The organism is Xanthomonas euroxanthea (genome assembly GCF_903989455.1).
Lineage (GTDB): Bacteria > Pseudomonadota > Gammaproteobacteria > Xanthomonadales > Xanthomonadaceae > Xanthomonas > Xanthomonas euroxanthea.
The window spans coordinates 2,932,091-3,854,836 of sequence record NZ_LR861803.1; the positions used below are offsets into that span (position 1 = coordinate 2,932,091).

Below are 922,746 nucleotides of genomic sequence, written 5' to 3' on the forward strand. Positions count from 1 at the left end.
ACCTCGGCGCTGATCGCGCTCAAGGACACCATGCAGCGCACCACCGCCGCGATCCATGCCTTCCTGCAACACGCCAGCAGCGCCGAGGCGGCAAGTGACGATGCGGTCGCGCTGGACGCGGACAGCGTGCAGATCCTGGAAGCGGCCCTGGGCAGCGACGATGCCGACAGGATCGACCACGCGCTGCTGATCTGCGCGCCACGCCTGCCGCGCACCCTGCAGGAAGGACTGCAGCGTGCGGTGGATGATTTCGACTTCCGTCGCGCCGAGGCCACGCTGCGCGACTGGCAAGCCACTCACCTGCACTGACCGGTCGCCACGCAGGTCGCAAGGAGTCTTCATGGCGCATCGTCCCCTGCTGTGTGTCGACGACGAATCCAGCAACCTGGCCACCCTGCGCCAGTTGCTGCGCGACGATTTCCCGCTGGTGTTCGCCAAGTCCGGCCGCGAAGCGCTGGAGGCGGTGATCCGCCACATGCCGTCGTTGATCCTGCTGGATGTCGAGCTGCCGGACATGGACGGCTATGCGGTGGCGCGCACGCTCAAGCAGCAACCGGCCAGCGCGGCCATCCCGATCCTGTTCGTGACCTCGCGCAACAGCGAGCACGACGAGCGCACAGGCCTGGAAGCGGGCGCGGCCGACTACGTCAGCAAGCCCTACTCGCCCGCCCTGCTCAAGGTCCGCATCGCCACCCAGTTGAAGCTGGCCGAAAACGCGCGGCTGGCCCAGCAATACCGCGATGCGATCCATCTGCTCGGCACCGCCGGGCAGGGCCAGGATGCCGACACCGGCGCCCATATCTGGCGCATGGCCGCCTATGCGCGGGTGCTGGCCGAAAAGATCGGCTGGCCGGCGCAACGGGCGCAGTTGCTGCAGGATGCCGCGCCCCTGCACGATGCCGGCAAGATTGCGGCACCCGGCGGCCTGCTGCACCCGTCCGATACGCTGGACGAACACGAACGCTCGGTGGTGCGCCAGCATCCGCAGGTCGGCCACGCCCTGCTGCGACACGGTCGCGGGCCGGTGTTTCAGCTGGCTGCGGAGATCGCCCTGCATCACCACGAATGCTGGGACGGCAGCGGCTATCCCACGGGCCTGGTCGGCGATGCCATTCCCGAATCGGCGCGCATCGTGGCGGTGGCCGATGTGTTCGATGCGCTGTGCGGACGGCGCGCCTACAAGGCGCCATGGACGGTGGACGACGCCATGCGCAAGCTCGACAGCATGGCCGGCAAGCAACTGGAGCCGCGCCTGGTGCAGCATTTTCGCGAGGCATTGCCGCAGATCCTGCAGATCATGGACGCCTGGGACGATCCGGCCGCACAGTGTTGATCCACACGATGCGTGCTGCGGCCGCTCCCGGCATCTCGCACCAACAGGGAGCTGTTCTTCCCCGGTCGGGGGAGAAAGACAAGCGCCAATGCATCCCTTCTCCGGCCGGGATAACGGTGCCGGTCGGGAGAAGGATGGGTGCCGGTGCTTCCCTTCTCGGGCCGGGAGAAAGGTGCCGGTCGGAAGAAAGATGCGCGCCGGTGCTTCCCTTCTCCCCCCGGGAGAAGGTGGCGCGTAGCGCCGGATGAGGGGACGCCCAGCCTGGCGACCGACCAGTCATCCCGACTCGCCACACCAATCAGCCGCCCGCGCCGCCCGGAACAACGCTGACGGCGATCCGGACGCCAGCGCAGCTCCCCCAGCATCCCAAAACAGCCCCGGCGCATCCACCTCCAGACACACGCACTGTTACCCATGCACGCTTGAACCCCGCTGCGCAGCGGCGGACAATACCCATGTTGCGCCGCACAACACCGTGCGACGCGGGCCGGCCCGATCGCCATCTGCGCGCCACCGCTGCGGCCCCGCAACCGAGAGTCCGATGTCCTCCAGCGTGTCCGAGGCCGGCGTCACGCCGCCGCGTTATCCCGATTACCGCATCATCTCGCTGATCCTGGCCTGCGCCATCTTCATGGAGCAGATGGATGCCACCGTGCTGGCAACCGCGTTGCCGACCCTGGCACGCGATTTCGGCGTTGCCGCGCCGGCAATGAGCATCGCCATGACCAGCTACCTGCTGGCGCTGGCGGTACTGATCCCGGCCAGCGGCGCGATCGCCGACCGCTTCGGCCTGCGCCGCGTGTTCGGCGCGTCGATCTGGGTGTTCGTCGGCGGCTCGATCCTGTGTTCGCTGGCCGACAGCCTGCCCACCATGGTCGCCGCGCGCGTGCTGCAGGGCGCCGGCGGCGCGATGATGGCCCCGCTCGGCCGGCTGATCCTGCTGCGCACCGTCGAACGCCGCCATCTGGTGTCGGCCATGGCCTGGACGCTGGTGCCGGCCTTCATCGGCCCGATGCTCGGCCCGCCGCTGGGCGGATTGTTCGTCTCGTACCTGGATTGGCGCTGGATCTTCTACATCAACGTGCCGATCGGCGTGGCCGGTTTCCTGCTGGTGCGCCGTTTCATCCCGGAAATCCCCACCGAGTCAGCCCCGGCCCGCTTCGATCTGCGCGGTTTCGTGCTGTGCGGCACTGCGTTGGGTTGCCTGTTGTTCGGCCTGGAAATGGTCAGCCAGCAGGACGGCATCGGCACCGCGAGCTGGCTGCTGGCCATCGGCGCCAGCGCAGCGCTGGGGTATCTGTGGCATGCCCGCCACCACCCCGCTCCGCTGCTGGACCTGAGCCTGCTGCGGATCGACTCGTTCCGCCTATCGGTGATCGGCGGTGCGCTGATGCGCATCACCCAGGGCGCGCATCCATTCCTGCTGCCGCTGCTGTTCCAGATCGGCTTCGGCATGAGCGCCGCGCACAGCGGCCGCCTGATCCTGGCCACCGCACTCGGCGCACTGCTGATGCGCAGCATCACCCCGCAGTTATTGCGCCGCTTCGGCTATCGCAACAGCCTGATCGGCAACGGCGTGCTCGCCAGCCTGGGCTACATGGTGTGTGCGTTGTTCCGGCCCGACTGGCCGCCGGCGCTGATGTTCGGCCTGCTGCTGTGCTGCGGCGCCTTCATGTCGTTCCAGTTCGCCGCCTACAACACCATCGCCTACGAAAACGTGCCCGCATCGCGCATGAGCCGCGCCAGCAGCCTGTACACCACCTTGCAGCAACTGATGCTCTCGGTCGGCGTCTGCGCCGGCGCAATGATCCTCAAGCTGGCGATGCTGGCCGGCGATCACACACAACCGGCGCAACGCGATTTTTCGCTGGCGTTCTGCGTGGTGAGCCTGATCTCGCTCAGCGCCACCTGGTGGCACCTGCGTTTCGACAAGGATGCCGGGCAGGAAATGAGCGGGCACCGGGCGTCCAGCGGCTGACATCACCACCGCGCAGCCGGCGGGCCTGCGCGAGCGTGACCTGGAATCGGCACGCGTCAGCAGCAAAACGCCGGTGGACAGCCCACCCCGGTCAATTGGACGGCTGCAGCGACGACAGGATCTGGTCGCGACACACCGCAATGATTTCGTCGGCCAGTGGCGAGGCGTTCGGGCACGCCCGCGACAGCACGATGGCGCCGATGGCATGCGCCATCATGCCCAGGTTGCTGGCGCGCTCGGCCGCAGCCTGCGCAGTGCCGGGCGCAGCCCCGCTGCGGTCGAGCGTCGCCAACAGGTTCTCGACCCCGGCAGCAAACGCGTCGCGCACTTCCTCCGGCTGGCGCGCGGCATCGGCACCCAGCGCAGCCATCGTGCAGCCGGTGGCAGGGCTGTCGCGATGTTCGCGCGACAGATACGACATCACGAAATCCGCCTTGTCCACCTGCTCGGTCTGCGCGGCGGTATTGGCCAGGCCGCAGGCCGCCGACTCGGCCATCAGGTCCGCCTTGGAGCGGAACTGCTTGTAGAAGCCACCGTGGGTGAAACCTGCAGCGGCCATCAGATCGGCGATGCCGATCCCTTCATAACCGCGCTCGCGAAACAGCACCGAGGCCGTCTCGACGACGTGCGCCCGGTTCGCCTGTGCCTGTGCCTTGGTCACTTTCATCGTTGGGACACTCCGTGGTGATGCGGACATGGGAAAGCGAGAGCGTACATTGATGTTGACCGGCATCAAAGTGTTGACATCTTAGATTTTGATCGTAATCTTTGCCACTTCCTGCTGTCCGAGCCCCGTCAATGACCCACCCTTCGCTGTTCGAACCCTATGCACTGGGCACGCTGACCCTGGCCAACCGCATCGTGATGGCGCCGCTGACCCGTAACCGTGCGGGCGCCGGCCTGGTGCCGACCGCACTGGCAGCCACCTATTACGCCCAGCGCGCCTCGGCCGGCCTGCTGATTACCGAGGCCACCCAGGTCTCGCCCCAGGCCCAGGGCTACCAGGACACCCCCGGCCTGTACACGCCCGGGCAGATTGCCGCCTGGCGCGCGGTCACCGACGCCGTGCATGCCAACGGCGGGCGCATCTTCGTGCAGCTGTGGCACGTCGGCCGGGTGTCGCATGTCGACCTGCAGCCGGGCGGCGCGGCACCGGTTGCGCCGTCGGCGATCCGCGCGGCGACCAAGGTGTTCGTCAACAACGGCTTTGCCGATGTCTCCGAACCACGCGCGCTGGAGCTGCACGAACTGCCGGGCATCGTCGACGACTTCCGCCAGGCCGCGGCCAATGCGATTGCCGCCGGCTTCGACGGCGTCGAAATCCACGGCGCCAATGGCTACCTGCTGGAGCAGTTCATCAAGGACGGCGCCAACCAGCGCACCGATGCCTATGGCGGCTCGATCGAAAACCGCGCGCGCCTGTTGCTGGAGGTGGTCGCCGCAGTGAGCGAGCAGATTGGCGCCGATCGCACCGGCGTGCGCATCTCGCCGGTATCGCCGGCAAGCGGCATTTCCGGCAGCGATCCGCAGCCGCAATACGACTACATCGCCGAGCAACTCGACGCGCTGGGCATCGTGTACCTGCATGTGGTCGAAGGTGCGACCGGCGGCCCGCGCGATGCGGCCCCGTTCGACTATGCCGCGCTGCGCAGCAAGTTCACCCGCACCTACCTGGCCAACAACGGCTACGACCTGGACCTGGCCAACGCCCAGGTGCGCGCAGGCAACATCGACCTGGTGGCCTTCGGCCGCCCGTTCATCAGCAACCCCGACCTGGTCCAGCGCCTGCGAACCGGCGCAGCGCTGGCGCCGTTGAATCCGGCCACCCTCTACGGCGGTGGCGCCGAAGGCTATATCGACTACCCGTCCCTCGCCGGCTGAGGCTGCCTCGCCTGGCGTCCTTCATCCACTCTCATCAAGGAATCCTGCATGTCCACGCTTCCCGCTGTCCTCATCACCGGCGCCTCCACCGGCATCGGCGCCGTCTACGCCGAGCGCTTCGCGCAACGCGGCCATGACCTGGTACTGGTCGCACGCGACAAGGCCCGCCTCGATGCGCTGGCTGCGCGTCTGCGCGATGCACATGGCGTCAGCGTCGATGTGCTGCAGGCCGACCTGACCCAGGCCGCCGATCTGGCCGCGGTGGAAACCCGCCTGCGCGAGGATGCGCAGATCGGCATCCTGATCAACAACGCTGGCATGGCGCAGTCCGGCGGCATCCTGCAGCAGGACGCCGCGGCGGTCGACCGCCTGATCGCGCTCAATGTCACCGCGTTGACGCGCCTGTCCGCCGCTGTTGCGCCGCGCTTTGCACAGTCCGGCAGCGGCGCGATCGTCAACCTCGGCTCGGTGGTGGGTTTCGCTCCGGAATTCGGCATGAGCGTCTATGGCGCCACCAAGGCCTTCGTGCTGTTCCTGTCGCAGGGGCTGCACCTGGAGCTGGGCGCCAAGGGCGTGTATGTACAGGCCGTGCTGCCGGCCGGCACGCGCACCGAGATCTGGGGACGCGCCGGTATCGACGTCAACACGCTCAGCGACCTGATGGACGTGGGCGAACTGGTCGACGCCGCGCTGGTCGGCTTCGATCGCCGCGAGCTGGTCACCATTCCGCCGTTGCACGTGGCCGAACGTTGGGACGCACTGGATGGCGCGCGCCAGGGCTTGTTGTCGGACATCCGGCAGGCGAACGCCGCAGAGCGTTATCAGCCGGCAGCCTGACCGGCCGAACGACGCTGCTGCCCCGCAGCGCTCGCCACGGTGAGCGCTGCGGACCTGCATGGAGACGGCACGCAGCCGCACGCGTGCACGGGTTCGATGGATTCACGTGGCCCATGTGGCGATCAGGCGGCAGGCATCGCTCTGCCAGCGCAGGGATGAAGGCGGCCGGGGCCGGCGTCGTACCCGGCCACACATCCCTACAACTACGGCATTGGACTGGAACCAGATGAAAGCACTCACCTTCAAACGCTACGGCAAGGCTCCCGGCATCGGCTTCAGCGAGCTGGCCCGCCCGACGCTGCAGCCCGACGAACTACTGGTCGAGGTGCATGCCGCGGGCGTGAACCCCATCGACAACATGATTCCCACCGGCATCTTCAAACCCGTGGTGAAATTCGAGCTGCCCGCCACGCTGGGCAGCGACGTGGCCGGGATCGTCATCGAGGTCGGCAGCCGCGTCACCCGCTTCAAGCCGGGCGATGCGATTTTCGCCAGCGTGTTCGATCTTGGCCGCGGCACCATCGCCGAGTATGTCGCGGTACCGGAAAGCGCCGCAGCGTTGAAGCCGGCCAACCTGGAGTTCGTGCAGGCGGCATCGCTGCCGATGGTCGCACTCACGTCCTGGCAGGCCCTGAAGGAACGTGCCGGACTGCAGCCCGGCCAGAAGGTGTTCATTCCTGCCGGTTCCGGCGGCATCGGCACCATCGCGATCCAGTTGGCAAAACACCTCGGCGCCACTGTCGGCACCACCACCAGCACCGGCAATGTCGCGCTGGTGAACAGCCTTGGCGCAGACGAGGTGGTCGACTACAGGCAACAGGACTTCGAGACCGTGCTGCACGGCTACGACGTCGCGCTGGGCACGATGCGGGGCGATACGATCGAAAAATCGCTCGCCATCCTCAAGCCCGGCGGCAGGATCGTGTCGCTGGTCGGGCCGCTGGATGCCGCCTTTGCCCGCGCACGCCGGTTGAATGTCGTGCTGCAATTCGTCTTTGCCATGATGAGCCGCAAGATCATCCGCCTGGCGAACAAGCGCAACGTCGCCTACGGCTTCCTGTTCGTGCGTCCCGATGGCGCGCAACTGGCGAAGATCGGCGAACTGCTCGAAGCCGGACGCATCCGCCCGGTCATCGACAAGGTCTTTGGGTTCGACCAGGCAAAGCAGGCGCTGGAATATCTGGCCCAGGGCCGCGCCAAGGGCAAGGTGGTCGTCAAGATCAAGTAAGACACCGGACGTAAGTCCGTGGGCCATGGGTGCGACAAGAAGACCGGACAGCGCGAACCGCGCCGTCGCACTGTTTCAGCAATAGTGCACAACACGTGTCCATGTTTGTAATGCGCACTGAAATGTGCAGTTGGTTGCAGCGCACCCAATCTGCGGCGTGTCTGCAGCGCCTTCAGTAAAACAGTCAGCACACTGTCTGGTGCGGTGTCCTCACCGGTTGCGGGACCGTGTGGCGGCATGGATGCCGCCACCGAGCCCCCAGGGACGGGTTCACGGCGTGTCCCGCAAGCGGTGAGGGCGCCGCGCCTTCGACGCTGCAAGTTTGCTGCAGGGCCCTTGCCCGCCCACCATCGCGGGACACGCCGCAAGTACGTCCATGTAGGGCTCCGGCGCGGCATCCATGCCGCTCAGGGTCCCGCGACGGTGAGCGGGCAAGGACCAGTGGAGAGGGTCGGTGTGCATGGCAAGAGCAGTGCTGGATGCGCCTGGTTTGAGCTGAACAGCATCAACCCCCAAAGGCGGCTCTTTGGTGCGAAACGACGACATTTGCCAGCAGGAAATGAGGGTGATGACGAAGCACCTGCTCCGCCATCACCTCGCTGCACACTATTACATCCCGTGCGCTGCCAACTGGCCCAACCGCTGCACCGCCACCGACACGGTCGGGTAGTCCAGCGTCTTCTGCTCGGCCACATCGGCCAGCATCGCCAGGGTGAAGCGCAGGCTGGAATCGTCGCGCGCCAGCCAGTTGGCCACCTTGTCCTCGGCACTGCTGCCGGGCAGGGTCAGCACCTGCGCCACCAGTGCACGCTGATGCGCGGCCAGTTCATCGCGCAGCACACCACGTGCCACTGCATGCCAGCGGCCGTTGACCTCCAGCGCGTCGATCTGCTCGAACAACCACGGCAGGCGCAGCGCTTCGCCCAGGCGGAAATGCACCTTGGACACGTCCACCGGCTTGAGCTTGCGGGTGCGCGCGGTTTCGATGATGTCGAAGGCCGGTTCCAGGTAACGCAACTCGCACAGCTGTTGCGCCAGTTGCGGCGGCAGGCCCTTGTCCTGCCATTCCTGCACGCTGGCTTCGTACTGCGGGCGCTGCGCATCCGACAGCACGCCGGAAGCGATACGGATGTCATTGAACGGGCCGTGGTAACGCTCCACCGCCGCGGTGATGCCCGGCATCTGGCCCGGACGCAGCAGCAGCCAACGCACGAACGAGCGTTGCAGGCGCCAGATCACTTCCAGTGCATCGATCTGCACCGACTCGGGCACCTTGCCGTCCAGCGCGTCGATCTGCGTCCACAGCGCGCGTGCATCCAGCGTCTCGCGGCTGATGGTATAGGCCTTGGCGACCTCGGCGATGCTGCGGCCGGTGTCTTCCTGCATGCGCATCAGGAAGGTGGCGCCCATGCGGTTGATGGTGGTGTTGGTCACTGCGGTGGCGATGATCTCGCGCTTGAGGCGGTGACGCTCCATCGCATCGGCGTACTTCTTCTGCAGCGGCTGCGGGAAGTAGCGCTGCAGTTCCTTGGACAGATACGGGTCTTCGGGGATATCCGATTCCAGCAGCTGCTGGAACGCCACCAGCTTGGAGTACGACAACAGCACCGACAGCTCCGGGCGCGACAAGCCCTGCCCGCGCGCCTTGCGTGCGGACAATTCGGCATCGGAGGGCAGGAACTCGATCTGGCGATCGAGCAGGCCCTGCAGTTCCAGCGTGCGGATGAAGTGCTGCTTGGAGCCCAGGCGCTTGACGCTCATCCGCTCCATCAGGCTGATCGCCTGGTTCTGGCGGTAGTTGTCCCACAACACCAGGTCGGCCACTTCGTCGGTCATCGACGCGAGCAATGTGTTGCGCGCGTCGTAGGTGAGCTTCTTGGCCTGCACCATGTCGTTGAGCAGGATCTTGATGTTCACCTCGTGGTCGGAGGTGTCCACGCCGGCCGAATTGTCGATGAAGTCGGTGTTGAGCAGCACCCCGGCCTGCGCGGCCTCGATGCGACCGAGCTGGGTCAGGCCGAGGTTACCGCCCTCGCCCACCACCTTGCAGCGCAATTCGCCGCCATTGACGCGCAGGCCGTTGTTGGCGCGGTCGCCCACATCGGCGTGCGACTCGCTGGACGCCTTGACGTAGGTGCCGATGCCGCCATTCCAGAACAAATCCACCGGCGCCTTGAGGATGGCGTTCATCAGCTCGTTGGGCGAGAGCTGCTTGACGCTGGATTCCAAGCCCAGCACCTCGCGTACCGGCGCGCTGATGTCGATGGATTTGAGCGTGCGCGGATAGATGCCGCCACCGGCGCTGATCAGTTTGGCCTCGTAGTCGGCCCAGCTGGAACGCGGCAGCTTGAACAGGCGCTCGCGCTCGGCGAACGAAGCGGCGGCATCCGGATTGGGGTCCAGGAAGATATGCCGGTGATCGAACGCGGCCAGCAGCCGGATATGCCTTGAGAGCAGCATGCCGTTGCCGAACACGTCGCCGGACATGTCGCCGATGCCGACCACGCTGAAATCCTGGCTCTGGCAATCGCGCCCCATTGCGCGGAAGTGGCGCTTGACCGACTCCCACGCACCACGCGCGGTGATGCCCATGCCCTTGTGGTCGTAACCGACCGACCCGCCGGACGCGAATGCATCGCCCAGCCAGAAGCCGTGGTCCAGCGCCAGCCCGTTGGCGATGTCGGAGAACGTGGCGGTGCCCTTGTCGGCCGCGACCACCAGGTACGGGTCGTCCAGGTCATGGCGCACCACCTGCGGCGGCGGCACGATCTTGCCGCCGACGATGTTGTCGGTGATGTCGAGCAGGCTCTGGATGAACAGCTTGTAGCAGGCGATGCCTTCGGCCTGGATCGCATCACGGTCGCCGCCCACCGGCGAGCGCTTGACGTAGAAACCGCCCTTGGCGCCGACCGGCACGATGACGGTGTTCTTGACCATCTGCGCCTTGACCAGGCCCAGCACCTCGGTGCGGAAATCCTCGCGCCGGTCCGACCAGCGCAGGCCGCCACGCGCCACCGCGCCAAAGCGCAGGTGCACGCCTTCCACCCGTGGGCTGTAGACGAAGATCTCGCGGTACGGACGCGGCTTGGGCAGATCCGGCACGATCGAAGAATCCAGCTTGAAGCTGATGCAGTGCCCGTGCTTGCCGCTCTTGTCGGTCTGGTAGTAGTTGGTGCGCAGCGTCGCGTCGATCACGCCGATGAAGCTGCGCAGGATGCGGTCCTCGTCCAGGCTGGAAACGCGGTCCATCAGCTTCAGCAGCGTGGCGCGCGCAGCCTCCTGCTGCGCATCGCGGTCGCTGCCGCGCGCCTGCAGCACCGGCTCCAGCGCCTTGAGTGTGGCCTCGTCGCCACCGGCCAGTACCGACAGTTCCTCGCGCAGGCGTTCCTGCCCGGCAACGATCTGCGCCTTGGTCTCGCTGCCGGTGGCCGGATCGAAGCGCGCCTCGAACAGTTCCACCAGCAGGCGCGCCAGCAGCGGATAGCGGGTGAACGTCGCCTCGACGTAGGCCTGCGAGAACGGCACCGCGGTCTGCAGCAGATACTTGCAATAGCCGCGCAGCAGCGCGACCTGGCGCCAGTGCAGGCCGGCCGCCAGGATCAGGCGGTTGAAGCCGTCGTTTTCGGCATCGCCGCTCCAGATCCGCTCGAAGGCTTCGCCGAAACCGGCGTCGGCGTTGGCCGCATTGATCCTGCCGGAGGTCGATTCGACCTCGAAATCCTGGATGTAGACCGGCGTCTCGCCGACCTGCAGCCGGTACGGCCGCTCGGAGATTACGCGCAGGCCCAGGTTCTCCATCATCGGCATCGCATCGGACAACGGGATGTCGTCGAGCTGGCGATACAGCTTCAGGCGCAGGCCTTCGCCGGCGTCCAGCCGCACGCCGTCGTCGCGGCGGATCTCCTGCAGGCTCAGGTGCAGGTCATCCGGGCCTTCCAGTGCCGCCAGATGCTCGACGTCGGACACCGCCGATTCGATCGACGAGTCTTCGATATAGCCGGCCGGCAACGCACGCCCGAAGTTGGCCGCCATGCGCAGGCCATTGACCTCGCCATGCCGCGCCACCAGCGCCTCGCGCAGGGCATCGCGCCAGTTGCGCAGCAGATGCGCCAGCCGCGATTCGAGCTCGGTGGTGTTGAATTCCAGCGCCTCGCCACTCTTGGGCCGCACGATCAGGTGCAGCTGCGCCAGCGGCGATTCGCCCAGCACCACGCTGGAATCGATGTATTCGCCGTGCAGCGCCTCCTTGAGCAAGGCTTCGATGCGCAGCCGCACATCGGTGTTGAAGCGCTCGCGCGGGATGTACACCAGCGCGGAGATGAAGCGGCTGTACTTGTCGCGGCGCAGAAACATGCGGCTGCGCACGCGCTCCTGCAGGCCGAGGATGCCGATCGCGGTGCGATACAGCTCTTCCTCGTTGGACTGGAACAGCTCCTCGCGCGGCAATGTCTCCAGAATGTGCCGCAGCGCCTTGCCGCTGTGGCTGCTCGGGGTCAGCCCGGACTTGCTCATCACGTATTCGTGGCGCTGCCGCACCAGCGGAATTTCCCACGGGCGGCGGTTGTAGGCGCTGGAGGTGAACAGGCCCAGGAAGCGCTGCTCGCCGACGATGCGGCCCTTGGCATCGAATTCCAGGATGCCGATGTAATCCATGTAGCCGACCCGGTGCACGCGCGAGCGCGCATTGGTCTTGGTCAGGATCAGCGCGTCCTTGAGCTTGGCCGAGGTGTTCAGGCCATGCGCCGCCAGCGTGGTCACCGGGCGCGCCGGCGAGGTGTCACGGCCGCGCATCAGGCCCAGGCCGGTTTCTTCCACCGGCGCCAGCACGTCCTGGCCGTCCTGCTTCTCCACGCGGTACTCGCGGTAGCCGAAGAAGGTGAAGTGGTCGGCGGCCGCCCAGCGCAGGAACTCCTGCGCCTCGTGGCGGCTGATGTCGTCCATCGGCAGGCGGCGGGTGGCCAGGTCATCGGCCAGCATCACCATCTTTTCGCGCATCGACGCCCAGTCGTGCACGATCGCGCGCACTTCGGCCAGCACCTTGCGCACCGCCGCTTCCACCTTGGGCATGTCGTCGGCGGGCTGGCGGTCGATCTCCAGCACCATCAGCGATTCGCTCTTGCCCTCGCCCACCGCGGTCAGCTTGCCGGCCTTGTCGCGCGCGATGCGCAGCACCGGGTGGCCGAGCACGTGCACGCCGATGCCCAGGTCCGACAGCGTCATGCTCACCGAGTCCACCAGGAACGGCATGTCGTCGTTGACGATCTGCAGCAGCGTGTGCGGCGATTCGTAGCCGTGGCTCTTCAGGGTCGGGTTGAACACCCGCACATTGACCGTGCCGGCCTTGCGCGTGCGCGCAAACTCCAGCATGTCGGCCGCCAGGGCCGCCCACTGTTCGGGTGGGTGGTTGGGGAACTCGTCCTCTTCCATGCGCCGGTAGAAGTCGGCTGCAAACAGCTGCACCTCGGACTGGCGGGCAGCCGGGTAGCGCTTGCGCAACGCGGCAAAGACCGGCTCCAGGGTGACCGCCTGCGGCGCGGTGGCAAGCACGGGGACGGCATGTTCGGCGACCGGTGTGACCGACGTCGTGGACGATTTCGAAGCAGCTTTCTTGGCTGTCATGAGAGCGCTGGGATGCTCGGTGGAAAACCTGAATTGTACCGGCGCCGGATGAAGGCGCCTTGCTGCATAGCGCAAATTCCCGGGGCCGGCACCGGCCCCGGACGCGGCATCCAAGCGCTACCCGACTGTAATTCCTCGGGCGGCGGCCGATTGGCGGTCGCGCATCGGCCTGTCGGACCGCCACAACCGGCAAAGTCGGGCCCGACGCTTGGCGCACAAGGCGCTGTACAGACAGAATTGCGACCGTCAAGCCTGTTTAAAAACTAAACTGGACGGTATAGTCTACCGCCATGACCCCCCGTTCCCACCGTGCTTCCCGGCGCTCGGATTGCGATCGCCGCATCCATGCGGCTGTGCATACGCTGCTTGCCGAGCGTGGCATGCGGCTGAGCATGGATGCCGTGGCCGAGCGTGCCGGTTGTTCCAAGCAGACGCTCTATAGTTACTACGGTTGTAAAGAAAACCTGCTGCGCGATGTCCTTCAGGACCACGTGCATCTGGCCACGGTGCCGCTGGGCACCGCCTCCGGCGAGTTGCGCGAGGATCTGCTGGCCTTTGCGCTGGCCCATCTTGACCGCCTGAACCGGCCCGATGTGCTACAGACCTGCCGATTGGTGGAGGCCGAATCGCACCGGTTTCCCGACCAGTCGCAGCAGATCTTCCAGGACGGGGTCGTCGGCATGCAGCAGCGCCTGGCGCAGCGCTTCGAACAGGCGATGCAGGCAGGCCAGCTGCGCCATGACGATCCGCACTGTATGGCCGAACTGCTGTTGAGCATGATCGTCGGTCTGGATTTCGACCGGCAACGCTTTCAGGTACCCCACCGCGCCGGCCTCCCCGCCAGGCAGCAGTGGGCGCAGTTCGCTGTCGATACGTTCCTGCGCGCCTTTGCCGCGGTCGCTGCCACGCCTTCGCTGTCCCCGCTTTCCTTTCTCACTTCAAGACCCTAACGGAGTTCCTCCTGATGATCGCCCCGCTCCGCACATTCGGCCTGGCCTGTGCCATCACCCTGGCGCTGGCTGCCTGCAGCAAGCCCGAACAACAGCAGGCGCCGCCGCCGCCGGAAGTGTCGGTGCTGGAAATGAAGCCGCAGACCCTGCCGCTGGAACGCGACCTGGTCGGCCGCCTGTCGGCATTCCGCTCGGCCGACGTGCGCGCACGCGTGGACGGCGTGGTGCTCAAGCGCCTGTACACCGAGGGCACCGACGTCAAGGAAGGCCAGCCGCTGTTCGAGATCGACCCGGCACCGCTGAAGGCCACGCTGCTGCAGGCACAGGGCCAGCTGGCCGCCGCCGAGGCGACCTACGCCAATGCCCAGGTCGCCGCCAAGCGCGCGCGCAGCCTGGCCCCGCAGCAGTACGTGTCGCGGGCCGACATCGACAACGCCGAAGCCACCGAGCGCTCCTCCCGCGCCAACGTGCAGCAGGCACGCGGCCAGGTCGAGTCCGCCCGCATCCAGCTCGGCTTTGCCAGCGTCACCTCGCCGATCACCGGCCGCGCCGGCATCCAGCGCGTGACCGAAGGTGCGCTGGTCGGCTCGGGTGAGGCCACCCTGCTGACCACGGTCGACCAGATCGACCCGCTGTATGTGAACTTTGCGATGAGCAGCGAAGAGCTCGCCGCCCTGCGCCAGGCCCAGAGCAGCGGCAACGTGCAGCTCAGCGGCGATGGCAAGTCCACCATCAACGTGGAACTGGGCAACGGCACGCAGTACCCGCACCCCGGTACGCTGGACGTGTCGGCGGTGACGGTGGACCCGAGCACCGGTGCGGTGTCGCTGCGCGCGACCCTGCCCAACCCGGAACAGGCACTGCTGCCGGGCGCGTTCGTGACCTTCAAGGCCAGCCTGGGCCAGCGCAACAACGCCTACCTGATGCCGCAGCAGGCCGTGCAGCGCGATGCCACCGGCGCCTACGCGCTGGTGCTGGGCAAGGACGGCAAGGTGGTGCGCAAGAATCTCACCGTCGACGGCCAGCAGAAAGGTCAGTGGATCGTCACCGGTGGCGTGACCCCGGGCGATCAGGTGATCGTCGATGGCGTGCAGAAGGCCAAGGAAGGCCAGCCGGCCAAGGGCGTGCCGTGGGATCCGAACAAGCCGGCGCAGGGCGGCCAGCCGGGTGCACCGGGCGCGGCTCCCGCCGCCCAGGGTGGCAACGCACAGGCCGCACCGGCAGCCGACAAGGCCGACGCGGCGGTACCGGCCGCGCAGGAACAGTCCAAGCCAGACGCTGCGGCGCAGCCGGCCGACTCCCAGTCCAAGCAGCAGTAACGGAACCCGGACATGCCTAAGTTTTTTATCGAACACCCTGTCTTTGCCTGGGTGGTGGCGATCCTGATCTCGCTTGCGGGCGTGATCTCGATCCTGAATCTGGGTATCGAGTCGTACCCCACGATCGCCCCGCCGCAGGTCACCGTCACCGCCAACTTCCCCGGCGCCAGCGCCGATACCGCCGAAAAAGCGGTGACCCAGGTCATCGAGCAGCAGCTCACCGGTATCGATCACCTGCTATACTTCAACTCGTCCTCGGCCGCCAACGGCCGCGTGACCATCACGCTGACCTTCGAAACCGGCACCGACGCGGATATCGCCCAGGTGCAGGTGCAGAACAAGGTGTCGCTGGCCACGCCGCGTCTGCCCTCGGAAGTCACCCAGCAGGGTGTGGTGGTGGCCAAGGCCAACGCCGGCTTCCTGATGGTGGCCGCGCTGCGCTCGGACAACCCGTCGATCAACCGCGACGCGCTCAACGACATCGTCGGCTCGCGCGTGCTCGAGCAGATTTCGCGCGTGCCCGGCGTGGGCAGCACCAACCAGTTCGGCGCCGAGTACGCGATGAACATCTGGCTGAACCCGGAGAAGCTGCAGGGCTACAACCTGTCGGCGACCCAGGTGCTGACCGCGGTGCGTAACCAGAACGTGCAGTTCGCTGCCGGTTCGGTGGGCGCCGACCCGACTCCGGAAGGCATCAGCTTCACCGCCACCGTGTCGGCCGAGGGCCGCTTCAGCTCGCCGGAACAGTTCGAGAACATCATCCTGCGTACCGACAACAACGGTGCCACGGTGCGCTTGAAGGATGTCGCGCGGGTCACCGTGGGGCCGAGCAACTACGGCTTCGACACCCAGTACAACGGCAAGCCCACCGGTGCCTTCGGTATCCAGCTGCTGCCGGGCGCCAACGCGCTGAACGTGTCCGAGGCGGTCGGTGCCAAGCTCGACGAGCTGCAGCCGACCTTCCCGCAGGGCGTGACCTGGTTTGCGCCGTACGAATCGACCACCTTCGTGCGCATCTCCATCGAGGAAGTGATCCACACGCTGGTGGAAGCCATCGTGCTGGTGTTCCTGGTGATGCTGCTGTTCCTGCAGAACTTCCGCGCCACCGTGATTCCCACGCTGGTGATTCCGGTCGCGCTGCTGGGCACGTTCTTCGGCATGTACATGATCGGCTTCACCATCAACCAGCTGACGCTGTTTGCGATGGTGCTGGCGATCGGCATCGTGGTCGACGACGCGATCGTGGTGATCGAGAACGTCGAACGCATCATGAGCGAGGAGCACCTGGAGCCGAAGGCGGCCACGCAGAAGGCGATGACCCAGATCACCGGCGCGGTGGTGGCCATCACCGTGGTGCTGGCGGCGGTGTTCATCCCCTCCTCGCTGCAACCCGGCGCCTCGGGCGCGATCTACAAGCAGTTCGCGCTGACCATCGCCATGTCGATGGGTTTCTCCGCGTTCCTGGCGTTGAGCTTCACCCCGGCGCTGTGCGGCGCGTTCCTCAAGTCCACCCACTCGACCAAGAAAAACTGGATCTACCGCACCTTCGACAAGTACTACGACAAGCTGGCACATCGCTATGTCGGCGTGGTCGGCCACACCCTCAAGCGCTCGCCGCCGTGGATGATCGTGTTCGTGGTGCTGGTGGTGCTGTGCGGCTTCCTGTTCACCCGCATGCCGGGCAGCTTCCTGCCGGAAGAAGACCAGGGCTTTGCAGTGGCCATCGTGCAGCTGCCGCCGGGCGCGACCAAGATCCGCACCAACGAGGCGTTCGCGCAGATGCGTGCGGTGCTGGAGAAGCAGCCGGCCGTGGAAGGCATGCTGCAGATCGCCGGCTTCAGCTTCCTGGGCTCGGGCGAAAACGTCGGCATGGGCTTCATCCGGCTCAAGCCGTGGGAAGAGCGTGACGTTACTGCCGAGCAGTTGATCCAGCAGCTCAACGGTGCCTTCTACGGCATCAAGGGCGCGCAGATCTTCGTGGTCAACCTGCCCACCGTGCAGGGCCTGGGCCAGTTCGGCGGCTTCGACATGTGGCTGCAGGACCGCTCCGGCGCCGGCCAGCAAGCCTTGACCCAGGCACGCAACATCGTGCTGGGCAAGGCGGCGGAAAGGCAGGACACCATGGTGGGCGTGCGCCCGAACGGCCTGGAAGACGCACCACAGCTGCAGCTGTCCGTGGACCGTGTGCAGGCGCAGTCGATGGGCCTGGACGTCAGCGATATCTACAGCTCGATCCAGCTGATGCTGGCGCCTGTGTACATCAACGACTACTTCTCCGAAGGCCGCATCAAGCGCGTCAACATCCGTGCCGACGACCAGTTCCGCACCGGCCCCGAGTCGCTGCGCAGCTTCTTCAGCCCCAGTGCGACAGCAGTCGGTGCCGATGGGCAGCCGGGAATGATTCCGCTGAGCAATGTGGTCAAGGCCGATTGGACCTTCGCCTCGCCGGCGTTGAACCGCTACAACGGCTATTCGGCGGTGAACATCGTCGGCAACCCGGCGCCGGGTGGTAGCTCCGGCCAGGCGATGACGGCGATGGAAGAGATCGTCAACAACGATCTGCCGCCGGGCTTCGGCTTCGACTGGAGCGGCATGTCGTACCAGGAAATCATTGCCGGTAATGCGGCCACGCTGTTGCTGGCGTTGTCGGTGGTGGTGGTGTTCCTGTGCCTGGCCGCCCTCTACGAGAGCTGGTCGATTCCGGTGGCGGTGCTGATGGTGGTGCCGATCGGTGTGCTGGGTGCGATCACCTTCTCGATGCTGCGTGGGCTGCCGAACGATCTGTACTTCAAGATCGGCATGATCACCGTGATCGGCCTGGCGGCGAAGAACGCGATCCTGATCGTGGAGTTCGCGGTGGAACAGCGTGCGGCAGGCAAGACGCTGCGCGAGGCGACGCTGGAAGCGGCACACCTGCGCTTCCGCCCGATCCTGATGACCTCGTTCGCCTTCATCCTGGGCGTGCTGCCGCTGGCCATCTCCACCGGTGCCGGCGCCAACTCGCGTCACTCCATCGGTACCGGCGTGATCGGCGGCATGGTGTTCGCCACCGTGCTCGGCGTGATCTTCATCCCGCTGTTCTTCGTGGTGGTGCGCCGCATGCTGGGCGACAAGCTGGACGAACAGTCCAAGGACTACCTCGCGGCACAGGGCGACGCCGGAAGCCATCGTCCGGATCGTTGATCTGGGACATCGCGTAGAACGAAAAGCCCCGGCACTGCCGGGGCTTTTTTTTGGGCTGCGCAACAGTGATAGCTCGTAGGAGCGCACCCGGGCGCGACGTGCATGACCGGTAACGCCCGTCGCGCCCGGGTGCGCTCCTACGGGTGACGGGGATTGGTGACATTCGTGCTCGGGCAAGGCCCGCACTACGCGATCCGCAACACCCGCCAGGCACTTGTAGGAGCGCCCCTGGGCGCGATGGGCTCTACCGGTAACGCCCGTCGCGCCCAGGTGCGCTCCTACGGTGGGGTGCGGGGGCCGGTGGAGCCGCGCACCACGCAGCGGCCGGTCATCACCATGCGGCGGATCGGCAGCTGCGGGTTGCCCAGGCGTTCCAGCAGCAGCGACATCGCTGCGCGGCCCATGTCCTCGACCGGCTGCTCGACCACGGTAATGCCGGGCTCGACCAGGTCGGTCCAGCGCTCGTTGTCGAAGCCGGCCAGGGCCAGGTCGTCGGGCAGGCGCAGACCCGCGGTGCGGGCGGCCTTGAGCGCGCCCATCAACAGCAGGCTGTTACTGGTGACAATGGCCTCGGGCCGGTCTGCACCGGCCAGCCATTGGCCGACTTCGGCAATCGCCGCTTCGGCGGTGGGCGCCACTTCGCGGTAGGCCGGCGTCAGCCCGGGCGCGCGCATCGCGGCCAGATAGCCGTTGCGGCGCTCGGTCGCGGTGGTACTGGTGCCGAACAACCCGCCGATGCGCCGATACCCCTGCGCCTGCAGATGCGCGACCAGCTCGCCCATGGCCGCGGCGTTGTCCAGCACCACGCTGTCGTAGCGGCTGCCGGGGCCGGCGCGGTCCACCAGCACGGTCGGGTAGTCCAGCACCAGCTCGTGCATGCGCCCGACCGTGCTGCGGGTTGGCGCGAAGATCAGCCCGGTGATGCGTTCTTCCTGCATCAATTGCAGGTACAGCGCCTCGCGCTCGGGGTCTTCGTCGGTATTGCACAGGGTCACGCGCATGCCGGCACGGTAGGCCACCTCTTCCACCGCGCGGATCAGCGCGGTGAAGTACGGGTTGCGGATGTCGGCGACGATCACCCCCAGGATGCCGGACTGCTGGGAGCGCAGGCGCCGCGCCATCAGGTTGGGCCGGTAGCCGGTCTGGCGCACCGCCGCCTCGACCTTGGCCCGTACCTCCTCGCTGACCGGGCCAGTGCCCAGCGCGCGCGAGACCGTCGATTTGGAAACCCCGGCCACGCGGGCCACGTCGTTGATGCTGATACTCACTGGGACCGTTCCCGCTCCATTTGCGCACCTGCAGCCAGGTGCGGTGCCTGATCCGATGCTAACCCGAAAGCACTACGCCGTTTTTGTGCAGCGCACATTGACCTGGAACGTGGGAACGTTCCCACTATACTGCCCAGCCCGTTCCCATCCCGGAGTCCGTCTTGTCCTCTCCGTCGCCAGCCGCCCCCGTCACCCCCGAACTCGTGCGTCTGCGTGCGCATGCCCGCGACAAGGACGACGCCATCGCACAGGCTGCCCAGTTGCTGGTCGCCGCCGGCTGCGTGGCGCCGGGCTATGACGCCAGCATGCGGCGCCGCGAAGGCCTGGCGAACACCTTTCTGGGCCACGGCCTGGCGATCCCGCACGGCGTTGGCGAAGACCGCCACCTGGTGCGCCGCGACGGCATCGCGGTGCTGCAGTTGCCCGAGGGCGTGGAGTGGAACCCGGGCCAGACCACCCGGCTGGTGGTCGGCATCGCCGCCCAGTCCGACACCCACATCACCTTGCTGCGCCGGCTGACCCGCCTGATCCAGGACCCGGCCCAGCTGGAAGCACTGTTCACCACCGACGACCCCGGCGTGATCGTGGCCGCCCTGACCGGCGACCGTGCGCCCGACACCAGCGCCGCACCGGCCACCGACCTGGCCGAAAAATTTGACTGGACCATCGCCTACCCCAGCGGCCTGCACGCGCGCCCGGCCACCCGCTGGGCCGAGACCGCACGCGGCTTCTCGGCGCGCGCCCAGGTACGCGCCGGCGACCAGGCCGCCGATGCCAAGAGCCTGGTCGGGCTGCTGCAGCTCGGCCTGCGTGCCGGCGACAGCATCACCGTCTCGGCCGAAGGCCCCGATGCCGCCGCGCTGCTCAAGCGCCTGCGCGCGGTGATGGACAGCCTGACCGCGCAGGAAAAGGCCGATGCCGAACGCGCCGCGCAACGCCGCGCCGCCCCGGTGGTCGGCTGGACGCCGCCGCAGGCGCAGCCGGCCATCGTCGGCATCGGCGCCAGCCCGGGCGTGGCGATCGGCATCGTGCACCGGCTGCGTGCGGCGCAGACCGAAGTGGCCGATCAACCGGTCGGCCTGGGTGATGGCGGCGCGCTGCTGCACGACGCGCTGACCCGCACCCGCCAGCAGCTGGCGGCGATCCAGGACGACACCCAGCGCCGGCTCGGCGCTTCGGACGCGGCGATCTTCAAGGCCCAGGCCGAACTGCTCAACGACACCGACCTGATCACCCGCACCTGCCAGCTGATGGTCGAAGGCCACGGCGTGGCGTGGTCGTGGCATCAGGCGGTGGAACAGATCGCCTCGGGCCTGGCCGCGCTGGGCAACCCGGTGCTGGCCGGCCGCGCGGCCGACCTGCGCGATGTCGGCCGCCGCGTGCTGGCCCAGCTCGACCCGGCCGCCGCCGGCGCCGGCCTGACCGACCTGCCGGAGCAGCCCTGCATCCTGCTCGCCGGCGATCTGTCGCCGTCGGACACCGCCAACCTGGACACCAAGCGCGTGCTCGGCCTGGCCACCGCGCAAGGCGGGCCGACCTCGCATACCGCGATCCTGTCGCGCACGCTGGGCCTGCCGGCGCTGGTCGCGGCCGGCGGCCAGTTGCTGGACATCGAAGACGGGGTCTCAGCCATCATCGACGGCAGCAGCGGGCGGCTGTACATCAACCCGTCCGCACTCGACCTGGATGCGGCGCGCACGCATATCGCCGAGCAACAGGCCATCCGCGAGCGCGAGGCCGCGCAGCGCGCATTGCCCGCCGAAACCACCGACGGCCACCACATCGACATCGGTGCCAACGTCAACCTGCCCGACCAAGTCGCGATGGCGCTGACCCAGGGCGCCGAAGGCGTCGGCCTGATGCGCACCGAATTCCTGTTCCTGGAAAGCGGCACCACGCCCAGCGAAGACGAGCAGTACCAGACCTACCTGGCGATGGCGCAGGCGCTGGATGGCCGCCCGCTGATCGTGCGTGCGCTGGACATCGGCGGCGACAAGCAGGTGGCGCATCTGGAGCTGCCGCACGAGGAAAACCCGTTCCTGGGGGTGCGCGGCGCGCGCCTGCTGCTGCGCCGCCCCGACCTGCTCGAACCGCAGCTGCGGGCGCTGTACCGCGCCGCCAAGGACGGGGCGCGGCTGTCGATCATGTTCCCGATGATCACCTCGGTGCCGGAGCTGATCAGCCTGCGCGCGATCTGCGCGCGCCTCCGCGCCGAACTCGACGCGCCGGAGGTGCCGATCGGCATCATGATCGAAGTGCCCGCCGCCGCCGCGCAGGCCGACGTGCTGGCACGGCATGCAGACTTCTTCTCGATCGGCACCAACGACCTGACCCAGTACGTGCTGGCGATCGACCGCCAGAACCCGGAACTGGCCGCCGAAGCCGACAGCCTGCATCCGGCGGTGCTGCGCATGATCCGCAGCACGATCGAGGGCGCGCGCAAACACGACCGCTGGGTCGGCGTGTGCGGCGGCCTGGCCGGTGATCCGTTCGGCGCCAGCCTACTGGCCGGCCTGGGCGTGCAGGAGTTGTCGATGACGCCCAACGACATCCCGGCGGTCAAGGCCCGCCTGCGCGGCACCGCATTGAGCGCGCTGCAGCAGTTGGCCGAGCAGGCATTGAACTGTGAGACCGCAGAGCAGGTGCGCGCGCTCGAAGCAACGCGCGAGGGCCAGGCATGAACCTGCACGCCATCACGGTCACGCTGAACCCGGCGATCGACCAGACCATCCAGCTGGACAGCCTGCAGCCGGGCGCGGTGCATCGCGCCAGCAGCGTGCGCAACGATGCCGGCGGCAAGGGCATCAACGTGGCCGCGTGCCTGGCCGACTGGGGCAGCCAGGTCGCCGCACTCGGCGTGCTCGGGGTCGGCAATGCCGGCGTGTTCGAGGCGCTGTTCCGCGAGCGCGGCATCACCGATCACTGCCAGCGCGTGGCCGGTGAGACCCGCACCAACCTCAAACTGGTCGAGGCGCGCAGCAACGACACCACCGACATCAACCTGCCCGGCCTGCGCCTGGGCCAGCCGCACCTGCAGGGCGTGGCCGACCACCTCGCCCCGCTGCTGCGGCCCGGCCTGCCGGTGGTGCTGTCGGGCAGCCTGCCGGCCGGCCTGCCCGACGACAGCTGGGCGCAGCTGCAGGCGCAGGCCAGCGCCGCCGGTGCGCGCGTGCTGCTGGACACCAGTGGCGCGCCGCTGGTGGCCGCGCTCGGCGCCGCACGCCAGGCGCTGCCCTACGCAGTCAAGCCGAACCGGCACGAACTGGAAGCCTGGACCGGCCGCCCGCTAACCGACCGCGCCGCCCTCAGCGCCGCCGCGCATGAACTGATCGCCCGCGGCATCCAGCTGGTGGTCATTTCGATGGGCACCGAGGGCGCCCTGTTCGTGCAGCGCGACCAGCGCCTGATCGCGCGTCCGCCGCGCCTGGCGCAGGGCAGCAGCGTGGGCGCCGGTGACGCGATGGTGGCCGGCCTGGCCGCCGCGCTGCTCGACGACTCCACCGACCTGGAACAGTGCGCCCGTCTGGCGACGGCGTTCTCGGTCAGCCGGCTGGAAAGCGGCGATGCGCGCCGGCTGAACCCGCAGCAGGTACGCAAGCTCACCGGCGAGGTCGTCATCGACCAGCTCTCCTAGCAAGGCCGGCGGCGCGCCCGGTGGGAGCACCACCGCAACGCGCCCGGGTCTTGCGCAAGACACCACGTATCCCGTCGGCGCTCGCTGGCGACCGAACAACGCAGGAGATTTGCATGTCCTCTTCCATCGTGGTCATCGCCGCTGGCGACCGCAGCACCGAAGCCGTCCTGGCGGCCGAAGCGCTGCGCCGCGCGGCCACTGCCGCCGGGCGCAGCGTGACGATCGAGATCCGCAGCGACCAGGGTGTGCTCGGCGCATTGCCGGGTGACCTGGCCAGCGCCGCCACCCAGGTGCTGGTGATCGGCGACGCCGATGCCGACACCGCCCGCTTCGGCGATGCGCAGCTGCTGCGCCTGAGCCTGGGCGCGGTACTCGACGACCCGACCGCCGCAGTGCACCAGCTCGCCGCACCGGCCGCCGCGAATGCATCGGCTGCCGCAGCAAGCGCAGGTGCCGGCAGCAAGCGCATCGTCGCGATCACCTCCTGCCCCACCGGCATCGCGCACACCTTCATGGCCGCCGAGGGCCTGCAGCAGGCAGCCAAGAAGCTCGGCTACCAGATCCGCGTGGAAACACAGGGCTCGGTGGGCGCGCAGGACGCACTGACCGACGATGAAATCCGCAATGCCGACCTGGTGCTGATCGCCGCCGATCGCGAGGTCGACCTGGCACGCTTCGGCGGCAAGCGCCTGTTCAAGAGCGGCACCAAGCCGGCGATCAACGATGGCCCGGCCTTGATCCAGAAAGCGCTGGCCGAAGCCGGCGTGCACGGCGGCGCGGCGCCGGTCGCAGGCGCCGCCAGGGCCGAAAACACCGGCAACGGCCGCACCGGCGCCTACAAGCACCTGATGACCGGCGTGTCGTTCATGCTGCCCTTCGTCACCGCCGGCGGCCTGCTGATCGCCTTGGCATTCGCGCTCGGCGGCATCTATGCCGGCGACGATGCGCACCAGGGCACGCTGGCCTGGTCGCTGTTCCAGATCGGCGCCAAGGCCGGCTTCACCCTGATGGTGCCCGCGCTGGCCGGCTATATCGCCTACTCCATCGCCGACCGCCCCGGCATCGCGCCGGGCATGATCGGCGGCCTGGTCGCCGCCAACCTCAATGCCGGCTTCCTTGGCGGCATCATCGCCGGCTTCATCGCCGGCTATGGCGTGGCCGCGCTCAACCGCTACATCCGCCTGCCGCGCAACCTGGAAGGACTCAAGCCGGTGCTGATCCTGCCGGTGCTGGGCACGCTGCTGGTCGGCCTGGCGATGATGTACGTGTTCGGCCAACCGGTGGCCGACCTGCTGGCCTGGCTCACCGCCTGGCTGCGCGGCATGCAGGGCAGCAGCGCGCTGCTGCTGGGTCTGTTGCTTGGCGGCATGATGGCCTTCGACATGGGCGGGCCGGTCAACAAGGCCGCCTACGCTTTTTCGACTGGCCTGATCGCCAGCCAGGTCTATACCCCGATGGCCGCCGCCATGGTCGCCGGCATGACCCCGCCGCTGGGCATCGCGCTGGCCACCTGGGTGTTCCGCAACCGCTTCACCGTGGAAGAGCGCGGCTCGGCCACCGCCGCCGGCGTGCTCGGGCTGGCCTTCGTCACCGAAGGTGCCATCCCGTATGCCGCGCGCGACCCGCTGCGCACCATCCCGGCGCTGGTGATCGGCTCGGCCGTGGCCGGCGCGATCTCGATGACCGCCGGTGCCGAGTTGAAGGCACCGCATGGCGGCATCTTCGTGCTGCTGATCCCCAACGCGGTGACCCACCTGCTCAATTACGTGCTGGCCCTGGTGGTCGGCGTGGTGGTCACCGCGGTGGCGCTGCGCCTGCTCAAGAAGCCGGTGGCCGACGTGGTCGCCTGACGGTCGGCCACCTCGCCATTGCCGCGTGGCGCCCGCGCATGCGCTACGCCTGATCGCCGCCCCACTCCACCCCTGACTGGTTTCACCGCTGCGCTGCGCACCTTCGTGCGCGGCCGGCGGCTTGCCCATCCCCTAGCTGTCGCGTTCGCCACCTCGGCCACGCCTTCCTTCGTTCGGAGTCCTGCCATGACCGTCCTCGCCCCCCGCCATGCCCGTCCCCGCCTGCTGTGCCTGTCGCTGGCACTGGCGCTGACCCCGCTCGCCCACGCGCAGGATGCCGCCGATGCTTTCAAGCTCAAGCTGGGTTACACCGGCGAAGCCGCCTCGATGATCGATGGCGGCCGCAAGAACGGCGACGCCTATGCCGGCCAGCTGATGGTCGGCACCGACGTCGACATGGACCGCCTGTTCGGCTGGGGCGGCGCCGCCGTCAAGCTGTACGTCACCAACCGCCACGGCACCAACCTGGCCAACAGCAGCATCGGCAACAGCACCTCGGTGCAGGAGATCTACGGCGGCCAGGGCACGCGGCTGGCCAACTTCACCCTGCTGCAGAAACTGTTCGACGATCGCCTGGAACTGGAGGCCGGCCGCAGCGTGGCCAACATCCATTTCCTCGGCTCGGACCTGTGCCAGTACTTCCAGGGCAACTCGGCCTGCGGCAACCCCACCTTCGTGTTCCGCACCAGCAACTTCACCTACTGGCCGGTGTCCAGCTGGGCCGCGCATGCCACCGCCTGGGTCACGCCCAAGGTCTACGTGCATGTGGGCGCCTACGAGGTGAACCCGGTGCAGGCCCAGGACGGCCAGCACGGCCTGAAGTGGAGCACCGACGACACCACCGGCGTGGTGGTGCCTTACGCCATCGGCTACAAGAACAAGGGCGGCGACGGCAGCATGGCCGCTATGTACGAACTGGGCGGCTGGCAGGACAACTCCGACTACACCGACCCGCTACGCGACCGCAACGGCAACCCGGCCGTGCTCAGTGGCCTGGGCTACGAGAACAAGCAGGGCCGCTCGGGCATGTTCGCCCGCTTCGAACAACAGGTCACCAACCCGGATCCGTCCGGCGCCCGCGGCCTGACCGTGTTCGGCGCCATCCTCAAGAGCACCGGCGGCCAGGCGATCGAGGACCACTTCGTGCAACTGGGCCTGGTGCAGAAAGGCACCTTCGCCAGTCGCCCGCAGGACAACATTGCGTTTGTGATCACCCAGCAGAAGTACAGCGATGAGGCGATCGAAAACCTGCGCCTGGCCCGCGCCTCGGCCGGCGGCACCGGCACCCCGGCCGACAACCAGATCATGATGGAGCTGAGCTACGGCATCCAGGTCACCAAGCGCCTGCGCATTGCCCCGAACCTGCACTACGTGATCAACCCCGACCAGTTCAACGAACCCACCCGCACCAACGATCTGAAGAACGCGTTGATTGCGGGCATGCGGATCGACTGGAATTTGTGACCGGTAGAGAAGCAGCGCGCGTTGCGCGCATGCTTGGCGGGCACCACTGCCTGAAGTGAGTGGCGGGTGCGTTGCATCTGACTGCAGTGCAACGCATGGCGTCGACTCGTTTGGCCTGCGCATTTTCCGGATATGGCCAGCGAGTTTGATGAGCCACGTCGGTGCGCAATCGCACGTAGTGAGGCGTTATCGGCCCACCTGGTCGCGCGCAAGCCAGTCGCTGGACACGCAAGATCACGCGACGACGGATGCCGAAGCTGTAATGACCCACCACTGCCTAACGCCTGAATTAAGCCGTGCCGTGAAGCGGCGTCGGCTTGAATGCGTTGTTAGGTGGTGAGCTCAGTGAAGAAGGTGAGCCTGTTGCCGTCTGGATCAGCTACTAAGATTTCGCGAGTTTTCCATGCGGTGTTGCGCGGCGAGCCAGATTGAACAAGTCCCGCTGCTTGGAACGTCTGATGGCACTCGTCTACATCTGGAACAGCAAAGTAGACGGCGCCACCGACCTGACAGTCGTCTGCGTGCTCTGTTAGGAAAATCGATTGGTCCCCGCGAGTAAGCTGTGCAAAGACCGGAAAATCTGGCTCGTGCCGATGCTCCCAATCGACAGTGAATCCAAGGCCCTGAACGTAGAACGGGAAACTGGCGGAAGCGCTGGTTACCCGAAGGACGGGGGTCACTGTCTGAGTCACGATGATCTCTCCTTGCTGCCTAACGCCTGAGTTAAGCCGTGCCGCGAAGCGGCATCGGCTTGAACGAATTGTTAGCCAGCACTCTCTTCATTTGGACCCTAGCCAATGACGTTCAAAAGCATTCTCCCAAGTGGAGTTGTGCTGGGCGAGTGGTACGCGAAATTTTTAGTGAATGCGTCGATCTCGGGCTGCTTATTGCGATCTAGCCTAAGATTTCGTTGAAGCAATCCAAGGCTTTCCAGGTGTGATTTGTAGCTCTCTTGGAGAGTGTGCCGGTCTTGTTCGACTTGGGGTGCGCCGATGTAGGCCCTAGCCGGCTGCAAGACTGATTCGTGGGTCTTCCAGAAATCATCTGGAGCGCCGATATATGACCCAATGAATGAACGAAGCCAGATTATTTCAACGTCGTTAATCTCACCGAGAATTCGAAGAAGATGACGAGAGTCGTTTTGGCTTTCTTCCTCTTCCGTAAGGCTGTGTGCAACTAGAGAGGCTAGGTACTCTCTTCGCTCATCGCTTGTCGAGCGTGCCGCCTGTCGCATTGCTTCTTCTGTGAGTTCTGCAAATTTTTCGTCAGAGAAACGACGATGAATAAAATTCTCTTCCAACTGGTTGATTCGCCTATCCAACGCGGCGGCAAATTTTGAGATTCTTTCAATTCTTTGATTAGGAATGACTGTGCCGGCTAGTTCAACCAGCAGCGATCCAGCAAATGGGACTGCGCCAAGAATCGACTTTGCGCCAGCTGCTACGTAGTCGATTGCTTTGTTCTTGATTTCGGAAGGACTGGAAGAGTCGTCTGTCATGTGCTGGCTAACGCTGGAAATAAGCCGCGTGCCGCAGGCATGTCGGCTTGATTGACTGGTTAGGCCGAGACGGCCCAACGAAGATAGCCGGCAGGGCTTGCGAGCCAGCAGGCTGATTGTCTTGTGCTGCGTCCGATGCAGAGCTTGCCACGTTGACCGTCCGATGAGGTGACCTGCCAAGTGTCAGCTGGCGGATTGGTTAGTGCAAGCGGCGGCGCCATGCCGAAGAAGAAGCCACACGCCTAACGTTTGACATGAGAAGCTCGCTCCGGCTTGCTGGGGCGGGTCCTCTCGATGGAGGGGTTAGGCATCTGCGGGGCGCGGCGGGAGCGACTTGTTGAGTAGCTCCATGTGCGGTAGCGCCTGCGCAAGGAGCTCAGCCCACTTCTTGTGGGCTTCAAACGCAGACTTGAAGTCGGGTGGATGAGTATCTGAGACTAGCGAGAAGAAGGAGCCACCAGCCATCGTGGCTACCTTCGTGCCAGGCGGAAGCTTAGACGTCCGCGCTCTCATGTCTTCTGAAACAACAGATTGAATTGCGGCGCCGCAGCGATCCTTTAGCGCTTTTGTAGTGCGTAGTACCTCTGCGTAGACCTTGGTACAGAAGTCGTCTACTTCGGTGGGCGTAGGAATCTGGCCTTTGTGAATCACGGCATTGCGAAACTCAACTATCTTCTTGCTCGGCGCGTAGGCTGTGCCAAGGACAAGGCGATGCATCGTGAGAAAGGCACCCAGCTGACGTTCGGACTGGCGAGACATCTCTGAAAATACCGCTTCTATGTCTGATGCTGGCAGCCCTTGATGGATAAGCATCGTCCGCGTGCAGAACTCAAAGAATCGCTCTAGAGCTGCAGAGAAGCTCGCGGCTGCTTCCAGCGTGAAACCTGCCGCCAGCGCGGCAGCACCAGACTCAAGCAACACCTCAAACTTGAGGCTCTGAAGCATCAGCATGGAATCGTGCCCACGCGAGCATCTGATGGGCGCTAGCCTGTCCTCGTAGTAGGGCGCAAAGATTGGCTCGAAACTGGGATGTCCGAGTTCTTGCTGGCATGAAATGCAGGATGCGAAGACTCGCATGGGGGGCTTCCAGATGCCTAACGCCTGAATTAAGCCGAGCCGCGAAGCGGCATCGGCTTGAATGAATTGTTAGGGCTCACCCGCGCACGACGTCCCACTCTGTCTTAAGGACAACTTGGGCGTTCTTGCGGAGTGTGACCAAAATTGCGCTCGTATCATCGATCGCCATGTAAGCATCAAATGCAGATTGGATGAGGCCGGCGAGAGCCATATGTAGGTCTTCTCGCGGATTGAGCAATAGGAAGAGCTTTTCTCTGAGACGAATTGCTTCTTTGACCCGAGCGAGATCCTCCAGCTCTTTGCGCTCTTTGTCCGGCTCGGGGTCCTGTGCTGATGGTGCGCCGTACCACCTATTGATGCTTAAGTGGGCGCTGTAGTTGCTCAGGGTATCGCGCAGATCGTTTATCCAAGCTTGGCGCATTGGCCCGATCATCTGGTTCTTGCTCGTACGAGCAGCAAGAAATGGAGAAGCCACCACCGCGACCAAGGCGGTTGTAGCAGCGATGATGGACGCGATGACCTCGGCTTGCATGAGTGAGCCCTAACGCTTGAATTAAGCCGAGTTGCGAAGCAACTTCGGCTTGAATGAGTTGTTAGGCAGTGAGTGGCCGCGAAGGTTGGATGGTGCAACCCTGCTCCCCAGCACTGCCGCCTGGGCCGAATGTGCCACAGCTTGCGGGATGGAGCTTGACCAGCGGTGCCCCGGCGCGTGATGTCCCCGAAGCCAAATGCAACGGGCGCAGCGCGGGAATGACGCGCCAGGGCAAAGCGCCGAACCTACCGCTACCAGAAACCGTGATGACTGCTGCCCGGAGCCGACGGTGTGCATGCCAGCGGACTGACCGAAGCCGGACTCATCGATTGATCTGCTCCACCGCCGCCTAACGCCAGAGTTAAGCCGACGCTGCGAAGCAGCGGTCGGCTTGAACGAACTGTTAGGCCTCATCCGACAAGTGAAGTGAGTCCCTGATACAAAGCCATTCTTCCCACGCTAGATCCGCGTCTATGTCGTCGTAGCCGCGTGCTTTGACCATTGCCTCATAAGCTGATTTAGGAAGAGCGATGCAGGTCGAGTTATCACGTGCCTCAATCACCTCAGCTTTTGTGAGTGCGGAGCCCTTTTCCTGCTCCAGGCGAAGGAGAACAGCTACTAGTGCCGGGACTGGTGTGATGATTAGCTCTTCTTCGTCACTCATGTCGCCACCCTTGAGGCCTAACTGCTATTGGACCGCCGAAATGCGGTGTTGCGCTGAGTATCTTCGATCGCTGGCGCTTTGTGAATTGGGGAATCCTAGCCGGGTCACGGGATTACACGATGGCAAGCGGCCGCGACCATGCGGATGCTTGCGGTGTTATCCAGCAAGGAGGCAGGCGTATGAGATACACCCCAAAAACATTCGCGTAACAGCACTTCCACCGCTCTGGCTACTCAATCGGCTGCGCGACCGCCTGCGGATTCGGCACTACAGCCTGCGCAGCGAGCAGGCTTATCCGAGCCGGATACCGCGCTTCATCCTGACCAGCAGCAAGCGCCATCCGGCGCAGATGGGCCAGGCGGAGGTCGAGGCGTTCCTCACCCGCTTGGCGACCGATGCGCAGGTGACTGCGGGCACACAGAATCAGGCGTTTGGCGGCGCTGTTGTTTCTCTACTGCACGCACTGCGTATCGATGAGCATCACGTGCCCGACGAAATTCCTAGTTTTCACGATCTTGAGTCGTGGCGTCACACCGCACAACCTTGCAGTCACGGCGTCTACCGCCGGAAACGAAAAAACCGCGCAGTGCGCGGTTTTTTCGTCACACCTTTTGCCAACAGATCAAGGACGACGCGCCAGCGCCTCCACGTCCTTGGCCTTGGGCAGCAGATCCTGCTTGGTCACCGCAAACGGCCCGATGCTCAGCATCGGCACCGCTACGATCACCGAGGAGATCACCACGATCACCGCGCCAATCATGTGCGTTTCGGCCAGGCCTTCCATCGACTCGCCGCCGTAGATGTACAGCGCCAGCGCCGACAGGAAGAACATCACCGCGGTGATCACCGTGCGCGAGAGCGTCTGGTTGATCGAGCGGTTCAGCACTTCCAGCGGCTCCACCCGCAGCGCACGGAAGTTTTCGCGCACGCGGTCGAACACCACGATGATGTCGTTGATGGCAAAGCCCATCACCGACAACAGGCCGGCCAGCACGGTCAGGTCGAACTCGCGGCCGGTCAGCGATACGAAGGCCACGGTGACCAGCAGGTCGAACAAGGCGGTCAGGCTGGCGACCACCGCGAACTTCCACTCGAAGCGGAAGGCGATGTAGATCAGAAAGCCCACCAGCATGAACACCGTGGCGTACACGCCGTTCAAGGCCAGGTCCTTGCCGACCTGCGGGCCGACGAATTCGCCCGGCTGCACGGTGGCGGGGTTCTGCGCGGTGCTGACTGCCTTGCGCACTTCTTCGGCCACGCTGCTGGCGGCATCGTCGCGGTTGTTGTGCTGCTCGCGCGCCTGCAGGCGGATCATCACTTCGTTGCCGCCACGTGCGTTCTGCACCTGGGCGTTCTCGAAGCCGGCCTTGGCCAGCTGCTCGCGCACCTGGTCCACGTCCACGGTTTTCTGGAACGAGGTCTGCACCAGCGTGCCGCCGGTGAATTCCAGCGCGTAGTTGAAGCCCTTGCCGACGATGACGCCGACCGAGGCCACCGCGATCACCAGCATCAGGATCAGCACCGGCTTGCGCAGGCGCATGAAGTCGATCCTGGTGTCGTTCGGGATCAGATGAAGCGGAAAAATTTTCATTGAAAGATCTTCCTAAAAAGTCCGCACATGGATGTGCGGGCTCTTGCGAGGGACTCGCATTAAATAGCGACGGTCTTCAGCTTCTTGCGACGGCCATAGATCAGCACCGCCAGCGCACGCGACACGGTGATCGCGGTGAACATCGAGGCGAAGATACCGATCATCATGGTCAGCGCGAAGCCCTTCAACGGGCCGGTGCCGAACGCGTACAAGGCCACCGCCACGATCAGGCCGGTGAGGTTGGCGTCCAGGATGGTGCCGCCGGCCTTTTCGTAACCGGCGGCAATCGCCGATTTGGCCGGCACGCCCAGGCGCAGCTCTTCGCGGATACGCTCGTTGATCAGCACGTTGGCGTCCACCGACAGGCCCACCGACAGCGCCAGACCGGCAAAGCCCGGCAGCGTCATGGTGGCACCGAACAAGGACATCACCGCCACCACGATCAGCAGGTTGAACAGCAGCGCCACCGAGGTGATCGCGCCGAACACGCGGTAGTAGACGGTGAAGAACACCAGCGTGAACAGGAACGAGTAGATCACTGCGGTGACGCCGCGCTCCACGTTCTCCGCGCCCAGGCTCGGGCCGATCACGTATTCCTCGACGAAATCCATCGGCGCGGCCAGCGAGCCGGATTTCAGCAGCTTGGCCAGGTTTTCGGCCTCGGTCTTCTCCAGACCGGTGGTCTGGAAGTTCTTGCCGAACACACCCGCAATGCGGGTCGGCGACAAGGCTTCTTCCTTGACCCGAACGCTGCGCACTTCCTTGCCGTCGACCATGGTCACGGTGGGGATGCGCTCGATGTAGACCACCGACATCAGCTTGCCGACGTTGGCGCTGGTGTAGTCGAGCATGCGCTGGCCGGCGACGTTGTTGAGCGTCACCGCCACCGCCGGCATGCCGTTCTGGTCGGTGCTGACGCTGGCGCTGACCATCTGGTCGCCGGTCACCAGCGCGCGCTTGTTCAGCAGCACCGGCGCGCCGGTATCGCGCACGCGGTAGACCTTGGCTTCCGGCGGGATGCTGCCGCTGCGCACGGCGTCTTCGGCATTGCCTTCGACCACCGCGCGGAATTCCAGCGAGGCGGTGGCACCGATCAGGCGCTTGGCCTCGGCGGTGTCCTGCAGGCCGGGCAGTTCGACCACGATGCGGTCCTCGCCCTGGCGCTGGATGGTCGGTTCGGACACGCCCAGCGCGTTGACACGGTTGCGCAAGGTGGTGAGGTTCTGCTCGATCGCGCCGCTGGCGATCTGCTTGAGCTCGGCCTCGGGCACCTTCACCGAGATGTTCTGGCCGCTGACGTCGTAGGTCAGCGTCGGCTGCGACTTGGCCAGCGCGGTGCGCGCGGCGTCGACGCTGGCGCCTTCGCTCAGGCTGACCTGGATGCTGTTGTCGCCGCGACGCTCGACCGAGCGATAGGCGATACGGCCATCGCGCAGCGTGGTGCGGATGTCTTCGGCAAAGCCGTCCAGGCGCTTTTCCAGCGCGGCCTTCTGGTCCACCTGCATGGCGAAATGCACGCCGCCGACCAGGTCCAGGCCCAGCACCATCGGCCGGCCGCCCAGCTTGGCCAGCCAGTCCGGCACGGTCGAGGCCAGATTCAGCGCCACCGTGTAGTTCTCGCCCAGTTGCTGGCGCAGCACGTCGTTGGCGCGGGTCTGTGCCTGCAGGTTGGGCAGGCGCACCATCAGGCTGTCGCCCTCCTTGGTGACGGCCTTCGGCGTGATGCCGGCGGCCTTGAGGTCGGCGTCGATGCGGCTGCGCAAGGCGTCGTCGAGCTGGGCACCGCGGCTGGCGGTGATCTGCACGGACGGGTCCTTCTGGTAGATGTTGGGCAGCGCGTACAACGCACTGACCGCCAGCACCAGCAGGATCAGGAAATACTTCCAGCGAGGAAATTCGAGCATTGCGACAGTCCCGCGCGACACCATCCCGGCGACGCGCCTAGCAGTGAAAACGACTTCCAGCGGCCAACACAACGTTGCCGGCGGTCGTCAGGTGGATGCGGCGGTGCGCGGAGCGGTGCGGTGCGCGCCGGTTCGCGGCACCGACTGCGCCCACCTGACAGTGGGCGCAGCGGTTGGGTTGCCGCTTAGTTGGCAGACTTCAGCGTGCCCTTGGGCAGCACGTGGCCCACGGCACTCTTCTGCACGCGGATGCGCACGTTGTCGGCCACTTCCACGGTGATGAAGTTGTCGCCGATATCGGTGATCACGCCCGCCACGCCGCCGGAGGTGATGACTTCATCGCCGCGCGCCAGCTTGTCCAGCAGCGACTTGTGCTCCTTCTGGCGCTTCATCTGCGGGCGGATCATCAGGAAATACATGACCGCGATCAGGATGATCGGCAGCGCGAAGGTGGACAAGCTTCCCATCGGGCCGGGCGCCGGCGCGCCGCCAGTGGCCTGCGCCTGGGCGACGGGGATCAGGAAATCGAGCAGATTCATTCAGTGCGTCCTAGTTTTGGTGCCAGCGCGCCAAACGGCCCGCTCGCTATTCAGGTACCGCCGGAGCGGAACAGCCGGGAATTATGCCATGCAGGTTCCAAACCGTCCGCGCGGGGCGCGGACGGCCGGTCTCAGCTGGTTTCCCCCGGCAACGGCGGCGTGATGGCGCCGCGTGCCGCATAGAAGGACCGCCGGAACTGCGCAAAGGTTCCCGCTGCGATGGCCGCGCGCAGGTCGGCCATCAGCTTCTCGTAGTACCAGAGGTTGTGCAGGGTGCCCAGCATCGGCGCGAGCATCTCGTTGCAGCGGTCCAGGTGGCGCAGATACGAACGCGTGTAGCCGCTGCTGCAGGCATGGCAGCCGCAGCCCGGCTCGATGGTGTCCAGGTCGCGTTCGTACCTGGCGTTGCGGATGCGCACGGTGCCGAAGGAGGTGAAGTAATGCCCGTTGCGCGCGTTGCGGGTGGGCATCACGCAGTCGAACATGTCCACGCCACGCGCCACGCCTTCGACCAGGTCTTCGGGCCGGCCCACGCCCATCAGGTAGCGCGGGCGCTCGGCCGGCAGGCGCGGATGCAGGTGTTCCAGCATCGCATTGCGCTCGTGCTCCGGCTCGCCCACCGCCAGCCCGCCGATGGCGTAACCGTCGAAACCGATACCCTGCAGCCCGTCCAGCGAGCGGCTGCGCAGGTCCGGATGCACCCCGCCCTGCACGATGCCGAACAGCGCCGCATCGTTGCCCAACCCGTCATGCGCCTGCCGCGAACGCTGCGCCCAGCGCAGGCTCAGCTCCATCGAGCGCCGCGCCACCTCCTCGGTGGCCGGGTACGGCGTGCATTCGTCGAAGATCATCACGATGTCCGAATCGAGCACCTTCTGGATCTGCATGCTCTCTTCCGGGCCCAGGAATACCCGCGCACCGTCGGTCGGCGAGGCGAAGGTGACGCCCTGCTCGGTGATCTTGCGGCGATGGGCCAGCGAAAACACCTGGAACCCGCCCGAATCGGTGAGGATCGGCCCGTCCCAGCGCGCGAACCCGTGCAGCCCGCCGTGGTCGCCGATCACCTCCAGACCCGGGCGCAGATACAGGTGGAAGGTATTGCCCAGGATGATCTCCGCACCCAGCGCGCGGATCTGCTCGGGCAGGATGCCCTTGACCGAGCCATAGGTGCCCACCGGCATGAACGCCGGCGTCTCGACGGTGCCGCGCGGAAAGGTCAGGCGCCCACGGCGGGCATGGCCGTCGGTGGCTTGGAGCTGGAACTGGAGTCGGGACATGGAGGGGCCGGGAATGGGGAATCGAGATTGGGGAATCGGAGAAGCGGTTGGCAGGTGGCTGATCGTTCGGCGGATGCCGACTTACGATTCCCCATTCCCGATTCCCGATTCCCTGCTCCACAACAGCATCGCATCGCCATACGAAAAGAAGCGATAGCGCTGTTCGATGGCGTGTTGGTAGGCGGCGAAGATGCGCTCGCGGCCGGCAAAGGCCGAGACCATCATCAGCAGCGTGCTTTCGGGCAGATGGAAGTTGGTGACCATCGCGTCGACGCTGCGGATGCGGTAGCCGGGCAGGATGAAGATCTGGGTTTCGCCGGCAAACGGCAGCAACTCGCCCTCGGGCGCGGCATCGGTGATGCGCCAGGCGCTTTCCAGCGAGCGCACCACCGTGGTTCCCACCGCGATGACGCGGCCACCACGCGCACGCGTGCGCCGCACCTGCTCGACCAGCGCAGCGCCGACGTTAAGCCATTCGGTGTGCATCACGTGCTGATCCAGCGCGTCCACGCGCACCGGCTGGAAGGTGCCGGCACCCACGTGCAGGGTGACATGACCGAACTCCACCCCGCGCTCGCGCAGGCGCGCCAGCAGCGCCTCGTCGAAATGCAGCCCGGCAGTGGGGGCGGCCACCGCGCCCACTTCGCGCGCGAACACGGTCTGGTAGCGCTCGCGGTCTTCCACCCCCGGCTCGCGGCGGATGTACGGCGGCAGCGGCAGGCGCCCGGCCTCCAGCAGCCAGTGCTCCAGCGGCGTGGGGATCTCGAAGCGCAGCAGGTAGAACTCGCCGTCACGGCCCAGCACCTCGGCCTGGCCGCCGGCATCCAGCGCGATCCAGCTGCCGGCCTTGGGCGACTTGCTGGCGCCGATCTGCACCCGCGCCTGCCGCTCGCCCAGCAGGCGCTCGATCAGGATTTCCACCCGCCCGCCGCTGGCCTTCTGCCCGAACAGCCGCGCCGGGATCACCCGGGTATCGTTGAAGATCAGCAGATCGCCCGGCTGCAGCAACTCGGGCAGATCGCGCACCTGCCGGTCGACCAGCGCCTGCGGCGATGGCGGCACCACCAGCAAGCGGCTGGCCGCCCGCTCGGCCAACGGCGCCTGGGCGATCAGCTCGTCGGGCAGCGAATAGTTGAAATCGGACTTCTTCAAGGCCGCAGGATTAGATGGCTGAGGAGCCGGCTATTGTAACTGCGGCCGGGAATGGAGAATCGGGAATCGGGAATCGTAAAAGCGGGCCGCTTTGCGCAGTAAGGGCTCCGGTCACCGGATCAAGCTCTCCCGATTCCCGATTCCCTACTCCCGATTCCCCGCCCCTCATCGCTCGAACTTCGTTGACAAAATGATCGACGTGGTCGTGCGCTCCACGCCGTCGATCGCGCCGATGGCGTCGGTGAGCACGTCCATCTCGTTGACGCCGCCGACCACGCCCAGGGCGATCAGGTCGTAGGCGCCGCTGACCGAGTGCAGCAGGCGCACCTGCGGGATGTCGCGCAGCGCCTTGACCACCGCGGGCATCTTCTTGGGCAGCACGGTGATCAGGATGTGCGCGCGGATGCGGCCCTGTTCGTAGGCGTCGTGGGTGCGCACGGTGTAGCCGCTGATCACCCCGTCACGTTCGAGCTTGTCGATCCGGCTCTGCACGGTGGTGCGCGACAGCCCGAGCCGGCGCGCAATCTGCGCGGTGGAGGCGCGCGCGTCCTCGCGCAGCAGCGACAGCAGGCGTTCGTCGGAGGGAGTGATTTTCACTTTTTGCCCAAATGGTTCGTCGATTCGACGAAAATACCCGACTTCCTGCCCGGATTCACGCTGCCAAACGCCGATCTTCTGCCGATAATAGAAAGGGAACGCCACCTTGCAGGAGATGCGCCATGTCCGTCCTCGCCCCGCTCGCCCCGTTGCGCGCCCATGCCGGCCGCCGCCTGACCGATGGCCTGGACGATGCCAGCATCGCGCGCCTGGCCGCCAGTCACCCGGATCTCGCACACGCCATCGACGCGGCCGCTGCCGAGTACGCGCTGGTGCGCGCCGAAGCCGCCGACCTGCTGGACCTGGATGAAGACGCACAGATCGGCGCGGTGCAGGACGGCTTCATCAACTTCTACGCCGACGATGCGGTGACCCCGTACGTGGCGCTGGCCGCGCGCGGCCCCTGGGTGATCACGCTCAAGGGCGCGGTGCTGTACGACGCCGGCGGCTACGGCATGCTCGGCTTCGGCCACACCCCCGCGCCGGTGCTTGAGGCGATGGCGCGTCCGCAGGTGATGGCCAACGTGATGACGCCGAGCCTGGCGCAGCGCCGGCTCGACCGTGCGCTGCGCGCCGAGATCGGGCATACCCGCGGCGGCAGTCCGTTCGCACGCTTCATGTGCCTCAACTCCGGTTCTGAAGCGGTCGGCCTGGCCGCGCGCATCGTCGATACCAATGCCAAGCTGCACACCGACCCGGGTGCGCGCCACGCCGGTGCCAGCATCAAGCGCGTGGTGGTCAAGGGCAGCTTCCATGGCCGCACCGACCGCCCCGGCCTGTATTCCGATTCCAGCCGCAAGACCTACACCAAGTACCTGGCCAGCTACCGCGACGAAGACTCGGTGATCGCGATCGCGCCGTACGACGTGGCGGCGCTGCAGCGCGCCTTCGACGAGGCCACACGCAATCACTGGTTCATCGAGGCGGTGTTCCTGGAGCCGGTGATGGGCGAAGGCGACCCGGGCCGCGCATTGCCGGCCGCGTTCTATGCCGCCGCGCGCGAGCTGACCCGCCTGCACGGCAGCCTGCTGCTGGTGGATTCGATCCAGGCCGGCCTGCGCGCGCACGGCGTGCTGTCGGTGGTGGATTACCCCGGCTTCGAACAGCTCGACCCGCCGGACCTGGAGACCTACTCCAAGGCGCTCAACGCCGCACAATACCCGTTGTCGGTGCTGGCGGTGACCGAACACGCCGCGCAGGTGTATCGCAAGGGCACCTACGGCAACACCATGACCACCAATCCGCGTGCGCTGGATGTCGCCTGCGCCACGCTGGCGTTGTTCACCCCGCAGGTGCGCGAGAACATCCGCATCCGTGGTGCGCAGGCAATCGCCAAGCTGCAGGCACTGCAGTCCGAGCTGGGCGGCCTGATCACCAAGGTGCAGGGCACCGGGCTGCTGTTCTCCTGCGAGCTGGCGCCGCAGTTCAAGTGCTATGGCGCCGGTTCCACCGAGGAATGGCTGCGCCATCGCGGCGTCAACGTCATCCATGGCGGCGAGAATTCGCTGCGCTTCACCCCGCACTTTGCGATGGACGAAGACGAGCTGGACCTGCTGGTCGGATTGATCGGGCGTGCGCTGAAGGAAGGTCCGCGCCAGAGCCAGGCCGAGGCGGCCTGAGCGCCACCGACACGCATGGCGAGCGGTCGCCAGCGGGAAGCGGACGGTGCGCAGGAACGTTGGTCACCGAGCGGTACACGCCGGTGCGGAGCACCGGCCGCGCCCACCGGCGGTGAGAGCGATGGTGTTGTAGACCGCTCGACTTCAAGGCGACGCAGGCAGTGTCTGCGCGCCTGCGGAACAGGCGCGCCCACTTCTGGGCAACCGCCACGCGCCGTCGGCGCTGCGCGCGGCGGGGGTGCTGCCTGGCCCGGTCAGATCGGCACGGCGCTCAGCTTGCGACGCAGGTAATTGGTCACTGCCCGGCGTGGCGACTTGCCGCGCCAGGACGCCCAGCACAGATGCGAGCCCACCGCGACCGTGCCGCCGCGGTGGCCGAGCCCGAACCAGGTGCGATCGGGATGGAACGCATCGCGCGCCGGGAACACGATGCCGGCAAACTCGCCGGCGTGCGCATTGTAGAAACGCGTCAACCCGCGCGGGCCGGAAATCATCGGAATCTGCCGGTGGTCTTCCAGCGTCTCGGGCGCATGCATGGTGAAGATGTGCTCGATGAAGGCGCGCCAGAACGGATGTCCCGCCTCCGAGCCGAACACCGCATTGCCGATCTTGAACTGCTCGTTGCCGGGCGCGCCCTCTTCGATCGGCAGCACGCATTGCTGTGCCAGCACGTCCGCGCCAAGCGTGCGCAGCAGCTTGTAGTCGGTGTCGAAATAGAACCCGCCATAGGTATGCATGTAGGCGCAGCGGGCGATGTCGGCCTTCATCACACCGAAGCGGATCGCTTCGTAGCGGTCGGCCAAATCCGGGAAGGCGCGACGCATCAGCGCCGAGTTGTCGGCATCGTCCCAGACATGGCAGGTCCAGCCCGGCAGCAGCCGCTGCAGACGGGCCTGGATTTTGCGCTCTTCCCAAAGCAGGTGCTTGGTCGGCGCAGTGAGATGGAACACGTGGGGAATCATGGGGGCTTCTCGGGGCTGGGGGAGGCAGAACCTCCACCGAAGCACCCGCGTCGAAGCCGGCTACCCGGGTGGAGACCCGGTCGGCCCTAACAGTAGTCCCATTATTAGTGTGACGTAATTCACAATTTTAAATGGTTACGCTTACCGTCGATGTGCAAAATCAATGCAGCACCGAAGTTTGCTCACCGGGTCGTCATCCGGAACGGCAGCCTCATCCAGACCAGCTCGCCTGTGCCGCGTTCCCATCATTCCCAGCATCTGTCGGCGCGTCCTTTCAGGGTTGCACTGCGCGGGCAATCGCGTGGTGCGATGCGTCCGGCCTCTTTCTCCACCAGTCGCTTGCCGCCATCGCTGCCGCGCTCCAGCTCGAATGCATCGTAGAGACGCCCGGTGGCGGTGCGCGACTCGTAACGCAAGGTCTGGGCGTCGATGCGAAGCACCTGGTAGAGCTGGGTGTCCTCGCCGACCGGACGCATGGTCTTGCGCGCCATGTCCGAGAGCCGGTACTGCTTGGGCCCGGCCACCGAGACCACGAACACCGGCGTGGCCTGCCCTGCCGTATCGCCGCGCCTGCCGTAGGTGTGGTCGTGGCCCTGCAGCACCAGATCGACCTTGTGGCGGCGGATCACCGGCAGCACCTGCTCGACCAGTTTCTCGTTCTGGCGATCGGCGCGCGGGGAAAAGAACGGCTGATGGATCAGCACGATCGACCACGGGTGCGGGTTGTCGGCCAGTACCTTGTCCAGCCACTGCGCCTGTGCCGGGCCGGTGCCCAGATCCAGAACGGAGGTGCCATCGAGCACGGCGATGCGCACGCCCTGATAGTCGAACCAGTAGCTCGTGCGCGCGGTGGCCGATGGCCCGTTACGCGGCAGCGCGAAGGTCACCGGCCAATGCGTGCCAAGCGTGCGCGTGGCCTGCGGGGTGTCCTCGCCCTCTTCGTGATACTCGTGATTGCCCGGCGCCGGCGCCACCGCGGTGCCTTCCAGCAGCCAGCGCCCGGCGTCGAACCACTCGGCCCATTCGTTGTCGTCCTGGCCGTCCTTGCCGCTGACCAGGTCGCCGGCGAACAGCGCCAGCCGCGCATCCGGTGCCGAGCGCCAGGCCTGGCGGATCACCCGCGAGACCAGGCTGAGGTTCTTGTTCTGGGTGTCGCCGAAATACAGCAGCGTCAGCGGCGTATCCGCGGTGGCGGCTGTGCGGAAATGATTCCACGCCCCCCAGGTGTGGTTGCCCTGCACGCGGTAGGCATACAGCGTGTCCGGCGTCAGCCCGTCGATATCGGCGCGGTGGTGATGCGAGCTGCCGTTTTCGCTGGCCAGCGTGGTGGTGCTGGCGCGGATGCGGCGCGGCGTGCCCACATCGGGCGAGTCGCCGGCAACCACCAGTTCCAGCCACGGCTGGTCGACGCTGGCATCGGTACGCCAGGCCACCGCGAAACCGGTCGCCGCCACCTGCGCGGGCGTGGCGACGATGCGGTCCGGAAAGCCGTCGGCAACATAGTGGGTGGAGCCGGCCGGCACCTGGGTGTTGGGTTCGGCCGCGCGCTCGGCGGCGAACGATCCAGTGCCCGTCATCGCCACCAGCAACAGCGCGCAAGACAGCGCCGCACGTGCGGCGATCATGGCGCGCATTCTTTCAAACGCAGCGTGCGCGCGATATCGCGCCAGTCGAAGGCCGCCACCGCCTGGTCGTCGTGCAAGGCGTAGAACACCCCGCCCGGGAAGCGCGCATCGCCACGTTGATCCAGCCACACGCCGTCGGTGTTGGCGGTCACCCGGCCGGCGAAGGCGCCGACATGCGCCAGGCTCTGGCGGTCGAACACCTGGAACACGCTGCGGTCCTTGAACTGATCGGTGGCGATCCAGTAACCGCTACCGTCCTTGCATGCAAACAGCGTCATGCCTTCGGCCTGCGCCTTGAACAGGCCGCTGCCGACATTGCGCCCGCGGTAGCGTCCGTCCATCCCGTATTCGCGCAACTGCGTGCCCACGGCGACATCCTCTTCGGCAATCATCAGGCGCGCATGGGCTTCATCGCCGAACACCGACTCGGCGATCCGTATCGCGCCCGCCTCGGTGGTATCGCCGAAGCTCTGGGTCAACCGCGCTTGCCAGCCCTGCCCTGCGTCGTCCACCTGATAGCGACGGAAACGCTGACCGAGTTCGGCCAGCGGCGGCGGCTCATCCTTGTTGGCCGGCGACATGTAGTTGTCGCTGACCACCACCTCGTAGCCGCCGTCGTGCTTGCGCACCCACAGCCCATAGGGCTCGCGCAATTCGTCCTGGCCGAAGCTGGTCAACGGCTTGAAATCCGGCAGCGAGAACACCTGCACGCGGCGGTTGTCGCGCTCGACCACGAACACCAGATCGTCGACGACCGAAATTCCGTTTGGCCGATCCAGCTTGCCCAGGGCCTTGCCCTTGCCGCCGACCACGCGCAGGCGCTTGCCGCTATCGCCATCGAACACCACCAGCGCATGCGTGGCCTTGGCGGTGGCAATCAACCAGCGGCTGCCATCGGGCGCACTCCAGCTGGCCGGCGAATCCAGGTTGTCGGCCGGGGTCAGCGCGGTGATGAAGGCTTCCGGCACCACTTCGTGCGCCACCTTGGCCTCGCTGAGCAAGGGGTCCTTCAACAGCGCCTCGTCGGCTTCGCGGTCGGCCGGTGCGCTGGCGCAGGCGGTCAGCGCCAGCGTGGTGGCGAGCAGTGTGGTGTGGAGTAACGTGGTGTGGAGCCGCGTGCGCGTTGCGATCACAGTGCCACCTTCAGGCCGAGCGCATAGGTGCGGCCGTATTCTTCGTTCTGCAGTGTGCGCGAGGGCACGCCCTGGTACAGCTCCAGCGGTTCGTCCAGCAGGTTCTGCGCCTCCAGATACAGGCTGACGTGGCTGTTGAATTGGTAGTTCATGCTGAAATCCAGCTGGGTGTGCGGGGCGACGTAGATATCGTACGCGCGGCTTTGGCCGATGGTGTCCAGGTACTCGCTGCGATACACCGCCGCAACGCGCGCACTGAAGCCGTACTTCTCATAGCCCAGGTGGCCGCTGTAGATGCGCTTGGACGAGCGCGGCAAGGTGAAGTCGTCGCCGGCGCGATCGCTCAGGCCGGGATTGAAATCGCTGTCCAGCACGGTGGCGCTGGCGCCGACCAGCAGGCCATTCCAGCCCTCGGGCAGGAAGTCCAGCGCCTGCTGCCAATTGAATTCGGCGCCGCGCACCTTTGCGGTGTCGCCGTTGATCGAGCGCGTCACCTGCAGGTTGGGGAACTCGGCATCGTTGGTGCTGATGGTCTGCACGATGTAGTCGTCGATCGACTTGTTGAACACGCCCAGCGAGACCAGGCCGGTGCTGCCGATGTACTTTTCGAACGACAGATCCAGATTCTTTGAGCGATACGGATTGAGATCGGGATTGCCCAGGCTCACCTCTTCGTCGCCGCGATTGATGCTCACGCGCGGGGAGACATCGCCGAACGCAGGCCGCGACAAGGTCTTGTTGGCAGCGAACCGCAGCACCCAGTCGTTGCCGGTGTCGTAGCGCAGATGCAGGCCCGGCAGCACATTGGTGTAGCTGCTGGAGGCTTCGCGCGGCGTCACCGTGGCGGTGCGGCCGTTCTCGGCCACGTCGACCTGGTTGCCGGTGGCGTCGAACTGGGTGTTCTCCACCCGCACGCCGGCGATCATGCGCAGCGCACCGATGTCCCAGGTGCCCATCGCGTACGTCGCAAACACGTCTTCGGTGGCCCTGTAGTCGTCCTGCAGCGAGACCTGCAGGTTGCCGCCCACATCCTGCGGACGTGCGCTGTACAGAGTGCCGGAGGTATTCCAGTAACGGCGCATGCCGTCCGAGCCGATGCTTTCGCCCAGCGTGCCGCCGCGGTGTTCCGGTGCGGCGGTGGTCCAGTCGCGCAGATCGATCGCCGGGCCACGACGCAGCTCGTTTTCGTCCACGTTGACATCGCGCTCGCGCCAGCGGCCGAGCACGCCCATCTTCAGGCTGGAATGCTCGCCATCGAAGCGCACGTTGACCTGCGCGCTGCGCTCGCTGTCGTCCACCCGCTTGGGCGCCAGCACGAAGCGGTCGAATACGAAATCGTCGTTGCGCTGCCAGCCATTGTCGGAGAACCCCAGGCGCGGAATGCCGCTGTTCTGATCGACCGTGGCCGACAGATCGTCGCCGGCGTAGTTGAAGCGCGCTTCCATCTCATCGTTCACGCGCTCGGTGGTCTTGGTGTAGCCCAGCTTGTAATCCACCGTGGCCGCGCTCAGACGGTTTTCACCGCCCACGCTCAAGGCCATGGTGTCTTCCTTCTTGGTGCGGTAGCGCACGCGCTTGGAAATGGAATCGGCGGGCAGGTCGGCCACGGCGTAGGTGCCATCGCCATTGGCGCTGACCTGCCCATCGGCCAGGCCGAAGATGGTGCGCTGGCGCGTTTCGGCATCGTCGAAGCGGCTGTAGAGCGTACGCAGGTAATAGCGGTTGTCGGCGTCCGGGCGCCAGTCCAGGTTGAGGTTGGCGCCCATGCGGGTACGCTCGATGAAGTACTTGCGGCGCTGCACTTCACCGGCGAACAGATCGTCGGCCGCACCGCCGTCGAAGCTGTCGTAGGCCACTTCGGTGTTGTCCGATTCGAATTCGCGGTCCTGGTAGTTCACACCCACTGCGACGCCGAACGTGCCGTCGAAGATGTCGCTGTAGTTGAACGCGCCCTTTGGGCTGGTCTTGCCCGACAACGACTGGTGGCTGCCTTCGATCGAGCCGCGCAGCGTGCGGCCATCGCGATCGAAGGCAGAGGTGGACTCGACCTGGATCGCACCGCCGATGGAATCGCCCGGCATGTCCGGGGTCGGCGACTTGACCACTTTCAGGCGCTCGGTGGAGTCGGACGGAATCACGTCCAGCGGCGCCGAGCGCGTGCCGTCTTCCGGCGTACCCATGGTCATGCCGTCGATGGTGACGCTGTTGAGCGCCGAATCCAGGCCGCGGATGACCACGAAGCGCCCTTCGCCCTGATCGCGGGTGACGCTGACGCCGGGCAGGCGCTGCAAGGATTCTGCAACATTTTTGTCGGGATACCGGCCCAGCGCATCGGAGGCGACCGCATCCTGGATCGCATCGGAACCCCGCTTGAGATCGACCGCGCGCACCTGCGATTCCACCTGCGGGCGCACTTCCAGGCGCTCCAGGTCGATGGCTGCCGCACCGGAGGCACCGGTTGCCGCTGCTGCACCCTCGGCCGCCTGCGCAAGCGGGCTCCACGTGGCCGCCGCCAACGTCAGCGTGATCGCCAGGCACAGCGGAGTCTTGTTCAACACGGGTGCTTCCCCAATCGGTTAAGAATGGGTGGGCACACTATGTCTACGACGTTTCACTGACATGACATCTGCAAGCACGATCACGCCCAATGTGTGGCGACGCTGCCGCTGGCTGCGGCACACTGTGGGTCTTTCCCGCCTGTCGCTGCCCATGAAAATCGTCGAAGTCCGTCACCCCCTCGTCCAGCACAAGATCGGCCTGCTGCGCGATGCCGCCTTGAGCACCAAGGGCTTCCGCGAACTGGTCACCGAGCTGGGCACACTGCTGGCCTACGAGGCCACCGCCAATCTGGATACCGAATCGCACGTGCAACCCGGCTGGGCCGGCCCGGTGACCGTGCAGCGGATTGCCGGCGCGAAAATCACCCTGGTACCGATCCTGCGTGCAGGCCTGGGCATGTTGCCCGGCGTGCTGGCGCTGATTCCGGCCGCGCGCGTGAGCGTGGTCGGCCTGCAACGCGACGAAGAAACCCTGCAGCCGGTGCCCTACTTCGAACGCCTCACCGGCCGCCTGGAAGAGCGCGACGCACTGATCCTGGACCCGATGCTGGCCACCGGCGGCACGCTGATCGCCACCATCGACATGCTCAAGCGCGCCGGCGCGCGGCGGATCAAGGGCATCTTTTTAGTGGCCGCACCGGAAGGCTTGAAAGCCTTGGAAGCCGTGCACCCGGACGTGGAGGTCTACACCGCCGCGATCGACGACCACCTCAACGACAAGGGCTACATCCTGCCCGGCCTGGGCGATGCCGGCGACCGGATCTTCGGCACGCGGGTGGAGTGAGTGTCTGAAGCGACCAAATCAAAAGCTGGTGCGCGCTGGGCGATTGCCGATCGCGCTGGCATAGCGCCGGTGAGGTAATCGGCGGATTGAAGCCCCTCTCCCCACGGGAGAGGGGTTGGGGTGAGGGTACGGTGTGTCGGTGTTGCTGCCGCTGCCGCACCCTCATCCGGCGCTGCGCGCCACCTTCTCCCGGTGGGAGAAGGGAAAATCGCACTGCCGCCTGGAGCCCGCCGCCTCAGCGCGTGGACGCTTCGATCGCCGCGCTCACATACACCAGCGGCGCGTTCCAGTTGATTGCCACCTCGTTGCTGGCATAACTGCAGGTGTCGTCCAGGTACGACAGCGCCGGCAGCCTGGAGGGATAGGCCACCTTGCAGTCCTTGGCGTCCTGCTGGCCCGGTTGCGGGCCGCCGGCCAGCCAGCCCGGCACAGGTGCGTCGATGCCGTCGGCCTCGGAGGGGCGATGATGGATATGCAGCGGGCTGCGCAGCCCGACCCCGGTGACGAACGACAGCCCCAACGGATTGCGCCCCAGGATGTAATCCAGCTGCGACTGCGCGGCGTCCAGATACGGCCGCTGCCGGGTCAGCCGATAGCCCTGCATCAGCATCATTGCGCGGTTGAGCACGACTGCATTACTGCCCCACACAAAATCGGTGTTGGTCATCGCCAGACGCCAGGGCGAGGCCTGCCACTGTTCGGCAAGCCGCTGTGCCAGATCGGTGATCTCACGGGTGATGCGTGCGCGATCGGCATGCGGAGTGAGCTGGTCGCGATGTTCGGCCAGGGACATCCAGGCCAGGCCGCCGACGTTGCTCCAGCCCGGCACGCTGGCCGGCACGTTGCGCGCCATCATTGCGTCATAGAAGCCGTCCTCGCGCGTGCTCACGTACAGCTCGGCCGCGGCCCAGGCGAATTCGTCGTCCACCTGCGCGTCGTCGTAGCCGCCGGTGCGCACATCGTCGGGCTGGCGGTAGATCACATCCGGATGCTGCTGCGCCCACGCCCAGGCGCTGCGCGCGGCCTTCAACATGCGTGCCGACGCGCCCGGATACTGCGCGTCGAACGGCGCATACACGCGGCTGGCAGCAGCCATCACCGCGGCAAAATCCAGCGCGGCGGCAGTGGCTTTCATTACCACGTAGCGCTGCTGCCTGGCCTGGTCCGGCATCACCAGCCCATCGAACTGCTTGTCGGTGAGCTTGTGGTACACGCCGCCATCGGCCGGGTCCTGCATGGCCAGCATCCATTCCAGGTTCCACCAGGTCTCCTGCAGGATGCCGGGCACGCCGGGGGCGTCGTCGGGGATGGTCAGCGGCTGCGCCTTGAACAGCGCCGGATACTGCTCGTAGGCGGCCAGCAAGGTGTAGGTGCTGATGCCGGAATTGACGATGTACTTGTTGTAGTCACCGGCGTCGTACCAGCCCTTGGGCGCACGGATCACGCTGTCGGCCGGGCGCGTGGCAGACGCAGCAGAAGGATGGATGCGCACATCGGTGTCCGGATGCCCGGCCGCACGTGCATAGCGCCCGGCGAACTGCGCCGGCAGCGCGGTGCTGGCGCGATTGAAGTAGAACGCCTTGAGCGAGGCATCCACGACGGGCTGGTAGGCACCGGCCGCAATCGGGAATGGATCCGACGTCGGCAAACCGGCGATCTTCACCCGATACGTCCCTGGGGCGCGCAGCGCGGAAAAGTCGGCCACGCGTGCCTGTTGCCCCGCTGGTGCCCAGGTGGCCGCCGGCGACAAGCGGCCCTCCAGCACGCGGCGGCCGTTGGCATCCTCGACCGTGAAGTGGTCTGCCGCAGCCGCAGCGGGCGGCGGCAAGCCGACCACCGCCAGCTTGGCCGAGCCCGGCAGATAACCGAGTTGGTTGACGTGGATCGCGGCGCCGGCAGCGGCCGCGCTGCCGGGAATGCCGGCAGTGCCGGTCGTATCGGCCGCGCAGGCGGCGATGGGCGATGCGATCGCCACGGCGGTGAGCAGGGTCTGCAAAATGGTCATGCCGCGATGGTCGCCAAATCGATGCACAGCGACAAGTCCAATCCCGACATAGGACACAGCACCAAACCGTATTGCTGCAGGCAGCCAGTGACCTTCCGGCCCCCACTCAGGCCGGTGCAGGCGTGCTGCACATAGTTGCCGAGACAGGGACACGGTTCGCCGCGCCGCGTGTTCGGCGCCTGTGCCGCCTGCGCCGAACCGACAGGCCAGGCCCGCGCCTCAGTACAAGCCGGCTCTCATCGTTGGCCGTGTAATGCCTGCCCCGCCCACGGAGCAGGCCGTGGTACTCACCGTGCAGGTGTCGCCAGCTGGACCTGCGCCTTGCCCACCGGGTTGCGCGGGTCGCTACCGCCGGTGAGCACATTGCTGCGCTTGTCCCACTCCACCGTCTGCAGGTTGCCCCAGACGTGGCTGGAACCGCGGCCGCCCTCGGCGGTGTCGCCGGGCAGCTTGAGCGCATGCCCCATCGCCTGCAGCGCCTTGGCGGTCTGCGGCGAGAACGCGTTGCTCTCGGCCTCGATCACGTCCGGCAGCCACTGGTGGTGGTAGCGCGGCAAGGCGCTGACCTGCTGTGCGTCCAGGCCGGCGTCGTAGCCCAGGATACCGAGCAGCACCATGGTGATGATGCGGCTGCCGCCCGGGGTGCCGATCACCGCGACCTTGTCGGCCGATTCCATGAAGGTCGGCGTCATCGAGCTGAGCATGCGCTTGCCCGGCTTGGGGGCGTTGGCCGCGTAGCCCATCACGCCGAAGGCATTGGGCGTGCCCGGCTTGAGCGCGAAGTCGTCCATCTCGTCGTTGAGCAGCACGCCGGTGCCCTTGGGGATCAGCCCCGAGCCGTACAGCAGGTTGACGGTCTGGGTGGCGCCGACGCGGTTGCCTTCGCCATCGATGATGGAAAAGTGCGTGGTCTCGTCGTCTTCCAGCGGGGTCGGATTGCCCGACAGCAGGTCGCTGGGGGTGGCCTTGTCCGGGTTGATCGTGGCGCGCAGGCCTTGCGCGTAATCCTTGCTGGTCAGCACGCGCTGCGGCACCGCCACAAAGTCCGGGTCGCCGAGGAAGAAGGTGCGGTCGCGGTAGGCGCGACGCATCGCTTCCACTACCAGATGGGTGCGGTGCGCATCGTCGAGCGTGTCCAGCTCCCAGCCTTCCAGGATCTGCAGCATGGCGGCGAGTGCGATACCGCCGGAAGACGGCGGCGGCGCGGTGGTGATCTTCCAGCCGCGGTAATCGAACTGGATCGGCGTGCGCTGCTTGACCCGGTACCCGGCCAGCTCGGCGGCTTTCCAGTGCCCGCCGGCCTGCTTGACGCCGGCCAGTAGCTTGCTGGCGGTTTCGCCCTTGTAGAAGCCGTCAAAGCCCTTGTCGCCGAGCAGCTTCAAGGTGTGCGCCAATTCGGGCTGCTTGAAGATGTCGCCTTCGGCGATGGGCTTGCCGCCGCGCAGATAGACCTCGCGCGTGCCGGGATAACGCTCCATCACCTCGCGCCGCGAGGCATAGCCCTTGGCCATGCGCGCGTACACCGGAAAACCTTCGGTGGCGATGCGGATCGCCGGTGCCAGCGACTGCTTCAACGGCAGCCGGCCGTGCCGGGTGGCCAGCTCCACCAGCGCTGCAGGCAGCCCGGGAATGCCGGCCGACCAGGGGCCGTTGACCGAGCGGTCGCGGTCCAGCGCGCCCTGCTTGTCGAGGAACTGCGCCTCGCTGGCCGACTCGGGCGCGGTCTCGCGCGCATCCAGCATCACGTCCTTGCCGGTCTTGGCATCGTGCAACAGGAAGAAGCCGCCGCCGCCCAGGCCCGAGCTGATCGGCTCGACCACCGCCAGCGTGGACGACACCGCGATTGCCGCATCGAACGCATTGCCGCCTTCGCGCAGGATCTGCAGGCCGGCGTCGGTGGCCAGTGCGTGCCCGCTGGCGATCGCCGCACCGGGCGGATGCCCCGCCACCGGCGAGGACGCGGCCGCCGCCGGCCTGGCGCCATCGGCCGACCAGGCCGGCGGTGCCAGTACGAAGGCCAGCAGCAACAGGCCGCGCGAAGGAAAACGTCGGGAAAAGATGCTCACGGGGCGGGAGGCTCCTGTTCGTACAGTTCGGGGTGATCGCGCTGCAGCTGCATGAGCTTGGCAAGCAATTGATCGTGGGTTTCCGGGATGTCCGGATCCGGGTCGATGCATTCGACCGGGCACACCACCACGCATTGCGCCTCGTCGAAATGGCCCACGCACTCGGTGCAACGTGCCGGGTCGATCACGTAGATGGTTTCGCCCATCGAGATGGCCTGATTCGGACACGCCGGCTCGCAGACATCGCAGTTGACGCAGAGCTCGTTGATCTTCAGCGACATGGCGGCACCACCATGCGATGCGACGCGGCGCGATGCAACGCCAGGCGCTGGAACGCAACGTGCTGCCGGACGCCAACGCGCCCGGCCCGGGGCCAGGCATGGACACCGCCACGCACGTGGTCGGCAACCGGTCCGAGCGGACCGGCCCCGATGGGGTGCGGAATCAGCGGCATGCCGCGATTGCGCACGGCGGCCGGACGCGCCCTCCCGCGCATCCGGCCCGGTACGGCATTACTTGGCTTCAACGAAGGTGTATTCCACGCCCTTGGGCTGGACGATGGCCTGCACGCGGGCATTCTCGGCGGCATCGCCGATGAACAGCACGCGCACGCCCTTCATCGAATCCGGTTGCACGTCCTTGAACGCGGCGTCGATCAGGTCGGCCATCTTGGTCGAAGCCGACGAACCGAAGGCCAGCATGTTGCCCGGCTGCACGCCGCGCGCCAGTGCGGTCTTGACGCTTTCCAGCTGACGCTCGTAGCTGCCGGCGAATTCAGCATCGGACTCCGGCGGCAAGTAGTACAGGAACGGGCTGTTGGTGGTGGCGCCCAGGTTCTGGCCGACCACTTCCTGCAGGTACTTCTTCCAGCCGGCGTTGTCGTCCTTGGCCGGCGCCTTCAGCGGCGCGGGAGCCGCGGCGGCGGTCGGTGCCGGCTCTTCCTTCTTGCAGGCGGTGACGGCCAGAGCGGCGATCGAAGCGAGCGCCAGCGCGCGCATGGTGTGTTTCATGAAACTCCTCCCTTTGAAAAGCATGTGGTGATGTGACTGCTAGAGAATCAGGCCTGCGCGCGGGCTTGCCGCACCTGCCGCAGGGCTTCGACGACCGAAGCTGGAACGAAACCGGACACGTCCCCGCCCAGCCGCGCGATTTCGCGCACCAGCGAGGACGAGATGAAGCTGTACTGCTCGGCCGGGGTGAGGAACAGCGTTTCCACCTCCGGGATCAGATGGCGGTTCATGCTGGCCATCTGGAATTCGTATTCGAAGTCGGACACCGCGCGCAGGCCGCGCAGCAGCACGCCGGCACCCATGTCGCGCACGAAGTGGGCCAGCAGCGTGTCGAAGCCGCGCACTTCCACGTTGGCATGCGCGGCCAGAGCTTCCTGGGCCAGCTCCACACGACGTTCCAGCGGCAGGGCCGGGCCCTTGGAGGGGCTGTAGGCCACGCCGACCACCACGCGCTCGAACAACGGCGCGGCGCGGTTCACCAGATCGATATGCCCGTTGGTGATCGGGTCGAAGGTACCGGGATAGACGGCGGTGCGGCTATTGGCCACGCTCATACGGAAACTACCGGGGTCGGATCGCCGTTCAGTGTAGCAGCGGCCCGGCGGTACAGCGCATAGCGCACCTGCTGGGTGGCGCCTTCGCGGTGCAGGTGCCAGCCGGCCGGCACCTGCGGCGGCAGCTCGGCCGGGGCTTCCAGATACAGCCAGGCATCGGCGCTCAGGTGCGCGGGCAGGCGTTCCAGCACGCTGGGCCACAGGCCGGCAGCAAACGGCGGATCGACGAACACGATGCTGGCCTGCGCCACCGGCGCGCGCTCCAGCCAGCGCAATGCGTCTTCCTGCAGCACCTGCACCTGGTCGGCCGCGTCCAGCCGGGTGACGTGCTGGCGCAAGCGCTGCGCCAGGCCAGGGTCGCGTTCGATCAGGGTCGCGTGTGCCGCGCCGCGCGATACCGCCTCCAGGCCCAGCGCGCCCGAGCCGGCGAACAGGTCCAGCACGCGCGCGCCGGGCAGGCGCGGCATCAGCCAGTTGAACACCGTCTCGCGGACGCGGTCGCTGCTCGGGCGCAGGCCGGGCAGGTCCGGCACCGACAATTTGGTGTTGCGCCAGCGCCCACCGACGATGCGCACCTGCCCTTCCGCGCCGCGTGGCGCCGGCCGTGCGGGGCGACTCATCGCCACGCGCCGGGTGCGGGCGAACGGGGGCGGGACAGCGGCGGCACGGATGGCGACATGGCTCAGGGCAGGACGGTTGGCCGGCCATGATACCGCCGCGATTGCCGCAACCGCCCTCCCCGACCGGCATCGACGCAGGCGATCTGGCGCACGCTCGCCTTGAAAAATCCCCACACGGCCTCATCCCCCAGGCCATCGGCCGCGTTGCGGCCTGGGCCACCATGGAGCACGACCCCAATGACCGTTGAAACCGACAAGCAGACGCTTGGCTTCCAGACCGAGGTCAAGCAGCTGCTGCAGCTGATGATCCATTCGTTGTACTCGAACAAGGAAATCTTCCTGCGCGAGCTGGTCTCCAATGCCGCCGACGCCGCCGACAAGCTGCGTTTCGAGGCACTGGTGAAGCCGGAGCTGCTGGAAGGCGGCGGCGAGCTGCGCATTCGCGTGGATTACGACAAGGACGCGCGCACCGTCACCATCGACGACAACGGCATCGGCATGAGCCGCGAGGACGCCGTCTCGCATCTGGGCACGATCGCCAAGTCCGGCACCGCCGACTTCCTCAAGCACCTGAGCGGCGACCAGAAGAAGGACGCCAACCTGATCGGCCAGTTCGGCGTCGGCTTCTACAGCGCCTTCATCGTCGCCGACCAGGTCGATGTCTACTCGCGTCGCGCCGGCCTGCCGGCCAACGAGGGCGTGCACTGGTCCTCGCGTGGCGAGGGAGAGTTCGAAGTGGCCAGCGTCGACAAGCCCGAGCGCGGCACCCGCATCGTGCTGCACCTGAAGGACGGCGAAGGCAGCTTTGCCGACGGCTGGACGCTGCGCGGCATCCTGAAGAAGTATTCCGACCACATCGGCCTGCCGATCGAGATGCGCAAGGAGCACCACGGCGAAGCGGCCGACGTGCCCGCCGAGCCCGAATGGGAAGCGGTCAACCGCGCCAGCGCGCTGTGGACGCGGCCCAAGTCCGAAATCAAGGACGAGGAGTACCAGGAGTTCTACAAGCACGTCGCCCACGATGCCGGCAACCCGCTGGCGTGGAGCCACAACAAGGTCGAAGGCAAGCTGGAGTACACCTCGCTGCTGTTCGTACCCGGCCGCGCCCCGTTCGACCTGTATCACCGCGATTCGGCCAAGGGATTGAAGCTGTACGTGCAGCGCGTCTTCATCATGGACCAGGCCGAGCAGTTCCTGCCGCTGTACCTGCGTTTCATCAAGGGCGTGGTGGATTCGTCCGACCTGTCGCTCAATGTCTCGCGCGAGATCCTGCAATCCGGCCCGGTCGTGGATTCGATGAAGTCGGCGCTGACCAAGCGCTCGCTGGACATGCTGGAGAAACTGGCCAAGGACAAGCCGGACGACTATGCGACGTTCTGGCGCAACTTCGGCCAGGCGTTGAAGGAAGGCCCGGCCGAGGATTATGCCAACCGCGAAAAGATCGCCGGCCTGCTGCGCTTTTCCTCCACGCATGACACCACCGGCGCGCAGAGCGTGGGCCTGGCCGACTACGTGAGCCGCCTGGCCGAGGGCCAGGACAAGCTGTACTACCTCACCGGCGAAAGCTACGCGCAGATCAAGGACAGCCCGCACCTGGAAGTGTTCCGCAAGAAGGGCATCGAAGTGCTGCTGCTCACCGACCGCATCGACGAATGGCTGATGAGCTACCTCACCGAATTCGACGGCAAGTCGTTCGTGGACGTGGCACGCGGTGACCTGGACCTGGGCAAGCTGGATTCGGAGGAAGACAAGAAGGCGCAGGAAGAAGTCGCCAAGTCCAAGGAAGGCCTGGCCTCGCGCATCAAGGCTGCCCTGGGCGACGACGTGGCCGAAGTGCGCGTCTCGCACCGCCTGACCGATTCCCCGGCAATCCTGGCCATCGGCCAGGGCGACCTCGGCCTGCAGATGCGTCAGCTGCTGGAAGCCAGCGGCCAGGCCGTGCCGGAGACCAAGCCGGTATTCGAATTCAACCCGGCCCACCCGCTGATCGAAAAGCTGGATGCGGAAGCCGACATGGACCGCTTCGGCGATCTGAGCCGGGTGCTGTTCGACCAGGCCGCGCTGGCAGCGGGCGATAGCCTCAAGGACCCGGCCGGCTATGTGAAGCGGTTGAACAAGTTGTTGCTGGAGTTGTCGGCGTAAGGGTTGCGACACCTTTCGTGACACACCAGGACCGGCGCATGCGCCGGTCTTTTTTTTTGGGCCTGTCTCGTGGCGACGATTGGAAGAGCGGCGACAGCGGTATCCAACACCACACCGCCTCGGTAACGGCTCGCACTCCTCCATAACGCAGATGCACATGGGACGATGACGATAGTCTTGCCGAATGCGGCCCTAGGAAAAAATCAGTCGGACGCTTATCGGGTCCTCGTTGTCGGGATCATGGCCGGGTGCGTCGCGATGCCTGCGCGCATCGTGCGCGCTCCGGCCAAAGCGCAGGCAATGTCATTGAAGACCAGCCGCGGCGGCGCTTACGCCGACTCCAGCACCCAGCACCCGAACGCCGGCCCGGCCGAGTAGCCGGTTTCCGGCTCGATGCGGATCTGCAGCGTGTCGCGGCCTGCCACCGCTGCAGGCAAGGCGTAATCCACATCGACGAAGTCCAGGCCGCGGTTGCCGTCCAGGCGTTCGTTGGCGATGAGTTCGCCGTCGGCGAGGATGCGGAAGCGGCGGCGGGTTTCGTCGCCCCAATAGCGCAGGCGCAGGATGCGGGCCCGGGCGGTGTTGCGCAGGGTGAAGGCGATGAAGCCGCCGGTGCGGGCATCGCGGCCGGCGCGGCGGCGGTAGCTCAGTGCGTAGGAGCTTTCGCTATGCAGGCCGTGGGCTTTTTCGGATGCTTCATCGCCCAGGGCGATGCGGTCCAGTGCGCGGGCGTCCAGCGCCTGTTGTTTCGCGTCTGCTGCGGCCTGTTCGGCTTGGTGCTGTTGCCATGCGGCTGTGTCGCGATGCTCCAGGTAGGGCGCGCTGCGGCGATCGAACTGGGCGTAGAACGGCGAGAAGCGCCAGTGCTGATCGCCGTCGCGGTAGTCGAACGCGGCCTGGCCTGCCACCGGCTGCAGGCGCTGCAACACCTCATCGCCGCCGATCAGTGCCGGGGCCTTGCCCGACCAGGGTTTTGCCGCATCGCCCAGGTCGGCCGCCAGCACCAGCGGCCCGCGCAGCAGCGAGACCCAGGCCGGGTCGTCGGGTGTGGCTTCCAGGCGCAACGGCATCTGCAACGACAGGGTGAGCGTGTCGCCAGCGCGCCAGCGGCGGGTGATGCGCAGGTAGCCTTCGCTGACGGCCGCATCGACCGGCTGGCCGTTGAGATGCAGCAGCGGCGACTGCGCCCAGCCGGGCACGCGCAGTGCGAGCGTACGTTGCTCGGCCGGCGCGGCATCGATGCGTAGCGAGGCGCTGCCCTGCTCCGGCATCGTGCTGTGCAGGGTCATGTCCAGCCCGGCGGCGTCGCGCACGCTGGAGGGCACATACAGGTTGACGTAGACGCCCTGCCCGTCCTGCCAGTAGATCGAATCGCCGAACTGGGCATGCGCTTCCATGCCGCTGCCGACGCAGCACCAGAAATCGTCGAATGGCGACGACCAGCCACGTGCTTCGCCGGCCAGCATCGGTGTCATGTAGGTGAACATGCCGGTGCGCGGATGCTGCTGCGCCATCACGTGGTTGAGCAGCGTGCGCTCGTAGTAGTCGAAGAACTCCGCCTGCGGGCCCCACTGGTACAGATGGCGGGTGAGCTTGAGCATGTTGTAGCTGGCGCAGTGCTCGCAGGTCTGCTCGGTGAGAAACTTCGAGATGCTGTCCGGCTGCTGGAAGTACTCACGGTCGCCGTTGCCGCCGATCACGTAGGTATGGTGGTCGGTGACGGTGTGCCAGAAGAAGCGCGCCGCCGCGCCCGAGGCGGCATCGCCGGTGACTTCGTACTCGCGTGCCAGGCCGATCAGCTTGGGGATGTTGGTGTTGGAATGCTGGTGCACCAGCTCGTCGCGCTGGGCGATGAGTGGGTCGAGCACGGCGTGGTGGTGCAGACGCTGCGCCAGCGCTAGCCACTGCGCATCGCCGGTACGCACATGCAGCTCGACGAAGGATTCGTTGAGGCCGCCGAATTCGCATGACAGCACCTTCTGCAGCTGGGCGTCGTCGAGTGCGGCGAAGACGCCTTGCAGATAGCCGGCCAGGCCCACCGCCACCTGCAGCGCCTGCGCATTGTCGCAATGCGCATGCACGTCGAGCAGGCCGGCAAACAGCTTGTGCCAGGTGTACAGCGGTGCCCAGCTGCCGTTGAGGTAGAACGGGGCCGGGTCGATCTTGCCGCGCTTGAGCTCATCGAACACCGCGCGGCCGCTTTCGATCTTGCCTGCGGCATTCTTGCGGGTGAAGCCGGCCACGTAACCATCGCCTGCGTGTGCCTGGCACCGCGCCAGCTCGCCCACCAGATAGGCTGCGCGTGCGCGGCATTGCGCATCGCCGGTCTGCGCATGCATCAGTGCCAGCGCGCTGAGATAGTGGCCCAGCGTATGCCCGGCGATGGTATCCGCCTCCCAGCCGCCGTATGCCTTGGCCTTGGGATCGAGCCCTGCGTACAGCACGAAGTTGTGCAGCAGCCGGTCCGGCTGCAGCCGCATCAGATAGCGACGATTGGTCTGCAGCGCGTCCAGGAACAGCGACGGCGTGAGCCGCACCTGCGCCAGCGACACGGCGCGCACGCTACCGGGTTGCGCGGCACTGGCCTGCGCCGGAAACCTCAGGAAACCCGCCGCAACCGCCAGGCTGCTCCAGGCCAGAAAGCGCCGCCGTGACAGACTCGGCGCGTGGTCGTCGGGCAAGTTGCTTGCATGCATATCCGTCATGGGCTCAGCTTAACTCCTGTCGGCGCGCACAGACCGCGCGCCATTGCGACACACACCTGCGCAGCCGCGCACGCCCGCGACCGCACAGACATGCGCGCGACCGATGACATCTGGCCGCACGCACCGGCGACAAACCGCCCGATCAGAACTTCACCGTGGCACGCGCCCAGTAGAACCGACCCAGCAGATCGTAGGTGGCCACATCGGTATTGGCATTGCCGACGTTGTTGGAGTAGTACAGCGGCGGCTGCTTGTTGGCGATATTGTCCACGCCCACCTCAAAACGCGTGTGCCACGGCTCGACGTTGTAGCCGAGCTGCAGGTTGTTGTAGACGTAGGCGCCGATCTTGCGCACCACCATCGGTTCGCTGGAATCGGCCGACAGGCTCTGGTCCGGGTCCGAACTGCCGATGGCGGTGTGGCCCACATAGCGGATGCGCCAGGTGGCGCTCCAGTCGCCCAACGCCCAGCTCACCGTGCCCAGCGCGCGCCAGCGCGGGAAGTTGCCGTAGGCCTGGGTATAGCGGCCCACGTTGTGGATGGTGACCGAGCTGGGGTCGGTGGTATCGGGCAGCACGTCATAGCGGGTGAGATAGGTGCCGTTGAGCCCGGCGCTGAGATTGCCCCACGCGGTGGGCGGCGCGCGATAGGTCAGGTTCACGTCCAGGCCCTTGGCCCACAGCTTGCCCAGGTTGACGGTGGGTTCGGCGATGTAATTGATGGTGCCGTTGCCGTTGCGATGGATCAACGCGCAAAAGGCGCTGGCCGAATTGGCGAAACATTGATTGAGCACGGTCTGCGCCGACACCGTGGTGATGGTGTCTTCCAGATCGATGCGCCACCAGTCCGCGCTCAGCGACAGGCCGTCGATCCACTGCGGGTCGTAGACCAAACCCACGTCGTAGGACTTGCCGGTTTCCGGCTTGAGCTGGTACCCGGCCACCGCCGCGCCGGACACCTTGCCCGACACCTGGCCATCGGATTGCTGGTAGCTGCCGTCGGTGGGCACATTGGCGCAGGCCACGCTGTTGCCACCGGTGTAGCCATTGCAGGGGTCGTTGACGGTGGCCGCATCGCCGGCCACGCCGGCATACAGTTCGTTGATGTTGGGTGCGCGGAACACCTCCGACACCGTGCCGCGGATCAGCAGGTTCTCGATCGGGCGATATTCCAGCGACACCTTGCTGTTGGTCTTGCTGCCCACCGAGCTGAAATCGGAAAAGCGCGTACCCAAGGTGATGTTCAAGGCGTTGATGCCGGGCAAGTCCTTCAATAGCGGGAACAGCGCCTCGGCATAGGCTTCCTTGACGTCGAAACTGCCGACCAGGGTGGACGAACAGAATTCGATCACCCCGCACAGGCCGTCTTCATCGCCGGTCCATAGCGGGTCGGAGGCGGTGGTCGAGCGCTCCTTGCGATAGGAGACGCCGGTTGCCAGGCTGACGGTGCCGGCCGGCAGATCGAACAGCGAGCCGTTGGCATTGGCCTCGAATTGCTTGACCGTGTAGACGCTGGTCACGATCGGGTTGACCACCATGCCCTGCAAGGTGGACAGGTTGGCGCTGTCGTTGAGGTTGAAGAAGTTCAGCGGTGTGCAGCCGGCAATCGCCGCGCCTGCGCTGCCGCACGTGACTGCGCCATCGCTGTCCAGGAACGAGGGGCCGATGGCCTGGTTGAACGCGGCATAGTCGAGAAAGCCGTTGTTGATCGACTTCTGTTTGACCTTGCCGTAGTTGAAGGTGGCATCCCACTGCCAGGAACTGTCGCCGAAGCGGCCGCGCAAACCGGGGCTGATCTGGAAGTTGTAGGTGTTGTATTGATAGCTGCGATTGCCCAGCACGGTGGCGCGCGTGTTGAGGTCGTTGTACGAGGTGCCGGTGCTGCGATCGGTGCCGAAGTTTACGCCGAATGGGTTGTAGTAACTCTGCGACGACACCAGGATGTTGTCGCCGTTGGAGAAGATCGGGATCGGCGCAACGATCGAGGCGGATTCGGTTTTACTGAACCAGGTGTTGACGTAGCCCTCGACGTTGTCGGTGAAACGATAGGTGCCAAGCAAAAACGCATTGGTGCGCTTTTGTGGGGTCTGCAACAGGTTGAACGGCTGGTAGTTGTAGGAGTCGGCGCTGGTGTTGTAACAGTGGAAATCGCCCGGGCCGGCGCGACCGCTGACGCCGCTGTTGAGGGTGACACGCCCGCAGCCGATGGCCTGCGCAAGCTGCGTGGACTGATCCGAGCCATCGTTGAAATTCACGGTGCCGGTCGGCGTTGCGGACGAGCCCTGCTTCACCGGTTGCCCGTTGGTCAACGCAAGCGCGTCCCTGGAATAGTCGCGCGCCGCTGCCGAGACCGGATCGATGTTGTGGTACGACAGGCCGCCGATCAGGCTGCCACGCTCCCAGGTCTTGCCGGTGGTCAGGGTGAAGTTGCGCCGGTTGCCGTCGCCTTCGCTGCTGGTGCCGAAGTCGCTGCTGAACTGCACACCATCGAACTGGCTGCGCAGGATGAAATTGACCACGCCGCCGATGGCGTCGGAGCCATACACCGCAGAGGCGCCGTCGCTGAGCACTTCGATGCGCTCGATCATGCTGGACGGAATCGCGTTGACGTCGTTGTAGGCCAGACGAATACCATTGACCAGCACCAAGGTGCGCTTGTCGCCCAGACCACGCAGCGAAATGGCCGACGCACCGGTGCCGCCGCCGTTGTTGGTATACGGATTGGTGGCGTTGCCGGCGATCGATGGCAGCTCCTGCAGCAGATCGCCGACCGTGGCCTTGCCGGTCGCGGCGATCTGTTCCTGGCTGACCGTGACCACCGGGTTGGCGGTTTCGGTATCCACGCGGCGCAGGCGCGAGCCGGTGACGACCACGCTGTCCAGCGTTTGTGGCGCATCACCGCTGCCGCCGGCCTGCTGCGCAAACACCGGTGCGCTGACGCCTGCAGACAGCGCCAGCAGCAATGCGGCGCTGAGCATGCTCGGCACCGGGCGCGTGGGCGTGCCGGAGGTCCGGGAGAAAGGCAACAGCGGCATCGGCATGCAAGGCTCCTGATTCGTATGGCAGACAAACGATGGGCAACACACACCCGTGCCGGCGGACGCCAGCGCAGGGCAAGATGGATGGCAGACGCGCACGCAGCGAAACTTCTCGCCAGCGCTGTGCTGCAGACACGCAGACAACCTGCGACGCGCACGACCACACAGGGTCACGCAGCAGCGCGTGTTGTCGGAAAGGGTATTGGTTCCGCACCGGAGGCGCCCATGCGCTCCAGTTTCATCAGCTGGTCACAATGTGCCTGTGCGCACGCGCTACGTCTTGTCGCATTTGACGACAGCGCATGCGGAAAACAGCATGGTTCGCAAATGAATCAGCCTGCCTTGACGTTGCACTCTGCAGCAACGTCTGCAGCTGGACATCATGCGCAAGACGATGGGCGAGACGCCCGAGGCGATGTATCGCCTGCAACCATGTGCGATGACAGTCGATTTAAAAGATGACAGTCGATCTAGAAATCGAGCACTGCGCATGCATGCAGCAGCGCGGTGGCGGCAATCAGCGTGCACTGCCCTGCCCGCCCTGTTTCAGCGGCCGTGGTCTAGGCACTGCAGTCAAACGGTCGGCCGGCAGACCCGGCCTTACGGATCACAGATCACGGATCACGGCGCCTGCGTCGTTGCGGCCTGGTCGTGGTTCCAGTCCGGTGTTGGCGCTTGCTGCATCCAGCGCAGGAAGAAATCCAGCAGGCGGCGCTTGCCGTAGTCGCCACCGGCGCCGTGATCGCCGCCGGGCACCACCAGCAGGTCGAAATCCTTGCCTGCCTTGATCAGCCGATCGGCCACCTGCAAGGTGCTGGCCGGATCGACATTCATGTCCATGTCGCCAGTGACCAGCAGCAGATGCCCTTGCAGGCGCGCGGCGTTTTCCACGTTCGACGATTCGGCATACCACGGCCCGACCGGCCAGCCCATCCATTGCTCGTTCCACCAGATCTTGTCCATGCGGTTGTCGTGGCAACCGGAATTGGCCACGCCTGCCACATAGAATTCCGGATGGAACAGCAGCGCACCCAATGCATTCTGGCCACCGGCCGAGGTGCCGTATATACCGACGCCGCCGTCGATGGCGTACCACGGGTACCGTGCGGCAGCAGCCTTGTGCCAGGCGATGCGATCCGGCAGGCCCGCATCCTTGAGGTTGCGCCAGGCCACATCGTGGAACGCGCGCGCGCGATTGTTGGTGCCCATGCCATCGATCTGCGCGACCGCAAATCCCAGCGCGGTCAGCGCTGGCGTGCGGGTGCTGAACGTCTTGGGGACGAAGGACCCCTGCGGGCCGGCGTAGATGTCTTCGATCACGCGGTAGCGCTGCTGCGGATCCAGGTGTTGCGGGCGCTGGATCACGCCCCAGATCTCGGTTCTGCCGTCGCGGCCGGTGGTGTGGAACGGCAACGGTGGCTGCCAGCCGGCAGCCTGCAGACGGCTCAGGTCGGTGCGCTCCACCGTGCGTGCCAGGCCGCCGTCGGCGCTGCGCCGCAGCTCCAGCACCGGGCCCAGGTCCACGCGCGAGTACAGGTCCAGATACCATTTGCCGTCCGGCGAATAACTCACCTGGTGATCGGCGGCCGCCGGCGTCAATGCAGTGAGCCCGGTGCCGTCCAAACCGATGCGATAGGCATGGCGGTAATACGGGTCCTCGCCGGGCTGCATGCCGGAGGCGGTGAAATACAGCTGGCCTGCGGCTTCGTCGATGTAGTCGAGCTTGCGCACCACCCAGTCGCCCTGCGTGACCTGGCGGATCACCGCACCGCTGTGGCCGTCGTACAGATACACGTGCTCCCAGCCATCGCGTTCGGAGGCCCACAGGATCTGCGCGCCGTCGGCCAGATCGCGCCGCGCATGCTTGCCGCCGTCCTCGTGGGTCCCGCTGAGTTCGGAGTATTCGATGAAAGTGGGCGAGGTCTCTTCGATCAGGGTGCGCGCGTCAGCCGTGCGTGCGTCCACTTCAATGACCCGATACAGCTGGTGCCCACGCGCGTTGTATTCGAAGGTGAGCCCGCGGCTGTCCTTCCACCAGACCATCTCGCTCAAGCTGAAGGCATTGGGCAGCAGCGTCATCGCCACTGGATGCGCCGCGCGCGTGGCGGTGTCGAACAACACCGGCTGCATCACCGGCAAGGCATCGCCGGGCTTGGGATAGACCTGCTGATGCAGCTTCGGCTGCAGCTGGTCGGCCGGCGCCGATTCGATGTAATAGACCATGCGCGGCGGTGGCGCCTTGACCCGATACGCAGCCAGATGCTGCGAGTCCGGCGACCACACAACGCTGTCGAGCGCGTAGTAATCATCGGCACTGCCATCGCGGCTGAGCACGCTGCGCGCGCCGCCGCCGACCGGTGCGATGACCAGATTGGCCTGCTCCACCCAGGCGCGCCAGCGGCCATCCGGCGAGAGCCTGGCCTGCCGCTCGCCCTGCTTGAGCGGCAGGCGCATGTCCATCGATTCGGCCTGCAGGTCGCGGTCGGGCACACGCGTGCAGCGATAGCGGGCCAGGTCGCATTGCCAGCCCCGCTTCGCCAGCTGGAAGCCCAGGCGCTGCTGTTGCAGCGTGGGTTGTTCCAGCTGCAGATGCGTGGCGTCGATGCCTTGCGCACCGGCCTGCGTCAAGGCCACCGCCAGCCGCGCATGATCGAAGGCCAGCGTATTGCGGCCGCTGGCCGCATCCACCAGGCGGTACTCGATGGCCGGCGCCTGATTGGCACCTGCAACACCACGCCGATACAGGAAATGCCCCGCATCGATCCACACCGGCGCGGTCGGTTGCCTGTCGACCAGCGACGTGTAGTGATCGGACAGGCCGATCGCCTGCGCGTACTGCGCGGGCGTGGTCGTGGCAGCCGCCGCGCTTGCCGACAGCGTCCAGAGTGCAATGCTCAGGCAGCACGCAGCGATGCGGTGCCACCGAAAGGTCTGGTGCAGGAGTGGCGTCATGTGTCTATCTGCGGAGATGGCGTGGTCATTGGCTGCGCGTCGTGCACGTCGAGATGGGAGGACGTGCATTGGCAATGGGGTGCATGCCCGAAGCGGCCTGTACACAACGGCCTGCGAAGGCCTCCGTGGTCGATGGCGGCCGCGGTAACGCGACAGGGCTGGCACGGTCATCGCGCCAACGGCCCATCACGCGTACCAGGCCTGCACCTTCACCGCCGCCGTGCTGCCGGGCAATGCCACACGATCGGCATGCGGGCCTTGCGGGCGCGCCGGCTTGCCGTCGACGAGCACGCGGGTGAGCTTCTGACCCTTGGGCACGCGCAGGCTCAACCAGGTGTGCCTGGGCGACCGTTCCGGCAGTTGCACCTCGGCATCGATACGGCGTGCCTCCACGTCAGCGCGCAAGCTCAGCGTGAGCGTGCCCCAGCGTGTGGGCGCCGCGGTGATGCCGACCGCAGCGCCACTGCCCAGCCATGCGCGCGGCAGCGCACGCGCCAGGAACAACTGCTCTCCCGCGCTGTCGTCGCTGACCAGCATCCAGCGCAGCAGCAACGGGATGGTCATCTGCGCGGGGATGCAGAACAACGGCATGCCGCCGGTGATGCCGCTGACCTCGCCGGCCGTCCAGCTACCGCGGGTATGCACCTGGTAGCGATGCGCGTAGACGAACAGCAGGTACTCTTCGATGCGGTCCAGCCGCAGCAGCTGTTGCGCATAGCCGTAGGAAATGAAACCGAGCAGATCGCGGCTGCCCGGCTCCGGCGGTGCGATGTTGGCCACCACGCCGATGCTGGTGCCGCCATGGCCGCGCAGGCAATCGACCACCAGGTTGGCCAGGTCGTCGGGCAGCACATCGGCCTGCAGCAATTCTGCGTAGGCGCGGTGCGGCCATTGCTGCTCGCTGGGTTTTTCCTGCAGCAGCGATTGGCGAAACGTCAGCGTGGTGCCCGGCAACGGGCCGACATACGGCGGCGACAGATCGCGACGCACATTGGCACGCAGGCTGGCGTGCAGCCGTGCACGCAACTGCCTCGCGCGACGCTGCCATTGCGCGGCCAGGCCGGCATCGCCGCCGAGCGTGCTCCAGACCTGGGCGATGTCTTCCCAACCGCGTATCGTCAGCGCGCTGTTGGCGTAATACGGTTTCCACCACAGCGACGGGTCGGGAAACAGGCAGGCATCGGATTCGTTCCAGCCGTGCAGCAGGCCATGCCCATGCGCGCTGCGCGGCAAGGCCAGCGCCTGGTCGTGCAGCTCGCACAGCAGCTGCGCGGTGGCGGCGATCTTGGGCAGCAGGCGCCGCAACCGCGCCGCATCGCCGGTGTAGCGCAGATAGCGCGCCAGCAGCGACAGGGTCAGCCCGAACTGCCCGACCTCCGGCCCGCGCATGTTCGGCAGGCCGTCGTCCTGCACGAACTCGTCGAAGTAATTGTCCAGCACCGCAGCGGCCTGCGCGAAGCGGCCCCATTCCAGATTGGCGTAGAACGAACTGGTGAAGGTGTCCTGGAAGCCGTCGTATTCGTTGCCGTAGTAGTCGCGCTCCACCGCACCGTACTTCGGGTAATCGCCACCGGGGCGCACCACCAGCTCGCGCACAAACGCGAACTGCGCCATGGCGTTCCAGCTGGCATCGGGCAGTTGCGCCTGCACCGTGCCGTCCAGGGCCTGCTGCCAGTACGCGGCAAAATCGAGCAAGGCCGCGTAGAACTGTTCGGCAGTGGCCGGCTTGCGTGACGGTGCGAACGCGGGATAGCTGTGGGTGTAATGCACGCCGACGATCTCGCCGCCGCGCACATGCATCGTGCGGTGCCAGGTCTGCACCACGAAGCGATCGCTGGCACGCACATCGGCAAACACCAGCACGTCGTACCAGCCATCGGCCTCGCCGTCGCGCCGCATCACCTTGCGCACCGCCGGCATCCAGCCGCCCAGCAGGCCTTCCTCGCGCCGCTTGATCAGCGCCTCGTCGCCCAGCTCGGGGAAGGCGTGTTCGGGCCGCGCGGTGCGGCTACGGCCGTTGGGCAGGATCGGCATGGTGTCCAGGCTTTCGCGCGTGCCGACGAAGGTGGTCCATGGCCAGCGCCCGCCAGTGTCCTTGGGGTCGAGCAGCGAGGCCGGCGGCGGCGCGACATCGCGCACCTGCGCCTCGTCCGGGTCGCCATCGCGCAGCAGGCGGTCGGCGAGCAGATCGGCCTCGGCCATCGCCACCTCGGCCAGCGGCATGCCGAAGTAGGGCTTGCCCTCGGCCGGATAGGCCGGCTCGGTGCGTTTATCCAGGCGCAGCATGCCGCTATCGGTCCACAGCGTCAGCGCACCCTGCGGGTCGTCGAGATGCTCGTAGACGGTCCAGTCCTGCTGCAGATGCCGAAAGCTGCAAAGTTTGCTGCCGACATGCGCGGCCGACGGCAGTGCTTCAAGACGTGGCAGCGCCGGTGGCGGCAACGGCGCCGGGGTTTGCGGCGTGCCCGGCTTCGCGAGCGCGGCACCTGCGCCCACCGCCGCGGTCGCGGCCATGCCCTGACGCAAAAAGGTCCTGCGGTCCATCGTCGCGCCCTCGAGTGATCTCATCCACATCGTGCGCGACTGCGCACCCTGCGTCTTGTGGCGCGTGTCTGGCCCGTATGCGGAAATCCGCACAGAAGCAGCTGTTGCTGCGCCGCCATCGCAGCAACGGCGCAGCGCCCAGTTGCCGCCCCCTGCCATTTAGCCACGTGACTTTCTGGCCACGCCGGTACCTGCGGTGGCAGCCACACTGGCTGCACAGACGCAGGCGACATCGTCGCCAGACCGCCACGCAACCCAAGCCCACCACAAGGACCGTCATGCAGCCATCCTCACCGCGCATCGCGCACAGTGCCCGCGCCACAGCGCGGTTTTTCGATGCCGGCAGCGCGTCCGCCAGGCGGTTGAAACGTCCGGCGCATCGCTGGCTGTGGCTGGCCTTGATCGCGCCCTGCATCGCGCAGGCGCAGGTGGATCTGTCGCAACTGGATGCCGAGATGGCCGCGCCACGCACCCAGGTGCTGGTGCTCGGCAGCGTGCACCTGTCGCAGTTGCCCGACGGCAGCGACATAAGTGCAGCACGGCTGCAACCGTTGCTGGACCGATTGGCGGCCTACAAGCCAACCATCATCACGACGGAGGATCTGTCGGGCGAAACCTGCGATTTGATACGCCGGCACCCCACGGTCTATCTGCCGGAAGACAGTGCAGCCTATTGTCCCAAGGTCGACGACGCGGCACGTGCGACCGGCCTGGATGTGCCGGCCGCCATCGGCAAGGTGCGTGCAACACTCAAGAGCTGGCCCAGTGCGCCGACGTCGGCGCAGCGCCGACAGCTGGCTGCATTGTTTCTGGCCTCGGGCGATCCATGGTCTGCCTTGGTGCAGTGGTTGCAGCTTGCACAGACGGAGCAACGCCCTGGCGATGGATTGGATGCCGCGCTGGTGGCACGGCTCCGTGCGATGGAACATCGCCAGGACGAGAGTAGCCAGATCTCCGTGCCACTGGCGGTACGGCTGGGCCTGCAGCGCATCTACCCGGTCGACGATCACACCGGCGATAACGCGGAGGTGGACGACACGGCGGCCTATGGAAATGCGGTCCGGGCGGCCTGGGAAAAAGCCGCGCATCGCGCCGGCACGATGCGCGCGCAGAAAAAACAGCTGGCGCAACAAGGCAAGCTGTTGGAGCTTTACCGCGCAATCAACCTTCCGGCCAACCAGCAGTTGTCGATCGAGGTGGACTTCCGCGCTGCGTTGAGCGACACCTCGCCGCAACACTACGGCTATCGCTACGTATCCGGCTGGGAGATCCGCAACCTGCGCATGGTGTCCAACGTGCGTGCCAGCTTTGCCGACCAACCCGGTGCACGTGTGCTGGCGGTGGTGGGCGCTACTCACAAGCCCTGGTTCGACAACTGGTTGGGACAGCTGCAGGGCGTGGATATCGTGGATGCGGCGCAGGTGCTGGGTGCTGACGGAAAGTGAGTACAACGACTTCAGCGTGACGCTCTAATGCAAAAGCCTGATTGGTCGAGCGCGCGGTGCCCTCGCCGCTCGTGGGACACGCCGTAAGCCCTTCCCTGGGGGATCGGTCTCGGCATCCATGCCGCCATACGGTCCCGCAACCGGCTAGGACACCGCACCAGAGAGTTGGTCGGTGATTTGGCAAAAAATCTGCTTGTTGCTCGGGGTGCATTGGAAGGCTGATCGGAGGCGACGCTATCCAAACAACACACGTTATGTTTTGCTCGCGACCTTGCGCGCCGACCATCTCGACTGGTCCTTGCCCGCCTACCGTCGCGGGACCTTACGCGGCATGGATGCCGCGTAAGAGCCTCCATGGACGGATTCACGGCGTGTCCCGCGATGGTGGGCGGGCAAGGGCCCGGCAGCCAGGTAACAGATCAGCCGCTCTACGCTTGCGAGCTGCCCGCACGGTCCTAACACCCGCAGACAAGACAACTGCAGTTATCGATACCGGCATGAGCAGCAGCCATCACTTCGCTGACTCCACGAAATGCAGGACGTAAATCCGGTTTCAGGTGCAGCCAGATGCGGCATCAAGGCGAAGGCCGCGCACCTACTGCACTAGATCGACAACCGGCCTTCGTCCAATCCAGGCTCTCAGGTCAGCACATCCAACAAGCTACCCAGCATTTCGTCGGAGCGCCGCAGCGCAGTGGCGTTGGCCTGGAAATCGTTGCGTGCCGAGAGGCCTTCGACCAAATCGCTGGCCGGTGCCGATGGATCGGCGTTGGCGTCGACCACGCTGGCTGCCACTCCACCATTGAGCTGCGTGCTGGCTGCAACGGCCTGACGTGGACTGCCGTCCACCGGCTGACGCGCCACATTGCTGGCGGCCACCTGCTGGCGAAGTGCGGCGACCTGCATTCCGGAACTGGCGATACTGCTGATGCTCATGATGGCTCCGGTGCAGAACAGAGAAATAACCAATGACGTTTGTTTACCAACCAATCAATACAATCGCTGCCGGCAGTCGCGCCGCACTGCTGTCGTTCTTGCGCCCACCGAGGCGCGTGGCGAGCGTGTCTCACGAGGTGGAACCAGCCAACAGGAACCGCAATGACGTGTCCCACCCTCCGATTCCGATCACGCCCACCTCACGGCTGCGCAGTCGCCTCACGCAGGCTCAATAGGTGCCTACCCGCACACGCAAGACCACTGGAACCTCTCCCGCCGCATCCACCCGCCCGAAGTTGAGCCCGTAGTCGGTCTGGTCGCCGTTGAGCTGTCTTTCGACCTGCCAGCGCCCGTCCACGTACCGCCCCTGCTCCACCCGCAACAGTTGTCCATGACGGGTATCGGCTGCGTCGCGGAAAAATTCAATGCGCGCGGCCATGCCGGTGACCAGGAACTCCTCCGGCCCCAGCTGCGCCACCAGCAGCCGACCTGCATGGTCGTCGTTACCCGGCAGGATCGCTGGCGCGTCGCCCCATAGCGGCGCGCCGAACGACACCCTGGCCTGCCAGTCGCCGAAACGCAGCGTGCGTTGCGGCGCGCCGGGCTGTTCGGCCACTGCCTGCAGCCGGCCGTCGAAGGCCGCCTGGGCGATCAGGCGCTGCAGCGGCGCCAGCAGCTTGAAGTTGGCCGCGTGCGCTGCAATCGCGGCGCGGTTGGCTGCGCTGTCCGGGTTGCCATCCATGCCAAACACCGAAAACCCGATCCCGCCCTGCCCCAGCACATGGAACAGGTAGGGCGCGGTCGCCGCTTCGAAGCCGGTCTCCGACACCCAGGCCGGATTGTCCGGCCGCGCATACTGGCCGATGACCTTGGTGTATTCGTTGTAGTCGCTGGTGTAGATATCGGTGCCGATGAAGTCGATCGACGGGGTGGCCGCGCGCCATAGCGCGAACACGTTCACCGTCGCACCGCCGGAGGGGTAATCCATGCCTGGGTAACGCTTGCCCTTGTAGCGCAGCCAGGTGTTGACGTAGAGCGGCAGCGGATACGCGCGCCTGCCGGCCGCGGCCACCTGTTCGATATACGCCGCCGTTGCATGCGCATTGAAGGCTTCGGCCGCCTCGGCACCGAACAGCTGTTGCCAGCTGCCCTGCGGCTTGCCCAGCGCCTGCGCGATCGCGGCAGGCACCGGCTGCGCGAACGCCGCCTCGCCGGCCGGGCCATGGTCGCGCACCGTGCCGATCGCGCCGGGCTCGTTTTCCACCTGCACCAGGATCACCGTGTGGCGGTCGCCATCGACCTTGCGCAGGTGCTGCATCAACGCGGTGAAGGCGCGCGCATCGGCCTGCATGTTGGCGGCCACATGCGGCGACAGCACGTCTACCGGTTCGCCATTGGCATCGCGCATGCGCGGGTACGTGGCGTCGTCGCGCTTGATCCACTCCGGCACGTAATGCATCTGGCCGTTCTTCCAGCTGCCGAACCACAGCAAGGCCACGCGCAGGCCGCGCTTGCGCGCGCCGGCGATCAGTGCATCCACGTTGGTGGTATCGAAGCGGCCAGGCGCCGGCTCGAACTGCTCCCAGTACACAGGCGCTTCCACCGTGTTGGCATGCAGCGCGACCACCTCGTCCAGCGCCTTGGGCAGCACGGCCGGCCAGGCACTGGAGTTGTGTAGCTGCGCGGCCAGCACGGTGTATGGCGCGCCATCGACAAACAGCGCATGGCGGCCATTCTGGGTGACGAAGCGCGGCAGCTCTTCTGCACTGGCCAGCAGCGGCACGCTGGCGGCCAACATCGCCAGCGACCACAGCAAGGCCGCGAGGCGGCCACGCGGCTGCGGTATGTTCAGGGCAAACACATGCATCATCGCGCCTCCGACGGTAGTGAATTCCAGTGCGGCGTGGGTTCGTTGCGCAGGTGGCGCACGAAGAAGTCGTACTGGCGACGCTGCACATAGTCGATCGGCCCGCTGGAACGGCCCACCGAATGCTCGCCACCGGGCACGTTGAGCAGCTCGAAGTCCTTGCCGGCCTTGATCAGGGCATCGACCACCTGCGCGGTGGAGGCCGGGTCCACATTGCTGTCCTGCTCGCCGACGATCAGCAGCAGGTCGCCCTGCAACTTGGCTGCATTGACCACGCCCGAGGCCTGCACATACCCGGCATCCACCGGCCAGCCCATCCACTGCTCGTTCCAGCTGATCTTGTCCATGCGGTTGTCGTAGCAACCGGCGAACGCCACGCCCACCTTGTAGAACTCCGGATGGCGTTCGAGCGCGCCCAGCGTGCTCTGCCCGCCGGCCGAGGCGCCGTAGATGCCGACCCGGCCGATGTCGTAGGACCGATCCCTGGCGGCCAGCGCACGGTGCCAGGCGATGCGATCGGCAAAGCCGGAATCGCCCAGGTTCTTCCACGCCACATCATGGAAGGCCTTGGAGCGGTTGGCGGTGCCCATGCCGTCGATCATCACCACGATGAAGCCCAGGTCCGCCTGCGCCTGCATGCCGATCTGCTTGTCGCCACCGGAGTGATAACCGAACGGCCAGAATGTCTTTGGCACAAAAGCGTCGTGCGGGCCGGCGTAGATGTTCTCGATCACCGGATACTGTTTGCGCGGGTCGTAGTCGCGCGGGCGCACCACCATGCCCCAGATGTCGGTGCGGCCATCGCGGCCCTTGGCCACGAAGGTCTCCGGCGCGCGCCAGCCGGCCGCCAGCAGCTTGTCGATGTTGCCCTGCTCCACCTGCTGCAGCAGCCGGCCATCGATGGCGTGCAGCTCCATCACCGGCGGCAGATCCGGACGCGAGTAGACATCGACGTAATGCCGGCCGTCCTCTGCGATCGCCACATCGTGATCGGCATCGGTGTGGGTCAGCCGGGTCAACCGGCGGCCGTCGAAATCCACGCTGTACAGCTGCCGGTAGTACGGGTCCCTGCCCGCCTCCGTGCCGCTGGCAGTGAACCAGATGCGCCGTTGTGCGTCGTCCACGCGCAGCACGTCGCGCACGATCCACGGCCCGCGCGTGAGCTGGCGTTTGAACCTGCCGCTGCGGCCATCGACCAGATACAGGTGCCGCCAGCCGTCGCGTTCGGAGATCCACACAATCTCCTTGCCATGGGCGTCCACATCGTGACGAAAGCTGCGGTCCGCATAGACGAAGGTGCGTGCGTCTTCGGCCACGGCCACATGCGCCCGCCCGCTGCGGGCATCCACCGCAATCACGCGCATGTGCTGAAAGCCGCGTTGCACATACTCAAAGCTCACGCTGCGCCCATCCGTCCGCCATTGCAGCGGCGACAGGGAGTACGGCGTGGCAAACAAGGCGTTGTCCACCACCCGCCGCGTGCCATCCACCGCCAGCAGCACCGGCCGTTCCACGTCCACCGCATCGCCCGGCTTGGGATACAGCTGGGTGTGCACGAGCGGTTGAAGACGTCCGGCCGGCGCGGCCTCCACGCGGGTGACGCGGCGCGCAGTACCCGGCCGTACCCGATACACCGCCAAACGCTGCGAATCAGGCGACCAGGCAATGCTTTCCGGATCGAAATAATCCTCGGCGCGTCCATCGTCGGTGCGCTGCACGCTTCGGCCATCGGCCACCCGGCGCACGACCAGGTTCCAGCCATCGGCCAGCGCTTCCCATTGCCCGTCGGGCGAACGGCGCGGGGTGGTGTCGGCCGCCACATCCGGGTCGCGCACCACGCCAAAGCCGCGTGGTCGCTGCTGCGACTGCGGTTGCCGGCCGGGGGCATCGGGCGCGCATTGATACGTGGCCAAGCTGCAGTGCCAGGGTGCTTCCCCGATGGCGAACACGATCGCGCCGTCTTCGCGCGCGCCTTCCTGCGAGTACGCAAACCGCTCGAACGGCAACGCCAACGCCGCATATGCGGTGCCGGTGGCGGCCTGCAGCGCCTGCGCCACGCGCGCCTGGTCGAAGGCCGGCTGCTTGTGCCCTGTCGCCACGTCCGCGTGAACGAAGGCGAAACCACCAGGCACGGTCTTGCGGTAGTAGAACGTACCGTCGTCCTTCCATTGCGCCGGCCAGGCGACGTTTTCGGTCAGCGTGCTCCAGTGCGCGCGCAGGCCGAGCGAACGCTGGTAATCGGGCACCGCGGGCTCCGCCTGCGCAGTGGCGGCGAGCAACAGCATGCAGGCGGCCATGGCGCGCGAGACCTGCACTGCCCATGCGGGACGCCGAGCGTCATTCGCCATCGTCTTCTTCCAGCGCCAGCTCGTCGCTGCGCAAGCCGCTGCGCGCGCCCCAGTGATAGATGAAGAACGCGATCACCGCCACGCTCACGGTGTCGAATGGATGCGCGATCCAGCCGTGGCCGCCGAACGTACCGGCCCAGGACACCGCCATCACCAGCACGAAGAACACGATCAACCACAGCGATGCGCGCACCTGGCGCAGCAGGCGTGCCCTGCCCGCGCGCGAAGGCAGGCGATACAGCACGTACAGCGCGAACGCGAGCACCTGCAGGCCGAGCAACCACGACAGCGTCGGCCAGGTGGACCAATACACGATCAAGGCCGCGACCATGAACGACAGCGGCCCCAGCACGGCAAGGCCACGTACGCGAAACGGCCGCGGCAGCTCCGGCGCGCTGCGGCGCAACGCTGCCACCGTGACCGGCGCCACCGCATAGCTCAGCACCAGCGCGGCCGACACCACGCCGATCAAGGTCTCCCACGAGGGGAACGGCAGCGTCCAGAAGATCGACAAGCCCAGGCTCAGCCACAATGCCGGACGCGGAATGCCCGACGCCGGATCCACCCGCGTCAGCACCGGCAGGAACCCGCCGCTACGCGCCCAGCCGTACACCACGCGCGGGGTGGCATTCATGTAGATGTTGCCGGTGCCGCTGGGCGAGACCATCGCATCGCAGATCACCAGGGCGGCCAGCCACGCCATCCCCAACGCCAACGCGATGTCGTGGTACGGCAGCGCAAACACCTTGTCGATGCCGCTCCAGCCCGGCGCCAGTTGCGCGGCCGGGATGCTGCCCAAAAACGCCAGCTGCAGCAGCACATAGATCACCGTGGACAAGGCCACCGACAGGATCAGGGCGATCGGGATATTGCGCTGCGGGTCGCGCACCTCGCTGGCCACCGACACGATCGGCGTCAGCCCCAGGTAGGCAAAGATGATGCCGCCGGCGGAGATCGCCGCCTCCACCCCGGCCATGCCCGACGGTGCGAACCCGTGCACGCTCAGGTTGTCTGCGTTGAAGTGTTTCATCAGCAGCACGATCACCAGGATCGGCACCAGGAACTTGAAGATGCTGACGATGTTGTTGGCCAGCGCAAAGGTCTTGACGCTGAAGTAGTTGAGCAGGAAGAACAGCAGCAGCAGGGCCAGCTGCACCAGCCAGCCCCAGACGCTGGGATGGGTGCCGTTGGGCTGGTTGAGCACCGGAAACCACGCCGCCGCATATTGGCGCGCCGCTTCCACTTCGATCGCGATCAGGCTGGAAAACGCGATCAGGGTGATGAAGCCGGTCAACGAGCCCAGCAAGGCGCCATGCGAATACTCCGGGTAGCGCACTACCCCGCCGGCGCGCGGCAGCGCGGCGCCGAGTTCGCAATACACCAGGCCGAGCAGCAACACCGCAATGCCGCCGAGAATCCACGACAGGATGCCGGCCGGTCCGGCGATGGACGAGACATGGCTGGCCGAGAACAACCAGCCCGACCCGAAGATCGAGCCCAGCCCGATGAAGGTCAGGTCGGTCAGGCTCAGTCGCTTGTGGAACTTGCCTTGCGTGGTCGCACCGTGTGTAGTCATAGCTGGCCCCGGACAAATGAAAGCGCGTGCTGCGGAAGATGGCGTGGTCGTGCGTGGCGTATGGCGGTCAGTGGTTCTGCGATCGTGCGTCGGTGGTCTTGTACGACGGCAGCAACACAGGTCCGGCAAACGGATGCAGGCGCATCTGGCCGCACTCAGTCATCGGCAGCCGCCCCTGGCCCTGCATCGGCGGTATCTGCCGCGGTGCCGTCCGCATAGGGCGAGACACCCCCGTCGGCGATGAAGCGGTCGATGCGCGCTTCCAGCACCGGCAATGGCACCGAGCCAGTCTGCAGCACCGCATCGTGGAAATGGCGCAGGTCGAATTTTTCGCCCAGGGCGGCTTCGGCCTTGCGCCGCAGTTCCAGGATCTTCAGCTCGCCCAGGTAGTAGGACAACGCCTGCCCCGGCCAGGCGATGTAGCGGTCCACCTCGGTGGTGACTTCATGCTCGCTCAGGGCGGTGTTGTCGCGCAGGTAGGCCTGCGCCTGCGCGCGCGTCCAGCCCTGGTGGTGGATACCGGTGTCGATCACCAAGCGGCAGGCGCGCCACATCTGGTAGGTCAGATAGCCGAAGCGGTCGTAGGGCGTGTCGTACATGCCCATTTCCTGGCCCAGGTACTCCGAGTACAGCGCCCAGCCTTCACCGTAGGCAGAGATGTAGGCGTAGCGGCGAAACTCCGGCAGCCCCTGCGCCTCGGCCGCCAGCGGCATCTGCAGCGCGTGGCCGGGCGAGGACTCGTGCAGCGTCAACGCGGTCAGGTTGTACAGCGGCCGCGATGGCAGGTTATAGGTGTTGACCAAGTAGATGCCGGGGCCGCCACGGCCGCCGGTGTAGAACGGCGCCAGGTCCGGCGGTACCGGCTCGATCGCGAAGCGTCGCCGCGGCAGCCGGCCGATGTAATCGCCCACCTTGGCGTCCACGCGCTTGGCGATCCAGGCGGCCTGCTTGAGCAACTGTTCCGGCGTCCTGGCATAGAACTGCGGGTCGCTGCGCAGGAACTGCAGGAAGGCCGGAAACGCCGCCTGCCCGGCCGGCGCCTTGAAGCCGCTGGCGGCGATGGTCTGATCCATCTGCGTGCGCAGCTTGGCCACTTCCTGCAGACCGATCTGGTGGATCTGCTCGGGGCTGAGATCGAGCGTGGTGAACTCGCGGATCTGCGCGCTGTAGTAAGCCTGCCCATCCGGCAAGGCTTCGCCGGCCAGCGTGGTGCGCGCGCGCGGCTGGTATTCGTTGCGGATGAAGTCCAGCAGCTTGGCGTAGGCGGGCAGCACCTGCGTATCGATGGTGTTGACCGCCTGCTGCCGCAATTGCGCCTGCACGTCGGCAGGCAGCGTCGCCGGCATCTGCTTGAACGGTGCGTAGAACGGATTGGCCTCGCCCTTTGCCTGCCCCACGTCGGCAATGGACTGGTCGCGCCCGGTCAGGGTCACCCGGGGCTGGCTGAAACCGCGCGCCAGGCCGGCACGCATGTTGTCGGTGTGCTCGGCGAAATAGCGCGGGATATCGGCCAGCATCTTCAGATAGCGCTGGTAGTCCTCGCGCGTACGCAGCTTGGCCTCGGCGCTGAAGCCCAGGTCGCTCCAGAACGCCGAGTCGCTGTTGAACGGCATTTCCCAGGCGCGGAAATGCTGCTGGTCCAGCAGCACCAGCAGCTGCTGCCGGTACACCTGGTAGCTCACCTGATCTTCGGCCGGCAACTGCGCTGCCGGAATCGCATCCAGTTCCTTCAAGGCCTGTCGCCAATACGCGGTACGCAGGTTCTGGGTGGCCACATCGACCTTGGGCAGATGGTCGGACTGCCTGTCCTGGGTGGCCTGGTTGTCTTCATCCACGGCGCCGGACAACTGCGCCTGGCGCCAGCGCCATTCGCGCGTGTACAAGGCCTTGAAGCGTGCCGCTGCACTGTCCTGCGTGCTTGCGGCCGGCGCTGCGGCCTGCGCCTGCATTGCGGTGCCGCCCAGGCTGGCAGCAATCAGCACACCCAATGCGCTCGCGCGCCAGACGGTGATGGTCTTCATCCGCGTGCCTCCGGCGCCGCCTTGGCCTGCGCGATCCACTGGCGCACGCGCTGCTGCAGCATCGCCAGCGGCATGGCGCCGCCGCCGAGCACCGCATCGTGGAAGGCGCGCACATCGAAGCGATCGCCGAGTTCTTTTTCCGCCTCCGCACGCAGCGCAAGAATCTGCAGCTGCCCCAGTTTGTAACCCAGGGCCTGGCCCGGCCAGACGATATAGCGATCGGTTTCGGACTGGATGCTGGGCTCGTCGTCGGACGGATGCGCGTGGAAGAAATCCACCATCTGCTGGCGGTTCCAGCGCTTGTAATGCACGCCGGTGTCGAGCACCAGGCGATTGGCGCGCAACAGCTCGCCCGACAGCCGGCCGTAGTCGTTGTACGGGTCCTTGAAGAAACCGATCTCCTTGCCCAGCCGCTCGGCATACAGCGCCCAGCCCTCGATATAGGCGTTGTAGCCGGCCTGCTGCCGGAACGGCGGCAATGGCAGCGTCTGCGCAAGCGAGATCTGCAGGTGATGGCCCGGCACGCCCTCGTGATAGGCAGTGGTTTCGATATTGACCAGGGTGCGGCTGGCGAAGTCGCTGGTGTTGACCTTCACGATCGCCGGCTTGGTGCCTTCCGGATTGCTTTGCCAGTATTCGGCGCCGGGCGCGCTGCGCCGGAACGCCGGCATCGCCTGTACCTCCAGCGCGGTCTTGGGCAAGTGGCCGAACAGCTTGGGCAGCTCCGGCTGCATCGCGGCGATGTAATCGCGGTACTGCTGCAGGATCTGCTCGCCGGAACTGGCGAAGTGGCGCTTGTCGGTGTCCACCGCCTTGCGGAAGCTGGCCAGGTCGGCAAAGCCCTGCGCCTTGGCGATCACCGTCATCTCGCCTTCGATGCGCGCCACTTCCTTCAGGCCGATCTGATGGATCTGCTCCGGCGCCATGTCGGTGGTGGTCTGGGTATGGATGGCATAGCGATAGCGGCGTTCGCCATCGGGCAGCGACCACAGCCCTTCCTGCGCGCGCCCTTGCGCGGCGTATTCGTCGCGCACGAACGCGGCCAGCTTGGCGTAGGCCGGGCGCACCTGCTGCGCGATCGCGGCAAGCAGCTGCGTGCGCAGCGCGGCGCGCTGGTCGGCCGGCACCGCGGCATCGAGTTTTTTCAGCGGCGAGGCGAACGGGCTCTGCTCGCCGGTCAGCGCGGCGATCTTGTCGATCTGCTCGGGCAGGCGCTCCAGCAGATACCGCGGCTGCACCAGGCCGTCCTTCGCGCCCTGGCGCGACACCGCGATCACCTGGTCGATCACCGTCGGAATCGTCTGCAGACGCTTGATGTAGTCCTGGTAATCCTTGGCGTTCTCGAACGGAAACGCATCGCCGTAACCGGCCAGCCCCAGCTGGATGCCGCCGATCGGCTCCAGCGGCATCGCGTAGGTCTTCAGGTCGATGCCTTCCAGCGTGTCACGCAGCTGGCCGAGCATCATCTGCAGGCTGAGCTGGCGCTGCTCGTCCAGCGTCTTGCTGTCGATCGCTTCGAATTGCGTGAGCAGCTCGGCGGTGGCGCTGCGTTCGGCCTGCACCGCTTGAAGCGAATAATCGCTCCAACGGTCGTTGTACCGCTTGTCGCCGATGATGCTGGCGAACTCGGGGTTGTGCTGCAGGTGGTATTGCCACTGCTTGTCCAGCAGCGCATCGAAGGCCTTGGCGGCCTGTTCGCCGGTCGGCGCGGCCGTGGCCGCAGCCGACGTTTCCGCGGCAGGCGGCGCCGGCTTGCAGGCAGTGAACAGGGCGGCGGCCAGCAGGCCGATGGCGACAGGACGCAGGTGGTTCATGCAGTGACTCCAGGATGCAATGGCGGCGGTAGGAGCGCGCCTGAGCGCGACGGCTTTTATCGGAAATGCCCGTCGGGCTTTATCGGAAATGCCCGTCGCGCCCGGGTGCGCTCCTACGCGTGCGTGGGCCTGCACAGGCTCATGCAAAGGGGTGGTCGATCGCCGGCGACGGCGGCGTAAACCACTGCGCGCCGGCATCGGTGACATGAAAATGGTCTTCCAGGCGCACGCCGAACTCACCGGGCACCACGATCATCGGCTCATTGCTGGCGCACATGCCCGGCTGCAGCGGCTGCGCATTGCCGCGCACCAGGTACGGCGCTTCGTGGATCGCCAGCCCGCAGCCGTGACCGGTGCGATGCGGCAGGCCGGGCAAGCGGTAGTCCGGGCCCAGCCCTGCCGCCTCCAGCACGCTGCGCGCCGCCTGGTCCACTGCTTCGCACGCAACAGCCGGGCGGATCGCTGCAAATGCCGCCGCCTGCGCTGCCTGTTCCAGGTCCCAGATGCGCCGTTGCGCGTCACTGGGCGTGCCGTAGATCCAGGTGCGGGTGATGTCGGAGTGGTAGCCCTGCACGGTGCAGCCGGTGTCGATCAGCACCAGCTCGCCGACGCGCAGGTGCTGCACGCCGGGAATGCCGTGCGGGAATGCGGTGGCATGGCCGAACTGCACGATGCAGAAGGTCGAGCCGTTGTCCGCGCCCAGCGCGCGGTGCGCCTCGTCGATGAAGCGCACCAGCTGGTCGGTGCCGATGCCTTCCTGCGCGATACCGGCGGCCAGCCGCTGCACCAGCAGGGTCATGTCGCAGGCCTGCTGCATCAGTGCCAGCTCGGCCGGCGACTTGCACATCCGGCAGCCATCGATGATGGCCCCGGCATCGCGGATGGCCGTGCCCAGGTGCGCGCGCAGGCCGGTGTGCACGGCAAAGGCGATGCCCGGATCCAGCGCCAGTGCATGCGCATGGTGGTCATCCATCGCCTGCACCACCAGCGCGTACGGGTCCTCGTGTTCCTCCCACAGATACTTGGCGACCGGAATCTTCAACACCGCATCCAGCGAGCCTTCCTCGAACGCGGGGCAGATCAGCACCGGGTCGCCGTCCAGCGTGAGCAGCAGCGCGACCAGGCGCTCACTCGCGCCCCACGGCACGCCGGTGAAATAGCGCAGCGAAGTACCGGCGCCGATCAACAGCGCATCCACGCCGTGCGCAGTCATCAGGCGGCGCGCGCGTTCGATGCGCTGTGCGTATTCCTGCGCGGCGATCGGCGCGGCGCGCTGCGTCCACGGCGTCAATTGCGCGCGCGCCTGCTCCAGCGACAGCCCGCCGATCTGGCCGCTCATGTGCCCGCTCCAAGATCGGCGGTGCTCCACTGCCCATCGACCAGACGCGCCACCCCGCCCGGGTTGCGCTGGCGCAGTTCGGCCGGCAGCAACGCGTCCGGCACCGCGTCGTAGCTGTGCAAGGCGGCGAAGCGGCGGATGGAACCGGGCATGCCCACCGCGGTGAAGCCCGGATGCCCGGTGCTGGGGAATGGCCCGCCGTGATTCTGCGCCGCACTCACCGCCACGCCGGTCGGCATCTTGCTGTTGATCAACCGCCCCACCCGCGCCCGCAGCACCGGTGCGATGGCCTGCCAGGCCGCATCGTCGCTGCCATCGGCTGCACGATACAAGGTGCCGGTGAGGTTACCTTCGAATGCCGCGGCAAGCTGCGTCATCTGCGCGAGGTCGCGCGCACGCACCAGCAGGCTCACCGGGCCGAAGGCCTCGGTCTGCAGTGCATGCGGATTGGCGAGGAACGCCTGGCCATCCACGCTCAGCAAAGTCGGCGCGTAGCGATAGCCGTCTTCGCCAGTATGTCCACCGGCCAACAGCGCGGCACCGGCAGCGCGCAGGGCCGCCACACCGCGTTGCACGCCTTCCACCCCGGAGTTGGAGAACAGCACCATCGGCAGGGCGGCCTCGAAATGCGCCGTGGTCGCGGCCACGAAGGCATCCCCGGATTTGCCCTGCGGCACCACCACCACCCCGGGATTGGTGCAGAACTGGCCGCTGCCCAGCGTGCACGAGGAGAAGAATTCCTGCGCCAGCGCGGCACCGCGTTCGGCCAGAGCGCCCGGCAGCAGGAACACCGGGTTGACGCTGGACAGCTCGGCATAGAACGGCACGCCGGCCGCATCGGCGGCGGCCTTCAGCGCCAGCCCGCCGGCACGGCTACCGGTGAAGCCGATCGCCCCCAGCCGCGCATCGCCGGCCAGTCGCAGGCCGGTCGCGTTGTCGACGTGATACAGCAACTGCACCGCCGCAGCCGGCAGGCCCGCCGCGAGCAAGGCTGTGTGCGCGAGTTGTGCCATGCGCTGGCTGGTGGCCGGATGCAGCGGATGCGCCTTGGCGATCACCGGGTTGCGCGCGGCAATGGCCGAGGCGAAATCGCTGCCGGCAATCGCATTGAAGGCGAACGGGAAATTGTTCGGGCCAAACACCACCACCGGCTTGCCCAACGGCGCCAGATGCGAACGCAGGTCGGCAGCGGTGTCGATGATGGGCTGGGTCCAGCTGTAGCTGCGCACCGCCTGCGCGGCCTGACGCAACTGCCCGCTGGTGCGCGGCAGTTCGTTGCCGCGCAAGCGCGTGGGCGCCGGCAATGCGGTTTCTGCATGGGCCAGCGCCACCAGGGTGTCGGCATCGGCATCCAGCGCGTCGGCGTAGGCGTCCAGAAATGCGGCGATCCTTTCGACCGGCGCCGCCGCAAGCTCTGCTGCAACCGCTTGCGCTGCCGCAATCGCGGTTTCGACATCCTCCGCACCGCTGACCGGAAACTGCGGCCCGATCGCCTCGCCCGTGCTCGGGTCGGCGGCACGGAAGCTGCCGGTCGCGGCGCGGCTAGGTTGCCACCGGCCGGCCAGCAATACCTCGGCCTCCTGGATGGTGGTGGATTGGAGCGTCTCGTTCATTGCGGCACCTTCGGTTGCATGAGGACGGACGCTGCACGCCATGCGGCAGCGGCCGACCAAAAAACGCCGAGGATGCCATGTTGATGCGACACCCTCGGCGACCCGCGTCTCGCTACACCGGCCACCCCGTGCGCGCATGACTCCGTGCGCGTCGCGTATCCATGGACGTACGGCGAGACCTCATCGTCAGGACAGTGTGGGCGCAGTGGCGATGGCGTGGTCGATGACCTTGAGCGCGGCCTCGCGCTCGGCACCGTCGACCACCAGCCGCGGCGCGCGCACGCGCTCGCTGCCCAGGCCCACCTTTTCCTGCACCAGTTTGATCAACTGCACGAACTTGGGCACGGTATCCAGGCGCAGCAGCGGCAGGAACCAGTCGTAGAGTTCCTTGGCCGCCGGGTAGCCGCCATCGCGCGCGAGTTCGAACAGGCGCACCGATTCCTTCGGGTAGGCGTTGACCAGCCCGGCAATCCAGCCCTTGGCGCCCATGCTCAGGCCTTCGACGATGGCATCGTCCATGCCCACCAGCAGCGCCAGACGATCGCCCAGCAGCTCCTGCAGCGCGGCGAAGCGGCGCACATCGCCCGAGGATTCCTTCACTGCCTGCAGGTTGGGGAATTCGGCGGCCAGCTCGGCGATCTGCGCCGGGCCGAAATCGGTCTTGTAGGCCACCGGGTTGTTGTACAGGATCACCGGCAGGTCGGTGGCGGCGATCACCGCGCGCACATGCGCGCCCATCTCGCGCCAGTCGGTGGAGTAGACGTAGGGCGGCAACACCATCAGCCCGCCGCAACCGAGCTCCTTGGCCGCCTTGGCCAGCGCCACCGCCTCACCGGTGGCCAGGCTGGCGATGCCCGGCACCACCGGCACGCGGCCGTTCAATGCGCTGATCAGTGTCTTGAGCACGGCGATCTTGTCCTCCACGCTCAAGGTGGCCGCTTCGCCCAGCGAACCCAGCGGCACGATCGCGGTGCAGCCGGCGTCCACCAGTTGATTGGCGTGCTTGCCCAGGAAGGCGTGGTCGATCTCGCCGGAGGCGGTGAACGGGGTGGTGATGGCCGGCAACACGCCGTGCCAGAACGCAGCAATACTCATGGATGATTCCCTTGCGAGTCGGAAGTGAACGGGTCGGCCAGCGCCGCGAGGCGGACCGGGAACAACGGCGGCCGGCGGCCGGCGTCGGTGGAAAGCGCGGGCGGGCAGCGCCCCAGTTCGGCCAGCGCGGTGCCGCAGATGCGGCCCTGGCAGGCGCCCATGCCGCAGCGCGAAGCGAGCTTGGCATCGCGTGCATCGTTGAAGTTGTCCAGCGCGCCCAGCGGCACGTCTTCGCAGCGGCACACCAGCGTGTCGGGCTGTGCCAGCGCGCGGATGCGTGGATCAAGCGCGAACTGCTGTTGCAGCACCTCGGCGAACGCACGCGCGGCACGTCGCCGCGGCTGCAGGCGCAGCGCCGCGTCCGGCGCGTCGGCAGCCATATGCCCGGCCATCGCACCTTCGATCAGCGCGCAATCGCGTCCACCGATGCCGCAGGCCTCGCCCGCTGCAAAGACCTGCCGCACGCTGGTGCGCAGCAGTGCGTCCACATGCACCTGTTGATGCGCGCCGTACGCGTCCAGCCGGCAACCGAGCAACTGTGCAAGTTCGGTGTTCGGCACCAGGCCATAGCCCACCGCCAACTGGTCGCAGGCAAGCCGCGTGCGACCGGCTGGCCCTTCGATCTCGATTTCGCGCAGTTGCGTGTCGCCATGTGCGGCAACGACAAAGCTGCCGGCGCGATACGCCACCGAGCGCAATTGCAGGCGCAGCGCCACCGCCTGCGCGGCCTTGCCCGGCCAGCGCCACAGCTGTAATGCGAACTGCCGCAACGCAGCTTGAGAGGTCTGTTCGTGGATGCCGAGCACCTGCGCGCCATGCCGTTGCACGGTGGCCGCACTGGCCAGCAGCAGCGGGCCGCTGCCGGCGACCACCACGCGCTTGCCGGCCAACGGCCAGCCCTGTTTGGCCAGCGCCTGCGCCGCACCGGCGCCGGTGACACCGGGCAGGGTCCAGCCCGGAAACGGCAGCAGCAATTCGCGCGCACCGGTGGCAAGCACCAGGGCGGCGTAATGCAGCTGCAGGGAACCGTTCGGGCCATCGGCCAGCAGCCAGCCCGGCTGCGCCAGCAGGATCTGCGTTTGCGTCAGCAGCGTGATCGACGCAGCGTCCTGCACCTGCCGCAACAGCGCGCGCGCATCGGCCGGCGCGCCGTGCCGCACATCGTTGCGCCACACCTGCCCGCCGGCACGCGGCTGCAGGTCGACCACGCCCACCCGCACGCCATGACTGGCCGCTGCCTGCGCCGCCGCCAGGCCGGCCGGGCCGGCGCCGATCACCAGCACATCGAAATGCTGCACGCGCTCAGCCATCGGTGCGTACCTGCATGCCGTCGCGCGCATCCACCAGGCAGGCGCGTTGCTGAGCGATGCCGTCGATGCGCACCCTGCATTCGAAACACACGCCCATGCCGCACAACGGCGCGCGCGGCTGGCCGCTGCGCGACTGCCGGAACTGCAGCGTCGCCTGCGCCACCGCAGCGGCCACGCTGGCGCCGGCCGGCACCTCGACCGCTTGCGCATCCACGTGCAGGCGCACCGTCGCGCTCATGCGGCGGCACCATGCACGGCGCGCGCCGGAGCGTACGGGCTGGGGTCGATGGCCGGGGTGCGCCCGAGCAGGCTGTCCACGATCACCCGGGCGCTCCCCAGCGCCGTGGTGACGCCCAGCCCCTCGTGACCGGCGGCCACCCACACATCGCGCCGGCCGGGCACCGCCCCGAGATACGGGCGCCCGTCCGGCGTGGCCGGGCGCAGCCCGGTCCACACCCGGATCGCCTGCAACTCGCGCAGCACCGGCAGATAGGCGAATGCACGCTGTAGCATCTGCTGCAGTACCGGCAGCGACAGCGCGCGGTCGTGCTCGCCGAACTGGCGCGAGGAGCCGATCAATATCTGCCCGGTCGGCCGCGGCTGCACATTGAAGGCCACGCTGGTGGCGTCGGCGCCATGCGCCGAATCGGCATAGCCCAGTTCCAGTAGCTGATGCCGGATCAAGCCTGGGTGCCGGTCGGTGATGACCAGATGGCCCTTGCGCGGGCGCAGTGCCAGCTCCGGCAGCAACTGCGGCAAGGCCACCCCGCTGGCCACCAGCACCGGGCCGGCCAACAGCTGGCCATCGTCCAGACGCACGCCCTGCGCCTGCAACTGCTCCACCTTGCGGCCGGCAAACAGCTGCGCGCCCGCCTTGCAGGCAAGGCTCACCAGATGCCGCGCCACCCGCGGCGGATACACCACGGCCTCACCCGGCACCAGCATGCCGCCGGCCAGGCCCGCCACCAGTTGCGGCTCCAGTGCATACAGCTGGCTGGCATCGATCGCGTCGGCATGCAGGCCGGCCGCCGCCAGCCGCGCGATCTTGGCCGGCACCGCCGCCAGTTCGCGCGCATCGCGGGCCACCCACAGCGTGCCGCAGCGGCTGAATTCGGCCTCGCTCAGTTGTGCAAAGCGCTCCCACAGCCGCAGCGAATACGCCGACAACGCCAGCTCGGCCGGGTCGTCGTCCATCGCCACCAGGTGCCCCATCGCCGCCGCGGTGGAACCGCCACCGATCGGCCCGGGCTCGACGATCGCCACGCGCAGCCCTTCGCACGCGGCCGCCTCGGCGCAGGCCGCGCCGACGATGCCCGCGCCCACCACGATCAGGTCGTAGCTGCGTCGCGTGGACGCTGCCGACGGCGCCGCATCGGCGGCCGGCGCGCTGCCAACTCCCTCCGATGCGGGCCGCACGGCATCCATCAGGCCACGATGCCCCAGGCGAACGGGTCGGCCGGGTCGATCAGCAGCTGCGCGCGTGCGGTGATGTAGGCGTGCCCGCTGATGCGTGGCGCAATGCCGCGCCCGCTGAGGCGATAGCTGCCTTCGAAGGCGCTGCCCAGAATGCCCTGCTGCACCCAGCGCTCGCCTTCGGCCAGCTTGCCGTCGGCGGCCAGGCAGGCCAGCTTGGCGCTGGTGCCGGTGCCGCACGGCGAACGGTCGTAGGCCAGCCCCGGGCACAGCACGAAGTTGCGCGCCACGCCGCTGCCGTCGGGTGCGCTGCCGTTGATTTCGATATGGTCGATCTCGCCACCGGCCTCGCCGGTGATGCCGGCCGCTTCCAGCGCCAGCCGGATCGCCTCGGTATAGGCGGTCAGCTCGCGCTGATGCGCCAGGTCCAGCGCACACGGCGCCTGCCCGGTGATGAAGAACCAGTTGCCGCCCCAGGCCACATCGCCACGCACCGGCCCGTAACCGGGCACGTCCACGTCCACGTCGGTCGCGACGCGATAACTGTCGACATTGTCGACCGACACCGTACCGTCTTCGGCCAGTTCCACGCCGACCGTGCCGACCGGCGTCTCGATGCGGTGCTGGCCCGGCGCGATGCGCCCCAGCTCGGCCAACGTGCGCACCACGCCGATGGTGCCGTGCCCGCACATGCCCAGGTAGCCAACGTTGTTGAAGAAGATCACCCCGGTGCAGGCGCTGGGGTCGCGGGCCGGCAGCAGCAAGGCGCCGACCATGGTGTCCGAGCCGCGCGGTTCGCAGGCGATCGCGCTGCGCCACGGGTCGAAATCGCGGCCAAACCGCTCGCGGCATTGCGCCAGATCGCCATCACCCAGATCGGGGAAGCCGGAGAGGACCACGCGGGTAGGTTCGCCGGCCGTATGGGAGTCGATGACGTCGATCGTGTGCATGGCTCATGCTCCCACTGCCGGCTGGCGGACGACTAGCGTCCAATGCGAGTTGCAAATGCGGAAATCCGCACAATCGACAACCCGGTTCACAGCCCCGCGTTTGCGCTAGGATCAATACAGGGCCGCGCCTTTCGTGCAGCCGTCAATCGTGACCGCCACCATGACGCCGATGGACCTCAACCTTCCCGCGCTGGAAATGCAGACGCTGTTCGATGCGCTGCCGGACGTGGTGTTCTTCATCAAGGACAGCGAGGGCCGCTACACCCATTGCAACCTGACGCTGGTGCGCCGGCTCGGACGCAAATTGCGCAGCGACATCATCGGCCGCTCGCCGCTGGAAGTGTTCCCGCTGCCGCTGGGCGGCAGCTACATGATGCAGGACCGCCGCGTGCTGTGTGGCGAGCTCATCGACAACCAGCTGGAGGTGCATCTGTATCCCAACCGCCTGCCCGGCTGGTGCCTGACCTTCAAACGCCCGCTGTGCGAGGCCAATGAAGTGATTGGCGTGGTCGGCATTTCGCGCGATCTGGGCCAGCCCGACAGCCGACACTCGGCGTACGAGCGCCTGAGCCAGGTGATGGATCACATGCAGGCCAACTTCGGCGACAACCTGCGCGTGCAGAGCCTGGCCGACCTGGCCGGCCTGTCGGTGGCGCAGCTGGAACGGCACTTCCGCCGCGTGTTCCAGGTGACCCCGCAGCAACTGCTGACCAAGCTGCGGATCGAATCGGCGATGCGGCTGCTGTACGGTGACGACAGCATCGCCAGCATTGGGCAACGCTGCGGCTTTGCCGACCAGAGCGCATTTGCGCGTCAGTTCAAGGCAACCGTCGGCATGACCCCGCGCGATTACCGTGCGCTCAAGGGTCAGTTGTAGGCACGCAAACACACGCTGACACACCATTGGCACAAATGCCGAATTCGGCAGCATTGGCAATGCCGCGGCGATGCGGTTTGCGCGGGTTGTTGCACCGCTGTCGCGGCGTGCAGGAGGCGGCGCAGGCAGGCTCGCGCTGAAGGTCGCGTCAAGGCGACCCTGGGCCCGGATGGTAGAATTTCGGGTTTCCCCTACCGCGTTGCCAATGGCCAGCTTTTTCCGCCGTAACAAGCCCACCACGCCCGACAGCGCGCGTACCTCGCGCTATAGCCTGGAAGAACTGGCAGCCGCATTTCCCACCGCGCCGTCTGCCGCCACCCCGGCATCGCCGGTCGAGGCAATGCCGACTGCCGAACCTGGCACATCGGCCACACCAGCATCACCCGCGCCTGCCGCACCGGCGCGCGGCGATTCGGTAACGCCGACGCCCGCCGCAACGCCGCCTGCCGCGGCACCGGCCGACCAGCTTGCCCAGGACATCGCCACGCGCACTGGCCAGGCGCAGAGTGTTGCCGCAGTCCCCAACGCACCCACGCCGCCTGCCACGCCGGCACCTGAGGCCTTGCAGGCACTGCCCGATCCGGTTTCGTCTGCCGCGCCGCACGCTCCCACGGTAGTGGTACCGCCTCCGGTAGTCGTGCAGCCGCACAGCGCACCCGCGCAGCCGGCAGGCACGCCGGCGCCGACGCCTGCACAAGGCGCCGCGCCCGCAGTCGTACCGTCGACCGTAACGCCTGCTGCCACGCCTACCGTCGTGACACCCGCTGTCGTGACGCCTGCCGCGGCAACAGCTGCGCCCACAGTGCAACCGGCCGTCGCCCCGTTGCCCACCGCCGCGCCCGGCGTCGTCGCCCCGGCCGTGATCAGCGCCCCAGTGCCGGCCAGTTCCGACAACGACAGCATCGTCGGCCAGCGCGATGCGCTACCGGCCGCCCCGGCCGGCAAGCCTGGCTGGCGCGACCGCCTACGCAACAGCAGCTTCGCGCGCAGCTTCGGCGGTCTGTTCTCGCGCAACCCCAAGCTCGACGACGACCTGCTCGACGAGATCGAAACCGCGCTGATCACCGCCGACGTTGGCATCGGCGCGACCACCGCCCTGGTCGAAGGGCTGCGCAAGCGCATGAAGTCGCGCGAGTTCGCCGATGCGCAGGCGATGTTCAAGGCCTTGCGCGCCGATCTCATCGCGCTGCTGCAGCCGGTCTCCAAACCGCTGGTCATCGACCGCTCGGCCAAGCCCTTCGTGGTGCTCACCGTCGGCGTCAACGGCGTCGGCAAGACCACCACCATCGGCAAGCTGGCCAAGCGCTTCAAGGACGACGGCAACAGCCTGATGCTGGCCGCCGGCGACACCTTCCGCGCCGCGGCGGTGGCGCAGCTGCAGGCCTGGGGCGATCGCAACGGCGTGGCCGTGATCGCGCAGGGGCAAAACGCCGACGCCGCCTCGGTGGCGTTCGACGCCCTGCAGGCCGCCAAGGCGCGCGGCACCGAGGTCTTGATCGCCGACACCGCCGGCCGCCTGCACACCCAGACCGGGCTGATGAACGAGCTGGGCAAGATCCGCCGCGTGCTCGGCAAGATCGATGCCGCCGCGCCGCACGAAGTGCTGATGGTCATCGACGGCACCACCGGGCAGAACGCCATTTCGCAGCTGCGCCAGTTCCATGCCGCGGTCGGCGTCACCGGCCTGGTCGTGACCAAGCTCGATGGCACCGCCAAGGGCGGCGTGGTGTTCGCCCTGGCCCGCGAGTTCAATATCCCGATCCGCTTCGCCGGCATCGGCGAACGCCCGGAAGACCTGCGTGTGTTCGACCCGGTCGCCTTCGTCGACGCCCTGTTGCCGGAAGCCTTGGGCAGCTGAGTGGAACGCGCCTGCCCACATCTGCAGCCGCTATGCAGCCAGGCGCTGCAGGCAGGCTGCACGGTGTGGCAGGTGTCGGGCGACTGGTCGCGTGCCAAACGTGCACTGGAGTTTGCCCAACCCCTGCCGGCGGCGCTGCGCAAGCAGGCCCGCGCCACTCCCGCGGCGGTCTACTACCATGCACCGGCCGCGCCGCACGGCCCTGGCGATGAAGGCGTTTTCTGCGAACAGCGCCTGGTCGGACTGGCCTTTCCGCTTCGCTGAGCGGCACCGTCGCGCCACACCCACACCCGCCGCCGGTCCGGCCCCGCCCTGAAGCCCTTGCCCTCCATCGCCAGCAGAGCCCATGCCAGCCGACCACGCCACTGCCACCGCTGACGCTTTCGTCGACCGCCTGCTGCACTGGTTCGACGGCCACGGCCGCCACGACCTGCCCTGGCAGCATCCACGTGCGCCGTACCGGGTGTGGCTGTCGGAAATCATGCTGCAGCAAACCCAGGTCGCGGTGGTCATTCCGTATTTCCAGAAGTTCGTCGCCCGCTTTCCGACCCTGGCCGATCTGGCCGCAGCCGACAACGACAGCGTGATGGCGCATTGGGCCGGGCTGGGCTACTACGCACGCGCACGCAATCTGCACGCGGCCGCCAAACAATGCCTGGCCCTGCACGATGGCGAACTGCCACGCGATGTCGATGCCTTGCTCGCCTTGCCCGGCATCGGCCGCAGCACTGCGGGCGCGATCCTCAGCCAGGCCTGGAACGACCGCTTCGCGATCATGGACGGCAACGTCAAGCGCGTGCTGACGCGCTTCCACGGCATCGCCGGCTATCCCGGCCTGCCGGTGATCGAAAAACAGTTATGGCAACTGGCGACGACGCATGTGGCGCACGTGCCGGCTGGCCGCCTGGCCGACTACACGCAGGCGCAGATGGATTTCGGCGCCACGCTATGTACGCGCGCCAGACCGGCCTGCGTGCTGTGCCCGCTGCAGGACGCTTGCGCCGCGCGCCGCGATGGCCTGGTGGACGCACTGCCCACGCCCAAGCCCGGCAAGGCGTTGCCCGAGCGCGAAGCCACTGCCTTGCTGCTGGAAAACGCGGACAGGCAGATCCTGCTGCAGCGCCGCCCGCCAACCGGCATCTGGGCCTCGCTGTGGACGCTGCCGCAGGCCGAGACCGATGGCGGCATGCGCGCATGGTTCGCGGCACATATCGACGGCAACTACGACCGCGCCGACGAAATGCCGCTGATCGTGCACACCTTCAGCCACTACCGCCTGCATCTGCAGCCCTTGCGCATCCGCAAGGTCGCGCTGCGCCCGGTGGTACGCGACAATGACGATCTGCGCTGGGTCGCCCGCGCCGATCTCGCATCGCTGGGCTTGCCGGCGCCGATCCGCAAACTGCTCGACGCCCTCTAGGCGCGCACTCAAAGGAATCCGCATGTCCCGCACCGTGTTCTGCCAGTACCAGCAATGCGACACCGAAGGCCTGGACTTTGTGCCTTATCCTGGCGAGCTCGGCCAGCGCGTGTTCGCGCAGATCGGCAAGAGCGCATGGCAGGCGTGGCTGGCGCATCAGACCATGCTGATCAACGAGAACCGGCTCTCGCCGCGCGACCCCAAGCACCGCGCGTTTCTCGAGACCGAGTTGCAGAAGTTCCTGTTCGAGCGCAATGCCGACAAGCCCGACGGCTATGTCGCGCCGATGCGCGAAGAGTAAGCGCACCAGGATTCGCCGCCGCCCACCGACGACTGCGCTCGTGCCGGGCAGGGCCGGCCGGTGAATCGCATCGGCGTGCATCGCGTGTGCCTTGCGGATCCTGCGCCGTTTACGCAAGCAGGAGGATTGCTCGCTACAACTGGTTGACCGTTCCTGAGCGGGAGACGCCTGGCGCAGCGCATCCCCGGTAGCGCAGCGACACTGCACGATCGCCGACCAGCTGCAACCGATATCCGGGCACCGCGATGCCCGGATGCGCGCAGCTCAGCCGACGCCGGTGGGTCCATCCAGCAGCATGCGGATCCGCTTGAGCAGTTCCTTCTGCGTGTACGGCTTGTTGACGACGTCAAATTCCGCACCGCCGACGTCGGTGCGCTCGATGCTGGCATCGGCATAGCCGGTGGTCAGCAGGACCTTGACCCTGGGCAGCATGCGCCGCGCCTCGCGTGCCAGCACCACGCCATTCATGCCGCCGGGCATGATCAGATCGGTAAACACTGCGTCCACCTCCGGATGCTGTTCCAGCACCTCGACCGCCTCGCGGCCGCTGGATGCGGTCAGGATGCGGTAACCGGCATCTTCCAGGAACATCTGCGCGACCACCGCCACATCCGGCTTGTCTTCCACGATCAGGATGGTCTCGCTGCCGCCCTTGTCGATCGCGCGGCCCTTGGCCGCCTGCAGCTCGTTCTCGAACTCGCTGGAGGCGGGAAAGTACAGCCGCACCGTGGTGCCCTCGCCCACTTCGCTGGAAATGCGCACGGTGCCGCCGGATTGCTTGACGAAGCCGTACACCATCGACAGGCCCAGGCCTGTGCCCTGCCCTTCGTCCTTGGTGGTGAAGAACGGCTCCATGACCCGGCTGGCGACATCCGGCGGCATGCCCGAACCGGTATCGCTCACCGCAAGGCTCACATAACGGCCCGGTGCCAGCTGGTGATACATCGCCAGATCGTGGCTGGTGATTTCCACATTCTGCGTCTGCACCGTGACCTGCTTGCGCTCGACCTGCGCCATCGCATCGCGCGCGTTGATCAACACGTTCAACAACGCCACTTCGGCCTGCGTGGTATCGATCTGGCAATTCCACAGCCGCTCGTCCAGCGACTGCTGCATGGTGATGCCGCCGCCCAGCACGCGCTCGGCCATGTTGTTCATGCCCGACACCAGACCGTTGAGGTTCACCACCCGCCCGCGCAACTTCTGCTTGCGCGAAAACGCCAGCAGTTGCTGCGTGAGCGTGGCCGCCTTGGCGGCTGCCGCAGCCGCGTGCTCGGCACTGAAGGCGATGCGCTGCGCGTTGTCGCCGCCCTTGTTGGCCATCATCTGGATCACTTCCAGGTGGCCGGCCATCACCTGCAACAGATTGTTGAAATCGTGCGCAATGCCGCCGGTCAGCTGCCCCAGCGCTTCCATCTTCTGCGCCTGGCGCAAGGCGTCCTCGGCATCGCGGCGACGGCTCACATCCAGCTGCGAGCCGAAGAAATACACCAGACGGCCGCTCTCGTCGAACACTGGCGAGACGAACAGCGCATTCCAGAACGACGAACCGTCCTTGCGGTAATTCAGCACTTCGGTGGCGAATTCGCGCCGGTTTTCGATCGATTCGCGGACATCGTCGATGCTGGAGCGGTCGGTCTCCGGCCCCTGCAGGAAGCGGCAGTTGTTGCCGATGATCTCTTCTGCCGAATACCCGGTCATTTCCAGGAATGCGCGGTTGGCGAACACGATCGGATTGTCCGGCAGATGCGGGTCGGTCACCGTCATCGGCATCCGCGTCGTCTCCACCGCCGCAAAGAAGATATCCGAGCGATGTTTCTCGACCGGAAGACTGCGTGATTCGCCGATGTGAGGCGCCCGTGGCTCTCCGTACCCAGGATCGTTCAAGTGCATGTTCTCCGCGGGGCCATTCCCGTGGCGATAGTCTAGTTGGGGCCGGTGAGCTGATCCCTCACATCCATGAGCCTTTCCCGTACGGCCGCGCTCGCCGATGCAACCCAACCTGCCTGACGCAGCACGTGCTGATGCGGCACCTGCGTTGACACCACGTCGATGCCCGCCGCACCGGCCACCAGCAGCCCCGTGCCCGCATCGCCGGCACATCCAGCCATGGTCCGTGCACGGCCCGGTCAACCAGCGAAACACGATGGCGCCCACCGCCGCAGGCACCGGCGTGCAGGCACGCGTGCAGCTGTGAGCCATTGCCTTGCGCCGTCGCTTGCTGAAAGCAGGTTAATGGTGCCGCGACGGGCCGTCCGTGGCAGGCAGGCGCATCGGCGGTTTTGCCGTAGCATGCGCGGGCAGCAAGCAGCTCCTGCGCTTCATTCGGCCGTTCTGGCGCCGTTGCGCGCGTCCTTTCAGCCAGCGCAGGTTCTGGCGACCATGCGATGCCACCATGCCGGGCTACCAGACCCAGATTCACGAATTGACCTTCGGGCAACTGACCTACGTCATCCGCTCACTTGCCGATAAGCAGCAATACGCCGATCCGGACGAGAGTGCGTCCGATGCAGGCATCTCTTCGGCGCAATGGAGCCTGTTCGGACAGGTCTGGCCTGCGGGTCGACTGCTGGCCGAAGCGATGGCCACGCGCCCGATCGACGGCAAGCGCATTCTCGAACTCGGTTGCGGCCTGGGGCTGGCCAGCCTGGTGTTGCGCAGGCGCGGCGCCGACGTGGTCGCCAGCGACCATCATCCGCTGGCCGAGGTGTTTCTGGCGTACAACGCTGCGCTCAACTCGCTGGACTCGGTGCCGTATCGCCGGCTCGACTGGGACGCCGGCGCGCTGAACATGGGCCAGTTCGACATGATCATCGCCAGCGACGTGCTCTACGAGAGCCGCCACGCCACCATGCTGGCCACCCTGATCCCCGCGTTGGCCAAGCCCTCGTGCGAGATCGTCATCAGCGACCCGGGCCGCGGCAATGCCAACGCGCTCTCGCGCATGCTGGCGGACATCGGGTTTTCGCTGGTCGCCGGCGAGCGCCAAGCCGCCGCCCAGGTGGCCAAGGCGCCGCGCCTGTTCGTCTACCGGCGCAACATGGACAACTGGTGGCCGGCAGGCGGCTAAGCGGCCTGCCGCTTCACTCGACTGCAGGGTTATAGGCAGACAGGGCGATCGGCTTGCGCGGATCGGCCTTGATCTCCTTGTGCTCGCTCATGCGCAGCGCGTCGGCATCGGGCGAGTCGTCTGAGTTCATCTCCCAGCCTTCCAGCACACGCTTGTGGAAGAACACCCCGCCACGCGCACGGTCGTAGCGGAACGTGATGTAGTCGGTCCAGTGCTGGCCGCAGGCCACGCCGTTTTGCACGGTGAAGTAGGCGCCCTTGGCCACCAGGCCGCCTTCGCCATCCAGAAACGGATCGCACTGCCCGCCTTCGTCGGCCTTGAAGATCACCCGCGTATTGCGCCCGGCGATCGCAAAGCCGCCATCGGCGGTCGCCATCACGACCAGCAGGGTCCGCGCCGGCGCCGGGGCGCCGTCTGCCTTGCGTGCATCTTCTGTGGCGGCGCGCAGGGCCACCACATAATCCGGCCGCCCATCTCCGCTCAGATCCGCCTCGGCAAGGCCGATGACCGTTTGCCCGGACGGCAGCAGCCTGGACGCAGCAGCAGGCAGCGTCGCTGCGCCGCACGGCGCAACGGCTGCCAGTGTCAGGGCCAACCACCAGTATCGCGTTGTCATTGCCGTTCCTTCATGTGCATGGGACGCCAGCATACGCGGCGATCCAGCTCGGCCGGCCGGTGGTGCACTGCCTGAGATCGCGTCTGCATGGGCGATTGCAGTCCACTTCATCACACCGGAACTCAATCGCGTGGCCGCCGGTTCGATGATGCGAGCGTGTCTGCCGCGCTGCCGGCGCCAGACGTCAGACGTCAGACGTCAGACGTCAGCGGCGATATTCCTTCGGGTCCAGAAACTCGGCCAGGCAGGAGCCCACACGCAGCGCCTGCTCGCGCGCATCACCGCGGTATTCGCCCTGCCCCGCACCTTCGATCGTGGCGATCGGCGAGGCGCGGTCGCGGTGATACACGAACGCCGTCGACGACCACTGCGTCTGTCCAGGGGCCTGACTTTCCATCGTTTCCACGCGGAACTCACCGCAGTACCCGTGAATCAACGTGCGTCGAAGTGTTTTGTGCGTCATGCGCGGAAGTATCGCCACGTGCAGTTGAAGACGACGTGGAAAAAACCGCCGCGACCCGGCCGGGCGCGAGCAAGTGCAGTCCGTCCCTTTACTCCCCCGGCGCACGCTGCCGGGCCTCCTTGGGGACGCAACCGGCAGCGCCCGGACGCTGGCGTGACAGCGCAGAGCGACACGGCAATTCGTCCAGCCGCATGCGACAGGTCTGCCGGCAGACGCAGCACATCCACCTGCAGCAATCGCTGCAACGTGGCATCAATAAAAACGGGAGGAGATTGCACATCCGGCGATTGCCGGGAAGCCTCGCGATCGAAGGCTTGGAAATGGTGGCCGAGGACGGAATCGAACCGCCGACACGGGGATTTTCAATCCCCTGCTCTACCAACTGAGCTACTCGGCCACTATCGCAACATGCTGCCTGCGTTGCGAGGACGCGCATCATAGCGAGCAGGCGCAGTTTGGGCAAGCCTTGCGATGAACTTTGTTGCGGGCCGGCGCGACACCTGTGCTTTCCTGCACCGGTTCACGCCGCGCGGCGGGCGGCATGGCCTAGCCTGCGCAGGTCCGGAGGAGATTGTCATGCGCCTGCCCCGCCTGCTGTTGTCGTTCGCCTCGCTGCTGCCGCTGGCGGCCGCCGCCCAACCGCCGGTACGCGCAGTGCCGCAACTGGACATCTCCCGCTACGCGGGCCAGTGGCACGAGATCGCGCATCTTCCGGTGTCGTTCCAGAACAAGTGCCGCAGCGACATCACCGCCAGCTACACCTTGCGCGACGATGGCCTGATCGGCGTGCGCAACGGCTGCCGCACCGCCGATGGCGAGCTGGCCCAGGCCGACGGGGTGGCGCGCCCGGTCGCTGGCCAGCCCGGGCAGCTGCAGGTGCGCTTTGCCCCGGAATGGTTGAGCTGGTTGCCGCTGGTGTGGGCCGACTACTGGGTGATCGCCCTCGACCCGGACTATCAATGGGCCATGGTCGGCGAGCCGGATCGCAACTATCTCTGGATCCTGTCGCGCTCGCCGCAGATGCCGCGCGCGCAGTTCGAACAACTCAAGGCCCGGGCCGCGCAGATGGGCTACGACCTGTCGCCGCTGATCGTGGCTGCGCCACTGCCCTGACTCCGGTGGCCGGCCCACCGCGCGCCGCGCATCACACGCCGCATTGCACGCGCGCAGGCAGCAAGGCAGCAACCGTACTGCGTAGTATTCTTGGCGCCGCCTCATCCCGCCAAGGACTTCAGTACATGCGTCGCGCCTCCCGTCTCCTGATCGTCTCGCTGGCCTGCGGCCTGCTGCTGAGCGCCTGCGGCGGTGCGGTACGCCGCGTGTCCGAGCCGGCTGCCAGCATCCAGCAATTGACCGTGCGTGCCGATGGCTCCTGGTCGGTCGATCTGCGGCTGCAGAACTACAGCAGCATCCCGATGCAGTTCGAGCGCGTGGCGCTGGAGATTTCCGCCGGCGATCAGGTCGCCGGCAAGCTCGACCAGACCGTCGGCATCTCGATCGGCCCGGAAACCGCCGACGTGGTGACCGTCAACGTGCAGCCAACCTCGCTGGGCCGCATCACCGTCGCCGACGTGCTGGCCGGTGGCCGCTCGCTGCCTTACGCGCTCAAGGGCACGGTATGGGCGACGCCTCAGGACAAGAAGCAGCGCGATTTCAGCGTCGAGTCGCGCAACACGCTCAGCCCCGCGCCCGGCCTCAACGGCGTGCTGCGCTGACGCGCACGCCTTCCCGCACTCGTTTGAAGGATCCCGCATGAGCAGCTACACCGCCCCGCTGACCGATTTCCGCTTCGCCCTGCACGATGTGCTCGGCGCGCAAGCCCTGTTTGCCCGGCTCGGCTATGCCGACGCCAGCACCGACATCATCGATGCCGTACTCGAAGAGGCCGGCCGCTTCACCGCGCAGGTGCTGGCGCCGCTCAACAGCATCGGCGACGAAATCGGCTGCGCCTTCGACAAGAGTACCCACGCGGTGACCACCCCGCCCGGCTTCCGCGCCGCCTACGACCAGTTCGTTGGCGCCGGCTGGAACGGGCTGACCGCCGAGACGCAATTCGGCGGCCAGGGCATGCCGCACACGCTGGGCGTGCCGTTGAGCGAAATGATCAACGCCGCCAACCTGGCCTGGGGCAACTTCCCGCTGCTCTCGCATGGCGCGATGGAAGCGCTGCGCCAGCACGGCGAAACCTGGCAGCAGGACGTGTTCCTCAAGCCGCTGATCGACGGCCGCTGGACCGGCACCATGTGCCTGACCGAGCCGCATTGCGGCACCGACCTGGGCCTGCTCAAGACCCGCGCCGAGCCCAACGCCGACGGCAGCTACGCCATCACCGGCACCAAGATCTTCATCACCGCCGGCGAGCACGATCTCACCGACAACATCGTGCATCTGGTGCTGGCCAAATTGCCGGACGCACCGGCCGGCGCCAAGGGCATCTCGCTGTTCGTCACCCCCAAATTCAAGGTGGACCGCGACGGCAACGTGGGCGAACGCAACGCGCTGCACTGCGGTTCGATCGAGCACAAGATGGGCATCAAGGGCTCGGTCACCTGCGTGATGAACTTCGAAGGCGCGCAGGGCTACCTGGTCGGCCAGCCGCACAAGGGCCTGCAGGCGATGTTTACGATGATGAACACTGCGCGCCTGAGCGTCGGCCTGCAGGGCATCGGCCTGTCCGAGCGGGCGTATCAGAACGCGCTGCGCTATACCCGCGAACGTCTGCAGTCGCGCGCGCTCAGCGGCGCCCGGTTTCCCGACAAACCGGCCGACCCGATCATCGTGCACCCGGACGTGCGCCGCATGCTGCTCACCATCAAGTCGCTGACCGAAGGCAGCCGCCTGCTGGCACTGCATGCCGCCAGCCTGGTCGACGTGGCCCACCGCGGCGCCAGCGAGCAGGAACGCGCCGATGCCGAGACCCTGGTGAGCTTCCTCACCCCGATCTCCAAGGCCTGCCAGACCGAGTGGTCGATCGAGAACACCTACCACGCGCTGCAGTGCTTCGGCGGCCATGGCTACATCCGCGAATACGGCATGGAGCAGCTGGCCCGCGACGCACGCATCACCACCATCTACGAAGGCACCACCGGCATCCAGGCGCTGGATCTGATAGGCCGCAAGACCGCTGCCAGCCAGGCGGCCGGATTGAAACTGTTCCTGGCCGATGTGGAAAGCTTTGCCAATGCCCAGGAAGGCAACGCAGCGCTGGCCGAGTTCATCAAGCCGCTGCGCGACAAGTGCAGCGAGTGGGCGATGCTGACCCGCGACGTGCTCGATCGCGCCGCGCGCAATCCGGACGAACTCGGTGCCGCCAGCTACGACTACCTGTTCTATTCCGGCTACGTGGTGCTGGCGTACTGGTGGGCACGCAGCGTGGCCGCGGCCGATGCCTCCGCGCACAGCGAGGACTTCAAACGCGCCAAGCGCGAAACCGCACGCTTCTACTTCGCACGCGTGTTGCCACGCACGCTGGCCCATGCCGCCACCATCCGCAGCGGCGCCGCCCCGTTGATGTCGCTAGAAGCGGAGCTGTTCGGCGAAGCCTGAGCAAGCGCCCTCCTCGCGGCGGGCTGCCGCCGTCGTAGCAGCGGGCCTGGCCGCGACGGCGCATTACCGATCGGCGAACGTCGCGCCCGGGTGCGCTCCTACGGCAACCTCACAGGATTCCACCGCTATCGTAGGAGCGGACCTGGCCGCGACGGGCATCACCGATCGGCGAAACCTCGCGCCCGGGTGCGCTCCTACGGCAACCTCACAGGATTCCACCGCTATCGTAGGAGCGGACCTGGCCGCGACGGCGCATCACCGATCGGCGAACCTCGCGCCCGGGTGCGCTCCTACGGCTAAACCAGGCTTTCAACGCGCAAGGACTGGTCACGCAGCACGGCGGCATCGCGGCCGGGCGGGCCGTGCTGATCCCTTGATTGCAATAAGCGCGCCACGGCCCGTCGCTGCGATACACAAACTGTCAACGATCGGGTATAAGCTGTTTTCCCGATGGAGACAGACACGCACGCAGGTGATGTGATCGTCCCCGGAGGCTCCTCAGCCCCGGTCGCGGGCAGCGCTGTCGCTGCAATCCAGCAACTTCCCACCTTGCGCCTGCTTTCGCTCGATGCGCATGGTCGCGTACTGGACTGGATCAACTGGCAGGATGCCGCCTGCCTGTACGCACGCGGTGCGGTGTCCTGGACCCTGGGCGAGCCCTGCATGGAGATCCACGGTGGCATGTCGCGGCTCACCGGCGAGCGCAGCACGCTGGCATTGCATCCCATCATCGCCGCACGCGGGCATGCCCGTTCGCGCGCGCTGGACCCGACGCCGACCCTCAGCAACACCGCCCTGTTCGCGCGCGACTCGCAGTTGTGCATGTATTGCGGCCAGCACTTCAGTCGCCCGCAGCTGACCCGCGATCACGTCATGCCGGTCTCCAAGGGTGGCCGCGACAGCTGGGAGAACGTGGTCACCGCCTGCTTCCAGTGCAACTCGCGCAAGGCCAACCGGACGCCACAGCAGGCGCATATGCCGCTGCTGGCCGTGCCTTATCGCCCCAGCTGGATCGAGCACCTGATCCTGTCCAACCGCAACATCCTGTCCGACCAGATGGCGTTCCTGCGCGCGCAGTTGCCCAAGCGCTCGAAACTGTCGCTGTAGGTCGCTACCCGCTGGCTCGACACAACGCTCCGGATGGATCGCCGGGACAGGCGGTGGGATCGTCCGACCGATGTGCGGCAGCGCGCACCGGCGGGCGCGTCGACTCGACGCAGCACACAGCGCCTCCACGCAATGCGCAGCCCCGACGCTTCCTCGACCATTCACGGCGACCCGGCCAGCCTGCACATCGCACGGCCACGCAGCCTCGCTGGCCAGTGTCACAGGCCCTTCGACCCGGGTGCGGCGGATTGCCGCACCTGCGCCAAGGATGCAACCCACGCGCCTGCACTGCCGACCGTGCCCAACCGTCACTTCCCGCTGACAGCTGAACCGGTTTGCTTGCCGGGCCTTCGCATGGGGAGGACAATACGGCTTCAGAACATTGACACGATGATGATCGACTCCACCCGCTATCCGCGCCTGTCCCGCATCCAGACCCCCGACGATCTGCGCACTTTCGACGAGGCCGATCTCACCGCGATCGCCGAGGAGCTGCGCGCCTACCTCATCGAATCGGTGGGCAAGAGCGGCGGGCATTTTGCGGCCGGCCTGGGCGTGATCGAACTCACCGTCGCCCTGCACTACCTGTATCAGACCCCGGTCGATCAGCTGGTGTGGGACGTGGGCCACCAGACCTATCCGCACAAGATCCTCACCGGCCGCCGCGACCAGATCCACACGGTCAAGCAGAAGGACGGCGTAGCGCCGTTCCCCAAGCGCGAAGAGAGCATCTACGACACCTTCGGCGTCGGGCATTCCTCGACCTCGATCTCGGCTGCGCTGGGCATGGCGATCGCCGCGCAGCGCAGTGGCGACGAGCGCAAGGTGGTGGCGGTGATCGGCGACGGCGCGATGACCGCCGGCATGGTCTACGAGGCACTCAACCACGCCGGCGGCATGGACCCGGAGCCGAACCTGCTGGTGATCCTCAACGACAACCGCATGTCGATCTCCGAAGCGGTCGGCGGGCTGACCAAGATGCTGGGGCGTGCCAGCGGCAGCCGCACCCTCAATGCGATCCGCGAGGGCGGCAAGAAGATCCTCGGCGACAAGAAGAACAACCCCACCGCGCGCTTCGTGCGGCGCTGGGAAGAACACTGGAAAGGCATGTTCGTGCCGTCCACGCTGTTCGAGGAAATGGGCTTTCACTACACCGGCCCGATCGACGGCCATGACCTGCCCGGCCTGGTCGGCGCGCTGAAGACGCTCAAGACCCTCAAGGGCCCGCAGCTGCTGCACGTCATCACCACCAAGGGCAAGGGCTACGAACTGGCCGAAGGCGACCAGATCGGCTACCACGCCGTCGGCCCGTTCGACCCGAGCAAGGGCCTGGTTGCCAAGACCGGCGCCAAGAAGCCGACCTATACCGATGTCTTCAGCGACTGGGTCTGCGACATGGCCGCGGCCGAACCCAGGCTGCTGGTGATCACCCCGGCGATGCGCGAAGGCTCGGGCCTGGTGCGTTTCAGCAAGGAATATCCGCAGCGCTATTTCGACGTGGCGATCGCCGAGCAGCATGCGGTGACGCTGGCCGCCGGCATGGCCACGCAAGGCGCCAAACCGGTGGTGGCGATCTACTCCACCTTCCTGCAGCGCGGCTACGACCAGCTGGTGCACGACGTGGCGGTGCAGAAGCTCGACGTGCTGTTTGCGATCGACCGCGGCGGCGTGGTCGGCCCAGATGGCGCCACCCACGCCGGCAACCTGGATCTGAGCTTCCTGCGCTGCGTCCCGCACATGGTGGTGATGGCGCCGGCCGACGAGGCCGAATGCCGTCAGATGCTGACCACCGGCGTGCGTTACGAAGGCCCGGCGGCCGTGCGCTACCCGCGCGGCACCGGCCCGGGCGTGGCCCTGGACGCCTCGCTGACCACCCTGCCGATCGGCAAGGCGCAGCTGCGCCACAGTGGCACACGTATCGCCCTGCTGGGCTTTGGCGCAAGCGTGGACGCGGCCGAAGCGGTCGGCCGCGAGCTTGGCCTGACCGTGGTCAACATGCGCTTCGTCAAACCGCTCGACAAGGCCATGCTGCTGGAGCTGGCCAGCAGCCACGAAGGCTTCGTCACCATCGAAGACAATGTCGTTGCCGGCGGCGCCGGCTCGGGCGTGGCAGAACTGCTCAACGCCGAAGCGGTCACCCTGCCGATGCTGCACCTGGGCCTGCCGGACAGCTTCCAGCACCACGCCAGCCGCGAAGACCTGCTGGCCGAAGCCGGCATCGACCAGGCCGGCATCCGCGCCGCCGTGCTCAAGCGCTGGCCGCAGTTGATGGCAGGCAAGGCGCCCTCGCGGAATGCGGCTGCAGGCTGAGGCCTGCGCTGGTTGCACGCAGCGGTAGGCGCGGCAGGCGGTTGGAAAATCGCCTGCCGGTCCCGGCAATGCCGTGCGCCACGTGTTGACGCTGATGGATTGCCGCCGGGTGTGACCGATCCGCCCGATGAGGCCTCAGATCTGCGGCACCGCGCCGGTGCGTGCAAATGCATCCACCAGCCGCACGATGCGCGCCTGCGCCTCGATGTCGCGTAGTTCTGCCTGCAATCTACCCACACCCGCCGGCACCCCGGTGGCAGCAAGCGCCTGGCGCAACAACGCAGGCAGGTCATCCAGCTCGCGCAGCCACCACGACGCAGCTGCGCTGTGCAGGCGCGCGGCGTGGTCGAACTGGTCGTAATCCAGCGGATAGACGATCGACGGCAGCCCTGCGGCCAGGCAGGCATACAGGATGCCGGCACCGCCATGGTGGACGACCAAGTCGTAGCGATGCAGCTGCCGTGCGTAGTCCACGTACGGCAGGCGCTGGTAGTTGCCGTGCACCTGCGCTGGCGGCGCGGCGGTATCGCCATCGCTGAAGTGGAAGATCACCTGCGGGAACTGCACGGCCACCGCACGCAGCACCTGATCCATCCGCTGCTTGACCCACTGCAGGTGCGTGCCCAGCGTCACCAGCACGTGCCGACGACCGGGGACGAACTGCGGCGGCGCAACCGTCGATGGCGGAGTGCACAGCTGCGGCCCAACGAAGCGCACTGCCGCAGGCCAGCGCCGGGCCAGCTCGAACGACGGCAGCCCCAGGGCCAGGATGCAGTGTGGCGAATACACCGCCTCGCTGCGATCGCTGCGATAGATCGCCGGCAATCCGGCTGCGCGCATCTGACCGCGGTAACACAGGTGCAGGCTCCGTTTGAATCCACGCGTCAGCCGCCGCGCCATGGCATGCCAGATCCGCTGCCGTGCCGTGGATGCCGGAAGCAGACCACCGAAATACGCCGGCGGCCCGTCGACGGTTTCGATCACGCATGGCGACGGCATGCTGGTCCACCAGGCGATGCCCATCGCCTGTGCCGCCAATCCCGCGCTGGGCAAGGTGAAATCGGCGATCACCAGGTCCGGCCTACGGTCGCGCCAGCGCTGCCGTACCGCATCGCCCAGCCGCGCCATCAGGCCAAGCGCTTGGTGCAACTGGCGGCGCAGCCGCAGGGGATTGTGGCCCACCGCATACGGCGGATTGGCGATCTCGCGCAGTTGCCGGTCGGCTTGCGCGTCCAGCACGCTGACGCCGCTCAGCCCGCAGGCATGGATGCGCGCCAGTGCCGCCGGCGTACTGATGACGTGGACCTCGTGATGCGGCGCCAGCTGCAGGGCGATCGCCAGAATCGGATGCAGATGGCCGCTATACGGGGGTGCGACCAGATCAATGCGCATGGTCACTCCCCTGCACTGCCTGCTCGATCTGCGCGATAAAGGCCTGGCACTCGGCCAGCACCGTTGCATCGCGCAGATAGTGCAGATGCCCGCATGCCGGCCTCAGATCGGGCGCAGCGCCGAACAGCAGGCGCGAGATCCAGTCGCCACGGCCCTGGACGATGCGCAACTGTCCGAACGTTGCAGGCGCAGTGCACACTGGCCCATAGGCAAACACGGCAAGACGCGCGCGCAACGCCTGCGGCAGCTGCAACGCGGTCAGCAGCTGCAGGCCACAACTGCCGGCCAACAGCACCGTCCTCGGCGCCTGTTCCAGCAGCGCCGCCACGCGCATGCGATCGGCGTCTGCGACGCGTGCGCCGCGTGCGGCCAGATACTGACGCGCGTTGCACACGCTGGCGCGCCACAGCGGTGTGCGCCGGTGCGGTGGGCCAGCGGAGCGATACGGATAATTGCAGTCGATCAGCCGCCGGCCCGCGCCTTGCAGCTGGTGCAGAAACTGCTGTTGTTCCCCGCTCAACGCACAGCGCTCCGGATCGCTTTGCCCGGTGAGAAAGGCGACCTGCACGCTGGCGCCGTCAGTCCGCACGGAAACGTCCATCCGGCAACACGCGGTAACGCCGGGTACGCCAGCGGATCGTGCGCACCAGCACAGCATGCAGCAGATGCAGCGGCTGCAGGCACTCCGCGACGACCGACAGCAACGGACGGTGGCGCACCGAACCGGTTACCCGCCATTGCACCAGGCACAGCAGCAGCGCACGCAGCAGCACGGTGCACAGCACGCCGGCCACTGCCGGCCAGGTCGCCTGCACGCAGGCACACCCCAGCAAGGCCAGCAGCAACAACGGCGGCAGCCCCTGCAGCAGGCCGATGGCCAGGCCCACGCCCACTGTCTGCCGACGCAGCAGGATCGACGCGAACAACATCCATCGATGCATCTGGCGTGCGTAGCTGGCCAGATCCGGGATCGCAGTGCGCATCGCCACCGGCGCGACGGATTGGTGCAGCCGCCCGCCGCGCTCGCGTACCAACGTGGCGACGGCCAGATCGTCGGTGAGCTGCTCGAGCAACGCGGCAAACCCGCCCCAGGCGCGCAGTTGCTCGGTCCGCGCGGCATAGCACATGCCGTTGATGGTCAACGGCGCGGCGAACGGCAGCCAGCCCAGATAGGTCAGCGCCGCATTGTTGTTGACGAACTGCGACAACAGCCGGCCCGCCAGCGTGCTGCCGTCCTGGTAGTACGGCAATGCAGTCACCACATCGGCATCGGCCAGATCCTGCAGCAAACGTGCGAGCGCGCCGGCGCCCAGTTGTGCATCGTCGTCGAGGATCAGGCTGATCGGCGCCTGCACATGCGCCAGCGCGTGGTCGAGCTTCCAGGCCTTGGGATTGATCCCGGCTGGCGCGGCCGGCACCTGCATGCGCGCGATACGTACATGCGGATGCAGCGCCACCAAGGCGCCGGCAACGGCATTTCCCGGGCCATCGTCTGCATCCAGCAACCAGAAAAACTGCGCGTCCGGCAGCGCTTGCAGGTTGGCGGCAAGCACCTGCTGCAAGTGCGCGTCGCCGCCCAGCACCGGCTGCAGGATCGCCACCTCGGCCTGGGGTGCGATGGCGCCCCCCGATGGCAGCGCGCGTGCCCCACGCATCACCCACAGCACCGCAGCCGTCTTGACCATCAGCACCGCCAGATAGGTGGCTGCCACTAACGGAACGACTACGCCCACTGCGCCGCCTGCCAACGCACGAATGCCTCGATGCCCTGTTCCAGACTGACGCTGGGAGGACCGAGGTCGGCGAGCGTGCGTCGTGGATCGAAGGTCTTGGAATAGGCGAACGCGCCCACGCCAAAGCGGGTGATCGGCGGTTCGCCGCGCAGGCGCAGCACGCGATATGCCGCCTCCACCACGCTGGCCATGCGCAGCGCAGTGGCGATGCGCACCTCGCGTCGCGGCAGCGGCAGCTGCAGGCGCGTGAGCAGGTCCAGCAACAGCTGCTGCAGATCCACCGGCTGCGCGTTGGTGAGGTTGTAGGCCGGCTGCAACTGCGGCGCCGTCGCCGCGCGATAGAGGTAATCGCACAGCGTATCGATGTAGATCAGGTCGCCGATTACCGGCTGCGTCTGGCCGACGAAGCGTGGCAGCGCCCCCTTGCGCGCAGCGGCGATCACGCGCGGGAACAGCACCGTGTCGCCCGGCCCGAACACCGCACGCGGGCGCAGCACGCAGGTGTCGCCCGGATAGTGCTCCAGCAGCATTTCGCCAAGGTACTTGGTCTGCGCATAGGTGTTGACGAACGCCGGCCCGATCGGGCTGTCCTCGCTGAGGGCGTATTGATGCGCCTCGCGATAGAACACCGAACTGGACGACACATACAGCAGACGCGGGCAGCCGTGACGCTTGCAGAAGTCGATGACGTTGGCGGTGGCCTGGACGTTGTGCTGCTGGAATTGCGCACGCGTGCCCCACGGCGAGGCCAAGGCCGCGGCGTGGATCACCACATCCGGCTGCCACTGCAGCGCGAACGGCTGGCTCAGGTCGATGCGATGGTAGTTGGGCAGATCACTGGCACGACGACCGATGCCGTGGATCTCCACACCCGGCTGCCCCTGAAAACGTCGCAGGAAGGAACCACCGACAAAGCCGGATGCGCCGGTCACGAGAATACGCAGGCTCATCGCCACTCCGGTTGATAACGGTCAAGACTGGGTTGGCAATGCGAAGGCAGGATGGCCAACTCGGGATGGGCAAGCGACAGCGCATGCAATTGCTGCACGGTGCGCCGGAACGCGTGCCAATCGTGCATCACCAAACGCGTGGGCCAGGCAGGCCACTGCAGCGTCGCCCAGGTTGCCGACGACCACACCGCATCGGCGCACAGCAACACCTCGCGGTCGTGCTGGTCGCGCAACCACAGGCCCATCTGCCCGGGTACGTGCCCGGGCAAGGGTACCGCCAGCACGCTGCCGTCGTCGAACAGATCGTAGGCCGCGCCCAGGCCCTGCCAGGCGCCGGTCAGCGCGCGCACCGGTGCCTGCTCGGCAAACTGCAGGCGCCGATCGAAATCTTCAGGGAGCAGCTGCGGCAACAAGGCACGCCGCAGGCCGCCGACGCGTGAACAGGCACGCAGCTGCTGATAGTCGGCACGCAGGCAGATGAAACGGGCGTTCGGCAGATCGCGCAGGCCGCCGACATGGTCGGCATGGAAGTGCGAGATCAGGCACCAGGCGATCTCCTCCAGCTGCACGCCGCGGCGTGCCAGTTGAGCGCCCAGCGTTTCGTGCGCGGGCAGGCGCACCGGCGTAGTCCAGCGATACAGACGCTCGGGCCAGGGATCGGTCGCGCGGAAGAAATGCGCGGCATACCCGGTGTCGTACAACAGCGCACCCCGCTGCGGATGCCGGATCAGCACGCTCAACGCGGGGAATTCCACCGCATGCCAGTGGCCGTCCGCACGCACCATGCGCTCGCAGTGGCGGCAATGGCCGATACGCAGCAACTCGAGCGACACGCGCGGCGGCATCAGCGCGCGACCTGGTCGGAGCATGCGCACATGCCCTAGTACCGCAACACCATGCCGCCGATCGCCAGCCCGGCACCGGTGCCGAGCAGCGCGAACAGATCGCCGCGCTGCAGGCGTTGCTCGACCCGGGCGTGATGCAAGGCATGCGGCAGCGATGCGGCGACCTGGTTGCCGGTGTCCTGCAGGATGCGAACCACCTGGTCGGGGCGCAGCCCCAGCGCCTGTACCACGTGCTCCAGGCCGCCGCCGGAGGCCTGGTGCGGCACCAGGCAGCGCAACGCTGCCGTGGTGGTGCCGGCCTCGCGCAGCAGTTGTTCCCAGAATGCAGGCAGCTGGCGTGCAGCGAACCGGTAGGCGCCACGCCCATCCATGCTGAAGCTGCGCAAGGCATCGGGCGCCTGCTCTTCGCCACGCGGATAGCGCGTGCCGCCGCCGCGGATGCGGCACAGCTCCGCGCCATCGCCGTAGCTGGCCAGGCGGCTGGACAGCAGTGCCGAGCCATCATCGGCGGCGCTGCGCGTCACGACCACCGCAGCCGCCCCATCGCCGAACAAGCCGGCCGTGGCCGGCGTCGACGCATCCAGCCCACCCGATGCCACCTCGCTGGAGACGATCAACACGCATCGGTAGCGCCCGAGCGCCAACGCATTGGCGGCCATGTCCAGGGCCACCAGAAAGCTCAGGCAGGTCGCGTTGACGTCGAAGGCAGGAATGCCCGAATCGCCCAGCCCGAGCGCGCGCTGGATCAACACCGCCTGGCAGGGAATCGGCTGCTCCATGACGCTGCAGGCCGAGATCAGGCAATCGATCTGATCGGCGTCGATGCCCGCGCTTGCCAGCGCCTGGGCCGCCGCCGCCGCACCCATCGACGAGGCCGTCTCGCCCTCGCCCACGTAATGGCGCGTGGCCACCCCCGAGCGTGCGAAGGTGGTGCCCGCCGGCAGCTGCCAGCGTTGATCCAGCTGTTGCGAGGTCACCTCCGTCGCGGGGACATGGCGCCCGGTGCCCAGGATGCGCAGCGGCAATGCGTTCAACACGGAGGTCTCGTTGGACAAGGCGCGCAGCATACCGTGGCGGACGCGGGCCGAGCCGATCGGTCGCCGGATCGCGCAGTGCGCAGCGCCTGCCGGCGAGGACGGCGAGCGCTCAGCCGCTCACCACCTCGTTCCAGCCGACGATCGCCACGCATGCGTGCCCACGTTTCAGGGCGCTTCCACCGCGTACCCCAGCGCCTGCAAGCGCGCCAGATAGCCATCGGCCGCGGTCAGCCGGCTGATCGGCAGCACCGCGAAGGTGCTGCGATTGCGTTGCAGCGCGGTGGTGGCGATGCCCAGCCAGTGCTCGCGCATGCGCCGTTCCAGATCGTCGATCCCGCGCTTCCTGGCGGCGCCGGAACTGGCCATGGCACTCATGCAGGCCGCTTGCGGATCTTCGCGTGGCAACTGGCGCAGTGCCTCGATATCGCCCACCGACCAGGCGTTGGCGCGCTCGACCATCGTGGGCAGGTCGCGCTCGATGGTGACCAGGATGCTGCGAAAGCACGCGGTGTCGTCCATGCCGCCGGCGCGGAACTCCTTGATGGCCTGGCGTGGGTCGGCGATCTTGTAATCCAGCGCGGTGGGGGTCGGCTTGATCCCGGCGCGCTTGGCGGCACGCTCCACCACCGACCAGATCACCGGCGAGCGCGCCAGGCCGGAACGCTTGATCGCCGCCTGATACAACTCCCCGGCGGCAAGCATCGGGCGCTTGCGCTCCACCCCGCGATCGCTGCCGAGATAACGCGCCTTGGCAACCGACCAGCGTGCATACAGCTCGGCCGGCAGCAGCTCGCGCAGCTGGCGGCCGTCTTCGTTCTTCATCGCCTTCATCGCCGAGGGCAGCAGGGTCAGTTTGCCGAAGAATCCCATGTCCGCATCGATCTGGACGGTCGGTGCCATCAGCACCTGCTGCGACTGGGCGATGATCGTTTCCACCTCGGTGGACTGCCACTGCAGCCGCTTCGGCAGCGGCGACACGGTGCCCAGGATCCACAGCACATGATCGCCCTTGCTGACCTTCCACAAGCCCGGCCCGGGCTGCACGCCGCGCACCACCATCGCTTCCAGCTCGACCACGGCCGGTGGTGAAGGCGCGGCCAGCTGCGGCTTCGCGCCAGCGCTGGCCGCCGCCAGCAACGACACCAGCATCGCTCCCACGCCGCATACCGCCCGCTGGCCTCGCATCACGTCTCGCCCCCTGTGTGAGACGCGGACACTACGCCAAGCCGGCCCTGGCCGCGTTAGGGAAACGTTCGACACCGCCGTCGTCGCTGGCTCAGCGTGGCTCCAGGCTGGCCAGGTGCGCAGCCAGCGGCGAGGCGCCGTCGAGCAGTGCGAAGCCCTCCCAGACGAACCCCGGCGAGACCGTGCAGCCCACCAGGGTGAAATCACCCAGCGACCGCGCCGCCTGCCAGCACCCCGCCGGCACCACGTGCATCGGCTCGCCGCGCCCGGCGGCATCCAGGATCAGGCGTTGCAGCAGTCCGCTGGCCTCGTCGTAGATCGACAGCTCCAGCGCATCGCCCTGCTGCCAATGCCAGCTTTCTTCCGCATCCACGCGATGCCAGGCGCTGGATTCGCCGGCAGCAAGCAGGAAGCGGATGGCAGTCAGCGCCGGGCGCGGCTGGCCGCCATCGGTCACCTGGCGCGCGGACGCATACACCCGTCGGAAATGCCCGCCCTCCGGATGCGGGGCGAGTTCGAGCGAACGGATCAGGGTGGCGGCGGTCGGATGCATGCGTACATGCTAAGCCAGCCAACGCCACACGTGCATCACGGCAGATGCTTGCCCGCACGCAGGCAGGTGCGGAAGAACACCAGCAGGTCCCAGCTGTAGCGCTTGAGCAGACGACGCGGCTCGTTGAGCAGCCGGTACATCCACTCCATATGCAGGCGCCGCACCCAATCCGGCGCACGTTTGGCGGTGCCGGACAGGAAATCCAGCAACGCACCGACCCCGAAGACCAGCGGCACGTTCAAGGCCTGGCCATGATCCAGGATCCAGCGCTCCTGCAGCGGGTTGCCGAAGGCCACCAGCAGCACATCGGCGCCCGAACGATTGATGCGCTCGGCCAGGCCCTCGCCGGCGGCGGCAAATTCGCCGTAGCCGTCGCACATGCCCACCACCTGCTGGCCCAGGGTGCCGGTCAAGGTCGCGGCAGCGGTCTTGCCCACGCCCGGGCGACCGCCGAGCAGGAAGAACTTGAGCGGCTGCGCCGCTTCACGGCACAGATACGGAATCAGGTCGGTGCCATTGAGGTTGCCGGCAAAGCGGCGGCCATGGATCAGGCGGGCCGCCAGGTCCATGCCAATGCCGTCATTGACGATGCGCACGCTGGGCTCGCGCATGCGCAGCCGCAGTGCCTGGCACTGCACGATGAAATTGGTGTTGGCAAAAAACACCCGGCGTGGTTGCCGGGCGGCCAATGCGTGAAACAACTCCAGTGCAAACGCTTCCTGCGTGGTGGAGAGCACCGGAAATCCGCCAAGCGGAATCACCACGCCTTGCGTGGCGGCGCTGGCGGTTGCTGTCGTCTCCGTATCCACGTGCCGGCCCTGCATCATCGAATCACCAAAGGTCGTAAGGAAACGCGGCCAGCAGCCCGGCCTGCAGTTTTTCCAGGTCGAAGTCGCCGTTGCCACCGAGCTGCAGGCATTCTTCCACGCTGTTGCCCGAGCGCCACTGCATGCGTCCGGTGCCGTTGTAGTAGTCGTCGTACTTGAAACGATCCTCGCCGTTGCCCCAGTCCAGGTACACCGCCGGAATCCCGTAGGCCTCGGCAAGAATCAACCCGTGCAGCGAACTGCTGATCACCAGCTCGGCACCCAGCAGCGCAGTCATGAACGTCGCGGGCTTGACGTTGGGAAACACCAGATGATCGGCGTACGCGCTGTACTTCTCGACCGGCTCGTTGAAATGCGGAACGATGGCGAAGGGGCGCTTGTTCGCCGTTCCCAGCGCATCGGCGGGGAAGAACATCGGTGTCAGCAGACCGGGATCGCCATACACCTCCGGCACCGCGATCCCGCGGTCGAGCAGGAACTGCCGCGTCTTCGGCCCACGCACTGCGCGCACATCCAGCGTGCTGAAAGTATTGCGCTCGGCGGGAATCTTGCCGTTGATGCCGCTGCCCCAGACGGTGTCGCCGTCCTTGGCAAAATGCAGCACCGAACCGATGGCGATCAGTTTCTTGCTGAGATCGCGCTTCTCGATCAGCGTCTTGTCCTGCAGGGAGAGCACACAGGACACAATCACCTTGGACAGATGATCGCCCATGTTGACGCCGGCATTCTTCGGCTGCCACCAGAACAAGGCACGGCGTTCCGCATGTTCGATCCATTTCTGCAGCAAAGCATTGGCCATAACGAGCAGTCTCCTTCTAAAGTTGGGTGCGCCGCATCAGTGCGAGAGCGCGGCCTCGGAAGAAGCACGCACAGCTGCGCCATCTGGCTGCGGGTACAAACGGGTTTCCGGGTACGCACCGGGATTGAGTACGCGGTCGGTGGTGTCGGACCAATTCAGGCATTGGCGGTAACGCACGCGCGGTGCTTCCAGCGCGAGACTGATGGCCGCAATGACCGACTCAGCATTGCCGGGAGTGTAGCCGAAACGCGATTGATACGGCCCGACGACGGCATTCGGACACACCGCAGGCAGGCCGAAGAAATCGTATTGCAACAGCTTCATCGAACTATCGGCCAGATACACCGGCACCTGCTCGGATGCATAAGGTGCGATCCCGAAACGGGCGTGCTTGATGTAGCCGATGGTCTCGGCGTGCTTCATCTCGCCATAGACCACCACGTTGTCGCCGTAACCGGGGTGCCGGCCCATGCCCGAGCCGATCACATGGAAGGTGACCTGCGGGAACGCCTTGCTGGCCACCACGAAGAACTCCGGATCGAACAACATCGAGCCCACCGCGACTGCATGGATGCCCTCGCCATACGGCGACGGGTCGCCCAGCTGATCCAGGTTGTGGTCCACCCCGTGACCGACGTGGTACACGTTGTCGCGGCTTGCCACTTCCTCCGCCATTGCCGGCGACACCAGTGCGATCACATCCAGCGTCGGTGCAACCCGGTCGAACTCGCGCTCGATATAGGACGCGACGTTGATCGTGCTCAGTCCATCGGAGGCGCGATAGACCAGCTTGGCTGCCGGATTGACGCGCTTGGCCAGCTCGATGAAGGCCACCGCGATACCGCTTTCGAACACGATCACATCCGCCTCGCGCATCCAGTCCAGCAACTGGCGCGGCGGGTGCGCGGCATACCACCGGAACATCGCATCTTCGACAGCGCGCAGCCAGGCGCGGCGCGTGTTGAACGGATGCACCGTCGTGCGCCACAGATAGCATTCCACGCCCTTGTGCGAGACCACGGTATTTGCGGTGTCGTCCAGCGGCAGCCGCATATCGCCCTTCATGCGCGACAGCCGGCTATAGCGCAGCGAGAAAAACCGCGTGGTGCCGCGTAGCGCGAGCTGATCGGTGATGAAATGGATATTGGCGCGCCGTGGCGTGCGGTAATCGTGGGCGGACAAGACCAGATAGCAAGGCCGGCGAATGCCGGAAGCGGCGGCGGGTGTATCGCTCATGGGCCGTGTCCTATGAATGAGTGGGGGAAAGCATGCACGAACGCAGGCGTAGGCAACGTCGATCTCATTGGCGTGCCTTGGCCTGCTTCAGCAACTTGCGGATATTGAGGATGGCAATCACGTCGCGACGGAATGCCGGCCAGATCGCCAACGCCAGCAGGCAGACCGCCGCCATCGTGGCCGCACCGACGGCCAGTTGCTGCCATAGCGGGCCACCGACGGTGATGGAGGCGTAATACGCGCATCCCCCCGCCACGCCATACGCAGTCATCGCGCGCACCGCGTTGGTGAACAGCGCGCCCACCGGCGCGTCGGAGATCTTGCCGACCCAGACCAGCGACAACGGCCAGGTCACCAGCAGACCGAACGAATAGCCGATTGCCACGCCCATCGCGCCCCAGCGCGAGCCGACGAAGATGCAGCCGATCAGCACGATGCGGCTCACCAGCGAGAACAGCAACTGCGCGCGCATCAGGCCCCTGGCAAGGAACACCCAGTAGGTTGCATAGGACGCCGTCTGGAAGATACCGCCCAGCGTCAGCACCTGAAACAGGGGCACGGCCTCGCGCCACTGCTCACCGAGCACCAGCACGATCAGCGGCATGGCCAGCGCACAGGCGAAGGCGAACAGCGCCACGATCAGATGCACCATCACCGTCTGCCCGCGCAGCAGGAAGGCGCTGAAGCGTTCGCGGTCGTCCTGCAGCTGCGATAGCACCGGCAACGCCACGCTGGTGGCAGGCGCGTTGATCTGGTTCAGCGGCATCATCAGCAACTGGAACGCGCGGTTGTACAGGCCCAGTGCGTCCGGGCCGGTACGCCAACCGATGATGACCTGGCCGACGTTGCGGCTGGCATAGCCCAGCAGCTGTGCGGCCATCAGGTTCCAGCCGAAGCTCATGAAGTCACGCATCGGCGCCGAGCGCTGATAGCCGCCCGGCAACCAGCGCGCGCAGCTGGCGGCGATGACCAGATTGACCACCGCCTGCACCACCTGCTGCACCACCAGCGCCCAGTATCCCCAACCCAGCAAGGCAGCAGCGACGGCCGCACCCAGGCCCAGCACCTGCGACCCCACATCGCTGAGCGCAACCTGGCCAAACCGCAATCCGCGGCTCAAATGCGCGCGGTACTGCGTGGTCATGCCGTTGATCAGGAAGGTCACCGCCAGCGCCTGGGAAATCGTCACCAGCGCCGGTTCTTTGTAGAAGTTGGCAATCACATGGGCGGAGGCGTACACCACCACCGACAGCGACAAGCCGATGCCGCTGTTGATCCAGAACAGGTTGTCGCGTTGCTCGCGGCTGACATGCTTGGCCTGCACGGCAGCGGCAGACAGGCCGAAATCGCGCAGGATCTCGGCCGCACCGACAATGGCGGTGACCATCGCCAGCAGGCCGTAGTCGTAAGGCGTCAGCAGACGCGCCAGCAGGATGATGCCGCCGAACTGCACGACCATCTTGGCCGACTGGCCGATCATGGTCACCGCTGCGCCACCGGCAGCGCGCGAACCGAGGCTGCGCTGTGGCGGCGGCGTGGGGGGATTCATCGTCGGGATCTCTGCAGTCACAGCGCGGCGTCTCCATCCTTGCCGAGCGCTTCCAGGTAGGTGCGGTAGTGCAGCTGCCCGATCCGTGGCCAGTCGCGTTGCGATAGATCCGGCGCCGCACCGCGTGGCGCGGCGCGTACCTTGTCCAGCATGCCGGTCAGCAATGCCGCATCAAATTCGCCCTCGTAAAGAAATACCCAGCCCGGGCCGACTTCTTCGGCGATCGCCGCATTGGATTCGCTCCACGGCGCCAGCACCGGGCGTGCCAGCGACAGCGCCAGCAACAAGGTGCCGGAGTTGTGCATCTGCCGATACGGCAACACCACCAGCTCGGCCTCGCTGACCTCGCGTGCCAGCACCGGCTCTTCGACATACGCCAGCAAGGCGCTGATGCGCGGATCCTGCGCGCAGGCCTCCTCCACCAGGCTGCGCATCTGCGGCGTGGCCGGGTTGCCGACGATACGCAGCTTCAGGCGCGGATCATCGACCTGACGCATCACCTCCAGCAGCGTCTCCACCCCCTTGTACGGGCGAATCAGGCCGAAGTGCAGCAGCCGCCCCGGCACCGGCGTGCCCTGCGGCATCTGTGCAAACCACTCGCGATAATGGCCGTGCAGGATGGTGTCGGTGAACGGCGGTCGCGGCGGCGTGGTTGCGTTGATACGAATCCAGCGACGCGTCAGCCGATCGATCCAGCGCAACAGGCCGCGTTCGCGCCAGCCCCGATCCTCGTGCGGCGCCAGGTTGTGCAGGGTGCGCACTACCGGCGTGCCGGTCAGCTGCAGCTTGAGCAGCAACAGCGCCGCACACATCTGCTTGACCAGGGTGCCGACAGAACTGGGATGACGCAGCAGGTATTCGGGCCAATGCAGATGCAGCACGTCGTAGCGCGACAACAGCGCATCGCGCATCGAAAAGAAGCGCGGCTGCACTGCATCGGGCAACGACGCGTACAGCTGGGTCAGATACGGATTGGTGCTGGCATTGGGCTTTTCGGTAGAGAACAGCACGGTGACCTGTGGCTGCGCGGCCGCCCGCGCAGTCGCTGCCGATGCAGGCGCGCTCATCGCACTGCCTCCTGCGGACGACGGGTGCCCAACGCGGTGTGGTATTCGTCGACGTAGCGCCCGACCACATGCTTCCAGTCGTAGCGGCCCACGTAGGCCATGGACGCTGCACGACGCGCGTCGAAATCCACGTCCGCCTGCAGCGCAAGCGCCTGCACCTGGTCTGCGGCCGCATCGATCCTGTCGCGGTTGACGATCACGCCCTGCCCCGATTCGCTGGCAAGGCGCACGAACGGCGGGATGTCGCTGAGGATGGGAATCAGGCCTGCACTCATCGCCTCGACCGCGGCGATGCCGAAGCCTTCGTGGCGCGACAGGCAGACGAAGAACTGCGCCTGCTGCATCAGGCTGCGCAGCTGCTCCTGCGAGGGCGACATGCTGAGCTGCACCTTGTCCTGCAGGCCCCGCTCGGCAATCGCCTTGCGCAGGTCGGCCTCGTTCAGATCGTATTCGCGCCCGGCGATGATCAACCGCCACTGCGGATCGCGCTGCAGCGCCGCCTGCAGCAGCTCCAGGGTTTCGATCAGGCCCTTGTTCACCGACCAGCGGCCGAAATACATCATGGTCCGCCCCGGCGTTGCTGCGCCCTGCCCCGCGTATTTCTCCACGTCCACGCCGTTTTCGATCACCCGCAGACGTGCCGGCGACACCACCTTGGCGAAGAGCTCGCCGTCATTCTCGCTGGTGGCGATCACCCGCGCATATGCCAGTGCCGAGGTGCGGGTGAGCGTCTGAAACCATAGCTGCTTCATCCGCGAGGCATATGCGGTATGGAAAAAGCCGCCGTGCGTGGACACCACCATCGGCTTGCCATGCAGCGGCTTGGTCAGTGCCAGATAGTCGTAGAAAAAATCGATGCCATGCAGGTGGACCAGGTCGGCCGAGCGGATCGCGCCCAGCACCGACGGCGCCAACGGATAACGCGAGGAGCCGCGATACCCGATGCGCCGGATCGGCAAGCCCTGATGCGTCTCCTGCGCCGCAAGCTGCGCACCCGGATCGGTAAACACCCGATCCAGGGTCACGATCTCCACCGTATCGGCGCTGGTGGCCTGATGCTGACGGGCCACATTGAGAACGACTTCTTCCATGCCTCCGATCGAAGGGTGGAATTGGCGGACGACATGCACCACTTTCATTACGCCAATCTCCTGTGCCAGCGACGCAGAGACATCTGCATGTTCGGCCAATCATTCTGGAAGCTCGTCATTTACGTTTCAATCCCAACATCCACGGCGCAACGCGCACCAGCACCGCGCGCATCGGCACGCTGGCAACGATAGCGAACGCACTCAGGCCCATTGCCCAGGCCGGGGTGCCGATCGTGCCAGGTGCGATCACGCCCGTTCGTGCCACCACGCTGGTGAGCACCAGAAACACCAATGTGTGCGTGCACAGGATCAGCAGGGTATTGCCGCCGATCCACTGCAGCCACCGCCACTGCCGAACGAAGTAGGCCACACACAAGGTCATTGCAGTACCCAGCAGGCTGACCAGCAGGAACACCGCAGCGGAATGCCCGAACTGCAGATTGTTCACGTCCACCTGCCCGTTCCATCCGGCCAGCCACCACCACGCTGCCGCCAGCACCGGCAGGGCCAATGCCCAGACCGCGGCCCCGAGCGCGCGCAGTGCATCGGCATGGCGCGACAGCCATCCGCCCACGGCGATGAAGAACAGCGCAACGGGCACTACATCCAGCGCGAACGGGAGCCGCAGATGCAATGACGGAAACCAGCCCGTCCATGCCAATGCGAGCAGCAGACTGGTCGCAGCCAGGGCGGCCGTCGTCAGGCGCGTGCGCAACGCGATGTAGGCTAGCGTGGTGACGAACAAGGCCGGCAGGAACCACAACGCCGGCAGCACGTACAGGCGCGTGCCGTTGGCCCAGAACAGACCGACGAACGGATCCCACCACGGCAGGACATGCGATGGATGCGGCGCGCGGCTGGTCACTCCCATCAGCAACCAGCAGGCGTAGGCCACCAGGAAAAACGCAAGGTAGGGAACCAGCAACGTGCGCGCCAATTTCCTGATCGTCGCCACCGTCATCGCGCGGTGGCCGAAGCGCTCGCCGACCCAGCCGGACAGCACGAAAAACAGCGGGACATGAAAACTGTAGGCAAATAGTTTGTAGGCGCCCGGCATGCCGTTGGCATGTCCCAACACCACCAGCACGATGGCCAGTGCCTTTGCTGCATCGATCTGCCAATCGCGGGTCAATGCAGGCGCTGGCGCAGCCTTGGCCGCCAGGTCGCCGTGCCCGGCCGGGCTGGAATACGGTGCGGTGGTCATGCCGCAGCGCCAGTCATGCCGCCACCGGGCGGGCACCCAGGGTCCACGGCGCAAAACGCATCAGCACCCAACGCAGCGGCACGCTCGCAAGCAACGCAAACACCGTCACGAACACTGCCCAGCCCAGCCCGGGGCGCGAGGCACCGAATCCGCCGGCCAACGCTGCGACACCGGAAAGCACGAAGAACACCAGCATGTGGGTGCACAGGATCAGCAAGGTATTGCGGCCGATCCACTGTATCCAGGCCCAGCCCTGCACCAGCCGTGCCGCGCAGATCACCATCAATGAGCCGAGCACCGCACCGAGCATGAACCCGGCGTGGCTGCGGCCGAATTCCAGCATGTTGACGTCGATCCGGCCATTGCGAACGGCCAGCCAGGCCACCGGCAAGGCCAGCAGCAGCGTGACCAGCGCGCTCACCGGCAAGGAGGTCGGCAGACGTGCGGAGATGTGGACCAGCAAGGCGCCCAGCGCGTAGAAGCACAGCGACACCGATAGTACGTCTAGGCCGAAGAAAAGTCGCAGCTGCTGGCCCGAAAACCAGCCCATCCAGCACCAGGCCAGGGGCAGCGACGCCACCGCGATCAGCACCGGCGGCATCCAGCGGCGCAGCACGAAATAGCTGAGCACCGTCACCAGCATCACCGGCAGGAACCACAGCGGAGGCTGCACGTACAGATCGGGGCCAATACCGGTGAACATCGCCACGATCGGCTCCCACCACGGATGGCTGCCCCACCGCGCCGCCTTCTCGCCGATATTGCGCGTCAGCAACCAGTAGGCGTAACCGAGCAGATAGAACGTCACATACGGCAGCAGCAGGCCGCGCGCCTGCTTGCTGATCGTCTGCGCCAATCCGGTGGTCCGCGACGCATAGCCGGACGCCAGCCAGCCGGACACCATGAAGAACAGCGGCACATGAAAGCTGTAGGCAAACAGCGTCATCGCATGCGGCACGCCCTTGGCGTGGCAGAACACCACCAGCAGAATCGCCAGGGCCTTGGTGGCATCAATGCGCGGGTCGCGGCTGCGCCCGCCGTTGGCAACGTGCACGCCGGCCGCCGGTGCAACCGGCTGCGGTGCGTGCGTTGCCGCCACACTCATCGTGCGCCTCCCGCGGGCAGTGGCAATCGTGCCTCATCGTCGGACGGATCCTGGCTGGTCTGCTGCGCAATGCTTGCAGCAGACCAGGTCGGGCGCATGTGCCACAGGCAGCCGCACACGAACCACCACAATGCCGAGGTCTTGATCGAGAAGTAACCGTTGGACACCAGCAAGCTCAGCGCGAACGCAAAGATCGCCAGGTTCTTGAACAGCTGCCCTTCCTTGCTCGGCATCAACAACAGAAACGAATACGACAGCAGGAACGCGAGCACGCCGACGATCGACTGGGATGCGATGAAGTAGGCGATGCCGCTGTCGAAGTAGCGGTACGCCTGCGCAAAATCCAGGCCCATCCATGAGTTGAAGGACAGGTTATTCATCGAATTGACGGTGAAGAAGACCCGGCCCATCGTGTTGTCCTGATAGGCAGTGATCCCGGTGATCCACACCAGCAACCATGCGGTCATGATCACGATCAGGAAAATCAGGAAGGCCAGGCGTTGATCCAGGCGTTTCAACAGCGGCGACAGCAGCACCATCAGCACGCAGGTGCCCGCCGCAAGCCGCCCATCGGAGGCCACGATCATGAAGCCGATCAGGCCGACCGACAGGAGCAGCATCGCCGGCCGCATCCAGCGCCAGAACACCAGCACGATCGCGGTAAAGAAGCAGATGTAATTGCCCATGGTCACCGGCTCGATGAACATCGAGGAGGCGCGGGGAAGATTGGAACCGGGCAGGAAGTTGCGCTCGCCCGGTCGCGTGGCGCTGACGAACAGGTTGCTGTCTTCGTTCCAGAACCCCTCCGCGCTCATGCCGCGCGCGTTGACGAAGAAGCTCTTCGGGTTGACCAGATCGCCGTAGACACTGGGCGTGGCCAACTCGAACGCGGCAACCAACGACACGATGATGGTCATGCGCACGAACAGCTTGGGTACCGACCCGGTATAGGCCGAACCAAGCACCACGAACGCAAACACCACCAGCGCGTCGCGGAAGAACTTCGGATCGACCTGCCAGTTCACCAGGAAGCGCACGAACATCAAGGTGACGATCAGGCCCAGGCCGCTGATGATCAAGGCGATGCGCTTGCGGCTCATCGAGCCAAGGCCGAGCAGGAAACACGCGGCATAGACCATGAACTCGACCGCGTAGGTGATCACCGGACGCACGGTGAACACGTTCGCATTGATCAGCGCCAGCACCAGGTTGTAACCGACGCCGACCAGCAGCGTCAGTTCAATCAGCAGGTTGTGCCAGCGAACGCGGGCCTCGTCGCTCATTCGGATCAGCATGCAGACGCCTGCTTGAAAGGGGCGGCTGCAATGCAGCCGCCCGCGGCGCTCGGCGCGCCAGGTCGCACACTCCCCGCCATCATCAGTACGCGGTCTTCTGTCCGAGCACACGTACTGCGGTCAGCACGATGATGCGGATATCCAGCCACAGCGACCAGCGACGGATGTAGTCCAGATCGTACTGGATGCGCTTTTTCATCGTGCGCAGCTCCGGGGTTTCGCCACGGAATCCATTGACCTGCGCCCAACCGGTGATGCCCGGCTTGACGTAATGGCGCTGCATGTAGTGATTGATCAGCTTTTCGTAATGGGTGTTGTGTTGCGCCGCGTGCGGACGCGGACCCACGATCGACATGCTGCCACCGAGCACGTTGAAGATCTGCGGCAACTCGTCCAGGCTGCTCCGGCGCAGGAACGCCCCGAAACGGGTGATGCGGCTGTCGTTCTTGGTCGCCTGCTGGATGGTGGTGCCATGATCGTCATGCACACGCATCGAGCGGAACTTGAACATGTAGAACTCCCGACCGCCCAGGCCATGACGACGCTGGCGGAAGAACACCGGACCCGGCGAACTCATCTTCACACCGACCGCAATCGCCGCCATCAGCGGCCACAGGCCCATCAGCGCGATCACGGCCAGGATCTTGTCCTGCAGTGCCTTGGCGACCACGAAGTAGTTGTCGCGGTCCACACCACCCTGGCGCAGGTTGATCACCGGCACATTGCCGATCTGCTCGCCGGACTGGTTCAACAGGCCGAAGTCGAACAGATCCGGCACCAGCTTCACGTTGATCGGATAGCGATCCAGGCGCTGCAGCAGCTGCTTGATGTGGTCACGCTCGCCCAGTGGCAGCGAGATCCACACCTGCTCGACCTGGTTGTCCTGCAGATACTCGATCAGCGCATCCGGATCGCCCAGGCACGGCAGCGACTGACGTTGCTCGGTCACCGCGATGTCGTACGGCGTGCGGAAATAGCCGACCAGGTTCATGCCGACCCAGGGATTGCGGCTGAGGTAGTGATTGATCTTCATCACCGGATGGCGCAGACCCACCACCACCACCCGCTGCACGTCCACACCCTGGGTACGCAGGTGATTGAGGAAGCCGCGCAGCACCGTGCGGGCCGCCACCAGCGAGGCCAGGCCACCGACGAACCACAGGCCGATCCAGCCGCGCGACACCTGCTCGCCGACCTGCACGATCAGTGCGTGCACCGCAAACAGCGCGAACACACCGCCGAACGCGCCGCCCAGCACCATCAGCTCGCTCAACAGCCCGCGACCGCGCCAGCTGCGATACAGCGGGAACAGCGCAAAGCAGATCACCGAATACAACAGCGTGGTGGCGATGGCGACCCGGTACGGTGCCGCAGGCACCCAGGAACCGAAGACGATGCGATAGGCGATCAGCCCGGAAGCCACAACCATGGTGAGGTCGAAGACACGCAGGACCAGGTCGGCTGCAGCCGAATACTTGGACAACAATCGCGGCGAGGATGTCGTGTAAGTCGCGCTACTCAAGTCTGCCAAAAGCATGGGGATGTCCTCCAAACTCGATACGGTGCATGCGGGGGAACATACGAATCGCACGCGAGCTTTCAATCATCTCCGTCGAGCGATCACCGCGGTAATACCTACCGACCCCAGATCGCACGACAGCCCTTTGTTTCAACAGAGACAAACTTTCAAACGAAGGAGCCCGAAACATACGGGATCCAACCTTTTCCACGCTGAATCAGTTGTCACTTCAATTAACCCATCGTTGTGCAACACCACGATGTCAGTCCAACCGAGCCTGCGCTGGCGTGCCTCGCAGGAAGTAGCGCACCAGAGCCACAGCCACGCCCAGGAATACGCCAAAGATAAAGCCCAAGGCGAGGTTCAATTTGAGTTTCGGCGAAGTCTTAGACGTAGGCACGTCTGCGGTGTCGATGATGGTCACGTTGTTGGCGCCGACGTTGCTCGCCACACCGATCTCCTTGTAGCGCTGCAGGAGCGCATCGTAGAGCTGGCGGTTGGTATCGACGTCGCGCTTGAGCATGTTGTAGCGGATGCTGCGGCTCTGCAGGTCCAGCTCATCGTTTCGCAATCCGGCGATGCGCTGGTTGAGCAATTGCTCCTGGTGCACCGACGCGTCGTAGGTCGCCTTGAGCGACTGGCGGATATTGATGACCTCGCCATTGATCTGGCGGCGCGACTCTTCGATCTGCGCCTTCAGGCGTTGCATTTCCGGATAGTCCGGTTTGAAGGTCGACAGCTTCTGCTGATACTCGGTGTTCAGGCGGATCTGCTCGCCGCGCAGGCTCTGGATCAGCGGGTTGCTCAGCACCTGCGGCAGCGACATCGCATCGCCGCTGCTGACCTGACGCCAGGCTGCCTCAGCCTTGATGCGGGTGTCCTGCGCCGATGCCAGCATCGCGTTGAGGTCGCTCAGGTTCTGGGCAGGAAGCGATGGCTTGTCATCGCCCACCGACACGATCTGCTCGTCGGTGGAATAGGTGACCAGATTCTTTTCCGAGTCCTCCACCTTGTCGCGCAACTGCTCCAGACGCTCGGCCAGGAACTTGGTCGCGAACGAAGACGCCTTGATGCGGCGTTCCTGCGTGCTGACGATGAAGACCTTGGTGTAGGTGTTGGCGATCTTGGCCGCCAATACCGGGTCCGGCGAATCGTAATTGACGTAGACCAGGCGCGAATTGAGGATCGGCTCGACCACCAGCCCGGCCAGCAGCGTGTCGGTCAGGCTGCGCTCGATGATGGCCTGGCGCGAGTCGACCGACTTGCCGGCTTCCGGATTCTTGGCAGCGGCCTTTTCCAGCGCCTCGTCGACCTGCTGCTTGAACGCCGGCTCCTGGTCGAGCCTGGCCTCGCGGATCACCGCACGGGCCAGCGAACGGCTCTGCAGCAGCTGGTACTGGGTCTGGTAGAAATCGCGATCCTGCGGCGACTCCACCGGCATCAGGTTGTCGACGTTCACCACGTTGAGCGAATCACGCTCGATCTGCAGCGTGCTGGTGGCGCGGTATTTTTCCGGCATCAGCAGGGTGACGCCAAAGGCCAGCGCCACGGCCGCGACGGTGATCAGGATGATCAACCAGCGCTGCGACACCAGCGCGCGCCAGTAGTCGAGCAAGCCAACGTCGGCCAGCTCAAGATGCCCATGACGATGAGACGGGGAGGAACGATTGTCTGAATTCATACTCATCGGTAAGCGCGCCACACCATCACAAGGGGGGTCAGTTCCAGCATGGTGCGCAGCCAGACGCGTGCGTCCGAGCGATACACCACAACGATGTCGCCGCCGTAGATCTCAGGGTCCGGATTGGCCCCCTTCTCGATCTGGGTCAGATCGAATCTGGCGATCATCTTTTGCCCGTTGACGGTGCGGAACACGATGACGTTGCCGCGGCTGGCCACCGTGCTGACACCCTTGGCCTGCGCAATGGCCTGCTGCAGGGTCAGGTTGGCGCCGATCACCGGATAGATCCCCGGCTCGTCGACCGCACCGGTCACCGTCACCCGGCGACCATTGGACTCCTGTACGAACACCGATACCTGCGGCTGCTGCAGGTATCCAGCGGCGTAGCGGTCTGCCACCAGCTTTTCCAGCTCGCCGACGCCCAGGCCGGCCGCCTTGACGTCGCCGATCAGCGGCAGCGAGATGTGGCCGTTCTGATCGATGCGGACCTGCCGCTCCAGGTCATCGACCTGGAACACCTTGAACAACAACAGGTCGCCTGGGGCGAGTCGATACTCCGGTTGCACTGCCGACATTGCGAGCGGATCCGGAAGCGGCAGGGAGTCCGCCATCTTCGGACCGGTGCTGCATGCGCCCAGTGCCATCGAGCAGATCAACGCCAGGCTGAGGCCTTGGCAGAATCGTCCGATCAGTTTTTTCATGCGTGTGGCTGGCTGCCTCGGTTGGGTGGGACAGGACCTCGCGCAGCATTCGACCGGCTAACACGCCAGCAAGAACGTACGACAGAGAAATTCATCCCAAGACGCTCGGGATCACGACAGGTGTGACGTGTTGCAGTGCACTATGGCATAGAACCAAGGCATCGCAAGACGCTGCTCGCCATTTTTTTGACGGCGTTGGCCTATTGATTCAAGTTCGTCGTTACACCGTTAACAAAACGTGATCCACGTACTAATCCAGCGCGACTGATTCAGAGCATTTTCGGACACTTAGCCACATTCCGTGACCCAGGTCCATGCGAACGGGACCGCGATGAAACGGACGCGACCAGTGCTCTCATGCTGCTCTGCAATATGCCGATATGCATATCGTGTCACCCGCATGACACGCCGCCGACCGCATGTTGCGGCGCAACAAAAAAGCCCATGTCCGTGAAGACATGGGCTCTGTGTTTGGTCGGGGTAGCCGGATTCGAACCGACGACCACTAGTCCCCCAGACTAGTGCGCTACCAGGCTGCGCTATACCCCGAAGATGTTGCATCCGCCACGAGGGCGGCCTGCGATTATAGCGGCTTTGTGAAACGTTTTCCTAGCGGCGCAGCAGTTGCAGAACCTCTTCCAGTTCCATGCGCACCTGCTTGATGATCTGGTTGCTCAGTGCCGACTCGCTTTTGGCGCCATCGCCTTCCAGACGCAGACGTGCGCCACCGATGGTGTAGCCCTGCTCGTACAGCAGGCCGCGGATCTGGCGCACCATCAGCACATCGTGGCGCTGGTAGTAGCGCCGGTTGCCGCGCCGCTTGACCGGTTCCAGGCTCGGAAATTCGGTTTCCCAATAGCGCAGCACATGCGGCTTGACGTCGCACAGTTCGCTGACTTCGCCGATGGTGAAGTAGCGCTTGGCCGGAATTGGCGGTAGTTCGCGATTACTGCCCGGATCCAGCATAAGCCTCCACCCGCTCCTTGAGCTTCTGGCCCGGACGGAAAGTCACCACCGTGCGCGCCGAGATCGGAATTTCCTCACCGGTCTTGGGATTGCGACCGGGCCGTTGATTCTTGCGCCGCAGATCGAAGTTGCCGAAACCGGACAGCTTCACCTGACGGCCCTGCTCCAGCGCATCGCGCAGCACATCGAAGAACGCGTCGACAAATTCCTTTGCCTCGCGCTTGTTCAGACCGACCTCGTCGAACAGACGTTCGGCCATCTCCGCTTTCGTCAATGCCATGCCAATCCCCTGGTTACCGCCTCAACTCCGGATCCGGGCGCGGTGCTCGCGCTCGATCACGGCCACCACATCGGCAACGACTGCGTCGACGTCCCGGTCGGTGAGAGTGCGCGAGTTATCCTGCAAAATCAAGCCCATAGCCAGACTCTTGAAACCTGGCTCGACCCCTTGCCCGACATAGCGGTCGAACAGCTGCACCTCGCGCAACAACGGCCCGACCGTGGTGCGCACGCTGGCCGACAGGGCCGCCCAGCTCACCTCTTCCGGCACCAGGAAGGCCAGGTCGCGACGAACCGAAGGGAACCGCGACAGTTCACCGGCACGCGGCAACGCGCGTTGGACCAACGCGGTCAGTTGCAGCTCGAACGCGACCACATCCACGTCGATGTCCAAGGCCTTGGCCAGGCGCGGATGCACCTGCCCGATCCAGCCGATGCAAACGCCGTCGCGATGGATGTCGGCCGAGCGCCCCGGATGCCCGAAGGGTTGGGCGGAGGGCTGGAAGTCCAGCACCGCGCCGCTCGCCGCCGCCAGCGCCATCAGGTCGCCCTTCAGATCGTGGAAGTCCACCTTGCGCGCCGGCTCGCCCCACTGCAGCGCCAGAGCATCGCCACACACGGCCGCGGCGACATGCTGCGACTCCTGCGGGGCAGCGCCGGCCTCGGAGGCGGCAGCGAACACCTTGCCCAGCTCGAACAGGCGCACGCGGCCGGCCTGGCGGGCGGCATTGCGGCCCAGCGTCGCCACCAGGCCCGGCAGCAGGCGCGGACGCATGATCGCAAGCTCGGCACTGAGCGGATTGGCCAGTGGCACCAGTCCGTCGGTCAGTTGCCAGCGCTCCAGCAAGGTGGCGTCGACGAAGGCGTAGTTGATGGTTTCCTGCAGCTCGCGCGCCACCAGCTGGCGGCGCACGCTGAGCTCGTCGAGCTGGGTCTCGCTCGGCATCGCAATCCGGCTTGCCCCGCCCGGCAGCGTGGTCGGCACGCGGTCGTAACCGTGGATACGCGCCAGCTCTTCGATCAGATCCTCTTCGATGGCGATATCGAAGCGACGGCTCGGCGTCATCACCTGCCAGCCTTCGGCAACCGCCTCCAGCTGCATGCCGAGCGCGCCCAGAATGCGCACGACCTCGGCATCGTCGATCCGGATACCGAGGACGCGCGCGATCCGCGCACGCCGCAGCAGGATCCGCGCCGGCTGCGGCAGATGCTGCGGCAGCTGCGCATGCACCACCGGGCCCGGCGTGCCACCGGCCAGCTCCAGCACCAGCCGCGTCGCCACCTCGATCGCCTGCGGCGGCAGCGCCGGATCCACACCACGCTCGAAGCGATGACCGGCATCGGTATGCAGCCCGAGCTTGCGGCCACGGCCCATGATTGCGGCCGGATCGAAATACGCCGACTCTAGGAACACGTTGCGCGTGGTCTCGGTGACGCGCGTGTCCAGCCCACCCATCAGGCCGGCCAGCGCCACCGGGCGATCGGCATCGGTGATGGTCAGGAAACTGTCGTCCAGCGTGACCTGCCGCCCATCCAGCAACGCCAGCTGCTCGCCGCCGCGCGATCGGCGCACACCGATCGGGCCCTGCAGCGTATCCAGATCGAACGCATGCATCGGCTGGCCAAGCTCCAGCATCACGTACTGGGTGATATCCACCAGCAGCGAGACCGGACGCACGCCGCTGCGGCGCAGCCGCTCGGCCAGCCACACCGGCGTTTTCGCGGCCGGGTCGATGCCTTCGATCACGCGTCCGCAGTAGCGCGGCGCCTCGCTACCGGCAAGCAACTCCACCGCCAGCGTGCGCGTGGACACCGGCGCCACGACACCGGCATCGAAGGCCACCACTTCGCTGGCGCATGCCGCCGCCACGTCGAAGGCGATACCGCGCACGCTGAAGCAATCGGCACGATTGGGCGTGAGCTTGATCTCGATGCTGGCATCGGGCAGCCCCAGATACTCGGCCAGGGCTTGGCCCACCGGCGCATCGTCCGGCAGCTCGAACAGGCCGGACGCGTCGCTGTCCAGCCCCAGTTCCTTGGCCGAGCACAGCATGCCGTTGGACGCGACCCCGCGCAGCTTGGCGGCGGTGATGGTCAGTTCGCCGATCTTTGCACCGACCAGAGCCAACGGCGCCACCAGACCGGCACGTGCGTTGGGCGCGCCACACACGATCTGCAGCAGCTCGCCCTGCCCTGCGTCGACGCTGCAGACCTGCAGACGGTCGGCTTCCGGATGACGTACCGCCTCGACGATACGCGCCACCACCACCTGCCCCAGCGCCTGGCCCAACGGCGTGACCTCTTCGACCTCCAGACCGATCGCCGTCAGCGTCGCGGCAAGCTCGTCTCGGCTCGCCTGGATGGGAACGTGGCTGCGCAGCCAATTTTCAGAGAATTTCATGAGGAGCCGGGAATCGGGAATGGAGAATGGGGAATCGCAAAGGCAAGGGCGCCGGGCCTTCGGAATGGGACCTGCAGAGCGCGTGGCTGTTGCGATTCCCCATTCCCAATTCCCGATTCCCGGCCGTCAAGCAAACTGCCGGAGAAAACGCACATCGTTTTCGAAGAACGCGCGCAGGTCGTTGACGCCGTAGCGCAGCATCGCAAAGCGCTCCACGCCCAGGCCGAACGCGAAGCCTGTGTAGCGCTCAGGGTCGATGCCGACGCTGCGCAGCACGTTGGGGTGCACCATGCCGCAGCCGAGCACTTCCAGCCAGCGCGTGCTGCCGTCCGGCTGCTGCCAGGCGATATCCACTTCCGCGCCCGGTTCCACGAACGGGAAATAGCTGGGGCGGAAGCGCATTTCGAAGTCGCGCTCGAAGAACGCCCGCACGAACTCGGACAAGGTGCCCTTGAGATCGGCGAAGGTGGAATGCTCGTCCACCAGCAGGCCTTCGACCTGATGGAACATCGGCGAGTGGGTCTGGTCCGAGTCGGAGCGGTACACCTTGCCGGCCGCGATCATGCGCAGCGGCGGTGTGTGTGCATCCATGTAGCGCACCTGCACACCGGAGGTGTGGGTGCGCAACAGGCGGCCATCGCCGAAATAGAACGTGTCGTGCATCGCGCGCGCCGGATGGTGCGGCGGAAAGTTCAGGGCTTCGAAGTTGTGCCAGTCGTCCTCGATCTCCGGACCATCGGACAACTCATAGCCCAGGCGCGCAAAGATCTCGACGATGCGCTCGAGCGTGCGCGTGACCGGGTGCAGTCCGCCCCGTTCACCGCGACGCCCTGGCAAGGTCACATCGATCCGCTCCCCGGCCAGACGCGCGTCCAGTGCAGCATTTTCCAGCGCGTGCTTGCGCTCGGACAATGCAGCGGTCAGCGCATCGCGCGCCAGGTTGATCGCTTCGCCAGCGGCTTTGCGCTGATCGGCTGGCAGCGTGCCGAGCTGCTTGAGCTGGGCGGTGATGCTGCCGCTCTTGCCCAGCAGTGCGACGCGCAAGGCTTCCAGTTGGTCCGGCGTCTGCGCGGCGGCGACATCGGCCAGCGCACGCTCGGTCAGGGATTGAATCTCACTCATTGCACTCGCGCCTCAACTGCTCAGCCGAACGGTGTTTCCGGATGCACCGGAATGCATTGCCACTCAAATCGCGTCCTGCCCGGCATCCACTTAACGATGCCGGCCATCTAAAACGCAAAAGGGGAAGGACTCGCGCCCTTCCCCCTGCATATCTGCTTGCCCTCGCCGGAGGCCTGCACACGAATGCGCAAACCCCGACAAGAAACTACCCTTTCAAAAGTCCGCACATGGATGTGCGGGCTCTTGCAGAGGGACCTGCATTTACGCCGCCAGCGCGCCCTTGGCCTTCTCAGCCAGCGCGGCAAAGCCGGCGGCGTCGTGCACGGCGATATCGGCCAGCACCTTACGGTCCAGGGTGATACCAGCCTTCAGCAGGCCGTTCATGAAACGGCTGTAGCTCAGGCCATTGATGCGGGCAGCCGCGTTGATGCGGGTGATCCACAACGAACGGAACACGCGCTTCTTCTGCTTACGGCCGATATAGGCGTACTGCTGCGCCTTGATGACCGCCTGCTTGGCGACGCGGAAAACCTTGCGACGGGCATTGTAGTAGCCCTTCGCCAGGGTCAGAATTTTCTTGTGGCGGCGGCGCGCCTGCACACCACGCTTTACTCGTGCCATGGTTCAGTCCTCAGAGGTAGGGAAGCATACGGTCAAGACGGCCTGCGTCCTCGGCACGGACGTGATTCGTCTGCCGCAGGTTGCGCTTCCGCTTGGTCGCTTTCTTCGTGAGGATATGGCTACGGTTTGCGTGGCCGCACTTGTACTTGCCGGAGGCGGTCTTGCGGAAACGCTTGGCCGCCGCCCGGTTGGTCTTGATCTTGGGCATTGCAATGTCCTTGATGGTGTTTTGTCACTGACCCGGGCGGCAGTCTTGCGACCACGCTTTCCATCCATGCCCTTGCCTGCTTGTAAGTCCCTGATCGAACACGATCCGGACAGGTCCTGTACCGCTTGCGCGGCGCCCCGGCAAAACCGGGCCGCGCAGTCTACCCGTTGCCGGGAATTCTTGCAAATGGATGCCGTCTCCGGCCAGGCGGGCCCTACCGGGCCCGTCCCGCCGCGGGATCAGATCTTCTTCTTCGGCGCGATCATCATGACCATCTGGCGCCCTTCCAGGCGCGGGCGCGACTCGATGACGATATCGTCGCCCAGGTCGGCCTCGATCCGCGACGCCATCTCGCGCCCCAGCTCCTGATGGCTCATTTCACGGCCACGGAAGCGGATGTTGACCTTGACCTTGTCGCCCTCTTCCAGGAAGCGGCGCATGTTGCGCAGCTTGATCTGGTAGTCGCCCTCGTCCGTGACCGGACGGAACTTGAGTTCCTTGATCTCGACCTGCTTGGTCTTCTTCTTGGCCTCGTTGGCCTTTTTCTGCTGCTCGAACTTGAACTTGCCGAAATCCATGATCTTGCAGACCGGCGGATCGGCCTGCGGCTGGATTTCAACCAGATCCAGGCCTTCTTCCTCGGCCTTGGCGAGCGCTTCGTCGCGCGACAACACGCCGACCATCTCACCGTCGCTGCCGATCACGCGGACGCGCGGCACACGGATTTCTTGGTTCTTGCGGTTCTGTTTGTTGTCAGGGGTACTGATATTGCAATCTCCCAGGGGAATCGAACCGGCGCATCCGGATCATCCAGACCGGCCGGGGTTGGCTCACGCTGCCTGCTCTGCCTGCAGACGCTCAATGAAGGCCGAAACCGTCATGGTCCCGAGATCCTCTCCCGAACGTGTCCGCACGGCGACGGCACCGTTTTCCTTCTCGCGGTCACCGACGACGAGGAGATAAGGCACGCGTTGCAGCGTATGCTCGCGAATCTTATAACCGATCTTCTCGTTACGCAAATCGACGTTCACACGGAAGCCTTGATTTGCAAGGGTTTTCCGAACCGAGTCGACATAGTCTGCCTGTGCATCGGTGATATTTGCGACAACGACCTGGACCGGGGCGAGCCAGGAGGGGAAGGCGCCGGCGTGGTGTTCGATCAGAATGCCGATGAAACGCTCCATCGAACCGACGATCGCCCGGTGCAGCATGACCGGATGCTTCTTCTGGCTGTGCTCGTCCACGTACTCGGCGCCGAGGCGGCCCGGCATCATGAAATCGACCTGCATGGTGCCCAGCTGCCAGGTGCGCCCGATGGCGTCCTTGAGGTGGTACTCGATCTTGGGGCCGTAGAAGGCGCCCTCGCCCGGCAGCTCCTGCCACTCCACCCCGCACACGCCCAGCGCGCTGCGCAGCGCGGCTTCGGCCTTGTCCCAGGTCTCGTCGTCGCCCAGGCGCTTTTCCGGGCGCAGCGCGATCTTGATCTCGATGTCCTCGAAGCCGAACGCGGTGTAGACCGCCAGCGCCTGCTGATGGAAGGCGGTGACTTCGGCTTCGATCTGCGATTCCAGGCAGAACACGTGCCCGTCGTCCTGGGTGAAACCGCGCACGCGCAGGATGCCGTGCAGCGCGCCGGACGGCTCGTTGCGGTGACAGGCGCCGAACTCGCCGTAGCGGATCGGCAGGTCGCGGTAGCTGTGCAGGCCCTGGTTGAACACCTGCACGTGGCCGGGGCAGTTCATCGGCTTGACCGCGTAGGTGCGCTTCTCCGACTCGGTGAAGAACATCGCATCCTGGTAGTTGTCCCAGTGGCCGGACTTCTGCCACAGCGACACGTCCAGGATCTGCGGGCAACGCACTTCGCCGTAGCCGCTGTCGCGGTAGACCTTGCGCATGTACTGCTCGACCACCTGCCACAGCGACCAGCCCTTGGGATGCCAGAACACCAGGCCGGGCGCCTCTTCCTGCAGATGGAACAAGTCCTGCTGCTTGCCGATGCGGCGATGGTCGCGCTTGTCGGCCTCTTCCATGCGCAGGATGTAGGCGTCCAGCTGCTTCTTGTCGGCCCAGGCGGTGCCGTAGATGCGCTGCAGCTGCTCGTTCTTGGCATCGCCACGCCAGTAGGCGCCGGAAATGCGGGTCAGCTTGAAGGCCTTGAGGAAGCGCGTGTTGGGTACGTGCGGGCCGCGGCACATGTCCACGTATTCCTGGTGGTAGTACAGGCCCATCGCGGTGATGTCGGCGGACATGTCCTCGATCAGGCGCAGCTTGTACTCCTCGCCGCGCTGGGTGAACACCTCGATCACCTCGGCGCGCGGGGTGACCTTCTTGATCACCTCATAGTCCTGCGCGATCAGCTCCTGCATGCGCTGCTCGATCGCGGCCATGTCTTCGGGCGTGAACGGGCGCTCGCTGTAGATGTCGTAGTAGAAGCCTTCGGCGATGACCGGGCCGATCACCATCTTGACCTCCGGGTACAGCTGCTTGACCGCATGCCCGACCAGATGCGCGCAGGAGTGGCGGATGATCTCCACGCCTTCGGGGTCCTTGGCGGTGATGATGCGCAGGCTGGCATCGTGGTCGATGACGTCGCTGGCATCCACCAGCTGGCCGTCGACCTGGCCAGCGATGGTCGCCTTGGCCAAACCGGCGCCGATCGACTGGGCGACCTGCATCACCGAGACGGGGGATTCGAATTCGCGGCGGCTGCCGTCGGGGAGCGTGATGTTGATCATGGGCAAGAATGAGGTCTGGGCTGGCTGCAGCGCGATGGCTGCAAGGGAGATCTGCCCGTTGCGGGACAGGCTCGGATAAAGGGGTGGCGAGAGGTGGTGCAGAAACAACGCCGTGCAGGCGCCTTGCCAACTGGCGCGGCCGGGATCAGCGGTGGGCGGTGGTAGTGCTCATGTCGCACGCTGGGCCGGCGCGGGGCGCGGGCCACCTTCTCGCAAGGGGTCTTGAGGAGAATGGTAAACCAATCAGCCCGCCGTTGCGCATGCCGGCACCGGGCCGGCGGGCGCGTGGCATGATGCCGGCCACCTGTGCTGCCAGTACCGACCATGACCATCAAGGGTAAAGCCACCTCGCTGGATATCGCCTACCTGGCCGGCGTGTCGCAGCCGACCGTGTCGCGCGCACTGCGCGGCAGCCCGATGGTCAACGAAGAAACCCGCAAGCGCATCCTGCGCATCGCCAACGAGTTGAACTACAAGGTCGACAAGAACGCCTCGTCGCTACGGCTGCGCAATGCGGGCACGCTGGCGCTGCTGTTTTTCGAAGACCCCACCGCCGACGATTCGCTGATCAACCCGTTCTTCCATTCGATGCTGGGCTCGATCACCCGCGCCTGCGCGCTGCAGGGCTACGACCTGCTGGTGTCGTTCCAGCAGCTGTCCAAGGACTGGCAGGCCGATTACGAAGACAGCAACAAGGCCGACGGCATCATCCTGCTCGGCTACGGCGACTACCAGCAGTCGCGCCAGCGGCTGCAGCTGCTGGTCGAACAAGGCACCCATTTCGTCCGCTGGGGCGCGGCGCTGCCGGGGCAGCCGGGCATTTCGATCGGCAGCGACAACTATCAGGGCGGGCTGGACATCACCGCGCATCTGCTCGCGCAGGGCTGCCGCCGCATCGCCTTTCTCGGCCACGCGTCCAATCATTACCCCGAGTTCGAAGAGCGCTACCGCGGCTACGTGGCCGCGCTCAAGCAACAGGCGTTGGTGGCCGATCGCGCGCTGCAGTTCGACGCGATCACTACCGAGTCGTCCGGCCATGCCGCGTGCCTGGCGCTGCTCGACAGTGGCCTGGCCTTCGATGCGGTGTGTGCGGCCAGCGACCTGATTGCGATCGGCGCCATGCGCGCCTTGCGCGAGCGCGGCTTGCGGGTGCCGCAGGATGTCGCGGTGAGCGGCTTCGACGATATCGCCCTGGCGGCGTCGGTGGCGCCGGCGTTGTCGACGGTGCAGCAGGACACCAAGCAGGCCGGCACGCTGCTGGTGGAAAGCCTGGTGGCACTGATCCGCGGCGAAGCGGCGCAAAGCCGCACGATCCCGGTGAAACTGGCCGTGCGCGACTCCTCGCGTAGCAATGGCCTGCAACCGCCGTTGGGCTGGACGCCGTCGCCGGCAACGGAGCCCGGCGATGTGGCGTGTGCTCAGGCGGCCAGCGGAGTTGCTGGACGCTGAGCGTCGGGAATCGGGAATCGGGAATCGGGAATCGTTAGAGCATGCATGGCTGGCTGCAGGATGGATCGCGGCCCACCGAACCCTGTGTAGGAGCGCGCTGGCGCGCGATGGAGCACCAACGGTAACGCCTCAGCGCGCGCAAGCGCGCTCCTACCGGTTGCGCAGCTCGCGCGCAGCTTGTTCGGTGATCGGCGTATGCAAAAGAAGATACGCCCATGCATGCGTGGCGGGCCGCGAGTCTGGTCGCGGCCATCGAATGCTTCGTAGGAGCGCACCCGGGCGCGACGGAGCATTCCCGGCAAGCCCTGTCGCGCCCGGGTGCGCTCCTACCTGTTGCGGGCGTCGCGCGCAGCTTGTTCGGCCATCTGCAGATCAAGCTGCTTGCGCAAGGCCGGATCGGTGACCGGCGCATCCGAGAGCAGCACGCGCACGCCGTGCGCGGGCACCGCGGCCAGCAGCCGACGTTGCACCCGCACCTGCTCGCCGCTCACCGCATCGCGCCAGGTGCCGGGCTGCAGAAAACGCGTCACTGCGATGGTCGCCACTGCGTCGCCCTTGTTGAGCAGCACCAACGCCGTCTGGTTGGCGCCCGCATGCTGATAGACCCGCAAGAACGCCGCCTGATCCCCGCGTAGCAGCACATCCACCTGTACGCCGCGCTGCAATGCCGGCGTATCGCGACGCAGCCGCGCGATCTGCTGCAGCGGGCCGAAGATCGGACTTTGCGGCGCGGTGCGGACGCGCTCCTGGCCAAAATAGTTGCGGTTGCCTGCATGTTCGGCACGCCCGCGCATGAAGCCGGTTTCCGAGCCGTAGTAGATCACCGGGATGCCGCGCGCGGTAAACAGCCAGTTGTGCGCGTCGATGAAGCCGGTGTCGCTGGCATCCAGGCGCGCCATGTCGTGATTGTCGTAGAAGCTCATCAGCTCGTACGGGTTGGCATATGGCCCCCGGCGCAGGAACAGCGGCGCGGCGAGCTTCTCGAACCCGGCCTGCTCATGGCCGAAGACAGCGGACAGCTGCTGCTTCAACGGGAAATCCAGCACGCTGACGCCGGCATTGCGCGCCCAGGTATGCCCAGCAATCTTGCTGGCGTCGTAATCGAAGGCTTCGCCGAACATGAAGAACCCGGGGCGTTTTTCGCGGATGCGCGCCACGAAGGCATGCCAGAAACGGTCGGGCATCCAGCCGATGGTGTCGATACGAAACGCGTCGGCGCCCTGCTCCATCCACTGCAGATACGCGCCGGCCAGATAATCGAGCACGGCGGGATTGTTTTCGTTCAGATCGGACAACTCGGCCAGGCCGCCGCCGGTGTTGTAGAACGCGTGCAGCGGAATGTGCTGCGGATCCAGCTGCGCCGGCGGCAGATTCTGGTGATCGGCGACCAGGCGGCCATCGGCGTCGTACAACTTGCCGAAGCCCGGCTGCGCCACCGGCATGCTGTAGGCCGGCGAGCCGTGATTGCCCACGATATCCAGCACCACCTTCAAGCGGTTGGCATGCATGGCGCGGGTGAAGCCGGCAAAGTCCAGGCCGGGACTGGGCAGATGCTCGTCGAGCTTGTAGAAATTCACGCCCCAGTAGCCGTGATAGCCGGTCTTGCCGTGGTCGCTGAGCGTACTGCCGCAGCTGATCGGCTTGCCGCCGGTGAAGGCCTGATCCGGATTGTCGACAATCGGCGTGATCCATACCGCGCCAAAGCCCATATCGCGGATGTAGTCGGCATGGTCGACGATGCCCTTGAAGTCGCCCCCCAGGTAACCGATGTTGTCGCCGACTCCATCTGCGCAAGGCGTCGGCACATCGAACGTGCGATGCGCACCGCCCTGGTCGCGCTGGTCGTTGCCGGGGTCGCCATTGACGAAACGGTCGGTCACCACGAAATACACCGCGTCGGCAGCGAACGGTTCCAGCGTGCCGTAGTAATCGCCGGGTGCAGCCGCCGCGCTCGCCGCCCCTGCAGATACGATCAATACAGCCATCATCACATACCGCATCACTGCCCTCCCGAGGCCATTGGAACCCGCACCACGCACACACCGGCAATGAGCAAACTGGCGCCACCGATGGCCAGCGCATGGATCGGCTGACCGCCCAGCCAGACGCGCAGCACGAAGCCCAGTGCGCTGGCCGCGACCAGCTGCGGAATCACGATGAAAAAATTGAAGATGCCCATGTACACGCCCATCTTGGCGGCGGGCACGCTGTCGGACAGCAAGGCATAGGGCAGCGACAGGATCGAGGCCCAGGCAAAGCCGACACCCAGCATCGACAGCAGCAGCCACTGCGGGTCGCGGATCACCAGCATCGACAACAGCCCGGCCGCCCCCAGCCACAGGTTGCACAGATGACTCCAGCGCAGGCCGATCGCACGCACCAGCAATGGAATGACCAATGCCGCCAATGCCGCAAACCCGTTGTAGGCGCCAAACAACACGCCCACCCAGTTCGCACCTTCGTTGTAGGCCGACGATGCGGTGTCCTTGGCACCGAAGTGCACCTGGGTGACTGCGGCGGTGGTGTAGATCCACATCGCAAACAGCGCGAACCAGGAGAAGAACTGCACCCAGGCTAGGCGTCGCATCGTCAGCGGCATGCTGCGCACGTCCTGCACGATCGCCACCAGCATGCCGGTCGATGGCAGCACGCGCGCCAACGCAAGCAGCGCACCGTAGGCGATGCACAGGCCGGCCAGCACGTAGAGCATGCGGTCGCCGTGCTGCCAGGCGATCGCAGCGGCGAGCAGCACACCGATGCCGCACCAGAGCACACTCGCACGTTGCGGCGGCAAGGTGCCGGCGATCGCTGCAGCCGCTACAGGCGGATGCGCATCGTCGAAACCGGCCAGCTGCTGCGGGCTGTATTCGCGCGTGCGCAGCACCGTCCAGCTGATCGACAGGAACAGCACCGCGGCACCGAGGTAGAAGGCGTAGCGCACGCTGTCGGGCAACTGCCCCGGCGGCGCGGTATTGGCCACGCCCCAATGCGTGAGCAACCACGGCAGGAAACTCGCCACAATCGCGCCGACCCCGATGAAGAAGCTCTGCATCGCATAGCCGGTGGGCCGCTGCGCCGGTGGCAGTTGATCGCCGACCAGGGCGCGGAATGGCTCCATCGAGATGTTGATCGATGCATCCAGCACCCACAACGTGCCGGCGGCAATCCACAGCATCGGTGCGTTGGGCATCACCAGCAAGGCCAGTGTGGTGAATACCGCGCCGACCATGAAATACGGACGTCGGCGCCCCCATGGCGTCCAGGTGCGGTCGGACAGGTAGCCGATGATGGGCTGCACGATCAGACCGGTGAGCGGTGCGGCGATCCACAGACCGGGCACATCGTCGACCTGCGCCCCCAGGGTCTGGAAGATGCGGCTGGCGTTGGCGTTCTGCAGCGCGAAGCCGAACTGGATACCGAGAAAGCCGAAACACATGTTCCAGATCTGCCAGAAACTCAGGCGTGGCTTGGCGGTCATTGCGCAGCCTCCGTGCTCGCTGCCGGGCCGACCAGCAGCGCGCTCACCTGCGCGGTGTTGACCACGCCATCGCGACCACCGCGGCCGCCGTTGTACTGCGCAAAATGCGCGAGCGCGCTCATGTTGAAGCCGTTTTCCAGCCGGAACCTGCACTGCTGCCCGTCTACCACAGTGAAGCTGACCTGCGTGGACAGCTGCTCGCCCACGCTATGCGGCATCACCACGACCTGCGACTGCGTCGCCTGCCCCGGGCATTCCAGCAGCAGCCGCTTGACCGCCGCAGTGACGCCGGTATTGATCGGCCCGTTGGGGTTGCGATAACGCAGCGATACGCGGTGCTGGCCCGCGCGCGTGGCAGTCCAAACCCAGGCCTCGCTGCCCGCGACTTCCTGCAACGGGCCGAGCGTCAACGCGGGACTGTGCAGCGACTCCAGGCCATCGGCGCGGCGGGTCAGGCTGAGCACGTGCAGCCGGCCGTCCTCGCGCAGGTCCCAGTGCTGCGTGGCGTTCAGTGCCTGCCCATCCATGTACAACGTCGCCCCTTCCGGAATCGCGATGCGGTAGCCGTCGCGCTGCCGTTGCGCAACAGGCGCTTCGGGCGTGCCGGGTGCGAACACCTGGTCTGGCTGCGGTGGAACCGTGGTGTCGGCCTTGCGGCCGACCAGATGCACCAGCGTGGTCTGGCCTTGTTGCTCGACCTCCCCCGCCACCAGCAACTCACCTGCATCCGCCGTCGGCCGCTGCAGCACATACCGCCGGGCACCCTGTTCAAGCACGATCTGCTGGCGTTCGCCAAACAACAACGGCAGCAACACCCGCGGCAGTTTCGGAGCGACGCTGCCATCGGCGCCCACGCCGAACACGCCTTCCAGCACGGCGGAGAGATAACCGGCAACCGACCACAACTGCCGCGGCGAATTCACCACCGGACCGCTGCGTGCGCCCTCCTCCACATGCACGGCCAGGCTCTGCATCTCGTAGTTTTCCATGTTGGAGCCGGCCAACGCGCTGCCGCGCATCAACGACTGCAGCTCCAGCGCAATACGCGGCGCATCGTCCAGCTGGCGTGCGGCGCGCAACGCATACGCGCTGACGAAGGGCCAGACGGCACGGTTGTGGTAGATCGGCTGCTCGGCTTCCTGCGGCCACACCACCGGGCTGCCGCCGGCAACCATCGGATACCTGCGCAGTGCGATACGCGCGCGGTCTTTCGGAAATACATCGGCCAGCACGCCGAGCGACACGCCGAGCAGATCGACCTTGGCGTAGCGCACCGGGTGCGCGGCATTGCCAAGGTAGCTCACGTACTGCTTGCTGCGCGCATCCCAGAAGCGCGCAGCGATGGCCTGGCGCAAGGCATCCGCCCACTGGGCGTACTGGTCCGCGCGCGCATCGCCATGCTGGCGCGCCAGTTGCTCGGCCAGACGCAGGGCCTGGTAGTGCAGCACGTTGGTGGACAAGGCAAAGGACTCGGCGATGAAACGCACGTCCTCACGCGTCCACCGCGGATAGGTCTGCTCGCGCCAATCCAGGAACGAGGTTTCGCCACGGTAGAGCCCGATCTGCGCATCGAATACCGCGGCACGGTCTTGCGCGATGGTGTCCTGTAATGCACGCCAGACCTCTTCAGCGAATGGCTGATCGTCCAGCAGGCCACGCGCGGCGAGGAACCACACCACACGGTCGCTGCTGATCGGCCAGCTGCCACCGGAGCCGGTGTCCTGCGCAACGAACAGTCCCGGCGTCTGCCCATCGCGCGCCGCCGACAGCTTGAAGCGCAGCGCATTGCGCGTACGCTCCGGCTCCAGCCGCGCCAACGCCAGATCGGCGGCGAAGCTGACATCGCGCGTCCATACGTAAGGCCAGCGCTCACCGGTTTCGAAACACGCGCATGCCACCGGCTTGCCGTCATTGAAGGCCGGATCGCGGATCGCATCGACGCGGTCGTCGGCCATTTCCTGCTGGGCCAGCGCAAACAAGGCATCGAACAATGGACTGGCAGTGTGCGTACGCATCGGTTGCGGCCCGATACGACGCTCGCCCTGCGGCCAGCGCAGCACGAACCCACCGTCTTCGAGCGCCTGCGCCTGCGCGCGGCGGCCCTGGAATTCCAGCTCGTCGGCCAATACCGGCGAGCTTGCCGCAACACCGAGCGTTGCAGCCATGCAGATCATCTTCAGCATCGACGCGGCGAGACGGCTTGCACCGTCGGCCTCCCTCCCTCGTTGCACGCGTTGTAGTGCGCGGCACTGGCGTGCCACGGGCGCGGACCCTCCCAGGTGCCGTGGCGCCATGGTAGACGCGCACTCCGGGGTTCGGCACCACTGCATACGTATTCATGGCATTGGCCGCAGTGCAGCATGGCCCATCCACGCCGCGTCATTGCATAGTCGCCACTGACGCAATGGCCGCCTTGGGAGGTGATATGCCGCTGTCTTCACGTCGCGTGCGTTCGACATCGAGCGCCGCAAGCAGTGCGCGCCTGCTTGCCCTGCTGCTGCTCGGCAGCCTTGCCGGCATCGGGCAGGCCGAGCGCATCGCCATCAGCGCGGATTCGCCTGGCAAGATCCTGCAGGTCACGCTGGAAGTGGATGGCGGAACACCCTACTACCACGTGCAACGCCTGGGCCAGCCGGTGCTGGAGCGCTCGCGCCTGGGCTTCCAGTTACGCGACGGCCGGCTGGACCGCGGCCTGGTCGTCCTCTCGCAAGCACGCCAAGCCCATGACGATACCTGGGAACAACCCTGGGGCGAGACGCGCCTGGTGCGCAACCACTACAACGAACTACGCGTCAGCCTGGGCGAACCCGATGGCGCGCAACGCAGGATCGACGTGATCTTCCGCGTGTACGACGATGGCATCGGCCTGCGCTATCACTTCCCCGAACAAGCGGAATTACGCGAAGCCATCATCGACGAGGAAATCACCGAATTCGCCATCGCGCAGCCGTCCGAAGCGTGGTGGATTCCTGCAGGCGAGCCGATCCACTACGAATACCTGTATCAGCGCACGCCGTTGAACCAGGTCGCGCTGGCGCATACGCCACTCACCTTGCGTACCGAGAGCGGGCTGCACATCGCGCTGCATGAGGCGGCGCTGGTCGATTACGCCGGCATGTGGCTGCGCCGTACCGAAGGCCGGCGCCTGCGCGCGCAATTGTCCCCCGCTGCCGAAGGCTGGAAGGTGCGGCGCACGCTGCCCTTCGACACGCCGTGGCGCACGCTGCAGATCGCCGATCAGGCCACCGGCCTGGTGGAATCCAACCTGATCCTCAACCTCAACGCGCCCAACGCCTTGGGCGACGTGAGCTGGGTCAAGCCGTCCAAGTATGTCGGGGTGTGGTGGTCCATGCATCTCAACCAGCAGACCTGGGCGACCGGGCCGACCCACGGCGCCACCACCGCCAACACCAGGCGCTACATCGATTTTGCCGCGGCACACGGCTTTCGTGGCGTGCTGGTGGAAGGCTGGAATCCGGGCTGGAACGGCGAATGGTTCGGCAACGGCGGCAGCTTCGACTTTACCCGGCCGACGCCGGATTTCGACCTGCCCGCACTGAGCAACTACGCCGCCGGCAAGGGCGTGCATCTGATCGGCCATCATGAAACGGGGTGCGCAGTGGATCATTACGAAGACCAGATCGCCGAAGCGATGGACCTGTACGCCCGCTTCGGCGTGGACTCGGTCAAGACCGGCTATGTCTGCGACGACGGCCAGGTGGAACGTCGCAACCCGGCAGGCGGCACACCGCTGCGCGAATGGCACGACGGCCAATGGATGGCGCGCCATCATCTGCGCGTGGTACGCGAGGCCGCCGAGCGGCATCTCGCCGTCAACGCGCACGAGCCGATCAAGGACACCGGCCTGCGCCGCACCTATCCCAACTGGATCTCGCGCGAAGGCGCGCGTGGCATGGAGTACAACGCCTGGGGCCAGCCACCGAACCCGCCCGAGCACGAGGTCAACCTGGTGTTCACCCGCCTGCTCGCCGGGCCGATGGATTACACGCCGGGCATCGTCAGCCTGAAAGGCCGCGACGGCCAGGCGATTCCCAGCACGCTCGCGCGCCAGCTGGCGCTGTACGTGACGCTTTACAGCCCGATCCAGATGGCCGCCGATCTTCCCGAGCATTATCTGCAGCACCGTGACGCCTTCCGCTTCATCGAGGACGTGGCGGTGGATTGGGACCAGACCCGTGCCTTGAATGGCGAAGTCGGCGACTACGTCACCATCGCCCGCAAGGACCGGCATAGCCGTGACTGGTTCCTGGGCAGCATTACCGACGAGCATGGCCGGCTGCTGCAGGTGCCGCTCGGATTTCTTGAGCCTGGCGTGCGTTACACCGCGCAGATCTACCGCGACGGTGACGATGCGGACTATGTCGGCAACCCGTTCGCCTTTGTGCGCGAACAACGCCAGGTCAGCAGCGTTGACACGCTGGAACTGCGTCTTGCGCCAGGCGGTGGGCAGGCGATTCGCTTCGTGCCGATGGATGGGAAGCGCTGACTTGGTCACAACGGCTTGCCGAGGCGGCCTTCAACGCGACCGATAATTGCATCACGCAGCGGCACCGCAGCCGCTGCGGATCGCGCAATGACGTTGCCTCACGCCGGGCGCACCTCGTACCGCGCTGCAGCGGAGCTTGCGTGGAATCGATTTCAGCGCAATCACCCGGGTTGAATACGTATGCAGTGCCCGTTTGCGTGCAGGTGCCGTGTCTACCATACGTCGCAGTCGTGATGCCGGTGGTGGCGCGCGATGCAATGCATCCAGGCGTCTGCCGGATCGAAAAATCAAAGAACAACATGTACCTGGGAGGGGAAAATGTTGAAGCACAAGCGCTCCGCGCTGAGTATCGCCCTGGCCGTTGCCATGGCACCGACGTTGGCGGCCGCACAATCGGCGGCGCCGGCGCAAGCAACCGACACCGAACAAACTGCTTCCGAAAACACCGCCGGCGCGGTGACCGAGCTGGACAAGGTCCAGGTCACCGGCCTGCGCCGCGCGATCGAGGGCGCCATCTCGGTCAAGCGGGATTCCACCTCGATCGTGGAAGCCATTTCCGCCGAAGACATCGGCCGCCTGCCGGACGTGAGCATCGCCGAATCGCTGGCGCGCCTGCCTGGCCTGGCTGCACAGCGTGTCGCCGGTCGCGCGCAGGTGATCAGCGTGCGCGGGCTGTCGCCGGATTTTTCCACCACCCTGCTCAACGGCCGCGAAGTGGTCAGCACCGGTGACAACCGCAGTGTGGAATTCGACCAATACCCGTCCGAACTGGTCAGCGGCGTCACCGTCTACAAGACGCCCGATGCCGGCCTGGTCGGCCAGGGCTTGTCCGGCACCGTCGACATGCAGACCGCACGCCCGCTCAGCTACAACGAGCGGGTGATCGCCATCGGTGGCCGTTACCAGCGCAACTCGCTGGGCAAGGCCGCCAACGTCGATCCGTACGGCAACCGCTTCAATATCAGTTACATCGACCAGTTCGCCGACCGCACCATCGGCCTGACCATCGGCTACGCCCACACCGACATGCCGATCCAGGAAAACCAGGTGGGACTGTACGAGCCCTGGCAACCGGTCAATGCACAGCGCCCGCGCCCCGGCGTGGCCGATGGCATGTACTTTTCCGACGGCATCAAGGCATTGCGCCGCACCGGCAACCAGAAGCGCGACGGCGTCATGGCCACGTTGCAGTACCGCCCATCCAACGCGTGGACCAGCACGCTCGACGCCTTCCACACCGAAGCCGAGCAGATCGACACCGCCAACCAGTTCGAGCTCAACCTGAGCAACTACAACGGTGGCTATACGCCGGGCTTGAACATCAGCAACGTGCGCGTCAACGACAGCAACAGCTTCGTCGGCGGCACCGCCAGCGGCGTCTACCCACTGGTCCGCGGCATGTACAACAAGCGCGAAGACACCATCGACGCGTTTGGCTGGAACAACGAGATCTCCGCCGGCGCCGTCAAGATCGTCGCCGACCTGAACTACTCCAAGGCCACCCGCGACGAATTGAACCTGGAGAACAATCTCCAACGTGCGCCCATGCCGCAGCTGGACACCGTGGGTGTGTCTGTCGTCGGCAACGGTTTCTCGCGGCTGGCGCCGGGCATGAATTATTCCAGTCCCGACGCGCTGTTCCTGACCAACACCATCTATGGTTCCGGCTACGGCAAGGTGCCGCGCGTGGAGGATGTGCTCAAGGGTGCACGCCTGCAGGCCAGCTTCCCGATGCCCGACGCGTTGAGCTGGTTTTCGGATCTGGATGTGGGCGTCAACTACGCCAACCGCGAAAAGCAGAAGACCCAGCCCGAAGGCAACATCACCCTCGGCGCGCAGGGCGAATCCACCATCGCGCCGGACCTGCAGTACGCGCCTGTCAATCTGGGCTTTGCCGGCATCGGCTCCCTGCCCGCCTGGAACGTGCCGGCGGTAGTCTCGCGCTACATGCTGTTCAACCCCAGCGACGACGCCTCGTTCCTGGTGTCCAAGGCCTGGACGGTCGAAGAGAAGATCACCACCGCCTGGGTGCGTGCCAATCTCGATACCGAATGGGGCGATGTGGGCGTGCGCGGCAATCTCGGCGTGCAGTTGCAGAGCGCCGATCAGTCCTCGCGCGCGAGCTATTGGGACGCGTCGCAGCCGGTGGGCAGCGAAGTGCGCCCGATCGACGACGGCAAGACCTACCGCGACTGGTTGCCCAGCCTGAACCTTGCGTTCCAGTTCCCGTACGAGCAGACCTTGCGTTTTGCAATGGCAAAGCAGGTTGCACGTCCGCGCGTGGATCAGCTGCGCGCCTCGCTGGAATTCGGTGTCGACACCTCCACCGGCCGCCCCGGTGCCAGCGGCGGTAACCCGATGCTCGATCCCTGGCGCGCGAACGCCATCGATCTTTCCTACGAAAAATATTTTGCCGAGCGCGCCTACGTGGCCGCAGCGTTCTTCTACAAGGACCTGAAGAGCTACATCTACACCCAGAGCCGCGACAACTACGATTTTTCCGCATTGGTCGCTGGCTACGTGCCGCCGCCGGGCTCGGCGCCGGTGCTGACCACCGGTACCTTCAGCGCCCCGTTCAACGGCAAGGGCGGCACGCTGCGCGGCGCCGAACTCACTGCATCGCTGCCGCTGGATCTGCTGTTCGCGCCACTGGAAGGCTTCGGCATCCAGGCCAGCGCCACCTTCAACGACAGCGACGTCAAGATTCGCGACCCGGAAAGCGCCTCCAGTGTCGGCGATGGCGAGATCAGCCTGCCCGGCCTGTCCGAACGCGTCTACAACCTCACCGCCTACTACGAGCATAAGGGTTTCGAGGCACGCGTCAGCCAGCGTCGGCGCTCGGACTTCATCGGCGAGATCGGCAACTTCAACGGCAACCGCACGCTGCGCTACGTCGTCGGCGAAAACATCACCGACGCGCAGATCAGCTACAGCTTCAGCGACAGCAGCGACCTCGCCGGCCTGACCCTGCTGCTGCAGGCCAGCAACCTCAGCAATTCGCCCTACCGCACCTATGCCGAAACCAAGGACCGTCCGCTGGAATACATCGAATGGGGCCGCACCTTCGTGCTGGGGGTCAACTACAAATTTTGACGGGATGTGAGCTGCAAGCGATGCGCTGATTTGGCTACATCGTCACCTGCGTGTGCAGCGTTAGCTGTGGCTGGATGGTTACCTATGGCTGGATCGTTATCTGTAGCCGCAACGTCACCTGTGGCTGCATCGTTACCTGTGCCTGCAGCGTCACTTGTGGCTATCGTGGCCCCTAGCTACAGCGTTACTTGAGGCTGCATCATTATCTGTAGCTGACTCACTGCCTGTAGCTGACTCACTGCCTGTAGCTGAATCACTGCCTGTAGCTGATTCGTTGCCTGTGGCTGCAGCGTTCCCTGCGTGCCACTGAGCTGACCGCCGACGGCGCCAGTCCTCTCCACCAGGAGCACCAAAGCCCCTCTCCCACTGGGAGAGGGGTTGGGGTGAGGGTACGGCGCAAGCGCAGCGTGCACCCACGCAGTGCCCAGCGTTGCTCCATGGGCCGTCACTCAGGAGGCGGCGCTGCTGAGCAATAAACAACGATCACCTTTTTGACCGGCCAGGCGCCATCAATCAAAAGAAACCCGCCGACGTGATGTCGGCGGGTTTCTTTTTCCAGGTTTCTTTACCCGAATCTGTATCCACTCTGTATCCACTTCTAAAAAACGCCCAAGATCAACTGCCGATCAAGGCATTACCGGATGTAAAAGCAGCGCTATTCGCACGGCATCGGCCTGGGGCATCGCGATAGCACCAAGGCTGCCCGCAACACATCCATCCTCGCAGTCGATCACCATCGATCTGTACCTACCGGTCGGACATCCCGGACGTATGCAAGGCATCACCGCGTGCCGCGTCCGAACAGCAGCAAGGGGATCCATGAAAGGCTCGCGCAGCCCGCGTCGCACTGCAGGTAGCCAGCGAACCAAAGAACTCCGAGGTAAAGAAAAGCGAGGCACCCCGTCAGGAATGCCTCGCTACGTGGAAGGCGATCACGCAACCACAGCTACCGGTCACGATGCCACATCAGCCACCTTCGATCGCGCACACCACCGCATGCCCGGCCAGGCGCAGGTGGCCATGTTCGATGGCTCCGCGCTCCACGCCCGGCACATCGACTTGCCTCCAAGCGCCAGCCGGAAGCCCAAGTTCGGCCCTGTGCGCCGACAGATTGAATGCCAGCAACATCACCCGGCCGGCATGCTCGCGCCGGAACATCAACACAGGCTCGGCGGTGTCGTAGAACGTGATCGCACCCTCGCGCAACGCAGGCTCGCCCTTGCGCCAGGCCAGGAACTGGCGCACCGCGCTGAGCACGGACAATGGATCGTCCTGCTGCACACTCACCGCGTTCGCACGATGCGCCTCAACCAGCGGCAACCACGGCTTGCCGCTGCTGAAGCCTGCCGACGGCGCGTCCGTCCACGGCATCGGCGTGCGGCAGCCATCGCGCCCCTTGAAGGTTGGCCAGAAGGTGATGCCATACGGATCGCGCAGGTCCTCGTACGCCACCTCCGCCTCGCCCAGGCCCAGCTCCTCGCCCTGGTACAGGCAGATCGACCCGCGCAGCGAGCACAACATCGCCACCACCATCCGCGCGAACGCCGGCGGCGCATCTGCCCCGCCCCAACGCGTCACCGCGCGCACCACGTCGTGGTTGGAAATGGCCCAGCACGGCCAGCCCTCCAGCATCGTGGCTTCGAGCCGGCTCACCGTCTCGCGGATATAGGCCGCGCTATAGTCCTGCACCAACAGCTCGAAGCTGTAGCCCATGTGCAGGCGGCCATGAGCGGTGTACTCGGCAGTGGTCGCCAACGAGTCTTCCGACGAGATCTCGCCAAGACTCACGGCATGCGGATAGAGGTCCAGCAGCCCGCGTAGGCGCTCCAGGAAGGCCAGATTTTCTGGCTGCGTGTTGTTGAAGTAGTGGTACTGATACGCGTACGGATTGTCGGCACTGAAGCCGCGCCCCACCCGCTTGTCGGCCGGCTTGGCCGGATTGTCACGCAACTGCGCATCGTGGAAGCAGAAGTTGATCGCATCCAGGCGGAACCCATCCACCCCGCGATCCAGCCAGAAGCGTACGTTGTCCAGCGTCGCCTGTTGCACCTCGGTGTTGTGGAAATTGAGGTCTGGCTGATCCACCAGGAAGTTGTGCAGGTAATACTGTTCCCGCCGCGGCTCCCACTGCCACGCCACCCCACCGAACAGCGACAACCAGTTGTTGGGCGGCGTCCCGTCCTCACGCGGATCGGCCCACACGTACCAATCCGCCTTCGCGTTGGTCCTGTCCTGCCGGCTCTCCTGAAACCATGCATGTGCGATCGAGGTATGACTCAACACCTGGTCGATCATCACCTTCAAGCCAAGGCCATGTGCCTTGTCGAGCAAGCGATCGAAATCGTCCAGTGTGCCGAACAGCGGATCCACCGCACGATAGTCCGCAATGTCGTAGCCGAAATCGGCCATCGGGGACTTGAAGAACGGCGAGATCCAGATCGCATCCACGCCCAGCCCGGCGATGTAGTCGAGCTTGGCGATGATGCCAGGCAGATCGCCCACCCCATCGCCATTGGAATCCAGAAAACTCCGCGGATAAATCTGATAGATGACGGCCCCGCGCCACCATGGTGTCTGCGACATGTACGCCCCTCCCGGGCCATTGCAGGCGCCAGAACATGCGCCCAGCCAAGGCAGTTAGGGTAGCGGCGCCCGCAGCGTACGGCGCATTTGTGCATACGTATTCATGTCGCTAGGCAGCAAGGCCTCGATCGCTCAAAAAGCTACATTACGATTCGCAGCATCTCACTAGTCACCATGCTGGCATGACATGCAAAAGACGTCAGACCCAAGCGCATCAAAGCGTTGCATGTAAAAATTTCTGTTCTGCAACTGAAACTGGCGGCTGATTGACACCAAAAGCGACCTGTTACGGGGCTGCCAGCAACCAATGCATCACCCGTCCGTTAATCTGCGACGGGTTTTAGACACATTGCGCATACCGACTCGAGCTTATGCGTGATCCTCAAGGTCGTCGTCTTTGGCACGCTTGCGTTTACCTGAGCCCTTTCGGTTCGCATAGAAGTCCTCCAGCCACTGCTCTGGCGTCAGCTGGTCTACGCTTACACCCAGCTTGTCGGCTTTCCGCGACAAAATTTGATGCATGATTTCGATGTTGTCAGTTGAGGATGAAATCACTGAAAGGGCATCATCCATCCCACGCAGGTTGAGCTGGCACACCGCCGAGGCATGGCCCTGCTTGACCAAGAAGCAACGCGAGCGCTCGTCCAGCGATACCACCACTTGGTATTCGGCATCGGTGAGCTTGAGCCCTTCGATGTAGTCGTCGCGGCTGGCGCTGGGATTGGGCAACAGGATCATGGTCGCAGTCTGTTCGATCAACGCGGCTGCGATGTCGCTGGCCAATGCGTCTTCCGGACTCTGCGTGGCGAAGATGCCCAGACCGTTCTGCTTACGGATGGTCTTCTGCTTGTTCTTGGCGAACTCTTTCAGCCCACCCTTGCCGTCCAGGATCTTCCAGAACTCGTCCATGACATAGATCAATGGACGCCCGTCGATCAGCGCTTCCAGGCGATGCAGCAGATAGTTGATCACCGGCACGCGTACTTCGACGTTGTCGATCACATCGGTGTAGTCGAAGCCGATGATCGATGCGCGCGTCAGGTCGACGGTGTCCACTGGGTTGTCGAATACCCAGCCCAGCGAATTGCCGGCAGTCCAGCGGCGCAGGCGTGCATACAGCCCATCGTCGCCCATGTTGGGCAGGCTCTTGCGAAAGTTGCTCATGCTACGCAGATGCATCGGCGTATCCAGCATACCTTCCACCGCGCGATAAATGTCTTCTTCCTCGCGCGAACTGTACTCCGGCTTGCCGCCCAGCACCTTGATCAGCTCAGCCAGAAATTGCGTGTTGGCCTCGTTGCGTTCGCACTGGAACGGATTAAAGCCAGTTGGCGCACCATTTTCTAGCGCAAGATAGTTGCCCCCGCAGGCACGCACAAAGATTTCAGCGCCGCGGTCCTTGTCAAAGAAGAAGATTGTCGGAACCGGATCGAGCTTCTGCACCTGGCTCAACAGGAAATTGATCAGTGCGGTCTTACCCGTACCCGACTTACCGATCACCATCGTGTTCGCGATAGCTTTCTCTCCCAGCGAGTTTTCGGCCGGATGGGTAGCGTGGAAGTTGAAATAATACGGTTGACCATTGGTGGTCTGCAGCGTGGTCACGCAGTCCCCCCAAGGGTTGTTATGTTGCTTACCCTGCGCAAAGTTATGCAGCGGGGAAAGACCGAGAAAATTAAGAGAACTGAGATTGGCAATTCGAGTACGGAAACGCCAATTTCCCGGTAGTTGCGCGTAAAATGACGACGCTACTGCGAGATCTTCCTTGGATGAGACAAAGCCGGCATTGGATAGCTCAGCACGGGTAGTTGCGATCTGCTTGGCCAGCTTCTCTTGGCTGTCGGCATAAACAGCAATCGTAAAATGGTACTCACCAAGCACAAAATTGCCCGAAGCCACGTCATCCATCGCAACATCCAGATCCCGGATCTGACTGGACGACTTGTCTCCCGACGAGATCATCATACCCTTTGTACGCTCGAGCACTTTAAGCGCGTCGTGGCGGCCGACAGGACTAAACGAGTGCGTCACTACATACTCAAAATCCAGGTATTTCAGACCGTTGAGAATGCCTGGATACGTTCCATCAGCATATTCTTTAACGTTAAGAATTGCACCGAAGTGATTAAGACCATCGGGCGTGCGAATGACGAAGTCACCCGTTTTATTAGCGAACATGTGCTTACTAACTGGAAGGTATGCCTGCACCGGCGCTTGCAACACAGGAACAGGCTCATCAATCCGGTTAAGCAAATAGCCAAGAAACTCCAACGTTTCTGAAAAAACAATACCGTTCTTGGCTTCATACATGCCCAACCGGTAAGGGGAATAGTCCTTCAGCACCGCCTCCACGTTGGTGGCGAGCTCTATCATCTTCGCTACCGCCTGCTCTTCTTCCAGGCGGATTCGCTCCGGGTCGCCAGACTTTTCGACAAGACGACGACCAGTGACCACCGGCCTATAGATCATGCTGAAGTAAAGCTCATTCTGCATGATCTTTTGCGACGATAGAGCAGCGTAATACTCGTCGGACAACCCCTGATTGAAAGACTGCTTGAAGCGACTGGCATTGCCAATCCTGCGACGACGGCGGACGTCGTGCACCCAGAATGCCACGTTCGCGAAATCTGGCGCACGTAAGGTCTGAAGCAAGCGATTGAACGTGTTGTGACGCTGTTCCAACTCGAACTCGTCGCGTCCGACGAAAGGAAGACCACCTAGATGCCAGATCAACAAATAGTCGCCACCAGTCGTCTTTAGAACCGACGGTGCCACGTGCGTCGAAATGGAGACGAATTCGCTGATTGGACTATCTGGACTTAACATGGAATTACCAGTTTAAAGAAGGAAACGTCAAAAAAAGCAATCGACATAAGCACCAGCCCCATGCAGCTTGCGCGCATGGGGCTGATAGAGCAGATCCAGGTGATTACTGACGCTTTCCAGCAAGCACCTTGCGATATTCGTTAGGGCTAAACACCCACATTCCGGAATAGCGCTGCAGATTACGGACGCGCATCCGAAATAGCCATCGCAACCCCAACAATCTGAAAATCATTTCATCCCTTTTGGCCATTTGCTGCATGATGAAGATGAAAACAGGAATAGTAAGGAGGAACCACAAATCGAAGTACATACCCATCATCAGGCCACCACCGGCACCGACGAAGAATGGGATATAGGGAACCCCCAAAAACATCGCCGGGCGAGTGCACCCACGAAAAAGTACATCTTTATGCATAGTGATGGATGGCTTGCAGTAGCGCCATGGCCGCTTCGCCCGTGCACTGGTTGTCACGCTTGCCGATCACCATATTGGCAATCTGGCCGGCAGCACCAATCAATACGCCGCCAATCAGAATCGGCGACACTTCAGAAATGCGTTTGTGGGCAAAGGCAATCTGATAACCAGCGACAATCACCGCAATCGTCACAACAGCTACAGAACCCATCGTAAGCAACGTATTGACATTATCCAGAAAACCACACACTTTTTCATCGGTCTTTGCCAAGTCACCGACCTGAGCGCCAGCACCACCGGCTACCAGCAAGGCCGAGGTGAAAACCAACGCCTTCAGAGCCTGAATACCGACCATCTTGGCGTCGGCGATCAACTGTTTGTTATTAACTGATTTCATGATCTATCTCCTTGGAACGGGGGGACTCGTAACCATCCGATGGCAATTTTTCATCCTTGCTAAAACACAAAAGCACTATCTACTTGAGACTGTCGAGGCGGCGTGGGATCAGGAGCTGGCGCGGCTTGACTAGCTGCAGCCGAAGCAGCGGGCTGCCCTCCTGCAGCAGGAACAGCGACGCCACGCCCCTGTCCGGTTGCTCGAATGACGTAAAGGTCGCTTTCCGCTTGAATCGGCGAGGAGGCCACCGCGCGCTGAGCAGGGACGGGCGCGGGTGCACTTTCGGGCAGCGTTTGGCGCTGCACTTGATTTTGCGCAGGTGCAGCCATGTCTTGAATCCGACGTGAAATGATGGCATCTGCAAGTCCAGCGGCAATTTGACGCGCAGGATTCTCGTTACGTATCTTGATCGGCCGATTAGGAATGACTCCGATCGGCTCAGCGCCACCTGCAGAAGCCACTGACTGCCGGATGGATGCGTAAATCTTCTGCACGTAGCCGTGCTTGAAGCCAGTCTCAAAATTACCGGAATAGTAACAGCTGAACGATTTACCCCAATTTGCACCTGAGCGAGAATGGCATTCAGCCAGAATCTTTGAGGCTGCAACCAAATTAGGGCATTTGGCAAACGCCATTTCGTAACTCGTCAGTCCGTACTTCAGCAGATTATAGCGATTGACCTGACCCAGGCCGAGAGAGAAGTTGTAGCCCTTTTGCTCCAACATCCTCGCAGTAGCGACCGCTTCTTCAAGACCCCGCGGCTCACGCACCAGCCTGCCACCAACCACACCGATTGCGTAAGGATTACGTGATGATTCAACGCGCACAACGTGCTGCATCACCTCGCCAGGGACGGCTAGTCCGGTGCATCCCATGAGTTCCATGCCAGGCAGCATAGCAGCCTCCTCAAATTCGATCGACGTCAGTTGCTTGCGGCTAGTTAGCCGCCCCGCAGTGTTCTTACCGGATCAAAATCGATCCCTGTGATGAAGCGACGTCCGGCATGCGCCTTGATATGCACCACAATATCGATGGTCATGCGCAGCAATCGCTTGATCACCTCGAATTCTAAACCAGAACCCTCGCTAGAGGCCTTCACCATAAGCGCAAGCTGATCCCACGTCTGCTCCACGCTTCCTGCGTGACAACTAGTGATAGAGCCAGGATGGCCGGAAGCGCAGTTCCGGATGAAATAGAACGATTCATCGCCGCGTAATTCCGCAAGGATAATTCTGTCAGGCTTCATCCGGAGACAGGCCTCCATGCAGCTTTTTGCGGTTACATTGCTGGCGCTCTGCCCTCCTTTTGAATAAAGAAGATGCACCGAGTTCGGCTGGCTGATGAAAAGTTCTCGAGCATCCTCGATAGTGACCAGGCGCTCTTCGTTAGGGATATGATTGACCAGTGCTTTCATGAACGTGGTTTTACCACTACCGGTTGCACCGGCCACGACCACGTTCTTCTTGTAAAGTACAGACTTCTTAAAAAACTCCGAATAATCTTTATTGCGGCGTAATTCAAGCAGCTCACGATCATGATCACTAACATCCGCAGCCTGTTCCAACACCTGGTCAAAGAACCCGTCATGCTTATACTGCTCGAGGGTCTTGGTATGTTTGGAAGGCAAACGAATTGTGATCGAAACCTTGCCGGCATCGCATGCAGGAGGGATCACAAACTGCGCGCGCTGACCGGTTGGAAACGTCAAAGAAACAACTGGATCGGCGTCAGTAATACGCTGACCCGTATTACTTTCATTAACAACTGCGGTGCAAAACTGCCTTGCTCGATCGAATGTTAGGGATGGCACGTCCATACGCTGCCAGCCATTGATGGTTTCGAGATAGATTTCGCCAGGACGATTGATGCAGATTTCAGTAACTTCAGGGGAATTCAGATAATCAAGAATACCCAGCACCGAGTACTGATAATCAAGAAAATCGTTAGAAATCCGCGCAAGCGGAGAATCGTCAATCGTCATGACGGCACCTTCACTCACTTTGGCAACACCGCTGTGAAATCAACGTCCTTGGCTACATAAACGTTCAGCACTGTTCCCTGATTGATCGTCACAGTTGCAGGGCGGCGGCCGGATTTTGCGACTGCTTGCTCCGCGATATCCTGAATGCTACGAGCGGTATTGCTTTCAAACGGCTGCTGGGTGATGACACCACTACCGACACCAACGGTGGTTGTCTCAGGGCCATATTCTGCTGCGGCGTACTTAAATGCGTCACTCAGCATACTGATGAATAGCGCAGACGCAATTTTATTGCCCCAGTGAGCGTTATACTGGCCTGGATGACCCGCACTACCCAGATTGTCAATGCCTGGCCCTTCCAGCATTACATCGATGCCAGTCGGGGTCGTGATGCGGTCCCAGACCACCTGCATGCGAGGAGAAGTCGGCTCCTTTGCTGCGTATTGCCCAAGCATCTTTGAACCCTTCGGCAACAGCAAATTATGCCCATTAATTGAATATACGGGCTCGGTCACGATGCATGATGTAAAGCCATCGAAATCACTGATGATTCGGGTCTCTAAAATGCAGCGAATATACGTTCCGCGAACTAGCAGTCCATCTGGATTACTAATTGGCTTGGCCAAGGTAACTTGCTTGTCTTCCTGATCAGCTGGCAGCTGTGCCCCTAGCAGACCACTGCTAGCTTGTGGGCCCTGTCCGGCAGACTGTTCAGCGAGGATACGGCGCTCCAGCAACGTAGGACCACGCTCGCGCTCAGGAGCGATGACACGCTCCTCGTTATACTCAGGTGGCGCAGTTGGCAAAGGCAGCGGATCTTGCTGCTGCACAAGCGGCACTGGGCTGGGGTCGACAGACGATGTGATATTTTGCGGCAACGCTGGCGCGACGACCGTTTCAACGCGCGGCTTCACCGTCTCCGGTTTACCTGAGCTACGTGAAACTAGCCAGAAAATCGCAAGAATCAACAATGCTGCGATACCGGCCAAAAACACCAGGGCTTTGCGATTGAGCCGCTTGATGTCGTTGGAGTGCAACACGGGCTCGTTGGCATCAAGATCCGGAGCTTCGGCTGCCCTCTGACGCGCAAAGTAAGGGTTGCTTTCGCGTTCGTCGTACTCTGCACGGGACTGCTCATCGCGTCCGGGGATGCGCTCGTCGGAGTTGTTTGGCGTATTTGAGTTCACTTTTGCTTATTCCTTCGCAGACCTACGACATTGCTGCCATGGCGAACTACCAGAAATGGATAGGTGCCATGCACGATCAATGTATTTCCTTCAACCGTGGTATTGACCAAAAAGTCTTCAGAGTGCTCTTTTTCACGACCGAAGACAGCAGGAAAATTACCTGTCGGGAAGCGGGTCAAATCCATATTTATGTAAGTGAACTTGCCGTCGTCGTATACGCGACTCGGAATCAACCAGGATTTTTTAGTTCGCGTCGAATAGTCATAATCATAATAATAACGGCGATCCTTCAATATCTTGGCATTCAGTTGCGGGCCATCCTTAACCGCCACCGCCTCCTCGGGACCGTTAAAACTGGCATCCTTTGGGTAAGTGAATACTATCTTATACTGCACACCAGCCTGTTTTGCCTGTTCCAAACGCTGCCAATCAGTCGCCACCACCTTAAGTTCAAGAATGTATGAATGCGTCGCAGTACGAATCATCATATTCGTATCGACATCGACATTCTTTGGCTTGAGGTAGAAAACATTTTCGCGGCGGGTCAACTCCCAGCCACCGGTAAAACCAGTACTGTAGTCCAGGATTTTTTCGTTCGGACTAAGCTCCACCTGAGTTGTGATTCCCAGTCCCGTACGCACCTGATAAATGCGGTCTGGCGCATACTCATACTCCTGCACCACCTGTGCAGTCGCGGAGGGCACGCATAACGCAAGCGGTAGCAGCGCAAGTAGCGACGTCCTGTATCGACTAAAGAGATTCATCTACCGCTCGCTCCATTGACATTATTCGGTGTCCCCTGGGGTTGGATCGCAGGCTGGGCCTGATTTGGATATGTCGCTGGCGCCATCTGTTGCTGAGCCGGCACACCAGCAGGCGCCTGGAGAATCTGCTGGGCAGGCATCGTACCCGCCGGCACTGCGTTAGGCGCACCTGGAGCAGCAGCTCCAGGCATTCCGGGCTGCACTATCGGAACTCCTTGAGAAGCTGCAGCTGTTGATGGAAGCATCTGCGTGCCGGAAGCAGGAGTCGCGGGCAGAGCCGAATAGTCATTATCTACGCGATAATCAGTGACTCTGAAGCCTAGCGGATTTTCCACCCTCAGCTCATCGGTCATCTGGAGATTATCTTGGTAAACAAACTCCATTGTCGCGATCTTGTTATCTAACAAAGTGCTGACCGTAGAGCTTTTATCGTAGATATTTCGCTGGAAACGTACCGTCGCCCCTGAAAAAGGCTTACCCTTCCCACCAATAAGAGTGATGCTTAGGATCGTGATACGAATTGCGCGATTCCTTCCATAGACGATGAAAGGCCTGGCCGGATTATTGGCGGCATGCAGCGCACGATACTCAGCAAGTACGCTCGTGGCGGCCATTGATCCGACCGTATTCCAGTCACGATCGCTGATCGTCGATGCGTCATACGACTCGCGGGCTATGATAAAGCGTGCAATATTGCTACGCGCTAGTGCCTCGCTCGTACTAACTGCACGTCCACCAAAATTCGCCTCGAGTTTTGCAATCGTGCTGGTTCCCGAGTAGGCGTCAGCCATTACCAGGTATGGCACCTTCTCTTTCAGCGGCAGCATGTAGTAGTAGCCGCCGGCCGTCATAACGGTAATGATCATGGAAACGGTCGCCACCATCCATGCACGCTTTTCGCTGCGGCGTGCGAGATCGGCGATGCTGACCTCGTAGTTCACCGCTTTCTGGACGGCCGCACCCACTTGGGCAGATCCGTCCTTTTCACTGACCTTCTTACGCAACATGTCTAGATCCGTCACCGTAGGGCCTTGTCAGGCCTGAAACTATTGCCGCGACGTGCGCGGACACATGGGAGGCTTGAGCTGGCTCACCGACCCGAATGCTGGGAGCATCGGATCAGCAGTTCAGCTCTTAGAGCTTGGCTCCAGACGACACCGGCACCGGCTGTACCAGCAACTTGTTGGCGGAGACCGAAACCGACACACCTTGCGCTGCGTACACCGCGCTCAGCTCGGTGGCGGCTTGCTGCACGCTGGTGGTGCTGATATTGGAAACCGGGGCGATCAGGGTGTAGTCCGAAGGCAGGTTGTAGGACAGCTGCATGTTGGAATCCGTGGCCCACCGCTCCAGCATCGTCTTCAACGTGCCGTCCATCGGCGTGGCCTGATACGTATAAGAGGTGTAAAGCGGAATTTCGGTAGGTGCTTCGTCAAAGTGATTGACGTGCTTCCAACGTCCACCAAAATCGGGAGCAGGCTTGGTCGCGCAGGCCCCGACCAACGCAGCGACCACCAAGACCAGCGACAGCTTGGACACAGACATCGGATTCACTCTGACTTCTCCAACTCATGAGATTTCGGGCTTAAGACGGACAGCACAACAGCTCCGCTCACCTTCGGGTGACGGAGGGGATCTGCCTTTGATGACTCGATCGAGTGTGCGCGGCCGCCCGAACCAGCCCGAACAGGCCAGTCAGCGTCATGCATGCGCACACCCGGTAAAAATGAATACGCCGAAGAACCATCCATAGCCTTACTCCTGTACGACCCCGTCCGGCGCCGCCCCTCTTAACAAAAAATCAACACCGCGCGAATTCTGGGTAACTTTGCCCTTAACGAACACATGAGTCAAGAATTACCGGCGCCCCTTCGCAGCCGTTGTGCGACGACCGTCACAACCTGATGGAAAGCGTTTTCACGTCTGACTTGGGCAGCAAGCGCGCGGTGAAATAGCGGTCTTCGTAGTAGCGGATCTTGTCGCATTTCACCGGATGCGGGATGCCTTCGTACAGGAAGACCTCCTTCTCGTTGCCCATCGCCTTCAGCTCCTGCGGAAGCATCAACGCACGCCGCTCCTCGGAAATGCTCCGGGTGGTTTCCCTGCCACGAGTGACGTTCTTCTTCTTGATGGTTGTGTAGCCCAACATCTCGGAGTAGTCGTTCGCATCCTGCTGCTCGCGCGGCGCGTAGAGGATCTGCAGGGCGTGGTTGGTGATGATGGTGCGCGACAGATCCTTGCCATAGGTCGCATCCAGCTGCGCCATGCTCTGGATGATGGGCAGCAAACGAAGGTTGTAGCCCGCCATGTAGGCAACCGCAGTGGCGATGATGTCGACCTTGCCGATCGAGGTGAATTCGTCCATCAACAGCAGGCATTGGTATTTCAGCTCTGGATTGGACTTCGGCAGCTCGCGCGTGTTGAGGTTGATGATCTGGCTGAAGAGCAGATTGATGATGAGCCGGCTTTCGGCCAGCTTGTTGGGCTGGATGCCGATGTAGATCGTCATCTTCTTCTTGCGCAGATCGGTGAGCAGGAAGTCGTCCGCGCTGGTTGCCGCATCCAGGACCGGGTTGATCCATGCGTTGAGCGGCTCTTTCAGGGTGCCCATGATGGACGCGAAGGTCTCATCGGCCTGGGACAGCATGTTGGCAAATGCCGAGCGCGCATTGCTGCTGAGGAACCTGCGCTCGGACAGCGACTTGAGGTACTTCTTGAGGTCTGTGCCATCTCCCGACGACAGGCGGTAGATGCCGCCAAGCGTGGGAGCCCCTGCCCCGCCCGGGAAGCCGAGCGACAACTCTTCGTCCTGGTTTTCGAACAGATACAGGGCGAACGCCATAAAGGCATTACGCGCCTGACTGACCCAGAATTTCTGGTCATCCGACCCGTCCGGATACAGCATCGCGGCGATGCTCATCAGATCCGACACACGAAAGGCGGGGTCGCTGGACACATAGGTCAGCGGATTCCACCGATGCGTACGACGGTCTTCGGCAAAAGGATTGAAGAGGAACACATCATGCCCCTGACTGGCGCGCCAGCCACTGGTGAGGTCGAAGTTCTCCTGCTTGATGTCCAGGACCACGACCGATTCCTGGTACTCCAGCAGGTTGGGAATGACCACGCCGACGCCCTTGCCGGAACGCGTTGGCGCAGCGAGGATCACGAACTGTTGCCCGCTCAGCCGTACAAGCTTGCCGTTGAACTTGCCGACGACGATGCCGTTACCACTAGGCTTGAAAAGACCGTTCTTGGAAAGGTCTGCAGCTCCGGCAAAGCGCGCATCGCCATGCAGCGCCCGTGCCTTCGGCTTGACCAGGAGCACGACCGTAATGGCCCAGATGATCCCGGGCAGACCAAAGCCAAGAATGCCGGACATCTTGATCTTGGTTGCGTAAGGCGCCACTTCCGGCAAGCCCAGCGCCTTGACGTAGCGGTAGTAGGTATCCCAGGCGTACAGCCCGGTATCGAGCCGCAACAACAGAAGCGTCAGATACCCGGACAGGAAATATCCAACAAGCAATGTCACCAGGGTGGCGACTGCAATTAGTTTGGCTTTGGACAAGCGCCCCTACTCCTTGGCTTACTTCTCAACGGCAATTAGCGACGGACGACGGGCTTGTGATCGACCAGATCCGCCTTGCGTCCGCCTCTCTCGCTCTCGACGAGCGAGTCGATCCAGACTCTGGCTTGATCCAGCGACAGGTCCGGCGTGAGCCGGGTTCCGGCATCCGTCACGACGGCGTAGGCAACTACAGCGTCAGGCGCGTAAGTATCCTCCCGGGTGATTGCCACGACACGGTACCCGCCCCTGGTCAGCACGGTGTGCTGATACTCGTCCATCGCCAGTCTTCCTTTTCGTCAGCGCGGAGGCGATGCTAAAGCAAGACGTGTGATGGAGAAAGCGGTTTCGGCGAAGCCGGCTCAACAGCGCCTGCTTTCGACGCAAGGCGGGGATCGGGGTGTGTCAGTGCTGGCGGAATTCGGTTGACACTTGAAGTGCTCTCAAAGCCACACACATGCCTGGCGATGATAACTCGCCTTTGTGGATGAGGTGCCCAGCTATGGGTGCGGTGCCCAGCGCCGCGACGAAACAACGTTGAACAGCGACCCGAGTCTGCCCCAGGAATCTCGACGCATGGGACGCAAAAGCGCCCGGCCTGCCAGGCCGGCGTGCAGCCGCCCGTGACGCCTAGCCGCTGCACGATGTTCGATTCAACACGCTTGGGGACGCCAAGGATGGAAGCGAAAGCGATCGTCGAAGACCTGGCAAAGGACGCACGGACGCTGCGAGCGCAAATGCATGAGCCAACCTGGTATTCGCGGCAGCAGTCGCTGCCGATGTTGAAGCCACTCAAGTCGCCATGCCGTCTGGACTTGGAGTGGTGGGCGGTACAGGGTTCGAACCTGTGACCCCTACCATGTCAAGGTAGTGCTCTACCGCTGAGCTAACCGCCCGTTTCCTGCATCAGCATTGCGCTGTGCAGGGCGCGCATTCTAGCGCAGGGTTTGGATCGCCACAAGCCCTCCCTGCATCCGCACTGCAACGCTGTCGCCCTGCCCTACGCCAGACTGGCAGCTTTCAGTTTCTGGATCTGGTCGCGAATCTGCGCGGCCGCCTCGAACTCCAGGTCCTTGGCATGCTGGTACATCTGCTGCTCCAGGCTCTTGAGCTTGCCGGCGATCTGGGCAGGCCCCATCGCGCGGTAATCGGGCATTTCCTCCGCCACCTGACGCGACTTCGAGCGTCCCTTGCCTGCCTTCTTCTCGGCGGCATCCTCGCGCGCACCTTCCATGATGTCGGAGATCGGACGCGCCACCGACTTGGGCGTGATGCCATGTTCCAGGTTGTACTCGACCTGCTTCTCGCGGCGGCGGTCGGTTTCGTCGATCGCGGCCTGCATCGAGCGCGTCATCTTGTCGGCGTACAGAATGGCCTTGCCGCGCAGGTTGCGCGCGGCGCGGCCAATGGTCTGAATCAACGAACCGGTCGAACGCAGGAAGCCTTCCTTGTCCGCGTCCAGGATCGCCACTAGCGACACTTCCGGCATATCCAGACCTTCACGCAACAGATTGATGCCGACCAGCACGTCGAACTTGCCCAGGCGCAGGTCGCGGATGATCTCCACGCGCTCCACGGTGTCGATATCCGAATGCAGATAGCGCACGCGGATGCCATGCTCGCCGAGGTACTCGGTGAGGTTCTCGGACATGCGCTTGGTCAGCGTCGTCACCAGCACACGGTCGCCAAGCTTGATGCGCTCATGGATTTCGGACATCAGGTCGTCCACCTGCGTTCCGACCGGGCGAATTTCGACCACCGGATCGATCAGCCCGGTCGGGCGCACCACCAGCTCGGTGATCTCGCCGGCGGACTCACGCAGCTCGTAGGGCCCCGGCGTGGCCGACACATAGATGCTGCGCGGCGAGCGCGCCTCCCATTCCTCGAAACGCAGCGGCCGGTTGTCCAGCGCCGAGGGCAAGCGGAAACCGAACTCCACCAGCGTTTCCTTGCGCGAGCGGTCGCCCTTGTACATCGCGCCGATCTGCGGAATGGTCACATGCGACTCGTCGATGACCAGTAGCGCGTCCGGCGGCAAATAGTCGAACAACGTCGGCGGTGGCTCGCCGGGTGCCTTGCCGGTGAGATGCCGCGAATAGTTTTCGATACCGTTGCAGAAGCCGACTTCGGCCATCATCTCCAGATCGAACTGGGTGCGCTGCGCCAGGCGCTGCGCTTCGACCAGCTTGTTCTGCGAGTACAGCTGCTCCAAGCGCTCCTTCAATTCCTCCTTGATCGTATCCACCGCACTCAGCGTGCGCTCGCGCGTGGTCGCGTAGTGCGTCTTGGGGTACACGGTGTAGCGCTGCAGCTTGCGCAGCGTTTCGCCGGTCAGCGGATCGAACAGGGTCAGCCGCTCGATGTCGCCATCGAACAACTCGATCCGCAGCGCTTCGGTGTCGGATTCGGCCGGGAACACGTCCAGCACTTCGCCACGCACGCGGAACGCGCCGCGGGTCAGTTCGAATTCATTGCGGGTGTACTGCAGGTCGGTGAGGTGGCGGATCAACTGGCGTTGGTCGATGTGCTCGCCCACCGACAGGATCAGGCGCAGCGACAGATAGTCTTCCGGCGCGCCCAGGCCATAGATCGCCGACACCGTGGCCACCACCAGCGAATCGCGACGCGACAGCAGGGTCTTGGTCGCCGACAGACGCATCTGCTCGATGTGCTCGTTGATCGAACTGTCCTTCTCGATGAAGGTGTCCGACGACGGCACATAGGCCTCGGGCTGGTAGTAGTCGTAGTAGCTGACGAAGTACTCCACCGCGTTGTGCGGAAAGAACGACTTGAACTCGCCGTACAGCTGCGCCGCCAGCGTCTTGTTCGGCGCCATCACCAGGGTGGGCTTCTGCACCTGCTGGATCACGTTGGCAATGGTGTAGGTCTTGCCGGAGCCGGTCACGCCCAACAGGGTCTGTTTGGCCAAGCCGGCCTCGAAGCTGGCGACCAGCTTGTCGATGGCGGCAGGCTGATCGCCGGCTGGGGAGTACGGGGATACGAGCTGAAAACGGTCGGTCATGGAGCGGATCTCGGGGGAGGACTGCACGAACGGCGGATGCCACTTTCGGTAAAAGTCTGACACCCAATCACTGAGAGCCGGCCTTACCTGGGCCATAGACGCCGTAGAGACTGCTTGCTCCGAGCCAGGGAGCAGGACGGTGAAAGCAGTGACTCGTTCGTGCGCAAAAGGGTACACGGCAGTACAGCTAGTGATCGTGATGGCGATCATCGGAATCATGGCGGCCATCGGCCTGCCTAGCTTCAATGCTTTGATCGAATGGCAGCGAGCACAGGCACGGGTTCACGTGCTTACCGTACATCTGGCGATGGCCAGGAGCATGGCCATCACGCATCGCCTGCCGGTTAGCGTCTGCCCATCCGTTGACGGCGAGAATTGCCGACCAGACAAGGACTGGAGCCGGGGATGGATTCTTTTCAAAGATCCAGCGCGTAGTGGGCAGCCTGCGGACGCAGGCTCGATCCTGCGGATCGAGCAGTATGCTGCGAGCGACAACATCAGCATCACTGGAACGATCGGCCGATCGCTTGTCCGCTTTCTTCCGAACGGCCGCAATAGCGGCACCAACATCACGATCAGCCTCTGCACGGGCGCGCAACGCCTGGCGGATGTCATCGTCAACAACTCAGGGCGGACGCGCTCTGTCCGCTACAGGCAACCAACCGCCTGCCCTGCACGGTGAGTTCCAGCAAAAACAAAGAGGCCGCGACTAGTCGCGGCCTCTTCAACATCTTGGCGCCCGAAGTTGGACTCGAACCAACGACCCCCTGATTAACAGTCAAGTGCTCTAACCGGCTGAGCTATTCGGGCGGGGAGGCGAATTGTACAGAGGCCTCTAAGCTACTGGCAAGTGTTTTTTTCAGCCGTGTGTCCATGACTCACCAGCAGTCGGCGACACTTCCTCCACTGGCAGACTTCGCCCCCGCCTGATTGAGCGAAAGCGTTCCGCACTTGTCCTTGGCTTGATCGCCTTGAGGCGTCGCAACGAGCGAAAAGGTAGACGACGTCGGTGCAGCCGCAAGGGAAAGCAGGTAGCGCGCAGCCCCCCCCTCCTTCGGAGACTGGGTGAACCCACCACTACCGCTCAGCGAGAAATTCGCAAACGTCCCGTTCACGGTATGGAACCGTTCCGCAACTTGAGCAAGCTCAACCAAATCAGCCTTCGCTTGAGCCCGACGAGACTTCCTGACTTGTTCGACGTAGGACGGATATGCCACTGCGGCAAGGATGGCCACTATTGCCACTGTGACCATCAGCTCGATCACAGTAAAGCCACTCGTTGAGTACGGATGGTCCGAAGTGTGGACAGTGCTACTCATTTGATTTGCCTCCACGATTGACGCCCGCAAGCGCGTGCCATGAACAGCGTCTTGGAGCCAGGAAGTGTAATCATCATCTGGCACTGCCTCGATAACGCGTTGGCAAGGTCACTACTGGAAGCATCCGATGTGAGAGGTCCCTGTCGAGGCACCGTCATCACAGCCACATCCTTTACCGGCGACGATCCTTCAGTCTTGAGCGCCACAGCCCCTGTGCCCGACGAGTATGCAGGACCAGCAGAGGTGCCAACTCTCACACCAGAAAGTTGCGCCGCCCCGGATAGCGCACTGAGTCCGTAGAGCCAATTGGTACCGCCTGGCAGACAGCCGTCCGTAGAGCCCGGCTGGAACGTAGGGAAGAAAACGATGCCGTTTTCGACTGCGGGATTTCCTACGAAACGCTCTCCTGCACCCGGCAAATCGAGATACCATCCCAAACCTCCTGCCGGCATGGCCATGGCGGTCGTTTCGCGGCTATCTCCTGAACTAGCGACGATTCTCTGCTGCAGGAGGTCGGCGCGCTGAATCGTAGTGGTGGTGCCGCGATCAAGCACACCATAAAGCGTCTGCTGAGAAGTATCCGACGCGTCACTTCGGAAAGAAAATCCACCAGTACCAAAGAACAGCATTACCCCGCCGCCCGGCCCTGCAGACGCACGCAACCCACCCAAGATAGCCTGGCGAGCTCCCTGAGCATCCTTGGCGACAAACAACGGCAGGGTTAGCGTTGCAACTGTCTCGGGAGTAGCGGGATTGGATGCAAGGCTACGGAGGTCAAATTTCCAAACAGCTCCAAGCTGGTCGGCTGCATAAACCGTATCTGCAGAACCATCGCGCCCGCTTGTGGAACCAGAAAAACGATCCAATACGACAATATTCCCTAAACCGTTTGCGGTATTGACGCCAGATTCAGCTGCGGGAAGTAGATTGACTCTCCCACTCAGAATATCAACCACAAACAGCACCGCTCTACCATTGGCACTTCCGTAACCATTCCCAAAAATCGCTTTCCATCTAACAGCACCGGATGAACTACGCACGGGGACAATGACAGGCTTACCTAACACGTTGCCGATATTTCGCGAAATTGCCGTGTTGGAATTTGAATCACTAAGCTCCCAAAGGCGACTTGCTGCCGAGAAACCAGAAGGGTTTGTAATATTCAGGGCAAATACACTTTTACCACCCGCGCCGGCAGTTCCTACAAGCGCCGTGGACCATCCATCGATACCAGATGCGACATCCGAAACAGCAATTGGCCCATCCACATAATAACGATGCTGGAAATATTGGTTATTTTTGTCAGCAGCATTGTAGGGAAACAGCAGATTCCCCATATGCCCCAAGGCCGTCTGCGGGATATAAGCAAACTGCTCGACACCACTGGTGGCATTAAATCCATGCAGCATCCCATCATTCGCGCCCACGTATACCATCCTCCTACCGGCTGAAGCCTTTGCCTTCAAGTAAGCGGCATAATTGTAGGGATCAAATTTATTAGAAGTTGCGTCATACATTGAGCGATAGCCGAAGTCATCTGTCGGAGATTCGATTACCGGAGTGGAATTGACAATATCCCCTAATCGCGTTGTACGTTTACGCAGCGGCGTGGCGGTAGACGTCTCCAAAGTTTGATTTCCTCGCAGGTAATCTATAGCCTGAGAAGCATCAACCTTTAATCGCGTTGTGATGACCGATTCAGTACAGGTGGACATCCCCGACGCGACATTGCTGCAAAGGTCAGCCAACTTCACGTTAGTAGAATTAAAAGACGCCACGCCCGTCGACGTACCATAGAAAATGGTACGAGCCGTGTGCTGCGGGATAAGCGCACTCGCCTCCCAGATATCCGCATAGGCAAGATCATCACTTACAGTGGAGGTGGCAACTCGCTGAGCAGTCAATTTACCGTACCAATCGGTACCGCTATTGAGTGCTTCATAGAAAGGAACCACGGTGAACGAGCCCGCACCAATACGCGATCCGGTAAGGGCGATACTCCCCGCCGGCGTAGCACCGGCGGCAACACTCGAAAGAATTCGGCGCATCGCGGCGGTCACTTCGTCCGGCGTCTTGGCATTAACGAACTCACCGCGGGAATTGATTGTTGCATGCCACAACTCGTCAATCACGGTTCCATCGTCCGTAAGGCTTGGGTTTGGGAGATCACCCCAGCTTGGCGGGTTCGCATAAGGATCTGCAGTTGATGCAGCGTTGACTTCGTAAATTCGCCCCTGAGCACCAAGCGTGATCCCATAAAAATTCATATGGAGATCGGATTCGCAGTCCATACGCTTCCAGTCTGGGCTGTTTGTAGCTAGGGTGGCGCAGGCATCAGGAGCCTTGACCCTGCCGGCTGCAAATGCGCCGCCAGTTCGCAGTGGCACACCGGAGCCCTCATAATACTTGGTAGCGAGATCGGCAATTGTGCCGGCGTACCCATCAGAAAACGGCTCGCTATTGAGTGCGCCGTCTTCATTATCGACTGACGAATCGTCACTGCTATTGGTGTAGCCGTCGGTAAACAACATACCTGCATTTTTCTGGCAGGATAGCTGCACCGGCGCACCAGCATCAGTACGTTTGAACTGTTCTCCAAGGTAGCCTACCGCGGAGCGATTCGGTGTACCGCCATTGAGCGTCAACGTTGTGATAACAGAATACAGATTTGGCCGCTCGTTAGGCATTTGATACATAACGACGTCGCTACTTCGAGAATTGATCGTAAAATATCCAATCCGCATATTATTAATGTTCGCCAGCGACTGGGTCATTGAACCGATCATGGCCAACGTGCGGTTACGATGGTATTGGAACCAATTTGCGTAATTCTGGATCGCTGCATTGTAGGCAGCAGCGTTATCGTAATTTTCCAGCTTAATTTGATATCGCCTTAAATTACAGCCTGACCCGCAAGCGTTCACCGCCAAAGGCCGATTTACATCAGCAATTTTATACCCGCTGGGCGCAGCACTCGCCGCAGGAAGATAGAATGTGGCCGGGAAATAATCAAAAGAATAGAAAGCATTACCTATTGCATTCCCGGAAGAATCATTATCCCCGTTATTCCGGTTACCACTGATGCCACTAAAAGTGCGCGAAGCCGTCGACCAACTGCTATTGAATCGATAACGCACCCCCGTGCCCGCAAGATTAGGCACCGCAGTATTTCTTGGGATATAGAAAGACTCAGTTGTCGATGATCGATTTGATGTCAGGTCATACACAACACCATAGGGAACTGTTTTATCTGACCTGGGATCAGCACGAGTCGCGGCAGGAGCGGCATTGTCCCAGAGCGTCCCATCCGCTTTTCGCCAAGGCAAATAGGTTGCAGAAGGATCGAAATACGTTTTATTGTACGTAGGTGATCGCGCAAAACCAAATTGATCGAGTGGTGGCATTGCGCCACCACCATACGCCTTGTCGTAATCCGCATGCGGAAAAAGGTAGATCACGCTACCAGTATTTATACTGCAATTATCACCTCCGGGATAAAAAACACCCGCACTTGAGAAAAAGCTCCTTGCGCAGGAATTCCATCGCATATTTAAATCGCCAATGCTTGTCAACATCTCGAACCCCATTGAATTCGAATCATCGACAGCCATAATGAATGCAGCCTGCGCTGGGCTTTGAGTGTTCATTGGCGCCTGGGCCAGATCCCCCTGCCCCTGCGCCGAGAGTGCCGAATAAATACCGTAAGTGCAGAGCATAATGGCTGCAATTACGGTCAACATCTTTAGATTAAAGTGACGAGCCAGCATATGCATGCCTCAAGGGCGAAAAATGGTGTCGACAGCAGCATCAGCGGCGTCGCTGTCAGCCCCGTCCGTATTGTAGGCGGTAACTTGATAGATAGGATTAGGATCCTCATTGATTGCCCCACCCATGCCAAGGCTGGAATTGCCCGATATACAAGGCCCTAGCAATCTGACATTCGTCCCGGCGCCGTTAGCAGGCTTTAGATCCATTGCCCAACCAGTCGGATCAAAAATCTGATCACAGGCTTTTATATCGGTAACTGCGGTGCACCCAGCGACATTGGTCCGGTTAATAAGATTCTCAACTCCACACTCGGTAGAACGGGCTAGTTGCTCGGCATTCTGAAATGCAATATTCGTGGACCGATAATTGAATGCCATACGCTCCTGCAGGCCTGTCACCTGCATTCCTGCGATTCCGAGCAAAGCAAGAAGAATCAACATGATCAGGGCGACATAGAGCACTGCCCCTGACTGATTACGTCTAGGTATCAGACATGGCCGCCGGCCTTGCTGCATGCTATTCAGACTAGTTTCCATACAGACGATTCCTGAGCGCCACTGTTGTTTCATAGACGCCTCGTATTCTTCCATCGGCGGAAGAAGGCGGAGCAAACTGCACTCCAAGCACACGCGGGCGATTTGCGGCAGCAGGTGCGGTAGCCGTGGCATTTTCAGGACTTCTCATTAAAAGTCCAATCTGGACACTGCCAACACGCCGCCATTGTGCAGCCACACCACCGAGAGTCGCAGCGGTGTTTTGCACATCAATGTAACCGCTTGGAGCATTTGACGTCAGATCCGTCACCCGATCCTGACCATATATGAACTGCAAGCTTTCCACGCCTTCAACCAGTTCCTCAGTGGTATAGCTAGCCCCGCCGTATCGGGCCCGGAAGAGTGCAGGCTCTCCGCCCGTATTTCTGGCGACGTAATAAACAAGTGACTCTGCCCGGTACAGGTTGGTCTGCCCAGTGGGCTGTGCGGAGTAGCGACCGATGGCCTTTCCTGCCGTCACCTCGCCCGTTGAAGCAGCAGTAGCAGATGCCTGGAATACGTCGGCATAGGTACAGTCTGCAACCCCGAATAGCTGGGGATTGGAGACGCCGTCCTGAGTAAAGGCAACCCATCGTGCGGGCGGCACCGTAAATTTTGTCGTGCTGGCGCCTGCAACTACCGTGTTAACGGGCGCACCTTGGGGTGAAAGAAAGCGCAAAACGACGATATCACTGCCAGCCAATGGAGAGAGCGCGGAAATTGACGTTGGCAGGCCAGGAGACCACCCAGCCGTGGGAGCACCAAGAGTTACTGAGTCAGACGGTGCGGTGCCGTTGGCCTCGTATCCCTGGATTGAGACTTTAAAATTTAGCGCTTGGTCCGCGTTGCTTGCGAAATTTGACTGCAATGCGTCAGCATTTTGGAGGTGAGATTGATCGCTTACACAGCCAAAATGTCCCGCCATCCGTATATCGCGCTGCAAGTAATCGATAGCGAAACGTGCATTTTCCTGCGTTCGTGCAAGACCTTCAGAAAGACGATATGCAGTTTTAGACGCGGCAAAAACCTGCAGAATGCCAAGCATCAACACCAAACCTATTACTAGTGCAATCATTAATTCAATTAACGATACGCCACTGACTCGTATGCGCCCGTTCTTAAAACCGGTCATAGTTTTGTGCTCACGCTAAACTGCGTACTGTCTCCGCCGCGATCACTCCAAGTAAGCTGAACGGTAACCACACCGTTTTCAAACAACACTGTCGAACCGGCATTGTCTCCAAGCGTCCGAACTACCTCACACTTCCATAAAGCAACCATACTTGCTACGTCTGCAGCGCCAATCGAAGGGGTGCAGTTGGCTGCACTGACGGAACCGCTTGCAAAGGTCGCCTGGCTGGGAAAACTCGCGGCACTTAACCGATTGACGCGCATTTGGTCGAGCAGCTCGGTCGCTAGATTCGTGGCCTGGGTCCGAACAGCTGCGCTTTTCGACATGCGCACGCTAGTTGTCTGCAGCAGAGCAAAGCCAAGCAATCCGATAGCAAGGACGAGTACTGCGACAAGCACCTCGATTAATGAAAAGCCTCGCTGCGCCAACCTTAGGTGGGCACTCTTCGCAGTAGAAATCGACCTACTCATGTGCAGTTGCTCTTGGAAATTCGGATCTGTCCCGTTACACCCACGGTTAAGGTGCGTGCCAATTCAACCTCTCCAGCTTTGCAGCTGCTTGGTTGAATCAGAAATACTTGCGGTCCTTGCAAAGCCGTCCCGCCCGACCCGATGCCTCCAACTCTCCCGCGTCGATCAAACGTGAATTTACTAGGTGGAGTGCCTTTGTAGATTACGGCTCCCTTTCCTTGGCCATATCGAAGGATGGGTTCGTTGCCGTCCAGGTTTCCGTTTGCGTTGTCGTCACGCCATACGATCCAGCCATTGTCCCAGGTGCCGCTACAGCTGGTGCCAGTACTGGAGGGACATATGCCCGCGCCACTATTGGTCCGGACGGCCTCGCTCCGCCCGAACGAAAACGCGGCAAGGACCTCATTGGAGGTAGTGGCAACTTGATTTGACTGGATGACGCTTTTGAAACTGGGAAAGGCGATCGCTGCCAGAACCGCAACCACCGCGACGGTCACCAGCAACTCCAGCATGGTGAAACCGTGCTCTTGAAATGACCGAAATGACATCTACACGCTCCCCAGCGTTGGGAGCCGATCGTGCATCCCTCTGAAATCAAGTGCAATCAACAGGGGGACAGACGGTACAACGAGGGGGACGAACGATCTCGTCCCTCGCCTCAGCCTTAAGTCACCACCCGATAGCAAGGCCTGTAGTCTCCCGAAATCTTCATGCGGCGCTGTTCGACGAAGCCGCGCAGCAGTTCGTCCAGGGCCTGCATGATGTCCGGGTCGCCATTGATCTCGAAGGGGCCGAATTCCTCGATGCGGCGCATGCCGTTTTCCTTCACGTTGCCGGCGACGATACCGGAGAAGGCGCGGCGCAGGTCGGCGGCCAGCGCGGGCGCTGGGCGGCCGTGGTGCAGATCCAGGGCGGCCATGGCCTCGTGGCTGGGTTCGAACGGCTGCTGGTACTCGAGCGGGATGTGCACGGACCAGTTGAAGTAGTACGAATCCTTCTGTTCCTTGCGGTGCGCGCGCACCTCGTGGATGCCTTCGGCCATGCGACGCGCAACGGCAACCGGGTCGCCAACGATGATCTCGTAGCGGGAAGCGACAGCTTCGCCCAGGGTGAGCCGGATGAAGCGGTCGATCTGCTCGAAATACGGCGCGGCAATGGTCGGGCCGGTCAGGATCAGCGGGAACGGCAGGTCGGCGTTCTCCTCGCGCAGCAGGATGCCGAGCAGGTAGAGGATTTCCTCGGCCGTGCCGACGCCCCCCGGAAACACCAGGATGCCGTGTCCGATGCGGACGAAGGCTTCCAGTCGCTTTTCGATGTCCGGCATGATCACCAGGTGGTTGACGATCGGATTCGGCGACTCGGCGGCGATGATGCCCGGCTCGGTCACGCCGATGTAGCGCGTGTGATGCTTGCGCTGCTTGGCGTGCGCGATGGTGGCACCCTTCATCGGGCCCTTCATCGCGCCCGGCCCGCAGCCGGTGCAGATGTCCAGGCCACGCAAGCCCAGCTCGTAGCCCACCTGCTTGGTGTAGAGGTACTCGTCGCGCGAAATGGAATGGCCACCCCAGCACACGACCAGGTTCGGGTCCGACGGCTGCAGGATGCGCGCGTTGCGCAGCTGGCCGAAGACCGCGTTGGTGATGCCTTCGCTGGTGTCCAGATCCCCGCGCTGGGCTTCCAGCTCGATCGCCATGTAGGCCAGGTCGCGCACCACGGCGAACAGCAGCTCGGCCACGCCGCGGATGATCTCGCCATCGACAAAGGCCATCGCCGGTGCGTTGCTCAGATCGATACGGATGCCACGGTCCTGCTGGTTCACCTGGATATCGAAATCCGGATACAGGTCGCGCGCGGCGCGCGGGTCGTCCGACGCGCTGCCGCTGGTGAGCACGGCCAGCGCACACCGGCGCAACAGCTCGTGCATGCCGCCGCTGGAGGCGTCGCGCAGACGCGCCACTTCCGCCTTGGACAACACATCCAGGCCACCGCGCGGATAGATCCGCGCATCCACCACCGGCAGCGCCCGTGCTGCCGTACTGCTGAGTTCCATAGCTTGCTCCTGTCGTATCGCAGAACTTTAGCGTACTCACCCGCACAAAAGAAAACGGCCGGGTTTGCCCCGGCCGTTTTTTGCCTACTTCACGAGTCGCATTAGAACTTGTACTTCAGCGTCACCTGCATAGACCAACGCGACACGCCGGTGTTGCCCTTGTCGTTATTGTTCTCCTGCACCGTTGGTTCGTCGGTGGCGCCGGTGAAGTTGTAGATGTACTTACCGGTCGCAGGATCGATACCTGCATAGCTCGCCACTCGGGCGGTGGAATTGAAGCCGTAATCTTCGATGCGACCCCACTTCTTGTTGAGCAGGTTGCCGACATTCATGATATCCAGCGCCAACTCGGTCTTGTGCCCCTCGAACAGACCGGGCAGCTCCTGACTGACGTGCAGATCGAAGCTGTTCACCCACTTGGTACGGAATTCGTTTGCGGGGGCAATCTGTCCCTTGTACGCAGCCAACTCGGGATTTTTTGCGAGCCAATCGAAGAAGCTCTGCTCCATTGCTGCTCCACCCACCCATTGGACGTCACCAGGTCCATTCGGAACGTAGAACAGGTCATTAAAGTAACCGGCGCCGGAAGTAGAAGCTGCGTCGCCATTCAAGTCGTTGTAATAAATGTAGCTAAACGGACGACCTGAACGACCTTCGTAGAACAAACCCACGCTGGTGTTGTACTTACCGAAGAACGCCTTCTTCCAGTTGATCGAGCCAGTGATGCGGTCCTTGATCGCATAACGCGAATCGTAGGCAACATTTTCATTGGCAGTGCCGATCAGCGTGCTGCCCCAGTTCGAGGTGTTCTGCGAACTGGTCAGAGGACTGACTTCAGTGGACTCTGTGTAGGTGTAGGCCAGCGACCAACCCCAGGTTTCCGTAAGCGGCTTGTTCAACCCAACCGTGAACTGGGTACCTTCGCCCTTGTCGGTGTTGCGCATGAGCATCACGTCACCCATGTCGCTTGGACGATTGGCCTTGCCGCTTACGACTTGACCACCACCAAGGTTTTGACCGTTCTGTACGGAAGTATTGGCACCAGTAGAAGGCCGATAACCCGCCGCATTCCAGTACAACTCACGACCATCCTGGCCAATCCGGGTCGCCGCAACACCAGCCTGGTTGTACAGGTCCAGACGCTCAAAGTAGATCGCGTTATTGACCTTGGTGTACAGAACCTCAGCCGAAGCGACGATGCCATACCAGGGCAGCTCATGGTCGAAGGCGAGATTGGTCTTCCACACCGACGGCAGCTTGAGGTCAGGCGCCGCAATGTCAACGTTCTGGCGAGCACCTGCACCGGTCGACGGGATGTACGGAGGATTGGTATTCGGCGTAAAGATGCCAACTGGATTGTTCACCGTGTATTCGGTGTAGTTCAGACCGGTGTTCTGGTATACACCGGCCAGCCAGACATTTGGGGCGGCGCCACCGAACAGGCCCAGGCCGCCGCGCAGCTGGGTCGGACGGTCGCTGTCGAATGTGTAGTTGAAGCCGAAGCGCGGCTGCACTAGCTTGTCATCAGGCAACTGGGTGTTGTCGTATCCATACAGCGACATGATGCGCGGGTTGTATAGACGCTGATCGCTAAAATCGGGCATGTCGACGCGCACGCCGCCCTGCACGGTCAAATTGTTATTAACCGCCCAGCTGTCCTGGATGAACAGGCCAGTATTCTTAAGCGTGTACGCGGCTGGAATGTCGTCGTAACTGCCACCGGGACGCGGCGCACGCACAATGTACTGATTAACACGGCCTGCTGCGAAGTCATCAAGGTTATTGAACAAATATGCGCCATTGAGGTTGCGGCCATAATAGTTCAGCAAGTCATTGTCCGAATAGTCGAAACCGAACTTGACGGTGTGGTCACCCACATACCAAGTCGCAGCACCGAAAGCGCTCAACTCCTTGCTCTCGACTGCGTTTACGTGAGAATTCTGTTCGGTACCGAAATACAACGAATTGTTGGCAATCCCGCCGAAGCCGCGGACCTGAATTTGCGGTAAAGTCGAGTTCGGCTCGCGGATCGCAGAGTATTCCTTATGCGAAAGCTTGAATTCGGTGGAGAAGTTCTCGGACCAGTCGCTAAACAGCTCGCCCATCCAGGATTCATAGGTCTTCGGCTGCTGATACCAGAAGGTACTCAGCGAGACAGCGCTATTGGTGATCTGCGGGAAGCGGACAACGTTCTGCTCAAGCTTGTTGTAGCGCACAGCGGCGCGATGATTGTCGCTGATGTTCCAGTCCATCTTCAGCGCATATTCTTCGACTTCGGTCTTATTGGCAGGCTGGCTCAGCGAACCCGCATCGAAGCCATAGCCGGTTGCGATCTGCTGCGCACGAGCGATGTCGGCATCGGTGATGCTGCCTCTGCCATACGGAGAATCAGTCAGGCTGATACCCGGCGCCGAACGCTCCATCTTTTCGTAGTTGGCAAAGAAGAACAGCTTGTCCTTGACGATCGGCCCACCCAAGGTCATGCCATAGGTCTTTTCATCATCGAAGCCATTGAAACGAACGCCTTCCAACTCCTTGCGGACCATATCCTTGTCGCGATACGCGTAATACACGGTGCCGCCAAAGTTATTGGTACCCGACTTGGTTACTGCATTGATTACTGCGCCGGTACCGCCAGAAATGGTGGTGTCGTAATTGGCGACATCGATATTGATTTCCTGGATGGCATCCATCGACACCGGCTGACGCTCGGTCGGCAGGTTATTGGACTCCAAACCAAACGGATCGCCTGCACCAATACCGTCGATACGAATAGCGTTGTAGCGCGTATTTTGACCGCCCACCGAAATTGCGCCGTCGGCTTTGCTGACTTGCGAAATACGCGGATCGAGACGGATGTAATCTTGGATATTGCGATTGACCGACGGCAGCGATTCGATGGTCTCGCGAGACACGTTCGTGCCGGTACCCATCTTGTAAGCGCTAAACAGGTCCGAGCCACCGGCGGCAGCCATGACTTGGACGGCCTCAAGATTAGTGGCCGCGATGTCACCCGTCAGATCCGCGTTTACCGTATTGACCTGATTGAGGTTCAGGTACACGCCCTCTTCCGTCTTCGTCCCTTCACCCGACTTGGTGATGGTGATGGTGTACGGCCCGCCCACACGCAGGCCGCGCGCGTTGTAGCGTCCGCTGGCATCGGTGGTGGCGCGGCTGACGGTTCCCGATTCGACGTGGGTGATCGTCACTTCGGCATTCGGCACCGGCTGACCGCCGCTGCTGGTAACCAGGCCAGCGACGCCGGCAGAGGTGCTCTGAGCGAACACGGGGGCGGCGGCGAGCGCGGCAACAAGGCCAAGCGTCAGCTTGGACATGCGAAGACAACGGGGGTGGGTCATTTCGGTAGCCTCGATACAGGTTGGGCAGTGACAAAAAGGCGCAGTCAGCCCAACCGTTCCCGGGGGTGGGCTGCCGATGATCTGGGGTCCCTCGCCGCGCGGCGGTTGCTGCCGCAACGGTTAACAACAGATTAACACGCTAAGGCCTGATTGTGACGGCGGCGTGACAAAGTTCGCGCAGTGCAACATGAACTTCGCATGTGAAGGCGTAAACGCCAGCTTGCGCAACGTCGCGCGGCATCTGCGACCAGCGTCGCGCTATTGAGCCGTTTTATCGAAAACAGGGCTCATTTGGCCCGAAAGCGCGGCAAGGGCTGTCGAAGGCCCTTGTTACAGAGGCTTCCCGGCGCCGCCGGCGGCGTGCACCGCTACGCGTCAGTGGCGTGGCTTCAGATTCTCGCTAGGCAGTGTCACAGATCGCTCCACTCCCCTGCCCGCCTATCACCGACCGGCTCAGATCGACACCGGCAGCTTGAAATACGTCCCCAGGCCATCCAGGAACATTTGCACCGAAATGGCCACCAGCAACATGCCCATCAGGCGCTCGATCGCGGTCAGTGCGCGATGACCGAGCAGTTTGTACAACAGCGGGGCCGAGGCCAGGATGGTGGAGGCACCGATCCAGGCGATCATCAAGGCCAGGCTCCAATCCCAGAGCCGGGTGGGTTCGTTGCTGCCCATCAGCATCACCGCCGCCATCCCGGACGGGCCGGCCACCAGCGGGATCGCCAGCGGCACGATGAAGGGCTCGCCATCGGGGATCTCGCCCATCAGGCCTTCCGGACGCGGGAAGATCATGCGGATGCCGATCAGGAACAGCACGATGCCGCCGGCGATCGCCACCGACTCCTGGCGCAGGTGCATCAGCTCCAGCGCGTACTTGCCGCCCCACAGAAACGCCATCAGCACGCACAGGGCGATCAGCAACTCGCGCGCGAGCACGAAGCGCTGCCGCTTCGGTGGCAGCGGCTTGAGCACGCTGAGAAACACCGGGATGTTGCCCAGCGGGTCGAGGATCAGGAACAGCAGCAGCGCCGCCGAAAGAATGGTCATGCGGAAGGGCTCCAGATCGCACCGCGGTGCGAAGCACCTGCCATGGACAACAAGGTGACGCAGGCGGACGCATAGCGCGCGGGGTCCACCGCGTCGCTGTCTTCCTGATGGGTAAAGGCGCGCGCGCGCAAGGCGGTGCGCATCGGGCCGGGCTGCAGTCCGCTGATGCGGACCGGGCCGGCGGCGGTTTCGTGATGCAGGCTGGCGAGCAGGCCACGCTGCGCATGCTGGGCAGCGCCATAGGCGCCCCAATAGGCCTGGCCAACGCGTGCAGGGTCGTCGACGACGAAGACCACCGCCGCATCGGCTTGCTGCCGCAACAGCGGCAGGCAGGCCTGGGTCAACCAGGCGCGCGCAGTAAAGTTGATATGCAGGTTGCGTGCGAAGTCGGCAGGTGCCGCAAGTTCGGCCGGGGTCAGGCCGGCGAAGTCGGCAGCGCAGTGCAGCAGGCCATGCAGGCCACCAAGCTCGGATTGCAGCCGTTGCGCCAGCGCGGCGTAGTCGTCCGGCGTAGCGCCGGCCAGATCCAGCGGATACAGCAACGGCTCCGGACCGAGCTTGGCAACGGCGTCATAGACGCGCTCCAGCGGGCGCAGCTTGCGGCCCAGCAGCACCACGGTCGCACCGGCCACTGCGCATGCCTGCGCAGCGGCCGCGCCAAGACCGCCCGCTGCGCCGGTGATCAGCACCACGCGCCCGGCAAGCGCCGGCACATCGGGCTGGGCCTGCGCCAGGCTCACGGCTGGTAGGCCTCGCTGACAATGCGCTTGAGCTCGCCGGCCTCAAACAGTTCCAGGGTGATGTCGCAACCGCCGATCAACTCGCCGTGGATGAACAATTGCGGGAAGGTCGGCCAGTTGGAATAGCGCGGCAGATTGGCGCGTACCTCGGGCTCTTCGAGCACGTTGACCGTGCGCAACTGATCGGCGCCGGCAGCGACCAGGGCCTGCACGGCGCGGCTGGAAAAACCGCACATCGGAAATTGCGGGGTGCCTTTCATGAACAGCACGATCGGGTGTTGTTCGACTTCGGCCTGGATCCGTTCCATCACCGGCATTGGACTCTCCTGACTGGGAGCGGCAGGCCCGACCGCCGGGTCGGATAGACTTCCGCAAAGGCGCGCATTGTAAGCCCTCGGCGCGACCTGTCGCCGTACTCCCTTCGCTGCCCTTGCCATCATGCCGATCGAACACCTTGCACTGCCCTACTCCCGCGCCGCTCTGGAGCCGCATCTTTCCGCCGCCACCCTGGAGGCGCACCACGGCGTCTGTTACCGCAGCGAGGTCGATCGGCTCAATGCACGCATCGAAGGCAGCGAGTTCGCCGAGCTGACGCTGGAAGACATCATCGCGCAGGCGCAGGGCACGCTGTTCCATCTGGCTGCGCAGGTGTGGAACCACACGTTCTACTGGCAGTGCCTGCGCCCACGTGGCGGCGGCGAGCCGCTGGGCCGGCTGGCCGACCGCATTGCCAAATCATTCGGCGACTTCGTGCACTTCAGGCAGGAATTCAACCGCGTCGCCCTGGGCAGCTTCGGCTCGGGCTGGGTGTGGCTGGTGCAGCGGCCGGACGGCACCTTGGCGATCGTCGCCACGCCGAATGCCTCAACGCCGCTCACCGGCCCGGACACGCCGTTGCTCGCCTGCGACCTCTGGGAGCATGCGTACTACCTGGACTACCGGCAGGACCGCGCGCAATACCTGGACGCATTCTGGAAGCTGATCAACTGGGACTTCGTGGCCAGCCGGCTGGGCTAGCCGCTTGCGCCGTTGCAACAGGTCAACCTCCAATTGACTGGTTGCGACGGCGCACCCGGCGGCATCGCGCACTGCGGTCCAGCTCCGCTGCGACCCTGCGCGTGCGCCGGGTCGTGGCGGCGCCAACGCTCATTCTGCGAGTGACCCTTCGCTCAAGCGCGCAAGCACCGGACCGACCTGTGCCTCACGCCGCAGCACGGCGCCTGCGTCGCCCACTGCCTGCGCAAGCGCCTGCGGCGTCTCGGCGCGCAGCGTGGCGTGGCCGACCTTGCGGCCCTCGCGCGATTGCTTGCCGTAGTCGTGCCAGTGCCCACCGGGCACCGCCAGGAATGCGGCAGCATCCGGCATCGCGCCCAACCAGTTGAGCATGCAGGCATGTCCACGCATCGCGGTGCTGCCGAGCGGCAAACCGAGCACCGCACGCACGTGATTTTCGAACTGCGAGGTCTCGGCGCCTTCGATGGTCCAGTGCCCGGAGTTGTGCACGCGCGGCGCCATCTCGTTGGCGAGCAGTTGGCCATCGCGCACGAACAGCTCGAGCGCGAACACGCCCACGTAGTCCAGACGCTCGGCGATCGCACGCGCATGCGCCTCTGCCACCGCCTGCAAGCCGGCATCCACACGCGCCGGCGCAAGACTGGCCGAGAGCACACCGTCCACATGCCAGTTTTCAGTCAGCGGCCAGGCACGGAACTCGCCATCGCGCCCACGCACGGCCACCACGCTGACCTCGCGCTCGAACGGTACGAAGGCTTCCACGATCAGGCCGACCTTGGCCGCCTGCGCGCCGAGCGCGTCCCACGCGGCATCGGCATCGGCCGGCGTCTTGATGCGGAACTGGCCCTTGCCGTCGTAACCGAAGCGGCGCGTCTTGAGCACGCACGGCGTGCCGATACGGGCCAACGCGGCATCCAGTCCCGCACGGTCGTCGATGGCGGCGAACGCGGGCACCGGAATGCCGAGCTCGCCGAACAGGGTCTTTTCGCTGAGCCGGTCCTGCGCCACCGCCAACGCGGCAGCACTGGGAAACACCGGCACCTGCGCGGCCAATTGCTGCGCGCTGGCAGCCGGCACGTTTTCGAAATCGAAGGTGATCACATCCACGTGTGCGGCGAATGCGGCAAGCGCGGCGGCATCGTCGAAAGCGCCCGCCTGCAGCGGCGCCACCTGCCCTGCGCAGCCATCGGCGGCCGGGTCGAACACCGCAAACCGCAAGCCCAGCGGCGCGCCGGCCAACACCAGCATGCGGGCCAACTGGCCGCCGCCCAGAATACCGACCGTGGTCATTGGCGTGGGTCGTCGCTGGCCATGACATCGTCGGTCTGCCTGGCGCGGAACTGCGCCAGTGCCTGACCGATCTGCGCCTGCTCCGGCGCCAGCATCGCAGCGGCGAACAAGGCCGCATTCGCCGCGCCGGCGTTGCCGATCGCAAACGTCGCCACCGGAATCCCGGCCGGCATCTGCACGATCGACAGCAGCGAATCCATGCCGTTGAGCGCCTTGGACTGCACCGGCACACCGAGCACCGGCACCGCCGTCTTGGCCGCCAGCATGCCGGGCAGGTGCGCTGCGCCACCGGCGCCGGCGATGATCGCGCGCAGACCACGGTCGCCCGCCTGCTCTGCATAGCTGAACAACACGTCCGGTGTGCGGTGCGCCGAGACCACCTTGACTTCGTAAGGCACGCCCAGCGCATCGAGCTTCTGAGCTGCGTGTTGCATGGTTTCCCAATCGGAACGGGAACCCATCACGATGCCGACCAGCGGCGCGGAGTGGTTGGAGGTCATGGCCCTGCCCTGCGGTAAAGACGTATTCTAGCCATCTTCCACGCAAGACAAGACTTCGATGGATCGCAAACTGCTCGACCTGCTGTGCTCGCCCGACACCCGCCAGCCGCTCTCGCTGCTCGACGGCAAGGGCCTGGAGGCACTCAATACCGCCATCGCCGGCGGAACCCTGCAGCGTGCCGACGGCACGGCGCAGACACAGCCGCTGCGCGAGGCGCTGATCACGCGCGACCGCAAGCAGATCTTCCGCGTCGATGATGGCATTCCGGTCCTGCTGGCCGAAGAAGCGATCGGCACAGCGCAGATCGCCGATTTCCCCGAAAAGTGACGTCTTCCGTAAGCACGGCCGTGCCGGAGGCGCCGCCGGCCGCGCTGGTGGATGCCGATGTGGCGCGCGCGCTGGCCGAGGACATCGGCAGCGGCGATGTGACTGCGGCGTTGTTGCCCGATCATGCCGATAGCGCGTACCTGCTGTGCAAGCAGGATGCCGTGATCGCCGGGCGGCCCTGGTTCGACGCCACGCACCGCGCGCTCGATCCGCAGGTGCGTATCGACTGGCAGGTGCACGAGGGCCAGCACGTTGCCGCCGGCACGGTGCTGGCGCTGCTGCATGGCCGCAGCCGCAGCCTGGTCAGTGCCGAGCGCACCTCGCTCAACTTCCTGCAGACGCTGTCGGCTACCGCCACCACCGCCGCTGCATACGTCGCCGCCGTGGCCGGCACCGGCACGCGCATCCTGGATACGCGCAAGACGCTGCCGGGCCTGCGCGCCGCGCAGAAATACGCCGTGCGTTGCGGTGGCGGCGACAATCACCGCATCGGGCTGTTCGACACGGTGATGCTCAAGGAAAACCATATCCGCGCCGCCGGCTCGTTGAGCGCCGCCGTGCATGCCGCACGTGCGCAGCAACCGCAGTTGCCGCTGGTGGTGGAGGTGGAAACCCTGGAGCAGCTGCGCGAGGCCTTGCAGGTCGGGTGTACGCGCATCCTGATCGACGATTTCGACCCGGCACTGCGGCGCGAGGCAGTGCGCATCGTTGCCGCCCTGCCGCGCGACCAACGCATTCCGCTGGAAGTCTCCGGCAGCGTGGATCTGGCCGGCATTGCCGCCATTGCGGCCGATGGCGTGGATTGCATCTCCATCGGCGGGCTCACCAAGCACGTGCACGCCGTCGATCTGTCGCTCAAGCTCGGCCCGCCGCCGCACTGATTTCACGCGTGCCCGCAGCCGGCTCTGTCAGCCTGCTGCGATTGTTCTGTGCAGGATCTGCGATGACTGTAAAACCTTGGCCGTGGCTCTGTCTGGTGTTGGCCGCATGGGGCGGCACCGCGGCCGCCGCGGAAGTCTGCGACGTGCCACCACGCTTCGGCACCAGCCCTGCTGCAATCGCCATCGTGCGCAATGCCTGCAACGAGCATCGCTTGTGGCAACGCCCGTTTATCGATGCCAAGGGGCGTCTGGCCAGCCTGGGCGTGACCGAAGCCGAATCAGGCTATCTCGCCGACCATGGCGTGGTCGCGTGGCAACGCGTGGCAGGCTACTGGCGCGACAGCGGCACGCTCGCATCGATGGGCGGGCGCCCGGGCGCGTCGAGCTGCGCGGCACTGGATGGCACGCGCTACACCGCCAGCGATTGCCGTGCGTTCCTGGTCGACAACCCGTGGTCGGCTGCCTTCATCTCCTGGGTGATGACACAGGCCGGCCTGAGCGGCTTCCATCGCTCTGCACGCCATCTGGATTACATCCGCAGCGCCTACAACGATGGCGCCAGCGGGCCCTACCAGTTCACCGACCCGGCGGTGGAGAAGCCCGCTCCCGGCGATCTGCTGTGCCTGTTGCGCGGGCGCAGTGTCGCGCTGGGCTACGCCGGCCTCAGGGCCGGGCTTGGCGGCAGCGCGCCGATGCCGTGGCAATCGCATTGCGACGTGGTGATCGCCGCCAACGTCGGTGGCGATCGCACTCTGTATCTGATCGGCGGCAATGTGTTCAACACGGTGATGATGCGCAAGATGCCGCTGGACCGCGCCGGCCGCGTGGTATTGCCGGCACCGCAGTCCGACGGCAGCCAGGACCAGAGCGAGGACGGCCTGGGCATCGCCAGCGAGTGCACGCCGGCACACGAAGAACTCTGCGATTTCAATCGACGCGACTGGGCGGCCCTGTTGAAGCTGCGCCCGGATGCGGTGATGACCGCGCCTCCGCCGGTCGAGCCACTGCCTTCGCCAACCACCTTGCCCGCAACGATGCCGCCGGGTTTTCCACGCGTCGTGCCACCGCGTCCGGAAACACAGCCCGCGCCGACCCAGCAGCCCGGGTAAGCAAGGCTCGAGGCCCCTCTCCCGTCGGGAGAGGGGTTGGGGTGAGGGTACGGAAGCGAAGCCCTGGCCAAGGCTCGCCCACACCAGGCTTCGCCTGCACCCTCATCCGCCCCTGCGGGGCACCTTCTCCCGCAGGAGAAGGATCAAGGCACCGGCGATTGCCCTAAACACCCAATAAAAAAGCGGGCCGAAGCCCGCTTTTCGTAACGCGTCAAACCGTGGCGATTACTCGGCCGATGCCGGCAGGCCTTCGCCTTCTTCCACTGCCTTGATCGACAGACGGATACGGCCCTGCTTGTCCACTTCCAGCACCTTGACGCGGACCAGATCGCCTTCCTTCAGCTTGTCGCCGACCTTCTCCACGCGCTCGCTGGAAATCTGCGAGACGTGCACCAGGCCGTCCTTGCCCGGCAGGATGGTGACGAACGCACCGAAGTCCATGATCTTGGCGACCTTGCCTTCGTAGATGCGGCCCGGCTCCACGTCCGAGGTGATCTGCTCGATGCGCGACTTCGCAGCCTGCGCAGCGATGGCATTGACCGACGCGATGATGATCGTGCCGTCGTCCTGGATGTCGATCTGCGTACCGGTTTCCTTGGTGATGGCCTGGATGGTCGAGCCACCCTTGCCGATCACTTCGCGGATCTTGTCCGGGTGGATCTTGATGGTCAGCAGGCGCGGGGCGTAATCGCTCAGCTCCTGACGCGGGGTGGTCAGGGCATGCGCCATCTCGCCGAGGATGTGCAGACGGCCGGCCTTGGCCTGCTGCAATGCCTGCTTCATGATCTCTTCGGTGATGCCTTCGATCTTGATGTCCATCTGCAGCGCAGACACGCCTTCGGCAGTACCGGCCACCTTGAAGTCCATGTCGCCGAGGTGATCTTCGTCACCCAGGATGTCCGACAGCACGACGAAGTCGTTGCCTTCCTTGACCAGACCCATCGCGATACCCGCGACCGGCGCCTTGATCGGCACGCCGGCATCCATCAGCGCCAGCGAGCTGCCGCAGACCGAGGCCATCGAGGACGAACCGTTGGACTCGGTGATTTCCGAGACCACGCGGATGGTGTACGGGAATTCTTCCAGGCTCGGCATCACGGCCAGCACGCCGCGCTTGGCCAGACGGCCGTGGCCGATCTCGCGACGCTTCGGCGCACCGAAACGACCGCACTCGCCCACCGAGTACGGAGGGAAGTTGTAATGAAACAGGAAGTTTTCCTTGTACTCGCCCGAGACGGCGTCGATGACCTGACCGTCGCGTGCGGTGCCGAGCGTGGTGATCACGATCGCCTGGGTCTCGCCGCGGGTGAACAGCGCCGAGCCATGGGTACGCGGCAGCACGCCCGCCTTGGCGCTGATCGGACGCACGGTATCCAGTGCACGGCCGTCGATGCGCACCTTGGTGCTCAGCACCGAGCCACGCATGGTCTGGTATTCCAGCTCGCCGAATTCCTTGGACAGATCACCGGCAGCCCAGCCTTCGACGGTGGCGCGCGGTGCCAGCGCACCCAGCACGTCCTTCTTGATCGCCGAAATCGCATCACGGCGCTGCAGCTTGTCGCGCACCTGGAATGCCGACGCGAGCTGATCGCCCACCGATTCCTTCAGCGCGGCGATCATGCCGTCATTCTTGGCCGGAGCCACCCAGTCGGACGGCTTGGTGCCGGCTTCGACGGTCAGCTCGTTGATGATGTTGATGACCTTCTGCATCTCGCGATGGCCGAACGTCACCGCGCCCAGCATCACTTCTTCGGACAGCAGCTCGGCTTCGGACTCGACCATCAGCACCGCGTTGGCGGTACCGGCCACGACCAGCTCCAGCTGCGAATCCTTCAGCTCGGTCACGGTCGGGTTGAGGATGTATTCGCCATTCTTGTAGCCGACCTTCGCCGCAGCGATCGGGCCGTTGAACGGGGTGCCGGCCAGCGACAGCGCGGCCGATGCGCCGATCAGCGCGGCGATATCGCCGTCGATGTCCGGGTTCATCGACATCACGGTGGCGATGATCTGCACTTCGTTCTTGTAGTCCTCCGGGAACAGCGGACGGATCGGGCGATCGATCAGGCGCGAGATCAACGTTTCCTTCTCGGTCGCACGTCCTTCGCGCTTGAAGAAGCCGCCCGGGATGCGGCCGCCGGCGTAGAACTTCTCCTGATAATCGACCGTCAGAGGAAAGAAGTCCTGCCCTTCGCGCGCACTCTTGGCGGCGACGGCGGTGACCAGCAGTACGGTGTCGTCGAACTTGACGATGACGGCGCCGCCTGCCTGGCGAGCGATTTCGCCCGTCTCCAGGGTGACGGTGTGCTTGCCGTACTGGAAGGTTTTGGTGATTTTTGCCACGGAGGTTTTTTCCCTTAGGTGTTGCTGTCTTCGTTGGACCGTCGTCGACCCATGCCGAGAACGGGCGGCCGGGAGGCTCCGGCCCATGAACTGCATGCTGCAGATAACGTAATGCGAATGACCAAAACAAAGCCGCGGCGCATCGCTGCGCCGCGGCGGTAGGACTCGATTAGCGGCGCAGGCCGAGCTTCTCGATCAAGGACTTGTAACGCTCGTTGTCCTTCTTCTTCAGGTAGTCGAGCAGGCTGCGGCGGCGGTTGACCATCTGCAGCAGGCCACGACGGCTGTGGTGATCCTTCTTGTGGGTCTTGAAGTGGCCGGTCAGCAGCTCGATGCGCGCGGTCAGCAGGGCGACCTGCACTTCCGGCGAACCGGTGTCCTGGGCGCTGCGCTTGTTGTCTTCAATAACTTTCTGGGTGTCGACGGACATGATGTTTACTCGATAGATGCGTGGTCGACAGGAACGTGCATGACGCACCGCCGGACTCGCCGTTTGCTTGGGATGAGCGCGCTTGGCGCTGAGGTGCCCCGATCGGGGCCGCAAAATTGTAACGTCGTGCGGCCCCGGGAACAAGTTGACTAAACCTTAACAAGACGCCACTTCGTTCAGTCCATTGAACAATCGCTGCGGCGACAAGCGCCCCTCCGCGTCCACCAGGCCTAGCCCGGAGGGGGTTCCGTCGGGTCCGAACACAGCCACCTGGCCGGTCGGAAATGCCGCATCGCGCAGACGCTGGCCCATGCGAAAACGTGCCGCGTGCGCGGCATCGAGCACGATCCGCGCAAAATCGGCCAGTCCGGCCTCGATCGGCAGCAGCAGGTCCTGTGCGTCGGTGCCCGCTTCCAGGGCAGCCGACAGCGCTTCCAGCGTGATCATCTGCGGCGTGCGAAACGGCTCGACCCAGAGCCGGCGCAGCGAGGCGATATGCGCACCGCAGCCGAGCACTTCGCCCAGATCGCGCGCCAGGCTGCGGATATAGGTGCCCGAGCCGCAGGTCACGCGCAGTTGCAGCCGCGGCGCGGCGTATCCGATCACGTCGATCGCCTGCACCTCGACCTCGCGCACCGGCGCCTCGATCGCCTCGCCACGGCGCGCCTTGGCGTACAGCGGCTCGCCGCCCTGCTTGAGCGCGGAATAGATCGGCGCCTGTTGGCGGATGCGGCCGATGAAGGGCGTCAGCGCTGCACGCAGCGCGTCTTCGTCCAGTGCGGGCACTGCACGCTCGCGCAGGACCTGACCATCGGCATCGTCGGTATCGGTGGTGACACCCAGCACGACCTCGGCATCGTAGGCCTTGGCAGAACCGAGCAGCAGGCCGGCAATCTTGGTCGCCTCGCCCAGACACAGCGGCAGCAGGCCGGTGGCCAGCGGGTCCAGGCTGCCCGTGTGGCCGCCCTTTTCGGCCCGCAGCAAGCGACGCGCGGACTGCAATGCCGTGTTGGAGCTAACTCCAGCCGGCTTGTCGAGCAACAGGATGCCGTGCAACGGGCGATAGACGATGCGGGGTTTCAAGAGATCAGTGCTCGAATCGGGCACCGTGCGCGCCCGTTGAAATCAGGGCCGCTGGTCAACAGGCGGCCGGCCGGCGGCGCTCAGCGCTGCTCGGCATCCTCGTCGCTGGACGCGGCCTCGGGGCCGACATCGTCCAGGTCACGCAGCAGGTTGTCGATACGCTCGCCGCGGTCGACCGAATCGTCGTAATGGAAATGCAGCTCGGGCACATGCCGCAGCTTCATCGCGCGTGCCAGCTGCGTGCGCAGCTGACCGGCGATTTCCTTGAGCCCCTTGACCGCTTCGGCCGAGCGCTCCTGCTGCAGCGCGGTGACGAACACCTTGGCATGCGCCAGGTCGCGGCTGATTTCGACGTCGGACACGCTGACCGACGGCAGGCCGTGGTCGCGCACGGCCGCGTGCACGATCGTGCCGAGGTCGCGGCGCACCTGCGCCGAAACGCGGTCGGTGCGATGGAATGATTTGGTTGGCATGGTCGTGGACCTGGTTGATTCGGAGGGCCAGTTGGCACCGAAGCCAAAAACGGACGCGGGCGGCCATGCCGCCCTCGCCTTGCAGAACTTGCGTTACAGAACGACTCCGCTCGACGGAGTCCGGGGCCCGCAGGCCCCGGCAACCGTTACAGCGTGCGGGCGACTTCGATACGCTCGAAGCACTCGATCTGATCGCCGGCCTTGACGTCGTTGTAGGCCTTCACGCCGATACCGCATTCGGTACCGTTGCGCACTTCCTCGACGTTTTCCTTGAAGCGGCGCAACGATTCCAGCTCGCCCTCGAACACCACGACGCTGTCGCGGAGCACGCGGATCGGCTTGCTGCGCTTCACCACGCCTTCGATGATCATGCAGCCTGCAACCGCACCGAACTTGGAGCTGCGGAACACGTCGCGAACCTGCGCGATACCGATGATCTCTTCGCGGATTTCCACGCCGAGCAGACCGGACGCCACCTGCTTCACCTGGTCGATCACGTCATAGATGATCGAGAAGTAACGCAGATCGATGCCGTTGGACTCAACGATCTTGCGCGCCGAGGCATCGGCACGCACGTTGAAGCCGATGATCGTGGCCTTGGAAGCCGCCGCCGAATTCGCATCCGATTCGGTGATGCCGCCCACGCCGGAGTGGATCACGTTGATGCGGATGTCGTCGTTGGACAATGCCACCAGCGACTGCTTGAGCGCTTCCACCGAACCCTGCACGTCAGCCTTGATCACCAGGTTCAGCACCTGCTGGCCTTCACCCTTGCCCATCTGGGCCAGGATGTCTTCCATGCGGTTGCTGGCCGAGGCGACCAGGCGCGACTCGCGGCGCTTGGTTTCGCGCTGCTGCGCCACGTCCTTGGCCAGACGCTCGTCGTCGACGACCACGAAGTCATCACCGGCTTCCGGCACGCCGGACAGGCCGAGCACCTGCACCGGAATCGATGGGCCGGCCGAGGCCGGCTGGTGGCCGGTCTCGTCGAACAGTGCACGCACGCGGCCGTACTGGATACCGCACACCAGGTAATCGCCACGCTTCAGCGCGCCCTGCTGCACCAGCACCGTTGCGACCGGGCCACGGCCCTTGTCCAGCGAGGACTCGATGACGGTACCGCTGGCGCGGCCTTCGGCCACCGCCTTGAGCTCCAGCACTTCGGCCTGCAGCGAGATCGCGTCCAGCAACGTGTCCACACCGGTACCGAGCTTGGCCGACACCTCGATGAACTGGGTATCGCCGCCGAACTCTTCGGCCACCACGTTTTCGGCCAGCAATTCATTCTTGACCCGCAGCGGATCCGCGCCGGCCTTGTCGATCTTGTTGACCGCCACGATCAACGGAACGCCCGCCGCCTTGGCATGCGCCACCGCTTCCTTGGTCTGCGGCATCACGCCGTCATCGGCCGCGACCACCAGCACCACGATGTCGGTGATCTTGGCGCCACGGGCACGCATCGAGGTAAACGCGGCATGGCCGGGCGTATCCAGGAAGCTGATGACGCCACGGCCGGTTTCGACGTGGTACGCACCGATGTGCTGAGTGATGCCGCCGGCTTCGCCCGAGGCGATCTTGGTGCGACGGATGTAATCCAGCAACGAGGTCTTGCCGTGATCGACGTGACCCATGATGGTCACCACCGGCGGACGCGAGGTGGTCTCGCCCTGCGCATCCTCGGCATGCGCCAGCAGCGCATCCTCGAAGTCGGCATTGTCGGCACGCACGGCCTTGTGGCCGAGCTCTTCGGTCACCAGTGCGGCGGTGTCATGGTCGATGCTCTGGGTGATGGTCGCCATGACGCCCATCTTGAACAGCGCCTTGACCACGTCGCCGCCCTTGAGCGCGAGCTTTTGCGCCAGGTCGGCCACGGTGATGGTGTCGCCGATCGCCACTTCGCGCACCACCGGTGCGGTCGGACGCTCGAACCCGTGCGGACCGCTGTTGCCCTGGTTGCCGCCGCGGCCGTTGTCGTTGCCACGGCGCGAGGACGACGAACCGGGACGACCGGTCGGCTTGCCGCGCACATTGGAACGACGCGCACGATCAGCCGCAGACAGATGCAACTGCCCGGCGAAACGCTTGGTCGCATCGTCGTCTTCGACACCGGCCACCATGACGTGCGAACCGCGCGTCTTGTGCTTGGCCGCATTGGAGCGATCGTCCGGGCGCGCCGGCGTGGCCGGGCGCGATGCCGGCGACGCGCCAGCCGGACGGGCCGGACGCGGTGCCGACGACGGCGAAGACGGTGCACGCGCGGCAGGCGCGGACGGCGTCGGCGCAGCAGCAACCGGGGCCGGCGCACTGGCAGCCGCAGCGGCTTCCTCGGCAGCCTTGCGCTCGGCTTCTGCACGGTCCTTGGCGGCCTGCTCTTCTTCACGCTTGCGCTGAATCGCTTCATCGCGCAGACGATCGCTTTCGGCCAGCGCCTGCTGCTCGTCGAGATTGCGCTGACGCGAAGCGGCGAGCTTGGCCAGGATGTCGGCGCGCTCCTCGTCCGGCGTCATCGGCGCAGGGCGACCGCCGCCTTCGTTTTCGGACTTCACGTAGGTGCGCTTCTGCCGCACTTCCACGTTGACCGTGGTCTTGGTGCGGCCGGCGCTGACCGTGACTTCCTGCAGCTTGCGCCGGTTGAGCGTGATCTTCTTGGCTGCTTCGCTCGCCGCTTCGGCGGGCGTGTCGGCCTTGCCATGCGTGCGGCGCAGGAAGCCAAGCAGTTTCATCTTCTCGGTGCTGGTCACGACCTGGTCGGGACCGCTGAACTTCATTCCGGCCTCGGCCAGTTGAACCAGCAGTTTATCGACCGGCGTATTGACCAGTTCGGCAAGCTTGCGGATGGTGGTTTGCTGCGACATTCGGATCCTATGATCTGGTTGGCGCCCCCTCGCCCAGAGCAAGGGAAACGCTGATTCTAAGCCCTGATGGGGTCAGGGCGCGGTTCATTGCCGGCTCATTCGCCGCGCTCCAAACGGGCGATCTCCTCGGCGCGGGCCGCCAGGATCAGCGCCGCGGCGCGCTCCTGGGTCAAGCCCTCGATGCCGAAGTCGACGATCTCGTCCGCTGCCAGGTCGGACAAGTCCTCGCTGGTGCGCACGCCGTGCTCGGCCAGAGCAAAGGCCGTTTCCTCGTCCATCCCCTCCAGCGCCAGCAGGTCCTCGGTGGGCTGAGTTCCTTCCAGGCCTTCTTCTTCTGCCAGCGCGGCGTTGAGCAACGCATCGCGGGCACGGGCGCGCAACTCTTCGACGATGTCTTCGTCGAAGCCTTCCACCGCCAGCAACTCGCCGACCGGCACGTAGGCGATTTCCTCGACCGTATTGAAGCCCTCGGTCACCAGGATCGCTGCGATTTCCTCGTCCACTTCCAGGCGATCCATGAACAACTGGCGCGCGGAGGTCTGTTCGGCTTCGGACTTGGCGGCCACCTGGTCGGCGGTCATCACGTTGAGCTGCCAACCGGTCAGGCGGCTGGCCAGACGCACGTTCTGGCCGCCCTTGCCGATCGCCTGGGCCAGGCGGTCTTCCGCCACGGCCAGATCCATCGAGTGCTTGTCTTCATCGACGATGATCGACTGCACTTCTGCCGGCGCCATCGCATTGATGACGAAGTTGGCCGGGTTCTCGTTCCACAACACGATGTCCACGCGCTCGCCATTGAGCTCGTTGGACACTGCCTGCACGCGTGAACCACGCATACCGATGCACGCGCCGATCGGATCGGTGCGGGTGTCGTGCGCGATCACTGCGATCTTGGCGCGATCGCCCGGATCGCGGGCGCAGGCCTTGATCTCGACCAGGCCCTGGCCCACTTCCGGCACTTCGAGCTTGAACAGCTCGATCATGAATTCCGGCGCGGCGCGGCTGATGAACAGCTGCGGGCCGCGCGGCTCGGAACGCACTTCGGCCAGATAGCCGCGTACGCGGTCGCCCGGGCGCAGCACGTCGCGCGGAATGCCCTTGTCCTTGGGAATGAAGGCTTCGGCATTGCCGCCCAGATCAACAAAGATATTGCCGCGCTCGGCGCGCTTGACCACACCGGTGATCAACTCGCCGACGCGGTCCTTCCAGGCATCGACCACCTGCTGACGCTCGGCTTCGCGCACACGCTGCACGATCACCTGCTTGGCAGCCTGCGCGGCAATGCGGCCGAAGTCCGGGTTTTCGATCTGTTCTTCGATGTAGTCGCCCACATCGACGCCATCAGCCTCGTCGACGGCATCCATCAGGCGCACCTGGCGATCCGGGGATTCCATCACCACATCGTCGGCAACCACTTCCCAGCGGCGATAGGTTTCGTAGTTACCGTCCTTGTGGTCGATGGTCACGCGCGTCAGCACGTCCTGGTCGGGATAGCGCTTCTTCGCTGCGGAAGCCAACGCGGCCTCGATCGCATCGAAGATCACTTCGCGCGGCACGCCCTTTTCGTTGGCCACCGCATCCACTACCAGCAAAAGTTCCTTGCTCATTTCGTCACTCCGCGCGCGGCTTGCCAGCCGCCGACTCGTTGGATGGTTTCTTCTTCTCGTGCCCGGGTTTCTTCGGGCCGGGCTTGTTCGGTTTTTGCGGGGCCAGGCCCAGAGCGACCCAATCCGGCACAATGCGCGCCTTGTCGATGTTGTCGAAGACGATCTGCACGTCCTTGCCGTCGATGGCGAACACCACCGCCTCTGCTTCGGACTCGATCCGCACGATCTGGCCCTGGAAGCGGCGCCGACCATCCTGCGCCAGCTTCAACACGATCTTGGCGGACTCGCCGGCGTGACGGCCGAACTGCTCCAGCGTGAACAACGGACGGTCCACACCCGGCGAAGACACCTCAAGCGTGTAGTTGCCGGTGATGGGATCTTCGACGTCGAGCTGGGCCGACACTTCACGGCTCACGCGCTCGCAGTCATCGACGTTGATCACACGCTCGGGCTGTTCGGCCAGCGGCACATCGATGTACAGGCGCAACGTGGCGCCACCTGGAGCGGGAAGATATTCCACACCCAGCAGTTCCAAGCCCAGGGACTCAACCGTTGGACTCAGCAGATTCGCGATTTCGGTCGCTTTTTCGCTCACAGACTGCCCTGATCAGATGATTGCCAGTAGAACCCCGGCAACCGGCAGCAAACTTTCCGGTTCCGGAAAAAACAAGGGGCCCGATGGGCCCCTTGCGTGGAAAAAGCCCGACCTCTCAGGGTCGGCGCAAAGACGGGAACATGCGTCTTTGCGATCCAAGAAGCTGAAGTACTGCCCTAAGGCATTGCATTAACGCAGTACTTCAAAACTTGGTAGCGGGGGCAGGATTTGAACCTGCGACCTTCGGGTTATGAGCCCGACGAGCTGCCAGACTGCTCCACCCCGCAGCAGAAGCGGAATTATGAAGAACTTGAGCGGCAATTGCAAGCCCTAGTTTTTCATCGATTGAAAACCCTGGGGTCTTCAACGTCGCGGCAAATGATAACCGCATTGCAACAAAAACGAAACAACAATCACGACTTTATTGCAGTCATCCAGCGACGGCGCGTGTGAGGCACGCGCCGCGACGTCATGCAGGCATGCGTGACTTAGGCAAGGCCCGCAAACGCACGCTGGCACCACACCATGATCGGGCTCCAGGCCAGGCCAAGTGCGAGCAACGCGAGCGCGTTGACCCCGAGCACGGTACCCAGCACACGATCGTTGTTGGCAGGCAACGGCTCGCCCACCGGCTCGTCGAAGTACATGACCTTGATGACACGCAGATAATAGAAGGCGCCGATCACTGCACAGAGCACGCCGACCAGGGCCAGCCACAGCATGTCGCCGTTGACCGCAGCGCCCAGCACCGCCAGCTTGGTCCAGAAACCCAGGAACGGCGGGATACCCGCAAGCGAAGCCATGATGCACAGCACCAGGCCGGCCATCCACGGATTGCGCGCGTTGAGTCCCTTGAAGTCGTCGATGTTCTCGGCTTCGAAGCCATTGCGCGACAACGCGATGATCGCGCCGAACGCGGCGGTGGACATGATGGTGTAGCTCACCGCGTAGAACATTGCCGCGGCATAGCCTTCCTCGCCGCCACCGGCCACGCCCATCAGCAGGAAGCCGATGTGCGAGACGGTCGAGTACGCCAGCATGCGCTTGAGGTTGCTCTGCGCAATTGCCATCAGGTTGCCGATCACCAGCGACACCGCCGACAGGCCGCCGATCAACAGATGCCACTGCGGCGACAGCGGGCCCATGCCGACCTCGAGCAGACGGTAGGCCATGCCGAAGGCGGCGAGCTTGGGCGCGGAGCTGATGAACAAGGCGATCGGTGCGGGCGCGCCCTGGTACACGTCGGGCAACCACATGTGGAACGGCGCGGCGCCCAGCTTGAATGCCACACCGGCGATCATGAAGATGGTGCCGGTCAGCAGCAGGGTGCGCTCGCTGGAACCTTCGATCGCGTCGTGGATGCCGCTCAGGCTGAGCGTGCCGGTGGCGCCGTAGACCAGCGACATGCCGTACAGCAGCAGGCCCGAGGCCAGCGAGCCGAGCACGAAATACTTCATCGCCGCTTCGGTGGCCAGGCCGTTGTCGCGATTGGAGGCGACCAGCGCATACGAGCACAGCGCGAGCAGCTCCAGGCCCAGGTACACCATCAGCAGGCTGCCCGCCGAGGTCAGCAGCATCATGCCGGCGGTGGCGAACAACACCAGCACCGGGATCTCGCCCTGATAGAGATTGCGCTCGCGCAGGTATGTCCAGCCGTACACTAGGCTCAGACCACTGACCAGCACGATCACCGTCTTCATTACGTCGGCCGCGGTGTCGCGCACGAACATGCCGTGGAAGATCTCGCCCTGCCCGCCCGTGCCGGTCGCCAACAGCGCGAACACCACGGCAAGCACGGCAACGGAGAACAGGTGGGTCAAGACCTTGTTCCGCTGGCTCACGAACAGGTCGAGCATCAGCAGTGCAAAGGCGCCGCCGATCAGCACCAGCTCCGGAACAAGCGGAGCCAGGTCAGCGGTGGTCAACGGCGCGAGCGTTGGCGTGGTCATCATCAAATCCTGGAAATCAAAACGTACGGCAAGCTGTTACAGCTTGGTCGCGGCAATCTGGGTAGCCAGCTTGGCGATCGATGGTTCCATCAGATCGGTCAACGGCTTCGGATACAGGCCCAGGGCTAGCACGCCAACGGCGAACACCCCCAGCACGAATGCCTCACGGCCATTGATGTCCTTCAGCTCGGCCACGTGGGCGTTGGCCACCTCGCCAAAGAACACGCGCTTGTAGAGCCACAGCGTGTAGGCGGCAGTGATCACCAGCGTGGTGGCGGCAGCGAAGGCCACCAGCGGATGCTTCTGGAAGCTGGCCAGGATCACCATGAACTCGCCGACGAAGCCACTGGTACCCGGCAGGCCGGCATTGGCCATGAAGAACAGCATGGAGAACGTGGCGAACCAGGGCATCACATTGACCACGCCGCCGTAATCGGCGATGCGGCGGGTATGCATGCGGTCGTACAGCACGCCGATGCAGGAGAACATCGCGCCGGACACGAAACCGTGCGAAATCATCTGCACCATCGCGCCCTGCAGGCCCAGACGGGCGGCGTCGGTGCTGCCGTACTCGCGCACCAGGGTGAACGCGATGAAGGTGCCGAGGGTGACAAAGCCCATGTGCGCGATGGACGAATACGCCACCAGCTTCTTCATGTCGTCCTGTACCAGGGCCACCAGGCCGACGTAGACGACCGCGATCAGCGACAGCGTAATGACCAGCCATGCGAACTCATGGCTCGCATCCGGCACGATCGGCAGGTTGAAGCGCAGGAAGCCGTAGCCACCGATCTTCAACGCGATCGCGGCCAGGATCACCGAGCCGGCGGTGGGCGCCTCCACGTGCGCATCCGGCAGCCAGGTGTGCACCGGGAACATCGGCACCTTGACCGCGAACGCGATCAGGAAGGCGAAGAAGATCCAGGTCTGTTCCTTGGCGGTCAGCTGCAGCGCGTACAGATCGGCCAGCTGGAAGCTGCCGCCCTTCAGGTACAGGTAGACCAGGCCCACCAGCATCAGCACCGAGCCGAGGAAGGTGTACAGGAAGAACTTCATCGCCGCGTAGATACGCCGCGGGCCGCCCCAGACGCCGATGATCAGGAACATCGGGATCAGCATGGCTTCGAAGAAGACATAGAACAGCATCGCGTCGGTGGCGGCGAAGATGCCGACCGTGACGCCTTCCAGGATCAGGAAGGCAGCGACGTACTGATTGACGCGCTTGTCGATCGAGCGCCAGGCACCGATCAGGGCCAGCACCGTCACCAGCGTGGTCAGCACGATCAACGCGACCGCGATGCCGTCCACGCCCAGGTTGTAGCCGATGTTGTAGGCCGGGATCCAGGCATGCAGTTCGATGAACTGCATGGCGTCATTGGCCGTGTCGTAGCCCAGCAGCGGCAGACTCAGCACAAAGGTCGCCACCGCCACCGCCAGGGACGCCCAGCGGGCAGTCTCGGCGTTGCGCAACGCGAGGATCAAGGCGCCACCGATAATCGGCAGCCAGATCAAGATAGACAGTAAAGGCCAGTTCGACACGTTTTCTTATTCCGTACAGGTCAACGCCAGAAATGCATCAGTACCGCCAACAAGGCGATCAAACCGATGATCATTGCGAAGGCGTAGTGATAGAGGAAACCGGATTGCGTGCGACGCAGCAGATTTGCAGCCAGGTCGATCAGTCGGGCAGAACCATTGACGACGACACCGTCGACCACATGGGTATCGATGGCACGTGACGCCTTGCCAAGAGCCACGCCACCACCGGCGAAGCCATTGATCCAGAGCTTGTCGAAGCCGTACTTGTTTTCCAGCAGCCACACGACCGGCGCGAACGCCTTGCGCGACTTGGTCGCCAGTTCCGGCTTCCACAGGTAGAACAGCGCAGCCAGCAACAGGCCGGCGACCGTCAGGAAGAATGGTGCCGCCATCATGCCGTGCAACGCGAAGGCGACCGGGCCATGGAACTCTTCGGCCAGCGCGCCAACGGTGTCGCGCGCCGGATCGTAGAAGTCGACGATGCCGGTGAAGAACGACACTGCCTGCCCCTTCATCGCATGTGCGGCGTGGTGGCCCTGCCAGTCGGTGCCGAACAGCATAGGTCCGATGGTGAAGAAGCCGATCGCCACCGACGGGATCGCCAGCAGGATCAACGGCAGCGTCACCACCCACTTGGATTCGTGCGGCTCATGGGCACCGTGGTGGCCGTGGCCGTGATCGTCGTGGCCATGCGTGTCGTGTGCATGGGCGTCGTGCGCATGGCTGTCGTGTGCGTGGACCTGCGCCTCGGCATCGGTATGCGCGCTGTCGTGGTGTGCATGGGCGTCGTGCGCATGGGCATCGCGGAAGCGCTCCTTGCCGTGGAAGGTCAGGAACAGCAGGCGGAAGCTGTAGAAGCTGGTCACCAGCACGCCGCCGAGAACGGCCCAGTAACCATAGGTCGCGATCCAGCTATGCGACTCGTGGGCGTGGTGGGCTGCCGCCTCGATGATGGTGTCCTTGGAATAGAAGCCGGAGAAGAACGGTGTACCGACCAGCGCCAGGGTACCGATCACGCTGGTCCAGTAAGTCACCTTCATGTACTTGCGCAGGCCGCCCATCTTGCGCATGTCCTGCTCGTGGTGCATGCCGATGATGACCGAGCCGGCCGCCAGGAACAGCAGCGCCTTGAAGAAGGCATGCGTCATCAGGTGGAACACGGCCGCCGAATAGGCCGACACACCCAGCGCCACGGTCATGTAGCCCAGCTGCGACAGTGTGGAGTACGCAACCACGCGCTTGATGTCGTTCTGCACGATGCCGATCAGGCCGGTGAAGAAGGCCGTGGTCGCACCGATGAACAGGATGAAGTTCAACGCGGTTTCCGACAGCTCGAACAGCGGCGACATGCGCGCGACCATGAAGATGCCGGCGGTGACCATCGTGGCGGCATGGATCAGGGCCGAAATCGGCGTCGGGCCTTCCATCGAGTCGGGCAGCCACACGTGCAGCGGCACCTGCGCCGACTTGCCCATCGCGCCGATGAACAGGCAGATGCAGATCAGCGTCATCACGCTCCACTCGTGGCCCGCGAACAGCTGCACCTTGGCACCGGCCATGGTGGTCGCGTTGGCGAACACGGTGGAGTAGTCCAGCGAGCCGAACCACAGCAGCACACCGGCGATGCCGAGAATGAAGCCGAAGTCGCCGACGCGATTGACCAGGAACGCCTTCATGTTGGCGAACACCGCGGTCGGGCGCTTGAACCAGAAGCCGATCAGCAGATACGACACCAGGCCCACCGCTTCCCAGCCGAAGAACAGCTGCAGGAAGTTGTTGCTCATCACCAGCGTGAGCATGGAGAAGGTGAACAACGAGATGTAGCTAAAGAAGCGCTGGTAACCCGGGTCTTCTTCCATGTAGCCGATGGTGTAGATGTGCACCAGCAGCGACACGAAGGTCACCACGACCATCATCATCGCGGTCAGGCGATCGACCATGAAGCCCACATGGGCGGAGTAGTTACCGACATCGAAGAAGGTGTACAGGTTCTGGTTGAACGGGCTGGCGCCCTGCTCCACCAGTTGATACAGCGTCAGGCACGACAGCACGCAGCTGACCGCCACACCCAGGATGGTGACGTACTGCGCGCCCTTGCGCCCTACCTGGCGACCGAACAGGCCGGCGATGATGCTGCCGACCAGCGGTGCAAGCACCACCGCAATCAACAGACTCTTGGAGAGAGTGATTTCCATCTACAGGTCAGCCCTTCAACGTATCGACTTCGGCCACATTGATCGTGCGGCGCGTGCGGAACAGAGTCACCAGGATCGCAAGGCCGATCGCAGCCTCCGCGGCGGCAACGGTCAGGATGAAGAACACGAACAACTGACCGGCGGGGTCGCCAAGCTCGCGCGAAAACGCAATGAAGTTGACGTTGACCGACAGCAGCATCAGCTCGATCGACATCAGCAACACGATGACGTTCTTGCGGTTGAGGAAGATGCCGGCCAGCGAGATGCAGAACAGCACCGCGCCCAGTCCAAGCAGGTGGCCCAAGGTAATCAAGACTTCGCCTCCTGTCCGTCGGTCGCATCGAGCGTCGGCGCGACCTGTACCGGCTTTTCCACCGCCATTTTGACCATGCGCAGACGGTCGCCCGCCTTCACCCGCGACTGCTCGCCAGCGTTCTGGTGCTTGATGCCGGTGCGCTTGCGCAGGGTCAGCATCACGGCAGCCACCACGGCCACGGTCAGGATCACCGCGGCGAACTCGAACGGCAGCAGGAACTGGGTGTAGAGGGTCTTGGCCAGCCAGGTCAGGTTCGACACATCGGCTGCCTGCGCAGCGGCATTGTCGGCCGGGAACGGCGCGGCACTGCGTGCCTTGACGCCGATCAGGGTGACCATCTGCGCCAGCATGGCAACCGCCACGATGACGCCGACCGGCATGTACTTGACCCAGCCTTCGCGCAAGCGGCTGGTATCGATGTCCAGCATCATCACCACGAACAGGAACAGCACCATCACCGCGCCGACATAGACCAGCACCAGCGTCACGCCGAGGAATTCGGCGCCGACCAGCAACCAGATGCATGCCATCGAGAAGAAGGTGAGGATCAGGCACAACACGGCGTACACCGGGTTGCGCACGCTGATCACCGCACCGGCGGACACGACCGCGACGGCGGAGAAGGCGTAAAAAGCAATAGTGACCCAGTCCATCATGACCTCAACGGAAGGCGGCATCGGCAGCGCGACGCTCGGCGATCTCGGCTTCGAACCGGTCTCCGATGGCCAGCAGCTGCGGCTTGTTGACAATGTTCTCGCCACGCTTCTCGAAGTGGTACTCGAGGATGTGCGTCTCGACGATCGAGTCCACCGGGCAGCTTTCCTCGCAGAAGCCGCAGAAGATGCACTTGAACAGGTCGATGTCGTAGCGCGTGGTGCGGCGCGAGCCGTCCTCGCGCTTGGCCGAGTCGATGGTGATCGCCAGCGCCGGGCACACTGCTTCGCACAGCTTGCAGGCGATGCAGCGCTCTTCGCCGTTGGGATAGCGACGCAGCGCGTGCAGGCCACGGAAGCGCGGCGACTGCGGGAACTTCTCCATCGGATACAGCACGGTGTACTTGGGCTTGAACGTGTATTTCAACGTCAGCCACAAGCCGCCTAGCAGTTCGAGCAGGAGCAGGCTCTTGAAGTAATGGGTGATCTTGTTCATCGGTTACACGCCCTTCTGGATCACGCCGTAAAACACCATCAACGCCGTCACTGCGATCCACACGATCGTGAGCGGAATGAACACCTTCCAGCCCAGACGCATGATCTGGTCGTAGCGGTAGCGCGGGAAGCTGGCACGGAACCAGATGTAGGCGCTGGCGAAGAAGAACACCTTCATCAGCAGCCATGGCCAACCGCCCTTCCACAACCAGTCGATCCACGGCGAGATATCCGCGTTGACCCAACCCTGGATCGGGCTCAGCCAACCGCCGAGGAAGAAGATCGAGATCAGGAAGCTGACCAGGATCATGTTGGCGTACTCGGCCAGGAAGAACAGTGCGAACGCGCCGCCCGAATACTCCACCATGTGGCCGGCGACGATTTCCGACTCACCTTCCACCACGTCGAACGGCGCACGGTTGGTTTCGGCAACGCCCGACACCCAGTACACGATGAACAACGGGAACAGCGGAATCAGGAACCAGTCGAAGAAGCCGGAGTTGCCGGCCTGCGCGAATACGATCTGGCTCAGGTTGACGCTACCGGAGGCAATCATCACGCCGACCAGCGCAAAACCCATCGCGATCTCGTAGCTGACCACCTGCGCGGCCGAGCGCATCGCGCCCAGGAACGCGTACTTGGAGTTGGACGCCCAGCCGGCCAGGATGATGCCGTACACGCCCAGCGAGGTCATCGCCAGCAGGTAAAGCAGGCCGACGTTGGCATTGGACAGCACCAGCTGCGCATCGAACGGCACTACCGACCAGGCGGCGAAGGCCGGTGCCAGTGTCAGCAGCGGCGCGATGATGAACATCGCCTTATGCGAGCTGCTCGGCTGCAGGATCTCCTTGAACAGCAGCTTGAACACGTCGGCGAAGGCCTGGAAGATGCCCATGCCTACATACATCGGCCCGTGACGCACATGCATCCAGCCGATCAGCTTGCGCTCCCAGACCACGTAGAAGGCCACCGACACGATCACCGGCACGGCGATCAGCAGGATCTTCAATACGGTCCACAGCACGATGCCGCCATCGCCCAGGCCGACAAACCACTGGTGCAAGGGATCGACCAGGTTCAACAGCAATTCGTTCATGCAGCCACCACCGTTACACGACCGGCACCGAGCGGCGCGGTTGCGCCATGGCCGGATTCGATCCACACCGTGCCCGGTGCGACGCGCTTGTCCAGCACCACCGGCAACGTTGCCTTACCGGCATCGGTGCCGACCTTGACCATCTGACCGGCGCCGACCTGCAACTGCGCGGCCTGCTCCGGGTGCATCGCCACACACGGGGCGAGATTGAGCGGATGCGACTGCAACGCAGCGGCGCGACGCACCACCGCATCGGTGCGATAGATCGCAGCGGTGGCGGCAACCTCCAGCCCGTCACCGCTAACAGCCGGCTGCGCCGAGGCAGCGGGACTGACGCGACGGTTCTGCATGCCGGCACGCAGGCCGACCAGATCGATGAATTCGAACCCGGCCAGACCCAGCTCACCGCCAAGCGCACGCAATACGCGCCAACCCTCGCGCGCTTCGACCGGCAGGCGACCGGCGGCACGTGCGGTCTGCACGCGGCCATCCAGATTGGTCAGCGATGCGTCGATTTCCGGCAGTGCACCGATCGGCAGGATCACGTCGGCCACGTCGCGCGTCGAGGCGCAGGCGAACTGGCTGAACGCGACTACCTTGGCACCCGCCAGCGCGCTGCGTGCAGCGGCGGCATCGGCGAAATCCAGGCCCGGCTCGATGCCATACAACACATAGGCCTGACGCGGCTGCGCCAGCATGCCGGCGACATCGCGCGCGGTCGGCAACACACCTTGCGCAACCAGACCGACAGCGTTCGCACCCTGCGGGATCCGGCACAGCGAGGCACCGGTTGCAGCGGCGAAATCGCGTGCGGCAGCACGCAACGAAGCAGCCTGCGGATGATTTTCAGCCAGTGCGCCGACCACGATCACCGCGCGCGTGGCGCCCTTGACCGCATCGCGCAATGCCGAATCGTCCAACGCACCGGCCAGCTGCGACGGCGCAACGACCGCACGGCTTGCCTGGGTGAAGGCGAAATCGAAATCGACCGGATTGACCGAATGGATCTTCGTCCCGTTCTGGATGCTGGCCTTGCGCAAGCGTGCATGCAGCAACGGCAACTCGTGACGCACGTTGGTGCCGAACAGCACCACCACATCGGCGTGCTCGATCTCGGCCAGCGGCGTGGCAAACGGCTCGGCCACCGCAGCGTCGGAAAAATCGCGATTGAGCAGGCGGTGGTCCAGATTGCCGCTGTTCAAGCCTTCGGCAAGACGTGCGAGCAACGCGCCCTCCTCGTTGGAGGTGGACGGATGCACCAGCACACCGAGCTGATCGCCGGCGTTGTCACGCAGGATCTGCGTCGCGGCAGCCAGACCTTCGGTCCAGCTCACTTCGGTCCACTGCCCGTTGACCTTCTTCAGCGGCTTGACCGCGCGGTCTTCGGCGTACAGGCCCTGATGCGAATAACGGTCGCGGTCGGACAGCCAGCACTCGTTGACCGCCTCGTTCTCGCGCGGCACGGTGCGCAGCACTTCGCCGCGACGCACGTGCAGGAACAGGTTCGAGCCTATTGCATCGTGATAGCCGAGCGATTCGCGTGCCATCAGCTCCCACGGACGCGCACGGAACTGGAACACCTTGTTGGTCAGCGCGCCGACCGGGCACACGTCGATGACGTTGCCGGAAATCTCGGTGGTCAGCGGCTTGCCGTCGTAGGTGCCGATCTGCAGGTTCTCGCCGCGATACATGCCACCCAGCTCGTAGGTGCCGGCGATGTCTGCAGTGAAACGCACGCAACGGGTGCATTGGATGCAGCGGGTCATTTCGGTGGCGACCAGCGGACCGATGTCCTCGTCCGGCACCACGCGCTTGCGCTCGTTGAAACGACTGACCGAGCGGCCGTAGCCGAGCGAGACGTCCTGCAGCTCGCACTCGCCGCCCTGATCGCAGATCGGGCAGTCCAGCGGGTGATTGATCAGCAGGAATTCCATCACGCTGCGCTGGTACTTCAGCGCCTTTTCGCTACGCGTGGTGACCTTCATGCCGTCCATCACCGGCGTGGCGCAGGCAGGCGACGGCTTCGGGGATTTTTCGACGTCCACCAGGCACATGCGGCAGTTCGCGGCGATCGGCAGCTTCTCGTGGTAGCAGAAACGCGGGATCGGGATGCCGGCCTTGTCGGCCGCCTGGATGATCATCGAGCCCTTCGGCACCACCAGGGACTGCCCGTCGATCTCGACGGTGACATGGTCCGGTGGCACGTTCGGGTTCACTGGTTGGGCGCTCATGCGGCCACTCCGACGTGCGTGTCGACGATCGAACGACCGTTGACGATGTAGTACTCGAACTCGTCCCAGAACTGGCGCAAGAAGCCCTGAATCGGCCACGCCGCCGCTTCGCCGAAGGCACAGATGGTGTGTCCTTCGATCTGGCCGGCAACCGTGCGCAGCTGGTGCAGATCTTCCATCGTGGCCTTGCCGGCGACGATGCGCTCCAGCACCCGATGCATCCAGCCGGTGCCTTCGCGGCACGGGGTGCACTGGCCGCAGGATTCCTTGTGGAAGAACTGCGAGATGCGGCAGGCAAAGCGTACGCAGCAGACGCTGTCATCCAGCACCACGATCGCGCCGGAACCCAGGCCGGTGCCCAGTGCACGCAAGGTGTCGTAGTCCATCTGCAGCCCGGCAACCTGGTCGGCCTTCAGCACCGGCATCGACACGCCGCCAGGCACCACGCCCTTGAGCTTGCGGCCCGGACGCAGGCCGCCGGCCATTTCCAGCAGTTCGTCGAAGGTGGTGCCGAGCGGCACTTCGAAATTGCCGCCCTTCTGCACGCAGCCGGACACCGAGAAGATCTTCGGGCCGCCGTTCTTGGTCTTGCTCAGCCCTAAGAACCACTCCGGGCCGTTGCGAATGATCGCCGGCACCGAGGCGTAGGTCTCGGTGTTGTTGATGGTGGTCGGCTTGCCGTACAGGCCGAAGTTCGCCGGGAACGGCGGCTTGTAGCGCGGCTGGCCCTTCTTGCCTTCCAGCGATTCCATCAATGCGGTTTCTTCGCCGCAGATGTAGGCGCCGGCACCCAGCGCACCGTAGATATCGATATCCACGCCGCTGCCGAGGATGTTCTTGCCCAGCCAGCCGTTGGCATACGCATCGGCCAGCGCCAGCTCGAAGTTTTCGAACGGCTCATGGTGGAACTCGCCGCGCAGGTAGTTGTAGCCCACGGTCGAGCCAGTGGCGTAGCAGGCGATCGCCATGCCCTCCACCACCGAATGCGGGTTGTAACGCAGGATGTCGCGGTCCTTGCAGGTGCCCGGCTCGGATTCGTCCGAGTTGCACAGGATGTACTTCTGCATCGTGCCCTTGGGCATGAACGACCACTTCAGGCCGGTCGGGAAGCCCGCGCCGCCACGGCCGCGCAGGTTTGATGCCTTGACCATCTCGATGACGTCGGCCGGCGCGATCTTCTCTTCGAGGATCTTGCGCAGCGCGGCGTAGCCACCGGTCTTCAGATAGCTCTCGTACGACCACGGGGTGTCGTAGTGCAGCGTCGTGTAGACGACCTGATGCGGCAACGGCGCCGGACCGACCGGGCCTGAGGGTGCGTGATGATGTGCCATGTCTTACTCCAGCCCGTCCAGCAGCGCGTCGACCTTCTCTTTCGTCAGGTGCTCGTGGTAATGGCCATTGATGACCATCATCGGCGCCGCGGAGCAGGCCGCCAGGCACTCTTCTTCGCGCTTGAGGTAGACGCGGCCATCGGCCGTCGACTGCCCCAGCTTGCAACCCAGTTTCTTTTCCGCGTGCGCCAGCAGATCTTCGGCGCCATTGAGCCAGCAGCTGATATTGGTGCAGAACGCCACGTTGTGGCGGCCGACCTTTTCGGTCTCGAACATCGAGTAGAAGCTGGCGACCTCGTAGGCCCACACCGGCGGCAGGTCCAGATACTTGGCCACGCCCACGATCAGCTCGTCGGTCAGCCAGCCCTGGTTCTGCTCCTGCGCAGCATGCAGGCCCTGCAGCACGGCCGAACGCTTGCGATCGGGCGGGAACTTGCTCAACCAATGATCGATGTGCGCGCGCGTCTTGTCGCTCAGCACCACCTGCGGATCGACGTCGCGCGCCGCTTCGAAATTACCCGTCGCCTTCATCGGTCAACCTCACCGAAAACCAAATCGTAAGTACCGATCATCGCCACGACGTCGGCCAGCAGATAGCCACGCACCACCGCGTCCATGGACGACAGATGCGCAAAGCCCGGCGCGCGCAGGTGCACGCGGAACGGCTTGTTGGCGCCATCGGACATCAGGTAGCAGCCGAACTCGCCCTTGGGCGCTTCGACCGCGCAGTAGGTTTCGCCGGCTGGCACGCAGTAGCCTTCACTGAACAGCTTGAAGTGATGGATCAGCGCTTCCATGTCGTCCTTCATGCCTTCGCGGCTTGGCGGAGCGACCTTGAAATTGGTGACCATGACCGGGCCCGGATTGGCCTTCAGCCACTTCACGCACTGCTTGATGATGCGGTTGGATTCGCGCATCTCGGCCACGCGCACCAGATAGCGGTCATAGCAATCGCCGTTGGTGCCGACCGGCACGTCGAACTCCACCGCGTCGTACTTGGCATAGGGCTGCTTCTTGCGCAGGTCCCACTCGATACCCGAGCCACGCAGCATCGGACCGGTCATGCCCCAGGCACGCGCCAGGTCGGGGCTGATGATGCCGACGTCGACGGTACGCTGCTTCCAGATCCGGTTGTCGGTCAGCAACGTCTCGTACTCGTCCACACGCGACGGGAACGTATTGGTGAAATCCTCGAGGAAGTCCAGCATCGAGCCTTCGCGCGCTGCATTGAGCTTCTTCAGTGCCCCGCCCTTGTGCCAGCGGGATTCCTTGTACTTGGGCATGCGATCGGGCAGATCGCGATACACGCCACCGGGACGGTAGTAGGCAGCGTGCATGCGCGCGCCACTGACCGCCTCGTAGACGTCCATCAATTCTTCGCGCTCGCGGAACGCATACAGCATCACCGCCATCGCGCCCAGATCGAGCGCGTTGGAACCCACCCACATCAGATGGTTCTTGATGCGGGTGATCTCGTCGAACATGGTACGGATGTAGTGCGCACGCTCGGGCACCTCGATCCCCATCAGGGATTCGATCGCACGCACGTAGGCGTGCTCGTTGCACATCATCGACACGTAATCGAGGCGGTCCATGTACGGAACCGACTGGTTGAACGGCTTGGACTCGGCCAGCTTCTCGGTGCCACGGTGCAGCAGGCCGATATGCGGATCGGCACGCACCACGGTTTCGCCGTCCATTTCCAGGATCAGGCGCAGCACGCCGTGCGCCGCAGGATGCTGCGGGCCGAAGTTCATCGTGTAGTTGCGGATTTCCTGCTTGCTTTCGACAGGATTGCTCGCGAAGGCATCGGTTGCCTGGCGGAACTCACTCACTTGGCGGTCTCCGACTTGCCCACTTCACCAGCGGCAGTCTCATAACGGGCATCGTCGCGGATCACGCGCGGCACACCGACGCGCGGCTCGACCGAGGTCACCGGCTCGTACACGACACGCTTGCGCTCGTCGTCGTAACGCACTTCCACGTTGCCGATCAGCGGGAAATCCTTGCGGAACGGATGGCCGACAAATCCGTAGTCGGTCAGGATGCGGCGCAGGTCCGGGTGGCCGTCGAAGACGATGCCGAACAGGTCGAAGGCTTCGCGCTCGAACCAGTTCACGCCAGGCCAGATGTCGGTCAGCGATGCCACCACCGGCACCTGCTCGTCCGGTGCGTAGCAACGCACGCGCAGACGCTGGTTGTGCTGGTAGGAGATCAGCTGCGCCACCACCGCAAAACGCTGCTTGGGCATGTGCTGCGGACGGGCGCCGTCGGAACTTTCCTGGCTGGGAAATTCACCCCAGGCGAAACGGCCGACGGCCTTGCCTTCGACGCCGCGGCTGAAGCCCTGCGACGACACGTCGGCGGTATCCCACTCGTCGCTGCCGTAGCCCAGGTAATCGACGCCGCACAGATCGCTCAGCTGCTCGAAACCGAGCTCGTCGCGCAGGGCCAGGCAGGTGGCGTGCCAATCGGCCGCAGCGACTTCCAGCGTCACTTCGCCGCGCGGCAATGCCACGGCGATCTGCGCACCGGCGAAACGTGCCGCAAGTCGGTCAGTGAAGGAGGATGCTTGCTCTGCCATGGGGGCTTGGCTGCTCTCAGTAGAAGAAGACGGGTGTCAGCGCGCGATGGTCTGGGTACGCCAGATCTTCTTCTGCAGCTGCAGGATGCCGTAAACCAGCGCCTCGGCGGTCGGCGGGCAACCGGGGACGTAGATGTCCACCGGCACGATGCGATCGCAACCGCGCACCACCGAATACGAATAATGATAGTAGCCGCCGCCATTGGCGCAACTGCCCATCGAGATGACCCACTTCGGATCCGGCATCTGGTCGTAGACCTTGCGCAGCGCCGGGGCCATCTTGTTGACCAGCGTGCCGGCCACGATCATCACGTCGGACTGGCGCGGCGACGGACGGAACACCACGCCGTAGCGGTCCAGATCCAGGCGCGCCGCACCGGCATGCATCATCTCGACCGCGCAGCAGGCCAAACCGAAGGTCATCGGCCACATCGAGCCGGTGCGCGCCCAGTTCAGCAGCGCATCGACACTGGTGGTCACGTAGCCCTTCTCGAGCAGCGGGTTTTCGCCTTCCGGGCGCAGGATGTCTTCCACCCGGCCTTCCGGCATCGGGTTGGTCATCAGACGATCCAGGGTCTGAATCACTCCCATTCCAGCGCTCCCTTCTTCCACACGTAGATAAAGCCGAGGAACAACATGCCGACGAACAGGCCCATGGTGACCAGCGAACGTGCGCCGATCTCCATGAACACCTGTGTCCACGGCACGATGAAGATGATTTCCAGATCGAACACGATGAACTGGATCGCGATCAGGTAGTAGCGCACGTCGAACTTCATGCGCGCGTCTTCGAAGGCTTCGAAGCCGCACTCGTAAGGCGAGAGCTTGCGCGCATCCGGGGTACGCGGTGCGAGGAATCGACCGATCAGCATCAGCACGATGCCGATACCGGTGGCGACGATCAGAAACAGCAGACTCGGCAAATATTCGGCCAGCACAGCGATTCTCTCTTGCCTCTGCCCGCACGCGCCGCGTGCCGGCATGGGGTATAGGCAGACCCCACGCGCGACACGCAATGCGCAGGAACTGCAGCCAAACAATGGTGCCCAAGAGGGGACTCGAACCCCTACGACCTAAGTCGCTACCACCTCAAGGTAGTGCGTCTACCAATTCCGCCACCTGGGCATACGTTGCGCCGCTGGGCATCCCAGTGCGCAGCGTATTGTAACCGGCTTCAGCGTTTTTGTGCTGGTTCTGAAGCGTTTTCTTCGCGTGCCGCAGGCGCTTGCTGCACCGGTGCGGACTGCGCAGGCGCCGCAGCTGGAGTTGCGGCAGGCGCCGGCTGCGACGGGGCGGTCGGAACTGCGCCGGCGGCCGGTGCCTGCGGCAACGGCTGAGTCAGCTCGCCTGCGGCGGCAGGCGCCGGGGTGGCCGACTGCGACATCACACCCAGGTTCTGGTCGGTGGGACGTGCGCCATGGGTGGCGTACCACGCCATGAACAGGCTGATGCTGAAGAACACCACCGCCAGCCACTTGGTCGACTTGGACAGGAAGTTCGACGCGCCCTGCGAGCCGAACACGGTGCCCGAGGCGCCGGCACCGAAGCCGGAACCAGCTGCCGCACCCGCACCGCGCTGCATCAGGATCAGCGCAATCATCGCCAGCGCGACCAGCACGTAGACCACATTGAGGATCAACATCAGCATTTCGAAATCCGTCCCCGGACAAAACTTAATGGGTTAACAAGCGGCCGCCGCACGGGCGATGGCCAGGAAATCCTCGGCGACCAGCGAGGCGCCTCCGACCAGCCCGCCATCGACGTCGGGCTGCGCAAACAGCTCGCTGGCGTTATCGGGCTTGACACTGCCCCCGTACAGGATGGGCAGAGAATCGGCGATTCTAGCATCCGCCTTCGCGACTTCGCCACGCAGGAAGGCATGGACGGCTTGCGCCTGCTCCGGGCTGGCGGTGCGACCGGTGCCGATGGCCCAGATCGGCTCGTAGGCAAGCACGGCACGGGCAAAGCCTGCGCTGCCCACCAGTGCCAGCACCGGTTCGAGCTGGGCGCGCAACACCGCTTCGGTCTGCTTGGCTTCGCGCTGTTCCAGCGACTCGCCCACGCACAGCACCGGGATCAGCCCGGCGTGCACGGCGGCGGCGAATTTGCGCGCCACCAGCTCGCTGCTCTCACGATGGTACTGACGCCGTTCGGAATGGCCGACCAGCCCGTATTCGGCGCCGACATCGACCAGCATGGTGGCCGAGACTTCACCGGTATAGGCGCCCTTCTCGTTACTGCTGACGTCCTGGGCACCGAAACACAGGTGGTGCTCCTCGAAATCCTCGATCAGATCGCCGAGGTAAGGCAGGGGCGGCAGGATGACGACATCGACACCCTCCAGGGGCATGTGCGCGGCGATCCGGGCCACCAGCTCGGTGGCGAAGGCGCGGCTGCCATGCAGCTTCCAATTTCCGGCAACGATCTTTCGACGCATCAGGCGCAGGTTCCTGAGTGGAAGACAGGCGACAGAATAGCCCATGCCCTGTCGGCAGCCGGCACACTTCTGTCCATTGCCTGTCTCCTCCCTCCTTCAACAGGAACCTGCCATGTCCGTTTCGCCTGTCTTTGCATTGGTCACCGGCGCCTCCAGCGGCATCGGCCGCGAGATTGCGCGCGCTTACGCAAGGCGCGGCGTGCCGCTGATCCTGACCGCGCGCCGGGTGGATCGGCTGCAGGCGCTGGCCGAGGAGTTGCGGCCGTTGGTGCAGGTCGAAGTCCTGCCGGCCGATCTGGGCGATGCCGACGCGGCCGAAACACTGGTTGCGCAGATCCAGCGCAATGGCTGGACGGTGGGCACCCTGGTCAACAATGCCGGCTACGGCGTGCCGGACCGCTATCTGCGCAACGACTGGGCCACGCATGCACGCTTCCTGCAGGTGATGGTGGCCGCGGTATGCGAGCTGACCTGGCGGTTGTTGCCGATGATTCGTGCCAGCGGCCAGGGCCGCATCCTCAACGTGGCCTCGTTCGCCGCACTGACGCCGGGTGCCGATGGGCAGACGCTGTACGCGGCCAGCAAGAGTTTCCTGCTGCGCTTCAGCGAATCGCTGGCGCTGGAAAATGCCGACTGCGCGGTCAAGGTCTGCGCGCTGTGCCCCGGCTTTGCCTGGTCGGAATTTCACGATGTCACCGGCACCCGCGAGGCGATGTCCGCCCTGCCCCGCTGGGCCTGGCTGCAAGCCGACGACGTGGCCGAGTATGGGATCGCCGCGCTGGAGCGTGGCCAGGTGCTGGCCGTGCCGGGCTGGCGCTATCGCCTGGTCAGTGCGGCGTTGCGCGTGTTGCCGCATGCGCTTGCATTGGGCGTAATGGCGCGCGGATCGCATCGGGTACGGCCGTTGCGGTGAGGCGGCTGCACATCCGCTGCGGCGTCGCGTCCAGCGCTACGCGCGGCCGGTGTGTGATGCCGTCAGTGATTGACGATGTCGCCATGCATGGCCGCCAGCCGTGCCAGCAACCGGTTCTGCGTGCGGCGTGGAATCCTGCGCTGATCCATCGCCCAGTTCAGGTCCTCCACCAGCGCGTTGAAGTCGCCTTCGCGAATGACCAGGTGCGCGTGCGCCTGCTGCATCGACTTGGCGGTATCCGGGCACGGGCCATCGGCGACATGGCAGAACTTCTGCACCAGCCGCTCGTTGAGCATCACGATGTTGACGCGCGCGAAGGTGTCGACGATGCGTGGATCGTCGGCGATGCGCGACAGCATGGTTTCCACCAGCGTCTCGATGCCGGCCTGTCCGCCGAGTTCGTCATAGAGCGTGGGGCGCGGTTGCGTGGTGGCGCAGGCGCCCATCAGCGCCAGCACGCCCAGCAAGGACCAGCGCAGCCGTCGATTCATCACAACGCCACCTGCAGGGATAGATAGAGGCCGCGCTGGTCGGCGAGCGTGGCGATGTCGCCAAGCTCGGCCCATGCCGCGGTCAGGGACACATGCTTGCTGGGAAACCAGGCCACGAATCCATCGGCCCATGCCTGCTCGCGGGCGAAGCCGAGGTTATCGGGTTTGTCGCGGTACTCCACGCCGACCACCCATGCCGGCGACAGCACGACGGCGGCGCTGGCCTCGCCGACCAGCCGATAGCTGTTGCGACGATCGCCGCCGAAACCGAGCAAGCCGGCCTGATTGGCGCGGGTTGCGCGCAGCGTGCCGTTGAGCAGCAACTGGTAGCCGCCCGCGCCCTGCAGCAACAAACGGCTGGCGCTGACATACACATCGGTGCCGTGATCGTCGCGCGCGCCGATCGCCAGCGGCAGCGTGCCATCGCGCAGGCGTTTGTACTGCACGCCCACACTGACCTGTGGCGCATGCCCGTAGACCAGATCGCCACAGACCCGCAGCTTGGCGCCGAACACGTCCTGGCCGAGCGCATTCCATGGCAGGCCCAGCCGGTCCTGCAGGGTGCCCAGATCCAGCCGCTGCCGCGCCAGCGACAGTTCCAGCCGGTTGCCGACCGTCAGCGCGGCGCCTTGCACGTCGAGCCGGTAATCGCCGCTGTCCACATGCGTGGCAAACAGGACGGTGCCGAGTTCGTCGCGGGTGCCGTAGCCCGACAGCGTGGCCCACGGCACGATGCCGCCCCCGCTGCTACCTTCGATCATCGACACGCCGCCGGTGGCGAGCAGACGCCCATCACCTGCGATCACCGACGCGGGCGCGATGGCCAGCCCGGCCAGTGACGCAGCCAGCAGCGTGCGCCGCCACCCGGTCATCGATGCACTCCTGCCTGCGCTGCCGGCGCCAGGTCGAGTTGGCGCAGGCACCAGGCGACCAGCGGCACCTCTTCCAACGGCGGCGCGTACAGATAGCCTTGCACCATGTCGCAGCCGTAACCGCGCAGCAGCCCCAGGGACGTGGCGTTTTCCACGCCTTCGGCGATCACGCTCAAGCCCAGGTTATGCCCGAGATCGATGGTGCTGCGCACGATGAACGCATCGTCCGTGCCTTCGGCCAGCTGCATGACGAAGCTCTTGTCGATCTTCAATTCGTCCACCGGCATGCGCTTGAGCTGCGCCAACGAGGAATAGCCGGTGCCGAAGTCGTCGATGGACAGCCGCACGCCGACGCTGCGCAGCTGATGCAGCATGTGCAAAGCGGATTCGACATCGCGCATCAAGGCGCTTTCGGTCAGCTCCAGCGTGACCGACTGCGCCGGCACCGCGTGATGCTCCAGACGGCCACGTACGTAATCCGGCAAACCGGGGTCGGACAGGTCCAGCGCGGAAAGATTGATTGCCATGCCCAGCTCCAGGCCCTGCCGGCGCCACTGCGCCTGGCAGCGCAGCGCCTCGTCCAGCACGAAGCGGGTCAACGGATGGATCACGCCGGAGTGCTCGGCCAGTGGAATGAATTCGTCCGGGCCGATCGCCCCGAGCACCGGATGGTGCCAGCGCACCAGCACCTCCACCTGCTCGACGCGATCGTTGCGCAGGCAGATCTTGGGCTGAAAGCGCAAGGTCAGCTCGTTGCCACCGACGGCCTGGCGCAGATCGCCGGTCAGGCGCAGCCGGCGCAGATGCTGCTCGTCCTGGCCCAGGCGATACACGCTGGCACCGATGGTGCTGACATTGCCGCCCTGGCGACGGGCAATGTCGGCGCGCCGCAACAAGGTGTCCGGGTCGGCGCCGTGTTCGGGGATCAGGGCGATGCCGATGCTGGCTTCCAGCTGGATCCGCGCCTGCGGCAGCGCCAGCGGGCGGCGCAGCTGCAGCAGCAAGCGCTGTGCATCCTGTTGCACGGTGGCGGCGTCGGTCTGCGCCACCACCACCATGAATTCGTCGCTGCCCAGCCGCCCGACCAGATTGGGTTCCTGCACCACGTCGGCAAGACGGCGGCCCACCTCGACCAGGACCTGGTCGGCGAAATCGTGACCCAGGCTGTCGTTGAGTTCCTTGAAGCGTTCCAGATCCAGGATCAGCACCGCGGCGGTGCCGCCGGACGCCACGGTCTGCTCCACCACGTCCTTCAGCCGCTCCAGCAAGCAGATGCGATTGGGCAGACCGGTCAAGGCATCGTGGCGCGCCTGATGCAGGATGTGCTGCTCGCGACTGGCAATCTGCTGCTGCATGCGCCCGAAGCTGTCGGCCAACTCGGCCAGTTCGCGCCCGGATGGCACTTCGACGGCGGTGTGGTAATCGCCGCGCTGGATGCGCCGTGCGGCCTGTACCAGCTGCGCGACCGGCCTGCTGACGCTGCGCGCCAGGAAGATCGCCACGCCCAGCGCCGCAGCCGTGGCCAGACCCGCCAGCAGCAGGATGCGCAACTTGAGGACGCGATAGGGTGCCACCGCGCGATCCAGCGAGGCCTGCAGCGCAACCCGCACATGGCTGTCGCCCTGGATCGACTGCAGTTTGACCAGGTAACGCGACTGGGCCAGGGTCAAGGCGACCGCCGCGCCCTGCGCGCGTTCGGCGGTCGGCAACTGCTGTGCAAACTCGGCGCGCGCGGCCGGCTCCAGGGTGGAGGCCAGCACGCGCACCGGCGGGCCATCGGTGAAGAAGGTCGCATCCAGCCCGGTGGTGGAACGGAAATCCTGCGCCAGGCCGTCGCCGGATTCATTGCCGATCGCGATCCAGCCCACCCGGCTCGGTGCCAGCACCTGCACCACCGCCAGCCGCACGATGCGGCTGTCCAAGGCCACCACGCCGACCGCACGCCCATCGCGCTGCGCCTGCTGCAGCAGGGTCTGCACAGCACGCAGCTGTTCGGCTTGCGGCAGGTCGGCGAGCCCGGTCAGAAACTCCCCGTCCGGGGACAACAGCAGCGCGGTCTGCGCCGACATGCGCGCAGCGTGATTGCGCAATGCCGATTGCATGGTCGGCACATCGCCACTGGCCACGGCCGCACGAAAGCCGAAGTCGTCGGCCAGCACCGAGGCCGACTGCATCAGTTGCTCGTCGCGGCGCAGATTGATGCGTTGCCAGACGCGCTCGCCGATCTGCAGTTCTTCGCCCAGTTGCGCCTTGACGCTGCGCTCGGTGGCGACCTGCACCGCAATGAAGGTCAGTGCCTGCGTGGCGAGCACGACCAGCACCAACAACGCCGCGATCCGGGTATGCAGGCGCATGGCCTTCATGGCTTCGGCGTCTTCGGGTCGGCGCGACGGAACTTGTCCTGCAGCGCGCGCACGCGCGCATCCGGTGGCGCGACCACGGGCGCGGCGCCGGTGGTCTGCAGGGTCACGCGCCGTTGCATGGCCTGGCGCGCAAGTGCCACCGGCTCGGTGAGCGCGGCGCCCTTTATGCGCGGATGCCAGACCCGCAGCGTGTAGTTGCCTGCCGGCGCATCCAGCTGCACGCGGCCGTCGCTGCCGGTCTTGCCGAAATACGGTGTGTCCACCACCAGGATATAGCCCAGCATCCAGTCGTGGATATTGCAGCCCACCGTCACCAGACCGGCCTGGTCGAAGCGCACCGGTGCGGCGGTGCTGCCCTGGAACAGCGGCAATTCGAAGCGCTTGGCGGGGGAGAACGAATAGACCTGATGGCGAATCTGGTCGTTGTTGGGAAACTGCACCAGGGTGCCGGTGCGCACCGCCAGCACGGCGGGCACGAACTGCGAATTGACCTGGTCCATCTCCACGGTCCGGGGCGCGCCGGCGGCAACCGGACGTGCCGGCTCCAGGCTCACCACCGCATCGACCAGCATGCCGTTGGCATCGACGACGGTCACGCTGATCGGCGTTGCCAATGCGCAGCTTGCCGCGCAGTACGCCAGCACCCCGCAAACCGGGCCGATCCGTTTGAACCACTGCATCCGCATGCGCCCCCCAAGCTAGTGCACTCAGCAGCGGGCGCCAGGCGAGTCCGACGTCGCGCTAGCGATCAGACTGGGTTATCGGCTCAGGTGAATGCAAGCTTTAATCGGACGCGAGCACACTTTCATGAATCAAACTGTGCAGGCGGTCATTGCCGATGCTGCAAGCGCAGCGATCGCCTGCGCGTCCTGGCCGCGAACGGACTACTTCAACTTGATTTCGCGCAGACGCTCTTCCAGAAACCCGTGCGCGGTGATCGGCTCGGGATACCGGCTCGGATTGTCGGCGGTGATGCACGACGGCAGCACGTCGATCAGGAAATCCGGATTGGGATGCAGGAAGAACGGCACCGAATAGCGCGGCTTGCGTGCCTGCTCGCCCGGCGGATTGACCACGCGATGGATGGTGGACGGATACACGTGGTTGGTCAGGCGTTGCAGCATGTCGCCGATGTTGACCACGATGGTGTCGGCGTCGGCAGTGAACGGCACCCACTCGCCATCGTTGGAGCGCACTTCCAGCCCGGCCGCGCTGGCACCGACCAGCAAGGTGATGAAATTGATGTCGCCATGCGCGCCGGCACGCACGTTGGGAATGTCGTCGCTGGTGATCGGCGGGTAGTGGATCGGCCGCAGGATCGAGTTGCCGTTGTTGGTCTTGTCGACGAAATACTCCTGCGGCAGGCCGATATGCAGCGCCAATGCCGACAGCACGCGCGAGCCCAGGTGATCCAGCTGCTGGTACAGGCGATAGCCGCGCTCACGGAACCCGGGCACCTCTTCCGGCCACAGATTCGGCGCCATCACCGCGCGGTACGGCGAATCGTCCGGGATTTCGCGGCCGATATGCCAGAACTCCTTCAGATCGAAATGCTTGGAATCCTTGGCGGTTTCCACGCCGAACGCGGTATAGCCGCGCGCACCGCCGCTGCCTTCCACGTGGTAGCGACGCTTGACCTCTTCGGGCAGCGCAAAGAACGCCTTGAACGCCTCGTACGCCGCGTCGATGTCGGCCTGCGCGATGCCGTGGTTGCGGATGCCGGCAAAGCCCCACTGCCGATAGGCCGCGCCGAGCTCGGCGACGAAAGCGTCGCGGTCGCTGTCGAAACGGGTGATGTCCAGGGTCGGGATGCGGGCGCTCATACGGATATCTGCAGTTGAAGTCGGGAAGTCGAAAGGAAGGCCTGCCGCTCAGGACAGCAGGCGATACAACAGGTAGAACGTCGCGGCCTTGGCAAAGACCACGCACACAGCAATGATCAGCGACTCACGCCGCGTCACGCACGGCCCCGGAGAGACGGTCGAGCGTGTCCTGCATCAGGCCGGCGTCGTCGGCTTCCACGGTCACGCGCACCACCGGCTCGGTGCCGGACGGACGCAGGAACGCACGTCCCCGGCCGTGCACGGCGGCCTGCGCCTGCTGCAGTGCCTGCTGAACGCCGGCGGCCTCCACGATCGCCTTGGCCGCACCGCCATCCAGCCGCACGTTGACGGTCTTCTGCGGCACCTTGCTCAGGCTGCTCAGGGCCTGGCGCAGGTTCTGCCCATCGCGGCCAAGGGCCTCGAGCACCTGCAGCGCACTGACGATGCCATCGCCGGTGGTGGCGCGATCCAGGCACAGCAGATGGCCGGAGGTTTCGCCACCCAGCGTGCCGCCGCCTTCGACCAGCGCCTGGTGCACATAGCGGTCGCCGACCTTGGCGCGCTGGAACGGGATGTTCCGTGCAGCCAGCGCCTGTTCCAGGCCGTAGTTGGTCATCAAGGTGCCGACCACGGTGCCGGTGAGCCGGCCGCTGGCCTGCCAGGAGCACGCGAGCAGGTAGAGCAGGTCGTCGCCATCGACCGGGTTGCCCTGGTCGTCGGCCATCAGCACGCGGTCGCCATCGCCGTCGAAGGCGATGCCCAGCTGCGCGCCGCTCTCGCGCACCTTGGCGGCGAGATTGTCGATATGGGTGGAGCCGACACCGGCATTGATATTGAGCCCGTCGGGCGCGGCGCCGATGACGACCACGTCCGCACCCAGCTCGCGGAACAGCATCGGCGCAATGTGATAGGTCGCCCCGTGCGCGCAGTCCAGCACCATCTTCAGGCCGTGCAGGGTGAACCCGCGCGCCACGCTGGCCTTGCAGAATTCGATGTAACGGCCGATCGCATCACGGGTGCGGATCGCCTTGCCCAGGCGCTCCGATTCCACGGTGTGGAACGGCTCGTCCAGCGCGGCCTCGATCGCCGCTTCGGTGGCGTCGTCGAGCTTCTCGCCTTCGGCGGAGAAGAACTTGATGCCGTTGTCGTAATGCGGATTGTGCGAGGCGCTGATCACCACGCCGGCATCGGCGCGCAGCGTGTTTGTCAGAAAGGCGATGGCCGGGGTCGGCATCGGGCCGATCAGCTGCACGTCGGCGCCGGCGGCGACCAGGCCGGCTTCCAATGCGGCTTCGAACATGTAACCGGAAATCCGCGTGTCCTTGCCGATCAGCACCAGCGGACGCTTGCTGCGGCCCTGGGTCAGCACCCGACCGAGCGCATTGCCCAGCCGCAGCACGAAATCGGCCGAGATCACGCCCTGCCCGACCCGGCCACGGATGCCGTCGGTTCCAAAATACTTGCGACTGCTCATGCGTTGCGGTGTTCCTGCCTACGGGTGGACGCACGCGCAGCGGCGCGTGCGACGGGGTCGCGCCAGCGCGCGGCCACTGGCCTCATGCGGCCGCGTCCTGCGGATGCGGCTGACGCATCATCATCGCGGTCAGATCGGCGATGCGGTCGCGCATGTCGCGGCGGTCGCAGATCTGGTCGATGGCACCGTGGTCGAGCAGGAACTCCGACCGCTGGAAGCCTTCCGGCAGGGTCTCGCGCACGGTCTGCTCGATCACGCGCGGGCCGGCGAAGCCGATCAACGCATGCGGCTCGGCGATATTGATGTCGCCCAGCATCGCGAACGAGGCCGACACGCCACCGGTGGTGGGATGGGTCAGCACCGAGATGTACGGCAGGCCGGCTTCCCGCAGGCGCCCGAGTGCGGCGGAGGTCTTGGCCATCTGCATCAGCGAGAACAGGCCTTCCTGCATGCGCGCCCCGCCGCTGGCGGAGAAGCACACGAACGGGCAGCCGACTTCCAGCGCCACTTCGGCCGCACGCGCGAAGCGCTCGCCGACCACCGAGCCCATCGAGCCGCCCATGAAGGCGAAGTCGAATGCGGCGGCGACCAGCGGGTTGCCCTTGAGCGTGCCGCGCATGGCGATCAGCGCGTCGTACTCGCCGCTGCTCTTCTGGCTGGCCTTGATGCGCTCGCCATAGCGCTTCTGGTCCTTGAACTTGAGCACGTCGACCGGGCCCAGTTGCGCGGCGATCTCGGTGGTCGCGGTGTCGGGATCGAACAGCGAGTTCAGGCGCGCACGCGCGCGGATCGCCATGTGGTGATCGCACTTCGGACACACCTCGAGGTTCTCCTCGAGCTCGGGGCCGTACAGCGCGCTGCCGCAGTTGCTGCACTTCTCCCACAGGCCCTCGGGGACGCTGCGCTTCTTGGCCGGGGTGTTCTCGGTGCGGATGCCGGAGGGCATCAATTTGCTGAGCCAGCTCATGCGTGTATGACAATCCATGCAGGGCGGCCATGTGGGCCGCAGAGGGGCGACAGTCTAACGCGCTGCGGGAAAGCCGAGGTAGCGCGCAGGCTAAATGCGGGCCCGGGTGGCCCGGCCCGCGCTTGCCGCGCGGCGGCCCCAAGGCTGGCGTGCCGGTGGCGCGCCAGCTGTGCCCTTCCCGCCCGAAGGCGCAGAGAGGCTGTGGTGTCAGGCCTGGTCGAGCGCCTGCCGCAGCGGGGCCAGGAAAGCCTCGGCGCGTTCGCGGGCGCTGCGGACATCGGTGGCCTCGGCCAGTGCCGCGACCAGCGCGCTGCCGACCACCACGCCGTCGGCGTCGACGGCCATGGCGGCGGCGCTGGCGGCGTCCTTGATGCCGAAACCGGCCACCACCGGGGCGCCGGCACGCCGGCGCAGCTGGCGCAGGCGGTCGCTGGCGGCATGGGTGTCGAGCAGGTTCGAGGCGCCGGTGACGCCGGCGAAGCTGACGTAGTACAGATAGCCCTGGGCGCTGCTGCACAGCATGTCCAGGCGCTGCTCGCTGGTGGTCGGCGACGCCAGCGCAATCAGCGCCAGGCCGACCTCGGTGAAGATCGCGCGGGTTTCGTCCGCCTCTTCGGGCGGCAGATCGACCAGGAGCAGGCCATCCACACCGGCAGCGACGGCGGCTTCGGCGAAGCGCCGGGTGCCGTGGATCTCGATCGGGTTGAGGTAGCCCATCAGCACCACCGGCGTGGTGGCGTCCTCACGGCGGAACTCGTGCACCGCTTCCAGCACATAGGCCAGGCCGGCACCACGGCCCAGCGCGCGCTCGGAGCTGCGCTGGATGGTGGGGCCGTCGGCCATCGGGTCGGAAAACGGCACGCCGAGTTCGATGACATCGGCACCGGCGCGCACCAGCGCATGCATCACCGGCACGGTGGCTTCCAGCGACGGATCGCCGGCGGTGATGAAGGGGATGAGCGCCTTGCGGCCATCGGCACGCAGACGCTGGAAGGTTTGGTCGATACGACGCATTGAAAGACCTTGCAATTGTTAGAGGCGGTGCGACCGCCTCAATGGATGTCCTGGTACATCGTCGCCGGCAATTCGGTCAATGCCTGCGCCTCGACCTCAAGGTCGAAACTGTCCAGGCAGCAGCCGCAGCCGCTGTTTTCCGAACACGTGCGGATCTGCGGCGCCCAGCGGTCGAGCCAGGCGAACAGCAGGTCCTGTTCGCCTCGCTGGTCGGCTAGCGCGGTCACGGTGACGCGCCGCAGCGGCATCAGACCTGCACGCCTTCACGTGCGGCGATGGTGTGCACGTCCTTGTCGCCCCTGCCGGACAGGTTGCACAGGATCAGCGCATCCTTGGGCATCTCGCGCGCGAGCTTGATCGACTGCGCCACTGCATGGCTGGATTCGAGTGCGGCCAGGATGCCTTCGGTATGCGCCAGCAGATGGAAGGCGGCCATCGCTTCGTCGTCGGTGATGCCCTGGTAGACCGCACGCCCGCTGTCGGACAGGAACGAATGCTCTGGGCCCACGCCCGGGTAATCCAGCCCCGCAGAAATCGAATGGGTTTCGGTGATCTGGCCGTCGTCGTCGCAGATCACATAGGTGCGATTGCCATGCAGGACGCCGGGGCGCCCGGCCGCGATCGACGCCGCATGACGGCCGCTGGCGATGCCGTCGCCGGCCGCTTCGGCGCCGTAGATCTTGACACCTGGGTCGTTGAGGAATGCATGGAACAGGCCGATCGCATTGCTGCCGCCGCCGACGCAGGCGCTGAGCGCATCCGGCAGGCGGCCGAAATCTTCCAGCATCTGCGCGCGCGCTTCGCGGCCGACAATCGCGTTGAAGTCGCGCACCATGCGCGGATACGGATCCGGGCCGGCCACGGTGCCGATGATGTAGAAGGTGTCCTGCACGTTGGTGACCCAGTCGCGCATCGCTTCGTTGAGCGCGTCCTTGAGCGTGGCCGAGCCGGAGGTCACCGGGATCACGGTCGCGCCGAGCAACTTCATGCGGTAGACGTTGATCTTCTGCCGCTCGATGTCGGTGGCACCCATGTAGACCACGCATTCCAGGCCCAGCCGCGCGGCCACCGTGGCGCTGGCCACGCCATGCTGGCCGGCACCGGTCTCGGCAATGATGCGGGTCTTGCCCATGCGGCTGGCCAGCAAGGCCTGGCCGATGGTGTTGTTGATCTTGTGCGCGCCGGTGTGGTTGAGGTCTTCGCGCTTGAGCAGGATCTGCGCGCCGCCCACTTCGCGGCTCAGGCGCTCGGCGTGATAGATCGGGCTGGGCCGGCCGACGTAGTGCTTGAGATCCTTGTCGTATTCGGCAATGAAGGCCGGATCCTGGCGCGCCTGGTCGTAGGCGGCAGACAGCTCCTGCAAGGGGCCGATCAAGGTCTCGGCGACAAACCGGCCACCGAACTTGCCGAAGTGGCCGGCAGCGTCCGGATAGGCGTAAAAGTCACTGATGGGCTGGGCCGACATGGAAATCCTCTGCAGCGATGCGGTCGTACATGAGGCATTACTGTAGCGCAGCCACGGCGTGCGATAAATCGATAAGATTGCCGCAACCTGTGATCTGGACTCACATATGAGCACACTGCTTCCGCCGCTGGCAGCGCTGCGCGCGTTCGAATCCGCCGCACGTCTGCAGAGCGTCAGCCGGGCCGCGCAGGAGCTGCACGTGACCCATGGCGCCATCAGCCGGCACGTGCGCTCGCTGGAACAGGCGCTGGGCACGGCGCTGTTCACCCGCCAGGGCCGCGGCCTGATGCTCACGCCTGCCGGCGCCAGGCTGCGCGATGCCACCGGCGAAGGCTTTGCGCTGATCGGCGACACCTGGGCAGCGTTGCGGCGCCCCACCAGCGAGGCGCCGCTGGTGCTGGGCTGCTCCGGCAGCCTGCTCGCGCGCTGGGTCATCCCGCGGCTGGGCAGGCTGCAGCGGGATCTGCCGCAGCTGCGCCTGCACTTGTCGGCCAGCGAACAGGCGCCCGGTCCGGACCTGGATGGCCTGGATGCGGCCTTGCTGCTGGACACCCCGCCGTGGCCAGGCGAGTGGCAGGTGCACGAGCTGGGCGTGGAGTGGATCGGCCCGGTGCTGAGCCCGCAGCTGGCATCGGCCACCCGGCTCGATAGCAGCGCGGCGACCGCCCTGCTCGACCACGCCTTGCTGCACACCCGCTCGCGCCCGCAGGCCTGGCCGGAATGGGCGCAACGCCACGGCCTGGCACCCGAGGCGCTGGGCTTCGGCACCGAATTCGAACATCTGGTCTATCTGCTGGAGGCGGCCGCGGCCGGCCTGGGCGTGGCGATCGCACCGCAACCGCTGGTTGCCGCGGACCTGGCCGCCGGGCGCCTGCTGGCGCCCTGGGGCTTTACGCCGACGCGCGGCCGCTGGGTGCTGTGCGCCGCAAGGCGCAACCCCGATCAGCGCATCGAACAGCTCGCCGGCTGGTTGTGTAGCGCACTTTCAGAAGATCAGCAGCGCACCACGGATGCCGCAAGCGCCTAATCGGAACTCTCAAATCGCCCCGATCGACGAAACAAGGGGCCAAGCAATCACCGGGAAATCGAAGACCTCAAGAGCAATCAAAACAACGAAGCAGACTGCCCGCTCCGATTCCCCAATCCCGATTCCCGATTCCCGCCCCCCCAACTCACCCCATCTCGTGGCAATCGGCCCGGCGCACTTCTTCGACGAACTTGCGCATCATGTGGCCGTCCTTGATCCCCGGCGCCAGCTCCACGCCGCTGGACACGTCCACGCCCCACGGCAGCGTCGCCACGATCGCATCGAACACGTTGTCGGCGGTGATGCCACCCGCCAGCAGAAACGGGCGATGCAGGCCGGTCGGCAGCCGCGACCAATCGAAGGTCTTGCCGGTACCGCCACCGGCGCCGGGCGCATGGCTGTCGAACAGGAAACCGGCGGTATTGGGATAGGCAAGCTGCAAGGTCCGCGCGTTGGCGTCCTCGCCGTTCATGCCGGTGCTGCCCATCGGTATGGCCTTGAGATACGGCAGGTTGAAGCTGCGGCAGAACGCGTCGTCTTCCTCGCCATGAAACTGCAGCAAGGTCGGGCGCACGGTACGCACCACTTCGCGCACTTCTTCCTTGGAATTGTTGCGGAACAAGGCCACCACATCGACCATCGGCGCGGTGGCCTGGCGCATTGCGCGCGCCTCGGCCGGCGCCACGCGGCGCGGGCTGCCATGCGCAAAAATGAACCCCACCGCGTCCACACCCAGCTCGCCGGCCAGTCGAATATCACCGGCGCGAGTCATGCCACAGAACTTGATACGGGTGCGGTACAGCGATCGATTCATTGGGTTACCTCAGCGGGCAGATGCCACTCTGCGGGATACAACGGCCCGATGAAGACCAGACCTTGTGGCGGCGCTGTCGGCCCGGCCACCGTGCGGTCGCGACCGGCCAGCAACGTCGCGATCCAGTCGCCCGGTTGTTCCCCGGTTCCGATCAGGATCAGCGAACCAACAATATTCCGCACCATGTGATGAAGGAATGCATTGGCCTGGACCTGCACCTCCACCACCTCGCCGATGCGTTGCACGCTGATGGCCTGCAGGTTGCGGCGTGCGTGCAAGGCCTGGCATTGCACGCTGCGGAATGCGCTGAAGTCGTTCTCGCCCAATAACGCCTGCGCGGCCGCGTGCATGGCATCGGCATCCAGCGGGCGGCGTTCCCAGCTCAAGGTCTGGCGATACAGCGCCGGGCGTATCTGCCGGTTGAGCAGGCGATACCGGTAACGGCGTGCGCGCGCGGAAAACCGCGCGTGGAAGTCGGCGGCCGCCGGTACGCACCAGCGCACCGCGATCGAGGGCGGCAGGCGCGCGGTGGTGCCCAGCATCCAGCCACGCGGCGCGCGGTGCGCATCGCTGTCGAAATGCACCACCTGGCACTCGCCATGCACGCCGGCATCGGTGCGGCCTGCGCATACCACCTGCACCGGGGCATCGGCCACCGAGGACAGCGCCGCCTGCAGGCTGGCCTGCACGCTCGGCCCACCCTGCTCACCCAACTGCTGCCAGCCCTGGAACTCGCTGCCGTCGTACTCCACGCCCAGCGCGTAACGCATCGGAACCTGCCTGTTGTCGAATCGATGGAGCGTGCGCGGACTAGCCGACGGCGTGCTCGGACCACACCGCCAGCGTGTTACCGCCCGGCTCGCGGAAATGAAACCGGCTGCCGCCGGGAAAACCGAACACCGGCTTGACGATCTCGCCACCGGCAGCGCGTACGCGCTCGCCCATGGGCTCCAGCGCGTCGGCATACAGCACGATCAGCGGACCCGCATCTGCCGACGCTGCCGCAGTGGCGCGATAGAAACCACCGTCCAGACGACCGTCATTGAAGGCCAGATAATCCGGACCATAGGCCTGAAACTGCCAGCCGAACACGGTTTCGAAAAACGCGCGGCTGGCATCCAGATCGAGCGAGGCAAATTCCACGTAATCGATACGGCGCTCGCGTGCGGCGGCTTGTGCGGCGGCCAGGCTGTCCAGCGCCGGGCTCATGCCAGCCGCTCCAGCAGTTCGGCGGCTTCGGCGCGGGTGGCCTCATCGCCGGTTGCAGCCACCTCCAGCAACAAGCCACGCGCGGTGTCCGTGTCGCCGAGATCCATGTAGGCCACGGCCAGTTCCAGACGATCGCGGCCTGCAGAGACGAACCCCCTGGTGCTCACCGCGCTGGGCGCAGCGGCCGGGGCGATAGGCACCGGGTCGATCTCCGGGCTGTCCTGCGTGGCGACCGAGGCAAGCGGCACGCCCGGCGCGCGATCGTTGCCGGCGCGCGTGGCGTCTACGTCCTGCGGCTGGCCGTACGGAAGCTCCGCAGGCGCGGACCTCACCTGCTCCGGCACCGGTTCCTCAGGCGCAGCGAACTCCGGCTGCACCACCGGAGGCGCTGGCGGCGTCGCACGCAGCGAGCGCCAATCCTCGCTGGCAACCACCGGCGGCGCTGCGACAGGCTCGGACAGCAGCGGTTCGCGACGCAACACATCGGACAGCGGCTGTTGCGCCTGGTAGGCGCGCTCGTCTTCGCGCAGATCCGCCTGCTCGAATTCGGTTTCATGCAGCACATCGTGCTCGCTGGGCACGGTGGCCTGTGCATCGTCCTGCGGCGCGGCGGTGTCTGCCGCGGCGCCGGCAGGCACGATGTCGAACTGACGCTGCGGCAACGGCGGCAGCGGCGAGGGCTTGCGCCGGCGTGCCGCCAGCCAGGCGACGATCGCCGCGACGATCAACACCAGCCCGCCGATCAACCACAGTGGAAAACCGCCACCCTGCTGCGCCGCGGCCGGCGTTTCGGACAAGCGCTTCTGCGCGGCCGCCAGGTCGGTGTCCTTCATTGCGATCAAGGCTTGCTGTTGCTGCTTGAGCTTTTCCAGATCGGCCACGCGGGTGCGCAGATCCTGCAATTCCGCATCGCGGGTGGCGATGTCTTCCCTGGCCTGTTGCAACTGTTGGTTGGCCGCCATGTCGCCCTCGCCTTCGGCACTGGTGCCGGACGTGGCGCCGGCCTGGTTGGTCTGACTCGCCACTGCGGGGGCGATCTCGAGCCGCGCGCCGGCACCTGCCGACGTCGCGACAGCTGCGGCAGGCGACGGCGTTGCAGCAGCGGCGCCGGCCTCGGCCGGCTGCGGAACCGCCGCGCGCGCCTGTCGCCACTGCGCGGCCTGCTCGCGCACCATCACCGCCGCTTCGGCAGCGCCGACCTGCGCCAGCGCATCTTCCTGCGGGGTGCGCAGCACCGCACCCTGCTTCAAGCGATTGATGTTGCCGTCGATGAAGGCATCCGGGTTGGTGCGCAGCAACGCCAGCATGGTCTGGTCGAGCGAATGCCCGTTGGAACGGGCCACGGCGGCAGCGATTTCGGACAAGGTCTGGCCCGAGCGCACCGCCGGCAGCGCATCGCCGGCCGGCGCCGGCGCGGCAGCGCGCGTGCCGGAACGTGTGCCGGGCGCCACTGCGTCGGCAGCCTGCCCGGCGCGTCCGGCAACGGCTGCGGGCGCGGCGGCCGGCTCACGTGCGATGGCATTGCTGGCCCCGGCGCGCGGCGCCTCGATGGCAGGCCCGGCGATCGCAGCCGCGGTATTGGGCGCATCGACCAGTGCGGAATACTCGCGCACCAGCCGGCCCTGGCCCCACTCCACCTCGATCAGGAAGTTGATCGCCGGCTGGTCCACTGCCTGGCTGCTGGTCACGCGGATCACCGCACGCCCGCGCGCGTCCTGCGCGAACTGGAACTGCAGGTTGCTGACCAGGCCCTGCGGGCGCTCCAGGCCGACCCGTGCAAACGTAGTGGCCGATGCCAGCGCCACGCGTGCGTTGTCGAGTTCGCCCGGCTCGTTGGAGATGACCGGAATCTCGGCCACCAATGGCTGCCCCGGCCGGGACAGCACCCGGATATCGCCCAGGCCCAACGCAATTGCAGCGCCGCTGCAGGCCATCAGCAGCAGCGCACCTATCCCTTGTATCGGACGCATCGCGCCCCCGCCCCTATGTTTCATGGGCATCAATATAGCCGCTGCATGGGCGAAAAAGTCGGCGCCCCCCGCGCAGAGCGCGCATGCCGTGGCGATACCGCGATGCGACATCCATGCAGCAGGCCATCGGCAGCGCGTTGGCAGGAGCGCACTTGTGCGCGATGAGGCTTCACCGGGACAGCTTCATCGCGCGCCAGCGCGCTCCTACGGGCTACCCGTGGTCAGCCTTCCTGGGCAACCAGCTCGGCCAGCTGCACGGCGTTGAGCGCGGCGCCCTTGCGGATGTTGTCCGAGACGATCCACAGGTTCAGGCCGCGCGGATGCGACAGATCCTCACGGATGCGGCCGACGAACACCGCGTCCTTGCCGGACGCGTGCGTGACCGGCGTCGGGTAGCCGCCAGGCTTGCGCTCGTCCACCACTTCCACGCCGGGCGATGCGGACAGCAGCGCGCGCGCATCGTCGACGGTGATCTTGTCGCGGGTTTCGATCGCCACCGCTTCGGAGTGCCCGTAGAACACCGGCACGCGCACGGCGGTGGGGTTCACCTGGATGGAGTCATCGCCCAGGATCTTGCGCGTCTCCCAGACCAGCTTCATCTCTTCCTTGGTGTAGCCGTTGTCCTGGAAGTCGTCGATGTGCGGAATCAGGTTGAAGGCGATCTGCACCGGGAAACGCTGCGGGTCGATCTGCTGGAAGCTCAGCAGCTCGCTGGTCTGCTTGCCCAGCTCTTCCATCGCCGAACGCCCGCCGCCGGAGACCGACTGGTAGGTCGCCACATTGATGCGCTCGATGCCGTACTTGCGGTGGATCGGGCCGAGCGCGACCAGCATCTGCATGGTCGAGCAATTGGGGTTGGCGACGATGCCGCGCGGGCGCTGCTTCAGCGCTTCGGGATTGACCTCCGAGACCACCAGCGGCACGTCGTCGTCGTAACGGAACGCGGAGGAATTATCGATCACCACCGCGCCGGCGGCGGCGAACTTGGGGCCGTACTCCTTGGACACGCTGCCGCCCGCGGAAAACAGCGCGATGTCCACGCCGGTGGGGTCGAAGTCGGCCAGATCCAGCACATCGACCTTGCCGCCATTGAACTCGACCTGCCCGCCGGCCGAGCGTGCCGAGGCCAGCGCGTACAGGGTGGCGACCGGGAAGTTGCGCTCGGCCAGGATGCTCAGCATGGTCTCGCCGACAGCGCCGGTGGCGCCCACGACCGCGACGTTGAAACGACGGTTTTCGTTGCTCATGAGATTGTCTTTATCGAATGGGGAAAGAGGGGAACGCGCTTGCGCAGTGGGTTCGGGGAACCTCCAAAGCTGGCCGCGGAGGTTCCCTATCGTTTGGTCGTGGTGGTTTTGCCGGCGCCGGTGTTGGTCGCTTCGCCATCGCGCACGCCGGCCTGTTTGGCAGCGGCCACCGCATCGGCATTCAGCGCGCTCGGCGGATGGCCGGCATTGGGGCCTTTGCCCAGCGCGGCAATCAGGTTGTCCACCGCCAGCTGCACCATTGCGCGGCGCGTGGCCAGGCTGGCGCTGCCGATATGCGGGGTGAGCACGACGTTGTGCAGGGCCAGCAGTTCGGGACGGACCGCAGGTTCGCCTTCATAGACATCCAGGCCGGCGGCGGCCAGGCGCCCATTGGCGAGCGCATCGGCCAGCGCGATTTCATCGACCAGGCCGCCGCGCGCGATGTTCACCAGCGTGGCGCTCGCGCGCATCTTGCCCAGCGCGGCGGCATCGATGATGTGATGCGACTCCTTGGTGTACGGCAGCACCAGGACCAGGTGATCGGACTGCGCCAGCAGCGTGTCGAAGTCCACGTACCGCGCGCCGAGCGCCTGTTCGGTGGCGGCCGGCAGCTGGCTGCGGTTGTGATACAGCACGCGCATGCCAAAGCCGTGCGCGCCACGGCGGGCGATGCCCTGCCCGATCCGGCCCATGCCCAGGATGCCCAGCGTGCTGCCGTGGATATCGGCGCCGAGCATGGTCTTGAACGACCACTGCCCCCACTGCCCGTCGCGCAACCAGCGCTCGGCTTCGGTGATGCGGCGCGCAGTGGCCATCAGGACTGCAAAGCCGAGATCGGCCGTGGTCTCGGTCAGTACATCGGGCGTGTTGCTGGCCAGGATGCCGGCTGCACTGAGTGCGTCCAGATTTAGGTTGTTGTAGCCCACCCCGACATTGGCGATCGCACGCAGCCGCGGCGCGGAGCCGATTTCCGTCGCGCCGATACGCTCGTTGAGGGTGATCAAGGCACCGTCCAGCGATGCCAGCCGCACCGCCAGCTCGGCCGGCGAATACGCAGTGACGCGCTCGGTGGTGGTCAGCTCGAAATGCTCGCCCAGCTGCGCGACGACATCGTCGAACAGCGGCTGGCTGACCCACACCTTGGGGCGCGTTGCTTCAGACATCGACCTGACCAGGAATACGTGGCGCCACCTCGCCGACATCGCCGCACTGGGCGCGATGACGCAAGGCCTGATCCATCAGCACCAATGCCATCATCGCCTCGGCGATCGGGGTGGCGCGGATGCCGACGCAGGGGTCGTGGCGGCCGGTGGTGATCACATCGACCACCGCGCCATCCGCATCCACGGTCGCGCCGGGCAGGCGCAGGCTGGAGGTTGGCTTGAGCACCATCGAGGCGGTGATCGCCTGGCCGGTGGAAATGCCGCCCAGGATGCCGCCGGCATGATTGCTGAGGAAGCCTTCCGGGGTGATCAGGTCGCGGTGCTCGGTGCCCTTCTGCGCGGCGCTGGCGAAGCCGTCGCCGATCTCCACGCCCTTGACCGCGTTGATGCTCATCAGGGCGGCGGACAGTTCGGCATCGAGCTTGCCGTAGATCGGCTCGCCCCAGCCCGCCGGCACGCCGCCGGCCACCACGTCCACGCGCGCACCGACCGAATCGCCGGACTTGCGCAGCGCGTCCATGTAGGTTTCCAGCTCCGGCACCTGATCGGCATGCGGCCAGAAGAACGGATTGTCCTCGACCGCATTCCAGTCGAAACCGGTCGGGCGGATCTCGCCCAGCTGCGACAGGAACCCGCGCACCAGCACGCCATGGCGCTGCATGAGCCACTTCTTGGCGATCACCCCGGCGGCCACGCGCATGGTGGTCTCGCGCGCGGACGAGCGCCCACCACCGCGCGGATCGCGGATGCCGTACTTCTGCCAATAGCTGTAGTCCGCGTGCCCGGGACGGAACTGCTGGGCGATGTTGCTGTAGTCCTTGCTGCGCTGATCGGTATTGCGGATCAGCAGGCCGATCGGCGTGCCGGTGGTGCGGCCTTCGTAGACGCCGGACAGGATCTCGATGTCGTCGGCTTCGCGGCGTGCGGAGGTGTGCCGGCTCTTGCCGGAGGCACGCCGTTGCAGATCGTGGGTGAAGTCTTCCGGCGCGATCTCCAGGCCCGGCGGGCAACCGTCGACCACGCAGCCGATCGCCGGCCCATGCGACTCGCCGAAGGTGGTGACCGTCAACAGGCGGCCGAAACTGTTACTGCCCATGACGGCATCCTCTCAACATTGCAGCAGGTGGCATGGCGCGCAGCAAGCGCGGCAGATGACGTACCGCCACCAGCATCGGTGCCACCGCCAACAGGCCGCTGAACACCAGCGCAAAGACATCCAGCTTAATGCGCCCACTCAGCAGCCAATCGGCGAGCAGGTGCAGCGCAACGCCAGTTCCGACCAGCAGGCCGAGTGCCACAATGAGCGTGCGGCGCCGATGCGCACGCAAGGCCGCATCCGAACTGACCACCACGATCCACGCCGACACCAGGCCGAAAAACGCCATCAGGCCGAAGCCGATCTCCGCCCCCGCCCTAAACAAGCGCTGTGGCAAGGGACCGCCGTACATCGGGTCGAACAGGCGGTACACCACGTCGATCAAACTGAGCGGAATGCCGACGCCGAAGATGGACACCGGCAGCAGCAACAGCAGATCGCCCAGCTGCGGCCGCGTTGTGGACGACTCAGCGCGCACTGGCCAGCTCGGCGATGCGCGCGCCGTGCGCGATCAGCTCGCGGCATTCCACCGCGAAGATGCCCATCTGCCCGACCTTGAACTCGACCCAGGCCAGATCCACTTCCGGCAGCAGCTTGATCAGGTGCTGCTCGGACTCGCCCACTTCGCAGATCAGCAGACCGTCCTCGCTGAGGTGCTGCGGCGCATCGCGCAGGATCTTCAGCACCAGATCCAGGCCATCGTCGCCCGCGCGCAACCCCAGCTCCGGCTCGTAGGAATACTCCTGCGGCAGCGCGTCGGTTTCGTCGTTGGTGACATACGGCGGGTTGGTGACGATCAGGTCGTACTGGCGGCCGCCCAGCCCGGCGAACAGGTCCGACTTGAGCAGGGTGACGTTGTCGGCATGCAGGCGCGCCTTGTTTTCGGCGGCCAGTGCCAGCGCGTCGTCGCTGATGTCCACGCCGTCCACGTCCCACTGCGGGTTGTAGTGGCCCATGGCGATGGCGATACAGCCCGACCCGGTGCACAGGTCCAGCGCGCGAGTGACTTCGCGGCCGCCCAGCCAGGGTTCGAAGCCGGCTTCGATCAACTCGGCGATCGGCGAGCGCGGCACCAGCGCGCGCGCATCGCTCTTGAAACTGAGCCCGGCGAACCAGGCCTCGCCGGTCAGGTACGCCGCCGGCACGCGCTCGTTGATGCGGCGCTCGAACAAGCCCAGCACCTGCTCCTTTTCCGAACGCAGCAGACGCGCCTGGCCATACGCCGGGCCCAGATCGTGCGGCAGGTGCAGGCTGTGCAGGACCAGCTGGGTGGCCTCGTCCAGCGCATTGTCGTAGCTATGGCCGAAAGTCAGACCGGCTGCATTAAAACGGCTGGTGCCGTAGCGGATCAGGTCGATGATGGTGTGCAGTTCGTCGGCCGCGGCGGCAGTCATGGTAACAACTAAAGAGGAATCGGCCCCCGATTATAGAGGTCGGATCGGTATCATGAGCGTCCGTTGCACTGGAAACCGCCATGTTCAATCGCAATACCGGCATCGTGCTGCTGGTGGCGCTGGCCGCCGGCCTGGGGCTGTTGCTGGGCCAGAAGTTCCTCGGCGCCGCGCCCAGCTCGCCGTGGCCGCCCACCCGGACCATCACCTTCTATCCGCAGCCACGCACCCTGCCGCAGTTCAGCCTGCGCCAGTCCGACGGCACCCAGCTGGTGCCCGGCGAGCTGAAGGGACATTGGACGCTGGTGTTTTTGGGTTTCACCTTCTGCCCGGATGTCTGCCCGACCACGCTGACGGACCTGGCGGTGGCGCAACAGCAATGGGAAACCATCCCCGATGGCCTGCGCCCGCGCGTGCTGTTCGTGTCGGTGGACCCGCAGCGCGATCCGCCGGCACGCCTGGGCGACTACGCGCATGCCTTCCACAAGGACACCCTGGCCGCCACCGCCGATGTGCCGGCGCTGCAGCGCTTCGCCACCGCGCTGGGCTTCGTGTTCCAGAAGGTGCCGGGCAAGGGTTTTGCGGACAATCCCAACGACTACAGCATGGATCACTCGGCCGGCATCGCCGTGCTCGACCCGCAGGGCCGCCTGGCCGGGCTGATTCGTCCCCCGCTCGACCCCAAGGCGATCGCCACCGACCTCCAGCAACTGACCAAGGTAACCGCCCCGTGAGTCTCGTCACTTCCCTGACCTACGTGCTGCCGCACCGGTTGCTGTCCTCGCTGGCACGCGCGCTGGCCTATTCCGACACGCCATCCACCAAGCAGTGGTTGATCGACACGGTCACGCGCAAGTTCGGCGTGGACCTGGGCGAAGCACTGGAGCCGGACCCGCGCGCCTATCCCACCTTCAATGCATTCTTCACCCGCGCGTTGAAGCCGGGCGCACGCGTGCCCGATGCCGACCCTGCGGCGCTGCTCATGCCTGCCGACGGCCGCATCAGCCAGCTCGGCCCGATCGAGAACGGCCGCATCTTCCAGGCCAAGGGGCAGTCGTTCACTGCCGCCGAATTGCTCGGCGACGCCGAAGCCGCGCAGCCGTTCACCGATGGCCTGTTTGCCACCGTCTATCTCTCGCCCAAGGACTACCACCGCGTGCACATGCCGTGGACCGGCACCCTGCGCGAAACCGTGCATGTGCCCGGCCGCCTGTTCAGCGTGGGACCGGATGCGGTGCGCAACGTGCCGCGGCTGTTCGCGCGCAACGAGCGCCTGGTCTGCCACTTCGACACCGACTTCGGCCCGATGGCCTCGGTGATGGTGGGCGCGCTGCTGGTATCGGGCGTGGAGACGGTGTGGAGCGGCGTGGAGATCCCGCGCTATGGCGATCGCATCACGCGCAAGGACTATCGCGGCAAGGGCATCGTGCTGGAGCGGTTTGCGGAGATGGCGCGCTTCAACTACGGCTCGACCGTGATCGTGCTGCTGCCGCCAGGTGTCGCCAAGCTCGAAGGCGGACTTGCTGCAGAGACGGCGGTTCGCCTGGGGCAAGCGCTCGCACGTCGCCAGGCGGGCTGATCACCGCCGCGCGCCTGCGATGCCCGCTTCGGTTGCAAGTGATGCAACGCAGCGACGCCCTGGTAGGAGCGGGCCTGACCGCGACAGGGCCTTCTCGACGACGTTCAATGCGCAGGCGCATGTTGCCCTCCCAGCCTCCGATGTAGAGCATCCTCGCCTGCGCTGGAACTACCGGGACTGCTTCGTCGCGTCCAGGTCCGCTCCTACAACGGCGCGGCCCGGCGCAGTGCCCCGATGCGGTAGGCCCGCACTGACCAACGATCTCCGCTGGTCAGCTCGATGACCTACGCCGAGCAGGAGCACCGGTCCGCGACGAAACACCGCCGTGACGGTGTCATCGCCGCCAGACCGGCTCGCTACAAGACCGATGCCCAGTCCGGCTCCCAACAAGACGATGCGGGTGTAGGAGCGGGCCCGACCGCGACGTGGCATTCGCAGTGCGGCTGGGGGCGCTTGCGCCTTTCTGACTCCGGCCTCCGATTCGGAACTGCCTTGCCTGTGCCGATGAAGCTACCGGGACTGCCTCGTCGCGGCCGGGTCCGCTCCTACGGGGGCGACGACCGCTCTTACGGATCGTCCGCCCAGCGCAGCTCGCTAATGCGGCTGGCCGATGTTCTAACCGACGTGGTACTGCAAGCGCTGCTCAGCGATCGCAGCCGGCCAGCTTGATGCTTTGCCCCGGCTTGAGCGCGTACGACGGCGCCTTCAGGCCATTGGCCTTAGCCAGTTCCTTGATCTCGCACTGGTATCTCTGCGCGACGCGGCCGAGCGTGTCGCCCCTGGCGATGGTGTAGCTGCGCGCCTGCCTGGCCTTGGGCTTGGCGATCGCCGGCTGGCCGGTGGCCACGGTGGTCGGCACGCCGGCCATCGGGCTGACATCGCCCACCGCCACGCTTGGCACGTACTCCGGAGCGCCGCTGCTGCGCACGATCGCGCTGTTGAGGTCGGCAGTGATCAGGGTGCGCGCCAGGTCCGCGCGCGGGCCGCTGACGCAGTAGCGCGTGTACAGGCTGGCGATGCGGTTGGTGGCGTTGATGACGGTGCCCGCCGGGATCCAGCCATCGGATTCGTAGCGCGGGTTGAGGTTGCGCAGTGCGCGCATGTAGCCGTCGCGCGTACCCATGCTGCCCAGGCAGATGGTGAGCTCGTAGATGGTGGTGGACTTGGCCAGCTTCAGCGTGGCCGGCTGCGCGTCGAGCTTGGCGAAATCCACGCCGTACTGGCGCGGGTGCAGGAAGATCCAGGCCGCCGCGATCACCATCGGCACGTAGTCCTTGGTTTCGGCCGGGAACTGGTTGTAGACGTCCTGCTCCCAGAACCCGCGCCCGCCACTCTGCGTGAACACGCGCGCGGCGCGGCCCTCGCCCCCGTTGTAGGCGGCCAGCGCCAGTTCGATGTTGCGGTTGAGCCCGGCCATGCGCTCGTTGAGGTAGGCGGCGCTGGCTTCGGCGGCGCTGCGTGCATCAAAGCGCGTGTCGAAACCGGTGCCGTCCGGGCCCAGCCCGAAGCGACGCCCGGTGGCGGGCATGAACTGCATCAACCCAGCCGCACCGGCGCGCGAGCTCGCGTGCACCTTGCCGTTGGATTCCTTGGCCATGATGCCGAACAGCAGCGCCTCGGGCAGGCCGCGTTTCTGCCATTCCGGCCACATCACCCCGCGCAGGTTGCTGTAGTTCTCGTAGCTGGTCAGCAGCGCCGGGCGCATGTCGGTCAGCCAGCGGCGGATGCCGGCCTGCACCGCCGGGTTGTACTGCACCATCTTGTCGAAATCGTGGCGCTGGTCGTTGAGCAGCGTGGCCGCACGCGCCGCCTCGGGCACGCCGTTGGCCGCCGGGCCGAGGTGGTCCGGGTCGGCCTGCAGCAGCGTGTCGTCGTCTTCCGGATCCTCGGCCGCCGGGGCCTCGGCATCGGCGCGCGCCTTCAGTAGGCGCTTGTAGGTGGCCAGCTGATTGGCGACCAGGCAGCCGCGCTGCTTGATGCAGGCGTCGATGACGTCTTCCATGTCCTCCAGCGCGGCATCGCCTTCGGCGGTGCCCTTGGGGTCGGAGTTGTTCACCAGCACCAGCGCATCGCGGTAACGCTTTTCGGCGGCGGCCATGCGGGCATCGAGCACGGCGGCCTTCTCCGTGTCGCGTTTGGAAATGGCGTGGGCAGCGGGGACGACAGACATCAGCGCCACCACGACCAGAACCGGCCATGGGCGCAAACCAAAATGAGCGAGCGGCATCGTAGGCAGTACAGCGGAAAGGCAGGCAGGGTAGCCGCCGGGGCGACACTGGGGCAAGGCGGCGGGGCCGGCAGGGTCAGTGGGCCGTTAGCTTGGCCGTTGCGCCCGGCGCGTGGAATGCCCGCGGGCACTGGCGGTCAGCGGCTGGCAAACCGGCGGCGGCGTCGAACTGCCTGCTGGCGATTGGCAGCGGACCGGCCGACCAAAGTGCGGGGTCGCCCCCCGCGCGATTTGGCCAGCCACGTTGCCCGCTAGAATCCGGCTTTTCCCACCGGACCTGCGCAATGGCCTCGTTCCTGCTCGGCAAAGGCGTCACCGACGACATCCCGGTCGTGCTGGAAGGACGCTTCGGTAATCGCCACGGGCTGGTGGCCGGCGCCACCGGCACCGGCAAGACCGTGACCCTGATGACCCTGGCCGAAGGCTTCTCGCGCCTGGGCGTACCGGTGTTCCTGGCCGATGTGAAAGGTGATGTCGCCGGCCTGGCGATGGCCGGCGATGGCGCCGCCGGCGTGCTGCAGCGCGCCACGGATATCGGCATCGCCGACTACGCGCCGGCCGCCAGCCCGGTGGTGCTCTGGGACCTGTACGGCCAGCTCGGGCATCCGGTGCGCACCACCGTCAGCGAGATGGGCCCTACCCTGCTGGCGCGCATCCTGGAACTCAACGACACCCAGTCCGGCGTGCTCGACATCGTGTTCAAGCTGGCCGATGACCGTGGCCTGCTGTTGCTGGACCTGGACGACCTGCGCGCATTGCTTGGATTGGTCGTGGAAGAACGCAAGGAGCTGTCCACCAGTTACGGACTGGTCTCCAGCCAGTCGGTGGCGGCGATCCAGCGTGCCCTGCTGCGCCTGGCGCAGGACGGCGGCGAGCACTTCTTCGGCGAGCCGGCGCTGGAACTGGCCGACCTGATGCGCGTGGCGCCGGACGGCCGCGGCGTGATCGGCATCCTGGCGGCCAACCAACTGGTCCTCAAGCCGAAGCTATATTCCACCTTCCTGCTTTGGCTGTTGTCGGAGCTGTTCGAACGTTTGCCCGAGGTGGGCGATCTGGAACACCCCAAGCTGGTGTTCGTGTTCGACGAAGCGCATCTGCTGTTTGACGACGCGCCGGCGGCACTGGTGCAGCGGATCGAGCAGGTCGTTCGGCTGATCCGCTCCAAGGGCGTGGGCGTGTATGTCTGCTCGCAGTTTCCCGACGACATCCCGGACACCATCCTAGGCCAGCTGGGCAATCGCGTGCAGCACGCCTTGCGTGCGTTCACCCCGCGCGATCAGAAGGCGGTCAGGACCGCGGCGCAGACCTTCGTGGCCAATCCCAGGCTCGATGTGGCCACGGCGATCTCCAGCCTGGGCACCGGCGAGGCACTGGTGTCACCACTGCAAGGCAAGGGCGTGCCGGCGCCGGTGCAGCAGACCTTGATCGCCCCGCCACGCTGCCGCATGGGTGCCATCAGCGAGACCGAGCGCGCGCAGGTGCGCGCCGCCAGCCCGGTCGGCACCCGCTACGACACCGCGATCAACCGTGAATCGGCCGCCGAGCTGCTGGCGCGCCGCGTCGAGCAGGTCGCCGAACATAACGCCGCACCGCCGGCGCGCACGCGCGAACAGGACGATGTGCAAGACAGCGGCTTCGGCAAGGCGGTCAAGGACGCGGTGTTCGGCACCAGCCGCCGCCAGGGCATGCTTGAGACGATGGCCAAGCAGACCTCGCGTACGATCGGCAACAGGATCGGCCAGCAGATCGTGCGCGGCATCTTCGGCAGCATCTTTGGCGGGAAGCGCTGATCGCAGTGACACAACCGTGGTTGGGCGATTGCCTGATTGCTTGCCACCAGGCGTTACCAGCCAGAGGTCACATGCAAGCAGGCTCTTGCAACGCTACATCCGCACAGTCGGGAGACCCGCAAGATGCAAGGATACGCAGCTGCCATCACGTCACTCTTCTTGCTTTCCAGCACCGGATCAGTGATCGCTGAGCAGAAGGCACATCAAGTCGACCCACCCACCGCGTGGCCAGCGAGCGGGCAGCACCTGCTCGCTGGCCACTATGTCGGCAAGCTGCACCCAAACAACACGCAGTGCCAGGCCGTCCGCGCAGAACTTTGGCTTGAAGCCATCAAAGGAAACAAGCAAAGCCGGCACTATATTTTGAAGACGACATGTATCGCACCCAAGACGCAACGCGGCACAGCAAGCACTACCGAACGCGGGCCTTGGTGGCTCGATCAAATGGGAGACGAGTGCCTGATTCTCTCGCGCGACGACGTCTCCGATCTCTCGCTCGACCCGAACATGTATGGATTTCGGATCAACCAGGAAACCGGTCCGAATGGACAGCAAGCCGTCTTGTCGTTAGCTCAAGACGGCCATAACTGCCATAGCGGCAGTCCACCAGAACACCGCGACAAGGTGTTGAGACGCGTCCGTTAAGCACGAGCCCAGGTGCCAACGCGCGGAACTGGCTGACTTACATGCTGGTCGCCGCGCGATACGTTAGCCCAGCACGCCATGCAACTTGGCGTATTGCAGCAACATGATGGTCTTGGCATCGGCGATCTCGCCGGTAGCGATCATCGCCAGCGCGGAGTCGAGGGACAGTTCCAGCACCTCGATCTCCTCGCCGTCTTCTTCGAGCCCGCCGCCCTCGCCGACCTTGTCGCCGTCGAAGTATTCGCCGACAAAGAAATACAGACGTTCAGTGACCGAGCCCGGGCTCATGAACGCCTCGAACACCTTGCGCACGTTGTCGATCCGGTAGCCGGTTTCCTCTTCGGTTTCCTTGCGGATGCAGGTCAGCGCATCGTCCTGATCCAGCAACCCGGCGCAGGCTTCGATCAGCATGCCGTCGGGGTTGCCGTTGAGCAGCGTTGGCAAGCGGAACTGGCGGGTGAGCATCACCGTCTGCCTGGCACGGCTATACAGCAGGATGGTGGCGCCATTGCCACGATCGTAGGCCTCGCGCGACAGGGTCTGCCAGCGGCCGTCCTTGCGCTGAAAATCGAACGTGACCTTGCGCAGCACGTACCAATTGTCCGAGAGCACATCGATGCTGCGTATGCGGACCTGCGGGTTGCCGGTGGCGGATGGATTCAAGCGACACTCCTTGTGATGCGAGCGATGGCAGTGCCGGGACGCGGCGCGCCCGGTCGCTCGTATGGGCCGCAAGGATTGCGGCGGGCCACCATGTTACCTACCGCTCAGCCGGCGCGTCAGGCAATGACGCACATAGTGCATCGGCGGCCTGTCGATACACGCATCACGCCATCGGAGACCTGACACGCCCCGACGCAATGTCGGCGCTGACACCAGCCCGGCCGGGCCAGCAAATATCCAGACCGTGCTGGCGACATGCCGCCAAGCATTGGCCATTCCAGACTCAGTTGATTCGCCCTGCCCCAATTGCGCGACGGCACGCGCCACCGCACAATCCGTTCACATCACACGCCTGGGGAGCGTCATGGAAGACCGTTTTCGCGCACGCAAGGTGGCCGCGCAGACCGCGCCGGCACCCTTCTGGACCCGCATTCCTGCCATCGCCAGCTATCCGCTGCGCGGCTCGGCGCTTTACGCATTGATTGCACTGACGCTGTGCAGCGCGCTGCTGGTGCTGCCGGGCATCCTGAAACTGGTGATTGCCGGCGTGCTGGGCATGGCCACCTACACCTATGCCTTCGACATCCTGCGCCATACCGCCGACGGGCAAGCCGATGCTCCGCGGCTGGGCTACAACAGCTTCGACAGCGCGGTGCTGCGGCTGATCCTGCTGGCGTTTGCGCTGGGCATCGTCATCGGTGCGGCAGGCGTGCTGGCGGGCAAGCCCGGCCTGACCATCGCGTACCTGGTGGTGCAGTTGCTGCTGCCGGGCATGATGATTGCGCTGGCCATCGACGGCAGCCTGCGCCGCGCCCTCAACCCGGCCGTGTCGATCGACATGGCTCTGCGCATCGGCTGGCCGTATCTGGCCGCATACGGTCTGCTGTACGTGATCCAGGGCAGCGCTACCGCAGCGATCTTCATCGCGGTGAAGTCTCTGCCGCCGATCGTGCGCGAGGCGACGATCGTGATTGCCTCGATCTGGAGCCTGTTCGCCAGCTTCCACCTGATGGGTTATCTGGTGTACCAGTACCACGAAGAACTGGGCTACGTTCCCAGCGGCGGCGCGGCGTCCGAGCGCGAAGACCCGGATCAGCGCCTGCTCGACGAAGCAGAACAGTACGTGCGCGATGGCCATTCCGAGGAAGCATTCCAGACACTGCGCGCGGCGGTGCGTTCGCGTGCGGTGAGCCTGGCGGTGCACGAGCTGTATCAGCGCCTGCTGCGTCAACACCGTCGCAACGACGAACTGCGCGAGCACACCCGCCAGTACATCAATCGTCTGCTGCAGGAAAGACAGGAGCGTCGCGCGCTCGGGTTGCAGCGCGAAGCGCTGGATGGCGACTCCACGTTCACCCCGCTGACGCCTGAGCAAGCCACCTTGCTGGCCGAGCGTGCGAAGATGGCCGGGCAGTTCCAGCTGGCGACCGATGGCCTACTTGCGGCCATCGCCGCATGGCCGCGCGATCGGATGATGCCGGCCTGGTCACTGGACGCGGGCCTGCTGCTGGCCGAACGGTTCGGCCGCGACGAGCAGGCGCGCGAGGTACTGCAAGACGCACTGGCTCACTGCGACGATGATGCACTGCGCGCGAAGCTGGAAGCCGTGTTGAAAGCAGTGGCGATCCAACCAGCTTGAGCAGCCAAAAAAGTTTTTTAAGGCGCAGCTCAGATGCTCCACCATCGGTCCGTCGCACAACGTGTACTGCTCGCAGCCCTACAGACCGACTATCTCGACTGGTCCTTGCCCGCCCACCGTCGCGGGACCTTACGCGGCATGGATGCCGCGTAAGAGCCTACATGGACGTACTTGCGGCGTGTCCTGCGATGGTGGGCGGGTAAGGGCCCTGCAGCCAGGCTGCAGATCCACCGCTCTGCAACTCATCCATCCGCGCTAGATAATTCTGCTCGAGGCAGAAGACACAACAGCAACCCGGACCTCGCGTAGCAGTGTCTTCCAAGTGCAGTCAAATGCCAGGTCAAAAGCTCGGTGAGTCGAGCGCGCGGTGCCCTCACCGCTTGCGTTGGCAACACGGATCGCGCAGAAACCACTCATCCGTTTTCGAGCAAAAAGCGCGCCTTGCTGGCCTGTGCCTGCTCGGGGAACTGCTCCAGCAGCTGACGCAGCAAGCGCGTACGCTGCGCGCCGTCCTGCAACTCGCCGTGTCGCAAGGCCAGCACGAACCAGTGCTGCGCCAGCTCGTCGCGCGGCACATCCAGCCCAACATCCTTCAACAGACGTTCGGCATCGGCCAGCAGTCCATTGCGCAGGCAGGTGGCGATCAGCGCCATGCGGGCCGATGGCGCGTAGTCGATCCCGGCCTTGCTCAGTTCGGCAGCCACCGTTAGCTGGTTGCGCGTCTGTTCGGCGTGATGGGTGTGCAGCTGCAATAGCGTCTGCGCATGCCGCACGCTGTCCTGGCTGCGACCGGCATTGCGCGCGGTGCGGTAGCGCGCGAGCGCCACGTCCAGACGATGCGGCTGCTCGCTGGCAAGCTCCGCCAGCAGGCGCTCGGCTTCCGCGTTTTCCATGCGTCCCAGATGTCGCTGCGCGCGCTCCCAGCGATCGTCCACCAGCACTGCCTCGTTCTCCTCCATAAAGGACTCACGCGTGCGCCGCAGCAGCACCAACGCGACGCCGAGCAACGCGCCACTGATCAGGCCACCGGCATGTGCCTCGAAGGCGACGTCGCCGTTGTCGTTCCAGAACAGGCTGTACAGCTCCCAACCCAGCCACAGCGGCAGCAGCAGGATCGCCGGACCGCGCACGTAGTCGAATACCACGAAGAACCAGTAGAAGAAGCGCACCTTGCGCCGGCCCCAGACCACGCAGAACGCGCCCATCAAGGCGGCGATCGCACCGGAGGCGCCCAGGCCACCGCCCGGCGCTCCCCAGCGCCACCACAGGCTGGCCGCGCTGGCGCCGAACCCGCCGAGCAGATACAGCAGCAGGAACCAGCCGCTGCCGATCGCCCCTTCCAACAGGGTGCCCAGCGCCAGCAGAAACAGCATGTTGCCCAGCAAATGATCGAAGCTGCCATGCAGGAAGGTGGCCGTCAGCATCCTCGCGGGAGACCACTCGGAGCTGCGCTGCAGATGCCGCAACGTGAACACCCTGGACAGGCGTGCATCGTAGGGGGCGCGCAATGTGCGCCATTCGCTCAAGCGCGCCTGGTCCTCGAACAATGCGCCGCTGCGCAACGCCTGTGCGAAGGCCACGTCGTGCATCGTCAGATGCGCCAGATACGCAAGGCGTTGGCGCGCCGGCACGCTGTCCAGCCTGGCCTGGCGCGCAGCGCGCAACTTGGTGTCGTCGGTCTGCTGCAGATAGCGCTCGTGGGCTTGCGCCTCCAGTGCACCGAGGCCGGACTCGACGTAGTAGCGCACCGCGTTTTCGACCAGCGCGTCGTCCTTGCGTTGATAGCCCAGGTAGACCACCACATTGATCAGCACCAGCAGCAGGGTCACCCAGGGAATGTTCTGGCGCGACCAGGGTTTGTGCAGCGGCATCAACAGCATGACAACGTCCGTGTCCGAGGTGCGCAAAGCTTCGCCGTGCGGCGGCAGATGCGCAAGCCGGCCATGCGCGCTAGCATCGCGGCCCTGCCGTCCGACACACCCGCCCATGAGCCGCTGGCGCCCGCCTGCCGAAAAAAGCACTGCACTGATCACGCCCGACGGCCATGCCCGGCTCAAGGCCGAGCTGGAAGAGCTCTGGCGCGTGCGTCGGCCGGAAGTGGTGCGTGCGCTGGCCGCCGCCGCGGCCGAGGGCGACCGATCGGAGAACGCCGAGTACACCTATCGCAAGAAGCAGCTCGGCGAGATCGACCGCCGCGTGCGCTACCTGAGCAAACGGCTGGAAGCGTTGCGCGTGGTGGACACCGCCCCCACCGACCCGCAGGCGGTGTTCTTCGGGGCGCAGGTGGAGCTGGAAGATGCCGACAGCGGCGAGCTGCTGCGCTACCGCATCGTCGGCCCTGACGAAACCGACGCCGGACGCGGCTGGATCAGCATCGACTCGCCCTTGGCGCGCGCCCTGCTGAAAAAACGCGTGGACGACGAGTTCGAAGCGCAGTTGCCGTCGGGCAAGCACACCTTCGTGGTGGTGTCGGTGGATTACGCCACTCAGTAGCCGAGTGATCGCACCCTGCTGACCTGCGTGTAGGGGCGCACTTGTGCGCGATGGGGCGTTATCGATAAGGCCCCATCGCACACAAGTGCGCTCCTACGGACAGATGTGTAAGGACCAGTGCCCAGTTACACCATCTGCAGATTCAACGCGCGTCCCTGCTGGATTGCGACATTGGCCGGCAATGCATCGCCGAACAGATCGTGCTCGTCACTGTCGGTGATTTCCACATCGACCAGGTCGCCGACCTTCAAGCCGCGCTCGCCGCCGTTCTGGATATGCACCAAGCCGTCGATTTCCGGGGCGTCCGCACGTGAGCGCGCCACCGCGATATCGTCCTCGATCAGGTCGACCAGGCATTGCTGCACGCTGCCGATCTTGGCCTCTAGCCGCGCGGCGGAAATCTCCGCCTGCCTGGCCATGAAGCGCGCCAGACGCTCCTGCTTGAGCTCTTCCGGCACCGGATCCGGCAACGCGTTGGCGCTGGCACCCTCCACCGGCGAATACGCAAACGCGCCGACGCGATCGAGCTGGGCCTGATCCAGGAAGTCGAGCATGGATTCGAATTCGGCATCGGTTTCCCCGGGGAAGCCGACGATGAAGGTGGAGCGCACCGTGATCTCCGGGCACATCGCCTTCCAGCGCTGCACGCGCTCGAGGGTTTTTTCTACCGCACCGGGCCGCTTCATCAGCTTGAGGATGCGCGGGCTGGCGTGCTGGAACGGGATGTCCAGGTACGGCAGTAGTTTGCCTTCGGCCATCAGCGGAATCACATCGTCCACGTGCGGGTACGGATACACGTAGTGCAGCCGCGTCCACACGCCCAGCTCCGACAGGCCTTCGCACAGCGCCTTCATGCGGGTCTGGTACATGCGATCGCGCCACGGGCGCTCGGCATATTTCAGGTCCACGCCGTAGGCCGAGGTGTCCTGCGAGACCACCAGCAGTTCCTTGACCCCGCCGCGGACCAGGCGTTCGGCTTCGCGCAGCACCTCATCGACCGGACGCGAGGCCAGATCGCCGCGCATCGAGGGAATGATGCAGAAGCTGCAACGGTGGTTGCAGCCTTCGGAGATCTTCAGATACGCGTAATGGCGCGGGGTCAGCTTGATGCCGTAGTCAGGCACCAGATCCACGAACGGGTCGTGGCGCGGCGGCAATGCGGCGTGCACCGCCTCCATCACGCTCTGGTAGTCCTGCGGGCCGGACACCGCCAGCACCTGCGGGTAGGCCTCGCGGATCTGTTCCGGGCGCTTGCCCAGGCAGCCGGTGACGATCACCTTGCCGTTGGCGTTCATCGCCTCGCCGATCGCGTCCAGCGACTCGGTCACCGCCGAGTCGATGAAACCGCAGGTGTTGACCACCACCACATCGGCGGCGTCGTAACTGGGCACGATGTCGTAGCCCTCCACGCGCAGCTGGGTGAGGATGCGTTCGGAGTCGACGAGCGCCTTCGGGCAGCCTAGTGACACGAAGCCAACTTTGGGCACCTGACTCTTCGAGGGATTCACATAATTCATTGATTTCATTTAACTTTTTGCGCCCGCCATACCGGCATCGAAGGTGGCTGATTGTATTTCTGTTGTGATACCACCCCAAGGCCACACTTATACCGACCTCGAAGATCGCGTCATCTTACCGACGAACGAGCCAACACCTGAAATAGCATGGACTCCCTCCCGTCCACGAGGGCTCGGATTGCAAAAGCTCAGGAAAACAATGGCGAAGTTCCAGCAGATGACCATCGGCGAGCGCATTCGGTGGCTACTGGTGTTCAGACGCCTCACCCAGCAAGAGCTGGCGTCAAAGATCGGGATCACGCAAAGCGCAGTCTCGAACATCGTCGGGAGCGCCTCGCGCCAGCCGACCGCGCGGACGCTGCTCAAGATGGCTGATGCCCTGGAATGCTCTGCGGAATTCATCCTGCTGGGCGAAGGTAGCCCCTTTGAGCAGGTCGCGCCCCGCAATGCGCGAGAGACCGAGCTGCTGAGTCTCTACCGGAGCCTCCAATTTACCGAGCAGACCACTCTCATGGTGATCGCGCGGATTCTTGCTCGCCGGACATAGCCGCCGCGCAGCGAATTGGAAAATCATGCCGATTTGCAACCACCGATGCCAGCGACACGGCCATAGATGCAGCCAATGCATAGCCCGATCAAGCTGACCTGTTTGACGTGTCTCAGGGATCTAGCGAGGCCAGTTCTCGCTCGCTAGCCGTTTGCGCCCCACGTAGTACGGTCGATTGGTGAGATCAAGGATAAGTGAGACCGCCGCCGTGGTGAACTGACCGCGAGCACCAACATAACGTTGCCGTAGCTCTTAGCGGCGAATTGAAGGTGAGCGCAAAGGCTCACTACTTTCTCAGCATTGAAGGAAACCTTGATCTCATGTGCGAACGCGTTGCGCACTTTGCGGATCAGATCGCACTCCCGGTGCTCGGCCTCAGAAATCAGCCCCAGTGCGAAGGCGGCAGCGATGCGCGCTGAGAACGCCCCCAGCGGCGCGTTAAAGCCGTCGAGCAATGCCTTGCTACCCTTGTTTTGAATCAGGAATGATTCGATCACTCGACTCAATAACTCATCAAGCATCGCTGCGGCAGCAAGTGCCGCGCCCCGCTCAGTCTCCTTATTGAAGTCGGCCAAGAAATTTATGAAGCCGTTGAGATGCGGATGGGTCTCCGTCAACGGTCTACGGGTCTCGATGACCATGGCCAGATTCTCGCCAAGAATACACTGCCGCAATAGCGCTTGCGCCGGGATCAATGTTGCCCAATCCGAGCCGTCGAAAGACCACCAACGCCCACAAGCGAATCACGTCACCCGTGGCTATTAGCTTCATCCCTGAAAAACTTGAAGTCCGCCGGCAACCTACCGCGGAGGGAGCGAAGCCGTTCCAGCATCGGCTCCAGCCCTGACTTCTTGCAGACCGAGAAGAATCGATGACCGTCAACGATGATCTCGATCTCATCGCCCTCCTGCAACTCCAGTGCCTCGACCAAGCTAACCGGCAGTCGTATAGCCAAGCTATCACCCCACTTCGCGACTCGCATAGTGAATCCGCATATTGAATACAAATTTATATTCTGCAGCTTACCCATGCCGCTGCAAGCAGATCCGTAGGTGCATGCTAAGCGACCTTGCGGTCAATGATTTTCGCACGCTCTACCCACCAAGCTTCGCCGCCGTCACGTAGAGCGCTACGCACCTTATCTAGATAGCGGCGCCCTGCGAAGCTGCCGGCAGCGAGGTCTACCAGTGCCTCCCAGAGTTTGCCGTTGTCAACGACGGTACCGAATTCGATGGGGGGCAGTTTCCGGTCAATGAAGCTGTCGACGACAGCGTGCCGGAGGTTCTCACACTGGTCCCATTCACGCCAGATAGACCCGGTTGGAAGCCGAGGCTTGGCGATGCGCCATGCGTTATCCGTAAGGCGCCCAGATGCCATTGCATCGTGGAGGCGCTGCACGGAGAGGAAAAAGAGCCTTCCCGCCGACCTCGAACACCATCCTCTTGCGCGGGCGAAAATGAAGGAGGCGAGCAGATCCTCGCTTCGCACGTCATCGGAGGTTTTTGTTCGCTCGACCGCCGTCACCCACGGGTCTGTCCCGACGCTGTTCGGCACGGCATCAGGGTTCAGGGTCTCCGCCAGCGCGAACAGTAGTGGTCTGTGCCAGATGACCCCGCGCGACATCCCTTCAGCCAGTTCGTCGAGACGACGGGCAATTGTTTGAACCCATACCAGCCTAGAGCGGATTCCGGCGATGTCCAAAATTGACAGTGCAGCCACCACCGGATCGATACCAAAGCGGTCGACCATAGCTGCCGAACATTCGTCGCGGCCGGCCTCCATTAGTGCTACTACGATCCGGACAGCCCCATCCTGACTGGCATCCAAGGCACTGATGAGTTTCGGCGCGTCAAGCGAGACTATCCGCCAGAACGATGCATGCTCGATGACGTCAGGACGTATTTGAAGCACCCTTACCGTGGTGCCTGGCACCGTCTCGATCAGATCGATCAGCTCGTCTACGTCGGCTTTGGAGAGCGCGGCATTGACGGCCTTATGGAGCGGATCGTCCTCCGACAGATCGTCGGCGAGGAGCTCAGGCCTCCATCGCAACAACGCGCGGCCGAGGACGAGCGGTTCGATGCCAAGCAGATCACGGTCTGCACGCACTTGCTGCAACGCGAAATCAAAGAGCGTTCGATCCACAAACTCAGGCCGAGAGAACACCCTGCGCGCAGCCGCCGCGCGACCCATGCGGCCTTGGCTACGCCCCAGCCGCTCGAGTTCGAAAACCGCTTTGGCCAATCTAGACGCTCCCTCGTGTGGCTTCAGGGCTTCGTACAGGTGAATAAGCGGGATCATTGCCGCCCGGCCTTTTGTGACGTCAGAGCCCACGTCGCGCAAGAACTGGCGCAGCCCCGATTCTGTAGGCGCCCCAAGGTCGTGGAGAAGGGTTTCAAGCCAGTCGTCCCCGTCTTTCGCGGAGGGGATTACCCCATCAAGCACTTTCGAACGGGTCGTTCGACTCACATCCATCAACTGAAGGTCGAACGCGTCGGCCGAGGTGGAACGGTCCTCCGTAGAGAACGTGCAGAACCTAAACGCCCGACGCATGCGGGGCCACTGCTGCATCCATAGAGCCACGACGAACCGTTCGTCCTCGGGACGCTCGCGTTCGTCTATGACCCTGCTTGTAGGTTTTCCATAGAGCGCGCTCGCCAAATGACGGGCTCGGCCCAGCCCGGAAGCAACGACGGGAGTCGACTCCCTGGAGACTAAGACCTCAAGCTGAATCGCGAACGCGGATCCTCCGCGGGCGGAAGGGCGCTGGAAGCGCTCAAGCAGGTCGTCCACCGAGCCGAGCCTCGCCAGATCCGCAAAGTCAATGAGAAGGGAATGAGTCCATACGCAACCCGGCCGGCTCATCTCCGGGGCAGCCCAAGTACGGGCGATGACGTACTTACCCGATTCGGCGAGAGGATATCCAGTGATGTAGCCGCTTGCTGGAATGCGACTGCCGCTGCCGGAGGCGTCGCTCAGCATCAGCATAGTACGCGCGTCTGACTGCGGGAGCTTGAGCGATCCTTCTATGAGACGGTGGCCCTCGCTGTAGCCGTGAAGCGTCTGTTCGACTTTTATGCGAACCCTGGTCAATGCATCAGCCATTGCAGCGGCTCTGTCAGGTCATTCGATTCGCGTTCGCCAAAGACGAGACGGATACGGTTAGCTGCGATGTCCACCTCTCGTAGTCGCTCCGCGTCGCGGCCGTTCTTGGCCGTCTTCTTCGGTGCCTCTGCGTCCACTGATTGGGCGTTCGCTTCGTTGCCGTCGTACTCCCCGCCTTGTGCGCTGACCCCGTACACCCGGGCCGTCCAACTGTCACGGGCAGCTTCGAGGTACTGGGCGAGGAGGGGCAGCTTTTGTCTAAGGAAAGCGTCAGGGGTAAGCCTTTCTCCCTCAACCTTATCCCAGGCGCTAATCATGACGACGATCTTGCGGCCTGATCGGCCTACGGGAGCATGCGAGATCAATTGGAGCAGATCCACTAGTTGCACCTGGGTCGGAGCGAGGCTCGAGTGCCAATCTTTCGGAAGGGCCTCAGCTTTCTGTTTGCCCGTGGCCTTGCGCTGAGCGGCGCGCTCCGTAACCCAGGCAGGCGCCTTCACTTTGTCGCCATTTAGGAGCAGCATGATGTTGCCGTCGGCAAGGCTCTCGCCCAGCACGCGCCCTAGTTCTCGATCTTCCCACATTGCGCGAAAATCTTCGCCAGGCGCGTCGGGCATGGCGATTTCGACCACCTTTCCTGCACTATCCTTCAGATTCATCTTTACCGCGCTCAAGCCCGTGAGGCTGGTGCGTGCTTGTTCGGTCGCCCTACGCCAAACCGTCACGATCTTGCGCAGATAGGTATGGTCGTTGTCCCCGATCGAGTCGAAGGCTAGCAACTTCGTGACGCGCCGCTCGTTCACTAGCTCCCACAACGCGGCCAAGAAGGTCGTCTTACCGGATCCAGGCAGGCCGATGATCGATATTGAGGCTCGGTGCTTGCCGATGTCAGCCACGTTCCGCCTCCTCTATCATGAGGCCATCGAAGACGCGACCGTTGCTATAACGTTGCCTAGTGCCCTGAGGTTTCGCACTAGGCTTCATCCAGAACTCCAGCATTTCAGCCAAACCAGCGCCACGCACGACGTTCGTGTCCTTGGGCGACGCAGATGTGAGGAAAGAGTCGATCTCGCCAAAGTGGGCGGCGAATGCACCGCTGATGCGGTCAATGATGGCACGGAAGTCGCGCTGCACTTGATCCTTACGGGGCGAGTCCTGCACAACGTCGTTCTTCGTCAGAACGATAGCGAGATTCGGCTTCCTTGGGAATGCACCGTTTTCGACCATGCCCTGGATGATGAGCGGTATGGTGCCCATGACGTCTGCGCGATCGCGCGGCGATGCCAACCGCTGGCCATCCACCAGCACGGTGATCACGTCCGCCCGCCGGAGCTCAAACATGGCGGTCGCGTTCGCCGTAAGGTCGGCGACTTCCTCGTACTCCTCGCCCGACCGGTCGGCGATGAGCAGAGACTGGAGCAGCCCGTTTCGCAGCACGTCGAGATGGTAGAAGCGGACCTCACCCCTTTTTGTTCGCTCCGAGTGCGGTTCATCGCGCTCCGAGGCGACCCTCGCGTCGTGACAGATGATCTCCAGCCCGTGCAACGTTGATGAGCCGGCGAAGCTGGTCTCACCTATAGGGCCCAGTTGGAACAGGTCGAAGAGACCGGCGATCACGCTTGTCTTGCCGGAATCGTGCACACCGATGACGCCAATCATCCTCGAGGGCAGCAAAGCGAGCACGCGGTCGGCGCGTCCGCTATCAAGCGGTAGCGCGCCAGGCAAAAGCACGCCATCGAACGAGTCGCCCCCGTCCTGATCCCGGTCGCTTTCGTCCTGATCGACTTCCTCCGGCTCCTTGCCATAGTAAGGGCACTTAGCGAGGTCGTCGTGGCCTTCAACGCACTTGCCCCCCTGAGCGACGCGGCACTCACGGTTTGCACAGACTAATTCGATCTCGGCCATCGTGGATCAACGCAGCCAGAGGATTTCGCGGTAGAACTGTTCCGCGAGGGCGATGGGCGACATGGTGGCCGCGCCATTGATACCCGTAATGGCGGTCCACCCGGCGTGCCAGCCCTCGCCCGCACCCGTCTCTTGACGCCTGAGCAGCGCGAAATGGACCGGTGAAGTGACAGGTGACGGCTTAAGCGCCTTCAGAGCCGCCGACGTCCAATCGTCCGAAACGGCATTCACCGCATCGGCGATCTTGGTCTGACCCGTCGCCTTCAGGCCGGCGCGGGACAGCAACGCGGGCATAGAGTTCGGACCCGGGGAGATAGTTGTGAGCGATGCAAGGTCGCGCGCGAACACGAGAGGCTTCTCGATGACGGGAATGGCGGCGAAAGCATGCTTCGGAAGCAGCGATCGCTGCCCGAGCACCCACGAGAGCAGGTCGAGTTCCTCGTCCGCCTTCTTACCAGCATCCACAAGCGACTCGATGGACTTGTTGAACTTGCCAACGAGATCGGCAAGTGCTTCGCCTACGGTTTCGGTGAAATGATCAAAGACATCCTTGTACGTGCTCGGGACGTTATGTTGCACATTGGAGAAGTCTGGCTCGAAAGCGAACTCCGGGGCAGTAATATCGATGTTGCTGAGGTCGGGTCGCATGCGGCGCGAAGCGCCGAGCCGCGATATGGTGTTCTCCGCCAAAGTAACCAGATCGACTGGCAGTGCGGGTTTGCGCACGCCACCGCAGGCTGTCGTAGCTACAGCCAGCGCGACCTTCGAATTAGAAACGAGGTACTGTAGAAGGACGCCGGCTGCCAGAATCTGATCCTGCCGATCTCCTTTTTCCATCGACGGGTCCGCGTCCGAGAACGCCTTCTGAAACTCTGCTAAAGCCACGGCCAGTTCATCATCCTGATGCCCTCCTGGGGGCGACTTCGTACCGAAGGCTAGCCTTACAAGCATCTCGGTTTTGGCGCTCGTCCACTTCTTGGCAATGGCTTCGATGGTGGACCAGCGCAGGACTCGCTGCGCACCGTCGGTCGAGATCTCGGAGTACAGTTTCGGAAAGTCAGCGTGCATATTCAGTTTCGCTCCCAGTCTATCGTTCTCGCGCGTCGACGAGTTGCTCCAGTCGGTCAAGCAAGCCGCGCTCTGAAGCGCGAATTAAGGCGACGCCGTAGCGCTGAGGCTCTGGCAAATTGATCTCCTCGTCGGTGATCAAGCCGAGTTCAAGCGCGATCTCGCGTCGGTCGCTCCCGTCCATGTCCCAAAAGCGGTCGACGAGATGCCTGGTCCTCGCGTCGCCCATGGATGCCTCCGCGTCTATGTAGGGAGCTGAAGCCGTCGAGCAAACACTGAAGGTCTCTGGTGTCACTGCCTCGACAATCCCGCCGGCCTTCACTCCGCCCGCTGCCTCGACGGGAAAGGGTATGCAGTGCCTAAATACTTCTTGGCCGTCGTTCTTTCGGATCGGCTGAAAGCCCTCCGGATGCGACTGGTACCTGTAAAGATGGCTAGCAACGTCAATCCGCCGCTCCGGACCCTCGCCTGCCACAGTCAGTTCGATGATGTTGTAGCTTGGTTCAAACTGCTTTTCTACATGCGACGGATTCACCGAACCAGCACTCCATCGCACGTAATTCGCGCTTTCCTGGATCCGCTGGCGGTGCTTGTGGCCGAACACCTGAAACATCACCCGTTCGTTGAGCATATCCTCAACGTCGTCACCGTCGATCAGCCAGTCTGGCGGGTGATGACAAATTGTGAGATTCACGACGTTTGGCGAAGGGTCGATCGTCTGGAGCGGGCTCAAATAGAGCGAACCTTTGTCGTCGTTGGCGCCATTGCGTCCCGATAGCAGGGTGGACGTCAGACCATGAATTCGAAGCGTGACATCTGGTCCTAGCTCGCGTTCCTGCTTCCAATAGAGATGGCCAGGATAAACCTGACAGTTCATATTCTTAGAGAAGTCGTTGTACGCGGCGTGGCCGTGGAAGAGAGCTTGTCCGGTATCGTTATGAGCGAGTTGCCTTCGGAGCATCCATAGCCGATCGTCTTCGCTTTTTGCCTGGAAGATCATCGCCTGCGCATTCATCGTCGGCGCGTCCTCGCACGACTTTCGGTTCACGTCGTGATTTCCGGGCACCACCCAGATGCTAGCGCTATCGCATCCGCATCTCGCAGCCAAGTCAAGCAGCCAGCTTCTGGCGACCTCGTACTCCCGCGGATCACCTTGGAATGCGATGTCGCCGCCGACCATTATCGCGTCTATCGAACCCATCGCCGCGACACGGCCAGTAAGGTGCCGCTCAAGACGAGTGCGATAAGCCTTGTCCCGGTCATGATCAGGATCAAGGCATTCAGGGGCTCTGAAGTGAATGTCTGAAAGATGGAGTATCCGCATCGTTTTGTTCTTGAGACCCCGCAAGGTTTAGATGATGGCACCGCACAGATCAATCAACAGACCAGGCCCCGCCCCATTCTCGCCACACCATGAGATCGAAATCGCACTTTTGACAGCTGTAGGGAGCAAGTTTTCGAACGTTGCGTTGGAAAGCGAGTGTATGCGAAACGGATACTCAAGCGACGCCGTATCGGGTCAATTGGCACGGGTTCATCGCACACGCAAGTCGGTCGTCGTCGAGGAGTCCGGCCTGCAAGGGCCGCCTTATAGTCGCTTAAGCATTGCTCCAGAGAGGTCTGGCGCGTCTACCAAGAAAGGCGATACGCCATCATCTGCCGTCAGCAAGTGTTACCTGGCCAAATGTCACCGCCCTTGGTCCTCGATCCGAAGAATGCACAGCTACTCGCTAGCGACCTTGGTAGAGACACGCGAATGCAAGAAGACGGTGCTCCAACGCGTGCCAGATACCTTTGTCGTCCAGGGCTTCCGGCGCAGGCGCCGCACTGCTCCAGTGCCATTTCACCTTGCTTTCCCAGGCGCCCCTTCGACAGTGACCACCTTGCCCGCGCCAATGTGGGCCGTTGTACTCCCGCGTGACGATATAAATAGGCTTGCTTCTGGACAGCCAAGGCTGACGAAGCCGACTTTGGGGTTCAGCTGGGACATGGAAGCAGGAGCCTGGGAACGGAGCGGCCTGGGCCCTGAGTGGAGCAATTATAGCGGCGCGCGGGCAGCGCTCTGAACCGCGCTGCGGGCAAGCAATCTCATCTTAGCGAGTCCCTCACCTGCAGCGCCGCCGATCCGGTCGATAATGCGCGCCTTCCCCCTTACCGCAGCAGGAGTTCCCATGGGTCACTGGACCACGCTCGACACCCCCGACGGCCAGGTCGCCGCCTGGCACGCCACCCCGACCACCAGCCCGCGCGGCGGCCTGGTGGTGATCCAGGAAATCTTCGGCGTCAACGAACATATCCGCGCGGTGGCCGACGACTACGCCGCGCGCGGCTACGAAGTGCTGGCGCCGGCCTTCTTCGACCTGGAAGAGAAGGACGTGCAACTGCCCTACGACCAGGAGAGCCTGCAGCGCGGCCTGGCACTGGCCAATGCGGTCGGCCTGGAGCGCGCGGTGGAGGTGGTCAAATCCGCTGCCACCCTGCTCAGCCGCGCCGGCAAGGTCGGCACCGTGGGCTATTGCTGGGGCGGCTCGGTGGCGCTGCTGTCGGCGATCCGCCTGGGGCTGCCCTCGGTGAGCTATTACGGCGGCCGCAATACCCAGCTGCTGGACGAAACCCCGACCGCACCGGTGATGTTCCACTTCGGTGAGCAGGACAGCAGCATTCCGCCCGAGGCGATCCAGGCCCACCGCGAGAAGCTGCCGCAGATGGAGACCTTCGTGTATCCCACCGGCCACGCCTTCAACCGCAGCATCGACCCGAACCACTACGACGCCGACAGCGCCGAGCGCGCGCTGCAGCGCACCCTGGGCTTCTTCGAAGCGCATCTGGGATGAGCGAGGTTGCAGCAGGCATGTCCGAGGCGAGCGGCTTTCAGCCCGATGCGCGGCTGGCCGCCGACAGCGTGTTCGTCGCCGACGGACCGCTGTCGCAGGTGCGGCTGATGGACGACAGCCGCTTCCCATGGCTGCTGCTGGTGCCGCGGGTGGCCGATGCCAGCGAGTGGATCGATCTGGACGGCGGCCAGCAGCGCCTGTTGCTGGCCGAGATCAATCAGCTCTCGCAGTTGCTGCGGGTCGAGCCCGGCGTCGCCAAACTCAATATCGGCGCGCTCGGCAACATCGTGCAGCAGTTGCATGTGCACCTGGTCGGCCGGCATCCGGGCGATGCGGCCTGGCCCGGCCCGGTCTGGGGCAGCGGCAGCGCGCAGCGCTTCGACCCCGATACGCTGCAGCAGCGTGTCGCTGCATGGGCGCAGCGGCTACGATAGGCGCCCGCCTCATAACCACCTTCCCGCATGAAATCCAATGTCGTCGCCGCACTGATCCTGATCCTCGTCGGCCTGCTGTTCCTGGCCAACAACCTGGGCTGGACCAATGTCAGTCTTGGCCGGCTGATCGCCACCTGGTGGCCGGCGGCGTTGGTTGCCTGCGGTGTGGGGATGTTGTTTGGGCGCGGCAAGTAGTCGGGAATCGGGAATCGGGATTGGGGAATCGTGAGAGCGGGCTTCAGGCGCTGTTGATTCCCTGGTTTGCTTTGGTGTCTTCCAAGAGACAGCCCCGATTGCGCGCTGGCGCCGTCTGGCCGCTGATTCGCCAGCCTGTGCCCCTGGCTACCTCTCGGCTTTGCCGACATGACGTTTGTCATCCGCACGTGTTGACTTCCGGCACCTGATCGGCGGGCGCATTGCGCGCAGCATGGCCTCCTACCTACCGAGGACGCCGCCATGCACTACCGCCTGATCCCTGCCCTGTTCCTGATCACGCTGGGCACGCTGTTTCTGCTGGACAACCTCGGGCTGGCCCGTCTCGATGTGGGCCACCTGGTGTCGACCTGGTGGCCGGCGTTGCTGATCGCCGCGGGCGTGCGCCACCTGCTGCGCTACCGCGAGCGGGCGGCCGCCACCTGCTGAAGGCGCGGCCGCACCACGGCATCAGGTGCGCGGCAGGGTCACGCCGGTCTGGCCCTGGTACTTGCCGCCGCGGTCCTTGTACGAGGTCTCGCAGACCTCGTCGGACTGGAAGAACAGCATCTGCGCCACGCCTTCGTTGGCGTAGATGCGCGCCGGCAGCGGCGTGGTGTTGCTGAATTCCAGCGTGACGTGGCCTTCCCATTCCGGTTCCAGCGGGGTCACGTTGACGATGATGCCGCAGCGCGCATAGGTGCTCTTGCCCAGGCACACCACCAGGGTGTCGCGCGGGATGCGGAAGTATTCCACCGTCCGCGCCAGCGCAAAGCTGTTCGGCGGGATGATGCACACATCCGATTCGATATCGACAAAGCTGCCCGGATCGAAGTGCTTGGGGTCGACGATCGTCGAGTTGATGTTGGTGAAGATCTTGAACTCGCGCGAGCAGCGCACGTCGTACCCGTAGCTGGAGGTGCCGAAGCTGACGATGCGCTGGCCGGCGGCATCGTGCTTGATCTGCCCGGGCTCGAACGGCTCGATCATCGCGTGCTGTTCGGCCATGCGCTTGATCCAGCGGTCGCTCTTGATGCTCATGCGGTGTTCCTTGAAGACGGAAGGCGGCAGGCCGAGCGGCCCGCGCGAAAGGCAGCGAATTCTAGCAAGCGGCCGGCACCAGCGGCCGGCCTGCGCACTACAGCAACGACGCCGAAATCGGGATGCTGGCGCGCGGACGCTTGCCCAGCTCCTCGGAAAGCCGCGCGGCGGCAGCCAGATAGGCCCGCGCTGCCGCCGACTCCGGCGCGGCCACCACGATCGGCTGGCCGGCATCGCCCTGCTCGCGGATCGCAATCGCCAATGGCAACGACCCGAGCAAGGGCACACCGTACTGCGCGGCCATGCGCTCGCCACCGCCTTCGCCGAACAGGTGCTCGCGGTGACCACAGCTGGAGCAGGTATGCACCGCCATGTTCTCGACGATGCCAAGCACCGGCACCTCGACCTTTTCGAACATCTTCAAGGCCTTGCGCGCGTCCAGCGTGGCGATGTCCTGCGGCGTGGTGACGATCACCGCACCGGCCACCGGGATCTTCTGCGACAAGGTCAGCTGGATGTCGCCGGTGCCCGGCGGCAGGTCGATCAGCAGGTAATCCAGGTCGTCCCACAGTGTGTCGTTGAACAGCTGGGTCAGCGCCGAGGTTGCCATCGGCCCGCGCCAGATCATTGGCGTGTCCTGGTCGACCAGCAAGCCGATCGACATCGCCTCGATGCCGAACGCGCGCAACGGCTCGATCGACTTGTTGTCCGGGCTGTCCGGCCGCCCGCTCAGGCCCAGCATCGCCGGCACGCTCGGCCCATAGATATCCGCGTCCAGCACGCCCACGCGTGCGCCCTGCTGACGCAAGGCCAGCGCCAGATTCACCGCCGTGGTGGATTTGCCCACCCCGCCCTTGCCGGAGCCGACCGCGATCACATTGCGGATCCGCGGATGCGGCGCCAACGCGCCCTGCACCGCATGCGCGGGAATTCTGCGTTCGCCGGTCATGCGCCTGCGCTCCGGGAGAGATCGATCGCCTTGCTTGAAGCGCGTTGCACCATCGTCGTCATTGTCTGCCTGATTGCTCGTGCTGCCGCCGCAGCGATGGCTGCATCGCCACAGCCGCAGCGCTGGAAAGGTCGTCAGTTTACCCAGTCCGGCCACACGCAGACGCGTTGCAAGCCGTCAGCAGCCAGGCGTGTTGTCGGCCCTGGCAGGTGTCACACGGCGACACATTTCACAAATGTGGACACATGATTAAGGAATTGTTACGGTCGAAATCCAGTTCAGCCAGCGCTCAGCGAGCGCGACTGTTTCGCCAAATCCCAGCGAGGAATCCGCAAGGTCATGTCGAGTCGTCTTCCGCAACACACCCAGCGTCATCGTTTGAGCACCGCGTTGTTTGCCGTGCTGGCCGCTTCTGCCGGCCACGCCGCCGCGCAGTCGGAAAGCGGAGTCGCGCCCGGCACCACCGATCTGGACAAGGTCACCGTCACCGGCTCGCGCATCGCGCGTACCGGCTTTGTCACGCCCTCGCCGGTCACTGCGATCAGCGCCGAGGAAATCCGCGCCACCGGCGCGACCACCATCAGCGATCTGATGGCGCGCATGCCCGCGCTGGCACCGAGCTACACGCTGGGCAACTCCACCCGCTTCATCGGCACCGCCGGGCTGGGCCTGCTCGACCTGCGCGGCATGGGCGTGGACCGCACATTGGTACTGGTCAACGGCCGCCGCCATGTTGGTTCGAGCCCGGGCTCGACCGCGGTGGACGTCAACACCATTCCGGTGGAATGGGTCGAACGCGTGGAAGTCATCACCGGTGGCGCCTCGGCCGTGTATGGCGCCGATGCGGTGGCCGGCGTGGTCAACTTCATCCTCAAGAAGAACTTCACCGGTTTCGAGACGCGTGCGCAGACCGGCCTGGCCGACGAGGGCAACTACAACCGCTCCTTCGCCAGCTTCTCGGCAGGCACCGACTTTGCGGATGGCCGCGGCAACATCGCGGTGTCCGGCGAATACAGCAAGCAGGACCGCTTCGGTCGCGGCAACCGCGCCATCGGCCGCGAATATCTGGTGTCGGTTCCGAACCCCGCGTTCGACCCGAGCCAACCGCCGAGCGAACGCAATCCGCAGAATGTGCTCAGCGGCCCGGGCGGCAATCATTCCACGTCCTACGGCGGCACCTTCAACCTGGGCACCTTCGATTTCCGCAACCCGGCCAGCTATGGCAACCGCTACCTGTTCAACCAGGACGGCAGCTTCCGCCGCAATCGCTACAACGGCCCGGTGGTCAGCAATACCTCGTGCGTGGATTGCGATTTCGTCGATCTGAATGCGGTTGCCGACCTGCAGCCCGGCTTCGATCGCAAGAGCGTCAATACCATGATCAACTTCGAGATCAGCGCGAACCATCGCCTGTTCTTCGAGGGCAAGTACAGCGAGACCGATTCGGAATTCTTCGGCCAGCCGGCATTCGACAGCTCGCTGCGCGTGCGTCGTCAGAATCCGTATGTCAGCCCCGAACTCGGTGCGCTGATGGATTCGCGCGGTGCCACCCAGATCCTGATGAACCGCTTCAACGTCGATGCCGGCCGCCGCGGCGAGAACATCGAGCGCAAGACCTACCGCGCAGTGCTCGGCGCCGAAGGCAATTTCACTGACAACTGGAGCTACGACGTGTCTGCCAACTACGGCAAGACCACGGTCGACCGCCTGAACCTCAACAACCGCATCAATGAGCGCTGGCAAGCCGGTATCGACGCCGCACGCGATGCTGGCGGCAACATCGTCTGCCGCACCACGCTGGATCCGGGCGCGATCAACCCCCACACCAACCGTGTCTATTCGGCCCTGGCGCGCGAGGGCTGCGTGCCGTTCAGTGTGTTCGGCAACGGCGCGGTGACCCCGGAAGCAGCGGCGTGGTTCAACACCACCGCGCGCTCGCAGGCCAAGATCCAGCAGACCGTGTTCAGCGCATCGGTGGCCAACAGCAACCTGCTGTCGCTGCCGGCCGGCGACATCGGGTTTGCCGGCGGCGTGGAGTACCGCAAGGAGCAGAGCGAGGAAATCACTGATCCGCTGGCGGCCTCGGGCGCGACCTTCCTCAACGCCATCCCCAATAGCGGTGGCGAGTACACCGTCAAGGAAATCTTCGTCGAGAGCACCATTCCGTTGCTCGCCGGCCTGCCGGGCGTGGACCGGTTGGCGCTGGACGTGGCAGGCCGCTATTCGGACTACGACAGCATCGGCTCGACCAAGACCTGGAACGTGGGCCTGGACTGGACCATCATCCCCTCGCTGCGTCTGCGCGGCACGCTGGCACAGGCAGTGCGCGCGCCCAGCATCGGCGAGCTGTACGACTCGCAGAGCGAGAACTTCGCGACCATCAACGATCCCTGCAACTACCTGCCGACCAATACCAACCGCCCGGGCACCGCAGGCGACGTGGCATTGCGCCAGGCCAACTGCAGCGCGCTGGGCGTGCCGGTGGGCTGGATCGACACCTTCACCTCCACCCGCCCCGGCGTCAGCGGCGGCAACCCGGAGCTGAAGCCGGAGCGCGCGCGCAGCCTGTCCTATGGCCTGGTGTGGCAACCGGAGTTCTTCGAAGGCTTCGGCATGTCGATCGACTACTGGCGCATCGACCTGCAGGACGCGATCGGCACCGTGACCGCAGAAACCAATGCCACGCGTTGCGTGGACAATCCAGGTGGCATCGACAACAGCTTCTGCGGCTTCGTGCAGCGCGCCCCGCTGGGTGGATTCACCGACCCGCAGGGCCGCATCTATCCCGAGCACAGCATCATCGGCTGGCAGGCGCTCAATGAAAACCTGTCGCGCTCGCGGCGTGTGGGCGTGGATCTGGAAATGGACTACCGCTTCCAGCTCGGCGAAGGCAACACCGTGCTGCGCCTGGTCGGTACGCGCCTGATCCAGTCGCGCGAATGGGTGTTCCAGGACTTTCCGGCCGAGTACGACGAGTACGTGACCTACGTGACCGACCCGCGCTGGCGCGCGCAGTTCCAGACCAAGTACAACTGGAATGAATGGCGCGCTTCGTGGGACATGAACTACGTGGACGGCAACCTGCGCGTGACACCGGAAAGCTACAACAGCAATCCGGGCTCGGCCAGCCCGATCAGGAACGGCTCGTACACCTATCACAACTTCCAGTTCGGCTATCAGTTCCCCGGCTCGAAGATCGACGTCTACCTCGGCATCGACAACGCCTTCGACAAGGATCCGCCGCGTAACTACTTTGGCTCGGACTTCACCTCTGCGCTGTACGACAACGTCGGACGGTTCTTCTATCTGGGGACAACGGTGCGGTTCTAACCCGGGAATGACGCTTGAAAAGACGCCCCGCTTGCCGGGGTTTCTTTTTGCCACGTGGCGAGCGCGGCCGTGATGCCTACCGCCGCAGGCCTGCTCGCCATAGTCGCGACAGCTTCCTGACTTCAGGCCTGGCTTATCTGTATCGAATGTAACTACTAGTTAAAAAGCGTTGTTGAGGTTGTTTGTTTCTGTGTGTCGCAGCGCCTGGAATTGTGCCGAATTACTCACTTTCGATGCGGATTGACGATATTTTATTAACAAATCATGTCGATTGCTTGCGCTGCAGTGCAGACATTCATTACGTTCGGGTTAAGGCCATCTGACTCTCCGATGACCGTCCCTTATCCGCACTCCCAGTTGAAAGGTCAGGAATGAGCAATCAGTTTCGTCGCCAAGTCATCAAGCGCACCGCTCTCGCCGTCGTGCTCAGTGCTTGCCTAACCAATGGCGCGGTCTACGCGCAGAGCACCACCGGCAGCATCTACGGCAGCGCTCCCTCCGAAGCCGGCAGCACGATTGTCGTTCAGAGCGACACCGGGCTGAGCCGCACCATCACCGTAGACGCAAACGGCCGTTACAACCTCGGCTCGCTGCCGGTCGGCGCCTACACCGTCACCTTGAAGCGTGGCGATCAGGTCGTCGATACGCGCAAGAACGTGCAACTACGCGTCGGTTCGGGTACCGAGGTTTCGTTCGCTGGCGCAAGCGCTGGCAGTAATGCCGATGCAACCACGCTGGGCGCGATCACCGTCACCGCGGCCAATGCACCGAAGATTGATGTCAGCTCGACCAGTTCGCGATCGGTGATCACCTCCCAGCAGCTTGCGATCCTGCCCCTTGGCCGTAGCGCGGAAGCAATTGCCTTGCTGGCACCGGGTGCCGTGGCGGGCAGTGGCGCATTCGACAACGGCTCACGCTCGGTCGTTTCGTTCGGCGGCGCCGGCGTCACTGAAAATGCTTACTACATCAACGGATTCAACGTCAGCAACCCGCTTAGCAACCTCGGTGGCGTGAGCTTGCCGTATGGCGCGATCGACCAGCAGGAGACCTACACCGGCGGCTACAGCGCGCGTTACGGTCGCTCGACCGGCGGCGTGATCAATCAGGTCGGCAAGCGCGGTACCAACGAATGGCATTTCGGTGCTCAGGCAGTCTGGGAACCCAAGTCGCTCGCAAGTTCGCCCGAGAACGTGCGCTTCCCCAACAACACCTTGCCAGATGGATTTGAATACACCAATCCGGATCAACCCGGCACACTGTATCGCAGCCGCAAGGACGACGCAGCGACTCGCACGGTCTATAGCGCGTATGCGGGCGGCCCATTGATCGAAGACAAGCTGTTTGTTTTCGTGGCGGGCGAGTCGGACAAGACCGATGGCGTTTCCACCAACTCCAGCGCGGCAAGTGTCCTGGGACGGAACAACTATGCCTATAGCGCGCCAAAGTTTTACGGCAAGATTGACTGGAATATCAACGACAGCAACATTGTGGAATACACCCGTATTGAAAGCACTGATCGTCGTGCTGGGTATTACACCGATTTCGATTACGACACATTAACCGGTGGTGGTCGCAGCGGCACGTTCGCTGATACCTACAAGATCAAGGACCGGTACGACATCTTCAAATACACCGGCTATCTCACCGACGACCTGACCTTGAACGCCACATGGGGCCGTAGCCGTCAAGACAATCTGCAGGGCAATCCGTACGTCTCCAATCTTCCTTACCTGCAGAATGTTACTAACCAGGATCCTGCGCTGACCGGTGGTACGCCGATCACCAACGATCAGGCGAGTAACCGCACCAAGGCAGATCGTCCGCAGAACAAGACCCGCAGCCTGCGCCTCGAACTCGAATACCGGCTTGGTGACCACGACCTGACCGCCGGCGTGGACAACATGTACTTCAATGCGTCCAATGAAGGCGTTCAGACAACCGGGCCGGGATACCAGTGGCTGTTCGCGCGTCAGTCCAACCCTGCGGTCGACATCCGCCCGAGCCTGGGTGTCGGCCCGTCCGGCGGCAATGGCTACTACGCGCAGCGCCGCATTTTCACCACGACAACAAGCATGGCAGTCGAGCAGAAGGCGTATTACCTGGAAGATCGCTGGCAAGTCACCGACAAGTGGCTGGTGTTGCTTGGTATCCGTAACGACAAGTTCACCAACTTCAACAGCGCAGGCGCTCCCTATGTCGACAGCGGCGACCAGTGGGCACCACGTTTGGGCGTGAGCTGGGACGTCTTCGGCGATTCGTCGCTGAAGCTGTACGCCAACCTGGGACGCTACTATCTGGCACTGCCCAATAGCGTTGCGGTGCGCGGTGCATCTGCTTCCACCTATACCGATGAATACTTCGCCTACAGCGGGCTGGACGCAAATGGAGAGCCGACTGGCTTGAGGGCGTTGGGCCCGGGCCCGGTCTCGTCGAATGGTGAATACGGCCAGACGCCCGACCCGAATTCGTTCGCACCGAGCGACTTGAAGTCTCAGTACCAGGATGAGTTCCTGATGGGCTTTGAGAAGACGCTTGGCGAGAAGTGGAACTCGGGTGCAAAGGTGACCTATCGCAAGCTGCAGACCGCGATCGATGACGTCTGCGATACAGGCCGGATAGCCGATAAGCTCGAGGCCAGTGGTATCGATTCCTCGTCCGTTGCCATTCCTGGCTGCGTGATGTTCAACCCTGGCGAAACCAACACCTACAACTTGGCCAATGTCGACGGCTCGGGCCGCACGCAGGTGCGTATGTCTCAGGAGGATTGGGGATTCACCAGCGGTGCCAAGCGTAACTACGTGTCGGTCGACTTGTTCCTGGAACATCCGTTCGACGAAAAGTGGTTCGGCCGCGTCGATTACACCTGGTCGCATCTGTACGGCAACACCGAAGGCCAAGTGAAATCCGATCTGGGACAGGCTGACGTTTCCAAGACGCAGGACTGGGACTCGGCAGAGCTGATGTACTACGCAGGTGGAAGTCTGGCCAATGATCGCCGCCATCAGTTCAAGGCATTCGGTGCCTATCAGTTCACACCGGAATGGATGGCATCTGCCACGCTGCGCGTGTTGTCCGGCACACCAAAATCGTGCTTGGGCTATTTCGGCGAGGGCGAGCAGGATCCGATTGGCTATGAGTCGGCTTATCACTATTGCGCCGGTTCTCCTTCTCGTCCGGGCGACGCAGGCCGCACGCCTTGGCTGACGAATCTGGATCTGGGCGTGACCTATCGCCCGTCGTTTGCCGATCACAAGCTCGCCATCGGGCTGCAGGTCTTCAACGTACTCAACGACCGCGATGCCACACGTACGGAAGCGGTGTACGGGGACGACCGTTACACGGTGTCCAACACCTATGGCATGGGCACCTACTTCAACCCACCGCGCTTCGTTCGTCTCTCTGCGGCTTATGACTTTTAAGCGCAGCGTTCAGAACTAGAACACGCACTTCTCCACGGCCCCGAAAGGGGCCGTTTTTTTTAGTGCGTCCCCTACTGCAGCTGCGTCGGAGCCCGCCTCCCGCCCCTCTACACACGCCGCACCCATGACCTTCGACACCATGCCATCCGGCTGGCGAGGCGTAGAGTGCCGGCCACAGCCCCGGCGACGGGGCGTCCCACATCTGCTCCTGGAGCCCTTTGTGATTCGTACACCTCATTTGTTGACCTTGTCCCTGGCCGTGGCCGCCGCCTTGAGCGGTTGCAAGAAATCCGAAGACGCCGCGCCGGCCGCGCCCGCGGCCAATACCGCCGCAACCACCCCCGCTGCGCCCAAGACCCTGACCCTGGACCAGAGCAAGCTGCCGGCCGTGAACCAGTTCACCGCCGCCGATCTGGACCCCAACGGCAATGCCTGCACGGATTTGAATGCCTACGCCAACGCCAAGTTTTTGGCCGCCAACCCGGTGCCGGGCGATCGCACCAGCTGGGGCGCGTTCGAGATGCTCGACGAGCGCTCCAATGCGATCCAGCAGCAGCTGGTCGAACAGGCCGCAGCCGACACCGGCGCCACCGGCGTGGAGAAGATCGTCGGCGACCTGTGGTCCACCGGCATGGACGAGGCCAAGATCAATGCCCAGGGCATCGAGCCGCTGAAGCCGGAACTGGCCGCGATCGACGCCATCAGCGACCAGGCCAAGCTGGTCGACTATCTGCGCAGCAGCGCGGCCAAGGGCAACAACGAGCTGTTCGGCTTCGGCGCCGAGGCGGATTTCAAGAAGTCCAGCCAGAACATCGCCTACGCCATGCAGGGTGGGCTGGGTCTGCCGGACCCGGAGTACTACACCAGCGCCGCCAACAAGGCCAAGCTGGAGGCCTACCAGGCGCACGTGGCCAAGGTGCTGGAACTGTCCGGCGTGGCCGCGGCCGATGCCGCCGCGCAGGCCAAGCAGGTGGTCGCGTTCGAAACCCGTCTGGCCAAGGTCTCCAAGACCAGCACCCAGATGTCGCGCGATGCGTCACTGGCCTACAACCCGATGTCGCCGGCCGAAGCCGACAAGCTGACGCCCAACTGGTCGTGGACGGAGTTCTTCAAGTCGCAGGGCGTCCCCACGCCGGAGATGTTCTCGCTGGCGATCCCGGCCTTCCACCAGGAAGTGAGCAAGATGATCGCCGACACCGATCCGGCGATCTGGCGTGCCTACCTGCGCTTCCACACCGTCGATGGCGCCTCGCCGTTCCTGAGCCAGCCGTTCGTCGATGAGAACTTCGCGTTCTACAACCAGACCCTGCGCGGGCAGAAGCAAATCAAGCCGCGCTGGAAGCGCGTGCTGGCCACCATCAACGGCCAGACCGGCGAAGCGCTGGGCCAGATGTACGTCAAGGTCGCCTTCCCGGCCGATTCCAAGGCCAAGATGGAAACCCTGGTGACCAATCTGCGCACTGCGCTGAAGGCCCGCATCGAAAAGCTGGACTGGATGAGCCCAGAGACCAAGACCAAGGCGATCGCCAAGTGGGAGAGCTTTACGCCCAAGATCGGCTACCCGGAAAAGTGGCGCGAGTGGAACGGCTTGACCACCAGCCGCGACAGCTACCTGGGCAACGTGATGGCCGCGTCCGAGTACAACTACAAGTGGAACCTGTCCAAGATCGGCAAGCCGGTGGACAAGACCGAATGGGGCATGAGCCCGCAGACGGTCAACGCCTACTACAACCCGCTGCAGAACGAGATCGTGTTCCCGGCCGCGATCCTGCAGCCGCCATTCTTCGACCCCAATGCGCCGGAGGAAATGAACTACGGCGGCATCGGTGCGGTGATCGGGCATGAGATGACCCACGGCTACGACGACCAGGGCAGCCGCTTCGGTGCCGACGGCAACTTCATCGCCGATCCGGGCTGGTGGACGCAGAAGGACCTGGACGCATTCAAGGCGCGCACCGGCAAGCTGGTCGCGCAGTTCGACGGCTACCGCACCCCGGCCGGCGACAAGGTCAAGGGCGACCTGACCCTGGGCGAAAACATCGCCGACCTGGGCGGCCTCAACACCGCCTACGACGCGATGAAGACCGCCACCGCCGGCAAGGACGATCCCAAGACCGACGGCATCACCCGCGACCAGCGCTTCTTCCTCAACTGGGCAACAGTGTGGCGCCGCAACTTCACTCCGGAAGAACTGGTGGTGCGCCTGAAGACCGATCCGCATGCACCGGCCAACTTCCGCGCCATCGGCGCCCCGTCGAACATGCCGGCGTTTGCCGCCGCGTTCTCGTGCAAGGCCGGCGATCCGATGGTGCGCCAGGGCGACAAGCAGGTGGTGATCTGGTAATTGCACGGTAGCTGCAAACAACGGGGGGCGGCGATCGAGAGATCGTCGCCCCTTTTGTTTTGCGGCAGTGGAATGTGATGCCGCCAAGATCGCGCGCTACGCCTGCAGGTGGCAGATTCAAGACGTGCATCGCGCATCGGACGCGGCTTGCTGCAGGTGGCGCAACTTACGCAGGCCGCCTCTCTTTGCGTCTCCCCTTGCCATTTACACCCTCAGGCGGCCTGCCACGGCGCACTCTCGTTCCTTTTTCGGGCCATGCCATCGGGCATCGGTGCCCCACCCCTCGTCGCCTTCAAAACAAGTCTCAATAAAGCTCAAGCCTGCGTGCCGGCACGGCAGCGCCCGCCTATCCTCGGCGCTCCTTCCTGCCCATTTCCGCCATGTCAGCCATCAAGACCTCGACACTCGCCCTCAGCCTGCTGATCGCACTGGCCGGCTGCAAGCGCGCCTCCGACGACGGCAGCGCCACGAAGACGCCGGACGCGCTGGCGCCTGCGGCGACCCTCGCCCCATCCAAGTCGGCGCTGGACATCGGCGAACTGGATCCGACAACAAGCGCGTGCCAGGACCTGGACAACTTCGTCAACGAAAAATGGCGCAAGGCCAACCCGATACCGGCAGATCGCACCAGTTGGGGCGTCAGCGACATCCTGACTGAACAAAGCGAACTCGTGCAGCGTGAGATCGCTGAAGCCGCAGCCAAGCACGCAGGCGCACAGGCCGATCCGGTGGCCCGCAAGATCGGCATGCTGTATGCGTCGGGCATGGACGAAGCCGCGATCGAGGCTGCGGGTGACCAACCGATCCGTCGGCAACTGGAAGCCATCGCCGCGCTGACCTCCGGCAGGCAGGTCGCCGATTACATCACCGGCCGCTACGCAGAGGGCGACGCGCAGGTCTTCTACTTCGGCGCCGGCGCCGATTTCCACACGGCGGACATGCAGATCGCCTTCGCCACCGAGGGCGGCCTGGGTTTGCCGACCAAGGAGTACTACAGCGCCGCCGAGTACGCGCCCATCCGTGCGGCGTATCTGGACTACATCGCCAAGTCGCTCGAACTCACCGGCATTGCCAAAGACGCAGCGCGTGCGCAAGCCAACGACGTGCTTGCGCTGGAAACGCGCCTGGCGGCTGCTACGTTGAGCCGGGTCGAGGCACGTCAACCGCAGAATCAGTATCACTTCGTCAGCCTGGCCGAAGCGGACAAACTGACGCCACACTTCTCCTGGACGCGCTTCTTCGCCGCCCAGGGCGTGGACGCAGGGTCCGGCTTCTCGCTGTCGCATCCGCGCTTCTTCGCAGAGTTCGACCGCCAGCTCGCCAGCGCTCCGATCGCGCAGTGGCAGGCCTACCTGCGCTTCCATACCATCGACGATGCATCCGGCGACCTCAGCAAGCCCTTCGCCGACAACAACTTTGCGTTTTACGGCAAGACGCTGCACGGGCAACCGGAACAGGAACCCCGCTGGAAGCGCGTGCTGCGCAGGGTCAATACCAGCATGGGCGAAGGCCTGGGCCAGCTGTATGTGGCCAGGATGTTCACCCCCGAAACCAAGCAGCGCGCCAGCGAGCTGGTGGACAACATTCGCGCTGCGCTCAAGGTACGTATCGAACACGTCGACTGGATGAGCGCGCAGACCGAGGCCAAGGCGCTGGCCAAGTGGCAAACCTTCCAGCCGAAGATCGGCTACCCCGATACCTGGCGCGACTGGTCCGGGCTGGAGATCGTTCCCGGCGCGTATTACCGCAATCTGCAGGCAGCGGCCACATTCAACTATCGCTACGACATCGCCCAGATCGGCAAGCCGACCGACCGCACCCGTTGGGCGATGACCCCGCAGACCGTCAACGCCTACTACGACCCCAGCGCCAACTCCATCAACTTCCCGGCAGGCATCCTGCAGCCACCGTTCTTCGACCCTAAGGCCGACGATGCCCTCAACTATGGCGGTATCGGTGCAACGATCGGACATGAAGCCATGCACGGCTTCGACGACCAGGGCAGCCAGTTCGATGGTGCGGGCAACAACGTGAACTGGTGGACGCCACAGGATCGCAAGGTATTCGAGCAGCGGGCCGATGCCCTGGTTCGACAGTTCGATGCCTACGCTCCACTGCCCGACCACCCCGACCTGCACGTCAATGGCAAGCTCACCCTTGGCGAAAACATCGCCGATCTGGGCGGCACCAATGTCGCCTACGACGCGCTACAGGCGGCATTGCGGGCGCATCCCGAGCGGGCAGCCTCCGTCGATGGCTACACACCGGATCAACGCTTTTTCCTGGGGTTTGCGCTCAGCTGGCGCGGGCAGATGCGTGAGAAGCAGCAACTGGTCGATCTGGCAAGCAACCTGCATGCCCCCGACAACCTGCGCGCGAACGCCTCGCCGTCCAACATGCCGCAGTTCGCCCACGCCTTCGCCTGCAAGCCCGGCGATGCGATGGTGCGCCCGGACAAGGACCGCGTGGTGATCTGGTAACCGGCTGCAAGCGCTTCCACCTACCCACCACCGACCGCACGGGCCCGCACACGCGGGCCTGTCGCGTTCACGCAAACGCCCAGCAGCGGAGACGAACGGCAGCGGGCACATGCCTGCGCAGCACGCAGCCTTGCTAAACTCCGCCGACTTTACTCTGGCCACCCGTCTTCTCGATGCCCACCATTCGTCCGCTTGCCCTCGCTCTTGGCTTCAGCCTGATCACGCTGCTGTCCGCCCCCGACGCCGACGCCGCTCGCAAGAAGAAGGCTGCCCCCAAGGCCCCGGCCGTCTCGGCGGCCTGCACCAACTTCTACGATTACGCCAACGCCGGCTGGCTGAAGGCCAACCCGATGCCGCAGGCTGGTGCCGTCACCGCACTGGGCCAGCTGTCCGAGCGCGCGCTGCAGCAGCAACGCGACTTGCTGGATGCGTCGATGAAGGCACCGCAGGGCAACGTGCAGAAACTGCTCGGCGACTTCTGGGCCAGCGGCCTGGATGAGGCCGCCGTGGAAAAAGACGGCTCCAATCCGATCGCTCCGTTGCTGTCGCGCATCGATGCGATCAAGAAGGCCAAGGATGTGCCCGCTTCCATCGCCGCACTGCACCAGGTCGGCATCCCGGTCGGCTTCAACTTCGGTCCAGACGTGGACCTGAAGGCACTCGACCGCCACATCGGCTACTTCATGCAGGGCGGCATGGGCCTGCCCGACCCGGCCTTCTACACCCGTACCGATGCCGACACCCAGGCGCTGATGGGCCGCTACCGCGCCTACGTCAAGCAGATCCTGGCGCTCACCGGCACCGCCGCCGACAAGCTCGACGCCGATGCCGCCTCGGTGCTGCAGATCGAGACCGCGCTGGCACGCAGCGCGCAGTCGGTGCAGGGCATCAACAACCCGTTCAACAACTACGCCCCGATCGCCACCAAGGAGCTGACCAAGCAGTACAAGAACCTGCGCCTGGCCGACTTCCTGGAAGCGCAGGGCGTCAAGGACGACCTGGTGTCGATGGCCGACCCGGCCATGTTCAAGCAGCTCGACAGCATGATCGTCAGCATCAAGCCGGAACAGTGGAAGGCCTATCTGCGCTGGCGCGTGGGCGATGCGATGGCGCCGTACCTGTCCAAGAGCTTCCACGATGCCGAGTACCAGTTCCGCGGCCGTCTGCTGCGTGGCGATGCCCTGCCGCCGCAGCGCTGGCAGCAGGTGCTGGACGCGATCAACATCGCCGCCGGCCCGATGCTCGGCCGCGAATATGTGGCGCGCTATCTGAGCAGCGACACGCGCCGCCAGGCCGAAGCCATCGCCGACCAGATGCGCGACGCACAGCTGGCCGCGCTGGAGCGCACCGGCTGGGGCAACGGTGAGGTAGTGGCCGAAGCCAAGGCCAAGCTGGCGGCGATGAAGATCGAAGTCGGCGCGCCGCGTCGCGATCTGGATTACACCGTGCAGCCGATGGGCCGCGGCAGCTTCGGCGGCAACATGCTGATCGCCTCGACCTGGCGCCACCGCGAGGAGATGAAGCGCATCGGCAAGGGCAACGCCGACCGTCGTTGGGATGTGCTGCCGCAGCAGCCGGCAGTGGCCTACGACATCGCGCAGAACCGCCTGATCATCACTGCCGCCGTGCTGCAGCCGCCGGTGCTCACCGCCGGCAGTACGCCGGCCGCGCAGTACGGCGCCTACGGCGCGCTGGTCGCCCACGAAATCACCCGTGCCATTGACGCCAAGGGTTCGCTGGTGGATGCCAAGGGCGAATTGCGCAGCTGGTGGACGCCGGCCGAAAAGACCAGCTGGACCCTGCTGACCGGCAAGGTGGCCGAGCAGTTTGGCGCCTACCCGTATCCGGGCGTGCCCAACGTCAAGGTCAACGGCGCGCAGACCGCCGAAGAAAACCTGGCCGATCTGGCCGGTATCGAACTGGCCTGGCAGGCCTTCAGCAAGGCACAGCCCGCCGCCACCGAGGCCGACAAGCAGGCCTTCTTCACCGCCTGGGCCGGCTTGTGGGCCCAGCAGCTGTCGCCAAACGAAGCGGTGCAGCGCGCCAGCGCCGACATCCGTGCACCGGGCCAGTGGCGCACCAACGGCCCGCTGTCCAACCTGCCCGAGTTCGGTGCGGCGTTCAGCTGCAAGGCCGGCCAGCCGATGCAGCGCGTGGATGCCGAGCAGTTGAAGATCTGGCGCTGATTCAGGCGCCAGGACGTCACTGCCCATCAACACACGGTGGCAGGCAATGAAAAAGAGCGCGGAATCCGCGCTCTTTTTTTGTCTCCGGCGTTTATCGATCTGCCTACCAGCCTGAAACACCCTGGTCGTAGGAGCGGACCTGGCCGCGACAAGGCTTTACCGATAAACCGCCGTCGCGGCCAGGTCCGCTCCTACGAGGCGATGCGTTGCCGGACCTCAGCGCACCACGCGCAGCGGCGGCTTGCGCCCCTTGCCACCGCCTTTCCTGCCGCCGCTACCGCCAAACGGCGACTGCCCGCGCCAGTAACGAATCATCAGCCAGCCGAACAGCATGCCGCCCAGATGCGCGAAGTGGGCCACGCCCGGCTGCCAGCCGGTTGCGCCCAGGAACAGCTCGATCGCACCGAACACGATCACGAAGGTGCGCGCCTTCATCGGGATTGGCGGAAACAGCAGCATCACCCGCTGATTCGGAAACAGCATCCCGTAGGCCAGCAACAGGCCGAACACACCGCCCGACGCACCTACCACCGGCGCCCCGCTCTGGGTGAACCAGGCCATCAGCAACTGGCACACGCCGGCACCGGCCACGCACACCAGGTAGTAGGTCAGAAAGCGCTTCTGGCCCCAGGTCTGCTCCAGTGCCGCACCGAACATGAAAAGTGCCAGCATGTTGAAGAACAGATGGTTGAAGCCGCCATGCAGGAACGCATAGGTCAGCAACTGCCACGGCATGAAGCTGGCGCCGGGCGAGAACGCATCGAAGCCGTTGGAGATCGGCCACAGCATCAGCGACGACAGCGCCGCATCGGAGGGCAGCACGCCGGCGCCCAGGTCGCCCAGTGCCCATTGCAGCAGGAACAAGCCAATATTGGCGATCAACAACGCTTTGGTGACGGGCGGCAGTTGGGGCATGACGGCATCCTTCGGAATGCCAACCATCATAACGTCAGGCTTATGAAGGTCCCCACACGGCGGCATCCAGCCGCTGCGCGGCACTGGCGCGGCGCACCCGGCCCTGCTCGACCGCCACGCCTTCGGCACGCAGCCGCCGACATTGCTCACGGTAGCCGGAAGAGCCGTCCGGCAATGCGATCCGGCCATCGCTGCGCAGCACCCGGTGCCAGGGCAGGTGCGGATCGTCATTGCCGCTGAGCACGCGGGCCACCAGCCGCGCCCGTCCGGGCAGGCCGGCGCGCAGTGCGACCTCGCCATAGCCTGCGACCTGGCCGGAAGGAATTGCGCGAATCGCGGCGAGGATGCGCAGTCGCGCCTGTTCGCTGGAGAGCGCCGCGCCGTGGGAGCCGGCGCGCGCAGGTGGGCCGGCAGGGGGAAGCGTCACTGGTTTGCGGGGCTTGGACATCGCGCAAGGATGCCAGCGATGAGGCATGACCGGCTGTGGACGGCAGATCGGCAGTTGATTGACGCGCCGATTGTGCCGGACCCTCACCCCAACCCCTCTCCCGAGGGGAGAGGGGCTTTGATCTGTTCGCTCGCAGGGCCCTGGCCTGCGTCAAGCGCACTTACGTCGGGTGCAGAACTAGCGTGCGGTGTTGCGCGGGGCTGCCACACGTTGTGAAACGCAGGGGCCGACGTCAGTACCGGCATCAGGCAAGGGCCTGATGCCCTCGTTGGTCCGGCCACAACAGCCGCATCGATGCACAGTGCATCAGTGCATCAGTGCATCAACACAATCTCTTCCGACGAAGTGGGATGGATTGCCACGGTCTCGTCGAAGTCGCGCTTGGTCGCGCCCATCTTTACGGCCACCGCGAACCCCTGCAGCATTTCGTCGGCGCTTTCGCCCAGCAGGTGCACGCCGACCACGCGCTCTTCTTCGCCCACGCAGACCAGCTTGAACAGGCTGCGCTGCGGCGCGTCGGCCAGCGCATGCAACATCGGACGGAAGTTGCTGCGGTAGATGCGTACCGCACTGCCGTGCCGCGCGCGCGCCTGCTCCTCGGTCAGTCCGACCTGCCCGAGCGGCGGATGCGAGAACACCACGCTCGGCACGCCTTCGTAGTCCATGCGTGCATCCGGCTGCCTGCCGAACAGGCGGTCCATCAACTTGCGACCCGCCGCGATCGCTACCGGCGTCAGCCCGACCTTGCCGCCGACATCGCCGATGGCATGGATGTTCGGCACGCTGGTGGTCTGCCCTTCGTCCACCACCACCTCGCCCTTGTCGCCCAGGCGCACGCCGACCGCTTCCAGACCCAGCCCCGCTGTGTTGGCGCGTCGGCCGGTGGCGAAAAACACCTGGTCGAAGACGTCGTTGCCCTGCTCGCTGGGGTGCGCGGGATGGCCGTGCACGCGCAGCTTGCCATGTGCATCGCGTTCCAGGCCGGTGGTGGAGAAACCGAAATGCAGGCGCACGCCCAGGTGCCGCAGGTTGTCGGCCAGTTGCAGGGTCAGCTCGGCATCGAAGCGCTCCAGCAATCGATCGCCCTGCACGAACAGATGCACGCGACTGCCCAGCGCCTGCAGCAGGCCGGCGATCTCCACCGCGATATAACCGCCGCCGACGATCGCCACCTGCGCAGGCGCATGACAGAGATTGAAGAAATCGTCGGACACCTCACCGTGCTCCACACCGTCGATGTCCGGCCGCAGCGGATGCGCACCGGTTGCGATCACGATGTGCTCGGCGGTAACGGGCACGCCATCGCCGCCCATGATGGTATGGCGATCCTGCAGCACGCCGCGCTGCGGAATCATGACCACGCCATCTTCGTTGAGCCGACGCCGATAACTGGCGTGGATGTTGTTGATGTAGCCCTGCCGGTGCGTGACCAGTTCCTGCCAGGCCAATGTCGGTCGCGACACATCGAAACCCAGCGCCCCGGCCAGCTCGATCTTGCCGGCCAGATCGGCCGCCAGCCACATCGCCTTCTTCGGCACGCAGCCGAGATTGACGCAGGTGCCACCCAATTCGTTCGGCTCCATCACTGCCACGCGTGCACCGTGCCTGGCCGCGCGAAACGCAGCGGCCAATCCACCGGAGCCGCCGCCCAGGATCACCACATCGTAGTCGTATCGGGCACTCACGCGAATCGCTCCGCCCGGTAAGGATGCGGGTCCAGCGCAGGTGCGCGGCCCGTGATCAGGTCGGCCATCAGTTGTCCGCTTGCAGTGCTCATGCTGATGCCGAGCATGCCATGCCCGGCTGCGAGCCAGACGTGAGGACGCCCCGGCACCGGCCCCAGCACCGGCACGTCGTCCCAGGTCATCGGCCGCCATCCATACCAGCGCTCGATCACGGCCGGGCCGGCCGGCGCATGCAGATAATCGGCCGCTGCGCGCTCCAGCGCCGCCAGGCGCGTGGGGTTGAGGCGGGTGTCGCGTCCGGAGAATTCCATCGTGCTGCCGATACGCAGACGATCGCGCCACGGCACCACGAACACCCAACGGTCCTTCAGCACCACCGGGCGGCGCGGCATCGATGCCGGGGCGGTATAGGTGATCGAATAGCCCTTGCCGGCCTGCACCGGCAAGCGCAGCCCCAGCTGCGCCGCCAGCACCGGCGACCACGGGCCGGTTGCGATGACCACCTCGCGTGCCTGCCATCGCCCGCGCTCGGTGTGCACGCACGCGCCGCGTGCGTCCGGCACCACCGCATCGACGCGGCACTGCGCCTGGATCACCGCACCGCGCGCGCGCAGCACCCTTGCCAGTTCTGCGGTGTAGCGCTCCGGACGCAGATGCGCATCGCCGGGGAAATGGATCGCACCGGCAATGCCTGCGCGAAATGCCGGGTCCTGGCGCAGATAGTCGGCGCCCTCGATGATCTCGGCCTGGATGCCCCACTGTGCAAGCACGCCGCACTCGTGGCGATACTGCGCAAAGCGGCGCGCATCGCCGAACACGTAGTCCAGCCCATCGCTGCGAAATTCGCAGTCCAGTGCATAGCGCTCGACCCAATCGTCGAAGCGGTGTCGCGCATCGCCCAGCAACGCCGCGCGCGCCTGCGCGCTGGCCTGCCAGTGACGCGTATTGCAGCGCTGCGCAAACCGCAGCAACCAGCGCCACAGCGCCGGATCCAGGCGTGGCCGGATATACAGCGGCGCGTCCGGCGTCAGCATCCACTTCAGCGCCTGCGCGATCATGCCCGGCGCTGCCAGCGGCGGCGCATGGCTCGGCGTGATGGTGCCGCAGTTGCCGTACGAAGTTGCCGCACCCACCGCACCGGCATCGAGCACGTGCACCTGCCGCCCCGCCTCGACCAGGGCCAGCGCGGTCGCCAGGCCGATGGCGCCGGCACCAACCACCACCACATCGACAGGCGCGCCGCTCATGTGCGCACTACCCCACGCGCGCACTGCTGCGACGCATCGGCGGCACGCGCAGATAGGTCACGCTGCGCCATAGCCATTCCACCGGCCCGAAGCGGAACCAGCGCAGCCACAGCTGGCTCAGCACCACCTGCAGCGCAAACAGCACCAGCGCGAACGGCAGTTGCCATACGCGCGGCAGCTGTTCGAAGTAGCCAAGCCCGTAACCGTAGAAGATCCACGTGCACACCAACGACTGCATCAGGTAGTTGGTCAGCGCCATGCGTCCGGCGGGCGCCAGCCATGCCAGGCGCGGCGCCAGGCGTACCACCCACGCCGCATAGCCCAGGCTCATCAGCGGGCCGGCAATCAGCGCCAGCGCGAAGGCACCCGACAGGCGCAGATCCAGGCGCGCCGGATCGATCCACGGCTCCAGCGCGTAGCTCACCGCCATCACGCCCAGCCCGAGCGGCAGCGCACCGTAGCGCAAGCCCCGGAACAGGCGCGGAAAGCGCTCGGGCGCGGCGATTGCACCGCTGCGCACGAACCAGCTGCCCAGCAGGAACATGCCGAGCATCGCCGGGCCGTTGATGCTCAGCCCGGTCATTGCCTGCTGCAGGTCATGCCAGCGCTGCAGCGTGGCCTGCGCATAGCTGCCGCCACCGAAGGCGGCGCGCTGCGCCTGCACGTTGGCTGCCGCCTGTTGCGCTGCGTCGGCCACTGCGGCCTTCCATTCCACTGCAGATGCCGGGTCCAGCTGCGTCAACGTGCCCGCGACGCCGTACAGCAGCATCAACCCGGGCGCGCAGCAGTAGACCAGCACGGCAAACCACGGCAGCGTCACCGTCGGCACCGCGCGCGTGGCCAGCAGCAGCAAAGCGAGCAAGGCGTAGGTCACCAGAATATCGCCGGACCACAGCAGCAGCGCATGCGCCAGCCCGATCGCCAGCAGCGCACCGGTGCGACGCAGATAAGGGCCGACCAACCCGCGCCCGGCCTGCGCGGCGCGCTGCGCCATCACCGCAAACCCCATGCCGAACAGCAGCGAGAACAGCGTGTAGAACTTGCCCTGCACGAACAGGTACACCAGCGCATCGGCAACCCGGTCGACACCATGCCAATGCGGCTCCACGCCGGTGATCGCCAGATCGAGCGGACCGACGAAGGCTTCGATATTCATCAGCAGGATGCCCAGCAGCGCGAAACCGCGCAGCACGTCCAGCACCACCATGCGCTCGCTGGTTGCAACGGGCAGCAGAAGATCGCGCGGGCTCATCGCGGCCCGGACAGCACGGCGCGGCGATCGCGGCGCGCACCATGCAAGCAGCCCGCCGAAATGGCGGGCCGCAGAAACACATCCAGCGAACGCTGGCCGGGCGAACACGACCGGCGCGGGCGAATCGGCATCACCACGCGGGGCATGCCGATGTTGCCGATTGCCCGCATCGGTCCGCCCGCTTCACAGACCGTATAACGGCTGCGCTCAGTGGTGATGGCCGCCTTCGCCATGCACATGCCCGTGGTCGCGCTCTTCCTGGGTGGCTTCACGCACTTCGATGATCTCCACGTCGAAGTGCAGGTCCTTGCCCGCCATCGGGTGATTGAGATCGACGTCGACCACGCTCATGCCGACCTTCTGCACCGTCACCGCGCGCGGGCCGAAGTTGGTCTGCAGCACCACCTGGGTGCCCGGTACCAGCTTGGTGGCGCCAAAGTGCTTCTTGGGCACGCGCTGGCTCAGGCCTTCGCGGTACTCGCCATAGGCTTCGGTGGCCTTGACGTCCACGCCGAAGCTCTCGCCGGCCTCCTTGTCCATCATGGCCGCTTCCAGGCCCGGAATGATGTTGCCGTGGCCGATCATGATCGCCAACGGGTCACGCTCCTTGGAGCTCTCGATCGGCTCCTGGCCGAGCTCGGAAACGGTGTAGTGGAAGCGGACGACGCTGTCTTTTTCGATCTTCATGCCTGGCTCTGGATAGGCTGCCCGGTGGCAGACGGTGGAGGACGGCTTGTCGGCCGCCGGGTGCGCCGCCATCATGGCGACCTTTCGAACCGCCCATTATCCCGGCTCCATGCATATCACGCCAGTTTTCGCCGCCCGCGCCCGCCGCGTGGCGGCCAGTTCGTTGCTGGGCCTGCTCGTGCTGCTGGGCGGTTGCGCACAGGCGCCGGTCCGCCGACCGGCCGCCACCAAGCCGCCGGCACCGCGGGTCTGGCCGCAGGTGCCGCCGTCGAACCCGGCCGCCGCCAACAACATCCTGATGCGTGCGCTGGGCCTGGTCGGCACGCCGTACCGCTTTGGCGGAAATACGCCGGAAACCGGCTTCGACTGCAGCGGGCTGGTCACCTATGTCTACAAGGACGTGCTGGCGCTGGCGCTGCCACGCACCTCGCGTGAACTGGCCGCGGTGCAGGGACCCCGCATCCCGCAGGAGAAACTGACCACCGGCGATCTGGTGTTCTTCGGCTCCAGCGGCAACGTGACCCACGTCGGCATTTATGTCGGTGAAGGCCGCTTCGTGCATGCCCCCACCACTGGCGGTACCGTCCGCTTGGATTTCCTGGATGGCGCCTACTGGCGTGACCATTATTCAGGCTCAAAGCGGGTTTTGCCCTGATATGTGACGTGAATCACATTTCACAAAACGGAAATTTAACCTTTTTTGAACGTAACGATTCTTTCACCAAGGCATCATCCCGCATCGACAGCAGAATTGTGATTCCCGCGTGACGAACGACGAACAGATCATCACTGGCGCCGCACCGCTTCCGCCCCGGAAACCGCTCCGCCTGCTATGTGCCACCGCTCTTTGGCTCGCAGCCCTTCCCGCCCTGGCACAGACCGCCAACGGCACCGCATCCGCTCCGCAGACGGCCCCGCCGGACAGCACCGTCGCCGCCGAGAAAGCCGCAACCCGCAGCCGCGCCGACGCCGCTGCCACCGCAACACTGGCCGCCCTGCTTCCGCATCTGGCCGCCAACGACGCCATTCCGCTGATGGACCGTTCGGCGATGTTCGCCGGTGACCTCAGCCGCCTGCTGGCCAACTACGACGTGTCCCAGAGTGCGGCCAACGCCGCGCAGAACGCCGTGGCCGACAGCCGTGTCCAGGTGATCCTGCAACGCGCCATGGCCCTGCTGGGCACCCCGTACGTCTGGGGCGGCGAGTCCACCGAAGGGTTCGACTGCAGCGGCCTGGTCGGCTATGTGTTCAAGACCGCCCTGGGCATCGACCTGCCGCGCGTCTCGCGCGACATCGCACGCGACGAGTCTGCCGAGCTGATCAAGGACCCCAACGCGCTCAAGGCCGGCGATCTGGTGTTCTTCGGCAGGCGCGGCCGCATCGACCATGTGGGCCTGGTGGTCGGCGATGGCAAGTTCCTGCATGCGCCCAGCCGCGGCAAGGACGTGCGGGTGGATTCGCTGGCCAGCGGCTATTGGAGCGAGAAGTTCATCCAGGCACGCCGGGTGCTCTGACCCACTGCGTGGACACTGCGTCGATTGCATGACAGAGGCCGCGGCGATCCCGCGGCCTTTTTGCTGCGTCGTCGTCGTCGCGCGTGGGCGTCCCGCAGGCCCCATGACCGCTGCATGACAGCGGGTGGCATCCATCGCCGTGCCAAGTGGCAGGCAGCGAGCATCAGGCTGCCTGTCGCACCTCGCGCATGGCGGGGCCAACGGCGCAGCGCAGCGCGCGCCGCAGGTTACCGCGAGGTGTCGGCCTGGTAATGCGCCATGGTGTCCTCAATGCCCTTGCTCAGCTCCATCACCTTGAGCGCGTATTCGGCCAGGCGCTGGTCTTCCGGGGTACCCGGCTGCCAGGACGGCACTGCCACCGGGGTGATGCCGTCCGGGTCCATCGCCACGAACACGATGATGCAATGCGTGCATAGCCGCGAGTCGCCACCCATCGGGCTGCGTGCCCGCACGTCGATGGCGAAGTGCATGCTGGTGCGGCCGGTGTAGACCAGCTTGGCCGATACCGCGACCAGATCGCCGATCCGCACCGGCGCCACGAAGCGAATGCCGCCCACCGCCACGGTGACGCAGTAGTGCCCGCTCCAGCCACTGGCCGCGGCAAAACCGACCTGGTCGATCCACTTCATCACCACGCCGCCATGCACCTTGCCGCCGAAGTTGACGTCGCTGGGCTCGGCCAGAAAACGAAATGTCAGATCACGCTGTTGGCCAATCACCGCCCGCCCTCGTCAATGGATGAGCTGGCAGTGTGCCATGCGGGTGGGACGCAAATGCACAAGATGATCGCGAGCCCGTCATACGGAGCAGCCTGATTCCGTCAGCATGGCGGTCGCGTTCTGCCCAATACTAGATCTTGAATATTTCCAGTCGTCGTAACGCTGAGCCCCCCTCATGTCTCGAAGCCAAGCCACAGCAATTGCGCATACCCGCCAACGACTGCAACGATTCGGTTGGCCGCGCCTGCAAATGAGTGTCATCGTGCTGGTCACGGCCGCAGTTGGGTTGGTGGGTTCTCATTCGCTGCAGCTAGCAGGCCTCGACTCGATGCTGCTGCGCTACCCATTGGCGATCGTCGCAGCGTACGGCGTCTTTCTGCTGCTGATGTGGGCATGGATACGTCGGCGCAGCGACCTGCAGATCGATGAGGTCGATGTGGATTTCGTCGATCTCGCAACGGAAAAACCTCAAGACTGGATCGGCAGCGGTGGGGGCTCAAGTGGGGCTGGCAGCTCAGTCTCGTGGGAGTCTCCTAGCTCTTCCGGTTTTTTGGACGGGTTGCCCAACGTGGAGCTGGATGGCGAAGCAGGCTTGCCTGTGGCAGCGGTACTGACGCTGATGGCAGTGGCGATGGTCGCCGTGGTCGCAGCTGGCTGGGTGATCTGGTCCGCTCCGGTACTGATGGCCGAACTGCTGGTCGACGCGGCAATCGCCGGCGGACTTTATCGACGCATGCGCCAGGTGCAGGCGCAGGGCTGGTGGTGGGTATGTGTCCGCCATACGATCTGGCCGATGTGTGGCGTCATCGTATTCTTCGCGGTCGTGGGCGGGGTTGCACAGCACATGGCGCCGGACGCCACCACGTTGTTGGAAGCCGTTCGCGCAAGGTGACTCCTTGGCACGTTTTTCTGCGCCGGCGCGAGATATTTATCTGATCTTGTCCAACAGCGTCAGGTTGTCCCGCTTGCGAAAACACAGCCAGGGAAAGTGCGGTTGCTTCAACTTGAGCATCCGCCGCAGGCGCGCGCCCGGGCCTCGCGGGTCGAACAGGCGCTGCACCGCAAAGCGGTCGAAGCTGGCGTAGGTGTGCTGGTGGTAGTGCGCGGCCAGCGCCGGAACACCCAGCTCGGTGAAGTAGCGCAGGCTGCGCGCGGCGCTTGCATCGGCGGCGTGCGCATCCGCATACAGCGGGCTGTCGAGGATATGCAGCTCGCCGCCGTCGCGCAGTTGGGCGAGCAGGCGGATGACCAATGCCGCGGGGTCGGCGAAATACTGGATGCAGGCCGGGATCACGATGACGTCGAAGAGATCGCGCGGCAGGGCCAGGGTGTGGATGTCGGCGGCGATGAAACTCAGGCGCTGGTCGTGGCCGAACACGCGCGCGGCCTGGGCCAGTTCGGTGCGATTGACGTCGATGCCGCAGACATCGCGCTGCAGCGACTGCGCCAGCAACTGCGACAGCCAGCCATTGCCGCAGCCCAGTTCGGCAATGGCGCCCTCGCCTGCCTGCGCGCGCAGGTGCCGGACCAGCAAGGCGCTGGACAGCGCACGCACCTGCCATTCCAGGCTCGCCCCGAGCTTGCCGCCGGGGCGCGGCAGGCTGCGTACCTGTGCATCGGTGTAGAGCCGGCCTTCCTTGCGCCGAACCTCCAGATACTGCTGCTCGAACGGGTCGTCGGCCAACGACCGCTGCACGAACACGCCGTCGACGCTCTCCAGTTCAGGCACCTGCTGCAGGCGATCGCGCAGCGTGGGAGACCCGGCGCGCATCGCCGGCGCTCAGCGCTGCGTCGGAGCGCGATCGGCCAGTGGATCTTCCAGCCCCACGTTGGTCGATGCCGACTCGTAGACCGCCTTGTCGAGCAGGCCGGTCTCCTTGGCCACCAGCACCGGCACCAGCATCTGCCCGGTCACGTTGGTCATGGTGCGCATCATGTCGAGGATGCGGTCGATGGCGTACAGGTAGCCGATCACTTCCAGCGGCAGGTTGGCCGCACTGAGCACCACCGTGGCCATGATCACTGCGGTGCCGGGTACGCCGGCCGTGCCGAAGCTGCCGAGCACCGAGGCAATCAACACCACGAAGTATTGGTTTGCGGTCAGCGGCACGCCGGTGTACTGCGCAATGAACACCGCGCACAGGGCCGGAAAGATCGCGCCACAGCCGTCCATCTTGATGCTGGCGCCCAGCGGCACCGCGAACGCAGCATAGTCCTTGCTGACACCCAGGTTATGCGTGATCGAACGCATCGCCACCGGCATCGCGGCAAAGCTCGACGAACTGACGAACGCCACCTGCATGCCCGGCGCGGCGCCGCGGAAGAACTTCCACGGATTCAGTCCGTGCAGCAACAACAGGCTGCTGTAGACCACCACGATATGGATCGCGCAGGCCACATACAGCGCCAGCACGAAATTGCCGAACGGCAGCAGCTTCTCGAAGCCGTAGCTGCCGACCAGGCTGGCGATCAGCCCGAAGGTGCCCAACGGGGTCATCTCCAGCACGAAGCGGGTGACCTGGATCATGATGTCGCTCAATTGCGCGGTGAGCTTGCGTGCCTCGGCCACGCGCTCGCCGAGCTTGACCATCGCAAAGCCCAGCAGCGCAGCGAAGAAGATCACCGGCAGGATCGATCCGCGCCCGGCCGCCAGCACCGTTTCGCCGGCTGCATTGGTCTTGGTGCCGATGCCGGTCAGCGCAAAGAACGGATTGGACGGCACCACATCCAGCAGCACCTTGATCGGGCTGGGGACATCGCGCGGTTTCCAGGCCGAATCCACGCTCAGGCTGAAATGGCCGGCGCCGGGCTGCATCAGCGTGCCCACCGCCAGGCCCACGCCCACCGCCAACGCCGCGGTGATGACGAACCACAGGAAGGTGCGCCCGCCGAGCGCGGCGACGGATTTTTGCCCGTGCAACGAGGAGATCGCATTGATCACCGCGAAGAACACCAGTGGGATGGCGATCATCTTGATCAGGGTGACATACAGGTCACCGAGCGGGCCGAACCACACATCGGCCGCCGGGCCCATGGCCCAGCCGGCCAGCGCGCCGAGCACGAAGCCGGCCACCACGCGTTGCCAGAACGGAATGCGCAACCAGGCCGAGACCAATGTCATGCGTCGAGTCATCCGGGGGGAGAGTGCATGCACCATAGCCCAGGCCCGCGCCGCCCGCGAGGCCACGACTGGAACAGCGGCGTGTCATCTGTGTGACACCAGGCATGCCGGCATAATAGGCGCCGATTCAGCCACGAGTTCGATGCCGATGCGTTACCGCCTGCCTGCCCTCGCCGCCCTGACCACCGTGTGTGTCGCCGCTTGCGCCTCCAGCGCCGGCACCAGCGCATCCGCGCCTGCCGCCGTGCGCGTGGAGGTGCCGCAGGTGGCGCATCCGGCCGGCGAGACGCCGCAATGGTGGTACCGCTCGGGCGCGGCGCGCGCGGCCGGCAATGGCGCAATGGCAGGCCGCGCGCGCAACGTGATCCTGTTCCTGGGCGACGGCATGAGCCTGACCACGGTGGCGGCAGCGCGCATCCTGGATGGCCAGCGCAAGGGCGGGCCCGGTGAGGAGAACCTGCTGTCGTGGGAGCAATTCCCGGCCACCGCCTTCAGCAAGACCTACAACACCGATTCGCAAACGCCGGATTCGGCCGGCACCATGACCGCGATCACCACCGGGGTGAAAACGCACATGGGCGCGATCGGCGTCAGCAGCGGCAACCGCAGCGACTGCGCCGACAGCCTGGGCAAGGGTCTGCTCAGCTGGCTGCAGCTGGCCGACAGCGCCGGCATGGCCACCGGCATCGTCACCACGACCCGCCTTACCCACGCCACCCCGGCGGCGACCTATGCGCATTCGCCGGACCGCAACTGGGAAAACGATACCGACCTGCCCGAGTCCGCCCGCACCGCCGGCTGCCAGGATATTGCCCAGCAGTTGCTTTCCAGCGCGCGCTTCGGGCGTGGCCCGCAGGTGGTGCTGGGTGGCGGACGCAGCCAGTTCCAGACCGTGCAGGAACGCGATCCGGAGTACGACGACAAGGTCGGGCTGCGCCTGGACGGCCGCGACCTGGTCGCCGAATGGAAACAGGCGCACCCGCAGGGCGCCTATGTCTGGAACGAGCAACAGTTGCAGGCGGCCTCCGGCGCGCCCGCGCTGCTGGGCCTGTTCGAGCCGGATCACATGCAGTTCGACCACGACCGCAATCGCACCGCGCAGGGCGAGCCCAGCCTGACCGAGATGACCCGCACCGCGATCCAGTCGCTGTCGCGCGACCCGAACGGCTTCGTGCTGATGGTCGAAGGCGGCCGTATCGATCACGCCAACCACGCCGGCAATGCCTACCGCGCGCTCGATGAGACCGTGTCGCTGTCCGATGCGGTGCGCGCCGCCGTGCAGACCGCGCCGCCGGACACGCTGATCATCGTCACCGCCGACCATTCGCATACGCTCAACTTCGTCGGCTACCCGGTGCGCGGCAACCCGATCCTGGGCAAGGTGCGCGGCACCGGCGGCGAAGAAGGCGACCGCACCCAACTGGCCACCGACCTGGCCGGCCAGCCCTACACCACGCTGAGCTACGCCAACGGCCCCGGCTACACCGGCGCCAGCAACGCGCAGCCGGCCGGCGCCAAGAAGTACCCGCACGAACCCAGCAGCAGCGAGCCGGCCGCCGGCCGCCCGGACCTGACCCACGTCGACACCGAGGCGCCCAGCTACATGCAGGAATCGCTGGTGCCGACCAAGTCCGAAAGCCATGGCGGCGAAGACGTCGGCATCTGGGCCACCGGCCCGGGCAGCGCGGCCTTCCGCGGCACGCTGGAGGAGAACGTGATCTACCACGTCATCGTCCAGGCCACCCCGCGCCTGCGCGAGCGCCTGTGCAAGGCCGGCACCTGCGACAGCGCCGGCGTGCCGGTGACGTTGCCGCAGTCGGCCACGTTCGAGACCGCGGCCAAGCGCTGATGCGCCGGCTGCGCGCAGCGCGGGCGGCGGCGGCGACTCAGTCGTCGCCGCTCGCACCCGGATGCAGCGTCGCAGCAAGCCACCTGCATCGATGACCGGATTGCTGCCACCGGCACCACCGCCCGGCCCGGTCCTGGTCGCCTACAGCGGCGGCATGGATTCGAGCGTGCTGCTGCATTTGCTGGCAACAACGTCGCGTTATCGCCAGATGGGGGTGCGTGCGGTGCATGTGCATCATGGCCTGCACGCCGATGCCGATGCCTGGGCCGCGCACTGCCAGCGCCAGTGCGACGCCCTGCAGGTCCCCCTGCAGATCGCGCGCGTGCAGGTCGCGCGCGACAGCGGCCTGGGCCTGGAAGCGGCGGCACGCCATGCACGCCACGCCGCGTTTGCCGAGGCACTGGCGCCCGGCGAATGGCTGGCCCTGGCGCATCATCGCGACGATCAGGCCGAAACCTTCCTGCTGCGCACATTGCGCGCTTCCGGCCCGGACGGCTTGGCCGCGATGCGCGCGCAGCGTCCATTCGCGGCCGGCATGCTGTGGCGTCCCTTGCTGGAGCACGCGCGCGCCGCGGTGCTGGCCTATGCGCAGGCACAGGGCCTGCGATGGATCGAAGACCCCAGCAATGCCGATGTCCGCCACGACCGCAACTTCCTGCGCATCCAGCTGATGCCCGTGCTGCAGCAACGTTGGCCGCAGGCTGCCGAGGCACTGGCGCGCAGCGCGCGCTTGAGCGCCGATGCCAGCGACCTGCTGCTGCAGGAGGACAGCGCGCAACTGCCCGGCCTGCTGACCACCACCGGCGCGCTGGATCTGCGGATCCTGCGTGCACAGCCGGCCGCACGTCGGCCGCGGCTGCTGCGCGCCTGGGTGGCTGCAGCGCAGGCGCCACCGCTGCCTGCGCACGGCGTGGCCGCCCTGGAGCAGGAGATCGACGACGACGCGCCGGATCGGCAAGCCTGCTTTGCCTGGCAACAGGTGCAGGTGCGGCGCTGGCGCCAGTGCCTGTACCTGCTGCATCCGCATGCCGCCTGGCCGGCGTCATGGCAGGCATGCTGGGATGGCGCAAGCCCGCTGCCACTGCCGGATGGCGCCTGCCTGCAGTTGCACGGCTCCGCCGGCCTGCGCTTCGCGCAACCGCTGCTGGTGCGCGCACGCCAGGGTGGCGAACGCATCGTGCTGCCGCAGCGCGCGCATTCGCATCGGCTCAAGCACCTGCTGCAGGCGCTGGATCTACCGCCCTGGCAACGCGCGCGCCTGCCGATCCTGTGGGCCGACGGCCAGGTGCTGGCAGCCGGCGACCGCATCCTCTCGGCTGCATTGAGCCACTGGCTGCAGGCCAACGGCGCGTCCTTGCACTGGCGCGACCGAGCCAATGCGAATTGACCCGCCTGCCTGCGCGCCGCACACTTTGGTGATGGTCAAAAAATCCTTGAATGAAACCTCCCCGGTCGCCCGCTTCGAACAGTCGCTGGAAGAACTCGAGCAATTGGTGCAGAAGATGGAAGTCGGCGACCAGAGCCTGGAGCAATCGCTCACGGCCTACGAGCGTGGCATCGGTCTGTACCGCGACTGCCAGCAGGCGCTGGAACAGGCCGAGCTGCGCGTGCGCTTGCTGACCGACCCCGCGCGCCCCGATCTGGCCGAAGCCTTCGAACCGCCATCGCAGGACGGCGGCTGAGTGAGTTCGGCGTTGTTTGACCACTGGATCGGCCGTACCGAACGCCGGCTGGAAGCCTGCCTGCCCACTCCGGCGATGGCGCCGCAACGACTGCACGCGGCGATGCGGCACGCGGTGCTGGGCGGCGGCAAGCGCATGCGCCCGTTGCTGGTGTATGCAACCGGCGCGCTGTTCGGCGCCGACGAGGACAGCCTGGACACGCCCGCCGTGGCGGTGGAACTGATCCACGCCTACTCGCTGGTGCACGACGACTTGCCGGCGATGGACGACGACGCCCTGCGCCGCGGCCAACCCACCGTGCATATCGCCTTCGACGAAGCCACTGCGATCCTGGCCGGCGATGCGTTGCAGACGCGTGCGTTCGAGCTGCTGGCTGCGGCCCCGGTCAGTGCGGAACTGCGGGTCGGCTGGCTGCAGAGCCTGGCCACCGCCGCGGGCGCTGCCGGCATGTGCGGCGGCCAGGCGCTGGATATCGATGCCACCGGCCAGTTGCAATCGCTGCGCGACCTCGAGCGCATGCACGCACTCAAGACCGGCGCACTGATCCGCGCGGCCGTGCGCATGGGTGCGCTCACCGGTGCTGCCACAGCCGGCGATCAGCAGCGCCTGGATGCGTTCGCCGACGCACTGGGGCTGGCGTTCCAGGTCCGCGACGACATCCTGGACGTGGAATCGAGCTCGGCGCAGCTCGGCAAGACCGCCGGCAAGGACGCCGCGCAAGCCAAATCCACCTATCCCGCCCTGCTCGGGATGGACGGCGCCAAGGCCAAGCTGGCCGAACTGGCCACCCGCATGCACGACATCCTGCAACCCTACGGCGCGCCCGGCGACACGCTGGCGACGCTGGGCCGGTTTGCGGTGGACCGCGCGCACTAGAGCAACCGGTGGCCTGGCCACCCTCCCCGGCACGCCGGGTGGACGTGCACCGCCCCCGTCCCACCTCACCACCTGCGCCGATCAAGCGGTCACACCGCTCCTTGCGCACACCGTGCGCCAGCGCACGGTGCGTTTTTGTCGCGCACCGCCTCGCAGGCGATGTGCTGCGTCACAGAACGTAAATTCTCTTTCCATACGTTTTCACACGCGCATTTTCAGAAACTGGCCGAAAAGTGTGGATGGCCACGCAATTTTCGGGTGAATTGTCGCCATCGGTGTCCGCTTTTGTCGTTTCTTGATCACCAGCAGGCCAAAAACAGCATCAATCGGTTCTCTTGTTGCGTCTGCTCGCTCTGCCTAGGTTGACTTGCCCGCGTCCGCGGACATCCCCCGACCACATGGAGAGTCACTGGTGAAGAACGTTTTTCTCGCATCGTTTGCAGCAGGTACGTTGGCCGTTGTTGGCGTGCTCGGTTCGGCGCAGGCACAGTCCGTGCGCGGACCGGTCCCGTTGACCATTGAACTGGCGCCGGTCGCCGATCAGGCCGGGCGACACCAGGGCAAGATCGCAGTGACCGTCACCAATAACGGCAGCCAGATCGCCCGCGTACCGACCTACCAGCTGCCGCTGCAATCGCTGGACAACGGCATCCTGGAAGTGAGCCGCGATGGCGCGCCGGTGACCTACACCGGACGCCTGGTCAAGCGCGGCCTGCCCAAGGCGGCCGACTTCACCATCCTCAAGCCCGGCCAGACCGTGCAGGGCGTGGTCGACCTGGCTGCCGCCTACGACCTGTCCACCAGCGGCAACTACACCATCCGGGTCAGCTCGCCGCTGCAGTACGCCTCGCTGGCAGATGGCAGCCTGCTGAAGACCGCCGATGGCAAGCCCGCGGTGGCCGGCAGCGCGCCATTGACGGTGTGGCTGGATGGCGTCAACCGCGGCGTGCAGCGCCGGATGGCGATCGGTCCCACCGCCGTGGTCAACGGCGTCAATTACCTGAACTGCAGCACCACCCGCACCAGCCAGGCCGGCAGCGCGGTCACGGCGGCCCGCGCCTACTCGCAGAACGCGCGCAACTACCTCAATGCCGGCAGCACCGGCGCGCGCTACACCACCTGGTTCGGCGCCTACAACGCCTCGCGCTACAGCCGGGTTAGCTCGAACTTCGTCAACATCGACAACGCGCTGGACCAGAACAACGGCCAGATCACCATCAACTGCGATTGCACCGACAGCGCCTATGCGTACGTCTACGCCAATGCGCCGTACGAGATCTACGTCTGCAACGCGTTCTGGAGCGCGCCGACCCAGGGCACCGACTCCAAGGCCGGTACGCTGGTGCACGAGATGAGCCACTTCACTGCGGTAGCCGGCACCCAGGACCGCGTGTATGGCCAGTCCGGTGCGCGCAACCTGGCGATCAGCAACCCGGCCCAGGCGATCACCAATGCCGACAGCCACGAGTACTTCGCCGAGAACACCCCGGCGCAGAACTGACCGCGTCATCGCCTGAAACGCCACAGGCCCGGCATCGCTGCCGGGCCTGTGGCATTGCCATTGCGCCGGATTACTTGATCAGGCGCAGCGTGAACGGATAACGGTAATGCTCGCCGTTGTTGGCCTTGACCGCGGCCAGGATGCAGAACACCAGATTGGCGATCCACACCAGCGTCGGCACGAAGAACAGGATGCCGAACGACACGATGGTCAGGATCACCGCAGCCACATAGGCAATGATCACGGTGATCTGGAAATTCAATGCTTCCTTGGCCTGGTCGGTGGCGAACGGCTTGGACGGGCTGGCGTCCTTGCTGACCAGCCAGATCACCAGCGCGCCGATGAAGGACGTCAGGATGCCGAGCAGATGCGCGGCCAGTGCCAGGGTGCGCTCCTCCGACGGCGTGCTGCTGCCGATCGGCGGCGGCGGCGGTGCGGCGTGCGACTCGAATTCGCTCATCATGTCTCCCCATGCATGGTTGTGGTGCGGCGGACTATAGCAACGATTCAGCCAGCCACCAGTGCGGGAAGACATGGTCTCGGCGGCGCATGCCGGCTGCCGCCAGGCACGGCGGCAAGACGCGCGCGCGCCGGGTGAGGGGCGCAGCAGCCTGGTCAGCCGCGCTCAGCTGTCGCCTGCCACCGTCATGCGGTTGAGCAGCACCGAGCCGATCTTGACGTGCGAGCGCGGATCGACGTCGGTGCCGACCGCTTCGATGCCGGCGAACATCTCCCGCAGATTACCGGCGATGGTCAGCCCGTCGACGGGATAAGCGATCGCGCCGTTCTCGATCCAGAAGCCACCGGCGCCGCGCGAATAGTCGCCGGTCACCGGGTTGACGCCATTGCCCATCAGCTCGGTGACCAGCAGGCCGCGCGACATGCCGGCGATCATCGACGCCAGATCGCCGGCATTGGCGGTGACCTGCAGGTTGTGCACGCCGCCGGCGTTGGCGGTGGTCTGCAGGCCCAGCTTGCGCGCCGAGTAGCTGCCCAGCACATAGCGCTGCAGCACGCCGTCGCTGATCAATGCCGAACGCCGGGTCGCCACGCCTTCGCCGTCGAAGGCGGCCGAGCGCAGGCCGCGCCGCAGGTGCGGCAGCTCTTCGATATTGAACCAGTCCGGGAACAGCTTGCTGCCGACACTGTCGAGCAGGAAGCTGGCGCGGCGATACAGCGCGCCGCCGGAGACCGCGCCGAGCAGGTGCCCGACCAGCGAGCGCGCCACTTCCGGCGCAAACAGCACCGGCAGCTGGCCGGTCGGCAGCGAGCGTGGCTGCAGCCGCGCCAGGGTGCGTTCGGCGGCGTGGCGGCCGATCGCTTCCGGCGCCTCCAGGTCCTGCCGCGCCAGCGCGCTGCTGTACCAGCCATCGCGCTGCATGCCGTCTCCCTGGCCGGCGATCAAGGCGCAGCTGATCGAATGATGGGTGCCGCGCTCGCGGCCGATGAAGCCATGCGAGTTGGCGTAGACCGACAGGCTGAGCCCGGTGCTGGCCGAGGCGCCATCGGAGTTGCTGATCCGCGCGTCGGCATCGCGCCCGGCGCTCTCGCAGGCCAGCGCCAGGTCCACCGCGGTGTCGGCGTCCAGCGCCCAGGGGTGCCAGCTGTCCAGCTCGGGGAAGTCGCGCGCCATGAGCTCCGGGTCGGCCAGGCCGGCGGCGACATCGTCTTCGGTGTAGCGGGCGATCGCGCAGGCCTGCGCGACGGTCGATTCCAGGCTGGAATCCTGCAGATCGGCAGTGCTAGCGCTGCCCTTGCGCTTGCCGAAGTACACGGTGACCGCGATGCCGCGGTCGCGGGTGGATTCCACCGTCTCCACATCGCCCAGGCGCACATTGACGTCCAGGCCGCGCTCTTCGCTGCAGCTCACTTCGGCCTGGGTGGCGCCGGCCGCACGCGCGCGCTCAAGCAGGCGCTGGGCGATGTCGGTGAGCGCGTCCAGGCGCTGCAGGCTGTCGTCGTGGACAGGTGTTTCGGAGGAGAGTGCGTTCAATGCTTTATCCTAGTCTCATGGTGCGAGTGACCTGATTGCGGGTCCTTCCGCAAGAGCCCGGCGATCCATGGCCAGGCTTGTCTGATGATGAATAACTTCTTGTTCTGGATGGATTGCAATGCGCGGACGCGATGAAGACACCGGTGAATTCCGCGGCGCCAGCCGTAGCCAGCAGCGGCGCGAGGCGCTGGAAATTTTCGACCTCGGCGAAAAGCTGGTGGCGCTGACCCCGGCGCAGCTGGCCAAGTTGCCGGTGCCCGAATCGCTGATCCCGCATATCGAAGAGAGCAAGCGCATCACCTCGCATATCGCGCACAAGCGACAGCTGGCGTTTCTGGCCAAGCACATGCGCCGCGAGGACGACGAAACGCTGGCCGCGATCCGCGATGCGCTGGATGCCAACAGCGACACGGCGCGCCGCGAAGTGGCCGCGATCCACCGCGTCGAGCGCTGGCGCGAACGCCTGCTCGCCGAAGGCGACGTGGCGCTGGCCGAACTGCTGGAAGCCTACCCGGCGGCAGACCGCCAGCAACTGCGTCAACTGGTGCGCAACGCCATCCACGAGCGCGCCAAGAACAAGCCGCCGCGCGCCTACCGCGAGCTGTTCCAGGTATTGCGCGAGTTGTCTCAGGCGCAGGGATTGGAGAGTGGGGATTCGGGATTGGAAGACGATCAGGATCTGGAAGACGACGAATAGGACCTGGCGGCCGCATTCGCGCAACTGCTCAACGAGCGCCTCCGCCGCAGCCAACCGCGGCAGCATGCTTCCAACATCGGCAACCTGGGTCGGCGACACCTGCGCGCCGAAGACGCTGCGCGCCTCTACCGCTGCGCTTCCCGATGCTCTTATCCCGATTCGCGGCATCAAGACCGACGCGGCGCAAGGCTCAAAAACGCGATATCCCGCTCCTGCCGTTGCGATTCCCGAATCCCGATTCCCAAATCCCCGCATCTCAGGCCTGCGTTCCGCCAACAGTGATGCCGTCGATCAATAGCGACGGCTGGCCGACGCCGACCGGCACGCTCTGCCCGTCCTTGCCGCACACGCCCACGCCTTCGTCCAGCGCCAGGTCATTGCCGATCATGCGCACCTTCTGCATGGTCTCCGGGCCGTTGCCGATCAGCGTGGCGCCCTTCACCGGCGCGGTGACCTTGCCGTCTTCGATCAGGTAGGCCTCGGTGGCCGAGAACACGTACTTGCCGCTGGTGATGTCGACCTGGCCGCCACCGAAGTTGACCGCGTAGATGCCCTTTTTCACCGAGCGGATCATCTCCTGCGGATCGTGCTCGCCGGCGCGCATGTAGGTGTTGGTCATGCGTGGCATGGTCAGGTGCGCGAACGATTCGCGACGGCCGTTGCCGGTCGGCGCCACGCCCATCAGGCGCGCGTTGTGGGTGTCCTGCATGTAGCCGACCAGCACGCCGTCCTCGATCAGTGTGGTGCACTGGGTGGACGTACCTTCGTCATCGATATTGAGCGAGCCGCGCCGGCCGTCCAGGGTGCCGTCGTCGACGATGGTCACGCCCGGCGAGGCCACGCGCTCGCCGATACGGCCGGCGTAGACGCTGGTGCCCTTGCGATTGAAGTCGCCTTCCAGGCCATGCCCCACCGCCTCGTGCAGCAGCACGCCGGGCCAGCCCGGGCCGAGCACCACCGGCATCACGCCGGCCGGCGCGGGAATCGCCTCCAGGTTGACCAGCGCCTGACGCAGCGCTTCGCGGGCGAAGCCTTCCGGGCGGCCGTCGGCGAACAGGTCGGCATAGCCGTAACGGCCGCCGCCGCCGGAGTAGCCGGACTCGCGGCGTCCGCCCTGTTCGACGATCACCTGCACGTTCAAGCGCACCAGCGGGCGCACGTCGGCGGCCAGTACGCCGTCGCTGCGCGCGATCAGCACCGTGTCCACACCGCCGGACAGGCTCACCATCACCTGCCTGACGCGCGGATCGGCCGCGCGCACGTACTGGTCGATACGCCGCAACAACTCGACCTTGGTCGCGCTGTCCATGTCGTCGATCGGGTCGGTGGCCGGGTACAGCGCGCGGCCATTGCCACGCACCAGTGAGCGGGTGGATTGTGCACCGCCCTCGCGCGAGATCGCGCGTGCCGATTGCGCCGCCTCCAGCAGGGCGTCGCGCTGGATATCGTCGGAATAGGCGAAGCCGGTCTTCTCTCCGGCAATCGCGCGCACGCCCACGCCTTGTTCGATGGAATGCGCACCGTCCTTGACGATGCCGTCTTCCACGCTCCAGCTCTCGCGTCGCGAATGCTGGAAGTACAGGTCGCCGAAGTCGATGCCCGGGCCCAGCAGGGCGCCGAAGGTGCGGTCGAGATGGCCGGTGTCCAGGCCGGAAGGAAGCAGCAGCCGGGTTTCGGCCAGAGTAAGAGCGTTATCAGTCATGCAGTCAGGATGGGGCCCGCGCGCCAGGGAGACAAGTCGTCCGGCTGAACATGGCGCGCGGCTATCATCGCGGGCCCATCGCTAAGCCGACGCCCGCGCATGAAGCTCATTGCCCACGTCCTGGATGGCCATACGCTGGACATCCGCCCCGCCCCGCACGAGCGCGACTGGATGGACGCCACCGACCAGCGCTATGCCTACCGCTGCCTGCCGCTGGCGATCGCCAATGCGCATGGCTGGGAGCTGCTGTGCCAGGCCGGGTTCGAGGCCAGCTGGGACGGCCGCGATGGCCTGGACGCGATCCGGATCAGTGCCGATGCAGGCACCGCGGCACCGGCGATCAGCCATTTCGGCTACGGCGTGCTGACCTTCCACGTGCCCTGCCTGTTTCGTACCGATACCGGCATGGATCTGTTCGTCACCGGGCCGTTGAACCGGCCCAAGGACGGCATCGGCGCCCTGAGCGGGCTGGTCGAAACCGACTGGAGCCCGTACACCTTCACCATGAACTGGAAGTTCACCCGGCCCGGGCAGGTGCGCTTTGCGGCCGGCGAGCCGTTCTGCCATCTGTTCCCGCTGCCGCGCCAGCTGATCGAGCAGGTGCAGCCGCAGTGGAAACCCTTGTCCGAGGCGCCGCAACTGGCGCAGCAGCATGCCGACTGGACGCGCAGCCGCACGCAATTTCTGCAGGATCTGCCGGATGCGCAGTCGGCCGCCGCGCGCGAGAAATGGCAACGCGGCTATTTCCGTGGCGTCGCCGGCGCCGACCCGGCGCCGGTGCAGGGGCACCGTTCGCGCCTGCGTCTGCCGATGTTCGTACGCGCCGACAGCGACGGCGACAGTCCGCTCGACTGAGCGTCGGCGCGCGGGACGTGCCCGCTGGCGCGCGTGCTGCGTTCGATCCACTTGCGGCAAGGCCTGAGCGCCCGCGACGACCGGCACCGACACTCGCCAGCGCGCCCGCATTCGGGCGCGTCAGCGGGGCGACCGACCGGGCGTGCCTGGTGTCGCCGTTGGCGCGCCCGTTGCAGGCGGCTTGCCGGGCACACGCTCGCGCACGTCGCGTTCCACCACGTCCACCTGTGGATCCTTCCACGGCCCGGTGACGTGATAGGTCTTGGCACCGATCGCGCCCAGCGGTTTGCCGAGCACCGCATTGGCGGCCGCGCCCACCGCCGCACCGACCGGGCCACCGGCCACCGCGCCCACCACGGTGAGCAGGTTGCCGGCCTTGGGGTTCACGTCCACGGTCTGGTCGAAGGTCTGCGCGCGCAGGTCGGTCTGCCCCCGGATGGCGATGTCGGCGGCCGGGCCTTCGATGCGGATCGCATCGGTGCGCGCGAAGCCTTCGCCGAAGCGCACCTGGCCTTCCAGCTTGTTGAAGGCCAGCCCCTTGGAGAAGAAATCGCGGAAGTCGAACATCAGCCGGCGCGGCAGCTGCGCCACGCTGAGCAGGCCGAGCACGCGGCCGGCGCCGGGCTCCACTTCCAGCAGCTGGCCGTTGCGCACCTCGATCTTGAGATTGCCATCCAGCGAACCGAGCGCAAACCCGGTCGGCGAACCCTGCCAGCCGGCGTTGAGTTCCAGCTGGCCTTCGCCGCCGCGCAGCTGGCCGCCCAGGGTGAGGTTCTGCAGCAGGTTGCCGAGATTGCGGCTGTCCACCCGCGCCGACAGCCGGGTGCTGGCGGAATCGCCCTTGCCGCGCCAGGCGCCGGTCAGGCCGATGTTCTGGTCGTTGGAGCGCAGTTGCAGCTGGTCCACCTGCATGCCGTCGGTCAACCGGCTGCTGCGCAGGGTGGCCGCGCCCAGGGTCATCTTGCCGACCTGCAGGTCGTCGATGTCCAGCGACAGCGGCGGGATCGAGACCGGGTCGAACTCGGCCACCGCACGGCGGGCCGGCTCCGGCAACGCACCGGCCAGCGGGTCGCCCGGCTCGGGCACGGCCGGTTCGGGCGGTGCGGCCACCGGCTGCCAGTGCACCGTGCTCAGCTTGCCTTGCACGGCGGCGCCATCGGCATTGGGCACGCTGAGCTGGCCGGCCAGCGACGGGCCGTCCAGGGTCACCGCCACCGCATCGCGGGTCGGCCGCAGGCGCAGGCGCGTCTGCGGAAACACGCCGCCGATCATCAGCAACCTGTCGGCCTGCACATCCACCTGCTGCAGCGGCACCGCGTCCGTCTTCGGCGTTGCCGGCTGGCCCGGCAGCGGCGGCGTGTCCGGCGCGCTGCTGCCGCGCGCCAGGCTGATCCAGTCGATCGCATCCAGCGAGGCGGTACGGCCGGTGACCACCAGGCCGTTGGCCGGCGGACGCTCGCTGACCGTGTCGGTGCCCATCACCACGCGCACGCCGGTCTGGTTGCCCTGGCTGCTGGCCTTGAGCGCGACCAACTTGCCGAAGGCCACGTCGATGTCGCCATCGCCCACCGGCAAGGCCACCTTGACCTGCGTATCCAGCGGCTGCGTGGCCGCCTTGTCCAGCGGCGCAGGCAGGTCCAGGGTGGTGCCGACCAGCTCCGAGCGCAGCGTCAGCAGCGCCTGCGGGTCCGCTTGGCCGGGGGTCGGCAGCGGTACGTCCACGCCCACCTGCCAGGGTGCGCTGCCATGCACGTAGGGACGCAGCCATTCCATCTGCGGCGCACGGTCAAACAGTTCCTTGGCGTCCAGGGTGGCGCCGAAGCGCGCCTCGAATGCCTGCGCGGGGTCCTGCACGAAGCCACCGGCGCGCAGGGACAACTCGCCGCTGCGGCCCTGGTGCTGCACGCTCAGGCGCTCGGCGGCAAAGCCGGTGTCGCGGTACTCGGCATGCCCGCTGACCTGGTCGAAGGCCAGGTTCCAGCGTGCATCGGCCAGCTTGGCGCCCTGCAGCGCGACCGTGCCCTGCAGGTGGCCGCCGGTGCCATGGGTGCGCAGGGGACGCAGCAAATCGAAGCTCACCGCGGCCGGGCCGGACACCGCCAGATTGCGCAAGGTGTCGCCGTAGCGCTGCTCCAACGGGCTCTTGCGCAGCATGCCAAACAGCTGCGCGGCGTCGGCCTGGGTGGTGGCGCGCACGTAGAGCTCTGACGTGGCGAAGCTGGGAATGCCGGCTTCCAGGCGCGCGATCGGCGCACCGGCCAGCGCGCCCCTGCCCTGCAGGGAAAATCCGTTGCCGAGGAAACGCAGGTCGGCCTGCACCTGCTCCATCGCCGGCCAGTCCGGATTGAACGGGATCACGCCGTCGCGGATCTGGCCGAACGCCTCGAAACGGCCATCGTTGTTGTCGAACGGCCAGTCGTCCAGATCGCCGCTGACCAGGCCGGTGCCGCCGGTGATCACGCCACCGGCCACCGCCGTGTCCAGCCAGTCAATGGCCGCCTTGCTCATCTTGGAGCGGATCCAGAACTTGCGCGCCACCGGCAGAGCGACATCGTCCAGTTGCGTGGCCAGCTGGATGCGCGGGCGGCTGCCATCGTTCTGGAACCACAGCCCGCCGCGCACGTTGGCGCCGTAGTCCCTGGCCTGTACGCGCAACGCCGGCGTGGCAACCTGCCAGCCGGCACCGTCGCGCCAGCCCACGATGCTGCCGGCCAGCTGCAGCTCGTGCACCACCCCGAAACCGGCCGGCCAGTCGAAGCGCAGCGTGGCATCGGGGGCGGGATCGAGCGCAATCGCCTGCGCGTCGCCATCGATCCGGCCACGCAGGCCGCTGATGCCCGGCGCGCTGCCCACCGGCAGGAAGCCCAGCTCCTCGATCCGGCCCTGCGCCCGCACCGCGCCGCCCTGCTCGCCCGCAATCTGCAGGTCGGCCAGGCGCAACTGTGGTCGGGACAGGCTCAGCCAGCGCCGCAAGCCAGGCGACAGTTGCTCGCTCAATGCCGCCGCCGCGATCAGGCCGGAAACATCGAGCTGTTTGCCCACCACTGCATAACGCCGCCCGCCGGCAACGCTCAACCCGTCCAGCCGCTGCGGCCTGGCCGCCGCGCCCAGCCGCAGCAGCGGCGCATCCAGCCGCCAACCGCCGTCGATGGTCTGCCAGCGTGCGCGCGCCTGCAGCCGCTCCCATAGCAGCGTGCGGCGCGCGGACTCCCCGGGCAACGCCGCACCGGACAAGCGCAGTTGCCGCAGATCCGCATTCACGGTGACCGCGCTGATGCGGCGCGCGCGCAGCTGCGCCCAGGCCTGCAGGCGTCCGCCGCCGCCGTCCACGTGCATGCCGCCGAACTGCAGCAACGCCGCCCAGGCGGCCAGATCGGCCGGGTCGGCCTGCGCATACGCGCTACCGTCGCCGCTGCCGCGGTCGAATGCGATCACCGTGGTCAGCGGTGCGCGCTGCAGGTCGATCCAGGCGTGGCTGCCGACGTTCACGGTCGAGCCGTTGACGCGCAGGCGCAGGTCGATACGCGGCAGCGTGGTGTCCACGCCGATCGACGGCGCGGCCACCCGCAGGCGCGCCTCGGCCACCTGGATCTCGCCGAGGCGACGCAGCGCTTCCAACGGGTCCGAACGCCGCCCGGCCGGCAAGCCCTGCACCGACCACACGCCATCGTCGCTACGTTGCAGCGTCAGCGCCAGACCGCGCAGACGCACCTCGGTCAGCGAGTGGCCGGGCAACAGGCCGGCATACATCGCCAGCAGGATTTCGGCCTGGCCGACCCGCACCTCGCCATGCTGGCCGATCCGCAGGCCTTCCAGCCGCAGCAGCGGACCGCGCCGGGTCCATTCGGTCTGCAGGCGATCAAAGCCGATCGGCTGGCCGGCGCGCTGGCTCAGCCACGCGGCGATCTGCTGCGGCCGCTGCTCGGCCAACGGCAAGGCCTGGCTGGCCGCACCCACCAGCAACGCGATCGCCACCAGCGCAAGCGCAGTGGCGGTGATCGCATAGCGGCGAAACAGACGGAGACGGCGGCGCAGCGGGGTGGGCATTAACGGCGGGGAATGGTGAATAGGGAATAGGGAATCGCAGGAGCACAAACCGCGCCGCGCGCACGATCATCCATCCGCGCGCGCCGCCATTCTAAAGATGTCACCGGCACCCCGCAGAGCGCCTTTCGCTCCACCCCCATTCCCGATTCCCGACTCCCCATTCCCGGCCTCACAGCAGCACCACATCGAACTGCTCCTGCAGATACTGGTCGTCGGACTGGAAGCGGATGCTCTTGCCGAGGAATTCCTCCAGCTCGGCCACCGCGGCCGACTCTTCGTCGGTGATGCGGGCGACGACTTTCGACGAGGCGATCACCAGCAGCCGCGCGGCATCGAACTGGCGTACCGCGCGGGTGATCTCGCGAAAGATCTCGTAGGTCACCGTCTCGGCGGTCTTGATGGTGCCGCGCCCGCTGCACTGGCCGCAGGTTTCCGACAGCTGCCGTTCCAGGCTCTCGACGGTGCGCTTGCGGGTCATCTCGACCAGGCCCAGCGGCGAGAATTCGTACACGGTGGTCTTGGCATGATCGCGCGCCAGCGCCTTTTCCAGCGTGCGCAGCACCTGGCGGCGATGCTCGGCATCGTCCATGTCGATGAAGTCGATGATGATGATCCCGCCCAGGTTGCGCAGCCGCAGCTGCCGCGCCACCGCCTGCGCGGCTTCCAGGTTGGTGCGGAACACGGTTTCCTCGAGATTGCGCTGGCCGACGAACGAACCGGTGTTGACGTCGATGGTGGTCATCGCCTCGGTCTGGTCGATCACCAGATAGCCGCCGGACTTCAGCGGTACCTGCTTGTTCAACGCGCGCCCGATCTCGTCCTCGACCCCGTACAGGTCGAAGATCGGCCGGTCGCCGGTGTACAGCTCCAGCCGCTCGGCCAGCACCGGCATGTACTTGGCCACGAAGGCCTGCAGCTGCACGAAGGTCTCGTTGGAGTCGACCTTGACCTTTTCCACGTCGCGGCGGATCAGGTCGCGCACCGCACGCAACGGCAGGCTTAGGTCTTCGTAGATGATGCTGCACGGCGGTGCTTCGCGGCCGCGTCGTTCGACCACGTTCCAGACCCGCGACAGGTAGGCGATGTCCTCGGCCAGCGCCTCGGCCGGCTGCCCTTCGGCATTGGTGCGGATGATGTAGCCGAAACCGCCGTGCTGGGCCGAAACCTCGCTGACGATGGTCTTCAGGCGCAGCCGCTCGGCCTCGTCCTCGATCCGCGCCGACACCCCGACGATCTTGGACTGCGGCAGCAGCACCAGATAGCGCGAGGGGATGCTGATCTGGGTGGTTAGCCGCGCGCCCTTGGTGCCGATCGGGTCCTTGACCACCTGCACCACGATGTCCTGGCCGTCGCGCAGCAGCTCCACGATCGGCACCGAGGCCGCCGGCGGTGGCGGGATCGGCGTCTCCTCGGTATCGACCACGCTGGCCGGCGCCGGCGCCGGACGCACCACGTCGTTGGCATGCAGGAACGCGGCGCGCTCCAGCCCCAGCTCGACAAAGGCCGCCTGCATGCCCGGCATCACCCGCTGCACCTTGCCCTTGTAGATGTTGCCGACCACGCCCCGGCGCCAGCCGCGCTCGATATGCAGCTCCTGCAGCATGCCGTTCTCGATCACCGCGACGCGGGTTTCGCGCGGGGTGACGTTGACCAGGATCTCTTCCGACATCAATGCGCTCCGAGGGCTGTGAGCAACTGCGAGGTGTGAAACAGCGGCAATCCCATCACGCCGGAATAGCTGCCGGACAGATGGCTGATGAAACGTTCGGCGCGACCTTGAATCGCATACGCGCCGGCCTTGCCCATCGGCTCGCCGCACGCCACATAGGCGGCGATCTGTGAGGCATCGAGCGTGGCGAAGGTCACCTCCGACACCACCAGGGCCTGCACCGGCGCGCGTTGTGCGCAGACTAGAACCACGGCCGTGAGTACCTGGTGGGTACGCCCGGACAGCAGGCTCAGCATGGCGATCGCATCGTCCGCATCGGCCGGCTTGCCGAACACCCGCTCGCCCAGCACCACTTCGGTATCGGAGCCGAGCACGATCGCGGCGGGGTCGGCTGCCTGCACCTGCGTCAGGCCGGCACGCGCCTTGTCCAGCGCAACGCGCTGCACGTACTGCACAGGCGATTCGTCGGCGGCGCGCAGTTCGGGCACGTCCAGTTGCAGGGTCTGGAAAGGCACATCCAAGCGTTGCAGCAGTTCTTGTCGGCGCGGCGACCGGGAGGCGAGATAGAGCATCCGTCCAGCATACCTGTTGCTCCTCCTCGCCCGCTTGCCGATCCGGGCGGCAGTGGTCGCGTTCGACTCACAACATGTTCATCGAACCCGCAACACGCTTCCCTTACAGACCAGGAGATCTCATGCGTACCACCCTCAAACCGTTGTTGCTGGCCCTGTCCATCGCTGCCGGAACCGCCATGACCGCCCACGCCCAGACCACTCCGAGCTACACCATTCCCAACGATGGCACCCTGCTCAACGTGTCGGCCGAGGCGGAGGCCAAGCGCATCCCGGACATCGCCACGCTGTCGGCCGGCGTGGTCACCCAGGCCGCCGACGGCAACGCCGCCATGCGCCAGAACGCCGAGCAGATGAGCAAGGTCATGGCCGCGATCAAGGCCGCCGGCATCGCCGACAAGGACGTGCAGACCACCGGCATCAACCTCAGCCCGCAGTACACCTACAAGGAGAACGAGGCGCCCAGGATCAACGGCTACCAGGCCAGCAACACCGTCAGCCTCAAGGTCCGCGACATCTCGCGGCTGGGCAAGGTCCTGGACGCACTGGTCGCCCAGGGCGCCAACGACATCAACGGCCCCAGCTTCTCGGTCGACCAGCCCGAGCCCGCCTATGACGAAGCGCGCGTGGCCGCCCTGAAGAAGGCCCAGGCCCGCGCCGACACCTACGCCAAGTCGCTGGGCCTGAAGGTGCGCCGCATCGTCAGCATCTCCGAAGGCCGCAGCGGCGGCGGCGTGCGCCCGATGATGATGGCCGCCTCGATGCGCTCGGCCAAGGCCGAGATGGACACCCAGGTCGCCCCGGGCGAGAGCACCTTGTCGATCAACCTGGACGTGACCTTCGAGCTGGGTCGTTGACCTGACCGTAATCGCGTTCGGTGTGATTTCCAGACTGCCCTCCTCGAGGGCAGTTTTTTTTTGGGGCACGCCGCAAGTTCCGTTACCTGGCCTTGCGATGCCACCGGTCCTTCGAACCGCACGAGCCTGCGGTGCCGACTCATCTGTGCGGATCGCGGCAACCGGGGGAATCAGCCAGCCGACCTCCAGCGCTTCGAAACCACTTGTGCCCATGCAAAGGGCGCGGTAAACCTACGCTACCGGATGGTGTCGTGCGTCCGGGTCGCGCTGGTCCTTTCCGCAGTTCCGTTGAGGAGGTGGATGATGGTTCGCACGCAATCCCAGGTTTCTTCCCGATCCACAGGCATCGACAGCTCGCGCGTCCTGGCGATGAGCACGGCGGTGGCCCTGCATCTGCTGGCCGGCGGGTTGTTGTTGATTCCGCTCTCGTACCGGGCGGTTCCGCAGCCGCCCGCACCGAAGGAACGCTGGGTCATGCCCGTCACCATCGCGACGCCACCACCGCCGGTGATCAAGGTCAAGCGGGAGTTCACGCCGAAGGTGCCGCACACACCGCCGACCACGGTCCCGGTGCCGGTGCAGACCCCGGTGATCAGTCAGCCGGCCGTGGTCGAAGACGCAGCGGTCGCCTTACCTGCAGTCACGGACGCAGTCACCGACAGCGCGCCGGCGATTGCCGCACCCAGCGGCCCGGTCGAGGCAGGCCAGTTGCACTACCTGAGCTCGCCGGCGCCCAGTTACCCGGTGGCGGCCTTGCGTGCCGGGCAGCAGGGCACGGTGCTGCTGCGCGTGTTGGTCGGCACCGATGGCCGCCCGGCCGAGGTGAGCGTGCAGACCAGCAGCGGTCATCGTGCACTGGACCTGGCCGCACGCAGCCAGGTGCTGCGCAGCTGGCGCTTCCAGCCGGCGATGCAGAACGGCCAGGCCGTGCAGGCGTATGGCCTGGTGCCGGTGAGCTTTTCGTTGAACTGATGCGTCATTACCTGCGGCGACTCGGATGCCCGGTCGCCGCACCGTCTGGCGTTGCGCAGCCGGCTGCTGCAAGGCCACGGTTTCAGCTATTGCATGCGCATCGTTGCAGTGCGCCTCGCGTGCACACGACGACGTGCGGTCTCGCGGATCGGGTTCAGGGTGCGCCCGGCTACTTGCCGCACACCCATCTCGAAAGCGCAGCGGCTACGCGCGGATTACCGCCATCGCGCATGCCGCTTACGCGCGGTGATACGGATGATTGGCCAGCATCGCCGCAGCGCGGTACAGCTGCTCGGCGACGATCAGGCGCACCAGCATGTGCGGCAGGGTCAGCGGGCCGATCGACCAGCTTTCGCTGGCGGTTTTCAGCACCTCGGCAGCGTGACCTTCGGGGCCGCCGATCAGGAACGCCAGATCCCGGCCCTGCCCGCGCCAGTGCTCCATGCGCTGGGCCAGCTGCTCCGAACTGAGCGGGCGGCCCGGGATGTCGAGCGCAACCACGTAGGCGTTCTTCGGCAGCGCGGCAAGCACGCGGCGGCCTTCGTCGTCGATCGCGCGTTGCGCATCGCGGCCCTTGCCGCGCAGGCCGGGTTCGATCTCCACCAGCTCCAGCGGCATCCAGTGCGAGAGACGTTTCTGGTATTCGGCAAAGCCCTGCGCCACCCAGGCCGGTGCGCGCTCGCCGGTAGCGATAAGTCGGCATTTCATGGCCACATGATATCCGCGTCACAGCTTGGGCATCGGAACCGGGGCGATCACAGCGGTGTCATGGTGCGGTTACAGCGGGCTTCTAGCGTCGGCGCACTACCCAGCCCGCAGGAGTCGTTCGATGCCGATTTTCGATCCCGCCCGCCGCCAGGTGCTCAAGGGCAGCGCTGCCGTGATGGCCGCCGGTGCGCTTGGCAGTTTGAGCGCGCTGCAATCGCGCCAGGCCCAGGCCGCCAACAGCGCCTCGCCGCCATTGCAACTGGCCCCGGTGCCCAGCCGCTATGGCCCGCTCGCGCCGGTCGCCGACCAGAGCACCGGGCTGCCGTTGCTGCAGTTGCCGCGCGGTTTCAGCTACCGCTCGTTCGGCTGGAGCGGCGATCGCATGGACGATGGGCAGCCCTGCCCCGACCGCCATGACGGCATGGCCGTGGTCGGCCTGCGTCGGCCCGACTGGCGACCGGGCAGCGATCCGCTGCGCGGCCTGGAATACGTGCTGATCCGCAACCACGAACGCGGTGCGGCCACGCCGTTCCGCGCACCGGCGATGTACGACACCGGCCTCGTCAGCGGCATCCAGCTGGCCGGCGGCGGCACCACCACCCTGAGTTACGGCCGCCGCGGCTGGGGCAGCCTGGAGCCGAGCCTGGGCGGCACGCTGGTCAACTGCGCCGGCGGCCCGACGCCATGGGGCACTTGGCTGAGCTGCGAAGAGATCAAGACCAATGCGGTGTCCAGCACCGGCCGCAAGCACGGCTACGTGTTCGAAGTGGATCCGGACAGCCACCGCACCACCGGCCGGCCGCTGGTCGGACTGGGCCGCTTCAGCCATGAGGCGGTGGCGATCGATCCGCGTACCGGCATCGTCTATCTCACCGAGGACGATCGCAACAAGGCCGGCCTGTATCGCTTCATTCCCAACGACCGCCGTGGCCGCAACGGCTCGCTGGAAAATGGCGGACGCCTGCAGGCCGCACGCGTGCGCGGGCGTCGCAATGCCGATCTCACCGTCGCCAGCATCGGCCAGCAGTTCCAGCTGGAATGGGTGGACATCGAAGAGCCGGATCTGGACAGCATCGCCGCGCCGGCCGGCTTTGCCGACATCGGCGCCAACGACACCCTGAGCGGACCGTTTGCGCAGGCCTGGGCAGACGGGGCGCTGCGCATGAGCCGCGGCGAAGGCATCTGGTACAGCTACGGCAAACTCTTCATCGTCGACACCAGCACCGGCGTGGATGCGCAGGGCCGGCGCGGTTACGGCAATGGTGCGGTGTGGGTGCTGGACCTGTTCACCCAGCGCCTGAGTGCCCTGTTCGTCAGCGGCAATCAGCTGGCCGCGCACAACCCGGACAACGTCACCGTCAGCGCGCGCGGCGGCGTGGTGCTGTGCGAAGACGGCGGCGAGAGCCCGGACGACTACGGCCCCGGCGCGCGGCTGCTCGGGCTGACCCGCGGCGGCGAATCGTTCTACCTGGCCAAGAACAACGTGCAGCTCACCTCGCAGCAGATCGCCAATGCCGGCAAGACCATCGCCGAAGGCGACTACCGCGATACCGAGTTCTGCGGCGCCTGCTGGGACCCGCTGGCGCGCACCTTGTTCGTCAACATCCAGACGCCGGGCATCACGCTGGCGATCACCGGGCCGTGGGAGCGCGGGCCGTTGTAAGCCCCTGCCCCCACGCCGGTCCGCCCCTGCTGCCGAACGGATCAGCCGTTCGGCAGCGCCCCTGTCACTGGCCGAACCCCGTGCATGCAGGCGCCTGGCCTGCATGACTGGCAGCATGTCCAACCGAGGCTGCGCACAGCACGCGCACGCACCCGCAGTGGCGCGTGTGCAGCCGGACCACGACACCCGGAACCGTGGTCAGAACCAGGGCGCGTCGGGCGCGTCGGACATGGCGCGCTGCAGCTTCAACCAGCGCTTGAGCGATTGCGGATCTTCCAGCTCGCGCAAGCCCCGGTGCGCCGCCATCAGGTCGTCCTCGAGCTCGCGCTTGAGCTGGGCCATCAACCGGCCCAGTCGCTCGGGCTTGGGTCGCGCTGCCAGCTCCAGCCCGTATTCGGCGCAAAACTCGTCCGACTGCTGCTGCAGCTGCTGCTGCAACTGCCTGCACTGCCGGTCCAGTTCGCGGTTGTAGTCCTGCAGGCGCGCGGCGCTCATCGCGTCCACGCCTCGTGCGTCCATCAGGCCGATCTCGGCCTGCAGTTCGAGCAGGCCCAGCAGATCGCCGGCCTTGTAGGCGGCGTTGAGCCGCTGCATCAGGATGGTGCGCGCAGCGTGGTCGTCGGCGTCCCTGGCGCGGTCCGGATGCAGATTGCCGGCCAGCTTGCGATACAGCTCGCGCACCGGCGGCGGCTCGGCACTCTCCCCCACCGCCTGCTTCTGGGCACGCTTGCGCCGCTGCGTACCGCGTTGCTGGTGTTGCGCGCGCTGCTGCTGCAGACGCTCGCTGACGCGCTCGTAGAGCTCCTCGGGCGACTCGATACCATCCAGCTCGTCGGCATCCAGTCCGTAGGCCTGGCCGAGGATCTGCTTCATCAGCGCATCGGATTCGGCCACTTCCTGGTCGTAACCGACGGCGCTGTGGCGATCGTAGATCGGGCGTAGTGCCTCGTGGCCGGCCTCGATCAGCGGGGCGGCGACGTCGCACAGCAACTCGGACAGGAAGGCGCGATCGGCCTTGCCCAGCTTGACCGTGGCATGCGCGCGGTCGAGCGCTTCGACCAGCGCAATGTCGGCCGCGCGGCGCTGGTCGAGCAAGGGCTGCAATTGGGTGTGGTAACGCTCGCGCCATTGCGAACGCGCGAGGTGCCAGGCCTGCAGGTCGGCGCGATGCCGTTCCAGGTCGCGCAGCAGGCGGTCGAAGCGCTTGCGTGCCGGCGACAGCGGCGCGCCGGACGGTTGCCCGGCCTGGCTGCGCAGCTGTTGCAGCGCCTGCGTGGCAGGCGCATCGGTCGGGGGTCGGGCATTGCGCGGCATGCCCGGCTCACTCACTCTTCGGGGTCGGCGTCCGCGTCGTCCGGACGCTGGTCGCCCACTGTCCACAGGCGCTCCAGTGCATAGAACTCACGCACGCGCGGCAGCATCACATGCACCACCACATCGCCCAGGTCCACCAGCACCCACTCGGCCTCGCGCTCGCCTTCCACGCCCAGCGGCATGACATCAAGACGCTTGGCGAACTTGACCACTTCTTCGGCGATCGACTTCACATGGCGGGTCGAGGTACCCGAGGCGACCACCATGTAATCGCAGACGCTGGACTTGCCGCGCACATCGATCTCGACCACGTCCTTGGCTTTCAGCTCCTCCACGGCCTCGCGCACGGTGGCCAGCAGGGCCGGCACGGACGGCGGCGGATTCGGGATGGAGGTCTTGATGACTTGGGCTTGGGTGGTCAAAGCGGGTAACTCGATGGAATTGGCGTGAATTATAGGCCGGTCCGGCCGGCTGCGTGTTCAGCGAGTCGGCAGCGCATCGCCGTACAGGCCTTCGTGCACGATGAAGGCCGCCACCGACGCCGGCACCAGCGCCTGCCAGTCGCTGCCGCCGGCGATGCGCGCGCGCACGGCGCTGGCCGATTCGCCGCGCAACGGCTGATGCAACCGCCACAGGCGGCCGGCCGGGGCAGTGCCCAGTTCGCTGGCGCTGGCAGTCCACCTGCCCTGCACCGCCTGGGCAAGCTGCGGCGCCTGGCCCAGATCCAGCGGTGCGCCTGGACGCTCGGCAACGACGAAATGCGCCAGTTCGAACAAGGCCTGCCAGTGATGCCAGCTGCCCAGCCCGACGAAGGCATCGGCACCGAGCAGCCAGGCGATCGGTGTCGTGGGGCCGAGTTCGGCGCGTAGTTCGCGCAAGGTATCGACGGTGTAGGACGGCGCGCCCCCCTGGCCGGCGCGGCGCAGTTCGCGGGTGTCCAGCACCAGCCCGGGCGTGTCGGCCAGCGCCAGCTCCAGCATGCGGGCGCGCTGCGCAGCGGTGGCGCCGGGCGCGGGGCGGTGCGGTGGGTCGGCGGCCGGTACCAGATGCACCCGCGCGCCCAGCTCGTCGCGCGCGGCGCAGGCGATGGCGAGGTGGCCCAGGTGGATGGGATCGAAGGTGCCGCCGTAGTAGAGGTGGAGCCGGGAGTCGGGAGTCGGGATTGGGGAATCGGAAGAGCGCGGGTTCGGCGCTGCCGGGTGGGCGTTGGTAGGCGGCGAGGTGTGGGCCGCGCTGCCGGGGGTGGCCGCAGCTGTGGCCTGGCCGGGGGGTGCGCTGCGTGGGCAGACGGGTCGCGCATCCTCGACGCAGGCGCGGTCTCCGGGGGCGGCATCGCCGGCGTTCACACCAGCAATCTCACCGCGCGGGCTTCGGCCACGGCCACCAGCAGGCGTTCCAGGCCGACCCAGGGGTCGCCGTCGGCGCGGCCCTTGGCCATGCGGTCGACCCGCGAGGCTTCGGCGACGAAGCGCTCCCAGCGACGTGGCTCGGGATGCCGCTGCAGCGCGCGCTTGAACGGCGCCTGGCGCGATTCCCACAGGCCTTGCGCCTTCATTTCGGCAGCGAGGTTGCCGCCGTTGGCCTGCACTTTGGCCAGGGCCGCGGTACGCAGCAGTTCCTTGATCAGGATCGGCATCAGTGCGGCCACCGCCTCGCCTTCGGCGCGCAGGCCGGCCAGCATGCGGATCACTGCGGCCGGTTGCCCGGAAAACGTGGTTTCGGCCAGGCGGAACACGTCGTAGCGCGCGGCATCGGCGACCAGCGACTCCATCGCCTCCAGGTCCAGCACCTTGCCATCGGCAAGCAGCACCAGCTTGTCGATTTCCTGTGCAGCGGCCAGCAGGTTGCCTTCCACCCGCTCGCTCAGGCGCTGCACGGCGGCAGCGTCCGCACGCAGGCCGTGGCTGCGCAGGCGGCGCTCGATCCAGTCGGAGAGCTCGTGCGGCTTGATCGCCCAGGCCACCGCAATGGTGCCGATGCGGCCGACCGCATCGGCCCACTTGCCCTGGTGCGCCTTGCTCCAGTCATTGGCGGTGATCAACAGCACCACATCCGGCGGCGGGTTGGCGCAGAAGCGGGTGATGACCTCGGCACCGTCCTTGCCCGGCTTGCCGCTGGGCAGGCGCACTTCCACCAGCCGGCGCGGACTGAACAGGCTGGGCGCGTTGAAGGTCGCATCCAGCTGGTTCCAGTCGAACTCCCGCCCGTCGGCATCGAAGACCTCGCGTTCGCTGATGCCTTCGGCACGCGCCCGTGCGCGCACCGCATCGGCCGCTTCCAGCACCCGCAAGGTTTCCGGGCCGGCGATCAGGTACACCGGCTGCAACGGTTGGTTGGACTGGCCGGCCAGCTGTTCTGGACGAAGTTCCATGACTACGGAAGTTCCATAACTACGAGAACACGCGCGACTGGACCGTTACCGACAAGACCGCGTCGGCGGCGGCCGTCGCGGCATGGCCAGCGCGCGGCAAGCGCGACATGCGCCTGGCGCACGCCAGTTCCGGACACCGGGCGCGGCTGCCCGGCAGATGCGCGGACGGGCTGATCACCGGCTGCTCAGTTATTGGACGAGGACGCCGGCGGCAGCGACGCCGGCACGCTCGATTCCGGCGTGGACGGCTGCACGGGCGGCGTGGCGGCCGGCGGCAGCGGCGCGCTCGGCGTGCTTTCCAGGCTCTCGCCACGTTGCACGCGGGCGCGCACCACGCTGTCGATACGGCGCAGGATCGAGGCGGACATGTCCTTGCGCAATTCGTCGGCGAGGATCTCGCGCTCGGTCGCGGTACCGGTGGCGTCCACCGGTGGCGACACGTAGTCGCGCGACAGCTCGATCACCTGCTGCGGCACCAGCACCGAGCCGTTGGCGGTGGTGACGGTGAAGATGGCGGCGTAGCGCAGGCTGTATTCCTGCGCACGGCCCTGGCTGTCGATGGCGATCGGCAGATCGCCCCAACGCTCGGACAACACCTGCACCTGCGCGAAGCCGGTCTTGGCATCTTCGTCGGCCAGGGTGGCGCCGGCAGCCTTGAGGCCACGCCGCAGCAGCTTGGCCAGCTCGCTGTACTGCACTGCGGACTGCACCTTCACTGCGGGCGTATCCGGCGGCAGCGCCAGCGAGTTGCGCAGATGGAAGCCGCAGGCGGTGAGGCTCGAGACGAGCACGAGGGACGCAGCGAAGGCAGTAGGGAATCGAATCATGGGCACAGTCTGGATGAGCGCCCCGGCGGCGGCAACAGGCGGCTAGCCTGCCCGACACCGCGTGAACGGGGCTTGAGAGGGCGCGGCGAAAAAACGCCGCGCCCAGGAATGAAAAACGCGTTGCCACGCGCCGGTGCAGTGAATGACCAGAAGCCACCCCGGCAATCTCGCCTGCACGTCGCCAAGCGCGACTGAAATGAAGGACCAGGAACCATCGCGGAAACATCACCCATGCGTCGCGACGCACCAGTGCAGTCAATCGCAGAGACCCCCTGCAGCACCCCGACCCGCGCAACAGCACGCGCCAGTGCAACACGTTGCCGACAACGCCGCAGCGACCTCGCACCGCGTCGCCACGCCGCTCCGGGACACTGCCCGAACCGGCAATGGCGACCTAGCCGATCAGCGACGATCAACCCGCCACGATATTCACGATCTTGCCAGGCACGATGATGATCTTGCGCACGCTCAGCCCTTCCAGGAACTTGGCCGCGTTCGGCTCGGCCTGGGCCAGCGCTTCGATCTGCTCGCGTCCGGCATCGGCAGCGACCTCGATGGTACCGCGCAGCTTGCCGTTGATCTGCACCGCCAGGGTCAGCGCGTCGCGCACCAGCGCGGCGGCATCGACCTGCGGAAACGCGACATCTTCCAGCAGCGTCTCGTCGCGGCCCAGCACCTGCCACAGGGCGTGGCTGGCGTGCGGGGTGATCGGGTTGAGCAACAGCACCATCGCTTCCAGGGCTTCCTGGCGCACTGCACGCCCCTGCGCGCTGGCATCGTCGAACTTGGCCAGCGCGTTGGACAGTTCCATCACCGCGGCAATGGCGGTGTTGAAGCTGTGGCGACGGCCGTAGTCGTCGTCCACCTTGCCGATGGTTTCGTGGGTCTTGCGGCGGATCGCCTTCTGCTCGGCGCTCAGCGCGGCGGCATCCAGCGCAGCGGCGGCGCCCTCGCCCACGTGCTTGTGCACCTGCACCCACAGCCGGCGCATGAAGCGCGCCATGCCATCGACGCCGGCCTCGTTCCATTCCAGCGACTGCTCCGGCGGTGCGGCGAACATCGAGAACAGCCGCACGGTGTCGGCGCCGTACTTGGCCACCATCGACTGCGGGTCCACGCCGTTGTTCTTGGACTTGGACATCTTCTCGGTGCCGCCGATGTGCACCGGCTGGCCATCGGCGATCAGCACCGCGCCGGTGACGCGGCCGCGCTCGTCGCGCTGGATCTCCACGTCGGCCGGATTGATCCAGTCCTTGCCGCCGTTGTCGGCATCGCGGTAGAAGGTGTCGGCAATGACCATGCCCTGGGTGAGCAGGTTGGTCACCGGCTCGTCGCTGTCCACCAGCCGCGCGTCGCGCATGAGCTTGTGATAGAAGCGGAAGTACATCAGGTGCAGGATCGCGTGCTCGATGCCGCCCACGTACAGGTCGGCCGGCATCCAGTAGTTGGCACGGCGATCGACCATGTCGCGCGCGTTGGGGCTGGTGTAGCGCGCCACGTACCAGCTCGACTCCATGAAGGTGTCGAAGGTGTCGGTCTCGCGCTCGGCCGGGCCGCCACAGTCCGGGCAGGTGGTCTGGCGCCAGGTCGGGTCGGTCTTGATCGGCGAACCGGTGCCGGAAAATTCCACGTTTTCCGGCAGCACGACCGGCAACTGGTCTTCCGGCACCGGCACCGCGCCGCACTTGGCGCAGTAGATCACCGGGATCGGGCAGCCCCAGTAGCGCTGGCGGCTCACGCCCCAGTCGCGCAGGCGGTAGTTGACCCGACGCTGGCCCTGGCCCTTGCGCTCAAAGCGCTCGGCCAATGCCTCGAAGGCGCCGCCGAAATCCAGGCCATCGAACTCGGCCGAATTGATCAGCTCCAGCGGGCGGCTCTTGTCGGTGTACCAGTCGCGCCACTGGGTGGCATCCCAGGTTTGCTCGTCGTCGTTGCGCGGCTCGCGCAGCTTGACCACCTGCACGATCGGCAGCGCGTACTTGTTGGCGAACTCGAAATCGCGCTGGTCGTGGCCCGGTACCGCCATCACCGCGCCGGTGCCGTAGCCCATCAGCACGAAGTTGGCCACCCACACCGGCACCTGCTCGCCGCTGATCGGATGCACCGCGGTCAGGCCGGTGGCCATGCCGCGTTTTTCCTGGGTTTCCAGCTCGGCCTCGGAGACGCCGCCGTGCTTGAGCGTTTCCAGCAGCGCCGCCAGTTCCGGATTGGACCTGGCCGCATGCAACGCCAGCGGATGCTCGGCGGCGATCGACACGAAGGTCACGCCCATCAGCGTGTCCGGGCGGGTGGTGAACACGCGCAGCGGATCCAGCGCGGTGCCGTCGGTGTCGCGCACGTCGAACTGGATCTCCAGCCCTTCCGAGCGGCCGATCCAGTTGCGCTGCATGGTCTTGACCGAGTCCGGCCAGCCCTCCAGCTGGTCCAGGCCGTCGAGCAGTTCCTGCGCGTAATCGGTGATGCGCAGGAACCACTGCGGAATCTCGCGTTTTTCCACCAGCGCGCCGGAGCGCCAGCCGCGGCCGTCGATGACCTGCTCGTTGGCCAGCACGGTCTGGTCGATCGGGTCCCAGTTCACCACCGCGTTGCGGCGGTAGGCCAGGCCCTTGCGCATCAGCCGGGTGAACATGCGCTGCTCGTGCACGTAGTACTCGGGCGTGCAGGTGGCGAACTCGCGCGACCAGTCGATCGCATAGCCCAGCGACTTGAGCTGGCCGCGCATGTGGTCGATGTTGGCGTAGGTCCACTTGGCCGGCGCGGTCTTGTTCTTGATCGCCGCGTTTTCCGCCGGCAAGCCGAACGCATCCCAGCCCATCGGCTGCAGCACGTTGTGGCCGGTCATGCGCTTGTAGCGGCTGACCACATCGGAGATGGTGTAGTTGCGCACATGGCCCATGTGCAGCGCACCGGACGGGTACGGAAGCATCGACAGGCAATAGAACTTCGGTTTGTCCGAAGTTTCGTCGACCTGGAAGGCGCGGGTGGCATCCCAGAACTGCTGGGCGGAGGTTTCGACCTGCTGCGGGTCGTAGGCGTTCGGTTCGACGGTGGACATTGGGAGCGGATGCTCGGGCGGTGCAAAGCGGCACAGGGTACCGCAGTGCAGCAGGTGCTCCAAACGCTCGCCTCAGCCGGCGGCTCTGGCCGGCCAGCGCCAGGCCGCCACGGCCAGCCAGCCGACCCAGGCCAGGAACGCCAGGCGCTGGGCGATCGCCTGCCGCAGCAGGCCCGGCGGGCCGAACGCCAGCACCGCCACCAGCAGCCCCGCCGCCAGGCTCAGCCACGCCAGGAGGCGGGTATTGGATTGGTTGAGCAGCGCGGCGGCGAGCAACAGCATGCCGGGCACGAATGCCACCGCCCACAGCAGCCAGGCCGTGGCATGGGCCTGGCTGGCGCGCCCGTCCAGATCGGTGGGATCCAGCGGCAGCGCACCCATGCCGACAAAGGCCAGCCCGGCCAGCACGATCAACTGCCCGCCCACCCGCAGGCTCCAACTGGACCTGGCCGGCATGCGCGCCAGCAGGCTGACCCCGGTGGCCATGCCGAGCGCGCCGACCAGCACGAAGGCCAGCAGGTTGAAGCCCAACGCATGCGGCACCCCGTTGGCACCGAGTAAGGCCACCGGATGGCTGGCCTGCAGGTAACCGGGCAGCGCCACGCCAAAGCCGGCCACCGCCAGCACGAATACGCTTGCCGCGACCAGGCCCAGGTAGCGCTGGGTGCCATCGATGCGTGTCATTGCCTTGCTCCAACGCCGGGCGCAGGCTGCGCCGCCAGGACGCGGCATTGTCGTGCCGGGCGCGCCTGGCGTGAACCCCTGCCGCCATGACGGCCGGCAGCATGGCGGCCGACCGCGCGCCGGCACGCCTGGCCACCGCCAGCCTTGTGTCGGCCCGGTTTGCCACCATTACCTCCCACTGTTGCCGCAATCACTTCTGGAAGCCCATGTCCGACAAGCCGCACGTATTCGATGCCACCACCGACACCTTCGAGACCGAGGTCCTGCAGAAATCGTTGACGACACCGGTACTGGTGGACTTCTGGGCCACCTGGTGCGGCCCCTGCAAGTCGTTGACGCCGATCCTGGAAAAGCTCGCCGCCGACTACAACGGCGCCTTCGAGCTGGCCAAGGTCGATGTGGACAAGGAGCAGCAGATCGCCGCCGCATTCCAGATCCGCTCGGTGCCGACGGTGTTCCTGGTCAAGGGCGGCGAGCTGGTCGACGGCTTCCCGGGTGCGATGCCGGAAGGCCAGGTGCGCGACTTCCTCACCCAGCACGGCGTGCTGCCGGCCGAGGCGCAGGTGGTGGAAGACCTGCCGCCGGCCCCGCTCGAACCGCAGGACCAGGTTGCCGCGCTGCGCGAGGCGATCGCCGCCGAGCCGGACAAGGACGAGCTCAAGCTGGATCTGGCGCTGGCGCTGCTGAAGACCGGCGACACCATCGAGGCCGAGCAGTTGATCGATGCCCTGCCCGCCAACCTGGCCACCGACGACCGTGCGGTGCGCGCCAAGGCACGGCTGGGCTTTGCCAATGTGCTCAAGGACGCGCCGGACGCCGACACCCTGCAGGCCGCCGTCGCCGCCAACGGCGCCGACCTGCGCGCGCGCCATCTGCTTGGCGTGCGCCACCTGCTCGACGGCAATGACGAAGCCGCGCTGGAGCAGTTCCTGGACATGCTGCGGCAGGACCGCGGCTTCGACGACAACCTGCCGCGGCGTAGCCTGATCGATGCGTTCCGGGTGATCGAAGACGAAGACCTGGTCGGCCGCTACCGCCGCAAGATGTCGTCGCTGGTGTTCTAGGCGCCGCCGGCACCACGGCGCCCGGTCTGCAGACCGGCCGGGCGCTGCCATCACCGACACAAGCTCCATACGCATGCGAATGGTATGCTGCGGGTCCGCCCCGCCATGGACCCTGGCCGCATGCGTGCTTCCCTGTTCAAGCTCGGTATCAACCTGTGGCCGCCGTACCTGTTTGCCGGGATCCACGTCACCGCGTTGTCGGCCGACTATCGCCATGCCCGCGTCGAGTTGCGCCAGCGGCCGTGGAATCGCAATTACGTCGGCACCCATTTCGGCGGCAGCCTGTTCGCGATGACCGACCCGTTCTGGATGCTGCTGACCATGCAGAACCTGGGGCGCGACTACTACGTGTGGGACAAGGCCGGCAGCATCGAGTTCGTCAAACCCGGGCGCGGCACGGTGAGCGCGGATTTCGTCATCGACGATAGCGTGCTGGGCGAGTTGCGCGATGCCACCGCCACTGGCGAGAAGTACCTGCGTTGGTTCGAAAACAGCGTGCACAACCGCGATGGCGAGGTGGTGGCACGCGTGCGCAAGCAGCTCTACGTCAAACGCAAGCCGGCGCGCTGACCGGCAGACCGGCGCGCGATTGCAGTGCCGGCGCATGCTGGGCACCGACCGACTCCTTTGGGCAGGCATGGGTCGGCCGGCATTCACGGCGCATACGTCGTCGATGGCGCGCGTTGCGAACCCGCACTTTGCGCCCCTGCGCGCATTGGTCAAGAATCAGGCTTCTTCCCGACTGGCTGCCTTCATGCTGCTGCGCACTGTTGCTTCCGCCTGCCTGCTTGCCCTGGTGTTACCCGCTGCTGCCAACGCGGCCTATCGCAGCCCGCAACAGATCCTGGACGCCTCGCCGGCCAGCGCATGGCGCGTGCTCGACCCCGAGCGCACGCTGTACCTGGAACTGGATGGCGGACGGGTGATCATCGAGCTGGCGCCGCAGTTCGCGCCCGCGCACGTGGGCAACATCCGCACGCTGGCGCACGAACGCTTCTGGGACGGGCTCAGCATCTATCGCTCGCAGGACAACTTCGTGGTGCAGTTCGGCGACCCGGATGGCGAGACGCCGGCCAAGGCCAGGTCGCTGGGCTCGGCCAAGACGCACCTGCCGGCCGAATTCGAACGCGCCTCGCAAGGCCTGGACTTCCAGCGCCTGCCCGACAGCGATGGCTGGGCGGCGCAGGTGGGCTTTGTCGACGGCTTCCCGGTCGGGCGCGACAGCGCCAGCGGCAAGACCTGGCTGGCCCACTGCTACGGCACCCTGGGCGCCGGCCGCAACAACGACGAAGACAGCAGCATCGGCGCCGAGCTGTATGTGGTCACCGGGCAGTCGCCGCGTCAGCTGGACCGCAACATCACCGTGGTCGGCCGCGTGGTCAAGGGCATGGAGTTGCTCAGCGTGATCCCGCGCGGGCCGGACCCGATGGGTTTCTACGAAGACCCCGCGCAACGCTCGCCGACCCGTGCCATTCGCCTGGCCAGCGAGGTGCCCATGCCCGAACGCACGCCACTGCAGTTGCTGCGCACCGACAGCCAGACCTTCCGCGATGTGGTCGAAGCGCGCCGCAATCGCAGGGACGATTTCTACAAGCGCCCGGCCGGGCATATCGATCTGTGCAATGTGCCGTTGCCGGTGCGGGCGCCGCCTGCTGGCTAGTTCGGGATCGGGGATTCGGGATTCGTAAAAGCGGGCGCGCTTGTTTTCAGCGGGCGCGCTGGCTGAAGGCGACGCTGCCGAGGATCAGCACCGCGGCCACCAGCATGGTCCAGGTCAACGGCTCGCCCAGCAGCGACCAGGCCAGCAATGCGCCGAACACCGGTACCAGGTAGGTCACCGTGGAGGCGCGTGCCGGGCCGATGCGCTGGATCAGGCGGTAATACATCAGGAACGCCAACCCGGTGCACACCACGCCCAGCGCGGTGGCGCAGGCCCAGGCCACGGCCGGCACCGGCGTGGTCGGCCACTGCAACCAAGCCAGCGGCGCCAGCAGCAGCGCACTGCAGCCCAGCGTGGACGCGGCCGATGCGGCCGGCGGCAAGTCGCCCATGTGGCGCTTCACCAGGTTGTAGCCGATGCCATACAGCAGCGACGCGGTGGCACCCGCCAGGGCCGCCGGGCCCACGCTCAACCCGGCCGACTTGCCGGTGGCCAGCACAAGCACGCCGATGAAGCCGACCAGCAAGGCCAGTGCGCGCCGCGTGCCGATCTTCTCGCCGAAGAACAGGAAGGCGATCAAGGCGGTGAACAACACCGTCATCGCATTGCAGATCGCACCGATCGCGGCCGGCGCGTGTTGCGCGCCCCAGGCGAACAGCAGGAACGGCAACGCGGAATTGAGCACGCCGATCGCCGCCAGCATCGGCCAGCGATGCAGCGGGAACCGCGCCCGCGCCAGCCACAGGAACGGCAACAGCACCAACGCCCCGAGCGCCAGGCGGATTTCCACCAGCGCCACGGTGCCGAACTTGGGTGCGGCCACGCGCATGAACAGGAACGAGCAGCCCCAGACGATGCCGAGAAACCCCAGCTCCAGCGGGGTGCGCCATTCGCGTGTGGCAACGCCCGGCTGCGGCGCCGGTTGCGCGCTCATCGCCCCACCTGCGCAGGCTGCCGTGATGTGCTGGAACCGCAGAGGACAACATCAGGCAGACAGACGGACATGGCACGATCATCGCGATGGGGTACTGCAGCATCGGTTGCAGCCGCAGGCGCGACAAGCGCGTAGTATCGAGGCGAGCCACAAATCTCACTCATGCCTCGATGAACCTGCGCCCCACCCTGTTGCCCGCGCTGGGCGTGTTCGCCGCCGCCGCGCGCCACCAGAACTTCGCGCATGCCGCCGAAGAACTGCATCTGACCGCCAGCGCGGTCAGCCATCACGTGCGCAAGCTCGAAGCGCTGCTGGGCGTGACCCTGTTCCAGCGCTTGCCGCGCGGGGTCAAGCTCACCGCGGAGGGGCGCCAATTGGCCGATGCGGCCACCGCTGCGCTGGCCGACATCGCCTCGGTGGCCGGCAACCTGCATCCGCGCGAAGACGCCATCCCGTTGCGCGTGACCACCCTGCGCTCGCTGTCGTACTGCTGGCTGTTGCCGCGGCTGCCGCGCTTCTGTCGCGCGCACCCGCATATCCGCATGGACCTGCAGTCGGACGCGGCGTTTTCGCGCTTCGAGGAAGGCGGCCCCGACCTGGGCATCCGCTATGGCCAGGGCGCCTGGCCCGGATTGACCTCGCATCATCTGATGGACGACGAACTGTTTCCGGTGGCGTCGCCGTCACTGCCGGAGGTCGCCGCGCTGCGCACGCCGGCGCAGATCGCACAATTGCCGCTGCTGAGCGACATGTCGCCACAGGGATGGCGTGACTGGTTCCGTGCCGCGCAGGTGCGCGGCACCACGCTGCCGCCGATGCATACTTTCAACGACAGCACCGACGCCATGCGCGCGGCGGTCTATGGCCTGGGCGCGGTCCTGGCACGCAAGCACATCGCCCAACCGTATCTGCAGCGCTACGAGCTGGTGCGCCTGCCCGGCCCCACCCTCAAGGCGCGTTACGCCTACTACATCGTGCATCCCAGCCATCGCGTGCCTGGACCTGCGGCAATGGCGTTTATCGACTGGCTCAAGCGCGAGGCCCTGGACGAGCGCACCCCGATGCCGGCGCTGCCGGCGGAGCTGGTGGCGTTGCCGGCGCGCGAGACGGCGAGTGCGCCACGTGTGCGTCGGCGATCGCGCAAGGCCTCGGCGCACGAGTGACTGGAGCGGGCGCATGCGTCAGCTTCCGCGCTGCGCCGCGTGGACGCGCACACGATCGCGCTGACGATGGCCACGCAGGTCAGCTGCCGCAACCGGTTCGGCCACCTGCACATGGCTGCGATCCATCGCCTGCATCGTCACTACATCCTGCCGGTGATGTTGCGTGCGGCAGTCCAGCCTTTGCTGCATGTCGGGCAGCGGCCCGACGCTGGACGGCCGACCCGCCCGATGTGAATGAGCGCAGGCCGCGAGTGCCGTACACCATCACCTCGTTTTGTCCTGCCGGTGCCTAGGCTTTAGATCCCCAATCCCTAGGACGTTCCCATGCCCACTCTTCGCATGCGTATCACCGGCACCGACGACGACGCGCGTGCCATCGCCAACCTGCTGCAGAGCATCGAAGGCATCGAGCACGTGGAAGAAGTCGATGATCTGATGCCGCACCTGGACGACGACGATTCCAGCTCGGCCGGCCTGTCCGACGACGAAGGTCCGGGCAGCCACGAATTCGAAGTGGAAGCCGGCAACGAAGCCACCGCGCAGAAGGTGCGCGACGCCGTGCAGGAACTGGCGCTGCGGCTGGATGTGTTTGTCGAATACGAATTCGACGAAGGCTGAGCGGGCGTCGTACCGACTGCGCCGCCCTTGCGCGCAGCCGGCGTGTGGCGATGGTGCACCGAGGCGCTGCGCAGCCATCGCAGACGAACGGCGTCACCGCGCATGACCTGCGAGCGCGCAACGCCTCGCGTCACTGTCTAAACGAGCGCGTCTCCAACACATGCGCGGCTGGTGCGGCATCGCCGGCCAGCCGCGCGGCCGATCAGGACATCCGGCGCCGCCGCGCACGCCAGCGCCACGCCTGCAGCAGCAGCCAGCCAACGATCAGCCCGACCACCGCCACCGGCAGCAACGCCGCCACTGCGCGGATCACGAACGCCACGCTGGACGCAAAGACCTGGCCGAATCCGGCGGCCGCCTCGGCGATTTCGCCCCTGCCCTGCTCGCCCCCGGTCCCACGGAAATTGAGCGTCAGCAGCTGGGTGCGTACGCGTCGTTGCTGCTGCGCGGCGTCCTGCTGGGTTTGTTGCGCCTCGGCTTCGATCTCGGCCAGCCGCTTGGACAGGGCCAGCAGATCGGCCACGGCCAGGTCGCGGCGTTGCTGCAGTTCGAGCAGGCGTGCGTGTTCTTTCTGCAGGCGCGCCTGCGCCAGACCGGTGTCGGCGATCTGCTGCGCCAGATCCTCGGCACGCGTGCTGCGCGCGGCGACATCGCCATGCTGGCCAGCCAGTTGCACCAGCGGCTCGATGCCGTCGGGCACCACACGCACGCTGACGCTACCACTGGGGTCGCGGCCACCGGTCTGCTCGACCGCCAGCAGCGCGCAGTCACCAAATTGCGCCGACTGGCAGGCAGTGCGAACCGCCACGATGCGTTGGCCGATCTGATCGGCCGGCAACTCGATCCGCACATCGTGCTCATACGCCAGCGCGTTGCCTTGCGCGGCCGGCGGTGCTGGTGCCGCAGCGCCGCCGTCTGCCGCCAGCTCTGCCGACTGTCTGGAACATCCGCTCAGCGCCCAGCCCAGCAGCAACCCGGCCGCATACCGCTGCATCGCGCGCCTCATCGGCCGGCTCCGGCGACCGCATGCATGCTCGGCGCGGCCAGCTCCGGCACGCAGCGCAGCTTGACCACCAGAGCGGGCTCGCCGGCACCGGGGTGCATCCCCGCGCTGATGGGCGCACTACCGCACTGCCGGCAGTGGGAATGCTCGATCCGCTGCTGGTCGATGCGCCAGGCCCCCAGCGCCTGGGGCTCGCCCTGCAGGCGTGATTGCCTGCGCATGCCGAACCACGGCAGGCCGCCATGGCCACGGCCCAACGGGCCATTGCCGTGGTACGCCCCGGTGATCGGCGCATCGGTTTCCAGCTCGAACGCGCTGCGTCCGCAATGACAGCTACCGGCGTGGTGCATGGTGATCCTCCTTGGAAGCGGCCACTCTAAACCAATGGCGGATGCGGACAAGCGCGCACATGCCTATGCTGGCCGATTGCTTCCATCGGGATCCACCATGCGTCAACGTCTGCTCGTCCTCGCCCTGCTCGCCGGCCTCGGCGCCTGCCAGCAACAGCCCCAATCGCCGCGCGCCGGCACCCCTGATGCCAGCGCCCAGGATGCGCAGACGCCGGATGCCCGCTTCGCGGCGCTGTCCAAGCGCGCGCTCGACACCTGGATGCAGCTGTCGCCGGTCACCGCCACCCAGACCGGCGATCACCGCTTCGACACGCAGATCGACGATCTGAGCAGCGCCGGCCGCCAGCGCAGCCTGGATGCCGGCAAGGCATTGCTGTCGGACCTGGATGCCATCGAAGTGGCCAAGCTGTCGCGCGAGAACCAGGTCGATGCAGCCATCTTGCGCAACCAGCTGCAATCGGAAATCTGGAACACCGAGGTACTGCAGAGCTGGGCCTGGGACCCGCAGGTCTACAACGGCCTGGCCGGCAGCGCGCTGTATGGCCTGATGGCACGCGACTTCGCGCCGCTGTCCGAGCGCCTGACCTCGGCCACGCAGCGCATGGAGAAGATTCCCGGCATCTTTGCGCAGGCGCGCGAAAACCTGGACCCGGCCCGCGTGCCGAAGATCCATGCCGAAACGGTGGCCAAGCAGAACAAGGGCATCCTCAGCATCGTCGACACCTTCATCGCGCCCAACATCGGCCAGCTCGGCCCGATCGAAGCGGCCCGCGCGCAGGCCGCCATCGACGCTCTGCGCAAGGCCGTGGCCGAGCAGCAGACCTGGCTGGAGACCGTGCTGGTGCCCAATGCCAAGGGCGATTTCCGCGTCGGTGCGCAACTCTACGATCAGAAGCTGAAATTCGCGCTGCTGTCGTCGCTGTCGCGCGGCGAGATCAAGCAGCGCGCCGAGTCCGAGCTCAAGCGCGTGCGCAGCGAGATGTACGGCATCGCCCGCACGGTGCTCAAGGACAAGCCCGGCGCACCGGCACTGCCCGAAACGCCCAACGACGACCAGCAGCAGGCCGCGATCGAGGCGGCGCTGGAACTGGCCTATGCCGACAAGCCGGCACGCGACAAGGTGGTGGACGAGGCCAAGGCCGCACTGGCGCAGTCCACCGAGTTCGTGCGCCAGAAGGATCTGATGACGCTGCCCGATTCGCCGGTGGACATCATCCTGATGCCGGAATTCCAGCGCGGCGTGGCGGTGGCGTACTGCGATTCGCCCGGCCCGCTCGACAAGAATCTCAAGACCTTCTATGCGGTCTCGCCGATTCCCGACGACTGGAACGACCAGCAGGTCGATTCGTTCCTGCGCGAATACAACAGCCGCATGATCCACCTGCTCAGCATCCACGAAGGCACCCCGGGCCATTACCTGGAAGGCTGGCATTCGGCCAAGTTCCCCTCCACGCTGCGCGCGGTGCTGCGCTCGGGCATGTTCGCCGAAGGCTGGGCGGTGTACACCGAGCGCATGATGCAGGAACAGGGCTATCTGGATAACGACCCGCTGTTCCACCTGGTGCAGCTCAAGTTCTACCTGCGCACCATCGCCAACGCCATCCTCGACCAGGGCGTGCATGTGGACGGCTGGGAGCGCGACAAGGCGATGCACCTGATGACCCATGACACCTTCCAGCAGGAGAGCGAAGCCTCGGGCAAGTGGGTGCGTGCGCAGCTGTCGTCGGCGCAGCTGCCGACCTACTTCGTCGGCGTGCAGGAACATCTGGACACGCGCAAGGCGGTGCAGGACAAGCTGGGCGAGAAGTTCAACCTGAAGGCGTACCACGACCAGATGCTGTCCTACGGCGCCCCGCCGGTGCGCTTTGCACGCGAGCTGATGCTGGATCAGCCGATCGAGTGACCGATGCTTCTCCCGCATAAGGAAGAGCGGTTACTGCGGCGCTCATGCATGTCCCTCTCCCGCACGCGGGAGAAGGTGCCCTGCAAGGGCGGATGAGGGCGCGCGCGAAGCCTCGTGCAGCCCACCTGGCGAGTGGCTTCGCCCGTACCCTCACCCCACCCCCCGCTCCGAGCCCCCGCCCGCGCTTGCAGCGCGGGCGCTCCAGGCCACGCGCGCCAGTGGCGCGCAGGCCGTGCCTTCGCGCCCCGCAGGAGAGGGGTTTGCCAGTGCCGTGGCTGCCGTGGCTGCCGTAGCTGCACATTTCCGCCACCCACTCAACAACCACATCACCCATCGGCCGCAACGAACCCACCGGTCTGCCGCGCCCACAGGCGTGCGTACAGCCCGCCTTGCGCGATCAGTTGCGCATGCGTGCCGGTCTCGACGATGCGTCCGGCGTCCATCACCACCAGCCGGTCCATGCGCGCGATGGTGGACAGGCGGTGCGCGATCGCGATGACGGTCTTGTTGCCCATCAATGCGTCCAGGCTGTCCTGGATCGCCGCTTCCACTTCCGAATCCAGCGCCGAGGTGGCCTCGTCCAGGATCAGGATCGGCGCATCCTTCAGCAGCACCCGCGCGATGGCGATGCGCTGCCGTTGACCACCCGACAGCTTGACCCCGCGCTCGCCCACGTACGCATCGTATCCGCGCCGGCCTTCGCCATCGACCAGCGTGTCGATGAAGCTTTCCGCGCGCGCCTTGCGCACCGCTTCCAGCATCTGCGCGTCGCTGGCCTGCGGCCGGCCATACAGCAGGTTGTCGCGGATCGAACGGTGCAAGAGCGAGGTGTCCTGGGTCACCAGGCCGATCTGCCCGCGCAGGCTTTCCTGGGTGACCTGGGCGATGTCCTGCCCATCGATGAGGATGCGTCCCTGCTCCAGGTCGTACAGACGCAGCAACACGTTGACCAGGGTCGACTTGCCCGCGCCCGATGGGCCGACCAGGCCGATCTTCTCGCCGGCACGCACCTGCAGATCCAGCCCGGCGATCACCCCGCCGCGCTTGCCGTAATGGAAATGGATGTGCTCGAACTGCACCTGGCCCTGGGTCACCTGCAGCGGCACTGCGTCGGGCGCGTCCTGCACCATCACCGGCTGCGAGATGGTCTGCATGCCGTCCTGCACGCTGCCGATGTCTTCGAAGATGCCGTTGACCGTCCACATGATCCAGCCGGACATGTTGTGGATGCGGATCACCAGGCCGGTCGCCAGCGTGATCGCGCCCACGCTGATCTGGCCGCGGCTCCACAGCCACAACGCCAGCCCGCACGTACCGACGATCAGAAAGCCGTTGGCCACCGCAATGGCGGTATCCATGGTGGTGGTCACGCGGGTCTGCCCGCGATGTTTCACCGCCAGCTCGTCGATCGCATCGCGCACATAGGCCTGTTCGCGGCCGGCATGAGCAAACAGCTTCAACGTGGAGATATTGGTGTAGCCGTCGACGATGCGCCCGGTGGCCTTGGAGCGCGCATCCGATGCGATCCACGCGCGCGCCTTCATGCGTGGCACGAAGAACGCCATCAACGCGACGTACACCACCAGCCAGATCAGCAGCGGCAGCATCAGCCACGGGTCGGCCTGCGCAAACAACCACAGCGCGCTGCCGGTGTAGACCACGATGTACCAGAGCGCATCGACCATCTGCACCGCCGATTCGCGCAGCGAGGTCCCGGTCTGCATCACCCGGTTGGCGATCCGGCCGGCGAAATCGTTGTTGAAGAAGCCCAGGCTCTGCCGCACCACGTAGTTGTGCATCAGCCAGCGCGAGCGGTTGCTCAGCCCCGGCACGATCGCCTGGTTGACCAACAGGTTGTGCAGGCCGGTGAACAATGGCCGCGCCACCAGCGTGATCGCCGCCATCCAGGTCAACTCGCCGGCATGCCGGCGGAAGAAGTCCGCTCCCGGTCGCTCGGCCAGCATGTCGACGATGCGCCCGAGGAAGTCGAACATCGCCACTTCCACCAGGGCCAGCAGCAACCCGGCGATCAGCGTGGCCAGCAGGATCGGCCACAACGGCCGCAGGTAATGCAGGTAGAACCGCCACACGCTACGTGGCGGCATGTCCCGCTCGATGGGCGGGAAGACATCGATCAGGGATTCGAACCAGCGGAACATCGCAGATACTTTCGGGAAAAACCGGGGGCTCAGGCTAGCTGATCGCGCGTCAAGCTGCAGTGGCGCCGGTGCCGGCGCCTGCTTCCACAGACGCAAGCCAGGCGTGCGCTGCATGCGCCGGACAACCGGCTCCCTTGCATCGCTTGCGGCTGCCTGCGCCAGGCATGGCCCGGTGACCACCACAGGTCATGGGGTGTCAGCCGGTGGCTGCACCGTGCTGACCAGCGCGCGTCGAGATCACGCTGGCCAACGTCCTGCGCAGCGACGCTCACTCACGAACACGCGCGAGCAGGCGGTTGACCTCGGCCGGATCGAAATGGCCCGGCTCCAGGCGCCCGCCCAAGGTGGCCAGCTCCTGCACATGCTGGGCATGATCCGGGTCGGCGATGATCCGCAGCAATGCCTGGTAGTGGTCGATCCCTTCGCTGTTTTCCGGCGGGCAGGCGTTGGCGCCGTCCACGCAACGGGCCACACGCAAGCCCGCATCCGGCGGCAGGATCGCCTCGACCTGGACGCGGTGCTGCCAGCCGGCGCCGGCACCGTAGAAATAGTCGAAGCGCTCCAGCTCGCCCACCGCGCTTTCGATGGTGACGCGCGCGGCGTGCTTGAGCCGCGAGCGGTCCGGCACGTCCAGCCCGGACTCGCCATAGCGGCCGCCGCCCAGGTCGAATTCGTACGGATGCGCGCCGTGCCAGCCCATCACCGGTTGCAGCACGCGATGCAGCGTGGCCAGGCGCAGCGCCCCCGCCACCAGCACGCGGCGCCAGATCAACGGCGCGCTCTCCACCAGCGAAACATGCAGCTGATATACCGGCGCAGGCGCGGGCACCGCCTGCTGTGCAGCTTTCTTCTTGGCCTTGCTCATCGTGTCTTGGCTACCTGTTTGCGCTGCAAGTATGCAGCGCCACGCCACTGGCTGCATCGCTGCGCCGCCGGTGCCGCAAGCTGCACCCTGCCGCCATCGTCCTGCAGGCGCGCGCACGCACCTGCAACGGACCGACCACATACGCCGGGATGGTGACTCCGCCACCGCACGGTGCCGGGATGCTGCACGGATGCCCGCAAGCCGCGCGACGCCGCGCACGCCAGCGCGCGGGGCGCCTTGTGTCGCAGCAGGCATCGGGGCGCCTGGATGCGACCACCATCGCAGCGCAGGCGTCAGACGACAGCAGCGCGTGCCCGCATCGGTGGAATCGATGGCAGCGCCTCAGCGCTGCTGCAGGCTCGGCACCGCATCGGTCACGTTGCGATGGCGCCGCATGATCCAGTTGAACAGCGGCGTGGCCATCAGGGTCGAGAGGATCGCCATCAGCACCAGCACCGAGAACAGGCCTTGTTCGATCACCCCGGCCTGCAGGCCGATATTGATGATGATCAGCTCCATCAGGCCACGTGCATTCATCAGCGAGCCGATCGCCATCGCATCGCGGTTGTTCTCGCCGGTGGCACGCGCCGCGGCCCAGCAGGCCACGCCCTTGCCGATGAACGATGCGGCCAGGATCGCCACGCCTGCCAGCATGATCTGCGGCTGCAGCAGCACGCTGAGCTGGGTCTTGAGGCCGGAATAGGTGAAGAACAGCGGCAGCAGCAATACCACCACGAACGGCTGCAGCATCTCGCGCAGTTTTTCGGTCAGCGCTCCCCTGGGCAGGCAGACGCCCAGCAGGAAGCCGCCAAACACGGCGTGGATGCCGATCGCATCCATTGCCCACGCGCTGAGGCAGAACAGCATCAACACCACCGCGAGCACACCGTTGCCGAGCGGCTGGTTCGGCACCACGTAGGCGTCCAGGCGGCGCAGCAGATGCCTGCCGACAAAGATCATGAACAATGCATAGGCCACCCCGCCGCCGATGGCCAGATAGGCACTACCCCAACTGCCGCCGAAGCTGGCCAGGACCACGGCAAGAATGCACCACGCCGCCGCATCGTCGAACGCACCTGCAGTCAGTGCCAGCGTGCCCAACGGGCTATTGGTCAGACCGCGCTCGTGGATGATGCGCGCCAGCATCGGGAACGCGGTGATCGCGATGGCCGCCCCCAGAAACAGCGAGGCCTCCATCAACTTGGCCTTTTCCGAAAACAGGCCGCCAACGTTGATCAACCACGGGCACAGGGCAAAGGCCAACGCGAACGGTACCGCGATGCCGGCCATCGACACGCTCATCGCACTGCGATAGCGCGCGCGGAAATGGTCCCCGCGGAAGTCGGTACCGACCAGGAACATGTACAGGCCCACGCCGAACTGCGCGAACACGTACAGCACATCCATGGTCTGCCTGGGAAACAAGGCTGCCTGCGTCGCAGGTGCCAGCACGCCGAACAGCGACGGTCCCAGCATCACCCCGGCGATCATCTCGCCCACCACCTGCGGCTGGCCGATCCGCCTGGCCAGCAGCCCCACCAGACGACAGACCAGCAGGATCGCGGCGGCCTGCAGGAAGAAGTACACCGACATCTGCGGAGTGGTCATGCGTTCGGCGACATCCCTGAGAAGTGCGCGGATCATAACGAGCCGTGTCGGTGGGCGATAGCCATCGTGCAGCTGGCACACAGGCCTTGGCGGGAGCGAGGCTGGAGTCATTCGTCACGGTTGGCCCGGACGACACGTGGCCGATGCGCCGAGCCCAGTTGCGCAAGTCCGCACTGATCGGCCCATGCGCGGTGTGCGGCTGCGGCGCCGATGGTGCCCCGCCGCCAGGCCATCGGTGCGCACGGCGCCGACGCTGCAGCACAGGCGGCCGGCCACCGCACGCACAGGCAGTGGCGGTGGCCGCCGCAAGGATCAGCGAAGCATCACTTCTGCGTCGGCTGCGCTGCCGCCACCGGCGTCAACACCAGATCCTGGAAATCGAAGCTGAAATCGGTCAGCGGCGACACCGCCTCCATCCGCATCTCGCGCACCGCGCCATCCGGGGTCAGCGCGAAATTGACGAAGGCATCGGCATTCAAGGAGCGGTCGTCCCAGCGCACGATGAAGCTGTCGTGCTGCCAATGCTCCAGCGTGCCGATCAATTGCGCGGTCCTGGAAAACTGCAGACGCAGGCGCTTGCCGTCCTGACGGATCACCACATCGCCGTACCACGGGTCGCGATAGGTCGCCGCATAGCTGCGCAACGGCAGCGACGGCGTGGAGCGCGCTGCACGTGCGTCCAGACGCTTCTTCCAGCTGGTGTCCGCATCGCCATCGGCCTTGGCCACGGCCTTGGCATAGGCGGCGGTCCAATCGGTGGCCGGCCCCTGCAGGAACGCATCCAGCACCTGCAGGGTCACTGCATTGAAGGCCGCGCCGACTTCCTGGTTGGTCAACACCACCACGCCCAGTTGCTGGTCGGGCACCAGCGTCAGCCGCGACACCATGCCCGGCCAGCCGCCGGTGTGCCAGACCAGCCGATGGCCGCGGTAATCGCTCAGGCTCCAGCCTTCGCCGTAGCCGGAAAAATTGGGCCGTGCTGCCGCCAGCTCCGGCACGGCCGGTTCGGCAATCGCGATCGGCGTGATCATCGACCACATGTCCTGCTGCCGCCTTGCACTGAACAGCCGGCTGCCATCCGGCAGTACGCCACCGGCCAGTTGCACCTTCATCCACAGCGCCATGTCGTGCGCGCTGGCATAGATGCCGCCGGCACCGGAATTGTTGGACCAGGTCAGTGGCGCGACGGTGCGCAGCTCGGTGAAGTCGTACTTGGCATGGCCCACCGCCGCATTGTCGCCCGGCTGCAGATGGTCGGCATTGAAGCGCGTGCCGCGCATGCCGACCGGGGCGAAGATGCGTTGCTGCAGGAACGCCGCATAGCTCTGCCCGGAGACCTGCTCGATCACCTTCTGCGCCACCGCGTACAAGATGTTGTCGTAGGCGTAGCGATCGCGGAAACCGCCCTTCAACGGCACCTTGGACAGGCGCTGCACCACCTCGTCGGTGCTGTAGCTGGTGGTCGGCCAGAACAGCAGGTCGCCCGCGCCCAGACTCAGGCCGCTGCGGTGCGCGAGCAGATCGCGCAGGCGCATCTCGCCGCTGACGTACGGGTCGGACATGCGGAACCACGGCAGGTGATCGATGACCTTGTCGTCGAGCGAGAGCTTGCCCTCGTCGGCCAGGATCGACAGCGACGCGGCAGTGAAGGCCTTGGTGTTGGAGGCGATCGCGAACAGCGTATCGGCCTGCACCGGCGCAGGCTTGCCGATCTCGCGCACGCCGTAGCCGCGCTCCAGCACCACCTGCCCATCCTTGACGATGGCCACCGCAATGCCGGGCACATCGAACTGCTCGCGCACGCGCTCCATCTGCGCGTCGAACTGCTGCATGCCGGCGGGAAGCTCGGCCGCCTGCGTCGTCGCCACCACGCTTGCCAGCATCAGCACGCCTCCACTCAGCCATCGGTTCACGGTCACTGTCCCAGGTCCTCGCATGTCGCTTAAATCGATCCGCCCGCACTGTCCAGCGACAGCGGCAGCGGTGCCACCAACACGCCGTTGCCATCGGCATACAGCCAATGGCCGGGCACGAAGGCCACGCCGGCAAAATTCACCGGCACATCCACGTCGCCCAGATCGCGCCGCTCGGTGCGGCGCGGGCAGGCGCCCAGCGCCAGCACGCCCAGCGGCAGCGTGGCCAGGATCTCCACATCGCGCACGCAGCCGTGGATCAACACGCCGGCCCAGCCATTGGCGACCGCCTGTGCGGCGATCTGGTCGCCGAGCAGGGCATGTTTCAACGAGCCCTGCCCGTCCACCACCAGCACCCGTCCGTCGCCGGGCGTGGCGGCCAGTTCGCGCACGCGCGAGTTGTCCTCGAAACAGCGCACGGTGACGATCGGCCCGGAGAATGCCGCACGTGCGCCATAGGAGCGGAACACCGGTTCGGCGATGCTCACCTCGGGAAAGCGGTCACACAGATCGGGCGTGGTCCAGGTCATCGCTGCGGTCCGGAAGTGGCGAGCTGCGATGGTAGCGGCATGGCCGCGTCCGCGTAAGCCGCCGAGGAGGCCGCCGATCGCCGCGCCGCTTGGCCGGCTGCGCCTGGATCGCTATCCATCCCTTGCCTGCAGATGGTCCCGGGCAACGGCCGCGCCTGCCTGGGCGTGCGCGCGGACGCTGCGGCAACCGCGGGGCGTCACGGCGAAGCCGGCGGGGCTATCATCGGGGCGGCCTGCAACAGGTGCGTGCACCGGACATGCCAGGCACGCGCTCACGCCAACGTGGAATCCCTCATGACCGATCTGTTCGCCGCCACCCCGCCCGCGCTCGATGGCATCCACGTCGGTATCGGCGGCTGGGTGTATGCGCCGTGGCGGGCGGGGATGTTCTATCCGGAAGGGCTGGTACAACGCCGCGAGCTGGAATACGCAAGCCGCCACCTCACCGCCATCGAGATCAACGGCACCTACTACGGGGCACAGAAGCCGGCGACCTACGCGAAGTGGCGCGAGCAGGTGCCGCCCGGGTTCGTGTTCTCGGCCAAGGCACCGCGCCGCATCACCCAGTCGCGCAAACTGGCCGGCACCCAGGCGCAGGTGGACGACTTCATCGGCGGCATTGTCGAGCTCGGCGACACGCTGGGGCCGCTGGTGTGGCAGTTCGAACAGGGGCACCGGCTGCAGGCCGACGACCTGGACGCGTTCCTGTCGTTGCTGCCCAAGCGCGCCGGCAAGCGCGTGCTGCGCCATGTGCTGGAAATCCGCGACCACGACGCGGTGGATGCCTCGCTGCTGGCACTGGTGCGCCGGCATGGGGTGGCCACGGTGTTCACCGACTCGGACGCGCACCCGTCCTTTGCCGATCTGTCCACCGACTTCGTCTATGCGCGCCTGATGCGCAGCCAGGCGCGCCTGACTGCAGGTTACCCTGCGCCGGCACTGGCGCGCTGGGCCGAGCGCATCCAGGCCTGGCGGCGCGGCGACGATCCGGAGGACCTGCCGCATGTCGACGCGGCCACGCACGTCAAGGTCACCCCACGCGAGGTGTTCGTGTTTTTCATCAGCGCCGCCAAGGAGCGCAATCCGGCGGCGGCAATGGCATTGCTGCAGGCGTTGGGGGCGCGCTAGGCAGCGGCGTTGCGGCGCGTCTTGCGCGACAATGGCGCATGGCCATGACCGACCTGCGCAAGGCGCAACTGCAAATCCATTTCTGCGTCCTGCTCTGGGGCATCACCGCGATCCTGGGCAAGCTGATCACGCTGCCGGCGTTGCCGTTGGTGTGGTGGCGCATGTTGATCGTGGTGGTGGCACTGGCGCTGTTGCCGCGGGTATGGCGCGGGCTGCGCGGCCTGTCCGCGCGCGTGGTGCTGGGCTATTGCGGCATCGGCGCGTTGGTGGCCCTGCACTGGCTGACCTTCTACGGCGCGATCAAGCTGGCCAATGCCTCGGTGGCGGCGACCTGCATCGCGCTGGCGCCGGTGTTCACTGCAGTGATCGAGCCATGGGTGACGCAGCGCCCCTTCCGCCCGCGCGAATTGCTGTTCGGCCTGGCGGTGCTGCCCGGGGTGGCACTGGTGGTCGGCGGGGTGCCCGATGGCATGCGTGCCGGGGTAGTGGTCGGCGCGATTTCTGCGGTGTTCGTGGGCCTGTTCGGCTCGCTCAACAAGCGCATGGTCGCGCATGCCGACCCGCTCACCGTCACCGCACTGGAACTCGGTGCCGGCACGCTGACCTTGACCGTGCTGGCACCGGCCATGCCGTTGGTGCTGCCGTCGCTGCATGGCGATCTGCTGATCGTTCCCGGCCTGCACGACGGCATCCTGCTGCTGGTGCTGTCGCTGGCCTGCACCCTGCTGCCGTTTGCGCTGGCGCTGGTGGCGCTGCGCCATCTCAGCGCCTACTCGGTGCAGCTGGTGACCAATCTCGAACCGGTCTACGCCATCGTGCTGGCGATCGCCCTGCTCGGCGAGCAACGCGAGTTGACCGCGCAGTTCTATCTCGGCGTGGCGATCATTCTCGGCGCGGTGTTCCTGCATCCGGTGCTGGAACGCCGACGCACGATCGTGCATCCGGAACTGCTCGGCACCGCCGAGGCGAAGAACATCGTCGACTGACTGCACCGCACAAGCAACAACCGTCGTCGTAGGAGCGGCCCAGGCCGCGACAGGCCTTGTCGATAACGCAGCAACGCCCGCACATCACCACGATCACAACCACACCTATGCCAACGCCACCACCTGGTCGCGCCCGCCCCGCTTGGCCGCATACAGGGCCTGGTCGGCGCGCTTGATCACCGCGTCCGCGCTTTCCTGCGGATGCAGCGTGGCCACGCCGATACTCACCGTCACCGGCAGCGCGATCGTCATCACTGCCACGCTCTGGCGCAGGTATTCGCACTGCACGCGTGCCTGCAGCCGATCCACATCGGGCAGCAGCAGCACGAATTCCTCGCCGCCGTAACGCGCGATGGTGCCGGCACCGGCCACATGCGCGCGCAGCAACGCCGACAACTCGCGCAGCAACACATCGCCCTGATCGTGCCCGTGCACGTCGTTGACGGTCTTGAAGTGGTCCACGTCCAGCAACGCCACCGATAACGGCTGGCCCGCCGCACGCGTCTGTTCCATGGCCACGCCCAGGGCCGCCGCAAACGCACGTCGATTGGGCAGGCCGGTCAGCGGATCGGTGCGGGTCTGCTCGACCAGATCGGCGTTCAAGGCATCCATTTGCGCGTAGTAACTTGCCAGCTGCTGTTCGTACCATTGGCGCTCATGCAGTTGCTGGCGCAGGCGCTTGCCGGCCAGGCGCAGTTCCAGCAGATGTGCGGCCTGCCGCGACAATGCCTGCAGCGCCTGCCGCTGCTCTTCGCGCAGATGCGCCGGGGTCTGGTCGAACACGCACAGCGAGCCCAGCGCCATGCCGCCGCTGGTCACCAACGGCGCGCCGGCATAGAAGCGCACCGCAGCGCTGCCGGTCACCATCGGATTGTCGTGGAAGCGCGGGTCGACCAAGGTGTCGTCGACCATCATCACTTCGTCCGGGCGCAGGATCGCATGCGCGCAGAACGAGATATCGCGCGACGCTTCGCTACGCGGCGCGCCATGTGCGGACTTGAACCATTGCCGCTGCTCGTCCACCAGCACCACCGCCGCCATCTGCGTCTGGCACAACGTGGACGCGATCATGGTGAGGTCGTCGAAGGCACGCTCGGGCGGCGAATCCAGCACCTCGTACTGACGCAGCGCGGCCAGTCGTTCGGCTTCGTTGTCCGGCAATGTCGGTTTGATCACGCTGCCTGCTCCCCCAGCTGGCTGTCAGCGGCGCAAGTATGACCGAGCCGGTCATGCGCGGCCATCGGGCTGCACATGCGCAGCCGGCGCACCGTGCCGCTATGTGCGGCCGATCGCGCCGGGCCCCATCACCAATCGGTTCGTTGCGGCAGCAATCCGCGCAATTCCGCATCACTGAGGTTGCGCCACTGCCCGGGCTTGAGCGCGGCCAGCTTGATGTTGTCGATGCGCACACGGCGCAGCTGGGTCACGCGGTAGCCGAATTCGGCGGACATCAGGCGGATCTGCCGGTTCAAGCCCTGCTCCAGCACGATGCGGAAGCCGAACTTGGCGATGCGCGCGGTGCGGCACGGCAACGTGGTCTCGTTGTGGATGCGCACGCCGCGCGCCATGCCACGCAGGAATTCGTCGGTGACCGGCTTGTTGACCGCCACCAGATATTCCTTCTGGTGGCGATTTTCCGCGCGCAGGATCTCGTTGACGATGTTGCCGTTGCTGGTCATCAGGATCAGCCCCTCGGACTCCTTGTCGAGCCGGCCGACCGGAAAGATGCGCTGCTCGTGGCCGACGAATTCGACGATGTTGCCCTTGACCGAACTTTCGGTGGTGCAGGTGATGCCCACCGGCTTGTTGAGCGCGATGTAGACATGCTTGCGCCCACCGGGCTTGCTGGCGGCGCGCGTGCGCAGTGGCTGGCCGTCCACCAGCACGGTGTCGTCCTCGCCCACCACCGCACCGGTGCCGGCGGCCACGCCATTGACGGTGACCCGGCGTTCGCCGATCAGGCGATCGGCCTCGCGGCGGGAGCAGAAGCCGGTTTCGGCGATGTATTTGTTGAGTCGGGTCGTCATCGGCCGATTATCGGCGATTTGCAGCGCCCCGCGTGCACCCACGTGCGATCAGGACACCGCCAGCAGCGGCTGCCCGGCGTGCAGCAACTCGTCGAGCGGGCATGGACGATGCAGGCTGAAACCCTGCACCTGGCCCACTCCGGCCTCGTGCAGGCCGGGAATGTCCGCCTCCGACTCCACGCCCTCGGCCACCACTTCGATGCCCAGCGCCAGGCCCACCTGCGCGATCGAATGCACCGCCGCACGGTCCACCGCGTCGTGTGCGTAGTTGCGTACGAAGCCGCAATCGATCTTGAGGACATCCACGGTGAACTGCTTGAGATAGCCGAACGATGCCAGGCCGCTGCCGAAATCGTCCAGCGCCACATGGCAGCCGCGCGCGCGCACGCTCTGCACGAAGCGCCGCGCGTGCTCCAGGTCGCCAATGACGGCGGTCTCGGTGATCTCCATGCACAGCTTGGGCACCAGGCTCGGATAGCGCTCGAACAGGGCGCACACGAAATCGAGAAAATCCGCTTGCGCGATCGACTGCGCAGACAGGTTGACGTGGCACAGATCCAGCGCGGCCAGGTGCAGCGGATTGGCCGCCAGCTGCGCGCACAGCGTTTCCAGCACATGCACGTCGACCATGCGCCCCAGGCCGTAGCGTTCCACCGCAGGCAGGAATTCGCCCGGACTCAGCACCCGCCCGTCACCCGCGCGCATGCGCACCAGCACTTCGTACTGCAGGCGTCCCGGATCGCGCAATACCTGGATCTTCTGCGCATACAGCAGCAGGCGGTCCTCGGCGATGGCCTGCTGCACCGCGCTGATCCAGCCGCCGTCGTGGCGGCGCCGCGCCAGCGCCAGATCGTTTTCGCCGAAACAGCGAATCCGGTTGCGCCCCTCTTCCTTGGCTGCGTAACAGGCCAGGTCGGCGGCGGTCATCAAGGCATTGACGTCGCTGGCGCCCTGGCGGATTTCCACCACGCCGAAGCTGCAACCGGGCGTCAGCGGCCGCCCGCCCTGGTGGCTCCACGGCTGACCCAGCACCGCGTGCATGCGCTCGAGCACGGTTTGCGCCTGCGCCAGGTCGGTATTGGCCAGCAGGATCGCGAACTCGTCGCCACCCAGCCGCCCCAGCCAGTCGCCGGGGCGCAGCTGCATGGTGATCACATCGGCGAAGTGGCACAGGAACTTGTCGCCCACCGCATGCCCGAAGGTGTCGTTGACCAGCTTGAAGTGATCCAGGTCGACGAAGCACAGCGCATGGCGGAGCTGCGGCGATTGCGGCGGCTCGATCAGGCGCAGCAGCCGGCGCTCGATCTCGCGGCGGTTGATCAGGCCGGTCAGGGCATCGTGGCGCGCATGGAAGGCGACTTCGTCGGCCAGCTCGTGTGCGTGCGAGACATCCTCGATCACCGCCAGCACCAGGGTCGGCTCTTCCGGGCCGGGTTCCACCAGCGAGGCACTCCAGCGCCCCCACATCACCCCGCCATCGGCGCGCAGGAAGCGTCGCTCGCCGGACTGCAGCAGGGTCGGCCAGTCGATCAGGCCGCGGCTGTCCAGCGCGATGTCGTCCGGATGCATCACCTCGGCCAGCGTGCAGGCCTGCAGCTCTTCGGGCCGGTAGCGCAGGATGTTGGCCATCGAGGCATTGGCATCGAGCACGCGGCCGCGCAGGTCGAACTTGACCATGCCCAGCGCCGCCTGTTGGAACGCGGTGCGAAAGCGGCCTTCGTGCGAGAGCAGGTAATCGCCGATGCGGCGCATCGCCAGCACGCAGGTGGTCAGCACCAGCAGCAAGGTCGCCAGGCTGCAGATCACCATCATGTCGTGCAGCAGCCGCGCGCAGCGGATCAGCAGCGCCTGGAACTGCGCCGTATCGCTGCGCATGCGGCCATCGAGCAGATGCAGCTCATCGCGCAGGGCCTGCAGCGCGCGCGGATCCGGGCGGCTGGCGGCCTGCACCGAGGCGGCCCGGTCGGCCAGCGCGCTCAGCTGCAACAGGTCGGCATCGGTGTGTTTCCACATCGCGATGGCGTCGCCCAGATACGGAAAGACATGGCCGTAGCGATACAGCCGCACCATTTGCGGCATGTCCTCAGGGGCATTGCGGCCGGCCGCCAGCCCGGCATGGACCGCGCTCCAGTCGATCACCGGTTGCTCGACCGCCTCGCGGGCCGCGCGGTCGCCGAGCGGCACTTCCAGCGCGCGGCAGGCGGCCTGCAGGTCGGCCGGATCGCCGCTCCCCAGATAGCGCTCCAGCCAGTACACCGACTCCTGCTGGGCATTGGACCAGTGGCTCTGGCCGACGATCCAGGCCGTCGCTCCGGACTGGATCTCGATCATCAGCGCAGAGAGCACCGCCATGCTGATGGCCATGCCGATCAACAAGGCCAAGGGAAGCGTCAGCCAGCCGCGCATCAGATGCATGGTCTGCCTACCGCCGGTACCGCCCGCCATCTGCGCCATTGTCACCCTCGAACCCTGCCGCCGCCCCATGCGATTCAGGCGCCCAGTGGGCGCCTGAAGGCAGTAGCGGCCGCAATGGCGCAGTCTGTATGGCAGCGCCTGCTTGACCACGGTCGACGCAGGCACTTCGCCTGGCCGGCAGGACGCTGCCGGCAATCCCCGAGACGTCAGCGCGTGACCCCTGCAGTCCGATATGCATCAACCAACATAACGACCACGGCGCCCCGCAGCGACGGCAGGACCGCCGAACGCTGCCGGGTCCTCAGCGGCGCTTACTCGCCGCGGGGCTTGGGCGGGCCCTTGCGATGCGGCGCGCCGGCACGGTCCATCGGACGGTTCGGGCCATTCGGGCGGCCGGACGGCTTGCCGCCGCGCGGGAAGCGCGGCCTGGACGGCGCTGCAGCCGCCTCGCCGTCTTCCAGCTTGCGCATGTTGAGCTGCTGGCCGGACACCCAGACCTTCTTCAGGTGCGTCAGCAGCTCGCGCGGCATGTCGGCCGGCAGGTCCAGGATCGAATAGTCGTCCTGGATGTCGATACGGCCGATGTAGCGGCTTTCCAGGCCGGCTTCGTTGGCGATCGCACCGACGATATTGGCCGGCTTCACGCCGTGGGTGTGGCCCACTTCGATGCGGTAGCTCTCCATGCCGAACTCCGGCTCGCCGCGCGGGGCAACCGGGTCGCGACGCGGACGCTCGGCACCGGCGCCATCATCGGCGAAGGCCGGACGTTCCGCACGCGGCGGGCGTGCCGCGCGCTCACCATCGGCACGCGGGCCACGCTCGAACTTCGGCTCGAAGCGCGGACGCTCGCCGCGATCACCGCGATCATTGCGCTCGCGCGGGGCGAACTCCTCGCGTGCGCCACGCACCGGCGGGGTCAGCAGGAACGGCGCATCGCCCTGCAGCAGCTTGGCCATCGCCGCGGCGATATCGATCGCCGGCACGTTGTTCTCGCTCTCGTAGCGCTGCAGCAGATCGCGATACATCTCGATCTGGCCGCCGGCCAGGGTCTCGGTGATGCGGGTCATGAACCGTGCCACGCGGGTGTCGTTGACCGCATCCACGCTCGGCAGCTGCATCTCTTCGATCGGCTGGCGGGTGGCGCGCTCGATCGAACGCAGCATGCCCTTCTCGCGCGGGGTGACGAACAGGATCGCGTCGCCGTTGCGGCCGGCACGGCCGGTACGGCCGATGCGGTGCACGTAGCTTTCGGTGTCGTACGGGATGTCGTAGTTCAGCACATGGCTGACGCGCTCCACGTCCAGGCCGCGCGCGGCCACGTCGGTGGCGACCAGGATGTCGAGCTTGCCGTCCTTGAGCTGGGCGATGGTCTTCTCGCGGGCGGCCTGCTGCATGTCGCCATTGATGGCCGCCGCGGCCATGCCACGTGCCTGCAGCTTCTGCGCCAGCTCTTCGGTGGCGGCCTTGGTGCGCGCGAAGATGATCATGCCGTCGAACGGCTCGACTTCCAGGATGCGGGTCAGCGCGTCCAGCTTGTGCAGGCCGCTCACCCACCAGTAGCGCTGGCGGATATTGGCCGAGGTGGTGGTCTTGGCCGCGATGGTGACTTCGGCCGGGTCTTTCAGATAGGTCTGCGCGATGCGGCGGATCGCCGGCGGCATGGTTGCCGAGAACAGCGCCACCTGGCGTTTCTCCGGCAACTTCTTCAGCACCGCTTCGACGTCGTCGATGAAGCCCATGCGCAGCATTTCGTCGGCTTCGTCCAGCACCAGCGTCTTGAGCTGGGACAGGTCCAGCGTGCCACGATCCAGGTGATCGATCACCCGGCCTGGAGTGCCGACCACCACATGCACGCCGCGCTTGAGCGCGCTCAGCTGCTGCGCGTAGGGCTGGCCGCCGTAGACCGGCAGCACGCGGAAGCCGGGAATGGCTTCGGCATATTTCTGGAACGCCTCGGCGACCTGGATGGCCAGCTCGCGGGTCGGGGCCAGCACCAGCGCCTGCGGCTTGAGCTGGTTGAGGTCGGCATTGGACAGCACCGGCAGCGCGAACGCGGCGGTCTTGCCGGTGCCGGTCTGCGCCTGGCCGAGCACGTCGCGGCCGGCCAGCAGCGCGGGAATGGTGGCGGCCTGGATCGGCGACGGCGACTCGTAGCCGACGGCGGCAACCGCCTTCATCACAGCGTCTGAGAGGCCGAGGTCTGCAAACAGCAGCGGCGCGGGAGATTCTTGGGTCATTGGGTAACTCCGGAGGCGCCGCACGGAGCCGGCAGGCGCAAAGCAGCATAGTGTGCGCCCTCAGGCCCCCCGCTGTCGAAATTTCCGTGACAGTCCGTTCAGCTTGTGAGGATTTGCCCGCTGCGGCGAATCATCTCCTCGACCCTTGTCATTCCCCCACCCGGCCGGAGCCATGTCCCTGGAAACAGACCTGCACACCGCTTTAGCGCGTTGCTGCAGCAGCACCGCGGCATCGTCCTGAAGGTCGCGGCCAGCTATTGCTGGAACCCGGACGACCGCGCCGAGCTGGCGCAAGACATCACCGTGCAGTTATGGCGCGCGTTCCCCGGCTACGATGCCGGCCGGCGCTTTTCCACCTGGATGTACCGCATTGCCTTGAACGTGGCGATCAGCGATCTGCGCGGCCGCAGCCGCGCGCCGCAGGACCCGCTCCCGCTGGAGGCGGTGGCCGACAGCATCGCCGACCCGCTGGCGCGCGACCCGGCACACGCGCAGCAGGTCGCCGCGCTCCACGGCTTCATCGCCCACCTGCCGCCGCTGGAACGCGCCTTGATGCTGCTGTACCTGGACGCGCACAGCTACCGCGAGATCGGCGAGGTGCTCGGCATCAGCGAGACCAATGTCGCCACGAAACTCAGCCGCCTCAAGGCGCGCATCCGCGCCGAACTCTGACCACCCACTTCTCCCAAGGAACATTCGATGGAACTCGACGACATGCAACGCGCCTGGCACGCGATGGAACACCGGCTGGATCGGCACAGCACGCAGATCAGCCGCATCCTCGGCCAGGTGCGTGGCCATGCGGCGCGCACCAGCCTGCGCCCGCTGTGGCTGAGCCAGTCCGCGCAATTGCTGTGCGCCGTGGCGCTGCACATCGTGATCGCGCGCAGCTGGCTTGCCCATACCGATCAGGTTGCGGCGATCATCGGCGGCGTGCTGCTGCAGCTGTGGAGCATTGCGCTGGCGATCTCCGCACTACGGCAGCTGCAGCTGCTGGCGCAACTGGACTTTGCCGGACCGCTGCTGCCGACGCAGCGCGCGCTCGCGCAGTTGCGGCGCTGGCGCACGCGGGTGGCCCCGTGGCTGGGCGTGGCGTTCTGGGTGCTGTGGGTGGCCGTGGCCGACGCCGGCTGGCGCGGGCTGACCGGCCTGACCCTGCCGCACGACTGGCTGCTGCTCAATCTGCTGGTGGGCGTGCTCGGTGGCATCGGCACCTGGCTCGGCTATCGACGGCTGCAGCGCAAACGCCATCCGTGGCTGGAACGCATCGACAACGCGCATGCCGGGCCCGGCGTCGTGCGCGCCGAAAGCATGCTGGACGAAATTGCACGTTTTCAACGCGAATAAGCTTTCCCACGCCGCACCGCGACGCAGGCGTGGCGGATGCCGCTGGTACGCCTGCGTCGCGCACGACTCCACCTGCCGGGGCTGCGTTCGGCACGGTGGTGTTGCCGGCTGCGACAAGCGGATAATCGCCGTCTTCCTGTCACCGAGCGCACCATGCAATTTCTGGAATTCGACCTGGACGGCGAGTACATCGAACTCAACCAGCTGCTCAAGCTGGCCGGTATTGCCGACAGCGGTGGGCAGGGCAAGGCGATCGTCGCCAGCGGCGCGGTCAGCGTCGATGGCGTGCAGGAACTGCGCAAGACCGCCAAGATCCGCCCCGGCCAGTGCGTGCAACTGGACGATGTGGAGATCCGCGTGCTGGCGCTGGACCCCGATGCGGAGCCGGCAGAATGAGCGTGGTGCAGGTCGGCTGGCGCAACAACGCGCCCTCGGCGGACGATCCGGACCACGATGTCTACATCTTTTCGATCGACGTCGAGTCGGACACGCCGTTCTGGTTCGAGCAGTCGATCCGTGGCGGTCACGCCGAGCGCGGCGGTTGCAGCATGCTGGCCTTGCACGAACTGGAAGGCTGGCCCGGCGGCTGGCGCGCAGACGTGACCAAGGCCGGCTGCGCCTGGGTGATTCCACTGCTGGAAGACGCCTTGCGCAGCGGCGATGCGCGCACCGCGATCGATGCGATTCTTGCGCGGGTCGATGCGCCGGCCTGATGGCTGCGTCCTGATGGCCGCGTCCTGACTGCGGCGCGCCTGATGACAGCACTAATGACAGCCGAGCTGACCGAGCCCGCCCGATTGCCACAAGAACACCTGCAAGCGAGCGGATGACCGCATTGCCCGCCCGCGAGTCGAACACCGTTGCAGGCCACTGCGCATGAGGACCACAGTGCAGCGCTGCACGCACTGCGCCTCCCCGCTCCCACGTCGATACCTCAGACGCTGCGCTGGGTCAGATGCGCCGCAATCGCCTGCTTGAACGGCGCCACCGCATGCGCCGCACCCAAGGCACCACGTCGCAGCAGGCGGGCCGGCGCACGGTCGTCGGTGTACAGCGCGGCCAGCGCATTGGTCGCTTCATACAGCGGCCGCGTCGCCAGCCGGTGCGCCCGCTCGCACCCCTGCAGCAAGGCCGCAGCCCCGATGTCGCGCCCGGCTGCAGCAGCGGCACGCACACGCTCGGCCAGGCGTGCCTGGCTCTGCAATCCGAAATTGAAACCATGCGCGGTGACCGGGTGCATGCCCACCGCCGCATCGCCGATCAGCGCGGCACGCTCGGCGATAAAGCATTGTGCATAGGCGGCCACCAGCGGATAGGCATGCCGGCTGCCGTCCTGCTGCATCGGCCCGAGCCGATGCTCGAACGCCTCGGTCACCGCCGCACTGAAGTCCGCCGCCTCCATCGCCAGCAAGGCCTCCACCTGTCGCGGCGGCAGGGTCAGCACCGCGCCAGCGCGGTTGCCCTGCAGCGGCAGCAACGCCAGCGTCTTGCCGTAGCCAAACCACTCCCAGGCGGCATACCGGTGCGGCAGCGCATGGCGCATCCGGCACACCAGCATGGTCTTGCCGAAATCACGCAGCTGCGCGCCGATGCCGAGCAGGCGCCGGGTACTGGAAAAACGGCTGTCGGCCGCCACCAGCAGGCGCGCCGACACCGTTTCCCCATCGGACAACTGCAGCACCACGCGGCCGCGCTCCTGCTGCACGGCCTGCAGCGTGCAAGAGCAGCGCATCTCCAACCCGGCTTGCGCCTGCACCGCCTGCCAGGCCGCGCGACGGATCAGATGATTGGGCACCAGCCAGCCCAGATCGCCGGCACCCCGGGCGGAGGCGGCGAAGGTCAGTGCGAAGTGCGAATGTCCATCCATGACGCGGGCGTCGCGCAGCGGCGAGATCGCATCGGCGGGAAATTGCTGCCAGATGCCCAATTGCTCCAGCAGTGCACGCGAGGCATGGGTCAGGGCGATCTCGCGCCCGTCGAAGGCCGGCTCGGCCAGTTGCGCGCGTGGCTGCTGGTCGACCACCAGCACCGACAGGCCACTGCCGGCCAGGGAGCGCGCAAAACTCAGGCCAACCGGCCCGGCACCAATGACTGCGATATCCACCGATTGCATGCCGCGCTCCTTTACCACCGAGACCCAGAGGAGCTAACAAGACCTTGCGTGCCGTGGTCAGGTGGATGCGGTCAGTGCAGCGCAATCGGCATGTACGCGTGGCACATGCAGCGTCGAGCACGCACGCCTGGCGGTGGGCGCAGCCGTCTTGGTAGCGGCTCTCAGTTTACGGCAGTAGTGCTGGCCGGACTTGATCAGGATCAAGCAGCAACCGAACAGTCGCAGGCGTGCGACTTATTGCTGCGTTTTCTCGGTCGCTGTGCCACCGGCTGCACGCACGCAGCCAGGCCTGCGTCACCAGCCCAGCAACGCCCGCACCAGTTTGACGATGCCCCAGAACGACACCACCCAGATTGCGCTGCGCAGGTAGGGAATCCCCGCCGCATACGCCGGCACGTACGCCACGCGCGCCCACAGGTACAGCTGCACGCCCAGCGCGGTGTCTGCACTGGTACGGCCGGCAACGCTCACCGCCAGGACGGCGGCCGCGAAGATCGGGAAGGTCTCCAGATAGTTGCGGAATGCACGATCCAGCCGCGCCGCAATGCCGGTCAACGGCTTGGCGTCGCCATCGCGTGCGCTGGCATTCCACTTGGTCCCGCGCTGGGCGGTCATGCTGGCCGAGGCGGCCAGCAGTTGCACCAGACCGAGCACCATGGCCCAGCCCAGCATCTGTAGTTCGATGGTCAGTTCCACGCGGGTCTCCCGATGCGCTGCAAGATCACTTGATCGACGCGCGCAGGCTGTACCCGGCGAGCCGCCAGGTCTTGTCCTCGTCCAGGCGGAACGACACCAGCTCGCGCACCGGCTGCTGGGCCTTGGCAAAGCGGGTCGGGAAGCTGACGTTGACGTACAGGCCTTCGGGCACCTGCGCGCCGGCGGCGTATTTGACCCGCGTCACCGAGCCCTGCCCGCGTCCGACCACGGCCCCCAGGCGCGCACGTTCGGCACCGATCTGGCTCACGAAGGCATCGCGCTTGACCGCGGTCTTGGCGACGCTGGAGGCGCCATCCCATAGCGAGGCCACCTGGTTGGCATCGACCATCTGCGCCACCCGCAATGCCGCCTGGGTCATCTCGGTGTTCTGTTTGACCAGCTGCGCCTGCTGCGCCGGGTTGACCGCGGGCGCCGCCGTCGACGCAGCGGCAGCCGGACGTGCAGCGGTCTGCGGCTGTTGGGCCAGGACCAGCGAGGGAGCCAACAGCAGTGCGGCAAGCAGACGAGGACGGAACATGGGGCAGATTGACCTTGTACGGAGCGAACGAATGGGAGCCAACGCGGGCGCGTGGCGGGTGCGGCAGTTTAAGACCTGCGCTGCCTGCAGCGGTGAGTGCGCGACGATCGCAGGAGCCCGGTGTGGGCAATCCGCGCCGGCCCTGGCAACATCAGACTTCGCCGCCGGGCGGAACCGCCGCGACGCCGCGCGGCCGCCATAGCCGCCAGCTGATCCACAGCGCACGGGCGATGGCCGCGATCAGCGCCACCAGGCTCAGCCACACTGCCAACGTGGCCGGCCACTGCACCCGGCTGGCCGCAGCAATCACCTGCAGGAGCTCGGCCACGCCGAATCCGGCCAGCACCAGCAACGCCGATGGCAGATACGCCAGCGCAACACCTTTTGTCTTTCCGAGCATGGCGCCCCCGGCTCCGTGATATGCCGCGACCATAGGCAGACGGCAGTGCGGTGCGCGTGAAGCTCAGCCGTCGCCCTGGGCGGGCCCCGGCGCAGGCTCGGCGGCGGCCGCCGCGTCCGGTGCCTCGGTTGGCGCGGCGGTTGGCGCGGCCGGCGCTGTGTCGGCCGCCGCCGCGGCATCCGGTGCGGCGGTTACCGGCAGCGCGGCGGCATCGGTTTCGGCCAGCGGGCTTTCTTCCGGGCAGGCCGCATCGGGAAACCCGAAGCGCTGCTTCAAGGCCAGGCCGCAGGCGTTGACCGCCTCCAGATCGGCGCCCTCGCCCTTGCACTTGTGATCGAAGGCGACCAGGAACGCGTCCTTGCGGCGCACGAAGGCGTCGCCGCACTTGCGCATCTGGCGGATGCGCTCCAGATCGTCCTGCACCGCGTTGGTGCCATCCAGCCCATACTCGCGCAGCTCGTCCATCGTCAGCAGGCGGAGGCTGCGATTGGGCACGGTCATCATCAGGTCGGCCACCGCCACCGCCACGCCGTTGCGCTCCAGATAATCCTTGACGTTGCCGTAGACCTCGCGCAACTCGCGATTGAGTTCCGCGCGCGAGGTGGCCTTGGAACTGATCCGCATCATGCGGTGGATGCCGACCTTGCCGGCCACCAGCCGGTTATCGCCGGCGGCCAGCACGAACACGCAGGCGCTGTGGCAGATCGAGCCTTCGCGCACCCAGATGGTCCAGTTGGATTCGCCGATCACATCGCCGGCGCGGATCGCCGCTTCCACCTGCCCGCCGCTGGAATCCAGGTCCAGGATGCGATGCGGCAACTGCAATTGCCCGGCCACCGTGGCCAGCCGCCACACCAACGCTGCGAAGCCGGCGTTGATCTTGCCGGCATAGCGCACCCGCAGCAGGCCGGTATCGCGACATGGCGCCAGCGCCGCCTCCACGCTGGCGCGGTCCAGCGCCGGCAGCAGCGTGCCGTCGCCGGCGTCGCTGCTGTAATCGGTGGCGCAACTGATCCAGGCCTTGCCCGCGTCCAGCTCCGCCTGCGGCCAGCCGGCCTCGCCCGCCTGCGCGCGTGGCCGCGGCGGCGGCGCTGCCGGCTCGGGCGTGTCCACCGACACCATGTGGTCGCCATCGCCCTGCCCCGCGCCGCCCTGTTGCGTGGCGGCGGCATCGGCCGAGGTACCGGTGCGGTCACAGGCCACCAGCGCCAGCAGGCAGGAAAGGGACAGGCAGAGCAGTTTCAGCATGATGTCAGGCAACAGACCGCGACGGAGATCACCCTCAGTCTATGGCTGAACGGGCCCACCGTTTGACCCTGCCATGAACACACAGGCGCGGTGCAACCCTGTCCGAAAACGGCCAGCCGCGGCTGGAGTGAGCGCATAGACTGGCCCCATGCAGACCGCCACGCCCGACCGACTCCAATGCGACCGCGCCCGCCTGGCGCGCGATGCGCGCTTCGACGGGCTGTTCTTCACCGCGGTGCGCAGCACCGGCATCTACTGCCGCCCGGTGTGCCCGGCACCGCCGCCCAAGCCGGGCAACATCAGCTATTACCCCAGCGCGGCGGCAGCCAGTGCCGCCGGCTACCGGCCGTGCCTGCGCTGCCGCCCCGAGCTGTCGCCGCAGGCGCAGCAGCATCTGGGCGAAGAGAGCGTGCAACGCGCACTGGCGATGATTGCCGACGGTGCCCTGCAGGAGCAGCCGGTGCAGACCCTGGCCGACGCAGTGGGCCTGAGCGCACGCCAACTGCAGCGGCAGTTCGTGCAGCAGCTCGGTGCCACCCCGATCCAGGTGCACGGCACGCGCCGGCTGCTGCTGGCCAAGCAGCTGCTGACCGAGACCGCATTGCCGGTGACCGAGGTCGCACTGGCGGCCGGCTTCAACAGCCTGCGTCGCTTCAATGCGGCCTTCCTGGAAGGCTGCGGGATGCCGCCATCGGCGCTGCGCAAGCAGCGTGCCGAGGTTCCGGGTGGCGCGTTGACCCTGCGCCTGGGCTATCGCCCGCCGCTGGACCTGCCGGCGATGCTGGCATTTCTGCAGCGCCGCGCGATTCCCGGTATCGAGCAGGTCGACGCCAGCGGCTACCGGCGCGTGATCGGCACCCCGGGCAACGCGACGCTGATCGAGGTCAGCGCGGCGCCGCAGCGTGCGGAGTTGCTGCTGCGGATCGGCGCGACCGACCCGCGCCAGATCCCGCAGATCGTGCGGCGGGTGCGCCGGCTGTTCGATCTGGATGCAGACCTGCAGGCGGTGCACGCCACGCTGGCGGCCGAGCCGCTGCTGGCCGAGGCGATCGCGCGCCGCCCCGGCCTGCGCGTACCGGGTGGCTGGGACGGCTTCGAAGTGGCCGTGCGCGCCGTGCTGGGCCAGCAGATCAGCGTGGCCGGCGCGGCGACGCTGGCGGCGCGGCTGGTCGATCGGCATGGCGGCCATCATGTGGAGATGCCGCCCGGCCTGGACCGCATCTTTCCGACTCCGGCACAGCTGGCCGAAGCGCCGCTGGAACAGCTCGGCCTGCCGCGTGCACGCGCCGCCACGTTGCGTGCGCTGGCCTCGGCGTGTGCGCAAGGGCGGCTGCATTTCGGCGCCGGCCAGCGCCTGCCCGAATTCGTCGCCGCCTGCACGGCCTTGCCCGGCATCGGGCCGTGGACTGCGCACTACATCGCCATGCGTGCGCTCTCGCATCCGGATGCGTTTCCGGCCGGCGACCTGATCCTGCAGCAGGTGCTCGGCACCCCCGAGCGCCTGAGCGAGCGTGCCACCGAAGCGCGCTCGCAGGCCTGGCGACCCTGGCGCGCCTACGCCGTGTTGCACCTTTGGCATCTCGCTGTCGATCGCAAGGACACCCGTTCATGAGCACACTGCAGTACGACACCTTTCCCTCGCCGATCGGCGCACTCAGCGTGGCCGCCGATGCTGCCGGCGTGCACCACATCCTGTTCGCGCAGAACCGCTACGACGCGATCGGCCGCGCGCGCTGGCAGCATGCCCCGGATGCGCCGCTGGTGCGCGAGGCGCGCGAGCAATTGCTCGATTACCTGCATGGCGGGCGGCGCAGCTTCGACCTGCCATTGGCACCGACCGGCACGCCGTTCCAGCTGCAGGTCTGGCACACGCTGGCGCAGATTCCGTTCGGGCAGACCTGGAGCTATGCGCAACTCGCGCACGCGGTGGGACGCCCGGCCGCCAGCCGCGCGGTCGGCGCCGCCAATGGACGCAATCCACTCCCGATCGTGCTGCCCTGCCATCGCGTGATCGGCGCCAATGGTGCGCTGACCGGCTTCGGCGGCGGCCTGCCGACCAAGCAGGCGCTGTTGCAGCTGGAGGGCTGGTCACCGCGCCGGAGCGCGGCGACCGACGATCTGTTCGCCGCAACCTCCATCGCTGGCACGCGCTGACTTCGCGACGTCATTGCGACGCCGTAAACTGGGGCGATGATCGATCGACGTCTTGTGTTTGCCGCGCTTGCACTGCTCGCGGCCTGTAGTTCTCACGCCCCTTCGCGCAGTACGCCAGCGCCCGCCCCGGCGGCGCCCGCGTCGGCAAACGCACCGCACAGCGATTCAGCGCACAGCGTGCTGCTGATCTCCATCGACGGCCTGCGCGCGGACATGCTCGATCGCGGCATCACACCGCATCTGTCGCAGCTGGCGCACGACGGCGTGCGTGCGCGCTGGATGACGCCGTCGTACCCGTCGCTGACCTTTCCCAATCACTACACGCTGGTCACCGGCCTGCGACCGGACCGCCACGGCATCGTGCACAACAGCATGCGCGATGCGACGCTGGGGAGCTTCTGGCTGAGCAAGCAGGACGCGGTCGGCGATGCGCGCTGGTGGGGCGGCGAGCCGCTGTGGGTCGGCGCCGAAACGCACGGCCTGCATGCCGCGACCTGGTCCTGGCCCGGCAGCGAGGCGGCGATCGGCGGTGTGCGCCCCACGCGGTGGCGCCACTACGAAGAAGGCACCAGCCTGGACGCGCGCGTGGACGAGGTGCTGGGGTGGCTGGCCGCGTCCGGCGCGGACCGCAATCGCCTGGTCACGCTGTATTTCGAACACGTGGACGAAGCCGGCCACGACCACGGCCCGGAATCGCGCCAATACGCCGACAGCGTGCGTGCGGTGGATGGCGCGATCGGCCGGCTGCTGGCCGGCATGCAGCGCGACGGCACGCGCGAGCGCACCAATATCGTCGTGGTGTCCGACCACGGCATGGCCGAGGTGCCGCCCGGGCAGGCGATCAGCGTGCAGGACATGGTGCGGCCAGATATCGCCACCGCCGTGACCGAGGGGCAGGTCATCGGCTTTGCGCCATTGCCGGGACAGCAGGCACGCGCCGAAGCCGGCCTGCTCGGCGCGCATGCGCAGTACGACTGCTGGCGCAAGACGGCGCTGCCCGCACGCTGGCACTACAGCACCCATCCGCGCATTCCGCCGATCGTGTGCCAGATGCACGAAGGCTGGGATGCACTGTTCCCGGACAAGCTGGCCAGGCGCCCGCGCGATCAGATGCGCGGTTCGCACGGCTTCGATCCGGCGCTGCCGTCGATGCGCGCAGTGTTCCTGGCGCAGGGCCCGGATCTGGCGCAGGGCAAGAGCTTGCCGGGGTTCGACAACGTCGATGTGTATGCGCTGATGACACGATTGCTGGGCATTCCTGCCGCGCCCAACGATGGCAATCCCGCCACGCTGCTGCCGGCCTTGCGCGTGCCGCCGGCCGATACGCGCTGAGTGACGCGTCGCGGCCGCGCTGCGCGGATGCGACAATGGCGCCATGTCTGCTCCTGATCCCTCGCCGCGCCGGCTTCGGCTGCGGCCTTTGTTGTCCAGCGAAGGCTGGCGTCGCCGCGCCGCACTGTGGGGTGGCGCCATCGCAGTGGCGCTGGTGGCGATCGTGTTCGCCAAGGCCAGCGACGCCGCCTTCCAGGTGTTCCAGCGCATCACCGCGCATTCGATCTGGTGGGCGCTGCTGCTGACGCCGGGCATCTTCGCCCTGCTGGCCTGGCTCACCTCCGGTGCAATGCGGCCGACGCGTGGCAGCGGCATTCCGCAGGTCATCGCGGCGCTGGAACATGACGACGCGGCATTCCGCCAGAGCAATCTGTCGCTGCGGGTGTCGATCGGCAAGCTTGCCCTGACCACCTTGTCGCTGCTCGGTGGCGCCTCGGTCGGACGCGAAGGCCCCACCGTGCATGTCGGCGCCAGCCTGATGCATGTGTTCGGGCGCTGGTTCGGGTTTCGCGATCCGCGCGAGCTCTCGCATTTCCTGCTGGCCGGCGGCGCTGCCGGTATCGCCGCGGCGTTCAACACGCCGCTGGCCGGGGTGGTGTTTGCGATCGAGGAATTGAGCGGGCGCTTCGAACACCGCTTCTCCGGCACCCTGCTGACCGCGGTGATCGTCGGCGGCGTGGTGTCGCTGGGCCTGCTGGGCAACTACACCTACTTCGGCAAGGTGGCGGTGGCCTTGCCGCTGGGCCAGGCCTGGCTGGCGATCGCGCTCTGCGGCTGCGTGGCCGGCCTGCTCGGCGGCATCTTCGCGCGCCTGGTGCTGGCCAGCGTCGGCGGCAAGCCACGCTGGCTGGCGGCGTTGCGCCAGCGCCATCCGGTGCTGCTGGCCGCGCTGTGCGGCGTGGCTCTGGTTGGCCTGGCGCTGGTGTTCGGGCAGGGCGCGTTCGGCACCGGCTACGAGCAGGCTCGCAGCCTGGTGCAGGGCCACGCGGTGGTCGGCCACGAATTCGGGCTGATGAAGCTGCTGGCCAACCTGGTCTCGTACCTGGCCGGCATTCCGGGCGGCCTGTTCTCGCCGGCGCTGGCGGTGGGTGCCGGCATCGGCCACAACCTGTCGGTGCTGATGCCGGGCGTGGACCCGCGCACCTTCGTGCTGCTGGGCATGTGCGCGTATCTGACCGGCGTGACCCAGGCGCCACTGACCTCGGCGGTGATCTCGCTGGAACTGACCGACACCAGCCAGATGCTGCTGCCGATCCTGGCCACCGTGCTGATTGCGCGTGCCATGTCCGGGCTGGTGTGCAGGACGCCGATCTATCGCGGCCTGGCCGAACAGCTGCTGGCGCCGACGCCGTCCCGCACCTCGCCGGCTACGGCAACGACGCACTGAACACCCCACGCGGGAGAGCGGCGCAGGGCCGACCGACCGTAGTGTGCAGATACCGGCCATGACCGCCGCGCACTACGGCCGGCGTTGCCGTGCCATGCGCGAACCGACGCCAGCGGCGCGCACGTCGCCGCTTCGACGCAGGCCGGTAGCGGAATGGCTGCTCGGGCAAGCGCTGCAGCGCGCGTCTGCGCCGATGCCGGACATAAAAAAACGCGGCGCAAGCGCCGCGTTCTGGTGTCGCGAAGCGGGCTAGGGATCAGCCGGCCTTGGCAACGGTCTTCTTGGCGACAGCCTTCTTGGCCGGCGCCTTGACCACGCCCTTCTTGGCAACCGGGGCAGCTGCACCCACGACGACCTTGCTCACCGCGTGCGAACGCGAATTGCCGTAGCTGGAATTGTAGCGCTTGCCCTTGGCGGTCTTGCGGTCACCCTTACCCATGTTCGTCGACTCCTGAATGTGAATACTGAATACAAAATCCCCGCGCTGAACACGGGTCTGGCGAGGTTTACGCCGGCGGCGCCCTCGCGCAAGGCCGGCAAGCCTACCACGTAGGCCCCTGCCCGCGCAGCCCGGGCTAGTGGACGCAGCTGGCGTCGTGGACGTGGGCGTGCCCGTGATTCAGACGCAGATTGACCAGGTGGGCGATGCCGACCAGCGCGCCGCCGAGCGTCATCACCACGGCATGCGGCAGCACCGCGTGATGCAGCGGGTCGTACAGCAGGCCGGCCCACAGCAACAACAGGCCAGGCAGCAGCAGCGCCAGCGCATGCAGCGCCTTGTGCCGGCGATAGCCCAGCACCAGGCTGAACAGGCCCAGCAGCGTCACGAACACCACGATGGCCCGTTCGACCCCGTCGCCCAGCCAGAACGACAGGCCCAGGGACGGGGCCAGGGCCAGCACCAGCGGCAGCACCGCGCAATGCACGGCGCACAGCAGCGAACCGGTCGCACCGAAGCGGTCGAGCACATGGCGAAGAGACGGTAGAGGCATGACTTCCAGCAGGGGCTCGCGGCGATGTGGAATAATATAACATCTTCCTTGTTCCAGGCCCGCACCACTGCATCGCGCAGCTGAGCGGGTCCCGCCGTCGGCGCAGTGGCCAAGCTGCGCCTTATCGTTGATATAAAGTAACAATCACAGAGTCCGGCCCGCCATGCACCCTCGCCCCGTTTTCTCGCTTCGTCGCTCCACCCTCTCGCTGGCCTTGACCAGCCTGCTGACGCCCGCCCTGGCCATGGCCGCCGACGCGCCGGCGGTTGCCGACCCGCAGACCCCGCCCAGCTCGGACACGCGCCACGACGCCACCGCTTCCAGTGGCCGCCACATCAAGGACCTGGACAAGGTCGTCGTCACCGCCAGCCCGCTGCGCGATGCGGCCGGCGAGCTGAGCCGCCCGGTCGAAGTGCTGGCCGGCGAACGCCTGGACGAAGTGCGCAGTTCCAGCCTGGGCGAAACCGTGGCCAGCCTGCCCGGCGTGCAGAGTTCCAACTTCGGCCCCGGCGTCGGCCGGCCGATCATCCGTGGCCTGGACGGCCCGCGCGTGGCGGTGCTGCGCGACGGCCTGTCCACCCAGGACGTGTCCACGGTCAGCCAGGATCACTCGCCGGCGATCGAGCCGTTCCTGGCCAACCAGATCGAAGTGCTCAAGGGTCCGTCCACGCTGCTGTACGGCTCCGGCGCGATCGGCGGCGTGGTCAACGTGGTCGACGGACGCATTGCCGAAACCCCGGTGGACGGCTTCAGCGGCCGCGCCGAAGTGCGCTTCGACGGCGGCGACAAGGACGGCAACACCGACATGTTCCGCGTCGATGCCGGCAACGGCAGCGGGCTGTCGATCCATGCCGACGGCGTGTACCGCAACCAGAACGATTACGACACCCCGCAAGGACGCCAAGCCAATTCCTGGATCGACTCCAAGGTCGGATCGGTCGGCGCCTCGCTGTCCGGCGACTGGGGCTTCGTCGGCCTGTCGGCCTCGCGCTTCCGCGACAACTACGGCAACCCCGGCGAGCCGGGCGATCTGTCGATCGGCGAGCGCGGGGTGTCGTTGAAGCTGCAGCAGGACCGCTACGACCTCAAGGGCGGGCTGACCGATCCCTGGGGCGAAGGCAGTGCATTGCGCTACAGCTTCGGTCATACCGATTACGCGCATACCGAATTCGAAGGCGAAGAAGTCGGCACCGTGTTCACCAAGCGCGCCAACGAAGGCCGCGTGGAGGCTTCCTTCACCTTCGGCGGCGGCTGGAAGACCGCATTCGGCCTGCAGGGCAGCGACACCACCTTCCAGGCAGTGGGCGAAGAATCCTTCGTCCCCAAGACCGACACCCGCTCGCTGGGCGTGTTCGGCGTTGCGCGCAACAGCTGGGACCGCGTCACCGCCGAAATCGGCGCGCGCGTGGACAAGGTCAAGTACCGGACCGACATCGGCGTGGACCGCGACTTCACCCCGACCAGCTTCTCGGCCAGCGGCGGTTTCCGCTTCAACGAACAGTGGCGCCTGACCGCCAACCTCGACCATGCCGAGCGCGCGCCGGCCGAGGAGGAGCTGTTCGCCAACGGCCCGCATATCGCCACCCTCGCCTACGAGATCGGCGATGCGGACCTGAAGACCGAGAAGGCCAACCAGGCCGAGCTGGGGCTGAACTTCCAGAACACCTGGGTCGATGCCAAGATCGCTGCGTACTACAACCGCTACAACGACTTCGTCTACATCGTCGATACCGGCGGCCAGTGGTTCAACGAAGAGGACAACGACTTCCTGCCGATCCGCCAGTGGACGCAGAACGATGCGGTCTTCCACGGTTTCGAGGGCGAGGCCACCTTCCATCTGGCCGACAACGACACCGGCGCGTGGGACCTGCGCGTGTTCGGCGACACCGTGCGTGCGCGCCTGAAGGATGGCGGCAACCTGCCGCGCATCGCCCCGGGCCGTGTCGGCGCGCAGATGCGCTGGAATGCCGATGCATGGCGCGCCTCGCTCGGTGCCACCCGCACCATGAAGCAGGACAAGGTGGCAGTGAACGAAACCCCGACCGACGGCTACACGTTCGTCGATGCGCATCTGGCCTACCACGTGGACCGCGGCAGCAATGCGTGGGAAGTGTTCCTGGACGGCAACAACCTGACCAACCAGGACGCACGCGTGCACACCTCCTTCCTCAAGGACGATGTGATGCTTCCCGGCCGCAGCGCCTCGTTCGGCGTGCGCATGTTCTTCTGACGGTACCTCTCTCCCGCCGTCATAAGCGAGGCCGCCTTCGGGCGGCCTCGTCATGTGTCAGCTTGCGCAGCCGGCTGGTGGTCGCACGGCGGAAAACAGCTGCATGTGCAGACGGGACGTGATGCGCTTGACACCGGTTGCGATCGGGCAGGACGCCTTCTCTCCCGGTCCGTGCACCGCTGCGGAGGGCCGGCACCTGCGTTGCCTGGCTGCCGACCAGCCCGCCATCGCGGTCTGCCGCTGATGCGGCGCACAACAGCTTTTGCCACGGCTTCCATTAGAACGGCAACACGCACTGCATGCGCGCGTTGCCGTTCCGGCGCGCTCCTGTGCGGCACATTACCTTTCCGGCGCCCGCCCGTGTTTTGCGGGGCTTGCGTCGATCGCTGCGATTGAAGGAGAGCACGCATGACCTCGTCCCTGTCCCGCCACGCCCTGTCATTGACCATCATCGCCCTGCTCAGCCCTGTCGCCTACGCGCAAACCGCCCCTGCGGCACCGCCACAACAGGACGCCACCACGCTGGATGCGGTGATCGTCAGCGGCACCGCGCGCTTCAAGGGCCTGGCCAAGCGCGATGCCAGCTTTTCGATCACCACCGCCAGCCCGGAGCAGATTCAGCAGGCCGTCCCGCAGAGCACCGCGGACCTGTTGAAGATCGTGCCGGGCGTATGGGCCGAGCCCAGCGGTGGCGGCACCGGTGCCAACATCTTCGTGCGCGGCATGCCGTCCGAAGGCGATGCGCCGTTCGTGACCATGCAACTGGACGGCTCGCCGCTGTTTCCGCCGCCAAGCCTGTCGTTTCTGGAAAATTCCACGCTGTTCCGTGTCGACGACACGGTCGAGCGCATGGAGGTGTTGCGTGGCGGTTCCAGCCCGATCTTCTCCAACGGGCAGCCGGGGCTGACGGTCAATTTCATCCAGAAAAAAGGCCAGGACGAACCGGAAGGCAGCGTGCGCCTGACCGGCGGCAACAACGCCCTGCGCCGCATCGATGTGTTCAACAGCGGGCCGATGGGCAATGGCTGGTACTACAGCGTGGGAGGGTTCTTCCGCGAAACCGATGGCGTGCGCGACCCGCAGTTCGCCGCCGACAAGGGCGGCCAGTTCAGCGCCACGCTGAGCAAGCGCTGGGACAGCGGCGAGGTGTCGTTCTACGCGCGGCATACCGACGACAACAACGCCTTCTACACCGCCATTCCGCTGCTGTCGCGCAACAACGGCAACGACCTGTCCAGTTTCCCCGGCTTGAATGCGCAGACCGGCACCCTGCTCGGCCGCGATTTCCGCAATGTCGATCTGCTGGTCGGGCCGAACGGGCAGACCATCCAGCGCGATCTGGCCGATGGGCGCGGCGTCAACATCGATGTGTTCGGCGGCGAATTGAACTGGGAGCGCGGCGACTGGACCATCGCCGACCGCTTCAACGTGATGAGCGGCAGCGCGCCGACCTATGCTCTGTTCACCGGCGATGCGCCGCAGCGGCTGGGCGACTTCATCGCCGGCTATGGCAGCGCTGGCAGCGGCCGCTTCACCAACGGCGGCGGCGCGGTGGATTCGAACCAGCAGGTGCTGGAAGCCGGCTGGTGGTCGGTGGACAAGCGCCTGAACTCGGTCACCAACGACCTGCGCCTGAGCCGCGAACTGTTTGCCGGCAATACGCTCACCGTAGGCACGTACTACGCCAGGTATTCCTCCGCAGATACCTGGTACCTGGGCAACACTATGCTGCTCACCGCGCAGAACAACGCGCGCCGCATCGACGTGGATCTGGCTGACGGGCGCCAGGCCACGCGGCAGGGCTTCACCAGCACCGCGTTCTTCAACCTGCGCGCCAACTACGACGGCGAGAACATCGCCGCCTTCGTCGCCGACGAATGGGAAATCAACGACCAGCTGCGTCTGGACCTGGGCGCACGCTACGAGCGCCAGAGCGTCACCGGTGACGTGCACGACACCGCCACGGTGGACCTGGACGGCAACCCGGCCACGCTGTACGACAACGCCACCTCGCTGGCGCTGGCCAGCACGCGCCGCATCGACCAGCACGACGAGGCGTTCTCGTGGACGGCGGGCCTGAACTTCAAGCTCAACGACAGCAACAGCCTGTTCGCCCGCGTCAACTCAGGGGTGAAGTTTCCCGGCTTCGACAATCTGCGCGATGGCCAGAATCGCGTGCAGGACGTGGATCAGTACGAACTCGGGCTCAAGTCCGGCGCCAGCAGCTACGACCTGTATCTGACCGCGTTCTACAACACCTTCAAGAATTCGCCGTTCCAGGCGTTTCTGGCCAATGGCCAGAACTTCACCACCGTTGGGGATTCGCGCGCGCGCGGCCTGGAGGTGGAAGGCGCCATCCGGCCGTTCGGCGGCTTCGAGCTGGCCGGCACCGGGGTGTGGCTGGATGCGAAATACCGCAACTACCGCGAGTTCACCGGCAACCAGGTGATGCGCCAGCCCAAGCGGCAGTTCCGCGTGACGCCCAGCTACTACTGGATGCTGCCGTTCGGCGACCTCAAGCTGTTCGCCACCTACTCCTACATCGGCGATCGCTTCGCCGACCTGGCCAACAGCCAGCGCCTGCCGTCCTACGACATGCTGGATATCGGCGCCAACCTGCATGTGGGCGAGCATTGGGAAGTGACCGCCAGCGGCAGCAACGTCACCGATACGCTGGGGCTGACCGAAGGCAATGTACGCGTGCCCGGTGCGGCCACCGGCGGCGTGTTCATGGGCCGGCCGATTGCCGGGCGGCAGTACCAGATGTCGGTGGCGTATCGCTGGTGATCCGCGCAGAAGGCCTGCAACTGTCGCTGCCCACGCCGCAGCGTGCGCCCACCAGCCCGCGGCGCGTGGTGCTGGCGTCTGCCGGTGGCACGCGGGCGGCCACCATGTCTACACCGGCAGCGGGCTGCGCTCTGCAAAATGCCCGCGCCAATACGGGTAGTACGGATACGGCGGCTCCACCGCGCTCACCGCATCCAGGCGCGCGCGTTGCGCGTCCGTCAGCGACCAGCCCACCGCGCCCAGGTTCTGGCGCAACTGCGCCTCGTCGCGTGCGCCGATCAGCACCGTGCTCACGGTGGGCCGTTGCAGCAGCCAGTTGATGGCGATCTGCGGCACGCTGCGGCCGGTCTCGTCGGCAATGGCGTCCAGCACATCGACAATGTCGAACAGGCGCTCATCGCTGATCGCCGGGCCCGCAGCGGCCGTCGTATGCAGGCGGCTGGTGTCCGGCAGCGGTTGGCCGCGGCGCAGCTTGCCGGTCAGGCGGCCCCACCCTAGCGGACTCCACACCACTGCGCCCACGCCCTGGTCGATGCCCAGCGGCATCAGCTCCCATTCGTAGTCGCGCCCGGCCAGCGAGTAGTAGGTCTGGTTGGCCACGAAGCGGCTCCAGCCATGCGCGTCCGCCACAGATAACGACTTCATCAACTGCCAGCCGGCGTAGTTCGACGCGCCCAGATAGCGCACCTTTCCTGCACGCACCAGCTCATCCAGCGTGGACAGGGTTTCCTCCATCGGGGTCATCGCATCGAAGGCATGCAGCTGCAGCAGATCGATATGGTCGGTGCGCAGGCGCCGCAGCGAGGCATCCACCGCACGCAACAGGCGGAAGCGCGAGGCACCAGCATCGTTGGGCCCATCGCCCAGGCGCAGGCCGGTCTTGGTCGACAGGATCACCTGATCGCGGCGCCCCTGCAGCGCCTGGCCGAGAATCTCTTCGGAGGCACCGTCCGAATACACATCGGCGGTGTCGAACAGGTTCAGGCCCGCCTCCAGGCACAGATCGATCATGCGCTGCGCCTGCGCCACATCGGTCGCGCCCCAGGCAGAAAACAGCGGCCCCTTGCCGCCGAAGGTGCCGGCACCCAGACCGAGCACCGGCACCTTGAAACCGGACCGGCCGAGAAAACGTGTGTCCATCGCACTACTCCTTGGAACCGAAAGAAAATCCACGCGCAGTGCCGGAAGATCGGCCACTGCGCGACGCCAGCCGCGACGATCCGCTCGCCGGCGACCTGCGCCGATGGCGCCGATCGCGCAGGTCTGCCGGTTGCGCAAGTACTGCGCGCTGCGCCCGCAGGACCGAATCAACCCGTCTGCACGCAGACGCCCGGCGCAGCGGCACGCCGGCGTTGCAGCTGCACGCTCCACAACGCGATCCCCAGGCCCATCGCGCTCAACAACGCGGCAACCCACGGCGTGGCAACCAGGCCGGCATGGGTGGCGATCACCACACCGCCCAGCCAGGCGCCCACGGCATTGCCCAGATTGAACGCGGCGATATTGAGACTGGAGGCCAGGTTCTGGCCGGCACCACGCGCATGCTCGAGCACGCGCAGTTGCAGCGGCGCCACGGTGGCGAAGGCGGCCACGCCCAGCAGCCCGACGAACACCACCATCGCGGTCTTGTTGTGCAGGACCAGGCCCATCGCAGCGAGCACCACCACCAATGCCGCCAGGCTGCCCAGCAAGGCGGCGGTGGGACGCCGGTCGGCCAGACGCCCGCCCAGCAGATTGCCCACGATCATGCCGACGCCGAAGACCAGCAACACCGGGGACACCGCGGTCTGCGCAAAACCGGTCACCTCCACCAGCAACGGCTGGATATAGGTAAACACCGCGAACACGCCGGCATAGCCCACCACCGTCATCGCCAGCGCCAGCACCACCTGCCCGCGCCCCAGCACGGCCACTTCCTGCCGCCATGACACCGCTGCGGCCGCGCCTGCGTTCGCCGGCACCCACAGCGCCACCGCGGCCGTGGCCAGCACGCCGACGCTCGCAACCGCCCAGAACGTCGCCCGCCAGCCCAGCTGCAGGCCCAGCCAGGCGCCGGCCGGCACCCCCAGCAGGGTGGCCACGGTCAGCCCGGCAAACATCAGCGAGATTGCCGAAGCGCGGCGCTCGGCCGGGACCAGCGAGGTCGCCACCACCGCGCCCACGCCGAAGAAGGTGCCGTGCGCCAGCGAGGTCAGCACGCGCGCGACCATCAGGCTGGTGTAGTCCGGCGCCAGCGCGCAGGCCACGTTGCCCATGGTGAAGATCGCCATCAACCCGACCAGCACCGCCTTGCGCGGCAAGCGCGCACTGGCCAGCGTCAGCACCGGCGCCCCGACGAACACGCCCAGCGCATAGCCGCTGATCAGCAGGCCGGCGGCGCTGAGCGACACGCCCAGGTCGGTGGCCACCTGCTGCAGCAGGCCCATGATCACGAACTCGGTGGTGCCGATGCCGAAGGCACCGATGGTCAGCGCCAGCAGCGCTGGCGGAAAGCGGGAAGAACGCACGGAAGCGGACATGGGCAGGGACCAGGGAAGACGACCCACAGCCTGCGCTCCGGCGTCCTAAGCAAAAACCCCTGCTATCCTGATTCACTATCAACCAATCATTGAGAATCGCATGGACCGCCTCGGCGACATCGCGCTGTTCCTGCGCGTGCTCGATTCCGGCTCGATCACCGCCGGTGCGCGCAGCCTGGACCTGTCGCTGGCGGTCGCCAGCCAGCGCCTGAAGCGGCTGGAACGCGACCTGGGCGTGCGCCTGCTGCACCGGACCACGCGCCGGCTGCACCCCACACCCGAGGGCCAGCGCCTGGCCGAGCGCGGCCGCGTGCTGGTGCAGGATCTGGACGCGCTGGCCGACGACCTGCGCGAGAGCGCACACGCGGTCGGCGGCATCCTGCGCATGACCCTGTCGGCCTCGTTCGGGCGGCAATACGTGTCGCCGCTGCTGCCGGAATTCCAGGCCCGGCATCCGCGCGTGCACATCAGCGCGCATCTGAGCGACGACCTGGTGGACCTGGTCAGGCAAGGCTTCGATCTGGCGATCCGCATCGGCCCGCTGGACGACTCCGGGCTGGTGGCGCGGCGCATCGCCGACAACCGCCGCACCCTCGCCGCCTCGCCCGATTACCTGAAGCGCCATGGCACCCCGCGCACGCCGGACGACCTGGCCGGGCATGCCGGCGTGCTGCTGATGGGCCGCGACGGCCGTCAGGACGTGTGGCGGTTGCAAACGCCGGAGGGCGGCCTGGTACGCGTGCGCATGCAAAGCCGCTTCGAAAGCAATTTCGGTGAGTTGATCCGCGATGCGGCCGTCGCCGGCCAAGGCATCGCGTTGCATTCGTACTGGCACATTGCCGAGGAACTGCGCGACGGCCGGTTGGTCGAGGTCCTCCCCGACTACCCGCCACCGACCACGCAGATCAACGCGGTGATGCCGGCCCGCCAGCTGCAGCCACCGCGCGTGCGCGCATTCGTGGAGTTTCTGCTGGAACGCCTGGGCGAGGTGCCGCCGTGGGAGCGTGTCGGTTAAACGCAAGTTTGGTGCTTGCGTCGGCCAGTGCTGGCTGGACGCGGAGCGATGCGTGGCTGCGACGTGACGTCTTGGAGAGCAGCCAATCTACGGCTTTGCGGATGGATCAGCTGTAGAGCGGGTGATCTGCGGCTTTACTGCATGCCCCTCGCCCGCCCACCATCGCAGGACACGCCGCAAGTACGTCCGTATAGGTTCTGGCGCGGCATCCATGCCGCTCAAGGTCCCGCGACGGTAGCCGGGCAAGGACCTGTCGGGATGGTCGGTGTGCAGGTGCAAGCAATGCACGATGCGCGTTGTTCGAAAATCAGGTTGTCCGATACTGATGCGCCGGCTCAACGTCGCAACATTTGCTGCACATCCGACGACAAGCGGCCTTTGATGCGATAACCGACCAACTTTCTGGTGCGGTGCCCTCGCCGCTTGCGGGACCCTCGGCGGCATGGATGCCGTCCAGGAGCCTCCAGGGACGGATTCACGGCGTGTCCCGCAGGTGGCGAGGGCACCGCGCATTCGACTCACCGCTCAACAAGGCGCGCGTGACCAACACCTCGCCGCTGCCGACATAGAATTTTGTCGCCGCTCCTAGCCCCCCGCACGCACCAAGCGCTTGTGCAAGCCGCGCCGCTGCGCCTCGCTGAGCAGATGCCCATGCGTGTTCAACAATCCCAGGATCTGCTGATGCGCTTGCGCTGTGCGACGCGCAAGTTCGGCCGTGGCGGCGGCCTCGAGCGCCTTCCAGTCGGCGGGGCGCGTCGGCGTGGGGATGGTCGAACGTTTTGCGGGCATGGGCGAGGCGATCACGGAAACAGACGCCCATGATACGGCGCGCGCGTGAGCGCCCTATCAGATCATGGCGGGCCTGTCGTGTTGAGGCGCTGGGCGTGCAAGCGCCTGAACGCGCGTGTCGGCGCCAACCGGCGCTGCCGTGGCCTGCCGCTGCTGCGGACCTGCCGGCTCCATGACATCCGGTCTTGTACGATCGACGGCATCGCGGCCAGGCCGCCTGGTGCCACTGCCGAGTCCTGCATGTCCGCCTTGACCGAGATGACCGACATCCTGCTGCGCCACGCCCCTGGCGATGGCATGCACGCCACCCGGATTGCCGGGCTGCAGATCATGCGCAGCGCCTCGCCAACGGTGTCGGTGCCCACGGTCTATACGCCGATGCTGTGCCTGGTGGCGCAAGGCCGCAAGCAGGCGATGCTGGGCGCGGCGGCGTATCTCTATCACCCGCAGATGTATCTGGTGGCGTCGGTGGATCTGCCGATCGTCGGTTCGGTGATCGAGGCCAGCGCCGCGCAGCCGTATCTGTGTTTCTGCCTGGATCTGGACACCGCCGTGCTGAGCGACCTGGCCGTCAGCCACCCGGAGCTGGCCGAGCCGCAGCGCGATGCGGCGCAGGCCGGCTTGTTGCTCAACCACAGCACGCCGCCATTGCAGGACGCTGCAGTGCGGCTGGCGCGTCTGCTCGATCAACCCCAGGAGATTGCCGCGCTGGCACCGCTGGTGCTGCGCGAAGTGCTCTATCGCCTGATGGCCGATCCGGCCAATGCGGTGGTGCGCCAGATGGCCATCGCCGACAGCCGACTCAACCAGATTTCCAAAGCCATTGTCTGGCTGCGCAAGCATTACGCACAGCGCTTCCGCATCGAGCAGATTGCCGATCTGTCGGCAATGAGCCGCTCCACCTTTCATGCGCATTTCAAGGCGGTCACCTCGATGACGCCGCTGGAATATCGCTCGCATCTGCGCGTGCACGAAGCGCGCCGGCTGATGCTGGCCGAAGCGCTGAATGCCGCTGATGCCGGCTTCCGCGTCGGCTACGAGAGCGCCTCGCAATTCAGTCGCGACTACGCGCGCATTCTCGGCGCGCCGCCCGCACGTGACGCACAACGGTTGCGTGCCGGGGCACAGGCTGCGACACAAGCGGCGTAAGCCTGTCCGCGCGCAGTGGAGCGCAGTCACGCGCCCGCACTAAGCGACATGTATCACCGACGATGACGCGGCAGACCGCACCACGTCATCGTTGAGCACCGTGTCACTCGGCCGCGTACTGCGCCTCGCTGACCTGCTCCAGCCAGGTCACCGGCGAGCCATCCTGCGCTTCGGCGATGGCGATGTGCGACATCGCCACGGTCGCGTTGGCGCCGTGCCAGTGCTTGACGCCCGGCGGAATCCACACGATGTCGCCCGGGCGGATCTGCTGCGCCGGCTTGCCCCATTCCTGCACACGCCCGGCGCCGGCGGTGACGATCAGCGTCTGCCCCAACGGATGGGTGTGCCAGGCGGTGCGCGCGCCCGGCTCGAAGGTGACGGTGGCACCGCCCACCCGCGCCGGCGCATCGGCCTGGAAAGGCGCATCGATGCGCACGGTGCCGGTGAAATAGTCGGCCGGGCCGGCTGCAGATGCGGCGCCGCCGGCCTTGCTCACCCTGATCGCGTGTCGCTCTTCACCTGCGGGCGTGACGGCAGCCATCATCGACAGCGACATCGCGGTTGCAAACAGATTCATGGCCGTGCTCCTCGATTCAAGTGACTGCACTGTAGCGTGCAGGCGCACCGGCATTACCCAGGCAGCAGCGCATGCACCTAGAAACACAGCGCATCAATGCGGCCATGACCCGCCGGGTGTGGAGCCATCACGCACCATCGCGCATGATGCAGCCGCATGAATGGCATGCGGTGGAGTCGGCATTCGCAACCAATGGCGCGGGAAAACCTCAACGATCTGCAGGCCTTCGTCGCCGTGGCGCGCGAAGGCAGCTTCACCCGCGCCGCCGCGCAGCTTGGCGTCTCGCAATCGGCGCTGAGCCATACCGTGCGCGCACTGGAAGCACGTCTGGGCATCCGCCTGTTGACCCGCACCACGCGCAGCGTGTCGATGACCGAAGCCGGCGCACGCCTGTTCGACACCGTGGCTCCGCGGCTGCAGGAGATCGACCACGAACTGTCCGCGCTCACCAACTTCCGCGACACGCCGGCCGGCACCATCCGTATCACCACTACCGGCCACGCCGCCGACGCCTACATCTGGCCAGCGTTGTCGCAGGTGCTGCCCGACTATCCTGACCTCAGGATCGAGATCACCGTCGATTACGGGCTGGCCGATATCGTTGCCCAGCGCTACGACATCGGCATCCGGCTGGGCGATCAGGTCGCCAAGGACATGGTCGCGGTGCCGATCAGCCCGATGCAGCGCATGGCGGTGGTGGCGGTGCCGGGCTACTTCGTGCACCACACCATCCCTGCTGCCCCGGCCGACCTGGCCGGGCACAACTGCATCGGCCTGCGCCTGCCCACCCACGGCGGCTTGCTGGTCTGGGACTTCGAAAAGGACGGGCACGAGGTCAAGGTCCGCGTGGACGGGCAATGGACCTTCAACGGCAGCAGCGCGGTGCTGCGTGCCGCACTGGCCGGCGGCGGACTCGCGTTCTTGCCGGAAACCATGGTAGTGGAGCACCTCGCCGCCGGCCGGCTACGCCGCGTGCTGGAGGACTGGTGCGCCCCATTCGACGGCTATTACGCCTATTACCCCAGCCGCCGCCAAACCTCGAGCGCACTCAAGGTCGTGATCGACGCATTGCGGCACGATCCGGCGCGCTGACGCGTCCGTGTAGGAGCGTGCCTGCGCGCGACAGGGCTTTATCGGTAAGGCACCGTCGCGCGCGGGCACGCTCCTACAACCGCGTCGGTTGGCGGCAGGTTTGAGGCTGGTGACCGACGTACTGCGGCAAGCTCTGGTGCGCTGACATGCGTGTGTAGGAGCGTGCCTGCGCGCGACGGGGCTTTCTCGGTAAAGCTCCATCGCGCGCGGGCACGCTCCTACAACTACGTCGGTTGGCGGTCAGGATCGCCGGGGTTATTTACCGACCAGCTTCTGCCGCTCCGGGCGGTAACGCTCGCCGACAATCGCCACCGCATCCAGCGCCTGCTGGATCCGCGCAAGATCCTCGCCGCTCAGGGTCAATGCGGCGCCGCCCAGATTTTCTTCCAGGCGATGCCGCTTGGTGGTGCCGGGAAAGTGCAGAGCGAACACCTTGCGCGCGGTCGCCGGCCCGTAGCCATAGCTCAGGCCCATGCAGCCCAGGCCCAGCGCGGACACCACCGCCCCCCATCCATCACGCTGCCTGCCCCGCAGCTAGAACCCGCTCGGCACCTCGCGCTTGCCTGCCGTGGTCACCGCTGGCGATTGCGGCCGATACGCACGCAGGAACAGCGCCACCGCACTGGCGACATACGCGTGCGGCGTGGCGGCCGGTGCCTGCAATGGGTTGCCACGCAGCGCCGCATTGGCCGGCATCCCGGTCATCAATCCGAAGAAATGCACCGAGGCATCCGGCAGATTGTCGATGACCAGGCTGCCCTGCTCCACTTCGCGCGCCAGCACCGCACGCATCGTGGTGTCGTAGCGTTCGAAGCCCAGCGTCCACATCTCCTCGCGCATCTGGCTGGGCAGTGCCGGCGGCCGCACCAGTCCATACGCGGCATCGCCCAGTGCATTGCTGGCCGCCATGCGCACGACCGCATCGGCGATGGCGAGCAGACGCACGGGCAACGGCCCGCGCATGTTCAACAGCGCCTCCCAGGGATTGGGCGATTGGTGCGCCAGCGCCTCCAGGGTGGTGCGGAACAGCACCTCCTTGGAGGCGAAATGCGCATACACCGTGGCCTTGGACACCATTGCGCGCTCGGCGATGCTGTCCATGCTGGTCCTGTCGAAGCCCTGGCGTGGAAACAGCTCGCCTGCCGCGCGCAGAATCGCACCACGTTTGTCGTGCGGTGCATGCCTGGGTGCTGGCGGTTCGGCAGCGGCGTCATCCACGTGGCTGCCCCGTCGCAGTCGTTGCCACCGCCGGCTCGGCCGATTGCAGCCAACCACCGCCCATCGCCTTGTAGAACGTCGCCAGATTGGTGAAGCGCGACAGCTGCGTGGTGATCAAGCTCTGCTGCGCGCTGTACAGCGAGCGCTGCGCATCCAGCGCCTGCAGGTAGCTGTCCACGCCGCGTTCGAAGCGCGCCTGCGACAGCCGGTAGCTGTCGGCGGTGGCATCGACCAGGGCCTGTTGCGCCTGCAATTGCCGGCCCAGGGTCTCGCGTTGCGCGAGCGCATCGGAAACCTCGCGGAACGCGCTCTGGATCGCCTTTTCGTATTGCGCCACCTCGATATCGCGGTTGGCCTTGGCCATGTCCAGGTTGGCGCGGTTACGCCCGGCGTTGAAGATCGGCAGCGTCAGCGTGGGCACGAAGCTCCAGGCGCGGGTGCCGGAATCGAACAGGTTGGACAGGCTGCTGCTGGACGAGCCGGTCGATGCGGTCAGGCTGATGCTGGGGAAGAACGCCGCGCGCGCCGCTCCGATGTTGGCATTGGCCGCACGCAGGTTGCGCTCGGCCTCGAGGATATCCGGGCGACGCTGCAGCAACTGCGACGGCAAGCCGGCCGGCACGCTGGCCAGCACGTTGCCGTCCACGCTGGCGCCGTCGGGCAAGGCCCGCGGCAACAGCTCCGCCGGCAGCTGCGTGCCGACCAGCAGCACCAGGGCGTTGCGGTCCTGCGCCACCTGCGCGGTATAGCGCTCCACGTCCACGCGCGCGGTTTCCACCGTGGTCTGCGCCTGGCGCAAGGTGAGCTGCGAAGCCACACCCAGCTCGAAACTGCGTTGCTGCAGGCGATAACTGTCGCCCTGGCTGCTCAAGGTGGACTGCGCCAGCTGCAGCAACTGCTGATCGGCCGCCAGCGTCAGATAGGCGGTGGCCACTTCGGCCACCAGGCTGATATGGGCGCTGCGGCGTGCCTCGGCGGTGGACAGGAACTGTTGCAGCGCCTGTTCCTTGAGGCTGCGCACACGCCCGAACAGATCCAGCTCGTACGCACTGACGCCGATGTTGGCGCTGTAGGTCCGGAACACCTGCGGCTGGCCTGGAATGGCCAGCTCCGCCGGCGTGCGCGCGTTATTGGCGGTGCCGGTGCCCTGCACGGCGGGCAGCAGCGCAGCGCGCTCCACCCGGTACTGCGCACGTGCCACCTCGATGTTGAGTGCGGCCACGCGCAGGTCGCGATTGTTCTCCAATGCCAGCGCGATCACCTGCTGTAGCGCCGGGTCGGTGAACACCTGCCGCCAGCCGATGTTGGCGATATCGACCGCCGGCTCGGGGCTGGCGGCAGCGGTGGTATTGGATGCCGTCGCGAGCTCGGTGCCGGCAAAACGCTCGGGCACCGGTGCGTCGGGCCGTGCATAGCGCGGCATCAGGGTGCATCCGGACAGCACGCCGGCCACCGCCATCGCGGTCAATGTCATGCGGATCGGTGTCATCTCAGTGTCCTGCCGGTTGCGGTGCGGGCGAAGTGGGCTGTGCGCGGCGCTTGAACAAGCCGCTGATCAGCACGAAGAACAGCGGCACGAAGAAGATCGCCAGGATCGTGCCGGACAACATGCCGCCGATCACCGCGGTGCCCAAGGCGTGCTGAGCGCCTGCACCGGCACCACTGCCGAGCACCAGCGGCACCACGCCCAGGATGAAGGCCAGCGATGTCATCAGGATCGGCCGCAGGCGCATGCGCGCCGCTTCCAGTGCCGCTGCGACCAGGCTCTTGCCGCTTTCGTGCAGTTCCTTGGCAAATTCCACGATCAGGATCGCGTTTTTCGATGCCAGGCCAATCGTGGTGAGCAGGCCTACCTGGAAGTACACATCGTTCATTTTCCAGGTCAGCATTGCGCCCAGCAGCGTGCCGAATACGCCCAGCGGCACCACCAGGATCACCGAGAACGGAATCGCCCAGCTTTCGTACAACGCGGCCAGACACAGGAACACGATCAGGATCGACAGCCCGTACAACAGCCCGGTCTGGCCGGTCGAGGATTTTTCCTGCCGCGACAACCCGGTCCACTCGTAGCCGATGCCCGGCGGCAACTTGGCCGCCGCCGCTTCCACGATCTGCATCGCCTCGCCGCTGGAGGCCGCACCGGGCATCGCGATGCCCAGGATCTCCACCGACGGCACGCTGTTGTAACGCTCCAACCGCGGCGAGCCCGATTGCCAGCTGGCAGTGGCGAAGGCGTTGAACGGCACCATCGTGCCGGCGCTGTTGCGCACGAACCAGCGGTCGATGTCCTGCGGATTCATGCGGTACGCCGCATCGGCCTGCAGCATCACCTTCTTGACGCGGCCCTTGTCGATGAAGTCGTTGACGTAGGTACTGCCCCAGGCGCTGGAGAAGGTGTTGTTGATATCGGCGATCGACACGCCCATGGCCTGCGCCTTGTGCGAATCGATCTCCAGCTTGAACTCGGGCGTGTCTTCCTGCCCGTTCGGGCGCACCGCCACCAGCCGCTTGTCCTGCGACAGCTCGGCCAGCAGTTGATCGCGTGCCTGCATCAAGGCGGCGTGGCCGAGGTTGGCGCGGTCCTGCAGCATCAGGTCGAAGCCGGTCGCATTGCCCAGCTCGGAGACTGCCGGCGGTGCGAACGCAAACACCTTGGCATCGCGAATGGTGCTGAAGAACGCACCGGCCTTGCCCGCCACGTCGGTGACGCTCTGGCCCTTGCCGGTGCGCTCGTCCCACGGCCGCAACTTGACGAAGGCAAAGCCCACGTTCTGGCCGGTACCGGCAAAGCTGAAACCGGAGACCGCAAAGATGCCGGCGACCGAGTCCTTCTGATCGACCAGGAAGTGATGCTCCACCTGCTTGAGCACCTCGCCGGTGCGCGCATCGGTGGCACCGGGCGGCAACTGCACCAGCACGAACAGCGTGCCCTGGTCCTCGTCCGGCAGGAAGCCCACCGGCAGCTTCATGAAGCCGAACACCACCAGCGCCAGCAACACCGCATAGGCCAGCATGTAGCGCCAGCCCTTGCCCAGCATGTGCCGCACCACGCCCTGGTAGCCGGTGTTGCCGCGATCGAACAGGCGGTTGAACCAGCCGAAGAAGCCGGTGGTCGCCAGACCATGGCCCTTCTCCACCGGCTTGAGCAAGGTGGCGCACAGGGCCGGGGTCAGGATCATCGCCACCAGTACCGACAAGGTCATGGCAGAAACAATCGTGATCGAGAACTGCCGGTAGATCACACCGGTGGAACCGCCGAAGAACGCCATCGGCACGAACACCGCAGCCAGCACCAGGGCCACGCCGACCAGCGCGCCGGAGATCTGGTCCATCGACTTGCGCGTGGCGTCCCTGGGCGACAACTGCTCCTCGCCCATCACGCGTTCGACGTTTTCCACCACCACGATGGCATCGTCCACCAGCAGGCCGATCGCCAGCACCATCGCGAACATGGTCAGCGTGTTGATGGTGAAACCGAACGCCGCCAGCACGCCGAAGGTGCCGAGCAACACCACCGGCACCGCGATGGTCGGTATCAGCGTCGCGCGAAAATTCTGCAGGAACAGGTACATCACCAGAAACACCAGCACCACCGCTTCGATCAGCGTATGCACCACCTGCTCGATGGAGATGCGCACGAACGGCGTGGTGTCGTACGGCTTTTGCACCTTCATGCCGGGCGGGAAGAATTTCTCCTGCTCCTCCAGGCTCTTGTCGATCGCGCGCACCGTATCCAGCGCATTGGCGCCGGTGGCCAGCTTGATCGCCAGACCGGCGGCCGGCTTGCCGTTGTAGCGGCCCACCGTGTTGTAGCTCTCGCTGCCCAGTTCGATGCGTGCCACATCGCGCAGGCGCACCTGCGAGCCATCGGACTGCGTGCGCAGCAGGATGTTCTCGAACTCCCCGGCGGTCTTCAGCCGGGTCTGCGCGGTGATGGTTGCATTGAGCTGCTGGTTGGGCACCGCCGGCAACGCGCCCAGCTGGCCGGCCGACACCTGCGCGTTCTGCGCCTGGATCGCGGTGCGTACATCCACCGGGGTCAGGCTGAAGTTGTTCAACTTGTTCGGGTCCATCCATACCCGCATCGCGTACTGGGAGCCGAACAAGGTGGTGTCGCCCACGCCTTCGACGCGGCTGATGGTTTCCTGCACGTTGGCAGCCACGTAATCGGACAGGTCCGAATCGCTCATGCTGCCGTCTTCGGAAGTGAAGGCCAGCACGTTGAGGAAGTTGGTGGCCGACTTGGTCACCGTCACGCCCTGCTGCTGCACTTCCTGCGGCAACAACGGCGTGGCCAGCGACAACTTGTTCTGCACCTGCACCTGCGCGGTGTCCGGATCGGTGCCGTTGTCGAAGGTCAGCGTGATGGTCACCGCACCGCTGGATTCGCTGGTGGAGGCCATGTAGCTGAGGTGGTCCAGCCCCTTCATCTTCTGCTCGATGACCTGGGTGACGGTGTCTTCCAGGGTCTGCGCCGAGGCGCCCGGATAGTTGGCGGTGATGGCGACGGCGGGCGGCGCGATGCTGGGGTATTGCGCAATCGGCAAGGTGGCGATGGACAGGATGCCGGCCAGCATCACGATGATGGCCAACACCCAGGCGAAGATCGGACGATCGATGAAGAAGCGTGCCATGACGTGTGATCCCGCCTCAGTTGGCCGCACGCGGTGCGGTCGGGGCGGAAGGCGTGCCGGCAGCATTGCCAGCACCGGCGGCAGGCTTGCCCTTGGGCTGCCACGGCACGGTCTTGACCTCGATGCCGTCGCGGGCGCGCGAGACGCCTTCGACCACCAGTTGCTCGCCGGCCTTCAGGCCGCTGCGCACCAGCCACTGGTCGCCGACTTCGCGGTCGGTGTCCAGTACGCGCAGTTGCAGCTTGTGATCGGCACCGACCACGAACGCGGTCGGCTTGCCGGCGCCATTGCGCGAGACCGCCTGCTGCGGCACCAGCACGCCCTGCTCCTTGATGCCCTCCTGCAGCACCGCGCGCACATACATGCCCGGCAACAACTCCGCATTCGGGTTCGGGAACACCGCGCGCAGGGTGATCGAGCCGGTGTTCTGGTCGACGGTGACATCGGAAAACGCCAGGTGGCCCTGCAGCGGATAGGTGCTGCCGTCTTCCAGCAGCAGCGACACCTTGGCCGCATCGTCGCCGGCCTTCTCCAGCTCGCCGCGCGCCATCGCCTGCTTCAGGCGTAGCAAGGCCGCGCTGGGCTGGGTGACGTCGATGTAGATCGGGTCCAGTTGCTGGATGGTGGTCAACGCGGTGGCCTGGTTGGCGGTCACCAAGGCGCCCGGGGTGACGCTGGAGCGGCCGATGCGGCCGGAGATCGGCGCGTCCAGGCGCGCGAAGGCCAGGTTGATGCGCGCGGTTTCCACGCTGGCCTTGCCGGCCGCCACGTCGGCCTCGGCCTGGCCCAGTGCAGCGGCGGTGTCGTCGCCGTCCTGCTGGCTGATCGCCTTGATCTGCACCAGTTCGGTGTAGCGCTCGGCCTTGAGCCTGGCGGTGCGCAGGTTGGCCTGCGCCTTGGCCAGGGTGGCCTGGGCGCTGGCATAGCTGGCGCGGTAGGTCGCCGGATCGATCTGGTACAGCGTCTGCCCGGCCTTGACGTCGCCGCCCTCGGTGAACTGGCGCGACTGCACGATGCCGCCCACCTGCGGGCGAACTTCGGCGATCAGGTAGGGAACCGTGCGCCCGGGGAGCTCGGTGGTCAGGGTCACCGGCTGCGGCCTGACGGTCAGCACGCCCATTTCGGGCATGCCCTCCTCCGGCGGCGGTCCGCCCGGCGGGCTGCCGCAGGCACTGAGCAGGAGGGTGGCTGCAACGGCAGCAGCAAGCAGGAGCAGGCGAAACGAAGCATGAGGACGCACGGGAGGTCTCCGACGGAACGCAGGATGGTTAAATATAAACGGTACGGTTCGGTATCCTAATAAGCGCATCCGTGGCCGTCAAGCATTCCTGCCCAGTCGGTATACTTAACTACCCAAGGGAGTCAGTTGATGCGGGTCAGAACCGAAGGAAAACGCGACGCCATCGTGCAGGCGGCCAGCGAGGTGTTCCTCGAACTGGGCTTCGAAGGCGCCTCGATGTCGCAGATCGCCGCCCGCGTCGGCGGCTCCAAGCGCACGCTCTACGGCTATTTCCCGTCCAAGGATGAGCTGTTTGTGGCGTTTGCCAAGGACATGTCCGACCGCTACATCGACCCGCTGCTGGACGCGCTTTCGCAGAGCAACGGCCCGGTCGCCGAGACCCTGCAGCGCTTCGGCGAGGACATCCTCAGCTTCCTGTGCGCGCCCAGCTCGATCACCATCTGGCAGACCATCATCGGCGTGTCGGGGCGGTCGGACGTGGGCGCGTTGTTCTTCAATTCCGGCCCGGAAGAAGGTGTGCAGCGCATGGCCGACTATCTGCAGACGCAGATGGATCGCGGCGTGATCCGCTGCGCCGACGTCCTGATCGCGGCCAGGCAGTTCGGTGGGCTACTGGAGGCGGAAACCCTGATGCCCTGCCTGTTCGGCGCACTCAGGAACCCCTCGCCCGCGTATCTGCGCGAGGCGACGCAGCGCGCGGTCGCCCTGTTTCTGGCGGGCTATGGCGGCAAGACCGACGCCGCGGCGTGATGCGCGGTGGTGTCTGATACCTTGGGTTAAGCGATGCGTCGCTAGCGACCTCACTGATGCGCGTGCATGGCACTCGCACGTTGGGTTTTGTCAGCCGCTCTAAGTGAACCGCCCTGCGTTTTGGCTGGCGATCCTTACTCGGCCACCGCGCACTTGGCGCACAGGCCGTGCACTTCCAGCGTCTGTGCCTGCGGCTGGAAACCCAGCGCCTTGGCGCGCGCTTCCAGTTGCGCCACCACCTCGCGGTCTTCCAGCTCCACCGCGCTGTGGCAGCGGTCGCAGATCAGGAACGGCACCGAGTGCTGGGCGCTGTTGGGGTGGTGGCAGGCGACGAAGGCATTGACCGATTCGAGCTTGTGCACGAAGCCGTTGGCCATCAGGAAGTCCAGCGCGCGGTACACCGTGGGCGGGGCGTCGGCGCCGACGCCCTTGCCTTCGCGCACCCAGTCCAACAGTTCGTAGGCCTTGACCGGCTTGCCGGCGTCGGCAATCAACCGCAGCACATTGGCGCGGATCGGCGTCAGCCGCAGGCCGCGCTCGCTGCAGGCACGCTCCACCGCGCGTACGAAGCCGTTGGCATCGTCGACATGGTGATGCGGGGCTGTGCAGGCATGTTCCTGATCGTGCGTTTGGGTGTGCGTATACTTGGTCATACAGGCTCCGGCGGTCAGCCCGCCCCTATCTTGATGAGTGCGGCATCGATGCGTTTCAAGGCGCCCTCGCGTCCGGCCAGGTACACGGTCTGCGAAATGTCCGGGCTGACCTGGGTGCCGGTGATGGCCACGCGCAGCGGCTGGGCCACCTTGCCCATGCCCAGCTCCAGCGCGGCGGCCGCGTCGTGCAGCGCGGCCGAGACGGTCTCCACGCTCCATTCGCTCTGTGCCGCCAGCAGCTCGCGCGCCTTGCCCAGCGGCACTTCCGCGCCCAGCTTGAGGTGCTTCATCACCGCCGCCTCGTCGTAGACCTCCAGCGGCTGGTACCAGACCACGGCTTTTTCGGCCATGTCCTTCAAGGTCTGCACGCGCTCGCGCAGTGCCACCACCACGTCGGCGGCGGCCGGGCCGGCGGCCACATCGATGCCGAGCCTGGCGAGCTGGTATTCCAGCTGCGGGGCGATGCTGGCCGGGTCGTCGGTCTTGAGGTAATGCTGGTTGACCCAGCCCAGCTTGGCCATGTCCAGCCGCGCGGCCTTGGAATTGACGTCCTTGACGTCGAACAGGTCGAGCAGTTCCTGGCGGCTGAACAACTCCTGGTCGCCGTGCGACCAGCCCAGACGTGCCAGGTAGTTGATCAGCGCATGCGGCAGATAGCCGGCGTCCTTGTACTGCATCACGTCGGCCGCGCCGGTGCGCTTGGACAGCTTGGCGCCCTGCTCGTCCAGGATCATCGGCATGTGCGCGAACTTGGGAACAGGCGCCCCCAGCGCCTCATAGATGTTGATCTGGCGCGGGGTGTTGTTGATGTGGTCATCGCCGCGGATCACCTCGGTGATGCCCATGTCCCAGTCGTCCACCACCACCGCGAAGTTGTAGGTGGGGAAGCCGTCCGGGCGGAAGATCACCATGTCGTCGAGCTCGCTGTTGGCGATCTCGATGACGCCCTTGATCAGGTCGTCGAACACCACCGTGCCGCCGACCGGGTTCTTGAAGCGGATGACCCGGTTGGGGTCGTCGCGGTACGGCAGGTTCTGCTCGCGGGCGGCGCCGTTGTAGCGCGGCTTTTCCTGCCGGGCCATGGCGGCCTCGCGCATGGCGTCGAGTTCTTCGCGGGTTTCGTAGGCGTAATAGGCCTTGCCCTGCGCCAGCAGTTGCTCGGCCACCTCCTGGTAGCGGGCCACGCGCTGGGTCTGGTAGATCGGGCCTTCGTCATAGTCCAGGCCCAGCCACTCCATCGCCTCCAGGATGGCGTCGATCGCGGCCTGGGTGCTGCGCTCACGGTCGGTGTCCTCGATGCGCAGCACGAACTGCCCGCCGCGACGGCGCGCCTCCAGCCAGCAATACAGCGCGGTGCGGGCGCCGCCGATGTGCAGGTAACCGGTGGGGCTGGGGGCAAAGCGGGTGCGGCAGGTCATGGAGCGCTCGGCGAAACGGGGATCGGCCGATTTTACCTTGACCAGCACGGACCTGCCCGCGCGCGGCTCAGCGGTTGCGCAACAGGTCGCCGTAGACCACGTCATCGCCGCCGCTGCGCGCCGGGCCGGGCGCGTCGTACAGCACCAGCCAGCTGGGCGTGTCGCCGGCCAGGTGCCCGGGAAGATTGCAGATCGCCTCGGCGCGGTCGCTGTCGGTGCCGTGCGGCAACACCGCCGATTCCAGCAACTCGTGCTGAAAGCGCACCGGTGCCTGGTTGGCGGCCAGCACGGTACGTGCGTCCGGCCATTTGAACAGGCGGATTTCGCCATTCAACACCATGGTCGGGCCGGCCAGCAGGTACAGGTCGTCGCCGGAATAGTGCAGGTCGCGGATGCCCAGCCCGCCCAATTGCAGGAAGTGCTTGCGCAGCAGTGTGCCGTCCTCGTCCAGCGGCGCCAGCCGCAGGTGGTCGCCATGCGCCTGCACCCGGATCTCCAGCAGCGCCGACCAGCCGCGCAGCACCGGCCCGCGCAGGCCCAGCAGCAGGCGCTCGCCGTCCACCACGATGCCTTCGATGTCGAAGCCGTTGTCCTTGCCGGGAATCTTCATGAACGGGCCAAAATGCGGATCGTCGGCCAGCAGCTCGGTGAGTTGGTTGTGTTTGGCATCGCCCTTGAGCCGCAGCGCGCGACGGCCATCGGCGGCTTGGCGCACCAGGCGCGGGGTGCCGTCGGCATCGCGCTCGATCGGCAGGCAGGCCAGCAGGCGGCGGTTGGCGTCGAGCTTGAGCTTGGTCAGGCGTTTGGCGTTGTCGGCATCGTCGCGATTGCGCTTGGCGTTCTTGCGCTTGAGCCCATGCGAGCCGACCACCCACAGGTAGCCGTCCGACAGCGCCATGCCTTCCAGATCCGCCTCCTCGGCCGCCTCGCCCGGCAGGTCCAGCAGCTCGGCCAGCGCAAAGCTCTGCCCCTGGCCGAAGCGCAGCGTCTCGCGCTGCACGGGCTCGAGCCTGCGCAGGCGATCCACCGCGCAGGCCTCGTCGCCGGCCACCCACAGCCAGTCGTCGGTAAACGCCGCGCCGGACAGATTGCTGTGCACCAGCGCGCCGGGCGCGAACTCGAGACGGACGCTGTGTGAAATCAGGGTTTTCTTGGCCATGGGAACCTGGTGGGCGGTGCGGGTGACGAATCAGGGAACAGCGCAGAACGCTCGAAGCGTACGCGAGCCGGTCACGGGCAACGGCGGCGCTCGCGCGGCGATGCATGCCGCAGTGGCTGGATGGCCGCGCGTGTCAGTCGAAGGAGGCCAGCGTGGCACGCGCGAGGTGAGCGCCCGATTGACCGACCCAATCGCGGTCGTTGGCGACCTGGGCCTGCGCGCGGCTGGCCTCGAAGGCGGCGAAATCCAGCTCCGCATACGCCCACACGGTACTGCCCTGGGTCTGCGCCAGCACGCCGTCGGCCGGGAAGCCGACATCCATCGGGGCAAACACCGCCGCTTCGCCGGTATTGACGTCCAGCGCCGGGCTCCACGGCGCTTGCCCGGCCGTGACCGATTGCGCGACGAACACACGGTTTTCCAGCGCGCGCGCCAGGCAGCCGACGCGCACCCGCATCGCGCCGGCGGCGGTGTCGGTGCAGCTGGGCACGATCAGCAGCCGCGCGCCGGCCTCGTACTGCGCGCGCACCGGCAGCGGGAACTCGCTGTCGTAGCAGATCGCGATCGCTGCACGCACGCCATCCAGCTCGAACACCTTCACCGCATCGCCAGGCTCGATCAGCCCGGTAGCCTTTTCGAAGCCGGTCAGCTGCAGCTTGTCCTGCCAGCCGTGCCGGCCGTCGGGCGTGAACCAGTCGCTGCGGTTGCGGTAACGGCCCTGGCCCAGATCCAGCAGGAAGCTGCCGGCAACCAGATGCAGCTGATGCCGGCGCGCCAGGCCGGCAAACAGCTCCAGCCACGGCGCACGCAGCGCCTGGATCGCCGCCAGCGACTCGGGCAAGCCGGCAGAAATCTGCGTGCCGAAGGTCGCGCCCAACTCCAGCGACAGGTATTCCGGCAGCACCAGCAGGCGCGCGCCGGCGGCGGCCGCCTCGCCCACCAGCGCGGACTGGCGTGCGGCAAAGGCGGCGAAGTCGGCGGGTTTGCCGATCGGGTATTTGGCGACGGCAATTTTCATCTGGCGGCCTGGTTGCGATGGATCGATGACGTAGGAAGCGAATCGGTCACGGCGGCAATGCCCGCGTCCACACCCGCAGACTGTGGTCGATCTCGCCGTGTTGCAACTCCGCCCACGCCAGCTGCACGCGCATGTCCGCTTGCGGTGCATAGCCGCGCTTGCGCCAGAACACATCGTTGGGTCGGTAGTCGGCAGGCTTGCGCGGATCGTCTTGCGCGCGTTCCACCGAGCAGAACGCGGTGAGCGCGAAGCGCCCCAGTGCACGCGCATGCGCCTCGCGCCGGTCGAAGAAAGCGTGGCCGATCCCCTGGCCGCGATACGCCGGCAGCAGCACCGATTCGCCGAAATAGAACACGCTGGCCGGATCGATGCCGGCCGCGCGGAACGGCGCATGGAAGGCGTCGCTGTCGTCGAGCAGCGGCAGCCCGGTGGAGGCGCCGATCACCGCATCGCCATCGCGTGCCAGCACGAACACGCTGTCCGGCGAGGCCGCATACGCGGCCAGGTAGCCGCGTTCGTAATCGGCATCGCCGTCATACAGGTACGGCCAGGCGCGGAACACCGCGATGCGCAGTTGCGCCACCGCAGCCAGATGCGGCAGCACCTGCGTGCCGCGCACCGTTTCGACGATCAGGGAGGAGCCGCTCATGCCGGCCATGGTAAGCCAGCCTGGCGCCGCGGCGCTGCCGTGGGTCAGCGCAGCCAGCGGCCGTTGACCGCGGCCGGGGCCACCGGCTGCTGCCACAACAACCACACCGCCGCCTCCTCGCTGGCCAGCAGCACGCCGCGCAGTGCATCGGTGCTGCGCGCCCAGTAGCTGCCGTTGCTCAACCGCTGCCATGGCCCGTAGCAACGCTGAAGCGCGCTGTCTGCCGGCACGTCCTGCCGCTGTGCCGCCTGCAGGAATCGGCTGCCATCCAGGCGCAGTGCCTGCGCGGTGCCTGGATGCAGGCGCAGGCCGATCACCCCGCGGCGTCCGTCGCGGTGCAAGGGCAAGGCCGACAACGGCGAAGCTTCCCAGGCCTGCGGCAGCGCTGCGGGAAGCAGCGCCACCGTGTCAATCCCGGCGGGCAGCAAGCGCTGCGCCCGCCGGTACAGCCGTGCGTGAGCGAACATGCCGGCCTCAGCGCAGGCTGTTGCCAAGCTCGTACCAATCGAGCTTGCGGGTCACCCACATGATGCTGGCCAGGATGCCGAACAGCAGCAGCGATCCCATCAGCAGCGCGTTGTCTTCGGAGATCAACAGGCTGTAGAGCACCCCGTACAACGCAGTGAGCAGCACCGAGAACCCGGCTGCGCGCGCCCAGCTGCGCAACACCCCGGACAGGTAGAAGAACTGCAGGCCAATACACGCCGCGGCCGACACCAGGTACGCCTGCCAGAACGCGATGTGCTCGGAAAGGCTCAGCAGCAACAGGAAGAAGATCGCCAGCGCCAGCCCCACCAGCAGATACTGCAGGGGATGGATCGGCAGACGCTTGATCAGCTCGAACAACACGAACGCCACGAAGGTCAGCACCACGAACAGGATGCCGTACTTGCTGGCCCGGTCGGCCTGGGTGTACACGTCCACCGGGTCGACCAGCTGCACTTGCAGCGTATCCAGCGATGACTGGCTGGACTGCAGCTGGGTCTGCGCACCGGTGGCCAGCGAGGACAACGACCAGCTCGCATCGAAACCACGCGCACCGATGGTCGGCGCATTGGGCAGGAAGCGCCCGCCGAACAGCGGATGCGGCCAGGCCGAGCGCAGCGCGATGTCGTTGTTGTCGGCAATCGGCGCGATCGCCAGGCTGCGGGTGCCGTCCAGCACGAAGGACATCTCCACCAGATTGCCCTCGCCCAGTGTGCCGGCCAGCGCATCGCCCAGCGGCTGCAGATCGGCGTGGATACCGGCCGAGCGCGCCGCCAGGCCGCCTGCCCCGCTCTCCAGCGGCAGTGTGCGCCCGTCCACGCGCAGGCTCGGCGTGCCGACCAGGCCACGCACATCGGAAATACCCACCGCCAGATGCGGCTGGCCATAGCGACGACCGTCCACGGCCGGATACGCGAACGGCTCGAACTCGGCCTTGAGCCTTGCCTTCCACGCATACACCTGCACACGGAACAGGCCGATCCTGCGCTCGGACGGGGTCAACTCGCCGCTCAGGCTGAGCGTGCGCGGGGTCTGCAGCAACTGGCCGTCGCGCTTGCGCCAGACCTTGCGCGGATTGCCCTGCTCGTCGGGCTCGGTGACCTGCACATCCTCGGTAAACGGCAGCACCCGCACCGGCGCGATGAACTGCTGCTCGCCGGCCTTGCTCTGCGCCACCCGCTCCACCGCTTCGTCGCGGTAACGCGCACGGTCCTGCACGGTGCCGCGGATCAACAGCAACGGAATCAGCAGCAACAGGATCAATCCGCCAATGGTGGCGAAGCGCAACAACAGTTTCAGGGATTTCATCGACCATCCTCATTCGGGGAGGTGGCCAGGGTGCGATGCGCCGGTGTCGGGGGTTTGAGGCGAATTTGAAGCGAATGTGAAGTGGGCGATCGGCAGGATCGGCGACCGGCACTGTGACCCAGTTAGGAAATGCAGTGTTCGCCCTGCAAAACTGCAACCAAGGCCCAGGACGTGCTTCCGTTGCATCGCCAAGGTTTCGCATCACCGGCGCGCGCCTGGCCGCCAGGCGCAACGATGCGCGTGCAGTTGCGCATCACGGGGCCATCGCTTTTTTCGAGTCTGTATTGATCACGGCGTTCCAGTGCCGTCGTTTCGCCGCGTCCTCCTTCAACTTGCGCGCCGCATCGGCGGTGTCGCACGCGTATGCCCGCCTGCCGGCCGTGGTTCCAGAAGTGCGCACCATTGCATTCCTCTTTCGCCTGGAGTTTGCCTTCCATGAACAAGCAACGTTCACTCAGCCTCTGCCTGCTCGCTGCCCTGAGCCTGTCCTCCGCCGCCGCACAGGCGGCAATGCACGGGATGGGTCTGAAACCCTCGTCATTGATGCAGCCGGTCACGCCCTTGTTCGGCATTGCCAGCGCCGCCAGACCCCTGCCCGCCACGGTGGACCTGACTGCCTGGGCCATCGCGCCAGGCGACCAGGGCCAGGTGGGATCATGTGCGTCATGGGCAACCGCCCACACCCTGACCGGTTGGTACGCCAACGCCAGCAAGCAGGCGCAAACCCGCTTCGCCCCGATGTATCTCTACAGCCAGGTCAACAACGGCGTCGACGAGGGTTCCACGCTGGAAGCGCCGCTGGACGTTGCGCTGGCCCAGGGCATCGATACCGAGCAGCACTACTCGTGGGGCAACTACAACTGGAAGAATCCGCCCACCGCAGCCGACCGCGCCAACGCTGCCAAGAACCCCACGCCGTACCGCAAGTACACCGTGCTGTACTCGGGCGACGGCAATGGCGGGCGGGCCCTGATTGAACAGATCAAACTCGCGCTGGCCTCGTCCACGCCGGTGGTCATCGGCTTCTATGTCCGCCAGGGGTTTGAAGACCTCACGCCGAAGAACCAGGTCGACTACGACATCAAGACGCCGATCCTGGGCGGGCACGCGGTGGTCGCGCTGGGGTACGACAGCGACGGGCTGATCGTCGAAAACAGCTGGGGCACCGAATGGGGCAACAAGGGCTTTGGCAAGCTGTCCTGGTCGGTGGTCGCCAAGGACGTCATGGTGGCCGACGTGGTGCACTAGCACACAGCGGCTGCGCACCGTGATGCGCGGCCGACACGGAGGCGGCATGTGCGCTGGCGCATGCCGCTTCAGTGCACCGCGATGCGGGCGCCATCGGCTCCGGCCTGTGCACACCTGGCATGCAATGCGGTCCAGAACTGCCAACAAACCTACTGCGCAGCCGCCAGGCGGGCGCGGACGGCGCGCGGAATCTTCGCGCACCACTGGTCCACTCCGGTTGCTCCGCGCCGTCCGCACCCACCTGACGACTGCTCGCTACGGTTTGTCAGCCGCGCTTAGCCGATGGGCAGGCGCAGGGTCGCGATCGCACCGCCACCGTCCCGATTGTCCAATATCGCCTCGCCGCCGTGCAGGCGCGCGACTTCGCGCACGAACGGCAGGCCGAGGCCGGAGCTGCGTTGTCCGGTCTGCGGGCGGGCCAGCGAATAGAACCGCTCGAACACCCGTTCCAGTGCGTAGTCCGGCACGCCGCTGCCACGGTCCTGCACCACCAGCTGCACCTGCCCCTTCAGCACCTGTGCACGCAACTGGATGGTGCTGCCTTGCGGTGAGAACGCGATGGCGTTTTCCAGCAGGTTGATCAGCGCCTGGCGCAGCAGGAACCCATCGCCCAGCACATACTGCCCGCGCGCCGTGTCGGAGCCGGCATCGCTGTCCAGCCGCACGCCGGCCGCTGCCGCGCGCGGCAACACGGCGTCCATTGCCGCCTGCAGCAGGCCGGCCACCGCGACGCGCTCGCGCGTCTGCAACCAGCCGTGCTGCTCCACCTCGGCCAGCGCCAGCAGCTTGTCGATGGTTTCGGTCAGGCGCAGCTCCTGGGCGCGGATGCTGGCGACGAAGTGCTGGCGATCGGCTTCCGGCAATGGCTCGCTCAACAGTTCGGACGCACCGCGGATTGCCGCCAGCGGGCTCTTCATCTCGTGCGTCAGCGACTGCACGTACTGCTCCACGTAGGCCTTGCCTTCGAGCTTGCGCCGCATGCGTTCCAGCGCCTGGCCCAGGTCGCCGATTTCATCGCCGCGCGGTTTTGGCGGTGCCACCGGAAGGCCCGCGCTCACCGCCTGCGCGTAGCGATTGAGCCGGCCGATCCCGCGCATCAGCCACCAGGTCATCCCGATGCCGATCAGCGCGGAAATGCCGATCAGCCAGGCCCCGCGCTGCAGGATGTTGCGTTGGCTGGCCTCGATGAACGGATCGATGCTGCGATTGGGCTGCGCCAGCGTCAGCACGCCGATCAACGTGCCCGGGTCATTCGGCGCATAGATCGGTGCGGCCACATGCATCACCGTGGCGGTCGGGTCGCCATCGACCTCGGGGCTGGAACGCGCGCCGTACTCGCCGCGCAAGGTGCGATAGACATCGTTCCAGCGCGAGTTGTCGCGGCCCACGTCACGGCCCAGCGAATCGAATACCACCACCCCGCGCGCGTCGGTCACGGTGACGCGGTAGGCCACATCGTTCTTGCGGAACCGCCACACCCAGGCCTTGGGGTCGCGCCGCTGCGCCTGCGCCACGTTGCGCGCAAAGCTGCCGCTGGCGATGCTGCCGGCAGCCAGCTCGCCGCTGGCCATTTCCGCCAGTACGTTTGCCGCGTCCACCAGCGTGGATTCCATCGCCTGGCGCACGCCCGGCTTGACCTCGTTGACGAACACCCGCATCACGAAGAACGCGGCCAGCCCGACGATCAGGAAGAAGCCCAGGAACAACTTGAGACCGAGCCGCATCTCAGGCCCCGGCCCGGAGAACAACGCCACGCCTGCGCTCGCCCATGACTACAGCTCCAGCGCGTAGCCGAGGCCACGATGGGTGCGGATCGGGTCGGCCGGCACGCCGGCCTGGCGCAGCTTGCCGCGCAGCGTCTTGATATGAGTGTCCACGGTGCGGTCTGCGCTGTCGGCGCTGGCGTCCCAGCCGCGGTCCATCAGCTGCGCGCGGCTCAGGATCGCACCGGGGCGCTGCAACAGCGCCGACAGCAGCGCGTACTCGTAGCGGGTCAGCGGCAGCAGCGCATCGCCGTAGCGGATGCGGCTGCCCTCCCGATCGATCGCAAACGCGCCATGCGGCTGCCAGCCCGGCTCCACCACGGCGGCCTGGTTGCGACGACGCAGCCGTGCGCGCACCCGCGCCACCAGCTCGCGCGGGGAGAACGGCTTGGCCATGTAGTCGTCGGCGCCCAGTTCCAGGCCGAGCACGCGGTCGATCTCGTCATTGCGCGCGGTCAGGAAGATCACCGGCACATCGCTGAAACCGCGCAGCGTGCGGCACACCTCGAAGCCGTTGATGTCCGGCAGGCCCACGTCCAGCACCACCACATCGGCCGGGTCGGCACGCAGCCGCGCCAACGCGTCGCGGCCCAGCAGGCAATGCTCGGGCGCATAGCCTTCGCTGCGCAGCGCGTACAGCACGGTATCGGCAATGGCGGCTTCGTCTTCGACGACGAGCACGCGGGCGGGGGACTCGGACATGGCGCGCAGCATAGCCGCATGCTGGCGCGGCCCGTACACTGCCGCGATGAACTATCGCCACGCCTTCCATGCCGGCAACCATGCCGACGTGCTCAAGCACATCGCCTTGCTGGCGCTGATCGACACCCTCAAGCGCAAGGACACCCCGTTCTTCGTGCTCGATACCCACGCCGGACGCGGGCGCTACCAGCTCGGCGGCGAAGAGAGCCGCAAGACCAACGAGGCCGATGCCGGGGTGATGCGGCTGATGGCCGAGTCGACCCTGCCCGAGGTGGTGGAACGCTATCTGCGCGCGGTTCAGGCCGACAACCAGACCATCGCCCGCCCGGCCACGCCCGGCCAGAAGCCGGCGCGCGCCACCGCCGGCATCCAGATCAACCACTATCCCGGTTCGCCGCTGCTGGCGGCGCAGGCACTGCGCGAGCAGGACCGCATGGCGTTCTGCGAATTGCAGCCGGAAGAGGCCGAGGCGCTCAAGCGCCTGTTCGCCAAGGACAGCCGCGTACGCGTGCATGCCGGCGATGGCTACGAGGCGATTCGTGCCTTCGTGCCGCCACGCGCGGGCGAGACCAGGATCGGCCGCGGGCTGGTGCTGATCGACCCGCCGTACGAATCGCAGGATGCCGAGTACCCGCAGGTCATCCACAGCGTGCGCGAGACCCTGGCGCGCTGGCCGCAGGCGATCTGCATGGTGTGGTACCCGATCAAGCTCCGCCGCAGCCTGCAGCCCTTCATGCGCAAGGCTGCCACGCTGCCGGCCAAGTCGGTGCTGGTGGCCGAGCTGCAGGTGCGCCCGGACGACTCGCCGCTGCGCCTGACCGGCAGCGGGCTGTTGATCGTCAATGCGCCGTGGCAGTTCGACCAGATGCTGGCGCCCGCGCTGCCGGTGCTGAAGCAGCATCTCGGCGAGGCCGGTGCTTCGACCCGGCTGGAGTGGCTGCGCCAGGACGCCTGAGTCACCGATCCCGGACGCCTGCTAGCGCTGGCAAACGCGGCTGCATACTCACGACTGGATCACGGTATCGCTCGGTACAGTGATGAGGGAAGCACTGCCACCCCCTGACGGCCCCCAGCGGCGCACCGGATTCATTCACGGTTGTGCGCTGGGCGGGTGCCAGAATCTTCCGATCTTTAAGGAACACCGGTCATGGCCATTCGCAATCGCATGCCTCCCTGGCATGAAAACTTCAGTCTGCCCAATGGCCGCACGCTTCTGCTCCGCCCGATCCGTCCAGAAGACGGTCCGCCGCTGCAGGGCGCTTTCAGCCTGTTGGGACCGGAGGAAATCCGCGCGCGCTTCGTGCGCTCCTCTGCCGAAATCACCCCGGAGATGGTGCAGCGCCTGACCCATCCCAATCCCAAGAGCGAAATCGTGCTGGTGGCCGCCGAGCAGCTGCCGCCGGGTGAAGCCCTGGTGGGCGCGGTGGCGCGTGCGGCGCTGGTGCCGGGCACCCGCCAGGCCGAGTACACCATCCTGGTCAGCAGCTTCGTCGCCGGCCAGGGCCTGGGACGGCAGCTGATGCGCAAGCTGGTCAAGTGGGCACGGCGCAAATACCTGGATTGCCTGTTCGGCGACGTGCTGCAAAGCAATGTGCCGATGCTGCAGCTGGCCGAATCGCTGGGCTTCAAGCCGCAGCCGCATCCGGATTCGCCGGAGCTGGTGCGGATGGTGCTGGAGCTGGATGCCTGAGGGGCTGGGATTCGGGATTCGGGATTCGTGAAGCGGCTTGGGCGGTTGGTCTGCGACTTGGCTGCAGGGCCCTTGCCCGCCCACCATCGCGGGACACGCCGCAAGTACGTCCATGTAGGCTCTTACGCGGCATCCATGCCGCCTAAGGTCCCGCGACGGTGAGCGGGCAAGGACCAGTCGAGACGACCGGTGTGTTTGGTAAGAGCAGGCACCGGGGTCTGCTGTTCCGACAAGGAAGCGTCCCATAACGTTGACCGATCAACGGATACGCCCTTTAAGCAACCAACCAGCCAACTGTCTGGTACGGTGCCCTCGCCGGTTGCGGGACCGTGTGGCGGCATGGATGCCGCCACCGAGCCCCCAGGGATGGGTTCACGGCGTGTCCCGCAAGCGGTGAGGACGCCGCGCCCTCGACTCGCCCGGCTTTGATTGTTGATCTGTCGCTTGGCAGCAGGGCCCTTGCCCGCCCACCATCGCAGGACACGCCGCAAGTACGTCCTTGTAGGCTCTTACGCGGCATCCATGCCGCGTAAGGTCCCGCGACGGTGAGCGGGCAAGGACCAGTCGAGATGGTCGGTGTGCACGGTTAAGAGCAGGAGCGGTGTCCTGCTGTTGGGGCGAGGACGCGTCAGTACGTCTCCCAACGGAAGCCGAGCAGCGGGCAAGCTTTCAACGAGTCAACCAGCCAACTGTATGGTGCGGTGCCCTCACCGATTGCGGGACCGTGTGGCGGCATGGATGCCGCCACCGAGCCTCCACGGACGGATTCACGGCGTGTCCCGCGAGCGGTGAGGACGCCGCGCCCTCGACTCGCCCGGCTTTGATTGTTGATCTGTCACTTGGCTGCAGGGCCCTTGCCCGCCCACCATCGCAGGACACGCCGCAAGTACGCCCATGTAGGCTCTTACGCGGCGTCCATGCCGCGTAAGGTCCCGCGACGGTGAGCGGGCAAGGACCTGTCGGGATGGTCGGTATGTAGATGGCGAGAGCGCCGCACATCCGACCAACGCGTCGCAGGTGGCCCGACGCCGGCTTTCACGCCGGATGGACCGGGCCTGGTGGGTGCTCTGATAAAATTGCCGGCTGATGCCGTCGCCAACCACCTTCCCCTCTCCGCCGCTGCCCAAGTCCGGCCAGCTCCGCGCCTATTGGCGCGCTCCGTCTTCGCCGACTGCGCTGGCCTGGTCGATCGCAAGGGCTGCCGAGGCGCATGCCGGCCCGCTGCTGGTGATCGCACGCGACAACCAGAGCGCGCATCAGATCGAGGCGGATCTGCACGCCTTGCTCGGCGAGCACGCCACGTTGCCGGTGGTGCCGTTTCCCGATTGGGAGACCCTGCCCTACGACCAGTTCAGCCCGCACCCGGAAATCATCAGCCAGCGCCTGGCGGCGCTGCATCGGCTGCCCGCGCTGACCCGTGGGGTGGTGATCGTGCCGGTGCAGACGCTGATGCAGCAGCTGGCACCGCTGAGCTATATCGTCGGCGGCAGTTTCGATCTGAAGGTCGGCCAGCGGCTGGATCTGGATGCGGAAAAACGCCGGCTGGAAAGCGCCGGTTACCGTAACGTGCCGCAGGTGATGGACCCGGGCGATTTCGCGGTGCGCGGCGGCCTGCTCGACGTGTTTCCGATGGGCGAAGCCACGCCGTTGCGGATCGAGTTGCTGGACGAGGATATCGACTCCATCCGTGCCTTCGACCCGGAATCGCAGCGCTCGCTGGACAAGGTCGAGGCCGTCAAGCTGCTGCCCGGCCGCGAAGTGCCGATGGACGATGCCAGCGTGGAGCGCGTGCTGGCCTGCCTGCGCGAGCGTTTCGACGTGGACACCCGGCGCAGCGCGCTGTACCAGGACCTGAAATCGGGTCTGGCGCCGTCGGGCGTCGAGTACTACCTGCCGATGTTCTTCAGCAAGACCGCCACCTTGTTCGATTATCTGGACAAGCGCGTGTTGCCGCTGGTCGCCACCGGTGTCTCCAATGCGGCCGATACGTTCTGGGCGCAGGCACAGGACCGCTACGAACAGCGCCGCCACGACGTGGAACGCCCGCTGCTGACGCCGGACGAGCTGTATCAATCGCCGGACGCCTTGCGCGAGCGGCTCAACAAGCTGGCGCGCATCGAAGTCTGGGCCAGCGATCATCCGCGCATCGACGAGGCCGCCGCCCTGGGCGACCAGCCGTTGCCGCCGCTGCCGGTGGCGGCAAAGGACGCGCCGGCCGGCCAGGCGCTGTCCTCGTTCCTGGGCCATTACCCCGGCCGCGTGCTGGTGGCCGCCGATACCGCCGGCCGTCGTGAGGCCTTGATGGAAGTGCTGGCCGCCGCGCAGCTGAAGCCGGAGGTCGTTGCCGACCTGCCCGCCTTCCTGGCTGCCACCAAGCTGCGCTTCGGTATCACCGTGGCGCCGCTGGAAGACGGCTTTGCGCTGGACACCCCGCAGATTGCGGTCCTGACCGAGCGCCAGCTGTTTCCCGAGCGCGCCAACCAACCGCGGCGCAGCCGCCGGGTAGGGCGCGAGCCGGAAGCGATCATCCGCGACCTGGGCGAGCTGTCCGAAGGCGCGCCGATCGTGCACGAAGACCACGGTGTGGGCCGCTACCGCGGGCTGATCGTGCTCGATGCCGGTGGCATGCCCGGCGAGTTCCTGGAGATCGAATACGCCAAGGGCGACCGCCTGTACGTGCCGGTGGCGCAGCTGCATCTGATCAGCCGCTATTCCGGCGCCTCGGCCGAGACCGCGCCGCTGCATTCGCTGGGCGGCGAGCAGTGGACCAAGGCCAAGCGCAAGGCGGCCGAAAAGGTCCGCGACGTGGCGGCCGAATTGCTGGAGATCCAGGCGCGCCGGCGTGCCCGCGCCGGGCTGGCCTTGCAGGTGGACCGGGCGATGTACGAGCCGTTCGCGGCCGGCTTTCCGTTCGAGGAAACCGGCGACCAGCTGGCCGCCATCGATGCGACCCTGCGCGACCTGGGTAGCAGCCAGCCGATGGACCGCGTGGTCTGCGGCGATGTCGGCTTCGGCAAGACCGAGGTCGCGGTGCGCGCCGCCTTTGCCGCCGCCAGCGCCGGCAAGCAGGTTGCCGTGCTGGTGCCGACAACGCTGCTGGCCGAGCAGCATTACCGCAATTTCCGCGACCGCTTCGCCGACTACCCGATGAAGGTGGAAGTGCTGTCGCGCTTCAAGAGCACCAAGGAAATCAAGGCCGAGCTGGAGAAGGTGGCCAGCGGCGAGATCGACGTGATCATCGGCACGCACCGGCTGCTGCAGCCGGACGTCAAGTTCAAGGACCTGGGCCTGGTCGTGGTCGACGAAGAGCAACGCTTCGGCGTGCGGCAGAAGGAAGCACTCAAGGCGATGCGCGCCAACGTGCATCTGCTCACGCTCACCGCAACCCCCATCCCGCGCACGCTCAACATGGCCATGGCCGGGCTGCGCGACCTGTCGATCATCGCCACCCCGCCGCCGAACCGGCTGGCGGTGCAGACCTTCATCACTGCCTGGGACAACGCGCTGCTGCGCGAGGCCTTCCAGCGCGAGCTCAGTCGCGGCGGGCAGCTGTACTTCCTGCACAACGATGTGGAAAGCATCGTGCGCATGCAGCGCGAGCTGTCCGAACTGGTGCCGGAAGCGCGCATCGGCATCGCCCACGGGCAGATGCCCGAGCGCGAGCTGGAGCGGGTGATGCTGGATTTCCAGAAGCAGCGCTTCAACGTGTTGCTGTCGACCACGATCATCGAGTCGGGCATCGACATTCCCAACGCCAACACCATCATCATCAACCGCGCCGACCGCTTCGGCCTGGCCCAGCTGCACCAGCTGCGCGGCCGCGTCGGCCGCTCGCATCACCGCGCCTACGCGTATCTGGTGGTGCCGGATCGGCGCTCGATGACCTCCGATGCGGCCAAACGCCTGGAAGCGATCGCCTCCATGGACGAGCTCGGCGCCGGCTTCACCCTGGCCACGCACGATCTGGAAATCCGCGGCGCCGGCGAGCTGCTGGGCGAAGACCAGAGCGGACAGATGGCCGAGGTCGGTTTCAGCCTGTACACCGAGCTGCTGGAACGCGCGGTACGCAGCATCCGCCAGGGCAAGCTGCCGGATCTGGATGCCGGCGAGGAAGTCCGCGGTGCCGAGGTCGAGCTGCATGTGGCCTCGCTGATTCCCGAGGATTACCTGCCGGACGTGCATACGCGGCTGACGCTGTACAAGCGCATCTCCAGCGCACGCGATGCCGATGCATTGCGCGAATTGCAGGTGGAGATGATCGACCGCTTCGGCCTGCTGCCGGACCCGGTCAAGCACCTGTTCGCCATTGCCGAACTCAAGCTGCAGGCCAATGCGCTGGGCGTGCGCAAGCTGGACCTGGGCGAGAACGGCGGCCGGCTGGTCTTCGAGGCAAAACCGGCGATCGACCCGGTGGCGGTGATCCAGATGATCCAGAAGCAGCCGAAGATCTACACGATGGACGGCCCGGACAAGCTGCGCATCAAGCTGCCGCTGCCGGAAGGCGCGGACCGCTTCAACGCCGCGCGCGGCCTGCTGACGATGCTGGCGCCAAGATGAGACCGCGCTGCGGTCGGCTGCGCCTGCCTTGGGCGCCGCGCCCGGCCTGATGACGCCAGCACGCGCCGACCGCGTTGCAGGCACTGCGCACAGTGCCGCCGATCCAATGCGGCAGTTCCGCTAAAGCCATGCCCCTTGCGCTGCCGGTGCAGGAGGCAGGCGACCTGTCTGGGGCGTCTTTGCTGCAGCCGCCGTGCACCAGCTCACGCCGCAGGCACTCAAGAAGTCGGCGGGAATGCGGCTATCTGTCCTGCGGGACTGTCCAGGACATTGGTGTCCTGAGCCTGCTTGCGACAAAGCTGAGCAATTAATGCCCAGGCAGTGATGGCCTTCTCAAATTCGTCACTGCACTGAATTTGGCCTAAATATTCCTGTCACGCGCCGATACCTGCATGGACCGGTGTGATCCCCGTGTGCAGCACTGCCCACGCAAGCCCACGCCGGACGACCTTCTTCCGCGTCATGGCACGCAACCGTGCGCCATCGCATCGCTTGAGGCATCAATGAACACGCCACTGTCCGATCTACCCGCGCCGCTGACGCTTGCCCTGGAAGGCGAGATGACCATCCGTCGCGCTGCCGAACTCAAGCCGCTGCTGCAGCCGGCCTTGCTGCATCCGGGCGGGCTGCATCTGGACCTGGGGGCGGTCAGCGAGATCGACACCACCGGCCTGCAGTTGCTGCTGGCGACCAAGCAGGCGATCCAGGCCGACGGCCGGCCGTTCTCGCTGACCGATTCCAGCCGCGCGGTGGTCGATGTGATCGAACTGCTCGGCCTGCTCGAAGCGCTGTACCCGCATGCGGTTGCGGGTCTCGGCGAACGCATTCACTAAGGGACCGGCGACACGCATGGACATGAACCAGCTGATGCAGACCTTCCTGGCCGAAAGCCGGGACCTGCTCGAAGACATGGAACGTCACCTGCTCGAAGCTGAGCGTGGCGAGTCCTCGCCGGATGCGGTCAATGCGATCTTCCGTGCGGCGCACACCATCAAGGGCTCGGGTGGATTGTTCGATCTGCCGCAGCTGGTCGGTTTCACCCACGTCGTGGAAAGCGTGCTGGACCTGGTGCGCGACGATGCACTGACGCTGAGCTCGGAACTGATCGCGCTGCTGCTGGTGTGCTGCGACCACATCCACGCCCTGGTGGAAACTGCGGCCGATCCGGCTCACGCCGATGCCGACGCCCTGACTGCAGAGGCCGAGCCCCTGCTGGCGCAACTGCAGACCTACCTGCAGGTCAGCGCCTGCGGTGTCACTGCCACGGCCGTCCAGCACAACACCCCGGAGAAACAGAGCGGTTACTGGCGCATCACGCTGAAATTGTTCGCCGATGCGCTGCGCTACGGCAATTCGCCACTCAAGCTGATTCGCAACCTGCGCGGGCTGGGCTCGGTCGAGTCGATCAATACCGATGTCAGCGGGCTGCCGAGCTTCGAAGCGCTGGATCCGGAAGCCAATTACCTGGGCTTCCGGATCCTGCTGCGCAGCGATGCCGACCGTGCCGCGATCGAGGACGTGTTCGAGTTCGTACGCGAGGACTGCGACCTGGAGATCATCTCGGTACCGGCACCGATGGACGCCAGTGCCGTGCTTGCAGACGAGCCGGTCATGGCTGCGGCCGCGCCGGTTAGCGGCGTGCTGGCGGGCGTGCCGGCCGCAGCGTCGGCACGCCCGCAGCAGGACACCGGCGCACGCAACGCCGACGCGCGCTCGATCCGCGTGGACGCCGACAAGCTCGATCGCATGATCGACCTGGTGGGCGAACTCATCATCGCGGTGGCCGGCACCAATGCCAACGCGCAGCGCACCGGCGATGCACAGTTGCTGGAATCGGCCTCGATCCTGGCCGGCCTGGTGGAAGAGGTGCGCGAAAGCGCCCTGCAACTGCGCATGGTCAAGATCGGCGGCACCTTCAGCCGCTTCCAGCGCGTGGTGCACGACGTGGCGCGCGAACTCGGCAAGGACATCGCGTTGGTCGTGGCCGGCGAAGACACCGAACTGGACAAGTCGGTGGTGGAAAAGATCGGCGACCCGCTCACCCATCTGGTGCGCAACGCCATGGATCACGGCATCGAACCGGCGGAGGTGCGCGTGGCACGCGGCAAGCCCGCACGCGGCACCGTGGGCCTGAATGCCTATCACGACTCCGGCAGCATCGTCATCCAGATCACCGACGACGGTGGCGGCCTGAATCGCGACCGCATCCTGGCCAAGGCGCTGGAACGCGGCCTGATCGAGGCGGGCCGCCAGCTCAGCGACCGCGAGGTGTTCGCGATGATCTTCGAGCCGGGCTTTTCCACCGCCGAAAAGGTCACCAACCTGTCCGGCCGCGGCGTGGGCATGGACGTGGTCAAGCGCAACATCACCGCGCTGCGCGGCACCGTGGAGATCGACAGCACCGCAGGCCTGGGCACCACCATATCGGTGCGGCTGCCGCTGACGCTGGCCATCATCAACGGCTTCCAGGTCGGCGTCGGTAAATCGGTGTTCGTGGTGCCGCTGGACGTGGTGGAGGAATGCGTGGAATTCACGCCCGACTACAGCAGCGACTACATCGACCTGCGTGGCAGCGTGCTGCCGTATGTACGCCTGCGCGCACTGTTCGCGCTCGGCGGCAGGACGCCTGCGCGCGAGAGCATCGTGGTGATCCGCCAGGGCGCGCAGCGTTTCGGGCTGGTCGTGGACACCTTGCTGGGCGAATGGCAGACCGTGATCAAGCCGTTGTCCAGGGTCTTCGCACAGGTCAAGGGCATCAGCGGTTCGAGCATCCTGGGCAGCGGCGATGTCGCGCTGATTCTCGACGTACCCAGCCTGCTGCAGCAATTGCATCCAAACCAGGACGCCCTGGCGGCCTGAGTCACCACACAAGCACTCCCCACATCACCGCCTCGTTCGTTGTTCCCTGACCCCAGGAAGCTGCCGCCATGTCACACCGTCTCCCGATCGCCACGCAGTTGTGGTTCACCGCCGCCCTCGCCCTTGCCTTGCCTGTCGTGGTGGTGGTCGCCGGCTTTGCGCTGACGCTGTCGCACGGCGCCCTGCTCGCCGCCAGCGTCCTGGCCGCACTCGTCAGCGGTGCGTTGCTGCTCCATGCGATCCGCATCGCGGCCGGCTCGCTGGAGCTTGCCACCACCACGCTGGATGCATTCGCGCGTGGCAACTTCGCCGTCGCCCTGCCGCAGCTGCGCGACGAGCAGGCCTGCGAGGTGCTGCGTGCGCTGCGCAAGGTGCAGGGCACCATTGCCCAGGTCAACCAGGAGATCAACCGCGTCTGGCAGGAACACGACGCCGGCGAGATCGACGCGCGCATCGACGTGGCACGCTTCGATGGCGATTTCCGCACCACCGGCGAAGGCATCAACCGCCTGGTCACCAACCATATCGCGGTCGAGAAGCAGCTCATGGCCTGCGTGGCCGAGTTCGGCCGCGGCAACTTCTCCGCCGAGCTGGAACGCCTGCCGGGCAAGAAGGCCCTCATCAACGAGATCGTCGAGCAGATCCGCGGCAACCTCACCGGCATGGTCGCCGAGGTCAACCACATGGCGGCCGAGCACGACGCCGGCGATATCGACGTGGTCATCGACACGCAACGTTTCACCGGCGATTTCCGCCGCATGGCCGAAGGCATCAATGCAATGGTAGCCAGCCACATCGCGGTCAAGAAACAGGCCATCGCCTGCGTGGCCGAGTTCGGCCGCGGCAACTTCACCGCGCAGCTGCCGTTGCTGCCGGGCAAGAAGCGCTTCATCAACGAGACCCTGGAACAGGTGCGCGGCAACCTCACCGGCCTGATCCGCGAGATCAACCACATGTCGGCCGAACACGAAGCCGGCGATATCGATGTGGTCATCGACAGCAGCGGTTTCGACGGCGATTTCCGCAGCATGGCCACCGGCATCAACCAGATGGTGGGCGCGCATATCGCGGTCAAGAAGCTGGCGATGGGTGTGGTGGCCGAATTCGGCCGCGGCAACTTCGAGGCACCGCTGGCGCAGCTGCCGGGCAAGAAGGCCTTCATCAACGACACCGTGGAGCGTGCGCGCGGCAACCTGCGCAGCATTTCCGAGGTGATCCAGGTGATGGGCGCGATGGCCGACGGTGACCTCACCCATACCGTGGAAGGCCGCTACGAAGGCGCCTTCGCCGACATGCAGCGCTACGTCAACACCACCATGAGCCGGCTGACCGAGATCGTCGATGAGGTCAACCGCAACGCCGAGAACCTGGCCAGCGCCTCCGAACAGGTCAGCGCCACCGCACAGGCGCTGGCGCAGGCCGCCAGCGAACAGGCGGCCGGGGTGGAAGAGACCAGCGCCTCGCTGGAACAGATGACCGCCTCCATCGCGCAGAACACCGAGAACGCGCGCGTCACCGACAGCATGGCCGCCAAGGCGGCCAGCGAGGCGGCCGATGGCGGCGACACCGTGCGCGCCACCGTGGTGGCGATGAAGGACATCGCCAGGAAGATCGGCATCATCGACGACATCGCCTACCAGACCAACCTGCTGGCGCTCAATGCCGCCATCGAGGCCGCGCGTGCCGGCGAACATGGCAAGGGCTTTGCGGTGGTGGCGGCGGAAGTGCGCAAGCTGGCCGAGCGCAGCCAGATCGCCGCGCAGGAGATCGGCGAGGTGGCCGGCTCCAGCGTGGACCTGGCCGAAAGCGCCGGCCGCGTGCTCGGCGAGATGGTGCCCTCGATCCGCCGCACCTCCGACCTGGTGCAGGAAATCGCCGCCGCCTCCGAAGAACAGACCGCCGGCGTCAGCCAGATCAACACCGCCGTCGGCCAGTTGAACCAGACCACGCAGTCGGCCGCCGCCAACGCCGAAGAACTGGCCGCCACCTCGGAAGAAATGAGCGCGCAGGCCGAACAACTGCAGCAGTTGATGGGCTTCTTCCGGCTCGGCAATGGCGCGCGCGCGGCGGCATCGCCCAGCAACAAGCCGGGCCCGCGCCGGATCGCACCGCACGGCAGCAGCACCGCAATCAGCGCGCCGCCGCGTCGCAGCAACGTGCGCCAGTTCAGCGCGGTGGCAGCCACCGCCGATGCGATCGACGAATCGCAGTTCGCCAGCTTCTGAGGACACGACGATGCAACCGCACAGCGCAGCCAGCACCATGCCAACCGCCGTCGCGCCGCCATCGACGGCGCCGCAGCAATACCTGACCTTTGTGCTGGGCACGGAAATGTTCGGCCTGGGCATCCTCGGCATCAAGGAAATCATCGAATACCGCATGCCGACCGACGTGCCGATGATGCCGCCGGCCCTGCGCGGGGTGATCAACCTGCGCGGCGCGGTGGTGCCGGTGGTGGATCTGCAACAGCGCTTCGGCCGCAACGCCAGCGCGATCACCAAGCGCAGCTGCATCGTGATCGTGGAGATCGCCCATGGCCACACGCATCAGGTGCTCGGCCTGTTGGTGGATGCGGTGAGCGAGGTGCTGGAGATCGCGCCCGACGCGATTGCCGACGCGCCCAGTTTTGGCGCCGGCATCGCACGCGAATGCATCCATGCGATGGCCAGGATCGGCGAGCGCTTCGTGATCCTGCTCGACGCCGATGCGGTGCTGGGCAACGACGCACTCGCCCAGCTGCCTGTCGCCGACCTGGCAGCCTGACATGTCCAGCCTGCACGCAAGGACTCCCATGCGCCCCACCCTTCTCTCCTGCAGCTGCGCGCTGGACGGCCCGGTACTGGTCGTCGACGACAGCGTGGTCCAGCGCGAACACGCGATGGCGCTGTGCCGCCAGCTCGGCGCCGTCGCAGTCGACGGCGCAGTCGACGGCCACGCCGCGCTGGCCTGGCTGGGCAGTGCAGTGGCCCCATCGCTGCTGCTGATCGATCTGGAAATGCCGGGCATGGATGGCGTGCAGCTGCTGGATGCGCTGGCACGCGGCAAGTACAGCGTGCCGGTGGTGGTTGTCTCGCAGCGCGGCGGCGCCCTGATCGATGCGGTGATGCAGCTCAGCCGCAGCGCCGGCGTGCGCGTGCTCGGCGGCATCGAAAAGCCGATGCATCTGCAGGACCTGGCCAACGTGCTTGAGTGCGAGCCGGGGCTGGCCACGAACGCGCCCGCGTTTGCCCAGGCGGCGATCTCACCGCTGATGTCCAGCGGTGGCGCGGCTGCCTCGCGGCTGGACCGGGCCATGCGCCGCGGCGAAATCCGCGTGGCCTACCAGCCCAAGCTCGATCTCAAGGACGGTCGCCTGCGCGGCGTGGAAGCGCTCGCCCGCTGGCGCCGCCCGCAAGGCGACATGATCGGGCCGGACCGCTTCATTCCGCTGGCCGAACGCGAGGGCCTGATCCATGCCCTGACCCAGCAGGTGATCGACATGGCGGTCGCGCAACTGGTGGACTGGCGCGCAGAAGGCCTGGAGCTGAGCCTGGCGCTGAACCTGTCGCCCAACCTGCTCGGCGAGCAGGGCTTTCTCGAACAGCTGTGCGGCAAGCTGGGCGACAACGGCCTGAGCCCTGCCGATCTGGTGCTGGAACTCACCGAAAGCGCCATCGTGGAGCCGGCCAATGCCTTGAGCATGCTGGCGCGCCTGCGCCTGCACGGCTTCGGCCTGTCGATCGACGACTACGGCACGGGGTTTTCCTCGCTGCAGCGCCTGGCCAGCATTCCCTTCACCGAACTCAAATTGGATCGCAGCTTCGTGCATGCCGCACATCGCAGCCGCAGTCAGCGCACCGTGCTCGAATCCACGCTGGAACTGGCGCACCGGCTCGAACTCACCGCCGTGGCCGAAGGGGTGGAAACGCCGGAGGACTGGCGCCTGCTGCGCGAGCTGGGCTGCGATCTGGCACAGGGCTACCTGATGGGCTCGCCGATGCCCGGGCCGATGCTGTCGGAATGGTGGCGCGAACACGCCGTGCGCATCGCACGCCTGTGCGGCAACGCACTGCCCAGCGATGCAGATGTCGCCTGACCATGAGCACAGCCACCGCCATCACCGAACAGGAGTTCGGCCGCTTCCAGCGCTTCATCTTCGAAGCGGCGGGCATCAGCATTTCCACCGGCAAGAAAGCCATGTTGTGCGGCCGGCTGGGCAAGCGCCTGCGCGAACACCAGTTCAGCACCTACACGCAGTACCTGCAGTTGCTGGAAAGCCGCCAGGACCGCGCCGAGATCCAGACCGCGATCGACCTGCTGACCACCAACGAAACCTACTTCTTCCGCGAGCCCAAGCACTTCGAGCTGCTGCGCAAGCTGGCCGGCGAACATCGCGGCGGCCTGCCGTTCCGCTGCTGGAGCGCGGCCAGCTCCAGCGGCGAAGAGGCCTACAGCATGGCGATGGTGCTGGACGACGCCTTGCAGGGACGGCCGTTCGAAGTGGTCGGCAGCGACATCAGCACCCGCGTGCTGGCCAAGGCGCGCACCGGGCATTACGCACTGCAGCGCATCGACGGCATTCCGCAGCCCTATCTCAAGCGCTATTGCCTGCGTGGCCAAGGCGAATACGACGGCACCTTGCTGGTGGAACGGCGCCTGCGCGACCGGGTCAGGTTCGTGCATGCCAACCTCAATACGGCCTTGCCGATGCTGGGCAGCTTCGATGCGATCTTCCTGCGCAATGTGATGATCTATTTCAATGGCCAGACCAAGCGCGAGGTCATCCTGCGTGTGCTGTCCAACCTCAAATCGGGCGGCTATTTCTGCATCGGTCATTCGGAGAGCCTGAGCGAACTCGACATCGATCTGGTCCAGGTGGCACCCTCGATCTTCCGCAAGGCCTGAGCCAAGGATCCGCCGTGTCGACCGCCTTCAACCGCCCTGCCGCCAGCCCCATTGCCCGCACCGATGCCATCAAGGCCATGGTCGTCGACGACTCGGCGGTGGTGCGCCAGGTGCTGGTGGGCGTGCTCAACGACGCGCCCGACATCGAGGTCATCGCCACCGCGGCCGACCCGCTGCTGGCGATCGAGAAGATGCGCAAGCAATGGCCGGACGTGATCGTGCTGGATGTGGAAATGCCGCGCATGGACGGCATCACCTTCCTGCGCAAGATCATGAGCGAACGCCCCACCCCGGTGGTGATCTGTTCCACGCTCACCGAAAAAGGCGCACGCGTCACCATGGATGCCCTGGCCGCCGGTGCGGTGGCCGTGGTGACCAAACCGCGCCTGGGGCTCAAGCAGTTCCTCACCGACTCGGCCGACGAACTGGTCAATACCGTGCGCAGCGCCGCACGCGCCAACGTCAAGCGGCTGGCCGCACGGGTTGCCGCAGCGCCGCTGGAAGCGGAGGTCAAGCACACCGCCGATGTGATCCTGCCGGCGCAAAGCGGGCGCGCGCTGGCGCAGACCACCGAGCGCATCGTCGCCATCGGCACCTCCACCGGCGGCACCCAGGCGCTTGAAGAAGTGCTGACCGCGTTGCCGCGCGTCTGTCCCGGCATCGTGATCGTGCAGCACATGCCGGAGAAATTCACCGCCGCCTTCGCCGCGCGCCTGAATGGCTTGTGCCAGATCGCAGTGAAAGAGGCCACCAACAACGACCGGGTGATGCCGGGCCGCGCGCTGATCGCGCCCGGCGGCAAGCATCTGCTGCTGCGCCGCAGTGGCGCGCAGTACTTTGTCGAAGTGATGGAAGGCCCGCCGGTCAACCGGCATCGTCCGTCGGTGGATGTGCTGTTCCGCTCGGCCGCACGTGCGGCCGGCAGCAATGCGCTGGGCATCATCATGACCGGCATGGGCGACGACGGCGCCGCCGGGCTGCTGGAAATGCGTCAGGCCGGCGCGCGCACGGTGGCGCAGGACGAGCACACCAGCATCGTATTCGGCATGCCCAAGGAAGCGATCAAACGCGGCGGCGCCGACCGCATCCTGCCGCTGGGCGCGATGGCGCGCGAGATCGTGACGCAGCTGCAGTAGCGCGCCGCACGCGCAAGCGGCGAAATTACAACTGCGACTCCAGCGGCAACCAGCCCATCACCGTCGCCGCACCACGCCGCCACACGCTCGCAGCCGGCTCTTGCGACCACACCTCGGGCGGCTGCGCCGCATCGTCGTGCCAGCGCAGCGCGCCCCGCTCCAGGGTCACGCGGTAACTCACCGGTGCGCCGATCTTGCGGTTGTAGACCTGCTCCAGCTGCGCGGCCACTGCGCGATCGTTGAACAGCAGGCCCATCTCGGTATTGAGGTTCATCGAGCGCGGATCCAGATTGAACGAGCCGATGAAGCCGCTGCTGTCGTCCACCACGAACGCCTTGGTGTGCAGGCTGGCCCCGCTGGAGCCGAACAGGCTGCCGTCCGGCTTGCCCATCGGCTTGAGCTCGTGCAGGCGCACGCCTTGCGTAAGCAGGGGCACCCGGTAATCGGCATAGCCGCTGTGCACGGCAACCACATCGTTTGCCGCCAGCGAGTTGGTCAACACGCTGACGCGCACATTGCGCCGACGCAACGCGCCGATCCAGCGCATGCCGTCCTCGCCGGGCACGAAGTACGGCGAGATCACCTTCAATTCCCGCTGCGCATGCGCCATTTCGCCGATCAACACCGGCGTCATCCAGTCCGCCTGCGGCGGTGCGCCCTCGGCCTTTTCCGGCGGGTCGGAAACGATGCGCGCCTGGTCCAGCCAATGCACCTGGCGCTGGCCCTGCGTCAACGCCTGCACGCTGGGCGACTGGCGCAGCCGCTGCACATACGGATGCGCGCGTGCCGACTCCAGGCCGGCATCCAGGCTGCCGCGCAACGCATCCAGTGCCTGTGGCTTGGCGGTCACCAGCGCAGCCAGCGGCAGGGCATTGGGGCTGTTCCAGTACGCATCGAAGACCTGCTCGGCCTGGCCCACGGCCGGCCCCATCAGTGCCGCGTCCATGTCCATGAAATTGGTGTCGCGCGCCGCATCGAAGTATTCATCGCCCACATTGCGGCCACCCACCACCGCCATCCGACCATCGGCAATCCAGGCCTTGTTGTGCATGCGCCGGTTGATGCTGAGCATGCGCAGCACCATCTCCACCCCACGCATCAGCGTGCCTTCGCGCGCACGGGTGGGATTGAACAGACGGATCTCGATCATCGGGTGGCTGTCCAGCGCCGCCAGCACCGAATCGCTGCCATGGATGTTCATGTCGTCCAGCAGCAGGCGCACGCGCACGCCGCGATCGGCCGCCTGCAGCAGTTCGTTGTGCAGCAGGTTGCCAGTGAAGTCGGCATGCCAGATGTAGTACTGCAGATCCAGGCTGCGCCCGGCCGCACGCGCGGTGAGCGCACGCACCGCGAACGCATCGACATTGTCGGGCAGGATCACCATGCCGGTCTGACCGGCATGTGCCTGCTGCAGCGGCGCCACCACCTGATCGATCGGCGTGGCGATTGCGGTGGCAGGCAGCGCGTGGCTCACCGCACCACGCTGACGATCGGCAAAGCGTCCGTAGCCGTACAGCGACAGCACGCTGCCCAGCAGGAGCACCAGTGCACCGATGCCCACCCATTTGATGATTTTTCGCCTCGTCACTGCCGCCCCCGTGTTGCAGAGCGCGGCAGTCTAGACGCTGCACCTGCATGTCGATGTGCAGACGCAAGCGCACAAGCGAGCTCGACAAACGCGCAAAAACAGCGGATTTTCCAGCGCAGACTGTCGCAACAGTCCGCGCCGGATGCGATGCCGCTTACCAGATCGCAACGCGATCCTTGTCGCCACGCACCATCGCATCGCCCGGCTTGCACTGGAACGCCTGCGCAAATGCCGGCATGTTCGACGGCGCACCATTGGCGCGGAAATTGGCCGGCGCATGCGGGTCGGTGTTCAGGCGCACGCGCAATTCGCCGTCGGTGAAGTTGCGGCGCCACACCGTGGCCCAGTTCATGAAGAAGCGCTGGTCCTGCGTATAACCGTCGATGTCCTTGTTGGCGCCGGGCTGTTCCTTCAATGCCATCTGCAGCGCGTCATAGGCCACGGTCAGGCCACCGAGATCGCCGATGTTCTCGCCCAGGGTCAGCCTGCCTTTGACGTTGACGCCAGGGATCGCCTCATAGCCGTCGAACTGCGCCACCAGCTGGTCGGTGCGCTGGGTGAACAGCTTGCGGTCCGCATCGGTCCACCAGGTATCGAAGTTGCCCTTGGCATCGAACTGGCTGCCCGAGTCGTCGTAGCCATGCATCATCTCGTGCCCGATCACCGCTCCGATCCCGCCGTAATTCAATGCCGGGTCGGCCTTGGGGTCGAAGAACGGCGGCTGCAGGATCGCCGCCGGGAACACGATCTCGTTGCGGGTGGCGTTGTAGTACGCATTGACCGTCTGCGGGGTCATATGCCACTCGCGCTTGTCGACCGGCTTGCCGATCTTGTCCAGCATGTAGCGATAGTTGAATGCCTGCGCGGCCTGCATGTTGGCCAGGAATCCGTCACCCCGGGTCTCCAGGCCGGACCAGTCGCGCCACTGATCCGGGTAGCCGATCTTGGGCGTGAAACTGGCCCACTTCTCCAGCGCGCGCTGCTTGGTTTCCGCGCTCATCCAGTCGAGCTGTTCCAGCCGCGCCTTGAGCGCCACCGAGAGGTTCTGCACCAGCTGCTGCATCTGCTGCTTGGACTCGGCCGGGAATGCGGACTGCACGTACAGCTGGCCCAGTGCCTCGCCCATCGCCTCGTTGACCGCATTCAAGGTGCGCTTCCAGCGCGGCAGCATGTCCTGCTGGCCACGCAGCGTCTTGGCATAGAAATCGAAGTTGGCCTGCTCGAACGGCTTGGCCAGATACGGTGCCGCCTCGTCCACACTGTGGAAACGCAGGTAGGCCTTCCAGGTTTCCACCGGCGTATCGGCCAGCATCGCATCGAGTTCGGCGAAGTAACCCGGCTGGCTCAGCGAGAACGTCCCCGCCGGCACCTTGAGTGCGCTGAAGAACGCCTGCCAGTCGAAATGCGGTGTCACCGCGTTGGCACCGGCCACATCGACCGGGTTGTAGCGCTTGGCCGGGTCGCGCAGTTCGATGCGCGACAGCGAGGCGGCGGCCAGGCGGGTTTCGAACGCCATCACCGCCTTGGCCTGCGTGGCCGCCTGCGCGGCGGGAATGCCGGACAACTCCAGCACGCGCGCGATGTAGGCCACGTACTGCTCACGGATCCTGGCCTGCGCCGGATCGGTGTAATAGCCCTTCTCGGGCAAGCCCAGACCTCCCTGGCCTGCGTAGGCGATCATCTGTTCGGAATGCTTGTAGTCGGCATTGGCGCCGAACGAGAACAGGAAGCCCTGGCCCTTGGCATAGCTGTCGCGCAACCACGCGGCGATGGACGGCGCATCGGTCAGCGCATCGATCGCCTTGAGCTGCGGCTGCAGCGGCGTGATGCCGGCGGCGTCGATCGCCGCTTCGTCCGAGCCGGTGCGCCACAGGTCGGCGATCTTGGCGTCCACCGAGCCGGCCGACAGGTTGCCGCGCGCCAGTTGCTCCACCAACGCGTGCTGGATGGTCCGCGAACGCTCGGCCAGCACCTCGAAACTGCCCCAGCTGGTGCGGTCCGACGGCACCGGGTTGGCCTTGAGCCACTTGGCGTTGACGAAGCCGTTGAGGTCCTGGCACGCGTTGATGGCCGGATCCAGGTCGTTGACGCCGAAGGCCACGATCGGCGCATCGAGCTTGGACACATCGACCCTGGTCGGCGCGGCCGGCGGTGCGGCCGGTGCCGGCCTGGCGGTGTCCTCGGAGCGGCCACACGCCGAGAGCGTCACCGCGATGGCCACTGCAAGCGACAGTGGCGCAAATTTGCTCAACATCTTTCCATTCTCCAAGGCATGCGACCGCGTCATGCGCAGTCAAAAAAGTAGGCAATCAGCGCAGACGCACCAACCACGTCATCATTGCAACGGCACCGCAACGTCCTGACGCCCGCTGCCGCGCCCTATCGAAGAGCACACGTCCCACGACGCACTCCACGTGGCCTGGGCACGTGCATGCCACCGCTGTTGCCGCCGCAGAAACCACTTCGGCAATCCGGCGCAGCAGCAGCGCCATCGACTGCGGTCATTTGCGCGCGTACAGCGGTGCCATCAACAGGTACACCGGATACGCCAGCACCATCAGCACCAGCGCGACCTCATGCCCGGACGCCGCCTCCGCCCAGGACTCCATCCGTCGCGACGGCCCCCAGAAACCGAACGCCAGCAGCGCCACACCCACGATGCCGACCAGCAGCGCCAGGCCCAGCGCCGAACCGGACACACTGCCCCGGGCCAGCAACGCGAACGCAGCGCCGCCACCGCCCAACAGCAGCCCCAACGTCACCAGATACGCGCGGCAGTAGGTGGCACTCATCTGTTGCCTTTTCCGCTTGCTGGACATCATGTCTCCCCTGGAAGAACCCGCATGCGCACCTGCCCGATCCACCAACAGGCGCGCATGCGTGTCAAATCCGCACGCGTCAATCGAGCGCGCACCGCAAACTCCACGCCACGCTGCGCGCCATGCACGCAGCGCAGCCAGCGGATGCGGCGATTACTTCGCCTTGCCCTGATTGGCCACCGCGTCGGCGGCGCGCTTGGCCGCTTCCGGGTCGCCCAGGTAGCGGTAGCTTTGCACCTGCAGGGTATCGTCCAGCTCGAACAGCAACGGGATGCCGGTCGGGATATTGAGCTCCAGGATCTGCTCGTTGGACACCGCGTTGAGGTATTTGTACAGCGCACGCAGCGAGTTGCCGTGCGCGGTCACCAGCACGGTCTGCCCGGCCTTCAACTGCGGTGCGATCGCGTCGTGCCAGTACGGCAGCACGCGCACCAGCGTGGTCGCCAGCGACTCGGTACCCGGCAATGCATTGCGATCCAGCGTGGCGTAGCGACGATCGTGACACGGATGCCCCGGATCGTTGACGTCCATCGCCGGCGGCGGAATGTCGTAGGAACGGCGCCAGATCTTGACCTGCTCTTCGCCGTGCTTGGCCGCGGTTTCGGCCTTGTCCAGCCCCTGCAGGCCACCGTAGTGGCGCTCGTTGAGGCGCCAGCTCTTGGACACCGGCAACCAGTCCTGGTCCAGTTCCTTCAACGCACCCTGCAGCGTGTGGATGGCGCGCTTGAGCACCGAGGTGTGCGCCACATCGAACTGCAACCCTTCGTCCTTCATCAGCTTGCCGGCCGCAGCGGCTTCCTGGCGGCCTTGCTCGGTGAGTTCCACATCCACCCAGCCGGTGAAACGGTTGTCCAGGTTCCATTGGCTCTGGCCATGGCGCAGCAGTACGAGTTTGCGGGTCACTACGGTTCTCCGATTGGGGGCCGATCAGCCTGCGATTGTAACGGCAGCCAGCGCATCGCAGGCATGCACGAGACCGCCACGGCCAGCGCGCGATGCTGGGGCCATGCAAACGATCGATCCCGTCTTTGCCGGTTGGGATGGCAGCGTCATCCAGGCGCGACAGTTGCAACAGCAACTGGCACACCGCGTGGTGCTGCAGGACCAGCTCGGCGCAACACCGCAACTGCTCGCCGGCTTCGACGTCGGCTTCGAAGACGACGGCCAGACCACGCGCGCGGCAGCGGTGCTGCTGGATGCAGACACGCTGATGCCGCTGGAAACGCACATCGCGCGGGTGCCCACGTCGATGCCGTACGTGCCGGGCCTGCTCAGCTTTCGTGAGCTGCCGGCCTTGTTGCAGGCGCTGGCACTGTTGTCGCGCCCCCCGGATCTGATCTTCATCGACGGCCAGGGCATCGCGCATCCGCGCAAGCTCGGCATCGCTGCGCACTTTGGCGTGGTGACCGGCCTGCCCAGCATCGGCGTGGCCAAGCAACGCCTGGCGGGCAGCTTCGTCGCGCCGGGGCCCGAGCGCGGCGACCACAGCCCGATCCTGCTGGGTGGCACGCAGATCGGCTGGGCGCTGCGCAGCAAGCCGCGCTGCAATCCGCTGATCGTCTCGCCTGGCCACCGCGTCTCGATGCAGGGCGCGCTCGACTGGACGCTGCGTACGTTGCGCGCCTATCGCCTGCCCGAGCCCACGCGCCTGGCCGATCGGCTGGCCTCGCGGCGCGGCGAAATCGCCCTGCACAGCGCCGCCTCCGGACAGCTGTTCTAGCGCGGATGGGCCAATCGCGATCGACAGCGCGCGTGCCTGCCTCTGTCGTCTGCAACCGCCCATCTCGGCACGTTCGTTCTGGCCGCCAGCACGCCGCGCAGCGACTGTCTCCGGGACGATCCGTCTTGGTGAAGCGCTCGCCAGGCCGCGCGCGCACATGCAAAGCTGGTGTCCATTCGACTTGATCAGAGCCGCCGCCATGACCACCTTGATCGCTCCCCGCGTGCATGACATCGGCGGGCTGGAAGTGCGCCGCGCCGTGCCCACGCTGCAGGCGCGCAGCGTCGGCCCATTCGTGTTCGTCGACCATATGGGCCCGGCGGTGCTGGAGCCGGATCACGGCATCGACGTGCGCCCGCATCCGCATATCGGCCTGGCGACAGTGACCTTCCTGTGGTCCGGCGAGATCGGCCACCGCGACAGCCTGGGCTCTGACCAGGTGATCCGCCCCGGCGACGTCAACTGGATGACCGCCGGCCGCGGTATCGCCCATTCCGAGCGCACGCCGGCCCCCGAGCGCGCCCGCACGCATGCGCTGCACGGCATGCAGACCTGGATCGCGCTGCCGCGCTCGGCCGAAGAGACCGCGCCCGCCTTCCATCACCACGCCGCCGCCAGCCTGCCGCAGCAACGCCGCGCTGGTGTCTGGCTACGCGTGATCGCCGGCCGCGCGTACGGCGAGGAATCGCCGGTACAGGTGTTCAGCGGCACGCTCAACGTCGCGCTGGATCTGCAGCCGGAGGCGGAGATCGACCTGGACACCGGCCACGCCGAACGTGCGCTCTACATCCTGGAAGGCGAGGCGCAGCTGGATGGCACCGACGTGCCCGCGCGCCACCTGATCGTACCCTCGCCCGGCAGCCGCGGGCGCCTGCGCGCCAGGACGCCGCTCAAAGCGATGCTGCTCGGCGGCGAGCCGCTGGATGGGCCGCGCCACCTGTGGTGGAACTTCGTCTCCAGTTCCAGGGAGCGCATCGAGCAGGCCAAGGACGATTGGCAGGCCGGCCGCTTCGGCCGCATTCCCGGCGACGACAAGGAATTCATTCCACTGCCGCAAACCCCGGCGCCCAAGCCGGTCAACTACCCCTGACCGCAGCCGGCAGCCCGGCAGTGCCGCGCTGCCAACCCAGGTCTCGCAACGGGAGTGCCCGCGCGCACGACCGATTGCAGCCCAACCTGCGAATTGCGCTTGAGCTTGCAGCCCCACCTGTGGTAGTCATGTCGACATAGGTTGGGGACAGGTTGCGTGCGGGCACAGCCGGGCGGGGAGCGCACGGGCTGATGCCGCGACACGGTCAACGACGCTGTCCCTGCGCAGACATCCAACGCCGGGGAACACTTGAATGAAGTCCGCATCCTGCCTTGTCGGCCTGAGCCTGTTGTTGGCCGCCGCCACCGTTCACGCCCAAACCTCACCGGTCTGCCCACCGTTGCCGCCAGCCTCCGGGCTGCAGTGGAGCGAGCTTTCAGGTGCGGACTATCTGTTCTGCAAGGCCATGACTGCAGACGGTCGCCAGGTGATCGGCGTGATGCTGACCACGCGCGACCCGGCGATGACGCTGGCGCGTGACCGCCGCGCGGAGAAGGGCCAGATCCAGCAGGAAGACTTTTACTGGTACAAGCTCGACCTGGGCGGCCGCGAGCTGCCGGGCATGGAATCGCGCCGCGTCACCGTGGTCGAGCTTGGCAAGAAACGCTATGCACAGCTCTGGATCGACGGCGCCAGCACCGAAGAGCTGGCCTCGATGCAATCGCTGGTGCAGAACATGGATCTGCAGCCCGCCAGCCTGGCCTTGCAGCGCTGACGCAACCGGGAGTGAAGCGCCAGGTCATGCCGACATGATGCGGCCCGGCGCGCGCCAGCTGCGTACACGCCGTTGCATGCCCGGCGCGCCTGCGCTTGCACATGCCTGCTGCAACACCCGACGCGTCGCCGTCATCCTGCAGTGCCGTATCGGCGCGCACCTCGTCGGTGCGCAGCCGATGGAGCGGGCAGATGTCGGCCACCTCCAGCAGGCGGTCACTCACGCCGCTCTCCTACGCGTGGCGCGAGCGGCCGGCTAAAACCGGCCTTCCTGGAAGTCGACGAAGGCCTGCATCAATTCCTGCTTGGTGTTCATCACGAACGGGCCGTGCCGCATCACCGGCTCGTTGAGCGGGCGGCCCGCCACCAGGATCAGCTGCGCGCCGTCGGCACCGGCCCGTAGCGTCAGGCGCTCACCGCCGCCCAGCACCGCCAGTTCCTGCGCCGGCAGCGCACGCACGGCATCGCCCTCGCCCACCGTCACCGCACCTTCAAAGGCGTAGGCAAACGTGTTGTGGCCGCTGGGCAGCACATAGTCCCAGGACGCCTCCGGTGCCAGTGCGATATCCAGGTACACCGGCTCGGTGGCCGGTTGCACGATCGGGCCGCGCACCTGGCCCACGGCTCCGGCGATCACCTTGACCGTGACACCGGGCGCCGGCTGCGCGACCGGGATGCTGTCCGGTGCGTACTCCTGATACCTGGGATCGGTCATCTTGTCGCGCGCCGGCAGGTTCACCCACAGCTGGAAGCCGCGCATGCGCCCGGATTCCTGCTCGGGCATTTCCGAATGGATCAGCCCGCGGCCGGCGGTCATCCACTGCACGCTGCCCGGGGTCAGCAGGCCCTCGTTGCCGTGGTTGTCCTTGTGGCGCATGCGCCCGTCCAGCATGTAGGTCACCGTCTCGAAGCCGCGGTGCGGGTGGCTTGGGAAACCGCCGATGTAGTCCTCGGCCTTTTCGGTGCCGAACTCGTCGAGCATCAGGAACGGGTCCAGATCCGGCAGCTGCTGGGTGCCGATGACGCGGGTCAGCTTGACCCCGGCGCCGTCGGAGGTCGGCATGCCGCGGATGGTGCGCAGCACATGCGCCGGTGTCGTGGTGGGGGTGCTCATTGCGTGATCCCTGTGCAGTGGGTCGGTGCACCAATGATGGGTGCGCCTGCTGCAACGCCCAACCACGGCCGCTGCAACCGATCGTTCCAATCGTCGGCCTCCTATGGCGGGCGCTAGCGCATCGTGTACCCGAATACTCTACGACCAAAGTTTTACCCTGCCGCGGAACGCTGCCATTGACCGCAGCCTGGCACGGGGGGACCCTTGGGCGAATCGTTCCTGAGGGGCATGCATGAAAGGGTTCTCGAAGCTGGCCTGGGGCGCGCTGGCGCTGCTGGCCGCGTTCTGTCTGGGTACCGTGGCGCTGCGGCGTGGCGAGCACATCAATGCGCTATGGATCGTGGTGGCGGCGGTGTCGATTTATCTGATCGCCTACCGCTTCTACAGCCTGTTCATCGCCGACAAGGTGATGCAGCTGGACGTGACCCGCGCCACGCCGGCGGTGGCCAACAACGACGGCCTGGACTACGTGCCCACCAACAAGCACGTGCTGTTCGGCCACCATTTCGCCGCGATCGCCGGCGCCGGGCCCCTGGTCGGTCCGGTGCTCGCCGCACAGATGGGCTACCTGCCCGGCCTGCTGTGGCTGGTGGTCGGCGTGGTGTTTGCCGGGGCGGTGCAGGACTTCGTGGTGCTGTTCCTGTCCAGCCGCCGCAACGGCCGCTCGCTGGGCGATCTGGTGCGCGAGGAAATGGGCCAGGTGCCCGGCACCATCGCCCTGTTCGGCGCCTTCCTGATCATGATCATCATCCTGGCGGTGCTGGCGATGGTGGTGGTCAAGGCGCTGGCCGAAAGCCCGTGGGGCATGTTCACCGTCATCGCCACGATGCCGATCGCGCTGATGATGGGCGTGTACATGCGCTACATCCGGGTCGGCAAGATCGGCGAGATTTCGGTGGTCGGCCTGATCCTGTTGCTGGGTGCGATCTGGCTGGGCGGCAAGGTCGCGGCAGATCCGAGCTGGGGCCCGGCATTCACCTTCACCGCCAAGCAGATCACCTGGATGCTGATCGGCTACGGCTTCGTCGCCTCGGTGTTGCCGGTGTGGCTGTTGCTGGCACCGCGCGATTACCTGTCCACCTTCCTCAAGATCGGCACGATCCTGGCGCTGGCGATCGGCATCGTGGTGGTCATGCCGGACCTGAAGATGCCGGCGCTGACCCAGTTCGCGTCCACCGGCGACGGCCCGGTGTGGAAAGGCGGCATCTTCCCGTTCCTGTTCATCACCATCGCCTGCGGCGCGGTCTCCGGCTTCCACGCGTTGATCGCCTCGGGCACCACGCCCAAGCTGCTCGCCAACGAAGGCCACATGCGCTACATCGGCTACGGCGGCATGCTGATGGAATCGTTCGTGGCGGTGATGGCGCTGGTGGCCGCATCGATCATCGAGCCGGGCATCTACTTCGCCATGAACAGCCCGGCCTCGCTGGTCGGCAGCGACACGGTGGCCGTTGCGGCCAAGGTGTCCGAGTGGGGCTTTGCGATCACGCCCGAGGTGCTGGAAGCCACGGCACGCGACATCGGCGAGCACAGCATCCTGGCACGCGCCGGTGGTGCGCCCACCCTGGCGGTGGGCATCGCGCAGATCCTGCACCATCTGCTGCCGGGCGAAGACACCATGGCATTCTGGTACCACTTCGCGATCCTGTTCGAAGCGCTGTTCATCCTGACCGCAGTGGATGCCGGCACACGTGCGGGCCGCTTCATGCTGCAGGACCTGCTGGGCAACTTCATCCCGGCACTGAAGAAGACCGAATCGTGGACCGCCAACATCATCGCCACGGCCGGCTGCGTGGCGCTGTGGGGCTATCTGCTCTACACCGGCGTGATCGATCCGTTCGGCGGCATCCAGACCCTGTGGCCGTTGTTCGGCATCTCCAACCAGATGCTGGCCGGGATCGCGCTGATGCTGGGCACGGTGGTGCTGTTCAAGATGAAGCGCGACCGCTACGCCTGGGTCACGCTGGTGCCGGCGTTGTGGCTGCTGATCTGCACCACGTATGCGGGGCTGATCAAGATCTTCGACAGCAACCCGGCGCAGGGCTTCCTGGCGCAGGCGCACAAGTACCAGGACGCCATCGCCGGCAACACCATCACCGCGCCGGCCAAGACGGTGGCGCAGATGCAGCAGATCGTCACCAATGCCTACGTCAACACCGGGCTGACGGTGCTGTTCCTGTTCGTGGTGGGATCGATCCTGGTCTACGCGGTCAGGACGATCGTGATTGCGCGCCGCAATCCGCAGCGCAGTGATCGCGAAACCCCGTACGTGGCCTTGCAGCCACACCAGATGGCGGACCTGTAATGGGCACCCAACTCGTTCTTGCCAGCCAGTACCAGGTGCATCGCCGCATCTGGCGGCGCCTAATACAGACCGCCCGCCTGTGCTGCGGCATTCCCGATTACGACAACTACGTGCGCCACATGCTGGAAAAACACCCCGACAAGCCGGTGATGGACTACCCCACCTTCTTCCGCGAGCGCCAGGACGCGCGTTATGGCGGCAAGAGCGGGTTTCGCTGCTGCTGACCGGATGACCGGGCAGGTGGCGAGTCGGAATGCAGCAGGGCGCGATGCGAATCGCGCCCTGCTGCGTTGATGGCTTGGGATTGGCCGCAGGGAGTCCTCTCGCACTCATCAGCGCGGACACACCGCAAGCACGGGCGGCCGATGGATGGCCTTGCCGATGGATCAGTTGTAGGGCGGGTGATCTGCGGCCTGGCTGCAGGGCCCTTGCCCGCCCACGCTGCGGGACACGCCGCAAGGCCGGGCGGCCGATGGACGGCCTTGCGGAAGGAACAGTTGTAGGGCGGGTGATCTGCGGCCTGGTTGCAAGGCGCTTGCCCGCCAACCGCTGCGGGACACGCCGCAAGGCGGGGCGGCCGATGGACGGCCTTGCCGATGGATCAGTTGTAGGGCGAGTGATCTGCGGCCTGGCTGCAGGGCCCTTGCCCGCCCACCATCGCGGGACACGCCGCAAGTACGTCCTTGTAGGCTCTGGCGCGGCATCCATGCCGCTCAAGGTCCCGCGACGGTGGGCGGGCAAGGGCCAGTCAAGAGGGTCGGTGTGCATGGTTGCGAGCTAGGGCATGACCTACGTTGCTTGGATCATGTTGCGCCTGAAAATACTCATTGCAGTTCGAGCGACAGGCAAGCTTTGAACAAGCACCCTACGACTTTTTCTCAGCGCCTCACCGCAGGTCTGGCAACAAGCAGGTTTCACCTGGCCACCGACCAAGCGTCTGGTGCGGTGTCCTCGCCGGTTGCGGGACCGTGTGGCGGCATGGATGCCGCCACCGCGCCTACATGGACGTACTTGCGGCGTGTCCCGCGAGTGGTGAGGGCACCGCGCCCTCGACCCACCGAGCTGTTGACCTGGACTTTGACCTGAGCGTTTGACTGCACTCAAACCACGCTACGGCTCGACAGCTCTGTTATCGCAAGTCGATTGCACGATCTGGCCGACTGCGGTTGAAGAACGAGCTGGCTGCCACTTCGCCGCCATCGACACCGCATTCAACAACTCTTGTCAGCAGCGCTCAGCCAGCGCGTTTTTTCGTGAGCCGCTCGAACAACGCCGGTAAATCGCGCATATCGTCGAACACCGCCAGCACGCCAAGCCGACGCAAGGTGTCGGCATGCCCCTGCGGGATATGGCTGGCCCCGGTGAAACCCAGCACCTGCATGCCGGCCGCCAATGCGGCAGTCGCACCGGTGGGGCTGTCTTCGATCACCAGGCAGCGCTCCGGCGCAACGCCCAGGGTGCGTGCAGCCAGTAGATAGACATCAGGCGCCGGCTTGGGACGCTCCACCATATCGGCAGCGAAGACATGCCCCGCCGCACGTGCGGTGAGCCCCACCCGTTCGACCGAGGCGATCACATTGTGGCGGCGGCTGTTGGAGGCCACCGCCAGCGGCAACGGTATCTGTTCCAATGCGTCGCGCACGCCGGCGATCGGCTGCACCTCGGCCTTGATCAAGGCTTCGCTACGCGCCTGGATCTGGGCCAGCAAGGTCTCCGGCAGCTGCACGGCGAAGTGTTCCTGCACGCGCAGCAATACCTCACGCGTGGTCTGCCCGAACGTTGTCCCGAGCAAATGCTCCAACGCCTCGGCCGGCACGAAGGCCGCCAGCGCCTCGCGCATCACCCGGTCGGCCAGTATCTCGCTGTCGACAAGCACGCCATCGCAGTCGCTGATCAGTAATTCGTAAACCATTGCACCCATCTGTTCGCAAAGCACCATTATGCCGAGCGCGTTGTGACCGTTGGCTGTTGTAGATTGCATCCGCGTGTGAAGCCCATCGTGGTGCATCGGCACCATGCAGACATCACCACGGCGAGCGGCCTCAACGGCCGACACCCAGGCGCCGGCGCATGTCACGAAATCTTACCGCGCGTCGGTTGGGCAGCTGGTAGGATCGGCCCGGCTGCGGAAGGACACACCGCAGTGCCACCAGGAATGCGATCAGGAGAAGGAGATTTCGATGCAACCGCGATTCCCCACCCTGCTCGTTCTTGCGACCTCGTTTTTCGCGGTCTCATGCACCGCCTCGCCCGGTGCCAAGGAGCAAACCACCATGTCAGCTACGCTGCACGATCACACCGTCGCCTTCCGCGACCCCGGCCTGAGCGATATTGCCAACGCCATTGCGCACGGTGACGTCGCCCGAATCGGCGCACTCGCACCGACAGTCGACCTCGCCGCACACGGCGATCAGAACGTCACCCTGCTCGAGTGGGCGATCTGGAATGAACAACCCCGCGCCCTGGCCGCATTGCTCGATGCAGGCGCAGACCCGTCGTTGCCGGGCATGGACCAGGAAACGGTCGTGCACATGGCCGCCATGGCGCAGGACGCGGAGTACCTGAAGATCCTGCTGCAGCACAAGGCGCCGATCGACGTGGTCAGCGCACGCGCAGGCTGGACACCGTTGTTCCGCGCCGTGCAGAGCAAGCGCGATGCGCAGATCGCGTTGTTGATCGACGCCGGCGCCGATCTGCAGCGCGTCGACAACACCGGCAACAGTGTGCTGCACCTGGCCGCCCAAAGCGGCGCGGCGAGTCCGGCAGTGCTGCAATTGCTCAAGGCCGGCGTGGATCCGACGTTGCGCAACGCGCAACAGAAAACCTTTCAGGCGTATTTCTTCACCACCCCCGATCGCCTGCTCAATGCCGCCGGCCAGCAGGTCAGGGCGGACGTGCGCGCATGGTTGAGCGCCCACAACATTCCCGTGGAAAGCAGCCGCTAAGCGGGCTTTTCGCACGACGAACGCAAGGAGCCGCGCATGAGCCCGTCAGATTCCACCCACTCGTCCACCCCATTCGCAGAGTCGATGCGTGGACAGCAACCGCAGCCGGAAGACAGCCAGTTTCCGGCGGTGCTGCAAGACCTCTACGCCACTGCCTCGCAGCGACGCGAAGGCAGCGCTGAAACCTTCGCGCCCCTGCCCAACGGCTGGACGCGCATGGACGACAGCACGCTGCAGCGTGCCGGTATCGACCCCGGCCTGCTGCACGACGCCAAGAGCGGTTTCGATGCCGCGTTCTACCGCAACGACCAGGGCCAGGTGGTGCTCGGCTTCTGCGGCACCGACGAAGGCAAGGACTGGAAGCACAACCTCGGCCAGGGCCTGGGCTTCGACGACGCGCAGTACGCGTCCGCGATCCAGCTTGGCAGCCAGGCCAAGCAGGCGTTCGGCGACCAGGTGGTGATCTCCGGACACTCGCTCGGTGGCGGTCTGGCGGCGGCATCGGCGATGGTCAACGACATCCCCGCCGTGACCTACAACGCCGCCGGCGTCAACGACCGCACGCTGGAACGCCAGGGCCTGGATGCCTCGGCGGCCAAGGACTACGCCAGCAGCGAGTTGATCCGCGGCTACCACTTCCGCAACGAGATCCTCACCCACCTGCAGGAAGACAGCATCCCGCTGAAATGGGCGATGCCCAATGCGGCCGGCCATCAGATCGAGCTGCCGGAACCGGACCCGTTGTCGTTCGGGCAACGCCTGGTGCCGGGCATGATGCTGAAGCACCGCCTGGACCTGCACGGCATGGACTCGGTGATGAAGGCGCAGGACATGCAATCGCCCGGGCAGGCGCAAGGTACCGGCAGCCAGTTGTTCAACGATGCGGTGGTGCGTCTGGACGGCCAGCGCGAGCGCCTGGGCCTGCGCGACGACACCGCGTTTCTCAATACCGCCGCCAGCGTGGCCGCGCGTGCCAGCAGCGACGGTCTGCAGCGGATCGACCACCTGGTGCCCAACCGCGATGGCGACAGCCTGATTGCGGTGCAGGGCCGGATGGACGACCCGGCGCATCTGCGCAGCCACGTGCAGACCGCCTCGGCAGCCAGCGAGCCGGCGCACGGCAATGTCGATCAGTTGCAGCAGCACAACCAGCAGCAGTCGCAGCAGAGCACACAGCAGGAAGCGCAGCGCCGCGGTCTTCAGCAGTAATCGTGGTCGGGCACCGGCGCTGCCGGTGCCCGACTCGATGTGGCCGCCCCCCCTTGGCGAACGGTTGTCGCCTGGAGGCAGCGGGTGCATCCGGCACTGCGGCAGAGGCGTGGCAACGCCCGCGCGCGCCCGGCAACACGGTCCGACGGCGCGCCAGGCAGCGGCAGGCCCGGTCAGCCCGCGCCTGCCATCGCCCGCAGGGTGATACCGACCAGATAGGCCAGATACGTGCCGGTGGCGTAGCCCATCGTGCCCAGCAGCACGCCGACCGGCGCCAGGGCCGGGTGGAACGCGGCGGCCACCACCGGCGCCGAGGCCGGTCCACCAATATTGGATTGCGAGCCGATCGCGAAATAAAAGAACGGCACCCGCAACAGGCGGCCCAGGCCCCATAGCAACCCGATATGCACCGCGATCCAGATCAGCCCGAGCAGGAACAGCCATGGCCGGTCCAGCAACGCCAGCAGATCCATCTGCATGCCGATACAGGCGATCAGGAAGTACAGCAGCAGCGAGCCGATCCTGGACGCGCCAGCGCCCTCCAGCGTCCGTGCGCGGGTGAAGCTCAGCAGCAGGCCGATGCTGGTCGCCAGCACCACCACCCAGACGAACGGCGTGTCCAGGCTGAACTGGCTGGACCAGCGCAGGTTGGCCTTGCACCACGCGGCCAGCGGCGAGGCCAGCGCATGCGCCAGCCCGACCCCGCCGAACGCCACCGCCACGATCACCATCAGATCGGCCAGGCTGGGAATGCGCGCGTGTTCGGCCTGGAACTGCGCCATGCGCGCCTGCAGGGCATCCAGCGCGCGGGTATCGGCTCCGCTGCGCGCATCGATGCTGCGTGCGCGCCCGGCCAGGAAGATCAGCGCCGCCATCCACACATAACCGACGCCCACATCCACCACCGCAAACTGCCCGAACGTGGTGGCGTCCACGTTGAAGACCTCGCGCATCGCCAGCATGTTGGCCCCGCCGCCGATCCAGCTGCCCGCCAGCGCGGCCATGCCGGCCCAGGTATCGCCGGCCACCGTGGCCGGATGCAGCCAGCCCATCACCCAGAACGCCACCACCGCCCCGAGCATGATGCTCAGCGATGCGCCCAGGTACATGGCGACCAGCTTGGGCCCCAGTCCCAGGATGGCGCGCAGGTCGACGCTCAACGTGAGCAGGACCAGCGCGGCCGGCAGCAGCACGTCGCGCGCGATCGGGTTGTACAGGCGGGTATTGGCACCGTCGATCAGGCCAACGGTGTTGTAGATGCCTGGGAGCAGGTAACACAGCAGCAGCGCCGGGACGACGGCGTAGAAGCGGCGCCACGGCCCCTGCTCGCGCGAGGAGGTCCAGAACACCGCGCCCAAGGTGGCGGCGATCAGGCCGAAGACGACGATATCGTTTTGGATCAAGGCAGAACCGGCAACGTTCACTGGGGCGACACTCTCGACTGGGAGCCGCCAACGTGCGGATCCCAGCAAGAATGGCCGATCGCCTGCATCCAGTCGACTGGCCATCCTCGCAACCACGGGGTGCCTACAAAGTGGCCGGATTTACGCAACCGCAGGTTGCCGGGTGCGCGCGATCGCCCCCGCCTGCCAGGGCGGACGGTCAGCGCCGCCTTTCCCCTGCTGCAGGGTGCCGGCCCGGTCAGCCGTAGCGACGCACCACGCGATCGCCTTCGGCGGTATGCAACACCACGCCGCTGGGCTGACCGGTGGTCAGGCAGTGCAGCTTGGCCATCAATTCGGCATTTTCCAGTGCGCCCTGCTCGCGCAGATAACGCAGCGGCGACCATTGCGGCCGGGTGACCCACCAACCGCCCTGTTCGGGATGAATACGGACAACATAGCGGGACTCGTCCATCAGGGCCTCCGGCCGGTAGATGCAGCGATCGAACGATTGAGGTGGGCAGCGCGGGGAGGCGCAGCGCACCGGCGCTGGGGGGGCCATGGTCCTGCCGGGGATGCCGGCGCGCCCTTACTCAAGGGGCCGCGGGAGAGTGGCCAGGGGCCCCGCGTCCGGCATAGCAAGAATGCTTCTTCGCTTATGCCAATACCGTCGGGCGGACACTGGCATGAAGGTAGGAAAATTCCTACGTGACACCGATCAGGGCGGGCGTTAGATTCGCGCTCGAGCGGCGAACCAACGTCGCAAGTAGCCGTCAACGGGCGCAGACGGCGCGAGGGAATTGGTCGCTCGTGGAAATGCCTCGGGGGAGGAGTCGCATGCATCTGCTCAGGAAGTTCCAGTTTCCGGTCAAGACCGCGATGGTAGTGGGCTATGTCCTGGTGATCAGGGAAGCGATCGTGCTGTGGTCCTGATGCAGCTCTGCCGCCAGGCTGCCGGATAGCGCGCAGCTGCACCCGTCACGGTGTCTCAATCCGCATCCACCCAGCCACGCTGTTGCGCTGCGAGCAGATCGGCGGGCGTGTCCACGTCCAGCGCAAGCGCCGGGGCGCTGACGCAGCCCAAGGTCTGCACGTCCAGGCCGGCGAACAAGCCACGCAGGCCGCTGTCGCCCTGCAGCGGCACGTCGGCCCAGGCCGCGTGCGTGACCACTGCGGGAATGCCGCGCACACCGGCATACCCGCTGGTGGCGCACCCGGAGGCGGCACGGTCGGCCTCTTCGAGCAAGGCGCGCAGATGCGGCGCATCCAGCGCGGGCTGATCGCACCCCAGGATCAGGCTGCGCCGCAACGAGGTATCGTCCTGCACATGCTGGCGCAGCGCCGCCAGGCTGGAGCCCATGCCGGCGGCCCAGTCGGCGTGGCGCAACACCTCCACCTCCAGTCCCTGCAGGACATCGCTCAGCGCGTCCGCATCGGCGCCCAGCACCACCACGCAGCGGCGTGGCCCCGTCTGCAACGCGATGCGTGCAAAACGCCGCAACAACGGTTCACCGTCGCGCAGCAACAATTGTTTGGAACGCCCCAGCCGGCGTCCTGCACCTGCGGCGAGCAGCAGCGCGACGTGATCGCTGCTCATGCGTCAACTGCCATCGCACGAGGCGAACGATGGCGCGATGCCGGCGGCATTGGAGACCAGTCAAAACCGGCATCGCGCAAAGTCGCGGATAAAGGGCCGGCAATGACGGGCGACGGCAATCGAGCTGCGTCGCAAGCGACGTCGTCATCGTGATCACGTAGTTCGGTCATGGCGACGTGGCGTGGTTTTGGAGATGCGCCAGCGTAGAGATTCAACTGTGCGCGCGGAGTGACTAAATGCAGCGCAGTCTCCGGCTCGCGCTGGATGGCGCCCCCTGCACCCGACCAATGGCGTGGCGGGCATTGCATTGCGATGTCAGCTCGACGATTGGGGAGACAAGGCCACGGCAGCGCTACGATAAACATCGCAGTGCGTAAGTGTCAGCGCGGGATAAGGCAGTTAATCGCGGCCGCGAGGAGCATGCAGTAAATACATACCCAAGGGCCTATCAACCATCAGCTTTCCACGGCGCCGCACCGCAGCAGAAAACCTCGGCTACGAGCAACAGACCAACGCGATGGCCCACCGCAGATCGAAATCAATGCAAATACGCGATTGCGCCTTGCTGCCCGCTCGCCTGACCGCAACAGCCTCAGCCGGCCAGCGCGGCGGCCTGCCCATCGGCCACCGCCTGGATGGCTTCGGCAATGATGCCCAATGCAATCGTGTGCGGTGAGGAGTGCCCCATGCGCCAGCCCGCCGGCAGCCGCAATCTGGCCAGGGCCGCATCGTCATACCCGAGCGCACGCAGTGCCTGCAGGCGTGCCTCACGCTTCTGGCGACTGCCCAGGATGCCGATGCAGGCGACCCCGGAGGCAAGTCCACGACAGGCGACCTGCAGATCGCTGTCGCCGTCGTGCGCAAGGCTGTAAAGCGCGGTGTCCGCATCCAGATGCAGATCCTGCAAGGCCTCGCCCAAGGCACGGCGATCGTAATGGTCAGCAGCCAGTCCGGGCGGCGGTTCGCCGGGACCATGCGGCCGCAACACGCGCACCTCGATGCCCATCTGGCTGGCGAGTGACACCAGCACCAGCAGCGCAGGATCGGCACCGACCAGCACCAGCCGCAGCGGGGGGCGATGGGTGCGCAGGAATTCATCGGGACGCAGATCCTGCGTGCTCGCTGGGTAACGGACCGCGCCGGTGGTCCGATCCAGCGCGACATGAAACGGGCGACGATGCTGGCGCGCGTTGCGCCAGCGTGCCAGATGCTCGCCAAGATCCTGCACCGGCCAGACCAGCACGCCGATACGGCCGCCGCAGCTGAGCTGGATATCCAGCACCTGGCTGCCTTCGCCGTAGTCCAGCCAGCGCGGGGTGCCGTCGCGCAAGGCGGCGATGGCTTCGTGCGCCACTGCCGCCTCCACGCACCCGCCCGAGACGTAGCCGGCCACCCGCCCATCGGCACTGATGGCCATCTCGCTTCCCAACGGGCGCGGCGAGGAGCCTTGCACGTCGATCAGCGTGGCGATGGCCACGCGCTGGCCCGCCCGATGCCAGGCGCTGAGCGTCGGCAGCAGGTCATCGTGCAACGCGTAGCTTGGCCATGCCGGCCACGCCGGCTCGGCCGGCACCGCGTGCGTGACCGGGGCCACCATCGCACTCACGCGCGCAACAGCTCGGGCAGATGCGGAAGCAGCTTGTCCAGCGTCACCGGGTACTCACGGACGCGCACACCGGTAGCGTTGTAGACCGCATTGGCGATTGCCGCGGCCACGCCGCAGATGCCCAGCTCGCCGACACCCTTGGCCTTCATCGGCGACGACATCGGGTCGCTCTCTTCGAGAAAGATCACTTCCTGGTGCGGGATGTCTGCATGCACCGGCACTTCGTAACCGGCCAGATCGTGATTGACGAAAAAGCCCAGCCGCTTGTCGACCGCCAGCTCTTCCATCAGGGCCGCGCCCGCGCCCATCGTCATGCCGCCGATGACCTGGCTACGTGCAGACTTGGGATTGAGGATGCGCCCAGCCGCACACACCGCGAGCATGCGGCGGATGCGCACCTCGGCAGTGGCGATATCCACGCCGACTTCGACGAAGTGCGCGCCAAAGGTTGACAGCTGATGCGTCTTGGAGAGGTCGCCGAACTCGATCTTGTCCTCCACCACCAAGGCGCCATTGGCGGCCGCATCGCCCAGCGCGATGCGCTTGCCGCCGGCACGCACATGGCTGTCGGCAAATTCGGCCTTGGCCGGGTCCAGCCCCAGCTGCTTGGCGACGGCCTCGCGCAGCTTCACCGCCGCAGCGTAGACACCGGCAGTGGAGCTGTTCGCACCCCACTGCCCACCGGAGCCAGCCGAGGCAGGAAAACTGGAATCGCCCAGCCGCACATCCACCCAGTCCAGCGGCACGCCCATCATCTCTGCGGCGGTCTGCGCAATGATGGTGTAGGAGCCGGTGCCGATATCGGTCATGTCGGTTTCCACCACCACGCGACCGCCTTGCTCCAGGCGCATGCGCGCGCCGGAGGTCATCACCGGCGCATTGCGGAACGCTGCCGCCACGCCCATGCCGACCAGCCAGCGCCCATCGCGGTTGCTGGCCGGCTTGGCCTTGCGCTTGGACCAGTCGAAACGCTTTGCGCCATCTTCCAGGCACTTGACCAACTGACGCTGCGAGAACGGGCGCTGCGGGTTTTCCGGATCCACCTGGGTATCGTTGACGATCCGGAACTTGACCGGATCCATATCCAGCTTCTCGGCCATTTCGTCCATGGCCACTTCCAGCGCCATCAATCCCGGCGCTTCGCCAGGCGCACGCATCGCATTGCCTTCGGGCAGATCGAGCACGGCCAGGCGTGTGGCAACCAGGCGGTTGGCACCGGCGTACAGCAACTGCGTCTGCGCGGCCGCAATCTCGGGCCCACCCTCGGGCAGGTCGCCGGACCAGCTCTCATGCGCAATCGCGGTGATCTTGCCATCGCGCTGTGCGCCGATACGGATGCGCTGCACGGTGGCCGGGCGATGCGTGGTGTTGTTGAAGATCAGCGGCCGCGGCAACATCACCTTGACCGGGCGTCCGACCTGGCGTGCGGCCAGCGAGGCCAGCACCGCATCGGCACGCAGGAAGAGCTTGCCGCCGAAGCCGCCACCGATGTACGGCGACATCAGACGCACGTTTTCGCGCGGAATACCGAGCGTCCTGGCCAGATCGCCCGTGCTCCAGTCGATCATCTGATTGGAGGTCCACACGCTGAGCTTGTCGCCCTCCCACATGGCGATCGATGCGTGCGGCTCCATCATCGCGTGCGAATGGTCAGGCGTGGTGTATTCGGCATCCAGTTGCACCGGGGCTGCCGCGAAGGCGTTATCGAAATCGCCGACTGCGCTGTTCGGCGCCCCGCCCTCCTTGGTGACCTTGGCGCCATCGCGTGCCTTCTCCAGATCGTAGGCACCAACATGGCGGCCGTAGTCGACCTTGATCAGCTGGCCTGCGGCGCGTGCCTGCTCGAAGGTCTCGGCCACCACCACGGCAATGGCCTGGTGGTAATGCTGGATCTCCGGGCCGCCCAGCAGCTTGGCGGTGTTGTATTTGCCTTTCTGCAGCTTGCCTGCATTCTGCGCGGTGACGATGCCGAGCACGCCCGGCGCATTGCGCGCAGCGCTCAGATCGATGCTGCGGATGCTGCCCTTGGAGATGCCCGCACCGACGACATGGCCGTAGGCGGCACGTCCAGGCAGGTCGTGATGCTCGTACGCATACGGCGCCTGCCCGGTGGTCTTGAGCGGACCGTCGATACGGTCGACCGGCTTGCCGACGACCTTGAGCTGGTCGATGGGGTTGGTACTGGCGGGAGTGTCGAATTTCATATCAGGCCCTCGTGTCGGCCAGGATCGCGGTCAAGGTGCGCTCAACCAGCGGCAGCTTGAAGGCATTGTGTTCAGTGGGTTGTGCGCCATCGAGCAGAACGGAGGCAATCGCACGCGCGCCCTGGCGCGACTGCGCTTCGGCCGCCTCGCTGCGCCACGGCTTGTGGGCGACGCCGCCAACGCCGACACGGACGCTGCCATCGCGTTGCACAACCGCCGCAACCGACACCAGGGCAAATGCATACGAGGCGCGGTCGCGCACCTTGCGGTAGACATGCGTGCCGCCGAGCGGCTTGGGCAGGCTTACCGCGGTGATCAGTTCGCCGCGTTCCAGCACGGTTTCCAGGTGCGGCGTCTTGCCGGGCGCACGATAGAACTCGGACAGCGGCACCGCACGCGTCTGTCCATCCGGGCGCACGGTTTCGACAACCGCATCGAGGACGCGCATCGCAATGGCCATATCGCTGGGATGGGTGGCGATGCATTCTTCGCTCACGCCGATCACAGCCAACTGCCGGTTGAAGCCGCCGATGGCCGCGCACCCGCTGCCCGGCAGGCGCTTGTTGCACGGCTGATTGGTGTCGTAAAAATACGGGCAACGCGTACGTTGCAACAGGTTGCCCGCCGTGGTGGCGCGGTTGCGCAACTGCCCCGAGGCACCTGCCAGCAACGCACGTGACAGCACTGCGTAATCGCGACGCACGCGGGCGTCGGCTGCCAGATCGGTATTGCGCACCAGCGCACCGATGCGCAGGCCGCCGTCCGGCGTTTCCTCGATGGTGTCCAGGCTCAGCCCGTTGACGTCGATCAGGTGCGAGGGCGTTTCGATCTGCAGCTTCATCAGATCGAGAAGGTTGGTGCCGCCTGCGATGAATTTGGCAGCCGGCTGACGCGCCGCCTTGGCCGCTGCATCGGCGGGTGAGGTCGCGCGCTCGTAGCTAAACGCCTTCATGCGCGCTCTCCGGCAACTTCGTTGATCGCATCGACGATGTTGGAATACGCGCCGCAGCGGCAGATGTTGCCACTCATCCGCTCCTGCAATTCCGGCGTGGTGAGCCGGGTCTTGCCGGTGAGATCTTCGGTGACGTGGCTGGGAATGCCGCGCTTGACCTCGTCCAGCACCGCCACTGCCGAACAGATCTGCCCGGGCGTGCAATAGCCGCACTGGTATCCATCATGCTTGACGAAGGCCGCCTGCATCGGATGCAGCTTGTCCGGCGTGCCAAGGCCTTCGATGGTGGTGATCTTGCCGCCCTGGTGCATCACCGCCAGCGACAGGCAGGAATTCATCCGCTGCCCATCGACGATCACGGTGCAGGCACCGCACTGGCCGTGGTCGCAGCCTTTCTTGGTGCCGGTCAGCTGCAGGTGTTCGCGCAGGGCATCCAGCAAGGTGGTGCGATTGTCCAGGGTCAGCGTCACCGGCTTGCCGTTGACTTCGAACGCAACCTGGCTCGATGCATTGGCAGGCTCGACTGCCTGCCGCTGCGACATCGCAGTGGCGGCAGTTGCAGCCATCGATTGGGTTGCGGCAACGCTGGCTGCCGACGCCGTGCCAGCGATCAGTACCTCGCGACGGGTCATCTTGATATCTCTCATGGCTGGCATCTCCAACAATGCTGGCTTATACAGTTCTTAAATAATGTGCAGCGCGGCTGGTCACAATCGCGTGAGCATGCAGCGCGTGTGTGCGGATGTGAATCGGCGGTATGCCCTGATTCTAGAGCCGCTGCAGGCAGGCATTGGCGACATGGACGGCATGTGCCTATGAAACGCGCTCATCATTGTTGGCATGCGATGCGCGCCGGCCTGCGCATCGATCAAGACGCACCGGCAGCGCGTGTGTGAGTGGACAGCGGGTCGCAGCGCTTGCGGTGATGCAAGATGTTTTCTCGACATGCTGGCAGGGATGCCCGCATCCCTGCCAGCTGCGTGGGCGACGACGATCAGAGCCTCTACGCGACGCGCGCTCCGTCATTTTTCCGCTTCACCATGAGCGCCTGGCGCAGCCGGGCGCACTGTGTAGAGAACATCCAGGCAGAGAACATCCGGATGCGAACGATCAACTGCAGCGGCAACCCACGCCTAGCGCGCAGTTGCCAGGCGCGCATGGACAGCGTGCAGGCCCTGGCGTCTCGGCGTGGTACATGCCGACTCGGCGCAGCAGCCGCGCCCGCCCGGTGGCAAGCGCGGCAGTTTGCAACTGCCCCTAGAACTCCAGCACGATCTTGCCCAGGTGGCCGCCTGCCTGCTGCAACGCAAACGCGTCGGCGATCTCGTCCAGCGCGAAGGCGCGATCGATCACCGGGCGCAGCGGCAAGGCGTCCAGCGCACGCACCAGCTGCTGCTGATGCGTGCGGCTGCCGACCACCAGCCCTTGCAGGCGCTGCTGCCGGACCATCATTTCCGCGGTCGGCACCGGACCGGCGGCACCGGTCAACACGCCGATCAAGGCGATATGCCCGCCCACCCGTCCAGCACGGATCGATTGCGCCAACGTGCCCGGCCCACCGACCTCGACCACGTGATCCACGCCGCGTCCGTTGGTGATCTCCCGCACCTGCGCCGACCACTCGGCGTGCTGCCGATAGTTGATCACGTGGTCTGCACCCAGCGCGCGCGCCTTGGCCAGCTTTTCGTCGGACGACGATGTCGCAATGACGGTGGCGCCCATCGCCTTGGCAAACTGCAATGCAAAGATCGACACACCGCCGGTGCCGAGCACCAGCACGCTATCGCCGGCCTTGAGTCCGCCATTGACCACCAGGGCGCGCCATGCCGTGACGCCGGCCGTGGTCAAGGTGGCCGCTTCGGCATGGCTGTAGCCGGCCGGCGCATGCGTGAACGCGTGCGCAGCGGCCACGACTGCGGAACGCGCATACCCGTCCACGCCATCGCCAGGCGTGGTGGCAAAACCGGCACGTAGCGGCTCGCCATCCAGCCAGTCGGGAAAGAAGGTGGATACCACATGGTCGCCGACGGCGAACTCATCCACCTCCGGCCCGACGGCCTCGACTACACCGGCGCCGTCGGACATGGGGATGCGGCCATCAGCGGTCGGTGCCTGCCCCGACACCACGCCAAGGTCGTGGAAATTCAGCGAGCTTGCGTGCAGCCGCACTCTGATCTGACCGCGTGCCGGCTGCCCGGGGTCTGGCAGCGCAACGGCATGTAATGCGTTCAAACCTGCAGGATGAGCTAAACGAATGGCGCGCATACGGCACTCCCTGTTGTGATCGGCGTTCGAGATAACACGCCGGGCGTTAGCCGCATGCAGTCGAGCTGGCTTTTGGCGCTGCTGTCGGCTGCCGTGTTTCGTCGCATCGTCGAGCACGGTGACAACAGCAGGCTGGACAGCGGCGCGGTTGCATGCCAGGTGAGCGTTCCCGCAGCGCATGAGGCATCAATCACAGATCTGCATTGCACGACGCGGTGCGAGCGATTCCACGCGGCGCCAACAGCTAGGCTGGCATGGCAATTGCAACCTCCTGCTGTCCAGACAGGTACCTTCCGTGACATCGACCAGCAAGCGACGGCGGCAACGTGCACAACGCATCGCGTTGCACTTTGTGCTGAGCATTTCGTGCCTGCTGCTGCTTGGTTCGGAGTACTGGTCCATCCATGACGAGCGCACCAGCGCGCTGCATGCCGCCGAAGCACAATCGTTGAATCTCGCCAATTCGCTGGCGCAGCATGCCAGCGACACCATGACCATCGCCGATGCCGTGCTGTCCGGGTTGGTGTCGCGGGTGGAGCATGACCAGGGCTCGGCCAGTGCGCGACTGGTCATGCATGACTTTCTGGTACATGAGGCGCGTCGCTCGGACCGGTTGCACGGCATCTTCATCTATGCGGCCGATGGCACCTGGATGAGTTCGTCACTGAGCAGCACGCCCAGGACACACAACAACGCCGATCGTGCCTATTTCAAATATCACCGCGACCATCGCGACGCCCTGTCGCTGGTCGGGCCGCCGGTCCAGAGCCGCTCCGATGGTAGCTGGGTGCTCACGTTGAGCCGGCGCCTCAACACGCCCGGCGGCGAATTTGCAGGCGTTGTCCTGGTCACCCTGCAACTGAAGTATTTCCAGAACTACTACAGCAGCTTCGAGGTCGGCCCGAATGGCACCATCGGCATGACCAACGACGATGGCATCGTGCTGGTACGACGGCCCGACAAACCTGGCGTGATCGGCACCTCGATCGCCGGCACCTCGATCTACGTCACTATGCGCGCACGCAGGCACGGCACTGCGACCTATCGTTCGCCGATCGACGGCGTGGAGCGTATTTCCAGTTTCGCGCCGGCGCAGGCGTATCCACTGACCGTCTTGACCGGCGTCTCGGTCGATGACGCATTGGCCAATTGGCGCCAATCCGCGCGCCAGCGGATCATGATCGCCACCTTGGGATGCGTGCTGCTGCTGGGCGTGGGCATCTGGCTGGATCTGCAATTGCGCCGCATGCACCGCAACGAGGAAAAACTCAGCTCCGAGGCCTGGATAGATGCACTCACCGGCATTGCCAACCGGCGTGCATTCGATCACCGGCTCTCGCGCGCCTTGCAGCAGGCGGTGCATCGACAGGCGCCATTGTCGGTGCTGATGATCGATGTCGATCATTTCAAGCTCTACAACGACACCTACGGCCATGTAAATGGCGACGCCTGCCTGCGCCTGATCGCGGGCGCAATTGCCGGCTGCTCACGGCGCAGCGAAGACATTGCCGCGCGTTACGGCGGCGAAGAGTTCGGCATGATCCTGCCGCAGACAGATGCTGCCGGCGCGTTGCGACTGGCCGATGCAATCCGCAGCGCCGTCGCCGCGCTCGGCCTGATGCACATGTCCAGCCCGACCAGCGCGCACGTCACCGTCAGCGTCGGCGCAGCGACGTTCGAACCGGGCGAAGTGCCACTCAGCCCGGATGCCTTCGTGCATGACGCCGATTCGGCGCTGTATCGCGCCAAGCAGAATGGCCGGAATCGCACATCGGCCTAGCGCAGCGGACAGCACCACTGCGCTACGCCGGGTGGGCGCGTCTCGCGCTCGGAATCGGCAGGTGCCAGGCGCACGCACCCGTGCTGCGCGGCGCTCGCACCCGCCTGGCGATTGCTTGCGAGGGGGTGCCAGCCATGCCTGGTCGAGACTGGTCAGCGGCGCCGTCGTACCGGCCAGGTCAGCCTGCGCGTGCAGCCGCTTTGGAACCGCCGGCGTGCAGCGATGCCGCCAATGGCCAGCACGCAGAAGGCCCGCACAATGCGGGCCTTCCGGAATGACAAACAGGCTGGCTGCCGATCAGAACGGGATATCGTCGTCGGCAAAATCGTCCATCGGCGGTGCCGACTGCTGCTGGGCCGGCTGCTGACGACGCGGGGCATAGTCCTGACCGCCGCCCTGACCACCGCCGCCTTGCTGCTGGCGCGGCGCCTGGCTGCGCTGCGGGCGATCGCCGCCCATGCCGCCACCACCACCGCCTTCGCCACGGCCGCCCAGCATCTGCATCTCGTTGGCGACGATGTCGGTGCTGTACTTCTCCACGCCGTCCTGGCCGGTGTACTTGTCGTAGCGCAGCTCGCCTTCGACGTACACCTGCGAACCCTTGCGCAGGTACTCGCCGGCGATCTCGCCCAGCTTGCCGAAGAACACCACGCGGTGCCACTCGGTGCGCTCCTGGTTGTTGCCCTCGCGGTCCTTGCGCATGCTGGTGGTGGCCAGACTCACGCGCGTGATCGCCATGCCGGCCTGGGTGTACTTGGTGTCGGGATCGTTGCCGAGGTTGCCGACGAGGATGACTTTGTTGATGCCGCGGGCCATAGATGCTTCCGAGATGGTGCGCCGGCGCCGATGGGGCGCGGCGGTGAATGTCTTGGTGCCAATGTTACCGCACCTGCCCTGCCCCGGTGCCTGTAGGTCCCCGCAGCGCCGGGCCGGGGAATGCCGCGCCGGCAGGTCGGAATCCGGGCACTCCCGAACCTGCCCGGCGCTGACGCCGCAAGGGTTTGCGGCTGCCGTGAAGACCTCCGGACACGGCCGACGGGACGGATCTGGCCCAGACACCTATAATCGGCGCACATCACGAACGCCTGCGCATGACCATCGCCGAAGACCTCCCCACCGTCCTGGGCCTGCCCCAGATCCAGTCCCTCGCCGCGCCCGACATGGCCGCGGTCGACGCGCTGATCCGCCGCCGCCTGGCCTCGGACGTCGTGCTGATCAACCAGATCGCCGATCACATCATCTCCGCCGGCGGCAAGCGCCTGCGTCCGATGCTGGTGATGCTGGCCGGTCATGCCGCAGGTGGCTCCGGCCCGGAGCACCACCAGCTGGCGGCGATCATCGAGTTCATCCACACCTCCACCTTGTTGCATGACGACGTGGTGGACGAGTCGGACCTGCGCCGCGGGCGCAGCACCGCCAATGCGCTGTGGGGCAATGCACCCAGCGTGCTGGTCGGCGACTTCCTGTATTCGCGCAGCTTCCAGTTGATGGTGGAGCTGGATCGCATGGAAGTCATGCAGATCCTGGCCAACACCACCAACCGCATTGCCGAGGGCGAGGTGCTGCAGCTGCTGCACGTGCACAACCCCGACACCGACGAAGCCGCCTACCTGCGCGTGATCGAGCGCAAGACCGCGGTGCTGTTCGCCGCCGGCACCCGCCTGGGCGCGCTGGCCTCGGGCGCGGACGCGCAGGTGCAGCAGCGCCTGTACGACTACGGCATGCAGTTGGGCTTTGCCTTCCAGATTGCCGATGACGTCCTCGACTACGCTGCCGACGCAGCCGACCTGGGCAAGAACCTGGGCGACGACCTGGCCGAAGGCAAGGCGACCCTGCCGCTGATCCACGCCATGGCGCACTCGGATGCGGGCACCCGGGAGCGGCTGCGCCAGATCGTCGAGCAAGGCGATGCAGCCGCGATGCCGGAAGTGTTGGCCGCCATCCACGCCACCGGCGGACTGGACTACAGCCGCCAGCGCGCCGCCGAATACGCAGCCGCCGCCGAACAGGCGCTGGACACCCTGCCCGCCAGCCCGGCGGTCGCCGCATTGCGCGGCCTGGCTCGCTACGCGGTGCAACGCACGCACTGATCCGGGGCTGTACGCCCCGGACGGAAGTGGGCATTTGGGATTGGGGATTCGCAAAATCGGCTGCTTGTGCTTTCACGACTCCCGGCATGCGATGGCGCAACGACGCTCAGCCCAAAGCCCTGAGCACTGGCTCACAGGAGGATTCGAAGAACGGGACCACGCCGTTGCGAATCCCGAATCCCGAATCACCATTCCCGGCTAAAGCCCAGAGCACTAGCTCACAGGAAGATTCGAAGAACGGGACCACGCTGTTGCGAATCCCGAATCCCGAATCCCGAATCACCACTCCCTGCTATCGACCAAACCGCTCATCGAAGAAGTCGCCCAGCATGCGGTATGCGCGCGTCGCCGCACGCGGGTTGTACAGGCAGCCCGGCGGGCTGTTGGCATCGGCTTCGGCAAAGCAATGCACGGCCCCACTGAAGTTGACGAACTGCCAGTCCGCGCCGGCCGCAGTCATCTCGGTTTCGAACGCGGCGATGTCCGCCTTGGTCACGCTCTTGTCGTCGGCGCCGTTGAGTACCAGCAGCGGTGTCCTGGCCGAACCGGCGGCCGCCGGGCTGGGTGTGGCGATACCGCCGTGCAGGCTGACCACACCGGCCAGCTGCGCGCCCGCGCGCACCAGTTCCAGCACCGTGGTGCCGCCGAAGCAGAAGCCCACCGCACCGATCCGCGATGCATCCAGCGGTGCCTTGCCGGCCTGCGCCTTGAGCACGTCCACTGCCTTCAGCGCGCGGGCGCGCAGCGTCTGCGGGTCCTTCTTCAGCGCACCGGCAAACTGCCCGGCCTCGCTGTCGTTGGCCGGACGCCTGCCCTTGCCGTAGACGTCGGCAACCAGCACCACGTAGTCGTCGCCGGCCAGTTGCCTGGCCTTGGTGACCGCCGAATCGTTGACCCCGCGCCAGTTCGGCACCATCACCAGGCCTGGGCGCCTGGCGGCACCGGCATCGTCGTAGACCAGCACGCCGCTGAAGGTGTCCTTGCCGATCGTCCATTCCAGCGGCTTGGCCTGCATCGCAGCGGCGGCGGGCAACGCCAGCGACGCCAGGACACCGAACACCCCAACGCCACGCCATCTCCATTGCTTGTGCATGTGCCTGCTCCCGGGAAGGTCCGGCGAGTGTAGGCGCTGTTGCCGTGCAGGCCGGGTCATCGCCGGCGACGGCAGAGCGGTTGCGTCGGCGGCCTGCAGCCGCGATCGAAAACTCGAGGCGAATGCCCGCCATCGACCGGCGCGGTCATTGCAGCGCTACTGCACGCCCAGGCCCGGAATCGCGCTGATCATCGCCGGGTCGAACCCGGTCAGCTGCGCAAAATGGCGGCCGCGCGCGACGTAGTCGCTGTACGCGCCGAAGCTGGGCGCCCCCGGCGACAGCAGCACCACACCGCCCTGCTCGCCCAGCGCCTCGCGTGCCAGCCGCACGGCATGTTCCAGGTCGGCGGCCGCATGCAGGCCGAAGCGGCCGCTCTCGGCCAGCGGGGCCAGCAACGCATGGATCCGCGGCCCGTTCGCCCCCATGGTGACGATTTCCAGCGGCGCTTTCTGCGCCATCTGCGCGGCAAACTCCTGCCAGTCCAGCCCACGATCGTGCCCACCCACCAGCAAGGCCACACGACGCTGCGCAAAGCAGGCCAGCGCCGCAAGTGACGCATGCGGCGTGGTGCTGATCGAGTCGTTGACGTAGCTGATGCCGTCCACGCTGCCAAGCAGCTGCAGGCGGTTCGGCAACGGGCGGAAGCTCGCTGCGGCCGGCGCCAGTGCCGCAGCGTCCAGGCCCAAGGCTTCCACCGCAGCCAGCACCGCGCACAGGTTGCGCCGATTGTGTTCGCCCGGCAGCGGCACGTTGGCGGTATCGAACACGGGCTGCTCGGCGCGATACACCACATCGCCGCGCAGGTGCCAGCCATCGGGATGGTTGAACCAGCGCACCTGGCTGTCGGGCAACTGCAGCTGGGTCAGGTGCGGGTCGGCCGCGTTGAGCAAGGCGATGCGCGGGCGGCCTTCGGTGACCAGCGCCAGCTTGTCGCGCACGTAGCGCGCCTCGTCGCCATGCCAGTCCAGATGCTCGGGAAACAGGTTCAGCACCAGCGCCAATTCCGGACGCGCGCCGCTGCGCCCCACTTCACCGGTCTGGTAGCTGGACAGCTCGATCGCCCAATAGCTCGGCGGCGGTTGCGGCGCCAGCACTTCCAGCAAGGGCTGGCCGATGTTGCCGACCAGCGCGGTGCGATGGCCGGCCGCACGCAGCAGATGCGCCAGCAGCGCGGTGGTGGTGCTCTTGCCCTTGGTGCCGGTGACGCAGATGGCGCCAGGCACATAACCGTCAGGCTGCGCATGTTCGGCAAACCACAACGCGGTGCCGCCGATGAATTGCGTGCCGTGCACGGTTGCCGCGGTGTGCGCCTCGGGGCGATACGGGCTGATGCCGGGCGACTTCACCACCACCTCGAACCGGCCCAGCGCCTGCGCGCTGGCATCGGTTTCCACATGCAACGCAGCATCGGCCAGCGTCTCGAGCTCGCGCGCTTCGTCGGCGTTGCAGAACACCGTCAGCGTTTGCGTCGGCAACGCGGCGCGCAGTGCACGATACGCGGCGCGTCCTTCGCGCCCCCAACCCCATAACGCAACCGCCTTGCCCTCAAGCTGCGAAATTCGCACGCACGCGCTCCCACAGCGCCGACGGAATCCGGTGCTCGCCGTCGATGGCCAGCAACGGCTCCAGCTGCAATTCCTGCTGGTCCAGCTGCGGCTGGATCTCGCGGATGAAACGCAGCACCAGCGCGTCTTCCTTCCATTCGGCACGGCCGGCCAGCACCGCCATTGCCGCGCGCGATTCGCGGCCTTCGCCCACGCATTCGAACGGCTTGTGGTCCTGGAATTCCAGCAGCGCGTCGTAGCCGCCGGCCTGGCCTGCATCGTCGAGCAGATTGCGTCCGAAGATGTTGACCAGGCGCGTCTTGGGCATGAACGGTGCCAACGCCAGGAACACGAAATGGCACTTCGGGCAGACCCCGCACCAGCGATGCACCGGGCGCTCGCCCATGATGTGGAAGTTGCGGTTGCAGCTGGAAAAATGCGCGTCGTAGTGGTCGGTCTTGGCGAACTGGCGCGCCACCGCCAGCTCCGACAACGGCCGCAGCAACGAGTAATAGCGCAGGTCGGCCGCCACATGCCGCTGCACGTAGTCGCCGAACGCCTGCTCGAACGCCCAGCCCTTGGACCACTGGTGATTGACCTCGCCGGTGCCGGGAATCTGGCTGCCGTAACTGGCCGAACGCTCGTTGGAAAACACCACCTGGTCCACGCCATTGAGCAAGGCGGACAGCACCAGGATGGCCGAGTTCACCGCGGTGACCGGGATATGCCCGTTCCACGCGCCCTGGCGATTGAGCTCGAACAATTCCGGCGCCAGCACGCGGCCGATATTGAGCACCGGCAGACCGGTGCGCTCGGCGCAGGCACGGATCAGCTGCGAGCCGCCGATCCAGCTCACCGTCTGGTCGATGCCGGCATGCCGCAGGGCTTCGATGCTGACCAGCGAATCCTTGCCGCCGCCGATCGCCACCAACGCATGCTCGCGCAGGCCCAGCGCCGGCGCATCGGCAGTTGCCGGTGCGGCCACCGGGAAGCGGATCCTGCCGTGCAGGTTCAAGCCATTGCGGTAGGCGAACTCGCCCAGGCCGTGCAGGTAGACACTTTCCACCAGCGCGGCGGTGTCCGCGTCGATGGCGTAACCGTCGATCTGGATGGTCGGCGGTACCGCCGCCTTGAAATAGCTGACGCCGGCGATGAGGTGCAGCAGGCGCAGCGCCTGTTGCACCGCAGCGGCATGCGCGCCGTCCAGCGCGAAGGGTGCACCCGGCACCGCGACGGTCTCGACCAGTTCCGGCCCTTGGTCGAAGGCATACACCAGCGTCGCCACGCCGGTCTGTGCGTCGAGTGCGCAACGCACGAAACGGAAGGTGGAGATCTGGTGTTTGTCGAAAGCGCTCATGGACTACCTGCAGGAACACGTACGCGACGCAGATAACGCCGGCACAGGACATATTCAATCATGGAAAACGGCACCACGGCCCACAGCAGCGGCAGGCAACCGAACAGCACCGCCAGCACCAGCACATCCGGGCGTGCGGCCGTCGCATCGCCGGACACCGCGAAGGCGACTGCGAGATACAGCGCCACCACAGGTACATAACTCAGCGCGCTCAACAACACCGTGCGCACCGCCATCCCGCCACTGCGGCGTGCCGGAGCCCGCGCATCGCGTCGACGTTGCCAACGCCCGGCCAGCCATGCGCCGATACCGGCGGCGACCAACGCGGGCAGCGCCCATTTGAAGATGTCGCTCCACGGCATGCCCAGGCTCAGTTGCTGGAGCGCGGTGGCGAACACGATCGCCCCGCCACCGGCCAGCGTACTGAGCGCAACGAATTCAGCCTGCGGGCGCATCGATCACCTCTTCGCGCGGCAATTCGCGCTGGTTGTAAGTGCTGGCCATCGAGTAGCCATAGGCACCGGCATCGGCCACCAGCATCACATCGCCCGGCGCGGTGGCGGCAGGCAGACGACGGCGCTTGCCGAACACGTCGGAGGATTCGCAGATCGGCCCGACGATATCGAAGCTGCCATCGGCCGGCGCGTCGAGCTGGCTGAGGTTCTCGATGTCGTGCCAGGCGTCGTACAAGGCCGGGCGGATCAGCGTGTTCATGCCCGCATCCAGGCCCACGCGCTGCACGCCATCCTTTTCGATCACCTGGGTCACCTGCGCCAGCAGCACGCCGGCTTCGGCCACCAGGTAGCGGCCCGGCTCGATCGCCAGGCGATAGCCCGGATGCACCGCCTTGACCTCGGCCAGGCCCTTGGCCCACACCTCCAGGTCGAACGGCTCGTCCTCGGCGCTGTAGGGAATCGGCAGGCCGCCACCGATGTCGATGGTCTCCACCGTGCCGATGCGGCGCGCAAAGCCGGCCAGTTCGTCGTACATCATCCGCCAGTGTTCGCCGGTCTCCACGCCACTGCCCAGGTGCGCATGCACGCCGGTGATGGTGACCTCGAGCGTGCGCGCCACCTCCACGAACTCATCCACCCGCGTGGACGACAACCCGAACTTGGACGCCTTCCCGCCGGTGTTGACCTTCTCGTGATGCCCGTCGCCATGCCCCAGGTCGATGCGCAACCACACGTTGCGGCCACGGAACACCTCCGGCCAGCGCCGCAATGCTTCGACGTTGTCTACGGTGACGGTCACGCCCAGCGCGAATCCGGCTTCGTATTCGGCCTTGGGCGCGAAGCTCGGCGTGAACAGCACGCGCCGCGGCGACAGCTCGGGCAAGGTGTCGAACACGCGGCGCAGCTCGCCGTGCGAGACGCATTCCAGGCCGAACCCGGCCTGTTCCAGCGCCATCAGGATCGCCGGATGCGCATTGGCCTTGATTGCGTAATAACGCTGATCCACCGCTGCGATCTGCGCCAGCGCCTGCGCGCGGGCGCGCACGGTGGGCAGGTGATAAACGTAACGCGGCGTGCCGGCCCTGGACAGCGTCAGCAGATGCGCGCGCTCGGCATGCCACCACGGCGTGGGCCGCGGGCGCACCGAACCGATGATCTGCCGCCAGCGCGGACCGAACACCTCGCCTTCGCTCACCGGCATCGCGCCGCTGTCGATCAATTCCGCATGCAGGATCGGCAGCAGGCCATCGGCATCGGCTTCGTCGATGACGAAGGTCAGATTCAGGTCGTTGGACGACTGCGAGATCATGTGCACGCGTTCCTGCCCGAACGTGGCCCACACATCGGAAAGCTTGTGCAGCAGCGAGCGCATGCCGCGCCCGACCAGGGTGATTGCCGCGCAGGGAACAATGATCTTGACCTTGCAGATCTGCGACAGATCAGCCGACAGCGCGGCCAGCACGTCGGTGTTGACCAGGTTCTCGCTCGGGTCCAGCGACACGGTGACATTGGTCTCGGCCGAACCGATCAGGTCCACCGACAGGCCGTGCTTCTTGAACAGCGTAAACACATCGGCCAGGAAGCCGACCTGCTGCCACATGCCGATACCTTCCATCGACACCAGCACGATGCCGTTGCGGCGGCTGATCGCCTTGACGCCCGGCACCGGCTCGGCATTGCCGTCGATGCTGGTGCCGGGCAGATCGGGGCGCTCGGTATCCAGGATCGCCATCGGCACGCCGGAATCGCGGCATGGCTTGATCGAGCGCGGGTGCAGCACCTTGGCGCCGGTGGTGGCGATTTCCTGCGCTTCGTAATAGTCCAGGCGGGTCAGCAGCCGCGCGTCCGGCACTTCCTTGGGATTGGCGCTGAACATGCCGGGCACGTCGGTCCAGATCTCCACGCGGCTGGCGCCGAGCAGTGCACCGAAATACGCCGCCGAGGTATCCGAACCGCCACGCCCCAGGATCGCGGTGCCGCCATCGGCGTGCCGCGAAATGAAGCCCTGGGTGATCAACAGGCGGGTGGGCTGCGCATCGAAACGCGCGCGCCAGTCGGCGTCGGACTGCCATTGGCAGGACACCGACAGGCGCTTGGACCATTCGCTCTGATTGGGCTGCGGCGGCAGCGCCGACAGCCACTGGCGCGCATCCAGCCAGCCCATGTCCAGGCCGCTGGCATGCAGGTACGCCGCACCGATGGTGGAAGACAGCAACTCGCCCTGCCCCAGCACCTCGGCCTGCCAGTCCAGCGTGCGCGCGGCCGCGCGCGCGTCGCCGACCAAGGCATGCAAGGCGGCCAGGCGCTCGCCCAGCACCGCATCGGCATCCAGCTCCAGCTCGGCCAGGAACTGGCGGTGACGCTGCTCCAGCGCGGCCACGCGCTGGGCGCTGTCGGCGGCGCCATCGGCGATCGCGGTGAGTTCGTTGGTCACGCCCGACAATGCAGACACCACCACCAACACGCGGCCGCCGGTCTCGTTGGCCCGTTTGCTCGCCAGTTTTCCAATCGTGTCCCAGCGATGACGACGCGACACCGAGGTGCCGCCGAACTTGAGGACGATCCAACGATCGGTAGAGTGGGGAGCTGACATGGAGATAGGCGTTTAGGATGAGGGGGAAAACGCCCGGTACGCCGGGCGGAACCTCCGATTCTACTGCCAATGTCGCCCGCATGACCCCGCGTGCGGTCACAGCATGCCGAGCGCCGCTTTCACTACTGCAACGGTTTGCGCTGCAACCATCGCGCGCCTTCCATCGATCGAGATCCATGCCCCATGAGCAAGCATCGCTACCTGCAACTGGATGTCTTCGGCGGCCAGCACGGCAACGGCAATCCGTTGGGCGTGGTGCTCAACGCGCAGGCGTTGTCGTCCGCGCAGATGCAGCAGATCGCCGCGTGGCTGAACCTGTCGGAGACGATCTTTTTCCTGCCGGTCAGCGCACCCGATGCGGATTACCACATCCGCATCTTCACCCCGCGCGCCGAGTTGCCGTTTGCCGGCCACCCCAGCGTCGGCGCCGCATGGGCGGCGGCAACCCACGGGCTGGTGGCATTCAAGCCAGACGGCCGGATGCGCCAGCAATGTGCGGCGGGCGTGCTGCCGGTGCAGGTGGTCGACCGGCATGGCGCCCTGCTGGTGCGGCTGCAGGCACCGCGTGCGCAAGCGATCGAGACAGGCGGGATCCATGCCGCGGCGTTACGCGATGCCTGCGCGGGTCTGCGCGTGGCCGACCACCCGGCCGCCCTCTGGAACAACGGCCCCGGCTGGTGGCTGCTGGAACTGGCCGACGCGCAAGCGGTACGCCAGGCGACGCCCGATTTGTCTGCGATCACCCGCCTGACCCAGGCCAGCGCGGCCACCGGCCTGGCCATCTACGCGCCGCAGGCCAATGGCGACGCGGACCTGGTGGTACGCGCCTTCTGCCCCGGCGACGGCATTGCGGAAGATCCGGTCACCGGTAGCGCCAACGCCTGCATTGCCGCGCGCCTGCACGGCCAGGGCCGCGTGCCGGGCGGGACGTCGCGCTATGTCGCCAGCCAGGGCCGCGAGGTCGGCCGCGACGGCCGCGTCCACGTGGAGGTGGATCACCAAGGCGAGGTCTGGATCGGCGGAAGGACCCGGCAAGTGATCGAAGGCCGCATCGATTGGTAAGCTGCCGCGCCCTGTTCGCGGATCCGCCACCATGACCACCCGCCGCTTCCTGCAACTGGATGTGTTCTCCGCCCGCCCCGGCAGCGGCAACCCGCTGGCAGTGGTGCTGGACGCCGAAGGCCTGGACGATGCCGCGATGCAGGCCATCGCACGCTGGACCAAGCTGCCGGAAACCACCTTCGTGTTTGCGGCGCCGGACGCACACAGCAGTTATCGGCTGCGGATGTTTTCGCCACAAAAGGAAGTGCCGTTTGCCGGCCACCCCAGCGTGGGCACCGCACATGCGGTGCTGGAGGCCGGCCTGGCCGCGCCCGACGACGGCGTGCTGATCCAGGACGGCATCGCCGGCCAGTTGCCGCTGCGCGTGGAGCAGATCTCAGGCCACCGCAGCATCGCCATCCGCACCCCGCGCGCGCGCGTGGCCGAGCAGGTGCAGGCCGACGACCCGCGCCTGCGCGATGCATTGCGCGGCTGGCCCCTCGGCGGGCTGCCGCCCGCGCTGATGGACGGCGGCCGCACCTGGTGGGTGGTGGAACTGGCCAGCGAGGCGGCACTGCGCGGCCTGCAGCCTGATTGGGAGGCGATCGCCGCGCTGGCCGAATCCACCGGCAGCATGGGCGTGTTCGCCTATGCCGGCGCCGCAGCGCCCGGCGCCTACGATCTGGCGGTGCGCGCCTTCGTCGGCAATGGCCGGCGCTTCGAAGATGCCGCCTCCGGCGCGGCCAATGCGGTGCTTGCCGCCTGGCTGGACAGTCGCAACGCATTGCCCGGCAAGGAACGCCGTTATGTGGTCAGCCAGGGCCGCGAGATCGGCTTCGACGCCTTGCTGGAATTGCGCATCGATGCCAATGGCGACGTATGGTCGGGCGGCCAGGTGCAGACGGTGATTCGCGGCACGCTGGATTGGGCGTGATCGCCGCCTCAAGCGGCTGATGGAGATCGCCCGAGCACGGCGCGATGCCGCGGCGCTCAGTCGGGACGCACGTCCACGCGCACGCGGATGCGATCGCCCGGGTTGTAGTCGCTACGCGTGTGATAGGTGCGGCCCGCGTATTCGTACGTCACGTCGTAGCCATCGACACGATCGCGTTCGCGGCGGTAGGACACCGGCTCGCAGACGCTGACATTGCCCTGGTAGTTGCGGTTATTGGCTTCGTAGATCGAACGGCCTGCCGCGACACCGGCCATGGTGCCGACGGCGGTACCGACCAGACGGCCATTGCCGCCACCGACCTGGCTGCCGAGCACCGCACCGGCGATTCCGCCGATCACGCTGGCCACCCCGCGATTGGACACGCCGGCCTGGCCGTAGCTGCCACCATCGCGGTAGTAACCATCGTTGCTGGTGTAGTAGCCGTCGGCCGGGCGGTTGTAGCAGCGTTCGCTGCTGCGCTCGTTGTACGTATCGGTGACGATGATCGGGTCCACGCGTACCACCCGCGCGTATTCGTAGCGACCATCCTCGTAGTTGCCACGTCCGTTGTAGCCGCTGTCATAGCGCTGCGCGGTTGCATTGCCTGCAACGGCCAGACCCACCACCAGAGCACCAAGCACGAGAGTTTTCATTGCAGCAGCTTCACAGGGAGGACACGCAACCGATGCTCGGCCTGCGCCAGTGAAACCGCCCTGAACCGAACTGCCCCTGCAAAGCCCTATTCAGGTCGCCGCCAGCTGCGTACGCCGGCCACCATCGCCGGCGCACGCACAAGGATCACGCCTGGTTGGAAAACTCGCTTTCCAGGCTGATCGGCACAGCGCTCAGCGCCTTGGACACCGGGCAGTTCTTCTTGGCGGTGTCGGCCAGCTCGCGGAACTTGGCTTCGTCGATCCCCGGCACCACGGCGGTGAGCTTGAGGCGGATCTGCGACAGCTGCGGGCCGCCTTCCATCGACAGGTCCACGTCTGCACGCGTGTCCAGCGAGGTCGGCGGAAAACCGGCTTCGCTCAGCTGAGCGGACAGCGCCATGGTGAAGCAGCCGGCATGCGCAGCGGCGATCAGTTCTTCCGGGTTGGTGCCCTTCTCGTCGCCGAAGCGGCTGCTGAAGGCGTAACGGGTCTTGTCCATCAGCCCGCTCTGCGGTGTGCTGAGTTGGCCCTTGCCGGTCTTGAGGTCGCCTTCCCAGTGAGCGGTGGCGTGACGTGAAATACCCATTGCGATCTCCTGCGATGAAAGGAGCGGTCACGATAGGCGAGTGGATGTTATGGCGTGGTGCCGGGATTCGGGATTCGGGATTCGGGATTCGGGATTCGGGATTCGGGAATCGGGAATCGGGAATCGGGAATCGGGAATCGGGAATCGTAAGAGCAGGCTGCGCGCGCGTTCTGATGGCAAGGGTTTTGCGGGCGTCTTCGCGAAGACGCTCGGCCGGCGGCGACCGCGACCGCATTGTGGATGCGCGGTCGCGTCGCCGGGCTGGCTCAACCTAGCAGGGTTTCCAGTACGGCCATGCGTACCGCCACGCCGTTGGCGACCTGGCGCAGCACGCACGATTGCGCGCCATCGGCGACTTCGTCGGTGATTTCCACACCGCGGTTGATCGGGCCCGGATGCAGCACGGCGGCGTCCCGGCCGGCGCGTGCCAGGCGCTCGCGGGTGAGTCCGTAGTCGGCGTGATACTGCTCCAGCGATGGCACCAGGCCTTCTTCCATGCGCTCGCGCTGCAGGCGCAGCATCATCAAGGCGTCGGCACCGTCCAGCATGGCGTCGAAGTCCTGGCCGACCACGCAACCGTCCAGCATGTCGTCGTCGGGCAGCAGGCTGGCCGGACCGCAGACGCGGATCTCGCCGGCACCCAGCGTGCGCAGTGCATGCAGGTCCGAGCGCGCCACGCGCGAGTGCTTCACGTCGCCGACAATCACCACCTTGAGCTTGGAAAAATCGGTGCCCTTGGCCTGGCGCAGGGTCAGCATGTCCAGCAGGCCCTGGGTGGGATGCGCACTGCGGCCGTCACCGGCATTGATCAGCGCGGTGCCCTCGCCTGCGGCCGCGGCCAGCGCTTCGACCGCACCGTCGTCGGGATGGCGCACCACAAAGCCGCGCACGCCCATCGCCTCGAGGTTCTTCAAGGTGTCGCGTGCGGTCTCGCCCTTGCGGGTCGAGGAGGTCGAGGCATCGAAGTTGAGTACATCCGCGCCCAGCCGCTGCGCAGCCAGGTGGAACGAGCTGCGCGTGCGCGTGGACGGTTCAAAGAACAGCGTGCACACCGCGGTGCCGGCGAGCACGCTGCGCTTGCCTACGCGCCCCACCGCCGCGTCGCGGATCTGGCCGGCACGATCGAGCAGTTGCAGCAGCGTGGTGCGCGGCAGTCCTTCCAGGGTGAGCAGGTGGCGCAGGCGTCCGTCCGAATCGAGTTGCATGGTGGTCATCGCAGGTCGGGAGTGTCAGGGAAGAAGGGTGGCTTGGTCGGGTGCGGCCAACCAGCGTTCGACGATCACCGCGGCCGCCATCGCGTCCAGCGCCTCGGCATCGCGGCGGCGCTTGCGCCCGTCGGCGCGCTCGCGCGCGAAGCGCTGCGCAGCTTCGACCGAACTGGAGCGCTCGTCGATCAGTACCACCGGCAGCGCATAGCGCTCGCGCAGTTGGCGGGCAAAGGCATGTGCGCGCTTGCGTGCGGGTTGATCCTTGTCGTCCAGGGTCAGCGGGTCGCCGACCACCAGGCCGTCGGGGCGCCATTCCTTGTGCACGCGGTCCAGCGCGACCCAGTCCGGGCCATTCGCATGCACAGGGATGACCGCCACTGCACGCGCACCGGCGCCCAATGCGGTACCGACCGCCACGCCGATCCGGCGCGACCCCACGTCGAAGCCCAGCACCGTGCCATCGGGGCGGATCGCGCCCGCCTCAGGCATGCCCGGAATAATCCGTCAGCCGGAACAGATCCACGCCGATGCGCCCGGCAGCGGTCTGCCAGCGATCTTCCAGCGCGGTGGCGAACAGCACATTGGCATCCGACGGCGCGGTCAGCCAGCTGTTCTCGCCCAGTTCGAATTCCAGTTGCCCCGCGCCCCAGCCGGCACAGCCCAGTGCCACCAGCGCATTGCGCGGGCCTTCGCCGGCCGCCATGGCTTCGAGGATGTCGCGCGAGGTGGTCAGGTACACGCCCTGCCCCACTTCCAGGCTGGAATCCCAGTCGCGCGCATCGTCGTGGATGACGAAACCGCGTTCCGGGTGCACCGGCCCGCCGCTGAGCACGACCTGCTCACGCAGGTGGTCGTCGACGGTGTCGATGCCCATCTGCGACAGGACCTCGCCCAGGGTGTATTCGGAGGGCCGGTTGACCAGCACGCCCATGGCGCCGTTCTCGTCGTGCTGGCAGATCAGCGCGACGCTACGCGAAAAGGTGGGATCGGACAGCGCCGGAAGCGCGATCAGCAGTTGGTTGGCCAGAGGCGTGGGAAAAACGGACATGGCCGCATTCTAGCCGTTCGCTTCGCCGCGCGCAGAGCCGCTGCCATACTTGCTGCACGCGGACGTGATTGGACTGCCGATGTGACCGATGGACTTGGACCTTGCAGACGCCACCGATGGTCCGGCAGGCAAGACCGGCCCATTCAGATTGCTGGCGGCTGCGCAGCGGCCCTACAGGCTGTGCCTTACCGCGATCGATCTGCTCCGGTACGGCAGTCGATCTATCCACCCACGCGTCGCTGTTCGGTCGCTGTGGCCGTGCATCGGATTCCCGGCCACAGCGCCGGCCCTTGGTCCACTCACAGCCGGTCCACCTACAACCGGTCCATCAACAACAGGCATCCCATGAGCGGCTACTGCAGCATCGCCCCAGGCCATCCGGTCCACGGCCATTACCACGATCACGAGTACGGCTTTCCGCAACGCGAGGAGTCCGAGCTGTTCGAGCGCCTGGTGCTGGAGATCAATCAGGCCGGGCTGAGCTGGGAAACCATCCTGCGCAAGCGCGGCAACTTCCAGCGCGCCTACGGCGGCTTCGACGTGGACACGGTGGCGGCCTATGGCGAGAGCGACATCGCACGGCTGCTCGGCGATGCCGGCATCATCCGCAACCGCTTGAAGGTGCTGGCGGCCATCCACAATGCGCAGGTCATCCAGCAGCTGCGCGCCACGCACGGCAGCTTCGCGCAATGGCTGGACGCGCAGCACCCGCTCGACAAAGCCGCCTGGGTCAAGCTGTTCAAGAAGACCTTCCGCTTCACCGGCGGCGAGATCACTGGCGAATTCCTGATGAGCCTGGGCTACCTGCCCGGCGCGCACCATCCCGAGTGCCCGGTATTTGCGGACATTCAGGCACTGTCGCCGCCCTGGATGCGCAGCGCGTGAGCGACACCCTGCGTGCCGCGTGCGAGGCGCCAGCACTCCGTGCGGCGGCCACACCGCATCACACCTCTCGCCTGCGCTGCTCGCTGAGCATTGGCGGGTTGCTGATTGCCTTCGCCGCGGCGGTGCCGCAGGCAGACGCGCACAAGGTGCCTGGGCTTTCGCTGACGCAGGTGCTGGACCAGTTGCGCCGTGACATTGCCGCCGTGCCGGCCAGCGACCCCACGCCCATCGACACCGTGATGAAACGCTACGCCGATACCAGCGGGCAAAGCTTCGACATTGCGAGCCCGGATCCGGCGGAAGACCCATCCGAGGCGGTGTCACCCACGCAGCCGGCCGGCGTCACCGATGCCGAGTGGCACGCGCTGCAAGCCTACCGCGCGCGCACCACCAGCGAAGCAGACGATCTCTCCGAGAACCGCGGCCACCACTACACCCTGATCGACCTGGACGAGGACGGCCAACGCGATCTGCTGGATGACGCCTATGTGGGCGGCACCGGTCTATTTACCCAAATCACAGTGCTGCGGGTCATGACGATGGCTTCCGCGCAGCCGCCCCCACGCCCACAGGTACAGCCAGACAGTGATTGCGCACCAGGCAGGTACCGGGGCGCGCTCCATGCCTACTCCGCGCACCGGCCGCGCCCGCCTTGCAGCGGCGCGCTCGTTTCGACAATGCCGTCCCGCTTATCCACTCGCACGCACGCGGCGCACTAGATGACGCGGCCTTGCCGCAGCATCCACGATCACTGCACACCCGTCGCGGCATGGTCGGCACATGAGCATCCGCATCGGCATTTCAGGCTGGCGTTATGCACGCTGGCGCGGCACGTTCTACCCGACTGGCCTGGCCCAGCGGCGCGAGTTGGCCTACGCCGGGCGCTGTTTTCCCAGTGTGGAAATCAATGGCTCGTTCTATTCGCTGCAGCGGCCGGAGAGCTACCAGAGCTGGCATGACGAGACGCCGGACGACTTCGTCTTCGCGGTCAAAGGACCGCGGTTTGTCACGCATATGAAGCGGCTGCGCGATTGCGAACAGGCGCTGGCCAACTTCTTTGCATCCGGCGTACTGCGGCTGGGGCCAAAGCTAGGGCCGATCCTGTGGCAATTGCCGCCAAGCCTGCGCTTTGACGCAGCGGTGCTGGATGCATTTCTCTCCAACCTGCCGCACGACACGGAGGCGGCACTCACCCTGGCGCGCAAACGCGACACCACCTTGATGCATGGGCGCACGGCCTTGAGCGTCGATCGCAAGCGCCCGCTACGGCATGCGCTGGAAATGCGCCATTCCAGCTTCTGCGACCCGTCCTGCATGAAGCTGCTGCGCAAGCACAAGGTGGGCGTGGTGGTGGCCGACACTGCAGGCAAGTTTCCGTACCTGGAGGATGTCACTGCCGACTTTGTCTACCTGCGGCTGCATGGCGACGCGCAGCTGTATGCCAGCGGCTACAGCGACCACGCTCTGGACCGCTGGGGCGAGCGGATCGCGGCCTGGGCAGCAGGCGGTGAGCCCTCCGATGCGCAGCGTGTCGGGCCGCGTGCCAGCAAGCGCGCGCGGCGCGACGTGTACTGCTATTTCGACAACGACATGAAGGTGCACGCACCGTTCGATGCGCGCGGCCTGATGCAGCGACTGGACCTGCCCACAGACTGCCCGGCGCGCGAGGAGGTCGTGTAATTCCGCTGCGCGCTCACACGCCCATGTAGCGGTGCGGCCGGTGGTTGAACATCAGCACCAGGCTCAGCATCAGCGCGCCAATGGCCGAATACAGTACCTTGTCCGGCGTCAGCACGAAGAACGCGACTAGCATGAGTATCGCATCGAAACTCATCTGCACCTTGCCCGCACTCCAGCCACGCTCGCGCTGCAGATACACCGCCAGGATGCCGATGCCGCCGAGGCTGCCGCGGTGGCGAATGAAGAACAGAATGCCCAGGCCCGCCAGCGCGCCGCCGACGATCGCCGAAAAAAGCGTGCTGATGTGGGCGTAATCGGCCCAGCGCGGCAGCAGGTCGGTGAGCGCACCGCAGGCGCCGACCGCGGCAAAGGTCTTCAAGGTGAATTCCCAGCCCATGCGGCGCACGCTCAGCCAATAGAACGGCAGGTTGACCAGCACGAACACCAGGCCGAAATTCCAGTGCAGCGCGTAATGCAGCAGGAACGCCACGCCGGCCATGCCGCCGATCATCAGCCCGCCCTTGGCGAAGATCGCCAGGCCCAGCGAGGCCACCAGTGTGGCCAGCACCATGCCCTGCACGTCCTCGGCCACCGAGTGGTGAAATGCGTGGTCGTCGGCGGCGGTGCCGGCCGAATCCGGTGGCGGCGTCAACGGACCGGACGTCATCACTGTGCCGTCGTCGGGCAACGGCTCTTGCTCCGGACGGAGATCGGAATCGGGAAGGCTCACGGGCTGGGCACTGCGGTGGGGTGCGGATATTAGACACTATCGGCGCACCTGGTTACATCTGAAACATCACACCGTCCGCGCCGTCCGCTGCGCCCGTGTCGCTGCGGCGCCATCCGCCGCTGGCATCGCGCACCGGACAGCTGCAGTCAGCAACACGCCGCGCCCGGCGCAGGCCATCCTGCTTCCGCACATGCCCCGGCCATCGGCCACGGCAGCACGCCTGCAATCGCTCAACGAACCTCGGCGATCTCCACGCCATCCAGGCCCTGGGCCAGGGTCTTGGCGTCGCCGCCCTGCGAGAGCTTGATGCGCAGGCGCACCTCGTTCTGCGAGTCGGCGTAGCGCAGCGCGTCTTCGTAGCTGATTTCGCCGGCCTGGTACAGCTCGAACAGGCTCTGATCGAAGGTGCGCATGCCCAGGTTGGTGGACTCCTTCATGATCTCCTTGAGCTTGTGGATCTCGCCGTCGCGGATGTAGTCCTGCACCAGCGGCGTGCCCAGCATGATCTCCATCGCCACACGCCGGCCGCGACCATCCGGGGTCGGAATCAGCTGCTGCGCGACCACGCCCTTGAGATTGAGCGACAGATCCATCAGCAGCTGGTTGCGCCGGTCTTCCGGGAAGAAGTTGATGATGCGGTCCATCGCCTGGTTGGCGTTGTTGGCGTGCAGGGTGCACAGCACCAGGTGGCCGGTTTCGGCAAAGGCCACGGCGTGATCCATGCCCTCGCGGGTGCGCACCTCGCCGATCATGATCACGTCCGGCGCCTGGCGCAGGGTGTTTTTCAGCGCGTTCTCCCAGCTGTCGGTATCGATGCCGACTTCGCGCTGGGTGATGATGCAGCCCTCGTGCTTGTGCACGAATTCGATCGGGTCTTCGATGGTGATGATGTGCCCGGTGGAATTCTGGTTGCGGTAACCGATCATCGCCGCCAGCGAGGTCGATTTACCGGTACCGGTGGCGCCGACGAAGATGATGATCCCGCGCTTGGTCATCGCCAGCGTCTTGATCACCGGCGGCAGGCTCAACTCCTCCACCGTGGGGATGCGCGTTTCGATCCGGCGCAGCACCATGCCGACCTGGTTGCGCTGGTAGAAGCAGCTCACGCGAAAGCGCCCGACCCCGGACACGCCGATGGCGAAATTGCACTCGTGGGTCTTTTCGAATTCTTCGCGCTGCGACGGCGTCATCACGTTCAGCACCAGGTCGCGGCTCTGTTGCGCGGTCAGCGGCGTCTGGGTGATCGGACTGATCTTGCCGTGCACCTTGATCGCCGGCGGCATCCCCGAGGTGATGAACAGATCCGACGCCTTCTGGTGCGCCATCAGCTTGAGGAAGGAGGTGAAGTCGATGGTGCTCATGGCGTGCTCCTTCGGAGCCGGGAATGGGAAATCGAGAATCGGGAATCGGGAAAGCCAGCAACCGGGAGCCGGGACCGGTCAGGAAACCTGCTGTTGCGATTCCCCATTCCCGACTCCCTATTCCCGAATCACTCGAAGATCCGCTTGTCCTTGGCGTATTCGCGTGCCTGGTTGCGCGTGATCAGGCTGCGCTTGACCAGGTCCTGCAGATGCTGGTCCAGCGTCTGCATGCCGTATTGCTGGCCGGTCTGGATCGAGGAGTACATCTGCGCCACCTTGTCCTCGCGGATCAGGTTACGGATGGCCGGGGTGCCGACCATGATTTCCCAGGCGGCGGTGCGCCCGCCGCCCACTTTCTTGAGCAACGCCTGCGAAATCACCGCACGCAGCGATTCGGACAGCATCGAGCGCACCATCGGCTTTTCGCCGGCCGGGAACACGTCGATGATGCGGTCGATGGTCTTGGCCGCCGAGCTGGTGTGCAGGGTGCCGAACACCAGGTGGCCGGTTTCGGCGGCGGTCAACGCCAGGCGGATGGTTTCCAGGTCGCGCAATTCGCCGACCAGGATGATGTCCGGGTCTTCGCGCAGCGCCGAGCGCAGCGCCTCGTTGAAGCCGTGCGTGTCGCGGTGCACTTCGCGCTGGTTGATCAGGCACTTCTGCGAGGTATGCACGAATTCGATCGGATCCTCGACGGTGAGGATGTGGCCGTATTCGTTCTTGTTGATGTAGTCGATCATGCCGGCGAGCGTGGTCGACTTGCCCGAACCGGTCGGACCGGTGACCAGGATCAGGCCCTGCGGCTGGTCGATCAGCTGGCGGAAGATCGGCGGGCAGCCCAGGTCCTCCAACGTCAGCACTTCGGACGGAATGGTACGGAACACCGCACCGGCGCCGCGGTTCTGGTTGAAGGCATTGACGCGGAAGCGCGCCAGCGACGTGATCTCGAACGAGAAGTCGACCTCGAGGAATTCCTCGTAATCGCGACGCTGCTTGTCCGACATGATGTCGTAGACCAGCGCATGTACCTGCTTGTGGTCCAGAGCCGGAATATTGATGCGACGGACATCGCCATCGACACGGATCATCGGCGGCAAGCCAGCCGACAGATGCAGGTCCGATGCCTTGTTCTTGACAGAAAACGCCAATAGTTCAGCGATATCCATGCGCTGCTTTTCCCCTAGGCTGCGATTGGAAGTTACTCCCCAAGCGGCAGTATAGCGTTCTGGCTGCCGGCGGGAAGCGGCGCGCGGCCGGTTCAGGCCGGCACCATCGGGCGGGCCTGAAGGCGTTGGTTTGGGGCTGCGGTGCGGGCACGCTCCTTGCCTGGTCCGGCTCGGGCATCGACCGCCGGCTCGCCACGCCTGCGGCCGGTCCCGGCACCGCCGCGCGCCGGTGCAGCGTCCTTGGCCGGCCCGATTCGGCAAGCCGGCTGGAAGGACGCTGCCGGGGGCGGCACTATAGCGTTCCTTTCCCGCCTGGATTGCCACGTGCCGGCTTCGTCGCTGCAGCAGATTCTCGATGCCATCCACGCCGCCGCGGCTCGGCACGCGCGCGCCGATGTGCGCCTGCTGGCAGTGTCCAAGACCCGGCCGGCGGATGCGGTTGCCGCGCTGGCGGCGCAGGGCCAGCGGGCGTTCGGCGAAAACTATGTGCAGGAAGCGCAAACCAAGATCGCCCGGCTGCAGACGCTGGGACTGGAGTGGCACCTGATCGGCCACCTGCAATCCAACAAGGCCGAACTGGCCAGCCAGTGGTTCGACTGGGTGCAGACCGTGGACCGCGCCAAGCTGATCGCACCGCTGGCCAGGCACCGCCCGGCCGATCGCGCACCGTTGAATGTGCTGATCCAGGTCAATATCGACGACGAGGACAGCAAGCACGGCTGCGCGCCGGAGGCGGTCGACGGCCTGGCCGCGGCCATCGCGCTGCAACCGCAGCTGCAATTGCGCGGCCTGATGGCGATCCCCGCGCCGTTTCCCGAGCAGGCGCGCCGCATGGCGGCGTTTACCCGCATGCAGAACCTGTTCGAAGACCTCAAGCGCCGTTACCCGCAGGTGGATACCTTGTCGATGGGCATGAGTTCAGATTTTGCCGAAGCGATCGCAGCTGGCGCGACCATGGTGCGGGTGGGAACTGCCTTGTTCGGCGAACGCGCTTCATCGGCTGCCGCAGCGTCCTGAGCATTCCTTCCGGTCAGCCGCGCGCAGCGTCGCTGCGCCCTCTTATCCTGCTCCCTCTTATTTAAGGTATCGCAATGACTCTGCCCTCCGCCCCCGCGCCCTCGCCTGCTGCCGCTGCGCTCACCGCATTCGTCGGTGGCGGCAACATGGCGCGCAGCCTGATTGCCGGGCTGATCCGGCAAGGCGTCCCCGCTGCCAGCATCCGCGTCGCCGAGCCGGTGGCCGAACTGCGCGATGCGCTGGCGCGCGATTTCGGCGTGCATGCCGTGGAGCAGGCACGCAGCGCGGTGGAGGGCGCAGCCGTCTGGGTGCTGGCGGTCAAGCCGCAGGTGCTGCCGGCGGTATGCGCGCAGCTGGCCGATCTTGCGCAGGCGCAACAGCCGTTGCTGCTGTCCATCGCCGCCGGCATCACCGCGCCGCAGCTGGAGCGCTGGTCCGGCGGCAACCTTGCGGTGGTGCGCGCGATGCCCAATACGCCCGCGCTGCTCGGTGCCGGCGTCACCGGGCTGTATGCCAATTCCCGCGTGTCCGACGAGCAACGCGCGCAGGCAACCGGCTTGCTGGAGAGCGCCGGTGTCACCGTCTGGATCGACGACGAAGCGCAGATGGACGCGGTGACCGCGGTCTCCGGCAGCGGTCCGGCCTATGTGTTCCTGCTGGCCGAAGCGATGGAAGCCGCCGCGCGTGCGCAAGGCCTACCAGCCGAGACCGCACGCACACTGGTGCTGCAGACCCTGCTCGGTGCCTCGCGCATGCTGACCGAATCGGGCGAAGCACCGGAGCTGCTCCGCCGCCGGGTGACCTCGCCCAACGGCACCACGCAGGCGGCAATCGAGACATTTCAGGCTGGCCAGTTCGAAGCGCTCACCGCCCAGGCGATTGCCGCAGCGACCGAACGCGGCCGCAGCTTGTCGGCGGCCAATGATTAGTCGACCGGTGACGGGACATCATCCAAACCAGGAATGTCTCGCAGCGGCCGGCCGTGCCGCGCGCGGGAGTGCCACGGCGACTGTGCGGTGGAACCGTCACGACACGTCGCGCATCGGCGCCTGCCAGGTGCAGGAAAAAACCCGGCGCACGTGACTGGCGCACATGGCAGCAACAGCGCGAACGCAGCGGGTCGACGGATCGAACAAAGCCTCGGGTACGCGTACCAACAGCCGGCAACGCCAGACGTCTCCTGCAAGGCGTCGCCACGCAGCAACGCTGATCGCGGCAGCGAACGCCACCGCCGGCAGCACACCGTGAGCAACGCTCGGCACCGAACACGCTGCAAAAAAGCACACATGCCTTCGCGCAAAGGACCTGCTGCTGTGCGTCAGACACCGCATCGCCATGCGCATTGCAGCCGCTTCGACAGCGCTTTGGCGGGGGTTTTCCGCCAGCGGTGAACGAATCCCCGTCAAAAGACGCTTTTTTTCGGTTGTTTCATCGTTTGCCTATTGGCGGCGCGCAGCAGTTGCCCTACATTTCGCGTTGCCGACCGGGTCGGCAGACCCAACACCACCAACGATCACGGAACACATAACTCATGGCAAAAACCGCCGCTAAGAAGGCTGCCCCCAAGAAGGCAGTGAAAAAGGTCGCCGCGACCAAGACCGCAAAGCCGGCCAAGGCCGCTGCTGCCAAGTCCGCTGCGCCGAAGCCGATCAAGGAAGCGCTGAGCAAGACCGGCCTGGTCGCGCACATTGCCGAATCCACCCAGCTGGCTCCGAAGGACGTCCGCGCCGTTCTGGCGTCGCTGGAATCGGCCGCCCATTCGTCGCTGAACAAGAAGGGCGCCGGCTCGTTCACCCTGCCGGGCATGCTGAAGCTGACCAGCGTCCACGTGCCGGCCAAGCCGAAGCGCAAGGGCATCAACCCGTTCACCAAGGAAGAGCAGACCTTTGCAGCGCGGCCGGCCAGCTTCAAGGTCAAGGCGCGCCTGTTGAAGAAGTTGAAGGACGCCGCGCTCTAATCGAGCATGCCTCCGGTGCCACGAAGGCGGCCTGCGGGCCGTCTTTTTTTTGCGCACGTGACCGCCCGCCTCACTACCCACATGCCGCTCATCGGCACTTGCCTACCCTGCACGCTGATTCGCAACGCAGCAGGTGCATGTGACCGATCCATCGTCTCCCCGCCCATCCACACCGATGCCGTCGGCAGCCCGCAGCCCTGCACGTCGCCTGCGCCACCTGCTGGTGTCGATTGCGCTGCTGTGCGTCCTGGGTGTGGCGGCGCGCTGGGCATGGCAATTGCCGATTGCCGAACAACTGCGCACCAGCTGGGAGTTGTCGCGCATGCCGCCACCGGCGCAGTTATCGGTACCGGTCGAAGGGGTGCAGGCGCGCCGCATCGCCGATACCTTCGGCGCACCGCGCGGTCGCGACCGACGCCATGCCGGCGTGGATATCTTCGCGCCGCGCGGCACGCCGGTGCTGTCCGCAACGCGCGGGGTGGTCAGTGCCATCCGCGATCAAGGCCTGGGCGGCAAACAGGTCTGGGTGCTCGGGCCGGCGATGGAACGCCATTACTATGCGCACCTGGACGATTGGGCCGCCGGCCTGGCCGTTGGCGATGTCGTCGAGCCCGGCACGCGGCTCGGCATGGTCGGCACCACCGGCAACGCGCGCGGCACGCCGCCGCATCTGCACTATGGTGTCTATGGGCGCAACGGTGCGTACGATCCGCTGCCGCTGCTGCGCAAACCCGTGCCACAGCCGGCACAGTGAGCATGCTGGAACACTGCGTCATGGCCCGCGCTATCGAGGCCGTTGCTGGCTGCGCCTATGGTGGAGTCAGCCCAAGGAACGACGCCCTTTCCATGTCCCGAAAACGCTATCGCATTACGGTCACGCCCATCGAGAGCGATGGCCGCCCCTGCAGCGATCGCTGCACCATCGAATTCGAACAGCGCTCACGTGCCGACTGGATGCGGCTGCTCGAGGAGCTGCACCTGCGACGCGATTTGAGCAGCGACGAATGTGCCGCACTGACCGTCGGTTCGCAGTTGCTGGAAGACCTGGCCGCCCGCCCGCGCGCGCAGCCAAGCGATGCGCTGGAGGCCTTGCGGCCAAAACTGCAGTTGCTGCTGGAGCGCCTGCAGCGCGTGCAGCCGGCTCCCGGCAGCTGAGACCGACGCCGCGGTGATCGCTACACTGCGCGCATCGGGGACGGGAGATGCGCCATGCGTGGGTTGGGGATCGTCATGTTTGCAGCGGCCATCGCCGGTTGCAGTTGTCATCGCAGCGCTGACGAAGAAACCGCCGCGGCAGCGTCCTCGCAAGTCATGGCGGCAACCAAGACGCCAGGGGTCGCCACCGAGGGCGATGCGCCCGCACGACCCGCAACCGATGCCAACCTTGACGATGCCGCCACGCGCGCCAGCTTCGCCAAAGCAAGCGCAACCGTGCAGCGGTATCTGGGCGCCTTGCCCGGCGCGGCACGTGGCGATGCCGATGCACTGTGGAGGGGTGGTCGCCCTGCGCCGGTACCGGACGATGCGGCGCTGCGCAGCATTACCAACATCCAGTCGATGCGCATCGACAACGACCCGCCCATCGCACTGGACCACGCGCAGCCCCCGCGCATGATCGAAGTGCCGGTGCGACTGATCGTGCGCACCGACACCGGCACCCAACGCCTGGTTGGCGCCTACCGGCTGCAGCCGCGCAGCGGCAGCGACGACTGGGAGATCTATTCGGCCACCCTGCACCCGGTATTGCGCTAACCCACGGTTCACCGGCACCGACTAAGGTGATCTCACCTGTTGCCGGAGTCACCCGATGAAACTGCGTTCGCTTGCCGGATCCCTGCTTGCCCTGGCTCTGGCGCTACCGACGACCGGCGCGTGGGCGACGCCGCAGATCCAGGGGCACCAGATCAGCGTGCAGGGCAGCGACCTGCAGCAGTTCCTGGGTGGCCGCTTCCCGCAGACGCATGATGCGCTGGGCGGCCTGGTCGAGATGACGGTCAGCAATCCGGCGCTGTCGCTGCCGCCGGGCGACCGGCTCAAGATGGCATTCGATCTGGCGCTGGCCACCGCCGGCGGCGCGCCCGCACCGGTCGGCAATGTGACCTTGACCAGCGCACTGCGCTACGACACCGCCAAGCAGGGCTTTTACCTGGATCAGCCCACCATCGATGACTTCCGCCCGGCCAACGCCGGCGCACGACTCGACCAAAGCACCCGCCAGCTGCTCAATGCCTGGCTGGCCGATTACGCGCGCAAGGAGCCGATCTATCGCATCGACCCGGCCATCGCGGCGGTGATGGGCAATGTGCAGGTGGAGTCGGTCGGCATCCAGAACGGCCGCGTCGCGGTCAATTTCAACCAGAACATCGAGCAACTGGTGCCGGCAGCCGCACTGTCCGGGAAATAGGCCCTCGCACCGGTCGCGACGCAGCATGGACGTACGCCGTCATGCCGTTGCGCCAACTCACGCGAACCATTATTTGAACAAGACAAAGGCCCGGCGCCACCACGCCGGGCCTTTGCTTTCATGCCGTCACCATTGCAACGACGCGATCAGGACGCCAGGGCCTTGGCCACCGCGGCGGTGAAGGCCGGGATATCGTCCGGCTTGCGGCTGGTGATCAGCGCCCCGTCGACAACGACCTCTGCATCCTGCCAGCGTGCGCCGGCATTGCGCAGGTCGGTCTTGACCGACGACCACGAGGTGACGTCGCGATCGCGCACCAGATCGCTTTCCACCAGCAGCCACGGGCCGTGGCAGATCGCGGCAACCGGCTTGTCTGCACTGGCAAACGCCTGGATGAATGCGATCGCCTTGGCGTCGCCGCGCAAGGTATCGGGGTTGAGCACACCGCCCGGCAGCACCAGCGCATCGTAGGTGTCGACCTTGGCCTGGTCCAGCCGCTGGTCCACCGACACCGAATCGCCCCAGTCGGTCTTGTCCCAGGCGCGAATCTGCGCGGCGTCACCGGGCGCGATCACATCGACCTTGGCACCCCAGGATTCCAGCAGGCGTTTGGGCTCAGTCAGTTCGGACTGTTCGAAGCCGTCGGTGGCCAGCACGGCGATGGTCTTGCCGGAGAGCGAATAAGACATGGGGGACTCCTTGCTGAAAAGAAGCCCGCACGCTAGTCGTGCAGCTGTTGCACGTGGGTGAACCGATGTGTGCGCCGCGTCAGTGCGGGCAGCCGCACGCGCGTGCTCAGCGCTTGGGCTGAAGCATCGTGCCGGTGCAGTTCTTGGACCCGCAGCGGCATGCCCAGATCTTCTTCAGACGCGGCGTATGCCGCTCGGCCAGCGTGATGCCGTAATTGTAGGTGAGCTCTTCGCCGGCCTTGATCGCGCGTTTGGCCTCGATGAAGATCTTGTCCTTGCTACGGTCGTCGCCTTCGGCCTCTTCGATCACCGCTTCGCAATTGGGATTGCAGCTGTGGTTGATCCAGCGCGCGACATTGCCCTCGTAGTTGGCATCCAGCACGTAGTCGTCGCTGAGCGTGAACAGGAAGGTATGCCCGCTTTCGACATCGCCGGTGTCATCGGCATCCACTTCCGCGTGCGTGCGCAAACGCCCCTTGTACTGGATGATGCGCTCGCCTTTGCGGAGCGCGGCGAGGGCGAACATGCCATTGCCGTGGATACGTGACTTGCGGGCGGCAACTTTGCGCGACATGAAGGGGTCCAGTGATGGGGCCGCTCATTGTGACTGCAGTGCGACGATGCGCCAAGCACAAGCGCACCATCGCTCGCAACGGCGCACGCTTGCCGGCGGCTGAACGGGGCGGTTGGCCCTGCCCGGCCGGAAAGAGTACAATTTCGGTCCGCTTTAAGGTTATCGCCTTCTCATGTTGCGCGTCACCAAACTCACCGATTACGCCACCGTCGTGTTGACCGTCCTGGCAGCGCGCTGTGGGCAGGTGCTCAGCGCCAGCGAACTGGCCGAGCAGGCCGGCCTGGAACCGCCGACCGTGAGCAAGATCCTCAAGCCGCTGTCGCAGGCAGGCCTGGTCGAAGGGCTGCGCGGCGTGCATGGCGGCTACCGCCTGGCGCGCGCGGCCAGCGAGATCACGCTGGTGGAGATCGTCGAGGCGATGGAAGGCCCGCTGGCGATCACCGAATGCAGCCAGGACCACAGCCAGTGCGGCATCGCGCAGACATGCGGGGTGCGCTCCAACTGGCGCCTGATCAACGACGTGGTCGGCGATGCATTGCGTCGCGTCACGCTCGCCCAGATGTTGCAGCCCCTCTCTCTCCCTGGCGACGGCCGTCGGCGTTCCATCGCCGCACGCGTCGCGACCACCTGACCCTGTAGGCAGCCCGATGGCCACCGAACTTGCACCCCCGCAGAATGCCGAAATCATCGAACGGTTGGGCCGACGCTATGACGCCGGCTTCATCACCGAGATCGAATCGGACTCGCTCCCGCCCGGCCTGGACGAGGACGTCATCCGTGCGTTGTCGGCCAAGAAAGACGAGCCGCAATGGATGACCGACTGGCGTCTTGAGGCGTATCGGCACTGGCTGAAGATGCCGATGCCGGAATGGGCGAAATTGAAGGTTTCGCCGATCGATTTCCAGGCATTGAGCTATTACTCCGCGCCCAAGGGCCCGAAGTACGCCTCGCTGGACGACGTGCCCAAGGAACTGCTCGACACCTACGACAAGCTCGGCGTGCCGTTGCACGAGCGCGCCCGGCTGGCCGGCGTGGCAGTGGATGCGGTGTTCGACTCGGTCTCGGTCGGCACCACGTTCCGCAAGGAACTGGCCGAAAAGGGCGTGATCTTCTGCTCGATGTCCGAGGCCATCAAGGAACACCCGGAGATCGTCAAGCAGTATCTGGGCAGCGTGGTGCCGGTCGGCGACAACTATTTCGCCGCGCTCAACTCGGCGGTGTTCTCCGATGGCAGCTTCGTTTTCATCCCGAAGGGCGTGCGTTGCCCGATGGAACTGAGCACCTATTTCCGCATCAACGCCGGCCACACCGGGCAGTTCGAACGCACCTTGATCGTGTGCGAGGACAAGGCCTATGTGTCGTATCTGGAAGGCTGCACCGCGCCGATGCGCGATGAGAACCAGTTGCACGCGGCGGTGGTCGAGCTGGTGACGCTGGAAGATGCCGAAATCAAGTATTCGACCGTGCAGAACTGGTATCCGGGCGACGAGGAAGGCCGTGGCGGCATCTACAACTTCGTCACCAAGCGTGCCGAGTGCCGCGGCGCGCGCAGCAAGGTCACCTGGACCCAGGTCGAAACCGGTTCGGCGATCACCTGGAAGTATCCCTCCTGCGTGCTGCTCGGCGACGATTCGGTCGGCGAGTTCCATTCGGTGGCGCTGACCCATCACCGTCAGCAGGCCGATACCGGCACCAAGATGATCCACATCGGCAAGCGCACCAAGAGCAAGATCGTCAGCAAGGGCATCAGCGCCGGGCGCGGGCAGAACACCTATCGCGGCCTGGTCAAGGTGGACCGCAATGCCGATGGCGCGCGCAACTACACCCAGTGCGATTCGTTGTTGATCGGCAAGCAGTGCGGCGCGCATACCTTCCCCTACATCGAGGTGAAGAATCCCGGCGCCACCGTCGAGCACGAGGCCACCACCTCCAAGATCAGCGACGACCAGCTGTTCTATTGCCGCGCGCGCGGCATCAGCCAGGAAGACGCGGTGTCGCTGATCGTCGACGGCTTCTGCAAGCAGGTGTTCCGCGAGCTGCCGATGGAGTTCGCGGTGGAAGCCAAGAAGCTGCTGGAAGTCTCGCTGGAAGGCAGCGTCGGCTGACGCCGACGGAATCGGGAGTGGGGAATGGAGAATCGGTATTGGTTCTCTTTCCTGCTCCTTGCCGCGCCAACGTCTCGCATTACCCATTCCCTATTCTCGATTCCCTATTCCCATGCTTACGATCAACAACCTCCACGCCAGCATCGCCGGCAAAGACATCCTCAAGGGCCTGTCGCTGGACATCCAGCCGGGCCAGGTGCACGCCATCATGGGGCCCAACGGCGCCGGCAAGTCCACGCTGGGCAATGTGCTGGCCGGGCGCGACGGCTATGAAGTCAGCGCCGGCAGCGTGCAGTTCGAAGGCAAGGACCTGCTCGAGCTGCCGCCGGAAGAACGCGCGGCGGCCGGTCTGTTCCTGGCCTTCCAGTACCCGGTGGAAATCCCCGGCGTCAACAACACCTACTTCCTGCGCGCGGCCCTCAATGCACAGCGCAAGGCGCGTGGCGAGGACGAGCTGGACTCGATGCAGTTCCTCAAGCTGGTGCGGCAGAAACTGGCCGTGCTGCATCTGAAGGACGAGTTGCTGCACCGTGGTGTCAACGAAGGGTTCTCCGGTGGCGAGAAGAAGCGCAACGAAATCTTCCAGCTGGCCGTGCTCGAACCCAAGCTCGCCATCCTGGACGAGACCGATTCGGGCCTGGACATCGACGCGCTCAAGAGCGTGGCCGACGGCGTCAACGCGCTGCGCTCGCCGGAGCGTTCGTTCCTGGTGATCACCCACTATCAGCGCCTGCTCGACTACATCACCCCGGACGTGGTGCATGTCCTGGCCGAAGGCCGCATCGTGCAGAGCGGTGGCCCGGAACTGGCGCTGGAGCTGGAAAAGCACGGCTACCACTTCCTCAAGGACCGCGTGGTGCCCGAGGCGGCTGCCTGATGAGCGCCCTGCTGGAATCCCTCGCCCGTGGCTTCAGCGGCAACGATGCGCGCCGCGCCGAGCTCGATGCCGCGCTGCAGACCGGCCTGCCCGGCCCGCGCGCCGAAGCCTGGAAATACACCTCGCTGCGGCAGCTGGAGCGGCGCAGCTTCCAGCCCGCGCCGCTGGTACCGACGTTGATCGACGCCGCGTTGCTGGACGAGATCCCGTCGCCGCGGCTGGTATTCGTCAACGGCCGCCCGTCCGACGCACTGAGCGACCTGTCGACGCTGCCGGACGGCGTACAGCTGGACACCTTGTCCGCGTCGCTGGCCGCAGGCGACGACGCGCAGCAGTTGCTTGGCCGCCGTTTCGAAGGCAGCGATGAGATCTTCGCGCGCCTCAATGCCGCGCTTGCCGACGAAGGCGTGCTGATGCGCGTGCAGGACGGCGCGCAGATCGAGGCGCCGCTGCACCTGGTCTTCATCGGCGTGGCCGGCGAGCACGACCTGTCCTGGCACCACCGTCACCTGATTGAACTGCGCGCCGGCGCGGCGCTGAACGTGGTCGAGCATCACCTGCATGTCGGCCATGCCGCGCATCTGCACAACAGCCTGATGCATGTCCATCTGGCCCAGGATGCGGTGCTGTCGCATGCGCGCGTGCAGGCCGACAGTGCGCACGCAACGTCGCTGTTGCGCACCGACGCGGTGCTGGCGCGTAATGCGCGCTACCAGCGCGTGGATCTGGAACTGGGCGCCAACCTGTCGCGCCACGAGCTCAACGTGCGCCTGGAAGGCAACAACGCCCAGCTCACCGCCAATGGCGTGCTGCTCGGCAACGGCCGCCGCCATGTCGATACACGCCTGGGTATCGCGCACATCGCCCGCGACACCAGCTGCGAGCTGGTCTGGCGCGGCGTGGGCGCCGATCGCAGCCGGGTGGTCTTCCACGGCGGCATCAACATCCGTCCCGGCGCCGACGGCACCGACGCGCGGCTGTCGAACAAGAACCTGCTGCTGTCGGCCAATGCCGAGATCGATACCCAGCCGGTGCTGGTGATCGATGCCGAGGAAGTGCAGGCCGCGCATGGCGCCACCGTCGGCCAGCTCGACGACAATGCCTTGTTCTATCTGCGCTCGCGCGGCCTGCCGCAGGCCGAGGCGCAGCGTTTGCTGAGCGCCGCGTTCTGCCACGAGCCGCTGCGCATGCTGCCCAGCGCGCTGGGCGCGGTGCTGGCGCTGCAGCTGGATCGCGCACTGACCTCGGCAGGCGTGGCATGAACGCGCCCGCCACCACGCACCTCGCCGCGCCGGACTGGGAGCGCGTGCGCTCGGATTTCCCGTTGCTGATGCGGCAGGTGCATGGCAAGCCGCTGATCTATTTCGACAACGCCAACACCGGGCAGAAGCCGCTGCAGGTCATCGCCGCGACCGACGAGTTCTATCGTCGCCAAAACGCCAACGTGAGCCGCGCAGTGCATGCGCTGGGCACCGAGGCCACCGATGCCTTCGAAGGCGCGCGCAGCAAGCTGGCACGCTTTCTCAACGTACGCGCCGACGAACTGGTGCTGTGCAGCGGCACGACCTTTGCGATCAACCTGGTCGCCTATTCCTGGGCGCTGCCGCGCCTGGGCGCCGGCGATGTGATCCTGATCTCGCGCATGGAGCACCACGCCAACATCGTGCCGTGGCAGCTGGTGGCGCAACGCACCGGCGCCACCATTCGCGTGGCCGAGATCACCTCGGACGGCGCGCTGGATCTGGACGCCTTGCGCAAGGCGATGACGCCGCAGGTCAAGCTGCTGGCGATCACGCATGTGTCCAATGTGCTGGGCACGGTCAATCCGGTGCGCGAGATCTGCCGCGAGGCGCGCAAGCGCGGCATCGTCACCGTGGTGGATGGCTCGCAGGCGGCGCCGCATCGGCGTATCGACGTGGCCGGCATCGGCTGCGATTTCTACGCCATCACCGGCCACAAGATGTGCGGGCCCACCGGCACCGGCGCACTGTGGGCGCGTCGCGAACACCTGCAGGCGATGCCGCCGTTCCTGGGCGGCGGCGAGATGATCAAGGAAGTGAGTTTCGAGGGCACGGTGTTCAATGATGCCCCGCACAAGTTCGAAGCCGGCACGCCCAACATCGCCGGATTCATCGGCCTGGGCTCCGCGGTCGATTACCTGGAGTCGGTCGGCCTGGCGCATGTGGAAGCGCGCGAGGCCGAGCTGCTGGCGCACTTCACCGAGGAGCTGCAGCGCATCGACGGCCTGCGCATCTTCGGCACCACGCCGGACAAGGCCGCGGTGGTGTCGTTCCTGATCGAAGGCGCGCATGCCCACGACCTGGCCACCCTGCTCGACCTGGAAGGCGTCGCGGTGCGCTCGGGCCAGCACTGCGCGCACCCGCTGCTGCAGTACTACGGCGTCGCCGCCACCTGCCGCGCCTCGCTGGCCTTCTACAACACGCACGACGAGATCGAGCGCTTCGTTGCTGCGCTGGTGAAGGTGCGTCGCCTGCTGGGTTGAAGGCGGGGATTGGGGATTCGGCATTGGGGATTCGGAAGACCCCTTCGCTACCCTGCAGCGCGTGCGCGCTACCCTGCAGCGCGTGCGCCAGACCTCCGTGCGTTGGCGCACGTGTCCATGACAAGACTCAGAGCAACGCCGCAATCCAGGCGTCCGACACGGCATAAGAAACAGCGTTCTTGCGCTTTTACGAATCCCAAATCCCGACTCCCGCTAAACTGCTCCCATGCAGACCACCACCTTCCGTACCGCCACCGTCGACGATATCGACGCCCTCGTGTCACTGGTGACCTCGGCCTATCGCGGTGATGTCAGCCGGGTGGGCTGGACCACCGAGGCCGACTTTCTCGACGGCGCGCGGATCGATCCTGCAGTCCTGCGCGAGGACCTGCTGCGCGATCGCAGCCTGGTGCTGCTGGTCGAACAGGACAGGCGCCTGCTGGCCTGTGCGCATATCGCCGACGACCAGGGTGCCGGCTACTTCGGCATGTTTGCGGTCGACCCCGCGCTGCAGGGCAGCGGGCTGGGCAAGACGCTGCTGGCCGAGGCCGAGCGTATCGCCCACAGCGAGTGGCAGCTGCCGGTAATGCGCATGACGGTGATCGACATTCGCGCCGAGCTGATCGCGTTCTATGAGCGACGCGGCTACCGCCGCACCGGCATCACCAAACCGTTCCCGTATGGCGACGCGCGTTTCGGCGTGCCGCTGCGCCAGGACCTGCGCTTCGAGGTGCTGGAAAAACCGCTCGGCGGCGCAGCGCTGTGAGCGACACCTGGACCTTTGTCTGCGCCAGCGAGGCGCTGCTGCCCGGCGAGCTGCAGACCGTCTGGGACGAGGTAACCGATGCCCCGATCGTGATCTTCAACCTCGACGGCGAGCTGTACGCGCTGGAAGACCGCTGCAGTCACGAAGATTATGAATTGTCGCCGGGCACGTTCGACCCCGTAGAAGGCAGCATCGAGTGCCTGCTGCACAGCGCCCGCTTCGACATCCGCGACGGCCGCCCGCTGTGCGCACCGGCTTACACTGCGGTGCCCAAGTTCCCGGTCAAGCGCGAACACGGCGGCATCTGGACCCGCGACGACCGCTGACAACGGCCGCATCCGCGCGCGATACGGCAGCCGTAAGTGGAGGCCACGCATGGCGCTGATCTGCAGTGGGTCGCTGTGCTGCATGCGCACCCGGAGTCCGCGGCTCCGCCCTGCATGGGAACACCCCCTGCCATGTCAGCAAGCACGGCCGGCTGGAGCGCGGCTGTTGGGCCGGCGAGCAGGCGCGGACACACGCATCTCCCACGCATCTCTGCCTTGGTACTGCAGCTGCCTGATGCCTCAGGCGGTGCGGTTGCCCCTTGGCCTGGCAGGCGCCAAGAAAGATTGCAAAGAAGAATGATTTGCATTTAAGATCTCAGCCCTTCAGGCCTTCTTAACAACTGGCCTGCCCTGCCATCCCATGCGCCCAACCCTGCTCGACACGTTTTTCCTGACCTTGCCCCGCATGCGCCTGGCTGCGCAGCGCTTGCGTGTGTCCGGACACTGGTCGGGCCGACTGGCCGCCTCGGGCTAGCGGGCGCGCTCCCCGACCTGCCTTCCCATCCCGCATCCGCCGAGCCATCGCCAGGCCGGAGCCTCGCTTTCCTCTTCGAGACGCCTCATGACTCCCAGGATTTCCCCGCTCACCTCGGCCGTGCTGCTGACGCTGTCCGCTCCTGCCTTCGCCCAGCCCGGCGATGCGCCGGCGCCTCCGGGCGCGGTCGATCTGGACGCCATCCGGGTGCAGCAGGAACGTGCGCAAAAGCCGTCCTCGCCCAAGTACACCGAGGTGCTACGCGACACGCCGCAGACGATCACCGTGGTCACCAAGCAGACCATGGACCAGCAGAACCTGCTGTCGCTGCGCGACGTGCTGAGCACCCTGCCCGGCATCACCTTCGGCGCGGGCGAAGGCGGCGGCGGCTATGGCGACAGCATCAACCTGCGCGGCTTCACCGCCAGCAGCGACATCACCACCGATGGCGTGCGCGACAGCGCGCAGTACAGCCGCAGCGACACCTTCAACCTGGAAGCGGTGGAGCTGATCAACGGCGCCAACTCGGCCATGTCCGGCGCCGGTTCGGTCGGTGGCAACATCAATCTGGTGACCAAGACCGCCGGCCAGGGCGACTTCACCAACGTCGTGGTCGGTGGCGGCAGCGACCGCTATGGCCGGCTGACCGCCGACAGCAATTACGATTTCGACAACGGCACCGCCGTGCGCCTGAACGCGATGGGCCACACCCAGGACGTGCCGGGGCGCGATGAGGAATTCCGGCATCGCTGGGGGTTTGCGCCGTCGGTGGCCTTCGGCCTGGGCTCGGATACCCGCTTCACCCTGAGCTACCTGCACCAGCACGACAACAACCTTCCGCAGTACGGCGTGCCGTTCGCGCTCAGCCCGTTCAACGACGGTCCGCTGCCGGGCGTGGACCCGGAAACCTTCTTCGGCTACCGCAACACCTCGCGTCAGGACATCGACGTGGACATGCTGACCGGCGTGCTGGAAATGGACTTGGACGACAACGTCAAGCTGCGCAGCCTGGCGCGCGTGCAGCGGGTCGACCAGACCACCAACGCCACCGCGCTGCAGGGCACCTGGTGCCTGCCCGACGGCACCGATCCGTACACCGGCCGCGCCTGCGCCGGCCAGCCGGCGGCCAGCTGGAATCCGAACAGCGGCCCGCGCGGCCTGGTACGCGAGACGGAGAACTTCATCGCGCACAGCCAGACCGACCTGACCGCCACCTTGCATACCGGCGCCATCGAGCACCGCGTGGTCGCTGGCGTGGCCTTCAGCAAGGAAGACTTCGAACTCGACAGCGGCACCACCTTCCGCAATGCCGATGGCTCCACCACCGGCATCACCTATCCGCTGCAGTCCTTCGACAATCCCTACAACGTCTGGACCGGCCCGCAGAACTATTTCCGCACCGGGCGCAGCAAGGGCAGCCTGACCAACCAGGCGGTGTACCTGTTCGATACCTTGCAGTTCAACGAGCAATGGATGCTCAACCTGGGCGGCCGCTACGAGCACAACGAAGGCGACAGCACCACCTATACCGTCAACGCCGCCGGCAACGTCACCGGTGTGAGCCCGGGCTTCCCGGCCGGCAGCGAAGAGGACCTGTTCTCGTATCGCGCCGGCCTGGTCTTCAAGCCGGCCGAGAACGCCAGCCTGTACCTGTCCTACGCCAACAGCAAGACGCCGTCCAAGGCCTCGGTCAACGGCTCGTGCACGCCGATCGCCACTGCCACCGCCGGCGCCAACTGCAATGTCGAGCCGGAGACGGCGGTCAACATCGAACTGGGCGGCAAGTGGGACGTGCTGGACCAGCGCCTGGCACTGACCGCTGCGGTGTTCCGCAATGAGCGCGAAAACTACAAGGTCAACAGCGGCGACCCGCTGATTCCCGAGCAGGTGCTGGACGGCAAGGCGCGCGTGGACGGCGTCGCGCTTGGCGCCGCCGGTTACCTGACCGAGCGCTGGTCGATCTTCGCCAACTACACCTTCCTGGACAGCGAAGTGCTGCAGAGCGTGTCCAACCGCACCGAGAGCCTCACCGGCGACCCGGTGGCCGGACGCGAGCTGGTGCAGACCCCGCGCAATGCCGGCAACATCTGGACCACCTACACGCTCAACCAGTGGACCTTCGGCTACGGCGTCACCTACCAGGGCGGCTTCTATCCGAATAATTCCTCGGCGGCCGCCTACATCAAGACCGATGACTACTGGCTGCACCGCGCGATGGTCGGCCTGCGCGTCAACGACTGGCTCAGCCTGCAGTTGAACGTCAACAACCTGTTCGACGAGGAGTACTACACCAGCGTGCGCAACAACCTCACCGTCAACGCCGCAGGGATTGTCACGGCGGGCAATGGCTGGGCAATTCCTGGCGAAGGCCGCTCGGCGGTGTTGAGCGCCACGTTTAGTTTCTAAGCCTCCGGCACGCCGCCCGCACGGTGCGGGCGGCGTGGAGATCTGCCCATGTTGCTGCCCATTCCCGATGTCCTCACCCCCGCACAACTCGGCGAGTTGCGGGCACGGCTGGACGCAGCCGACTGGGCGGACGGCCGCATCACTGCCGGCCATCAGTCCGCGCAGGCCAAGGACAACGCACAACTGCCCGAAGACAGCGCCATTGCACGCGAAGCCGGCGCGCTGGTGCTCGAGGCGCTCGCGCGCAACAGCACGTTCTTTTCGGCGGTGTTGCCGCGGCGCATCTATCCGCCGCTGTTCAACCGCTACAGCGGCGGGCAGTCGTTCGGGTATCACGTCGACAACGCGATCCGTTACGACCGCAGTCGCGGCGGCGCAGATCCCATCCGCACCGACGTCTCCGCCACCTTGTTTCTCAGCGACCCGGACAGCTACGACGGCGGCGAGCTGGTGATCGAAGACACCTACGGCACGCAGTCGGTGAAACTGCCGGCCGGGCACCTGGTGATCTATCCCGGCACCAGCCTGCATCGGGTGATGCCGGTGACCCGCGGCGCCCGTGTGGCGTGTTTCTTCTGGACGCAAAGCATGTTGCGCGACGATGCGCAGCGGCGCCTGCTGTTCGAACTGGATGTGTCCATCCGGCGGCTGACCCAGGACACCCCCGGCCATCCGTCGCTGATCCAGCTCACCGGCGTGTACCACAACCTGTTGCGGCAATGGGCCGATGTCTGAGCCCACACTGGACCCCACGCAGTTGATCGACCTGCTGCGCACCCACCCCGATCGCGCGATCGCATGGCTGCGCAAGGCCGCCGAGCGCCAGGATCTGGCGGCGCAACTGCTGCTCGCGCAGCTCTACGCCGAGGGCCGCGGCATCCCCGCCGATCCGGCCATGGCCATGCTGTGGTACGAGGTGGCCGCCAATGCCGGGCATGCGGAAGCGATGAACCAGTTGGGGCGTTGCCATGAACTGGGCTTCGGCACCGCGTGCAACGAGGTGCTGGCGGCGCTGTGGTATCGCCGCGCCGCCGAACATGGCCTGGATTGGGGCATGTACAACCTCGCGCATCTGTACGGCTCCGGGCGTGGCGTGCCACAGGACCACGCCCAGGCGCTGGCGCTGTACCGCACGGCCGCCGAACGCGGGCACGCCAAGTCGATGAACTTTGTGGCGCGCTATCTCGACCAGGGCCTGGCCTGCACCGCGGATCCGATCGCTGCGCGCCACTGGTATCGCCGCTCTGCAGAAGCAGGCGATTTTCGCGGCCAGGCCAGTTACGCCACCTTGCTCGCGGATGCCGGCGACCTCGATCAGGCCGAGCGCTGGATGCGCCGTGCGATCGCCGGCGGGCATGCCGGCTTCCTGCAACAGCTCACGCCGTTGCTGGCGAGTGCAACGCACCTACGTCTGCGCGCGTTGCTGAGCGAAGTGACCGCGCGGCAATCGCAGTTGCAGCCGTCCCCGGCAGCGGACGTGGCCTGAGCGCGGCATGGCCACTTCCAATGACACCCTGGCCACCACGCAGCAACGCCGCGGCTTCTGGCTGCGCATGCTGCATCAATGGCACTGGATCAGTTCGGCGCTGTGCCTGATCGGCATGCTGCTGTTCACCATCACCGGGCTGACCTTGAATCACGCCGCGCGCATCGAAGCCAGCCCCTCGACCGAACACCGCACGCTCACGCTGCCGCCGGCACTGCTCAAGTCCCTGGGCACCCGCGAAGATGGCGACGCCCCGCTGCCGCCACGCGTAGCGCACTGGCTGGGGCGTGAGCTGGAGATCAGCATCGGCACGCGCAACGGCGAATGGTCGGCCGACGAGGTGTACCTGGCGCTGCCGCGCCCCGGCGGCGATGCGTGGCTGAGCCTGGATCGCAACACCGGCGCGATCGAATACGAGCGTACCGGGCGCGGCGCCATCGCTTATCTCAACGACCTGCACAAGGGCCGTAACGCAGGGCCGGCCTGGGGCTGGTTCATCGACGTGTTCGCCATCGCCTGCCTGGTGTTCTGCATCACCGGGTTGTTCCTGCTGCATCTGCATGCGCGCCAGCGCCGCATGACCTGGCCGCTGGTCGGCCTGGGCCTGCTGATTCCGTTGCTGCTCGCCCTGCTGTTGATCCACTGACCTTTCTACCGGAGACGATCATGCGCGCCACCCTGACCATCGCCCTGAGCGGCCTGCTCGCCATGCCGGCATACGCCGCCACGCTCGACATCAACGTGGAGATTCCCAAGCTCAACGTCGCCGAGTACCACCGCCCGTATGTGGCGATCTGGCTGGAAGGCGCGGACCAGAAGGTCGCCGCCAACCTGGCGGTCTGGTATCAATCCAAGGACACCGCCGAAGGCCATGGCACCAAGTGGCTGCCGGACCTGCGCCAGTGGTGGCGCAAGAGCGGGCGCACCCTGGAGGTGCCGGTCGACGGCGTCACCGGCCCCACCCGCCCGGCCGGCGCGCATGCGCTGTCGTTCTCCGACACCAAGGGCGCATTGACGTCGCTGCCGGCCGGCCAGTACACGCTGGTGGTGGAAGCCGCGCGCGAGGTCGGCGGCCGCGAACTGGTCAAGGTGCCTTTCAGCTGGCCGGCAAAGGCGCCGCAGAGCGCCAAGGCCAGTGGCAGCAGCGAACTGGGCGCCGTCAGCCTGGTCGCCAAGCCGTAACGCCTGGCGTCGGCCGGTGGCGCGGGCCGCTTGCGTCCCTGCCCCGCTGGCGCCCGCTGCAGCCGCTTCAGCAGATCGTCTCCCGCTTTTTTGTCCCACGCATCCAGCCAGCGCAGCGACGCGCGCTGATCAGACACGTGCCCACCGCCCTTATCGTCCTTCAAGGAGTTGTCATGCAACGTTCGCTCGTCCTGGTCGCCCTGCTCGCCGCACTGCCGGTCAGCGCATTCGCCCACAAGGCCTGGTTGCTGCCGTCGCAGACCGTCATCGCCGGTGAGGCCCCGTGGATCACCGTGGATGCGGCGGTCTCCAACGACCTGTTCTACTTCAATCACGTGCCGCTGCGCCTGGACAAGCTGAGCATCACCGCACCCGATGGCAGCGCGCTCACGCCGGAAAATCCGGCCACCGGCAAGTACCGCAGCGTGTTCGATCTGCAGCTCACCCAACCCGGCACCTACAAGCTGAGCATCGTCAACGCCGGCCTGTTCGCCAGCTGGAAGGAAGACGGCAAGCCCAAGCGCTGGCGCGGCGACGAAGCCCGCTTCGCCACCGAGGTGCCGAAGAACGCGCAGGACCTGCAGGTCTCGCAGTCCTTCAATCGCGTGGAAACCTTCGTCACCCGCGGCGCGCCGACCACCACCGTGTTCAAGCCCAGCGGCAAGGGCATCGAGCTGGTGCCGGTGACCCATCCCAACGATCTGGTCGCCGGCGAGGCGGCGCAGTTCACGCTGCAACTGGATGGCAAGCCGGCGGCCGGGCTGGAGATCGAGATCGTGCGCGGCGGTACCCGCTATCGCGATGCGCAGAACGAGATCAAGCTCACCACCGATGCCAAGGGCGGCTTCAGCGTGACCTGGCCGGAGGCCGGTATGTACTGGCTGGAAACCACCACCGAAGACAAGAAAATCTCCCTCCCGCAGGCCAAGCAGCGCCGCCTGGGCTATGTCGCCACGCTGGAAGTGCTGCCGCAGTAATCTGCCGGCACACGGCAGGAGCGCGCACAGCGTGCATCCTGCCGCCCCATCTTCATACGATCCGTCCATGCCCGTACCGTCTTCCTCCGACCACGCCATTGCCACGCTCGGCGGCCGCAGCATGGGCACCACCTGGAGCGTGAAGCTGGTGGCGCCGCGCGGACGCGATCTGCACCCCTTGCATGCGTGCATCCAGGCCGCACTGGACCGCGTGGTTGCGCAGATGAGCACCTGGGAAGCCGATTCGGATATCAGCCGTTACAACCGCGCACCGCCAGGCAGCTGGCACCGCCTGCCCGACGAATTCCACGCGGTGCTGAGCGCCGCACTGGAGATTGCACAGGCCAGCGATGGCGCCTTCGATCCCACCGTCGGCCCGATGGTCGAGCTATGGGGTTTCGGCGCTGCCGGAGGGCGTCAGCGCGTGCCGACAGCAGAGGCGATCGCATTGGCCAGCCTGCGCTGCGGCTGGCAGCGCCTGCGGCTGGATGGCAGGCGCGTGCTGCAGCCGGGCGCAGCAGCACTGGATCTGTCCGGCATCGCCAAAGGGTTTGGTGTGGACTGCGTGCATCGCGCCTTGCTGCAGTCGGGGATCGACAGTGCCTTGATCGAGGTCGGCGGCGAATTGTTAGGCTACGGGCGCAAGCCCGATGGCAACGTGTGGCGCGTGCTGGTCGAATCGGCCCCCGACGAAGATGCCGGCACCGCGCTGCCGGCACGGGTGCTGGCACTGGCGGGGCTGGCAGTGGCCACCTCCGGCGATCGCTGGCACCGCTTCGATGCCGATGGCACGCGCTATACACATACCTTCGACCCACGCAGCGGCACGCCCGTTCCGCATGCCCCCGCGGCGGTCACCGTACTGGCTCCCGATGCGATGCAAGCCGATGCCTGGGCCACCGCGATGACCGTGCTCGGCGTCGCTGTCGGTCTTACCTATGCACGCAAGGCGGACCTGGCCGTGCGATTTCTGGTGCGCAAGGACGGCATTCTGCTCGAATCCATGAGCCCTGCCTTCGAACGCCACCTGTCCGCGTCATGAGCAGCGCCACCTCACGCGTGTGGCTGGGCAATGGGCTGGTTCTGCTGCCGCTTGCCGGCGTCGTCGGCTGGCTGGGCGGCCTGCATGACGGCACATGGTGGAGTGCTCCCACGCCGCAGCGCTGGCAACTGGCGGCTCTTGGCCTGGCGCTGTATCTGGGCCTGTGCACGGCCGTGCTGCTGCGTGCGCGCACGCGTGTTGGCGCACAACGCGCAGACGCCAGCGGCATGTTGATCGTCTGGGCAAGCCAGACCGGATTTGCGCGCGAACTGGCGCAACGCAGCGTTGCCGCGCTGCGATCGGCAGGCGTCGGCGCGCATGCGCTGCCGATCGAGGCCGTCGATCGCGATCAACTCGTACGCGTGCCGCGGCTGCTGTGCATCGTCAGCACCACCGGCGAAGGCGATGCACCCGACCACGCGCAGTCGGCCGAGCGCAGTTGGCTTGCCGACGACGCGCAGGATCTGACTGCCGTGCAGTACGCGGTGCTGGCCCTGGGCGACCGTGGTTATGCGCACTTCTGCGCGTTCGGCCGGCGCCTCGACGATCGCCTGCAGGCGCGCGGCGCCACGCGCCTGTTCGAGCGCATCGAGGTCGATAACGCCGACCCGAACGCACTGCAGCACTGGCAACGCCGTCTGGCGGAACTGGCGCCCGCCCTCGCGACGCAATCGGACTGGAGCCTGCCGACCTACACCGCCTGGCAGCTATGCGAGCGCATCCACGTCAATCCCGGCAGCGCGGGCGCACCGACTTACCGGCTGCGCCTGGTGCCATGCGATGGCGCGTTGCCGCACTGGAGCGCAGGCGACATCGCGGAGATTGCACCGCGTAATACGCCGGACGCGGTGGAGTCCTGGCTGCAGCGCAACCAACGCGATGGCGCGCAGCATATCGACGGCCGCCCCCTGCGCGACTGGCTCGGCGGCGCGCAACTTCCCGTCGATGCCGATGCCGCTCTCGGTATCGATGTGGGTGCCGGTGCCAGTCCCTATGCAGAAGCAGAAGCCGGAGGCGAAAGTGGCCCAGGTGTGGGTACGAATACAGAGGCGGCTGCAGGCATAGCTACAAGGACAGGCCTGAGCTCAGCAATGGACGCAGAAGCAATGGTGCGCCGCCTGGCCGCCCTGCCCCATCGCGACTACTCGCTTGCCTCCATTCCCGAGGAAGGCCATGCCGAACTGCTGGTGCGCGAGCACCGGCACGCCGACGGCAGCCTGGGCCTGGGTAGCGGCTGGCTCTGCGTCCATGCACCGATCGGCGCAGCCATCGCGCTGCGCCTGCGCAGCAACCCCGGCTTCCACCCGCCCGCACCCGAGCAGCCGATGCTGCTGATCGGCAACGGCACCGGCATCGCCGGTCTGCGCGCGCATCTACGTGCACGCATCGCGACCGGCGCGCGTCGTAACTGGCTGCTGTTCGGCGAGCGCAATGCCGCGCACGACGCGCTGTACGCCGACGAGCTGCAGCAGTGGCAGCAGGATGGCTGGATCGAGCGCCTGGAGCTTGTCTACTCGCGCGATCGGCAACAGCCACCACATTATGTCCAACACGCACTGGCCGCCGCTGCCGACCGCTTGCGTCATTGGGTTGATCAAGGCGCCTGCATCTACGTCTGCGGCAGCCTGCGCGGCATGGCACCGGAGCTTGACCGGACCCTGGATGCCATTCTCGGTGCCGAGGTCAGACAGGAACTGCTACGCAACGGCCGCTATCGCCGCGACGTGTATTGAATCCTCGGGTGTAGCGCTGCCAACAGCGATCAACGCAGCGACGACTTGGCAGCCAGGCCAGCGCGCCCGTTCCTGCAATCCGCATCATCGATGCCTGCGGTGGCTGTGCGCTCACCGCATAAGTGAAACGCCCTAGACCGGACTCACCCGGATCGCCAGCAACTCGCCGCCGCCATCGAGCACATAGCGGGTGCGCGTGGAGGCACTCAGCCATGCGGTATCGCCGGCAGCCAATGGTGGCAAGCCGCTGTCGCGCCCAAAGCTGGCCTGGCCTGCGAGCAGATGGATCGCCCAGGCGCTGCCCGGATCGGCAAAAAACAGCATGGTGCCGACCAGCGGCCGATGCAGTAGTTGGGTCTGCAGCAGATCGCGCCGCCACATCAGATTGAAATCCTGGGTTGGCCCGTCGAGCAGCGTCGCATGCACCCTTTCTTCGCCTGCGAATCGGACGCGCTGGTACGGCGGCAGCAATGTGCAGCTGCCATGATTGCCGCCAGCAGCACCGATGCCACCATCGCCTCCAGCATCATGGCTGCCACGCCCAGCGCCACCGCCCTCATTGTCGCTGCCGCTATCGTTTTTGCCGCCAGTGTCGCCGCCAGTCGCAGTAGGAGTAGGAGTACCAATGCCTGCACCTGCACCTACACCTGCACCTGCACCTACACTTCCACCTGCACTTCTGTCGCAGCCAGCATCACCAAACTGCAGCCGCATGCCATTGCCATGCAACAGCACCAGCTCGCGATCGATGCCTGGGAATGCGGAAAACACCGCATCCTGTTCGATCTCGGCGATCGACAGGCGTAGCGCCCACGCGTCGGCATCGCCGAGGCACAGGATCTCGCGCGTCCAGCCCAATTGATTGCGCCACCGCTCGCGGCGGTAGTCAGTGGCCGGAATCACCCGGCTGCTCAGGTCTGTGGGCTGCATCGGCGCATTGTGCCTGAAGCGCTGCGGTGGTCCGTCATCCCCGGCTCGGCGCGCCAGCGTATCGACCGGGCTCCGCGACAGATGCGGGCAATACCATCAACCAATAATGCTGGGCACGTGCTGGCAACCAGCAATCACCTGCAAGATGCCGCTGAGCAGACGGAGGCCTGCAGTTGAAGCGTATGCCCATAGGCTGACGGTTGACCAGCGGAGTGGGCTTACCGCCAGGGGCAGAGCGCTACGGGTGGCCCACTGCATCACTCATTTCCGCCGCACCATCGGCGTCCCCGGAATGGCCACGCGCACCAGCCAATCCGCGCCGAGTCCCCAAAACGAAAAACGCCCGGCTGCACGTCCAAGTGCAACACCGGGCGATTCCACGTCCCTGTCGGCTTCCAGCCATCCCCCGGACATCCTGTCCAGTTAGGTTGCGGCCACGCATCCTCGCGTCGAACCGTATCTCGGATCCTTTCCCCTTAACGCCGTCCCACCGGTTTCACCGCCGCCCCCTTGGCAGCCTTCTTGGCGGGAGCCATCGTGGCTCCTACTTCGATCAGGTCGCGATTCCGTTCGACCGTCTTGAGTCCGATGCCCTTGACCAGTGCCAGTTCCTCGGCACTTTTGAAGGGACCGTTTGCCTGACGGTGCTCGACGATTGCCTCGGCTTTTGATCGCCCGACATTCGTCAGCACCTTGTCCAATTCCTCAGCAGACGCGGTGTTGATATCGACCTTGTCGAGTGCATACGCATTCGAGGACAACAGCAACGCCAGTAGCAGGGACTTCAGGACTACGGTAAATGACCTCATTGCAACGCTCCTTGTGGCTTGGGTGATGGTCCTAGCCAGCATTCCTGCCGGCGGAGCCAGTGTCCCGCGCCACATGCAGCAATCCTATCGCCAACGAACTTTTCACACAGCCGGTGAACTGCGCGCCGGCTTGTAGGGAAATACCTACCCCCAGGCACGGGCGTAGAATGTGCCGTTACGCCACGTATTCGGAGCCTCCATGGACAGCGCCAAGATCGACCAATTCATCAGCGACACCTGGGACCGCGAGATCGTCCCGCAATTGGTCGATTACATCCGCATTCCCAATAAATCGCCGATGTTCGACGCCGACTGGGTCGCGCACGGCTACATGGAGCAGGCCGTCACCCTGATGGAAACCTGGGCGCGCGCGCAGGCGATCGAGGGCATGCAGGTCGAGGTGGTGCGCCTGGAAGGCCGCACGCCGTTGATCTTCATCGAGATTCCGGCCACCGGCACCGAATCGGGCGACGACACCGTGCTGCTGTACGGCCACCTGGACAAGCAGCCGGAAATGACCGGCTGGGATGCCGACCTCGGTCCGTGGGAGCCGGTGCTGCGCGACGACAAGCTATACGGGCGCGGCGGCGCCGACGACGGCTATGCGATCTTCGGTTCGCTGGCGGCGGTGCTGGCGCTGCGTACCCAGGGCCTGCCGCATGCGCGCTGCGTGGTGCTGATCGAAGCCTGCGAGGAATCCGGCAGCTACGACCTGCCGGCCTATGTCGATCATCTGGCCGCACGCATCGGCAAGCCGTCGCTGGTGGTGTGCCTGGATTCGGGCTGCGGCAACTATGAGCAACTGTGGTGCACCACCTCGCTGCGCGGGCTGACCGGCGGCAACCTGAGCGTGAAGGTACTGGAGGAAGGCGTGCATTCGGGCGATGCCTCCGGCGTGGTGCCGTCCAGCTTCCGCCTGCTGCGCCAGTTGCTGTCGCGGATCGAGGACGAAGCCAGCGGCCGCATCCTGCTGGACGGACTGCACGTGGACGTGCCGGCCGAACGGCTGGCGCAGGCCAAGGCCGCGGCGGCGACGCTGGATACCGCCATCTTCGACAAGTTCCCGATGGTCGAGGGCCTGGTGCCGATGCATGACGACCTCACCGAGCTGGTGTTGAACCGCACCTGGCGCCCGGCGCTGTCGATCACCGGTGTGGACGGCATGCCGCCGCTGGCGTCGGCCGGCAACGTGCTGCGTCCGCAGACCGCAGTGAAGCTGTCGCTGCGGCTGCCGCCGACCGCCGACGGCAAGGCCTGCGGCGAACTGCTCAAGGAAGCGCTGCTGCGCGATCCGCCCAATGGCGCCCAGGTAACGCTGGAGCTGGAAAAGGCCTCGTCCGGCTGGAATGCGCCGGCGATGGCGCCGTGGCTGGAAAAGGCCATCGACGACGCCAGCCTGGCATTCTTCGACAAGCCGGCGATGTACATGGGCGAAGGCGGCTCGATCCCGTTCATGGGCATGCTGGGCGAGAAGTTCCCCGGCGCGCAGTTCATGATCACCGGCGTGCTCGGCCCGCATTCCAATGCGCATGGGCCGAACGAGTTCCTGCACATTCCGATGGGCAAGCGGGTGACGGCCTGCGTGTCCAAGGTGATTGCCGAGCATCACGCCGCCTGCCTGCGCGGCGAGACCAGCGGCTCGCCGGTGGCGGCCGACAGCGGCACCCGTCACGGCGGGCATGGCTGCTGCTGATTGATGCCTGGGCCGCCCCGCGCATGTCGGGGCGGCCCAGCGCCTCGCCATGCGCTGCGGCGCACGCATGGATGCAGCCCCAAACGCCATGGCGACAGCCAGCGCGGCACACGTGGTCGCGGCGGCGGCGAATGCTAGTCTGCCAATCCCCTCCCCTCAGTGCCTACGATGAACACTCTCTTCGGTAGCGACAGCTGGCTTTACATCATTCTGGTCGGCTTCGTGGTCGGGCTGCTGGCCCGTTTCATCACCCCTGGCACGCAGCGCCTGGGCTGCCTGCTGACCATCGTGCTGGGCATCGCCGGTGCACTGGTCGCCAGCTGGTTCGGCCGCTACATGGGCTGGTACCACGCCGGCGAACCGGCCGGTTTCCTCGGTGCGTTGCTGGGTGCGATCGCGATCCTGGCACTGCTGCGGCTGTTCAGCGGCAGCAAGCGTTGATCGAACCTGCGTCGTTTTCGACCAGGCTGCGCCTCACTTCACTACACAGCATTCACCCATGACGTCATCGTTGACTCCAGATACCGCGCGCGCTGCGCTCCGCCTGCAATGGGCGCAGCATGCGTTGAACGCCCCTGAGGTCACGCTGCAACGTGCCTCGGTCGATGCGGGATTCCGCAGTTACTGGCGTACCCAGGGACGCGGCGTGGACCGCATCCTGATGGATGCGCCACCTGCACTGGAAAATGTGGCGCCCTGGCTGCGCATGCACGCCCTGCTCGGCCAGCACGGCGTGCGGGTGCCGCAGGTGCTTGCACAGGATCTTGAAATCGGCTTCCTGCTGCTGGAAGACCTGGGCGTGCCGACCCTGGCGCAGGTACTGACCGACGCCAATGCCGACGCGTTGCTGGATGCTGCGATCACTCAGTTATTGCTGCTGCAGCGCATTCCGCCACCTGCCGACAGCGGCGAGTTCGGCGAGGCGCTGCTGCAACGCGATGCCGGCCTGTTCGAAGAATGGTTCCTCGGCCGCCACCTCGGCTTGCAGCTGGACTGCGGCCAGGCCGAGCAACTGCAGTTGGTGCAGCGCCGTTTGATGGACAACGCACTGGCGCAGCCGCGCGTGTTCACCCATCGCGATTTCATGCCGCGCAATCTGATGCCGGTCGGCGACGGGCCGGCGGTGCTGGATTTCCAGGATTGCGTGATCGGCCCGATCGCCTACGACCCGATCAGCCTGTTCAAGGACACCTCGGTGAGCTGGCCGCTGGCGCGCGTGGATGGCTGGCTGGAGCGCTACCACGCACGTGCGGCAGCGGCGGGGCTGCCGGTGCCGCCGCTGGCGCAATTCCTGCGCGATGCGGACTGGTTGGGCGTGCAGCGGCATCTGAAGAATCTCGGCATCTTCTCGCGCCTGAGCCATCGCGACGGCAAGCATTGGTATCTGGATAACGTGCCGCGTTTCATCACCTATCTGGACGAGGTGTTGCCGCGTCATCCGGACCTTGCGCCGCTGGTCGGCCTGCTGGAAAAGCTGGTCAAACCTGCCCTGGCGGCACGCTCCGCACAGGCCGGCGCATGAAGGCGCTGATCTTTGCGGCCGGGTTTGGCGAGCGTATGCGTCCGTTGACCGAGCGCACGCCCAAGCCGCTGCTGTCGGTCGGCGGCACACCGCTGATCGTCTGGCATCTGCGCAAGCTGGCCGCACTGGGCGTGGACGAGGTGGTGATCAATACCTCGTGGCTGGCCGACCAATTTCCGCAGGTACTGGGCGATGGCAGCGCGTTCGGGCTGCGGCTGACGTATTCCTTCGAGGGCGCCACCCCGCTGGAAACCGGCGGCGGCATGCTGCATGCATTGCCGTTGCTGGGCGATGCGCCGTTCCTGCTGGTCAACGGCGATATCTGGACCGATTTCGATTTCGCGCGGCTGTCGGCCGCGCCGGCGGGCCTGGCGCAGCTGGTGCTGGTCGACCGCCCCGCCTATGCAGCGCGCGCAGACTTTGCGTTGGATGCCGATGGCAAGGTGCGCGCGGACCTGCCGGCAACGCTCACCTATTCCGGCATCGGCATGTATCGACCGGCGCTGCTGCGCGACTGGCCATCGGTCATCGGCCAGCTGCCGGAGCCCAGCGGCGCGGCACCACGGTTTGCGCTGGCGCCAATCCTGCGCGCGCAGATGGCGGCAGGGCTGATCGATGGCATCCACCATGCCGGACGCTGGACCGATGTCGGCACGCTGCAGCGATTGGCAGAGCTGGATGCCCAGTTGCTGCGCGACGGCGGCTGACTGCAACCAAGCGCTGCAACCGGCCAGCCGCGCATCGTGCGTTGCTCGAACTACGCACACCAACCATCCTGACGGGCCTTGCATCCAACCCGATGCGCGCCGCTCCTGCTGTTATCCATGCGCACCAACCCTCTCGACGGGTCCTTGCCCGCCTACCGTCGCGGCACCCTGAGCGGCATGGATGCCGCGAGTGCGCTGATTGTTTTACTGGAAGCCCTGCACATCGACCATCTCGACGGGTCCTTGCCCGCCCGCCGTCGCGGGACCCTGAGCGGCATGGATGCCGCGCCGGAGCCTACAAGGACGTACGTGCGGCGTGTCCTGCGACGGTGGGCGGGCAAGGGCCCTGCAGCAAACTCACCGCATCGAGGGCGCGGCGCCCTTACTGCTTGCGGGACACGCCGTGAACCCATTCCTGGGGACCGTGTGGCGGCATCCATGCCGCTACACGGTCCCGCAACCGGCGAGGACACCGCACTAGACAGGTTGCTGGTTGCCGCGAGAAGAGCCCTGCGCACCAATCAACGTGACTGGTCCTTGCCCGCTCACCGTCGCGGGACCCTGAGCGGCATGGATGCCGCGCCGGAGCCTACACGGACGTACTTGCGGCGTGTCCTGCGATGGTGGGCGGGCAAGGGCCCTGCAGCAAAGCTACAGACCATCCGCTCTGCAAACTCTGGGCCTCGTGCTTCAAGTGCCTGGACACTGCGGATGGATGTGCTGATAGGAAACGCAAAGCAGCCTGCACCTGAGTAGCAGTGAGCAACGTAATTCTGTAGGCCGCTCTAAGAGCCGCGATCCTCCAGCACCCGCCGCAGGAACGGCACCGTGATGCGGCGCTTGGCAGCCAGCGATTCGCGATCCAGCCGGTCCAGCAATGCCACCAGTCCGGCCAGTTCGCGTTCGCTATGGGTCAGCAGCCAATCGATTGCTGCCTCGTCCAGCGCCAGCCCGCGCCGTTGCGCACGATCGCGCAACACGGCCGCGCGCCCGGCGTCGTCGAGCACCGGCAGGCTGATGCGGATGCACTGCGACAGCCGCGAGCGCAGGTCCGGCAATACCAATGCCAGGCCATCGGGCGTCTGCCGCGCGGTGTACAGCAAGGTGGTGCCGGCGGCGCGCGCGCGGTTGTGGAAATCGAACAGCGCCACTTCGTCGTCGCGCTGCCCGGCGATGCTTTCCACACCGTCCAGTGCGACCAGGCTGCGTCCTTCCAGCGCCTCGAGCGCATCGCGCAACCGGCCAGTGGCCGCGTGCAGGGGCAGGTACGCCGGGGCACGCCCGGCCTGTTCGGCGGCCGCGCACAACGACAACGCCAGATGCGTCTTGCCAGTGCCGGCGGGGCCGGACAGATACAGCCAGTCGCTCACCTGCCCGGCCGCCAATGCCTGCAGCTGCGACAGCAGGCCATCAGGCGCGGCGATGTAACTATCGAATCGCTGATCGGGCGGCGCGCGCAACGCCAGTGGCAACTGCGGAACACTCACGAGCGATCCGTGTCCTTGCTTGGGTCGATGATCACGCTGCGCTCGGGCGTGGACTGCAGCACGATGCCGGCGCGCTCGCCCGCATACAGATCGCTACGCGTGTATTGCTCATGCGCATAGCGCAGCAGCACATTGGCCACCGCCGCCACCGGCAGCGCCAGCAGCATGCCGAGAAAGCCGAACAACTGGCCACCCGCCATCACCGCGAAGATCACCGCGACCGGATGCAGGCCGATCTTGTCGCCGACGATGCGCGGCGTCAGCACATAGCTTTCCAGCAACTGGCCGACGGTGAACACCACGCCGACGCCGATCAGCAACTTCAGGTCAAAGCCCTGCGCCTGCACCACGGCCGCCAGCAGGGCGAGCACGATGCCGGTGGTGGCGCCCAGATACGGAATGAAGCTGATGAAGCCGGCGATGATGCCGATCAACAGGCCCAGATTGAGCCCGATGATGGACAGGCCGGCGGCGTAGATCGCCCCCAGCGCCAGCATCACCAGGAACTGGCCGCGGATGAAGCCGCCCAGCACGTCATTGGATTCCAGTGCGAGCCGGCTCACGGTACCGATGTAGGCACGCGGAATGACCGCGGCCACCCGCTCGACCAGGCGATCCCAGTCGCGCAGGAAGTAGAACGCCAGGATCGGCAGCAACGCCAGGTTGATCACCCAGGTCACCATCGCAAAGCCCGAACGCTGCACGTAGCCGAAGAAGGTCTTGGCGGCGCCGCCGGCCTGTTCCCAGTGACTGCGGATCCAGTCGATCAGGCGCTCCGGGTCCAGCCAGCCCATCAGTTCCACGCCGGTCTTGGCTTCCAGCCACGGAATGGCGGTGCTGATCGCCCAGGTCCGCATCTGCGGCAGCGCGTCGATCAGGGTCATGATCTGGCGCTCGATCATCGGCACCAGAATCATCAGCGCCAGCACGAACAGCAGCAGGGCCAGCACGAACACCAACACCACCGCGATGTTGCGCGAGCGGCCGGCGCGTTCGATGCGATCCACCAGCGGATCGCCCAGCCAGGCCAGCAGCAACGCCAGCACGAACGGCGTCAGGATCGGCGACAGCAGCGAGACCACCCACAACACGCCGACAGTCACCGCCACCCATTTCAGGCGACGCAGAAACAGGGCGATTTCGGCTTCGGGAGTCAAGGTCATTTCAGGCGGTACTCGGCGTGCTCGTTTTCGAGAATGATCGGGCCCTCGGTCGGCACCGACACGGGTACCAACGGGCTGTTGTCGCCGAGCATACGGTTGAGGCCGGAAATGCCCGTGAGCAATTCCAGATCCACTTCCATGCGGTCGCCGTTGGCGCTGACCGGGCGGATGCTGCGCACCACCGACACGCCCTGCAGCGCGGCGGAGACGCGCAGATAGTCGTCGGCGCTGCCGATCCCGGTGATCACCGCGCGGTAGACACCGGGCACACCCGAATCCACGCGCTTGGCGTAACGCTTGACCAGGGCATCGGCCGCGCCATCGGCACCGGCGGCCATCGCACGACGCGCATCGCCGTCGCTGCTGGTCCAGCTGGACAGCACGTTGCCGTTGTCGACGAAGACCCAGTCGGCGGTCCAGCCGGCGTCATTGCGGTAGAGCTTGCCGATCAACTGCATCGGCGGGCTGTACTTGGCCGATGCGCGCGCCACCGCGGCGGTGTCCTTGCGCCAGATCGCGCCGGCCAGCACCTGCTCGGCGGCGGCACCGCCGGGCAGGCCGAGCCGGTAGCCGCGCTCGATTGCCCGGTCCAGCACGCTGCGCGCGGCATTGGCCTGCGCCACGCCGACCAGGCGCGGGCCGCTGCCGTCGTCGATGGCCAGCCACAGCACCGGCTTGGGTCGCGGCAGCGGCCACACCGGCAGCCCCAGTGCGGCGATCAGGCCATCCACGTCGGACTGCCGGAAGCGCGCCACCAGCACGGTGCGGAAAGTCGGCGCACCGGTACGCGAGGTGCCCTGGTCCTGACGGTAGTCGTAGTTTTCGACATAGCCCGGCGCGCCGCGCAGTGCCTGCGAGACGCCTGGGCGGCTCATCACCCCGCGGTCGCCGGAGACCTTGCCCAGCACCGCGCCAAGCGCGCGCGCCAGCGCACCGGGGCGATCGGACTCGCTCTGGCTGTTGACCGGCACTTCGGCCTCATAGGCGCTTTGCGCCTTGGCGACGTCGCCTTCGGTGCGTAGATCGGCCTGCGCAAAGGCTGGCGCGAGGGGCATGGCGACCACGAGGGCGAGAAAGAAAGCGAGACTGCGGCGCATCGACGGTTCCATGACGTAAGCGTATCCGGGTGAATTGTTGCCCGAATGGGACGCCAGCGCCAACGTGGCTGCTAAAATCGCCGCCTTTACAGCCGAGCCCTCCCCGCCCGTGACCAGCCTAACGCCTTCCAATCCCTCGCCCATGACCTACCGTGAGGCAGGTGTCGACATCGATGCCGGCAATGCATTGGTCGAACGCATCAAGCCGCTGGTCAAGCGCAGCTTCCGGCCGGAGGTGATGGGCGGCCTGGGCGGGTTTGGCGCCTTGTTCGACCTGTCCGGCAAGTACCGGGAGCCGGTGCTGGTGTCCGGCACCGATGGCGTCGGCACCAAGCTCAAGCTGGCCCAGCAGTTGGGCCGGCACGACACCATCGGCATCGACCTGGTCGGCATGTGCGTCAACGACGTGCTGGTGCAGGGCGCCGAGCCGTTGTTCTTCCTGGATTATTTCGCCACCGGCAAGCTGGACGTGGAGACCGCCGCGGCCGTGGTCGGCGGCATCGCGCGCGGCTGCGAGCTGTCCGGCTGCGCCCTGATCGGCGGCGAAACCGCCGAAATGCCCGACATGTATCCGCCGGGCGAATACGACCTGGCCGGCTTCACCGTCGGGGCGGTGGAAAAATCGCAGCTGCTGGACGGCGCGCAGGTGCGCGCCGGCGACGTGCTGATCGGCATCGCCTCGTCCGGCCCGCATTCCAATGGCTACTCGCTGATCCGCAGGATCTACGAGCGTGCCGGCGCCCCGGCCGAGTTGGTGCTGGACGACGGCGTCAAGCTGATCGACGCGCTGATGGCGCCGACCGCGCTGTACGTCAAGCCGATCCTGGCGCTGCTCAAGTCGCATGGCGACAGCATCCACGCCATGGCCCACATCACCGGCGGCGGGCTGACCGAAAACATCATCCGGGTGATCCCCGACGGCCTGGGCCTGGACATCGACGCCACCGCCTGGACGCTGCCGCCGGTGTTCGCCTGGCTGCAGCGCGAAGGCGCGGTGGCCGATGCGGAAATGTGGCGCACCTTCAACTGCGGCATCGGCTTCGTGCTGGTCGCCGCACCCGAGCAGGCCGCCGCGCTGGAACAGGCACTGGAGGCGCAGTCGCTGGCGCATTGGCGCATCGGCCAGGTGGTGCCGGCGCAGGGCGATGAGCGCGTGCGGATCGGTTGACCGAGGAGACCTGCATGGACGCTGCCCCACACGCACTGCCGGCACCGGCCAGCGCTGACGATCTCCAGCACCTGAAACTGCTGTCGATCTTTCACTATGTGCTGGCCGCCATCACCGCCCTGTTTTCGCTCTTCCCGTTGATCCACCTGTTCATGGGCATTGCGATCGTCACCGGGCACCTGCCCATGACACAGGCCAGCACGGATGCACCACCGATGGATCCGCGATTGTTCGGCTGGTTCTTCGTGGTGTTCGCAGGTGTGTTCATTGTCTGCGGCCTGACGCTGGCAGCGTTCATGGCCTACGCCGGCCGCTGCATTGCCCAGCGCAGACGGCACCTGCTGTGCCTGATCGTGGCCGGCATTTCCTGCTCCTTCATGCCGTTCGGCACCGTGGTCGGCGTGTTTACGCTGGTGGTGCTGCTGCGCCCCCAGGTCAAGGCCTTGTTCGCTCCCACCGCCACTGCAGCGTGACGCGCACTGCCCCATGACATCAGCGAATCCCACCGCATGAGCCTGCGCCTGGCCGTGCTGGCCTCCGGCCGCGGCAGCAACCTGCAGGCCATCCTCGATGCCATCGCCAGCGGCCGGCTGCCGGCCGAGGTCGTGGGCGTGTTTTCCGATCGCCCACAGGCGCCGGCCCTGCACAAGGTCGATGAGGCACTGCGCTGGAGCGCCAGCCCGCGCGACTTCGCCGACCGTGCCGCCTTCGACGCCGCGCTGGGCGATGCGATCGCCTCCGCGCGGCCGGACTGGGTGATCTGCGCCGGCTACATGCGCATCCTCGGCGAGCCGCTGGTGCGTCGCTTTGCCGGGCGCATGCTCAATATCCACCCCTCGCTGCTGCCCAAGTACCGCGGCCTGCACACCCACGCCCGCGCACTGGAAGCCGGCGACGCCGAACATGGCGCCAGCGTGCATCTGGTGGTGCCGGAACTGGATGCCGGCACGGTGATCGCGCAGGCGCGCGTACCGGTACTGCCCGACGACAGCGCCGAGCAGCTGGCCGCGCGCGTGCTGGCGCGCGAACACCCGCTGCTGCTGGCCACCCTGGACCTGCTTGCCAGCGGGCGCGTGGACGTACATGGCGATGGCGTCCACATCGACGGTCAGTGCCTGTTTACGCCATTGCGACTAGAGTCCGCTGACACCGCACTCGCCTGAATGCGGATACGCCCTCCTCATCCTGTCTCGGACATCCTGGCGGCCCCGTGCCTCGCTCTCAGCGCATGAAACCCCTCCCGATCGCCACCGCGCTGTTGACCGCAGTCCTGCTTGTTCCGGCCGGTGCCGGCCGTGCGCAACAGGCCGCTGCAGTGCCTGCGCCAGCTGCCGCCGCTCCGGTCGCGGCGCCGCCGACGGCGCCTGCATCTGCAGCCGCCCTGCCTGCCAGCAGCTGGACGCCGCCGCCACTGCAGCCCTTCGTGGCCACGTACCAGGCGTTCTACCGCGGCAAGGAAGCCGGCGATGCCACCATGCAGGTCAGCAACGGCGAAGGCAGCCAGTGGCGCATCGACATGTCGGTACGCGGCCGCAAGGGCTTTGCCAGCATTCTCGGTCTGAACCTGGAACAGAGCACGGTGTTCCGCGTCGATGGTGGCACCTATGTGCCATTGAGCCAGAGCACCGTGCGCAAGGCGATGTTCTTCGGCAAGAAGGTCACCGGCGTCTACAACTGGCAGACCGCCAGCGCCCAGTGGGACGGCGATCTGAAGAAGGAGCGCCAGCAGCCGATTCCGCTGCAGCGCGGCGACCAGAGCGCGCTGTCGCTGAACTTGTCGCTGATGCGCGACGCGCAACCCGGACGCAGCCTGAGCTATCGCTACGTGGATGTCGGCCGGGTGCGCAAATACGACTACAAGGTCGCCGATGCCACCGAGGTGGTGCAGGTCGGCGACCTGAGCTACGACGCGTTGCGCGTGTACCGCGTCAACAGCGGCGACAACGAAACCATCCTCTGGATCGCCAACGGGGTTCCCACGCCGGTGCGCATCCTGCAACGTGACAAAGGTGAGGATCAGGTCGATCTACGCCTGGTCGAATATCAAGGAGCCTGACCCATGCACACCGTTTCCCGCACCTGTTCGCTGATCGCCGCTGCCGCACTGGCCGTAGCCAGCCTGCCCGCGTTCGCCATGCAGCCGTTCCAGGCCGATTATTCGGCCAACTACATGGGCATGCAGGCCAACGGCACCATGACCCTGGCCGCCGCCGGCGCCAACCAGTGGCGCTACACGCTCACCATCCAGAACCAGCTGGCCAACCTGACCCAGAGCACGGTGTTCGAAGAGAGCAACGGCCAGCTGCGCCCGGTCAGCAGCAACGACACCTCGTCGATGATGGTCAAGCGCCGCAACGTCACGGCCAACTACGACTGGAAGACCAGCCAGGCCACCTGGGGCGGCGACATCAAGCCGGACCGCCGGGGCCCGGTGAAGTTGCAGCCCGGCGACATGGATGCCCTGCTGATCAACCTGGCGATCACCCGCGACCTGGCCGCCGGCAAGCCGCTGAACTACCGCATGGTCGACGAAGGCCGCATCAAGCCGATGAGCTACAAGGTGGTCGGCAAGGAAACCATCACCGTCAACGGCAAGCAGGAGCAGGCGACCAAGGTGTCGCGCGTGGACGGTGACAAGGAATTGATTGCCTGGGTAGTCAAGGACCTGCCGGTGCCGGCGCGCCTGCTGCAGAAGGAAAAGGGCCAGGACGCGCTGGACCTGACCATCAAGGCGTTGCGCTGAGCGCCAGGCGCGCCTGGTAGGAGCGTGCCCGCGCGCGACGGGGCGTTATCGGTCATGCGCCGTCGCGCGCAGGCACGCTCCTACCAGGTCGTGGGAGCTGCTCGGCAGCCGCCCTCCGACTGCAATAAAAAGCCCGGCTGCCAGCCGGGCTCTTCATTTCGATCAGGCGCGGTGCGGAATCTCCGCAGCAGGCAGAGACACGCTCACCCCTCAGGGCTTTGCCGCGGCCTTGTCGTCGCCGGTGCTGAACACCGTGCGGCAGTCCACGCGAATCTGCTGGTCATTCTTGCGCCAGTAGAACAGGTCGCAATGGCGCTTGCCTTCGACGGTCTTCTTCACTGCCACCGCATAGAACGACTGCGCGATCTCGTCGCGGCTGGCAGTGCCGTCGTTGTCCCAGTCCATGTCCTTGAACTCGACGCCCTGGGTGATCGCCATGCCGACCGACCAGGCGTAGGCCAGCCACGCCAGGATCAGCACGATCACGCCGAGCAGGATCTTGCGCCGGGTGGTGAACCGCCCGCGCAGGATCATGCGCTGCGCCGGATGGTCGCGCCCAGCGCCCCCAGCTTCTCCTCGATGTTTTCGTAGCCACGGTCCAGGTGGTAGATGCGGTCGATGCTGGTGTCGCCGTCGGCCACCAGGCCGGCCAGGATCAACGACGCCGAGGCGCGCAGGTCGGTCGCCATCACCGGCGCGCCGCTGAGACGCTCGGCACCGCGCACGATCGCGGTGTGGCCTTCGACCTGGATGTCCGCGCCCAGGCGCAGCAGCTCGTTGACGTGCATGAAGCGGTTTTCGAAGATGGTTTCGTTGATCACGCCCACGCCATCGGCCACGCAGTTGAGCGCCATGAATTGCGCCTGCATGTCGGTGGGAAACGCGGGATACGGCGCGGTGGTCAGGTTGACCGCGCGCGGGCGCTTGCCGTGCATGTCCAGCGTGATGCTGTCGGCGGTGGTGGTGATGGTCGCGCCGGCTTCGGTGAGCTTGTCCAGCACCGCGTCCAGGGTGTCCGGACGGGCACGGCGCACGGTGACGCTGCCGCCGGTCATCGCCGCGGCGACCAGGAAGGTGCCGGTCTCGATACGATCCGGCAGCACCGCATGGTGCCCGCCGCCCAGGCGCTCGACGCCCTGCACCACGATGCGCGGCGTGCCGGCGCCCTCGATCTGCGCACCGAGCGCGATCAGGCAGTCGGCCAGGTCGGTGACTTCCGGCTCCATCGCCGCGTTTTCCAGCACGGTGGTGCCGTCGGCCAGCACGGCCGCCATCAGCACGTTCTCGGTGCCGGTGACGCTGACCATGTCGAACACGTAGCGGCCACCCTTCAGGCGCCCATTGCTGGTGGCCTTGATGTAGCCGTTTTCCACGCTGATCTCCGCACCCAGCGCCTGCAGGCCCTTGATGTGCTGGTCGACCGGGCGTGAGCCGATCGCGCAGCCGCCGGGCAGCGACACTTCGGCGGTGCCGTAGCGCGCCAGCAGCGGGCCCAGCACCAGGATCGAGGCGCGCATGGTCTTGACCAGCTCATAGGGCGCGACCTGGTGGGTGACCGAGCGCGGGTCGACCAGGATCGAGCGCCCCTTGGCCAGCGTGCCTTCGTCGATGGTCACCTCGGCGCCCAGCTCGCTGAGCAGCTTCACCGTGGTGATCACGTCGTGCAGGTGCGGCACGTTGCTGATCTCCACCGGCGCATCGGCCAGCAGGGTCGCGCACAGGATCGGCAGCACCGCGTTCTTGGCGCCGGAAATATTGACTTCACCATGCAGCGCTTGGCCGCCGGTCACTACGATTTTTGCCATGGGAGCTTGGGGAATCCGAAAAGGGACGTCGGGGGAAATGTAAGGGGTCGCCAGGAGTCGGCCGGCACTTGGCAGTCGGGCGGGGGCGCAGCCCGATCGGCCAGGATCGACTGACGCTCAGCCTTCGTCGGGGGTCAGCGTCTTGAGCTGCAGCGCGTGGATCGCCCCGCCCATCAGCTCGCCCAGGGTCGCGTAGACCATGCGGTGGCGGGCCAGCGGCGCCTTGCCGGCGAATGCGGGGCTGATCACGGTCGCCTCGAAGTGCACGCCGTCGTCGCCGTGCACCTCGACGCGGGCTTCGGGCAAGCCGGATTCGATGAGTTTACGGATGGTTTCGGCGTCCACAGGGCGTTTCCTCATAAAATGAGCGCACATTCTACTCTTCACCCGAGTCCCGCATGGCCGTCTCGCACCTGCCCTCCGCCACCGTCAGCGACGCCAGCCTGGTCGCCAGCGGCCAGCGCGTGCTGGAGATCGAGCGCGAGGCGCTGGCCGGCGTGGGCGCGCGGATCGGCAGCGACTTCGCCGCGGCCTGCCGGCTGGTGCTGGCCTCGCGCGGGCGCGTGGTGGCCACCGGCATGGGCAAGTCCGGGCATATCGCGCGCAAGATCGCCGCCACCCTGGCCTCCACCGGCACGCCGGCGTTCTTTGTCCATCCGGGCGAGGCCGGGCACGGCGACCTGGGCATGATCACCGAGGCCGACATCGTGCTGGCGCTGTCCTATTCGGGCGAATCGGACGAGGTGCGCATGCTGTTGCCGGTGCTCAAGCGCCAGGGCAACCCGATCATTGCCATGACCGGGCGCCCGAGCTCGTCGCTGGCCCAGGCCGCCGACGTGCACCTGGATGTGAGCGTGTCCGCCGAAGCCTGCCCGCTGCATCTGGCGCCCACCTCCAGCACCACCGCCTCGCTGGCGATGGGCGACGCGCTGGCGGTGGCGCTGCTGGACGCACGCGGCTTCACCGCCGACGACTTCGCGCGCTCGCATCCGGCCGGCAGCCTGGGCCGGCGCCTGCTGCTGCACATCACCGACGTGATGCACAGCGGTGATGACCTGCCGCGCGTGCGCGAGGACGCCAGCCTGAGCGAGGCGTTGATGGAAATGAGCCGCAAGCGCCTGGGCATGACCGCGGTGGTCGATGGCCAGGACCGCCTGATCGGCCTGTTCACCGACGGCGACCTGCGCCGCGCGCTGGACAGCGACATCGACGTGCGCAGCGCCGGCATTGCGCAGGTGATGACGCGCAACCCGCGCACCATCGGCGCCGACCAGCTGGCCGCCGAAGCCGCGCGGCTGATGGAGGATTACAAGATCAACGGCTTGATCGTGGTCGATGCGCAGCAGCGCGCGGTCGGCGCATTGAACATTCACGACCTGTTGCGCGCCAAAGTGGTTTAACAGGTTCAGTTTTCTACTGTTGGAACCCCGTTCTCACCGATCCGTGCCGATGCCCTATTCCCCTTTGCAGCACCTGCCCGCCGACATCACCGACCGCGCCGCGCGTATCCGCCTGGCCTGTTTCGACGTCGACGGCACCCTGACCGACGGCCGCCTGTACTACGACCATGCCGGCAACGAGAGCAAGTCCTTCAACGTGCTCGACGGCCAGGGGCTCAAGCAGCTCGACCATGCCGGCATCCATGTCGCGCTGATCACTGCGCGCGCCAGCCTGTCGGCGGAAAAGCGCGGCCAGGATCTGGGCCTGCACGTGCAGATCGGGGTCAAGAACAAGCGCCTGGCCGTGCTGGCCTTGTGCCAGGAGCACGGCCTGTCGCTGGACCAGGTGCTGTTCATGGGCGACGACCTGCCCGACCTGCCGGCCCTGCTGGCGGTCGGCCTGCCGGTCGCACCCGCCAACGCGCACCCGTGGATCGCCGAGCGCGTGCAGTGGCATACCCGGGCACGTGGCGGCGAAGGTGCCGCGCGCGAGGTCTGCGACGTGGTGCTGGCCGCGCAAGGCCAGATCGAGGGCATCATCGAAAGGTTTTCCGCATGAGCTGGAACTGGCGCACCACCCTGGGCGTGGTGTTGTTGGCCGCTGCGGTGGTCTCCGGCTGGTCGGCCTGGCAGCAGCGCGCGCGCCCGGTTGCGGCGGCGGTGGACGATTCGCGCGCCGATTACGTGCTGCGCGATTTCGAACTGATTGCGCTGGACAAGGAAACCGGTAAGGAATCGATGACGCTGCGCGCGCCGGAGATGCATCGCAACCGCGCCGATCGCACCTCCGAGGTCACCACCCCGGTGTTCCTGTTGCCCGACAACACCAATCAACCGTGGACGCTGCGCTCCAAGACCGGCTGGATCAGCCCCAAGGGCGACGAGTTGCGCCTGCGCGGCGATGTCGAGGGCGACAGCCCCACCGGCGGCGCAACCCCGCCGACCACGTTCCGTACCCAGAGCCTGGACGTGTTCCCGCAGCAGAATCTCGCCAAGACCGCTGCCCCGGTGAGCATGAGCCGGCCGGGTATCATGCAGAGCGGGGTCGGCTTCGAGGCCGATCTCAAATCACGCCAGTACAAGCTCCTTTCCCAGGTCAAGACCCGTTATGAACCGAATGCTGCCCGCTAAGCTGGCGTTTGCCGCGCTGCTGCTGCCTGCCCTTGCGATGGCCAAGACCAGCGACCGCAATCAGCCGATGGCGATCGACTCCAATGCCAACGACTGCAACATGCTCGACGACAGCGGCAAGTGCCGCTTCAGCGGCAATGTGGTGATCACCCAGGGCACGCTGGAAATCCACGCCGACACCGCCGACATCTTCCAGAAGAATGGTCAGACCGACCGCGTCGTGCTGACCGGCAAGCAGGCCACGCTGAAGCAGCAGATGGACGACGGCGCGATGATGAACGGCCAGGCCGACAACATCGAGTACCAGGTCGCCAACGAAGTCATCGTGCTGACCGGCAACTACAAGGTCGACTCGCCCAAGGGCACCAACGCCGGCCAGCGCATGGTCTACAACACCAAGACCGGCAACATGCAGAGCGGCGGCGACGGCAGCCGCGTGCGCACCATCATCCAGCCGAAGACCGCGGCGCCGGCGGCGGCAACGCCTGCTGCAACGCCGGCCGCCAAGCCCGCGGCCAAGCCGCAGGGGAAGAAGTAATGCTGGTCGCCACCGGTCTGCGCAAGAAGTACAAGCAGCGCGAAGTGGTCAAGGAATTCGGCCTCACGCTCGAGGCCGGCGAAGTGGTCGGCCTGCTCGGCCCCAACGGCGCCGGCAAGACCACCTGCTTCTACATGATCGTGGGCCTGGTCGAGGCCGATGCCGGACGGATCGAGCTGGACGGCCGCGACCTCACCGCCGAGCCGATGTATGCCCGCGCCAAGCTTGGCGTCGGCTATCTGCCGCAGGAGCCCTCGATCTTCCGCAAGCTCACCGTGGCCGACAACATCCGCCTGGTGCTGGAGCTGCGCGAAGAGCTGGATGGCGCCGGCCGCGAGAAGGAACTGGTCTCGCTGCTGGAAGAACTGCAGATCACCCACGTGGCCGACCAGCTGGGCGCCAGCCTGTCCGGCGGCGAGCGGCGGCGGTGCGAGATCGCGCGCGCGCTGGCGGCCAAGCCGCGCATGATGCTGCTCGACGAACCCTTCGCCGGCGTCGATCCGATTTCGGTCGGCGAGATCCAGCGCATCATCATCCACCTCAAGGAACGCGGCATCGGCGTGCTGATCACCGATCACAACGTGCGCGAAACCTTGGGAATCTGCGATCGCGCGTATATTCTCGCCGAGGGGGGCGTACTGGCGCAGGGGGCACCAGATGCGCTGCTAGCCAATCCCGACGTCCGTCGCGTGTATCTGGGGGAAACTTTCCGCCTTTGAGCGCGTCGCCGCGCCATCGATTTTCCCAGTCAGTGCCCGCATGAAAGCCCGGCTCCAGACATCGCTAGGACAGCAGTTGGTCATGACGCCGCAGTTGCGTCAGGCGATCAAGCTATTGCAGATGTCCACCACCGAGCTGGAACTGGAAATCGCCGAAGCGGTGGAGACCAATCCGCTGCTGGAATGGGCCGACGAAGCCGCGCATGCGGCCAACGCGCTTCCGGTGGAAGCATCGTCTGCCGCCTCCACCGACGACACCCCGCGCGAAGAACCGACGCCGGCCGAGCGCGACGACGACTGGTCGCAGGACGAGCTGCAGTGGACAGGTTCGGGCAGCGGCGGCAGCTTCGACGATGACGAGTCCGGCGATGCCGCCGAGCGCGTGGCCGAAGCCGAAACGCTGGCCGACCACCTGCTGTGGCAGCTGCACCTGTCGCCGCTGTCGCCGCGCGACCGCCAGATCGGCGCGATGCTGATCGATGCGCTGGACGAAGACGGCTACCTGCGCGAACCACTGTCGGCCATCCTGGAAACGCTGGCGCTGGGCGCGGCAGTGGACGAGGCCGACGTGCTCACCGTGCTGCACCAGATCCAGCGCTTCGACCCGGTCGGCGTGGGTGCGCGCACCCTGGGCGAATGCCTGGCACTGCAGCTGGCCGTGCTCGACCCGGCCACCCCGGGGCGCGAACTGGCGCTGCAGATCGTCGCCGGCCCGCTGGAGCGCCTGCCGCGCAGCGGCGTGGCCGGCCTGGCGCACGAACTCAAGCGCTCCACCGCCGATGTCGACCAGGCGGTCCAGTTGGTGCGCTCGCTGGATCCGCGCCCGGGCAAGCAGATCGGCGACCTGTCGCAGGACACCTATGTGGTGCCGGACTGCGTGATATGGCGCCAGCGTGGCGTGTGGCGGGCCTCGCTGGCCGGTCGCGCCCAGCCCAAGGTCACCATCCACCGCGGCTACGAGAACCTGATCCGCAGCTGCGGCGAATCCGACGCCGGCTATCTGCGCGGCCAGCTGCAGGAGGCGCGCTGGCTGCTCAAGAGCCTGGAAGCGCGCGGCGAGACCCTGCTGCGGGTGGTGCGCTGCCTGCTGCAGCACCAGGCCGGGTTCCTGGAATTCGGCGCGCAGGCCTTGCGCCCATTGACCCTGCGCGAGATCGCCGGCGAGCTCGGCCTGCACGAATCCACCATTTCCCGCGCGATCGCGCGCAAATACGTACGCACCCCGCGCGGCACCATCGCGCTGCGCTCGTTCTTCGCCTCCGGCATCGACACCGACAGCGGCGGCGAGGCTTCCAGCACCGCCATCCAGGCCATGATCCGGCGCCTGATCGAGGCGGAAAACCCGCGCAAACCGCTGTCCGACGCCAAGTTGGCCGATCTGCTGAAAACTTCCGGCGTACCAGTGGCGCGGCGCACCGTTGCGAAGTATCGTGAGGCCATGAACATTTCCGCCTCCCACGAACGCGTCCGTATCGCCTGACGTTGCACCCACCGCAACGCCGGCTTGCGCCGGGTAAGTCGGAGCACCGGAAAGGTTCATTGGCCCACCGACCAATGGAGGTATCCGATGCGTATCGAGACGTATGGCCACCAGCTTGAAGTGACCCCCGCGCTGCGGGAGTACGTGGCAAGCAAGCTGCAGCGACTGCAGCGCCATTTCGACCAGCACTGTGAAGTCCGAACCCAGCTGGCCGTTCGCAAGCCAGACCATCACGTGGTCGCCACCGTCAACCTCCCCGGTCGCACCCTGCACGCAGATGCCAGCGGCTCCAGCATGTATGCGGCCATTGACCTGCTGGTCGACAAGCTCGACCGCCTGGTGCTCAAGCACAAGGAAAAGAAATGTAACCACCATGCCCGCGAGGTGCGCGACAATCCCGCATGACGCTTCCCGCTTGATGCCCTCATGCCTTTAACCGATCTGATGGCGGCCGTGCGCACCGTGGTGTCGCCGGCCGCCGATCGCGACACCGTCCTGCATACCGCCGCCGACCTGCTGTCCTGCCGTCAGGCTGGCGCCGACGAGCTCTACGCCAACCTGTGCGAACGCGAGGCCCTGGGCAGCACCGCCATCGGCCACGGTATCGCCATCCCGCACGGGCGCTGCCCCAACCTCACCGAGCCACGGGGTGCACTGCTGCGGCTGGACACGCCGGTGGCCTTTGGTAGCGATGAGCCGGTGGACCTGATCTTCGCGATGGCGGTGCCTGCGCACTACACCCACCAGCACCTGATGCTGTTGTCGGAGCTGGCCGAACGGTTTTCCGATGCGGAGTTTCGTCAGCAGCTGCGTGCCGCCCCCAACGCCGACGCCTTGATGGCGCTGCTCACCGACGCACCGCCACCACAGGCCAGCGCCGCATGAATACCAGCATCACCGCACGCGAACTGTTCGACCAGCAGCGCGACAAGCTGGCGCTGCGCTGGGTCGCCGGCCAGAAGGGCGAGCACCGCGAGATCGAGGCCGGCAGCAATAATGCGCGCCGCCCGTCGCTGGCCGGCTACCTCAACGTGATTTATCCCAACAAGGTGCAGATCCTGGGTACCGAAGAGCTGGCCTGGCTGGATTCGCTGGATGCGCGGCAACGCTGGGAGACCATCGAGAAGATCATCCAGGTACAGCCGCTGGCGCTGGCGATCAGCAAGAACCAGTCCTGCCCGGAAGACCTGCGCGCGGCCGCCGACGAATCCAACACGCCGCTGTGGATCTCGCCCAAGCGCGGCCACGAACTGCTCAATCACCTCTCCTACCACCTGGCGCGCACGCTGGCGCCGCGGGTCACGCTGCACGGCGTGTTCATGGAGATCTATTCGATCGGCGTGCTGATCACCGGCGAGGCCGGTTCGGGCAAGAGCGAACTGGCGCTGGAACTGCTCAGCCGCGGTCACCGCCTGGTGGCCGACGACGCACCGGAGTTCACCCAGATCGCGCCCGACGTGCTCGACGGCACCTGCCCGGAACTGCTGCAGGACCTGCTGGAAGTGCGCGGCCTGGGCGTGTTGAACGTGCGCGACATGTTCGGCGACACCGCGGTGAAGAAGAACAAGTACCTGCGCCTGATCGTGCACCTGACCCGCCCGATGACCGAGCCCACCCCGTCCGGCTACGAACGCCTGACCGGCGATTCCGGCAGCCGGCATGTGCTGGACCTGGACGTGCCGCTGATCACGCTGCCGGTGATGCCCGGCCGCAACCTGGCGGTGCTGACCGAGGCGGCCACGCGGCTGCATATCCTGCGCACCAAGGGCATCGACCCGGCGGCGATGTTCATCGCCCGCCACAGCAACCTGCTGGAGCGACGCACGCCATGAGTACCGCGCCCTCCACGTTGATGATCGTGAGCGGGCTGTCCGGCTCGGGCAAATCGGTCGCGTTGAAGACCTTCGAGGACCTGGACTACTACTGCTCGGACAATCTGCCGGTCGAACTGCTGCCGGACTTCGTCAAGAGCCGCCTGCGTGGCAACCCGCTCGGCGACCAGCGCCTGGCGGTGGGCATCGATGTGCGCAGCCGCAGCGACCTGACCCAGCTGGCGCAATGGCGCCAGGCCGCGCAGGAATACGGCATCGAGGCACGGCTGCTGTTTTTCGAGGCCAGCGACGAGGCGCTGATCAAGCGCTACGCCGATACCCGCCGCCGCCATCCGCTCAGCCATCTCGGCCTGGCCTTGCCGGAAGCGATCACCCGCGAGCGGCAGCTGACCGAACCGCTGCGCGCACAGGCCGATGCCATCATCGACACCAGCGCGCTCAACGTGCACCAGCTGCGTCGCCGGGTGGTCACCGAGTTTGCGCTCGGCACCAGCGACCGGCTGTCGCTGCTGTTCGAATCGTTCGCCTACAAGCGTGGCGTGCCGGCCGAGGCCGACTTCGTGTTCGATGCGCGCGTCTTGCCCAACCCGCACTGGGACCCGGAGCTGCGCCCGCTGACCGGCCGCGATGCCGGCGTGCGTGACTATCTGGACAAGGAACCGGACGTGGTGCGCTACAGCGCGCAGATCGTGGACCTGCTCGATACCTGGCTGCCGCGGCTGCGCAACGACACCCGCAGCTACGTCACCATCGCCTTCGGCTGCACCGGCGGCAAGCATCGCTCGGTGTATCTGGCCGAGCGCATGGCGCGGCATGCGCGCGAGCAGGGCTGGCCGGAAGTGGCGACGTTTCATCGCGAGCAGGATTGAAGGGCCGGGAATCGGGGATTGGGGATTGGGAATCGGGGATTGGGGAATCGTCAGAGCGGTGTCATGCGGTCTGCAAGAACGCGTGTCATCGGTGCATTTCATCAGCGCGTTTTGATCATGCGTTGCCTTCCCGCCTACTGACTGCAGCGCTCGCTTGTGATGCGGGACGCATCGGGAGACTGGCGAGGTCACGGGTCATTGCCGTGCCGGCGGCAACGCATGTGTTGCAGGCTTCGTGCGCGTCACGGTGCGGCGGTCCTAAACGGCTATTCATTTCGCAACACATCGGTGCCGGCAGACGCTATCGCGCGGTCATGCCGACCTGTTAACGTTTCGGCATGGCCTGTGGCATTCTCCTCATTACTCATCCCGGCATCGGCGCGGCGTTGTTGAACGTGGCGACGGGGCTGTTGCGGCAGTTGCCGCTGAAGACCGAAGCGTTCGACGTGCCGCTCGATGCAGACCTGGACGCCTTGCTGCCCCAGGCCTCGTCGGCGATGCGACGGGTCGACAGCGGCGACGGCGTGCTGGTCATGACCGACCTGTACGGCGCCAGCCCCAGCAATCTCGCCAGCCGGTTGGCAAAGCTCGGCACGCCGGTTCGCCGGGTGTCCGCGCTCAGCCTGCCGATGCTGCTGCGGGTGATGAACTACCCCGAACAAGGATTGCAGGAGCTGCCCGCCACCGCGGCGGCAGGCACCCGCAACGGAGCGATCATCGACGATGCTTGAACGCGAACTCATAGTTTCCAACCGACTCGGACTGCATGCGCGGGCAACCGCCAAGCTGGTGCAGACGCTGTCGTCCTACCGCAGCAACGCCACCCTGGCGGCCAAGGGCCGCGAGGTGAACGCCAAGAGCATCATGGGCGTGATGCTGCTGGCCGCAGGCCAAGGCACCAGCGTGGTGGTGCGGCTGGATGGCGAAGACGAAGCGCAGGCCCTGCAGGCGCTGGTGGACCTGTTCGAGCGTCGTTTCGACGAGGACAGCTGAGCATGCGCGGGGTCGGTGCGGGGCTGACCGACAGGGCGCGGCCGCGCCAGGGGCGCACATGAGCCTGCGTCTGCGTGGACACGCCGCCTCGCGCGGCAACGCACTCGGACGCGCGCGCGTGCGCCAGAGCCACACGCTGGAAGTGGCCGAACAACGCGTGCCCGCCAGCCAGGTGGAAACGCAGCTGCAGCGCCTGCATCTGGCGATCGAGGCGGCACGCACCGAGATGCAGCAGCTGCGCGACCGCCTGCATGGCGCGCTTGCGCGCGAAGTCGGCGAATTCCTCGAACTGCATGCGCTGCTGCTCGACGACCCGGAGCTGCTGCAAGGCCTGGACGAGTTGATCCGCACCCACCGCTACAGCGCCGACTACGCCTTGCGCGTGCAGCGCGACCGGCTGGCAGCGGTGTTCGACGGCATGGAGGACGCCTACCTCAAGAGCCGCATGGACGACCTGGATCACGTCATCGGCCGCATCCATGCGTTCCTGCACAAGCGCGCGCCCGACCTCAAGGGCGTGGCCGGCGAGATCCTGGTCTGCGACAACGTCGCACCCTCGGAGCTGGCGCAGTTGCAGGCGCAAGGGGTGGTCGGCATCGTCACCACCGCCGGCAGCGCGTTGTCGCATAGCGCGATCCTGGCGCGCAGCCTGCACCTGCCGCTGGTGGTGGGGGTAAGCGATGCGGTGCAGCGGATCGACGATGGCGATGTATTGATCGTCGATGCCGGTTCCGGCCAGGTGATCGTCGATCCCAAGCCCGAGCACCTGCGCGACTACCGCGAGCGCCTGCGCGCGCTGGCCAAGGAACAGCGCGAACTGGGCCGGCTGCGCTCCAAGCCCACGCGCACGCGCGACAACGTCGATATCACGCTGCTGGCCAATGCCGAATCGCTGGAGGACGTGGCGAAGGCGCACGCACTCGGCGCCAGTGGCCTTGGCCTGTATCGCACCGAATTCCTGTTCCTGCAGCGCAACGAGCTGCCGGACGAAGAGGAACAGTTCCACACCTACCGCGACACCGTGCTGGGCATGAGCGGGCGACCGGTCACCATCCGCACCCTGGACCTGGGCGCCGACAAGGCCGACCGCACCGGCCTGACCTTGAGCGACGAAGACAACCCGGCGCTGGGTCTGCGCGGGGTGCGGTTGTCGCTGGCCCGGCCTGCGGTGGCGCAGGCGCAGTTGCGCGCGATCCTGCGCGCCTCCGGCTACGGGCCGGTGCGCATCCTGGTGCCGATGGTCAGCGGCCGCGAGGAAGTCCAGCTGTTGCGCCGGCAGATCAAGAAGCTGGCCGCACAATTGCGCGAGCAAGGCCACGAGATCGCCGAGCACATTCCGCTCGGCGCAATGATCGAAGTGCCGGCTGCGGCGCTGGCGCTGGACTGCTTTATCGACGATATCGATTTCCTGTCGATCGGCACCAACGATCTGGTGCAGTACCTGCTGGCGGTGGACCGCAACAACGAGGCATTGGGCGAGTTGTACTCGCCGCTGCATCCGGCGGTGCTGCGCCTGATCGCGCAGGTGATCGCCACCGGGCGCGCGTTCGGCAAGCCGGTGGCGGTGTGCGGCGAGATCGCCGGCGACCCGCGCTTCGTCCCGATGTTGCTGGCCCTGGGGCTCACCGAGTTCAGCCTGCATCCGGCCACGCTGCTGGAGGTACGCCGTGCGGTGCGCGACATCCACCTGGGCGAGTTGCGCGTGCATGGCGAAAAACTGCTGCGCGCGCGCGACCGCAAGGGGATCGAAAAGTGGCTGGCCAATGTCGCGCAGGGCCTGATGCGCTGAGCGATTGCGTCATCGCGCAGGGGATGTTCCTGCGCGTTGCCCTTCGCACTGTATGTTTCGTCACCATGCGCAAGCGATAATGCCGTGCTGACTCAGCACCGCGTCTTCCATCGGGACGTGTCCACTCTTGCAGGGAGCCGCGCATGGCCGAAGCCGTCCGCCACGACAAGACCGCGCGACAGCTGCGATTGCTGTCCGATGCGCTGGATAGCGGACGCCTGGGCCCGGTACGCCGGCTGGTCAATACACTGGCGCCGGCGGAGATCGGCAACCTGCTGGAGTCGCTGCCGCCCGGCAAGCGCGAAGTGGTGTGGGGCCTGGTCGACCCGGAAGACGACGGCGAAGTGCTGCTGCATGTCGGCGATGAAGTGCGCGAAAGCCTGCTGGCCGACATGGACACCGACGAGATCGTCGCCGCGGTCGAAGACCTCGACATCGACGATCTGGCCAATCTGGTCGAAGACCTGCCCGACACCGTCATCGACGAAGTGCTCAAGTCGATGGACCGCGAGAACCGCGAGCGGCTCGAGCAGGTGCTGTCGTATCCGGAGGACACCGCCGGCCGCCTGATGAATCCGGACGTGGTGACGGTGCGCGCCGACGTCAATGTCGATGTGGTGCTGCGCTATCTGCGCCTGCGCGGCGAGCTGCCCGATCACACCGATCACCTGTACGTGGTGAGCCGACGCCATCAGTATCTGGGCCGGGTGTCGCTGGCCGCGCTGGTCACGCACGAGGACAGCACGCCGGTCAATCGCCTGATCGACGACGAACAACCGGCGATCGACGTGGGCGATGGCTCCGACGAGGTCGCACGGCGCTTCTCCGACCATGACTGGATCTCCGCGCCGGTGGTGGACGACAACAACATCCTGCTCGGCCGCATCACCATCGACGACGTGGTCGACATCATCCGCGAACAGGCCGAGCACCAGGCCATGAGCGCGGCCGGCCTGGACGAGGACGAGGACATGTTCAGCCCGGCGCGGCGCGCATTCCGCCGCCGCCTGATCTGGCTGGGCATCAACCTGTGCACGGCGTTCCTGGCCTCCAGCGTCGTCAGCGAATTCGAAGGCACCATCGCCAAACTGGTGGCCCTGGCGGCGCTGATGCCGATCGTTGCCGGCATGGGCGGCAATGCCGGCACCCAGGTGCTGGCCCTGATGGTCCGCGGCCTGGCGCTGGGCCAGATCGGCTCCTCCAACGTGATGACCTTGCTGAAGAAGGAACTCACCGTCGCGCTGATCAACGGCATGGTGCTGGGGATCGGGCTGGGACTGATCGTGCTGGCGTGGTTCCGCCAGCCGATGCTGTCGCTGGTGATCGGCACCGCGCTGACCTTGAACATGCTCACCGCCGCCTTCGGCGGCGTGCTGGTCCCGGTGACGCTGAAGCGACTGGGCTTCGACCCGGCATTGGCCGGTGGCGTGATCCTGACCACGCTGACCGACGTGATGGGGTTCCTGAGCTTCCTCGGCCTGGCGACGCTGATCCTGCTGCCGTAGCCGCCGTACCCGGCGCTTGCGCCGAACGTCGTGCCGAGCACACAGCGGCAAGGATCGGATGAAGAGTCGGCAAAAATCGCCGCAGCGCGACATGCCAGCACACCTGCATGCGGCGATACTGCGGGTCTGTCATTGGTCAGGAGGTCTGCGTGATCCGTCGTTGTCTTGTTCTTGCGATTGTGGCGCTGGTCCTGGCCGGCTGTTCCAGCATGGCTGAGCGCCACCACGACGGACGCCGCGGCCATTTCGTCACCCGCACGCTGGAACTGGAAGGACGGCTTTACCGCTATCAGGTGTTCGTGCCGGCCTCCACGGCGCCGCAACCGCGCCCGATCGTGCTGTTCCTGCATGGCTCGGGCGAACGCGGCAACAACGGACGCGATCAGGCGGAGGTCGGCGTTGGTCCCTACCTGAGCGCACACACCGCCGAGTTCCCTGCCCTGGTGGTGCTGCCGCAGGTGCCCGACGACGAGGAGTGGCTGGGCATCAATGCACGCATGGCGATCGCCGCGCTGGATGCGGCCAGTGCCGAATTCGGTGCCGACCCGCAGCGCACCTATCTCACCGGCATCTCGATGGGCGGCTATGGCGCCTGGGAAATCGGGCTGATGCAGCCGCAGCGGTTTGCCGCGATCGTGCCGATCTGCGGCGCACTCAAGGCGCCGCGCGACGAGCGTCGCACGCTCTACGTCAGCCTGGTGGCCAAGGAGGCCGACCCGTACACCGCTGCGGTCACCCAGCTCAGGCACGTGCCGATCTGGATGTTCCATGGCGCCAAGGACGACTCGGTGCCACCGCATGACGACCGTGCGCTGTACCGCGCCGCCAAGGGCATCGGCGCCAACGTGCGCTACAGCGAATATCCGGACGGCAACCACAATGCCTGGGACGCGACCTACGCAGACCCGGCGATGTGGGAATGGATGTTCAAGCAGCGCCTGCGCTGAGCGGGCGGCGCATCGCGCCGATGCGGTCTGCACCCGCTCAGTGGTGATAGCCGGTATCGGCGGTGATCTTGCCGCGGAACACGCGGTACGACCACACCGTGTACCCCAGGATCAGCGGCAGCAGCACCACCAGGCCGATCAACGCGAACAACTGCGAAGACGGCGGCGCGGCGGCCTGCCAGATCGTGTAGACCGGCGGCACCAGATACGGCCACATGCCCAGCACTAGGCCGAGAAAGCCGAGCACGAACAGGCCCATCGCCAACAGGAACGGCGGCGTATCCGGCCGCCCCGCGTCGGTGGAACGCCAGAGCGCGAACCCCACCAGGGCGACCAGCACCGGCACCGGCATCAGCCACAGGTAATGGGCATCGCTGAACCAGCGGTCCATCACATGCGACTGCAGCGATGGCAGCCACGCGCTGACCAGGCCGATGAAGATCAACACGCTGATCGTCAATGGCCGGCTCAGCTGGCGCGCGAGCTGTTGCACGTGGCCTTCGGTCTTGAGGATCAGCCAGGTGCTGCCGAGCAAGGCGTAGCCGAACACCAGTGCGGCGCCGGTCAGCATCGCGAAGGGACTGAACCAGCCCCAGATGCCGCCGACATAGCGGTCGTTTTCGATCGGCAGGCCCTGCACCAGCGCGCCCAGGATCACGCCCTGCGCAAATGTCGCCAGGATCGAGCCGGCAGCGAAGGCATTGCTCCACAGCCGCCGCGAGCGATGCGCCTTGAAGCGGAACTCGAACGCCACGCCGCGGAATACCAGCGCCATCACCATCAGCAACACCGGCAGGTACAGCGCCGACAGGATCACCGCATACGCCTTGGGAAACGCCGCCAGCAGCCCTGCCCCGCCCAGCACCAGCCAGGTCTCGTTGCCGTCCCAGATCGGCGCGGCGGTGTTCATCATCAGGTCCAGCTGCGCCTCGTCCTTGCGGAACGGCGCCAGGATGCCGATGCCGAGCACGAAGCCATCCAGCACCACGTACATCAGCACCCCGAAGCCGATCACCGCGAACCACGCCACCGGCAATACGCTGCTCATGTCCATCATGCGGCTCCGTCGATCGGTTCATCGGCCGCCGACAGCGGCCGTGCCGGCGTGTGCTCGCCGTGGTCCAGCTGCGGCGCGTCATGCGGGGTCGGCCCGATCTTGCCGATCTTGACCAGGTACCAGATGCCCCAGCCGAACACGAAGGCATAGCCGACCACGTACACCGCCAGCGAGATCGCGGTCATCAACGTCGACTGCGGGCCCACCGCATCGGCAGTGCGCAACAGCCCGTACACCACATACGGCTGCCGTCCCATCTCGGTGACGAACCAGCCCGAGACCAGCGCGATGAAGCCACTGGGCAGCATCCAGCGCCAGGCCGCCAGCAGCCAGCGCCACTGCAATAACTTGCCGCGCCACCAGGCGAACGCCGAGACCCAGGCCACCAGCAGCATCAACGAGCCCAGCCCGACCATGATGCGGAAGGCGAAGAACACCGGCATCACCGGCGGGCGATCGGCGGCCGGCACCGAGGTCAACGGCTTGATGCTGCCTTCCAGACTGTGGGTCAGGATCAGGCTGCCCAGGCGCGGGATCGCCACCTCGTAATCGTTGCGCTCGGCCTGCGCGTTGGGCAAGGCGAACAGCACCAGCGGGAAGCCCTTGTCCTGGCCCTCGTCATGCCAGTGCGCTTCCATCGCCGCGATCTTCATCGGCTGGTGCTCGAGCGTGTTCAGGCCATGCATGTCGCCGACGAAGATCTGCAGCGGCACGGTGATCGCCGCGAAGGCCACCGCCAGCTTGAGCATGCGCAGCCCCGCCTCGCGATGCACGCCGCGATGCAGATACCACGCCCCGACCGCGCCGACCACGAAGCAGGTGGTGATGAACGAGCCCAGCGCCATGTGCGCAAGCCGATATGGAAACGAGGGGTTGAAGATGATCTTCAGCCACGCCACCGGATGCACGATGCCGTCGACCACCTCATAGCCGGCCGGGGTCTGCAGCCAGCTGTTGGACGACAGGATCCAGAACGTGGAAAACAGCGTGCCCAGCGCCACCATGCAGGTCGCCAGGAAATGCAGGCGCTCGGAGATGCGCCCCCAGCCGAACATCATCACGCCCAGGAAACTGGCCTCGAGGAAGAACGCGGTCAGTACTTCGTAGCTCAGCAACGGGCCGATCACGCTGCCGGCGATCCGGCTCAGCTCCGGCCAGTTGGCGCCGAACTGGAAGGCCATCACGATGCCGCTGACCACGCCCATGCCGAAGGACACGGCAAAGATCTTCTGCCAGAAGAAATACAGCTCGCGCCACACCGGCAGCCGGGTGCGCAGCCAGCGCCATTCGAGAAATGCCAGCAGGCTGGACAGCCCGATGGTGAATGCGGGAAACAGCACGTGGAATGCGATGACGAATCCGAACTGGATCCGCGATAACAGCAAGGCATCCATGGAGAGTCCTCCAGGAAAATGGGGAAACCGCAGCGCACCGGGTGCAGATCGATCGCCGAGACTCGCTGCGGTGGTCGATCGCGACCTCCTACGCTACCGCATCATGATAGGGACGCTCGAGCGGGTTCCCGATGCGACACGGGGTCGCATCTGCGTCAAACCGTCGCGCCTGTCCTGCCGCCAGATGGTACGCGTTCAAGGCGCTGCGGCATGCTAGGCGGCGCCGCGCGTCCGCCGGGCAAGCGCGCTGACCACGGCGATGAAGACAGTCAGACCGACCATCGACAGGAACTGCGCGCGGGTGTCCACCGACGACGCCAGCAGCACGAAGATCACCGCCAGGATCGCCAGGGCCAGCAGGGTCAGAAACGGGTAACCCCGCATGCGGAACGGCAACACGACGCCGGCGCGGTCGGCGCGTGCGCGCAGGATCAGCTGCGACAGCAGCGAGATCGTCCACACCAGCAGGCAGGTGGCGCCGACGATGTTGAGCAGCATCGGCAACACCTTGTTGGGGTACAGCAGTTCCAGCGCGGCGGCGGCAAACCCGAACAGCACGCTGGCGATCACCGCCACCAGCGGCACCTGCTCGCCGCTGGTCCTGCCAAGCACCCGCGGCGCTTCGCCGCGCTGCGCCAGCGAGAAGATCATCCGCGAGGCCCCATACAGGTTGGCGTTGAGCGCCGACAGCAAGGCCACCACGGCGACCAGGGTGATGGCGGTGGCCGCGCCGGGAATGCGCGCCACCTCCAGCACCGCAGCGAACGGCGAGCTGAGCGCTGCGCTGGTCCACGGTACCACCGCCACGATCACGCTGATCGAGCCGATGTAGAACACCAGGATGCGCCAGGCCACGGTGCGAATCGTGCGTGCCAGGCTGCGGCCCGGGTCGGCGGTTTCCGCAGCGGCGACCGCCACGATTTCGGTGCCGCCGAAGGCGAACACCACCACCAGCAACGCCGAGCCGATGCCGGCCAATCCCTTCGGCGCGAACCCGCCGTTCTGGGTGAAGTTGGACAGCCCCGGCGACACCACGCTGGGCAACCAGCCGGCCAGCAGGGCCACGCCGATCAGCAGGAACACCACGATCGCCACGACCTTGAGGATGGCGAACCAGAATTCGAACTCGCCGAAATTGCGCACGCCCAGCAGGTTGATCGCGGTGAAGGTGGCCATGAACACCACTGCCAGCAACGGCACCGACAACGCCGGCCAGACCGAGGCGAGCAGGCCCGCCGCGCCGACCGCTTCGGCGGCGATCACCACCACGATCTGCAGCCACCACAACCAGCCCACCGTCGCACCGGCAGTCGGGCCCATCGCATCGGCTGCGTACACCGAGAACGCCCCGCTGGCCGGCTTGGAGGCCGCCATTTCGCCCAGCGCGTTCATCACGATGATCACCAGCGCTCCGGCGATCAGATAGGACACCAGCACTGCCGGCCCCGCCGCATGGATCCCCACGCCCGAGCCCAGAAACAGCCCGGCGCCGATCGCCGTACCCAGGCCCATCATCATCAACTGCCGCGGTTTCAGCGCATGGCGCAACGCGGGCGTGGCGGACGGAGCGTGCTCAGCAACGGGATCGGTCGGAAGCGGCATGGACGGGCTTGGATGGATGGGATCGCGACACGATACCGCGTCGCGGCGCCTGCCGCGCCTCTTGACGCCGGCCCGGGAGCGGGAGTCGCTCAGCCCGGAAGCGCTCTTGCCCGCATCCATCGCATGGGGACCACGGCCTCCCGGTGCGCAACCACCAGTGACCACCATGGCTGGCCGCAACCGGCGATGCGCGAACCTGCTGCCTCGCACCGACAAAAATCCCCGGACATGCCGGGGATCGGTGCGCGCGCAGGCCGTTGCCGCTTACTCGGCCAGGTTGGTGCCCGCACCGGCGGTGGCGATCACCTTGGCCTTGACCTGTGCGGCCGGGGTGATGCTGTAGGTGTAGCCCAGCGGTTCGGGGAACACCTTGGTGGTGATCCAGTTGGTGGCGTTGGCGTAAGGCTTGCTGCCGTCCGGGGTGCTCCAGGTGATGCCGCTGCCGACGTAGTTGTTGATCAGGTCCCAGTAGCCGATCTCGCTGCTGTCGCGCGAGGTCACCGGGTTCTTGATGTTCTCGAAGTAGTTGGACTCGATCTTGGCCACCCCGCCCATGCGCACGTTGATGCCCGAGGTGGTGACGTTGTTGAAGTAGTTGTTGTAGATGTGGCTCAGCCCGCGACGTTGCAGCGGCACGCGCGATTCGACGTTCTCGAAGCGGTTGTGGTGATAGGTGGTGCGTGCGGCCGAGTTCTTGGTGTCGCTGTCGCTGTATCCGTTGAGCGCGACCTTTTGATAGTTGTAGACGTGGTTGTAGGACACGGTGACGTGATGGGTACCCTTCTTCATGTCGATGCCGCCGTCGAAAGACGCATCGCCGGCACCCGAGCACTTGGTCAACGAGGCGAACACGGTGTTGTGGTCCACCCAGATATTGGACGGCGAGCCGCTGGAATTGCCCTCCAGCGAAATCGAGTCGGCATCTTCACCGCCCTGCAGCAGGCCGATGGTCATGTTCTGGATGATGACGTTGCTGGAGTTGCCCACCACCCAAAGCCCGAAGTTGGCCGACGAGCCGTTGGCCCCCTTGATAGTGATGTTGCTCTTGTTCTTGATCTGCACGGTCTTGGCCGGCAACTTCCACTGTGCGCAGACGTCCTTGATGCTGCTGAAGTCGAACTTGCCGGTGTAGTTGAGCACCAACCCGCCGCTGCCGGAATAACTGTCGATCGCAGCCTGCATCGCCTCGAAGGTGGTCACAGTGACCGGTGTCTTGTTGCCGCCGCCGGTGGTGCCGGCACCGTACCCGACCGGGGCGGCGATGGCGCCCGCAGCGCAGGCGGACAGTGCAAGCGCAACTGCGCCCTGGAATGTCTTGATGATCATGCAGCCTCTCCCAAAGAAGTGGAAAAGCGATGCGTGCTGCCTGCGCCGTAGCGACGACAACAGCAAAGCGGTGCGTGGGGGCCGCATTCTTCGCGCGATTTAAAACATAAAACAATTATCCATCACTGAAACTTTGACGCACCACGGTGTTCTTCTGGCAGGACATGCAAAAGAGACAGCGGAAGACACCCGGGACAGGACACCGCTGTGTCGTGCGCGCTGTTTTTTTATGTAGGCAGATGTGTTTTCCATGCATGCAAACGCAGACTGATGGCGGTTTGCTCACGCGCGCTTTCGACCGCAGTTGCTAGTGGCAAATGCGCTCTCCAAAAATCCATATGCATTTACCGGACGCGACGCGGTGGTAGCTGCACACGACCGCGTGCTGTGAGTCGTCAGAGGGAGTGGTGCGTAGCAGCAGTGCCATCGCACCAGCGCGCGGTTTGCGCGGCATTACATGCGCTGTGCTGAAGACGAGGCGTGACTGCGCTTTGGATCACTCGCGACAGTGGGCGAGCGCTGGCGCCATGACAAGTCTATCGGCAAGGTCAGGCCACTTCAGCGCGACCACGTGGTGCCTGAGGGAATGTCCGACCGCAGCGTGGTGATCAGCAGTGGATGCGTGGAGGTAGCGACACGCCGTTGCGGCGCATCTGCGTGTCCCAAGACGACGACTCTTAAAACGTTGCCACACCGACGCTTGCGATGCGCAGGCCGCAGCGCAGGCTGCATCGAGACGCACCGCAGCAGCGCCCGGCAGGCCTGGCACGCTCGGGATCGCGCGGACTCACGCGCCCCGCCCCACCGGCTCACACCGCGCGGCTGGCCAGCGTGGACGCATGCGCCAGCTCCGCACCGGGCCACGGCGTGTGGTCGTCGAGGAAGTTGCCGACCAGGCGCATGCACGCCGGGCGCTCTTCCACATGCGGCATATGGCTGGAATTGGCGAACACATGCCACCGCGCGTCCGGGATCAGACGCGCGTACGGCTCCACCGTTTCCGGCGTGGCTTCATCGTACTTGCCCGACAGCACCAGCGTGGGCACGCTGATGCGATGCAGGCGCTCGATGATGCTCCAGTTGCGCAGGCTGCCGACCACGTGGAATTCGGTCGGACCATTCATGGCGTGGTACACGGTCGGGTCGGCATCGATGGCGGCGAAGGTGCGCGCCACGTCGGCAGGCCACGGCAGCACGCGGCAGACGTGCTGGGCGTAGAACACCTGACTTGCGGCGCGATAGGCCGGGGCGTCCAGGGTGCCGGCCGCTTCGTGCGCATCCAGCACCGCCTGGATGTCCTCGGGCAGGCGCGCGCGCAGCCGTAGCGCGGCAGCGCGCCACAGGCCCATCGACGCCGGCGAGTTGGCAATCACCAACGCACGCAGGCCGGCCGGCCGGCGCACCGCATGCTCGGCGGCCAGCATCCCGCCCCAGGACTGCCCCAGCAACGCGTACTGCGACAGCCCCAACTGCGTGATCAGGGCCTGCAACTCGTCCAGAAACAGCCCCACCGTCCAGAAGCCGGGGTCGGCATCGGGCAGATGGGTGGACTTGCCGTTGCCGAGCTGGTCGTAATGGATCACCGCGCGGCCGTTGGCGGCCAGGTCCTTGAAGCTGTCCACGTAGTCATGGGTGCAGCCGGGGCCGCCGTGCAGCACGATCAGCGGGCAGGCGTCGCTGCGCAGGTCGCCGGTGATGCGGTACCAGGTGCGGTACCCATGGAATTGGACGGAACCCTCGGTGGACTGCATGACCTACGCCTGCTGACGGCAAGAATGAGCGCCGAGCCTAGCGGGCGAACCGCCGCGCGTTAACTGGCAAAACTCCCAGGTTCGCGCTGCTTTCGGGGACAGACGCCCGACGAAGGCGATGCGATCCAGCTGCGCATGCCGTTGGTGGCCCGGATGGCCATCGACCAGCACCGCGATGGCACGCGCCACTCGCAGGTCTTGGCCAGGGCGAACTCGCTATCGTCTGTCGCCTATCGCTGAGGCGTCGGCGCAGCCGCCGAACCAGACGCGCCTACGGCTCCAGCAACCGGTAATGCATGCCACGCACCACGGCCTCGACGCGATTGCGCGCACCCAGCTTGCGTGCTGCCGAGTTCAGATGCAGGTTCACCGTGGCGGTGGAACGGTTGAGCGCAGCGGCGATGCTCTTGGCTGTCAGCCCCCTGGCCGAGTACTGCAGGCATTCGCGCTCGCGGCGGGTCAATGCAATGTGGTGGCAGCGGCGTTCCTGCGGATCGAGCAACTCCTGCGCACGTGCCTGAAAGGCATGCGCCAGCAGCAGGAAGGGCGACAGCTGCGCTTCGGCCAGCCGTGGCGCCTCGGCCGCGACGGCGTCCACCGCGGCGCTGAATGTCGCAAACGCGCCGCCTGGCAGATGCAAGGGCACGGTGACACCGGTTCCCATGCCGCTATCGCACAGATAGCGCGTGACCTGCCGATGCTGGCTGCCGACGTATTCCACGCCCTCCATGTCGCCATCGTTGCGATAGGACCACACGAATGGCGTGGTACGCCGCGTGGCACGCTGCTGAACCGGGTCATGTTGGTAATACCCGTGCTCGCACCAGACGTGCTGCATATCGCCCGGCGCGTTGCGCTGCATGAAGACCGACGGCGTGATCAAGGCACCTTCCAGACTCAGCGGGACCGGTGCGTAGTCGTAGACCAACGACTGAAAGCCCAGTCCGCAGACATCGCCAAACACCCGATCCAGGCAGGCATTGAGCGTGTGCAGCGCCTGCAGGTCGCGGCCCAGGCTGGCCAGAGTGTCGAACATGGTGGGTCCTTCGGTGTCGACGTATGCCGCTGGAGCGCATCCAGCATGGAAAACCTAGCATTTTTACCAATGGATGGGCTTGGCGGCCACATTATGGTCACAATGCCAGGCCGGCAATTGCGCTGCAGCATCGCCGTTCAGACGCTCTACCGCGTCTGCGTTGCGACCCGGCACTCCTTTCAGCGGACACCTGCATGACCGACACACCCCGCCGCGACGACGCGGCTACGCTGGAACGCTTTGGCTACACCCAGGAACTCAAGCGGCAGCTCACGCTCAAGGACCTGCTGATCTATGGGCTGGTGTCCATGGTGCCGACCGCGCCGTTTTCCATTTTCGGCGGCGTGTTCGACATCAGCGCCGGGATGGTGCCGCTGACCTACCTGGTCGGCTTCGTGGCGATGCTGTTCACCGCATTGAGCTACCAGCAGATGTCGCAGGCGTTTCCGGTGGCCGGCTCGGTGTATGCATATGTGGGGCGCGGCCTGAGCAGCGGCATGGGCTTTCTGGCCGGCTGGGCGATCCTGCTGGATTATCTGCTGGTGCCCACGCTGCTCTACGTGGTCGGCGCCAACGCCATGCACAACGTGCTGCCGGCGGTGCCGCAGCCGGCGTGGATCGCCTTCTTCGTGGTGCTCAACACGCTGGTCAACCTGCGCGGCATCGAAACCACTGCGCGTGCCAATCGCGTCTTCCTCTACGCGCAGCTGGTGGTGCTGGCAGTGTTCGTGGTGCTGGCCACCGTGGCGATCCAGCATGGCGTCAATGGTGCGCAGTGGAGCCTGCGCCCCTTCTACAACCCGCAGGCCTTTTCGCCGCAGCTGATCTTCAGCGCCTTGTCGGTGGCGGTGGTGTCGTTCCTGGGCTTCGATGCGATCTCCACGCTGTCGGAAGAGGCCCGTGGCGGCAACCGCGTGGTCGGCCGGGCAACCCTGCTGGCGCTGTTGCTGGTGGCCGGCCTGTTCGTGCTGCAGACCTGGCTGGCCGCGCTGCTGCAACCCACCTTGCAACGCTATCCCAGCGCGCAGGCCTCCAACGATGCCTTCTTCGAGATCGGGCGCCTGATCGCCGGGCCGTGGTTGCAGGTCGTCATTGCGCTCACGGTGGCAATCAGTGCGGCGATCGCCAATTCACTGGTGGCGCAGGCCGCCACCTCGCGGCTGCTGTTCGCCATGGCACGCGACCGCCAGCTGCCCGCCTTCCTGCGCTACATCCATCCACGCACCGGCGTGCCGCAGCGCGCCATCCTGCTGGTGGCAGGCTTGAGCATGGTGCTGGGCGAAGTCTTCGTCGGACAGATCGCGCTGCTGTCCTCGCTGTGCAACGTCGGCGCACTGACCGCCTTCATCCTGTTGCACGTGGCGGTGCTGTGGCATTTTCGCGGACGGGGCCGCAGCCTGCTGTTGCATGTTGCGACGCCGTTGATCGGCATCCTCATCCTGGCCTACGTGCTGATCAATGCCGACCGGCATGCGCAACTTGGCGGTACCGCCTGGATGGTGACCGGCCTTGCGGTCCTGGCGTTCTTGAAGGCCAGCGGCCGCTCGACCGACTTCCGCGCCAGCGACGCGCTGGAATAACCTGCAGCGCCTTCGCCTACAGGCACTACCCGTGCCGACATCGGGGGAGCGCACGCCACCTTCAGGCCTGCGCGGGTGAGGGCCGCAAGCCTTTCCACATGCGGCCTGCCTGTATCGCCTGACGGCTCGATCCAGGCGCCGCTGCAGATGCAGTGCACGATCGCGTTGCTGCCTGTATGGCGGTGTACGTGGTGCAAACGATTAAGGCGCGCTTGCGCTGCGGCGCCTCGCGCGTGTGCAAGGCAAGATGGCTGCGCGTGCACGCGTGGAGTTGCGCGCAGAACGCGATTATCTTTTTGTGGACTGCCAATCTCTGAACGAGATTTTCAGCACATATTCAGCTTTAAACATTCGCTAGTCTCGTTCGGCGCCAACGATGGCGCCCGCAGGATGTGGCCCCCGCCGCAGCCTGCCGTTCCCTGACGAGAAGGACTACCCATGAATCGCAAGAATGCGTTGTACCTGGCGCTGTTTTCCGCCGTTTCCGGCTCCGCACTGGCAGCGCCGCCGACCGAAATGGACGCAGCGCCGGTGAACACCGCGCCGCAAGCGGCCAAACTCGGTGCGGCGACATTGCAGTCGGCAAGTCTGCGTGGCGGCATCCTGCCCACGCGTGTGGTGCAACTCACTGCGCCCACCGGTACCGAGATCAGTCGCGTGCGTGAGCGCCGCATCGCACAGGTCAAACATGGGCAGCCCTTGCAGATCGGTTTTTCGCGCACGGTCGCCAAGCCCTTGGTCAACCTGGCCACGCTTGACTGGCAGATGGCCAAGGATGGCTCGCGCGTGGCGACCCTGAAGGTCGGCTCCGCGCAGGCAGCCTCGCTGCGTGCATCGCTGATCCTGCGTGGCGCCGGCGCCACCCCGGGTGATCCGTCCAAGGTGACGCTGCGCTTTGCCGGCGACGACGGCCGGGTGTTCGAACAATCCGGTGCCAGCTTCGCCGCCGGCGGCGATGCGATCGGCTGGTCGCCCACCGTCAGCGGCGAGAATCTGCTGGTGGAACTGTCGCTGCCGGCCGGCCAGTATCCGGAGAACTTCAGCCTGAGCATCCCGCAGCTGTCGCATCTGGACATCAGCCCCACCGCCAGCCCACGCGACATGATGACCATTGCCATCGGCGAGAGCGATTCATGCCAGAACGATGTCGTCTGCCGCGCCAATCCCACCGCCGGTTTCACCAATGCCGCAAAGGCGGTGGCGCGCATGGTGTTCACCACCAGCCAGGGCTCGTTCCTGTGCACCGGCACGCTGCTCAACAACACCAACTCGCCCAAGCGCAACCTGTTCTGGACCGCGGCACATTGCATCAGCACGCAGACCGTCGCCAACACACTGCAGACGTACTGGTTCTACGATGCGGCCAGCTGCAACGGCAACACCGCCAGCGCGCAGGCCACCACCTTGACCGGCGGTGCGTTCCTGCGCCACGCCAACACCACGCGTGACACCGCATTGCTGGAGCTGAAGACCGCACCGCCAAGCGGCGCGTTCTACGCGGCATGGAACAGCGCGGCGATCGGCGCGACCGGCACATCGATCGTCGGCATCCACCACCCCTCCGGCGACGTCAAGAAGTATTCGCTGGGCACCGTCAATGGATTGAGCACCAGCATCGACGGCAAGAGTCCGCTGTATCGGGTGGTGTGGAACGATGGCGTCACCGAGGGTGGCTCGTCCGGCTCGGGCCTGTTCACCGTCGCCAGCGGTGGCGCGTACCAGCTGCGCGGCGGCCTGTACGGCGGCTACTCGTACTGCACCGCGCAGACCGATCCGGATTACTACTCGCGCTTCTCGGACGTGTATTCCAGCATTTCCACCTACTTCGGCCAGTAAGCGGGTGATGCACGTGGCAGGCGGGGTCTCGCCTGCCACGTGCGACGACGCCTGGCCTGCGCCGATGCGGTCGATTGTTTGGCCTGCCTGAAGGATCGGTCCAGTTGCCCCGTTCTGTGTGCTTCGATGGTGCTGCGTCGCCCTGCGGACATTATCGAACACGCGCGTCGAGCCGCCTGCAGCACTTCATCTGCAGCGTGCGGATGATGCAGACTTGGCAGATCCTCCTTCACCTGGATCGGCATGCCCGTTCAACGCACTCCTCACCTCGTTGCCGCAGCTGCACTGCTGGCCTTGTCGCTACAGGTCACCGCCAACGCAGCCGGCGCACCAGCCAATCGCGACGACGTCAAGGCATACGCGCTTCAGCTGTGCCTGGACAACAACTACGAACGCAGCGGCAAGTACACTTCCGACCAGCTACGCGACCGCTCGTATCTGCTGACGACCTATGCGCTCGACAATGCCAAGGTCGGCGCCACCGAGCGGCTGCATCGCTTCGTGGGCGAGCAGACGGCGGACTTCCATCGCGCCGAGGTGCCGATGAAGGACGAAGCGCGCCGCGGGCCGTTCAACAGGATCTTTGCGCAATGCATGGCGTTCTATCGTTCGCCTGCGTTGAACGAGTTCATCGCGCACAAGCTCTGACGGCCATTGCGGCAAGCTCACCGTTCGAGCGCGACGGCTGGACCGGCGCGACCGATCCAGCGCAGCTCCCCCGCCCGCAGCGTACGGCGCGGCTGCCGCGCTCCGGTCTTCGGGCGCGCAGACATCCGTGCCGGGATTTGCGTGACGCAGTCGCAGGCCCGACCACCTCGCGATCGTCTGACGCAGCGCCGCGCGCCGCCTGGCACATCCTCCCCATGCTTCGACAGGAGCCGTCATGTCCGCATCTTCTCCACGCACTTCCCGCCGCCAGCTGCTGCGTCTCGCGCTGGCTGCGGGCACGCTGGGCGTGGCGAGCCCGCTGGGTGCCGCACTCCGGCGCGAGCCGAAGGACGCCATTGCGGCAGCGGACCCGGCATCGCCAGCGCCCTTCCCGGCCAACGGCAGCGTGCTGGTCCTGCTCGGCACCAAGGGCGGCCCCACGCCCTCACCGCTGCGCGCCGCAGCCGCCAATGCGCTGGTCATCGACGGGCAGCCGTATCTGATCGACTGCGGCAACGGCGTTGCACAGCAGCTGGCCAGGGCCGGCATCCGCCTGCCCGCGCTGCGCGACATCTTTCTCACCCACCACCACTCCGATCACAACGCCGACCTGCTCAACGTGGTGTGGCTGGCCTGGGCGAGCGGGCTGCAGACGCCGGTGCGGTTGTATGGGCCGCCCGGCATCGCCAGCATGGTGGATGCGTTTGTCGACATGAATGCCATCGACATCGATGCGCGCATCCGCGAAGAAGGCCGCCCGCCGTTCAGGCAGCTGATTCAGGTGCACGAGTTCGACCAGCCCTGCATGGTGCTGCAGAACGACCAGGTCACCGTCACCGCCACGCTGGTGGATCACTACACCCTCAAGCCCGCATTCGCGTACCGCTTCGCCACGCGCGAGCGCACGGTGGTGTTCTCCGGCGATACGCGCTACCTGCCCGCACTGGCCGACTTCGCGAAGGACACCGACATCCTGGTGCATGAGGTGATGTACCTGCCCGCACTGGAAAGGATGCTCAAGACCAACGACAACGCGCCGACCTTGCTCGACCATCTGCTCAAGAGCCACTCCACCAGCGAGGACGTCGGCAGGATCGCAGCGGCAGCCAATGCGAAGATGCTCGTGCTCAATCACTTCGTGCCCGGCGGCGACCCGACGATCACCGATGCCATGTGGAGCGCGGGCGCGCGCAAGCACTATGCCGGGCCGATCGTGGTCGGCAGGGATCTGATGCGGTTGTAGGCGAGCAGCTGGGCACGGTGGTGATGGACTGGCTGCGCGCTGTTGCCAGCGTGGCCCACCTGCGGCTGACGGCACTCCCTCGCGGCGCGATCAGCGATGCGAGATCGAAAACGTCGTGCGGGCAGCATATGAACCACCAAGCGGCACTGCATCGCGGTTGGTCGCCTGCCTACGCCACGACCGGGCTGCGCAAGCCCCACACGCGTTCCCCGGCCTTGCAATACGCGTCAATGAATGCCTGCTGCGGGGGCATCTGGTCCACCGCGTGCCGGATCGGCTGGGCAATGCCCTCGAGCAGGCGACGCAGATCGTGATCGGACATCGCGCGCGCCAGCGGGTGATGCTGTGCGGGCACGATGCCCTGCCCCATCAAGACGTGGGTCCAGGAGTCTACGCGGAACAGTTCATCGGCCGCTTGCCAGGCATGTGCGCGCTCGCGCCAGGCGCGCAGGCGCAGCGCGAGCGATGCGGGCAGCTCCATCGCGCGGCACTGGCGCCACAGCGGCTCGTCGCGCTGGGTGGCGTGGTAGTGCAGGATGATGAAGTCGCGCACGTGCTCCATCTCGGTGCGGCTGATGTCGTTGAACAGGTCCACCTGCGAGGGCGCGATGCCGTCTGCCGGGAACAGGGTGATCAGCCGCACCACTGCGGCGATGGTGAGATGGATGCTGGTGGATTCCAGCGGTTCGATGAAGCCGCTGGCCAGGCCCAGCGACACCACGTTCCGGTTCCAGGCCTTGCGCCGGCGTCCGGTGCGGAACGGCACCAGCCAGGGATCCTTCAGCGCTGGCGCGGCCACATCGCGCAGCAGCCTGGCATGCGCTTCGTCGTCGGACAGGTGCTTGCTGGAAAACACCAGGCCGTTTCCCACCCGATGCTGCAATGGAATCTGCCAGCGCCATCCGGCTTCGTGCGCGATGGCACGGGTGTACGGCACCGGCGGGCCAAGCGCTTGGGTCTGCACCGCCACGGCGCGATCGCAGGGCAACCAATGGCTCCAGTCTTCGTAACCGGTGTGCAGCGCCTGTTCGATCAGCAGGCCGCGAAAGCCGCTGCAATCGATGAACAGGTCGCCCTCGAGCACCTGCCCGTCTTCCAGCACCAGGCTGGCGACATCGCCACTGTCCGGCTGCAGTGCCACCTGCTGGATCCTGCCCTCGATGCGCCTGACACCGCGGGCCTCGCTGCGCGTGCGCAGGAACCTGGCATACAGCGCGGCATCCAGGTGATAGGCGTAATTGACCGCGGGCTCGCGCAGCAGTGCGAAGCGATCCAGGCGCGAGGCCACGGTTTCCAGGCAGTAATCGCCAAAGCTGCCCGGCATGCCGCGGCGCTGGCTTTCCAGCCATAGATGATGGAAGGCGCATACCAGCGTGCTCTGCCCGGTGACGCCGAACGGATGGATGTAGCGCTCGCCCTGGCGGCGCCAATGCTCGAAGGAGATCGACAGTTTGAAGGTGCCGGCCACCGCGCGCAGGAATTCCTGCTCGTCGATCTGCAGGAAGCGATGGAAGCTGCGGATCGGCGGCACCGTGGATTCGCCCACGCCCACGGTGCCGATCTGCTCGGACTCGACCAGGGTGATCTCCAGCAGGTCGCGGAACTGGTGCGACAGCGCGCAGGCGGCGATCCAGCCGGCGGTGCCGCCACCGGCAATGATGACCTTGCGAATCGGGGCCTGGCTCACTGCGCGCTCCTGTGGGGTGGATGTCGGTTGGCCGGCACAGCATCGTGCTCGAACGTGTGGGTGACGCAGAAGCCACGCAGTGACCGCTCCCCTGGGTGGCCCACGCGGATGCCGCACACCGGTCGCGCCGGCAGGCGCAGCTGCGCAGTGGCCCGGCCAGTCGCCTGGACGCCGATCGCGCACATCAGCGGTTGAGCCTGCCGATCAACATCGCACGCAGCTGTCGCGCGAGGATCGGGTCGATCGGGCCCAACGCATGCCGCGCCTGCTCGGGCAGGTGTTCGCCCGCGCGCTCGGCCGGACCGAACACGTAGTAGTCGAACAGGGCGCGCCACGCCGCTTTCTCCGCTGCCGGGCGGTCGCGGATGGACCATAGCGCGTGATGCAGCGCCGGCATCGGCGCCGGCAGGTGCGCAGGCACGCTGCTCCACCAGTAGTTGATCAGCACGTTGAATGGCTGCAGCGAGTGCACGTGATGCCACCACATGCCGGGAATGAACAGGGCATCGCCCGGCTCCAGCACGGCGGTGCGTGCCTGCGCCAGCGCCTGGGCGAAGCGTGGATACCGCAGCAGATCCGGGTTGGCGATATCCACCATGCTGACGACCTGCCCGCCCGGCGTGAGACCCAGCGGGCCGGGATACAGGTTGGCCACCTGCGCGGGCGGAAACAGCGTGAAGCGACGTTGCCCCACCGCGCAGCACGCCAGGTTGTTGGGGACATCGTAATGGCAGGAGGCGATGACGCGATTGCCGATCCAGATGCTCGGCTGCACCGCGATGCCGCTGGCGACCACATCCAGATCATTGCCCGCGCGCAAGCCCGGCAGGTTGTCGTCGATCGGCAACGACGCCAGGTAGTAGGTGGGCGGCTGCGGGTCATCGCGATGCGTGACGATCGCCTCCAGCAAGCTGCTCAGGCTGCCACGTTGCACATCGAAATTCAGCGCGCTGCAATCGTCGCTGTAGAACGGGCGGCTGGCGATCTCCGGGCCGCCATGGGAATACAGCAAGGCGCGCCCGCCATCGTGCGCGCGCAGCAGCGCCATCGCCTCGTCGGCGCTGCGCAGCCCGGCCTGCACCAGCGACCAATGGCGTGCGATGCCACGCAGCACCACCGGCTCGGCCGCCTCGCACAGCGCAGCAAGCGGCAGCGCGCCGGGATGGCAATCGCGGCGCTCGGCGATGGGCGCGATGGAGGAAATGGCTGCGCCGGTCGTCATGCGCTCAGGCGAATGCGGCGGTCGCAGATGCAGCGTGCACCTGCTGCAGGCGGCGCTGCTTTTCGGCCATCAGCCGGCGCACGTTGTGCAGCGAGGCCAGCATCAGGAACGCAGCTTCCAGATGGCCGGCCCGGTGCAATTGCTGCAACGACGACGCATCGAGTGCGGCAAGCCGCTCGCGGTCGACGACGAACAGGCCTTCCAGCGTGGTCGCGTGGGTGGCATCCAGCGTGACATCCAGCTGCACCGGCTGGATCAGCCCCAAGGTGTCGAAGGCGGCCGCCATCGCCTGGCCGGCATCCACACCGTCGCGAATGCCGCGCAGCACATCGATGACATGCTCCAGATATGGGCTGTGGCCACCCTGCGGCAGAAACACCGCCTCGCCTTCATGGCGGCTGACGCGTGGATGCTCCAGATCGACGTGGATCACCGGCTCCTGTGCCAACACGCCATCAATGCGCTGCTCCTGGAAGCCGATCAAAAATGGCCCCTTGGCCACGATGCCCGGCAGATAGCTCGCTGCCCAGCGCCCCTCCTGCAGGAACAGGTTCTCGTCCTGCGCAAAGCCCAGCAGCGCCACCGACTGGTAGCCGCCGGCGGCAGGATCCTTGCGAAAGAACAACGGGTACTCGCGCTGCAGCTCGGCGTACTCGGTGACAAAGGCCGGCACCAGGCCGAGCGCGTCGCCGAACTCGGCACCAAAGCGCAGGATGACGCGCAGATCGTGATGCGCCACGTTGTTGAGCACTGCGTATCGCGTCATCTGAAACTCCCACGGTGCTCCGCGATGGAGCACCGCATTACGAGGAATGCGTCGATCGCGCCGCCCGGTGCCGCGCCTGCCGTGGCGAGCATTGCCAAAAAGCGACAGGCCGGCAAGCGGCAAAGCAGCATGGGAGCCAGCCCTGCCGCAAGCCGCGTCGCTGCGCCCACTGGGAGGTGAGCTGAGCGCAGCCGGCCTGTCAGAACGCGTAACGCACACCCAGCGTGTAGCGCGGCTGCTGGTCGATCAGGCGGATGATCTGCTTGTCCGAGCGCCCATGCCAACGCACGTCTTCGCCGGTCAGGTTGATCGCCTCAAAGCCCACGGAAAGCTGCTTGCTGAAGCTGTAGCTGACGCTGAGATCCCACTGCTGGTAGGCCTCGACGTAGTACGGATTGCGGTTGGCATTGTCCTGGTTGGCGGCGATCAGGTATTCGTCGCGCCAGTTCCAGGCCAGACGCGCGCTCCAGCCGTATTTTTCGTACATCAGCATCACATTGGCGGTGTCGCTCAGGCCGAGCAGCGCGAACTGGTCGCGATCGATCACGGTATTGTCGAAGCCCACATCGCCTTCGACGATGGTGTAGTTGGCATAGATGCCGAAGCCGGTGGTGTCGAAGAAGTACTGCCCGCCCAGTTCCCAGCCGTGGATATTGGCCTTGTTCTGGTTGACCGGGCGCGACACATCGAACTGATACAACGGGTCGGAGGCATTGCCGACGATGTCGTAGGCGTTCTCCAGTGCCAGGCTCTGCGCGGAGCTGCCGTTATAGGCGGCCAGCCCGCCGGTGGCCGCGGCGTTGCGCAGCAAGGCCATCGCCGCAAACAGCGAGGTGTCGTTGGCCGAGCACGCGGCGGCGACGTCGTTGCCCGACGCCCCCACTTGCGCTGCGCAGGCCCCGCTCTGCAGGAACGCCAGCGCTGACTGTGCATCCGGGCCGGAGGTGGGATCGCTCAGCCCGTACAGGGATTCGCGCGAGACCGTATTGCCGATGAAGTTGCTGACGCGCTTGTTCCAGAACGTGGCCGACACGTAGCTGGCATCGGCGAAGTACCACTCCAGCGCCAGGTCGAGGTTGTCCGATTCCAGCGGATCCAGCTGCGGATTCTGCGCGCTGCCGCCGGCCCGGTTGGAGGGATTGATCAGGATCGAGCCATTGGGCGTATTCGGCGTCGGGCCGGCGATCAGGTTGTTGTAGGGCGCCCGTGCGATGGTCTGGCCGAACGAGGCGCGCCCCTTCAGCTGATCGGAGATGTCGATGCTGAAGTCCAGATTGGGCAGGATGTAGTTGTAGCTGGTCTTTTCGCTGAAGGGCTGCTGCTCGGTGGAACGCAACAGCTGGAAGTCGTTGTTGGCCTGCCACAGCAACGCCGTGGGCGTGGCCACCTGCGAGGTGGATTCCACATCGGTACGCTCGTAGCGCAGGCCCAGCCGGGTATTGGTGGTCATGCCGGAGATGTCGCCCTTCAGTTCCAGCTGCACGTAGGCGGCGCGGGTCTTCTCTTCCACCTGGTTATCGGCGCTGTACTGCGGGTTGTAGCGGGTCGTGGCGCCGTACTGGCTGCCACCCCACAGCGCCAGCTGATCGGCATCGCCGCGCCATGCATTGGGCGCGGCGCCGTTGGCGTTGAAGTCCTTGAACATGCCGGTGATGCTCACCGGGCGCAGCAGTGCCTGCATGCCGGGCTCGTTGCCGGCGTTGGCCACGCCCCAGTCGCCCAGCGTGGAGTTGGTGTCGCTGGTAAGCCGGTTCATGGTGGTATTGGCGGTACTCACGCCGAACTGGAAGCGCCCGTCCTCGAAGTCGAAGGTGCCGTCCATGCGGCCTTCCTTGATCTCGGTGACCTGCGATTGATAGAAGATGCGCAGGACCTGCGAGCCTAGTTCGGCGGGGGTGAAGTCCGGGTTGAGCACGCCGTTGGTGCCGGCCAGCGAATCGGCCGCGGTGGGATACCAGGTGCGCGCGCCGATCGGCAGCCCGCCATTGAAACGCAGCTCCTGCCCCCACTGGCCGCCGCAGGACGGGCCGTTGCTGCAGTTGTTGGTGCCGGCGAAACTGAAATACGTGGCGCTGCCGCCGGTGACCGGGTCGTTGGGCAGGCTCTTGGTCTTGGAGTTGTGCGCATCGAAGGACAGCTGGAAGCGGTCGTTCACCTGCCAATCGGCATTGAAGCCGAGCGAGCCGAGCGTGTACTTCTGCTCGTTGCGCTGCTGCTCCATGCCGAAGTCCTTGGCACCGTTGGGCACATCGCGCAGGTACACCGGCGTGGCCACCGCCTGGCCGGTGTCGAAGGTCAGATCGGTGAAGCTGTTGGCGCGCTGCAGCCAGATGCCCTGCTCGCCGCGTTCTTCGCGGATCTCGTTGGACGAATAGGTGTAGTCCAGGGTCAGGGTCAGGCTGTCGCTGGGGGCGAACTGCATCACCGCCTGGCCGTTGGTGCGCTCGCGCTGGAAGTCGGCGAAGGCATAGCGCAGGTCGTTGGGCATGCCGTACAACTGGCCGATCGCCGGGGCGTTGGTCACCACCGCATCCGGACGCAAGGCCGGATCGGTGCCGGTCCAGCGCTGGATGTTCCAGGTGTTTTCGGTGGCCTGCACCGAGCCGCCGTGGCGCTTCTGGTAACTGCCGCTCAAGCCGATACCGAAGGTCTTGTCGGGATTGGTGTAGCTGAAGATGCCGGAGACTTCGGGGGTGAGCGAATCGCCGAACGGCTGCGAACGATCCGACACCATCTTGGCGCCGGCATTGGCCACCACGCCGGAATGGTTGAACGGCTTGTCGGTCTGGATGTTGATGGTGGCGCCGATCCCCCCGCTGGGTGCGGTGGCGCGGCTGGTCTTGTAGACCTCGATCCCGGTGATGGCCTCGGAGGCGAGCTGGGCGAAATTGAACGCACGCGTGCCCACATCCACACCCCCGATCGGGGTCTGGCCAGGCGCGCCGAATGCATCGGCACCGGGAATCAGGCGGCCGTTGAGGGTGACCGTATTGAACTGCGGGCCAAAGCCGCGTGCGGTGACCTGCGCGCCTTCGCCGTCGCGGCGCTCGATCGAGATGCCGGTGATGCGCTGCAGCGACTCGGCCAGATTGGTGTCGGGAAATTTGCCGATGTCTTCGGCGCTGATTGCATCCACCACGCCGGCAGCGTCGCGCTTGATGCCCATCGACTGGTCCAGGCTGCTGCGGATGCCGGTCACATTGACCGCATCGAGCGTGGTGGCGGTTTGTGCGCTGGACTGCGGCGGCGACACCTGCTGCGCAGGAGCCTCCTGCGCGAAGGCCGGATTGATCACCAGGATGCCACCGACAAAGGTGAACATGGCCTTCGACTTCACATTGCTCAACGTACGACGCATCGATCTATCCTCGGGTCTGGTCCAACACCCACGGCCGTGGTCGCGGAATGCGACGCGGCGCTTGCCTGGCCACGCACCTTGGACGGCACACGACCTGTCTGCCTGCAGCACTTCATCGGATCCGCCGCCTCGAACGCCGGCAGATCCCCCTTGATGCCAGCCGTGCGTGTGCCACGTTCCTGACGAACGCGGCCTGCGCCTCAAGCTGTACAGCACCTGCGACTGCCTTCCCAATCGGAACGCCTGCGCCCCGCGTGCCATCGAGCGCCCCTGCGCGCAACCCCGTGCCAGCACGCGATGCAGGACTGATAGCGCTAACACGCGGCGCAGCCTAGTCACGCGTGCCGGGGCTTGTCACCGTGCGTTGCAGCAAACACACAAGGCCACACGCAGGCACGAAACACCGCGCGCGCTTGAGTCCGCAGCCCGGATGCAGACGCAGCGTGGCTGTAAGCGTTACCAGCGGGCGACCGCAAAAATTGCGCCGCAATGGCGTTGCCGCATCTCATTGCCGCGCAGCGCGGACACGGCATGGAACCGTTGCGCAAAGCGTCGCGGTGATCACAACGCGGCAGCCTTCAGTGGCGATGCGCTCGGCGACGCGTGCACCTGGCAGCTGGCGCCGATGCGCGCGCATCGCGGCGCGTCTGCGCATGACATCGGGCCGCACGCCGCCACGAAAAACGGCGCAATCGCTGCAATCGATTGCGCCGTTGGTGGCGGTGAGACGGTGTGCCGCAAGCCTGCAACAGCTGCGCCATTGCAGCGCCGATGCATGCATCGGCAGCCGCTAGCCGATCGTGTTTACCTGGTTGTCGCCACGCTGGGCATCGGGCAATACATGGTCCGGATCCAGCGTCACATGCAGCACTTTCTGCGTGGTCGGCAGCGTCAGCTTGGGTGCGGTGGTCTGCAGCCAGGTTTCCACCGGCACGCGACGGTCCAGATGGCTGCCGTCGGCCAGATCCACCCGCACGGTGACCGGCATCACCAGCTTCTGGCTGCTGCGCAGCGTGAGTTGCAGGCCCTTGGCAGGATCGTGATCGATGTAATGGGCCTCGCTGATGCCCATATCCAGCTGCCAGTTGTTGAGATACCAACCGCGCCACCACCAGGCCAGATTCTCGCCACTCTCGCTTTCCATCAGCCGGAAGAAATCCGATGGCGTGGGGTGCTTGTAGGCCCAGGTTGCGATGTATTTGCGAAATGCCGGATCGAAGCGTTCCGGCCCGAGGATCTGCTCGCGCAACAGCACCAGCCCCAATGCGCCCTTGAAATAGGTCAGTGGATGGCGGTAGGTCTCGCTGGTGGAATCGGCATTGTCCATCAACGTCGGCGCGCGGGTATCGGCCAGCAACGGCAGGATTTCATCGACCGGGTTGCCGCCCTTGGGCGCATATTCCGAGTCGCGCTTGGGTGCGTACTCGCCCTTGTTGAAGGCATCGGACGCATAGACATCGATGAAGGTATTGAAGCCTTCGTCCATGAATGCATGCCGGCGCTCATTGGAGCCGACGATCATCGGGAACCAGGTGTGGCCGATCTCGTGCGCGGTGATCCAGAACAGCTCCTTGCCGCCATCTTCGAAACCGTCGAAGACGATGCCGGGATACTCCATGCCCGCGCCGTAGCCGCCCAGGTTGATCGCGGCCGGCCACGGATACGGATACCACTGCGAGAAATGTTCGATCGCGCCTTTGACGTATTCGGTGGAGCGGTTCCACTTGTCCGCGCCCACGCCTTCCAGCGGGTACACCGACATCGCCAGCGACTGCTTGCCGCCCGGCAACTTGATGCGTGCGGCATCCCATACAAACGCAGGCGAGGCGGCAAACGCCACATCGCGGGTGTTGTCCATATGGAAGCGCCAGGTGCGCGTGCTGCTCCCCGCCGGCCTGGCAGCGCGCGCGCCCACTTCCTCGGGCGTGCGGATCAGCACCGTGCGATCGCTGCCACGCGCCTGTTGCAGGCGTTGTTGTTCGGTGCGGCTGAGTACCTCGGCCGGATTGGTCAGTGCGCCGGAGCCGGCCACCAGGAAGCCCTCGGGCACGGTCACCGCATAGTCGAAGTCGCCGTACTCCAGATAGAACTCCGAGCCCAGGTACGGCTGCGTGTCCCAGCCGCGCAGATCGTCGTACACGGACATGCGCGGATACCACTGCGCAATCTCGTAGATCTCGCCCTGCTTGCTGGCACTGACCGCGGTACGCCCGCCCCAGGTGCCCGGGATCGTGTAGCGGTAGCGGATATGCACGGTCAGCGCCTTGCCCTGCCCCGCCAACGGCTGCGGCAGGTCCACCCGCATGCGGGTGTCGTCGACGACGAAGTGCGCAGGCTGGCGACGCCCGCCGTCGTCGATCTCGACACTGGCGATCTGCATGCCGTCGGTGAACTGGGTCCGGCGCGACGGCCGGCTGGCGGCAGCACGCGCATCGGCGCGGTAGATGTTCTGGTCCAGCTGCAGCCACAGCACGTCCAGCGTGTCCGGGCTGCGGTTGGTGTAGTGGATCGCCGCCTCGCCCGTGAGCGTGTGCGTTGCCGGGTCGATGCTGGCGTTGAGGCTGTAGTCGGCGCGGTTTTGCCAGAACAACGGCCCGGGCACGCCGCTGCCGCTGCGGTAGGCGTTGGGTGCGTCGGGCAGTTGCAGCGGTGCGAACAGGGCCAGCGGATCGAACGTGCTCGCCGGCGCGGTGGCGTTGGTTGCAGGCGCGGCCTGCGCGTTGGCGGTGATGCACGCCAGCGACAGCGCAACGGCGAGTGATCGGCGCAAGGTGGGGAACATGCGTAAGGTCCTGCGGCGGAGGGAATACCCATCCTACGGTCGCCTTCGCCCCTCACGGCACTGCCATTGGTCCCGGTTGCGGCTGTGAACCCGGGACGGCGACAGGCGCGCCCGGGGCATGCAAGCGGCGCAGCGGCTGCGGCCCGCGCACGGCCTGCAGATACCGATCGCGCCCGCGCTGCCGTCAGGCAGCACAGCCGGCGCGCTCCTCCTCAGTCGGCAGCAAGCCGCGACAATCGCAAGGCACCATCCCCACCTTCGGCCAGCGTGTCGCCCGGATTGCTCAACCGGCAGCGGCGCAGCGACAGACAGCCGCAGCCGATGCAGTCGGTGAGCTGGTCGCGCAAGGCCTGCAGCTCGGCGATACGCGCATCCAGCTGCCCACGCCAACGCGCCGACATGCGTGCCCATTCCGCACGGGTGGGCGTGCGCTGGTCCGGCAGCACCGAGAACGCGTCCAGCACCTGCTGCAACGGCACGCCGAGCCGTTGCGCGACGCGGATCACGGCGATGCGTCGCAGCACATCGCGCGCATAGCGGCGCTGGTTTCCTGCCGTGCGCAGGCTTTGGATCAGGCCTTTGCGCTCGTAAAAATGCAATGCCGACACCGCCACGCCACTACGCTTGGCCACCTCACCCACCGACAATTCACGCTGCATTGCCTTGACCTCAACCTTGGTTGAGGCAGGATGCTGCGCGGCCACGAGCGGTGCAAGCACCGTGCTCATGGTTCTACACACTGCCGTCCTGGATGTTCGATGACTACCGATACCGCCCTATCCGCCGCCTCGCCTGGCGACACCCGCCCCACCTCCATCCTGGCCGCTCCGTATCGCGCGGCGACGCTGGGCATGGTGGCGCTGGTGTCGCTCAACGCCTTCGAATCGCTGGCGGTGGCCGCCGCCATGCCCACCGTTGCGCGCGCATTGAACGGCCTGCCACTGTACGCGCTGGCATTTGGCGGCACCTTGGCGACCAGTGTGGTCGGCATGACGGCTGCCGGGCGCTGGAGCGACCGTCGCGGCCCGGGTGGCGCGCTGGCTTACGGCCTGCTGTGCTTCGTGATCGGCCTGCTGGTGGCGGGGCTGGCACCGAGCATGCCCGTGCTGATTGCCGGGCGCCTGCTGCAGGGCCTGGGCGCCGGCGCGTATTCGGTGGCGCTGTACGTGATCGTCGGGCGCCTGTATCCGGACGCCTTGCGGCCGCGCGTGTTTGCCGCGTTTTCGGCCGGCTGGGTGGTGCCCTCGTTGATCGGGCCGGGCATCAGCGGGTTGATCGTGCAGCACGTGGGCTGGCGCTGGGTGTTCCTGTCGGTGCCGCTGCTGGCGATCCCGGCCGGGTTGATGCTGTGGCCGGCGATCCGCGGGCGCAGCTGGTCGAGCGACACCACCGGCGCATCGCATTCTGAGTTGCGCTGGGCGATCGGTGCGGCCCTGGGTGTGCTCGGCGTGTATCTGGGCGGGCAGCTGCACGGCCCGGTCGCGTTGCTGGCGATGCTGCCGGCACTGCTGCTCAGCGTGTGCTGCGCCTGGCGTCTGTTGCCGACCGGCACGCTGCGGCTTGCGCGTGGCCTGCCCAGCGTGATCGCGCTGCGCGGTATCGCAGCGGCGGCCTTCTTCGGGTTCGAGGCGTTCCTGCCGTTGCTGCTGTCACGCGAACGTGGCCTGTCGCCGCTGCTGGCCGGCGTGGCGCTGAGCGTCGGTGCGCTGGGCTGGTTCAGTGGCTCCTGGTACCAGGGCCATAGCCGCGCCGGCTGGTCGCGCCCACGCCTGCTCAAGACCGGTGCGTGCTTCATGTCGCTGGGCATCGTGATCAGCGCAGGTGCGGTGTGGCCGGTCATCCCGGTGCCGGTGGCGATTGCCGGCTGGGCGCTGACCGGCCTGGGCATGGGCCTGCTGTATCCGAGCCTGTCGGTGTTGACGTTGTCGCTGTCGCCGCCGGCGCAGCAAGGCGCCAACAGTTCGGCGCTGCAGTTGAGCGAGGCGATCGCGGTGGCCGGCATGCTGGCTCTGGCCGGCGCGCTGTTTGCCGCGCTGCTGGCCTCCGCGACCTCGGCCGCGTACCTGAGCGTGTTCGCCCTGGCGTGGCTGCTCGCCGTGGCGGGCTTTTTCGTGGCGCGGCGGGTGTGATGGCTGCGCGGTGTGCGCAAGCTGTCGCCGCAGGCGAGCACTGGTCGCAAGCGCAGGCGCATCGCGGTCGGTCGCTGCGTATCGCGCGCCTTGCCTGCACCGCACGTGCGCCCTGCACGATTCGCATGCTCAGCACCGCGCGTTGGCAGGGCGCACTGCAGGCCAGCGCATCGCAGCGATCGGGGCGCACGCGACTTTGCCGATCCTGCCGGGATCGCTGCGATAGCGAGCGAAACACCCGGCCCGCGAACGGCTGGTCATTTTTTCACCACACATCTTGACAGCATTGCAGGCCGGGGCCTGCGCCCACTTGTCCACAGCCTTGTGCAACTTCCATCCACAGGGGGTGTGGAAAACCTGTGCTGCCCGGCAGGCCGCGCGGGGCTTGCGTGCCATCGCGGCGTGTGTCAGGCGGTGCGAAGCGGCAGTTGCGCCGTGCAGCGCGACACGGGCGTCCGACACAGCTATCCCCCGAGACGAACCCTACTCATCACCGGAGGCAAGGCGATCGCGCCACACGGCACCGCCACCTCGCAGTGGCGACGCACACCCTTTGCTGCGTCAGTCCACGATCACGTGCGGTACGAAGCGCGAGGTGTCGCGGGTGATCGGGCCATCGTCGTCGCGCATGCCCAGCCCGGCAGGACGATCGGCCACCACCCAGCTGCCGACCAGGGCGTGCCGGCCATCGAATACCGGCAACGGATGGTGCGCCTGCAGGATCGCCGGCCCGTCCACATACGGGCCGTCTGTGTGCGCCGCCTCTCCCTGTGCGCTGACCAGGGAAATATTGGCACCCTCGCGCGACAGCAGCGGCTTGCGTACCCAGCCTGCCGTCGGTGCCTGGCCGGTTTGCGCAAAGCGCGCCGGCAGCAGATTGGGATGGCCCTGATGCCGCTCCCACAACAGCGGCAGGATGCCCTTGTTGCTCAGCACCGATTTCCATGCCGGCTCGATCAGGCGCACACGGTTGGCAATCAATGCCGGCCCGAAGCGTTCTTCCATCATGAATTCCAGCGGGTAGAGCTTGAACAGCGTGTGGATCACCCGGTCCTGCTCATCGGTGAACCAGCCATCGGCGCTCAGGCCGATGTCCTCGATGGCCACTTCCTCGGTGCTGATGCCCACCTGGTGTGCGCAGTCGCGCAGGTAGCGCACCGTGGCGCGGTCTTCCAGCGAGTCGCGCACCGCGGAAAAATGCATCTGCGCGCCGAGCGCGCCATCGGCCGCCAACGCGCCCAGGGTTTCGCACAGCAGGTCCTGGATCAGGTTGTACTGATCGGTGCCCTTGGGCAACGCACCGGCGGCAATCTGCTGTTCCAGCCACAGCCACTGGAAATACGCCGATTCGTACAGCGAGGTCGGCGTGTCGTAATTGAGCTCGTACAACTTGGCCGGGCCGTTGCCGGCATAGGCCAGGTCCATGCGGCCGTACAGATGCGGGTCGCGGTCCTTCCACGAGGTGGCGATCCAGTCCCAGTAGAACGGCGGAATCGCCAGCTGTGTCATCAGCTGTTCCGAGCCCACCACCTCGTCCACCAACTGCATCGCCATGTCGTGCAGTTCCTGCGTGGGCGCCTCGATGTCGTCCTCGATCTGCCGCAGCGTAAACGCGTAGTACGCGCTTTCGTCCCAGTAGCGCTCGCCGTCGATGGTGTGGAAATGGAAACCGAGCGATTCGGCCTGTTCGCGCCAGTCCGGGCGCTCGGCGATTGCGATCCGTTGCATGTCAGCCGCCGTACCCGGAGCTGCGCCCGCCGCTGCCGAACGAACTGCGCGCGGCCGCACTGGAGCCGAAACCCGAGCGCGACACGGTGATTGCACGCGACGGCATGTCGATGGCGCCGCTGCGCCCGCGCACGGTGCCGACGCGGTTGCTGGCCAGATCGCCATTGGGCTTGTAGTACCCGCCGCTGCGGTAATCGCGGTACAGCGGCATCGCGCCGCCATAGCGGTAACCGCCACCACCGGTCATGTTGCCCAACGCGTAACCCAGCAGGAACCCGCCCATCGGCGGGATCCAGCTCTGCTGGCCCTGCGCCGTCTGCACCGCGGTGCAACTGCCGAACTGCTCGTCGCACTCGTAGCGCGTACTGAAGCGCGGCGCGGCCTGCTGATGCTTGGCCACCGCCTCGTCATAGGCCTTGAGGCATTGCTGGATGTCGGTCTGTTCCTGCTTGATCTGGTAGCAGTCGGAGGCCGACTGCAGTACCACCCCGGTCTCCGGTTCGGAACCGCAGCCGGTGACGAGGGCGGCCGGCAATGCGGCCATCAGGGTGAGCTTGAGGTTGCGTGATCGCTTCATGCCTGCGCTCCGTTACGGCGTGATCGCCGCGGCATTGATCAGCCCGACCGCGATCGACACGCCGGCCGAGAAGATGCCGGCGGCGGTAACGTTGTCGGTGATCTGCCGCGAGATGCGCCCGGCCACCAGGTTGGCCAGCAGGTACGCCACGATCTGGATGCCGCAGGCGACCGCGCCCCAGATCAGCGCATCGACCAGGCTCACCGAGTGGGTGATGGCCGAATGCAGCGGCAATGCCACACCGATCAGGTTGCCGGCCAGGGCGGTGGCCGCCGCCACGTTGCCCTGCCGCAGCAGGGTGAAGTCCTTGTGCGGGGTGACCAGGGTCACCAGCACCACCGCCACGATCAACACGCCCAGGCCGGTGCCGAAGTAGGAAAGAAACGCGAGAAAACTCTGCAGGTTGATCGGGTTCATGACAGGACCAGGGTAAGTGGAGGACGAGCGCGCACGCTCAGGTGATATCCAGATCGGCAACGGTGACATCGATGCCGACCGCATAGGTGACGCAGAATTCATTGGGGCCGGAATCCTCGCCGGTGACCAGCAGGAATTCCTCGCGCTGCAACTCCGGCACATCGCGGCTGTAGAGCATGGCGTAGTGGGTGAGATCGCCATCGCGGCGCGGCGGCTGATAGCGGTACAGCACCTCGTCGTAGGCGATCGGCGGAATCCGCGCGGCATCGTCGGTGGACTGCGTGGCGCGTTGCCAGCGCTTGCCGGCGTAGTCGATCTGCGCCGCACCCAGATGCGGATGCTGCATCACGAACTCCTGAAACGCCTGCTTGCTGGGCGGATTGACCGTCTCGCAATACACGAAGGCCTTCATCGCCTCCAGATCGCCGCCCACGGTGGTGACCTGCAGGAACGCGTCATCGTCCAGGTAGAACCGATGCAGGGAATAGCCATCGCCCAGATTGACGTGGCCGTAGCACGGAATGCCTTGATGCCCGCCCGGCAACTCGGCGGTCATGGCCTCCGGTGCCATGCGGTACAACGTGGTATCGATCTCCAGCTGCCCGCCCACGCGCAGCCCCAGCGGCAACGCGTGACCGATGGCGCCAGTGCCGGAGCTGGGCAACGGCGGCGGTTGTGGTTGACCGAACAACTTGCTGAAAAAACTCATCGTCATGCACCTTGTGGCGATGGGGAACGGGACACGGCCGCAGTGCGCAGGGCCTGCCATGCGATGGCAGACACGGGCACGCGCTGCTCGGCCAGGTAATACAGCATGGCACCGGCCGGCACGGCGGTGTGTGCGGGCGGGTTCAAGCGCAGCGCGCCATCGGGCGCGCGCAGGCCCAGCAGCAGGGCGCCACGCTGGCTGAAATCGGCGGCCAGCACGCGGTACTCCAGCGGATCGACATCCGCAGGAACCGCCAGGCTGAACTGGGTCGGACCATCGTCCACCGACAGCAGCTCGGCGGTGATCGCCGCGCTGCCCGGGTCCTGCGCAGCGCGCGCCAGGATCTCGGCAGTCATCGGCCGTGTGCATTCGATCGCCGGATAGTGGCAACCGACCAGCCGCGCCGCGCTGGCCGAAGCGAAGTGCGCCACGATGTGCGCACGCGGCGCATGCGCCATCAGCGCGAACACCGCCGCCAGGGTCTGGTCGTCCGAGGGCGGGTTGACGATCACCCGCGCCGCACCCGCGATGCCCGCACGCAGGTAGACCTCGGTGTGCGTGTACGACTCGGCGGCGATGAAGCGCATGTGGTCGGGCATCGGGTTCTCGGCCACGCCCTCGGCGATCAGTACCACGCCTTCGTCGTCGGTGGCGGTGTCGGACAGCAGCAGCTCCAGCAAGCGCGTGGACGCGGCGCCCTGCCAGCCGATCAGGATGGTGTGCCCGCGCAGATCGGCGTAAGCCATCTTGCCCATGTGGTGGCGCCTCCAGAAGGTGATGAGCACGCCGCTGGTCTTGGCCAGCACCGTGGCAAACAGTGCCACTGCGCCCGGCATCAACACGAATGCGGCAATGTAGCGCCCGGCCACCGAGCCCGGCGACAGGTCGCCATAGCCGATGGTGGTGGCCGTGGTCATGTAGTAATACGGGAACGCGTCCAGGCCGACGAGCGTGTGCTCGCCGGCCAGCAGCAGCAATACCCAGCTCAGCCCCATGTGCGCCAGCAATGCCAGCGCCACCATGCCCCAGCTGACGCGGCGCACGTGGCGCCGCACCACCCGCAACAGCTTTCCGACGATGATCATGGCGCGTCCTGTGCCGTGCGGCCGGTCAGCTGTCGCTGCGCGGAACCTGCTGCACGTCGCGCACCTGGCCGATCAGCGGCGCGCTGCCGCCGGCGCTGTCGTGGCCGAGCTGGGCCGGCTTCTTGAAACGTGCCAGCACTGCGGCGGCGTTGGATTCGCCCTCCATCAGGCCGGCCGCAGCCAGGCGCCGGTTCAGATCGCCATCGCCGCTGGATGCTTCCAGCTCTTCGGCCGATTCGATGCGTGCGGAGGTTTCGGCCTGACGCGCCTTGATCCGCTCCAGCGATTCCAGCGCCGAGCCCATCTTGCTGCTGGCGCCGGAATGGCGCGCGGCAATCGCCGCCTGCGCCTTCTGCACTGCGTCGGTGGCCTTGACCGTGTCGATCTGCTGGCGCATGCCGCGCAGCTGGTTCTCGGTCTTCTGGATGGTGGCCTTGAGCGTCACCACCGACTGGTCCAGCGATGTCTTGGAGGCCTTGTCGCCGGCATCCTCGCTTTCCAGCGCGGCCAGTTTGGTCGCCACATCGTGGGCCAGCGATTCGTCGCCCTTGGCCAGCGCACCTTCGATATAGCGCGTGTATTCGGCCATCTTGCCGGCGCGCGCGTCGATCTTCTGCTGGGCGAGTTTGCTCTGGGCCATCAGCTTGGTCAGCTCTTCGCGCGAACGCGTGAGCTGGGCGCCGGCATCGCGCATTTCCTGGTCCAGGATGCGCAGCGCGTTGGCGTCGACCGCCTTCTGGCCGGTTTCGTGTGCAGTGCCACGCAGCAGCGTGATCAGCTTTGAAAAGATACTCATGACAACACGCCTTTAGGAAAAGAACGGCTTGAGAGATTCGGCGGCATCCAGCGTATTGGCCGCCAGGGTCTGGATTTCCTCGTCGATCTGGTCCAGCGTGGACGACGCCGACAGTTCGCCGAAGACCACGTAGCTATCCTTGCCGTCGACCTGCACCAGGCCCAGGTTGGACAAGGGATTGAGCGGGTTGAGCCGCAGGCAAGCGTCGTTGAACGCCGCGCGGTCGCTGACCTGGTCGGCGTTGGCCAGCAATGTGGAAACGAACACCTGCGAGCCGGAGGCGGCGACCTGGATCTGCATGTCGCCGTGGTCGGCCAGGGTGAGGTTGATGGCCGGTTCCAGCCCATCGATCAGCTCGACCTCGATCGGCTGGTCGCGGTAGCGCTCGGCCAGCAGGCCGTGCAATTCGACAGTGGTGTACTGCGTCATACGATGTCCTGTCCTTTGGTCATGCGGCGGTGGTGAAGCAACTGCGGTGATGGAGCTGCGGTGATGCAGCAACATGCGTGCAATGGGCGGACATACTACAGACTGTCCGCGACCGGCAGAAAGGGCCGGACGTCAGCCGGTCAGGCCAGCTGCAGGCGGTAGTAGACCACCCGTTCAGTTGGCTCGAAGCCGCACGCCGCATGCGCCGCCTGGGCGCCGCCGTCGTCCAGCTGCGCATCGGAGGCCAGCTCCGTGCAACCCCGATCCCGCGTCCACTCCACTGCCGCTGCCACCAGCGCGCGACCGAGCCCGCGACCGCGCCAGGCCGGACTCACATACCAGCCTTCCAGAAAACCCACCGGCGTGCTTTCGGTGCCATTGACGTAGTCGTGGCGCACCGACACCTCGGCAAACCCGAGCGCCGCATCTGCATCGTCCACCACCAGCAGATGGCTGGCGTCTGCACGCGCCAGCGCGGCCTGCAGTTCGGCGACGCCATCGTCGGCAACGCTGTCCTCGGCATCGGGCCACAAGGCCAGGCGCAGGGCCAGCAAGGCCTGCACATCGGCACCGACCGCCGCGCGCACCCGCCACCTGGCCGGCGTGCTCACGGATACAGCATCCGTTTGCTCCAGTGGCTGGCCGCATCGGCCTCGTACCGCCAGCGCTCGTGCAGGCGGAACCTGGCGCCGTACCAGAACTCGAACGCCTGCGGCACCACCCGGAACCCGCCCCAGCCATCCGGGCGCGGCACCTCGCGGCCTTCGAAGGTGGCTTCCACCTTGGCGATGGCCGCGTCGAACTCCTCGCGCGAGCCCAGCGTCTGCGACTGCAGCGAGGCCCAGGCACCGATCTGGCTCATGCGCGGGCGCGAGGCGAAGTAGGCATCGGCCTCCTCTGCACCGACCAGCTGCACGCCGCCTTCGATGCGCACCTGGATGCCGGCCTCGCGCAGGCTGCGCCACAGGAACAGCAGCGCGGCCTGCGGATGGGTCTGCAGGTCGCGGCCCTTGGCGCTGTCCAGATGGGTGTAGAACACGAACCCGCGCGCATCAAAGGCCTTGAGCAAGACGGTGCGTGCGCTCGGCCGGCCGTCGACGCTGGCGGTGGCCACGGTCATTGCGCTGGCTTCGAGCTCGGCGCCGGCGTGCGCCTCGGCGTACAGCGCGGTAAAGGTGGCAAGGGCTTCTGCATACAGATCGGTCATGACGGTGCAAGGGCAGCAAGATTGGCGCCTATTGTGGGCGCATCGCGCCTGCTTCGCCTATGTGCGGCAGCCGACAGCGGCGTGCCCGCCGCCAGGGCTGCGGCCGACCCCGGCAAGGCACGTCGGGGGCGTGTTTCCCGGCGTCTTCGCGCCACTGACGCCTGGCCGCCAGGCGCTCGCCACGCGGAGCGCGCCGCCGATCCATCGCCAGCCATGGCTGCGGTCGATCTCCCCCCAGCGGGGTGTCGAAGCTGCGGCGCGCAGCCGACGCGCGCCCGCGGAAATGGTTTCAGTCCATGCCGACCGGCCCGATGCACGGGCCTGAATGCTACGATCCCTGCGCATGAACCCCGCTCCCAATCTCGTGATGGTCGGCCCGATGGGCGCCGGAAAAAGCTGCATCGGCCGCCGCCTAGCCGAGCGCTTCGGGCTGGAGTTCGTCGATGTGGATCAGGCCATCGTAGAGCAGGTCGGCAGCAGCATCCCGGCCATTTTCGAACAGCACGGCGAAGCGCGATTCCGGCAGCACGAGGTCCAGACCCTGCAGACGCTGCTGAAGCAGGACAACAAGCTCATTTCCACCGGCGGTGGCGCGGTACTGGACCCGCTCAACCGCCAGCGCATCCGCGCGCGTGGGTTCGTGGTGTACCTGCACGTCAGCGTGCCGGCACAGCTCACCCGGCTGGCACGCGACCGCAACCGGCCGCTGTTGCAACGCGCCGACCGCGAGCAGGTGCTGCACGCGATGGCCGCGCAGCGCACCCCGCTGTACCAGGAGGTCGCCGACCTCAGCCTGGAAACCGATCACTTCTCCCCCGCCGAGGCCACCGCGCAGCTGGTGCTGCGCCTGGCCGCGCAATGGCGCATGTCGAGTACCCCCGCATGACACTCCCCCGTTCTTCGCGCAGCGTCGATGTCGACGGCGCGCAGCCGTACACCATCACCATCGCGCCCGGCCTGCTGGCCGACGGCGCACGCCTGGCCAGCCATGTGCGCGGCCGCCACGTGCTGCTGCTCAGCGACTCGCAGGTGGCCCCGCATTACGCCGCCGGGGTGCGCAAGGCCCTGTTGCAGGCGCGCCCGGACCTGCAGCTGGGCGAGCTGGTGATCGCTGCCGGCGAAGCCTCCAAGACACTGGACAATTTCGGTGCCGCGATTGCGGCGTTGGCCGAACTGGGCGCCACCCGCGACGCCTGCGTGTTCGCGCTGGGCGGCGGCGTGGTCGGCGACCTGGCCGGGTTCGCGGCGGCCTGCTGGATGCGCGGGGTGGACTGCGTGCAACTGCCCACCAGCCTGCTGGCAATGGTGGATTCCTCGGTTGGCGGCAAGACCGCGGTGGACATCCCGCAGGGCAAGAACCTGGTTGGCGCGTTCCATCCGCCGCGCGCGGTGATCGCCGATACCGACACCTTGCACACCCTGCCCGCGCGCGAGCTGCGCGCCGGGCTGGCCGAGGTGATCAAGTACGGCGCCATCCGCGACCCGCTGTTCTTCCAGTGGCTGCATGCCGAACGCCGGGCGCTGCTGGAGGGCGATGCCGACGCCCTCGCACAGGCGATCGCACGCAGTTGCGAGCACAAGGCCGACATCGTGGCGCGCGATCCGCTGGAAAAGGGCGAGCGTGCGCTACTCAACCTGGGCCACACCTTCGGCCATGCGATCGAGACCGAACAAGGTTACGGCGCGCCCGGCAACGACAACCTCAACCATGGCGAAGCAGTCGCGGTGGGCATGGTGCTGGCCGCGCGGCTGTCGGCTGCGCTGGGCATGAGCGATGCACAGGACACCGAGGCGCTGCGCGCCCTGCTGCGCGACTTCGACCTGCCCACCGACATTCCGGCCGGCCTGTCGCCACAGGCCCTGCTGGGGCGCATGCGGCTGGACAAGAAGAACATCGCCGGCCGCCTGCGGCTGGTGTTGTGGCGCGGCATCGGCAAGGCCGAGGTGGTGCCCGACGTCGACGAGGCAGCAGTGCTGGACATCCTCGCGGGCTGAGGCCGGCCGGCACGCACGGAACGCTGGATGGCCGCGCCCCGCTGCCGTCGACCGCCCCCACCTTCAGCTCTTCGTAGGAGCGCCCCCGGGCGCGATGGGGCCTTCCCGATAAATCCCCATCGCGCCCAGGGGCGCTCCTACGCAATGCCTGCCTGCCGATCGCCTGCGCAGATGAGGCGGAACGTCGCCCACGCAGGAGCCTGGTGGCACGCGCGGCCCTTGCCGGCGGGTGAGGCCGGCCAGACACGCAATGCTGGACAGCCGCACCCAGCTGCCGTCGGTCGCACGACCCTTAGCTCTTCGTAGGAGCGCCCCCGGGCGCGATGGGGACTTCCCGATAAATCCCCATCGCGCCCAGGTGCGCTCCTACGCAGTGCCTGCCTGCCGATCGCCTGCACGGACCAAGCAGAGCGCCCATCCGCCACCGCGCCGCCCGCCTTTCACCAGCGCGGCGGAGAGCCGCCACTCGACGCGCCGGCCGGCGGACATCCACCGCGCCGATTGCCACCGCTGCCCACTGGACCTTCGCACCCGGAGCAACCCGGCGCGCCCACTGCCTCCCAGCCTTCAGCACCGCCCGGCTACAATCGGCGCCATGCGCATCCACTTGCAACACGATCCTGGCGGCAACGCGCCGCTTCGCTACGTCCAGCTGACCCTGCAACCGGATCTGTTCGGCGGCTGGGAGCTGCTGCGCGAGAGCGGCGAGATCGGTGGACGCTCGCAGTTGCGACGCGACCAATACCTGCTGCAGGACGAAGCGGACCGGGCCTTCGACAAGGCGCGCGACACCCACCTCAAACGCGGCTTCCAACTCATCACCGGCGGCGCCGACGCGCCGCTTTGAGGACATCTCTCCCCATGCTCAAGAACGATCGCCTGCTGCGCGCCCTCAACCGCCAGCCCGTGGACCGCACCCCCGTTTGGTTGATGCGCCAGGCCGGCCGCTACCTGCCGGAATACCGCGCCACCCGCGCGCGCGCCGGCAGTTTCCTGGGCATGGCCAAGAACCCCGAGATCGCCTGCGAAGTGACGCTGCAACCGCTGCAACGCTTCCCGCTGGACGCGGCGATCCTGTTCTCCGACATCCTGACCATTCCCGATGCGATGGGCCTGGAGCTGTACTTCGTCGAAGGCGAAGGCCCCAAGTTCCGCCACCCGGTGCGCGATGCGGCCGCGATCCATCGGCTGGGCGTACCGGACATGGAAACCGAGCTGCGTTACGTGATGGATGCGGTGCGCCTGATCCGCCGTGAGCTCGATGGTGCGGTGCCGCTGATCGGCTTCTCCGGCAGCCCGTGGACGCTGGCCTGCTACATGATCGAAGGCGGCGGCAGCAAGGAATACGCGCGCATCAAGGCCATGGCGTTCAATGCGCCGGAGGTGCTGCATCACCTGCTTGGCACCGTCACCGATGCGGTGATCGCCTACCTGTCGGCGCAACGCGCGGCCGGCGCGCAGGCACTGCAGGTATTCGACACCTGGGGCGGGGTGCTGTCGCCGGCGATGTACCGCGAGTTTTCGCTGCCCTACCTCACCCGCATCGCGCGCGAGCTGGAACGCGGCGACGGTGCCGAGCGCACCCCGCTGGTGTTGTTCGGCAAGGGCAACGGTGCCTACGTCAGCGAGCTGGCGGCCAGCGGCGCCGAAGCGGTAGGCGTGGACTGGACCATCGCGCTGGCCGACGCCGCCCAGCGCGCCGGCGGCCGCGTCGCGCTGCAGGGCAACCTGGACCCGGCCACCCTGTACGGCTCGCCCGAGGCGATCCGCGCCGAAGTCGGCAAGACCCTGGACAGCTACGCCCAGGGCAACGGCGGCTCGCGCGAAGGCCATGTCTTCAACCTCGGCCACGGCATGTCGCCGGATATGAATCCGGAGCACGTGGGCGTGCTGGTGGACGCGGTGCAGACGCTGAGCAAGCGCTAAAGCCAAGACACGGGTCGACAGCGCACCGGTGTGCTGTCGACCGCCGCTCAGCGCGCACCCGAGCAGCGCGCGCTGAGCGTGATGACGGGCGGTGGCTGCATCGGCAATAGATCGGCAGCACCGCCGATACTTATGGGATGCTGCCAGGCCGCCCCAGGCACGCGGCACGGTGACGAAGGCAGTCTTCAGCGATAGCAAGGCCAGCCTCCATGCCGTCACCCACATCAAGCCTGCATCCACTCCAAACACGGCCCTCCCGCCTCGTTCCGTTGCACGTGATCTCGCCACTCCAGTGATGTGCGGCAGTGAGCGCCCTGCCGACGTCACTGCGACGTGATGCGCGCCGAGCTCAACCGCAACGCGATCAATCATCCACGCGCGTGGGCTCCGGTTTCGCAAGGCACCGACAGCGTACCGGCTGCCCATTAACTTGCCGCAGAGAATCGCCAAGCGGACGCGAGCTTTGCTGCCTTTGCGTCAGGAGCAGCCTGTGCTCGCCTGTTCTGCATGGTCCTTCTGTAACTGCCTTTGCGATTCACCACGACATTCCCCGCACGCCGTTCCAAAACGCGTCTTTACATCGCATACCGCTCTAAAGCGGATCGGGCTTCACGTCGATAAGCCCGGCATTGCCGTCGTTTAAACCAATTTTCCCGGACCAAGGAGATTTACTGTTTCTCCACGGTGATGCGGTGCCACTGCAACACATCTCCGGACAGGCAGGCCGCCTGCCGAACCTCGACATCGTCACGTTTTTTCAAGCGCTTCACTCATTCGAGAAATAGGGAGAAAAGCATGGCATTTCCAACCGCCGTCAACGACCAGATCACCGACTCCGTCACCCAAGCCAACACCAAGGTACTGGGCGACGCCCCGGCCATCGCCATGGGCAATCTGTACCAGGCCACCGCGCAGGCGCTGGCCAATGCCGCCCACAACGCGACCAACGCACAGCAGCAGAGCTACGTCACCGCACAGTCGGCCACCACCATGGGCGTGGCCACGCTCTACTCCATCGACACCGCCACCACCGGCGTAGCCACCAAGCAGATTCTAAGCACCGGCGTGCCCGGACTCGTGTCGCGCTAACTCACATCTTTAGGAGAAGAAAATGGCATTTCCGACCGCCGTCAATAACCAGATCACCGATTCCGTTACCCAGGTCAATACCAAGGTGCTGGGCGACGCTCCCGCCATCGCCATGGGCAACCTGTATCAGGCCACCGCGCAGGCGCTGGCCAATGCCGCCCACAACGCGACCAACGCGCAGCAGCAGAGCTACGTCACTGCGCAATCGGCCACCACCATGGGCGTGGCCACCCTGTACTCGATCGACACCGCCAGTACCGGCGTGGTCACCAAGCAGATCCTGGGCGTCTGACGGCCCGGCTAACGCCAAGGACATTCGCCAATGGCATTTCCCACCGCCGTCAACGACCAGATCACCGACTCGGTCACCCAGGCCAACCTGCAGGTACTGGGAAGCTCCCCTGCCGCAGCCATGGGCAATCTGTACCAGGCCACCGCGCAGGCGCTGGCGAACGCGGCACACAACGCAACACTCGCGCAACAACAGATGTATGTCACCGCACAGGCAGCAACCACCATGGGCGTTTCGCTGCTGTATTCGCTCGATACCGGCGCCACGGGTGCCGCCACCAAGAAGATGTTCGGCTAACCGCTAACGCCGCAGCGTCTTCGTTCTTTTCCTACCTCAAGGAGCTATCACCATGGCCTTTCCGACCGCCGTCAACAGCCAGATCACCGATTCCGTTTCCCAGGTCAACACCAAGGTCCTCGGCGATGCGCCGGCGATTGCAATGGGCAACCTGTTCGTTGCCACCAGCCAGGCGCTGTCCAACGCCGCCCACAACGCCACCAACAATCAGCAGCAGTCCTACGTGACGATGCAGGCGTCGACGACTCAGGGCGTGTCCACGCTGTATTCGATCGATACCGCGTCCGATGGTGTCGCCACCCGGGAAATCCTCAGCGCCGGGTTGACTTAAGCGGCCACCAGGCGTCGCTGCTGCCGCACGGGCGGCGCCTGGTTCGATACGCGAAGCCTTTGCAACCACCACGCAGTTCGCTGGCCGAATCGAGAAAGGACGCCTCATGCTGCAACTACGTCATATCCCTACGTCCAACACCCTGGATGTCGCCGTCAGACTGATCCGGGGCCGCACCATCGTGGCGACATTCGCGCCGCATCAAAAGGCAGTGATCAACGTCGAGTTCGACGGCATCCTGCCTGTGATTCCCGGAGCGCAGCCGTTGGTCTATCGCCAGAAGCTGGGCAACATGATCGACGTGCCGCAGGGCAATTTTGCATTCCTGGAACGCGTGCCCGATGGCGTGGCCTTGCAGTACGCGTGCAGACACGAACCACAGAACACCGTGCTGTTCTCCGCGTCGGCTGGCGTTGAACAGCGCAGGCCGTCGTTGGCCTAGGACACTGATGCCAGTGCCCCGTCATGGAGCCAAGCGCGCAGGTCGCAAGCGTCGCCAGCCTGATCGGTACCGCCGCTACAGGTGCAGCGATGGCGATCGGCCAGGCGCCGGCCTTCGCGATGGGGGCGACCTATCTGGCGCTGTCGGATTCCATCGCGCTCGCAATGGAAAACGCGGTCGCCAACCAGCAGCGCGGACAGGTGCTCGCCGATGCAGCTCTCACTCAAATCCTTGCCTTAATCATCCAGAAGGGAGCGACTTCGTCATGATCGACGACAGTAGCGTGAACAGCCAGATCGTCGATGCGGTGAGCAGCATCGTGACGCTGACCACCGGTCAGGCACCCGCACAGGCGCTCGGCATGCTCGATGCCGTGATGCTGGAGACGCTGGGCATGGCAATGCACAACGCCGTCAATCGGCAGCAAGGCGCCGGCATGATCAATGCAGCAGCGATCACCGCCGCCTGCGCCAAGATGATCTCGGCACCGTTCCCGGTTCCGCCGCCACCACCGCCTGCACCACCCGGACCACCACCGACGGTCGCGCCATTGCCAGGTCCTCCCCCCGTACCGCCCCCGCCTGCAGCGCTCATCGCCGCCGCCGCGGCAGAAGCCAAGGTGGCCGTCGACGTGCTGAAGACGCAAGCACAAGGCGCCTCGGCAGATGCCGCGACCGCAACCGCCGACCTCATGGAAGTGCATGCGCTGAGCGTACCGCCGCCCCTGCCCGCCACTCCCCCCGCTTCCGGTGCCGGCCTCGATCATGCTGCCACTTCTGATGCTCCTGCTGCTGCAGCCACAACTTCACCCGCAGCTGCAGCTACAGGCTCACCCCCTGTCGCTGCTGCATCTGCACCTGCTGCTCCTGTTGCACCTGCATCTGCATCTAGCTCTGCACCTGCACCTGCGCCGCCTGCTCAGTCATAGGGCGTCCGCAGAGATGAGGTCAGCCCCCCCTACCACCAGGCCTCATTGAAAGGCGGCCGATCATTCCATGGGAACCAAGATGGAACCGACAAAGGTCAATGCGCAGGTCATCGATGTCATCAACCAGGTGCAGCTGGCGACCATGAGCCCGCAGGTCGTGCTGACCAGCGGAGCCGGCAAAGCCTACCAATCGGTGGCGCAGTCCACCGCCATTGCGGTGCAGGACGCCACCGACGCGCTACGCAATGTCTCCACGATCGCCACCACCGCCGTCGGCGTGGCGATGGCGCAGTACCTGGCCACCGGCGACGCGAAGTACGTCACCGCACTCACCCAGGCGCAGGCACTGATGCAGGGCGCCACCGACGACTTCGCCAGGATCGGTTCGGCGGCCGGCCTGGTGCTGAAAAATTTTCCCGCCGGTTGAATCCACAAGGAGTCACGCAATGTCCGTTTCGATCGCAGGCCGCCTCGTCTCGATGCCGACGATGCTCTCGACGCTGGGCAGGCAGTGCCTGGCCTTCATCGATGGAGGCACCCAGTGGCTGGCATGGGCGATCCAGTCGCCCGGTGTGCGCTACGATTTTCCCGACGAGAGCAGCTTGCTCGACGAAGTGCAGCAAGGCCTGCATGGCTCGCGCCTGGCCTTGTTGCCGCAGCTGGAGCTAAGGGTCAGCCCGGTCAAGCTGATGACCTTGAGTCCGACCGACCTGGGCACGCTGGCGCAGGCCGAAGCCGGAGACACTGGCTCGGTGGTCAAGGCGCAGCTGCAGCGGATCTTCCGCGACAACGCCCTGTTCACCGCAAGCGACCTGGCCGCAGGCCGCAGCCTGCTGACACAGCTGAAGATCGATGGCGCCGGCGTGTTCCAGTCGTTGGACATGGAAGAAAGCCTGGCACTCCGCCAGCTGGCCGCCGACGCGCCGCCGGACAACGTGACGCCGGCACTGCAGCAGGAAGCGGCGGCATTCGCCATCGAGCAGGCGCGCACGCCCCTGGAATTCTGCGATTACTACCGCTTCTACCTGGCCTGCACCGCCACCATCGCCGCTGAGGACGAACGTGCGCATGCGGCGGCCTCGGCACTGCAGACGCTGTTGCCACAGCTGTTCACCACCCTGGATTGCCCGCAGGTCCAGGGACTGCCCTCGCCCAACGAGGTCGAACGCAGCGTTGCCGAATGGCTGGCACGCGGTCGCCAGATCGGCTTCGCGCGGCTATCGCTGGCGGCCCAGCAGATCGTCCAGCACACCCGCTATCGAGGCGACGGCGGCGACCAGGCGGCCAGCGATGCGATCCGCCTCTATTTGCAGTCGGCGCAGGCCTTCCTGGCGGCCAACCGGCCCAGCCGTGGCGTGCTGGGCCAGGATGGCAGCAGCTGCGTGTTCACCATGCACAACGACGCCCTGGCTGCACTGCTGCAGGTCAACGGCGGCATCATCTCGCTCCGCGACTTCGGTGCCGCACCTGCATCATCCACCACCTCGCAAGACACGGATGCGGAGGCCACGCAGTGAGCGCACCGCCCCCGCCTGCTGCGGCCGGCGACCAGGCTCCGCCTGCGACCAGCGCCGCCGACGCGGCGCGCGAAGCGGTGCATGCAGGTCGCGCCGCTGCCCTGGCGGCCGCACACCAGGGCATGGCGCAGGCCGAACACGCACTGGGCGAGAGGCTGCGCGCGCTTGCAGCGCAGCGTCCAACCGAAACCGCACCACTCGCCGCGCCGATGCGACCACCGCGTGCCGATGCCGTCACCCCGCTCCATTCCGCGTCCACTTCAGGAGATACCAGCATGTCCGACGATACCCAGCCCACGCCCCCGAACCAGACACCAGCCTCCACTGCGCAATCGTCAGGATCCTCGCAGATCGAAGCGGCGCTGAAAGCGGCGCAAGCCCAGATCGATCAGGCGATGGCGGCCAGCGATAGGGCAGTACGGGCGGCCATGCAGGCCGCAACCGCCGCGACCGCCTCAGCTGGCAATGACCAGGCGATCGATAGCGCAAACCAGGCACTGCAGCAGGCCGAACAGGCCGCCACTGCGGCGGTGGCCGCCGCGCAGCAGCAGACCGAGCAGGCAATGAGCGCCGGCATACCCGACTCGCCGCCGCCGGAAGGATCGCCCCCATCGACGCAGGACCGGAGCTGATGGCATGCCACAGGTCTATGCAGCGGTGTCAGATGGGGGCGGCAATTATCTGATTGCACGCAAACGCCTACTCAATCAGTGGTGGGCGGAATACGCGGCGCCGGTACTGGCGATGGAAGCGCTTGCGCTGGTATGTCAGACCAATGCGGATCCAGCGCAGGATTGGAACACTGCCCGGGTTCGGCTAGGTAACGCATACCAGGCGGCAAACGGGGTCTTGTGCGACGGGATACCCGTCTTTCCCGACGCAGCAAGCGCACTCGATCGTGCAAGAAACGCATGCATCGCCACTCCCGACGGGAAAGTGATCGCCAACAACGCGCTGTTCGCAGTCCAGAATCTCATCGATGTGACGATTGCACGCCGCCCGGCCATTCCGTTTTCTCCGTGCATCAAGGCCGATACCGCCACGCTCGCATCTAGCATCGCCGCTGCCGGCGGCAATCCCCTGCAATGGAACACCCCGCGCGCGCAGGCCGAGGCGATCGCGGCCGCGCTCGATGACTGGGCAGCCGCCCAACCACCAAGCATCGTCAATCAGGCAGGCCAATGGGCATTACCCGGTGGCGGCATCCACGACGGCGAATCTCCCGAGACTGCGGCGCGGCGCGAGTTTGCCGAGGAGACCGGTTTTTCGCTCGACAACTTGAGTGACTTCCCGAGCGATCCGCCCGTGCAACTGACCGACCCAAAACGCGAATCGTTCTGGCTGGCGTGTTTCTCGACCAGGCTTTCTCTGGATGACATTGCGACATCCATCAATCGGGCCACTGTTCCGCGCGCAAGCGGCAATCGACCGACCAGCAGCGCAGTCTGTGATTGGGAAATCGAAGGCGTGCAACGCGTCGAGAAATCGCAACTGCGCGCCTATCTGGGTACCTACCAAGTCCTGTCGCGGGCCGCTGTAAGCAACGCGGCTTACGCCCAGGCACGCATTGACCATCCGGGTTCGCCCACCCCAACCAGTTATGACAGAAGGTGGCAGGCAAGCAGACGCCATGCCATCGATTGGTACGCGCTGATCGCCATGCATCTGCAAGTCACTGTTTGATTACCCGTTCCACCAGCCCTCGCCATACGCGGAGCTTCACCATGACCTTCCACATCGGCTTTGACACCGACCGCTTTCCGGGACTGCCCGCGCTCGCCTGGTTGAAGACACAGACCGGGCTGGCCTGGTGCGGCTATTACCTGGCGCCTGCGCCCAGCCATGCGGATACCGGATGGATGGGATGGCGACCGACGTTGGTCGCCAATGGCTGGGGGCTGGCGCCGATCTATCTTGGCCAACAGAGCGCCGGTCCGGGCTCGCATACCGTGACCGCAGACCAGGGCAGCGTAGACGGCGCAAACGCGTCTTTCCTGGCCGATCAAGAGGGCTTTCCCGTTGGTGCGACGGTCTATCTTGACTGGGAAGACGGCGGGGAACCCAGTGACGCTGGAGTCGCCTACATCCGCGCCTGGATCGCGGCACTGGTCGCTGCCGGCTATGCACCGGGCCTATATTGCTCGCACGCACTGGCCGCCAGCCTGGTTGCCGCACTCGCGCCGGGGCCGACGCTGCAGGTCTGGGCCTGGCGCGTCGCCAACGCCAACACCCACACCTACGCCGGCGACATCCAGACGGTGACCGCATCCGATCCGGCCGGCTGCGGTTATGCGCAGGCCGCGCTCTGGCAGTGCGAACAGAACGCGGTGCTGTCGCTGCCGGGAACGCCCTGCGATGGTCTGCAGATCGACCTCACTTACTCCGACGCCGCAGATCCAAGCGCTCCCTGAGCAAACGCCCCCTTCCGCTTTGCGAGCCGAGACCACGCCATGAAGGAATCTCCCGAACAAGAACAACTGCGCCGTGCGATCAGCGGCGAGTTGACCAAACGGATCAACGACGCGGCGCGCTATCCCAACGTGCGCTCTGCGGTGATCCAGGCATTGGGCACCATCCAGGATCGTATCGCGGGTCTATGCATCGCGGTGCGCGAGCGATTCATGTTGCGCGACGACCAGCCGCTGGCACGCTTCTACATCAAGGGCGGCAATGCATTCACAGCATGCATGGACCTATTGCAAGGGCAGGACCAGCACCTGTTCGATTCGGGAAGCTCGGATTGGGACACGCAGGTCGCGATCGACCCCTGGCTCCCCACATCCGTGCAGGATGCGCTGCATGCGGAAATTGAGGACATCGTCGTCGATGAGATGAAGAAGGCCGGCGTCCTCATCGCCTTCGAGCTCAGTCTGCTGACGGCCCCCGAATCTCCGCTGTCGGAGCAGCTTTACCCCATTCCACGTGCGCAATGGGGTCCGAACACAGTCGACGTGAGGTGTCTGGTCACCTGTGACGCGCCGCAGACATTACGCCGGGTCTTCGAGCGTGACCGCACCGGCCTGTCCGCCTATACCGGTGTGGAGATCGCCAAGATCGGGGAGCGCGATACCCCATCCCCGCCAGGCATCGTGCTGAACGACGGGATCAAGCCATTCGTGCTCTATCGCCTGGGTTACACCTGGCACGCCAACCTCATGGAAACCTATGTCGACCGGATTGTCACGGAACCGGCAAGTCCACGCGGCATACTGATGGAATTGATCGACGTGAGCCTTCCGCGCCGCGACACGATCGAAGCGATCACGATCTGGTCGGAGATGGAAAACGGACACCTGACCATTGCAACTGCTGGTGGCACGCAGGAGCGTTGGCAATTGCCGTTACCGGACCTGGATTATCATCTGCGCGAGAATCTGCTGATGTTGTGCGAGATCGCAAGCGACCCGCTCGCACTGGGCGCGCATAAGGAAGCCAAGCGACGCGAACGTGTGGCCGCAATCCACGCCTGGTACGCGTCCAGAGCGCAGCTGCAGCATTTTCAAGACGTCCTCGATGTAATGGCGGGCAGACACGTCGGGCAAGCTGGCGACGACGCCACCGCGCTGGTGAACGCGTTAATGGCATCAGTACGTGCACGCACGTTGGGAGCTGCACCGGACTACGTCAACGGGCAACCGACCGATACAACGCGCACGCGCATCCTTGCCGCACGCTACGGCACCGGCACCCTGCTCACGCTGATGTCGGCGTCCTTCACCTCGCCGGTCGTGCTTTCGGCAGCTTTCAGCGATGATCTGCGGTTGATGAGCATCCTCGGCCAGAGCCCTTATCTGGCGATCGACCGACTGCGTTTTTCCGGCGTGGACATGGCGGCGGTGGCACGGGTGACCCACAAACAGCTACGTGGGCTGGACATTGCCGTATTCGAGCAAGCAGTCGGACGCTGGCTCGGCGAGAATGTCCAGGTCCTGGCCCAACCCCACAACACGCCACGGGTGGGAGGTCTTAGCTACGAGTGCACGCTGGTGGTGTTCGTCAAAAACAAGAAACCGCCGTTCGCAAAAACGGTTGTCGCGTTTCTGACTCTCACGACGGCTACTGCCGCGCAGGCACCCTTCCATTCCAGCCCGTCCGATCAGGGCAATGCATATGCGGCGCTGCTGGACATCGACGGTCAGCGCAAGGCAGCTGCTGCGCTGATCGGAGAGTTCGTGCTGCGTGATCTGCTGTCCAAGCAGCACGAAACCATCAAGACACTGCTACCTAACGCCTAGACCGGTGACGCACCGACTTGGGCACCGGCGTTACGGAACACACGCGGGCTCACCCCAACCAGCCGTCGGAAGCTCTTTTCGAAATGGCTCAGGTCGCCGAAACCGACCTTCAGCGCCACTTCGGTGATGCGCAGCTTGCGCTGCTGATGCAAAAGCTCCTTGGCCTTTTCGATCCGTAGCTGCTGCAGCATCGGTTTGAACGGGGTGCCGAGTTCGTCGCGGAACAGAAAGCCCAGATGCGACTGGCTGACATGCGCCTGCCGGGCCAGATCGCCCAGGGTCAGCGGTTCGGCATAGTGCTCGCCCAGATGCACCAATGCGCGCCGCAGCGCGTCGTGCAGGCTGGCAAGACGCTGGCCGGGGCGATGCGGAAGGCCGGCGATCCAGTCGACCGGCGTTTCCGGCTGCGTAGGCTCAGCCGGAAGATCGGCCGGTTGCGACATCGTCGCGCATGCATCGTGCTGCGCTCCCTGCACCCGGCCTTCCAACAGACGCGGTGCGTGGCGCTGGATGTCGGCGCTGCCGATCGGCCTGCAGGCGGCCATGACCGCCAGGCGCAGCACCACCCGCTCCAGCTCCTGGAGGTTTTCCGGCCAAGGGTAGTAAATCAGGGCGTCCATCAGCACTTCGGTGACCACCTGGCCGTGATCCAGGCCATGCCGATCCAGCACGTGCTCGACGTGAAAGCCGATATCTGTCCGTCGCTTGCGCAACGGGGTAAGTTCGATCGACAGGACATCCAGTTGCGACAGCAGCGCCCGCGAGAAGCGTCCGGCACGTACGCGGCGCGACAGATCAGCGGTCGTGGAGGCGACCACGCGTGGCGAGTCCTCGCCGTCCACGGCGGACCATGGCCCGCCGAGGCCACAAAGCTGCCCGGCCAACTGGCGCTGTAGCGCGTCGTCGAGCTCGTCCACGCCCTGCAGGAACAGCGTTCCTGCCATTGCGCGCTCGAACCATGCTGCCGGTGCGTCGCCGGGAGCGGCGCAGTCGATCGCAACGAACGGCCCCTCCCGCCAGGGTGCAGCTGCATGCAGCAAAACGGCCACCTTTTCCTTCTCGGTTCCGAACTCGCCGCGCACGATGACCGGCAAGCGACTGTATGCGGCGTGCTCGACAAATTCGTCGATCGTCAAGACCTCTTCGCTCACGCCCACGATCGACAGGGCGCGACCAAACCGGTCTTGCGCGAACGCCCGCGCGGCATCGCGCTTGATCAGGTACGCACAATACTTTGCGATCTGCTGGCACAGCGTCATCGCCTCCGGGGTCATTCGTTCGCGAGCCGGCGTGACATTCAGTGTGCCGAGCACTTGCCGGCCGTGCTGGACGGGAAAACACTGCGTGGGCGGGGGCTGGGTTTCTGCCAGAACCGGACCCGGTGGACTGTGATGCTCCACCGCGACAAACTTACATACCGCGCCGTTCGTGATCGCGCTCTGCGACAGTTGTGCAGCGATCTTTCCCAACATTTTTTCCAAGGGATCGCCTGGGAAATAGGCGCGCTGCACTACATCAAAGACTTGCTTTTCCATGGATGCTTTCGACCTGATCTACTGGCGCGCTCGGAAGGCGGCCAGACCCAAGTCGCGCCATCCCTGACCAGACCGTCGGCAAAGCTCCAAGCGTGCATTCCGCTTTTTCTACGAACGCTCCCCTCGCCCGCCCTCGGTCGATCCACCCTGATGTGAGACAACGCTCGCTTGCGGTGACTGGACGGTGGCAGGCGCAAAACGATTCGCCAGCAAAACAACCGCTTGGTGCAAGCCAGATCTGGCATTAGCACGCCGCCACAGCCCGTTCCCGACGATTCGTAGCATCGGGCTTGTCCGCAATTGGATTGGGTGCGGCGCGTCTCACTCGTTGCCGCTGCGGCGATGCGACGCTGCGACGGGCTCAAGCAATGGCGTCGTCTATAGTGTTGCGACGTTCTGCACGCGCGCGCAGGGATAATGCGCTGTCTTCCCGATGGCGATGCTCATGTCCCAGCCCGTGCCCACCTTGCGCGCCTACGACACCATCAAGCCGCTGCTGTGGCTGGTGTCGCTGGCGATCTTCATGCAGATGCTGGATGCGACCATCGTCAATACGGCGTTGCCGTCGATGGCGCGCAGCCTGCACGAAAGCCCGCTGCAGATGCAGTCGGTGGTCTTCAGCTATGCGTTGGCGGTGGCGATGTTCATCCCCGCCTCGGGCTGGATTGCCGACCGCTTCGGCACGCGGCGCACCTTCCTGGCGGCGATCATCGTGTTCACGCTGGGCTCGCTGTTGTGCGCGGCCGCGCAACAGTTGCCGCAACTGGTGGCCGCGCGCGTGGTGCAAGGCATCGGTGGGGCGATGCTGCTGCCGGTGGGCCGGCTGGCAGTGCTCAAGACCGTGGCGCGCGCCGACTTCCTGCGCGCAATGAGCTTCATCGCGATCCCGGCGCTGATCGGACCGCTGATCGGCCCCACCTTGGGTGGCTACCTGGTCGAAGTCGCCTCCTGGCATTGGGTGTTCCTGATCAACCTGCCGATTGGCGTGATCGGTTTCATTGCCGCGCTGAAGATCATGCCCGACCACTACGGCGATGCGCGCCAGCGCTTCGATCTGATCGGCTATCTGATGCTGGCGTTCGGCATGGTGGCACTGTCGTTGGCGTTGGACGGCATCTCCGAACTCGGCCTGCGCCACGCCTTCGTCATGCTGCTGGCAATCGGCGGGCTTGCTGCGCTGGCCGGTTACTGGCTGCATGCGGCCAGTACGCCGGCGGCATTGTTTCCGCTGGCCTTGTTCAAGGTGGCCAGCTATCGCATCGGCATCCTGGGCAACCTGTTCGCGCGGGTGGGCAGTGGCTCGATGCCGTTCCTGATTCCGCTGCTGCTGCAGGTCGGCCTAGGCATGAGCCCAATGAATGCCGGGCTGATGATGGTGCCGGTGGCGCTGGCCGGCATGGCCGCCAAGCGGGCCGCCGTGAAGCTGGTCGGCCGCTTCGGCTACCGCCGCGTATTGATGCTCAATACCGTGCTGGTGGGCCTGGCGATGGCCAGTTTTGCCTTGGTCGATGTCGGCCAGCCGCTATGGCTGCGGCTGCTGCAGCTGGCCTGCTTTGGCGCGGTGAACTCGCTGCAGTTCACCGTCATGAATACCGTCACCCTGCGCGACCTGGATCGCGAGCAGGCCAGCCCCGGCAACAGCTTGTTGTCGATGGTGATGATGCTCGCCACCGGTTTCGGCGCGGCGGCAGCGGGCAGTCTGCTGGCCGCCTTCAACACGCATCTGGGCGACAGCCACGGCGCCACGGCGGCGCTGCATGCGACCTTCCTGTGCGTCGGCGGCATCACCTTGTCCTCGACGCTGATCTTCTGGCAACTGGCCGAGACGCGGCCGCATCCCAGGCAGGTGGAGGAAGTTGCCGAATAGCGATGGCTGGGCGACATCGCCTAGCGCGGCGCGGGTCAATGGCGTGTGCGATCCCGGCCGCGGTACATGGCGCTATATCTGATCACGCGGGCGTTCGCGCTGCAGTGCCTCGGCGATGGTGTCGGCCAGCATGTCGCCGGTCAGCGGCTTGCGCAGGAAACTGTCGAAGCCGGCGTCCTGTGCGGTGGGCTCGGCCTCTTCGTCCGAGCGTGCGGTCACCGCAATCAACGGCATGTCGTAACCGAACACGCGCAGCTGCCGTGCCAGCGCAAAGCCGTCCAGCCCGGGAAGATCCAGGTCCAGCAAGGCCAGGTCGAAGGGGTTGTCGGCCGCTTCGGTCAGCGCGGCCAGCCCGTGCGGTGCATGCACCACCGAGTGCCCCTGCGAACGCAGCAGGCCGACGATGACCTCGGCGATGGTGGGGTCGTCTTCGACCAGCAGGATGCGCTGCGGGGCGACCGCGCCTCCGGTGCGTGCCACCTCGCCGCCGAGCGTGGCGTTGGAGGCGACCCAGCGCAGCGGCAGATCGACCACGAAGCGCGTGCCGGCGCCCAACCGGCTGATCACCTCGATATGCCCGCCCATCGCCATCGCCAGTTCCTGGCAGATGGCCAGGCCCAGACCGCTGCCGCCGTAGCGCGAGGTGGTCTTGGCGCCGTCGCCTTGTTCGAAGCGCTGGAACAAGCGTGCTTTCTGATCGGCGTTGATGCCCGGCCCGGTATCGGCCACCTCGAAACGCAGCCCCTGGTACGACCCCAGCGTGGTCAGCTTGAGCCCCACCACCCCGCGCTCGGTGAACTTGATCGCATTGCTGAGCAGGTTGAGCAGGATCTGGCGGATGCGGGTGACATCGCCGCTGGCGGTGATGTCGCCAAGCAGCCCCACTTCCAGGCTGAAACGCAGGCCGCGTTCCTGCGCCAGCGGCGCCATCAAGCCCTCCACCTCGGCCACCAGCTGGCGTACCGAGAAGGGCTCCAGGTCCAGTTCCAGGCGTCCGGATTCGATCCGTGCCAGGTCCAGCGCATCGTTGACCAGGCGCAGCAGATGCGCGCCGGCACGGCGGATCGATTCGGTATAGCTACGCTGCTTGTTGTCCAGCGAGGTCTTGAGCAACAGCTCGCTCATGCCCAGCACACCGGTCATCGGCGTACGCACCTCATGGCCGAGCGTGGCCAGGAAACGCGTCTTGGCCAACGACGCCTGCTCGGCCAGTTCCTGCTTGTGCACCGCCAGTTGCCAGGCATTCAAGCGCCGCAGGCGGCGGCGATACAACAGCACCGCCGCGGCAACGATGCACAGGGCGAGCACGCCCAGCAGGACCAGCCCCCACGGCGCCAGCCACCACGGCGGCAATACCTGGAAGCGCAGCGTCTGGCTGGCCGACCAGATTCCATCGGCGGTGCGGCCCTGCACTTCCAGCGTGTAATGCCCTGCGGGCAGTCGCGAAAACAGCCGTTCGCCACTGGGTCCGACATCGATCCAGTCCGGGTCGTAGCCACTCAGCCGAAAGCGGTAACTGTTGGACTCCGAATCGGCCAGGCTGAGCAGGCGCGCGACGATGTGCAGGTCGCGATCGTCGTCCTGCATCGTCAGCGGCTCTTGCCCGGTGATATCCAGGCCACGCTCCCCGCGCCGCAAGCCCACGCGTTCGATGATCAACGGCGGCCGGCGTGTGCTGGGGCGCATCGTGGCCGGATCGAACACCACGACACCGTCGGGCGATGCAGCCACGACCCGCCCGCTGCCGGCCTGCACCAGGGTATTGATCTGCAGCTGCTGGTTGGGGAGCCCGTCGTGCACCCCATACACACGCACCAGTCGGCTGCCGGGATCGATCCGGATCAGGCCGCGCTGGCTGGACACCCAGGCCACGCCCCTGGCGTCGACCACCAGGCCATTGGGCGCAACCATCGGAAACTCCTGCTCTTTTCCGACCGTATCCAGGTGCTTGAGCCGCTTTCCGTCCCACAGATAGCGCCGGATCTCGCCAGCCAAGCCGGTCCAGACCACGCCTCCCTCTCCAAGCCGGAACAGGTACGTCGGCAGGGACGGCGTGCCGTCGACGGGGACGAAGCGGTCGGCAGCGGGGTCCCAGCGCCGTAGACCGGCGTTATTGCTCAGCCATATCTGACCATCGGGGCCAAGCCGTATGTCCAGGATGGTCAATGGCTCCAGTCCATGGCTGCCATGGACGATGGTCCGCAGCAGCTGCCCCTCCTGGTTGCGGATCTGCAGGCCGTATTCCAGCACCGTCACCCACAGCCGACCCTGCGCGTCCTCTGCCATCCAGCCCGGTCGGTCCGCGGCACCGTCGGGATCGGGCTCGACATCCTCACGCAACTGCCAGCGTCTGGCCTGCCGGGTCTGCGGGTCATAGCGAATCAATGTTCCTTCGACGGCGATCCAGACCAAGCCGCGCCGGCTTTCGAGCATGGAGTCGGGCGGACGGGCGTCGATGTTGGCCAGGTGGGTCTGCAGTTGGCCGGTCACCGTATCGAGATATTCCAGCACGTGCCGTGAGCCGGCCAGCCAGACGCCGCCCGCAGCCGACGGCGCCGTCGCCAGCACGGACGGGTTGGTCAGCGACTGTGGATCGCCGCCGTGGGAGGCCACGACCGCAAAAGTGTCCCAATGCGGCGGCAGGTGCCACAGGCCGCCTTCGAGCGCTGCAAACCACAGCCCGCCCTCCCGATCCTCGTAGGCCGCAATCCAGTTCCGCCGGACCAGGCCGTGCGCCGACAGGCTGTAGACCGGCACGCTGCTGATGTCGGTTCCTGCAGTGGACAGGCCCAGGCCGCCGTCGGTGTCCAGCCAATAGCGCCCGTTGCGATCATGCAGCAGCACACCCATGACCCGCCGCTTGCTCACCGCCTTCTGCCACGGCTGGGGCCGCGCCTGGCCATTGGCGTCCACACCAAACGCATCGCCGACGACATCCGATACCCACAAGGTGCCGCCGTTGCGTTCCATGTACAGCCGATTGACCGCCTGCGTGGTTCCAGGCAGCGGCACCCGCTGGAAGTGCGTGCCGTCCCAGCGAGCCAGCCCGCCATGGGTGCCGATCCACAACGTTCCGTCAGGCGCGACCGCGAACCCGATCACGCTGTCGGACGGCAGGCTGGTCGGGTCGCCTGGCACGTTGGAAAATCGCTGCATGCTGCCGTCGGGACGCCGCCGATACAGCCCGTGGGCGGCCGTGCCAAGCCAGACATCGCCGTTTGGCGTGTGGGCCAGCGCCCACACCGTGATCTCGCGCAGCTCCGGAAACTGCGGGCTCTCCAGCCGCCTGAACGCGCGTGTCTTGGGCTCCAGAAAACCGGCACCGCCGTTCTCGAAACCCATCCACACCCGATTGTCGCGATCGACGCAGATGGTCCAGATCGCGTTGCTGGTCAGCCCTTCTTCCATCCGCCAGATGCGGTAGTTGCGTCCATCGAATCTGGCCAATCCGTCATCGCTGGCGATCCAGAGATAGCCCTGCTGGTCTTCGGCAAGCTCGCTGACGGTGTCCGAGGGCAGCCCGTCGGCAACCGTGATCTGGCTGGGGACCGGCGTCAGCAGCGCGCGCGAGCTCGCCCATGCAGGCTGCAGCGTGGCGCACAGACACAGCGACGCTGCCGCGATCAACCAATAGGAAAAACACAAAAAAAGGCGCACTGGACAGGTTTCACGACAAGTCGCCGCATAGTGCGGGCCACGCGCGGTGCGAGCAAGCCCGAGCGAGCTTGCCACGCCGAGCACCCGTTTTCACCCAAGGCCGAACCGGCACCTGCACGGGGTCGATCTGGTTTACCGCTGCTGCATGCGCGCCAAGCAGCAACGGTGCGACGGGGCAAGCGACGAGAGCAGCACGTCCTCCATGCTAGGCCCTCCCCATCGCCGCCTGCGCGGCCGCGCGGACTCCCTGACGGGACCGCACCGTTCCGGCTCCACGGCAGGTGGCTTCGGAATGACCTCGGAGCGGCCGACGAAAGCGCTGCGCTGCCGCCAGGGGCCGCGGCGGTGCTCGGAACCCGCGTGTGCCAGCTGTACGCTCCGGCGCTGGGCGCGCCGGCCCCAATCAGCTGCCGCGCGCTTGCCACGTTTCGTTAGCCGCCGTGAGTCGCCAGCCGGGCGGCGCGCGCATCGGCGGCATCTGCCAGCACACCTGCCAGTGCCTGTGCCAGCAACTCACCGGTGACCGGCTTGCGCAGGAAGCCATTGCAGCCGGCAGCCATCGCCTGCGGCTCTGCGTCGGCATCGGCGCGCGCGGTGACCGCGACGATCGGAAAGCGCACGCCGCGCGCGCGCAACTGCGTCACCAGTGCCGCACCGTCGATACCTGGCAGGTCCAGGTCGCACAGGCCCGCGTCGAAGCTGCGGGTACTCAGCTCGGCCAACGCCGCCAGACCATGCAGGACATGGGTGACCTGGTGGCCACGGGTCTGCAGCAGGCCAACGATCACCTGCGCCACGGTCGGGTCGTCTTCGATCAGCAGCAACTGCAATGGCGCCTGGGCCTGCGGCGAGGTTGCGCGGGCAGACGCAGGCACTGCGGGCAGCGCACTCACCCAGCGCAGCGGCAGCTCGACCACAAAGCACGCGCCCTGCCCCAGTTCACTGCTGACCGTCACCGCACCGCCCATCGCCGCCGCCAGTTCGCGGCAGATCGCCAGGCCCAGGCCGCTGCCGCCATGCCGGGCAAGCGTCACTGCGCCTTCGGCCTGCTCGAAGCGCTGGAACAGGCGTCCGCGCTGTTCTGCGCTCATGCCCGGGCCGGTATCGCACACCTCGATCCGGATGCCTTGCCCGGGGCGTTGCGGCGCCACCGCCACACGCAGGCTGACGCTGCCACGCTCGGTGAACTTGACCGCGTTGAACAACAGGTTGAGCAGGATCTGCTGCACCCGGCTGGCATCGCCGTGCAATGCCGGCGGCAGCGCGTCATCCAGCTCGCACGCAAAGGCCAACTGCTTCTGCTCGGCGCTCGGGCGCACCAGCTCGGCCACCTGCCTGATCAGCTGACGCAGGTCGAAGTCGCGATAATCCAGCGGCAGCTTGCCGGCTTCGATCCGCGCCAGATCCAGCGCATCGTTGACCAGCCGCAGCAGATGCTTGCCTGCCGACTGGATCGCGCTGGCATAGCCCTGCTGACGTCCATCCAGTGGCGTCTGCAGCAGCAACTCGCTCATGCCCAGCACACCGGTCATCGGCGTGCGCACCTCATGCCCGAGGGTCGCCAGAAAGCGCGTCTTGGCCAACGAGGCCTGTTCGGCCAGCTCGCGTTTGTGCTGGGCCAGCTGCCATTGCGCGCGCATGCGCACACGGCGGCGATAGGCGGCCGCAAGCAATGCGCCCAGCAGCAGCACGAGCAGGAAAATGAGCGCGATGCCTGCGTCACTGCGCCACCACGGTGGATTGACCGAGAACCGCAGCGAGCGCATCTGTGAGCGATTGCCCAGCGGGTCCACCCCCTGCAGCGTGAGCTCGTAGCTACCGGCAGGCAAGCTGGCGAATTCTCGGATTCCCGCGTTGCCCGAGGTCTGCCATTCGGTGTCGAAGCCTTTCAAGAAACTGCGGTAACGATTGGACAGCGGGTCGCTGTACGACAGCAGACGGCTGACGATCTGCAACTGCCGATCTCCAGGTCCCAGCTGAAACGGGCGATCCATTGGCAACGCGATGCGGGCACCATTGCGTAGCACGCTGACATGTTCCAGCTGCAGTGCCGGAACAAACGGTGCGATATCGGGCATTGCGGTATCCAGCAGCACGGTAGAGCCATCGCTGGTCGCGCCGATCAGGGTATCGCCCGCCATCAGCAGACAATGCTGAATGAACTCCTGGCTGGTCAATCCATCGCGTGTCCCGATGTTGCGTAGGCGTGTCGGCGTCACCGAAGGGTCGATGCGCCATAGCCCGCGCAAGCTGGAAATCCAGACCCTGCCACGCGGGTCGATCCGCATTGCGGACGCGTCGAACCCGGTCAGGCCGTCGGCCTGGCCCACCTGAAGCACGCGCACCCAACGTGTTGCGGTTTTCTTCCATTGTTCTGCACCGACGGCCCGATACACCCACACCATCTCCGGCGATTGGCTGGCAAACGCCTGGATCTGTGTCCCTTCCAGCCCTGCAACCGGCACGAACTGGTGTGACGCCTCGTCCCAGGCAAACATGCCGCCTTCGCCTGCAACCCAGACACGTCCGTCCGGGCCTTGCTCCAGCTGCTGTACGGCGATATCGCGCAAGCCGTGCAAGTCCTGCTGCGTGATGCGCTGCAAGACACGCCCGCTACGCAAATCACGCTGCTGCAGCATGTCGATGAAGGCCATCCACACCGTATCGCCATCCTCGATGATCCAGTCAGGCGCCGATAGCGCCGACGCCGGTTCAGGTCCATCGGACGGCCAGTGGATGAATTCACCGGTACGCAGGTCCATGCGGGAAAGGCCAAAGCTCAGATTGCCCAGCCAGACACGTTGCAGGCGATCCTCCAGCGCCGACACCAACTCCATGTCCTTGAGTTGCGACGACTGCAAGCCTGTCTGAAACGTGTCGCCGGTGCTTGGGTCGACCCGCAACAAGCGACCTTCCGCATCGACCTGCCACAAGCCACCAGAACGTGTGGCCGGGGCCAGGTTGCAATAGATGGCATCACCCGTCGGCACCGCCGGTTTGAGCACGGCTGTGCGCTTCCAGTCTGCCGGCAAATACCCAAGGCCGGTGCCATGCATCGGAACCCATAGCCCGCCATCAGCGGCTCCAAGCAGGCCAATGACATTACGGCGTGACAATGCCCCCTCTCCGCTGAAGGCAGGGACCGGTGGACGCTCGCCGCGGGTCCGCCACAGACCGCGTCCACTTCCCAACCAGAATTCGCCGTCCGGGGCAGCCACTGCACCCCAGAACTCGTTGCCGGTGCCGAACATCGTCCCCCAGGGCAGCGGCGGCCATTGATCGTCCGGGCCCATGACGTGCAACCCCGACTCGCTCCCCAGCCACAGACGGTCCCCCGCCCATTGCAGACCGAAGATGGCAGACTGACGGTTCGGTTCGTCCGGGACATAGACGCGGTGCAGACGTTTTCCGTCGTAGTACGCCAATCCACTGCTGGTTCCGATCCACAGCCGCTGTCGGTTGTCCGCCGCAAGATTCATGACCATGGCCTGGTCAAGGTCGCCATCGACCGCACCCAGATCCACCGACGACATCGCCCCGGAGGTATCGATGCGAATCAGCGCGCCGGTCGTGGTTCCGGCCCAGATATCGCCGTCGAACGCGGTGATGCTGTAGATCTCGCCGTCCTTCATCAACGGATAGTCGACCGTGCGGTAGTGCCGGAAATGGCCTCGTCCGGCATCCATGACGCTCAGCGTCTTGCCGCAGCCGATCCATATCCTGTCAAGCGCGTCGATGTGCAGCGCCTGGATCGCGTTGCAGGGCAACGATGCGGGGTCGGAAGGATCATGTCGCCATGTCCTGAATCCTGCGCCGTCGTACCGCACCAGACCATCCAGGGTGCCAAGCCACAGATAACCGGCGCGATCCTGGTGGATCGCAACCACCATGGTCGATGGGAGTCCGTCGCTGGGACCCACGATCCGGAAACGCGGAATCTCCGGAATCTTCGCCACACAGGGCATTGCGCCCAGCAGCAAGACCAGCAAAACAACAAGCGCACGCATGTGGGCATCCTTTCCACGTCCAGCCCGCATGCTCGCAACGGATCGTTGCGAGCGCAAGCCAAGCGCGCTGCAGCGGGATATGTCTAGAATCCGCCCATGACAACCCTCGCCCGCCTGTTGCTGCTTCCCGCCCTGGCCGTGACCAGCCTTGCCGCAACCGCCGCGCCGGTGCGTTACGCGCTGGATCCGGTGCACACGCGGGTGCTGTTCGCGGTCGAACACGCCGGCTTTTCCAAGGCACTGGGCACCGTTTCCGGAAGCAGCGGCACGCTGGTGTTCGACCCGGACGACTGGGCTGCGGCGCGCCTGGACGTCACCGTGCCCCTGCACCGCGCCGACCTGGGCGATGCCAAGTGGAACGAGGCCACCCTGGCCCGCAACCTACTCGACGCCGAGCGGTTTCCCGACGCGCATTTCGTCTCCACGCAGGTGGAAGCCAGCGGGCAGAACCACGCCAGGGTCACCGGCAATCTGACCCTGCACGGGGTCACCCGCCCGGTCACCCTGGATGTCACCCTCAATGCGCTCAAGCGCCATCCGCTGCCGCCGTTCCGGCGCACCGCCGGGTTCTCGGCCACGGCCACGCTGAGCCGTGCGGAGTTCGGCATCGACGCGTGGAAATCGATGATCGGCGATACGGTCGAACTGCGCATCGAAGCCGAAGCCGTGCGCGAAGGCCGCGCCGACGACGACGCGCCGCAGCCGCAGCCACAGCCACAAAACGCACCCGCCGCCGACACTGCCACCAGCCCGGAATCCTGAGCATGACCCTGAAGAACGTCGAACGCTGGGGCGGTGTCAGCCAGACCCTGCACTGGCTGATCGCACTGCTGATCCTGGTGCTGGGCATCGTCGGCCTCACCATGGGCGAATTGCCCAAGACGCCGAAATACTTCTGGGTCTACACCGCGCACAAGTCGATGGGCCTGACCGTGTTGGCACTGGTGGTCGTCCGGCTGGGCTGGCGCCTCTATGCGGGCGCGCCGCCGCCGGTGGCCGGCACCCCGCGCTGGCAGGAACGCATCGCCGGGCTGACGCACTGGCTGCTGTACGCGATGATCTTCGCAATGCCGCTGTCGGGCTGGTTGTACGACTCCACCAGCGGCCTGCGCCCGTTCCGCTGGTTCGGCCTGTTTGCCGTCCCCAAGCTCAGCCCGCCGGACGAACAATTGCGCGCGATTGCGCACTTCATCCACGAGTGGGGCTTCTGGTTGTTGATTGCCGTGGTGCTGGCGCATGCCGGCGCCGCGCTCTACCACCACCTGTTCCAGCGTGACGCCACCCTGGTGCGGATGCTGCCGCGCGGTTGGCTCTCTTCCAAACCTTAAAGGATTCCCCAATGTCGTCCAGGTTGTTCGCCTCTCCCCTGCTGGTCGCCGCGTCCCTGGTGGCCACGTTCGCCGCCGCCCCGGTCCTCGCTGCCGATTACGTGCAGGCGCCCGGCTCGTCGCTGGTGTTTGCCAGCAAATACGACGGCGAAGTCTTCACCGGCAAGTTCCCCGGTTTCGACACCACGCTGCATTTCGACCCGGCCAACCTGGCCGGCGCCAAGCTCGATGTGCGCATCCCGCTGGCCAGCGCCGTCAGCGGCAACAACGACCGTGATTCGACCCTGCAGGGCCCGGATTTCTTCAACGTCGCCAAGTTCGCCACCGCGCGCTACCGCGCCGACAAGTTCCGCGCACTGGGCGGCAACCAGTACGCCGCCGACGGCACCCTGGAGCTGCGCGGCGTCAGCAAGCCGGTCACGCTGACCTTCACCTGGACCCCGGGCGCGCAGCCGGTGCTGGCCGGCAAGGCGACGGTCAAGCGCCTGGACTTCGGCGTGGGCGGCGGCGACTGGGCCGATACCAAGACCATCCCCAATGAAACCGCGATCAGCACCAAGGTCGTGCTCAAGGCGAAGTAACGCCACCGGCCGCAACCGGACGCGGCCATTGAACGGCGGACTACCTCGTCGGGTCCGCCGTTTTTTTATGCCTGGGAACCGGATGACACCGCGCGATAGCTAGACTCGGCATCCCCCCCGGGTGTGGCTGACAACTCGAACTGGAAGCCGACAAAATGAGTTTGTTGGCCCCATCTTGTTAGGTGCAGTCAAAAGCCAAGGTCAAACGCTGAAGCCGGCCAGTTCAGCCGCGGCCGCCTGGTCGCGGAACAGCATCGACAGCTCGAAGTTCAGGCGAAATCGGTCGAGGGCGCGGCGCCCTCACCGTTCGCGGGACACGCCGTGAACCCGTCACTGGGGCTCGGTGGCGGCATCCATGCCGCCACACTATCCCGCAACCGGCGAAGACACCGCACCAGAAACTTTGCCGATTGCTCTGTTGAAAACCATACACACCGACCAGCTCGACGGGTCCTTGTCCGCCCACCGTCACGGCAACTTACGCGGCATGGATGCCGCGTAAGAGCCTACACGGACGTACTTGCGGCGTGTCCCGCGAGGGTGAGCGGGCAAGCGCCCTGCAGCCAGGCAGCAGATCGGCCGACTTGCAGCGAAGGCCCAGATCATCCGCTCCGCACCAGACCGGCACGACGTCGTTTTCAGCCGCTCAAAATCCACATCTGGCGCGTGCCGAGTGCGCGCACGCCGCATCATCGCGTGCCTGCATCCAACCACTCGCGCAACCGCCGGCTGTCGAACGGCCAGCCCAGCTCGCGCCCATCCGCATCGCGCAGCACCGGCACACGCTCGCCGTAAGCGGCCTCAAGCGCCACATCGCCGTCGACGAAGACGCTGCTGAACTCGCCAGCGCGTGCCTGCGCCAGCACTTCCACGGCCTGGTCGCACAGGTGGCAGTCGTCGCGCTGGTAAAGAATCAAGGCCATCGGGAGGTCTCATGCTGCGCTGCAGCCGTGCCGCAATCGCCGACCGACTAGAATAGCCGCCTTTACGCTCACCTCTCCGGCAAGCATGGCTGTCAGCACGTTCGACCTGTTCAAGATCGGCATCGGTCCGAGTTCCTCCCACACCGTGGGGCCGATGCGCGCGGCCGAGCGCTTCGTGCATCGCTGGCTGCTCGACGCCGGCCGCCTGCCCGATGTGGTGCGCATCCGCGCCGAAGTCTTCGGCTCGCTGGCCCTGACCGGCCGCGGCCATGGCACCGACAAGGCAGTGCTGCTCGGCCTGGAGGGCCACCGCCCCAACCTGATCGATCCGGACATCATCCCGACCACGCTGGAGCGCATCCGCGCCAGCAAGCGCATCAACCTGATGGGCCAGCACGTCATCGCCTTCGACGAAAAGCGCGACCTGCCGATGAACAAGCGGCAGAAGCTGCCGTACCACACCAACGGCATGCGCTTTACCGCCTACGACGCCGATGAGGCGGTGATCGCCACGCGCGATTACTACTCGGTCGGTGGCGGTTTTGTGGTCAACCAGGACGATGCCGCCGACGACCGCATCGTGGCCGACGAAACGCCGTTGCCCTACCCCTTCCTCAGTGGCGACGAACTGCTCGCGCAATGCGCGCGCAGTGGCCTGAGCATCGCCGCGCTGATGTTCGAAAACGAAAAGAGCTGGCGCAGCGAGGACGAGATTCGCGCCGGCCTGCGCGAGCTGTGGGCGGCAATGCAGTCCTGCGTGGAGCGCGGCATCCGCCAGGAAGGCACACTGCCCGGCGGCCTGAACGTCTCGCGGCGCGCGCCGGCCTTGTATCGCGAGCTCTCCTCCAAACCGGAAGCGGCGATGCGCGATCCGCTGACCACGCTGGACTGGGTCAACCTGTACGCCCTGGCCGTCAACGAAGAAAACGCGGCTGGTGGCCGCGTGGTCACCGCGCCCACCAACGGCGCGGCCGGCATCATCCCGGCGGTGCTGCATTACTTCGACCGTTTCTGCCCCGGCGCGTCCGAGCAGCGCATCTTCGACTTCCTGCTCACCGCTGCGGCCATCGGCATTCTCTACAAAGAGAACGCCTCCATTTCCGGCGCCGAGGTCGGCTGCCAGGGCGAAGTGGGCGTGGCCTGCTCGATGGCGGCCGGTGGCCTGGTCGCCGCGCTGGGCGGTAATCCCGGGCAGATCGAGAATGCCGCGGAGATTGGCATGGAACACAACCTGGGCCTGACCTGCGACCCGATCGGCGGCCTGGTGCAGATCCCGTGCATCGAGCGCAACGCGATGGGCGCGGTGAAGGCGATCAACGCCAGCCGCATGGCCATGCGCGGCGACGGCAAGCACAAGGTGTCGCTGGACAAGGTCATCAAGACCATGCGCGACACCGGCCGCGACATGCAGGACAAGTACAAGGAGACCAGCCGCGGCGGGCTGGCGGTGAACGTCATCGAATGCTGAGCCGGGCGCGGCCCTGGGCCGCGCCATGCCTGTCCACCCGGCGCAGCGACGCTGTACGTCCCCACGACATTTCCCCGTGTACCGTCTGACGCTGGATTCCGACGGAGATCGCGATGCGACAGCTTGCCTGCACTCTCGCCCTTGCCCTTGCCTGCGGCCCCCTGATGGCGCAGGAAACCCGCTATGGCCCACGCCTGGAGGGCTTCGACTACCCCTACCCGGTCAAGACCTTCGCGTTCACCTCGCAACAGCAGCCGCTGGAAATGGCATACCTGGATGTCGCGCCCACCGGCAAGCCCAACGGGCGTACCGCCGTACTGCTGCACGGCAAGAACTTCTGCGCCGCCACCTGGGAGCAGAGCATTGCCGCACTGAGCAAGGCCGGCTATCGCGTCATCGCGCCGGACCAGGTCGGCTTCTGCAAATCCAGCAAACCGGCCGCCTATCAGTTTTCCTTCGCGCAGCTGGCCGACAACACGCAGGCACTGCTGAAGAAGCTGGGCATCGAACGTGCCGTGGTGGTCGGTCATTCAATGGGCGGCATGCTCGCCATCCGCTATGCACTGATGTATCCGCAGGCCACCGAGCACCTGGCATTGGTCGACCCGATTGGCCTGGAAGACTGGAAGGCCGAAGGCATTCCGTGGCGCAGCGTCGATGCGTGGTACGACAACGAACTGAAGATCAGTTTCGAGCGCATCAAGAAGTATCAGATGGAGGTCTATTACGCCGGCCAATGGAAGCCCGAGTTCGAACGCTGGGCGCGCATGCAGGCCGGCATGTCGCTGGGCAACGGCAGGCAGGCGGTCGCCTGGAACCAGGCGCTGACCTACGACATGGTATTCAACCAACCAGTTGTCTACGAACTGCCCAAGCTCGCCGTGCCCACCACCTTGTTCATCGGCCTCAAGGACCGCACCGCGATCGGCAAGGACACCGCGCCGCCCGAGGTCAAGGCACGGGTCGGCGATTACACCAAGCTGGGCAAGCGGGCAGCGCAGGCGATCCCGAACGCGACGCTGGTCGAGTTCGCCGACCTCGGCCACTCGCCGCAGGTGCAGGACCCGACACGTTTCAATGCCGCGTTGTTGAAGGCGATCGCGCAGTAAGCAGTGCCGACGGCAAAGCGATCGGCATGACCAACGCATCTGTGAAGCTGCAGCCCGCGAACGGGCGAGCTGCAGCTGCGATGCGTTTGCAACGTACAGAACGGACAGCGGACCAGCCGTGCAGCCGATGATGCCACCGACTGCATGCGCACCGGCAGCTGCCCTCAGGCGGAGGCAGCGCCTGTCCGCGTTCTTCCCCTATTAGCCGGCCACAATCCGCAACACGTCATCCAGCAACGCGGCCGCAGTCACCTCCGCGCCCGCGCCCGGCCCCTGGATCAGCAGGGGCTGCTGGCGATAGCGATCACTGCTGATGGCGACACGGTTATCGGTACCGGCGCCACCGGCGAGCGGGTGATCCAGCGCCAGCTCGCGCAAGCCGACGCTGGCGCCATGCGCATCCACGCGGCCCACAAAGCGCAGGCAGCGTCCTGCAGCGCGCGCCTGCTGCCAGCGCGCGCCGACGACCTCATCCAGCGCACCCAGCTGCGCATCCAATGCGTCAAGCGGCAGCCGCGCAATGCGCGCGGGCACCAGCGATTCCACATGCACCTGGTCGGCTTCCAGCTGCCAGCCCGCCGCGCGTGCCAGGATCAGCAACTTGCGCCGCACGTCCTCACCCGACAGGTCGATGCGCGGATCCGGCTCGGTATAGCCGGCCGCCATCGCCTCACGCACGCAATCGGAAAACGCACCATTGCCGTCGTAGCGATGGAATAGCCAGGCCAGCGACCCGGACAACACGCCTTCGATCGAATGGATATGGTCGCCGCCCGCCACCAGCGCGCGCACGCTGCTCAACACCGGCAGCCCCGCCCCGACGGTGGCGCTGTCGCCGTAGTGCGCACCACTGGCGTGACGCGCCGCGTGCAAGGCCTGCGCGCGCGACAACACGGTGCCCTGGCCCAGCTTGTTGGCAGTGACCACGTGCACGCCACGCAGCAGCCATTCCACGTGCCACTCGGCAACGACATCGCTGGCGGTCGCGTCCACCAGCAGATCGCCGGCACGCAAGGCGGTGGTTTCTGCCCAGGGTTGCAGCACGGCCTGGCCACGCGGTGCGGCGTTGGCCTGTTGCAAGGCCTGCGCGGCGCTGGTACCGCAATCGTGGGCAATCCGCGAATTGGCCAGCCAGTCGAAGCGCGGCAACTGCAGCTGGCGCTCCTGCAGCGCGGTGTAGCGCGCCACGAACGCGCGCCCCACCGTCCCGGTGCCCAGCAGGGCCAGCCGTGGCGTCGGCGTCACCGCTGCCGCCGAAGCGCGGCGCGAAACAGGCAGCACGGTGCTCACGCGTCGACCTGTTTGCGGCTTGCGGTGGTCAGCGTTGCTTCGGCACGCGCCAGGCCGGCGCGCAGGTCGATCAACAGATCCTCGGCCGATTCGATCCCGATCGACAGCCGCAGCAGGCCATCGGAAATCCCGGCGGCAGCGCGTGCTTCGGCAGTCATCGCCGCATGCGTCATCGAGGCCGGATGCGCGATCAGGCTTTCCACACCGCCCAGCGACTCGGCCAGGGTGAAGTAGCGCAGGCCATCGACGAACGCGCGCACCGCAGCTTCGCCACCATCGAGCTCGAAACTCATCATCGCGCCGAAGCCCTTCTGCTGGCGCGCGGCCAGCGCATGACCCGGATGCGCAGCCAGGCCGGGGAAATACACCTGATTGACCACCGCATGGCCGTCCAGCAGCTCGGCGATCGCGTCGGCGTTTTCCTGGTGCACGCGCAGGCGCGCGTCCAGCGTGCGCAGGCCGCGCAAGGTGAGGAAGGCATCGAACGGCGACCCGGTCAGGCCCAGCGCATTGGCCCACCACACCAGCTGCTGGTGCAGCTCGGCATCGCGCGCGACCACCGCACCGCCCACCACATCGCTGTGGCCGTTGATGTACTTGGTGGTGGAATGCAGCACCAGGTCCGCGCCGAACTCCAGCGGCTTCTGCAGTGCCGGCGACAGGAAGGTGTTGTCCACCACGGTCAGCGCGCCCACCTTCTTTGCCGCCTCGATGACGAAGCGCAGATCGGTGATGCGCAACAACGGGTTGGACGGGGTTTCAATCAGCACCAGCCTGGGCGACTGCGCCAACGCGTCGGCCAGCGAACGCGGGTCGGTCAGGTCGGCGGTGACCAACGCAAAGTGGCCCTTCTTGGCCAGCGCATTGAACAGCCGCCAGCTGCCGCCGTAGGCATCGTGCGGCACCACCAGGGTGTCGCCCGGCTGCAGCAACGCATTGAGCACCAGGTTGATCGCGCCCATGCCGGTGGAGGTGATCACCCCGCCGGCGCCACCTTCCAACTCGGCCAGTGCTTCGCCGAGCAGGTCGCGGGTCGGGTTGCCGCTGCGGGTGTAGTCGTACTGGCGCTTGTTGCCGAACCCGTCGAAGGAGAAGTTCGACGACAGCACGATCGGCGGCGTCACCGCGCCATAGGCAGTGTCGCGGTCGATGCCGGCGCGAACGGCAGCGGTGGCAGCGGTACAGGGGGCGTCGGCGGGGTCACGAAAGCTCATGCGGTTTCTCCGGTGAGGCGAAGGGCAGTGGCGAGGATCGCGTCGATGCGATCGATTTCTTTCAGGAAGGCGTCGTGGCCGTACGGCGAGCGCAATACGCGCAGGCTGCCGCGCGGCCCCAGCCCTTCGACCAGGCTGACCAGGTCGGCCAGCGGCACCAGGCGGTCGCCCTCCACCGCAACGACGACGGTGGGCACTCGTACCTGTGCCGGGTCGATGCGGTGCAGGTCGATGGACTCGGACAGCCGCAGGTAGGCGGTCACCGGTGTACGCGCGACATACTGCGCGCCGGCGGCATCCAGGTAGTCTTCGGCGGCCACGCGGACGCGGCCATTGATCACTTCCGGCGGCGCGTCGAAGCGCTCGCTGAATTCTTCCGGGGTGCGGTAGCTGAGCATGGCGAACTGCCGTGCCAGTGCCAGCCCATGATTTTCGGCGCATTGCAGCTGGCCCAGCGCCACCGCACGGCGCTGCAGTGCGCGCCAGGCGGCGGCATACGGATGCGCGCGATGCGCACCACTGACCGCAACCAGGGTGCCGACGCGGGCGGCATGGCGGCTGGCGAACTGCAGGCCGACCAGCGCGCCATACGAGTAGCCGACGAAGCCGTGCAACCGCGCGATACCCAGTGCATCCAGCAATGCGGCGATCGCATCGGCCTGGTCGGCGGTATCGATCGGCGCATCCAGCGTGCCGTCGGCGCCGAGAAAATCGAACGACAACAGGCGCCGCGAGGCCGGATCCAGCGCACGGCCGGCACCGACCAGGCCATCCACCCAGCCCTTCTCGGGGAACAGGCCGCTGGCGGCCAGATGGCGATGCGCGGAAATCCCGCCGGCCACGAACACCACCGGTGCACTGGCAGCGCCGACCAGTTCATAGCGCAGCCGCAGCTCGCGCATGCCGGCATGGCGCATCGGCAAGGCAATGACCAGTTCGCCGCGCACGGCAAGCACGCCGTCATCAGTGGCAGCGGGTATATCGATGTAATCGGGTGTGGACGGCGATGCTGTATTCACGAGGCTCATGGCGATATCCGGGGTGGATCGGCCATCGAGCTTCGCGGGAGCTCGCGTTCGACGTGCGCAAGGCACGATTCGAACCATCTTTCGGCGGACGCGGTGGTCCCCGCAGGATTTGGCACCAAACGCGGGCGCTTGCGCGCTCCGCTGGCTGCCCCGGCATCAAAGGGCCTGTCCCTCCGCCGGTCTCGATGGTGGAGCCAAGATGCCACCGCTTTTTTGCGATGTCAATCTCTTCATGCGGATGGAAAGATATATTTTCATCCGATACCACTCCGGCCTGTGATGGACCGCATACTTGAGGCCCCTTTAGTTGAGCCGATCACGTGCCCCACCACGTGTCTCGCAGCACCCCGACCGCCCTCGCCCGGTCTTTCATCATTGCGGCCCTGGCGTGTATCGCGCCAGCCAACGCGCAGCAGCGCTGGCATTGGCCCGGTGCCGCGAACACGCCTGCGAGCTCGCCGGCGGTCGCAGCTGCGCAGACTGCGGCTGCATCGGCCGGCACCGGCCCGTCACTGCAGCTGGAGTGGCAGGCTCCGGCTTACCTGGCCTGGGTCAGCAACCCGCTGGCCGGATCCGCACAGGTGCAGCTGAGTGCACCGCCCAGCGAGGACTATCGCGCCGTGCCGGCATTGCCGCTGACGGTGCAACTGGCTGCGCACGAGCGCCGGCTGCTCGCCCGACTGTATCCGGCCAGCAACCAGCGCAGCCTGGCCGGCCTGGGACTCACGCTCGATCTGGTGCCCGGCGATCCACAGGCCCGCCCGCAGCAGCAGGTGCGCTACCGGCTCCCGTTCCGCGATGCACCGATACACGTGGACCAGGGCTTCGGCGGGGCCTTCAGCCATGCCGATGCGCCCAACTGGTACGCGGTGGACTTCGCCTTGCCGCAGGGCACGCCGGTGCTGGCAGCGCGCGAGGGCGTGGTGATGGAGGTGCGGCAGGATGTCATCGAAGGCGGCCCGCAGGACCAGGCCGCCGCCGGCGGCAACCTGGTGCGGGTGCTGCATGCCGACGGCAGCATGGCCATCTATGCCCATCTGGCGCCCGATGGCGTGGCGGTGCGCCTGGGCCAGGTGGTGCGCACCGGCGAGCGCCTGGGCGCCTCTGGCAATACCGGCTACAGCACCGCCCCGCACCTGCATTTCGCGCTCCAGCGCAATGCGGACCTGCGCCTGATCGCGTTGCCGTTCCGGATGCTGGGCCCCCAGGGCGAATTGCAGTTCCCCTCGCCGGCACCGTGAGTGACGGCCGCCCGGCGAGCGCCGGGCTACCGACCGGCAAGGCCCAGGCCAGGGCCACAGAGGCCCGCCGCGGCGAAGCCGCTATAATCACCGGCTTCCTCAGTTTCCGCAGGCGTCCGACCGGGCGCGCTCAGCCCATGTCCGACGTCTCCAACGAAGCCGCGCGCCGCCGCACCTTCGCCATCATTTCCCACCCCGATGCGGGCAAGACCACGCTGACCGAAAAGCTGCTGCTGTTCGGGGGTGCGATCCAGATGGCCGGCTCGGTCAAGGGCCGCAAGGCCGCCCGTCACGCCACCTCGGACTGGATGGCGCTGGAAAAGGAGCGCGGTATCTCGGTCACTTCCTCGGTGATGCAGTTCCCGTACGAGGGCAAGATCGTCAATCTGCTCGACACCCCCGGCCACGCCGACTTCGGCGAGGACACCTACCGGGTGCTGACCGCCGTGGACTCGGCGCTGATGGTCATCGACGTCGCCAAGGGCGTGGAAGAACGCACCATCAAGCTGATGGAAGTCTGCCGCCTGCGTGACACCCCCATCATGACCTTCATCAACAAGCTCGATCGCGAGGGCAAGAACCCGATCGACCTGCTGGATGAAGTCGAAACCGTGCTCGGCATCCAGTGCGCCCCGGTCACCTGGCCGATCGGCATGGGCCAGCGCCTGAAGGGCGTGGTGCACCTGATCACCGGCGAGGTGCACCTGTACGAACAGGGCCGCAACTTCACCCGCCAGGATTCGACCATCTTCCCGTCGCTGGATGCCCCGGGCCTGGCCGAAAAGATCGGCGCACAGATGCTGGCCGAACTGCGCGACGAACTGGAACTGGTGCAAGGCGCCAGCAATCCGTTCGACCTGCAGGCGTACCGCGCCGGCCAGCAGACGCCGGTGTTCTTCGGCTCGGGCGTCAACAACTTCGGCGTGCAACCGCTGCTGGATTTCTTCGTCGAGCACGCACCGCCACCGCAGGCGCGCGACACCACCGGCCGCCGGGTCGAGGCGACCGAGGCCAAGCTCAGCGGCTTCGTCTTCAAGATCCAGGCCAACATGGACCCGCAGCATCGCGACCGCGTGGCCTTCATGCGCGTGTGCTCGGGCAAGTTCACCGCCGGCATGAAGGCATTGCACGTGCGCAGCGGCAAGGACGTCAAGCTGGCCAATGCGCTGACCTTCATGGCCTCCGACCGCGAGATCGCCGCCGAAGCCTGGCCGGGCGATGTCATCGGCATCCACAACCACGGCACCATCTCCATCGGCGACACGTTTACCGAAGGCGAATCGCTGTCGTTCACCGGCATTCCCAACTTCGCACCGGAACTGTTCCGGCGTGCACGCCTGCGCGACCCGCTCAAGCTCAAGCAGTTGCAAAAGGGCCTGGCGCAGCTGTCCGAAGAAGGCGCCACGCAGTTCTTCCGCCCGTTGATGAGCAACGACCTGATCCTGGGCGCAGTGGGTGTGCTGCAGTTCGACGTGGTGGCCTACCGGCTCAAGGACGAATACGGCGTGGATGCGATCTTCGAACCGGTGAGCGTCACCACCGCGCGCTGGGTGCATTGCGACAACGCCAGGAAGCTGGAAGAGTTCCGCGAGAAAAATGCCGGCAATCTGGGTATCGACGCCGCCGGCCAGCTGGTCTATCTCGCCCCGACGCGGGTGAACCTGCAGCTGGCGCAGGAACGCGCGCCGGACGTACGTTTCTCTGCCACGCGCGAGCATGCGCATGCCAGGGCGATCGATTGACCGCGGCTTGAACCAAGGCGTGCAACCGCGCCTGCCGGCGATGCGAATTGCTCGCAATTGCGGTACCTTTTTGGCATGAACGCAGACGCCTCCCCCTCGACCGACCTGCGCGACGAGATAGCGAGCGCCGTGACCCACGGCCTGGGTGCCATTGCGGCATTGGCTGGCGGCTCGGTGCTGATCACGCTGGCCGCCATCTATGGCGATGGCTGGCAACTGGCCACCTCCATCGTCTTCAGCGCCACCCTGGTACTGCTGTACGTCGCCTCCACGCTGTTTCATGCCATTCCGCATCCGGGCGCCAAGGCGCGCCTGCAGGTACTCGATCACTGCGCGATCTATCTGTTGATCGCCGGGACCTATACCCCGTTCACGCTGATCAATCTGCGCGACTCCTGGGGCTGGGGATTGTTTGCCGCGATCTGGACGATTGCCGCCGCCGGGGTGATCTTCAAACTGTTCTTCACCGGTCGTTTCCGCCTGTTGTCGACGGTGCTGTATCTGGCGATGGGCTGGCTGATCGTCGTGGCGATCCAGCCCTTACTGCGCTCTGTCGATACCTGGTCTCTGTGCTGGCTGCTGGCCGGCGGACTCTTCTATACGCTGGGCACGTATTTCTACCAGCGCGACACCCAGCGCTATTTCCATGCAATCTGGCACCTGTTCGTGCTGGCCGGCAGCGCTTGCCACTTCGTTGCGGTGATTGCGCAGGTCATGTGAGGCACGATCTGCGGCGCGTTCGCGCGCCGTGCACGAGCCATCGCCAACCATGGCCCGCGTGAACAACGTGACAGACACCTCAGCTGCATCTCCTTCCCCCACGCCACGTCGTCGACGCTGGCTGGCCGGGTTCGCCATCGTCGCCGCCATCGTGGTGGTCTTCGTGCTGCTGTTCCAATGGAACTGGCTGCGTGGCCCGGTCGAGCGCCTGGTCAGTGCCAAGACCGGTCGCGAATTCCACCTCGGCTATCTGGATGTGAAGCTGGGCCGCACGACCACGGTGCGCGGCAATCGGCTGAGCCTGGCCAATGCGGCATGGTCAAAGCGCGGGCCGATGGCCGAGCTCAACTCGGCCGAGATCGATGTCGAGTTGTGGCCGCTGCTGCGCGGCAAGCTGCGTCTGCCGGAAATCCGTCTGGATCACCCGACCGTCCTGCTGGAAGCAGGCGACGACACCCATCCCGGCAACTGGGTCTTTGATCAGGACGATGGCGATGGGACGATGCCGCGCCTTGGCCGCCTGCTGGTGAACAACGGGCGCCTGCAATACATCGATGCAGCCAATCGCTCGGATGTGGACGTGGCAATCAACAGCCTCGCCCCGCCGAGCAGCGACCAGCGTGCGGCGCCCATCGGCATCGATGGCAAGGGCCGCTGGAAGGGCTATCCCTTCACGCTCAAAGGCAACACCGCCTCGCCGCTGGAGCTGAGTCAGAGCGAGCACCCGTTCCGTATCGATCTGCGCGGCAGCGCCGGCGCCACCCGCACGCACGTGCGCGGCACCTTGACCAACCCGTTCCAGTTTCAGGTCTTCGATCTGCAAATGGCACTCAGCGGTCAGGACATGCAGGATCTGTATCCGCTGACCGGCGTAGCCATGCCGTCGACGCCGCCGTACAAGCTCGATGGTCATCTGCGCCGCAACGGCCAGCTCTGGCGCTACGAAAAGTTCACCGGCACCGCCGGCGATAGCGATCTGTCAGGTACCGCGGAAGTGGACCTGCGCAACAAGCGTCCGTTCCTGCGTGCGGATCTGGCGTCCAAACGCCTGGATTTCGACGACCTGGCAGGCTTTGTCGGCGCACCGCCGAAGACCGGCGCGAACGAGTCGGCAAACGCCGAACAGAAAAAGCAGGCCGCACAACTCGCAGCCAGCGCCCGCGTGCTGCCCAGCACGCCTTATGACCTGTCCAAGCTGCGTGCGATGGATGCGCAGGTGCGCTGGCGCGCGCAGCGCATCAATGCGCCGTCGTGGCCGCTGGACGACATGGACGCCTCACTGACCTTGAAGGACGGTCTGCTGCAGCTGGATCCGCTCAACTTCGGCGTTGCCGGCGGCGACATCCGCTCCACCATCCGCATGGATGCGCGCAACGAGGTGATCACCACACAGCTCAAGGCTGGCCTTCGCGGCATCCGGCTGGATCAGCTGTTCCCCGACACGACACTTGCCAAGCAAGCCTCGGGTGCCATCGGCGGCGAGCTCGATCTGCGTGGCCGCGGCAACTCGATCGGCTCGATGCTCGGTACCGCCGACGGCACGATCGGCGTCGGCATGGGCCGTGGGCATGTCGGCAACCTGATCATGGAACTGGCCGGGCTGGATATCGCCGAGTCGCTGAAATATCTGGTCACCAAGGACCGTCAGATTCCGGTGCGCTGCATCTTCGGCGACTTCGGGGTGCAGGACGGCCTGATGCAATCGCGTGCGCTGGCCTTCGACAGCACCGACACCATCATCGTTGGCGAAGGCAGCATCAGCTTGAAGGACGAGACGCTGGACCTGCTGCTGCGCCCGCGCCCGAAAGACCGCAGCATCCTGAGTCTGCGCTCGCCGTTGCGGATCGGCGGCAGCTTCAAGGACCCGACCTTCCGTCCCGACTTCAAGGCGTTGGGCCTGCGTGGCGCACTTGCAGTCGGCCTGGGCATGATCGCCCCGCCCGCCGCCTTGCTCGCGACCTTCGAACCGGGTCCGGGCAAGGACAGCGACTGCGGTGGCAAGTTCGCGAAATAAGCTCGCTGCAAGACCCTGGGCGACCAGCAAACTAGCCAGACGCTGTAGCGATGGTGGCAACGTGTTGAGCGTATGCACTTTCTTTGACGAGTGCACTTCTCAACAGACACACGCAGCGATGGCGAACAGCGGCATCGGTTCTTGCAGTCAAGATGCCCAGTCGAACGCTCGGTGAGTCGTTCGCGGCACCTCACCGCTCGCAGGACACGCCGTGAATTCGTCCCTGGAAGCTCGGTGGCGGCATCCCTTCCGCTACTCGGTCCTGCAATCGGCGAAGACACCGCACCAAAAAGTCGGTCGATGGCCACGTGAAAAAGCTTCTGATAGCACGAACGGGATCGACGTTGATCCGCGTCGCTATCGAACAAACGCATCGTGCATTGCTTGGACCATGCACACCGAATATCTCGACAGGTCCTTGCCCGCTCACTGTCGCGGCATGGATGCCGCGTAAGAGCCTACATGGACGTACTTGCGGCGTGTCCTGCGATGGTGGGCGGGCAAGGGCCCTGCAATAGGCTGCAGATCAAACCCCCTGACACTCATCTCTCTGCCCGCCACACTCATCAAGCCAGCCCGGGCAGAAGCGCCGTTCAAGGCAAGACGCAGGGAACCCAGCCGGCACGGCTCTAGCTGGCGATGTAACGCTGCAATTGATCGATATCGTGCTGCTGGCGCTCGATCACCGCCTTGACCAGATCGCCGATGGAAATCACGCCCTGCACGCGCCCGTTGTCCAGCACCGGCAGATGCCGGAAGCGTCCGTCGGTCATCAACTGCATGCAGCGCTCCACCGTGTCCGACGGCGACACCGTCACCACCTGGGTGCTCATGATCTCGGCAACGCTGGTGGTCGATGAAGCGCGGTCGCGCAACACCACCTTGCGCGCGTAATCGCGCTCGGACACGATGCCGACCAGCCGTGGTCCGTCCATCACCAATACCGCGCCGATGCCTTTCTCGGCCATCATCCGGATCGCCTCGATCACTGCAGCGTCTGCCGCCACGGCGAATACCTCAACCTGTTTGGTCCCCAATAGCTGTCGTACGGTCTGCATGGCCCGCTCCGCGCTTGGTCTGGTGGTCGCAGACTACTCCCACCACGCCGCGGTGGGTATCGACCAGGTACAGCGGACGCTGCTTGGCCTCGTCATACAACCGGCCCAGGTATTCGCCGATCAGGCCCAGGGCAATCAGCTGGATGCCGCCAAGGAACAGGATCACCGACATCATGGTCGGCCAGCCGGCCACCGGGTCGCCCATCAGCGCCGCCTTGATCACCACCCAGCCGCCAAACAGGAATGCCACCAGCGCGGTAAGCAAGCCCAGATAGGTCGCTGCGCGCAGTGGCACGGTGGAAAAACTGGTGATGCCATCCAGCGCGAAGTTCCACAGCCGCCACACCGTGAACTTGCTGCGCCCCGACAGCCGCGGCGCACGCCGATACGGCAGCGCCACCTGGCGAAACCCGACCCAGCCAAACAGCCCCTTCATGAAACGGTGGCGCTCGCGCAGCTGCTGCAAGGCCTCCACCACCCGCGGCGACAGCAGTCTGAAATCCCCGGTATCGGCGGGAATCGGCGTGCGCGACAACTGCCGGATCACCCGATAGAACGCATGCGCCGCGCTGCGCTTCAACCAGCTCTCGCCCTCGCGAAAAATCCGCGTGCCGAAGATGTTGTCGTAACCGGCGCGCCACAGCGCGACGAATTCGGGAATCAGCTCCGGCGGGTCCTGTCCATCGGCATCGAGCAGCACCACCGCACCGGGCAACACATGGTCCAGGCCGGCAGAAATGGCCACTTCCTTGCCGAAATTACGCGACAGCCGCACCGCGCTCACCTGCGGGTCGGCATCGGCAAGCCCCTGCAGCACGCTCCAGGTGCCGTCGCTGCTGCCATCATCGACATACAGCACATGCGTCTGCACGCCATGCAAGCCGGCCAGCACCGCGCACAGGCGCGGATGCAGCTGCGGAATGCTGGTCTCTTCGTTATAGGCCGCAATCACCACCGTCAGGCGGTCTGCTGCCAACGGCAGCTGGGCGGGGCCGGACGTCTGCATGCTCATGGTGCCTGCAGATACGCGGGGCCACCCAGCTGGCGTGCCTGCCGCTGGATCCATGCCGCCCGCCGTTGCACATAGGCGCCGGGACGACGTGCGTCATAGCGGCGTGGCGAAGGCAGTACCGCTGCCAGACGCGCCGATTCGCCCGGCGACAGCCCCGCCGCATCCTTGCCCCAGAACTGCCGGGCAGCGGCCTGCGCGCCGTACACCCCGTCGCCGAACTCGGCCACGTTGAGATACATCTCCAGAATGCGCTGCTTCGGCCACAACAACTCGATCAGCACCGTGTACCAGGCCTCCAGGCCCTTGCGCAGCCAACTGCGGCCCTGCCACAGGAACACGTTCTTGGCGACCTGCTGGCTGATCGTGCTGGCCCCGCGCACGCGTCCGCCGCGCGCATTGTGGTCGCGCGCCTTTTCGATCGCCTGCAGGTCGAAGCCGTGATGCAGCGGAAACTGCTGATCCTCCGCAGCCACCACCGAAATCGGCAGGCTGGCGGCGATCCTGTCGTAGTCGCGCCATTGCTGGTGCAGCGAAAAACGCCAGTCGCCCTCGCCCCAGGCTTCCAGATAGCGCCCCACCATCATGCTGCTGACCGGCGGATCGATCACCCGCAGCACCAGCACCTGCAGCACGCTCGCGGCAGCGAACAGCAGCGGGGCCGCCAACAGCCAACGCAGCCAGCGCCCCGCGCGCCGCGCTGGCGCCACCTGCTTGCCATCCAATGCATCCGTCCCCATTGTTCGCTAAGACCTTTCATTCCGATGCTCGTTGCATTATCCGGCAACCGGCGTCCCTTACGTCCGATGTCCCCATGACCGATCACGATCAGCTTTCCCGTTTCCTGCTGCCTGCCGCTGGCGTGCGCGGCGTCCATGTGCGCCTGACCCAGGCCTGGCACGACATCCAGGGGGCGGCCGACTACCCGCCCGCCGCCCGCCAGTTGCTCGGCGAAGCAGCGGTGGCCTCAGCCTTGTTCACCGGACACACCAAGGTCGACGGGCGCCTGTCGGTGCAACTGCGCGGCAACCAGACCCTGCGCACCCTGTTCGCCGAATGCACTGCAGCCGGGACCTTGCGCGGCATCGTGCAGCTGGCCGACGGTGCCGATGCGCCCGCCGACCTGCGCGAACTGGGCGAGGCCGCGCTGCTGGCGATCACCATCGAGAACCCCGGCCTGGACCCGCGTGAACCACAGCGCTACCAGAGCCTGGTCGGCATGCAGGCGCCGGACCTGGCCGAAGCCTTCGAAACCTATTTCCATCAGTCCGAGCAGCTGCCGACCCGGCTGCTGCTGGCCGCAGGCCCGGACCAGGCCGCCGGCCTGTTGCTGCAAAAGTTGCCTGGCGACGAAGGCGACAACGATGGCTGGACCCGCATCGGCGCCCTGTTCGACACCCTGGGCGCACCGGAACTGCTCTCGGTCGCCAGCGAGGACCTGCTGCACCGGTTGTTCCACGAGGAAGACACCCAGTTGCTGGGCAGCAAGCCACTCAGCTTCGGCTGCTCCTGTTCGCGCGAGCGGGTCGCCTCGATGCTGCAATCGCTGGGCGAAGACGAGGCGCGTGCCGCTGCCGAGGCGACTGGCGAGGTCGAGGTCCGCTGCGAGTTCTGCGGGCGTGAGTATCACTTTCCGTTGACCGCGCTGGACGTACTTTTCAGCGAGGCGCAGCCGTCATTGGACGCGCCGGAAAGGTTGCAATAGATAGCGTTGGTGCTGCATTCCGGGGAACGCGGCTACTTGTTAAATAATCATAAACGCCCTAGCATTCTGATTGCCCGCTCTCGGGAACTTAACAACTGCCCCTGGGTCTGAACTCTGGTATGCGACACCTTCTTCGCCTTCCGCTCGCTTTGCTGGTTGCCCTCGCGGCAGCCACGGGTGCGCACGCGCAGTCGGCATCCCAGCAGTTGCGCGAGAGCACCATCCTGCCGGTGTGGAACAAGGGCAGCGGAAAGGTCGAAGCCTTTCTGTACCTGGAGCCCACTGGCGAGCAGAAGGCTGGCGCACGCTGGCACTTCGGTCGCAACTCGCTGGACGCGGCCTTCGGCCTGACCTCGGGCGATTCGCTGGGCCTGATCTGCAACAGCAGCCGTGGCACCAACATCAACGGACTCGCCAGCCACTGTCTGCTTGCAGGCATTGGCGACGACGAGGAAGACAGCGCCGCAGCATCGCGCCGCGTCTCGGCCACGCTGGGCTTCAACCGCGCTGGCGCCCGCGCTGGCGTCACCGCCGGCACTGGCCGCGACACCCTGCCGGCCTGGTTGATCGGCGCCGGCAAGGCACCGCTGACCCGCGTCGAACAGAACGACCTGACCGTATTCGGGCAGAAGAACATTGGCCGCGAGGGCTTCGTCTCGATCGGCGGGACCTATGCGCGCGCGCGCCTGGTACCGCTGGCCGACGTTTCGCCGGCGATCGCCGACCAGTGGGACAGCAAGACCCTGAGCGTCGGTGGCGGCTACGGCGCCTTCAGCGCCAACGTCATCGGCCGCGTCGTCGACGTCCCTGGCCAGCCGGAAAAGTGGGAAGGTCTGGGCCTGGGCCTGACCTGGCGTACCCCCTGGAGCGGCCAGTTGACGGTCGGCGCAGAGAACGTGATTTCCCGTGGCAAGAACCCGTTTGCGCCGAGCAACGAGAGCAACAGCGACGGTACGATTCCGTACGTCCGGTACGAGCAAGATCTCTAAGTCATTGATTTGAATTGATTTAACGTGACGCCATCGGCCCGCAGCCGGTGGCGTTTTTTGTTCTGGCCATGTGCCCCACGCCGCCCTTCACGCCTTTCTTCTTTTTCGTTAACGGGACTTTAATTTCTCGCATAACGCATATACCATCGGTTCACCCTGACGTTTTGGATCCGCTTCTTCGGACCCCCCGACAGGCAAACAACCCTTGGCAGTACCCAAGATCACTTGGAGAGAGAGCTAATGAATTGCAAGTCCAACAAGCTGCGCGATGCAGTCGTCCTCGCGCTTGTCGTGGGCGTCGGCGGTACCGGTACCGCCATCGCTCAGGAAGCCGGCGGCACCACTAACCTCGACAAGATCGAGGTGACCGGTTCGCGCATCAAGCGCGCCGACGTTGAAACGTCGCAGCCTGTCTTCACCATGAGCCGTCAGCAGATCGAATCGCAAGGCTTGACCTCGATTGGCGACGTGATCCAGAACATTAGCTCGGGCGGTTCGGCGCTCAACAGCAATGTCAACAATGGCGGCAACGGCGAAACCCGCGTCAACCTGCGTAACCTCGGCTCCAATCGCACTCTGGTGCTGGTCAATGGCCGTCGCTGGGTCGGCGGCACCGGATTGGGCGGCGCGGTCGATCTCAACACGATTCCGACTGCTGCCGTCGAGCGCATCGAAGTCCTGAAGGATGGCGCTTCCACGATTTACGGCTCCGACGCCATCTCCGGCGTGGTCAACATTATTTTGCGTCAGAACTTCGATGGCGCCGAAGCGAATGCGTACTTCGGTCAGTACGACAAGGGCGACGGCAGCCGTGAGTCCTACGACTTCACGATCGGCTCCACTGGCGATCGTTGGCACGCCACGTTGGGCGTTGGCTACGTCAAGGAAGAGCCAGTCTGGGCAGGTGATCGCGAAATCTCGTCGGTCCCGGTGTTCGGTGCAGTTCGAGGCACGGGCAATAGCACAACGATTCCGGGTGGACGTTTTGGTATTTTCGGCTCGACTGGCCCAGACCCCACCACTGGCGCTCCTACATTCGGTGCAACACGTTTCAACGGAACGCCTGGGTTCTCCATCACCAATGACGGTGGTACCACCTCGCGCAACTACACTGCAGCCGATAGCTACAACTTTGCGCCGGCCAACTATCTGGTAACCCCGCAGGAGCGCAAGTCGGTATTCGCCGACGCTGGCTTGTCGATCACGGACAATGTGCGCTTCAAGACCACGGTGACCTACAACGAGCGCGAGTCGAGCCAGATCCTGGCACCGATGCCGATCGTTCTTGGTCGCTCCGCGCCCGGCACCAACGGCGCAGATATCGTTATTTCGGCAAGTAATATCTACAACAACACCGGCCGTGACATCGACTACATCCAGTACCGCGCCGAAGAGACCGGCGGTCGCATCTTCACCCAGAACGTCAAGACGTTCGGGTTCAGCGGCGCATTCGAGGGTGATTTCGAAGTTGGCCAGCGTTTCTTCAGCTGGGAAGCCGGCATGTTCTACGGCAAGAATGACCAGACCGATCGCACCACCGGCCTGTTCAATATCTCCGCACTGCGTAACGCACTTGGCCCTTCGTTCGTCGACGCTGGCGGTGTAGCGCGCTGCGGTACCGCAGCCAGCACGATCGACGGCTGCGTGCCGATGAACATGTTGAGCGGCCCGGGCTCGTTGACCCCGGAAATGCTGGGTTATGCTGGCTTCAATGCACATGACCTCTATGGATACGAGCAGAAGACTTATTTCGGCAACATCGGCGGCGAGCTGTTCGACCTGCAGGGAGGTGCGTTTGCATTCTCCTTTGGTGCTGAACACCGTGAAGAGTCGGGCTTTGACGATCCGGACGCGCTGATCAACTCTGGCGACACCACCGGCAACGCACGTACTGCGACCAACGGCGGCTACAAGCTGGACGAAGCCTATCTCGAACTCGCCGTGCCTTTGCTGGCTGACCTGCCGGGCGCCCAGTTGCTGGACTTCAGCCTGGCCACGCGTTATTCGGACTACAGCAACTTCGGCGACACCACCAACAGCAAGTTCGGTTTCCGCTGGAAGCCGATCACTGATTTGATGATCCGTGGTAACTGGTCGCAAGGCTTCCGCGCACCGTCGATCAATGAGCTGTTTCAGGGCGTAAGCGATACCTTCGAAGACGTGCGCGATCCTTGCGCAGGCTCCTTCAGCGATGGCTCCGTCAACGGAACGCGTCCAGGTTCGTGCGGCGCAGTGCCAGCCTATGCGCAGGCCAACCCGCAGGTACGTACCGCCACTGGCGGTAACCCCAACCTGCAGCCGGAAACTTCGACGTCCAAGACCTTGGGCTTTGTGTTCAGCCCGAGCTGGGTCACTGGCCTGGATATCTCGCTGGACTGGTGGAACATCGAGATCGAAGATGCAATCGACACGCAGACCGTGCAGGAGACCCTGGATAGCTGCTATCTGGCAGGCATCGCCAATGCTTGTTCGCTGATCCAGCGCGAGCCAACTGGCGAAGTGTCGAATCTGCTGGCAGTGCCGAACAACATTGCGAAGATCGAGGCTGAAGGTTACGACCTGACCGTAGGCTATCGTTTGCCGGACACCGCGTGGGGCAGCTTCAGCGTTGTGTGGGACTCGACCTACATGAGCAAGTTCGTGGTTGAGAAGCCGCTGCAGGATCCCGAAACCCGCGTTGGCTTGTATCGTGGCGGCTCGGCACAGGACAACAACTGGCGCATCCGCTCCAACCTGATGCTCAATTGGGAATTGGGCGACGTCGGCGGCTCGGCATCCATGCGCTACTACAGCTCGCAGGTCGAAAACTGCACCGGCGCCAACGTGGCGACTCCTGCAAACGTGGCACTGCTATGCTCGGATCCGGATCGTGTGACCGCTGCAGGTGCAGCGCCGCGCAATCATGTTCCCAGCGTGACTTACACCGATCTGGCCGCGTACTGGAAGGCTCCGTGGAACGCACGCGTCACCGTCGGCGTGAATAACGCGTTCGACCGCGATCCGCCGCAGGCTGCCACGGCATTTGCCAATAGCTTTGACCCGCAGTACGAAATCCCGGGTCGCTTCTACTACATGCGTTACACCCAGAAGTTCTGATAATCGGCTGCTTATGTAATGCGTAACCAAAACCGCGGCTCGAAAGAGTCGCGGTTTTTCTTTGCTCAACGATCAGACATCGACGTATGCCGGACGCCTGAAACCTAGCCCGGAATCAACGTCTGGATCACATGCTCGACGTAGGCTTCGAAGTCTTCGCGGGCTTGCTTGGGCTGCTGCAACTGCAATGAGAGTTGCAGGAAACCGACGTAGGCGGCGTAGGCCAGGCGCGCACGGTGTTGGGCGTCGGTGCGACTCAGGCCGGCCTGGCGGAACGAGGCGATCAGGTAATCGAGACGGCGCTGCGAGACGCGGTCGATAACCGGACGCACGGCCGGGTGGTCGAGTGCCTTGAGCAGTTCGCTGTAGATGACATGCGGTTTGACTTCGTGCGCGACCAGCTGGAACAGCGCGCGCAAGCGTGCGCTGGGGTCAGGGACGTCTTCCAGGCTGCCGAACACTTCCTTCTGTTCGAAGATCTCCCAGCGTTCGAGCGCTGCCTGCAGCAAGGCATCGCGGGAGGGGAAGTGCCAATAGAAGCTGCCCTTGGTCACGCCGAGACGGCGTGCCAGTGGCTCCACTGCGACGGCGCCCACGCCTTGTTCGGCGATCAGGTCCAGTGCGGCCTGCGCCCAATCGTCCGCACTGAGGCGGTTGCCGCGACCGGACGTGGCGCGGGGCGTGGTGAGGCTCGGGTCGGGGATGTCATTCATTGACGCGATTTAACCATACGCTTGCGTCAGTTGCAGTATGCATCACACAACGGACACACAACTGCCACGATTCAATGGCTTAACCGTCCATACCAGGCAGTATTGACAGTGGCCCGGGCAGATCCATACCATGAGGTATGGTTTCCTCTCCTTCTAGCCTTGCCCACAGTGCGTCCAGCATTCGCATCACTGCTGGCGATACCTCGCTTGCGGTGTCGGAGCGAGGCGCGGGCAACGCAGCGACGGTGTTGCTGGCACATGGGTTTGGACAGACCCGGTACGCTTGGGAAAGCACTGCGGCTCGACTGGCCGACGCTGGCTACCGGGCGCTGGCCTACGACGCGCGCGGTCATGGCGACTCCGGCTTCAACGACGTGGGCCTGCCCTACTCGGCAACGCAATTCACCGACGACTTGATTGTGCTGGCGGGCGAGCAGGCCGCGCCGCCGGTGCTGGTCGCCGCATCAATGGGCGGCTTGTTCGGCCTGCTTGCGGAGGCGCGCTGGCCCGGCCTGTTCCGCGCGATCGTCCTGGTCGACATCACGCCGCGCTGGGATACCGCAGGCGTGGAGCGCATCCTGCGTTTCATGACCGCGCATCCGGAGGGTTTCGCATCGCTGGATGCCGCTGCCGACGCAATTGCCGCGTATCTGCCGCAACGCCCGCGCAAGACGGCCGAGCAGCTGCAGGCCTTGCTGAGGCAGCGGGCGGACAACAGGTGGCACTGGCATTGGGATCCGCGGCTGGTCGATGAGCTGGCAGGTCAGGACCCGCACGCACAGCAGCAGACCTTGCTGGACGCCGCCGCGCAGATGCGTTGCCCGCTTTTGCTGATCAGCGGCGGGCGCAGCGATCTGGTCACGCCGGACACCATCAGCGAATTCCTGTCGATCGCGCCGCATGCGCAGCACGTGCATCTGCCCGATGCCACGCACATGCTGGCCGGCGACGACAACACCACGTTTACCGCAACCGTGTTGCATTATCTGGACGCACTGCCCCCGGTTGGCACCATCGCAGCGTCCAACATTACCGAGCATGTCACTGGAGCAAGACCATGAGCATCGTTGCACCGTTTCTCTTCGTCATCCTGGCGGCGGGCATCGCTGCCTATCACCGCATGCGCCTTGCCACCTGGGTTGCGCTGAGCGCCTGTGTGCTGGTGGCCTGCTGGTTGCTGGGCGCCAATCTCACCGCGACCATCGTCGCTGCCGTGCTGGTGGTGCTGGTCTCCGCGCCGGTGCTGTTGCCGTTCCTGCGCAAGCCGCTGCTGACCACGCCGCTGATGGGTTTCTTCCGCAAGGTACTGCCGCCGTTGTCGCAGACCGAACGCATCGCACTGGAAACCGGCTCGGTGGGCTTTGAAGGCGAGCTGTTCACCGGCGATCCGGATTGGCAGAAGCTGCTCAACTACCCCAAGCCGCAATTGACCGCCGAAGAGCAGGCATTCCTTGACGGCCCGGTCGAAGAGCTGTGCAAGATGGTCAACGACTGGGAGATCACCCATGTCCACGCCGACCTGCCGCCGGAGCTGTGGGAGTACATCAAGAAGAACAAGTTCTTCGGCATGATCATTCCCAAGCAGTACGGCGGCCTGGGCTTCAGTGCGCTGGCGCATCACAAGGTGATCCAGAAGCTGTCCTCGATCTCCAGCGTGGTCAGCTCCACCGTCGGCGTGCCCAACTCGCTCGGGCCGGGTGAGCTGCTGCTGCATTACGGCACGCCGGAACAGAAGGACTATTACCTGCCGCGTCTGGCGGTGGGTGCCGAGGTGCCGTGCTTCGGCCTGACCGGCCCGTTCGCCGGCTCCGATGCGACCTCGATCCCCGACTACGGCATCGTCTGCAAGGGCGAGTGGAACGGCGCCAACGTGCTCGGCGTCAAGCTCACCTTCGACAAGCGCTACATCACCCTGGCGCCGGTCGCCTCGCTGATCGGCCTGGCGTTCCGCGCCTACGATCCGGATGGCCTGATCGGCGACAAGAAGGACATCGGCATCACCCTGGCGCTGCTGCCGCGCGAGACTCCCGGCGTGGAAATCGGCCGTCGCCATTTCCCGCTCAATTCGCCGTTCCAGAACGGCCCGATCCATGGCGAGGAAGTGTTCATCCCGCTGAGCCAGTTGATTGGCGGCGTGGAAATGGTCGGCAAGGGCTGGAACATGCTCAACGAGTGCCTGGCAGTGGGCCGCTCGATCACCCTGCCCTCCACGGCCAGCGGTGGCGGCAAGTACGCCGCGGTGGTCACCGGTGCGTATGCGCGCATTCGCAAGCAGTTCGGTCTGTCGATCGGCCGCTTCGAAGGCGTGGAAGAAGCGCTCGCACGGATCGGTGGCAAGGCGTATGCGATCAGTGCGTTGTCGCAGGCCACCGCCGCGGCGGTGGACCGTGGCGATGTGCCGTCGGTGCCGTCGGCGATCGCCAAGTACCACTGCACCACCATGGGCCGCGAAGTGGTCAGCGACATGATGGATGTGATCGGCGGCAAGGGCATCATCCTGGGGCCGCGCAACTTTGCCGGCCGTGCCTGGCAGGCGGCGCCGATCGGCGTGACCGTGGAAGGCGCCAACATCATGACCCGCAGCCTGCTGATCTTCGGCCAGGGCGCGATCCTGTGCCATCCATGGGTGATGAAGGAAATGCAGGCGGCGCAGGATCCGGATACGCGCCGTGGCCTGGAAGCGTTCGACCAGAGCCTGTTCGGGCATATCCGCTTCGGTATCTCCAACGCGGTGCGTTCGTTCTGGTTCGGGCTGACCGGCGCACGCATCGGTGCAGCGCCGGGCGATGCGTACACGCGGCGCTTCTTCCGCAAGCTGGATCGTTATTCCGCCAACCTGGCGTTGATGGCCGATGTGTCGATGCTGATGCTCGGCGGCAAGCTCAAGTTCAAGGAATCCCTGTCCGGCCGGCTGGGCGATGTGCTGAGCCACATCTACCTGACCAGCGCGATGCTCAAGCGCTATCACGACGAAGGCGCGCCGGCGACCGATCAGCCGCTGCTGGCATGGGCGTTCCATGACAGCGTGCACAAGATCGAAACCGCGCTGTCGGCGGCGCTGCGCAACTTCCCGATCCGGCCGGTGGGCTGGTTGATGTGGCTGCTGATCTTCCCGCTGGGCCGTCGTGCCGAAGCGCCGGGCGACCGCCTGGGGCACCGCGTGGCATCGATCCTGATGACGCCGAACGAAGCGCGCGACCGCCTGGCCCAGGGCGTGTTCCTGACCCCCTGTGCCAACAATCCGGGCGGGCGTATCGCCAGCTATCTGGCCAAGGCCGTGCTGGCCGAGCCGGTGGAGCGCAAGTTCCTCAAGGCGCTCAAGACCAAGGGCATCGAAGCGCTGGGTTTCACCGCACAGCTGGACGAGGCGGTGGCCGAAGGCGTGATCACCGGCGACGAGCGCAGGCAGCTGGAAGAGTTGCGCGAGATGATGATGGACACCATTACCGTGGACGACTTCGAGCCGCACGAGTTGCGAGCGGCCAGCTACTACGACAAGCCGCAGGCCCAGCAACCGCGCGAAGCAGCGTAAGGCGCGGGGCAAGGTGACAGCAGACGACGGCGGGCTTCGGCCCGCCGTCGTCGTGTGTTGAGACCGGCTGGTGTGGAAACCGACCATCTCGCGGCTGCCTGCCTGTCGCCGTGGTCTTCGGCCAGTTCACCGCGCCTGCAGCCTCAGCGTGCTGCCAAAGTAGGAGCGGACCTGGCCGCGATGAGGCATTACCGGTGACGCCCCGTCGCGGCCAGGTCCGCTCCTACAGAAGGCGGGGACGCTGCCTCAGCGCGGCAACCACAGCAAGGCCAGGGCAATCAACGCGGGCAACGCCTGCACGACGAAGATGCGACGATTGACGCTGTAGGCGCCGTAGCCGCCTGCCACGACGACACAGCCCAGAAAGAAGCCAAGCACATCGGCCCGGGCCTGCAACGCACCCCAGAACAGTCCCGCAGCCAGGAAGCCGTTGTACAGCCCCTGGTTGGCTGCCAGCACGCGCGTGGCCTGCGCCTTCTCGAGGGTATTACGAAAGGTCTTCAGGCCCAGCGGCCGCGTCCACAGCACCATCTCCAACACCATGATGTAGACGTGCAGCAGAGCGACACACAGACCGGCGACGATGGCGAACAGGGACATGGCAGACCGGCATGGTGGATGTGGCGGCCAGCATAGCCGCGATTGCGGCCCTGCTACTCGGAACAGGCGGCGGAACCCGGCGCGCCGGCAAGAGACGGGGGATGTGCAGGACCTGCATGCATGATCGGAGCGTCGCGACTGCGGACATCGGCGGCGTGTCCTGCGATGGTTGTTGCGCGGGCACAAGTGCTGCAGCCAAGGTTCAGATCAAGCGCTCTACACCTGATCTATCTGCTCGCCACGCTCGCCCAAAGGCAAACGCGGCTAGTTCAAACAGCGGCATCGCTTAGGTGCAGCCCACCGCCAAGGTCAAGAGCTCAGTCAGCCGAGCACGCAGTGCCCTCTCCGGTTGCGGGACACGCCGTTCATGCCCTGCCTGCCTGTGCGCACCGACCATCTCGACCGGTCCTTGCCCGCCCACCGTCGCGGGACCTTACGCGGCATGGATGCCGCGTAAGAGCCTACAAGGACGTACTTGCGGCGTGTCCCGCGAGGGTGGGCGGGCAAGGGCCCCGCAGCCAGGCCGCTTGTTGACCGCTCCTAGTCGGAGACCTGATTGCCAGTCTCCGCATCGCGCTCTGCGGGCAGTTTGCGCGCCTCGCGCAGCAGGCCGAACGCGCCCAGGGTCATGCACGAGGCCACCAGCAGGCCGACACCGAACACTGCGCTGGAGCCGAAGGCCGACACCAGCTTGTGCACCCAGACGAAGGTGAGATCGCCACCGCGGTAGATCACGGTGTCGATCGCCGCACCGGCCTTGTAGCGCCACTGCCGATCCACCCGCGTGTACAAGGTCTCGCGCGCAGGCTTGGCGAGGGCGAACTCGCTGGAGCGGGTGATCACCTGCACGATCGCAAGCATCATCGGCAACGGCGAGGCCGTCAGCACGGCATAGCCCAGCGTGATCGCCACGCCCGGAATCAGCAGTGCCGGCGCGATGCCGAAACGCGACAACAGCGCGCGCGTCACCAGCAGCTGCAGCACCAGGGCAAGCGCATTGATTGCCAGGTCGATGCTCGCGTAATAGGCGGTGGCCGCCGCCGCGTCGCTGTAAAGCCGCCGCACCAGCGCCGCCTGCTCGTTGTAGAGCAAGGTGCCGACGCCCACACCGAACAACACCATGAAGGCCAGCCAGCGCAGCAACGGCTCGCGCACGATCAACTTGAGCCCGCCCAGCACATCGCCGCCCATCGGCACTTCGCCGGAGCCCAGCTGTCGCTGCTGCTCGCGCGCAACCGCCCACAAGCGCAGGCGCAGCACGCAGACCACGCACACCGCCAGAAAGCCGGCCGACACCAGCATCAGATGCGCGATGCCGATGCGTTCGACCAGGGTGCGGGTGAGGATCGGCCCGAGAAACGCACCCAGCGTGCCGGCCGCACCGATATAACCGTAGTAGCTGCGCGCTTCGGCATTGCTGAAGACGTCGGCCATGAAGCTCCAGAACACCGCCACCGCAAACAGGTTGAAGACGGTCACCCACAAGAAGAACGCCATGCCGCGCCCGGGCACGCCACTGTCGAACAACACATAGAACAGCAGCAGGGTCGCGATGAAGAAGCCATAGACCGCCGGCAGGAACACCCGGCGCGGATAGCGGCTGACCAGCGCGCCGTAGACCGGCTGCAGCAGCACCATGATCAGGAAGGTGCAGGTGAACAGCACCTGCAGGGTGAAGTCCTTGAGCGGCATGCCGTGCGCGGCGAAGAAGGCGATCATGCCGGTGGGGAAGATCGCTTCCACATCCGCCGACGCGCTCATCGCCTCGCGCACCGGGCGCAGCACGTAGTAGCCGCTGAGCAGGCAGAAGAAGTACAGGAACGACCATGCCAGCGGCGGCGAGCTGCGCAGCGCCGCGTTCAAACGGCCAGCCGCCGAGCGCGGCGAAGATGGGCTGGTCATAGAGTGAAGCTCGCTCGCATCAACGGGCGCGACAGCAAGGACATGGCAGCGGCAGCACCCCGCGAAACAAGCGCGCAAGTTAGCCGATGCCGCGCTGCATCACCAGCGGCAGCGGGCAGGACGCAGCAAATCGATCGCGGCTGGAGCAGGCACGCCGCTTGCAATTGCTTCCGCACCGGCTCCCAGTGGCGCTGGAAAGGCGCCGCGCAGGCCGATTTATGAACCTAAAATCGTCAATAGGATCAATATGATGCCCATTCATCTTCCGGCAGTTTGTGCTATTGCGAAGCGCGGCGCTAGAATCATCGGAGGCAGCGGAACAGGCGGGACAACCATGACTCAAATGCGCAGGCGCCGACGGTTCCGACCGTTGGCCATCGGGCTGCTAGGGGCGTTATTGCCTCTGGCTCTCTCTTCCACCGCACAGACACCCGCGCCCGCTGCCTCTGCGCTGCAGCCGGCCGCCATCGTGCAGTCGCCCACCGCTCCGCTGCAATACCGTGCATCGCTCCCGGCCAGCCAGGTGCTTGCCCCGGCGGCCGGTTTCGACGTGGCCGCGTTCGAATCGATGGCCAACCAGTTGACCTACGGCAATCGCCTGCCCGGCATGGCGATGGCCATCGTGCAGGGCGGCAAGGTGCTCAGCGCGCGCGGCTACGGCGTCACCGACGTCAATCACCCGCAGCCGGTCGATGCCCACACCGTGTTCCGTCTTGCGTCGCTGTCCAAGGCGTTTGCCGGCACCATGGCCGGGTTGCTGGTCAACGACGGCGTGCTGCGTTGGGACAGCAAGGTGGTGGACTACGTCCCCGGCTTCCAGCTCAGCAATAACGTCGCCACCCGGCAACTCACCGTCGCCGAGGTGCTCAGCCATCGCGTCGGGCTGACCCGCAATGCCTACGACAACGATATCGAATCCAACGTCGACTACTACTCGCTCAGTCACAAGCTGGCCGCCGCGCCGCTGCGCTGCGCCCCGGGCGATTGCTATGCATACCAGAACGTGGCCTTCAGCCTGGTCGGGGATGTGGTGTTCGCTGCATCGGGCAGCTTCTACGAGCAGTCGGTGGAGCGCCGCATCTTCAAGCCGCTGGGCATGAACGATGCGAGCATGGGACTGGCCGGTATCCAGGCCAGCCCGCGCTGGGCGCGCCCGCACGTGCGCAGCCGCAACGGCTGGGTGTCGCTGACGCCCAAGCCGACCTACTACCGTCTTGCTCCCGCTGCCGGCGTCAATGCCAGCGCCAGCGATATGGCGCAGTGGCTGCTCGCGCACACCGGCCACCGCACCGACGTGCTGCCTGCGCCGCTGCTGGCGACGCTGCACGCGCCGCTGATCTCCACGCCAGGGGAGATGCGCTCGGGTTGGCGCCACGAGCGTGTGGACGCTGCCAGCTACGCGCTGGGCTGGCGCGTGTTCGACTACGCCGGCCACCAGGTCGTCTTCCATGCCGGCGCGGTGCAGGGCTACCGCGGCCTGGTCGCGCTGCTGCCCGAGCGCGATCTCGGCATCGCGATCATGTGGAACGGCGAGAGCGGCCTGCCCTCCGGCATGTTGCCGACCATCCTGGACCGTGCGCTGGGCCTGCCTGCCAAGCGTTGGCTGGATATCGACGTGGATGGCGACTTCGGTAGCGAGAACATGCTGGCCGAGCGTCCCGATCCTGCCGGCAAGGGTGCCTCGTCCGGCAAGTCGGTGGCATCGCCGCGCTAAGCGGAGCTTGCTGCGCTCTCGCACACAGGCGGCTTGGCCGCCTGTGTTGTTTCTGGCCCGCAGCGGGACCGGGTCGAGTGCTTCGACATCGGTGGCCGGCAGGCTAACCATCGCTCCATCGCCATGGCTACCGGTCATGGCCAACGCATGCCTGGACAACCTTGTCGCGTGCGCGCAAAGAAGCTAGCCAAGAAGCGAGCGGACAATTCACCTTCCGCGCGATGCGACCGAGTGCATCTCTCCCGCTTCGCACTGACCGACACATCAGCGCGACACCAAGCGATGGCGGCACTACCGGTCGGGACAGACGATGGCCCGTTGCGTGGGCGGCGCAGCAGCCGAGTCCACCAGCAGCACTGGACCCGGGAAAGCGAGTGGCGAGTGGCGAACGGCCATTGGCGCCGGTGCGGCGATAGGCACAGTTACCCGGCCTGACATCCCGCCAAGCAGCGCGCGATGCGTTGGGTGGCGATCGCAATGCGTTTGCGCCACCGCGCGACGGTTATCCAGGTCTGCTGGCGTTATGCCGTGCCACGCGGCCCGAGCAGGTCACCCTGGTACTGGATGGCGATGGACTGCGACTGTCTGCGCGCGACCGGCACTCACCGGATCATGGCCGCCGTGGGGGATCCAATAAAAAAGCTCCCTCCCCGCTGGGCGTCGGGGAGAGAGCTCGATATCTACGGCGATCGGGTAATGCAGATCAGATCAGCGGCGCCGGGGTTGCGGGCAGCGCGACCGGAGCGGCCTTCTTCTTGCGAACGGCCGGCTTCTTCTTGGCGACCTTCTTCACAGCAGGCTTCTTGGCGGCAGTCTTCTTGGTGGCGGACTTCTTGGTCGCCTTCTTGGCAACGGCCTTCTTCGCGGTCTTCTTCACTGCCTTCTTGGCGGCCTTCTTGACGGCCTTCTTGGCGGCGGTCTTCTTGGTCGCCTTCTTTGCAGTCTTCTTCACTGCCTTCTTGGCGGCAGTCTTCTTGGTTGCCTTCTTTGCAGTCTTCTTCACTGCCTTCTTGGCGGTTGCCTTCTTTGCAGTCTTCTTGACGGCCTTCTTGGCAGCAGTCTTCTTCACTGCCTTCTTGGCGGTTGCCTTTTTGGCGACCTTCTTGACTGCCTTCTTGGCGGCAGTCTTCTTCACTGCCTTCTTGGCAGTGGGTTTCTTTTTCGCAGCTTTTGCAGTGGCCATGTAATTGGCTCCTCGTCAGTGAACTATGGAGGTGAAACGCCCAGTTGAAGCAAACCCCGCAACGGCACGCCGTCGTCGGGAACCGTCCGCAGGTAATGCGCGACGGGACGGATACAGAAACACCCGCATCAGACAGCGACGCGGGTGCGTGATCGGAGCGACTGCTGCTTTCTTGGAGAGAAGCGGACCCAACTCCACCGTGGATAACGCTTTGGTGGACATCGGGAACAAGCGTGTCGGCTTGATGTCGATTCTGCTCACTCTCTTTCGCAGCAACGTCTGCTGGGCGAAACCTAATCACGCTTTTTTTTACTGTCAACACTCTTTTGCATTTTTTTTTCGACACCTGGTGGCGATGTGTCCTGTCGAGGTGGTCCCAAGACGCCGCATGATGGCGCGTGCAGCTGCCCTTCGCATGCGGTGGTGCAACGACGTTTTCAAAAAAGCACTTCTTTTGTGCTGTTTTTTTTTAGCGAGGCAAACAAGCGCGATGCTCCCCACTGCACCGACGTCGCGGCGCAGGCGTGGTCGTCGCAGCGTGCGCCGCCTGTCCGCCAGCTGAAAATTTTTTATCCGCCAACCTTGCTCAAGGCGTCGCACAAGCAGAAATGCGCAAACTTCTTGCGCCGTTCTCGCCCCGTATGTGCATCGGCATGCGCTGCCAACGGCATGCGTTGCACACCGTGTCCGAGGTTGGATGCACGCGATGCGGCAACCGTTTTTCACCGGCTGCACGCCCTCTCCTCACGACTGGCTCACGCCAGAAATCCGACACCGCGACAGCCGCGTCGTGCTCGACGATGTGGCGTGCGCATGTTCCCGGCGAGGTCGTCGCTGTCGAACATCGACAAACACCTGGACTGCGATCGACGGCCGTCGCTGGCCGGTTGCACGCCGATCGGCAACGCGCACGCCATCGCCAGGCGGGGACGGCGTGCTGCCACCGCCGCGCAGGCAAAAAAAAATGGCCGCTCCAACGAGCGGCCATCCGGATTTTTTGGTGCGACGTGCGAAGCGAGGTCAGTGCGCGTCGTCTTCCAGCAGCTCGGCGTAGTCGTCCGGCGACAGCAGGTCGTTGAGCTCTTCCTTGTCGTCGAGTTCGACCACGAAGATCCAGCCATCGCCGTAGGCGTCCTCGTTGATGGTTTCCGGCTTGTCGGTGAGTGCGCTGTTGACCTCGACGACGGTACCGCTGACCGGGCTGTAGACGTCCGAGGCGGCCTTGACCGACTCCACCACCGCTGCGCCATTGCCGACCTGCACGGTGTCGCCGACGCCCGGCAGTTCGACGTAGACCAAGTCGCCCAGCAAGCCCTGCGCATGGTCGGAGATGCCGACGGTCACGCGGCCGCTGCTTTCGACGCGGGCCCACTCGTGGGATTTGAGGAACTTGAGGTCGCCAGGGATCTCGCTCATGGGTGTGCTCCGGGGAAACTGATGGGTTGGGGACAGGTGGCTAGTTTAGACCGCACGACAACACAGGTGCACGCGCGTGCCGGCCGATTGGCGGCGATGGATGCTGCACGCTGCCGGACGTTGACCTGCCCGGCAGCGTTTGACTCACTCGCCAAGGACGCCGGGCTGCGCCTGGCCGTCGCGCACGAACGGAAACTTCACCGCGCGCAACGGCACCTGCTTGCCACGGATGTCCACGCGCAAGTCGTCGATGCTGCCGGCCGGCACGCGCGCGAATGCGATCGCCTTGCCGAGGGTGGGCGAGAACGTGCCGGACAGGATCTCGCCTTCGCCGCTGGCACTGAGCACGGTCTGGCCATGCCGCAGCACGCCCTTCTCATCCATCACCACACCGATCAGCTGACGCGGTGCGCCCTGCGCCTTTTGCGACTCGAGCACGGCGCGACCGACGAAGTCGCGGCCTTCGTCCAGGGCGATCGTCCAGGCCAGCGCGGCCTCGTATGGACTGACCGTGTCGTCCATGTCCTGGCCGTAGAGATTCATGCCGGCTTCCAGGCGCAAGGTATCGCGTGCGCCCAGGCCGGCCGGCTTGACGCCCTGCGCGAGCAGCGCGTTCCAGAACCCCACTGCGGCCTCCTGCGGCAACACGATTTCGAAACCGTCTTCGCCGGTGTAGCCGGTACGCGCCAGGAACAGCTCCACGCCCTCGCGCGAGCGCGTCTGCAGCGCTGCGAAACGGCCGAGCTTGCTGGCCGCTGCGGTATCTACCGGGTCCACCAGCGCGATGACCTTGGCGCGCGCGTTGGGGCCTTGCACGGCGATCATCGCAAAGTCGCCGCGCTCTTCCACACGCACCTCGAAGCGGGCAGCCTGCTCGCCGATCCACTGCAGGTCCTTTTCGCGGGTGGCGGCGTTGACCACCAGGCGGAAGAAATCCTCGCGCAGGAAGTAGACGATCAGGTCGTCGATCACCCCGCCCTGCGGATTGAGCATGCAGGTGTACAGCGCCTTGCCGGAGACCTTGAGCTTGTCCACCGAGTTGGCGAGCAGGTAGCGCAGGAACGCGCGCACGCGTGGACCGTGCAGGTCGACCACGGTCATGTGGCTGACGTCGAACATGCCGGCGTCGCGACGCACCTGGTGATGCTCGTCCAGCTGCGAGCCGTAGTGGATCGGCATGTCCCAACCGCCGAAGTCGACCATCTTGGCGCCAAGCGCACGATGGGTGTCGTTGAGGATGGTCTTCTGGGTCATGCGCACCGGTCCAAGGGAAAGAGGTCCATTATCGCCGCCCGGCCGCGCTTGGGGGAACGGCGCAGCGCGCGACAGTACGCGGCCGCGCCCTGTCGGTTGGCCGCGGTGGCCAACGCCTTGAACGCCTCCACCTATTGCGTGCGATGAAGCAGTTGTCCGCCTGCCCGCCTGCCCGTCGCGCGCGACCGTCGGCGTCTACGGTCGCGGCCACGCAAGTGCCGCGGTGGCTCGCCACCCCGGGCACCTGGTCTTCATTGCGTCCCACCGCACCGAGCAGGCAGCCGTGGTTTGCGCCGCGCAGACGCCGGCGCGCGTACGCAATCAGGCGCTGCGCGGCGAGAACATGATGATCGCCATGCCAAGCAGGCAGCAGGCGGCGCCCAGCAGATCCCAACGCGTCGGCGTCACTCCGTCCACCCACCACAGCCACAGCAATGCGCTGGCGATATAGACCCCGCCATAGGCGGCGTACACCCGCCCACTGGCATCGGGATGCAGGCTCAACAACCAGACGAAGATAGCCAGGCTCAATGCCGTCGGCAGCAGCAACCAGATGCTGCCGCCTTTGCGCAGCCACAGATAAGGAAGGTAGCAACCGACCAGCTCCGCCACCGCGGTGGCGGCAAACAGCACCAGCGTGGTCGGTGAGAAATTCACGCGCGGCCTGACCTGTCCAGGCCTTGCGTGTCGACATCGGCCTGTTGCTGCGCCGAGATGTCGGGTGCCCGACCGCTGCGCACCGGCGTGGCAGTGACAGGCGGCCCGGCGCCCGGTTGGTCGGGAGTGGATGGAGCGCTGCCGCGCTCGCCGCGCTTGACCTGTTGCCACAGCGCTTCCTGCTCGTGCAGCGATAGCGCGGCCAGCGCGGTGCCATCCGCCTGTGCCTGCGCCTCCATGGCGCGGAAGCGGCGCTCGAACTTGAGATTGGCATGCCGCAGCGCCGCCCCCACGTCGACCTTGGCATGGCGCGCCAGGTTGGCGCAGACGAACAACACATCGCCGAGTTCGTCTTCCAGCCGTGCCTGGTTGTCGGCGACCGGACCACGGGCAAACTCCACGCGCAGCTCTTCGATTTCTTCCTGCAATTTCTCCAGCACCGGTGCCGGGCCGGGCCAATCGAAGCCGACCCGCGCCGCGCGCGATTGCAGCTTGGTGGAGCGCTGCCATTCCGGCAGGCCGCGTGCGATGCCGGCGAGTGCGGAGTCGTCCTGATGGCCCGCTGCGCGACGTTCGGCACGCTTGATCTGCTCCCAGTTGGCGCTCACCGCCTGCGCGTCGTCGGCGCGCTGCTCGGCGAAGACATGCGGATGGCGGCGCACCAGCTTGTCGCTGAGCGTGGCGACCACCTCGGCGAATCCGAATGCGCCCTGCTCGGCGGCCATCTGCGAATGGAAGACCACTTGCAGCAGCAGGTCGCCCAACTCGTCGCGCAGACCCGCAAGGTCGTTACGGTCGATGGCGTCGGCGACTTCGTAGGCTTCCTCGATGGTGTACGGGGCGATGCTGGCGAAGGTCTGCGCCACATCCCACGGGCAGCCATGCTCACGATCGCGCAGACGCGCCATCAGTTGCAGCAGGCGCTGGATGTCGCCGGTCGGCGGGGACTCAGACATGGTCTCTTCCTGATAGGTGTGGTGCAGCTGAGTGGCGTGCCAAGGCGATGCCGCCGGCACGTGCCGTAGCAGCTGATGGCAGGCGATGGGGAAGCACTGGGCTGGACATGACGGCGTCGGCACTACGCGCCGCCACCGGAGCCATCCGGCGAGCGCGCAGGCCGCCAGCGCTGCTCACACCAGCCAGCTGCGCCACGGCAGATTGGGATCGCCCAGCGCGATGAAATCGCCATTGAGCAAGGTGTCGCGGCGGTTGTAACGGAACGGTTTGCCGGTGCCGCCGGCCAGCAGCACACCGCCGGCGGCATGCAGCACGCACTGGCCGGCCGCGGTGTCCCACTCGGAGGTGGGGCCGAAGCGCGGATACACGTCCAGGTCGCCCTCGGCGATGCGGCAGAACTTCAACGACGACCCTTGCGCGACCACGTCGATCTGGCCCATGCGCTCCAGCGCGGCGGCGGTGCGCGCGTCGCGATGCGAGCGACTGGCGGCGACCCGCAGCGGCGTGGCCGCCGGCGTGCGCGTGTGCAGCATCTCGTCGCGGTCGCCATCGCGGCGGTAAGCGTTCTCGCCCCGTGCGGCGTACCAGACCCGGCCATCAACCGGCGCCTGCACCACGCCGAGCACCGGCGCACCCATGTGGATCAGTGCGATGTTGACGCTGAACTCGCCGTTGCGCTTGACGAACTCGCGGGTACCGTCGAGCGGATCGACCAGCCAGTAACTGGTCCAGAACTGCCGGTCTTCCCAGGCCACGTGCGCGGATTCTTCCGACAGCACCGGCACATCCGGGGTGACCCGGCGCAAGCCGTCGACGATGACACGATTGGCGGCCAGGTCGGCCTGGGTCAACGGGCTGGCGTCGTCCTTGAGCTCCACCGCGAAATCCTGCGCATAGACATCCATGATCGCCGCCCCCGCCTCGCGGGCTATGGCGATCACGGTTTCGCGCAGTTCCATCGGGATGCGGATCATGGGTTGCGCTCCAGCCACTCGCGCGCGATGAACAAGGCGGCCAGCGAGCGGCCTTCGGAAAAATCGTCGCGCAGCATCAAGTCGTCCAGACGGGCGATCGGCCAGGGCACCACTTCCATCTCTTCCGGCTCGTCGCCGACCAGGCGCTCGGGATAGAGGTCGCGCGCCAGCACCAACCAGGATTGGTGACTCATATAAGTAGGAGCGAGCGTCATCGCACGCAACACCTGCACCTGGCGCGCGCCGTAGCCGGCTTCTTCCTTGAGTTCGCGGTCGGCGGCCTGCTCCGGCGTTTCGCCGGCATCGATGCGGCCCTTGACCAGGCCCAGCTCGTAGCGATGCACGCCGGCGGCGTACTCGCGCACCAGCAACACGGTCTGCGCATCCAGCATCGGCACCACCACCACCGCGCCATGGCCCTGGCTGAGTTGGCGCTCGTAGAGGCGACGCTCGCCGTTGGAAAACTCCAGATCCAGCTGCTGGCGACGGAACGGCCCGTCACCCAGATCGGTGATCTTGTGGATGGTCGGCAGGCGCGGGCTCATGCGCAGCACGCAGCGGCGGAGCCGACCGATAGAATAGGCGTATGCATCGACATGTTCATGAACCCGAAATCCTAGCAGACCCGGCAGCCTCCCAAGCTGACGAACATTGGCGACAACGCGATCTTCAGGTGCTGTGGCACCCCTGCACGCAGATGCGCGAACACCCGCACACACTGCCACTGGTGCCGATCGCGCGTGGCGATGGTGCGTGGCTGATCGGCCACGACGGTCGCCACTACCTGGACGCGGTCAGCAGTTGGTGGACCAACCTGTTCGGCCATAGCGAGCCGCGCATCGGCGCGGCCATCGCGCGCCAGGCTGGCGAACTGGAGCAGGTGATGCTGGCGGGCTTCACCCATGCGCCCGCCGTGCAGCTGGCCGAGCGCCTGCTGGCGATCGCGCCGCGCCAGGCAGGCCGCGCGCCGTTGTCCAAGGTGTTCTATGCCGACAACGGCTCGGCCGGCGTGGAAGTGGCCTTGAAGATGGCCTTCCATTATTTCCACAACCGCGGCGAACATCGCCGCACGCGTTTCGTCGCGCTGGAAAACGGCTACCACGGCGAGACCATCGGCGCGCTGTCGGTCGGCGACATTCCGTTGTATCGGCGCGTGTATGCGCCGTTGCTGCTGGAATCGATCTTTGCGCCCTCGCCCGATGCCTATCTGGCCGAACCTGGGCAGAGCGCGGAGAACTACGCACTGCAGGCGGCCGACGCGCTGCAGGCGGTGTTCGAACGATCGCCCGGGGAAATCTGCGCACTGATCCTGGAGCCGCGCGTGCAGTGCGCCGGCGGCATGCGCATGTATCACCCGGCCTACCTGCGCCGTGCGCGCGAGCTGTGCGATGCGCATGGCGCGTTCCTGATCGCCGACGAGATCGCCACCGGCTTCGGCCGCACCGGCAGCCTGTTCGCCTGCGAACAGGCCGGAATCATGCCCGACCTGTTGTGCCTGTCCAAGGGACTGACCGGCGGATTCCTGCCGTTGTCGGCGGTACTGGCCACGCAGCAGTTGTACGACGCATTCCTGGACGACTCGCGCGAGCGCGCGTTCCTGCATTCGCATAGCTACACCGGCAATCCGCTGGCGTGCGCGGCCGCGTTGGCGACCCTGCAGATCTTTGCAGACGACGACGTGATTGCACGCAACCAGCGCACCGCCGCGCACATGAGCGCGCTTGCGGCGCAGATCGGCGAACACCCCGCGGTGGCGGACGTGCGCCAGGCCGGCATGATCGTGGCCTTCGAGCTCACGCAGGGCGGCGACAAGCGCACGCCGTTCCCGTCTGCGGCACGGGTGGGCCTGAAGGCCTATCGCGCCGCACTGGACAAGGGCGTGGTGCTGCGCCCACTCGGCGACGTGCTGTACTGGATGCCGCCGTACTGCGTGGACGACGCGCAACTTGCGCTGTTGGCGGCGACCACCCGCCACGCCATCGAGGAGGCCGTTGCATGCGCCTGACCCGTTCCCATGTGGCACTGCCGCTGCACTGCGACCAGGAACTGACGCTGCCGGAAGCGTCGGCCAATCACCTGCTGCGCGTGCTGCGGCTGCGCGAGGGCGATGCCTGCGTTCTGTTCAACGGCGACGGCAGCGACTACCACGCGCGCATCACCCTGGCCGGCAAACGCGAGGCGCGCGCAGTGGTGGACCGGGTCGAGCCGCTGTGCAACGAATCGCCGTTGTCGATCACCCTGATCCAGGGCATCGCGCGCGGCGAGAAGATGGACCTGATCCTGCAGAAGGCCACCGAGCTGGGGGTGACGGCGGTGGTACCGGTCAACGCCGAGCGCACCGAGGTCAAGCTGGACCCGGCGCGCATGGAAAAACGCCTGGCGCATTGGCGCAGCGTGGTAGTGTCGGCCTGCGAACAATCCGGACGTGCACGCATTCCCACGATCGCGGCGCCGCACGGCCTGCAGGAGGCGGCCCAGGCCAGCGACCCGCAGGCGCTACGGCTGACGCTGGACCCGCACGGCGAGCATCGCCTGGGCAGCCTGGCGCTGGGCACGCAACCGCACGTAATCGTGGCGATTGGCCCGGAAGGCGGCTGGTCGCCGCGCGATCGCACGACCCTCGCCGAGGCCGGTTTCAGCGGCCTGCAACTGGGACCGCGCATCTTGCGCACCGAAACCGCGGGGCTGGCGGCGATTGCGGCGCTGCAGTCGCGGTTCGGGGATCTATAGCGCGGTGTCGTCGTAGGGGCGCACCTGGGCGCGACGGGGCGTTATCGGGCACGCTTCGTCGCGCCCGGGTGCGCTCCTACGGGAGTGCGGAGTTGATCGACATTGCCGCGTCCACTGCGTGCTTGTCTTGAAGGCCCGTCCACCGCGTGCCGGTCCGGCACCCCCGTTGACTCGTAGGAGCGCACCTGGGCGCGACGGGGCGTTATCGGGCACGCTTCGTCGCGCCCGGGTGCGCTCCTACGGGAATGCGGAGTTGATCGACATTGCCGCGTCCACTGCGTGCTTGTCTTGAAGGCCCCGTCCACCGCGTGCCGGTCCGGTCACCCCGTTGACTCGTAGGAGCGCACCTGGGCGCGACGGGGCGTTATCGGGCACGCCTCGTCGCGCCCGGGTGCGCTCCTACGGGAATGCGGAGTCGATCGACATTGCCGCCTCCACTGCGTGCTTGTCTTGAAGGCCCCGTCCACCGCGTGCCGGTCCGGCACCCCCGTTGACTCGTAGGAGCGCACCTGGGCGCGACGGGGCGTTATCGGGCACGCTTCGTCGCGCCCGGGTGCGCTCCTACGGGAGTGCGGAATTGATCGGTTCGGTGCAGCCGGCTTGCTGCACCTGGCGATGCGCAGGACTCAGCGGCCGTGCTGCAGGAACCAGCTCGCCGCACCGATCACACCGAGCTGGCCGTGCTCGACGATGCTGACCGGCACCTGCTCCAGCGCCGGACGCAATGGGCCCTTGTCGAGCAGACGTGCGACGAAATCGCTTGCAGCCACGAACGCGGCAATCTGCGGCAGGAAGCCACCCGCCAGATAGACGCCGCTGCGCACGCCGTAGAGCAACATCATGTCGCCGACCACGCTCCCCATGAAGCCGCAAAACGCCTGTAGCGCGTCGCGTGCCAGCATGTCCTCGCCAGCCAGTGCCGCGGCGGTGACGTCGGCCGGGCTGGCGTGCACCACCGGCACGCCACGCAGCGCGGCCAGGGCGGTGTAGAGATTCAACAGGCCCGGGCCGGACAGCAGATGCTCGGTGGCCACGTGCGTGCGCGTGCGACGCAGCTCCTGCAGCAGGGCCACTTCCAGATCGCTGGCTGCCGCAAGCGCGGCGTGGCCGGCCTCGGTCGGCAACACCACCGGGTTGGCGCCATTGGGAATCCACAACGCCGCGCCCAGGCCGGTGCCGGGGCCGAGTATCAGCGCCGGACCCGGCGCGCCCTGCGGCGGGCCGGACAACTGCATGACCTGATTGCCGGTCATGTAGTTGGCCGCATGCGCCACCGCTTCGAAATCGTTGACCAGATGCAACGCCTGCATGCCGAGCTGGCGACGGATCTGCTCCGGCGACAGTACCCACGGCAAATTGGCGGTGATCACGCTGCCGTCTTCCAGCGCATAACCGGCACTGGCGATGACGCCGCGCATCACCGGTGCGCAGCCCAGCTCCGCAAAGAAAGCGGCCATGATCTCGGCCAGACCCGGATAATCGGCGCATCGGTACTTGCGATAGTCCAGCACCGTGACCGGTTGGCGTGGATCGACGCCTTCGCACACCAGCGCCAGGCGTACATGCGTCCCGCCAACGTCTGCGGCAACGAAGGTTTCGGGGCGTGGAAAGGCCACCGCTTCCATTGGACTGCTTGCGCTCACGCATTCTCCTGATAAGTGGTCGCTGGCTGGCGTCATCTTCCGTTATCCGACGAACGGTCACGGATAGACAACGTTGTCAGTAATCGCCTTGTAACGCAACCGTGGCGATCACGATTTGAACAGGATGCCGCCAATTTCATCGTCCACTGAAAATCCGCACCCCGGGCAACGATTTCAGCACAAATCGAGACGCCGTATCGGCCTGCGCCATTCCCCATAGAAACAGCCGATCGAACCGCAGGCACAGCATTGGTGCGCTGCGCGGTCGCGGCGGCACCCTGCGCGGCATCGCCGGGAAATGCTGCATTGCAGCGCAATCGCAGCAGCTTCAGAGATCTGTGACGATGTGTTGACAACGCTGTCAACGCTACGCGAGACTCGATCCAAATCGGGGTTCTGGCAGGAGGGGCCATGGACTGTTCGGTACTCAAGAACGGGCGACTCCCTCGTCGGCGCATTCCAGATTCGTGAGCGGGACATCACCCGATGTTCGACTCACTGAAGTCGCATTCGCTCTACCGCTTCACCACACGGGGGACACCTCCTCTACCACGCGAATCACCTGGGCCCGCCTCTTGCGACGCGTGCCAGTGCGATCACCGCGATCGGTCAGGGCGTGTTGTTTTGCCGGCCACGCCGAGCGCGTGACGCCTTCCAGAGGCGGCGCGCTCACAGCACTAACCAACGAGGTTTAGCCATGCACAGCCGCACCACGACGTTAGCACTCTGTATCACCGCCGCTCTGTACTGCTCCGGCTCTGCAATGGCTGCCGGACAAGACCAACAGGCTCCTGCCGCCACACCGTCGGCGACCACTGAGCTGGACACCATCACCGTCACCGGCTACCGCGCATCGCTGGAGAAGAGCCAGTCGGTCAAGCGCTCGGCCAACTCGATCGTCGATGCAATCAGCGCCGAAGACATCGGCAAGTTCCCGGACATCAACGCTGCCGAATCGCTGTCGCACCTGCCGGGCATCAGCGTCGATCGCCAGTTCGGCGAAGGCGAAAAGGTCAGCATCAACGGCACCGACCCGGCCTTGAACCGCGTGCTGCTCAATGGCCAGACCATCGCCTCGGGCGACTGGGGCGGCAACCCGACCGACACCAGCGGCCGTACCTTCAACTACACCCTGCTGTCGCCGGAAATCATCGGCCTGATGGAGGTCTACAAGACCCCGGAAGCGCGCATCGACGAAGGCTCGATCGGCGGCACCGTGATCGTGCACACCCGCAAGCCGCTGGACCTGCCCAAGAACACCATCCGCGGCTCGGTCGGCTACAACTACAACGACCGTTCGGAAGAAGGCAATCCGCGCGGCTCGGCGCTGTGGAGCTGGAAGAACGACGACGAGACCTTCGGCGCGTTGATCTCCGCCACGCATGACAAGCAGGACCTGGCGCGCGCCGGTATCGAATACTTCGGCTACACCACCGGCGAAGGCATTCCGGCCAGCGCCACCATCACCGGCGACGGCAGCGATGTGGCCACCGCCCGCGTGCCGGCCGGCATCAGCAGCGCGTTCTTCCAGCAGACCCGCGAACGCAGCGGCCTGCAGGGTGCGTTGCAGTGGAAGCCCAATGAGCAGAACGAGTTCAACCTGACCGGCCTGTACATCAAGGGCAAGTACAACAACTTCAGCCAGGCGCGGTATGTGTGCCCGGCATGTAATGACGACCGCCAGAAGATCACCAACGCCAACGTGGAAAACGGCGTAGTGACCTCGGCCACGGTCAGCGATGGCGCCGCCGGGCAACCGTACGCGCAGCTGGATGCGAACTATCGCGAAAGTACGGTCACCACCAAGAGCCTGAACCTGCGCCACGACTGGTCCGGCGAGAAGTGGGTGTTCACCACTCAAGGTGGCTACACCGAGGCGACCGGTGGCAAGGACCCCGAGTATCTGATGAAGTTCCTGATGCAGGACGGAGGCTACAACTACGCCTTCAACGGTCAGAACACCTCGGTGAACTACGATAATGGCGGTGCCTCGAACTGGGTGCTGCCGGGCAATCCCGCAGGCCTGGCACCGGGCCAGCAGGGGAACATCCCCGGCACCAACACCGGCATCATGCAAGCCGGCGGTATCGCGTACCAGAAGAGCAAGGACGAGGAAAAGTACTTCCAGTGGGACGCCTCGCGCGACCTTGAGTGGGGCCCGTTCACCAAGCTGCAGTTCGGCTATAAGTACATCAACCACAACAATGGCGTGGACGCGCGCGGCAACCGCATCAACTCCACCGACGCGGTCTCGCTGACACAGTTCAACCCGGGCAGCACGCCCAGCAGCCTGTACGACGGCCTGGGCGCCAGCGGCGATCTGACCACCTGGCCGACCGCCAGCCTCAATGCCGTGCGCAACTATCTGTTGTCGCAGCCGCAGGGTCCGTACCGCACCGATTTCGGCGCCTCGTTCCAGGTCAAGGAAATCACCCAGAACGTCTATACGCAGTTGAACTTCGAGTCCGGCCAGTGGCGCGGTAACGTCGGCGTGCGCCTGGTCGACACCACCGACAAGTCCGAGTTCTGGCAGAGCAACGACGGCGGCACCAACTTCGACCGTGTCGCCGAGACCAACGACTATCGCAAGGCGCTGCCGAGCTTCAACATCGCCTACGACATCACCGACGATACCGTGCTGCGCTTCTCGGCGGCCAAGGTCATCGCACGTCCGCGCTACGCCGATCTGGCCGGCACCTTCACCATCAACAGCGGTACCGGTGACCTGACCGCCAACGGCGGCAACCCGGATCTGAAGCCGTACGAATCCACCAACTACGATCTGGCAGCCGAGTGGTATTTCGCTCCGTCCAGCATGTTGTCCGGTGAAGTGTTCTACCGCGACATCAGCTCCTACATCGTCAGCACCACCACTTCCCAGCAGCTGAATCCGGCCCCCCCGGCCATTGCCGGTCTGTATCAGGTCACCACGCCGGTCAATGTGTCCGATGCCAAGGTCAAGGGCGTGTCGGTCAACTACCAGCAGACCTTCGGCCTGGGCTTTGGCCTGCAGGCGAACTACACGTTCGCCGAATCCGATTCCAGCTCGGGCTTGAACCTGCCCTACCTGTCGCGCGACACCTACAACGTGATCCCGTACTGGGAACATGGCGACTGGACGGTACGCGTGAACTACAGCTATCGCTCCAAGTACTTCACCCAGATCGGCCGGCTGGAATCGCGTGACTTCGCCGATGCCTACAAGCAGCTGGATCTGAATGCCTCGTACCAGATCACCGATTACATGGGCATCACCTTCGGCGCGACCAACCTGCTCGATTCCACCTACCGGGTCTTCAGCAACACCCGCGAGACCCCCACGGCGTTCTACAAGAACGGCCGCGGTTATCAGGCCCAGCTGAACTTCAAGTTCTGATGTAGCACCGGCGCGCCACCGCCCCTCCACGGTGGCGCGCTTTTTTTGGACTTGCCCTGCGCGCTGCGGCGGCAGGTCGTTGCATGCACCAAATTAGTGGTACTGGCCACGCCCCTTCGCCGCTGAGGGAGCATGGCCAGTCCCGCTTTTGCCATCCACGCACGGCTGCAGCACTGCCGGCGCGTCTTGCTCAACAGGAGTGCAGTTCCCATGACGACCGATAGCCGCGTGTTTGCGGCTCCATCCCGCCGCCACGCCGGAGCTGTACCCAGGAGTCGTGCGCTCGCGCTCGCTCTGCTGGTGGCCTGCCCGGTGCTGTCGTTGCACGCGCAATCGCCCACCGCGCCGACCGCCACCACGCTCAGCCCGGAACAGATCGACCAGCAGTGGCTCAATGCCACCGCCAAGTACGCACCCGAACGCGAACGGCTGGTACGCGAAGCCGAACAGGGCGCGCGCAAAGGCCCGTTCCGCCCCGACTGGGCGGCACTGAAGTCCTATCAATCGCCGGCGTGGTACGACAATGCCAAGTTCGGCATCTTCATTCATTGGGGCGTGTTCTCGGTGCCGGCGTTCGGCAGCGAGTGGTATTCGCGCAACATGTATCTGCAAGGCTCCAAGGAGTTCGCCCATCACGTGGCGACCTACGGGCCGCAGGCGAGCTCCGGCTACAAGGATCTGATTCCAAAGTTCACCGCGCCCAAGTTCGACCCCAATGGCTGGGCCAAGCTGTTCCGTGACTCCGGCGCCCGCTATGTGGTGCCGGTGGCCGAGCACCATGACGGCTTTGCGCTGTACGACTCCAAGTTGTCGGACTGGACCGCGGTCAAGATGGGGCCAAAACGCGATCTGCTGGGCGAGTTGTCCAGGTCGATCCGCGCGCAGGGGCTGCACTTCGGCCTGTCCTCGCACCGCGCCGAGCACAACTGGTTCTTCGACGGCGGGCGCACCTTCGACTCGGACGTCAACGACCCGCGCTATGCCGCGCTGTACGGCCCGGCGCAGGTGCGCCTGCCGGGCAAGGACGATGCCGATGTGGCCAACGACTGGACGCCGGTGTCGCAGGCCTGGCTGGATGACTGGCTGGCGCGCACCACCGAGCTGATCGATACCTATCAACCGGACCTGATCTATTTCGACTGGTGGATTGCCCACCCCACCTTCCGCAGCAGCCTGCCGACCATGCTGGCGTATTACTACAACCAGGGCGCGGCACGCACCGAGGCCGATCGCGGCGTGGTGGTGAACTACAAGCTCGGCGCCTTCCCGGAAGGCGCCGGCACGCTGGACATCGAGCGCGGCCAGCTCACCGGCATCCATCCCACCCACTGGCAGACCGATACCTCGGTCAGCAATGCGTCGTGGGGCTACATCGAGAACGACACCTACAAGTCGCCGACCTTCATCATCCACATGCTGGCCGACGTGGTGGCCAAGAACGGCAACCTGATGCTCAACATCGGCCCGCGGGCCGATGGCTCGATCCCCGATACCGAGCGCGGCATCCTGCTGGCGATCGGCAAGTGGCTCAAGACCAACGGCGGCGCGATCTACGACAGCAAGCCGTGGCGCGTGTACGGCGAAGGCCCGACCGAAGTGGTCGGCGGCACCTTCCAGGACGTCAAGACCAAGCCCTACACCGCCGAAGATTTCCGCTTCACCACACGTGATGGCGCGCTGTATGCGATCGAGCTCGGCTGGCCGGCTGGTGGCAAGGCGGTGATCCGCTCGCTCACGCCGGCCGATGGCGTGCGCGGCGTGACGCTGCTGGCCAACGGCAAAAAGATACCGTTCGAACAACGCGCCGACGGCCTGCACTTGAAATTGCCGGCCAAGCCGGTCGGCGAGAGCGCGTACGTGCTGCGCATCGATCTTTCTTCTTCCTCCACTCCCTGACGGATGCTGTTTTCATGAGCAAGCGATTGACCTGGATCCTGCTGGCGCTGGCGCTGGTCTGCGCGCCGGCCCTGGCCAAAACCCCCACCGCGTTGTTCTATCTGATGAACACGCAGAAATCGACCAACTCGTTCCTGGCCAATGTCGACAAGATCGATGTGGTGGTACCGACCTGGTATGGCGTGGACCAGAACGGCCTGGTCAACGGCACGCCCAACATGTACCTGTACGACATCGCCAAGCAGAAGAACCTGCGGGTGATGCCGATCCTGTCGATGACCACCGGCCGCGACGGCTTCCACAAGCTGATGCACGACGAAGCCGCCAAGAAGCGCATGATCGAATCGCTGCTGATCCACGGCAAGCAGCACAAGTACTACGGCTTCCAGTTCGATTTCGAGAACATCGCCTGGACCGACCGCGACGCCTATACGCTGATGGTCAAGCAGACCGCCGATGCACTGCACAAGGCCGGCTTCAAGATGTCGGTGGCGGTGGTGCCCAATGCACCGGGCCATGCCGAAGGTGGCCAGTTCTCCAAGTGGATGTGGGAATACTGGCGCGGTGCGTACGACCTGAAGGCGTTGGGCCAGGCCGCGGATCTGGTTAGCATCATGACCTACGACCAGCACACCCGCTGGACCACGCCGGGCCCGGTCGACGGCATGGTGTGGATGAAGAAGCATCTGGACTACGCCATCACCCAGGTGCCGAAGGACAAGCTCTCGCTTGGCATCGCCACCTACGGCTACCGCTGGTACACCGGTAATCCGGTCAAGGAAGACGGCACCGAAGCGTCGAATATTTCGGCCACGTATATCGATGCCGACGAATCCTTCCCGCTGGCGATCGAACAGAACGCCACCGTGCAGTGGGATCCGGTCGAGCAGGAATCGTGGTTCTACTTCTACCGCGACGACATGCGCGAGTGGGTGTTCCGCCCGGACGCACGCAGCTTCAAGGCACGCTACGACCTGGTCAAGCAGTACGGCCTGGAAGGTTTCAGCTGCTGGGTGCTGGGCGCCGAAGACCCGAAGGTGTGGGACGAATTGCCGACTGCGCAGCGCTAAACGCGCCATCGCACCGCTGCAGTGCCTGGCGGGCGCGGGCGGTGTCCGCATCGGAATGCGTCCACGGCAAGCCGATGTGCACACTCCCCGCGCCCGCCCTGCAGCGAACCACACCGATGCGTGGTTCCTGCAAAACAGCGCACGCACCCCGACGAAGCGTGCGCCAGTCCCTGCGTCATCCGGCATGGCTTTGCTACTGTGCGTGGCTGCCGTGTCTCCCCCGCCACACCGGGATGTGATTGCATGATGTCGAACTCCGCACCGAACCTGCGCTCACCATTCTCCAAGCGGCCGTTGCCGGGCAGCGTGTCGTCGCGCCCGCTGTCAGCGCGGCCACGTTCCTGGCGCCTGCTTGCAGTGACGTTTGCGGCGGTGCTGTTGGCAGGGTGTGGCCAGCGCCAGACGGCGACCGCGCCGGCTGCGGACCATCCCCGCACCACCTCGACATTGCCTGCGACCACCGCACCGCTGCCGCTGATTCCCGCCCCGGCCGAAGCCAGGCGCGGCAATGGCAGCTTCCGCGTCGGCTCCGGCACGGTGATCTCCATCCCCACCGGCAATGCCGAGGTGCGCCGCAGCGCCGAGTCACTGGCCAGCCTGTTGCAACGCACCCGTGGCCTGACCCTGGAAGTGCGCACCGAAACCACGGCGTCACCGCACAGCATCCGCCTGGAACGCACACCGCAGGCGCCGGTGGCGCACAAGGAAGGCTATAGCCTGGACGTGGATGGCAACGGCATCCGCATCGCCGCGCGCGATGGCGCGGGCCTGTTCTATGGCGCGATCAGCGCCTGGCAACTGATGACGCCGGACGCGCGCAAGGGCGATGTCGCCGTGCCGGCGGTGGCGATCCGCGACTGGCCGCGTTTCGGCTGGCGCGGCCAGCATCTGGATGTGGCCCGCCACTTCCACGACGTGGCCACGGTCAAGCATGTGCTCGATGCAATGGCCGCGCACAAGCTCAATGTGCTGCACTGGCACCTCACCGACGACCAGGGCTGGCGCATCGAGATCAAGCGCTATCCCAAGCTCACCGAGGTGGGCGCCTGGCGCACCCCGCCGGGCGCGGGCCGGCACGGCACGCCGGAGCGCTATGGCGGTTTCTATACGCAGCAGCAGATCAGCGAGATCGTCGCCTACGCGGCACGCCTGCACATCACCGTGCTGCCGGAGCTGGACATGCCAGGACACGCGCAGGCGGCGGTGGCAGCGTATCCGGAAGACGTCGGCGTGCCCGGCCAGCGCACCCAGGTCGGCGTGGACTGGGGCGTCAATCCGTACCTGTTCAACACCAGCGAACGCAGCCTGCGCTTCATCACCAACGTGCTGGACGAGGTGCTGACCCTGTTCCCGTCGGCGTATATCCACATCGGTGGCGACGAGGCGGTCAAGGATCAATGGGAAGCCTCGCCTGCGGTACGCGCGCAGATGCGCAAGCTGGGGGTCAAGGACGCGCATGCGATGCAGGGCTGGTTCAACGAACAGCTTGCGGCCTACCTCACCAGTCACGGCCGGCGCATGATCGGCTGGGATGAAATTCTGGAAGGCGGCGTGCCGGCGAGTGCGTCGGTGATGTCGTGGCGTGGCATCGAGGGTGCGGTCACTGCGGCCAAGCAAGGCCACGACGTGGTGCTGGCGCCGGGCGACTGGCTGTATCTGGACAACCTGCAGACCACCCGCAGCGACGAGCCCAACGGCCGCCTGACCGTGCTGCCGTTGTCCAAGGTCTACGCCTTCGACCCGGTGCCGAGCACACTGACTGCCGAGCAGGCCACGCATGTCCTCGGCGCGCAGGGCGCATTGTGGTCCGAGTACATTCCATCCAGGTGGCATATCGACCACGCGCTGTTCCCGCGGCTGTCCGCGGTGGCCGACGTCACCTGGTCGCCTGCGGCTGCGCGCAACTGGAAGGATTTCCTGGCGCGCATGCCGGCCCAGCTGCAGCGCTATAAAGCGTTGGGCATCGACTACAGCGACGGCGCCTTCGCCGCCGATATCGCATTGGAAGGCGGCCCCAACCCGGTGCTGGCCGGTGGCCCGGCCAAGGTGGCACTCGGCACCCAGGCCGGTGCGGGCACGCTGCACTACACCACCGACGGCAGCGATCCCACGCCGGCATCGCCGCGCTACGAGGCGCCGTTCACGATCCAGCTGCCGACCACGGTCAAGGCCACCGCCTTCGATGCCGGCGGCACCGCGCTGGCGGCCACGCGCAGCCGCACGTTCGAGCGTGCCGGTCTGTTGCGCGTGGACACCCAGGGCCTGCGCGATTGCGTGCAGACCGGTGCGCTCGGCCTGCGCCTGCCGTTGTTGCCGGAGATGACCGGCGCCGACACGCCGGTCTACAACGTCGACCTGTTCCATGCCTGCCGTCTCTATCCGCAGGCGCGCCTGGATGGCATCGGCGCGATCCGCATCGAGGCTGCACGCCTGCCGAACAACTTCGGCCTGGCCCACGAGCAATCCAAGGTGGTGCAGTACCCAGCCAAGACGCGCCGCGGCGAGCTGGAAGTGCGCCTGGGCTGCGAGGGCGAGCTGGTCGCCAGCGTGCAATTGCCCAACAGCGCCGCGCTGGGCGAACAGTTCACGCTGGAAACCGCACTGCCTGCACGCGCCGGCATCCACGATCTGTGCCTGCGCTTCACCGCGCCGATTCGCGGCCCGTTGTATGCCATCGGCGCCGTCCAGTTGATTGAAACCACCGCGCAGGCGCCCCCCGCCGCCACGCGCTGATCCATCCAAGGAGAGTCACCCATGCCCCTGTCCCGCCATCGTTGCATTCCTGCCCCCGCCCGCCTCGGGCTAGCCCTGGCCTTTGCCATCTCGCAGGCCTGGGCGGCTCCGCCCACGGCAACGCCCCTGGACAGCGGCTGGCAGGTGCGGTTGGTGCCGGGCCAGGAACAGGCCAGGACGTATCCGAAAGCGGCGGCCTGGTTGCCGGCGCAGGTGCCGGGCGCGGTGCAGACCGACCTGATCGCCGCCAAGATCGTGCCGGACCCGTTCTATCGCGACAACGAAGGCAAGATCCAGTGGGCGGGCCTGAGCGACTGGCAATACCAGACCCGCTTCAACGTGGACGCGGCCACGCTCAAGCGCGCGCATGTCGAGCTGGTGTTCGACGGCCTGGACACCTTTGCCGAGGTCACCCTCAACGGCAAGCCGCTGCTGAGCGCCGACAACATGTTCCGGCAGTGGCGGGTGGATGCCAAACCGCTGCTCAAGCGCGGCGACAATGTGCTCGAGGTCAAGCTGTTCTCGCCGATCAAGAAGATCCAGCCGTGGCTGGCCAAGCAGCCGTACGCGCTGCCGGGCGCCTACGATTCGGCCTTCGGCGACGAGCCCGAATCGCGCCACAGCTCCACCTACGTGCGCAAGGCGCCGTATAGCTACGGCTGGGACTGGGGCCCGCGCATGGTCAACGCCGGCATCTGGAAGGATGTGCGCGTAGAAGCCTGGGATGCGGTGCGCGTGGACGGGCTGCATATCGCCCAGCAACGCGTCGACGCCGACAGCGCGCAATTGCAGGCGCAGCTGGAACTGCAGGCCGGCCGCAGCGGGCCGGTGCAGGTGACGCTGGATGTGCTGGGACCGGATGGCCAGAAGGTCGGCCAGTTCACCCAGGACGCGGTGGTCGACCCGGGCCAGAACCGCATCGATCTGGCGGTGCGTATCGCCAAGCCCAAGCGCTGGTTCCCGGCCGGCTACGGCGCGCAGGACCGCTACACCTTCGTGGCCAGCGTGCGCGACGCCGATGGCGACAGCCAGCAGATCAAGCGCGTCACCGGCCTGCGCTCGGTGGAGCTGCGCCGCGAAAAGGACACCTGGGGCAAGAGCATGGAGATCGTGATCAACGGCATCCCGATCTTCGCCAAGGGCGCCAACCTGATCCCGCTGGATGCCTTCCCCGCGCGCGTTACTGCCGAGCGTATGCGCAGCACCTTGCAGGATGCGCGCGACGCCAACATGAACATGCTGCGCATGTGGGGCGGCGGGCATTACCAGGACGACCGTTTCTACGAGGTGGCCGACGAGCTGGGCATCATGATCTGGCAGGACTTCATGTTCGGCGGCGCCGTGCCGCCGTACGACGTGGAGTTCCGCGAGAACACCCGGCAAGAAGCAATTGAACAGGTCAAGCGCCTGCGCGACCATCCCAGCATCGTGCTGTGGTGCGGCAACAACGAAGTGCAGACCGGCTGGGAAAATTGGGGCGACCGGGTCAAGTTCAAGCAGTCGGTGGACCCGGAAGAACGCAGCCGCATCGAGCGCGGCATGACCACCTTGTTCGGCACCGTGTTCCGCGAGGTGGTGGCCACCTACGACAGCGACGTGCCGTACTGGTCCACCTCGCCGGGCACCAACTTCGATGGCGCTGCCGACCAGGCCACCGATGGCGACATGCATTACTGGAAGGTCTGGGGCGGCCCCGCGCTGCCGGTGACCGAATATCTCAATGTCACCCCGCGTTTCATGTCCGAGTACGGCCTGCAGTCGTTCCCGGACATGCGCACCGTGCGTGCCTTCGCCGAACCCGGCGACATGGACCCGGAATCGCCGGTGATGCGCGTGCATCAGAAGTTCGACAAGGGCAACGGCAACAAGCGGCTGATGCTGTACATCCGTCGCGAATTCGGCGAGCCCAAGGATTTCGAGAGCTTCGTCTACCTGAGCCAGCTGATGCAGGCCGAGGGCATCAACCTGGCCGCCTCGCATCTGCGCGCCGCGCGCCCGCAGTCGATGGGCTCGTTGTACTGGCAGCTCAACGATGTGTGGCCGGGTGCGTCGTGGTCCAGCGTGGACTACTACGGCCGCTGGAAGGCGCTGCAGTACCACGCCCGCCGCTTCTATGCGCCGGAGCTGATCGCCGCATTGCGTAATGACAACGGCCAGACCGAGGTGTCGCTGGTGTCCGACCGCACCACTCCGCTGGCGGCCCGCTGGCGCATGCGGGTAATGGGCATGGACGGCAAGCTGCTGAGCAAGCGCGAGGAAAAGGCCACCGTCAAGCCGCTCAGCAGCCTGCAGGTGGGCAACTTCAGCGACAAGCAATTGCTGGGCAGTGCCGATCCGAAACGCACCTACGCGGTGTTCGAATTGTTCGATGGCGAAAAGCTGCTGTCGCGCGAGGTGGTGTTCTTCGCGCCGGCCAAGCAGCTGGCCTTGCCGACCGCGAAGATCGACAGCCAGTGGCGCGCCGATGGCGATGGCTATGCGTTGACGCTGTCCAGCGACACGCTGGCGCGCGAGGTGTGGCTGTCGTTCGGCGATGTGGACGTCAGCGTGGCCGATAATGCCTTCGACCTGCTGCCGGGCGAACCGCTGACGCTGCACGTGTCCAGCAAGCTGCCGATGGCGCAGGTGCAGTCTGCGTTGCAGGTGCGCGACCTGGCATCGACGCTGGCAGGCGCGCCGCCGGAACCGCCGGAGGCAGCAGCGGCGAAATGAGCGGCGAGCTGGCCCTCATCCGCCCTTCGGGCACCTTCTCCCGCCAGGCGGGAGAAGGACTCAATCTCCGTCCATGCATGCGCTTGGTCCGCGTCTGCATCTCACGCGTAGGGCGCCTCCCGCCCGGCGGAAGAAGGACTCGCTGTCCGCTCGTGCATGCGCTTGTTCCGCGGATGCGTTTCGCGCGTATGGCGCCTCCCGCCCGGCGGGAGAAGCACTTGCTGTCCGCTCATGCATGCGCTTGGTCGCGTATGCGTTTCGCGCGTATGGCGTCTCCCCGCCAGGCGGGAGAAGGACTCGATCTCCGTCCATGCATGCGCTTGGTCCGCGTCTACGTTTCGCGCGCATGGCGTCTCCCGCAGATTTGGTTTCCTGTCATACGCACTCTTCGCATCCTTGCATCGCATCCACCTTAGGAAAAACGACGTGATCTCCTGCCGTGCGTGCCCTCCACAAGCGCGCGCCCATCCTTCCTCGCCCGGCCTCGTCCCGCGTTGGGTGTCCTTCTCCCGCGGGCGGGAGAAGGTGCCCCGCAGGGGCGGATGAGGGCCCGCCGCGGTAACAGCAACATCCACCACGGGCGATGGCGTGCATGACGCCGCCACGCCAGATCCTCAACCCGCCGCAGCCCCTGCGGCAACACCAGAACGACGCCGGGCGAATCTCGCCGCTGCGCAGGAGTGAATCGATGTCATCCGTGTTTGTATCGCGTCTTGCCATGGCACTGAGGCTGAGCCTGAGCCTGGGCCTGCCCTGCATCGCGCACGCCGCGCCCGCCGACCGCAGCAGCACGCCGGAGCAGCGCGCCGCCGCGCTGGTGGCGCAGATGAGCCGCGAGGAAAAGGTCGCGCAGGCGATGAACGATGCGCCGGCGATTCCGCGCCTGGGCATCCCCGCCTACGAATGGTGGAGCGAAGGCCTGCACGGCATCGCGCGCAATGGCTACGCCACGGTGTTTCCGCAAGCGATCGGCCTGGCCGCCAGCTGGAACACCGCGTTGATGCAGCAGGTGGGCACGGTGGTGTCGACCGAGGCGCGCGCCAAGTTCAACCAGGCCGGCGGCCCGGGCAAGGACCACAAGCGCTACGCGGGCCTGACCATCTGGTCGCCCAACATCAATATCTTCCGCGACCCGCGCTGGGGCCGTGGCATGGAAACCTACGGCGAGGATCCCTTCCTCACCGGGCAACTGGCGGTGGGCTTCATTCGCGGGTTGCAGGGCGAGGACCTCAATCACCCACGCACCATCGCCACGCCCAAGCACATCGCCGTGCACAGCGGCCCGGAGCCGGGCCGGCACAGCTTCGACGTGGACGTGTCGCCGCGCGATGTGGAGGCGACCTACACGCCCGCCTTCCGCGCCGCCTTGATCGACGGCCAGGCCGGCTCGGTGATGTGCGCATACAACTCGCTACACGGCACGCCGGCCTGCGCCGCCGACTGGCTGCTCAACGGCCGCGTACGTGGTGACTGGGGCTTCAAGGGCTTCGTGGTGTCCGACTGCGATGCGGTGGACGACATGACCCAGTTCCATTACTTCCGCCCGGACAATGCCGGCTCCTCGGCCGCATCGCTCAAAGCCGGGCATGATCTCAACTGCGGCTACGCGTATCGCGCCCTGGGCACGGCCATCGCACGTGGCGAAGTGGACGAAGCCCTGCTCGACCAGTCATTGGTGCGCCTGTTCGCGGCGCGCTATCGCCTGGGTGAGCTGGAAGCGCCGCGCAAGGATCCGTATGCCAGGCTCGGCGCCAAGGACATCGACAGCGCGACCAACCGCGCATTGGCGTTGAAGGCCGCCGCCGAGTCGATCGTATTGCTCAAGAACGATGCCGGCACCCTGCCGCTGAAACCCGGCACGCGGCTGGCGGTGATCGGCCCGAACGCCGATGCCCTGGCGGCGCTGGAAGCCAACTATCAGGGCACCTCCTCCGAGCCGGTGACGCCCTTGATCGGCCTGCGCCAGCGCTTCGGCACCCAGCAGGTGAGCTATGCGCAAGGTGCGCCGTTGGCCGCCGGCGTGCCGGGCATGATTCCGGAAACCGCGCTGCGCAGCGACGGCAAGCCGGGATTGCGTGGCGAATATTTCGACAACGTCGAGATGACCGGTGCTGCGCGCGTGGTGCGGCAGGACCGTGTGGTGAGTTTCAACTGGGACCAGGTCGCACCCGCCAAGGGCGTGCCGGCCGATCGCTATGCGGTGCGCTGGAGCGGCGAGTTGTTGCCGCCGAGCGCGGGCGACTACACGCTGGCGGTGCGGGTGGCGCGCTGCTTCGATTGCGCCGGCCACGATCCGGTGCGGCTGTACATCGACGACAAGCTGGTGGTCGCCGGCAATGCCGAAGACAAGCACGTGCCGGCCGGCATGCACAACGCCGATGGCCGCAGCGTGGAAACCGTGCTGCACTTCGACGACACCCGCCCGCGCAGGATCCGTCTGGAAATGGAGCACCGCGGCCAGGACCAGGGCCTGCGCCTGGAGTGGCTGGCACCGGCGGCGGCGCAACTGGCCGAGGCAGAGCAGGCGGTGGCGCAGGCCGAAGCGGTGGTGGCCTTCGTCGGCCTGTCGCCGGATGTGGAAGGCGAGGAACTGCGCATCGACGTGCCCGGCTTCGATGGCGGCGACCGCAACGACATCGCCCTGCCCGCCCCGCAGCAGGCGCTGCTCGAACGCGCCAAGGCCTCCGGCAAGCCGCTGGTGGTGGTGCTGATGAGCGGCAGCGCGGTGGCATTGAATTGGGCCAAGGCCCATGCCGACGCGATCGTGGCGGCGTGGTACCCGGGCCAGTCCGGCGGCACCGCGATCGCGCGCATGCTGGCCGGCGACGACACCCCCGGCGGGCGCCTGCCGGTGACCTTTTATCGCTCCACCAAGGACCTGCCGCCCTACGTCAGCTACGACATGAAGGGCCGCACCTACCGCTACTTCAAGGGCGAGCCGCTGTTTCCGTTCGGCTATGGCTTGAGCTACACCAGCTTTGCCTACAGCGCGCCGCAGCTGTCCACGGCAACCCTGCAAGCTGGCAGTGCGTTGCAGGTGACCGCCACCGTGCGCAACACCGGCACGCGCGCCGGCGATGAGGTGGCGCAGGTGTATCTGCAATATCCGCAGCGCCCGCAGTCGCCGTTGCGCAGCCTGGTCGGCTTCCAGCGTGTGCACCTGCAGCCGGGTGAGCAGCGCACGCTCACCTTCACCCTCGATGCGCGCGCCCTGAGCGATGTGGATCGCAGCGGGCAGCGTGCGGTGGAAGCCGGCGATTACACGCTGTTTGTCGGCGGTGGCCAACCCGGTACCGGCGCGGTCGGCGAGGCGGCAGCGTTTTCGATCTCGGGGCGTTCGCCATTGCCGAAATGAGCGGTGGGGGTGCGTCAGGCAACGGCGTCGGCTGTGAGGGCCGGCGCCTGTTGCATGGGGCAGCGGAAGGACGTTGCGGTCGGCGACATTGCCCGAGATCAGGCGAGGCGGCACGCCCCGGCTCCACTACCAGGCCGGTCGGCGCCGTGCCGGCCTGCAGATCCCGCCGCACGTTTCCACCGCGATGACCGTGCTTGCACGGCAGCCAGGCGATGTCGTACGACCGCAATAGACGTGGACCAGCCACCATCACCACTGCCGCAGGCCACGCATACGGCGCCGGATTGTGCGGGCGCACTATGCACATTCGGCGCACACGTTGTATGGTCATCGGGAATTGGTCATGCATAGGTCTCATCATCGGCCGGGCACGTGATGCCGCCGATGGAACGATGTCCGCTGCGTCGACCGCTTGCTGAAATCCAGGGAGTTCCAGCTCATGCACACCCGCCGCGACATCCTTCAGCTGCTCGGCGCCAGCGCGGGCGCCGGCTTGCTGGCCGGCGCACTGCCCGCCTTCGCCGCCGGCACCTCCACGACCGCCGGCACCTTCGTCAGCAAGCGCCCACCCAAGGCGCAGCGTCGCTTCGTCAGCAAGGCGGTCGAGCAGCAGATCGTGCAGATCAAGGCGCGCATTGCCGATCCCGAGCTGGCCTGGCTGTTCGAGAACTGCTACCCCAACACACTGGACACCACGGTGGAAACCGGCACCCGCAACGGCAAGCCGGACACCTTCGTCATCACCGGCGACATCCACGCGATGTGGCTGCGCGACTCCTCCGCCCAGGTGCATCCATACGTGCCGCTGGCCAGGCGCGACCCTGCATTGCGGCGCATGTTCCATGGCCTGATCCAGCGCCAGGCCGCCTGCATCCGGCTCGACCCGTATGCCAACGCCTTCCTGCCCGATGGCCAGACCCAACGCCTGAAGTGGTCGCTCAACGACATCACCGAGATGAAGCCCGGCGTGGGCGAGCGCAAGTGGGAAATCGATTCGCTGTGCTACCCGATCCGCATCGCGCACGAATACTGGCGCGCCACCGGCGATGCTGCCCCGTTCGACGACGACTGGCGCGCGGCAATGCACGTGGTGGTCAGGACCTTCCGCGAGCAGCAGCGCAAGGACAACCGCGGCCCGTACGTGTTCCAGCGGCCCTCGCCGCTGGCGACCGAGACGCTGGTGCTGGAAGGCTACGGCCAGCCGACCCGGCCCAACGGCATGATCCACTCGATGTTCCGCCCCTCCGACGATGCCTGCGTGTATCCGCTGTTCGTGCCGGCCAACCTGTTCGCGGTGGCCTCGCTGCGGCAGCTGGCGACGATGAGCACGGCCTTGCACCGCGATGCCGCGTTCGCCGCCGACTGCAATGCGCTGGCCGACGAGGTGGAAACGGCAACGCGCCAGTTCGGCCAACTGCGCGACAGCGACGGCCAGGCGTACTGGGCGTTCGAAGTGGACGGTTACGGCAACCAGTTGTTCATCGACGACGCCAACGCCCCCGGCCTGCTCAGCCTGGCCTACCTGGGCTGCTGCGACCGCGCCGACCCGGTGTTCCTGCGCACCCGCCAGCTGGCCTGGAGTGAACGCAATCCGTACTTCTCGCGCGGCCGTGCGGCCGAAGGCGTCGGCAGCCCGCACAGCGGCATGGGCACGATCTGGCCGATGTCGATCATCCAGTACGCGCTGGTCAGCGACGACGATGCACAGTTGCGCCAATGCCTGCAGTGGCTGAAGACCACCCATGCCGGCACCGGCTTCATGCACGAAGCCTTCGACAAGGACAACCCGAGCACCTTCACCCGCGACTGGTTCGCCTGGGCCAACACCTTGTTCGGCGAACTGATCATCGACCTGCACCAACGCAAACCCCAGCTGCTGCGCAGTAGCTGATGGTTCGAAGCGCGCGAGCTGCCCTCCCGGGCAGAAACGGCGCAGCGCTTGATGTTCCCTTCTCCCGCCGGGAGAAGGTGCCCGACGGGCGGATGAGGGTGCCCCGGCATCGGCCCGCAAATTCAGAGACCACACCATGGCAACACGACGCGGTTTTCTCCAAGGCGCCATCGCAGCAGCCCTGTTCGGCAGCACCGGCCTGCCCGGGCTTGCCCGCGCGCGCGCCGGCAACTACGCATTGCCGGCCGATGCGCGCGCCCGCGCCGAGCTCACCCGCCATGTCGATGTTTTCATCGGCACCGGCGGCCATGGCCACACCTTTCCCGGCGCGACGCTGCCGTTCGGCATGGTGCAGCTGAGCCCGGACACCTACAACGCGGTCTGGGATTCGTGCTCCGGCTACCACGAGTCCGACGGCTCGATCATGGGCTTTTCGCACACGCATCTGTCCGGCACCGGCATCGGCGACATGCTGGACGTCCTGCTGGTGCCGGCCACCGGCGAGGTCAAGCTGGTGCCGGGCACACTCGATGCGCCGGACAGCGGCTACCGCTCGCGCTACGACCACAGCGATGAAGCCGCCTCGCCCGGCTACTACCGCGTGCGGCTCAAGGACAGCGGCGTGCATGCCGAGCTCACCGCCACCACGCGCGCCGGCCTGCACCGTTACCACTTCCCCAAGGGCAAGCCGGCGCACGTGCTGCTGGACCTGTGCCACGGCATGCAGGACAAGCCCGGCATCCCCACCCGCGTGAGCGATGCGCAGCTGCGCGTGGTCGATGCACAGACCATCACAGGCGGGCGCCGCGTCCACCAGTGGGCCAAGGGGCGCTACATCTACTTTGCCCTGCGGCTGTCGCGGCCGTTCGCCAGCGTGCAGCTGTACGACGAAGATCAAGCGCTGCCTGCCGGCACGCGCAGCCGCGACGGTAGCCACCTCAAGGCCGCGTTGCACTTTCCCGATGCATCCGACGCACCGCTGCTGATCAAGGTCGGCATCTCCGCCGTCAGCGCCGACAATGCGCTGGCCAACCTGGATGCCGAGCTGCCCGATTTCGACTTCGCCCGCGTGCATGCGCAGGCCGTGGCCGCCTGGGAGAAGGAACTGGCACGCGTGCGCATCGACAGCGATGACGATGCGCAACGCCGCATCTTCTACACCGGCCTGTATCACAGCCTGCTCGCGCCCACCCTCTTCAGCGACGTGGATGGCCGTTACCGCGGCATGGACCTGCAGATCCACACCGCCCCCAAGGGCTATCACAACTACAGCACCTATTCGCTGTGGGACACCTACCGCGCCGCGCACCCGCTGCTCACCCTGGTGCAACCCGAGCGCGTGCCGGACCTGGTGCAGTGCCTGGTGCGCGGCGCCAACGAATGCCCGGACGGCGTGGGCATCTGGCCGCTGCAAGGCGTGGAAACCGGCTGCATGATCGGCTACCACTCCGCAGTGGTGCTGGCCGAAGCGCATGCCAAGGGCTTCACCGGCATCGACTACACAGCCGCCTGGCCGGCCTACCGCAAGCGCGCGATGGACGACACCACCCACGGCCTGGCGGACTACCGCAAGCTTGGCTACATCCCCGCCGACAAGGTGGACGAAGCGGTCAGCCGCACGCTGGAATACGCCTATGACGACTGGGCCTGCGCGCACCTGGCACAGGCCGCTGGTGCCACCGACGATGCACGCGCACTGCGCGAGCGCTCGCGCAACTACCGCAACGTGTTCAATCGCGACAGCGGCTTCGTGCAGGCGCGGCTGGAAGACGGCAGCTGGGCCACCCCGTTCGACCCGCGCGGCATGGGCCACATCAGCAAGTGGCGCGACTTCACCGAGTCCAACGCCTGGCAGGCCACCTTCCTCAACCAACACGACCTGTACGGTTACATGGACCTGTACGGTGGCCGCGACGGCTTCGTGGCCAAGCTCGACGAACTGTTTTCCACCAGCTCCGAGCTGCCGGCCGATGCGCCACCGGATATCGACGGCCTGGTCGGCCAGTACGCGCACGGCAACGAGCCCAGCCATCACGTGGCCTACCTGTTCGCCTACGCGGGCCAGCCGTACAAGACCCAGGCCATGGTGCGCCGGCTGCTGCGCGAGCAGTACCACGATGCGCGCAATGGCCTGTCCGGCAACGAGGATTGCGGGCAGATGAGCGCCTGGTTCGTGCTCAGCGCGCTCGGGCTGTACGCGGTGGACCCGGTCAGCGGCAACTACGTCCTCGGCAGCCCGCTGTTCAAGCGCGCAGAACTGGATGTCGGCAACGGCCGCACGCTGCGCATCGTGGCCAACAACAACAGCGCGCAGAACGTGTATGTGCAGTCGCTGACCTGGAACGGCAAGCCGATCAACCGCAGCTGGATGCGGCATGCCGATCTGGCCGCCGGCGGCACGCTGGAATTCACGATGGGCGCCAAGCCGAATCCAGCCTTCGGCGCGAACAAGGAGGATCTACCGCCGTCGTTCGCATAGCGTACGTGCCCGGCATCGCGCCAATCGCAATGGGAGGCCGCCCTTCCCTTTCCCGCAGCGGGAGGCTTGCCTTTTTCCTTCTCCCGCGAGCGGGAGAAGGTGCCCGAAGGGCGGATGAGGGCCAACACGCAAGCGGCCTCACGCAAAAAACCAATCCACCCCCATCGTCACCAGTCACTCGTCACCGCCGGGAATCGCCCATGTTGCGTAGCACCCTCAGCCCCCTCGTCCTCGCCCTCGCGCTGGCACTTCCCGCCGCCAGTGCCGCCGACACCCACGCCGACACCTGGCCCAGCTTCGGCACGCAAGGCACGCAGTTCGTGCGCGACGGCAAGCCGTATCAACTGCTCTCCGGCGCCATCCATTTCCAGCGCATCCCGCGCGCCTACTGGAAGGACCGCCTGCAGAAGGCGCGCGCACTGGGCTTGAACACGGTGGAGACCTACGTGTTCTGGAACCTGGTCGAACCGCAGCAAGGCCGGTTCGATTTTTCCGGCAACAACGACGTGGCCGCGTTCGTGCGCGAAGCCGCCGCGCAAGGCCTCAACGTGATCCTGCGTCCCGGCCCCTACACCTGTGCCGAGTGGGAAGCCGGCGGCTACCCGGCCTGGTTGTTCGGCAAGGACAACATCCGCGTGCGCAGCCGCGACCCGCGCTTTCTGGCCGCCAGCCAGGCCTACCTGGATGCGGTGTCCCAACAGGTGCATCCGTTGCTCAACCACAACGGCGGGCCGATCATCGCCGTGCAGGTCGAGAACGAATACGGCTCCTACGACGACGACCATGCCTACATGGCCGACAACCGCGCCATGTACGTCAAGGCCGGCTTCGACGACGCCTTGCTGTTCACCTCCGATGGCGCCGACATGCTCGCCAACGGCACCTTGCCGGACACCCTGGCGGTGGTGAACTTCGCCCCCGGCGAGGCCAAGAGTGCGTTCGACAAACTGATCAAGTTCCGCCCCGGGCAACCGCGCATGGTCGGCGAATACTGGGCCGGCTGGTTCGACCATTGGGGCAAGCCGCACGCCAGCACCGATGCCAAGCAACAGACCGAAGAGCTGGAGTGGATCCTGCGCCAGGGCCACTCGGCCAATCTCTACATGTTCATCGGCGGCACCAGTTTCGGCTTCATGAATGGTGCCAATTTCCAGGGCAACCCCAGCGACCATTACGCCCCGCAGACCACCAGCTACGACTACGACGCCATCCTGGACGAAGCCGGCCGCCCCACGCCCAAGTTCGCGCTGATGCGCGAGGCCATCGCCCGGGTCACCGGCGTGCAGCCGCCGGCGCTGCCGGCACCGATCGACACGGCGGCCCTGCCGGAAACGCCGCTGCGCGAATCCGCCTCGCTGTGGGACAACCTGCCCGCACCGATCGCCATCGACACCCCGCAGCCGATGGAGCACTTCGGCCAGGATTACGGCTACATCCTCTACCGCACCACCGTCACCGGCCCGCGCAAGGGGCCGCTGTACCTGGGCGAGGTGCGCGATGTGGCGCGGGTGTACGTCGATCAGAAGCCGGTCGGCAGTGTCGAACGCCGGCTGCAGCAGGTCTCCACCGATGTGGATATTCCTGCAGGCCAGCACACACTGGATGTCCTGGTCGAAAACAGCGGCCGCATCAACTACGGCCCGCGCATGGCCGACGGCCGCGCCGGGCTGGTCGACCCGGTGCTGCTGGACAACCGGCAGCTCACCGGCTGGCAGGCCTTCCCGTTGCCGATGCGCTCGCCCGACAGCATCCGCGGCTGGACCCGCAACGCCGTCGCAGGCCCCGCCTTCCATCGCGGCACGCTGCGCATCGGCACACCGGCCGACACCTACCTGGACATGCGCGCCTTCGGCAAGGGCGTGACCTGGGCCAACGGCGTCAACCTGGGCCGCCACTGGGCCATCGGCCCGCAGCGGGCGTTGTATTTCCCGGCCCCGTTCCAGCGCAAGGGCGACAACACCGTGGTGGTGTTCGACCTGGACAGCACCGCCAAGCCCGGCGTGCGCGGCCTGCAGCAGCAGGTGTGGATCACGCCGAAGGAGTAGAGGGCAGACGGATGGCCGGCGGCTGACGCTCGCGCACCCGCCGGCTTGGCAACCGCAAGCCGCCTGTGCGTGTCCGCCGATGGGCCAAACCAACCGCCAGGCAACCCGCCTGGCGCTCCCGGGGCTGGCCGGCCTTCAGACTACCGCGCGCCCGCCGCTATCTGGAGGTCAACTGCCCACATAGGGTCTGCTACCTGTGCGGTATCGGACTGATCGCATTCCAGGCAAGATCACCGGCTCACGCCGTTGTGGAAGGCAGTGGCGCATTCCCGTCGTTCCATCGGGCGACGGTCAGTTCGTGAGTTTCAGGAGCGTTTCATGTCGTCGTCCACCGTTACGCAAGACCCTGTCTCCGCGGTTCCGGAGCAGACCCAGCACGCCTTTGCCGAACACGTCCACAGCAAGCCCGCCCCCGGCCAGCCGATCGGCAGCACCGAAGCGGCGCACCTGATGACCTTCCTGAGCCAGACCCACTCGGCCAGGCAGCCACAGATCCTGCTGCCGCCACAGGAACGCGACGACAGCGCCGCCTGAGCCCAGCCGCGCGCCGGCGACAGCATGTCTGCGGTGCCAGCGGCCCGGATCACGTGAATGCATCGAGCGCTGCGCGTCGCCCATGCAGCAGACACTGCACAGCGTGTCATCTCGATAACCGCCTGCGCGCGTACGACTGAGTCCTTGCGACACCAGTGCGCAATCTCTGCGTCGTCGGCGCACCGTGGCGCGCGCAACCGCTGTGCGATGCCACCTGTCAACGCATGGCCAACCGGCTCCCGGTCGGGAGCCGGTCCGGGCCATCGGCACGTTTGCCCAGCGCCTACAACCCGATCAACCGCGCTCAGCGCGTCGCCGCACCCTTGCCGGTATTGAACAACTGGAACTCGCGGATATGCACCGCATCCGCACTGGACTGGATATTCAGGCGCACCCGCGATGCGGTCACCGGCGCGAAGTGATCGATCTTCATCCGCCCGATCGCCTGCGCCTTCGCCAACGGCACCCACTTGCCGTCCTGCCAAGCTTCCACCGCGTATTTCTGCACCAGCTGGCCGTCGTTGATCCACTCCATGCTCAGCGCACTGTCGAAGGTCACCGGCTGCTTGAACTGCAGCTCCAGCACCGCGCTATGCGAACCGGCCGGCGCACTCCAGAACGTCTCGCGATCGCCGTCCACTGCCGCGTCGATCCCGTCGGTCTTCCTGATGTTGCCGGCCACCAGATTCCTGTCTGCGCCGTAGCGCGCCTGCAGCGCCTGGCCAAGTTCCTGCAGGCGTGCGACGTCGGCTTCCGGCAACAGACCGCGCTTGTCCGGCGCGATACCCAGCACCAGCTGACCGCCCAGGCCGACGCTCTTTTCCCAGATCTCCACCAGCTCGTCGACACTCTTGAGCGTCTGGTCGCTGTTGGGATGCCAGAACCACTGCAGTTTGTGCAGCGGCGTATCAACCTCCACCGGGCGCCAGCGCAGGTAGCCGTGGCGATCAATCACGTTCCAGTTTTCGCCTTCGATGAAGCCGGCCTCGTTGCCCACCCAGCGCACGTCGCCGTACTCGAACAAGGCGGTATCGGCAAATACCATCGCGTTGGCCTGGTAGGTACGCAGTTCTTCCATGTACTTGTCGAAGTTGTACACGTGACCGGCGCTGCCGGCGCCGTCCAGCCACCATTCGGTGAGCGGGCCGTAATGCGAGGCCAGCTCCACCAACTGCGCAGCGTAGAACTTGTCGTAGGCCTTGGAATCGGCATATTTGGGCTCGTGGCGATCCCACGGTGACAGGTACACGCCAAAGCCCATGCCTTCCTTGCGCACCGCATCGCTGGTGAGCTTGACCAGGTCGCCCTTGCCACCCATCCACGGACTGTTCTTGACCGAATAATTGCTCTCGGCGGTGGGCCACAGCGCAAACCCGTCGTGGTGCTTGGCCACCAGGATCACGTACTTCGCACCGGCCGACTTGGCCGCGCGCGCCCACTGGCCCGGATCCACATTGGTCGGGTTGAAGGTCTTGGCGCTGGCGGTCCCGTCACCCCACTCCTGGTCCAGCCAGGTGTTGGGATTGAAGTGCACGATCACGCCGAATTCCAGATCCTGCCAGGCCACCTGCTGCGGCGAGGGTTTGACCTCGGCAAAGTTCTGCGCGATGGCGGTGGGCAGGGTCAGCGCGGTCAGGCCGAGGGCGGCCAGCCAGCGCAACGGGGAGAGCGGGTGTGATGACATCGCGGGTCCTCGCAGTGGTCGGCGACCACGGCCGCCTGGGATGACCAGAGCATATGGTATTTAATAGATGATAAATAGGTATCTTTAAAATCCGCACAGGACTGGACCACGATGCATCCGTCACGTCTGTCGACCTGCCTGGTCGCAAGCCTTGCCGCCTTCGCCGTCCACGCCGAACCGCGCATGCCGCCGCCCTCGCCCATTGTGCTCAGCGAGTTCATCGCCGACCCCGCACCGACGCCACAGGCGCACGCCTCCACGCTTCTGGAAACCCGCGCCGGCACGCTGCTGGCCGCCTGGTTCGGCGGCACGCACGAGGGAGCGGCCGATGTCGGTGTCTGGCTCGCGCAGCGCGGCGTGCGGCAATGGCAGCCGCCGCGACGCATCGCCGACGGCGCGCATGCCGGCGCGGATGGCGCCGCACTGCCGGCCTGGAATCCGGTGCTGTTCCAGTCCAGCGCCGGCCCGGTGCAGGTGTACTACAAGCTCGGCTCCAATCCACGGCAGTGGTGGGGCCTGCGCATTACCTCGGATGATGATGGTGCGCACTGGTCGCCACCGCAGCGCCTGCCCGACGGCATCCTCGGCCCGATCAAGAACAAGCCGGTGCAATTGCCGAACGGACGCATCCTTTCGCCCAGCAGCAGCGAAGACCGTGGCTGGCGCGCGCATCTGGAATGGAGCGACGACGACGGCGCGCATTGGCAACGCGGCATGCCGCTCAATGATCCGGCGGTGATCGGCGCGATCCAGCCCAGCGTCCTGCTGCATGCGGACGGGCGCGTGCAGGTGCTCGGGCGCAGCCAGCAGGACAAGGTGTTCAGTACGTTCTCCAACGACGGCGGCCTGCACTGGCAACCGATGCAGCTGCTGGACGTGGAGAATCCCAACGCCGGCACCGACGCGGTGATGCTGCGCGACGGCCGCGCCCTGCTGGTCTACAACCCCGGCATCGCCGGCAAGCACTGGTGGGACGGTCGCGGCACGCTTGCGGTGGCGCTATCAACCGATGGCGTGCACTGGCAACGCGCCCTCACGCTGGAACACAGCGCAAAGGACGAGTTCTCCTATCCGGCGGTGATCCAGACCCGCGATGGGCTGGTCCATATCAGCTACACCTGGAAGCGCCAACGCATCAAGCATGTCGTCCTGGATCCGACACGCCTTGGCGACGAGGCAGATGACACGAGATCGCCGCAGTCATTGCCGGAAAGCGCGCAGTAGATCGAACGGTCGAGGGCACGGCGCCCTCATCACGCCGTTGATCCGTCCCTGGAGGCTCTGCGGCGGCATCCATGCCGCCAAGGGTCCCGGAACCGGCAAGGACATCGCGCCTCCTACGTTGGTCGTGCACTGATGGAACTGCACAAGCAACTCGCCGACCGCCGCTCCTGCGCTTGTCCACGCACACCGACCATTTCGACCGGTCCTTGCCCGCTCACCGTCGCGGGACCTTGAGCGGCATGGATGCCGCGCCAGAGCCTACAGGGACGTACTCGCGGCGTGTCCCGCGATGGTGGGCGGGCAAGGGCCCTGCAACGAAGCAGCAGATCAAACGCGTTGCGTTCGCTTCTTCCACAGTGCCCCGTTTGAGCTCAACACAACATGCTCCTGAGCGTTGCCGCCGTTTCAACGCGACAAGGCCTGGTTGGTCGAGGGCGCGATGCCCTCACCACTTCCGGGACACGCCGTGAATCCGTCCCTGGAGGCTCCGTGGCGGCATCCATTCCGCCAAGGGTCCCGGAACCGGCAAGGACATCGCGCTTCCTACGTTGGTCGTGCACTGATGGAACTGCACAAGCAACTCTGCACAAGCAACTCGCCGACTGCCGCTTCTGCGCTTGTCCACGCACACCGACCATTTCAGCTGGTCCTTGCCCGCTCACCGTCGCGGGACCTTGAGCGGCATGGATGCCGCGCCAGAGCCTACATGGACGTACTTGCGGCGTGTCCCGCGATGGTGGGCGGGCGAGGGCCCTGCAACGAAGCAGCAGATCAAACGCTTTGCGTTCGCTTCTTCCACAGTGCCCCGCCTGAGCTCAACACAACATGCTCCTGAGCGTTGCCGCCGTTTCAACGCAACAAAGCCTGATTGGTCGAGGACCTGGCAGCCAAACTACAGATCCCATGCTAAGTCTTCGCTTCACCTGGAATTGCCAGCCACGGCGTGCAAAGAGGTCCCGGATCACATGCTCCACCATCGGGACACAGCGCCTCACAGCTCCTGCAACAACCCCACAATCCGTCGCACGCGCGCCACATCGGTACGCTGGTAATCGCCCCCCAGGTCGGAGATGTACGCATGCGGCGCATGCACCTGCGCCGCAACCGGCCCGCGTGAGGAGGCATGGAACTCGCGCGCGCCCGTACCGTTACGCAGCGCAAGCACGTTGCTTTCGGACACGCCCGCACCCGGCATGATGCTGATGCGGTCACCCGCCTGCTGCACCAGCGCTGCGATGGTGTCGATCCCTTCCAGCGCGCTCGCACGCGCACCGGAGGTCAGCACGCGCTCGCACCCCAGCGCGATCGCATCTTCCAGCGCACGCGCCGGATCGGCGCTGACGTCGATCGCACGGTGGAAGGTCACACCCAGCGACCCGGCTGCGGCAATCAACACCCGCATCGTGCCCATGTCGACCTGCCCATGCGGATCCAGCGCGCCCAACACCACGCCATCGCAGCCCAGCCGCACGCACTGCTCCACATCGCGCCGCATCACCTCGACCTCCGCCGCATCGAAGACGAAATCGCCAACGCGCGGACGGATCAACACATACAGCGGAATCTGCAACCGCTCACGCACCACCGCCAGCGTGCCGAACGAGGGCGTCAGCCCGCCGCCGTCCAGGCCGCCGCAGAGCTCGACCCGCATCGCACCACCTTCCTGCGCCGCCAATGCCGAACCCACCGAATCGGCGGCCACCTCCAGCCCCGACACGCTCATGCCGCAGGCTCGGTGGTGTAGTGGCTTTCGCCGGGCACCAGCAGGTCCTGCCGCTGCGCATCGCAGACCGCATAACTGAAACCCTTCTGGATCGCGAACGCCCCCACCTCGCCGCGCTTGTTCATCGCCAGAAATCCGACCTGCAAGGTGCGGGTGAGTTCGGGCTTGCGCCGGATCAGCCGCATCACCACCTCGCGGCAGGCATCGGCCGGCGACTTGCCCTGGCGCATCATTTCCACCACCGCAAAACTGCCGACGTTGCGGATCACCTCTTCGCCGACGCCGGTCGAGGTCGCGCCGCCCACCTCGTTGTCCACGTACAGGCCTGCACCGATGATCGGGCTGTCGCCGACCCGGCCGTGCATCTTCCACGCCATGCCGCTGGTGGTGCACGCGCCGGACAGGTTGCCGTGCGCATCCAGCGCCAGCATGCCGATGGTGTCGTGGTTGTCCTTGCCGCCCGGAAGCTTGGCATCACGCCAGGCGCGGTTTTCGATATTGGCTTCCGGCGAATACTTGGAGGTCTTCAACCACTCTTTCCACGCCGCTTCGGAGCTGGGCGTGAGCAGCTTGGTCTGCGGAAAGCCCTGTTCCAGCGCGAACTGCCGCGCGCCATCGCCAACCAGCATCACATGCGGGGTCTTTTCCATCACCGCGCGTGCCACCGAGATCGCGTGCACCACGTCTTCCAGCGATGCCACCGCGCCGCAATTGCCCAGGTGATCCATGATGCAGGCGTCCAGCGTCACCCGCCCGTCGCGGTCCGGATAGCCGCCCAGGCCGACCGTGGGGTTGCTCGGGTCCGCTTCGGGCACGCGCACGCCCGCTTCCACCGCATCCAGTGCGATACCGCCATTGCCGAGGATGTTCCAGGCTGCCTGGTTGGCGGCAATGCCGAAATCCCAGGTGGAAATCACCCGCGCCGCGCCGCGCGGCAACGCGGCAACGCGTCCGCCCGTGCCGGCACCGACGGCCGCCTGCGCACGCGCGCCCCACCCGGCCAGGCCGGAAGCGATCGCACCAAGCGTGGCGCTCTTGAGGAAGTGACGACGTTGGATCATCCGGGCGAACTCCATGCAGGAAGAAAACAGGCAGCCGCACTGCGCGGCGACAGCCTTGCATCATGCGGCAGCGCCGCGCGCCGATAAACCGCCTTGCGGCGCTGTCGGCTGCGGATCCGCGCACAACCAGCGCTGCGTCGGGCCTGCTGCATGCGCGCCGCAGCCGGGCCGCCCCCACGATCAGGGGCGAAAAGACTCACCCGCCACAGGCGTCAGCGTCATCGCGCAACCTGCTGGTCAACACATGGTCGCGCCAGACGCCGTTCAATTGCAGATATCGGCGCGCATAGCCTTCGATCTGAAAGCCCAGCCGTTGCAGCACGCGCGCACTGCGCAGATTGTCGGGGACGTATTGCGCCATCACCCGGTGCAGGCCAAGCGGGCCGAACGCAAACGCGATGCCCTGCGTGGCCGCCCACTGGATCAGGCCGCGCCCCTGCTGCTGCGCATCCAGGCCGTAACCCAGATGACAGCCCTGGAAGGCACCGCGCTGGATCTGGGTGAGGCCGACCGTGCCGATCACCTGCGCCTCGCGCAGCAACACCAGTTGCAATTCGCGCTCGCCGGGCACCGCGGTGCGGTAGGCGATGCTCAGCCGACGCCAGCCGTCGGTGGTGTAGAACGCCGGCGGCCGCAGCGGCATCGCAGCGGCCAGATGCGCGCGATTACGGCTGTGGTAGTCGGCCATCGCCGCCGGATCGACGACGGCCAGATCGCACAGCATCACACCGTCGGCGTACTGGACGGGTGCGAAGACGGGAAGGCTCGTCACGGCCGCGGTCGCGCCGTGCGCGCGGCATGCGTGCTGTGTGGATCAGGCTGATGCATACAGATCACGCCCCTGCTAACGGCCGCCCACAGGCAGCAAGAGATCTCAGGCATCGGCCATGCCGGCACCCATTGCACCCAGCAACGGCGATGCCCCCCGCCTGGCCGTTGCTGCGCCCATCCCGTCCTTCATCGCGACATCGCCGGCAAGCCGGCAGTGTCGTCGTCCAGCAACGGCGTGTTACGCGGCAAGCGCCGCCAGCGCCTGCGCAAGCTGCGCTTCGATCGCGTCCAGATTCGGCAGCAATGCGCTCTGCTCGCCCAGCAGCACGCGCATGTGCACGCCGTCGGGCAGCGCATCTTCGGACGCATCGGCCAGCAGGCCATCGCGCGGCACCGAGATCAGCTGCGGGAACGAAGCGGTGAGCAAGGCGAAGTACGGCAGCGCCGGATTGCCGCCCAAGGCCTTGAGCACGATCACCTTGTTGTTGACCGCGGTCGGCTCGTCGCCCATGCCGCTCAGACGCGCGAACGACAGCAGCGGCACCTTCCAGCCATACCAGTCGATGCGCCCGACCACCCAGCGCGGCATCTCCGCCATCGGCTCGACCACCACCCGCGACATCACCTCGGCCACCGTGGCGTTGGGCAGCAGCACGCGCTCGCTACCGGCCTGGATCAGGACGCCGCGGATTTCGTCATTGTTGGCGTAGCTCATCGCACCTGTTCCGATCTTGAGAGGAAGCGCCCGGCTTACGCCGGCCAGCGCTGTGCCAACGCCCGCGCCAACTGCGCAGGGTCGCCGGTCAGAATGCCCTGGCGCGCCAGACGTGCCGCCGCGGCCGGGTCGTAGCAGCCGTCGGCGGATTGACCCGCCAGCCAGCCGCCCTGCTCGGCCAGCGCCAGCGCTGGCTCGACCAGCGCCTCGTTGGCGCCGCTGAGCATCAGCACCGCGCTGTCGGCCGGCGGCAACGCGGCCACCAGCCTGGCCGGATCGGCCTGCGCGACGAATGCCAGCGCGCCGGCATGGTGCTGCACGCCGATATCGTCGGACAGCACATAGACCCTGCCCGGCGTAATCACCTGGCCGGCTTCGCCCAGGTCGACCGGCAACGCCGACACGCGTCCCATCTGCCGCACCAGGTTGCCGTACTGGCCGCCATCCAGGGTCATGCGCACCAGCACGGCGCGCGGAAACTCCGGCGGCAGCGCGGACAGCAGGCGGCGGATCGCATCCGGGCCGCCGATGCCGGCCAGCACCAGCACCGCACCGGTGGTCGTACCGACCTGATCCAGCTCCACCAGCGACAGCCCGCCGGTCGACAGCGCGTCCATGTTCAATTCGGCGCGCGGGCGCACCACCACCGCGACCTCGTCGACCAGGCCCCAGGTGCTGGAATCGCCCAGCGTCAGGGCCGGTTTGTCGGCCGCCGCTGCGGCCTCGGACGTGCCCGCGCCACGCGCGAACAAGGCATCGCCGGGCACGCTGTCGAACGCGTGCGCGGCTGCCTGCAGGTGTTGGTCCAGCTGCAGGTCCGAGTGCTGCCGCGGCGCCAGTTCCAGGCCCGGTTCGGGATGCAGCGACGGCTCGCTCTCAGTGCCTGGCGGCAACACGTCGGCATGGCCATGCAGCTTGGCGGCCAGATGGCGCACCCAGCGCTGCGCTTCCCAGCCCTCGCGGCGCACGGTCAGCTCGGCCTCGTCGAAGATCACCGTGACGCCGGGCATGTTGAAGGCCGGCTCCAGGGCTTCGAGCGCGTCTTCGATCGACGGCTCCAGCGCAACCAGCACCGCTACCGGCTCGGCATCGCGCAGCATCTGCACGTCCACCGCCGCCGGTTCGTCTTCCAGCACCACGTGGGCGCCGGCCAGGCCGAGCGCTTCACGCAGGCGCTCGCGCGCCTGCCCGGGCCGGCCCAGCAGGGCGACCGGAGTTCCCATTGCGCCATTAGTCTCGGACACGGGCGATCCCCAGCAGGTCGTACACGTTTCGCATCAGATCCAACTCCTGGTAAGGCTTGCCCAGGTAACGCTGCACGCCGATCTCGAAGGCGCGCTGGCGATGCTTCTCGCCGCTGCGCGAGGTGATCATCACGATCGGCACCGCCTTGAAGCGCGGGTCGGCCCGCATCGCGGTCGCCAGCTCGTAGCCGTCCATGCGCGGCATTTCGATGTCCAGCAGCATCAGGTCGGGCACGCGCTCCTGGAGCAGTTCCAGTGCCTCGACACCATCGCGTGCGGTGGTCACATCCAGATTGTGGCGTTCCAGCACGCGGCTGGTGACCTTGCGCATGGTCAGCGAATCGTCCACCACCATCACCAACGGCACCTGGCGCTGCGATTCGGCCGGGGTTTCCGGCGCCGGACGCGCCGGCTGGCTGAGATAGCGACGCACCAGCGGGGCCACGTCCAGGATCACCACCACGCGGCCATCGCCGGTGATGGTGGCACCGTAGATGCCCGGTACCGAGGCGATCTGCAGACCAACCGGCTTGACCACGATTTCGCGGTTGCCCAGTACCTGGTCGATCGCCACCGCCGCACGCAGGTCGCCCGCGCGCACCAGCAGCAACGGCACCTGCGCCTGGCCATCGGCACGCGCGGCGGCCTGGCCGACCAGCGAGCCGAGATCGTGCAGCACGTACTCTTCGCCGGCGTAGTGGTAGCCACCCTCGCCCGACTCGTAGCGGCTGCGCGAGATGCGGCCGATACCGCTGACCGACCCCACCGGCACCGCAAAGGTGGTGTCGCCGATGCGCACGAACACCGCCTGGGTGACCGCCAGCGTCTGCGGCAGGCGCAAGGTGAAGGTCACGCCCTGGCCGCGCACCGAGTGGATGTCCACCGAGCCGCCGAGCTGACGCACTTCGTTGCGCACCACGTCCATGCCCACGCCACGGCCGGCCAGCTGGCTGACCTGCTCGGAGGTGCTGAAGCCGGAGGCGAAGATCAGCCCGTCCAGCTCGGCCTCGCTGAGCTCCTGGCCGGGTTCAATCAGGCCGCGCTGCTCGCCGCGGCGACGGATCGCCTCGCGATCCAGGCCGGCGCCGTCGTCGGCCACTTCCAGCACGATTTCCGAGCCTTCGCGGCGCAGGCGGATCGCGATGCTGCCCTCTTCCGGCTTGCCTGCGTCGCGCCGTTGCTCCGGCGCTTCCAGGCCATGCGCCACCGAGTTGCGCAGCATGTGTTCCAGCGGCGCGACCATGCGATCGAGCACGTTGCGATCCAGCTCGCCCTGGGTGCCTTCCAGCAGCAGATGCACCTGCTTGCCGGTATCGGTCGCGGCCTGGCGGACCACCCGACGCAGGCGCGGCACCAGGCCGTCGAACGGCACCATGCGCGCACGCATCAGGCCGTCCTGCAGCTCGGAGCTCACGCGCGACTGCTGTTGCAGCAGGCCGTCGTATTGACGCGACAGGTCTTCCAGAACGCCCTGCAAGCCGCCCAAGTCGGCCGCCGATTCGTTCAGCGCGCGGCTGAGCTGCTGCAGGGTGGAGAAGCGGTCCAGTTCCAGCGGATCGAAGGTGCGGTCGCCCTGGTCCTGCTCACGCTGATAGCGCGCCACGATCTGTGCTTCGGTTTCCAGATCCAGACGCCGCAGCTGGTCGCGCAGACGGGCGTTGGTGCGATCCAGTTCGCCCATGGCGCCGCGGAAGGCGCCCATCTGCTGTTCCAGCCGCGAACGGTAGATCGCCACTTCGCCGGCGTGGTTGACCAGGCGGTCGAGCAGGTCGGCACGCACGCGCACCTGCTCCTGCTGCACGCGCGGCAGGAAGTCGTCCTCGCTCTGGCCCTCGACCGGCACCGGCGCCGACAGCGGTGCCGGCTCCACCGATGCCCTGGCGATCGCGCGCACATCGGCGTCGCTGGGTTCTGCGGCATTGCGGCCACGGGTGCGGGTTTCGAAGGCGTCCACCAGGTCGGTCGGCATCGCCACGGCGCGGTGCATGCCGGTGCGGGTCAACAGCTGATGCAGGCGATCGAAGCCGCGCTCGAACAGGCGCACGTCGTCGCGGTCGATATCGGTCCGGTTGGCCGCCACTGCTTCGAGCAGCGACTCGATCGCATGGCCGAGATCGCCGATGGCATTGATGCCGGCCATGCGCGCGCCGCCCTTGAGCGTGTGCAGGTCGCGCTGCAGTCCGTTGAGGACCTCGCGGTCTTCCGGCACTTCGCGCATGCGGGCGATCAGACCATCGCAATGGTCCAGCAGGTCGCGGCCTTCCTCGACGAAGATGTCGACCAGTTCGCCATCGAGCTGGTCGAAGTTGAGCGGGCCGGTATCGAAGGCTGCGCCCACAGCGTTGGCAGTGGTCTCGGCCGCCGCAGCGTCTTCCACCGGCGCGCTGAAGGCCACGGCTGCGGCGTCTTGGTGTTCGCTTGGGGATTCTGCGGGTTCGCCGGGCTCCAGATGCTCGACGTATTCGACGTGTTCGGTTTGCCCAACGCCTTCAACTTGCTCGACGTGTTCGTGATGCTCGGCAGGATCGGTTGCGGTAGTCGCGCCGAGTGTTGCGTCTGCGTCTGCGTCGCGATGCTGCGCGTGGACCTCCGCATCGGCATCGGCTTGCGCATCCGCATCCGCACCAGCAACGAGGTCCGACTGCAGCTCCGGTGCAGTTTCCGATTGCGGATCGCCGGTCTCTTCGACCTGGTCGGCGACCTGCGCCATCTCGAAGGCCTGCACCGACTCGATGGTGTGTTCGGGTAGCGCTTCGGCAGCCTGCTGTACGTCTGCAGCGTGGTCTGCGTCTGCGGCGTATTCCGCCGCTGCAGTCTGTTCTGCCTCTGTAGCCTGCTTTGCTTCGGCCTGCTCTGCTGCTGGAGTCTGCTCTGCTTCTGCAGCGCGCTCGGCTTCCGCAACGTGCTCGACTTCGTCGGCATGCGCGTACGCGCCCAGATGTTCCTGCTCGCCCGACTCGACATGCGCTTCCGATTGCGCAGCCTCGTCCGTATGAACAGGTTCCTGCAGGTGCTCCTGCTCGCCCGACAGAGCATGTTCTTCGGAAGACGGATGCTGGCCCAACTGTGCGGTGTCTTGCACCTGCAACTGGTCGCCAAGCTGCGCGTCGGCATCCTGCGGCAGCCCGGCATCGCCGTGCTGCGCTGCCTCGTCGGCGGGCGGCTGCGCCTGCGCACCGATAGCCTCGTCGTGCGGGGTGGACACGTGGTCGCGCTGCTCGGTCGACTCGCCATCCAGCGCCGCGCTGTCCTGCGTCCAGTCTTCGGTGGTCGCCGCTTGCGTGTGGTCGGCCAGCGGGGCCTGCGCATGCACCGCTTCCAATGCTTCGATGGTCTCGACAGGCGCGTCGTCGGTGGACGCTACGCCATCACCCGCCCCTGCCTCGGCATGTGCGGTGACGTTGCCGTCGTACTGATCCTGCTGGTCGTGCACGGCCGCGTGCTCGCCCGGCCACTGCTGCCCGGCGTCTGCGTACTCGGCATCGACCTGCCCGGCGTCCGGCGTGGCGAGCGTCTGCGTCTCACCCAACGCCGCTTCCGCGTCGGACAGCTCGTCCACGACCACGTGCTCGCTTGCCCCGGGTACGTCGCCTGCTGGCTCGTGCGACACCGCATCGACACTGCCGGCCTGCTGCAGTCCGGTCGCATCCCAGGCATCGGCGTCGACTACCGGCTCATCGGCCGGCGTGTCGTGCGCATCGGTGCCAAGCGACGCGGCTTCGGCGTCGTCTGTGTGCTGGTGCTGGTGCTGGTGCTGGACAGCATCGCCGTGCAACGCGTCGACGGCCTGCCCGGTGACCGCCTCGGATGTGCGTGCATCCGCGGCCGCCGCCTGCGCGGCCTCGAGCGAATCGGCGCCCTGCTCCTGCTCCGGCGCAGCAACGTCAGCCGCTTGCGCCTCGTCGTGTGGTGCCGGTGCTTCCAGCGCAAGCGCCGAGGTGTCTTCGGCCTCGGCCTCGGCCAGTTCGTCCACCGCAATCGCTGCGTCGGCGTCGGCGGGCGCTGCGGCATCCTGCGCCGCGTCGTCGGCGGCATGCACGGGCGCGCCGGTATCGGTCGCATCCGACGGCAGTGCGCTGGCGTCCAGATACGGCGACAGGTCCTGCGCACCGGTCAGCTCGACCGCCGACGCGCTGCCGACGGCCATCTCGCCCGGCGCCTCCAGATCCTCCAGTTCGTCCAGGAATGCCTGCGGCGGCCACTGCGCTTCCGGCAGCGTCTCCACCAGCGCGCGCAGGCGCTCGGTCAACGGCGCAAACGACGGAATCAACGGCGCATCGGCGCGCAGGGCGGTCACGGTGGTGGCGATTGCCGCCGCCGTTGCGGCAATGGCGTCGATGCCCTCCTGCGACGGGATCAGCGAGGCGGCGAGCAGACGCTTGACGTAGCTCTCGGCCGGCGTGGTCACCAGCGTGATTTCCGGCACGTCGGTCATCGCAAACGCGCCACTCATGGTGTGCACGGCGCGCAGCAATTCTTCGCTCGCCAACTGCGGCTCGGCTTGGCTGGCCTGCAGCCACGCGTTGACGGTGTCCAGATGGGTGGCGACTTCGGCTTCCAGGATCTCGCGCAGCACGCTGTCCACCGACGCCGGTGTGCCGCCGCTCGCAGCGAACATGCCCGCCGCTGCCGGAACGAAGGCAAGCTCCGCCGCCACCGGCATCGCCGGTGCGGCCACGTAATAGGCCTCTTCGCCTGCGGCCACGCGCTCGGCAACTGCCTGGATGGCCGGCAGGTCGGCGCTGATGCGGCCCTGGTCGCGCAAGGCGGCGTTGAACTGCGGCAGCACCTCGTAGGCCAGCTCGACCATCGCCACCACCGCCGGGCTGGCCGGCCGCGAATTGTCGAGCACGCGATTGAGCATGCTCTCGATCTTCCAGCTGAACTCGCCGAGCACGTGCGCACCGACCAGACGGCCGCTGCCCTTCAAGGTGTGGAAGACGCGGCGGATCGGGCGCAGGTTGTCCTGGCTGTGCGGCGCGGCACGCCATACCGGCAGCAGCTGGCCAAGGTTGACCAGTTCTTCGTCGAATTCCTCCAGGAACACGTCGCGGATATCGTCGTCGATATCGCTGTCGCCAAAGCCGCCGAAGATGCCGGCCTCGGCATCGGCATCAGCACTGGCCTGGAGCGGCTCGCTCACGGCCGGCCCGGGCGTTGCCTTCGCAGCCTGGGCATCGGCATCGGACGCCTGCGCTGCCTGCGGACGCTGCACATCGAACTGCGCGGCGGCTGCGTCGAGCTGGGCCAGGAACGCCGTCGATGCGGCGTCCAGTTCGAACGCGCTGACCACCGCCTGCTGCACGCGCGCAGTGCCCTGCCCGGCGGCGTCGTCGGCCGGGGCCGGCTGCGGTTCGGGCACGGATTCGACGAACGGGTCGGCCGGCTCCTGCGGCGCGACGGGCGGCAACGGTGGCGGCGAGAACGCATCGTCGATGCTGGTCTGCACGCGGCCGCTTCCGGCCTGCGCGATGAAATCCAGCGGTGCCTCGGTCTGGTCGGCATCGCCCGGCAACGCGATCTGCTCGATCTGCAGCGGCGCCTGCTCGGCAACCGCCGGCGTGGCGCTGTCCTCCCGCTCAAGCGCACTCAGGTCCACGGTGTAGCTGACCTGCGCGGCATCGGCCGACACGCTGCCGTCCTGCTCGGCCGACACCGGGTCGAACACGGACGTGGCGATCGGTGCGGCCTGCTCGGTGGTTTCCAGCTGCCAGTCGCCGGGCGCCTGCGCGCCATCGTCGGACAGGTCCAGCGGTGCCACCGTAAACGGCACGTGCGCCTGGCCGGAGAGGGTTTCCTCGGCGGCGACCGGGTCGAACGAGAACACCGTATCGGTGGCGGCAGCGCCGGTGTCGTGCACCACGCTGGCGGCAAACGGCGCCTCGACCACGGTTTCGTTTGCCCATTCCAGCGACGGCGTCGGTGCGGCGTCGTTGGCCGCCGCCGGCGCACCGGCTTGCTGTGCGAGCGAGGCGGCGAACGGCTCGGCCACGCTGCCCGGCTGGTCGGCACCGACCGGCAGGTCGGACGGCTGGCCCGAGGGCAGCGGCCAGTAGCGCAGCGTCTCCAGGCTGTTGCGGGTGATGTCCAGGATCTCTTCGCGGCCGGGACGGCGCTCGCGCAGGGCTTCCAGGTAGTACTCCAGGCTGGCCATCGCGTCGGCCAGGGTGTCCAGCTGGCGACCGCTGGGCACGCGCTGCTTGCCGATCAGTTCCAGGTCGACGTAGCGGCGCACGCCTTCCAGATAGTCGGCCGCCTGTGGCAGTTCGAGGATGCGCAGGGCACCGCCGACTTCGCCGAGCAGATGCGGCACGTCGGTCAGGCGCGCGTGATCCCAGTTGGTCTCGATGAAGGCGACGAAATGCTCGCGCGCCGCACCGAAATTGGCGATCGCCTCCTGCGCCAGCACGTCCACCGTGCGCCGCACTTCCGACGACGTGGCGCTGTTGCTGGCTTCATTGCCGTCGCCCACATCGGCGCCGAGGCTGGCGACCTGGTCATCCAGCGAGGCATCGACATAGAGCAGCGCGCCGGCGATGTCCAGCAGCACGCCTTCGTCCATCTGCACCTGGCCGTCGACCACCCGCGCCAGCGCATCGCGCTGCTGCACGACCACGTTGCGCGCCACGCCCAGGCCCATCATGCCCAGGGTGTCGGCGACGCTGCCCAGATCCTTGACCTGGGTCTGCAGTTCGGCGATCTCGCCGCCGGTGCGCAGGTGCAGGTCCAGCGCATCCTTGACGCGCAGCAATTCCTCCTTGACCGCGTTGCCGACGGTGTCGAGCAACTCGCGATTGCGCCCGCTCAGACTGCCGCGGGCATGGTCCAGCTCGGCCTCGGTGGCGACGCCGGCCTGCGGATCGAAGGCAAACAGCACGCTCTCGCTGAGGCCCGGCTCGCCACGGGTGGCGCGGATCTCGTTGAGCAGCGGCAGCAGCACGATCGGGATATCGCGGTGACCGTTCTGCAGGCGCTCCAGGTAATCGGGCAGCAGCACGGTGCCGCGCATCAGCATGGCGCAGGCTTCGTCGCGGTCGGCCACCTCGCCGACCTGCACGGCCTGGGCCAGCAGCTCCAGCTCTTCGGCCACCATCGCCGGGGCGTACAGCTCGACCATGCGCAAGGTGCCCTGCACCTGGTGTAGATAGCCGGCGCAGAAGCGCATCCGACTGGTGTCGGACGGTTCTTCGGCAAAGTACTCGATCTCGTTGCGCGCCTGGCGCAAGGTTTCGTCCAGCTCCGGCTTGACCCAGCCCAGCGCGGCGTGACTCATCGCATCGCGAAGCGCACTCATTGCAGCCCCCTGCCTACGGCCGGGGTACCGCCAAGGCGGCCACCGGTCTGTTCCTGCATCGACGTCATGCGACTACGCGCCATCTGCTGATCCTTTCCCGTTCCGCGTCGTGCTCACGCCGGCAGTTTGAAGTCGGCGACCGAACGGCGCAGATCGGCAGCGAGCTGAGCCAGGTTGCCGATCGACTCGGCCGTCTGCTCCGCACCCTGCGATGTCTGGCTGGTGATCTGACGGATCACGCCCATGGTCTGTGTGATGTCCGTTGCTGCGGCCGACTGCTGGTGCGCGGCGATGGAGATGTTCTTGATCAGGTTGTTCAAGGCATTGGACACGCGCTCGATTTCGGTCAGCGCGGTGCCGGCGTCTTCGGCCAGGCGTGCACCGGACACCACTTCGGAGGTGGTCTGCTCCATCGAGCTGACCGCCTCGTTGGTATCGGCCTGAATGGTCTGCACCAGGCCTTCGATCCGCCGGGTCGCACCCGAGGTGCGTTCGGCCAGGCGCTGCACTTCGTCGGCCACCACCGCGAAACCGCGGCCGGCCTCGCCCGCCGAGGCGGCCTGCACCGCGGCGTTGAGCGCCAGGATGTTGGTCTGCTCGGAAATGTCGTTGATCAGTTCCACGATCGAGCCGATCTCCTGCGAGGATTCGCCCAGGCGCTTGATGCGCTTGGAGGTTTCCTGGATCTGGTCGCGGATCTGGTCCATGCCCTGGATCGTCTCGCGCACCACCCCGGCACCCTCGGCGGCGATCACCACCGAGCGCTGCGCTACTTCGGCCGACTCGGTGGAGTTGCGCGAGACCTGTTCGATGCTGGCGGCGATTTCGCTGATGCGCTCGGAGGCGGTGGTGATCTGGTTGGCCTGCTGTCCCGCCGCGTCGGCCAGCTGCATCGCCGTGGCCTGGGTTTCCTGGGTCGACACGGCGACCTTGGCCGAGGTGTCGTTGATGGTGGTCACCAGGTGGCGCAACTCGTCCACGGCGTAGTTGATGGCGTCTGCAATCGCGCCGGTCATGTCCTCGGTCACCGAGGCCTTGACCGTCAGGTCGCCCTCACCGAGCGAGCTGATTTCGTCCAGCAGCCGCATGATCGCCTGCTGGTTGCGGCTGTTGAATTCCACCTGCGCCTGGTAACGCACGTCCTGCTCGCGCGAGCGCACCCGCACCGAGCTCCAGACGAAACCGATGATGGCCAGCAACGCCAGCAGGCCGGACACCACGCCCAGCCAGAAGTTCGGAAACAGGCGCGTGTCGCGCACCGAGCCGAATGCCGAGAACGCATCGAACAGCTTCTTGCTGTCGTCCAGCATCCTATTCGAACCGGCGGTCAGCGCGGCGGCCGAGGACTGCGCGGCAAACAGGTTGCGCGAGCTGGCCAGGATGGCGTCGACGTCCTTCTTCATCGTCGCCCACTGCGCCTGCGACTGCTCCAGCGCCGACAGCGCGGCCGGGTTGCGCACCGCGGCGATGCCCAGCTCGTCGTTGCCTGCGCGCAGGCCTTCGAGCATCTGCGTGAACACCACCGCGTCGCGCGCCAGCGCATCGCCGGAGGCGGCGGCATTGACGCCACCGGCGCGCATTTCGGTCACCCGGCGCGCCATGGTGCCGGCGACCACGACCTGCTGCAGCGTGTTGTAGATCTGCGCTGCGGGCGCGCCGCTGACCGTCATCGCGCGCACCACTTCGTTCAACTGCGCCTGCAACTGCGGCACGCTGCCGGAGAAGCGTTCGGCGTTGCCGGACAGGCCGAGCACCGCCGGTTCGCTGGCGATGATCTGGTCGGCGTTCTTGCTCAGCGGCACCCAGGTCGCCTTGAGCTGGGCCATCGCGCTGGCGACCGAGCCTTCCTTGCCGTAGCGGCCATCCAGTTCGCTGACCGTGCTGTCGATGCGGCCCTTGGTCTCCTTGAACGCGGCAAACGCCTTCGGGTCGCCGGACACCGCTTCGCGGCCCTGGTTGGCCAGCTGCTGCGACAGCACCTGCAGATCGGCCGCACCGGTACCGGCACCGGCCAGGCGACTGCCCTGCCAGGTGGCGATGCCGGTATTGGCGCCGAACACGATCATCGACAACACCAGCAAACCAAGCCAGAAGCTGGTGCTGACGCTGCCGAGCTTGTTGGTCTTGCGGGCGTCCGGGGCGGTACTCATGGTTCGACCTCGATCTGTATGACGTGGCGGGGCCGCGGCTTAGGCCGCGGCCTGCCGGAATTCAGGGGTGCGCGACAGCAACGCCAGGGAGAACACACCCCAGTCCTGCGTCTCGTTGCGGAAGGCACGGTCGATGAAGTGGGCGTAGCGGCCTTGTGCCAGCTCGCCGGGTTCGACCGCCTGGGCCTGCTCGAAGCTGCGCTGGCCGTACAGCTCGTCGATGGTCAGCGCGACGTCGCCGCCGCTCTGGCGCATGATCAGCACGCGCTGGCCTTCCTGCAGCACCGTCCGCCGGCCCTCCAGGAACTGCTTCAGATCGATCACCGGGAACAGGTTGCCGCGCAGGTTGCCCACGCCCAGCAGCCAGGGCTGGGCGCCCGGCACCGGCGTGACCGGCGGCATCGGCACGATTTCCGCCACTTCGCGGAAATCCGAGACCAGCCGCCGGGTACCGACGCGATAACCGACGCCGCGCCAGATATCGGCCGAGAACTGGCGTTCCGGCAGCGGCGTGGCGTGCGCAAGGCTACGACGCTCGTAGTCTTCGAGAATGTCGAATGGAGAACGCATCAACGCACCAGTTGTTTGATGCGGGCGATCAGGTCGTCTTCGCGCGGCGGCTTGACGATGTAGTCGCTGGCACCTTGTCGCAACCCCCAGGCCTTGTCGGTTTCCATGCCCTTGGTGCTGACCAGCAGCACCGGGATGTCCTTGGTGGCCTGGTCGCGCGCCAATGCACGCGTTGCCTGGAAGCCACTCATGCCGGGCAGCACCACGTCCATCAGCACCAGATCGGGCGCCTGGCTGCGAATCAGCGCAAGTCCCTCCTCGGCATTGTCGGTGGCGACGACCGTATGGCCTGCTTTTTCCAGCCATTGACTGAAGACTGCCCTGTCGGTGGGCGAGTCCTCGATCAATATAATTCGAGCCATGTTGCCTTTCCCCCTGGTCAGGCGTGGACGTACGTGCGAATCGCGCTCAGTAGTTCTTCACGTGTGAACGGCTTGGTCAGATATTGCTCGGAGCCGACGATGCGGCCGCGTGCCTTGTCGAACAGGCCGTCCTTGGACGACAGCATGATCACCGGCGTCGACTTGAAGAGCTGGTTGCCCTTGATCAACGCGCACGTCTGGTACCCATCCAGGCGCGGCATCATGATGTCGACAAAAATGATCTGAGGTTGCTGGTCGGCAATCTTGGCCAGTGCCTCGAAACCATCGGTCGCCGTCACTACTTCACAGCCTTCCCGCTTCAGCAGCGTTTCGGCGGTGCGGCGAATGGTCTTCGAATCATCGATCACCATCACCTTCAGTCCTGCGAGTTCCCCACCCGCAGCCATGTTTTCAGTCATGCAAATATCCCCGGACGCGCGACGCTTCTTCCCTCCGACGTCGCTGCGAAACGACATGTATATCCCAAGACCCGCATTGACTGTCAAGGGTGCGTTGCCGGGGGCCCGCCAGGCGGACGTTCCGACTGTGGACGGCTGCGGGTCGGCCGGCAAGTCGCGCATCCACGACCGGCCGGGCGCGCCATCGCCCACCGCTTGAAGTTACCATCGGCAGCCTGTTCTAAAGGTTTAGCTGCCCATGTCGCTCGACGTCGTCGTGGTGATGGATCCCATCGCCTCCATCAAGATCGCCAAAGACACCACCTTCGCCATGTTGCTGGAAGCGCAACGGCGTGGTCACCGCCTGCAGTATGTGCGCCCCGGCGGACTCAGCCTGCGCGAGGGACGCGCGGTGGCGCAGGTCGCGCCGCTGAGCGTGCGCGAGGACACGACCGGCTGGTTCACCCTGGGCGAGTTCGCCGAGCTGGCATTCGGTCCCGGCCAGGTGGTGCTGATGCGCAAGGACCCGCCGGTGGATGCGGAGTTCATCTACGACACCCAGGTACTGAGCGTGGCTCAGCGCGCCGGCGCGCAGGTGGTCAACGACCCGCAGGGCCTGCGCGACTACAACGAGAAGCTGGCCGCGCTGCTGTTTCCGCAGTGCTGCCCGCCGACCCTGGTCAGCCGCGATGCGGCGGCACTGAAGGCCTTCGTGCTCGAACACGGCCAGGCCGTGCTCAAGCCGCTGGACGGCATGGGCGGGCGCTCGATCTTCCGTAGCGGCACCGGCGACCCCAATCTCAACGTGATCCTGGAAACGCTGACCGACGGCAATCGCAAGCTGACCCTGGCGCAGCGCTTCATCCCCGACATCACCGCCGGCGACAAGCGCATCCTGCTGGTCGATGGCGAGCCGGTGGACTACTGCCTGGCCCGCATTCCGCAAGGCGACGAATTCCGCGGCAACCTGGCCGCCGGCGGGCGCGGCGAAGGCCGGCCGCTGTCCGAGCGCGACCGCTGGATCGCCGCGCAGGTGGGTCCGGAAATGCGCCGCCGCGGCATGCGCTTCGTCGGCCTGGACGTGATCGGTGATTACCTGACCGAGGTCAACGTCACCAGCCCCACCTGCGTGCGCGAGCTGGATGCGCAGTTCGGCCTGAACATCGCCGGGCTGCTGTTCGACGCGATCGAGGCCGGCGCGGCGCAATGAGCGCGGCCGCGGCACAGCCGGCTGCCGTGGACGAGCGTCACCGGCTGACCGCGACGCTGGTGATCTCGCTGCTGCTGCACGGCGCGCTGATCCTGGGCGTGGGGTTTGCGGTCAGCGAAGACGCACCATTGGTGCCGACGCTGGATGTGATCTTCAGCCAGACCAGCACCCCGCTGACACCCAGGCAGGCCGATTTCCTGGCCCAGGCCAACCAGCAGGGCGGCGGCGATCACGCCACCGCGCAACGCCCGCGCGACAGCCAGCCCGGCGTGGTGCCGCAGGACCGCAGCGGGCTGGCACCGCAGGCGCAGCATGCGACCACGGTGCAGGCGCCGGACCCGACCCAGACCCGCGTGGTCACCAGTCGCCGCGGCGAGCAGACCGTGCCCACCGCGCAGCCGAACCCGCAGACCGACCCGCTCTCGCCCACCGATGCGCAACGCGTGCAACGCGACGCGGAAATGGCCCGGCTTGCCGCCGAGGTGCATCTGCGCTCGGAGCAATACGCCAAGCGCCCCAACCGCAAGTTCGTCTCGGCCAGTACCCGCGAATACGTCTACGCCAACTACCTGCGTGCCTGGGTGGATCGCGCCGAGCGCGTCGGCAACCTCAACTACCCGGACGAGGCGCGCCGGCGCCGGCTCGGCGGCAAGGTGGTGATCAGCGTGGGCGTGCGCCGCGACGGCAGCGTGGAAAGCAGCCGCGTGCTGATCTCCAGCGGCACCCCGACCCTGGATGCGGCAGCGCTGCGGGTGGTGCAGCTGGCACAGCCGTTCCCGCCGTTGCCCAGGACCAAGGACGACGTGGATATCCTGCAGGTCACCCGCACCTGGCTGTTCCTGCCTGGCGGCGAGCTGCACGACGATCGTTGAGCTGTCGCGCGTCCGATCAGGATGCGTCCTTCTGCGGCATGCCTGCCCGGCCGACGGCGTTGACGCGTGCGGTGCGTGCGGCCTCAGGTGACCTGCGCCGCTGCGTAGAGCTGATCGGCCAGGTCGATGATGGCGTCGGCATCCTGCACGCGCGCGCGCCAGGCGGCGGGAATTGCCTCGATGCCATGGAACGCACCGGCCAGCTGACCGCAGATGGCCGCGGTGGTGTCGGCATCGTCGCCCAGGTTGGCCGCACGCAGCACCGCATCGGCGAACGTGTCAGTAGTGGCAAAGCACCAGAGCGCCGCCGACAGCGCATCGACCACGTAGCCGGTGCCGCGGATCCCGGCGGCGGGAACCGCCCGATGGTCGCGCACCGACAACGCTCGCAGCGCCGGTGTCGACAGCCCTTCGCAGCGGGCCTGCAACACCTGCTGGCGCTGGCTGCCGAGCAGCGCGGCACGCAACTGGAAGGCGAACAGCCGGCAGGCATCCAGCGCTTCGTCAGCGGCATGCGTGGTGCGCGAGCTGTCGGCGGCGCGCTCGCCCAGCTCGGCGGGGCGGTGCGCGTAATACATCGCCACCGGCGCCAGCCGCATCAGCGAGCCATTGCCGGCCGAGCGCGGATCGGTGCTGCCGCTGAAGGCCGGCCCGCCATCGAGATAGCGCTCCAGCGCCTGCCGCACGGTCGCGCCGATATCGAAGCAGGCGCCGGTACTGCTGAGGTAACCGTGCTGGTACCAGTTGCAATAGCGGTTCATCTGGTCGGCGGCGTCGAAGCCTTGCCGATACAGCAGGCTGTGCGCCAGGCACAGGGCCATCGAGGTGTCGTCGGTCCACTGCCCGGCGCGCAGTGCGAACGGGCCGCCGCCGCGCATGTCGTCGATCGGCGTGAAGCTGCCGGGCGCGCAGAATTCCAGCGTGGTGCCGAGCGCATCGCCCACCGCCAGGCCCAGCAGGCAGCCGCGGAAACGCGCGCGTTGCAGGTCGTCGTTCATGGCGCGGCGCCAGCGGCCTTGGCTGCGCGGGCGGCCTGCTGCTCGAGCAGGGTCAGCGCCACGTTGTCGCGCAGGTACGCCGGTTCCACCCGCTCCGGCGCCACGCCTTCGCCGCGCAGCAGCGCCGGTACGGCCAGCGTGAGCAGGTCGGCCGCATGCGGCAACGCGGCGGCATCGATGCTGGTCAACTGCGTTGCGAACCGCTGTTGCAGCACTGCATCGGCAGCGGCGAACCCGCTGCCGACACCGGCAAAGCGGTGCAGCGTGTCCGGCACGACACAGGCCTGCGGTGCGCACACCACTTCCGCTGCCAGCTCCTGCAGTGTGTCGCCATCGCGCGCGAAGACGCCGGCATACACCTCGCCCATGCGCGCATCGATGCAGGCCAGCACCTGCCTCGCCTCGGCGGGCGCGCGCAAGGCCAGCACCTGCAGCGTGGACACCGCCAGCACCGGCAGGTCCAGGCCCAGCGCGATGCCTTGCGCGATGCCGATGGCCAGGCGCACGCCGGTGAACGCGCCCGGGCCACGGCCGACCGCGATCGCATCGAGCTGGCGGCGCGTGATCCCGGCCTCGGCGAGCAGGTGTTCGGCCCACGGCAGCGCCAGTTCGGCATGCCGACGCGGCGCCAGTTCGAAGCGTTCGAGCACGCGGCCGTCGATGTGCAGCGCGACGGAACAGGCTTCGGTGGAGGTCTCGAACGCGAGGACTTTCATGGCAGGACCGCAGGCAGGAAGGGGAAGCTCAGGCGTCGCCGAACGGCAGCGCGAGCACGCCATTGTCGCCCACCGGCTCGGCGACGCCAAAGAACGCGCGCACATCGCCGATCTCGCGGGTGCGCGCAAACGGCGGCAGCGACGTCATGAAGGTGCGGCCGTAGCCCTTGTTCACCAGCCGTGGGTCGCACAGCACCAGCACGCCGCGATCGGTCTCGCTGCGGATCAGCCGGCCCACGCCCTGCTTGAGCGCGATCACCGCCTGCGGCAGCTGTTCATCGCGGAACGGGTTGCCGCCGTCACGGCGGATCGCATCCAGGCGCGCTTCGAACACCGGGTCGTCGGGCGCGGCGAACGGCAGCTTGTCGATCACCACCACGCTCAGGGCATCGCCAACCACATCCACGCCCTCGCGGAAGCTGGCCGACCCCAGCAGCACGCCGTTGCCGGACGTGCGGAAACGCTGCAGCAAGGTGGCACGCGGCGCTTCGCCCTGCACGAACAATGGCCACGGCGCACCGCGCAGGGCCTCGGCCGCTTCGCGCAGCGCGCGGTGCGAGGCGAACAACAGGAAGGCGCGGCCGTTGGAGGCCTCCAGCACCGGCGTCAGCGCCGCGATCAGCGCGGTGCCGAATCCACGTGCTGCCGGATCGGGCAGGTTCGGCGGCAGATAGCACAGCGCCTGGCGCGCCCAGTCGAAGGGACTGGGCTGCAACAGGGTCACCGGATCGCTCAGGCCCAGGCGCTGCGCGATGTGGTCGAACTCGCCGCCCACCGCCAGCGTGGCCGAGGTGAACACCCAGGCCGCATGGGATTTCTCGCGGTGCTCGCGCAGCGGGCCGGACACATCCAGCGGCGTGCGCTGGCAGCGGAACCCGCGCGGGCTGAGCTCGTACCACAGCACGTCGTTGTCGACGGTGTCCGGCAGCTCCTGGTCGAAATCCGGCACCGGCGCGTCCTCGCCCAGCCACCGCGACAGCCGTGCCAGCGCTTCCTGCGCGCGCGCAGAACAGCCATCGAAGCCGGGCGAGGCCTCGCGCAGCGGCAGCAAGGCCTCGCCCAGGCGCGCCAGCGACGACAGCACCGCATCGAAGCCTTCGCGCACCTGCGGCCTGGCCAGCGCGCGCCATTGCGTGCCGCGCGAGGGCAGGCCTTCCATGCCCGCACGCAGGCCGCGCAAGGCCTCGTCCAGGGCCAGGATCGGTTCCTGCAGGCTGGCCTGCGCACCGGCGACCAGGCGCGCTTCGACCATGCAATCGCGCGCCAGCTCCTGCCACGGCCGCATGCCGAAACTTTCGCCGAAGAAGTTCGCCGCCAGTTCCGGCAGCTGGTGCGCCTCGTCGATGACGAAGGCCTGCGCGCCGGGCAGGATCTCGCCGAAGCCTTCCTGCTTGAGCGCCAGATCGGCCAGCAGCAGATGGTGGTTGACCACCACCAGATCGGCCGCCTGCGCGCGCTGGCGCGCCTGCACCACGAAGCATTCGCCGTAGAACGGGCATTCGGTGCCCAGGCAGTTGTCGACGGTGGAGGTCACCAGCGGCAGCAGCGGCGAGTCGTCCGGCAGGGCTTCCAGCTCGGCCATGTCGCCGAACTGGGTGCGCCCGCTCCAGGCCACGATGCGCTGGAACTGCGAGACCTGCTCGGGCGTGGCAAAGCGCGGTTCGCCGCGCGCCTGCTGGGTGCGGTACTTGCACAGGTAGTTCGCGCGGCCCTTCAGCAGCGCACTGCGCAGGCCGATGCCGAGCGCGGCGCGCACGCGTGGCAGGTCGCGATGGAACAACTGGTCCTGCAGCGCGCGCGTGCCGGTCGACACGATGGTCTTCAGCCCCGACAGCAGCGCCGGCACCAGATAGGCGTAGGTCTTGCCGGTGCCGGTGCCGGCCTCGGCCAACAGCACATCGCGCGCCTCGAACGCTTCGGCAATGGCGCCGGTCAGGCGTAATTGCGCAGCACGCGGCGCGAACGCATCGAGCTGACGCGCAAGCGCCCCGCCCTCGCTGAGCGCCTCGATGCTGGCAGTGGCAAGTTGGGACATGGGACCAAAAGCTGGGGCAAGCGCGACAGCCTAGCGCGTGCGCGGTGATGCCGGGTGGGTTGCGCCTGCGGGCCAGCGACGGCAACCGCCCCCCCGCAGCTGGCATACGCCGCACGCCGCACTGCACGGCGCCGCTGGCGGCGGTGCGGGCGACAATGGCGCGTCGCACGGCTGCGCGCGCGACACCGGCTGCAGCACACGCCGCCGCGCTCGCCTTGCGGCAAGCGCAACCGGCATCGCTGCGTGCTTAGTAGCGCTTCACGCCTGGCACCGTGCAGCCGGCAATCTGCGACTTGGCCGAGGCGGCGTTTTCCTTCTCGCCGCGCGCAAGCCGCGACTGTTCGATGGTAGCCCAATGCCGACGGCACAGCGGCCCGGTCTTGGAGCCCAGCTCGATGGCCTGCTTGGCAAACCGCTCGGCGGCGGGCCAATCGGCCTGCAGCACCGCCACTTCGGCACGCTCCTGCAGGATGGCCGGATCACCGGAGACCAGGCCCACGGCCTGATCCAGCGCCGCCGCCGCCCCGGCCAGATCACCGGACTGACGCTTGCTCTTGGCGGTTTCGCGCAGATCGTCCACCTGCGGGTCGCGCAATGGCTGCACCGACAGCTCGGTGTCGTCGACGCCGGCCTCGCGTTCGATCAGCAACAGCCGCTGTGTCGGCGTGGTCGGGTCCACCGGGGTCGGCGGCGGCGGCGGGGGCGCGCTGACGCAGGCGGTCAGTGCGGCAGACACGCCAGCAAGGGCAAGCAGACGGTGCAGTCGGTTCATCGGGTCACTCCAGTTCAACGTGCAGGTGGAGCCGCGGCGGGCGCCGGCGCGGGGTCTTCCGGCTTCTTTTCCAGACCGAAGAAGCGACGCCAGCCACCACCGCTGGATTGCTCGGCCGGCGCGGCTGCGTCGCCGGGCACACCTTCGATCGACGGTGCATTGCCGGCACAGGGGGCGTAGGCCGGCGTGAAGCCGACCACGAACGGGAACTGGCGCGCGCCCGGGCAGCCAGCATCGGTGACGCCGGTGCCGGCCGCATCCACCCACTGCCAGTCCAGGCCTTTGCCGCTGACCTTCAACGGCGCACTCGGCAGCCGCGCGAAGATGCTCGACCACACCCGCATCGCGCCGGTGGCGCCGTACAGGCCGGTCTGCTCGTTCTGGTCATTGCCCATCCAGATCACCGCCAGGTGGTCGCCGGTGTAGCCGGCGTACCAGCTGTCGCGGCCATCGTTGGAGGTACCGGTCTTGCCGGCCGGCGACAGCCGCCCCAGGCCATCGCCCAGCAACTGCCGTGCGGTGCCGCCGCTGACCACCTGCTGCAGCGCGATGCTGATCAGGTTGGCCGCCACCGAATCGCCCTCCTGCGCCGGCGCCGGGGTCTTGTCGTAGCGCTTGAGCAGCTTGCCCTGCGGATCGAGCACGCCGCGCACCGCATGCAGTGGCTGGATCTCGCCGCCGGCAGCCAGGAACTGGTACAGCTGCGCCATGCCGTACGGGCTCTGGTCGGTCGCACCGAGGATCAACGACGGATTGGTATCGGCCTTGATGCCGGCCAGGACCTGGATCAGCTGCGCGATGCGCTCCGGGCCGACCTGCATGCCCACGCGCACCGTGGCCTGGTTGTAGGAATGGGCCAGCGCATCGATCAGCCGCACCGTGCCGTGGCTGCGGTTGTCGGAGTTGCCCGGCGACCAGGTCTTGCCGCGGCTGAGCTGCACCGTCACCGGCGCATCGTCGACCCAGCTGGACAGCGCCCAGCGGTCCGGCGAGGCCAGCGCCAGCAGGTACACGAACGGCTTGAGCAACGAGCCGACCTGCCGCTGCGCTTCGACCGCGCGGTTGAAGCCCGGCTTAGCCACATCGCGGCTGCCGACCACCGCCAGCACATCGCCGTTATGCACGTCGGTCAGCACCAGGCCGGCCTGCAGCGGTGGGCGTTTCTTGTTGTCCAGCCGCTTGATGGTGCCGGTCACCGCGCCTTCGGCATACGCCTGCGCGGACGGCGACATGCCGGTCAGCACGCTCATGCCGGCGCCCTGCAGCACGCCTTCCGGGTAGTCGTGCGCCAGCTGGCGCCGCACCAAGTCCACATAGGCCGGGAAGCGATTGGCCGCGACCAGGCCGGGTTCGGTGGGCACGCCCAGCGGCGCGGCCAGTGCGCGCTTGTATTCGGCCGCGTCGATCAGGTTGTTTTCGTGCAGCTTGCCCAGCACGAAATTGCGCCGATCCAGCGCCCGTTCCGGGTTACGCCGCGGGTCGTAGTAGGACGGCCCCTTGACCAGCCCGATGAGCAAGGCGATCTGCTCGGTGGTCATCGAATTGAGCTCGCGGCCGAACCACAGCTCCGCGCCCGAGGACACGCCGTGGATCGCCTGCCCGCCGCGCTGGCCCAGGTAGACCTGGTTGAGATAGGCCTCCAGGATGGTGCGCTTGTCGTAACGCGCCTCCATGATCACCGCGTACAGGATCTCGTTGAACTTGCGGGTGAGGGTCTGTTCCTTGCCGATGCCGAGCAGGCCGCTGCGTGCCAGCTGCTGGGTCAGGGTGCTGGCGCCCTGGCGGACCTGGCCGCCGGAGCGCGCCATGATCCAGGCCGCGCGCACCATGCCGCTCAGGTCGATGCCGTGGTGGCTGTTGAAGTCGCGGTCCTCGACCGCCTGCAGGCCGGTGACCAGCAGCTCGGGCACTTCTTCCATGCGCACCAGGCGGCGTTCTTCCTGCTTCTGCCCGTACAGCGTGGCGATGCGCGCCGGATCCAGCCGCGCACTCTTGAGCGCCTTGCGGTCGCCGGCGTCGCGCAGGCTGGCCACGCGCCCGCCGGAGAGGCTGACTTCCACGCGCTTCGCGGGCACGCGCCCGTCCACATCGACATAGCCGCGGCTGGCGATGGTGAAGCGGCTGCCGTCCTGCTGGTAGGTGCCGGCCAGCTTGGCCTGCCCGTCGTCGCGGTAGGAGGCTGCATCCAGCTCGGTCTTCAGGGTGGCCGCATCCAGCGCATTGCCTGGCGCCAGCACCAACGGCCGCCCGTACACGCGGGTCGGGATCTGCCAGCGCAGCTCGCCGAAACGCTGGGTGACCTGCTTGTTCAGATACACCGTGTAGGGAATCAGGAAACCGAGCGCCAGCGCGAATGCCGCAAAGGCCCAGACAATCAGCCGGCGTTGCCAGCGGGAGCCTTGCTCGGTGGAATCGTCCTCGAAATCGTCGGGAGCGTCGTTGTCGTGGCGTCGGGGCACAGGGATGCGAGAATGTAGAGTCCGGCGAGTCTAGCGCAGCGCTGTCGTGGTTGTGGTCAGCCGGACCCTTTGACTTAAGAGCGGCTAACAAAACCTGCGACGCCTGCCGGCAGGCGGGCACGGACCGCGCTTTGCATCTGCGGGTACCCTTCGTACCCTGCGCCTGCCTTGCGCGGTCCTTGCCCACCGACGACTGCTCGCCGGGTCTTTTTCGCCACGCATGTCTGGAGTTCCAACGGAATGTCGATGTCCCTGGCCGATGCACGCTATCTGTTCAATCGCGTGCTCGGGCTGATCCACCGCAGCGTGGCAAGCATGCGCACGCGCGGCTGGCGCGCCACCTGGCAGCGCATTCGCGTGCATACGCAGGCGCCGCCGGCAGCGCTCGGCACGCCGTTGTGGTTGCCGGACGCTGCGCCGTTTGCCGCGTTTGCCGTTCCGCACAGCGCCGTCCCGCGCGTGACGCTGGTGATTCCGGTCTACAACCACATCGCCCACACGCTGGCGTGCCTGCGCGCACTGGCGGCGCATCCGCCGTTGCTGGAGGTGGAGATCATCGTCGTGGACGACGGCAGCAGCGATGCCACGCAGACACAGCTGCCGCAGGTGCAAGGCCTGCATTACCACCGGCGCGTCAGCAATGGCGGTTTCATCGCCTCCTGCAACGACGGCATCGCACTGGCACGCGGCGACTACGTGGTGCTGCTCAACAACGACACCATCCCGCAGCCCGGCTGGCTGGATCGGCTGATCGACACCTTTGCCCAGCACCCCACCGCCGGCCTGGTCGGCGCGCAGCTGGTGTACCCGGATGGACGCCTGCAGGAATCCGGCGGCGTGGTATTCGCCGATGGCAGCGCGTGGAGTTATGGCCGTTTCGAATCGGCCGACGACCCGCGCTACGCCTATGTGCGTGCGATGGACTATTGCTCCGGTGCGGCGATCGCGTTGCCACGCGCATTGTTGCAGACGCTGGGCGGGCTGGATCGCCGCTACATGCCGGCGTACTACGAGGACACCGACCTGGCCTTTGCGGTGCGTGCGGCCGGCCACCGGGTGCTGGTGCAGCCGGCCAGCGTGGTGATGCATGACGAGGGCACCAGCAATGGCACCGACACCCGTACCGGGGTGAAGGCGTATCAGGTGCGCAATCAAGGCGTGTTCGCCGACAAGTGGCAGCAGGCACTGGCAACGCAGTTGCCGGTCGGCACGGTTCCCGGACCTGCGCTGCTGCATCGTGGCCAGCGCCAGGTGCTGATCTTGGACGAATGCGTGCCGCAGCCGGATCGCGACTCCGGCTCGTTGCGGCAGTTCAACCTGATCCGCCTGCTGTGCGAAGAAGGCGCGCACGTGGTGTTCGTGCCAACCCGGCGCGAACACGCCGGACGGCACACGCAGGCACTGCAACAACTGGGCGTGGAAGTCTGGTACGCGCCGTTTCTCGAGGGCATCGGCAGCTGGCTGCGCACGCACGGCGCGCGGTTTGCCGTGGTGCTGCTGGTGCGTCACCACGTTGCGCACGCCTGCCTGCCGCTGCTCAGACGCTATGCCCCGCAGGCGCGCACGCTGTTCGACACCGTCGACCTGCATTACCTGCGCGAGCGCCGCGGGGCCGAGCTGGCCGGCGATGCCAACCTGTTGCGCGCGGCAGAACGCACCCGCCTGCGCGAACTGGAGATCATGGCCGCCACCGACGTCACGCTGCTGGTCTCGGCGGCCGAACAGGCGCAACTGCAGGCGGACGCACCGCAGATCCGCACCGCCCTGCTCTCCAATCTGCATGAGGTGGCCGGCAGCGGTCACCGCTTCGAGCAACGCCGCGACCTGGTGTTCGTCGGCGGCTTCCGGCATTCCCCGAATGTGGATGCGGTGCAGTGGTTCATCAGCGCGATCTTTCCGCAGGTGCGCGCGCACCTGCCGGAGGTGATCTTCCATTGCATCGGCGCGGACATGCCGGAGGCATTGAGACTGCTGGCCGACGAATGCCCCGGCGTGCAATTGCACGGGCATGTGCCGGATCTGCTGCCGTTCATGGAGACCGCACGCATCGCGGTGGCGCCGCTGCGCTTCGGCGCCGGCGTCAAGGGCAAGATCAATCTGAGCATGGCGCATGGGCAGCCGGTGGTCGGCACCACCTGCGCGGTGGAAGGCATGCATCTGCGCGACGGCCAGGACGTCTGCGTGGCCGACGACGCCGACGCGTTTGCCGATGCAATCGTGCGCCTGTATCGCGATGCGGCGCTGTGGCAGCGCCTGGCCGACAACGGCTTGCATAACGTGGCCCGGCATTTTTCGCTGGATGCGGCACGCGGCACGGTGCGCGAGCTGTTTATTGCCGGGTGAGTGGCCGCCGGGGGTTCGGGCAGCGCGTGCAGGGCGCCGCCGCCGCAGGCGGCCGCGGCGTCAGCGCTGCTCCGCCACCGCCTTGACCCGGCGTGTGAACTCGGCCAATTCCGGCAGCTCCGGATCCAGCTGGTGCGCCTCGTCCTGCGCGCGCCGTGCGAAGGCAGCGTCCTCCTGTCCCAGGCGTTCGCTGCCTACCGCGACCCAGCGCTGCGCAAGCCGGCGACGCGCGCCGGCCAGCGCATCGTCACTGGGCATCAGCGCCTGCCAGGCATCCAGACAGCCGCGCGCGGCACGCAGGCGGTTGTTGCGCAGCTCGTCCTCGAAGCAGCGCTGACTGGCCGGCACCACACGTGCGGCGGCCTGCAGCACGCGTGGATCGCGCGGTGCCAGCGCCTGCGCCGCACGCACCGCGTCGTAGGCACTGGCGCCGGGAGGCGTCATCCATTGCTGTCGCGCTTCGGCATCCGTGACCCGCTGCAGCAGCGCGCGCAGGCGGCGCTCGCGGGTACCGCGCGACAACCCGGTTTCCGGGCTGCGCTGTGCATCGCGTGCGCGCGCAATGGCCTGCTCGGCCTGGGCGATCGACGCAGCGCCCGGCAGCAAGGCTTTCGCTTCCTGCAGCGACTGCAGCGCCGCGTCGAACTGGAAGTCCGCCGCCTGCCGGCCGGCTTGCGCGGCATATTCGCCGGCCACCCGCTCAAGCCCACGCCGGGCAGCCGCATCCTCCGGCTCGGCCGCCAGCACTGCGTTGAAATCGCGTGCGGCCGGTGCCAGGCGACCACGCCGCAACAGGCCCTCGGCGCGCTGACGGCGCTGTTCCAGCACGCGGTGGTAGTGGCCCTCGGTCAGCGGGACATCGGCATGCCCGGGGTCATAGCGCTTGGCGGCGGCCAGCAACAGCGCCGCATCGCCGAGCGCATCACGCGCCAGTGCGTGGCGGGCCTGCGCCAGCAGATCGGTCAATGCGTCCTCGCGCCCTTCCAGCGCGTCGGTACGGTCCGGCGCCAGGGTCAGGATGCGCTGGTACAACGGCAGCGCGCTGTCCGGGCTGCCATCCAGGCGCCCTTGCTGTTGCGCGGACACCGCCTGGGCGAACAAGGCATCCAGGCCGGCCCGACGCGCCTGCAGCGCGCGCAGGCGCAGCGCGACCGGGGCGGTCTGCGCCTGCGGCACCTCCAGCGCGTTCGCCAGCGTCAACGCACGTTGTGCAGCGGCGGCGTCCCCGGCTGCGACCGCCGCACGTGCCTGCACCACGGCGGCGGCACCGGTGCGCGCCAGACCGGCGCGGGCCTCGCCACGGTCGCTGTCCAGGGCGAGCGCGGCCGCGAACAGTTCACGCGCGCCGTTGCCGTCGGCCGCACTGAGGTGGCCGCGTGACAGCGCCGCATCGCCGCGCTGCAGCAGTTGCTGGATGCGCGTGTCCGGCCATAGCCAATCGGCCAGCGGCTTGCGCAGCACGACCGTGGCCAGCAACAGGCAGGCGCACAACGCCAGCACCACGCGCCATAGCGCGCGGCTGCGCAATGGCGCCCAGAGGCGGGGCGATCGGGCCCAGCGCGGAAGCGGGAACATGCGGTGGCGTCCGTCCTTGGCGCGACCTGAGGGGGACGCGTTCACCGGGTCATGGTAGCTGTCTGCTGCGAAGACGATGTGGGCTTGGGGGAATCGGGAATCGGGAATCGGGAATCGGGAATCGGAAGCGGGAAGCGGGAAGCGGGAAGCGGGCACACCTTAGTTTGCTGTGGGTGCCGCCTGTTTCAAGGCGATTGGCGCCGGCGGGCTGCGGCGCACTCAACCGAGTCGCCGCACCTCGCTCACCCCAGGCAAGGCGTCCAGCTTGCCAAGCAGGCTGGACAACTGGTCGTAGTCGCTGACCTTCAGGCGCAGGCGCAGTTGTGCCCTGCCGGTGTCGCGCACGTTGTCGCTGTTGATTTCCAGCACGTGCGCGTCCTCCTGCGCGATCAGGTTGGTGATGTCCTTGAGCAGCCAGCGGCGGTCGACCGCGCGCACCTGCACATCCACTTCGTAGCCGCTGCCGGCCTGGCCCCACTCCACCGGGAGCACGCGCTGCGGATGCGCCGCCGCCAGCCGCGACAATGCCGCGCAATCGGTGCGATGCACGGTGATGCCGCGGCCGCGGGTCAGATAGCCGGCGATCGGCTCGCCCGCCACCGGCTGGCAGCAGCGCGCCAGCTGCACCAGCAGATTGCCCACGCCCTGCACGGTGAACTTGGACTTGCCCAGGCCCTCGCGGCGCGCGGTGGGCCGCGGTGGCGCCGGGACCGCGGGCTGCGAGGCGGCCCGTTCGGCCTCCAGCAGGGCGCGGCTGACCTGGTTGGGCCCGGTATCGCCCAGCGCTACCTGGATGTACAGGTCGTCGACCGTCTCGGCGTGGAACTTGCGCGTGGCCACGCCCAGATCGGCGTGCTGCAGGCCCAGCCGCTTGAGCTCGCGATCCAGCAGGTCCTTGCCGGCCTGCACGTTGCGCGCGCGGTCGAGCTTGTGGAACCAGGCGCGCACCTTGTCGCGCGAGCGCCCGCTGGCCAGAAAGCCGTTGGACGCCAGCAGCCAGTCGCGGCGCGGGTCGGCTTCCTTGGCGGTCATGATCTCCACCCGGTCGCCGCTGCGCAGCCGGTAGGTCAGCGGCACGATGCGGTCGTTGACGCGCGCGCCGCGGCAGCGATGCCCGACCATGGTGTGCACGTGGTAGGCGAAATCCAGCGGCGTGGCACCTTGCGGCAGGTCGATGACCTCGCCCTTGGGCGTCAGCGCATACACGCGGTCCTCGATCAGCTCGGCATCCAGCGCACCGGCCAGTTCGCCGTGGTCGCCGTCCTGCACCTGTTCCAGCAACTGGCGCATCCACTGGATCTTGCGGTCGAAGGCCTTCTCGCCGCCCTTGCCGCCTTCCTTGTATTTCCAGTGCGCGGCCACGCCGAGCTCGGCCTGCGCGTGCATCTCGTGGGTGCGGATCTGGACTTCGATGGTGCGCCCTTCCGGGCCGACCACCGCGGTATGCAGCGAGCGGTAGTCGTTGGCCTTGGGCCGGGCGATGTAATCGTCGAACTCGCTCGGCACCGGCGCCCACAGCGAGTGCACCGCGCCCAGGGCGGCATAGCAGGCGGCCACGTCGTCGACCATCACCCGGACCGCGCGGATGTCGTACAGCTGGTCGAAGGACAGGCGCTTTTTCTGCATCTTCCGCCAGATGCTGTAGATGTGCTTCGGCCGCCCGCTCACGTCCGCGCGCAGGCCCTGCTGCGCCAGCGTCGTCGACAAGGTGCGCTTGACCGCATCCAGATAGCGCTCGCGCGCCACGCGGGTTTCGTCCACTTCGCGGGCGATGCGGCGGTAGGTGTCCGGCTCCAGGTGCCGGAACGCCAGGTCCTCCAGCTCCCACTTCACCTGCCAGATGCCCAGCCGGTTGGCCAGCGGCGCATGGATGTCACGGGTGAGCTGGGCCAGTGCACGGCGCTGCTCTTCGCTCAGGCGGTCGGCCACGCGCATGCGCGCCAACTGCCGTGCCAGCAGGATCGGCACCACCCGCAGGTCGTGGATGATGGACAGCAACAGCCGCCGCAGGCCTTCGCTGTTGCGCCCGGCCTCGCGACCGGCGTGCAGGGCCCAGACCTGGTCGGCCGCATCCAGCCCGTCCAGCAGTCCTTCCACCGCCACACGGCGCTCGGCCGGTTGCCACGGCAGGCCGGCGATCGCGCCGCGCAGCGCCGGCAGGTCGAACAACAGTGCCGCAATCAGGGTCGCCTCGTCGGCCGCCAGCAACCCCAACGCGTCCAGCGTGTCGGCGAGCAGCGCCCAGGGCACGTCCTCGCTCGGCGCTGGCAGCTGCTGCCAGGCCTGCGCCAGCGCGTCACGCAGGTCTGGCGCGATCGATGCGAGGGCAGGACGCTGCAGCAAGGCATGCAGGCGCTCGAAAGAGGAACTGGTCACAGCGGTGGACACGGCGATCGGCAACAACAAGGGGCTGACAGCTACGGTAACGTGCGCGTCACCTTCTCCACAACGCGCAGTGCGCCGTGCTCGGCGCACTGGCATGCGCCTGCGCTTATGGTCGGTTCACCCGCCAAGGTCTTGATTCGCAACCGCTGCGGGCCGCGATTGGTGCAGCGCCGCAAGCCGATCAGCACGGTCAATCGGCTTTTTACATGCTTTTTACAACTCGCCCAGACCGCCTGCCTATCCTCCATTGGCGTTGCCGTTGCGTCCTGCCGCGGCCACGTCATTCCAACCAACTGCGAGGTAGCCGATGAAGACCTGGAAGAAGCCTGTCGTTCGTGAAGTCAACTGTGGCGCCGAGATCAACTGCTACGTCTCCGGCGAATTCTGAGCGCACCTGCCGCCCTTCCTCCCGATGCATGACCGGCGATTGCCGGCAGATAGGTAACAGTTCTCCATGCGCATCATCGTTCTGGGATCGGCGGCCGGCGGTGGGCACCCGCAGTGGAATTGCCACACACCCGCCAGCCGGCGGGCATGGCAACAAGCCGACGGTGCCCAACGTCGTACCCAGGCCAGCATCGCCGTCAGCGCCGATGGCCAGCGTTGGGTCCTGATCAACGCCTCACCCGATTTCCGTCAACAACTCCTTGCAACGCCCGCGCTCTGGCCGCAACGCGGTCTGCGGCATTCGCCGATCGAGGCGGTGCTGCTGACCAGCGGCGAGATCGACCATATCGCCGGGCTGCTGTCGATGCGCGAGAGCCAGGCGTTCTCGCTGCATGCCAGCCGCCGCGTGCTGGACCTGCTGTCGCAGAACCCCATCTTCGATGCAGTCAATCCGGCTTACGTGCAGCGCCAGCCGTTTGCGCTGGAGACGCCACTATCGCTGCTGGGCCTGCAGCTGACGCCCTTCTCGGTGCCGGGCAAGGTGCCGTTGTTCATGGAATCGCGCAGCGGCGGCGACCTGGCCGGCTCCAATGAAGAAACCCTCGGGCTGACCATCGACGATGGCCAGCACCGCGTGCACTACATCCCCGGCTGCGCGGCGATGACCGATGCCTTGCGCGCGCGCCTGCAAGGCGCCGAGCTGGTGTTTTTCGACGGCACGCTGTGGCGCGACGACGAGATGGTGCAACTGGGCATCAGCCAGAAGACCGGCCAGCGCATGGGCCACATGAGCATCGACGGCCCCGACGGCACGATTGCCGCGTTCGCCCCGCTGGAGGTGGCGCGCAAGATCTTCATCCATCTCAACACCACCAATCCCGTGCTCGACATCCACTCGCCGGAGTACGCCAGTGCGCGTGCCAGCGGCTGGGACGTCGCCTACGACGGCCTGGAGATCACCCTGTGACCACCCTGCTCACCCCGGACCAGCTGGAGGCGGACCTGCGCGCCATCGGCGCCCGCCTGTATCACGACCAGCATCCCTTCCACGCGCTGCTGCACGAGGGCAAGCTCGATCGCGGCCAGGTCCAGGCCTGGGCGCTGAACCGCTTCGAATACCAGCGCTGCATTCCATTGAAGGACGCCGCGATCCTGGCGCGCATGGACGACCCGGCGTTGCGGCGGATCTGGCGGCAACGCATCCTCGATCACGACGGCAACAGCCCCGGCGATGGCGGCATCGCGCGTTGGCTGCACCTGACCGACGCGCTCGGCCTGGAGCGCACGCTGGTGGAATCCGGCCGTGCGCTGCTGCCCGGCACCCGGTTCGCGGTGCAGGCCTACCTGCAGTTCGTGCGCGAAAAAAGCCTGCTCGAAGCGATCGCCTCCTCGCTGACCGAGTTGTTCGCCCCCAACATCATCGGCCGGCGCGTGGCCGGCATGCTCAAGCATTACGACTTCGTCTCGCCCGAAGCGCTGGCCTATTTCGAGCATCGCCTGACCGAGGCGCCCCGCGATTCGGATTTTGCGCTGGACTACGTCAAGCAGCACGCCGATACCGTCGAGAAACAGGAGCTGGTCAAGGCCGCGCTGCACTTCAAGTGCTCGGTGCTGTGGGCGCAGCTGGACGCATTGCACGTGGCCTACGTCGCCCCGGGCATCGTGTGGCCGGATGCATTCGTGCCCGACCGCGACGCCAGCCGGGCAGCGGCGTGAGCAGCATCACCCGCGACAGCCAGCCGGCCCTGCGCGCAGGCGTGCGCCTGCAGCACGACCGCGCGCGCGACCAATGGGTGCTGCTGGCGCCGGAACGGGTGGTCGAGCTGGACGAGATCGCACTGGTGGTGGCGCAGCGCTACGACGGCGCGCGCTCGCTGGCGCAGATCGCGCAGGAACTGGCGGGCGAATTCGACGCCGACGCGGCCGATATCGAAGTCGATGTGATCGAACTCACCAACACGCTGCATCAAAAGCGTCTGCTGCGGCTATGACCATCGCCCCGCCACCACTGTCGGTGCTGCTGGAGCTGACCCATCGCTGCCCGTTGGCCTGCCCGTATTGCTCCAACCCGATCGCATTGGCGGCGCTGCGCGAGGAAATGGATACTGCCGGCTGGCGCTCGCTGCTGCAGCAGGCTGCCGACATGGGCGTGCTGCAGGCGCATTTTTCCGGTGGCGAACCGATGCTGCGCAAGGACCTGCCCGAGCTGGTGGCGCACGCACGCGCGCTCGGGCTGTACAGCAACCTGATCACCTCCGGCGTGGCCGGCGGCGAGCCGATGCTGGACCAGCTGCAGGCGGCCGGACTGGAGCATGTGCAGCTGAGCGTGCAGGATGTCGACCCGGCCGGTGCCGACCATATCGCCGGCTATCGCAACAGCCTGGCGAAGAAGCGCGCGTTTGCCGCCGCCGTACGTGCGCGCGGCCTGCCGCTGACGCTCAATGCGGTCTTGCATCGCCATAACGCCGAGCGCGTGCCCGGCATGATCGCGCTGGCGCTGGAGTGGCAGGCCGAACGCATCGAAGTGGCGCACACCCAGTACTACGGCTGGGGCCTGCGCAATCGCGCCGCGCTGATGCCCAGCCGCGCGCAGCTGATGGCCACGATTGACGCGGTGGAAACCGCCCGCCGCGAGCTCGGCGACCGCCTGGCGATCGACTTCGTCACCCCCGATTACTACGCCCGCCAGCCCAAGCCGTGCATGGGCGGCTGGGGCCAGCGCTTCGTCAACATCTCCCCGCGCGGCGACGTGCTGCCCTGCCACGCGGCCGAAACCATCGACGGCATGCGCTTTGACAACCTGCGCGAGCGTTCGCTGGCCGACATCTGGAACAACGGCGAGGCCTTCGTGCGCTTCCGCGGCACCGCGTGGATGCCCGAGGTCTGCCAGGGCTGCCCCAAACGCGAGATCGACTGGGGCGGCTGCCGCTGCCAGGCGCTGGCGCTCAGTGGCGATGCCGCCACGCTGGACCCGGTCTGCGAACGCTCGCCGCGGCATGCCGAGGTGCGCGACACCGCCGAACGCGAAGCTGCAGCGCCGGCACCGGAGTTGGTTTACCGCCGTCCCGAGCGCGCGAAAGTGCCCGCGTAGATCTTAAGTCGCCGGTGGCGGAGCGCCCCCACACCCTGGTGGTGTCTCCACGCTGTGCGAGGCGGCTTGGGGCTGTCCCGCACACATCAGCACCTGTGGTCTCAGGCTGCACGCTGCGCTCCAGCGTCTACACTAGCGGCCTCTTCGTCTTCTGGATGGCTTCCATGTCGCTCGCGCGCCGCATTCCCTTGCTGGTCTGCCTGACCCTTGCCCTGAACGCCACCCCGGCCCTGGCACAGCGCGCGGTGCAGGGCGACCTGCAGTCGCAGATGAGCGCCGAACAGTTCAAGGCCGCCGGCCTGGACAAGCTCGATGCCGGCGAACTGGCCGCGCTCAACGACTGGCTGCAGGGCAAGGTCGCCAAGGAAGCTGCGGTCGTGGTCGAACAGGCCAAGGAAGCCGGCCGCCAGGAAGTGATCGTCAAGAACCGCGGCTTCTTCGATTTCGGCAGCAAGGAGCCGATCGAGAGCAACATCGTTGGCGAGTTCAAGGGTTTTTCGACCGGGCGCGTCTACACGCTCGCCAATGGCCAGGACTGGGAGCAGACCGACGCCGCCACGTTGTCGGGCGTGCGCAAGACCGCGCCCAAGGTCAAGATCAAGCCGGGTCTGGTCGGCGTGTGGTATCTGCAGATCGAGGGCTACAACACCCAGGCCAAGGTCCGCCGGATCAAGTAAGCCCGACCGGGCACCGCGCGGCCCGCCAGCGGGCTGGCGCACCCACGCCACTGGGAGAACACGCATGCGGTCGATGACACGTTGCAGCCTGGTGTTGCTGGCGTCACTGGGCTGGTTTGCAGGTGCTGCGCCTGCAGGCGCGGCCCCTGCAGCCGCCCTGTCAGCGCAGCAGTGCGCCGACGCGCCCGAGGTCGGCATCGACCAGGCGCTGGTGTGCTATCACGATGCCATCGAACGCCAGCCGCTGGTCTACCGGCGTGTGGCCACCCGCACGGTGGCTGGCGTCGAGCGGCGCGATTACCTGCTGACCTCGCAGCAATGGTCGCCCGAGGCACTGGTGCAGCCGGCCAGTTGGCAACACGATGTCGCGATCTATGTCCCCACGGATGCGCTGCCGACGCGTGCACTGTTGCTCTCCACCAATGGCACCCGTCATCCAGCCGATGGCGGCGCGCCGCAGCCGCCCAGCGAGTTGTCGCCCGAGGCCCTGGCGACGCTGGCAAAGCGCAGCCGCACCGTGGTGATCGCGCTGGGCGATATCCCCAGCCAGGCGCTGACCTATCGCAACGACGGCACGCCGCGCCGCGAGGACGACAGCGTCGCCTACAGCTGGTCGCTGTTTCTGGCATCGCCGCAGCAACGCAAGACCCTGCCGCTGCATGTGCCGATGGCCGCCGCCATCGCGCGCACCATGAGCCTGGCCGAACGCGAGTTGGCGCCGTTGCAGATTCATCGCTTCATCCTCGCCGGTGCCTCCAAGCGTGGCTGGGCGAGCTGGCATGCCACCATCGCCGACGCGCGCGTGGAGGCCGTGGTGCCATTGGTGATCGACATCCTCAACATGCCGGCGGTGCTCGAGCACATGTACCGGAGCTATGGCGGCAACTGGCCGATCGCATTCAATGCCTACGCCAGGCAGGGCATCACCTCGCAGCTGCACACGCCGGCCTTTGCGCAACTGGTGCAACTGCAGGACCCGCTGCATTATCTGCACACGCCGCAGCGCAAACGCCTGGCCGTGCCCAAGTACATCGTCAATGCCAGTGGCGACGATTTTTTCCTGCCGGACAACACGCAGTTCTTCTACAACGCGCTGCCCGGCAGCAAGGCGCTGCGCATGGTGCCCAACAGCGCGCATAACGGCATCCGCGCCTTCATCGTCGACAGCCTGGTGCCCTTCGTGACCCGGCTGCAGCAGCAACGCGCGCTGCCAAAGATACGCGATTCCCTGCACGCAGGCGAACACCCGCAGATCCGCTTCCACTCCTCCGAGCGCCCTGCGCAATTGCGCCTGTGGCAGGCGAGCAACCCGGTGGCGCGCGACTTCCGCCATGCCTGCGGCATTCGCTACAGCGCCACGCCGATCACGCCTGCACGCGGCAACACCGTGTCGGTACCGGTACGGATGCCCGAGGCCGGCTGGAGCGCGTACTTCGTCGAGGCCACCTACGCGGACGGCTTCGTCGCCACCAGCCAGACCTATGTGCTCGGCAAGCAGCAGTACCCGACGCAGGCGCCACCCACGGATGGCGCGGCCTGCAGCACCTTGCCGGGCGCTGCCTCTGCGACGACTGCGCGCCGAGTGGGCGACTCTGCCGACAACTGACAACCAGGCTGTCGGTATCGAATGTCGATGTCGATGCCTACGATGCCCCCGGATGGCGACAACCACCACCGCTACCGGTCCGCAGTGGCCCGCGCGCGCCTTCCGCACTGCGCAATCACCTCCGCGCAGACAGCGCTGAATCGGGCGATCCTGCACTTGAGCCTGCCAACAAGATCGATCCAACCCGACTGAACCATTGACATCGTTGTCACCAACTTCTACACAGGCCGCTACTCGCCGATCGCATTGGCCGACCGGACGAACCCAAAGGACTGCACGTGGCTGCGACTTCGCGTTCTGCTCTCGCTACCGGCCTGCCCACCGCACCGGTTGCCACCGGCTTCATCGCGGCCGACGTCGGTGGCACGCATGTGCGGGTCGGCCACATCGCGCAGGCGGACAACGCTGCAGCCGAGCTGGCGCATTACCGCACCTACCGCTGCGCCGAACACGCCAGTCTGGACGCCATCCTTGCCGACTTCCTGCAGACCGGACGCGATGTCGAAGCCGTGGTGATCGCCAGTGCCGGGGTCGCACTGGACGATGGCAGCTTCATCAGCAACAACCTGCCATGGACGATTTCGCCTGGCCGCATGCGCGCCGCGCTCGCCGTCCCCAGCGTGCACCTGGTCAACGATTTCGAAGCGGTGGCCTACGCCGCCCCCTTGATGGAGCAACGCGCCGCGCTGCAACTGAGCGGGCCGACCCCGCGGCATGCGCGCGCCACCGGCCCGATCCTGGTGGTCGGCCCCGGCACCGGGCTGGGTGCGGCGGTCTGGATCGATGCCAGGCCGCGGCCGATCGTGCTCGCCACCGAAGCCGGCCAGGTCGCCCTGGCCAGCCACGACGAGATGGAACTGCAGGTGCTGCGGATCCTGCTGCGTGGCGAGCGCTATCTGCCACTCGAGCATGTGCTGTCCGGGCCCGGCCTGCTGCACCTGTACAACGCCGCGTGCGAACTGCATGGCGCCACCCCGCGCCATCGGCTGCCGGCCGCGATCACGCATGCCGCGCTGCACGAAGACGATGCTCTGGCACGCGAGTGCCTGCAGATCTTCTGCGCCGTGCTGGGTAGCGCGGTCGGCGACATGGCGCTGGCCTACGGTGCGGCCGGCGGCATCTATCTGGCCGGCGGCTTCTTGCCGACGATCGGGCCGTTCCTGCAGAACAGCGCTTTCCGCGAACGCTTTCTGGCCAAGGGCCGCATGCGCGCGGTGCTCGAACGCATCCCGGTCAAGCTGGTCGAGCACGGGCAACTGGGCGTGCTTGGCGCGGCCAACTGGTATCTGCAACACCACGCTGACCTGTCGTAAGCGATCCACCACGCGCTCGGTCCCGAGCGCGCGTCTGCAAGACCCCGCATCCGGCGAGCAGCAGCCCGCCGTCCTTCCCTGTGCGTGATGAGGAGAGACATCATGAAATACAGCACCACCCTGCTGTCCAGCGCGATCGCGTTGTCGCTGGCATTCGCTGCGCAAGCCCAGGACACGGTCGACCGACAGGCCACCGACCTGGATGCCGTGCAGGTGGTCGGCATCCGTGCCAGCCTGGAAAAGTCGCTCGACACCAAACGCAACAACGCCGGCATTTCCGAAGCGATCACCGCCGAAGACATCGGCAAGTTTCCAAGCACCAACGTGGCCGAGGCGCTGTCGCAGATTCCCGGCGTCACCCTGGACCGGCGCTTCGGCCAGGGCGAGCGCGTCAGCATCGACGGCACCGACCCCAGCCTCAATCTGTCCTTCCTGGACGGCCACCCGGTGGCGCAGGCGATCTGGCTCTACGGCGAGCAACCCAGCCGCGGATTCGACTACACCTTGCTGGCGCCGCAGATCCTGGGCCGCGCGGAAATCCTTAAATCCTCCGAAGCGCGCCTGACCGAAGGCAGCCTGGGCGGCACCGTGTTGATGCACACCCGGCAACCGCTGGACCTGGACGTCAACGAGGTGGCCGCCTCCATCGGCTACAGCTACAGCGCACAGGCCAGCGAAGGAAAACCGAATGCCGCGCTGCTGTATAGCTGGAAAAACGCGGCCGACACCTTCGGCATTGCGGTGTCGGCGCAGCATTACGAAGAGCGCGTCGATCGCCGCGGCATGGAAGTGTTCGGCTATGCGCCGGCCAGCACATTTGCCAATGCCGCAGGCGGCGTGCCCGCCGATGCGGACGTGCCCAACTCGATCAACGCGGCCTGGTTCCAGCAGGATCGCGAGCGCGACAGCGCCGTGGTCAACCTGCAGCTCAAGCCCAGCGAGGCGCTGGAATTCAACCTCAGCGGCCTGTACATCAACGAGAACTTCGACAACTACAACCAGTCGATGTACAGCTTCCTGACCTGGAATGCCGGCACGGTGGCGGCAGTGGATCAACTCGGCGGCCTGCGCAACGGCGTGGTGACCAGCGGGCATTCCGGCGCCAATGCCGACCCGCTCGGCGGCACCGTGATCTACGACAACAACGTGCGCGAATCGGAAGTCACCACCAAGGGCCTGGACCTGCGCGGCGCATTCCGCGGCGATGGCTGGGGAGTGAACGGGCAGGTGGGCCAAAGCAGATCCGAGAACAAGGACCTGTCGCAGTATTTCATCGAACCGTTCTACAACGGCGGCTTCAGCTGGGACACGCGGCGCGGCATCCGCTTCGACGATCCGGCGCGTGCGCGTGATCCGGCCAACTGGGGCTCGGCCGGCGGCTGGTTCGGCAATAACGGCATCTTCTCGACTGAAAGCAAGGACACCTACGGCCAGCTCGACCTGAATCTGCAGTTCGACAGCGTGTTCAATCAACTGCTGCTGGGCGTGCGTCATGGCAAGCACGAGGAGCGCTTCGAGCTCAACGTCTATGGCGGCGTGACGCCAGGCACGCTGGCCGATGTGGGCACCATCGGGCTCACCGACCTGCAGGAGTTCCATCCCGACCACGGCCGGCATGTGCAGGCAGGCCGCAACAACGTGCTGGACTGGATCCGCAACAGCCCGGTCGACTACGGCGCGCCGGACCCGGCCAGCTACCTCAACAACACCTGGGCGCTGCAGCAGACCAACAACGCCGCCTATGCCCAGCTGAATTTCTCCGGCGGCGGCCTGCGCGGCAATCTCGGGCTGCGTTATGTGGATTCGAAGACCGAGGGCAGCGGCTTCGTCTACAGCGGCACGCCCACCCTGCAGAACGCCGACAGCCTGTGGCAGACCCGCACGCGCAAGGAGGATTTCCTGCTGCCCTCGCTCACGCTGGCCTACGAGGCTGCCGACGATTGGGTGTTCCGGTTTGCCGCGGCCAAGGTGATCGCCTGGGCGCCCTACAACCAGATGGTCAACAACACCTTCCTCAACGACACCACCTTGACCGGCAGCGGCGGCAATGCCGAGCTGTCGCCGTACGAATCCTGGAACTTCAACCTGTCGGCCGAGTATTACTTTGCCCAGCAGTCGGTGGTGGCGTGGTCGCTGTTCTACAAGAAGATCGACAACTACATCGATACCAGCGCCAGCGTGGAACGCCAGTACAACGCGCTGCGCGATACCGCGCCGCAAAGCTGGGCGCAGTTGCTCGGCAGCAATGGCTGCAGCGCCGATGGCTATTGCGATTACAGCATCCAGCGGCCACGCAACGCCGGCGATGGCAAGGTCAAGGGCTTCAACATCGCATTCCAGCAGCCGTTCGGCGACAGCGGCTTCGGCCTGACCGCCAACTACACCTACGCCAATGGCCAGAACAACACCGGCGATGCGCTGCCCTACCAGTCGCGCAACAGCGTGGCAGTCAGCCCGTACTACGAAAAGGGCCCGCTCAACGCGCGGCTGACCTACAACTGGCGCGACAGCTACCTGGCCGGCGGTTACGTGGCCGGCGCCGCGCCGGCAAGCGTGGACGACTATGCCGAACTCGGCGCGAGCATCGGCTATGCGTTCAGTCCGAACTGGTCGTTGCAGATCGACGCGCAGAACCTGCTGGACGAGCAATACCTGCAGTATCTCGGCGACACCGACCACCTGGCCGGTCGCTACAGAAGCGGGCGCCGCTATATGGCGAGCCTGCACATGAAGTTCTAGCAGCGGCTGGCAAAACGGCTGCGCTCGCCGCCAGGCGGGCGTGGCCCGTGCTCGGAATCGGCACGTACACCTCGTATACGCCGGTTCCGGGCGCGCCGTCCACGCCCAGCCGACCACTGCTCGCTATGTTTCGTTGGTGGCTTCAAGCGCAGCGCGCGGCATGAGCAACCCGTTGATGGCAGGACCTGCGCTGATGCAGCGCGCTGGTGATGACGGCAAGCCGTCGTCACCAGCGCGTCCAGCACCACTCAGTTGCGCAACGCCGCCACCCGCTGCGACAACTTCTTCGCCGAAACGCCCGACCTGGCGCCCAGCTCCTGCGCAAAGACCGACACGCGCAATTCCTCAAGATCCCAGCGTAGCGACTGCCATTCATCACGTTGCTGCAACCCACGCGCGGCCGCCTGGTCCAATGCATCCACGAACGGCTTGAGTTCGAGCATGCGTGCCTGGTCGCGGGCCGGATCGCGTTTGGCACGCTCGGTCCGCAGGATCATCGCCTTGAGATAGCGCGGATAACTGGCCAGTGCCTCGGCCGGTGTTTCGCGCAGGAAGCCGGCATGCACCAGCGCGCGCAGCTGCTGCTCCATATCGTCCAGGTTGCCGCGCGCCCAGCCCATCAACGGCGCCTCCAGCAGCGGCTTGAGTTCGGCCACGGCGCCAAGGATGCTTTCGGCCAGCGTCAGCCGTTCCATCGCCTCGCCGAACAGGCGCTTGCCGGCCTCGTCGCGGCGCTGCGCAAAGGCACCGGGGTCGCGTATCGCGCCCAGGCCATCGGCCAGCACCGCGTTGAGCGCGGCATCGACCAGATCGCCGCGCAGCCGCTCCTGCGATTCGATCGCCGCGTACAGCAGGCCGGTCTTGGGCGACACCGGCAGTTGCTTGCGCGCCTGCTTGATCTTGTCGGCCAGCGCGATTTCCAGCAGCCGGCGCACGCCGCGCGGATGCGCCTGCGCCGCTTCGTTGCGGTCGGCAAAGATGCGCAGCGCCGCGTCTTCGCCCTGGTCCACCAGCGCCGGATACGCCGGCACGCCGGCTTCGCCGGCCACCTGCTCGGGAATCGGCGTGGACGGAAAATCGCGCAAGCCCTCGGCCGCCAGCGCGCGCCCCGCACGTGCGGCGAAGGCCTGGCCGGCACGCTCGCCAAAGCGTGCGCGCAATCCGTCCAGATCGCGCGACTCGGCCAGTACCTTGCCGTCGTCATCGCGCAGGCGCAGGTTCATCAGCAGATGCGTGTCCAGCGACTCTTCGTCGAAATCCAGCGCCGCCACCTGCGTGCCGGTGGCCTTGGTCAGGAAGCGCGCCAGCTCGCCACGGATAGCGTCGGCCGAGGCGATGCTGTAGGCCTCGTAGAACGCGCGCCCGAAATCCGGCGCCGGCACATAGTTGCGCCGTTGCGCCTTGGGCAGGCTGCGAATCAAGGCCGATGCCTTGTCGGCGACGAAGCCCGGCGCCAGCCACGACAGCCGCGCCGGATCCAGCGCATTGAGCAGGTGCAGCGGCACATCCAGCGTCACCCCGTCATCGATGGCGCCCGGCTCGAAGCGGTAATGCAAGGGCAGCCGCGCATCGCCCAGCGGGAAATACTTGGGAAACCGGTCGGCCTCGCTGCCTTCGCCGGGCAACAGGTCGTTCAACGTCCAGTGCAGGCTGCGGCGCTTGTCCGGCGGCAAGGTCTTCCACCATGCATCCAGCCCGCTGGCCGAGTGCAGCTCGGCCGGGATGCGATCCAGATACCAGCGCGCCTGCCAGTCTTCGTCGGCGACGATGCCGGCGCGGCGCAGCTTGGCTTCTTCCTCGCGTGCCTGCTCCAGCACCTTGAGGTTGTCGGCGATGAACGCCGCACGCGTATTGATCTCGCCGGTGACCAGGCCCTGGCGCACGAACAGGTCGTGTGCGCCGGCCGGATCGATCTTGCCGAAGTGGACCGGCTTTTTCGGCGCCAGCACCAGGCCGAACAGGCTGATCTGCTCGGATGCCACCACCTGCCCCTGCGCACGCGACCAATGCGGGTCGAAATGCTTGCGTGCCAGCAGATGCCCCAGCTCGGCGATCGCCCAGTCCGGCTCGATCGCGGCATTGGTCATGCCCCAGACTTTTTGCGTATCCAGCAGCGTGGCGGCCAGCATCCACGGCGGCGGCTTGCGTGCCAGTGCCGAGCCGGGAAACGGCACGAACCGGCGTTGCCGCGCGGCGAGAAAATCGCCTTTTTCGGTGCGATGGCCGATCTGCGTCGGCAGGCCGGCCAACAGCGCACGATGCAGGGCCTGATAGGCCGCCGCGCGTTCGCGCTCGCTAATGCGTGCCGAGGCCTCGGCAACGTCGGCCTGCTTGCTGGCAGCGGCGGACGTGGCTTGCGCAGGTGGCGCATTCGGATCCGGCTTGCCTTCACGCGCCAGCCGCGCAGCGCGATGCAACTGCCCGCGCGTCGGCCGGTTGGCGTTGTGCCCGTCCTCGCGCGCAGGCGCGCTGGCACCTGCCAGCAATGGCGCCAGCATCGCAGCGGCCGGCTCCTCGCTCCACCCCAGCTCCTCGCACAACAGGCGCAGCTGCCGATGCAGCTCACGCCATTCGCGCATGCGCAGGAAGCCGAGGAAATGCCGGTTGCACCAATCGCGCAACTTGGACTGGGTGAGATCCTCGTGCACCTGTCGGTAGGCCTCCCACAACCGCAGGATGCCGACGAATTCAGAGCGTGCATCGGCAAACAGCGCGTGCGCGTTGTCGGCCGCCTCGCGTGCTTCGGGCGGGCGCTCGCGCGGATCCTGGATACCCAGGAACGCGGCGATGATGATCATCTCGCGCAGGCAGCCGTGCTGTTGCGCGGCCACCAGCATGCGCGCCAGCTTGACGTCCACCGGCAGGCGCGCCATCTGCCGGCCGATGGCGGTGAGGCGCCGATTGGCATCGATCGCACCCAGCTCCAGCAACTGCTGCCAGCCGTCGGCGACTGCGCGTTCGTCCGGCGCTTCCAGGAACGGGAACTCCTCGATCCGCCCCAGCCCCAGTTGCAGCATGCGCAGGATCACGCCCGACAAGGACGAGCGGCGGATTTCCGGGTCGGTGAATGCCGGCCGCGCGGCAAAATCCGCTTCGGCATACAGGCGGTAGCAGATGCCTTCGGCAATGCGGCCGCAGCGGCCCATGCGCTGGTTGGCGCTGGCCTGCGAGATCGGCTCGATATGCAGGCGGTCCAGCTTCTGGCGCGGGCTGTAGCGCTTGATCCGCGCAAAGCCCGGATCCACCACATACCGGATGCGCGGCACGGTCAGCGAGGTTTCGGCCACGTTGGTGGCCAGCACCAGGCGCCGGCGCGGCCCCGGGTTGAACACGCGGTCCTGGTCGGCCGCCGACAGCCGCGCGTACAGCGGCACCACTTCGGTTTCGCGGTACTTGCGCCGTTCCAGCGCCTGGTGCGCATCGCGGATCTCGCGCTCGCCGGGCAGGAACATCAGCACGTCGCCACGCGGATCGATGCGGGTGATCTCGTCGATCGCCGCCACGATCGCATCGTTGACGGTGCGCTCGCCATCGCGGCCGTTGCCACGCTCGCCGTCGCCGTCGCCGCCGTCGTCGGCCCCGCCTTCGAGCGGCCGGTAGCGCACCTCGACCGGGAAGGTCCGGCCTTCCACGTCGATCACCGGCGCGTTGTCGAAATGCCGGGCGAAGCGCTCGGTGTCGATGGTGGCCGAGGTGACGATCAACTTCAGATCGGAGCGCTTGTGCAGCAGCTGCTTGAGATAGCCGAGCAGGAAATCGATGTTGAGGCTGCGCTCGTGCGCTTCGTCCACGATGATGGTGTCGTAGGCCGACAACCAGCGGTCGCTGGCGATCTCGGCCAGCAGGATGCCGTCGGTCATGAACTTGATCCGCGACTGTTCGCCGACCCGGTCGGTAAAGCGCACCTGGAAGCCCACCGTGGTGCCCAGCGGCGTCTTCAGCTCCTCGGCCACGCGCGCGGCCACCGCCCGCGCGGCGATCCGGCGTGGCTGGGTGCAGCCGATCATGCCGGCCGCGCCGCGCCCGGCCGCCAGACACAGCTTGGGCAGCTGGGTGGTCTTGCCCGAGCCGGTCTCGCCGGCGATGACGACGACCTGATGGTCGCGGATCAGCGCGATGATGCGCTCGGCCTCGCGCGCGATCGGCAGTTGCTCGTCCAGCGTGATGGCCGGCTGCTGCTCGGCACGCGCCTGGCGTTGCGCCTGCGACGCTGCCAGCGCCTGCTCGAAGGCCTCGCGCACCTGCGGGTTGCCGGGCTTGCCCTGCCAGCGCGACCATAGACCGAGCAACCGGCCACGGTCGCGGCTCATCGCGCCATCGACGGCGCGGCGGCGCTCACGCAAGGTGTTGGCAAGGTCGGTGTCGATAGCGCTCATTGATCGAAAAATGTGAAAGATTGAATGACAGCAGATCCTTTAGCCTGTCTATTGTGACCCGATATCTGTTTCCTCAGGAGGACCATTCCCATGTCCAAGAAAAAGAACGCCAACAAGCCCGTCGTCATCAATGAAGCATTGGACGCACTGCCGGTCGCCGCAGCATCGGCACCACACATCGATATCGGGATCAAGGACGGTGATCGCAAGCAGATCTCCGACGGTCTGGCCCGCTACATGGCTGACGCCTTCACCCTGTACCTGAAGACCCACAACTTCCACTGGAATGTCACCGGGTCGATGTTCAACTCGCTGCACACCATGTTCGAGACCCAGTACACCGAGCAGTGGGCGGCGCTGGACGAAGTAGCCGAGCGCATCCGCGCCCTGGGCTACAACGCACCGGGCTCCTACAGCGAGTTCGTCGCCCTGACCTCGATCCCGGAAGAACAGGGGCTGAGCGACAGTGCCGACTGGCGTGAAATGGTGCGCCAGCTGGTCAGCGGCAACGAAGCGGTCTGCCGCACCGCGCGCAAGGTGCTGGGCACCGCCGACGACGCCGGCGACGACCCGACCGTGGACCTGCTGACCCAGCGCTTGCAGACCCACGAGAAGTACGCCTGGATGCTGCGCTCGCTGCTGCAGTAAGCCCTGGGCCTGGTCCCTGCGGGTGTGCCCAAGGTTTCGCTGCGCCGAAACCTTGGGCCCCTGCGCCATCGCCGGCCACACCCCGCGCCTTCGGCGCGCCCCTGACTCGGCGGATTGCGGCCCTCTCCGCGTCGCGAAACATGTCCCCCGGCATTCACATCGCGGCAATCCCCGACGCACCGTCGCGCAACACCGCCCGCCTGACACCGGCCAGGGCTTGACCCGCGCGGTATCCTAGGCGGATGTCTTCCCCCGCCCACGAACTGCTCAGCCGCGTCTTCGGTTACGACGACTTCCGCGGCCCACAGCAAGCCATTGTCGAACACGTCGCGGCAGGCAACGATGCCCTGGTGCTGATGCCCACCGGCGGCGGCAAGTCGCTGTGCTACCAGGTGCCGGCGCTGTTGCGCGACGGTATCGGCATTGTGGTCTCGCCGCTGATCGCACTGATGCAGGATCAGGTCGAGGCCTTGCGCCAGCTCGGTGTGCGCGCCGAATTCCTCAATTCCACGCTGGACGCGGAGAACGCCCAGCGGGTCGAACGTGCGTTGCTGTCCGGCGACCTTGACCTGCTCTACGTCGCGCCGGAGCGTCTGCTGACCCAGCGCTTCCTGTCCTTGCTGGAACGCAGCCGCATCGCGCTGTTCGCCATCGACGAGGCGCATTGCGTTTCGCAATGGGGCCACGATTTCCGCCCTGAGTACCGCCAGCTCACCGTCTTGCACGAACGCTGGCCGCATATCCCGCGCATGGCCTTGACCGCCACCGCCGACCCGCCGACCCAGCGCGAGATCGCCGAGCGCCTGGACCTGGTCGACGCGCGCCACTTCGTCAGTTCCTTCGACCGCCCCAACATCCGCTACACCGTGGTGCAGAAGGACAACGCGCGCAAGCAGCTGCAGGAGTTCCTGGGCCGTCACCGCGGCTCGGCCGGCATCGTCTATGCGATGTCGCGGCGCAAGGTCGAAGAGACCGCGCAGTCTCTGTGCTCGCAAGGCTTCAACGCCCTGCCCTACCACGCCGGCCTGCCGGCCGAGGTGCGTGCGGAAAACCAGCGCCGCTTCCTGCGCGAGGACGGCATCATCATGGCCGCCACGATCGCCTTCGGCATGGGCATCGACAAGCCGGACGTGCGCTTCGTGGCGCATGTGGATCTGCCCAAGTCGCTGGAAGGCTATTACCAGGAAACCGGCCGCGCCGGCCGCGATGGCGACCCGGCCGAGGCCTGGCTCTGCTACGGCCTGGGCGATGTGGTGCTGCTCAAGCAGATGATCGAACAGGGCGAAGCAGCCGAGGAGCGCAAGCGGCTGGAGCGCGCCAAGCTCGATCACCTGCTCGGCTACTGCGAATCGATGCAATGCCGCCGCCAGGTGTTGCTGGCCGGCTTCGGCGAGACCTATCCCAAGCCCTGCGGCAACTGCGACAACTGCCTGACGCCCGCCGCCGCGTGGGACGCCACCGTGGCCTCGCAGAAGGCGCTCAGCTGCGTGTACCGCAGCGGGCAACGCTTCGGTGTCGGCCACCTGATCGACATCCTGCGCGGCAGCGAGAACGAGCGCATCAAGCAGCTCGGCCACGACCAGCTGAGCACCTACGGCATCGGCCGCGACCTGGACGAGCGCACCTGGCGCGGGGTGTTCCGCCAGCTGGTGGCCGCCAGCCTGCTGGAGGTCGACAGCGAAGGCCATGGCGGCCTGCGCCTGACCGACGCCAGCCGCCAGGTGCTCAAGGGCGAGCGCCAGGTGATGATGCGCCGCGAGAACCCGGCTGCCGGGCGCGAGCGCAGCGCGCAACGCACCGGCCTGCCGGTGCAGCCGCAGGACCTGGTGCTGTTCAACGCCCTGCGCGGCCTGCGCGCGGAGCTGGCCAAGGAGCAGAACGTGCCGGCCTTCGTGATCTTCCACGACAGCACGCTGCGCAATATCGCCGAACAGCGGCCCACCAGCATCGACGCACTCTCGCGTGTCGGCGGTATCGGCGGCGGCAAACTGGCCCGCTACGGGGCGCAGCTGATCGAGATCGTGCGCGAGCAGGGCTGATGCAGCAGCGTGTGCCATCGCGGTGACGGCGCCGGCATGAAAAACCGCGCAATCGACAGCGCGCATTCAATCAGCCGTTGCTAGTTTCACAAGGCGATCTGGCACGCGCTGTCAGTCCCTCCTGGTAGAGTCCATCCGATGAAACGCAGCCTGCTTCTCCTGGCCACTCTGTTTGCCGCCGGCAGCGCGCTCGCCCAGGCCGGCGAGCGCAGCGCCGAGCCGGGATCGGCGCAATCGCTGGACCTGAGCGTTCCGCAAGCCCCGGTGCAGTACCGCTCCGACCCCGCGTACAGCACCGACCCGCCGGGCACCTTCTATGGCGACAAGAGCGGCCCCAAGCCTGCGCTGAGCCGCCCCAGCGCAGCCTCGCTTGCGGCCGAACGCGCCGAACAATGCCAGGGCAAGCTGCATGGCGCGGTCGAAACCGGCATGGGCTACTCCAACCGCGGCGGCAACAGCAACTGGCAGGCGGTCAACCTGAATTCCTGCAAGACCTATTACGACGATGATGGCAAGGCGCATCAGATCGGCGTCAGCATCAGTGTCGGGCGCGGCGAAGGCCCGCTGTTCGGGCCGCGCTACGGCCCCGGCGGCTATGGTCCTGGCCCGTTCGGCTGGTAACCGTACGGCTCCGTCTGCGTTGACAGAGGGTTCACTGCCGCATCGCTGAGAATGTGGCCTGCCTTACGAGACGTGCTCATGTCACAGAACAAGGAACGGCCAGTTGTTTTCGTCGTCGAAGACGGCGATGGCACCCGACAACTCAGCTGCCTTGTGCTGGAAAGCTATGGTTTTACCTGCCGCAGCGCCGGCTCGGTCGAAGAGGCCCTGGCCCTGATCGAAAGCGACCCGCGCGTCGATGTGCTGTTTTCCGACATCCATTTCCCGGGCGGCCTGACCGGCGTGGATCTGGCGCTCAAGACCGCGCACGCCCCCTACAACCTGCCCGTGCTGCTCACCTCCGGGCTGGCGGTGGAGTATGTGGAAGAGATCCTGCCGGATGGCGTGGCCTTCCTCGAGAAACCCTATACCCCCGAGCAATTGCTGAGCGCGATCCGCAGCGTGATGGCCAAGCACCGGATACTTCCCACTCCGGTCGCCTGACGTAGAGGGTCGCGACTGGACGGCGACCCACAATCCCGGTATGAAGTGGCGGCCGATGCGATGTGTCGGCAACGGGGATTGACCACGACACGGTTGTGCTAGGGACGCGGCGCCATGCCCGCCTGGCCCGACCATGCCTTACGCCAGGGGACAACATGAAACACCTAGTGACCGCAGCCATGGCCATGGCTGCGTTGAGCGGTTGCGCGACGGTCATGAACGACGCGACCCAGCCCATCCGAGTGGATACCAAGACCGCCGATGGGCACCTCATCGCTGGCGCCGACTGCGCCCTCAGCAACGACAAGGGACGCTTCACCCTGAAGTCCGGGCAGACCGTGCAGGTACGCCGGTCCTCGCGCGACCTGGAAGTCAGCTGCGTGCTGCCCGGTCAGCGCAATGCCGCCGGTCGCTCCATCTCGCGCGCCAACATCGGGATCTGGGGCAACATCCTGATCGGCGGCGCGATCGGCGCCATTGTCGATCACAGCAAGGGCACCGGCTACACCTACCCGAGCTGGATCCAGCTGGTATTCGGACAGACGCTGAGCTTCGACCGCCACCGCGAGGACCGCGGCCAGCCGTTACAGGGCGACAACGCACACGTCGCGGCAACCGCCTCCGGCACCGAAAGTGGACCCAGCGAAGCCGTCACGCTGCCGCTGGCAGGCGAGGTCGCCCCGCCTGTGCAGGCAGGCACAGCAGCACCGGCCAGCAAGGCCGCAGCCACGGTTACACCTGCGGGCCCGGCGATGTCCACCGAATCGGCCAGCACACGCGCCCAGGGCATCAGCAGCGGCCTGAATTGCGGCACGGTGCAGGCACACAGCGCCACGCGTTTCACCGCCGCCTGCAGTGGCGGCAGTACGGTGCAGATCGACTGCGCCGGCTTCCGCTGCAGCGCAACCTTCCCCTGACCTGACATGGCTGCGCTCGGGGACGAGCGCAGCCCGACGGCTTGACGATCGTCGGGGTTGACCCGACACGCTGTCGGCGCAGTCCCGATTTACGTGCCGCACGCCCCATTTAAACTGCAGCCACCGGACGCGAGGCCTGTTGGGCCGTTCAACTCGCGAGGCGCTGAGCACGCCCCCCGCCGGAACATCGCCGGCATCGCGTGACGCGCCTGGGTCGTGGTTGGTCGTCCACCAGCGTGGATGCGCGCGCCTTTCAGGCGAAGAAGTCAGCCGTGCGCACGCACAGGCGGCTCGCTCGAGTGCGCCGTCGAACCATCTGATGCGTGTGCGACCACTGCGCCTGTGCTCCAGCGGACCTTACGAGATTCCCGAACCTGCAGCTGGATCCGTGCCGATATCCGCCTTGGCTGAGCTTGCGCGACGCCGTCGGATGCATTGGTTTGCCAGCCTCTCCCTAGCAGGTGGCTGGTCGCTGCTGTTCCTGCGCTTCCGGCTGCAGACCTGTCAGCTTGCCGCCGGCAGGCGAACACGTGCTCGGTCGCGCCTGTATTGCAGCCGCTGCGTCGGCAGGCAGATGCACGCGAGCGCGCTTGCAGCCGTCGCGCGCGCTTGCGGGGCCAGGCGACGCGGCGCGGTTGCGCGCGGCCGATGCAGCGTATTTCACGCCATCAAGCAGGCCGCTCGCTAGGCTGACGTCAGTGCAGCACTTGGCTGCGAAGATTTTCAGGAAATTCCCATGGGCGACAATTCGTTTCTGTCACCGGCCTTCATCATTCTGGTCGTCGGCGTGATTGCCGTTGTGTTCTGGCTGGTGACGCGCGCCAAGAAAAAACGCAACAAGAAGTAAGCCACGAACCAGGCGACCCCGGCATCGGGATGCGCAACGCAGCTTGCGCTCACCGCGCAATCGCAGTGCATTGCCGAGCGCGCAAGACTCGGCCGACGCGCGTCGCTATTGCCCGGCACGGTCGCTACGTTTACGTGCGGGCCTGACAGCGCATCAATGCCGCAATGGCCTGAACAACGGCGCCGGGCAGTGACACCGCCATGGTGCGGTTACGCAATGCTTGCTGCATACATGTCGGCAGCAGCGGCATGCCGCCGCATGGCAGCCACGCGCATCCAACACGTGCTGCCCGTCAGAAACGCTCGCCTGTCGGCAGATAGCGCCATTGGCCGATGGCCAGCTTGCCCAGCGACACGCGGCCCACGCGCAGGCGCCGGATGCTGACCACCTCCAGCCCGACCTCACCGCACATGTAACGCAGCTGGCCGGGTTGCACGTGCTTGATCGCAAAGCGCAGACGCTCCTCGTTCTGCCAGCTCACCTTGCACGGCGACAGGCTGCGCTGCTGATACACCAGGCCATGCGCAAGCCGCGCCATGCCATATGGGCGCAGCTCCCCGCGCACCTCCACCAGGAATTCCTGTTCGATGGAGGTGGCGTCGGCGCTGAGCCTGCGCAGGACGCGGCCGTCCTGGCTCAGTACCAGCAAACCGCTCGCCGCGTCCTCCAACGGCAGCGGCGCGTGCAGACGCAGGAAGTGCCGCTTGAGCACACGCATCTCGAGCTGGTCCAGGGCGCTGCGCGTTTCCGCAGTAGCCAGTGCCAGTGCCGCCTCGGCGCTCATGCCTGCCGGTTTGTGCAGCAGCAGCGTGGCAGGCTCGGCAGGTTCGAGCACGGCGTTTTCCGCCAGCGTCACCTGCGCCGCGGTCGCCAGGGCTTGCGGCTCTTCGACCACGACCCCGTCCACACTGACCCAGCCGCCCTCGATGTATTGCTGCGCCTCTCCACGCGAGCAGCCAAACCGCGCGGCCACGCATTTATCGAGACGGATCGGATCGGACATCGGGCGGGCTCGGCTTCAGGGGACGGCAGTGTACGTGCTGGGTCGACGGATGCGTGAGGCCGGCTTCTGCGCTGCCCGACAAAGTGGGAAACTGGGCGCTCACACAGGAGATTGCAGATGTTCATCAAGTTTGGCACCACCCGGGTCCGCCTCAACCACATCTCCGTCATCAGCGATCCCTTCAACGCAGGCGAAAACTTCGGATCGTATTGCCACTCGGTCCGGGTCGGCCTGCTCTCCGGCGAGGAAATCTTTGCACGCTTCAATACTGAAAGCGGCGCCGAGCAGCTTCATGCCGAGGTACTTGCTGCGCTGGAAGGTTGAGCGCAAGAGCCACAGTGCCGCCATGCGCGTGACGCCTCACGCGCGATGCGCGGCGCCGCTTCAGCAGCCGGCCATGCCGGCTTGCAAGGTGCACGTGGCAAGGCCCTTGCCGCATGGCATCAGAGTAGATCGCATCGCCGGAACACGCCGCTGCACCAGCACCGGCGCTTACCAAAGACAAGCGGATTGCAGGTATTGCGATACATAGCGGATGCGATCCTGTCAAAGCATCCGCTGCGCTCCAGGAGGTCGCCACATGTCGGCGAAACGTCGGAAAATCGTTCTGCGGTTGGCATGCTTCGATCCAGCGATAGACGCCACAAACACGCAGTGCATGCACGGGTGTCAGGCCGCTGCGGACGGCTGTCGGGAAATTTCTTCCGCACGATGAATTCAATCTAAGTCATTTCAGATACGTACCTTTAGCTCGTCGCGATCCGGCCGTTAGCTGGGCAAGACGCTCTGGTGGATGACCCATTCATCGAGCCCCTCAGCTGCACTACCTGGATGCGGTAATGAATACATATCTGCAACGCCTCAATGTCGGCCGTCGCCTGGGCATGGCCTTTGGCATCTTGATCCTATTGTCGGGCCTGCTTGTTGCGACCGGCCTGGTCACCATGTCCAACGCCCGTTTCGAGCTGGATACCATCGTCAACAGCAACATGGAGAAGATCCAGCTGTCCTCGGAAATGCTCGACGCCAATACCAATGTGGCGATCGGCCTGCGCGACATCGTGATGGTGTCCGGCGATGCCGCCAACCGCCGCAGCATGGAGATGATCGAAAAAAACCGTGCACGCTACAAGGAGGCGCATGACGCACTGACGGCCTTGCCGAGCAGTGCCCCTGAAAAGAACGCGCTCCAGCTGCTGCAGGAAAAGCGCGACGTGTCGGTGAAGTTCAACAACCAGATTCTCCAGTACGGCATTCACGACCAGAACCAGCAAGCGCAGGATTTGCTGCAGGGCGACGCCGCCGTCGCGATGGACGCACAGCAGGCGGCCATCCGCGCCAATGCCGAGCTGGAGCGCCGGCTCAGCAAGGAAGCCTATCAAACCGCCGTTGCCTCGATGCATCGTGGCAAGGTCATCCTGGCCAGTGGCGGCATCACCGCGCTGGCCATCAGTGCACTGCTGGCCTGGTTGATCACCCGCAGCCTGACCCAGCCGCTCAGCCAGGCCACACGCACTGCGGAGGCCATTGCAGCCGGCAACCTGCACAACGATGTGCACACCAGCGCCAACGACGAAACCGGCCGCCTGCTCAAGGCCATGGACAAGATGCAGCTGCAGCTGCGTAACCTGATCACCGCGCAAACCGACATGGCCAGGCATCACGACAACGGCCAGATCAGCTTCCGTATCGATGCGGCGGCCTTCCCGGGCGACTACGGGCGCATGGCCAACGACACCAACCTGCTGGTTGCCTCGCATGTGGCAGTGCAAACCGATCTGGCACGCATCATGGGGCGGTATGCCGTTGGCGAACTCTCCGAAGACATGCAGCCGCTGCCCGGCGAAAAGGCCGTTTTCAGCGACACCATGTCGCAGGTCAAGCTCAACCTGTCGGCGATGAATCACCAGATCAAGCATCTCGCCCAGGCCGCGGCCAATGGCGACTTCAGCGCGCGCGGCGATGCCGAGCACTTCCAGTTCGACTTCCGCATCATGGTCGAAAGCCTCAACCACCTGATGTCCACGGCCGACGGCAACCTGCAGTCGCTGTCGTCGTTGCTGCAGTCCATCGCCGCAGGCGACCTCACCGCACGCATGAGTGGCGAATTCCGCGGTGTCTTCGCACAGATGCGCGATGACGCCAACGCCACGGCCAACCAGCTGGCGCAGATCGTCGGCAACATCCAGCAATCGGCCGTGTCGATCAACTCCGCGGCCAGCGAAATCGCCGCCGGCAACCAGGACCTGTCGCAACGGACCGAACAGCAGGCGGCCAATCTCGAAGAAACCGCAGCATCAATGGAAGAACTCACCTCCACCGTCAGGCAGAATGCCGAAAGCGCACGCCAGGCCAATCAGCTGGCGATCGGCGCCGCACGCGTTGCCTCGCAAGGGGGCGAAGTGGTCGGCAAGGTCGTGGACACCATGAGCGGTATCGAGGCCTCGTCCAGGAAGATCGCCGACATCATCAGCGTCATCGACGGCATCGCCTTCCAGACCAATATCCTGGCCTTGAATGCGGCAGTGGAAGCCGCACGTGCCGGCGAACAGGGACGCGGCTTTGCCGTGGTGGCCTCGGAGGTACGCACGCTCGCGCAGCGTTCCTCCGGCGCCGCCAAGGAGATCAAGGACCTCATCGACGACTCGGTGCAACGCGTGGCCGAGGGCTCGGCATTGGTGCACAGCGCCGGCGAGACCATGGGCGAGGTAGTGGCCAGCGTGCAACGTGTCACCGACATCATGGGCGAGATTTCTGCAGCCTCCCAGGAGCAGTCGGCCGGCATCGAGCAGGTCAACCAGACCATCACGCATATGGACGAAACCACGCAGCAGAACGCCGCACTGGTGGAAGAAGCCACTGCTGCCGCGCGTGCGATGGAAGAGCAGGCGGTGCAGCTCACCGATGCGGTGGCGATCTTCAAGATCGACGCACGGCAGACGCGGCAGCAGGCAGCGGCACCGGTCGCAAAGCTGCTGAGCAAGGCCCGCCACGCCTGAGCCAGCGGTCGGCACTGCGCCATGGCGAGGTCGCATTGCGCGGCTCGCCTCACGCAGCGCGGCAGCACCTTGAGGCGCCCTTCTGCCGCGCGCCGCACCGTGCCGGTGCGGCCGCGCGGCAGAAGGCACGACAACGCTAGCGCGTATAGAGGCCGGGAAAATAGCGCTCCATCAGCGACTGCGGAGACAGCGGCGGGGTGAAGCCGTAGCGCGCATACAGGCCGTGCGCATCGCTGGTTGCCAGGCTGAAACGGCGCAGCCCCTGCAGATCGGGGTGCGCCATGACCGCGTCCATCAATTGCTTGCCATAGCCCTTGCCCCGGTGCGCGGGCAACACGAACACATCGCCCAGGTACGCAACGGTTGCGTAGTCGGAAACCACGCGCGCAAAGGCGACCTGCCTGCCCTCCAAGAACCCGCCAAAACACAGCGAATTGGCGATGGAGCGCTGTACCACCGCAAGCGGGATGTCCCTGGCCCAGCTGGTGTGCTGCGCCAGGTAGCGATGGATCAGCGCGATATCGAGCGCGGATGGATCGGTGGAGACACGCAGCGGCGACATGACACTAGCTCCGGGACGGTGAGGCCTCAGGGTAGCGCCTGCGAGGGCAGCAACAACAGGGCACACAGCACCAGCATGAATCCCGCGATCGCCGCATCCAGCACACGCCATGCGCGCGGATCGCGAAAAGCCGGCTGCAACAGACGCGCGCCATAGCCCAGCCCGGAAAACCACGTGATGCTGGCCAGGCACGCGCCCGACGCGAACGCCCAGCGCAACGGACCCGGGTAACGCGCAGCCAGACTGCCGAGCAGCAGCATCGTGTCCAGATAGACGTGCGGGTTGAGAAAGGTAAAGGCCAGGCACGCCAGCATGGCGCGCTGCCAGCGTTGCGCGCCGGTCTGCGCCGGCGCCAGTGTGCTGGTGCCACGCCAGGCCCTGCGTGCAGCCAGCGCGCCATATGCCGCAAGAAATGCAGCTCCCGCATAGCGAAGTCCCTGCAACAACTCCGGCCATTGCGTTACCAGCACGCCAATCCCGGCCACGCCCAGCACGATCAGCGCGATGTCACCGAACGCGCAGATCGCCACCACCAGACCGACATGCTGGCGCTGCAGTCCCTGCCGCAGCACAAATGCATTCTGCGCACCGATTGCAATGATGAGACCTGCGCTGGCGATAAAGCCAGAGATTGCGGCTTGAAGTAACACGAGCACCTCCCGGATCACAGGCGCCAATGCTGGGCGTTCCGCTGCAATTAGGAAAACTAAATCTTCTGTATCCTGCTTAGAACTTCTAATCCCGCCGGACGCCATGGATCTGCTGCATCCGCAACTGGCTGCATTCGCTGCCGTTCTCGAGGAAGGCAGCTTCGACGCCGCTGCGCGGCGGCTGTCGTTGACGCCGTCGGCAATTTCGCAGCGGGTCAAGGCATTGGAAGACCGGCTCGGCCAGGTACTGGTGATCCGCAAGGCTCCCTGCCGCCCTACTCCGGCCGGCGAGCGCCTGCTGCGCCGCGTGAAGCCGATGCAGGTACTGGAGTCCGAAGCGATTGCCGATTTCCTTCCCGACGACAGCAGCGCCGGGCATCCGCGCACGCTGGCCATCGCCGTCAATGACGACTCGCTGCAGACCTGGTTCCTGGCGGCCTTGTCGGCGCTGCATCGCGCACATGGTTTTCTGTTCGATGTGCAGATGGACGACCAGGACCACACCCTGGAGTTGTTGCGATCGGGCGCGGTGCTCGGCGCCGTCACTGCCGAGCGCAAGCCGTTGCAGGGCTGCAACGTGCAAGCGCTGGGAGTGATGCGTTATCACGCCATCGCATCGGCCGCATTCGTTGCGACGCACTTCACGCAGGGCTTGAGTGCAGCGGCTCTCGCGCGCGCACCGATGCTAGTGTTCAACCGAAAGGACACGCTGCAAACCCGCTTCGTCCGCCGCATCACCCGCGTGCAGGTGGCGCCGCCGATCCACTACCTGCCAACCTCGACCGGCTTTGTCGAAGCTGCCGCACGCGGACTCGGCTGGTGTCTGGCGCCAGAATCGATGGTCACCCCCGCCGTGCGTGACAGGCAGGTGGTCATCATCGATCCCGGCCGCTGGCTCGATGTGCCGCTGTACTGGCAGTGCGCAGCAGTGCGCTCGCGCGCCCTGCAGCAACTTGGCCAGGCCTTGCGCAAGGCGGCGGCCGCGAGCCTGCGCTGAGACCGGCCGTGCCGCACGCGAAGCGGGCAGGCACCTCCGAAGCCCGAGGCGCGCAACTGCCGGCAGGATGTCGCACCGAATTGACGTGCAGATACGGTCGCTACCCTGCCCGCGCGCGCTTGGCACAGCCGCGTTGCCCGGCATCGCGCTGCCGCCGCAGCAGCGACCGGCTCGCCGTGCCACGCCGAGCCTGCTAGCCTTTCCGCCTATTCCGTTGTGATTGCCGATCCGTCATGAAAAAAGCCGTTGTTCTGTTGTCCGGGGGCATGGATTCCGCTGCCGTCATCGCGCTTGCGCAGGAGCAGGGGTTTGCCGTGCATGCCCTGAGCGTGCGCTACGGCCAGCGCCATACCTCCGAGCTGGACGCCGCCGCACGCGTGGCCGCGGCGCAGGGGGTGATCGCGCACAAGGTGGTGGACGTGGACCTGCGCAGCATCGGCGGCTCGGCGCTCACTGACGACATCGACGTGCCCGACGCCGGTGGCGACGGCATTCCGGTCACCTACGTGCCGGCGCGCAACACCATCATGCTGTCGCTGGCGCTGGGTTGGGCCGAGGTGATCGGCGCCAACGACCTGTTCTGCGGCGTCAACGCGGTCGATTATTCCGGTTACCCGGACTGCCGGCCCGAATTCGTGCGCGCCTTCGAAGTGCTGGCCAACCTGGCCACCAAGGCCGGCGTGGAAGGCGCCGGCCTGCGCGTGCATGCACCGCTGCAGTTCCTCAGCAAGGCCGACATCGTGCGTGAAGGCGTGCGCCTGGGCGTGGACTTCGGCCTGACCGTATCCTGCTACCGCGCCGACGCCGACGGACGCGCCTGCGGCCACTGCGACGCCTGCCGCTTGCGCGCGGCCGGTTTTGCCGACGCCGGCGTCCCGGACCCCACCCACTACGCCATTTCGCCTTGACGCCGGTGTAGGGTAGAATGCGCACCCCGGCACGCTGCCGGGACAGTGGGCCGTTAGCTCAGTCGGTAGAGCAGAAGACTTTTAATCTTTTGGTCGATGGTTCGAATCCATCACGGCCCACCAATCAGATCAACAACGTGAAGGGCGCCCAGGGCGCTTTTTTTGTGCCTGCGGACAATCCACCGGCAACTGCGCAGCCATGGAACGTGTTGCACGGCCACGCGGTTGGATGGGGTGCAGCGCCTATCGCAGCGCGCGCGGCGGCGCCCAAGCCGGCACCTCCCGCCCGATCACGCTGCGCCGGCCGTCAGGTCCCGGGCCCGGCGCTGGCGGCCGTGTCGTTCCCGCTGATCACCTGGCCCGCGTCTTCTGGACACGCGATTGCACGCGCCGCGTTCGCTGCGCGGCCCCGACGGCGCGCGCCTGCTTGCGCAGCCACGTGAGCACGTCCACCGCCGCGTCCACACGCATGCAGACATGCAGGCGGCCCAGCACGACGCTCTGCGCATCGCTGCCCGGCAAGACCTCATCAAAGCCAGTGGCTTCGCAGGCGATCAGGACAGGCGACGCATCGGGCCGCGCGTCGGAATGCAGCATCGCCAGCACATAGCCCTGCATCGCCTCGACGCTGAGAACCACACCCTCACAGACGCGGAATTGCCTGTTGGCGCTCATCGCTGCATCTCCGAGGGGCCATCGACGCCAACGATCACCGCAACCAGATGACGATAGGCCGACGTAAGCGGGTGAACGGGTGTGCTGGGGCCGCCTTCGCCGCGCGCCGTCAGGTTGAAAGAGGCTGCACGGTTCCATTCGAATGCGTTGGCGGCCGGATCGAAATGGTGGACGATCTGGCGCGCAGCAGATGCGGGCATTTCATGGGTGTCGTAAGACATGCTGGATTCCTTTTGTGTTTTGGAATCCGCCACCCAGACGCCAATCGGGGTGGCGGACGGTACGCGGTTGGCGTGCCGGCCAAAAGGAACCGGTGGGCCTTGCGGCCCCCGCGCACCGCCCGCCATAGAGCTGGCCGGCATGCGCCCACAGTGATGCGGGCGGTAAAAAAGCGCCGTGCATCGATCGATGGGCGCTGGTGCGCCTTTTGGTTCGGGACGCCAATCCCGGTCGCCGAATGGGCGGCGACGCTGGAATACTCGCTCCGCCGCTTGGCGCCTGTCAACGTAAAGACACACCGCCGCGACGACGCGACGGTTGCGACGCAACGCGGCGAAAGCACTGCCCGCCGCGCCAGCAAAAGCTGAAACTTCGGCACATCCCGCCGGACGATCGGCTGGGCCGATGCGGTTGCGCCCATATGTCACACGCCCTGGCGGGAGCGAACCGGCGCTGCGGCAAATGCGAATTCACATGCCGCGCCACGTTTCCTATCGTTGTCGGCTCAACGACACGCGAGCGCAACGCCATGAGCAACATCGAAAAAGCCGGCACGTTTCTTCTTGGAGATCGCAGCGTCGCCCGCATCGGCTACGGCGCGATGCAGCTCGCGGGGCCCGGCGTGTTCGGCCCGCCCAAGGATCGCGAAGGCGCGTTGGCGGTGCTACGCGACGCGATGGCGCACGGCGTCAACCATATCGACACCAGCGATTTCTACGGGCCGCACACCACCAATCAACTGATCCGCGAGGCACTGCATCCCTACCCGCAGGCGCTGACCCTCGTCACCAAGATCGGCGCCGCCCGCGGCGCGGATGGTTCCTGGCTGCCGGCCTTCTCGCCACAGCAACTGGTCGAGGCGGTGCACGACAATCTGCGTAATCTGGGGCTGGAAACGCTGGAGGTGGTCAACCTGCGCGTGATGTTCAAGACGCAGGAACCGGCGGAAGGCTCGATTGCCGAACAGCTGGAGACCCTGATCGCGCTGCAGCGCGATGGCCTGGTGCGGCACATCGGCATCAGCAACGTCACCGCGACGCAGGTGGCCGAGGCACGCGCCATGACCGACATCGTCTGCGTGCAGAACATGTACAACGTCGCGCATCGGCACGACGACGCCCTCATCGACGCGCTCGCGCGCGACGGCATCGCCTACGTGCCGTTCTTCCCGCTCGGCGGCTTCTCGCCGTTGCAATCGTCCACGCTCGCCGCTGTTGCCGGGCGCCTGGCCGCAACCCCGATGCAGGTGGCACTGGCCTGGTTGCTGCAGCGCTCGCCCAACATCCTGCTGATTCCGGGAACCTCGTCGGTGGCGCATCTGCGCGCCAATCTGTTCGCAGCGGAACTGAAACTGCCGGCCGATGCCGTCGCGGAATTGAACAGGATCGCCGCATAGACGCAGCGGCTGCCTCCTGGCAGGCCGCGCCTTGCACCCGGGATCGGGGCGCGGCCGACGAAGCGTCGCGGGTGGTCGGCAGGCGGGTGCGGATGGCAGGCCAGCAGCCGCAGTGGATGCCTGGCACATGCCGATTGCAGGCACCCGGCCGCGCCCGCTTTTTTGGGTGAGCGCAGTCACTCTATCGCTCAGCTTAGCGCTCGCGCCTAGCGCCCCGGTTCGTCGTTCCACAGCAGCTTGTGCAGCTGCATCTGGAAGCGTACCGGCAGGCGGTCGGCCACGATCCAGTCGGCCAGCTGCCGCGGCGTCACTTCGCTCTTGCTGGGCGAAAACCACACCGTGCAGCGGCGGTCCAGCGCATGGGCCGCGACGATCTCGCGCGCCCATTCGTAATCGGCGCGGCTGCAGATCACGAACTTGATCTGGTCGCGTGCGGTCAGCAGCGGCAGATTTTCCCAGCGATTGCGCAGTTGCTCGCCGGATGCAGGGGTCTTGATGTCGACCACGCGCGAGACGCGCGGATCGACCGCCGACACGTCCAGCGCGCCGGACGTCTCCAGCGAGACATCGAAGCCGGCATCGCACAGTTTCTGCAGCAGCACCAGGCAGCGCTTCTGCGCCAGCGGCTCGCCGCCGGTCACACAGACATGGCGCACGCCGTGGCCGGCGACTTCGGCAACGATCGCGTCGATGTCGTGCCATTCACCGCCGTGGAAGGCGTAGGCGGTATCGCAGTAGTGGCAGCGTAGCGGGCAACCGGTCAGACGCACGAACACGGTCGGCCAGCCGGCGGCCTCGGCTTCGCCTTGCAGGGACAGGAAGATTTCGGTGATCTTCAATCGCGGCAACGGCGACTGGACGATCTCGCTGGGGACGGCGGCGGCGTTCATGGGCAAAGTATGCGCCACGCCCGAAGGCGCGGACGCAACACGGCTCAGCGCAGTTGCTGGCCGAGACGGATGGACTGCAGACGCTCCTGGGCCACGCGCGCTGCGTCGGAGCCGGGATACTGCGTTGCGACCTGCTGCAAGGTCTGCTGGGCTTCGTCGTTCTTGCCTTCGCCATACTGCGACAGGCCAAGCTTCAACAGGCCGCCAGAGGCCTTGTCATGCGTGGGATAGCGGCTGACCAGATCGCGGAACTGCGCCTCGGCCAGCTGGAAATTTCGGGTGGCGTAATAGCTTTCGCCCAACCAGTACAAGGCATTGGGGGTGTAGACGCCATTGGGATAGAGCTCGAGGAAGCTCAAAAACAACTGCGAGGCATCGTCGTACTTGCCGTTCTTCAATGCATCGAAGGCGACGTTGTAGGCAGTGCGTTCGTCGTTGCTGACGGCCATCGTGCCTGGATCGCCATGTACGCTGGGCGGCTTCTCGGAAGTTGCCGCCGCTGCAGGCCGCGCGGCAGGAGCCGGGGCCGGTGTGACGCTGCCGGTGGGCGATGGCAATGGCGGCGTTGCGCCACCTGCCCCTTCCAGCCGGTTCAGGCGTCCGTCCAGATCCAGATACTGGTCCTTGGACTGCTGCTTGAGTTGTTCGTTGTCGTGCTGCAGCTGCTCCACGGTCGCTCGCAAGCCCTGCAGGTCCGAACGCGCCTGCTGCAGCTGATTGAGAAGATCGTTGTTGGCCTGGCTGTTGGCCTGCTGCTGCTCAAGCACGGCAACACGATCAGCGAGACTGGCTCGCTGCGCGTGCGCCGGCGCGGCGACCACAAGGGCCGCCGCGACGAACAGGGATGTCACTCGAAAGCGCATCGCTTCTTACTGAGCCGTGTACACGATTTCAACGCGACGGTTCTGCGACCAGCAGCTTTCGCTGGTTTCGGTGCAGACCGGACGCTCTTCGCCGTAGCTGACCACGGTCAGCTGGCTGGCGGAACCGCCGGCAGCCTGCAACGAGGACGACACGGCATTGCCGCGGCGCTCGCCCAGACCCATGTTGTACTCGCGCGAACCGCGCTCGTCGGCATTGCCCTGCAGGGTGATGCGCGAGGACGGACGGTCACGCAGGTACTTGGCGTGGCACGCCATGATGGCCTGGAATTCCGGCTTCAGGGAGTCCTGATCCAGATCGAAGTAGACAACGCGCTGGCGCAGGCAGGCATCGGTATCCAGGTCGCCCGGGCCGTACAGGCCAGAGGTGGACGGGCCGGTGGGAACGGAGGAACCAGCGGTGGTGTCAGTCGCAGGAGGCGGAGTTTCCTTCACCTTCTTCGAACAACCGGCCAGCACGGCAACGGACAACAGGGAGACAAGCAAGACGCGGGTGGACTTGTTCATGGGATACCTATGGAGGCTCTGGGCCAATGAGTGGTTTAACGCAGCGAAATATTAACATTAATGCGCGGTTCGGTAAGGCCCCCATGCGGGTTCTCTCACATCGCCATCGGCCAGGACCAGACGCTGGCGGACGCGAGCGTCGGCGGAGACGGCGTAGAGCACGCCACGGCCACCCTCACGTGCGGCGTACAGCACCATGCTGGCGTTCGGCGCAAAGCTAGGCGACTCGTCCAGCGACCCCGGCGAGAGCGTGCTCCAGCTCGGCGAACCCAGGCTGCGATCCATCATGGCGATGCGGTAGCTATTGCCGCTGCCCTGCGCCACGGCGATCTTCTTGCCGTCGAAGGACACGCTGGCGGTGGCGTTGTAGTTGCCCTGGAAGGTCACGCGGTTGGCGCTGCCGCCGCTGGCAGAGACCTGATAGATCTGCGGACGACCGCCGCGATCGGAGGTGAAGTAGATGCTGCCACCATCCGGCGCCCAGGTCGGCTCGGTGTCGATGCCGAAGTGGTTGGTCAGCTGGGTCAGCTGCTTGCTGCCCAGGTCCATCACGTAGATTTCCGGGTTGCCGCTGCGCGACAGTGCCAGCGCCAGGCGGCGGCCGTCCGGCGAGAACGACGGCGCACCGTTGATGCCGCGGAAGCTGGACACCAGCTCACGCGCACCGGTGGCGATGTCCTGCAGGTAGATCGAGGAATTGCCGCGCTCGAAGCTCACATAGGCCAGCTTCTTGCCGTCCGGGCTCCAGTTCGGCGACAGCAGTGGCTCGGCCGAGCGCACGATGGTCTGCGGGTTGTAGCCGTCCGAGTCGGCCACCATCAGCGCATAGCGCATGGCACCGCCCTTGCCACTGGCGGTCACATAGGCGATCCGGGTCCAGAACGCGCCACGCACGCCGGTGATCTTTTCGTAGATCGCGTCGGCCATCTGGTGCGAGACATCGCGCATCGCGTTGGCGCGCGCAGTCATCGCCAGGCCGAGCAGGCGCTCGCCCTTGGCCACGTCGAACAGTTCGTACTCCACGCGGTAGGCGCCTTCGCCGGCATCCATTACGCGGCCGACCACGATGTAGTTCTGCTTGAGCGTGCGCCAGGTCTGGAACTGCACCTCGGTGCCACGGGTCGGCTTTTCGACGATCTGCGCAACCGGCAGCGTACGGAACTGGCCGGAGCGGTCCAGATCGGCGCCGACGACGGCAGACACATCGGTCTGTGGCGCAGTACCGGAACCTTGGTACGGCATGGGCACGACGGTGATCGGTGTCGCCGAGGCGCTACCGCCCACGATATCGATGGTGAGCCCTTGCTGTTGCGCAAGTGCGCTCAGCGGCAACAACAGGGCGGTCAAGGCAGCTAGCCAACGCAGCGGTTTTTTCATGGACGGCTCGGATCGGGCAGGAAAAGTGTGCAAGGGATACCAATCAGCGAGTGAACATACTCGCAATCGTGAACGAGACAGCGTGAAAACGGAGCGAGTGGTCCACCAGCAGGCGCTTGCGTCAGTCTAGAGCGAGCGGGCTTGCGGTGGCGGCGCGCCCGCTCGGTTGCCCGGCAGACCTGCACCAGGCAGTGGATCGCTGCCGCTCCCCGCCGAGGCGCAGCGCAGGCAGTGCTGCCGCGCCCCGGCCACCCGTGACCTGTGCTTACTGGTCCTGGGCGGTGAACACAAACGTCAGGTTGCGCTGGAAGACCGACTCGAATCCGCGATACGGCAATGGCTGGGCGCTCAGCACCGCGGCCTCGATCGAGCGCTGGCCGGCCTCGTCGTACGGGCAGCCGGGCGCCACCTTGGCCTCCATCACGCTGCCACCGGGCAACTGGCGGATGTTGATGGTGCACTTCTGGCCCGGCGGCACCGACGGCGGGCGCACCCACTGCGCCAGCACCTTCTGCTGGATCGCTGCGGCGTACTTGGCCGACAGATCGGTGCTGGTGCCGCCCTGCCCTGCGGTCGGTTGCGCGCTGGCGGCGGCAGCCGACGAGGCCTGCTGCGCGCGCGCGGCGGCGACCTGGCGCAGCTTCTGCTCGGCCAGCGCGGCCTCCTTGGTGGCCTGCTCGCGCTGGCGGCGGATCTCGGCGATCTTCTTCTCGCGCTCGGCATCGGCGGCAGCCTGTTGCGCGGCGGCCTGCTTCTTCTTGGCGTCGGCTTCTTCCTGCTGCTTGGCCAGGCGCAGTTTCTGCTCGGCCTCTTCCTGGCGCTTGCGCTCGGTCAGGTCGATCTGCTCCTGGCGGCGCTTGGCTTCCTGCTCCTGCTTGGCCTTTTCCGCCGACAGTGCCAGCGCATCGACACGGTCCTGGTCGACCTTGTCGGGTTGCGCGACGCGCTCCTGTGCCTGCGCCTGTTGCGGCGTGGGCGCATCCTGCGGACGCGGCTCGGGAATCGGCTGCGGCGGCGGCACGGTGTCTTCCGGTGCCGGTTCGGGCAGCGGCGCGGGCGGTGGCGGTGCCTCCACCGGCGTGGCCTTCAGCGCCTGGCGCGCGACGCGTGCTTCGGCCGCGGACACGTCCAGCGAGGCTTCCATGCTGGGATCGCCCGCCGCCGGCTCGACCGAGCGTTCGGGCGACCACAGCCAGCCGGCAATGAACACCAGCGCGACCAGTACGTGCACGACCAGGGCCAGCATGACCGGTCGCAGCCAGCCATCCTCGCGCGCGGTCTGGGTGGGGAGTGCGTCAGCGTGCATCGCTGCCTGCAGTGCCGCCGGAGTCGGAGATCAGGCCGACCTTCTCGACCTTGGCCTGCTTGAGCACGTCGATGGCGTCCATGATCTTTTGATACGGCGCGGCGCGATCGCCGGCCACCACGACGCGCGCGTCCTTGTCCTGCGCCACGATGGCGGCCAGCTGCGCCTGCAGCGCGGCCACGTCCATGGCCTGCGGCTTGCCCTTGGGCAGCTGCAGAGCAAGCTGGCCGTCGGCAGCGACCACCACCACGACCGGATCCTGCTTGCTCTCCAGCGCCTTGGCGCGCGAGCTCGGCAAGTTCACGTCGGTGCTCAGGGTCAGCAGCGGTGCGGTCACCATGAAGATGATCAGCAGCACCAGCATCACGTCGATGTACGGCACGACGTTGATGTCGGATTTGAGCTTGCGCTTCTTACGGCGGGAAATACCGGAAATCATCGCGGAACGTTCCTATTGATCCCCCGCACATGGATGTGCGGGCTCTTGCGGCGGACTCGCCCATCCAATCCCTCGCACACGCGGGTGCGAGCTGTCGCGCGTGGCTGGCCTGCCCAGTCCCTGCGCAGCGGGAAATGGGCATGAGCGGCTGCCACACCGGCCACGTCCGCGCACCGGGGTGTGCGGGCCATGGCAGGAGATTGGCCTACCTGCCGGCTGTCGCAGGGCGCGCGCATCACTCGTCTGCGCCGGCCTGGCGCTGCAGGATCGAGCTGAACTCGTCGGCGAAGGTCTCGTAGCGCACCGACAGCCGTTCCACACGGGTGGTGAAGCGGTTGTAGGCCCACACCGCGGGAATTGCCACGAACAGACCGATGGCGGTGGCGAACAGGGCTTCGGAAATACCCGGCGCCACGGCCGCGATACCGGCCTGCTCGCCGCTGCTGACCATGTCGTGCATGGTCACCATGATGCCGAACACGGTGCCGACCAGGCCGACGTACGGCGCGGTGGAGCCGATGTTGGCCAGCAATTCGAGATTGCGCTCGAGCTGGTCGACTTCGCGGGTGAAGGCGGTGCGCATGGCACGCTGCGCGCCCTCCAGCTGCACCCGCCCGTCCAGCCGGCGGCGGTCACGCAGCCGCGAGAACTCGCGGAAGCCGCTCTCGAACATCGACTCCAGGCCGCCGACGGTGCGGTTGCGGTCGGTGGCCGATGCGTAGAGCTTGGCCAGATCGGCGCCGGACCAGAAGCGGTTTTCGAACTCGTCCGCCTCGCGGTTGGCCTGCTTGAAGGCGCGCGCCTTGCGGAAGATGATCACCCAGCTGATGAACGAGCCGATCAGCAGCAGCAGCACGATGATCTTGACCGGGATACTCGCCCGCAGGATCAGATCGACATAGTTGATGCTGCTGTTGTGCGCCACGCTGGCGGTCTGTGCCGCAGCGGCGGCAACGTCCTGCGGTAGTGCTTCCACTACCGTGTCCTGCAGGGCCAGGAGCAATGCAATCGACATCCGTTTGTTCCTCAGTAATCGGATTCTGGGGTTTCTAGAGCTTTCAACACGTCATACAGCGCATCGTCCATCCCGCGCGGGCGGAAGTCGCCGGTGCCGAGTGCGGCAATGCGCACCTCGGCGGTCAGCAGCACTTCGCCCTCGCGACGTACCGACTGCGCAAACAGCAGGCTGGCCCGTTTGCATCGCAGCAGTACCGCCGACACTGACAGCGCATCGTCGAGCCGGGCCGGCTTGAGGAAATCCAGTTGCATCGAGCGGACCGCGAACACCAGATCGTGCTGCTGGCGCATGCGCTCCTGCCCGTAACCGGCCGCGCGCATCCATTCGGTGCGCGCACGCTCCATGAAGGCGACGTAGCGCGCATGGTAGACCACCCCGCCGGCGTCGGTATCTTCCCAGTACACGCGTGTCGGCCAACTGAATACTGGCGGGAAATCGGGAGACGGGAATCGGGCGTCGGCGGTCATGGGCACGGAGGGTTGGTCGAGACGGGCCGGGCGAGCGACAAACGGAGCACCATCAGAACAGCTCTCCCGGCTCGCCGATGCCCGGGGCGCGATCGCGCGGCGGCTTCAGGCCCAGGTGCAGATAGGCCTTGGTGGTGACCATGCGGCCGCGCGCGGTGCGGATCAGAAAGCCCTGCTGGATCAGATAGGGCTCGATCACGTCTTCCAGCGTGCCGCGCTCCTCCGACAGCGAGGCGGCCAGCGATTCCACGCCGACCGGACCGCCGTCGAAGTGTTCGACGATCACCCGCAGCATGCGCCGGTCGAGCTCGTCGAAGCCTTCCGGATCGACCTTGAGCATCTGCATCGCCGCCTGCGCCACCGGCAGATCGATATGCCCGGCGGCCTTGACCTGGGCAAAGTCGCGCACCCGCCGCAGCAGCCGGTTGGCGATACGCGGGGTGCCGCGCGCGCGGCGGGCGATCTCGGCCGCGCCTTCGGGCGTGCAGTCGATGCCCAGGATCGCCGCCGAGCGGATCACGATGCGGGTCAGTTCCTGCGGCGAATAGAACTCTAGCCGCTGCACGATGCCGAAACGGTCGCGCAGCGGCGCGGTCAGCAGGCCGGCACGGGTGGTGGCGCCGATCAGGGTGAACGGCGGCAGGTCGATCTTGATCGAGCGCGCAGCCGGGCCGTCGCCGATCATGATGTCGATCTGGAAATCTTCCATCGCCGGGTACAGCACTTCTTCCACCACCGGCGAGAGGCGATGGATCTCGTCGATGAACAGCACGTCGTGCGGCTGCAGATTGGTCAGCAGCGCGGCCAGGTCGCCGGCCTTTTCGATTACCGGGCCGGAGGTCGAGCGCAGGTTCACGCCCAGCTCGTTGGCGATGACATGGCTGAGCGTGGTCTTGCCCAGGCCGGGCGGGCCGAAGATCAGCACATGGTCCATCGCCTCGCCGCGCGCCTTGGCCGCTTCGATGTAGATCTCCATCTGCTCGCGCACCGGCTGCTGGCCGAGATAGTCGGCCAGGCGCTTGGGCCGGATGCTCGCATCGGCGGCATCGTCTTCGCGGGTGGCACTGCTGGCGATGATGCGGTCCATTGAAAAGCCGGGAATGGGGAATCGAGAATGGGGAATTGAGCGGACAATAGTAGCGGTTACCGGCACCGCTGGTGCCCTTTTCAGCCGCCGCCGAGTGTCTCGGGCCGGCGCAGGCCGTTGCCCTTCCTATTCCCCATTCCCGTCTCCCGATTCCAAAGGCCGCGACGCGGTCGCGGCCTCAGATCTCGACCTGGGCGCCCAGCTCGACCAGGCGGTTGCCGGGGATGCGGAAGAAGCCGGTGGCCGGGGCGGCGTTGCGATGCATCAGCGCGAACAGCTTGTCGCGCCAGATCGGCATGCCGCGGTTGGCGCTGGCCACGATGGTCTCGCGGCTGGCGAAGAAGGTGGTGTCCATCGGGTCGAAATGGATGCCGCCCTGGTCGCAGGAGCGCATCAGTGCCAGCGGCACGTCCGGCGTCTCCATGAAGCCGAAGCGCACATAGACGCGGTAGAACTCGTCGCCGATCGATTCGATCTGCAGGCGCTTGTCGGCCGGCGCATACGGGATCGGCAAGGTGTCGACGTTGAGGAAGATGTTGCGCTCGTGCAGCACCTTGTTGTGCTTGAGGTTGTGCATCAGCGCATGCGGCACCACCATCGGGTCGGCGGTGAGGAATACCGCCATGCCCGGCACGCGCGCCGGCGGAGCCAGCATCAGGCCCGGCAGGAAGCTGTCGATGCGGATGCCGTCCTTGCGGATTTCCTCGCGCAGCAGCGCGCGGCCGCGGCGCCAGGTACGCATCAGGGTGAACACCACGATGCCCAGCGCCAGCGGGAACCAGGCGCCCTGCAGCAGCTTGGCGCCGTTGGCGATGACGAAGGCCAGCTCGATGAAGAAGAACACCACGCACAGCGGCAGCACCCAATTGCGCCAGCGCGGCCACAACGAGCGCGCCACCAGCGCCAGCAGCAGCGTGTCGATCAGCATGGTCATCGACACCGAGATGCCGTAGGCCACCGCCAGATTGGTGGAACTGCGGAAGATCAGCACCAGCGCGATCACCATCACCATCAACAGCCAGTTGATGCCAGGCACGTAGATCTGCCCGATGGTGGTGCGCGAGGTGTGCTTGATCAGCATGCGCGGGATGTAGCCCAGCTGCATCGCCTGGCGGGCCACCGAATAGGCGCCGGTGATGACCGCCTGCGACGCGATCACGGCCGCCAGCGTGGCCAGGATGATCATCGGATACAGCGCCCAGCCCGGCACCGCTTCGAAGAACGGGTTCTTCAGCGCGGAGGGGTGATTGAGCACCAGCGCGCCCTGCCCCAGGTAATTGAGCAGCAGCATCGGCAGCACGAAGAAATACCAGCCGTGGCGGATCGGCCTGGCGCCGAAGTGGCCCATGTCCGCGTACAGCGCCTCGCCGCCGGTCACCGCCAGCACCACCGCGCCGAGGATGAACACCCCGTGCCAGCCATGCTCCATGAAGAAGCGGATCGCCCACCACGGATTGAAGGCCTTCAGCACCTCCGGCGCATCGATGATGTTCCAGACGCCGATCGCCCCCAGCGACAGGAACCACAGGCAGGTGATCGGCCCGAACACCTTGCCGACCTTTTCGGTGCCGAAGCGCTGCACCATGAACACCACCAGCAGCACGACCACGGTGATCGGCACGATGAAGGGATGCAGGCTGGGCGCGGCGATTTCCAGGCCTTCCACCGCGCCCATCACCGAGATGGCCGGGGTGATCACGCCATCGCCGAAGAACAGCGAGGCGCCGAAGATGCCGAGGATGCCGACCACGTACGCCGAGCGCGAGCCGTTGCGCATGGTGCGCTGGGTCAGCGCCATCAAGGCCATGATGCCGCCCTCGCCCTCGTTGTCGGCGCGCATGATGATGGTGACGTACTTGAGCGTCACCGTGACCATCAGCGCCCAGAACGCCAGTGACAGCACGCCCAGCACGGTGTCGTGATCGCTGGTCAGCCCGTAGTGCGGCGAGAACGCCTCCTTGAGGGTGTACAGCGGACTGGTGCCGATATCGCCGAAGACGACGCCGATGGCGCCGATGACCAAGGCCATATGGCTATTGGCAGGCGCATGGCCGTGGCCAGCTGCGGAAGTGGGGGTCTGGGACATGAAGTGGGCAGGGTATCGCCAAGTGGCGTGAAGGAGAGGAAGACAGCGCAGCCTAGCGGAGCGCGGCCTGGAGGGCCTTGCGAATGACCGTGGCGACTTCGTCGCCTTCTGCCCCGGCCTCGCGTGCCATGCGTGCGGCCTCGGCCGGCTTGTAACCCAGTTGCTGCAACGCCACCGTGGCTTCGGACACCGCATCCGGGCCGAGCTGGCCGGTGATCGGCGCACCGCTGCTGAAGTCGGCGGCGCGGTCGCGCAGCTCCACCACCATACGCTCGGCGGTCTTCTTGCCGATGCCGGGGATGCGCGTCAGCGCGGTGATGTCGCCGCTGGTGATCAGGCGGGCGAACTCGTCCACGCTGACCCCGGACAGCACCGCCAGCGCGATCTTGGCGCCGATGCCGGTGACCTTCTGCACGTCGCGGAACAGCCTGCGCTCGCCTTCGCGCAGGAATCCGTACAGCGACACGCTGTCTTCCTTCTGCGCGTAGTGCGTGAACAGGATCACGTCGCGCCCGACATCGGGCAGGTCGTAGAAGGTGCTCATCGGCGCCTCCAGCTCGTAGCCCACCCCGCCCACGTCGATCACCAGCCACGGCGGCTGCTTGTAGGCCAGGATCCCGCGCAGGCGGCCGATCATTGGGCACCGCCTTGGCGGTGCCGGGATTGGGGAATCGGGAATGGAGAATCGTAAGAGCGCGCGCTGCTCTGGACTCTGCTGTTGCAATTCCCGATTCCCGATTCCCGACTCCCGATTCTCATTTCTTGCGGCTCCAGGCCTGTTGGGTATTGACGCCCAGGCGCTGCGCAGTGGCGCGCACGTGGGCGTGGGTGATGGCGACCGCCAGCGCGTCGGCGGCGTCGGCCTGCAGCTTGCCTTTCAGGTTGAGCATGATGCCGACCATGTGCTGGACCTGCACCTTGTCCGCCCCGCCCTTGCCGACCAGCGCCAGCTTGATCTCGGTGGCAGCGTACTCGTGCACCGGCAGGTCGCGCAGCACCACCGCGCAGATCGCCGCCCCGCGCGCGTGGCCGAGCTTGAGCGCGGAATCGGCGCTTTTGCCCATGAACACCTTCTCGATCGCCACTTCCTGCGGCCGGTAGGTCTCGATCACCTCGCCCAGCCCGTGCAGCAGGCGCTTGAGCCGCTGGGCGAAGTCGCCCTCGCCCAGCAGCACCAGCGGCGCATGATAGACATGCCGGCTGCAACCGCTCTCATCGACGTCGATGATGCCGAGCCCGGTCCGCTGCGAGCCGGGATCGATGCCCAGGATGCGGGTCATCGCGCGGCCGGGAATGGGGAGTCGGGAATCGGGAATGGGTAAAGCAGCCTCCTGGCATGCCCGACGCTGCCGGGCAATGCAGGATGCAGCTGTTTCAACTCCCGATTCTCCATTCCCGATTCCCGGCGCTTCAAGCGCCGAGACTCGACTGGTCGACGTTCGAATACACGTCCTGGACGTCGTCCAGGTCTTCGAGCATGTCGAGCAGCTTGCGGACCTGCACGGCGGTGTCGCCGTCGACGGCGATGTCGTTTTCGGCGCGGAAGGTGATTTCGGCGTGGGCCGGCTCCAGGCCGGCGGCGGTCAGCGCCTGCTTGACCTGGGCGAAGGCCTCCGGGGCGGTTAGTACGTCGATGGCGCCGTCTTCCGGGTAGACCACCACGTCGTCGGCGCCGGCTTCGATGGCCGCGTCGGTGAGGGTGTCTTCGTCGGTGCCGGCGGCAAAGCTCAGCACGCCCAGGCGCTTGAACATGAAGGCCACCGAGCCGTCGGTGCCCATGTTGCCGCCGCACTTGCTGAAGGCATGGCGCACGTCGGCCACCGCGCGCACGCGGTTGTCGGTCAGGCAGTCCACGATCACCGCCACGCCGCCGGGGGCGTAGCCCTCGTAGCGCACTTCCTCGTATTCCACGCCTTCCAGCTCGCCGGTGGCTTTCTTGATGGCGCGCTCGATCACGTCCTTGGACATGTTCGCCGACAGACCCTTGTCCACCGCCACGCGCAGGCGCGGATTGTTGGACGGATCGCCACCGCCGCCGCGCGCGGCGACGCTGATCTCGCGAATGATCTTGGTGAACATCTTGCCGCGTTTGGCGTCGGAGGCGTTCTTGCGGCCTTCGATGGAGGGGCCTCTACCCATGGGTGGTTCCAGACTGGCTTGAATGACAGGGCGCGAATTTTACCTGATTGCTCGCCCGCACCGGGGCGGCGGCGTTCAGTGGCCGAACCGGCCGTGGCGCAGGAAGCGCAGCACCTGCTGCGCGGCCTCGGGCGAGCGCAACAGACCGCTGTGGCTGGCCTGCACCACACAATGGTCGCGCAGCCCCGGCAGGCGGGTTTCGGCCAGCGCCACGGTGCCGTCCGAGCCGCCGTCCAGCGGCGCCAGCCAGCGCCCCACCCCGCGCGCGACGGTGCCGGCGACCTGGCCGATCTCCGCCTCGCCCTCCCAGTGCGCGACACCGTGCTGCAGCAAGGCCGCGCTGCGCCCCAGCGCCCAGCGCCCGCCGCGACGGGCCAGGCCGCGCGCCGCAGCGCTGCCGCACAACGGCGAGCCCAGGCAGACCACCCGGCGCACCGGCAATGCGGGCGCGGTGCGCAGGGCCTGCAGCGCGACCAGCCCGCCCAGGCTATGGCACACCAGCCACTGCGCGCCGGTCGCCTGCAGGCGTTCGATCAGCCGCGGCACCGCCTGCGCCGGACCGCCGAGCACGCTGGCGTAGCCGAACAGCGCCGGCGCCAGGCCCTCGGCACGCAGCCGACGCGCGAGCGGCAACAGCCAATGCGCGGTATTCCAGACGCCGTGCACCAGCAGCACGTCGGCGGTTGCGGTCGCACGTCGCGCACCCGCTGGCATCGGCGTGCCGCTCAGTCGGCCGCAATGCGCGGATTGCGGCGCAGGATGAATTCGCGGTCGAGGATCTTGCCGACCGGGAAATCGTACTCGCCCACCTTTTCGAAACCGTAGCGGGCGTAGAAGCGTTGTGCGCCGAAATTCTCCGACCACACGCCGATCCACAGCGTGCGCGGGCCGTCGCGCTCCAGCCATTCCAGCGTGGTCTCGAACAGGCGGCTGCCCCAGCCACTGTTCTGGTAGTCCTTCAACAGATACAGCCGCTTGAGCTCACCGTCGCCGGGACGCACGTCCTGGTGCGGCAGCCCGCAGGGCCCGGCGGCGGCGTGGCCGACCAGCAGGTTGTCCATCTCCAGCAGCCAGATCGCATAGTCCGGATGCGCCAGCACGATGCGTGCGCGCTCGACCGCGTAGGTCTCCTGCAGAAAGCCGTGCAGATCCTCTGGCGGGTACAGATGCCCGAAGGTTTCGGTGAAGGTCTGCGCAGCCAGCAGCGACAAGGCTTCGGCATCGTCCGGTGTGGCGCGGCGGATGCGGGTCATGCGGGCGTCTCATGCCGGGGGGACGTGGCAGCTTCGCGCATGCGGCTTCGTTGCCGCAAGCGGGGAATGGGGAATGGGGAATGGGGAATGGGGAAGCAGGAAGCAGGAAGCGGGAAGCGGGAAGCGGGAAGCGGGAAAGCATCCGGGATCCGCGTTTCCGAGGCGATGCGGGTGTGGACCGCTCACAGTGGATTGTCGAGGGCGAGCGAGGAGCGCGGCCCTGCGTCGCGGTTGCGGCAGGGCGCGGCCTCGGCTGAGGACACCGCCAGTTCGGCAGATGTGCAGCGCGCCCACCGCATCTACGCATGCGACACGCTGGGCGGCGCGGCGTATCGGCTGCACGGCCACGCGCTGGCATGGCCGTGTGGTGACAGGTCAGGCCTGCTTGGGGCGTACCTGCACGTGCACTTCGGCCAGCTGATCGGCGGCGATCGGCGACGGGGCGTCGGTCATCAGGTCCTGCGCGCCGGTGGTCTTGGGGAACGGGATGACGTCGCGGATCGACTCGGTGCCGGCCATCAATGCAGCGATGCGGTCGATGCCGAAGGCGATGCCGCCGTGTGGCGGGGCGCCGTAGTTCAGCGCATCGAGCAGGAAGCCGAACTTGGCACGCGCCTCCTCGGCGCCGATGCCGAGCAGCTCGAACACCGCGCTCTGCATGTCCGGGCGGTGGATACGGATCGAACCGCCGCCGATCTCGTTGCCGTTGAGCACCATGTCGTAACCACGCGAGACCGCGGTGCGGGCGTTGGCGCGCAGGTCGGCGATGTCGTCCACCGCCGGCGCGGTGAAGGGGTGATGCAGGGCCACGTAGCGCTGCGCCTCCTCGTCCCATTCGAACATGGGGAAATCGGTGACCCACAGCGGCGCCCACCCATCGGCGACCAGATTGAACTCCTTGCCGGCCTTCAAGCGCAGTGCGCCCATGAAGTCGGACACGGTGTTGTAGCGGCCGGCGCCGAAGAACACGATGTCGCCATTGGCCGCACCGACGTGCTTGAGCAGCGCAGCGAAGGCCTCTTCGCCGAAGAACTTGGCGATCGGCGAGCTGACCTCGCCGGTCTCCGACAGCTTGATGTAGGCAAGGCCCTTGGCACCGTACTTAGCGGCGTGCGCGGCGTAGTCGTCGATCTGCTTACGGCTCAGGGTGGCGCCACCGGGGATGCGCAGCGCGGCCACGCGGCCGTCGGCGTCATTGGCGGCGGCGGTGAACACCGGGAATTCGCTGGCCTTGACCAGCTCGGCCACGTCGACCAGCTCCAGCCCGATGCGCAGGTCCGGCTTGTCCGAACCATAGCGACGCATCGCCTCGGCCCAGGTCATGCGCGGGAACTGCGCGGCCAGTTCGACGTCCACCACTTCCTTGAAGATGGCGCGGATCATGTCTTCGACGAAATCCTGCACGTCGCGCTCGCGCACGAAGGCAAATTCCATGTCCAGCTGGGTGAATTCCAGCTGGCGGTCGGCGCGCAGCGCTTCGTCGCGGAAGCAGCGTGCGATCTGGTAGTAGCGGTCGAAGCCGGCCACCATCAGGATCTGCTTGAACAGCTGCGGGCTCTGCGGCAAGGCGTAGAACTCGCCCGGATGCATGCGCGCCGGCACCAGGAAGTCGCGTGCGCCTTCCGGGGTGGCCTTGGTCAGGATCGGGGTTTCGATGTCCTGGAAATCGCGTGCGTCCAGGTGCCGGCGCAGCGCCTGCACCAGCTTGATGCGGGTGCGCTGCATGCGCTGCATTTCCGGACGGCGCAAATCCAGGTAACGGTACTTCAGGCGGGTTTCCTCGCCCGGGTTTTCATGCGCGTGGAACGGCAGCGGCGCAGCCTTGTTGAGGATGCTGATGCGGGTGGCGATCACTTCCACCTTGCCGGTGCGCAGCTTGTCGTTGACCGCGTGACGCGCGCGCACCACGCCTTCGACCTGCAGCACGTCCTCGTAGCCGAGGCTGGCGGCCACCTTGAACAGCTCGGCGCTGGCGTCGTCGCCGGCCACCGGCTCCACCGTCACCTGCACGATGCCTTCGTGGTCACGCAGGTCGATGAAGCACACCCCGCCCAGGTTGCGGGCCACGTCGGTCCAGCCGGCGAGAGTGACGGTTTGGCCGATCAAGGTCTCATCGACCAGGCCGCAGAAGTGGGTACGCATCGAAAGCTCCGCTGAAAACCCGACGCAGGACGGCGCCGGAGAGCCGGATATTCTGGGGCCGGCGGGCGACAGGAGCAAATGCGCAGGCGCTCATGGCCGCTTAAGTCAGCGCCCGGCTGAATAGGCGCCAGACCCTTCCGCACCAAGGACGACACGATGCTGCGCACCGCCCTGCTGCTCTCCGGCTTCGGCCTGATCACCCTGACCGGCCTGCTGACCAGCGCGCCTGTCGCCGCGCAGGACCGTGGCTGGAACGGCCCCAGCATCACCTGCTCCAGCAACGACAACCGTCGCCGTGAGTGCGATACGCCGTTCCGCGGCCGCGCGGTGCTGGTCGAAAACATCTCCGGCACCCGCTGCATCGAAGGCCGCAACTGGGGCAGCGACCGCGGCCGGGTCTGGGTCGACAATGGCTGCCGTGGGCGCTTTGTCGATGGTCGCAACGGCGGCGGCGGCTGGGGCGGCAACACTGGCCCCGGCGGTGGCGGGGTCGCCGGTACGGTGCGCTGCGAGAGCAACGACCAGCGCCAGAAGATCTGTGACACCGGCTGGCGCCGCGCCATGCTGGTGCGTCAACTGTCCAACACGCCCTGCGTGGAAGGCCGCAACTGGCGCCAGGACGGGGGCCGGATCTGGGTGGACGACGGCTGCCGGGGCGAGTTTGCGCAGGCCCGCGGCGGCTGGGACCGGGGTGACGGCGGCGACGGTGGCCGCGACGACCGCCCGCGCAACGATTACGCCATCACCTGCGCCAGTGACGACCGCCGCCTGCGCACCTGCGGCTGGGATGGCCGCTATGGCCGCCCGGTGCTGACACGCCAGCTGTCCGACACCCGTTGCGAGGAAGGCCGCAGCTGGGGGTACGACGCCCGCCGCGCGACGCTGTGGGTCAACGATGGCTGCCGGGCGCGCTTCGAGGCGCGCTGAGGCAGCAGGTACGCGCGCCGCTTACGGGTCGGGACAGGGGGATGCGGCTTCAGCACTGCCAGCCGCTGCCCGGCACCGCCCGTCGCTGCGGCGCGCTGACCCGGCTCAGGCAGGGTCGGCCGCGGGCTTGGCCGCGGGCTTGCTCTCGGCGGCGGCGGCCGGCTTGGCATCGCCACCGGCGCTGCTGCTCTCGCTGAGGTTTTTCTTCTTCTCGCCCGCCGACTTGAAGTCGGTCTCGTACCAGCCGCTACCGGACAGCCGGAACGACGGCGCGGTGATCTGGCGCTTGATCGTGGCCGCCGCGCAGGCCGGACAGGTCTGCGGATCGGGGTCGGCCATCTTCTGCAGGCGGTCGAAGGCGTGGCCGCAGGTGGTGCACTGGAAACCGTAGATGGGCATGGCAGGATCAGCTGAAGACGATGCAGGGGCGCAGATTCTAGACGGATGAGGGCAGGCAGGTGCAGTGGTGCAGCTGCGCTTGACCACGCGCACGCGTTGCCGGCGAGAGACATCGACCGGTGATCGCTGCGCGCCCGCCCGTGCGCCCGATGGGCGCCCGGCATCGCGGCTCCGTCGGCAGACTGCAAGGCGTGCGCGCGCATGCCGACGGTCGCCGGCCTGGGCACCGAGTGCGCGACGGGGCGGCGTGACCGTGCGAACTGCGCAGGCAGGTGGGGCCGTCATCCGGAACGTCAACCATCCAGGCTTCGCGCCGAACTACAGCCAACCACTTGGTATCGAACGCCGAAAGCCAGCTGGCTTGGGTCAAGCCGCGCGACACGGGCTGCTACACTCGAACAGGTGATCGACGCGCCTCTTCCCCCACGAGGACCGCATCCATGTTGCGGCTGACTGCCTTACTGCTGGGCGTTGCCCTGCTGCTGACCGGCAGCGGGCTGCTCGGCACCCTGCTTGCCGTGCGCGGTGGCCAGGCCGGTTTCGATGCGCGTGCGCTCGGCCTGATCATGTCCGGGTATTTCGCCGGCTTCTTTCTCGGAACCTTCTTCGCACCGCCGCTGATTCGGCGCATCGGGCATATCCGCGCATTCGCGTTCTACGCGGCGCTGGCGGCGATCGCGGTGCTGCTGCATCCGATCTGGTTGAACGCCTGGGGTTGGGGATTGCTGCGGCTGGTCACCGGCGCGGCGCTGGTCGGCCTGTACACGGTGATCGAGAGCTGGCTCAACGCCGAGCCGGACGCGCGCCGGCGCAGCCGGGTGTTTTCGGTCTACATGGCGATCAATCTGTCGGCATTGGCGCTGGGCCAGATCCTGCTCACCGCAGGCGATGCGGGCGCACCGGCGATGTTCACGCTGACGGCGATCCTGATCTGCGCGGCAGTGATGCCGGTGATGACCACGCGCCTGATTCCGCCCGAGGTACCGCACGTGTCGCGCCTGCGCCTCAAGACGCTGTACGCGTTGGCCCCGGTGGCGACCATCGGCGCGGGATTGTCGGGCCTGGCAATGGGGGCGTTCTGGGGCTTGTTGCCGGTGTACGCCGACCGCATCGGGCTGGATGCCGACGGCGTGGCGATGTTCATGCTCACCGCCATCATCGGCGGTGCAGTGCTGCAGTGGCCGATCGGGCGCATCAGCGATGGCCATGACCGGCGCATCGGCCTGGTCACGATCAGCATGCTGGCGGCCGGCATCGCGATCGCCGCCGCAGTGCCGATGGTGCAGGCACAGACGCAACTGTTGTTCGTGCTGTTCTTCGTGTACGGCGGGTTGGCGTTCTCGCTGTATCCGTTCGCGGTGGCACACATGCTCGATTACCTGCCGCGCGAAGATCTGCTCTCCGGCTGCAGCAGCCTGCTGCTGGTACATGGCGTGGGCGCGGCGATCGGTCCGGCCCTGGCCGGTGGCGCGATGCAGAAATTCGGCCCTGCCGCGCTCCCGGTCTATTTCGCGGTGATGCTGCTGGCACTGGCCGGATTTACCCTGGCACGCCTGCTGCGCTTCACGCGCCGCCGCATCCACCCGATCTCTTTCCGCCCGATGCTGCGCACCACCCCATCGGCGCTGGAGTTGATGCCGGAGACGCAGCAGGCCGAAGCACCGCCGCACGCCAAGGGCGGATAGCACACCTATTTCGCTGTCGTTAGTCGCTGCGCTGCTGATCATGTGATCTGCGGCTTTGCTGCAGGGGCTCCCTTGCCCGCCCACCATTGCGGGGGCGCCGCAAGGCGGAGCAACTGGTGGACGACTTTTTGGACGGATCAGCTATGGAGCGGTCTATCTGCCGCTTGGCTGCAAGGCCCTTGTCCGCCCACCATCGCGGGACACGCCGCAAGTACGTCCTTGTAGGCTCTTACGCGGCATCCATGCCGCGTAAGGTCCCGCGACGGTGAGCGGACAAGGACCAAGTCGAGGTAACTGGCGTGCATGGTTAAGAGCAGTCAGAGCGGTGCGTGGTGCGCGTCGTTTGATCCTGATGCGCCGGCTCGATGTCCGACACACGTTTCGACAAGCGGCTTTTCGCGCGGGCATCGACCAACTTGCTGGTGCGGTGTCCTTACCGGTTGCGGGACCCTTGGCGGCATGGATGCCGCCAAGGAGCCTCCACGGACGGATTCACGGCGTGTCCCGCAAGTGGTGAGGGCACCGCGCACTCGACTCAGCAGGCTCTTTTGACCTAAGCACTTGAGTGCATCTACAACAATGCGACGACTCGAAACCGCTTGGAGTGAAGACAGCGCTGCGGCGCGAAACTCCAGGTGTCTTACAACCAGCGCGGCCCAGAAACATCCAAACAGCGCTGAATCGCCGTCGCCCCGACGTTAGGACTTCCCAAGTCCATCTGGTGATCCCGACCACACCTTTTGCGCGGTCATCATCACGCAATGCAAGCGCGGCAGTCTTTGCGGACCTCCCCGCTTGTTGGATTGCAATGGATTCGACGTCCTCCTCGCGCGTGCGCCATCCGGCCACGCTCGCGTTGTTGCTGGTTCCGCTCACCCTGCCCGCCTACGCACAGCAAGCCCCCGATGGCGCAGCGTCTGGCCCGTCCGCGGCCGAACCGGGCAGCGCTGGCGAGCAGGTGTCCACGCTGGATCAGGTGCAGGTGGTCGGCCAGGCGATGACGTATTCCAAGACCAATGTCAGCAAGGAAATGCTGGACCGCCAGTTCGTGCTGGGCAGCGTCAACGATGCGCTCAACGAACTGCCCGGCGTGGTGGTGACCGAGGCCGATGCCTTCGGCTCGTCGGATTGGGGCACCCAGATCAGCATGCGCGGCTTCGTCAGCAATCGCGATACCCAGCAGATCGGCACCACCATCGATGGCGTGCCCAACGGCGGCTCGGCCTATGGCGGCGGCTCCAAGGCCAACCGCTTCATCGACATGCCGGACCTGGAAACGGTGGAAGTCAGCCAGGGCACCGCCGACATCGCCTCGCGCTCCAACGAAGCGTTGGGTGGCACCTTGAACTACCTCACCGGCGATCCGCTGGAAGAGCAGCGCGTGCGCGTGATCGGCGGCATCGGCGACAACCAGGCGCGCAAGTATTACGCGCGCTACGACACCGGCCTGCTCGGCGGCAACACACGCGCCTGGGTCAGCGGCTCGTCGGCACGCAACGACGACTGGATCGACGGCAGCGGCCACACCCGCCGCGACCACCTGGCCGGCAAGTTCGTCAGCGTGTTGGACAAGTGGACGCTCAGCGGCTACGCGTCCTACGACGATGCCGACGAATCCGAGTACACCAGCGTGACGCCCGAACAGTTCGCGCGCGACCCCGAGCACGACCTGCTGACCGGCACGCTCACCGGCATTCCGTACCTGGACCAGAACTATCGCTCCGGCTCGCGCGCGCTGCGCAAGAACACCTTCGGCTATCTGCGCGGCGCCTTCGATGGCGGCAATGGCTTCAAGACCACGCTGACCGGCTACGCGCACCGCATGCAGGGCCGTGGCGACTGGATTCCGCCGTATCTGGTGGATGTCACCAACGACGGCGCCGGCGCAGCGGAATCCGAAGCGCGTGGCGGCAACACCGTGTATGCCGGCAGCGACCTGGGCAAGCTGTATTACCTCACGCCCGGCGGCGCGGCGGCGACGATGCTGGCCGGTTGCGCCGGCAGCGATGCGCTGCCTGCCGAATCCAACCCGGCCTGCTATCCGGCCGGTTCGGTGCCGGTGCAGTCGTATCGCCACAGCCACTACGACAACCACCGCGCCGGCGCGATGGCCGATGTGGAATGGCGCGCGGATCTGGGCGCCATCGACAACACCGTGCGCGCCGGTGCGTGGCTGGAACGTTACGACCGTAGCGTCACCCGCGACTGGCATCGCCTGCTCAACGTCGGCACCAACATCGGCTTCGACCATCAGCCGTACTGGGTGCAGTTCAAGGATGACTACCAGACCGACGAGCAGATGTATTACGTCGAGGACGTGATGCGCTACGGCGCCTTCGCCTGGCGTGTGGGCGTCAAGCAGTTCTTCGTCGACCAGACCCGCGACCGCCGCATCGGCGATGCGCAGCATGTGGAGTCGGATTCGCACTCGGACCCGCTGCTGTCGGCCGGCCTGACCTGGACCACCCCGGTGCAGGGCCTGGAAGCCTTTGCCGGGTATTCGCAGAACTTCGCCGCGATTCCCTCCGGCGTGCTGGGCGAAACCGACCCGGTCGCGCTGAGCCGGGTGCAACCGGAAACCGCCGACAACGTCGAACTCGGCCTGCGCCTGAGCCGCTGGCCGTTGACCGGCAGCGTGACGCTGTACGACATCCGCTTCGACAACCGCATCGTCTATGTGCCGGCCAACTTCGTCACCGGCATCGACTACCTGGGCGAAACCGATGGCGTGTACGAGAACTTTGGCGGCGTGCATGCGCGCGGCGTGGAAGCGGCGCTCGGCTATGGCTGGGACAACGGCTGGCGCATCAACGGTGCCTATACCTACAACAAGGCCGATTACCTGGGCAGCGGCGATGCCGCGCGCGACACCGCGCTGGAGATCACCCCCGGTGCGCAGGTGATCGGCCAACCGCGCAACACCTTGGTGGTGTCGGCGGACTGGCGCGGCCAGGCGTGGCGCTTCGGTGTGTCCGGGCGCTACCTGGGCAAGCGCTACCTGGACGCCTCCAACCGCGCAGCACTCGATGGCGTGACCACCTTCGATGCCAACCTGGGCGTGGAGCTGTCGCAACTGTCGTCGCAGCTCAAGGGCCTGCAGCTGGCGCTCAACGTCAGCAACCTCACCGACAAGCGCTATCTGGAAGGCGTGGACGGCAGCGACAGCGCGTTCATCGGCGCGCCGCGCACGGTCGGGCTGACCGTGACGCTGGATCTCTAGCGTAGACGGCGCACCGCTGCCCGACAGGCGATAGGATTTCCAGTGATGGGGAGCGGATCGGGGAAAAGGCACACGACCGATCCGCTCCCTGCATTGTCTCCTGCGCACCTGCAAAGGGACGGCATTGGCGCTTGTGAACGCACGGGACAGAACACACGCGCTGACGCATTGGGTACGCTCGGCCCGCTCCAGCGCCGACAGGTTTGGCGCGCCAAACCAGGTGACACGATGATCGACCTTCCCCGCCGCCGCGTTCTGCAGACCGGGCTTGCCGGCGCCGCCGCCGCGCTGCTGCCGCCCAGCATCGCGCGGGCCGCCGCCATCGCGCCGGATCGCCGCACCGGCACGCTGGAAGATCTGCAGCATGTGGTGATCCTGATGCAGGAAAACCGCGCCTTCGATCATTACTTCGGCGCCCTGCCCGGCGTGCGCGGGTTCGGCGATCGTTTCCCCATTCCCGCGCCGCCGCTGCCGGGCGCGCCCGCGCGCACGGTGTGGCTGCAACCCAGCGAAGACGGCCGCCAATGGCTGACGCCGTTTGCGCTGGATACCGCAGCGCAATTCGGCTTCATGCGCGTGCAAGGCACGCCGCATAGCTGGGTGGATGCGCAACGCGCCTGGGATCACGGCCGGCTCGGGCACTGGGCCGCGGCCAAGCACGACCACGCACTGGGCTATTACCGGCGCGCGGATATTCCGTTCCAGTACGCGCTTGCCGACGCCTTCACCATTTGCGATGCGTACCACGCCTCGATCCAGACCGGCACCAATTCCAATCGCGTGTTCCTGTGGAGCGGCGGCAACGACCCGCAGGCGCGCGCCGGCGGGCCGGTGATCGGCAACTCGCATGACAACTTTCCGGAACTGGGTGGTTTCGCCGAGCCGTATCGCTGGACGACCTACGTTGAACATCTTCAGAAAGCGGGTGTGTCCTGGCAGATCTATCAGGACATGCGCGACAACTTCACCGACAACCCGCTGGCCGGCTTTGCGCCGTTCCGGCAGGCCTTCACTGCTGCACCCGGGCACGATGCGCAGTTGCGCGCGCGTGGCGTCAGCACACGCGGTGTCGAGCAGCTGCGCGCCGACGTGCTGGGCGGGCGCCTGCCATCGGTGAGTTTCGTCATCGCCGATGCGGCCGGCAGCGAGCATCCGGATCCGTCCAGTCCTGCGCAGGGCGCGGCCTATACCGCGCGTGTGCTGGATGCGCTGACCGCCGATCCGCAGGTGTGGAGCCGCACCGCACTGCTGTTGATGTTCGACGAGAACGACGGCTTCTTCGATCACATGCCGCCGCCGGCGCCACCGTCGCCGGACCCGCGCGCGGCCGGCGGCCTTGCCGGCGCATCGAGCATCGCTACCGACGACGACTACCATCGCCACCCGGCACCGGGCGAACAGAAGGTGGATCTGCCCGAGCTGCGCGGCCGTCCCTATGGCCTGGGCCCGCGCGTGCCGCTGTACGTGATCTCGCCGTGGAGCCGCGGCGGCTGGGTGGATTCGCAGGTGTACGACCATACCTCGGTATTGCGCCTGCTGGAACGCCGCTTCGGCGTGCCCGCGCCGGAGATCACGCCGTGGCGGCGCGCGGTGTGCGGTGACCTCACCGGTGCATTCGACTTCCGCAATGCCGATGCGCGCCCCTTCGTCGCGGCGTTGCCCGATGTCAGCGCCACCGCAGCGCGCGCGGCAGCCCTGCGCGAACACGCACTGCCGCCGTTGCCGGCCACGTTGCAATCGCCGCAGCAGCCGTTCGGTACCCGCCGTTCGCGGGCGCTGCCGTATCGCCCCAGCGTGGAACTGGCTTATCTGCCTGAGCGTGGCGAGGTGAGGCTGCGCATGTCCAATGCTGGCGCGGCGGTGGTCCTGCACGTCTACGACCGCCTCGATCTTGCTGCAATTCCGCGTCGTTATACGGTGGGGAACGGCGCGGCAGTGGATGGCACGTGGGCCACCGGCGATGGCCGTTACGACCTGTGGTTGATCGGCCCCAATGGCTTCCATCGTCACTATTGCGGAGATCCGGGCGCACCATTGCTGGTGGCCGAGATCACCCAGGATGCGAACGATCGCGCGGCCGTGTCCCTATCGCTGCGCAATGCCGGCAGCACTGCGGTGCAGGTGGAGCTGCAGCCGGGCGCGTATACAGCCGCGCAACCGCACGAACGCCTGCGCATTGCACCCGGCGCCACCGAACGACGCCGCTGGCAGGCAGCAGCAACCGGCGGCTGGTACGACCTGTGGGTGACGCAAGACGGCGCAGCGCAGCGGCTTGCCGGGCGCATCGAAACCGGCGCAGACAGCGTCAGCGACCCGGCCATGGGCGGGCCGGCGCGGCTGCAGCAGGACGAGCCGCTGGTGATCGGCGCGCCGGGTTGAGAAAACTCAGCGCGGCGCGACCTCTGTCAGCGTGCGCCACTCGCGCTGGAACGCGTCGTCGGTGAACCCCGCGCCCGTCATCGCGACCGCGGCAGCAACAGCCTTGAGCGCTGCATCGCGTGCGGCAGCATGGACCGTTGCGCCATTGAGATAGGCGGTCAGCAGCAGCGGTGCCTGGCGTCCTGGCTGCCACAGGATGGCGATGTCGTTGCGGGTGTCGCTGCCGTTGCTGCCGGTCTTGTCGCCGATCTTCCAGCCGCGCGGCAGGCCGGCGCGCAGGCAGGTATCGCCGGTGCGGTTGTCGATCATCCAGTCGGTCAACTGCTTGCGCGAGGCCGGCTGCAGCGCGTCGCCCAGCAGCAGGGTGCGCAAGGTGGCGGCCATTGCCGCCGGGGTGGTGGTGTCGCGCGGGTCGCCCGGGGCGAACCGGTTCATCTCCGGCTCGTGGCGGTCGCTGCGCGTGTGCGCATCGCCGATGCCACGCAGGAAGGCGGTCAGTCCGGCCGGCTCGCCCACCAGCGGAAACAGCAGATTGGCGGCCGGGTTGTCGCTATGGATCATCGTGGCCCGACACAGCTCGGCCACGCTCAGCGACCCGCCGACATGGCGCTCGGTGATCGGGGCATGTTCAAGCATGTCGGCGGCACGGATTTTCACCCGTTTCCCCAGGGTCAGCTCGCCCTTGTCCACCCGCTGCAGCACCGCCGCAGCCAATACAAATTTGAAGGTGCTGCACAGCGGGAAGCGCTCGTCCTCACGCTGGCCGATGCGCCTGCCGGTGGCGCTGTCGAGCAGGCAGATGCCCAGGCGGCCGCCGCTCCTGCGTTCGATCCCGGCCCATGCCTCTCGCAACTCAACCGCTGCAGACGCCACCAGACTGACGGCCCGTAGGGGCCTGGACGCTGCAAGCAGCACACTCGCGCCGGTTGCGCACAGGAATTGTCGACGCTTCAACATGGACCAGCCTCCCGATCAGAGCCCGCAGTATCGGCCCGGGGCGGCCGCCGGAGTATCGCGATGTTTCGATCCCTGGCATGAATTGAACTAATCTCTGCGCATGCCACGCCCTCGCCTCCCACTCAACGCCTTGCGCGCCTTCGAGGCCGCCGCACGCCACCAGAACCTGACCCGTGCGGCGAGCGAGCTGTGCGTCAGCCAGGCCGCACTCAGCCACCAGATCAAGGCGCTGGAGCAGCAGCTGGGCAGCAGCCTGTTCCATCGGCTACCGCGCGGGGTGGCACTCACCGATGAGGGCGCGGCGCTGGCGCCGGTGCTGGCCGAGGCCTTCGATCGCATTGCCGCCACCCTGGAGCGCTTTGCCGATGGCCGCTATCGCGAGGTGCTCAGTGTCGGCGTAGTGGGTACCTTCGCCACCGGCTGGCTGCTGCCGCGCGTGGATGCCTTTCATGCGGCGCATCCGGAGATCGAGCTGCGCCTGTCGACTCACAACAACCGCGTCGACCTGGCCGGCGAAGGCCTGGATCTGGCGATCCGGTTTGGCGATGGCGACTGGCAGGGGCAGATTGCCGAGGCGTTGATGGAGGCGCCGTTTGCGCCGGTGTGTGCGCCGACCATGGCACGTGGCTTGCGCACGCCGACCGATCTGGCGCAACTGCCGTTATTGCGCTCGTATCGCCAGGACGAATGGCCGCAGTGGTTTCGCGCCGCGGGCGTGGCCGAAGTCGCCGCACGCGGAGCGATGTTCGATTCCTCGTTGACCCTGGCCAGCGCCGCGGCGGCCGGTATCGGTGTGGCGTTATTGCCGCTGCCGATGTTTCGCCAGGACCTGGATGCCGGGCGCCTGGTGTGCCCGTTTCCGATCCAGATCAACGCTGGACGTTATTGGCTGACGCGGCTGCGCTCGCGGGCGGAGAGCGAGGCTGGGCGCAGGTTTCTTGCGTGGTTGTTGGTGGAGCAAACGCCGGGGTGACGCTGGATGCGTTCCCGGGCCGGTTGCCTGCGTGCACGCGACGCTGCCTCTCTTGTGAGATGGCTGCGCCGCACCTCACCCAGCCCTTCCATCGAGATGCCTGTCTTCCGTCGTACCCTCACCCCAACCCCTCTCCCGCAGGGAGAGGGGCTTAATTCACCACAGCTGCGGCTTGCTCCCTTCTCCCGCTGGGAGAAGGTGGCGCGTAGCGACGGATGAGGGTACGGGCGCGAAGCCTACTTCCATCACCTTCGCCCTCCATGCACCAGCGATCAACAGGCACCATCACCGGCACCATCACCGCGACCGCTGCTACACCCCCTCGATCAGCTCCATCCACGCCGCTTCCGCAGCCGCCAGTTGCTGTGCGGTGGCCTCGCGGTCGCGGCCCAGCACCGCCATCTTCTCGCTGTCGGCATAGTTGCCCGGGTTGGCGAGCTCGCGGTCCAGCGCCGCCAACGCCGCTTCCAGTTCGCCGACGCGCTTTTCGGCGCTGGCCAGCTTGTGTGGGTTGACGGCCTTCTTCGGCGGCAGCGGCTTGGTCGGCGGTGGAGGTGTCGGCGCCACTTCGGCCATCTTCTGCTTGGTGCCCTGGGCAGCCGGGCGGCTGCGCAGCCAGGCGGCGTATTCGTCCAGGTCGCCTTCGAACGGCTCGACCACGCCATCGGCCACGCGCCAGAAACTGTCGCAGACCAGGCCGATCAGATGGCGGTCATGCGAGACCATCACGATCGCACCTTCGAAGTCGCTCAGCGCTTCGGCCAGGGCCTCGCGCATTTCCAGGTCCAGATGGTTGGTCGGTTCGTCCAGCAGCAGCACGTTCGGCTGCTGCCAGGCGATCAGCGCCAGCGCCAGACGCGCGCGCTCGCCGCCGGAAAAACCATCCACCACCTCGAACGCACGGTCGCCGGCGAAATTCCATTTGCCCAGGAAGTCGCGAAACGCCTGGTTGGCGCCATCCGGCGACAGCTCGCGGAAGTGATCCATCGGCGACTGGCCCTCGTGCAGCGACTCCACCGTGTGCTGGGCGAAGTAGCCGATCCGCAGGTCCGGATGCGCACTGCGCTCGCCCGACAGCGGCGCAAGCTCGCCCACCAGCGTCTTCACCAGCGTGGACTTACCCGCACCATTGGGCCCCAGCAACCCGATCCGGTCACCCGCCTCCAACCCGAACCCGACATCTTGCAACACGGTAATCGCATCGCTGGACCCACGCTTTTGCGATTCCCCATTCCCGATTCCCGGCTCCCGCGGCGCAGCCGCATACCCGCAAGCCGCATGATTCAACCGGATCAGCGAAAACGGCAGCCGATTGGGCTGGGCAAACTGGATGCGGAACTCGCGCTCGGCGCGGACCGCTTCGGTGCCAGCCATCTTGGCCAGGCGCTTCATGCGGCTCTGCGCCTGGGTGGCCTTGCTGGCCTGCGCCTTGAAGCGGTCGATGAAGCTCTGCAGATGCGCGCGCTCGGCCTGTTCCTTGTCGTGGGCGATCTGCTGCTGGCGCAGGTGCTCGATGCGCTGGCGCTCGAAATCGGTATAGCCGCCGACGTACAGCTTGGCGGTGCCGCCATGCAGATGCAGCGTATGCGTGGCCACGTTGTCGAGGAACTCGCGGTCATGCGAAATCAGCAGCAGGGTGCCCGGGTACTTGAGCAGCCATTGCTCCAGCCACAGCACCGCGTCCATGTCCAGGTGGTTGGTCGGTTCGTCCAGCAGCAGCAGGTCGCTGGGCATCATCAGCGCGCGCGCCAGGTTCAGGCGCACCCGCCAGCCGCCGGAGAACGAGGACACCGCGCGGTGATGGGTGTCGGCCGGGAAGCCCAGGCCGTGCAGCAACTTGCCGGCACGCGCCTCGGCATCGTAGGCGCCGAGTTCGGCCATCTTCTGGTGCGCGTTGGCGACTGCTTCCCAGTCCTCGCGCGCGGTGGCCGCGGCCTCTTCCTGCAGGATCGCGGAGACCTCGATGTCGCCGCCCAGCACGAACGACAGCGCCGGATCGGGCAGCGACGGGGTTTCCTGCGAGACGCTGGCGGTGCGCACCTTGCCGGGCAGGTCGACATCGCCCTTGTCCGCCTCCAGCTCGCCCTTGACCGCGGCGAACAGGCTCGACTTGCCGGTGCCATTACGGCCCACCACACCGACGCGGTAGCCGGCATGCATGGTCAGGTCGACGTTGGACAACAGCAGACGCTCGCCGCGTCGCATGGAGAAGTTGCGCAGGGAAATCATTGATGGACAGTCCGATAGAACGAAAAGGAATGAGCAGATGAGCAGCACTCCTGCGACGCCATTCTAGCGTTAACGAATAATTAGCGCCTTCGGGCTGGCCGTCGTTCCTTCGCGTCGCCGCGACCAGACCCCGCCCAGCCTTGCTGGTCCTGCCTGGACCCCCGTTCGGAGTTGTCATGAATTACCCGCTGTCCTCGCTCGCAACCGCCGTGGTTGCGGCGCTGCTCGCCTCCCCCGCCTTTGCCCAGAGCGCCACGCCGGCCAGCGCGCCCGCCAACACGCTGGACACCGTCATCGTCACCGGTACCCGTGTGTCCGACCGGACCGTGGCCGAATCGCAATCGCCGATCGACATCATCAGCGCCGAGTCGCTGCAGGCCACCGGCACCTCGGAGCTGGCCACCGCACTGGCCCGCGCGCTGCCGTCGCTGAACTTCCCGCGCCCTGCGCTGAGCGACGGCACCAGCGCGATCCGTCCGGCACAGCTGCGCGGCCTATCGCCGGACCAGGTGCTGGTGCTGGTCAACGGCAAGCGCCGCCACACCTCCTCGCTGCTCAACCTCAACGGAACCATCGGCCGTGGCGCCGCGGCGGTGGATCTGAACACCATTCCGGTGGCGGCGATCGCGCGCGTGGAAGTGCTGCGCGACGGCGCCTCGGCACAATACGGCTCCGATGCCATTGCCGGTGTGGTCAACATCGTGCTCAAGGGCGCGGAGAAGGGCGGTAGCCTGCAGGCCGGCTTCGGCCAGTACTCGGCCGGCGACGGCAGCAACTACGAGCTGTCCGGCGACACCGGCGTGGCGTACGGCAACGAGCGCGGCTGGCTGCATGTGGCCGCCCAGCTCAACCAGCAGGACCCCACCGACCGTGCGCGCGGCTATGCCGGCGCCCCCAGCGCCTCGCAGCCGGCGGTGGGCCAGAAGGCGTTCAAGATCGGCGACCCGGACGTCAACGCGCAGGCGGTGTCGGCCAATACCGAGTTCGCCTTCAGCGACAGCATCACCGGTTACGCCTTCGCCACCGCCAGCAACCGCGACATCACCTCGTTCGCGTTCTTCCGCGCGCCGGGCAGCACCCAGAACATCCTGTCGGTCTATCCGCAGGGCTTCCTGCCGGAAATCCAGACCTACGCCAAGGACCGCTCGCTGGTGGCCGGCGTGCGCGGGTCCACGGCCAGCGGCTGGGACTGGGATGCCAGCTACAACTACGGCTACAACAAGATCGATTTCCACACCCGCAACACGCTCAACGTGAGCCTGGGGCCGACCTCGCCCACCTCCTTCTACGATGGCGCGCTGGAGACCACGCAGAACATCGTCAACCTGGACGTCAAGCGCGGCTTCGACTGGGGCCTGGCGTATCCGGTGACGGTGGCCTTCGGCGCCGAATACCGCAACGAGAAGTGGAACCAGTCGCCGGGCGAAGTGGGCTCGTATTTCCAGGCCGGCACGCTGGCCGGTGGCGCGCAGGGTTTCGGCGGGTTTGCGCCGAGCGTGTCCGGGCAGTATTCGCGTGACAGCTACGCGCTGTATGCGGATCTGGAAGCCGATTTCACCGACAAGTTCTCGGCCGGCCTGGCCGGCCGCTACGAAGACTTCAACGACTTCGGCAGCCAGGCCTCGGGCAAGTTGTCCGGCCGCTATGCGTTCACCGACAGGGTCGCGCTGCGCGGCACGGTGGCGTCGGGCTTCCGCGCGCCGTCGCTGGCGCAGCAGTATTTCCAGTCCACCAGCACCACCTTCCTGGCCGGCAATCCGAACCCGTTCGAGATCCGCACCTTCCCGGCCGACAGCACCGTCGCGCGTGCGCTGGGGTCCGAGCCGCTGGATGCCGAGACCTCGCTGTCCTACAGCCTGGGTCTGGTGCTGCAGCCGACCGATGCGCTCTACCTCACCGTGGATGCGTACCAGATCGACGTGGACGACCGCATCGTGCTGTCGTCCAACCTCACCGGCACCGGCGTGCGTAACCTGCTCGAAGCGCAGGGCATCTTCGGCATCAACGGCGGGCGCTACTTCACCAACGCGGTGGACACGCGCACGCGCGGTGTGGACGTGGTCGGCAGCTACCGCTGGCAGCTGGCCGCCAGCAGCGTGGACCTGACCGCCGGCTACAACTATTCGGAGACCGAGGTGCGCAGTGTCGCGGCCAATCCGGCCGCGCTGTCGGCCAACGGGCTGAGCCTGGAGCGCATCGACCGCACCGAACGCGGCCGCATCGAAGAAGGCTTCCCGCGCGACAAGTTCCTGGTCAACGGCAGCTGGAACCTGGAGCACTGGACGCTGGCACTGGGTGCCACGCGCTATGGCAAGTACAGCACGCGTCCGGCCGCGGCGATCAACGACCAGACCTTCGGCGCCAAGTGGGTGGTGGATGCCTCGGCCAGCTACAAGATCGATCGCTGGACGCTGACCCTGGGTGCGGACAACCTGCTGGACGAATACCCGGACGAGAACAATTTCGCCAACTCCACCAGCGGGCAGTTCCCGTACAGCAATCTGTCGCCGTTCGGCTTCAACGGCGCCTACGTGTACGGCCGCATCAACTATCGCTGGTAACCCGGCGACCTAGCCTGCGGTGCTGCCAGGCACTTAGTGCCCAGGCACGCTGCACGATTGCATCCTGACGCTCGACCACACGCCCCGGCTTGCCGGGGCGTGTGCGTTTTACCCGGCGTGCTTGCGGCGTTTTCCTGATGCAGGCCATCCGGAGGCGGGCATCGATGCGCCGTGAAGAGCCACCGGCGGCCGCAGTGGTATCAACGCGCTTCCACCCTGATGGAGCACCCACCATGGACGCAGCGCAACTCTCACGCGGCCGTCTGATCGACCACCTGCATCTGGTCGTCCACGACCTGGCGGCGAGCCGACGTTTCTACCAGGCCGTGCTCGATGTGCTGGGCATTCCGATCGGTGGCGAAGGCGAAGGATTCTTCTGGGCCGACGAGCTGTTCGTGTCCGATCGCCACACGGTGGCGCAAGGCGTACTCACCGGCCGCCACCATCTGGCCTTCCAGGCGCACGATGTCGCCATGGTGCATGCGTTCCATCAGGCCGCCCTCGCCCACGGCGGCCGCGACAACGGCGCACCGGGCGTGCGCCCGTATCACCCGAGTTACTACGCAGCGTTTGCCCTGGATCCAGATGGCAACAACATCGAAGCGGTGTTCCATGGTCCTGCGCAACGCAACGCCGATGCGGTGCAAATCACGTTCTGATGCAGAAGTTTCATAACTGCTATCGATGTCCATGATGGTGCAAAAAAACCCGTGCAGCAGCAGGTCGGGTGCAAGCGACGCATCACTCTGGTGCAAGCTGGCAACGTTTTCATAAGCATATTTGCGATGACGGTTGCAAGCGCAACATAACCAAAATTTGACATGCGGTTATGCGTGGTCAATGGTTGGGAACGCACCGCAGCTGCCGCAACGGACGCGGCCCGGGAAGGGGGCCCCTGCGATGCATCCGTTCCCCACTCGGAGTTGTCACCGCATGAATTGCAAGACCAGTCCACTCGCAGTTGCCGTTGTTCTTGCACTGTCGTTTTCCGCTTCAAGCGCAGTCGCGCAGTCACAAGCTCCCACCCAGAAAACCCTCGATACCCTGATCGTGACCGGCACGCGCGTGGCCGATCGCACCGTGGCCGAGTCGGCATCGCCGATCGACATCATCTCGCCGCAGGCGCTGGAATCGACCGGCACCACCGAGCTGGCGACCGCGCTGTCACGCGCGATCCCCTCGTTGAATTTCCCCCGCCCGGCCATCTCCGACGGCTCGGATGCAGTGCGCCCGGCGCAGCTGCGCGGCCTGTCACCCGACCAGGTGCTGGTGCTGGTCAACGGCAAGCGCTACCACAGCACCGCGTTGATCAACCTCAACGACACCCAGGGCCGTGGTTCGTCGCCGGCCGACCTCAATACCATTCCGATCGCCGCGGTGGAACGCATCGAAGTGCTGCGCGACGGCGCGTCGGCGCAGTACGGCTCCGACGCCATCGCCGGCGTGATCAACATCGTGCTCAAGGGCAGCGGCGAAGGCGGCAGCGTCAATGGCCGCTACGGCAAGTACAGCGCTGGCGACGGCGAGCAGTATCAGCTGTCCGGCGATGCCGGTTTCAGCTTCGCCGGCACCGGCAAGGTGCACCTGGCCGCGCAGGCCGGGCACTCGGACCAGACCAACCGCGCACTGCCCTTCCAGGGCCGCGTGGAGCAGCGTTACGGCGACCCGGACATCGACCAGGGCGCCATCTCGTTCAATGGCGAATACAGCCCCACCGACTACCTGACCTTCTACTCGTTCGGCATGGTCAGCCGCCGCGAGGTGCTGTCCAACGGCTACTTCCGCTTTGCCGGCGACAACCGCAACCGCCCGGAAATCTATCCGGACGGCTTCCTGCCGCAGATCTACAACGTCAGCAAGGACGTGTCGTGGGTCGGTGGCTTGAAGACCTCCACCGAAGGCGGCCTGAACATCGATCTGAGCTACAACTACGGCCAGAACAATCTCACCTTCGATGTACGCAACAGCTTGAACAACAGCCTGGGGCTGGCCAGCCCGACCAACTTCCATGCCGGCACGCTGGAAGTGACCCAGAACGTGCTCAATGCCGACTTCACCAAGACCCTGGACTGGGGCCTGGCGTATCCGGTCACCCTGGCCTTCGGTGCGGAATGGCGCGGCGAGAAGTTCAACCAGTCGCCCGGCGATGCGGCATCATCGGCCAACGGCGGCATTCCATCTGCGGCCGGAACGCTGATTCCGGGCGCACAGGTGTTCCCGGGCTTCAAGCTCTCCGATGCCGGCTACTACAACCGCAACAGCCACTCGGCCTATGTGGACCTGGAAGCGGATCTGACCGACAAGTTGTCCGCCGGCCTGGCCGGCCGCTACGAGAAGTACAGCGACTTCGGCGATACCGCCACCGGCAAGCTGTCGCTGCGCTATGCGTTCACCGACAAGATCGCAGTGCGTGCCACCGCCTCCACCGGCTTCCGCGCACCGTCGTTGCAGCAGCAGAACTTCCAGTCGATCGCCACCCAGTTCCTCAACGTGGCCCAGCCCAACGGCACGGTCACCGCGATCCCGTTCGAGATCGGCACCTTCCGTACCGACAACCCGGCCGCCATTGCACTGGGCGCCGAGCCGTTGAAGGCCGAGGAATCCAAGAACTACGGGCTTGGCGTGGTGCTGCAGCCGATCGAAAACCTGTACATCACGGTCGATGCGTATCGCATCGAGATCGATGACCGCATCGTGCTGTCGGAAAACCTCACCTCCAATGCGGCGCGCAACTACCTGCAGGCCAATGGCTTCCCGGGCATCGGTGGCGGGCGCTACTTCACCAACGCGGTGGACACCAAGACCCAGGGCGTGGATGCGGTCGGCACCTATCGCTGGAACCTGGACGGCGGCAGCGCGGAGCTGACCTCCGGCTACAACTACAACAAGACCGACGTGGAACGGATCGCCGACAACCCGGCAGCGCTGGAAGCGATCGATCCGGGTGCAGTGCGCATCGGCCGCGCCGAACTGGGCCGCATCACCGAAGGCACGCCGCGCGACAAGTTCTTCCTGGGCGGCACCTGGTCGCCGGGCAACTGGTCGTTCACCGGCACCGCCACGCGCTGGGGCGAGTTCAGCACCTTCGGCACCAACGCCGGCAGCGACCAGACCTATGCGGCCAAGTGGACGTTGGACCTGGCGGCGTCCTACAAGTTGAACGACTGGAACTTCACCATCGGCGGCGACAACGTGCTCAATGAGTATCCCGACCGCCAGGAAGCCGGCCTGGGCACGCGCACCTACCTGCCGTACAGCAGCGCCTCGCCGTTCGGTTTCAACGGCGCGCTGGTGTATGCCAACGTGAGCTACAAGTGGTAAATCCCCACGTGCCGGTCGGCAACGACCGGCACCTCGATCGCCGCGCCCCACGTCGCTGAGACCAGGCGGCACGCCCGCAGCATCGCTCGCCCTGTCCGATTGTCGCGACAGGGCAAGTTCCCCCCTCATTTCGCAAGGATGCGCCACGCAGCAGACGCTGCGTCGCAGTCCGTTGTCCTTGCCGTGCCCGCCATCCCGCCAGCGCACACGCGCTGCGTGCAGGCGACACGGATCACGCAGTCCGCCGTCCTCTTCCCCCGCACCACACGCAGCGCAGTGCTGCGTCCATCATCCCCCTTGAGTCTCCATTCCCATGCACACCTCCAACGCACTCTCGCTTGCGATCTCGGCCGCGCTCACCGTCTGTACGTTTGCCGCCAGTGCGCAATCGCAGCCTGCCCAGCCGCAGAAAACCCTGGATACGCTGATTGTCACCGGCACACGCGTCAGCGACCGCACCGTGGCCGAATCCGAATCGCCGATCGACATCATCACCGAGCAGTCGCTGCAGGCCACCGGCGCGACCGACATCGCCACCGCGCTGGGCAAGCTGCTGCCCTCGCTGAACTTCCCGCGTCCGGCAATCTCCGACGGCAACGATGCCGCGCGGCCGGCCACGCTGCGCGGGCTGTCGCCGGATGCGGTGCTGGTGCTGGTCGACGGCAAGCGCTATCACACCTCCTCGCTGATCAACTACAACCCGTACGTCGGGCGAGGTTCGGCACCGGCCGATCTGAACTCGCTGCCGATGTCGGCCATCGCGCGCATCGAGGTGCTGCGCGACGGCGCCTCGGCCCAGTACGGCTCCGATGCCATCGCCGGCGTGGTCAATATCGTGCTCAAGCATGGCGCCGATGCCGGCAGCAATAGCGTGTCGATCAATGGCGGCATCATGGACAAGGGCGATGGCGAGCAGAACGGCATCGACGGTTCGGTCGGCCTGCCCTTCGGCGGCAGCGGCGGCGATACCGCTCCGGGCTGGGTGCGGCTGTCGTGGAACTACCAGAACACCATGAGCACCAACCGCGGCGAAAACACCAACCGCGCCACCACCGTGCCGGGCACGCCCAACCCGGGCGGTGTGCCCTACCAGCGCCACGGCGACCCGGCCTCCACGTTCTACCAGGGGCTGGCCGCCTTCGGCTATGCGTTCTCGCCGAACCTGGAGCTCTACGGCCACCTGAGCATGAGCCGGCGCGAAGTCACCTCCAACGGTTACTACCGCGCAGCTGAAAACACTGCGCGCAACGTGCAGGCGATCTACCCGAACGGCTTCCTGCCGCAGATCTACAACCCCACCAATGACCGCTCGGCGGTGCTGGGCCTGAAGGGCAGCACCGAGAGCGAATGGAATTGGGACATGTCGGCCACCTACGGCAAGAACGACATGAACTTCAACATCCTCAACAGCATCAATACCAACCTGTACTACACCACCGGCAGCTCGCCGACCAACTTCAATTCCGGCGGCTTCGAAACCGAACAGGGCACGATCAACCTGGACGTCAACAAGTCCTTCGACTGGGGCCTGGCGTATCCGGTCAATGTGGCCTTCGGCGCCGAGCATCGCCAGGACCGCTACCAGATCACCGCCGGCTCGCCGGCGTCGTACTTCTTCGATCCCAACACCATCAATCCCGACGACGGTGCCCCATATCCGGGTGGCGCCCAGGTGTTCTCCGGGCTTGAGCCGTCGGTGGCCGGCAAGTTCGGCCGCCACAGCAACGCGGTCTACGCCAACCTGGAAGCGGACATCACCGACAAGCTGTCCGGCGGCATCGCCGGGCGTTACGAAAACTACAGCGACGCCGGCTCCACGCGCTCGGGCAAGCTGTCGGCGCGCTACGCCTTCAGCGATACCTTCTCGCTGCGCGGCACCATCTCCAACGGCTTCCGCGCGCCGTCGCTGGCCCAGCAGAACTATGCCTCGGTGGTGACCTTGATCCAGAACGGCGAGCTGGTGCAGGTCGGCACCTACCGCACCTCCGACCCGGTCGCGGTGGCGCTGGGCGCCGGCCCGCTGAGCCCGGAGAAATCCACCAACTACGGCCTGGGCGGCGTGTGGCAGCCGACGGCCAACTTCACCTCCAGCCTGGACGTCTACCAGATCCGCATCTGGGACCAGATCCTGTACTCGGACCAGCTGCAGCTGGCGCAGCCGATCGGCCAGGTGGCCGCGGTGCAGTTCTTCGTCAACGGCGCCACCAGCCGCACCCGTGGCGTGGACTGGATCAACAGCTATCTCGCCGACCTGGGCAGCTACGGCAAGCTCAACCTCAGTGCCAGCGCCAACTACAACAAGACCACGATCCTGGAACTGTCCAACCCCAACTTCGGGCGGGCCAGCCAGGGCCTGCTCACCGATGCCACCCCGCGTACCAAGTACATGGCCGCGGCAGACTGGACGCTGGGCGGCTTTGCGCTGAACTTCAACGCCACCCGCTACGGATCGATCAAGCGCATCAGCGACCCGGCCGATGGCAGCCAGGACCAGACCTACGACGCGCGCTGGCTGTTGAACCTGGCCGCCAGCCAGACCTGGAACGCATTCACCTTCACCGTGGGCGCGGACAACCTCACCAACCAGTACCCGACCAAGGCGCAGCTGACCACCGGCTACGACGACCGTGCTGGCGGCCTGCAGTATTCGTCGCTGTCACCGTTCGGTTTCAACGGGCGTTACTGGTACGGCCGGGTCACCTATCGGTTCTAGGTCGCCACGCTCGATCGCAACGTGCTGATCGAACGTTTCGATCAGCGCATCTCTCACGCAAACACCGCCGATCGCTTGGCGGTGTTTGTCGTTGGAGCCACCGCAACACGCGTGCAGCGGCTGTTTGCCGTCTACCGCAATGGTGTGTGTCCCGTTGAACGCCGTATTGATGGCCACAGTGCGTCGGCGGGCGTGGTCAACGCGTTGCCGCCATCCGTGCAGCGTATGGGAGGGTTTGTTGGCTGCTATTGCCCGACGACCTCACCAGGAGGCGAGCAGCGCGTCGACACCGCGCAGGTTGGCGCGGTCGTTCCAGCTCAGCGTGTCGCGCTGCTCCAGCCGCAGCGCCGGCAGACGGGCCAGCAGGCAGGACAGCGCGGCCTCCATCTCGATCAGGGCCAGCCGGTTGCCCAGGCAATGGTGGATGCCGCCGCCGAAGGACAGCGCGCGGCCCTGCTGCCGGCGGATATCCAGCACCTGCGGGTCGGTGAACTGCAGGCTGTCGTGATTGGCCGCGCCCAGCATCAGGTACAGCATGGCGCCCTGCGGAACCGCCACGCCCTCGATCTCGAACTCCTGCAAGGCCGTGCGCGTGGCGATCTGCACCGAGCTGTCGTAACGCATGCACTCGAGCACCGCATTGGGCAGCAGGCTCGGGGTGTCCTGCAGCAGGCGCAATTGCTGCGGATGCCGATGCAGGGCGACCAGCGCATTGCAGATCATGTTGGAGGTGGTTTCGTGGCCGGCGAAGAACAGCAGGATCACGTTGGAGACGATTTCCTCATCGCTCAGGCGGCGGCCGTTGTCCTCGGCCTGGATGAAGCGCGTGATCAGATCCTCGCCGCCATCGCTGCGACGTTGCGCGATCACGTCGTGGAAATACGCAGCCAGCTGGTCATAGGCGACACTGGTCGCCTGCAGTTCTTCGGCCGTCATCATCGGATCGAAGACCTTTGCCAGGGCACTGGTCGCATGACTCAGCGCGGTGGCATCGGCCGCATCGATGTCCAGCATCCGGCAGATGATGGCGATCGGCAGCGGGAACGCGAACTCGGTCAGCAGATCGCAGTGGCCGTTTGCCTGGAAAGCGTCGATCAACCCGGCGGCGGTATCGCCGGCCACCTGGCGCATGGCATCCATCTGCCGCGCACCGAAGGCCTGTGTCATCAATCCACGCAACTGGGTGTGCAGCGGCGGGTTGAGCAGCAGGAACATGCGGCTCATGCCCTGAAACAGCGGCAGGTGCACCGCCGCCTCGCCGTAACGCAACCGAATGCTTTGCAGGTAATCGCGGCCGAGCCGGCGATCGCCGAGCAGCCGATCGACCACCGCGTAGCGGCCGGACATCAGCCGCCCGTCCGCCACCTGTACCAGCGGCCCTTCGTCACGCAGCCGTGCGTAGGTCGGATAGGGATCGTGCCGGAAGTGGGGTGTTGCGAAATCGCTGAGATGCATGGCCTGGCTCGTAGGGCATCGCCCGCGACAGGGGCGATGAGGGCGTGGGCCTGCCGGACAACGCAGGCACTCCACTGGGGGCTCCGATTGTCGGCCGCCCCTGCGCAGCGTCCTTGCGCAGGGGCGAAGCGGTGTCGTCTATGTTGAATCGGCGTGCCGGGCATGCGCCGTGCATCGCAGCCTGCGCCAGCGCGCGCAGGGCGCTGCGCCATGCGCGCGGAGGTCCGATGCATGCGTCTGCGTGCGTGCATGCGCTGCGTGTCGCATCACGTTAATCAAGCGCTGTGTACTATGGGCGTCCGGCCAACCGGACCAGCAACGCGGTCCTGTTCCCCCGCGCCGGACTCCAGCCATGACCACGCAATGCCCGCAGGCGATGCCCGGCGCAGTGCCGTTGGCTGGTCGCGCCCGCGACGCTCTCTCGGACACTCTCACAACGGATTGGAATGCATCACGACACCAGCCTCATCGACATCATCGCCGTCGGCCTCGCGGTCGCTTTCGTGCTGGGCACGCTCGCACAGAAGGTGAAACTCTCGCCGCTGGTCGGCTATCTGCTGGCCGGTGTCTGCGTCGGGCCGTTCACGCCCGGCTTCGTGGCCGACCAGACGATGGCCAATCAACTGTCCGAGCTGGGTGTGATGCTGCTGATGTTCGGTGTGGGCCTGCACTTCTCGCTCGACGACCTGATGGAAGTGAAATGGATCGCGATTCCGGGCGCGTTGGCGCAGATCGTGGTCGCCACGCTGCTCGGCTGGGCACTGGCCTGGAGCATGGGCTGGCCGTTGATGCATGGCCTGGTGTTCGGCCTGGCGCTGTCGGTGGCCAGTACCGTGGTGCTGCTGCGCGCACTGGAAGAACGCCGCCTGCTGGAAACCCAGCGCGGCCGCATTGCGGTGGGCTGGCTGATCGTCGAAGACCTGGTGATGGTGATCGCGCTGGTGATGTTGCCGGCCCTGGCCGAGGTGCTGGGCGGCGGCGCGCCGGCAGCGGCGCATGACGGCGAATCCACCTCGCTGCTGGCCGCGCTCGGCCTGACGCTGTTCAAGATGGTGGCGTTCGTGGCGGTGATGCTGGTGGTCGGCCGCCGGGTGATTCCGTGGTCGCTGGAAAAGGTCGCCGCCACCGGCTCGCGCGAGTTGTTCACCCTGGCCGTGCTCGGCATCGCGCTGGGCGTGGCGTTCCTGTCGGCCACGCTGTTCGGGGTGTCGTTCGCGCTGGGCGCGTTCTTCGCCGGCATGTTGCTGAAGGAATCCGAGCTCAGCCACAAGGCCGCCAGCGATTCGCTACCGTTGCGCGATGCATTCGCGGTGTTGTTCTTCGTCTCGGTGGGCATGCTGTTCGACCCGATGATCCTGGTCGAGCATCCGTGGCAGGTGCTGGCCACGTTCCTGACCGTGACCCTGGGCAAGTCGCTGGCCGCGTTCGTGATCGTGCGTGCGTTCGGCCATCCCACCGGTACGGCGCTGACCATTTCCACCAGCCTGGCGCAGATCGGCGAGTTCTCCTTCATCCTGGCCGGGCTGGGCGTGCAGCTGGCCATCCTGCCGGAAACCGGGCGCGACCTGATCCTGGCCGGTGCGCTGCTGTCGATCATCGCCAACCCGTTCCTGTTCTCGTGGCTGGACCGCTGGCAGGCCAGGCAGGCGCAGGACGCCCCGGCCAAGGTGGAGCCGGAGCTGCCGCCCGGCCCGCCGCTGCCGCTGGACGGCCATGCGATCGTGATCGGCTATGGGCGCGTGGGCAGTGCGCTGGCGCAGTTGCTGCGCAGCCGCGGCGTGCCGGTGCTGGTGATCGACGACAACGGCGATCACGTGGCCAAGGCGCATGCGGCCGGCATTCCCGGCATCCGCGGCAGCGCGGCGGCTGACCGCGTGCTGGCCGAAGCCCGCCCGGAGCATGCCAAGATCGCGATTCTGGCGATTCCGCAGCCGCTGGAAGCCGGCGAGGCGCTGGCCAAACTGCGCGCGATCAACCCGTCGCTGACGCTGCTGGCACGCGCGCACAGCGATACCGAGGTCAAGCACCTGCTCGAACATGGCGCCGACGGCGCGGTGCTGGCCGAACGCGAACTGGCCTACTCGCTGGCCGAGATGGTGATGTCCACTCCGCCGTATCGGGCATTGCGGGTGCCGGCCTCGTAATCGCGCACGGGACGACGCAGCGCCGCACGGAAACGAAGACCCGCCGGCAGCGCCTGCGGGTCTTTTCTTGTGGCGCGCAGGTACTTCAGTGCGGAACGGCTCGCACCTCTGCATTGATCAAACTGCGACCAGGGCACCGAAAACTGCCCATCAAATCCACTTGATAATCATTCCCATCCGGAGCAGGATGAGCGCCCGTTCCATTGGCGGCCTCATCCATGACGTTTGCGGTTGGCGTTCTCAACGCAGTGCCGAGCGTGCAGTTGTGCGAGCTGCTGGGCCGCATCGGCTACGGCTTTGTGGTGCTCGATCTGGAGCACGTGCTGCGCGCGCCGGACGACCTGGAACACGCCATCCGCGCCTGCGAGCTGTCCGGCTGCGAGGCCTGGGTGCGGGTGCCGGAAGTGGACGAAAAACTGATCGGCCGGGTGCTGGATGCCGGCGCGCGCGGAATCGTGATTCCGCGCGCCGAATCGGCCACGCAACTGGCTGATGCCATCGCCGCGGCGCGGTTTCCGCCGCTGGGCCGGCGCGGCATCACCGGCGGGCGCGTCACCGGCTTCGGCGCTGTCGACCTGCCCACCTACATCGCGCAGGCCAATGACGGCATCCGCATCGTGCCGATGATCGAAAGTGCCGCCGGTATTGCGGCGCTACCGGAGATGCTGGCCGTGCCCGGTGTGGCAGTGGTGATGGAGGGCGCACTGGATCTTGCGCTGGATCTGGGCCTGGGCCCGCAGCCGACCCATCCACGGGTGTGGGCGCTGCTGCTGCAACTGCATGCGCACTGCGTTGCGGCCGACGTGCCGTTCTGCCCCAATCCGCGCACCGATGCGCAGCGCGCGCACTGGCTGCAACAACCGGACCTGCGCTGGCTGCTTGCCGGCGAAGACCGCGCGCTGGTTCAACGCGCCCTGCGCGCTCATCTGGCCACTTTCGCCGCCCCTACTCCACCACCCGCCCGCAGGAGCACGCCGTAGATGTCGACGTTCCGTTTCCACGCACTGACCATCGCCATCGCTGCGGCCACGTTGCCCCTGCCGCAGCTGGCAGTTGCCGTCGAGTCGCCGGATGCGGCGGCCACCGATGCGCAACCGCCGATCCGCGCACTGGACACGATCCAGGTGCAAGGCAGCCTGCTCGGGCGCTCCAGGCCCGACGACGTGCAGCGCTATGCTGGCAGCCGGCAGGTGATCGACCGCGAACAACTGCGCAATGGCGGCAACCGCTCGCTGGACGATGCCTTGCAGCGCGTGCCGGGCATCAAGATCTTCGACGAGACCGGCACCGGCGCGTTGCCGCAGCTGATGCTGCGCGGCCTGTACGAGAGCCGCAGCGGGCGTGTGCAGGTGCTGGAAGACGGCATTCCGCTGGCACTGGCGCCGTACGGGCAGACCAGCCTGTCGTTGTTCCCGGTGGGGCTGAATCAGATCGACCGCATCGATATCGTGCGCGGTGGCGCGGCCGTGCAGTACGGGCCGAACAACGTGGGCGGCGTGATCAACCTGGTCAGCAAGGAGATCCCCAGCCAGTGGAGCACCACGCTGGCGCACAAGGTCACCGCCGGCGGCCAGGGCCAGTTCCTGCAGGACAGCGCGCTCAGCAGCGGCGGCTACCTCAGCGACAATTTCGGCCTGCAGGTCGATGCCAATCGCACCTACGGCGAGTACTGGCGCGCACACAGCGATACCGACATCAGCAATCTGCGCGTGCGTGCGGAGTGGTGGCTGGACGACACCAAGTTGCTCAAGGCCAGCGTGCAGCGCTATCTGGTGGACATGGACCTGGCCGGCGCACTCAGCCCGGACGATTACCGGCGCGATCCGCGCCAGTCCACGCGCCCATTGGACAGCTTCAACGGGCGTACCACGCGTGCGTCGCTGAGCTATGAGCAGCTGCTTGGAGACTGGGGGCCGCTGCAGGATGTGCGGTTGTCCTGGACCAACTTCAGCGCGCGCAGCAGCCGCAACTTCATCGTCGGCATGCGCCAGGCCGCCACCGAAACCTGGCGTTCGGACCTGCCGCCGCAACTGCGCCAGACCGCACCGCGCGACTTCCGCGTGGCCGGCAGCGAGCCGCGCCTGAGCTGGACCATGGGCGAGGCCGGTGGCGTGCGCCAGCAATGGACTGCCGGCGTGCGTGCGGTGCACGAGGACATCGATTTTTTGGTCGGCAATCTGCGCCTGCGCGATGGCCTGTTCACCAGCGTGCGTGACTGGCAGTTCGAAGACCGTGCCCTGGCCGCCTACGTCAGCAACGCGATCACCCTGCCCGACGAACGCCTGACCATCACCCCGGGCCTGCGCTATGAGCGGCTGGATTCGCGCTACTTCAATCGCGCCACCGGCCTGCGCACGCGCAACCAGACCCGCGATGTCCTGCCAGGTCTGACGCTGGGTTTACAGGCCAACGAACAGTGGTTCTTCTATGCGGACGGGCAACGTTCGCTGCGCGCGCCGCAGGTCACCCAGATCATCTTCGGCAACAACCTGGATGCCGAACTGGCGTGGAACTACGAAGCCGGCACGCGCTACCAGCCCAACGACCGCACCCGCATCCAGCTCGGTGCGTATCTGATCGACTTCGACCAGCAGATCCAGCTGGACAACACCACGCGCGTGTTCCGCAACCTCGGCAAGACCCGCCATCAGGGCGGCGAGCTGGAACTGCAATGGAGCCCGCAAAACCTGCGTGCGCTCACCCTCAACGCAGGCTATGCGTATCTGGATGCCAGCCAGGAATCGGGCGCGTTCCGCGGGCTGCGCGTGCCCTACACCTCGCGCAACCAGATCACGCTGGGCGGCAACTACACGCTCGGTCACACCACTGTCGCACTGTCGAGCTACTACTTCAGCAAGGCCTACAGCGATGCCGCCAACACCGTGCAGGAGAACGCCATCGCCTCGGTCGGCGAGCTGCCGTCGTACTGGGTCTGGAACACGCAGGTGAGCCATACGCTGTTCGAACGCGATGGACAAAAATTCAGCGCGTCGCTGGCGATCAACAACCTGTTCGATCGGCAGTACTGGTTCCGCGGCGTGGATACCAGCCCGTGGGGCCGCCAGGCCGCACCGTCGCGCACCGTCACCGCCGGGCTGGAGTACACGTTTTAGGCCTTCGACCCGGCACATGCCGTCGCGACCGACGTACAGGGGCGTCGGTCGGCTGACGGCAACGGCGCTCGCGCTGGCGCGCGCCGCAGACAACACGGCGTGCATGAGGCACGCATCCCTGCCGCAGCATGCGGCATGCGATCACCGTATCGCAGGCCACCCACCGCCATCGCGGCGCCAGGCAGCCCGTTTCAGTACCGGTTTTTCCACCGTCCTGTTGAACGAGAGCTGCCATGACTGCGACATCCGCTGCACCGTTGGTGATCCTCACCCATGTCTGCCATCCGGCCATCACCGAGGGCTTCCTGCCGGCCGCGCATGCGCTCGGCCTGCCGGTATGGCTGCTGACCGATCACCGACTCGATCACCTGAGCCATTTCCGCGAGCACCCCGCGCATGCGCCGCAGCGGGTGATCGAATGCGATGTGTTCAATCCGCTCGGCGTGCTGGATGCGTTGCACGACACCGATGTGTCACCGCGCGCAGTGTTCAGCAACAGCGATCATCTGCAGACCAGCACGGCGCTGGTCGCAGCGGGTCTTGGCCTGCCCGGCAAGGACTGGCAGGTCTGTTACGCGGCCAAGAACAAGGCGGCGATGCGTCAGCGCCTGCGCGCGCACGGACTGCCATCACCGTGGTTCTGCACGCTGGCGCCGGGTGCGGCGTTGCCGGCCGGCATTCCGTGGCCGGTGGTGGCCAAGCCGCGCGAGGGCGTGGCCAGTGTGGATGTGCGCCACTGCGCAGACGCCGCACAGTTGCAGGCCTATCTGGACGATGTGTGGCAGCGCCATCCGCAGCGCACCGTGCTGCTGGAAGGCATGCTGGAAGGGGCGCTGTTCACGCTGGAAACGCTGGGCGACGGCCACACCCTGCAGGCGCTGGGCGGCTTCCAGGTGCGGCTGTCGCCGCCGCCGCATTTCGTGGAATGCGAGGCGCAGTGGGATGCCCGCGTGGACACGCCGGTGATTGCGCAGGCGCTGCAACAGCTGCGCAGCTTCGGTGTCGGCTTCGGGTTGTGCCATAGCGAATTCATCCTCACCAATGACGGCCCGGTGCTGGTGGAGATCAACTACCGCAGCATCGGCGACCGCCGCGAGTTCCTGCTCGACGACATGTTCGGCAGGCAGTGGTTCACCGCCGCGCTGGCACCGCATCTGGGCCTGCCGCTGCCGCAGCTGCGCTGCGATCGCGCCCATGCCTTGCTGCGTTACTACGTGGCCGAACAGGACGGCGAGCTGGTGGCCGCCAGCGAAGACCGTCGCCACCACGATGCGCACAGCGACGTGCACTACCGGCGCATGCGTGCGCCCGGCGAGCGTATCCGCCTGAGCCATTCCAACAAGGATTACCTGGGTGTGCTGAGCGCCGTGGCCAGCGATGCACAGGCGCTGCAACAGGCGGTGGTGCATGCCGAAGCGGGGCTGCAGTGGCGGATCGATGGCGCGGAGCTGCGCGCATGAGCAGCGCCGCCGACCAGCGCTACATCGCCACCCGCATCATCGATGCCTGCCTGCGCGAGGACCTGCGCGGTATTGCCAGCCGCGGCAGCGCCGCAGTGCCCGAGGCAGGCGTGCTGGCGGCATGGACCGACCCCAGCCCGGTGGAGGGCTGGTGGCGCATCGCGCATCTGCCCGCTGGCACGCTGTGGTTGCCGATCCATCGGCAGGGCTATCTGCAGGACATCGGTGCCTGCGGCGACAGCTGGATCGTGCAGAGCGCCGATGGCGCGCATGTCGAACGCGGTGCGCAGGCCTGGCTGCAGCGCATCAGCGCGCAACTGGACGTGGAGACCCAACAGCTGCATCGCGCCTATGCCGAGGAAGCCGAGTGCGCGGCCGCCCACCTGGGCCTGGCGCGCCAGGCCTTTGATGCCCAGGCACCTGCGTTGCTCAACGCATTGCAGCATCCGGATGCAGCCGAGCGTGCGTATCGCTGCGATCAACTGGCCAGCTACCGCGACCATCCGTTCTATCCGACCGCACGCGCCAAGGCCGGGCTGGAGGCCTCGGAACTGCGCGATTACGCGCCCGAGTTCGCGCCCAGCTTCGCGCTGCGCTGGCTGGCGATTCCGCGGGCGCAGGTCAGCTGCACCGGCGCCGCGCCGGCCGAGCTGTGGCCGGACTTCGCCACGCTGGGCCTGCCGCCCGAACTGGCCGACACGCATGTCGCCTGGCCGGTGCATCCGCTGGTGTGGGCGCGGCTGGAGCAGGATGGGTTTGCGTTGCCGGCGGGCAGCCTGCGCGCGCCGCAGGCCTGGCTGCAGGTGCGCCCCAGCCTGTCGGTGCGCACGCTGGTGCCACTGCAGCATCCGCAGTTGCATCTCAAGCTGCCGATCCCGATGCGCACGCTGGGCGCGCTCAACCTGCGCCTGATCAAGCCGTCCACGCTGTACGACGGTCACTGGCTGGAGCGCGCACTGCGCCGCATCGATGCGCGGGATCCGGCCCTGCGCGGCCGCTGCGTGTTCGTGGACGAATCGCAGGGCGGGCACGTGGGACAGGCGCGCCACCTGGCCTATCTACTGCGGCGCTACCCACCGCTGGACGACGCCACGCTGGTACCTGTGGCCGCACTGTGCGCACTGCTGCCGGACGGCCGGCCGATGGCGATCCATCTGGCCGAGCGCTTTGCGCACGGCGACGTACTCGGCTGGTGGCGCGAGTACACCGGGCTGATGCTGGCGGTGCATCTGCGCCTGTGGCTGCGCTACGGCATCGCGCTGGAAGCCAATCAGCAGAACAGCGTGCTGGTGTATGCCGATGGCCAGGCGACGCGGCTGCTGATGAAGGACAACGACGCCGCCCGCATCGCACTGCCGCAACTGCGCGCACAGCTGCCGGATCTGGACGCGTTGGGTCCGCTGCACGATGCGCGCATCGCGGTGGACGACCCGCATGCCCTGGCGCGGATGTTCTGCACCATCGTGCTGCAGCTGGACCTGCAGGCAGTGCTGGAAGGCCTGGCCGAGTGGCAGCCCGCGCTGCGCGCGCCGCTGTACGCGCAGTTGCAGACGCAGTTTGCAGCGACGCTGGCGCAGCTGGACCGCGACGGCATCGACACCGGCCCCGCACGCCGCCTGCTGGCCGCACCGCGGCTGCCGGTGAAGTACCTGCTCAGTGCCGGCAGCCTGCTCAGCAAACAGCTCACCGGTGCGAGCGACATCAACAAGTTCTACGGCGATAGCGCGCCCAATCCCTTCGGCGCCGCCTTCGCCGGCGCACAGCAGATACCGCGCCAACAGGCGGGTGCCCCGCGATGAAGCGCATCCTGGGCCCGGTGCTGGCGGCGCACTACCTGGCCGCCTTCACCGCACTGGGCATGCCGTTGTTTCTGCCGCAGGTGCTGGCCGAACTGGCGCCTTTGGCGGCGGTTGGCTGGAGCGGCGTGCTGTACGTATTGCCGACGCTGTGCACCGCGTTGACGGCCGGTACCTGGGGGCGCCTGGCCGACCGCTATGGACGCAAGCGTTCGTTGCTGCGTGCGCAGCTGGGCCTGGCGCTGGGCTTTGCGATCGCCGGCTTTGCGCCGTCGCTGAGCTGGCTGGTGATCGGCCTGATCGTGCAAGGCACCTGCGGCGGCTCGCTGGCGGCGGCCAATGCGTACCTGGCCAGCCAGCCGCAGGCCGGCCCGCTGGCGCGCGCGCTCGACTGGACGCAGTACTCGGCACGCCTGGCGATGGTCAGCGCGCCGGCGTTGCTGGGCCTGGCAGTGGCGCTTGGCCCGGCGCAGTCGCTGTATCGCGCGCTTGCGCTGCTGCCGCTGCTGGCGTTCGCGCTGACCTGGCGCCTGCCGGCCGACCGGCCTGCGGCGCGGCCGGTAACGTCCCCTGCGCGGTCAACACCCTCCGCAGACGCTGCCGCGTCGCTGTCGGCGTCAGCACGGACCGCCACGACGGCCAGCGCCCTGTGGCCTGCGTTGCTGGTCGCGCAGTTCCTGTTCTGCTTCGCGATGGTGGTGACCTTCCCCTACTTCATCCCGTATGCGCTGGCGCGCGGTGCCGGCCACGATGCGCTGGCCGGCCTGCTCTACAGCCTGCCGCATCTGGTCTACCTGGTGGTGCTGCCGTGGTGGCGGCGCGGCGATGGCGACGCCTGGCTGGTGCCCGGCCTGGTGCTGTTTGCGGTGGCCTGCCTGTGGCAGGCGCTGTTGCACGACGCCGTCGCATTGGCAGCGGCGCGGCTGTTGTTCGGCCTGGGCATGTTGTTCGGCCTGCGCGGGCTCAACCGCCGCCTGGCGCAGGTCGCCAGCGGGCATGGCGCCGGGCGCCTGTTCGGCCGCTTCGACGCCTGCGGCAAATGGGCCGGCGTGTTTGCCGGTGCCGCTGCCGGCGCGCTGACCCAGGCGGCCGGCCCCGCCACCCCCTTCCTGGCTGCCGCGCTGGCTGCGGCGGCCGCTGCGCTCACCGTCCTGGTGCGCTTCCCTTCGAGGAGATCGACCGATGTCGCCGCACACGATGCATGACCCCTGGTACGACAGCATGGCCGACGCGCAGGCCTGCAGTTGCTGGTTGAACTGCTACCTGCGCGAGTTCGCGATTCCGCAACGCGCCGTGGACTTCGATTATCGCGGCCTGGATCGGCCCGGCCCGCGCGTGGCCGAGCAGCGCTGGCTGCGGATCGATCTGGGCGATGCCGGTGTGCTGTGCGTGCGCATTGCCTACGCCGATCGCCTGGGCCGCTGCCGCTTTGCCTCCACGCCGTTCCTCAAGGGTGCCGGCCAACCGTGGCAGAGCCTGGACGCGCATGCCCTGGCGCGCTGCCTGCTGCAGGCGCTGGGCAGCACGCAGGCGGTCAATCCGGAACTGCTCGCGCAAAGCGCCAACAGCGTGGCGGTCACCGCTGCGTTATTGAGACAGGCGCACCGCACCGCGCCGACCGGCGAGGCGATGATCGACGCCGAACAATCGATGCTGTGGGGGCATGCCCTGCATCCCACGCCCAAGAGCCGCGAAGGCGTCGACCTGGCGCAGGTGCTGGCCTGCGCGCCGGAAGCGCGCGCCGCGTTCCAGCTGTTCTGGTTCCGCATCGACCCACGGCTGCTGCGCATGCAGGGCCGCGATGTGCGTGCGAGCCTGCGCCGGCTCTCCGGCGACGACGACCTGTATCCCTGCCACCCGTGGGAAGCGCAGCGCCTGCTCGACGATCCGCTGCTGCGCACCCTGCAGGGGCGCGGCCTGATCACGCCGGTCGGTGCGCTGGGCGATACCCTGCGGCCCACCTCCTCGGTGCGCACGCTGTATCACCCGGAGCTGGACTATTTCCTCAAGTGCTCGGTGCATGTGCGCTTGACCAACTGCGTGCGCAAGAACGCCTGGTACGAGCTGGAAAGTGCGGTCGCGCTGACCGAGCTGCTGGCGCCGAGCTGGCGTGCGTTGGCGGCGCAGGTGCCGGGCTTCGACGTGATGCTGGAGCCTGCGGCGACCTCGCTGGAGATCGCCCAGGTCGATCCCGCCCTGCACGATGCCGACCCGTTGGCGGCGCGTGGCCTGTCAGAGAGCTTCGGCATCCTGTATCGGCAGACCCTGACTGCCGCGCAGCGGGCGCGGTGGCAGCCGCAGGTGGCCGCGGCCTTGTTCACCTGCGATGCGCAGGGCAACAGCGTGTGTGCGTCCAGGCTGCAGGCATTGGGTGGCGCGCAGCTGGATCGCCACACCGCCACGCTGCTGTGGTTCCGCGCCTATGCCGGCCTGCTGCTGGATGGCGTATGGAGCGCGCTGTTCCAGCACGGCATTGCGCTGGAACCGCATCTGCAGAACACCGTGATCGGGTTTGCCGACGGCTGGCCGACGCGGGTGTGGATCCGCGACCTGGAAGGCACCAAGCTGCTCGCACACCACTGGCCTGCCACGCGCTTGCAGGGTGTGGGCGAACGCGCGCGGCAATCGCTGTACTACACGCCGGAACAGGGCTGGAATCGCGTGGCGTACTGCGCGCTGGTCAACAATCTGGCCGAGGCGATCTTCCACCTGAGCGAAGGCGATGCCGTGCTGGACGCGCGCCTGTGGCAATGCGTGGGCGAGCTCGCCGCGCGCTGGCAGCAGCGCCATGGCGCGCAGGCCGCGCTGCAGGGGCTGCTCGAGGGCGCGCCGCTGCCCGGCAAGAACAACCTGGGCACGCGGCTGTGGCAACGCGCCGACCGCCAATCCGACTATACCGCGCTGCCCAACCCGATTCCACGCAGCGCGGCGACACGGCGGGTGGCGGCATGAGCCTGCGCATCGATAGTGACGCAGTGATGCAGGCATTGCCGGGCATCCGCAACCAAAGCGATGGCCCGCTGTGCGCCTACGTCTACGACCTGGCCGCTCTGGATGCGCATGCGGCATGGATGCGCGCGCAGCTGCCCGAAGCGGGCGAGCTGTTCTACGCGGCCAAGGCCAATGCAGAGCCACCGATCCTGCAAACGCTCGCCCCGCACGTGGATGGCTTCGAGGCGGCCTCCGGCGGCGAACTGGCCTGGCTGCATCGGCAACAGCCCACGGCCGCGTTGCTGTTCGGCGGCCCGGGCAAGCTCGATGCCGAACTGGCCCAGGCTGCCTCGCTGCCCAACTGCACCGTGCATGTGGAAAGCCTGGGCGAACTGGAACGCCTGGCCGCGATCGCGGCGCAGGCCGGCCGCTGCGTGCCGGTGTTCCTGCGCATGAACATCGCCGTGCCCGGTGCGCAGAGCACGCGCCTGATGATGGGCGGGCAGCCCTCGCCGTTCGGCCTGGACCCGGACGCTCTGGATGCGGCGATCCAGCGCCTGCGGGCCAGCCCCTCGCTGCGGCTGGAGGGCTTCCATTTCCACCTGATGTCGCACCAGCGCGATGCCGGCGCGCAGCTGCATCTGATCGCCGCCTACCTGCGCACCGTGCAGCAGTGGCGGCAACGCTATGGGCTCGGCCCGTTGCGGGTGAATGCAGGCGGCGGCTTCGGGGTGGATTATCTGGCGCCGGAATCGTCGTTCGACTGGGCCGGCTTCTGCGCCGGCCTGCCTGGCTTGCTGCGTGAACACGGCCAGGCGCTGCGCCTGCGGCTGGAGCCCGGCCGCTATGTCAGCGCCAGCTGCGGCTGGTACCTGATGGACGTGCTGGACCTCAAGCGCAGCCACGGCGCGTGGTTTGCGATCGCCCGCGGCGGCACCCATCACTTCCGCACCCCGGCCGCGCAGGGGCACGATCACCCGTTCCGTGTGCTGCGTGGCAGGCACGCGCCGGTGCTGCGCGACACCCCGGTCACCCTGGTCGGGCAGCTGTGCACGCCGAAGGACGTGCTGGCGCGCAACCAGCACGTTGCCGCGCTGGCACCGGGCGACTGCCTGGCCTTCCCGCTGGCCGGCGCATATGCCTGGAATATTTCGCACCAGCAGTTCCTGATGCATCCGCCGCCGCAGATGGTGTTCCTGCCGGCGGCGGCTCAGGCGGCGGCAACGGCGTCGGTCGAAGGCTGGACCGGCACGCGGATGTCTGCACGCAACGCTGCCTCTGCCACTGCTTCCGGGTCGTCAAGGTAGAGGTAATGCAGCGGCGCGGCGCGCAAGACGTAGCCGCTGTGTGGTAACCATTGCGCGAGCAGAAGGTCCAGTGCGTCTTCGATACCGGCATACGCACCGATGTGTCGCAACACCGCATGCGTGCCGCCGTCGAGCTGGCGCAGTTGCAGTGGCGCGGGCGGTGCCAGAGCGGCGTCGAAGACCATGCCGCATTCGAACAGGTGCCGATGCGCCGGCATGTCGCGGTGGTCGCTCAGCGGCAGGCCGATCAAGGACTGCAGTTGCGCGATCGCACCGACCCGCTCGGCCCAGGCCGCGATGCGGCCGAAGCCACGGTCCAGGTCGTCGAAGGCGCCACGCTGGCGCAACACCACCACTTCCAGCGGATCGAGCACCTGCACCAGCACCTGCAGGGGCGCGCCGGACACCTGCGGCGGCACCGAGGGCCTGGCCAGCTGCTGCAGTTTCTGCGCGCGCACGGCGGGCGCGTTGCGCAAGCTGCTCGGGCTGGCCTGCAGCACGGTGCGAAATGCGCGTGCCAGCGCCTGCGGGGTGTGATAGCCCACCGCCAGCGCCACCTCGGTGACCGATGTCGCCTGCTCGCCCAGCAGATGCAGCGCATGACTCAGGCGCAGCCGCGCGATGGTCTGCCCCAGGGTTTCGCCGGCCAGTGCGCGATAGACCCGATGAAAATGATGCGGCGATTGCTGCGCCACTGCCGCCAATGCGGCCAGGTCCGGCAGCGGTTCGCCGGCGCGAATGCTGGCCTGCAGATGGGCGACGACGCGCTCGACGCTGCGCTGGCGGTTGAAGACGACCGAGGTGGCTGCTGGCATGGGCGGTTCCTGATGGGCGGCCCCAGCATCGCGCAGATCGGCACCGCCTGCGGTCCCGATCTTGCGCAGTGTCGGTGGCGCGCCCGGGCGCAGACAACGCGCCGCAGGCGTCCACGTTGAAACGGCCTGGCTGCGGCGCGTACGCCGGGTGCACGTCACCGTCGATAGGCGGTGCGGCCCTGCCAGGAACACCCCGTATGCTCAGCTCGCTTACGGCGCCAGGGCCCGGAAGCGCCCCAGCGTGGCGCTGTCGGCGCGGTCAATCTCGGCCACCGGCGCGCCCTGCCAACGGCTGAGGGGTATCCGCGCAACCGCGGATCCTGATGCAGCGGCAGCGCACGCGCAGTTGCCAACTCGATGACGAACAAGACACAGCGCTGCAGCGTCGAGGCGACAACCGCGCCCCATGCGCCGTCGGAGGTGGCCGCGCGCAGTTGCTGCCAGCCCGGTGCAGCGAGCAGGTCGTCGAGCTGGCCACGGCCGCTGCGCTGACCGGTGTGGCCGTCGCGCAGCACGCCGATCTATGCACTCATGCGTCGGACACGCCGGCTTCGGCAAAGGTCGCCATGCCGTTGTGCAAGGCGCAGGCATGGCGCAACAGCGGAATCGCCACCGCTGCGCCGCTGGCCTCGCCCAGGCGTAGATCCAGCTGCAGCAGCGGTTCGGCGTCGAGTGCGCGCAGCAAGGCGGCATGGCCGCGCTCCTGCGAGCGATGCCCGAACAGCAGCCATTCGCGCACGCCGCCATTGAGATGGGTGGCGACCAGCGCTGCGGCGGTGCTGATGAAGCCATCCACCAGCACCGGAATCCCGGCCTGCGCCGCGGCGATGTAGGCGCCGACCAACGCGGCGATCTCGAAGCCGCCCAACCGGCGCAGCCGCTCCAGCGCGGTGGAGGCATCGGCATGCAGGGCCAGCGCACGGGTGATCACGGTGGCCTTGTGGGCGATGCCCTCGGCATCCAGCCCGGTACCGGCACCGGCCATCGCCTGCGGAAACTGCGACAGCAGCGCGCAGCCCAGTGCCGCGGCCGAGGTGGTGTTGCCGATGCCCATTTCGCCACCGACAAACAGCTGCGTGTCGCAACTTCTTGCCTGCGCAACGCTTTCGGCGCCTGCGGCCAGTGCATCGCGCAACTGGGTGGAGGTCATCGCCGGCTGCTCGCAGATGTTGGCGCTGGCTGGCGCGATCCAGGCACGCCGCACCCGCGGCAACTCGCCCGGGTCGTTGACCACGCCCAGGTTCACCACTTCCAGGCGTGCACCGAGTTCGCGCGCCAGCACCGCGATGGCGGCGCCGCCCCGGGCGAAATTACGCACCATCTCGCCGGTGACCGCCTGCGGAAACGCAGACACGCCTTCTGCGGCGACCCCGTGGTCGGCGGCATATACCGCGATCCAGACCCGCTGCACGGTGGGGTGTTCGTTGCGCTGCCAGGCCGCCAGTTGCACCGCCAGCTGTTCCAGCCGGCCCAGCGCGCCGGGCGGCTTGGTCAGTTGTTCCTGCCGCGCCAGCGCAGCCGCGCGCACGCGCGCGTCCGGCACCGCGCAGGCACCATGGATCCAATCGCTTGTCACACCACCTCTCCCTTCAGAACCATCGGCAACCTGCCACCACCCGCACCACAGGCTCGCACTGTAGCGCCACAATGCCTGGTGCAGCCGGCCGGCCTGATCGACAAATCGACGCGTCAGTTCGCCCAGCGGCACGCTGCCCTGCCCCACCCGGTTGCTGACCGGCACGATCCGCCCCGGCAGTTGCGGCAGGGTGGCAAGCAGGGCCTCGCGCCTGCGCCCGAATCTGCCACTGCGTGTCTTCCAGGGCCCGCGTCGGTGCCCGGCGCGTGAGGCCGCTCAGCGGCCATCGCCGGTGCAACAGCCGCGCTTACTGCGCGGCTTGATAGCGCAGGGTCAGCAGATAATTGCGCCCCGGCTGCGCATACCAGCGTGCGGTTTCGTACTGGCGGTCGAACACGTTGTTGGCAGTGAGCGAGACCTTCCAGTCTGCAGTCACTGCATAGCTCACGCGCAGATCCAGCAAGCCGTAACCGGCCAGGCGCTCGGTGTTGGCCAGATCGTCGAACCGCTTGCCGGAGCCGAACAGGCTCGCGCCGACGCCGAATGCCCCGAAGCTGCGGTCCGCATCGATGCGCCCGCTCTGCCGCGCACGCCGCGGCAGCCAGTTGCCTTGATTGATGCCGCCATCGGCTTCCGGCTGCAGCCAGGTCAAGGCGCTGCGCACGGTCCAGCCGGCCAGCTCGGTGTCGTAGCCGGCTTCCACGCCGCGGATGCGCGCCCGGTCGATATTGTTCGGCTGCCCGAACGGATGCGCCGCATCCACCAGCGCAGCGTCGTACGCGATCAGGTCGTCGATGCGGGTCTGGAACGCGCGCAGCGTCCAGGTGCCCCAGCCGTAGCTGCCGCGCAGGCCGAGCTCGGCGCTGCTGGAGGTTTCCGGCCCCAGCAGCGGATTACCGAAATCGGGGTAGTACAACTCGTTGAAGGTGGGTGCCTTGAACGCGGTGCCGTAGCTGGCGGTCAGGCGCAGATGTTCGGCAACATCCCAGCCCCACAGCAGGCTGCCGGTGGTCTTGCCGCCGAACTGGCTGTTGTCGTTGCGACGCAGGCTGGCCTGCACCGACTGCGTACCGAAACTTTGCTGCCACTGCGCGAATGCGGCGCGGTCGATGCGGCTGTCGGCATCGTAATTGTCGCTGCTGGCGATGGCGTCGCGCTGCCAATCGAAGCCGACCGTGAACAGGCCCGCGCCGGCAGCGATATCGGCCTGCAACGCGCCCTGCTTGCGGCGGGTGTCATAGGTGGACACATACGCACCGTCGTAATACGCATCGCTGAAGTCGGAACTGCTGCCGACGCTGGCGGTGAGCTTGAGCGCATCGGTGGGCGCATAACGCACGCGGCCGCCGACCGCCTGCTGCACGCCCTTGGACAGGTTGCCGCCGAAAGCCGAGCCGTCGTATTCGTTGCGGCTCTGCGCGCGCAGGCCGTGCACGTCGGCATCCCACTGGCGATTGAAGCGCCAGCCGCCCTGCACGCTCAACGAATCGTTGCGGTAACCATCGCGATCCGGATCGTAGTCGCTGGAGCTGGTGTCCAGATACGCGTTGATGCCATCGGTTTCGTCATGCACCGCGTTGGCCGAATACCAGCCACCGCTTTCGCTCAGATCGCCTTCACTGCGCCCGGCCACGCCCGCGCTGTAGCGGCGCGCGTTGTCGCTGCCGGCCGCCGCGCTGAAGGTCGGCACGAAGCGGCCTTGCGGGCGGCGGGTAAAGATCTGGATCACCCCGCCCAGCGCCTCGGAACCGTACAGGCTGGAGAACGGGCCGCGCACGATTTCAATGCGCTCGATCTGCTCGATCGGCACGTCCTGCAACGCCGCGCCGCCAGAGGTGGCCGAGCCGATGCGCACGCCATCGATCAACACCACCACCTGGTCGGATTCGGTGCCGCGCAGGAACAGCGAGGTCGGCTTGCCCGGGCCGCCGTTGTTGGCCAGCGCCACGCCGGCCTCGCCACGCAGCAGGTCCTGCAGTGAATTGACCTGGCGACGCTCGATCTGCGCGCGGTCGATCACCGTGACCGGCGCCAGCGTCTGGTCCTGGGTCTGCGCAGTGCGCGAGGCGGTGACCACGACCTGGTCGAGATCGATGGCAGCCTCGGCGTGGGCCAGGTGAGCCATGCACAGCGACAGCCCTGCGGCCAGCACCGCACGACGCGGCAAAACGGAAGAAAGGGACATCGACTGCTGCTCCTGGAACCGCGCCTACCCGCGCGGGGGCAATGGGGCGGCAGGCAGCAACGGGCCAGGCGTCCAACGCGCAGCGCCAGACGAGCAAGGCCACGCCCACCGCGTGCCGGTTCAATCCCTCAGGCCGGTCTCCGGGCTCGCGAGTGGAGGCCAGCGCCTCCGATGCCGCGCCTTCCCATGCGACTGCACAGTGGCGTAATGCGGCACCTGACCTCGCCCACCGTTGCGGGGGCAGCTCCGGCATTGCAGCTCGCCAAGGCGATCTACGCACCGGATTCCCGTTTAAACAACCGCAACTGCGGCAGTCACCTCAGGGGCGCGCATGGTAGCAGGATTGGCCAGAGGCGCCTCCGAGGTCTGCGGCAGGCGGCCAAGCGCAACACGTCGCCACGCACCGGGGGGACCAATCCCTTCTCCCACCGGGAGAAGGTGGCGCGCAGCGCCGGATGAGGGTACGGAGCGAAGCCTCATGCCATGGATGGAAGCAGCATTCTGGGGCTGCCGGCATGGCCGCATGCCTGCCACCGAGCGTCATCTCGCACATGCGAGTGTGCTTCGCCCCCGTACCCTCACCCCAAGCCCCACTCCGCGCCACGGCACGCGCTTGCGGCGCGGGCGCTCCAAGGCACGCGCGCCCATGGCGCGCCAGCTGTGCCTCCTCGCCCCGACGGGAGAGGGGCTTCGGGCAACTTCGTCATGACCGCGTTCAGCACTTTTCGAAGTCGCGGCAACAACGTGCCGAGGCGGCAGCGGGGCCGGGGATTGGCGGAGAGCGGCACAGGGATGTGCCGCGGCGGCGAGTCAGACAGGATGTCTGACCGAGCCGAAGAGCCGATTCCCGGCCACGCTGCCGCCCTGACCGAAGCCAGAGACAGACGGCGTACTTGGCGGTGCCTGAAGAACCCGTACCCCCACCCCAACCCCCGCTCCGCGCCCCGGCCCGCGCTTGCGGCGCGGGCGCTCCAGCTGTGCCTCCTCGCCCCGACGGGAGAGGGGCTACCCGTCCTCCGCAGGAGAGGGGCTAGCTCGTCCCTTCCCGCACCCCTGCTCAGTTCACGGCTATCAAACCTCATGCTCCCTGCAGCGCCTGCTCAAGATCGGCCAGCAGATCGTCGATGTGCTCGATGCCGATCGACAGCCGCACGGTGTCTTCACTGACGCCGGCATGTTCCAGTTCGGCCGGGCCCAGCTGACGGTGCGTGGTCGATGCCGGATGCGTGGCCAGCGACTTCGCATCGCCGATGTTCACCAGCCGCGTGAACAATTGCAGCGCATCCAGAAAACGCGCGCCTGCCGCGCGCCCACCGGGCAGGCCGAAGGTCAGCACGCCCGAGCCATGCCCGCCCAGATACTTCTGCGCCAACGCATGCTCCGGATGATCCGGCAGCGCGGCGTAATTGACCCAGGCAACCCGCGCGTGCTGCTGCAGATAGGTTGCTATTGCCAGCGTGTTGGCGTTGATGCGCTCCATCCGTAGCGGCAGCGTTTCGATGCCTTGCAGGATCAGAAACGCATTGAACGGCGACAACGCCGCGCCGGTATTGCGCAGCGGCACCACGCGCGCACGGCCGATGTAGGCGGCATCGCCCAGCGCTTCGGTGTACACCACGCCGTGATAGCTCACGTCCGGCTCGTTGAGGCGTGGAAACCGCTGCTTGTGCGCCGCCCACGGAAAGCGCCCGCTGTCCACGATCGCCCCGCCGATGCTGTTGCCATGGCCGCCCAGATACTTGGTCAGCGAATGCACCACGATGTCGGCACCGAACTCGATCGGCCGCAGCAGCGACGGCGTGGCCACGGTGTTGTCCACGATCAGCGGCACGCCGTGCGCGTGCGCCACTGCCGCCACCGCCTCGATATCGGTGATGTTGCCGCGCGGGTTGCCGATCGACTCGACGAACACCGCCTTGGTGCGTTCGTCGATCAGCCCGGCAAACGCCTGCGGATCGCGATAGTCGGCAAAGCGCGTGCCGATGCCGAACTGCGGCAAGGTATGCGCGAACAGATTGTAGGTGCCGCCATACAACGCACTGGAGGAGACGATGTTGTCGCCGGCCTCGGCAATGGTCTGGATCGCATAGGTCACCGCGGCCTGCCCCGACGCCAGCGCCAACGCGCCGATGCCGCCTTCCAGCGCAGCCACGCGCTGCTCCAGCACGGCGTTGGTCGGATTCATGATGCGGCTGTAGATATTGCCCTGCACCTTGAGGTCGAACAGGTCCGCGCCATGCTGGGTATCGTCGAATGCGTAGGCGACGGTCTGGTAGATCGGCACCGCCACCGCCCGCGTGGTGGGATCTGGCTGATAGCCGCCGTGCACGGCGATGGTTTCGGGCTTCCACTGCGGATCGGTCATGGCGCGGCTCGCTGCTGGACAAGGAGCCCGACGATACCCGGCCGCCGACCCGCACCTCATGACAGCCGGCTATGACGACATCGCCAGCGGTCAGGTCCTTCAGCAAACCCGCCTGCATGCCGCGCACGCAGGCGACGCCGCTCTCACCACCAACAATCAGTGCACCGGCCGATGGTAGACGTCTTCCAACATCCGCTTGTACTGGTCCATTGGAGGTAACCCCATGCGGCGACGCCGCGCATCCAGACCTGCCAGGTCCTCGGTAGGCGCCAACGAATTACTGCCATCGGGATCGGTCACGAATTGGGTGCCGTAGCGCTGAGGCTTCCCTTGCGCACGCAGGACACGATCGGTGAGCAGCGCAACATCGTCGGGCGCCACATCGTGCCTGGCAAGCGCCGCTTCCATCAGGGCCAGAGCCTGCGCCTGAAACGCCGGATCGGCGTCGGCATGCTGTATCAAGGTCCATGCTGCATTTGCGCCGTCTTCGCCCACCAGGCGCCGTCCTGGCCATCCCTGCGTCGCGACGACCTGCTTGAGCCATTCGGTGTTTTCGCGCATCACCGGCACGATCGATGCCCAGTCGGCTGGCTTGCCTCCAGCGGTGATTGCTGCATTTTGCGCATGCTGATCCTTCTCTACGCGCGCAAGCAGTTCCTGCCGCAATTGCGGATTCAACGCCGTCTGCTGCTGCGCACTGATGCGTTCGGCCTTAGCCAGCAGCGCAGGCCACCCATCCGTCTTTCGCAGCCGATTCAGGCCCGGCCGGTCCTTGCTGCGCAGATCCTCGATGGAGATTCGCCCCCGTGGAATTTCCTCCTCGAGATAGCGTATCGCCTCGTCGGTCTGTTTCGCTGCCGCCAGACACTCTGCGCGCAGGAGTTCGCCATTTTGCGGCAGTTCGCCGGAGAAGCGCTGCAGTGCGGCCATCACCTGGGCACAACCCGCGTAGTCCTCCGCCTCGTAGGCCTTGAGCGCGGCGAAAATATCCGGCACTTCCGCTGCGTGCAGGGCACCTGTTAATCCCAAGGCGACGCCGACATAGATCGAAACATACCCAAGACGCATCTGAAGTTCCTTGCCAGATGAGGTGTTCGACGGGAGCAGAGCGCGGCTATTCACTAGGCGCCAAAGCGACCCGCATGCCGCAGGCGAGCCGCCCCCGCATCCTGCGGGACGACTCGCCCTCCAATCAAGCCTTACCGAACTCCAGATGCCTGCCCTGCGCATGCGCGCGCATAGCCGGTGCTGCGCCTCAGCCCTTGGTAAAAGCCAGCCGCCCGCCTTCAGCGCGCACTTGCACGGTGTCGCCGCTGAGGTAATGCCCCGACAGGATCTGCTGCGCCAGCGGGTTTTCCACCTGCGACTGGATCGCGCGCTTGAGCGGGCGCGCGCCATACACCGGGTCGAAACCGACATTGCCCAGCAATTCCAGCGCCGCATCGTCCAGGTCCAGCTTGAGGCCGCGCTCGGACAGGCGTTTTTCCAGCCCATGCAACTGGATGCGCGCGATCGACTTGATCTGCGCCTTGTCCAGCGGATGGAACACCACGATGTCGTCCAGCCGGTTGATGAACTCCGGGCGGAAATGCGCCTGCACCACGCCCATCACCGCCGCCTTCATCTGCGTGTAGGCCTCGGCGCTGCCGTCGCCGGACAGTTCCTGGATCTGGTGCGAGCCCAGGTTGGAGGTCATCACGATGACGGTGTTGCGGAAGTCCACCGTGCGGCCCTGGCCATCGGTGAGGCGGCCGTCGTCGAGCACCTGCAGCAGGATGTTGAAGACATCGGCATGCGCCTTTTCCACCTCGTCCAGCAGGATCAGCGAATACGGACGCCGACGCACCGCCTCGGTGAGGTAGCCGCCTTCCTCGTAGCCCACGTAGCCCGGGGGCGCACCGATCAAGCGCGACACCGAATGCTTCTCCATGAACTCGCTCATGTCGATGCGGATCATTGCCTCGGTGCTGTCGAACAGGAAGTCCGCCAGCGCCTTGCACAACTCGGTCTTGCCTACGCCGGTGGGACCTAAGAACAGGAACGAGCCGCTCGGGCGGTTGGGATCGGACAGCCCCGCGCGCGAACGCCGCACCGCGTCGGAGACGACCTTGATGGCCTCGTTCTGCCCGACCACGCGCTGATGCAGTTCCTCTTCCATGCGCAGCAGCTTGTCGCGCTCGCCTTCGAGCATCTTGTTGACCGGAATGCCGGTCCAGCGCGACACCACCTCGGCGATTTCCTCGGCGGTGACGCGGTCCTGCACCAGCTTGAAGTCGTGGTGTTCGACCTCGTTGGCCAGCGCCATCTGCTTTTCCAGCTGCGGCAGCACGCCGTACTGGATCTCGCTCATCTTGGCGTAGTCCTGGCGCCGTTGCGCCGCTTCCAGTTCCAGCTTGGCGTGCTCGATCTGCTCCTTGACCTTGGTGGTGCCCTGCAACGCGGCCTTTTCCGACTTCCACAACTCGTTGAGGTCGTAGAACTCGCGCTCGAGCTTGTCGATGTCGGTTTCCAGATCGGCCAGGCGCTGACGCGAAGCGTCGTCCTTTTCCTTCTTCAGCATCTCGCGCTGGATCTTGAGCTGGATCAGGCGGCGCTCCAGGCGGTCGAGCTCTTCCGGCTTGGAGTCGATCTCCATGCGGATGCGCGAGGCTGCCTCGTCCATCAAATCGATGGCCTTGTCCGGCAGCTGGCGGTCGGTGATGTAGCGGTTGGACAGGGTAGCGGCGGCGACGATCGCCGGGTCGGTGATCTCCACGCCGTGATGCACCGCGTAGCGTTCCTTCAGCCCACGCAGGATCGCGATGGTGTCCTCCACCGTCGGTTCGCCCACGAACACTTTCTGGAAGCGCCGCTCCAGCGCAGCGTCCTTCTCGATGTACTTGCGGTATTCGTCCAGCGTGGTGGCGCCGATGCAGTGCAGCTCGCCACGCGCCAGCGCCGGCTTGAGCATGTTTCCGGCGTCCATCGCGCCATCGGCCTTGCCGGCGCCGACCATGGTGTGCAGCTCGTCGATGAACAGGATGATCTGGCCCTCGTTCTTGGACAGATCGCTGAGCACCGCCTTCAGGCGTTCTTCGAACTCGCCGCGGAACTTGGCGCCGGCAATCAACGCGCCCATGTCCAGCGACAGCACGCGCTTGCCGCGCAGGCCTTCGGGCACTTCGCCGTTGATGATGCGCTGGGCCAGGCCCTCGACAATGGCGGTCTTGCCCACGCCCGGTTCGCCGATCAGCACCGGGTTGTTCTTGGTGCGCCGCTGCAACACCTGGATGGTGCGGCGAATTTCTTCGTCGCGGCCGATCACCGGATCGAGCTTGCCGCTCTCCGCGCGCGCAGTCAGGTCGATGGTGTATTTTTCCAGCGCCTGGCGTTGTTCCTCGGCGTTTTCCGACTGCACGGTCTCGCCGCCGCGCAGCTTGTCGATGGCCGCTTCGATCTTCTTCTTGTCGCCACCGGCCGCCCGCAGCGCCACGCCCAGCGGGCTGGCATCGTCGGCGGCCGCCAGCACGAACCACTCGCTGGCGATGAACGCATCGCCATGTTGCTGGGACAGCTTGTCGGTCTGGTTGAGCAGGCGGTTGAGATCGTTGCCGATCGACAGGTTGCCTTCCTGCCCGGAGACCTTGGGCAGCGTGTCCAGCGCCTCGCCCAGCCGCTCGCGCAGCAGCGGCACGTTGACGCCGGCCTGCGACAGCAGCGGGCGCGTGCTGCCGCCGCTCTGGTCGAGCAGCGCGGCCAGCACGTGCACCGGCTCGATGATGTTGTGGTCGCGGCCCACGGCCAGCGACTGCGCGTCGGCCAGCGCCTGCTGGAACCGCGAGGTGAGCTTGTCCATCCGCATGGGGAGAATCCTCTGAACTGGTGGCCGGCGACGCCGACGATACCGTGCAGATGCGGCTGCTGTGCGGGGTTTCAAGGTGTGGCGGCTGCGCGGGCGCCGATGCGGGCACCAGGACCGGCTCCTATCCGTTGCATGAGATGCGCGGTATGGGCTCGCACAGTGGCCTGAGCGACCCAGGCCCACCGGCAAACCGTCAGATGATCCGCCGGAGAGACAAAGGTGCAGGCATGGCACCCTCCTGCTCCTCAGCAGGAGTCTCCGCGCCCGCTGGCACCACCACGTCCGGCGTCCGCAGCAGGCGCGCCAGCACCTGCGCCTGGATTGCCGCCAGGGCCGGCGCGCCGGGTGCACGCGGATGCGGGACCGGCACCGGCAGATCCAGGCCGACCTGGCCGTGTTCGATCAGCACGATGCGATCGGCCAGCGCACTGGCCTCGGCCACGTCGTGGGTCACCAGCACCAGGGTGAAGCCATGCTGCCGCCACAACTGCACGATCAGCTGCTGCATCTCGATGCGCGTCAACGCATCCAGCGCGCCCAGCGGTTCGTCCAGCAACAACAGCCGCGGCCGATGCACCAGCGCACGCGCCAGGGCCACGCGCTGGCGCTGGCCGCCGGACAGCGTCGCCGGCCAGTCGCCGCCACGCGAGCCCAGCCCCACCGCGTCCAGCGCCACCTGTGCCTGCGCACGCCCGGCACGCCCCAGGCCCAGCGCCACGTTGTCGATCACGCGCTTCCACGGCAGCAGCCGTGCGTCCTGGAACATCAGCCGCACCGCATCGCGCTGCGCCGCCAGCGCGGCATGGCCGCTGTCGACGGTGCCGGTCTCGGCCGTCTCCAGCCCGGCGATCACCCGCAGCAAGGTGCTCTTGCCGCAGCCGCTGCGCCCGACCACCGCCACACATGCGCCAGGTGCGACGTCCAGGTCGATGCCGCGCAACACAGCGCTGTCGCCGTAGCGCTTGCCGATGCCGCGCAAGCGCAGCGGCAGGCCGGTGTCGGTCGCGCTCATCGGCGCAGCTCCGCACGCTGTTGCTGCGCCGGATGCCAGCCCAGCCACCAGGCTTCCAGTCCGCGTGCGGCCAGATCGGCCAGCTTGCCGAGCAGTGCATACAACACGATGGCAACCACCACGATGTCGGTCTGCAGAAACTCGCGCGCGTTGGTCGCCAGATAGCCGATGCCGGAACTGGCGGAAATGGTTTCGGCCACGATCAGCGTCAGCCACATCAGCCCCAACGCAAAGCGCAAGCCGACAAGGATCGACGGCAATGCGCCGGGCAACAACACATCGACAAACAGCTGCGGCCCGCGCAAGCCGTAGTTGCGCGCCATCTCGATCAAGGCCGGGTCCACGCTGCGGATGCCGTGGTAGGTATTGAGGTAGATCGGGAAGAACGTGCCCAATGCCACCAGGAACAGCTTGGCGCCCTCGTCGATGCCGAACCACAGGATCACCAGCGGAATCAGCGCCAGATGCGGCACGTTGCGCAGCATCTGCAGGCTGCTGTCGAGCAGGCGCTCGGCCACCCGCGACACGCCGGTCAGCAGGCCCAGCGCAAAGCCGATGCTGCCACCGATGGCCAGGCCCACGGCCGCCCGCCAGCTGCTGATCGCCAGGTGTTGCCACAACTCGCCACTGCGCACCAAGGTGACTGCCGCGCGCAGCACCGCGTCCGGCGCAGGCAGGATGCGCTGCGGCAACCAGCCGCCGGAGGCCGCGACCTGCCAGGCCACCAGCAAGGCCAGCGGCAACACCCAGGGCACCAGTGCATTGCCCAGACGCTGCAGGCGGCTACGCATCGCGCAACCGTGGTGTGGTGGCATGGCCTCGACGCGACGGCGCGCATCTGTCCGGTGCCGATGTCCGGCACACGTCCGCACCTGCGCGTGTGCTGCGGCTTGCGCGCATCACTTGCCCCCCGCCGGCTTGCCCGCCGTTTGCGCGGCCGCCGCCGCGGGCGCACGCCATACCGCCGGCGCCACCAGCACGCGCTTGGGCAACAAGCGCTGCGCGTAGAACAGATCGGCAGTGGCCTGCTGCGCCTTGATGACCTCGGCGCTGAGCGGCTGCACGCTGGCCGGCGGGCGGTGCGTCAGCGTGCGCTCGACCACCGCGGGCGACAGCCCGCTGACCTGTGCCAGCACCTTGATGCTGCCGGCGCGGTCGCGCTCCAGCAAGCCATCGGCCTGGTTGAGCTGCACCATCACCTGCTGCACGAACGGGCCCCAGGCGGTGGCGTAACGGCGCGAGGACAGGAAGAACCCGCCGGTCAATCCCAGCCCTTCTCCGTTGGCGAGCAGGCGCGCGCTGCCATCCAGCGTCAGTGCCGAATACCACGGGTCCCAGATCGCCCAGGCATCCACCTGCCCGGCGGCGAACGCCGCACGTGCATTGGCCGGCGACAGATACAACGGCGTGATGTCGCGCATGCCCAGGCCGGACTTGGCCAACAGGCGCAACAACAGGTTGTGCGCACTGGAGCCTTTCTGGAAGGCAACCCGCTTGCCCTTGAGGTCGGCCACACGCCGCAGCGAGCTGCTGGCCGGCACCAGGATGGTCTCGGCCTTGGGCGTGGGCGGCACCCAGCCCACGTACAGCAGGTCGGCACCGGCGGCCTGCGCGAACAGCGGCGGAATGTCACCCGCACCGCCCAGGTCGATGCTGCCCACGTTCAAGGCTTCCAGCAGCTGCGGGCCGGCCGGGAACTCCACCCAGCTGATCCTGGTGCGCGGGAAGCGCTGCTCCAGCAACCGATGCTGCTTGGCCAGCACCAGGCTGGACACCGCTTTCTGATAGCCGATACGCAGCTGCGCCGGCTCGGCGGCCGTTGCGGGTTGCAGCCACGCGATGCCGGACAACAGCAACGCAGCAATCAAAAAGCGGTAGCGCATCGGCGTGTTCCTCATTGCCAATCGGTGGACGGTTTTTCCCAGAGGTTCACGCCCCCCTCGACCGCAAAGCGATCGATCTCGGCCAGCTCGTCCGCACTGAACTCGGGCGTCTGCAAGGCCGCGACGTTTTCGATCAACTGCTCCGGGCGGCTGGCGCCCAGCAATGCCGAGCTCACCCGCCGGTCGCGCAGCACCCAGGCCAAGGCCAGCTGCGCCAGACTCTGTCCACGCCGCTGCGCGATCGCCTCCAGCCCGCGTGCGCGTTGCAGGTTGTCCTCGGACAGATGTTCCGGCCGCAGCGAGTCGCCACCAGGCCGGTTCACCCGCGCATCGCCGGGCACGCCATTGAGGTACTTGCCGGTCAACAGGCCCTGCGCCAGCGGCGTGAAGGCGATGACGCCGGCGCCGACCTCCTCGGTTGCGTCGAACAATTCGTGCTCGGCCCAGCGATTGAACAGGTTGTAGGCCGGCTGATGGATCAGCAACGGCACCTTCCACTCCCGCAACAACGCGGCGATGTCGCGCGTGCGCGCCGCCGAGTACGACGACACGCCCACATACAGCGCCTTGCCCTGCTGCACCGCGCTAGCCAATGCACCGGCGGTCTCTTCCAGCGGCGTGTCCGCATCGAAGCGGTGCGAGTAGAAGATGTCCACGTAGTCCACGCCCAGGCGTTGCAGGCTCTGGTCCAGGCTGGACAGCAGGTACTTGCGCGAACTGCCGCCCTGCCCGTACGGGCCCGGCCACATGTCCCAGCCGGCCTTGGTGGAGAGGATCAATTCATCGCGATACGGCCTGAAGTCCTCACGCAGCAGGCGGCCAAAGTTGATTTCCGCGCTGCCATACGGCGGGCCGTAGTTGTTGGCCAGATCGAAATGGGTGATGCCCAGGTCGAAGGCGGTACGCAGCAATGCGCGCTGCGTGTCGATCGGCGTGCTGTCGCCGAAGTTGTGCCACAGGCCCAGCGACAGCGCCGGCAGGACGAGGCCGCTGCGGCCGACACGGCGGTAGGCGACACGGTCGTAACGATCGGGATGTGCGAGATAGGTCATCAGGGTATCCGGTGAGTCAGCGTGCGCTGAAGCGATTGACGGGGCGTGCCAGCCCCAGATGATCGCGCAAGGTGCGCCCGGCATATTCACGCCGGAACAGTCCACGCCGCTGCAGCTCGGGCACCACGTGCGTGGCCACATCGGCCAGGCCGCCGGGCAGATGGGGTACCAGCACGTTGAAGCCGTCGGCGGCGCCCTGCTCGAACCAGGCCTGCAGCTCGTCGGCAATCTGCGTGGGCGTGCCGATCAGGCTGTAATGCCCGCGCCCGCCTGCGATGCGCCGGCCCAGCTGGGCAATGCTCAGCTGCTCCTGTCCGGCCAGCTCGGTGAACAACTGCTGGCGACTGCGTTGCCCGGTTTCGGTGAGCGGCAACTCCGGCAACGGGCCATCGGGCGGATAGCCGGACAGGTCGAAATTGCCCAGCATGCGCGACAGCAGCGCGATGCCGACCTCCGGCTCCACCAGCGCCTGGAACTGCTCGAACTTTTCCTGCGCCTCGGCCTGGCTCTGCCCGACCACGATGAACACACCCGGCATCACCTTCAACGCATCGCGCGAACGCCCGAACTGTTCCAGCCGCCCCTTGATGTCGGCATAGAACGCCTGCGCCTTGGCCAGCGACGATTGCGCGGTGAACACCACCTCGGCCGTTTCCGCCGCCAGCGCGCGCCCGGGCTCGGACGAGCCGGCCTGCACCAGCACCGGATGCCCCTGCGGCGCACGCGCGATGTTGAGCGGGCCGCGGACCTGGAAGTGCGCGCCGCGATAGTCCAGCACATGCAACCGCGCCGGATCGTAGTGCACGCCGGCGGCGGTATCGGCGATGAAGGCATCGTCGTCCCAGCTGTCCCACAGCCCAGCGACCACCTGCTGGAATTCGCGCGCCCGCGCATAGCGCTCGGCATGCACGTAATGCGCGTCGCGGTTGAAGTTCAATGCTTCGTCGGCGGCATCGGAAGTGACCAGGTTCCAGCCGGCACGCCCGCCGGACAGATGATCCAGCGAGGCGAACTTGCGCGCCACGTGGTACGGCTCGTTGTAGCTCGTGGTCATGGTGGCAATCAGGCCGATGCGCTCGCTCACCACCGCCAGCGCGCTGAGCAGCGTGAGCGGCTCGAACAGGCTGGAGCGCGCCATCCGCGATGCCACCGGCCCACCGGCCGCAGCCAGGCTGTCGGCGACGAACACCGCATCGAACCGGGCGGCCTCGGCGATGCGCACCATCTCACGGTAATGATCGAACACCAGCGGATCGGCACTGGCCTGCGGGTGCCGCCACGCGGCCACGTGATGGCCGGTGGCCATCAGGAACGCCCCGAGCGAGAGCTGTCGTGCGGCGCTCATCGCAGTCCACCGCGCGTCGCGCCTGCATGGCTCGGATCACTCTCGAAACACATCACCGACATCGTCAAAAATCCTTGTGCACTTGCAGCCCGACATAACGCTGGTCGTCACGCGGCACCAGCCGGTACACGTTGCCGGTGGCATTGGCCAACAATGGCGCGTACGTGCGGTCGCCGAGATTGCGGCCGAGCACCGCCACCCGCCAGCCATGCGCATCGTCGGCCAGCGCGATGCTGGCGTTCCAGATCGCATACGGGCCCTGGACGGTTTGCGGGGTCTGGCTGAGGTCGTACTGCACGCTGTCCTGCCAGCTCACGTCGCCGTTGAATTCCAGCGCCAGGCTGCCGCGCAGCGGCACCCGATACCCGGCGCGCAGGTTGCCCTTCCAGTCCGGCGAAAACGGCAGCGGCCTGCCGTCGACATTGCAGTTGGCCGCCGCGGCGGCGGGGCAGGCAAACCGCTGGATGCGCGCCTGCGTGTAGGCCAGCGAGCCGGCCAGGCTGAGCCGCTCGGTGGGCCGATACTCCAGGTCCAGCTCCAGGCCCTGCGTGCGCACCTGCCCGGCGTTGATCAGGCGCGTCACCACCTGCCCGGCCACGGTGTCGAAGAAGTTGGCCTGGTAGTTGGCGTACTCGGTATGGAACAGCGCGACGTTCGCACTGAGGCGATCGTCCAGTGCACGCGCCTTCAGGCCCAGTTCCCACGCGTTGGAGGTTTCCGGCTTCAGCGCCGGCGTATCGCGCGGCTGCATGTTGAAGAACACGTTGTAGGCCGGGCCCTTGTAGCCGCGCGAATAGGTGAGGTAACCGGTGGTCTGCGCATCGACGTCGTATTGCAGGCCGATGCGGCCGGACACGCCGTTTTCCGCGGTGCTGCCACTGCTCGCCGTGGACGGCTGGATGCCGGTAACCGCGGCTGCAGAGCTGGACACGCGCTGGTGCCGGTAGTCGAGCGTATCGCGGGTAAAGCGTGCGCCCAGCAGCGCCCGCAGGTCCGGGCGCCAATGCCAGGTGGCCTCGCCGAACGCGGCATAGGTTTGCGCGCGGGTGGCGTAATCGGCCACACCCACGGCACTGGCGGTTGGCGTCGTCACCGTGCGGCGATAGGTTTCGTCGTTGCGCGCATGCAGGTAATACAGCCCGGCCACCGCTTCCACCGCGCCGTCGCGCGGGGTCTGCAGGCGCAATTCCTGCGAATACTGCGTGTACCCCAGGTCGCCACGGTCGTGCGAGGAGGGAAACGCCGCGCTGCGTTGCGCGGTGCGATCGCCGTCCTGGAACTGGGTGTTGTCCCACTGCCGCCACGCGCTGATCGAGGTCAGCAGCGCATCGCCGAGCTGCTGGTCCAGCTGCAGCGAGGCGCCCTTGTTGATGTCGTCCAGCTGCGTGCGGTAATCGCTGTTGATCTGCCGGTTGTCGGCGCTGGCGACAACCGGTGCCAGCGCCGCGGCGAAGTCCGCACGCGTGCTGGCCACCACCACCCCGCTGGGCGCATCGCTGTGCGATTGCAGGTAGTCGGCGAGCAGCGTCGCGTTCAAGCCGGGGGTCGGGGTCAGGTCCAGCCGCAGCCGCGCGCCGGAGCGTCGGTAGCCGTTGACGGTCTGGCCGTCGGCCGCGTTGCGCACATTGCCGCCGTACTCGGCCCACAACGCCGACACGCTGGCCTTGAGCAGCTCCGGCACCAGCGTGCCGCCAACACTGGCACGCACGCGGTCTTCGTCGCCGCCACCGAAGTGCGAATAATCGACATAGCCGCCGAACAGCTCCGGCGCCGGCTTGCTGACGATATTGAGCACGCCGGCCGAGGCGTTCTTGCCGAACAAGGTGCCCTGTGGCCCGCGCAGGACTTCGATGCGTTCGACATCGAGCAGGTCCAGCGTGGCCTGGCCTGGACGCCCCAGCACCACCCCGTCGATCACCGTGGCCACGCTGGGCTCGACGCCCGGCGAGGTGGAAATGGTGCCCACGCCACGCAGGAACAACGAGGTGTCCTTGTTGGAGGCGCCCGTGCGGAAGGTCAGGCTGGGCACCAGCGCCGGCAGGTCGGCCACGCTGTTGCGGTTTTCGCGCTCAAGCGTCTCGCCCTGGACCACCGATACCGCCACCGGCACCTGCTGCAGGGTGGTTTCGCGGCGCGTGGCGGTCACGGTGACCGCACCCAGGGTCTGCGCGGCGCGCTCCGGCGTCGCGGCAGCCTCGCCCACCTCATCGGCCAGCACCGGCGTAACCGCCCACGCCAGACTCCACGCCAACACCTGCGGCCTGGCCAACCATCTCGAAGCAGCGAGGATCCTTGCAGGGGTCCGGTGTCGCGCGGGCATGTACGTCCTTTCGTGGCGTCGGCTGTCTTGCAGCAGCGTGGGGAACTGCGAGTCGGCGAGCGTTGTGCAGGCACGGCGACCCTTGCGCAGCGCAAGCCGAAACGGCGCTGCAATGCAGTAGCGCATGCTGTTTGCAGCTGGCTCAAGCGTCAAATAACCAATGTTCAGATGGTTATTCACTCACGCGTCGCCGCGTGCCGGTCATCCATGCCCGGCGCGCGCCAAGACCCTCGCTGCACGACACCCGGCCAGCAGCGATAATGGGCACATGGATGCACCCAAGCCCTGGCACCTCTACCTGCTGCTGTGCCGCAACGGCAGCTATTACGCCGGCATCACCAACGATCTGGAACGGCGCTTTCAGGCACACCTGCGTGGCACCGGCGCGCGCTATACACGTGCACATCCGCCGCTGGAACTGCTTGCCAGCCATCCATATGCGGACCGCGCCGCCGCCTCGCGCGCGGAGTGGCAGCTCAAGCAACAACCGCGCGCGCGCAAGCTGGCCTGGCTGCTGGCACAACCGCACGGCGGTACCGAGTCACAGCCCGCTGACGCCTCGATCACGCCCGCCTAGCCGCGCGGTTTCTATGGTGTAGCGCTGTCAATCGCGGAGCAGCACATGCACTACCAGCTCTACTACTGGACCGGCCTGCAAGGCCGCGGCGAATTCGTCCGCCTTGCACTGGAAGATGCCGGTGCCGACTACACCGACGTGGCGCGCGTGGAAGGCGATGAGGTGATGAATGCCTTTCTGGAAGGCCACCAGGCCGGCGCGCAGCCGTTTGCGCCGCCCTTCCTCAAGGCTGGCGATACGGTGGTTGCGCAGGTCGCGGCCATCCTGCATGTCATCGGGCCACAACTGCAGCTGGTACCCGACTCGGACGCGCAGCGCATCCAGGCATTGCAGTTGCAGCTGACCATCGCCGATCTGGTGGCCGAGGTGCACGACAGCCATCATCCGATCGCCACCGGCCTGTATTACGAAGATCAGAAAGCCGAGGCGGCCAAGCGCGCCAAGGACCTGCGCGACAACCGCCTGCCCAAGTTCCTGGGCTATTTCGAGCAGGTGCTGCAACAGGCCGGCGGCACCCATGTGCTGGGCACGCACTCGTACGTGGACCTGTCGCTGTTCCAGTTGGTCAGCGGATTGGAGTACATGTTCCCCAAGCGCATGAAGACACTATCGGCCGATCTTCCCGGCCTGAAGGCCTTGCAGCAACGCGTGGCCGCGCGCCCGCGCATCGCGGCCTATCTCGCATCCGAACGACGCGTGGCGTTCAATACCAACGGCATCTTCCGCCACTATCCGGAACTGGATGCGGCGTAAGCAGTGGCGGCACGTGGCGTAGCGCGTGCCGCCCATCTGCGTTGCTTCATGCCGGAATGTGGCGCGAAGCTGCAACCATGCATGCAAGGCCGCAGCCGGGCGGCCTTATCCTCGCGCCACCACACGCCGCTTCAACGACCCTGCAGCAACGCCGTGCGGATCCGCTGCAACTGCGCCTTCACGGCAGCCGCCTGCGCGGGCCCCAGCCGCAGCAGCGCCTTTTGACCGACCGACAGCGACTCCAACGCCGGATCGACAAACCGATAACGGCCACGCTCGTCGCGTTGCACCCTGACCGGCTGTGCCGGGTCGGGCGTGCGCAGCAAATGATCGATCACGTCGATCACGCGGTCGTTGAAGTAACGGTCCGGCGCGCCCAGGTCGGCATACGCCTGCTGCAACAACGGATAGAAACGCACATAACTGCGCACCAGCGCCTGCGCATCCACCTGGGTGAACGTCGCCACGTACGGCGCATAACGCGCCGCATTGGCCTGGTCGATCACCGCACTTCCGGTGGCATCGGACACCAAAAATTCACCTGCCACCGGCTGCAGCACCGAGGCGCGACGGCTGATGCTGGGCTGGGTGAGATTGTCGATCATCACCACAACCCGTTCGATCAAGTGCTTGCGCAACACGAGCGACAATGCACCGTCGTCCTGCACCAACGCCAGCAAGGCCTCCCACGCTGCCGCATCGCTCTGACCCAGCGCAGGGATCGCCGCGTCGGCGGCATCGGCCGAGGGCTGCTGCACCGGATGGCGCGGCCCCGCCGGCGCCGGCGGCGACGGGGTCACCGCCGCTGCCACGGCGCTGGCGGTCTGGCTGATCGGCGCTGGCAAGGCGCCCGGCGCAGTGGGTGACCCGCTGAACAGCCACCAGGCAGCGCCGGCCACCACCGGCACCGCCAGCAGCCACGGCCAACGCGAAGACTTGGATTGCATCATGGAACTCCTTACATCGACACCATCCAGGGTGTGACCATGCCAGATCGCGGTGGTTCCATCGATGTGCAGCGATGCTGCGATCAAGTACTGAATCGAGGGCGCGGCGCCGTCACCGCTTGCAGGGCACGCCGTGAATCCGTCCCTGGCGGTGGGGGCTTGGTGGCCGCATCCATGCCGCCACACGGTCCCGCAACCTGCGAGCACCCCGCGCCAGACAACTGGTCGGCGCTCATCTGAAAAGCCGTCTCTCGTACGATGCGCATCAGACGTGGAGCCGATGCTCCATGGTCGAACAAGGCGCACCCAGCACTGCTCTTACTTTACGTACCAACCCTCTCAACAGGTCCTTGCCCGCTCACCGTCGCGGGACCCTGAGCGGCATGGATGCCGCGCCAGAGCCTTACAGGGACGTACTTGCGGCGTGTCCCGCGATGGTGGGCGGGCAAGGGCCCGGCAGCAAACTCACAGCGTCGAAGGCGCGGCGCCCTCACCGCTTGCGGGACACGCCGTAAACCCGTCCATGGGGGCTCGGTGGCGGCATCCATGCCGCCACACGGTCCCGCAACCGGCAAGGACACCGCACCAGACAGTTGGTCGGCGCTCATCTGAAAAGCCGTCTGTCGTACGGTGCGCATCAGACGTGGAGCCGATGCTTCACGATTGAACAAGGCGCACCCAGCACTGCTCTTACTTTGCGTACCGACCATCTCGACTGGTCCTTGCCCGCTCACCGTCGCGGGACCCTGAGCGGCATGGATGCCGCGCCGGAGCCTACATGGACGTACTTGCGGCGTGTCCCGCGATGGTGGGCGGGCAAGGGCCCGCAGCAAAGCCGCAGATCGCATGCTTTGGCTTTGGCTTTGGCTTTGGCTTTGGCTTCGGCTTTGGCTTTGGCTTTGGCTTTGGCTTTGGCTTTGGCTTTGGCGTTAGCTTTGGCTCTGGCTCATCCACATCGCCTGGTCTCGGACCAGGACGACCGGCGTTGCCGCATCAAGCGACGCCACCGCCCGCCTGAAATCCGCGAGCAGGCGTGCGCACCGCTCTCAGCCTCCGAAATCCAGCCGCGCATTCACCCAGGCCGCCACGATCGCGGCGGCCGCCTGCTCGGCCTGTTTCGCGGGCAGGCGCTTCTCGCGCACCAGCCATGCGGCAGTGTCGGCGCGCACCTTCGGTAGCAACGCGCGCACAGCCTTGCGCTGTGCCGCCGGCCAATCGCTGTCTTCCCCGGTCCAGGCGGCAATCGCCTTGTCCGGATCGTCGCCGTAGCGCTTGCGCAGTGCCGGGGTCAGGTATAGCAACGGCGACACCGACGCGCGTAGCGCGATGATTTTCCACTCCGCGTAACTGGCGTAGCGAATGGTGCCTGCATCCTCGCCCAGGGCCTGGATCAACCCGTCGAAGCCGGCATCCAGCTGCTTCCAGCTGGCCAATGCAAACAGTCCGCCCGGCGGCTCGCAGATGGGCGCGAACCCGTCGCGGGTGGAGCCATACAGCGAGCCGAACGCCTCATATGCTGGCTCCCCCACTGTGGCAAAGATGAAGCAATGCACGTACGGGCGCTGATCGCGGTCGTCGCGCTCGATCCACATCCGCAACAACGTCAGGATACGTTCCTGCGGCTGCATGGCAGGCACGCCCTCCACGTCGTCGAGCAGGGATGCGGCGAAGTCGTCGACCTTGCGCAGCGCCTTGCGTGCGCTTTCAAACCGCGCATCCGCCAGCGCCGCATCCACGCCCGCAGCAGGAACGAACTGATGCAGATAGGCCAGCCACGCCGAAGCCAGCGGCGTGTCGTAGCCCTGCAACTGGCGCGCGGCGTCGGCAGGCGCAGTGGGAATCAAGGCGATGATGCGATCCAGCGCCTGTTGCTGCGCAACGAGCGCCTTGGCCAGCACATCGGCCCTGGCCTTCAATGTGCGTTGCAGGCAGCCGTCCAGCTTGGCGTCCTGCGCGCAGGCATTGCGCTGCCGCAGCCAGGCGCGTTGCTGATCCCGCACGCCAGCGACCGCGTGCCGCGGCGTGGTGTCCACCAGCGCCCGATAGGACGCGTCCAGCTGATCGTCCAGCGTGCCCAGCGCCGGCACTGCGCACAGCCGTTTCTCGACCGCGGTACCTGCCTGCTTGCAATCGAACGACGTCGCCCAGGCGCCGCCGGTGCCAAGCAACAGGGCGCCACCGATGAGCACGCGCAATACACCTGAGCGGGACATCATTGCACCGTGTCCTTGCGTGCAGGCAACAACGAGAGCAGCAGCAGGGTCACCGCCAGCGCGACATAGGCACCGACGAACTGCCAGCTGATCGCGCGCGCCAGGCCTTGCAGCGACCATGGCAGATAGATGCCGCCGCGCGGGTCCACCGAATGGATCAGGCCGAACAGCGTCAGCCCGGCGGCCACCAGCAGGAACACCGCGCCGCGGCGCAGCCGGCCATCGATCATCGCCACCACCGTGGCGATCCACAGCATTGCGGTGATGATGAAGCCGTTACCCAGCGCGAAGATCACCGCCAGCTCCGGCAGGCCGTGCCCATCGAGCTTGGTGGTGAGTGCGACCAGCTGCTCCGGCGGGATCCAGCCCGGCGCCTTGATGGTCAGCAGGTACGCCACCGACGGCAGAAAGCCCAGCACCATCGCGCCGGCATGTTGCCTGGGCGTGGCCTGGAACGCCTGCGTGGTGATATCGATCGACACGTACACGATGATCGGTGCCAGCACCGCCAGCGGCAGCCACTGCACCAACCCGGAGATCACGCCGAGCATGCCGCCGATGCCGACGAACAGGCCGGTCAGCAGCGTGTAACCGGAGCGCGCGCCCATGTGCTTGTAGGCCGGCTGGCCGATGTACGGCGTGGTCTGCGCCACCCCGCCGCAGACGCCGGCGACCAGCGTCGCCAAGGCTTCCACCAGCAGGATGTCGCGGGTGCGGTAGTCATCGCCCGCCGCGCGTGCGCTCTCGCTGACGTTGATGCCGCCCACCACCATCAACAAGCCGAACGGGAGCAGCAACGGCAGGTATGCCACCGTGGCCGGCAGGCCGTCGATGAAGCCCAAGTTCGGCAGCGGCAACACGATCGTCGGCGGCGTGAACGCAGGCACGGCAAAGCCCGGCGCACCCAGGCCTGCCAGGCCCAGCCCGTAATACAACGCAGTGCCGATCACGAACGCCACCAGCACGCCGGGCAACTTGGTCGGCAGCCGCCCCTTGGCCAGCAGTACGTACAGCAACAAACCCAGCGTGACGAAGCCAGCCACTGGCGAACGCAGGGTTTCCAGCAGCGGCAGCAGGCCCATCAACACCAGCGCGATGCCGGCGATCGAACCGAGCAAGGCCGCGCGCGGCAGCGCGCGCGTGACCGCCTCGCCAACGAACGACAGCACCAGCTTGAGCAGGCCCATCACCACCAACGCGGCCATGCCGAGTTTCCAGGTGGCGATGGCAGCCGCCTGCGGGTCCAGCCCCTGTGCCTTGAAGCCGACGAACGCCGGGCCCAGCACCAACAGCGCCATGCCGATGCTGGTCGGCGCATCCAGGCCCAGCGGCATCGCGGTGACGTCGTCGCGCCCGCTGCGTGCGGCCAGCCGCCGCGCCATCAAGGTGTAGAGCAGGTTGCCCACCAGCACGCCGAACGCGGTGCCGGGAAACATGCGCCCGAACACCACTTCTGCCGGGAACTGGAACATCCCGACCAGTGCCATCGCAATGAAACCGAGGATGGAGAGATTGTCGACGACCAGGCCGAAAAAGCCATTGAGGTCGCCGGCGACGAACCAGCGCGGCGATGCCGCAGTACGCGAGGAAGGGGCCGACATGGGAGCCAGGAAGCGTGGGGATCGGCCGATGGTAGCCGCTGCTCCGCACGTGCGACAGCGGCGCGGTGGATCAGAGCGTGTCGCCGCGATTGCGCCGGTCTGTTCCATGCCAGGCGGCTGCGTGGCAGCAACGGCCCTACTTCATCGCCGCAGCAACCTCGATCCAGCCGACGATGTCGCCACGGTTGGCGCTGCGATAGCGCACCTGCACGCGCGTGGCGTCGGCGCTGACATCCAGCGCATCGGCCTGATCGCCCTGCACCAGGTAGCGCTTGGCGCTGGTCGCCGAAGGTGTGGCGTACAGCGGCAGACGCGCCACCTGCACGTGCAACTGCACCGGCATCGGCGCGTCCAGCGTGGTGCCGATCGCGCTGGACACCCGCACCCCACGCGCGTCGTAGCGCGGCCATACCGACAGCGGCATGCCATCGTCGCTGCCCGGATCCAGCAAGGTCTGGATCTGCGGCGAAGCGATCGGCTGCTGCGTCGTGGCCACATACAACCGCCCATCGGCCGCGTAGCGATAGACGTCGGTGTACCACATCGGCCCGCTGCGGCAGGAGCTGGTCAAGCTGCGCTGCTGCCTGTCGGGCGTCAGATTGAAGAAGCCCTCGCACTGCACTGCCGGGCGCGTGGGCGCGGTCAGCGCACGAAAGCGCCGTTGCGCCGGATCGAACACAAATACCAGCACCGCTTCGTTGACCTGGCCGAGCATCGCCGACACCGCCAGGTCCGCATGTCCGTCGAAGTTGTAGTCGTTGCTGTCCACACCGGCGCCGCCTTCGCCCTCGTCCAGGTTCGCGTCGAACCACTGCTCCTTGCCGCCCGGGCCCAACACCACATGCAGGCGTGCGCCGACCAGTGTGGCAGTGGCATGCGTGTGCGCGTCGATCGTCACCTGCACGCTGGCATCGCGTGCCGCGGCCGCGAACGACAGGCCGAAGAGCGCCATCGACAACCACACGCCGGCCGCGCGCACACGCAGCCGGCGCAGATGTTCAAGGCGCATGGCCACCCGGTCTGGCAGCTCACCCAGCACGAACCTGCCCGCTGAAAAGACACGGGTGCAACGCGTCACTGCACCGCACGCGCAGCACTCGGCGGTGCCATGCCGCTGCCCACGCCGCGGTCGCACCGCAGGTACGGCGGCCGCGCCAAGCGGCACCACTCAGAACGACACCTCCACTGCCTGCCGCGACCACAGCACCGACTGGTGCCCGGTGGCCTGCTTCCAGGCCAGGCGGATCGCCTCGATGTCGTTGCGCCGCTGCGGGGTGTCCTCGTGCAGGATCACCAGCACCTTGGTGCCCAGCCGGTTCGGCTCCTTGGCACCGCGAAACAGCCACTGGCCGTAGGCATCGAACACGGTCAGCCCGTCCGGGAAGCGCGGGGTCACTTCCTTGTCCAGGAACGCGCGCCATTGCGTGTCGTCGATGGTGCGGGTCTGCGGGCGATCGGCCGGGCCGGTCTCCTGGCCCACACCGAAGTACAGCTCGCTGCGCACCCAACCGTGCGCCGTCGCCGGCCGCGCCGCATCGCCTTGCAGGCTGGCAGTGGTCGACCCCGGCGCGCCGCCGGGGGTGGTGGCGCAGGCGGACAGCGCCAGCGTGGCGGCAAGCAGGCAGGACGGCAGCAACTTCATCGACTTCTCCACAACGGGTACGGTTACGACGGATCGGGGGCAGGCTCATGCAGGGCCGGCATCAGCTGATGCCGGCGTGCGCGCACTGTGCCATCTCGCACGCGCCTGAACAACGCGATAATATCTCTCTATCCGGATGAATGTGGACGATCCGAACCCCTTTGCGCCCTGCCCGGCCGGATGCCGACCGCGCGGCGCGTTCGCAGTTGCTGTTGCAGGAGAGAGACATGACCCGCCCCACCCTTTCGGCCATCGGCCTGGCCGTCGCCGCCGCGTTGAGCGCCAATGCACAGGCCCAGCAGGCCGCCCCCGGCGCCACCACGCTGGACACCGTGATCGTCACCGGCACCCGCGCCAGCGACCGCACCGTGCTGGAATCGACCGTCCCGGTGGACGTGCTCACGGCCGAGGACATCCGCAAGGCCGGCGTGGTCAATGGCGAGCTCGGTAGCGCGCTGCAGGCATTGCTGCCCTCGTTCAACTTCCCGCGCCAGTCCAACTCCGGCGGCGCCGACCATATCCGCGCCGCGCAGCTGCGCGGCCTCTCGCCCGACCAGGTGCTGGTGCTGGTCAACGGCAAGCGCCGGCATACCTCGGCGCTGGTCAATACCGACAGCAAGATCGGCAAGGGCACCACGCCGGTGGATTTCAATTCCATCCCGATCAATGCGATCAAGCGCATCGAAGTGCTGCGCGACGGTGCCGGCGCGCAATACGGCTCGGACGCGATCGCCGGCGTCATCAACGTGATCCTGGACGACAACCCCGAGCGCGGCGAGCTGGAAGCCAGCTTCGGTGCCTACAACACCGATGTGGAGCCGATCAACCGCCGTGTCACCGATGGCCAGACCAGCTACGCCAGCGCCAAGGTCGGCACGCTGCTCGGCGATGACGGCGGCTTCTTCAAGGTCGGCCTGGAGCTGAAGAATCGCGAAGCGACCAATCGCGCCGGCTTCGACCAGATTCCATCGTTCGAAGAACAGACCCCGGCCAACCTGGCCCTGGCCGGCCGCCGCAACTACGTGCTCGGCGATGGCGCCACCAAGGGCCTGAACGCCTGGCTCAACACCAAGATTCCTTTCAGCGCCAACGGCGAGTTCTACGCCTTCGGCACCTACAACCAGCGTGACACCGAGGGCGCCAACTACTTCCGTTACCCGGATGGCAGCGCCAACTGGCGCGAGATCTACCCCAACGGCTACCGCCCGATTTCCGAAGGCGAGAATCGCGATCTGCAGATCGTCGCCGGCGCCCGTGGGCAGCTGGGCGACTGGGACTACGACGCCAGCGTCAACTACGGCCGCAACGACTTCACCTACCGGCTGCGCAATTCGCTCAACGCCTCGCTCGGCCCCGGCAGCACCACGCGCTTCAAGACCGGCGACTTCGCCTTTGCGCAGACCGTGGCCAACCTGGATCTGACCCGCGTGTTCGATGCGGCCGGCGCCACCCATACCTTCGGCACCGGCGCCGAGTTCCGCCGCGAGCAATACCGCACCCACGCCGGCGACCCGGCCAGCTATGCGGCCGGCCCGTTCACCGATCGCCCCACCGGCTCGCAGGCCGGCGGCGGCCTGAGCCCGCAGGACGAGGCCGACCTGTCGCGCAACGTGGCCAGCGCCTATGCCAACGTGTCCAGCCAGTTCGGCGACAAGTTCTCCACCGACCTGGCCGGCCGCTACGAGCATTACCAGGATTTCGGCAGCCAGTGGACCGGCAAGCTGGCCGCGCGTTATGCGTTCGCCCCGGCATTCGCGCTGCGCGGGGCGGTCTCCAACAACGTGCGTGCACCCTCGCTCAGCCAGATCGGCTACGAAGCCACGTCCACCGGTTATGACGCGGCCGGTCGCCTGACCCAGGGCCGCCTGCTGTCGGTCTACAACCCGATCGCCCGCGCGCTCGGCGCCACCGACCTGAAGCCGGAAAAATCGCTCAACTACAGCCTGGGCTTCACCAGCCAGCTGGGCGATCACTTCGACCTGTCGCTGGACTTCTTCCAGATCGACATCGACGACCGCATCGCGCTGTCCGAAGACATCACCGGCACCGCGCTGACGGACTTCGTGCAGCAGAACTTCGGCGTCAGCGGGGTGCAGAGCGCCAGCTACTTCCTCAACGCCGCCGACACCCGCACCCGCGGCGCCGAGCTGGTCGGCAACTGGCGCCAGTACGCCTTCGGCGGCGACCTGCTGCTGACCGGTACCTACAGCTACGCCAAGACCGAGTTGAAGAACGTCATCGGCACCCCGGCGCAGCTGCTCGCGCTGGACCCGGACTACGTGCTGTTCGGCATCGAAGAGAGCAACACGCTCACCGATGCGGCGCCGCGCACACGCGCCGCGCTGGCCGCCAACTGGAACAACGAGCACTGGAACCTGCAGACCCGCGTCAACCGCTACGGCAGTGCGACGCGCGTGTTCGACTTCGGCGGCGGCTTCGTGCCACGCCAGACCTACGGCGCGGAATGGCAGCTGGACCTGGAAGCCGAGTACCACCTGGGCACGCAATGGACGCTGGCGATCGGTGGCCAGAACATCCTCGACAACTATTCGGACCGTTCCATCGACGACATCGCCTACTTCGGCAACCTGCCCTACGACGTGCTCTCGCCGATCGGCAGCAATGGCGCGTACTGGTACGGGCGGGTGCGCTACACCTTCTGACGCCGGGATTGGCGGATTGGGGGATTGGCAAGGGCGACTAGGCGCCAATCCCCACTCCCGAATCCCCAATCCCCGCTGTTGCATAACCTGAATATCACATCGCTTTGCGCACACTAGCGCGATGGCAGACGTGCACTCCCCCCTTCCGTCGCCGCCATTGCTGGACGATGCCTGTGCATTGTTTCTGGACGTGGACGGTACCCTCATCGACTTTGCCGACAGCCCCGAAGCTGTGCGGCTCCTGCCCGAGGTCCGCGCGGCCATCGGCCAGCTGAGCGAGCGCCTGCATGGCGCAGTGGCACTGGTCAGCGGACGACCGCTGTCGCAACTGGACGCCTTGTTCGCGCCGCTGCTGCTCCCGGCCGCCGGCCTGCACGGACACGAACTTCGTAGCGACATCGCTGCGCGCGCGGCGATGCCGCAGGACACCTCCGAGTGGCTGCATGGCCTGCACCAACGCGCCGCCGCACTCACGCACCGGCACCCTGGTGTGCTGGTCGAAGACAAAGGCGTCAGCGTCGCGCTGCACTGGCGCGCGCAACCGCTCGCCGGCCCCGAGGTGCTCGCCTTCGCGCAGCAGGAAATCGCCCAGCTTTCCGGCTATCGCCTGCAACCGGGCGACCACGTGGTCGAATTCGTGCCCGAAGGCAGCAACAAGGGCCTGGCGGTCGAACAGCTGATGCAGCACGGCGCATTCGCCGGCCGCACGCCGGTGTTCGTTGGCGATGACCTCACCGACGAATTCGGCTTCGAAGCGGCCAATCGTCTCGGCGGCTGGAGCGTGCTGGTCGGCGATCGCGCCCAGACCAGCGCGCGCTTCCGCGTCGACGGTACCGCCGATGTGCATGCGTGGCTGCAACGCAACGCGCGCCAGGCCTGAGCGCGGCGCGCTTCCCTCTTCTCTTCAAAAGGATCGTTCGCACTCCATGACCGAGCCAAACCTGGATCTGGGCGTCATCGGCAACTGCAGCTTTGGGGCATTGGTCGATCGGCAGGCACGTGTGGTGTGGAGTTGCCTGCCGGCCTTCGACGGCGACCCGGCATTCTGTTCGCTGCTCTCGCCCAAGGGCGAAGGCGGCGACTTTGCGGTGGAGCTGGAAGACTTCGCCAGCAGCGAGCAGCATTACCTGCCCAATACCGCCGTGCTGCGTACCGTGTTGCGCGACAGCCACGGCGGCGAAGTGGAAGTCATCGACTTCGCGCCGCGCTGGCGCAACAACGGGCGCTTCTATCGGCCCGTCAGCATCATCCGGCAGATCCGCCCGCTGGCCGGCAACCCGCGCATCATCGTGCGTGCGCGCCCGCTGGCCGACTGGGGTGGCCGCAGCCCGGAGACCACCTGGGGCAGCAACCACATCCGCTGGGTGCTGCCCGAGTTCACCCTGCGCCTGACCACCGATGTGCCGGTCCGCTTCGTGCGCGACGGCCTGCCGTTCGTGCTCAGCCACCCGGTCAACCTGGTGCTGGGCGTGGACGAATCGCTGACCCGCTCGCTCACCGGTTACGTGCAGGAAGCGCAGGAACGTACCGAGGAATACTGGCGCGAATGGGTGCGCTACCTGTCGATTCCCCTGGACTGGCAGGAAGCGGTGATCCGCAGTGCGATCACGCTCAAGCTGTGCCAGTACGAGGACAGCGGCGCCATCATCGCGGCGATGACCACCTCGATCCCGGAGGCGCCCAACACCCCGCGCAACTGGGATTACCGCTATTGCTGGTTGCGCGATGCTGCGTTCGTGGTGCGCGCGCTCAATCGCTTGGGCGCCACGCGCACGATGGAGCAGTTCATCGGCTACATCTTCAACATCGCCACCGCCGACGGCACCCTGCAGCCGCTGTACGGCGTCGGTTTTGAATCGCAGCTGGAAGAGCACGAAGTCGAGACGATGGACGGCTATCGCGGCATGGGCCCGGTACGGCGCGGCAACCTGGCCTGGATCCAGCAGCAGCACGACGTCTATGGCAGCGTGGTGCTGGCATCCACGCAGCTGTTCTTCGATCTGCGCCTGAAGGATCAGGGCGATGCGGATACCTTCCGCCGCCTGGAGCCGCTGGGTGAGCGCGCATTCGCGCTGCATGACGTGCCCGACGCCGGCCTGTGGGAATTCCGCGGCCGCGCCGAAGTGCATACCTACACCGCTGCGATGTGCTGGGCTGCCTGCGACCGGCTGTCCAAGATCGCCGACCGGCTGGTGCTGCCCGAGCGCAGCGTTTACTGGCGCGAGCGCGCCGACACCATCCGCGCGCGCGTGCTGGGCGAGGCATGGAGCGAGGAACGTGGTCATTTCACCGATACGCTGGGCGGTCACCGCCTGGATGCATCGCTGTTGCTGCTGGCCGATATCGGCATCGTCGCCAACGACGACAGCCGCTTCGTGCGCACGGTCGAAGCCGTCGGACGCGTACTCAAGCATGGCGATGCGTTGTACCGCTACATCGCACCGGATGACTTCGGTGAGCCGGAAACCAGCTTCACCATCTGCACGTTCTGGTACATCGACGCGCTGGCCGCGATCGGTCGCAAGGAGGAGGCGCGTGAATTGTTCGAGCGCATCCTCTCGCGCCGCAATCACCTCGGCTTGCTGTCCGAGGATCTATCGTTCGAAGACGGCGAAGCCTGGGGGAATTTCCCCCAGACCTATTCGCATGTGGGTTTGATCATCGCAGCGATGCGCTTGTCGCGCAGCTGGCAGGAGGCGTCATGAGTCGTTTGGTGGTGGTATCCAACCGTGTCGCGGTGCCCGGCGAAAACCGGGCCGGCGGCTTGGCGGTGGGCTTGTTGGCGGCGCTCAAGGAGCGCGGCGGCGTGTGGTTCGGCTGGAGCGGCAAGACCGTGCGCGGCGACAGCGGCGGCATGCACGAGCAGACCGAGGGCGACATCAAGTTCGTCACCATGGACCTCAACAAGCGTGACATCGATTCGTACTACAACGGATTTGCCAATCGCACGCTGTGGCCGCTGCTGCACTTCCGCCTGGACCTGGTCGACTACGACCGCGCCACCCGCGAAGGCTATATGCGGGTCAATCGGCTGTTCGCCGAAAAGCTGGCGCCGTTGTTGAAGGACAGCGACACCTTGTGGATCCACGACTACCACATGATCCCGCTGGGCGCGATGCTGCGCGAGCTGGGGGTGGGCTGCAAGATGGGCTTCTTCCTGCACGTGCCGATGCCCTCGGCCGACCTGATGCAGGCGATGCCCGATCACGCGCGCCTGTTCAGCACGTTCTACGCCTACGATCTGGTCGGCTTCCAGACCCAGCGCGACGCCGAGCGCTTCAAGGCCTATGTGCGCCTGTTCGGCGGCGGCCGCATCCTGGACGGCGATATCGTCGAGGGTCCGGGCGGGCGTCGCTTCAGTGCCGCGGCCTTCCCGATCGGGATCGATACCGAGTTGATCGCCAACCAGGCCAAGGCCTCGGTCGGCAAGCAGGCCGTGCGCGACCTGCGCGAAAGCCTGCGCGGCCGGCAACTGGCGATCGGCGTGGACCGGCTGGATTATTCCAAAGGCCTGCCGGAACGCTTCCAGGGGTTCGAACGCTATCTGGAGCGCTACCCGGAGCAGTCCGGCAGCCTGACATACCTGCAGATCGCGCCGGTGTCGCGCGGCGATGTCAACGAATATCGCCGGTTGCGCGGGCAACTGGAGCAGATCGCAGGCCATATCAACGGCGGGCATGCCGAGCCGGATTGGACGCCGCTACGCTACGTCAATCAGAACTTCAGCCATGCGACCTTGACCGGTTTCTATCGCGCCGCCTCGGTCGGGCTGGTCACGCCGCTGCGCGATGGCATGAATCTGGTCGCCAAGGAATTTGTCGCAGCGCAGGATCCGCAGGATCCCGGCGTGCTGGTGCTGTCGTTGCTGGCCGGTGCCGCCGATGAAATGAAGGAAGCGCTGCTGGTCAATCCGCACGACCTCGACGGCGTGGCCGATGCGATCGCCACCGCCGCAAGCATGCCGCTGGCAACGCGCATCGAGCGCTGGCGGGCGATGATGGATCATCTGCGCAAGAACAATATCAACCACTGGCGCCAGCGGTATTTGCAGGCGCTGGCCGATATCTGACTCGGGATTTGCGCGTTACCAGCAACACGCGACCCGCGCACACCGTAATCAGCATACAGAGGCGCCGCGCACTGCCGGCGCCTTTTTTCTTGCATCGGGAGAAAGTGCCTGAAGGGCGACGAGAATACGTCTGCCGGTGCAAGTGGAAGATGCCTGGATCGAAAATCCCGGCATGCACGACTCGCCATTCCCGAATGCCGAATCCCGCCTCATCGTTTGCGTCAATAACAAATTAGAGTTACAGCCGGATGACGCATTTTGTCGCCACGCGCGAATGCCACCCGGACCGCCTGAGATCACCGGCACTCTCCATCCCTGCGGTTTTAAGCACTTCCCGCGCTGCGATGCACGGCCTGAACACTGGTTCCCATTCCGTCACGGACACGAGCGTCGTTGCGGTCTAAAATATTCACATGAGTAGCGCTGAGAACCTGGGAGGGGCTGCGCGTTCATATCCGGACGTTCTTGTTTAGGACGTTTTAGTTAGAACACGGGCCGCCCTTCGCCAGCCTGTGATCTTTCTCCCTCCACGACTCGCCATCGCCTGCCGGTGCCTGGGTCCTTCCTGACATCTCAAAATGACTGATCAATCCTCAAAACGTGGACTAGGCACTTGGTTGCTGGTGGTCTATGCCGTGGTGATCGCCGTGCTCGGTGCGGTGCTTGCCTACGAGGGCGGCCGCCTGGTCGCCGTCGGTGGTTCCTGGTATTACCTGCTGGCGGGCATCGGCCTGTTCCTGGCCGGCGTGTTGCTGGCACTGGGCAAGCGTGCCGGCCTGTGGCTGTTTGGTGCGACGCTGGCGGCCACCATCGCCTGGGCGCTGTGGGAAGTGGGCCTGGATGGCTGGGGTCTGGTCCCGCGTCTGGCCTGGCTATCGGTGCTGGGGCTGGTGCTGCTGCCGTTCTGGGGCGTGGCCCGTCGCCGCATGCAGCCGTTGTCGGGGCTGGGCTATGTGCTGGTGACCGGCGTGCTGCCGATCCTGGGTGCGACGCTGATCCTGTGGCCGTTGCTGGCACCGCGCAATGTCGAACTGGCCGATGCCTCCAAGCTGCCGGCCGAGAACGCGACGCCCTTCAGCCGCGGCAACGTACCCAGCCCGGACGGCAACGTCGCGGCCAATCACGATGCCAGCAACTGGACCGCGTATGCCGGCTCCAACCTGTCCAACCATTACACCCCCGGCGCGCAGATCACCCCGGAAAACGCCAAGGATCTGAAGGTGGCCTGGGAGTTCCATACCGGCGACCTGAAGCCGGCCGGCTCCAAGCTGGGCTATGCCTTCCAGAACACCCCGCTCAAGGTCGGCGACCTGCTCTACATCTGCACTCCGACCCAGAAAGTGATCGCGGTGGAAGCGGCCAACGGCAAGGAGCGCTGGCGCTTCGATCCGCAGACCAATCCGAAGGCGATGGCCGGCGTTGCCGCCACCACCTGCCGCGGCGTGTCGTACTACCAGGCGCCGCAAGGCACCGCCGAGTGCCCGACGCGGATCTTCTGGCCGATGGTCGATGGCCGCCTTGGCGCGCTGGACGCGCAGACCGGCAAGCTGTGCACCAGCTTCGGCACCAACGGCTTTGTCGATCTCAACGCCGGCACCGGCAACACCAAGCCGGGCTTCGTCGGCCCGACCTCCCCGCCGGTGGTGATGCGCGGCGTGGTGATCCAGCCCACCGGCCAGGTCCGCGACGGCCAGGAAGGCGATGCGCCGTCGGGCGTGGTGCGCGGCTTCGATGCGCTCACCGGCCAGCTGCGCTGGGCCTGGGACCTGGGCAACCCGGCGATTACCGCCGAGCCGCCGGCCGGGCAGACCTACACCCGTTCGACCCCGAACGTGTGGTCGCTGATGTCCGCCGACGACGAGCTGGGCCTGGTCTATCTGCCGACCGGCAATGCCTCGGGTGATTTCTTCGGCAAGGGCCGCACCCCGCAGGATGAGGAATACACCGCTTCGCTGGTTGCCGTGGATGCGGCCACCGGCAAGGAGCGTTGGCACTTCCGCACCGTCAACCACGACCTGTGGGATTACGACATCGGCCCGCAGCCGAACCTGGTCGATTGGCCGGTGGCCGGTGGCGGTACCCGCCCGGCGGTGATCCAGGCCACCAAGTCCGGCCAGGTGTTCGTGCTGGACCGCGCCACCGGTGCACCGCTCATGCCGGTCAAGCAGATCGCCGTGCCGCAGGGCACCGATCACGGCGACTGGACCGCGGCCACGCAGCCGATCTCGCCGGGCATGCCCAATACCGTGGGCGCGCCGAGCCGTGACTACGAAACCATTATCGAATCCGATGCCTGGGGCATGACCCCGTTCGACCAGCTGGCCTGCCGCATCCAGTTCAAGCAGCTGCGCTACGAAGGCATGTTCACCCCGCCGACCCTGCAAGGCTCGCTGGCCTTCACCGGCAACCACGGCGGCATCAACTGGGGCGGCGTCTCGGTCGATCTGCAGCGCGGCATCATGGTGATGAACAGCAATCGCCTGCCCTACACCCTGCAGGTCTACACCCGCGAGAAGATGAATGAGCTGGGCGTGGTATCGGTGTTCGACGGCAAGAGCAAGACGCCCGGCTACATGGCGCAGAAGGGTCTGGCCTACGGCGCCCGCAAGGAGCCGTGGATGTCGCCGCTCAACACGCCGTGCGTGGCACCGCCGTGGGGCTACATCTCCGGCGTGGACCTGCGCACCCAGCAGGTGATCTGGCGCCGTCCGCTGGGCACCGGTTACGACCAGGGCCCGATGGGCATCCCGTCCAAGACCAAGTTCGAGATCGGCACGCCCAACAACAGCGGCTCGCTGGCCACCGCCGGCGGCGTGACCTTCATCGGCGCGTCCCTGGATGATTTCATGCGCGGCTTCGACACCCGCACCGGCAAGCAGGTCTGGGAGACCCGCGTGCCGGCTGGCCCGCAGGCCGCGCCGCTGAGCTACACCATCGACGGCAAGCAGTACATCGTGGCCGCAGTGGGCGGACACGACCGCATGGAAACCAAGTCGGGCGACAGCGTGATCGCCTGGGCGCTGCCGGACGAGGCAGGCGCCAAGCCGGCGAAGTAAGCCGGTGTAGCGTCAGCTAGTTAGGTATCGATAGACCGGCCATCGTGAGATGGCCGGTTTTTTTTTGGGGATTGGGGAATCGGGAATCGGGAATCGGGAAAAGCGTCTTCCTGTCGCTGTTTGGGCTGGGCTGGGCCTGTGGGTCGCCTGATTCCCCGATTCTCCATTCCGCTCTTCGATGTCTATTCGTGGCGTTTCGCTGATCTGGGTCTGTAGGGCATCCGACTCCCTATTTCCCGATTCCCGATTCCCTATTCCCGATTCCCTATTCCCGATTCCCTATTCCCGATTCCCGATTCCCGATTCCCGATTCCCGATTCTCCATTCCCGGTTCCCGCGCCTTGATGTGTATTCGTGGCGTGGCGCTGCGGCCAGTCTTGGTCACAGGCACGCGATCAAATGGCGTGGAGTCCAGGTCTACGAAGTGTTGACGGCAGCCATCAATATTTCACGTTGAATTTACAATTTGGAGGCAGGTGTCTAGTGACACCTCACGGCTCTGCGGTGTACCGGGCGGCACTGAAACCGCTTCCAAATCAACTACATCGGGGTTTTCAGGGGTACGGCCGACAGATTCCGACAAACGGCAATTTCACGCCGTCATGATTCGGGCTCGTCCGCCGATACCCCATAGCAGCCCATGCAGTGCAGGACAGCGCTCCTCACTCCGAATCACTCCGTTGGACTCAGCCTATGTCGCCCTCATTCGATGCCACTGCCGTCTCCCGCCCGCCTTCCGGCCGGAGCCTCGCGCGTCTCACCAGGGCCACATGGCTGCCTGCCGCTGCACAGATCGGGCTGCTGGCCTTGCTCACGCTCTACGCCGCAACGCTGCTGCCCGGCGGCGCCTGGGCCGGGTTGGCGCGCCTGCTGCCGGCGCTGCTGGTGCTGGGCGCGGCAAGTGCGGGGTTGTGGTGGTGGTCGCGCCGCCGCAACGTCGCGCAACTGGAACAGGCCGTCGGCACGGTGACGGCCATCGGTGACGGGCACTTCCAGCGCCTGGACCTGCGCAACGCCGCCGGCGAGCTCGCGCCGTTGCTGCATGCGCTGCAGGCAACCCAGGACAGGCTGGCCATCCGCCTGGATGTGATGGAACAGGGCCTGCGCCACGGCCAGTTCGTGATCAAGGCGCTGGACGACCTGGACACCATGATCCGCATCGCCGACGACGATGGCCAGGTGCTGTTTGCCAACCGCAAGCTGCTGGCGATGCTCAAGCTGATCGAGCCGGATGTGCAGAGCTTCCGCCCCGGCTTCCATGCCGAAGGGTTCGTCGGCGGCAGCATCGGCGACATCTATCCCGACAGCCAGGCCGCGATCGACCGCATGCGTGCATTGACCGCCTCCAAGGCGGTGCGCGCGCCGTTCTTCGGCCGCCAGATCGACTTCGTCTACAGCCCGATCATCGCCGCCGATGGCGCCAGGCTGGGCACCATCGCACAGTGGGTGGACGTCACCGCGCAGGTCGACGCCGAGCAGACGCTGATCCAGATCATCGATGCCGCCGCGGCCGGCGATTTCAGCCGGCGCATGCAGATCGACGGCATGGACGGCGTACTGCTGTCGCTGGCCCAGGGCATCAACCGCATCTACGACTCGGTGGAAACCCACCTGGCCGCGTTGGCGCGCGTGATCGGTGCCCTGGCCGACGGCGACCTCACCCAGCGCGTGGACGGCGATGCGCACGGCATCTTTGCGCGCCTGCGCGACGACACCAACCAGACCGTGACCCGTCTGACCGAGATCATCGGCGGTATCCAGATCGCATCGGACACGATCCGCCGCGCGGCGATGGAAATCGCCGCCGGCAACACCGACCTGTCCGAGCGCACCGAGCAGCAGGCCGCCAATCTGGAAGAAACCGCCAGCTCCATGGAGGAACTCACCTCCACCGTGAAGCAGAACGCCGACAGCGCGCTGCAGGCCAACCGGCTGGTGGTGGGCACCGGCGAAGTGGCGCAGAACGGCGGCCAGGTGATGGACGCTGTGGTGTCCACCATGGGCCAGATCAGCACCGCCTCGCGCAAGATCGGCGAGATCATCGGCGTCATCGACGGCATCGCCTTCCAGACCAATATCCTGGCGCTCAATGCCGCAGTGGAAGCCGCCCGCGCTGGCGAGCAGGGCCGCGGCTTTGCGGTGGTCGCCTCGGAGGTGCGCGCCCTGGCGCGGCGCTCGGCCGATGCGGCCAAGGAGATCAAGACGCTGATCGCCGACTCCACCGACAAGGTCGAACTCGGCTCGGGCCTGGTGCACCGCGCCGGGGCGACCATGCGCGAGATCGTCGGCTCGGTCAAACACGTCACCGACATCATGAGCGAGATCACCGCCGCCAGCGCCGAGCAATCCAGCGGCATCGAACAGGTCAACCGCACCGTCGCGCAACTGGACGAAGTCACCCAGCGCAACGCCGCATTGGTGGAAGAAGCCACCGCCGCCGCGCGCAGTCTGGAAGAACAGGCCGTGGACCTGGCCGATGCGGTGTCGATCTTCCGCCTGCAGCCTGCGCACGGCGGCACCCCGAAGGTAGTGCGCGCAGATTTCGGAAACGCCGCAGCGTAAGCCGCCGTCACCCAGAGCGCAGAATCACCGTAGGAGCGCACCTGGGCGCGATGAGGCTTTCCCGGTAACGCCCCATCGCGCCCAGGTGCGCTCCTACACCTGTCTGCCATCCCATCCAGCACGCGCGACCGACCAACGCTGCAAATCAGCGAGCCATCGTAAAAATCGCCCACGCTACGTAGGAGCGCACCCGGGCGCGACGAAGCATTACCAGTAAGCCCATCGCGCCCATGTGCGCCCCCACATCGGGCTGCGGCGCTAGTCCAGAAACCGCGCGTGCTGCTCCGGCGCAGGCAGCTGCACGAACGCGTCCGGCCCCAGCACGAACAACGGCATGCTCAGGGCGCGATCCAGGCCAGCGTGGCCATGCGTCCGCTACGGCGGTCGCGACGATGCGAGAAGAAGCGTTGCGGCTCGGAAATGGTGCACAGCCCGCCGCCGTGGATGGCGCTGGCCGGCACACCGGCACGCTGCAGGCGCTGACGCGCCAATGCATACAGATCCACCCGCCAATGCCCCGGGCGGGTCGCAACGAACGCGGCGCGTGCCTGCGCATCGTGCGCGACGAAGGCGTGGAACACGTCTTCGCCGATTTCATACACCTGCGGTCCCGCTGCCGGCCCCAGCCAGACCCTCACCTGCTGTGGCGGCGTGCGCATCGCCGCCACGCTGCGCTCCAGCATGCCGTCGGCCAGGCCGCGCCAGCCGGCATGCGCGGCGGCCACTTCGCTACCATCCCTGGCCGCGAGCACGACCGGCAGGCAGTCGGCGGTGAGGATCGCCAGCACCACGCCGGGCACCGCAGTCACCGCTGCGTCGGCAACCGGTTCCTGCGCAGCTGGGGCGACAGTGCCTGCGGCACGCACCCGCTCGCCAGGCGCAGGCGCGTCGACGCGCAGCACCTCTACCCCATGCACCTGACGCAGCCACTGCGGGGTGCCGGGCAGTGCCAACGCCTCGACCAGCAGCGCCCGGTTGCGTTCCACCTGCTCGGGCACGTCGCCCTCGGCACTGTGGCGGTTGCCGAGGTTGAGCGTGTCGAACGGCGCCAGCGAGCCGCCCAGGCCGTAGCGCAGCGTGGTCAGCGCATGGATGCGCGGCGGCGCCGGCCAGTCGGCCGGCAGCACGAAGGGCGCGGCGGCGGCCATCTCAGCGGCGTGCCAGCTCGGCGGCGCGTGCGCTGTCTTCGCGCAGCGCGGTCATCAGCCGCTGCAGGTCGGCCGGCACCGGCGCGCTGGCGCGCACCGGCTCGCCGCTGACCGGGTGCAGGAACTCCAGGGTTTCGGCATGCAATGCCTGGCGCTTGAAGGTACGCAGCTCATGCACCAGTTCGTCGCTGGCGCCCTTGGGCAGCTTCAGCGCGCCGCCGTACAGCGGGTCGCCGACGATCGGCGATTTCAGGTGCGCCATGTGCACGCGAATCTGATGGGTGCGCCCGGTTTCCAGCCGGCATTCCAGCGCGGTATGCGCGCGGAAGCGCTCGCGCAGGCGGTAATGGGTGACCGCATCGCGGCCGTCGTCGCGTACCGCCATCTTCAGCCGATCGCGCGGATGGCGGTCGATCGGCGCATTGGCGGTGCCGCCGGAGACCAGCGCGCCCACCACCACCGCCAGGTACTGGCGGTGCACATCGCGTGCGGACAGCTGCTCCACCAACGCGGTCTGCGCTTGCACGGTGCGCGCCACCACCATCACCCCGCTGGTGTCCTTGTCCAGCCGGTGCACCACGCCGGCGCGCGGCACCGCCGCCAGCGCCGGGTCGCGGAACAGCAAGGCGTTGACCAGGGTGCCGTCCGGGTTGCCGGCACCCGGGTGGACCACCAGCCCGGCCGGCTTGTCGATCACCAGCACCTGGTCGTCTTCGTACAGCACGCTCAGCGGGATGTCCTGCGGCGCGGCATGGGTCTGGGTTTCCAGCACCACCTGCACCTGCACGCTCTCGCCGCCGCGCAAGGTGTCGCGCGGGCGCGCCATTTCCCCGTTCAGCAGCGCATCGCCGGACTTGATCCACTCCGACAGGCGCGAACGCGAGAATTCGGGAAACAGCTCGGCCAGCACCGCGTCGAAACGGCGTCCTGCGGCGTTGTCGGGCACGATGGCCTGGCGGATGGACGGGTCGAGGGGGTCGGCAGATGGGTCGGACATGGACACAGGCACTCGGGCAAAAGCGGGAATTTGGGGGTCCGGGCGGCGGGAGTCAGTCGCCGGACAGGCCACTAGGCTATCATCGCGCTCTCGTTTTCCTGATGCGTCCTGCCCAGACCCATGATCCGACGGTCCACGTTTTCCGCGCCTGCGCGCCTGATTGCCCTCATGCTGGTCATGGCGTTCGTCGTCACCGGCTGCCACCGCGGCGCCAAGGACAAGAATCCCGACGAGGGCATGCCGGTCGAGCAGCTCTACGGCAAGGGCCACGACCTGATGGAAAAAGGCAACTGGGCCGGCGCCGAAGCCAGCTACAAGCGCCTGATCGCCCAGTACCCGTATGGCCCGTACACCGAGCAGGCGATGATCGAAACCGCCTACGCCCAGTACAAGGCCGGCAAGCACGACGACACCGTCTCCAGCGTCGACCGCTTCATCCGGACCTATCCCACGCACCGCAACATCTCGTATCTGTACTACCTGCGCGGGCTGGCCAACAGCAACCGCGACACGGTGTTCCTGCGCCGCGTGTGGTCGCTGGATCCGAGCCGCCGCGACCTGTCCTCGCCGCAGCAGGCCTACAACGACTTCAACACCGTGACCGACCGCTACCCGAACAGCCGCTACGCGCCGGATGCGCGCAAGCGCATGATCGAGCTGCGCGACGTGTTCGCCCAGCACGAACTGGACAACGCGCTGTATTACCTGCGCCGCAATGCCTGGGTGTCGGCCGCCGGTCGCGCCAACTACCTGCTGGAAACCTATCCGCAGAGCGCCTACCAATACGACGCGGTGGCGGTGCTGGCCGAGGCCTACACCCACCTGGGCAACAAGACCCTGGCCGCCGATGCCCGCCGCGTGCTGGAGCTCAACAGCCCGCAGCATCCGTGGCTGACCGGCAATTGGCCGAAGTACCCGTGGGCCATCCGCAAGCTCAACCCGTTCGCCGGCGAGAAGTCCGCCGCCACCGGTCAGCGCAATGCACAGATGAGCCGCGACTGAGCGATCAGCCGCCGGTGTGATGAGAAGGGGCCGCAAGGCCCCTTTTCTTATTGCGGCAATGCCGCTGCCGCAATGCCGGTGGCAGCGGCGCGACTGAGTGTTGCAGGCGCCTGCCGTGCCTGACGACAGCCAGGCCCGATCAAGCGACAGATCGATCGTCCCGCACTACGGACGTGCACGCTTGCACACCACGCGTCCTCGCGCCGCCGAGCGCGCTTGCCTGCGGCAGTTGCGTTCACCTCGCCAGACCTGGCACCAGGTCACCGAACCGCGCCTGCGCGCTGCCTATACTCGGCCTCGGCAAGATCATTCCCGCTGACGCCCGCCAGGAGGCCGCATGTCCCGCTGCATCGTCCCGTTCATGCTTGGCCTGCTGCTGGCGGCAATGACCACCACCGCCAGCGCGGCTCCCATCGTCTACGGCGTCAACGCCCACGACAGCCGCTCCGCCTACCCGATCGCCCAGGCCGAGGCCCGCTTCAAGCTGCTGGCCACGCGCAATCTGCGCAGCTACCGCTTCGATGTGGACCCGCGCGATTACGCCACGCTGGATGTGCTGGTCCCGCTGGCGCGCAAGTACGGCATCACGCTGCGCCCGATGGTGTACCCGATGTCGCGCGAGGTCGGTTACCAGCTGGCGCGTCGTTATGCGGCCGACATCAAGGTCTGGGAGATCGGCAACGAACAGGATCTGGTGCGCGCAGAGGCCGATGCCCGCATCGCGGCGATGACCACGATGTACCTGGGCATGCGCCAGGCCTCCAACGAACTGGGCGCCGGCCTGCGCTTCACCATCAACATCACCGCCTGCAACAGCGACGACCACACCGCCAACGCACGCTGCCCGGGTGACCGCAATGGCTCGCTGTGGTTCCTGGCCAAGGCCAAGGCGGCCGGCTTCAACTTCGACCACATCAGCTTCCACTACTACGCCTTCCACCAGGACGCCGGCTACTGGAGCACGTTGTATCTGGGCCAGCTGCGCACCGCCGCGCAGACCTACAAGACGCCGGTGTTCTTCAACGAGCTGAACTGTGCGGAGATCTACACCGGCAATACCACCGGCGGTGCGGAAGGCGACCGCGGCTGCTACGACAGCCTGGCGCAGCTGCTGCGCAACGTGCGCGACAACTACGCCGACGTGGTGTCCGAGGTGAACGTCTACGAATTGCTGGACCAGACCAGCATCGAGGGCGCCGAAGGTCATTTCGGCCTGATGTACGACCTGACGCGGCCCAAGCCGACGCTGGACCTGCTCACCCGCTTCGCCCAGGCGCCGGCCGCCGCAGCGGTGGCCAATGCGCCGGACGACCGACCGCAATAGCCAATCGGGCTACTGGCCAGAATACCCATTGGTGATCGGGTAACGCCGCTCGCGACCGAACGCGCGCCGCGACACCTTCGGCCCGGGCGCGGCCTGGTGGCGCTTCCATTCGTTGAGCCGCACCAGCCGCAGCACGTGTTCCACCGTATCGGCGGCGTAGCCAGCCGCGACGATGTCGTCGCGCGACTGTTCCTGGTCGACGTAGCGATACAGGATCCCGTCCAGCACATCGTAGGGCGGCAGCGAATCCTGGTCGGTCTGGTTGTCGCGCAACTCGGCCGAGGGCGGGCGCGAAATCACTGCCGGCGGAATCACCGGCGCCCCGCCCACGGTATTGCGCCACTTGGCCAGGCCGAACACTTCGGTCTTGTACAGGTCCTTGAGCGGGGCGTAGCCGCCGCACATGTCGCCATAGATGGTGGCGTACCCCACCGCGTACTCGCTCTTGTTGCCGGTGGTCAGCAACAGCCCGCCGAACTTGTTGGACAGCGCCATCAGGATCACGCCGCGGCTGCGCGACTGCAGGTTTTCTTCGGTGATGTCCGGCTGGGTGCCTTCGAACATCGGCCCCAGCGCGGCGAGCAGGCCTTCGAACGCCGGCTCGATCGCGATGGTTTCCAGCTTGACGCCCAGCGCGCGGCATTGCTCGTCGGCCAGGTCGTTGGACAGATTGGCCGTGTAGCGCGACGGCAGCCGCACCGCGGTAACGTTGTCGCCGCCCAGCGCGTCGACCGCCATCGCCAGCACCAGCGCCGAATCGATGCCGCCGGACAGGCCCAGCCACACCTTGCTGAAACCGTTCTTGCGGCAGTAGTCCTGCAGCCCGCGCACCACGGCGCGCCAGGCCAGCGCATCCATGCTTTCGTCGCCGTCGTCCACCCACACCACCGGAGTGAAGCTGCGCTCGCCGGCGGCGTAGTCCACCACCAGCCACTGATCGACGAACGCGGCTGCGGCCGGATGCACGGTGCCGTCGCCATCGGCCACCACCGACGCGCCGTCGAACACCAGCGCATCCTGCCCGCCGACCACGTTGAGATAGGCAATCGCCGCCCCGCTCTCGCGGGTGCGCTCGGCCAGCAAGGCATCGCGCTGCGCATGCTTGCCGCGCTCGTAGGGCGAGGCGTTGGGCACCAGCACCAGCTCGGCGCCGGCCTGCACGGTCCTGGCCAACGGCTCGACAAACCACAGGTCCTCGCAGATCACCACGCCCACCTGCACGCCCTTGACCGTGACCACGCAGTCATCGCCATCCGGGTCCACGTCGAAATAGCGGCGCTCGTCGAATACCGCGTAATTGGGCAGCTCGCGCTTGCGGTACGTCGCTTCGATGCGCCCGTCGCGCAACACGCTGGCGGCGTTGTAGACCACGCTGCCGGCACTCTGCGGCCAGCCGACCACCGCCACGACCCCGCGCGTGCTGGCGGCGATGCGCGCCAGCGCTTCCTCGCAATGGGCCAGAAAACCGGGCCGCAGCAGCAGATCTTCCGGCGGGTAACCGCTGATCGCCAGCTCGGGAAACAGCACGATGTCCGCATCGAACTCATCGCGCGCTGCCGCGATGAAGTCGATGATGCGATCGGTATTGCGCGCCACGGCACCGACCGGAAAGTCGAACTGCGCCATGGCAATGCGGAGCGTCTGGGACATGTCAACGGCCTTGTGCGTGTGTTTTCCGAAGCACGGAAGCGGAAAGGGAGGACGAGCCGCAAGCAGACCTCGCGCGATCATCTCGCAGACGTCGTCGCCACTCGCCAGCACCGCATTATTCCAGAAGCGCAGCACCTGGAAGCCCTCGCGGCGCAGGAAAGCATCGCGCGTGGCATCTGCACCCGGCAGCAGGTGCTGGCTACCGTCGATTTCGACGATCAACGCCCGGGCGAGGCAGACGAAATCGACGATGTAGGGCCCGATGGGGACCTGACGCCGGAATTTGAAGCCGAGCAGACGCCGATCTCGCAACCGATACCAAAGTGCGCGCTCGGCGGCGGTCATCTCACGACGCAGGCGCTTGGCGAATCCGGTCTTGGCGGCGTGGCGCATCGACATTCTCGGCAGGAGGATGGCCACGGTGACTGGTGCCGCCCGGGTGGCGCCATCGGTGTCGATGGCGCTTTGGCGTCGGAGATCGCCGCGCGGGAAGCGCCCTCACCCCTACCCCTCTCCCGCAGGCGGGAGAGGGATGTCGCTGCCGGCGGGGGCTTGGGCAGCGGCAGTTGCCTGACCGCGGTGTGCTCCGTCGATTTGCCGGAGAACGACAAACCTGGCGTGCTTGAGAACATGACCGGGCTCTTGCTCCTGCTTTTGCTCCTGCTTTTGCTCCTGCTTTTGCTCCTGCTTTTGCTCCTGCTTTTGCTCCTGCTTTTGCTCCTGCTTTTGCTCCTGCTTTTGCTCCTGCTTTTGCTCCTGCTCCTGCTCCTGCTCCTGCTCTTGCTCTTGCTCCTGCTCTTGCTCCTGCTCTTGCTGTTGCTCCTGCTCTTGCTGTTGCTCTTGCTGTTGCTCTTGCTGTTGCTCTTGCTGTTGCTCTTGCTGTTGCTCCCTTCTCCCGCCTGCGGGAGAAGGTGCCCGAAGGGCGGATGAGGGCATGCTTCCAAACACCCACAAAAAAGGCCGCCCGAAGGCGGCCTCTCTGACGCTCACACGCTTGCGCGCGCGGCGTGCTTACTTCACCAGCGCAGCAATCGCCGCACCCAGATCGCCCGGCGAACGGACGGTCTTGACGCCAGCGGCTTCCATCGCCGCGAACTTGCCTTCGGCAGTGCCCTTGCCGCCCGATGCGATCGCACCGGCGTGGCCCATGCGCTTGCCGGCCGGCGCCGAGGCACCGGCGATGAAGCCGACGACCGGCTTCTTCACGAACTGCTTGATGTACTCGGCGCCAGCTTCCTCGGCGTCGCCACCGATTTCGCCGACCATGATGATGCCTTCGGTCTGCGGGTCTTCGTTGAACAGCTTGAGGCAGTCGACGAAGTTCAGGCCGTTGATCGGATCGCCACCGATACCGATGCAGGTGCTCTGGCCCAGGCCCACTTCGGTGGTCTGCTTGACCGCTTCATAGGTCAGCGTGCCCGAACGCGACACGATGCCGATCTTGCCCGGCTTGTGGATGTGGCCCGGCATGATGCCGATCTTGCACTCGCCCGGGGTGATCACGCCGGGGCAGTTCGGCCCGATCAGCACGGTGTCCGGATGCGAGCGGGTCAGCACGTTCTTGACGCGCAGCATGTCCAGTACCGGGATGCCTTCGGTGATGCAGACGATGACCTTGATGCCGGCCGCAGCCGCTTCCAGGATCGCATCGGCCGCGTACGGCGGCGGCACGTAGATCACCGACGCGTCTGCGCCGGTGGCCTTGACGGCATCGGCCACGGTGTTGAACACCGGCAGGTCGATATGCGTGGTGCCGCCCTTGCCCGGCGTCACGCCGCCGACGACCTGGGTGCCGTACTCGATCATCTGAGTGGCGTGGAAGGTGCCCTGCTGGCCGGTGAAGCCCTGCACGATCACCTTGGTGTTCTTGTTAATCAAAACGGACATGGATAGTTCCTTCGGTGTCGTGAATCAGGCGGCGTTCTTGACAGCTTCGACGACCTTCTTGGCACCGTCGTTGATGTTGTCGGCCGGGATGATGGCCATGCCGCTGTCGCGCAGCAGCTGCTTGCCTTCTTCCACGTTGGTGCCTTCCAGGCGCACCACGACCGGAACCTTGACGCCCACTTCCTTGACCGCCGCGATGATGCCCTCGGCAATCATGTCGCAGCGGACAATGCCGCCGAAGATGTTGACGAAGATGCCTTCTACCTTGTCCGAGGACAGGATCAGCTTGAATGCCTCGATGACGCGCTGCTTGTTGGCGCCGCCGCCCACGTCCAGGAAGTTCGCCGGCTCGCCGCCGTTGAGCTTGATCACGTCCATGGTGGCCATGGCCAGGCCGGCGCCGTTGACCATGCAACCGATGTTGCCGTCCATGGTGACGTAGTTGATGTCCAGCTCCGACGCAGTCACTTCGGTCTCGTCTTCCTGCGTCTTGTCGCGCATGGCGACCAGCTGCTTCTGACGGAACGCGGCGTTGTCGTCGCTGTCGAACTTGCCGTCCAGCGCGTACAGGTTGCCGTCGTCCAGGATGGCCAGCGGGTTGATTTCAACCAGCGCCAGGTCCTTTTCGTTGAACAGGCGATACAGGTTCACCATGATGCTGGCGAACTGGCCGGCCTGCTTGGCGGTCAGGCCGAGCTTGAAGCCGAAATCGCGGCCGTGGTAGCCCTGCACGCCTTCGACGAAATCGACATTGAGCGAGTGGATCAGCTCCGGCGTCTCGGCAGCGACCTGCTCGATCTCCACGCCACCCTCGCTGGAGGCGATGTAGGTGATGGTCTTGGTGCCGCGGTCGACCAGGATCGACAGGTACAGCTCCTTGACGATCTCGCCGGCGGTGGTCACCAGCACCAGGTTGATCGGCAGCTCGACGCCGGCGGTCTGGTAGGTGGACATCTTGGTGCCGAGCATCTTGGCCGCTGCGGCCTTCACGTCGTCGGTGGTCTTGCAGAACTTGACGCCGCCAGCCTTACCGCGACCGCCCGCGTGGATCTGCGCCTTCACCATCCAGGGGCCCTTGCCCAGGGAATTGGCGACTTCAACCGCTTCGTCCGGGGTCGCCGCGACCTTGCCGGCCGGAACGGGGATGCCGTACTCGGCAAGCAGCTGTTTTGACTGGTATTCGTGGAAATTCATGCGTCACCGTGGGAAAAGGAAACGACCGCTGCGTGCAACGCAGACCGCCAGGGCGGCACGTCAAGAGACGCGAACGGGCCGCCTATTGTGGCCGACCACGCCGTGCGGCGCAAAAGTCGGCCCGAGTGCCCCGCCGCTGGCGGCGCTTGCGTCCAGCCCGGCACTGTGCGCAAGCGCTGCGTGGGCCGCGCACCTGCCTATACTCGCCGCTTGCGCCCGCGGGGAATCGGTTTGCCATCCAGCCCATCGCTTATCGACCGGATCCAGTCCGCGCCACAGCGCGAGCTGTACTTCTTTTCGCTGTACCGGGTGCTGGTGGCCGGGCTGATCGCCGCACTGGTGTTCAGCCCCCTGTCCGACGCGATCCCCGAGCCCCGCTACCCGCGCCTGGCCGCCGGCGTGGCGATCGGCTACCTGGCGATGGCCATCCCGCTGCTGTTCCGCGGCCGCAACGAGCGCCGCCTGACCGCCACCGTGCTGTGCGCGGTGATCGCCGACATCCTCGCCGCGACGCTGGCCACGCATGCGCTGCCCGGCGCCAGCGCCGGCATCGCGATGATGCTGCTGTTCAATGTCGCCGCCGCCTCGATCCTGCTGCGCCTGCGCTATGGCATGAGCATTGCCGTGCTCGCCAGCGCCGCCACCGTGCTGGAGTACCTGTGGACCGTGCTGGAAGGCGGCGGCGCCACCCGCCCGATCGCCGAACTGGCGATGTTCGCCACCAGCTATGTCGCAGTGGCCTTCATCTGCGAACAGATCGCCTCGCGGGCGCGCCGCAATCAGGTGCTGGCCGAGGAGCGCGGTGCGCAGGTCGCCAATCTCTACGAGATCAACGAGCTGATCATCCGCCGCATGCGCACCGGCGTGCTGGTGGTCGATACGCACAACCGCATCACCCTGGCCAACGAGGCGGCGCTGGCGCTGCTCGGCGATGGCGACCAGCGCAACGCCCCGGTCGACCTGTCGCTGGCCGCGCTCACCCCGGAGCTGGCGCGCCGCCTGCAGCGCTGGCGCAGCGGCTGGCGCCAGGAAGAGGCCCCGCTGCAACTGGGCGCTGACCGCCCGGAAGTTCAGCCGCGCTTCGTGCGCCTGCTCGCCGACAGCGACCTGGTACTGGTGTTCCTGGACGATGCCAGCGTGGTGTCGCGGCGCGCCGAATCGCTCACCCTGTCGGCGATGGGACGCTTTTCGGCCAGCCTGGCGCACGAGATCCGCAACCCGCTGGCGGCGATCAGCTACGCCTCGCAATTGCTGGAAGAATCCCCGGACATCGGCGACGCCGACCGCCGCCTGCTGCAGATCATCCACCAGCAATGCCAGCGCACCAACGGCATCGTCGAAAGCGTGCTTGCGCTGGCCCGCCGCGAACGCGCCAACCCCGACAATCTGGACCTGGCCGCGTTCGTGCGCCGCTTCGTGATCGAGTACCGGCAGACCCTGTCGATGGAAACCGACATCCTGGAAGCGAGCATTCAAGGCGCGTCCGTGCATGCCCTGGTCGACCCCAAACACCTGCACCAGATCCTGACCGCGCTGGTCCACAACGCGCTCAAGTACGGCCGGGTGATGGACGAGCCGGCGCGGGTGAAGCTGCGCGTCGAACGCCTGGAGCGCATGGCGGTGATCGATGTCATCGACCGCGGCCCGGGCATCCCGGAGACGGTGGCCGCACAGCTGTTCCGCCCGTTCTACACCACCTCCGAGCACGGTACCGGGCTCGGCCTGTACATCGCCCAGGAGCTGTGCCGCGCCAACCAGGCGCAACTGGACTATGTGTCGGTGCCGGGTGGCGGCGCCTGCTTCAGGATCCTGTTGCAGGGGCCCAACAGCCTGCTCGGGAAATGAGCGGGATCGTTGCGTCACGCCTGCAGCAAGCCCATGGCGCATGGCGCTGCATTCGTGTATCTGCGGCCAGCCGCTACGCTTCGTGCGTCCCGCCGCGCCCGTTGTTTGATCATGTGAATCGTTAGGCCCGCACTCGGCCGGCAATTGTCGACTGTCATCGCCCTGGGCTATCGTGCGCCACATGAACGAACCGAAAAGTGCCCTGGTTGTCGATGACGAGCGTGACATTCGCGAACTGCTTGTTCTCACCCTGGGCCGGATGGGCCTGCGCATCAGCACCGCCGCCAACCTGGCCGAAGCGCGCGAGCTGCTGGCCAACAATCCCTACGACCTGTGCCTGACCGACATGCGGTTGCCTGACGGCAACGGCATCGAGCTGGTCACCGAAATCGCCAAGCACTATCCGCAGACCCCGGTGGCGATGATTACCGCGTTCGGCAGCATGGACCTGGCGGTGGAGGCCTTGAAGGCCGGTGCCTTTGACTTCGTCAGCAAGCCGGTGGATATCAGCGTGCTGCGCGGCCTGGTCAAGCACGCACTGGAATTGAACAACCGCGACCGCCCCGCTCCGCCGGCGCCGCCGCCGGAACAGGCCAGCCGCCTGCTGGGCGATTCCAGCGCGATGGAAAGTCTGCGCGCCACCATCGGCAAGGTCGCGCGCAGCCAGGCGCCGGTCTACATCGTCGGCGAATCGGGCGTGGGCAAGGAGCTGGTCGCCCGCACCATCCACGAACAGGGCGCCCGTGCGGCCGGCCCGTTCGTGCCGGTCAACTGCGGCGCCATCCCCGCCGAACTGATGGAAAGCGAGTTCTTCGGCCACAAGAAGGGCAGCTTCACCGGCGCGCATGCCGACAAGCCCGGCCTGTTCCAGGCCGCGCATGGCGGCACGCTGTTCCTGGACGAAGTGGCCGAGCTACCGCTGCAGATGCAGGTCAAGCTGCTGCGCGCGATCCAGGAAAAATCGGTGCGCCCGGTCGGCGCCTCCAGCGAGTCGCTGGTGGACGTGCGCATCCTATCGGCCACGCACAAGAATCTCGGCGACTTGGTCTCCGACGGCCGTTTCCGCCACGACCTGTACTACCGCATCAACGTGATCGAACTGCGCGTGCCGCCGCTGCGCGAACGCGGCGGCGACCTGCCGCAGCTGGCCGCGGCGATCATCGCCCGCCTGGCGCACAGCCATGGCCGCCCGATACCGCTACTGACCCAGTCCGCGCTCGATGCGCTGGACCAGTACGGCTTCCCGGGCAACGTCCGCGAGCTGGAAAACATCCTCGAACGCGCCCTGGCCCTGGCCGAAGACGACCAGATCAGCGCCACCGACCTGCGCCTGCCCGCCCACGGCGGCCATCGCCTGGCCGCCACCCCCGGCAGCGCCGCGGTAGAACCGCGCGAAGCCGTGGTCGACATCGACCCCGCCTCGGCCGCCCTGCCCTCCTACATCGAGCAACTGGAACGCGCCGCGATCCAGAAAGCGCTGGAAGAAAACCGCTGGAACAAGACCAAGACCGCCGCGCAGCTGGGCATCACGTTTCGGGCGTTGCGCTACAAGTTGAAGAAGTTGGGGATGGAGTAGAGAAGCCGGGATTGGAGAATCGGGATTGGGGAATCGTAAAAGCGAGTTCGCTGCGTTCGCTCGTCCTGAATGCTCCGTTCTGACCTCTATGTCTTCTTGAGCATTGAAGACGGCATTCATGGCCTGATGCTGTTCTCACAATAAAAAACGGCGCTCCTCTTACGAGGAAGCGCCGTTTTTTTGGCCTTCGCAACTTTGCCCAGTCTCAAAACCGTCGAGCAAAAGCTTGGGGGGGAAAAGGATTACCGCTGTAACCAGCTTCTCCGATTCCCGATTCCCGGCCCTCAGTCCTTGGTTACGCGATTGATCTCGGCCAGGCTGGTCACCCCGTGCGCGGCCTTGACCAGCGCAGACTGGCGCAGGTCGCGGATGCCGATCTTCTGCGCGGCCTCGGCGATCTGCATCGCGTTGCCGCCTTCCAGCACGATCGCGCCAATCTCGTCGGTCATCGGCATCACCTGGTAGATACCGGTACGGCCCTTGTAGCCTTCGGTGCACTCGTCGCAACCGACTGCCTCGTACAGCTCGATACCAGCAGCGAGCTGCTCTGCAGTGAACCCCTCCGCCAGCAATGCATGCTCGGGCAGGCTCGATCTGCGCTTGCAGTTGTTGCACAACCGTCGCGCCAGACGCTGCGCAATCACCAACGTCACCGACGAGGTGATGTTGTACGGCGCAATACCCATGTTCATCAAACGCGCGATGGTCTGCGGCGCATCGTTGGTGTGCAGCGTGGACAGCACCATGTGACCGGTCTGCGCGGCCTTGATCGCAATCTCGGCCGTTTCCAGGTCGCGGATTTCGCCGACCATGATGATGTCAGGGTCCTGGCGCAGGAACGAGCGCAACGCCGCCGCAAACGTCATGCCGCGCTTGTTGTTCTGCTGCACCTGGTTGACGCCAGGCAGGCGGATTTCGACCGGGTCCTCGGCAGTGGAGATGTTGCGCGTCTCGTCGTTGAGGATGCCCAGCGCCGTGTACAGCGACACCGTCTTGCCCGAACCGGTCGGCCCGGTCACCAGCACCATGCCGTACGGCTTGTGGATCGCCTCCAGGAACAGCTTCTGCTGGTCCGCCTCGTAGCCCAGCTTCTCGATGCCCAGCTTGGCCGCGCTGCCGTCCAGAATACGCAGCACCACCTTCTCGCCGAACAAGGTCGGCAAGGTGCTGACACGGAAGTCGATCTGCTTGGTCTTGGACAGGTTGAGCTTGATGCGCCCGTCCTGCGGCACCCGCTTTTCGGCGATATCCAGCTGCGACATCACCTTCAGGCGCGCCGCGATGCGCTGGCTCAGCTTCACCGGCGCCTTGGCCACATTCTTCAGCAGGCCGTCGATGCGCAAGCGCACCCGATAGTCGTCTTCATAGGGCTCGAAATGGATGTCGGAGGCTCCCCGCCGGATCGCATCCACCAGCACCTTGTTGACGAATTTCACCACCGGCGTGTCGTCGCCCTTGGCATCGACCCCGGCATCCCCGCCGGCGCCCATGTCCTCGTCCCCGGCCGACACGTCCAAATCCCCCATGTCGTCATCGTCGTCACCGAGCGATGAGCCAAGCGACGCATTGCTGGCCTGCCACTGCTCCAAGGTGCGACGGATCTGGTCCTCATCGACCAGAATCGGCTCGACCACCAGGTTCGTATGGAACTTGATATCGTCCAGCGCCCTGGTCTGAGTCGGGTTGCTCACCCCCACGAACAATCGGTTGCCGCGCTTGAACAGCGGCAGCACCTGGTACTTTTGGAGCAACTCTTCACTGACCAACTTGACTGCGTTCTGGCTGGCATCGAACACAGACACATCCATCAGCGGCATACCGAACTCGACCGCGTTGGCAGCAGCAAGTTGAGGCGCTGAGACTAGCTTTTTATCGGAAAACCACTGTGGCAAAGGAATCTTTGCCGTTGACGCCTGCTCCATTGCCGAGCGAGCAACAGACTCATCTATGACGCCATCTTGAACTAGACGCCGCGCGATACCGGTAATGCCAACCAAATTCTGATTCATCTAGGATCCCGATATCTGCAAGAAGGATGTAGAAGTAAAACACTCATCGGAGGATTTCCAATTAGCCAAGGCCACCAACTTTCAGTGCGTTAGAACAGTCACCAGCCCTTAAACCCCTCCGGGGGATAGTTTTTTACATCGGAGCAAATGCCGAAATGAATACATCGTGGTTTTTATAGAGACCCTACGAACCCGAGCATATGACATAGAAACAAAATGACCGGCAGGAAAGGCAATTACCCTGGCCGCTCCTAACAATTTCAGGAATAAAAAAAGCCCGGGTCATACAACCCGGGCCTTTGCACACCAGCAATTAACCGAGGTTATCGCAGTTCCTGTCCTTGTAGCGCGCGGTTGGCGACTTGGTTACAGTACAGACCCAAGTAATTTGGCCAGTGGAATCCGTCGGCAGCGTTGCGACGATCGTAACCGTTGTGTCAGCCGTGCCAGTTGTCTGGTTGTCGCCCTTCAGGGTAACGGCCGTAGTCGTTGCTGTGCACACGCCGGTAAGCGCGCCGTCACACAAAGGTGTGCCGCTTTTACCGGCTCCAAAGTTCTCGCCGACCTTGATCTTCTCTCCAGCCAAGCTGGCAACCGCGTTGGCGATCTTGGCCTTGGAGGTGTAGTCGCGGTACACCGGCAGCGCGATCGCGGCCAGGATGGCGATGATCGCGACGACGATCATCAATTCGATCAAGGTAAAGCCCTGTTGCTTCTTCATGCCTATCTCCCCTAGAGAGTTGTGGTTTGTGATTTGTGCTTTGGACTGGCGCTAGCGGCCTGCAAGTCCTGCATCGGCATACATGCAGATAGCGTGCCAACTCACTTGCCTGACCTCCCGAGGTGCCTGACGCTGGCAACAGGCTTGTCCAGAGTGACTCTGGCGCCGACCTTTACGGCATGAGACGGCATACTCGAAGTGACGCTCTGGGTCACTTTCTTGCGCAACAACGACAATCACAGCCAGCCAACCCGGCCTCGTCAGCAGGCTGTCCCGCACCTCAGCTAAAACCAGATACCATTGTCTACAAGCAGGCCTGGGGAAGGCCGGATCTGGGGATGCCACATGTCAGTTGCCCGTAATGCCGTTAAAAATCAGCCGGTGAGCAGGAACACATCGCTGCAGCAACCGTTCGTGTGGGAAGGCACGGACAAGCGCGGCGTCAAGATGAAAGGGGAGCAGACCGCACGCAACGCCAACATGCTGCGTGCCGAGCTTCGTCGGCAAGGCATCACACCTACTGTCGTAAAGGCCAAGCCGAAGCCACTGTTCGGTTCGGCAGGCAAGCGGATCAGCTCCAAGGATATTGCGTTCTTCAGCCGCCAGATGGCGACCATGATGAAGTCCGGCATCCCCATCGTGAGCTCTTTGGAAATCATTGGCGAGGGTCACAAGAATCCGCGAATGAAACAGATGGTCGGCCAAGTTCGCAGCGACATAGAAGGTGGATCTTCGCTTCAGGAAGCCATTGGCAAGCACCCAGTTCAATTTGACGAGCTTTATAGGAATCTGGTTCGCGCGGGCGAAGGCGCGGGCGTGCTAGAGACGGTGCTAGATACGGTGGCAACATACAAGGAAAATATTGAGGCCCTTAAGGGCAAGATTAAGAAAGCACTTTTTTATCCAGCAATGGTTGTTGCCGTGGCAATCATCGTCAGCGCAATTCTATTAATCTTCGTGGTCCCCCAGTTTGAAGAGGTTTTCAAGAGCTTTGGCGCAGAATTGCCAGCATTCACGCAGATTATCGTAAACGCATCGCGATTCATGGTTGCCTATTGGTGGCTACTGCTTCTCATCACTGGGGCATCAATTTTTGGCTTTATTTTTGCCTACAAGCGCTCGCCACGCATGCAACATGGGATGGACAGGCTAATCCTGAAATTTCCGATCATTGGCCAGATCATGCATAACAGCTCGATCGCCAGATTTGCCCGCACCACCGCGGTGACATTCAAGGCCGGCGTGCCGTTAGTCGAGGCGCTAGGCATTGTGGCAGGTGCGACAGGCAATAAGGTCTATGAAGAAGCCGTATTGCGAATGCGCGATGACGTCTCTGTCGGCTACCCGGTGAACATGGCCATGAAACAGGTCAACCTGTTCCCTCATATGGTGGTGCAGATGACGGCGATTGGCGAAGAGGCAGGCGCCCTAGATGTCATGCTGTTCAAAGTTGCGGAATATTTCGAGCAAGAGGTCAACAACGCTGTAGATGCCTTGAGCAGCCTGATGGAACCATTGATCATGGTTTTTCTGGGGACTGTTGTAGGCGGCATGGTCATCGGCATGTATCTTCCGATCTTCAAACTTGGCGCAGTGGTGGGTTAAGACGTAATGGCATTTCTCGACCAGCATCCCGGTCTCGGCTTTCCCGCCGCGGCCGGACTGGGACTGCTGATCGGCAGCTTCCTGAACGTGGTGATCCTGCGCTTGCCCAAGCGCATGGAGTGGCAGTGGCGGCGCGATGCGCGCGAGATCCTGGAGCTGCCGGACATCTACGAGCCACCGCCGCCAGGGATCGTGGTGGAGCCGTCACATGACCCGGTCACCGGCGACAAGCTCAAGTGGTGGGAGAACATCCCGCTCTTCAGCTGGCTGTTGCTGCGCGGCAAGTCGCGCTACAGCGGCAAACCGATCTCCATCCAGTACCCGCTGGTGGAGTTGCTGACCTCGATCCTGTGCGTGGCCAGCGTCTGGCGCTTCGGCTTCGGCTGGCAGGGCTTCGGCGCGATCGTGCTGAGCTGCTTCCTGGTGGCGATGTCGGGCATCGACCTGCGCCACAAGCTCTTGCCGGACCAGCTGACCTTGCCGCTGATGTGGCTGGGCCTGGTCGGCTCGATGGACAACCTCTACATGCCGGCCAAGCCCGCCCTGCTGGGCGCGGCGGTGGGCTATGTCTCGCTGTGGACGGTGTGGTGGCTGTTCAAGCAGCTCACCGGCAAGGAAGGCATGGGTCACGGCGACTTCAAGTTGCTGGCCGCGCTCGGCGCCTGGTGCGGATTGAAAGGCATCCTGCCGATCATCCTGATCTCCTCGCTGGTCGGCGCCATCCTCGGTTCGATCTGGCTGGTGGCCAAGGGCCGCGACCGCGCCACCCCGATCCCGTTCGGCCCCTACCTGGCCATCGCCGGCTGGGTGGTGTTCTTCTGGGGCAACGACCTGGTGGACGGCTACCTGCACTTCGCAGGCCTGCGTTGACCGGGGCACGGCGATGAGCGACTTCATCGTCGGCCTCACCGGTGGCATCGCCTCCGGCAAGAGTGCCCTGGCCGCCGAATTTGAGAAGCTGGGCGTGCCGGTGATCGATGCCGATGTCGTTGCGCGGCAGGTGGTGGCGCCCGGCCCCATTCTCGATGCGATCGTGGAACGGTTTGGCACGGCCATCCTGCTACCGGATGGCACGCTGGACCGCCCGGCCCTGCGCCAGATCGTCTTCGCCAATCCTGCCCAACGGAAGGCGCTGGAAGCGATCACCCACCCGGCCATTCGCGCAGAACTGCAGCGCGCCGCGCAGGAAGCCGCGGGTCCTTACACGGTCGTCGCCATCCCCCTGCTGACCGAAGCGGGTGGACGAGCAACCTATGCCTGGCTGGACCGCATTGTTGTCGTCGATGTGCCGGTGTCGCTTCAGCATGCTCGCCTGATGCAACGCGACGGGATTACCGCAACACTTGCCGATCAGATGATTGCCGCGCAGGCATCCCGCGCACAGCGCTTGGCGATTGCCGATGACATCGTCAGCAACGAAGGCAACACGGACCAGTTGGCGCAACAAGCGCGACGCCTGGATGCGAGCTACAGCGCAATCGGGCGCTGACGTCCACGGCCGGGCACCCACGATGCTCCCACGGTCAGCCGGCTGCCATGATCGACGGCGAGTTCATTGGCACACGCTGCATGGCGTTCGTTCCTTCCGCACACAGATCCTCCGGCATGCGTGGCATGTTTCCCCGGGCAGCGTAACGTAGCTCGACGTCGAATCAGCGCACCAACACCGACCGCATCTACTTGCTGCATTGACATTCGATTTCCGCCGAGCGGGCGGTCACGCCGGTAAGGACGCGCAGCCCATGCGGCTGGTGCCCTCGCCCACGTTCGACGTAGACAACCGCGACTTCGACCGTCGCCCCAAGCGTTGCGTGGACGATCTGCCGCCGCGCAAGGCGCGCATGCCCACGCGCTGCACGGTAGGCTATGCGTTCTACGATGCGGAGCCGGGCCGGCCACATAGCCAGCGCATCCCGAGCGTACGCCTACGCGGGCTGTGGCTGGAGCAGTTGGGGTTTGCGGTTGGGTGCAAGCTGCAGATCACTGCGCGTGCGGGCGAGTTGGTGGTGACGGTGGTGGAGCGCTGAGGGGTTTTGGGGCTGAGGTTGTTGGCTGGAGGCGCTGCTGCAGTGGGGGGGGCTATGGGTAAGGCTGTCGCGCCCGGGTGCGCTCCTACGGAAGTGCGTCGGTGGTTAGCGGTGGAAGGCGAGTGTTGCGATGACGCCGTGCTGCTGGCCTGGGCGCACGCTGACGCGCCAGCCGTAGAGGTCGCACAGCCGGCTGACGATCGACAGGCCGATGCCGCCGCCTTGCGAATGGCCGGCGTGGGTGCCGCGGTAGCCGCGCTGGAACAGCTTGGCGGCGTCTTCCTCGCTCAGGCCGGGGCCGGAGTCGATCACTTCCACTGCATCGGCAAGCACGCGTACGCGCACCTGGCCGTCCTGGGTGTACTTGACCGCATTGCCGATCAGGTTGCCCAGCGCCACCGACAGAGCGGATTCGGGCGCATCGATGACCAGGTCACGCTCGCCTTCCAGCAGCAGCTCCAGCGGTTTGCCGCCGAGCTGGGCGCGGTGCGCGTCGATCAGCTGTTCGGCCACCTTGGCGACATTGCTGCTGCCCTGCCCGCGCTCGTTGCGCGAGAGCAGCAGCAGCGAGCCGATCAGGTCGCTGCACTGCAGTTCGGCGCGCTGGATGCGTTGCAGGCGCTGCAGCATCTTTTCGTCGAGATTGGGCTTGGTGAGCAGCAGTTCCGTGGCGCCGCGAATCACCGCCAGCGGGGTGCGCAGTTCGTGGCTGACGTCGGCGTTGAATTCGCGGTCGCGCTGTACCACTTCGGTGAGGCGGGCCGAGTAATCGTCCAGCGCTTCGGCCAGCTGGCCCACTTCGTCGTCCGGGAAGTGCGCGGCCAGCGGCTTGGGCTCGCTGGTGCCGCCGCGGTAGGCACGCAGGCGCGCGGCCAGGTCCGACACCGGGCGCATCACCTTGGACGCAGACCACCAGCCGATCAGCAGCGAAAAGCCGCTGAACACCAGCACCGAGAGCATCAGCGTGCGCTTGAGCTGGATCTCGCCCTTGAGGGTCTGGGTCATGTCGTAGGCGAGGAAGAACCACTCGCTCGGCGTCTTGCGCACTGCCAGCTTGTACGAATACGCGTTGCCACTGTCGTCCACGCCGGAAATGGTGTGGATGCCGTCGGGCAGCTGGTACCACTCCGGCTGTTCCAGCCGCAGCGCGTCGAACTTGTCGCTCTTGACCACGCGCCCGCGCATCTGCTGCACCGGCAGATCGGGGTTGCGCAGCGGGTCGGAGTAGAAGCGCTGCGCGAAGGCGTCGATATTGCGGTTCATCACGTCTTCGACCAACTGGTTTTCCACGCGCGAACGTGCCCAGTTGGTGGCGAAGGCGAACAGCGTGGTCAGGCAGAAGCCCAACAACACGAAGGACAGGATGATGCGGCTGCGCAGACGCCGCCGGTAACGGCCGCGCTTGCGCGCCGGCCGCGCGCCGTTATTGCTTTCAGGCATCGGGCGAGGCGATGCGATAGCCGATGCCGTGACGGGTCTGGATCATCGGTACGTCGAACGGCTTGTCGACCACCGCGCGCAGGCCGTGGATATGCACGCGCAGCGAATCCGAATCCGGCAGCTCCTCGCCCCAGACGCGGGTTTCCAGCTCCTGGCGGGTGACCACGGCCGGCGAGGCCTCCATCAGCGACTGCAGGATCTTCAACGCGGTGGGGTTGAGCTGCAGCAGCTTGCCGCGGCGACGCACTTCCAGCGTATCCAGGTTGTATTCCAGGTCGCCGGTTTCCAGCACGCGGGTGTGCACACCCTTGCCGCGACGCGACAGCGCATTGAGCCGCACTTCCACTTCCTGCAATGCAAACGGCTTGATCAGATAGTCGTCCGCACCGGAGTCGAAACCGGCCAGCTTGTTGTCCAGCGAATCGCGCGCGGTGAGCATCAGCACCGGGGTCTGCTTGCGCGCTTCGTTGCGCAGCTTGCGGCACACTTCGATGCCATCCATGCCGGGCAGGTTGAGATCGAGCACGATGGCGTCGAACTCATGCACCACGGCCAGATGCAGCCCGGTCACGCCATCGGCAGCAAAATCCACCGTGTGGCCGCGGTCTTCGAGATAGTCGCCCAGATTGGCGGCGATATCGCTGTTGTCTTCGATTACTAGAATTCGCACTGGAACCTCATTCGTTAAACTGTTTTTAGCGCTGGCGCCGAGAAATTTCGTGTTGGCTTATAGTCGTTTGATGGCCGCACGCGGCGGCGGTTAGACACTGCCCGGTACTGATCTGCGAACCAGGCGCACGCGCGCGCCGGCGGTTGGCCGACCATCTTCGCCTGCCATGGTCAAAATCTGGGTGATGAGCTCCTGGTCGTTATGCGAGCCTGCGCGCTGCTCGGGCAGCAGCGCGGCGACACCCGGCTGTGCCTCAGACGCGGCCACGATGCGCTTGGGTGCCGCTGTCACCTTAACGTGCTCATCCTGACTGATCCCGGAGTGCGTCTGGCCCTTGTGCAGATCGCTAGGCACCTGCTGCGCCGGCGGCCTGGACGGCATGTCGATATCGGCCGCCACTGCGCAGGCAGGGCCGGTCAGCAGACCGATCACGATGAGCAGCCTTCCAATGCCGCGTTGCCTTGCCATGCCGACGCCTCCTTGTGTGCCTGAGCGATTTAACATCAGCGAATGTAGACGCGAAGCCTGGGGGCAGCAAGCCGCCACATAAAAAGGCCCAAGTGCGACAACGCACTTGGGCCAAAAGTTCATCCCGATCACCGTCACTGCCGAGAGCGGAGCTACGGTCGGGTGAGGCTAGCGAGGAAAGGATTAGATTTTCGTTAAATTTTCGATAACAGCACGGGTGGCCCGATCAGCGGATCGAATGCTCCAGGTGCTGGATGATCGCCGCCGCCACGTCCACCTCGCAGACCCCTTCCACGCCCTCCAGTCCGGGGGTCGAATTGACCTCGAGCACCAGCGGCCCGCGCGTGGAACGGATCAGGTCCACGCCCGCCACGGCCAGGCCCAGCGCGCGCGCCGAGCGCACCGCGACCTCCTGTTCCTGCTCGGTGGCCTGGGCCACCGCGGCGCTGCCGCCCAGATGCAGGTTGGAACGGAAGTCGCCCTCGGCCGCCTGCCGGCGCATGGCGGCAACGACCCGGTCACCGACCACGAAGCAGCGCAGGTCCGCGCCCTCGGCCTCGCCGATGAACTCCTGCACGATGAAATTGGCGTAGAGCCCGCGCAGCGCCTCGACCACGCCGCGCGAGGCGCTGGCTTTCTCGGTGAGGATCACCCCGGCGCCCTGCGCGCCCTCGTTCAACTTCACCACATGCGGCGGCGGGCCGAGCATCGACAGCAGGTCCTGGGTGTCGTCGGGGTTGTCGCCGAACACGGTCACCGGCATGTCGATGCCTTGCGCGGCCAGCAACTGATGCGCGCGCAGCTTGTCGCGCGAGCGCAGGATGGCATCGGAGGGGTTGGGCGTATAGGTGCCCATGAATTCGAGCTGGCGCAACACCGCGGTGGCATAGCGGGTGACCGAGGCGCCGATGCGCGGGATCACTGCGTCGAACCCGGTGATCGGCTTGCCCTTGTAGTGCAGGCTGAAGCCGTCGGCGGCGATGCGCATGTAGCAGCGCAGCGGGTCGAGGATGCGCACGGTGTGGCCACGCTTGCGCCCGGCCTCGATGAGCCGCCGGGTCGAGTACAGCTTGCTGTTGCGGGAAAGGATGGCGATTTTCATCGCAGCAGGGGTACGGCGCGGCCTGGACATGGTCGGAGTCTGATGACGGAGTGACCCAAGTCCGCAGGTCTGCCGGTCGATTGCACGGGCGGGCAGCGTCCCTGCCCTGCATGCTGCGTTCGACGGGTGTGCGACGGCCCCGAGAATGGGAGGCGGAAGCGACGCAGCAAGGCAGCTGTCACACTGCATGCGTTGCATGACTCCGACGGCCTGGATGCTAGCAGGGCGCCTGCGCGGCGCTCAAGCGCGCGCGCATGACACCGGTGATGCACAGAGAGGGTTTGTCTGGCGACAGCCGCATAGACAACGCAGCCGACCCGCGCGATGCGTACATGTCAGATCCCCGCGGCCGTGCACCCTGTTTTTCCGTCACTGCGGTCAGAAAATAACGGGCGGCCACGCCCTGCAACAACCGCCCTCACGCCGCCCCCCTGCCGTCGTGACGCAGTTTGCACAGCTGCCCACGCAATGCTTGAGTCCCCTCAATGCCGGCATGCCGGCGCACCCGAGACTCTCAATGCGACGTCCAGCAAGCGCGGCTTACGCCAACCCCTCCCGCATCCGCCAAGGACGCCCGTTTCCGCGCGGCGCCGTCTTCGATGGCAAGGGCACCAATTTTGCATTGTTTTCCGCGCATGCCACCCGCGTGGAATTGTGCCTGTTCGACGAACAGGGCACCGAAGTGCGGGTGGACCTTCCGGAATACACCAACGAGATCTGGCACGGCTACCTGCCCGACGTCAAACCCGGACAGCGCTACGGCTACCGCGTGCATGGCCCGTATGAACCGACCGAAGGCCACCGCTTCAACCACAACAAGCTGTTGATGGACCCGTACGCACGCGAGATGGATGGCGACCTGATCTGGGCGGACGAACTCTACGGTTATACCGTGGGCCACCCGGACGGCGACCTGAGCTTCGACGAGCGCGATAGTGCGCCGTTCATGCCCAAGTGCGTGGTGGTCGAAGACACCTACGACTGGGAAGACGACGCGCGCCTGCTGACGCCGTGGAACGAGACGGTGATCTACGAGACCCACGTGCGTGGCTACACCATGCGCAACCCGCAGGTACCGGAAGCCGTGCGTGGCACCTTTGCCGGCCTGGCACAGCCGCAGGTCCTGCAATACATCAAGGACCTGGGCATCACCGCGGTCGAACTGTTGCCGGTGCATGCGTATCTGGACGACCAGCATCTGCTGGACAAGGACCTGCGCAATTACTGGGGCTACAACACCATCGGCTTCTTCGCGCTGAAGTCGCGTTACCTGTCCAGCGGGCATCGCGATGAATTCCGCGACATGGTCAAGGCCATGCACAAGCAGGGCCTGGAAGTGATCCTGGACGTGGTCTACAACCACACCGCAGAAGGCAGCGAGCTTGGCCCGACGCTGTCGTTCAAGGGCATCGACAACGCCAGCTACTATCGCCTTGCCGAAGACAAGCGTTACTACATCAACGACACTGGCACCGGTAATACGCTCAATCTGAGCAACTCGCGGGTGATCCAGTTCGTCAACGATTCGCTGCGCTACTGGGCCAGCGAGATGCATGTAGACGGCTTCCGCTTCGATCTGGCCACGATCCTGGGACGCGAGCCGAGCGGCTTCGACCAGCGCGGCGGCTTCCTGGATGCATGCAACCAGGACCCGTTGCTGTCGGAGGTCAAGTTGATCGCCGAGCCCTGGGATTGCGGCCCCGGTGGCTACCAGGTCGGTCACTTCCCGCCGGGCTGGTCGGAATGGAACGACAAGTTCCGCGACAATGCGCGCGAGTTCTGGAAGGGCGAGGACGGCAAGCTGGCCGAGTTCGCCACCCGCTTCACCGGCTCGGCAGACCTGTTCGATCGTCGCGGTCGCCGCCCGTGGGCGTCGGTCAACTTCATCACCGCGCACGATGGATTCACCCTGCGCGACCTGGTGAGCTACAACGAAAAGCACAACATGGCCAACGGCGAGGACAACCGCGACGGCTCGTCCAACGATGGCTCCTGCAACTACGGCGAGGAAGGCGACACCGAGAATGCGGACGTGCTGCAGATCCGCGAGCGGCAGATGAAGAACCTGCTCGCCACGCTGCTGCTTTCGCAAGGCACGCCGATGATGCTCGCCGGCGACGAGCGTGCGCAGTCGCAGGGCGGCAACAACAATACCTATTGCCAGGACAACGAGATCACCTGGCTGGACTGGGAAAACGACCCGACCGATGGCCGCCTGACCGACTTCGTCAAGGCGCTGACGCAATTGCGCAAGCGCTATCCGATCCTGTCGCGCGGCCGCTTCCTCAACGGCCAGTACAACGAAGAAGCGGGCCTGCGCGATCTCACCTGGCTCAATCCCGGTGGAACCGAGATGGACGACGCGCACTGGACCGACGCCGGCGCACGCTCGGTGGGACTGCTGCTGGAAGGCAAGGCACAGACCTCCGGCGTCAAGGAGCTGGCCAACGACGCCACCTTGCTGATCGTCATCAATGCCTACCACGAAGGCGTCACCTTCACCCTGCCCTCGACCGACGAACCGGTGCATTGGAAGCTGGTGCTCTCGACCGACGAAGCCCTGGAAGTGGACATGATGCCGGCAGGCGCCAGCGAATTCCTGGCCCCGCCGCGCAGCGTGTCGGTATTCGAGTGCAAGAACGACCAGTAACCCTGATGCGATAAACCAGACGCGCGGTCTGCCGGAACTCCGGCAGGCCGCGCGTTTTTTTTTTCGACAGAGGAAATGGATGCTCCGGTTTGAACCGGATCTGCACTGCCGGTCGGTAAATACCGCTGCTGTTTTCGTGTGCGGTTACCACTCTGCCGCTGACACCCAGCTGCGCGTCAAGCGCGGGGCAAACAGCAGCGCGCCTGACGACGGCGCGATCGCAGATCAAGCTCCGATTGCTTTGCTGGCGAAAGCGCTTTTTAAGGCGGTATCGATGACACCTATGGCCTGGATTACGGCGACATCGGCAAGCGTGATCACTGCAGCCTTGATTGCACGATCCGGCAACGCCCGCAATGCAGCGCGGCACTTACAGCGCTAAAACCAAGGTGCAGGAAGGCCGTAATCGCCAGGCCACAGGCGTGCGCGCAGCCAGACCGTGACTCTTCAAGAACTCAGCCCGGATACAGCGGGAATCGCTTGTCCGGATGGTTGGCCTTCCATTCCTTGTAGGAGCTGGTGCCTTCCCATGCCTTGAACGCGCGCGGTGTGCGGCCACGCCCGGACCAGGTCTCGCCGGAATGCGGAATCCAGTACTTGGCGACGACCTCGCCCGTGGACGACAACGGCCCCTTGGACTTGCCAGTCATTGCCAGCGACGCGATCTGGGACTTCTGCTTGGCATTGAAGCGGCTGCCGAACTGGGTCAGCACCTCGACCACCTGGTCGAAGGCTTCCAGCGTCTGGGCGTACTTCAGCTGGGCTTCTTCCTGCTCGAGCTTGCGCAGCTCTTCCAGCAATTGGGCTTTGGCGGCGGCGGCGGATGAAGCGGGCGGAACCTGGCGCATTGGCAAAACTGAGGTTGGAAGGGTCAGCGAGTATTGCTGTTGCGCCGGCTAGCGTAAAGCGGCCGGGCGCGCCCGAGTCTGGCCGCGCTCAGCGATGGCGCAGCAAGGCGTGCTCGCGGGCCATGGTCAGCACCGGCCCGATGCGCCCGGCCCGGATCAGCTCGCGGCAGTGCTTGCCGACGAACTCGACCCTGGGCGCCGAAAACCACTGAACCACCCGATCCAGCTCGCCGGCGTTGATGGACCAGGCATGGCAGACCGCCTCGCCCAGTTCTTCCACGCCCACCAGCCCCAGCTCGCGGATCTGCTCGGCATCCAGCGCGAACATCTCCAGCACCTTGCCCGCATCGTCCGGCGTGCCGTAGTCAAAGCGCATCTGCCCGGCCAATCCGGCGCAATACGCAATAGAGGCTGCGCGCGCGGATTCGGCGCGTCGGATGCCCTTGAGAAGTGCGCCGATAAGTTGAGGGTGCGTGGTGGTCATGGTGCTCGCTCGACGTGCCCGGCACTATGCCCATCGCCGCGCACCCGCTCAATCAGGAGCTTCCTGACCATGGGGAAGGAAATGGCGGAGCAGGTACCGACCCCGGCCTGTCGCCCCCATGCTCGGCGCCCCCTACGCTGTGTAAGTAACTCACCCACATCCGCCCCGAAATGACCCCACGACGATTGAGGCAAGTTCCGACGGCATAAAGTGACAAGTGCCGCAAAAAGCACACCATTTGTATAGATCTTGAATATACATGTATGCCTTTTCTTCATTCCTTGCGGTAGAGGCCGCTAAGTGTGTGTGCGCTTTTGCACAGCTCCGAAGGTTTACGAGATGGAATTTCTTCAAAGGCACGGCGTTGGTAAGCGCCTGGGCGCCGCATTCGGCGTCCTGATTCTTCTTTCTGCCATGCTTGTTGCAGCAGGCCTGTGGACGATGTCTGTTTCCAAACACCAGTTGGACTCGATCGTTCAAGACCGGATGGCGAAGATCCAGGTCGCCAACGAAATGCTGGACGCCAACTCATCGATCCTGGTAGCGCTCGGGACCTATGCAATGGTCACCAGCGATGCGCTCAACAAAGAGGCTGTCAAGACCATCAGTGACGAACGGGCCCGCTACAACGGGCTACGCGAGAAGCTCAGAGCCCTGGACAGCCTTTCCTTGTCTGAAGGCGGGCGCCGCGTCAGAGTCGCCCTGGACGAACGCCGCACCATCGCTCGCAGCTTCACTGATCAGGTGATGGCCCTGTGCGCCGAAGGGGACCGCATGGGAGCACAAACCCTGCTGAGCGAGAAGGGAAGACCCGCCGTCCTGCTCTGGCAGAAAACACTGCGGGAGTTGGTGTCACGCCAGAACAACAACACCAAGGATGCGTACGCGGAAGCACTGGCCGCCATTGCAGGCGGACGGGCCATGCTCATTACCGGTGGCGCCGTTGTCCTGATCGCAAGCGCTTTGCTGGGCTGGATCATTACCCGCAGCCTCACCACGCCCCTGGCCCGTGCAACACAGGTCGCCAATGCCATTGCGCAAGGGGATCTGACCAGCAACGCGCAAACCAAGGCTCGGGACGAACCGGGGCGTTTGCTTCAGGCAATGCAGGTCATGCAAACGCAGATCCGCAGCCTGATGGCGGCCCAGTCAGACATGGCCAGGCGCCATGACGAAGGCCAGATCAGTTTTCTGATGGATGCCAGCGCACTGCCCGGCGACTACGGCCGCATGGCCGAGGACACCAACGCCCTGGTTGCCTCCCACCTCAGCGTGCAGTCCAACCTCGCACGCATCATGGGCCGCTATGCCATTGGCGACCTGAGTGAAGACATGGAGCAGTTGCCTGGCGAAAAAGCCGTGCTGACGCAGACCATGAATGAAGTCAAGACCAACCTGTCTGCCATGAACCTGGAAATCAAGCAGTTGGCACAAGCTGCTGCCAATGGCGACTTCACCGCACGCGGCGATGCGGAACGGTTCCAGTACGACTTCCGCGTCATGGTCGAGAGCCTCAACCTGCTCATGGCCACCGCGGACAGCAACCTGCAATCCCTGTCCTCGCTGCTGCAGTCCATCGCCGCAGGCGACCTCACGGCCCGCATGACCGGCGAGTTCAAGGGCGTCTTCGCCCAGATGCGCGACGATGCCAATACCACTGCTGCACAGCTTGCAGAGATTGTCGGACGCATCCAGCAGTCGGCGGTGTCCATCAATTCGGCAGCCAGCGAGATTGCGGCAGGCAACCAGGACCTGTCCCAGCGCACCGAACAGCAGGCGGCCAACCTGGAAGAAACCGCTGCCTCGATGGAAGAACTCACCTCCACCGTGCGCCAGAACGCCGAACATGCGCGCCAGGCCAACCAGCTGGCGATCGGCGCCGCAGGCGTGGCATCCCAGGGCGGCGAAGTCGTCGGCCAGGTGGTTGCAACCATGAGTGGTATCGAGGCGTCGTCCAAGAAGATCGCCGACATCATCTCGGTCATCGACGGTATCGCATTCCAGACCAACATTCTGGCATTGAATGCCGCCGTGGAAGCGGCGCGGGCCGGCGAGCAAGGCCGCGGCTTCGCGGTGGTGGCCTCGGAAGTGCGCACCCTGGCCCAGCGCTCTTCCGGCGCAGCCAAGGAGATCAAGGACCTGATCGACGACTCAGTGCAGCGCGTTGTGGAAGGCTCGGCCCTGGTGCGCAGCGCCGGAACCACGATGACCGAAGTGGTGGCCAGCGTGCAGCGCGTGACCGACATCATGGGCGAAATCTCTGCAGCCTCGCAGGAGCAGTCGGCCGGCATCGAGCAGGTCAACACCACCGTGACGCAGATGGATGAAGCGACCCAGCAGAACGCCACACTGGTCGAGGAGGCGACCGCTGCAGCCCGCGCGATGGAAGAACAGGCCACGCAGCTGACCGACGCCGTGGCGGTGTTCAAGATCGACAAGGACAACGTTGCGGTCCGCGCGGCTCCTGCCTCGTCAGCCATTGCTGGCTCAAACAGCAACAGGACGCCAACGCCTGTGAAGACACCCGCAAAAATTGTCCCGCACCGTGCACCGCGCAAACTGGAAGCCATCAGCTCCACTGACGGCGCAGGCTGGCAGGAGTTCTGAGTCAATCTAGGTGGGCCCAGATTTTCTGGGCCCACCGGGGTTCTGATTCGCCCCGGCATTGCACAGCAGCAGACGGTGGCAAACGCTTGTCCTGCATTTCCGAGTCCGCTATAAGTTGCCCCTAAGCGGGCTTAACAGCACCGACATAGTGGCCAGGTAGGCTCGCTCCTCAGGGTCAGATGAGGTGCGGGGCTACCGTCTGTGCATCAAAGGGCATAAATGCAAACACTGATAAATGACCTGGAAGTGCTGCTGGCAGCTTGGGATGCGCAAGCAAAAATTTTTGATTCATGCGACATGCCTGCGTCCGCACTTGCCTTTCGAGAATGTCGGCGGCGCTTGAGCCTGGTCTTGGCACCGCATGTTGGCGCTTTCGGCGCACATGCCACGAAGGTCACTACCCCTCCCTGACGGAGCAGGGGTGACCCAAGCGCTTGGCCACCAGTCCAGCCGCCCAGGAGAATGCGGAAGCCTGCGCGCTCAACGGGCCACGTCCAGCACCAGCTGTTGGCCCGTAGGCGGGCATGGCTTGGCGCGACAGAGGTCAGGCGATCCCGCAGCCGGGTCGGTGTATTGGATGCAACAAATGCCGACACCCCGGGGAGTGTCGTTGCAAAGCAAAGGCCGGTGGTGAACACCGATCTCTGTTGAAAGATCACGATCTCCAGCCGTGCGGGCGCCTTCAGCGCCCGCCACGTCCGCGAATCGAAGAATGGAAAGCCCCATCTACGACAGGGATGGCAATGCGATCAACTCGCGGTTTCCGGCGCGATTACTTCGGCGGGGCGACGGTCTGGGCGTAGGTACCCAACGTTTCGCCTTTCGCCAGAACATGGCCCGACGCAGCGGCAAGCACCTCGTCCCGGGTCGCACCCGGCTTGACGTCCAGCATGGTGTCCAGCGCCAGGACCTGGAAGTGATAGTGGTGCGGCGGATCGCCCACCGGCGGGTGCGGTCCGTAGTAGCCAACCGAACCACGGCTCGTTGCCCCCTGCAGCACGCCATCGGGCTCAGTCAGACGCATCTGCTCCTGCAAGCCCTCGGGCAGCTGGGTGACCTGGGCGGGAATGTTCCAGGCCACCCAATGGACGAACGGCGTGATGGGCCTGGCATCGGGGTCTTCCATGATCACGACGTAGGACGTGGCCTTGGCAACCGCTTTCCATGACAGCGCCGGCGAGACGCCATCGGCGTAATCGCTGAAGCGCTTGTCCATCGCAGCGCCGCTGGTAAATGCGAGCGCGGTCACGGTGAGCGTTCCCTTGCTGTTGGTCTCGGGACGAGCCAGGGCGAGCGGCACCCCATTGCCCTGGTTGACCTGTTTCTCGAGCGACGCCGCTGGTGCTGCGCTGGGTTGCCCTGCTGCCGCAGCGCGGGCCGGCGCGCCCGTGGCGGAGATGCGGTAGATGACGCCATTGGCATCGTCCGAGACCAAGAGCGCGCCGTTGGCCGTCTCCGCAAGGCCCACGGGCCGCGCAAAGTGTTTCGTGCCGCCCTCGGTCAGGAAGCCGGTCACGAATGGCTCGAAAGCGACCGGCTTGCCGTTTTCGAACTTCAGCCGCACCACTTCGTAGCCGGACGCCGGCTTGCGATTCCACGACCCACGGAAGGTGATGAAGGCATCGCCCTTGTAATCGGCCGGGAAGGATGCGCCCCGGTAGAAATGGAACTGCATGGCCGCGGCGTGAGCCGTGTAGCCCAGGACCATCGGTTCGCTGATCGCGGCCCACTGCTGCTTGGTCATCTCGCCCTGCGGCGTGCTCTGCGGGTTGACCCCGTCCTTGCCCCAGATGTGGGGCCAGCCATATTGCTTGCCCTTGACGATGTGGTTGAGCTCCTCCGGCTGGACCTCATCGCCCAGGAAATCCATGCCCTGGTCCATGCCCCAGAACTCGCCGGTCGCAGGGTCCCAATCGAAGCCGATGGTGTTGCGCAGGCCACTGGCAAAGATGGTGCGTGACTTCCCATCGGGCGACACGCGCAGCATCGTCGCGTGCTCGGGGTTGGTCTCGTTGCACGCATTGCAGGTCGAGCCGATGCTCAGATACAGCATGCCGTCCGGGCCGAATGCCATCGTGCGGTTCGGGTGCTGCCCACCGTCCGGTAGATCGCCCACCAGCAACCTGAGTGGTCCCAGGGTTCCGTCTTTCAGAATCGGGGCGACGAACAGCTCCTTGACCGTGACCAGGTAGAGCTGGCCATCGCGAACCGCCAGGCCATGCGCTCCGGATCGGTTGGCCACCACCTTGGCAGGTGCGTCGAGCTTGCCATCGTCGTTGGCGTCCTTCAGCAGCAGGACGTCGCCCTGATCACGCCGGGACACGTAGATGTTGCCGCCCGGCGCCACGGCGATGATGCGGGCATTCTTCAGCCCGGTTGTGAGCGGCTTGATCTGAAAGCCTGCCGGAACTTTCAGCCCAGCCATCTGACCAGCACTGGCGTCCACCTTGTCCGGCTTGAATGTGTGCACCTGCGCCGGCACGTCGGTGCCGTCCCCTTGCTGCGCGTGTGCGTGACCTACCAACAATCCGAGCAGTGCTGCGGACAGGATACGGCGCATATGGCTCTCCCGATGCGTGGATAAAGTGCTCTCAAGGACTGCCTGGTGGATCGGCAGCCGACACGATCTTTTTGCACGGGATGCGTGATGGGAACAGCAAGGAAACGCCTGCTTCACCTTGCTCACGGCCCATGGCCATGGCCCGAGTGAATTAGACACCGGGCCGGTTGACGCAAGCACAGTCGGTACAGGTCACAATGACGACGATCGGGGTCAGACAGGCAGGTCCTGCGCAAGGAGATTTCGGTGGAGACATCTGTTGTCGTCACATTGGAGGCCGCGTTCGCCGGGTTCACATTCCTGCCCTGGATTGCGTGGGCACACAACAGCCTCAACCCCACGTTGATTCTTCATGCAGAGCGTGTGGAGTACCGCGTCTTGCGGACCCGTACTCGGCCTTACGCAGATGTTGCCTTGGTCGACTACCGGAAGACCCACGGAACCGAGAACATCGTGCTTGCGTTCCACGGATCGAAGACCACCTTCATTGCGAACACAGGGCTGCTGCGACGGACCAGGGAGGCCATCCACTTGCTCCACCAGCGTGGCTGCCCTCTTTCGGATCGTGCGCGTGCATTGATTTCTCCAGGCAGCAGCAACGACACCCACAACCCATCGCGCTGACGCACCCGCCCGACGTGCAAGGCTCAGACCACCGCAATGCCGCTGCGTCGCTGCGCCGGCTGACCACAGCGGGCTCAGCGGCAGGTTCGGCGTCGGCAGCGGTCAAACCGCGAAGCGCCCGGTCAGCTCGTCGTGGGCACCACGGTCTGGCGCAGGGGCGGATGCAACGGAAACGAGCCGCGCTGCTGCTACGCAACGCGTTGCATCCCCTACCACGGCCCAGCTGTGCGTGCCCTCATTCCAGGGCGACGCCCTCCACAGGCTTGCTCAATCCGCGAAGCTCAACACCACCGACCTTCGATGGCGCCTTGGTGCATGCGGGTAAATACCTCGTTGATGTTTTCGAGCCGGTCGGTCTGGACCGTCGCGGCCACCTTGCCCTGCCCTGCGACGTTCAGCGACTCTTGCAGATCCAAACGGCTGCCGACGATAGATCCCCGCATGGTCACACCGTTGAGCCCTCCTTCTTCGCATTGACCGCCACAGTGGCGCCCGGTCGCCCGGCGAGATCCAGCTTGGCGTCGTCCACATCGACCGCTGCCACAGTGAGTTCCATCGCCTTGGCGTATTGCACGGCCATATGACCCAGTCCGCCGATGCCGGAGATGACACCCAGTCTCCAGGCTTGGTGTCGGTCATTTGAGCCCCTTGTAGACCGTCACACCTGCGCAAAGAAGGGGAGCGATCTGAACGACTTCTTAGAAGGCAAGCGTTGGAGTGAAGCCAAACGCCTCACCTCAAAGCCCCTTTTGAGTTCAATCAATTTTTCCGTGGCGCGAGCGCTTTCCAGCAGGCTGCACGCCATGCACCTGGATGCCCAGGACCCAACATCAGAAACGACCGGTAAATAAGCATCAGCTCTCCGCATCCTTGACTGACATTTTTTGCGTGACGATGCCCGAATCAATTCGGTTTGCTCCGGCACATACCAGCATCCCAGCTTGCCCCAGAGGCCGTTCGATCCGAGTTGATCGAAATCAAGGCAGGCGTGTATGGTGCAATGCATCATGAGACCCGAGGTGGCACCGGTTGGCGTTGCTTTTCGGTGTCGAAGTCGCGCCGTGATGGCGAGAAAGAAAAGCTGTTGTGGGGGGCAACAGCGTCATATTTTTTCAAGGAGTGTGGACATGAGGCCTGGTGAAAAATCAGCAGTCGTTACCGGTGCTGCGCAACGCAGTGAGGCTTCTTCGAGCAAGGCTTCAGGCGGATACGACATGCACGCACACACGTCTGCCCATCCCAGACCCGACTTCATCGCCAATGCCCAGCAGACCTTCGGGCTGACTGTCGTGAGCCTTACGGGAGCCCAATGGGAGGGACGCGCTCGGGAGGTCAGTCTTCCTGGAGAACGGGGCCGATTTGGCGTGATGGCACGACATACACCAATGCTGAGCACGCTGCGCGAAGGCATGATCCTCATTTATCCGGAAACGGGCGAGCCGCCTTTCCAGCTGTATGTGTCGGGCGGCTTCGTCGAGGTCCAGCCAACTCACGTCGCCGTTTTGGCTGACCTGGCGCTGCGAAGCGAAGACCAGGACAGGGCGAAGGCCGAAGTTGCGAAAACTGCCGCGAATTCGCCCATGGCAACGTCTCTCACGGACGCTGCCTATGCGCAAACGCACGCCGAGCTCATGCATCACTTTGGGGAAAGCCCACGCGCCAAGCCTTGATGACTGGAACCGCGGCACATCGCCTCAAGCGTTCTCCGCTTGTTGAACAGTCATAAAAGAGGGTCCCGCATGTCAGGTCGCGTCAAAGCAGCATTCAAGTATTTCAATCAAGCCGTGCCGTTCAAACTGCCTCAGGCTCTGGTGACAACGGCCGTGCTTATCGCATTGCTCTTGCTCCCGTGTCCTGAAGGCCTGACGCCCAAGGCCTGGGGGCTGGTCGCCATCTTCCTGACCACCATCATCGCGATCATCCTCAAGGTCATGCCCATCGGGGTGATGGCGATGATGGCCATCGTCATCGTCGCGCTTTCCCAAGTCACGTCAACCAGCTCCAAGGGTGCGATCACTGATGCGCTCAGCAGCTTCTCGAGCCCGCTCATCTGGCTGATCGTGGTTGCGATCCTGATTTCCCGTGGCCTGAAGAAGACGGGCCTGGGGAACCGTATCGGCATGGTGTTCATTGCGCTCCTGGGCAAACGGACACTGGGCATCGGCTACGGCCTGACGATCTGCGAGCTCCTGCTCGCCCCCTTCACCCCCAGCAATACCGCGCGTGGCGGGGGCATTGTTCACCCCATCATGAGGTCTATTGCCAACTCGTTCGATTCCGATCCGGCCAAAGGCACGCAAGGCAAGGTGGGGACCTACCTGGCATTGGTGAACTACCACGCCAATCCCATCACATCGGCAATGTTCCTCACCGCCACAGCACCCAATCCGCTGGTGGTCGATTATGTGGCCAAAGCGACGAATCAACAGCTGCACCTGTCCTGGACGACCTGGGCGCTCTGCATGCTTCTACCGGGGCTGGCCTGTTTGATCATCATGCCTCTGGCCATCTATCTGCTGTCTCCTCCGGAGTTGAAGGCCACCCCTAACGCGGTTGATTTCGCCAAGACCGAATTGAAGACGATGGGGCCGCTGACGGCGAAAGAAAAAGTGATGATCGGGACCTTTGGTTTGCTGTTGGTCCTTTGGGCGAACGTGCCCGCCATGATTCTCGGCCCCTCATGGACCCTGGATCCCACAGTCGTGGCATTCGTTGGCTTGTTTACGCTGATCATCACCGGCACGCTGGACTGGGACGACGTGCTTTCCGAAAAAAGTGCGTGGGACACGCTGGTGTGGTTTGGCGCGCTGGTGATGATGGCCGAACAGCTCAACAAGCTGGGCGTGGTTGGCTGGTTCACCGAGGCCATGAAGGGCGCCATCATCGCGAGTGGAATGGGATGGAAAGCCATCGCCTGCGTGCTCGTCCTGGCCTTTGTCTTTTCCCATTATCTGTTCGCGAGCACCACCGCCCACATCAGTGCGATGCTGCTTGCGTTCCTGGGCGTGGGTGCACTGCTCATACCGCCGGATTACGTCATCCCCTTCATGCTCATGATGACCGCGTCTTCGGCGATCATGATGACACTGACGCACTATGCCACGGGGACCTCACCCATTATTTTCGGCAGCGGCTACGTCAGCCTGGGCGCCTGGTGGAGGATCGGACTGATCATGTGCCTGCTTGAGCTTCTCATCTTCACTCTCGTCGGCAGCGCCTGGTGGAAAGTCCTTGGCTTCTGGTAGATCTTGGATCTCCCCATGAGCAGCCAGGAACACAGCGCCTGACACGCCACCTGGCAACGGCCAACTCATCGCGCAGCGTGGAGCAGCACCTGCGTATCCCGCACGACCTGCGACAGAAAGGCCGCAAGAAAAACGTCAGGACGCTTGCCTGCATGCCACGTGGCACACCGCAACCGATGCTGGATAGATGGCATGCGGGCCGGCCGAGCGCGACATCATCAGCGGCGTGGGCGAGATTGATACCTCGCTTGATCCCTCAAGGGACATCGCTCGGAATCATCAATCGGCCGAAATATCCAGCCAAGTCAGACACTTAGAGACTTGGCGGAAGCTCTGGAGCGGGCGATGGGAATCGAACCCACGTCAGTAGCTTGGGAAGCTACAGCTCTACCATTGAGCTACGCCCGCGTGGCGTTGCGAGAGTGTAGGCGGGTGCGGGTGTCGGGCGCAATGTGCAGACGTGACGAGGGCCGGTTGCCCGGCCCTCGTGTCTTGCAGATCTACCGCGTGGACAGCTGTGCGGCGCGGATCAGAAGTTGCCGCTGAAATTCACGAACAACGTCGCATCGCGGGCACTGCGCTGTGCGGTGGTGGTGCTCAGGCCGATATTGCTCTGCAGGCCCCACAGGCCGGTGCGGGCGCCCAGCACGACGGTCGCATAGTTGCGGTCGAAGTTCTGGCCCGGGACGGTGTACATGCCCACTTCCGGCATCGACTGCAGCCAGGCGCTGGCTTCGGTGCCGTCCTTGAACTCGTGGTCGTAGGTTGCCTGCAGGTACGGCTTGACCATTGCACCGTCCAGGCGCACCTGGAAGCCGATGCGGCCAACCATCGAATCGATGTCCTGATCGGCGTAGCCCAATGCGGTGGAGCTTGCGTTGCCCTCGGTGTAGCCGTCGAGCTTGAGCTTCTGCCAGGTCAGGCCGACCACCGGGCCGTACTTGACGTTGCCTTCGCCCAGCGAATAGCCGGCGTTGACCGCGGCGGTGAGGTTGCTGCCGTCCGGCGAGCCGCTGTGCACACGCGTGGCTGGCCCGAGCTGCACTTCGCGGTCGACGTCGTAGCTGAGCCAGCTGTAGCTGACCTGGGCATTGACCCAGACCGGGCCGGTGTACCAGCCGAAGAAGCCGCCGAGCGTGGTGTCGTCCTGCTTGAAGCTGCCGTTGCGGTTGCCAAAGTCGGCATCCATGCTGCCGAAGCCGGCAAAGCCGCCGAACACGAGATCGCCGGCAGTCCAGTCCACGCCGAACAGGCCGGCCGGGGCCATGCCGTCGTACAGATCGGCGTGGTCGTAGCGCTGCATGTCGCCACGCACGCTGCCCCACCAACGCAGGCCATCGGCGTCCGGCTTGCCGTCCAGATGCCAGGCCACCTGATCGGCGCGCGCACGGCCGATCGCCTGCGCCGAATGCGTCAGCACCTGCTGCAGGCGCGGCGCTTCCAGCAGCGAAATGGCGTACTGGCCCAGGATCTGGTGGGTGGCGGTGGTCGGATGGATGCCGTCGGCAAACACATAGGTGTTCGGCGCGTTGGCGGCGACCAGGCTGGTCGGGTTGCACGTCGGCAGCGGCACGGCCGGGTTGCAGGCGGTGCTGGTGACGTTGCTGAACCCGTAGGTGCCCGGATCGGCGACCACTTCCTGCAGGATGTGGAAGGTATCGACCGGGATCACGCGCAGGCCGGCCGAGCGCAGGCCATTGAACAGCGCGGTGTTGTAGGCGGTTGCCGCCGCAGTGCCCTGCGCCATCGCGGCGGCACCGCCGGCGCGGAAGCGCGGGGTGATGCCCACGTCCGGAATGGTCGGCACCATCACGTAGCGCGCGCCGGCCGCCTGCAAGGCGCCGACCGCCCCGACCTGCGCGGTGACCGCATTGCCGATGATGACCTGCGCCTGGGCCGGCGCAGCTGCAGCGGCGAGCAGATCGTTGGCGCCGCCCCACACGGTGTAGAGCGCGTTCGGATTGGCCTGGCCGCCGTTGGCGCTCAGGTAGGTGTTGACCTGGCTGGTCACCGACGGCGCTGCACCAAGCACGCTGGTCGAATTGGCCTGGATACGCGCGCCGCCGGCAGCGTAGTTGTCGCCGGTCTGGCCGTTGCCGTTGGGTGCTGCATTGGTGCCGTAATGGTCGGCGACGTATTCGGCCCAGACCCAGCCCGGGTTGGTGGTGAACTTGCCGGTGACTGCGCGCGAGGCGGCCGGCAGCAACGGGTTGTAGTAGCCGCTGTCGGTGAGGCTGTCACCGAAGAACACGGTCTGGTCGAAGGCAGACGCGGCCATGGCCGGGGTGGCCGCAATGGCGATGGCCACGGCCATCAGGGAACGGATCGGGCGAAGAGTTGAAGCCATGGAAGTGCCTGCTCAAGGTAGTGTGGAACTGGACCGGACCTGCTGACGTACGCCGGCGCATGGCTCATGGTTTCACCCTCGCCGCCCGCGCTCACGCTGCATTGCCGCATAACGCAAAAACGCGCGCCCTGACGGCACGCGATGCCACAATGATGACATGAACATTCAACTCAACGGCACCCCGCGCGACATTCCCGACGACTTGCTGCTGGCAACCCTGCTGGAGCAGGAAGGTCTTGCACAGCGGCGCGTGGCGGTGGAGGTCAATGGCGAAATCGTGTCGCGCGGGCGGCATGCCACGCACCGGTTGCGTGCCGGCGATGTGGTGGAGATCGTGCACGCATTGGGCGGCGGCTGATGCGGCGCGCAGGCCGGCGCAGCCGCGCGCGATCGGTGATAATTGCCTGATGACCAATACCGCCCCCTCTGATGCGCTGATCATCGCCGGCAAGCCCTACCGTTCGCGCCTGCTGACCGGCACCGGCAAGTTCAAGGATCTGGACGAAACCCGCCTGGCCACCGAAGCGGCCGCCGCGCAGATCGTCACCGTGGCGATTCGCCGGGTGAACATCGGCCAGGACCCGAACGCGCCCAGCCTGCTCGATGTGCTGCCGCCGGATCGCTACACGCTGCTGCCCAACACCGCCGGCTGCTACACCGCTGAAGATGCGGTCCGCACCTGCCGGCTGGCGCGCGAACTGCTGGACGGCCACAACCTGACCAAGCTGGAGGTGCTCGGCGACGAGCGCACGCTGTATCCGGACGTGGTGCAGACGCTCAAGGCCGCCGAGCAGCTGGTCGCCGACGGCTTCGACGTCATGGTCTATACCTCCGACGATCCGATCCTGGCCAAGCGCCTGGAGGAGATCGGCTGCGTGGCGGTGATGCCGCTGGCCGCGCCGATCGGCTCCGGGCTGGGCATCCAGAACAAGTACAACCTGCTGGAAATCATCGAGAACGCCAAGGTGCCGATCATCGTCGACGCCGGCGTGGGCACGGCATCGGATGCGGCGATCGCGATGGAGCTGGGCTGCGACGGTGTATTGATGAATACCGCCATCGCCGGTGCGCGTGATCCGATCCTGATGGCCAGCGCGATGCGCAAGGCGATCGAGGCCGGACGCGAGGCCTTCCTGGCCGGGCGAATTCCGCGCAAGCGGTATGCCTCGGCGTCCAGTCCGGTGGATGGCGTGATTGGATGAGTGGGTGTGCTGCGTTGACATTGCAGTCGATGCGCAATGCTTGGCGGTGTGAGGTGCCGGATGTGGCCGTTGCCAGATCGCGCATTGCTGCGAGTGCCCCCTCACGCCCTACCCTCACCCCAACCCCTTTCCCAAAGGGAGAGGGGCTTTGTTTTCTGATGTGACCTACTTCATGACTGATCCTTTCACCAGCGACGGCGCCAAGATGCCGCCCAAGCCCTTCACCATCGAAGAGGGCCGCCGGCAGGTGCGCAGCTTCGTGCTGCGCCAGGGCCGCTTTACCCCGGCGCAGCAGCGCGCGTTCGACGAGCTGTGGCCACGCTTCGGCCTGGACTACAGCGGCACGCCGCGCGACCTGGATGCGGCGTTCGGCCGTCCCGCGCCCAAGGTGCTGGAGATCGGGTTTGGCAACGGGGCGGCATTGCGCTTTGCCGCCCAGCAGGACCCCAGCCGCGACTACATCGGCATCGAGGTGCATGCGCCTGGCGTCGGTCGCCTGCTCAATGCGCTGGACGATGACGGCAGCACGCATGTGCGCCTGTACCACCACGATGCGGTGGAAGTGCTCGAGCACGAGATCGCCGATGGCGCGCTGGACGAGGTGCGCATCTACTTCCCCGACCCATGGCACAAGAAGCGCCACAACAAGCGCCGCCTGATCCAGCCGGCGTTCGCGGCGCTGGTGGTGCGCAAGCTGCGCCATGGTGGCCGCCTGCACGCGGCCACCGACTGGGCCGATTACGCCGAACAGATGTGGGACGTGCTCGACGCCACACCGGGCCTGGTCAATCGCGCCGGCCCGCGCGGCCACGTCGAACGCCCCGCCTGGCGCCCGCAGACCCACTTCGAAACCCGCGGCCAGAAGCTCGGTCACGGCGTGTGGGATTTGCTGTATGACCGGGATTCGGAAATCGGGAATCGGGAATCGCAGGAGCAAACGGCGATGCCCCCCGGATAACTCACAGCGTCAGCGCTTTCCCGCTCTGCCAATTCCCTATTCCCGACTCCCCATTCCCGGCCCCTAATGGATACCGCGCTGACACTGACCAACGATATGAAGCTCGTCCTCGGGCTGGTCGGTTTCACGATGGCGATGTTCCTGTTCGAGCGCATTCGCGCCGATGTGGTGGCGTTGATCGTGCTGGTGGTGCTGGGCGTCACCGGGCTGGTGGCGCCGGAAGAACTGTTTGGTGGTTTTTCCGGTAACGCGGTGATGAGCATCATCGCCACCACCATCCTCGGTGCGGGGCTGGAGCGCACCGGTGCGTTGAATCGCCTGGCGACCTGGTTGCTGCGGCGCTCGCACGGCAGCGAACAACGCCTGATGATGATGACGCTGGCCATCTCCGGCCTGAACTCGTCCTTCATGCAGAACCCGTCGGTGATGGCCTTGTACCTGCCGGTCGCCTCGCGGCTGGCCGCGCGCACCGGGCTGACCCTGCAACGCATGTTGCTGCCGATCGCCGCGGCCATCGTGATGGGCGGCGCGCTGACCATGGTGGGCAATTCGCCGCTGATCCTGCTCAACGACCTGCTGGTGTCGGCCAACAACAACCTGCCCTCGGGCATGGCCAGCATCGAGCCGTTGACCATGTTCGCGCCGCTGCCGATCGGCGTGGCCTTGCTGATCGCTGCATTGCTGTACTTCCGTTTCTACGGCGACCGCAAGCTGATCGAGGAAGAACGCCTGATCAACGAAGGCGTCACGCCCTCGCGCACCGAGAGCTATTTCGCCAAGACCTACGGCATCGACGGCGACGTGTTCGAGCTCACCGTCAGCGCCGAAAGCCCGCTGGTCGGCATGACCCTGGGCGAGGCCGAGGCGCTGCACGACGCGCCCTTGCTGCTCGCCTTGAAGACCGGCAACGACACCCGCCTGGCGCCGCCGGCGGACATGCGCATCTGGGTCGGCAGCGTGCTCGGAGCGATGGGGCCGCGCCAGGAAGTGACCGACTTTGCGCAGAACCAGTTCCTGCGCATGTCCTCGCGCCTGCGCAACCTGGGCGATCTGTTCAATCCCAGCCTGGCCGGCATTTCCGAAGCATTGATTCCGCCCAACTCGCGGCTGATCGGCAAGACCGCCGCCGAGTTGCGCCTGCGCAAGCAGAGCGGCATCAGCCTGCTGGCGATCAACCGCGACAAGCAGGTGATCCGCGAGGACGTGCGCAACGTGCCGCTGCGCGGCGGCGACATGCTGGTGTTCCACAGCATCTGGCAGGACCTGGCGCAGGCGGCGGAAAGCCGCGACTTCGTGCCGGTGACCGACTTCCCCAAGGGCGAGCAGCGCCCGCACAAGTTCAAGATCGCCATGGCGATCTTTGCCTTCACCATCCTGATCGCGCTGACCTCGCGGCTGCCGGTGGCGCTGACCTTGATGACCGGCGTGGCCTGCATGCTGGTCAGCGGCGTGCTGCGCATGGACGAGGCCTACGCCTCGATCAACTGGAAGACCATCTTCATGATGGCCGGCCTGATTCCACTGGGCTGGGCAATGGACAGCAGCGGCACCGCGGCCTGGGTGGCCGGCCACACCATCGACCGCCTGCCCGAGGGCATTCCGGTGTGGGCGCTGGAAATCAGCCTGGCGCTGCTGACCACCGCGTTTTCGCTGGTGATCAGCCATGTCGGCGCCACCATCGTGATGGTGCCGATCGCGGTCAATCTGGCACTGGCGGCCAACGGCAACCCGACCGCGTTCGCGCTGATCGTGGCGTTGTCGGCGTCCAACAATCTGATGACCGCCTCCAACCCGGTGATCTCGATGGTGGCCGGCCCGGCCAACTATCAGCCACGCGAGCTGTGGCGCGTGGGCGCACCGCTGTCGCTGATCTACGTCGTGGTCATGGTCTCGATGATCAACCTGATGTTCTGGTGGGCAGCGCGCTGAACCGGCGTCGTGGCCGGCGACGGCGATCGCTGCAGATATGCGCGCAGATGGATCGATCATCGATGGTGCACCGTCAGGCGCATTGCACGCCCGATCGCCAGACACGAGACGCGGCGACGGCGCCACCTGCTGCTTGAAGCTGGCCGACGACTGCTGGCGATGTCCTGCCAGCCGCGCTTTGCTCCAGCCTCGGCACGCGGACGTTGTGCTGGATCGTGTGACGCGGCCTTAGAGCGGCAACCTAGCCAAGGACCACCTGCGTCCCCTCGATGCGTACCGGCACCGCCAGCAGCGATTGACCGCGGCACGGCCCGCTGATGCATTCGCCGCCACTGAGCTCGAACGCCGCGCCGTGTGCCGCGCAGACCAGGTGGCCTTCCTTGGTCTTGAGGAACTGGCCGGGTGCCCAATCCAGCCGCCTGCCGGCATGCGGACAGACGTTCAACCAGGCGCGTACCTGTGCACCATCGCGATACAGCACCAGCGACTCCGCGCCGCCGTCCCACACCGCTTCGACTTCCAGAAATCCGGCATCGGGAATCTGCGCCAGGTCGGCAAGCGTGGTGGGCGATGGCGAAGACATGCGGTCTGCTATGGGAGAACGGACTGCGATTGTGGCACGCGCCTGCATGGCGCCGACGCCATGCGATAGCCGCCACGCATGCATCTACTGCGCTCACGAATGCGCGTTCCTGGCGACCGGACGCCCTACTTCTAGCCCACTGGATGTGATGGACTTAACAAAACAGGCCATTGTTTAACGAAGTTTTCACTCAATGACATGAAACCGCAACGATACTGCGGGCCTGTTTCCTGCCCGGCAGCCCACCGCCATGCCTGCACGTCTCTTCCAATTCGGCAACCTCCACCACCTGTTTGCCCCGCGCAAGCCGCGTCACCCGCTGGTGCGCGTTGCCGCCGGCCTGGCCGGTCTGGTCATCCTTGCCGTGCTGATCTTCTTCAGCGTGTTCGTGGGCGCGGCGATGATCCTGGGCGGCATCGCCTGGAAGCTGCTGAGCAAGTCGAACCGTCGCGCGCCGCAACAGACACGCGTGGTCGAAGCCGAGTACCGCGTGGTGCGCAAGCCCGCACTGCCGTTGTCGCACTGAAGCACCACGCCACCGCCATCCGGCGCGGTGGGCATTGAATGCTGATATCACTGTGCGCATGAGCTGACCGGCATGCGCGCTTTCGCCTGCGCCGACGCAGACCGTGATCGCACGCACTGCCGGCCAGGCGGCGCGATGCACTCAACGCGCAGCACGGCGGTTCCGTCATGCACGGCCAAACGGCTAGACTCAGCTGCCCCGTTCCCCAAGGATGCGTGCATGACCCACGATGTGATTCCCGCCGCCGACGTCCCGCGCATTCCGGTGGTTGGTGGCGGCAACTTTCCGGTGCACCGCATCTACTGCGTCGGCCGCAACTTCGCCGATCACGCGCGCGAGATGGGCGCCGCAGCGCCTGCCTCCAGGGCCGAACGGGGCCAGCCGACCTTTTTCATGAAGCCTGCCGATGCGATCGTGGTCGGCCACGGCGACCACATTCCGTACCCGCCCGGCACCAAAGAACTGCACCACGAAGTGGAGCTGGTGGTGGCACTGGGCAGCGATGCGCCGGCCGGCGAGTTGCCGGTGGATCAGGCAGAGGCGCTGATCTATGGCTACGGCGTGGGCCTGGACCTGACCCGACGCGATCTGCAGGCCGCCGCCAAGGCCAAGGGCCTGCCGTGGGACATCGCCAAGGGCTTCGATCACTCCGCGCCGATCAGCGAGCTGGTGCATGCCGGCGAAGTGGGTGCGCTGGAGGCATTGAACCTGTCGCTGGAGGTCAACGGCCAGGTGCGTCAGCAGTCGTTGCTGGACCAGATGATCTGGAACGTGCCGGAAATCCTGCATGAGCTCTCCAAACTCTATGCGTTGCGCGCGGGCGATCTGATCTTCATGGGCACGCCGGCCGGTGTCGGCCCGCTGCTGCCGGGCGATCAATTCAGTGCACGTCTGGAAAACGTCGCCGAGCGCCACGGCATCATCGCGGGCTGACACGCCGCCCGCTACGATCACGCCGCGGCAGTTGGTCCGCGACCGCATCTGGAGTGCGCTATGGGAATGGTCAGCGAATTCAAGCAATTCGCGATGCGTGGCAATGTCATCGACCTGGCGGTCGGTGTGGTTATCGGTGCAGCGTTCGGCAAGATCGTCACCGCGCTGGTGGAAAAGATCATCATGCCGCCGATCGGCTGGGCCATCGGCAACGTGGATTTCTCACGCCTGGCCTGGGTGCTCAAGCCTGCCGGCGTCGATGCCACCGGCAAGGAAATTCCGGCGGTGGCCATCGGCTACGGCGATTTCATCAACACCGTCGTGCAGTTCGTGATCATCGCCTTCGCGATCTTCATGGTGGTCAAGCTGATCAACCGCCTGACCCACCGCAAGCCGGACGCCCCCAAGGGCCCGAGCGAAGAAGTGCTGTTGCTGCGCGAGATCCGCGATTCGTTGAAGAACGACACGCTGAAGACACCAGGCGTGCCGTAAGCGGGCACATCCATTGCGCAACGTCGCGCAGGAGGATGACCTTTCGCACGCAGACGGGGGACCTCGCGCTGATAAGCTCGGGGTCCCCCTTGTCGTTGGAGCCGCCCTGCATGCGTCGCCTCGCTGTTGCCATCTCTGCCCTACTCGCTTGCGCACCCGCGCTCGCCGCACAGACCACCATCGCCGATAGCGCACTGCGCACCGCCGCGCAGCTGCGCGAGCAGGCCTTGGCCGACGACACCGGCTTTGCGGTGGTGGAATCGTTGACCACCGAAGTGGGCCCGCGCATTGCCGGTGGCGAGGCCGATCCGCGCGCGGTGGCCTGGGCCAAGGCCAAGTTCCAGTCACTGGGCTTCGACAAGGTGTGGACCGAGCCGGTGCGCTTTCCCAAGTGGCAGCGGCGCAGCGAACAGGCCACAGTGATCGGTGCGCATGCGCAGCCCCTGCACATCACCGCCCTGGGCGGCAGCCCGGGTGGCACCGTCGAGGGCGAGGTGGTGCGCTTCGACAACCTGGCCGCACTGCAGGCCGCACCGGCCGGATCGCTGGCCGGCAAAATCGCATTCGTCGATTACCAGATGACCAAGGCGCGCGACGGCAAGGATTATGGCAATGGCGGCGCGGTGCGCAGCAAGGGCCCGTCGGAAGCGATCCGCAAGGGCGCGATCGGCTTCGTGATGCGCTCGGCCGGCACCGACTCGCACCGCGTGCCGCATACCGGCATCACCCGTTTCGACGAAGGCCTGACGCCGGTGCCGGCAGCAGCGTTGTCGGTGCCCGATGCCAACCAGCTCGCGCGCCTGGCCGCGCTGGGCAGCACGCGTGTGCGGCTGGCGCTGGATTGCGGCTGGGATGGCACGGCGACTTCGTACAACGTGATCGGCGAAATCACCGGACGCAGCAAGCCCAAGGAAGTGGTGGTGATCGGCGGGCACCTGGATTCCTGGGATCTGGGCACCGGCGCGATCGACGATGGCGCCGGCGTGGCGATCACCATGGCCGCGGGCCACCTGATCGGCCAGCTCAAGCAGGCGCCCAAGCGCACGATTCGCGTGGTGGCCTTCGCCAACGAGGAGCAGGGCCTGTACGGCGGCAAGGCGTATGCGGCCGCGCACGGCAAGGATGCCAAGGACATGGCGCTGCACCAGATCGGCGCAGAGAGCGACTTCGGTGCCGGGCGCATCTATGCGTTCAACACCGGCTCGGCGGCACCGGAAGACTCGCGCGCCGCGACCAAACAGATTGCCGAGGTGCTCGCGCCGTTGGGCATCGCGTATGTGCCGGACAAGGGCGGCCCCGGCCCGGACGTCGGGCCGATTTCCGCCAAGGGCGGCGCATGGGCATGGCTGGCGCAGGACGGCACCGACTACTTCGACCTGCACCACACCGCCGACGACACCCTGGACAAGATCGACCCCAAGGCGCTGGCGCAGAACGTGGCGGCCTACACGGTATTTGCATACCTGGCGGCCGAGGCCGATGGCGATTTCGGCAGTCGCGCGAAAAGCGTGCAACCGCCGAGCGAGTAACTGCGACGGAAGACGTCGCAGGTGTCTTTGTTGAGGGCGAGCGGCACGGATGACGCGCATGCTGCGCGTTGCCTGTGCCGATACCTCCATCGACAGCGAGTGCCAGCGGCCAGGCACTCGCGGTTGCTGCAGGCCTCGCGCTACCTGCTGCCCCTTCGCTTACACTCCAGGACGAGCACACACAATGGCGGCCAAGCGCCAACGCAGTGCCAACAATGCAGCGACCTTGCTGGATGTCGCCAAGCACGCCGGGGTTTCGCCGATGACGGCCTCGCGCGTTATCAACCGTCACCCGCATGTCGGCGAGGACATGCGCGTGCGCGTGGAAGCCTCGGTGCAGGCATTGGGGTACCGGCCCAATCTGGCAGGCCGTTCGTTGCGCACCAGCGGCCTGTTGCGCATCGGCGTGCTGTACAGCAATCCCAGCGCGGCCTACCTCAATCAATTCATGCTCGGCCTGCTCGAGCAAAGCAGCCTCAATGGCAGCCAGGTGCTGGTGGAAAAATGCGGTGCCATCCGCAGCCAGCGTGCCGCCACCGAACGCTTGCTGGCAGCCGGCGTGGACGGCGTGATCCTGCCGCCCCCGTTATGCGATTCGCGCCAGACCATCGCCGAACTCGATGCACGCGGCATCCCGGTCGTGGCGGTGGCGAGCGGCGCACCGATGGCGCAGATCAGCTCGGTGCGCATCGACGATTACCAGGCCGCGCGCGCCATCGTCGACCACCTGGTTGAACTGGGCCATCGCCGCATCGCATTGATCAAGGGCGACCCCAAGCACACGCCAAGCGCGTTGCGTGCCAATGGCTATCTCGACAGCCTGCAGGCCGCTGGCCTGCCCGTGGCCGAGGAATTGATGGCAGAGGGTCTGTTCACCTATCACTCCGGCCTGCTCGCCGCGCGCAGCCTGCTCGCGCAGGCGCAACCGCCCTCCGCCATCTTCTGCAGCAACGACGATATGGCGGCTGCGGCCGTTGCGGTCGCGCACGGCCTGGGCTTGCGCGTACCCGAGGATGTCTCGGTCGCCGGCTTCGACGACACCCCGGTGGCCACCACCATCTGGCCCGAACTCACCACCGTGCACCAACCGGTCACTGCGATGGGCCGCGCCGCGGTGTCCTTGCTGGCCGATGCGATCCGCCAGCGACGCAAGGGCGATCCCGCAGCGGGCGTGCACCAGGTGATGAAGTACACCGTGGTCAAGCGCGGCTCGACGGCCGGGCCGCCGGCGCGGTAAGTGCTGCATCGATCGGCATCGTGTAACGCCTGCGCCATCACACACAAAAAAACGGCCACATCGCTTCCCGACGATGCGGCCGAATGGGAGGGTGCCTGACGTTGCCGTCAGGCGTACTGCAGCGCCGCAATCAACGGCGACGGGAAGAAAGCGCAATGACCGCCTGGAGAGTGACAACAGCGAAACATGTGCGACACGGCGCGGGGGTGCGCCATGTCGCACAACGCACAGCCGGATCAGAAGCGCAGACGCAGGCCGGCGTAATAACGACGCTCGAAGATGTTCTGGTCGTAGTAGTGGTTGGTCCACTGCGCGTAGCGCCGCTCGCTTTCGCCGGTCAGGTTGGTTGCCTGGGCGTACAGGGTCAGGTGGTCGTTGACGTCGTAGCTGAAGGACGCATCGAGATAGCCGACGTCGTCGTTCCAGATCGCCAGCTCGTCGCCCCACGCACCGCTGTTGACCTGGCTGAAGCGCTTGCTGCGCCAGTTGTAGGCCACGCGTGCCTGCAACTTGTCCTTCTGGTACCACAGCACCGCGTTGGCCTGGTGCTTGGAGTTGTCGCCGATCGGCAACGTATTGCCTTGGATATCGGTGTTGTCGGTGTCGGCATCGGAGAAGGTGTAGTTGATGTTGGTACCGAAGCCGCTGAGCCAACCGGGCAGGAAGTCGAAGGCCTGTTGATAGCCGACTTCAAAGCCCTTGATCTTGCCGCCGCCGCCATTCACGATGCGCTCCACCGGGCCACCCAGCCGCGCCACGCCATCGGCGTCGGGCAACAGTTCGATGTTGGTCACCGTGGTGGGGAACGACTTCACGTCGATCAGGAACGCACCCACGCTGACCAGCGACGCATCGGAGAAATACCATTCCCACGAGGCGTTGTAGTTGGTGGCGCGATACGGATCGAGATCCGGGTTACCGGAGCGGCCATTGAGGAACAGCACCGCATCCGAGGGCAACGCAGGGTTGCGCGGCGGCGTGCCATTGACCGCGTAGAAGCTCACCAGCCCGCGCCCGAGATCGGGCAGGTCCTGGCGCGCCACCGCCTTGTTGTAGGCAAAGCGCAGCTTCTGCGCGTCGGTGATATCCAGCGACAGGTTGGCGGTGGGCAGCACGTCGGTGTACTGACGGTTCAGGCGATTGGTGCCGATCGCCGGGCTGACGCCGTTCCATTCGACGTTGCCGATGAACACGTTGCCGCTGCTCAGGTACTGGTCGATCGCCAGCTTGGTCTGCACGATGCGCGCGCCGATGTTGGCCGTCCACGGCACCGCGCTGCCGGTGCCGCCTTCCAGGTTCGCCAGGAAGTACGCCGCGGTGCTCTTTTCGGTGACCTTGTAGGAATCGGCGGCCTGCTGGTAGGCCACGTTGCCCGGGTACAGGCTGTTGAGGTAGCCCACCGGGTCCTTCATGACCTGCGGGTTGATCGCCGGCAGGCCCTGGCTGCCCAGGCCGGTGACCCTGAGCGGATCGAAGTCGTTGAAGTAGGCCCAGTAACCGGGGATCGAATTGAACGGCAGCAGGCGCGCTTCGGAGACGCCGCTGCAGGTGTCCACGATCAGCGGATCCTTGAAGTAGTACAGCGAGCGGTTGGGGTCGGCGCAGCTGGTGGACACCGGCGACAGGTAGCGATAGGTGTCCAGCTTGACCTCGCGCTCACCGTAACGGATGCCGAACTGGAAGCCGCGCACTACGCCCTCGTCGAACTCGAAGGTGCCATCGGCGCGGAACGCGTCCATCGTCGCTTCGATCTTGTTGCCCTGCGCCCAGGTCGACATCAGCTGCCAGTTGTCCGGGTTGGACACATCGGTGCCGAGGTTGACCGCCGGATAGGTGCCCCGGAAATCCACCGAGGCATCCACCGTCGGCAGGCCATTGGCGTTGGCCCATTGCGTCACGCCGCCGGCGCGGGTGATCTGGTCGCCGCGTGTCACCACCGCATCGGCACGCGCTTCGTCGTAGGTGCGCTGCGCATCGCCATGCACCCAGCGGAACGAGGCACGGAAGGGGCCACCATCGTCGAAGCGCAGTTCCAGATTGGTGTTGAGCGCGTCCGAGTCGGCGACGCCGGCCATCGAGTGGGCCTGGAAGCGGTTGTAGCGGAACTGGCCGTATTCCAGCACGCCATTGGAATCGACCACCGACCCGGGCTGCAACTGGTTGGTGGCCCAACCGGTGTGCAGCTGCGCGGCGACCGAGGTGTCCTGGTCTTCGAGCTTGGTGTAGGCCGCATCGGCCAGCACCGTCCACGAATCGTTGATGTTGAACTGGAACGAGCCGTTGATGCCGGTGCGCTGGCGATCAGTGCTGCGGTTGTCCAGCTCGGTGGCGACCCAGTTGTAGAAGTAGTCGCGCGGCAGGTTGGACGGATCGGTATTGCTGCCGATGCGCCCGTCGCCGTTGAAATCGAAGCCCACGTTCTGCTCGGTGGATTTCTGCGCGCCATTGGAATACACGCTGGGATGCTTGTTCTCCAGCGTGGCATCGGAGTACGACACCGCCAGCAACGCGCCCCAACGCTCGGTGCGGAAACTGGCCAGGCCCGAGTACAGCTCGTTGAGTTCCTGCACGCGGTCGCCGTAGGAGCCTTCGGCCTGGCCGCTGAAGGTCCAGCCTTCGGGCAGGTCGAACGGGCGCCGTGTCTTGAGCGAAACCGTACCGCTGATGCCGCCATCCAGGTCCGCTGCGGTCGGCGATTTGATCACGTCCACGCCGCTGAACAGCGTCGGCGGGATGTCGACGAAATCCGGCTGCGCGCGGCCGATGTTCGGCTGGCCGTACTGGTCGCCGCCACCGGCGCTCAGGTACAACTCTCCGTTCATGGTGGTCTGCACCTGCGGCATGCCGCGGATATTGAGCTGCGAGCCCTCGCCGGCCGAACGCCGGATCTGCACGCCGGGCACGCGCTGCAGCGAATCGGTGATGGTGACATCGGGCAATTTGCCGATGTCCTCTGCAGAGATCGAGTCGATGATCTGCGCGGCGGTGCGCTTGTTCTCGATGGCCTCGGCCTGCGCGCCGCGCACGCCCTTGACCATGACCTTGTCCAGGTCGGTGACCCCGGCGGCAGCGCTGGCGTCCTGTGCGTTTGCGCTGCCGGCCAGCAGGGTGAGTGCAGCCGCCAGTGCGGCGACCAATGGGGTGTGGCGGGTGTTCGCATGCAGCTTGTTCATGGTCCCCTCCCAGGGATGACGACAATCCACGACCGTTTCGAATGGCATTGCAGCAACGGCAATGCGGTATTGGCTGACGCGCGATCGGCGCATCAGTGCGACCGCCGTGCGGACACGGCGTGGCAACCTGTCGGCGCCGCTACGGAAGCCCGCTGGCGACGCCTGTTGATGGTTCGACATTCCAGCCCCGCACCTGCAGCGTGGCGTTGCGCAGGCTTGCCGCGGACGGGCCGCGAATCTCGACCTCGCGCTGCTCGCCCGGCACCAGGCTGAGGTAGTTGTCGCTGTAGTACGCCGGCAGGATGCGTTGGCCCTGCGCGTCCACCAGGGTCAGCTTGGTGTTGAGCGCCACCTGCTGCGAAGCATTGCGCACGGTGGCGCGCAGCACCGGCTCGGCACCCTCCTGCAGTTGCGTGCTGAGCTGCACCGGCACTGCCGCCAGCGCATCCAGGCCACGCATGGCTGCCGCATCGCGCGCCACCCAGTAGAAATTGCGCGAACGCACGACCGCATCGCGATCGAGCAATTGCAGCCGCACAAAGCCCAGCCCGTTGGTGTCATTGAGCAACGGCGCCAGTTGCAGCACCGGTGCCGAGACCGCAACGGGCGCGGCGTCCACGGCCTGTTCGCGCTGCTGCAGCAATGCGCCATCGCTGCTGTAGACCTCTGCACGCACGCGCAGGCCGCGCACCGGGTCGCTGGCATTGTTGACCACCACCACGTCGTGGCCGGGCAGGTTCATCTGCACATGCAGCATCTCTGCCGCATTGCGCACACCGTAATAGGCCGCATGGGTGTCGTAGTCGTGGCTGTAGATCTGCCACATGTTGCTGGGCCAGGCCGGATGGCTCATCCACAGCAGGCGCCCGCTGTTCTTGGTCCACAGCTGCGCGTTGAAGCCTTCGAAGATGGCGCGATGGGTGTCGTAGTTGAGCAATTGCGCCTTGCGCTCAAAATCTTCCAGGCTGGTGGGCGCACCAAGCTTGTCGGTGAGCGAACGCATGAAGCTGGCGGTGTCGCCGTTACCGGACTGGTGCCAGTCGTGATAGGCCCAGGCATCGCTGATCGGCCACTGGTCCTGCGCCGCCGGGACGGAGGCCTTGAACGACTCCAGGGTGGAGAACGACGGCGTGCCCACTTCCACCGAAAAGCCCTGTGCCAAGGCGTTGAAGTACCCCACCGGCTCGCGGTAGTTGTACGGGCCGCTGCCCTGCAGATTGACCTGGTTGGAACTGCCGGTGTACCAGCGCGTGCCATCGAGCTCGGCCACCAGCGCATCCAGGCCTTCGTTGAGGATGGGTGCGGGCACGCCTTCGTTGCGGCCGAACCACAACACGATGGACGGATGGTTGCGGAAGCGCTTGATCACCTCGGCGGCATTGTCCAGGAACAGCGCCGCATCGGCCGGCTCCATGTTGTAGTTCTGGGTGGACTGCCAGAAGTCGTTGAGCACCAGCATGCCGTATTCGTCGGCCAGCTCGAAGAAGCTGGCTTCGGTGTTCTGCCCCACCCAGTTGCGCACCACATTGAAATGCGCATCGCGCTGCAGGCGGAAGTACGGCTCCAGCCGCTCGCGCGAGACGCGCTTGCGCCAGTCGTCCATGCCCCAGTTGCCGCCCTTGACGGCAATGCGTACGCCATTGATGCGGATGGCCAGGTAAGGTGCCAGCGCGTCGTCACTCAGCGGCGTGACCGCCGGCGATGCCTGCGCGCCGGGATAGAACGATTGCGCATCGCCTCCGGGCACGGGGCGGATCGCACTGTGGCGGGCATCGACAATGCGTTCACCACGCTGACGTGCCTTGTTGAAATCCACCAGCACGCGGCGCAGCGCACCGTCCTGGTCGAACAGCGACAGTTCGTAACCGACTTCGCGAATGCCAAAGCGCAGCTGCTGCGTATCCGACGGTGTATCGGCCACCTCGACGCTGGCCTGCAAGGTATACAACGCAGGCTCGCCATAGCCGTTTGGCCACCACAGGCGCGGATTGGCGATGACCAGCTGCGGCGTATCGGCGGCACTGAGCGTGAGCGTGGTACCACCGGCCGGCACGTTGACCTGCCGCTGGATGCGCACATCGCCGACGGCCAGTTGCAGGGTGCCCTGCACCGCCGCGGTACTGTCGTTGCGCAATGGCACGCTGATTTCAAGCTCGGCACGCCGATGATCCGGGGCCAGCCGCGTCGTCACCACCCGGGTGTCGCCAAGCGCCAGCGGCCCGGTGGCGTGCAACTGCACGTCCTGCCACAGCCCGGCATTGCGATCGCGTACCGCCGGAATCCAGTCCCAGCCTTCGCTGGCGATGAATGTCGGCCCATCCAGCGCCTGCACACCGCCATTCTCGCCCACGCCTGCGGTCATCGATTGCTCGTGCGCGATGCCAGGATGCGGCGGCGGCGAGACACGCACTGCGATGATGTTGCGGCCAGCCTTGAGCTGCTTGCTGACATCGAAGCGGCCGCGTGCGAACGCACCGCGCGTACGCCCGACCTGCGTACCGTTGACCCAGACCTCGCCCGCATAGTTGATGCCGTTGAACAGCAGCTCCAGCCGCTTGCCCTGGGCTGCAGCAGGCAGATCGAAACGGCTGCGGTACCACCAGTCCTGCCGGCTCAGCGATTCGGGAATGGCCATGTTGTTGAGACCGATATCCGGATCCGGATACACGCCCCGGTCGACCAGCGTGGTGAGCACCGTGCCCGGCACGGTGGCCGCGTGCCAGGCCGCGGCACCGCCGCTGTCATCACCGCGCGACAGGCTGGCGCCCGTGGCCTGCCCCAGTTCCGGCGCAGCAGCCAGTTCCCACGCACCGACCCGCCATGCCGCCGCATCCAGCGGCTGCAACGCGGGCGTCGGTTGTACCGGCTTGGCGACCGGCGCAGAGAAGGCAGCCGCACTGCGCGGCAGCGTTGCCGGCGGCTGCGGTGCGACCTGGCCAGCCATCTGCTTGACCTGGACCTGCCAGGCCGGCGAGGCGTCTTCGAAACGCTGCAAGGCCTGATCCGGCGCCTTGGCCGCAAGCTGCGCGATGGCCGGCGCCTCCAGTGCAGCGGCGTGCGCGAGGAAACCGGCAATCTCGCCACCGAAGTGCTGCGTATAGGCGGCGGGCTGCTCGCGCGGACCAAACATCAGCACGGGCGCGACCGCGCTCTGGCGTACCGCACCGCTGGCGACCTGACGGCCATTGGCGTACAGCGTCAACCGCCCCGCTTTCGCCACCGCAGCCACCTGCGTCCAGGTCCCCGCAGGCAGCGCCTGCTTGCTGCGCAACACCGTATCTGCGCCCTGCACGAAGGCGAGCCTGCCGTTGTCGATTGCGAAGTAACGCCCGGCCGATTTCGCATCGCCCAGACCGGCGATCAATGCCGGGCCTGCATTCGCGCGCGAGGGACGCACCCAGCCGGACACGCTCCAGTCTGCGTCGGCAGCCAGCAACGGCGCATCGGCGGCAAGCTTCTTGGCCAACCCCATCCCGCCCGCCAGTACGCGGACATCGTAGGGACCGGTCGATCGCACATCGACGGGCGCAGCCTCCACTGCAGCCCAAGCCATGCAACCACATACCACCCACAGCGCTCCACGGCGGAACGCCTTGCGAACCATCAGCATTAGAGGCCTCTCCCAAGCTCTACTGCCAAGCAACGGTACACATCGCGACAACGCAACTGCCAAAACGACGCGTAGCCGCTTTGCCATTGCCTCTGCCGTGATGCCGCCCGTGGCTGCCGCCCCTGTTTCAGCGGCCATGGTGCGAGGTAACGTTACCCCAGCTGGATATCGACGACAACCGTTCTGCGTTAGGGTTGGCGCTCCCAGGAGGAGGGACTCATGCGAAACCTGATCCAGTCCGCAGTACCGGCGGCGTGCGCGTTGCTGTATTCGATTGCGTTGCCTGCATCCGCGCAGCGCCTGCAGGTGCAATCGCCCGACGCACGTACGCAGGTGGAATTCACGCTACGCGAGGGCGGCGTGCCGAGCTATCGCGTGCTGTATCGCAACAAAGTCGTGCTCGACGACGCGCCGCTCGGGCTGGACCTGGGCCGGGCCAACACCCTCGGCAAGGCGATGACGCTGCAAGGCAGCACGACCGAAACGCATGACAGCCGATTCGAATTGCCCGTAGGCAAGACACGTCAGGCGCGCGATCACTATCGTCAATTGCGCGTGCAGTTGTCAGACCCCAAACAGCGGCGCCTGACGGTGGAATTGCGTGCCTACGACGACGGCGTTGCGCTGCGTTATGTGCTGCCCGACGCCGGTGAGGTGCGGATTCGCAACGAACTCACCGGCTTTGCATTCCCCAGCGATTACGCATGCTGGACCTTGAACCTGGGGCGCTTCGGAACCAGCCACGAGGGCGAATACGATGCGATCGCCGCATCCAGATTGCGCCCGCACAATCTGCTGGAGTTGCCGCTGGTCTGCCAGACCGATGCCGGCGGCACCACGCTGGCGATTGCCGAGGCAAACCTGCGCGACTATGCCGGCCTGTATCTCACCGGCCGCGAGGACGGCAGTCTGGGCGTAGCGGCGAAATTATCGCCACGCCTGGACGACCCCACGCTGGCGGTCAGCGTCGATGCCAAAGGCCAGGATTTCGCCACGCCATGGCGGGTGATCATGCTGGGTGACAGCCCGGCCAGCCTGATCGAATCCAACCTGATTTCCGCGCTGAACCCGCCGCCTGCCTTCGATGCGAGCTGGGTGCGCGCGGGCAAATCGGCATGGGACTGGTGGTCCGGCGGGCTGGCCGGCGGCGTGGCGCAGCCGGGCATGAATACCGCCACGATCGAGCGCTATATCGATCACGCGCAGCAATTGAAGCTGCAGTACATGCTGATCGACGACGGCTGGTATGTCGGCAGCACCGGCGATGGCCAGTACAACGTCGATGCCGATATCCGCCGGCCGGTGGAGCAGCTCGACCTGCCGGGCCTGGTGGCTTACGCACGGCAGCGCGATGTCGGGCTGTGGCTATGGGCGCATTGGCGCGCGCTCGATGCGCACATGGACGAGGCACTCGCCTGGTATCAGCAGCTCGGCATCAAGGGCATCAAGGTCGACTTCATGGACCGCGACGACCAGCAGATGGTGGACTTCTACCATCGCCTGCTAGCCAAGGCTGCCGAGCACAAACTGCTGGTGGACCTGCATGGCGCCTATCACCCAACCGGCCTGACCCGCACTTACCCCAATTACCTCACGCAGGAAGGCGTGCTCGGCGCCGAGTACAACAAGTGGACCACGCGCATCACCGCAACCCACAACCTCACGCTGCCATTCACGCGCATGTTGCTCGGCCCGATGGACTACACCCCGGGCGGCTTTCGCAATGTGCGCCCGGCCGAATTCACGATGCAGCACATCGCGCCGCAGGTGATGACCACCCGCGCGCAGCAACTGGCGATGTATGTGGTCTACGAAAGCCCGTTCGCGGTGGTCGCCGACAGCCCGGAGCAGTACGAAAACGTGCCGGCCGCGCAGTTCCTGCGCGATGTGCCGGCCAGCTGGGACGAGACACGCGCACTCGACGGCGCCATCGGCGAGCACATCGCACTGGCGCGGCGCAGCGGCAAGGACTGGTACGTAGGCGCGATGACCAACGAGCAGGCCCGCACGCTGACGGTGCCGTTGACGTTCCTGGGCAAGGGCCGCTGGACCGCCACCATCTACGCCGATGGCCAGGCCCCGACGGACGTACGCATCGACACGCGCCAGCTCACCTCCACCGACAGCCTGCAGCTGCCATTGGCTGCAAACGGCGGGGCTGCGGTGCGACTGCAGAAAAAGTAAGAACAGCCATGCTGATCGCCCCAAGGCAGGCGGATGCCACCCGGTCGCGGCGTCGGTGAGGCATGGTTACTCCATCCCGTGCAGCGGCTGTCGTCGGTGAGCGTGGCGCAGCCGTGCTGCCATACGTTGGCGATGGCCGGTTACGGGTATCCGTATGCATTGACTCCGGCGTCACCCGCACCGGCCTGTCGGCGGAAATGCGCAACGGCGGTTTCTACTTCTGCGGGCCGGGCAGCGCACGTTGAGCTGAGTTGAGTTGGCTTGAGTCGATCGCGCGCACCGTTTTTCGGTGCGCGCGATCGATTACGGCAGGTCCACGCCTGCGCACACGTCCGGGCGCGCGTCCTTGAGCGGGTGCACGCCACTGGCGTCGAACCGCAACGCCGCATGCCCGGGTGCGAACGCAGGCCAGGCCGGCAAGCCCGTGGCATTCGGATTGCCGCGCTGCACGAACGCGGCCCAATAGCGTTGCAGGCTCACCGGCGGCTGGCCGATCGGCAGGTCCTTGAACAGGAACGGCAGCTCGGCGCTGTGCGTGACCTGCCCGCCCGGTGCGGCGGTATCGAACACGTAATGCCACACCGGCACGCCGAGTGCGGCCTGATGCTGGGCGACGGTCACCGCCGGGCAACGGAAAGTCAGGTCGGTGGACAGCTGCATCGCCGCATCGCCCTGACGCGCCGCACGCTGCGCCGCATGCGTGCGCTGCGCCTGCAGCACCGCATCGGCCTGCGCCGGATAGTCGCGCCGCAGCCGCGCCTGCGCGCCCTGTTTGCCACCGTATTCCAGCTCCTGCGCCACGTAGCCGATCAACAGCGGCACCCTGGCCTGTGCACCGTCGGCCAGCAACGCGGCCGGCGCACGTGGCAGCACGCGTCCGTCGACCACGGCCTGCAGCCAGATGTAGCCATCGTCATCCAGTGCTGGCACGTCGACGCCCTGCCCGGCCTTGATCAGCTGCTCCACCGGCAACGCGCGCAACTGCGCCAGGCGTGTCGCAGCATCCTCGATGCCTGCGCGCCTGGCGATCTCCACACCCAGCGCGCGATTGTCCTCCAGCGAACGTGCCGGCAATCCGAACCCGGCAGTGCCGCTTTGCTCGATCGCCGCCGAGAACAGGCCACGTGCCAGCGGGCTGAGCATCAGCAAGCCCACGTCCTGGCCGCCGGCCGACTGCCCGGCGATGGTGACCCGCGCAGGATCGCCACCGAATTGCGCGATGTTGTCGCGCACCCACTGCAGTGCGGCGATCTGATCGAGCAAGGCGTAGTTGCCCGCGGCTTGGTTGTCGCCATCGCGCAGTTCCGGCAGCGACAGGAAGCCGAGTGCGCCGAGCCGGTACTGCAGCGTCACCACCAGCACGCCCTGTGCGACCAGGTTGGTCGGCAGGTGGCCGTCGGCGCCGCCGGCCACATTGGCGCCGCCATGAATCCACACGAACACCGGCAGCGGCTTGGCCGGCTGCAGCGTTGGCGTCTGCACCTCGACGTAGAGACAGTCTTCGCTGCCGCGCCTGGCCATCGCATTGTTCCAGCCCAGCGCCGGTTGCACGCATGGGGTGGCGGCCCGGGTGGCATCGCGCACCTCCGACCAGGCCGCCGCCGGTTGCGGCGGCTGCCAGCGCAATGCGCCCAATGGCGGGGCGGCAAACGGAATTGCGCGAAACACCGCACTGCCGTCGTCCTGCCATTGCCCGCGCACCACACCGTGATCGGTACGCACCTGTGGCGGCGTGGCAGGCGTGGACGCGGCGGCAGCATGCGCGCCGGCGCTCGCTGCGCAGGCGGTGGCAAGCAGCCAGGCAGACAGGCGCATCACGGCGTTCCGCCCATCGCACGGGCACGCCAGGCGGCCTGGAACACCGCGGTGGCCGAGGCCACGTTGAGGCTTTCGACCTTGCCGCTGCCGCGGATCGACAACTGCAGGTCGCAATCGCGCGCGAACTGGCGGTCCATGCCCTCGCTCTCCGCGCCCATCACATACACCAGCCGCTGTGGCAGCGCAGCGGCGAACACGTCCTGGCCGCCTTCCACCAGCGTGGCGGCCACCGCAAAACCGGCCTGACGCAGCTGTGCCATCGCCGTTGCCGTCTCGGGCAGCTGCACCAGCGGCACCGCTTCGGCGCCACCTTCGGCCACGCGCGCGGCTGCACCGGACAGCCCCAGCGTGGCGCCGGCAGGCAGCAGCAGGCCGGCCACCCCGAAGTGTGCGGACGAGCGCAAAATCGCGCCGAAGTTGTGCGGGTTGCCCACGCCATCCAGCCACAGTGCCAGCACCGGCCCGGCCGGCAATGCAGCCAGCCAGTCCTGCAACGGTTGCGGGGCGACGCGCAGCACATCGGCCACCACACCCTCATGGTGCGTGCTGGCGGCGAGCTTGTTGAGATCGGCCTCCTCGACCACGCGGTAGCCGATGCGCTGGGACACGCACCAGGCCAGCAAGGCCTTGAACTGCGGAATGCGCGCCTGGCTCAGATACAGCTTGCGCACCGCCTCCGGGCGCGCCTTGAACACCGCCTGCACGGCGTTGATGCCGTACAGCCGCAGCTCGCGCGCATTGCTACCGGACGACGCAGTGACGGCAGGCGTGTCGGCCGCTGCTGCCTGCTGTGCCGGCGGGCGGCCTGCAGGTGTGCGCGGCGCGGCGCGGCCCCAGGGATTGTGCGCGGCGCCGGAGCTGCCGCCATCGCGCGGCGGTCGTGCGCCCCGTCCATCATGCTGTGTCATCGTCGTATCCAAGGTTCGTGTTGCTTGCAGGGTCTGCAGGGACCGTATCGCCCTTCCACCACCCAGCGGTGTTGGTCATCTGCACGCCGATGCAGCCGGCGGTGCAAACGCATGGCGACGATGGTAAGCCACTGGCATAGCCAGCCGTACACGCGGCAGCGGAAGCATGGCGTTCAAGGCCCGGTAAGGGGCGACTCGGGGTGACCTCGACGCCGTGCAGAACACGCCCGGGATCGGCACCGATGTCGGTGATGGATCTGCGCGAATCAGCAGCGCGCAGAACCGCTCGGCCGATGCGTTCGCCGTGGCACGCAGACGCGGCTCACACCAGCGCGGCCGGCCGCCCCACCCGCGCGAACACGCGCAAATCGTGCAATCCATCCGGCTTCATGATCGCGCAGCGGCTGACGCCTTCCTCGACGAAGCCGTTGCGCAGCAGCACCCTGGCCGATGCCGGATTGGTGTCGAGCACGGTGGCCTGGACGCGATGGAGCGGCAGGGCCTGCATCGCCCAGGCCACATAAGTGGCCACGATGCGCGTCATCCAGCCACGGCCCCAGTATGCGCTGCCGATCCAGTAGCCCAGCTCGGCCGAAAAGCGCCGCTCGCCCTGCCCTGGACGCACCGCGATCGTGCCGCAGGCCTGGCCGTCGATCTCGATGGCCAGCACCGGGTGTTGCAGATCGACCACGCGTCCGGCCAGGAACGCCTCGCCGTCGGCGCGCGTATACGGATGCGGAAACCGATCACTCAATCCGCGCGGCACCAATGGGTCGTTGGCGTGCAGCAACAAGGCGCCCAGGTCGTCCTGGCGCCAGCGGCGCAGCACGAAGCCCTCTCCGTGCAGCATCAATGATTCGTCCATCGCTTCGTCCCTGGAGTGGCTGACAAAACGTAACGGGCAGTCGCCAGGTGGATACGCAAGGCGCGCCCGGAACCGGAGTGTACGCGTGGCACATGCCGATTCCAGGCACCGGCTGCGCGCCTGACGGTGAGCGCAGTCGTTTCGTTTGCCGCTCCAGGTCGCGCAGCATCGACACCGTCGATACCGCGCACCCGGGCCGCAAGCCGGCGACTCAGCGCCTGGCGGTCTGCGCCTGCTTGAGCGCGGCGCACAGGCGGATGGTCTCGCCGGTCTGGGCCATGCCACGGTCGGCACCGCTGAGCGTGGCCAGGCGCGGTTTGAAGAACGCATCCAGGCGGTCGGCTTCTTCCACGCTGCAGCCACCGGACGCGCCCAGCGCCGGCAACCCGCCGCCATCGAACGAGCCGCTGCGCTGCACGATGCGGTCGAAGTTGGCGGTGAACCACGGCCACATCGAATCGTGCGAGGTCTCGTAACTGTGGCCGCGCGTCAGAAGGCTCTTCATCTCGCCCACCTTGATCGCATCGGTCAGCGCGAAATCACGCACCTGGGTGAGTAGCGCCGGGTCCTGCACCGCGCCCAGGGCGGCGATCATGGCGTTGCGCTGCGCCGGGTCGGCGTGCGTGCGCAGCGCAGCGATCAAGGCCTGCACCGCCGGTGCGCCGCGCTCCTGCGTGGTCACTGCCAGCGCAGTGCCGAGCAGATCCGGATTGGCCTTGGAGAAGTCCAGTGCGCCGTTGCCGCCAGCCAGTACCGCATCGCCCTGCGCGAGCAGTGCCTGGCGCACCTCCGCGTTCTGCAGGCGCAGCGCGAACAGGCCGGCCAACGCCGAGCGCAAGCTGGTGTCGTCGATCGATTCGCCGCTACGCCGCGTGTAACCCAGCTGGCGCAGACGCGGCAGATAGGCCTGTTCGGCCACCTTGCGCAATGCGCCGCGCTGGGCCTCGCTGGTGGCCTGGTAGCGCCAGATCCACACGAAGCGGTTCAGCAACGCGGTGGACACATCGGCCGACGCGGACGGCGCCAATTGCCTGAGCGCTGCCAGCACCGCGTCGCTGTCGGCATCGCCATGGCGGTAGGCCGCATCGATCGCATCGGCATAGGCCAGCTGTTCGTTGTCGTCGAGCTGGCCGACCTGCTTGCCCAGTGCGGCCAGCTGCTTCTTCGGCAGGCTGAAGCGGTAATAGCCGGCGCCACGCGCATTCGGGAACACCCAGGTGTTCTTGCCGGCGCCGTCCAGCACGATGCTGCCGCTGGCGCCGTCGAGCATCTGGCAGGCGGTGCCGACCTGGTCCTTGCCCTTGCCGTACTTGACGCACACCGGCACGCCCCATTGCTGCGCGGCCGCGCCGGTGGAGCCCAGCGGCAGGTAGCGCTGCTGCTGCAGCCTGACCACGGTCTTGCCGCCTTCACTGGCGAGCTGGGTCTGCAGGTACGGCACGCCCGGCTGATTGAGGAAGCTGCGGAATGCGGCCTTGAACTCTTCGCCCTTGCCGGCGGCGGCGGCGATCGCATCGACCAGATCGTCGGCGGTGGCGTTGCCGAATTTATGCTTGGCGATGTAGGCGCGCATGCCCTCGCGGAACACATCTTCGCCGACGAAGGCTTCGAACATCGCCAGCACCGCCGCACCCTTCTGGTAGGTGATGCCGTCGAAGGCGGTTTCGATATCGCCGTTGCCGGTGATCGGCTGGCGGATCTTGCGCGCGCTGACCAGGCTGTCGTTGTCCATCGCATGCTGGGCACCGGCGATGCGGTCCAGATTGGCGCGGTATTCCGGGTGCAGCTGCATGGTGATCTTCTGCTGCATCCAGGTGGCAAACGCCTCGTTCAACCACAGGTCGTCCCACCATTCCATGGTGACGGCGTCGCCGGTCCACTGGTGGGCCAGCTCATGGGCATTGGTGTTGAAGGAGCGCTGCACGTTCTCTGCCGGCGAGTCCTTGTCCAGCAGCAGCAGCCAGTCGCGGAAGGTGACAAACCCGGGGTTTTCCATCGCACCGGCGCTGAAGTCCGGGGCGGCGACCAGATCGAGCTTGTCGAACGGATACCCGAAGGCGTAATAGTCCTCCAGCGCGGCGATGATCGCCGGGGTCTGGTCCAGCGCCGGGGTGATGCGCGGCCCCTGGCCCTTGGCGGCAATGCCGCGCAACGGGGTCGGATTGGGGCGCTGCGGGGTGGCCGGCATGGGCGGCACGTCCACCACGTCCCACGGGCCGGCGGCGTAGGCGACCAGGTAGGTCGGCAGCGGCACGGTCGGGGCGAAGCTCACCGTCTTCCAGCCCTTGCCGGCCGGCTTGGTCGAGGTGGCGATGGTGTTGGCCAGCGCCTGGTCGTCGGTGGGCACGGTCAGGCTGAGGTCGAACGGGGTCTTGAACGCCGGCTCGTCGAAACCGGGGAACGCATAGCGCGCGCTGATCGGCTCCATCTGCGTCATCGCATAGGCCTGGCCCTGGTACTTCACCTGGTACAGGCCCTGCAGCTGCTGGTTGAGCGGCGCGCTGTAGACGATGTCCACGGTAAGCGTCTGCGGCTGCAGCGTGCGGCCGAAATCCAGGCGCACCACGCCGGTCTGCGCATCGGCTTGCACGTAGCGTACGGTCAGTGCCTTGCCCTTGGCCGGCTGGACCGTGGCCTTGCTGACCTTCAACTCCTTGCCGTGCAGCCACAGATGGTCGGAGGCCTGCTTGAGCTGCACGCGGATGCTGCTGCGGCCGCTGAACTCGGCCTGGTCCGGGTCGATCTTGAACGCCAGGCTGTAGCGCTCGGGCACCGCCCAGGTCGGCAGGCGGCCATTGGGGACCGCCTCGCCGGAGGACTGCGCCAGCGCGGTGCCGCAGCACAGCGCAAGGAGAGAGGGAGCAAGCAGGCAGGCAAGACGACGCATTGGCGATTCCGATCAGGATAACCACAGGAGTCGACCATAGCCGGGCATGACTGTCATGTGACCTTAGTCATTGCGCAACGACGCGGCGGCTGCGCAGACACCCACACGGCAGGCACGGGCATGGCACTGCGGCCCGTCAGCAGCCTGCCGTGCTCAGGCGTGCCCGCCTACAGACGGCGTCTGCGCCTCCAGGGTTTCCAGCTCGCGCGCCACCGCTTCGGGCGACTTGGTGAATGGCGCGATCAGGCTGTAGAACGCCGGCACCACGTACAGCGACAGCAACGTGGACAGCGACACGCCGAAGATCACCACCACGCCGATCGTGGCGCGGCTGGCCGAGCCGGGCCCACCGGCCACCACCAGCGGAATCGCGCCGACCACGGTGGCGATCGAGGTCATCAGGATCGGACGCAGGCGCACCGATGCCGATTCCACGATCGCCGCGTGCACGCTGCGGCCTTCGTCGCGCAACTGATTGGCGAATTCCACGATCAGGATGCCGTTCTTGGCCGCCAGGCCCACCAGCATCACGATGCCGATCTGGCTGAACAGGTTGAGCGTGCCGCCGGTGAGCCACAGGCCAACCAGCGCGCCGAGCACTGCCAGCGGTACGGTGAGCATGATCACCAGCGGATGGGCGAAGCTCTCGAACTGCGCGGCCAGCACCAGGTACACCACCAGCAGGGCCATGCCGAAGGTCAGCAGCACCGCACTGCCGGATTGCTGGTACTCGCGCGATTCGCCCTTCCAGTCCACCTGCGCGTACTCGGGCAGTTCCTCGCGCGCGGCCTGCTGCGCCCAGGCAATGGCCTCGCCGAGCGGATAGCCCGGCGCCAGGCCGGCACTGATGGTGATCGCACGCAGGCGGTTGAAGCGATTGAGGGTACCGGCCTCGGCCACTTCGCTGAGCGTGACCAGGTTGGACAGCGGAATCAGCTCGCCACGCGTGGAGCGCACGCGGATGGCGGTGAGGTCTTCCGGCGCCATGCGGCCCTCGCGCCCGGCCTGCAGCATCACGTCGTACTCCTCGCCGTTGTCCACGAACGTGGTGACGCGGCGCGAGCCCATCATCGCTTCCAGCGCGCCACCGATCGCAGTGACCGGCACGCCCAGGTCGGCCGCACGCAGGCGGTCGATGTTCACGCGCATCTGCGGGCGGGTTTCCTTGTAGTCCGAGTCCGGGCCGACCAGGCCAGGATTGGCTTCCATGCGCTGCAGGATGCGATCGCGCCACTGCGCGATCTCCGCATAATCCGGCCCGCCCAGCACCAGCTGGAACGGCTGCCCGCGGCTGCGCACCAGGCCGCCGCTCACCTGCGTGCGTGCACGCACGCCGCTGAGCACATTGAGTTTCTGCTGCAGTTCGTCGGCCACTTCGGTGGTCGGGCGCGTGCGTTGCTCCCAGTCCTGCAGGAACACGCTGACCCGGCCGGTATGCATTTCCTCGCTGCTGCCGAAGCCGCCGGGCACGCGCGGGTTGGCGCGCACGATCGGCTTGTCCGGGCCCACGTAAGGGCCGAGGATCGCCTCGACCTGATGCATCTGCCCCACGGTGTAATCGAAGCCAGCGCCCTCGGGCCCGTCGATCATGATCTGGAAATTGCCGCGGTCTTCGGCCGGGGCCAGCTCGGAGGGAATCCGGCCCATCAACCACGCGCTGGCGCCCAGCGCCAACAGCATCAGCAGCGCGAAGATCCAGGTGCGATGCACATGCCGCTCCAGCGAGCGCCCGTACGCGCCGGACACCGCCTGCATGCGGCCATCGAACCAGCGATGGAAGCGATTGGGTTTGGCCTGCCCATGCGAGCGCAACAGCTTGGACGACATCATCGGCGTCAGCGTCAGCGCCACGAAGGCCGAGATCGCCACCGCCGCTGCCAATGCCACCGCCAGCTCGCGGAACAGGCGCCCGGTATTGCCCTCCAGAAAGCCCACCGGCAGGAACACCGCCACCAGCACCGCGGTGGTGGCAATCACCGCGAAGGCAACCTGCCCGGTACCGCGCCTGGCAGCCACCAGCGGCGGCTCGCCCAGGTCGATGCGGCGCTGGATGTTTTCCACCACCACGATCGCATCGTCCACCACCAGGCCGATACACAGCACCAGCGCGAGCAAGGTCAGCAGGTTGATCGAAAAATCGAACGCGTACAGCGCGATGAACGCGGCGATCAGACACACCGGCACCGTCACCGCCGGAATCAGCGCCGCGCGTGCACTGCCCAGGAACACCCAGATCACCACCAGCACCAGCACCACCGCTTCGATCAGCGTGTGGTACACGCGCTCCACCGCCGCGTCGATAAACGTCGTGGTGTCGAAGGCGACGAAGATGTTGGTGCCCTGCGGCAGCGACTTCTGTACCTCGTCGGCCTGCGCGCGCGCCTCGCGCGCAACGTCCAGCGCGTTGGCGGTGGAATTGCGCACGATGCCCAGGCCCACATTGGGCACGCCATTGCTCTGGAAGTAGGCGCGGCGCTCGGCCGAGGTCAGCTCGACCCTGGCCACGTCGCCCAGGCGCACCACATAGCCGCCCTCGCCCTTGCTGAGCGGCAGCTTGGCAAAGTCCTCGGGCTTGAGATAGCTGCGCTCCACGCGCAAGGTGAAATCGCGCTGCGCCGATTCGATGCTGCCGGCCGGCAGCTCCACGTTCTCGTTCTGCAGCGCCGCTTCCACATCGGCCACGGTGAGTTCGCGCGCGGCCAGTTGATCGCGGTCCAGCCAGATGCGCATCGCATAGCGCTGGCGCCCGCCGATACGCACCTGCGCCACGCCGTCCAGGCTGGAGAAACGGTCCACTACGTAGCGCTCGGCGTAGTCGGACAGCTGCAGCGTGTCCATCGTGCTGGAGCTCATGTTGAGCCACAGGATGGGATCGGCGTCGGCCTCGACCTTGGAAATCTCCGGCGGGCGCGCCTGGTCGGGCATGCGATCGGAGACGCGGCTGACCGCATCGCGCACGTCGTTGGCGGCCGCTTCCACATCGCGCGACTGCACGAATTCGATACTGATGTCGGACGAGCCATTGCGGCTGCGCGCCTCGATGGTCTCGATGCCTTCGATGCCGGCCAGCGCGTCTTCCAGCACCTGGGTGATGCGGCTTTCCACAACCGCCGCCGACGCGCCGGTGTATTCCACATCCACCGACACGATCGGCGGGTCGATCGCCGGCAATTCGCGCAAGGTGAGCCGGGTGAACGACATCACCCCCAGCACGATCAGCAGCAGGCTCATCACCACCGCCATCACCGGGCGGGTAATGGACAGGTCGGAAAGTTTCATCGGGCTGCCTGCGGGCGCGCCGCTGCCGGTGTCGATGCGGGCACGGGCGCGGCCTGGTCGACCACCTTCAGCCCCGGACGCAGCTTGCCGGTGCCGTCCACCACGATGCGCTCACCGGCCTTGACCCCGTCGAGAATTTCCACCTTGCCGTCGCGGCGCTCGCCCAGGCGCACGTCGGCGCGCTCCACGCTGCTGTCGGGCTTGACCCGGAACACGTAGGACTCGCGCCCCACCTGCACCACCGCAATCTCCGGGATCACCACCGCCTGCCGCGCCGGCTGGAACAGCCGCACATCCAGCAACATGCCCGGGCGCAGCCGGCGATCGCCGTTGGGGAAATCCGCCCGCACCGTAACCGAACGGGTGGTCTCGTCGATACGCGAATCGATCGCCGCCACCACGCCCTCGAACTGCTGGCCCGGGTACGCCGCCGCGGTGCCGTTGACGGTATTGCCGAGCTGCACCAGCCCGAACTGCGATTCCGGCACCTGGAAGTCCACGTACATGCGCGCCACATCGTCCAGCGTGGCGATCACCGTGCTGGAAGTGATCAACGAGCCCGGGCTGATCTGGCGGATGCCGAGCACGCCGGAGAACGGCGCACGCACCTCGCGGTCGGTGATCTCCGCGCGCATCTGCTGCACGCGCGCCTGCGCGGCATCGCGCAGCGCGCGTTGCGTATCGACGGTGGACTTGGCCACCAGTTGCTGGCCAACCAGGCTCAACTGGCGCCGGTATAGCTGGTCGGTTTCCTCGAAGGTGGCCTGGGCCGCGGTCAGCGCCGCCTGCTGCGAGTTGCCGCGCAGCCGCAGCAGCAGCTGCCCGGCCTTGACCTCGTCGCCACTGTCGAAGTTGACCTGCTCCACCACATCGCTCACTGCCGCGGTCAGCGCCACCGATTCGCGCGCACGCACGGTGGCGATCGACTGCACGGTCGAGTTCCAGGGCTGGGTGGTCACCGCCTGCACAGAGACCGGGATGGGTTTGGCGGCGGCCGGCGCGGCGGCCTGACGGCTGCAACCGGCCAGCGTGACGGCCAACAAGAGCGCTGCGCCGAAACGCGCGCTGGGTCGAACAAGCATCAGAACATCCTGGCGGGGTACGTCGAAAGTTTAACGACCTAGCCGCCATGGAGTTGACAGAAAGGGCGTGCTTTGCACCATGACCAAAGACCCTTGCTGTCGTCGGCGCGATGCGCTGGTCAGCGTTCCAAGTCGAGGAACTCGAGCACATGGCGCGCCAGCGCCTCCACGTTCTCACCATCGGCGTGAAGATGGATCTCCGGCGCCTCCGGTGCCTCGTAGGGCGAATCGATGCCGGTGAAGTTGGGAATCTGCCCGGCCCGTGCCTTGCGGTACAGCCCCTTCACATCGCGCGCCTCGGCAACCGCCAGCGGCACGTCCACGAATACCTCGACAAATTCCCCGTCGTCGAACCGCTCGCGCGCCAGTTGCCGCTCGGCACGGAACGGCGAGATGAAGCTCACCAGCACGATCAGGCCGGCATCGGCCATCAGCCGCGCCACCTCGGCCACGCGGCGGATGTTTTCCACCCGGTCTTCGTCGGTGAAGCCCAGATCGCGGTTGAGCCCGTGTCGCACGTTGTCGCCGTCCAGGATGAAGGTGTGATAGCCCAGCGCATGTAGGCGCTTGTCGACCAGGTTGGCGACCGTGGATTTGCCCGCGCCCGACAAGCCGGTGAACCACAGCACGCGCGGCGCCTGGCCCTTGATGCGCGCACGCGCGGCGCGATCCACATCCAGATGCTGCCAGTGCACGTTGCCGGCGCGGCGCAGCGCGAACTCCAGCGTGCCGGCCGCCACGGTGGCATTGCTCTGCCGGTCGATCAGGATGAAGCCGCCCAGCACGCGGTTGCGCGCATACGGCGAGAACGCGATCGGCTCATCCAGTGCCAGATTGCAGTAGCCCACCTCATTGAGCTCCAGCCGCTTGGCGGCCAGCCGCTCCTGCGTGTTCACGTCGACCTTGTGCTTGATCTCGCTGATGCTCGCGGTGACGTTACGCGTACCGATCTTGAGCCAGTACGGGCGGCCCGGCAGCAAGGCGGCATCGTCCATCCACAGCAGATGCGCGGCGAACTGGTCGGCCACTTCCGGCGGGTCGTCGACGGCGGCGATGATGTCGCCGCGGCTGATGTCGATCTCCTCGCGCAAGGTCAACGTGACCGCCTGGCCGGCGCGTGCGCTGTCCACCTCGCCGTTGGCATCCAGCACCGAGGCCACCTGCGTGCGGCGGCCGGACGGCACCACCACCACGGCATCGCCCACCCGCACCTGCCCGGCCGCGATGGTGCCGGCATAGCCACGAAAGTGCTGGTGGGGACGATTGACCCACTGCACCGGCAGCCGGAAGCCGCTGCCGGCTTCCGGCGTCTGCACGTGCACGGTGTCGAGATGCTGCAGCAGATGCGGGCCGCGGTACCAGGGCATCCGCGTCGATGGGCTGGACAGGTTGTCGCCAGCCAGTGCCGACAACGGAATGCATTGCACATCGGCAATGCCCAACTGCGCGGCCAGCGCGCGATAGCCCTCGACGATGTCGGAAAACACCTGTGCGTCGTAGTCCACCAAGTCCATCTTGTTGACCGCCAGCACCACGTGGCCGATACCCAGCAACGACACGATGTAGCTGTGCCGGCGCGTCTGCGCCAGCAGCCCCTTGCGCGCATCCACCAGCACCACCGCCACATCGGCGGTGGAGGCACCGGTGGCCATGTTGCGCGTGTACTGCTCGTGCCCGGGGCAGTCGGCGACGATGAACTTGCGCCGGTCGGTATCGAAATAGCGATACGCCACGTCGATGGTGATGCCCTGCTCGCGCTCGGCGGCCAGCCCGTCCATCAACAACGCATAGTCGATCCCTTCGCCCTGCGTGCCATGCCGGCGGCTATCGCTCTGCAGCGCGGCAAGCTGATCGTCGAACAGGCGCTTGCTGTCGTACAGCAACCGCCCGATCAGCGTGCTCTTGCCATCGTCCACGCTGCCGCAGGTGATGAAGCGCAGCAGCGGCTTGGATTCGTGTTGATGCAGGTAGGCGCCGATGGCGCCGGGAATCGGGATTCGGGAATCGGGAATCGCAAAGGCGTCCTCCTCCGTCGTAACGTCTGCAGCAAACTGCTGTTGCGAATCCCCAATCCCCAATCCCGATTCCCTGCCCATCAAAAATACCCCTCAAGCTTCTTCTGCTCCATCGACGCACCGGGCGCATGGTCGATCATGCGGCCCTGGCGTTCGGAGCTGGTGCTGACCAGCATTTCGGCGATCACCGCTTCCAGCGTGTCTGCGGTCGATTCGATCGCGCCGGTCAGCGGATAGCAACCCAGCGTGCGGAAGCGCACCGAGCGCAGTTGCGGCGTCTCGCCCGGGTGCAACGGCAGGCGGTCGTCGTCCACCATGATCCAGGCGCCGTCGCGCTCCACCACCGGGCGCGGCGCGGCGAAATACAGCGGCACCACCGGGATCGCCTCGCGGTAGATGTACAGCCAGATATCCAGCTCGGTCCAGTTGGACAGCGGAAACACCCGCACGCTTTCGCCGGGCCTGGTGCGCGCGTTGTACAGGTTCCACAACTCGGGGCGCTGATTCTTGGGGTCCCAGCGATGCCGCGCGTTGCGGAACGAGAACACGCGCTCCTTGGCGCGCGATTTCTCCTCGTCGCGGCGCGCCCCGCCGATCGCCGCATCGAAACCGCCCTGCTCCAGCGCCTGCTTCAGGCCCTGGGTCTTCATGATGTCGGTATGTACCGCCGCACCGTGGCTGATCGGGCCGACGTCCTGGGCGATGCCGTCGGGATTGATGTGCACGCGCAGGTCCACGCCGGTCTCGGCCGCGCGGCGGTCGCGGAAGGCGATCATCTCGCCGAACTTCCAGCGCGTGTCCACATGCAGCAACGGAATCGGTGGCGGCGACGGCGCAAAGGCCTTGAGCAGCAGGTGCAGCAGCACCGAGCTGTCCTTGCCTACCGAATACAGCATCACCGGGGCCCGGAATTCGGCGGCGACCTCGCGCAGGATATGGATGCTTTCGGCCTCGAGCCGATCCAGGTGTGACAGGGGCAACAGGGTCATCGGGGTGTCGTGGGCGTCGGCGGGGCAGACCAGCCGATGGTAGGGCAAGGCGCCGCAGTGTGTGGCGCCGGCCGCCCGCACCCAAATAAGCGGCCGGCATAACGCGATAACGGCTCATCCTTTCTGGCCGCGGCAACGCATCCCTAACATCGCTGGTCTCATCAACCGCCCTGGATCCGAATGACCGCCGCCAGTTCCGCGCTACCGCCCAGCCCCTTGCCCGACGAGCGCAAGGCGCTGCTGGAACGGTTGGTCGACGGCCTGGATGCCGCGTCGCTGTGGTGGCTGTCCGGCTATACCGCCGGCCTGGCGCAGGGCCAGCCGCCGCGCTCGCTGGCGGTGCTGCCGGGCGGCCAACCGCATGCGCCGGCGCAGGAGAGCCAGCGCCTGACCGTGCTGTACGGCAGCCAGACCGGCAATGCCCGCCGGGAAGCCGAGCAGCTGGTAGCCGAGGCCGAAGCCGCCGGCCTGAGCGTGCGCCTGCTGCGCGCCGACCAGTACCCCACCCGCGAGCTGGCCAGCGAACGGCTGCTCTACGTGGTCATCAGCACCCAGGGCGAGGGCGACCCGCCGGACGATGCGATCGGCCTGGTGGAATTCCTGGCCAGCCGCCGCGCGCCCAAGCTGCCCGAGCTCAAATACGCGGTGCTGGGCCTGGGCGATTCCAGTTACGCGGAATTCTGCGGCATCGCCCGCCGCATCGACGACCGTCTGGCCGAACTTGGCGGCAGCCGCGTGCAGCCACGCGGCGAAGCCGATCTGGATATCGACAGCGTCGCTGCGCCCTGGCGCGCACAAGCGCTCAAGCACGCACGCGAACAGCTCAAGAGCGGCCCGCCATCGGCCACCATCACGCCATTGCGCAGCAGCGCGGCCGCGCCGGCGTGGTCGCATCAGCAACCTTTCCCCGCCGAATTGCTGGCCAACCAGATCATCAGCGGACGCGATTTCAAGGGCCCGCAGTTCCGTGTGTACGCCTTGCCGAGCAAGCGCGTGCGCCATCTGGAATTCTCGCTGGAAGGCAGCGGGCTGAGCTACGAGCCCGGCGATGCGCTGGGTATCCGCCATCGCAATCCGCCCGCGCTGGTGGAGGCGGTGCTGCAGACGCTGCGCCTGGATGGTCATGCCGCGGTCACCGTCGGCGAGGAGACGCTGGCCTTGCACGAGTGGCTGGCCACCCGGCGCGAACTGACCAAGCTGTCGCGGCCGCTGCTGGCCGCCCATGCCGAGCGTGCACGCGCCGACGAGCTGCAGGCGCTGCTCACCCCGACCCAGACCGCCGGCCTGGCGTCACTACTCGCCGATCACCAGCTGATCGACGTGCTGCGACGCTGGCCGGCGGATTGGGACCATGCCGGCCTGCTGGCCGCGCTGCGTCCGCTCACCCCGCGCCTGTACTCGATCGCCTCCAGCCGCAAGCGCGTGGGCGAGGAAGTGCACCTGGTGGTGGACGAACTCACCTACCAGGCGCACGGGCATGCGCACCTGGGCTCGGCCAGCGGCTTTCTTGCCGCACTGCGCGAAGGCGACACCGCGCCGGTCTATATCGAGCCGAACGAGCGCTTCCGGGTGCCGGCCGATACCGATCGCGACATCCTGATGATCGGCCCGGGCACCGGCGTGGCGCCGTTCCGTGGCTTCGTGCAGGAACGCGCCGAAACCGGCGCCAAGGGCCGCAACTGGCTGTTCTTCGGCGCCCAGCATTTCAATACCGATTTCCTCTATCAGGCCGAATGGCAGCAGGCCTTGCAGCGCGGCGAACTGCACGCGCTGGAAGTCGCGTTCTCGCGCGACCAGGCGGAAAAGATCTACGTGCAGCATCGCCTGCGCGCGCGCGGCGCCGAGGTCTATGCCTGGCTGCAGGGCGGCGCGCACCTGTACGTCTGCGGCGCCATCGGCATGGGCAAGGATGTGCACGCCGCCCTGCTCGACATCGTCGCCACCCACGGCGCCCTGGATGCGGAAGCCGCCGCGGCGTATCTCACCCAGCTGCAGGTGGAGGGGCGGTATGCGCGCGATGTCTATTAGGGCCGGGAATCGGGAGTGGGGAATCGGGAATCGGTACAGCCCGCAACTGAATTCTCCCGGCAGACCAAGCCGCTTCTTACGATTCCCCATTCCCGACTCCCGATTCCCATGACCCATTCCGTCGAAGACATCAAATCCGAAAGTCGCCGTCTGCGCGGGTCGCTGGAACAGAGCCTGGCCGATGCGGTGACCGGGGCGTTGCGCGAGGACGATCAGACCCTGATCAAGTACCACGGCAGCTACCAGCAGGACGATCGCGATATCCGCGATGAACGGCGTCGGCAAAAGCTCGAACCGGCGTATCAGTTCATGATCCGCACGCGTACGCCGGGTGGGGTGATCTCGCCCACGCAATGGCTGGCGCTGGATGACATCGCCACGCGGTACGCCAATCATTCGCTGCGCATCACCACGCGCCAGGCGTTCCAGTTCCATGGCGTGATCAAGCGCGAACTCAAGGCGACCATGCAGGCGATCAATGCCACCTTGATCGACACGCTGGCCGCCTGCGGCGATGTCAATCGCAACGTGCAGGTCGCCGCCAATCCACTGCTGTCGCAGGCGCATGCCACGCTGTATGCCGATGCCGCGCGGGTGTCCGAGCATCTGTTGCCCAATACCCGGGCGTATTACGAGATCTGGCTGGACGAAGAGCGCGTGTCCGGCTCCGGCAGCGAAGAAGAGCCGATCTACGGCGACCGTTATCTGCCGCGCAAGTTCAAGATCGGTTTCGCCGCGCCGCCGCTCAACGATGTGGACGTGTTCGCCAACGACCTGGGCTTCATCGCGATCCTGCGCGAGGGCGAGTTGCTCGGCTACAACGTCAGCATCGGCGGCGGCATGGGCGCCAGCCACGGCGATGCGGAAACCTGGCCGCGCGTGGCCAATGTCATCGGGTTTGTCACCCGCGACCAGTTGCTGGAGGTGGCCACCGCCGTGGTCACCACCCAGCGCGACTTCGGCAACCGTGCGGTGCGCAAGCGCGCGCGCTTCAAGTACACCATCGACGATCATGGCCTGGACACCATCGTGGCCGAGATCGAACGCCGTGCCGGCGTTGCGCTGCAACCTGCCAGGCCTTTCGCGTTCGAGCACAACGGTGACCGCTACGGCTGGGTCGAGGGCGACGACGGCCTGTCGCATCTGACCCTGGCCTTGCCGGCCGGGCGCATCGCCGATACCGACACCGCCGCACATCTGAGCGGCCTGCGGGCGATTGCGCAATTGAACGTCGGCCAGTTCCGCATGACGCCCAACCAGAACCTGGTCATCGCCGGGGTGCTGGCCAGCGAGCGCGCACGCATCGATGCCCTGGTCGCCCAGTACGGCCTGGATGCCGGCAATCGCGCGCCCACCGCGCTGGCACGCGGCGCAATGGCCTGCGTGGCGCTGCCGACCTGCGGCCTGGCGATGGCCGAGGCCGAACGCTACCTGCCCGACTTCAGCGCGGCGTTGCAGCCGGTGCTGGAACAGCACGGACTGGCCGACACCCCGATCGTGCTGCGCTTGTCCGGCTGCCCGAATGGCTGCTCGCGCCCGTATCTGGCCGAGATCGCGCTGGTGGGCAAGGCACCGGGCCGCTACAACCTGATGCTGGGCGGCGATCGCCGCGGCCAGCGCCTGAACACGCTGTACCGCGAAAACATCACCGAAGCGGACATCCTCGCCGCGCTCGAGCCGCTGCTGGCGCGTTATGCGGCCGAACGCGACCAGGCCGGCGACGAAGGCTTCGGCGACTTCCTGCACCGCAGCGGCCTGATCGCGCTGCCGCCCTATCCCACACACCGTCACCTCGACCTGGAACTGCTCGCATGACCGCGCTGCCCGCTGCATCGATCACTGCATCCGCGCTGGACGACCTGGACGCGCTCAACGCGCAGCTGGAAGGCCTGCACGCCGACGAGCGCGTGGCCTGGGCACTGCAGCACGGCCCGCAGGAGGCGGCGCTGTCGTCCAGTTTTGGCGCGCAGTCGGCGGTCACCTTGCACCTGCTCACCCGGCAGCGCCCGGACATTCCGGTGATCCTGGTCGATACCGGCTACCTGTTTCCGGAAACCTACCGGTTTGCCGACGCGCTGGCCGACCGACTCAAGCTCAATCTCAAGGTCTACCGCCCGCTGGTCAGCCGTGCCTGGATGGAGGCGCGCCACGGCCGCCTGTGGGAACAGGGCATGGTCGGCATCGACCAGTACAACAACCTGCGCAAGGTCGAGCCGATGCGCCGCGCCTTGGACGAGCTCAACGTGGGCACCTGGTTCACCGGCCTGCGCCGCAGCCAGTCCGGCGGACGTGCACAGACGCCGATCGTGCAAAAGCGCGGCGAGCGCTACAAGGTCAGCCCGATTGCCGACTGGACCGACCGCGACGTGTGGCAGTACCTGCAGGCGCACGACCTGCCGTATCACCCGCTGTGGGAACAAGGCTACGTGTCCATCGGCGACTTCCACACCACGCGCCGCTGGGAACCGGGCATGCGCGAAGAAGACACGCGCTTCTTCGGGCTGAAGCGCGAGTGCGGCATCCACGAGGACATCTGAGCACGACGCATCGCGCGCTCGTTACGAAGCTTGCATGCACCACCATGCGTCGAGTTTGCCGATGCACCCACCGCCGAGCGCGTCCCTGCCTCGGCGAGTCCGCGGTGCATTGAGGTGACGCGCACGTGCTCATGGCGCGGGAACGCGCGCCTGGTTGCGCTGCATCCAGTAGCGATCCAGCAACCACATCAGCACCAACGACACCCCGACCAGCGGGAAGATCAGCCCGCAGATCGCCAGCAGCACCAGCAGACCGCGCAGCGTGCGCGGATCTGCCGGCAATGGCGGCACGCCCAGGCCGCCGACCGGGCGACGCTTCCACCACATCACCGCCGCGCTCATGCACAGCAGCACGATCGCCGCGCACGCCAGCAACAGGATCAGCTGATTGGCCGTGCCGTATTGCTGGCCCAGATGCACGTTGATGCCCCATTCCAGCGCGCGTCCGGCCGGCCCGTAATCGCGATAACGCATGTCCAGCAGCACCGCGCCGCTGTACTGATCCAGATGGATCACGCGCTGGTGCTGCAGGTCAGCCGGATACACCGAAGCGGTGTACACGCCGGTGGCACCATGCGGCGGCGAGACGCTGTAGCCCGGCACGATGCCGAGTGCGTCGAAGCGCGCCATCGCCGCATCCAGCCCGATTGCACCGCGACCCGGCGCTGCGACATGGCCGGTGCCACCGTGGTCGGCATGTTCCGACTGCACCGCGTGTTCTGACGGGCTTGGCTGTTCCGCGTGTTCCGCGTGTTCCGCGTGTTCCGCGTGTTCCGCGTGGTCCGCGTGGTCCGCGTGGTCCGAGTGGTCCGAGTGGTCCGAGTGGTCCGCATCCGCCAGCATCACACCCGCCCGCCCGTCATGCAGACCCTCATCCACCCCCACGGCTCCACGCCCAGGCACCACAGATTCCGGCACGCGCGCCTGGCGCAACGACCACGCCGGATCGGTCGTCTCGGACAAGCGCTGTTGCGACATCGGCTGCTGCACCCGCAGACCGGCCGGGTAGCCGAAGTCCTGCCCGTTGACCCAGCGATTGACCTGCGCGCCCCACAGCCACGACCATGGCATCCCGGTCAGTGCCAGGAACAGCAACACCGCACCGACGCCCGCGCCGGTGACCGCATGCAGATCGCGCCAGAACAGCCGTTGCGCGGGCTTGCCGCGTACGCTGGCCACCCCACCGCGGCGCCCGCGCGGCCACCACAGATACACGCCGGTGAGCACCAGCACGATCGCCCAGCCGGCTGCCATTTCGATCAACCCGCGCGCGAACGGCCCGACCAGGGCGAGACTGTGCAGCCGGCGAATCGTCCAGGCCAGGGTGCCATGCTCGGGCAGCGTGCCAAGCACGCGTGCGCGGTAGGGGTCGACATACACCACCTGCCGCGCACCGTGCGTATCGACCAGTCCGATCTCGGCGCTGGCATCGGCGCGGCTGGGCGTGGTGTAACGAAACAGGGTGCCGCCATACCTGCGCTGCGCCGCATCGACCAGGCGTTGCGCTGGCGCCCGCACCTCGCCTACCGGCACGACCTTCAAGCCGTGGTGCACGCTGCGGTCGATCGCATCCTGGTACAGAAACGCCGCACCGGTCAGCGCCAGCCAGACGATGAAGGGCAACACCAGCAAGCCGGCATAGAAATGCCAGCGCCACACCGCGCGATAGAAGCGCCAGCGGCCATCCCGGCGCGGTTCGGTGACGCTGTCATCGACCATGATCGCGCGCATCAGAAGCTCCAGTCCCACGACAGCGACAGCGCACGTCCATCACCCGGCGAATAGCCGGAACTGCCTGTGTCGTACCACGCGTAGACGTAGGCGCGATCGGTGACATTGCGCAGCTGCAGGCTGAGCGCATTGCGCGCATCCACATTCCAGCGCGCGCCCAGATTGAGCAGGGCGTAACCACCGGTGCGGCCCAGCGTATTGCTGCGCTCCAGATAATAATCGCCCTGCGCATTGCCCCAGGCGCTCAGCTGCACGGCCGCAGTGAGCTGCCACTCCAACCCGGCGGTGGCCAGCCAGTGCGGCACGTTCTCGATCTCCTTGCCGCGCGTGGCCGGCGCACTCGGGTCGGGCGTGGCGATGCTGGCCTTTTGCCGCGCATACGACATCCAGGCCCGCCAGTGTTCGGCCGGCTGCAGATTCAGTTGCGCATCCCAGCCGCGGCGCAGCGTGCGCCCGACATTGGCCACATCGCCGGCACCGGCCACGCCATTGACGCCCAGAATGGTGGCCACCTCGCCGGAGGCGCGTTGCTCCCAATACGCCAGGCGGCCGTCCATCACCGCCGATGGCGCGAACTTGAAGCCTGCTTCCCAACCGTCGTTGATCGACGGGCCCAGATTGCCGGGCTGGCGCCGGTACGCACCATCGCCGCTGCCGATCTGGAACGTCCGCCCCCAGTTGGCGTACGCGCTGCTCTGCCCGGCCAACCGGTAGCTGGCACTGAACTTGGGCTGCTTGATGGTGCCGTAGTCGTAAGTCGGTGCGTAAATACCGGCACGCACATCGTGCAGCTGCCCGGCGACGCGGTCGATGCGATAGCCGGGCACCAGCTGCAGCCGCTCGATCGGCGTCAGCACCGCCTGCACATAGGCGCCGCGCGTGCGCAGGGTGTACTCCCAGTCACGCAGTTGCGCACCCCGCACCCGTGCCACGGTGCGGTAACGCTGCGACTGATTGTCCTGCCATTGCGCGTCCACGCCGGCTTCAAGATTGGCCGCCAGCGCGCCCCAATCCGGCTGCCAGTTGCCGCGCAACAGCAGGCCGCGGTGGGTTTCGTCGGTATCGCGTTCCTGCTGCAGGCCGGCGGCGGAAAAGCGCACCCAACGCCGATTGCGGTAGTCGTTCTGGTAGGCCTTGGCGTTCCACTGCGCAGCGGCACCCAGTGTGCCGTCCGCATGCAACGCGGTCTGCCGCAGCTGGCGTTCGCTGCGGTCTTCCTGCGCATAGCCCGGCGAACTGCGTGGCGCCGCACGCGCGGTGGCTGCATCCAGATAACCCGCCTCCAGCGCATGATTGTCGTAGTACCGCGTGGTGAGCCCGGCACGGAATGCGCCATCGGGGTCGGTATAGAACCACTTGCCGGCCACGCTGCGTTTGCGCGCGTCGGCATGCTCGCGATAGCCATCGGAGTCGCGCCAGGCCAGCACATAGTTCTGGCTCCACGCGCCCTGTTCGAAACCCTTGCCCAGCTGCACCTCGCGCGCACCGAAACTGCCGGCCGTCAGGCTCAGCCGGCCATCGTTGCCGCCGGTACGGGTCAGCACATCCACACTGCCGGCGATCGCATGCAGACCGTAGCGCGCATCGTTGGTACCGCGCACGATCTCGATCGCGCTGATGTCCTGCGGGAATACGGCATCCAGATACGGCATGCCGCCGGCGTTGTCGTTGCTGGGGATGCCGTCGATCAGCAACTTCACCGCATTGATCCGCCCCTCGCCATTGAAGCCGCGGAACGAGAACCGCCCCGCGTCGGTGCCCATGCGGAACTGGGTGACCTGCACGCCGGGCGCGCGCATCAGCAGCTCCCAGCTGTAGTCGACATGCTGATCATGCAGCAGCTCGCCTCCGATCACATCCACCGAACTCAGCACGCGTGCCACGCTCGGGCTGCGCTGCGGCTGCGCGTTCACCTGCACCTTGCCCAGGGTCAATGCCGCATCCTGCGCCTGCGCATCGCAGGCAGACCCACACACCAGCGCCAGCGATGGCGCGCACCACAGCGTTTTCAATAATCGCAACCACATGACCACCCCTTTGCCGTGCCGGCACGGCAACACCGCCGTGCGCCGCGGCATGACGGCGGGCACAGGCATCACTTCAGGAAGACGGGGCGTCCGTGCAGCTGCGTGCAGGCGTGCCAGACGATCAAGCACGCAATCGCTCCACCGCAGCGGACGCCCGCAATGGGGCCAGACTCACGCGTGCAGCGGCGGCCCACGTGCCCCGAGTGCGGCCCAACGCACCATCGCTACTGCGCGTGCGGGCCGGTGCACCGGCGCTGGCGCCGGCAGCCGGTGCAGCAGGCACAACACCAACAGCGCCAGCCACGGCAGCAGGCGCGCGGCCAGCACGCAGTAATCGCAGGCTTCGCCGTGGGTGGTGGCGTGTTCGCCGGTGTGCGGCTTGCCTGTCGATGCAGCGAGGTGATGCTGATGCGCGGGTGCCTGTGCCGGCAGGGCCTGATGATCCGCATGCAGCGAACCGCCCGCGTCCAGCACCGGACCGCTCATGCACATCGGCTCGACCGACGGCGCCTGGCTCCAGCGGCTGATCAGCGGCGCCACCAGCATCAGCAGCACTGCCAGACAGGCAAGCAGATGCAGGCAGGGGTGGCGACGGAGCGAGGGCATTGCGCGAGTGTAAGCCGCCACATGCCGCGGGGGCGATGGTGGCGGCCGGTGCGCGACCGCATGTCGCACCCGCCGGCACCGCTCACCCTGCCCACCACAAGGGCCGATGGCGGAGTCCACGCCCGCCCCCGAACCGCGCCGACACACAGGGGCAACCGTGGAAGGCCATGCACGGCGGTTGTCGAGGCCGGTAGTCACAGTTCCGGCAGTGGACATGACAGCGCCTACGTGGCCGGCCCTGGCATGCCCTATGCTTGTACATCACTCCAGTCATCCTGCGCGCGCATGAGCACCGTCCTGTCCGATCAAGCGGCCGAGCCCCTTCCCTGCGCTGCCAAGCCGCCGAGCGAGGCATTGCGCCTGCAGGCGCTGCGCAGCTACGGCATTCTCGACACGCCGCGCGAGGCCGCGTTCGAAGACATCACCAGGCTGGCCTCGATCATCTGCCAGACCCCGATCGCGCTGATCAGCCTGGTGGATGCCGACCGGCAGTGGTTCAAGAGCGAAATCGGCATGGGCGAGCGCGAAACACCGCTGTTCAAGTCGATGTGTGCGCATGCGTTGCTGGACAGCGACGTGCTGGTGGTGCCGGACACTCGCCAGGATGTGCGCTTCGCACGCAATCCGCTGGTGACCGGCGAGGCACCGCTGCATTTCTATGCCGGTGCGGTGCTCAAGACCAGCGAAGGCCTCCCGCTGGGCACGGTCTGCGTGCTCGACCGGCAGCCGCGCCAACTCAGCGACGAACAGGTCGATGCGCTGCGCGCACTGGCGCGCCAGACCATGGCGCAGCTGGAGCTGCGCCGCGCGCTGCAGGTGGCCGAAGAATCCGACCGCTACCGCAGTCGCCTGATGGCCATCGCCGGGCATGACCTGAAGACCCCATTGCGTACCGCCGCCTATGCCATCGACAAGATGCGCCGGCATGCCAACGTCGATTCCATCCCGACCCTGGTCACCGCGCGCGATGCGATCAATCTGGTGGCACGCAACCTCGACGAGCTGGCCACCCTGGCCGCCGCCAGCGAGACCGCCTCGCCGGATCTGCAGCCGCTGGCACTGGAAGATGTACTGCATGCGGTGCTGGGCGTGTGGCGGCAACCGGCAATCGACAAGTGCCTGGCCTTGCGCCATGTACCCACCTCGCTACGCGTGCGCAGCCATCCCACGCTGCTGACCACCTTGCTCGGCAACCTGATCGGCAATGCGGTCAAGTACACCGAACGCGGGCGCGTGTTGGTCGGCGTCCGGCGTCGCCCCGGCCATGCGGTGGTGGAAATCATCGACAGCGGCATCGGCCTGAACCTGGACCACCCCGAACAGGTGTTCCAGGCCTTCCGCCAGGCCGACCCGCGCAGCGACGGGCTGGGCATCGGCCTGTGGATCGTGCACCGCACCGCCGAAACCCTGGGCTGCGAAGTGGATGTGCGCCCCCGCCCAAGCGGCGGCACCTGTTTTTCGGTAAGCATCCCGCTGGCCTGACAACGGCGCTCGGCAGCGCCGCGCCAGACCGCCGCCACCGCGCAGCAGATAGCGCTGGCTTGCCAGCGCTGCGCAGACCGGCACGCTCCGGTCGATAGCGCAAAAAAAAGGCGGACCCGGGCTCCCGACCCGACTCCGCCGCCAAGCACGCCAGGTCTCTCCCCAGGGACCCGGGTGCGCCGGTCGCTCCCGTGCGCAGCCTCGCGCAACGGTGCTGCGACAGCGCTGGCAACCGCTTGACGACACCGACAAACAGACCGGCCATGCGATGTACCGCATCGCCGGTCCCGCGCCGTCCACCCCTGGACGTTCGAGAGTGTCGCGTCATGGTTGCTACAAGGAATTACGACAGCGCAGCGCCCAACTTGATACGGCCAGACCACACCGCCGCGGCCACCCTGACACCTGTAGGGAGAATCACTGACAGCATGCATTCCAGTCAGCGCAGGCGTTTGGCCAGGCCATTGATAACACGATGGTTTTTCCGGAAAGCGGGCGCTGCGGCGCAGCATTGCGATGGCTTTCGCCGATCATCGTCGACCGTCTCAATCCTCCGAATCGGCCGCATCCTGGCGTGCGAACCAGTCCGCCGAATGCACCTCGTCTGCCGCAACCTCCAGCAACTGGCGCAACACCGCCAGCGGAATCTGCACCTGGGCGCCATCGGCCTGCACTGCCACCCAGAGCGACTCGTCCCGGGCATCAGCCAATACCGTCAGTACCGCATGCTCGCGTCCCTCGATGCTTGCCGACAGCTGCAACGCCATGCCGCCATCCTGATCGGGTAACCACAGCCGGCTCAGTGGTGGACGCAGGGGCTCGGTCATCGGGTTCAGCGCCTCACAGTGGCGAACGGGGAGCGCGTGCAGTCAACCGGGTCGGCACACCCTGCACGCAGACCGCAGTGTACGAACTGTCGCCATCGATTCCGAACACCGACAGCCAGCATGATGCAGTTGCACAGTTGCTACATGGACGTACTTGCGGCATGTCCCATGCCGGTACGCGCGCAAGCGCCCGCAGCCGACACCGGCAGCCATCGCCTGCGGGGGCGATCGATGCGCGGTGGCGCAACCGGACGCGGCATCACGCCTCAACTCGTCACCGCAGCTGACTGGCAGGCAATGCCCCTGCTTTACCTGCAGCCACCGACAACACCCGGTGGTGCTTGCGCGCGTGCCGGTGTGGGACCTTGAGCGGCATGGATGCCGCGCCAGAGCCTACATGGACGTACTTGCGGCGTGTCCCATGCCGGTACGCGCGCAAGCGCCTCTCAGTGACCGAAGTATTCGCACAAGACCGTGCAGAGGTGGGTGCGGGAATGGCCGTGCGCGGCACCTTCACTCCTCATGTCCGCTGATAGGCAAGCAATGCTTTCGCTTCTCCTGCAGCCATCGACACCAATCGGTGGTGCTTGCGCGCGTGCCGGCGTGGGACCTTATGCGGCATGGATGCCGCATAAGAGCCTACATGGACGTACTTGCGGCGTGTCCCATGCCGGTACGCGCGCAAGCCCCCTCAGTGACGAAGCCCTCTCGCAAACCCCGCAGACGTCGTGAGCAAGCGTGGTCGATGCGCGCTGCAATCTTCGACAGGCGGTTCAGCTGGTAATGGTCTGGGTCAAGGATTCCCAGGTCGGCGGCAATGGCCAGGCCGGGGCCTGGTTGCCGTCCAGCACGCGGCGCAGGTCGCGCTTGTCGATCTGCGGCGCCAGCACATGCACCAGGTCCAACGCGTAGTCGCGTAGCACGCGGTCGCGCGGCAGCACCGCCCAGGCGATGCACTCGGCGATCGGCGCCGGTGCCGGCCAGGCGCGCAGGTCCTCGTCGCTGGCGCTGACCGCCATCTCCGCCACCAGGCCAACGCCGAGGCCGGCGCGCACATAGGTCTTGATCAGGTCCGCATCCAGCGCGGTCAGCGCGATGCTCGGCTCCAGCCCGACCTGCGCGAACGCGCGCTGCAGCGAGGAGCCGGGCCGCGTGGAGGATTCGTAGCTGATTAACGGGTGCTGAGACAGGGCCTGCATGTCCGGCGCGGCACGTGCCTGGTCCAGTGGATGGCCGCGCGGCACGATCACCAGCCGACGCCAGCGATACAGCGGCACCGCGATGCCGGCGCTCGGTTCGCCACCGGCGGTGCTGACCACCGCGATATCCGCATCGCCCTGGCTGAGCAGGTCCAGCGCCGCGCTTTCGGCGGCCTGCTGCAGATGCACGCTGACCTGCGGATAGGCGTGCTTGATCTGCGCCACCGCCGGCGGCAGCACGAAGCGCGCCTGGGTATGGGTGGTGGTCAGGGTCAGCTGGCCCTGGCTCTCGCGGCGCTGGTTGGCCGCATAGGTGCGGATGTTGTTGGCTTCCGACAGCACCGAGCGCGCGCGCTCGATCACTTCCACGCCGGCCGGTGTCACCGCATCCAGGCTGCGCCCCTTGCGCACGAACAGCAGAAAGCCCAGCTCGTCCTCCAGCTGCTTGAGCTGCTTGGACAGACCGGGCTGGGTCGCATGCACGCGCGCGGCCGCAAGCGTGATGTTGAGCTCGGCATCGGCGATGGCGACCAGATAACGAAGTTGGGTCAGCGTCATGGGCTTATATCCAAAAAAGCGCGAGGCGCCACGAGGAACTCGACTGTAGAGGAGTTCTGCAGGCCAGCTTATAACCGAACGCTATTTTCAGGGTGTATGAAGTCATTTCCGACGGCTATATGCCGGCGTTACGGTCTGGCCCTCCCCTCTCGATGCGCTGTCCGTGCCCTCTGTGTTCCCGCTTCTTGCCGACCTGCGTGGCCGTGCCGTCCTGGTGATCGGCGGCGGCGCCGAGGCCGAGCACGCCACCGCCGCGCTACTGCAGGCCGGCGCACTGCCGCTGGTGGGCGCACCGGAACTCAACCCGCAGCTGCGCGCCTGGGCGCAGGCCGGGCGGCTGCGCTGGCTAGCGGGACGGTTCGAGCCGACCTGGCTGGACCTGCCCGATCAACCGGTCTGGCTCACCATCGCCGCCAGCACTGCGCCCGACCTCAACGACGCGCTGCGCGCCGCGGCCAGCGCGCGGCGCCTGCTCACCCACGACGCCACGCCCGCCGCTTCGGACACCCAACCTGCGCGGTCGTCGGCGCCCCGCACCAGGGTCGGCCAGCTTTCCCCCGGCAGCGTGACCCTGGTCGGTGCCGGCCCCGGCGACCCCGGCCTGCTCACCCGGCATGCCCTGCGTGCGCTGCGCCAGGCCGATGTGCTGCTCTACGATCGCCTGGTCAGCCCGCAGATCCTGCAACTGGCCCGGCGCGACGCCCTGCGTGTGGAAGTCGGCAAGGCCGCCCAGGGCCACAGCACGCGCCAGGAACAGATCCACGCACTGATGCGCGAGCACGCGCGCGCCGGGCGCCGCGTGGTGCGGCTGAAGGGCGGCGACCCATTCGTGTTCGGTCGCGGCGGCGAAGAGCTGGAATTCCTGCGCGCGCACGGCATCGGCTTCCAGGTCATCCCCGGCATCACCGCCGCGATCGCCTGCGCTGCCTACGCCGGCATTCCGCTCACCCATCGCGACCATGCCCAATCGCTGCGGCTGATCACCGCGCACTGCAAGGATTCGCTGGACACACTGGACTGGCAGGCGCTTGGCCAGGAACGCCAGACCCTGGCCTTCTACATGGGCGTGGCCGGCCTGGAGAGCATCCAGCAGCGCCTGCTGCAGGCAGGTCGCGCGCCGACCACCCCGTTCGCGCTGGTGGAAAACGGCTCGCGCCCGCAGCAACGCGTGATCACCGGCACGCTCGCCGGCCTGGCCGCCACCGCGCAGCAGCACGCGGTGCGTGCGCCAGCCCTGCTGATCCTGGGCGAGGTCGCCGGGCTGGCCGCCAGCCTGCACTGGTTCGGCGCCGCGCCGTTGAGCGCGCCCCCGTCCCCGCACTCACCCATCGCAACGCCCGACGCGCCCACACTCGCCCACGCAGCCTGATTCCGACGGAGACCCCATGGCCCTGTACGACAACATCCTCGACACCATCGGCCGTACCCCGGTGGTCAAACTCCATCGCCTCGCTCCGGAACACGTGACCTTGTACGTCAAGGTCGAGTCGTTCAATCCGGGCGGCTCGGTCAAGGACCGCCTGGCGCTGGCGATCATCCTCGATGCCGAACAGCGCGGCCTGCTCAAGCCCGGCGACACCATCGTCGAGGCCACCTCCGGCAATACCGGCGTGGCGCTGGCGATGGTGGCCGCCGCGCGCGGCTACAAGTTCGTCGCCACGATGGTGGAAACCTTCTCCATCGAACGCCGCAAGCTGATGCGCGCCTATGGCGCCAAGGTGATCCTGACCCCGGCGGCCGAGCGCGGCAGCGGCATGGTGCGCAAGGCCAAAGAGCTGGCCGAGCAGCATGGCTGGTTCCTGGCCAGCCAGTTCGCCAACCCGGCCAATCCGGCCTACCACCGCAACACCACCGCCGCGGAAATCCTGCGCGACTTCGCCGGGCTCCGGCTGGACCATTTCGTCACCGGCTGGGGCACCGGTGGCACGCTCACCGGCGTGGGTGAAGTGCTGCGCGTGGCCCGCCCGGAAGTGCGGATCACCGCCACCGAGCCGGCTGGCGCTGCGCTGTTGCAGGGCCAGGACTGGAAGCCGCACAAGATCCAGGGCTGGACCCCGGACTTCGTGCCGGAAGTGCTCAACCGCGAGGTCGCCCACGACGTGCTGAGCGTGGAAGACACCGACGCGATCACCGTGGCGCGCCGCCTGGCCGCCGAAGAAGGCATCTTCACCGGCATCTCCGGCGGCGCCACCGTCGCCACCGCATTGCGCGTGGCCGAAGGCGCGGCGCCCGGCGCAGTGGTGCTGGCGATGCTGCCCGACACCGGCGAGCGCTATTTCTCCACGCCGCTGTTTGCCGACATCAACGAAGGTTCCGACGACGATTGGCTGGCCGGTCTGCCCTGATCGATCACGTCGTTGGCTTGCACGCACAGGCCGCGCCCATAGCGCGGCCTGTGCGCTTGTGGGTCCACCCAGGCATCGCTCCTGGCCTTCTGCGGTATGCGATTCCGCTTAAAAAAGAGTGTCTGGGCAATGAATCCGGCCGCCAGTTCGGCGCTGGCGGTAGTGCGCGACCGTCGGTGATACGGCTGGTCGGCGATTGAGCCGATCGATCGCATCGGCGTGTTCTCAAGCCTCCCTTGGCGCAACCGTCCCAGCCGTTTCCGGCAATCGCAGCGGGTGAGATGAATGGGCGATAGCGTGCCCGTTCCGCGACGCGCGCCCCCTCACACGTTCCTCATGCAAATCCCATAATTATCGCGCTATGAAGATCGAAGTCTGGCAAGGCGATATCACCGAACTCGACGTTGACGTCATCGTCAACGCCGCCAACGAATCACTGCTGGGCGGTGGCGGCGTGGATGGCGCCATCCATCGCGCAGCCGGCCCGCGCCTGCTGCAGGCCTGCGAAGCATTGCCGCAGGTGCGTCCGGGCGTGCGCTGCCCCACCGGCGAAATCCGCATCACCGACGGGTTCGACCTCAAGGCGCGGCATGTCTTTCATACCGTCGGCCCGGTCTGGCGCGATGGCAAGCACAACGAGCCGGAACAACTGGCCAACTGCTACTGGCAATCGTTGAAACTGGCCGAGCAGATGATGCTGCACTCGATCGCGTTCCCGGCCATCAGCTGCGGGATCTACGGCTATCCGCTGTACCAGGCCGCACGCATCGCCGTGACCGAAACCCGCGACTGGCAGCGCTCGCACAAGGTGCCCAAACACATCGTGCTGGTGGCCTACAACGAAGCGACGTTCAAGGCCTACCAGCAAGCCCTGGCCGCGCAGGAAACCGCTGCCGCCTGACGCTCGCGATGCAGAAGGTAGGGATGACGAGCGCCGCGAGGCGCTCGTTGCATTTTGGCAGGTACGCAGGCGCAGCGCGGTCCACGCAAACAAGAACGCCGGCATCGCTGCCGGCGTTCTCTTTGCTACGTTCGATCCGGCCGCAAGGCGGCCGACACGGCGATCAACCCTTCCACTTGCCCAGTGCGGCCAGGCCGTTTTCCTTGGCGCGCTCATAGATGATCTGCTGCGCCTTGGCGACGTTGCCGGTCATGTCCTTGGCCCACAGCTTCAGCGCAGCCTGCTGCATCGCACGGCCATACGAGAAGCTCAGCGGCCACGGCAGGTTGCCGAGCTGGTGCATCTCGTTGAGGTGGGCGGTGGACTGCTCGTCGGTCTGGCCGCCGGACAGGAACACGATGCCCGGCAGGATCGCCGGTACGGTCGACTTCAGGCACATCACGGTGGACTCGGCCACTTCCTCCACGCTGGCCTGCTCTTCGCAGCCTTTGCCGGAGATGACCATCGAGGCCTTCAGGATGGTGCCTTCGAGCACGACGTTCTGCTCATACAGTGCGCCGAACAGCGAACGCAGCGTGGCTTCGGTGACTTCGTAGCAGGTCTCGATGTCGTGGTTGCCGTCCATGATCACTTCCGGCTCGACCATCGGCACCAGGCCCTGCTCCTGACACAGTGCGGCGTAACGCGCCAGCGCGTGCGAGTTGGCCTCGATGCAGGTGCCGGACGGGATGTCTTCGCCGATGTTGATGACCGCACGCCACTTGGCGAAGCGTGCGCCCAGCGTGTAGTACTCCTCCAGGCGCGCGCGCAGGCCGTCCAGGCCTTCGGTGACCAGCTCGCCCGGCATGCCGGCCAGCGGCTGCGCACCCTTGTCGACCTTGATGCCCGGGATGATGCCGTGAGCGGTCATGTACTCGGCGAACGGCACGCCGTCCTTGGTCTTCTGACGGATGGTCTCGTCGAACAGGATGGCGCCGGAGATGTAGTCGCTCAGCTTGGGCGTGGTCAGCAGCAGTTCGCGATAGGCGCGACGGTTTTCTTCGATGTTCTCGATGCCGACGCTGGCAAAACGCTTGGCGATCGTGCTGGTCGATTCGTCGATGGCGATGATGCCCTTGCCCGGGGCGACCATGGCCTGGGCGGTTTCGGCAAGCTGTTCGATGCTCATGTAGTTCCTGTGGCAGCTGCGGGGGAGAAGGAAAGTATAGCGACGAAAGTCGTACACATTCCTTCACGGAATGTCTGCAACCGATTACACATGTGCTGCATGACAGGATGTGTGCCGCTGCTCGCAGCGTGACGCGCGTGCCTCGCGCTAAGCGCGCGTGCAGGCGCATCCCGCACCGCAGACCATGTCCCGCACAGCACAACGGCGACCCGCAGGCCGCCGCTGTATTTGCAGGCAACGATGGTGGGCCAGCGCGCATCGACCTACGACGCACGCGCGGCTCAGGCCAGGCGTTACAGCTCGCCCAGGCCGCTGGCGCGGCCGTCCTCGCCCACTTCCAGCAGGCGGAGCGTGTTGGTGGCGCCATGGGTTTCCATGTGCTCGCCGCTGGTGAACACCACGCGGTCGCCCGGTCCCATGCGCTCGTTCTCCACCAGCAGGCGGATCGCCGCACGTGCGGCTTCGCGCGGGGTCAGGCCGCGGCTGTCGAAGCTGATCGGGAACACGCCACGCATCATCGCCATGTGGCGGCGTGCGCCATCGTGACGGGTGAAGGCGTAGATCGGCATATTGGAACGGAAGCGCGACAGGTAACGCGGCGTGCCGCCGGACTCGGTCAACGCAACCACGCCGGCCAGACCGATGTGTTCGGACAGGAACATGGTCGCCATTGCGATCGCCTGGTCGGCGCGCTGCAGGTTACGTTGCGCCGCTTCGAAGTCGGTGTCGAACTCGAACTGGCGCTCGGCACCCAGACAGATGCGTGCCATCGCTTCCACCGCACGCACCGGGTAGGCGCCGGCCGCGGTTTCGGCCGAGAGCATCACCGCGTCGGTGCCGTCGATGACCGCATTGGCCACGTCCAGCACTTCGGCGCGGGTCGGGATCGGGCTTTCCACCATCGACTGCAGCATCTGCGTGGCGGTGATCACCACTTTGTTCTGCGCCAGCGATTCGCGGATGATCTTCTTCTGCAGGCCCGGCAATTCGGCATCGCCGATTTCCACGCCCAGATCGCCACGCGCCACCATCACCACGTCGGAGGCTTCGACGATCTCGACCAGGTTCTCGATCGCTTCGGTGCGCTCGATCTTGGACACCAGCGCGGCATCGCAGCCATGCTGACGCGCGATACGGCGCGCATCGTTCATGTCCTCGGCGTTGCGGCAGAACGACACCGCGATGAAGTCCACGCCGATCTTGGCGACGATGCCGATCAGTTCCTTGTCGCGCTCGGTCAGCGCGCCCAGCGACAGGCCGCCGCCCTGCTTGTTCAGGCCCTTGCGATCGGACAGCACGCCATCGTTGAGCACGGTGGTGACGATGCGCTGACCCTGCACCTCGGTCACCTGCAGCTGCACCAGGCCATCGTCCAGCAGCAGCACGTCACCGGCGGCCACGTCCTGCGGCAGGCCGAGGTAGCTGACGCCAACCTGGTGCTGGTCGCCGGCGGGCGCATTGGGGTCGGCCACCAGGTCGAAACGCTCGCCGGTGGTCAGCTTGATCTTGCCTTCGGCAAAACGTTCGACGCGGATCTTCGGGCCCGGCAGGTCGGCCAGGATGCCGACTTCGGCACCGACGCGGACGGCCGCGGCGCGCACTTCGGCAGCGCGCTTGGCCTGGCCGGACGGGTCGCCGTGGCTGAAGTTGAGGCGCACCACGTTGACGCCGGCCTTGAACAAGGCCTCCAGCACACCGGGCGGATCCGTCGCCGGTCCGAGCGTGGCAAGGATCTTGGTGCGGCGTTGGCGTTCTTTCATGATGGCCTCCCTGTAAAAGCCGCGAAACTTAACACACGCGTCACCTACCGAGGATGGCATTGCGGCATAGCCACCCTCGCATTCCGGCATGTCCTGTAGACAGTGCGGGACAGTACGTACGCTTTCCGCAGCGCGCTGGGCGCGCGGCGGGTTGTTGCTGTGGGCTGCCACCCTAACGCGGCAGCGGTGAAGGTCCCACGGTTCGCAGCAGTCAGCAGACGACAGCGAGCGGACGCGGGGGCGCCGACGCTGCACGCCCCTCGCCGCCTGCGCATGCGGCCACGCCCAGGCGAGCGCCGGCCGCGCTCGCCTGGCAATGTGCGCGGCTGCGTGGTCCGTCAGTCCTGTCCATCGATCAGGGCGCGCAACTCGGCAGGGGTGTGTGCGATCGCACCCGCACCTGCGCCCCGCAGCTCGGCTTCGTCGCCGAAGCCCCACAACACGCCGATGCTATGGATGCCGTGATGGTTGGCGCCATCGATATCCATCCGGCGGTCGCCGATCATCACGCAGCCGGTCTTGGCAATGTCCAGGCGTCGCAAGGCTTCGGCAATCAGGTCCGGCTTGAAACGGCGCTCGCCGTCTTCGCTGGCCCCGATCACGTTCTCGAAGCACGCACCGAACGGCAGATGCTCGACGATGCGGCGCGCGTAACGCTCGTTTTTCGAGGTCACCACCGCCAGGCGATGACCGGCGCGCTGCAGGTCCATGACGACTGCACCGATACCGTCGAACACGCTCAGTTCGGTCCAGCCCACCGCGTCGTAACGCTGGCGATACGCCCCCAGTGTGCGCTGCACCAGCGCCGGATCATCGGGAAAACAGTCGGTGAAGCTGTCGCGCAGCGGCGGGCCGATCCACGCGCGCAGGGTCTGCGGCGAGGGTCGCGGCTGGCCCACCGCGTCGAAGGCATGCACGATGCTGGCGACGATGCCCGGCTCCGAATCGACCAGGGTGCCGTCCAGATCGAAGAACAGCGTGGCTGCACTCACTTGCCGCGCGCCTCGAGCGCCGCCACCGCCGGCAGGGTCTTGCCTTCCAGGAATTCCAGGAACGCGCCGCCGCCGGTGGAGATGTAGGTGACGTCCTTGGCGATGTCGTACTTGTCCACCGCGGCCAGGGTGTCGCCGCCACCGGCGATCGAGAACGCCCTGGAGCTGGCGATCGCACGCGCCAGGGTTTCGGTGCCGTGGCTGAAGGGCTCGAACTCGAACACGCCGACCGGCCCGTTCCACACCACGGTGCCGGCACTGGCGATCAGCTCGGCGTAGCGCGTGGCGGTCTGCGGGCCGATGTCCAGGATCAGATCGTCGGCCTCCACCGCATCGAGCGCCTTCACCGTCGCCTCGGCATCGGGCAGGAACTGCTTGGCGACGACCACGTCGGTCGGCAACGGAATCTCCGCGCCGCGCAGCTTGGCATCGGCGACGATCTGGTTGGCGGTGGGAATCAGGTCCGGCTCGCTCAGGGACTTGCCCACCGCATGCCCGGCCGCGGCGATGAAGGTGTTGGCGATGCCGCCGCCGACGATCAGCTGGTCGACCTTGTTGACCAGGTTGGACAGCAACTCCAGCTTGGTGGACACCTTGCTGCCGGCCACGATCGCCAGCAGCGGCTTGGCCGGATTGTCCAGTGCCTTGGCCAGCGCATCGAGTTCGGCCATCAACAGCGGCCCACCGGCAGCCACCGGCGCGAAGCGGATCACGCCATGGGTGGAGGCCTGTGCGCGATGCGCGGTGCCGAAGGCGTCCATGACGAACACATCGCACAGCGCGGCGTACTTGCGCGCCAGGGTTTCGTCGTCCTTGCCCTCGCCGACGTTCATGCGGCAGTTTTCCAGCAGCACCACCTGGCCCGGCGCCACCTCCACGCCATCGACCCAGTCGCGCACCAGCGGCACGTCCACGCCCAGCAGCGCGGTCAGGCGCGCGGCCACCGGCGCCAGCGAATCCTCCTCGGTCCAGCTGCCTTCCTTGGGGCGGCCCAGGTGCGAGGTGACCATCACCGCGGCGCCCTTTTCCAGCGCCAGCTGGATGGTGGGCACCGACGCGGTGATGCGCTGCTCGGAGGTGATCTGGCCGTTGTCGATCGGCACGTTGAGATCCTGGCGGATCAGCACGCGCTTGCCGGAGAGATCGAGGTCGGTCATGCGGACGATGGACATGGGGTCAGCTCGCTAGGTCTGGGGAATGGGGATTCGGAAATCGGGATTCGGGAATCGAAAAAGCAGCCGGTACACGTGGCGCCGATGTCTGGGCGCTGCGCGGATGGATGGCGTGGGGCAGCCGTTGCACGCTGGCGTTGCGCCCGCGTGCAGGTCGCGGAGATTGCAGCTTGCCTGCCGCGCATATCGCCGCCCATACGGCTGGCGATGCGGGGGATGGTCGGTCGAGGACGACGGGCAATGCGGCTGCCTTGGCGACGGGGGATGCCCATTGTCGGACCTTCGCGCCGCAGCGGCAAACCGCCGTGCGGCGCGCGGGTCGTCAGGGGCTGCGATTGGCCGCCGGGCTGCGCAGCAGACTCACGGCGAAACCACCGACCAGCACGGCGCCGCCGATCAGCAGCCCCCATAGCAACCAACGCTTCCAGTCGCGCGGCGTAGCGGCCGGCTGCAGTGCGGCATCGCCGGCCAGCGGCTGCGCCTGCGCGGCGATGCTGGCAGGCGCCGGTTGCCACTGCGCGCCACGTTCGCGGCGCAGCGCCTGCAGCATCGAGGCCAGTGGCGCGTCACCGCGTTGCACGCGCGCGCTACCCGCGACCACGGCATACGGCGGCTGCCCCTGGGCGAGGAACATCATCCGCTCCGGCTGGTAGCCCACGCGCAGCGTCGGCCTCGCGGTGCTGCGGCCTTGTGCGGCGAGCAAGCGCCATTGGCGATCACGCACCGGGGCCGACAGCTGTTGCGGCGGGGACGCGGCGGCCTTGCCGGCACCGAGTCGATACGCCAACCACGGCCCGGCGCGGCGCAGCCACGGCGCGTCATCGGCATCACGGCTTTCCGCGATCCATTCGACCGCCTCGGCCGGACCGCCGCTGACATCGACCTGGGTGACCGGAAAGCGCCCGGGCAAGGCATACAGCACCGCCTTGTCCTGTGCGGTGCCCGGCAACTCCAGCCACTGCGATTGCAGCGGCGCAGCGACGCCGTCCAGTTCCGCATCAACCGCGCGCAAGGCCGGCAGCGCGCCCGACACGGGCACGATGCGCAGATAGCGCGCGCCCTCGTCCAGCGCGATACGGCGTTGCTGCAGACGCTGCGCCTGGTTGTCCAGCGCCATCACGGTGGCATCGGCGGCCAGCACGCGCCAGTCGCGCAGATCGTCGCTGCCTTCCACACGCAGCCGCGCCTGCACCGGCGTGTTGCCGTCCCAGTCCAGCCACAGCGCACGCGGACGATCACCCAATGCGCTGGCATCGATCAGCCAGCTGCCACCGGCACCTGCAGCGGCGCCGGTGGCAAAACGGCCTTCCAGCCGCCGCACCGCGCCACTGGCATCGCGTTCGGCGATCAGTTGCAGGTCGCCGTTGGCAGGCGCCGCACCGGCCGGCAGCGCAAACACGGGCAGGCGTTGCCGACGCGGTGCGGCAGCCGGCGCGGCATCCACCGGCAAGAGCGCGGCCGGCATCTCCTCGCCACGCGCATCGATCACCGTGACATCGCGCAGCCCTGCGTCCTGTGCGCTGCGATAGATCGCTGCGTTCAAGCGCAGCTGATACAGGCCGGCGTCCGAGCCGGCCACCTGCAGCGGCCACTGTTGCCGATAGTCCTGGCGCACATCGGCCGCCTGCGCCATCAGCGGCACCAGCAGCAGCCATCCCCATTGCCTCGATTTCATGCCTGTTCCTTGTCGACGCCATCGTCTCCGACGGCCTGCGCATCGGCCACCGGCTGGCGCGGCGGCGCCGGTGCCAGGTAGCCCACCACGGTGCACAACAGGCCATAGGCCATGAACGAGCCGATGCCAAGCAGATTGCCCAGATGCTGGCGGTCGACCAGCACCAGCTTGGCCAGCACCAGGCCCATCAGCAACGCACCGCCCAGCCACAGCCCACGCTGACCGCGCCGCGAGCCGATCACCCAGCCCAGCACGCCCAGCACGCTCCACACGATGGTCAGGCTGGTCTGCGACAGGGTCGCGCCGATCAAGCCGGCGTCCCATGCCACGCCACCCCAGTGATGCACGCTGTGCAGGGTGCTGCCGGTGACCAGGGCCCAGCCCAGGACACCCAGCGCAGTCACCCGCCACCGTTGCACGACCAACGGCGCCTGCGCAGACCACGCCCACCGCGCCAGCAGGGCCAGCACCGCCAGTTGCGCCAGCTCGGCCGGATTGAGCAAGGGCAGCCACGGCAATGGCGCGGCGCTCACCGGGTCCAGCAGCACGATCAGCCAACCGCTGCCCAGCACCGCGAACACACAGCCCAGCAACGGGTTGCGTGCCCGATCGAAGCCGGCGCCTTGCGGCCACGCCAGCCACGGCCAGCGCAACAGCCCCACTGCCGCCACGCCCAACCAGGGCGCGGCCAGCAAGGCGCAACGCCAGCCATTTGCCAGCATGTACGTATCGGCCAACCACGCCACGCCCAGCGACACCACCAACGGCCACAGCAGCCACCAGATGAACTGCGCGGCCACGGCGCCTGCGCCGTGCTGCCTGCGCAGGCACCACAGCGCGCGCGTGCCTGCCACGGCAAACGCCAGCCAGGCCAGCGCCCCCCAATGGGCGAACGGTTGCGTATGCGCATGGCATTGCCACAGCGCCAACGGCGCAGCCAGCGCCAGCCCGGCCATCGCCGTCCACACCAGCGCCGTTGCCGGGCGACGCCGATGCACCTCGGCGGCCAGCCACACGGTGAGCGCGACAAAACCCAGCAGCAGATCCGGCTCGCTGCGCAGATCGCCGGCAAAGCGCAGGATCTCGTGCACGCCGCACAGCGTCCACCAGCCCAGCCCCCACAGATACGCCACCAGCGCGCGGCGCGGCTGCCCTGCATCGCGCAGGAACCAGGCACTGGCCCAGCCAGCCAGTGCAAGCAGCAGGGTGCTCATGCAGGTGGCGTTGGCCACCGCCACCGCGTCGTAACGCCAGGCATCCACACCGAAGGCGACACCCACCGCCGCCAGCAACTGCAATGCCACCCCGCTGAACTGCGAGATCCGACGCCGTTGCCGCAGCCCCAGCCACAGCAGACCGGCACCCTCCAGCGCAAAGACGCTGGCGGTGGCACGCGCCGACAGTGCCAGCGGTACGGCCAGGGTGGCAAAACCGACCGCCAGCATCGCGTGCGCCTGGCCCAGCAGACGCGTGGAGGCACGCCGCAGCAACCAGCGGGCCAGACCCGCGTACAGCGCAGCCACCGCCAACGCGCACAGCGCCAACGGCAAGCGTTCACCATCCAGCAGGCGCGCCTGCAACGCGAAGGCCACCAGCGGGGTGCCGAACAACAGGCTGCCGTCGATCAGCTTGCCCGCACTGCCATCGCCACGTCGCGCATGCAGGACCGGAATCGCCACATACATGGCGAAGAACAGCAGCAGGAACGGCTCGGTGGTGGCAAATTTCGCCGGGGTGTATTGCAGCGCGCCCCACAGCGTGCCGATGCCGAAGGTGAAGGCGAATCCGAGCAGGTTCAGCACCCGCCACGGACGCGTCCAGGCGATCGCCACGATGCCGGCGTTGAGCACCGCGTAATACGCAAACAGCGCGACATGATTGCCGTTGCCGGTGGACAGCCAGATCGGCGCAAGGAAGCCGGCCAGCACCCCCAGCACCGCCAGCGTGCGCGAATCCTGCACCACCGCCAGCACGCACATGCCGGCAATCAGCACCACGCTGATGCCCATCGCCAGGCCTGCGCCGAGCAGCCCGTACAACTTGAACGCGGCAAACACCGTCAGCAGCAAGCCGCCGATGGCGCCGCCCTGCGACGCCAGCGCAAAGCCGGGCCGCTGCAGCCGCTGCTTCCAGCCCAGCACCAGGCCGGCGAGCGCCAGCACACTGATGCCGGCCAGCCGCAGCTCGATCGGCATGCGCATCCAGCCCTGGTCGCTGGCGTACTTCAACAGCGACGCCACGCCGGCCAGCAACACCAGCATGCCGACCTTGACCGGCACGTTGCCTTCGGTGAACCAGCGCTTCACTGCGCTGGCCGCGCGCGCCAGCGGGCCTGGTCCGGACGGGACGTCGTGCGCTTGCTGCTCGAATTCCGCAGGCGCAGCGGCCAGGGGCGGTGCTTGGACTGCACTGCGCGCCGTAGCAGATGCGGGCACCTGTGCGGGCAATGATGGCGGCATCGGTCTCGGCATCGGCGCGACCGGCGACGGCGCAGCGTGCACATCTGCGGCGGCAGGCCGCTCAGGGGCGCCAGACCCAGACAGGCCGAGGTCGGACGCCTCCCGCGCCCCCCATGTAACGACTGGCGACTGCATTGGGCTGTGCACCGCCGCCGCGTCCGCGCCGCCTGCACCGCTGGCCTGCCATTGCGCAAGCCGCTGTTCCAGCGCATCCACGCGCCGCCGCAGCCCGGCGATCCACACCAGGGCGATCACCAACCCTACCGGCACCGCAAGCAGCAACAGCACCACCGACACGATCATCGTTTCCAACGCATAACCCCTGAGTCGGCATCCGGCCGAATGCGCGAACCATACAGGCTCAGGACGCGTCTGGGCAGCCAATCCCTGGCTGAAGCGCAGCGACACGATGCCGCCATGGGCACCGGCACGCAATGGCTACATGCATCGACATGCCCCCAAGAAAAACGCCCGGTAGAACCGGGCGTTTGAACATCATTCGCGGTAGCCGCTGTCGTTCTTGTTATGGATGATCCAGATCAGGTTGCCGCCGGTGTCCATCGACTTGCCAGCGAACACCAGGCGCCCCTGGCCCTTGTAGGCCATCTCATACCGGTAGCGGTCGCCGCCGAAGAAGAACGGGATGAACGCCTTGCCGGTCACGTAGGAGCCCTGATCGTTCGGCTGACCAATCAGGTCGGTGACCTGCTTCATCGGCATGCCGATCTTCAGCTGGGTGAACTTGCTGTCAGGCGCCGGCTTGCCGGTGATCTCGCCTTCGTAATCGTTGATGCCCTTGACCGTTTCCCCATAGCCCGCCTCGACATCGGCCGACTTGATCACCTCGCCATCGGCATTCATCCAGGCCGGCGTACCGGTCTGCTTTTTCGCGGCCCAAGTGGTCGACGGAGCCGACACCGCAATCACCACACCGAGCGCCAATACGCCCGCCAGAAATTTACTCATGAGTTTTGTTCTCTCGATCCATGGAGTTCCCCGATCCTTCGTACACGACACGGGAACGACCGCCGTGCCCGCAAATTAGCGCACGTGGGCCTCGCAAAGTCCACTTCCCGTACTGCCGACGACGCGGTGACGGCATCAGCACACGTCACGTTCCGGCACATACAAAACGAAAGGCCCCGGCATGCCGGGGCCTTCACTCGTCGCCTAGGCGCAAGGATTACTTCGCGACAACCCGCACCATTTCCAGGCACTTGTTGGAATAGCCCCACTCGTTGTCGTACCAGGACACCAGCTTGACGAAGGTCGAATCCAGCGCGATGCCGGCGTCGGCGTCGAACACCGAGGTGCAGGTTTCGCCGCGGAAGTCGGTGGCCACGACCTTGTCTTCGGTGTAACCCAGCACGCCCTTCAAGGCGCCTTCGCTCTGCGCCTTCACTTCGGCACAGATCTCGGCGTAGGTGGCCGGCTTTTCCAGCTCGACGGTGAGGTCGACCACCGACACGTCCGAGGTCGGCACGCGGAAGCTCATGCCGGTCAGCTTCTTGTTGAGCTCGGGAATCACCACGCCCACGGCCTTGGCGGCACCGGTGGAGGACGGAATGATGTTCTCCAGGATGCCGCGCCCGCCGCGCCAATCCTTGTTCGACGGGCCGTCCACGGTCTTCTGCGTCGCGGTGGCCGCGTGCACGGTGGTCATCAGGCCGCGCTTGATGCCCCACTTGTCGTTGATCACCTTGGCCAGCGGCGCCAGGCAGTTGGTGGTGCACGAGGCGTTGGAGACGATCGCTTCGCCGTTGTAGGTCTTGTCGTTGACGCCGAACACGAACATCGGCGTATCGTCCTTGGACGGTGCCGAGAGGATCACCTTCTTGGCGCCGGCGTCGATGTGCTTCTGCGCGGTTTCCTTGGTCAGGAACAGGCCGGTGGACTCGATCACCACGTCGGCACCGACCGCATCCCACTTGAGGTTGGCCGGGTCGCGCTCCTGCGTCAGGCGGATCTTGTTGCCGTTGACGATCAGCGTGTTGCCGTCGACCGACACATCGGCCTTGAAGCGGCCATGCACCGAGTCGTACTGCAGCATGTAGGCGAGGTAATCGGGCTCGAGCAGGTCATTGATGGCCACGATCTCGATGTCATTGGCGAAGTTCTGCACCGCAGAGCGCAGCACGTTGCGGCCGATGCGACCGAATCCGTTGATGCCAACCTTGATTGCCATGTTCACTAGCTCCTGCGGCCGCGATGGCGCGGCGGATGGAAAGGGACCGCCATTCTAGCAGCGTCGCACTCGCGCAGCCGTGCTGCAGCCAGCGCTGCGGCATGTGGCGCCAGGGCGTTGTGCCGTGGTGCATGCGGGGTGGGATTGGGAATCGGGAATCGGGAATCGGGAATCGGGAATCGGGAATCGAAAGGTGGGCACGCTGTGTGGGTGGCGTCAATCGACAAGGTGATGGGCTCGGCGCTGCAAGCACGACGCGGTATGGGCTGACGCCTGCCTGACTTGAGGGCCCGTGACGATCTGAGGTGCGGCACGAACGCGGCAATCGAAAACACGCCTTATTTTCGATATATCCAAATTATTTCAATTGCTTAAGTTCTACGTCGATACGCTGAAAGGCGTATCGATGCATATGCCGAACAGCAGCATTTCGGCGCTCCGTGGATTTCGATACTGGCCGTGCCTGCTGAGGCACCCATCCATCACAACGGAGATTCCCCCATGCGTCGCACCTTTCTCTCCCTGGTCCTGGCTCTGGCTGCCACCCCGGCGCTGGCTGGCGGCGTGATGCACTACACCGACAAGGCCACGTTGCCGGCAGGCGGCGAAGAACGCGAAGTCGCGTCCCTGTTCGACACCTGGAACGCGGCGCTGGCCACCGGCAATCCGGACAAGGTGGCCGATCTGTATGCGCCGGACGGCGTGCTGCTGCCGACCGTCTCCAACGAGGTGCGCGCCTCGCGCGCGCAGATCGAAAAATACTTCGCGATGTTCCTGACCAAGAAGCCGCAGGGCGTGGTCAACTACCGCACCGTGCGCGTGCTCGATGACGACAGCGCAGTGGATGCCGGCGTCTATACCTTCACGCTGACCGACAAGGACGGCAAGAAGAGCAAGGTGCAGGCGCGTTACACCTTCGTGTACGAAAAGCGCGACGACAAGTGGCTGATCATCAACCACCACAGCTCGGCGATGCCGGAAGTGGATGCGCCCAAGCTCGCCAAGGCCAGGTAAGTGCGCGATCCCTGCCGCCATCCGCTCGCTGCCGGCTCCTCCGCGCATGCAGGCGTCGGAGTTCCTTCCCCGCCGCCGCCGCCGCCGCCGCTGGCGCCAGGCGCCTGGCATCGCAGCGCAGAAGCGATGCGCCGGTGCGATCACCGGCACGGCGCAGATCGCTGCTGCCGGTGCCGGTCCCTGCCCACGTCCGCGCATGACCTGTCGCGGCAGCGCGCGCAGCGATTGATCAGGATCAAGGCATCCATCGGGCAAAGCCCCAAGACTTCTTCCATCCTCTGCACACAACGGGAATTTCCATGCGCATGCGCTCTACCCTTCTGCTCGCCGGCCTGGCCGCCGCCTTCGCCAGCGTCCCCGCACTGGCTCAATCCAAAGGCGACTGGACCGTTGCCGTCGGTGCCCACCAGGTCGCGCCCAAATCCGATAACGGCCGCCTGGTCGGCGGTACGCTCGAAGCGGACGTCGGCAAGGACATCAAGCCCACCTTCACTGCGGAATACTTCATTGCCGACAACCTGGGCATCGAAGTACTGGCTGCGCTGCCGTTCGAGCACGACATCGCGCTGCGCGGCCTGGGACGTGTCGCCAGCACCAAGCATCTGCCGCCGGTGATTTCGCTGCAGTACCACTTCAACAGCCAGGGCAAGCTCTCGCCGTTCGTTGGCGCGGGCATCAACTACACCCGTTTCTTCAGTACCGACACGCGTGGCGCGCTGGCCGGCAGCGAGCTGGAACTGGACGACTCGTGGGGCCTGGCCCTGCACGCAGGCGTGGACTACAAGCTCAGCGAGCGCGGCGCACTGCGGGTGAACCTGCGCTGGATCGACATCGATACCGAAGCGCGCCTCGACGGCAGCCGCATCGGCACGGTCAACATCGACCCGCTGGTCTACGGCCTGGCCTACGTGCACCGGTTCTGAGCCCGGCAGCGTGCGCGATGCATCTCTGGCACACTTGGCGTCCAGGGACGTGAATCCACCGCCGGAGTTGCGGACAGGTTGGCCACGTCGACCGCCTGTCCGACCTATCCGGGGATTCCATGAGCATGCTGATCCGTACCGCCCTCGCCATCGCACTGGCCGCCTCGGCCGCACCTGCCCTTGCACAATCGGCCGGCCACTGGACCACGGGCTACGGCGCCGGCTATGTCTCGCCCAAGTCCGACAGCGGCAGCTTCGGCGGCACGCGTGCCGAGATCAAGGGCGCCCCGACGCTGTCGTTCACCTACGAATACTTCCTGCGCAACAATCTCGGTATCGAGGTGCATGCCGCGGTGGCGGGCAAGCACGATCTGCAGCTTGAGGGCGTCGGCAAGGTGGGCAGCTACTGGTCGGTGCCGCCGAGCGTGCTGTTGCAGTACCACATCAACGGCTACGGCACGGTGTCGCCGTTCGTGGGGGTCGGCATCAACTACACCACGTTTGTCGGCGAGGACGTCGATGACGCCTTCGGCAACGGCGATCTGCGCTTCGACGACTCGGTGGGCGCCACTGCACATATCGGTGTGGACTACATCTTCAACGAGCGCAGCGGCCTGCGGGTGGATGCGCGCTGGACCGATTCGCGCAGCAATGTCGATTTCAATGGCAGCCGGCTGGGCAAGGCGCGGATCGATCCGCTGACCTACGGCGTGTCGTACCTGGTCTATTTCTAAGCCTGCCGCAGACGCCGCGCTGAGCCGTGGCTGTGGTCGGACCGGGACGGCCATCAAACCGTCCCGGATCGATGCGTACAATTGCCGGATGAAGACCTTCTCCCCTCGCCTCCTTCTTGCCGCAACCGTTGCCGCGGCCCTCCAGCCCATCAGCGCCTTCGCCTGGGGGCCGCAAGGCCACCGCCTGGTGGCGCGCATTGCCGAGACCGAACTGAGCCCGCAGGCGCGGGCACAAGTGGCGCAATTGCTGAAAGGCGACGCCAATCCGACACTGGCCGGTGTCGCCACCTGGGCCGACGAATTGCGCGAGCACGATCCGGACCTGGGCAAGCGCTCCGGCCCGTGGCATTACGTCAATCTCGGCGAGCACGACTGTACGTACGAGCCGCCGCGCGACTGCCCGGACGGCAACTGCGTGATCGCCGCGCTGGACCGGCAGACCGCGCTGCTTGCCGACCGCAGCCAGCCCCTGGACGTGCGTCGGCAGGCCCTGAAGTTCGTGGTGCATTTTGTCGGCGACATCCACCAGCCGATGCATGCCGGCTACGCGCACGACAAGGGCGGCAATGCATTCCAGCTGCAGGTCGCTGGCAAGGGCAGCAACCTGCATGCGCTGTGGGACAGCGGCATGCTCAACGACCGCCAGCTTGATGACGATGCGTATCTGCAACGCCTGCTGGCGTTGCCGGCGACCGCGGCGACATCGCCGGTGCTGCCACCGCCGGCCGCGGCCTGGGCGCAGGCCTCCTGCAAGATCGCGGTCACGCCCGGCGTCTATCCGGACAAGCACGTGTTGCCGGACGACTACATCGCGACCTACCGTCCGGTTGCCGAGACCCAATTGCGCGAGGCTGGCGACCGACTGGCCGCCGTGCTCAACGCGGCGCTGGCCACGCCCTGAGATGGAGACGCCGATGCAGCCCGAGGTGCTTGCGTTCTTCCACGCCGACAGCAACACCTTCACCTATGTGGTCGCCGACGCGGCGACCGGGGCGGCAGCGGTGATCGACCCGGCGCTGGACTATGCGGCCGACAGCGGCGCGGTCGGCACGCGCGCCGCGCAGGCGATCGTCGATGCCATCGCCCACCGCGGCTGGCAGGTGCAGTGGCTGCTGGAAACCCATGCGCATGCCGATCACCTGTCTGCCGCGCAGTGGCTGAAGCAGCACTGGCCGCAGGCACGCATCGGCATCGGCGACGGCATCCGGGACGTGCAGCAGACGCTCGCGCCACGCTATGCGCTGCCGGAGGACTTCCGTGCCGATGGCTCGCAGTTCGATCACCTGTTCGCCGATGACGAGCGCTTCGCCCTGGGCAGGCTGCAGGTGCGTGTCATCGCGGTGCCCGGGCATACCAGCGACAGCATCGCGTATCTGATCGGCGATGCGCTGTTCCCCGGCGATTCGTTGTTCATGCCCGACGCCGGCACCGCGCGCTGCGATTTCCCCGGTGGCGATGCACGGCAACTGTTTGCCTCGATCCAGCGCATGTACGCGCTGCCGGAGGACACGCGCGTGTTCGTCTGCCATGACTACGGCCCGGGCGGCCGCGACGTGGCCTACCAGACCAGCATCGGCGAACAGCGGCGCAGCAATATCCATGTGCGCGATGGTGTGGAGGTCGATGCGTTCGTGGCGCAGCGCCAGGCCCGCGATGCCACGCTGCCCGAGCCCAGGCTGATCCGGCCGGCATTGCAGACCAATCTGCAGGCGGGCCGCTGTGACGGGGTGGTTCGCTGACGCGTCAGCGTGGCCGCCACGCGGCGCATCGCGCGCAGCCGCTATGATCGGTGCCTGACCCTGCTGGAGCCCCCCATGCGCACGATCGGTTTTTGGCAGCGCGCGTTCTGCGTGCTGATGCTTGCCCTGCCCGTCCTGGCCACGGCGCAGACCGCGCCGGTGACGGTGTTTGCTGCGGCCAGCCTGAAGGAATCCATGGACGAGGCCGCGGCCGCCTACCAGAAGGCGACCGGCACGCCCGTGCGCGTCTCCTACGCCGCCAGCTCTGCACTGGCACGCCAGATCGAGCAAGGCGCACCGGCAGACGTGTTCTTTTCGGCCGACCTGGAATGGATGGACTATCTGCAGCAGCGCGGCCTGGTGCTGCCGGCGCAGCGTCACAACCTGCTCGGCAATACCCTGGTGCTGATCGCCCCGGCCAGCAGCGGGCTGCGCGTGGATCCGCGCCAGCCCGGCGCGATTGCCAGGGCGCTCGGCGAGCGCGGTCGGCTGGCGGTGGGCCAGACCAACAGCGTGCCGGCGGGCAAGTATGCCGCCGCAGCGCTGCGCAAGCTCGGCCACTGGGACGGCGTGAGCAATCGCCTGGCCGAGTCGGAAAGCGTGCGCGCCGCGTTGATGCTGGTCTCGCGCGGGGAGGCGCCGCTGGGCATCGTGTACGGCTCGGATGCACGCGCCGACCCCAAGGTCCGCGTGGTTGCCACCTTCCCCGACGATAGCCACGAGGCCATCGTGTATCCGGTTGCCGCGTTGAAGAACAGCAGCAATGCCGGCACCGCCGCGTTCGTGCAGTGGCTGGGCAGCAAGCCGGCCGGGGCGATCTTCGTGCGCCGTGGTTTTTCGTTGCAGGATTGAGGCGCGCCGTTGTCGATGTTCACCCCGCAGGAGCTGACCGCGATCGGCCTGAGTCTCAAGGTCGCCACCGTTGCGGCCGTCGCCAGCCTGCCGCCAGGCATCGCCTGTGGCTGGCTGCTGGCGCGGCGGCGCTTCCCGGGCAAGGCGCTGCTGGATGCCCTGCTGCATTTGCCGCTGGTGATGCCACCGGTGGTGACCGGTTACGCGCTGCTGGTGGTGCTGGGCACGCAGGGGCCGGTCGGCAGCTGGCTGCTGGAGCACCTCGGCATCCAGTTCGCATTCCGCTGGACCGGTGCGGCGCTGGCATGCGCGGTGATGGGGTTCCCGTTGATGGTGCGCGCGATCCGCTTGTCCATCGAAGCGACCGATCGTCGCCTGGAAGCGGCCGCCGCCACGCTCGGCGCGGGCCCGTGGCGGGTGTTTTTCAGCATCACCTTGCCGTTGGCCTGGCCTGGCCTGGTCGCCGGCATGGTGCTGGCGTTCGCCAAGGCCCTGGGCGAATTCGGCGCGACCATCACCTTCGTGTCCAATATCCCTGGCGAAACCCAGACCTTGTCGTCGGCCATCTACGGGCTGATGCAGGTGCCGGGCATGGAATCGGGCGTGTGGCGGCTGGCCGGCGTTGCCTTGGCGATCTCGCTGGCGGCGCTGCTGCTGTCCGAGTGGCTGGTGCGCAGACCGCATCCACGCGAGGACGGCTGATGCTCGATATCGACCTGCACCTGCAGCGCGGCAATTTCCAACGGCATGTCCACATCCAGGACCAGGCCCGTGTGGTGGCCCTGGTCGGCCCCTCCGGCGCGGGCAAGAGCACGGTGCTCAACGCAATCGCCGGTTTGGTGCGGCCGCAGGCCGGGCATATCCGCATCGACGGGCGCTGCCTGTATGACGCCCGGCAAGGCGTTGACCTGCCCACGCACAAGCGCAGGATCGGCTACGTGTTTCAGGATGCGCGGCTGTTTCCGCATCTGGATGTGCGCCGCAACCTGCGTTATGGCCGGCACGCCCGAGGCGCGGCGCCATTCGGCTTCGACGATGTGGTGGCACTGCTGGGTATCGCGCCCTTGCTGCAACGCCGGCCGCGCAACCTCTCCGGGGGCGAAGCGCAGCGTGTGGCGATCGGCCGCGCCTTGCTGTCGCAACCGGCGATCCTGCTGTTTGACGAGCCCTTGTCGGCGCTGGATCAGGCGCGCCGCGAAGAACTGATTCCCTACCTGCAGCGCGTGCGCGACGAGATCCGCCTGCCGATGTTGTACGTCAGCCACAATCCCGATGAAGTGCAGCGCATCGCCGATAGCGTGCATGTGCTGGAATGAGCGCATCGACACCGTCGATCGCCACATCCAATCAGCTGGTGTGCCCATGAAACAGTATCGGAAACATGCATTCCCGGTGGAGCAGGCGCGCCGCTTCCTCGAACCCGGGCCGGTGGTGCTGGTGAGCTCGGCCCACAAGGGCCAACGCGACATCATGACCATGGGCTGGCATATGGTGCTGGAGTTTTCGCCCTCGCTGATCGCCTGCTGCATCGCTCCCGGCAACCACAGTTTCGAACTGGTCCGGCGCAGCAAACAATGCGTGATCAATCTGCCGACCGCCGAGCTGCTCGACACCGTGATCGGCATTGGCAACAGCAGCGGTGCCCAGATGGACAAGTTCGACCATTTCGGGCTGACTGCCGTCCCCGGCCAGCGGGTTGCGGCGCCAGCCATCGCCGAGTGCTACGCCAGTTTCGAATGCCGCCTGCACGACGGGCGGCAGATCAACCGCCACGCCCTCTTCGTCTGGGAAGTGGTGAGCGCGCAGGTGGCCAGGCGGCCTGCGCTGCCCAGGACGGTGCATTACCGCGGCGATGGCCGCTTCATGCTGTCCGGCAAAGAAGTCTCGCGGCGGCGCCTGTTCGCACCTGAAATGCTCTGATGACAGCGATGCGCATGCTCATTGCGCCACCTTGCCCTGCCGCACGCTGACCTTGCCCTGCCGTACTTCGAAGGTGAACGCGAACGACAGCGTCACCGGTACCGGTTCCTCGCTGATCGCGCCGCTGCAGTCGTCCAGCGCCGCCGGCTGCGCCACGCCGGCGGCAAACGTGCACAGGGCGGCCGGCACGAACCGCCACTGCTGCACCGTGGTACGCACCGCCTGCAGCAAATCGGCGTTGTCCGGCAGCAGACCGGCCGCGCATTCGTCGCGATCGGACATGGGGTCGACGCGCTGCACCGCGCCGTCGGCGGCCAGGATCACATGCGCGCATACGGTGGTCGGCGGCAGTGTCTGCCGTGGCGAGTCGGCCGGCAGCACCGGCGCATCGCTGCGCAGTGCGCGCGGCATCCGGAAACGCTGTGCCGGCGCCAGTGTGTAAGACCGGATGGAGCCGCCGCCTTCACCGCCCGACTGCGCGCTCAGCATGCGCTGGTCCACCGAATCTTCGCGCTGGCTGCGCTGCTGTTCCTGCACGCCCTGCGTTGCACATGCGCCGAGCGACAGCGCCAGGGCTGCAGTGCATATCGGAGTAAATCGCATCACGGCTTCTCCTGCATTGCGCAGCCTGCCGAGGCACAACCGGCAAGACGGCTGGACGCTGGCGCATCCGGGTGCGCTGCGCCGGCATCGGCAGCCGTGGACGTTTGCTCCGGCGCATCCAGTTCGAACTTCACCGGCACGCGCACCGTGGAAGCAATCGCCCTGCCATGTGCAGACGCAGGTGTCAGCCGCCACTGACGCGCTGCCTCCAGCACCGCTTGATCGAACACGCCGGCCGGGCTGCTCTGCACGACGGCAATATGCTCCGGTATGCCGCCCGGGCTGACCTGGATCTGCAGTTCGACAAAACCTTCGATGCCCTTGTCGACCGCGGCTGCCGGATACCTCGGCGGTTGCATCGTGGAAAAATCCACCGCGTTGCCCGCCGCCAGCGCCGGGTGTGCCGGCAACGCAATGCGCGCCGGCTGCACGGCCCAGGCAGCGGTGCTGATCGTCGCCGCCAGCAGCAGCACCATCACCACGCGCCAGCGCGCATGCCCGGCAGCTGCGGGTAAACCGCGCAGTGCCGCGATCCGTTGCGCCAACGGAGGCGACGCAGCCCAATGACAGACCAGTTGCGTGCAACCGGCATCAAGCTGGGTCTTGAGCATGGCCGTGGCGTAACTGCGCCGCTTGCCCGGATGTTGCGCCAGCACGGCCGCATCGCAGGCCAGCTCCTGATCCAGCCGGAACGCACGCCAGGCCAGATGCATCAGCGGGTTGAACCAGCCGATGCAGAGCATCAGCGCTGCCAGCAGATTCGCGTGCAGATCGCCGCGCCGCAGATGCATGCGCTCATGCGCCAGGATCAGCGCACGCTCATCGGCGTCGTAGCGCACGCTGAAATCCGCCGGTACCACGATGCGCGGACGCCAGAGTCCCAGCGATGCGGGAAGGCCGACATCGTGCGTGGCCGACCAGAGCCGGTGGTCGAGCCGGTGCAACGGCCCCAGGCGGCGCAGGAAGCGCCGTTGCCGCGTCCACACTCCGAACGCCATCACCACCACGCCGCCCAGCCACGCTGCTGCCAGCCAGCTTGCCCACGCCTGGCCTTGGCCCTGCACGCTGGACAGCGCCGGCAGGGCAGTCAGCGCCGGTAACCTCGGCACCGCCACGCCGAGAGACGGGCCTGGCAACACGGCCGCCACCAGGGCCAGCGGGACGCAGGACCAGATCGCATACGCCGCGGTGGCACCCGACAGCTTGCGCAGCGGGCGACGCAGGAACAGGCAGACCAGCAGCGCGACGGTGATGTACAGCGTTGCGCGCGACACCAGGACCCAGGCCTCAGGGTTCATCGTCCAGCTCCTTGATCAGTTGTTTCAGCTCCGCGATATCGGACGCGCTGAGTTTTCCGCGCTCGCTGAAATGCGCCACCAGTGGCGCCACCCGCCCACCGAACAGGCGTTGCAGCAACCCCTCGCTCTGTTGCTGCACCCACTGCTCGCGCGCCAGCACCGGCGAGTAGAGATAGCGCCGCCCTTCTTTCACCGCGCGGATGGCGCCCTTGCCAAGCAGGCGGTTGAGCAGGGTCTTCACCGTCGGCTCGGCCCAGTCGCTGTGGGCAGCCAGCGCGGCGACCACGTCGTCGGCGCTGCGCGGCGCCGCATCCCAGAGCACCTGCATCACCACTGCTTCGGCTTCGCTGATCGGCATGCGATTACATCCGTAATTTTTATCGATTACGCATGTAAATCTTTGACCTGTCAAGCCCGTCCCAACAGCCTTGCGGCAACGGGTGCATCAACCCGGTCTTGTCGGCAGTCCGGGTAACCACCCCGCCATCGCCTCGGCTACCCTGCACCGATGACTGACCATCTGACCGACCTGCCCAGCGCTGTTGCGCACATCCTGCAACGCCTCAACGGCCCGCTACGTATCGGCGCGCCGCTGGGCATCGGCAAGCCACACCGGCTATTGAACGCGCTATATGCGCAGCTCAAGCACACGCCCACGCGGCCACTGGCGCTGTATACCGCGTTGTCGCTCAACCCGCCCAAGCCGGGCACGGGGCTGGAGGCGCGCTTTGCGGCCCCGTTCATCGCGCGCCATTTCGGCGAGGATTTCCCCCGCCTTGCCTATGTCGATGACATGCTGCGCGATGCACTGCCGGCGCATGTGCAGGTGGAAGAGTTCTACATGCAGTCCGGCGGGCTGCTGCACTCCACCCAGGCGCAGGCCGACTACACGAGTCTCAACTACACCCACGCTGCTGCCGCAGTGGCGCAGCGCGCACCGAACCTGATCGTGCAGAAAGTGGCGCGCGAACCGGGCGGCACGCGGCTGTCGTTGTCGTGCAACAACGACATCACCCAGGACACGCTGGATGCGGTGCAGGCACTTGGCCTGCCGCGCCCCATGCTGGTGGCGGAAGTGGACACGCAACTGCCGTGGATCGGTGGCACCGCGGCGGTGGAAGAGGCCTTCTTCGACCTGGTCATCGACCTGCCCGGTCCGTCGCCGCGCCTGTTCGGCCTGCCCAGGCAACCGGTGAACAGCGTCGACTACGCCATCGGTCTGTATGCCAGCACGCTAGTCCGCGATGGCGGCACCTTGCAGATCGGCATCGGCACCCTGGCCGATGCGCTGAGCCATGCCTTGGTCTTGCGACACACCGACAACGCCACCTATCGGCGTGTGCTGCATGCGCTGGACCCGGAACTGGAACAACACCCTGCCGTGCGCGCCAGCGGTGGCCTGGCGCCGTTCGAGACCGGCCTGTATGGCTGCAGCGAAATGCTCAATGAAGGTTTCAAGCAGCTGGTGGACTGCGGCGTGATCCGCCGCAAGGTGCACGATGATCTGCCGCTGATGCAGCGCATCGCCGACGGTGACGCCGACGCGGCCGATCACGCGCGCCTGGCACGCGAAGGCGAGTTTCTGCACGGCGCGTTCTATCTCGGCTCGCCGGATTTCTACCGCTGGCTGCGCGATCTGGACGCGGACACGCGCGATGCCATCGGCATGCGCCGCATCAGCCAGATCAACCAGCTGTATGGCGGCAATGAAACGCTGGAGCGCCTGCAACGCCGCGATGCGCGCTTCTTCAACTCCTGCATGATGGCCACCGCGCTCGGCGCGGCGGTGTCCGACGGGCTGGAAGATGGCCGTGTGGTCTCCGGTGTCGGCGGCCAATACAACTTCGTGGCGATGGCGCATGCCTTGCCGCAGGCGCGCAGCGCGTTGATGCTGCGGGCCACGCGCGATGCCGGTGCGCACGCAGCGAGCAATGTGCGCTGGAACTACGGGCACACCACCATCCCGCGCCATCTGCGCGACCTGTACATCACCGAGTACGGCATCGCCGACCTGCGCCACCAGACCGACCAGGACTGCGTGCTGGCGATGGCCGGCATCTGCGATGCACGCTTCCAGGACGCATTGCTGGCGAGCGCCAAGGCATCGCGCAAGCTGCGTGGCGACCCTGCATTGCCTGCGCGTGCACGACGCAACACACCCCAGGCGCTGGAACAGGCGCTGGCGCCGTTCCGTTGCGATGGCAGCCTGCCCGACTACCCGCTCGGCAGCGACTTCAGCGAGGTCGAGCAGCGCGTGCTGCGCGCCCTGACCTGGCTCAAACGCGCAACGGTTGGCAACAGCGCCAAGCTGATGACCCTCTGCCGCGCACTGCTGTCACGCGATACCGCCGATGCAAGCGGTGCCGCCGCTCTGCAGCGGATGGCACTGGATGCACCACGCAGCAGTGCAGAGCGCGTGCAGGCACGGCTGCTGGCATATGCCTTGCGGAAAACCGCAGTGCACTGAGCCGTCCGTGTCGCGAGACGCGATGCCATGGCGCGTTTTCCGCAATATGACGCACGACGGCAACACGGCGGAAAGCCTTGCGTCAGATTTGGCCTCGATGATGGCGGGTACCTTCTTTCCGGCCTGGCTGCATGCGCTTGCTCCCCGCTGTTTCGGCGTTGAATCCACGCAATGACCGCAGAACGAAGCCATCGCGCGCGAAGCGAAGCAGCACACGCAGCGCAGCATGCCTTGGCCTGCTGCTGATGGCCGGCGCGACCGCGCACGCCGCTCCCCGCCTTACCGACCTGCAATATATCGGCAGCCATAACAGCTACCACGCCGGCTTCGCCCCCAGCGAAGCGACGCTGCTGCAACAACTGAGTCCGGAGCTGTTCGCGGCGCTGGATTACCGCCATCCGCCGCTGAGGCAACAACTGTACGATGGTGTCCGGCAACTGGAACTGGATGTCTTCGCCGATGCCAACGGCGGCCGCTACGCACACCCGGCCATCGTCGCGCAGGTTGCCAGGGCCGGCTTGCCACCCGCAGCGCCAAGCGCACCCGCCGGGGTGATGGACAAGCCCGGCTTCAAGGTCATGCACGTGCAGGATGTGGACCAGCGCAGTACCTGCCAGCCGTTGATCGCCTGCCTGCAGGAAGTGCGCGCGTGGTCGATGCAGCATCCCGGACATGTTCCGATCTTCATCCTGCTGGAAACCAAGCAGGCACCGATGCAACTGGCCTTTCCGACCGTGCAGCCGGAGCCGTTCGATGCGGCGGCGATGGATGCATTGGATGCCGAACTGCGCTCGGTGTTTCGACCCGGCGAGTACCTCAGCCCCGATCAGGTCCGTGGCAGCGCAGCCACGCTCGACGCCGCGGTGCGTGCGCACGGCTGGCCGTCGTTGGACCAGGCACGCGGCAAGGTGGTGTTCCTGCTGGACCAACGTGCGGCCGGTGCCAGCTACCTGCCCGGGCATCCGTCGCTGCGCGGACGCGTGTGCTTCACCAATGCCGTGCCTGGCCAAGACGATGCCGCGTTCACCGAACTCAACGACGGCCCCGCCGAGACGATCACCCAGCTGGTGAAAGCCGGCTATCTGGTACGCACGCGGACCGACGCAGACCTGAAGGAAGCGCTGCGACACGACACCACCCGCCGCGACCGCATGCTGGCCAGTGGCGCGCAGTTGCTCAGCACCGACTTCCCCGCACACGAGCCGGCCGGCAACGGTTATGTGGTGCGTTTCGACGGCGATGCCGTCGCACGCTGCAATCCGCAGCTGGCGCAGGCGCACTGCACGGGCGTCGACCTCAGGCATTGAGTCGCGATCGCGATCGTCGTCGCAATCCCGGCCCCAAGCACAGCGCTGTCGCAAAGGAAGGCGTCGGCGACGCACGCCCGTACCCGCGTCACGAGGGCCGGGCACCCCACGTTCTCCAACCACGCGAGACAACTGCATGCAGCACCCCCGCACCATCCATCGCCTGACCTGCGCCATCGCGCTGGCGCTGTCCGCCCCCGCGTTTGCCGAGACGCCGGAGCCTGCCACCACCACGCTGGATTCGGTGAACGTGCAGGCCAAGCACGCCGCCACACCGGGATCGCTCAACGAACAGCGCCTGTCCAGCAGCGTCAACAGCGTGATGAGCAAGCAGCAGATCGATGCGATCCCCTCGGGCGGCATCGCCGATGTGGTCTCGCATATGCCGGGCCTGTCGGCATACAGCGACATGCATCTGGGCCAGGCCACCACCGGCGAAAACGCCTACGTCAGCATTCGCGGCATGGACGCCAGCTACAACGCCTACACGCTCAACGGCTTCGGCATGCCGGAAACCGATTCGTCGACCCGTGCGATCTCCTTGAACATGCTGGCGCCGTTCGGCATCCAGTCGGTGCAGGTGTCCAAATCCCCCACGCCCGACATGCCCGGCGATTCGATCGGCGGCGCGATCGACATGCGCACGCCCAATGCCTTCGACTTCGGCCAGGATCTCTACGCCAAGAGCACCGCGCAGGGCCAGTTCAACGCGCTGGCTTCGAAGCTGGGCGGCAAGCACACCGGCGGCACATTCCAGCAGGAGCTGGCCTGGAAATTCGGCGATGGCCATGCCTTCGGCCTCTACGCATCGGCGTATTACGGCAAGAACAACAACATGGCGCAGGCGCCGGCGCCCAACAGCAAGTACCTGCCGGCCGATCCCGCATTGGCCGCTGCAACCGACCTGCGCGATGTCGGGCCGTTGATCAGCACCCGCTACAAGTACAGCCTCTACACCAGCCAGATCGAACGCTACGGCGGCAACCTCTCGCTGGATTGGCAAGGCGACAACAGCGCGCTGTATGCGCGTGCCATCTACGGCAGCTACGGCGTCACCGGACAACAGGACCAGTCCAGCGCGCGCCTGGAAACCTATCGCAACCAGCCCACCGCGGTGCGCGGCGGCTATTTCAACACGCACGATATCGACGAAAAGCTGGCGACGCTGCAGCTGGGAGGCCAGACCACGCTGGAGCGCTTGCGCTTCGACTACGGCAGCTCGGTCGGTCGCGGCACCCGCAGCCGTCCGGACTACGTGTCGGCCAGCCTGTATGGCTTTACGCCCGGCAGCTTCGCCTTCGATCTCAGTAACCCGCGCTATCCCAGCATCGCGCCGAGCACGCCTGCCCTGCAGGACTTCTTCTACAACCTGGATTCCTCGTTGTTGTGGAAGGTGCAGGGGCATGACGCCGGCAGCCACGACAACCGCATCAACGCGCACACCGATATCACCTACCAGGTCGATGGCGATGTGCTGGACAGCGTCAAGCTCGGCCTGTCTGCCGACCACTCCGATCGCGGCGCCTACGATCACCCGTTCTTCCACAAGGACAGCAACTTCGTCACCAACGGGCCGTATTTTGGCGGGCCCAATTACGCCTTCCCCACTGCAGGCGGGCCGCCACTGAGCGCGATCCCGGGCCGCGTCACCTATAACGCCTTCGATGGCCGCTACGCCGGCCCGTTCAAGCTGCTGGACCGCAACTGGATGCTTGCGCAGGCGCTGCCCTACAAGTACGTCAACGATCCCAACGGCGCCGGTGTCTATACCGCCAACGACTACAACGCCAACACCACCTCCAGCACCGAGGCAATCTATTCCGGTTATGCGATGGCCGCACTGCATGTCGGCTCGGTGAGCGTGCTGCCCGGCGTGCGCTACGAGCTGACACGCTATTCGGCACAATCGTGGCAGTCCAGCGGCGACGGCAGCACCGGCAGCTTCGTCGGCACCGGCAGCACCTACGGACAGGTGTTGCCGGGCATCAGCGTCAACTATCGCCCGGATGATCTCACCGTCTACCGCGCCTCGTTGCGCCGCAGTTTCAGCCGCCCGGCATTCGGCCTGATTTCCGGCGAAACGGTGTACACCATCGACGACACCCAGCAGGTGGTGGGCATCTCCAAGCCCAATCCCGACCTGCATCCGAGCAAGGCCGACAACGCCGATCTCTCTGCCGAATTCTACGACCACAGCGGCGGTGTGCTCAGCGCATCGACCTATTACAAGCGCATCACCGGCTTCATCTACACCTCGCAATCGGCCACCAGCAACGACAACACGCTGGGCGGGCTGGTACCGACCGGCACCAGCTTCGAAAACGGCGTGCCGGTGACCATGCCGCAGAACGGCGGCACCGCAACGCTGTATGGACTGGAGCTGGCAGCGAACAAGCGCCTGCAGGGACTGCCGGGACTGTGGAGCAACGTTGGTGTCAGCGCCAACCTCACGCTGCAGCACAGCCAGGCGGACAGCAAACGCAGCGATCAACCGGAAAAGACCTGGCTGCCGCGTGCACCCGAGCGCATCTACAACCTGGATCTGTTCTACGACGATACGCATCTGCGCACTGACCTGAGCTACAACTACACCGGCCTGCAATTGCTTGGGCTGACCAGCGACCGGCTCAACTATTACCTGCAACCGGTCAAATCGCTGGACTTCACTGCGACCTATCATCTCCCGCACCACGTCGATGTGGGGGTGTTGGCCAAGAATCTGCTCAATGCCGCCACGTTCTACGAAACCCAGGGTAGGTCCAAGCGCTACATGGCCTACGACTCCGGTGCCGACGGCGCCTATGTGCAAACCGGGCGGGTGTACTTGCTGACCTTGGGCTACACCTACTGACGGCGGATCGGCAGACAGCTGCGGGGCGATGTCTGCCGCTGCAGGGACCGGGTTTGCACTTGCTCTCGAATCGATCGCCTGACTGACACCCGGGCGATCGATTGCTGCATCGTGCACGACGCACGCCATCGCCGGGGAGAAACCTAGCCAGGCGGACGCATCGCATCGACAGCTGCGCGGAAGAGAAATCACAGATATCCACGCACGATTCGCATCGAGACCGCGTCGTCAGTCAGTCCCGGTGCAGCCATTTCACACAGACCACGCAGGCGGCTCGGGCAAGGTGCGCGCATGCCTCTTTCGGACCTGCTCATGCCACCACGCACCCACGCTCGCGCCTGCTTGCTCGCCCTTGCTCTGGGCACTTCCCTGTCCGCACTGGCGCAAGCGCCGCAGCCCGCCGCCGCACCTGCTGCGGCAGCAACGCCCGCTGCGACCGTCGTGCCGACTGGTCCGCGCTCGGACCTGCATGCGCAGGTGTTGCTGGATCGTGCGCATTTCTCGCCGGGACAGATCGATGGCGAGCGTGGCTCCAATCAACAGCGCGCCGTGTCGGGATTTCAGGCCGCGCACAAGATCAAGGTGACCGGCGAGCTGGATGACGCCACCTGGCAGGCATTGCAGGCCGACAGCACGCCGGCGCTGGTGCAATACACGCTCACCGATGCCGATGTGGCCGGACCGTTCCAGCCGATTCCGAAGGGACCGGCCGAACAGGCCAAGCTGACGTCACTGGGCTACACCTCGGTGGACGAGGCGCTGGGCGAACGGTTCCATGCCGCGCCGGAGCTGCTGCGCCAACTCAACCCCGGCGTGGACTTGAACAAGGCCGGCGGCGTGATCCAGGTGCCGAACATCGACGGTGTCCCGCCGTTGGCCAAGCCGGCCAAGCTGGTGGTCGACAAGTCCGAATCGACGCTGCGCCTGTTCGATGCCGACGGCAAGGTATACGCGCAGTTCCCGGTGTCTTCCGGCAGCAAGCACGATCCGCTGCCGATCGGCCGCTGGAAGGTGCTGGGCGTCGCGCGCGATCCGGTGTTCAAGTACAACCCCAAGCTGTTCTGGGACGCGAAGAAGGGGGACCAGAAGGCCACCCTGCCCTCCGGCCCGAACAATCCGGTTGGCCGCGTGTGGATCGATCTGTCCAAACCGCATTACGGCCTGCATGGCACGCCGGAACCGGGCCATGTCGGCAAGACCGAATCGCATGGCTGCGTGCGCCTGACCAACTGGGACGTGGTCAACCTGGCCAGCGTGGTTGGCCCGTCCATGCCGGTGGTGATGCAGGAGTAAGCATGAAACTGCTGATGATGCTGGTGGTGGGCGTCTTGCTCGGTGCGGCCGGTTATTGGTGGCTGGAACGCGAGGCCCCGCAGGCGGCGGTGGCACCCACTTCTGCCACTGCGTCTGCGGTGGCAGCGCAGGCCCAAACGGCAGGCGCCGGGCCGGCGGCATCCTCCGCTGCTGCTCCGGCTGCCGCTGCTCCCGCCGTTGCCGCGTCGCCCTCCACCGGAACGGCAGGTGCTGCAGACGCGCCAACCGTGGCGGCATCCGCGCCCTCGCCTGACGCTGCAAGTGCAGGTAGCGGCCTGCTGATTCCGGTGCAAGGCATCAGCAGCGGCCAGCTGCAGAATACGTTTACCGATGCACGCAGCGAAGGCCGCGTGCACGATGCCATCGACATTCTTGCGCCGACCGGCACGCCGGTGATTGCGGTGGCAGACGGTACGGTCGAGAAACTGTTCAACAGCGAACGCGGCGGCCTGACCATTTATCAATTCGACCCGGCCGGGACGTACTGCTACTACTATGCGCACCTGGAGCGCTATGCCGACGGCCTGGCAGAAAAGCAGTCGATCAAGCGCGGCCAGATCATCGGCTACGTCGGCAGCACCGGCAATGCCGATCCCGCCGCGCCGCATCTGCACTTCGAGATCCATCGCCTGGGACCGGAAAAACAATGGTGGAAGGGAGAGGTCTTGAATCCCTATCCCGTGTTGCATGGCGATCAACCCCTGCAGTGACGCACGACGTGGCGATGCAGACACAGGCCTGCGCGTGATGCGCAGGCCTTCGCATTTAGATCAACATCCCGCCCGATACCTCGATGCGCTGCGCATTGATCCACCCCGTCCCCGGCGCAAGTAACGCAGCAACCACCGGCCCGATATCGTCCGGCAGTCCTGGCCGTCCCAGCGCCGTGACCGACGACACCATCGCGTTGACCTGGGCGTTATCGCGCACGGTCCCGCCGTTGAAGTCCGTTTCGATCGCGCCCGGCGCCAGCGTATTGGCACGAATGCCACGCGCCCCCAGTTCCTTGGCCAGATAACGGGTGAACACTTCCACGCCGCCTTTCATCATCGCGTAAGCCGATGCACCGGGCAGCGCGAAGCGTGCCAGGCCACTGGACACATTGAGGATGCGTCCGCCATCGGCGATCAGCGGCAACAGCGCCTGGGTCAGGAAATACGGCCCCTTGAGATGGAGGTTGACCAGTGCGTCGAACTGCGCCTGCGTGGTGTCGGCGATGGCCGCATGCAACCCGGCGCCCGCGTTGTTGACCAGCGCATCGAACTGCGTGCGGTCCCAACCGGCCAGCACCTGCTTCAACTGCGCGGCGAATGCCGCAAACGACGCGGTGTCGGCAACATCCAGCGGCAATGCCTGCGCGCGGCGGCCGAGCTGGCGGATCTGCGCGACCACCGCAGCCGCCTCATCTGCCTGGCTGCGGTAGGTCAGCACGATATCGCTGCCGTCTGCAGCGAGCGCAAGCGCGGCATTGCGGCCCAGGCCGCGGCTGCCGCCGGTCATCAGGGTGATCGGTGTGGTGGTCGACATGGATGGACTCCGGTGCGTGTTGCATGCGATGTGGAGCGATCAACAAACCAGCCGTGACCGCGAGACGGGCGTGACAGTGCCTGACCGTGCCAAGACTATTGCGCTTGCCGCACCGCATAAATCAGTCCAACCTGATTGCACCGTTCAAGAACCTCGACCAATCGATGGACACCCTGGAGTCGCTGCGCGCCTTCCTGCGCGTGGCTGAGCTCGGCAGCTTTACGCGTGCCGCCGACACGCTGGGGCTACCCAAAGCCAGCGTCTCCACCGCCGTACAGCGCCTCGAAGCCTCGCTCGGCACGCAACTCCTGCATCGCACGACGCGCCGCGTGCAACTCACCGGCGACGGCACCGCGTTCTACCAGCGCAGCCGCGACCTGCTCGACGACATGGACGAGTTGCAGAGCATGTTTCAGCGCGAACGCAGCCAGCTGCGTGGGCGCCTGCGGGTGGACATGTCCTCCGGCATCGCGCGCACATTCGTGATTCCCGCATTGCCCGGATTCCTGGCGCAGCACCCGCAGCTGGAAGTGGAAATCAGCGGCACCGACCGGCGCGTGGATGTGGTGCGCGAAGGCTTCGATTGCGTGGTGCGCGTAGGCACGCTCGAAGACACCAACCTGGTCGCACGGCCGCTCGGTGCGTTTCGCATCATTAGCTGCGCCAGTGCCGGCTACCTCGCACGACGGGGCATGCCGCAGCGCCTGGACGATCTGGCACACCACGACCTGGTGCATTACGTGCCGACGCTGGGCCAGCGCTCGTCCGGCTTCGAGTACCACGACGGACACGCCTACCAGCTGCTGCCGATGCGCGGGCCGGTCACGGTCAACAACGGCGATGCCTATCTCGCTGCGGCATTGGCGGACCTGGGCATCATCCAGGCGCCGGCCAGCCCGCTGCGTCCGTATCTGGACAGCGGCGCACTGATCGAAGTGCTTGCCGACCTTGCACCGGAACCGATGCCGGTCACGCTGCTCTACGCGCAGCGTCGCCACCTGCCGCAACGCGTACGCGCGTTCATGGACTGGGTTGCAGAGGTGATGGCGCCGCATCTGGAGCCGTTGCAGCCCTAGCCCGCCGTGGATGCGATTGCCGGCACGTCGGCGCGCATGCGCGTGTGGAAGCGGGTCTGCAGCACGCCGACGCTGGCGGGACCGGCCATCAGCGCCTTGTGCACCAGATCGATTCCACTGAGGCACACCGATCCCTGCATGCAGCGCAGGCAGTGCAATACGTGCAACAGACCTAGGATCGGCCCGCAGGCTACAGACAAGAAAACAGGCACCTGTTGCGAGGTGCCTGCATCGTTGCAGTGGCAGGCCAGGCGCTGAAAGCGCGCCCGGCCTGGTCAGCGATCAGAACGTGTAGTTGAAGGTCAGCATGCCGTTGCGCGATGCGCCCCATGCGCCATAGCCACCGTTGAACTGCGCGTAGTAACGCTTGTCGAGCAGGTTGTCGACGTTGAGCTGCACCGAGAACTGCGGCGACAGCCGGTAGCGCGCGAAGGCGCTGACCAGTGCGTAGGCGCCTTGCTGGAAGGTGCCGTAGGCCGGATCCACGTAGTACGAGCGGTTCTGCCAGTTGACGCCGCCGCCCACGGTCAGATCGCTCCACGCACCCTGCGGGGTGTAGCTGTTGAACAGCTTGAGGGTGGTGCGCGGCAGATGCGTGTTGATCGAGGTGCCGTTGTCATCGCGTGCGGTGTAGTGCGAGGCGCCGAAGGTGGTGTTCCAGCCCTCGGTCACCCGCCCGGACACCTCGAAATCGAAGCCTTCGCTGACCACGCCGTTGGCGGCCTGGTACGCCGATTCACTGCTACCGGGCACGAAGCCGCCGGTGGCCACGCCCAGGTTGTCCTGCTCGATGCGGAACACCGCCAGCGAGGCATTGAGCCTGTCGTCGAACCACGCGGCCTTGACGCCGGCCTCGTAGCCCTTGCCGCTCAACGGATCCAGGTAGCCGCCATTGGCATCGCGCAGGGTCTGCGGATTGAAGATTTCGGTGTAGCTGACGTAGGTCGACCACACGTCGTTGATATCGTAGACCAGGCCGGCGTACGGGGTGACTTCAGTCTGGGTGTCGGAGAACGGCACCAGGCCTTGCGTGGTCGAATCGAAGTTGCGGCCATCGATCTGCCAATCGGTATAGCGCGCACCCACCAGCAGCGTCAGCGGATCTGCCAGCGAGAAGCGTGCAGCCACATAGGCGGCCTTCTGCTTGATGGTACCGTCGCTCTGCACCGTGCGTGGGCTCCAGTTGGGTTCCGGGTACGCGCCGGTCCAGCCGAAGTAGCTGTCAAGTGCCGCCGGGAAATCGAAGGTGCCGTTATTGACATACTCCCGGCGGTTGTAGCTGGCGCCGGCGACCAGCTGATGCTCGCGGCCGAACAGCTGGAACGGGCCTTCGGCATAGACATCGGCACCATCGGCCTTGCGCTCGGTCAGGTAGTTGCCCGAGTACGGCACCACGCCGCCGCCGGTGGCACGGTCGAACCCGAAGATCGTATAGAACGGATAGAACAGGTGATTGGCCGCTTCGGTCTTCTCGTGGCTCAGATTGGCCTTGAGGGTCCAACCGTTGTCGAAGCTCTGCTGCAGGCTGGCGAAGGTGCGCTGCAGGCGCGTGTCCCAGAACGTCCAGTCGGTCGCCGGGTTGAACGAACGATCGTAGCTCGTGCGGGTGCCATCGCTGTAGAACAGCGGGAAGCCGCCCCAGGTGACATCGTCCGATTCCTTCTTCTGGTACTCGTAGCCCACGCTCAGCAAGGTGCTGTCGGTGAGGTCGGCGTCGATGATGGCCGAGCCGATCTTCTTGCGCAGGTTGTAGCGGTCCATGTCCGACTCGCCGTCCTGGTACACGCCGATCACCCGTGCGCGCACGTTGCCGCTGGGGCTGAGCGGCACGGTGACATCGGCCACGCTGCGGGTCTTGTTGAAATCGCCGCCACCCACCGACACGGTGCCGGTGAAGTCGCGGCTGAGCGCATGCTTGCGCACCAGGTTGATCGAGGCCGACGGATTGCCCGAACCGGTGAGCAGGCCGGTGGCGCCACGCACCACTTCGACGCGGTCGTACAGCGCCACGTCCAGCGCCGAGTCACCGTAGCTCCAGGCCTGCTCCATGTAGGCCGGGATGCCGTCGAACTGGTAGTTGTCGATGTAGAAGCCGCGTGCGTAGAACTCCAGCCGCTCGCTGTCGCTCTGCGCCACCGAGATGCCGGTGACGTTGTTGAGCACGTCGGTGATGCTCTGCAGGTTCTGGTCGTCCATGCGGTCGCGGGTGATCACGGTCACCGACTGCGGAATCTCCCGCAACGACAGGTCCATGCGCGTGCCGGCGGTGGTCTTCTCCACCGTGTAGCCCTTGGCCTGTTCCCCCTGCACGATCAGCCGGTCCAGCGTGGTGACCTCGGCATCGGGGGCGGCAGCAGGCGTCTCGGCCAGCACCTGGCCGGCGGCCATCGTGCACAGCGCGGCCAGCAGCGCGCGCGGCAGGACATGGCGACGCGCGCCCACGGAAGCAAGACGCAATTCGGTACTACGGATCATCGGGGACTCCAACGCAGACGGGTCGGACCACGCGCTGCGAAGACGCCGCGCCGGCAACAGGGGGGAGGAACGCTGTGCCGGACCACCGGCAGCGCGCCATTTTAATGGGAATGATTCACATTTTAAACAGCCGGATTGACATTTTTTTAGCATCCGCTTGACACAAGCGAGCGCTACCTGGCTGTGGGGCCCGCAGATCGATCTGCATCCCCACGGTCCGCCATCGCCATAGCGATCCACCAGCGCGGACCCGATCCGGCCGTCCCAAGGAGAGCAGCACGGCCCGTTTCGATGGACTGTCTGTCCAGACCAGGCAACCCCGTGCTGCCACGCATCGGGCACGATCCCAATACGCCGATGCGGGATGCGCAGTTACAGGCGCTGACAAGGATCCGCGCATCGGCGCTGGCCGACGACGCGCACTGACGCGCGCAATGGTCCGCTGCACGATGCCCCCCCCTTTGCGCACGAGCCTCACAAAAAAGCCGGCTTTCGCCGGCTTTCTTCAGGCAATACGCAAGGCCTTACAGCGCCTTGGCCGCCGCAACCACATGCTCGGCGGTGATCTTGAAGTACGCGTACAGCTGATCCGCCGGCGCCGAGGCACCGAAGGTATCGATGCCGACCACATCGCCATCCAGGCCCACGTACTTGCGCCAGAAGCCGGTCACGCCCGCTTCCACCGCCACGCGCTTGCGCACCGCATTCGGCAGCACCGACTCGCGATAGGCCGCATCCTGGCGATCGAATACATCGGTCGACGGCATCGACACCACGCGCGTCTTCAGGCCGGCCGCGTCCAGGGTTTGCTTGGCTTCCACCGCCAGCCCGACTTCCGACCCGGTGGCGATCAGGATCACGTCGGGCGTACCGCCTTCGGCATCGGCCAACACATAACCGCCGCGCTCGATCAGCTTGAGCTGCTCGTCGCTGCGCGGCTGGTGCTGCAGGTTCTGGCGGCTGAACACCAGGCAGCTCGGGCCGTCCTTGCGGGTGATGGCGGCCTTCCAGCTCACCGCCGATTCCACCGCATCGCCCGGGCGCCACACATCGTTGTTGGGGATGTAGCGCAGCGAGGCCAGGTGTTCCACCGGCTGATGGGTCGGGCCGTCTTCGCCCAGGCCGATCGAGTCGTGCGTGTACACATGGATGGCGTGGGCCGGATTCAGCGCACTCATGCGCACGCCGTTACGCGCGTAATCGCTGAACACCAGGAAGGTGGCGTCGAACGGAATGAAGCCGCCATGCAGCGCCAGGCCGTTGGCGATGGCGGTCATGCCGAACTCGCGCACGCCGTAGTAGACGTAGTTGGCATTCGGGTCATCGGTGGCCACCGACTTGCTGGCCTTCCACAAGGTCAGGTTGGAATGCGCCAGATCGGCCGAGCCGCCGATCAGTTCCGGCAGCAACGGCGCGAACGCTTCGATCGCCAGCTGCGAGGCCTTGCGCGAGGCGATGGTCTGGCCGTCCCGCTGTGCCTTGGCGATATAGGCATCGGCCTGGGCGATGAAGTCGGCCGGCAGCTCGGCATGCGAGCGGCGGGTCAGCTCGGCAGCTTCGGCCGCATACTGCTTGCCGTACTTGTCGAACAGCTGCTCCCACTCGGCCTGACGCAGCGTGCCGGTGCCGTTGGCGCGCCAGCCAGCATAGATCTCCTCGGGAATCTCGAACGGGCCGTACGGCCATTCCAGCGCCTTGCGTGCACCCTCGAGTTCTTCCTGGCCCAGCGGTGCGCCATGCGAGGATTCCTTGCCGGCCTTGCTCGGCGCACCGAAGCCGATCTTGGTGCGGCAGCAGATCAGCGTGGGCTTGTCGGTATTGTCCAGCGCAGTCTCGATGGCGGCCTTGATCTTCTCGGCGTCATGTCCGTCCACATCGCGGATCACATGCCAGCCATAGGCCTCGAAACGCTCCGGGGTGTTGTCGCTGAACCAGCCGGCGGTGTTGCCGTCGATGGAGATCTGGTTGTTGTCCCAGAACGCGACCAGCTTGCCCAGGCCCCAGGTGCCGGCCAGCGAGGCGGCTTCGTGGGAAATGCCTTCCATCATGCAACCATCGCCCATGAACACCCAGGTGCGGTGGTCGACGATTTCCAGCTCCGGGCGGTTGTAGCGCTGCGCCAGCAACTTTTCGGCCAGCGCGAACCCGACCGCATTGGCAAAGCCCTGCCCGAGCGGACCGGTGGTGGTCTCCACCCCGGGGGTTTCGCTGCGCTCGGGATGGCCGGCGGTCTTGCTATGCAGCTGGCGGAACTGCTTGAGCTGCTCGATCGGCAGGTCGTAGCCGGACAGGTGCAGCAGCGCGTACTGCAGCATCGAGCCGTGGCCGTTGGACAGCACGAAACGGTCGCGGTTGAACCACTGCGGGTTGTTCGGGTTGTGCCGGAAGAAATCGTTCCACAGCATTTCGGCAATATCGGCCATGCCCATCGGCATGCCGGGATGGCCGGATTTGGCGGCTTCGACCGCATCGGCGGCGAGAAAACGGATGGCGTTGGCCAGCTGGCGGCGGGTGGGCTGGGTCATGGGCGTCTATGGAAGCGGAGGGGAACACCGCTGGAAGCGGAGACGCTTATTCTCCCACAGAGCGCGTTAGGGGGATGGGGAGTCGGGAGTGGAGAATTGGGAATGGGGAATCGGATGCAGTGTTGCGGGTTGGCCGCTATCGCTGCTCGCACCGCAACTCTTGCCCCCGGTGTGGCATGACCTCCCATTACACGTACCGATCGCAACAGCCCGCTTTACCCATTCCCGATTCCCAATTCCCTATTCCTCGCCCTTGGCAACCAGGGTCGTCAGCGCCAGATCGCCGGTCACGTTCAGCGCCGTCCGGCACATGTCCAGGAAGTGATTGACGCCCAGGATCATGCCGATGCCGACCGGGTTGACCCCGACCATCGCGCAGATCAACGCCACCACCGGCAGCGAGCCGGAGGGCACGCCGGCGGTGCCGATGCCGCCCAGGATGCACACCAGCATCACCATGAACTGCTGGCCCAGGCTCAAGTCCACGTTGAAGAACTGCGCCAGGAAGATCACCGTCACCCCTTCGAACAAGGCGGTGCCGTTCTGGTTGGCGGTCGCGCCCACGGTCAGCACGAAGCGCGACACCCGCGGCGGCAGGCCCATCTCGTCGGCCACGCGCAGGGCGGTCGGCAGGGTGGCGTTGCTGGAGGCGGTGGAGAAGGCCATCATCGTGGCCTCCTGGGTCTGCCGGAAGAAGCCGATCGGCGAGCGCCCGGCGAACTTCACCGCCAGCCCGTAGCTGACCACCATGTGCAGGCCCAGCGCCAGCACCACCACGCCCACGTAAGCGCCCAGACGGATCAACAGATCGAAGCCGAACAGCGCGGCCAGGTTGAACATGAAACAGGCCACCGCATACGGCGCCAGGCGGATCACCAGGCCGATCAGGGTCATCGAGATTTCGAAGATGCCTTCGATGCCGCGCTTGAGCGTGGCCACTTTTTCATCGGCGGTCAGCACCATGCCCACGCCGAACATCACCGCAAAGAACATCAGCGACAGGATCGCACCGTTGCTGGACGCCGCAGCGATCACGTTGCTGGGCACGATCGACAGCAGCATGTCCATGCCCTGCGGCTGGGTGCCGGAGCTGGAGATGATTTCGCGGGTGCGCTCGGCGTTCTGCTGGATCAACTGGTTGGCCAGTTGCGGATCCACGCCCGCACCAGGCTTGAGCACATTGACCAACACCAGCCCCAGCAACACCGCCACGCCGGACAGCACGATGGTGTAACCCAGGGTGCGCCACCCCACCCGCCCGAGCGCGCGGATGTCGCCCATTTCGGAAATGCCCATCACCAATGCCGAAAACAGCAACGGCACGATCAGCATGAAGATCAGATTGAGGAAGATCTGCGAGAACGGAGTGGTGACGTACCTGGTCACCATACGCACCCAATCGGCATCGCTGCCGGCCAGGTAGTAGACCGCCAGACCCAGCAGCAGACCGACGGCGAAGCCAATGCCCATCTTCCAATGCAGGGGCAGGCCCGGGCGGCGCGCGGCGGGGGATGCAGTCATCTGGTCAGGCCTTGATCTGGACACAAGCCCCGGAGCTTAACAAACGCCATCGACGCGGCCACCTACCCGGCCGGCCGCCACGCGCCCGCCCGAGGGTAGGTATTCCTCACGACATCCGGTGATGCAGCTGTTAGCGGGCGAGGACCCCTGCGACCAGCCCGCGGATCAGCCGCGCTGCAAGTGCTCCATCCGCAGTGCCCAGGCCTCATCGGGATGCGACGCGTAAAGCACCGAATCCATAGACCCAGGGCGTCATCTAGTCGCGCCAGGATGCGTGAATCAAAAGCCCGGTGAGTCGAGGGCGCGGTGCCCTCATCGCACCAGGAAGTTAGTCGGCTGCTTTATTGAAAGCGTTTCGCTCGGCTTGCCCGGGGAACTGATCGGACGCAACGTGATTCGAACAACGCACGCCATGCCCTGCTTGTAACTGCGCACACCGACCATCTGAACTGGTCATTGCCCGCCTACCGTCGCGGGACCTTACACGGCATGGATGCCGCGTAAGAGCTTACAAGGACGTACTTGCAGCGTGTCCCGCGATGGTGGGCGGGCAAGGGCCCTGCAGCCACGCCGCAGACCAAACGCCTTGCCTTGAAAAACGCTTTGCTTTAAGCAGCACAGTCAAAGAACCGCAGTCAGCGCGTCAAAACGAGGCGCAGCACGCCGGCTAACCAAGATCTGTCCACCGCTGCCGATGCAGCGACACCGATCAAGGCGCCGGCGGATACAGCGGCGCCAATACCTCCGGCTCCGCAGCGGTGGCGTGCCGCCAACGCGGCCCCTTGGCGAAGGCCTCACGCAATGCCGAACGTGCACTGCCCACGTCACCATCGCCGCCCCAGCGGGCGCGCTGCATCTGCGCCACCGCCGCGCGCTGGGCCGGGTCGCTCAACGCGGCCAGCACGCTGTCGATGTCGGCAACGCCGGCCATGCCACATAGCACCGCAGCCACATCGTCCATGCCGCCGGTGTCGAGCGCGCGTCGCAATTCGGCCACACCGTGGGTCACACGCCGGCCGGGCACAGCTGCATCGCCGGCATTGAGCACCGGCGCGCCGTGCGCACCGCCGCGACGCCGTGACAAGGCCCACACCAGGGTGGCAATCCACAGCAGCGCAAAGCCCATCGCCGCAGCGATCCAGCCCCACGGCCGTTGCGTGGCCGCCGGTTGCTGCAGGCTCAGCGTGCTCGCCGGGTTACCCGGTGACGGACTGGCTGCTGGCGCGGGCGCCGGTGCCGCAAACGCACCGGTACCGGCCGCCACATCCAGCGTCAGATCCGGCAGCGAGGCCGTCTTGGCCGCCGCCGCGCCCACATCCCACCATGCCACCTGCAAGCCGGGCACCACCAGCGGACCGGCGCGGTTGGGCACGATCGAATAGCGGCGGGTCAGCCGCAGCTGCGGCGAGCCATCCACGAAGCGTTCTTCGTACTGCGCCGGCTCGGCGAACACCTGCGCGTCGGGCACGCTCGGGGTCGGCAATTCTGGGAACTGCGCCTGGGTGGCGCCGCGCGCGCTGGCCTCCACCACGATCTGCGCCGCTTCGCCGGCGGTGGCGCGCTGCGGCGTGGTCGTATACCGCAGCTGCAGGCTGCGCAACGGCAACCACGGCTGCGGCGCATTGGCCGGTTGTGCACGGACCTGCAGCGGGATGCTGGCGCTACGCGCGCTCAGCTCGCCATTGCCGCGACCGAAGTAGTCGTCGAAGAAGCCCCCGACCGACCGACCGTTGAAGCGCGCCGACGGCAACACCAGGCGACCGCTGCGCTCGGGCACCAGCAGGTAACGTCGTTCGACCACGTTGTATTGACGGTTGTTGAGCACCTTGACCGAACTGACGTCATCGCCGATGCGCTGCAGCGATGCACCATCGGGCGCTTCCAGATCCAGCTCACCGGACGCCAGCTGCGTGGCGAAATACAGCCGCACCACCACGCCCACACTTTGCTGCACATAGGGCTGCGGATCGTCCACCTGCGTCTGGACAAACGCATCCTCATTGCCTTGCGCCGCAGCTGCTGCGCCGGGCGCGCTGCTGCCGGCATCGCTTGCCGAAGCGCCCACCTGCAACCGCAACGGTTCGGTGCGCTCGTTGCCGACGCGGATCGCCGGCACGATCAGCTCGCCGCTCTTGCGCGGCGTCAGCACCACACCGAACAGTGCGCGCACCGTCACCGACCCATTGGTCACCTGCATCTGCTGGTTGGCGCTCTTGACCCCCAGGGTGAAGTCGTTGCGCAAGGGCGTGTAATCCGGATCGACACCGCGTTGATCGGTTTCGATGTTCAACATCACCACGTCGCCGGCATTGGCGCTGTCGCGGTCCAGCCACGCGCGCGTGACGGCGCCCACCGGTGCACAGGTGAGCAGCATCACGCCGGTCAACATGCCGATCGCCGCGCGGCGCAAATGGTGTGTGCCGATCATCGTCCGTCCCGTTGCCTGCGTTCGTGTTCCAGCCTGAATTTGGTGCGTAACAAACTGCCCGGATCATCCGGCACCCGCCGCAGCCAGGCATCCACCGCCTGCCGCTGTTCGCGTTGCTCCGGCGTCTCGTCCGCCGCCGCTGCGGCGGCCTGCTTGCCGTCCGCATCGGCGCTCTTGTCACCGGCCTGCGCCATCGCCTGCTGCATCTTTTGCCGCTGCGCCGCGTCGGCCTGCTGCTGCGCCTTGGCATCGGCCGATTGTGGCGCTGCGTCCTGCTTGCTCTGCTCGCCCTGGCCGTTTTTGGACTGCTGGTTCTGCGAGGCTGCGTCCTGCGGCGTCTGCGCAGACGGCTGGTCCTTGCCATCCTGCTTGCCTTGCGAATCCTGCTTGCCTTGCCCGTCCTGGCCAGGCGTCGGGTCGTCCTGCGCGTTCTTCCCGGACTGATTCTGGCTGGCGCTGTTCTTGTCGGCCTGCTTCTGGTCCTTGGACTGGCCCTTGCCGTCCTGGTCTTTCCCATCCTTGTTGTTCTGCTGCTGACGCTTGCGCGCCGCATCCACCGCCGCACGATTGGCGATGGCGTCGGGCTGATCCGGGTGTTGCTTGAGCGCGCGATCGTAAGCCGCAATCGCTTCGTCGTACTGGCCCTGCCTGGCCAGCGCATTGCCGAGGTTGTACAGCCCCTCATCGGTGGGCACATTTTCGAAGGCTTTTTGTGCTGCGGCAAAATCGCCCTTGCGATAGGCCTGCACGCCGGCATCCAGGCGTTGCTGCTGCACCTGGTCGGCGCGTTGCCACAAGGTACCCTCGGCGGCATGTGCGGGCTGGGCCAACGGCAACACGCACACCAGGGCCAGGACCGCCACAACCGCACGCCGCCGGAACGCCAGCAGTGTCAGCAGCATCACCGGCAACAGCAGCCAGTAACCTTCGTCCAGCCAGGTCTTGCCGCCAGTGGATTCGGCGGTTTCATCGGCCAGTGGCTGTTGCGCCGGATCGAGCACGCCCAGCGCACGCAGGTCCGCATCGTCGGCAGTGATACGCGCATAGCGACCACCGCCCTGCCCGGCAAGGTCGCGCAGGCTGCCCTCATCCAGCCGTGTCTGCGCAATCTCACCCGTGATGGTGCGATAGGCGGCGCCGCGCTCGCTCCCCACGCCGAGCGCAGACACACTGAATCCACGCGAGCGCGCCAGCCGCGCAGAACTCGAGGCCGCACGGTCGGCACTGTCGCTGACCAGCAGGATCTCGCCTTGCTTGAAGCCGGCCTGCAGCAGCAACTGCGTGGCCGCATCGATTGCCGCATCGGCGCGCTTGCCGTCCACCGGCATCACCGATGGCGACAGCGCATCCAGGAACAACGCCACGTTGGCCGTGTCATCGGTCAACGGTGCAACGGTGAAGCTCTCGCCCGCATAGACCAGCAGTGCGACTTCGCCACCGGCCCGCTTGCGCAACAACGTGGCCAACTTGGCACGCGCCTGCAGCAGGCGCGAGGGCGGCAGATCGTTGGCAGTGATGCTGGACGACAGGTCCAGCGCCACCACCAACGGCATGCTGGAGTGATACACCGGCCGCTCGGTCTGCCGCCAGCTCGGCCCGGTCATCGCCAGCACCGCCAGCGTGTAGGTCAGCGCAGCCAGCACGAATCCCAGCCATCCACGCCGGCTGCCGGACACCAGCAGGGTCGGCAGCAGGTGTGCATCCACACTTTGCCGCCAGACATCGGCATCGCGTCGACGCAGCTGCCACAGCACCGCCGCCGGCACGATCGCCAGCAGCGCCCAGAGCAGACGCGGGCGCAACAGATGCAGCGACTGCAGCCAGCCAGCCAGTTCGGTCAGCGCGTTCATCGCCATCTCCGCGGCAACACGTAGGCCAGCAGCGCGATCACGATCGCAGCGCCCAACGGCCAGTAGTAACGTTCCACGCGCGGCTGCACCGACGGGCCGAGCGCCTTGACCGGTTCCAGCCGATCCAGCTCGGCATAGATGCCGGCCAGCTCTTCGGTATCGCGCGCACGGAAGAAGCGCCCACCGGTTTGCGCGGCGATCTTGCGCAAGCCGTCTTCGTCGATATCGTCGTTGCCCGTGGCCGGAATCGGCACACCGAACAACGAATAGCCGCCATTGCCGCCAAAGGCAATCGTATGCACCCGCACGCCCTGGGCCTTGGCGAGTTCGGCGGCCTTGAGCGGATTGAGCACGCCTGCGGTGTTGACACCATCGGTGAGCAACACCACCACGCGCTGGCCCTGCCTCTGCTCGCGCAGCCGTTTGACCGACAACGCGATCGCATCGCCGATCGCCGTTTCGCGCCCGGCCAATCCCACCACGCTGTCGGCCAGCTGGTCGCGCACGGAGGTCAGGTCGGCGGTCAACGGCGTCAACGCGTACGCCCGCTGACCAAATACCAGCAGACCGACCCGGTCGCCGTCGCGACGATCCAGAAAGTCCGACAACACCGCTTTTGCGGCCGTCAGGCGGTCCACTACCTTGCCGCCGAGAACCATGTCCGGCTCGCTCATGCTGCCGGACAGATCCACCGCCAGCATCATCTGGCGTGCCTCGCGCGGCGGCTGGATCACATCGCCCAATTGTTGCGGGCGCGCCAGCGCAGCGCACAGGAAGAACCAGCCCAGCCACGCCAGCCAGCGCGGCACCCGCAGCACCGGTGCACTCTTAGCCTGCGCGACCGCCTGCAATTGGTCGGCGTAAGGCACGCGCAGTGCCGCCGTATCGGCGCGGCGCTGCGGCCAGAACCACATCAGCAACGGCAGCGGCATCAACCACCATGCCCACGGCCATGCGCAGTGCGCCAGCGCATCCTGCCATTGCGACCACTGCAGCCAGTTCATCGCCGGCCTCGCATCAAACCCAGAAAGCGCTGCCGTGCCAGTGCCTGCACCGTATCCAGATCGATCACCGTCGGCGTACGTTGAAAACCACCGTCCAGCAGCGCGCGACCCGGTCCCTGCGAAAAGGCCCGCGTCTTACTTTTGCGCCCATCCAGAAACTGCAGCCATGCCTCGCCCTGCAGGCGGTCTGCCTGCGCATCGACGCTGCGCGCTGCGCGCCGCAGCAATATCGACAACGCTGCCAGGCGCTGTGCGGGAGTCGTTGCGCGCTGCAGTTCGGCATCGAATGCCGCCAGCCACAGACGCTGCCGCTGACGGCGGCGCCACCACCACCAGCCGACCGTGCCAAGCACCAGCACCACCGCCGTAATCACCAGCCACCAGCCCGGCGCCAGCGGCCACCACGACGGTGACGGCGGCAGATGGACATCGCGCAGCGGCAGCGATTGCGGTGCCATCGTCACAGGCTCCGCGCGGCAGCGCCGCCGCCCAGCCAGGCATCGCTGGCATCGTCGGTGGACAGGCGATGCAGGCGCACGCCGCGTGCCTGCAAGACCGAGGTCAACTGCTCCAGCGGCGCCACGAATTCGGCCTGCCAACGCGCCCGTCCGGCCTGCGTGGACAGATCGATCGCAATACGCTCGCCGCGCACATCGAAGCTCAGTGCGCGGGCCGGTGGCGCCAGCTCCAGGGGGTCGACCAGCACGATCACCACCACCTCGTGATGCAGGGCCAGCCCGGACCAGCGCGTGGCAGAAATCCTGCTGGCGCTGCGCGCATCGGCCAGCACGGTCAGCCGCGCGCCCGGGCGCAGTAGCCGCGCGGCATGGTCCAGTGCCACCTCCAGGCCCGCGTCGCCGGACGGCGGCTGCGCATACCAGCGCGCCAAGGCATCCAGTACCGGCAATACGCCGCGTTGCCCCGAGCGCGGCGCAATCGGCGCCTCGCTGGCAGTGCCGCGCAGGGCGGCAATGCGGTCGCCCTGCCGCTGCGCCAGCCACGCCGCAACCGCACCGGCACGTGCGGCCTGCACCGATTTGTAGCGCACCCGCGTGCCGAAGAAGAGTGCCGGCGAGGTATCGGCCACAATCAGACTCAAGCGTTCGCGCTCGGCCTGAAACAATTTCGTATGCGCACGCCCGGTACGCGCAGTGACGCGCCAGTCGATATGCCGCGCATCGTCACCCGCCACGTACTCGCGCGACTCGGCGTATTCCATCCCGCGCCCGCGCGTTGCCGCGGGCACCGGCCCGACCAGTCCATGGCGGCCACGCCCCGGCTGCCCGCGATGGATCGTGGTGCCGCGCAGCGCGATCAACTCCGCCAGCGTCGGCCGCAGTCCATCGCCGGCGATCGACGACGGCGCGGTGACAGGGGAAGAAGACGGCATCGAAGACATCGGATTCTGGTCAGAGGACGGCATACCTCAGCGACACGCTACCCGATCAGGGCAGCGGAATCTTTTCCAGCAGGGCGGCGACCAGGCGTTCACCATCCCAGCCTTCGGCAGTGGCCTCGTAGCTGGGCAGCACGCGATGACGCAGCACGTCCGGGGCGATTGCGCGGATATCGTCCGGGGTCACGTAGTCGCGCCCGGCCAGCCATGCACGCGCACGTGCGCAGCGCTCCAGCGCGATCGACCCACGCGGGCTCGCGCCCCAGGCGATCCGCCGCGCCAATGCCGGGTCGTAGCGCTGGGCATCGCGCGACGCGAGGACGATCTCGATCAGGTAGCGCTCCAGCTGCGGAGCCAGATGCACGTCCAGCACGACACGCCGCGCGGCAAAGACATCTTCCAGCGGGATCTTGTCGGGCACCGTTTCATGCTTTTCCAGGGTATCGCGCGCGGCTTCACGTGCCAGACGCAGGATCTCGGCCTCGGCATCGGCCTGTGGATAGCCGATACGGACATGCATCAGGAAGCGATCCAGCTGCGCCTCGGGCAACGGGAAGGTGCCCTCCTGCTCGATCGGGTTCTGCGTTGCCATCACCAGGAACAGCTGCGGCAGCGCATAGGTGTGCCGCCCGACGGTAACCTGGCGCTCGCCCATCGCTTCCAGCAGCGCCGACTGCACCTTGGCCGGTGCTCGATTGATCTCGTCGGCCAGCAGGATCGGATGGAAGATCGGCCCGGGCATGAACTCGAACCGGCTGTCCTGCGGCCGCCAGATCTCGGTGCCAGTCAGATCGGAAGGCAGCAGATCCGGGGTGAACTGCACCCGCGCAAAATCGGCTTCCAGCCGCGAGGCCAGCGCACGGATCGCGGTGGTCTTGGCCAGACCCGGTGCGCCCTCGACCAGCAAATGGCCATCGGCCAGCAAGGCGATCAGCAACCGTTCGACCAGCGCAGACTGGCCCACGATGCGCTGCGTCAGCGACTCGCGCAGCAAGGTGAATTGACGATGCAACCGGTCCTCGGCGGGCGCGGCAGCGGCTTCGGGGGGCAAGAGCGGCGGTGCGTTCATAGGCCCAGTGTGACCGATTCGAGCGCGATTGGTTCACTGCAGGCCAGGAAGATGTTCAGTGAGTGACCAGGGTCATGCTGCCGGGCACACCGCGGATGGCCGGCTCCTGCGGCACTCCGCAAGCCTTCCATTTGGGGAAGGACGTGGTTTCTCCACCCCTTTGATCCGGAGCACGCAAAGGAAGAAGGCCGCTTTCGCGGCCTCCCTTGTCTCCATCCTATCGAGCGCGTTTACCGCGCTGCGTTTGCAACCCGCAATACCTTGGGAGTTACGAAGACCAGTAGCTCGGCTTTCTCCTTGCTACGCCCGCGCTTCTTGAACAGATTGCCCAGGAACGGGATGTCTCCCAGGAACGGCACCTTCGAAACGCTTTCCCGATCAGTAAATTCGTACACGCCACCGATCACCACCGTTTCACCATCTGCCACCAGAACCGCCGTATTGACTTCACGACGATTGATTTCCGGCACGGTGCCGTACTGCGGCAGGTCAATGAATCGAGCGACCTCGTCTTTCTTCACATTCATATTAAGGAAGACACGATTATCGTTGGTGATGGTCGGCGTTACCTTAAGCTCAAGCAGCACTTCCTTGAACTGTACATTTGCTTGCGAACCGCCGCCTGCGACACCAGCGCCACTGATGGTTACGTAACCAATTTCACGCCCCTGCTTGATTACACCTTCGCGTTGGTTAGCCGTCACGATACGCGGGTTGGAGACGACCTCACCACGTCCTTCCTCTTGCATTGCCGACAATTCGATATCCAGATTGAAGTTGGAACCCAGCAAGGTATAAGCCAAGCCTGCCGCATTACTGTTTGTAAACCCGCCCGCCCCCAAATCAATATTCAAACCAGAGGGAAAAAGAAAAGCTGGCAATGTACTACTAGTACCTGGGGTTGTACCGGTGCGTGTGTTGTTAATCTCATTATTACGTTGTGCGAGCGTGTTACGGTAATTATTTGTGCTTTCGAGCGAGCCACTCAATATTCCGCGCCCAGTTGCACCTGATACCCCGAACCGCGCACCCAGATCGCGCGCGAATGTATCTGTCGCGATCACGATACGGCTTTCGATCAACACCTGATCCACGGGGCGATCGATATGCGAAATCAGCTCGCGCATCTGCGCGACCTTCTTCGGAATATCGCTGATCATCAACGTGTTGGTGCGCTCATCGGCAACCAGGCGGCCGCGAGGCGACAGGAATCCGTTGTCCTGCTGCCCGCCTTGCCCACCTTGACCACCGCCCTGACCGCCACCACCGCCACCAATCCCCTTGGCCTCCGTCAGCGCCTTGAAGATCACCGCCGCGTTGTGATAATTGATCTGCACGTAGTCGGTGATCAGATCCTCGCGATTCTCGATCGCGATGCGGGCGTCTTCCTTGTCCTGCTCGAACTTGGCCAGCTCCGGCTGCGGGGCGACCCACACCACGCCGCCGTCGCGGCGCTTGTCCAGGCCCTTGGCGCGCAGCACGATGTCCAGCGCCTGGTCCCACGGCACGTTCATCAGCCGCAGCGTGACATTGCCCTGCACGGTGTCGGAGGCGACGATATTGAGGTTGGATTCTTCGGCGATCAGCTGCAGCACGGTGCGTACCGGCACGTCCTGGAAGTTGAACGTCACCGGGCGGCCGCTGTAACCGCGCGCAGCGATCTGCGCCGCGGCCTGGGTGACGGCTGCGGCGCTGACGCCACCGACCGCGGGCTGGCCCTTGCGCGGAGTGATTTCGACCACGTATTCGTTGCCGGTCTGGTAGGCCAGCGAATCGAACGCGCCCTTGGTCGACAGCACCAGCTGCGACCCCGAGCCGGACGGCTTGACCTCGACACGTTGCACCGGCGTTGCGAAGTCGGTGACGTTGAGCGGGCGCTGCAGTTCGGCGGGCAACCGCGCGTTGCTGATGTCGACCAGCACGTTGTCGCCCTGCGTACGCAGGTCCGGGCTGGCGCCCTGGCCGTCGAACTGCAGGATCAGACGACCCGTGCCATCCTCGCCCCGTTTGAAATCGATCTTGGACACCGCCAGGCTCGCCGGAGCGGTCTTGGCCGGATCCTGCGCGGGCTGCTTCAGTGCCGCCGCCGCGACCGCGCCACCACTCGCCAGCGCCAGCGCGAACCCCAACGCGCAGGCCCGAAGTGCCACGTGGCGTCGAACCGGACGCAGCCGCTGGGCATTGGAAAACGTCATCGTGCTATCCCCTATCACTTTATTGATCATCCAGCGCGAGCGCGGCCGGCCGTTCAAGCCATCCACCCGCACCGTCCGGCACAAGTTCAATCAGCTCGATGCGGTCTTCGTAGACCCCGGTGACCCGGCCATCGCTCTGTCCCAGATACACACCCGGCCGTACCCGGTAGGTCACCTTGTCCGGTGCCATGACCAGGGCAACCAGGCCTGCGCCGCCACCAATGGTCCCCACCATGTCGAGGGCGTCGAGCGGATAGGCTTCCAGCGGCTCCTTGCGCCGGTTCGGATCCGGACGCGTGCCATTGCCGCCTTCGGCACTGACCCAGGCATCGCTGAACGGGTCGCGCATCGACTGCGCCGCATATTCGAACGTCTCGAACTGCTGCATCACCGGCAATGGCTCCAACGGCGGCGCCGGACGTGCGCGCACCTCGGCAACCCAGGCTTCCAGATTCGGCGCATCGCCCGGGGTGCTGGTCACACCGCGCGTACACGCCGGCAATACAGCCATTAGCGCCACGCAGGACAGGATCTTGAGCAGTCTCATGGTCATTGGCCGCCCTTCTTCGCAGCGTCGGCCGCCGCCTTCTCCTGCTCGGCCATTTCCTCATCGTCCAGATAACGATAGGTCTTGACCGTGCCGGACAGTTCCAGCGCCCCGCGCGGCGTGATGCCGGCCTTGGGATCCTTCGGCTTGAGGTTGATGTCGTGCATGGTCAGGATCACCACGCGCGGCAGCGACGCCACGCCGCTGACGAAGGCACCGAACTGGTGGTAACTGCCCACCATGCGCAAGGCGATCGGCTTTTCGGCGTAGAACTCCTTCGGCGACTCCGGGCCCGGCTGGAACAACTCGTTGGACAGGCCGCTGGACAACGCGGTCTGCGAGATGTCGATGATCAGATCCGGCATTTCGGTCTTGCTGGGCAGCTGGCGCAGCATCTGCTGCAGCACCTGCTCCATCTGCGCGAGCTGCTGCTTGAGCGGCTCCAGATTCACCGCACGGCCCTGCTGGGTCTCGAACTCGGTGCGCAGCTGCGTTTCGGTGCCTTCCAGGCTTTCGAGTTCATCGCGCTTGCCGCTGATCAGCAGGAACCAGGCCAGCACCATGATGAACAGGCCGACCACCACGCAGAACACGATGCGTGCCTGCTGCGGCCAGCCGCCGATGTTGTTGAAATCCAGATCGCTGAGCTTGAATGCTTTCTTACTCATGACGCCGCCCCCTCCTGCGGCCGATTGGCTGGCACCGGCGCTGGCTGCACAGGCGCAGCGGCCGGCGGCGTGGCAGGTGCAGGCGCTGCAGGTGTCGCCGCTGGCGCGCCCGCGGGTGCGGTCCCGGCCGGCGTTGCGCCCGGCGCTTGCGCATCGACCGGTGCGGTGCCGTTCTTGTCAGCCTCGTTCGGATTGGCCAGCTTGACCTTGAGCGTGAATACGTACGGCAGCGCCGTGGTGTCCGTCGCAGATGCGGCAGGCTGCCCGGTCTTGTCCTGGCTCTTGGCCTCGATGATCGACAGGTCCGGATTGGTCATCCAGCCCGAGCCTTCCAGGTTGCGCATGTAGGCACTGACGCGCGCATTGGACTGCGAGCGACCTTCCAGGGTGAGGATGTCGCCGTCCTGCTTGATGTTGGTCAAGGCCACGCCATCGGGAATGGTGCGCACCAGCGAGTCGAACAGGTGCACCATCTGCGAGCGATTGGCCTGCAGTTCCTCGATCACCTTCTTGCGGGCGAGCAGACGGTCCTTCTTCTTGTCGAGCTCCTTGATCTCTTCGTTCTGCGCCTTAACCTTGTCGATTTCGGTGGTCAGGAACGCATTGCGCTCGGTCTGGCCGCTGATCTGCGCGTCGTAGTAGAACCAGATCAGTGCAGACAGCAGCACTCCGCCCAGCGCGGCGAAGCCCAGCATCGAATAGAACTCGCGCTCGCGCGCCTTCCGGCGCTCGGCGCGCCAGGGCAATAGATTGATTCTTGCCATCAGTCAAAGCTCCTCAGGGCCAGGCCGGTGGCAATCATCAATGCAGGTGCATCCAGCGCCAGCGCATGGGCCTGGACCTTCGGGCCCAGCGTCATCTGCGCAAGCGGGTTGGCGACCACGGTGGTCACGCCGAGCTGCTCTTCCACCATTTCCGGCAGGCGCGACAGCGCCGCGCAACCACCGGCCAGCACGATGCAGTCGACGCGATTGAATTCGCTGCCTGCGTAGAAGAACTGCAGCAAACGGCTGATCTGCTGCACCGTCGCCTCCTTGAACGGCTCCAGCACTTCGACCTCGTAGCTTTCCGGCAAACCGCCCTGACGCTTGGCCAGGCCGGCTTCTTCGTAGGTCAGCCCGTACCGGCGCATCACCTCGTCGGTGAGCTGCTTGCCGCCGAAGACCTGCTCGCGGCTATACAGGCTGCGTCCGGCGCGCAGCACGCTCAACGTGGTCATGGTGGCGCCGATGTCCACCAGCGCCACCACTGCATCGGCAGCCACCGGCAGCTCGCTGGCGACCAGGGCGAAGGCGTTCTCGACCGCGAAGGCCTCCACGTCCATGACCTTGGCGACCAGGCCACCCAGTTCCAGCGCGGACTGGCGCAGTTCCACATTCTCCGAACGCGAGGCCGCCAGCAGCACCTGGACCATGTCCGGGCTGTTGGGCATCGGGCCGAGCACCTCGAAGTCGAGATTCACTTCCTCGATCGGGTACGGGATGTAATTGGTGGCTTCCAGTTCGACCTGCGCTTCCAGATCGCTGTCGTCCAGATCGGCCGGCATCGGGATCAGCTTGGTGATCACCGCCGACCCGGCCACCGCGGCTGCGGCATTCTTGGCCTTGCTGCCGGAACGGTTGATGGCGCGGCGGATGGCCTCGCCCACCGCCTCGACTTCGACGATGTTCTTTTCCACGACCGCATTCGGCGGCAACGGCTCTACGGCGTAATGTTCCACGCGGAAACGATTCCCGCTGCGCGACAGCTGCAGGAGCTTGACCGCAGTGGAACTGATATCGACACCAATAAGTGGCGACTGACTCTTGGGTAGAAGCCCCACGGAAACTCCCCTGCCGATGGGCACTTGGACGCAGTCTGCGCCCTCGTATTAATAATCAAATTTTAACAGTAGACAAGCCCTTCACGCGCGAGGCAATGGCCCCGCGACCGTGACCCCAGTGCTGTCTGCTGCGATCCCCAGAGTTCGGCCCCAGCCAAACCCGGCGTCATCTATACTCTGTGACCAAGAAATCTGCAATCGGAATCTCTCTCAACATGCCCCGTATTCGTCGTTGGCTGGGCTGGATCCTGGCCGCGTTCGTGGTGCTCGCCCTGCTTGGCGCTATTGCTGCCGGCGGCCTGTATTACGCCGTTTCCTCCAAGCTGCCGGACGTGCAGTCGCTCAAGCAGGTCGAACTGCAGGAGCCGATGTATGTCTACTCCAGCGATGGCCGCCTGATGGCCGTCTATGGCGAGACCCGGCGCTATCCCATCCAGATGAAGGACGTGCCGCTGCGCCTGAAGCAGGCCTTCCTGGCCACCGAGGATGCGCGCTTCTACGAGCACGGCGGTGTGGATTACAAGGGCATCGCCCGCGCGGTGTGGCTGCTGGCCAGCACCGACGCCAAGCGGGTGCCGGGTGGTTCGACCATTACCCAGCAGGTGGCACGGCAATTCTTCCTCAGTTCCGAGTACAGCTACACCCGCAAGCTGGCCGAGATCCTGCTGGCGCGCAAGATCGAAAGTGAGCTGAGCAAGGACGAGATCTTCGAGCTGTATCTCAACAAGAGCTTCTTCGGCAACCGCGCCTACGGCGTGGGCGCTGCGGCCGAGTACTACTACGGCAAGAAGATGAGCGAACTGAGCCTGGACGAGATGGCCTCGCTGGCCGGCATCCCCAAGTTCCCGTCCAGCGGCAACCCGATCAGCAATCCGGAGCGTGCCCAGGAACGTCGCGATTACTACGTGCTGCAACGCATGGCCGACCTGGGCTTTGTCAGCCAGGCCGAAGCCGATGCGGCCAAGGCGGTGCCGATGCACGCCAAGCCGCATGAGCCGCCGGTCGAGGTCTACGCCCCGTACGTGGCCGAGCTGGTGCGCCAGGAAATGATCGCCAAGTACGGCGGCGATGTGCTCAACAAGGGTTACCACGTCACCACCACCATCGATGCCACGCTGCAGACCGGCGCCGATGCAGCGGTTGCCGACGGCCTGCGCCTGTACGACCACCGGCATGGCTGGCATGGCGTCGAACAGCATTTCGATGTCCCCGCCGACGCGGATGCAGCGACACTGGCCAAGCATCTGTCCGGCGTGTTCACCCAGGGCGGCCTGCGCGCGGTGATCGTGGCGCGCACCAATGCCGACGGCGGCGTGACCGTCGTGCAGAGTGACAAGACCGAGCTGACCCTGCCGGCCAGCGCCAGCCGCTGGACCAACAAGACCCCGGCCAAGTTGCTGACGCGCGGCGACCTGACCCGCATCCGCGCCGGCGAAAAAGACGGCGAATGGATCATCGACCAATTGCCGCGCGGCCAGGCCGCGCTGGTGTCGCTGGATGCCAACAGCGGCGCGCTGCGCGCGCTGGTCGGCGGTTTCAGCTTCGCCGGCAACAAGTTCAACCGTGCCACCCAGGCACGCCGCCAGCCGGGTTCCAGCTTCAAGCCGTTCGTATATGCGGCTGCGTTCGAAAAGGGCTTCAACCCCGCCTCGATCGTGCTCGATGCCCCGGTGGTGTTCCGCGACCGCCGCGGCAAGACCTGGTCGCCGCAGAACGACGGCGGCGGCTTCCGCGGCCCGATGCGGCTGCGCGAGGCGTTGGTGCAATCGCGCAACCTGGTGTCGGTCCGCTTGCTGGACGCGATCAGCGTCGATTTCGCACGTAAATACATCAGCCAGTTCGGCTTCCAGGAGGCCGAGCTGCCGCCCAACCTGTCGATGTCACTGGGTACCGCGTCGCTGACGCCATTGTCGGTCGCGCGTGGCTATGCAGTGTTCGCCAACGGCGGCTCGCGCGTGGACACCTGGATCGTGGACGAGGTCAAGGACCGCGACGGCAATGTCGTCTTCAAGGAAGTGCCGGCAGTGGCCTGCCGTACCTGCGCGTTGCAGGGCGGCAATGTCGCACCGGTAAGCCAGGTGGTGGACGGTTTCAACTTCGGCGCCCCTGCGCTGCCCAAGTCGATCGAGCCGACCACGGCCACGCCGGCGGAGACCGCCCCGGCAGCCACTGCCGAAACCAAGATCGCGCCGCGCGCCATCGACGAGCGCACTGCCTACCAGCTGGTGTCGATGATGCGCGACGTGGTCCAGCGCGGCACCGGTACCGCGGCCAAGGTGCTGGGGCGTGAGGACGTCGGCGGCAAGACAGGCTCGACCAACGATCACCGTGACGCCTGGTTCTCCGGCTTCGGCGGTCCCTATGCCACCACGGTCTGGGTGGGCCGCGACGACTTCCGCTCGCTCGGCTATCGCGAATACGGCGGCAAGGCCGCATTGCCGATCTGGATCGAGTACATGCGCGTGGCCCTGAAGGACAAGCCGATCGCCGCCAACGACCCGCCCGACGGCATGACCCAGGCCACCATCAATGGCGCGGTGGAATGGGTGAAGAACGAGGACCTGGATCGCCTGCAGGATTACGACTACGGCCTGCAGGAGCAGCAGGACGAGAAGGCGTTCGATATTTTCTGAGTGCCGGGATTCCGAAATCGGGAATCGAGAATGGGGAATCGGAACGGCGCAGGCCGGCCGATTCCCCGGGCTCGGCACGCAGCGGCAGCGATGGTGCAACGCATGCCAGCGCGTGCTTGCGGTCATCGAGCACGGTCCATCGGGCCTGCGCCCTGTGACCTTCGCCACACCGTCATGCCGCTGTTGTAGAGTCGAACCAGGTTCATGAGGGGGAGCCCGGTCATGCATCACGCGCGCGAACACGCCGATACGCGAACCCGAGAACGGCGCCACCGCCTGGCGCACGAAGCGGCCCGGTTGATGGCCGAAGGCGGCATCCGCGATTTTCATCAGGCCAAGCTCAAGGCGGCCAGCCGGCTGGGCATCCACGACGACGCATCGCTGCCGCGCAATCGCGAGATCGAAGACGCCCTGCGCGAGCACCAGCGCCTGTTCGCCGGACCGGCGCACGGGCTGCGCTTGCGCCAGCGCCGCGAAGCGGCGTTGCGCGCGTTGGAGTTTCTCGGCCCGTTCCAGCCGCGCCTGGCCGGCCCGGTGCTCGATGGCACGGCCGACGCCAATGCGCCGGTGCAGTTGCAGCTGCACAGCGACGATGCCGATGCCGTGCAGCGGTTTCTGGAAGAACACCGCATTCCTGCCGAATTGCGGACGCGCCGGCTGCGCCTGGACCGCGAGCGGACTGCCGAGTTTCCGGTCTGGTTGTTCAGTGCCGAGGAACTGACCTTCGACCTGACCGTGCTGCCGTACGACGCCCTGCGCCAGGCACCGTTGTCGCAGCTGGACGAAAAGCCGATGCAGCGCGCCTCTGCCGCCCAGCTGCGTCAGTTGTTGGCAGAAGAGGACGGTGGCGACGCCCCGCGACACGCGCGCTGATCGCCATACGCCATTACGCGCGACCGTGGGCATGACGCCCGCCCCGTAAAAGCAAACGCCCCGCAATGCGGGGCGTTCGTTCAAGCAGAAAACCGCAAGCGTTTAGCGCTTGGCGCTGTCGGTGTAGTCGCGCTTGTCGTAGCCGGTGTAGATCTGGCGCGGACGGCCGATCTTCATTTCCGGGTCGACCTGCTGCTCCAGCCAATGCGACACCCAGCCGGCGGTGCGTGCAATGGCGAACATCACGGTGAACATCTCCACCGGAATATTCAGCGCCTTGTAGATCAGGCCGGAATAGAAGTCGACGTTCGGGTACAGCTTGCGCTGCACGAAATAGTCGTCCTTCAGCGCGGCTTCTTCCAGCTTCAACGCCACTTCCAGCAGCGGATCGTTGACGCCCAGCTCGCCCAGCACCTTGTGGGTCATCTCGCGGATGATCTTGGCGCGCGGGTCGAAGTTCTTGTAGACGCGGTGACCGAAGCCCATCAGACGGAACGAGGAATTCTTGTCCTTGGCCTTGGCCACGGCGGACTCGACGTTGTCGGCGGTGCCGATCTCTTCCAGCATCTTCAGCACGGCTTCGTTGGCGCCGCCGTGTGCCGGGCCCCACAGCGCGGTGATGCCCGCTGCGACCGAGGCGTACGGATTGGCACCGGTCGAACCGACCAGACGCACGGTCGAGGTCGAGGCGTTCTGCTCGTGGTCGGCATGCAGGATGAACAGCAGATCCAGCGCCTTGGCCACCACCGGATTGATCTCCAGCGGCTCGCTCGGCACTTCGAACATCATGTGCAGGAAGCGGTCGACGTAGTTGAGGTTGTTGCGCGGGTAGCGGATCGGCCAGCCGATCGAATAGCGATACGCGGCAGCAGCCAGGGTCGGCACCTTGGCGATCAGACGGATGGCGGCCTGACGGCGCTGCTCCGGATCGTTGAGGTCCAGGGTGTCGTGATAGAACGCCGACAGCGAGGCGACCGAACCGGCCAGCATGGCCATCGGATGGGCGTCATGGCGGAAACCACCGAGGAAGTTCTTCAGCGACTCGTGCATCATCGTGTGATGCGTCACTTCGTGGTCGAACTTCTTGAACTCGTCCGCGGTCGGCAGCTCGCCATTCATCAGCAGATACGAGACTTCGAGGAAGCTGGACTTCTCGGCCAACTGTTCGATCGGGTAGCCGCGATACAGCAACACGCCGTTGTCGCCATCGATGTAGGTGATGGCCGACTTGCAGCTGGCGGTGGCGGTGAAGCCCGAGTCGTAGGTGAACAGACCGGTTTCTTTGGTCAGCTTTGAGATATCGACGCAATCATTGCCAAGCGTGGGCTTGAGAACCGGCAGAACGACCGACTTGTCGCCGGCGTTGAGCGTGACCTGATCAAGATCGGACACTGTGTACGCTCCTTCAGTGGAAGGCGCCTGTCACCGGATGGGCAGGCACGTGATGGAAGTCCAGGGCATCGCCCCGGATCACGTCATTATCGCACAGCAGCATTTTGGCCGTCGCTTGGACAGAAGTCGTAGACGCCCCTATCGAAGGCGTGAAAACGAAGTTGCCAAGGCCCCAAAAAACAACGGCCGCGCAATGCGCGGCCGCTGCCGGTACAGCCCGTCCTGCAAGCTCAGCGCGCGTAGCGCTTCTGGAACTTGTCGATCCGGCCGCCGGTGTCGATCACCTTGTGCTTGCCGGTATAGAACGGGTGCGATGCCGAGGAGATATCCACCTTGATCAGCGGGTATTCCTGGCCGTCTTCCCACTTCACGGTCTCTTTCGAGCTCATGGTGGAACGGGTCAGAATCTTGAAATCGGACGTCACGTCGTGGAAGACGACGTCGTTGTAGCTGGGATGAACGTTATCTTTCATGGACTTGGCGCCGGGCTGCCTGGATAAGCCGGGCATTATAGCGGCCTCCAGACGCCCGGCGCAAGATCACCCTAACCCGCCGCCAGCGCCGCCCCGACCAGACCGTAGAACTGCCGGCGGTCGTACTCCAGCAACAGGTTGGCATTGTCGGGCGCGCCACCCTGCCGGTTCCAGTCCACCAGGGTCATCCCGCGGGTATGCGTACCGGTCAACTCGACATGGACCGGACGCTGCTCCAGCCGCTGGGCACCTTCCGGGTGCAGCGCGAACGCCATCGCCAGTGCATCGGCGGCGTACCAGTACTCGCCGCGGCTGTCTTCGGACCACAGGCGGGTCTTGCGCGAGATTTCCTCGTAGAACCGCGCCTGCGCCGAGTCGGCCGCCAGCCATTGCTCGACATCGCGATGCAGCAGGCCGTGGGCGATGGTGGCTTCCCAGTCGGCCACGTCGAACTGTGGAAAGCCGCGGAACACGATATGCGCCGCTTCCGGGTCGAAGCCGATGTTGAATTCGGCCGCCGCGGTGATGTTGCCGTGCCCGGTCAACGCCCCGCCCATCACCACCAGCCGCGCCACCCGCTGCGGCAGGGTCGGATCCAGCGTCAGCGCCAGCGCCAGATTGGTCAGCGGACCGAGCGCCACCAGCAGCAGCTCGCCGGCGTATTCGTGCGACAGGCGCAGGATGGCCAGTGCAGCATGCTCGGTCTCGGCAGTACGCCTGGCCGGCGCCAGGCCGACATCGCCGAAACCGTCGATGCCATGCACATGCGCCGCGTCCACCGACGGGTGCAGCAGCGGCTGCGGGCAGCCCGCGTAGACCGGCACATCCTCACGCCCGGCAATCTCGCAGACCTTCAAGGCATTGCGCACGGTGTGCTCCAAGCCGACGTTGCCGGCGGCGATGGTCAGGCCAACGACCTCATGCCGGGGGTCGTTGAAGGCCATCAGCAAGGCCAGCGCGTCGTCCACGCCCGGGTCGGTGTCGATCAGCAGCGGTATCTTTTTGGTCATGGGATTGGAGATTCGGGATTCGGGATTCGGGATTCGTTGCCGCATCTTCGCAAGGATCAGCGAGGCGCGCGAATCACCGGGACGCCAAGGCGGCAGCAGCCTTGCCTTTACGATTCCCGATTCCCGATTCCCCAATCCCGATTCCCGATTCCCCAATCCCCGCCACTCAAGCCGCGGCGTAACGCACCGCGCTGCCGATCCAGCGCGCGACCACACGGTCGGCAATCTCCGGCGCGTCGGCCAGCAGCCGCTCGGCAAGCACCTGCACGCGCGGCAGCAACCCGGCATCGCGGGTGAGATCGGCGATGCGGAAGCTGGCCAGGCCGGTCTGGCGGGTGCCCAGCAATTCGCCGGGGCCGCGCAGCTCCAGATCCTTTTCGGCGATCACGAAGCCGTCGTTGGTCTGGCGCATGGTTTCCAGGCGTTGCCGCGCCATCATCGATAGCGGCGCCTGATACAGCAGCACGCAACTGGACGCGGCCGCGCCGCGCCCGACCCGGCCGCGCAACTGGTGCAACTGCGCCAGGCCCAGGCGCTCGGCGTTTTCGATGATCATCAGCGAGGCGTTGGGCACGTCCACGCCGACCTCGATCACCGTGGTGGCGACCAGCAGATCGGTGCGGCCCTGCTTGAAATCCAGCATGGCTTTCTGTTTTTCGGCCGCTTTCATGCGCCCGTGCACCAGCGCCACACGCACCCCGGGCAATTGCGCGGACAGGGCTTGGAAGGTGACCTCCGCCGCCTGCGCTTCGATCCTTGGCGGGCCGCTGGGCGCGTCCTTGCCAGGCTCCTCGCTTTCTTCGATCAGGGTGCAGACCCAGTAGGCCTGACGCCCTTCGGCGCAGGCGGCGCGGATGCGCTCGACCAGCTCCGGCCGACGCTCGGCACTGAGCACGATGGTCTGCACCGGCGTGCGCCCGGGCGGGAGTTCGTCGATCGCCGAAACATCCAGGTCTGCATAGGTGGACATTGCCAGGGTGCGCGGAATCGGCGTGGCGGTCATCACCAACTGATGCGGCACGCTGCCGGCAGCTGCGCCCTTGTCGCGCAAGGCCAGGCGCTGATGCACGCCGAAGCGGTGCTGCTCGTCGATGATGGCCAGCGCCAGATCGTGGAAGACCACCGCCTCCTGCATCAGCGCATGCGTGCCGACCACCACCTGCGCCTGGCCGGAGGCCACCTCGGCCATCGCCGCGGCGCGCGCCTTGCCGGTGACCTTGCCGGCCAGCCAGACGATGTGCACGCCCAGCGGTTCCAGCCAGCCACGCAGATTGGTGAGGTGCTGCTCGGCCAGCAGCTCGGTCGGCGCGGCCAGTGCGACCTGCTTGCCCTGCTCCACCGCCAGCATCGCCGCCAATGCGGCAACCACGGTCTTGCCGCTGCCGACATCGCCTTGCACCAGCCGCAGCATCGGCGATGGCTTGGCCAGGTCGCGGGCAATCTGTGCGAACACGCGCCGCTGCGCGCCGGTGAGCTGGAACGGCAATGCCGCACGCAGTTGCTGCACCAGGGTGCCGTTGCCCGGCAGCAGCGGCGCGCGGAAGCGCTGCAGGGCGATGCGCTGGCGGCGCAGGCTGAGCTGATGCGCCAGCAGTTCTTCGATCGCCAGACGCTGCTGGGCCGGATGCCCACCGGCGAGCAACTGCTGCGGGTCGGTGCTCACCGGCGGGCGATGCATGGTCAGCAGCGCGGCGCGCAGCGAGGGCAGTTGTTGGTCCTGCAACCAGTGCGGCGGCAGCAGTTCCAGCGCGGCCTCTTCCGGCAACCGCTCCAGCGCCTGGCCGATGAGCTTGCGCAGCGTGGCCGGGCCCACGCCTTCCAGGACCGGATAGACCGGATCCAGGCTGTCACCCAGCACGGCATCCTCGCCAGGTGCCAGCACACGGTAGCTGGGATGCACGATTTCCCAGCCGTTCTGTCCCGGCTTGGGCGTTCCGAACACCCGCAACCGCGTGCCCGGTGCGAACTGCGCCACCTGCGCGGCGCGGAAATGGAAGAAGCGCAGCACCACGCTGCCGTGCGACTCGTCCGAGACCGCCACGCGCAACACCGGGCGAAAGCGGAAGCCGCGCTCCACCGCGTCCACGCGCCCCTCGATCTGCGCCGGCACACCGCTCTGCAACTGCGCGATCGTGGTCAGCCGCGTGCGGTCCTCGTAGCGCAAGGGCAGATGCAGCCACAGATCCTGCAGCGTCAAAATGCCGCGCGCAGCAAATTTCTCGGCCACTTTCGGGCCGACGCCGGGCAGGCTGGCAAGCGAGGCCTGGCCTGCGACGGCCAGGCGCGGGGTGAGGGTCGCTGCGCGCGGCACGGCAGGGCGCTCGGGTCAGCCGAGCTGGATCAGTCGAGCACCATCACCGCATCGACCTCGAAGCCGGCGCCCTTGGGCAGGCCGGAGACCTCGATGGTCGAACGCGCGGGGAACGGCGCCTGGAAATACTCCTGCATCACCACATTGACGGCGGCGAACTGGCCCAGATCGGTGAGGTACAGGCCCAGCCGCACGATCCTGTCGAGCGAGCCGCCGGCCGCCTCCGCAACTGCCTTGAGGTTGTCGAACGCGCGGCGTGCCTGCGCGCCGATGTCGCCGGGCACGATCTCGCCGGTGGCCGGGTCCAGCGGGATCTGCCCGGAGAAATACACGGTGTTGCCGGCGCGCACGGCCTGGGAATACGGACCGATGGCGGCAGGCGCCTGATCGGTATGGATGATCTGGGACATGGGAACTCCGTCAACACTGAAAACAAGCGCGCATTGTATCGGCGCATGCGGCAGGGGAGCGACTGGTGAAGGCGCAGGACCGGCTTGGTGACTCAGGTGCCGGCGCCTGACGCGAGCCGGTGGGTTGAAAGCCCCCAAGCCGCGGGGCGAGAAGGCACGGATTGCACGCCACCGGCGCGCCCGCCCGCGAGCACCCGCATCGCGGGCCGGGCCGTGGCGTGGCATGAGGGCTGGGGTGAGGGTACGGAATCGCCCTAGGTGATCGGCGCCGGGTTGAACAGGGCCAGGTCATTGTGCAGGCGATGCTGCTCGGTCCAGGTGCGTTGGCCGCTGGCCACGTCCAGATAGCGCTGAAACAGCTCCCAGCCCAGCTGCTCCAGCGTCTTGGCCCCGGTGGCCACGCCGCCAGCGTCGATATCCATCAGGTCGGACCAGCGCTGCGCCAGCTCGCTGCGGGTGGCGACCTTGATCACCGGTACCATGCCCAGGCCGTACGGGGTGCCGCGCCCGGTCGTGAACACATGCAGGTTCATGCCGGCGGCCACCTGCAGCGTGCCGCAGACAAAATCGCTGGCGGGCGTGGCGCAGTACTGCAATCCACGCCCCTTGACCCGCTCACCGGGCGGCACCACGCCGTTGATCGCCGACGAGCCGGACTTGGCGATCGAGCCCATCGCCTTCTCCACGATGTTGGCCAGCCCGCCCTTCTTGTTGCCCGGCGTGGTATTGGCGCTGCGGTCGGCCTGGCCGCGTGCCAGATAGCCGTCGTACCAGGCCATTTCGCGCACCAGCGCCTTGGCCACCTCGGCATTGGCGGCGCGCGGTACCAGTAGATGGATGCCATCGCGCACTTCGGTGTTTTCCGAGAACATCACCGTGGCGCCGGCACGCACCAGCAGGTCGGCGGCCACGCCCAGGCCTGGGTTGGCGGTGACGCCGGAAAACGCGTCGCTGCCGCCGCATTGCATGCCCACCACCAGTTCGCTGGCCGGCACGGCTTCGCGGCGGCGCAGGTCCAGATGGCGCAGCCGTTCCTCGGCCATGGCCATGATCGAACTCACCATGTCGGCAAAGCCCAGGCTGGCTTCCTGCAGGCGATACACGCCACTGTCGTCCTCGGTGGCGTCGTCGGGCAGCAGACGCTCGGGTGCGAGCTTCTCGCAACCTAGGCCCACGATCAGCGCCTGCCCGCCGAAGTTGGGGCTGCGCGCGATATTGCGCAGCGTGCGGATGGGAATGATGGCCTCCGGCGCGGTGATTGCCACGCCACAGCCGTAGACGTGATTGACCGCCACGACATCGTCGACATGGGGATACCTGGGCAGCACCTCGGCGCGGATGCGCTCGACCGCATGCTCAAGCACGCCGACCACGCACTGCACGCTGGTCATGATGCCCAGGATGTTGCGCGTGCCCACGCTGCCATCGCGATTACGGTAGCCCTGGAAGGTGTAGCCCTCCAGCGGCTCGGGCTCCGGCGCCGGATGCAGCGACAGATCCAGCGTGGTCAGCTCGGGGGCCTGCGGCATGTCCAGCAGCTGCTCTCTCACCCATGCGCCGCGCAGGATGTCGGCGTTGGCAGTACCGATGACCGCGCCCAGGCGGATCACCGCCGCGCCTTTGCGCAGGTCCACCAGGGCGATCTTGTGGCCCTGCGGAATATGCTCGATGGCGGTGAGACCGTCGGCGAAGGTGGCGCCGGCGGGCGCGCCGCCATCGTTGACGACAATGGCGACATTGTCGCGCGCATGGGCGCGGATGCTGAGCCAGGGCATGGCGTGCTGGGTTGCGGACATCAGGGGGCTACCTTGCAGGGCATTGGGGGTGGAGTGCATTAGCGGTCGGGGCTGTCGAACTGGCGCCGGTACTGCAGGATCAACCGATTTTCATCGACATTGCGCTGGTAGTTGGAGCGAAAGGTGCCGTTGAACCAGATGATGCTGAGGTGCTTGAAGCGCTCGCCCTGGAATTGATAGGTGGTCAGCACGTCGCGCGCCCACTCGCGGCCTTCGCCGGCATAGGTGGCCGGCCGTGCATCGTCGCCGCTGATGTAGCGCGCCATGACGCTGAGGCCGGGGATGCCGATGCTGTCGCCATCGATGCTGTAGCGCAGCTGCCAGCTGCGCTCGCCGCGTTCGAGAAAGTCGTTGATGAAGGTCCAGTTGAAGACGTTGCCATCGGTACCTCCCGGCCAGGGCATCGCGCTGGGCCCGGACAGCCTCTGATAGCCGGCGCCGAATTCATGGCCGCCGCTGCGCCAGGACAGCATGCTGCTGAACATGCGGTTGTCGATCGGGCCGGCGCGCGACTGGCCGACGGCGTCGGTGCGGAAATAGCGCAGATCCACGCGCAGGCGGTCCTTGCCGAACATGTGGGTCTGGATCAGGTTGTAGAGCTGCTGGCGGTAGATGTCCTCCATCAACCCGCCTTGATAACGCAGCTGGGTAGCGGGGGCCAGCGTGTAGGTGGCCGACACCAGATTGAACGCATCCGAATCCGGGGTACCGAGGAAGCGGCGGTTCTTGTTGGTCAGGGTGATCGGCACGCGCGAATCGCCGTCGCGGTACCAGGCGCTGGTGAAGCGGGCCAGCAGCAGGTCGAGCTTCGGGATGTCCTTGGATTCCAGCGTCACGCCCTGAAACGTCTCGGGCATGATGCGGGTGATGCTGGCACGCACCAGCGGCTCGTTGGGAATGAAGCTGCCCCATTTCAATTCGGTCTGCGAGGCGCGCAGCTTGAGCGTGGGCGCCACCCGGACCAGCGCATGCTGGGCGGTGCCGTCGTCGTCGTTGGGCAGCAGGCCGGTGCCGCCTTCGGCGCGTACGCCATCGAGCTTGAAATCGCCGATGCCCAGCAGGTCCAGGCCCGCGCCGATCGGGCCGCGGGTGTAGCCGCTTCTGGCATCGACCACGAAGCCCTGCGCCCATTCGGCCCGCTTGCCCTGCCCTTCGCCACTGCGGAAGTCGCGGTTGTAGTAGAAGTTCAGCGCGGTGACCTCGGCGGTGGCGCCCTGCCAGAACCCCTCGTCGGGGTGTTGCGCGCGCGCGCGCCCGGCCGCGCCGACCGCCAGCAGCGCGGCGCCGCTGATTGCCATCATGCGTTTCATTGCTCGGTTCTCCACCTGCGGTGAACGCGCCGCCATGCGCTGCGGCCGGCACTCCGGCAGCAGGCATCGGGACGCCTCAGCGCACCAGGCACGGCCGCTTGTTGTCGAAGGTCCAGTTGGGGATCAGCGCCTGCATGGCGGCCGCATCGTCGCGCACGCCCAGGCCCAGGCTCTGGTAGGTGCGATGCGCGGCCTCCAGCGCGTCCATGTCCAGCTCCACGCCCAGCCCTGGCCTGGCCGGCACCTGGATCTGGCCGTCGGCAATCTGCAACGGAGCGCGGGTGAGGCGCTGGCCGTCCTGCCAGATCCAGTGCGTATCGATGGCGGTGATGTGCCCGGGCGCGGCGGCGGCCACATGGGTGAACATGGCCAGTGAAATGTCGAAGTGGTTGTTGGAATGCGAGCCCCAGGTCAGGCCCCAGTCGCGGCACAGTTGCGCCACCCGCACCGAGCCCTGCAAGGTCCAGAAATGCGGATCGGCCAGCGGGATGTCCACCGACTGCAACTGGATGGCATGGCCCATCTGGCGCCAGTCGGTGGCGATCATGTTGGTGGCGGTGGGCAGGCCGGTGGCACGACGGAACTCGGCCATGACCTCGCGGCCGGAATAGCCCTGCTCGGCACCGCAAGGGTCCTCGGCATAGGCCAGCACGCCATGCATGTCGCGGCACAGCGCGATGGCCTGCTGCAGCGACCACGCCCCATTGGGATCGAGGGTGATGCGCGCCTGCGGAAAGCGCGCGTGCAACGCGTGGATCGCCTCGATCTCGTCCTCGCCGCGCAGCACGCCGCCCTTGAGCTTGAAATCGCGGAAGCCGTACTTCGCATAGGCCGCTTCGGCCAGCTGCACCACCGCCGCAGGCGTCAACGCTTCTTCGTCGCGCAATGCTTCCCACTCGTTGCGTGCAACGCTGCCGTCGCGGTAACTCAGGCCGGTCTTGCGGCGGTCGCCGATGAAGAACAGATAGCCCAGCACGTCCACCGCATCGCGCTGCTGGCCTTCGCCGAGCAGCGCGGCGACCGGCTGGTCCAGGAACTGCCCCAGCAGATCCAGCAGCGCCGCCTCGATGGCGGTCACCGCATGGATGGTGATGCGCAGATCGAAGGTCTGCAGGCCACGCCCGGCGCTGTCGCGGTCGGCAAAGGCGGTGCGCACCTGGTTGAGGATGCGTTGGTAGTCGGCGATGGAGCGGTTGCGGATCAGCGCAGCCGCCTCGTTCAACAAACCGGCGATGGCAGCGCCGCCAGGCACCTCGCCCACGCCGGTGCGTCCGGACGAATCGCGCAACACCAGCACGTTGCGGGTGAAGTACGGCGCATGCGCGCCACTGAGATTGAGCAGCATGCTGTCCTGGCCGGCGACCGGCACCACGCGGATGTCGGTGATGCGCGGCGTGGTGCCGATGTTTGCAGCTGAGGTATGAATGGTCATCAGGAGTCTCCGAAGACGATCAACGCGGTGCGGTGACAGGCGCGGCCGGGCCACCCGGAGGCGCCTTCAGTTCGACGCGCTTGATGTCGCCAACCACGGCCAGATAGGACACCACCGCCAGCAGGGCATTGAGCCCGACGAAGACCAGCGCCCACTCGAAGCTGCCGGTGGTGGAGACGATGTAGCCGATGACGATCGGCGTGGTGATGCCGGCGATGTTGCCGAAGGTGTTGAACAGGCCGCCGGACAGGCCGGCGATTTCCTTGGGCGAGGTATCGGCGACCACCGCCCAGCCCAAAGCGCCGATGCCCTTGCCGAAGAAGGCCAGCGCCATCAACCCCACCACCATCCATTCGGCCTGCACATAGTTGCAGCCGATCATCGTCACCGACATCAGCATGCCGACCACGATCGGCGTCTTGCGCGAGACGGTGAGCGAATACCCACGCCGCACCATGCGGTCGGAGACATAACCGCCGAGCACGCCGCCGGCGAAGCCGCACACTGCCGGCAACGAGGCCACGAAGCCGGCTTCCAGGATCGACATGCCGCGTTCCTTCACCAGGTACACCGGGAACCAGGTCAGGAAGAAATAGGTCAGCGTGGTGATGCAGTACTGGCCGATATACACCCCCAGCAGCATGCGGTTGCGCAGCAGTTGCTTGGCGTAATGCCATTGCGCGCCCCTGGGCTGGCTGCCTGGCCTGTTGCCCTGCTCCATGTCCACCAGCGCGCCATTGCGCTGGATGTAGTCCAGCTCCTGCGCAGACAGGCGCGGGTGTTCGCGTGGCGCATAGATGGTCTTGCGCCACAGCAACGCCAGCAGCACACCCACGCCGCCCATCACCAGGAAGACATGCTCCCACCCCCAGGCATGCACCAGCCAGCCCATCAGCGGCGCAAACGCCACCGTGGCGAAGTACTGCGCGGAGTTGAAGATGGACGCGGCCAGGCCACGCTCGGCGGTGGGAAACCAGGCCGCGACGATGCGGCTGTTGCCGGGAAACGAGGGGGCTTCGGCAATGCCCACCAGAAAGCGCAGCACGAATAGCGTGGTCACCGCCCAGGCCATCGGCACCCAGCCGATGAAGCCCTGCAGCGCGGTGAACAATGACCAGACCAGCAGCGACAGCCCGTACACGTGGCGCGAGCCGAAGCGATCGAGCAACCAGCCGCCGGGAATCTGCCCGGCCACATACGCCCAGCCGAACGCGGAAAAGATGAAACCCATCTGCAGCGCGTCGATGCCCAGTGCATCCTGGACCGCGGAACTGGCAATGGACAGGGTGGCGCGATCGGCGTAGTTGATCGTGGTCACCACGAACAACATCAGCAGGATCAGGTAACGCCTGCGCGGAACCGCCGCTGCGCCGATTGCCGTTGAACCGACCGTTTTTGAATCGATAGCCATCATCGTTCCTCACCTATGACGATGGAAGCGCACTGCGCTTCGGTACTTCGAGTGGGCCTGCGATTGGCGTGCCGGACCCTCCTCCGGCACGCCTCAGGCAACGTTGCGAGCGGGGCGGTCAGTCGTGGCCCAGTGCGCCGTCCACGCGCCGCCATAGGCCCAGCGGATTGCCGTGCGCCACGGCCGCCGGCAACAGCGCCGCCGGCAAATCCTGGTAGCAGACCGGTCGCAGGAAGCGGTCGATCGCCAGCGTGCCCACCGAGGTGCTGCGGCTGTCGGACGTGGCCGGGAACGGGCCGCCATGCACCATCGCGTGGCAGACCTCCACGCCGGTGGGCCAGTCGTTGACCAGGATGCGGCCGGCCTTGCGCTCCAGCACCGGCAGCAGCGCGGCCGCCAGCTCGGTATCGCCGTCGTCCATGTGCAAGGTGGCGGTGAGCTGGCCCTCCAGCTGTTCGCTCAATGCGCGCAACTGGGTGATGTCCTTGCAGCGCACCAGCAGCGACGAGGCGCCGAACACCTCGGCTTGCAGCGCTTCGTCGGCCAGGAAGGCATCGGCATCGGTACCGAACAACGCCGCCGGGCAACGCCCCGTGTTCGCCGCCGCGCCACGCGCCAGCGTGGCCACTCGCGGATGCGCACCCAACCGTTGCACGCCTTGCGCGTACGCCTGGCCGATGCCTGCGGTGAGCATCGGCGCCGGTGAGACTTCCTGCAGCGTTTGCGTTGCGGAGGCGATGAAGGCGTCCAGCGCCGGCGAATCGATCGCCAGCAGCAGGCCGGGGTTGGTGCAGAACTGTCCCGCACCCAGGGTGAGCGAGCCGACGAAGGCCTTACCCAGGTCGGACGCGCGTGCCTGCAGCGCCTGCGGCAACAGATACACCGGATTGATCGCGCTCATCTCCGCATACACCGGAATCGGTTCGCGGCGTGCCGCGGCAATCTTGACCAGCGCCATGCCGCCGGCACGCGAGCCGGTGAAGCCCACCGCCTTGATGCGCGCATCGGCCACCAGCTGCGCGCCAATCTCGATTCCCGCATCGAACAGCAGCGAGAACACCCCTTCCGGCAGGCCGCACTGCGCCACCGCGGCCTGGATCGCGCGGCCGACCAGTTCGGAAGTGCCTGGATGCGCGCCATGCGCCTTGACCACCACCGGGCAGCCGGCCGCCAGGGCCGAAGCGGTATCGCCGCCGGCCACCGAGAACGCCAGCGGAAAGTTGCTGGCGCCGAACACCGCCACCGGCCCCAGCGCGATATGGCGCTGGCGCAGGTCCGCGCGCGGCAACGGCGTGCGCTGCGGCATGGCGGGGTCGATGCGGGCCTGCAGCCAGCTGCCTTCGCGCACCACGTTGGCAAATAACCGCAACTGCCCCACGGTGCGTCCGCGTTCACCTTCCAGGCGTGCCCGTGGCAAGCCGCTTTCGCGCATCGCGCGTTCAATCAGCGTATCGCCCAGCGCCAGGATCTGCTCGGCGATGGTCTCCAGAAAGCCGGCGCGCGCTTCCAGCGGTGTGTCGCGATAGATATCGAAGGCCGCGTGCGCCAGCGCACAGGCCTGTTCCAGATCCTGCACGCTTACCGAGCCGAACGCTGGCTGCAACGACGCGCCGCTGGCCGCATCCACGCCCTGGAATGGCGCACCGGTGCCTTGCACACAGCGCTGCCCGATCAGCGATTCACCCTGGATGGCATGCATTAGCGGCGCCCTCCGATCAGTTGCTTGAGGTGCGCAAATTCGGCCTCGGTCAGGTCGGCCAAGGGCGAGCGCACCGGCCCGGCCGGGCGGCCCACCGCACGCATGCCGGCCTTGACGATGGACACCGCATAGCCGGCGCGCCGGTTGCGCAACACCGTGTACGGCAGTACGAAGTCGTTGAGCTCGCGGTAGATGGTGGCGTGGTCGCGGGCGCGCACTGCGGCATAGAACGCCAGCGCCCATTCGGGGAGGAAGTTGAAGATGGCCGACGAATAGGTGGTGACGCCCATTTCCAGATATGGCAGCGCAAAGGTTTCGGCGGTGGGCAGGCCGCCCACGTACAGCAGCCGGTCGCCCAGCCGTGCGTAGATGCGGGTCATGCGATCCACGTCGCCGATGCCGTCCTTGTAGCCCACCAGGTTGGGGCAGCGTTCGGCCACGCGCGCCAGGGTCACATCGTCGAGCCTGGCGTTGGCGCGGCCATAGACGATCACGCCCAGTGAGGTCGCCTTGCAGACGCGTTCGACATGCTCGGCCACGCCGTCGGCATCGCACTCGGTCAGGTATGGCGGAAACAGCAGGATGCCGTCGGCGTCGCTGCGTTCGGCCGCCTGCGCCATTTCGGTCGCGATCGCGGTGCCGTAGCCGGCCGGCGCGATCACCGGCATGCGCCCGGCGGTCTGGGTCACCGCGGCACGCACGGCGCGGTTGACCTCGTCCAGGGTCAGCGAAAACAGCTCGCCGGTCCCGCCTGCGGCGAACAGCCCGGCCGCCGGGTGGGAGGACAGCCAGTCCAGGTTGGCGCGATAGGCCGGCTCGTCAAACGCCAGATCGGCATCGAAATGGGTGACCGGAAACGACAGCAACCCGGCGCCAAGCGCCTGGGCCATTTCGGACGGGGTATATCTGCTGCTCATCGGACAAACGCTCCTAGGCGGGGGATGGGCTGATCCTAGGAACGCAGATCATTGCTGGTCCAAACCAAATTACGTATTGTTTGATATGGAAATTGAATCAATCACGGCATGGATGGTGCGAAAGTGCTGCAAATCGCTGCTTTGCAACGATTTTTCGTAGCCGTCATCGCGGCGGATGCTCGCGTTCGTTGCAGCCGCCTGCGGCGCCTGTGCCGTATTCATCCCGGCCCCGCGCGTCGCGATGTTGCACGTGCAGCATCGAATTCGCCCCCACTCCCCACCCAAAGGGACTGCCACCATGTTCGACCTGCCCCAGTTGCGCTGCTTCGTCGCGGTGGCCGACGAACTGCACTTCCGTCGCGCGGCCGAGCGCCTGAACATGACCCAGCCGCCATTGAGCCGCCAGATCCAGCTGCTGGAGCACAGCGTGGGTACCGCATTGTTGGAGCGCAACAGCCGGCATGTGCGGCTCACCCAGGCAGGGCGCAGCCTGCTGGCAGAAGCGCGCGCGATCCTGCGCATGGCCGAGAACGCCGGCCTGCGCGCGCGCCGGATCGGTACCGGCGATGCCGGCAGCGTATCGGTGGGCTTCACCGCCGGCGCCAGCTACCGCTTCCTGCCCGAAGCCATCGCGCGCTGGCGCAGGCAGGCACCGGATGTGGACCTGCAGCTCAAGGAAATGGTCAGCCTGGCGCAGCTGGATGCGCTGGACGCGGGGCGGCTGGACATCGGCCTGCTACGCCCGCCGATCCAGCGCCCCAGCCTGCACAGTCGTTGCGTGGCGCGCGAGCCGTTGATCGCCGCGCTGCCCGAGGACTCGCCGCTGGCACAGCGGAGCAGCTTGTGCCTGCAGGACTTCGATGGGCAGCCGCTGGTCAACTACGCCCCGGACGAGGCGCGCTACTTCTACGACCTGCTGGCGCAGCTGTTCGGCAGCCGCGGCATCGCGCCACGCTCGGTGCAATACGTCAGCCAGATCCACTCGGTGCTGGCGCTGGTGCGCGGCGGCATGGGCATGGCGCTGGTACCCGAGGGGGCCAGCGGCCTGCGCTATGCCGGCATCGTGTACCTGCCGCTGCGCGATGAGGCGCCTGCCACGCCGGTGGAATTGCATCTGGTATGGAAGCAGGACAACGACAATCCGGCGCTGCGCCGATTGATTGTCTGAGCACGGCGAACCTGCGCCTGCGCGATTCAAGCAGGACTGCTCGCCGCAGTCACACAGCGACACCTGCTCCAAGAGCTTCGGCGTCGAGGTTGGCCGACACGCGCACGCCGGAGTGTCCTGAGGGCGGGTGCGGTGCATGCCATCCACGTCTAACGAACACCGCGCAGCGCCGTAACAGCGGGCATGACATGCCGAGCGCAGACATCGCATCGAACAACCGCCAGGCACACACAGTCCCCGCCGTGGCGGGCAAGCAGCGCTTCCGCCGCGGCGCCTGCAGTACAACTCACGATGCCAGCACTGCGCCGCATCAACCGTTTCACCCGCCCTGCAGGGCGCTACGCCGCAGAGAGAAAAGCGCAGCGCCTTCGCCGCGAACCGATCCGGGAGGCCGGCCCCCGGGCACGCCCCTGGACGCCTACTGCCGCCCCACGCTCTGCACCACATGCAGCCGCCGCAGCCGGCGCATCACCTCGGCCAGATGGCGGCGGTCGCGCACCTGGATGTTGAAGCGCAGCACCGCGGCGTTGAAGTCGCGGTCCAGGTAATCCACCCGCTCGATATTGGACTGGCTTTGCGCGATCGCCGCGGCCAGCTGGGCCAGCACGCCGGTGCGGTTTTCCACCTCGACGATCAGGGCGGTGTCGTAGTCGCCACTGACGCTGGAATCCCAGTCGATCGGCACCCAGCGCTCGGGCGACTTGCGCAGCTCGGCCAGGTTCGGGCAATCCAGGCGGTGCACCACGATGCCCTTGCCGGCGGTGTGGTAGCCCATGATTTCGTCGCCGGGAATCGGCTGGCAACAGTTGGCGAAGCTGATCACGCCACGCTCGCTGCCGTCGATCAGGATCTTTTCGTGCGAATGCTTGGAGTGGCCGCCACCGCGCAATTCGGCGTAGGCCATCAGCGCCTGCGCGGCCTGGGTCGGCATCCAGTTGCCCAGCGCCACATCGGCCAGCAGCGCTTCCAGGCGTGGATAGCGATGCTCGGTGAGGAAGGCATCCAGGCGCCCCTTGGGCAAGCGTTCCAGCGAGCTGTCCATCGCTTCCAGCGCGCGATCGAGCATGCGGTGGCCGAGCTGCACGGCATCTTCGTGTTCGAGTTGCTTGAGCTGGTGGCGGATCGCGGTACGCGCCTTGCTGCTGACCACGAACTCCAGCCACTGCGGCTTGGGCGTGGCCGAGCGCGCGGTGATGATCTCCACCGCCTGGCCGCTGACCAACTTGGTGCGCAGCGGCACCAGTTTCTTGTCCACCCGCGAGGCGACCGCGCGGTTGCCCACGTCGGTGTGCACCGCATAGGCGAAATCCAGCGCGGTGGAGTTGCGCGGCAACGCCAGGATCTTGCCCTTGGGCGTGAACAGGTAGACCTCGTCCGGGAACAGGTCGACCTTGACGTTGTCCAGGAACTCCAGCGACGAGCCTGCGGCGCGCTGCGAATCGATCAGCTCCACGATCCAGTCGTGCGCACGGCTCTGCGCGCTGTTGGGCGAGGCCGAGCCGACCTTGTAGGTCCAGTGCGCGGCCACGCCGCGTTCGGCGATCAGGTCCATCTCCTCGGTGCGGATCTGCACCTCGATCGGCGAGCCGTACGGGCCGAACAACACGGTGTGCAGCGACTGATAGCCATTGGCCTTGGGAATGGCGATGAAATCGCGGAAGCGCCCGTCCAGCGGCTTGAAGGTGGCATGCACCGCGCCCAGCGCGTGATAGCAGTCGGCCACCGAGCGCACCACCAGGCGGAAGCCGAACACATCCATCACCTGGTCGAAGGACTTGTTCTCTTCGTGCATCTTGGAATAGATGCTCCAGGGCGTCTTGATGCGGCTGACCAGGCGATGTTCCAGCCCTTCCTTGGCCAGCCGCTGCGACAGCTGCACCTCCACCTGCGCCATCGATTCGCGCCGCACCACCGGCTGGCTGCGGATATGTTTTTCGATGATGGCGTGACGCCACGGATACAGCGCGCGGAAGCCCAGGTTCTGCAGCTCGGACTTGATCAGGCTCATGCCCAGGCGCTGGGCGATCGGCGCGTAGATCTCCAGCGTTTCGCGCGCGATGCGGCCGCGCGCTTCGCTGCTCTGCGCGCCCAGGGTGCGCATGTTGTGCAGGCGGTCGGCCAGCTTGATCATGATCACGCGCAGGTCGCGCGACATCGCCAGCAGCATCTTGCGGAAGCTTTCCGCCGCCGCTTCCTGGCGGTCGCGGAACTTGAGCTTGTCCAGCTTGGTGACGCCATCGACCAGCTCGGCCACCGCCTCGCCGAATTCCGAGGCCAGCTCTTCGCGGGTCAGCGGGGTGTCTTCGATGGTGTCGTGCAGGATCGCGGCGATCAGCGATTCCATGTCCAGGCCGAGCTCGGCGAGCACGCCTGCCACCGCAACCGGATGGGTGATGTAGGGCTCGCCCGACTTGCGGGTCTGGCCGGCATGCGCGCTGGCGCCCACTTCCCAGGCACGGCGCAGGATCGGCAGCTGCTCCTTGGGAAGGTAGCTGGCCGCGCGTTCGAGGTGCAGGACGTAGTCGGGGATGGCCTGGTCGGAAGACGGAGACGTCACGACGGTCGCCTGGGCAGTGGGGCCTGGGTTCATGCCGGAAGACTATGCCAGCAACGCAGTCACGGCAAACGTTTGCACGCTGTACACAGCAACGCGGGCCTGAAACGGAAACAGCCCGCACGTGGCGGGCTGTTCAGATCGATCACAGCGATGCGGACGATCAATCGTCGTTCTTGGACATGTCTTCGTCGGCGACGACTTCGGCAGCGGCCCACTCCAGCGCTTCGCGCTCGGCACGCTCGCGCTCGGCCTTCTCGACCTCGTCGATCAGTGCGTTGTCGATCCGGCGTGCGGCGATTTCGCGCAGTGCCATCACGGTGGGCTTGTCGCTGGCGTCGGCATTTTCAATCAACGGCTGCACGCCGTTGGCGAGCTGACGGGCGCGCTTGGACGCCATCATGACCAGCTCGAAACGGTTGTTCACGACTTCCAGGCAATCTTCTACGGTAATGCGGGCCATGCGGGCTCCCGGCGACCAGCAACGGCCGCGCATCGAATGAGGGAAAGGGGGAGGAGTGTACGCCCCGGCCGCCGTCACGGCAACCTGGGCCTATTCAGTTTCCTTTGGAATCAGGGGTTTGAGCCGCTCAGTCCAGCAGGGCCCGGATCAGCTCCGCATGCCGCTGCTGTTGCGCCTGCCGGCGCAGCCGGCTGGCGGTGAAGATCGCACACATCTCCGAGACAGCCGTCTCGAACGTCTCGTTGATGATGACGTAATCGAATTCCTCGAAGTGCAGCATCTCTTCGCGGGCGGCAGCCAGGCGCTGCGCCATCACGTCCTCGCTGTCCTGGCCGCGCTTGCGCATGCGCTCGTCCAGCGCCTGGCGCGACGGCGGCAGGATGAACACGCTGACCGCGTCGGGCACCTTCTGGCGCACCTGGCGCGCGCCCTGCCAGTCGATCTCCAGCAGCACGTCGTGCCCGGCGGCCAGCTGGGGCTCCACCGATTGGCGCGCGGTGCCCTTCCAGTCGCCGTGCACCAGCGCATACTCGAAGAAGTCGCCCGCCTCGATCATGCCCTGGAACTCGTCGGCGGAGACGAAATGGTAGTGCTCGGCATGCCGCTCGCCCGGCCGCGGCGCGCGCGAGGTGAACGAGATCGACAAGGCGATCTTGGGATCACGCGCCAGGGTGGCGTTGACGATGCTGCTCTTGCCGGCGCCGGAAGGGGCCGCAACGATATAGAGAGTGCCGCGCATAGGGTCAGGGATTCGGGCTTGGGGAGTCGGGATTCGCAAACGGGCTGCGGACCGGTACCACCGGGGTCGATATGCTACCGGTATTGGCCGCGCCCCGCTGAAACCCGGGATGGCCCTCGACCAATCCCGAATCCCCAATCACCACTCCCGGCTATTCGATGTTCTGCACCTGCTCGCGGATCTGGTCGATCAGCACCTTCAGATCCACGGCGGCGTTGGAGGTGCGGCTGTCCACCGACTTGGAGCCGAGCGTATTGGCTTCGCGGTTGAATTCCTGCAGCAGGAAATCCAGGCGGCGGCCGACCGGCTCGCGCTGCCGGAGCACGCGGCGGATCTCGGCGATGTGGCTGGACAGGCGGTCGAGCTCTTCGTCCACGTCCAGCTTCTGCAGCCACAGCACCAGTTCCTGTTCGGCGCGGCCCGGGTCCACCGGATGCGGCAGATCGGCCAGGCGTGCGGCCAGCTTGGCGCGCTGACCTTCGCGGATGACGGGAATCAGCGTACGCACCTCGGCGGCGATGCGTTCGATCGCATCGACCCGCTCGCTGATCGCGTCGGCCAGCTTGCCGCCTTCGCGCTCGCGCGCGGCCACGAAACTGTCCACCACCTCGTCCAGCAATGCCAGGGCCTGGGCCTGCAACGCCGGTGCGTCCACGTCCTGCACCTGCAGCACCCCGGGCAGCTGCAGCAGATCGGTGAAGCCCACCTGCAGCTTGGGGAACATCCCGTCAAGGCGGGTGGCCAGGGCGCCCAGTTCCTGCAGCAGCGATTCGTTGACGGCCAGGGTCTGCGCGTTGTCCGGCGCGCGCAGGCGCAGCGCCAGATCCAGCTTGCCGCGGCTGTTCTTCGCCGCCACGCGCTCGCGCAGCAGCGGCTCCAGCGCACGCAGTTCTTCGGGCAGGCGCACGCCCACTTCCAGAAACCGATGGTTGACCGAGCGCAGCTCGCAACCGAGCGTGCCCCAGGGCGTGATGCGTTCGCCACCCGCAAACGCGGTCATGCTTCGAATCATCGTCAGTCCCGTACCTTCAAAGCGCGAATGGTACCCTAGCGGCCCGCGCTGGCTGACCGCCCCGCCACGCGCCGCCCCAGACCCACCTCCCGACTTCCGGACTCATCGCATGACCTTTTCCCGTCCCAGCGGCCGCACGGCCGACCAGCTGCGCCCGGTGCGCATCGAACGCGCCTTCACCCGTCACGCCGAAGGCTCGGTGCTGGTCAGCTTCGGCGACACCCGCGTGCTGTGCACCGCCAG

Annotated in this window: 743 protein-coding genes, 8 tRNA genes, 4 other RNA genes, 10 pseudogenes and 2 riboswitches (2 of these 767 only partly in view); of the genes and pseudogenes, 317 read left to right on the forward strand and 448 right to left on the reverse strand. The window is 66.1% G+C overall.

Annotation, left to right across the window (positions count from 1 at the left end; all coding sequences use genetic code 11):
• The 3 genes from H7A86_RS12295 to H7A86_RS12305 form a co-directional block, all read left to right on the forward strand.
• Positions 1-309, forward strand: the 3' end of a protein-coding gene (locus H7A86_RS12295) for a CHASE domain-containing hybrid sensor histidine kinase/response regulator (RefSeq protein WP_119131399.1). The gene continues 3,786 nt to the left of window position 1, outside the view; 309 of the gene's 4,095 nt are visible here — the last part of the coding sequence; its start codon lies beyond the left edge, outside the window; the stop codon is at positions 307-309.
• A gap of 31 nt (positions 310-340) precedes the next feature.
• The gene (locus tag H7A86_RS12300) at positions 341-1,333 is read left to right on the forward strand and encodes an HD-GYP domain-containing protein (protein ID WP_119131398.1); all 993 of its coding nucleotides are present in this window, start codon (positions 341-343) and stop codon (positions 1,331-1,333) included.
• A 541-nt stretch (positions 1,334-1,874) separates the two neighbouring features.
• A complete protein-coding gene (locus H7A86_RS12305) occupies positions 1,875-3,311 on the forward strand; it encodes a DHA2 family efflux MFS transporter permease subunit (RefSeq protein ID WP_119131397.1) in 1,437 nt (478 codons plus the stop codon).
• Positions 3,312-3,402: 91 nt separating this feature from the next.
• Here the strand turns inward: H7A86_RS12305 and H7A86_RS12310 are convergent, their stop codons facing one another.
• Positions 3,403-3,978 (reverse strand): TetR/AcrR family transcriptional regulator, encoded by a 576-nt coding sequence (locus tag H7A86_RS12310; protein WP_119131396.1) that lies wholly within the window; start codon positions 3,976-3,978, stop codon positions 3,403-3,405.
• A gap of 131 nt (positions 3,979-4,109) precedes the next feature.
• Here H7A86_RS12310 and H7A86_RS12315 point away from each other — a divergent pair, with 131 nt between their 5' ends.
• The 3 genes from H7A86_RS12315 to H7A86_RS12325 all read left to right on the forward strand — a co-directional run bounded on the left by H7A86_RS12315 (position 4,110) and on the right by H7A86_RS12325 (position 7,257).
• Positions 4,110-5,192, forward strand: coding sequence for an alkene reductase (locus H7A86_RS12315; protein ID WP_119131395.1), 1,083 nt, complete (start codon positions 4,110-4,112; stop codon positions 5,190-5,192).
• Between the two features lie 48 nt (positions 5,193-5,240).
• Positions 5,241-6,029: an SDR family NAD(P)-dependent oxidoreductase gene (locus tag H7A86_RS12320; protein WP_119131394.1), complete on the forward strand. Its 789-nt coding sequence runs from the start codon at positions 5,241-5,243 to the stop codon at positions 6,027-6,029.
• 226 nt (positions 6,030-6,255) lie between these two features.
• Complete coding sequence (locus H7A86_RS12325) at positions 6,256-7,257, forward strand: NADP-dependent oxidoreductase (RefSeq protein WP_119131393.1); 1,002 nt, start codon at positions 6,256-6,258, stop codon at positions 7,255-7,257.
• Between the two features lie 609 nt (positions 7,258-7,866).
• On the opposite strand, the gene H7A86_RS12330 is transcribed toward H7A86_RS12325, so the two are convergent.
• Positions 7,867-12,876: an NAD-glutamate dehydrogenase gene (locus tag H7A86_RS12330; protein WP_119131392.1), complete on the reverse strand. Its 5,010-nt coding sequence runs from the start codon at positions 12,874-12,876 to the stop codon at positions 7,867-7,869.
• A 290-nt stretch (positions 12,877-13,166) separates the two neighbouring features.
• Here H7A86_RS12330 and H7A86_RS12335 point away from each other — a divergent pair, with 290 nt between their 5' ends.
• The 3 genes from H7A86_RS12335 to H7A86_RS12345 are packed head-to-tail and all read left to right on the forward strand — an operon-like array spanning position 13,167 to position 18,328.
• Positions 13,167-13,826, forward strand: coding sequence for a TetR/AcrR family transcriptional regulator (locus H7A86_RS12335; RefSeq protein WP_104582124.1), 660 nt, complete (start codon positions 13,167-13,169; stop codon positions 13,824-13,826).
• A gap of 14 nt (positions 13,827-13,840) precedes the next feature.
• Positions 13,841-15,145, forward strand: coding sequence for an efflux RND transporter periplasmic adaptor subunit (locus H7A86_RS12340; protein WP_119131391.1), 1,305 nt, complete (start codon positions 13,841-13,843; stop codon positions 15,143-15,145).
• 12 nt (positions 15,146-15,157) lie between these two features.
• Positions 15,158-18,328, forward strand: a complete 3,171-nt coding sequence (locus H7A86_RS12345) for a multidrug efflux RND transporter permease subunit (protein WP_104582122.1) — start codon at positions 15,158-15,160, stop codon at positions 18,326-18,328.
• A gap of 278 nt (positions 18,329-18,606) precedes the next feature.
• Here the strand turns inward: H7A86_RS12345 and H7A86_RS12350 are convergent, their stop codons facing one another.
• Positions 18,607-19,596 (reverse strand): LacI family DNA-binding transcriptional regulator, encoded by a 990-nt coding sequence (locus tag H7A86_RS12350; RefSeq protein ID WP_104582121.1) that lies wholly within the window; start codon positions 19,594-19,596, stop codon positions 18,607-18,609.
• Between the two features lie 161 nt (positions 19,597-19,757).
• Between H7A86_RS12350 and ptsP (H7A86_RS12355) the strand changes: the two genes are divergently transcribed.
• From ptsP (H7A86_RS12355) to H7A86_RS12370, 4 genes are all read left to right on the forward strand, one after another.
• A complete protein-coding gene (ptsP, locus tag H7A86_RS12355) occupies positions 19,758-22,277 on the forward strand; it encodes a phosphoenolpyruvate--protein phosphotransferase (RefSeq protein WP_119131390.1) in 2,520 nt (839 codons plus the stop codon).
• Positions 22,274-23,230, forward strand: a complete 957-nt coding sequence (gene pfkB, locus H7A86_RS12360; protein WP_119131389.1) for a 1-phosphofructokinase — start codon at positions 22,274-22,276, stop codon at positions 23,228-23,230. Before ptsP (H7A86_RS12355) ends, pfkB begins: the two co-directional genes overlap by 4 nt.
• Before the next feature lie 113 nt (positions 23,231-23,343).
• Positions 23,344-25,080, forward strand: coding sequence for a PTS fructose transporter subunit IIC (locus H7A86_RS12365; RefSeq protein ID WP_119131388.1), 1,737 nt, complete (start codon positions 23,344-23,346; stop codon positions 25,078-25,080).
• Between the two features lie 186 nt (positions 25,081-25,266).
• Positions 25,267-26,544 (forward strand): carbohydrate porin, encoded by a 1,278-nt coding sequence (locus H7A86_RS12370; RefSeq protein WP_180707871.1) that lies wholly within the window; start codon positions 25,267-25,269, stop codon positions 26,542-26,544.
• 329 nt (positions 26,545-26,873) lie between these two features.
• On the opposite strand, the gene H7A86_RS12375 is transcribed toward H7A86_RS12370, so the two are convergent.
• From H7A86_RS12375 to H7A86_RS12395, 5 genes are all read right to left on the reverse strand, one after another.
• Positions 26,874-27,236, reverse strand: a complete 363-nt coding sequence (locus tag H7A86_RS12375) for a bleomycin resistance protein (protein WP_104647929.1) — start codon at positions 27,234-27,236, stop codon at positions 26,874-26,876.
• A gap of 98 nt (positions 27,237-27,334) precedes the next feature.
• Positions 27,335-28,042 (reverse strand): hypothetical protein, encoded by a 708-nt coding sequence (locus tag H7A86_RS12380; RefSeq protein ID WP_147421320.1) that lies wholly within the window; start codon positions 28,040-28,042, stop codon positions 27,335-27,337.
• A gap of 303 nt (positions 28,043-28,345) precedes the next feature.
• Positions 28,346-28,987, reverse strand: a complete 642-nt coding sequence (locus H7A86_RS12385; RefSeq protein WP_127168948.1) for a hypothetical protein — start codon at positions 28,985-28,987, stop codon at positions 28,346-28,348.
• A gap of 208 nt (positions 28,988-29,195) precedes the next feature.
• Positions 29,196-29,651, reverse strand: coding sequence for a hypothetical protein (locus tag H7A86_RS12390; protein ID WP_119131387.1), 456 nt, complete (start codon positions 29,649-29,651; stop codon positions 29,196-29,198).
• A 403-nt stretch (positions 29,652-30,054) separates the two neighbouring features.
• Complete coding sequence (locus H7A86_RS12395; protein ID WP_104647933.1) at positions 30,055-30,315, reverse strand: hypothetical protein; 261 nt, start codon at positions 30,313-30,315, stop codon at positions 30,055-30,057.
• Between the two features lie 40 nt (positions 30,316-30,355).
• Here H7A86_RS12395 and H7A86_RS21065 point away from each other — a divergent pair.
• Positions 30,356-30,694 (forward strand): annotated as a pseudogene (locus tag H7A86_RS21065) (phage integrase N-terminal SAM-like domain-containing protein); the annotation flags it as partial.
• A gap of 243 nt (positions 30,695-30,937) precedes the next feature.
• Here the strand turns inward: H7A86_RS21065 and secF are convergent.
• The 6 genes from secF to H7A86_RS12430 form a co-directional block, all read right to left on the reverse strand.
• Positions 30,938-31,906, reverse strand: coding sequence for a protein translocase subunit SecF (gene secF, locus H7A86_RS12405; protein ID WP_119131385.1), 969 nt, complete (start codon positions 31,904-31,906; stop codon positions 30,938-30,940).
• Positions 31,907-31,965: 59 nt separating this feature from the next.
• On the reverse strand, positions 31,966-33,810 hold the full coding sequence (gene secD / locus H7A86_RS12410; protein ID WP_180707872.1) for a protein translocase subunit SecD: 1,845 nt from the start codon (positions 33,808-33,810) through the stop codon (positions 31,966-31,968).
• A 185-nt stretch (positions 33,811-33,995) separates the two neighbouring features.
• Positions 33,996-34,349 (reverse strand): preprotein translocase subunit YajC, encoded by a 354-nt coding sequence (yajC, locus tag H7A86_RS12415; protein WP_104533651.1) that lies wholly within the window; start codon positions 34,347-34,349, stop codon positions 33,996-33,998.
• Positions 34,350-34,480: 131 nt separating this feature from the next.
• The gene (gene tgt, locus H7A86_RS12420) at positions 34,481-35,626 is read right to left on the reverse strand and encodes a tRNA guanosine(34) transglycosylase Tgt (protein ID WP_119131383.1); all 1,146 of its coding nucleotides are present in this window, start codon (positions 35,624-35,626) and stop codon (positions 34,481-34,483) included.
• 81 nt (positions 35,627-35,707) lie between these two features.
• Positions 35,708-36,778 carry a tRNA preQ1(34) S-adenosylmethionine ribosyltransferase-isomerase QueA gene (queA, locus tag H7A86_RS12425; protein WP_104647937.1) on the reverse strand — a complete coding sequence of 357 codons (1,071 nt, stop codon included), beginning with the start codon at positions 36,776-36,778 and terminating at the stop codon, positions 35,708-35,710.
• Positions 36,779-36,943: 165 nt separating this feature from the next.
• A complete protein-coding gene (locus H7A86_RS12430; RefSeq protein ID WP_104582110.1) occupies positions 36,944-37,375 on the reverse strand; it encodes an Lrp/AsnC family transcriptional regulator in 432 nt (143 codons plus the stop codon).
• A gap of 122 nt (positions 37,376-37,497) precedes the next feature.
• Here H7A86_RS12430 and H7A86_RS12435 point away from each other — a divergent pair, with 122 nt between their 5' ends.
• Positions 37,498-38,994, forward strand: coding sequence for an aminotransferase class III-fold pyridoxal phosphate-dependent enzyme (locus tag H7A86_RS12435; RefSeq protein ID WP_119131382.1), 1,497 nt, complete (start codon positions 37,498-37,500; stop codon positions 38,992-38,994).
• 254 nt (positions 38,995-39,248) lie between these two features.
• On the opposite strand, the gene H7A86_RS12440 is transcribed toward H7A86_RS12435, so the two are convergent.
• From H7A86_RS12440 to H7A86_RS12455, 4 genes are all read right to left on the reverse strand, one after another.
• The gene (locus tag H7A86_RS12440) at positions 39,249-39,956 is read right to left on the reverse strand and encodes a glycosyltransferase family 32 protein (RefSeq protein ID WP_104647939.1); all 708 of its coding nucleotides are present in this window, start codon (positions 39,954-39,956) and stop codon (positions 39,249-39,251) included.
• Between the two features lie 245 nt (positions 39,957-40,201).
• Positions 40,202-41,581 (reverse strand): purple acid phosphatase family protein, encoded by a 1,380-nt coding sequence (locus tag H7A86_RS12445; RefSeq protein ID WP_119131532.1) that lies wholly within the window; start codon positions 41,579-41,581, stop codon positions 40,202-40,204.
• On the reverse strand, positions 41,578-42,714 hold the full coding sequence (locus H7A86_RS12450) for a phytase (RefSeq protein WP_425509721.1): 1,137 nt from the start codon (positions 42,712-42,714) through the stop codon (positions 41,578-41,580). The genes H7A86_RS12445 and H7A86_RS12450 overlap by 4 nt, the downstream gene beginning before the upstream one ends.
• Positions 42,711-45,272, reverse strand: coding sequence for a TonB-dependent receptor (locus H7A86_RS12455; protein ID WP_180707873.1), 2,562 nt, complete (start codon positions 45,270-45,272; stop codon positions 42,711-42,713). Before H7A86_RS12455 ends, H7A86_RS12450 begins: the two co-directional genes overlap by 4 nt.
• 151 nt (positions 45,273-45,423) lie before the next feature.
• On the opposite strand from H7A86_RS12455, the gene upp reads away from it, so the two are divergent.
• A complete protein-coding gene (gene upp / locus H7A86_RS12460) occupies positions 45,424-46,056 on the forward strand; it encodes a uracil phosphoribosyltransferase (RefSeq protein ID WP_024940024.1) in 633 nt (210 codons plus the stop codon).
• A gap of 235 nt (positions 46,057-46,291) precedes the next feature.
• On the opposite strand, the gene H7A86_RS12465 is transcribed toward upp, so the two are convergent.
• The 6 genes from H7A86_RS12465 to rsmD all read right to left on the reverse strand — a co-directional run bounded on the left by H7A86_RS12465 (position 46,292) and on the right by rsmD (position 52,377).
• Complete coding sequence (locus H7A86_RS12465) at positions 46,292-48,061, reverse strand: glycoside hydrolase family 9 protein (RefSeq protein ID WP_119131381.1); 1,770 nt, start codon at positions 48,059-48,061, stop codon at positions 46,292-46,294.
• Positions 48,062-48,348: 287 nt separating this feature from the next.
• Positions 48,349-50,127, reverse strand: a complete 1,779-nt coding sequence (gene ggt, locus H7A86_RS12470) for a gamma-glutamyltransferase (protein WP_119131380.1) — start codon at positions 50,125-50,127, stop codon at positions 48,349-48,351.
• Positions 50,124-50,408 (reverse strand): YfhL family 4Fe-4S dicluster ferredoxin, encoded by a 285-nt coding sequence (locus H7A86_RS12475; protein WP_029220241.1) that lies wholly within the window; start codon positions 50,406-50,408, stop codon positions 50,124-50,126. The genes ggt and H7A86_RS12475 overlap by 4 nt, the downstream gene beginning before the upstream one ends.
• A gap of 231 nt (positions 50,409-50,639) precedes the next feature.
• Positions 50,640-51,137 (reverse strand): hypothetical protein, encoded by a 498-nt coding sequence (locus tag H7A86_RS12480; RefSeq protein WP_164739854.1) that lies wholly within the window; start codon positions 51,135-51,137, stop codon positions 50,640-50,642.
• A gap of 47 nt (positions 51,138-51,184) precedes the next feature.
• A complete protein-coding gene (coaD, locus tag H7A86_RS12485) occupies positions 51,185-51,691 on the reverse strand; it encodes a pantetheine-phosphate adenylyltransferase (protein ID WP_104582103.1) in 507 nt (168 codons plus the stop codon).
• Positions 51,688-52,377 (reverse strand): 16S rRNA (guanine(966)-N(2))-methyltransferase RsmD, encoded by a 690-nt coding sequence (gene rsmD, locus H7A86_RS12490; protein ID WP_180708149.1) that lies wholly within the window; start codon positions 52,375-52,377, stop codon positions 51,688-51,690. The genes coaD and rsmD overlap by 4 nt, the downstream gene beginning before the upstream one ends.
• Positions 52,378-52,548: 171 nt before the next feature.
• On the opposite strand from rsmD, the gene htpG reads away from it, so the two are divergent.
• Positions 52,549-54,453, forward strand: a complete 1,905-nt coding sequence (gene htpG, locus H7A86_RS12495) for a molecular chaperone HtpG (protein ID WP_119131378.1) — start codon at positions 52,549-52,551, stop codon at positions 54,451-54,453.
• A gap of 329 nt (positions 54,454-54,782) precedes the next feature.
• Here htpG and H7A86_RS12500 read toward each other — a convergent pair whose 3' ends face one another.
• The 4 genes from H7A86_RS12500 to H7A86_RS12515 form a co-directional block, all read right to left on the reverse strand.
• Positions 54,783-57,158, reverse strand: a complete 2,376-nt coding sequence (locus tag H7A86_RS12500) for a glycoside hydrolase family 127 protein (protein WP_119131377.1) — start codon at positions 57,156-57,158, stop codon at positions 54,783-54,785.
• A 142-nt stretch (positions 57,159-57,300) separates the two neighbouring features.
• Positions 57,301-60,198 (reverse strand): TonB-dependent receptor, encoded by a 2,898-nt coding sequence (locus H7A86_RS12505; protein ID WP_119131376.1) that lies wholly within the window; start codon positions 60,196-60,198, stop codon positions 57,301-57,303.
• Positions 60,199-60,816: 618 nt separating this feature from the next.
• Complete coding sequence (locus tag H7A86_RS12510; protein WP_119131375.1) at positions 60,817-63,147, reverse strand: S9 family peptidase; 2,331 nt, start codon at positions 63,145-63,147, stop codon at positions 60,817-60,819.
• A 186-nt stretch (positions 63,148-63,333) separates the two neighbouring features.
• Positions 63,334-65,691: a Tat pathway signal protein gene (locus tag H7A86_RS12515; RefSeq protein WP_119131374.1), complete on the reverse strand. Its 2,358-nt coding sequence runs from the start codon at positions 65,689-65,691 to the stop codon at positions 63,334-63,336.
• Positions 65,692-65,969: 278 nt separating this feature from the next.
• On the opposite strand from H7A86_RS12515, the gene H7A86_RS12520 reads away from it, so the two are divergent.
• On the forward strand, positions 65,970-67,136 hold the full coding sequence (locus tag H7A86_RS12520) for a DUF5694 domain-containing protein (protein WP_220453013.1): 1,167 nt from the start codon (positions 65,970-65,972) through the stop codon (positions 67,134-67,136).
• A 639-nt stretch (positions 67,137-67,775) separates the two neighbouring features.
• Here H7A86_RS12520 and H7A86_RS12525 read toward each other — a convergent pair.
• The 13 genes from H7A86_RS12525 to H7A86_RS12585 form a co-directional block, all read right to left on the reverse strand.
• On the reverse strand, positions 67,776-68,072 hold the full coding sequence (locus H7A86_RS12525; protein WP_104533668.1) for a flagellar basal body rod protein FlgC: 297 nt from the start codon (positions 68,070-68,072) through the stop codon (positions 67,776-67,778).
• A gap of 229 nt (positions 68,073-68,301) precedes the next feature.
• Positions 68,302-69,939 carry a DUF5597 domain-containing protein gene (locus H7A86_RS12530; RefSeq protein WP_425509722.1) on the reverse strand — a complete coding sequence of 546 codons (1,638 nt, stop codon included), beginning with the start codon at positions 69,937-69,939 and terminating at the stop codon, positions 68,302-68,304.
• A complete protein-coding gene (locus H7A86_RS12535; RefSeq protein ID WP_119131372.1) occupies positions 69,939-72,287 on the reverse strand; it encodes a S9 family peptidase in 2,349 nt (782 codons plus the stop codon). The genes H7A86_RS12530 and H7A86_RS12535 overlap by 1 nt, the downstream gene beginning before the upstream one ends.
• Positions 72,277-73,863: an APC family permease gene (locus H7A86_RS12540; RefSeq protein ID WP_119131371.1), complete on the reverse strand. Its 1,587-nt coding sequence runs from the start codon at positions 73,861-73,863 to the stop codon at positions 72,277-72,279. The genes H7A86_RS12535 and H7A86_RS12540 overlap by 11 nt, the downstream gene beginning before the upstream one ends.
• A 155-nt stretch (positions 73,864-74,018) precedes the next feature.
• A complete protein-coding gene (locus H7A86_RS12545) occupies positions 74,019-75,884 on the reverse strand; it encodes a DUF885 domain-containing protein (protein WP_180707874.1) in 1,866 nt (621 codons plus the stop codon).
• Complete coding sequence (locus tag H7A86_RS12550; RefSeq protein WP_180496657.1) at positions 75,881-77,698, reverse strand: DUF885 domain-containing protein; 1,818 nt, start codon at positions 77,696-77,698, stop codon at positions 75,881-75,883. Before H7A86_RS12550 ends, H7A86_RS12545 begins: the two co-directional genes overlap by 4 nt.
• Positions 77,699-77,837: 139 nt before the next feature.
• A complete protein-coding gene (locus H7A86_RS12555; RefSeq protein WP_119131369.1) occupies positions 77,838-79,037 on the reverse strand; it encodes a M24 family metallopeptidase in 1,200 nt (399 codons plus the stop codon).
• On the reverse strand, positions 79,034-80,650 hold the full coding sequence (locus H7A86_RS12560; RefSeq protein ID WP_119131368.1) for an aldehyde dehydrogenase family protein: 1,617 nt from the start codon (positions 80,648-80,650) through the stop codon (positions 79,034-79,036). Before H7A86_RS12560 ends, H7A86_RS12555 begins: the two co-directional genes overlap by 4 nt.
• 186 nt (positions 80,651-80,836) lie before the next feature.
• Complete coding sequence (locus H7A86_RS12565) at positions 80,837-81,745, reverse strand: dihydrodipicolinate synthase family protein (RefSeq protein WP_104582093.1); 909 nt, start codon at positions 81,743-81,745, stop codon at positions 80,837-80,839.
• Positions 81,742-83,055 (reverse strand): NAD(P)/FAD-dependent oxidoreductase, encoded by a 1,314-nt coding sequence (locus tag H7A86_RS12570; protein ID WP_119131367.1) that lies wholly within the window; start codon positions 83,053-83,055, stop codon positions 81,742-81,744. Before H7A86_RS12570 ends, H7A86_RS12565 begins: the two co-directional genes overlap by 4 nt.
• Positions 83,048-83,293 carry a 2Fe-2S iron-sulfur cluster-binding protein gene (locus H7A86_RS12575; protein ID WP_119131366.1) on the reverse strand — a complete coding sequence of 82 codons (246 nt, stop codon included), beginning with the start codon at positions 83,291-83,293 and terminating at the stop codon, positions 83,048-83,050. Before H7A86_RS12575 ends, H7A86_RS12570 begins: the two co-directional genes overlap by 8 nt.
• Positions 83,290-84,480: an NAD(P)/FAD-dependent oxidoreductase gene (locus H7A86_RS12580; RefSeq protein ID WP_119131365.1), complete on the reverse strand. Its 1,191-nt coding sequence runs from the start codon at positions 84,478-84,480 to the stop codon at positions 83,290-83,292. The genes H7A86_RS12575 and H7A86_RS12580 overlap by 4 nt, the downstream gene beginning before the upstream one ends.
• A complete protein-coding gene (locus H7A86_RS12585) occupies positions 84,480-85,418 on the reverse strand; it encodes a proline racemase family protein (RefSeq protein ID WP_119131364.1) in 939 nt (312 codons plus the stop codon). Before H7A86_RS12585 ends, H7A86_RS12580 begins: the two co-directional genes overlap by 1 nt.
• A 160-nt stretch (positions 85,419-85,578) precedes the next feature.
• Here H7A86_RS12585 and H7A86_RS12590 point away from each other — a divergent pair, with 160 nt between their 5' ends.
• The 5 genes from H7A86_RS12590 to H7A86_RS12610 all read left to right on the forward strand — a co-directional run bounded on the left by H7A86_RS12590 (position 85,579) and on the right by H7A86_RS12610 (position 89,874).
• A complete protein-coding gene (locus H7A86_RS12590) occupies positions 85,579-86,295 on the forward strand; it encodes an AraC family transcriptional regulator (RefSeq protein ID WP_119131528.1) in 717 nt (238 codons plus the stop codon).
• A 205-nt stretch (positions 86,296-86,500) separates the two neighbouring features.
• On the forward strand, positions 86,501-88,153 hold the full coding sequence (gene ftsY / locus H7A86_RS12595; protein WP_180707875.1) for a signal recognition particle-docking protein FtsY: 1,653 nt from the start codon (positions 86,501-86,503) through the stop codon (positions 88,151-88,153).
• Positions 88,154-88,225: 72 nt separating this feature from the next.
• Positions 88,226-88,417, forward strand: a complete 192-nt coding sequence (locus tag H7A86_RS12600) for a hypothetical protein (protein WP_232099094.1) — start codon at positions 88,226-88,228, stop codon at positions 88,415-88,417.
• Positions 88,418-88,499: 82 nt separating this feature from the next.
• Entirely contained in the window at positions 88,500-89,573 is a 1,074-nt protein-coding gene (gene mutY / locus H7A86_RS12605) for an A/G-specific adenine glycosylase (protein ID WP_119131361.1), read from the forward strand.
• A 22-nt stretch (positions 89,574-89,595) separates the two neighbouring features.
• Positions 89,596-89,874, forward strand: a complete 279-nt coding sequence (locus H7A86_RS12610; protein WP_119131360.1) for an oxidative damage protection protein — start codon at positions 89,596-89,598, stop codon at positions 89,872-89,874.
• Positions 89,875-90,138: 264 nt separating this feature from the next.
• Here the strand turns inward: H7A86_RS12610 and H7A86_RS12615 are convergent, their stop codons facing one another.
• A complete protein-coding gene (locus tag H7A86_RS12615; RefSeq protein WP_104648251.1) occupies positions 90,139-91,761 on the reverse strand; it encodes a hybrid sensor histidine kinase/response regulator in 1,623 nt (540 codons plus the stop codon).
• Between the two features lie 508 nt (positions 91,762-92,269).
• Between H7A86_RS12615 and H7A86_RS12620 the strand changes: the two genes are divergently transcribed.
• Positions 92,270-92,944: a class I SAM-dependent methyltransferase gene (locus tag H7A86_RS12620; protein ID WP_119131358.1), complete on the forward strand. Its 675-nt coding sequence runs from the start codon at positions 92,270-92,272 to the stop codon at positions 92,942-92,944.
• 13 nt (positions 92,945-92,957) lie between these two features.
• Here the strand turns inward: H7A86_RS12620 and H7A86_RS12625 are convergent, their stop codons facing one another.
• From H7A86_RS12625 to H7A86_RS12635, 3 genes are all read right to left on the reverse strand, one after another.
• Positions 92,958-93,560 carry a hypothetical protein gene (locus H7A86_RS12625; RefSeq protein ID WP_119131357.1) on the reverse strand — a complete coding sequence of 201 codons (603 nt, stop codon included), beginning with the start codon at positions 93,558-93,560 and terminating at the stop codon, positions 92,958-92,960.
• 205 nt (positions 93,561-93,765) lie between these two features.
• Positions 93,766-94,023, reverse strand: a complete 258-nt coding sequence (locus H7A86_RS12630; protein ID WP_104582079.1) for a hypothetical protein — start codon at positions 94,021-94,023, stop codon at positions 93,766-93,768.
• Between the two features lie 321 nt (positions 94,024-94,344).
• Positions 94,345-94,420: transfer RNA gene (locus H7A86_RS12635), tRNA-Phe, on the reverse strand.
• A gap of 179 nt (positions 94,421-94,599) precedes the next feature.
• On the opposite strand from H7A86_RS12635, the gene H7A86_RS12640 reads away from it, so the two are divergent.
• The 5 genes from H7A86_RS12640 (at position 94,600) to dxs (ending at position 100,986) form a co-directional block, all read left to right on the forward strand.
• Entirely contained in the window at positions 94,600-95,136 is a 537-nt protein-coding gene (locus H7A86_RS12640) for a lipocalin family protein (protein WP_119131356.1), read from the forward strand.
• 125 nt (positions 95,137-95,261) lie between these two features.
• Positions 95,262-95,738, forward strand: a complete 477-nt coding sequence (locus tag H7A86_RS12645) for an LEA/WHy family protein (RefSeq protein ID WP_104647964.1) — start codon at positions 95,262-95,264, stop codon at positions 95,736-95,738.
• Between the two features lie 37 nt (positions 95,739-95,775).
• The gene (locus tag H7A86_RS12650; protein WP_119131355.1) at positions 95,776-97,569 is read left to right on the forward strand and encodes an acyl-CoA dehydrogenase C-terminal domain-containing protein; all 1,794 of its coding nucleotides are present in this window, start codon (positions 95,776-95,778) and stop codon (positions 97,567-97,569) included.
• 450 nt (positions 97,570-98,019) lie between these two features.
• Positions 98,020-98,676 (forward strand): HNH endonuclease, encoded by a 657-nt coding sequence (locus H7A86_RS12655; protein WP_053045183.1) that lies wholly within the window; start codon positions 98,020-98,022, stop codon positions 98,674-98,676.
• A 393-nt stretch (positions 98,677-99,069) separates the two neighbouring features.
• Entirely contained in the window at positions 99,070-100,986 is a 1,917-nt protein-coding gene (dxs, locus tag H7A86_RS12660; protein ID WP_115677728.1) for a 1-deoxy-D-xylulose-5-phosphate synthase, read from the forward strand.
• A gap of 135 nt (positions 100,987-101,121) precedes the next feature.
• Here dxs and H7A86_RS12665 read toward each other — a convergent pair whose 3' ends face one another.
• From H7A86_RS12665 to thrS, 29 genes are all read right to left on the reverse strand, one after another.
• A complete protein-coding gene (locus H7A86_RS12665) occupies positions 101,122-102,378 on the reverse strand; it encodes a glycosyltransferase (RefSeq protein ID WP_119131354.1) in 1,257 nt (418 codons plus the stop codon).
• Positions 102,368-102,979, reverse strand: a complete 612-nt coding sequence (locus tag H7A86_RS12670; RefSeq protein ID WP_119131353.1) for a hypothetical protein — start codon at positions 102,977-102,979, stop codon at positions 102,368-102,370. The genes H7A86_RS12665 and H7A86_RS12670 overlap by 11 nt, the downstream gene beginning before the upstream one ends.
• A complete protein-coding gene (locus H7A86_RS12675; RefSeq protein WP_119131527.1) occupies positions 102,957-104,111 on the reverse strand; it encodes a glycosyltransferase in 1,155 nt (384 codons plus the stop codon). The genes H7A86_RS12670 and H7A86_RS12675 overlap by 23 nt, the downstream gene beginning before the upstream one ends.
• Positions 104,102-105,061: an NAD-dependent epimerase/dehydratase family protein gene (locus tag H7A86_RS12680; protein WP_119131526.1), complete on the reverse strand. Its 960-nt coding sequence runs from the start codon at positions 105,059-105,061 to the stop codon at positions 104,102-104,104. The genes H7A86_RS12675 and H7A86_RS12680 overlap by 10 nt, the downstream gene beginning before the upstream one ends.
• On the reverse strand, positions 105,058-105,906 hold the full coding sequence (locus tag H7A86_RS12685; protein ID WP_119131352.1) for an MBL fold metallo-hydrolase: 849 nt from the start codon (positions 105,904-105,906) through the stop codon (positions 105,058-105,060). The genes H7A86_RS12680 and H7A86_RS12685 overlap by 4 nt, the downstream gene beginning before the upstream one ends.
• A 35-nt stretch (positions 105,907-105,941) precedes the next feature.
• Positions 105,942-106,973, reverse strand: coding sequence for a 3-oxoacyl-[acyl-carrier-protein] synthase III C-terminal domain-containing protein (locus H7A86_RS12690; protein WP_180707876.1), 1,032 nt, complete (start codon positions 106,971-106,973; stop codon positions 105,942-105,944).
• Between the two features lie 135 nt (positions 106,974-107,108).
• The gene (locus tag H7A86_RS12695) at positions 107,109-108,128 is read right to left on the reverse strand and encodes a TraB/GumN family protein (RefSeq protein WP_180707877.1); all 1,020 of its coding nucleotides are present in this window, start codon (positions 108,126-108,128) and stop codon (positions 107,109-107,111) included.
• 91 nt (positions 108,129-108,219) lie between these two features.
• On the reverse strand, positions 108,220-108,681 hold the full coding sequence (locus H7A86_RS12700) for a cupin domain-containing protein (RefSeq protein WP_119131350.1): 462 nt from the start codon (positions 108,679-108,681) through the stop codon (positions 108,220-108,222).
• A 35-nt stretch (positions 108,682-108,716) separates the two neighbouring features.
• The gene (locus H7A86_RS12705; protein ID WP_119131349.1) at positions 108,717-109,508 is read right to left on the reverse strand and encodes a WecB/TagA/CpsF family glycosyltransferase; all 792 of its coding nucleotides are present in this window, start codon (positions 109,506-109,508) and stop codon (positions 108,717-108,719) included.
• Between the two features lie 4 nt (positions 109,509-109,512).
• The gene (locus tag H7A86_RS12710; RefSeq protein WP_119131348.1) at positions 109,513-110,307 is read right to left on the reverse strand and encodes a polysaccharide pyruvyl transferase family protein; all 795 of its coding nucleotides are present in this window, start codon (positions 110,305-110,307) and stop codon (positions 109,513-109,515) included.
• A 36-nt stretch (positions 110,308-110,343) separates the two neighbouring features.
• Positions 110,344-111,543, reverse strand: coding sequence for a GumK N-terminal domain-containing glycosyltransferase (locus H7A86_RS12715; RefSeq protein WP_104582016.1), 1,200 nt, complete (start codon positions 111,541-111,543; stop codon positions 110,344-110,346).
• 64 nt (positions 111,544-111,607) lie between these two features.
• Positions 111,608-113,092 (reverse strand): lipopolysaccharide biosynthesis protein, encoded by a 1,485-nt coding sequence (locus H7A86_RS12720; RefSeq protein ID WP_180707878.1) that lies wholly within the window; start codon positions 113,090-113,092, stop codon positions 111,608-111,610.
• Between the two features lie 17 nt (positions 113,093-113,109).
• Positions 113,110-114,159: a glycosyltransferase gene (locus H7A86_RS12725; protein ID WP_119131346.1), complete on the reverse strand. Its 1,050-nt coding sequence runs from the start codon at positions 114,157-114,159 to the stop codon at positions 113,110-113,112.
• Positions 114,156-115,298, reverse strand: coding sequence for a glycosyltransferase family 4 protein (locus H7A86_RS12730; protein ID WP_115677731.1), 1,143 nt, complete (start codon positions 115,296-115,298; stop codon positions 114,156-114,158). The genes H7A86_RS12725 and H7A86_RS12730 overlap by 4 nt, the downstream gene beginning before the upstream one ends.
• A gap of 67 nt (positions 115,299-115,365) precedes the next feature.
• Entirely contained in the window at positions 115,366-116,454 is a 1,089-nt protein-coding gene (locus H7A86_RS12735; RefSeq protein WP_119131345.1) for an acyltransferase family protein, read from the reverse strand.
• Between the two features lie 13 nt (positions 116,455-116,467).
• Positions 116,468-117,559: an acyltransferase family protein gene (locus H7A86_RS12740; protein WP_119131344.1), complete on the reverse strand. Its 1,092-nt coding sequence runs from the start codon at positions 117,557-117,559 to the stop codon at positions 116,468-116,470.
• Positions 117,556-118,842, reverse strand: coding sequence for a polysaccharide biosynthesis protein GumE (locus H7A86_RS12745; protein WP_166765961.1), 1,287 nt, complete (start codon positions 118,840-118,842; stop codon positions 117,556-117,558). The genes H7A86_RS12740 and H7A86_RS12745 overlap by 4 nt, the downstream gene beginning before the upstream one ends.
• A 94-nt stretch (positions 118,843-118,936) precedes the next feature.
• The gene (locus H7A86_RS12750; protein WP_104582011.1) at positions 118,937-120,391 is read right to left on the reverse strand and encodes an undecaprenyl-phosphate glucose phosphotransferase; all 1,455 of its coding nucleotides are present in this window, start codon (positions 120,389-120,391) and stop codon (positions 118,937-118,939) included.
• A 244-nt stretch (positions 120,392-120,635) separates the two neighbouring features.
• Positions 120,636-122,075, reverse strand: a complete 1,440-nt coding sequence (locus tag H7A86_RS12755; RefSeq protein ID WP_104582010.1) for a GumC family protein — start codon at positions 122,073-122,075, stop codon at positions 120,636-120,638.
• The gene (locus tag H7A86_RS12760; protein WP_164739129.1) at positions 122,057-122,755 is read right to left on the reverse strand and encodes a polysaccharide biosynthesis/export family protein; all 699 of its coding nucleotides are present in this window, start codon (positions 122,753-122,755) and stop codon (positions 122,057-122,059) included. The genes H7A86_RS12755 and H7A86_RS12760 overlap by 19 nt, the downstream gene beginning before the upstream one ends.
• Positions 122,756-123,227: 472 nt before the next feature.
• Positions 123,228-123,304: transfer RNA gene (locus H7A86_RS12765), tRNA-Pro, on the reverse strand.
• 60 nt (positions 123,305-123,364) lie between these two features.
• Positions 123,365-123,721, reverse strand: a complete 357-nt coding sequence (locus tag H7A86_RS12770; protein WP_005995911.1) for a MerR family transcriptional regulator — start codon at positions 123,719-123,721, stop codon at positions 123,365-123,367.
• Entirely contained in the window at positions 123,702-124,001 is a 300-nt protein-coding gene (locus H7A86_RS12775) for an integration host factor subunit alpha (RefSeq protein ID WP_002811076.1), read from the reverse strand. The genes H7A86_RS12770 and H7A86_RS12775 overlap by 20 nt, the downstream gene beginning before the upstream one ends.
• Before the next feature lie 21 nt (positions 124,002-124,022).
• Positions 124,023-126,401 (reverse strand): phenylalanine--tRNA ligase subunit beta, encoded by a 2,379-nt coding sequence (pheT, locus tag H7A86_RS12780; RefSeq protein ID WP_119131343.1) that lies wholly within the window; start codon positions 126,399-126,401, stop codon positions 124,023-124,025.
• 126 nt (positions 126,402-126,527) lie between these two features.
• Entirely contained in the window at positions 126,528-127,523 is a 996-nt protein-coding gene (locus tag H7A86_RS12785) for a phenylalanine--tRNA ligase subunit alpha (protein ID WP_104582008.1), read from the reverse strand.
• Positions 127,524-127,784: 261 nt separating this feature from the next.
• A complete protein-coding gene (rplT, locus tag H7A86_RS12790) occupies positions 127,785-128,144 on the reverse strand; it encodes a 50S ribosomal protein L20 (RefSeq protein ID WP_016903313.1) in 360 nt (119 codons plus the stop codon).
• 10 nt (positions 128,145-128,154) lie between these two features.
• Complete coding sequence (rpmI, locus tag H7A86_RS12795) at positions 128,155-128,352, reverse strand: 50S ribosomal protein L35 (protein ID WP_002811096.1); 198 nt, start codon at positions 128,350-128,352, stop codon at positions 128,155-128,157.
• 239 nt (positions 128,353-128,591) lie between these two features.
• The gene (gene infC / locus H7A86_RS12800; protein ID WP_080591364.1) at positions 128,592-129,134 is read right to left on the reverse strand and encodes a translation initiation factor IF-3; all 543 of its coding nucleotides are present in this window, start codon (positions 129,132-129,134) and stop codon (positions 128,592-128,594) included.
• A gap of 48 nt (positions 129,135-129,182) precedes the next feature.
• Positions 129,183-131,087, reverse strand: a complete 1,905-nt coding sequence (gene thrS / locus H7A86_RS12805; RefSeq protein ID WP_119131342.1) for a threonine--tRNA ligase — start codon at positions 131,085-131,087, stop codon at positions 129,183-129,185.
• 324 nt (positions 131,088-131,411) lie between these two features.
• Here thrS and H7A86_RS12810 point away from each other — a divergent pair, with 324 nt between their 5' ends.
• Positions 131,412-132,536 (forward strand): LacI family DNA-binding transcriptional regulator, encoded by a 1,125-nt coding sequence (locus H7A86_RS12810; RefSeq protein ID WP_119131341.1) that lies wholly within the window; start codon positions 131,412-131,414, stop codon positions 132,534-132,536.
• Positions 132,537-132,862: 326 nt separating this feature from the next.
• Here H7A86_RS12810 and H7A86_RS12815 read toward each other — a convergent pair whose 3' ends face one another.
• The 3 genes from H7A86_RS12815 to H7A86_RS12825 are packed head-to-tail and all read right to left on the reverse strand — an operon-like array spanning position 132,863 to position 138,197.
• Positions 132,863-134,524 (reverse strand): alpha-amylase family glycosyl hydrolase, encoded by a 1,662-nt coding sequence (locus H7A86_RS12815; protein ID WP_180707879.1) that lies wholly within the window; start codon positions 134,522-134,524, stop codon positions 132,863-132,865.
• Between the two features lie 11 nt (positions 134,525-134,535).
• Positions 134,536-136,014, reverse strand: a complete 1,479-nt coding sequence (locus tag H7A86_RS12820; RefSeq protein ID WP_119131340.1) for an MFS transporter — start codon at positions 136,012-136,014, stop codon at positions 134,536-134,538.
• Positions 136,011-138,197 (reverse strand): glucosidase family protein, encoded by a 2,187-nt coding sequence (locus H7A86_RS12825; RefSeq protein ID WP_119131339.1) that lies wholly within the window; start codon positions 138,195-138,197, stop codon positions 136,011-136,013. The genes H7A86_RS12820 and H7A86_RS12825 overlap by 4 nt, the downstream gene beginning before the upstream one ends.
• Positions 138,198-138,439: 242 nt before the next feature.
• On the opposite strand from H7A86_RS12825, the gene H7A86_RS12830 reads away from it, so the two are divergent.
• Together H7A86_RS12830 and H7A86_RS12835 are read left to right on the forward strand one after the other, a co-directional pair.
• On the forward strand, positions 138,440-140,521 hold the full coding sequence (locus tag H7A86_RS12830; protein WP_119131338.1) for a glycoside hydrolase family 97 protein: 2,082 nt from the start codon (positions 138,440-138,442) through the stop codon (positions 140,519-140,521).
• 318 nt (positions 140,522-140,839) lie between these two features.
• Positions 140,840-143,614 (forward strand): TonB-dependent receptor, encoded by a 2,775-nt coding sequence (locus H7A86_RS12835; protein ID WP_180707880.1) that lies wholly within the window; start codon positions 140,840-140,842, stop codon positions 143,612-143,614.
• A gap of 966 nt (positions 143,615-144,580) precedes the next feature.
• Here H7A86_RS12835 and H7A86_RS12840 read toward each other — a convergent pair.
• The 14 genes from H7A86_RS12840 to uvrB all read right to left on the reverse strand — a co-directional run bounded on the left by H7A86_RS12840 (position 144,581) and on the right by uvrB (position 160,354).
• Positions 144,581-146,197 carry an alpha-glucosidase gene (locus H7A86_RS12840; protein ID WP_119131336.1) on the reverse strand — a complete coding sequence of 539 codons (1,617 nt, stop codon included), beginning with the start codon at positions 146,195-146,197 and terminating at the stop codon, positions 144,581-144,583.
• Between the two features lie 369 nt (positions 146,198-146,566).
• Positions 146,567-149,023, reverse strand: a complete 2,457-nt coding sequence (locus H7A86_RS12845; protein WP_119131335.1) for a VirB4 family type IV secretion/conjugal transfer ATPase — start codon at positions 149,021-149,023, stop codon at positions 146,567-146,569.
• Positions 149,024-149,126: 103 nt separating this feature from the next.
• Positions 149,127-149,438, reverse strand: a complete 312-nt coding sequence (locus H7A86_RS12850; protein WP_104554109.1) for a VirB3 family type IV secretion system protein — start codon at positions 149,436-149,438, stop codon at positions 149,127-149,129.
• Entirely contained in the window at positions 149,431-149,835 is a 405-nt protein-coding gene (locus H7A86_RS12855; protein WP_104554108.1) for a TrbC/VirB2 family protein, read from the reverse strand. Before H7A86_RS12855 ends, H7A86_RS12850 begins: the two co-directional genes overlap by 8 nt.
• Positions 149,836-149,894: 59 nt before the next feature.
• The gene (locus H7A86_RS12860) at positions 149,895-150,719 is read right to left on the reverse strand and encodes a lytic transglycosylase domain-containing protein (RefSeq protein ID WP_167764275.1); all 825 of its coding nucleotides are present in this window, start codon (positions 150,717-150,719) and stop codon (positions 149,895-149,897) included.
• 56 nt (positions 150,720-150,775) lie between these two features.
• The gene (gene virB11 / locus H7A86_RS12865; protein WP_024937943.1) at positions 150,776-151,816 is read right to left on the reverse strand and encodes a P-type DNA transfer ATPase VirB11; all 1,041 of its coding nucleotides are present in this window, start codon (positions 151,814-151,816) and stop codon (positions 150,776-150,778) included.
• 14 nt (positions 151,817-151,830) lie between these two features.
• Positions 151,831-153,003, reverse strand: a complete 1,173-nt coding sequence (locus H7A86_RS12870) for a TraB/TrbI/VirB10 family type IV secretion system protein (RefSeq protein ID WP_119131334.1) — start codon at positions 153,001-153,003, stop codon at positions 151,831-151,833.
• Positions 153,000-153,767, reverse strand: a complete 768-nt coding sequence (locus H7A86_RS12875) for a TrbG/VirB9 family P-type conjugative transfer protein (protein WP_104554105.1) — start codon at positions 153,765-153,767, stop codon at positions 153,000-153,002. Before H7A86_RS12875 ends, H7A86_RS12870 begins: the two co-directional genes overlap by 4 nt.
• On the reverse strand, positions 153,764-154,774 hold the full coding sequence (locus tag H7A86_RS12880) for a VirB8 family type IV secretion system protein (RefSeq protein ID WP_180707881.1): 1,011 nt from the start codon (positions 154,772-154,774) through the stop codon (positions 153,764-153,766). The genes H7A86_RS12875 and H7A86_RS12880 overlap by 4 nt, the downstream gene beginning before the upstream one ends.
• A 127-nt stretch (positions 154,775-154,901) precedes the next feature.
• Positions 154,902-155,312, reverse strand: coding sequence for a TcpQ domain-containing protein (locus H7A86_RS12885; RefSeq protein ID WP_016901077.1), 411 nt, complete (start codon positions 155,310-155,312; stop codon positions 154,902-154,904).
• 349 nt (positions 155,313-155,661) lie between these two features.
• Positions 155,662-157,335, reverse strand: a complete 1,674-nt coding sequence (locus H7A86_RS12890; RefSeq protein WP_119131332.1) for a type IV secretory system conjugative DNA transfer family protein — start codon at positions 157,333-157,335, stop codon at positions 155,662-155,664.
• Positions 157,336-157,370: 35 nt separating this feature from the next.
• Positions 157,371-157,613 carry a hypothetical protein gene (locus H7A86_RS12895; protein ID WP_119131331.1) on the reverse strand — a complete coding sequence of 81 codons (243 nt, stop codon included), beginning with the start codon at positions 157,611-157,613 and terminating at the stop codon, positions 157,371-157,373.
• Positions 157,614-158,153: 540 nt separating this feature from the next.
• Positions 158,154-158,228: transfer RNA gene (locus H7A86_RS12900), tRNA-Val, on the reverse strand.
• A 104-nt stretch (positions 158,229-158,332) separates the two neighbouring features.
• Positions 158,333-160,354, reverse strand: coding sequence for an excinuclease ABC subunit UvrB (gene uvrB / locus H7A86_RS12905; RefSeq protein ID WP_102253869.1), 2,022 nt, complete (start codon positions 160,352-160,354; stop codon positions 158,333-158,335).
• 139 nt (positions 160,355-160,493) lie between these two features.
• Here uvrB and H7A86_RS12910 point away from each other — a divergent pair, with 139 nt between their 5' ends.
• The gene (locus H7A86_RS12910) at positions 160,494-161,036 is read left to right on the forward strand and encodes a GspH/FimT family pseudopilin (RefSeq protein ID WP_164740952.1); all 543 of its coding nucleotides are present in this window, start codon (positions 160,494-160,496) and stop codon (positions 161,034-161,036) included.
• 51 nt (positions 161,037-161,087) lie between these two features.
• Here the strand turns inward: H7A86_RS12910 and H7A86_RS12915 are convergent.
• The 12 genes from H7A86_RS12915 to grxD all read right to left on the reverse strand — a co-directional run bounded on the left by H7A86_RS12915 (position 161,088) and on the right by grxD (position 175,095).
• Positions 161,088-161,164, reverse strand: a tRNA-Asn gene (locus H7A86_RS12915).
• 68 nt (positions 161,165-161,232) lie between these two features.
• Complete coding sequence (locus H7A86_RS12920) at positions 161,233-161,673, reverse strand: type IV pilin protein (RefSeq protein WP_180707882.1); 441 nt, start codon at positions 161,671-161,673, stop codon at positions 161,233-161,235.
• Positions 161,670-165,413, reverse strand: coding sequence for a pilus assembly protein (locus tag H7A86_RS12925; protein WP_232099095.1), 3,744 nt, complete (start codon positions 165,411-165,413; stop codon positions 161,670-161,672). The genes H7A86_RS12920 and H7A86_RS12925 overlap by 4 nt, the downstream gene beginning before the upstream one ends.
• A 36-nt stretch (positions 165,414-165,449) precedes the next feature.
• On the reverse strand, positions 165,450-165,881 hold the full coding sequence (locus H7A86_RS12930; RefSeq protein WP_232099096.1) for a pilus assembly PilX family protein: 432 nt from the start codon (positions 165,879-165,881) through the stop codon (positions 165,450-165,452).
• An 85-nt stretch (positions 165,882-165,966) separates the two neighbouring features.
• Positions 165,967-167,106: a PilW family protein gene (locus H7A86_RS12935; protein WP_119131328.1), complete on the reverse strand. Its 1,140-nt coding sequence runs from the start codon at positions 167,104-167,106 to the stop codon at positions 165,967-165,969.
• On the reverse strand, positions 167,103-167,576 hold the full coding sequence (gene pilV, locus H7A86_RS12940) for a type IV pilus modification protein PilV (RefSeq protein WP_119131327.1): 474 nt from the start codon (positions 167,574-167,576) through the stop codon (positions 167,103-167,105). The genes H7A86_RS12935 and pilV overlap by 4 nt, the downstream gene beginning before the upstream one ends.
• Entirely contained in the window at positions 167,573-168,088 is a 516-nt protein-coding gene (locus H7A86_RS12945) for a GspH/FimT family protein (protein WP_180707883.1), read from the reverse strand. Before H7A86_RS12945 ends, pilV begins: the two co-directional genes overlap by 4 nt.
• Positions 168,089-168,240: 152 nt before the next feature.
• Positions 168,241-169,626 (reverse strand): nucleotide 5'-monophosphate nucleosidase PpnN, encoded by a 1,386-nt coding sequence (gene ppnN, locus H7A86_RS12950; protein WP_119131326.1) that lies wholly within the window; start codon positions 169,624-169,626, stop codon positions 168,241-168,243.
• 101 nt (positions 169,627-169,727) lie between these two features.
• Complete coding sequence (locus H7A86_RS12955) at positions 169,728-172,985, reverse strand: TonB-dependent receptor (protein WP_119131325.1); 3,258 nt, start codon at positions 172,983-172,985, stop codon at positions 169,728-169,730.
• 453 nt (positions 172,986-173,438) lie between these two features.
• Complete coding sequence (locus H7A86_RS12960) at positions 173,439-174,038, reverse strand: YhgN family NAAT transporter (protein WP_005996031.1); 600 nt, start codon at positions 174,036-174,038, stop codon at positions 173,439-173,441.
• The gene (locus H7A86_RS12965) at positions 174,035-174,778 is read right to left on the reverse strand and encodes an SDR family NAD(P)-dependent oxidoreductase (RefSeq protein WP_119131324.1); all 744 of its coding nucleotides are present in this window, start codon (positions 174,776-174,778) and stop codon (positions 174,035-174,037) included. Before H7A86_RS12965 ends, H7A86_RS12960 begins: the two co-directional genes overlap by 4 nt.
• Positions 174,775-175,095, reverse strand: coding sequence for a Grx4 family monothiol glutaredoxin (gene grxD, locus H7A86_RS12970; RefSeq protein ID WP_006450539.1), 321 nt, complete (start codon positions 175,093-175,095; stop codon positions 174,775-174,777). The genes H7A86_RS12965 and grxD overlap by 4 nt, the downstream gene beginning before the upstream one ends.
• Before the next feature lie 121 nt (positions 175,096-175,216).
• On the opposite strand from grxD, the gene H7A86_RS12975 reads away from it, so the two are divergent.
• Positions 175,217-175,795: a superoxide dismutase gene (locus H7A86_RS12975; RefSeq protein ID WP_104648001.1), complete on the forward strand. Its 579-nt coding sequence runs from the start codon at positions 175,217-175,219 to the stop codon at positions 175,793-175,795.
• Between the two features lie 129 nt (positions 175,796-175,924).
• On the opposite strand, the gene H7A86_RS12980 is transcribed toward H7A86_RS12975, so the two are convergent.
• Positions 175,925-177,082 carry a 5-(carboxyamino)imidazole ribonucleotide synthase gene (locus H7A86_RS12980; protein WP_119131323.1) on the reverse strand — a complete coding sequence of 386 codons (1,158 nt, stop codon included), beginning with the start codon at positions 177,080-177,082 and terminating at the stop codon, positions 175,925-175,927.
• A complete protein-coding gene (gene purE, locus H7A86_RS12985) occupies positions 177,079-177,582 on the reverse strand; it encodes a 5-(carboxyamino)imidazole ribonucleotide mutase (protein WP_104581975.1) in 504 nt (167 codons plus the stop codon). Before purE ends, H7A86_RS12980 begins: the two co-directional genes overlap by 4 nt.
• A gap of 58 nt (positions 177,583-177,640) precedes the next feature.
• Between purE and H7A86_RS12990 the strand changes: the two genes are divergently transcribed.
• From H7A86_RS12990 to H7A86_RS13000, 3 genes are all read left to right on the forward strand, one after another.
• Positions 177,641-177,910, forward strand: coding sequence for a Trm112 family protein (locus H7A86_RS12990; RefSeq protein WP_024937963.1), 270 nt, complete (start codon positions 177,641-177,643; stop codon positions 177,908-177,910).
• Positions 177,907-178,791 carry a carboxylating nicotinate-nucleotide diphosphorylase gene (gene nadC / locus H7A86_RS12995; RefSeq protein WP_119131322.1) on the forward strand — a complete coding sequence of 295 codons (885 nt, stop codon included), beginning with the start codon at positions 177,907-177,909 and terminating at the stop codon, positions 178,789-178,791. Before H7A86_RS12990 ends, nadC begins: the two co-directional genes overlap by 4 nt.
• 62 nt (positions 178,792-178,853) lie before the next feature.
• Positions 178,854-179,900 (forward strand): DUF2272 domain-containing protein, encoded by a 1,047-nt coding sequence (locus H7A86_RS13000; RefSeq protein WP_180707884.1) that lies wholly within the window; start codon positions 178,854-178,856, stop codon positions 179,898-179,900.
• A gap of 225 nt (positions 179,901-180,125) precedes the next feature.
• Here H7A86_RS13000 and pnp read toward each other — a convergent pair whose 3' ends face one another.
• The 25 genes from pnp to tpiA all read right to left on the reverse strand — a co-directional run bounded on the left by pnp (position 180,126) and on the right by tpiA (position 206,109).
• A complete protein-coding gene (gene pnp / locus H7A86_RS13005; RefSeq protein WP_119131321.1) occupies positions 180,126-182,240 on the reverse strand; it encodes a polyribonucleotide nucleotidyltransferase in 2,115 nt (704 codons plus the stop codon).
• Positions 182,241-182,409: 169 nt separating this feature from the next.
• Positions 182,410-182,670: a 30S ribosomal protein S15 gene (gene rpsO / locus H7A86_RS13010; RefSeq protein ID WP_003485583.1), complete on the reverse strand. Its 261-nt coding sequence runs from the start codon at positions 182,668-182,670 to the stop codon at positions 182,410-182,412.
• A gap of 156 nt (positions 182,671-182,826) precedes the next feature.
• On the reverse strand, positions 182,827-183,753 hold the full coding sequence (gene truB / locus H7A86_RS13015) for a tRNA pseudouridine(55) synthase TruB (RefSeq protein WP_119131320.1): 927 nt from the start codon (positions 183,751-183,753) through the stop codon (positions 182,827-182,829).
• An 80-nt stretch (positions 183,754-183,833) separates the two neighbouring features.
• A complete protein-coding gene (gene rbfA, locus H7A86_RS13020; protein WP_024937968.1) occupies positions 183,834-184,226 on the reverse strand; it encodes a 30S ribosome-binding factor RbfA in 393 nt (130 codons plus the stop codon).
• A gap of 146 nt (positions 184,227-184,372) precedes the next feature.
• Entirely contained in the window at positions 184,373-187,081 is a 2,709-nt protein-coding gene (gene infB / locus H7A86_RS13025) for a translation initiation factor IF-2 (protein ID WP_166763370.1), read from the reverse strand.
• A 95-nt stretch (positions 187,082-187,176) separates the two neighbouring features.
• Positions 187,177-188,688: a transcription termination factor NusA gene (nusA, locus tag H7A86_RS13030; RefSeq protein WP_016903006.1), complete on the reverse strand. Its 1,512-nt coding sequence runs from the start codon at positions 188,686-188,688 to the stop codon at positions 187,177-187,179.
• Between the two features lie 4 nt (positions 188,689-188,692).
• Entirely contained in the window at positions 188,693-189,283 is a 591-nt protein-coding gene (gene rimP / locus H7A86_RS13035) for a ribosome maturation factor RimP (RefSeq protein ID WP_119131319.1), read from the reverse strand.
• A 210-nt stretch (positions 189,284-189,493) separates the two neighbouring features.
• Positions 189,494-189,570 (reverse strand) — tRNA-Met (locus H7A86_RS13040).
• A gap of 201 nt (positions 189,571-189,771) precedes the next feature.
• Positions 189,772-191,232, reverse strand: coding sequence for an NADH-quinone oxidoreductase subunit NuoN (nuoN, locus tag H7A86_RS13045; protein WP_119131318.1), 1,461 nt, complete (start codon positions 191,230-191,232; stop codon positions 189,772-189,774).
• 36 nt (positions 191,233-191,268) lie between these two features.
• Entirely contained in the window at positions 191,269-192,771 is a 1,503-nt protein-coding gene (locus H7A86_RS13050) for an NADH-quinone oxidoreductase subunit M (RefSeq protein ID WP_104581967.1), read from the reverse strand.
• Positions 192,772-192,791: 20 nt separating this feature from the next.
• Entirely contained in the window at positions 192,792-194,966 is a 2,175-nt protein-coding gene (nuoL, locus tag H7A86_RS13055; protein WP_119131317.1) for an NADH-quinone oxidoreductase subunit L, read from the reverse strand.
• A 7-nt stretch (positions 194,967-194,973) separates the two neighbouring features.
• Positions 194,974-195,279 (reverse strand): NADH-quinone oxidoreductase subunit NuoK, encoded by a 306-nt coding sequence (gene nuoK, locus H7A86_RS13060; protein WP_006450557.1) that lies wholly within the window; start codon positions 195,277-195,279, stop codon positions 194,974-194,976.
• Positions 195,276-195,938, reverse strand: a complete 663-nt coding sequence (locus tag H7A86_RS13065; RefSeq protein WP_180708152.1) for an NADH-quinone oxidoreductase subunit J — start codon at positions 195,936-195,938, stop codon at positions 195,276-195,278. Before H7A86_RS13065 ends, nuoK begins: the two co-directional genes overlap by 4 nt.
• A 4-nt stretch (positions 195,939-195,942) precedes the next feature.
• Complete coding sequence (nuoI, locus tag H7A86_RS13070; protein ID WP_102584828.1) at positions 195,943-196,431, reverse strand: NADH-quinone oxidoreductase subunit NuoI; 489 nt, start codon at positions 196,429-196,431, stop codon at positions 195,943-195,945.
• Between the two features lie 3 nt (positions 196,432-196,434).
• The gene (nuoH, locus tag H7A86_RS13075; protein WP_104581965.1) at positions 196,435-197,526 is read right to left on the reverse strand and encodes an NADH-quinone oxidoreductase subunit NuoH; all 1,092 of its coding nucleotides are present in this window, start codon (positions 197,524-197,526) and stop codon (positions 196,435-196,437) included.
• Complete coding sequence (nuoG, locus tag H7A86_RS13080; protein ID WP_119131316.1) at positions 197,523-199,757, reverse strand: NADH-quinone oxidoreductase subunit NuoG; 2,235 nt, start codon at positions 199,755-199,757, stop codon at positions 197,523-197,525. Before nuoG ends, nuoH begins: the two co-directional genes overlap by 4 nt.
• The gene (gene nuoF / locus H7A86_RS13085; RefSeq protein ID WP_024937978.1) at positions 199,754-201,088 is read right to left on the reverse strand and encodes an NADH-quinone oxidoreductase subunit NuoF; all 1,335 of its coding nucleotides are present in this window, start codon (positions 201,086-201,088) and stop codon (positions 199,754-199,756) included. Before nuoF ends, nuoG begins: the two co-directional genes overlap by 4 nt.
• A 3-nt stretch (positions 201,089-201,091) precedes the next feature.
• Entirely contained in the window at positions 201,092-201,619 is a 528-nt protein-coding gene (nuoE, locus tag H7A86_RS13090) for an NADH-quinone oxidoreductase subunit NuoE (RefSeq protein WP_016902996.1), read from the reverse strand.
• Positions 201,616-202,923 carry an NADH-quinone oxidoreductase subunit D gene (locus tag H7A86_RS13095; RefSeq protein WP_016902995.1) on the reverse strand — a complete coding sequence of 436 codons (1,308 nt, stop codon included), beginning with the start codon at positions 202,921-202,923 and terminating at the stop codon, positions 201,616-201,618. The genes nuoE and H7A86_RS13095 overlap by 4 nt, the downstream gene beginning before the upstream one ends.
• Positions 202,920-203,672 (reverse strand): NADH-quinone oxidoreductase subunit C, encoded by a 753-nt coding sequence (locus tag H7A86_RS13100; RefSeq protein ID WP_104581963.1) that lies wholly within the window; start codon positions 203,670-203,672, stop codon positions 202,920-202,922. Before H7A86_RS13100 ends, H7A86_RS13095 begins: the two co-directional genes overlap by 4 nt.
• Positions 203,673-203,708: 36 nt before the next feature.
• Positions 203,709-204,263, reverse strand: coding sequence for a NuoB/complex I 20 kDa subunit family protein (locus H7A86_RS13105; RefSeq protein ID WP_016944318.1), 555 nt, complete (start codon positions 204,261-204,263; stop codon positions 203,709-203,711).
• Complete coding sequence (locus tag H7A86_RS13110; protein WP_010371162.1) at positions 204,254-204,610, reverse strand: NADH-quinone oxidoreductase subunit A; 357 nt, start codon at positions 204,608-204,610, stop codon at positions 204,254-204,256. The genes H7A86_RS13105 and H7A86_RS13110 overlap by 10 nt, the downstream gene beginning before the upstream one ends.
• Positions 204,611-204,712: 102 nt before the next feature.
• Positions 204,713-204,797 (reverse strand) — tRNA-Leu (locus tag H7A86_RS13115).
• A 49-nt stretch (positions 204,798-204,846) separates the two neighbouring features.
• Positions 204,847-205,320: a preprotein translocase subunit SecG gene (gene secG, locus H7A86_RS13120; RefSeq protein ID WP_119131315.1), complete on the reverse strand. Its 474-nt coding sequence runs from the start codon at positions 205,318-205,320 to the stop codon at positions 204,847-204,849.
• A 33-nt stretch (positions 205,321-205,353) separates the two neighbouring features.
• Positions 205,354-206,109, reverse strand: a complete 756-nt coding sequence (gene tpiA / locus H7A86_RS13125) for a triose-phosphate isomerase (protein ID WP_119131314.1) — start codon at positions 206,107-206,109, stop codon at positions 205,354-205,356.
• Positions 206,110-206,221: 112 nt separating this feature from the next.
• On the opposite strand from tpiA, the gene H7A86_RS13130 reads away from it, so the two are divergent.
• Positions 206,222-207,022 (forward strand): SDR family NAD(P)-dependent oxidoreductase, encoded by an 801-nt coding sequence (locus H7A86_RS13130; RefSeq protein WP_119131313.1) that lies wholly within the window; start codon positions 206,222-206,224, stop codon positions 207,020-207,022.
• 62 nt (positions 207,023-207,084) lie between these two features.
• Here the strand turns inward: H7A86_RS13130 and H7A86_RS13135 are convergent, their stop codons facing one another.
• From H7A86_RS13135 to trpB, 10 genes are all read right to left on the reverse strand, one after another.
• Positions 207,085-207,513 carry a group I truncated hemoglobin gene (locus H7A86_RS13135; protein ID WP_119131312.1) on the reverse strand — a complete coding sequence of 143 codons (429 nt, stop codon included), beginning with the start codon at positions 207,511-207,513 and terminating at the stop codon, positions 207,085-207,087.
• Positions 207,513-208,385 carry a DUF3034 family protein gene (locus H7A86_RS13140; RefSeq protein ID WP_180707885.1) on the reverse strand — a complete coding sequence of 291 codons (873 nt, stop codon included), beginning with the start codon at positions 208,383-208,385 and terminating at the stop codon, positions 207,513-207,515. The genes H7A86_RS13135 and H7A86_RS13140 overlap by 1 nt, the downstream gene beginning before the upstream one ends.
• Positions 208,382-210,748: a putative bifunctional diguanylate cyclase/phosphodiesterase gene (locus tag H7A86_RS13145; protein ID WP_119131310.1), complete on the reverse strand. Its 2,367-nt coding sequence runs from the start codon at positions 210,746-210,748 to the stop codon at positions 208,382-208,384. Before H7A86_RS13145 ends, H7A86_RS13140 begins: the two co-directional genes overlap by 4 nt.
• On the reverse strand, positions 210,745-211,428 hold the full coding sequence (locus H7A86_RS13150; protein WP_119131309.1) for a methylamine utilization protein: 684 nt from the start codon (positions 211,426-211,428) through the stop codon (positions 210,745-210,747). Before H7A86_RS13150 ends, H7A86_RS13145 begins: the two co-directional genes overlap by 4 nt.
• Positions 211,429-211,632: 204 nt before the next feature.
• Positions 211,633-212,571, reverse strand: a complete 939-nt coding sequence (locus tag H7A86_RS13155; RefSeq protein ID WP_119131308.1) for an isopenicillin N synthase family dioxygenase — start codon at positions 212,569-212,571, stop codon at positions 211,633-211,635.
• A 124-nt stretch (positions 212,572-212,695) separates the two neighbouring features.
• Positions 212,696-214,045, reverse strand: coding sequence for a phosphoglucosamine mutase (glmM, locus tag H7A86_RS13160; protein WP_119131307.1), 1,350 nt, complete (start codon positions 214,043-214,045; stop codon positions 212,696-212,698).
• 82 nt (positions 214,046-214,127) lie between these two features.
• Positions 214,128-215,012, reverse strand: coding sequence for an acetyl-CoA carboxylase, carboxyltransferase subunit beta (gene accD, locus H7A86_RS13165; protein ID WP_046343350.1), 885 nt, complete (start codon positions 215,010-215,012; stop codon positions 214,128-214,130).
• Between the two features lie 207 nt (positions 215,013-215,219).
• A complete protein-coding gene (trpA, locus tag H7A86_RS13170; RefSeq protein WP_119131306.1) occupies positions 215,220-216,026 on the reverse strand; it encodes a tryptophan synthase subunit alpha in 807 nt (268 codons plus the stop codon).
• Positions 216,027-216,064: 38 nt separating this feature from the next.
• Positions 216,065-216,274, reverse strand: coding sequence for a hypothetical protein (locus H7A86_RS13175; RefSeq protein WP_119131305.1), 210 nt, complete (start codon positions 216,272-216,274; stop codon positions 216,065-216,067).
• Positions 216,274-217,491 (reverse strand): tryptophan synthase subunit beta, encoded by a 1,218-nt coding sequence (gene trpB, locus H7A86_RS13180; RefSeq protein WP_104648020.1) that lies wholly within the window; start codon positions 217,489-217,491, stop codon positions 216,274-216,276. The genes H7A86_RS13175 and trpB overlap by 1 nt, the downstream gene beginning before the upstream one ends.
• Before the next feature lie 106 nt (positions 217,492-217,597).
• On the opposite strand from trpB, the gene H7A86_RS13185 reads away from it, so the two are divergent.
• Positions 217,598-218,518 (forward strand): LysR family transcriptional regulator, encoded by a 921-nt coding sequence (locus tag H7A86_RS13185; RefSeq protein WP_119131304.1) that lies wholly within the window; start codon positions 217,598-217,600, stop codon positions 218,516-218,518.
• Between the two features lie 145 nt (positions 218,519-218,663).
• On the opposite strand, the gene H7A86_RS13190 is transcribed toward H7A86_RS13185, so the two are convergent.
• From H7A86_RS13190 to prmB, 9 genes are all read right to left on the reverse strand, one after another.
• A complete protein-coding gene (locus H7A86_RS13190; RefSeq protein ID WP_104581949.1) occupies positions 218,664-219,332 on the reverse strand; it encodes a phosphoribosylanthranilate isomerase in 669 nt (222 codons plus the stop codon).
• A complete protein-coding gene (gene truA, locus H7A86_RS13195; protein ID WP_104581948.1) occupies positions 219,329-220,102 on the reverse strand; it encodes a tRNA pseudouridine(38-40) synthase TruA in 774 nt (257 codons plus the stop codon). Before truA ends, H7A86_RS13190 begins: the two co-directional genes overlap by 4 nt.
• 40 nt (positions 220,103-220,142) lie before the next feature.
• On the reverse strand, positions 220,143-220,541 hold the full coding sequence (locus tag H7A86_RS13200; protein ID WP_119131303.1) for a VOC family protein: 399 nt from the start codon (positions 220,539-220,541) through the stop codon (positions 220,143-220,145).
• A complete protein-coding gene (locus H7A86_RS13205) occupies positions 220,538-222,511 on the reverse strand; it encodes a motility hub landmark protein FimV (RefSeq protein WP_180707886.1) in 1,974 nt (657 codons plus the stop codon). The genes H7A86_RS13200 and H7A86_RS13205 overlap by 4 nt, the downstream gene beginning before the upstream one ends.
• A gap of 221 nt (positions 222,512-222,732) precedes the next feature.
• Positions 222,733-223,758, reverse strand: coding sequence for an aspartate-semialdehyde dehydrogenase (locus tag H7A86_RS13210; RefSeq protein WP_016903697.1), 1,026 nt, complete (start codon positions 223,756-223,758; stop codon positions 222,733-222,735).
• Between the two features lie 86 nt (positions 223,759-223,844).
• A complete protein-coding gene (locus H7A86_RS13215) occupies positions 223,845-224,921 on the reverse strand; it encodes a 2-hydroxyacid dehydrogenase (RefSeq protein ID WP_119131301.1) in 1,077 nt (358 codons plus the stop codon).
• Positions 224,914-226,017: a chorismate synthase gene (gene aroC, locus H7A86_RS13220; RefSeq protein WP_119131300.1), complete on the reverse strand. Its 1,104-nt coding sequence runs from the start codon at positions 226,015-226,017 to the stop codon at positions 224,914-224,916. The genes H7A86_RS13215 and aroC overlap by 8 nt, the downstream gene beginning before the upstream one ends.
• A complete protein-coding gene (locus H7A86_RS13225) occupies positions 226,007-226,495 on the reverse strand; it encodes a hypothetical protein (protein WP_119131299.1) in 489 nt (162 codons plus the stop codon). Before H7A86_RS13225 ends, aroC begins: the two co-directional genes overlap by 11 nt.
• Positions 226,485-227,411 (reverse strand): 50S ribosomal protein L3 N(5)-glutamine methyltransferase, encoded by a 927-nt coding sequence (gene prmB / locus H7A86_RS13230; protein WP_016903701.1) that lies wholly within the window; start codon positions 227,409-227,411, stop codon positions 226,485-226,487. Before prmB ends, H7A86_RS13225 begins: the two co-directional genes overlap by 11 nt.
• 80 nt (positions 227,412-227,491) lie before the next feature.
• Between prmB and H7A86_RS13235 the strand changes: the two genes are divergently transcribed.
• Together H7A86_RS13235 and asd are read left to right on the forward strand one after the other, a co-directional pair.
• Positions 227,492-228,142, forward strand: a complete 651-nt coding sequence (locus H7A86_RS13235) for an SCO family protein (protein WP_119131298.1) — start codon at positions 227,492-227,494, stop codon at positions 228,140-228,142.
• Positions 228,139-228,987, forward strand: a complete 849-nt coding sequence (gene asd / locus H7A86_RS13240) for an archaetidylserine decarboxylase (RefSeq protein WP_119131297.1) — start codon at positions 228,139-228,141, stop codon at positions 228,985-228,987. Before H7A86_RS13235 ends, asd begins: the two co-directional genes overlap by 4 nt.
• 643 nt (positions 228,988-229,630) lie before the next feature.
• Here the strand turns inward: asd and H7A86_RS13245 are convergent.
• On the reverse strand, positions 229,631-231,214 hold the full coding sequence (locus H7A86_RS13245) for a transglycosylase SLT domain-containing protein (RefSeq protein ID WP_180707887.1): 1,584 nt from the start codon (positions 231,212-231,214) through the stop codon (positions 229,631-229,633).
• Positions 231,215-231,498: 284 nt separating this feature from the next.
• Between H7A86_RS13245 and H7A86_RS13250 the strand changes: the two genes are divergently transcribed.
• Together H7A86_RS13250 and H7A86_RS13255 are read left to right on the forward strand one after the other, a co-directional pair.
• Positions 231,499-233,004 carry a helicase HerA-like domain-containing protein gene (locus H7A86_RS13250; protein ID WP_119131295.1) on the forward strand — a complete coding sequence of 502 codons (1,506 nt, stop codon included), beginning with the start codon at positions 231,499-231,501 and terminating at the stop codon, positions 233,002-233,004.
• A 123-nt stretch (positions 233,005-233,127) separates the two neighbouring features.
• Positions 233,128-233,649: a hypothetical protein gene (locus H7A86_RS13255; RefSeq protein WP_232099097.1), complete on the forward strand. Its 522-nt coding sequence runs from the start codon at positions 233,128-233,130 to the stop codon at positions 233,647-233,649.
• A gap of 63 nt (positions 233,650-233,712) precedes the next feature.
• Here the strand turns inward: H7A86_RS13255 and nudK are convergent, their stop codons facing one another.
• Positions 233,713-234,312, reverse strand: coding sequence for a GDP-mannose pyrophosphatase NudK (gene nudK / locus H7A86_RS13260; RefSeq protein WP_104581939.1), 600 nt, complete (start codon positions 234,310-234,312; stop codon positions 233,713-233,715).
• Between the two features lie 364 nt (positions 234,313-234,676).
• Here nudK and H7A86_RS13265 point away from each other — a divergent pair, with 364 nt between their 5' ends.
• Complete coding sequence (locus H7A86_RS13265; protein WP_180707888.1) at positions 234,677-235,951, forward strand: DUF4013 domain-containing protein; 1,275 nt, start codon at positions 234,677-234,679, stop codon at positions 235,949-235,951.
• A 413-nt stretch (positions 235,952-236,364) separates the two neighbouring features.
• Here the strand turns inward: H7A86_RS13265 and H7A86_RS13270 are convergent, their stop codons facing one another.
• Entirely contained in the window at positions 236,365-237,831 is a 1,467-nt protein-coding gene (locus H7A86_RS13270) for a rhomboid family intramembrane serine protease (RefSeq protein WP_180707889.1), read from the reverse strand.
• Positions 237,832-237,937: 106 nt separating this feature from the next.
• Here H7A86_RS13270 and greB point away from each other — a divergent pair, with 106 nt between their 5' ends.
• On the forward strand, positions 237,938-238,444 hold the full coding sequence (greB, locus tag H7A86_RS13275; RefSeq protein ID WP_119131293.1) for a transcription elongation factor GreB: 507 nt from the start codon (positions 237,938-237,940) through the stop codon (positions 238,442-238,444).
• Between the two features lie 125 nt (positions 238,445-238,569).
• Here the strand turns inward: greB and rimO are convergent, their stop codons facing one another.
• Positions 238,570-239,970: a 30S ribosomal protein S12 methylthiotransferase RimO gene (gene rimO, locus H7A86_RS13280; RefSeq protein ID WP_119131292.1), complete on the reverse strand. Its 1,401-nt coding sequence runs from the start codon at positions 239,968-239,970 to the stop codon at positions 238,570-238,572.
• A gap of 190 nt (positions 239,971-240,160) precedes the next feature.
• On the opposite strand from rimO, the gene H7A86_RS13285 reads away from it, so the two are divergent.
• Positions 240,161-240,508 carry a helix-turn-helix domain-containing protein gene (locus H7A86_RS13285; RefSeq protein ID WP_119131291.1) on the forward strand — a complete coding sequence of 116 codons (348 nt, stop codon included), beginning with the start codon at positions 240,161-240,163 and terminating at the stop codon, positions 240,506-240,508.
• A 143-nt stretch (positions 240,509-240,651) separates the two neighbouring features.
• On the opposite strand, the gene H7A86_RS13290 is transcribed toward H7A86_RS13285, so the two are convergent.
• The 7 genes from H7A86_RS13290 to H7A86_RS13320 form a co-directional block, all read right to left on the reverse strand.
• Complete coding sequence (locus H7A86_RS13290; RefSeq protein WP_197944227.1) at positions 240,652-241,149, reverse strand: hypothetical protein; 498 nt, start codon at positions 241,147-241,149, stop codon at positions 240,652-240,654.
• A 107-nt stretch (positions 241,150-241,256) separates the two neighbouring features.
• Positions 241,257-241,439 carry an AbrB family transcriptional regulator gene (locus tag H7A86_RS13295; RefSeq protein ID WP_232099099.1) on the reverse strand — a complete coding sequence of 61 codons (183 nt, stop codon included), beginning with the start codon at positions 241,437-241,439 and terminating at the stop codon, positions 241,257-241,259.
• Positions 241,440-241,567: 128 nt separating this feature from the next.
• Positions 241,568-243,613 (reverse strand): GAP1-N1 domain-containing protein, encoded by a 2,046-nt coding sequence (locus H7A86_RS13300; protein ID WP_119131290.1) that lies wholly within the window; start codon positions 243,611-243,613, stop codon positions 241,568-241,570.
• Positions 243,598-244,509 carry a TRAFAC clade GTPase domain-containing protein gene (locus H7A86_RS13305; RefSeq protein ID WP_119131289.1) on the reverse strand — a complete coding sequence of 304 codons (912 nt, stop codon included), beginning with the start codon at positions 244,507-244,509 and terminating at the stop codon, positions 243,598-243,600. Before H7A86_RS13305 ends, H7A86_RS13300 begins: the two co-directional genes overlap by 16 nt.
• Positions 244,502-245,518 carry a TRAFAC clade GTPase domain-containing protein gene (locus H7A86_RS13310; protein WP_119131288.1) on the reverse strand — a complete coding sequence of 339 codons (1,017 nt, stop codon included), beginning with the start codon at positions 245,516-245,518 and terminating at the stop codon, positions 244,502-244,504. Before H7A86_RS13310 ends, H7A86_RS13305 begins: the two co-directional genes overlap by 8 nt.
• A gap of 6 nt (positions 245,519-245,524) precedes the next feature.
• A complete protein-coding gene (locus H7A86_RS13315; RefSeq protein ID WP_119131287.1) occupies positions 245,525-246,646 on the reverse strand; it encodes a GTPase-associated system all-helical protein GASH in 1,122 nt (373 codons plus the stop codon).
• Positions 246,606-247,910 (reverse strand): metallophosphoesterase, encoded by a 1,305-nt coding sequence (locus H7A86_RS13320; protein WP_119131286.1) that lies wholly within the window; start codon positions 247,908-247,910, stop codon positions 246,606-246,608. Before H7A86_RS13320 ends, H7A86_RS13315 begins: the two co-directional genes overlap by 41 nt.
• 847 nt (positions 247,911-248,757) lie before the next feature.
• On the opposite strand from H7A86_RS13320, the gene H7A86_RS13325 reads away from it, so the two are divergent.
• From H7A86_RS13325 to H7A86_RS13340, 4 genes are all read left to right on the forward strand, one after another.
• Entirely contained in the window at positions 248,758-249,420 is a 663-nt protein-coding gene (locus tag H7A86_RS13325) for a dienelactone hydrolase family protein (RefSeq protein ID WP_119131285.1), read from the forward strand.
• Positions 249,421-249,437: 17 nt separating this feature from the next.
• Complete coding sequence (locus tag H7A86_RS13330; protein ID WP_425509723.1) at positions 249,438-249,854, forward strand: HIT domain-containing protein; 417 nt, start codon at positions 249,438-249,440, stop codon at positions 249,852-249,854.
• A gap of 27 nt (positions 249,855-249,881) precedes the next feature.
• Complete coding sequence (locus tag H7A86_RS13335; RefSeq protein WP_006452352.1) at positions 249,882-250,049, forward strand: LiaI-LiaF-like domain-containing protein; 168 nt, start codon at positions 249,882-249,884, stop codon at positions 250,047-250,049.
• A gap of 261 nt (positions 250,050-250,310) precedes the next feature.
• The gene (locus H7A86_RS13340; RefSeq protein WP_119131283.1) at positions 250,311-250,496 is read left to right on the forward strand and encodes a LiaI-LiaF-like domain-containing protein; all 186 of its coding nucleotides are present in this window, start codon (positions 250,311-250,313) and stop codon (positions 250,494-250,496) included.
• A gap of 21 nt (positions 250,497-250,517) precedes the next feature.
• Here the strand turns inward: H7A86_RS13340 and dcd are convergent, their stop codons facing one another.
• Together dcd and apbC are read right to left on the reverse strand one after the other, a co-directional pair.
• Complete coding sequence (gene dcd / locus H7A86_RS13345; RefSeq protein ID WP_010366727.1) at positions 250,518-251,087, reverse strand: dCTP deaminase; 570 nt, start codon at positions 251,085-251,087, stop codon at positions 250,518-250,520.
• A 97-nt stretch (positions 251,088-251,184) separates the two neighbouring features.
• On the reverse strand, positions 251,185-252,036 hold the full coding sequence (apbC, locus tag H7A86_RS13350) for an iron-sulfur cluster carrier protein ApbC (protein ID WP_104581933.1): 852 nt from the start codon (positions 252,034-252,036) through the stop codon (positions 251,185-251,187).
• A 339-nt stretch (positions 252,037-252,375) separates the two neighbouring features.
• On the opposite strand from apbC, the gene H7A86_RS13355 reads away from it, so the two are divergent.
• The 5 genes from H7A86_RS13355 (at position 252,376) to H7A86_RS13375 (ending at position 265,795) form a co-directional block, all read left to right on the forward strand.
• Positions 252,376-255,366 (forward strand): TonB-dependent receptor plug domain-containing protein, encoded by a 2,991-nt coding sequence (locus tag H7A86_RS13355; RefSeq protein WP_119131282.1) that lies wholly within the window; start codon positions 252,376-252,378, stop codon positions 255,364-255,366.
• Positions 255,367-255,737: 371 nt separating this feature from the next.
• Entirely contained in the window at positions 255,738-258,785 is a 3,048-nt protein-coding gene (locus tag H7A86_RS13360; protein ID WP_119131281.1) for a TonB-dependent receptor, read from the forward strand.
• Between the two features lie 241 nt (positions 258,786-259,026).
• The gene (locus tag H7A86_RS13365) at positions 259,027-261,129 is read left to right on the forward strand and encodes a M13 family metallopeptidase (protein WP_180708153.1); all 2,103 of its coding nucleotides are present in this window, start codon (positions 259,027-259,029) and stop codon (positions 261,127-261,129) included.
• 380 nt (positions 261,130-261,509) lie between these two features.
• Positions 261,510-263,609 carry a M13 family metallopeptidase gene (locus H7A86_RS13370; protein ID WP_119131280.1) on the forward strand — a complete coding sequence of 700 codons (2,100 nt, stop codon included), beginning with the start codon at positions 261,510-261,512 and terminating at the stop codon, positions 263,607-263,609.
• A gap of 173 nt (positions 263,610-263,782) precedes the next feature.
• Positions 263,783-265,795: a M13 family metallopeptidase gene (locus tag H7A86_RS13375; RefSeq protein WP_119128509.1), complete on the forward strand. Its 2,013-nt coding sequence runs from the start codon at positions 263,783-263,785 to the stop codon at positions 265,793-265,795.
• Between the two features lie 216 nt (positions 265,796-266,011).
• Here the strand turns inward: H7A86_RS13375 and H7A86_RS13380 are convergent, their stop codons facing one another.
• The 7 genes from H7A86_RS13380 to H7A86_RS13410 form a co-directional block, all read right to left on the reverse strand.
• Entirely contained in the window at positions 266,012-266,710 is a 699-nt protein-coding gene (locus tag H7A86_RS13380) for a rhomboid family intramembrane serine protease (protein ID WP_026064941.1), read from the reverse strand.
• A 40-nt stretch (positions 266,711-266,750) separates the two neighbouring features.
• Complete coding sequence (locus H7A86_RS13385; protein ID WP_119131279.1) at positions 266,751-267,158, reverse strand: MGMT family protein; 408 nt, start codon at positions 267,156-267,158, stop codon at positions 266,751-266,753.
• 314 nt (positions 267,159-267,472) lie between these two features.
• Positions 267,473-268,843 carry a glutathione-disulfide reductase gene (gene gorA, locus H7A86_RS13390; protein WP_119131278.1) on the reverse strand — a complete coding sequence of 457 codons (1,371 nt, stop codon included), beginning with the start codon at positions 268,841-268,843 and terminating at the stop codon, positions 267,473-267,475.
• Positions 268,840-270,090 (reverse strand): NAD(P)/FAD-dependent oxidoreductase, encoded by a 1,251-nt coding sequence (locus H7A86_RS13395; RefSeq protein ID WP_119131277.1) that lies wholly within the window; start codon positions 270,088-270,090, stop codon positions 268,840-268,842. Before H7A86_RS13395 ends, gorA begins: the two co-directional genes overlap by 4 nt.
• 7 nt (positions 270,091-270,097) lie before the next feature.
• On the reverse strand, positions 270,098-271,342 hold the full coding sequence (locus H7A86_RS13400; RefSeq protein WP_119131276.1) for a DUF418 domain-containing protein: 1,245 nt from the start codon (positions 271,340-271,342) through the stop codon (positions 270,098-270,100).
• A complete protein-coding gene (locus H7A86_RS13405; RefSeq protein WP_119128504.1) occupies positions 271,339-271,575 on the reverse strand; it encodes a hypothetical protein in 237 nt (78 codons plus the stop codon). The genes H7A86_RS13400 and H7A86_RS13405 overlap by 4 nt, the downstream gene beginning before the upstream one ends.
• Positions 271,550-272,029: an FKBP-type peptidyl-prolyl cis-trans isomerase gene (locus H7A86_RS13410; RefSeq protein ID WP_115677565.1), complete on the reverse strand. Its 480-nt coding sequence runs from the start codon at positions 272,027-272,029 to the stop codon at positions 271,550-271,552. The genes H7A86_RS13405 and H7A86_RS13410 overlap by 26 nt, the downstream gene beginning before the upstream one ends.
• A 46-nt stretch (positions 272,030-272,075) precedes the next feature.
• Between H7A86_RS13410 and H7A86_RS13415 the strand changes: the two genes are divergently transcribed.
• Together H7A86_RS13415 and H7A86_RS13420 are read left to right on the forward strand one after the other, a co-directional pair.
• A complete protein-coding gene (locus H7A86_RS13415; protein ID WP_180707890.1) occupies positions 272,076-272,684 on the forward strand; it encodes a C40 family peptidase in 609 nt (202 codons plus the stop codon).
• 109 nt (positions 272,685-272,793) lie between these two features.
• Positions 272,794-273,543 carry a C40 family peptidase gene (locus tag H7A86_RS13420; RefSeq protein ID WP_104581923.1) on the forward strand — a complete coding sequence of 250 codons (750 nt, stop codon included), beginning with the start codon at positions 272,794-272,796 and terminating at the stop codon, positions 273,541-273,543.
• Between the two features lie 227 nt (positions 273,544-273,770).
• Here H7A86_RS13420 and H7A86_RS13425 read toward each other — a convergent pair whose 3' ends face one another.
• On the reverse strand, positions 273,771-274,262 hold the full coding sequence (locus tag H7A86_RS13425; RefSeq protein WP_104648042.1) for an acyl-CoA thioesterase: 492 nt from the start codon (positions 274,260-274,262) through the stop codon (positions 273,771-273,773).
• Positions 274,263-274,512: 250 nt separating this feature from the next.
• On the opposite strand from H7A86_RS13425, the gene H7A86_RS13430 reads away from it, so the two are divergent.
• Positions 274,513-275,154, forward strand: coding sequence for a hypothetical protein (locus H7A86_RS13430; RefSeq protein WP_232099101.1), 642 nt, complete (start codon positions 274,513-274,515; stop codon positions 275,152-275,154).
• 36 nt (positions 275,155-275,190) lie between these two features.
• Here H7A86_RS13430 and H7A86_RS13435 read toward each other — a convergent pair whose 3' ends face one another.
• Positions 275,191-276,033, reverse strand: a complete 843-nt coding sequence (locus H7A86_RS13435; protein ID WP_180707891.1) for a class I SAM-dependent methyltransferase — start codon at positions 276,031-276,033, stop codon at positions 275,191-275,193.
• A 9-nt stretch (positions 276,034-276,042) separates the two neighbouring features.
• Positions 276,043-277,383, reverse strand: a complete 1,341-nt coding sequence (locus H7A86_RS13440) for a dicarboxylate/amino acid:cation symporter (RefSeq protein ID WP_104581920.1) — start codon at positions 277,381-277,383, stop codon at positions 276,043-276,045.
• A 142-nt stretch (positions 277,384-277,525) separates the two neighbouring features.
• Here H7A86_RS13440 and H7A86_RS13445 point away from each other — a divergent pair, with 142 nt between their 5' ends.
• The 5 genes from H7A86_RS13445 (at position 277,526) to H7A86_RS13465 (ending at position 283,291) form a co-directional block, all read left to right on the forward strand.
• On the forward strand, positions 277,526-279,232 hold the full coding sequence (locus H7A86_RS13445) for an alkaline phosphatase family protein (RefSeq protein ID WP_104581919.1): 1,707 nt from the start codon (positions 277,526-277,528) through the stop codon (positions 279,230-279,232).
• A 91-nt stretch (positions 279,233-279,323) separates the two neighbouring features.
• Complete coding sequence (gene tilS / locus H7A86_RS13450; RefSeq protein WP_119131274.1) at positions 279,324-280,619, forward strand: tRNA lysidine(34) synthetase TilS; 1,296 nt, start codon at positions 279,324-279,326, stop codon at positions 280,617-280,619.
• A 31-nt stretch (positions 280,620-280,650) separates the two neighbouring features.
• Positions 280,651-280,914: an exodeoxyribonuclease VII small subunit gene (locus H7A86_RS13455; protein ID WP_104581917.1), complete on the forward strand. Its 264-nt coding sequence runs from the start codon at positions 280,651-280,653 to the stop codon at positions 280,912-280,914.
• Positions 280,915-281,790, forward strand: coding sequence for a polyprenyl synthetase family protein (locus H7A86_RS13460; protein ID WP_119131273.1), 876 nt, complete (start codon positions 280,915-280,917; stop codon positions 281,788-281,790).
• 412 nt (positions 281,791-282,202) lie between these two features.
• A complete protein-coding gene (locus H7A86_RS13465) occupies positions 282,203-283,291 on the forward strand; it encodes a M35 family metalloendopeptidase (RefSeq protein ID WP_104581915.1) in 1,089 nt (362 codons plus the stop codon).
• 70 nt (positions 283,292-283,361) lie between these two features.
• Here H7A86_RS13465 and H7A86_RS13470 read toward each other — a convergent pair whose 3' ends face one another.
• Positions 283,362-283,826, reverse strand: coding sequence for a DUF4870 domain-containing protein (locus H7A86_RS13470; RefSeq protein ID WP_164739140.1), 465 nt, complete (start codon positions 283,824-283,826; stop codon positions 283,362-283,364).
• A gap of 90 nt (positions 283,827-283,916) precedes the next feature.
• Positions 283,917-285,284 (reverse strand): metalloprotease PmbA, encoded by a 1,368-nt coding sequence (gene pmbA / locus H7A86_RS13475; protein ID WP_119131272.1) that lies wholly within the window; start codon positions 285,282-285,284, stop codon positions 283,917-283,919.
• 118 nt (positions 285,285-285,402) lie between these two features.
• Here pmbA and yjgA point away from each other — a divergent pair, with 118 nt between their 5' ends.
• Complete coding sequence (gene yjgA, locus H7A86_RS13480; RefSeq protein ID WP_104648048.1) at positions 285,403-285,981, forward strand: ribosome biogenesis factor YjgA; 579 nt, start codon at positions 285,403-285,405, stop codon at positions 285,979-285,981.
• Positions 285,982-286,237: 256 nt separating this feature from the next.
• Here the strand turns inward: yjgA and tldD are convergent, their stop codons facing one another.
• Positions 286,238-287,683 carry a metalloprotease TldD gene (tldD, locus tag H7A86_RS13485; protein ID WP_119131271.1) on the reverse strand — a complete coding sequence of 482 codons (1,446 nt, stop codon included), beginning with the start codon at positions 287,681-287,683 and terminating at the stop codon, positions 286,238-286,240.
• A 99-nt stretch (positions 287,684-287,782) separates the two neighbouring features.
• Between tldD and H7A86_RS13490 the strand changes: the two genes are divergently transcribed.
• Positions 287,783-288,538: a DUF6065 family protein gene (locus H7A86_RS13490; protein ID WP_119131270.1), complete on the forward strand. Its 756-nt coding sequence runs from the start codon at positions 287,783-287,785 to the stop codon at positions 288,536-288,538.
• 120 nt (positions 288,539-288,658) lie between these two features.
• On the opposite strand, the gene H7A86_RS13495 is transcribed toward H7A86_RS13490, so the two are convergent.
• The 3 genes from H7A86_RS13495 to H7A86_RS13505 all read right to left on the reverse strand — a co-directional run bounded on the left by H7A86_RS13495 (position 288,659) and on the right by H7A86_RS13505 (position 294,826).
• Positions 288,659-292,585: a YhdP family protein gene (locus tag H7A86_RS13495; protein ID WP_119131269.1), complete on the reverse strand. Its 3,927-nt coding sequence runs from the start codon at positions 292,583-292,585 to the stop codon at positions 288,659-288,661.
• Between the two features lie 169 nt (positions 292,586-292,754).
• Positions 292,755-294,254 carry a ribonuclease G gene (gene rng / locus H7A86_RS13500; RefSeq protein ID WP_104534149.1) on the reverse strand — a complete coding sequence of 500 codons (1,500 nt, stop codon included), beginning with the start codon at positions 294,252-294,254 and terminating at the stop codon, positions 292,755-292,757.
• Positions 294,254-294,826 (reverse strand): Maf-like protein, encoded by a 573-nt coding sequence (locus H7A86_RS13505; protein ID WP_119131268.1) that lies wholly within the window; start codon positions 294,824-294,826, stop codon positions 294,254-294,256. The genes rng and H7A86_RS13505 overlap by 1 nt, the downstream gene beginning before the upstream one ends.
• 122 nt (positions 294,827-294,948) lie before the next feature.
• Here H7A86_RS13505 and H7A86_RS13510 point away from each other — a divergent pair, with 122 nt between their 5' ends.
• The gene (locus tag H7A86_RS13510) at positions 294,949-295,683 is read left to right on the forward strand and encodes an SIMPL domain-containing protein (RefSeq protein ID WP_104581909.1); all 735 of its coding nucleotides are present in this window, start codon (positions 294,949-294,951) and stop codon (positions 295,681-295,683) included.
• A 236-nt stretch (positions 295,684-295,919) separates the two neighbouring features.
• Here H7A86_RS13510 and H7A86_RS21070 read toward each other — a convergent pair whose 3' ends face one another.
• The gene (locus H7A86_RS21070) at positions 295,920-296,159 is read right to left on the reverse strand and encodes a hypothetical protein (protein ID WP_232099352.1); all 240 of its coding nucleotides are present in this window, start codon (positions 296,157-296,159) and stop codon (positions 295,920-295,922) included.
• Here H7A86_RS21070 and H7A86_RS13515 point away from each other — a divergent pair.
• Positions 296,047-296,655: an energy transducer TonB gene (locus H7A86_RS13515; protein ID WP_425509756.1), complete on the forward strand. Its 609-nt coding sequence runs from the start codon at positions 296,047-296,049 to the stop codon at positions 296,653-296,655. The two genes, H7A86_RS21070 and H7A86_RS13515, sit on opposite strands and share 113 nt — an antisense overlap.
• A 237-nt stretch (positions 296,656-296,892) precedes the next feature.
• Here H7A86_RS13515 and rlmH read toward each other — a convergent pair whose 3' ends face one another.
• Positions 296,893-297,363 carry a 23S rRNA (pseudouridine(1915)-N(3))-methyltransferase RlmH gene (gene rlmH, locus H7A86_RS13520; RefSeq protein ID WP_016903756.1) on the reverse strand — a complete coding sequence of 157 codons (471 nt, stop codon included), beginning with the start codon at positions 297,361-297,363 and terminating at the stop codon, positions 296,893-296,895.
• Positions 297,364-297,484: 121 nt separating this feature from the next.
• On the opposite strand from rlmH, the gene H7A86_RS13525 reads away from it, so the two are divergent.
• Complete coding sequence (locus H7A86_RS13525; RefSeq protein WP_119131267.1) at positions 297,485-299,026, forward strand: alkaline phosphatase PhoX; 1,542 nt, start codon at positions 297,485-297,487, stop codon at positions 299,024-299,026.
• A gap of 198 nt (positions 299,027-299,224) precedes the next feature.
• Here the strand turns inward: H7A86_RS13525 and H7A86_RS13530 are convergent, their stop codons facing one another.
• The 7 genes from H7A86_RS13530 to H7A86_RS13560 form a co-directional block, all read right to left on the reverse strand.
• On the reverse strand, positions 299,225-300,340 hold the full coding sequence (locus H7A86_RS13530) for a J domain-containing protein (protein ID WP_119131266.1): 1,116 nt from the start codon (positions 300,338-300,340) through the stop codon (positions 299,225-299,227).
• A gap of 11 nt (positions 300,341-300,351) precedes the next feature.
• Entirely contained in the window at positions 300,352-300,762 is a 411-nt protein-coding gene (gene rsfS / locus H7A86_RS13535; RefSeq protein WP_024939731.1) for a ribosome silencing factor, read from the reverse strand.
• A 57-nt stretch (positions 300,763-300,819) separates the two neighbouring features.
• Positions 300,820-301,503 (reverse strand): nicotinate-nucleotide adenylyltransferase, encoded by a 684-nt coding sequence (gene nadD, locus H7A86_RS13540; protein ID WP_232099338.1) that lies wholly within the window; start codon positions 301,501-301,503, stop codon positions 300,820-300,822.
• 179 nt (positions 301,504-301,682) lie between these two features.
• Positions 301,683-302,711: a DNA polymerase III subunit delta gene (gene holA / locus H7A86_RS13545; RefSeq protein ID WP_104581906.1), complete on the reverse strand. Its 1,029-nt coding sequence runs from the start codon at positions 302,709-302,711 to the stop codon at positions 301,683-301,685.
• 185 nt (positions 302,712-302,896) lie between these two features.
• The gene (locus H7A86_RS13550) at positions 302,897-303,538 is read right to left on the reverse strand and encodes an LPS-assembly lipoprotein LptE (protein WP_104648057.1); all 642 of its coding nucleotides are present in this window, start codon (positions 303,536-303,538) and stop codon (positions 302,897-302,899) included.
• A 412-nt stretch (positions 303,539-303,950) separates the two neighbouring features.
• A complete protein-coding gene (gene leuS, locus H7A86_RS13555) occupies positions 303,951-306,593 on the reverse strand; it encodes a leucine--tRNA ligase (RefSeq protein ID WP_119131263.1) in 2,643 nt (880 codons plus the stop codon).
• Positions 306,594-306,665: 72 nt separating this feature from the next.
• A complete protein-coding gene (locus tag H7A86_RS13560; RefSeq protein WP_104581902.1) occupies positions 306,666-307,277 on the reverse strand; it encodes a DUF998 domain-containing protein in 612 nt (203 codons plus the stop codon).
• 206 nt (positions 307,278-307,483) lie between these two features.
• Between H7A86_RS13560 and trxA the strand changes: the two genes are divergently transcribed.
• The 3 genes from trxA (at position 307,484) to H7A86_RS13575 (ending at position 310,001) form a co-directional block, all read left to right on the forward strand.
• On the forward strand, positions 307,484-308,341 hold the full coding sequence (trxA, locus tag H7A86_RS13565; protein WP_104582205.1) for a thioredoxin: 858 nt from the start codon (positions 307,484-307,486) through the stop codon (positions 308,339-308,341).
• 120 nt (positions 308,342-308,461) lie between these two features.
• Positions 308,462-308,911 (forward strand): DUF4442 domain-containing protein, encoded by a 450-nt coding sequence (locus H7A86_RS13570; RefSeq protein ID WP_104582204.1) that lies wholly within the window; start codon positions 308,462-308,464, stop codon positions 308,909-308,911.
• Positions 308,912-309,095: 184 nt separating this feature from the next.
• Complete coding sequence (locus tag H7A86_RS13575; protein WP_119131514.1) at positions 309,096-310,001, forward strand: peptidylprolyl isomerase; 906 nt, start codon at positions 309,096-309,098, stop codon at positions 309,999-310,001.
• Positions 310,002-310,047: 46 nt separating this feature from the next.
• Here H7A86_RS13575 and H7A86_RS13580 read toward each other — a convergent pair whose 3' ends face one another.
• Complete coding sequence (locus H7A86_RS13580) at positions 310,048-310,935, reverse strand: DMT family transporter (RefSeq protein ID WP_104581901.1); 888 nt, start codon at positions 310,933-310,935, stop codon at positions 310,048-310,050.
• 170 nt (positions 310,936-311,105) lie between these two features.
• Between H7A86_RS13580 and H7A86_RS13585 the strand changes: the two genes are divergently transcribed.
• The 3 genes from H7A86_RS13585 to H7A86_RS13595 all read left to right on the forward strand — a co-directional run bounded on the left by H7A86_RS13585 (position 311,106) and on the right by H7A86_RS13595 (position 312,716).
• Entirely contained in the window at positions 311,106-312,098 is a 993-nt protein-coding gene (locus H7A86_RS13585; protein WP_104581900.1) for a LysR substrate-binding domain-containing protein, read from the forward strand.
• Complete coding sequence (locus H7A86_RS13590) at positions 312,099-312,332, forward strand: hypothetical protein (RefSeq protein ID WP_119131262.1); 234 nt, start codon at positions 312,099-312,101, stop codon at positions 312,330-312,332.
• A 90-nt stretch (positions 312,333-312,422) separates the two neighbouring features.
• Positions 312,423-312,716, forward strand: a complete 294-nt coding sequence (locus tag H7A86_RS13595; protein ID WP_104581898.1) for a hypothetical protein — start codon at positions 312,423-312,425, stop codon at positions 312,714-312,716.
• 202 nt (positions 312,717-312,918) lie between these two features.
• On the opposite strand, the gene H7A86_RS13600 is transcribed toward H7A86_RS13595, so the two are convergent.
• Both H7A86_RS13600 and H7A86_RS13605 read right to left on the reverse strand, forming a co-directional pair.
• Positions 312,919-313,722, reverse strand: coding sequence for a DUF4349 domain-containing protein (locus tag H7A86_RS13600; protein ID WP_119131261.1), 804 nt, complete (start codon positions 313,720-313,722; stop codon positions 312,919-312,921).
• Positions 313,719-314,069, reverse strand: coding sequence for a GFA family protein (locus tag H7A86_RS13605; RefSeq protein WP_119131260.1), 351 nt, complete (start codon positions 314,067-314,069; stop codon positions 313,719-313,721). Before H7A86_RS13605 ends, H7A86_RS13600 begins: the two co-directional genes overlap by 4 nt.
• 97 nt (positions 314,070-314,166) lie before the next feature.
• Between H7A86_RS13605 and H7A86_RS13610 the strand changes: the two genes are divergently transcribed.
• A complete protein-coding gene (locus H7A86_RS13610) occupies positions 314,167-315,972 on the forward strand; it encodes a DUF885 domain-containing protein (RefSeq protein WP_119131259.1) in 1,806 nt (601 codons plus the stop codon).
• Between the two features lie 326 nt (positions 315,973-316,298).
• Here the strand turns inward: H7A86_RS13610 and H7A86_RS13615 are convergent, their stop codons facing one another.
• From H7A86_RS13615 to rraA, 5 genes are all read right to left on the reverse strand, one after another.
• Complete coding sequence (locus tag H7A86_RS13615; RefSeq protein ID WP_119131258.1) at positions 316,299-318,131, reverse strand: ABC transporter ATP-binding protein; 1,833 nt, start codon at positions 318,129-318,131, stop codon at positions 316,299-316,301.
• A 268-nt stretch (positions 318,132-318,399) separates the two neighbouring features.
• Complete coding sequence (locus H7A86_RS13620; RefSeq protein WP_119131257.1) at positions 318,400-318,996, reverse strand: plasmid pRiA4b ORF-3 family protein; 597 nt, start codon at positions 318,994-318,996, stop codon at positions 318,400-318,402.
• Positions 318,997-319,338: 342 nt separating this feature from the next.
• Positions 319,339-320,604, reverse strand: coding sequence for a cation:proton antiporter (locus H7A86_RS13625; RefSeq protein WP_104582201.1), 1,266 nt, complete (start codon positions 320,602-320,604; stop codon positions 319,339-319,341).
• Between the two features lie 323 nt (positions 320,605-320,927).
• Complete coding sequence (locus H7A86_RS13630; RefSeq protein ID WP_119131256.1) at positions 320,928-322,523, reverse strand: serine hydrolase; 1,596 nt, start codon at positions 322,521-322,523, stop codon at positions 320,928-320,930.
• Positions 322,524-322,546: 23 nt separating this feature from the next.
• The gene (gene rraA / locus H7A86_RS13635; RefSeq protein WP_119131255.1) at positions 322,547-323,047 is read right to left on the reverse strand and encodes a ribonuclease E activity regulator RraA; all 501 of its coding nucleotides are present in this window, start codon (positions 323,045-323,047) and stop codon (positions 322,547-322,549) included.
• A gap of 294 nt (positions 323,048-323,341) precedes the next feature.
• On the opposite strand from rraA, the gene H7A86_RS13640 reads away from it, so the two are divergent.
• Entirely contained in the window at positions 323,342-324,175 is an 834-nt protein-coding gene (locus H7A86_RS13640; protein ID WP_119131254.1) for a DUF72 domain-containing protein, read from the forward strand.
• 38 nt (positions 324,176-324,213) lie between these two features.
• Positions 324,214-325,161, forward strand: a complete 948-nt coding sequence (locus tag H7A86_RS13645; RefSeq protein WP_119131253.1) for a DMT family transporter — start codon at positions 324,214-324,216, stop codon at positions 325,159-325,161.
• Between the two features lie 105 nt (positions 325,162-325,266).
• On the opposite strand, the gene H7A86_RS13650 is transcribed toward H7A86_RS13645, so the two are convergent.
• From H7A86_RS13650 to H7A86_RS13665, 4 genes are all read right to left on the reverse strand, one after another.
• Positions 325,267-326,337 carry a GGDEF domain-containing protein gene (locus H7A86_RS13650; protein WP_119131252.1) on the reverse strand — a complete coding sequence of 357 codons (1,071 nt, stop codon included), beginning with the start codon at positions 326,335-326,337 and terminating at the stop codon, positions 325,267-325,269.
• A gap of 128 nt (positions 326,338-326,465) precedes the next feature.
• Positions 326,466-327,188, reverse strand: a complete 723-nt coding sequence (locus H7A86_RS13655) for a pseudouridine synthase (RefSeq protein WP_016903964.1) — start codon at positions 327,186-327,188, stop codon at positions 326,466-326,468.
• A 48-nt stretch (positions 327,189-327,236) separates the two neighbouring features.
• Positions 327,237-329,642, reverse strand: a complete 2,406-nt coding sequence (locus tag H7A86_RS13660) for a putative bifunctional diguanylate cyclase/phosphodiesterase (RefSeq protein ID WP_180707892.1) — start codon at positions 329,640-329,642, stop codon at positions 327,237-327,239.
• A gap of 272 nt (positions 329,643-329,914) precedes the next feature.
• Positions 329,915-331,840 carry a DEAD/DEAH box helicase gene (locus H7A86_RS13665; RefSeq protein WP_115677590.1) on the reverse strand — a complete coding sequence of 642 codons (1,926 nt, stop codon included), beginning with the start codon at positions 331,838-331,840 and terminating at the stop codon, positions 329,915-329,917.
• 172 nt (positions 331,841-332,012) lie between these two features.
• On the opposite strand from H7A86_RS13665, the pseudogene H7A86_RS13670 reads away from it, so the two are divergent.
• From H7A86_RS13670 to H7A86_RS13685, 4 genes and pseudogenes are all read left to right on the forward strand, one after another.
• Positions 332,013-332,512, forward strand: a pseudogene (locus H7A86_RS13670) (RNA polymerase sigma factor).
• Positions 332,513-332,539: 27 nt separating this feature from the next.
• The gene (locus H7A86_RS13675; RefSeq protein WP_119131251.1) at positions 332,540-333,187 is read left to right on the forward strand and encodes a hypothetical protein; all 648 of its coding nucleotides are present in this window, start codon (positions 332,540-332,542) and stop codon (positions 333,185-333,187) included.
• A gap of 153 nt (positions 333,188-333,340) precedes the next feature.
• Positions 333,341-333,583, forward strand: coding sequence for an RNA-binding S4 domain-containing protein (locus tag H7A86_RS13680; RefSeq protein ID WP_024939760.1), 243 nt, complete (start codon positions 333,341-333,343; stop codon positions 333,581-333,583).
• Complete coding sequence (locus tag H7A86_RS13685) at positions 333,580-333,900, forward strand: hypothetical protein (RefSeq protein WP_164739141.1); 321 nt, start codon at positions 333,580-333,582, stop codon at positions 333,898-333,900. Before H7A86_RS13680 ends, H7A86_RS13685 begins: the two co-directional genes overlap by 4 nt.
• A 221-nt stretch (positions 333,901-334,121) precedes the next feature.
• Here H7A86_RS13685 and ubiM read toward each other — a convergent pair whose 3' ends face one another.
• From ubiM to H7A86_RS13715, 6 genes are all read right to left on the reverse strand, one after another.
• Positions 334,122-335,300 carry a 5-demethoxyubiquinol-8 5-hydroxylase UbiM gene (ubiM, locus tag H7A86_RS13690; RefSeq protein ID WP_119131250.1) on the reverse strand — a complete coding sequence of 393 codons (1,179 nt, stop codon included), beginning with the start codon at positions 335,298-335,300 and terminating at the stop codon, positions 334,122-334,124.
• Positions 335,301-335,331: 31 nt separating this feature from the next.
• Positions 335,332-335,407, reverse strand: a non-coding RNA gene (locus tag H7A86_RS13695) — sX9 sRNA.
• 187 nt (positions 335,408-335,594) lie between these two features.
• Positions 335,595-335,996, reverse strand: coding sequence for an MAPEG family protein (locus H7A86_RS13700; protein WP_104581882.1), 402 nt, complete (start codon positions 335,994-335,996; stop codon positions 335,595-335,597).
• A 25-nt stretch (positions 335,997-336,021) separates the two neighbouring features.
• Entirely contained in the window at positions 336,022-336,534 is a 513-nt protein-coding gene (locus H7A86_RS13705) for a DUF4019 domain-containing protein (protein ID WP_119127920.1), read from the reverse strand.
• A gap of 151 nt (positions 336,535-336,685) precedes the next feature.
• Complete coding sequence (locus tag H7A86_RS13710) at positions 336,686-336,934, reverse strand: hypothetical protein (protein ID WP_104581880.1); 249 nt, start codon at positions 336,932-336,934, stop codon at positions 336,686-336,688.
• A 63-nt stretch (positions 336,935-336,997) separates the two neighbouring features.
• Complete coding sequence (locus H7A86_RS13715) at positions 336,998-338,182, reverse strand: COG3904 family protein (protein ID WP_119131249.1); 1,185 nt, start codon at positions 338,180-338,182, stop codon at positions 336,998-337,000.
• A 148-nt stretch (positions 338,183-338,330) separates the two neighbouring features.
• Between H7A86_RS13715 and H7A86_RS13720 the strand changes: the two genes are divergently transcribed.
• From H7A86_RS13720 to H7A86_RS13735, 4 genes are read left to right on the forward strand one after another with little or no spacing between them, the layout of a single operon-like run.
• Positions 338,331-339,794: an AlkA N-terminal domain-containing protein gene (locus H7A86_RS13720; protein WP_104648077.1), complete on the forward strand. Its 1,464-nt coding sequence runs from the start codon at positions 338,331-338,333 to the stop codon at positions 339,792-339,794.
• Positions 339,791-340,336, forward strand: coding sequence for a methylated-DNA--[protein]-cysteine S-methyltransferase (locus H7A86_RS13725; RefSeq protein WP_119131248.1), 546 nt, complete (start codon positions 339,791-339,793; stop codon positions 340,334-340,336). The genes H7A86_RS13720 and H7A86_RS13725 overlap by 4 nt, the downstream gene beginning before the upstream one ends.
• 36 nt (positions 340,337-340,372) lie before the next feature.
• Positions 340,373-341,668, forward strand: coding sequence for an alkaline phosphatase family protein (locus H7A86_RS13730; RefSeq protein WP_119131247.1), 1,296 nt, complete (start codon positions 340,373-340,375; stop codon positions 341,666-341,668).
• 43 nt (positions 341,669-341,711) lie between these two features.
• On the forward strand, positions 341,712-343,055 hold the full coding sequence (locus H7A86_RS13735; protein ID WP_119131246.1) for a chloride channel protein: 1,344 nt from the start codon (positions 341,712-341,714) through the stop codon (positions 343,053-343,055).
• A gap of 256 nt (positions 343,056-343,311) precedes the next feature.
• Here H7A86_RS13735 and H7A86_RS13740 read toward each other — a convergent pair whose 3' ends face one another.
• Together H7A86_RS13740 and H7A86_RS13745 are read right to left on the reverse strand one after the other, a co-directional pair.
• Positions 343,312-343,494: a 30S ribosomal protein THX gene (locus tag H7A86_RS13740; protein WP_016904806.1), complete on the reverse strand. Its 183-nt coding sequence runs from the start codon at positions 343,492-343,494 to the stop codon at positions 343,312-343,314.
• A gap of 136 nt (positions 343,495-343,630) precedes the next feature.
• Positions 343,631-344,047, reverse strand: coding sequence for a MerC domain-containing protein (locus H7A86_RS13745; protein WP_104581874.1), 417 nt, complete (start codon positions 344,045-344,047; stop codon positions 343,631-343,633).
• A 163-nt stretch (positions 344,048-344,210) separates the two neighbouring features.
• Here H7A86_RS13745 and H7A86_RS13750 point away from each other — a divergent pair, with 163 nt between their 5' ends.
• Both H7A86_RS13750 and H7A86_RS13755 read left to right on the forward strand, forming a co-directional pair.
• Positions 344,211-346,277 (forward strand): TonB-dependent receptor, encoded by a 2,067-nt coding sequence (locus H7A86_RS13750; RefSeq protein WP_119131245.1) that lies wholly within the window; start codon positions 344,211-344,213, stop codon positions 346,275-346,277.
• Positions 346,278-346,685: 408 nt separating this feature from the next.
• Complete coding sequence (locus tag H7A86_RS13755) at positions 346,686-349,064, forward strand: TonB-dependent receptor (RefSeq protein WP_119131244.1); 2,379 nt, start codon at positions 346,686-346,688, stop codon at positions 349,062-349,064.
• A 108-nt stretch (positions 349,065-349,172) separates the two neighbouring features.
• On the opposite strand, the gene H7A86_RS13760 is transcribed toward H7A86_RS13755, so the two are convergent.
• Entirely contained in the window at positions 349,173-350,204 is a 1,032-nt protein-coding gene (locus H7A86_RS13760) for an aldo/keto reductase (RefSeq protein WP_119131243.1), read from the reverse strand.
• Positions 350,205-350,371: 167 nt separating this feature from the next.
• Positions 350,372-351,583 (reverse strand): MFS transporter, encoded by a 1,212-nt coding sequence (locus H7A86_RS13765; RefSeq protein WP_119131242.1) that lies wholly within the window; start codon positions 351,581-351,583, stop codon positions 350,372-350,374.
• Between the two features lie 100 nt (positions 351,584-351,683).
• Between H7A86_RS13765 and H7A86_RS13770 the strand changes: the two genes are divergently transcribed.
• Entirely contained in the window at positions 351,684-352,598 is a 915-nt protein-coding gene (locus H7A86_RS13770) for a LysR family transcriptional regulator (protein ID WP_119131241.1), read from the forward strand.
• 585 nt (positions 352,599-353,183) lie between these two features.
• On the opposite strand, the gene H7A86_RS13775 is transcribed toward H7A86_RS13770, so the two are convergent.
• Positions 353,184-353,387 carry a hypothetical protein gene (locus H7A86_RS13775; RefSeq protein ID WP_104581868.1) on the reverse strand — a complete coding sequence of 68 codons (204 nt, stop codon included), beginning with the start codon at positions 353,385-353,387 and terminating at the stop codon, positions 353,184-353,186.
• A gap of 240 nt (positions 353,388-353,627) precedes the next feature.
• On the opposite strand from H7A86_RS13775, the gene H7A86_RS13780 reads away from it, so the two are divergent.
• On the forward strand, positions 353,628-354,536 hold the full coding sequence (locus H7A86_RS13780) for an AraC family transcriptional regulator (RefSeq protein ID WP_119131240.1): 909 nt from the start codon (positions 353,628-353,630) through the stop codon (positions 354,534-354,536).
• Positions 354,537-354,639: 103 nt separating this feature from the next.
• Here the strand turns inward: H7A86_RS13780 and H7A86_RS13785 are convergent, their stop codons facing one another.
• Complete coding sequence (locus H7A86_RS13785) at positions 354,640-355,113, reverse strand: (R)-mandelonitrile lyase (protein ID WP_164739142.1); 474 nt, start codon at positions 355,111-355,113, stop codon at positions 354,640-354,642.
• 192 nt (positions 355,114-355,305) lie between these two features.
• On the opposite strand from H7A86_RS13785, the gene H7A86_RS13790 reads away from it, so the two are divergent.
• Positions 355,306-356,205, forward strand: a complete 900-nt coding sequence (locus H7A86_RS13790) for a LysR family transcriptional regulator (RefSeq protein ID WP_119131239.1) — start codon at positions 355,306-355,308, stop codon at positions 356,203-356,205.
• A gap of 255 nt (positions 356,206-356,460) precedes the next feature.
• On the opposite strand, the pseudogene H7A86_RS13795 reads toward H7A86_RS13790, so the two are convergent.
• The 5 genes and pseudogenes from H7A86_RS13795 to H7A86_RS13815 all read right to left on the reverse strand — a co-directional run.
• Positions 356,461-356,622 (reverse strand): annotated as a pseudogene (locus H7A86_RS13795) (aldo/keto reductase); the annotation flags it as partial.
• 117 nt (positions 356,623-356,739) lie between these two features.
• A complete protein-coding gene (locus tag H7A86_RS13800) occupies positions 356,740-357,423 on the reverse strand; it encodes a TetR/AcrR family transcriptional regulator (protein ID WP_119131238.1) in 684 nt (227 codons plus the stop codon).
• On the reverse strand, positions 357,416-358,912 hold the full coding sequence (locus H7A86_RS13805; protein WP_104581864.1) for an efflux transporter outer membrane subunit: 1,497 nt from the start codon (positions 358,910-358,912) through the stop codon (positions 357,416-357,418). The genes H7A86_RS13800 and H7A86_RS13805 overlap by 8 nt, the downstream gene beginning before the upstream one ends.
• Before the next feature lies 1 nt (position 358,913).
• A complete protein-coding gene (locus H7A86_RS13810) occupies positions 358,914-362,057 on the reverse strand; it encodes an efflux RND transporter permease subunit (protein WP_119131237.1) in 3,144 nt (1,047 codons plus the stop codon).
• A gap of 16 nt (positions 362,058-362,073) precedes the next feature.
• Positions 362,074-363,297 (reverse strand): efflux RND transporter periplasmic adaptor subunit, encoded by a 1,224-nt coding sequence (locus H7A86_RS13815; protein WP_119131236.1) that lies wholly within the window; start codon positions 363,295-363,297, stop codon positions 362,074-362,076.
• A gap of 129 nt (positions 363,298-363,426) precedes the next feature.
• On the opposite strand from H7A86_RS13815, the gene H7A86_RS13820 reads away from it, so the two are divergent.
• Positions 363,427-364,047 carry a TetR/AcrR family transcriptional regulator gene (locus tag H7A86_RS13820; protein ID WP_119131511.1) on the forward strand — a complete coding sequence of 207 codons (621 nt, stop codon included), beginning with the start codon at positions 363,427-363,429 and terminating at the stop codon, positions 364,045-364,047.
• Positions 364,048-364,181: 134 nt separating this feature from the next.
• Here H7A86_RS13820 and H7A86_RS13825 read toward each other — a convergent pair whose 3' ends face one another.
• The 8 genes from H7A86_RS13825 to H7A86_RS13860 form a co-directional block, all read right to left on the reverse strand.
• A complete protein-coding gene (locus H7A86_RS13825) occupies positions 364,182-364,700 on the reverse strand; it encodes a transcriptional repressor (RefSeq protein ID WP_119131235.1) in 519 nt (172 codons plus the stop codon).
• A 14-nt stretch (positions 364,701-364,714) separates the two neighbouring features.
• Positions 364,715-366,118, reverse strand: coding sequence for a glutamate--tRNA ligase (gene gltX, locus H7A86_RS13830; protein ID WP_119131234.1), 1,404 nt, complete (start codon positions 366,116-366,118; stop codon positions 364,715-364,717).
• 67 nt (positions 366,119-366,185) lie between these two features.
• The gene (locus tag H7A86_RS13835) at positions 366,186-367,277 is read right to left on the reverse strand and encodes a DUF3616 domain-containing protein (RefSeq protein ID WP_119131233.1); all 1,092 of its coding nucleotides are present in this window, start codon (positions 367,275-367,277) and stop codon (positions 366,186-366,188) included.
• Between the two features lie 133 nt (positions 367,278-367,410).
• Positions 367,411-368,295, reverse strand: coding sequence for a carbon-nitrogen hydrolase family protein (locus tag H7A86_RS13840; protein WP_104581859.1), 885 nt, complete (start codon positions 368,293-368,295; stop codon positions 367,411-367,413).
• Positions 368,296-368,341: 46 nt separating this feature from the next.
• Positions 368,342-368,992 carry a GNAT family N-acetyltransferase gene (locus tag H7A86_RS13845; protein ID WP_180497027.1) on the reverse strand — a complete coding sequence of 217 codons (651 nt, stop codon included), beginning with the start codon at positions 368,990-368,992 and terminating at the stop codon, positions 368,342-368,344.
• Positions 368,989-369,411 (reverse strand): hypothetical protein, encoded by a 423-nt coding sequence (locus H7A86_RS13850; RefSeq protein ID WP_119127894.1) that lies wholly within the window; start codon positions 369,409-369,411, stop codon positions 368,989-368,991. Before H7A86_RS13850 ends, H7A86_RS13845 begins: the two co-directional genes overlap by 4 nt.
• Positions 369,412-369,418: 7 nt before the next feature.
• Positions 369,419-370,738, reverse strand: coding sequence for a cell envelope integrity protein CreD (creD, locus tag H7A86_RS13855; protein WP_119127892.1), 1,320 nt, complete (start codon positions 370,736-370,738; stop codon positions 369,419-369,421).
• Between the two features lie 122 nt (positions 370,739-370,860).
• Entirely contained in the window at positions 370,861-371,175 is a 315-nt protein-coding gene (locus H7A86_RS13860) for a hypothetical protein (protein WP_147421068.1), read from the reverse strand.
• On the opposite strand from H7A86_RS13860, the gene H7A86_RS13865 reads away from it, so the two are divergent.
• Entirely contained in the window at positions 371,174-371,986 is an 813-nt protein-coding gene (locus tag H7A86_RS13865) for a C1 family peptidase (RefSeq protein ID WP_104648092.1), read from the forward strand. The genes H7A86_RS13860 and H7A86_RS13865 overlap by 2 nt on opposite strands.
• A 195-nt stretch (positions 371,987-372,181) precedes the next feature.
• Positions 372,182-372,257, forward strand: a non-coding RNA gene (locus tag H7A86_RS13870) — sX9 sRNA.
• 4 nt (positions 372,258-372,261) lie between these two features.
• Here the strand turns inward: H7A86_RS13870 and creC are convergent.
• Both creC and creB read right to left on the reverse strand, forming a co-directional pair.
• A complete protein-coding gene (creC, locus tag H7A86_RS13875; protein WP_119131232.1) occupies positions 372,262-373,710 on the reverse strand; it encodes a two-component system sensor histidine kinase CreC in 1,449 nt (482 codons plus the stop codon).
• Positions 373,711-373,758: 48 nt separating this feature from the next.
• Positions 373,759-374,463, reverse strand: a complete 705-nt coding sequence (creB, locus tag H7A86_RS13880; RefSeq protein WP_180707893.1) for a two-component system response regulator CreB — start codon at positions 374,461-374,463, stop codon at positions 373,759-373,761.
• Positions 374,464-374,497: 34 nt separating this feature from the next.
• Here creB and H7A86_RS13885 point away from each other — a divergent pair, with 34 nt between their 5' ends.
• The 10 genes from H7A86_RS13885 to H7A86_RS13930 all read left to right on the forward strand — a co-directional run bounded on the left by H7A86_RS13885 (position 374,498) and on the right by H7A86_RS13930 (position 389,577).
• Positions 374,498-375,406, forward strand: coding sequence for a 23S rRNA (adenine(2030)-N(6))-methyltransferase RlmJ (locus tag H7A86_RS13885; protein WP_104582197.1), 909 nt, complete (start codon positions 374,498-374,500; stop codon positions 375,404-375,406).
• Positions 375,407-375,598: 192 nt separating this feature from the next.
• Positions 375,599-376,141, forward strand: coding sequence for a GNAT family N-acetyltransferase (locus H7A86_RS13890; RefSeq protein WP_024939889.1), 543 nt, complete (start codon positions 375,599-375,601; stop codon positions 376,139-376,141).
• Between the two features lie 1,086 nt (positions 376,142-377,227).
• Complete coding sequence (gene mfd, locus H7A86_RS13895) at positions 377,228-380,698, forward strand: transcription-repair coupling factor (protein WP_104583127.1); 3,471 nt, start codon at positions 377,228-377,230, stop codon at positions 380,696-380,698.
• Positions 380,699-381,201: 503 nt separating this feature from the next.
• On the forward strand, positions 381,202-381,531 hold the full coding sequence (locus H7A86_RS13900; protein ID WP_104583126.1) for an STAS domain-containing protein: 330 nt from the start codon (positions 381,202-381,204) through the stop codon (positions 381,529-381,531).
• A 16-nt stretch (positions 381,532-381,547) separates the two neighbouring features.
• Positions 381,548-383,557, forward strand: a complete 2,010-nt coding sequence (locus tag H7A86_RS13905) for a chemotaxis protein CheA (protein ID WP_119131231.1) — start codon at positions 381,548-381,550, stop codon at positions 383,555-383,557.
• Positions 383,558-383,625: 68 nt separating this feature from the next.
• Positions 383,626-385,782, forward strand: coding sequence for a methyl-accepting chemotaxis protein (locus tag H7A86_RS13910; protein WP_180707894.1), 2,157 nt, complete (start codon positions 383,626-383,628; stop codon positions 385,780-385,782).
• Between the two features lie 37 nt (positions 385,783-385,819).
• Positions 385,820-386,320: a chemotaxis protein CheW gene (locus tag H7A86_RS13915; RefSeq protein WP_119128030.1), complete on the forward strand. Its 501-nt coding sequence runs from the start codon at positions 385,820-385,822 to the stop codon at positions 386,318-386,320.
• A gap of 28 nt (positions 386,321-386,348) precedes the next feature.
• Complete coding sequence (locus H7A86_RS13920; RefSeq protein WP_119131230.1) at positions 386,349-387,632, forward strand: EAL domain-containing response regulator; 1,284 nt, start codon at positions 386,349-386,351, stop codon at positions 387,630-387,632.
• A 2-nt stretch (positions 387,633-387,634) separates the two neighbouring features.
• Entirely contained in the window at positions 387,635-388,441 is an 807-nt protein-coding gene (locus H7A86_RS13925; protein ID WP_104583123.1) for a CheR family methyltransferase, read from the forward strand.
• Positions 388,438-389,577 carry a protein-glutamate methylesterase/protein-glutamine glutaminase gene (locus H7A86_RS13930; RefSeq protein WP_180708155.1) on the forward strand — a complete coding sequence of 380 codons (1,140 nt, stop codon included), beginning with the start codon at positions 388,438-388,440 and terminating at the stop codon, positions 389,575-389,577. The genes H7A86_RS13925 and H7A86_RS13930 overlap by 4 nt, the downstream gene beginning before the upstream one ends.
• A gap of 25 nt (positions 389,578-389,602) precedes the next feature.
• Here the strand turns inward: H7A86_RS13930 and H7A86_RS13935 are convergent, their stop codons facing one another.
• The 4 genes from H7A86_RS13935 to gpmA form a co-directional block, all read right to left on the reverse strand.
• Entirely contained in the window at positions 389,603-391,165 is a 1,563-nt protein-coding gene (locus H7A86_RS13935; protein WP_119131228.1) for a phospholipase D family protein, read from the reverse strand.
• 154 nt (positions 391,166-391,319) lie between these two features.
• Complete coding sequence (locus H7A86_RS13940) at positions 391,320-393,419, reverse strand: M13 family metallopeptidase (RefSeq protein WP_119131509.1); 2,100 nt, start codon at positions 393,417-393,419, stop codon at positions 391,320-391,322.
• A 247-nt stretch (positions 393,420-393,666) separates the two neighbouring features.
• A complete protein-coding gene (locus H7A86_RS13945) occupies positions 393,667-393,984 on the reverse strand; it encodes a hypothetical protein (RefSeq protein WP_104583146.1) in 318 nt (105 codons plus the stop codon).
• Between the two features lie 153 nt (positions 393,985-394,137).
• Positions 394,138-394,887, reverse strand: coding sequence for a 2,3-diphosphoglycerate-dependent phosphoglycerate mutase (gene gpmA / locus H7A86_RS13950; protein WP_119131227.1), 750 nt, complete (start codon positions 394,885-394,887; stop codon positions 394,138-394,140).
• 103 nt (positions 394,888-394,990) lie between these two features.
• Between gpmA and nfi the strand changes: the two genes are divergently transcribed.
• The 3 genes from nfi to H7A86_RS13965 all read left to right on the forward strand — a co-directional run bounded on the left by nfi (position 394,991) and on the right by H7A86_RS13965 (position 397,509).
• The gene (gene nfi, locus H7A86_RS13955) at positions 394,991-395,704 is read left to right on the forward strand and encodes a deoxyribonuclease V (protein WP_119131226.1); all 714 of its coding nucleotides are present in this window, start codon (positions 394,991-394,993) and stop codon (positions 395,702-395,704) included.
• Between the two features lie 199 nt (positions 395,705-395,903).
• The gene (locus H7A86_RS13960; protein ID WP_119127871.1) at positions 395,904-396,794 is read left to right on the forward strand and encodes a pirin family protein; all 891 of its coding nucleotides are present in this window, start codon (positions 395,904-395,906) and stop codon (positions 396,792-396,794) included.
• Between the two features lie 253 nt (positions 396,795-397,047).
• Complete coding sequence (locus H7A86_RS13965; protein WP_119127870.1) at positions 397,048-397,509, forward strand: hypothetical protein; 462 nt, start codon at positions 397,048-397,050, stop codon at positions 397,507-397,509.
• Positions 397,510-397,764: 255 nt separating this feature from the next.
• Here H7A86_RS13965 and H7A86_RS13970 read toward each other — a convergent pair whose 3' ends face one another.
• The gene (locus H7A86_RS13970) at positions 397,765-398,622 is read right to left on the reverse strand and encodes a pirin family protein (RefSeq protein ID WP_119131225.1); all 858 of its coding nucleotides are present in this window, start codon (positions 398,620-398,622) and stop codon (positions 397,765-397,767) included.
• Positions 398,623-398,854: 232 nt separating this feature from the next.
• Here H7A86_RS13970 and H7A86_RS13975 point away from each other — a divergent pair, with 232 nt between their 5' ends.
• Positions 398,855-400,927 (forward strand): carbon starvation CstA family protein, encoded by a 2,073-nt coding sequence (locus H7A86_RS13975; protein ID WP_104648104.1) that lies wholly within the window; start codon positions 398,855-398,857, stop codon positions 400,925-400,927.
• Complete coding sequence (locus H7A86_RS13980; RefSeq protein WP_016904074.1) at positions 400,927-401,151, forward strand: YbdD/YjiX family protein; 225 nt, start codon at positions 400,927-400,929, stop codon at positions 401,149-401,151. Before H7A86_RS13975 ends, H7A86_RS13980 begins: the two co-directional genes overlap by 1 nt.
• Positions 401,152-402,161: 1,010 nt before the next feature.
• On the opposite strand, the gene H7A86_RS13985 is transcribed toward H7A86_RS13980, so the two are convergent.
• Positions 402,162-402,866, reverse strand: a complete 705-nt coding sequence (locus H7A86_RS13985) for an HAD family hydrolase (RefSeq protein WP_180708156.1) — start codon at positions 402,864-402,866, stop codon at positions 402,162-402,164.
• A 241-nt stretch (positions 402,867-403,107) separates the two neighbouring features.
• On the opposite strand from H7A86_RS13985, the gene H7A86_RS13990 reads away from it, so the two are divergent.
• Positions 403,108-403,872 carry an ankyrin repeat domain-containing protein gene (locus H7A86_RS13990; RefSeq protein WP_164739169.1) on the forward strand — a complete coding sequence of 255 codons (765 nt, stop codon included), beginning with the start codon at positions 403,108-403,110 and terminating at the stop codon, positions 403,870-403,872.
• A gap of 36 nt (positions 403,873-403,908) precedes the next feature.
• On the forward strand, positions 403,909-405,081 hold the full coding sequence (locus H7A86_RS13995; protein WP_119131222.1) for a Tle-like phospholipase domain-containing protein: 1,173 nt from the start codon (positions 403,909-403,911) through the stop codon (positions 405,079-405,081).
• Between the two features lie 173 nt (positions 405,082-405,254).
• Here H7A86_RS13995 and H7A86_RS14000 read toward each other — a convergent pair whose 3' ends face one another.
• The 8 genes from H7A86_RS14000 to H7A86_RS14035 form a co-directional block, all read right to left on the reverse strand.
• Complete coding sequence (locus tag H7A86_RS14000; RefSeq protein ID WP_119131221.1) at positions 405,255-406,505, reverse strand: DUF819 family protein; 1,251 nt, start codon at positions 406,503-406,505, stop codon at positions 405,255-405,257.
• A 217-nt stretch (positions 406,506-406,722) separates the two neighbouring features.
• Positions 406,723-406,938 (reverse strand): hypothetical protein, encoded by a 216-nt coding sequence (locus H7A86_RS14005; RefSeq protein WP_104583112.1) that lies wholly within the window; start codon positions 406,936-406,938, stop codon positions 406,723-406,725.
• A 513-nt stretch (positions 406,939-407,451) separates the two neighbouring features.
• Positions 407,452-408,060 (reverse strand): nucleotidyltransferase family protein, encoded by a 609-nt coding sequence (locus H7A86_RS14010; RefSeq protein ID WP_104583111.1) that lies wholly within the window; start codon positions 408,058-408,060, stop codon positions 407,452-407,454.
• A 592-nt stretch (positions 408,061-408,652) separates the two neighbouring features.
• Positions 408,653-409,666: an XdhC family protein gene (locus tag H7A86_RS14015; protein ID WP_180707895.1), complete on the reverse strand. Its 1,014-nt coding sequence runs from the start codon at positions 409,664-409,666 to the stop codon at positions 408,653-408,655.
• A complete protein-coding gene (gene paoC, locus H7A86_RS14020) occupies positions 409,663-411,870 on the reverse strand; it encodes an aldehyde oxidoreductase molybdenum-binding subunit PaoC (protein ID WP_119131220.1) in 2,208 nt (735 codons plus the stop codon). Before paoC ends, H7A86_RS14015 begins: the two co-directional genes overlap by 4 nt.
• 1 nt (position 411,871) lies before the next feature.
• Positions 411,872-412,822, reverse strand: a complete 951-nt coding sequence (locus tag H7A86_RS14025) for an FAD binding domain-containing protein (RefSeq protein ID WP_119131219.1) — start codon at positions 412,820-412,822, stop codon at positions 411,872-411,874.
• Complete coding sequence (gene paoA, locus H7A86_RS14030) at positions 412,819-413,469, reverse strand: aldehyde dehydrogenase iron-sulfur subunit PaoA (RefSeq protein WP_164739145.1); 651 nt, start codon at positions 413,467-413,469, stop codon at positions 412,819-412,821. Before paoA ends, H7A86_RS14025 begins: the two co-directional genes overlap by 4 nt.
• Positions 413,470-414,079: 610 nt before the next feature.
• On the reverse strand, positions 414,080-415,087 hold the full coding sequence (locus H7A86_RS14035) for a zinc-dependent alcohol dehydrogenase family protein (RefSeq protein ID WP_104583106.1): 1,008 nt from the start codon (positions 415,085-415,087) through the stop codon (positions 414,080-414,082).
• A gap of 295 nt (positions 415,088-415,382) precedes the next feature.
• Between H7A86_RS14035 and H7A86_RS14040 the strand changes: the two genes are divergently transcribed.
• Positions 415,383-416,867, forward strand: a complete 1,485-nt coding sequence (locus H7A86_RS14040; RefSeq protein ID WP_104583105.1) for a sensor domain-containing diguanylate cyclase — start codon at positions 415,383-415,385, stop codon at positions 416,865-416,867.
• A 297-nt stretch (positions 416,868-417,164) separates the two neighbouring features.
• Here the strand turns inward: H7A86_RS14040 and H7A86_RS14045 are convergent, their stop codons facing one another.
• Complete coding sequence (locus H7A86_RS14045) at positions 417,165-417,683, reverse strand: single-stranded DNA-binding protein (RefSeq protein WP_104583104.1); 519 nt, start codon at positions 417,681-417,683, stop codon at positions 417,165-417,167.
• Between the two features lie 275 nt (positions 417,684-417,958).
• Here H7A86_RS14045 and H7A86_RS14050 point away from each other — a divergent pair, with 275 nt between their 5' ends.
• Positions 417,959-418,957, forward strand: a complete 999-nt coding sequence (locus tag H7A86_RS14050; protein WP_119131218.1) for a polyprenyl synthetase family protein — start codon at positions 417,959-417,961, stop codon at positions 418,955-418,957.
• A 292-nt stretch (positions 418,958-419,249) separates the two neighbouring features.
• Here the strand turns inward: H7A86_RS14050 and H7A86_RS14055 are convergent, their stop codons facing one another.
• The 5 genes from H7A86_RS14055 to H7A86_RS14075 all read right to left on the reverse strand — a co-directional run bounded on the left by H7A86_RS14055 (position 419,250) and on the right by H7A86_RS14075 (position 426,000).
• Positions 419,250-420,050 (reverse strand): dienelactone hydrolase family protein, encoded by an 801-nt coding sequence (locus tag H7A86_RS14055; RefSeq protein ID WP_164739146.1) that lies wholly within the window; start codon positions 420,048-420,050, stop codon positions 419,250-419,252.
• A gap of 156 nt (positions 420,051-420,206) precedes the next feature.
• Positions 420,207-421,616, reverse strand: coding sequence for a UDP-N-acetylmuramoyl-L-alanine--D-glutamate ligase (gene murD / locus H7A86_RS14060; RefSeq protein ID WP_119131217.1), 1,410 nt, complete (start codon positions 421,614-421,616; stop codon positions 420,207-420,209).
• A complete protein-coding gene (gene murL, locus H7A86_RS14065) occupies positions 421,597-422,952 on the reverse strand; it encodes a UDP-N-acetyl-alpha-D-muramoyl-L-alanyl-L-glutamate epimerase (protein ID WP_115677627.1) in 1,356 nt (451 codons plus the stop codon). Before murL ends, murD begins: the two co-directional genes overlap by 20 nt.
• A complete protein-coding gene (locus H7A86_RS14070) occupies positions 422,949-423,407 on the reverse strand; it encodes a hypothetical protein (protein ID WP_119131216.1) in 459 nt (152 codons plus the stop codon). The genes murL and H7A86_RS14070 overlap by 4 nt, the downstream gene beginning before the upstream one ends.
• Entirely contained in the window at positions 423,391-426,000 is a 2,610-nt protein-coding gene (locus H7A86_RS14075; RefSeq protein WP_119131215.1) for a bifunctional aspartate kinase/diaminopimelate decarboxylase, read from the reverse strand. Before H7A86_RS14075 ends, H7A86_RS14070 begins: the two co-directional genes overlap by 17 nt.
• 183 nt (positions 426,001-426,183) lie before the next feature.
• On the opposite strand from H7A86_RS14075, the gene H7A86_RS14080 reads away from it, so the two are divergent.
• Both H7A86_RS14080 and H7A86_RS14085 read left to right on the forward strand, forming a co-directional pair.
• A complete protein-coding gene (locus tag H7A86_RS14080) occupies positions 426,184-427,062 on the forward strand; it encodes a PhzF family phenazine biosynthesis protein (RefSeq protein WP_119131214.1) in 879 nt (292 codons plus the stop codon).
• A 31-nt stretch (positions 427,063-427,093) separates the two neighbouring features.
• Positions 427,094-427,975 carry a PhzF family phenazine biosynthesis protein gene (locus H7A86_RS14085; RefSeq protein ID WP_119131213.1) on the forward strand — a complete coding sequence of 294 codons (882 nt, stop codon included), beginning with the start codon at positions 427,094-427,096 and terminating at the stop codon, positions 427,973-427,975.
• A 56-nt stretch (positions 427,976-428,031) separates the two neighbouring features.
• Here the strand turns inward: H7A86_RS14085 and H7A86_RS14090 are convergent, their stop codons facing one another.
• From H7A86_RS14090 to H7A86_RS14110, 5 genes are all read right to left on the reverse strand, one after another.
• The gene (locus H7A86_RS14090) at positions 428,032-428,628 is read right to left on the reverse strand and encodes a glycine zipper 2TM domain-containing protein (RefSeq protein ID WP_164740935.1); all 597 of its coding nucleotides are present in this window, start codon (positions 428,626-428,628) and stop codon (positions 428,032-428,034) included.
• A 145-nt stretch (positions 428,629-428,773) separates the two neighbouring features.
• Positions 428,774-429,214 (reverse strand): OsmC family protein, encoded by a 441-nt coding sequence (locus H7A86_RS14095; protein ID WP_104583095.1) that lies wholly within the window; start codon positions 429,212-429,214, stop codon positions 428,774-428,776.
• Positions 429,215-429,480: 266 nt separating this feature from the next.
• The gene (locus H7A86_RS14100) at positions 429,481-430,428 is read right to left on the reverse strand and encodes an aspartate carbamoyltransferase catalytic subunit (protein ID WP_104583093.1); all 948 of its coding nucleotides are present in this window, start codon (positions 430,426-430,428) and stop codon (positions 429,481-429,483) included.
• A gap of 15 nt (positions 430,429-430,443) precedes the next feature.
• Positions 430,444-430,911, reverse strand: a complete 468-nt coding sequence (gene ruvX / locus H7A86_RS14105; RefSeq protein ID WP_104583092.1) for a Holliday junction resolvase RuvX — start codon at positions 430,909-430,911, stop codon at positions 430,444-430,446.
• Complete coding sequence (locus H7A86_RS14110) at positions 430,904-431,470, reverse strand: YqgE/AlgH family protein (protein ID WP_119131211.1); 567 nt, start codon at positions 431,468-431,470, stop codon at positions 430,904-430,906. The genes ruvX and H7A86_RS14110 overlap by 8 nt, the downstream gene beginning before the upstream one ends.
• A gap of 345 nt (positions 431,471-431,815) precedes the next feature.
• On the opposite strand from H7A86_RS14110, the gene H7A86_RS14115 reads away from it, so the two are divergent.
• The 3 genes from H7A86_RS14115 (at position 431,816) to H7A86_RS14125 (ending at position 434,035) form a co-directional block, all read left to right on the forward strand.
• On the forward strand, positions 431,816-432,355 hold the full coding sequence (locus H7A86_RS14115) for a DNA-3-methyladenine glycosylase I (RefSeq protein ID WP_119127834.1): 540 nt from the start codon (positions 431,816-431,818) through the stop codon (positions 432,353-432,355).
• The gene (locus tag H7A86_RS14120; protein WP_232099104.1) at positions 432,352-433,074 is read left to right on the forward strand and encodes a hypothetical protein; all 723 of its coding nucleotides are present in this window, start codon (positions 432,352-432,354) and stop codon (positions 433,072-433,074) included. The genes H7A86_RS14115 and H7A86_RS14120 overlap by 4 nt, the downstream gene beginning before the upstream one ends.
• A gap of 61 nt (positions 433,075-433,135) precedes the next feature.
• Entirely contained in the window at positions 433,136-434,035 is a 900-nt protein-coding gene (locus H7A86_RS14125) for a DUF72 domain-containing protein (RefSeq protein WP_119131210.1), read from the forward strand.
• Positions 434,036-434,048: 13 nt separating this feature from the next.
• On the opposite strand, the gene H7A86_RS14130 is transcribed toward H7A86_RS14125, so the two are convergent.
• The 3 genes from H7A86_RS14130 to H7A86_RS14140 all read right to left on the reverse strand — a co-directional run bounded on the left by H7A86_RS14130 (position 434,049) and on the right by H7A86_RS14140 (position 437,292).
• A complete protein-coding gene (locus tag H7A86_RS14130) occupies positions 434,049-434,723 on the reverse strand; it encodes a YitT family protein (protein ID WP_164739766.1) in 675 nt (224 codons plus the stop codon).
• Positions 434,724-434,995: 272 nt separating this feature from the next.
• Positions 434,996-436,126, reverse strand: coding sequence for a PilT/PilU family type 4a pilus ATPase (locus H7A86_RS14135; protein WP_016902355.1), 1,131 nt, complete (start codon positions 436,124-436,126; stop codon positions 434,996-434,998).
• A 128-nt stretch (positions 436,127-436,254) separates the two neighbouring features.
• Positions 436,255-437,292: a type IV pilus twitching motility protein PilT gene (locus H7A86_RS14140; protein WP_104583089.1), complete on the reverse strand. Its 1,038-nt coding sequence runs from the start codon at positions 437,290-437,292 to the stop codon at positions 436,255-436,257.
• A gap of 324 nt (positions 437,293-437,616) precedes the next feature.
• Between H7A86_RS14140 and H7A86_RS14145 the strand changes: the two genes are divergently transcribed.
• From H7A86_RS14145 to H7A86_RS14175, 7 genes are all read left to right on the forward strand, one after another.
• Positions 437,617-438,309: a YggS family pyridoxal phosphate-dependent enzyme gene (locus H7A86_RS14145; RefSeq protein WP_119131209.1), complete on the forward strand. Its 693-nt coding sequence runs from the start codon at positions 437,617-437,619 to the stop codon at positions 438,307-438,309.
• A gap of 74 nt (positions 438,310-438,383) precedes the next feature.
• Positions 438,384-439,238: a pyrroline-5-carboxylate reductase gene (gene proC, locus H7A86_RS14150; RefSeq protein ID WP_104583087.1), complete on the forward strand. Its 855-nt coding sequence runs from the start codon at positions 438,384-438,386 to the stop codon at positions 439,236-439,238.
• Positions 439,239-439,840: 602 nt separating this feature from the next.
• Entirely contained in the window at positions 439,841-440,266 is a 426-nt protein-coding gene (locus H7A86_RS14155) for an HU family DNA-binding protein (protein WP_119131208.1), read from the forward strand.
• Positions 440,267-440,441: 175 nt separating this feature from the next.
• The gene (locus H7A86_RS14160) at positions 440,442-441,020 is read left to right on the forward strand and encodes a M23 family metallopeptidase (RefSeq protein ID WP_119131207.1); all 579 of its coding nucleotides are present in this window, start codon (positions 440,442-440,444) and stop codon (positions 441,018-441,020) included.
• Positions 441,021-441,112: 92 nt separating this feature from the next.
• The gene (locus H7A86_RS14165; protein ID WP_104583084.1) at positions 441,113-441,421 is read left to right on the forward strand and encodes a DUF3861 family protein; all 309 of its coding nucleotides are present in this window, start codon (positions 441,113-441,115) and stop codon (positions 441,419-441,421) included.
• Positions 441,422-441,475: 54 nt separating this feature from the next.
• A complete protein-coding gene (locus tag H7A86_RS14170) occupies positions 441,476-442,018 on the forward strand; it encodes a hypothetical protein (protein ID WP_321186571.1) in 543 nt (180 codons plus the stop codon).
• A 55-nt stretch (positions 442,019-442,073) separates the two neighbouring features.
• A complete protein-coding gene (locus H7A86_RS14175; RefSeq protein ID WP_104583083.1) occupies positions 442,074-442,670 on the forward strand; it encodes a YceB family lipoprotein in 597 nt (198 codons plus the stop codon).
• Between the two features lie 146 nt (positions 442,671-442,816).
• Here the strand turns inward: H7A86_RS14175 and H7A86_RS14180 are convergent, their stop codons facing one another.
• Positions 442,817-443,359: a type 1 glutamine amidotransferase domain-containing protein gene (locus tag H7A86_RS14180; RefSeq protein WP_119131206.1), complete on the reverse strand. Its 543-nt coding sequence runs from the start codon at positions 443,357-443,359 to the stop codon at positions 442,817-442,819.
• Positions 443,360-443,465: 106 nt separating this feature from the next.
• Positions 443,466-443,933: an SET domain-containing protein gene (locus H7A86_RS14185; RefSeq protein ID WP_016902346.1), complete on the reverse strand. Its 468-nt coding sequence runs from the start codon at positions 443,931-443,933 to the stop codon at positions 443,466-443,468.
• A gap of 172 nt (positions 443,934-444,105) precedes the next feature.
• Between H7A86_RS14185 and H7A86_RS14190 the strand changes: the two genes are divergently transcribed.
• The 15 genes from H7A86_RS14190 (at position 444,106) to H7A86_RS14260 (ending at position 459,811) form a co-directional block, all read left to right on the forward strand.
• On the forward strand, positions 444,106-444,564 hold the full coding sequence (locus H7A86_RS14190; protein WP_115677640.1) for an SUF system Fe-S cluster assembly regulator: 459 nt from the start codon (positions 444,106-444,108) through the stop codon (positions 444,562-444,564).
• Positions 444,565-444,580: 16 nt separating this feature from the next.
• Positions 444,581-446,038: a Fe-S cluster assembly protein SufB gene (sufB, locus tag H7A86_RS14195; protein ID WP_104583080.1), complete on the forward strand. Its 1,458-nt coding sequence runs from the start codon at positions 444,581-444,583 to the stop codon at positions 446,036-446,038.
• Positions 446,039-446,150: 112 nt separating this feature from the next.
• Positions 446,151-446,915, forward strand: a complete 765-nt coding sequence (gene sufC / locus H7A86_RS14200; RefSeq protein WP_054591439.1) for a Fe-S cluster assembly ATPase SufC — start codon at positions 446,151-446,153, stop codon at positions 446,913-446,915.
• Positions 446,915-448,177, forward strand: a complete 1,263-nt coding sequence (gene sufD, locus H7A86_RS14205) for a Fe-S cluster assembly protein SufD (RefSeq protein WP_119131205.1) — start codon at positions 446,915-446,917, stop codon at positions 448,175-448,177. The genes sufC and sufD overlap by 1 nt, the downstream gene beginning before the upstream one ends.
• Positions 448,174-449,418 carry a cysteine desulfurase gene (locus H7A86_RS14210; protein WP_119131204.1) on the forward strand — a complete coding sequence of 415 codons (1,245 nt, stop codon included), beginning with the start codon at positions 448,174-448,176 and terminating at the stop codon, positions 449,416-449,418. The genes sufD and H7A86_RS14210 overlap by 4 nt, the downstream gene beginning before the upstream one ends.
• 226 nt (positions 449,419-449,644) lie before the next feature.
• Positions 449,645-450,184 (forward strand): GNAT family N-acetyltransferase, encoded by a 540-nt coding sequence (locus H7A86_RS14215; RefSeq protein WP_115677642.1) that lies wholly within the window; start codon positions 449,645-449,647, stop codon positions 450,182-450,184.
• Positions 450,181-450,510, forward strand: coding sequence for a non-heme iron oxygenase ferredoxin subunit (locus H7A86_RS14220; protein WP_104583076.1), 330 nt, complete (start codon positions 450,181-450,183; stop codon positions 450,508-450,510). Before H7A86_RS14215 ends, H7A86_RS14220 begins: the two co-directional genes overlap by 4 nt.
• A 562-nt stretch (positions 450,511-451,072) precedes the next feature.
• On the forward strand, positions 451,073-453,391 hold the full coding sequence (locus H7A86_RS14225) for a TonB-dependent receptor (protein ID WP_119131203.1): 2,319 nt from the start codon (positions 451,073-451,075) through the stop codon (positions 453,389-453,391).
• Between the two features lie 48 nt (positions 453,392-453,439).
• Positions 453,440-454,126, forward strand: a complete 687-nt coding sequence (locus H7A86_RS14230; RefSeq protein ID WP_104583074.1) for a Fe2+-dependent dioxygenase — start codon at positions 453,440-453,442, stop codon at positions 454,124-454,126.
• Positions 454,119-454,877 carry a tetratricopeptide repeat protein gene (locus tag H7A86_RS14235; protein ID WP_119131202.1) on the forward strand — a complete coding sequence of 253 codons (759 nt, stop codon included), beginning with the start codon at positions 454,119-454,121 and terminating at the stop codon, positions 454,875-454,877. The genes H7A86_RS14230 and H7A86_RS14235 overlap by 8 nt, the downstream gene beginning before the upstream one ends.
• Positions 454,878-454,884: 7 nt before the next feature.
• On the forward strand, positions 454,885-455,523 hold the full coding sequence (locus H7A86_RS14240; RefSeq protein WP_119131201.1) for a PepSY-associated TM helix domain-containing protein: 639 nt from the start codon (positions 454,885-454,887) through the stop codon (positions 455,521-455,523).
• 20 nt (positions 455,524-455,543) lie between these two features.
• Entirely contained in the window at positions 455,544-456,059 is a 516-nt protein-coding gene (locus H7A86_RS14245) for a DUF2271 domain-containing protein (protein WP_104648139.1), read from the forward strand.
• A 173-nt stretch (positions 456,060-456,232) separates the two neighbouring features.
• Positions 456,233-457,036, forward strand: a complete 804-nt coding sequence (locus H7A86_RS14250) for a DUF4198 domain-containing protein (RefSeq protein WP_119131200.1) — start codon at positions 456,233-456,235, stop codon at positions 457,034-457,036.
• A gap of 67 nt (positions 457,037-457,103) precedes the next feature.
• A complete protein-coding gene (locus H7A86_RS14255; protein ID WP_180707897.1) occupies positions 457,104-458,078 on the forward strand; it encodes an FAD:protein FMN transferase in 975 nt (324 codons plus the stop codon).
• Positions 458,075-459,811 carry a flavodoxin domain-containing protein gene (locus tag H7A86_RS14260; protein WP_119131198.1) on the forward strand — a complete coding sequence of 579 codons (1,737 nt, stop codon included), beginning with the start codon at positions 458,075-458,077 and terminating at the stop codon, positions 459,809-459,811. Before H7A86_RS14255 ends, H7A86_RS14260 begins: the two co-directional genes overlap by 4 nt.
• 132 nt (positions 459,812-459,943) lie before the next feature.
• Here the strand turns inward: H7A86_RS14260 and H7A86_RS14265 are convergent, their stop codons facing one another.
• The gene (locus H7A86_RS14265; RefSeq protein ID WP_119131197.1) at positions 459,944-460,741 is read right to left on the reverse strand and encodes a HutD/Ves family protein; all 798 of its coding nucleotides are present in this window, start codon (positions 460,739-460,741) and stop codon (positions 459,944-459,946) included.
• 476 nt (positions 460,742-461,217) lie between these two features.
• Positions 461,218-461,592, reverse strand: coding sequence for a ComEA family DNA-binding protein (locus H7A86_RS14270; RefSeq protein WP_321186573.1), 375 nt, complete (start codon positions 461,590-461,592; stop codon positions 461,218-461,220).
• A 157-nt stretch (positions 461,593-461,749) separates the two neighbouring features.
• Between H7A86_RS14270 and H7A86_RS14275 the strand changes: the two genes are divergently transcribed.
• The 4 genes from H7A86_RS14275 to murU all read left to right on the forward strand — a co-directional run bounded on the left by H7A86_RS14275 (position 461,750) and on the right by murU (position 465,472).
• On the forward strand, positions 461,750-463,243 hold the full coding sequence (locus H7A86_RS14275; RefSeq protein ID WP_119131196.1) for a M20 family metallopeptidase: 1,494 nt from the start codon (positions 461,750-461,752) through the stop codon (positions 463,241-463,243).
• Positions 463,244-463,411: 168 nt separating this feature from the next.
• Positions 463,412-463,684: a GlsB/YeaQ/YmgE family stress response membrane protein gene (locus H7A86_RS14280; RefSeq protein ID WP_104583065.1), complete on the forward strand. Its 273-nt coding sequence runs from the start codon at positions 463,412-463,414 to the stop codon at positions 463,682-463,684.
• A 58-nt stretch (positions 463,685-463,742) separates the two neighbouring features.
• A complete protein-coding gene (locus H7A86_RS14285; protein WP_119131195.1) occupies positions 463,743-464,765 on the forward strand; it encodes an aminoglycoside phosphotransferase family protein in 1,023 nt (340 codons plus the stop codon).
• Entirely contained in the window at positions 464,762-465,472 is a 711-nt protein-coding gene (murU, locus tag H7A86_RS14290) for an N-acetylmuramate alpha-1-phosphate uridylyltransferase MurU (protein WP_119131194.1), read from the forward strand. The genes H7A86_RS14285 and murU overlap by 4 nt, the downstream gene beginning before the upstream one ends.
• 785 nt (positions 465,473-466,257) lie before the next feature.
• Here the strand turns inward: murU and hda are convergent.
• From hda to H7A86_RS14305, 3 genes are read right to left on the reverse strand one after another with little or no spacing between them, the layout of a single operon-like run.
• Positions 466,258-466,959 carry a DnaA regulatory inactivator Hda gene (hda, locus tag H7A86_RS14295; RefSeq protein ID WP_119131193.1) on the reverse strand — a complete coding sequence of 234 codons (702 nt, stop codon included), beginning with the start codon at positions 466,957-466,959 and terminating at the stop codon, positions 466,258-466,260.
• Positions 466,956-468,122: an AI-2E family transporter gene (locus H7A86_RS14300; protein WP_104583061.1), complete on the reverse strand. Its 1,167-nt coding sequence runs from the start codon at positions 468,120-468,122 to the stop codon at positions 466,956-466,958. Before H7A86_RS14300 ends, hda begins: the two co-directional genes overlap by 4 nt.
• A complete protein-coding gene (locus tag H7A86_RS14305; protein WP_164739151.1) occupies positions 468,119-469,231 on the reverse strand; it encodes a DUF2066 domain-containing protein in 1,113 nt (370 codons plus the stop codon). The genes H7A86_RS14300 and H7A86_RS14305 overlap by 4 nt, the downstream gene beginning before the upstream one ends.
• Before the next feature lie 22 nt (positions 469,232-469,253).
• On the opposite strand from H7A86_RS14305, the gene purM reads away from it, so the two are divergent.
• The 5 genes from purM to H7A86_RS14330 all read left to right on the forward strand — a co-directional run bounded on the left by purM (position 469,254) and on the right by H7A86_RS14330 (position 473,130).
• Positions 469,254-470,387 (forward strand): phosphoribosylformylglycinamidine cyclo-ligase, encoded by a 1,134-nt coding sequence (purM, locus tag H7A86_RS14310; protein WP_180707899.1) that lies wholly within the window; start codon positions 469,254-469,256, stop codon positions 470,385-470,387.
• 14 nt (positions 470,388-470,401) lie between these two features.
• Positions 470,402-470,860, forward strand: coding sequence for a hypothetical protein (locus H7A86_RS14315; RefSeq protein ID WP_104583140.1), 459 nt, complete (start codon positions 470,402-470,404; stop codon positions 470,858-470,860).
• A 36-nt stretch (positions 470,861-470,896) separates the two neighbouring features.
• Positions 470,897-471,550, forward strand: a complete 654-nt coding sequence (gene purN / locus H7A86_RS14320) for a phosphoribosylglycinamide formyltransferase (protein ID WP_119131191.1) — start codon at positions 470,897-470,899, stop codon at positions 471,548-471,550.
• A gap of 65 nt (positions 471,551-471,615) precedes the next feature.
• Positions 471,616-472,443, forward strand: coding sequence for a DUF3108 domain-containing protein (locus H7A86_RS14325; protein ID WP_119131190.1), 828 nt, complete (start codon positions 471,616-471,618; stop codon positions 472,441-472,443).
• A gap of 3 nt (positions 472,444-472,446) precedes the next feature.
• Positions 472,447-473,130: a DUF3108 domain-containing protein gene (locus H7A86_RS14330; protein WP_115677656.1), complete on the forward strand. Its 684-nt coding sequence runs from the start codon at positions 472,447-472,449 to the stop codon at positions 473,128-473,130.
• 210 nt (positions 473,131-473,340) lie between these two features.
• On the opposite strand, the gene H7A86_RS14335 is transcribed toward H7A86_RS14330, so the two are convergent.
• From H7A86_RS14335 to H7A86_RS14345, 3 genes are all read right to left on the reverse strand, one after another.
• Positions 473,341-473,664, reverse strand: a complete 324-nt coding sequence (locus tag H7A86_RS14335) for an EF-hand domain-containing protein (RefSeq protein ID WP_119131189.1) — start codon at positions 473,662-473,664, stop codon at positions 473,341-473,343.
• The gene (murA, locus tag H7A86_RS14340) at positions 473,661-474,935 is read right to left on the reverse strand and encodes a UDP-N-acetylglucosamine 1-carboxyvinyltransferase (RefSeq protein ID WP_104583054.1); all 1,275 of its coding nucleotides are present in this window, start codon (positions 474,933-474,935) and stop codon (positions 473,661-473,663) included. Before murA ends, H7A86_RS14335 begins: the two co-directional genes overlap by 4 nt.
• A gap of 117 nt (positions 474,936-475,052) precedes the next feature.
• Entirely contained in the window at positions 475,053-475,280 is a 228-nt protein-coding gene (locus H7A86_RS14345) for a BolA family protein (protein ID WP_104543115.1), read from the reverse strand.
• A gap of 53 nt (positions 475,281-475,333) precedes the next feature.
• Here H7A86_RS14345 and H7A86_RS14350 point away from each other — a divergent pair, with 53 nt between their 5' ends.
• The 10 genes from H7A86_RS14350 (at position 475,334) to rapZ (ending at position 482,943) form a co-directional block, all read left to right on the forward strand.
• Positions 475,334-476,335: a KpsF/GutQ family sugar-phosphate isomerase gene (locus H7A86_RS14350; protein ID WP_119131188.1), complete on the forward strand. Its 1,002-nt coding sequence runs from the start codon at positions 475,334-475,336 to the stop codon at positions 476,333-476,335.
• A gap of 49 nt (positions 476,336-476,384) precedes the next feature.
• The gene (locus H7A86_RS14355) at positions 476,385-476,933 is read left to right on the forward strand and encodes a KdsC family phosphatase (protein ID WP_104583052.1); all 549 of its coding nucleotides are present in this window, start codon (positions 476,385-476,387) and stop codon (positions 476,931-476,933) included.
• Entirely contained in the window at positions 476,930-477,505 is a 576-nt protein-coding gene (lptC, locus tag H7A86_RS14360) for an LPS export ABC transporter periplasmic protein LptC (protein ID WP_104583051.1), read from the forward strand. Before H7A86_RS14355 ends, lptC begins: the two co-directional genes overlap by 4 nt.
• The gene (gene lptA, locus H7A86_RS14365) at positions 477,483-478,043 is read left to right on the forward strand and encodes a lipopolysaccharide transport periplasmic protein LptA (protein ID WP_024938739.1); all 561 of its coding nucleotides are present in this window, start codon (positions 477,483-477,485) and stop codon (positions 478,041-478,043) included. The genes lptC and lptA overlap by 23 nt, the downstream gene beginning before the upstream one ends.
• Positions 478,043-478,762: an LPS export ABC transporter ATP-binding protein gene (lptB, locus tag H7A86_RS14370; protein ID WP_016904606.1), complete on the forward strand. Its 720-nt coding sequence runs from the start codon at positions 478,043-478,045 to the stop codon at positions 478,760-478,762. The genes lptA and lptB overlap by 1 nt, the downstream gene beginning before the upstream one ends.
• A gap of 40 nt (positions 478,763-478,802) precedes the next feature.
• Positions 478,803-480,242, forward strand: coding sequence for an RNA polymerase factor sigma-54 (locus H7A86_RS14375; RefSeq protein ID WP_104583049.1), 1,440 nt, complete (start codon positions 478,803-478,805; stop codon positions 480,240-480,242).
• Between the two features lie 87 nt (positions 480,243-480,329).
• Entirely contained in the window at positions 480,330-480,647 is a 318-nt protein-coding gene (gene hpf / locus H7A86_RS14380) for a ribosome hibernation-promoting factor, HPF/YfiA family (RefSeq protein ID WP_016904608.1), read from the forward strand.
• Between the two features lie 21 nt (positions 480,648-480,668).
• The gene (locus H7A86_RS14385) at positions 480,669-481,127 is read left to right on the forward strand and encodes a PTS sugar transporter subunit IIA (protein ID WP_104648158.1); all 459 of its coding nucleotides are present in this window, start codon (positions 480,669-480,671) and stop codon (positions 481,125-481,127) included.
• A complete protein-coding gene (gene hprK / locus H7A86_RS14390) occupies positions 481,124-482,074 on the forward strand; it encodes an HPr(Ser) kinase/phosphatase (protein ID WP_016904610.1) in 951 nt (316 codons plus the stop codon). Before H7A86_RS14385 ends, hprK begins: the two co-directional genes overlap by 4 nt.
• Positions 482,071-482,943, forward strand: a complete 873-nt coding sequence (rapZ, locus tag H7A86_RS14395; protein WP_164739153.1) for an RNase adapter RapZ — start codon at positions 482,071-482,073, stop codon at positions 482,941-482,943. Before hprK ends, rapZ begins: the two co-directional genes overlap by 4 nt.
• A gap of 266 nt (positions 482,944-483,209) precedes the next feature.
• On the opposite strand, the pseudogene H7A86_RS21285 reads toward rapZ, so the two are convergent.
• A pseudogene (locus H7A86_RS21285) lies at positions 483,210-483,461 on the reverse strand (GNAT family N-acetyltransferase); the annotation flags it as partial.
• On the opposite strand from H7A86_RS21285, the gene H7A86_RS14400 reads away from it, so the two are divergent.
• The 5 genes from H7A86_RS14400 to H7A86_RS14420 all read left to right on the forward strand — a co-directional run bounded on the left by H7A86_RS14400 (position 483,351) and on the right by H7A86_RS14420 (position 488,177).
• Positions 483,351-483,674, forward strand: coding sequence for a PTS sugar transporter subunit IIA (locus H7A86_RS14400; RefSeq protein WP_369920304.1), 324 nt, complete (start codon positions 483,351-483,353; stop codon positions 483,672-483,674). The pseudogene H7A86_RS21285 and the gene H7A86_RS14400 sit on opposite strands and share 111 nt — an antisense overlap.
• On the forward strand, positions 483,667-483,936 hold the full coding sequence (locus tag H7A86_RS14405; protein WP_016904613.1) for an HPr family phosphocarrier protein: 270 nt from the start codon (positions 483,667-483,669) through the stop codon (positions 483,934-483,936). Before H7A86_RS14400 ends, H7A86_RS14405 begins: the two co-directional genes overlap by 8 nt.
• Positions 483,937-483,994: 58 nt before the next feature.
• The gene (ptsP, locus tag H7A86_RS14410; protein ID WP_104583047.1) at positions 483,995-485,725 is read left to right on the forward strand and encodes a phosphoenolpyruvate--protein phosphotransferase; all 1,731 of its coding nucleotides are present in this window, start codon (positions 483,995-483,997) and stop codon (positions 485,723-485,725) included.
• Positions 485,726-485,868: 143 nt separating this feature from the next.
• On the forward strand, positions 485,869-487,230 hold the full coding sequence (gene mgtE, locus H7A86_RS14415) for a magnesium transporter (RefSeq protein ID WP_104583046.1): 1,362 nt from the start codon (positions 485,869-485,871) through the stop codon (positions 487,228-487,230).
• Between the two features lie 107 nt (positions 487,231-487,337).
• Positions 487,338-488,177 carry a carboxylesterase family protein gene (locus tag H7A86_RS14420; protein ID WP_180707900.1) on the forward strand — a complete coding sequence of 280 codons (840 nt, stop codon included), beginning with the start codon at positions 487,338-487,340 and terminating at the stop codon, positions 488,175-488,177.
• Between the two features lie 37 nt (positions 488,178-488,214).
• On the opposite strand, the gene cydB is transcribed toward H7A86_RS14420, so the two are convergent.
• The 6 genes from cydB to H7A86_RS14450 all read right to left on the reverse strand — a co-directional run bounded on the left by cydB (position 488,215) and on the right by H7A86_RS14450 (position 496,343).
• A complete protein-coding gene (cydB, locus tag H7A86_RS14425) occupies positions 488,215-489,231 on the reverse strand; it encodes a cytochrome d ubiquinol oxidase subunit II (protein ID WP_104583045.1) in 1,017 nt (338 codons plus the stop codon).
• Positions 489,231-490,628 (reverse strand): cytochrome ubiquinol oxidase subunit I, encoded by a 1,398-nt coding sequence (locus tag H7A86_RS14430; RefSeq protein ID WP_119131187.1) that lies wholly within the window; start codon positions 490,626-490,628, stop codon positions 489,231-489,233. The genes cydB and H7A86_RS14430 overlap by 1 nt, the downstream gene beginning before the upstream one ends.
• 213 nt (positions 490,629-490,841) lie before the next feature.
• Complete coding sequence (locus H7A86_RS14435; protein WP_119131186.1) at positions 490,842-492,230, reverse strand: amino acid permease; 1,389 nt, start codon at positions 492,228-492,230, stop codon at positions 490,842-490,844.
• Between the two features lie 264 nt (positions 492,231-492,494).
• Entirely contained in the window at positions 492,495-493,556 is a 1,062-nt protein-coding gene (locus H7A86_RS14440; protein ID WP_119131185.1) for a pectate lyase family protein, read from the reverse strand.
• 809 nt (positions 493,557-494,365) lie between these two features.
• Positions 494,366-495,307, reverse strand: a complete 942-nt coding sequence (locus H7A86_RS14445; protein WP_119131184.1) for a proline iminopeptidase-family hydrolase — start codon at positions 495,305-495,307, stop codon at positions 494,366-494,368.
• A 271-nt stretch (positions 495,308-495,578) separates the two neighbouring features.
• Positions 495,579-496,343: a LuxR family transcriptional regulator gene (locus H7A86_RS14450; protein WP_119131183.1), complete on the reverse strand. Its 765-nt coding sequence runs from the start codon at positions 496,341-496,343 to the stop codon at positions 495,579-495,581.
• Positions 496,344-496,537: 194 nt separating this feature from the next.
• On the opposite strand from H7A86_RS14450, the gene H7A86_RS14455 reads away from it, so the two are divergent.
• The 4 genes from H7A86_RS14455 (at position 496,538) to H7A86_RS14470 (ending at position 501,650) form a co-directional block, all read left to right on the forward strand.
• Complete coding sequence (locus H7A86_RS14455) at positions 496,538-497,923, forward strand: APC family permease (protein WP_119131182.1); 1,386 nt, start codon at positions 496,538-496,540, stop codon at positions 497,921-497,923.
• Positions 497,924-498,361: 438 nt separating this feature from the next.
• Positions 498,362-499,759 carry a trypsin-like serine peptidase gene (locus H7A86_RS14460; protein WP_119131181.1) on the forward strand — a complete coding sequence of 466 codons (1,398 nt, stop codon included), beginning with the start codon at positions 498,362-498,364 and terminating at the stop codon, positions 499,757-499,759.
• A gap of 243 nt (positions 499,760-500,002) precedes the next feature.
• Positions 500,003-500,407: a hypothetical protein gene (locus tag H7A86_RS14465; RefSeq protein ID WP_119131180.1), complete on the forward strand. Its 405-nt coding sequence runs from the start codon at positions 500,003-500,005 to the stop codon at positions 500,405-500,407.
• 235 nt (positions 500,408-500,642) lie between these two features.
• Complete coding sequence (locus tag H7A86_RS14470; protein WP_119131179.1) at positions 500,643-501,650, forward strand: MBL fold metallo-hydrolase; 1,008 nt, start codon at positions 500,643-500,645, stop codon at positions 501,648-501,650.
• A 169-nt stretch (positions 501,651-501,819) separates the two neighbouring features.
• Here H7A86_RS14470 and H7A86_RS14475 read toward each other — a convergent pair whose 3' ends face one another.
• The 6 genes from H7A86_RS14475 to soxR all read right to left on the reverse strand — a co-directional run bounded on the left by H7A86_RS14475 (position 501,820) and on the right by soxR (position 512,124).
• Positions 501,820-503,337, reverse strand: a complete 1,518-nt coding sequence (locus H7A86_RS14475) for a tryptophan halogenase family protein (RefSeq protein WP_119131178.1) — start codon at positions 503,335-503,337, stop codon at positions 501,820-501,822.
• 184 nt (positions 503,338-503,521) lie between these two features.
• Entirely contained in the window at positions 503,522-504,559 is a 1,038-nt protein-coding gene (locus H7A86_RS14480) for a cupin-like domain-containing protein (RefSeq protein ID WP_119131177.1), read from the reverse strand.
• Positions 504,560-504,563: 4 nt separating this feature from the next.
• Positions 504,564-505,325 (reverse strand): SapC family protein, encoded by a 762-nt coding sequence (locus H7A86_RS14485; protein WP_119131176.1) that lies wholly within the window; start codon positions 505,323-505,325, stop codon positions 504,564-504,566.
• 199 nt (positions 505,326-505,524) lie between these two features.
• Positions 505,525-508,683: a TonB-dependent receptor gene (locus H7A86_RS14490; protein WP_164739155.1), complete on the reverse strand. Its 3,159-nt coding sequence runs from the start codon at positions 508,681-508,683 to the stop codon at positions 505,525-505,527.
• A gap of 790 nt (positions 508,684-509,473) precedes the next feature.
• On the reverse strand, positions 509,474-511,465 hold the full coding sequence (locus tag H7A86_RS14495) for a M1 family metallopeptidase (protein ID WP_167766399.1): 1,992 nt from the start codon (positions 511,463-511,465) through the stop codon (positions 509,474-509,476).
• A gap of 212 nt (positions 511,466-511,677) precedes the next feature.
• Positions 511,678-512,124, reverse strand: coding sequence for a redox-sensitive transcriptional activator SoxR (gene soxR, locus H7A86_RS14500; protein WP_119131503.1), 447 nt, complete (start codon positions 512,122-512,124; stop codon positions 511,678-511,680).
• A 99-nt stretch (positions 512,125-512,223) separates the two neighbouring features.
• On the opposite strand from soxR, the gene H7A86_RS14505 reads away from it, so the two are divergent.
• A complete protein-coding gene (locus tag H7A86_RS14505) occupies positions 512,224-513,594 on the forward strand; it encodes an MFS transporter (protein WP_119131175.1) in 1,371 nt (456 codons plus the stop codon).
• Positions 513,595-514,155: 561 nt separating this feature from the next.
• Here the strand turns inward: H7A86_RS14505 and H7A86_RS14510 are convergent.
• The 9 genes from H7A86_RS14510 to pdxH all read right to left on the reverse strand — a co-directional run bounded on the left by H7A86_RS14510 (position 514,156) and on the right by pdxH (position 520,542).
• Positions 514,156-515,322, reverse strand: a complete 1,167-nt coding sequence (locus H7A86_RS14510) for a glutathionylspermidine synthase family protein (protein ID WP_119131173.1) — start codon at positions 515,320-515,322, stop codon at positions 514,156-514,158.
• A gap of 1 nt (position 515,323) precedes the next feature.
• On the reverse strand, positions 515,324-515,899 hold the full coding sequence (locus H7A86_RS14515; protein ID WP_104583026.1) for a DUF1190 domain-containing protein: 576 nt from the start codon (positions 515,897-515,899) through the stop codon (positions 515,324-515,326).
• 12 nt (positions 515,900-515,911) lie between these two features.
• Positions 515,912-516,316 (reverse strand): DUF350 domain-containing protein, encoded by a 405-nt coding sequence (locus H7A86_RS14520; protein ID WP_047126964.1) that lies wholly within the window; start codon positions 516,314-516,316, stop codon positions 515,912-515,914.
• Positions 516,317-516,353: 37 nt separating this feature from the next.
• Positions 516,354-517,031, reverse strand: coding sequence for a YjfK family protein (locus H7A86_RS14525; RefSeq protein WP_164739157.1), 678 nt, complete (start codon positions 517,029-517,031; stop codon positions 516,354-516,356).
• A complete protein-coding gene (locus H7A86_RS14530; protein ID WP_119131172.1) occupies positions 517,028-518,110 on the reverse strand; it encodes a potassium channel family protein in 1,083 nt (360 codons plus the stop codon). The genes H7A86_RS14525 and H7A86_RS14530 overlap by 4 nt, the downstream gene beginning before the upstream one ends.
• Before the next feature lie 25 nt (positions 518,111-518,135).
• Complete coding sequence (locus H7A86_RS14535; RefSeq protein ID WP_104583023.1) at positions 518,136-518,906, reverse strand: PspA/IM30 family protein; 771 nt, start codon at positions 518,904-518,906, stop codon at positions 518,136-518,138.
• A 12-nt stretch (positions 518,907-518,918) separates the two neighbouring features.
• A complete protein-coding gene (locus tag H7A86_RS14540) occupies positions 518,919-519,335 on the reverse strand; it encodes a YjfI family protein (RefSeq protein ID WP_005995044.1) in 417 nt (138 codons plus the stop codon).
• Positions 519,336-519,475: 140 nt separating this feature from the next.
• Positions 519,476-519,946 carry an aminoglycoside 6'-N-acetyltransferase gene (aac(6'), locus tag H7A86_RS14545; RefSeq protein ID WP_119131171.1) on the reverse strand — a complete coding sequence of 157 codons (471 nt, stop codon included), beginning with the start codon at positions 519,944-519,946 and terminating at the stop codon, positions 519,476-519,478.
• Entirely contained in the window at positions 519,943-520,542 is a 600-nt protein-coding gene (gene pdxH, locus H7A86_RS14550) for a pyridoxamine 5'-phosphate oxidase (protein WP_104583021.1), read from the reverse strand. The genes aac(6') and pdxH overlap by 4 nt, the downstream gene beginning before the upstream one ends.
• A 343-nt stretch (positions 520,543-520,885) precedes the next feature.
• On the opposite strand from pdxH, the gene H7A86_RS14555 reads away from it, so the two are divergent.
• From H7A86_RS14555 to H7A86_RS14635, 17 genes are all read left to right on the forward strand, one after another.
• Entirely contained in the window at positions 520,886-521,428 is a 543-nt protein-coding gene (locus H7A86_RS14555) for a shikimate kinase (RefSeq protein WP_119131170.1), read from the forward strand.
• Positions 521,425-522,537 (forward strand): 3-dehydroquinate synthase, encoded by a 1,113-nt coding sequence (aroB, locus tag H7A86_RS14560; protein ID WP_119131169.1) that lies wholly within the window; start codon positions 521,425-521,427, stop codon positions 522,535-522,537. The genes H7A86_RS14555 and aroB overlap by 4 nt, the downstream gene beginning before the upstream one ends.
• Before the next feature lie 595 nt (positions 522,538-523,132).
• Positions 523,133-523,384, forward strand: coding sequence for a WGR domain-containing protein (locus H7A86_RS14565; RefSeq protein ID WP_104533988.1), 252 nt, complete (start codon positions 523,133-523,135; stop codon positions 523,382-523,384).
• A 14-nt stretch (positions 523,385-523,398) separates the two neighbouring features.
• Positions 523,399-524,463, forward strand: a complete 1,065-nt coding sequence (gene hemE, locus H7A86_RS14570; protein ID WP_104569691.1) for a uroporphyrinogen decarboxylase — start codon at positions 523,399-523,401, stop codon at positions 524,461-524,463.
• Between the two features lie 795 nt (positions 524,464-525,258).
• On the forward strand, positions 525,259-525,552 hold the full coding sequence (locus H7A86_RS14575; RefSeq protein ID WP_011051975.1) for a RebB family R body protein: 294 nt from the start codon (positions 525,259-525,261) through the stop codon (positions 525,550-525,552).
• Between the two features lie 22 nt (positions 525,553-525,574).
• A complete protein-coding gene (locus H7A86_RS14580) occupies positions 525,575-525,844 on the forward strand; it encodes a RebB family R body protein (protein ID WP_011051976.1) in 270 nt (89 codons plus the stop codon).
• 30 nt (positions 525,845-525,874) lie between these two features.
• On the forward strand, positions 525,875-526,141 hold the full coding sequence (locus H7A86_RS14585) for a RebB family R body protein (protein ID WP_011051977.1): 267 nt from the start codon (positions 525,875-525,877) through the stop codon (positions 526,139-526,141).
• Positions 526,142-526,193: 52 nt separating this feature from the next.
• Entirely contained in the window at positions 526,194-526,472 is a 279-nt protein-coding gene (locus H7A86_RS14590) for a RebB family R body protein (protein WP_011051978.1), read from the forward strand.
• Between the two features lie 106 nt (positions 526,473-526,578).
• A complete protein-coding gene (locus H7A86_RS14595) occupies positions 526,579-526,914 on the forward strand; it encodes a hypothetical protein (RefSeq protein WP_119131168.1) in 336 nt (111 codons plus the stop codon).
• An 89-nt stretch (positions 526,915-527,003) separates the two neighbouring features.
• Positions 527,004-527,183 carry a RebB family R body protein gene (locus H7A86_RS14600; protein ID WP_043931546.1) on the forward strand — a complete coding sequence of 60 codons (180 nt, stop codon included), beginning with the start codon at positions 527,004-527,006 and terminating at the stop codon, positions 527,181-527,183.
• Positions 527,180-527,842, forward strand: coding sequence for a RebB family R body protein (locus H7A86_RS14605; RefSeq protein ID WP_119131167.1), 663 nt, complete (start codon positions 527,180-527,182; stop codon positions 527,840-527,842). The genes H7A86_RS14600 and H7A86_RS14605 overlap by 4 nt, the downstream gene beginning before the upstream one ends.
• A 79-nt stretch (positions 527,843-527,921) precedes the next feature.
• Complete coding sequence (locus tag H7A86_RS14610; RefSeq protein ID WP_104583135.1) at positions 527,922-528,269, forward strand: hypothetical protein; 348 nt, start codon at positions 527,922-527,924, stop codon at positions 528,267-528,269.
• Between the two features lie 19 nt (positions 528,270-528,288).
• Positions 528,289-529,359, forward strand: a complete 1,071-nt coding sequence (locus tag H7A86_RS14615) for a hypothetical protein (protein WP_119131166.1) — start codon at positions 528,289-528,291, stop codon at positions 529,357-529,359.
• A complete protein-coding gene (locus H7A86_RS14620) occupies positions 529,356-529,991 on the forward strand; it encodes a hypothetical protein (protein WP_119131165.1) in 636 nt (211 codons plus the stop codon). The genes H7A86_RS14615 and H7A86_RS14620 overlap by 4 nt, the downstream gene beginning before the upstream one ends.
• Positions 529,992-529,995: 4 nt before the next feature.
• The gene (locus tag H7A86_RS14625) at positions 529,996-531,042 is read left to right on the forward strand and encodes an NUDIX hydrolase (RefSeq protein ID WP_197944230.1); all 1,047 of its coding nucleotides are present in this window, start codon (positions 529,996-529,998) and stop codon (positions 531,040-531,042) included.
• Between the two features lie 41 nt (positions 531,043-531,083).
• A complete protein-coding gene (locus H7A86_RS14630; RefSeq protein ID WP_119131164.1) occupies positions 531,084-531,770 on the forward strand; it encodes a glycoside hydrolase domain-containing protein in 687 nt (228 codons plus the stop codon).
• A 39-nt stretch (positions 531,771-531,809) separates the two neighbouring features.
• Entirely contained in the window at positions 531,810-533,594 is a 1,785-nt protein-coding gene (locus H7A86_RS14635; protein ID WP_115677676.1) for a hypothetical protein, read from the forward strand.
• Here the strand turns inward: H7A86_RS14635 and H7A86_RS14640 are convergent.
• The gene (locus H7A86_RS14640; RefSeq protein WP_119131163.1) at positions 533,591-535,129 is read right to left on the reverse strand and encodes an AraC family transcriptional regulator; all 1,539 of its coding nucleotides are present in this window, start codon (positions 535,127-535,129) and stop codon (positions 533,591-533,593) included. The two genes, H7A86_RS14635 and H7A86_RS14640, sit on opposite strands and share 4 nt — an antisense overlap.
• A gap of 445 nt (positions 535,130-535,574) precedes the next feature.
• Between H7A86_RS14640 and mdtD the strand changes: the two genes are divergently transcribed.
• Positions 535,575-536,996, forward strand: a complete 1,422-nt coding sequence (gene mdtD, locus H7A86_RS14645) for a multidrug transporter subunit MdtD (protein WP_104583133.1) — start codon at positions 535,575-535,577, stop codon at positions 536,994-536,996.
• Between the two features lie 72 nt (positions 536,997-537,068).
• On the opposite strand, the gene H7A86_RS14650 is transcribed toward mdtD, so the two are convergent.
• Complete coding sequence (locus tag H7A86_RS14650; protein WP_232099341.1) at positions 537,069-540,605, reverse strand: hybrid sensor histidine kinase/response regulator; 3,537 nt, start codon at positions 540,603-540,605, stop codon at positions 537,069-537,071.
• A gap of 479 nt (positions 540,606-541,084) precedes the next feature.
• Positions 541,085-544,660 carry a hybrid sensor histidine kinase/response regulator gene (locus H7A86_RS14655; RefSeq protein WP_119131162.1) on the reverse strand — a complete coding sequence of 1,192 codons (3,576 nt, stop codon included), beginning with the start codon at positions 544,658-544,660 and terminating at the stop codon, positions 541,085-541,087.
• Between the two features lie 96 nt (positions 544,661-544,756).
• Between H7A86_RS14655 and H7A86_RS14660 the strand changes: the two genes are divergently transcribed.
• Genes H7A86_RS14660 through H7A86_RS14670 form a run of 3 tightly spaced genes read left to right on the forward strand, consistent with a single transcriptional unit; the run spans position 544,757 to position 546,569 of the window.
• Entirely contained in the window at positions 544,757-545,422 is a 666-nt protein-coding gene (locus H7A86_RS14660; RefSeq protein WP_119131161.1) for a YceI family protein, read from the forward strand.
• A 2-nt stretch (positions 545,423-545,424) separates the two neighbouring features.
• Positions 545,425-545,988 carry a cytochrome b gene (locus H7A86_RS14665; RefSeq protein ID WP_119131160.1) on the forward strand — a complete coding sequence of 188 codons (564 nt, stop codon included), beginning with the start codon at positions 545,425-545,427 and terminating at the stop codon, positions 545,986-545,988.
• Between the two features lie 11 nt (positions 545,989-545,999).
• Positions 546,000-546,569: a YceI family protein gene (locus tag H7A86_RS14670; protein WP_119131159.1), complete on the forward strand. Its 570-nt coding sequence runs from the start codon at positions 546,000-546,002 to the stop codon at positions 546,567-546,569.
• 689 nt (positions 546,570-547,258) lie between these two features.
• Here the strand turns inward: H7A86_RS14670 and H7A86_RS14675 are convergent.
• Entirely contained in the window at positions 547,259-547,492 is a 234-nt protein-coding gene (locus H7A86_RS14675; protein WP_119131158.1) for a glutaredoxin family protein, read from the reverse strand.
• A gap of 85 nt (positions 547,493-547,577) precedes the next feature.
• Here H7A86_RS14675 and H7A86_RS14680 point away from each other — a divergent pair, with 85 nt between their 5' ends.
• Both H7A86_RS14680 and H7A86_RS14685 read left to right on the forward strand, forming a co-directional pair.
• Positions 547,578-548,960, forward strand: a complete 1,383-nt coding sequence (locus tag H7A86_RS14680; protein ID WP_119131157.1) for an L-serine ammonia-lyase — start codon at positions 547,578-547,580, stop codon at positions 548,958-548,960.
• Between the two features lie 113 nt (positions 548,961-549,073).
• Positions 549,074-550,069, forward strand: a complete 996-nt coding sequence (locus tag H7A86_RS14685) for an alpha/beta fold hydrolase (protein ID WP_119131156.1) — start codon at positions 549,074-549,076, stop codon at positions 550,067-550,069.
• A gap of 201 nt (positions 550,070-550,270) precedes the next feature.
• Here the strand turns inward: H7A86_RS14685 and H7A86_RS14690 are convergent, their stop codons facing one another.
• The 3 genes from H7A86_RS14690 to metX are packed head-to-tail and all read right to left on the reverse strand — an operon-like array spanning position 550,271 to position 553,601.
• Positions 550,271-551,359 (reverse strand): homoserine dehydrogenase family protein, encoded by a 1,089-nt coding sequence (locus H7A86_RS14690; protein ID WP_180707901.1) that lies wholly within the window; start codon positions 551,357-551,359, stop codon positions 550,271-550,273.
• Positions 551,356-552,573 (reverse strand): O-succinylhomoserine (thiol)-lyase, encoded by a 1,218-nt coding sequence (locus H7A86_RS14695; RefSeq protein WP_104583004.1) that lies wholly within the window; start codon positions 552,571-552,573, stop codon positions 551,356-551,358. The genes H7A86_RS14690 and H7A86_RS14695 overlap by 4 nt, the downstream gene beginning before the upstream one ends.
• Positions 552,570-553,601, reverse strand: coding sequence for a homoserine O-succinyltransferase MetX (metX, locus tag H7A86_RS14700; protein WP_115677686.1), 1,032 nt, complete (start codon positions 553,599-553,601; stop codon positions 552,570-552,572). The genes H7A86_RS14695 and metX overlap by 4 nt, the downstream gene beginning before the upstream one ends.
• A 71-nt stretch (positions 553,602-553,672) precedes the next feature.
• A riboswitch (SAM riboswitch) is annotated at positions 553,673-553,793 on the reverse strand.
• Between the two features lie 128 nt (positions 553,794-553,921).
• Between metX and H7A86_RS14705 the strand changes: the two genes are divergently transcribed.
• The 4 genes from H7A86_RS14705 to H7A86_RS14720 all read left to right on the forward strand — a co-directional run bounded on the left by H7A86_RS14705 (position 553,922) and on the right by H7A86_RS14720 (position 559,318).
• A complete protein-coding gene (locus H7A86_RS14705) occupies positions 553,922-554,842 on the forward strand; it encodes a M23 family metallopeptidase (RefSeq protein ID WP_119131154.1) in 921 nt (306 codons plus the stop codon).
• Between the two features lie 137 nt (positions 554,843-554,979).
• Positions 554,980-556,584, forward strand: a complete 1,605-nt coding sequence (locus H7A86_RS14710; RefSeq protein WP_104583001.1) for a peptide chain release factor 3 — start codon at positions 554,980-554,982, stop codon at positions 556,582-556,584.
• A 75-nt stretch (positions 556,585-556,659) separates the two neighbouring features.
• Positions 556,660-557,304, forward strand: coding sequence for a PAQR family membrane homeostasis protein TrhA (trhA, locus tag H7A86_RS14715; protein WP_115677689.1), 645 nt, complete (start codon positions 556,660-556,662; stop codon positions 557,302-557,304).
• 49 nt (positions 557,305-557,353) lie between these two features.
• A complete protein-coding gene (locus tag H7A86_RS14720; protein ID WP_425509724.1) occupies positions 557,354-559,318 on the forward strand; it encodes an AsmA family protein in 1,965 nt (654 codons plus the stop codon).
• A gap of 629 nt (positions 559,319-559,947) precedes the next feature.
• On the opposite strand, the gene H7A86_RS14725 is transcribed toward H7A86_RS14720, so the two are convergent.
• Genes H7A86_RS14725 through mtgA form a run of 3 tightly spaced genes read right to left on the reverse strand, consistent with a single transcriptional unit; the run spans position 559,948 to position 562,125 of the window.
• A complete protein-coding gene (locus tag H7A86_RS14725) occupies positions 559,948-560,376 on the reverse strand; it encodes a CBS domain-containing protein (RefSeq protein ID WP_104648196.1) in 429 nt (142 codons plus the stop codon).
• Complete coding sequence (locus H7A86_RS14730; protein WP_119127740.1) at positions 560,336-561,382, reverse strand: glycosyltransferase family 2 protein; 1,047 nt, start codon at positions 561,380-561,382, stop codon at positions 560,336-560,338. Before H7A86_RS14730 ends, H7A86_RS14725 begins: the two co-directional genes overlap by 41 nt.
• A gap of 2 nt (positions 561,383-561,384) precedes the next feature.
• Complete coding sequence (gene mtgA / locus H7A86_RS14735) at positions 561,385-562,125, reverse strand: monofunctional biosynthetic peptidoglycan transglycosylase (RefSeq protein WP_104582997.1); 741 nt, start codon at positions 562,123-562,125, stop codon at positions 561,385-561,387.
• A 74-nt stretch (positions 562,126-562,199) separates the two neighbouring features.
• Here mtgA and hslO point away from each other — a divergent pair, with 74 nt between their 5' ends.
• The 3 genes from hslO (at position 562,200) to H7A86_RS14750 (ending at position 567,175) form a co-directional block, all read left to right on the forward strand.
• Positions 562,200-563,090: an Hsp33 family molecular chaperone HslO gene (gene hslO / locus H7A86_RS14740; RefSeq protein WP_104582996.1), complete on the forward strand. Its 891-nt coding sequence runs from the start codon at positions 562,200-562,202 to the stop codon at positions 563,088-563,090.
• 152 nt (positions 563,091-563,242) lie between these two features.
• On the forward strand, positions 563,243-564,079 hold the full coding sequence (locus tag H7A86_RS14745; RefSeq protein ID WP_180497030.1) for an XOO1806 family protein: 837 nt from the start codon (positions 563,243-563,245) through the stop codon (positions 564,077-564,079).
• A 240-nt stretch (positions 564,080-564,319) separates the two neighbouring features.
• The gene (locus H7A86_RS14750) at positions 564,320-567,175 is read left to right on the forward strand and encodes a TonB-dependent receptor domain-containing protein (RefSeq protein ID WP_119131153.1); all 2,856 of its coding nucleotides are present in this window, start codon (positions 564,320-564,322) and stop codon (positions 567,173-567,175) included.
• 104 nt (positions 567,176-567,279) lie between these two features.
• On the opposite strand, the gene H7A86_RS14755 is transcribed toward H7A86_RS14750, so the two are convergent.
• Complete coding sequence (locus tag H7A86_RS14755; protein ID WP_104582993.1) at positions 567,280-567,888, reverse strand: TetR/AcrR family transcriptional regulator; 609 nt, start codon at positions 567,886-567,888, stop codon at positions 567,280-567,282.
• A 137-nt stretch (positions 567,889-568,025) separates the two neighbouring features.
• On the opposite strand from H7A86_RS14755, the gene H7A86_RS14760 reads away from it, so the two are divergent.
• Both H7A86_RS14760 and H7A86_RS14765 read left to right on the forward strand, forming a co-directional pair.
• The gene (locus H7A86_RS14760) at positions 568,026-568,949 is read left to right on the forward strand and encodes an alpha/beta fold hydrolase (RefSeq protein ID WP_180707902.1); all 924 of its coding nucleotides are present in this window, start codon (positions 568,026-568,028) and stop codon (positions 568,947-568,949) included.
• Positions 568,946-571,420: an acyl-CoA dehydrogenase gene (locus H7A86_RS14765; RefSeq protein WP_104582992.1), complete on the forward strand. Its 2,475-nt coding sequence runs from the start codon at positions 568,946-568,948 to the stop codon at positions 571,418-571,420. The genes H7A86_RS14760 and H7A86_RS14765 overlap by 4 nt, the downstream gene beginning before the upstream one ends.
• A gap of 246 nt (positions 571,421-571,666) precedes the next feature.
• Here the strand turns inward: H7A86_RS14765 and H7A86_RS14770 are convergent, their stop codons facing one another.
• Together H7A86_RS14770 and H7A86_RS14775 are read right to left on the reverse strand one after the other, a co-directional pair.
• Positions 571,667-572,020, reverse strand: coding sequence for a DUF1304 domain-containing protein (locus H7A86_RS14770; RefSeq protein WP_119131152.1), 354 nt, complete (start codon positions 572,018-572,020; stop codon positions 571,667-571,669).
• A gap of 540 nt (positions 572,021-572,560) precedes the next feature.
• On the reverse strand, positions 572,561-573,922 hold the full coding sequence (locus H7A86_RS14775; protein ID WP_119131151.1) for an NTP/NDP exchange transporter: 1,362 nt from the start codon (positions 573,920-573,922) through the stop codon (positions 572,561-572,563).
• A gap of 334 nt (positions 573,923-574,256) precedes the next feature.
• On the opposite strand from H7A86_RS14775, the gene H7A86_RS14780 reads away from it, so the two are divergent.
• Together H7A86_RS14780 and H7A86_RS14785 are read left to right on the forward strand one after the other, a co-directional pair.
• Complete coding sequence (locus tag H7A86_RS14780; protein ID WP_104582989.1) at positions 574,257-575,636, forward strand: serine hydrolase domain-containing protein; 1,380 nt, start codon at positions 574,257-574,259, stop codon at positions 575,634-575,636.
• 476 nt (positions 575,637-576,112) lie between these two features.
• Positions 576,113-576,262, forward strand: a pseudogene (locus H7A86_RS14785) (pyridoxine 5'-phosphate synthase); the annotation flags it as partial.
• Between the two features lie 77 nt (positions 576,263-576,339).
• Here the strand turns inward: H7A86_RS14785 and H7A86_RS14790 are convergent.
• The 7 genes from H7A86_RS14790 to nudE form a co-directional block, all read right to left on the reverse strand.
• Entirely contained in the window at positions 576,340-576,819 is a 480-nt protein-coding gene (locus H7A86_RS14790; protein ID WP_119131150.1) for a histidine biosynthesis protein HisIE, read from the reverse strand.
• Between the two features lie 1,020 nt (positions 576,820-577,839).
• A complete protein-coding gene (gene gcvH, locus H7A86_RS14795; RefSeq protein WP_104533961.1) occupies positions 577,840-578,235 on the reverse strand; it encodes a glycine cleavage system protein GcvH in 396 nt (131 codons plus the stop codon).
• A gap of 144 nt (positions 578,236-578,379) precedes the next feature.
• Positions 578,380-579,489 (reverse strand): glycine cleavage system aminomethyltransferase GcvT, encoded by a 1,110-nt coding sequence (gene gcvT, locus H7A86_RS14800; protein ID WP_119131149.1) that lies wholly within the window; start codon positions 579,487-579,489, stop codon positions 578,380-578,382.
• Positions 579,490-579,810: 321 nt separating this feature from the next.
• Positions 579,811-580,146, reverse strand: a complete 336-nt coding sequence (locus tag H7A86_RS14805; protein WP_119127731.1) for a YnfA family protein — start codon at positions 580,144-580,146, stop codon at positions 579,811-579,813.
• Positions 580,143-581,102, reverse strand: a complete 960-nt coding sequence (gene mazG, locus H7A86_RS14810; protein ID WP_321186570.1) for a nucleoside triphosphate pyrophosphohydrolase — start codon at positions 581,100-581,102, stop codon at positions 580,143-580,145. Before mazG ends, H7A86_RS14805 begins: the two co-directional genes overlap by 4 nt.
• A 174-nt stretch (positions 581,103-581,276) precedes the next feature.
• Complete coding sequence (cysQ, locus tag H7A86_RS14815) at positions 581,277-582,077, reverse strand: 3'(2'),5'-bisphosphate nucleotidase CysQ (protein WP_104582985.1); 801 nt, start codon at positions 582,075-582,077, stop codon at positions 581,277-581,279.
• Positions 582,074-582,622, reverse strand: coding sequence for an ADP compounds hydrolase NudE (gene nudE, locus H7A86_RS14820; RefSeq protein WP_164739160.1), 549 nt, complete (start codon positions 582,620-582,622; stop codon positions 582,074-582,076). Before nudE ends, cysQ begins: the two co-directional genes overlap by 4 nt.
• A gap of 41 nt (positions 582,623-582,663) precedes the next feature.
• On the opposite strand from nudE, the gene bioA reads away from it, so the two are divergent.
• Positions 582,664-584,082 (forward strand): adenosylmethionine--8-amino-7-oxononanoate transaminase, encoded by a 1,419-nt coding sequence (gene bioA / locus H7A86_RS14825; protein WP_119131148.1) that lies wholly within the window; start codon positions 582,664-582,666, stop codon positions 584,080-584,082.
• Positions 584,073-584,807: a 16S rRNA (uracil(1498)-N(3))-methyltransferase gene (locus H7A86_RS14830; protein WP_119131147.1), complete on the forward strand. Its 735-nt coding sequence runs from the start codon at positions 584,073-584,075 to the stop codon at positions 584,805-584,807. The genes bioA and H7A86_RS14830 overlap by 10 nt, the downstream gene beginning before the upstream one ends.
• A 626-nt stretch (positions 584,808-585,433) precedes the next feature.
• Here the strand turns inward: H7A86_RS14830 and H7A86_RS14835 are convergent.
• Complete coding sequence (locus tag H7A86_RS14835; RefSeq protein WP_180497031.1) at positions 585,434-586,432, reverse strand: glucokinase family protein; 999 nt, start codon at positions 586,430-586,432, stop codon at positions 585,434-585,436.
• Positions 586,433-587,147: 715 nt separating this feature from the next.
• On the opposite strand from H7A86_RS14835, the gene H7A86_RS14840 reads away from it, so the two are divergent.
• The 10 genes from H7A86_RS14840 (at position 587,148) to H7A86_RS14885 (ending at position 608,541) form a co-directional block, all read left to right on the forward strand.
• The gene (locus H7A86_RS14840; RefSeq protein WP_119131146.1) at positions 587,148-589,826 is read left to right on the forward strand and encodes a TonB-dependent receptor; all 2,679 of its coding nucleotides are present in this window, start codon (positions 587,148-587,150) and stop codon (positions 589,824-589,826) included.
• Positions 589,827-590,036: 210 nt separating this feature from the next.
• The gene (locus tag H7A86_RS14845; RefSeq protein ID WP_119131145.1) at positions 590,037-591,722 is read left to right on the forward strand and encodes an alpha-L-fucosidase; all 1,686 of its coding nucleotides are present in this window, start codon (positions 590,037-590,039) and stop codon (positions 591,720-591,722) included.
• Between the two features lie 14 nt (positions 591,723-591,736).
• Positions 591,737-592,792 carry a glycosyl hydrolase family 18 protein gene (locus tag H7A86_RS14850; RefSeq protein ID WP_039516090.1) on the forward strand — a complete coding sequence of 352 codons (1,056 nt, stop codon included), beginning with the start codon at positions 591,737-591,739 and terminating at the stop codon, positions 592,790-592,792.
• 294 nt (positions 592,793-593,086) lie between these two features.
• On the forward strand, positions 593,087-595,525 hold the full coding sequence (locus H7A86_RS14855) for a beta-N-acetylhexosaminidase (protein ID WP_180708157.1): 2,439 nt from the start codon (positions 593,087-593,089) through the stop codon (positions 595,523-595,525).
• Between the two features lie 21 nt (positions 595,526-595,546).
• Entirely contained in the window at positions 595,547-598,237 is a 2,691-nt protein-coding gene (locus H7A86_RS14860; RefSeq protein ID WP_180707903.1) for a beta-mannosidase, read from the forward strand.
• Positions 598,238-598,925: 688 nt separating this feature from the next.
• Positions 598,926-601,592, forward strand: a complete 2,667-nt coding sequence (locus tag H7A86_RS14865; RefSeq protein WP_119131497.1) for a glycoside hydrolase family 3 C-terminal domain-containing protein — start codon at positions 598,926-598,928, stop codon at positions 601,590-601,592.
• A 439-nt stretch (positions 601,593-602,031) separates the two neighbouring features.
• Positions 602,032-603,483: a glycoside hydrolase family 125 protein gene (locus tag H7A86_RS14870; protein ID WP_119131144.1), complete on the forward strand. Its 1,452-nt coding sequence runs from the start codon at positions 602,032-602,034 to the stop codon at positions 603,481-603,483.
• Between the two features lie 136 nt (positions 603,484-603,619).
• Positions 603,620-605,962 (forward strand): GH92 family glycosyl hydrolase, encoded by a 2,343-nt coding sequence (locus H7A86_RS14875; protein ID WP_119131143.1) that lies wholly within the window; start codon positions 603,620-603,622, stop codon positions 605,960-605,962.
• A 200-nt stretch (positions 605,963-606,162) separates the two neighbouring features.
• A complete protein-coding gene (locus tag H7A86_RS14880) occupies positions 606,163-608,007 on the forward strand; it encodes a glycoside hydrolase family 35 protein (RefSeq protein ID WP_119131142.1) in 1,845 nt (614 codons plus the stop codon).
• Positions 608,008-608,325: 318 nt separating this feature from the next.
• On the forward strand, positions 608,326-608,541 hold the full coding sequence (locus H7A86_RS14885) for a hypothetical protein (RefSeq protein WP_104648211.1): 216 nt from the start codon (positions 608,326-608,328) through the stop codon (positions 608,539-608,541).
• Between the two features lie 304 nt (positions 608,542-608,845).
• Here the strand turns inward: H7A86_RS14885 and H7A86_RS14890 are convergent, their stop codons facing one another.
• Positions 608,846-610,225 (reverse strand): alpha-L-fucosidase, encoded by a 1,380-nt coding sequence (locus H7A86_RS14890; RefSeq protein ID WP_119131141.1) that lies wholly within the window; start codon positions 610,223-610,225, stop codon positions 608,846-608,848.
• Between the two features lie 111 nt (positions 610,226-610,336).
• Between H7A86_RS14890 and H7A86_RS14895 the strand changes: the two genes are divergently transcribed.
• Positions 610,337-611,449: a sialidase family protein gene (locus tag H7A86_RS14895; RefSeq protein WP_119131140.1), complete on the forward strand. Its 1,113-nt coding sequence runs from the start codon at positions 610,337-610,339 to the stop codon at positions 611,447-611,449.
• 991 nt (positions 611,450-612,440) lie between these two features.
• On the opposite strand, the gene H7A86_RS14900 is transcribed toward H7A86_RS14895, so the two are convergent.
• The 10 genes from H7A86_RS14900 to pilG all read right to left on the reverse strand — a co-directional run bounded on the left by H7A86_RS14900 (position 612,441) and on the right by pilG (position 627,758).
• Positions 612,441-613,172, reverse strand: coding sequence for a copper homeostasis protein CutC (locus tag H7A86_RS14900; protein WP_104584622.1), 732 nt, complete (start codon positions 613,170-613,172; stop codon positions 612,441-612,443).
• On the reverse strand, positions 613,169-614,233 hold the full coding sequence (locus tag H7A86_RS14905) for a glycosylasparaginase (RefSeq protein ID WP_104584712.1): 1,065 nt from the start codon (positions 614,231-614,233) through the stop codon (positions 613,169-613,171). Before H7A86_RS14905 ends, H7A86_RS14900 begins: the two co-directional genes overlap by 4 nt.
• Positions 614,234-614,429: 196 nt before the next feature.
• Entirely contained in the window at positions 614,430-614,957 is a 528-nt protein-coding gene (locus tag H7A86_RS14910; protein WP_115677709.1) for a GNAT family N-acetyltransferase, read from the reverse strand.
• 285 nt (positions 614,958-615,242) lie between these two features.
• On the reverse strand, positions 615,243-615,719 hold the full coding sequence (locus tag H7A86_RS14915; RefSeq protein WP_119131138.1) for a chemotaxis protein CheW: 477 nt from the start codon (positions 615,717-615,719) through the stop codon (positions 615,243-615,245).
• 35 nt (positions 615,720-615,754) lie between these two features.
• Positions 615,755-616,942 (reverse strand): chemotaxis protein CheB, encoded by a 1,188-nt coding sequence (locus H7A86_RS14920; protein WP_119131137.1) that lies wholly within the window; start codon positions 616,940-616,942, stop codon positions 615,755-615,757.
• Positions 616,943-616,949: 7 nt separating this feature from the next.
• On the reverse strand, positions 616,950-624,257 hold the full coding sequence (locus H7A86_RS14925) for an Hpt domain-containing protein (protein ID WP_119131136.1): 7,308 nt from the start codon (positions 624,255-624,257) through the stop codon (positions 616,950-616,952).
• A 113-nt stretch (positions 624,258-624,370) separates the two neighbouring features.
• Entirely contained in the window at positions 624,371-626,407 is a 2,037-nt protein-coding gene (locus H7A86_RS14930) for a methyl-accepting chemotaxis protein (protein WP_119131135.1), read from the reverse strand.
• Positions 626,408-626,446: 39 nt separating this feature from the next.
• A complete protein-coding gene (locus H7A86_RS14935) occupies positions 626,447-626,977 on the reverse strand; it encodes a chemotaxis protein CheW (RefSeq protein ID WP_014508568.1) in 531 nt (176 codons plus the stop codon).
• Positions 626,977-627,339, reverse strand: a complete 363-nt coding sequence (locus tag H7A86_RS14940) for a response regulator (protein WP_024940328.1) — start codon at positions 627,337-627,339, stop codon at positions 626,977-626,979. The genes H7A86_RS14935 and H7A86_RS14940 overlap by 1 nt, the downstream gene beginning before the upstream one ends.
• A 17-nt stretch (positions 627,340-627,356) precedes the next feature.
• Positions 627,357-627,758, reverse strand: a complete 402-nt coding sequence (pilG, locus tag H7A86_RS14945; protein WP_104562659.1) for a twitching motility response regulator PilG — start codon at positions 627,756-627,758, stop codon at positions 627,357-627,359.
• A gap of 238 nt (positions 627,759-627,996) precedes the next feature.
• Here pilG and gshB point away from each other — a divergent pair, with 238 nt between their 5' ends.
• Positions 627,997-628,947: a glutathione synthase gene (gene gshB, locus H7A86_RS14950; protein ID WP_104584632.1), complete on the forward strand. Its 951-nt coding sequence runs from the start codon at positions 627,997-627,999 to the stop codon at positions 628,945-628,947.
• Positions 628,944-629,819, forward strand: coding sequence for an energy transducer TonB family protein (locus H7A86_RS14955; RefSeq protein ID WP_119131134.1), 876 nt, complete (start codon positions 628,944-628,946; stop codon positions 629,817-629,819). The genes gshB and H7A86_RS14955 overlap by 4 nt, the downstream gene beginning before the upstream one ends.
• 83 nt (positions 629,820-629,902) lie before the next feature.
• Here the strand turns inward: H7A86_RS14955 and H7A86_RS14960 are convergent, their stop codons facing one another.
• From H7A86_RS14960 to mrcB, 5 genes are all read right to left on the reverse strand, one after another.
• Positions 629,903-630,817, reverse strand: coding sequence for an ADP-ribosylglycohydrolase family protein (locus H7A86_RS14960; RefSeq protein WP_119131133.1), 915 nt, complete (start codon positions 630,815-630,817; stop codon positions 629,903-629,905).
• Entirely contained in the window at positions 630,814-631,533 is a 720-nt protein-coding gene (gene tsaB, locus H7A86_RS14965) for a tRNA (adenosine(37)-N6)-threonylcarbamoyltransferase complex dimerization subunit type 1 TsaB (protein WP_119127702.1), read from the reverse strand. The genes H7A86_RS14960 and tsaB overlap by 4 nt, the downstream gene beginning before the upstream one ends.
• A gap of 28 nt (positions 631,534-631,561) precedes the next feature.
• Complete coding sequence (gene yoaA, locus H7A86_RS14970; protein ID WP_115677716.1) at positions 631,562-633,568, reverse strand: DNA repair helicase YoaA; 2,007 nt, start codon at positions 633,566-633,568, stop codon at positions 631,562-631,564.
• Between the two features lie 247 nt (positions 633,569-633,815).
• On the reverse strand, positions 633,816-634,340 hold the full coding sequence (locus tag H7A86_RS14975; protein WP_104584642.1) for a hypothetical protein: 525 nt from the start codon (positions 634,338-634,340) through the stop codon (positions 633,816-633,818).
• A 14-nt stretch (positions 634,341-634,354) separates the two neighbouring features.
• Entirely contained in the window at positions 634,355-636,799 is a 2,445-nt protein-coding gene (mrcB, locus tag H7A86_RS14980; protein WP_119131132.1) for a penicillin-binding protein 1B, read from the reverse strand.
• Between the two features lie 240 nt (positions 636,800-637,039).
• Between mrcB and H7A86_RS14985 the strand changes: the two genes are divergently transcribed.
• On the forward strand, positions 637,040-639,142 hold the full coding sequence (locus tag H7A86_RS14985) for a glycosyltransferase (protein WP_180707904.1): 2,103 nt from the start codon (positions 637,040-637,042) through the stop codon (positions 639,140-639,142).
• A 60-nt stretch (positions 639,143-639,202) separates the two neighbouring features.
• On the opposite strand, the gene H7A86_RS14990 is transcribed toward H7A86_RS14985, so the two are convergent.
• On the reverse strand, positions 639,203-640,717 hold the full coding sequence (locus H7A86_RS14990) for a hypothetical protein (protein ID WP_180707905.1): 1,515 nt from the start codon (positions 640,715-640,717) through the stop codon (positions 639,203-639,205).
• A 219-nt stretch (positions 640,718-640,936) separates the two neighbouring features.
• Positions 640,937-643,120, reverse strand: a complete 2,184-nt coding sequence (locus tag H7A86_RS14995; RefSeq protein ID WP_180708158.1) for a RelA/SpoT family protein — start codon at positions 643,118-643,120, stop codon at positions 640,937-640,939.
• Between H7A86_RS14995 and H7A86_RS15000 the strand changes: the two genes are divergently transcribed.
• The 11 genes from H7A86_RS15000 to H7A86_RS15045 all read left to right on the forward strand — a co-directional run bounded on the left by H7A86_RS15000 (position 643,064) and on the right by H7A86_RS15045 (position 653,054).
• Positions 643,064-643,441: a hypothetical protein gene (locus H7A86_RS15000; protein ID WP_147421315.1), complete on the forward strand. Its 378-nt coding sequence runs from the start codon at positions 643,064-643,066 to the stop codon at positions 643,439-643,441. The genes H7A86_RS14995 and H7A86_RS15000 overlap by 57 nt on opposite strands.
• A complete protein-coding gene (pqqA, locus tag H7A86_RS15005) occupies positions 643,410-643,490 on the forward strand; it encodes a pyrroloquinoline quinone precursor peptide PqqA (RefSeq protein ID WP_002812057.1) in 81 nt (26 codons plus the stop codon). Before H7A86_RS15000 ends, pqqA begins: the two co-directional genes overlap by 32 nt.
• Before the next feature lie 66 nt (positions 643,491-643,556).
• Complete coding sequence (gene pqqB / locus H7A86_RS15010) at positions 643,557-644,456, forward strand: pyrroloquinoline quinone biosynthesis protein PqqB (RefSeq protein ID WP_104584653.1); 900 nt, start codon at positions 643,557-643,559, stop codon at positions 644,454-644,456.
• Positions 644,453-645,205 (forward strand): pyrroloquinoline-quinone synthase PqqC, encoded by a 753-nt coding sequence (gene pqqC, locus H7A86_RS15015; protein WP_119131130.1) that lies wholly within the window; start codon positions 644,453-644,455, stop codon positions 645,203-645,205. The genes pqqB and pqqC overlap by 4 nt, the downstream gene beginning before the upstream one ends.
• Positions 645,202-645,480 carry a pyrroloquinoline quinone biosynthesis peptide chaperone PqqD gene (gene pqqD, locus H7A86_RS21075; protein WP_115677205.1) on the forward strand — a complete coding sequence of 93 codons (279 nt, stop codon included), beginning with the start codon at positions 645,202-645,204 and terminating at the stop codon, positions 645,478-645,480. Before pqqC ends, pqqD begins: the two co-directional genes overlap by 4 nt.
• Positions 645,477-646,580 (forward strand): pyrroloquinoline quinone biosynthesis protein PqqE, encoded by a 1,104-nt coding sequence (gene pqqE, locus H7A86_RS15020; protein ID WP_220453012.1) that lies wholly within the window; start codon positions 645,477-645,479, stop codon positions 646,578-646,580. Before pqqD ends, pqqE begins: the two co-directional genes overlap by 4 nt.
• Before the next feature lie 164 nt (positions 646,581-646,744).
• Positions 646,745-647,257 (forward strand): hypothetical protein, encoded by a 513-nt coding sequence (locus H7A86_RS15025; protein WP_104584661.1) that lies wholly within the window; start codon positions 646,745-646,747, stop codon positions 647,255-647,257.
• Positions 647,258-647,321: 64 nt separating this feature from the next.
• Entirely contained in the window at positions 647,322-648,863 is a 1,542-nt protein-coding gene (locus H7A86_RS15030; RefSeq protein WP_119131128.1) for a PhoPQ-activated pathogenicity-related family protein, read from the forward strand.
• Between the two features lie 278 nt (positions 648,864-649,141).
• Positions 649,142-650,176 carry a glucokinase family protein gene (locus H7A86_RS15035; RefSeq protein WP_119131127.1) on the forward strand — a complete coding sequence of 345 codons (1,035 nt, stop codon included), beginning with the start codon at positions 649,142-649,144 and terminating at the stop codon, positions 650,174-650,176.
• A 102-nt stretch (positions 650,177-650,278) separates the two neighbouring features.
• Positions 650,279-652,915, forward strand: coding sequence for a TonB-dependent receptor (locus H7A86_RS15040; protein ID WP_119131126.1), 2,637 nt, complete (start codon positions 650,279-650,281; stop codon positions 652,913-652,915).
• 62 nt (positions 652,916-652,977) lie between these two features.
• Positions 652,978-653,054: non-coding RNA, sX9 sRNA (locus tag H7A86_RS15045), on the forward strand.
• Between the two features lie 109 nt (positions 653,055-653,163).
• Here H7A86_RS15045 and hrpA read toward each other — a convergent pair.
• Positions 653,164-657,291, reverse strand: coding sequence for an ATP-dependent RNA helicase HrpA (gene hrpA, locus H7A86_RS15050; RefSeq protein WP_119131125.1), 4,128 nt, complete (start codon positions 657,289-657,291; stop codon positions 653,164-653,166).
• 90 nt (positions 657,292-657,381) lie between these two features.
• On the opposite strand from hrpA, the gene H7A86_RS15055 reads away from it, so the two are divergent.
• The 5 genes from H7A86_RS15055 to H7A86_RS15075 all read left to right on the forward strand — a co-directional run bounded on the left by H7A86_RS15055 (position 657,382) and on the right by H7A86_RS15075 (position 661,999).
• Positions 657,382-657,939 (forward strand): Dps family protein, encoded by a 558-nt coding sequence (locus H7A86_RS15055; RefSeq protein ID WP_102580821.1) that lies wholly within the window; start codon positions 657,382-657,384, stop codon positions 657,937-657,939.
• 242 nt (positions 657,940-658,181) lie between these two features.
• Complete coding sequence (gene recQ / locus H7A86_RS15060) at positions 658,182-659,978, forward strand: DNA helicase RecQ (protein WP_104648233.1); 1,797 nt, start codon at positions 658,182-658,184, stop codon at positions 659,976-659,978.
• A 138-nt stretch (positions 659,979-660,116) separates the two neighbouring features.
• The gene (locus H7A86_RS15065; protein ID WP_119131124.1) at positions 660,117-660,599 is read left to right on the forward strand and encodes a hypothetical protein; all 483 of its coding nucleotides are present in this window, start codon (positions 660,117-660,119) and stop codon (positions 660,597-660,599) included.
• A 78-nt stretch (positions 660,600-660,677) separates the two neighbouring features.
• Complete coding sequence (locus H7A86_RS15070; RefSeq protein WP_104584674.1) at positions 660,678-661,082, forward strand: response regulator; 405 nt, start codon at positions 660,678-660,680, stop codon at positions 661,080-661,082.
• Between the two features lie 215 nt (positions 661,083-661,297).
• Positions 661,298-661,999 (forward strand): hypothetical protein, encoded by a 702-nt coding sequence (locus H7A86_RS15075; RefSeq protein WP_232099109.1) that lies wholly within the window; start codon positions 661,298-661,300, stop codon positions 661,997-661,999.
• 1,139 nt (positions 662,000-663,138) lie between these two features.
• Here the strand turns inward: H7A86_RS15075 and H7A86_RS15080 are convergent.
• Positions 663,139-663,849, reverse strand: a complete 711-nt coding sequence (locus H7A86_RS15080) for an rRNA pseudouridine synthase (RefSeq protein ID WP_119131123.1) — start codon at positions 663,847-663,849, stop codon at positions 663,139-663,141.
• Positions 663,850-663,966: 117 nt separating this feature from the next.
• On the opposite strand from H7A86_RS15080, the gene H7A86_RS15085 reads away from it, so the two are divergent.
• Positions 663,967-664,173 carry a hypothetical protein gene (locus tag H7A86_RS15085; RefSeq protein ID WP_016904346.1) on the forward strand — a complete coding sequence of 69 codons (207 nt, stop codon included), beginning with the start codon at positions 663,967-663,969 and terminating at the stop codon, positions 664,171-664,173.
• 515 nt (positions 664,174-664,688) lie between these two features.
• Complete coding sequence (locus tag H7A86_RS15090; protein WP_119131122.1) at positions 664,689-666,848, forward strand: methyl-accepting chemotaxis protein; 2,160 nt, start codon at positions 664,689-664,691, stop codon at positions 666,846-666,848.
• A 136-nt stretch (positions 666,849-666,984) separates the two neighbouring features.
• Here the strand turns inward: H7A86_RS15090 and H7A86_RS15095 are convergent, their stop codons facing one another.
• The gene (locus H7A86_RS15095) at positions 666,985-667,410 is read right to left on the reverse strand and encodes a GNAT family N-acetyltransferase (protein WP_104584684.1); all 426 of its coding nucleotides are present in this window, start codon (positions 667,408-667,410) and stop codon (positions 666,985-666,987) included.
• A gap of 26 nt (positions 667,411-667,436) precedes the next feature.
• The gene (locus H7A86_RS15100; RefSeq protein WP_425509757.1) at positions 667,437-668,087 is read right to left on the reverse strand and encodes a LysE/ArgO family amino acid transporter; all 651 of its coding nucleotides are present in this window, start codon (positions 668,085-668,087) and stop codon (positions 667,437-667,439) included.
• 76 nt (positions 668,088-668,163) lie between these two features.
• Here H7A86_RS15100 and H7A86_RS15105 point away from each other — a divergent pair, with 76 nt between their 5' ends.
• The 3 genes from H7A86_RS15105 (at position 668,164) to H7A86_RS15115 (ending at position 670,088) form a co-directional block, all read left to right on the forward strand.
• Positions 668,164-669,057: a LysR family transcriptional regulator ArgP gene (locus H7A86_RS15105; protein WP_119131121.1), complete on the forward strand. Its 894-nt coding sequence runs from the start codon at positions 668,164-668,166 to the stop codon at positions 669,055-669,057.
• Positions 669,058-669,290: 233 nt separating this feature from the next.
• Positions 669,291-669,965 (forward strand): 7-cyano-7-deazaguanine synthase QueC, encoded by a 675-nt coding sequence (gene queC, locus H7A86_RS15110; RefSeq protein WP_016904340.1) that lies wholly within the window; start codon positions 669,291-669,293, stop codon positions 669,963-669,965.
• Positions 669,966-670,012: 47 nt separating this feature from the next.
• Positions 670,013-670,088: transfer RNA gene (locus tag H7A86_RS15115), tRNA-Lys, on the forward strand.
• A gap of 228 nt (positions 670,089-670,316) precedes the next feature.
• Here the strand turns inward: H7A86_RS15115 and H7A86_RS15120 are convergent.
• Together H7A86_RS15120 and H7A86_RS15125 are read right to left on the reverse strand one after the other, a co-directional pair.
• A complete protein-coding gene (locus H7A86_RS15120) occupies positions 670,317-670,640 on the reverse strand; it encodes a hypothetical protein (protein WP_164739745.1) in 324 nt (107 codons plus the stop codon).
• Positions 670,637-670,861 (reverse strand): hypothetical protein, encoded by a 225-nt coding sequence (locus tag H7A86_RS15125; RefSeq protein WP_147421314.1) that lies wholly within the window; start codon positions 670,859-670,861, stop codon positions 670,637-670,639. The genes H7A86_RS15120 and H7A86_RS15125 overlap by 4 nt, the downstream gene beginning before the upstream one ends.
• A 527-nt stretch (positions 670,862-671,388) precedes the next feature.
• Between H7A86_RS15125 and H7A86_RS15130 the strand changes: the two genes are divergently transcribed.
• Positions 671,389-672,255, forward strand: coding sequence for an aldo/keto reductase family oxidoreductase (locus H7A86_RS15130; RefSeq protein ID WP_119131119.1), 867 nt, complete (start codon positions 671,389-671,391; stop codon positions 672,253-672,255).
• 206 nt (positions 672,256-672,461) lie between these two features.
• Here H7A86_RS15130 and queE read toward each other — a convergent pair whose 3' ends face one another.
• From queE to aspS, 16 genes are all read right to left on the reverse strand, one after another.
• On the reverse strand, positions 672,462-673,145 hold the full coding sequence (gene queE, locus H7A86_RS15135) for a 7-carboxy-7-deazaguanine synthase QueE (protein ID WP_104584694.1): 684 nt from the start codon (positions 673,143-673,145) through the stop codon (positions 672,462-672,464).
• 44 nt (positions 673,146-673,189) lie between these two features.
• Positions 673,190-674,008, reverse strand: a complete 819-nt coding sequence (gene ybgF / locus H7A86_RS15140; RefSeq protein ID WP_104584696.1) for a tol-pal system protein YbgF — start codon at positions 674,006-674,008, stop codon at positions 673,190-673,192.
• A 6-nt stretch (positions 674,009-674,014) separates the two neighbouring features.
• Positions 674,015-674,533, reverse strand: a complete 519-nt coding sequence (gene pal / locus H7A86_RS15145) for a peptidoglycan-associated lipoprotein Pal (protein ID WP_016904129.1) — start codon at positions 674,531-674,533, stop codon at positions 674,015-674,017.
• A 57-nt stretch (positions 674,534-674,590) separates the two neighbouring features.
• Positions 674,591-675,910, reverse strand: a complete 1,320-nt coding sequence (tolB, locus tag H7A86_RS15150) for a Tol-Pal system beta propeller repeat protein TolB (protein ID WP_104584698.1) — start codon at positions 675,908-675,910, stop codon at positions 674,591-674,593.
• A 265-nt stretch (positions 675,911-676,175) separates the two neighbouring features.
• On the reverse strand, positions 676,176-677,216 hold the full coding sequence (tolA, locus tag H7A86_RS15155) for a cell envelope integrity protein TolA (protein ID WP_104584700.1): 1,041 nt from the start codon (positions 677,214-677,216) through the stop codon (positions 676,176-676,178).
• Positions 677,206-677,655, reverse strand: coding sequence for a protein TolR (gene tolR / locus H7A86_RS15160; protein ID WP_016904126.1), 450 nt, complete (start codon positions 677,653-677,655; stop codon positions 677,206-677,208). Before tolR ends, tolA begins: the two co-directional genes overlap by 11 nt.
• A gap of 235 nt (positions 677,656-677,890) precedes the next feature.
• The gene (gene tolQ / locus H7A86_RS15165) at positions 677,891-678,670 is read right to left on the reverse strand and encodes a protein TolQ (RefSeq protein ID WP_016904125.1); all 780 of its coding nucleotides are present in this window, start codon (positions 678,668-678,670) and stop codon (positions 677,891-677,893) included.
• An 11-nt stretch (positions 678,671-678,681) separates the two neighbouring features.
• Positions 678,682-679,140: a tol-pal system-associated acyl-CoA thioesterase gene (gene ybgC, locus H7A86_RS15170; RefSeq protein WP_119131118.1), complete on the reverse strand. Its 459-nt coding sequence runs from the start codon at positions 679,138-679,140 to the stop codon at positions 678,682-678,684.
• A 52-nt stretch (positions 679,141-679,192) separates the two neighbouring features.
• Positions 679,193-680,227 carry a Holliday junction branch migration DNA helicase RuvB gene (ruvB, locus tag H7A86_RS15175; RefSeq protein WP_119131117.1) on the reverse strand — a complete coding sequence of 345 codons (1,035 nt, stop codon included), beginning with the start codon at positions 680,225-680,227 and terminating at the stop codon, positions 679,193-679,195.
• A 178-nt stretch (positions 680,228-680,405) separates the two neighbouring features.
• Entirely contained in the window at positions 680,406-682,313 is a 1,908-nt protein-coding gene (locus H7A86_RS15180) for a potassium transporter Kup (RefSeq protein WP_119131116.1), read from the reverse strand.
• A 52-nt stretch (positions 682,314-682,365) separates the two neighbouring features.
• Complete coding sequence (gene ruvA / locus H7A86_RS15185; protein ID WP_023904818.1) at positions 682,366-682,950, reverse strand: Holliday junction branch migration protein RuvA; 585 nt, start codon at positions 682,948-682,950, stop codon at positions 682,366-682,368.
• A 118-nt stretch (positions 682,951-683,068) separates the two neighbouring features.
• A complete protein-coding gene (ruvC, locus tag H7A86_RS15190) occupies positions 683,069-683,593 on the reverse strand; it encodes a crossover junction endodeoxyribonuclease RuvC (RefSeq protein ID WP_119131115.1) in 525 nt (174 codons plus the stop codon).
• 130 nt (positions 683,594-683,723) lie between these two features.
• Positions 683,724-684,452 carry a YebC/PmpR family DNA-binding transcriptional regulator gene (locus H7A86_RS15195; protein ID WP_104584708.1) on the reverse strand — a complete coding sequence of 243 codons (729 nt, stop codon included), beginning with the start codon at positions 684,450-684,452 and terminating at the stop codon, positions 683,724-683,726.
• A 75-nt stretch (positions 684,453-684,527) separates the two neighbouring features.
• On the reverse strand, positions 684,528-685,166 hold the full coding sequence (locus H7A86_RS15200) for an alpha/beta hydrolase (RefSeq protein ID WP_180707906.1): 639 nt from the start codon (positions 685,164-685,166) through the stop codon (positions 684,528-684,530).
• An 11-nt stretch (positions 685,167-685,177) separates the two neighbouring features.
• A complete protein-coding gene (locus H7A86_RS15205) occupies positions 685,178-685,705 on the reverse strand; it encodes a GNAT family N-acetyltransferase (RefSeq protein WP_104584710.1) in 528 nt (175 codons plus the stop codon).
• Between the two features lie 375 nt (positions 685,706-686,080).
• Positions 686,081-687,847 carry an aspartate--tRNA ligase gene (gene aspS / locus H7A86_RS15210; RefSeq protein WP_119131114.1) on the reverse strand — a complete coding sequence of 589 codons (1,767 nt, stop codon included), beginning with the start codon at positions 687,845-687,847 and terminating at the stop codon, positions 686,081-686,083.
• A gap of 156 nt (positions 687,848-688,003) precedes the next feature.
• Here aspS and H7A86_RS15215 point away from each other — a divergent pair, with 156 nt between their 5' ends.
• The gene (locus H7A86_RS15215; RefSeq protein WP_119131113.1) at positions 688,004-688,774 is read left to right on the forward strand and encodes a DUF3011 domain-containing protein; all 771 of its coding nucleotides are present in this window, start codon (positions 688,004-688,006) and stop codon (positions 688,772-688,774) included.
• Positions 688,775-688,879: 105 nt separating this feature from the next.
• On the opposite strand, the gene H7A86_RS15220 is transcribed toward H7A86_RS15215, so the two are convergent.
• Positions 688,880-689,173 (reverse strand): FmdB family zinc ribbon protein, encoded by a 294-nt coding sequence (locus H7A86_RS15220; RefSeq protein WP_104583599.1) that lies wholly within the window; start codon positions 689,171-689,173, stop codon positions 688,880-688,882.
• 440 nt (positions 689,174-689,613) lie between these two features.
• Here H7A86_RS15220 and H7A86_RS15225 point away from each other — a divergent pair, with 440 nt between their 5' ends.
• From H7A86_RS15225 to H7A86_RS15235, 3 genes are all read left to right on the forward strand, one after another.
• A complete protein-coding gene (locus H7A86_RS15225; protein ID WP_119131112.1) occupies positions 689,614-690,858 on the forward strand; it encodes an MFS transporter in 1,245 nt (414 codons plus the stop codon).
• An 808-nt stretch (positions 690,859-691,666) separates the two neighbouring features.
• Positions 691,667-694,078 carry a TonB-dependent receptor domain-containing protein gene (locus H7A86_RS15230; protein ID WP_119131111.1) on the forward strand — a complete coding sequence of 804 codons (2,412 nt, stop codon included), beginning with the start codon at positions 691,667-691,669 and terminating at the stop codon, positions 694,076-694,078.
• A gap of 228 nt (positions 694,079-694,306) precedes the next feature.
• Complete coding sequence (locus H7A86_RS15235) at positions 694,307-696,457, forward strand: phosphocholine-specific phospholipase C (RefSeq protein WP_119131110.1); 2,151 nt, start codon at positions 694,307-694,309, stop codon at positions 696,455-696,457.
• Between the two features lie 6 nt (positions 696,458-696,463).
• Here the strand turns inward: H7A86_RS15235 and bla are convergent, their stop codons facing one another.
• The gene (gene bla / locus H7A86_RS15240; protein WP_119131109.1) at positions 696,464-697,414 is read right to left on the reverse strand and encodes a class A beta-lactamase; all 951 of its coding nucleotides are present in this window, start codon (positions 697,412-697,414) and stop codon (positions 696,464-696,466) included.
• A gap of 100 nt (positions 697,415-697,514) precedes the next feature.
• Between bla and ampR the strand changes: the two genes are divergently transcribed.
• Entirely contained in the window at positions 697,515-698,387 is an 873-nt protein-coding gene (gene ampR, locus H7A86_RS15245; protein ID WP_119131108.1) for a LysR family transcriptional regulator AmpR, read from the forward strand.
• A 312-nt stretch (positions 698,388-698,699) separates the two neighbouring features.
• Here the strand turns inward: ampR and H7A86_RS15250 are convergent, their stop codons facing one another.
• The gene (locus tag H7A86_RS15250; RefSeq protein WP_119131107.1) at positions 698,700-700,616 is read right to left on the reverse strand and encodes an ABC-F family ATP-binding cassette domain-containing protein; all 1,917 of its coding nucleotides are present in this window, start codon (positions 700,614-700,616) and stop codon (positions 698,700-698,702) included.
• A 176-nt stretch (positions 700,617-700,792) separates the two neighbouring features.
• On the opposite strand from H7A86_RS15250, the gene H7A86_RS15255 reads away from it, so the two are divergent.
• The 4 genes from H7A86_RS15255 to H7A86_RS15270 all read left to right on the forward strand — a co-directional run bounded on the left by H7A86_RS15255 (position 700,793) and on the right by H7A86_RS15270 (position 709,211).
• The gene (locus tag H7A86_RS15255; RefSeq protein WP_119127655.1) at positions 700,793-703,177 is read left to right on the forward strand and encodes a TonB-dependent receptor plug domain-containing protein; all 2,385 of its coding nucleotides are present in this window, start codon (positions 700,793-700,795) and stop codon (positions 703,175-703,177) included.
• Positions 703,178-703,410: 233 nt separating this feature from the next.
• A complete protein-coding gene (locus tag H7A86_RS15260) occupies positions 703,411-703,836 on the forward strand; it encodes a VOC family protein (protein WP_180707907.1) in 426 nt (141 codons plus the stop codon).
• Positions 703,837-704,110: 274 nt separating this feature from the next.
• A complete protein-coding gene (locus tag H7A86_RS15265; protein ID WP_119131106.1) occupies positions 704,111-706,498 on the forward strand; it encodes a TonB-dependent receptor plug domain-containing protein in 2,388 nt (795 codons plus the stop codon).
• Positions 706,499-706,811: 313 nt separating this feature from the next.
• Entirely contained in the window at positions 706,812-709,211 is a 2,400-nt protein-coding gene (locus H7A86_RS15270; RefSeq protein WP_119131105.1) for a TonB-dependent receptor plug domain-containing protein, read from the forward strand.
• A gap of 261 nt (positions 709,212-709,472) precedes the next feature.
• On the opposite strand, the gene H7A86_RS15275 is transcribed toward H7A86_RS15270, so the two are convergent.
• Entirely contained in the window at positions 709,473-710,666 is a 1,194-nt protein-coding gene (locus H7A86_RS15275) for a cytochrome P450 (RefSeq protein WP_119131104.1), read from the reverse strand.
• Positions 710,667-711,112: 446 nt separating this feature from the next.
• Between H7A86_RS15275 and ybaL the strand changes: the two genes are divergently transcribed.
• The 8 genes from ybaL (at position 711,113) to H7A86_RS15315 (ending at position 723,417) form a co-directional block, all read left to right on the forward strand.
• Positions 711,113-712,810, forward strand: a complete 1,698-nt coding sequence (ybaL, locus tag H7A86_RS15280; RefSeq protein ID WP_104650239.1) for a YbaL family putative K(+) efflux transporter — start codon at positions 711,113-711,115, stop codon at positions 712,808-712,810.
• A 218-nt stretch (positions 712,811-713,028) separates the two neighbouring features.
• On the forward strand, positions 713,029-713,790 hold the full coding sequence (locus H7A86_RS15285; protein ID WP_119131103.1) for an HpcH/HpaI aldolase family protein: 762 nt from the start codon (positions 713,029-713,031) through the stop codon (positions 713,788-713,790).
• A complete protein-coding gene (locus tag H7A86_RS15290) occupies positions 713,791-715,923 on the forward strand; it encodes a TonB-dependent receptor family protein (protein ID WP_119131102.1) in 2,133 nt (710 codons plus the stop codon).
• A gap of 233 nt (positions 715,924-716,156) precedes the next feature.
• The gene (locus H7A86_RS15295) at positions 716,157-717,383 is read left to right on the forward strand and encodes an ATP-grasp domain-containing protein (RefSeq protein WP_119131101.1); all 1,227 of its coding nucleotides are present in this window, start codon (positions 716,157-716,159) and stop codon (positions 717,381-717,383) included.
• The gene (locus H7A86_RS15300; RefSeq protein WP_119131100.1) at positions 717,380-719,182 is read left to right on the forward strand and encodes an IucA/IucC family protein; all 1,803 of its coding nucleotides are present in this window, start codon (positions 717,380-717,382) and stop codon (positions 719,180-719,182) included. Before H7A86_RS15295 ends, H7A86_RS15300 begins: the two co-directional genes overlap by 4 nt.
• Positions 719,179-720,384 carry an MFS transporter gene (locus tag H7A86_RS15305; protein ID WP_119131099.1) on the forward strand — a complete coding sequence of 402 codons (1,206 nt, stop codon included), beginning with the start codon at positions 719,179-719,181 and terminating at the stop codon, positions 720,382-720,384. Before H7A86_RS15300 ends, H7A86_RS15305 begins: the two co-directional genes overlap by 4 nt.
• Positions 720,362-722,131: an IucA/IucC family protein gene (locus H7A86_RS15310; protein ID WP_119131098.1), complete on the forward strand. Its 1,770-nt coding sequence runs from the start codon at positions 720,362-720,364 to the stop codon at positions 722,129-722,131. The genes H7A86_RS15305 and H7A86_RS15310 overlap by 23 nt, the downstream gene beginning before the upstream one ends.
• Positions 722,128-723,417 (forward strand): type III PLP-dependent enzyme, encoded by a 1,290-nt coding sequence (locus H7A86_RS15315; RefSeq protein ID WP_119131097.1) that lies wholly within the window; start codon positions 722,128-722,130, stop codon positions 723,415-723,417. The genes H7A86_RS15310 and H7A86_RS15315 overlap by 4 nt, the downstream gene beginning before the upstream one ends.
• Here the strand turns inward: H7A86_RS15315 and H7A86_RS15320 are convergent.
• The 14 genes and pseudogenes from H7A86_RS15320 to H7A86_RS15385 all read right to left on the reverse strand — a co-directional run bounded on the left by H7A86_RS15320 (position 723,321) and on the right by H7A86_RS15385 (position 741,811).
• Positions 723,321-724,232: an AraC family transcriptional regulator gene (locus tag H7A86_RS15320; RefSeq protein ID WP_232099110.1), complete on the reverse strand. Its 912-nt coding sequence runs from the start codon at positions 724,230-724,232 to the stop codon at positions 723,321-723,323. The genes H7A86_RS15315 and H7A86_RS15320 overlap by 97 nt on opposite strands.
• 222 nt (positions 724,233-724,454) lie before the next feature.
• Positions 724,455-724,753: pseudogene (locus H7A86_RS15325) on the reverse strand (histidine phosphatase family protein); the annotation flags it as partial.
• Between the two features lie 8 nt (positions 724,754-724,761).
• Positions 724,762-725,808: a nicotinate-nucleotide--dimethylbenzimidazole phosphoribosyltransferase gene (gene cobT / locus H7A86_RS15330; protein ID WP_119127637.1), complete on the reverse strand. Its 1,047-nt coding sequence runs from the start codon at positions 725,806-725,808 to the stop codon at positions 724,762-724,764.
• Positions 725,805-726,030: pseudogene (locus H7A86_RS15335) on the reverse strand (bifunctional adenosylcobinamide kinase/adenosylcobinamide-phosphate guanylyltransferase); the annotation flags it as partial. The gene cobT and the pseudogene H7A86_RS15335, both read right to left, overlap by 4 nt.
• A gap of 85 nt (positions 726,031-726,115) precedes the next feature.
• The gene (gene btuB / locus H7A86_RS15340) at positions 726,116-727,993 is read right to left on the reverse strand and encodes a TonB-dependent vitamin B12 receptor (protein WP_119131096.1); all 1,878 of its coding nucleotides are present in this window, start codon (positions 727,991-727,993) and stop codon (positions 726,116-726,118) included.
• Between the two features lie 114 nt (positions 727,994-728,107).
• Positions 728,108-728,330: riboswitch (cobalamin riboswitch) on the reverse strand.
• Between the two features lie 741 nt (positions 728,331-729,071).
• Complete coding sequence (locus H7A86_RS15345; protein WP_119131094.1) at positions 729,072-730,358, reverse strand: O-acetylhomoserine aminocarboxypropyltransferase/cysteine synthase family protein; 1,287 nt, start codon at positions 730,356-730,358, stop codon at positions 729,072-729,074.
• A gap of 156 nt (positions 730,359-730,514) precedes the next feature.
• Positions 730,515-731,426 carry a DUF6624 domain-containing protein gene (locus H7A86_RS15350; protein ID WP_119131093.1) on the reverse strand — a complete coding sequence of 304 codons (912 nt, stop codon included), beginning with the start codon at positions 731,424-731,426 and terminating at the stop codon, positions 730,515-730,517.
• A gap of 187 nt (positions 731,427-731,613) precedes the next feature.
• Positions 731,614-734,199, reverse strand: a complete 2,586-nt coding sequence (gene clpB, locus H7A86_RS15355) for an ATP-dependent chaperone ClpB (protein ID WP_119131092.1) — start codon at positions 734,197-734,199, stop codon at positions 731,614-731,616.
• Between the two features lie 193 nt (positions 734,200-734,392).
• A complete protein-coding gene (locus H7A86_RS15360) occupies positions 734,393-735,211 on the reverse strand; it encodes an ATP-binding cassette domain-containing protein (RefSeq protein WP_119131091.1) in 819 nt (272 codons plus the stop codon).
• Positions 735,208-736,002, reverse strand: a complete 795-nt coding sequence (ssuC, locus tag H7A86_RS15365; protein WP_104583625.1) for an aliphatic sulfonate ABC transporter permease SsuC — start codon at positions 736,000-736,002, stop codon at positions 735,208-735,210. The genes H7A86_RS15360 and ssuC overlap by 4 nt, the downstream gene beginning before the upstream one ends.
• Before the next feature lie 108 nt (positions 736,003-736,110).
• The gene (locus tag H7A86_RS15370; RefSeq protein WP_119131090.1) at positions 736,111-737,094 is read right to left on the reverse strand and encodes an aliphatic sulfonate ABC transporter substrate-binding protein; all 984 of its coding nucleotides are present in this window, start codon (positions 737,092-737,094) and stop codon (positions 736,111-736,113) included.
• 11 nt (positions 737,095-737,105) lie between these two features.
• A complete protein-coding gene (gene mgrA, locus H7A86_RS15375) occupies positions 737,106-738,146 on the reverse strand; it encodes an L-glyceraldehyde 3-phosphate reductase (protein ID WP_119131089.1) in 1,041 nt (346 codons plus the stop codon).
• A gap of 16 nt (positions 738,147-738,162) precedes the next feature.
• Positions 738,163-739,491, reverse strand: coding sequence for an LLM class flavin-dependent oxidoreductase (locus H7A86_RS15380; protein ID WP_119131088.1), 1,329 nt, complete (start codon positions 739,489-739,491; stop codon positions 738,163-738,165).
• 64 nt (positions 739,492-739,555) lie between these two features.
• The gene (locus H7A86_RS15385) at positions 739,556-741,811 is read right to left on the reverse strand and encodes a TonB-dependent receptor (protein ID WP_232099111.1); all 2,256 of its coding nucleotides are present in this window, start codon (positions 741,809-741,811) and stop codon (positions 739,556-739,558) included.
• Positions 741,812-742,079: 268 nt separating this feature from the next.
• On the opposite strand from H7A86_RS15385, the gene H7A86_RS15390 reads away from it, so the two are divergent.
• Positions 742,080-742,388 carry a GIY-YIG nuclease family protein gene (locus H7A86_RS15390; RefSeq protein ID WP_104650220.1) on the forward strand — a complete coding sequence of 103 codons (309 nt, stop codon included), beginning with the start codon at positions 742,080-742,082 and terminating at the stop codon, positions 742,386-742,388.
• A 45-nt stretch (positions 742,389-742,433) separates the two neighbouring features.
• A complete protein-coding gene (locus H7A86_RS15395) occupies positions 742,434-743,141 on the forward strand; it encodes a glutathione S-transferase (RefSeq protein WP_119131086.1) in 708 nt (235 codons plus the stop codon).
• A 131-nt stretch (positions 743,142-743,272) separates the two neighbouring features.
• On the opposite strand, the gene H7A86_RS15400 is transcribed toward H7A86_RS15395, so the two are convergent.
• A complete protein-coding gene (locus H7A86_RS15400; protein ID WP_119131490.1) occupies positions 743,273-744,088 on the reverse strand; it encodes a DUF3014 domain-containing protein in 816 nt (271 codons plus the stop codon).
• 778 nt (positions 744,089-744,866) lie between these two features.
• Between H7A86_RS15400 and H7A86_RS15405 the strand changes: the two genes are divergently transcribed.
• Positions 744,867-745,106: a hypothetical protein gene (locus H7A86_RS15405; RefSeq protein WP_119131085.1), complete on the forward strand. Its 240-nt coding sequence runs from the start codon at positions 744,867-744,869 to the stop codon at positions 745,104-745,106.
• Positions 745,107-745,134: 28 nt separating this feature from the next.
• Here H7A86_RS15405 and H7A86_RS15410 read toward each other — a convergent pair whose 3' ends face one another.
• The 4 genes from H7A86_RS15410 to H7A86_RS15425 form a co-directional block, all read right to left on the reverse strand.
• Positions 745,135-746,301, reverse strand: a complete 1,167-nt coding sequence (locus tag H7A86_RS15410; RefSeq protein WP_119131489.1) for a lysozyme inhibitor LprI family protein — start codon at positions 746,299-746,301, stop codon at positions 745,135-745,137.
• A complete protein-coding gene (locus H7A86_RS15415) occupies positions 746,301-747,902 on the reverse strand; it encodes a SulP family inorganic anion transporter (protein ID WP_119131084.1) in 1,602 nt (533 codons plus the stop codon). The genes H7A86_RS15410 and H7A86_RS15415 overlap by 1 nt, the downstream gene beginning before the upstream one ends.
• 136 nt (positions 747,903-748,038) lie before the next feature.
• A complete protein-coding gene (locus H7A86_RS15420) occupies positions 748,039-748,854 on the reverse strand; it encodes an XAC2610-related protein (protein WP_180708159.1) in 816 nt (271 codons plus the stop codon).
• Positions 748,855-749,070: 216 nt separating this feature from the next.
• Entirely contained in the window at positions 749,071-749,544 is a 474-nt protein-coding gene (locus H7A86_RS15425) for a DUF3574 domain-containing protein (RefSeq protein ID WP_119131083.1), read from the reverse strand.
• Between the two features lie 227 nt (positions 749,545-749,771).
• On the opposite strand from H7A86_RS15425, the gene H7A86_RS15430 reads away from it, so the two are divergent.
• The 6 genes from H7A86_RS15430 to H7A86_RS15455 all read left to right on the forward strand — a co-directional run bounded on the left by H7A86_RS15430 (position 749,772) and on the right by H7A86_RS15455 (position 761,894).
• On the forward strand, positions 749,772-752,207 hold the full coding sequence (locus H7A86_RS15430; protein ID WP_119131487.1) for a TonB-dependent receptor plug domain-containing protein: 2,436 nt from the start codon (positions 749,772-749,774) through the stop codon (positions 752,205-752,207).
• Positions 752,208-752,328: 121 nt separating this feature from the next.
• Positions 752,329-753,087 (forward strand): trehalose-phosphatase, encoded by a 759-nt coding sequence (gene otsB / locus H7A86_RS15435; RefSeq protein ID WP_119127608.1) that lies wholly within the window; start codon positions 752,329-752,331, stop codon positions 753,085-753,087.
• Between the two features lie 46 nt (positions 753,088-753,133).
• On the forward strand, positions 753,134-754,912 hold the full coding sequence (locus tag H7A86_RS15440) for a glycoside hydrolase family 15 protein (protein WP_104650214.1): 1,779 nt from the start codon (positions 753,134-753,136) through the stop codon (positions 754,910-754,912).
• A complete protein-coding gene (otsA, locus tag H7A86_RS15445; protein ID WP_104583636.1) occupies positions 754,909-756,276 on the forward strand; it encodes an alpha,alpha-trehalose-phosphate synthase (UDP-forming) in 1,368 nt (455 codons plus the stop codon). The genes H7A86_RS15440 and otsA overlap by 4 nt, the downstream gene beginning before the upstream one ends.
• Before the next feature lie 617 nt (positions 756,277-756,893).
• Positions 756,894-759,332, forward strand: a complete 2,439-nt coding sequence (locus H7A86_RS15450) for a glucose/quinate/shikimate family membrane-bound PQQ-dependent dehydrogenase (protein WP_180708160.1) — start codon at positions 756,894-756,896, stop codon at positions 759,330-759,332.
• A gap of 693 nt (positions 759,333-760,025) precedes the next feature.
• Positions 760,026-761,894, forward strand: a complete 1,869-nt coding sequence (locus tag H7A86_RS15455; protein ID WP_119131082.1) for a methyl-accepting chemotaxis protein — start codon at positions 760,026-760,028, stop codon at positions 761,892-761,894.
• Between the two features lie 338 nt (positions 761,895-762,232).
• On the opposite strand, the gene pgeF is transcribed toward H7A86_RS15455, so the two are convergent.
• Together pgeF and rluD are read right to left on the reverse strand one after the other, a co-directional pair.
• The gene (pgeF, locus tag H7A86_RS15460; RefSeq protein ID WP_119131081.1) at positions 762,233-763,042 is read right to left on the reverse strand and encodes a peptidoglycan editing factor PgeF; all 810 of its coding nucleotides are present in this window, start codon (positions 763,040-763,042) and stop codon (positions 762,233-762,235) included.
• Between the two features lies 1 nt (position 763,043).
• Complete coding sequence (gene rluD, locus H7A86_RS15465) at positions 763,044-764,039, reverse strand: 23S rRNA pseudouridine(1911/1915/1917) synthase RluD (protein ID WP_119131080.1); 996 nt, start codon at positions 764,037-764,039, stop codon at positions 763,044-763,046.
• 120 nt (positions 764,040-764,159) lie between these two features.
• Here rluD and H7A86_RS15470 point away from each other — a divergent pair, with 120 nt between their 5' ends.
• Both H7A86_RS15470 and H7A86_RS15475 read left to right on the forward strand, forming a co-directional pair.
• On the forward strand, positions 764,160-765,041 hold the full coding sequence (locus H7A86_RS15470) for an outer membrane protein assembly factor BamD (protein ID WP_104583641.1): 882 nt from the start codon (positions 764,160-764,162) through the stop codon (positions 765,039-765,041).
• 337 nt (positions 765,042-765,378) lie between these two features.
• Entirely contained in the window at positions 765,379-766,365 is a 987-nt protein-coding gene (locus H7A86_RS15475) for a glycoside hydrolase family protein (RefSeq protein WP_119131079.1), read from the forward strand.
• A gap of 9 nt (positions 766,366-766,374) precedes the next feature.
• Here H7A86_RS15475 and H7A86_RS15480 read toward each other — a convergent pair whose 3' ends face one another.
• From H7A86_RS15480 to sucC, 5 genes and pseudogenes are all read right to left on the reverse strand, one after another.
• Positions 766,375-768,015, reverse strand: a complete 1,641-nt coding sequence (locus tag H7A86_RS15480) for an NAD+ synthase (protein WP_167766610.1) — start codon at positions 768,013-768,015, stop codon at positions 766,375-766,377.
• Between the two features lie 24 nt (positions 768,016-768,039).
• Positions 768,040-768,408 (reverse strand): annotated as a pseudogene (locus H7A86_RS20800) (endonuclease domain-containing protein); the annotation flags it as partial.
• Positions 768,409-768,519: 111 nt separating this feature from the next.
• Positions 768,520-768,951 carry a hypothetical protein gene (locus H7A86_RS15485; RefSeq protein WP_180707910.1) on the reverse strand — a complete coding sequence of 144 codons (432 nt, stop codon included), beginning with the start codon at positions 768,949-768,951 and terminating at the stop codon, positions 768,520-768,522.
• 75 nt (positions 768,952-769,026) lie between these two features.
• Positions 769,027-769,902 carry a succinate--CoA ligase subunit alpha gene (gene sucD / locus H7A86_RS15490; RefSeq protein ID WP_047124757.1) on the reverse strand — a complete coding sequence of 292 codons (876 nt, stop codon included), beginning with the start codon at positions 769,900-769,902 and terminating at the stop codon, positions 769,027-769,029.
• 24 nt (positions 769,903-769,926) lie between these two features.
• On the reverse strand, positions 769,927-771,096 hold the full coding sequence (gene sucC / locus H7A86_RS15495; protein ID WP_016901264.1) for an ADP-forming succinate--CoA ligase subunit beta: 1,170 nt from the start codon (positions 771,094-771,096) through the stop codon (positions 769,927-769,929).
• A 231-nt stretch (positions 771,097-771,327) separates the two neighbouring features.
• Between sucC and H7A86_RS15500 the strand changes: the two genes are divergently transcribed.
• Entirely contained in the window at positions 771,328-772,941 is a 1,614-nt protein-coding gene (locus tag H7A86_RS15500; protein WP_104544483.1) for a sensor histidine kinase, read from the forward strand.
• 181 nt (positions 772,942-773,122) lie between these two features.
• Positions 773,123-774,517: a sigma-54-dependent transcriptional regulator gene (locus H7A86_RS15505; RefSeq protein WP_164739181.1), complete on the forward strand. Its 1,395-nt coding sequence runs from the start codon at positions 773,123-773,125 to the stop codon at positions 774,515-774,517.
• Positions 774,518-774,801: 284 nt separating this feature from the next.
• Here H7A86_RS15505 and pilB read toward each other — a convergent pair whose 3' ends face one another.
• Together pilB and H7A86_RS21145 are read right to left on the reverse strand one after the other, a co-directional pair.
• Complete coding sequence (gene pilB / locus H7A86_RS15510; protein ID WP_119131075.1) at positions 774,802-776,526, reverse strand: type IV-A pilus assembly ATPase PilB; 1,725 nt, start codon at positions 776,524-776,526, stop codon at positions 774,802-774,804.
• 313 nt (positions 776,527-776,839) lie between these two features.
• Positions 776,840-777,247 carry a prepilin-type N-terminal cleavage/methylation domain-containing protein gene (locus H7A86_RS21145; protein WP_119131074.1) on the reverse strand — a complete coding sequence of 136 codons (408 nt, stop codon included), beginning with the start codon at positions 777,245-777,247 and terminating at the stop codon, positions 776,840-776,842.
• Between the two features lie 345 nt (positions 777,248-777,592).
• Between H7A86_RS21145 and H7A86_RS15520 the strand changes: the two genes are divergently transcribed.
• From H7A86_RS15520 to H7A86_RS15535, 4 genes and pseudogenes are all read left to right on the forward strand, one after another.
• Positions 777,593-778,852 (forward strand): type II secretion system F family protein, encoded by a 1,260-nt coding sequence (locus H7A86_RS15520; protein WP_119131073.1) that lies wholly within the window; start codon positions 777,593-777,595, stop codon positions 778,850-778,852.
• Between the two features lie 6 nt (positions 778,853-778,858).
• Positions 778,859-779,722, forward strand: a complete 864-nt coding sequence (locus tag H7A86_RS15525; protein WP_119131072.1) for a prepilin peptidase — start codon at positions 778,859-778,861, stop codon at positions 779,720-779,722.
• Positions 779,723-779,735: 13 nt separating this feature from the next.
• Positions 779,736-780,341: a dephospho-CoA kinase gene (gene coaE / locus H7A86_RS15530; RefSeq protein WP_119131071.1), complete on the forward strand. Its 606-nt coding sequence runs from the start codon at positions 779,736-779,738 to the stop codon at positions 780,339-780,341.
• A 209-nt stretch (positions 780,342-780,550) separates the two neighbouring features.
• Positions 780,551-780,879, forward strand: a pseudogene (locus H7A86_RS15535) (SymE family type I addiction module toxin).
• Positions 780,880-780,984: 105 nt separating this feature from the next.
• Here the strand turns inward: H7A86_RS15535 and H7A86_RS15540 are convergent.
• From H7A86_RS15540 to rimK, 4 genes are all read right to left on the reverse strand, one after another.
• Positions 780,985-782,319, reverse strand: a complete 1,335-nt coding sequence (locus tag H7A86_RS15540; RefSeq protein ID WP_166763130.1) for a sensor histidine kinase — start codon at positions 782,317-782,319, stop codon at positions 780,985-780,987.
• Entirely contained in the window at positions 782,312-782,989 is a 678-nt protein-coding gene (locus H7A86_RS15545) for a response regulator transcription factor (RefSeq protein WP_006448355.1), read from the reverse strand. Before H7A86_RS15545 ends, H7A86_RS15540 begins: the two co-directional genes overlap by 8 nt.
• 90 nt (positions 782,990-783,079) lie before the next feature.
• Positions 783,080-783,421: a hypothetical protein gene (locus H7A86_RS15550; RefSeq protein ID WP_232099114.1), complete on the reverse strand. Its 342-nt coding sequence runs from the start codon at positions 783,419-783,421 to the stop codon at positions 783,080-783,082.
• A 262-nt stretch (positions 783,422-783,683) separates the two neighbouring features.
• The gene (rimK, locus tag H7A86_RS15555; protein WP_119131070.1) at positions 783,684-784,559 is read right to left on the reverse strand and encodes a 30S ribosomal protein S6--L-glutamate ligase; all 876 of its coding nucleotides are present in this window, start codon (positions 784,557-784,559) and stop codon (positions 783,684-783,686) included.
• A gap of 517 nt (positions 784,560-785,076) precedes the next feature.
• On the opposite strand from rimK, the gene glgX reads away from it, so the two are divergent.
• Together glgX and H7A86_RS15565 are read left to right on the forward strand one after the other, a co-directional pair.
• Positions 785,077-787,209 (forward strand): glycogen debranching protein GlgX, encoded by a 2,133-nt coding sequence (glgX, locus tag H7A86_RS15560; RefSeq protein ID WP_119127578.1) that lies wholly within the window; start codon positions 785,077-785,079, stop codon positions 787,207-787,209.
• 79 nt (positions 787,210-787,288) lie between these two features.
• Positions 787,289-787,591, forward strand: a complete 303-nt coding sequence (locus H7A86_RS15565) for a hypothetical protein (protein ID WP_147421312.1) — start codon at positions 787,289-787,291, stop codon at positions 787,589-787,591.
• A 73-nt stretch (positions 787,592-787,664) separates the two neighbouring features.
• On the opposite strand, the gene H7A86_RS15570 is transcribed toward H7A86_RS15565, so the two are convergent.
• Together H7A86_RS15570 and H7A86_RS15575 are read right to left on the reverse strand one after the other, a co-directional pair.
• Positions 787,665-788,057, reverse strand: coding sequence for an H-NS histone family protein (locus H7A86_RS15570; protein ID WP_104583655.1), 393 nt, complete (start codon positions 788,055-788,057; stop codon positions 787,665-787,667).
• 88 nt (positions 788,058-788,145) lie between these two features.
• Positions 788,146-788,541 carry a hypothetical protein gene (locus tag H7A86_RS15575; protein WP_104648915.1) on the reverse strand — a complete coding sequence of 132 codons (396 nt, stop codon included), beginning with the start codon at positions 788,539-788,541 and terminating at the stop codon, positions 788,146-788,148.
• Positions 788,542-788,880: 339 nt separating this feature from the next.
• Here H7A86_RS15575 and H7A86_RS15580 point away from each other — a divergent pair, with 339 nt between their 5' ends.
• Together H7A86_RS15580 and H7A86_RS21290 are read left to right on the forward strand one after the other, a co-directional pair.
• Complete coding sequence (locus tag H7A86_RS15580) at positions 788,881-791,148, forward strand: methyl-accepting chemotaxis protein (protein ID WP_119131069.1); 2,268 nt, start codon at positions 788,881-788,883, stop codon at positions 791,146-791,148.
• A 219-nt stretch (positions 791,149-791,367) separates the two neighbouring features.
• Positions 791,368-791,559: a hypothetical protein gene (locus H7A86_RS21290; RefSeq protein WP_425509699.1), complete on the forward strand. Its 192-nt coding sequence runs from the start codon at positions 791,368-791,370 to the stop codon at positions 791,557-791,559.
• Between the two features lie 361 nt (positions 791,560-791,920).
• On the opposite strand, the gene H7A86_RS15585 is transcribed toward H7A86_RS21290, so the two are convergent.
• Positions 791,921-793,708, reverse strand: a complete 1,788-nt coding sequence (locus H7A86_RS15585) for a YbhB/YbcL family Raf kinase inhibitor-like protein (protein ID WP_119131068.1) — start codon at positions 793,706-793,708, stop codon at positions 791,921-791,923.
• A 246-nt stretch (positions 793,709-793,954) separates the two neighbouring features.
• On the opposite strand from H7A86_RS15585, the gene H7A86_RS21085 reads away from it, so the two are divergent.
• Positions 793,955-794,332, forward strand: a complete 378-nt coding sequence (locus tag H7A86_RS21085; protein WP_119131067.1) for a hypothetical protein — start codon at positions 793,955-793,957, stop codon at positions 794,330-794,332.
• Positions 794,333-794,613: 281 nt separating this feature from the next.
• Here H7A86_RS21085 and H7A86_RS15590 read toward each other — a convergent pair.
• Positions 794,614-795,024: pseudogene (locus H7A86_RS15590) on the reverse strand (zinc-binding dehydrogenase); the annotation flags it as partial.
• Between the two features lie 435 nt (positions 795,025-795,459).
• Between H7A86_RS15590 and atpC the strand changes: the two are divergent.
• Both atpC and H7A86_RS15600 read left to right on the forward strand, forming a co-directional pair.
• Positions 795,460-796,002 carry an ATP synthase F1 subunit epsilon gene (atpC, locus tag H7A86_RS15595; RefSeq protein WP_228960267.1) on the forward strand — a complete coding sequence of 181 codons (543 nt, stop codon included), beginning with the start codon at positions 795,460-795,462 and terminating at the stop codon, positions 796,000-796,002.
• A gap of 69 nt (positions 796,003-796,071) precedes the next feature.
• Complete coding sequence (locus H7A86_RS15600) at positions 796,072-797,577, forward strand: DASS family sodium-coupled anion symporter (protein ID WP_119131066.1); 1,506 nt, start codon at positions 796,072-796,074, stop codon at positions 797,575-797,577.
• Positions 797,578-797,911: 334 nt separating this feature from the next.
• Here H7A86_RS15600 and H7A86_RS15605 read toward each other — a convergent pair.
• Positions 797,912-797,985, reverse strand: a tRNA-Gly gene (locus H7A86_RS15605).
• 121 nt (positions 797,986-798,106) lie between these two features.
• A complete protein-coding gene (locus tag H7A86_RS15610) occupies positions 798,107-799,891 on the reverse strand; it encodes an autotransporter outer membrane beta-barrel domain-containing protein (protein WP_119131065.1) in 1,785 nt (594 codons plus the stop codon).
• A 190-nt stretch (positions 799,892-800,081) separates the two neighbouring features.
• On the opposite strand from H7A86_RS15610, the gene thiS reads away from it, so the two are divergent.
• From thiS to H7A86_RS15630, 4 genes are all read left to right on the forward strand, one after another.
• The gene (gene thiS / locus H7A86_RS15615) at positions 800,082-800,282 is read left to right on the forward strand and encodes a sulfur carrier protein ThiS (protein ID WP_104583664.1); all 201 of its coding nucleotides are present in this window, start codon (positions 800,082-800,084) and stop codon (positions 800,280-800,282) included.
• Between the two features lie 49 nt (positions 800,283-800,331).
• Positions 800,332-801,126, forward strand: coding sequence for a thiazole synthase (locus tag H7A86_RS15620; RefSeq protein ID WP_016903327.1), 795 nt, complete (start codon positions 800,332-800,334; stop codon positions 801,124-801,126).
• A gap of 172 nt (positions 801,127-801,298) precedes the next feature.
• Positions 801,299-802,084, forward strand: coding sequence for a tRNA (guanosine(46)-N7)-methyltransferase TrmB (gene trmB / locus H7A86_RS15625; RefSeq protein ID WP_119127565.1), 786 nt, complete (start codon positions 801,299-801,301; stop codon positions 802,082-802,084).
• Positions 802,085-802,150: 66 nt separating this feature from the next.
• Positions 802,151-804,013, forward strand: coding sequence for an SLC13 family permease (locus H7A86_RS15630; RefSeq protein WP_104648908.1), 1,863 nt, complete (start codon positions 802,151-802,153; stop codon positions 804,011-804,013).
• Positions 804,014-804,254: 241 nt separating this feature from the next.
• Here the strand turns inward: H7A86_RS15630 and H7A86_RS15635 are convergent, their stop codons facing one another.
• Positions 804,255-804,596: a Rieske (2Fe-2S) protein gene (locus H7A86_RS15635; RefSeq protein WP_104583667.1), complete on the reverse strand. Its 342-nt coding sequence runs from the start codon at positions 804,594-804,596 to the stop codon at positions 804,255-804,257.
• Between the two features lie 250 nt (positions 804,597-804,846).
• Between H7A86_RS15635 and H7A86_RS15640 the strand changes: the two genes are divergently transcribed.
• The 5 genes from H7A86_RS15640 (at position 804,847) to H7A86_RS15660 (ending at position 809,313) form a co-directional block, all read left to right on the forward strand.
• On the forward strand, positions 804,847-805,122 hold the full coding sequence (locus H7A86_RS15640; RefSeq protein ID WP_104583668.1) for a hypothetical protein: 276 nt from the start codon (positions 804,847-804,849) through the stop codon (positions 805,120-805,122).
• A gap of 219 nt (positions 805,123-805,341) precedes the next feature.
• Entirely contained in the window at positions 805,342-806,055 is a 714-nt protein-coding gene (locus tag H7A86_RS15645; protein ID WP_104583669.1) for a fumarylacetoacetate hydrolase family protein, read from the forward strand.
• 60 nt (positions 806,056-806,115) lie between these two features.
• Positions 806,116-806,547, forward strand: a complete 432-nt coding sequence (mscL, locus tag H7A86_RS15650) for a large-conductance mechanosensitive channel protein MscL (RefSeq protein WP_024940317.1) — start codon at positions 806,116-806,118, stop codon at positions 806,545-806,547.
• A 110-nt stretch (positions 806,548-806,657) separates the two neighbouring features.
• Positions 806,658-808,076: a M20/M25/M40 family metallo-hydrolase gene (locus H7A86_RS15655; RefSeq protein ID WP_119131064.1), complete on the forward strand. Its 1,419-nt coding sequence runs from the start codon at positions 806,658-806,660 to the stop codon at positions 808,074-808,076.
• A gap of 184 nt (positions 808,077-808,260) precedes the next feature.
• Positions 808,261-809,313: a LacI family DNA-binding transcriptional regulator gene (locus H7A86_RS15660; protein ID WP_119131063.1), complete on the forward strand. Its 1,053-nt coding sequence runs from the start codon at positions 808,261-808,263 to the stop codon at positions 809,311-809,313.
• Positions 809,314-809,549: 236 nt separating this feature from the next.
• Here the strand turns inward: H7A86_RS15660 and H7A86_RS15665 are convergent, their stop codons facing one another.
• Positions 809,550-812,486: a TonB-dependent receptor gene (locus tag H7A86_RS15665; protein ID WP_119127561.1), complete on the reverse strand. Its 2,937-nt coding sequence runs from the start codon at positions 812,484-812,486 to the stop codon at positions 809,550-809,552.
• Positions 812,487-812,625: 139 nt separating this feature from the next.
• The gene (locus H7A86_RS15670) at positions 812,626-816,096 is read right to left on the reverse strand and encodes a glycosyl hydrolase 2 galactose-binding domain-containing protein (protein ID WP_119131062.1); all 3,471 of its coding nucleotides are present in this window, start codon (positions 816,094-816,096) and stop codon (positions 812,626-812,628) included.
• A 219-nt stretch (positions 816,097-816,315) separates the two neighbouring features.
• On the opposite strand from H7A86_RS15670, the gene H7A86_RS15675 reads away from it, so the two are divergent.
• The gene (locus H7A86_RS15675; RefSeq protein WP_119131061.1) at positions 816,316-818,280 is read left to right on the forward strand and encodes a glycoside hydrolase family 97 protein; all 1,965 of its coding nucleotides are present in this window, start codon (positions 816,316-816,318) and stop codon (positions 818,278-818,280) included.
• A gap of 303 nt (positions 818,281-818,583) precedes the next feature.
• On the opposite strand, the gene H7A86_RS15680 is transcribed toward H7A86_RS15675, so the two are convergent.
• The 9 genes from H7A86_RS15680 to cysD form a co-directional block, all read right to left on the reverse strand.
• On the reverse strand, positions 818,584-820,095 hold the full coding sequence (locus tag H7A86_RS15680; protein ID WP_119131060.1) for a carboxylesterase/lipase family protein: 1,512 nt from the start codon (positions 820,093-820,095) through the stop codon (positions 818,584-818,586).
• Positions 820,095-821,006 (reverse strand): TrmH family RNA methyltransferase, encoded by a 912-nt coding sequence (locus tag H7A86_RS15685; protein ID WP_119131059.1) that lies wholly within the window; start codon positions 821,004-821,006, stop codon positions 820,095-820,097. Before H7A86_RS15685 ends, H7A86_RS15680 begins: the two co-directional genes overlap by 1 nt.
• A gap of 322 nt (positions 821,007-821,328) precedes the next feature.
• Entirely contained in the window at positions 821,329-821,871 is a 543-nt protein-coding gene (locus H7A86_RS15690) for a GNAT family N-acetyltransferase (protein ID WP_119131058.1), read from the reverse strand.
• A 17-nt stretch (positions 821,872-821,888) separates the two neighbouring features.
• Positions 821,889-821,965, reverse strand: a non-coding RNA gene (locus H7A86_RS15695) — sX9 sRNA.
• A gap of 117 nt (positions 821,966-822,082) precedes the next feature.
• A complete protein-coding gene (locus H7A86_RS15700; protein WP_119131057.1) occupies positions 822,083-824,758 on the reverse strand; it encodes a M1 family metallopeptidase in 2,676 nt (891 codons plus the stop codon).
• 153 nt (positions 824,759-824,911) lie between these two features.
• Positions 824,912-828,037 (reverse strand): efflux RND transporter permease subunit, encoded by a 3,126-nt coding sequence (locus H7A86_RS15705; protein ID WP_119131056.1) that lies wholly within the window; start codon positions 828,035-828,037, stop codon positions 824,912-824,914.
• Positions 828,034-829,119: an efflux RND transporter periplasmic adaptor subunit gene (locus tag H7A86_RS15710; protein WP_119131055.1), complete on the reverse strand. Its 1,086-nt coding sequence runs from the start codon at positions 829,117-829,119 to the stop codon at positions 828,034-828,036. The genes H7A86_RS15705 and H7A86_RS15710 overlap by 4 nt, the downstream gene beginning before the upstream one ends.
• Positions 829,120-829,238: 119 nt before the next feature.
• A complete protein-coding gene (gene cysN / locus H7A86_RS15715) occupies positions 829,239-831,215 on the reverse strand; it encodes a sulfate adenylyltransferase subunit CysN (protein ID WP_119131054.1) in 1,977 nt (658 codons plus the stop codon).
• Complete coding sequence (gene cysD / locus H7A86_RS15720; protein ID WP_104583683.1) at positions 831,215-832,123, reverse strand: sulfate adenylyltransferase subunit CysD; 909 nt, start codon at positions 832,121-832,123, stop codon at positions 831,215-831,217. The genes cysN and cysD overlap by 1 nt, the downstream gene beginning before the upstream one ends.
• 180 nt (positions 832,124-832,303) lie before the next feature.
• Between cysD and H7A86_RS15725 the strand changes: the two genes are divergently transcribed.
• The 3 genes from H7A86_RS15725 to H7A86_RS15735 all read left to right on the forward strand — a co-directional run bounded on the left by H7A86_RS15725 (position 832,304) and on the right by H7A86_RS15735 (position 836,688).
• The gene (locus H7A86_RS15725) at positions 832,304-834,151 is read left to right on the forward strand and encodes an assimilatory sulfite reductase (NADPH) flavoprotein subunit (protein WP_119131053.1); all 1,848 of its coding nucleotides are present in this window, start codon (positions 832,304-832,306) and stop codon (positions 834,149-834,151) included.
• Positions 834,152-834,259: 108 nt separating this feature from the next.
• Positions 834,260-835,966 carry an assimilatory sulfite reductase (NADPH) hemoprotein subunit gene (cysI, locus tag H7A86_RS15730; RefSeq protein WP_104648894.1) on the forward strand — a complete coding sequence of 569 codons (1,707 nt, stop codon included), beginning with the start codon at positions 834,260-834,262 and terminating at the stop codon, positions 835,964-835,966.
• Entirely contained in the window at positions 835,963-836,688 is a 726-nt protein-coding gene (locus H7A86_RS15735) for a phosphoadenylyl-sulfate reductase (RefSeq protein WP_104583686.1), read from the forward strand. Before cysI ends, H7A86_RS15735 begins: the two co-directional genes overlap by 4 nt.
• 129 nt (positions 836,689-836,817) lie before the next feature.
• Here the strand turns inward: H7A86_RS15735 and H7A86_RS15740 are convergent, their stop codons facing one another.
• From H7A86_RS15740 to H7A86_RS15750, 3 genes are all read right to left on the reverse strand, one after another.
• A complete protein-coding gene (locus H7A86_RS15740; protein WP_119131485.1) occupies positions 836,818-838,419 on the reverse strand; it encodes a PepSY-associated TM helix domain-containing protein in 1,602 nt (533 codons plus the stop codon).
• The gene (locus H7A86_RS15745; RefSeq protein WP_180708161.1) at positions 838,419-840,422 is read right to left on the reverse strand and encodes a TonB-dependent receptor; all 2,004 of its coding nucleotides are present in this window, start codon (positions 840,420-840,422) and stop codon (positions 838,419-838,421) included. The genes H7A86_RS15740 and H7A86_RS15745 overlap by 1 nt, the downstream gene beginning before the upstream one ends.
• 195 nt (positions 840,423-840,617) lie before the next feature.
• Positions 840,618-841,052 carry a DUF2946 family protein gene (locus H7A86_RS15750; RefSeq protein WP_119131052.1) on the reverse strand — a complete coding sequence of 145 codons (435 nt, stop codon included), beginning with the start codon at positions 841,050-841,052 and terminating at the stop codon, positions 840,618-840,620.
• 285 nt (positions 841,053-841,337) lie between these two features.
• Here H7A86_RS15750 and H7A86_RS15755 point away from each other — a divergent pair, with 285 nt between their 5' ends.
• Positions 841,338-842,534, forward strand: coding sequence for a GAF domain-containing sensor histidine kinase (locus tag H7A86_RS15755; protein ID WP_119131051.1), 1,197 nt, complete (start codon positions 841,338-841,340; stop codon positions 842,532-842,534).
• 545 nt (positions 842,535-843,079) lie between these two features.
• Here H7A86_RS15755 and H7A86_RS15760 read toward each other — a convergent pair.
• Together H7A86_RS15760 and H7A86_RS15765 are read right to left on the reverse strand one after the other, a co-directional pair.
• Positions 843,080-843,361 carry a hypothetical protein gene (locus tag H7A86_RS15760; protein WP_119131050.1) on the reverse strand — a complete coding sequence of 94 codons (282 nt, stop codon included), beginning with the start codon at positions 843,359-843,361 and terminating at the stop codon, positions 843,080-843,082.
• Between the two features lie 773 nt (positions 843,362-844,134).
• Positions 844,135-845,118, reverse strand: coding sequence for a LysR family transcriptional regulator (locus H7A86_RS15765; protein ID WP_104583691.1), 984 nt, complete (start codon positions 845,116-845,118; stop codon positions 844,135-844,137).
• A 163-nt stretch (positions 845,119-845,281) separates the two neighbouring features.
• On the opposite strand from H7A86_RS15765, the gene cobA reads away from it, so the two are divergent.
• The 3 genes from cobA to H7A86_RS15780 all read left to right on the forward strand — a co-directional run bounded on the left by cobA (position 845,282) and on the right by H7A86_RS15780 (position 848,364).
• Positions 845,282-846,487, forward strand: a complete 1,206-nt coding sequence (gene cobA / locus H7A86_RS15770) for a uroporphyrinogen-III C-methyltransferase (protein ID WP_119131048.1) — start codon at positions 845,282-845,284, stop codon at positions 846,485-846,487.
• A 16-nt stretch (positions 846,488-846,503) separates the two neighbouring features.
• Positions 846,504-847,463 carry a cysteine synthase A gene (cysK, locus tag H7A86_RS15775; RefSeq protein WP_104583693.1) on the forward strand — a complete coding sequence of 320 codons (960 nt, stop codon included), beginning with the start codon at positions 846,504-846,506 and terminating at the stop codon, positions 847,461-847,463.
• Between the two features lie 361 nt (positions 847,464-847,824).
• Positions 847,825-848,364, forward strand: a complete 540-nt coding sequence (locus H7A86_RS15780; RefSeq protein ID WP_024938170.1) for an O-acetyl-ADP-ribose deacetylase — start codon at positions 847,825-847,827, stop codon at positions 848,362-848,364.
• A gap of 163 nt (positions 848,365-848,527) precedes the next feature.
• Here H7A86_RS15780 and H7A86_RS15785 read toward each other — a convergent pair whose 3' ends face one another.
• The 8 genes from H7A86_RS15785 to gap form a co-directional block, all read right to left on the reverse strand.
• Positions 848,528-849,532, reverse strand: coding sequence for a class I fructose-bisphosphate aldolase (locus tag H7A86_RS15785; protein WP_104583694.1), 1,005 nt, complete (start codon positions 849,530-849,532; stop codon positions 848,528-848,530).
• A 293-nt stretch (positions 849,533-849,825) separates the two neighbouring features.
• A complete protein-coding gene (gene pyk / locus H7A86_RS15790; protein ID WP_104583696.1) occupies positions 849,826-851,292 on the reverse strand; it encodes a pyruvate kinase in 1,467 nt (488 codons plus the stop codon).
• A 338-nt stretch (positions 851,293-851,630) separates the two neighbouring features.
• Positions 851,631-852,284 carry an HAD family hydrolase gene (locus tag H7A86_RS15795; RefSeq protein WP_119131046.1) on the reverse strand — a complete coding sequence of 218 codons (654 nt, stop codon included), beginning with the start codon at positions 852,282-852,284 and terminating at the stop codon, positions 851,631-851,633.
• Positions 852,281-853,456, reverse strand: a complete 1,176-nt coding sequence (locus H7A86_RS15800; protein WP_119131045.1) for a phosphoglycerate kinase — start codon at positions 853,454-853,456, stop codon at positions 852,281-852,283. Before H7A86_RS15800 ends, H7A86_RS15795 begins: the two co-directional genes overlap by 4 nt.
• A gap of 322 nt (positions 853,457-853,778) precedes the next feature.
• Positions 853,779-855,131 carry a DUF3999 domain-containing protein gene (locus H7A86_RS15805; RefSeq protein WP_119131044.1) on the reverse strand — a complete coding sequence of 451 codons (1,353 nt, stop codon included), beginning with the start codon at positions 855,129-855,131 and terminating at the stop codon, positions 853,779-853,781.
• The gene (locus tag H7A86_RS15810) at positions 855,128-857,893 is read right to left on the reverse strand and encodes a DUF2339 domain-containing protein (protein ID WP_425509758.1); all 2,766 of its coding nucleotides are present in this window, start codon (positions 857,891-857,893) and stop codon (positions 855,128-855,130) included. The genes H7A86_RS15805 and H7A86_RS15810 overlap by 4 nt, the downstream gene beginning before the upstream one ends.
• A gap of 192 nt (positions 857,894-858,085) precedes the next feature.
• Positions 858,086-858,556, reverse strand: coding sequence for a hypothetical protein (locus tag H7A86_RS15815; protein ID WP_115677300.1), 471 nt, complete (start codon positions 858,554-858,556; stop codon positions 858,086-858,088).
• A gap of 217 nt (positions 858,557-858,773) precedes the next feature.
• Positions 858,774-859,775 carry a type I glyceraldehyde-3-phosphate dehydrogenase gene (gene gap, locus H7A86_RS15820; protein WP_104648883.1) on the reverse strand — a complete coding sequence of 334 codons (1,002 nt, stop codon included), beginning with the start codon at positions 859,773-859,775 and terminating at the stop codon, positions 858,774-858,776.
• A 501-nt stretch (positions 859,776-860,276) separates the two neighbouring features.
• Between gap and H7A86_RS15825 the strand changes: the two genes are divergently transcribed.
• The 9 genes from H7A86_RS15825 to H7A86_RS15865 all read left to right on the forward strand — a co-directional run bounded on the left by H7A86_RS15825 (position 860,277) and on the right by H7A86_RS15865 (position 866,957).
• The gene (locus H7A86_RS15825) at positions 860,277-860,789 is read left to right on the forward strand and encodes an SgcJ/EcaC family oxidoreductase (protein ID WP_119131041.1); all 513 of its coding nucleotides are present in this window, start codon (positions 860,277-860,279) and stop codon (positions 860,787-860,789) included.
• A gap of 299 nt (positions 860,790-861,088) precedes the next feature.
• On the forward strand, positions 861,089-861,712 hold the full coding sequence (locus tag H7A86_RS15830; protein WP_119127524.1) for an OmpW/AlkL family protein: 624 nt from the start codon (positions 861,089-861,091) through the stop codon (positions 861,710-861,712).
• 119 nt (positions 861,713-861,831) lie between these two features.
• Positions 861,832-862,446: an OmpW/AlkL family protein gene (locus H7A86_RS15835; protein ID WP_119131039.1), complete on the forward strand. Its 615-nt coding sequence runs from the start codon at positions 861,832-861,834 to the stop codon at positions 862,444-862,446.
• The gene (locus H7A86_RS15840; RefSeq protein WP_232099342.1) at positions 862,439-863,347 is read left to right on the forward strand and encodes a S1/P1 nuclease; all 909 of its coding nucleotides are present in this window, start codon (positions 862,439-862,441) and stop codon (positions 863,345-863,347) included. The genes H7A86_RS15835 and H7A86_RS15840 overlap by 8 nt, the downstream gene beginning before the upstream one ends.
• Positions 863,348-863,360: 13 nt before the next feature.
• The gene (locus H7A86_RS15845) at positions 863,361-864,185 is read left to right on the forward strand and encodes an MBL fold metallo-hydrolase (RefSeq protein ID WP_119131483.1); all 825 of its coding nucleotides are present in this window, start codon (positions 863,361-863,363) and stop codon (positions 864,183-864,185) included.
• Positions 864,186-864,260: 75 nt separating this feature from the next.
• Positions 864,261-865,037 carry a molybdate ABC transporter substrate-binding protein gene (gene modA / locus H7A86_RS15850; RefSeq protein WP_119131482.1) on the forward strand — a complete coding sequence of 259 codons (777 nt, stop codon included), beginning with the start codon at positions 864,261-864,263 and terminating at the stop codon, positions 865,035-865,037.
• A 15-nt stretch (positions 865,038-865,052) separates the two neighbouring features.
• The gene (modB, locus tag H7A86_RS15855; RefSeq protein ID WP_180708162.1) at positions 865,053-865,739 is read left to right on the forward strand and encodes a molybdate ABC transporter permease subunit; all 687 of its coding nucleotides are present in this window, start codon (positions 865,053-865,055) and stop codon (positions 865,737-865,739) included.
• On the forward strand, positions 865,739-866,353 hold the full coding sequence (gene modC, locus H7A86_RS15860; RefSeq protein WP_115677306.1) for a molybdenum ABC transporter ATP-binding protein: 615 nt from the start codon (positions 865,739-865,741) through the stop codon (positions 866,351-866,353). The genes modB and modC overlap by 1 nt, the downstream gene beginning before the upstream one ends.
• Before the next feature lie 46 nt (positions 866,354-866,399).
• Positions 866,400-866,957 (forward strand): flavin reductase family protein, encoded by a 558-nt coding sequence (locus H7A86_RS15865; RefSeq protein ID WP_119131037.1) that lies wholly within the window; start codon positions 866,400-866,402, stop codon positions 866,955-866,957.
• Positions 866,958-866,975: 18 nt separating this feature from the next.
• On the opposite strand, the gene H7A86_RS15870 is transcribed toward H7A86_RS15865, so the two are convergent.
• Genes H7A86_RS15870 through H7A86_RS15880 form a run of 3 tightly spaced genes read right to left on the reverse strand, consistent with a single transcriptional unit; the run spans position 866,976 to position 869,216 of the window.
• Positions 866,976-867,560: a hypothetical protein gene (locus H7A86_RS15870; RefSeq protein WP_119127518.1), complete on the reverse strand. Its 585-nt coding sequence runs from the start codon at positions 867,558-867,560 to the stop codon at positions 866,976-866,978.
• A complete protein-coding gene (locus H7A86_RS15875) occupies positions 867,560-868,858 on the reverse strand; it encodes a TonB family protein (RefSeq protein ID WP_119131036.1) in 1,299 nt (432 codons plus the stop codon). The genes H7A86_RS15870 and H7A86_RS15875 overlap by 1 nt, the downstream gene beginning before the upstream one ends.
• The gene (locus H7A86_RS15880) at positions 868,848-869,216 is read right to left on the reverse strand and encodes a BlaI/MecI/CopY family transcriptional regulator (RefSeq protein ID WP_180707913.1); all 369 of its coding nucleotides are present in this window, start codon (positions 869,214-869,216) and stop codon (positions 868,848-868,850) included. Before H7A86_RS15880 ends, H7A86_RS15875 begins: the two co-directional genes overlap by 11 nt.
• A gap of 150 nt (positions 869,217-869,366) precedes the next feature.
• Here H7A86_RS15880 and H7A86_RS15885 point away from each other — a divergent pair, with 150 nt between their 5' ends.
• The 5 genes from H7A86_RS15885 to H7A86_RS15905 all read left to right on the forward strand — a co-directional run bounded on the left by H7A86_RS15885 (position 869,367) and on the right by H7A86_RS15905 (position 877,507).
• Complete coding sequence (locus tag H7A86_RS15885) at positions 869,367-871,325, forward strand: acetyl-CoA hydrolase/transferase C-terminal domain-containing protein (protein WP_180707914.1); 1,959 nt, start codon at positions 869,367-869,369, stop codon at positions 871,323-871,325.
• 131 nt (positions 871,326-871,456) lie between these two features.
• Entirely contained in the window at positions 871,457-872,632 is a 1,176-nt protein-coding gene (locus H7A86_RS15890; RefSeq protein WP_119131035.1) for a phosphatidylinositol-specific phospholipase C1-like protein, read from the forward strand.
• Positions 872,633-872,768: 136 nt separating this feature from the next.
• On the forward strand, positions 872,769-875,483 hold the full coding sequence (locus H7A86_RS15895) for a TonB-dependent receptor (RefSeq protein ID WP_119131034.1): 2,715 nt from the start codon (positions 872,769-872,771) through the stop codon (positions 875,481-875,483).
• Positions 875,484-875,852: 369 nt separating this feature from the next.
• Positions 875,853-876,776 (forward strand): L,D-transpeptidase family protein, encoded by a 924-nt coding sequence (locus H7A86_RS15900; protein WP_180497037.1) that lies wholly within the window; start codon positions 875,853-875,855, stop codon positions 876,774-876,776.
• A gap of 2 nt (positions 876,777-876,778) precedes the next feature.
• Entirely contained in the window at positions 876,779-877,507 is a 729-nt protein-coding gene (locus H7A86_RS15905) for a M23 family metallopeptidase (RefSeq protein ID WP_119127507.1), read from the forward strand.
• Positions 877,508-877,562: 55 nt separating this feature from the next.
• Here the strand turns inward: H7A86_RS15905 and H7A86_RS15910 are convergent, their stop codons facing one another.
• Positions 877,563-878,324, reverse strand: coding sequence for an SDR family NAD(P)-dependent oxidoreductase (locus H7A86_RS15910; protein WP_119131032.1), 762 nt, complete (start codon positions 878,322-878,324; stop codon positions 877,563-877,565).
• A 98-nt stretch (positions 878,325-878,422) separates the two neighbouring features.
• Here H7A86_RS15910 and H7A86_RS15915 point away from each other — a divergent pair, with 98 nt between their 5' ends.
• Entirely contained in the window at positions 878,423-879,400 is a 978-nt protein-coding gene (locus tag H7A86_RS15915) for a LysR family transcriptional regulator (protein ID WP_180708163.1), read from the forward strand.
• A 282-nt stretch (positions 879,401-879,682) separates the two neighbouring features.
• Here H7A86_RS15915 and fhuE read toward each other — a convergent pair whose 3' ends face one another.
• The 14 genes from fhuE to H7A86_RS15985 form a co-directional block, all read right to left on the reverse strand.
• The gene (gene fhuE, locus H7A86_RS15920) at positions 879,683-881,875 is read right to left on the reverse strand and encodes a ferric-rhodotorulic acid/ferric-coprogen receptor FhuE (protein WP_119131030.1); all 2,193 of its coding nucleotides are present in this window, start codon (positions 881,873-881,875) and stop codon (positions 879,683-879,685) included.
• A gap of 524 nt (positions 881,876-882,399) precedes the next feature.
• Positions 882,400-884,400: a transketolase gene (gene tkt / locus H7A86_RS15925; protein WP_119131029.1), complete on the reverse strand. Its 2,001-nt coding sequence runs from the start codon at positions 884,398-884,400 to the stop codon at positions 882,400-882,402.
• A gap of 240 nt (positions 884,401-884,640) precedes the next feature.
• A complete protein-coding gene (locus H7A86_RS15930) occupies positions 884,641-885,921 on the reverse strand; it encodes a dicarboxylate/amino acid:cation symporter (RefSeq protein WP_180707915.1) in 1,281 nt (426 codons plus the stop codon).
• A 709-nt stretch (positions 885,922-886,630) separates the two neighbouring features.
• On the reverse strand, positions 886,631-888,349 hold the full coding sequence (locus tag H7A86_RS15935; protein ID WP_119131028.1) for a BatD family protein: 1,719 nt from the start codon (positions 888,347-888,349) through the stop codon (positions 886,631-886,633).
• Positions 888,346-890,199 carry a tetratricopeptide repeat protein gene (locus H7A86_RS15940; RefSeq protein WP_180707916.1) on the reverse strand — a complete coding sequence of 618 codons (1,854 nt, stop codon included), beginning with the start codon at positions 890,197-890,199 and terminating at the stop codon, positions 888,346-888,348. Before H7A86_RS15940 ends, H7A86_RS15935 begins: the two co-directional genes overlap by 4 nt.
• Complete coding sequence (locus tag H7A86_RS15945) at positions 890,196-891,203, reverse strand: vWA domain-containing protein (protein ID WP_119131026.1); 1,008 nt, start codon at positions 891,201-891,203, stop codon at positions 890,196-890,198. Before H7A86_RS15945 ends, H7A86_RS15940 begins: the two co-directional genes overlap by 4 nt.
• Positions 891,200-891,661: a DUF4381 domain-containing protein gene (locus H7A86_RS15950; protein ID WP_119131480.1), complete on the reverse strand. Its 462-nt coding sequence runs from the start codon at positions 891,659-891,661 to the stop codon at positions 891,200-891,202. The genes H7A86_RS15945 and H7A86_RS15950 overlap by 4 nt, the downstream gene beginning before the upstream one ends.
• Positions 891,662-891,663: 2 nt before the next feature.
• The gene (locus H7A86_RS15955) at positions 891,664-892,626 is read right to left on the reverse strand and encodes a DUF58 domain-containing protein (protein WP_104584787.1); all 963 of its coding nucleotides are present in this window, start codon (positions 892,624-892,626) and stop codon (positions 891,664-891,666) included.
• A gap of 22 nt (positions 892,627-892,648) precedes the next feature.
• On the reverse strand, positions 892,649-893,668 hold the full coding sequence (locus tag H7A86_RS15960; protein ID WP_104584784.1) for an AAA family ATPase: 1,020 nt from the start codon (positions 893,666-893,668) through the stop codon (positions 892,649-892,651).
• Between the two features lie 230 nt (positions 893,669-893,898).
• Positions 893,899-895,863 (reverse strand): type IV pilus secretin PilQ, encoded by a 1,965-nt coding sequence (locus tag H7A86_RS15965; protein WP_119131025.1) that lies wholly within the window; start codon positions 895,861-895,863, stop codon positions 893,899-893,901.
• 19 nt (positions 895,864-895,882) lie between these two features.
• A complete protein-coding gene (locus H7A86_RS15970) occupies positions 895,883-896,416 on the reverse strand; it encodes a pilus assembly protein PilP (RefSeq protein WP_104584778.1) in 534 nt (177 codons plus the stop codon).
• Positions 896,413-897,078, reverse strand: coding sequence for a type IV pilus inner membrane component PilO (locus H7A86_RS15975; RefSeq protein WP_104584775.1), 666 nt, complete (start codon positions 897,076-897,078; stop codon positions 896,413-896,415). Before H7A86_RS15975 ends, H7A86_RS15970 begins: the two co-directional genes overlap by 4 nt.
• Entirely contained in the window at positions 897,075-897,842 is a 768-nt protein-coding gene (locus tag H7A86_RS15980) for a PilN domain-containing protein (RefSeq protein ID WP_104648860.1), read from the reverse strand. The genes H7A86_RS15975 and H7A86_RS15980 overlap by 4 nt, the downstream gene beginning before the upstream one ends.
• Positions 897,842-898,900 (reverse strand): pilus assembly protein PilM, encoded by a 1,059-nt coding sequence (locus H7A86_RS15985; RefSeq protein WP_119131024.1) that lies wholly within the window; start codon positions 898,898-898,900, stop codon positions 897,842-897,844. Before H7A86_RS15985 ends, H7A86_RS15980 begins: the two co-directional genes overlap by 1 nt.
• Before the next feature lie 215 nt (positions 898,901-899,115).
• Between H7A86_RS15985 and H7A86_RS15990 the strand changes: the two genes are divergently transcribed.
• Positions 899,116-901,533 (forward strand): penicillin-binding protein 1A, encoded by a 2,418-nt coding sequence (locus H7A86_RS15990; RefSeq protein WP_119131023.1) that lies wholly within the window; start codon positions 899,116-899,118, stop codon positions 901,531-901,533.
• 222 nt (positions 901,534-901,755) lie between these two features.
• Positions 901,756-902,406 carry a hypothetical protein gene (locus tag H7A86_RS15995; RefSeq protein WP_119131022.1) on the forward strand — a complete coding sequence of 217 codons (651 nt, stop codon included), beginning with the start codon at positions 901,756-901,758 and terminating at the stop codon, positions 902,404-902,406.
• Positions 902,407-902,508: 102 nt separating this feature from the next.
• Here the strand turns inward: H7A86_RS15995 and H7A86_RS16000 are convergent, their stop codons facing one another.
• The 12 genes from H7A86_RS16000 to H7A86_RS16055 all read right to left on the reverse strand — a co-directional run bounded on the left by H7A86_RS16000 (position 902,509) and on the right by H7A86_RS16055 (position 916,789).
• Complete coding sequence (locus H7A86_RS16000; RefSeq protein ID WP_039409911.1) at positions 902,509-903,798, reverse strand: citrate synthase; 1,290 nt, start codon at positions 903,796-903,798, stop codon at positions 902,509-902,511.
• A 230-nt stretch (positions 903,799-904,028) separates the two neighbouring features.
• Positions 904,029-904,271: a type B 50S ribosomal protein L31 gene (locus H7A86_RS16005; RefSeq protein WP_024938126.1), complete on the reverse strand. Its 243-nt coding sequence runs from the start codon at positions 904,269-904,271 to the stop codon at positions 904,029-904,031.
• A 71-nt stretch (positions 904,272-904,342) separates the two neighbouring features.
• Entirely contained in the window at positions 904,343-905,281 is a 939-nt protein-coding gene (locus H7A86_RS16010; RefSeq protein WP_119131021.1) for a nucleoside hydrolase, read from the reverse strand.
• 166 nt (positions 905,282-905,447) lie between these two features.
• Positions 905,448-907,592, reverse strand: coding sequence for an ATP-dependent DNA helicase RecG (recG, locus tag H7A86_RS16015; protein WP_119131020.1), 2,145 nt, complete (start codon positions 907,590-907,592; stop codon positions 905,448-905,450).
• A gap of 29 nt (positions 907,593-907,621) precedes the next feature.
• Positions 907,622-908,002 (reverse strand): RidA family protein, encoded by a 381-nt coding sequence (locus tag H7A86_RS16020; protein WP_119131019.1) that lies wholly within the window; start codon positions 908,000-908,002, stop codon positions 907,622-907,624.
• 254 nt (positions 908,003-908,256) lie between these two features.
• Positions 908,257-909,798, reverse strand: coding sequence for a galactarate dehydratase (garD, locus tag H7A86_RS16025; protein WP_119131018.1), 1,542 nt, complete (start codon positions 909,796-909,798; stop codon positions 908,257-908,259).
• Positions 909,799-909,836: 38 nt separating this feature from the next.
• Positions 909,837-911,108: an OprD family porin gene (locus H7A86_RS16030; protein WP_119131017.1), complete on the reverse strand. Its 1,272-nt coding sequence runs from the start codon at positions 911,106-911,108 to the stop codon at positions 909,837-909,839.
• A 76-nt stretch (positions 911,109-911,184) separates the two neighbouring features.
• Entirely contained in the window at positions 911,185-912,540 is a 1,356-nt protein-coding gene (gene gudD / locus H7A86_RS16035) for a glucarate dehydratase (RefSeq protein WP_119131016.1), read from the reverse strand.
• 19 nt (positions 912,541-912,559) lie between these two features.
• Positions 912,560-913,954, reverse strand: a complete 1,395-nt coding sequence (locus H7A86_RS16040) for an MFS transporter (protein WP_321186569.1) — start codon at positions 913,952-913,954, stop codon at positions 912,560-912,562.
• A 115-nt stretch (positions 913,955-914,069) separates the two neighbouring features.
• Entirely contained in the window at positions 914,070-915,650 is a 1,581-nt protein-coding gene (locus tag H7A86_RS16045; RefSeq protein ID WP_119131015.1) for an aldehyde dehydrogenase (NADP(+)), read from the reverse strand.
• On the reverse strand, positions 915,650-916,567 hold the full coding sequence (gene kdgD / locus H7A86_RS16050; protein ID WP_119131014.1) for a 5-dehydro-4-deoxyglucarate dehydratase: 918 nt from the start codon (positions 916,565-916,567) through the stop codon (positions 915,650-915,652). The genes H7A86_RS16045 and kdgD overlap by 1 nt, the downstream gene beginning before the upstream one ends.
• A gap of 69 nt (positions 916,568-916,636) precedes the next feature.
• Complete coding sequence (locus H7A86_RS16055) at positions 916,637-916,789, reverse strand: hypothetical protein (RefSeq protein WP_164741107.1); 153 nt, start codon at positions 916,787-916,789, stop codon at positions 916,637-916,639.
• A gap of 76 nt (positions 916,790-916,865) precedes the next feature.
• Between H7A86_RS16055 and H7A86_RS16060 the strand changes: the two genes are divergently transcribed.
• On the forward strand, positions 916,866-917,735 hold the full coding sequence (locus tag H7A86_RS16060) for a LysR family transcriptional regulator (protein WP_119131013.1): 870 nt from the start codon (positions 916,866-916,868) through the stop codon (positions 917,733-917,735).
• Between the two features lie 418 nt (positions 917,736-918,153).
• On the opposite strand, the gene H7A86_RS16065 is transcribed toward H7A86_RS16060, so the two are convergent.
• From H7A86_RS16065 to H7A86_RS16080, 4 genes are all read right to left on the reverse strand, one after another.
• On the reverse strand, positions 918,154-920,325 hold the full coding sequence (locus H7A86_RS16065) for a RelA/SpoT family protein (protein ID WP_104584756.1): 2,172 nt from the start codon (positions 920,323-920,325) through the stop codon (positions 918,154-918,156).
• Positions 920,326-920,452: 127 nt separating this feature from the next.
• The gene (gene rpoZ / locus H7A86_RS16070; protein WP_002812428.1) at positions 920,453-920,752 is read right to left on the reverse strand and encodes a DNA-directed RNA polymerase subunit omega; all 300 of its coding nucleotides are present in this window, start codon (positions 920,750-920,752) and stop codon (positions 920,453-920,455) included.
• A gap of 127 nt (positions 920,753-920,879) precedes the next feature.
• Positions 920,880-921,491 carry a guanylate kinase gene (gene gmk / locus H7A86_RS16075; protein ID WP_104584754.1) on the reverse strand — a complete coding sequence of 204 codons (612 nt, stop codon included), beginning with the start codon at positions 921,489-921,491 and terminating at the stop codon, positions 920,880-920,882.
• Positions 921,492-921,642: 151 nt separating this feature from the next.
• Positions 921,643-922,503: a YicC/YloC family endoribonuclease gene (locus H7A86_RS16080; RefSeq protein ID WP_024938120.1), complete on the reverse strand. Its 861-nt coding sequence runs from the start codon at positions 922,501-922,503 to the stop codon at positions 921,643-921,645.
• Between the two features lie 109 nt (positions 922,504-922,612).
• On the opposite strand from H7A86_RS16080, the gene rph reads away from it, so the two are divergent.
• Positions 922,613-922,746: the 5' portion of a ribonuclease PH gene (rph, locus tag H7A86_RS16085; RefSeq protein ID WP_024938119.1), read on the forward strand. It continues 592 nt past the right edge of the window; 134 of the gene's 726 nt are visible here — the first part of the coding sequence; it begins with the start codon at positions 922,613-922,615; the stop codon falls past the right edge of the window.

Excerpts from the sequence above, each read along its gene's own strand:
- tgt (WP_119131383.1), bottom strand. The coding sequence starts at position 35,626 with ATGTCCCGACTCCAGTTCCAGCTCCAAGCCACCGACGGCCATGCCCGC.
- H7A86_RS13200 (WP_119131303.1), bottom strand. The coding sequence starts at position 220,541 with ATGAGCCCGGCGCTGGACAGCCTGGCCGCCGCACAAGCCGCCGCACGC.
- H7A86_RS12650 (WP_119131355.1), top strand. The coding sequence starts at position 95,776 with ATGAGCAGCTACACCGCCCCGCTGACCGATTTCCGCTTCGCCCTGCAC.
- nfi (WP_119131226.1), top strand. The coding sequence starts at position 394,991 with ATGCAAACGATCGATCCCGTCTTTGCCGGTTGGGATGGCAGCGTCATC.
- H7A86_RS15390 (WP_104650220.1), top strand. The coding sequence starts at position 742,080 with ATGGATGCACCCAAGCCCTGGCACCTCTACCTGCTGCTGTGCCGCAAC.
- H7A86_RS14190 (WP_115677640.1), top strand. The coding sequence starts at position 444,106 with ATGTTGCGCGTCACCAAACTCACCGATTACGCCACCGTCGTGTTGACC.
- pilV (WP_119131327.1), bottom strand. The coding sequence starts at position 167,576 with ATGAGTAGGTCGATTTCTACTGCGAAGAGTGCCCACCTAAGGTTGGCG.
- H7A86_RS12680 (WP_119131526.1), bottom strand. The coding sequence starts at position 105,061 with ATGAGCCTGCGTATTCTCGTGACCGGCGCATCCGGCTTTGTCGGTGGT.
- H7A86_RS14525 (WP_164739157.1), bottom strand. The coding sequence starts at position 517,031 with ATGACGATGAGTTTTTTCAGCAAGTTGTTCGGTCAACCACAACCGCCG.
- H7A86_RS14770 (WP_119131152.1), bottom strand. The coding sequence starts at position 572,020 with ATGTCCCTGTTCGCCATCGTCGCCGGTCTGTGTGTCGCTCTGCTGCAC.
- H7A86_RS14655 (WP_119131162.1), bottom strand. The coding sequence starts at position 544,660 with ATGCGTGCGCTTGTTGTTTTGCTGGTCTTGCTGCTGGGCGCAATGCCC.
- H7A86_RS13580 (WP_104581901.1), bottom strand. The coding sequence starts at position 310,935 with ATGAGCGCGCAACCGGCGCCGCAGCCGGGCGTTGCCACACGCGAATGG.
- H7A86_RS12695 (WP_180707877.1), bottom strand. The coding sequence starts at position 108,128 with ATGCGAGGCCAGCGGGCGGTATGCGGCGTGGGAGCGATGCTGGTGTCG.
- H7A86_RS14055 (WP_164739146.1), bottom strand. The coding sequence starts at position 420,050 with ATGCACAAGCAATGGAGATGGCGTGGCGTTGGGGTGTTCGGTGTCCTG.
- rpmI (WP_002811096.1), bottom strand. The coding sequence starts at position 128,352 with ATGCCCAAGATCAAGACCAACCGGGCGGCGGCCAAGCGTTTCCGCAAG.
- H7A86_RS14935 (WP_014508568.1), bottom strand. The coding sequence starts at position 626,977 with ATGCGTTCTCCATTCGACATTCTCGAAGACTACGAGCGTCGTAGCCTT.
- H7A86_RS12705 (WP_119131349.1), bottom strand. The coding sequence starts at position 109,508 with ATGATGCAGGGCCGGCACGTGGATACGGAGACGACAGCAACCGCCAGC.
- H7A86_RS15575 (WP_104648915.1), bottom strand. The coding sequence starts at position 788,541 with ATGACCACCACGCACCCTCAACTTATCGGCGCACTTCTCAAGGGCATC.
- H7A86_RS14675 (WP_119131158.1), bottom strand. The coding sequence starts at position 547,492 with ATGGCCTTGATTCTTTACCAGCGCGACGACTGCCACCTGTGCGACCAG.
- H7A86_RS14495 (WP_167766399.1), bottom strand. The coding sequence starts at position 511,465 with ATGTTCCCCACCTTGCGCCGATCACTCGCCGTTGCGCTGTCGCTGGCG.
- H7A86_RS13645 (WP_119131253.1), top strand. The coding sequence starts at position 324,214 with ATGGCCATGACCGACCTGCGCAAGGCGCAACTGCAAATCCATTTCTGC.
- H7A86_RS15635 (WP_104583667.1), bottom strand. The coding sequence starts at position 804,596 with ATGTCTTCGCCATCGCCCACCACGCTTGCCGACCTGGCGCAGATTCCC.
- H7A86_RS13785 (WP_164739142.1), bottom strand. The coding sequence starts at position 355,113 with ATGAATCTGTTTGCAACCGCGATGTCGCTGTCGATGATGGCTGCCGTC.
- H7A86_RS12310 (WP_119131396.1), bottom strand. The coding sequence starts at position 3,978 with ATGAAAGTGACCAAGGCACAGGCACAGGCGAACCGGGCGCACGTCGTC.
- H7A86_RS12930 (WP_232099096.1), bottom strand. The coding sequence starts at position 165,881 with ATGTTGATTCTTCTTGCTTTGCTCGGAATCGCAGGAATGCAGGTGACA.
- H7A86_RS15265 (WP_119131106.1), top strand. The coding sequence starts at position 704,111 with ATGAATTGCAAGACCAGTCCACTCGCAGTTGCCGTTGTTCTTGCACTG.
- H7A86_RS15965 (WP_119131025.1), bottom strand. The coding sequence starts at position 895,863 with ATGACGTTTTCCAATGCCCAGCGGCTGCGTCCGGTTCGACGCCACGTG.
- yoaA (WP_115677716.1), bottom strand. The coding sequence starts at position 633,568 with ATGTCCCAACTTGCCACTGCCAGCATCGAGGCGCTCAGCGAGGGCGGG.
- H7A86_RS16020 (WP_119131019.1), bottom strand. The coding sequence starts at position 908,002 with ATGTCCCAGATCATCCATACCGATCAGGCGCCTGCCGCCATCGGTCCG.
- gudD (WP_119131016.1), bottom strand. The coding sequence starts at position 912,540 with ATGACCATTCATACCTCAGCTGCAAACATCGGCACCACGCCGCGCATC.
- H7A86_RS14880 (WP_119131142.1), top strand. The coding sequence starts at position 606,163 with ATGTTGCGTAGCACCCTCAGCCCCCTCGTCCTCGCCCTCGCGCTGGCA.
- H7A86_RS15195 (WP_104584708.1), bottom strand. The coding sequence starts at position 684,452 with ATGGGTAGAGGCCCCTCCATCGAAGGCCGCAAGAACGCCTCCGACGCC.
- H7A86_RS15895 (WP_119131034.1), top strand. The coding sequence starts at position 872,769 with ATGCAGCACCCCCGCACCATCCATCGCCTGACCTGCGCCATCGCGCTG.
- ftsY (WP_180707875.1), top strand. The coding sequence starts at position 86,501 with ATGGCCAGCTTTTTCCGCCGTAACAAGCCCACCACGCCCGACAGCGCG.
- aroB (WP_119131169.1), top strand. The coding sequence starts at position 521,425 with ATGACACTCCCCCGTTCTTCGCGCAGCGTCGATGTCGACGGCGCGCAG.
- H7A86_RS12860 (WP_167764275.1), bottom strand. The coding sequence starts at position 150,719 with ATGGAACTCATGGGATGCACCGGACTAGCCGTCCCTGGCGAGGTGATG.
- tolB (WP_104584698.1), bottom strand. The coding sequence starts at position 675,910 with ATGAAAAAACCGCTGCGTTGGCTAGCTGCCTTGACCGCCCTGTTGTTG.
- pal (WP_016904129.1), bottom strand. The coding sequence starts at position 674,533 with ATGAACAAGTCCACCCGCGTCTTGCTTGTCTCCCTGTTGTCCGTTGCC.
- H7A86_RS14930 (WP_119131135.1), bottom strand. The coding sequence starts at position 626,407 with ATGAGTACCGCCCCGGACGCCCGCAAGACCAACAAGCTCGGCAGCGTC.
- H7A86_RS14505 (WP_119131175.1), top strand. The coding sequence starts at position 512,224 with ATGACTACCGATACCGCCCTATCCGCCGCCTCGCCTGGCGACACCCGC.
- ssuC (WP_104583625.1), bottom strand. The coding sequence starts at position 736,002 with ATGCGTAGCCGCCTGCAGCGTCTGGGCAATGCACTGGTGCCCTGGGTG.
- H7A86_RS15225 (WP_119131112.1), top strand. The coding sequence starts at position 689,614 with ATGTTGCGGCTGACTGCCTTACTGCTGGGCGTTGCCCTGCTGCTGACC.
- H7A86_RS14955 (WP_119131134.1), top strand. The coding sequence starts at position 628,944 with ATGAGCGCGGCCGCGGCACAGCCGGCTGCCGTGGACGAGCGTCACCGG.
- H7A86_RS13790 (WP_119131239.1), top strand. The coding sequence starts at position 355,306 with ATGGCGCGGGAAAACCTCAACGATCTGCAGGCCTTCGTCGCCGTGGCG.
- H7A86_RS13765 (WP_119131242.1), bottom strand. The coding sequence starts at position 351,583 with ATGTCCGCTTCCGTGCGTTCTTCCCGCTTTCCGCCAGCGCTGCTGGCG.
- ptsP (WP_104583047.1), top strand. The coding sequence starts at position 483,995 with ATGAGCCTGCGTCTGCGTGGACACGCCGCCTCGCGCGGCAACGCACTC.
- H7A86_RS13155 (WP_119131308.1), bottom strand. The coding sequence starts at position 212,571 with ATGAGCGCCCGCATCCCGACCCTGGACATCACCCGTTTCGACAGCGAC.
- H7A86_RS15480 (WP_167766610.1), bottom strand. The coding sequence starts at position 768,015 with ATGTCCCAGACGCTCCGCATTGCCATGGCGCAGTTCGACTTTCCGGTC.
- H7A86_RS15285 (WP_119131103.1), top strand. The coding sequence starts at position 713,029 with ATGACGTTTGCGGTTGGCGTTCTCAACGCAGTGCCGAGCGTGCAGTTG.
- H7A86_RS14215 (WP_115677642.1), top strand. The coding sequence starts at position 449,645 with ATGCAGACCACCACCTTCCGTACCGCCACCGTCGACGATATCGACGCC.
- H7A86_RS15405 (WP_119131085.1), top strand. The coding sequence starts at position 744,867 with ATGGACGTACTTGCGGCGTGTCCCGCGATGGTGGGCGGGCAAGGGCCC.
- H7A86_RS14850 (WP_039516090.1), top strand. The coding sequence starts at position 591,737 with ATGAGCAAGCGATTGACCTGGATCCTGCTGGCGCTGGCGCTGGTCTGC.
- murA (WP_104583054.1), bottom strand. The coding sequence starts at position 474,935 with ATGGCAAAAATCGTAGTGACCGGCGGCCAAGCGCTGCATGGTGAAGTC.
- H7A86_RS15755 (WP_119131051.1), top strand. The coding sequence starts at position 841,338 with ATGAGCACCGTCCTGTCCGATCAAGCGGCCGAGCCCCTTCCCTGCGCT.
- H7A86_RS15540 (WP_166763130.1), bottom strand. The coding sequence starts at position 782,319 with ATGCCTGAAAGCAATAACGGCGCGCGGCCGGCGCGCAAGCGCGGCCGT.
- H7A86_RS14960 (WP_119131133.1), bottom strand. The coding sequence starts at position 630,817 with ATGAACGACGACCTGCAACGCGCGCGTTTCCGCGGCTGCCTGCTGGGC.
- H7A86_RS15300 (WP_119131100.1), top strand. The coding sequence starts at position 717,380 with ATGAGCAGCGCCGCCGACCAGCGCTACATCGCCACCCGCATCATCGAT.
- cysI (WP_104648894.1), top strand. The coding sequence starts at position 834,260 with ATGACCCATTCCGTCGAAGACATCAAATCCGAAAGTCGCCGTCTGCGC.
- H7A86_RS12825 (WP_119131339.1), bottom strand. The coding sequence starts at position 138,197 with ATGCTGAAGATGATCTGCATGGCTGCAACGCTCGGTGTTGCGGCAAGC.
- upp (WP_024940024.1), top strand. The coding sequence starts at position 45,424 with ATGAAAATCGTCGAAGTCCGTCACCCCCTCGTCCAGCACAAGATCGGC.
- ruvX (WP_104583092.1), bottom strand. The coding sequence starts at position 430,911 with ATGCCTGAGGCGGGCGCGATCCGCCCCGATGGCACGGTGCTGGGCTTC.
- H7A86_RS12740 (WP_119131344.1), bottom strand. The coding sequence starts at position 117,559 with ATGAGTGTGGCGGCAACGCACGCACCGCAGCCGGTTGCACCGGCGGCC.
- H7A86_RS16010 (WP_119131021.1), bottom strand. The coding sequence starts at position 905,281 with ATGACCAAAAAGATACCGCTGCTGATCGACACCGACCCGGGCGTGGAC.
- ruvA (WP_023904818.1), bottom strand. The coding sequence starts at position 682,950 with ATGATCGGCCGCCTGCGCGGGATCCTGGCCTACAAGCAGCCGCCGTGG.
- H7A86_RS15890 (WP_119131035.1), top strand. The coding sequence starts at position 871,457 with ATGCGCTTGCTCCCCGCTGTTTCGGCGTTGAATCCACGCAATGACCGC.
- H7A86_RS12735 (WP_119131345.1), bottom strand. The coding sequence starts at position 116,454 with ATGACCACCGCACCGTATTCCAGCCCGGCCGGGCACGGCGACCTGGCG.
- H7A86_RS12330 (WP_119131392.1), bottom strand. The coding sequence starts at position 12,876 with ATGACAGCCAAGAAAGCTGCTTCGAAATCGTCCACGACGTCGGTCACA.
- ybgF (WP_104584696.1), bottom strand. The coding sequence starts at position 674,008 with ATGCGCTTTCGAGTGACATCCCTGTTCGTCGCGGCGGCCCTTGTGGTC.
- H7A86_RS12510 (WP_119131375.1), bottom strand. The coding sequence starts at position 63,147 with ATGACGCCACTCCTGCACCAGACCTTTCGGTGGCACCGCATCGCTGCG.
- H7A86_RS14875 (WP_119131143.1), top strand. The coding sequence starts at position 603,620 with ATGGCAACACGACGCGGTTTTCTCCAAGGCGCCATCGCAGCAGCCCTG.
- H7A86_RS15095 (WP_104584684.1), bottom strand. The coding sequence starts at position 667,410 with ATGTCGCCGCTGCGTGTCTCCACCGATCCATCCGCGCTCGATATCGCG.
- lptC (WP_104583051.1), top strand. The coding sequence starts at position 476,930 with ATGAGCTGGAACTGGCGCACCACCCTGGGCGTGGTGTTGTTGGCCGCT.
- trpA (WP_119131306.1), bottom strand. The coding sequence starts at position 216,026 with ATGCGTCGTATCGACCAAACCTTCCAGCGTCTGCGTGCCGATGGCCGC.
- H7A86_RS14445 (WP_119131184.1), bottom strand. The coding sequence starts at position 495,307 with ATGCAGTCCACCGAGGGTTCCGTCCAATTCCATGGGTACCGCACCTGG.
- H7A86_RS14985 (WP_180707904.1), top strand. The coding sequence starts at position 637,040 with ATGTCGATGTCCCTGGCCGATGCACGCTATCTGTTCAATCGCGTGCTC.
- H7A86_RS14430 (WP_119131187.1), bottom strand. The coding sequence starts at position 490,628 with ATGGATGCCTTGCTGTTATCGCGGATCCAGTTCGGATTCGTCATCGCA.
- trpB (WP_104648020.1), bottom strand. The coding sequence starts at position 217,491 with ATGTCGGCCCAGCCCATCAGTGACTTTTACGCCTATCCGGACGCTGCC.
- proC (WP_104583087.1), top strand. The coding sequence starts at position 438,384 with ATGACTCTGCCCTCCGCCCCCGCGCCCTCGCCTGCTGCCGCTGCGCTC.
- H7A86_RS15945 (WP_119131026.1), bottom strand. The coding sequence starts at position 891,203 with ATGAACTGGCTGCAGTGGTCGCAATGGCAGGATGCGCTGGCGCACTGC.
- H7A86_RS12325 (WP_119131393.1), top strand. The coding sequence starts at position 6,256 with ATGAAAGCACTCACCTTCAAACGCTACGGCAAGGCTCCCGGCATCGGC.
- H7A86_RS12665 (WP_119131354.1), bottom strand. The coding sequence starts at position 102,378 with ATGCGCATTGATCTGGTCGCACCCCCGTATAGCGGCCATCTGCATCCG.
- H7A86_RS13100 (WP_104581963.1), bottom strand. The coding sequence starts at position 203,672 with ATGGCAGAGCAAGCATCCTCCTTCACTGACCGACTTGCGGCACGTTTC.
- H7A86_RS15090 (WP_119131122.1), top strand. The coding sequence starts at position 664,689 with ATGAATACATATCTGCAACGCCTCAATGTCGGCCGTCGCCTGGGCATG.
- sufB (WP_104583080.1), top strand. The coding sequence starts at position 444,581 with ATGGCCACCGAACTTGCACCCCCGCAGAATGCCGAAATCATCGAACGG.
- prmB (WP_016903701.1), bottom strand. The coding sequence starts at position 227,411 with ATGACTGCCGCCGCGGCCGACGAACTGCACACCATCATCGACCTGATC.
- H7A86_RS12575 (WP_119131366.1), bottom strand. The coding sequence starts at position 83,293 with ATGAGCGCGACGGTGCGCCTGCACGTGGATGCGCAAGCGGTCGAGGTG.
- H7A86_RS15525 (WP_119131072.1), top strand. The coding sequence starts at position 778,859 with ATGGCATTTCTCGACCAGCATCCCGGTCTCGGCTTTCCCGCCGCGGCC.
- H7A86_RS14640 (WP_119131163.1), bottom strand. The coding sequence starts at position 535,129 with ATGGAAAAGCAAGTCTTTGATGTAGTGCAGCGCGCCTATTTCCCAGGC.
- tolA (WP_104584700.1), bottom strand. The coding sequence starts at position 677,216 with ATGCACGCTGACGCACTCCCCACCCAGACCGCGCGCGAGGATGGCTGG.
- clpB (WP_119131092.1), bottom strand. The coding sequence starts at position 734,199 with ATGCGGATGGACAAGCTCACCTCGCGGTTCCAGCAGGCGCTGGCCGAC.
- H7A86_RS14275 (WP_119131196.1), top strand. The coding sequence starts at position 461,750 with ATGGACAGCGCCAAGATCGACCAATTCATCAGCGACACCTGGGACCGC.
- H7A86_RS14460 (WP_119131181.1), top strand. The coding sequence starts at position 498,362 with ATGAATCGCAAGAATGCGTTGTACCTGGCGCTGTTTTCCGCCGTTTCC.
- H7A86_RS15055 (WP_102580821.1), top strand. The coding sequence starts at position 657,382 with ATGTCCAAGAAAAAGAACGCCAACAAGCCCGTCGTCATCAATGAAGCA.
- H7A86_RS14900 (WP_104584622.1), bottom strand. The coding sequence starts at position 613,172 with ATGAGCGTGTCGGGGCTGGAGGTGGCCGCCGATTCGGTGGGTTCGGCA.
- H7A86_RS13510 (WP_104581909.1), top strand. The coding sequence starts at position 294,949 with ATGCGTACCACCCTCAAACCGTTGTTGCTGGCCCTGTCCATCGCTGCC.
- H7A86_RS14045 (WP_104583104.1), bottom strand. The coding sequence starts at position 417,683 with ATGGCCCGCGGCATCAACAAAGTCATCCTCGTCGGCAACCTCGGCAAC.
- H7A86_RS13940 (WP_119131509.1), bottom strand. The coding sequence starts at position 393,419 with ATGTTGAGCAAATTTGCGCCACTGTCGCTTGCAGTGGCCATCGCGGTG.
- H7A86_RS13805 (WP_104581864.1), bottom strand. The coding sequence starts at position 358,912 with ATGACACCGATCCGCATGACATTGACCGCGATGGCGGTGGCCGGCGTG.
- fhuE (WP_119131030.1), bottom strand. The coding sequence starts at position 881,875 with ATGATCCGTAGTACCGAATTGCGTCTTGCTTCCGTGGGCGCGCGTCGC.
- mfd (WP_104583127.1), top strand. The coding sequence starts at position 377,228 with ATGCCGTCGCCAACCACCTTCCCCTCTCCGCCGCTGCCCAAGTCCGGC.
- mutY (WP_119131361.1), top strand. The coding sequence starts at position 88,500 with ATGCCAGCCGACCACGCCACTGCCACCGCTGACGCTTTCGTCGACCGC.
- H7A86_RS12810 (WP_119131341.1), top strand. The coding sequence starts at position 131,412 with ATGACCATCAAGGGTAAAGCCACCTCGCTGGATATCGCCTACCTGGCC.
- H7A86_RS14760 (WP_180707902.1), top strand. The coding sequence starts at position 568,026 with ATGGTTTCCTCTCCTTCTAGCCTTGCCCACAGTGCGTCCAGCATTCGC.
- H7A86_RS15130 (WP_119131119.1), top strand. The coding sequence starts at position 671,389 with ATGAGCAACATCGAAAAAGCCGGCACGTTTCTTCTTGGAGATCGCAGC.
- lptA (WP_024938739.1), top strand. The coding sequence starts at position 477,483 with ATGAACCGAATGCTGCCCGCTAAGCTGGCGTTTGCCGCGCTGCTGCTG.
- cysN (WP_119131054.1), bottom strand. The coding sequence starts at position 831,215 with ATGGGCAGGGAATCGGGATTGGGGATTGGGGATTCGCAACAGCAGTTT.
- H7A86_RS15385 (WP_232099111.1), bottom strand. The coding sequence starts at position 741,811 with ATGCCCGCGCGACACCGGACCCCTGCAAGGATCCTCGCTGCTTCGAGA.
- H7A86_RS15845 (WP_119131483.1), top strand. The coding sequence starts at position 863,361 with ATGCAGCCCGAGGTGCTTGCGTTCTTCCACGCCGACAGCAACACCTTC.
- holA (WP_104581906.1), bottom strand. The coding sequence starts at position 302,711 with ATGGAACTTCGTCCAGAACAGCTGGCCGGCCAGTCCAACCAACCGTTG.
- H7A86_RS12365 (WP_119131388.1), top strand. The coding sequence starts at position 23,344 with ATGTCCTCTTCCATCGTGGTCATCGCCGCTGGCGACCGCAGCACCGAA.
- H7A86_RS15690 (WP_119131058.1), bottom strand. The coding sequence starts at position 821,871 with ATGGACGAATCATTGATGCTGCACGGAGAGGGCTTCGTGCTGCGCCGC.
- recQ (WP_104648233.1), top strand. The coding sequence starts at position 658,182 with ATGTCTTCCCCCGCCCACGAACTGCTCAGCCGCGTCTTCGGTTACGAC.
- H7A86_RS14485 (WP_119131176.1), bottom strand. The coding sequence starts at position 505,325 with ATGACGCGATACGCAGTGCTCAACAACGTGGCGCATCACGATCTGCGC.
- H7A86_RS14140 (WP_104583089.1), bottom strand. The coding sequence starts at position 437,292 with ATGGATATCGCTGAACTATTGGCGTTTTCTGTCAAGAACAAGGCATCG.
- H7A86_RS12305 (WP_119131397.1), top strand. The coding sequence starts at position 1,875 with ATGTCCTCCAGCGTGTCCGAGGCCGGCGTCACGCCGCCGCGTTATCCC.
- H7A86_RS15275 (WP_119131104.1), bottom strand. The coding sequence starts at position 710,666 with ATGCATCTCAGCGATTTCGCAACACCCCACTTCCGGCACGATCCCTAT.
- H7A86_RS12895 (WP_119131331.1), bottom strand. The coding sequence starts at position 157,613 with ATGGACGAGTATCAGCACACCGTGCTGACCAGGGGCGGGTACCGTGTC.
- H7A86_RS13920 (WP_119131230.1), top strand. The coding sequence starts at position 386,349 with ATGCGCCCCACCCTTCTCTCCTGCAGCTGCGCGCTGGACGGCCCGGTA.
- H7A86_RS13705 (WP_119127920.1), bottom strand. The coding sequence starts at position 336,534 with ATGTTCCGTCCTCGTCTGCTTGCCGCACTGCTGTTGGCTCCCTCGCTG.
- accD (WP_046343350.1), bottom strand. The coding sequence starts at position 215,012 with ATGAGCTGGCTCAGCAAATTGATGCCCTCCGGCATCCGCACCGAGAAC.
- H7A86_RS12750 (WP_104582011.1), bottom strand. The coding sequence starts at position 120,391 with ATGCTTTTGGCAGACTTGAGTAGCGCGACTTACACGACATCCTCGCCG.
- H7A86_RS14975 (WP_104584642.1), bottom strand. The coding sequence starts at position 634,340 with ATGAACCGACTGCACCGTCTGCTTGCCCTTGCTGGCGTGTCTGCCGCA.
- H7A86_RS15260 (WP_180707907.1), top strand. The coding sequence starts at position 703,411 with ATGGACGCAGCGCAACTCTCACGCGGCCGTCTGATCGACCACCTGCAT.
- H7A86_RS12475 (WP_029220241.1), bottom strand. The coding sequence starts at position 50,408 with ATGTCGCTGAAGATCAACGAGCTCTGCGTCAACTGCGATGTCTGCGAG.
- rimK (WP_119131070.1), bottom strand. The coding sequence starts at position 784,559 with ATGAAAATCGCCATCCTTTCCCGCAACAGCAAGCTGTACTCGACCCGG.
- H7A86_RS14085 (WP_119131213.1), top strand. The coding sequence starts at position 427,094 with ATGACCACCCGCCGCTTCCTGCAACTGGATGTGTTCTCCGCCCGCCCC.
- H7A86_RS12945 (WP_180707883.1), bottom strand. The coding sequence starts at position 168,088 with ATGCTGGAGTTGCTGGTGACCGTCGCGGTGGTTGCGGTTCTGGCAGCG.
- H7A86_RS15585 (WP_119131068.1), bottom strand. The coding sequence starts at position 793,708 with ATGCGCCGTATCCTGTCCGCAGCACTGCTCGGATTGTTGGTAGGTCAC.
- H7A86_RS15600 (WP_119131066.1), top strand. The coding sequence starts at position 796,072 with ATGTCAGGTCGCGTCAAAGCAGCATTCAAGTATTTCAATCAAGCCGTG.
- H7A86_RS14250 (WP_119131200.1), top strand. The coding sequence starts at position 456,233 with ATGCAACGTTCGCTCGTCCTGGTCGCCCTGCTCGCCGCACTGCCGGTC.
- H7A86_RS13435 (WP_180707891.1), bottom strand. The coding sequence starts at position 276,033 with ATGCGCGCCGGGTCTCCCACGCTGCGCGATCGCCTGCAGCAGGTGCCT.
- pheT (WP_119131343.1), bottom strand. The coding sequence starts at position 126,401 with ATGAAATTCTCTGAAAATTGGCTGCGCAGCCACGTTCCCATCCAGGCG.
- H7A86_RS13370 (WP_119131280.1), top strand. The coding sequence starts at position 261,510 with ATGTCAGCCATCAAGACCTCGACACTCGCCCTCAGCCTGCTGATCGCA.
- H7A86_RS16080 (WP_024938120.1), bottom strand. The coding sequence starts at position 922,503 with ATGATTCGAAGCATGACCGCGTTTGCGGGTGGCGAACGCATCACGCCC.
- H7A86_RS13975 (WP_104648104.1), top strand. The coding sequence starts at position 398,855 with ATGAAAGGGTTCTCGAAGCTGGCCTGGGGCGCGCTGGCGCTGCTGGCC.
- H7A86_RS15930 (WP_180707915.1), bottom strand. The coding sequence starts at position 885,921 with ATGACTGCATCCCCCGCCGCGCGCCGCCCGGGCCTGCCCCTGCATTGG.
- H7A86_RS13360 (WP_119131281.1), top strand. The coding sequence starts at position 255,738 with ATGAGCAATCAGTTTCGTCGCCAAGTCATCAAGCGCACCGCTCTCGCC.
- H7A86_RS14450 (WP_119131183.1), bottom strand. The coding sequence starts at position 496,343 with ATGTTCGACACTCTGGCCAGCCTGGGCCGCGACCTGCAGGCGCTGCAC.
- H7A86_RS15025 (WP_104584661.1), top strand. The coding sequence starts at position 646,745 with ATGTCGCTCGCGCGCCGCATTCCCTTGCTGGTCTGCCTGACCCTTGCC.
- cysQ (WP_104582985.1), bottom strand. The coding sequence starts at position 582,077 with ATGATCCGCATCCCGATGGAACTGCGCGAAACCGTGATCGCCATAGCC.
- H7A86_RS14050 (WP_119131218.1), top strand. The coding sequence starts at position 417,959 with ATGACCATCGCCGAAGACCTCCCCACCGTCCTGGGCCTGCCCCAGATC.
- hslO (WP_104582996.1), top strand. The coding sequence starts at position 562,200 with ATGACCGATCACGATCAGCTTTCCCGTTTCCTGCTGCCTGCCGCTGGC.
- H7A86_RS14325 (WP_119131190.1), top strand. The coding sequence starts at position 471,616 with ATGAAACCCCTCCCGATCGCCACCGCGCTGTTGACCGCAGTCCTGCTT.
- H7A86_RS14835 (WP_180497031.1), bottom strand. The coding sequence starts at position 586,432 with ATGGAAGCGGTGGCCTTTCCACGCCCCGAAACCTTCGTTGCCGCAGAC.
- aspS (WP_119131114.1), bottom strand. The coding sequence starts at position 687,847 with ATGCGTACCCACTTCTGCGGCCTGGTCGATGAGACCTTGATCGGCCAA.
- H7A86_RS13490 (WP_119131270.1), top strand. The coding sequence starts at position 287,783 with ATGAAGCTCATTGCCCACGTCCTGGATGGCCATACGCTGGACATCCGC.
- H7A86_RS14845 (WP_119131145.1), top strand. The coding sequence starts at position 590,037 with ATGACGACCGATAGCCGCGTGTTTGCGGCTCCATCCCGCCGCCACGCC.
- H7A86_RS13335 (WP_006452352.1), top strand. The coding sequence starts at position 249,882 with ATGAAATCCAATGTCGTCGCCGCACTGATCCTGATCCTCGTCGGCCTG.
- H7A86_RS14180 (WP_119131206.1), bottom strand. The coding sequence starts at position 443,359 with ATGTCTTATTCGCTCTCCGGCAAGACCATCGCCGTGCTGGCCACCGAC.
- H7A86_RS15310 (WP_119131098.1), top strand. The coding sequence starts at position 720,362 with ATGTCGCCGCACACGATGCATGACCCCTGGTACGACAGCATGGCCGAC.
- H7A86_RS13835 (WP_119131233.1), bottom strand. The coding sequence starts at position 367,277 with ATGGCCAAGAAAACCCTGATTTCACACAGCGTCCGTCTCGAGTTCGCG.
- H7A86_RS15430 (WP_119131487.1), top strand. The coding sequence starts at position 749,772 with ATGACCCGCCCCACCCTTTCGGCCATCGGCCTGGCCGTCGCCGCCGCG.
- H7A86_RS13990 (WP_164739169.1), top strand. The coding sequence starts at position 403,108 with ATGCAACCGCGATTCCCCACCCTGCTCGTTCTTGCGACCTCGTTTTTC.
- H7A86_RS15320 (WP_232099110.1), bottom strand. The coding sequence starts at position 724,232 with ATGCCAGCAGCCACCTCGGTCGTCTTCAACCGCCAGCGCAGCGTCGAG.
- H7A86_RS14535 (WP_104583023.1), bottom strand. The coding sequence starts at position 518,906 with ATGAGTATCTTTTCAAAGCTGATCACGCTGCTGCGTGGCACTGCACAC.
- H7A86_RS15410 (WP_119131489.1), bottom strand. The coding sequence starts at position 746,301 with ATGTCCCGCTCAGGTGTATTGCGCGTGCTCATCGGTGGCGCCCTGTTG.
- H7A86_RS13395 (WP_119131277.1), bottom strand. The coding sequence starts at position 270,090 with ATGAGCGGCGCGCCTGTCGATGTGGTGGTGGTTGGTGCCGGCGCCATC.
- H7A86_RS21070 (WP_232099352.1), bottom strand. The coding sequence starts at position 296,159 with ATGACCCAGCGTTCCTTCGGTGCGGGCGGCTGCGGAACCGCCCGGTAC.
- H7A86_RS15905 (WP_119127507.1), top strand. The coding sequence starts at position 876,779 with ATGAAACTGCTGATGATGCTGGTGGTGGGCGTCTTGCTCGGTGCGGCC.
- H7A86_RS14435 (WP_119131186.1), bottom strand. The coding sequence starts at position 492,230 with ATGCCGCTTCCGACCGATCCCGTTGCTGAGCACGCTCCGTCCGCCACG.
- hprK (WP_016904610.1), top strand. The coding sequence starts at position 481,124 with ATGAATACCAGCATCACCGCACGCGAACTGTTCGACCAGCAGCGCGAC.
- H7A86_RS13145 (WP_119131310.1), bottom strand. The coding sequence starts at position 210,748 with ATGAAGGCCATGCGCCTGCATACCCGGATCGCGGCGTTGTTGGTGCTG.
- H7A86_RS13430 (WP_232099101.1), top strand. The coding sequence starts at position 274,513 with ATGAGTGTCATCGTGCTGGTCACGGCCGCAGTTGGGTTGGTGGGTTCT.
- H7A86_RS14405 (WP_016904613.1), top strand. The coding sequence starts at position 483,667 with ATGCTTGAACGCGAACTCATAGTTTCCAACCGACTCGGACTGCATGCG.
- H7A86_RS15075 (WP_232099109.1), top strand. The coding sequence starts at position 661,298 with ATGAACGACGCGACCCAGCCCATCCGAGTGGATACCAAGACCGCCGAT.
- H7A86_RS15205 (WP_104584710.1), bottom strand. The coding sequence starts at position 685,705 with ATGACCCGCATCCGCCGCGCCACACCGGACGATGCCGAAGCCTTGTCG.
- H7A86_RS15815 (WP_115677300.1), bottom strand. The coding sequence starts at position 858,556 with ATGAGTAAATTTCTGGCGGGCGTATTGGCGCTCGGTGTGGTGATTGCG.
- H7A86_RS13685 (WP_164739141.1), top strand. The coding sequence starts at position 333,580 with ATGAGCGTGGTGCAGGTCGGCTGGCGCAACAACGCGCCCTCGGCGGAC.
- H7A86_RS13355 (WP_119131282.1), top strand. The coding sequence starts at position 252,376 with ATGTCGAGTCGTCTTCCGCAACACACCCAGCGTCATCGTTTGAGCACC.
- rpoZ (WP_002812428.1), bottom strand. The coding sequence starts at position 920,752 with ATGGCCCGCATTACCGTAGAAGATTGCCTGGAAGTCGTGAACAACCGT.
- H7A86_RS12785 (WP_104582008.1), bottom strand. The coding sequence starts at position 127,523 with ATGAGTGAGATTCAATCCCTGACCGAGCGTGCGCTGGCCGATGTCGCC.
- H7A86_RS13640 (WP_119131254.1), top strand. The coding sequence starts at position 323,342 with ATGACCGATCTGTTCGCCGCCACCCCGCCCGCGCTCGATGGCATCCAC.
- H7A86_RS13915 (WP_119128030.1), top strand. The coding sequence starts at position 385,820 with ATGCCAACCGCCGTCGCGCCGCCATCGACGGCGCCGCAGCAATACCTG.
- H7A86_RS13065 (WP_180708152.1), bottom strand. The coding sequence starts at position 195,938 with ATGATGGACTGGGTCACTATTGCTTTTTACGCCTTCTCCGCCGTCGCG.
- H7A86_RS12440 (WP_104647939.1), bottom strand. The coding sequence starts at position 39,956 with ATGATTCCCCACGTGTTCCATCTCACTGCGCCGACCAAGCACCTGCTT.
- H7A86_RS14720 (WP_425509724.1), top strand. The coding sequence starts at position 557,354 with ATGGCCCGCGTGAACAACGTGACAGACACCTCAGCTGCATCTCCTTCC.
- secF (WP_119131385.1), bottom strand. The coding sequence starts at position 31,906 with ATGAAAATTTTTCCGCTTCATCTGATCCCGAACGACACCAGGATCGAC.
- H7A86_RS13730 (WP_119131247.1), top strand. The coding sequence starts at position 340,373 with ATGATCGATCGACGTCTTGTGTTTGCCGCGCTTGCACTGCTCGCGGCC.
- H7A86_RS12625 (WP_119131357.1), bottom strand. The coding sequence starts at position 93,560 with ATGACAACGCGATACTGGTGGTTGGCCCTGACACTGGCAGCCGTTGCG.
- H7A86_RS13900 (WP_104583126.1), top strand. The coding sequence starts at position 381,202 with ATGAACACGCCACTGTCCGATCTACCCGCGCCGCTGACGCTTGCCCTG.
- H7A86_RS14235 (WP_119131202.1), top strand. The coding sequence starts at position 454,119 with ATGTCTGAGCCCACACTGGACCCCACGCAGTTGATCGACCTGCTGCGC.
- H7A86_RS13525 (WP_119131267.1), top strand. The coding sequence starts at position 297,485 with ATGCCGATTTTCGATCCCGCCCGCCGCCAGGTGCTCAAGGGCAGCGCT.
- lptB (WP_016904606.1), top strand. The coding sequence starts at position 478,043 with ATGCTGGTCGCCACCGGTCTGCGCAAGAAGTACAAGCAGCGCGAAGTG.
- purE (WP_104581975.1), bottom strand. The coding sequence starts at position 177,582 with ATGACCTCCAACCACTCCGCGCCGCTGGTCGGCATCGTGATGGGTTCC.
- nuoL (WP_119131317.1), bottom strand. The coding sequence starts at position 194,966 with ATGGAAATCACTCTCTCCAAGAGTCTGTTGATTGCGGTGGTGCTTGCA.
- htpG (WP_119131378.1), top strand. The coding sequence starts at position 52,549 with ATGACCGTTGAAACCGACAAGCAGACGCTTGGCTTCCAGACCGAGGTC.
- H7A86_RS15370 (WP_119131090.1), bottom strand. The coding sequence starts at position 737,094 with ATGCGCTACCGCTTTTTGATTGCTGCGTTGCTGTTGTCCGGCATCGCG.
- H7A86_RS14895 (WP_119131140.1), top strand. The coding sequence starts at position 610,337 with ATGCATCCGTCACGTCTGTCGACCTGCCTGGTCGCAAGCCTTGCCGCC.
- H7A86_RS15065 (WP_119131124.1), top strand. The coding sequence starts at position 660,117 with ATGAAACGCAGCCTGCTTCTCCTGGCCACTCTGTTTGCCGCCGGCAGC.
- gcvT (WP_119131149.1), bottom strand. The coding sequence starts at position 579,489 with ATGACCCAGAAGACCATCCTCAACGACACCCATCGTGCGCTTGGCGCC.
- nuoE (WP_016902996.1), bottom strand. The coding sequence starts at position 201,619 with ATGAAGGCGACGGGTAATTTCGAAGCGGCGCGCGACGTCGATCCGCAG.
- pdxH (WP_104583021.1), bottom strand. The coding sequence starts at position 520,542 with ATGACCGATCTGTATGCAGAAGCCCTTGCCACCTTTACCGCGCTGTAC.
- nudE (WP_164739160.1), bottom strand. The coding sequence starts at position 582,622 with ATGAGCCCGCGCCTGCCGACCATCCACAAGATCACCGATCTGGGTGAC.
- H7A86_RS13290 (WP_197944227.1), bottom strand. The coding sequence starts at position 241,149 with ATGGTCATCGAGACCCGTAGACCGTTGACGGAGACCCATCCGCATCTC.
- H7A86_RS15520 (WP_119131073.1), top strand. The coding sequence starts at position 777,593 with ATGTCAGTTGCCCGTAATGCCGTTAAAAATCAGCCGGTGAGCAGGAAC.
- thiS (WP_104583664.1), top strand. The coding sequence starts at position 800,082 with ATGAACATTCAACTCAACGGCACCCCGCGCGACATTCCCGACGACTTG.
- H7A86_RS12530 (WP_425509722.1), bottom strand. The coding sequence starts at position 69,939 with ATGCATGTGTTTGCCCTGAACATACCGCAGCCGCGTGGCCGCCTCGCG.
- H7A86_RS13175 (WP_119131305.1), bottom strand. The coding sequence starts at position 216,274 with ATGCCGCTGCGGCGCGTCACCGTGACCGCGCTAGCCGACCAGCGAGGC.
- H7A86_RS15610 (WP_119131065.1), bottom strand. The coding sequence starts at position 799,891 with ATGGCCGTGGCCATCGCCATTGCGGCCACCCCGGCCATGGCCGCGTCT.
- H7A86_RS15440 (WP_104650214.1), top strand. The coding sequence starts at position 753,134 with ATGACCGAGCCAAACCTGGATCTGGGCGTCATCGGCAACTGCAGCTTT.
- H7A86_RS14025 (WP_119131219.1), bottom strand. The coding sequence starts at position 412,822 with ATGAAGGCGTTTAGCTACGAGCGCGCGACCTCACCCGCCGATGCAGCG.
- H7A86_RS12370 (WP_180707871.1), top strand. The coding sequence starts at position 25,267 with ATGACCGTCCTCGCCCCCCGCCATGCCCGTCCCCGCCTGCTGTGCCTG.
- bioA (WP_119131148.1), top strand. The coding sequence starts at position 582,664 with ATGCATCGACATGTTCATGAACCCGAAATCCTAGCAGACCCGGCAGCC.
- H7A86_RS14315 (WP_104583140.1), top strand. The coding sequence starts at position 470,402 with ATGGACGCTGCCCCACACGCACTGCCGGCACCGGCCAGCGCTGACGAT.
- H7A86_RS15700 (WP_119131057.1), bottom strand. The coding sequence starts at position 824,758 with ATGCGTCGTCTTGCCTGCCTGCTTGCTCCCTCTCTCCTTGCGCTGTGC.
- H7A86_RS15235 (WP_119131110.1), top strand. The coding sequence starts at position 694,307 with ATGATCGACCTTCCCCGCCGCCGCGTTCTGCAGACCGGGCTTGCCGGC.
- apbC (WP_104581933.1), bottom strand. The coding sequence starts at position 252,036 with ATGACCGGCGAACGCAGAATTCCCGCGCATGCGGTGCAGGGCGCGTTG.
- nuoN (WP_119131318.1), bottom strand. The coding sequence starts at position 191,232 with ATGACCACGCCAACGCTCGCGCCGTTGACCACCGCTGACCTGGCTCCG.
- H7A86_RS12730 (WP_115677731.1), bottom strand. The coding sequence starts at position 115,298 with ATGAAAGTGGTGCATGTCGTCCGCCAATTCCACCCTTCGATCGGAGGC.
- gap (WP_104648883.1), bottom strand. The coding sequence starts at position 859,775 with ATGGCAATCAAGGTTGGCATCAACGGATTCGGTCGCATCGGCCGCAAC.
- kdgD (WP_119131014.1), bottom strand. The coding sequence starts at position 916,567 with ATGAGCAGCAGATATACCCCGTCCGAAATGGCCCAGGCGCTTGGCGCC.
- H7A86_RS15735 (WP_104583686.1), top strand. The coding sequence starts at position 835,963 with ATGACCGCGCTGCCCGCTGCATCGATCACTGCATCCGCGCTGGACGAC.
- H7A86_RS12655 (WP_053045183.1), top strand. The coding sequence starts at position 98,020 with ATGGAGACAGACACGCACGCAGGTGATGTGATCGTCCCCGGAGGCTCC.
- H7A86_RS15630 (WP_104648908.1), top strand. The coding sequence starts at position 802,151 with ATGGATACCGCGCTGACACTGACCAACGATATGAAGCTCGTCCTCGGG.
- H7A86_RS15805 (WP_119131044.1), bottom strand. The coding sequence starts at position 855,131 with ATGAAATCGAGGCAATGGGGATGGCTGCTGCTGGTGCCGCTGATGGCG.
- H7A86_RS13550 (WP_104648057.1), bottom strand. The coding sequence starts at position 303,538 with ATGATTCGATTCCCTACTGCCTTCGCTGCGTCCCTCGTGCTCGTCTCG.
- cydB (WP_104583045.1), bottom strand. The coding sequence starts at position 489,231 with ATGGACATGAGCAGCGTATTGCCGGTGGCGTGGTTCGCGGTGATCGGC.
- H7A86_RS12725 (WP_119131346.1), bottom strand. The coding sequence starts at position 114,159 with ATGAGCGCGCCTGCATCGGCAGCGACTGCGCGGGCGGCCGCGCAGCCA.
- H7A86_RS15975 (WP_104584775.1), bottom strand. The coding sequence starts at position 897,078 with ATGAGTAAGAAAGCATTCAAGCTCAGCGATCTGGATTTCAACAACATC.
- H7A86_RS14840 (WP_119131146.1), top strand. The coding sequence starts at position 587,148 with ATGCACAGCCGCACCACGACGTTAGCACTCTGTATCACCGCCGCTCTG.
- H7A86_RS12830 (WP_119131338.1), top strand. The coding sequence starts at position 138,440 with ATGCCGCTGTCTTCACGTCGCGTGCGTTCGACATCGAGCGCCGCAAGC.
- H7A86_RS13605 (WP_119131260.1), bottom strand. The coding sequence starts at position 314,069 with ATGCACCACGCCGGTAGCTGTCATTGCGGACGCAGCGCGTTCGAGCTG.
- H7A86_RS15030 (WP_119131128.1), top strand. The coding sequence starts at position 647,322 with ATGCGGTCGATGACACGTTGCAGCCTGGTGTTGCTGGCGTCACTGGGC.
- H7A86_RS14125 (WP_119131210.1), top strand. The coding sequence starts at position 433,136 with ATGAGCATCCGCATCGGCATTTCAGGCTGGCGTTATGCACGCTGGCGC.
- H7A86_RS15960 (WP_104584784.1), bottom strand. The coding sequence starts at position 893,668 with ATGAACGCACCGCCGCTCTTGCCCCCCGAAGCCGCTGCCGCGCCCGCC.
- rpsO (WP_003485583.1), bottom strand. The coding sequence starts at position 182,670 with ATGTCCGTCGACACCCAGAAAGTTATTGAAGACAACAAGCGCAGCGCC.
- H7A86_RS15990 (WP_119131023.1), top strand. The coding sequence starts at position 899,116 with ATGCCCCGTATTCGTCGTTGGCTGGGCTGGATCCTGGCCGCGTTCGTG.
- rimO (WP_119131292.1), bottom strand. The coding sequence starts at position 239,970 with ATGAAATCAATGAATTATGTGAATCCCTCGAAGAGTCAGGTGCCCAAA.
- paoC (WP_119131220.1), bottom strand. The coding sequence starts at position 411,870 with ATGAAATTCGACACTCCCGCCAGTACCAACCCCATCGACCAGCTCAAG.
- H7A86_RS13440 (WP_104581920.1), bottom strand. The coding sequence starts at position 277,383 with ATGACATTGGTCTCGGCCTGGTTGCGCATTCCGTTCTGGCAACGCGTG.
- H7A86_RS15120 (WP_164739745.1), bottom strand. The coding sequence starts at position 670,640 with ATGAGCGCCAACAGGCAATTCCGCGTCTGTGAGGGTGTGGTTCTCAGC.
- coaE (WP_119131071.1), top strand. The coding sequence starts at position 779,736 with ATGAGCGACTTCATCGTCGGCCTCACCGGTGGCATCGCCTCCGGCAAG.
- H7A86_RS14095 (WP_104583095.1), bottom strand. The coding sequence starts at position 429,214 with ATGGGTATTTCACGTCACGCCACCGCTCACTGGGAAGGCGACCTCAAG.
- H7A86_RS15570 (WP_104583655.1), bottom strand. The coding sequence starts at position 788,057 with ATGCGCCAGGTTCCGCCCGCTTCATCCGCCGCCGCCGCCAAAGCCCAA.
- H7A86_RS15995 (WP_119131022.1), top strand. The coding sequence starts at position 901,756 with ATGCATCACGCGCGCGAACACGCCGATACGCGAACCCGAGAACGGCGC.
- H7A86_RS12540 (WP_119131371.1), bottom strand. The coding sequence starts at position 73,863 with ATGACTACACACGGTGCGACCACGCAAGGCAAGTTCCACAAGCGACTG.
- H7A86_RS13455 (WP_104581917.1), top strand. The coding sequence starts at position 280,651 with ATGGTCAAAAAATCCTTGAATGAAACCTCCCCGGTCGCCCGCTTCGAA.
- H7A86_RS12845 (WP_119131335.1), bottom strand. The coding sequence starts at position 149,023 with ATGTTAAGTCCAGATAGTCCAATCAGCGAATTCGTCTCCATTTCGACG.
- H7A86_RS15950 (WP_119131480.1), bottom strand. The coding sequence starts at position 891,661 with ATGGCACCGCAATCGCTGCCGCTGCGCGATGTCCATCTGCCGCCGTCA.
- H7A86_RS14530 (WP_119131172.1), bottom strand. The coding sequence starts at position 518,110 with ATGATCATCGTCGGAAAGCTGTTGCGGGTGGTGCGGCGCCACGTGCGC.
- H7A86_RS12960 (WP_005996031.1), bottom strand. The coding sequence starts at position 174,038 with ATGACCATTCTTTCGGCGGCGCTGCTGCTGTTCCTGATCCTCGACCCG.
- H7A86_RS12525 (WP_104533668.1), bottom strand. The coding sequence starts at position 68,072 with ATGAGCATCAGCAGTATCGCCAGTTCCGGAATGCAGGTCGCCGCACTT.
- H7A86_RS14925 (WP_119131136.1), bottom strand. The coding sequence starts at position 624,257 with ATGAGTGCGCTTCGCGATGCGATGAGTCACGCCGCGCTGGGCTGGGTC.
- H7A86_RS12760 (WP_164739129.1), bottom strand. The coding sequence starts at position 122,755 with ATGAAAAAACTGATCGGACGATTCTGCCAAGGCCTCAGCCTGGCGTTG.
- H7A86_RS12340 (WP_119131391.1), top strand. The coding sequence starts at position 13,841 with ATGATCGCCCCGCTCCGCACATTCGGCCTGGCCTGTGCCATCACCCTG.
- H7A86_RS14885 (WP_104648211.1), top strand. The coding sequence starts at position 608,326 with ATGTCGTCGTCCACCGTTACGCAAGACCCTGTCTCCGCGGTTCCGGAG.
- H7A86_RS12585 (WP_119131364.1), bottom strand. The coding sequence starts at position 85,418 with ATGCACACGATCGACGTCATCGACTCCCATACGGCCGGCGAACCTACC.
- H7A86_RS12315 (WP_119131395.1), top strand. The coding sequence starts at position 4,110 with ATGACCCACCCTTCGCTGTTCGAACCCTATGCACTGGGCACGCTGACC.
- mazG (WP_321186570.1), bottom strand. The coding sequence starts at position 581,102 with ATGTCTGAGTCCCCGCCGACCGGCGACATCCAGCGCCTGCTGCAACTG.
- rbfA (WP_024937968.1), bottom strand. The coding sequence starts at position 184,226 with ATGCCAACCAAATCATTCCATCGCACCGACCGCGTTTCGGCGCAGGTG.
- pfkB (WP_119131389.1), top strand. The coding sequence starts at position 22,274 with ATGAACCTGCACGCCATCACGGTCACGCTGAACCCGGCGATCGACCAG.
- H7A86_RS12645 (WP_104647964.1), top strand. The coding sequence starts at position 95,262 with ATGCGTCGCGCCTCCCGTCTCCTGATCGTCTCGCTGGCCTGCGGCCTG.
- ybaL (WP_104650239.1), top strand. The coding sequence starts at position 711,113 with ATGCATCACGACACCAGCCTCATCGACATCATCGCCGTCGGCCTCGCG.
- H7A86_RS13710 (WP_104581880.1), bottom strand. The coding sequence starts at position 336,934 with ATGCTCGGAAAGACAAAAGGTGTTGCGCTGGCGTATCTGCCATCGGCG.
- btuB (WP_119131096.1), bottom strand. The coding sequence starts at position 727,993 with ATGTCCCTTTCTTCCGTTTTGCCGCGTCGTGCGGTGCTGGCCGCAGGG.
- H7A86_RS13130 (WP_119131313.1), top strand. The coding sequence starts at position 206,222 with ATGTCCGTTTCGCCTGTCTTTGCATTGGTCACCGGCGCCTCCAGCGGC.
- H7A86_RS15415 (WP_119131084.1), bottom strand. The coding sequence starts at position 747,902 with ATGTCGGCCCCTTCCTCGCGTACTGCGGCATCGCCGCGCTGGTTCGTC.
- H7A86_RS12975 (WP_104648001.1), top strand. The coding sequence starts at position 175,217 with ATGCCGATCGAACACCTTGCACTGCCCTACTCCCGCGCCGCTCTGGAG.
- H7A86_RS13755 (WP_119131244.1), top strand. The coding sequence starts at position 346,686 with ATGACCTCGTCCCTGTCCCGCCACGCCCTGTCATTGACCATCATCGCC.
- H7A86_RS12565 (WP_104582093.1), bottom strand. The coding sequence starts at position 81,745 with ATGAGTATTGCTGCGTTCTGGCACGGCGTGTTGCCGGCCATCACCACC.
- H7A86_RS15660 (WP_119131063.1), top strand. The coding sequence starts at position 808,261 with ATGGCGGCCAAGCGCCAACGCAGTGCCAACAATGCAGCGACCTTGCTG.
- H7A86_RS15255 (WP_119127655.1), top strand. The coding sequence starts at position 700,793 with ATGAATTACCCGCTGTCCTCGCTCGCAACCGCCGTGGTTGCGGCGCTG.
- H7A86_RS13310 (WP_119131288.1), bottom strand. The coding sequence starts at position 245,518 with ATGGCCGAGATCGAATTAGTCTGTGCAAACCGTGAGTGCCGCGTCGCT.
- H7A86_RS13495 (WP_119131269.1), bottom strand. The coding sequence starts at position 292,585 with ATGCCCACCCCGCTGCGCCGCCGTCTCCGTCTGTTTCGCCGCTATGCG.
- H7A86_RS13735 (WP_119131246.1), top strand. The coding sequence starts at position 341,712 with ATGTCTGCTCCTGATCCCTCGCCGCGCCGGCTTCGGCTGCGGCCTTTG.
- H7A86_RS12990 (WP_024937963.1), top strand. The coding sequence starts at position 177,641 with ATGGATCGCAAACTGCTCGACCTGCTGTGCTCGCCCGACACCCGCCAG.
- H7A86_RS13995 (WP_119131222.1), top strand. The coding sequence starts at position 403,909 with ATGAGCCCGTCAGATTCCACCCACTCGTCCACCCCATTCGCAGAGTCG.
- H7A86_RS12850 (WP_104554109.1), bottom strand. The coding sequence starts at position 149,438 with ATGCATAAAGATGTACTTTTTCGTGGGTGCACTCGCCCGGCGATGTTT.
- H7A86_RS14490 (WP_164739155.1), bottom strand. The coding sequence starts at position 508,683 with ATGCGTCGTACGTTGAGCAATGTGAAGTCGAAGGCCATGTTCACCTTT.
- H7A86_RS12710 (WP_119131348.1), bottom strand. The coding sequence starts at position 110,307 with ATGGCCAATGCTTTGCTGCAGAAATGGATCGAACATGCGGAACGCCGT.
- H7A86_RS14440 (WP_119131185.1), bottom strand. The coding sequence starts at position 493,556 with ATGATCATCAAGACATTCCAGGGCGCAGTTGCGCTTGCACTGTCCGCC.
- trxA (WP_104582205.1), top strand. The coding sequence starts at position 307,484 with ATGTCCGACAAGCCGCACGTATTCGATGCCACCACCGACACCTTCGAG.
- H7A86_RS13000 (WP_180707884.1), top strand. The coding sequence starts at position 178,854 with ATGACTGTAAAACCTTGGCCGTGGCTCTGTCTGGTGTTGGCCGCATGG.
- H7A86_RS13890 (WP_024939889.1), top strand. The coding sequence starts at position 375,599 with ATGGCCATTCGCAATCGCATGCCTCCCTGGCATGAAAACTTCAGTCTG.
- H7A86_RS13150 (WP_119131309.1), bottom strand. The coding sequence starts at position 211,428 with ATGCAGTGGTTCAAACGGATCGGCCCGGTTTGCGGGGTGCTGGCGTAC.
- gcvH (WP_104533961.1), bottom strand. The coding sequence starts at position 578,235 with ATGAGCGAGATCCCTGGCGACCTCAAGTTCCTCAAATCCCACGAGTGG.
- H7A86_RS15750 (WP_119131052.1), bottom strand. The coding sequence starts at position 841,052 with ATGCCCTCGCTCCGTCGCCACCCCTGCCTGCATCTGCTTGCCTGTCTG.
- H7A86_RS15360 (WP_119131091.1), bottom strand. The coding sequence starts at position 735,211 with ATGAGCGCGACCGACACCGGCCTGCCGCTGCGCTTGCGCGGCATCGGC.
- H7A86_RS15685 (WP_119131059.1), bottom strand. The coding sequence starts at position 821,006 with ATGACACAGCATGATGGACGGGGCGCACGACCGCCGCGCGATGGCGGC.
- H7A86_RS14075 (WP_119131215.1), bottom strand. The coding sequence starts at position 426,000 with ATGTCAGCTCCCCACTCTACCGATCGTTGGATCGTCCTCAAGTTCGGC.
- ampR (WP_119131108.1), top strand. The coding sequence starts at position 697,515 with ATGCCACGCCCTCGCCTCCCACTCAACGCCTTGCGCGCCTTCGAGGCC.
- truA (WP_104581948.1), bottom strand. The coding sequence starts at position 220,102 with ATGCGTTACGCGCTGGGCGTGGAGTACGACGGCAGCGAGTTCCAGGGC.
- H7A86_RS13850 (WP_119127894.1), bottom strand. The coding sequence starts at position 369,411 with ATGTTCGCTCACGCACGGCTGTACCGGCGGGCGCAGCGCTTGCTGCCC.
- tldD (WP_119131271.1), bottom strand. The coding sequence starts at position 287,683 with ATGACTGATAACGCTCTTACTCTGGCCGAAACCCGGCTGCTGCTTCCT.
- H7A86_RS15080 (WP_119131123.1), bottom strand. The coding sequence starts at position 663,849 with ATGTCCGATCCGATCCGTCTCGATAAATGCGTGGCCGCGCGGTTTGGC.
- H7A86_RS14225 (WP_119131203.1), top strand. The coding sequence starts at position 451,073 with ATGACTCCCAGGATTTCCCCGCTCACCTCGGCCGTGCTGCTGACGCTG.
- tpiA (WP_119131314.1), bottom strand. The coding sequence starts at position 206,109 with ATGCGTCGAAAGATCGTTGCCGGAAATTGGAAGCTGCATGGCAGCCGC.
- H7A86_RS12320 (WP_119131394.1), top strand. The coding sequence starts at position 5,241 with ATGTCCACGCTTCCCGCTGTCCTCATCACCGGCGCCTCCACCGGCATC.
- nuoF (WP_024937978.1), bottom strand. The coding sequence starts at position 201,088 with ATGGCACATCATCACGCACCCTCAGGCCCGGTCGGTCCGGCGCCGTTG.
- H7A86_RS12770 (WP_005995911.1), bottom strand. The coding sequence starts at position 123,721 with ATGCTGGATCCGGGCAGTAATCGCGAACTACCGCCAATTCCGGCCAAG.
- H7A86_RS13820 (WP_119131511.1), top strand. The coding sequence starts at position 363,427 with ATGCGGGTCAGAACCGAAGGAAAACGCGACGCCATCGTGCAGGCGGCC.
- pyk (WP_104583696.1), bottom strand. The coding sequence starts at position 851,292 with ATGAAAGAACGCCAACGCCGCACCAAGATCCTTGCCACGCTCGGACCG.
- H7A86_RS14470 (WP_119131179.1), top strand. The coding sequence starts at position 500,643 with ATGTCCGCATCTTCTCCACGCACTTCCCGCCGCCAGCTGCTGCGTCTC.
- H7A86_RS14780 (WP_104582989.1), top strand. The coding sequence starts at position 574,257 with ATGACTCAAATGCGCAGGCGCCGACGGTTCCGACCGTTGGCCATCGGG.
- H7A86_RS14520 (WP_047126964.1), bottom strand. The coding sequence starts at position 516,316 with ATGAACCCGATCAACCTGCAGAGTTTTCTCGCGTTTCTTTCCTACTTC.
- secD (WP_180707872.1), bottom strand. The coding sequence starts at position 33,810 with ATGCTCGAATTTCCTCGCTGGAAGTATTTCCTGATCCTGCTGGTGCTG.
- H7A86_RS13980 (WP_016904074.1), top strand. The coding sequence starts at position 400,927 with ATGGGCACCCAACTCGTTCTTGCCAGCCAGTACCAGGTGCATCGCCGC.
- H7A86_RS12570 (WP_119131367.1), bottom strand. The coding sequence starts at position 83,055 with ATGGCTGAGCGCGTGCAGCATTTCGATGTGCTGGTGATCGGCGCCGGC.
- H7A86_RS15910 (WP_119131032.1), bottom strand. The coding sequence starts at position 878,324 with ATGTCGACCACCACACCGATCACCCTGATGACCGGCGGCAGCCGCGGC.
- H7A86_RS14255 (WP_180707897.1), top strand. The coding sequence starts at position 457,104 with ATGCCCGTACCGTCTTCCTCCGACCACGCCATTGCCACGCTCGGCGGC.
- H7A86_RS12345 (WP_104582122.1), top strand. The coding sequence starts at position 15,158 with ATGCCTAAGTTTTTTATCGAACACCCTGTCTTTGCCTGGGTGGTGGCG.
- H7A86_RS15350 (WP_119131093.1), bottom strand. The coding sequence starts at position 731,426 with ATGCGTCTTGGGTATGTTTCGATCTATGTCGGCGTCGCCTTGGGATTA.
- H7A86_RS14920 (WP_119131137.1), bottom strand. The coding sequence starts at position 616,942 with ATGGGAACTCCGGTCGCCCTGCTGGGCCGGCCCGGGCAGGCGCGCGAG.
- H7A86_RS12505 (WP_119131376.1), bottom strand. The coding sequence starts at position 60,198 with ATGCCGATGCCGCTGTTGCCTTTCTCCCGGACCTCCGGCACGCCCACG.
- H7A86_RS13970 (WP_119131225.1), bottom strand. The coding sequence starts at position 398,622 with ATGAGCACCCCCACCACGACACCGGCGCATGTGCTGCGCACCATCCGC.
- H7A86_RS12535 (WP_119131372.1), bottom strand. The coding sequence starts at position 72,287 with ATGGCGAATGACGCTCGGCGTCCCGCATGGGCAGTGCAGGTCTCGCGC.
- H7A86_RS13770 (WP_119131241.1), top strand. The coding sequence starts at position 351,684 with ATGGACCGCCTCGGCGACATCGCGCTGTTCCTGCGCGTGCTCGATTCC.
- H7A86_RS14170 (WP_321186571.1), top strand. The coding sequence starts at position 441,476 with ATGCGTGGGTTGGGGATCGTCATGTTTGCAGCGGCCATCGCCGGTTGC.
- H7A86_RS15870 (WP_119127518.1), bottom strand. The coding sequence starts at position 867,560 with ATGCGATTTACTCCGATATGCACTGCAGCCCTGGCGCTGTCGCTCGGC.
- garD (WP_119131018.1), bottom strand. The coding sequence starts at position 909,798 with ATGTCCGCAACCCAGCACGCCATGCCCTGGCTCAGCATCCGCGCCCAT.
- H7A86_RS14355 (WP_104583052.1), top strand. The coding sequence starts at position 476,385 with ATGCCCTATTCCCCTTTGCAGCACCTGCCCGCCGACATCACCGACCGC.
- H7A86_RS14005 (WP_104583112.1), bottom strand. The coding sequence starts at position 406,938 with ATGGACGAGTCCCGCTATGTTGTCCGTATTCATCCCGAACAGGGCGGT.
- H7A86_RS13285 (WP_119131291.1), top strand. The coding sequence starts at position 240,161 with ATGGCGAAGTTCCAGCAGATGACCATCGGCGAGCGCATTCGGTGGCTA.
- aroC (WP_119131300.1), bottom strand. The coding sequence starts at position 226,017 with ATGGGCAGTAACAGTTTCGGCCGCCTGTTGACGGTCACCACCTTCGGC.
- H7A86_RS15620 (WP_016903327.1), top strand. The coding sequence starts at position 800,332 with ATGACCAATACCGCCCCCTCTGATGCGCTGATCATCGCCGGCAAGCCC.
- H7A86_RS12610 (WP_119131360.1), top strand. The coding sequence starts at position 89,596 with ATGTCCCGCACCGTGTTCTGCCAGTACCAGCAATGCGACACCGAAGGC.
- H7A86_RS14630 (WP_119131164.1), top strand. The coding sequence starts at position 531,084 with ATGACCTTCCACATCGGCTTTGACACCGACCGCTTTCCGGGACTGCCC.
- H7A86_RS12820 (WP_119131340.1), bottom strand. The coding sequence starts at position 136,014 with ATGACCGCCAAGCCACGCCTGAGTTTCTGGCAGATCTGGAACATGTGT.
- ubiM (WP_119131250.1), bottom strand. The coding sequence starts at position 335,300 with ATGCAATCGGTGGATATCGCAGTCATTGGTGCCGGGCCGGTTGGCCTG.
- H7A86_RS14280 (WP_104583065.1), top strand. The coding sequence starts at position 463,412 with ATGAACACTCTCTTCGGTAGCGACAGCTGGCTTTACATCATTCTGGTC.
- tsaB (WP_119127702.1), bottom strand. The coding sequence starts at position 631,533 with ATGAAAGTCCTCGCGTTCGAGACCTCCACCGAAGCCTGTTCCGTCGCG.
- H7A86_RS12875 (WP_104554105.1), bottom strand. The coding sequence starts at position 153,767 with ATGAATCTCTTTAGTCGATACAGGACGTCGCTACTTGCGCTGCTACCG.
- H7A86_RS12435 (WP_119131382.1), top strand. The coding sequence starts at position 37,498 with ATGTCCGTCCTCGCCCCGCTCGCCCCGTTGCGCGCCCATGCCGGCCGC.
- H7A86_RS15200 (WP_180707906.1), bottom strand. The coding sequence starts at position 685,166 with ATGCCAGCGGGTGCGCGACGTGCGACCGCAACCGCCGACGTGCTGCTG.
- H7A86_RS13325 (WP_119131285.1), top strand. The coding sequence starts at position 248,758 with ATGGGTCACTGGACCACGCTCGACACCCCCGACGGCCAGGTCGCCGCC.
- H7A86_RS14710 (WP_104583001.1), top strand. The coding sequence starts at position 554,980 with ATGTCCGACGTCTCCAACGAAGCCGCGCGCCGCCGCACCTTCGCCATC.
- H7A86_RS12720 (WP_180707878.1), bottom strand. The coding sequence starts at position 113,092 with ATGAATCCCCCCACGCCGCCGCCACAGCGCAGCCTCGGTTCGCGCGCT.
- coaD (WP_104582103.1), bottom strand. The coding sequence starts at position 51,691 with ATGAGCGTGGCCAATAGCCGCACCGCCGTCTATCCCGGTACCTTCGAC.
- H7A86_RS13105 (WP_016944318.1), bottom strand. The coding sequence starts at position 204,263 with ATGGGAGTGATTCAGACCCTGGATCGTCTGATGACCAACCCGATGCCG.
- H7A86_RS15455 (WP_119131082.1), top strand. The coding sequence starts at position 760,026 with ATGTCGCCCTCATTCGATGCCACTGCCGTCTCCCGCCCGCCTTCCGGC.
- H7A86_RS15000 (WP_147421315.1), top strand. The coding sequence starts at position 643,064 with ATGCAGGCGCTCGAAAGAGGAACTGGTCACAGCGGTGGACACGGCGAT.
- H7A86_RS14670 (WP_119131159.1), top strand. The coding sequence starts at position 546,000 with ATGTCGTCCAGGTTGTTCGCCTCTCCCCTGCTGGTCGCCGCGTCCCTG.
- H7A86_RS15105 (WP_119131121.1), top strand. The coding sequence starts at position 668,164 with ATGGATCTGCTGCATCCGCAACTGGCTGCATTCGCTGCCGTTCTCGAG.
- H7A86_RS15955 (WP_104584787.1), bottom strand. The coding sequence starts at position 892,626 with ATGCCGTCCTCTGACCAGAATCCGATGTCTTCGATGCCGTCTTCTTCC.
- cysK (WP_104583693.1), top strand. The coding sequence starts at position 846,504 with ATGGCCCTGTACGACAACATCCTCGACACCATCGGCCGTACCCCGGTG.
- H7A86_RS13410 (WP_115677565.1), bottom strand. The coding sequence starts at position 272,029 with ATGAAGATCGAAAAAGACAGCGTCGTCCGCTTCCACTACACCGTTTCC.
- H7A86_RS12480 (WP_164739854.1), bottom strand. The coding sequence starts at position 51,137 with ATGAAACACACCATGCGCGCGCTGGCGCTCGCTTCGATCGCCGCTCTG.
- H7A86_RS12560 (WP_119131368.1), bottom strand. The coding sequence starts at position 80,650 with ATGAACGAGACGCTCCAATCCACCACCATCCAGGAGGCCGAGGTATTG.
- H7A86_RS13330 (WP_425509723.1), top strand. The coding sequence starts at position 249,438 with ATGTCCGAGGCGAGCGGCTTTCAGCCCGATGCGCGGCTGGCCGCCGAC.
- H7A86_RS15935 (WP_119131028.1), bottom strand. The coding sequence starts at position 888,349 with ATGATCGGCACACACCATTTGCGCCGCGCGGCGATCGGCATGTTGACC.
- H7A86_RS15305 (WP_119131099.1), top strand. The coding sequence starts at position 719,179 with ATGAAGCGCATCCTGGGCCCGGTGCTGGCGGCGCACTACCTGGCCGCC.
- H7A86_RS14465 (WP_119131180.1), top strand. The coding sequence starts at position 500,003 with ATGCCCGTTCAACGCACTCCTCACCTCGTTGCCGCAGCTGCACTGCTG.
- trmB (WP_119127565.1), top strand. The coding sequence starts at position 801,299 with ATGACTGATCCTTTCACCAGCGACGGCGCCAAGATGCCGCCCAAGCCC.
- H7A86_RS15580 (WP_119131069.1), top strand. The coding sequence starts at position 788,881 with ATGGAATTTCTTCAAAGGCACGGCGTTGGTAAGCGCCTGGGCGCCGCA.
- H7A86_RS13655 (WP_016903964.1), bottom strand. The coding sequence starts at position 327,188 with ATGACGACCCGACTCAACAAATACATCGCCGAAACCGGCTTCTGCTCC.
- H7A86_RS13470 (WP_164739140.1), bottom strand. The coding sequence starts at position 283,826 with ATGTCTTCCCGCACTGGTGGCTGGCTGAATCGTTGCTATAGTCCGCCG.
- H7A86_RS13745 (WP_104581874.1), bottom strand. The coding sequence starts at position 344,047 with ATGCCTCTACCGTCTCTTCGCCATGTGCTCGACCGCTTCGGTGCGACC.
- H7A86_RS15760 (WP_119131050.1), bottom strand. The coding sequence starts at position 843,361 with ATGACCGAGCCCCTGCGTCCACCACTGAGCCGGCTGTGGTTACCCGAT.
- H7A86_RS15485 (WP_180707910.1), bottom strand. The coding sequence starts at position 768,951 with ATGCCCTCATCCGCCCTTCGGGCACCTTCTCCCGCAGGCGGGAGAAGG.
- H7A86_RS12670 (WP_119131353.1), bottom strand. The coding sequence starts at position 102,979 with ATGGACGTTTCCGTGCGGACTGACGGCGCCAGCGTGCAGGTCGCCTTT.
- ruvC (WP_119131115.1), bottom strand. The coding sequence starts at position 683,593 with ATGACCCGCATCCTGGGCATCGATCCCGGCTCGCAGCGGACCGGGCTC.
- H7A86_RS14565 (WP_104533988.1), top strand. The coding sequence starts at position 523,133 with ATGCGCATCCACTTGCAACACGATCCTGGCGGCAACGCGCCGCTTCGC.
- sufD (WP_119131205.1), top strand. The coding sequence starts at position 446,915 with ATGAGCGCCCTGCTGGAATCCCTCGCCCGTGGCTTCAGCGGCAACGAT.
- H7A86_RS14610 (WP_104583135.1), top strand. The coding sequence starts at position 527,922 with ATGGAACCGACAAAGGTCAATGCGCAGGTCATCGATGTCATCAACCAG.
- H7A86_RS14915 (WP_119131138.1), bottom strand. The coding sequence starts at position 615,719 with ATGAGCTACGCCAACAATGACGAAATCCGCGGCGTCCTGATCCAGGCC.
- H7A86_RS15800 (WP_119131045.1), bottom strand. The coding sequence starts at position 853,456 with ATGTCCATCGTCCGCATGACCGACCTCGATCTCTCCGGCAAGCGCGTG.
- H7A86_RS12550 (WP_180496657.1), bottom strand. The coding sequence starts at position 77,698 with ATGAACCACCTGCGTCCTGTCGCCATCGGCCTGCTGGCCGCCGCCCTG.
- H7A86_RS15220 (WP_104583599.1), bottom strand. The coding sequence starts at position 689,173 with ATGCCCATCTACGGTTTCCAGTGCACCACCTGCGGCCACGCCTTCGAC.
- sucC (WP_016901264.1), bottom strand. The coding sequence starts at position 771,096 with ATGAATTTCCACGAATACCAGTCAAAACAGCTGCTTGCCGAGTACGGC.
- H7A86_RS15725 (WP_119131053.1), top strand. The coding sequence starts at position 832,304 with ATGACCGCCGCCAGTTCCGCGCTACCGCCCAGCCCCTTGCCCGACGAG.
- H7A86_RS16030 (WP_119131017.1), bottom strand. The coding sequence starts at position 911,108 with ATGAAACGCATGATGGCAATCAGCGGCGCCGCGCTGCTGGCGGTCGGC.
- H7A86_RS12935 (WP_119131328.1), bottom strand. The coding sequence starts at position 167,106 with ATGACCGGTTTTAAGAACGGGCGCATACGAGTCAGTGGCGTATCGTTA.
- bla (WP_119131109.1), bottom strand. The coding sequence starts at position 697,414 with ATGTTGAAGCGTCGACAATTCCTGTGCGCAACCGGCGCGAGTGTGCTG.
- hrpA (WP_119131125.1), bottom strand. The coding sequence starts at position 657,291 with ATGAGCGCTATCGACACCGACCTTGCCAACACCTTGCGTGAGCGCCGC.
- H7A86_RS14070 (WP_119131216.1), bottom strand. The coding sequence starts at position 423,407 with ATGCGCCCGCAGGCTGAATTCGTTGCGCTCAGTACGCTGGCCGGTGGC.
- H7A86_RS14480 (WP_119131177.1), bottom strand. The coding sequence starts at position 504,559 with ATGACGACCGGCGCAGCCATTTCCTCCATCGCGCCCATCGCCGAGCGC.
- H7A86_RS14115 (WP_119127834.1), top strand. The coding sequence starts at position 431,816 with ATGAGCGGCTACTGCAGCATCGCCCCAGGCCATCCGGTCCACGGCCAT.
- pqqE (WP_220453012.1), top strand. The coding sequence starts at position 645,477 with ATGACCATCGCCCCGCCACCACTGTCGGTGCTGCTGGAGCTGACCCAT.
- H7A86_RS13665 (WP_115677590.1), bottom strand. The coding sequence starts at position 331,840 with ATGACCCAAGAATCTCCCGCGCCGCTGCTGTTTGCAGACCTCGGCCTC.
- H7A86_RS13775 (WP_104581868.1), bottom strand. The coding sequence starts at position 353,387 with ATGCCCGCAAAACGTTCGACCATCCCCACGCCGACGCGCCCCGCCGAC.
- H7A86_RS14335 (WP_119131189.1), bottom strand. The coding sequence starts at position 473,664 with ATGATCCTGCGCGGGCGGTTCACCACCCGGCGCAAGATCCTGCTCGGC.
- H7A86_RS16060 (WP_119131013.1), top strand. The coding sequence starts at position 916,866 with ATGTTCGACCTGCCCCAGTTGCGCTGCTTCGTCGCGGTGGCCGACGAA.
- H7A86_RS14870 (WP_119131144.1), top strand. The coding sequence starts at position 602,032 with ATGCACACCCGCCGCGACATCCTTCAGCTGCTCGGCGCCAGCGCGGGC.
- H7A86_RS13250 (WP_119131295.1), top strand. The coding sequence starts at position 231,499 with ATGGCCTCGTTCCTGCTCGGCAAAGGCGTCACCGACGACATCCCGGTC.
- H7A86_RS14595 (WP_119131168.1), top strand. The coding sequence starts at position 526,579 with ATGCTGCAACTACGTCATATCCCTACGTCCAACACCCTGGATGTCGCC.
- H7A86_RS14555 (WP_119131170.1), top strand. The coding sequence starts at position 520,886 with ATGAACCCCGCTCCCAATCTCGTGATGGTCGGCCCGATGGGCGCCGGA.
- H7A86_RS13190 (WP_104581949.1), bottom strand. The coding sequence starts at position 219,332 with ATGAATCGATCGCTGTACCGCACCCGTATCAAGTTCTGTGGCATGACT.
- H7A86_RS12925 (WP_232099095.1), bottom strand. The coding sequence starts at position 165,413 with ATGTTGACCGTAATTGCAGCCATTATGCTCTGCACTTACGGTATTTAT.
- modC (WP_115677306.1), top strand. The coding sequence starts at position 865,739 with ATGCTCGATATCGACCTGCACCTGCAGCGCGGCAATTTCCAACGGCAT.
- H7A86_RS13320 (WP_119131286.1), bottom strand. The coding sequence starts at position 247,910 with ATGCGGATACTCCATCTTTCAGACATTCACTTCAGAGCCCCTGAATGC.
- H7A86_RS14420 (WP_180707900.1), top strand. The coding sequence starts at position 487,338 with ATGCGGCGATACTGCGGGTCTGTCATTGGTCAGGAGGTCTGCGTGATC.
- H7A86_RS15810 (WP_425509758.1), bottom strand. The coding sequence starts at position 857,893 with ATGATCGTGTCGGTGGTGCTGTTGCTGCTTGCGGTGCCGGTAGGGTTG.
- H7A86_RS14990 (WP_180707905.1), bottom strand. The coding sequence starts at position 640,717 with ATGTTCCCGCTTCCGCGCTGGGCCCGATCGCCCCGCCTCTGGGCGCCA.
- H7A86_RS14265 (WP_119131197.1), bottom strand. The coding sequence starts at position 460,741 with ATGCAGCCCACAGACCTGAGCAGCCGGGTGATTCCGGCCACTGACTAC.
- H7A86_RS12620 (WP_119131358.1), top strand. The coding sequence starts at position 92,270 with ATGCCGGGCTACCAGACCCAGATTCACGAATTGACCTTCGGGCAACTG.
- H7A86_RS14665 (WP_119131160.1), top strand. The coding sequence starts at position 545,425 with ATGACCCTGAAGAACGTCGAACGCTGGGGCGGTGTCAGCCAGACCCTG.
- H7A86_RS15875 (WP_119131036.1), bottom strand. The coding sequence starts at position 868,858 with ATGAACCCTGAGGCCTGGGTCCTGGTGTCGCGCGCAACGCTGTACATC.
- H7A86_RS21290 (WP_425509699.1), top strand. The coding sequence starts at position 791,368 with ATGCAAACACTGATAAATGACCTGGAAGTGCTGCTGGCAGCTTGGGAT.
- H7A86_RS12580 (WP_119131365.1), bottom strand. The coding sequence starts at position 84,480 with ATGGATGCCGTGCGGCCCGCATCGGAGGGAGTTGGCAGCGCGCCGGCC.
- H7A86_RS15710 (WP_119131055.1), bottom strand. The coding sequence starts at position 829,119 with ATGCTTGTTCGACCCAGCGCGCGTTTCGGCGCAGCGCTCTTGTTGGCC.
- H7A86_RS12520 (WP_220453013.1), top strand. The coding sequence starts at position 65,970 with ATGCAGCCATCCTCACCGCGCATCGCGCACAGTGCCCGCGCCACAGCG.
- H7A86_RS14010 (WP_104583111.1), bottom strand. The coding sequence starts at position 408,060 with ATGAGCAGCGATCACGTCGCGCTGCTGCTCGCCGCAGGTGCAGGACGC.
- H7A86_RS12835 (WP_180707880.1), top strand. The coding sequence starts at position 140,840 with ATGTTGAAGCACAAGCGCTCCGCGCTGAGTATCGCCCTGGCCGTTGCC.
- H7A86_RS14090 (WP_164740935.1), bottom strand. The coding sequence starts at position 428,628 with ATGAAAACTCTCGTGCTTGGTGCTCTGGTGGTGGGTCTGGCCGTTGCA.
- H7A86_RS13235 (WP_119131298.1), top strand. The coding sequence starts at position 227,492 with ATGTTCAATCGCAATACCGGCATCGTGCTGCTGGTGGCGCTGGCCGCC.
- leuS (WP_119131263.1), bottom strand. The coding sequence starts at position 306,593 with ATGTCCACCGTCGAACCGAACGCCTACGACCCGCAGCAGGTCGAAACC.
- uvrB (WP_102253869.1), bottom strand. The coding sequence starts at position 160,354 with ATGACCGACCGTTTTCAGCTCGTATCCCCGTACTCCCCAGCCGGCGAT.
- H7A86_RS13905 (WP_119131231.1), top strand. The coding sequence starts at position 381,548 with ATGGACATGAACCAGCTGATGCAGACCTTCCTGGCCGAAAGCCGGGAC.
- H7A86_RS12445 (WP_119131532.1), bottom strand. The coding sequence starts at position 41,581 with ATGATCGCCGCACGTGCGGCGCTGTCTTGCGCGCTGTTGCTGGTGGCG.
- thrS (WP_119131342.1), bottom strand. The coding sequence starts at position 131,087 with ATGATCAACATCACGCTCCCCGACGGCAGCCGCCGCGAATTCGAATCC.
- H7A86_RS13445 (WP_104581919.1), top strand. The coding sequence starts at position 277,526 with ATGCCGATGCGTTACCGCCTGCCTGCCCTCGCCGCCCTGACCACCGTG.
- H7A86_RS12745 (WP_166765961.1), bottom strand. The coding sequence starts at position 118,842 with ATGAGCGACGAGGCCCGCGTTCGCTGGCACAACCTGCTGATTGAACTG.
- H7A86_RS14790 (WP_119131150.1), bottom strand. The coding sequence starts at position 576,819 with ATGGCCACTGCAAAAGCTGCGAAAAAGAAACCCACTGCCAAGAAGGCA.
- H7A86_RS14080 (WP_119131214.1), top strand. The coding sequence starts at position 426,184 with ATGAGCAAGCATCGCTACCTGCAACTGGATGTCTTCGGCGGCCAGCAC.
- H7A86_RS12555 (WP_119131369.1), bottom strand. The coding sequence starts at position 79,037 with ATGAGCGGCCAGATCGGCGGGCTGTCGCTGGAGCAGGCGCGCGCGCAA.
- metX (WP_115677686.1), bottom strand. The coding sequence starts at position 553,601 with ATGAGCCTCGTGAATACAGCATCGCCGTCCACACCCGATTACATCGAT.
- H7A86_RS13715 (WP_119131249.1), bottom strand. The coding sequence starts at position 338,182 with ATGCTGAAACTGCTCTGCCTGTCCCTTTCCTGCCTGCTGGCGCTGGTG.
- H7A86_RS13620 (WP_119131257.1), bottom strand. The coding sequence starts at position 318,996 with ATGAGCAAGGCCAAGAAGAAAGCTGCACAGCAGGCGGTGCCCGCGCCT.
- H7A86_RS14260 (WP_119131198.1), top strand. The coding sequence starts at position 458,075 with ATGAGCAGCGCCACCTCACGCGTGTGGCTGGGCAATGGGCTGGTTCTG.
- H7A86_RS14385 (WP_104648158.1), top strand. The coding sequence starts at position 480,669 with ATGCCTTTAACCGATCTGATGGCGGCCGTGCGCACCGTGGTGTCGCCG.
- H7A86_RS14240 (WP_119131201.1), top strand. The coding sequence starts at position 454,885 with ATGGCCACTTCCAATGACACCCTGGCCACCACGCAGCAACGCCGCGGC.
- grxD (WP_006450539.1), bottom strand. The coding sequence starts at position 175,095 with ATGCCGGTGATGGAACGGATCCAGGCCGAAGTCGAACAACACCCGATC.
- H7A86_RS13185 (WP_119131304.1), top strand. The coding sequence starts at position 217,598 with ATGAGCACACTGCTTCCGCCGCTGGCAGCGCTGCGCGCGTTCGAATCC.
- H7A86_RS12590 (WP_119131528.1), top strand. The coding sequence starts at position 85,579 with ATGACGCCGATGGACCTCAACCTTCCCGCGCTGGAAATGCAGACGCTG.
- H7A86_RS15070 (WP_104584674.1), top strand. The coding sequence starts at position 660,678 with ATGTCACAGAACAAGGAACGGCCAGTTGTTTTCGTCGTCGAAGACGGC.
- H7A86_RS15970 (WP_104584778.1), bottom strand. The coding sequence starts at position 896,416 with ATGACCATGAGACTGCTCAAGATCCTGTCCTGCGTGGCGCTAATGGCT.
- H7A86_RS14300 (WP_104583061.1), bottom strand. The coding sequence starts at position 468,122 with ATGACCTTGACTCCCGAAGCCGAAATCGCCCTGTTTCTGCGTCGCCTG.
- H7A86_RS16065 (WP_104584756.1), bottom strand. The coding sequence starts at position 920,325 with ATGAACCCAGGCCCCACTGCCCAGGCGACCGTCGTGACGTCTCCGTCT.
- H7A86_RS13380 (WP_026064941.1), bottom strand. The coding sequence starts at position 266,710 with ATGCCCCAACTGCCGCCCGTCACCAAAGCGTTGTTGATCGCCAATATT.
- H7A86_RS13505 (WP_119131268.1), bottom strand. The coding sequence starts at position 294,826 with ATGCTCTATCTCGCCTCCCGGTCGCCGCGCCGACAAGAACTGCTGCAA.
- H7A86_RS14245 (WP_104648139.1), top strand. The coding sequence starts at position 455,544 with ATGCGCGCCACCCTGACCATCGCCCTGAGCGGCCTGCTCGCCATGCCG.
- H7A86_RS12545 (WP_180707874.1), bottom strand. The coding sequence starts at position 75,884 with ATGAAGACCATCACCGTCTGGCGCGCGAGCGCATTGGGTGTGCTGATT.
- H7A86_RS13570 (WP_104582204.1), top strand. The coding sequence starts at position 308,462 with ATGCGTGCTTCCCTGTTCAAGCTCGGTATCAACCTGTGGCCGCCGTAC.
- H7A86_RS14515 (WP_104583026.1), bottom strand. The coding sequence starts at position 515,899 with ATGAAGCGATCACGCAACCTCAAGCTCACCCTGATGGCCGCATTGCCG.
- H7A86_RS14035 (WP_104583106.1), bottom strand. The coding sequence starts at position 415,087 with ATGCGCGCCATTCGTTTAGCTCATCCTGCAGGTTTGAACGCATTACAT.
- nuoG (WP_119131316.1), bottom strand. The coding sequence starts at position 199,757 with ATGAGCGCCCAACCAGTGAACCCGAACGTGCCACCGGACCATGTCACC.
- H7A86_RS13560 (WP_104581902.1), bottom strand. The coding sequence starts at position 307,277 with ATGACACGCATCGATGGCACCCAGCGCTACCTGGGCCTGGTCGCGGCA.
- H7A86_RS12715 (WP_104582016.1), bottom strand. The coding sequence starts at position 111,543 with ATGAGCGATACACCCGCCGCCGCTTCCGGCATTCGCCGGCCTTGCTAT.
- H7A86_RS13860 (WP_147421068.1), bottom strand. The coding sequence starts at position 371,175 with ATGGAAGGCAAACTCCAGGCGAAAGAGGAATGCAATGGTGCGCACTTC.
- queE (WP_104584694.1), bottom strand. The coding sequence starts at position 673,145 with ATGAACGCCGCCGCCGTCCCCAGCGAGATCGTCCAGTCGCCGTTGCCG.
- H7A86_RS15400 (WP_119131490.1), bottom strand. The coding sequence starts at position 744,088 with ATGCAATCCAAGTCTTCGCGTTGGCCGTGGCTGCTGGCGGTGCCGGTG.
- H7A86_RS13945 (WP_104583146.1), bottom strand. The coding sequence starts at position 393,984 with ATGTCCAGCAAGCGGAAAAGGCAACAGATGAGTGCCACCTACTGCCGC.
- H7A86_RS13885 (WP_104582197.1), top strand. The coding sequence starts at position 374,498 with ATGAACTATCGCCACGCCTTCCATGCCGGCAACCATGCCGACGTGCTC.
- H7A86_RS14775 (WP_119131151.1), bottom strand. The coding sequence starts at position 573,922 with ATGACCAGCCCATCTTCGCCGCGCTCGGCGGCTGGCCGTTTGAACGCG.
- H7A86_RS13595 (WP_104581898.1), top strand. The coding sequence starts at position 312,423 with ATGCCCACTCTTCGCATGCGTATCACCGGCACCGACGACGACGCGCGT.
- queC (WP_016904340.1), top strand. The coding sequence starts at position 669,291 with ATGAAAAAAGCCGTTGTTCTGTTGTCCGGGGGCATGGATTCCGCTGCC.
- H7A86_RS14330 (WP_115677656.1), top strand. The coding sequence starts at position 472,447 with ATGCACACCGTTTCCCGCACCTGTTCGCTGATCGCCGCTGCCGCACTG.
- H7A86_RS14615 (WP_119131166.1), top strand. The coding sequence starts at position 528,289 with ATGTCCGTTTCGATCGCAGGCCGCCTCGTCTCGATGCCGACGATGCTC.
- pqqA (WP_002812057.1), top strand. The coding sequence starts at position 643,410 with ATGAAGACCTGGAAGAAGCCTGTCGTTCGTGAAGTCAACTGTGGCGCC.
- tolR (WP_016904126.1), bottom strand. The coding sequence starts at position 677,655 with ATGATTTCCGGTATTTCCCGCCGTAAGAAGCGCAAGCTCAAATCCGAC.
- H7A86_RS13270 (WP_180707889.1), bottom strand. The coding sequence starts at position 237,831 with ATGCTGTTGATGCCGCTGCACAAACCCTGGTCGCGCCAGAACATTCCC.
- rlmH (WP_016903756.1), bottom strand. The coding sequence starts at position 297,363 with ATGAAATGCCGACTTATCGCTACCGGCGAGCGCGCACCGGCCTGGGTG.
- H7A86_RS14135 (WP_016902355.1), bottom strand. The coding sequence starts at position 436,126 with ATGAGCACCATCGACTTCACCTCCTTCCTCAAGCTGATGGCGCACCAG.
- murU (WP_119131194.1), top strand. The coding sequence starts at position 464,762 with ATGAAGGCGCTGATCTTTGCGGCCGGGTTTGGCGAGCGTATGCGTCCG.
- H7A86_RS13660 (WP_180707892.1), bottom strand. The coding sequence starts at position 329,642 with ATGGCGCAGATGGCGGGCGGTACCGGCGGTAGGCAGACCATGCATCTG.
- H7A86_RS12640 (WP_119131356.1), top strand. The coding sequence starts at position 94,600 with ATGCGCCTGCCCCGCCTGCTGTTGTCGTTCGCCTCGCTGCTGCCGCTG.
- H7A86_RS13400 (WP_119131276.1), bottom strand. The coding sequence starts at position 271,342 with ATGAGCCCGCGCGATCTTCTGCTGCCCGTTGCAACCAGCGAGCGCATG.
- H7A86_RS15680 (WP_119131060.1), bottom strand. The coding sequence starts at position 820,095 with ATGCGCCTGTCTGCCTGGCTGCTTGCCACCGCCTGCGCAGCGAGCGCC.
- creD (WP_119127892.1), bottom strand. The coding sequence starts at position 370,738 with ATGAAATCCCTGAAACTGTTGTTGCGCTTCGCCACCATTGGCGGATTG.
- H7A86_RS15765 (WP_104583691.1), bottom strand. The coding sequence starts at position 845,118 with ATGACGCTGACCCAACTTCGTTATCTGGTCGCCATCGCCGATGCCGAG.
- H7A86_RS13985 (WP_180708156.1), bottom strand. The coding sequence starts at position 402,866 with ATGGTGCTTTGCGAACAGATGGGTGCAATGGTTTACGAATTACTGATC.
- H7A86_RS13215 (WP_119131301.1), bottom strand. The coding sequence starts at position 224,921 with ATGTCTGAAGCAACGCGCCCCAAGGTGTGGGTCAGCCAGCCGCTGTTC.
- H7A86_RS13810 (WP_119131237.1), bottom strand. The coding sequence starts at position 362,057 with ATGGCACGCTTCTTCATCGATCGTCCGATCTTCGCCTGGGTGTTGGCC.
- glmM (WP_119131307.1), bottom strand. The coding sequence starts at position 214,045 with ATGAGCAGTCGCAAGTATTTTGGAACCGACGGCATCCGTGGCCGGGTC.
- H7A86_RS14175 (WP_104583083.1), top strand. The coding sequence starts at position 442,074 with ATGAAACTGCGTTCGCTTGCCGGATCCCTGCTTGCCCTGGCTCTGGCG.
- H7A86_RS14860 (WP_180707903.1), top strand. The coding sequence starts at position 595,547 with ATGCCCCTGTCCCGCCATCGTTGCATTCCTGCCCCCGCCCGCCTCGGG.
- H7A86_RS15270 (WP_119131105.1), top strand. The coding sequence starts at position 706,812 with ATGCACACCTCCAACGCACTCTCGCTTGCGATCTCGGCCGCGCTCACC.
- H7A86_RS15740 (WP_119131485.1), bottom strand. The coding sequence starts at position 838,419 with ATGCGCGCGATCATGGTCGATGACAGCGTCACCGAACCGCGCCGGGAT.
- H7A86_RS14375 (WP_104583049.1), top strand. The coding sequence starts at position 478,803 with ATGAAAGCCCGGCTCCAGACATCGCTAGGACAGCAGTTGGTCATGACG.
- murL (WP_115677627.1), bottom strand. The coding sequence starts at position 422,952 with ATGAGCGCTTTCGACAAACACCAGATCTCCACCTTCCGTTTCGTGCGT.
- modB (WP_180708162.1), top strand. The coding sequence starts at position 865,053 with ATGTTCACCCCGCAGGAGCTGACCGCGATCGGCCTGAGTCTCAAGGTC.
- H7A86_RS13675 (WP_119131251.1), top strand. The coding sequence starts at position 332,540 with ATGGAACTCGACGACATGCAACGCGCCTGGCACGCGATGGAACACCGG.
- yjgA (WP_104648048.1), top strand. The coding sequence starts at position 285,403 with ATGCGCGGACGCGATGAAGACACCGGTGAATTCCGCGGCGCCAGCCGT.
- H7A86_RS13610 (WP_119131259.1), top strand. The coding sequence starts at position 314,167 with ATGCGTCAACGTCTGCTCGTCCTCGCCCTGCTCGCCGGCCTCGGCGCC.
- H7A86_RS13530 (WP_119131266.1), bottom strand. The coding sequence starts at position 300,340 with ATGCCGCGCAATGCCCGACCCCCGACCGATGCGCCTGCCACGCAGGCG.
- H7A86_RS15565 (WP_147421312.1), top strand. The coding sequence starts at position 787,289 with ATGCTCCGGTTTGAACCGGATCTGCACTGCCGGTCGGTAAATACCGCT.
- gmk (WP_104584754.1), bottom strand. The coding sequence starts at position 921,491 with ATGCGCGGCACTCTCTATATCGTTGCGGCCCCTTCCGGCGCCGGCAAG.
- mdtD (WP_104583133.1), top strand. The coding sequence starts at position 535,575 with ATGTCCCAGCCCGTGCCCACCTTGCGCGCCTACGACACCATCAAGCCG.
- H7A86_RS13205 (WP_180707886.1), bottom strand. The coding sequence starts at position 222,511 with ATGCGTCCGATACAAGGGATAGGTGCGCTGCTGCTGATGGCCTGCAGC.
- H7A86_RS13740 (WP_016904806.1), bottom strand. The coding sequence starts at position 343,494 with ATGGGTAAGGGTGACCGCAAGACCGCCAAGGGCAAGCGCTACAATTCC.
- H7A86_RS12395 (WP_104647933.1), bottom strand. The coding sequence starts at position 30,315 with ATGAGTGACGAAGAAGAGCTAATCATCACACCAGTCCCGGCACTAGTA.
- H7A86_RS15315 (WP_119131097.1), top strand. The coding sequence starts at position 722,128 with ATGAGCCTGCGCATCGATAGTGACGCAGTGATGCAGGCATTGCCGGGC.
- H7A86_RS14660 (WP_119131161.1), top strand. The coding sequence starts at position 544,757 with ATGACAACCCTCGCCCGCCTGTTGCTGCTTCCCGCCCTGGCCGTGACC.
- H7A86_RS13760 (WP_119131243.1), bottom strand. The coding sequence starts at position 350,204 with ATGGACACACGTTTTCTCGGCCGGTCCGGTTTCAAGGTGCCGGTGCTC.
- H7A86_RS12465 (WP_119131381.1), bottom strand. The coding sequence starts at position 48,061 with ATGACCATTTTGCAGACCCTGCTCACCGCCGTGGCGATCGCATCGCCC.
- creC (WP_119131232.1), bottom strand. The coding sequence starts at position 373,710 with ATGCGGCTCGGTCTCAAGTTGTTCCTGGGCTTCTTCCTGATCGTCGGG.
- H7A86_RS13625 (WP_104582201.1), bottom strand. The coding sequence starts at position 320,604 with ATGACCACTCCGCAGATGTCGGTGTACTTCTTCCTGCAGGCCGCCGCG.
- H7A86_RS12380 (WP_147421320.1), bottom strand. The coding sequence starts at position 28,042 with ATGACAGACGACTCTTCCAGTCCTTCCGAAATCAAGAACAAAGCAATC.
- H7A86_RS15885 (WP_180707914.1), top strand. The coding sequence starts at position 869,367 with ATGACTGACCATCTGACCGACCTGCCCAGCGCTGTTGCGCACATCCTG.
- H7A86_RS15940 (WP_180707916.1), bottom strand. The coding sequence starts at position 890,199 with ATGAACGCGCTGACCGAACTGGCTGGCTGGCTGCAGTCGCTGCATCTG.
- H7A86_RS14165 (WP_104583084.1), top strand. The coding sequence starts at position 441,113 with ATGTCCCGAAAACGCTATCGCATTACGGTCACGCCCATCGAGAGCGAT.
- trhA (WP_115677689.1), top strand. The coding sequence starts at position 556,660 with ATGAACGCAGACGCCTCCCCCTCGACCGACCTGCGCGACGAGATAGCG.
- H7A86_RS12775 (WP_002811076.1), bottom strand. The coding sequence starts at position 124,001 with ATGGCATTGACGAAAGCGGAGATGGCCGAACGTCTGTTCGACGAGGTC.
- gltX (WP_119131234.1), bottom strand. The coding sequence starts at position 366,118 with ATGACCTGCCGCACCCGCTTTGCCCCCAGCCCCACCGGTTACCTGCAC.
- H7A86_RS15835 (WP_119131039.1), top strand. The coding sequence starts at position 861,832 with ATGAGCATGCTGATCCGTACCGCCCTCGCCATCGCACTGGCCGCCTCG.
- H7A86_RS12500 (WP_119131377.1), bottom strand. The coding sequence starts at position 57,158 with ATGACGGATATGCATGCAAGCAACTTGCCCGACGACCACGCGCCGAGT.
- H7A86_RS15085 (WP_016904346.1), top strand. The coding sequence starts at position 663,967 with ATGTTCATCAAGTTTGGCACCACCCGGGTCCGCCTCAACCACATCTCC.
- H7A86_RS13825 (WP_119131235.1), bottom strand. The coding sequence starts at position 364,700 with ATGACCAAGTATACGCACACCCAAACGCACGATCAGGAACATGCCTGC.
- tkt (WP_119131029.1), bottom strand. The coding sequence starts at position 884,400 with ATGACCCAGCCCACCCGCCGCCAGCTGGCCAACGCCATCCGTTTTCTC.
- ybgC (WP_119131118.1), bottom strand. The coding sequence starts at position 679,140 with ATGACCGCCGACGCCCGATTCCCGTCTCCCGATTTCCCGCCAGTATTC.
- H7A86_RS12840 (WP_119131336.1), bottom strand. The coding sequence starts at position 146,197 with ATGTCGCAGACACCATGGTGGCGCGGGGCCGTCATCTATCAGATTTAT.
- mgrA (WP_119131089.1), bottom strand. The coding sequence starts at position 738,146 with ATGACCTATCTCGCACATCCCGATCGTTACGACCGTGTCGCCTACCGC.
- H7A86_RS15675 (WP_119131061.1), top strand. The coding sequence starts at position 816,316 with ATGCGAAACCTGATCCAGTCCGCAGTACCGGCGGCGTGCGCGTTGCTG.
- H7A86_RS14605 (WP_119131167.1), top strand. The coding sequence starts at position 527,180 with ATGATCGACGACAGTAGCGTGAACAGCCAGATCGTCGATGCGGTGAGC.
- rapZ (WP_164739153.1), top strand. The coding sequence starts at position 482,071 with ATGAGTACCGCGCCCTCCACGTTGATGATCGTGAGCGGGCTGTCCGGC.
- sucD (WP_047124757.1), bottom strand. The coding sequence starts at position 769,902 with ATGTCCGTTTTGATTAACAAGAACACCAAGGTGATCGTGCAGGGCTTC.
- nusA (WP_016903006.1), bottom strand. The coding sequence starts at position 188,688 with ATGAGCAAGGAACTTTTGCTGGTAGTGGATGCGGTGGCCAACGAAAAG.
- H7A86_RS15180 (WP_119131116.1), bottom strand. The coding sequence starts at position 682,313 with ATGTCCCAGACCCCCACTTCCGCAGCTGGCCACGGCCATGCGCCTGCC.
- H7A86_RS13725 (WP_119131248.1), top strand. The coding sequence starts at position 339,791 with ATGAGCACACTGCAGTACGACACCTTTCCCTCGCCGATCGGCGCACTC.
- H7A86_RS15505 (WP_164739181.1), top strand. The coding sequence starts at position 773,123 with ATGAACGAACCGAAAAGTGCCCTGGTTGTCGATGACGAGCGTGACATT.
- H7A86_RS21145 (WP_119131074.1), bottom strand. The coding sequence starts at position 777,247 with ATGAAGAAGCAACAGGGCTTTACCTTGATCGAATTGATGATCGTCGTC.
- H7A86_RS13600 (WP_119131261.1), bottom strand. The coding sequence starts at position 313,722 with ATGAGGCGCGCGATGCAGCGGTATGCGGCCGGGTTGCTGCTGGGCTGG.
- H7A86_RS15865 (WP_119131037.1), top strand. The coding sequence starts at position 866,400 with ATGAAACAGTATCGGAAACATGCATTCCCGGTGGAGCAGGCGCGCCGC.
- creB (WP_180707893.1), bottom strand. The coding sequence starts at position 374,463 with ATGCTGCGCGCCATGTCCGAGTCCCCCGCCCGCGTGCTCGTCGTCGAA.
- H7A86_RS13135 (WP_119131312.1), bottom strand. The coding sequence starts at position 207,513 with ATGAATCGACGGCTGCGCTGGTCCTTGCTGGGCGTGCTGGCGCTGATG.
- H7A86_RS12700 (WP_119131350.1), bottom strand. The coding sequence starts at position 108,681 with ATGCATCCGACCGCCGCCACCCTGATCCGTTCGCTCGAACTCGCCCCG.
- H7A86_RS14580 (WP_011051976.1), top strand. The coding sequence starts at position 525,575 with ATGGCATTTCCGACCGCCGTCAATAACCAGATCACCGATTCCGTTACC.
- sufC (WP_054591439.1), top strand. The coding sequence starts at position 446,151 with ATGCTTACGATCAACAACCTCCACGCCAGCATCGCCGGCAAAGACATC.
- H7A86_RS16055 (WP_164741107.1), bottom strand. The coding sequence starts at position 916,789 with ATGAATACGGCACAGGCGCCGCAGGCGGCTGCAACGAACGCGAGCATC.
- H7A86_RS12980 (WP_119131323.1), bottom strand. The coding sequence starts at position 177,082 with ATGACCACGGTCGGTATTCTGGGCGGCGGCCAGTTGGCCCGCATGCTG.
- purN (WP_119131191.1), top strand. The coding sequence starts at position 470,897 with ATGAGCCTGCGCCTGGCCGTGCTGGCCTCCGGCCGCGGCAGCAACCTG.
- otsB (WP_119127608.1), top strand. The coding sequence starts at position 752,329 with ATGGCAGACGTGCACTCCCCCCTTCCGTCGCCGCCATTGCTGGACGAT.
- H7A86_RS15655 (WP_119131064.1), top strand. The coding sequence starts at position 806,658 with ATGCGTCGCCTCGCTGTTGCCATCTCTGCCCTACTCGCTTGCGCACCC.
- H7A86_RS12515 (WP_119131374.1), bottom strand. The coding sequence starts at position 65,691 with ATGGACCGCAGGACCTTTTTGCGTCAGGGCATGGCCGCGACCGCGGCG.
- greB (WP_119131293.1), top strand. The coding sequence starts at position 237,938 with ATGAGCCGCTGGCGCCCGCCTGCCGAAAAAAGCACTGCACTGATCACG.
- pqqB (WP_104584653.1), top strand. The coding sequence starts at position 643,557 with ATGCGCATCATCGTTCTGGGATCGGCGGCCGGCGGTGGGCACCCGCAG.
- hemE (WP_104569691.1), top strand. The coding sequence starts at position 523,399 with ATGCTCAAGAACGATCGCCTGCTGCGCGCCCTCAACCGCCAGCCCGTG.
- H7A86_RS14725 (WP_104648196.1), bottom strand. The coding sequence starts at position 560,376 with ATGCAGACCGTACGACAGCTATTGGGGACCAAACAGGTTGAGGTATTC.
- H7A86_RS12390 (WP_119131387.1), bottom strand. The coding sequence starts at position 29,651 with ATGCAAGCCGAGGTCATCGCGTCCATCATCGCTGCTACAACCGCCTTG.
- yajC (WP_104533651.1), bottom strand. The coding sequence starts at position 34,349 with ATGAATCTGCTCGATTTCCTGATCCCCGTCGCCCAGGCGCAGGCCACT.
- dcd (WP_010366727.1), bottom strand. The coding sequence starts at position 251,087 with ATGAGCATCAAGAGCGACCGCTGGATCAAGCGCATGGCCGAACAGCAC.
- H7A86_RS15125 (WP_147421314.1), bottom strand. The coding sequence starts at position 670,861 with ATGTCTTACGACACCCATGAAATGCCCGCATCTGCTGCGCGCCAGATC.
- paoA (WP_164739145.1), bottom strand. The coding sequence starts at position 413,469 with ATGAGAGATATCAAGATGACCCGTCGCGAGGTACTGATCGCTGGCACG.
- H7A86_RS12815 (WP_180707879.1), bottom strand. The coding sequence starts at position 134,524 with ATGATGGCTGTATTGATCGTATCTGCAGGGGCGGCGAGCGCGGCGGCT.
- H7A86_RS13840 (WP_104581859.1), bottom strand. The coding sequence starts at position 368,295 with ATGAAAATTGCCGTCGCCAAATACCCGATCGGCAAACCCGCCGACTTC.
- H7A86_RS14910 (WP_115677709.1), bottom strand. The coding sequence starts at position 614,957 with ATGCTGTGCGATCTGGCCGTCGTCGATCCGGCGGCGATGGCCGACTAC.
- H7A86_RS13925 (WP_104583123.1), top strand. The coding sequence starts at position 387,635 with ATGAGCACAGCCACCGCCATCACCGAACAGGAGTTCGGCCGCTTCCAG.
- H7A86_RS14730 (WP_119127740.1), bottom strand. The coding sequence starts at position 561,382 with ATGCAGACGTCCGGCCCCGCCCAGCTGCCGTTGGCAGCAGACCGCCTG.
- H7A86_RS14185 (WP_016902346.1), bottom strand. The coding sequence starts at position 443,933 with ATGTCGCGCAAAGTTGCCGCCCGCAAGTCACGTATCCACGGCAATGGC.
- H7A86_RS13615 (WP_119131258.1), bottom strand. The coding sequence starts at position 318,131 with ATGTTCCGCTGGTTCGAATCCCTGATCGATGTCTTCCCGCCCATCGAG.
- pilG (WP_104562659.1), bottom strand. The coding sequence starts at position 627,758 with ATGACTGAAAACATGGCTGCGGGTGGGGAACTCGCAGGACTGAAGGTG.
- H7A86_RS15665 (WP_119127561.1), bottom strand. The coding sequence starts at position 812,486 with ATGAACAAGCTGCATGCGAACACCCGCCACACCCCATTGGTCGCCGCA.
- H7A86_RS14510 (WP_119131173.1), bottom strand. The coding sequence starts at position 515,322 with ATGCAACGGATCGCAATCGCCGAGCGCCCGGACTGGCGCGAACAGGCC.
- glgX (WP_119127578.1), top strand. The coding sequence starts at position 785,077 with ATGCGACGTCCAGCAAGCGCGGCTTACGCCAACCCCTCCCGCATCCGC.
- H7A86_RS14350 (WP_119131188.1), top strand. The coding sequence starts at position 475,334 with ATGGCCGTCTCGCACCTGCCCTCCGCCACCGTCAGCGACGCCAGCCTG.
- H7A86_RS14765 (WP_104582992.1), top strand. The coding sequence starts at position 568,946 with ATGAGCATCGTTGCACCGTTTCTCTTCGTCATCCTGGCGGCGGGCATC.
- H7A86_RS14305 (WP_164739151.1), bottom strand. The coding sequence starts at position 469,231 with ATGGAACCGTCGATGCGCCGCAGTCTCGCTTTCTTTCTCGCCCTCGTG.
- H7A86_RS13245 (WP_180707887.1), bottom strand. The coding sequence starts at position 231,214 with ATGCCGCTCGCTCATTTTGGTTTGCGCCCATGGCCGGTTCTGGTCGTG.
- H7A86_RS12685 (WP_119131352.1), bottom strand. The coding sequence starts at position 105,906 with ATGCCGCCGCGCGTGTCGCTCGAGTTGCTGCGTATCGGCCATTGCCGC.
- H7A86_RS13210 (WP_016903697.1), bottom strand. The coding sequence starts at position 223,758 with ATGAGCAACGAAAACCGTCGTTTCAACGTCGCGGTCGTGGGCGCCACC.
- H7A86_RS14635 (WP_115677676.1), top strand. The coding sequence starts at position 531,810 with ATGAAGGAATCTCCCGAACAAGAACAACTGCGCCGTGCGATCAGCGGC.
- H7A86_RS15250 (WP_119131107.1), bottom strand. The coding sequence starts at position 700,616 with ATGATTTCCCTGCGCAACTTCTCCATGCGACGCGGCGAGCGTCTGCTG.
- infB (WP_166763370.1), bottom strand. The coding sequence starts at position 187,081 with ATGTCGCAGCAAACCACCATCCGCAAGCTTGCCGAACTGGTCAATACG.
- H7A86_RS14540 (WP_005995044.1), bottom strand. The coding sequence starts at position 519,335 with ATGACGCAGTACACCACTGTCGAATTGCACGGCCTGCTGGCCGAGCGC.
- mscL (WP_024940317.1), top strand. The coding sequence starts at position 806,116 with ATGGGAATGGTCAGCGAATTCAAGCAATTCGCGATGCGTGGCAATGTC.
- H7A86_RS13865 (WP_104648092.1), top strand. The coding sequence starts at position 371,174 with ATGAACAAGCAACGTTCACTCAGCCTCTGCCTGCTCGCTGCCCTGAGC.
- H7A86_RS12630 (WP_104582079.1), bottom strand. The coding sequence starts at position 94,023 with ATGACGCACAAAACACTTCGACGCACGTTGATTCACGGGTACTGCGGT.
- nuoI (WP_102584828.1), bottom strand. The coding sequence starts at position 196,431 with ATGAACAAGATCACCCATTACTTCAAGAGCCTGCTCCTGCTCGAACTG.
- H7A86_RS15345 (WP_119131094.1), bottom strand. The coding sequence starts at position 730,358 with ATGACCGATCCGCAGTGGAAGCCCGAAACCATCGCCGTGCACGGCGGC.
- H7A86_RS13750 (WP_119131245.1), top strand. The coding sequence starts at position 344,211 with ATGCACCCTCGCCCCGTTTTCTCGCTTCGTCGCTCCACCCTCTCGCTG.
- otsA (WP_104583636.1), top strand. The coding sequence starts at position 754,909 with ATGAGTCGTTTGGTGGTGGTATCCAACCGTGTCGCGGTGCCCGGCGAA.
- H7A86_RS13300 (WP_119131290.1), bottom strand. The coding sequence starts at position 243,613 with ATGGCTGATGCATTGACCAGGGTTCGCATAAAAGTCGAACAGACGCTT.
- H7A86_RS13255 (WP_232099097.1), top strand. The coding sequence starts at position 233,128 with ATGCAAGGATACGCAGCTGCCATCACGTCACTCTTCTTGCTTTCCAGC.
- dxs (WP_115677728.1), top strand. The coding sequence starts at position 99,070 with ATGATCGACTCCACCCGCTATCCGCGCCTGTCCCGCATCCAGACCCCC.
- H7A86_RS15425 (WP_119131083.1), bottom strand. The coding sequence starts at position 749,544 with ATGAAGTTGCTGCCGTCCTGCCTGCTTGCCGCCACGCTGGCGCTGTCC.
- H7A86_RS15785 (WP_104583694.1), bottom strand. The coding sequence starts at position 849,532 with ATGAGCATCGAACAGCTTGCCGAAACCGCCCAGGCCATGGTCGCCCCG.
- tilS (WP_119131274.1), top strand. The coding sequence starts at position 279,324 with ATGACCGGATTGCTGCCACCGGCACCACCGCCCGGCCCGGTCCTGGTC.
- H7A86_RS14625 (WP_197944230.1), top strand. The coding sequence starts at position 529,996 with ATGCCACAGGTCTATGCAGCGGTGTCAGATGGGGGCGGCAATTATCTG.
- H7A86_RS15830 (WP_119127524.1), top strand. The coding sequence starts at position 861,089 with ATGCGCATGCGCTCTACCCTTCTGCTCGCCGGCCTGGCCGCCGCCTTC.
- H7A86_RS13965 (WP_119127870.1), top strand. The coding sequence starts at position 397,048 with ATGAAGTCCGCATCCTGCCTTGTCGGCCTGAGCCTGTTGTTGGCCGCC.
- soxR (WP_119131503.1), bottom strand. The coding sequence starts at position 512,124 with ATGCAGCGTGAATTGTCGGTGGGTGAGGTGGCCAAGCGTAGTGGCGTG.
- H7A86_RS14695 (WP_104583004.1), bottom strand. The coding sequence starts at position 552,573 with ATGAGCTTTCGTGACCCCGCCGACGCCCCCTGTACCGCTGCCACCGCT.
- H7A86_RS12955 (WP_119131325.1), bottom strand. The coding sequence starts at position 172,985 with ATGACCCACCCCCGTTGTCTTCGCATGTCCAAGCTGACGCTTGGCCTT.
- H7A86_RS14750 (WP_119131153.1), top strand. The coding sequence starts at position 564,320 with ATGAATTGCAAGTCCAACAAGCTGCGCGATGCAGTCGTCCTCGCGCTT.
- H7A86_RS14600 (WP_043931546.1), top strand. The coding sequence starts at position 527,004 with ATGGCGATCGGCCAGGCGCCGGCCTTCGCGATGGGGGCGACCTATCTG.
- H7A86_RS14270 (WP_321186573.1), bottom strand. The coding sequence starts at position 461,592 with ATGCTGGCTAGGACCATCACCCAAGCCACAAGGAGCGTTGCAATGAGG.
- H7A86_RS13780 (WP_119131240.1), top strand. The coding sequence starts at position 353,628 with ATGTCCGCCTTGACCGAGATGACCGACATCCTGCTGCGCCACGCCCCT.
- atpC (WP_228960267.1), top strand. The coding sequence starts at position 795,460 with ATGAGGCCTGGTGAAAAATCAGCAGTCGTTACCGGTGCTGCGCAACGC.
- pgeF (WP_119131081.1), bottom strand. The coding sequence starts at position 763,042 with ATGGCCGCCGCCGCGCCCTTCGTGCTGCCGGCCGACTGGCCGGCGCCG.
- H7A86_RS14230 (WP_104583074.1), top strand. The coding sequence starts at position 453,440 with ATGTTGCTGCCCATTCCCGATGTCCTCACCCCCGCACAACTCGGCGAG.
- H7A86_RS14865 (WP_119131497.1), top strand. The coding sequence starts at position 598,926 with ATGTCATCCGTGTTTGTATCGCGTCTTGCCATGGCACTGAGGCTGAGC.
- hpf (WP_016904608.1), top strand. The coding sequence starts at position 480,330 with ATGCGTATCGAGACGTATGGCCACCAGCTTGAAGTGACCCCCGCGCTG.
- mgtE (WP_104583046.1), top strand. The coding sequence starts at position 485,869 with ATGGCCGAAGCCGTCCGCCACGACAAGACCGCGCGACAGCTGCGATTG.
- virB11 (WP_024937943.1), bottom strand. The coding sequence starts at position 151,816 with ATGACGATTGACGATTCTCCGCTTGCGCGGATTTCTAACGATTTTCTT.
- H7A86_RS15470 (WP_104583641.1), top strand. The coding sequence starts at position 764,160 with ATGATCCGACGGTCCACGTTTTCCGCGCCTGCGCGCCTGATTGCCCTC.
- H7A86_RS15880 (WP_180707913.1), bottom strand. The coding sequence starts at position 869,216 with ATGCCGATCAGCGAAGCCGAAGCAGTGGTGATGCAGGTGCTCTGGGAT.
- mtgA (WP_104582997.1), bottom strand. The coding sequence starts at position 562,125 with ATGGGGACGGATGCATTGGATGGCAAGCAGGTGGCGCCAGCGCGGCGC.
- H7A86_RS15780 (WP_024938170.1), top strand. The coding sequence starts at position 847,825 with ATGAAGATCGAAGTCTGGCAAGGCGATATCACCGAACTCGACGTTGAC.
- rplT (WP_016903313.1), bottom strand. The coding sequence starts at position 128,144 with ATGGCACGAGTAAAGCGTGGTGTGCAGGCGCGCCGCCGCCACAAGAAA.
- H7A86_RS14890 (WP_119131141.1), bottom strand. The coding sequence starts at position 610,225 with ATGTCATCACACCCGCTCTCCCCGTTGCGCTGGCTGGCCGCCCTCGGC.
- rraA (WP_119131255.1), bottom strand. The coding sequence starts at position 323,047 with ATGACCTGGACCACGCCCGATCTGTGTGACCGCTTTCCCGAGGTGAGC.
- H7A86_RS15825 (WP_119131041.1), top strand. The coding sequence starts at position 860,277 with ATGCGTCGCACCTTTCTCTCCCTGGTCCTGGCTCTGGCTGCCACCCCG.
- H7A86_RS13585 (WP_104581900.1), top strand. The coding sequence starts at position 311,106 with ATGAACCTGCGCCCCACCCTGTTGCCCGCGCTGGGCGTGTTCGCCGCC.
- H7A86_RS15230 (WP_119131111.1), top strand. The coding sequence starts at position 691,667 with ATGGATTCGACGTCCTCCTCGCGCGTGCGCCATCCGGCCACGCTCGCG.
- H7A86_RS12690 (WP_180707876.1), bottom strand. The coding sequence starts at position 106,973 with ATGCTGCGCGCCTTGTCCAACGAGACCTCCGTGTTGAACGCATTGCCG.
- H7A86_RS14830 (WP_119131147.1), top strand. The coding sequence starts at position 584,073 with ATGCGCCTGACCCGTTCCCATGTGGCACTGCCGCTGCACTGCGACCAG.
- H7A86_RS15980 (WP_104648860.1), bottom strand. The coding sequence starts at position 897,842 with ATGGCAAGAATCAATCTATTGCCCTGGCGCGCCGAGCGCCGGAAGGCG.
- H7A86_RS12885 (WP_016901077.1), bottom strand. The coding sequence starts at position 155,312 with ATGTCTGTGTCCAAGCTGTCGCTGGTCTTGGTGGTCGCTGCGTTGGTC.
- H7A86_RS14100 (WP_104583093.1), bottom strand. The coding sequence starts at position 430,428 with ATGACCACCATGCAACTCGATTCGGACGGACGCCTGCGCCACCTGCTC.
- H7A86_RS13375 (WP_119128509.1), top strand. The coding sequence starts at position 263,783 with ATGCCCACCATTCGTCCGCTTGCCCTCGCTCTTGGCTTCAGCCTGATC.
- H7A86_RS15640 (WP_104583668.1), top strand. The coding sequence starts at position 804,847 with ATGCCTGCACGTCTCTTCCAATTCGGCAACCTCCACCACCTGTTTGCC.
- rluD (WP_119131080.1), bottom strand. The coding sequence starts at position 764,039 with ATGTCCGACCCATCTGCCGACCCCCTCGACCCGTCCATCCGCCAGGCC.
- H7A86_RS12300 (WP_119131398.1), top strand. The coding sequence starts at position 341 with ATGGCGCATCGTCCCCTGCTGTGTGTCGACGACGAATCCAGCAACCTG.
- H7A86_RS13680 (WP_024939760.1), top strand. The coding sequence starts at position 333,341 with ATGCAATTTCTGGAATTCGACCTGGACGGCGAGTACATCGAACTCAAC.
- H7A86_RS14680 (WP_119131157.1), top strand. The coding sequence starts at position 547,578 with ATGGCTGTCAGCACGTTCGACCTGTTCAAGATCGGCATCGGTCCGAGT.
- H7A86_RS13140 (WP_180707885.1), bottom strand. The coding sequence starts at position 208,385 with ATGACCGGGTGGCGGCGCACGCTGCTGGCTGCGTCACTGGCCGGGCTG.
- H7A86_RS14585 (WP_011051977.1), top strand. The coding sequence starts at position 525,875 with ATGGCATTTCCCACCGCCGTCAACGACCAGATCACCGACTCGGTCACC.
- H7A86_RS15215 (WP_119131113.1), top strand. The coding sequence starts at position 688,004 with ATGCTGCGCACCGCCCTGCTGCTCTCCGGCTTCGGCCTGATCACCCTG.
- rng (WP_104534149.1), bottom strand. The coding sequence starts at position 294,254 with ATGTCGGAAGAGATCCTGGTCAACGTCACCCCGCGCGAAACCCGCGTC.
- H7A86_RS14160 (WP_119131207.1), top strand. The coding sequence starts at position 440,442 with ATGCCGTCGGCAGCCCGCAGCCCTGCACGTCGCCTGCGCCACCTGCTG.
- H7A86_RS14285 (WP_119131195.1), top strand. The coding sequence starts at position 463,743 with ATGACGTCATCGTTGACTCCAGATACCGCGCGCGCTGCGCTCCGCCTG.
- cysD (WP_104583683.1), bottom strand. The coding sequence starts at position 832,123 with ATGACCCTGTTGCCCCTGTCACACCTGGATCGGCTCGAGGCCGAAAGC.
- H7A86_RS13960 (WP_119127871.1), top strand. The coding sequence starts at position 395,904 with ATGACCACCTTGATCGCTCCCCGCGTGCATGACATCGGCGGGCTGGAA.
- H7A86_RS13720 (WP_104648077.1), top strand. The coding sequence starts at position 338,331 with ATGCAGACCGCCACGCCCGACCGACTCCAATGCGACCGCGCCCGCCTG.
- H7A86_RS15380 (WP_119131088.1), bottom strand. The coding sequence starts at position 739,491 with ATGAGCGCCGCACGACAGCTCTCGCTCGGGGCGTTCCTGATGGCCACC.
- H7A86_RS15420 (WP_180708159.1), bottom strand. The coding sequence starts at position 748,854 with ATGGCGCTCTTCGGCCTGTCGTTCGCGGCCGCGGCACGCGATGCCAGC.
- H7A86_RS13265 (WP_180707888.1), top strand. The coding sequence starts at position 234,677 with ATGGAAGACCGTTTTCGCGCACGCAAGGTGGCCGCGCAGACCGCGCCG.
- pilB (WP_119131075.1), bottom strand. The coding sequence starts at position 776,526 with ATGAATCAGAATTTGGTTGGCATTACCGGTATCGCGCGGCGTCTAGTT.
- H7A86_RS14155 (WP_119131208.1), top strand. The coding sequence starts at position 439,841 with ATGGCAAAAACCGCCGCTAAGAAGGCTGCCCCCAAGAAGGCAGTGAAA.
- tolQ (WP_016904125.1), bottom strand. The coding sequence starts at position 678,670 with ATGTCGATTGCATTGCTCCTGGCCCTGCAGGACACGGTAGTGGAAGCA.
- H7A86_RS14590 (WP_011051978.1), top strand. The coding sequence starts at position 526,194 with ATGGCCTTTCCGACCGCCGTCAACAGCCAGATCACCGATTCCGTTTCC.
- H7A86_RS12335 (WP_104582124.1), top strand. The coding sequence starts at position 13,167 with ATGACCCCCCGTTCCCACCGTGCTTCCCGGCGCTCGGATTGCGATCGC.
- H7A86_RS12385 (WP_127168948.1), bottom strand. The coding sequence starts at position 28,987 with ATGCTTCAGAGCCTCAAGTTTGAGGTGTTGCTTGAGTCTGGTGCTGCC.
- H7A86_RS15395 (WP_119131086.1), top strand. The coding sequence starts at position 742,434 with ATGCACTACCAGCTCTACTACTGGACCGGCCTGCAAGGCCGCGGCGAA.
- H7A86_RS13405 (WP_119128504.1), bottom strand. The coding sequence starts at position 271,575 with ATGGCGAAGGCGGCCATCACCACTGAGCGCAGCCGTTATACGGTCTGT.
- H7A86_RS15040 (WP_119131126.1), top strand. The coding sequence starts at position 650,279 with ATGAAATACAGCACCACCCTGCTGTCCAGCGCGATCGCGTTGTCGCTG.
- H7A86_RS16005 (WP_024938126.1), bottom strand. The coding sequence starts at position 904,271 with ATGAAAGATAACGTTCATCCCAGCTACAACGACGTCGTCTTCCACGAC.
- H7A86_RS15705 (WP_119131056.1), bottom strand. The coding sequence starts at position 828,037 with ATGAAACTTTCCGACCTGTCCATTACCCGCCCGGTGATGGCGGTGGTG.
- H7A86_RS14575 (WP_011051975.1), top strand. The coding sequence starts at position 525,259 with ATGGCATTTCCAACCGCCGTCAACGACCAGATCACCGACTCCGTCACC.
- secG (WP_119131315.1), bottom strand. The coding sequence starts at position 205,320 with ATGCTGATGTTGATCCTCAATGTGGTCTACGTGCTGGTCGCGCTGGCG.
- H7A86_RS14940 (WP_024940328.1), bottom strand. The coding sequence starts at position 627,339 with ATGGCTCGAATTATATTGATCGAGGACTCGCCCACCGACAGGGCAGTC.
- modA (WP_119131482.1), top strand. The coding sequence starts at position 864,261 with ATGCGCACGATCGGTTTTTGGCAGCGCGCGTTCTGCGTGCTGATGCTT.
- H7A86_RS14905 (WP_104584712.1), bottom strand. The coding sequence starts at position 614,233 with ATGATCCAACGTCGTCACTTCCTCAAGAGCGCCACGCTTGGTGCGATC.
- H7A86_RS15295 (WP_119131101.1), top strand. The coding sequence starts at position 716,157 with ATGACTGCGACATCCGCTGCACCGTTGGTGATCCTCACCCATGTCTGC.
- H7A86_RS14685 (WP_119131156.1), top strand. The coding sequence starts at position 549,074 with ATGCGACAGCTTGCCTGCACTCTCGCCCTTGCCCTTGCCTGCGGCCCC.
- ppnN (WP_119131326.1), bottom strand. The coding sequence starts at position 169,626 with ATGGAACTCAGCAGTACGGCAGCACGGGCGCTGCCGGTGGTGGATGCG.
- H7A86_RS12880 (WP_180707881.1), bottom strand. The coding sequence starts at position 154,774 with ATGTTGCGTAAGAAGGTCAGTGAAAAGGACGGATCTGCCCAAGTGGGT.
- H7A86_RS15475 (WP_119131079.1), top strand. The coding sequence starts at position 765,379 with ATGTCCCGCTGCATCGTCCCGTTCATGCTTGGCCTGCTGCTGGCGGCA.
- H7A86_RS15670 (WP_119131062.1), bottom strand. The coding sequence starts at position 816,096 with ATGCTGATGGTTCGCAAGGCGTTCCGCCGTGGAGCGCTGTGGGTGGTA.
- H7A86_RS14110 (WP_119131211.1), bottom strand. The coding sequence starts at position 431,470 with ATGTCCGTTTTTCCCACGCCTCTGGCCAACCAACTGCTGATCGCGCTT.
- H7A86_RS14755 (WP_104582993.1), bottom strand. The coding sequence starts at position 567,888 with ATGAATGACATCCCCGACCCGAGCCTCACCACGCCCCGCGCCACGTCC.
- H7A86_RS13910 (WP_180707894.1), top strand. The coding sequence starts at position 383,626 with ATGTCACACCGTCTCCCGATCGCCACGCAGTTGTGGTTCACCGCCGCC.
- H7A86_RS12920 (WP_180707882.1), bottom strand. The coding sequence starts at position 161,673 with ATGAGTAGCACTGTCCACACTTCGGACCATCCGTACTCAACGAGTGGC.
- nuoH (WP_104581965.1), bottom strand. The coding sequence starts at position 197,526 with ATGAACGAATTGCTGTTGAACCTGGTCGATCCCTTGCACCAGTGGTTT.
- H7A86_RS16040 (WP_321186569.1), bottom strand. The coding sequence starts at position 913,954 with ATGATGGCTATCGATTCAAAAACGGTCGGTTCAACGGCAATCGGCGCA.
- H7A86_RS16045 (WP_119131015.1), bottom strand. The coding sequence starts at position 915,650 with ATGCATGCCATCCAGGGTGAATCGCTGATCGGGCAGCGCTGTGTGCAA.
- ruvB (WP_119131117.1), bottom strand. The coding sequence starts at position 680,227 with ATGGACCGCATCATCGCCAGCAGTGCCACCCGCGAAGACGATGCCGCC.
- H7A86_RS13340 (WP_119131283.1), top strand. The coding sequence starts at position 250,311 with ATGCACTACCGCCTGATCCCTGCCCTGTTCCTGATCACGCTGGGCACG.
- H7A86_RS13385 (WP_119131279.1), bottom strand. The coding sequence starts at position 267,158 with ATGTCCAAGCCCCGCAAACCAGTGACGCTTCCCCCTGCCGGCCCACCT.
- H7A86_RS12855 (WP_104554108.1), bottom strand. The coding sequence starts at position 149,835 with ATGAAATCAGTTAATAACAAACAGTTGATCGCCGACGCCAAGATGGTC.
- H7A86_RS13575 (WP_119131514.1), top strand. The coding sequence starts at position 309,096 with ATGCTGCTGCGCACTGTTGCTTCCGCCTGCCTGCTTGCCCTGGTGTTA.
- H7A86_RS15290 (WP_119131102.1), top strand. The coding sequence starts at position 713,791 with ATGTCGACGTTCCGTTTCCACGCACTGACCATCGCCATCGCTGCGGCC.
- gshB (WP_104584632.1), top strand. The coding sequence starts at position 627,997 with ATGTCGCTCGACGTCGTCGTGGTGATGGATCCCATCGCCTCCATCAAG.
- H7A86_RS14210 (WP_119131204.1), top strand. The coding sequence starts at position 448,174 with ATGAACGCGCCCGCCACCACGCACCTCGCCGCGCCGGACTGGGAGCGC.
- H7A86_RS14455 (WP_119131182.1), top strand. The coding sequence starts at position 496,538 with ATGACCGACACACCCCGCCGCGACGACGCGGCTACGCTGGAACGCTTT.
- H7A86_RS15645 (WP_104583669.1), top strand. The coding sequence starts at position 805,342 with ATGACCCACGATGTGATTCCCGCCGCCGACGTCCCGCGCATTCCGGTG.